This window comes from Streptomyces sp. RGM 3693, assembly GCF_050471125.1.
GTDB lineage: Bacteria > Actinomycetota > Actinomycetes > Streptomycetales > Streptomycetaceae > Streptomyces.
In genome coordinates this window covers 507,535-1,419,044 of sequence record NZ_JBMPPQ010000002.1, presented here as the reverse complement: position 1 = coordinate 1,419,044, position 911,510 = coordinate 507,535, and the positions used below count along the sequence as shown (strand labels likewise).

Sequence of the window (911,510 nt, the reverse complement as noted above, 5' to 3'; positions counted from 1 at the left end):
CGGAGGGCTGTGTGCCGGCCCCGCTCCCCCGGTGGGCGCGTCCGGTCAGAGGGTGCGGGCCAACGCTTCCTGCTGGGCGGCGTCGAGGGAGGTGCAGCCGGCGACGGCGAGGTCGAGCAGGGAGTTGAGTTCGTCGCGGGCGAAGGGCGCGGCTTCGGCGGTGCCCTGGACCTCGACGAAGCGGCCGTCGCCGGTGCAGACGACGTTCATGTCGGTCTCGGCGCGGACGTCCTCCTCGTAGCAGAGGTCGAGGAGCGGGACGCCGTCGACGATGCCGACGCTCACGGCGCTGACGGTGCCGGCGAGCGGGCGGCGGCCGTGCTTGATGAGCTTCTTGCCCTGGGCCCAGCTGATGGCGTCGGCGAGGGCGACGTAGGCGCCGGTGATGGCGGCGGTGCGGGTGCCGCCGTCGGCCTGGAGGACGTCGCAGTCCAGGACGACGGTGTTCTCGCCGAGGGCCTTGAAGTCGATGACGGCGCGCAGCGAGCGGCCGATCAGGCGGGAGATCTCGTGGGTGCGGCCGCCGATCTTGCCGCGGACGGATTCCCGGTCCCCGCGGGTGTTGGTGGAGCGGGGCAGCATCGCGTATTCGGCGGTGACCCAGCCTTCGCCGGTGCCCTTGCGCCAGCGCGGTACGCCTTCGGCGACAGAGGCGGTGCAGAAGACTTTGGTGTCGCCGAAGGAGACGAGGACGGAGCCTTCGGCGTGCTTGCTCCAGCCGCGTTCGATGGTGACGGGGCGGAGCTGTTCGGGGGTGCGGCCGTCGATGCGAGACATGGCTCCGACCCTATCGGCTACACGGAGGGCCTCGTTTCCGGTGCTTCCGGTGCCGGGAACACCGGAAACACCGAGAAGACCGAGAGACGAGGCCCTGGTCAGGAGCGGTGGCTCACATCATGTCTTCGATCTCGGCGGCGATGGGGTCGGCGTCGGTGCCGATGACGACCTGGATGGCAGTGCCCATCTTCACGACGCCGTGGGCGCCGGCGGCCTTGAGGGCGGCGTCGTCGACGAGGGAGGCGTCGTTGACCTCGGTGCGGAGGCGGGTGATGCAGCCCTCGACCTCCTCGATGTTGTCGAGTCCGCCGAGCCCGGCGACGATCTTCTCAGCCTTGGTGGCCATGTCCACTCCTGCTTGTCTCGGCCGTCGGCGGTTCCGCCGCGCGGTTTTCACACGGTAACGCACGTTCAGCCCACTTCCGTGGGCGTTTATCCGCTACCTGGCGAAGGATGGCGATCATCGGAGGAGGCGTCCGGGACGCACCCCGATAAATGGTCTACACCACCAGTATGCGGCAAGCGGTGGGCCGGGCGCCGCCGGGCCGGCGCCGGGAGCAGGCGGAGGGCGCGGATGAGTTCGGACGCGGCAGGCACGGCGCCGGGGAAGGGGCCGGCGAGCCCGACCAAGAGCCGGACGGCGGGCCTCTTCCAGGGCCTGCAGAAGATGGGCCGCAGCCTTCAGTTGCCGATCGCGGTGCTGCCGGCGGCGGGCATCCTCAACCGGCTGGGGCAGCCGGACGTCTTCGGTAACAAGGGGCTCGGCTGGGACAGCGTCGCCAAGGTGTTCCTGGGGGCGGGCGGGGGGCTGCTGGATTCCGGGCTGGGGCTGCCGCTGCTGTTCAGCATCGGTGTGGCGATCGGGATGGCGAAGAAGTCGGACGGCTCGACGGCGTTGGCGGCGGTGGCCGGTTTCCTCGTCTACTACGCGGTGCTGCACCAGTTCCCGGTGCACTGCCCGCCGGGACAGGCGTACACGCAGGCCGGGCTGTGGAGCGGGGTGTGCGTCGATGCGAAGGGGAAGGCGACGCAGGCGACGTTCCAGAATCCGGGGGTCTTCGGCGGCATCGTGATGGGCTTCCTGTCCGCGTGGTTCTGGCAGCGGTTGCACCGGGTGAAGCTGGTGGACTGGCTGGGCTTCTTCAACGGGCGGCGGTTGGTGCCGATCGTGATGGCCTTCGTCGGGTTGGCGTTCGCGGTGGTCTGCCTGTGGGTGTGGCCGCCGATCGGTGACGCGCTGACGAGTTTCAGCCAGTGGCTGACGGCGCTGGGCTCGTGGGGTTCGGGGATCTTCGGGGTGGCGAACCGGGCGCTGCTGGTGGTGGGGCTGCACCAGTTCCTGAACACGTTCCTGTGGTTCCAGTTCGGGAACTTCACCAAACCGGACGGGACGGTGGTGCACGGCGACATCAACCGGTTCCTGGCGGGCGATCCGACGGCGGGCCAGTTCACCACCGGATTCTTCCCGATCATGATGTTCGCGCTGCCGGCCGCGGCGCTGGCGATCGCGCACTGCGCCCGGCCGCACCGCCGCAAGGAGGTGGCCGGAATGATGCTGTCGGTCGGGCTGACCTCGTTCGTGACCGGGGTGACCGAGCCGGTGGAGTACTCGTTCCTGTTCATCGCGCCGGTGCTGTACGGGATCCACGCGGTGCTGACGGGTGTGTCGATGGCGGTGTGCTGGGCGCTGGGGGTGCACGACAGCTTCAGTTTCTCGGCGGGGCTGATCGACTACGTCATCAATTGGGGGTTGGCGACCAAACCGTGGCTGATCATTCCGATCGGGCTGGGTTTCGCGGTGGTCTACTACGTGCTCTTCCGTCTGGCGATCACCGTGTTCGACCTACCGACCCCCGGCCGGGAGCCGGACGAGGTGGGGGACGCGATGGAGCGGGAGAACGTCGCGTAGGCCCCGCACCCGGGTCCGGCCGCGGCCGGGGGTGGACGCCCCGGTTCCGGACGTGCCCCGCCGCTCCGCTTCCGCAGCGTTTGCGGCGGTTTGGCACGCCATGAAAGGGATCGTGCGTTCCGTGGGTTCCTCGCACCGCCTCCCCCGTGCTACAACAGGTCTACACCACTCACGGGTGTAGACCATGCGGCCATTCTGGCCGAGTCCCCCGAGACGCCACCGCCCCCCACCCCTTGACCCGGGCGGCGTCTTGCCCACTGGAGGAAGTTGTGTCCACGGCCAGTGCCGCTCCCGCGGCCGACAAGAAGAAGGGTTCCGGCGCGATGGCTGTCATGCAGCGCATCGGCCGCAGCCTCATGCTGCCGGTCGCCGTGCTGCCCGCAGCCGCCCTGCTTGTCCGCCTAGGCAACAGTGACATGCTCGGCCGGGAGTCGTTCCCGACGGTCATCACCAAGATCGCCAGCTATATGGCCGCCGGCGGCGGCGCGATCCTCGACAACATGCCGCTGCTGTTCGCCGTCGGCATCGCGATCGGCTACGCGAAGAAGTCGGACGGCTCGACCGCGCTGGCCGCGGTGACCGGTTACCTGGTCTTCCAGAAGGTGCTCGCCACCTTCACCGACAAGAACCTGCCGAAGGTCGCCGCGGTCGTCGACGGCAAGATCGTCATGAACGACGCACCGGTCAACGCCGGCGTCCTCGGCGGTGTCGTGATGGGACTCGTCGTGGCGCTGCTCTACCAGCGCTTCTACCGCAAGAAGCTGCCCGACTGGCTGGGCTTCTTCGGCGGCCGCCGGCTCGTGCCGATCCTGTCGGCCTTCGCCGGCCTGGCCATCGGCATCGTCTTCGGCCTCATCTGGCCGGTGCTCGGCACCGGGCTGCACAACTTCGGTCAGTGGCTGGTCGGTTCGGGCGCCGTGGGCGCGGGCATCTTCGGTGTCGCCAACCGCGCGCTGATCCCGGTCGGCATGCACCACCTGCTGAACTCCTTCCCGTGGCTCCAGGCGGGCGACTACCACGGCAAGCACGGCGACATCGCGCGCTTCCTCGCCGGCGACCCCTCCGCCGGACAGTTCATGACCGGGTTCTTCCCGATCATGATGTTCGCCCTGCCGGCCGCCTGCCTCGCGATCGTCCACTGCGCGCGCCCCGAGCGCCGCAAGGTCGTCGGCGGCATGATGCTCTCGCTCGCGCTCACCGCGTTCGTCACCGGTGTGACCGAGCCGATCGAGTTCACCTTCATGTTCATCGCGCCGGTCCTGTACGCGATCCACGCCGTGCTCACCGGCGTCTCGATGGCGCTGACCTGGGCGCTGGGGATGAAGGACGGCTTCGGCTTCTCGGCCGGCGCGATCGACTACCTCCTCAACCTGGGCATCGCGTCCAACCCGTGGGGCCTCGCCCTGGTGGGCCTGTGCTTCGCGGTGCTCTACTACGTGGTCTTCCGCTTCGCCATCACCAAGTTCAACCTCCCCACGCCGGGCCGCGAGTCCGACGAGGAACTGGCGGAGCTGCAGAAGGCCGAGGCCAAGTAGGCCGCACCGGCAGTAGCCCCTGAAAACCGGGTCCCCCGTCCGCAGACGACGGGGGACCCGGTTTTCTTCTCCCCCCGGCGCCAACTCTGCGCGCACGGAAGGCCGGAGCGGCTCAGACCTCGTAGACCGCGCCGGCCTTGGCGACCTCGACCGGTCCGTCGTAGACCTTCTGGGCGTCGCGGACGCTGATGTCCGGGTCGGTCCACGGCGGGATGTGGGTCAGCACCAGCCGCTTCGCACCGGCCTGCCGGGCGTGCTCGCCGGCCTCCCGGCCGTTGAGGTGGAGGTCGGGGATGTCCTCCTTGCCGTGGGTGAAGGACGCCTCGCACAGGAAGAGGTCGGTGCCCTCGGCGAGGCCGTCCAGCGCCTCGCAGGGACCGGTGTCGCCGGAGTACGTCAGGGTGCGGCCGCCGTGCTCGATGCGGAAGCCGTACGCCTCGACGGGGTGGCTGACCCGTTCCGCGCGGACGGTGAACGGGCCGATGGTCACGGTGCCGGGGGTCAGCGTGCGGAAGTCGAAGACCTCGCTCATCGCCGCCTCGTGCGGCAGGTCGGCGTGGGCGACGGTGAGTCGGCGTTCGGTGCCGGCCGGCCCGTGGAGCGGCAGCGGCGCGCAGCGGCTGCCGTCCGGGCGGTAGTAGCGGACGACGAAGTAACCGCACAGGTCGATGCAGTGATCGGCGTGCAGGTGCGACAGGAGGATGGCGTCCAGGTCGTAGAGACCGCAGTGGCGCTGCAACTCGCCGAGGGCGCCATTGCCCATGTCGAGGAGCAGCCTGAAGCCGTCGGCCTCCAGGAGGTAGCTCGAACAGGCCGATTCCATGGAGGGGAACGACCCCGAGCATCCGACGACGGTGAGCTTCATGCGGGCGTGAACCTCCATGGGCTGGGGGAGGGCGGCGGCCGGCGGTCCCCTGCGGTGTGTCCCGGCGGTGCCGTGCCGGGCTGCTGCCGGGTCCGTGGCGGTCGGTGCGGTGCCCACGAGCGTAAGGCGCGAAGGGGCGTGTGGCGCCTTAGGTGGGGCGAGCTGTGGGCGGAATCACCAGTCCGGGTGGGGGTTCGGCGGCGGGCCGCGGGCCGGGCTTCCGGTGGGCGGAAAGTCGGCCGGGCCGCGCCCGCCGCGGGCCGACGCACCAGGGGGTGGCTCCGGCGGACGCCGGCAGCCACCCCCTGGTGATCCCGGGGCCTACGCCCAGAGCTGCCCGTGCAGCGTCGCGATCGCCGCCTCGGTCGACTCGGCGGTGTAGACGCCGGTGGAGAGGTACTTCCAACCGCCGTCGGCGACGACGAAGACGATGTCCGCGGACGCACCGGCCCGGACCGCCTTACGGGCCACGCCGAGGGCGGCGTGCAGCGCCGCGCCGGTGGAGATGCCGGCGAAGATGCCTTCCGTCGCGAGGAGTTCACGGGTGCGGCGGACCGCGTCCTCGGAACCGACGGAGAAACGGGTGGTCAGGACGGTCTCGTCGTAGAGCTCGGGGATGAAGCCCTCGTCGAGGTTGCGCAGGCCGTAGACGATGTCGTCGTAGCGGGGTTCGGCGGCGACGATCTGGACGCCGGGGACGTGCTCGCGCAGGTAGCGGCCGACGCCCATCAGGGTGCCGGTGGTGCCCAGACCGGCCACGAAGTGGGTGACCGAGGGCAGGTCGGCGAGGATCTCGGGGCCGGTGGTGGCGTAGTGGGCGCCGGCGTTGTCGGGGTTGCCGTACTGGTAGAGCATCACCCAGTCGGGGTGCTCGGCGGCGAGCTCCTTGGCGACCCTCACGGCGGTGTTGGAGCCGCCCGCCGCGGGCGAGGGGATGATCTCGGCGCCCCACATGGCGAGCAGTTCACGCCGCTCGGCGGAGGTGTTCTCCGGCATCACGCAGACGATGCGGTAGCCCTTGAGCTTGGCCGCCATGGCGAGCGAGATGCCGGTGTTGCCGCTGGTGGGCTCCAGGATCGTGCAGCCGGGGGTGAGCCGGCCGGCCTTCTCGGCCTGCTCGATCATGTGGAGCGCGGGCCGGTCCTTGACGGAACCCGTGGGGTTGCGGTCCTCCAGCTTCGCCCAGATGCGGACGTCCTCGGAGGGCGAGAGGTGCGGGAGGCGGACGAGAGGGGTGTTCCCGACCGCCGCCAGCGGGGAGTCGTACCGCACGTCTGTCAGACCCTTCCACCGGCCACGGCCGGCAGGATCGTCACGCTGTCGCCGTCGCCGAGCTCGGTGGTGATGCCGGCGAGGAAGCGCACGTCCTCGTCGTTGAGGTAGACGTTCACGAAGCGGCGCAGCTCCCCACCGTCGTCGACCAGGCGCTCGCGGATCCCGGCGTGCCGGCCGTCCAGGTCCTTGAAGAGTTCGTCGAGAGTCGCGCCGCTGCCCGCGACGGCCTTCTGGCCGTCGGTGTAGCTGCGCAGGATGGTCGGGATGCGGACCTCGATGGCCATGGGAGTGCTCCTGTCGGAGTTCGGGATGCGGGGGCGGTGTGCGGGCGGTGCGTGAGCGGTGTACCGCGGCGGTGCGGGAGGTGCGGGGCGCCGGACGGCGCGGGGCCCGTGCGGGGCGGGTGCGGCATGACGCCGCGGGCCGGCGGCGGTCAGCTCGCGGCGCAGCGCGGACAGATGGCGCTGGACAGGCGGCACAGGTCGATGTGCAGCCGGGCGGCTCCGCAGCCGAAGGCGCCCAGGAGTGCGGAGGCGGAGCGGCGCGTGGCGAGCGGGGCGTGCGGCTGCACGCCCGGCCGCTGCTCGCTCACTCCCCACACGACATGCTCAACCATGCGGTCATCGTATCGATTCCCGGTCCGGGTTCTGGAACCTCGTCCCATGATGCGGACGTTCGCTGTACGACAGGTGGGACGCGGGGTGGGCCCGGTCTTCCGTACGCACCATGACCGAGGGTGAACCCCCAGGTCACGGCCGCCGACCGGCTCCGGCATGAGGTCGGCCACTCGGCACTTCTCAGGCGTAGCTCTCGACGATCCGGACCTCTTCCTCGGTGACCTCGCCGTCCACGATGCGGAACGAGCGGAACTGGAAGGGGCCGGCGTCGTCGGTGTCGGCGGTGGAGACCAGGACGTAGTGCGCGCCGGGCTCGTTGGCGTAGGTGAGGTCGGTGCGCGAGGGGTACGCCTCGGTGGCGGTGTGCGAGTGGTAGACGATGACCGGTTCCTCGTCCCGGTCGTCCATCTCGCGGTAGAGCTTGAGGAGATCGGCGGAGTCGAACTCGTAGAACGTGGGCGAGCGGGCGGCGTTGAGCATCGGGATGAACCGCTCGGGGCGGCCGCTGCCGGCCGGGCCCGCGACCACGCCGCAGGCCTCGTCGGGATGGTCCTGGCGGGCGTGCGCGACGATCTGGTCGTGGAGGGCCTTGGTGAGGGTCAGCATGCGGCCAAGAATAGACAGCGGGCCCGTGCGTACCGAAGAGTGGTACGCACGGGCCCGAATGCTGGACAGCCGGAGGATTTCCCGCCGGTTTCCCGCGGGATGTCAGCCCTTCTCGGCCGGCTCCGCGGGCGTCCGGGACAGCTGTGCGGCGTCCCGGCGCTTGATCGCCACGTAGCCCACGCCCAGGATGACCGCCCACAGGGGAGCCGCGTAGAGCGAGATCCGGGCGTCCGGGTCGATGCCCATCATCACGATCACCATGCCGATGAAGGCCAGCGCGAAGAGCGAGGTGTACGGGGCGCCGGGGGCCTTGAACTCGGACTGCGGCAGCTCACCGCGGTTCGCCTTGGCCCGGTAGCGCAGCTGCGAGAGCAGGATGACGATCCACGCCCACATACCGGAGATCGTGGCGAAGGAGACGACGTAGTTGAACGCGTCGCTGGGCCACTGGTAGTTGATGTAGACGCCGAACAGCATCATGGCGGCCGAGACGGCGGTGCCCCAGGTGGGCAGGCCGGTCTTGCTGAGCCTGGTGAAGAGCTTCGGGCCCTGGCCGTTGAGCGCCAGGTCGCGCAGCATCCGGCCGGTGGAGTACATGCCGGAGTTGGCCGAGGACAGCGCCGCGGTCAGCACGACGAAGTTGACGATGCCCGCACCGGCCGGCAGGCCGATCTTGGCGAAGGCCGCGACGAAGGGGCTGACGCCCGGCTTGAAGTACGTCCAGCTGACGACGGACAGGATGATGATGAGCGAGCCGATGTAGAAGAGGCCGATCCGCCACGGCACGGTGTTGATGGCCTTGGGGAGCACCTTCTTCGGGTCGTTCGCCTCGCCCGCGGTGACGCCGACGAGTTCGACGGCGAGGAAGGCGAACATCACGATCTGGAGCGTCATCAGCGTGCCGCCGATGCCCTTGGGGAAGAAGCCGCCGTGGCTCCACAGAAGGCTGAACGACGCGGTGTCGCCGGCCTTGGAGAAGCCGAGCGTGATAACGCCGATGCCGATCAGGATCATGCCGATGATCGCGGTGACCTTGACCATCGAGAACCAGAATTCCAGTTCACCGAAGAGCTTCACCGAGATCAGGTTGATACCGAAGAGCGCGATGGTGAAGACCAACGCCGAGACCCATTGGGGTATGCCTTTGTTCCAATATTGGACATAGGTGGCCGCGGCGGTCACTTCGGTGATGCTGGTGACGACCCAGAAGAGCCAATAGGTCCAGCCCGTGACGAACCCGATGAACGGGCCGAGGAATTCCCGGCCGTACTCGGAGAACGAGCCGGAGACGGGCCGGTACATGAGCAGTTCGCCCAGGGCCCGCATGATGAAAAAGATGACCAGACCGACGATGGCGTACGCCAGGATGATGCTCGGTCCGGCCTTGGAAATGGCCTTGCCTGCTCCGAGGAACAGACCGGTACCGATGGCGCCACCAATGGCGATCATCTGGATCTGGCGATTGCCCAGACCCCGCTGGTAGCCCTCTTCGGGGGCTTGGCCAGCGGCCTCGTTGCCGTCGCGATTCTTGTCGACCTGCACAGAGGTCATGAGTGGTGCGCCTTTCTCCATACCGACCCGGTTCTTTCCGGATCGGGTCCCGATCCCCCCGGATGGAGTTCCTGCACGCCGACGGTCGGCCGGCTCAGCGCTCCCGCAGCGACAGGGGTGGCGTCGCTGACGGCAGGTCGAGAACTTTTATCACGGCCCGCCGGAGATCGACCAGACTCGGCGTGAGCCATCCCACAGCGGAATCAGGACAAAAGGCGAAATCTACAGCACAGCACACAGGGTCGGTAACGCGATCGTTATCCGGATTTGAGCCTCCGCTGAGCGAACGCGGGGTAGACGATCAGCCCCTTGCGCCCCGGTTTGCGCCGGCGCCGCCCGGCCGGACCGCCATCGGCCCGTCGGCCCGTGGGCCCGTCAGCCCGTCAGCGCCTCGACGAGCGTCTCCTGGAGGCCGCCCAGCCAGAAGTAGGCCAGCACCATCGGCTTGCGCGGATCGCTGTCCGGCAGCCGCAGCAGTTCCCCGCCGTCGTCCTCGTCGGTGACCTCCAGCCGGGTGCCGATGGCCAGCCGCAGGTCGTTGAGCGCACCGAGCCACTGCCGGCACTCGTCCGGCTTGAGCCGCAGCACCGCGCCCCCGCTCTCGGCCGACAGCGCGTCCAGCGCCCGGACCAGCGCCAGGGCATCCTCGCGCTTGCGGGCCCGCAGGTCGTTCTCGGTGAAGCGGCGGAACTCCGCGGAGGCGGCGCAGATGTCGTCGTCCGGTACGAGGTCGGGGCCGCCGTAGGCGTCGGGGAAGAGACGGGCCAGCACCGGGTCGGACGGCGGCTCACTGGGGCCCTCGGCGAAGAGCGCCGCCAGCATGTCGTCCTCGCTGGAGCCGGCCGGCTCCGTACCCGGGCCGACCAGTTCCAGCAACTGGACGGCGAGGCTGCGCAGGATGGAGATCTCGACCTCGTCGAGCGGGGCGGCCGCGCCGCCGCCGGGCAACGGTTCGAACTGGCCGGTCATCCGCGGTCCTGCTGGAGGGTCGCCCACAGGCCGTAGCCGTGCATGGCCTGCACGTCGCGTTCCATTTCCTCGCGGCTGCCGCTGGAGACGACCGCGCGGCCTTTGTGATGGACGTCGAGCATCAGCTGGTGTGCCTTGTCCTTGGAGTAGCCGAAGTACGTCTGGAAGACGTAGGAGACATAGCTCATGAGATTCACGGGGTCGTTGTGAACGATCGTGACCCATGGGGTATCGGGCGACGGCACCGCGAAGGGTGCCTCACTCGCCTCCGGGCGCTCGGTCTCGACCGGAACGCTGAGGCTGCCGCAGTGCGGCCGGAGGGTGCTCGTGGGTGACGGGTGGGCGCTCACAGGGCCCATGCTGCCACCCAGGGGCGGGGGACGCACAAACGGCCCCGGCGCGGGCCGTGCTGGCGCGGCGCCCGGCCGACGGGCACCTCCCGGGCCTACTATCGTCAAAGTGACGAGTATTGGGGGTAGCATCTCCCCCATGAACACAGCAGACCTGGGGCTGCCGGTGGCCGTGCCGTCGACGGCACTCTTCACCGACCAGTACGAACTCACCATGCTGCAGGCCGCGTTGCGGTCCGGGACCGCGGACCGTCGGTCGGTCTTCGAGGTCTTCACCCGGCGACTCCCCGAGGGCCGCCGCTACGGCGTGGTGGCGGGCACCGGGCGGGTGCTGGACGCGGTGGAGAACTTCCGCTTCGACGACACGATCCTGGGCTTCCTGCAAGAGCGCGGCATCCTCGACGAGCCGACGCTGGACTGGCTGGCCGACTACCGCTTCCGCGGCGACATCTGGGGCTACCCAGAGGGCGAGGTCTACTTCCCCGGCTCGCCGATCATGCGCGTCGAGGGCACCTTCGCCGAGGCGGTGGTGCTGGAGACGGCGATCCTGTCGATCCTCAACCACGATTCGGCGGTGGCCGCGGCGGCGTCCCGGATGGCGGTGGCGGCCGGCGACCGGCCGCTGATGGAGATGGGTGCCCGACGCACCCACGAGCTCTCGGCGGTGGCCGCGGCCCGCGCCGCGTACGTCGGCGGCTTCCACGTCACCTCCGACCTGGCGGCCGGCTTCCGCTACAACATCCCCACCGTCGGCACCAGCGCGCACGCCTTCACCCTGCTGCACGACAGCGAGCGGGACGCCTTCACCGCACAGGTCGACACGCTGGGCAGCGGGACCACGCTGCTGGTGGACACCTTCGACGTCACCACGGCGGTGCGCACCGCCGTGGAGGTGGCCGGCCCCGGCCTGGGCGCGGTCCGGATCGACTCCGGTGACCTGCTGCTGATCGCGCACCGGGTGCGCCAGCAGCTGGACGAGCTGGGCGCGACCAAGACCAAGATCGTGGTCACCAGCGACCTGGACGAGTACGCCATCGCGTCGCTCGCCGCCGCGCCGGTGGACGCGTACGGCGTCGGCACCCAGCTGGTCACCGGCAGCGGGCATCCGACCTGCTCGATGGTCTACAAGCTGGTCGCGCGGGCGGACAGCAACGAGCCGGGCACGCCGCTGCGGCCGGTGGCGAAGAAGTCGATGGGCGCCAAGTCCTCGGTCGGCGGCCGCAAGTGGGCGGCGCGCCGGCTGGACGAGGACGGGGTGGCGGAGGCCGAGGTGGTCGGCACCGGCCCGGTGCCGGCCGAGCTGACCGACCAGCTGCTCCAGGTACCGCTGGTCAGCGGCGGCAAGGTAGTGGCTCGGGAGCCGCTGGACGCGGCCCGGAACCGGCATATCGCGGCCCGCGCCGGGCTGCCGCTGTCGGCGACGCAGCTGTCCCGCGGGGAGCCGGTGCTGCCCACCGAATTCGTCTGAGCCCCGGCGGGCGGCGGGTCCGTTGCGGCGGGCCCGTGCCCGCCCCTCCCGCCGCCCGCCCCCAGTGGCTACCCTCGGTCACACCACGTCTCGCGCCCCTCGAACCTCCGGCCGGAAGGCACGCACCATGCACCGGGCACTGATCGTCGTCGACGTACAGAACGACTTCTGCGAGGGCGGCAGCCTCGCGGTGACGGGCGGCGCGGACGTCGCGGCGGCCATCACCGATCTGGTGGGCGCCGCGGCCGGCAGCGGCTACCGCCACGTGGTGGCCACCCGTGACCACCACATCGACCCCGGCGACCACTTCTCCGACCAGCCCGACTACCGCACGTCCTGGCCCGTGCACTGCGTGGCCGGCACCGAGGGCGGCGGCTTCCACCCGAACTTCGCGCCGGCCCTCGCCTCCGGCGCGGTCGACGCGGTGTTCTCCAAGGGCGCCCACGCGGCCGCGTACAGCGGTTTCGAGGGTGCGGACGAGCACGGCACACCGCTCGCCCAGTGGCTGCGGGAGCGGGGCGTCACCGAGGTCGACGTGGTCGGGATCGCCACCGACCACTGCGTCCGCGCCACCGCCCTGGACGCGCTGGCCGAGGGCCTGCGCACCCGGGTCCTGCTGGACCTGACGGCGGGCGTCGCCCCGCAGACCACCGAGGCGGCGCTGGAGGAGCTTCGCGCGGCGGGCGCGGAGCTGACCGGCAAACCGGTGGTGGCCGGCGGCTGAGGGGCCCGTTCCGCGGCTCGGCGGCCGCTCGTCCTCACACGCCGGACGGGCTGGCGGGTGCCGGCGAGCCGACCTTCTGCCGCAGGAGGGCCCGTATCGGGTGCCAGGACTCGGTGTCGTCGTCGGGGGCCTCGCGCCAGACCAGGCCGTCGGGGTGGTGGAGCACCGCGGTGATCTCGTCGGGGGTCGGCGGCTCGGTGTTGCCGCGCAGGTAGACGGCGCGCAGTCCGAGGTTGCGCAGCCTGGTCAGGGCGCGCTGGCGGTTCACGGCGTGCACCAGGACCCGGATGCGGCAGCCGCCGTCGTACGGCCCGCAGAGTGGGCCGTGGCCCGGTCTGGGCAGCGAGAGGGCGACCACCACGCTTCCGCCGGGAAGCCTGATGAAGCCGCCTCTGGTCATCGTCATATCTCCCCCGTGAGACTCGGCGTCAACAAGGAACTGTAGGACGCATCTAAACCCTTATCGGCCGCCGCCCGCTAGGGGGTGGCGACCGATAACGCTGTGACCTGCGATTTTTACTTTTTACTTACTCGCAGGGCCCACCGTGAGGTTCACCGTGGAGCCGTCCTTGGCCTCCTTGGTGATCGCGATCTTGGTGTTGGTGTCAGGAACGATCACACCGCCGGTCGGGTTCGCCTTGTCGTAGTAGACGCCGTTGCGGTCGTCGAAGACCCGCACGCCGGGCTTCGACGCGATCTTCACCGCGGCACCGTCCTTGTGGAGGGTGAGGGCGTCCGTCCGGGCGCCGGTGAAGGTCGAGTCGTAGGACTGGAAGCGGTTGCGCATCAGGGTGCCGTCGGCCCAGCGCTCGGCCCCCGGGTGCGCGTCGACCGGGAGGATCCGCCCGACGCCGGGGTGCACGCCCACGTTGTTGTCCCGCTGCGAGGTGTCCCAGAGCCAGATCAGCACGCCGTTCTGGAACGGGAAGTGCTCGACCCAGCCCGGCCGGGCGGTCTTCCAACCGAAGTTGTACGGGCCGGACTTGAGGGTCTTGTCGTAGGAGACGTACTGGCGGTTCTCGGCAAGGTAGTACTGCGGGTAGTCCTTGGTGAAGGACGCGCCGATCCGCGTGAAGCCCTTGCTGGTCCAGCCGTTGTCGCCGTGTTCGGCGTCGTCGGTGAAGAGCGGGGTGCCGTCGGCGGTGAGGGTGAGGGCGTCCGCGGTGAAGCCCTTCTGGGCGACGCCGCCGTCGGTCTGGTAGCGGAAGCGGAGGCCGATCTTCTTGCCGGCGTAGGCGTCCAGCGGGAAGGCCAGGTCCTGGTGGGTGGTGACGGTGCCGCTCAGCGCGGGCTTGCCGGAGGCGTCGCGCGGGAGGGCCGCGCCGTTCGCGGTGCCGTCCAGGGGCGTCCAGTTGGCGCCGTCGTCCGTGGAGACCTCGGCGTAGACGTAGTCGAAGTCCTTCTCGGTGTCCCACCATCCCTTGAGGGTGAGCGCCGCGTGGGACTTGCCGGTGAGGTCCACGGTCCGGGTCAGGGTGTTGGACAGGTCGTCGCCCATCCCGCTCCACCACTGCGTGGCGCCCTCGGCGGGCTTGACGATCTCGGTGGTGACCTTCTTCGCGGGCAGGTCGACGACCAGTGCCTGCTTGTTCTTGGTGTTGTACTCGGCGACGCCCAGGGTGTGCCGGGACGGCGTCGCGGCCTTGGCCTTGGCGTAGTTGAGCCAGCCCAGTTGGAGCTTGTCCCAGGCGCTCATGTCGCCGGGCAGGTCACCGATGGCGTCCTTGCCGCGGCCGAGCCAGGAGCCGGCCGACATCAACGACCAGAAGTCCACCGAGGATTCGCCCTTGCCGGTGGTGTCGTACTCGTCCGGCAGGCCCAGGTCGTGGCCGTACTCGTGGGCGAAGACGCCGAGTCCGCCGTTCTCGGGCTGCATGGTGTAGTCGCCGACCCAGAAGCCGGTGTCGCCGATCTGGGTGCCGCCGGCCTTGTTGCCCGCGGGACCCGTCTTGCCGGCGTCGGTGCCGTACGCGTACCAGCGGTGCGCCCAGATGGCGTCGGTCTTCTGGGCGCCGCCGCCGGCCGACTCGTCCTCACCGGCGTGCACGATCTGGAAGTGGTCGAGGTACCCGTCGGGCTCGTTGAAGTTGCCGTTGTGGTTGTAGTCGTTGCGGTCCCACTGGTCGTACTGGGCGAGGTCGGCCTTGATCTGGGCGTCGGTGCGGCCCTTGGCCTTCTGGTCGGTGACCCACTGGTTGACCGCGTCGCGGATCAGGTCCCAGGCGCTGGGGCAGTTGGTGGAGCCGCAGTAGTTGGAGCCGTAGCGGGCCTCGTTCCACGGGACCCGGACCCAGTCGGAGACCTGGCCGTCGACGGAGTAGCGGCCCGAGGACTGCCGCTCGTAGTACTTGGCCAGCGACTCCTTCTTCTTGTCGTGCGAGAAGTACAGGTCCTGGAAGTGCTGCCGGTTGAAGTCCGGTTGCCAGGCGGTGCTGTTGTCCTTGGTGCGGTCCGGCTTGGCTATCTGGTTGTGCGCCGGGCCGGGGGTGCCGCCGTACTTCTTGACCGGGGGCAGCGGCCCGTCGCCGTCCGGGTCGTACATCGTGGTGTCGTCGACCTTGTCCCCGAAGTCCACGAGGATGGTGAAGATCTTGTCGGTCTTCTCCCGGGCCAGTTCGACGTACTTGCCCTTGCCGAGCTTGACGACCTTGGAGCCGTTGCGTTCGGTCGCCTGGGCGTCGCCGGATATGACCTGTTGGACCGCCTCGGTGCGCTGCGCCTTCTGCCGGTCGCTGAAGGGGCCCTTGAGGTCGTGGGCGTCGGCCCGCTCGGGCGCCGGGTCCGTGCGGACGGCGGACGCGGCGGGCCGGGTGGTGTCGGCGGCGGCCACCCCGGGAGAGAGAACGGCCGCCCCGGTCGCGGCGAGCGCGGTGGCCAGGGCGGCCGTCCCGAACAGTCTTCGGTGCTTTCTCACTTGGTCAAGTCCTCCCCATCAACTGGCCAATGCTGGAGGGCATTCGACCGGATGTGGGGAAGAAAAGACAGATCTTGACGTGTGTGCGAACTCCCAAGTACGTTATCCGGCTTGCGTGTCACAGCTATCGGACAGCGGACGCACAGGTTCCGCATAGCCCGGCGGATCGGCGGAACGCGGTAGGGAGACTGGGGGTATATGCCTGACGGGCATGCGCCCCCGTCATCAGCAGGTCGGACGCCACCCGGGGCGACTTGTCGCACCGATCCGCGACCACCCCGTGCGCCCCCGTGCTCCGAGCCGGTGGGTTAGGTCACGCTTACCTACCGTTCCGCTCGGGCACAAGGGACCGTAGGCTCGTTCGGTGGCGCGCCGCCGGACGCCCGACACCCCCGCCGACCCTCCGAGGACGGATTCCGCCATGCCTCGTCCGACCGCCACCCAGCTCGTCTACGGTTCGGCCACCGTCTTTCTCTCCACCCTCGCGATGCTGCTGCTCTCGCAGACGCAGACCGGGATCGGGGTCGCGGTCATCGCGCTGGCCGGCCTCGGGCTCGGGCTGTTGGTCGCGATGACGGTGCCGATGCCGGGGATGTCGCGGGTGGTGCGCCGGGGCGGCGGGAGCGCCGCGGCCCCGGCCCGCCCCGTCCCACTGCGGGCCGTGCCGACCCCGGCCGAGCAGTTGCCGCGACGGCGGGCCGGCGCCCGGGTCGGCGAGCACACCGCCGATATCTGATACTTCGTCAATTCATTGACCGTCGCGCGCCGTTCCGCGACACCTCAGTCCGTGGCGACCACCACGGTCCTGGCGGCCTTGTCGTGCAGGCACTGCTGATACGGCTTGTCCCAGGTGCACCACAGGACGTTGACCAGCCAGAAGACGAAGCCGCAGCACGGGACGATCTCCGGCAGCGTGTAGACGGCGGCCCGGGTCCAACCGGCCTGCGGGGTCGGGATGGCACCGTCGGAGAGCATCGCGACCCGGATCCGCATCGCCATCTTGCCGAGCGTCTGACCGCGGCTGGTCAGCATCAGCCCCTCGTAGATCAGATACGCCAGCATCGTCACGCCGGACACCGTCGCCTGCTTGCTGGTCTCCACGCTGCTGGTGCTGAAGTAGTCCACCCAGCCAACGATCGCGTTCATGATCAGGGTGACCGGAAGACCGATGATGATCGCGTCGATGATCCGCGCCAGCAGGCGCTTACCGCGGTTGGCCAACGGCGGCATTCCGGCGAGGGGATCGGCCCCGTACTCCCCCGCACCGCCGTAGGGACCACCGTAGGGGCCGGCGCCGGGCGGCGGCGGGGGCTTCGGGGGCGGCGGGCCACCCGGAGGCGGGCCACCGGGGGGCGGGCCACCAGGGGGCGGTGCACCGCCAGGGGGCGGGGTGCCGGCGCCCTCGCCCGGGCCGGCGCCGTACGGGGAGCCGTTGCGCGGTGCGCCGTCGTGCGGAGCGCCGCCCGCCGGGGGCTCCTGCGGCTGCTTCAGGAACGGGTCGTGCTCCGGTGGTTCACCGGGGCCGGGCCGGGGCTGGTCGGTACTCATGGCCCGAGTCGACCCCTTGCGGACGGGCGCCGCATCCGCCGACGTCCGATCGGGGTACCCGGGCCGTCAGGGCGGGTGACGGCCCGGGCAACGACCGGGTGACGGTCAGTCGGACGTCGCGTCGGAGGCGACGAAGGTGCGGGCCACCTTGTCGTGCCAGCACTGCCGCCACGGCTGGTCGAACAGGCACCACAGGGCGTTGACCACGCCGACCACGACGACCCCGAGCACGCCGTAGACCAGCCAGCGCTTGATGGTCTGCGCCAGCGCCGGGGTGTCGTGGCTCTCGATGTCCAGCACCCGCACACCGCAGAGCTTCTTGCCCAGCGTGCGGCCCCACTTGAGGGTCGGCAGCACCTCGTAGAGGCCGCCGCCGATCAGGATGACGGCCAGGATGGCGAGGTAGACCGGGGTGGTGGTGCCGTCGACCAAGTACACCGTCACCTGACGGCCGGACTGCTTGGCCGCCTCGACCTTGGCGTCGAGGTGGTCGGTGACCGTGGACCACATGGGCAGCGCCACCGCGAGGGTGACCAGGGCCAGCACCAGGGTGTCGATCAGCCGGGCCGCGAGCCGGCGGCCGAGCGGCGCCGGATGGCCCTGCGCGGCCTGTGCGGCGGCGAAGAAGACATCGGTGGTCGGCGGCTTCCAGGGGATGACGCCGTCGTCGCCGGAGGCACCGCCCTGCGGCGGGAAACCGGGCGTGGGCGCCGCGGCAGCCGGGGGCTGCTGGGCGGCCGGCGGCTGCTGGGCGGCCGGCGGCTGCTGGGCGGCCGGCGGCTGGACCGGGCGGGCCGCCTGCTGGGCCGGTGCCCCGGTGGAGGGCAGGGCCTGGGGCGCGCCGCCGCCGGCCGGGCCGGCCTTGGGCCGGTCGCCCGCCGGGAGCCGGAAGGCCATCGTCTCGTTCTTGGCGGCGGGTCGGCCGCCCTCGCCGGCGTCCGGCCGGACGGCGCGGAAGGCGGTGGTGCCCTGGTCCGCGGCGGGCGGCTTCGCCGGCGCGTTACCGGGCGGGTTCCCGGGCCGCACCGCGCGGATCGCGGTGGTCCCCTGATCGCCGGACCCGCGGCGGGCCCCCGGGTTGACGGCACGGAACGCGACCGTCCCGTCGGCCGGGGCGTCCGGCGTGCGCGGGCCCGGGGTGCCGGGCGCGGCCCCGGAGGCGGCCTCGTCGGTCTCCGCGGCGCGCTGCGGCGGGAGTCCGCCCCAGGCTGCGCCGCCGGCCGGGGTGCCGGCGGGGGGCTGGCCGGAGGCGCCCCAGGAGATCCGGCCGTCCTCGCCGAAGCCGGCCTGCCGGGAGGCGTCGGCGTGCCAAGAGGCCGCCGCCTCCGGGCTGGTGCCGTGCAGTCGCGCCGGATCGTCCCAGCTCGCGCCGGGGACCTCGGCCTCGCCGCGGGGGCGAACGGCCGGGTCCGCCTCGTCCAGGAAGACCGGACCGGTCTCCTCGACGGTGGCGGGTGCGGGGGCCACGCCGGGCGGCGGCGCGGGCATCGGCTCGCCCTCGGCGGGGGCCGGACGACTGGTGCCCGGCACCCATGCGGCACCGTTCCAGTACCGGATGTAGCCGGGGATGGACGGGTCCGGGTAGAAGCCTGGCGTGGGGCTGCCGCCGGCGGATCCTGAGGTAGGGGCGCTCATGTCCGAAGTCCCGTATCTGTTCTCGGCCTGGTGGGTGTCGGGGTGCAGTCTGCCGCAACGCGGCGTCCACATCTATCAGACCCCGGGTCGTAACCGTGTTCCTCCCCTGCCCCAGCAGCCGTCGGCAACTCCTGGAAAAAAGTTGCCCGAAGTCGTGTAAGAGTCCGGCCGCCACCCGCTCTCTCCCTGTGCGGGCCCGCACACGGGCCCCCGCGCAGGTGTTGAAGAGAGGCGGAAACCCATGCACACCGTGGTGGAACGAGAGCTGGAACTGGGTCTGGTCCTATCGCCGGAGCGAAGCATTCCGGTACCGGCCCGGTTGACCTACCGGACCGACGACCCCTATGCCGTCCACGTCGCCTTCCACGTCGGGTCGGACTCCCCCGTCCACTGGACGTTCGCCCGCGAACTGCTCGTCGAGGGCGTGTTCCGGCCGTCCGGCGAGGGCGACGTACGGGTCTGGCCGACGAAACTGGACGGCCGCAGCCTGGTCTGCATGGCGCTGACCTCGCCGGACGGCGACGCGCTGCTGGAGGCGCCGGCCGCCGCGGTGTCGGCCTGGCTGGAGCGCACCCTGCGGATCGTGCCGCCGGGCTCCGAGAGCGTGCACCTGGGCATCGACAAAGGGCTGAGTGCGCTGCTCGCGCTGGCCTCCCGGGACGACGCCGGGCCGAACGGCCCCTGGCCGTCGGAGGAGTTCCCCGAGCCAGGGGCGTAGCGGTGGTCTCGGTCCGCCACTTGGTGACCGTCCACCCGACGGCCGTCCGCCCGGCGGCCGCTGGCCCGGCGCCCGTCCGCCCGGAGCCGGTCCGCCGCTCAGTCGCCGCGGTACGCCTCCAGCAACCGGAGCCAGACCTCGCTGATCGTCGGATAGGCGGGGACCGCGTGCCAGAGGCGTTCGATCGGGACCTCGCCGGCGACCGCGACGGTGGCCGAGTGCAGCAGTTCGCCGACGCCCGGCCCGACGAAGGTGGCGCCCAGCAGCACCTCGCGGTCCACGTCGACGACCATCCGGGCGCGGCCGCGGTAGCCCTCGGCGTACAGGAACGCGCCGGCCACCGCGCCCACGTCGTAGTCGACGACGCGGACCCGGTGGCCGGCGCGTTCGGCCTCGGCGGCGGAGAGGCCCACCGCCGCGGCCTCGGGGTCGCTGAAGACCACCTGCGGGACGGCGTGCCGGTCCGCGGTGGCGACGTGCGCGCCCCAGTGGTCGGTCTCCAGGAGCGGCACCCCGCGGGCCCGGGCGGCGATCGCGGCGCCGGCGATCCGGGCCTGGTACTTGCCCTGATGGGTGAGGAGGGCGCGGTGGTTGACGTCGCCGGCGCCGTACAGCCAGCCGCCGGGCACGCCGGTGACCCGCAGGGTGTCGTCGACGTCCAGCCAGGCGCCGGGCGTCAGGCCGACGGTCTCCAGCCCCAGGTCCTCGGTGCGCGGCGCGCGGCCCGCCGCGATCAGCAGCTCGTCGGCGACGATCTCGTCCCCGGTGTCCAGGAGGACGGTGACCGGGCCGCCGGGCGCCTCCCGGCGCACCTCGCTCACCTCCACGCCGGTCCGCAGGAACACGCCCGCCTCGGCCAGCGACTCGGCGACCAGATGGCCGGCGAACGGCTCCATCCGGGGCAGCAGCCCGTCGCCGCGCACCAGGAGCGTCACCGAGGCGCCCAGCGCCCGCCAGGCGGTCGCCATCTCGACGCCCACCACCCCGCCACCGACGATCACCAGCCGGCCCGGCACGGTCTTGGCGCTGGTGGCATCGCGACTGGTCCACGGCTTGGCCGCGGCCAGCCCGGGGACGTCCGGCAGCACCGGGCGACTGCCGGTGCACACCGCGACCGCGTGCCGGGCGGTGAACGTCCGCCCGTCGTCCACGGTCACCCGTCGTGGCCCGACGAGCCGCGCCCGGCCGCGCACCAGGTCGATCCCGGCCGAGTCCAGCCAGCGGACCTGTCCGTCGTCCTTCCAGTAGGCGGCGGCCGCGTCCCGGTGGGCGAGGACCGCGGACGCGTCCAGGGGCCCGGCGGCCGCGTCCTTCAGCCCCGGCACCCGGCGCGCCTCGGAACGGGCGGTGACCGGACGCAGCAGCGCCTTGCTGGGCATACAGGCCCAGTACGAGCACTCCCCGCCCACGAGTTCGTGCTCCACCAGCAGCGCGCTCAGGCCGGCGGCGTGCACCCGGTCGGCGAGGTTCTCACCGGTCGGCCCGCCGCCCAGCACGATCACGTCGTAGGTATCGGGGGCGCCCCGACCACCGCCGGCCGCTTCCGCCCCTTCAGCCGCTCCGGTCTCTTCGGTCGCTTCGGTCGCTCGGTTCGCTGACATCGGCGCTCGCTCCCTGCTGGGCATGGGGTGGGTCGGGGTCCCGCGTCCCTAACGGCCATCCTCTTCCCGGCGCGGGCTCACCGCATCCGGCGCTCGACCGCCGCCTTCGCCTCCGCGAGCCCCTCACCGGTCACCTCGCGGTAGACCTTGATCGCCGCGATCTTCTTGTCCTGCGCCAGCAGCGCGTCGACCTCCGCCATCCGCGGGTCCACCGGCTCCTCCACCCCGAGGTGGGCCATCAGCAAATCCACCTTCTGCTCCAGCCGCGCCATCCGCCGCTCCAGCGGCTTGGTGCGACGGTCAAAGGTGGAGGCGAGCACGCTGGCGGCCAGCACGAAAATGGCCAGGGCAGAAAAGGATGTGTCCATGACGAAAGCGTAAAACGCCTGGCGGGGGCTGATGGCACCGACCGCGCACGCAGGTGCAGAGCGCGACGACCGCACGGCGGCGCCCCGGACGACGGGCGAGCGAGGAGCGGAGGCGGGGCGGTCCACCGCGAGGCGTTCCGCCCGTTCTCGGGCTACGCGCAACTACCGAACCGGGTCGACCGAGGGCCCACTCTGCCACCGCATCGCACGCCCCCGGGTTCCCCGCCGAGTCCCCTGCGGGGTGATCAATACATCTCGCTAGTGTGATGCGCCAGAAGTTCTGATGGTTAGTTACTACGCTGTTGGCATGTCGCATCCGGGGCCTTCCGCTGTGGAGATCACGCTGTCCGAGGACGAGCGTGCCGAGTTGGTGCGCCGGGCGGGGCTGCCGGACCGGCGATCGGCTGAGAAGGCCCGGATCATCCTGGCGTGTGCTGATGGCATGTCAAACGCAGGGGTGGCACGGGTCATTGGCGTTGGGTCCAAGACGGTGGGCAAGTGGCGTCGGGCGTTCGCCGCAGAGCGGATGGCCGGGCTTGAGGATGCCGGCTGGATTGGCCGGCCGAAGGCCGACCTGGTGCTGGACGAGGCTGAGCGGAGCCAGCTGACGCAGTGGGCACGGCGGGCGAAGACCGCGCAGTTCCTCGCGTTACGAGCGAAGATCGTGCTGCGCTGCGCGGAGGGTGGAACGAACCAGCAGGCCGCGGCCGATCTCGGCATCGACAGGTCGACCGTGGACCGCTGGCGGGCCCGGTTCATCGCGAAACGCATCGAGGGCCTGCATGACGAACCCCGCTCGGGCCGGCCGCCCTCGATCCTGCTCGACCGGGTCGAGGAGGTCATCGTGGCCACCCTGGAGTCGACTGCGGGCAGGGACACGCACTGGTCACGGGCCTCGATGGCTCAGCGCACCGGTCTGTCGAAGTCGACCATCGGCCGGATCTGGAAGAGGTTCGACCTCAAGCCCCACCTGCAGGACTCCTTCAAACTGTCCACCGACCCGCAGTTCGTCGCCAAGGTCGTCGATGTCGTCGGCCTGTACCACCACCCGCCCGAGAAGGCGGTCGTGCTCTGCGTCGATGAGAAGAGCCAGATCCAGGCGCTGGACCGCTCGCAACCAGTCCTGCCGATGATGCCGGGCATGCCCGAACGCCGCACCCATGACTACTACCGGCACGGCATCACCAGCCTGTTCGCCGCCTTCAACATCGCCGACGGCACCGTCATATCCCAACTCCACCGCCGCCACCGTGCGATTGAGTTCAAGAAGTTCCTGGTCCGGATCGACAAGGCCGTGCCCACCGGACTCGACGTGCACTTGGTGTGTGACAACTACGCCACCCACAACACCGCCGAGATCAGGACGTGGCTCGGTAAACACCCCCGCTTCCACGTCCACTTCACCCCGACCGGCTCCTCCTGGATGAACCAGGTCGAGCGGTGGTTCGGCCTGCTGACCGACAAACTCATCCGCCGCGGCGTCCACACCTCCGTGAAGGCCCTGGAGGACGACATCACCGCGTGGATCGATACCTGGAATGAAAACCCACGGCCCTTCACCTGGACCAAGACCGCCGACGAGATTCTCAACTCCCTCGCCGACTACCTCACCAAGGTCGCAACCGACAGCCAGAAAACAGAGCAGAACTAACCATCAAAATTTCTGGCGCATCGCACTAGGGACCACATCAGACAACGTTTGCCCTGTAGTTCGCCGCGCGCCGGCTGTTTCCGCACACAGCCTTGGACCATGCGCCCGTAACATCGAGTCACGTATCCAGTTGTGCGCGGATGAGTATGTCGAGTCGCCGCCACGCCGGGGACGCAGCGTTGACCGTGCCCTGGATGAGGGCGGGGATCTCGGAGGTTGCATCCAGCTGGGGCAGTTCGTCGGGTCCGTAGCGTTCTCGGGTCGCGTCGGCGATCCGGCGGGCGAGGTCGCCGATGTGGGGATCGTCAGCGTCGAGGTCGTGCGCGTGGTCGTAGTCGAGGAAGAGCTGCCGCAGCGTGGGATCGGACAGGATCTCGGTTTGCTCCAGAAACAGTGTGATCGCCCGGTCTGGGTGAGTGGCGAACACGAGGATCCACAGGTCGCGTTGCAGATCCACCCATCGAGGGGTGAATCCCCAACGGACCAGGTGCTCCAGATAGGTATCGATCTCGGTGGGTAGCGGTGCCAGTTGCCCGGCGGCGAGCCGGCGCAGGCGCCCTTGCGTCGCCCGCAGGCCACGGATGCGAGTGGTGAGCTCGCCGTCGATCTCGCGCAGCGCCTGCTGGAACTCTTCGTCGGTCGCTGATCTCAGGTCGCGGATACGGGCCAGGGGGACGCCGGCTTCAGCGAGGGTGCGGATCTTGATCAGGTCGATGGCGTCGTTCGCGCCGTACCGCCGGTAGCCGGACGCATCGCGGTTGGGCTCGGGGAGCAGCCCCTTGTCGTGATAGACGCGAATGGTCTTGGTCGACACTCCGACGTACCTGGCCAGCTGCCCGATGGTGATCACCCAGTCATCGTCCCACTTGACCTTTCCCCTGGGGCAAGGTTGCACCATGGCGGCATGGCTAACGCGAACATCGATCGGGAGACCCTGCGCGAGCTGGCCGACGAGGGCAACGAGACGGCTTTGGATCGGCTGGCCGACCTCGCCGACGCAGCTGGCGAGGTCGGGGAGCTGAGCGAGCTGTTGGACGAGGGATCCATGCGAGCCGGGTTCCTGCTCACTCGACGCGCGGCCGCGACGGGCGACCTGCGCGAGCTGCAACGGATCTCCGACGCCGGATACGACGACGCCGGCAACGAACTGAACCGACTGCTGACGGCACCCGTCGACGAACAGAGGGACTGAGGATCCGGCCGGTCGCAGCTGCCGCCCAGGCCGCGGGCCCAGATCGTGCTGCTGTCCGCCCAGGGCATGCCCGCGGCGAAGACCGCCGAGGTGACGTTCACCAGCGCGAACCGGGCGTGCGGCATTGGGGCGCCGGGCGACTTCCTCAGGACAGGAAGTCGCCACCCTTGACGGCGGCAACGAAAGACGACCAGCCACCGGCCGGAATGACCAGCACAGGACCGCGCGGATCCTTCGAATCACGAACGGGAACGACGCCGGGGATACCGAGGCCCGCCTCGACGCAGTTGCCGCCGTTTGCGCCGCTGTAGCTGCTCTTGATCCACGTCTTCGGGCTGAACTCGCGCCTGTCCATGGCGTCCATACCTTTCCATCGCTTCGCTGATCAGAGAGGCAGACTCGCGGGCTGACAGAGCGTCCGCCCTGAGCACATCATAGGCTCGGCCGTGGCGCGCCAAGACGGCCGGATCGTCGCTGAAGTGCCCTCGGTCCAGCGATTCTGAGTAGACCCATTCATGCCCGTCGGGCAGTTTGATCAACGACAAGGACGTGTCAGGGCAGATCAGTCCGGCACGGCTGGCCGGGGCGACCTGCACCCGGATGTTAGGGCACCGCCCGACGTCCAGCAGATGTGCACACTGGTCACGCATGACCGCCGCGCTCCCCACAACGCTACGCAGGCAGCTCTCATCCAACACGGCGATGTACAGAGGTCCGTTCGGATCGAAAAAGCGTTGCTGCCGACTGAGTCGAGCCCTAACGCGCTCCTGCAGTTCGTCACCACTCTCGACGCGGGAGAACAGTGCGTGGGCGTAGTCCTCGGTCTGCAACAGCCCCGGCATGAAGTGGGTCTGAAACTCGTATAACGCCACCGCCTTCGTATCCATCTCAGCCCGGCGCTTGAACCAATCAGGGTGCGCGACCTCCGGATACCAGTCGATCCGCCCCCATAGCTTCTTCAACACCCCGCCCGTGCCCAGCAGTTCGTCGCACTTCTCGGCGGAGGTCTCTTGAGGGACCCGCGTTCCCCGCTCGACTCTCGCCACATGCGACCGGTCGCACGGGATCTTCCTCGCCAGTTCCTCCTGGGTGAGTCCCGCCGCCTCCCGGAAGTGCCTCAGCACCTCCCCGAAGACGGCGGCGTTGGTGGCGGCCGTTCCCCCTGTGGCATTACGTCGGCTCACGCCTTCCCCTTTGTGACAGTCGGCAAGTGGCACGCGCCAGGCATTGCACCCCGGCACTCCGTAGAGCAACGCTCTCCCTACCCAACGTAATGGGCCCAGGGCGGCGCGACCCGCCATTCGCACAAGACCCCCGCGACCGTGCGACCGGTCCGGGGGCGTGGCCACCAACTACAACGGAGTTGACGACGTGATGCACCGTATCGCGAGCCTGTTCCTGCCGCTGCTGCGGCTGTTACTTCCGGCCGACGGACGACACCGGACACCCGACACCCCGCCCGCCGCACCCTCGGCCCCGCGCCGCGAGGACCCGCAGTCGTGGATCGCGCCGCTCCGCGCGCCCGCCCGGCCGCCGGTGCTGCTCCGCGGCGAGGACGTCCCGCTCGTCCGGCCGTACGTCCTCACCGAGGCGGAACGCGAGGAGCGCCGGGAGCGGCGGTTGCGGCGCGGACGGCGGCGGGCGCTGTGGCTCGCGGTGCACGGCCTCGACGTCGGGCCGCGCCGCATCCACGGGGTGGAGGTCGCCGCATGAGGGACCACGCCGACCGCGCGCCGCGGCTGCTGCCCTGGACGACCCCGGAAGGGAACCCGTGCTTCCTGCTCCCCAGTGACGGAACCGGGTATGTCTCCCGGCTCGCCGACCGGTTGGAGGCCGAACAGCTCGGCTCCGCTGCCGCGCTCATCGAGGAGGCGGAGCGGGTCCTGACCGACCGGGCCTGGTCGCCCGGTGAACTTCACCTGCTGACCGTGGAGTTGAAGAACTCCCTGGTCACCACCCACCGGGTCGCGGAAAGCCGCGGGGCGCGACTCCCCGTGCCCGACTACGAACCGGACGACGACCCGGACGACGACTCTGACGACGACCCCGAGGACGACCCCGCCGGCGGACAGCGGCAGCCGTAGTCGCCGCGGGCCCGCCCCCAGGCGTGGCGTCCCCCGACGGGAATCGGCGCGACGGCGGCAGACGTGCCGCGCGTCCCGCCCCGTCCGCCCCCGTACGCGGGGTGCCGCCCACGGGCGGTGAGGGACGCCGCCACACCGGCGCGCTGGGCTGCGATGCGCTCCAGCACGGCAGCTCAGCGCGCCGCCCGGCCGTGCACGCGGGCAGGAGTGCAGCCGCGTACGCCGGCATCGCCCCGCTGACCTCTGCCGACGGCGGGCGCAGGGCGAAGGGCGTGACGGTGGCGACTTGACTTCCGCTCCCCTCCCTAAAGGGAGGAGATTCCTACCACGGTCATCTGACCGTCTCGGTGGGTTCCTGGTTCATCGCGCTGCGCCGGGACGAGTCCCGGTCTTACCCGCGCTCCGCAGGCTGACACGGCCAGTCCGGCCGCCTTGGCGACGTTGACCGCCGCGTTGATGTCCCGGTCCAGGACGGCCCCGCACGCCCCGCACTCCCACACGCGGATGTGGAGGGGTTTAGGGCCGTCCTTGACGCCGCACTGTGAGCAGACCTGAGAGGTCGGCTCGAACCGGCTGATCTTGGCGAGGGTGCGCCCGTACCGGGCGGCCTTGTACTCCAGCATCGCGACGAACGTGGACCATCCGGCGTCGTGGACGGACTTGGCCAGGCGCGTGCGGGCGAGTCCCTTGACCGCCAGGTCTTCAACGGCAACCGCTTGGTTTTCGCGGATGATCTTCGTTGAGAGCTGGTGGTGGAACTCGCGGCGTGCGTCGGCCACCTTCGCGTGTGCGCGGGCGGCCTTGAGCCGGGCCTTCGTCCTGTTCCTGCTTCCCTTAGCCTTCCGGCTCAGGTCCCGCTGTGCCTTCTTCAGCTTCTTCTCGGCCCGGCGCAGGAAGCGGGGGCTGTCGATCTTCGTGCCGTCGGAGAGGATCGCGAAGTGTGACAGGCCCAGGTCGATACCGACCTGCCCCTCTGCCTCGGGTAGGGCCTCGCCGGGCCCGGTCTCGATGACGAACGAGCAGAAGTACCGCCCGGCCGCGTCCTTGACCACGGTCACCGTGGACGGGGCGGAAGGAAGGGGTCGGGACCACTTGACCCGCACATCCCCGATCTTCGGGAGCGACAGGTCACCACCCATCGTGATCTTCCAGCGGGCGTTCGCTGTGAACCGTACGGCCTGCCGGTTGTCCTTGCGGGACGTGAACCGGGGCGCGCCCATGCGCGGGCGCTTGCCCTTCAGCCCGTCGAAGAAGTTCCGGTATGCGGTGTCCAGATCCCGAAGGGACTGCTGGAGCACGACGGCAGACACTTCGCCGAGCCAGGCCCGTTCCCCGGTCTTCTTCGCCTCGGTGATCAACAGCTTCGACAGGTCCCCGGTCTTCGGGAACGCCTTCCCGTCGGCGCGGGCGGTCTCGCGAGCCCGAAGCGCATCGTTGTAGACCACCCGTGCGCATCCGAACGCCCTGGCAAGGCTTGAGCACTGAGGGCCGTTCGGATACATCCGGAAGGAGTACCGAAGCTGCATGTCGATCAGCGTACTACAGTTGGTTTATGGCTGAGTACGACAACATCCGCACTGGCAGGCACTGCGCGTTCGTCATGCACGCGCACTTGGTTTTCGTCACGAAGTACCGGCATAAGGTCTTCAACGACCGGCACCTGACGCGCATGGAAGAGATCATGCGGGCGGTCTGCAAGGACTTCGAATGTGAGCTGGTCGAGTTCAACGGCGAGACCAACCACGTTCACCTGCTGGTGAACTTCCCGCCGAAGGTCGCCCTATCGAAGCTGGTCAACTCCCTCAAGGGCGTCTCCTCCCGCAGGCTCCGCCAGGAGTACCCCGAGCTGGTCCGGCACTACTGGCGGGCACAACGGCTGTGGTCCGGCTCCTACTTCGCCGGATCGGTCGGCGGCGCTCCACTGTCGACCGTCCGTCAGTACATCGAGCAGCAAAACCGCCCGCTCTAGCCTGCGAGTCAGACCAGCGCTCAGAATCGCTTCACCCCCCCGCAAACGGGGGAGCACTGCGATCAGTCCCGGTAGCGGCCGACCGTGATCCCGTACGCGGATCGCAACTCCACGGCGCCCGGGCCACGTTCGCGGACCCGCCGCTCTTCGTCGGGATCGGCCGGATCGAAGCAGGCCAGCGGACTTACTCCTTTATGGTCGATCCCCATCAACGTCTACACGGGGGATCCACATGGACGACAACACGACGAACGATGTCGACAAAGATGTCTATAACGACGTCTGCAACGACGTCTATATGGCGGGCAGGGACGCCCCGGAGGGCTCACCTGCCCACCGGCTGTACCTCTGGATCGAGGGCCTGCACGAGTTCATGACCCGCCTCTACGACCAGTTCACCTACGAGGAGTGGGAGCACGACTACACCGCCCGCTCACTGCCGGAACTGGAGGAGGCGCTGCTCGACTTCTGCTCGCTCGACGACGGCAGTGACGGGAACGCGATGTACATCGAGTCCGCGGCGGCCTACCTCGGCGAGACGCTGCTTGAGGAGGCGGGCGGCCGTTGGGACTGGGACGAGAGCGCGGGAACCGACGGGCTGCCCGTGGTCTGCCCGGACCCGGTCCTCGGCCTTGCGCCGGTCGCGCCGCTGCTCGTCGTCGGCCAGGCGCTCGACGACGCGTCGGGGCAGGTCTTCGCCACGGTCGTGCGGCTGCTACGCAAGGCGGTCAGGGACCGGCAGCGGGAGCATCCGGAGTGGTGGCCGCGGCGGGTTCCCACGCCGTGGGTGCGCTACGGGACGATCCTGACCGCCTGCAACACCCCGCGGCGCTGGAAGGACGCGCGCATGCTCGACTACCTCAAGTGGTGGAGCGAGGAGGCCGGCGGCCGCGCTCGCTGGGACTTCGCCCCCGCGTCCCTGGACACCCTCCAGGCCCTGCTGCGCGAGAACTTCCCGACGGTCGAGGACTACGACCGGGCCGCGCACGAACCGTTCTGGACCATGGCCGCCTGGTACGTGGGCCAGTACGTCGTCGAGAACAAGAAGGCCCTGTGGCAGTACCGCGAGGTCAACCCCGGGGCCCCGCCCGGCACTTGGTACGCGGAGGACTGCTACTGGGCCGGCAGCATCTTCGTCAGCCAGCGGCTCCGCTACGACGGTCACGCCGAACACCCCTGGGTGATGCTGCGGGAGGCCGTCGCCGGCGTGCCGCTGCGCGAGGTGGTGGACCGCTTCCCGGACCCCGTCCCGCGCGGCGAGTCGACCAGGGGGACGACCTGGCCCGAGGCGCTGTGGGTGCTGGCCCGTCCCGAACACTTCCGGACGCCGCCCCTGCCGCCCGGCACCGAAGAGGAGCTGGCGGAGCTGGCCGCGACCGACGACCTGGCGGGCCCGGACTGGTACGACAACCACCGGCTGAACACCTGGCTGGCCGCCCGGCGCGACGCCTTCGCCGCATGGGCCACCGCGGCGGGCGGGGGAACCGCGGAGTGGGACTTCTCCCCCGCCTCACTGGACCGGCTCGAAGCGCTGGTGCGCGGCCGGTTCGCCAGCTACGAGGAGATGGTGGCCGCACACGGCGATCCGTTCCTGGTCGGCGCGGCCTGGTACTTCGGCGAGGTCCAGGTCAGGGAGTGCGGCGCCGTGTGGAGGTGGCGCCCGCGGCCCTCCGAGGACCCCCACGACACCTACGACGTCCCCATGGTGGAGGGCCCCGAAGCCGCCCCGGACGAGGACGACGACGAGGAGTACGACGACCCCGAGGACGACCACCTCCACATTTCCGACCCGGCCGGCGAACTGCGCGCGCTGCACCTGCGCGGACCGGACAAGCGGCTGCGGGACACGTTGGCGGCCTACGCCTAGGCCGTTTCGTTCGGATCAGCAGACGGAACCAAGAGCGGGTGACTGCCGAGGCCGGTCCGGTCCAGCCCACTTCCACCGCAGCCGACTGGAGTCATCCTGGGCCGGGCAGCTACTCCGCCGCCACGATGCGCTCCACTGCGGCCGTTACCAGTTGTTCACGCTCTGCCTCCGTGAAGACGTCCGGCAGGGTGAGCTCTTCAACGATCAGCCAGTTCAGCGTCAGCATGAGCAGCTTGACCGCCGTGGTGTCGCCGGGGAGACCGGAAGTCTCGTGATAGGCGACGTTGGCGTCCACGTCGGCCCGGACTCGCTCCGTGAGGACCTTGCGCAATTCGGGGCGGCGAGTGGCTTCGAGGCGGAGTTCCAGCAACGCGAGGTAACCGGTACGGAAGGAGGCGATGCGGCCCACGAGTTCGCGCATCAGCTCTACGTAGGCGCCCCGGTCGCGGCCGGCCGCCTGCTGGCGGGCAATCGTGGCCTCGTCGGGCTGGAGTCGCTCGTAGACCCGCGCGCCGGCCTGAGTGAACAGGTCGTCGCGACTGGAGAAGTAGTTGGACGCCGTACCGGCGGGAACGGCCGCCTCGGCATCCACGGCCCGGAAAGTCAGGCCGCGTGCGCCTTCCCGGGCCAGTACCTCGATCGCCGCGTCGACGAGGGTCGCGCGCCGCTGGTCGTTCCGTCTCACCATTGACACCACTCCAGATGTAGTACTACGTTCAAACCACTTCAATCAGAGTACTACGTGTGGGGGACCGCTTTGCGGAAGCTCGTGTACTACATCGGCGTCTCGCTCGACGGCCGCATCGCCGGTCCAGGCGGCGAGTTCGACTTCTTTCCGCAGGGCGACGAGCAGCAGGCCGCCGCCTATTCGACTTGGATGACCGCGCTGTACCCGGAGACCATCCCGACCGCTTATCGCGCGGCCGTCGGCGTCGCCGACGCGCCCAACCGGCGTTTCGACACCGTCATCATGGGCCTCGGTACCTACCGCCCAGCCCTCGACAACGGGATCACCAGCCCGTACGCGCACCTGCGCCAGTACGTGGTGTCCAGCACTCTCAAGCCGGACACCGACCCAACCGTCACCGTCGTGCCAAGCGACCCGCTCGCCCTCGTCCGCGAGCTCAAGGGCGAGGTGGGCGCCGTGCTGGACATCTGGCTCTGCGGGGGCGGCCAGCTCGCGGGCACCCTGCTGCCCGAGATTGACGAGCTGCTGATCAAGACGTATCCGGTCATTGCCGGCACCGGAGTCCCGGTAGTCGACGGTGCCTTCGACCCCACTGTCTTCGACGTCGCCGAGCGCACCGCCTTCCCCAACGGGGTCACCCTCACCCGCCTCACCCGCGGCTAGGCGGTTTCGGTTCAGCGGGCGGACCAGAGGAAGACGCCCGCGATGTGGGGTCCAGCCAGGTACTTCTCCGGCAGGTGGACCCACTGCGTTCCGGTCTGGAACTTGAAGGCGATTGCGTTGATCGCCTGTCGGTGGTCTCGCCAGCGGCCACCCCGCTTCGGCGTCCGGTCCGGGAGCAAGGGCTCAACCCGCGCCCACTGCACGTCAGTCAACGACACGCCCGGGCCAACGGTCCGGTGATCCAAACGAAACGGCCTAGCCGTCGGGCTACAGGGCGCCCCCGTAGCCCGACGGGGGGACGGGGCCCGGAGCAGGCCGGTGGCGGGCGCTAGAACAGCTTCCCGGGGTTGAGGAGGCCCAGGGGGTCGAAGACCTGCTTGATGCCGCGGTGCAACTCCACCGCGTCCGGGCCCAGTTCGCGGGCCAGCCACTCCTTCTTCAGGACGCCGACGCCGTGTTCGCCGGTGATGGTGCCGCCCAGTTGGAGGCCGAGGGCCATGATGGCGTCGAACGACTCGCGGGCCCGCCGCTCCTCGTCGGGGTCGGCCGGATCGAAGCAGACCAGCGGGTGGGTGTTGCCGTCACCGGCGTGCGCGCAGACGCCGATGGTCAGGTCGTACTTCTCGGCGATGGCGGCAGCACCCTCCAGCATCGCGGCGAGCTGCGAACGGGGCACGCAGACGTCGTCGATGAGCATCGCGGGCTTGATCCGCTCCAGCGCGGTGAAGGTCAACCGCCTTGCTTGGAGGAGGAGTTCGGACTCGGCGGCGTCCTCGGCGGGGACGACCTGGGTGGCGCCGGCCGCCTCGCACAGCGCGCCGACCGCGGCCAGGTCGGCCGCCGGATCGGGGGTGTCGAAGGCCGCCAGCAACAACACCTCGGTGGTCTCTGGCAGGCCCATCTTTGCCATGGCGTTGACCGCCCGGACGCTGGTGCGGTCCATCAGCTCCAGGAGGGACGGGGCGTGCCCCTCGGCCATGATCCGGCAGACCGCGTCGCCGGCCGCCGCCACCGAGCCGAACTCCGCGACCAGGGCCAACTGTTGGAGAGGCTCGGGCTTCAGGGCCAGGGTGGCGCGGACCACGACACCGAGGCTGCCCTCGGAGCCCACGAAGAGGCGGGTGAGGTCGTAGCCGGCGACGCCCTTGGCGGTGCGCCGGCCGGTCTTGATCAGGCGGCCGTCGGCGAGCACGACCTCCAGGCCGAGCACGTACTCGGCGGTGACGCCGTACTTCACGCAGCACAGGCCGCCCGCGGCGGTGCCGATGTTGCCGCCGATGGTGCACGTCTCCCAGCTGGAGGGGTCCGGCGGGTAGTACAGGCCGTGCTCGTTGACCGCGCGGGAGAGGACGGCGTTGACGACGCCCGGCTCGACGACCGCGATCCGGTCGACGGGGTTGATCTCCAGGATGCGGTCCATCTTGACCAGGGAGAGGACGATGCAGCCGTCGACGGCGTTGGCGGCGCCGGAGACCCCGGACCGCGCGCCCTGGGGGACGACCGGGACGCGCAGCGCGGTCGCCGTCCGCATCACGTGCTGGACCTGCTCGACGGTGCGCGGCAGGACGACCACGGCGGGGGTGCCGGCGTCGCAGAAGTTGGCCATGTCCCGGGCGTAGGAACCGGTGACGTCGGGGTCGGTGAGCAGCGCTTCCTCGGGGAGCCCGGCGCGCAGGCGTTCGATGAGGTCCATGCCCTCAGCGTCGCACCCGTGGGCCGTACACGGAAGATCGCGTACGGCCCACGGGCCAACGGGGGCAGCGCGCGGCGCCGGTCAGGCGACGGGCCGGCGGGACGGCGCGGCCGGAGCCGGCTCAGAGATTGCCGCGTCGGTCCTGCTCGCGCTCGATGGCCTCGAAGAGGGCCTTGAAGTTGCCCTTGCCGAAGCCGAGGGAGCCGTGCCGCTCGATCATCTCGAAGAAGACGGTCGGGCGGTCCTGGACCGGCTTGGTGAAGATCTGGAGCAGGTAGCCGTCCTCGTCGCGGTCGGCGAGGATCTTCAGCTCGCGCAGCTCGTCGATCGGGACCCGGGTCTCGCCGACCCACTCGCCGAGGGTGTCGTAGTACGAGCCGGGCACGTCGAGGAACTCCACGCCCGCGGCCCGCATCTGGCGGACCGACGCCACGATGTCGTTGGTGGCCAGCGCGATGTGCTGGACGCCGGGGCCGCCGTAGAACTCCAGGTACTCGTCGATCTGGGACTTCTTCTTGGCGATGGCGGGCTCGTTGAGCGGGAACTTCACCTTCTTGGTGCCGTCCGCGACGACCTTGGACATCAGCGCCGAGTACTCGGTGGCGATGTCGTCGCCGACGAACTCCTTCATGTTGGTGAAGCCCATGACGTCGTTGTAGAAGGCCACCCACTCGTTCATCTTGCCGAGCTCGACGTTGCCGACGCAGTGGTCGATCGCCTGGAAGAAACGTTTCGTCGGAGCGGCGACCAGCGGTTCCGCTGCGACGAAGCCCGGCAGGTACGGACCGTCGTAACCGGCGCGCTCCACGAGGGTGTGCCGGGTCTGCCCGTAGGTGGCGATGGCGGCCCGGACGACCGTGCCGTGCTCGTCCTTGGTCTCGTAGGGCTCGGTCAGGCCGGTGGCGCCGTGCTCGACGGCGTAGGCGTAGGCCGCGCGGGCGTCCGGCACCTCGATGGCCAGGTCGATGACGCCGTCGCCGTGCGCGGCCACGTGGTCGGCGACGAACTGGCCCCACTCGGTGGTCGGCTTGACCACGGAGGTGAACACGAAGCGGGCGCCGCCGGACTCCAGGACGTAGGAGGCCGTCTCGCGGCTGCCGGTCTCCGGGCCCTGGTAGGCGACCCGCTTCATGCCGAAGGCGGTGGAGTAGTAGTGCGCGGCCTGCTTGGCGTTGCCGACGGCGAAGACGACCGCGTCCATCCCCTTGACCGGGAAGGGGTCCGCCTGCCGGGCCGTGTGCGGGGTGGTGGGCTGGGTGTGCATCGTGGTGTCTGCCATGTCCGCAGAGTCCCGCCGATCCACAAGGTGCGCAATAGTTTGCGTATCTACTGGGCATTCTGTATAGGGGTCAGCGGGTTTCACCGAGCGTTCTGTACATCATGACCATCGAATTCGGAGGGTGCGGCGGTGGCGATCGATCATTTGGACGGGGCATTGCTGGAACTGCTCGCCCGGGAACCGCGGATCGGCGTCCTGGAGGCGTCCCGCCGGCTGGGGGTGGCCCGCGGCACAGTGCAGGCGCGGCTCGACCGGCTTCAGTCGAATGGAGTGATCAGGGGTTTCGGGCCGGACGTGGACCCCGCGGCGCTGGGCTATCCGGTGACCGCGTTCGCGACCCTGGAGATCAAGCAGGGCCAAGGCAGCGATGTGCGGGCCCACTTGGCGGGCGTACCGGAAGTGCTGGAGCTGCATACAACGACCGGGCACGGGGACATGCTGTGCAGGCTGGTGGCGCGGTCGAACGCCGATCTGCAGCGGGTGATCGACCGGGTCGTGGGCTTTGATGGCATCGTGCGGGCATCCACGGCAATCGTCATGGAAAATCCGGTTCCGCTGCGAATCATCCCGCTGGTCAAACAGGCCGCGGGCGACTGAACCGCGGCGGGCCGGCCGCAGTGGCGACGGACCGAGGAGGCGACGGGTGAGCTTCTGGGAGTACGTCGGCAGCCGGCACAGCCAGCTGCTGACGGACACGTATCAGCACGCCAGCGCGGTCTTCCAATGCATGGTGATCGCGACGGTGCTGGGCGTCGCGATCGGCGTCGCCACCTACCGCAGCGAATGGGCCGGCACGCTCGCCACCATGACGACCGCGACGATCCTGACCATCCCGTCCCTGGCCATGATCGGCCTGCTGATCCCGGTCGTCGGCCTGGGCGTCGCGCCGACCGTCGTCGCGCTGACCCTGTACGGGCTGCTGCCGGTGGTCCGCAACGCCATCGTGGGGCTGCGCGGGGTGGACCCGGCGCTGGTCGACGCGGCCAAGGGCATCGGGATGTCGCGCCTCGGCCGGCTCTTCCGGGTCGAACTCCCGCTGGCCTGGCCGCCGATCCTCACCGGCATCCGGGTCGCCACCCAGATGCTGATGGGCATCGCGGCCATCGCCGCCTTCGCCTCGGGCCCCGGCCTCGGCAACGAGATCTTCCGCGGGATCGCCTCACTGGGCAGCGCCAACGCGCTCAACCAGGTGCTCTCCGGGACGCTCGGGATCGTCGTGCTGGCCCTCCTCTTCGACGCCGCCTACGTCCTGATCGGACGCCTGACCATTTCCAGGGGGATCCGTGCCTGAGCCGTTCCCGAGCGACCCGAGCGACCCGAGCGCCACGGAGACCGCCGCGCGGCCGGCCGGCTCGGTGGGCGCCGCCATCCGGCTGGAGAACCTGACGAAGGTCTACCCGGGCACCCCCGCCCCGGCGGTCGACGACGTCAGCATGGAGATCAAGGCTGGCGAGACGGTGGTGTTCGTGGGGCCGTCCGGCTGCGGCAAGTCCACCACGCTGAAGATGATCAACCGGCTGATCGAGCCGACCTCGGGGCGGATCCGGATCGGCGACGAGGACGTCACCGACATCGACCCGGTCCGGCTGCGCCGCAAGGTCGGCTACGCCATCCAGGCGTCCGGGCTCTTCCCGCACATGACGGTGGCGCAGAACATCGCCCTGGTACCGAAGATGACCGGCTGGTCGAAGGCGCGCACCCGGCAGCGGGTGGCGGAGATGCTCGACCTGGTCGGCCTGGACCCGGGCGAGTTCCACGACCGCTACCCCCGGCAGCTCTCCGGCGGCCAGCAGCAGCGGGTCGGGGTGGCCCGCGCGCTCGCCGCCGACCCGCCGGTGCTGCTGATGGACGAGCCGTTCGGCGCCGTCGACCCGATCACCCGCGACCACCTCCAGGACGAACTGATCCGGCTCCAGCACGAGCTGCACAAGACCATCGTCTTCGTCACCCACGACTTCGACGAGGCGATCAAGCTCGGCGACCGGATCGCGGTGCTCCGCGAGCGCTCGCACATCGCCCAGTTCGACACCCCGGAGGCCATCCTCACCAATCCGGCGGACGACTTCGTCTCCGGCTTCGTGGGCGCCGGGGCGGCGCTGAAGCGACTGAACCTGACCCGGGTACGGGACGTGGCGGTGGTCGACTTCCCCACCGCGCGGGTCGACGACCCGCTCCAGTCGATCTTCGACCTGCTGCGCGACGGTGCCACCAACGAAGTGCTGCTGCTGGACCGCCACCGCCGCCCGTACAAGTGGCTGCGCCGCAGCGACCTCGCGCGCGCCAAACAGTCACTGGCCCGGGCCGGCACCCTGGTCACCGACACCGTGACCTTGGACGCGACGCTGCGCGACGCCCTGGAGGCGGTGCTGACCGACAGCGCGGGCCGGGTCGCGGTCACCGGCCGGCGCGGCGAGTTCCTCGGCGTGGTCGACATGGAGACGCTGATGAACAACGTCCACGAACTGCTGGAGGCGGACCGCCTGGAGGCCCTGGAGCACCAGCACGAACTCCAGGCGCTGCGCGCCCACCGGACCCAGCTCGCCCAGGAGGGTCTGAACGGCGCAGGCGGGGCCGAGCGCGGCCCGGGAGGCCGGGCGTGACGCCGAGCGCCGCCTCGGGCGGCGGGGACCGCAGGCGGCCCCCTGAGGGGCCCGACGGGGTCAACGGGGTCAACGGGGCGGACGGGGCGGACGGGGCGCACGGGGCAGTCCCCCCGGGCGACGCGGAGACCGCCGAGCGGGAGGTGGCGTCCGGGACGGCGCCGACCCGCTCCACCCCGGTGGGCGGGCGCCGGATCAGCTGGCAGAAGTGGACGTTCATGCCGGCGTTCCTGACCGCCGCGCTGCTGGCGACCTGGCTGTGGTTCCGCGGCGCCCGCCTGGACTCCATCGCCCACCAGGCGGTCGACGGCGGCAAGGTGTGGCTGGCGCTGCGCCAGCACCTCCAACTGACCGCCATCTCCACCTTCTTCGTGCTGGTGATCGCGATCCCGCTGGGCATCGCGCTGACCCGGCCGCGGCTGCGCCGGGCCGCCCCGTTCGCGATGGCCGTCGCCAATCTCGGGCAGGCCGTCCCGGCGCTCGGCCTGCTGGTGCTGCTGGTCATCTGGCTCGGTATCGGCGCCGGTTCGGCCATCGTCGGCATGGTGGTCTACGCCGTCCTGCCGGTGCTGGCCAACACCATCGCCGGGCTGCGCGGCATCGATCCGACGCTGACCGAGGCGGCCCGCGGGATCGGCATGTCCCCATTGGGCGTGCTGGCCAAGGTCGAACTCCCGCTGGCCGTCCCGCTGATCCTGGCCGGGGTGCGCACCGCGCTGGTGCTGAACGTGGGCACCGCGACGCTGGCCACGTTCGGCGGGGGCGGCGGGCTGGGCGACCTCATCTCGGCGGGCATCATCACCCAGCGGATGCCGGTACTGATCCTGGGCTCGGTGCTGACCGTGGCGCTGGCGCTGCTGGTCGAGTGGCTCGCCTCGTTGGCGGAACTGCTGTTGCGGCCGCGCGGATTGGAGGTGGCCACATGAGGGGGCGGAACGGCCCGAGGGCGCGGCGCCGAGGACGGCGGGGCGGCGGGCTCGCGGCGGCCGGCGCGCTGCTGCTGGCGGCCGTACTGCTCGGCGGCTGCGGGCTGGTCAGCGGCAGCCCGATGACCGACGACGTGGTCCCCGGGACGGTCGGCCGGGGGCTGCCCCTCAAGGGCGCCGAACTCACCGTCACCTCGAAGGAGTTCACCGAGAACATCATCCTCGGCCAGATCATGGGGCTGGTCTTCAAGGCGGCCGGCGCCACCGTCATCGACAAGACCAACATCCAGGGCACCATCGGCGCCCGGGAGGCGGTCCGCACCGGCACCGCGGACGGGATGTACGAGTACACCGGCACCGGCTGGATCACCCACCTCGGGCACGTCAAGCCGATCCCGGACCCGCACCAGCAGTGGGTGGCGGTACGCGACGCCGACCGGCGCAACGGCATCGTCTGGCTGCCGCAGTCCCAGCTGAACAACACCTATGCGCTGGCGCTGAACGCCGCCAACGAGAAGAAGTACCGGGTGCGCACCCTCTCCGACGTCGCCGCGCTGCTGAAGAAGGACCCCCGCGCGGTCACCCTGTGCGTGGAGAACGAGTTCGCCACCCGCAACGACGGCCTGCCCGGTATGGCGAAGGCGTACGGCATGGACGTCCCGTCGGGCAACGTCCGGCGGATGACCGGCGGCGTGGTCTACACCGAGACGGCGAAGGGGACGTCCTGCACCTTCGGCGAGGTCTTCACCACCGACGGCCGGATCAAGGCGATGGGACTGACCGTCCTCGCGGACGACCAGCACTTCTTCCCGAACTACAACGCCGCGCCGGAGATCAACGCCGCCGCGCTGCGGAAGTACCCGCAGATCGCCACCGTCCTCGCCCCGGTCACCGCCGCCCTGAACAACGAGGTCGCCCAGAAGCTCAACGCCAGGGTCGACGTCGAGGGCCGGGATCCGCACGAGGTCGCCAAGGCGTGGCTCCTCCAGGAGGGCTTCATCAAGAAGGGCGGCGGATAACCCCGCTGAGCGGAGCAGCAGTTGCGGTATCTTCCCCTCACCCTGCAAGGGGTCGGTTCGGGCTGGACCGCAACCTCCGGTTGGAAGCCCCCTCCATCAGGCGGGGAGCGGAGTCACGCAGGCATCCCGTATCCAGGTTGTCTTGCTTCGGTGCCTCTACCGCCGTTCTGATCGGCGCAGGCACCACTGTCGCGTCTCTGGTCGACGCAGGCACCTTGGCCACGCCTTTCGGCCGCGGCCAAGGCCAACCTCATCGCCATCGACAGGGTCGCGCTGGCCGCGCCGGGCCTGCGGGTGGACGTCACCTACTCCTGCGACCCCGGCATGAACCACCAGCTGGTCGCCAACGCCGAGCAGATCACCTCCTCGAAGCTGGCGGCGCGCGGGGCGGGCACCCTCAAGGTCGACAAGCTCGTCTGCGACTACGCCGACCACACCACACAGGTACGGCTCCGCCCGGCCGACCAGGGCTTCGCCAAGGGCGACAAGGTGAAGGTCACCGTCTTCTACTTCGACGACGACGGCTTCCGCTACGCCGACCGGGAGACCACCGCGACCCTCTGAGCGCGACCCGCCCGGGCCGCCTGCCGCGTGCGGCCGGGCCCGTCGCCGGGCCCTCGGACTCAACCGGTGCAGCTGGGAACCTCACCGCCGGAGTTGAGGGCCTTCAGGGCGTCCACCGCCCCGTCCAGGGTGGTGACCGGGATCAGCCGCATCCCTGCGGGGAGCTCGACGCGGGCGTCGGTGCACTCCTTGCGCGGGACGAGGAAGACCGTCGCGCCGTCGCGGTGCGCGGCCTGGGTCTTGAGCGCCACCCCGCCGACCGCGCCGACCGTGCCGTCGGCGTCGATGGTGCCGGTCCCCGCGATGGTCCGGCCGCCGGTGAGGTCGCGCCCGGCGCCGTCACCGGCCAGCTTGTCGACGATGCCCAGCGCGAACATCAGGCCGGCGCTGGGCCCGCCGACGTCCGCCAGGCTCAAGGTGACCTTGACGTCCTTGGGGGACTTGTCCAGCCGGCCCAGCGCGGCCTGGGTGGCGCTGTCCTGCGACTGCTTCATCTGCTCCGCGTTGTGCTCGGCGATCTCCTCGGTGTTGTTGCCCACCGGGTAGACCGAATCCCGCGGCATCACCGCCTCGTCGGTGCGGAACCACGCCCGGACCACGTCCGGCAGGTGGACGGAGGCGTCCGGTCCGGTGGCGGTGATGGAGGTCATCCGCAGCTGCCCGCTGGTGTCGCGGGTGTGGGGGCCGGAGATGGTGATCACCGGCTTGCCCTTGTCGTCGCCGAGGACGTTGGCCGTGATGCCCGGGTACGCGACCGAGTACGGCAGCGGTGCCAGGGCCGCGGTGACGAGCACGGCGAGGACGGGGACGGTGCAGACCAGCAGGGCACGGGCACGTGAGGACACTCCGCCACCCTAAATGACCCCCGCCCCGACCGCCCCGTGCGGCGCCCTGGCCGCACGGCAGCGGCACAGGGTCACCACATGGGGCACGTGATCCCCACGGGCTTGCCGGGCCGACGGCGGACCGCCGTCGGCGTCAGCGCAGCGCCTCGGCGACCTCCCGGGCCGCGTCCACCACCCGCGGCCCGATCTGCTCCGCGACGCTGTCCGTGAGCATCACCACGCCCACGCTGCCCTCTATGCCGCTGACCCCGAGCAGCGGTGCCGCGGCACCGCTGGCGCCGGCCTCCAACTCCCCGTGGGTCAGGGCGAGTCCGGCGTCCTGGAGGCGGCCCTGGCGGGCCTTGAGGATCGCCCGCCCGGCGGCTCCACGGTCCAGCGGATGACGGAACCCGGCCCGGTAGGCGACGTGGTAGTCGGTCCAGGTCGGCTCGACGACCGCGACCGCCAGTGCCTCGGTGCCGTCGACGAGGGTGAGGTGTGCGGTGGCGCCGACGTCCTCGGCGAGCGACCGCAGCGCCGGCAGTGCGGCCTCTCTGACCAGGGGGTGGACCTGGCGGCCCAGGCGGAGCACGCCCAGTCCGACCCGGGCCCGGCCGCCGGCGTCCCGGCGTACCAGAGCGTGCTGCTCCAGCGTCGCCAGCAGGCGGTAGACCACGGTGCGGTTGACGCCGAGTTTGTGCGAGAGCTCGGTGACGGTCAGGCCGTGATCGGTGTCGGCAAGCAGTTTGAGGACGCGCAGTCCTCGGTCGAGCGTCTGGGAGGTCTCTGCGGTCACGACGCCCCTCCTGAAGTGAGTGGCGGCGTCCGTGCGCGGCGCACTGCCCGTCCCGGAGCAGCACGCAAGAGCCGCCGGCCGCTTTGCACCGGCTGCGCTCCGCGGCGGCGCTGCCACGGGGCGTGTGCGTGACCGGGACAGTAGCGAGCCACTCCGGTCAGCGGAAGAGTGCGTCCAGAATCCGGGCTTTCGCGCCCGGAATATCCCCTCTTGTCCGCACCGTGGTCCACCTCAGAGGGGGCCGGGACGCGCCACCGTGACCGGCCCGTGATCCCCGGCCGCATGCCGCCCGGCGGCCCGCGCCGCGCCCCGCACACCACGTCCGCACGGAACCCGCACCGGACCTCCCCGACGCGTTCCCCGAGCCGACACCGCCCGGGCCTACCGGCACCACCGCCGGCGCCGGCTCCGGCCCGCCAGCCGGCCGGTCGCACCCGGGGACGCGCTCAGCGCATCCGCGTGGCCCACTCCCGCACCTTCTTGATGCGCTCGCCGAGCTGCCCGGCCGTCGCCTCCGCGCTCGGCGGGCCGCCGCACACCCGGCGCAGCTCGGTGTGGATCACCCCGTGCGGTTTGCCGCTCTGGTGGACGTAGGCACCCACCAGCGTGTTCAGCTGCTTGCGCAGTTCCAGCAGTTCCTTGTGCGTGACCACCGGCCGCCGTTCGGCGGGCATTTCGAGCAGGTCCGCCTCGGTGTCCGGCTTCTTCCGGCTGTGCGCGATCTGCCGGGCCTGCCGCTTCTGCAACAGCAACTGCACCTGGTCGGGCTCCAGCAGCCCGGGGATGCCGAGGTAGTCCTCCTCCTCCTCGCTGCCGGCGTGCGCCTGCATGCCGAACTCGGCGCCGTCGTAGAGCACCCGGTCGAAGACCGCCTCCGACTCCAGCGCCTCGAACGAGAACTGCTCCTGCTCCCCGGTGTCCTCGTCCTGCTCCTTGTTCGCCTCGTCCATCTCCTTCTCGGACTCGGCGTACGGGTCCTCCTCGCCGTCCTTCTTCGGCTTGTCGAGCACGTGGTCGCGCTCGACCTCCATCTCGTTGGCGAAGCCGAGCAGCGAAGGGACGGTGGGCAGGAAGACGGACGCGGTCTCGCCGCGCTTGCGGGACCGGACGAAGCGGCCGACCGCCTGCGCGAAGAACAGCGGGGTGGAGATCGTGGTGGCGTACACCCCGACCGCGAGCCGCGGCACGTCCACGCCCTCGGACACCATCCGGACCGCGACCATCCAGCGGTCGTCGGAATCGGCGAAGTCGTCGATGCGCTGCGAGGCGCCCGTGTCGTCGGACAGCACCAGGGTCGCGCCCTGCCCGGTGATCTCCCGGATCAGCTTGGCGTACGCCCGGGCCTGCTCCTGGTCGGAGGCGATCACCAGGGCACCGGCGTCCGGGATGCCCTTACGGACCTCGGTCAGCCGGCGGTCGGCGGCCCGCAGCACGTTCGGCATCCACTCGCCGCGCGGATCCAGCGCGGTGCGCCACGCCTGGGACACCGCGTCCTTGGTCATCGGCTCGCCCAGCCGCGCCGCGATCTCGTCGCCGGCCTTGGTCCGCCAGCGCATGTTCCCGCTGTAGGAGAGGAAGATGACCGGCCGGACGACGCCGTCGGAGAGCGCGTTCCCGTAGCCGTAGGTGTAGTCCGCCGACGACCGGCGGATCCCGTCGTTGCCCTCCTCGTAGGCCACGAACGGGATGGGGTTGGTGTCGGACCGGAAGGGCGTACCGGTCAGCGCCAGCCGCCGGGTCGCCGGCTCGAACGCCTCCAGGCACGCCTCGCCCCACGACTTCGAGTCACCGGCGTGGTGGATCTCGTCGAGGATGACCAGGGTCTTGCGCTGCTCGATCCGGTTGCGGTGCAGCATCGGGCGCACCCCGACACCGGCGTAGGTGATCGCGATGCCGTGGTACTCGCGGCCCAGCGGCCCGGCGCTGTACTCCGGGTCCAGCTTGATCCCGATCCGGGCCGCGGCCTCCGCCCACTGCTTCTTCAGGTGCTCGGTCGGCGCGACCACCGTCACCTGCTGCACGACGTGGTGGTGCAGCAGCCACGAGGCGAGGGTCAGCGCGAACGTCGTCTTGCCGGCGCCGGGCGTGGCCACGGCGAGGAAGTCTCTCGGCTGGGTCTGGAGGTACCGGTCCATGGCCGCCTGCTGCCAGGCGCGCAGCTTGTTCGCGGTACCCCACGGGGCCCGCCCCGGGAAAGCCGGGGACAGGTGATGGCTGTTGGTGGCGCTGGTGGTAGTAGTCACGGTCTCCGTCGGCTGAAGTCGGCGATCGGCAACCGCGTCAGCCTACCGGTGCCCCGCTTTCCCCCCGGCGCCGAAGGCCCACTCCCACCCGAGGGTGGGAGCGACGTCACACCGCACCGGCCACCAGCGGCGGTGGACACCCCTGGGGCCGGGCCGATGGGTCACGGCCGGGTCCGCGGCGTCTGACGCGGCCTGTCCGACCCCGACCCACCGGACCGGCCCCGGCGGTATTGCCCTGTGAGGTTGGGCCCGCTGCCGGCTTTCGGGCGCAGCCGGGTGGACACCACCACACCGGCAGCCGCCACCACCGCCATCGCCACGAAGACCGCCAGGAACGCCGCGGGGTGGCTCACCGGGGCGGCGCCCCCGGCGGTGGCCGACGCGGCGCCGGCCGCGGCGATCGAACCGCCACCGAACGCCACGAACAGCACCCCGCTGACGCCGACGAAGGTCACATTGCCCAGCGCATCGGACATCTGGAGGGACGAGGAGTTGCTGCCCGCCTCCTCCGGACGGGACAGCTTCAGCAGCAGCACGCCGCCACTGGAGATGTTCAGGCCCATGCCGAATCCGCCGATCGTCCACGCCGCGGCCACCGTCCAGACCGGCACCGCGTCGATCAGCACCAGCGGCACCAGCAGGATCGCCGTCGCCAACAGCGCCATGCCCAGGCCCATCAGCCGCTCGCGGTGCGGGTCCAGGCGCGGGCGGCTCTGGACGTACGAGCCGAGCGCCCAAGTCAGACCGCCGCCGGTGAGCGAGAGGCCGGCCAGGGTGGCGGACAGCCCGCGCTGGGTGACCAGCAGCAGCGGGATGAAGCTCTCGGCCGCCACCAGCGCCCCGGCGGCCAGACCGCGCATCAGCACCACCGCCGGCAGCCCACGCCCCGCCCGGAACGTGCCGCGGGGCAGCAGCCGCACGATGGCCGGGGCCAGCAGCGCCAACCCGACGACCGCCGGCACCAGCGCGAACCAGCTCGGGTGCTGGCCCGCGTACTGCAACAGCGACGCACCCACCGCGACCGCCAGGGCCAGCCGGCAGCGGCGGCTGCCGAGGATCTGCCGGAGGCCGCCGTCCGGGACCGGGGCGGTGCGCGGCAGCTTGCGCAGCGCCGGCAGCATCACCGCGAGCGGCAGGAGTATCAGCACGGGTATGGAGAGGAACACCCAGCGCCAGCCGAGCTGTTCGGTGACCGTCCCGGCGACCAGCGGTCCGACGATCACCGGCACCACCCAGGCCGCCGAGAACGACGCCATGACCGACGCCCGCAGCCGCTCGGGATAGCCGCGGCCGACGACGACGTACAGCGACACCAGCGCCAGGCCCCCGCCCAGGCCCTGGACCCCGCGCCCGGCGACGAACATGCCCATGCTCTGCGCCCCGCCGGCGATCAGCAGCCCCGCGCCGAACGCGGCGATCCCGCTGAACAGCGGCGCCAGCGGTCCGCGCCGGTCGCTCCACACGCCGGAGAGCGCCATGGCGAACAGGCTGGCCGTGAAGAAGGCCGAGAAGGCGAAGGCGTAGAGCCCGATGCCGTCGAGGGCGCGGGCCGCCACCGGCATGGCGGTGTTCACCGCGCTCGCCTCGAAGGCGATGAGGGATACGACGGAGATGATGCCGAGGGTCAGCGCGCGGTGCTCCCGGCCGAGGACGCCCCCGGAGCCGTCCGGGGGCGGGGCGGCGGCGGGGGCGGCGGCACTGCCCGTCGCGGCGGGGACGGCCGCGTCCGCGGGGCTCGAAGGGTCAGCGGTCATCGGGCCAGCGTAAGGGCCGCAGGGCGGTTGCACCCCTGTCCGGAGTCGGGGATTCCCTCCGCCGTCGGTCCTACACCGCACGTCGCGTGAACCGCGTGTTGCAGCCTCATGGCAGCCTGCCCGCCGCTCTTGTCCGACCCCCCGCCCCGCGGCCTACAGTCGGGACAGCACCGCACCCCGGCCGTGTGCCCGAGTGGTTTAGGGACTCGCCTGCAAAGCGAGTTACGCGGGTTCGATTCCCGCCACGGCCTCCCATGCCTTGACCAGGCAGAAGGAAAGGGCGGCACCCCATGAGGGGTGCCGCCCTTTCGGTCGTCCGTCTCCGTTCCCGTCGCGCTTGGCCCCTACGAGGGCGCCGGCGCGCCCTCAGCGCGACGGCATCACTTCGAAATCACCGCGGCACCACCGCGGCACCACTGCGGAATCACTGCGGAATCTGCGACGACTGCACCGGCTGTGCCACCGCCGCCTGCGGTCGGATCGGCAGTCGGCCGATCGGCCGGCCGGTGGCGGCCCGGACCGCCGACGCCACCGCGGCCGGCGAGGTCACCACCGGCACCGCGCTGGCCGCCTTGGCGCCGAACGGCGCGACCACATCGCGCTCCTCGATGAGCTTGACGATCCGGATGTCCGGCGCGTCCAACGCGGTCGGCAGCGCATAGCCGGTCAGGTCGGGGTGGCGGACCTCACCACGGGTGGTGCGGAGGTTCTCCATCAGTGCGGCACCCAGGCCCTGGGTGACCCCGGCCTCGATCCGGGCCCGCAGCTGGCGCGGGTTGAGCACCCGGCCGACGTCCTGCGCCACGGTCATCTCCACCACCCGGACGGTGCCCAGTTCGATGTCCACGTCGGCGACGCAGCGGATGGCGCAGAACGCCAGCCCGACGAACGCATCGCCCTGACCGGTCTCGTCCAGCGGCTCGGTGGGGTGCGGCCGGCACTGCGCGGTGGCCCACAGTTCCTTGCCGTCCAACGCCTCGGCAACGGTGGTGCTGAGCACCCCGTCGTAGGAGGTGATCTTGCCGTCGGCGATCTGGAGCAGCTCCGTGGACATCCCGAACTTGTGGGCCAGCGGTTGGAGGAGCTGGGTGCGGACCATCTTCGCGGCCCGCTCGACGGCACCGCCGGAGACCCAGGTGTGCCGGCCGTGGCAGGCCCGACCGGCCGGCGGCTGGTCGGTGTCCACGCCCGCGACGTGTACCTCCTCGACGCCCAGGGTCTCCTGGACGATCTGCCGCGCCAACGTGGCGAACCCGGAACCGGTCTCCACCGCGGCGCAGATGACGGTCGCGACCGAGCCGCTGACCTTCACGGTCGCGGTGGACACCTCGTCGGCGCCCTCCGCGCCCAACATGTGCACCATGCCGAGCGCGTAGCCGACCCCGCGCCGGACCGCGCCCGGTTCGCCCGCGCCCTCGGCGCCGCCCGGCAGCAGCCACTCCGCCTCGGGGGTGTCCTTGGGCAGCTCGGGCAGCGGCGCCTCGGTGACGGCACGCAGGAGTTCGGAGACCGGGGCGGGGCAGGTGACGGTCTGCCCGGTGGGCAGCAGGTCGCCGGTGGCCATGGCGTTGCGCCGGCGGATCTCGTCCGGCTCCAGGTCCAACTGGGCGGCGAGCTTGTCCATCTGGCCCTCGTAGGCGGCGCAGACCTGAAGCGCACCCTCGCCGCGCATGTGCCCGGACGGCGGGTTGTTGGTGCGGACCGCCCAGCCCTCGACGACGGCGTGCGGGACGACGTACGGGCCGCAGGCGAACGAGACCGCGGCGGCCAGCGCCTCGGCGGAGGTGTCCGCGTAGGCGCCGGCGTCCATCAGGATCTGCGCCTCCACCTTCACCAGCTTGCCGTCGCCGTCCGCGTGATGGCGGTAGCGCAGCAGCGTGGGGTGGCGGTGGGCGTGCGTGAGGAAGGACTCCTCCCGGGTGGCAGCCAGCTTCACCGGGCATCCCGTACGGAGCGCCAGCAGGCCCAGGGACAGCTGGATGCTGGGGTCCTCGCGGTCGGCGGTGGCACCGGGCACGCCGGTCACCACGACCTTGACCTGTTCCGGTTGCAGGCCGAAGGAGGCCGCGGCCAGATCGCGGTCGGTGTGCGGGTCGGTGGAGGCGGTGTAGATCTCCACCCCGCCGTCCGGGCGCGGCACCGCGAGGCCGGCCTCGGCCCCGATGGGCGCCGGGTCCTGGCGGCCGATCCGGTAGAAGCCCTCGACCATCACCTCGCCGATCGCCTCGGCGTCGCCGAAGCGGAGCGGGATGTGCCGGATGAGGTTGCCGTCGGGGTGCAGCGGCTCGGCCTCGAAGGCGAGTTGGGGATCGGTGACGGCCTCCAGGACCTCGTACTCGACCACGATGGCGGCGGCGGCCAGCCGGGCCGTGTCCGGGTGGTCGGCGGCCACCGCGGCGATCGGCTCACCGTGGTAGCGGACCTCGTCCCTGGCGAACACCGGCCGGTCGGCGATGCCCCGGCCGTGCCCCTTGTCGCCGGGCACGTCCTCGTGCGTGACGACGGCGTGCACGCCCGGCATCTCCGTGGCGTGCCGGGTGTCCACGGACCGGATCCGCGCCCGGGGGTGCGGGGAGCGCAGCACCGCCGCCCACAACAGGCCCTCGGCCCACAGGTCGGCGGCGTACGGGAAGGTGCCCTCGGCCTTGGCCGCCGCATCGGCGGGCGTCAGGGAGACGCCCAGCCCGTGCAGCGGCGGTTCGACGGGGATCTGGACGCCCGCGGGGGGCGTCGCGGTGACGGCTCCGGCGCCGTCGGTCGTGCCGCTCATGCCGAGTCCTCGCTCCGCTCGCCCGCGCATCCGCGAGGCGCACACCTCTTGACGACTCTCCCCCAGCCTCCGGCCGGGGGGACCCCCATGCTGCGCTCGCTCATCCAGCGCCTCCCGGCTGCGGATCCTGGTGGTGCGGTACCCCGTCCATCGGGTCGGCGGGACCCGCCTGGTGGGGGATGCGGGCGGCTTCGGCCGGCGCCTGCGCGCCGGCGGCCGACTCGGCGACCTCGGCACGGGACTTCACGACCTCGGCGACGGCATCCAGGACACCGCGGTACCCCGAGCAGCGGCAGAGGTTGCCGCAGAGCGCCTTGCGGGTCTCCAGTTCCGTGGGGGCGTGGTTGCCCTCCAGGAGGTCGTGCACGGTCATCGCCATGCCCGGTACGCAGAAGCCGCACTGCACCGCCCCGGAGGCGGCGAGCGCCTGCTGGACGTCGGAGGGCACGCCGTGCTGCGCCAGCCCCTCGACGGTGCGGACCTCGCTGCCGGCCGCGGTGGCGGCGGGCACCAGACAGGAGGCGACCAGCCGCCCGTCCACCTGGACCGAGCAGGCCCCGCACTCCCCCTGGGAGCAGCCGTCCTTGGCCCCGGCCAGGCCGAGCCGTTCGCGCAGCACGTACAGCAGCGACTCGCCGACCCAGGCGTCCGTGACGGGCCGGTCGGTGCCATTGACGCGCAGTACGTAGGAGGCGGAGGGGTGTTCGTCGTGGCTGTCGAGGACGGCCGTGGCGTCGGGGGCGTCGGGGGCATCCGGCGCGACAGCGACGTCGGGGGTGGCGGGGGCCGGCTCGGGCGCGGGGTGCGCCGCGCTCTCCTCGACGGCGTGGGCGACCGGTCCGGCGGGCGCGGGGGCCTCGACGGGGGCCGACTCGGCGGGCGCACCGGGGTCCGCGGCGGGCGCCACCGGGTGGCCGGCTGCGGCGTCCGGGACGGCCGTGGCGGGCATCTCCGGAGCACCGGGCACCTCCGCGGCACCGGGCAGCTCCGCCGGCACCGGGCCGGCGGCCACGGCCTCGGCAGGGGCCTCGGGAGCCGTGGGCACACCGTGCTCGACGGGCGTCGCGGGCCCGGCGGCGGTGTGCTCCTCGACCGGCGTGCCGGGTGCGGCACCGGGATCGGCGACCGCACCGCGGCCGGCACCGAGGACGAACTCCCCCGTGGTGTCGAGCTGTTCGCTCTCCACCACCGGGACCGTCCACCGTTCGGCGCCTCCCGGGGCGGGCACCTCGGCGGCGGTTTCCTGGCCGGCGGCGATGCCCTGGCCGGCAGCCGCGTGCTCCTGCTCCTGCTCCTGGTGGGACGGGTGCCCGGCCGGCGGCCACTGGGCCAGCGCGTCGGCGGGCAGCGACCAGTGGCCGGTCGCACCGCCTGTACCGGCCGCGGTCGTGCCCGGCGCGTACGGGTCGGCGGCGGGCGCCGCGAACGGCTCTCCCGCGGCGCCGTCCTGACCGGTGCCGACGGCACCGCCCACGTCGACGGTCCCGGCGGTCCCGCTCGTGGCGTTGAGCCCGGCGGTGAAGTTCCAGTGGCCGGTGGCACCGGCCTCCCCGGGGGCGGCCGCGCCGGCGCCGCCGTCGTACGGCGCGCCGGGGTAGCCGCCGTCCTGGTAGGACGCGGCGCCGCCGTGCCCGGTCAGTCGGTCGTCGCCGACCAGGTACTCACCGGACTCCTCCAGGGTGTCGTCGGCCGCCGGGATGGTCCAGGCACCACCGGCCGCCTCCGGACTGCCGGCGACCGGCCAGTGCACCTGTTCGGCGCCCCACCCCTGGGCGGCCTCGGGCGCGTTGGCCTGATAGCCCGCGGACGGGTCCTGGTGCGGTGCGGGTCCCTGCTGCCCCGTCGGGGCGTAACCCGCCGCGGGGTCGGCGTAGCCGGCCGACGGGTCGGCGAACGGCATCGTCCACTGTCCGGTGGCCGCCGGGTCGGTGCCCGGGCCTGGTACCGGGGGCGCGGCGGGGTGCGCGGGGAACGAGGCCGGCGGGGTGTAGCCGTGGCCGGGGGCGGCCAGCGGCTCCGTGCCCGGAGTGCCGTAACCGGCGCCGTACGCCCCGGTGGTGAAGCCTTCCGGGAGCTGGACGAAGGCGGTCGCCTCCGACTCGTACTCGCCGCCCGGCGGCAGCGGCTGCCACCCCTGCTCGGGGTGCGGCTGCTGCGGGTGACGGTGGTCTGCGTTGCTCACGAGAGCGCCCTCCCAAGTGCGCGGCGGGCCAGGGCTGCCACCGTACGACGCAGGTGCAGCGCGGCCGGCGGCAGGGTCGCCGGTTCGGAGCCGTCCTGCGGCGGCGCCGGGTCGGGGATGCAGGCGGCGGCCACGTAGTCGCCGAAGGCGGCCAGCGCCTCGGGGACCAGACCGCGTTCGCCGTCCCAGTCGATGAGCGAGGCCACCCACTGCTCGGCCTCCAGCGGGCGCAGCGGCATGGCCGCGACCGCGCCGACCGCGCAGCGCACCGAGCGCCGGGCCGGGTCCAGGACGAGCGCGACGGAGGCGGTGGCGCGGCCGGGGCCGGTGCGCCCGGTGGCCTTGAGGAAGGTCTGCGGGGCGTGCAGCAGCGGCACCCGTACGAAGCCGACGAGTTCACCGGGGTGCAGCATCTCGCGGCCGGTGAGCAGGTGGCTGACCGGAATCTCGCGGCGGGCGCCCCCGGGGCCGGCGATGATCACCGTGGCCTCCAGGGCGGCCAGCACCGGGAGGGTGTCGCCCGTGGGGGCGCAGCTGACGATGTTGCCGCCCAGGGTCCCGGCGTTGCGGATCTGCGGCGGGCCGGCCGCGCGGGCCGCGGCGGCCAGGCCCGGGATCAGGGCGGCGAAGTCGGGGCGCCCCATCCGGGCGAGGGTGAGGCCGGCACCGAGCAGCGCATGGCCGTCCAGGTACTGCCAGCCGCGGATCTCGCTGATCCGGCCGAGGCCCACCAGGCCCGCGGGTCTGAGGAGTCCGGCGTTGACCGCCGCCATGAGGTCCGTGCCGCCCGCGACGGGCACGGCGGCGGGCATGGCGGTCAGTGCCGCCACCGCCTCGTCGAGCGAGGCCGGCAACGTCACCGATTGCGACGCGTGCGGTGCGTGCGTGGTCAACCCAGCTGCCCCTTCCCCGGTGTCCCGGCAGTTCCGCTCCGCCGTACGGTACGTGCTCACAGCCCGGACGTGGCAACTCTGGCACATCTTCGCGGACCTGGTACGCGCAAGGGTCCGCGAAGCGGTGTTCCGTCCTCGAAGAGGGCGCTGGTCCGGTTTCGTCCGCAGGTTCCGGTCACCGAGCACCACCGTTCCAGGGTCCGGCCGGACGGGCGCCCCCTTGCACGGCGGCTCACACGTTTGGGGGCGCCCCGTCGAAGGGGCGTCCGAGGATGCCGGGGCGTTTCTGCCAGGGGTGCGGGCCGCCGGGCGGGCGGTAGCTGACGCCGAGGGCGTCGAGGCGGGCGTAGTGGTGGATCATCCGGCGGGTGAAGTCCTGGTAGTCGCGTGCCTGTGGGGCGGGCAGTCGGGACCAGGCCACCTCGGCGAGCGCGGCCAGCCGCGGGAAGACCTGGTAGTCGAGGCGCTGCTGACTGTCCATGCCCTCGGTCCAGGTGTTGGCCTGGGTGCCGAGGACCCGTTCGGCCTGTTCGTCCGTCAGGTCCGGTGGCACCGGCTCGAAGCGGTAGACGTCCTCCAGGGTCCGCACGTAGCCGATCGGCACCGGCTCGTCGGGGGAGGCGTGCTGACGGTGGTCCAGATACACCTGCTGCTCGGGGCACATGACGACGTCGTGGCCGGCCTTGCCGGCGGCGATGCCGCCCGCGTACCCGCGCCAGGAGGAGACCGTCGCCCCCTCGGCCAGGCCCCCTTCGAGGATCTCGTCCCAGCCGATGAGCCGCCGGCCGCGGTCGGTGAGCCAGCGGTCGAAGTGGCGGATGAACCAGCTCTGCAGGCCGTCCTCGTCGTCCAGGGACAGGGCGGCGATCCGGGCCTGGGCGGTGGGCGACGCCCGCCACTGGTCCTTGGGGCACTCGTCGCCGCCGAGGTGCACGAACCGCGACGGGAAGAGCCCGAGCACCTCCTCCAGCACGTTTTCGTAGAAGCGCAGGGTGTTGTCAGTGGGCGCCAGTACGTTGGGATTGACGCCCCAGGTGTCCCAGACCTTCAGGGAGGTGGTGTCGATGACGTCGGTGTTGCCGAGTTCCGGGTACGCCGCGATGGCGGCCTGCGAGTGCCCGGGGATATCGATCTCGGGGACGACGGTGATCTGTCGCTCGGCGGCGTAGGCGACGATCTCGCGGATGTCGTCCTGGGTGTAGTAGCCGCCGTGCGGGCGCGGGTCCCACAGCGGAGAGTCGCGGTGGCCGAGTTTGCTGCGCTCGCGCCAGGCGCCGGTCGCGGTCAGCTCCGGATAGCGGAGGATCTCGATCCGCCAGCCCTGGTCGTCGGTGAGGTGGAAGTGCAGGACGTTCAGCTTGTGGGCGGCCATCAGGTCGAGGTAGCGCAGCACCCCCTCCTTGGGCAGGAAGTGCCGGGCGACGTCCAGCATCAGGCCGCGCCAGGCGAAGCGGGGGGCGTCCTCGATGGTCTGCTCCGGCAGGCCGGGGGCGCGCTCCGGGTCCAGTGGGGCGCGCCGGAAGGCGGCGGGGCCCAGGAGCTGACGGAGCGTCTGCGCGCCCCAGAAGACGCCGGCCGGGCCACCACCGGTGAGCCGCACGCCCCAGCGGGCGTCGGCGTCGAGCCGGTAGCCCTCCGTCGGGAGGGCCGGGTCGAGGGCGAGCGCCAGGGCGTCCGGGGCTTCGGCGGAGCCGGGCGGCAGTGGCAGTGCGAAGGCGGCGCCGAGGGTGGCGCGCAGCCAGCGGGCGGTGGCCTCGGTGCCGGGGGCTGCGGCCAGCGCGGTCTGCGCGCCGAGCCGTACGGTTCGGGAACGGGCCCCGGCGTCTCCCAGGTCGTGGCTCAGCGGCGCCGGGATCAGACCCGTGTGGGCAGCGGTCTCCAGATCTGTCACGACGTCAGTCTTCACCGCGCCGCCGCGGAGGGAAACCCACGGTTGCCGGCCGCCGCCGGGAGACCGGGGTGCCCCAGGGGCCGGGCCGCGACGGGCGGCGCGGGCACGACGACGGGCCCGGGCCCCTGGGGGGCGCGGGCCCGTGCGGACCGCGGGCGCGGAGCGGTGCGCCGAGGCGCCGTACCCAGAGGGCAGGCGCCGCGGCCGACGCTTACTTCTTGCCGCCGTCCTTGTCCTTGTCGCCACCGGCGCCCATGGACTCGAAGATCTCCTTGCACAGCGGGCAGACCGGGTACTTCTTCGGGTCGCGACCCGGGACCCAGACCTTGCCGCAGAGCGCCACGACGGGCGTGCCGTCGAGCGCGCTCGCCATGATCTTGTCCTTCTGGACGTAGTGGGCGAAGCGCTCGTGGTCGCCGTCGCCGTGCGACACCTGCGGTGTCGGCTCTACGAGGGTCCCCGTACCTGCCCCGCGCTCGGGCTCAAGAGTGCTCATAACTGCCAAGGGTACTCACGCGCGGCACGGGTCGGGAGCGTCGGCCCGTCGCCAGATGCACCACCAGTGCCAGGGCCGCCACGCCGGCCGCCGCCCAGGGCAGCGCGGCCGGCGCCAGCCCCGCCGCCAGGGCCAGCCCGCCGAGTGCCGAGCCGACCGCGCTGCCCAGGTAGAGCGCCGAGTTGTTCAGCGCGAGGGCGACGGTGCCGCGCTTCGCGCTGGCCTGAAGCAGCCGGTGCTGCTGCGGCACCTGGAACGCCCAGCCGGCCGCGCCCCAGGCCACCAGGGCGACCGCCGCACCGGGCAGCGCCACCGCCGCCAGGGTCGGCAGCAGGGCCTGGGCCACGGTGACCACCACCAGCACCCCGCCGGCCAGCAGCCGCACCCGACCGGTCCGGTCCACCAGCGGCCCGGACAGCACGCTCCCCAGCACGCCGCCGACGCCCCAGGCCCACAGGTACGGGGCGACCTCGTGGACACCGCCGGCCGCGGCCAGCACCGGCGCGAGGTAGGTGTAGAGGCCGAGGCTGGCCACCGCGGCGAGGAAGGACACCGTGACCACCGGCGCCACCGCGCGGTCGGTGATGGCCGACAGCCGGGCCCGTAGCGGGACGGCGGGCCCCGCGGGCACCTGCGGCAGCAGCGCCGCCAGCCCGCCGAGCGCGACCGCGCCCAGCGCGGTGACCAGCCAGAGCGTGGCCCGCCAGCCGGTGTGCTCGGCCAGCAGTACGCCGATCGGCACGCCGAGCACGGTGCCCGCGCTCATCCCGCCCATCACGAGGGCCAGCGCCCGGCCGCGCTTCTCCTCGGGGACCAGTGCGGCGGCGGCCGCGGTGGACAGTGCGGAGTAGACCCCGGCGCCGGCGCCGGCGACGATCCGGGCGGCGAGCAGCGTTCCCAGCGACGGGGCCAGTGCGGTCAGGCCGTTGCCGAGGGTGAAGACGGCCAGCGCGGCCAGGATCAGCAGCCGGGGCCGCACCCCGGAGAGCAGCCCGGCGACCAGCGGCGCGGAGATCGCGTAGGCCAGCGTGAAGACGGTCACCAGTTGGCCGGCGAGGGACACCCGCGTGCCGACGTCCGCCGCGATGACCGGTAGCAGCCCCGCCATCACATACGCGTCCAGGCCGAGGGTGAACGCCCCCAGCGTCAGCAGCCAGACCTTGCGCATCGCGCTCAACTCCCCTGGTGGTCCGAGGGGCGGGGACCGTCCCCGGACCCGGGCGGACCGCTGCGGAGAAACGTAGGCAGTCTCCGGATGGGCGGGGAAATGCCCAGACGCAGCACTTATGCTGGGGCGACATGAATGGAGTCCGCGGTACCCAGGACGACGCCGGCGCCACGACGGGGCCCGCCCACGACGACGACCTCCCTCCGCGCGGCCTCTCTCCGTACGACGCAGACCCGCTCGCCGACCCGGCCCTCGACGGTGTCGAACTGCGCCACCTGCGGGGCTTCCTCGCCGTCGCGGAGGAGCGCAGCTTCACCCACGCCGCGGACCGCCTACGGATCGGCCAACCCGCGCTGACCCGCGCCGTCCGGGCCCTGGAGACCACGCTCGGCGTCCGGCTGCTGGAACGGACCACCCGCCGGGTCGCCCTCACCGACGCCGGCCGCCGCCTCTACGCCGACCTCACCCCCCTGCTCCCCCGGCTCGCCGCCGCGCTGCGCTCCCCCACCGGGCGGGCGGTGCTGCGGCTGGGCTTCACCTCGATGCTGCCGGCCGCCTGCCGCACGCTGATCACGGAGTTCAAGGCGACGACCGGGGCCGGCGTCCGGCTCGTCCGCCGGGACAGCCCGCTGGCCGGGCTGGAGACCGGGGAGTCGGACGTGGTGGTGCTCCGGGGCGAGGTGCCGCGGGACGCCGGACTGCGCACCGCGCTGCTCTTCCGGGAGCCGCGGGTCGCCGCCGTGCCGCGCGCCGCCGCCCCCGGGAGCCTGGCCCGCCGGCGGGTGCTGGACTGGGCCGAGCTGGCCGAGCTGCCCCTGGTGGTCAACACCGTCACCGGCACCACCCGGCCCGAGCTGTGGCCCGCCGACCGGCGCCCCCAACTCGCCTGCACCGCGGGCAACTTCGACGAGTGGCTGGAGGCGGTCGCGGCCGGGCACGGGGTCGGGGTCGCCCCGGAGGGGGTCGCCGAACGGCATCCGCACCCCCAGATCCGCTACGTCCGGCTGAAGAACGCCCCGCCGGTGCCCGTGCACCTGGCCCTGCCGGCCCGCGACGCCCATCCGCTGGCCGAGCGCTTCCTCACCCTGGGCGGACAGCACCGCCACTGACGCCCACCGGGGCCGACCCAAGGGCCCGGCGCGAACGCTCCGGCGCGCGCCGGAGCGACGCTACGACGCCACCGCCGGCACCCCGCCCCGGTCCCCGGCCGTCAGCCCCAACTCCGCGGCGAACGCCAGCGCAGCGTCCGGGCGGACCTCGTACCAGCAGTCCGGGCCGCACACCGCGTCCAGCAGCGCGGAGACGTCCGCCGCGCAGACCGTACGGGCCGCGGCGGCCGCGATGAACGCACGGACCGTCGCCGCCGGGTGGACGTCGGTCTCCGTGAGCGCCACCAGATGCTCGGTGATCTCCTCCACCGCAGCGTCACCGGGCGCCGCCCAGCCGATCGCCATCTCCAGGCCGTCGTCCGGCATCGCGGCGGGGTACGGGGCGCGGGCCCAGGCGCCGTCCTCGTACCAGTAGGCGAAGCCGAGGAGGTTGCCCTGGGCGTCGTCCCGCAGCTGCTCCCAGGGCAGCCAGGCGGGGCCGCCGGCCAGGAAGTCGATCTGCCTGTCGCCGCTGTGCGTGTAGCTCCCGTCGGAGTCCTGGCCGCAGAGCAGGGCGCGGCCACCGTCGTACAGCTTCAGCCGCCACCAGTACGAGCCGCCGCAGTTCCAGCAGTGCAGGCCGTCCGGCCCCCAGGAGTACTCGTCCCCGTCGTTCATGGCGGCGGCCACCACCGCCAAGGTCGCGGCCCGCGCCCACACCTGCTCCGGATGGTCCAGGTCCTCGGGCACGCTCGGCCTGTGCATGGTGCTCTCCCCCGTCCGTTCGGCGCGGTCGCGAGCTCCCCTGCTCGCACGAGACTCAAGGGCTCGGGGACGCGTCCGCGCAGCGTTCTTGCCACACCGAACGATAGCGACGGGGTCCGACAATTCCCCATGACGAAGCCGTCACAAAATGCCCCGTCGAGCGCCCGGGCGCACCACCCGGCGCGCGGGGCCCGGTACGCGCTGCGCGGCGGCGCCCGGAGTGGCCCGGCGGGTCAGTTCAGCGACGGGTCGTCGGGGTAGGTCGCCACCATCGCCAGCTCGTTGCGCTGCCGGCGCAGCACGGCCCGCCACAGCTGCTCCGGATCGGGCGAGGAGACGTCGCCCGGCTCGGACTCGACGACGTACCAGGCCCCCTCCACCAGCTCTTCCTCCAGCTGGCCGGGTCCCCAGCCGGCGTACCCGGCGAAGATCCGCAGACTGCCGAGGACCGCGGCGAGGAGTTCCGGCGGGGCCTCCAGGTCCACCAGGCCGATCGCGCCGTGCACCCGGCGCCAGCCCAGCGGCTCGTCCCCCGGCCCGGCGCCGTCCGCGGTGTCGGTGGCCTGGGAGTCCTCCCGACTCGTGGAGCCCGGGGAAGCGCCGGCCGCCCCGCCGACCGCGCCGCCGGTGCGGGTGCCGCTGCCGGCACCCGGGGACGGGGCGCCCTCGCCGGACGGCCCGCCGGGCACCACGGCCACTCCGAGCGCCGAGTCCAACGAGACCGGGCCGCCCTGGAAGACCACCCCGGGCTCCCCGGCCAGCTCGGCCCAGGGGGCGAGGATGTCGGCGACGCCGACCGGTGTGGGGCGGTTCAGGACCACGCCGAGGGACCCCTCCTCGTCGTGGTCGAGGAGGAGCACCACCGCGCGGTCGAAGTTCGGGTCGGCGAGCGCGGGTGTGGCGACGAGCAGCCGCCCTGTGAGCGAGGACACCTCGGTCATGGCCACATGATCCCGCACTTCCGGCCGGAAGGGGGAGTCAACGCCCGGACCCGCTGGGAGAGCAGGGCGGGCGTACGGCGGCAGGCCCCGGCGCACACGCTTCGCACCCGGATGACCCATTCGCGACATTCGGAATATTCCGCGCAAAAGGTGATTACGAATCAAAGGCGGACCGTAGCGGAGCGTGTTGTGACAAAGCCATTACATGGCCGTACCAGGGGCACCGCCTCGGGCACCCCCTCGGCCGCCCTTACCATTTCTCCTGGCCCTGACCGACTCCAGGAACGCGAGATCCATGACCGTCTCTACTGACGACGTACTGCTTGTCCACGGCGGCACCCCGCTGGAGGGCGAGATCCGGGTTCGTGGTGCGAAGAACCTTGTGCCCAAGGCCATGGTCGCCGCCCTACTGGGCAGCAGTCCGAGCCGGCTGCGCAACGTTCCCGACATCCGGGACGTCCGCGTGGTGCGTGGGCTCCTCCAGTTGCACGGCGTCACGGTGCGCCCGGGTGACGAGCCCGGCGAGCTGGTCCTCGACCCGTCCCACGTGGAGAGCGCCAACGTCGCGGACATCGACGCGCACGCCGGCTCCTCGCGGATCCCGATCCTGTTCTGCGGCCCGCTGCTGCACCGGCTGGGCCACGCCTTCATCCCGGGCCTGGGCGGCTGCGACATCGGCGGCCGGCCGGTCGACTTCCACTTCGACGTGCTGCGCCAGTTCGGCGCCAAGATCGAGAAGCGCGCGGACGGGCAGTACCTGGAGGCCCCGCAGCGGCTGCGCGGCTGCAAGATCCGGCTGCCGTACCCGTCGGTCGGCTCGACCGAGCAGGTGCTGCTGACGGCCGTCCTGGCCGAGGGCGTCACCGAGCTGTCGAACGCCGCCGTGGAGCCCGAGATCGAGGACCTGATCTGCGTCCTGCAGAAGATGGGCGCGATCATCTCCATGGACACCGACCGGACGATCCGGATCACCGGTGTCGACAAGCTCGACGGCTACACCCACCGGGCCCTCCCGGACCGCCTGGAGGCCGCCTCCTGGGCGTCCGCGGCGCTGGCCACCGAGGGCAACATCTACGTCCGGGGCGCGCACCAGCGCTCGATGATGACGTTCCTGAACACCTTCCGTAAGGTCGGCGGCGCCTTCGAGATCGACGACGAGGGCATCCGCTTCTGGCACCCGGGCGGCTCGCTCAACGCCATCGCCCTGGAGACCGACGTGCACCCCGGTTTCCAGACCGACTGGCAGCAGCCCCTGGTGGTCGCGCTGACCCAGGCGTCGGGCCTGTCGATCGTGCACGAGACGGTCTACGAGTCCCGGCTGGGCTTCACCGAAGCGCTCAACCAGATGGGCGCGCACATCCAGCTCTACCGCGAGTGCCTGGGCGGCTCCGCCTGCCGCTTCGGCCAGCGCAACTTCCTGCACTCCGCGGTCGTCTCCGGCCCCACCAAGCTGCAGGGCGCCGACCTGGTCATCCCCGACCTGCGCGGCGGCTTCTCGTACCTGATCGCGGCACTGGCGGCGCAGGGCACCTCCCGGGTGCACGGCATCGACCTGATCAACCGCGGCTACGAGAACTTCATGGAGAAGCTCGTGGAACTGGGCGCGAAGGTGGAGCTGCCGAACGGCGCCCTCCAGGGCTGACGCCCGCCCAAGGCCCCCAAAGGCGCCGCACGGTCGCGACTGCGACGACCGTGCGGCGCCTTTGCCTTGCCCCACCGGGGGCCACCAGAGGGCCGCCAGGGGCCGCCAGGGGCCGCCAGGAGGCCCGGCAGCAACGACAACGGGAGGATCCGGGGACGGCGCGCGCCGCCCCCGCCCCGGCCGACCCCCTCCAAGGCCCCTGAGCCCCGCGTAGGCGGGCATACGCGAAGGCGGCCACCCCCGGGAGGGGTGGCCGCCTTCGGTGCCGTCGGAAGGGCCTTACTTGCCCTTGGCGGCTTCCTTGAGCTTGGAGCCCGCGGAGACCTTCACGCTGTAGCCGGCAGCGATCTGGATCGGCTCACCGGTCTGCGGGTTCCGGGCGGTGCGAGCGGCACGGTGGGTGCGCTCGAAGGTCAGGAAGCCGGGGATGGTGACCTTCTCGTCACCCTTGGCGACGACCTCGCCGACGGTCTCGGCGAGCGCGGCCAGAACGGCGTCGGCGTCCTTGCGGGTCACCTCGGCGCGATCGGCCAGTGCGGCCACCAGCTCACTGCGGTTCATGTATGTACTCCCGTGTTCTTCTTGCCAATGCGGCGTGAGATCGAAGCCGATGCTGCCAGGGCCCTCGGACGGCCCACCGAACCGGGTCCGTCCTTCAGCTCCCTCGCGCCTGAGGTCCCCCTGGACATTGTCCTTGGGAGAGCATCCTGCCCCCACCTGCGGCGGTAAAGCCAATCCGGCACCCTGGAGGGTCACTCGACACCCTATGGGGGGCCTGCTGAGGGCAGGTCCTGCGACGCGCCGTCTCAGATCTCCGTGGCAGTCGTCACAGCATCGCCCGCGGCCTTCGCCGCGTCGCGCACCGCGCCGGCCACCGCGCCCGCGACCTTCTCGTTGAAGACGCTGGGGATGATGTAGTTCGCGTTGAGCTCGTCGTCCAGCACGACGGCGGCGAGAGCGCCGGCCGCGGCCAGCATCATCTCGGTGTTCACCGTACGCGAGGCGGCGTCGAGCAGACCACGGAAGACGCCGGGGAACACCAGGACGTTGTTGATCTGGTTGGGGAAGTCGGAGCGGCCGGTGGCGACCACGGCGGCGGACTGCCGGGCGATGGCCGGGTCGACCTCGGGGTCCGGGTTGGCGAGTGCGAACACGATCGCGCCGTCGGCCATCTGGGCCACGTCGTCGCCGTCGAGGACGTTGGGGGCCGAGACGCCGATGAAGACGTCGGCGCCGACCACGGCCTCCTTGAGGGTGCCGGTGACGCCCTCGGGGTTGGTGTTGTCGGCGATCCAGCGCAGGGCCGAGTCGGGGTCGGCGTCGACCAGGTCGGGGCGGCCGGCGTGGACCACGCCGTGGATGTCGGCGACCACGGCGTGGTGGACGCCGGCGGCCAGCAGCAGTTTGAGGATGGCGGTACCGGCCGCGCCGGCGCCGGACATCACGACCCGGACGTCCTCGATCTTCTTGCCGACCACCCGCAGCGCGTTGGTGAGCGCGGCGAGCACCACGATGGCGGTGCCGTGCTGGTCGTCGTGGAAGACCGGGATGTCCAGGGCCTCGCGCAGCCGGGCCTCGATCTCGAAGCAGCGGGGCGCGGAGATGTCCTCCAGGTTGATGCCCGCGAAGCCGGGGGCGATGGCCTTGACGATCTCCACGATCGCGTCGCTGTCCTGGGTGTCCAGGCAGATCGGCCAGGCGTCGATGCCGGCGAAGCGCTTGAAGAGGGCCGCCTTGCCCTCCATGACGGGCAGCGCGGCCTTGGGGCCGATGTTGCCCAGGCCGAGGACCGCGGAGCCGTCGGTGACCACCGCGACGCTGTTGCGCTTGATGGTGAGCCGGCGGGCGTCCTCGGGGTTGTCGGCGATCGCCTGACAGACCCGGGCCACGCCGGGGGTGTAGACCATGGACAGGTCGTCGCGGTTCCGGATGGGGTGCTTGGACGACATCTCGATCTTGCCGCCGAGGTGCATCAGGAAGGTCCGGTCGGAGACCTTGCCGAGCGAGACGCCCTCGATGGTGCGCAGCTTGGAGACGATCTCCTGGGCGTGCGCGGTGGAGGTCGCGGCGATCGTGACGTCGATCCGGAGCTTTTCGTGGCCGGATGCGGTCACGTCAAGGCCGGTGACCGACCCGCCGGAGGACTCCACGGCCGTGGTGAGCTGGCTGACGGCGGTGCCGCTTGCGGGAACTTCCAGTCGCACCGTCATCGAATACGAGACGCTAGGCGCCGTTGCCATGGCCGACTTCCTCTGCTTTCCCTGGTTTGGCTCTAAGCGGCTCCGGGACTCAGGGGTGCCCGAGCCGGAGCGCGTTGTCCGATCGTCCCACCTACCAGCCGGTACACGGTAACCAGCTACAAATTTCGGAAAGACTCTTCCACCATACGAGAGTTGGCCCGCCGAGCGGAACCCCCTCGGGCAACGTGAACCAGCCACGGCGCACCCCGGCCCCGGCACCGGGCGGAAACGACCGCGGGCGCCCCTCCCGAAGGAGGGGCGCCCGCGCCTTTGTGGCTTATGACACCGACCCGCCATGCTCGCCTCGCGGCAAGTGGTCGCTCGTAGCGACGATGGTTGGGCCCGGGGGCTTGGATCGAGCCGGTGCCGCCACCAAGGCTAACAAACCATCCCGGCAAGCGAATCCCGTCCCGCGCGGCCGATTTCACAACCCCTCGGATGGCAGCACCACCGCCCCTACGGCGGTGCGCCCGCGCACGGGGCGCACCGCGGCCGGCGCCCAGGGCCTGTCCGACCCTGGTCCACCGGACCGGCCCTAGTCGCGCAGCAGGTCCGGCACGCCGTCGCCGTCCGGGTCGTCGAGGGCGGCGGAGAGCACCGTCAGCTGCTGGGTGGCGCGGGTCAGGGCGACGTAGAGCACCCGCAGGCCCGCCGGGGACTCGTCGGCGATCTCGGCGGGCGAGACCACCAGGGTGGCGTCGTACTCCAGGCCCTTGGCCTCCAGGGAGCCCAGCGCCACCACGCGGTCGCCGAGCCCGGCCAGCCAGGTGCGGGCCTGTGTGCGGCGGTGCATCGCCACCACGACGCCGACCGTGCCCTCGACCTCGGCCAGCAGCCGCTCGGCCTCGGCGACGGTGGCCCGGGCCAGCGCCTCGTCAGCGGCCTTATTGGCGCCGCCCGTGCCGTCCACGACGGCGAAGCGGGGTTCCAGACCGGTCGAGCGGACCGCCCTCGGCGCCGGGGAGCCGGGCATGGCCAGGGCCAGCACCTTGGACGCCAGCTCCGCGATCTCGGCCGGGTTGCGGTAGTTCACGGTGAGCGTGAAGCGGCGGCGGGGACGGGTGCCGAGTGCCTCGTCGCGGGCTTCGGCGGCCTCGTCCGGGTCCGACCAGGAGGACTGCGCCGGGTCGCCGACCACGGTCCAGGTGGCGTGCCGGCCGCGGCGGCCGACCATCCGCCACTGCATCGGCGTCAGGTCCTGGGCCTCGTCGACGATGACGTGGGCGTAGTCGGTGCGCTCCTCCTCCAGCCGCTCGCGGCGGCTGCGACCGGCCGAGAACCGGTCCGCGTACGTGGTCAGCTCGTCCAGGCCGGTCAGCTGGTCCAGCGGGTCGGCCTCGCGCGGGCGGGCCGGCCGGGCCGGGGCGCCCAGGATCTGCTGGAGCTCGTCCAGCAGCGCGATGTCGTGCACCGACAGCGGGCCCCGGCCGTCGTCGCCCAACCGCCGCAGCGAGCGGGCGAGTTGACGGATCTCGCGGGGGTTGAGGAGGCGGCGCCCCCAGCGGCCAAGGCGGCGCTCGTCGGCCATCGCGGCGAGCACCCCGCGCGCGGTGAGCTCGGGCCACCAGGCGTCCAGGAACTCCTGGAACTCGGGCTCGGTGGTGAGGTCCTCGTCGAAGCCCTGGCGGGCCTCGGCGGCCAGCTCCGGGTCCAGGAAGCGGCGGGCGGCGCCGGACTTGGTCCACAGGGCGTCCAGGATCAGCCGGCGGGCGCGCGGGCGCAGCAGGTTGACCGGGGCGGTGCCGCCCAGGGCGGACTGCCGGATGGCGCGCAGCTCGGCCTCGTCGAGTTCGAGCCGGGCGCCGAACGCGACGACCCTCAGGCGGGTCGGCGGGGCCGGGGCGTCCGTCCCCGCGGCGAGGTCCTCCAGGGACAGCTGAGCGTCCTGCGCGGCGCGGGCGCGGCGCGGCGCGGGCGGGACCGCCCCCTCCAGCGCCCCGCGGGCCGCTCTGCGCAGCAGCTTCAGCATCCGCGCCGAGCCCTTGACGCGGGAGATCGCCGGCGGGTCGTAGGCAGTCGCCTCGGCGCCGTCGACGAGCGAGCCGAGCGCCCGGATGGCGACCTGCCCCTCCTCGCCGAGCGACGGCAGTACGCCCTCGGTGTAGGCGACCAGCAGCGGGGTCGGGGAGACGATCAGGATGCCGCCGGAGTAGCGGCGGCGGTCCTGGTAGAGGAGGTAGGCGGCGCGGTGCAGGGCGACCGCGGTCTTGCCGGTGCCGGGGCCGCCCTCGACCTCCGTGACGGAGGCGGCGGGGGCCCGGATCACCATGTCCTGCTCGGCCTGGATGGAGGCGACGATGTCCCGCATGGTGTGGCTGCGGGCCCGGCCCAGCGCGGCCATCAGCGCGCCGTCGCCGACCGCCGGCAGCTCCGCGCCGTCCAACGTCGCGGTGACCTCCGGGCGCATCAGGTCGTCCTCGACGCCCAGCACCTTGCGGCCCTTGGAGCGGATCACCCGGCGGCGGACGACCCGGCCGGGGGCGACCGGGGTGGCCCGGTAGAAGGGCGCGGCGGCCGGCGCCCGCCAGTCGATGACCAGCGGCGAGTAGTCCGCGTCCAGGACCCCGAGGCGGCCGATGTGCAGCGTCTCGGCGATGGCGGCGCGGCCGTCCCGGATCGCGCCGTCGGCGGGCTCGACGGAGGTGTACGCGCCGTCCGGCCCCTTCTTCCCGTCCTTGCCCAGGAGCAGGTCGATCCGGCCGAAGAGGAAGTCCTCGTACTCGGAGTTGAGCCGGTGGAGGTGGACACCGGCCTGGAACACCTGGGCGTCGCGTTCAGCGAGCGCGCCGGGCGTGCCGACCTGGCCGCGCTTGGCGGCGTCGTCCATCAGGAACTCGGCCTCGTGGATCTTCTCCTCAAGGCGCCGGTAGACGTGGTCGAGATGTGTCTGCTCGGCCTCGATCTCGCGGTCCCGGACGGAATCCGGTGCGTGGTCCGGTGCGTGGTCCGGTGCGTGCGTGGCGTTGTGCGCGGCCACCCAGGCCCCCTTCTGCTGTGCGTAGGGCAGCCGTCAACCGTACGCGAACCCGGCACGGTGCGCACCTGGAGGTACGGACAAAGACGGATGTTGTCGGTCGGATGTTGCCTCAGGACGCGGTTCGGTCACGCAGGTCCGGTCATGCGGACCGGCCTTGGGGCGCGGTCGCGGGGTCCGGCCGCGGGGTCCGGGCACGAGTTCCGGGTACGGGGACCGGTCACGGGATCCGTGCGGTCCGGCGCCGGTGCCGGGCCACCCGGGCGCGGTTGCCGCAGACCTCGCTGGAGCACCAGCGGCGGCGCCGGCCGCGCGAGGCGTCCAGGTAGACCAGAGCACAGCCGTCGCCGGCGCATTGCCGCAACTGCCCGCGCACCGCGGGGTCGGTGAGCAGCGCGACGGCGTCCCGGGCCACCGTCGCCAGCAGCGCGGCGCAGTCGGGCGGATCGGGCAGGACGCCGGCCAGCGCACCGTCCGGGCCGCGGACGGCCCGTACGGCGGGCGGTGGGGCGGACCCGGCCGCGGCGTTCAGCAGCGCGAGGTCGGACGCGGCGGCCCGGCCGAGCAGTTCGGCGCGGACGATCCGGGCCAGCAGGTCGCGCAGCGCCCGGAAGCGGGCGACCCAGCGGGCGTCGACGGCGTCGAGCGGGGCGCCGGGCGGCACCACGCCCGCGTCGGCCAGCCAGGCGGCCAGCGGCGCGGGGCCGGTGAGCCGTTCGACGGCGATCGGGGCGCCGCCGGCGGTGGCCACCAGGTCCAGGCAGATCCGCCCGCAGTCGAACCGGAGGCCGTAGGGGGCTGCCATCTGCCTGTCACTCCTCGGGAACGGGCACGGGGAACGGGAACGGGAGACGAAAGGGACGGGGGGACGCGGGGAAGGGGGCGGAGGGGGCGTACGGGAGCGTTCCCAGGGTGCCCGCCCGCGCCGCCCGCCGGAACCCCGCGGGCCGGCCGCACCGGACGCCCCCTCCAGGCACTCCTCCAGACACTCCTCCAGACACCCGCTAGACAATCCGCGTAGAGAGCCCGTGTAGACCCTCCATGTAGACACGCTGCGTATACATGTGATGTATAGTTCGGCGGCATGTCCTCCCCGCTGCTCAAGAACCGCGCCAGCCTGACCCACAAGCTCGGCTACGCGGTCCGCAACCCGGCCCGGATCGCCCCCTACGTCAAGCGCACCGCCCGCGACACCTGGCTGCGCCTCAAGCACCCCGACCACGTCGCGTACTACCGCGCGGTGATGGCCTCGGACACCGGCCGCAACCCGGAGGCCGCGGTCGGCAGCCGCAGCCACGAACGCTGGCTGGCGCTGGGCGAGATGCAGTTCGCCTACCTGGTGGAGCACGGACTGCAACCCGAGCACCGGATGCTGGACATCGGCTGCGGCAACCTGCGCGCCGGCTGGCGCTTCATCGCCCACCTGGACGCCGGCAACTACTACGGCATCGACATCTCGCCGGACATCCTGATAGCCGCCAAGCGGACCCTGGCGACCTACGAACTCCAGGACAAACTCCCGCACCTGACGATCACTCAGGACCTGAAGCTGGAATTCCTGCCGTCCGCGCACTTCGACGTCGTCCACGCGCACAGCGTCTTCTCGCACTCGCCGATCAACGTCATCGACGAGTGCCTGGCGCACGTCGGCCGGATCCTGGCCCCGGGCGGGTTCTTCGACTTCACCTTCGACCGCACCGAGGGCGCCGAACACCAGGTACTGCGGGAGGACTTCTACTACCGGACCGAGACCCTGCTGCGACTGGCCCGCAAGCACGGGCTGGAGGCGCGGTTCATGGAGGACTGGGAGTCCCGGCCGCACGGCCAGTCCAAGATCCGGGTGAGCAACCCGGCCTGAAGACCCCGGACGGGGCCGCACGGACGCGCCCCGGGGCCGGTCCGGTGGATCACGGCGGGGTCCGCTCCTGACCCACCGGACCTAGGGCCGGACCGGGCCGGTGGGTCAGGGTCGGACACGCCGCGGACCCGGCCCTGACCCACCGGACCGGCCCTAGTGATCGCCGTACTTGTCGGTGTCCACCGGTGTGTCCAGTGCCAGCCGGTAGCCGCGTTTGACCACCGTCTGGATCAGCCGCGGCTCCCCCAGGGCCGTCCGCAGCCGCGCCATCGCGGTCTCCACCGCGTGCTCGTCCCGGCCGGTGCCCGGCAGCGCCCGCAGCAGTTCGGAGCGGGCCACCACCCAGCCGGGGCGGCGGACCAGGGCGCGCAGCAGCGCCATCCCGGCGGGCGGCACCGGGCGCAGCGCGCCGTCCACTACGGCGGCCCGGCCGCGGATCTCCAGCCGGCGCCCGGCGACCGGCAACGGCGGTACCCGACCCGGGAGTTCCCGGCACAGCAGCTGCACCAGCGGCCCCAGCCGGAACCGCTCCGGCTGCCGGGTGGGCACGTCCAGCGCCTCCAGCGGAAGCGCGGTCACCGGCCCCACGCACGCCACCAGCACGTCCTGCCGCAGCGCGGCCAGCAGCTCCGGCTGGATGCCGCGGTCGGCGGCCCGGCGCAGCAGCGAGGCGGCGGCCGGGGCGCTGGTGAAGGTCACCGCGTCCACGCCGCGCACCAGGACCGAGTCCAGCAGCCGATCCACCGGCCCGAGGTCGGCCGGCGGCATCCACCGGTACACCGGCACCCCGACCACCTCCGCACCGCCGGCCCGCAGCGCCTCGACGAACCCCGGCAGCGGCTCCCCGTGCAGTTGGACGGCGATCCGCCGCCCGGCGACGCCCTCCGCCAGCAACCGGTCGAGCACCTCGGCCATCGACTCCGAGGCCGGCGACCACTTCTCGGTCAGCCCGGCGGCCCGGATCGCGCCGCGCACCTTCGGGCCGCGGGCCAACAGCTCCACCCCGGCCAGCCGGCCCAACAGCGCCTCGCCCAGCCCCCAGCCCTCCGCCGCCTCGATCCAGCCGCGGAACCCGATGGCGGTGGTCGCCACCACCACGTCCGGTGGAGCGTCGGCCAGTGCGCGGGTGACGGCGAGCAGTTCGGCGTCGTCCGGCAGCGGCACGATGCGCAGCGCCGGGGCGTGCACCACCTGGGCGCCGCGGCGCTCCAGCAGCGCGCCCAACTCCTCCGCCCGGCGGGCCGCGGTCACCCCGACGGTGAAGCCGTCCAGCGGACGCACCGCCCGCTCCGGCCCGGTGGGCTCCTGCCCGGCTGCCTCCTGCTGATCGTGCATCGGTTTGTCCGTCCCGCTCCGCCCGAGTGGTCTACTGCGCCCTGCGTCCCGGTGTCGCCGGGCGCTCCCGTCCGTCGTACGCCCGGGTGTCGCCGCGGGCTCCGGCACACCCGCGCAAGGTGTCGAGCCTGCCAACGGCACATGACAGGCCCGGTGCGTCAGTATTTCCCTCCTGTTACGGCCGCGCCTCTTGGGGCGCGGTTTTCAGACGTCGGCGTACGCGGGACGGCGCGCCGCCCCGTCCGCATCCGCGGCGGCCGGCCCGCGCTCCGGGCGGCGCAGGTACACCGCCCAGGTGACCACCCCGCACACCGCGTAGTACGCCAGGAACGCGGCGCACGCCGGCACCCCGGAGCCGGTGGCGGCGAACGCCTCCCGGAAGGCGAGGTTGATGCCCAGCCCGCCGAGCGCGCCCACCGCCCCGATCAGCCCCATCGCGGCCCCCGAGAGCCGCCGTCCGGACGCCGCGGCCGCCTCGCCGGTCAGCCCCCGGCGGAGCGCCCGGGCCAGGAAGATGCCCGGGATCATCTTGTACGTGGCGCCGTTGCCCAGGCCGGTGAGCAGGAACAGTGCGGTGAAACCGACGAGGAAGAGCGGCAGCGAGCGCACCGCAGAGGCGACCAGCACCACGCCGGTGGCCAGGCCCATCGCCGCGAAGTTCCCCAGGGTGATCCGCGCGCCGCCGTACCGGTCCGCCAGCCATCCGCCGACCGGTCGGGCCAGCGACCCCAGCAGCGGCCCGACGAAGGTCAGCGACGCCGCCTGGAGGGGCGTGCGCGCGAACTGGGTCTGCAGGACGAGCCCGAAGGCGAAGCTGTAGCCGATGAACGACCCGAAGGTCCCGACGTAGAGCAGCGCCATCACCCAGGTGTGCCGGTCCCGGGCCGCCTCGACGACCGCGCCGGTGTCGTTGGTCACCGTTGCGAGGTTGTCCATGCGCAGCGCGGCCAGCACCGCCGCGAGCACGATCAGCGGCAGGTACACGGCCAGTACGAGTCGCGGCTGCGCGGCCCCCACCGTCCCGATGACCAGCAGTCCCAGCAGTTGGACCACCGGCACCCCGAGGTTGCCGCCGCCGGCGTTCAGCCCCAGCGCCCAGCCCTTCTTCCGCAGCGGGTAGAAGGAGTTGATGTTGGTCATGGACGAGGCGAAGTTCCCACCGCCGACCCCGGCCAGCGCGGCCACCGCCAGGAACACCCCGTACGGCGTCCCCGGCCTCATCACCACCGCCGCCGCGATCGCCGGCACCACCAGCAGCAGCGCGCTGAAGACCGTCCAGTTGCGCCCGCCGAACCGCGCCACGGCGAAGGTGTACGGCACCCGCAGCACCGCCCCCACCAGCGTCGGCACCGCCACCAGGAAGAACTTCCCGGCCGGGTCGATCCCGTACCCCGGGCCCATGAACAGCACCAGCACCGACCACAGGCTCCACACCGAGAAGCCGATGTGCTCGGTCAGCACCGAGAAGACCAGATTGCGCCGGGCGATCCGCTCGCCGGACTCCCGCCAGAACACCTCGTCCTCGGGGTCCCAGCGCTCGATCCAGCGCCGCCCCTTCCTGGGCCGGCCACCCGTAGTCCGGGTGCCGGCCATCTCCGTCGCGGTCTCGGCCGTCATCGCGCCTCCCAAGGGTCGGTTCGGTCCGCGGACCGATTCCGTCCCCGACGCTAGGGACGACGGGTTACCTCCTTGTGGCAGCACGTGACCAGCGCGAAACCTTGCGCTCACGCGGTGCGGATGCATGCGGTGAGCCACCGCGGCACACCCGCGGCGTACGGAGCGGGGGCGGTGCGCCACCGTGCACCACGCGCCCCCGCGTTCACCCGAACGGGGTAATGGCACGTGCCGCGGACACTGCCAGCCTTTTCCTCCGACGCACGGAGTGACCAGCCCACCACGCTCCGTCGCCGACGCGGAGGCGCCTCCCGTCCGGCGGCGGCCGTTCCCCCCTGCCAGGGCGCCACACCCACCCCCGCAGGGATGCCGGGCACCCTCGGACACCGGAAGGAAAGGGATGCGATGCACCGATCACCGCAGCGGATCACCGGCGGACGGTACGGCTCCTGACACCCCCAGCCGCCGCGCGATCCCCCGCCGGGGCGCCTCCCCGCCCCGGCACCACCGAGGGCCGGTCCGGCCGGTCGCGGCCGGACCGCCCCGGGCCCCGCCCGCCCTCGCCCAGCCCTAAGGCCAAGGAGTGGTACCCCCGTGGACTTCCTGGTGTTCCCCGACCACCCCGTCGCCGACCGGCTCGCCGCCTGCCTGCCCCGGACCCCGGCCACCCACACCGTCACGCACCTCTCCGGCCGCCCCTGGATCGTCGGCCACTGGCGGCGCGAGGAGGCGGTCACCGCACGGGTCGGCCCGCGCTGCGCGGTGCTGCTCGGCACGACCTCGGCCACCCCGGACACGCTGGCCCGGCTGCTGCGCCGACTGCGCGGCCTCGACGATCTCGGCGGGCGCACCGGGCTCCGCCACGAACTCCCCGGCAGCTTCTTCCTGTTGGCCTGTATGGGCGCCGAGGTCCGCGCCCAGGGCAGCCTCTCCGCGGTCCGCCAACTGCACCGCACCGACCTCGCCGGCCTCACCGTCCTGGGCAGCCGCCCGCAGGACCTGGCCGCACTGGCCGACGCGGCGGCCGCCGCCGGCCTGCCCGGCGCCCCGCGGACCGGCACGGTCGACGAGGAGGCGCTGGCCACCCGCCTGCTCGCGCCCGGCGCCCCGCTGCCGCTCGCGCTGCGCACCCCCTGGCACGCGGTGCACGCCGTACCCCCCGGCCACTGCGCCACCCACGACCCGGCCGGCCGCTACCGCGAGGACCGCTGGTGGCACCCGCCGGAGCCGGACCTCCCGCTTCCGGACGCCGCCGAGGCCGTACGGGAGGCCCTCAGCGCGGCCGTGCACGCCCGGACGCACCGGGCCACCCTCAGCGCCGACCTCTCCGGCGGCCTGGACTCCACCAGCCTGTGCTTCCTGGCCGCCCGCGACGGGACCGAACTGATCACCACCGCCTGGGAGGGCCGCGACCCGGCCGACGACGGCCCCCTGTGGAGCGCCCACAGCGCCTACCGCCTCAGCCAGGTCCGCCACGGGGGCCGCCACCTCCCCCTCCCGTACACCGACGCCCCCACCTGGTACACCCCGCCCGCCCAGCCCGCGCACACCGACGCCGCCGGGCCGCTGGTCGCCGTCCGGGAGGCCGCCCGGCTGGTCCACCAGGCGCGGCTGGTCGCGAAGTTCGGCTCCCGGATGCACCTGGCCGGCGTCGGCGGCGACGAGTTGTTCACACTGCGGCCGGTGGCACTCAACTCCCTGGCCCGCGGCGACCTCCGCGAAGCCGTCCGGCTGGCCCGCCGGGCCCGGCGACTCGCCTCCTGGACCCTGCCGGCCACCGTGCGCACCCTGCTCGGCGGCCGCTGCTACCCCCGGTGGCTGGCCGCCGGCGCCGACCGGATCGCCCCCGACGCCCGTCGCCGGCCCGGCGGGGCGGACTGGGAGGAGTTCCCGGCGATGCCGCCCTGGGCGCATCCGGACGCGGTCGCCACGGTCCGCCGGCTGCTGCATGTGGCCGCCGCCGCGGCACCGGAACCGTTCGACCCGCTGCGCGCCCAGCACGAACTGGCCGCCGCCGCGGTCCGGGCCGGCGAGCGGGTGCGCGGCGTCGACGCGCTGACCTCGGCGCACGGCGTGGCGTACGAGGCGCCGTTCCTGGACGACGCGGTGATCGAGGCGGCGTTGGCGGTCCGGCTCGCGGACCGGGTGCCGGGCGGCGGCGGCAAACCCGTGCTGGTCGCGGCGATGCGCGGCACCGTGCCCGGCCCGGTCCTTGGCCGCGGCGGCCGGCGCGCGCACAGCGCGGAACTGCACGCCGGGCTGCGCCGGAACCGCCGGGCGCTGGCCGCGCTGTGTGCGGACTCCCGGCTGGCGGCGCTGGGCCTGATCCGCCCGGAGGCACTCCGTCCGATCCTGACGTCCCTGCAACCGGACACCGCTGCGCTGCGGCCGCTGGACCCGACCCTGGCCGCCGAGTTCTGGTTACGGGCCCGGCCGACCCCGCCGGCCTGCGACACCGTCCCGGCGCCCGCCGCCCGGATGCCCGCCCCGACCGGCGAGGGCGGCTGACCCGCGCCCGACGGAGGTCCGCCGGGCGGCCGGCTCGGCGGTCAGTTCCAGCCGATCGTCCTCAGCTGGTCAGTTCGACGGGCGGACCCATCCAGATCGTCTGGTCGCAGATGTTCATCCGGGTCTTCTTGCCCTTTTCGTCCCGGACCTTTATCGCCTTCTGGTGGTGGTCGCGGGGCGCGCCCACCACCGCCTCGTCATTGCTGACCAGGCAGTCCGCGGGCGTCATACCGGGCCCGTGGTCCTTGTAGCGCAGGCTGGTCGTCACCGTGCCACCGCGCCCGAGGTCTATCGGCATGGTGCGGCCCTGCCCCTTGCCGTCCGACTCCGGCCCCTTGCCGACGTGGACCGCGAACGTGGGGAAGCCGTCGAAGACGCACGGCTGCGAGCCCTTGTTCACGCCCGAGAGCCGGGCCTCCCGATGGGTGCTGTGTGGCGTGTCCTTGAGGACGGTGACCTTCCAGCTCAGGCCCTTGGTCTTGCAGTTGGCGTGCAGTGCCGCCATCCGCCCCGAGCCGCAACCGGTCAGACCCAGTCCGGCGGTAACGGTCAAGGCGAGTGCGGCCACCGTCGTCGCGAGCACGGAACGTCGCTGCACGACTCCCCCTTGTTCCATCCGTTTGTCCTGTTCGCACACATCGTTCGCACGCGATGTCCTTCCGTAAGGAAGGAATTTCGGTGCGGTTGGTTGCCTGCGCGCGGGGACGGATACGCATCTCATAAAGAGATATCGATCACGTCGCGGTCGCGCGCTCCTCGTCGCCGGGCGCCCGGCGGGATCCTACGGCCCCTCAGCGCCCGCCGCGGCCACCCCCATCGCCGTGGCATCCGCCGCCGGCAGCCACCAGTCGTCGCCGGGGAGCGTCAACCAGCCCTCCCGGGCTCCCAGTTCCCGGGCCGTGGCCCGCAGCACGTCCAGCCCGGGATGCCGCAACCCCCGCCGCCACACCATCCCCACCGGCGACAGTGGCACCGGATCCACCACCGGCCGCAGCACCATCCCCGGCACCTCGATGAACTCCGTACTCGCCAGCACCAACCAGCCGTGCTTGCGCACCACCCGGACGAACTCCTCCGCCCCCTCGATCTCCGGGAACGGCTCCGCCATCGCGATCCCCCGCCCCGCGAAGAGCCGCGCCGCCAGATCCGTCCACTCCACGGTGTGCGGGTTCCCGGCAGCCGCGTAGAGCGTCTCACCGGCCAGCCGGCCCAACGGTACGGCGGCGGCACCGGCCAGCGGATGGTCCGCGCGCAGCAGCACCGCCATCGGCTCCAAGCGGACCGGCTGGTGACCGAGCCCGGCCCGGGCCGCGGCCGACAGCCCCGCGAACCGCCCGAAGGAGACGTCCAGCCGCCCGGCCGCCAACGCCGCGGCGGCACCGGTCAGCCCACCGTGGAACCGCGCGACCAGTTCACAACTGTCCGGCACCCGCCGCCGGGCCTCCTCCAACACCCGGTACCCGGTCCCGACCGGCGCCCCCACGTCCACCACCAACGGCCGCGCGGGATCCGCCCGGAAGGCCGCCGCCAGCTCCTCGTGGGCCGCCAACACCCGCCGCGCGTACGGCAACAGCCGCTCCCCCTCCCCGGTCAGCGCCACCTGCCGGGTACTGCGGACGAACAGCTGGGCCCCCAACTCCCGCTCCAGCCGTCGGACATCTCGGCTGAGCGCCTGCTGGGCGACGTAGAGCCGGGCGGCGGCCCGGGTGAAGTGCAATTCTTCGGCGACGGCGGTGAACGCCCGCAACAGCCGGGGGTCGATGTCGTACGGCACCGCCCCATCCTCACCCCTCACAGAGGCCCCGCACAGCGAGTTCCCGCACCTCAGGCGCCCTCACCCGGACACTCACCACACAACTGCGTCAATCGCCCCGTCCAGGTGTTGGACGATCACCGGGTCCCACCGCGACCGTTGCGGACATGATCCTCTTCCTGGCCGCCCGCCCCGTCTCGCCCCGTACCGTCCGTCCCCGCCCCGCCCGCCGACGCTCCCCCTACGCCCGGATCTTCGCCGTCCCCGGCACCCGCGCCTTCACCGCCGCCGGCCTCCTCGCCCGGCTACCGATGGGGATGCTCAGCGTCAGCGCGGTCCTGATGATCGCAGGCAGCCGCGGCTCCTACGCCCTCGCCGGGGCGGTCACCGCCACCGGCCTGGCCGCCACCGCACTGGTCGGCCCCTGGACCGCCCGGCTCGTCGACCGCCACGGCCAGGCCCGGATCGCCGTCCCGGCCACCGCCGTCGCCGCCCTCGGCTCGCTCTCCCTACTCCTGTGCGTCCGCGCCGGCGCCCCGGACTGGACCCTCTTCGCCTCCTACGCCGCCACCGCCACCACCCCCAACACCGGCGGCATGTCCCGCGCCCGCTGGGCACACCTCTTCCGCGACGACCCGGCCGCCCGGCACACCGCCAACTCCTTCGAGCAGGCCGCCGACGAACTGTGCTTCCTGCTCGGCCCGGTCCTCGCCACGCTGCTGTGCACCACCGTCGCCCCGGAGGCCGGCACCGCGGTCGCGGCCGCCCTGCTGCTCACCGGCGTCCTGCTCTTCGCGGCCCAACGCCGCACCGAACCGCCCGCCGTCCCGCGCCCGCCCGGCCGCACCCTCCCCCAGCCTCCGGCCGGGGAGCCCCCCACCCCACTCCGCACCCGCGGCCTGCCACCACTCCTGCTCACCTTCCTGGCCACCGGCGCGATCTTCGGCTCCCTGGAAGTGGCCACGATCGCCTACGCGGACGCGCACGGCTACCGCCCGGCGGCCGGCGCACTGCTCGCCCTCCAGGCGGCCGGTTCCGGCGCGAGTGGACTGCTGCTCGGCCTGCTGCCACCGGCGGCCCGACCCGCCCGGCGCTTCCTGGGCTGCGTCGCCGCGATGGCCGCGCTGCTGACCCTGCCGCTGCTGGCCGCCTGCACGGGCGCGCCGGTGCTGCTCGCCGCCGCCCTGCTGACGGCCGGGACGGCCACCGCCCCGGCCATGGTCACCGGCATGGGCCTGGTCCAGTCCCGCACCCCGGCGGGCCGACTGAACGAGGGGATGACGCTGGCGGTGACCGCGCTGCTGGCCGGCATCGCGACCGGCTCCGCGGCCGGTGGCTGGGCCGCGGACCACCTCCCGTCGCCCGCCGCCGGATACGCCGTACCGGCCGCGGCGGCGGCCCTGGCCCTGGCGATCACCGCGACGACCGCGGCCGCCCCTGCCCGACGGGCCCGACGGCTGGACTAGGGCCTGTCCGGTGGGTGCGGGTGGCGGAACCCCCGCACCCACACCACCCACGCCACCCACGGCGAAGGCCACACAAAAACGACGAAGGCGACGCGGCCCGCACATTCGCGGGCACACGTCGCCTTCGTCGTTTTTTCGTGGAGATGGCGGGAATCGAACCCGCGTCCAACGGTGCAGAATCAGGGCTTCTCCGAGTGCAGTCTGCTGCGATTTTCTCAGCCCCGGAGATCACGCAGACAAGTCTCCGACGGGCTCAGTCACTGTTAGTTGTCCTTACTGCACCCCGTGACCGGGTTCAGAAGTAAAGTCCCCTAGCTGATGCCAGGAACCGGGTCGGGAACATCCCCGGGCTGACACTTCGCAAGTCGCTACTTAGGCAGCGAGGGCGAAGGAATCGCGCTTGGTGTTGGCGATTATTGGTTGCGACATATGGTTTACGAGATCATTGCCGCTTCCTCGACTCGCTTCCCCTGCTTCGACATCCGCTGTCGAAACCGATCATCCCCATGTTTTCTTTTCAAGGTGGTGCCACACCCTCGCGGGGTGTGACCCCATCGTACGTGACCAACGCACGAGGGTGCCAGCATATTCCCGGCGGCCGCCGCAGACCCGGTCCGGCCGCCGGGAACGTCAGGCCCGCTGCCGGCGGCGCACCGCCGAGATCGCCCGGTCCGTCTCGCGACGGTCCTGCTGCTCGCGCAGCGTCTGCCGCTTGTCATACTCCTTCTTGCCCTTGGCCAGCGCGATCTCGACCTTGGCCCGGCCGTCCTTGAAATACAGGGACAGCGGCACGATCGTGTGACCCGAGTCCTGGGCCTTGACCTCCAGCTTGTCGATCTCGGCGCGGTGCATCAGCAGCTTCCGCTTCCGCCGGGCACTGTGATTCGTCCAGGTGCCCTGCGCGTATTCCGGGATATGCACGTTGTGCAGCCAGGCTTCGCCGCCGTCGATCTGGACAAATCCGTCCACGAGCGACGCCCGGCCCTGACGCAGCGACTTCACCTCGGTGCCGCTCAGCACCAGACCACACTCATAGGTGTCCAGAATGTGGTAGTCGTGCCGCGCCTTCTTGTGCTGCGCGACGAGCTTGCGCCCGTCGTCCTTCTCTTTGCCCTTGCCCTTGGTAGCCATAGTGCGGCCATTTTCGCACTACGTACCGGTGCCGAGGCCACTCAATACTGTGCGGGCCCGTTTCTCGGCATGATCCTCGACGATCAGGTCCGGGGTGATGCCGGCGCCGTCCACCGCGCGGCCGGCCGGGGTCCGGTAATGGCCGACGGTCAACTCCGCGACCGAGCCGTCCGGGAGCTCGCTGGGCATCTGGATCGAGCCCTTGCCGAACGTCGGGGAACCCACCACGACCGCCCGACCGCGGTCCTGGAGGGCTCCGGACAGCAGCTCGGCGGCGCTCATCGTGCCGCCGTCCACCAGCACGACCAGGGGGGTCCGGGTGTCGCCGGTGCCCGCGGCGTACAGGGCGCGTTGGCTGCCGTGCACGTCGTAGGTGGCGACCAGGCCGCCGTCGAGGAAGACCGAGGCGGTGGCGACGGCCTCGCTGACCAGGCCGCCGGTGTTGCCGCGCAGGTCCAGCAGCAGGCCCGCGCGCGGATCGGCGGTGCGCACCGCACGGCGGACGGCGGCCCCGGTGCCCTTGGCGAACGCGGCGATCTTGATGCGGGTCGGGCTGCCGGCGCCGGCCGGGCGGTCCACGGTGACGTTCTGGGTGTGCAGGCGGGTGCGGTGCAGGGTCACGCTCCACTGGCGGGCACCGCGCCGGAGGTCCAGCCGGACGGGCGTGCCGGCGGCGGCGTCGGAACCCTCGGGGCCGTCGCCGCGCAGCCGGGCGACGGTCTCGGTGACCGGCCGGCCCTGGACGGGGCTGCCGTCGACGGCGTCGAGGCGATCGCCGACGGTGATGCCGGCGCGCGCCGCGGGGCCGCCGGGCTGGACCCGGGACACCGTGATCCGGCCATCCTCCCGCTGCCGCACCCACAGTCCGACGCCGACGTAAGCGCCGCCCAACTGGGCCTGGAAGTCCTCGAATTCGCCGGGGGTGTAGACCGTCGACCAGCGGTCGCCGCTGCGGCTGACGACGTCGGCGGCGGCCTGCGCACCGGACTTGCCGTCCGCGGCGGCCTGCGCCGCGGCCCGCGCGGCCCGTGCGGCCCATTCGACGGATGCCCGGTCGGCGACCGTGTCCTCGGCCGGGCGGCTGCGGGCGGCGGGCTCGGCGACGTCCGCCGCGTCGTCCCAAGTGCCGGTGGCCGCGCCCGCGGCGAGCACCCCGGTGAGGAACAACGTCAGGGCCGCCCCGCGGCGGATGCGGCGGGGCCGGTCGTACGAACACGGGCCCGACATGCCGGTGAGTCTAGGCGACGAAAGGGCGCCGTACGGTGAGTTGACCGTACGGCGCCCTTGGCGAAGCTCACACCTTGAGGTACTTGCGCAGCGCGAAGAACGCGGCGAGCGCGGGCATCAGCAGGCCGATGAGGAGGACCAGCGGGAGCACCGCCAGGACCGAGTCCCAGCCGATGAAGTTGACCACCTGGATCTGCTTGGCCAACCACTGGTTGATCATGAAGTACTTGCCGCCGACGAGCAGGAAGCAGGCGAACACGGCGCCGATCAGGCCGGCGATCGCGGCCTCCATGATGAACGGCATCTGGATGTAAAAGCTGGACGCGCCGACCAGCCGCATGATGCCGGTCTCCCGGCGGCGACTGAACGCCGACACCCGCACGGTGTTGACGATCAGCATCAGCGCCACCACCAGCATCAGGCCCATGACGCCCAGGGCCGCGTACCGCATGCCGTCCAGGAGACGGAACAGCGGCTCGACGGTGTCCCGTTGGTCCTGCACCTGCTCGACGCCGGGCCGTTCGGAGAACGCCGACTTGATGACGTCGAACTTCGTCGGGTCCTTGAGCTTGACCCGGAAGGACTCCGGCAGCTGGTCGGGCGTCACCAGACCGGCCACGGGCGTGTCGCCGAACTGCTCCTTGTAGTGCTTGTACGCCTGGTCGCTGGTCTCGTGCTCCACGTTCTGCACCAGCGGCAGCCGGTGCAGTTCGGCCAGGATGTCGTTCTTCTGCTGGTCGGTCGCCGCGCCCTTGGCGCAGTTGGCGGCCGTCTCGGCGTCGTTCTTGTTGCAGAAGAAGATGGAGACGTTGACCTTGTCGTACCAGTAGCCCTTCATCGTGCTGACCTGGTCACGCATCAGCAGTGAGGCGCCGAACAGGCCGAGCGAGAGGGCTACGGAGACGATGACGGCGAAGGTCATCGTGAGATTTCGGCGGAGACCGACGCCAATCTCCGACAGGACGAATTGGGCGCGCATGGCGTCCTTTCAGTGCTGGTAGCCGTACACGCCGCGCGACTGGTCGCGTACGAGCCGGCCCTTCTCGAGTTCCATGACCCGCTTGCGCATCTGGTCGACGATCTGCTGGTCGTGGGTGGCCATGACCACCGTCGTCCCGGTGCGGTTGATCCGGTCCAGCAGCTTCATGATGCCGACGGAGGTCTGCGGGTCGAGGTTGCCGGTGGGTTCGTCGGCGATGAGCAGCAACGGGCGGTTGACGAAGGCCCGTGCGATGGCGACGCGCTGCTGCTCACCACCGGACAGCTCACCCGGCATGCGGTCCTCCTTGCCGCCGAGGCCGACGAGTTCGAGGACTTCGGGCACCGTCTTGCGGATCTGTCCGCGCGGTTTGCCGATCACTTCCAGGGCGAAGGCGACGTTCTGTCCCACCGTCTTGTTAGGGAGCAGCCGGAAGTCCTGGAAGACCGTCCCCACCTGGCGGCGCATCTGCGGCACCTTCCAGTTGGAGAGCTTGGCCAGATCCTTCCCCAGTACGTGGACGGCGCCATGGCTGGCGCGCTCCTCGCGCAGGAGCAGTCGCAGGAAGGTGGACTTACCGGAGCCCGAGGAGCCCACCAGGAAGACGAACTCGCCGCGCTCGATCTCCAGGGAGACATCCCTGAGTGCGGGGCGGTTCTGCTTCGGGTAGGTCTTGGAGACGTTGTCGAATCGGATCACAGATGCACCACGGTCGACCTGGGTAGGGGCACGGGTTGCCGGTCAGGGCTCCCGTCGGTGAGCGTGACCCTACGCGAACCTCGAGTGGGGGCGAAGTCGTCGTAGGGGGTTGGTGGGTTTCTTCACGGCGCCTATGGGACAAAAGACGCACAATGCCGAGTCGGCGGGCGGCAGAAAGCTGCACGGGTGGGAGGAGAAGGCCGCGTGGGCGGGAGGGGGAAAGCCGCACGGGCGGCAGGAGAGAGCCGCGTGGGCGGGAGGGGGAAAGCCGCGTGGGCGGGCGGGTGAGACCCCGGCACGCGGGAGGGAGAGACCCGTGCGGGCGGTAGCGAGAGATCCTCGGGGCGCGCCGTACGACGACGGAGCTGGCACAGTGGTAAGGGAACCGACGCGCCTCCCGGTGCGTTGGTGCAGTGAGTAAGGAGGTCGCATGACGTACGACCGATTGGTGTGCGCCAATTGCGCGGCCCCTGTGAGCGAGGGCCGCTGCCCCGTGTGCCGGGCCAACAGGGAACGACTCCAGCAGCAAGCAGGCATTTTCGGCCAGCTCAGCCCCGTGGTGCTGGCGGCCCTGCTGATCGCCGTGATCGCGGTCGCGGTGCTGCTCCGCCAGGCCGTCTAGGAGCCCGCACCCGACCGCGGCGCCGCAGGGTGACGGCGCCGCCGCGCAGCGTGTCCGAAGAGCGCTCCGCCTCCCCCAGATACGCCCGAGGGGCCCGGGACGCACAGCGTCCCGGGCCCCTCGTCGTGTGCCGCGTCAGCGTCAGGCAGCCGCCGCGCCGCCGCCGTTCTTGTTGATCAGACGGGGCAGGACCCGGAAGCCCACACCGCCGGCGATCATCGTGGCCGCACCGATCAGCAGGAAGGTGGTGCCGGACGAACCGGTTTCCGCCAGCTGACCGCCCTTGGCCTGCTGCTTGGCCTGGCCGGGGGTGTCGACGACCTGCTCCTTGCCCTGGCCGGGCTGCTCGATCGGCTTGGAGCCCTCGTTGTCGGTGCCGGTACCGGTGCTGTCGCCGCCGGTGCTGCTGCCGCCGGAGTGGCCGCCACCAGTGCTGCTACCACCGGAGTGGCCGCCACCAGTACTGCTACCACCGGTGCTGCTGCCACCGGAGTGACCGCCGGTGCTGCCGCCGGTCTGGCCGCCGGAGGTCTGACCGCCGGTGTGGCCGCCGGAGGTCTCGCCGCCGGAGGTCTGGCCACCCGTGGTCTGGCCGCCGGTGGTCTCGCCACCCGTGGTCTGACCGCCGGAGGTCTGACCACCGGTGGTCTCGCCACCCGTGGTCTCGCCACCCGTGGTCTGACCGCCCGTGGTCTGGCCGCCGGTGGTCTCGCCACCCGTGGTCTCGCCACCGGAGGTCTGACCGCCGGAGTCTTGGCCACCGCTGATCTCGCCACCGGTGGTCTGACCGCCGGAGTTCTGGCTGCCGATCTCGCCGCCGGTGGAGTCGCCGCCGGTGGACTCGCCACCCGTGGAGCTACCGCCGGTGGAGCTACCGCCGCCAGTCTCGTGGCAGAACAGCTTGAGCACGTCCCACGGCTTGCAGACCGTGCCGCCGCTCTGGCCCTGGCCCGTCTCAGCTGCCGATGCCGCGCCGGCCGCGGTGAGCGACGCACCGGCCGCGATCACCGCACCGGCCGCAATGCGCGCAACGCGCAGCCGCGTCTTCTTCGTCATGTACTGCTACCCCCAGTAGCTGAACTCGTCATTGGAGCACCGCCGCACGGGGCAACGACCGATGGGGGTATGCACGCCACGACCTCGCACTGACTGCGGGCCATTCGCCTCCCCGTTCTTGCACGCGCCCCATGACACACGCATGCCGCGCTCAGCCTTCCCAGTTCTCGGAACATCGTCAAGGCCGAATAAAGGGTTGATGCCTGAATTGCCCGGAGATGGGCGATACATGGACGTACGACTGTGACCTAACCGCCACCGCAAAAAACAACTGCCCCCCTCAGGGAGGCAGTTGTCGGGACGTTCCGCGGCCTTTTGTCCGCTTGCGTCTGCGGTTACTTCGCCTGCTGCTCCTGCTGCTTGCGCCAGCGGATGCCGGCCTCCAGGAAGCCGTCGATGTCGCCGTCCAGCACGCCCTGCGGGTTACCGACCTCGCACTCCGTCCGCAGGTCCTTGACCATCTGGTACGGGTGCAGGACGTACGAACGCATCTGGTTGCCCCAGGAGTTGCCGCCGTCGCCCTTGAGAGCGTCCATCTTGGCCCGCTCCTCCTGGCGGCGCCGCTCCAGCAGCTTCGCCTGGAGGACGTTCATGGCGGTGGCCTTGTTCTGGATCTGCGAGCGCTCGTTCTGGCAGGAGACGACGATGCCGGTGGGGATGTGCGTCAGCCGGACCGCGGAGTCCGTGGTGTTGACGCCCTGGCCGCCGGGGCCGGAGGAACGGTAGACGTCCACCCGCAGATCGCTCTCGTCGATCTCGATGTGGTCGGTCTGCTCGACGACCGGCAGCACCTCGACGCCCGCGAAGGAGGTCTGGCGGCGGCCCTGGTTGTCGAACGGCGAGATCCGCACCAGGCGGTGCGTGCCCTGCTCCACGGAGAGCGTGCCGTAGGCGTAGGGCACCTGGACGGCGAAGGTGGTCGACTTGATGCCGGCCTCTTCGGCGTACGAGGTCTCGTACAGCTCGGTCTTGTAGCCGTGGCGCTCGGCCCAGCGCAGGTACATCCGCTGGAGCTTCTCGGCGAAGTCCGCGGCGTCCACCCCACCGGCCTCGGCGCGGATGCTCACCACGGCCTCGCGGGCGTCGTACTCGCCGGACAGCAGCGTGCGGACCTCCAGCTCGTCCACCGCCTTGCGGACGTCGGTCAGCTCGCGCTCGGCCTCGGCGCGGGTCTCCTCGTCGCCCTCGGCCTCGGCGAGCTCGAAGAGCACCTCAAGGTCGTCGACGCGGCCGCGCAGCTCCTCGGCCCGGCGCAGCTGGCCCTGGAGGTAGGACAGCTGGCTGGTGATCTTCTGCGCGTTCGCCGGGTCGTCCCACAGGGACGGCGCCGCGGCCTGCTCCTCAAGCACGGCGACATCGGCCCTCATCTTGTCGAGGTCCAGGACGGCCTCGATCGACTCCATGGTCGAGGAGAGGGACTTCAGCTCTTCGGATACATCGACGACTGCCACGCACCCAGCCTAACGGCTGCCACCGACAATGTGCCCCGGCCCCGGCTACCCGGCCGGGGCGGGACCGGGGCGCTCGGGCCCACAGTCCGCCTCGCGCGCCGTTCCCGCGCCGGCGCCGCGGCGGCGTCAGCCCCAGGTCACGGGGCCCGATGCGGCTGGTGCACGCCGGGCCTGGCGTCGCCCCCCTCGTCGCCGCCCGAGGCCAGCAGACCGCCGACCACGGCCGCCACGACGACCAGGGCGGCCGCCACGCCCACCTTGATCCGACGGCGGCGCACCGCCTCCGGCGACGAACGGTGCCGGGCCGAGCCCGCCCGACGCTCCCCCGCGGCCCGCGGGGCGCGGGCGGTGCCGTGCGCGCCGCCGGCCAGTTCGTCCGGCTCGGGGACCCGCATGCTGGTGTGCGTCTCCCGGTTGGAGTCCGGTTTCGCCCCCTGGACGAGGGGGACCGCGCCGCGCGGCGGCCCTTCGGGCGCCGCCGTCGCGTAGTGGGCCTCCTGGCGGGAGCCGGTGGGAACGCCCTCCGGGTCGTCCGCCGGCTGCTCGTCGCCGGGCTCGTCGATGTCCAGCGGCGGGATGCCGGCCAGACCGGGCAGGATCTCCCGCAGCCGGGCGGCGAGTTCCGGGGCCCGCAACCGGGAGGCAGGCGCTTTGGCCAGGCACTGGAGCAGCAGTTGCCACAGCTCGTCCGGAATGCCGGGCAGCGGGGCAACACTCTCGGTGACGTGGCGGCGCAACACCGCGCCGGAGTGGCCGCCCCCGAAGGGCGTGAAGCCGGCGAGCATCTCGTACAGGACGGTGGCCAGCGCGTAGACGTCCACCGAGGCGCGCGGCGGCAGCCCTTCGATGATCTCCGGGGCGAGGTAGTCGGGGGTGCCGATGACCTTGGTCGAGCGGAGCGGGTGGGTGGTCCCCCCGGTCGGAGGCTGGGGGAGGGTCCTGCGTGGGGAGTCGACCAGGCGCGCGATGCCGAAGTCGGTGAGCAGCGCGGGGTGCGCGCCACCGGGGCCGAGCGGCCCCTGCATGTCCAGGAGGACGTTCTCCGGCTTGACGTCGCGGTGCACGATCCGGGCGGCGTGCGCGGCGGCGAGGCCGTCGGCGACGTCGGCCGCGATGGCCACGGCGGCCTCCGGGGCCAGCCGCCGCTCGCGTTCCAGGCGGGTGCGCAGGTCGGTCCCGCGGACCAGGTCCATGACGAGCGCGAGGTCGGCGCCGTCGACGACGAGGTCGCGGACGCCGACGACACGCGGGTGCTCCAGGCTCAGCAGCGCCGCCCGCTCCTGCACGAAGCGGCCGACGAGCTCCTGGTCGGAGGCGAGATCCTCACGCAACAGCTTGATGGCCACGGCCCCTTCGGGACCCTCGCCCAGCCATACCGTGCCCGCACTGCCGCGCCCCAGGATCTGGTGGGCGGTGTACCGGCTGCCGATCTTCCGTGCCAAGACTGCTCCGACGTGTCGGGCCCCCGAGCGTCCTGCGGGGGCTGAGGTTGGCGTCAAAGCTACGCGGGCGCCAGAGGGTTCAGTGCCCCCAATGGCGGCAACCGTCACTTCTGTCCGGGAATTCATCGGCCGGAAGTCGACAAAGAGACTATGCTGCCGCCGCTCCGTCCGTACGGACCGTCAGCCACCGATTTTCTGTACGAAGTCCCGCACGCTGGTGAAGATGTCGCCGATCTGCTGGAAGAAGCCCTTGGTCGTCCCGATCCACTCCTGGAGCGGGGTGAACTCCCAGATCAGCCAGGCCGCCACGAACAGCAGCAGCACCGTGAACAGGCAGCCCTTCAGACAGCCCAGACCGGGGATCCGCATCGGGTTGGCGCTGCGCGGCCGCGGTTCGCGCCGGGGCCGCGGCTCCCGGGCGGGCGGCGGAGCCGGCTCGTAGCGCTGCGGCGGCGGCTCCTGACGGCGCTGCGGGGCCGGCGGCCGCTGCTGCTGCTGCTGCTGGGCGTACCCGGCCTGCTGCCCGCCGTACTGGGGCGGCTGCTGCGGGGCCGAGCGGCGCTGCGGACGGCGGCGCAGCGGGTCGTCCTGCGGGTCCAGGTACTGCACCTGGGTCTGGTCGTTGCGGTCGCGGGCGGCCCGCAGCTGGGACTCCCACGGATGCGGGCCCTCGGGCTCCGGCGGACCGGCGGTGGGCGCGCCCATCGGCATCGGGGGCACCGGCGGCATCGCACGCGTGGGCGCCGGGCCCTGGCCTCCGGGACCACCGACGCCGCCGGTGGACGGCAGCACGCTGGTCGGTGCGCCCGGGTCGTAGGAGGACGCGTTGGTCGGCAGCACCTGGGTCGGCGCGGCGGCGTCCGTCCCCTGGGAGCCGGTGCCGGGGACCGTGGCCGGGTCCGGGTCGGGGGCGAGCAGCACGGCGACACCCAGCGCGGCCTGGGCCTGCTCCGGGGTGGCCTGCGCGCCGATGCCGGCCGCGACGGTGCGCAGCCCGCGCGCCAGGTTCTCGGCGCTGGGGCGCTCCTCGGGGCGCTTGCGCAGGCAGCGCTCGATGATCGTCCACATCGGCTCGGGGAGCGAGGCGGGGCGCTGCGGCTCCTCGGCGAGGTGCTTGTGCAGCACCTCCAGGGCGGTCGCCCCGGCGAACGGCGGGCGGCCGGTGAGCAGTTCGTAGAGCAGGATGCCGGCGCCGTAGATATCCACGGCGGAGGTCTGCGGGCGGCCCTCGGCGGACTCCGGCGCCACGTAGGCGGGGGTGCCGACGAACTCGTGGGTACGGGTCAGCCCCGGGGAGTCGGCCAGCCGGGCGATGCCGAAGTCGGTCAGCATCGGGTGCATCTCGCCGCTGCCGTCCGAGCCGGCGAGCAGGACGTTGGCGGGCTTGAGGTCGCGGTGGACGACGCCGTCGGCGTGGCTGGCGGCCAGTGCGTCGGCGATCTGCGCGGTGAGCAGGGCGGCTGCCACCGGGCTGAACGGGCCGTTGTCGCGCAGGTAGCGGTGCAGGTCGGGGCCGTCGACGAGGTCCATGACGAGCGCCAGCAGGTCGCCCTCGACGACCAGGTCGCGGGTCCGGACGATGTTGGGGTGGGTCAGCCGCAGCAGGACCGAGCGCTCCCGTAGGAAGCGCATCACCACGTCGGCGTCGGACGCCAGCTCCTCCTTGAGGACCTTGATCGCGACCGTTTCGCCGGGCTCCCCCGGGACGGCGGCCTCGGCACCCGCCGCCTCCCTCTGGCGGGCACGCCAGACGGTGCCCGTGGCGCCGCGTCCCAGCGGCTCCTCAAGCAGGTACTTGCTGCCTACCGGCCGCACGTCATGCGCTCCCTGGTCGTGGTGGAGATCCTTGCCTGGCCCGCTGGGTCAGCTCGCGGCCCGTCCGCCCCACTGTAGTGCCGTCGCACAAACATTTCGGCGCGCCGGACAGGGCAGGGCTCCTCGGAAAGACGCCGGTTCCGGGTCGTTGGTTGCCCGGATTCCGAACGCCTCCCGGCCCGGCCGGTACGCGGTGTTCCCAGGTCCGCGTCAACACGGCCGGAAGCCGCTTCAGCGGTCCGGGTGCCGTCCGCCACCGACCGCTCCCATGGCAACCGATGATCGAAATCGGCCGGTTCGATGCGCGTAAGCAGGCAGTTTTCCGCCGGCCGCCGACCAATCAAGATCATTAATGGGCGGTCGGCGGGCGTGTTGTCAGCGGCAGGTGCGAGGATGCATCCCAGCACGCACGCGGTGGGGGCGCGCGGTCACTGTCGCGACGTGCATGGGACATGTCCGTGCCGACGTGCCCGGGGTGCGGTGGGGGAGCGAGCGGAGCCCCTGCCGGATTCCCGGCAGAAGGGACCGTTGACGGCGATGCAGATCCGGCTGACCGTCCTCGGGCCGCGCAGCGGCCACACCACGCGGGCCTGCGACGTCCTCGTGACGGCCCCCGCCGGGACCGCCCTGGCGACGGTGGCCGGCTCACTCGCGGCGGCCGTGGCGGGCACCGGCGCGGACGTCGGCAGCACCAGCAGCAGCGCCCCGGTCGTCCTTTACGCCGGCGCCGAGCGACTCGACCCGCAGCGCGCCGCCCTCGGCGAGCCACCCCTGATCGACGGCGCGGTGCTCTCCCTCCAGGGCCCCGGCCCCGCCCCCGCACACGGCCTGCCGCACGGCTCCGCGCGACTCCGCGTCGTCTCGGGCCCCGATGCCGGCGGCGTCCACCTCCTGCACGGCGGTCAGATCCGCATCGGCCGCTCCGCCGACGCCGACGTCCCCCTGGACGACCCGGACGTCTCCCGCCTGCACTGCGCCGTCACGGTCGAGCCCGACGGCGCGGTGTACGTCGCCGACCTGCGCTCCACCAACGGCACCGCCGTCGACGGCACCGAACTCCACGACCTCGCCGTCCCCCTGCCGCCCGGCGCCCTGCTGCGCATCGGCGAATCGGCGCTCCGCCTCCAGTCCCCGCCCCGCACCCCGGACCCGGCCCTGAACGCCACCCCCGACGGCGAGGGCCACCTCCGGGTCGCCCCCGGCCGGGTGAGCCCCGGCGCGACGGCCACCGGAGCGACCACGTCGGGTGCCTTGTACGCCCACCCCGGCCACCCCCCGACGCACGCCGGCGCGCACGGCACCCGCACCGCCCCTGCCGACCCGTACGGCACCACCACGGGCACCACCGGCACCACGGGCAACACCACCTATCCAGGGACCGACGCCAGTGGCAACGGCCCGGTAGCGCCCGGCCACGAGCACGCCACCTCGGCCGGCGCCACCCCACCGATGGCCGCCCCGCCGACCCCCGCCCCCGAGAGCTGGCCCGCCGCCGGATCCGGGCGCCGGGACACCCCGCTGCGCGGCGTTCCCGTCCCGGGGTGGGGTGGGCCGGAGGAGGGCGGCCTGTTCCCGCCCGCCGCACCCGCCACGCCCCGCCAGGAGCCCACCCCCGACCCCGCCACATACGGGCAGGGCCCGCACGACCCCACGGCACCCGGCTCCACGACACCCGGCGCCGCGGTACCCGGCTCCGAACGGGCACCGGACGCCGCCCCCCACGCCCCGACGCACGCCACCTACGGGAACGGCCCGGGCCACCCCACGGCGGACTACGAGGCACCCACCGTCCCCGCCGCGGTGGCCGGCCACGGGGTCGCGCCCACGGGCGGGCAGACCCACGGCGGACAGCAGTCCCTGGTCCCGGCCGACCCGGTGACCCGCAAGGCCGGCCGGCGCGGCGGCATCGGCGCCTGGGCCCGCCGACTCGCCGGCGGACGCCCCGTAGTAGAGCCGCACGACCCGACCCCCGAGACGGCGTACGGCGACGGGCCGGCACCCACCGACGAGCCGTCCCCTACGGCCGCCGGCACCACCCCCGCCCCCGCCGGCCCGGCCGCCCACGAACGCTGGCCGGACGCCGCCGCCGTCCTGCTCACCGCGCTCGGCCCCGGCCCCCGGCTCTGGGAGCGCGGCCCAGAACACCCGGACGCCCTCACCGTCCGCCTGGGAACGGCCGAGCGGGACGGCGGCCGCACCGTCACACCCGTCACCGTCGAACTGCGCCGGGCCGGCGCCCTCGGGCTGGCCGGACCGCGAGGCCGGCTCGTCGGCCTGGCCCGGTCCGCCACCGCGCAACTGGCCGCGCTGCACTCCCCCGGGGCGCTGGAGATCGCCTTGATCAGCGCCGACCGGGCACACGCCGTCGAGGAGCGGGTGACCGACTGGTCCTGGCTGGGCTGGTTGCCGCACGTCCGCCCGGCCCGCGGCCAGGACTGCCGCCTGCTGCTCGCCTACGACAAGGAACAGGCCGCGGCCCGCACCGCCGAACTGGTGCGACGGCTGGACGACGGCCCACTGGGCCCCGGCTGGCCCAGCGCCGACCGCGCCGAGGTGGCCTCCGCCGCCGCCCGCCACCAGGGGCCGTACACCCTGCTGATCGTCGACGGCGACCCCGGCTCGTCGGCGCTGCGCGAAACCACCGCACGACTGGCCGCCGGCGGCCCGGCGGCCGGCATCCACGTGCTGTGCCTGGCCGAGACCCCGGCCGCCTCCCCCGCCTTCCCGCTGGCCGCGACATACGAGGCGGCGCGCGTCGCCTCGCCCGCGTTCGGCGAGTGCGGGGCGGTGGCGGTGCTCAGCGGCGACGTCGCCACGGCCCTGCGGGTGGTCCAGCCGGGCTCGGGGCCGAACGGCACGGTCGCGACCGTGGACGCGGTCTCCGTCGCCTGGGCGGAGCGGTTCGCCCGGGCGCTGGCGCCGCTGCGCGAGGCCGAAACGGGCGCCGGCCCGGGCGGACCGACCGCGCCGCGCGCCGCGGTACCGCTGCCGGATTCGGCACGCCTGCTGGACGAACTGGGGCTGGCCCGCGCCACACCCGCGTCCCTGATGGCCCGTTGGGCGGCGGCCCAGGACACCGACCGGCCCAGCGCCGCCGCAGTACTGGGCGCCGGACCGCACGGCCCCGTCGTCGCCGACCTCGCGGCCGACGGCGCGCACCTGCTCGTCGAGGGCGCGGCGGCCACCGGCAAGACCGAACTACTGCGGTCCCTCGCCGCGTCGCTGGCCGCCGCGGACCGCCCGGACCGACTGTCGCTGGTACTGGTGGACGGCGCCGGCACCGAACGCGGCGAGGGCCTGCGGGTCTGTACGGAACTGCCGCACGTCACGACGCACCTGGCCGCCTCGGACCCGGTGCGGATGCGGGAGTTCGCCCAGGCGCTCTCCTCCGAACTGAAGCGGCGCGCCGAAATACTGGCCGGCACCCCCTTCTCCGAGTGGCGCACCAAGCACCTCCCGGCCCCCCGCATCATCGCCCCCCGCCGCTCCACCGAAAGCACCTCCACCCCCGGCACCTTCACCCCCAACCCCGCCACATCGTCGAGTGCCCGTACGTCGAGCACCCGCACATCGAGCGCCCCCCTGGCCAGCTCCTCCACAGCCAACGCCTCCACCGCGAGTGCTTCGGCTGCCGGCGCTTCCGTGGCCATGCCGGCCCGGCACACCCCTCCCACCCCTCCCACCCCTCACGCCTCATCGGGACCATTCGACTCGTCCAGTTCGTCTGGCTCATCCGGCACATCCGGCTCGTCCAACTCATCCGGTCTGCCCGCCACACCTGGCTCACCCGTCCCACCTGATTCATCCGCCACTTACACCCCCTCCATCCCACCCCCCACCTTCACAGCGAGTAACGAAGCCCAGGAACAAATCACTCTCCGTAATCGTTGCCGTAACAAGGAAGACAGCAGCGGCGCCCCGGCCGACCCCGCGGACCCCTCCCGCACGGGCACCCTGCGCCTCCGCACCCGCCCCGACGTCCCGCCCCAGGACCCCGACCACCCGAACCACCACGGCCACCCCGGCCCCTCCGCCACCCTCGGCGATGCGCCGACCCACCGGATGGCCGGCGCCGCGGGCACGACGGGCAGTGGAGGCTCGACCGGCACGCCGGGTCTGGCAGGCGCGGCCGGTACGGCGGCGTCCGCCGCCTCGGCAGCCTCGACAGCTTCGGCCACTCCCGGCCGGACGGCATCGCAGGCGGTAGCTCAGTCCGCTGTCCCACCGGCCGCTCCCATGCCCCGGCTCTTCATCCTGGTCGACGACTTCGACGCCCTGGTCTCCCCGGCGCTGGGCAGTACGGGCCGCCCGGCCGCCGGTTCCGTGGTGCGCGCCCTGGAGGCGGTGGCCCGGGACGGCGCGGCACTGGGCGTGCACCTGATAGCCGCCACTGGCCACCCGGACCGCACGGAAGGCACGGCGACCGCCGAACGGGCCGCCCTGCTGATCCAGTTGGGCGGCGCCACCGGCCCGTCCGAGCCGACGCCGCCCGGCTGCGAGCCGGTACCGCCCGGCCGCGGACGGCTGCACCGTGCGGCGGACGGCACGTCCACGCCGTTCCAGGCGGGGCGGGTGACCGGGCGGATACCTCGTACGTCCACGCTGCGGCCGACCGTCGTGCCCTTGGAATGGCAGCGGATGGGTGACCCGCCGGCCCGGCGCCCGCTCCGGGAACTGGGCAACGGCCCGACGGACCTGGCACTGCTGGCCAGCGCGCTACAGCGGGCCGCGCAGTCCTCGGGTGCGCCGGCGGGGCCGTCGTTGGTTTGAGGACGGTTGCGGGCGGTTGCGGGCGCTTGAGGGTGGATGTGAGGGCTTGAGGGTGGCGGCGGGGGCTTGAGGCGGTTATTGCCGCTTGAGGTGGTTGCGAGTGCTTGTGGTGCTTGCGGTGGTCGTGAGTGCTTGCGGTGGTCGTGAGTGCTTGTGGTGGTTGTGGGTGCTTGCGGGCCGTCTGGGCTGTCGGGGCCGTCAGGGCTGTTGATGCTGGGGGGGGGGCGGCCTCGGTGGCCAGTGGGGGTTAGCGGCCTGGGTGGTCGGTGCGGGATCTGCTGCGGGCCGGTGCGGGAGGGCTTCGGGGGGCGGTTCGGGGTCGGGGCGGCGGTTGCTCCTGTGGTGATGGCTCCATGGCGGGTGGTGTGTCCCGTGGTGGGTGGTGCCCCATGGCGGGTGGTGTCCAAGGCGTGATCGTGTGCCTCGCGGTGGGCTGAGGGGGCCGTGGGTTTTGGGGCTGTTGCGCGGGCGGGTCGGCGGGGCCGGTGGGGGGTCAGCCGGGTCGGGAGACGGGCCGAAATGTGGTTTCCGAGCCGGTGGTGAGGGCGGGGTGGTGGTGGAGCCGGCGAGCGGGCGCGGCCCGTAACAGGCCCATCACGAAAGGGGAGTTGGCGTGGTTGGCGGTATTGCGGAGCCGGTGGTGGGGGCGTAGGACTGTCGCACGTGCCGCGGTCTCGGGCTCAGGCTCGGACTCGGACTCAGGCTCAGGGTGAGCGCGGACGCGGCGTGGGTGAGCGCCGGTGCGAGTGGTGCGGATGCGACTCCGGTGGGATCGGCCGGCTCTGGCGCAGTTAGGGCCGGTAGAGCTGGTGGCCGGTGGGCAGCAGTGGCCAGTAGGGCAGCAGTGGCCGGTAGGGCAGCAAGGGCAGTAGCGAGCGGCAAGCCACGGTGAGGCGCCACGTACGGAGCGGCAGCGTGCACAGGACGACTGCATCGGCGACACCGCATCACGGCACCACAGCACCTCAGCGCCACAGCACCGCAGCGCCACGGGCGCTCGCCTAGACGGCACGACGGTAGACGGCACGCAGCACGCAGCACGCAGCACGCAGCACGCAGCACGCAGCTGGATGGTACGGCGCGACGGCACGGTGATTGCGGCACTGGCGTAGGCGGAACGGTTTCGGCGGCACGGCGCCGGCGTGAGCGTGCGGGGCCCGGCTGCACCGGGCGGGGCCGTTCGCGGGCGCTGGGTCAAGGGGCTAGGGCTACGGCTACGGAGGGGCTACGGGGATGCGCAGACGAGTCGACCGTATGGGGACAGGCACCGGAAGCGGCCAGACGGCGAGCAGGCAGAAGGCGAGCAGGCAGAAGGCGACCCGCGAGAAGGCGAGCGGCCAGATGGCACGTTGCGAGACGGCAACCGGCGAGAAGGCGATCGTCGGGAAGGCGAGCGGCCAGGGGGCGGGGCAGGGCGGTGTTGGCGCTGGGGGGCGCGGGGGGCGTGGGCGGGCTGTGCGGGGGGTGGCGGCCGTGGCGGTGTTGGCGCTTGGGGTGGCTGGGTGTGGAAGTGGGAGTGGGAGTGGTGGGAAGGGGGTGGGGAAAGGGAGTGGGGGTGCGGCGCCTACGGTGGCGTTGCCCAAGCTGAGTGGGCAGCGGCTCCAGGTGACGGCGGTCTGGACGGGGGCCGAGCGGGACAACTTCACCAAGGTGTTGGCGGAGTTCGAGAAGCGCACCGGGGCGAAGGTCGACTTCGTGCCCAGCGGCGATGACATGGCCGGTTTCATCGGGTCCAAGATCGCGGGTGGTGGGCCGCCGGACGTGGCGCTGCTCCAGCAGGTCGGGGTGTTGAACGAGTTCGCGGGGAAGGGGTGGCTCAAGCCGCTCGGGGCGGATGCCAAGGCGGAGTTGGCGAAGAACTTCGGCAAGGGGTGGCGGGATCTGGGGGCCCATAAGGGCACTGAGTACGGGGTGTATTTCAAGGCCAGTAACAAGTCGTTGGTGTGGTACAACGCCAAGGTTTTCGAGAATGCCGGGGTTTCCGAGCCGAAGACGTGGCCGGAGTTCTTGAAGGTGGCGCAGACGGTTTCCGAGTCAGGTGTGGAGCCGGTGTCGGTGGGTGGGTCGGACGGTTGGACGCTGACCGACTGGTTCGAGAACGTCTATCTCTCGCAGGCCGGGCCACAGAAGTACGACCAGTTGGCGAAGCACGATCTGAAGTGGACCGACCCCTCGGTCAAGCAGGCGCTGACCACGTTGGGGCAGTTGTTCGGTCGTAAGGAATTGTTGTCGGGGGGCAATGCGGGGGCGTTGCAGACGGATTTCCCGACGTCGGTGACGCAGACGTTCACCGGTGGTGACGCGCCGAAGGCGGCGATGGTGTCGTCGGCGGATTTCGCGGCGGCGAATATCGCGCAGACGAAGGCGAGGATCGGGACGGATGCAAAGGTTTTCCCGTTTCCTGCGGTGGGTGCCAAGTCGCCGGTGGTGACCGGTGGGGACGTGGCGGTGGCGCTCAAGGACGGCAAGGCGGCGCAGGCGTTGCTGACGTTCCTGGCGTCGACGGACGCGGCCGGGATCTGGGCGCGGGCGGGCGGTTTCCTCTCGCCCAACAAGGAGCTGGATCAGGCGGCGTACGGGGATGGCGTGATGCGGAAGATCTCCAAGGCGTTGATCGCGGCGGGTGACGACTTCCGGTTCGACATGTCCGATCAGGCGCCCGCTTCGTTCGGTGGCAAGCCGGGGCAGGGCGAGTGGAAGGACTTGCAGGACTTCCTGAAGAACCCCGGGGACGTGGCGGGTACCCAGCAGCGGTTGGAGCAGGACGCGACCAAGTCGTTCGGGCACTGAGGCGCGGGAACGGGGGCGCGGGCGAGCGGGCGCCGGTGGAGAGCGGTGTGCGCTGCCTCCCTCCGTGGGGCGCCTCCGTTGCGTGAGCGGGCTCCGTGTGTGCGCCACCTCGATGCGTGAAGTACCTCGATCGGGAGCGGGGGTTCGTCAACGATGAGCGATGCGGGCACGGGTGCAGGGGCGGATGCGGTGGCGGTGGGCGCGGCGGAGGTGGGGCCGCCGGCCGGGGGTGGGGTGCGGCGGCGGCGTGCGGTGGCGGGGTCGCGGTGGTGGGTCGCGGCGGTGTTCCTGTTGCCGGCGTTGGTGCTGTTGGGGGCGTTGGTGGTGTATCCCATCGGGTTCTCGGTGTACCGGAGTTTTTTCGATGCGTCCGGTAAGGGTTTTGTGGGGCTGGGGAATTACGGGGCGATGTTCTCGGACGAGGGCATCCGGACGGCGTTGAAGAACAACGTGGTGTGGGTGGTGGTGGCGCCGACGGTGTCCACCGCGTTGGGGTTGATCTTCGCGGTGTTGACCGAGCGGGTGCGTTGGGGTACCGCGTTCAAGTTGGTCGTCTTCATGCCGATGGCGATTTCGATGCTGGCGGCCGGGATCATTTTCCGGTTGGTCTACGACCAGGATCCGCAGCGTGGGGTGGCCAATGCGGTGTGGGTGGCGGTGCATGACACGTTTGCGGAGCCGGCGCCGTTCCCGGGGGCGAAGCCGCGGCCGAACGCAGAGTTGCGACCGTCGGGGGGTGGGGCGTTCACCACGCGGTCGGTGGTGCGGGCGGGGTCGCCGGTGGATCTGCCGTTGGTGGCGGTGCAGTCGTGGGACGTGCGGGGTGCGAGGTCGGCGGTGGTGGCGCGGTCGCGGCCGGGGCAGGTGACCGGTACGGCGTGGCTGGATTTCACCCGTGGGGGTGGGGGGCGGCCGAACGTCATCGATCCGGGTGAGAAGGCGCTGGCCGGTCTGACGGTGGAGGCGGTGCGGGGCGGCCGGGTGGTGGCGTCGGCGGTGACGGCGGCGGACGGGACGTATGCGTTGCCGGCGGCGGAGGCGGTCGGGGCGCGGTTGCGGTTGCCGGCGGCGAATTTCGCGGCGGCGTACCACGGGGTGGACTGGCTGGGTCCGGCGTTGGTGACGCCGGCGATCATCGGCAGTTATGTGTGGATGTGGGCTGGTTTCGCGATGGTGTTGATCGCGGCGGGGTTGGCGGGTGTGCCGCGGGAGTTGTTGGAGGCGGCGCGGGTGGACGGGGCCGGTGAGTGGCAGGTGTTCCGTCGGATCACGGTGCCGTTGTTGGCGCCGGTGCTGGTGGTGGTGCTGGTCACGCTGATGATCAATGTGCTGAAGATCTTCGACCTGGTGTACATCATCGCGCCGGGCTCCAGTCTGCGGTCGGCGAATGTGTTGGCGTTGCAGTTGTTCCAGTCGTCGTTCGGGACGGATGTGGACGAGGGGCTGGGTAGTGCGATTGCGGTGTTCTTGTTGGTGCTGGTGATGCCGGTGATGTATGTGAATCTGCGCCGGATACGGAAGGAGCGCCGTCGATGACGTCGTCGATGTCGGCCGTGGACGGGGCCGCGGGGGCGGCCGGTCGTGGGGTCCGTAGGCGGGGGCGGCGGGCGGGTGGTGGGCCGTCGGTGGTCGCGCGGTTCGTGGCGCGCACCGGGGGTGGTGCGGTGCGGGTGTTCCTGGTGTTGGTGGCGTTGTTCTGGTTGATGCCGTCGGTGGGTTTGCTGCTGTCGTCGTTGCGTAGTCCGGCGCAGATCGCCGGGTCGGGGTGGTGGCAGGTGTTCACCCGGCCCGCGGAGTTGACGTTCGACAACTACAGCCAGTTGTTGTCGAACGGGAAGGTGATGGGGTCGCTGGTGACGACGGCGGCGATCACGGTGCCGGCGACGGTGTTGGTGGTGGTGATCGGGTCGCTGGCGGGTTATGCCTTCGCGTGGTTGGAGTTCCCGGGGCGGGATGCCTGGTTCATGGTGGTGGTGGGGCTGCTGGTGGTGCCGGTGCAGGTGGCGCTGATTCCGGTGGCGAAGCTGTTCGGTGCGGTGGGGTTGTTCGAGACGACGGCCGGGGTGGTGCTGTTCCACACGGCGTTCGGGTTGCCGTTCGCGGTGTTCCTGTTGCGGAACTTCTTCGCGGAGATTCCGCGGGAGTTGTTGGAGGCGGCGCGCCTGGACGGGGCGGGTGAGCTGCGGTTGTTCACGCGGGTGGTGATGCCGCTCGGCGGGCCGGCGATCGCGTCGTTGGGGATCTTCCAGTTCTTGTGGGTGTGGAACGACATGCTGATCGCGTTGATCTTCGCGGACAGTGGGCATCCGCCGATCACGGTGGCGTTGCAGCAGGAGGTGCGGCAGTTCGGCAACAACATCGATGTGTTGGCGCCGGGGGCGTTCCTGTCGATGGTGGTGCCGTTGATCGTGTTCTTCGCCTTCCAGCGGCAGTTCGTGTCGGGGGTGATGGCGGGCGCGGTGAAGTGACACTGCGACCGCCGTGACCGCTGTTGCCGGGGGTGACCGCTGTGGTCGGGGGTGACCGCGGCGGTCGGGTGGCGGAGATGACCGGAGGCGGGGGCGTCGCTCACCTTCCGTTCATGTTGCTGCCCCACGATGGCGCCGCTCCGTGAAACGCATGGTGCGACCGGGGTCCTGCGCGCGAGCGGCCGGATTCCGCTGCCGCGCCGCGCCCTCGTGTCGTACATCGCCCTCGATTCCCGACCGTCTGGAGACGGACCGCACATGACTGCCGTGACCGCAGACCAGAGTGCCGACCACCTGCCGCGCCCGACCCGGTTGTCCGAGGTCAAGGGGTGGTTCTTCACCGCCGATCAGCTGCTCTTCGACTGGTTCCTGCGGCATCAGCAGGACGGTTCGGTGGCGGGTGACCTGTTGGAGCTGGGCGCGTACCTGGGGAAGAGCGCGATCTTCCTGGGTGCGCGGCTGCGTCCGGAGGAGCGCTTCACGGTCTGCGACCTGTTCGACTCGCCGGCCGAGGACGCCTCGAACTCCCGGGAGATGGCGAAGTCGTACGCGACCTTGACGCGGCGCGCGTTCGAGGCCAACTACCTTTCGTTCCATGAGGAGTTGCCGGTCATCGTGCAGGGGCTGAGCTCCTCGGTGAGCGAGCACGTCGCGGCGGGCAGCGTGCGGTTCGCGCATATCGACGCGTCGCATCTGTACGAGCACGTGCACGGCGACATCCTGGCGGTGCGGGAGCTGTTGACCGACCGGGGGGTGGTGGTGATGGACGACTACCGGGCCGAGCACTGCCCGGGGGTGGCCGCCGCCACGTGGCAGGCGGTGACGGACCACGGGCTGCGGCCGATCTGTGTCAGCGGCACCAAGTTCTACGGCACGTGGGGGGACCCGGAGCCGTACCGGACCGCGCTGCTGGGGTGGCTGGCCGGCCGCAATGACGTGTGGCACGAGGTGCAGCAGGTCAACGGTGCGGCGCTGGTGCGGTTGAGTGCCAAGGGTGCGAAGGAGCCGGCGCACCCGGTGTCCCGCCACCAGGCGCCGGAGCGGGCGGCGGTGAAAGCGGCGGTGAAGGCGGCGGGGGTGGCCCGGCCGGCCGCCGCGGGTCCGTCGTCGCGGCCGCCGCGGGGTGTGCTGCGGCGGGTCGCGCGGGATGTGCTGCCGCCGATCGTGACCCGGGCGCTGGTGCGGGCGCGGGGGCGGTCGGGGGCGGCGGGTCGCTGATTCGTCGGGCGGGCGGGTCGGCGGGGTGTGCCGGGCCCGTCCGGTTCAGCCCCGGGGCACCTGGCCGACCAGGACGAAGGAGTTCGCGCGCAGGACCCGTCCGGCGGTCCGGGGCAGCGGGTGGGAGTAGGTGCGTCGGACGGTGAGTCCGGCGGCTTCGGCGAAGGCCCGCAGCAGGGTGAAGTCGGTGAAGCGGACGGGGTCGGGGCCGGCGCGGTGGCCGGCTTCCTGGGCGGTGATCAGCAGGACGCCGCCGCCGGGCCGGACGTAGCGGACGTAGGCGTGCAGCAGGTCCTCGACCTGTTCGTCGTCGAGGTGTTCCAGGACGTGGGCGGTGAGCAGCGCGTCGAAGGCGCCGGGGCGGGCGTGCGGGCCGGCCAGGAAGGCGTCGGCGGTGTAGGCGGTGAGGCCGCGGGTGCGGCAGTGGGCGACGGACCGCGGGTCGTGGTCGATGCCGACGCTGCCGGGGGCGCAGGCGGCGCGGGTGTCGCCGTCGCCGCAGCCGATCTCCAGGACGCGGCCGGGGCCGATCCGGCGCAGTTGCCGGGCGAACGGGGGGCGGGCGGGCAGGAGCCGGGTCAGGCCGCCGCGTTCGTGGCGGGCGGGGAGGCGGACGGTGGAGGCGGCCGGGGCGGTGCCGGCGGGGTGCGGGGGGCGGGCGGCGGGGGTGTCGGGGGCGGGGGCCGCGGTGTCGGGGCGGTCGGTGGCGGCGGAGCTGTCGGTTCGGCCGGGCATCGCGGGGCGGTCACCTTCCTGGGCGGCGGATGGTTGCCGGTGTCCGGCGCGTGGGGCGCCGGGCACGCTGTCCCACGGTCTACGCCATCGCGCGGTCCGGGCCGATCCGCCGCACCTTCGCCTCACCCTTTCAGCGCAGCGCCGGTGACCGGGTCGCCGATGGACGAGTTGAGGGACGAGTTGGCCGCATCGTCCCGTGTGTGACCCGGGGTTGGTCCCGTGGTTCGCCAGTCCGGAAAGGCTCGTCCGCCCATGAAGCCTCGGCTCACCGTCGTCGTCCCGGTCCCACGTGGTGCGGGGTCCGCGCGCCATGTGGAGGAGTGTCTGGAGTCGGTGGCGGCCCAGACGCTGGAGGAACTGGATGTGGTGCTGGTGGATGACGGGCCGGCGGAGGGGGCGCCGCCGGGTCGGTGGCGGCGGTGGGTGGAGCGGGATCCGCGGTTCCGGGTGGTGCACGAGGGTGGCGGGGGCCGGGGCGGGGGGTGGAACGCCGGTGCCCGGCATGTCTTTCCGCATACCGAGTACGTGGCGTTCCTGGCGCCGGACGACGTGTTGCTGCCGCGGGCGTACGAGGATCTGGTCGGGCTGTTGGACAAGTCGGGGGCGGACCTGGCGACCGGGAACGTCTACCGGTTGGGGGCGGCGGGGCGGAGCCAGTCGGCGGACCATCCGGCGGCCCGGGAGACGGTGCTGCGCACCCACGTCGGGGAGGATCCGGCGCTGCTCGGCGACCACTTCGTGCGGAACAAGGTCTTCCGTCGCTCCTTCTGGGACCGGCACCACTTCGTCTTTCCCGAGGGGGAGTGGTGTGACGGGGCGGCGGTGGCGTTGCCCGCGCACGTCCTGGCGGAGGCGGTGGACGTGCTGCACGAGCACGTCTGTTACTGGCGGCTGCCGGAGGGTGCGGGGCGGCACCGGTGGCCGAGTGCGCAGGGGGTGCGGGACCGGTTCGCGGCGGTGGCGCGGATGCGGGCGTTGCTGGCCGATCCGGTGCGCCCGGTGGGTGGGCGGCTGCGGGCGGACTACGACCGGGCGCAGTTGACCGGAGGGTTGGTGGACCTGGTGGCGGCGGTGCCGGGGGCGGCGCCGGAGGTGCGGACGGCGTTCCTGGACTGTGCGCGGGACTTCTTGGCGCGGACCGATCCGCGGCTGTTGCGGGCGTTGCCGGTGGAGCTGCGGATGCGCTGGTATCTGGTGCGGGCCGGGCGGTTGGGGGATTTGGGGACGCTGCTGGCGCATGAGGCGCGCAATCCGGGGGGTTTCGCGGTGGTCGGGCCGCCGTTGCGGCGGCGGGCGGTGCCGCCGGTGACGTTGCCGGCGGGGGTGGTGCGGCTGGAGCGGGCGGACTTCCCGGTGCGGGCGGAGGTCCGGGAGGCGGTGTGGCGGGGCGGGGTGCTGCTGCTGCGGGGGTGGGCCTATGTGCGGAACCTGCCGGCCAGGTCGCGGCACGGTGTGCTGCGGACGGTGGTGCTGTCGTGCGGGCGGCGGCGGATCGTGTTGCCGCTGCGGACGGTGGCGATGCCGGAGGCGACCGCGGCGTCCGGGCAGGAGCTGCACTGTTACGACTGGTCGGGGTTCGAGCTGCGGCTGGATCCGGCGCGGCTGCGCCGGGTCGGGCGGGGCTGGCGGGTGCCGCCGCGCAGCGGCGACGTCGAGGGGCGGTGGTCGGGCGACGGCGGGGAGGACGAGTGGCGGGTGGAGGTGCTGTTGGCGTCGGCGGGGGTGGTGCGGTCCGGGGCGTTGGCGGCGCCGGACAGCGGGTCGGGGGCGGTGCCGGGCGCGTACGAGGGCGCGGACGGGGTGCGGGTGACGCCGCGGTACGTGGACGGGCGGCTGCGGATCGTGGTGTCCCGTGGGGTGCGGCGGTTGGCGGGGCCGCCGCGGGTGGTGGGTGGGGCGCTGGAGTTGGCGGTGACGGCGCCCGGGCCGGCGCCGGTGGCGTTGCGGTTGACGCACCGGGGGACGGGGACGGTGGTGTCGTTCCCGGTGGAGGGCGCGGAGGCCCCGGTCGGCGAGGACAGCGAGGTCGGCGCGGTCACGGTGGGCCCGGATGGGCATGAGAAGGAGACCGGGCACGAGACGGAGACCCGGCACGCGCAGGAGACCGGGCACGAGAGCGGGCGCGGGGTCGGGGTCGTCGTGGCCGGTGGCGCGCGGTGTGTCGTCCGGGTGCGGTTGGACGTGCTGGCCGCGGCCCGGCCCGCGCGGGACGGTGAGCCGGCCGCGGTCCCGCCGCCGCACACCGAGAGCTGGCGGCCGGAGCTGGTGCTGCCCGGCGGCGGCACCGCCCCGGTCGTCTGCCCGCCGGGGATGGCGCCGGTGGCCCATCCGCTGCCGCACGGCCGGGAGGTGGTGGCGACGACGTCGCCGGCCGGGGAGCTGGTGCTCCAGGACCGGGTCCCGCAGGCGTACCTGGACCGGGTGGTGTGGCGGACGGACGGGACGCTGCTGCTGGCGGGGGCGTTGCCGGACGCCGCGCCGCCCGCCCCGGAGCTGGTCCTCAAGCACGACGCGCACGCCACCGAGGTGGTCTTCCCGGCCGTCCACGACAGTGGGCGGTTCCACGGTGCGCTGCCGCTGGCCGCGTTGCCTTCGCTGGCCGGGGAGGTGCCGCTGCGGGAGGGCCGTTGGACGCTGCACCTGCGGGCGCAGGGGGCGGTGGGGTCGCCGCTGGATCCGCCGGTGCGGTGCGCGCCGGCGGTCTTCGACGGGCTGCCGGTGTCGCGGACGGTGCGCGGTAAGCCGTTCACGGTGGACCGGGTGCGGTACGACGAGGTGTTCGTGGCGGCCGGGCCGGCGGTGCCGCCGGTCGACCGGGGTCCGTACCGGCGTCGGGTGCTGCGTGAGCAGCACTATCCGCTGCACCGTTCGCGGCCGCTGCGGGACACCGTCCTGTACAGCAGCTTCGGCGGTCGGGCGTACGGGGATTCGCCGCGGGCGGTGCACGAGGAGTTGGTGCGGCGGGGGATGGACGTGGAACACCTGTGGGCGGTGCGGGACGCGCAGACCGCGGTGCCGTCGTCGGCCCGGCCGGTGGTGGTGGGCAGTGCGGCCTGGCACGGGGCGCTGGCGCACAGCCACTGGATCGTCACCAACACCCATCTGCCGCGCTGGTTCGTGCGGCGGGCCGGGCAGCGGGTGATCCAGACGTGGCACGGGACGCCGCTGAAGCGGATCGGGGCGGACCTGGCGGGGACGCTGTGCGGGGGGTTGGCGCACCTTGCGGCGCGGCCGCGGCTGGGCCGGCAGTGGAGCGTGCTGCTGTCGCCGAACGCGGCGAGCACCCCGGTGCTGCGGTCGGCGCTCGGTTACGCCGGGAAGCTGCTGGAGACCGGGCTGCCGCGGACCGATGCGCTGCACGCCCCGGACCGGGACGAGGTGGCCGCGGCGGTCCGCGCCCACCTGGGTGTGCGGCCGGACCAGCGGGTGGTGCTGTACGCGCCGACGCCGCGCGACGATGTGGCATACGACGCCTCGCACCACCGGCTGCACCTGCCGCTGGACCTGGAGGTGGCGCGGGCGGCGCTGGGCGGGGACCACGTGGTGCTGGTGCGCAGCCATCCGCAGGTGCCCGACCGGCTGCCGGCGCACCATGCGCCGTTCGCGGTCGACGTGTCGTCGCATCCGGACGCGACCGAGTTGCTGTTGGTCGCCGACGTGCTGGTCACCGACTACTCGTCGTTGGCCGTGGACTTCGCGGGCACCGGTCGTCCGATGCTGTTCCTCACCCCCGATTTGGCGCACTACCGCGACACGCTGCGGGGTTTCAGTGTGGACTTCGAGGCGCGGGTGCCGGGTCCGTTGTTGTCGTCGACGGGCGAGGTGGTGGAGGCGTTGGGGGATCTGCCGGCGGTGGCGCGGGCGAGCGCGGAGGCGTATGCGGAGTTTCGGCGGGTGTTCTGTCATCTGGACGACGGTGGGGCGGCGGGGCGGGTCGCGGACCTGGTCATGGAGTGAGCGGGCCGGGGACGGGGAGTGAGTGTCGGGGCCGCGGGGGTGGGGGCGCGGGCCGGTCCGGTGTGTGGTGGCCGGATCGGCATCTCCCGGCGCCCGCGTCGTTACAGCATGTGCCGGCGCCCTTGCGGGGTGTCCGCGCGGGTTGGCGTACGGCCTCGCCCCGGGGTCCGGTTGGTCACGAGACGGCAATGAGGCGGAAAAAGTAGGCGGCCGCTGCAACCGCTCGGCGGTTTTCGCCCTCTGACCCTGGAGGACAGGGGTCCGAACCCGCCCGCGCCAAGAGCTGCTGTCGACACGAAATGTAGATTTAGTGCTTGTGAATGACGCCCTTGAGTCACAGCCTGGGCCCACCCTCACGCCAACCGCGCAGGTCAGCGTCGTCGTCATCGCCTTCAACGATGCCGTGCACGTCGTCGACGCGGTGCGTTCGGCGCTCGCGCAGGGAGACCAGGGAGACGCGGTCGCCGAGGTGGTCGCGGTGGACGACGCCTCCACGGACGGCACCGGTGCCGCGCTGGACGCCCTGGCCCGCGACGAGCCGCGGCTGCGGGTCCTGCACCGCGGCGAGAACAGCGGCGGCTGCGGGTCCCCGCGCAACGACGGGCTGCGGGCCGCCACCGGCCGGTACGTGATGTTCCTCGACAGTGACGACGTGCTGCCGCCGGGCGCGGTGCCGGCCCTGCTGTCCGCGGCGCTCCGGCATGAGGCGCCGGTCGCCGCGGGCGCCTGCGTCCGCCGGGAGCTGCCGGCCCGCCGCGATGTGCCCTGGCAGCCGGCCCTGTACCGCGAGCCGGCCGTGTACGAGCGCCCCGAGGCCGCGCCGCAGCTGGTCCGCGACACGCTCTGCGTCAACAAGCTCTACTCCCGGGAGTTCCTCACCGACCACGGCATCACGTTCCCCGAAGGCCGTTACCACTACGAGGACTTCGTCTTCACCGCGCGGGTGCTGGCCGCCGCCCCGAAGATCGCCACGGTCCCCGACACGGTCTACGTGTGGCACGTCCGGCGGGCCGCCGCGAAGCAGTCGATCTCCCTGGATCGCAAGGACGTCGCCAACTGGCGGCAGCGCCTGGAGGCGCACCGCACCGTCCTGCGGATCCTCGGCGACGCCGGTCGGAAGACGCTGACGCAGGCCGCGGCGACCAAGTTCCTCGACCACGACCTGCGGATGTACGTCCGTGAGCTGCACACCCGGAGCGTCGAGTACCGGGCCGAGTGGTGGCAGCTGACCCGTGACCACCTGGCGGCCTTCGAAGAGGCCGAGCTGTCCGCCGCGCACGCCCCGGCCCGCTGGCTGGCCCGCGTCATCCTGGCCTCCGCCGTCCCCCGTGACCTGGACCGGCTGACGCAGTTGGCGGCCCGGCCCGGTCGGCTGCTGCCGCCGTACGCGACGGGTGACGACGGGGCCCCGGTCTGGTCGGCGGAGCTGCCCGCGGTGCGGTTGGACGGCCTGGCCGCCGGGGACGCGGTGGACGCCGCGGACGAGGACGTGCCGGGCACCGACGCGTCCCCGCGCCTGCCGGTGACCGTCGACGCCGATCCGGTGCTGGGCGCCACCGGCGGGCTGCTGCGGCTCCGCGTCCACGACCTCTACGGCCGGTTGGCCGCGGCCGGCCCGGTCAGTGTCGACATCGCGCTGCACCGCCGCCGCGACGACCGCCCCGGCCCGGTGTACACCGCCGCGCTCACCCCCTCCGCCGACGGCACCGCCTGGACGGCCACGGTGGCACTGGACCTCGCGCCGCTCACCGAGCTGCCCGGGTCGCGCCCCGCCGACCCCGAGCCGTGGGACCTGACGGCAAGGCTGACCTGCACGGACGGCACCGCGATCGGGGTGGGGTTGCGGGCGGTGGGTGCCGGTCTGCGGCGCCGGGTGCTGCCCAGTCGGCGCCGGCTGGTGCTGTTGGCGCAGCCGTACGCGACCACCGGCGGTGCGCTGGCACTGCGGGTGGCGTCCGGGCCGCGCAGTGTCTGGCGGATCGCCGCCCGGCGGCTGCACCGCTGACCCGCATCCTGTTGTCCCTCTGTTCCCTGCCTAGGATTGGCGCTATGTCTTACCTGATCACGGGTGGTGCCGGTTACATCGGCTCCCATGTCGTAAGGGCCCTGCGGCAGGCCGGCGAGTCGGTCGTCGTCCTCGACGATCTGACGACGGGCGTGCGCGCCCGGGTCCCCGAGGACGTGCCGCTGATCGTCGGCTCGACGCTGGACCGCGCGCTGCTCGACGCCACCCTTGCCGAGCACGGCATCACCGACGTCGTCCACCTGGCCGCGAAGAAGCAGGTCGGCGAGTCCGTGGAGATGCCGCTGCACTACTACCGCGAGAACGTCCACGGTCTGCAGACCCTCCTCGAAGCGATGGCCGCCGGTGGGGTGCCGCGTTTCGTCTTCTCCTCGTCCGCCGCCGTCTACGGGATGCCGGATGTGGACCTGGTCACCGAGGACACCCCCTGCGACCCGATCAACCCGTACGGCGAGACCAAGCTCGTCGGCGAGTGGATGGCGCGCGCCGCCGGCAAGGCCCACGGCATCAGCACCGCCTGCCTGCGCTACTTCAACGTGGCCGGTGCCGCCACCCCCGAGCTGGCCGACACCGGGGTGTTCAACATCGTTCCGATGGTCTTCGAGCGGCTCACCCAGGGCGCCGCGCCGCGCATCTTCGGTGACGACTACGACACCCCCGACGGCACCTGCATCCGCGACTACATCCACGTCGCGGACCTCGCCGACGCGCACGTCGCGGCGGCCCGCAAGCTCGCCGAGCCGGGCCCGGTCCGGGATCTGACCCTCAACATCGGTCGGGGCGAGGGCGTTTCGGTCCGCGAGATGGTCGACCTGATCGCCGAGATCACCGGCCATCAGGGGGTCGTCCCCGAGGTGACGCCGCGCCGCGCCGGCGACCCGGCGCGGGTGGTGGCCGCCGCCGACCGGATCAGCAAGGAACTGGGCTGGGAGGCCCGCCACGACGTCCGCGACATGATCACGTCGGCGTGGGCGGGCTGGCAGCACCACCACCCCGAGGCCCGTCAGGGCTGACGGCCCCGCGTCCGCCGTCCGGGCCGCCCGCTCCCGTTCCCGGGGGTGGGCGGCCCGGGCGTTTCCGGGCCCGCGGTCGGCATTGCGCGTCCAGGTCAGGTCCGGGCCCGCGGTCGGGGTTGTGCGTTCAGGGCAGGTCCAGCATCGACCCGGGGTGCAGGACGAGGCGTACCGGGCCGGCCCCGGCCGCGCCGGCCGGGGGTGCGTATCGCGGGAACGCGCCCCCGCTGACCTGCAACCGCAGCCGGTGTCCGGCCTCGAACCGGTGCGCCGTGGCGGTCATCGGCACCACCGCCTCCAGGGGTTCCGCGGCCCCGCCGGGCATCCGCACCAGCCCGTCGCACACATGCACCGAGCGGCCCCGCGGGTCCACGTCGCACAGCCGCGCGAAGACGTCGAAGGCGGCGCCGGCGGCCCCCCGCTCCCGCTCCCCTGTCAGGCGCAGGCGTGCCCCGACCGGCCCCAGTACCTCCAGTGGTTCGTCCAACTCCGGTCCGGTGAACGTCAGCACGTCCGCCCGGGCCTCCAGTGCTCGGTTGTCGCGGCGCCCGCCGCCTTGGGAGAGCAGCGGCCCGCCGACGGACGGGGTCGGGTCGGCCGGGTCGTAGCGGAACTCCCCCACCGGCGCCGTGCCGGCGGGGGCCTGCGGCGCGAGAGCGCCGCCCGCGGACAGGTACCAGGGGCCCGCCGCGGTGCCCGGGGGCGGCGGCCAGTCGGGGAGGTCCCGCCACTCGCCCCCGCCGCCGGCACCGACGTGCACCCGCACCGGCGTGGGCCGCAGCCCCGCCCGGTCACCGCCCAGCTGAGCCCGCAACCACCCCAGGCTCTCCGCGAACACCACGGGCCAGCCCTCCTGGAGCGCCGAGGCGTGCGTCCAGGGGCCGACGAGCAGCGCGGTCGCGCAGCCCGCCCGCCGCAGCCGCCGGTACTGTGCGAGGTTCTGGTCGAGGAAGACGTCCTGCCAGCCGCCGATCAGGCAGGTGGGCACCGTCAGGCGTGCCGCGGCCTGCGCCGTCGACGCCCCGTGCCAGTACGGATCGTCCCGGTCCGTATGGGCCAACGCCTCGGCCAGCCACGGCAGTTCGGCCGCCGGTCCGGTCGCGTACGGCGGCTGCTCGCGGTGTGCGGTGCGCAGCCAGCGCCGCAGCCGCAGCGCCGCCCGCAGCAACGGGCCGACGCCGCGGTGCTGGTGCGCCATCCCGATGCCCGACACCAGCGCGTTCTCCAGGTGGACCGCGCCCCCCGCGTGGAAGTACGCGTACGGGTCGTGCAGCCCGATCTGCACCACCATCGCCCGCAGCTCCGGCGGGGGCTCCAGCGCGAGTGCCCACTGCGCGTAGCCGAGGTAGCTGGGTCCAATCGTGGCCAGTGCCCCGTTGAACCACGACTGCTGCCGCAGCCACGCCACCGTGGCCCGGCCGTCCGCGACCTCGTTCCGCCACAGATGGAAGTCGCCGCCCGATCCGCCCGTTCCCCGGCAGCTCTGCACCACCACGTGGAAGCCCTGCTCGGCGAAGAGGATCCCGTAGAGCGGTGCCCACGGCACTCCCCTGCCGTAGGGCGAGCGCACCAGCAGCGTCGGGAACTCCCCCTGCCCGCGCGGAAAGTAGTGGTCCGTCACCAGCGGGTCGCCGTTCCCGCCCGGCACCGTCAGCCCCGCCTCGCATCCGACCTCGTACGGCCCCGCCGGCACCTTCCGCCATGTCGCCCGCATCCACCGGGCCCTGCGCGCCGGGCGCCCGGCCGGCGCGGTCCACCTCTCCGTCATCGCCACCCCTCCCACCGAAAACCCATTCTCGTACTGCGTACGAGAATAACGGATGCTTGGATGTCCCCGATGGACCGCCCACCGCCCATCCGGGAGAGGAGACCCGCCACCGTGCCCGCGCCCGCATCCCCCGGCGACCGAACCGGCACCCCTGGCGTCGTCGATCCCCAACAGCTCTGGCTGACCCCCGACCGCCCCCGCCGCGGCCGCCGACCCGCCTTCACCCGCGAGGCGATCACCGCCGCGGCCGTCGCCCTCGCCGACGCCGAAGGGCTCGACGCGGTCACCATGCGCGCGGTCGCCGCCCGGGTCGGCGCCGGCGTGATGTCCCTGTACAGCTACGCCCCGGACAAGGAGACCCTGCTGGAACTGATGGTCGACCACGTCAGCGGCGAACTCCTGCCCCCCGCCCCACTCAGCGGCGACTGGCGCACCGACCTCAAGGCCCTCGCCCGCGACCAGCGCGCCCTGATGCTCCGCCACCCGTGGCTGTCGACCGCCCTGACCACCCACCGCACCACCCTCGGGCCGAACACCCTGGTCCAGCTGGAGCACGCCCTCACCGCGCTCCGCCCCCTCCCCCTGGACGGCGCCGCGAAGCTGGAGGTCTTCAGCCTCCTCACCGGCTTCGTGTCCTCCCACGTCAGCCACGAACTCACCCGAGTCGCGGCCACCGACGCCCCCGAACGGGCCGCCGCCGAGGCCCGTTACCTCGCCACCGTCGCCGCCGACGGCCACCACCCGGAACTCGCCCAGGCCCTCGCCTCCCCCGGCCGCCCCCTCACCCCCGAGGCCACCTTCGCGCGCTTCCTGGACCGCCTGGTGGACGGGCTGGACACGCACCCGGGGACGGCGACGGAGACGGAGCCGGGTACGCCACCGCACGCGTGAGACGCCGCCGCCCCGCTGGACGGTATCCAGCGGGGCGGCGGGACGCGCAAGACCTGCGGGAGGGGCCTTCAGTTCGCCGGGGCCTGCCGCCAGGGGCGGACGAACGCGTGCAGGGCCCGCCGCGCCGCCGGGGCGATCACCGGGTCGTTGTCCGGGGTCCCGGCAGGGTGCAGCAGATGGTCGAGACCGGGCAGGACCCGCAGGCCGGGGCCGGTGGCACCGGCACCGGCGAGGGCGGACACCAGGGCCGGCACGGTCCGGCACGGCACCTTGGCGTCCTGCGTACCGCAGGTGACGAGCGTGCGCGTGCCGGGGGCGATGCTCCGGGCCACGGACGGCGGGGAGAGGGCATCGTCGCTGCGCACGAAGTCCGCGTTGACCGGCCCGAACATGCCGTTGAGGACGGCGGCGAGAGAGGGCAGCAGCCTTGCGGTGTCCACCGGGCGCCCGGCCCGGAAGTCCGCGATGGCCCGGGTCAGGCCGCGCTTGTTGAACTCCGCCTGTGCAACGTCGAGTTGGCCGGCCGCGACCGCCCGGTCCAGGCCAGCCGCCAGCTGGAAGTCGATCATGTCCAGCAGCCGCATGCTCTGCGGGGCCAGGAGCGCGAGCCCGGCGGGCTTCGCCGCCACCGCACGGTCGACGAGCAGCGCCTGGAGGCCGCCCTCGCTGTGCCCGACCACGAGCAGTGCGTGCGGATCGGCTTCCGGCTGGGCACGCAGGGTGTCGTACGCGGCCACGGCCTGGCGGGTGTAGGCGGCCATGTCGGGGGCGCTGTGCCGGCCGCCCAGGCCCGTCCGCCCGGTGCCGTACTTGTCGAACCGCAGGCTCATCACGCCGTCCTCGCCGAGGGCGTCGGCGAGGAGGGGCAGGGTGTGCGGGGTGAACCCGGGCGGTTCGTCACCGTTGCGGTCGGTCGGGCCGCTGCCGGGGATCAGGAGGGCCGCGGCCAGTCTGCGGCCCGCTCGGTGGGCGGGGATATGCACCGTGCCGTACGCCGTGGTGCCGTCCGCGGTGAAGTGGACCTCGCGGTCCGCGGCGGGGACGAGGGCGGCGGCCCGGGGAGCCGCGGACGCCCCGGCCGCGCCTAACACCGGTCCGGTGGCGACGACGGCCGCCGCCATGGCCACGGCACACATCCTGCTGCGCCAAGGGGTGCGCGAACGCATCGAGTCTCCCTGTGAGTTGAGGCGGTGAGAGGTGGCAAGGAGGAGAGGTGGGCGGACGGTGGTCCGCCGATCCCCCCTGTCGACCATCTACTTGTTCTAGCTTTTATAGAACAAGTAGCTGCCGCGAGACTACGGGGCGGACACCAAGAACGCGACAAGAACGCGACAAGGAGCTGAAGTTCATCGCGTCGACGGTCGCCGGACAGCTGGACGACGCGGCGGGTGGTGTTCGGGTGGATCGGGAACCCGTTGCTCGCTCAGGGGCCGGAGCGCGGGGCGCTGCCGCAGTTGTACGCGGCGACCGAACCGGGCGTGGGCGGCGGGGAGTTCATCGGGCGGGGCGAGCGGCCCCGCCCGGGGGCGTCAGTGGCTCGCCTACGGCACCCGGAGCGTCAACGGCCCCTTGCCGTCGGCGGATTGGACCGGGATCTCGCGGCGGAGGCCGCCCGCGGTGAGACGGAGGGCGACCCGCCAGGTGCCCGGGGGGCCGCCGCGGAGGCGGGAGCGGGCGCGGTAGCGGTCGCCGGCGGCGCGTTCGACGGTGGTGCGCAGGGCCACGCAGCGGGTGGCGTCGCGCAGCACGAACTGGAGGCGGGCGTCGACGGGGCAGCCGGGGAGGGTGAGGCGGGCGTCGACCGTGGCGCGGCCGGTGCGGGTGCGGGCGGCGGCGCCCCGGAGGTCGGCACCGAGCAGGCGGCGGGCCCCGTCGTGGTCCAGGTCGAGATGGAGATGGCGGTGCGGTGAGGAGAGGAAGAGGGCGGCGACGGTGGGGCCGGTGGGGCCGTGGCTGATGACGCGGGGGGCGGTGTCGGTGGCCGACTCGCCACCTTCGGGGACGAGCCAGGCTTCCCGGCGGAGGGCGGCGGAGACGGTGGTGGTGCCGGCCGCGTCGGGGGACGGACCGGTCGCCGCCCCCGCGTCCCGGGGCCCGGACGGACCGGCGCCCGCCCCGTATGCGGTGACCGCGATCTTCAGGCCCCAGATGCCGTCCGCCAGGGGTTCGCCGTGGGCCGCGGTGGCCGGGTCGAGGGCGGCGTGCCAGGTGTCGTCGGGGCCGTAGGTGGCAGGGACGCGGAGGTGGGCGCCGCTGCGGTGGAGGATCAGCTCGACGCGGTCGGCGCCTACCGCGCGGAGGGTGGCGATGCCGCGGAGGTGGAGGACGCCGCCGACCCATTGGACGTCGATCAGGCGCTGGCGTACCGCGATCCGGGGGGTGAGGTCGTAGAGGGCGTCCGGCAGGGGGTGGTCCGGGTCGCGGAAGTGGGGGTAGGCGGCGTAGGCGCGGCCGTCCTCGATGCGGGGCGGGCCGGGCGTCGGGGCGGATCCGGGGGCGGAGTCGGCCTGGACGACGGCGGTCAGTTCGGCGTCGAGGCCGGCGCGCAGGCAGTGGGCGCGGAGCCGGAGGCCGGGCGGGAGGGCGGCGAGCACCCCCTCGGTGAGGTAGCGGTCGACCAGCGGGCGGGCGGCCTCGCGCATCGCGCGGCGGCCGGCCTCGTCCCGGGCGAGGTAGGGGGCCGCGAACGGCATGAGTATCTCGCCGTGGAAGTGGCGGATCATGAGTTTGTCGCGGTCGGGGCCGGGCGGGACCTCGGCGGCGAGGTCGGTCAGGACGGTGTCGATGTAGGCAAGGTAGGCGGGCCAGTCCACGTCCTGGCGGGAGGCGTTGCTGTCGTCGTCGCGACCGTAGAGGTAGTAGCAGTCGTAGTCGGCGAGGACCGAGATGGTCTGGGCGCGGACCAGGGCGGCGATGCCGAAGGGGAGGTCCTCGGCGAGCAGGCGGCCCTCGACGAAGCGCAGCCGGTGGCGCTCGATGAAGGAGCGGCGGAAGAGCTTGTAGGCGGCCAGGCTCCAGTAGACGGGTGAGTCGAAGACCGAGACGCGGGGGTTGGTGGTGCGCAGGTCGACGGGGGCGCCGCGGCCCTCCGCGCCGACGATCCGGCCGTAGACGATGTCGGAGTCGTGTTCCTCGGCCATGCGGACGAGGCGGGCCAGCGCCTCGGGGCCGAGGCGGTCGTCGGAGTCGAGGAAGAAGACGTAGTCGCCGGTGGCGTGGTCCAGGCCCACGTTGCGGGGTTTGCCGGCGCCGCCGGAGGCGGGCTGGTGGACGACGGTGAGCCGGGGGTGGCTGGCGGCGGCTTCGTCCAGCCAGGCGGCGCTGCCGTCGGTGGAGCCGTCGTCGACCGCGATGATCTCGATGCGGTGCGGGTCGAGCGTCTGGGTGAAGACCGAGCCGAGGCTGCGGTCGAGGTAGCGGCGGGTGTTGTGGACCGGCACGATCACGGTGACGGTCGCGGCGGGGCGGTCCGCTGCGGAGTCGGCTACGGGGCCGGTGGCGGAGCAGGCCGGGCCGTCGGGGCGGTGCGGGCCGTCGGAGCGGCCGGAGCTACCGGGGCGAGCGGGGTCAGTGGGGTCAGTGGCGTTGTCGGACACGGGAACAGTGGCCTCCGTTCCTTTCTGCGGGTCCTCGCCCTACCCCGCCCCCTCCGGGGTAAAACGGACTATCAAGACATCAAGCCATATAAATCGTTCGCTGCCTGTCTGCGCGCGGAGTACCGCGCCGACCTCGGAGGAGCGCCGGTGAGCCCGACACCTTCCGCACCCCAAGAGGGGGTCCGGGCCCACGAGGTTGCCCGGACCCCGCCCGGCGCGACCTGCGCCACACCCGCCGGCCGGACCCGATGGCGCCGGCCGGCCGCGCCCGGGCTCGCGGCGCTGCTGTCCATGGCGGCGTACTGCCTGGCGCTGACCGCCCACGGCAGCTACCCCTTCGGGCCGCGCTCCCGGGCCGTCAACGACCTGGGCAATCAGTTCGTGCCGTTCCACGCCCGGCTGTGGGACCTGCTGCACGGCACCGCCCACGGGGACCTGTTCTTCAACTGGGGCAGCGGGTACGGCGTCCCGTTCCTGGCGGACTTCGTCACGTATCTGATGAATCCGTTCTCCCTGCTGGTCGGAGTGTTCCCACGGGCGCTGGTGGATCTACCAGTGTTCCTGGTGACGCTGCTGAGCATCGGGCTGGGCGCGGCGCTGATGACCGTCCTGCTGGGGCGGCTGCGGCCCGGACCGGGCGGGCTGCGGGCACTGCTGGCGGTGGGGTACGCGCTGTGCGCCTGGGTGCTGAACGACGGGTCCGCCGATCCGATGTGGATGTGGGGACTGGTCTCGCTGCCCCTGTTGGGGATCGCCGCTGACTGGTGCCTGCGGCGGGTGCGCTGGGTGGCCGGGACGCTCCTGGTGACACTCGCCTGGGCCGGGAACTTCTACACCGCGGCGATGGCCACCCTGGCGACCGGCCTGGTGCTGGCGGTGCGGCTGCTGGTGGACGACGACGCCGTGGCGGCGCCGGCGGGCGGCCGGCTGCGGGCGGCAGCGCGGGTGGCGGGACGGGCGGCCGCCATGACGGCGACCGGGATCGCGCTGGCCGCGCCGGTGCTGACGGTGACGTTGAAGGCCAGCCGGACCTCGCAGCCGCCGCCCACGGCGGTGTACGGGGGCCGGCCGCCGCTGCTGGACCAGGTGGCGCAGCTGCTGCCGGGCGGCCACGGTGCGGTGCCGGCGCCGAACGTCTTCGTCGGGGTGCTGGCGCTGTTGCTGGTGGCCGCCTTCCCGTTCGTCCGGGCGGTGCCGGCCCGGGCGCGGATCGGGTGGTCGCTGCTCGCGGCGGCGATCGCCGTCTCGTTCGTCTGGAAGCCGACGATCCTGCTGTGGCACGGGCTGGCGCTGCCCAACGGAAGCCCGTACCGGGCCGCCTTCGTGCTCAGCGGGGTGCTGGTGATGATCGCCTGGCTGGCGCTGGCGCACCGCCCGCGGCCGCGGGAGCTGGCCGCGGGGGCGGGGCTGGTCGCGGTGCTGCTGTGGTGCTGCCGGGAGCGCAGCGCGGTGGGTGGCTCGACCTGGTTCGTGATGGTCGGCGGCGGTGCGGTGGTGCTGGCGGCGCTGCTGGCACCGGCCCGGCTGCGGGCGCGGCCGCGGGGGCGGGCGGCCGTCACCGCGGTGCTGGTCTGTGCGACCACGCTGACCGCCGCGTACACGACGTTCGCGGTGACGGCCGCGCGGGACCGCATCCCGTGGTTCCGGCCGAAGCTGACCCTGACCGCGGGGGCGCTGGCCACCCGGCGGGGACTGGCCGCCCGCGACGACTGGCCGCGCTCCCGCACGGACCCGGGCCCGCACGAGTTCGCCAACAACGATCCGCTGCTGCTCGGCGGCGAGGGCGGCGCGTACTACAGCAGCTACGTGCCCGCGGCGACCGCCCGGACGCTGCACGGGCTGGGCGCCGGCTGGTACATCCGGGGGCGGCACACGCTCAGCTTCGAGGACCCGGTGGGGCAGGCCCTGATGGGGGTGAGCAGCGCGCAGATGCAGCCGGTGGCGGGCGGGCCGCGCGGCCAGTACACCGTGCAGCGCGGCCCGGCGGCGCCGCTGCTAACCGTGCGGCGCGGGCCGCTGCCGGGCCCCGGGGCCGGCCCGGACACCGTCTTCGCCCGTCAGGAGCGGGTGCTGGGCGCCCGGGTCTACGAGGTGCCGCGACTGGTGCCCACGGCGGGGCCGCCCCCGGAGCGGGCGCCCGGCGGCTGGGTGCTGCCGGCCCGGCGGCAGCCCACCGTGCCCTCGGGTGCGGTGGCTCCCCAGGCCGGTGGGACGGTCTTCACCGCCCGGTGCACGCCGGGCAGTGAGGCGCTCTGGTACGCGCCGTGGTTCGCGGGCGAGGTCGACGGGCCGGGGACGACGACCCAGGCGGTGGGCCGGCGGGACGTCACCGCCGGCCCGCTGCGGCGGCTGGGCACCGTACCGGCGGACGGGGCGGTGCCGGTGCGGTTCGCCGGGGAGGGTCGCCAGTACGTGCCGGAGCGGGCGGTGGGCTGTCTGCGCCCGGGTCGGCTGGCCGCGGCGGTGCGGGCGCTGGAGGGGCCGGTCCGGCTGTCCGCCGGCGGCCACGGCCTGGTGGCGCGGCTGCATCCGGGGGCCGCCGGGACCGCGGTGCTCGCCCTGCCGGCGGTGTCCGGTTGGGGCTGTTCGGTGGATGGCGGGCCGGTCCGGGCGCCCGGGGCGTTGGGCGGGCTGTTGGCCGTTCCGCTGGGGCCGGGGGCGACGCGGCTGAGCTGCGCGTACGTCCCGCCGGGGCTGGCCGCGGGGCTGGCGGCGAGCGGGGCGGGGGTGCTGGCGGTGGGCGCGGTGGCCCGCGTCGGTGCCGTCCGCCGGCGGCGTCCGCGACACAGTCCACCCAGCCGCCCAAATAGTGCGTTTCGCCCGGATTTGTAAAACTGCTTTTCAGGGGACGGCCGCCTAAGCCGCCCCCTGTCCCCGGCGAAAAGGCCCGCTCATGAAGCTCTCCATCGTCGTCCCCTGCTACAACGAAGAAGCCGTGATAGGTCGCTTCGACGCACAGCTGCGCGCGGTGCTGGACGGTCTCACCGTCGCGTACGAGCTGTGTTACGTGGACGACGGCAGCCTCGACGGAACCCTGCCCCGGCTGCGCTCCCTGGCCCACCGGCACCGCGGCACCACCCGCTACCTCTCCTTCAGCCGCAACTTCGGCAAGGAGCCGGCGATGCTGGCCGGACTCAAGGCGGCCACCGGCGACGCGGTGATCATCATGGACGCCGACCTCCAGCACCCGCCGGAACTGATCGAGAAGATGCTCGACCTCTACCAGCTCGGCCACGACCAGGTCATCGCCCGGCGCAGCCGGGACGGCGACCGGCGGCTGCGCACCGCGCTCAGCCGCCTGTACTACCGCGCCGTCAACACCTGGATCGACGTCGAACTGACCGACGGCGCGGGCGACTTCCGGCTGCTGTCCCGCAAGGCGGTCGACGCACTGGTCTCGCTGCCCGAGTACAACCGCTTCTCCAAGGGGCTGTTCTCCTGGATCGGCTTCGACACCGTCAGCTTCGACTACCGCAACGCGGCCCGGGAGGCCGGCGAGACCAAGTGGCGCTTCGGCTCACTGGTCAACTACGGCATCGACGGGATGATCTCCTTCAACTGCCGTCCGCTGCGCGCCGCCATCTACACCGGGCTGAGCCTGGCGTTACTCGCCGCCCTCTACGCCCTGTGGGTCATCGGCGTCGCCGCCGTCGGCGGGGTCACCGCCCCCGGCTACGTGACGCTGGTGGCCATCGTCGTGGGGCTGGGCGGCCTCCAGATGGTGATGCTCGGCCTGATCGGCGAGTACATCGGGCGGATCTACTACGAGACCAAGCGGCGACCGCACTTCCTGGTCAAGGAGAGCGACGGCGCCGCGCCCGCCCCGGTGCACGCGCCGGCCCCGCCCGGGACCGCCACCGTCGGCCCGCGGCCCCGCTGATGCGCCGGCCGGCCACGGCGGTCCCCTGGGGGCAGGTCGTCCGGTTCACGGTGGTCGGCGGCGTCAACACCGTGACGTTCTACGCCTGTTACCTGCCGCTGCACCGCCTGCTGCCGTACTTCGCGGCCTACACCGTCGGCTTCGCCCTCAGCCTGGTCGGCTCGTTCTTCCTGAACACCTACTTCACCTACCGCACCCGCCCCACCTGGAAGAAGTTCCTGCTCTTCCCGCTGACCCAGGTCACCAACTACGCGGTGCAGAGCGCCGGTCTGGTGGCGCTGGTGAGCTGGCTGGGGATGAACAGCGTGGCCGCTCCGCTGGCCGCGGCACTGCTGGCGCTGCCGGTCACCTTCGTCGTCTCCCGACGCATACTCCGGCCCCCCACCCGCCGCGACAGCGCGCCCGGTCAGCCCGAGTCGTCGCCGGCGCGCTCCGGCGGACCGGTCTGACCCCGCAACGCCAGGAACGGCGCGGTCTGCCCGGCCTTCGCCTGCCGGGCCGCGTACAGCCGACCGTCGTTGCCGAGGGCGACCAGCACCGCCCGGCCGGCCGCGTCGTGGACCACCCCGGCCGCCGCCGAATGCGCCAGCCGGCACCGCTGCCAGGGCTTGGGCGCGGCCTGCGCCATCGCCACCCGGACGTCGCCGGCGTCGTCCCGGGCGGCCAGCACCATCCGGTCGCCGCTGCCGGTCGGCGCCAGCGCCACCCGCCCGTAGCCGCCGGCCCGCTCGCACTGCCCGGCGACCCGCCAACTGCCGACCGCCCGCTGCCGCTCGGCGATCAGCACCCGCGCGGTCCCCGACTGCCGGTAGGCGATCCGCACCACACCGCCAGCCAGAGGGGCGATGCTGATCGGCCCGCCCGGCTCCGGCAGCCCGGTGGCCGCGCCCGGCCGGGGCGTTCGTCCCGGTTCCTTGGACACCCAGTGCTGCACCGTCCGGACGCTCGGCGCGACCACGTGGATCAGCCCCGCGGAGTCCACACAGGCGTCGATCCCGTCGACGACCTGCGGGGACGCCTTGAGGGTGCCGATGCCGGCCGGTCCCTCCAGGAGGTCCCAGGGCGACCACTGTGCGCCGTGCGGCCCACTGCGGTGGCCGATCCCGCCGTCCCAGGTCCGGACGAACAGGTGCACCGTGCCGTCCGGGGCCGCCACCGCCGCCGGGAAGCCGATCTCCAGCGACCGGACCGGGTCCGGGTCCGGGGAGCCCAGCGACTCCCACTCCCCGAACGCGGGCCCCCCGTCCGGGCGGGTGCCGGACTGCCGCGCGGTGACCAGCTCGCGGCGGTGGTCGGTGTCGGGCCCGGGCAGGACCGTCCGGGACCCGAACAGTTGGAGGGTGCCATCCGGGTGACGCACCACGTGCAGCTGCCCCTGGAGCAGGTCCCCGCCGATCCGGTACGGCGCGCCGAACCGCCCGCTGCCCGCCGAGGTCTCCGCCCAGCCGTACGCGGCCCCGCCCAGCACCGCGAAGGCGGTCAGCCGGCCGTCCCGGGCTGGCCGCACCCAGGCGTTGGAGCCGGGCGCGCGCAGCCGGGTGCTGCGGGTCCAGCTCCGCGGGCTGCCGTTGAGGGCGGAGCCGCCGACCTTGCGGTCGCCGCAGCCCGCCGGGTCGGCGCACGGGCGGTGGTCGGCCCAGCCGTAGGTGTTCAGCGTCCCGGCCTTGCGGCGGACGGTCGACGGGTCGAGGTCGCCGGGGAGGACGCCGAGTTCGTAGCCGAGGTAGTTCTCCACGAGGGTCGGGGCGGGGCGGCTGCGCCCCCAGTAGCGGGCCAGCGCCGCCTGGGTGAAGTGGGCGGAGGCGGTGTGGTCCTGGTGGTCGAAGTAGCGCAGACCGGCCAACCGGGGGTCGGGGGTGGACAGCGGCCGTTTGCCGGAGTGCACCGCGTTGGGGTCCAGGGTGCGGACGACGGTGGGCCGGACCCAGTCCAGGACCGCCGTCAGGGTGTCGGTGACCTGGTCGCGGGTGTAGCGGAACTGCCGCTGAACGGGGCTGCCCTCGGGGCGCAGCGTGGGGATCGAGTCGGCCACCCCGAGCCAGAGGCCGCGCAGGCTGATGGCGCGCGGCTGGTAGACCGCGCGGGCCTCGACCAGCTCCAGGAAGACCAGCTGGTGCTGGGGGGCGGCGCGCAGCGTCTGGACCTCCACCTGGAAGCCGCGGAGCAGGGTGCGGGCCTCGGCGTCCCAGGTGCTCTCCGGGTCGCCGGTGGCCATCTGGGCGTGCGCGGCGAGCAGTCCGTTGACCCGGGCCCGGGCGAACGCCGACCGGTCGGGGATCACCCGGTGGTGCAGGGCGGTGCCGCGGGGGGCGTTCCGGCCGTCGGACTCCCCGCCCGTCAGACAGACCGTGACGGTCCGCGCGCCGCTGCGGATGGCCTGCTCCAGGCCCGGATTCATGAAGAACAGGCCGTCGTCGGGGTGCGCGATGACGTGCAGGAACACCTGCTCGTCCGGTTCCTCGGCGGACTCCTGCTCGCGGGCCGGCGGGGCCGGGCGCGAGGTGTCGGGGGAGGTCCAGGCCCACACGCCGGCGCCCGCGGTGGCCGCAAGAACGGCACCGCCGGTGACCTGCAACAGCCGGCGGCGCGACGTCAACGGCCCTGAGGGTCCTGACCGGGGCACATCCTCAGTATTTGCGGGCCCCGGCGATCCCGCGCGCCCACAAGGCCGCCGCGGCCCGGTCCACGCACGGCACCCCGGGCCTCCCCACCGAGGGACGACAACTCCTTCGGGTGAATCGTGGCGCATGGCGGTGAGTGTCGGGTGAGCATCGGAGTGAGTGCCCGTCAGTCGGCTGACGCCGTACCGCAGCGAGGGGGACGGTGCCGCCCCGGGACGTCGACGGACTGCCCCTGCCTGCCGCGGCGTTGGCCGGCTGGGCATCCCGCCGCCGGACAGGTGTGCGGATAGCATTCCCCGGTAGTTCTCGACCGGGGGGTGGCTCCACATCAGCACGCACGACGACGTCTTCCTGCCCTTGCGCTCCGAGGATCCACGGGAGGTGGCCGGCTACCGGCTGCTGGCCCGTCTGGGCGAGGGCGGCATGGGCTCGGTGTACCTCACCCGCACCCGCGGCAACCAGCCCGCCGCGCTGAAGGTCATCCGCCGGGAGTTCGGGCAGGACCCGGACTTCCGCAGCCGCTTCGAGCAGGAGGTCCGGGCCGCCCGACGGGTCCAGGGCTACCACATCGTCTCGGTCCTCGACCACGACACCAGCGGCGAACTCCCCTGGCTGGCCACGGCGTTCATCCCCGGCCTGCCGCTCGACGAGGCCCTGCGGTACGGCCCGCTGCCGCTGCCGGCGGTCTTCCAGCTGATCGGCGCGGCGGCCACCGCCCTGGGCTCGGTGCACGCCGCCGGGGTCGTCCACCGCGACCTCAAGCCGAGCAACGTCCTGCTCGGCTCGCAGGGCCCCTACGTCATCGACTTCGGGATCGCCCGGGCCGCCGACGCCACCCAGCTCACCCGCAGCGGCGGCTTCATCGGCACCCCGCAGTACATGTCCCCCGAGCACGCGGGCGGCGAGCAGGTCACGCCCGCCGCCGACCTCTTCTCGCTGGGCCTGATCGCGGCGGTCGCGGCCACCGGCCGGCACCCGTACGGGGACGGCGCGGCCATCACCGTCGCCGCCCGGATCGCCAACACCGCGCAGGTCGCCCCGGACCTCACCGGCTACCCGGACGCGCTGCGCCCGCTGCTCACCCGCTGCCTGGCCGCCGACCCCCAACAGCGGCCGGCGCCCGCCGAGTTGGCGGAGCTGTGCCGGGCGGCGTCCGGGCGCGGACCGCGGGACTTCGACGACTGGCTGCCGACCCCCGTGGCCGCCGAGATCGCCCGGCGGGAGCGCGCCGCCGAGGAACTCCCGGACCCGCAACCGGCCACCACCCCGCCGCCGCCCGGCTACACCCCGACGCAGGGCCCGGCCGGCCACGCCCCCACCTGGGGAACGGGCCCGCACGCCGCCCCGACCCAGGGCGCCACCGGCCCCGTACCGACGCCCGGCCATCTGCACGCCATGCCCACCACCGGCCCCGGCGCACCCGCGGCCGGCCCGCGGCGCAACCCCGCGCTACGGGCCGCGCTCGGTGTGGTGGCGCTGATCGCGGTGGCCGGCATCACCTGGACCGTGGCGCGCAGCGACGGCTCCGGCGACCAGGCCACGGGCCGGCACGACTCCCCCACCCCCGCGCACGGGAAGGACGGCTCGTCCGGCCCGCCGCCCACCCCGTCCGCGTCCCCGACACCGGACGGGAACGCCGGCTACCAGGTCGCCTTCAAGGACCGCCCGTTCGCCCTGCGCGCGCCCTCCGAGGCGGGCTTCAACTACATCGACCTGGACGTCCCCAAGTCGGTGCCCGGCACGCAGATCGACGAGTCCCCCTACGAGATCACCTACAACGGCGTGTCCGGGATCGGCCTGGAGTTCCACACCCCCATGGGCCGCAGCACCGGCCGGACCGCCCAGGCGTGCCTGGACGGCTCGCACTCGGACGTCCTCCCGGACAAGGTGCGGCGCGAAGAGCTGGACAAGGGCCAGACGATCCACGTCGGCACCCTGCTGTGCACGGAGACCACCGACGGCAACCTGGCGATGATCGAGATCACCGGCATGAGCCCGAACCACCAGAGCAACATGCCGGACTTCGCGACCAAGGTGACGCTCTGGAAGAAGGGCTAGCCGGGGCCCGTCCGGCCCCTGATCCACCGGACAAGGGCCGGGCAGGGGCCGGGCAGGGGCCGGGTAGGGGCCGGGTAGGGGTCGGGTAGGGCCCTGAAACGCGGCGCGGGGGCGCCCGGAGAGATCCGGCCGCCCCGCGCCGCGTCCGCTGCGCCTACTCCGCGCCCAGCGCCGCCGTCACCGACCCCGCCAACGCGTCGAGGTACCCCGCGGGCACCTCGTCGCGGACCACCAGCAGCCGCCAGTACAGCGGCCCGGTCAGCAGGTCGAGCGCCAGCTGGGGATCCACGTCCACGGGCAGCTCACCGCGCTCCACCGCCCGCGCCACCACCGCCGCGGCGACGCCCTCCTGGCTGTCGTGCAGCGCGGACTTCAACGCCGTGGCCAGCTCCGGGCTGCGCGCCGCCTCGGCCAGCAGGTCCGGGATGATCTGCGAGGCCATCGGGTGCCGCAGCGCGCGGGCCGCGACCTCCAGCACCATCCGGACGTCGCCGCGCAGCGACCCGGTGTCCGGGGCCGGCAGTCCCGCCGCGGCGACCGCCGAGATCACGTCCAGGACCAGGTGCAGTTTGGAGCGCCAGCGCCGGTAGACGGCGGTCTTGCCGACCCCGGCCCGCCGGGCGATGCCCTCGATGGACATCCGGGCGAAGCCGACCGCGGCCAGCTCCTCGAAGACCGCCGCGCGGATCGCGGCGGTCTTGTCCTCCCGCAGCACGGCGGCGCCGGCCGGGGCCCGGCGCGCACCGGACGCCGCCGGGCCTCTCTCGCTCTCGGTGCCGTCTTTTGCCATGCCTTGATCCTAGCGGCACGACGCTACGGTTGCGTTTCGACGTGAACCGGCCCTACTGTCGACGTCGCGACGATACGGACCCGTTCCATCGTCGTGTCGGACCCTGGCGTCCGCCCGACCGGACTCCGACGTCCCCGTACGAAAGCGAAAGCGGCCCATGCCCCAGACCCTCGCTCCCCCGCCCCCCGGCCCGGCCCCGGCTCCCGTCCGGCCGGCCGGCTCCGGCGGCTCACCCGACCCGGAGCTGCGCGCCCTGGCCGAACGCCACGGCCTGACGGTGAGCGGCGCCCGCCCCTCGCTGTCCGAGTACACCCGGCAGCTGTGGCACCGGCGGCACTTCATCACCTCGTTCGCCACCGCCAAGCTCACCGCGATGTACACCACCTCCAAGCTCGGCCAGCTCTGGCAGGTGATCACCCCGCTGCTCAACGCCGGCGTCTACTACTTGATCTTCGGCGTGCTGATCGGCACCCGGAAGGGCGTCCCGGACTACATCCCGTACCTGGTGACCGGCGTCTTCGTCTTCACCTTCCTGCAGAACTCGGTGATGACCGGCACCCGGGCGATCTCCGGCAGCCTCGGCCTGGTGCGCGCGCTGCACTTCCCCCGCGCCTGCCTGCCGATCTCGTTCTGCCTGGCACAGCTCCAGCAGCTGCTGTACTCCATGGGCGTGCTGGTGATCATCCTGCTGTGCTTCGGGCAGGTGCCGACCTGGTCGTGGCTGCTGGTCGTCCCGGCGCTGACGCTCCAGTTCGTCTTCAACGTCGGCCTCGCGATGGTCATGGCGCGGCTCGGCGCGCGGACCCCGGACCTGGCGCAGCTGATGCCCTTCATCATGCGGACCTGGATGTACGCGTCCGGCGTGATGTTCAGCATCAGCCTCATCCTCAAGGGCAAGCACCTCCCGCAGATCGTGGTGGTGCTGCTGAACGGCAACCCGGCCGCGGTCTACATCGACCTGATGCGCTTCGCCCTGATCGACAGCTTCAAGGCGCACCAACTCCCGCCGCACGTCTGGGCGTTCGCGGCCGGCTGGGCACTGCTGGCGGGCGTCGGGGGCTTCGTGTACTTCTGGAAGGCCGAGGAGCGGTACGGACGTGGCTGAGTTCATGACGGAGAACCTGAGCGTGAGCGGCACCGGCCCGGCGGCACCGGACGAGCCCCGCATCCCGACCGTGATCGCCGACCAACTGCACATCGTCTACCGCGTCTACGGCACCGGCGCCGGCAAGGGCAGCGCCACCGCGGCGCTGGGCCGCATCGCCCGCCGCAAGCCCGCCACCGGCGTGCGCGAGGTGCACGCCGTCAAGGGCGTCTCCTTCACCGCCTACCGCGGCGAGTCGATCGGCCTGATCGGCTCCAACGGCTCCGGCAAGTCGACCCTGCTCCAGGCGGTCGCCGGGCTGCTGCCCGCCGAGCGCGGCAAGGTCTACACCCACGGCCAGCCCTCGCTGCTCGGCGTCAACGCGGCCCTGATGAACGACCTGACCGGCGAGAAGAACGTCATCCTCGGCGGCCTGGCGATGGGCATGAGCCGCGAGGAGGTCCACGAACGCTACGACGGCATCGTCGACTTCTCCGGCATCAACGAGAAGGGCGACTTCATCTCGCTGCCGATGCGCACTTACTCCTCCGGTATGGCCGCCCGGCTGCGGTTCTCCATCGCGGCCGCCAAGGACCACGACGTGCTGCTGATCGACGAGGCCCTGGCCACCGGCGACCGCAGCTTCCAGAAGCGCTCCGAGGCCCGCATCCGGGAGCTGCGCGAGGAGGCCGGCACGGTCTTCCTGGTCAGCCACAACAACAACTCCATCCGCGACACCTGCGACCGGGTCCTGTGGCTGGAAAAGGGCGTCCTCCGCATGGACGGCCCCACCGACGACGTCCTCGCCGCCTACGAGGACTTCACCCAGGGCTAGTAGCCCTCCTCCCTCCCCCCCTCTCCCCTGGCCCACAACGCCGTGAGCGCCGGACAGGCCCACCAGCCCGTCCGGCGCTTGCGGGCAAGGGGGCCGGCGCCGCCGGGCGCCGCCCCCACCGGCCTCAGCTATGCGTACGCAGCAACGTCCGCATGGTCCGCATGGCCACCGAGAGATTCGCCAGATCGAACCCCTCGGACCCGTGGATCTCCTCCAGCGTGGCCCGCGCCCGCGTCAGGATCGCCGCGTTCGCCTCCTCCCACGCCGAGAACCGCTCCTGCGGCGACGCCGACCCGTTGCCCACCGACAGCACGTCCGAGGTGAGCGCGGCGTGCGCCGCGAAGAGGTCCTCGCGGATGGAGGCACGGGCCATCGACTGCCAACGGTCGTTCCGCGGCAACTCCAGGATCCGGTCCAGGAGTTGGTTGATCCGCAGCCGGTCGCCCAGGTCGTAGTAGACCTCCGCGACGGCCAGCGGCTCCTTGCCCGTACGGTCCGCGATGGCGACGATGTCCAGCGCCGGGAAGACCGACGAGAAGCCGGACACCTGGACGGCCAGCGGCTCGGACACCCCGGCGTCGGTCAGCTCCTCCAGGATCGTCTGGTACCACTCCAGGTCACTGCCCTGGAGCAGCTTCGGCAGCTCCGCCCAGACCTGCGCCACCCGCTCCGAGAAGAACTCGATCGTCCCGGACAGCTCCAGCGGCTGACGGCGGTTGTTGAGCAGCCAGCGGGTGCCGCGCTCGACCAGCCGGCGCGAGTGCAGCCGGATCCGGGTCTGGACGTCGGCCGCGACGACGTTGTCGAGCGCCTCGACGTCGTCCCAGACCTGGTTGAGGCGGAAGATCGCGCGGGCCGCGGTGTGCGCCCGGACGACCTCTTCCAGCGAGGCTCCGGTCTCCTCCCGCATCCGGTGCAGGAAGCTCGTACCACCGGTGTTGACGGTGTCGTTGACCAGCACCGTGGTGACGATCTCGCGGGACAGCGCGTGCCCGTCGACCTGGTCGGTGAAGTCCTCCCGCAGCGCGGTCGGGAAGTACGCGTGCAGCAGGCGCTGGAGGTAGGGGTCGTCCGGCAGCCCCGTCTGGATCAGCTCGTCGGCCACCGTGATCTTGGTGTAGGCGAGCAGGACCGCGGTCTCCGGCTGGGTCAGGCCGCGCCCGGCGTTCAGCCGCTCCCGGATCTGCCGGTCGCTGGGCAGGAACTCCAGCGCCCGGTCCAGGTGCCTGTCGCGCACCAGGCGGCGCATGAAGCGCTGCTGGGCGTGGAGCATGCTGGAGGACTGGGCGATGGCCAGCGCCAGTGCGGTGTTCTGCGCGTAGTTGTTGCGCAGCACCAGCGAGCCGACCTCGTCGGTCATCTGGGCCAGGAGCTTGTTCCGCTGCTTGACCGTCATGTCGCCGTTGGCGACGACGGAGTTGAGCAGGATCTTGATGTTGACCTCGTGGTCGGAGGTGTCCACACCGGCGCTGTTGTCGATCGCGTCGGTGTTGATCTTCCCGCCGGCAATGGCGAACTCGATCCGGCCCAACTGCGTCAGGCCCAGGTTGCCGCCCTCGCCGACGACCTTGACCCGCAGGTCCTCACCGTTGACCCGGATCGCGTCGTTGGACTTGTCGCCCACGTCGGCGTGCGACTCGGTGGACGCCTTGACGTACGTGCCGATGCCGCCGTTCCACAGCAGGTCGACCGGGGCCTTGAGGATGGCCTGCATCAGGTCGGCCGGCGTCATCTTCTTCACGCCGGACTCGATGCCCAGCGCGGCCCGCACCTGGGCGTTGATCGGGATGGACTTGGCCGACCGCGGGTGCACCCCGCCGCCCTGCGAGAGCAGGTCGGTGTTGTAGTCCGCCCACGAGGAACGCGGCAGCTCGAACAGCCGGCGGCGCTCGGCGTACGAGGTCGCCGCGTCCGGCTTGGGGTCGAGGAAGATGTGCCGGTGGTCGAAGGCGGCGACCAGCCGGATGTGCTCGCTGAGCAGCATGCCGTTGCCGAACACGTCACCGGACATGTCGCCGACGCCGACGACGGTGAAGTCCTGGGTCTGGGAGTCGTGGCCCAGCTCCCGGAAGTGCCGCTTGACCGACTCCCAGGCGCCGCGGGCGGTGATGCCCATGCCCTTGTGGTCGTAGCCGGCGCTGCCGCCGGAGGCGAACGCGTCACCCAGCCAGAAGCCGTAGGACTCGGCGACCTCGTTGGCGATGTCGGAGAACGTCGCGGTGCCCTTGTCGGCGGCGACCACCAGGTAGGTGTCGTCCTCGTCGTGCCGGACGACGCCCTTGGGCGGGACGACCTCGCCGCCGACGAGGTTGTCGGTGATGTCCAGCAGACCCGAGATGAAGGTCTTGTAGCAGGCGATGCCCTCGGCCAGCCACGCGTCCCGGTCCTGCGCCGGGTCCGGCAGCTGCTTACCGACGAAGCCGCCCTTGGCGCCGACCGGCACGATGACGGTGTTCTTGACCATCTGCGCCTTGACCAGGCCGAGGATCTCGGTGCGGAAGTCCTCCCGCCGGTCCGACCAGCGCAGACCACCGCGTGCGACCTTGCCGAACCGCAGGTGGACGCCCTCGACGCGGGGCGAGTACACCCAGATCTCGTACGCCGGGCGGGGCGCCGGAAGATCGGGGATGGCCTGCGGGTCCAGCTTCATGGACAGGTAGGAGTGCGGCCGGCCCGTGCTGTCGCGCTGGTAGTGGTTGGTGCGCAGGGTCGCCTTGATGACGGTGAGGAAGGAGCGCAGGATGCGGTCCTCGTCGAGGGAGGCGACCTGGTCCAGGGCGCCTTCCAACTCCTCCAGCAGCCCGTCGATCAGCTCGGTGCCGGCGCTCTGCCGCTCCGGGGACATCCGTGCCTCGAAGAGCGAGACCAGCAGCCGGGTGGTGTGGACGTTGTTGGAGAGGGTGTCCTCCATGTACGTCTGGCTGAAGGTCGAACCGGCCTGCCGCAGGTACTTGGCGTAGGCACGGAGCACCATCGCCTGACGCCAGTCGAGACCGGCCCGCAGCACCAGCTGGTTGAAGTCGTCGCTCTCGGCGGCGCCCGTCCACACCGCGGTGAACGCCTCCTGGAAGCGCTCGCGGGCGTCGTCACCCGAGACGTGCTCGGGCATCCGCAGACCGAAGTCGTAGACCCAGGCGAGGGTGGCGTCGGCGCAGCGCAGCTCGTGCGGACGCTCGTCGACGACCTCGACGCCCAGGCGGTTGAGGCCGGGCAGCACCTTCGACAGCGAGACCGGCTCGCCCCGGCGGTAGATCTTGAAGCGGCGCTCACCGGGGCTGGCGTTGACCGGCTCGTAGAGGCTGACCGCGAAGTCGTGGCCCGGCTCCCCGGTGAGCTTCTCCAGGTGCTGGAGGTCGGCGACCGCGCTGCGCGGGTTGTTGTCGGCCTTGTAGCCCTCGGGGAAGGCGTGGGCGTAGCGGCGCAGCAGCTCGGCGGCGCGCTCCTCGCCGACCTCGGCGGTCAGCGCCTCGGCGAAGCCGTCGGCCCAGGAGCGGGCGGCCTCCACCAGCCGGGCCTCGATGCGGTCCACGTCCGCGTCGGTGAGCTCGGACAGGGCGGTGCCGGGCTCGACCCGGATGAGGAAGTGCAGCCGGGAGAGCACCGACTCGGTGTTCCAGGCGGTGAAGTCGACGCTGGTGCCGCCCAGCTCCTCCTTGAGGATGTCGATCAGCCGCAGCCGGACACCGGTGGTGTAGCGGTCCCGCGGGAGGTAGACGAGCGCGGAGTAGTAGCGGCCGTACTCGTCCTGGCGGAGGTAGAGCCGCAGACGACGGCGCTCTTGGAGGTAGAGCACGCTGGTGGCGATGGACCGCAGCTGGTCGGCCGGGGTCTGGAACAACTCGTCGCGCGGGTAGGTCTCCAGGATCTGGAGCAGGTCGCGGCCGTCGTGGCTGTTCGGGCTGAAGCCGGCGCCCTCCAGGACCTCGGCGACCTTGCGGCGGATCACCGGCACCCGTCGGACGGACTCGGTGTACGCGGCCGAGGAGAACAGGCCCAGGAAGCGGCGCTCCCCGATGACGTTGCCGTCCTTGTCGAACTTCTTCACCCCGACGTAGTCGAGGTAGGAGGGCCGGTGGACGGTGGCGCGGCTGTTGGCCTTGGTGAGGATCAGCAGCTTGTGCTCACGGGCCTTGGCGCGGGCGTCCGCGGGCAGCCGGTTGAAGGACGGCGAGACGGGGTGTCCGGCGTCGCTCTCGCGGTGCGCCGGGTCGGAGCGCAGGATGCCCAGGCCGGTGCCGGGGATCGCGGTGAGGACGTCCTCCTCCGTGCCGTCGTCGCAGGGCGCGCAGGCGAGCTCGTACTCGCGGTAGCCGAGGAAGGTGAAGTGCTCGTCGGAGAGCCAGCGCAGCAGCTCCCGGGCCTCCTCGACCTCCTCCGCGCGGATGTCGTCGGCGATCGGCTCGGCGGGCAGGTCCTCGGCGATCCGCAGGGCGGCGGAGCGCATCTTGTCCCAGTCCTCGACGGCCTCGCGGACGTCGGAGAGCACCCGCAACAGATCGGCGGTGATCTGCTTGAGGTCGTCCTTGTCGGTCTCCCGGTCGATCTCGACGTGGATCCAGGACTCGACGACCGCGTCGTGCGGCAGCTCGGTGGCCTTCCGGCCGCCGTTGAGGCCGTGCACGTCACCGTTGATGTCGAGGACCTCGATCAGCTTGCCGGTGACGTCCCGGCGAACGATCAACTGCGGGTGGATCACGACGTGGATGCCGCGCGCCTGCCGCGAGAGCTCGTTGGTGACCGAGTCGACCAGGAAGGGCATGTCGTCGGTGACCACCTCGACGACGGAGTGGCTGCACGTCCAGCCGTTCTCCTCGACGGTCGGGGTGTGCACCCGCACATTCGCGGTGCCCTGGGGCCGGTGCTCGGCGAGGCGGTAGTGGGAAAGCGCGGCACCGAAGACATCGACCGGGTCGCGGTCGGCGAGGTCCTCGGGGGCGGTGTGCAGGTAGTAGCGCTGGAGGTATCCCGTGAGGGTGTCCGGGTCCAGTCCGCGTACCGGGGTCTTCGCCCCGGCCGGGCTGCTCTCACCTACCCGGGCGGCCCTCGCGAGCAGCTCGATCTTGGCTTCGTCCAGCTTGGTCTGCATGTCCTCTGGCTCCTGTCGCGCGCCGTTGCGTGACGTCGTGGAAAAACGTGGGAAGGGCTGTGGAAGCCGCACAACGCCGCCGCGACGCGAGGTGTCCTGTCGCTGTCGACGCTATGCCGCGATGGGGGAAGGCCGTACCGCCGTCGACGAGTTTTGACGAAGTCGACATGGATTGGCGGCCGCAACGATCAGCAGCCGCCCGGTCACGGTGGTGTCCCGGGCGCACGGCGGGGGCCTTGCTACCCCCGCGGACTATCGCGCTGATCACGGTGCAAGGCTATCTCTCCCGACAACTGCCCCGTTATGCGCCGTGCACGTAAAACCACACCCTTAACTTGGCCCTTCTGGACAATGGGGCGCCGGGGTGGCGTATGTGTAGCGGGCCGGTGCGCAGCAGGCCGGTGTGCAGCGGGCCGAACCGCTAGGCCGCGATGTCCTCCGCGACCTGCACGGCCTCGGCGAGACTGTCCACCACCGGCACTCCGGCGGCCGTCAGACTGCTCCGGCTGTGCGAACCGCCGGTGTACAGCACCGCATGGGCTCCCGCGTCACGCGCGGCCACCGCATCGTCGACGGCGTCCCCGATCACCACCGTACGCCCCGGATCGACGCTCTCCAGAGCCGCCAGATGACGGACCATCTGCGCGCTCTTCGACCCCCCGGACGGCCCCGTGCGGCCCTCGACCCGGACGAACCGCGAGGCGATGCCCAGGCCGCGGACCAGGGGTATCAGCTCGTCGTGGCCGAACATGCTGAGGATCGACTGGCTCCGTCCGGCCGCCTGCCAGGACGCGAGCAGCGTCTGTGCGCCCTCGGCGAGGCCGCACCCCACCCGGTGCTCGGTGTAGTACCGGTGGAAGGTGTCGTCCATCACCTGCCACTCGGCCTCGGTCGGCAGCCGGCCCATCAGCCGCTCGTAGAACCGGGGCACCGGCACGCAGTACAGCTCGCGGTACCGCTCCAGGGTGATCGGCGCCAGGCCGATCTCCGCGAAGGCGGAGTTGGTCGCCGCGATCACGGCGTCGATGTCGTGGAACAAGGTGCCGTTCCAGTCCCACACGATGTGTGCGGCGGGCTTCCTCATGCCGATCCCCGGTCCTTCCCCCGCGCGATTGCCATGGGAAAAACCGTACCCGCCGCCACTGACAACGGCGACGGGCCGGCGGCCGGGCCGCCACGCCGGGGCGTCACCCCAGCAACTGCGGAATCTCCTGCACCCCGAACCACATCAGGTCGTGGTCCTCGGCACCGTCCACCGTGAACTGCGCGTCGTCGTCGCCGACATCGGCCGCGCCCAGCGCCGCCGCGGCCGCCGCCACGTCCTCCACCGCGTCCGCGGCGTCCACGTGCACCGCCGCCGCCTTCGACAGCGGCACCGGCCCGGCGATCCGCACCTCGCCCAGCGCGGACTGGTCCAGCCCCAGGTCCGGGTCCACGGCCGCGCTCCGGTCCGGCACGTCCACCGCCAACACGACCCGCCGCCGGGCCACGTCCGGGTGCCCGGCCAGCAGTCGCAGCGACGCCTGCGCCGCGCGGTTCAGGGCCGCGTACTCCAGCTCTTCGATGTCGTCCGAGACGTACCACTCCCGCAGCGCGGGCGTGACGGCGTACGCGAGCAGCGGGCCGGCCTCCAGCTCACCGCTCTGATGTGCCGCAGCGAGCCCGGAAAGCGTCAGGGGAACGTAGACACGCATAACAGCCGCTCTCGCTAGATCCAGAACAATGCCCCGCCAGCATACGGCCGTGCGTCCCCCATCGTGCCGCCCCGGCACCTCCCGTCACACCCGGCCCGCACCCCTCCGCCGCCCCGACCCCGCCCCGCAATCCCGGGCCCGTGTCACGGACGGGTGAAAATCCCCCGCCGTACCCCCGACGGCCGCGCGCCTTGCCGTCCCCGGCGCCCCGCCGACAAGATCCCACACCACAAGCTACCGCCCGGTAATCACTCCGGGCCGGGCACGAGGGGGCACCGCGATGACCGATACGACCAGCGAGAACACCGCAACGACCGGCGCCACGACGGACACCCGCCCGGCCCCTGCGGACCCGGCCCGCCCAGGCCCGCCCTCCGGCGGTGCGACACCGGGTGCGCCCACCGCCGACGGCCCGGCGCCCGCCCCGACCGTCCCCCGCCCCCGCCGCTCCCCCACCGACCGCACCCCCGACGCCCCGAACACCCCCGGCACCCCGCCCAAACCGGCGCCGGCGCCCACCGCGCCGCGCCGCACCGTTCCCCCGGCCCGCCGCGACACCCGCCGCCCCACCGGCCCCGCGGGCCGCGGCCCCGGCTCCCCCGGCAACCGCGGACCCACCCGCACCCCACACCTCACCCGCACCACCACCCCACGCCGCCCCGCCAGCCCGCCCACCACCCCACTCCCCACCCGGGACACCCCACTCCCCACCCCCAGTGCCCGACGCCACGCCCACGAGAACCGGCCCCACCTCTGGTTCGCCCACCAACTCCTGCTCACCCTGAGCGCCCAACGCCCCGTCCACGCCCTCCTCGGACACGCCCTGCCCGCCGCCTACGACCAACTCGCCGAACTCGCCCCGCTGTCACCCCTGCGCCCCTATGTCGCCCCGGGCCTGCGCGCCCCCGTCCCGGCCCTCCACGCCTGCGGTCTGTGCCGCCCCCGCGACGGCGTCATCGAGGCGTTCGCCCGCATCACCACCGGCGCCCGCCTGCGCGCCCTGGCATTCCGCCTGGAACGGGGCGCCGACGCCCGCTGGCGCTGCGCCGCCCTCGACATCGGCCCCTTCCCCTAGGACCTGGCCAACCCCGATCCGCGGGACAGGCCCTCGCCAGGACCTGTCCCACAGGTCGGACCCGCGCAGCACGAAGGGCGCCCCGGCCGGCCACGGCCAGGGCGCCCTTCGCTTCAGCTTCCGCCGCGCAGCGGACCGCTGCGCGGCATGCGGCTACTTCTTGCGGCGGCGGCCCCCGCTCTTCTGCGCCTTGCGCCGCTCCGCACGCGTCAGCCCATCGGCCTCCGAGCGGGCCGGACCCTCGCCCTCCACGTCGCTGACGAAGTCGCCCTCGATGACGCTGCCGTCACCGTCGACCTTGGGCGCGGTGAAGTGCAGCCGATCGGGCCGCTGCGGCGCCTCCAGGCCCTTGGCGTGGATCTCCGGACGCCCCGTACCGGCCGCTGCCGGGACGGCCTCCTCGTCGCCCTGCTCCAGCGGGGCGCGCTCGGCGGCCTCCTCCACCGGGACCTCCTCGACCTGCTGCTCCACCTGGACCTCCAGGTTGAACAGGTAGCCGACGGACTCCTCCTTGATGCCCTCCATCATCGCGGTGAACATGTCGAAGCCCTCGCGCTGGTACTCGACCAGCGGGTCCTTCTGGGCCATCGCCCGCAGGCCGATGCCCTCCTGGAGGTAGTCCATCTCGTAGAGGTGCTCACGCCACTTGCGGTCCAGGACGGACAGCACCACGCGGCGCTCCAGCTCCCGCATGATCTCCGAGCCCAGCTGCTCCTCACGGGCGGCGTACTGCTCGTGAATGTCGTCCTTGATGCCGTCGGCGATGAACTCGGCGGTCAGGCCCGCGCGGTCGCCGACCTCCTCCTCCAGCTCCTCGATGGTCGCCTTGACCGGGTAGAGCTGCTTGAACGCGCCCCACAGGCGGTCCAGGTCCCACTCCTCGGCGAAGCCCTCGACGGTCTCCGCCTGGATGTAGGCGTCGATCGTGTCTTCCATGAAGTGCTTGACCTGGTCCTGGAGGTCCTCGCCCTCCAGGACGCGGCGCCGCTCGCCGTAGATGACCTCGCGCTGGCGGTTGAGCACCTCGTCGTACTTCAGGACGTTCTTGCGGGTCTCGAAGTTCTGCTGCTCGACCTGCGACTGGGCGGAGGCGATCGCCCGCGTCACCATCTTGTTCTCGATCGGCACATCGTCGGGCACGTTGGCCATCGCCATGACCCGCTCGACCATCTGGGCCTTGAACAGCCGCATCAGGTCATCGCCCAGGGAGAGGTAGAACCGCGACTCACCCGGGTCGCCCTGTCGGCCGGAACGACCGCGCAGCTGGTTGTCGATACGCCGCGACTCGTGCCGCTCGGTGCCCAGGACGTAGAGCCCGCCGAGCTCCTTGACCTCCTCGAACTCCGCCTTGACGGCCGCCTCGGCGCGCTCCAGGGCGGCGGGCAGCGCGGCCGCCCACTCCTCCACGTGCTCGACCGGGTCCAGCCCCGCCTGGCGCAGCTCGGTCTCGGCGAGGTCGTCGGGGTTGCCGCCGAGCTTGATGTCCGTACCGCGGCCGGCCATGTTGGTGGCGACCGTCACCGCGCCCTTGCGGCCGGCCTGGGCGACGATCGTCGCCTCCCGGTCGTGCTGCTTGGCGTTGAGCACCTCGTGGGCGATGCCGCGCTTCTTGAGCTGCTGCGAGAGGTACTCGGACTTCTCGACGGAGGTGGTGCCGACCAGGATCGGCTGACCCTTCTCGTGCTTCTCGGCGATGTCCTCGACGACCGCGTCGAACTTCGCGGGCTCGGTGCGGTAGATCAGGTCCGCCTGGTCCTTGCGGACCATCGGCCGGTTCGTCGGGATCGGGACGACGCCGAGCTTGTAGATCTGGTGGAACTCCGCGGCCTCGGTCATGGCCGTACCGGTCATGCCGGAGAGCTTGTCGTAGAGGCGGAAGAAGTTCTGGAGGGTGATCGTGGCGAGCGTCTGGTTCTCGTCCTTGATCTCCACCCCTTCCTTCGCCTCGATGGCCTGGTGCATGCCCTCGTTGTAGCGGCGGCCGGCGAGGATACGACCGGTGTGCTCGTCGACGATCATGACCTCGCCGTCGATGACGACGTAGTCCTTGTCGAGCTTGAACAGCTCCTTGGCCTTGATCGCGTTGTTGAGGTACCCGACCAGCGGCGTGTTGACCGACTCGTAGAGGTTGTCGATGCCCAGCCAGTCCTCGACCTTGCCGACACCGGACTCGTGGATGCCGACGGTGCGCTTCTTCTCGTCGACGTCGTAGTCGCCGGTCTCCTCGACACCGCGCTGCGGGTTGGCCGGCTCGCCCCGCTTGAGGCGCTGCACCAACTTGGCGAAGTCGCCGTACCACTTGGTGGCCGAGTCCGCCGGACCCGAGATGATCAGCGGCGTACGGGCCTCGTCCACCAGGATCGAGTCGACCTCGTCGACGATCGCGAAGTTGTGGCCGCGCTGGACCAGTTCGTCCTGCGACCACGCCATGTTGTCGCGCAGGTAGTCGAAGCCGAACTCGTTGTTGGTGCCGTAGGTGATGTCACAGCCGTACTGCTCGCGGCGCTGAGCCGGCGTCATGTCGGACAGGATGCAGCCCACGGACAGGCCCAGGAACTTGTGGACCCGGCCCATCATCTCGGAGTCGCGCTCGGCGAGGTAGTCGTTGACCGTGATCAGGTGGACGCCCTTGCCGGACAGCGCGTTCAGATACGCCGGGAGGGTACCCACCAGGGTCTTGCCCTCACCGGTCTTCATCTCCGCGACGAAGCCGAGGTGCAGGGCCGCACCACCCATCAGCTGGACGTCGTAGTGCCGCTGGCCGAGCACCCGCTTGGCGCCCTCCCGGACCGTGGCGAACGCCTCGGGCAGCAGGTCGTCGAGGCTCTCGCCGTCCGCGTAGCGCTGCTTGTACTCATCGGTGAGCGCCCGCAGCTCGGCGTCGGAGAGCGCCGCGAAGTCCTCTTCGATGGAGTTCACCTGGCCCGCGATGCGGTGCAGCTTGCGCAGGATCTTTCCTTCGCCTGCACGCATGATCTTCGTCAAGACGGACACTTGGGCTGGTCTCCTTGCCGGTCGGGCCTGCACGGTCGAGTGCGCGGGCGCGGCATGTTTCCAGGGGGCAGGCCCCGCCGCAACGGCCATCGTAAAGGAGGACGCTGTCCGGCCGGGAGGTCCGCCGCAGCCGAGCCCGCCGACCCCTCGCCAGGTCAACGCACGAGCCCGCGAGAAGGTGCCGGAAAAGTTTCCGCAGAACCACCGAAAACCTCCCGCAGACATTCCCGGAACCGTTCCCGGCGCCCCTGGGCCACAGTGCCCGGAATCATGACGAAAACGGCTCGCGATGCGGTGCCCGCCGCAGCAGACTCACCACATGATGCCCGTCACCCTCACCACCGACCGCCTCCTGCTGCGCCCCTTCGAGCCCTCTGACGTGCCCGCGGTACACGCCGCCTGTCAGGACCCCGACATCCCCCGCTGGACCGACGTCCCCTCGCCGTACAGCCACGCCGACGCGGAGCGGTTCGTCGACACCGTCGCCGCCGAGGGCTGGCGGAACGACACCTCCTACACCTTCGCCGTGGTCACCCGGGCCGGCGGAACCCTGGTCGGTTCCATGGCTCTGCTCCGACTCGACCAGCTGCGCACCCTGGAGCGGCAGGCGGAGCTCGGTTACTGGACGGCGAAGGAGCAGCGCGGCCAGGGCTACACCGCGGAAGCCGCCGGCGCGGTGGTCCGCTGGGCCTTCCGCGAGCTGGCCGTGGAACGCCTGGAATGGCTCGCCGAGGCCGGCAACGAAGGCTCCTGGGCGGTCGCCCGCAAGGTCGGCTTCCACCGGGAGGGCACCCTGCGCGCCAAGCTGGTGCACGACGGCACCCGCCGGGACCTCTGGATCGGCTCCCTCCTCCCGTCCGACCTGCCCCGCGAGCCCGTCCCCGCCGGCTCCGCCACCCTCCCGTCCCAGGCCCCCACGCCCTACCTCCCCCACCCCCGCTAACCCCCTGACCTGCGGGAACGGCCGAACCCCGGGGCGTTGTCAGTGGCCGCCCCTACGCTGTGCCACATGACCGGAGTGACGCAGCGAAAGCCCGCACCACGCCCCGTGACCGCCCTGTCCGCCGACGACGCCCGACGGATGGCACTGCGGGCCCAGGGCCTGCTGGGCGCCCCGGACCGCCGGGCCGGCGTCCGCGGGATGCTGCGCCGCCTGGGCGCGGTCCAGCTCGACACGATCTCCGTGCTCGCCCGCTCCCACGAGCTGATCCCCTACGCCCGGCTCGGCGCAGTCGGCCGCTCCGCCGTAGAGGGCGCCTACTGGTCGGCGAGCCCCGAAGGCAATGCCCCGGCCCGGCCGCACAGCTTCGAGTACTGGTCGCACGCGGCCTGCATCCTGCCCATCGAGGAGTGGCCGCACTTCGCCTTCCGCCGCCGCGCCCGGCGCGCCAAGGGCCACCGCTGGCACGTCATGAAGGACTCCGCACGCTCCTGCGCCGCCGTCCTGGACCGCCTCAAAGCCGACGGTCCCCTCACCACCTCCCAGCTGGGCGGCGGCCGGAACGGCGGGGAGTGGTGGGACTGGTCCGAAACCAAGATCGCCGTGGAGTGGCTGCTGGACACCGGCGACGTGGTCTGCACCGAACGCCGCGGCTGGAAGCGGATCTACGACCTCGCCGAACGCGCCGTCCCCGAGCCGCTGCTCCACGACGACCTCGACGACACCGCGTGCATACGGCGCCTGGTGGCCCAGGCCGGCGCCGCGATGGGCGTGGCCACCCGCGCGGACCTCGCCGACTACCACCGCCTCAAGGGCGAGCAGGTGGACGCCGTCATCGAGGACACCGGGCTGGTGCCGGTGACGGTCGAGGGTTGGGCCAAGCCCGCCTGGGCGGATCCGGAGGCGCTCGCCGCCGCGCCCCGCGGCCGGCACCGCACGACCCTGCTCTCGCCCTTCGACTCCCTCATCTGGGACCGCCCACGGACGGAACGGATCTTCGACTTCACCCACCGCCTGGAGGCCTACGTCCCCAAGCCCCAGCGGGTACACGGCTACTTCGCCATGCCCCTGCTGGCCGGCGGCAAGCTGGTCGGCCGCGTCGACCCGGCCCGCGAGGGCGGCACCCTGGTCGCCCGCCAGCTCTCGCTCCAGGGCCCCAAGGCTGTCCGCCCCATGGCCCAGGCCCTGCGCGAGGCCGCGGCCTGGGTGGGCTGCGACAGCGTCCACATCGAGCGCTGCGACGACCCGCGGCTGGCAGCCGCCCTGCGCGCCGAACTCACCCACACCGACGAGACGAACCCCGAGGAGGCCACCACTGCCTGACCCGCAAGCCCCGGCGCCGACCCCGAACCACCGGCAATCCGACGTCAATCCGGGGGCACCTGGCCCCCGACTTCACCGGATTTCGAGAATCTTCTCCCGCATCGCATACACCACGGCTTCCATCCGGGAATGCAGCTGGAGCTTCTCCAGGATGTTGCGCACATGGTTCTTGACGGTGTTCTCGGAGATGAACAACTCCTTGGCGATATCGCGGTTGTTCATGCCCGTGGCGACGAGTTTGAGGACCTCCAGCTCCCGATCGGTGAGCCGGGGCGCCGGCACCAGACGACGCTCGTCGGTGCGCTGGATCATCGACTTGAACTCCGTCAGGAGCTTGGACGCCATCGACGGGCTGATCTGCGACTGACCGTCCGCGACGGCCCGGATCGCGGTGGCCACCTCGTCGGTGGAGATCTCCTTGAGGAGGTAGCCGGTGGCACCGGCCTTGATCGCGTCGTAGAGATCGGCCTCTTCGTCGCTGATCGTCAGCATGATGATCTTCGCGCTGGGGGCCACCTCCTTGATGGAGGTACACGCCTCGATCCCGCCGCGCCGGGGCATCCGCACGTCCATCAGCACGATGTCGGGCAGCAGGTCGGCGGCCTTGTCGACCGCCTCCGCACCGTCACCCGCCTCACCGACGACCTGGATGTCCTCCTCCTGCGCCAGCACGATCTCCAGGCCGCGGCGGAAGAGCGCATGATCGTCCACGACGAGGACACGAATCGGCTCCTTGCGCGGCACCCGCGCAGCACCGTCCGCGTCGTCAGCCCCCACACCGCAGACATCGCCGCCCGCGTCACCCCGTACGGGCCCGAAACTCTCCCCCATGGTTCCTCCCCGTCAACTACTCGGCCGAAGGGCCAGAGTTTGGATATAAGGCTGGTTGACAACAGCCCTTTTCGGCCGGCCCGATCAATGCCATACGACCGTCTCCCCGGTATGTCGCCGTTTCGCGTCCACATACTCCCCGGCTGGCACAAACACTATACGGCTTCAACTCCAGCCTTCCGCAGGCACGATGGTGCCCCCGGGCGTACGCCGGGGGCACCGAACGGGTGGGGGTCAGCCTCCCAGCGCGCCGCCTGCGCCGCCGGGTGATTCCTCTCCGAACGCGTCGGAATTCAGGTGGATGACGCCGTAGTCGTAAGCGTGCCGCCGGTAGACGACGCTCGGCTGCTTGGTCTCGGCGTCGACGAAGAGATAGAAGTCGTGTCCGACCAACTCCATCTCGTACAGCGCCTGGTCAAGCGCCATCGGTGCGGCCGAGTGGGTCTTCTCGCGGACGACCACGGGCCCTTCGCCCTGGATCTCCAGCGATCCCATCCGGGTGGTCGGCACCTTGTCCTGCTGCGCGGCTTCCTCCGCGGCCGTCAGGCCGTGGCCGTTCAGCCGTGCCGCGTCGGGGACGGTGATCGCGACCTCACTCGCCGGGATACGGCCGTTGCCACGGCGTGAGTGACGCTTGTCGTGCTCCTTCCGCAGGCGCGCCTCCAGCTTGGCTGTTGCCAGATCCAGCGCGGCGTACGGGTCGGCTGCGGCCGCCTCGGCCCGGACCACCGGGCCACGGGAGCGGAGGGTGATCTCCACTCGGTCGGAACGGTCGGCCTGCCGCGGGTTGGGCTCCTTGGACACCTCGACGTCCAGGCTGATCACCTTGCCGTCGAGCTTCTGGACTTTGTCCAGCTTCAGCTTCTCGGCCACGTGCTTGCGGAACCGCTCGGGCACCTCGGTCTTGCGGCCCTTGACGACGATGTCCACGCAGAACTCCGTTCCCGGATCGCCCCGCTCAGCGAGCGGAGCAGCTCCTTCTTGCACCAGGCCCCGGTGGGTGCCGGAGCCTCGGACTGGCGACTTTCACCTCCTCCTCCCCCAGGGACGAGATCTCCATTCCCACGTTTTCAGAATCGCCGAAAAACCCTGAAAAGCATGCAACACGACATCCGAGGCAAAGCGTCCGCCAAGTCCTCACAACCGAACATAGCTCTACTGGACGGGTGTCGGCACCCCCTCGCCACGACCAGCTCCGTTTGAGTGAAATTCGGCGCTCACTACCAGCAACGACCTGCCACCCCACCCAGTTCCCCTTGCCCCGGCTCCCGCAGGGACGCTCCGACGGCCGTCCGGGGCCCCACCTCGCCGGTCAACGCCCCGGGACACCGTTCCCTCGGACGGCGGCACCGCCTGGGCCACGGCCCACAGGCGCGCCCGTGGGCCGGTCAGGCCGGTCAGTCCGGTCGAACGATCAGAACCTCCGGGCCGTCACCGCAGGCCGGTCGACCGATCAGCGCGCCAGGGGCCATCGCGGCAGGCCGGTGGGGGGGCAGCCACTCGCCAGGGGCGGAACAAGGCGGTCCGCTCCATCCGGAAGAGGCACGGGCACCCTTGTGGCCCGGCGGCCCTTTGCCTGCCTTGTGGCCGACCACCGCCGTCCCTTTGGCCGGACTCAGCCCCCTCAACTTCCGTTGAAAAGGAAAGAACTGGGGGACGCGGCCACCACCGCGGCCCCCGTCACCCGACCGCCGGCAGCCCGGACCGCCCGTGCCGCCTCGGCGAGCGTGGCCCCCGTCGTCACCAGATCGTCCACCAGCACCACCGGCGCCCCCGTCAGCAGCCTCCCGACCGCACCCGGCACCTCCAGGGCACCGGCGACGTTCGCCAGGCGCTGCCGGGCATCCAGCCCCGCTTGATCGACTACCGCACGACGCTGCCGCAGCACCGCCAGCACCCGCGCGCCGACACCCACCCGCCGCAGCTCGACGGAGGCCGCCAACGCGATCCTGCGCACAGGATCGTGACCACGGCCGGCCACCGCCTTCCGCGCGGACGGCACCGGGACCAGCAGGAGGGGGCCGCCCCCTCCCCCCACCCCCCGCACCGCCCCCGTCAGCACTGCCCCCAGTGGCGCGGCCAGCCGCAGCGCGCCCCGCTCCTTGTGGGCCAGCAGCACGGTGCGCACCTCATCGGCGTACGGCGCACCGGCCCACACCCGCGGCAGCCCCGCCGGTACCGGCCTCGGCCGCACCTGCCCCGCGCCACGTCCACCGCGCCACAGCGCCCGGTGACACGCCGCACACAGCTCCGTACGCGGCTGGCCACACCCCGCACAGTCGACCGGCAGTACCAGGCTCGCCAGCTCTCGCCACACCCCCCGCATGACTCCACTGTCGCGTTGTGCACGCTCGGCCACCACCCCTGTGGATAACTACGCCGAGGTGGCCAACCTTCCAGTCAGAGACACCGCCCGCAAGAGCCGCCGCCCGGGCACGCGCCTCGCCCGCGCCCTCTCCCCGGCCCGTACAACCCGGGCCTGCCCCTCGCGCCTCCCACGAACCAACACCAGCACCAGCACCAGCACGAACACCCCGCCCATGCTTCATCCCGACGAACGGGCCACGCCCGCCCCGGACAAGCCAGCTCCGCACCATCCCTGACCACGGCACCGGGACCGTCCCGATCCACGCCCCCACCAGGCACGTGGCCACCACCCCGGCCCTCGCCGAGCCGGACGAACGCACCGACGCCGCACCCGCCCTTCCCCCGACGAGCCGTCGCCGCGCCCGCGCTCACCCCGGATAGACCGGCGCCGTCCCGTCCTTGGCCACCGTCTTCCAGTTGGAGTCCGTGGGGAGCCGGACTATGCCCTCCGCGGCGTCCGCGATCAGCGGGCGGGTCTCGTCCTCCGAGGCCGCCACCGCCTTCACGCCGTTGACTCCGGGCAGGGTCTGCGCGTCGGACGCGGAGCCGTCGGTCTCCATGAACTGCATCTGCTGGACCCCGCCGGCTTCCCGGCCGACGACCACCAGCCGGCTGCCGCCCGCCCAGGACGCCGCCACCACGTCCTCCAACTGGGGCGCGATCGGCCGCAGTTCCTGCACCGACAGCGTCGGATGCGCGGAGGTGCCGTCCCGCTCGACCCGGCCGAGCTGGAGCGTCGTACGACCCTTGTCCTCCACCAGGATCGCGATCCGTATGCCGTCAGCGGCCACCTTGATCGCCTTGATCCGTCGCGCGCCGAGACCGGGCACCGAGACCTCCTCGGGGTCGCCCTTGCCCTCGCGCATCCGCAGCAGCCGCGAGCGGTGCGCGTCGCGGTCGGCGATCCACAGGTCGCCCAGCCCGTCCCAACTCGGCGCGGTCAGCCCCTCGTCGGCGCTCTTGGCCGTACTGGCGCTGGTCAGCAGCGGCCCCGCGCGTTCGACCCCGTCCTCCATCCCGGACACGTACAGATACCGGCCGTCGCCCGACACCCCGGCGGCGGTGGTCTCCCCACGCGAGATGGCGACCGAGCGCAGCGGGGTCTTGCCGGTGCCGAACGGCCCGCGCACCGGCGTCGGTTCGCTGGCCGCGTCCGACATCGCGACGACGCGGTGCTCCGCGTCGATGAAGTACTCCTTGCCGGCGTGACCGGTGTGGCCCGGTGCGGCGAAGTCCCGCTCGGCCTGGTCCTGGGTCAGCGCGCACAACGAGTTGCCGCTCGGATCCTGGAGTTCCACTTCACTGATCTTCGAAGCCCGCGTCATGTCCTGGACGGTGAAGAAGAGCTGAGCCGCCATCCGCTTGCACTGGGCGGTGTCGGTGTTGACCGCCTGTTTGCTGAGCTTGACATGCAGTGCGTTGGCGTCGTCCAGCGACAGGTCACGGGCGGCGAGCCGGGTGCCGGGCGGGAACGCCGAAGTCGTCACCCTGTCCAGCCAGTCGGTAGGCCCGGTGAGCAGCGCCTCCACGCTGGACGTGATCGGCTTTATCCGCTGCCGCAGGTAGACCGGGTCGGCGACGAGCACGTTCTTGCCCGCCTTGGGGTCGTCCGACTCGGACTTGTAGGACGCGAAGTAGTACTTGTTGACGGAGCGGTAGATGCGCTGGAAGTCGGACTGCCCCAGCACCAGCCCGTCGGGCAGCCGGTCGATGCGCCACTGGTCCCCCTCCTTGATGAGGTGGATCGTCTCGCGGTACGGCTTCTCCTCGGGGGTGTACGCGTGGTTGGCGTCCACCTTCGCCACCTGGCTGCCGGCGAGCGTGACGGTGTAGCCGTTGGCGCCCTCGCGGCTGGGCTGGACCTCCGGCTCAGACTTCGGCCGCTCCTGGAGCACATTGGTGACCAGGAACGGCCGCCAGGTCTGCTTCGCCGACTTGGCCAGGTACATCCTGGCCGTGCGGAAGTCCGCCTCGTCGCTGGTGGTCGCGTCGAGGAAGCTGCGCACGATGTTGGTCGGCTGGGCACCGTCCTGCGGGGGCACGCCGTAGACCCGCACCTGCGAGTCACCGTCGGCGCGCGGGGACGGGTCGGCCGCCGTGACGTCGCCGCTGTCCGGCATGGACGCGCAACCGGCCAGCAGTGCCCCGGCACAGCCCAGCAGGACGGCCTTGCGTCCCGTGCGTGCGACTCCGGTGCCCCGGAGCGCGCGCCGGTGGAACCGCGGGGTGCGCGCCGCGCGCTTGTCTCCGTGCTCAGCGCCCACGCCGTCCGCCTTCCCGCTCCGCACCGCGTTCGGTCTTCTGCTCCGTGCTGTCGGGGGCCGCACTCCCGTACGCGCCTGGGTCGGCGGGCGTACCCGCGTCCCTGATGGCGTCGGTGTGGGTGTTGTCGTGGGCGTTGTCGTGGGTGTTGTCGTCGCCCGTGCGCTCGGTCTTGCGTGCGGTGGCCTGCTGGGGAACCGCACGGGAACTGCCGCCGGGGGGCAGCGCCGCCGGGGGCGTCGTGGGTCGGGCCGCGGTGTGCTGTGCGCCGGGGCGGGGCTGCGCCGGGATGGTGGACGCCGCGCGGCCCGCGCCGGGGCGGGGCCGCCCGTGTTCGTCCAGGCCGCGGTTGCGCCGTGAGTCCTCGGGCTCCAGGGGAATCGGGGAGCCGCGCAGTGTTTCGCCGGCCGTACGGGGCAGCGTCAGCCGGAACTGGGAGCCGCCGCCCGGCTCACCCCACGCCTGTAGCCAGCCGCCGTGCAGCCGGGCGTCCTCGATGGCGATGGACAGGCCGAGCCCGGTGCCGCCGGTCGTACGGGCCCGTGCCGGGTCCGCGCGCCAGAAGCGGTTGAAGACCCGGGTCGCCTCGCCGGGCTTGAGGCCGACGCCGTAGTCCCGCACCGCGACGGCGACCGCGCCGTCGCTGCGGCCGCCGGCGGACGACAGCCGGACCACGACGTCGCGGCCCTCGCCGTGCTCGACGGCGTTGACAACGAGGTTGCGCAGGATCCGCTCCACCCGTCGGGGGTCGGCCTCGGCCATGACGGGGTGCTCGGCGCCGCGCACCACTATGCGGCTGCCCTTGCGTTCGGCAAGCGGTTCGGCGCCTTCGATGACGCGGTGGACCACGTCGCGCAGGTCGACCGGTTCGGCCTCCAGGGCCGCCGCACCCGCGTCGAACCGGCTGATCTCCAGCAGCTCGGCGAGCAGCGACTCGAAGCGGTCGAGCTGGCCGCGCAGCAGTTCCGCGGAGCGCGCGGTGGCGGGGTCGAACTCGTCCCGCACCTCGTGGATGACGTCGGCGGCCATCCGTACGGTCGTGAGCGGGGTGCGCAGCTCGTGCGAGACGTCGGAGACGAACCGCCGCTGCATCCGGGACAGCTCCTCCAACTGCTGGATCTTGACCTGGAGGTTCTGCGCCATCTTGTTGAAGGATTCGCCGAGCCGGGCGATGTCGTCCTCGCCGGTGACCTTCATCCGCTCCTGGAGGAGGCCGGCGGCCAGCCGCTCGGAGATCCCGGCGGCCATCCGTACGGGCGTGACGACCTGCCGCACCACCAGCCAGGCGATGGCGCCGAGCAGGATCACGACGAACACTCCGGCGGTCGCCAACGTGCCGGTGACGAGCTTGAGGGACTCCTCTTCCTGGCTGAACGGGAAGAGGTAGTAGAGCTGGTACTGGTTGCCGTTGATGTCGTTGAGCCGCTTGCCGATGATCAATGCCGGCATGCCGTCGTTGGACCCGATACGTTTGATCTGGGTGTACTGGCGGAACGTGCCGGACTTGCTGTCCAGCTTCCGCCGCAGTTCGACGGGGACGCTGCGTTCGGGATCGACGTCCCCGGAGGCGCGGGGTCCGCGAGTGCCGGGGGTGGAGTCGCCGAACGGTTCGTCGGTGTCGGAGCTGAGCGCGACGACCGAGAACACGCCCTGCCCGCCGCTGGCGAGCTGTTCGACCAGACTGGTCAGCCAGGTCGCGGAGTCCTGGGTGCCGCGGCTTGCGGTGCGGCTGTTGTCGTCGGTGTGGTTGTCATCGCCGCCGTCGGCCAGTTTCCGGGCGACCTCGAAACCGCCGACGGCCTGGCTCTGGGCGGCTTGCGCCTTGGCGGTGAGCAGGCCGTTACGGACCTGCCCGACGACCACGACGCCGAGCAGCAGCACCACGGCCAGCGACATCAGCAGGGTGGTGGCGACCACTCGCAGCTGGATGTTGCGTCGCCACAGGCGCAGCGCGGGCAGCAGCGGCCGCCGCACCCACCGGCTGAAGAGCCGCAGCAGGGGATGGACCGGCCCGCTCACTGCGCCGTCGGGCAGCAGCTGTCCGCCGCGCAGCAATCGTGCCGCTACGCGATCCGAAAAGGACATATCACCCGCCGGGCCGACGGTGCGCCCCCGCTGTCCCTCCGGGGCCGAACCGTCCCGGGGCATCTCAGCTGGGCCCGGCCTTGTAGCCGACGCCGCGCACGGTCACCACGATGTCCGGCCGCTCCGGATCCCGCTCGACCTTGGAGCGCAGCCGCTGCACATGGACGTTGACGAGCCGGGTGTCCGCGGCGTGCCGGTAGCCCCAGACCTGCTCCAGCAGCACCTCGCGGGTGAACACCTGCCACGGCTTGCGCGCCAGCGCCACCAGCAGATCGAACTCCAAGGGGGTCAGCGCGATCGACTGCCCGTCCCGCTTCACGGAGTGCCCGGCCACGTCGATGACCAGGTCCCCGATCGCCAACTGCTCGGGCGCCGGCTCCTCCGAGCGCCGCAGCCGCGCCCGGATCCGAGCCACCAGCTCCTTGGGCTTGAACGGCTTGACGACGTAGTCGTCCGCACCCGATTCGAGGCCGACCACCACATCCACCGTGTCACTCTTGGCGGTCAGCATGACGATCGGCACACCCGACTCGGCACGGATCAGCCGGCACACTTCGATGCCGTCCCGTCCGGGCAGCATCAGGTCGAGCAGCACAAGATCGGGCTTGGTCTCGCGGAACGCAGCGAGCGCCTTGTCGCCGTCCGACACGAACGACGGTTCAAAGCCCTCGCCACGCAGCACGATGCCGAGCATCTCTGCCAGTGCGGTGTCGTCGTCGACGACCAGGACGCGTCCCTTCATTCGGCCATCATCCCATTACCTGATCGTGACTTTCTCCATCGTGAGGCGGAACACACGTCCGCCAGCCGCTCGCGGTTCACCGGTGACACCACTCCGGCCTCCGTCACGATCGCCGTCACCAGCTCGGCCGGCGTGACGTCGAAGGCCGGGTTGTAGGCCAGCGAGCCCAGTGGGGCCACCGGAATCCCGGCGCCGGCCGCCGCCCCGGTGCCCAGCAGATGCGGCAACGAGAACTCCGTCACTTCATGGCCCGGCCGCTGCTCCACCTCAATACCGGCGCCGTCCACCGTCTCCAGATCCACCGTGCTGGTCGGGGCCACCACTACGAACGGAACGTGGTGGTGCCGGGCGAGCACCGCCAGCGGATAGCTGCCGATCTTGTTGGCGACCGCGCCATCCGCCGCGATCCGGTCCGCCCCGATGAACACCGCATCCACCTCACCGGCCGCGAACAGCGAACCCGCGGCGCCGTCCGCCAGCACCGTGTACGCCATCCCGGCCCGCGCCGCCTCGTAAGCGGTCAGTCGCGCCCCCTGCAACAGTGGTCGGGTCTCGTCCACCCACAGTCGCCGCAGCTCGCCGGCCCGGTGCGCCGCCAGCACCACGGCCAGGGCGGTCCCCTCTCCCCCGGAGACCAGGGCACCTGTGTTGCAGTGCGTGAGTATGCGGTGTCCGCCGCCCGGCAGCAGCTCACCCAGCAGTTCCAGACCGTGCTCCGCCATGCGCGCGCTGGCCTCGACGTCCTCCGCGTGGACGGCGCGCGCCTCGACCAGCGTGGCCGCCGCCGCACCCTGCGCATCAGCGCCACCGGCCACCGCCCTGCGGTACGCCTCGGTCGCGCGCCGGACGCCGTAGCCGAGGTTGACCGCGGTCGGCCGGGCGTTCGCCAGTGCGTCCGCCGCCTCCTCGACGTCGAATCCACGCGCCGCGGCCAGCGCAACGCCGTACGCACCCGCGATGCCCAACAGCGGCGCCCCGCGCACGGCCAGCGTCTGGATCGCCCGCACCAACGCCGGTACGTCCGTACAGACCAGCTCGACCTCCTCCGCCGGCAGACGGGTCTGGTCGAGCAAGACCACCACCGGGCCCTCGGGCAACTCCCCCCAGCGCAACGACGGGACCGCGAGCGACTCGGCGCCCGCCTCCGATACCTCGTGCCGATCAGCCATTCCCTCAGTCTGCCGCCGACCCCCCACCGAACAGAAGGTCCCCTTCCTAGAAGGGCACGGGTACAGAGCGCCACCGGCCATGACACGATGAATGACACCGCGGACCCCGGACCCCCGCCGCCCCGGCGGACGGGCAGCAAGAAGGAGCGACGATGAACAACTCTCCGGGCTGGGCCTCGCCCGGATCCTCTCCCTCCGACGAGCCGGGCCGCGGCACCTCGGAGCAGCCCACCCAACCGCCCGCTCCGGACGATCGCCCCGACGCGTCCCAACAGCCGCCCCCGCCGAACTGGTCCAGTAACCAGCCACCTGCCGGCCAGTGGACGGCCCCGGCCGGCATCCCCGGCCAGAGCGGACCGGATACCCAGGGCGGCGGAGACCGCACCCGCGCCTCGTCCGGCTCGGCCCCAGGCGGCTGGGCCACCCCGCCGGGCCCCGGCAATCAGGGCGCCTGGGGAAGCGGCCCCGGCTGGGGCGGCATGCCGCCCGCCGCCAAGCCGGGCGTCATCCCGCTCCGCCCGCTCGGCGTGGGTGAGATCCTCGACGGCGCCATCGCCACCATGCGCGCCCACTGGCGCACCGTGCTCGGCATCTCGCTGGTGGTCGCACTCGTCTCGCAGACCGCGATCACGCTCGTCACCGGCCTGTGGCTCCCCGGCGCCAACCATCAGCTGGGCCCCGATGACGGTTCCGCACCCCCGCTGCGACACGTCCTGGGCGAATTGGCCGACTCCCTCACCGGCTCCGCCATCACCACGCTCATCGGGCTGCTCGCCACGATCATCGCCACCGGCATGCTGACCATGATCATCAGCCGGGCGGTCCTGGGCCGCTCGGTGACCGCCGGAGAAGCTTGGAGCGATGCCCGCGGCCAACTCCCGCGCCTGCTCGGCCTGCTCGGCCTGCTTCCCCTGATCATCACCGCCATCTTCGCGGCCGCGGTGGCCCCGGGCCTCATCATCACCAGCTCCGGCTCGCTCGACCTCGGTCTTCTCCTCGTCCTGCTCGGCGTGCTCGCCGCCACCGTCGTGAGCATCTGGCTGTGGGTCCGCTACAGCCTCGCCTCCCCGGCCCTGATGCTGGAGAAGCAGGGCGTCGTGGCCTCCATGCGGCGCTCCGCCAAGCTCGTCCGTGGCTCCTGGTGGCGGGTGCTGGGCATCCAGCTCCTCGCCTACCTGCTGATCGCCATCGTCGAGTTCATCATCCAGATCCCGGCCACCTTCATCGCCTTCCTGATAGGCGGCGAGAACCTCATGGACTGGGCGAACGGCACCAGCGACTCCACCGGCTGGCCGTTCCTCATCGTGCTGGGCCTCGGCGCGGTCATCAGCTCGGCGGTCACCTTCCCGATCAGCGCCGGGGTCACCGCACTCCTCTACGTCGACCAGCGCATCCGCCGCGAGGCCCTCGACCTCGAACTCGCCCGCGCCGCCGGTCTCCCCGGCTACACCCCCGAAGCGCCCGCCACGCCCACGGCCACCGGCGGCACCCCGGCCCCCAGGACCGCTCCCGACACAACCCCGGCCGCCCGGCCCGCCGCTGACGCCCCGTCCACGCAGCCGCCCACCGAGCCGGCAGACCCGACGGACTCTCAGCCAACGAGCCTTCAGTCGACGAAGATTCAGTTGACGAAAACTCAGAACACCGAGGCCGAGAACCCAGCGCCGGAGAAGACCGAGCCTGCCACCGCCGAGACCCCTGACGCTCCCGGCACGCCCACGGATGTCGCTCCCGACATCCCCGGACCGCGCCCGACCGACACCGCACCGGGAAGCTGATGCGGTGACCACAGGGGGGAAGATCACCGCACTCGCCGACCTCATCGTGCGCTCTGGCAACGACATACCGGTACGGATCTCTCGCGACCCCGCCCGTGAGGCGGCGGAACGCGAACTGTCCGACCCCCGGTACCACCAGCACGACCCCAATCTGATCCAGCGCGCCCTGGATTGGCTCTGGGACCGCATCGGCGAGCTCTTCAATGCGGCCTCCGGCGCCACCCCGGGCGGCTGGGCCGGGCTCATCGCCATCGCCGCATTCGCGCTGCTACTGATCATCGCCCTCCGATTGCGGCTCGGTGCGGTGCGCCGCACTCCGACCACACGGGGCACCCTCTTCATCGATACGCCCCGGACCGCCGCGGAACACCGCGCGGCCGCCGACCGGCACGCGACCGAGGGCCGCTGGAACGAGGCGGTCCAGGACCGGATGCGCGCCATCGTCCTCGCCCTCGAAGAGCGCGCCCTGCTCACGCCCGGCCCCGGCCGCACCGCCGACGAGGCCGCCACCGAAGCCGGCCTGGTCCTCCCCGCAAACGCCGAACAACTCCGCACAGCGGCCCGTACCTTCGACGACGTCGCATACGGCGGCCGCCCCGGCACCGAACGGGCATACACCCTCCTGGCCGACCTCGACACCGAGCTGCAGCGCGCCAAGCCCCACCTGGCCGCCACCCCGACCAGGAGTCGCGGATGACCACTGCCACCACCGCCACCGCCGTTCCCGGTCACACCGCGCACCGCCTGTGGGCCCGCTCCCGGGGCGTGCTGGTGGGACTGCTGCTGCTCGTCATCGGCGGACTGACCCTCGCCGCCCTGCAGTCCGGCGAACAGTACGGCCGGCTCGACCCGCGCTCCGTGGACCGGACCGGAAGCCGGGCGCTCGCCCAACTCCTCACCGCCCACGGCATCACCAGCCAGGTCGTGACCACCGCCGAGGAGGCCGCAGCCGCGGCCGGCCCGCACACCACGCTCCTCGTCGCCGCCCCCGACGTGCTGACCTCCGATCAGCTGACCAGCCTCCACGCAGCGACTGCGCACACCCCCGGCCGCACCGTCCTCCTCTCGCCCGGCTTCGCCTCGCTCCAGGTGTTCGCCCCCGGCGTCCAGGCCGAGCCCCAGGTCAGCAACGCGCCGCGGGTGCCCGGCTGTTCGCTGCCCGCCGCCCGCCGCGCAGGCGACGCTCTCCTGGGCGGCATCCGCTACACCACCTCCGCCACCGCCGCCGACCGCTGCTACGACGCCGGCGGCTACCCCGCCCTGCTGCGCCTCCCGGCCGCCCACAAGGACCGCGACACCGTCCTCCTCGGCTCCGCCGATTTCCTCTACAACTACCGCCTCGCCGAGCACGGCAACGCCTCGCTGGCCCTCCAACTCCTCGGTGCACACAAGCATCTGGTCTGGTACCTCCCCTCCGTCAGTGATCCGTCCGCCACCGCCCAGGACGCTCAGCCGGGCCTCTTCGGCCTCATCCCGTCCGGCTGGCGCTGGGCCCTGCTCCAACTCACCCTCGCCGCCGGCTGCGCGGCCCTGTGGCGTGCCCGCCGCCTCGGCCCGCTGGTGCCGGAGCGTCTCCCGGTCACCGTCCCGGCCGCCGAAACCACCGAGGGCCACGCCCGCCTCTACGAACAGGCCCACGCCCGCGACCGGGCCTCAGCCGTCCTGCGCTCCGCAACCCGCACCCGGCTCGCCCCCCTGATCGGCGTGCCTCCCACGCACGCCAACACCCCCGACCTCCTACTCCCGGCCATCCGCACCCACTTGGCCACCGCCCCCCTGGCCACGACCGACCTCAACACCCTGCTCTTCGGTCCCACCCCAGCGGACGACAAGGCCCTGGTGCACCTGGCCGACCAACTCGACACGCTTGAGAACTCGATCGTTTCCCATGAGAGGCACGCACCCCGTGAGCACCCCGACCGCTGACAGCGCCCGAGCCTCACTTGAGGAACTGCGCACCGAGATAGCCAAGGCCGTGGTAGGCCAGGACCCCGCCGTCACCGGTCTGGTCGTCGCACTGCTCTGCCGCGGTCACGTACTCCTCGAAGGAGTCCCCGGCGTCGCCAAGACCCTGCTCGTACGCGCCCTGTCCACGGTCCTCGAACTCGACACCAAGCGCGTCCAATTCACCCCCGATCTGATGCCCAGTGATGTCACTGGTTCACTGGTCTACGACACCCGCACCGCCGAGTTCTCCTTCCAGCCCGGCCCGGTCTTCACCAACCTCCTGCTCGCCGACGAAATCAACCGGACGCCACCCAAGACCCAGGCGTCCCTGCTCGAAGCGATGGAAGAACGCCAGGTGACCGTCGACGGCACCCCCCGTCTACTCCCCGAACCGTTCCTCGTCGCCGCCACGCAGAACCCCATGGAATACGAGGGCACTTACCCTCTCCCCGAAGCCCAGCTCGACCGCTTCCTCCTGAAGCTGACGGTCTCCCTGCCCGCCCGCCAGGACGAGATCGACATTCTCAACCGTCACGCGGCCGGCTTCAGCCCGCGCGACCTGAATGCCGCAGGTCTCCGCCCCGTCGCTTCCGCCGCCGACCTCGAAGCCGCCCGGGCCGCGGTCGCCAAGACCGCCGTCTCGCCCGAAGTCACCGGCTATATCGTCGATATCTGCCGTGCCACTCGCGAATCCCCCTCGCTGTCTCTCGGTGTCTCCCCCCGAGGGACCACCGCCCTGCTCTCCACCTCACGCGCCTGGGCCTGGCTCACCGGCCGCGACTACGTCACGCCCGACGACGTCAAAGCCCTGGCCCTTCCCACACTCCGGCACCGGGTGCACCTTCGACCCGAGGCCGAGATGGAAGGAGTCACCGCTGACTCCGTGATCAACGCCGTGCTCGCTCATCTCCCCGTCCCCCGCTGAGGCAAGACCGTGGCCCTCACCGGACGCACCGCTCTCATCTCCGCGCTCGGAGCCCTGGTCGTGGGCTTCGCGCTGCCCAGCTGGCTCGGGATCCTCACCGTTCAACTCGCCTTGCTGCTAGCAATCTTGTGCGATCTGGCCCTCGCCGCGCCAGTGCGAAAGCTCCATTTCACCCGAACCGGTGACACGAGCGTTCGACTAACAAGCGAAGCCCACATCCACCTCACCGTCACCAACCCCAACCGCCGCCCCCTGCGCGCCCAGCTCCGCGACGCCTGGCCCCCCAGTTCGTTCCACCCTGGCAACGACATCCCCGCATCCCGCCACACCCTCCGCGTCCCCAGCGCCGAACGCCGCCGCCTGACCACCACCCTCCACCCCACCCGTCGCGGCGACCACCACGCCGTCCGCGTTACGGTCCGCTCCTACGGCCCCCTCGGCCTGGCCGCCCGCCAAGGCAGCCACCACGTCCCCTGGACCCTGCGCGTTCTGCCCCCCTTCACCAGCCGCAAGCACCTCCCCGCAAAACTCGCCCGGCTCCGCGAACTCGACGGCCGCACCAGCATCCTGACCCGCGGCGAAGGCACCGAATTCGACAGCCTCCGCGACTACACCCCCGGCGACGACACCCGCTCCATCGACTGGCGCGCCACCGCCCGCCGGCAGGCCGTAGCCGTCCGCACCTGGCGCCCCGAGCGCGACCGACGCATCCTCCTCGTCCTGGAAACCGGCCGCACCTCGGCCGGCCGCGTCGGCGACACCCCTCGCCTCGATGCATCCATGGACGCCGCGCTGCTCCTCGCCGCGCTCGCCGCCCGCGCGGGCGATCACGTCGACCTGCTCGCCTACGACCGCCGGGTACGCGCGTCCGTACAAGGCCGCACCGCCCGCGATCTCCTTCCGGCCCTCACCAACGCCCTCGCCCCCCTCGAACCCGAGCTCGTCGAAGCCGACGCCCGCAGCCTGGCGGCGACCATCCAGCGCCACACCGCACGCCGCTCCCTCATCGTGCTCTTCACCGGCCTCGACACGGCCCCCATGGAGGAGGCACTGCTGCCCGTCCTCCCCACCCTCACCCGGCGCAACGAACTGATCGTCGCGGCGGTCGCCGATCCCCGTATCGAAGAACTGGCCGCCGGCCGCCACACCCCGCAGGCCGTATACGCGGCCGCCGCCGCGGAGCAGACCCGCGCCGCCCGCCGCCGCACCGCCGACCGCCTCCGCCGCCACGGCATCACGGTCATTGACTCCACCCCGGCCCACCTGGCCCCCGATCTCGCCGACGCCTACCTCTCCCTGAAGTCCGCCGGCCGCCTGTAGAGGCCCATCCGGACAGGGAAAGGCCCCCCATAACCAGCACAGCCCACGCCTCACCTACGGGCCGTGCAATCACTCCCCTCTGAGACACCGGGCCTCATTACGAAGCCTCCCCGCCCCCTCTCCTCTCACCCGCTCACTCACAGCGCCTACAGGCCCATCCCCCCACGCCGCCCCCCATGGCCCACAAAGACGAACCCCTCACAGCCCCAAGGCCAAAGCATCCGTACCCCCGGCCATACCCTGTGCCTGCGTCTATGCCTACGGAGAAGGCCGGCCACAACACAAAAAGGGCCCCGCCCCCAAACCCAGGTCACTGGATTGGGGAACGAAGCCCAAAAAACAGAAAGGCCCCGCACCATAAGGTGCGGGGCCTTCCCACAATAATTGTTCGGCGGCGTCCTACTCTCCCACAGGGTCCCCCCTGCAGTACCATCGGCGCTGAAAGGCTTAGCTTCCGGGTTCGAAATGTAACCGGGCGTTTCCCTAACGCTAAAACCACCGAAACACTATGAAGTTGAACTCCAGCCAACAAGGCGAGTTCGTTACTTCAGAACCTACACAGTGGACGCGAGCAACTGAGGACAAGCCCTCGGCCTATTAGTACCAGTCAACTCCACACCTTACGGCGCTTCCATATCTGGCCTATCAACCCAGTCATCTACTGGGAGCCTTACCCCATCAAGTGGGAGGGAGCCCTCATCTCGAAGCAGGCTTCCCGCTTAGATGCTTTCAGCGGTTATCCTTTCCGAACGTAGCCAACCAGCCATGCCCTTGGCAGAACAACTGGCACACCAGAGGTCCGTCCGTCCCGGTCCTCTCGTACTAGGGACAGCCCTTCTCAAGACTCCTACGCGCGCAGCGGATAGGGACCGAACTGTCTCACGACGTTCTAAACCCAGCTCGCGTACCGCTTTAATGGGCGAACAGCCCAACCCTTGGGACCGACTCCAGCCCCAGGATGCGACGAGCCGACATCGAGGTGCCAAACCATCCCGTCGATATGGACTCTTGGGGAAGATCAGCCTGTTATCCCCGGGGTACCTTTTATCCGTTGAGCGACGGCGCTTCCACAAGCCACCGCCGGATCACTAGTCCCTACTTTCGTACCTGCTCGACCCGTCAGTCTCACAGTCAAGCTCCCTTGTGCACTTACACTCAACACCTGATTACCAACCAGGCTGAGGGAACCTTTGGGCGCCTCCGTTACTCTTTAGGAGGCAACCGCCCCAGTTAAACTACCCACCAGACACTGTCCCTGATCCGGATCACGGACCCAGGTTAGACATCCAGCACGACCAGAGTGGTATTTCAACAACGACTCCACACCAACTGGCGTTGGCGCTTCAAAGTCTCCCACCTATCCTACACAAGCCGAACCGAACACCAATATCAAGCTATAGTAAAGGTCCCGGGGTCTTTCCGTCCTGCTGCGCGAAACGAGCATCTTTACTCGTAATGCAATTTCACCGGGCCTATGGTTGAGACAGTCGAGAAGTCGTTACGCCATTCGTGCAGGTCGGAACTTACCCGACAAGGAATTTCGCTACCTTAGGATGGTTATAGTTACCACCGCCGTTTACTGGCGCTTAAGTTCTCAGCTTCGCCCCACCGAAATGGAGCTAACCGGTCCCCTTAACGTTCCAGCACCGGGCAGGCGTCAGTCCGTATACATCGCCTTACGGCTTCGCACGGACCTGTGTTTTTAGTAAACAGTCGCTTCTCGCTGGTCTCTGCGGCCACCCCCAGCTCAGGAAGCAAGTTCCCTCACCAGAAATGGCCCCCCTTCTCCCGAAGTTACGGGGGCATTTTGCCGAGTTCCTTAACCATAGTTCACCCGAACGCCTCGGTATTCTCTACCTGACCACCTGAGTCGGTTTAGGGTACGGGCCGCCATGAAACTCGCTAGAGGCTTTTCTCGACAGCATAGGATCATCCACTTCACCACAATCGGCTCGGCATCAGGTCTCAGCCTTAACGTGTGACGGATTTACCTACCACACGGCCTACACCCTTACCCCGGGACAACCACCGCCCGGGCTGGACTACCTTCCTGCGTCACCCCATCGCTTACCTACTACCACCTTGGGTCAACGGCTCCACCACGTCCCTTTGTCCGAAGACTCCAGGCCGGCTTCACGGCTTTAGCATTAATGGATTCGATATTGGGCGTTTCAAAGCGGGTACCGGAATATCAACCGGTTGTCCATCGACTACGCCTGTCGGCCTCGCCTTAGGTCCCGACTTACCCTGGGCAGATCAGCTTGACCCAGGAACCCTTAGTCAATCGGCGCAAGAGTTTCCCACTCTTGTATCGCTACTCATGCCTGCATTCTCACTCGTGAACCGTCCACAACTCGTTTCCACGGCTGCTTCACCCGGCACACGACGCTCCCCTACCCATCACGATCCCCGTTGGGGGTAATATCGCAATGACACGACTTCGGCGGTGTACTTGAGCCCCGCTACATTGTCGGCGCGGAATCACTTGACCAGTGAGCTATTACGCACTCTTTCAAGGGTGGCTGCTTCTAAGCCAACCTCCTGGTTGTCTCTGCGACTCCACATCCTTTCCCACTTAGCACACGCTTAGGGGCCTTAGTCGATGCTCTGGGCTGTTTCCCTCTCGACCATGGAGCTTATCCCCCACAGTCTCACTGCCGCGCTCTCACTTACCGGCATTCGGAGTTTGGCTAAGGTCAGTAACCCGGTAGGGCCCATCGCCTATCCAGTGCTCTACCTCCGGCAAGAAACACACGACGCTGCACCTAAATGCATTTCGGGGAGAACCAGCTATCACGGAGTTTGATTGGCCTTTCACCCCTAACCACAGGTCATCCCCCAGGTTTTCAACCCTGGTGGGTTCGGTCCTCCACGAAGTCTTACCTCCGCTTCAACCTGCCCATGGCTAGATCACTCCGCTTCGGGTCTTGAGCATGCTACTCCACGCCCTATTCGGACTCGCTTTCGCTACGGCTTCCCCACACGGGTTAACCTCGCAACATACCGCAAACTCGCAGGCTCATTCTTCAAAAGGCACGCAGTCACGACGCACCAAGCAAGCTTGATGCGCGACGCTCCCACGGCTTGTAGGCACACGGTTTCAGGTACTATTTCACTCCGCTCCCGCGGTACTTTTCACCATTCCCTCACGGTACTATCCGCTATCGGTCACCAGGGAATATTTAGGCTTAACGGGTGGTCCCGCCAGATTCACACGGGATTTCTCGGGCCCCGTGCTACTTGGGTGGTTCTTAAGCAAGCCGCTAATGTTTCAGCTACGGGGGTCTTACCCTCTACGCCGGACCTTTCGCATGTCCTTCGCCTACATCAACGGTTTCTGACTCGCCGACCGGCCGGCAGACCGATCAAAAGAACTCCCACAACCCCAACCACGCAACCCCTGCCGGGTATCACACGTGACTGGTTTGGCCTCATCCAGTTTCGCTCGCCACTACTCCCGGAATCACGGTTGTTTTCTCTTCCTGCGGGTACTGAGATGTTTCACTTCCCCGCGTTCCCTCCACACTGCCTATGTGTTCAGCAGCGGGTGACAGCCCATGACGACTGCCGGGTTTCCCCATTCGGACACCCCCGGATCAAAGCTTGGTTGACAGCTCCCCGGGGCCTATCGTGGCCTCCCACGTCCTTCATCGGTTCCTGGTGCCAAGGCATCCACCGTGCGCCCTTAAAAACTTGGCCACAGATGCTCGCGTCCACTGTGCAGTTCTCAAGCAACGACCAGCCACCCGTCACACACCCACAAAGGATGCTTCACCGGGGCCGGCATCGCGAAGGTCCAGACCACAGTCCGTACCCTCAGACACCCAACAGCGCGCCCAACACGACCAGTCAAAACTTGCGTTCCACGCCGAAGCAGTACTAACAAACCCAACCCATCGTGCCGAATAGTCAACGTTCCACCCATGAGCTAACCACCGTCGAACATTCGCCGACGTAGTGGCTCTGGACAATCTTACGACCGTCTAGATGCTCCTTAGAAAGGAGGTGATCCAGCCGCACCTTCCGGTACGGCTACCTTGTTACGACTTCGTCCCAATCGCCAGTCCCACCTTCGACGATTCCCTCCCACAAGGGGTTGGGCCACCGGCTTCGGGTGTTACCGACTTTCGTGACGTGACGGGCGGTGTGTACAAGGCCCGGGAACGTATTCACCGCAGCAATGCTGATCTGCGATTACTAGCAACTCCGACTTCATGGGGTCGAGTTGCAGACCCCAATCCGAACTGAGACCGGCTTTTTGAGATTCGCTCCACCTCGCGGTATCGCAGCTCATTGTACCGGCCATTGTAGCACGTGTGCAGCCCAAGACATAAGGGGCATGATGACTTGACGTCGTCCCCACCTTCCTCCGAGTTGACCCCGGCAGTCTCCTGTGAGTCCCCATCACCCCGAAAGGCATGCTGGCAACACAGAACAAGGGTTGCGCTCGTTGCGGGACTTAACCCAACATCTCACGACACGAGCTGACGACAGCCATGCACCACCTGTACACCGACCACAAGGGGGGCACTATCTCTAGCGCTTTCCGGCGTATGTCAAGCCTTGGTAAGGTTCTTCGCGTTGCGTCGAATTAAGCCACATGCTCCGCTGCTTGTGCGGGCCCCCGTCAATTCCTTTGAGTTTTAGCCTTGCGGCCGTACTCCCCAGGCGGGGAACTTAATGCGTTAGCTGCGGCACGGACGACGTGGAATGTCGCCCACACCTAGTTCCCAACGTTTACGGCGTGGACTACCAGGGTATCTAATCCTGTTCGCTCCCCACGCTTTCGCTCCTCAGCGTCAGTATCGGCCCAGAGATCCGCCTTCGCCACCGGTGTTCCTCCTGATATCTGCGCATTTCACCGCTACACCAGGAATTCCGATCTCCCCTACCGAACTCTAGCCTGCCCGTATCGAATGCAGACCCGGGGTTAAGCCCCGGGCTTTCACATCCGACGTGACAAGCCGCCTACGAGCTCTTTACGCCCAATAATTCCGGACAACGCTCGCGCCCTACGTATTACCGCGGCTGCTGGCACGTAGTTAGCCGGCGCTTCTTCTGCAGGTACCGTCACTCTCGCTTCTTCCCTGCTGAAAGAGGTTTACAACCCGAAGGCCGTCATCCCTCACGCGGCGTCGCTGCATCAGGCTTTCGCCCATTGTGCAATATTCCCCACTGCTGCCTCCCGTAGGAGTCTGGGCCGTGTCTCAGTCCCAGTGTGGCCGGTCGCCCTCTCAGGCCGGCTACCCGTCGTCGCCTTGGTGAGCCATTACCTCACCAACAAGCTGATAGGCCGCGGGCTCATCCTTCACCGCCGGAGCTTTCCACACACAGAAGATGCCTCCGTGTGTCATATCCGGTATTAGACCCCGTTTCCAGGGCTTGTCCCAGAGTGAAGGGCAGATTGCCCACGTGTTACTCACCCGTTCGCCACTAATCCCCTCCCGAAAGAGGTTCATCGTTCGACTTGCATGTGTTAAGCACGCCGCCAGCGTTCGTCCTGAGCCAGGATCAAACTCTCCGTGAATGTTTACCGGTAATCCGGTGTGACACTCGCGTTGAGCGGAACCACGAGGAGGAATAATCCTCACGGTTCACAGCGTCCTCGCTGTGCGCCTCCCAAAAACTTGGAAGGACTTTCAAAGGAACCTCATCTCCATGATGGAGACGGGGTATCAACATATCTGGCGTTGACTTTTGGCACGCTGTTGAGTTCTCAAGGAACGGACGCTTCCTTTGTGCCTGTTTCACCAGGCTCTCCGGGCGCTTCCCTTCGGTCTTGCGTTTCCGACTCTATCAGATCCTTTCGGCCCTGATTTTCGCCGGTGCGATTCGGCCTTTCGGCTTCTTCGCGGTTCCAACCTTACCAGATCCGTTTCCGTCTCTGGCCCCCTGCTGGAGCGGGGTCCGGCCGCTTCGCTTTCGCTTTTCGGCCTTTCCGACTTTATCAGATCTTCTTTCCGTTCCAGACCGCGAGGCGGCTGGTTCGAATTCCGTTCTGAATTACCCGTCAGAGGGGGTTTGTCTTTCGACTTTTCCGACTTTATCAGAAGGCATTCGATCCAAATAATCGAGTGGAACTTCCGATAAGTGGCCGGTGCGCTCAGTCGATTCGAAAGTGCGACTGGAGCGGAGATGAGACTAACCGTTGCGATTGAACTTGTCCAGTTCGTTGCAACCGTTTGAATCTACCTCCTCCTGCCACCCGTGTCAATGGGTTGCTGGGGCGAAGAGGAGATTAGCAGGTCAGGAGGGGTGCGCGCACATCAGGCGGCGGTGGGGAGGAGAGCGGCGCGGTCGGTGGTGGCGACGTCTCCGGTTTCGCCGGCGCGTACGGCGCGGCCGCCCAGTACGTAGACGTAGGTGAGGAACGCCAGCTCGGCGAGGATGCCGATGGTGATGCGGGCCCAGGTCGGAAGGCCGGAGGGCGTGACGAAGCCTTCGAGGGCGCCGGAGACGAAGAGGACGGCGGCCAGGCCGATGGCCACGCCGAGGGCGGTGCGGCCTTCCTCGGCGAGGGCCGTACGACGGGGGCGAGGCCCCGGGTCGATGACGGTCCAGCCCAGGCGCAGGCCGATGCCGGCGGCGACGAAGACGGCGGTCAGTTCGAGGAGGCCGTGCGGGAGGATCAGGCCGAGGAAGGTGTCCAGGCGGCCCGCCGAGGACATCAGGCCCAGGCCGGCGCCCAGGTTGAGCATGTTCTCGAAGAGGATCCACAGGACGGGGAGGCCGAGGAAGGCGCCGAGGACCAGGCAGAGGGCCACGGCCTGGGCGTTGTTCGTCCATACCTGGGCGGCGAAGGCCGCGGCGGGGTGGTTGGAGTAGTAGGCCTCGTAGTCGCCGCCGGGGCGGGTCATCTCGCGGAGTTCCTGGGGGGCGCCGAGGGTGGACTGGACCTCCGGGTGGGCGGCTATCCACCAGCCCAAGAGGGCGGCGACGGTCAGGGAGAGCACCGCCGTGGGGATCCACCAGTGGCGCAGGCGGTAGACGGCGGCGGGGAACGAGGTGGTGAAGAAGCGGGCGGCGTCGCGCCAGGAGGACGTGCGGGCGCCGGTGACCTTGCTGCGGGCGCGGGCCACGAGGGAGGTGAGGCGGCCCGTCAGGGCGGGGTCGGGGGCGCTGGAGAGGAGGAGGGAGAGGTGGGTGGTGGTGCGTTGGTAGAGGGTGACGAGTTCGTCGGCCTCCGTGCCGGTGAGGCGGCGCTTGCGGCGGAGGAGGGAGTCGAGGCGATCCCATTCGGCGCTGTGGGCCGTGACGAAGACATCGAGGTCCATGCGGGGTCGCTCCTCGTAGCGCGGTGGGTGGGTGTCGGGCCAGCTTGGCAGACTGGCCGGGCGCGGGGCCCTGGACCTCAAGGGGTAGGGAGCACCGTGTGAGGGGGCCGCGCGGTGGCGGGCTCGAGAGCAGGGTCGAGAGGGAGTGGGCGTGTGAGTCAGCTGGTGACGGGGGAAGCGGTGGTGCTGGGGCTGCGGCCGGCCAGGCTGGCGAGCCGCGGGCTGGCGGTGGTCGTCGATCTCGCGGTGGCCTGGGGGACGTACATCGTGGTGACGTTGGTGATGGTGAGCGCTGCGTCCTCGTTGGACAGTGCGGTGTTGGCGGCCGTACAGGTGGCCACGTTCGTGTTGGTGCAGGTGGGGATTCCGATCGCGGTCGAGACGCTGAGCCACGGGCGGTCGTTGGGGAAGCTGATCTGTGGGCTGCGGGTGGTGCGGGAGGACGGCGGGCCGATCCGGTTCCGGCATGCGCTAGTGCGGGGTGCCATGGGGGCGGTCGAGATCGTGATGACGATGGGGGTGTTGGCGTCGATCGCGTCCATGGTGTCGGCCCGGGGGCGGCGGCTGGGTGATGTGTTCGCCGGGACGCTGGTGATACGGGAGCGGGTGCCCGAGGTGGAGGGCGGGGGTGTGGTGCTGCCGGCGCCGCCTCCGTGGCTGGCCGGGGAGGTCGGGGGGCTCGATCTGTCGCGGGTGCCGGACGGGTGGTGGCTGGCCGTGCGGCAGTACCTGGAGCGGCTGGGCGAGCTGGATCCGCAGGCGGGCGCGGCGATGGCCTGGCGGCTCGCGGGGGATCTGCGGGGCTTCGCGGGGGCGGAGGTGCCGGCGGGGTTGGACCCGGCGGTGTATCTGGCCTCGGTGGTGCGGGAGCGGCAGGGGCGGGAGTCCCGGCGGGCGTTCGGGGCGAGCGGTGTGCCGGGGGCGGTCATGGAGGTGCCGCCCTCGGGTGGTGTTCCTGGGGGCGATGCTCCTGCGGGGGCTTCGGCGGAGCGTGGGGGCGGTGCGGCTGTGGCCGGTGGGGCGTGGGTGGTGCCCGGGGGTGAAGTTGCGGCCGGGCAGGGGGCGACGGGCGTTGCGCCGGGAGGCGGCGGGGCGGGCTGGTCTACAGGGACGGCCCCGGCGGCGACGGGTGAAGGCGGGGGTGGCCAGGCGCCTCGGGGTGGCAGCGGGTTCGCGCCGCCTGTGTGAGACGGGCGGGCAGCAGGAGGCCGGTGGGGAACGCGGCGAGTTGGCGCCGGGGGCGGGGGCACGGGGTCCGGCGCCCGCCGTCGCCGTCAGGTGAACGTCGAGGGCGGGGTGTCGAGGGATTCGAGTTCGATGCCGGGGGCGGCCAGGACGACGTCGCCGGCGAGGTGGACGGCGTGCTGTTCGCCGGTTTCGAGGTCGGTGACCTGGTACTCGTCGGCGAGGAGCGGGGCGTTGTCAGTGGCGTGTGGTGTGCTGGAGAGCAGGGCCCAGGACTGGTCGAGGGTGCGGGGGGCGAGGACGGGGGGTGTGAAGGCGACGAGGCGAACGCGGGTGGCGCCGGCGCCCAGGGTGGGGCGCAGCAGGCGGGCGGTGGCGACGAGGAAGGCCGGGGACGCGCCGGTGAAGGCGTGGGCGGGGACGTTGCCTTCGGTGGCGTGAGTGCCGGTGGGGTCGGTGCGTACCCAGGTGACGCCGTCGAGGGCGGCGCCGCGGATCTGCCAGGCGGCGCGCACGAGTTCGAGGCGGATCGGGCGGCCGAGGTCGTCGAGGGTGAGGTCGACGGATCCGGTGGGCTCGCCGGCGGTGTCGAGGGTCTGGGAGACGTAGCGCCAGCCGGAGGGGCCGGTGGCGCAGTGGAAGTGTTCCTCGCCGAGGGGGGTGTGGTCGTGCGGGTCGTACAGGGAGTAGTGGCCGCGGGGCATGGTGGTGCAGTCCTTGGGAGAGGCGGGCGGGGTGGTGCGCCGCGGGCGGGGGTTCGGGGGGTTCTGCGAGCCAGGCCCCCGCCGGGAGGGCGAGGGCCTGGTGCCAGCGGCTGCTGGGGTGCCGGTTACCGGTCCGCGGGCGGGCCGGTGGTGGCTTTAGTAGCGGTAGTGGTCGGGCTTGTAGGGGCCGTCGACCTTGACGCCGATGTAGTCGGCCTGCTCCTGGCGCAGGGTGGTGAGCTTGACGCCCAGCGCGTCCAGGTGGAGGCGGGCGACCTTCTCGTCCAGGTGCTTGGGCAGGACGTAGACGTCGGTCGGGTACTGCTCGGGCTTGGTGAACAGCTCGAGCTGCGCCAGCGTCTGGTCCGCGAAGGAGTTCGACATCACGAACGAGGGGTGACCGGTGGCGTTGCCCAGGTTGAGCAGACGTCCCTCGGACAGCACGATCAGGACCTTGCCGTCGGGGTGGGTCCAGGTGTGGACCTGCGGCTTGACCTCGTCCTTGACGATGCCGGGGAGCTTCGCCAGACCGGCCATGTCGATCTCGTTGTCGAAGTGACCGATGTTGCCGACGATCGCCTGGTGCTTCATCCGCGCCATGTCGGAAGCAAGGATGATGTCCTTGTTACCGGTGGTGGTGACGAAGATGTCCGCGGTCTCCACGACCTCCTCGAGCGTGGTGACCTGGTAACCGTCCATCGCCGCCTGCAGCGCGCAGATCGGGTCGATCTCGGTGATGATCACGCGGGCACCCTGGCCGCGCAGGGACTCCGCGCAGCCCTTGCCGACGTCGCCGTAGCCGCAGATCACGGCGGTCTTGCCGCCGATCAGGACGTCGGTGGCGCGGTTGATGCCGTCGACCAGCGAGTGGCGGCAGCCGTACTTGTTGTCGAACTTCGACTTGGTCACCGCGTCGTTGACGTTGATCGCGGGGAAGAGCAGGACGCCGTCGCGCTGCATCTCGTAGAGGCGGTGGACACCGGTGGTGGTCTCCTCCGTCACGCCGCGGATCTCGGAGGCGAGCCTGGTCCACTTCTGCGGGCTGTCGGCGAGGGTGCGGTTGAGGAGCTCCAGGATCGCGTGGTGCTCTTCGTTCTCGGCGGTCTCGACCGCCGGGGCCTGGCCGGCCTTCTCGTACTCCACGCCCTTGTGGACCAGGAGCGTGGCGTCACCGCCGTCGTCGAGGATCATGTTCGGACCACCGGTGGGCGTACCGGGCCAGGTCAACGCCTGCTCCGTGCACCACCAGTACTCCTCCAGGCTCTCGCCCTTCCAGGCGAAGACCGGGACGCCCTGCGGAGCCTCGGCGGTGCCGTGGGGGCCGACCGCGATCGCCGCAGCGGCATGGTCCTGGGTGGAGAAGATGTTGCAGGAGGCCCAGCGCACCTGCGCGCCCAGGGCGACCAGGGTCTCGATCAGCACGGCGGTCTGCACGGTCATGTGCAGCGAGCCGGTGATCCGGGCGCCCTTGAGGGGCTGCTGGTCGGCGTACTCCTTGCGGATCGCCATCAGACCGGGCATCTCGTGCTCGGCGAGGGTGATCTCCTTGCGGCCGAAGGCGGCGAGGGAAAGGTCGGCGACCTTGAAGTCCTGGCCGGTGGCTGCTGTCGTCATTCGGGCTGCTCCTCGGAATGTCGAGGTCGGTCGGGCAATTCGGGCAGTCTGCGGCGCGGGCTGGGGATCCCCAGTGGTATTGGGGCGCACTTGAGCCTACGTGGAGGCTGGTACACCTCTCCCCTTGCCGCAGCGCAGTCCGTCGGAGGCCCTCTCTCCCTCGGCCGGTCCGCGGTGCGGGCCGCCCGACCGCCATCAGCAGCGACGTCTGGCACTGCCCTCGAATTTACACCGATCGGTCCTGGTGCCCCAGCCCGCATCGGTTTGTTCGTTGGCTTGTTCTGTGCGGTGTGCGGGGTGTGGGGGTCGGCCGGCGGGTGGGGTGGCATGCGTAAGGCCCCGCCTTCTGGGGTGGCGGGGCCTTGCGGCGGGTGGGTCGGTCAGGTGCCGCTGGGGGGTTGGGCGGCGGCCTGCTCGTCGTAGATGTCGGGTTCGAGGTAGATGACGCGGGCTATCGGGACGGCTTCGCGGATGCGGGCCTCGGCGGCGTCGATGGCACGGGCGATCTCGGTGGCGGTGTCGTCGTGCTGGACGGCGATCTTGGCGGCGACGAGGAGTTCCTCGGGGCCGAGGTGGAGGGTGCGCATGTGGATGACGCGGGTGACGACGTCGCCGTCGACGAGGGCGGCGCGGATCTTGGCGACCTGGTCGGGGCCGGCCGCCTCACCGAGCAGCAGGGACTTGGTCTCGGCGGCGAGGACCAGGGCGATCAGGACCAGCAGGGTGCCGATGCACATGGTGCCGATGCCGTCCCAGACGCTGTTGCCGGTGGCGAGGGTGAGGGCGACGCCGCACAGGGCGAGGACGAGGCCGATCAGCGCGCCGAAGTCCTCCAGCAGGACGACGGGGAGTTCGGGGGCCTTGGCGCGGCGGATGAACTGGATCCAACTCTGCTGGCCGCGCAGTTCGTTGGACTCCTTGATCGCGGTGCGGAAGGAGAAGCCCTCGGCGATGACGGCGAAGATCAGGACGCCGACCGGCCAGAACCAGTTGTCCAGGGGGTGCGGGTGCTGGATCTTCTCCCAGCCCTCGTAGAGCGCGAAGACGCCACCGATGGTGAACAGGACGATGGAGACCAGGAAGCCGTAGATGTAGCGCTCGCGGCCGTAGCCGAAGGGGTGTTCGGCGGTGGCGGCGCGCTTGGCCCGCTTGCCGCCGAGTAGTAGCAGGCCCTGGTTGCCGGAGTCGGCGATGGAGTGCACGCCTTCTGCCAGCATCGAGGACGAGCCGCTGAAGGCGAAGGCGACGAACTTGGCCACGGCGATCGCCAGGTTGGCGCCCAGCGCCGCAACGATCGCCTTGGTACCGCCGGATGCGCTCATGGGTGCGCCGTGTCCCTTCCGTAGACCGGGCTTTACCGCCCCTTTAATGCCGTGCGGCGGTCATTCTTGCAGCCCGGTCCGCGGGAGGCGTCGGGAGGCCGTATACCGGACGGGATCCCGGACGGGGATCAGGCGACGACGGTGGCGCGGAAGAGGGTGCCGTCGCCGGCGAGGGTGAGGTGTTCGCCGGCGGGGGCGAAGACGGCGGTGCCGGGCGTGAGGGTGAGGTCGCGGGTGGTGCCGCGGTCGCTGGTCAGGTGTACGGCGCCGGCGGTGCAGAGCAGGATCTGCGGGGTGCGGGCGGGGAGCGGGCGGGGGGCGGCGCCGGGGGCGAGCGCGAAGCGGGAGAGGCGGAACTCGTCGACGGGGGTGTCGTAGACCTCCTCGCCGTCGACGTCCTCGGGGCGCAGTACGCCGGCGTCGCGGGGGGCGAAGCGGACCACGCGCAGGAGTTCGGGGACATCGACGTGCTTGGGGGTGAGGCCGCAGCGGAGCACGTTGTCGGAGTTGGCCATCAGTTCCACGCCGAGGCCGCTGAGGTAGGCGTGCGGGATGCCGGCGCCGAGGAAGAGCGCTTCGCCCGGCTGGAGGCGGACGTGGTTGAGGAGCGCGGCGGCGAGGACGCCGGGGTCGCCCGGGTAGTGGTGGGCGAGGGTGGCGAGGGCCTCGTACGCCTCGGTGTGCGGGCCGCCCTTGGGGGCGAGGTGGGCGGCGGCGGTGGCGGCGCGTTCGACGGTTTCGGCTATGGCGTGGGGTTCGGCGCCGAGGACGGCGGTGAGCACCTCGCGCAGCGCGGATTCCTCCGGGCTGGCGCGGAGGATGTCGACGTACGGCTTGAGGTCGCCGACGTCGAGGCCCTCCAGGAGTTCGGCGGCCTGGTCGGGGTGGCGGAAGCCGCAGAGGCCGTCGAAGGGGGTGAGGGCGCAGATCAGTTCGGGCTTGTGGTGCGCGTCCTTGTAGTTGCGGTGCGGGGCGTCGTGGGGGACGCCGCGGGCCTCCTCGTCGGCGTAGCCGGCTTCGGCCTGGGCGCGGTCGGGGTGGACCTGGAGGGAGAGCGGGGCGCCGGCGGCGAGGACTTTGAACAGGAAGGGCAGCCGGGGGCCGAAGGCGCGGACGGTGTCGGCGCCGAGTTCGGCCTCGGGGTCGGCGGCGATCACGTCGGCGAGGGAGACCGGGCCGTGGCCGCGGTCGAGGCGGGAGGGGGCGCCGGGGTGGGCACCGAGCCACATCTCGGCCTGCGGTTCGCCGGTGGGTGCGACGCCGAGGAGGTCGGGGAGGGCGGTGGTGGAGCCCCAGGCGTAGGGGCGCACGGTGTTGACGAGGCGGTCCATGGGACGGCTGCTTCCTGACGTGACGTGGGTGGTCCGGCGGGGCGCGGGTGGTGTGCTCCCCCGGAGCCATGATCACTCGGTGCCGGCGAGCGCCAGGTAAACGGCGCCGAAATCGGCGATGGCGAGGAGTTCCGCGGCGCGTTCCAGGTCGCTGCCGGCGGTCGGCTCCAGCTCGCTGAGGGGGGTGTCGCGTTCCTCGGCGAGTTGCTGAGCGGCGCGGGTGGCGGAGAGCGGGCCGGCCTCGTCTTCGCGGAGCAGGATGATCCTGGCGTGCAGGGCGGCGGGTTGCTCGACGCGGTCGCGGAAGAAGTCGTCGGGGTCGGCGCCGGCGGCGAGTGCGCCGGCGAGCAGGGTGCGGTGGGTGGTGAGCGCCTCGGGGAGTTCCGCGGCGAGCGCGGGGCGACCGGCCAGTCCGGCGAGTTCGGTGGCGAAGTGGCGGCCGACGGCGCCGGCGATCAGGCCCTCGGTCCAGATGAGCGGGAGCGCGTCGGCGAGGTCGGCGGCGAGGGTCTTGCCGGGGTTGGTGTAGGTGGGGATGGCCGGGCCGCAGCGTTCTGCGACCTGGTCGAGGCGGTCGGCGAGCTTGCTGACGGCGTCCGCCGGGGCGCTGATGAGGCCGATCCGGTCGGCGAGCACGAGCAGCGGGATGAGGACGGACCAGAGGGTGCCGGGGGCGGCGGGTGGGGCGCCCTCGACGTCGAATTCCTCGTCGTAGGCGGTGGTGGCCAGGGGGACGAGCAGGCCGCGGGCCTGGACGACGGCGTCGGCGAGGGGGCCGCCGGCGGGGGTGACGGCGACGACCGCGCAGCCGCGGCGGTAGGCGTGTTCGACGAGTTCGGCGAGGCCGGGGTCGGCGGCGTCGGGGCCGGCGACCAGGAGGAGGTCGAGGGGGCCGGCCCAGCCGGGCAGGGTCCAGCGGAGGGCGCCGGGTAGGGGGGCGACTCCGGTGGGCTGGATGAGGCTGACCGGGCAGCTGCCGCCGCTGAGGGCGCGCAGCAGGTCGGCGACGCCGGCGGCGGCTGGGCCGGGGCCGGCGACCAGGATGGCGCGCGGCCGCCCGTCGGGGGTCAGCTCGGGGATGCCGGATTCGGCGGCGCTACGGGCGGCGGTGCGGACCCGGGCGCCGGATTCGGCGACGCCGCGCAGCAGGCCGAAACGGTCGGCGCCGGCCAGCGCCTCGGGAGCGTCGAGCAGTGACTCGTCGAGCATGGTGGCGCGGCCTCCGATCGCCGGTGGGCGGGGTGGTGCCGGTCAGGCGGGGCGGCGGGCTTCGTCGACGAGGAGGACCGGGATGCCGTCCTGGACGGGGTAGGCGAGGCCGCAGTCGGCGGAGGTGCAGATCAGCTCGGCCGGGTCGGCCGCGGTGCGGTCTTCCAGCGGAGCGTGGCAGGCCGGGCAGGCGAGGATCTGGATCAGGCTGGCTTCGACCGGCATCGGGGTGCTCCTTTGGCGTGGTTACGGCGTGGCCAGCGTACCGCCGGTGTGAGGGGCGGGGCCTGCCCGGAGGGGGTTTTGGCAGGTGGGAGGGCCGGTGTGGGCCGGCCCTCCCGTCGGGTGGGTGAAGGGTCAGCCGCGGATGATCCCCAGGGCCTCGTCGCGGGTGCGGGCGACGGTGGCCTGGTCGCGGGCCTCGACGTTGAGGCGGAGCAGCGGCTCGGTGTTGGAGGGGCGGACGTTGAACCACCAGTCGGCGGCGGTGACGGTCAGTCCGTCGAGTTCGTCGAGGGTGATGCCGTCGCGGCCTTCGTAGGTGGCCTTGATGGCGGCGAGTCGGCCGGCCTGGTCGTCGACGGTGCTGTTGATCTCGCCGGAGGCGGCGTAGCGGTCGTACTGGGCGACCAGCTGGGACAGCGGGCCGTCCTGGCCTCCGAGGGCGGCCAGGACGTGCATCGCGGCGAGCATGCCGGTGTCGGCGTTCCAGAAGTCGCGGAAGTAGTAGTGGGCGGAGTGCTCGCCGCCGAAGATGGCGCCGGTGTGGGCCATTTCGGCCTTGATGAAGGAGTGGCCGACGCGGGTGCGGACGGGGCTGCCGCCGTGCTCCTTGACGACCTCCGGGACGGACCAGGAGGTGATGCAGTTGTGGATGACCGTGCCGCCGGGGTGCTTGGCGAGTTCGCGGGCGGCGACCAGGGCGGTGATCGCGGACGGGGAGACCGGGTCGCCGTTCTCGTCGACGACGAAGCAGCGGTCGGCGTCGCCGTCGAAGGCGAGGCCGAGGTCGGCGCCGACGGCGCGGACCCGGGCCGTCAGGTCGGTGATGTTCTTCGGGTCGAGCGGGTTGGCCTCGTGGTTGGGGAAGGAGCCGTCCAGCTCGAAGTAGAGGGCGTCGAGGTCGAGGGGCAGGCCCTCGAAGACGGTGGGGACGGTGTGGCCGCCCATGCCGTTGCCGGCGTCGACGACGACCTTCAGGGGGCGGATATCCGACAGGTCCACCAGGGAGCGCAGGTGTGCGGCGTAGTCCTTCAGGACGTCGCGCCGGGTGAGGGTGCCGGGTGCGGCGGCCGGCTCGGGGGCGCCTTCGGCGGTCCAGCGTTCGACCAGGGCGCGGATGTCGGCGAGGCCGGTGTCCTGGCCGACGGGGGCGGCGCCGGCCCGGCACAGCTTGATGCCGTTGTACTGGGCGGGGTTGTGCGAGGCGGTGAACATCGCGCCGGGCAGGTCGAGGGCGCCGCTGGCGTAGTAGAGCTCGTCGGTGGAGCAGAGGCCGATCTCGGTGACGTCGGCGCCGCGGGCGGCCGCGCCGCGGCCGAAGGCCCGGGACAGGCTCGGCGAGGAGGGCCGCATGTCGTGCCCGATGACGATCGCGTCGGCGCCGGTTACCTGGACGAAGGCCGCGCCGAAGAGTTCGGCCAGGGTCTCGTCCCATTGGTCGGGGACCACGCCGCGCACGTCGTACGCCTTCACGATCTGCGACAGATCAGTCACAGCCAGCCCTCCTGCAGTCGCTACGGGGTGACAAACCTACCCGTACGTTCTGTGCGGGGGCCGTGAACCAGCCGTGTACGGCAGCGGGCCAGCTGGTGGCGGGTCAGGAGTCGGGTGAGCGCAGGATCCGGAGGTGGCCGCGGCGGGCGACCTCCATGGGGTGGCCGTCGCGGCCGGTGGGGGTGGGGGTGTCCGTGCCGCCGGCGACGCGTTCCTGGGGGCGGGCCGCCTCGCGGACGGCGTTGGCCAGCGCTTCGAGGTCGTCGCTGTTGGGGCGGGCGGGTCCGGAGTCGATGGCAAGGCGGACGACTTCCCAGCCGCGGGGGGCGGTCAGGCGCTCGGAGTGTTCGGCGCACAGGTCGTAGCAGTGCGGCTCGGCGTAGGTGGCGAGCGGTCCGAGCACGGCGGTCGAATCCGCGTAGACGTACGTCAGCGTTGCGACGGCGGGGCGGCCGCACGCAGTGCGCGAACAGCGACGTACAGGGCTCACGACGTTGGACGGTACCGCACTCTTGAGCGGGCCGCGACGACTCTCCCTCCGCTCACCCAACCGTGTCGTCCCGCTTCGTCCGATGCGTCTGACCTGCACCCGTCGGCCGGGGCGCGTCGGGGGTGCGCGCGGAGGAGACGCGCGGGGGGTGGCAGGCCGTCCCCAGGTGGTGCATTTCGTGTCATTCTGCGGTGCGGAGTAGAGGTGGGGCGATCCGTTACGGGGCCACAAACGAACCGAACCGGGGCCGGTCCGGTCACCCGACGACAAGTGGCGAGTTGTCGCACAACGCCGTACGGGTCGTCCCTGGAGGACTACGCTCGATCTGATGGACAGCCCCGTACCTCCCCGTCCTGCGGAGCCGCGGCCCCGCCGCCGCGACCGCCACGGCCGTGGCATGCGCGGCCCGATCGCGCCTCCCCAGGTACCGCTGTCGGTGTCCCGCGCCGACGCGTTCGCGGACCTCGTCTACGACTCCCGGGACCGGCTGGAGCGACGCTGGTCGCAGCTGGCGCAGGTCGATTTCCTGGTGCTGGAGGTGCCGGGGTTCGGGCCGGACGACGAGCCGGATCCGCTCGCCGAGGAGGAGGGCGTGCCGCTGGGCCGGGTGTTGCCGGCCGGTGGCGGATATCGCGACCGGATCGTGATCTACCGCAGGCCGGTGGAGATCCGTACGAAGAGCCGCGACGAGCGGGCGCTGCTGGTGCACGAGGTCGTCGTCGAGCAGGTCGCCGAGCTGTTGGGGCTGGCGCCGGAATCGGTGGACCCGCGCTACGGGCAGGAATGAGCGGGCAGCGCGGGTCCGGGAGGTGTCGCCCGCGGCGGCGCCCTTGAGGCGCGGCCGCGGCGGGCGGGTCAGCGGGTGAGCAGCGACAGGTCCTGGCCGGCGGTGGGCACCAGCACCGAACCGCGGTCGTCGGGCAGCGGCTGGATGGTGAAGGCGGGCAGCCCGCCCTGCGGCAGCGCCAGCATCCGGGCCGCGTAGACCGGGCCGCTGCCGGACTGGGGCTCGACGGTCAGCGCGTAGGAGCCCTTGAGGCCGGTCGGTTGCGGCGGCTGGACGGCGAGGCTGGTGCCGCCCTTGACCGTGTACGTCTTGGAGACCGGCGTGCCGCCGTCGCTGCCGGCCGACGCGGTGACCTTGACCTTGGCGTCCTTGCCCTTGACGGGGGCGACCAGGGTCAGGGTGCTGCCCTTGGCCCGGTTGTCGGCGACGGTGCCGCGGGCCTCCAGGGGCCGGGTCGCCGGGATGAAGGCCATCTCCTGGTTGTCGCCCTTGCCGCGGATCACCCGTAGCGCCGCGGCGATCGGGGCGGTGGAGCCGCCGTCGCTCGGCGTGAGGACCAGCGAACCGGCCTCGCCCTTGGTGATGTCCTTGAGGTCGACGGTGGTGGTCATCCCGCTCTTGACGTGCAGGCTGTCGAGGCCGGCGGGGGTGATCAGACCGGTCGGGGTGGCCAGTTGGACGTTGAGGTCGGCGTCGGTGGCGCCCGGCGCGACGGCGACCAGCTGGACGTCGGTGGCGTCGGCCGGGATGCCGGGGAGGACGGCACCGGGCGACGGGTCGGCGGCGGGCGGCAGCCAGTCGCCGCCGGTCTTGGCGTCGGCGGCCTGGACGGCCGCGCCGATCCGACCGGAGCGGGCGGTGACGTGCAGCGCGGCGCCGTCGGCGGAGCTGTTGGTGAGGGTGGAGAGCAGCACCGGGACGGTGGTGCGCGGCGGCACGGTGATGTCCTCGCCGCCGCCGCTGTCCGTCAACGGGCCGTCCTTGCCGCGCATTTCGAGGTCCACGACGGCCGGCGCCGAGTCGGGGTTGGTGAGGTGGACGTAGTCGTTGCGGCCGGTGGCGGTGCTGACACCGGGGAACCAGAACTGGGTGTCGGGGGCGGTGCAGGTCAGCCCCTGGAGGCCGCGGCCGGAGCCGGCGGCGATGCCGGTGGTCTGCTGGATGATCCAGCCGGGGGCCAGGACACCGTCGGCGGAGCCGGTCAGGGCGGGTGCGTCGGCGCTGTCGGTGGTCGCGATGACCGGCTTCCCGGCCTGCTGGAGGGGCACCACGGGCTTGGTGTCGGGCGGCGGGACGATCTGCGTCCCACCGGCGTCCGCGGCGCCGCCCTTGCCCTTGCCGTCCTTCGCGTTCTTGCCGCCCTTGCCGGCGGCGTTGCCGTGGCTGTCGGCGACCGTGCCGGCGGGCTGGAGCTGGGCGGTGCCCTTCTTGGTGTCCGCACCGGCCGCGGCACCGGGGGGCGCGAAGGCGGTGTAGGTGGTGTCGGCGACCTCCGAGGAGCTGGGCGCCGGGCACACCAGCGTGGTCCGCTGGACGGGCAGCCGGGTGCCGCTCGCGGGGGCCGCGGACGCGGCCGCACCGTCGCCGGGGGCCGCGAGCGCGGCGACCCCGGTGACGGCGGCCAGCGCGACGGCCGCGCCGGTCAGGGACAAGATGGTGCGCTTCACTGCTGCTCGCTCCCGTCACGGCGCGGCTCGGGGAAGGCGCCGGGGTACGTCGTGCCGTCGTAGGGCTGCGGGTGCTGCGGATGCTGCGGGTGCTGGTCCGCCCCGGCGTCCGGGTAGGGCTGCTGCTGCCCGCCGTAGCCGTACGGGTCGTAGGCGCCCGCCTGGTAGGGGTCGGTCGTGTACCCGCCGGACTGGTAGCCGCCGGACTGGTACGGGTCGGCCGGCGGATACGGCTGCTGCTGCTCGCCGTACTGGCCGGGCTCGTACTGGCCTGCCTCGTACGGGCCTGCCTCATACGGACCGGCCTCGTACGGGTCGGCGGACGGGGCGTAGGGCTGCTGGTCCGCGGCGGCCGGGTCGGGGGCGGCCGGCCACTCCTCGTAGGAGGGCTGCGGGGGGACCGCGGCGTACGGGTCGGCGGCCGGGGCGGGGTCCGGGGCCGGGGCCGGGGTTTCCTCGCCGGTGCGGGCGGCCGGGGTGCCGGCGTCGGCCGGTGCTGCGGCGCCGGCGGCCTCGGCCTGGGCGCGCAGCCGGCGGGCCCGGCGGCCCTCCCCCGCGGTCTGGTCGGCGGCGGCGGCCACGGTGGCCACGGCGGCCTCCTCGGGCAGGTCGTCGTCGATCTCCCGGCGGCGACCGGGCAGCGCCATCACGACCAGGACGAGGGCGAGCAGGCCCTGGCCCCACAGCCAGAGGGTGTGGCCGAGGGGGTTGTCGTGGGTGAGGTCGAGCCGGCCGCCGTCGGACGGGAGCTGGAAGCCCTGGGCCCAGCCGTCGAGGGTGACGGGCTTGAGGGGGGTGCCGTTGAGGGTGGCGTGCCAGCCGTCGTCGGCGGCGTCGGCGATCCGCAGGATCCGGCCGGCGGGACCGGCGGGCACCTTGGTGGTGTGTGCGTTGACCGGTCCGGCCGGCACCGGGACGGGCGCGACAGCGTCGCCGTTGCCGGTGCCCTCCTTGGTCTGGCCGGGCACGATCGCGATCCGGGAGACGCGCTGGTCGACCCGCCACAGGGCGCTGCCGTCCTCCTGGCTGAGCCGGGTCAGGCCGGGGGTGGCGTCCAGGACGCGGCCCATCTCGCGCGGGGCGCCCTTGCGGACCAGGACGTAGCGGACCGCGTAGCCGCCGAGCCGGTCGGTCTGGTCGGCGCCGGAGCCGGCGACGAGGTGGGCGACGACGGCGTCCAGGCGGGTGTCCGGGCCGGCCTCGGCGGCCAGGTCGGCGTCGCCGAGCTGGGCTCCGGAGCCGCGGACGAGGGAGTAGGAGACGTGACCGGCGGTGCCGTCCAGGACGAGGGTGCGGGCCCGGTCGGTGGTGGTGGACTCCTCGGCGACGAACGCCGGGACCTGGGTGGCGTCGCGCCGCTGGACCGGGCCGGCCGCGCCGGTGATCATCCAGCTGACCGCGGCGTAGAGCGGGGCGATCAGACAGGCCAACGCGACCAGCACGGCGGCCGGCTGCTTCCAGCCGAAGCCGAGCGCGGCCATCCGGGTGCGGATGCCCTCGGCGCCGACCGCGGCCGCGCACAGCAGCGCCAGGCCGTAGACGAGCATGGCCGGGCCGGTCCAGCCGGAGCCGTTGCCGAGCGCCGCGAACAGCAGTCCGGTCAGGGCCACTGCCCAGGCGGTGCGGATCGCGGTCTGTCGCGTGTCGCGCAGGGTCGCGCCGAGGGCGGCCAGCACGATGCCGAGGAGCAGCAACCCGCCGACGGCCTTGGGGCCGCCCGGGCTGAGCCCGACGAGGTCGAGGACGGAGGCGGAGCCGGCGCCGTAGTCGAGGCCGGCCTCGCGGAAGAACTGCGACGGGTGGGTGAGCAGCGACAGCGACCAGGGCGCCAGCACCACCAGCGGAGCGATCACCACGGCCAGGAACCGCAGCAGGTACGGCATCACGAGGCCCCGGTTGCCGTCCAGGAAGCGCAGCACCAGCAACGCCACGCCGAGCAGCACCGCGATCGGCCAGACGAGCGGGGTGAAGGCGGTGGTGACGGTGACCAGCAGCGCGTACGCCCAGGCGGCGCGCCAGCTGGGCCGGGTGCCGGGTGCCAGCCGCAGTCCGCTCGCGGCGACCGCGGCGCGGGCCATCAGCGGCAGCAGGATGGCCAGTACGGCGGTGCCCAGGCGGCCGCCGGCGAGCGCACCGGTGGCGGCGGGCAGGAAGGCGTAGGCGATGCTGCCCCAGGCCCGCAGCAGTCGCGAGGCGACCAGCGGGCGGGACGCGAAGTAGGCGGTGAGGCCGGCCAGCGGGACCGAGCAGACCAGCAGCAGGGTGAGGGTGAAGCCGGTGCTGCCGAGGAAGAGCATGGAGAAGGAAGCCAGCACGGCGAGGTAGGGCGGCGCGGAGGCGGTGTCGCCGACGCCGACCGGGTGCCAGTTGTTGACGTAGGACGACCACAGGGCGCCGAGGCCGTCGGGCGCGGGCAGCAGGGCGCCGCCGACGAGCGAGCCGCCGCCGAGCAGTCCGCGGCAGGCGATCAGCGAGACGACCAGCAGGACGAGGAAGAGCACCGGCCCGGGCCGGCGGGCGATCCGCTTGAGCCGCGCGAACTGCTCGATCTCCAGGTAGTCGGCGTCGTCGCCGCCGGGCCCGGACTCCACGGCGCCGTGCCGGCCGGCGGAGGCGACGTCGGGGGCGGCGCGGCCGGCGAGGTTGCCGGCGACCTGTTCGACGGTGGCGCGGACGGTGGCGCCGGGCGGCGGGAACAGCGGCCGCAGCTCGCTCGGATCGACCGTCGGCTTCCCCCGGCGTTTGCGGGCGGCGAGGATCTTGCCGGGGCGGAGCAGGGTGCCGAGGAGTCCGGCGAGTTCGTCCAGGGCCTGGCCGGGGACCTTGCCGACGAGGTAGGCGATGACCCGCAGCAGGGTGCCGATCAGCAGCCGCAGCAGGGTGTACGGGATCAGCGCGCCACGGGTGTTGGCGAGCAGGGTGTAGACGGCGCCGGCCTTGTCGACCCGGTGCGGGGTGGAACCACGCAGCGCGAAGCGCTTCGATGAGGGGTGACCGTCGGGCGACGGGCGGGCGACGGAGCGGCCGACGCAGTCGATGGGCCGGCGTTCGCGGGCGGCGGCCTCGGCGTGCCGTAGGACGGCGTCCGGGGCGATGAGGACCTGATGGCCGGCCGCCTGGGCGCGCCAGCACAGGTCGACGTCGTCGCGCATCAGCGGCAGTCGGCGGTCGAAGCCGCCCAGCTGCTCGTAGACGTCGCGGCGGATGAGCATGCCGGCGGTGGAGACGGACAGCACCGGGCGGACCTGGTCGTGCTGGCCCTGGTCCTGTTCGCGGCGGTCCAGGCCGGTCCAACGGCGTCCGCTGCGGGCGATGCTGACGCCGGTTTCGAGCAGCTGCCGGCGGTCGTACCAGCTGCGCAGCTTGGGGCCGACGACGGCGGTGGACGGGCTGGCGTCGGCGACCCGCAGCAGTTCGGCGAGGGCGTCGGGGGCCGGCGCGCAGTCGTCGTGCAGCAGCCACAGCCACTGGACCGGTTCCCCGTGCGGGAGTTCCGGCATCTCGTACGCCTCGTCGTGCCAGGTGCGGCTGACCGGGTCCCAGCCGCTGGGGCGGCGCAGGTACGGCAGGTCGTCGGGGCCGAGGACGGGGGCGGTGCGGACCGCCTCGTCGACCGCGGTGCCGAATCCGGAGCGGCGGGCGAGGTGGAGCACGTGGTCGTCGCCGATCGCCTCGGCGAGCAGGTGGGCGGAGTCGTCCGCGCTGCCGGTGTCGGCGCCGATGACGTTCTGCACCGGGCGCTCCTGGCCGAGCAGTCCGGCGAGCGCGTCGGGCAGCCAGCGGCCGCCGTCGTGCGAGACGATCACGGCGGTGACGACGTGCCGCGGGAACTCTGGTGTGGCAGCTGCGTACGGGGCGGCCTGGGCCGCCGACTGGCTGTGCACGGACATCGAGGTACGGGCCCTCCGGACCCGGGAGTCCGGGGCCCTCGGCGAAGTCGCTGAAAGGCCCCCGCCCCCGGAAGACACTGCGACGGACTACGAGGGACACGCGCACCCCGCGCCGGCGGTGCGGGCGTGTCTCGGACGGGGCCCCACACTAATGGTTCGCGCCGGGACACCGACCGGCTCCGTACACAGCAGACCGCCTCCGGCGGACAGGGCGCTGGAGGCGGTGCGTTCGCTATAGGGGGATATGGGGAGTTGGGGTGGGGCGGCGGCGTGGTCGGCGCGACCGCGGGCTGTTGGTGCGGGGGGCTGGCCTGTCACGGTCAGACGGCGGCCTTCTTGAGCCGGCGGCGCTCGCGCTCGGACAGACCGCCCCAGATACCGAAGCGCTCGTCGTTGGCGAGGGCGTATTCGAGGCACTCGGACCGGACTTCGCAGGCGAGGCAGACCTTCTTGGCCTCGCGGGTGGAGCCACCCTTCTCCGGGAAGAAGGACTCGGGGTCGGTCTGGGCGCACAGTGCGCGCTCCTGCCAGCCGAGCTCCTCGTCCGCCTCCTCGACCAGCAATTCCTGGAACAGCTCGGTCATGTGCGCCCCTCGTCTGTCTTTACGTCCCCGTGATCAAGCCGTGATCGAATTCGGCTGAACGACACGAGTGAAATTACAAGTGTGCTGATCCGGGCCAGTCAAGCCGAGATCTGCTATTGGGCCTCTTATTCACTCTGCGGAACCAAGCGTATGCGGAAAGTGTTCAAATCATCCAAAAACAGGACACTTCCCCGGGCGGCGAACCCGTGGCTCCCTTCTCACCGAGTGAGACGTCAACGGACGGCTTTCGCGTTGCACCGCGCGCGCCGGAGCGGGGAAGATCACAGCCGGATCACAGGGCCGCAACGGCGGCCGTGGGCACGGTTGCTGACCGCTTCTCCGCACCGTGGGCTGCACAAACCTTTCTCCGGACGGAGTAACCGGATGAGGTGAACGCTGTCCGATACGCGGTCATGCGTTTGACAGCGCACCGCCGCCCCATGTCTCCTTGGCCGCATGCCAGCGACCTCCGCGCACCGACTGACCCGTTCCTACGGGTCGCTCTGCGCTGTGCAGGCCCGCTGTCGCTGTTCCAGCTGTCGTAGCCACTGAGCTCCAGCCCGCCGCGCTCGCACCATCCCGTCAGCGCACTGCTCCGCCGCGACCACCGCGCCGCGCCCCCACAAGGAACGGCCCGCGCCGTGCCGCACCCCCTTTCGCGCGCCACCCAGCACTTCCGCCGAGGAACCCCGCCATGAACAGCGACGTCCAGATCGCCGGCGACCCGCTCGCCATCCCCCACCTGCTGCCGCCCGTCCCCGCGCACCCCTCCACCGTCGCCGGCTTCGCGGGCCTGGCCCGCTCCCTCGCCGCCGACCGCGCCGCGTGGGCCCCGCTGGTCCGCTACGACGCCACCACCCGCTGGTACCACCGGCTTCGCACGGGCCCTGGTTACGAGGTGTGGCTGCTGAGCTGGGTCCCCGGGCAGGGCAGCGGTCGGCACGACCACGGCCCGTCCTCGGGCGTACTGACCGTCCTGGAAGGCGAGTTGACGGAACACGCCGCCGGTGGAGCGCGCACCCTGGGGGCCGGCGTCCAGCGGGTCTTCGCCCCCGGCTACGCCCACGAGGTCGTCAATGACGCGCTGGTGCCGGCCGTCAGCCTGCACGTGTACTTCCCCGGCCTGACCGACATGCCGATGCTCCCCGCGTCCCACCTCCGTTCCACCGAGGTGCCCCCCGTCCCGTCGCACAGCGCCCGGTGCGCGGCGCCGGTCCGGGGGACCGCGGCCCCCTGACGCCCGGCCGGCGCCCGACCACCACCCCTCATGGCAGCAGCCGGCGGCTGACAGACTGACGGGCATGCGCATTGTGGTTCTGGCCGGCGGTATCGGCGGCGCCCGCTTCCTGCGGGGACTGAAGGCAGCAGCTCCGGACGCGGACATCACCGTCATCGGCAACACCGGTGACGACATCCATCTGTTCGGGCTGAAGGTGTGTCCCGATCTCGACACCGTGATGTACACGCTCGGTGGCGGGATCAACGAGGACCAGGGCTGGGGCCGGACGGGCGAGACGTTCCGGGTGAAGGAGGAACTGGCCGCGTACGGCGTCGGGCCGGAGTGGTTCGGGCTGGGTGACCGGGACTTCGCCACCCACATCGTCCGGACCCAGATGCTGGGCGCCGGCTACCCGCTGAGCGCGGTCACCGAGGCGCTGTGCGACCGCTGGCAGCCCGGCGTGCACCTGCTGCCGATGTCCGACGACCGGGTCGAGACCCACGTGGCCATCGAGGACGAGAACGGCGAACGCAAGGCCGTGCACTTCCAGGAGTACTGGGTGCGGCTGCGGGCCTCGGTGCCGGCGCTGGCCGTGGTGCCGGTCGGCGCCGAACAGGCCAAGCCGGCGCCCGGCGTGCTGGAGGCCCTCGCGGCGGCCGACGTGATCCTCTTCCCGCCCTCCAACCCGGTCGTCAGCATCGGCACGATCCTGGCCGTCCCCGGCATCCGGGAGGCCGTCGCGGAGGCCGCGGCACCGGTGGTCGGGCTGTCGCCGATCGTCGGGGACGCCCCGGTGCGCGGGATGGCCGACAAGGTGCTGGAGGCGGTCGGGGTGGAATCCAGCGCGGCAGCGGTGGCCCGGCACTACGGCGCGGGCCTGCTGGACGGCTGGCTGGTGGACGACGTGGACGCGGGCGCGGTGGCCGACGTCGAGGCGGCGGGGATCCGTTGCCGCTCGGTGCCGCTGATGATGACGGATGTGGACGCCACCGCCGCGATGGCCCGCGAGGCGCTGGCGCTCGCCACGGAGGTGCGGCGATGACCGGAACGGCGCCCGGGTACCGGGTGTGGGCGCTGCCGGGCATCCCCGAGGTGCAGCCCGGCGCCGACCTCGTCAAGCTGATCGCGACCGCGGCGGCCGGCACCGACCTGCCCCAACTGGCCGATGGTGACGTGGTGTTGGTCACCTCGAAGATCGTCAGCAAGGCCGAGGGGCGGATCATCGAGGCCCCCGACCGCGAGGCGGCTATCGACGCCGAGACGGCGCGGGTGGTGGCCCGCCGCGGCACCCTGCGGATCGTGCAGGACCACCGGGGCCTGGTGATGGCCGCGGCCGGCGTGGACGCCTCCAACACCCCGTCCGGCACGATCCTGCTGCTGCCCGCGGACCCGGACGCCTCGGCCCGCGCGCTGCGGGCCGGGCTGCGCGAGACGCTCGGCGTGGACGTCGGCGTGATCATCACCGACACCTTCGGGCGGCCGTGGCGCAGCGGTCTGACCGACGTCGCCATCGGGGCGGCCGGGGTGCGGGTGCTGGACGACCTGCGCGGCGGCACCGACGCCTACGGCAATCCGCTGGTCGCCACCGTCGTGGCCACCGCGGACGAACTCGCCGCCGCGGGCGACCTGGTGAAGGGCAAGGCGACCGGGCTGCCGGTGGCGGTGGTGCGCGGGTTGCCGCACGTCGTCCTGCCGGCGGACGCGGAGCCGGAGGCGGGTGCCGGCGGGAACGCGGACGGCGAGGAGCCCGCGGACCTGGACCTGGGGGCGCGGGCGCTGGTGCGGGACGCCGCGAACGACATGTTCCGGCTGGGCACCTCCGAGGCCGTCCGGGAGGCGGTGACGCTGCGGCGCACGGTCCGGGAGTTCACCGACGATCCGGTGGACCCGGGCGCGGTGCGGCGCGCGGTGGCCGCGGCACTGACCGCGCCGGCGCCGCACCACACCGCGCCGTGGCGGTTCGTCCTCCTGGAGTCGGCGGAGTCCCGGACCCGCCTGCTGGACGCGATGCGGGACGCCTGGGTGGCCGATCTGCGCGCGGACGGGAAGTCGGAGGAGGCCGTCGCCAAGCGGGTGCGGCGCGGCGACGTGCTGCGCAACGCGCCGTATCTGGCGGTGCCGTGCATGGTGCTGGACGGTGCGCACGCCTACCCGGACGCGCGGCGCGGCGCCGCCGAGCGCGAGATGTTCGTCGTCGCGCACGGCGCGGGCATCCAGAACTTCCTGGTGACGCTGGCCGCCGAACGGCTGGGGTCGGCGTGGGTCTCCTCGACGATGTTCTGCCGGGACGTGGTCCGGGAGGTGCTGGAGCTGCCGGCGGACTGGGAGCCGATGGGGGCGGTGGCCATCGGGCGGCCGGCGGCGGCGCCGCGGGAGCGGCCGGCGCGGCCGGTGGACGACTTCGTCAGCGTCCGCTGAGGGGACGAACGACAAACCCGACGGTGGGCGGCGCTGTCCCGGTCACAGCCGGGCGATGTCGCCCACCGGGAAGCGCGGGGCGCGGCGCGGCGGGACCAGGCCGGAGAGCAGGATCAGCCGGGCCGCGCGGTGCCGCTGGCCCTCGTAGGGCGTCAGCAGGTGGAGCATCTCCTCGTCGGTGGTGCCGCGGCGGCCGGTGAGCGCATAGCCGATGATCTTCGGCAGGTGCAGGTCGCCGACGGTGATCGCGTCGGGGGCGCCCAGGACGCGCTGGAGGGTCTCGGCGGCCGTCCAGGGGCCGATGCCCGGGATCGCGGTCAGCCGGCGGGTGGCGGCCGCGAGGTCCATCCGCGCGGCCTCCTCCATACGGGCCGCGACCCGGACCGCGCGCACGATCGCCGAGGACCGCTTGGCGTCGACGCCCGCGCGGTGCCACTCCCAGGACGGGATCAGCGCCCAGCCGCGCGGCTCGGGCATCACCCGCAGTCGGTCCCAGGGGCCGGGCGCGGGCGTGCCGTGTCGCTGGAGCAGCAGCCGCCAGGCGCGGTACGCCTCGTCGCTGGTGACCTTCTGTTCCAGGATCGAGGGGATCAGCGACTCCAGGACCAGGCCGGTGCGGGCGAGCCGGACGCCGGGGTGGCGGCGGTGCGCCTCGTGGACGACGCGGTGCCGGGCGGTCAGCGCCGCCGGGTCGTCGGACTCCCCCAGCAGCTCCGGCAGGCGCTCCAGCAGCCACTGCGCGCCCGGGCCCCAGGCCGTCGCCGCGACGTGGCCGTCGGCGGGGCGGACCGCCAGGCGCAGGGTGCCGGGGCCGTCGGGCGTGCGGCAGGCGCGCCAGATCTCGTCGCCGCGGACCGCGAACGCCGGGTCGCCGGGACCGCGACGCAGCACCCCGAGGGTGCGGTGCAGGTCGTACGGGCCGGGCGGAACCCAGGTGCGGGCGGGCATGCCGCCAGGTTAGGCGATCGGGTCGGGCCGGGGTCAGGCGTCGCTCGTCACCGGTCGGACGAGGAGGCCGTCACCGGCCGGACGGGGCGCAGGCCACTGATCGGACGGGGAACAAGGTCACCGGTCGGAAGGGGAGCACGTCACTGGTCGGAGGAGAAGCGGACCGAGCCGGCGGGGATGTCGGCGCCGCACCAGATGCGGATGCCGCCGCGCAGTTCGTTGTCGGGACCGACCACCGCGCCGTCGCCGATCACCGCGCCGTCCAGGACCGTACGGGCCCCGATCCGGGCGCCGGCGCCGATCAGCGAGTCGCGGACCTGGGCGCCCGGTTCGATCACGGCGCCGTCGAGGACCGTGCTGCCGTCCACCCGGGCGCCGGCGCCGACCGTGGCGGCGGAGCCGACGACGGTGCCGCCGGTGAGCTTGGCGTCGGGGGCGACCTCGGCGTCCGCCAGGACGAGGCGGTCGCCGCAGCGGCCGGGGACGGCCGGGGACGGGGCGCGTCCCATGACCAGGTCGGCGGAGCCGCGGACGAATGCCTGCGGGGTGCCGAGGTCGAGCCAGTAGGTGGAGTCGACCATGCCCTGGAGGTGGGCGCCGTCGGCGAGCAGGCCGGGGAAGGTCTCGCGTTCGACGGAGACCGGGCGGCCGGTGGGGATGGTGTCGATGACCGAGCGGTTGAAGACGTAGGCGCCGGCGTTGATCTGGTCGGTGACGATTTCCTCGGGGGTCTGCGGCTTCTCCAGGAAGGCGGTGACCCGGCCGGTTTCGTCGGTGGGGACCAGTCCGAAGGCGCGCGGGTCCTCGACCCGGGTGAGGTGCAGGGAGACGTCGGCGCCGCTGGTGCGGTGGGTGTCGACCAGGGCGCGGATGTCCAGGCCGGTGAGGATGTCGCCGTTGAAGATCAGCACCGGGTCGCCGGGGGCCGAGTGCAGCCGGGAGGCGACGTTGCGGATGGCGCCGCCGGTGCCCAGCGGCTCCACCTCGGTGACGTATTCCAGGTGCAGGCCGAGCGCGGAGCCGTCGCCGAAGTACGGCTCGAAGACCTCGGCGAGGTAGGACGTGGCCAGGACGATGTGCTCGACGCCGGCGGCGCGGGCGCGGGCCAGTTGGTGGGTGAGGAAGGGCACGCCGGCGGCCGGGACCATGGGCTTGGGCGTGTTCACCGTCAGCGGGCGCAGCCGAGTGCCCTTGCCGCCGACCAGGAGGATCGCTTCGGTCACTTGTGTCCTCTTGTTCGCTTCTCCGCCCGTGCAGGGCAACGGTGCGGCAGTCGTCGCGTCGACCGCGGCCCGGCGGCTGCGCGTGCGACGCTCACGTGGTCTTCTCTGCTTCCTGGGGTCGGCTGGTCGGCGGACCAGTGTAGGCAGACGGACCGTCGGTCGCCCTCGGCGGGACGTCGGGACGCGGCGGGCCGATGACGGGGTGCCGGGAGGTATCGCGGTCCCTAGGACGTGTAGTGGCGGCGATCGGTTCAGTGTCGGGGCCGACGACCGTGTGGTGGCAGAGGACACCGGGGGTGACACGTTTCACGGTGGCGGTGCCGGACGGGGCTCCCGGCGGGCGTCAGCGGCCCTGGAGGCGGGCCGCGGTCAGTCGGACCGCGGGGAGGTCGGCGTAGAGGAGGGCGCCGGGGCATTCCGTCTTGAAGCCGTCGCGATGGCCGGAAATGACGTGCTGTTCGACGATTCTCCCCTTCCGGTAGAGATTGCCGCCGGTGGACGTCATCGGGGTGCGGCCGCGCGGATCGGCGCCTTGCAGGCCGAGCTTCCAGGCCGTCAGCCGGCCCAGCGCCTCGACGGCGGGGCGGGGCGGCGCGGTCTTGCTGAACGAGCCGAGCAGCGCGATGCCGGTGCTGTCGTTGTTGAAGCCGAGGGTGTGGGCGCCGAGCACCGGTTTGGCGACGCCGCCGGCGCGGCCCTCGTAGATGGTGCCGCACTTGTCGATCAGGAAGTTGTAGCCGATGTCCCGCCAGTGGCTGCTCTTGACGTGGTAGCGGTACAGGCCGCGGATCACCGAAGGGGCTTGTGCGCAGGTGTAGTTGTTGCCGGTGGCGCTGTGGTGGACGAAGACGGCGCGGACCGGGTGGGTGTAGACGAAGCGCGCTTCGCGCAGCTTCTCGTCGGCGCCCCAGCCGGCCCGGGTGACGATGCGCGGGCGGGGGCCGATGTGCACCGCTCCGGCGGCGGGGCCACCGGCCGCGGTGACGTCGGCCTGGGTGGCGGCCTGGTCGGCGGCGGGGATCTCGGTGGCGCCGAGCGGTGCCAGGGGCGCGTTGGCGGCGGAGCTGGCGGTGGCCTCGGGGGTGCTGGGCGGGCCGCCGCGGACGACGGGGGTGTCGGGGCCGGGGTCGACGAGTTCGAGCCGTAGGCCGTGCGGCAGGACGGTGGCGGCGCGGTGCGGGTCGGCGAGCGTGAGGCGCAGTTGGACGGCGTCGCTGGCGCCCACCCACAGGGGCGCCGTGCTGCCCCGTGCGACGTTGCCGCGGCCCTCCCTGGCGCCGAGGTCGGGGGCGTCGTCGCTGGCGTTCTGGAGGTCCTGCCAGCCGGACCAGAGGCCGCTGCCGCGGGCCCGGGTGCGGACCTGGATCCGGCCGCGGAGGTCGGCCGCGGCGTCGTCCCAGACGATGCCGAGGAGGGAGAACGGTCGGACCGTACGGGGTGCCAGTGCGCGGACGGCCTGTTCTTGTTGCGGGCCGCTGTCCTGGCCGCCCTGGGCGGGGGTGCCCGGGGCGGCCGGGACGAGGTTCTCCAGTGGCAGGGACTGGGTGGCGCCCGGCAGGTCGCCGGCGCGCACCGCGCCGGGCCCGGAGGCTGACTCGGCGGGGTGTGCGGCGGCCGGGGCGAGGGGCAGGGCGAGGGCGGCCGTGCACGCGGCGCCGAGGCAGGACACGAGGAAGGGGCGCATGGGAAATCCTGGACACGGCCGGCAGCGGCCCGCCAACGCTGGTCTGACGGGACATCGGCCGAACCGGTGGCCCGCGCGGACCGCACCCGACTGACCGTCAGTGGCCCGCGCGCGTACTCTGGCCGCGATGAACGCCACCGACCGCACCCCCGCCGACCTGCTGGGTTCCGCGCTCGCCGCGGACCCGGCCCGCCCGCTGGTGACCTTCTACGACGACGCCACCGGCGAGCGGGTGGAACTGTCCGTCGCGACCTTCGCCAATTGGGTGGCGAAGACCGCCAACTACCTCCAGGGTGATCTGGCCGCCGAGCCCGGCGACCGGCTCGCGCTGCTGTTGCCCGCCCACTGGCAGACCGCCGTCTGGCTGTTGGCCTGTGCATCGGTGGGCGTGGTCGCGGACGTGGGGGGTGATCCGGCCGCCGCGGACCTCGTCGTCAGTGGTCCGGACACCCTCGATGCGGCGCGGGCCTGCTCCGGGGAGCGGGTGGCGCTGGCGCTGCGCCCGTTGGGCGGCCGGTTCCCGCAGCCGCCGGCCGGGTTCGTGGACTATGCGGTGGAGGTGCCGGGCCAGGGCGACCGGTTCGCGCCGTTCGTCCCGGTGGATCCGGGCGCACCGGCGCTGGCGGTCGGCGGCGTGGAGCTGACCGGTGCCGGGATCGGCGAGCGGGCGCGGGCGGATGCCGCGGCCACGGGGCTGCCGGCGGCGCCGCGGGTGCTGTCGGGGCTGGCGTACGACACCTGGCAGGGCCTGTCGTTCGGGCTGTACGCGCCGTTGGCGGCGGGCGGTTCGGTGGTGCTGTGCCGCCACCTGGACCGGCTGGACGACGGTGCGCTGGCCGCGCGGGAGGCCACCGAGAAGGTCACCTTCACCGCGCCGCGCTCCTAGGGCCGCTCCGGTGGATCAGGGCCGGACACGCCCTGATCCACCGGAGCGGCCCCGCGGCGGCCGGGACCGGCGCGGGGCCGTCGACTCCCCCGTCCGGCCGAGGGGATTCCCGCCGGACGGGCCGGTCCGGCCGTGTGGGGCCATGCTCGGTGTACGTACGCCCGGTGCGTACGGACTCCCCGGCGCGGGGTCCGGTGGTCTCCTCCCCGGCGGTGCCCGGCGCCGGGGTGTGCCGCCGACTCCGTGAGGGAGGGACGCACCCGTGACCGAGAGCCCCGACACCCCGCCCGGCCGCCGGCGTCCTTCCGAGAGCAGTGGGCGGGGGGCGCCGGGCCCCGGTCGGCGGGCGCGGTTCGGGGGCTGGGCGGAGCGTCCCACCGGGCTGCTGGCGACCGACCGGCCGGGCCCGCCGCGCGTCCCGGCGCCGCCGCACCGCCGCTGGCTGCGGGCCGCCGCGCTGGCACTGACCGTCGCCGTCCTGGCCTCGGCCGGGTTGGGGTGGGCCGTCTGGACCCGGCTCAACGGCAATATCCACTCGGACAGCGCCACCGAGCGGGAGTTGGAGAAGTACGAGTCGGAACGGCCGCCGGCGGGTCCGCCGAACGCGCAGGACATCCTGCTGATCGGCTCCGACAACCGCGGTGGCGACAACGGCGCGTACGGGGTGGACAGCGGCACCCAGCGTTCGGACACCACGATCCTGCTGCACCTGGCGGCCGACCGGAGGAGCGCGACCGCGGTCAGCATTCCGCGCGACCTGATGGTGCCCGTGCCGCACTGCAAGCGCGCCGACGGAACCGAGTCGGTGCCGCAGACGGTGCAGTTCAACTGGGCGTTCGCGTTCGGCGGTGCGGCGTGTGCGATCCGTACGGTGGAGATGATGACCCGGGTCCGGATCGACCACCACGTCATCGTGGACTTCACCGGGTTCAAGAACATGGTGGACGCGGTGCACGGTGTGCAGGTGTGTCTGCCCCAGCCCATGAAGGACGACGAGGCGCATGTGGCGCTGCCGGCCGGTCGGCAGACGTTGGACGGCGAGGCGGCGCTCGGTTTCGTGCGGGCCCGCAAGAGTTTGGGGAACGGCAGTGACACCCAGCGTATGGAGCGGCAGCAGCAGTTCCTCGCCGCTTTGGTGAAGAAAGTGCAGAGCAATGGTGTGCTGCTCAATCCGATGCGGCTGTATCCGGTGATGGATGCCGCGACCAGTTCACTGACCACTGATGCCGGGCTGGCTTCCCTCCGGGGTTTGTACGAATTGGTCCGCAGCATGCGCAGCATTCCCACCGCACATGTGCAGTTCCTGACCGTGCCGCGTACCGCGTACCGCTACGACCCGAATCGCGATGAGCTGGTGCAGCCGGACGCGGACCGGCTCTTCGGGCGGCTGCGCAGTGATCAGCCGGTGACGGTGGTGCCGCAGCGGCCCACCGCGGCCGTGGACGGCAAGGGGGCGGGCCGCGGGCGGGGCGGAAGGCCGGCGCCCGCCGCGAGTTCGACACCGGCCTTTCCCGGGACCACGGCGGAACACGGCGCCTGCGAATAAAAACGCCGCACAGTGCGCCGGCGAGCCCTGAAGGGAATGGGTGGATTGCCCAGTTGTAGGGAAGTGGAATTTGTCACGGGCGTCGCCCGACGCTGAACTGGGCGGATAGTGTGAGCGATCCGGTCCGCACGACCAGCTGACCGTTGACCGTTAACCCAGTAACTGACCACGTAACGCACTATCGACCGACCGAGCGCCCTGAGGGGATGGCGCCGCGTGGTACCGACGGAGGACTCAAGGCACCGTGGACGCGCAAGGCCGTGGGCAGGCGGGCGACGACAACGTCGACCCCGCCGATCAGTGGGTGTTCGATCCGAACACCGGCAACTACGAGTTGCGGCTTGACCCGAAGGGTCAGGGCCCGGCTCGGCCCGCCGACCGCAAGGCGCCCGGCAGACGTGCCATGGGGAAACCCGGCGCGGGGCGCGATGACACCGACACCCGTCCGCTGCCCGTCCAACGGGGCAGCCGGAAGGACGACGACGACGCCGAGCCCGCGACGGGCGGCCGGGCGGCGCGCCGGGCCGCGGACCGGGCCGGGGCCGGATCCGCGGCGGCGGCCGGCAGCGCGGCGAGCCGCCGCAAGCCCAAGCCGAAGAAGTCGGTGAAGCGGAAGGCCGTGTACTGGACGGCCGGTGTGGTGGGCTTCGTGCTCGTCGCCGGCTGCGGTACCGCGTTCGTCCTCTACGAGCAGCTCAACGGCAACATCAAGAAGGTCGACGTCGGCGAGGAGAACTCGGCGGTCACCGACGGTCCGGTGAACCTCCTGGTCATCGGCACCGACGCGCGCACCGGCAAGGGCGATGCGGGGTACGGCGACTCGGGCAGCGTCGGGCACGCGGACACCACGATCCTGATGCACGTGTCCAAGGACCGGACCAACGCCACCGCGCTGAGCATCCCGCGTGACCTGATCACCGACATCCCCGACTGCCCGACGAAGCAGCCGGACGGCTCGACGAAGGTCATTCCGGGCCAGCAGCGGGTGCGGTTCAACACCAGCCTGGGCCAGGAGGGCCGGGACCCGGGCTGCACCTGGCGGACCGTCGAGAAGCTGACCGGGGTGAAGGTCAACCACTTCATGATGGCGGACTTCAACGCCGTCAAGGACCTGTCCACCGCGGTGGACGGCGTCGAGGTGTGCGCGGGCAAGGACATCAACGACCCCAAGTCGCACCTGAAGTTGACGGCCGGTCGGCACATCGTCGAGGGCGAGCAGGCGCTGGCGTTCGTCCGGACCCGGCACGCGGTGGGCACCGGCAGCGATCTGAGTCGGATTCAACTCCAGCAGCAGTTCGTCGGTTCGCTGATCCGGAAGCTCAAGTCCAGCGCGTTCAGCAGTCCGACCAAGCTGCTGGACGTGGCGCAGGCGGCGACCAAGGCGTTGACGGTGGACACCGGTATCGGCAGTGCCTCGAAGCTGATGGACTTCGGCAGCGACCTGAAGCGGGTCGACCTCAACAAGATCACCTTCGCCACCGTCCCGGTGCTGGACAACCCGCACGACAAGGCCACCGTCGTGCTGGACACGGCCAAGGCCGATCCGCTGTTCAAGATGGTGCAGCAGGACCACACGCTGGCCAAGGGCGCCGGGAAGGACCAAGGCGGCAAGAAGACCGCACCGGTCAAGAAGGCCCCGGCCGAGCTGGTCCGGGTCGATGTCACCAACGGCGGCGGGCCGTTCGGCTCGGCCCAGGAGACCGTGGACTGGCTGCAGAACACCAAGGGCGCGCGGCTCTCCACCAATGCCGGCAACGCCCCGGAGAAGCTCGCCGCGACCCGTCTGGAGTACGCGCCCAACCAGGCCGACCAGGCCGCCACGCTGGCCGAGTGGATGGGTCTGCCCAAGAGCGCGTTGAAGCAGACCGCCACGGACGCCGGTCCGCGGGTCCCGATGAAGCTGGTGCTCGGCAAGGACTTCACCGCCCCGGGCTCACCGATCGAGGCGCCGACCGAAACCCCGGCGGGGGTCCAGCACGTCAATGCAGATGACAAGAACATCTGCGCGAAGTAATCCGGCGGGCCCAACTGGGCCGCCCAGCGGGGAGCGCGGCGTCAGCCGCCCCAGTGGAGCCGGTGCGCGTACCGGGTGCCCCAGTGGAGCCGGTGCGTGCACCGGGGGGACACCGAGCGCACCGGATCGGACAACGGGGAGAGTGCCGAATGCCGCAGAGCGGTGTGCGCGGTGACGGGCAGCGCGGGGGACGTCGGGAGCCGGAGCCGGAGCCCCAGCGGTTGGGCTGGACGGGCGGCGGCTTCGCGGACAAGGGGCTGCCCCCGGACGCGCCGGGCTGGGCGCCGGACGAGGGCGCCGGCCCGCCGGCTCCCGACGACGGCGGTGGCTCGCCCGACGACGAACCGGCCGGCCACCGCACCGGCCGTCCCCCGCGTCGCCGCAAGGGCGGTAAGACCGGCAAGGCCGGTGAAGCCGGCAAAGCCGGTAAGGGCAGCAAGCGCGGCCGGGCGCTGCGCTGGACCGCGCTGAGTCTGGGCCTGCTCCTGGTGGCCGGGGCGACCGGCGGCTACCTCTACTACCAGCACCTGAACGCCAACCTCCGCAAGGAGGCGCTGGACCTCGGCCCGGGCGGGCTGAAGAAGCCGGAGCCCAACGCGTTCGGGCAGACGCCGATGAACATCCTGCTGGTGGGCTCGGACGGCCGGAACAGCGAGAAGAACATCGAGCTGGGCGGGGCCCGCCAGGACGCGGACCGCAAACCGCTGGCGGACGTCCAGATGCTGCTGCACGTCAGCGCCGACCGCAGCAACATGTCGGTGATCTCCATACCGCGGGACACCCGGGTGACCATCCCGCAGTGCACCGACCCCAAGGACGGCCACGTCTACCCGCAGACCACCGCCGCCATCAACGAGTCGCTCCAGCACGGCGGTCCGGGCTGCACCGTCGCCACCTGGAAGGAGCTGACCGGCATCTACATCGACCACTTCATGATGGTCGACTTCGCCGGGGTGGTGGACATGGCCGACGCGGTCGGCGGGGTCCCGGTCTGCGTCGACCGGAACGTCTACTCGCACGACAGCAAGGGCCACGGCAGCGGACTGCGGCTGACCAAGGGCACCCACTCCGTCCAGGGCGTCCAGGCGCTCCAGTGGCTGCGCACCCGTTACGGCTTCGAGGACAACACCGACATCGGCCGGGCCAAGGCCCAGCACATGTACATGAACGCGATGATCCGTCAGCTCAAGAAGGGCACCAAGCTCACCGACCCGGTGCAGCTGCGGGACCTGGCGGAGGCCGCGACCAGCGCGCTCACCGTCGACGAGGGGCTGGGCTCAGTCAAGAAGCTCTACGACCTGGGCGGTGACCTCCAGCGGGTGCCGACCAAGCGCACCACGATGGTCACCATGCCGTGGCAGTACGGCCCCGGGGAGCGGTACGTGCTTCCCAAGCCCGTTGACGCGGAGGCCACCTTCGCGATGCTGCGCAACGACGTCGCACTGGACGGCAAGGACGCCAAGGACGCCAAGAAGAAGCCGGAACCGGCGACCGGGCCGTCCACCCCCAAGGCCAAGTTGGACGTCATCGTCCAGAACGGCACCGACGGTTCGCGCGGTCCGGCCGCCGGTCGCGCCAACGACCTCCACAGCCGGCTGACCGCGCTCGGCTACACGAGCGCGCGCACGGACTCCCGGCTCACCAGCCAGGCGGACACCACCGTCGTCTACAAGGACGCCGCCCAGCGCGGCGACGCCCTGGCGCTCGCCAAGGCCCTGGGGCTGCCCGGCGGCGCGGTGCGGGAGTCGTCCTCGGCTAGCACGATGCGGCTGGTGGTCGGCAACGACTGGCGGACCGGCACGGACTACCCGGCGTCGTCCGGCGGGAGCGGCGGGGCGGCCGCGCACGAGGCTCCCAAGAGCGCGGACCCGCTGAACGCGGAGAAGGACTCCTCGGCCTGTATGACGGTCAATCCGCAGTACACGTTCTGACGTGCCCGGCGGGGGTGCGCGCCGGTGGGGCGCGCACCCGGGCGGCTACTCCGCGGCCGGGGCCGGCACGGCGGGCCGCCGGCTGGCGATGACCTTCTGCGCGAGGGCGCGCGGGCTGGTGAGGAAGCCGACGCCCCACGACATGTGCATGGTCGCCAGGGCGAGGGGGATCTGGGCGCGGGCCTTCAGCGTCAGGCCCTTGCCGGCCGGCAGCGAGCCCGCGGTGATCGCGGCCAGGTAGCCGGCCGGGACGACGAGGCCCCAGGGCGTGACGGCCACGCCGACGACCAGGCCCGCCGCGATGGCGCAGACCGCGGTCGGCGGGGCGAGGTAGCGCAGGTTGATCGACCCGGAGTGGTAGCGGGCGACGACGTGCCGCCACTTCCCGTAGTCCTTGTACTGCTTGGCCAGTGCCTTGATGCTGGGCCGCGGCCGGTACTGGACCTTCAGCTCCGGCGAGAACCAGATCTGCCCGCCGGCCTCCCGGATGCGGAAGTTCAGCTCCCAGTCCTGGGCGCGGATGAACTCCTCGTTGTAGCCGCCCTGCTGCTCCAGCACCTCGCGGCGGAAGACGCCGAGGTAGACCGTTTCGGCCGGGGCGGCCGCACCGCCGGTGTGGAAGGCGGCGTTGCCGACGCCGATCTTGGAGGTCATGGCGGCGGCCACCGCCTCCTCCCAGGCGTTCTCGCCCTCGGCGTGCATGATGCCGCCGACGTTGGCGGCGCCGGTCTCTTCCAGGAGGCGCACGGCGGTGGCGATGTAGTTCGCCGAGAGCATGCCGTGGCCGTCGACGCGGACCACGACGGGGTGCCGGGACGCCTTGATCGCGGCGTTCAGGGCGGCGGGGGTGCGGCCGGTGGGGTTGGGGACGGTGTGCACCCGGGGGTCCTCGCGGACCAGTTCCGCGGCGATCTCGTCGGTGCGGTCCGTGGACGGGCCGAGGGCGATCACCACCTCCATCTCGCCGGCGTACTCCTGGGCCAGGATGTGCCGGACCGCATTGCGCAGGTGACGTTCCTCGTTGAGCACCGGCATGATCACGGAGACGGCCGGGAGCTGCTGCTGGGGCATGTTTCCTCGGGGGTACGGCCCGCGGCGAGCCGCCATGGGGGGCGGCAGCGCCCGCCGGCAGACTGCGGTATTCCGCCTCACGGTACCGCGAACGGGGGACCCCGTCGGACGGCAACCGGGTGGCCGGACGACAACCGCCCGGTGTGTGGCGTTTTGATGCAGATCATATGGGCTTACGGTGACCCGGTCCGTTCCGTGACGGACTCCGTACCGTGCCGGAACGGACCGTGACGGACTCCGTACCGCGACTGCCCGCGCACCGGCCGGGCCCGTCCGCCCCGCTCCCCCGTCCCTGTCCCCGTCCACCGCGGAGGTGGCCCGTGACCGCGCCGTCCCCCTCCCCCCGCACCGTCCCGGGCCGGCGCCCCCGTCGGTCCCGGTGGCGCCGCCCGCGCCGACGGCCCCAGGGGGCGCGCTGGGGGGTGCGGATCAGCGCCGCGGCGACCGCCCTGTTGCTGTCCGCGAGCGGGGTGGGGCACGCCATGGTCACCGGCGTCGAGACCGGGATCAGCCGGGTGGACGCCTTCCAGGGCATCAGCGACCGGCCCGGAGGCGGCGGCGGGCTGACCTTCCTGGTCGTCGGCACGGACGGCCGGGACAAGCTGACCGACGAGGAGAAGCAGAAGTTCCACCTGGGCGGCGACCCCTGCCACTGCACCGACACCCTGATGCTGGTGCACCTGTCCGCCGACCGGAGCCGCGCCAGCGTCGTCAGCCTCCCCCGCGACTCGTACGCCGATGTGCCCGCCCACCAGGACGCCGACGGCCGGCGCCACCCGCGGCACGCGCTCAAGCTGAACGCCGCCTACGCCGAGGGCGGCCCCAACCTGACCGTGCGCACCGTCGAGCACATGACCGGGGTGCACATCGACCACTACCTGGAGGTCGACTTCACCAGCTTCATGCGGACCGTGGACGCGGTCGGCGGGGTGGAGGTGTGCACGGTACGGCCGCTCAAGGACCGCTACTCGGGGCTGAACCTGCCGGCCGGGACCTCGCGGCTGGGCGGCGGCCAGGCGCTCCAGTACGTCCGCTCGCGCCACGTCGACGCCTCGGCGGACCTGGGCCGGATGCAGCGCCAGCAGCGGTTCCTGGCCGCGCTGCTGGACCGGATCACCTCGTCCGGGGTGCTGATGAACCCGGTCCGCTTCAAGGAGGTGGCGGATGCCATGCTCCGGTCGGTACGGGCCGACGACGGCTTCGGGGCGGGCGACCTGGCCGACCTGGCGCAGGCGATGCGCGGCTTCGGCCCGGCGTCGTCGGAGTTCGCGTCGGTGCCGCTGCGCGGTGAGGCCGAGAACGTGCCGGGGCTGGGCTCGACGGTGCGCTGGGACCCGGTCCAGGCGCCGAGGCTGTTCCGGGCCCTGCGCGAGGACCGGCCGTTCGCCCTCCACCCGGACCCGAAGGCGGCGCCCACCCCGGTCGTGGACGTCCCGCCGGAACACGTCAAGGTGCGGGTCGAGAACGGCACCGGGCGGCCCGGCCTGGCCGCCCACGTCACCCGGGACCTGCACGACACCGGCTTCGCCACCGACGTCCCCGGTGACCTTGCGCACGACACCACACCGCGCACGGTGCTCTCCTACGACCCCCGTTGGGACCGCTCGGCGCGCTCACTGGCCGCGGCGCTGCCCGGTGCCCGGCTGCGGCCGGCGGCCGGGCAGGGGCCGGTGATGCGGGTGACCGTCGGGACGGACTTCCGGGCGGTGCGGCCGGTGCGGGCCGAGGAGCCGACGCCGGCCCCCGGCAACCTCGCCGCGATCACCGGCGACCAAGCGGTGTGCCGATGACGGTCCCCGCGCCCCGCCGGACCGCGCCGGGGCCGCCGCCGGTCGGGGCGGGCCGGCGGCACCGTGCGGGTCGGACCGCGGCCGCGGTCGCGGTGCTGGGGCTGGTCGCGGCCACCGCGGCGGCCGCCCCGGCGGCCCCGGCCGCGCCGACCGGCTGCGGCGTCCTGGTCAGCGGCCTGCTGTGCCTACGCGGCCCGGTCGGCGCCCCGGGCCCCTACACCGTCGTCTACCGGCGGGACGAGCCGATGCTCGGCGAGATCACCGTCCGGCTCGGCTACCAGCGCAAGAACTCCCGGATCACGGCGTTTCCCGGCTGGTTCGGCACCGGGCGGACGCGGGGCGGCACGCTCCGGTTGAGCGGGCGGGTGGAGATGCCGGCGGACGAGTGCATCCGGGGCGTCATGGAGCACACCACGGCGGTCTTCGTCACCAAGTGGAGCTGCGGCTGACGCCGGGCCGCCCGGTGTCCGGAGTCCGGAAAGGTGGGTGCGGAGCATGTGGCAGGCCGTCCTGGTCATCACCCCGACCACGGTGGTGCTCTTCCTGCTCGGGGCACTGGCGCTGGCCCTGGGCCTGGCGCTGTGGGCGGTCCGGGCCCCGTACCGGCGGGCCCCGCGCACCACGGCCCGGGTGCTGTTGGCGGTCTGGCTGCTGCTGATGCTGGTGGTCACCCTCGCCCCCGTCCAGCCGGTCGGCTCCGGCGACGCGACGTTCTGGTGGCGCCCGGGTGAGGGCCTGTTCGAGCTGGGCGCCCAGCTGGAGCCGGACCAGGTGGCGCTGCTGGTGCGGCGCCAGATCGCCGGCACCGCGCTGTTCGTCCCGGTGCCGCTGCTGCTGCGGTTCGCCGCGCCCCGGTGGTCGGCGGCGGGTGCGTTCCTGCTCGGGGTGGGGCTGAGCGTCGCCATCGAGGTGGCGCAGCTGCTGATGCGGGCGGGCCGGGTGGCCGACATCGACGACGTGCTGTGTGCGGCGGCCGGGACCGTCACCGGTGCGGCGCTGGCGCTGCTGGCGAAGCTGGCGGTGGCGGTGGCGCACCGCCGGGCGCTGCCCCGCCGGGCGGTCCGGGCCACGGCGGCGCCCGCGCCCGAGGAGGCGTGAGGGGGCGCCGCCGGCCGGTCAGGCGTCGTCGAGTCCCTCGGCGGCGCGCCGCTCGCGCAGTTCCTTGATGGCGCGGCGGCGGGCCAGCCGGTGCGTCCGGCGGATCTGGGCCTCTTGGTAGCGGCGCCGGTCACGCTCGGTCTCGGGCATGACCGGCGGCACCGTACGGGGCTTGCCGTGCTCGTCGACGGCGGCGAAGACGAGGTAGGCGGAGCCGACCTGCTGGGCGGGGGTGGATTCGTTCCAGCGCTCGGCCAGGACCCGGACGCCGATCTCCATGGAGGACCGGCCGGTCCAGTTGACCTGTGCCTTGACGTGGACGAGGTCGCCGACCCGGACCGGCTCCAGGAAGGCCATCTCGTCCATGGACGCCGTGACCGCGGGGCCGCCGGAGTGCCGGCCCGCGACCGCGCCCGCGGCGTCGTCGACCAGTTTCATGATCACGCCGCCGTGCACCGTGCCGAGGAGATTGGTGTCGCCTGCGGTCATGATGTGCGACAGCGTGGTGCGGGAGACGGAGGTGGGCTTGCCCGCAGGGGCGTCCTCCGGACTGTTGGTGGCGAGGTCGGTCATGCAGACCAGCGTAAGCCGGCCCCGTACGGGACCGTACGGCGCGGGCGGCGGAACGGCCCCGGGCGGCGTGACGCAGGTCTCGGCACCGGCGTGAGATGCCTCTCCCCTCCCCGCCAGAAACCATCTGGAATGGATGCTTCCGATGGTGGCGCCCGGAATCGTCGGGCCCTTCGCGGTATGGCCCGTTAGCGGTCCGTCGCTTTGCATCAGCTCTGCAACAGCCACGGCCCGATCCCGCACCCGCCCTGTAAAGCAACCCCCCGCGGCGTGCACACTTCCCCCTATGAATGAGTGGCCCCAAGGACGGTCCGGCGACCAGAGCGGCAACGGGTACGGACGCGGCAGCGGCAGCGCCCAGCCGGAGGGTGCGCGCGCCATGCCCCAGGTACGGCGCGACGCAGGCCCCGGCTACCAGCGGAACGAGCCCCCGCTCCCGCCGTCGCTCTCGCCGCGCCGCGGTGCCGGCGTACCGCCGCAGCAGTCCCAGGGCTACGACGACAGCGGCTACAACACCGGCCAGGTCTACGGCGGGGGCGGCGGCCGCGGCCGGGGCGCCGGTGACGGCCACGGCGGCGACGGCTACGGCGACGGCTACGACGCCCGGCCGCGCCCGCGGTGGGGCCGGCGCATCAAGTGGGCGCTGATCACCCTGGTCGTGGTGGTGCTGGCCGCCTCGATCGGCACCTACTTCTGGGCGGACGGCAAGCTGCGCCGCGAGGTGGACCTGAGCAAGGTCATCGACCGCCCCGCGACCGGCGACGGCACCAACTACCTCATCGTCGGGACGGACAGCCGCGAGGGCATGACCGACGACATGAAGCAGAAGCTGCACACCGGCGGCCCCACCGACGGCGGGCGCACCGACTCGATGCTGATCCTGCACGACGGCAGCAACGGCCCCACGCTGATATCCCTGCCGCGCGACTCCAACGTCGAGGTCCCCTCGTACGTCGGCTCGACCTCCGGCAAGAAGTACCCGGTGACCGGGCGGCACACCAAGCTGAACGCGACCTACGCCGAGGACGGCCCGGCCCTGCTGGTGCGCACCATCGAGTACAACACCCACCTGCACATCGACCACTACGTCGAGATCGGCTTCGCCGGCTTCGCCAACATCGTCGACGCGCTCGGCGGTGTGGAGATGGACATTCCCAAGGGCTTCAAGGACAAGGACTCCGGCGCCGACTTCAAGGCCGGCACGCAGACCCTCAACGGCGCCCAGGCGCTCGCCTTCGTCCGGACCCGGCACGCCTTCGCCTCCCAGGACCTTGAGCGCACCAAGAACCAGCAGAAGTTCCTGGCCACCATCGCGAAGCAGGCCGCCACCCCGGGCACCCTCCTCAACCCCTTCAAGCTCTACCCGACGCTGGGCGCCGGGCTGGACACGCTGAAGGTGGACAAGGACATGAACCTGTGGGACCTGGGCCAGATGTTCTTCGCGATGAAGGACGTCACCAGCGGCAACGGCAAGTCGATGAACATGCCGATCTCCGGCAGCACGGGCGGCAACCTGGTCTGGGACCAGGCCAAGCTCAAGCAGCTCGTCCAGCAGCTCAACAACGACGAGCCGGTCACCGTCACCGGCAACAACTGACCGGACCGGCCACCTACGAGGACGGGCCCCGACCGCGGTGCGGTCGGGGCCCGTCCTCGTGGGGCGGAACGCCTTACGGCAGGTTCCGCGCCATCACGATCCGCTGCACCTGATTCGTGCCCTCGTAGATCTGCGTGATCTTGGCGTCCCGCATCATCCGCTCCAGCGGGTAGTCGCGGGTGTAGCCGTAGCCGCCGAGCAGCTGCACGGCGTCGGTGGTGATCTCCATGGCGGCGTCGGAGGCGTAGCACTTCGCGGCGGCGCCGAAGAAGGTCAGGTCCTCGCCCTTGGCCCCGGCCGAGACGCGCTCGGAGCGGGCCGCGGCGGCATACGTCAGCTGACGGGCCGCCTCCAGCTTCATGGCCATGTCGGCGAGCATGAACTGGACGCCCTGGAAGTCGCCGATCGGCTTGCCGAACTGCTTGCGCTCCTGGACGTAGCCCTTGGCGTAGTCGAGGGCTCCCTGGGCGATGCCGAGCGCCTGGGCCGCGATGGTGATGCGGGTGTGGTCCAGGGTCTTCATGGCGGTGGCGAAGCCGGTGCCCTCCGCGCCGATCATGCGGTCGGCGGGGATGCGGACGTTGTCGAGGTAGACCTCGCGGGTCGGGGAGCCCTTGATGCCGAGCTTCTTCTCCGGGGCCCCGAAGGAGACGCCCTCGTCGCCCTTCTCGACGACGAACGCCGATATGCCCTTGGAGCGCTTCTCCGGGTCGGTGACGGCCATGACCGTGTAGTACTCGGAGACGCCGGCGTTGGTGATCCAGCGCTTGACGCCGTTGAGGACCCAGAAGTCACCGTCGCGTACGGCCTTGGTCTTCATGCCGGCCGCGTCGGAACCGGCGTCCGGCTCACTGAGGCAGTACGAGAACATCGCGTCGCCCTTGGCGAGCGGCGCCAGGTACTTCTTCTTGATCTCCTCGCTGCCGGAGAGGATCACCGGGAGCGAGCCGAGCTTGTTGACGGCCGGGATCAGGGACGACGAGGCGCAGACCCGGGCGACCTCCTCGATGACGATCACGGTCGCCAGCGCGTCGGCACCGGCGCCGCCGTACGACTCCGGTACGTGCACGGCGTGCAGATCGCTGGCCACCAGGGCGTCGAGCGCCTCCTGCGGGAAACGGGCCTCCTCGTCCACCGCAGCGGCGAACGGCGCGATCTTCGCCTCGGCGAGCGAGCGCACCGACTCGCGGAGCATGTCGTGCTCCTCCGACGGCCGGTACAGATCGAAATCAGCGGTTCCCGCCAAGGTTTCTCACTCCCCTGTGAGGTGTCGGCAGCGCTAACTACCGTTAAGTAACCCTTACTGAGAAGGGATTCTAGGGCGGATACCAGGCCGCGGATAGGTGAGGTTGCCGACAGTCCCCCATGGTGCGTACGGCGGTCGGGAAGGGTGCGTTCCACGCGCGGATATGCTCGTTCGGCACCGTTTTCCGCCAGACGTCTGGAGCCCCTCAATGGCCCTCAAGATCACCGTGATCGGCACCGGCTACCTCGGTGCCACCCATGCCGCCGCGATGGCCGAGCTGGGTTTCGAGGTGCTGGGCCTGGACGTACAGCCGGAGAAGATCGACATGCTCCGCCGGGGCGAGGTCCCGATGTACGAGCCGGGCCTCGCGGACCTGCTGCGCCGCCACGTCGCCGGGATCGAGGGCTCCACCGGCCGGCTCCGCTTCACCACCTCCTACGAGGAGGTCGGGGCCTTCGGCGACGTGCACTTCGTCTGCGTGAACACTCCGCAGAAGCACGGTGAGTACGCCTGTGACATGTCGTACGTCGAGGCCGCCTTCGACGCGCTGGCGCCGCACCTGACCCGGCCCGCGCTGGTGGTCGGCAAGTCGACGGTGCCGGTCGGCAGCGCGGCCCGACTCGCCCGCCGCCTCACGGCCGCCGCACCCGTCGGTGCCGACGCCGAACTCGCCTGGAACCCGGAGTTCCTGCGCGAGGGGTTCGCCGTCCAGGACACCCTGCACCCGGACCGGATCGTCGTCGGCGTCCCGAGCGAGCGCGCCGAGGCGCTGCTCCGCGAGGTCTACGCCACCCCGATCGCCGAGGGCTCGCCGTTCGTCGTCATGGACTACCCGACCGCCGAACTGGTCAAGACCGCCGCCAACTCCTTCCTGGCCACCAAGATCTCGTTCATCAACGCGATGGCCGAGGTCTGCGAGGCGGCCGACGGCGACGTGGTGAAGCTGGCCGAGGCGATCGGCCACGACGAGCGGATCGGCAAGAAGTTCCTGCGGGCCGGTATCGGCTTCGGCGGCGGCTGCCTGCCCAAGGACATCCGGGCCTTCATGGCACGCGCCGGCGAACTCGGCGCCGACCAGGCACTGACGTTCCTCCGCGAGGTCGACTCGATCAACATGCGACGCCGCGGCCACATGGTCGAGCTGGCCCGGGAAGCGGTGGGCGGCAGCTTCCTCGGCAAGCGGGTCGCCGTCCTTGGCGCGACCTTCAAGCCGGACTCGGACGACGTCCGCGACTCACCCGCCCTCAACGTCGCCGGCCAGATCCACCTCCAGGGCGGCCAGGTGACCGTCTACGACCCGAAGGGCATGGCGAACGCCCAGCGGATCTTCCCGACCCTGGGGTACGCCGCGAGCGCACTGGACGCGGTGCGCGGCGCCCACGTCGTCCTGCACCTGACCGAATGGCGCGAGTTCCGCGAACTGGACCCGGCGGAACTGGCCGAGGTGGCCACCGAACGGAGCGTCCTGGACGGACGCAATGCGCTCGATCCGGACCTGTGGCGCAAGGCGGGCTGGACGTATCGGGCGCTGGGCCGCCCGTCCGCGTAGCGGTTGCCTCCCACGTTGTCGGCCGTCCCGCCGTGGGGGTTGCTGTTCTTGCGCCTGCGGCGCGGGTCCGCTGCGCGGGGCGGTGTCGTTGCCCTGAGCCTCGCCGTACGTTGTTGGCTTCCTCGCCGTTTCGCCTGCGGCGCGGTCCGCTGCGCGGGGCTGTTCGGCCGCGGTGCCGGGGCTGCGGGGTTGGATGACGGTGGGTGGGGGTGCGCCTCAGTGGGCCCCCTGCGGGCCCGATCGTTGAGTGGCCACCGGCACCAGCCCACCGGCCTCAACTGGCCGCCGACCTGTCTTTCCCACCCACCAACGGGAGGGGACGGGCCGGAGGGGGTGGTGTGCAGGACGTAAAGCGCAGCAGTCCTGCACACCACCCCCGCAGGCCCGGCACCGCACCCAACAGCCCCGCGCAGCGGACCCGCGCCGCAGGCGCAAAAACAGCAACTCCCATGGCGGGAAAGCCAACAACGTGGGAAGGCTCAACCAAGCGTCGCGTTGGACGGCCCCCGCCGCCCCCGCTCCGCCTGGGCGACGGATTCCGCGTCGCGGAGTACCCGGACCGCGTTCTGCCACGTCAGCTTCGCCAGGTCGGCCGGTGACCACGCGCGGTTGAGGAGTTCGGCGATGAGGTTCGGGTAGCCGGCGACGTCGGCCAGGTCGGCGGGGGTGAAGGCGGTGCCGTCGAAGTCGCCGCCGATGCCGATGTGGTCGATGCCGGCGACCTCGCGCATGTGGTCGAGGTGGTCGGCGACGATGGCCGCGGTGGCCATCGGGCGCGGGTTGGCGGCCTCAAAGGCGCGCTGGACCGTCATGCCCGCCTCGGTGGTGTCGAGGTGGTGCAGGCCGTGGGCGCGCATGTTCTCGTCGGCGCGCAGCGTCCACTCGACCGCCGCGGGCAGCACGAACTTCGGGACGAAGGTGGCCATCGCGACCCCGCCGTTGGCGGGGAGTTGGGCCAGGACGTCGTCGGGGATGTTGCGCGGGTGGTCGCAGACCGCGCGGGCCGAGGAGTGCGAGAAGATCACCGGCGCGGTGCTGACCCGGAGCGCGTCGCGCATGGTGTCCGGGGAGACGTGCGAGAGGTCGACGAGCATCCCGCAGCGGTTCATCTCGCGGACGACCTCTTCGCCGAAGGCCGACAGGCCGTGATGGCGCGGGGTGTCGGTCGCGGAGTCCGCCCAGTCGTTGTTGTCGTTGTGGGTGAGCGTCATGTAGCGGACGCCCAGGGTGTGGAAGGCCCGCAGGGTGGCCAGCGAGTTGTTGATCGAGTGGCCGCCCTCGGCGCCCATGAGGGAGGCGATGCGGCCCTGCGCGCGCGCCTCCTCCATGTCGTCGGCGGTGGCCGCCAGACGCAGATCGGCTGCGTAACGCGTCGTCAGCTGGTGTACGACATCGATCTGTTCCAGGGTGGCGCTGACGGCCTGGTCGCCGGCGTAGTCGGAGCGTACGTACACCGACCAGAACTGTGCGCCGACCCCGCCGGCCCGTAGGCGGGGGATGTCGGTGTGCAGGCTGGCGCTCTGGTCGGTGGCGACGTCGCGCCGGTCGAGGTCGTAGCGGACCTGTTCGCGCAGTGCCCAGGGGAGGTCGTTGTGGCCGTCGACGACCGGCCAGCGGGCGAGGAGCTCCAGCGCGGCTTCGCGGGCGGCCGTCACTTGCCGCCGCCGAAGCCGAAGCCGGCGGACCCGGCGACCTTGTTGCGCAGCCGCTTGCCCTTCTCGGTGGCCTGGTCGTTCAGCTCCTGCTGGAACTCCTTCATGCGGGAGAGGAGTTCGGGGTCGTGCGCGGCGAGCATCCGGGCGGCGAGCAGTCCGGCGTTGCGGGCGCCGCCGACGGAGACCGTGGCGACCGGGACGCCGGCCGGCATCTGGACGATGGAGAGGAGGGAGTCCATGCCGTCGAGGTACTTCAGCGGGACGGGGACGCCGATGACCGGCAGGGGGGTGACGGAGGCGAGCATGCCCGGCAGGTGGGCGGCTCCCCCGGCGCCGGCGATGATCGCCTTCAGGCCGCGGCCGGCCGCCTGCTCGCCGTACGCGATCATCTCGTGCGGCATGCGGTGGGCCGAGACCACGTCGACCTCGTAGCCGATCTCGAACTCGTCCAGGGCCAGGGCGGCGGCTTCCATGACGGGCCAGTCGGAGTCGGAGCCCATGACGATGCCGACGACGACGGGGGAGTCGGAGAGGCGCGCGTCAGCGCTCGTTGAGGGGTGGCGGTCGGGCGACGGGCGGGCAGTCATTCCGTGATCGTTCCTCGCAAATAGCCGGCGGCGTGTGCGGCGCGCTCACGCACATCCGCCAGGTCGTCGCCGTAGGTGTTGACGTGCCCGACCTTGCGGCCCGGCTTCACGTCCTTGCCGTACATGTGAATCTTCAACTGCGGATCCCTAGCCATGCAATGGAGGTAGGCCGCATACATGTCCGGGTAGTCGCCGCCGAGGACGTTGGCCATCACCGTCCAGCGGGCGCGCGGGCGCGGGTCGCCGAGCGGGAGGTCGAGGACGGCCCGGACGTGGTTGGCGAACTGCGAGGTGATCGCGCCGTCCTGGGTCCAGTGGCCGGAGTTGTGCGGGCGCATGGCCAGCTCGTTGACGAGGACGGCGGGCGTGCCGTCGGCGTCCCGGACCTCGAACAGCTCGACCGCGAGGTGCCCGACGACGCCGAGTTCGTCGGCGATCCGCAGGGCGAGCTGCTGGGCGTGGGTGGAGAGCTCGTCAAGGAGGTCGGGAGCCGGCGCGATCACGGTGTCGCAGACGCCGTCGACCTGCAAGGACTCCACGACCGGGTAGGCGACGGCCTGGCCGTGCGGGGAGCGGACGACGTTGGCGGCGAGTTCGCGGACGAAGGGGACCTTCTCCTCCGCCAGGACGGGCACACCGGCGAGGAACGGTTCCGCCGCCTCCTTGGAGGATCGCACGACCCATACGCCCTTGCCGTCATAGCCCCCGCGGACAGTCTTGAGGACCACCGGGAAGCCGTCGCCCTCGGCCGCGAACCGCTCCACGTCGGCCGGGTCGGACACGATGCGGTGGCGCGGGCAGGGGACACCGATGGCGTCCAGCTTGGCCCGCATCACGCCCTTGTCCTGGGCGTGCACCAGCGCGTCCGGGCCGGGGCGGACGGGGATGCCCTCGGCCTCCAGCGCCCGCAAGTGCGCGGTGGGCACGTGCTCGTGATCGAAGGTGATGACATCGCAGCCGCGGGCGAAGGCGCGCAGGGTGTCCAGATCGCGGTAGTCGCCGACGACGACTTCGCTGACCACCTGAGCCGCCGAGTCCTGCGGGGTGTCACTGAGGAGCTTGAACTTGATGCCGAGGGGGATACCCGCCTCGTGGGTCATACGGGCGAGCTGACCGCCGCCGACCATGCCGACTACCGGGAACGTCACGCCCCCAGGGTAGCCGCCCGGCAGTCGTGCACCCGACCCTCGCTTGGAGGATCATCCGAGGGCAGGCGTTCGAGGGTGATCGGGAAGTTCCACCACCGCGGTGGGGTTCCGGACCGGCGGCGGACGGTTCCGGCCCCAGCCCGGCGATAGGGGGAGGCCGCATGGAGAGCGGCGACATAACGAGGAGCTCCCGGGCGCTGGTGGCCGTCATCGCCGTCGCCGCGCTGCTGATCGCCCTGTACACGGTGGTCAGCGAACTGTCCGGGCCGGAGGTGTACGGCCCCGACGACACCGAGATCGCGGTCTCCGCCGGCGACCGCTTCACCATCGAGGTCCCCGACGACCCCGGCGACGGCTATCAGTGGATCGTCGCCGCCCCCCGACCGGATCCGGCCGTTCTACGGGCCACCGGCGACAGGGCCGCACCACAGGCCCCCGCCGGCGGGCCGCCGCCCCCGGGCCACGGCTCCCGGGCGATGGACTTCGAGGCCGTCCACCCGGGCCGTACCGACCTGCGGTTACTGCGCTGTCGGCGGTGCGCGACGGGGGCGGCGGACGAGCCCGGGGCCCGCGCTCTCAACTTCCGGGTCACGGTCGGTTGACGGTCCATTCACGGTCGGTTCACGGTCGTTCGCAACCCTGTCGTGACCGCATTCGTGCGCCCGGTCGCGGGACGGGCAGCCCCCGCACCGCGCCGTGGCACACGTGGTTAGCATGAGGGACCTATCGGGTCGCCGGCCCGCCTACCGCCCACGACGGGGAGCTGAACGATCACCATGAGTGAACGGAGCGCGCTGCGGTCGAGGCTGGAGACGCTCACCCGGGAAATCGTGAAGTTCGGTGCCGTCGGCGGCGCCGGGGTCGTGGTGAACTTCGCGGTCTTCAACCTCGTCCGGCACCTGACCGAGCTCCCGGTGGTCCGGGCGAGCATCGTGGCGACGGTGGTGGCCACGGTCACCAACTACGTCGGCTACCGCTACTTCGCCTACCGGGACCGCGACAAGCGCGGCCGGACCCGTGAGCTGACCCTGTTCCTGCTGTTCAGCGTCGTCGGCCTGGTCATCGAGAACGGCATCCTGTACACCGCGACCTACGGGTTCGACTGGGACAGCCCGCTGCAGAGCAACGTCTTCAAGTTCCTCGGCATAGGGATCGCCACGCTGTTCCGCTTCTGGTCGTACCGCACCTGGGTCTTCCGGGCGCTGCCCGCCCGGGAGGCGGTGGAGACCGCCGAGTCGTTCCTGACCGACGACTCCCGGCTGCCGAGCGGCGCCTCTCGGAAGTAGACGCGGCTCACTCCTCGGTGGGCTCGCCCTCCCGGGCCAGGAAGAGCGCGAAGACCGGCGGGTACTGCTGGAGCAGTTCCAGGCGGCCGCCGTCCGCCTCGGCCAGGTCGCGGGCGACGGCGAGCCCCAGGCCGGTGGAGTTGCGGCCGGAGACGGTCCGCTCGAAGACCCGTGAGCCGAGGTCCGGCGGGACGCCGGGGCCGGCGTCGGTGACCTCGACGACCGCCTGATTGCCGGTGACGCGGGTGCGCAGCGCGACCGTGCCGTCGCCGTGCATCAGGGAGTTCTCGATCAGGGTGGCCAGCACCTGGGCGACCGCGCCCGGGGTGCCGACGGCCCGCAGGCTCTTCCTGCCGGAGCGGACGATGGCCCGTCCGGCACTGCGGTAGGCCGGGCGCCACTCCTCGATCTGCTGCTTGACCACCTCGTCCAGGTCGAAGGCGACCGCCGAGCCGGTGCGCGGGTCCCGGGAGTTGGTCAGCAGCCGCTGCACCACGTCCGTCAGCCGCTCCACCTGGGCCAGGGCGATGGTGGCCTCTTCCTTCACGGTGTCCGGGTCGTCGGTGAGGGTGATCTCCTCCAGCCGCATGGACAGCGCGGTCAGCGGGGTGCGCAGCTGGTGGGAGGCGTCGGCGGCGAGCCGCCGCTCGGCGGTGAGCATCCGGGCGATCCGCTCGGCGCTGGCGTCCAGGACGTCGGCGACCCGGTCCAGCTCTTGGACGCCGTAGCGGCGGTGGCGGGGCCGAGGGTCGCCGGAGCCGAGCCGCTCGGCGGTCTCGGCGAGGTCGGTGAGGGGGGCGGTGAGTCGGCGGGCCTGCCGGATGGCGAGCACCACGGCCGCCAGGATCGCCAGCAGGGCGACCGCGAGGATCACCAGCAGGGTCCGGCCGATCTCCGCGCTGACCGTGGAGCGGGACTCCTGGACCGTGACCGATTCGCCGCGGTCGCCGCGCACCTCCGACTCGATCACGTCGCCGACCGGGCGCTGCCCGATCTCGATCTTCGCTTTGCCGGGCACCTTGATCTCGGCGTAGCGGTACGCGGTGATCTGCTCGGAGAGGATCTCCGGGGTGATCTTCTCGCCGCTGCCCAGTCGGCTCTCCACTATCCCGACCAGCCGGACCGCCTCGGAGGCCACGCTCTCCTGTGCGCCGGACTGGATGGTGCGGGTCTCGACGATCACCAAGGAGACGCCGAAGACGGCGATGACGACGAGCACCACGGCGAGCGTGGAGTTGATCAGTCGGCGGCGCACGGGCCCCTAGCTCTTTTCGAAGCGGAAGCCGACCCCGCGGACGGTGGCGATGTACCGCGGGTTGGCGGCGTCGTCGCCGAGCTTCTTGCGGAGCCAGGAGATGTGCATGTCCAGCGTCTTGGTGGACGACCACCAGGTGGTGTCCCAGACCTCGCGCATCAGCTGGTCGCGGGTGACGACCCGGCCGGCGTCCCGCACCAGGACCCGCAGCAGGTCGAATTCCTTCGCGGTGAGCTGGAGTTCCTCGTCGCCCATCCAGGCGCGGTGCGACTCGACGTCGATCCGCACGCCGTGGGTGGCGGGCGGCTGCTGGGGCTCGGCGGTGGAGCCGCGGCGGAGCAGGGCCCGGACCCGGGCGAGCAACTCGGCGAGCCGGAAGGGCTTGGTGACGTAGTCGTCCGCGCCGGCGTCCAGGCCGACGACGGTGTCCACCTCGTCGGCGCGGGCGGTCAGCACCAGGATCGGGAAGGAATGGCCTTCGTTGCGCAGCCGGCGACAGACCTCAAGACCGTCCATACCGGGCAGTCCCAGATCCAGGACCACGAGGTCGATGTTGCCCTGGAGACCGGCGTCTAGCGCCGTCGGGCCGTCCTCACGCACCTCGACGTCGTAACCCTCGCGGCGCAGGGCGCGGGCGAGCGGCTCCGAGATGGACGCGTCATCCTCGGCGAGCAGTACACGGGTCATGGGCCGATGGTAGTCCGATGTACCGACAGGGAGGGGCGGACCAGCACGGATGGGCGACAGCGGGCCCGTTTCCGCGCCCGCTCGCGCGCCCGGGCCGCCGGAGCGCGCGGGCAAACGCGGTCGCACAGACGGGTATAGGCGGTTCCCTGTGCGAGTGTGAGCGTTCTCTCACGACTCCCAACGTGCTGCCAAGCGGACGTATGGTGTCCGGAACGTCCAACGCACAACCCCAGGACCCGTGGCGCGGAACTGACGTCATCGGTCCTTGTTGTGTGCGGGGCTGGTATCTCCAGCCCCTTACACAGTGAAAGACCTGTCGACCGGGTCCGCCGGCCGCGCTGTCGCGGCACGGGGGCGTGGATCCCGGCGTTCGGCCTCCCGTCGACCCTCCTCGTGTGGCGTCGAACCTCCCAGACGTGAGGGCGGGCAGGGCGGCGTCGGTGCCGGTCACCCCCACCCGGGCGCATAACGAGTCCCTCGGACGCGTCCCGAGAAGCAAGGAACCACCCATGGCGTCCAGCCTGACGAAGGACGCGGCCCAGCAGGGAACCCCTGTCAACGGCGGCAAGACCTTCTTCGGCCACCCCCGCGGCCTGGCCACTCTCTTCATGACCGAGATGTGGGAGCGCTTCAGCTTCTACGGCATGCGTGCCCTGCTCATCTTGTACCTGATCTCCGGCGGTCCCGATGCCGGATCCGGTTCCCAGGGCGGCGGCCTGGCCATGAAAATGACCACGGCCTCGGCGATCTACGCCGTCTACCTGGCCATGGTCTACCTACTGGCCATGCCCGGCGGCTGGTTCGGCGACCGGGTGTGGGGTCCGCGTAAGACGGTCGCGGTCGCGGCGGGCGTCATCATGGTCGGTCACCTCACGCTGGCCGTCCCCGGCCAGGCGATGTTCTTCGTGGGTCTGGCGCTGGTCGCGGCCGGTTCGGGTCTGCTGAAGGCCAACATCTCCACGATGGTCGGCCACCTCTACGACGGTCCGCAGGACCCGCGTCGGGACGGCGGCTTCACCGTCTTCTACATGGGCATCAACCTCGGTGCCTTCGCCGCGCCGCTGGTCATCGGCACCGTCGGCCAGAGCGTCAACTGGCACCTGGGCTTCGCGCTGGCCGCGGTCGGCATGGCGCTGGGTCTGGTCCAGTTCCTGATCGGCACCCGTCACCTCAGCCCGAAGTCCAGCGTCGTCCCGAAGCCGCTGGTGGCCGAGGAGCGCGCCATGTGGCTGCGCAAGGGCCTGATCTGGACGGCGATCGCCGCGGTCTTCTACGGCGTGGTCATCGCCACCGGGCACTTCACCCTGAACTGGGCGCTGATCCCGATCAGCCTGCTCGGCCTGATCATCCCGATCAGCGTGCTGGTGCGCATCAAGCGCGACAAGGACCTGTCCGAGTCCGAGCAGACCAAGGTCAGCGGCTACATCTGGTTCTTCGTGGCCGCCGCCGTCTTCTGGATGATCTACGACCAGGGCGGCTCGACGATGTCGGCCTTCGCCGACAAGAAGACCAACGGCGACGTGCTGGGCTTCAACTTCCCGTCCTCGTGGTTCCAGTCCGTGAACCCGCTGTGGGTGATGGCGCTGGCTCCGGTCTTCGCCTGGCTGTGGATGTGGCTGACGCGCCGTGGCCGCGAGACCAGCACCACGGTGAAGTTCGCGATGGCCATGGTCATCATCGGTGCCTCGTTCTTCGTCTTCATCGTCCCGATGGGGATGGCGACGCACGGCACGAAGGTGAGCCCGATGTGGCTGATCTCGATCTACATGATCCAGACGATCGGCGAGCTGTGCCTGTCGCCGGTCGGCCTCTCGGTCACCACCAAGATGGCGCCGGCGAAGTACGCCAGCCAGATGATGGGCGTGTGGTTCCTCGCCGTCACCGCTGGCGACTGCATCACCAGCCTGCTGTCCATCGGCGGGGTGGACCTGAGCGGCATCCCGGTGCTGGCCCTGGAGGCCGGTCTGGCGGTGCTGGCCGGTGTCGCGGTCTACGCGTACCGGAAGAAGATCGTGGCGCTCATGGGGGACGTGCGCTGACGCGCCCCCGGTAGCAGGAGAAGGGCCCGGCACGCCGATGCGTGCCGGGCCCTTCCGTATGCCCGGGGCCGTGGGTCCCGGGACCACACGGTCCCCGGACCACACGCCTAGGGCCTCATCGGCGCAGTCGCCGCGGGGCGAAGGTGAAGACCGCGGCGCCGAGCAGGACGACCGTGCCGGCGAGCACGCCGAGGGCGGTCAGCGCACCGTGGTCGTCCGCGCCGGTCTGGGCGAGGCCGCCGGCGCTGCCGCTGCCGCCGGACACGCTGGCCGGGCCGGCCGCGCCGCTCCCGGAGGACGCACCGCCCGTCGAACCGCCCGAGGTGCCGCCGGGCTGGGCGGCGGTGTCCAGGGCGAGCGAGACCCCGGGGTCCTTCTCCGGGGTGCAGGTGGTGGTCGTGCCGAGGGCGTTGATGGTGAGGACGCCCGGGGTGAGCGTCGCCTTGCCGGTGGCACCGGGCTTGTAGGTGCCCTTGAGGTCGGGGATCTCGATGGGCTGGCCGGCCTTGATGGGCTGGGCGTTGGTGGGGCCCGCCACCGGGACGGAGCCCTTGTCGGCGCCGCCCACCTTCACGTCCATCGACGGTTTGACTGAGCCCTTGGGGATGTCGGCCGGGCTGTCCATGACGGACTTGGCGAAGTGCACCGTCAGGTCGTAGGCGCCGCCCTTCTTGACGCCGTTGATCTGGACCGGCGAGGTGGCCTTCTTGTCGCCGATGGGCGTCTTGCAGGCGTAGGGGACCTGCACCTCCTTGCCCTTGTACGCGGTGCCGTCGGGGTCGCCGCCCGAGCCGCCCGAGCCTCCGGTGGAGCCGGAGGAGCCGGAGGAGCCGGAGCTCCCGCCGCTGGTGCCCGCGCTGCCGCCGCCGGTGGTCGTCGCGCCGCCGGAGCCGGTGCCGCCCGAGCTGGTGCCGCCGGCGGTCGTCCCACCGCTGCTCGTCCCACCACTGTTCGTCCCGCCGGTGGTCGCGCCGCCGGAGGAGCCGCCGCCGTCCGTCACCTTGATGGTGACCGCCGGGTGCACCGCCTCCTTGGGCGTGCACTTGGTGTCCGTGGAGATCGGCTTGTTGACGTTGATGTTGTACGCACCGGGCGTCAGCGTGACCTCCCCTGGCGCGGTGAGCTTCAGCGTGCCCTTCATGGCGGACAGCTTCATCGGGCTGTTCTTCGGGATCGGCGGGTTCTGTCGCGGGCCCTGCACGACCAGGTCCCCGGTCTGCGCCCCGGCGACCTTGACCGTGCCGGTCGGCTGGACGGTGTCCTTGGCCAGGTCGAGGATGCCGGGGTTCTGGGAGGCCGCCTGGACCGTCGTCCAGACCACCTCGACCGCATCGCCGACCTTGGCGGTCGCGGGCGCGGTGACCTCGACCTTGGTGGTGCCCTCGACGGGCGGCAGCCCTGAGATCGGCGGCGGCTGACACTCCGTCTGGTACGCCACCTCGGCCGCCTGGGCGGTCCCGGCGGCGGTGACCACACCCGCCCCCGCGAGTACCAGCGCGGCCGCGGCGGCGGTGCCCGCTCGTCTGCGTTGTCCGGTCGGCCTCGTGGGCCGGGTCAGCCTCATCAACGTCATCACGCGGAACCTTTCGAGGGGGGTTGTTCGGTTGATGTGGTGGACGGTGCGGTGTCCGGGGTGAACCACGGCAGGGCGGCGGTGCCGTCCGGTGCGGTGCCGGGGTCCGTGCCGTGCTGGTCCTTCTGTCGGCTGTTCTGCCGGCTCTTGTGCGGTTTCCTCTGTTGGTCCTTGGTGGTTCGCCGGGGGTACGGACGGTGCGAGGTCCTCCCGGGGCGGACGGTGGTGCCCGGGCGGGGCGGGCGGACGCGGTCGACGACCGCCATCCCGATCCGGAACACCGCCGTCGGCACGACCACGCACAGCAGCACCCAGAAGAGCGTCACGCCCCACGGCCGGCCGACCTCCCACGGCTGCTCGACCAGCAGCCTGCCGCCGTACTTGAGGGAGACCAGGTAGTCCCCGTGCGCCCCGGCGGCCAGCTCCACCGGGAGTCTGACCTCGACCTTCCGCCCGGCGGGGACGGTCCCCCGCCACTGCTGGTCCTCCCATTGGGGCGCGAAGACGCCGTGCGAGGTGCCGACCTGGAAGACCGGGTCCTTGGCCGACGCCGAACCCAAGTTGCCTACCGTGACGGTCAGTTCGCGCTGCGGCGGGGCGCCGAACCAGGTGAGCAGTCCGCTGCTCCCGGTCAGCCGGGGCTGCGCCAGGACGGCCAGCCGACCGGCACTGACGTCCTGCGGCAGCGGCGCGACCGGGTGCCCGGCCACCTTGAACGCGGCGTCCGCGGCGGCCGCCGGGCCGGTCACGGTCGCCACGTGCACCACGCAGGGGCAGGGCTTGGGCGGTTCGGCGACCGGCAGCGGCTTGCTGAACGCGCCCCGGTCGTCGGTGGTGACGGCCCGCCCGTCGCCGTTGGCACAGGAGTTGGTGCCGCCGATCATGTTCTGTCCGCAGATCAGCAACGTCAGCAGGGTGTGCGGGCGCCAGCCCTGCCCGGTGACGGTGACGCTGCCGCCGGCACCCGCCTCCTGCTGGGAGACCGCTACGGAGGGCGCGCCGCCGGCCGGGGCGGCGCTCGCGGCCGGGGCGGCCAGGCCGGGCAGCAGGACCGGGAACAGGGCCAGCGCAAGGGCGAGGGCCGCGCGCAGAACGGACGGACGACGGCGCCACCCGGTCCACCGGCCGGTCAGCCGATCGGTCCACCACCTGGTCCACCGGCCGGTCCGTAGCCGTCCCGCCTTGCCTACGGACACGGCGACGGCCGCGGACACGGCCACGGCGGTGACCACGGCCCCCGTCCCGGCTCCAGCCGGCACCGCCCCCCACTTGCCCTTGCCGCCGTTCCCGCCACTCTCGCTGTTCCCGCCACTCTCGGCGTTCTCGCTGCTCTCGCCCTTCTCGCCGTTCACCCGCGCACCCCTGATCCCGTCCTCGCGGCCGTCGTGATGGGCCCCGTCCCGTCCGCACTGCCCGTACTGCCTCTACTGCCCGCACGGCCTCTGCTGTCCATCCCGTCCGTCCCGCCCATCCCGTCCGTCCCCGTTCCGCTCGCCCGCCGTGCGTCGTCGGTAGATCGGGCTCCGGGCCGGTCCGGCGGGGCGCCGCCCCCGTCGTCGGGTGCACCGCCGGCCCCGCTGCCTCCCGTGCGGTCCGCGCGGCCGGTGCGTCTGCGGCGCCGGAGGACCGCCCAGCCGCCCCCACCAGTCGCCAGGAGGAGCAGCAGCGCGGCACCCACGCCCCAGGGGGCGGCGGTGTACCGGGCGGTGGCGGTGTCCTGTGCGCCGTCCGCCGCGGTCGCGGTGAGCCGTACGTCCGCCGTGTCCAGGGCGGGTGGATCGGGCCAGGTCTCGGTCCGGTCGACGCGGGCGCCGGGTGGGAGGACGTCCGGCAGGGGGCGGGCGGGCCGGCGCAGCAGCGGCCCGAAGAGGCCGTCGGCGCGGACCGCCAACTGCGGCCGGAGGGCGGTGTTCCCGCGGTTGACCAGGGTGTAGTGGATCTCCGCGGCGCTCCCCCGCCGGGTCACCGAGACGTGCTCGACGGTGAGCGCGGACAGCGTGGGCCCGGTCACCCGTAGCCGGACCGGGATCCGGGTCCGGGCGCCGGGCGCGGTGCCGGTCACGGTGAGCGCGCCGGAGCGGCCGCCGGGGGTGGCGGTGCGCGGCACGGTCATCGTGAACGGCACGCTCGCCCGCGTCCGCGGCGGCACCGTCACCTCCGCCGTGCCGAAGGCGAGCCACGCCCCGGCGCCGTCTCCGGCCAGCCGTACGGTGACCGGCCGGTCGGACGGATTGCGGACGGCCAGCCGGTCGGTGAGTGCGGCGCCCGGTGGCCCCTCCAGGTAGAAGGACGTCCGGGCGGCCCCGGTCGGCGCGGCGGACCAGCCCGGTGCGGCGGGGGCGGACGGCCCGGCCGGTACGGCGGCGGGCGGACGGGCCGCGGCCGCCGCGGGGCACAGGAGGACGGCGGCGGCCGCGAGGGCGGCGCCGGTGGCCGCGGTGCGGGGACGGAACGGCATCGGCGGCTCCCGGTGGAGGTCAGGCCCGTTGGTGACGGCGGGTCAGCCAGAGCACTCCGGCCGCGCCGGCCAGCAGGACGGTGCCGCCGAGGGTGCCCAGGGCGAGGGCGGAGTCCGCCGGTCCGGTCTGCGGCAGTTGACCGCCGCCGGTCGAGCCGCCCGCCGCCGCGGAGCCACCGCTGCCGCCGGAACCGCCGCTGCCGCCGGAACCGCCGCTGCCCTTCACGTCCAGGGACAGTGCCGGCTTGGGGTGATTGCTCGGTGTGCAGGTGGTGGTGGTGCCCAGCGCCTTGATGGTGAGCGTGGAGGCGGTGAAGGTGACCTTCCCGCTGGCCTTCGGGGTGTACGTGCCGCTCAGATCGCTGATCTTGATCGGCGTGTTGGCCGGTACCGCCTGGTCGTTGGGCGGGCCGCTGACCTGCACCGTGCCGCTCTCCGCGCCGCCCAGCTGGATCAGCGCGCTGGGCTTCATCGCACCCTTGCCCAGTTCGACGGGGCTGGAGGAGACGCCCTTCTGGAACGACATCACGAGCTTGTACGAGCTCCCGCTGGGCGTCCCCTTGATGTCGATGGGCGAGACCGCCCCCTTGTTACCGATCGGCGTCTTGCACTGGTAGTTGACGTCGACGACCTCGGCGTGCGCGGCGGGTGCGGTGAACAGCACCGCGGAACCGGCCATTGTCGCCGCGGCCGCGGCCAGCCCGGCCGCCCGCCGCGGCCGCCTGCCGTGCTGTGCGTGGAAGCGGGCCACCTTGAGTTCCCCTTCTCCCGGTTGGCGCCGCCACATGTTACTGACGGCACATCAGATTGGGCGCTCAAGGTACGCCCGGGAGGTTGCCGAGGGAAGGCACGGCACAGCCTCGATACGCGGCACCGGCCGGATCCGTCCGGAAGACGGCCCACCGCGGCCACGGCCCGGCCCCCACCCGGCCCCAGAAACGACACAGCGCGGGCCCGTAGGCCCGCGCTCAACGTCTCCCGGTCCGCCGCCGCTTCAGGACGGTGCGGCCAGCTCCGCCCAGACGGTCTTGCCCGCTCCGTCGGCGTTCCGCACCACGCCCCAGTCCAGGCACAGCCGCTGCACGATGAACATGCCGTGGCCGCCCGGACGTCCGGGACGGTGCGGGTTGCGCGGCGCCGGCGAGCCCGCACCCAGGTCGCTGACCTCCAGGCGGAGCACCTTGGCCGCACAGCGCAGCCGCAGCTCCTCGGGGCCCTCGGCGTGCAGGCAGGCGTTGGTGACCAGCTCGGAGACGACGAGCAGCACGTCCTCGGCCGCGGCCCGCTGATCGGCGGTCGCGGCCGGCAGCCAGCCCCAGTCGTGCAGCGCCTCCCGGGCGAAGTCACGGGCTCGCGCCACGGCACCCCGGGTCCCCGCCAGGCGCAGCCGACGGATCTGACCTGCGGGGACGGAAGCGGAAGCGCCGGCGCCGCCCGGCTCCGGGCCGAGATCGCCCGGCGGGTACGGCCGGGTGGTGCTCATCAGCGCTTCACCTCACCGATTCGCCTGTTCACGGACAACAGATAGCTCACTGATTCAACGGATTCAGATGTCTCCTGCCCGACCGGACCGCGAGAACACCCACTTCTTGGGTACGGAAGTTGTGATGCCGACTACGCGCCCGGAACGCATCCTTCCGGACTTCCCGACCGGTCAGTCGACCAAGGCCGCGTCGAGTGAGTCGTGCACCGTGAAAACCGCTTCCGCGCCGGTGATCTCAAAGACCCGGGCCACCACCGGTTGCATCCCGGCCAGATGGACACCGCCCCCCGCGGCCTCCGCTTTCAGCCGGGCACCGAGCAAGACGTTCAGACCGGTAGAGTCCATGAATTCCAGGGGTGAGCAGTCCACCACGAGGCGTGCATATCCCTCGTCGACGCAGCCTTCCAGTGATTCCCGCAACAGATCCGCGGTGTGGTGATCCAGCTCACCGGCGACGGTCACGACCGCGCTGGGGCCGTGATGGCGGATCTCGACGTGAAGCCGACCCCGGCTTGCACTGCCGACCGTCCCGCGGTCCATGCGAGCGCACCCCTTTTGCTGCCTAGACGACTGTTGTGGTGACGACATTGCTCATGACTGCGCGCGTCGAACCCTACGCCTTCCTGACGTCCGCCGGTAGCCGCAGAAAGGGCATAGCGAAGGATTGTGGACAACACGCACTTGCCTTCTTCCGTCGAAGCCAGGTAGGCGTAGAAGGACACATTCGAAACGGCCGGCTTTGGAGGCGCCGCACACCGCAGCTTCATGCAGAGGCTTCGGCAGCCATATGCCGAGAACGATGGAGGAGACACATGTCACCCCGGCTCGACGAATTGCGTAGCAAGGACGATCAACGCCCCGCGTCGTCGACACCCCGGTCCTATGTGACCGGTCACATTCCTTCCCAGACGCATGCCGCGGCCGCCGAGCCGGCGAGCGTGCCCGAGCTCGACGGCCTGCCCGAGATCCCACCGTTCGACGAAGTGGGTCCGGTGGATGCGAGGGCCCTGTCGAAAACGCTCTTCGCGCGTCTGGAATCCCTGGACGAAGGCACCCACGAATACGCCTATGTCCGTAACACCCTGGTCGAACTGAACCTCGCCCTCGTGAAGTTCGCGGCCTCCCGGTTCCGCTCCCGCAGCGAACCGATGGAGGACATCGTCCAGGTCGGCACCATCGGTCTGATCAAGGCGATCGACCGTTTCGAGCTCAGCCGCGGCGTGGAATTCCCGACGTTCGCGATGCCGACCATCGTCGGCGAGATCAAGCGTTTCTTCCGCGACACCAGCTGGTCGGTGCGGGTTCCGAGGCGACTTCAGGAACTCCGCCTGGACCTGGCAAAAGCGGGCGACGAACTGGCGCAAAAGCTGGACCGGGCACCCACGGTCGGCGAACTCGCCGAACGCCTCGGCATCACCAAGGACGAGGTCGTCGAAGGGATGGCCGCGAGCAACGCCTACACCGCGAGCTCGCTGGACGCCCAGCCCGAGGAGGACGACAGCGAAGGCGCGCTGGCGGACCGGATCGGTTACGAGGACCACGGCCTCGAAGGCATCGAATACGTGGAATCGCTGAAGCCGCTGATCGCCGAACTCCCGTCCCGGGACCGGAAGATCCTCTCGCTGCGGTTCGTCGCCAATTTGACGCAGTCCGAGATCGGCGAGGAGTTGGGCATTTCCCAGATGCACGTCTCCCGGCTGCTCTCCCGCACCCTCGTCCGGCTCCGCAAGGGCCTGATGATCGAGGAATAGCCCCCGCGGTCGGCGCCGGCCCGTACGGCCGGCGGACGCCCGTGCACACGAGGGCCCGCCCCGGAATCGTCCGGGACGGGCCCCCTGTGCGTCTGCCGGCGGTGTCGTCCGCCGCCCTCAGAGGCGGACGCCCTTGTGCCAGACGTCCGTCACCAGCGGCACGCCCGGACGGTAGGCGAGGTGGACGTGGGACGGGGCGTCCAGCAGGACCAGGTCGGCGCGGGCGCCGGGGCTGATCCGGCCGACGTCGTCCCGGCGCAGCGCCCGGGCACCACCCGCGGTCGCCGCCCACACCGCCTCGTCGGGCGTCATCCCCATGTCGCGGACGGCCAGTGCGATGCAGAACGGCATCGAACTGGTGAAGGACGAGCCGGGGTTGCAGTCGGTGGAGAGCGCGACGGTGGCGCCGGCGTCGAGCAGCGGGCGGGCGTCGGGCCACTGGGCGCGGGTGGAGAACTCGGCACCCGGGAGGAGCGTGGCGACGGTGTCGGACTGGGCCAGCGCGTCGATGTCGGCGTAGGTGAGGTGGGTGCAGTGGTCGGCGGAGGCGGCGCCGAGTTCGACGGCGAGCTGGACGCCGGGGCCGTGGCCGAGCTGGTTGGCGTGTACCCGGGGCACCAGGCCCTTGGCCTTGCCGGCGGTGAGGATGGCGCGCGCCTGGTCGCCGTCGAAGGCGCCGCGTTCGCAGAAGACGTCCACCCAGCGGGCGTGCGGGGCGCAGGCGTCCAGCATCGGGCCGGTGACCAGATCCACGTAGCCGGCCGGGTCGTCGGCGTAGTCGGGCGAGACGATGTGGGCGCCGAGGAAGGTGACCTCGTCGGTGTGCGCGGCGGCGATGCGCAGCGCGCGGGCCTCGTCCTCGACGGTGAGGCCGTAGCCGGACTTGGTCTCCTGGGTGGTGGTGCCCTGGCGCAGGCCCTCGGCCAGGTAGCGGGCGACGTTGGCGTGCAGTGCGTCGTCGCTGGCGGCGCGGGTGGCGGCGACGGTGGTGCGGATGCCGCCGGCGGAGTAAGGGCGGCCGGACATCCGGGCGTTGAACTCGGCCGTGCGGTCGCCGGCGAAGACCAGGTGGGAGTGGGAGTCGACGAAGCCGGGGAGGCCCGCCCGGCCGGCCGCGTCGACGGCGTTGTCGGTGGCGGGTGCTTTGCTTGAGGGACCGACCCAGGCGATGCGGTCACCGTCGACGACGACCGCGGCGTCCTGGATCAGACCGAGGGGGCCTTCACCGAGGGAGGGGTCGTTGGTGACGAGCTGGGCGATGTGGGTGATGGCGGTGGTCGGCGCTGAGGTCGTCGTCATCGCGGGGGTGTTCTCCTTCGTCCGCGGGCGGCGGGGCCAGGGCGGGCTGGGGTTGCCCGGGAGGGTGCGGGTCAGCCGCGCACGGCGGCGATGGCGTCGGCGAGGGCGGTGGGCACGTCGGGCACGCGCGTGTGCGTCCCGTCGCGGACGATCTGCCGACCACCCACGACGGTGTGTCGCACATCCGCCGCGGTGGCGGCGAATACGGCCGTCTCGGCGCCCAGTCGCGGCAGCGGTCCGGCGGTGCGTACGGAGTCCAGCGCAATCGTGGTGAAGTCGGCGAGCGCCCCGGGTGCCAGGGTGCCGGCGTCGTCCCAGCCCAGGGCGGCGTGCCCGTCGGCGGTCGCGGCGCGGAGCAGGGCGGCGGCGGTCCAGTGGCCCCGGGTGCGGGTGCGCAGGCGCTCGTTCAGCTCCATGGCGCGGGCCTCTTCGAGCAGGTCGATGACGGCGTGGCTGTCGCTGCCCAGGGAGAGCGGGCTGCCCTGCTCCTGGAGCGCCACGGCCGGTCCGATGCCGTCGGCGAGGTCCCGCTCGGTGGTCGGGCACATGCACACGCCGGTGGTGCTGCCGCCGAGCAGGGCGATGTCCTCGTCGGTGAGGTGGGTGGCGTGCACGGCCGTGGTGCGCGGGCCCAGCACCCCGTGGTCGGCCAGCAGTTGGGTGGGGGTGCGGCCGTGGGCCGCCCGGCAGGCGTCGTTCTCGGCGGTCTGCTCGGAGAGGTGGAGGTGCAGCGGTGCCTGCTGCCGCCGGGCCCAGTCGGCGACGGTGCTCAGCTCCGCCGCGGGGACCGCGCGTACGGAGTGCACAGCGGCGCCGATCCGGGCGTGCTCGGCGCCCTTGAGTGCGTCGGCGCGCTCCGCCCAGGCGTCGGCGGTGCCGTCGGAGAAGCGCAGTTGGTGCCGGTTGGGCGGATCGCCGAAGCCGGCGGAGAGGTAGGCGGTGTCGAGGAGGGTGATCCGGATGCCGGCGTCGGCGGCGGCCGCGATCAGCGCCTGCCCCATGGCGTTGGGGTCGTCGTAGCGGGTGCCGCCGGGCGCGTGGTGCAGGTAGTGGAATTCGCCGACGCAGGTGATGCCGGCCAGCGCCATCTCGGCGTAGGCGGCGCGGGCCAGCGCGTAGTAGCTCTCGGGGGTGAGGCGGTCCGCGACGCCGTACATCACCTCGCGCCAGGTCCAGAAGGTGCCGCTGCCGACCTGGACGGTGCCGCGCAGGGCGCGGTGGAAGGCGTGGCTGTGGGCGTTGGCGAGGCCCGGGAGGGTCAGCCCGTAGAGGGCCTCGGCGCCCGGCGGGGGTGTCGGGGTGCCGGGGCGGACGGCCGTGATCCGGCCGTCCGCCACCGTCAGGGCCACGCCCGACTCGACGTGCGTGCCCAGCCAGGCGTGTTCGAGCCAGTACGTCATCGGTGTTGCCTGCGGCGTCAGCGGCACGCCAGCCCCTCCAGTACGTCGGCGAGTGCGGTGACCCCGGCCACGCAGTCGTCCTCGGTGGCCGCTTCGGCGGGCGAGTGCGAGACGCCGGTGGGGTTGCGGACGAACAACATGGCCGTCGGAACGGTTGCGGACAAAATACCCGCGTCGTGTCCGGCGCCGGTGCCCAGGACCGGTACCGGCCGCTCGGCCCGCTTGCCGAGGAGCGCACCCAGTTCGTCCCGCAGGGCGTGCTGGAACTCCACGACGGGGGTGAAGGACTCCCGGACGACGTCCAGGTCGACGCCGTCGCGGGCGGCCCGTTCGGCGGCGGCCCGTTCGATCCCGGTGACCACGGTGTCCAGGGTGTCCTGGCCGGCGGCGCGGGCGTCCAGCCAGCCGCGGACCAGCGACGGGATGGCGTTGACGCCGTTCGGCTCGACGCTGATCTTTCCGAAGGTGGCCAGGGCGCCGGCCAGCCGGGCCTGCTCGCGGGCGGCGAGCACGGTCGCGGCGTAGGAGAGCATCGGGTCGCGGCGGTCCTGAAGACGGGTGGTGCCGGCGTGGTTGGCCTCGCCGCGGAAGTCGAACCGCCAGCGGCCGTGCGGCCAGATGGCCGAGGCGATGCCGACCGGGTCCCCGGACAGGTCCAGGGCGCGGCCCTGCTCCACGTGGAGCTCGACGAACGCGCCGATGGTGGCGAGCCGTTGCGGGTCCGGGCCGATCGCCTCGGGGTCGTGGCCGGCGCGCTCCATGGCCTGCGGGAGGGTGACGCCGTCGGCGTCCCGCAGGCGGTGCGCGGCCTCGGTGGTCAGCGCGCCGGCGGACAGCCGGGAGCCGACGCAGGCCAGTCCGAAGCGGGCGCCCTCCTCGTCGCCGAAGTTGACGATCGCCAGCGGCTTGGTGAACTCCGCTTCGCGCGCGCGGAGTTCGTCGAGCGCGGCGAAGGAGGAGACCACACCGAGCGGGCCGTCGAAGGCGCCGCCGTCCGGGACGGAGTCCAGGTGCGAGCCGGTGACAACGGCGTCGCCGGGGGCCACGTCCTGGTAGGTGGTGGTGCCGAGCCAGGCCCATTGGTTGCCGTTGCGGTCGAGTTCGTAGCTGAGTCCGCGGGCCTCGGCCTGGGCCCGGAACCACGCGCGGCAGTCGGTGTCCGCGCCGGTCCAGGCGAAGCGGCGGTAGCCCCCGGAGGAGGAGTCACGGCCGAGCGGCCGCAACTCCCCCCACATCTCGTGGAACGAGGAGGTCACTCGCCCTCGCCCTCGCGCATCGGGATGCGGACGCCCCGCTCGGCGGCCACCTCGTCGGCGCGCTCGTAGCCGGCGTCGACGTGGCGGATGACGCCCATGCCCGGGTCGTTGGTGAGCACCCGGCGGATCTTCTCGCCGGCCAGCGGGGTGCCGTCGGCGACCGTGACCTGGCCGGCGTGGATGGAGCGACCCATGCCGACGCCGCCGCCGTGGTGCAGCGAGACCCAGGAGGCGCCGGAGGCGACGTTGACCATGGCGTTGAGCAGCGGCCAGTCGGCGATCGCGTCCGAGCCGTCCTTCATGGCTTCGGTCTCGCGGTAGGGGGAGGCGACGGAGCCGCAGTCGAGGTGGTCGCGGCCGATGGCCAGCGGTGCCTTCAGGGTGCCGTCGGCGACCATCTCGTTGAACCGCTCGCCGGCCTTGTCGCGTTCGCCGTAGCCGAGCCAGCAGATCCGGGCGGGCAGGCCCTGGAAGTGGACCCGCTCCCCCGCCAGCTTGATCCAGCGGGCCAGCGACTCGTTCTCGGGGAAGAGGTCGAGGATGGCGCGGTCGGTGGCCGCGATGTCCGCCGGGTCGCCGGAGAGCGCCGCCCAGCGGAACGGTCCCTTGCCCTCGGCGAAGAGCGGCCGGATGTAGGCGGGGACGAAGCCGGGGAAGGCGAACGCCCGCTGATATCCGGCGAGTTGGGCCTCGCCGCGGATGGAGTTGCCGTAGTCGAAGACCTCGGCGCCGGCGTCCATGAAGCCGACCATGGCCTCGACGTGCCGGGCCATCGACTCGCGGGCGCGCTGGGTGAAGTCGGCGGGCTTCTCGGCCGCGTAGGCCGCCATGTCGGCGAAGTCGATGCCGACGGGAAGGTAGGCCAGCGGGTCGTGGGCGCTGGTCTGGTCGGTGACGATGTCGATCGGGGCGCCCTCGGCGAGCATCTGCGGGAGGAGTTCCGCGGCGTTGCCGAGCAGGCCGATGGAGAGCGGCTTGCGCTGGTCGCGGGCCTCGACGGCGAGCTGGAGGGCGTGCTGGAGGCTGTCCGCCTTCACGTCCAGGTAGCGGTGCTCGATGCGGCGCTCGATGGCGCGCGGGTCGCAGTCGATGCAGATCGCGACGCCGTCGTTCATGGTGACGGCGAGCGGCTGGGCGCCGCCCATGCCGCCGAGGCCGGCGGTGAGGGTGATGGTGCCGGCCAGCGTCCCGCCGAACTTCTTCGCCGCGACCGCCGCGAACGTCTCGTAGGTGCCCTGGAGGATGCCCTGCGTGCCGATGTAGATCCACGAACCGGCCGTCATCTGGCCGTACATGGTCAGGCCGAGGGCCTCCAGGCGGCGGAACTCCTCCCAGTTGGCCCAGTCGCCGACGAGGTTGGAGTTGGCGATCAGCACCCGCGGCGCCCACTCGTGCGTCTGCATCACGCCGACCGGCTTGCCGGACTGGACGAGCATCGTCTCGTCCTGCTTGAGCGTGGTCAGGGTGCGCACCATGGCATCGAAGGAACGCCAGTCACGGGCGGCCTTGCCGGTGCCGCCGTAGACGACGAGCTGGTCCGGATGCTCAGCCACCTCCGGGTCGAGGTTGTTCTGCAGCATGCGCAGCGCGGCTTCCTGCTGCCATCCCCGTGCGCTCAGCTCCGTACCGCGCGGTGCCCGCACGGGTCGCGGTCCCGACATGGGCCGTGCCTCCCTGACTCTGAATGGATTGACCTATTCACAGTCTGGAGGTTCTGAATACCGCTAGTCAACAGGGCGCGGCGAGAGCTTTCCCCAACTCGGCCACTCGACTTGCCCACTCGGAAAGTCAAGTGCTAACTTTCCGAGTGGGAAAGTTGAACGGGGGCGCCGCCGGCGATCCCCGCACCGTCCGTGTGACACGGACCGTCCGACACGTCTACGGGGAGGCGAAGGACATGACGACACCAGTGGATGCCGAGCGGGCCTGGCAGGATCTCCAGCGCATCCGGGTCCCTCAGGAGCGGGTGTACGACGAGGTCGAGCGCTGCGCACACGGCGACCGACGGTCGACGTATGTGACGGCCGCCCTCATGTGGCTCTTCCTCGCCAGCTACGGACTCAAGCTCCCGCGGTGGGGCTCCATACTGCTCGTCGCCGTCTATGTCGGCGCCCTGGTCGCCCTGGCGGTGGTCTACAGCCGCCGGACCCGCGTGCGGCTGCACCGCTCGCGGTACACCTGGCGCAGCTTCGCCACCTTCCTCGCGGGCGGGGTCCTCAGCGGCGGCACGATCGTCCTCACCGGCTTCCTGACCGAGTGGCTGGCACTGCCCTACGGCAGCGTGATCCAGGCCACCGTCTCCGCCGGCGCCTTCGTCCTGTTCGTCGGCCCCGCCAACCGGTGGGCGATCAGCCCACTCCGGAACCGCGCCGCGGCGACGACACCGTGAGAACCGTCCATGAGGAGGCAGACCGATGAGCACCCCCTCGGGCTTCGACGAACTGATCCATCCGTCCACCCGGCTGTCCGTGGTGGCCCTGCTGGCCGCCACGGAATGGGCCGACTTCCCGTTCATCCGCGACAGCCTCTCGCTCAGTGACTCCGCGCTCTCCAAACAGCTGCACACGCTGGAGGAGGCCGCATACCTGGAGATCCACAAAGAGGGCGGCGGCCGCAAACGGCGCACCAAAGTGCGACTGACGGCCCGGGGCCGCACCGCCTTCGAGGGCCATGTCGCCGCCCTCCGCGCCATCGTCGAGGGCGCGGGCCCCACAGCGCCCCGGCCGGCACCCCAACAGCACGCGGAGGCGGGCCGATGACCACGACCGCACGCCCGGAGAGCACATCGATGACCACCACACCCACCGCCCCGACCGGCGCCGCGCCGGTCGTCGAGGCCCGCGACCTGCAGATGTCGTACGGCAGCACCGCCGTCCTGCGCGGCGTCGACCTGGAGATCCGGCGCGGCGAGATCTTCGCCCTGCTCGGGCCCAACGGCGCCGGGAAGACCACCACCGTCGAGATCCTGGAGGGCTTCCGGCAGCGGTCCGCCGGTGAGGTGCGCGTCCTCGGGGCCGACCCGGCGCGCGCCGACGACGTCTGGCGCGGCCGGATCGGGCTGGTCCTCCAGTCCTGGCGCGACCACCGCCGCTGGCAGGTCGCGGAGCTGCTGACGCACTTCGCGACGTACTACCCGGATCCGCGCGACCCGGCCGAACTCCTCGACCTGGTCGGCCTCACCAGCCAGGCGCGGCAGCGCGTCGACCGACTCTCCGGCGGCCAGCGTCGACGCCTCGACGTCGCACTCGCCATCGTCGGCCGCCCCGAACTCCTCTTCCTGGACGAGCCCACCACCGGCTTCGACCCGGAGGCGCGCCGCGCCTTCCACGACCTGGTCGAGCGGCTGGCCCGCACCGAGGGCGTCACGATCCTGCTGACCACCCACGACCTGGCCGAGGCCGAGCGGCTGGCCGACCGGATAGCGATGCTGGTCGACGGCAGGATCCGGGCCTGCGGCACCCCAGCCGAGCTCGCCCGACGGGCCGCCGCACAGGCCGAGGTCCGCTGGACGGCGTCCGACGGCAGAGCACGCCACGAGCGCACCGCGGACCCGTCCCACCTGGTCTGGGAACTGCACCGCGAAGCGGCCGGACCGATCGCGGACCTGGAGGTGCGCCGCCCGACGCTGGAGGACACCTACCTGCACATGGTGCACCGGCAGGGCACGGACGACGACGCACACCGCACCGGCTTCCCGGCCGGCGACGGCACGGGGGAGGCAGCAGCATGAGGGGGACCGAGATGACAGCGACGACGGACACCGGCCCGGGTGCGCCGGACCGGGACCGCGACACGGCGGCCGGAGATCAGGGCACCACCGACCGGGGCACAACCGGCCAGGGAACCACCGGCCGGGGTGGGGCCCGTCCCGCGCGGCTCCGCTCCTGGCAGGCGGGGCTCCGACGCGGCGGCATCGAGCTGCGTCACCTCCTGCGCAACCGCAAGGAGTTGGGCGGCTATCTGACCAACGTCGTGGTGGCCCTGCTGCTCGCCGGCTTCATCAGCGGCGACGTGCCCGGCACCCGAATCCCGATGGCGCACCTGACCCTCGCGGGCTTCGCCGCGTACCTGCTGTTCCAGATCGGCCTGATCAGCCTCCCGCAGATCCTGGTGACCGAGCGCGAGGAGGGCACCCTGCTGCGGCTGCGGACCACCCCCGGCGGCATACCGGCCTACCTGATCGCCAAGTCGCTGCTGATCGTGGTCATGGCACTGGGCACCCTGGCGGTCCTGCTGGGCGCCGGCGCCGCACTGGTCGACGGGCCGCTGCCGCACAGTGCGGCCGGCTGGGTGACGCTGCTGTGGGTCACCGCCCTCGGCCTGCTCGCTGTCGTACCGCTGGGCGCGGCGATCGGGGCGGTACTGCCCAATCCGCGTGAGGCACTGGCGATGATCATGCTGCCGGCGATGGCCCTCCTGGTCACCTCGGGGGCAATGTTCCCGATATCCCGGATGCCGACGGTGGTTCAGAACATCGCCTCGGTCTTCCCGCTCCGGTGGATGGCGCAGGGCCTGCGCGCGGCCCTCCTGCCGGACGCCGCCCGCGCCGTGGAACCAGCCGGCTCCTGGCAGTTGCCGACCATCGCCCTGGTCCTGGCCGCCTGGGCCGTCCTGGGCTTCCTCCTGGCGATACCGCTGCTGCGCCGCGCCGCCCGCCGCGAGTCCGGCTCCCGGCTGACCGCCCGCCAGAGCAAGGCACAGCTCAGCGGCGCCCGCCCGGCATAGGGCGCGACGGGGGCGGGGGCGGAGGGCGGAGCCGGGGGGCTCCGGGCTCCGCCCCGGCCGGCGGGAGCCCCGGGCAGGGCTCCCGCCGGCGCACGGCACGGGCGCGGCACGGGGCGGCGCACGGCACGGGCGCATCGCACAGCAGACGACTGGCTAAGGGCAGCGGGCAGCGGGCAGCGGGCAACAGACGCACGCTCGGTAACGCGAAGCTCGGAAACGTCACGATCGGTAACGCCACGACCGGGTGCACAAGATCGGCACAACATCAGCACCGGAAGGGCTCCGACCTTCCCCTTCGATCGTGGCGCGGGGCGCCCGTCGGATGATGAAGTTGAGTCATGACCTTCACGGACCGAGACCGTGCCGTTCAGGCAGCCATCACTCAAGGGCTGGTCGGCACCGGCCAGCCCGTGGCCGGGCTGCTCGACGTCGCCGGGATCCGCCGGTCGGCGGCCGAACTCCGAGCCGCCTTCGCGGAGTTCACCGCCCCGGGCACCCAGGTGCTGCACGCGTTCGCGGTGAAGGCCGCCTCGCTCGTGCCCGTACTGCGGCTGCTGGCACAGGAAGGGATCGGCTGCGAGGTGGCCAGCCCCGGCGAGCTGGCGCTGGCCCGGGCCGCCGGTGTCCCGGCCCGGCACACCGTCCTGGACTCCCCCGCCAAGACCCTCGCCGAACTCCGTGAGGCACTGGCCCTCGGCATCGCCATCAACGTCGACAACCACGAGGAACTCTCCCGCATCGACCGGATGATGGCCTCGGCCCCGTCCACCGCGCCGATAGGGCTGCGGGTCAACCCGCAGATCGGCGGCGGCAGCATCGGCGCGATGAGCACCGCCACCGACACCTCCAAGTTCGGCATCCCGCTGCGCGACCCGGGCGCCCGCGAGTGGGTCGTCCGGGCCTGCCTGGACCGCCCGTGGCTGACCCGGCTGCACGCCCACGTCGGTTCCCAGGGCATGCCGCTGGAGCGGATGGCGGAGGGCGTCCGGGCGCTCTACGACCTCGCCGAGGAAATCAACGAACAAGCCGGCGGCCCCCGGATCACCACCCTCGACATCGGCGGCGGCCTGCCCGTCAACTTCTCCTCGGACACCGTCACCCCGACCTACCGCGAGTACGCCGCGCTGCTCCGCTCGACGGTCCCCGGCCTGTTCTCCGGACGCTACGGCCTGGTCACCGAGTTCGGGCGGTCACTGCTGGCCAAGCACGGCATGGTCGTGGCCCGCGTCGAGTACGCGAAGTGGGCCGGCGGCCGATCGATCGCCCTCACCCACGCCGGGGCCCAGGTCGCCACCCGCACGGTCTTCGCACCCTCGTCCTGGCCGATCCGGGTGGCGGCGTACGACTCCGCCGGCCGGCCGAAGACCGGGGCGCCGGTCCCGCAGGACATCGCCGGCCCGTGCTGCTTCGCCGGCGACCTGGTCGCCGAGAACCGACCGCTGCCCCGTCTGGACTCCGGCGACCATGTCGCCCTCCTGGACACCGGCGCGTACTACTTCTCCACCCACTTCGCCTACAACTCACTCCCCCGCCCCGGTGTTTACGGCTACGCACCGTCCTCCGACGGCACCTACGCCTTCGCGACCGTCCGCACCCCGCAGACGCTGGACGAGCTCACCGCGGAGAGCGGTGCCGAGCACGCCAACGACCTGCGGAAACTGGCACTGGGCTGATCAGCGGAGAGCCGGGAGCCGGGGCCCGGAGCCGGAGCCGGAGCCGGAGCCGGAGCCGGAGCCGGAGCCGGAGCCGGAACGGTTCCCGGGGCCCCGGTCCCCGGTCCCCGGGAACGGTGAAGCCCGCAAGCCCCAGCGGCGAGACGCCCCACCCGCCCCCGAAGCAGCGCTCTGCCGGAACCGCCCTCCCCTGGAGGCGCTCCCCCGGAGCGTCCTCACTCCACGAACAGTCCGCGCTCCGCCGCCTTGGCGTCGAACTCCTCCAGGCGGGCCTGGGCGTCCGGCAGGTCGTCGCACATCGCCTCCAGGAGGACGCGCCCCAGGAGCATCGGGGCGCAGGCCGTGTCGAAGGCCAGGCCGGTGCCGACCGGGGCCGGCAGGAGCAGGTCGGTGTGGTGGGCCACCGGGGCGAAGGCGCTGTCGGCGACGGTGACGACGGTGAGCCCGACGGTGCGGGCGTAGGCCAGGGCGTCGATGACCTCGCGGGGGTGCCGGGGCAGGGCGAAGCAGAGCAGGGCGCTGGCGCCGGCGTGGGCCGCGGCGTCGATGCGGTCGATGAGCATGGTGCCGCCCTCGTCCAGCAGGCGGACGTCGGGGTGGACCTTGCGCGCGAAGTACGCGAAACCGGCGGCCTGGGCGGTGGCGGCGCGCAGCCCGAGCACCGGGAGCGGACGGGAGGCGGCGAGGAGACGGCCGGCCTCGGTCACCGGGCCGGGGTCGGCGAGGGCGTCGGCGAGGTGGCGGAGGTTGTCGATCTCCGCCAGGACGGCCTGCTGGTACTCGTTGTCCGCGCCGGAGACGCCGGGCTGCTCGGCGGGGGCGACGTCCCGCAGGTGGCGGCGGAGCGCCGGGTAGCCGTCGAAGCCGAGCGCGACGGCGAAGCGGGTCACGGACGGCTGGCTGACGCCGGCCAGCTCGGCCAGTTCGACGCTGGAGAGGAACGGCGCGTCGGCGGCCCGCCGCACCATGCAGTGGGCGATCCGCCGCTGGGTGGGCGTCAGCCGGTGCCCTTCGAAGAGCCGCTGGAGGCGGGCGGCGGTGCCGGTGGCGCCGCCCGCTGCCGTACTCCCCGACGCGCCCGTGCCCCGTTGCCGCGTCCCGTTGGTACGGACGCCGTTGTCCCCGTCCCCGCTCATCGCCTCTTCTTCCCGGCCCGGTCCGGGGCCTTGATGTCGGTGCACCGACTGTACGGAATTCCTCGGCCGCGTCGGTCCCGGGTCCGGGGTGGAGCGGGGCGTGGCGGCATGCTCCGGCCATCCGACCGGCGCCCCGCCCGCCCGCCGGCGCCGTCTCCGACCCACCCGCCCTGCTCGCCCACCCTGCTCATCGCCTTACTTTTCACCCCTTTTGTCACCCCGCTCGTCGTCCCATACGGGTGCGCCGGGACCGCCGTGGCGGCCCCGGTCAGCGTCCTTCCGGGGCGGTTCGCGAGGTCGGACCGCGGCCGCCGTGCGAACTCGTCGGCCCGGCGCGGGCCTTCCCCGATGAGTTCCGCCGTCCCGGACGGTCTCCCCGACGTCATCCCGTAACCGCCCCGCCCACTCAGAGCCCCACCCGCCCCACAGTCACAGCCACAGCCACAGCCACACCCACCCCCGTGCCCGCACCCCACCCGCCCGGCGACAGGAGGCCGAACGTGCCGCACACCCCCAGGACGGTCGTCTGGCACTTCGGCCCGTCGATCGCCACCACCGACGTCCCGGCGCTCTGCACGCGGCTGGACCGGCTGCTCCGCGCCCGGCCGCGGACGACGGTGCTCTGCGACGTCCGCGCGGTCACCGCCCCGGACACCGCCACCGTCCAGGCGCTGCTGCGCCTCCAGCTCACCGCCCGGCGGCTGGGCGGCCCGGGCATCCGGCTGTGGCACGTCCCCGAGGCGCTCGGGCTGCTACTGGCCGCCACGGGGCTGAACGGCGCCCTGCCGTCCGACGACGGACCGCCACCCGACGCGTACTCAAAAGCAGTCCCGCACTGAACAGCAGCCCCGCGAGGAACAGCAGTCCCGCGCGGAACAACAGTCGTGCACGGACCAGCAGTCGTGCACGGACCAGGAAACGCACACGCACACCTACACGCACACGCACCGGCCGGCCCGCAACGGGCAACCGGCCCGCAACGGGCAACCGGCGCGCGACGGGCGACCGGCTCACGACGGGCGACCGGCGCGTTCCCGACCCCGGCGGGCGCGGGCGACCGGCCGGTGCCGCCGTCCCGGTCCCGGGCTCCCGCGCCGCTGGCCATCCCGGACGTCCCGGCTACCCCTCGTACCGCAACGGCAGCCCGAACAGCGGGAAGAGCCGGTCGGTGTCGAGGAAGGCGTTGAGCCCGGTGATCCGGCCGTCGGTGATCTCGATGACCTGGAGGGCCCAGGGGACGCCGCCGGCGCGGTACTGCCCGAAGGCCGGCATCCCGTTCGCGGTCAGCGGCACCAGTCGCGAGCCCTCGCAGCCGCGGCCCGGTCCCAGCATCCACCCGACGACGTCCGCGCGGCCGTGCAGCCACAGCGCGTACGGCGGCATGGAGAGGGTGCAGTCCTCGTGCAGGACGGCGGTGAGGGCCGTCATGTCGAAGCGCTCGAAGGCGTCGACGTAGCGTTCGAGGAGGGCCTGTTGGGCGTCGTCCAGCGGCTTGGGCGGGGGCGCGGTCGGGGCGTCGCCGGAGGCAGCCAGGGTGGCCCGGGCGCGCTGGAGGGCGCTGTTGACGGAGGCGACCGAACTGTCGAGGAGTTCCGCCACCTCGCTCGCCGACCAGCTGAGCACCTCCCGCAGGATCAGCACCGCCCGCTGCCGGGGGGCCAGCCGCTGGAGCGCGGAGACGAACGCCAGCCGGACCGATTCCCGGGCGACCGCGGTGTCCGCCGGGTCGCCGGCCCGGGCCAACACCCGCTCGTCGGGGAGCGGTCCGATCCAGGTCGTCTCGGGCCTGCCGGTCCCGATCGGGGAGTCGACGCTCGACGGGGACGCGAGGTCCATCGGCCGGGCGCGGCGGCTGCTGCCCTTGAGGAGGTCCAGGCAGACGTTGGTGGCGATGCGGTAGAGCCAGGAGCGCAGGGAGGCCCGGCCCTCGAAGCGGTGGTAGCCGCGCCAGGCCCGGACCATGACCTCCTGGACGGCGTCCTCGGCCTCGAACGCGGAGCCGAGCATCCGGTAGCAGTAGCCGGTCAGCTCGGTGCGGTACGCCTCCAGTCGCTCGGCGACCTCGCCCGATTCCGGCGGCCGCCGGTCGGTGTCGTCGGGTGCCGGCTGCCCCGGGTCCGGTGTCGCGCCCGGGTCGGCCGGTCCGTGTCCCGCACTGGTGGTGGACTGCTTCATGAGACCCGCCATTCCCCGTCCGCCGACGTCCGGCATGCGTGCCCAGACGGTACCGGAGCGCCGGGCACCCGTCTGCTCCGTGCGTCGAGCCCCCGCGAGCGGGCGAATCGCCGCCCGCCTATTGACCTTCCATTCATCGAGCCTGATCCTGCATGAATCCATACATGCAGCGCGGCGGAAGAGGCGGCACCCATGGCAGGCGTGATCGAGCAGCGCTCCATCGACGTCGTCCCGGACGACGAACGGCACGGCAGCGCGGTCAACCAGTTCACCCTCTGGCTCGGCGCCAACCTCCAGATCACCGCCGTCGTCACCGGCGCGCTGGCCGTGGTCTTCGGGTCCAACGCCTTCTGGGCGCTGATCGGGCTGCTGCTGGGCAACCTCGCGGGCGGGGCGGTGATGGCGCTGCACTCCGCGCAGGGGCCGCGGCTGGGCCTGCCGCAGATGATCACCTCGCGGGCACAGTTCGGGGTGCGCGGGGCGGTGGTGCCGCTGGCACTGGTCATCGTGATGTACATCGGCTTCTTCGCCAGCGGCAGCGTGCTCGCCGGGCAGGCGGTGGGCGAACTGACGCACCTCGGCGGGACGGTCGGGATCGTGCTCTTCGCCGCGATCACCGCGCTGGCCGCGGCCGTCGGCTACCGCCTCATCCACCTGCTCGGCAAGGTCGCCGGCCTGGTCTGCGCGCTGGCCTTCGTCTACCTCGGCATCCGACTGCTGGACCGCGTCGACCTCGCCGCGCTGCTGCACGACCGCGGCTTCGGGCTGCCGGTGTTCCTGCTCGCGGTCTCGCTCTCGGCATCCTGGCAGCTGGCGTTCGGCCCGTACGTGGCGGACTACTCCCGTTATCTGCCGCGCCACACCTCGACCCGGGCGACCTTCTGGTGGACGCTGGGCGGGTCCGTACTGGGCGCGCAGTGGTCGATGACCTTCGGGGCGCTGGCGGCGGCCGCGGCCCCGGGGGCGTTCGTCGGTCACGAGGTCGGCTACGTCGTCGGGCTGGGCGGCACGGGACTGATCGCCTCGTGCCTCTACTTCGTCATCGCCCTCGGCAAGCTCACCATCAACATCCTCAACACCTACGGCGGCTTCATGTCGCTGGTCACCAGCGTCAGCGGCTTCCGCGGGCAACGGACCCTCTCGGCACGCGGCCGGTCCGCGTACATCGCCGGGATCATGGTGGCCGGCACCGCCGTCGCCCTCCTGGGCAAGGACTCCTTCCTCACCTCCTTCAAGGACTTCCTGCTCTTCCTGCTGACGTTCTTCACGCCCTGGTCGGCGATCAACCTGGTCGACTACTACCTGATCTCCAAGGAGCGCTACGACATCCCGGCGCTCACCGACCCCGGCGGCCGGTACGGCGCCTGGAACGTGCGCGCACTGACCGTGTACGTCGTCGGCGTACTGGCCCAACTCCCGTTCCTGGCCACGCACTTCTACACCGGGCCGCTGGTCGCCCCGCTCGGCGGCGCCGACGTCTCCTGGCTGATCGGCCTGGCGGTGCCCGCCGTCCTCTACTGGATCGCCGCTCGTAACGACACCGCGCGGCTGGCGGAACCGGAGCCCGGGGAGGGGAGCCGGACCCCCGTCGGATTGGGGGGATAGCCCCAGCGCACCGCCGCATCACCCGGCCGTACTCTCGGTGCCATGGCGACACACGACCCTGAGCTGAAGAAAGAACTCGACGCGACCCTCCAGACGCGCAAGGAGCTGGGGTCGGAGTACGAGTCGGAGCTGGTGGAGTCCTTCCTGGAGAAGCTCGACAAGGACGTCGACCGGCGGGTGCGCCGACAACTGGCCGAGCAGCAGATGCAGGTGGCGCGCGGGGCGCAGCCGCCGCGCCGGACGAACGCCGGCAGCGAGTTCTGGGAGCGGTTCACGTTCGCCGTGGTCTCGCTGGTGCTGGCCATCCCCCTGTCCGCGATCGCGGTGGTCAACGCCGGGCTGGTCGGCCTGGCGGTGTGCTGGGCCGGCATCGTCGGCGTCAACGCCGTGCACGGCCTGGGGCGGCGGTCGCCGCGGCCGGGGCAGCGCGACGAGGACTGGGACTGACCCGACCGGAAGACCGGAAGACCGGGAGCCCGGCCGGAAGGCCGGCAGACCCGAAGACCGGCGGACCGGTGGGCCAGAAGACCGGTGGACCGGTGGACCGGTGGACCGGCGGACCGGCGGACCGGCGGAAGAAGTAGTGCGGGGACCGCCGCACCCCGGCCGGAGCCGGGGGCGGGACGACGGCGGTCCCCGCGCGGGACGCGATCCGGGTCAGGCCGGTCATCGCGTCCTGGCGATCGTGGAGGTCCGGGAGCCGCTCCGGAGGTCCGTATCGCCTGCACACCTCAATGTGCCGGAGAAGTGTTAAGCCCGTGCTGCGCGCACGTGACGCATACGTACACCTTGCGGCGACGGGCCTTTTCCTGACGGACACTTGACACCGCGTCGGGCGCGACGCCCGGCGGCGACGGCTACTTGGCGACCCCGCGCGCCAGGTACGCCAGCAGGTCCTGCCGGCTCACCACGCCCTTGGGCTTGCCCTCGACGAGGACGATCGCCGCATCGGCGTTCTCCAGCACCGCCATCAGGTCGGAGACCGGCTCGCCCGAGCCGACCTGCGGCAGCGGCGGGCACATGTGCTTCTCCAGCGGGTCGGACAGTGCGGCGCGCTGGGTGAACAGCGCGTCCAGCAGCTCCCGTTCGACGACCGAGCCGACGACCTCGGCGGCCATCACGTCGGGGTGCCCGGCCCCCGGCTTGACGATCGGCATCTGCGAGACGCCGTACTCGCGCAGCACCTCGATGGCCTCGCCGACGGTCTCCTCCGGGTGCATGTGCACCAGGGACGGCAGCTCGCCCTCCTTGTACTGGAGGACCTCGCCGACCCGGGCCGCGGTGCCGCTCTCCTCCAGGAAGCCGTAGTCGGCCATCCACTCGTCGTTGAAGATCTTGGAGAGGTAGCCGCGGCCGCTGTCCGGGAGCAGGATGACCATCACGTCGTCCGGTCCGAGCCGCTCGGCGACCCGCAGACCGGCCACCACAGCCATGCCGCAGGAGCCGCCGACCAGCAGGCCCTCCTCCTTGGCCAGCCGCCGGGTCATCTGGAAGGCGTCCTTGTCCGAGACCGCCACGATCTCGTCGGCGACCGAGCGGTCGTAGGCGGTCGGCCAGAAGTCCTCACCGACGCCCTCGATCAGGTACGGCCGGCCGGAGCCGCCGCTGTAGACCGAGCCCTCCGGGTCGGCGCCGACGACCGTGACCCGGTCCTCGCTGACGTCCTTCAAGTAGCGGCCGGTGCCGCTGATGGTGCCGCCGGTGCCGACACCCGCCACGAAGTGGGTGATCCGCCCGTCGGTCTGCTCCCACAACTCCGGCCCGGTGGTCTCGTAGTGCGAGCGCGGGTTGTTGGGGTTGCTGTACTGGTCGGGCTTCCAGGCGCCGGGCGTCTCACGCACCAGGCGGTCGGAAACGTTGTAGTACGAGTCCGGGTGCTCGGGATCGACTGCCGTCGGGCAGACCACCACCTCAGCGCCGTACGCCCGCAGCACATTGATCTTGTCCGTCGACACCTTGTCGGGGCAGACGAAGATGCACTTGTAGCCCTTCTGCTGGGCCACGATCGCCAGCCCGACACCCGTGTTGCCGGAAGTCGGCTCGACGATGGTGCCGCCCGGCTGCAACTCGCCCGACTCCTCGGCGGCCTCGATCATGCGCACCGCGATGCGGTCCTTGACCGATCCTCCGGGGTTGAAGTACTCGACCTTCACCAGGACGGTTGCCTGGATCCCTTGAGTGACGTTGTTGAGTCGCACGAGCGGGGTGTTGCCGACGAGCTCAATCATCGAATCGTAAAACTGCACGGTGGTCTCCGCGGTCGGGGGCACGCTCTCCTGCGCCCGTGCCGCCAGCCTATTGCCCTGGTGGACCAAGGGCCCGCGGGTTCGTTCGCAGGGCTCCATCGGAGGTCCGGTGCGTTGCGCCGCCGCCCGGAACGGGCATTTACCCGGTGAAGGAGTTGTTGGCGTTTCACGAGCGCGTCCGGCCGGCGGGCCGCGGCGCGCCCGCGTTGCACGGGGAGGTGCCGGCCGATGGTGACGACGAGGTCCAGGGCGAGGGTGGCACGGCGGATCGCGACCGCGGCCGCGTTCGGCGGCGGCGGGATCGGGCTGCTGGGCGTGGCCACCGTGGGGCTGCTGCTGACCGAGGCCCGGCTGGCCCGCCGCACGGTCGGCGGCTCCAGCGACATCCCGCCGTGCGCCGACGGCCGCTACGGCGCCGCCTTCGGCCACCGCACCGACCGGCCCCCGCTGCGACTCGGCTTCCTCGGCGACTCCACCGCGGCCGGCCAGGGCGTCCACCGCCCCTCCCAGACGCCCGGTGCGCTGCTCGCCTCCGGCCTGGCCGCGCTCGCCGAACTCCCCGTCGACTTCCGCAACGTGGCGCTGCCCGGCGCCCGGTCCGACGACCTGCCCCGCCAGGTGGAGCTGCTGCTCGCGGACGGCGCGGAGACCCCCGACCTCTGCGTCATCATGATCGGCGCCAACGACGTCACCCGCCGGCTGCCGCCCGCCGAGTCGGTGCGGCACCTGTCCGAGGCGGTGCGGGCGCTGCGCGCGGCGGGCTGCGAGGTGATCGTCGGCACCTGCCCCGACCTGGGCACCATCGAGCCGGTCTACCAGCCGCTGCGGTGGGTGGCCCGCCGGCTGTCCCGGCAGCTGGCGGCCGCCCAGACCATCGGCGTGGTCGAGAACGGCGGCCGGACGGTCTCGCTGGGCGCGCTGCTCGGCCCGGAGTTCGAGGCCCGCCCCCGGGAGCTGTTCGGTCCGGACAACTACCACCCCTCGGCCGAGGGGTACGCCACCGCCGCGATGGCCGTGTTCCCGACCCTATGCGCGGCGCTCGGGTTGTGGCCCGAGGAGGAACGGCCGGAGCCCGCCCGGCGCGAGGGCATCCTCCCCGTCGAGCAGGCCGCGGCCCGGGCCGCCTCCGAGGGCGGCACGGAGGTCACCGCCTCCCGCGCCCCCTGGGCCCTGCTCAAGCACCGTCGGCGCCGTCAGCTGCCGGCACCGGAGGAGGGCACCGCGGACCGGCCGTCGGTCACGGGGTAGCAGCGCGCACGGGGTGGCAGCACGCGCGGGGTGGCAGCACGCGCGGGGTGGCAGCGCGCGCCGGTGCACGTCAGGGGCGCGGGCCGCCCCGGGCCGGGCTCCCGGCGGGGAATAGCGGCCCCGCCTCCACCGTTTCCATAAGCGCCCGCTTAGAAAAGAGGCCCGCATCACAGCGCACACCCCGTGACCTCTCGCACTACGTGCAGGTAACTTCCCAGACGGTCCGCCCTGTTCTGCCGCCCACCGCCCAGCCGCCATCACGCGGGCGGGGCACCGGACGCCGCACCCACTCACCCCTTGGAGCCGTGATGCCCGAAGCCGTGATCGTCTCAGCCGCCCGCTCCCCGATCGGCCGCGCCTTCAAGGGCTCCCTCAAGGACCTGCGCCCCGACGACCTCACCGCGACGATCATCCAGGCGGCCCTCGCCAAGGTGCCCGAGCTGGACCCGACCGACATCGACGACCTGATGCTCGGCTGTGGCCTGCCCGGCGGCGAGCAGGGCCACAACCTCGGCCGCATCGTGGCCGTCCAGATGGGGATGGACCACCTGCCGGGCTGCACGGTCACCCGTTACTGCTCCTCCTCGCTCCAGACGAGCCGGATGGCGCTGCACGCCATCAAGGCCGGCGAGGGCGACGTCTTCATCTCGGCGGGCGTCGAGATGGTCTCGCGCAGCGTCAAGGGCACCTCCGACGGCCTGCCTGACACCCACAACCCGCTCTTCGCGGACGCCGAGGCGCGCACCGCCGCCCGCGCCGAGCAGGAGGGCGCGGACTGGCACGACCCGCGCGAGGACGGCCTGGTCCCGGACGCGTACATCGCGATGGGTCAGACCGCGGAGAACCTCGCCCGCCTCAAGGGCATCACCCGCCAGGACATGGACGAGTTCGGCGTCCGGTCCCAGAACCTCGCCGAGCAGGCGATCAAGAACGGTTTCTGGGAGCGGGAGATCACCCCGGTCGAGCTGCCCGACGGCACGGTCGTCTCCAAGGACGACGGCCCGCGCGCCGGCGTGACCCTGGAGGGCGTGCAGGGCCTGAAGCCGGTCTTCCGTCCCGACGGCCTGGTCACCGCCGCCAACTGCTGCCCGCTGAACGACGGCGCCGCCGCACTCGTGATCATGTCCGACACCAAGGCCCGCGAGCTGGGCCTGACCCCGCTGGCCCGGATCGTCTCCACCGGCGTCTCCGGCCTGTCCCCCGAGATCATGGGGTACGGCCCGGTGGAGGCCAGCAAGCAGGCCCTGCAGCGCGCCGGCCTGTCGGTCTCCGACATCGACCTGGTGGAGATCAACGAGGCGTTCGCCGCCCAGGTGATCCCCTCCTACCGCGACCTGGGCATCGACCTGGACCGGCTGAACGTCAACGGCGGCGCGATCGCCGTCGGCCACCCCTTCGGCATGACCGGCGCCCGGATCACCACCACCCTGATCAACTCCCTCCAGTGGCACGACAAGCAGTTCGGCCTGGAAACCATGTGCGTCGGCGGCGGCCAGGGCATGGCGATGGTCATCGAGCGGCTGAGCTGAGCTGTAGCGGCCGGCACGCGCAGCCGAGCTGAGCGCGCGCGGCCGAGCCGAGCCGACGCGGGCCCACGCGCCAGCGCACCGAAGGGTGCGCGGGGAAACGGACCAACTCCCGTTCCCCGCGCACCCTTCGCGCTCGCCCGGACACCGTCCGCGACGCTGAGTGACCCAGGCCACTCGGTGACAAGATCGCGACCCAATCGCTCCCAGGATTGTGACCAACATCCCGAGGGGCCAGTGTTCTTGCAGCTCAGCAGGGGGCCACTACACCCCAGGAGCCCCCATGCACCCCCCTTTTCGGGACATACCACCCTGCGATCTGTCGCCGACTTCGGTCACGCTGTTGTAGGAAGTCGGAGAACAATCTGCTAACGGGAGTACGCCGGTGACCGGTCCGCGACAGTGTGTGCGTATGCCCGGAAGTGAGCGAACCACCGAAAGGTGCGCGCCTCGCGAGTGCGAGGCCGAGCGAAGCGAGGTTTCGGCATGACTGTCACCACCCTCGTCCTGCTGCTGACCGCGGCGGTCGCCGTGGTGCTGGGCGCCGTCGCCCTGTACACCGCCCGTGCGCTGCGCGGCCAGATCACCGCGCTGCACACCGAGCTCGTCGCCGCCCGCGCGGACGCCAGCGCCCGCGCCGAGGCCGCGCGCGTGGCCGGCGCCGCGGTCCCGGCCGCCCGCGGGGTGCCGGCCGTCGAGACCCCGCTCGCGGACATACGCGCCGCCGTCGCGGACGCGCTGGCCGAGGAGCGGGAGCGGGAGCTGGCCGAGGCGCGCGCCTTCTGGGCCGCGCAGGAGGCCCGGGACTCCCTGAACACGGCGGACGCCCCGTCGCTGTCCGGGCCGCTGCCCGGCTTCGGCGACGACGGCCCGCTCGACGGCCGCGAGAGCCGGCGGGAGGCGTCCGAGCGGCTGGAGCTGGACCGGTTCGACGGCCATCCGTTCGTGCCGCGCCAGGCGGACCTGGCCGGGCTGGAGTCGCTGCTGGGCCCGGAGGCCCTGGAGCCGCTGCCCGCACTGGAGCCCGTCGAGGCCCTGGAGTCGCTGGAGTCACTGGAAGCCCTGGAGTCCGTCGAGGCGCTGGAGTCCCTGGACGCGCCGGAGTTCGAGCTGGCCGAGGAGACCGAGTCCGCCGAGCTGGCCGCCGCCCGCCGGCGCCACCCCTCGCACCCGGACTTCTCCCCCGTCCCGGCCATCGCCGACCACGAGCGCACCGTGGCGCGCCTGGCGGAGCTGGCCCGCGAGGCCACCCCGCTCGCCGACGTCCGCCCCGGCCCGCTGGGCACCCTGGACGTGTACGTCTTCGCCGACGGCACGACGCTGTGTCTGACCCCCGGGCACCGCGAGACCGCCGAGAGCGTGGCCGGTGCGTTGCGCGAGGGCCACACCCCGGTACTGCTCGGCGGCTCGGGGATCTCCGGGGCCTACGCCCTGACGTTCTCGTGGGGCGAGCGCCGCGACGAGAGCGTCTACATCCTCGCCGACCGGGTCATCGCCTCGCTCTGAGCCGCGTCCCGGACCCGTTGCACGGCCTGGGCCAGTTGCTCGGCGGGGGCCGTTTTTGCGTCAGCTTCCGCGCCGATCCGGCCGTCCGTCGCCGCCACGGCGGCGACGGTCCGCAGCGCCTCGACGAGGTCGTGACCGGCCACGGCCAGTTGGTCGCCGGCCGCGAACATCCCGGCGTCCGGAAGCTCCCGGGGCCGCTCCCCAGGGCGTTCGATCAGCTGCGCGCGGGCCGCCAACTCCCGGGCCAGCGCGAGCCCTTCGGCCGCGGCACCGCGGCGCAGGGCGCTCTGCGGCAGCGCCCGGAGGCGGTCGGCGAGGGCGTCCACGGCGGTCTGCAAAGGCGTCACGTCAAGCACAGCGTGAGCCTAGGCGCAACTCCCGGGTGGTTGCCAACGCCCGAACGCTCAGGCACGGTGGGCGGAAGAACCAGCATCGACCGCGTCCGGAGGCGCCGATGTCTCAGTCCTTCTCCGAAGAAACCCACCGGAACATGCTCTCCCGCATCCCGCACTGCACCGGCCGGGATATCTCCGATTGGCTCCGTACCGTCGACGAGGGCCCCGCTCTCGTCCGCTTCGACGAAAAGGTCAGCTGGCTGCGCGGCGCGCACAATCTCTCGCACGGCCACGCCAAAGCGATCGTCCACGAACACGATCTGAGGCGCGCAGCCCGCAAGTTCTGACCGGGCCCGGGGCGTGTCCCGGCACGCGCGAGGGGCCCGCGGGCAGTTGCCCGCGGGCCCCTCGTCCGCTGTACGGGGCGTCAGTCGCGCAGGATCGAGATCAGCCGCAGCATCTCCCAGTAGATCCACACCAGGGTCGTGGTGAGACCGAACGCGGCCAGCCAGGACTCCTCGCGCGGTGCGCCGTAGGCGACGCCGTCCTCGACCTGCTTGAAGTCCATGGCGAGGAAGAGCGCGCCGAGGACCACGCCCACGACGCCGAAGAGGATGCCCAGGCCGCCGCTGCGGAAGCCGAGGCCGTCACCCCCGCCGAACACCATGAACAGGAGGTTGACCAGCGACAGCATGACGAAGCCCAGCGCCGCAATCATCACGAAGCGGGTGAACCGCGCGGTGACCCGGACGATCCGGGTCTTGTAGGCGACCAGCATGGCGACGAACACCGCCATCGTGCCCAGCACCGCCTGCATGGGGGCGCCGTTCATCTTCGGCAGGTCGTTGATGAAGCCGCTGAGCGCGCCGAGGAAGACGCCCTCCAGGGCCGCGTAGCCCAGGATCAGCGCCGGGACGGGCTTGCGCTTGAAGGACTGGATGAAGCCGAGCACCGTCGCGGCCAGACCGGCGCCGATCGCGAAGGCGAGCTGTCCGGTCAGGAACAGCCAGCCGACGGTGGCACCGACGATGACCGTGCCGAGCGTCAGGCCCGTGCGCAGGACGACGTCGTCCATCGTCATGGGGCGGGTCTGCGGGGTGTACTGCGGTGCCTGCGGCGCCTCAGTGGCGTACGGGTTGGTTCCGGCGTACGGGTTCGCCCCGGCGTACGGGGTGGCGGTGGGACCCCCGGCCTGCGGCGGTGCGGTGAAGTCCGCGTAGCCGCTGCCTCGGCTGAACCCCCGTCGCGAGAAGACCGGGTTACTGCTCCTCATCTCACTCCTCCATGGCCGCCCTGCGCGGCCTTGACGCAAGCGTAATGGCTTGGCAAAGACACGTCTCTCGTTCTTGGGCAGGATCTTCCCCCACCCCACGGAGTACACGTCCTCTGCAGGGAGGACGTTCAGAGACGCGCAGAGGTGCCCGAACCGGCCGATCGAGTACCGGCCGACGCCATCTTCGTCACATCTGCCGCTGTGTCATATGCCACTCGCCGGCCCTCCGGGCGGTCGGGTCCGGCCGCCAGATAGTCCGGACAAAATCCGGGTAATCGATCTTTTCCCGTCGCCGTCGAACGAGCATTTCCCCACCCCGTCAACTCCGGGAGCTGGGGGTCACCGGCATGATCCGAATCCGATAAAGGTCTGATCGCGCCGCGCCTACGCAACCGATTGACCAGAGTCGCCGTCATACTGGCTAGCCGGTACCTGCCCTTCCCCGGGCAGCACCCCGTCACCACGTGTAGCGGTCCGGGTGCGGGTGGTCGTAAACCCCGTGTGCAGATGGGGCTATTCTGGCCGGAAACAGCAGCGAAAGAGGGTTGAGGTGCCTGTGCCTGACGTCTCAGTAGTCGTCATTGTCTACAACGACGCCGACCGGTTGCCGACCGCGGTCCAGTCCGTGCTGGATCAGACACTCCGGGACGTTGAGGTGGTGATCGTCGACGATTGCAGCACCGACCGTTCTTTCGAGGTCGCGCAAGCGCTCGCCGCTGCCCACCCCGGGCGGGTCAGAGCCTTCCAGCTGCCGGAGAACAGTGGCGCCGGCGGAGAGCCGCGGAACCTCGGCATTCAGCACACCCGGGGACAGTACGTCATGTTCCTGGACAGCGATGACGTCCTGGAGCACAACGCCTGCCGCAATTTGCTGGAGGCCGCCGAGGAAACCGGCTCGGACATCGTCTCCGGTCTCTGCGTCCGGATCCACAAGGACACCCGGAACCAGAAGCGCGACGAGTGGTACGCCTGGCTGTATTCCACGACCCGCACCCTTGAGTCCGTTACGGAATTGCCGGACCTTTTCGTCTGGGACACCCTCTCCACCAACAAGTGCTACCGCCGCGAATTCCTCATCGAGAATGATCTCCGCTTCCCCAAGGGGATGTTCTACGAGGACCTGATGTTTATCGCCGACGCCTATCTCGCGGCGAAGCGCATCACCCTGATCCCCAATCAGGTCTACTTCTGGAACGTCTTCGAGAAGGCCGCCGTGAAGTCGGTGACGAACCGACGGCACGAGATGACCAATTACATCCACCGGCTGGAGGTCCACCGGCGGATCGACGCCGCACTGGTGGAGCGCGGGCTCACCGAGATGAAGCTCGCCAAGGACGTCAAATTCCTCAAGCACGACCTGGTGCTGCACCTGCGGGACCTGCCCTTCCGGGACGAGGCGTACCGCCAGGAGTTCGCCGCGCTCTCCCAGGAGTACCTCGCCGGCCTCTCGCCCGAGGCGTACGAGCGGGTCCTGCCGATACAGGCCATCTGCGCCTACCTGCTCCAGAAGGGCGACTGGGACAACCTCATCCCGGCGGTCGACACCCTCATCAACCGCGACAAGCTCTCCTCGCCGCTCGCCCCGCACGACGGCCGGATCTACTGGTGCGGCGGGCACTTCGACGACGCGTTCGGCCGCCAGGTGCTGGACGTGACCGAGGTCGGCTACCACGAGAAGCCGGTCAACCAGCTGTTCCTGCGCAACCAGCTCACCCGGTTCTCCGAGGCGGGCAGCACCGTCTCGCTGGCCGGTCGGATCACCAACCCGCTCGGAGTGATCCCCGAGGGCGCCAAGCTCAGCGGCGCGCTGGAGTTCAGCGCCCGCCGCCGCAGCCTGCAGTCCTTCAGCTTCCCGATCCAGACGCTGCGCCACGAGGGCGACGCCGTGGTGTGGGAGACCGCCGCGGACGTCACCGCGCGGCTGCGCCCGCTGGGCATCGTCGACACCATCTGGGACGTCCGGCTGCGGCTGAACGTCGACGGGGTGCCCACCACGTCCCGGCTGACGGTGGCCGACACCGAGCTGGCCGGCGGGCCGCTGCCGATCCGGCCGCGGCTGACCCGGATGGTCGCCGACCACATCGAGCCGCACGTCTCCTCCAAGGGCCACCTGGCGTTCCGGCTGACCAGCCAGAGCCAGAACGCCGAGCGCGTGCAGGAGCTCATCACCAAGAGCGTCCGCGGCAAGCCGGGGACGTTGGCCAAGAGCGGCTACCGCAAGGCCAAGGCGCTGCGCAAGACGCTGACCTCCGGGGACACCAAGCTCCGGGCGTACCACGAGGTGTTCAGCCGGCTGCCGATCAAGAAGCGCACGGTGGTCTTCGAGAGCCACCTGGGCAAGCAGTACAGCGACAGCCCGCGCGCCATCTACGAGGAGATGCGCCGGCAGGGCCTGGAGTTCGAGGCGATCTGGGCCTACGCCGGGTCCCCGAAGGACTTCCCCAAGGACGCCACGCTGGTCAAGCGCTGGTCGCTGCCGTACCTCAAGGCGCTCGCGCAGGCCGAGTTCTGGGTGGACAACCAGAGCTACCCGCTCAAGCTGACCAAGCGCCCCGAGACCACCTACCTCCAGACCTGGCACGGCTCGGCGCTGAAGAACATGGGCTTCGACCAGCCCTCGCTCAAGGCGCAGACCCGCCAGCAGCAGGCCGAGCAGCAGGAGTCGCTGGACCGCTTCGACCGGTTCCTGTGCCGCACCGAGCACGATGCCCGGACGCTGGCCAAGGCGTTCCGCCTGAAGGAGAAGACCCTGCTGCGGGTGGGCTACCCGCGCAACGACGCCCTGGTGCGGGCCCGGCTGCGGGAGACCGAGTTGGGCCACCGCGAGCGCGGCGCGCTGGCGGCCGAACTGGGCATCCCCGCGGACAAGAAGGTGCTGCTGTACGCGCCGACGTTCCGTAAGGCGGGCGGCCGGCACGGCCGGTTCGCGCTCCCCTTCGACGTGGAGCGCTTCGCCGACGAGTTCGGCGACCGCTACGTCCTGCTCGTCCGCTCGCACTACCTCAACCACGTGGTGCTGCCGCCGACCGTGCAGGGCCGGGTCATCGACGTCTCCGCGCGCCACGACATCACCCCGATCCTGGAGCTGGCCGACGGCCTGGTCACGGACTATTCGTCGGTGATGTTCGACTACGCGCTGCTCGACCGGCCGCTGATGTTCTTCACCTACGACTACGACGAATACGTGCACGAGGGCCGCGGAACGTACTTCGATCTGCTGGAGCACGCACCGGGCCCGGTAGTGCGCACCGAGGAAGATTTCTTCGAGGCCATGGAGTCTTTCGAGTCCCAGCAGCTGGAATACGCCAAGGACCGCAAGGAATTCGTCGCCAAGTTCGGGGAATACGACCAGGGCGACGCCGCACAGAGCATCGTCGACCAGTTCTTTGCGCAGTGGAGCCGTTGATGACCAAGTCGAACGCAGCCGGGCCGCGGGACATCTTCTTCGTCTCCAACAGCGTCAACGAGCTGGGCGGCATCACCAGTTGGTCGCACCAGATGGCGCGCCTGTTCGCCGAGCAGGGCCACCGGGTGCACGTCGTCGGAATCGTGCCGCCGCCCGAGGGCCGGGTCCACGAACTCGGCCCCGACCTGCCCTACGAGACCACCACGCTGTACGACGTGCACCCGCCGAGCGTCCGCCCGGTGCGGAGCCTGAAGGACAAGCTGAACGTCGTCGAGCAGCGCCGCCGGGCCGCCCGCGAGGCCGGGATGCACGAGCAGGCCGCCAAGATGAGCGCGCTGTTCCGGGCCGCGCAGCCGGGTGGCGTGGTGATCGTCACCCAGGTGTGGGCGATGGAGTGGGTGGCGCTGGCCGACACCGCCGGGCTGGCGGTCATCGGGATGAGCCACGAATCGTTCGAGACCTGCCGCAAGTCGTCCAGGTTCGCCCGCGTCAAGCGGTTTTACCAGGACGTCGACCGGATGCTGCCGCTCACCCGGGAGGACGCGGACAAGTGGATCCGGCAGCGGATGGACAACGTCGGCTTCATGCCGAACCCGCTGCCGTTCTTCCCCGACGTCCCCTCGGACCGGTCCCGGAAGGTCGTGGCGAGCATCGGCCGGCTGCACGAGGAGAAGGGCGTCGACCTGCTCCTGGAGGCGTGGGCGAAGGTCGCGCCGCAGCACCCGGACTGGACGCTGCGGATCTACGGCTCCGGTGAGGAGGCCGAGGCGCTGCGCAAGCAGGCGGCCGAGCTGGGAGTGGCCAATTCGGTCGAGTGGATGGGGCGGACCAGCGACGTCGCCGGTGCGCTGCGGGAGAGCGCGGTCTTCGCGCTGAGCTCGCGCGGTGAGGGTTTCCCGCTCGCGCCGATGGAGGCGATGGCCACCGCGGTGCCGTGTGTGGCGTTCGACGTGGCGCCGGGCGTCCGCGAGATCATCACGGACGGCACCGACGGCTTCCTGGCCCCGCCGGGCAACATCACCGAATTCGCCCGGCACCTCGACGCCCTGATGTCGGACGAGGAGCTGCGGGACCGGATGGGCGTCACCGCCCGGGAGAACATCCAGCGGTTCTCGACCGACGAGATTGTCGCCCGCTGGGAGGCGCTGTTCGCGCTCGTGGAGCGCTGAGCGCGGAGCGCGCAATACCGAGGAGGGGCCGCCGGGTTTTCCCGGCGGCCCCTCCTCGACAAGCAAGTTGAATATTCAGGTATTTACGGGTCTTTGTCCCGCTGCCCGCGAGAGGTGCCCGGAGCCGGACTTGAACCGGCACGGCCCGAAGGCCAGCGAGGTTTAAGCTCGCCGTGTCTGCATTCCACCATCCGGGCTTGGGGTCCCCCATGCCACCTCAAAGAAGGCAGCACGAGCGTAGCCCGCAGTGCACCAGGCAGATCGGCCGCTCTTCCCGAGGTTGTCTTATTTTATTGGCAACTGAGGGTGCATCAGTGACCGCCAGGGCCTCCGGCACATGCCTGAAGCCCATGTTCGCCGGTGACTGCCAGGGCGAAATTCGACCCTGAATTGACGAAAACTCGACGCCCGCGCGAGGGCTCCTCGACGCCCTTCCCAGCCCCTCCGGCACCGCCCGCGCGGCTCCCTTTCGGCGCCGCCGGCCTCAGGGACGGCCTCATACCCAGGGATGACGAGGCGGGGGGAGCTAATCCCTGGGGGTGGCCCAAGGACGGTCACACGGGTTGACGTCCGGGCCCGGTGAGCTGCCGGACGATGGAAGCCGATGTTCCACCGCCCACCCGCCGCGGCACCGTGCCGGCGCGGGAGCGGCCCGTCCCTCGTCCCGACAGGAGTCCCTCCCCGTGACCACCACCCACTCCGGCGTCTCTCTCGCCGGCCGCAGCACCGCGGTGGCCGCCCGCGCCACGGATCTCACCAAGGTCTACGGACACGGCGAGACCCAGGTGGTCGCCCTGGACGCGGTCTCCGTCGACTTCCAGCAGGCCCAGTTCACCGCGATCATGGGCCCCTCCGGGTCCGGCAAGTCCACGCTGATGCACTGCATGGCCGGCCTGGACGCGATCTCCGGCGGCTCCGCGAAGATCGGTGACATCGAGCTGACCGGACTGAAGGACAAGAAGCTCACCCAGCTCCGGCGCGACAAGATCGGCTTCGTCTTCCAGGCGTTCAACCTCCTCCCGACGCTCACCGCCCTGGAGAACATCACCCTCCCCATGGACATCGCCGGCCGGAAGCCGGACCGCGCCTGGCTGGAGCAGGTCGTGGAGACCGTCGGCCTGTCCGGCCGGCTCAAGCACCGCCCGAGCCAGCTCTCCGGCGGCCAGCAGCAGCGCGTGGCGGTGGCCCGCGCCCTGGCCTCCCGGCCCGAGATCATCTTCGCCGACGAGCCCACCGGCAACCTCGACTCCCGCTCCGGCGCCGAGGTCCTCGGTTTCCTGCGCAACTCCGTGCGCGAGCTGGGCCAGACCGTGGTGATGGTGACGCACGACCCGGTCGCGGCGTCGTACGCGGACCGCGTGATATTCCTCGCCGACGGCCGGATCGTCGACGATATGCCCGACCCCAGCGCCGACATGGTGCTGGAGCGCATGCTGGGCTTTTCCGGGGGCGGTAGCGCCGGCGGCTCCGCCGCGCGGCCCCGAACCCCCGGTTTCGACACCGCGGGCCGCGTCAGCTGACCGGCAGCAGCCACCTTCCCCACCCGGACACCCCGGACCACTCCTCCAGGACTGACCCACCCATGTTCCGTACCGCCTTGCGCAATGTGCTTGCGCACAAGGCCCGGCTGCTGATGACCGTTCTCGCCGTGATGCTCGGCGTGGCCTTCGTCTCCGGCACCCTGGTCTTCACCTCGACCATCTCCGACGCCCTCCAGTCCACCGCCCGCAAGGGCTTCGACAACGTCGACGTGGCCATCCAGCGGGGTGGCTCCGACCGCGCCGACGCCGCTCCCGGAGCGCGCTCCGCGCTCGACGCGAAGCTGCTGGACAAGACCGCGCAGCTGCCCGGCGCCGCCTCCGTCACCGGCACCGTCTCCGGCTTCACCGCCATCGCCGACAAGAGCGGCACGATGATCGGCGACGGCTTCTCGACCACCGGCAGCAACTACTCCCCCGGCCACGACGGCACCGACGCCCGCTATCCGCTGCGCAGCGGCGCCGTCCCCAAGGGCCCGCACGAGTTCGCGCTGGACGCCCGCACCGCCGACCTCGGCGGCTACAAGGTCGGCGACACCGTCCGGATATCCACCGACGGCCCGGTCCGGGAACAGAAGCTGACCGGCATCTTCACCACCGACGACGCTCGGGTCCACGCCGGCGGCAGCCTCGCGCTGTTCGACACCGCCACCGCCCAGAAGCTGTTCGCGGCCCCCGGCCAGTTCGACGAGATCGACATCAAGGCCGCGCCGGGCACCTCCCAGACGGCGCTGAAGGACGCGGTGGAGAAGGTGCTCCCCCAGGGCGCCGAGGCCACCACCGGCCGGCAACTCGCCGACGACCAGGCGAAGATGATCGCCCAGAGCATGGACGGGGTGAAGACCGCCCTGCTGGGCTTCGCCGGCATCGCGCTCTTCGTCGGCATCTTCATCATCGCCAACACCTTCACCATGCTGGTCGCCCAGCGCACCAAGGAACTGGCGCTGCTGCGCGCGGTCGGCGCCAGCCGCCGCCAGGTCACCCGCTCGGTGCTGACCGAGGCGTTCGTGGTCGGCGCGGTGGCGGCGGTGACCGGTCTGCTGGCCGGTATCGGCATCGGCGCCGCCCTGCGCTCGCTGATGGTCGCCACCGGCGCCACGGTGCCCGACGGTCCGCTGGTGGTCTCGCCCACCACGATCCTGACCGCCCTGGTGGTCGGCATCGTCGTCACGGTCCTGGCCGCCTGGCTGCCCGGCCGCCGGGCCGCGAAGATCCCGCCGGTCGCCGCGATGAACAGCCTGCACGCCACCGCCACCACCAAGTCGCTGGTGGTCCGCAACACCATCGGTGCGCTCTTCGCCGCCGCCGGCACGGCCGCGGTCCTGGTCGCCACCGGAATGTCCGACGGCAAGGTCACCATGGGCGCCGGCGCGGCGCTGCTGCTGATCGGCGTGTTCGTGCTGACGCCGCTGCTGTCCCGACCGCTGATCGCGCTGGCCTCCCCGGTGCTGCGGCTCTTCGGGATCTCCGGCGTCCTCGCCCGGCAGAACGCGGTCCGCAATCCGCGTCGGACGGCCGCCACCGCCTCCGCGCTGATGATCGGGCTGACCCTGATCACGGGCCTGACGGTGATCGCCGGCAGTGTGCAGCAGGGCATCGACAAGATGGCCACCTTGGCGCTCAAGGCCGACTACGTGGTCTCCATGGCGAACCGTTCGCCGCTCTCCCCGGACGTGGCGAAGCAGCTCGCGGCCGCGGACGGAGTCACCGCCTCCAGCCCGCTGCGCAACTCCCCGTCCCGGATCGGCACCGCCACCGAGTACCTGACCGGCGTCAACGGCAAGGAGTTCGGCCAGCTCACCCGGCTCGACTTCACCGAGGGCGCCCTCGGTGCGCTGCACGGCGACCGGGCCGTCGTGGACGACACCCTCGCCAAGGAGAAGGGTTGGCACCCCGGCTCCCGCGTCCCGGTGACCTTCGAGGACGGCAAGAAGGGCACGCTGACCATCGGCGGGGTCTACGAGGGCAACCAAGTGATCCGCGGCATCCTCCTGGACAACGGCACGCTCGCCCCGCACCAGAAGCACGCCACCGACATGCAGGTGATGGTCAAGACGCAGCACGGCGCCACCCCCGAGGCCAAGGAATCCCTGGTCAAGGCGCTCGGCAAGAACCCGGCGATCACCGTCGCGGACAAGCAGGACGTCTCCAACGCCATCGCCCAGACGTTCACGCTGATGCTGAACATGGTCTACGGCCTGCTGGCCATGGCGGTGATCGTGGCGGTGCTCGGCGTGATCAACACCCTGGCGATGTCGGTCTTCGAGCGCTCCCAGGAGATCGGCATGCTGCGCGCCATCGGCCTGGACCGCCGCGCCATCAAGCGGATGGTGCGTCTGGAGTCGCTGGTGATCTCGCTCTTCGGCGGGGTGCTGGGCATCGGCCTGGGCGTGTTCTTCGGCTGGGCGGCCGGTGAACTGATCGGCGGCTCGCTGCCGACGTACGAACTGGTCATGCCCTGGGGCCGGATGGCCGTCTTCCTCGCGGTGGCCGCGCTGGTGGGCGTGCTGGCCGCGCTGTGGCCGGCCCGCCGGGCGGCCAAGCTCAACATGCTCCAGGCCATCAAGGCGGAGTAGCCGGCCCGTCGCCGCCCAGCGGCCCCGGACGGCCCGAGGGCCCCGGTCCCCCGCCCTGTCGGGTGGGACCGGGGCCCTCGGCCGTATGCGCCCCGCCGCGCCGCACCGGCCGCGGGGGGCGCCCGCCGGGTCAGTCCCGCCAGTCGCGGGCCCGCAGCGGCATCCCGGCGGCGCCGGAGTCCGGCGTGCGGACCGCCAGGATTTGGTTGACCCCTATGCGGTTGCGCTCGAACGACAGCGCCGAGGCGGCCATGTAGAGCCGCCAGACCCGGGCCCGGCCGGGGGAGGTGAGCCGGACCGCCTCCGCCCAGTGGTCCTCCAGGTTGGCCACCCACTGACGCAGCGTCAGCGCGTAGTGCTCCCGGATCGCCTCCACGTCCCGCACCTCGAAGCCCGCGTCCTCCAGCTGGCCGGCCGTCCGCCCCACCGGCGCCAACTCGCCGTCGGGGAAGACGTAGCGGTCGATGAACTCGTCGACGCGGTACGTCTCCTCGTCCGTCAGCGGACGCCGCGCGATCTGGTGGTTGAGCAGCCGCCCACCGGGCTTCAGCAGGGCGTACAGCGCGTTCGCGTACTCCGCGTACTGGGCCCGGCCGACGTGCTCGGCCATCCCGATCGAGGAGATCGCATCGAAGGGCCCGTCGGTGATCTCGCGGTAGTCCTGCACCCGGATCTCGATCCGGTCCGTGAGCCCGGCCTCGGCGATCCGCTTACGGGCGTAGGTGGCCTGCTCCTCGGAGAGGGTGATGCCGACCGCCCGGACGCCGAACTCGCGGGCCGCGTGCAGCACCATCGAGCCCCAACCGCAGCCCACGTCCAGCAGCCGCTGCCCCTCCTTCAGACCGAGCTTGCGGCAGATCAGGTCGAGCTTGTCGCGCTGGGCGTCCTCCAGGGTGGCGACGCCGTCGGCCGCTTCCGCATCGGGCTCCCAGTAGGCGCAGGAGTAGACCATGGACGGGCCGAGCACCAGCGCGTAGAAGTCGTTGCCGACGTCGTAGTGGTGGCTGATGGCCTGCCGGTCGCGGAGCAGGGAGTGCAGCGCCCCGCGGCGCGGGCGGGCCTCCTCGGCGGGCGGCGCGGGCGGTACGGGCAGGCCGCCCAGGGAGAGCAGTTCCTTGGCGGCGGCCCGGACCTCGGGACGGGCCAGGGCGCGCAGCACGGCGGCGCGCGGCGGATTGGGGGCGGCACTGCCGCGCTCCCAGATCATCTCGGCGAGCAGGTCCAGCGCCTCGTAGAGGTCCCCGTCGACGTCGATGTCGCCGGCCACCCAGGCCCGGGCCAGGCCCAGTTCGCCTGGTTTGAACAGCAGTCGCCGCAGCGCCCGGCGATTGCGGATGACCAGCGTGGGGGCCCCCGGCGGGCCGGACTCGCTACGGTCCCAGGCACGGATCCGCACCGGGAGCGGGTCTCCCAGCACCTCCTCGGCGAGCTTGGTGAGCCGTCCAGCGGCACCGGCCATGTCGCACACCTCCGTCTTGACGAGTCGGGCAAAGAAGTTTCACCCACCACGTAAACGCCAAGTGGGCGCCCCGATAGTCCCGTTCGCCTGACAGAGAACAACACACCGTGCACTTTCGGCCACACCCGAGCACGCCGAAGGGCGCCCGCCCCACGGATGGCGGACGCCCTTCGGGCTGGTCGGAGTACCCGACCGATGATTCAGGAAGCCTTGGCCTTCGGCTTGCCTCCGTCGGCCGCTGCGGCCGGCGCGGGGGCCGGCTTGGCGGCCTCGTAGAACTCCTCGCGGGGGTTCTCCATGGCGCCGAGCGAGACCACCTCGCGCTTGAGGAAGGTGGCCAGCGTCCAGTCGGCGAAGACCCGGATCTTGCGGTTGAATGTCGGCATCGCCATGCCGTGGTACGCGCGGTGCATGTACCAGGCGAGACGGCCCTTGAGCTTGATCTTCATCTTGCCCATGACGATCATCGCGACGCCCTTGTGGAGGCCGAGGCCCGCCACCGCGCCCTTGTTGGCGTGGCTGTACTCCTTCTGCGGGAAGCCCCGCATACCGGAGACCACGTTGTCGCCGAGGACCCTGGCCTGCCGCAGCGCGTGCTGCGCGTTCGGCGGGCACCAGGCGTTCTCGTTGCCGTTCTTGCGGCCGACCAGGTCGGGGACCTGGGCGTTGTCGCCGGCCGCCCAGATGTAGTCGGTGCCCTTGACCTGAAGGGTGGGCTCGGCGTCGATGTGGCCGCGCGGACCCAGCGGCAGACCGAAGCGGGAGAGCGCCGGGTTCGGCTTGACGCCGGCGGTCCACACGATGGTGTTGGACAGCACCTCAAGGCCGTTGTTGAGCATGACGTGGCCGTCGACGCAGGAGTCCATGCCGGTCTTGAGGTAGATCTCGATACCCCGGGACTCCAGGTGCTCCTTGCCGTAGGCGCCGAGCTTCGGACCGACCTCGGGGAGGATCTTGTCCGCGACGTCGACCAGCAGGAAGCGCATGTCCTCGCGCTTGACGTTCTTGTAGTACTTCGCGGCGTCGCGAGCCATGTCCTCGACCTCGCCGACGGTCTCCGCACCGGCGAAGCCACCGCCGACGAAGACGAAGGTCAACGCCTTGCGGCGGACCTCCTCGTCGGTCGTGGAGTCGGCCTTGTCCAGCTGCTCCAGGACGTGGTTGCGCAGGCCGATGGCCTCCTCCACGCCCTTCATACCGATGCCGTTCTCGGCCAGGCCGGGGATCGGGAAGGTACGGGAGACCGCGCCCATCGCGACGACCAGGTAGTCGAAGGGCAGCTCATACGCATCGCCCACGAGCGGGGCGATGGTGGCGACCTTGCGGTCCTGATCGATGGTGGTCACCCGGCCGGTGAGGACCTCCGCCTTGGGCAGCACGCGCCGCAGCGGGACCACAACGTGACGGGGGGAGATGCTGCCGGCCGCAGCTTCAGGGAGGAAGGGCTGGTACGTCATGTACGAGCGAGGGTCGACGACCGTGACGGTCGCCTCGCCGTACCGCATCTTCTTCAGGATGCGGCGCGCCGCGTACAGGCCAACGTACCCACCGCCTACAACGAGGATCCTGGGACGCTCCGTGGTGCTCATGCAATCGAGTATCCACCCCCACATGGGGGGTCGCTCGTGAGCCCCTTCACAAGAATGAGGGAGGCATCTGCTACACTCCGCCGGCTTCGTGACCGACGCCATAGCGCGATCGGGGAACCACGGTATAACGCGACACGTTGGATACCCCTGTTGATCAGGGCTTGTCCCCCTCTGAGCGGCTGTACCAGGCCCCTGGAGGGCACTGTCGTAACACGGCGGAGACCCACCGTAGACCCCGCAATTCTCGGGCAGATGAGTCCTAGGACCTTCGAATGAGGGACGAGTGGCCCGATAGTTCGCCCGAGAGGCGGGTTTTTCATGTGAAGGATTTCACGAACTTTCTTTCCGGGCGCCCTTCCGAGACCCCTCCAGGGCCCCGAAAACGCGCCCGGACGGCGCCGCGCCCACTCAAGAACCGCGGTGCGGGCGGCGGTTGCGGCGCCGCCTCCGAGCGCCTGACCGGCACACCGGTCAGGCGATGCTCCAGGCGATTCCGTCCAGAATGTCGTGTTCGCTGACCACGACCTCATCGGCGCCGACCCGCTCCATGATCGACAGCAGCACGAGGGCGCCGGCGCCGATGACGTCGACCCGGCCGGGGTGCATGACGGGGATCGCCGCGCGCTCGGCGTGGGTGGAGGTCAGCAGCCGCTCGGTGATCTCGGCGACCGTGGCCCGGGACATCCGGGAGTGGTGGATGGCCGCGGACTCGTAGTGGTCCAGGCCGAGCGCGACCGCGGCGACGGTGGTCACCGAGCCGGCCAGGCCGACCAGCGTGGCGGCCTCGGTCAGCGGGACGGTCTCCTCGACGCGGTCCAGGGCCGCGGCGATGTCGGCCTTGATGGCGGCGATCTGCCCCGGCGTGGGCGGGTCGGAGACCTCGCCGTCGTGGAGGAGGTGGCGCTCGGTCATCCGGACGCAGCCGACGTCGACCGAGCGGGCCGCCCGGACCGTCTCCTCGCCGAGCACGAACTCGGTCGAGCCGCCGCCGATGTCCACGACGAGGTAGGGGAGTTCGATGTGCGGGTGGCCGGTGAGCTCCTTGGTGGCGCCGATGAAGGAGAACTCCGCCTCCTGGTCACCGCTGATCACCTCGGGCTCGACGCCCAGGATGTCCATCACCCCGCGGACGAACACGTCGCGGTTCTCCGCGTCCCGGGAGGCGGACGTCGCCACGAACCGCAGCCGCTCCGCGCCCAGCCCCTTGATCACCGCGGCGTACTCCCGGCAGGCCGCGAAGGTGCGTTCCAGCGCCTCGGGCGCCAGCCGCCCCGTCCGGTCCACGCCCTGGCCCAGCCGGACGATCTCCATCCGGCGGTCCAGGTCCTTCAGTTCACCGGTCTCCGGGTCGAGATCGGCGACCAGCAGGCGGATGGAGTTGGTACCGCAGTCGATGGCGGCGACCCGCTTCACTTGGCGTCTCCTTCGGGACCGTCAGCGCCTTCGGCGGCGTTCCGCTGGGTTTCGGAGGTGTGCGCGGGGCTCGGGCCGCCCTCCGCACAAGGCGTCACGCAGGGGCCCTTGCGCCACCACTCGGGGAGCATCGCCAGGGCCTCGTCGCCGAGCGGGTTGACGCCCGGGCCGGCGGCCAACGAGTGGCCGACGAGCACGTGCAGGCACTTGACCCGGTCGGGCATCCCGCCCGCGCTCGGGAAGCCCTGGAGCACCTCGATGGCGTCCCGCCGGCGGATGTAGTCCTCGTGGGCCGCGCGGTAGGCGGCGGCCAGTTCCGGGTCGTTCGCCAGCCGCTCGGTCATCTCCTTCATCACGCCGTTGGCCTCCAGCGTGCCGATCGCGGACGCGGCGCGCGGGCAGGTGAGGTAGTAGAGCGTGGGGAAGGGGGTGCCGTCCTCCAGGCGCGGCGCGGTCTCCACGACGTCCGGCTGCCCGCACGGGCAGCGGTGCGCGATGGCGCGCAGGCCGCGCGGCGGGCGGCCGAGCTGGTCCTTGAAGGCGGCGATGTCCGCGGCGGTGGGCTCGGTGGGCTCAGTCTGGGGCGGGGCGGTGTCCATGTGCGCTTTCGGTGGATGGCGGAGGGGCTGGGCGGGTAGCGGACGGCGGGCAGCCGGTGGCGACCCGTAGGGCCGCGTGCGGACCCGCCCGTACAGTCTCGCCGGTACCGGCCGGTGCGGGCTACCGCTTGTCCGCGACGGCGGTGCCGGCCGCGTCGGCCGTACCAGCGGCGTGAGCCGTGCCGGCCGTGTCAGCCGCGTCTACGGATTCCCAGAGCTTGTCGTACCAGGGGAGCTGGGCCGCCTTGGCCGCCTTGGGTGCCGCGCGGACACCGGAGCCGTCCTGGACGATGTACCCGGTCTCGCCCGGCATGACGTAGTGCAGATGTCGGCGGGCCTGCTGCTGGACGTAGGCCGGGTCCTGCCAGCGGGCCTTCTCGTCGCGCAGCCGGTCGAGCGCGGCGGCGGCGTCCTGGGCCTTGCGGCGCTGGTCGGAGATGTCCGAGCGCTGGGAGATGTACTGCCTTATCGGGTAGGCGAGGGCGACCACCAGCGAGCACATCACCAGCGCCAGCAGGGCGGCGCGGCCGGTGAGGCGGTTGCGGCGGGGCCGCCGCTTGGCGCGGTAGACGCGGGCGGCGGCCTGTTCGCCGAGCGCCTTGAGCCGGGTCGCGGTGGAGAACCGGTCCGCGGGCACGTCGCCTCGCCTCCCCTTCAGCTTCCGTCCCGACGTCGTCACGGCGACCATCATGACGTACGTCCCCGGCAACGGTACGGGACCGGCGCCGGGGACGGTGCGCTTCACCTCCGCGTTGCTCCCCCGTCGAGTCCTCGGTCGAGTCCTCGGGAGCGCAGTCGGACGGTGCGGTGGTGCTGCCGTGCGGCGCGCGGGGCGCCGACGGCGGGGGTGGTGCTCAGCCCGTGAAGCGCTGCACGCCGGGCTTTAGGGTGTCAGCCCTTGAAGCGGGGGAAGGCGCTACGACCGGCGTACACCGCGGCGTCGTCGAGGATCTCCTCGATGCGCAGCAGCTGGTTGTACTTGGCGACGCGCTCGGAGCGGGCCGGGGCGCCGGTCTTGATCTGGCCGCAGTTGGTGGCGACGGCGAGGTCGGCGATGGTGACGTCCTCGGTCTCACCGGATCGGTGCGACATCATGCACTTGAAGCCGTTGCGCTGGGCCAGCTCGACGGCGTCCAGGGTCTCGGTCAGCGAACCGATCTGGTTGACCTTCACCAGCAGGGCGTTGGCGGAGCCCTCCTCGATGCCGCGGGCCAGGCGCTCGGGGTTGGTGACGAACAGGTCGTCGCCGACCAGCTGCACCTTGGCGCCGAGCTTGTCGGTGATGACCTTCCAGCCGGCCCAGTCGTCCTCGAACAGCGGGTCCTCGATGGAGACCAGCGGGTAGGCCGCCACCAGCTCCTCGTAGTACTCGGTCATCTCGGCGGCCGAGCGCTCCTTGCCCTCGAACTGGTACTTGCCGTCCTTGTAGAACTCGGAGGCGGCGACGTCCAGCGCGAGCGCGATGTCCTGGCCGGGGGCGTAGCCGGCTTCCTTGATGGCCTCAAGGATCAGGTCGAGGGCCTCGCGGTTGGAGCCCAGGTTGGGGGCGAAGCCGCCCTCGTCGCCGAGGCCGGTGGCCAGGCCCTTGGCCTTCAGGACCTTCTTGAGGGTGTGGTAGACCTCGGCGCCCCAGCGCAGCGCCTCGGAGAAGGACTCCGCACCGATCGGCGCGATCATGAACTCCTGGATGTCCACGTTGGAGTCGGCGTGCGAGCCGCCGTTCAGGATGTTCATCATCGGGACGGGCAGGACGTGCGCGTTCGGGCCACCGAGGTAGCGGAACAGCGGCAGGTCGCTGGCCTCGGAGGCGGCGTGCGCGACGGCGAGGGAGACGCCGAGGATGGCGTTGGCGCCCAGCGAGCCCTTGTTCTCGGTGGCGTCCAGGTCGAACATCGCCTGGTCGATCAACCGCTGCTCGGTCGCGTCGTAGCCGACCAGCTCCGGGCCGATCTGCTCGATGACGGCGAGGACCGCCTTCTCCACGCCCTTGCCGAGGTAGCGGTTGGGGTCACCGTCCCGCAGCTCGACGGCCTCGAAGGCGCCGGTCGAGGCGCCGGACGGAACAGCGGCACGGCCGGTGCTGCCGTCGTCGAGGCCGACCTCGACCTCGACCGTGGGATTACCTCGCGAGTCGAGAATTTCGCGGGCTACGACGACGTCGATGGACGGCACGTTGTCTCCTTCATGGGTGTCTGGAGGTCTCGGCATGAGCCTAACGGCCCCGGGCGGATCCGCTCGCCTGTGGCCCGCTCCGTGGGACGGAATTACCCAACAAGCTGCCCAAAAGCCCAGTTCACGGGAGGTTTCCACGCGATGTTCGCTATGCGGGGAACGCCGCGCCCGGCCGCCCGGGGCATCGGGAAACGGTGCACGTCAGGGGCGTGTGCCTGCCGGGGCGGCGCGGGGCAGGTGGACGGGCCGCGGCGCGGCATCCGGGCCGGGGAACGGAGAAGCCCCGCCGTGGCGCGCTCGGGGGTACGCGCCGCGGCGGGGCAGCTCTCTGGGGCAACCGGGACGGCTCAGATGCTGAGCTTCTGGCCCGGGAAGATGAGGTTGGGGTTGCCACCGACGACGGACTTGTTGGCGGCGTAGAGCGCCTTCCAGTTGGTGCCGTGCGCCTTGGCGATCTTGGCGAGGGTGTCGCCGGACTTGACGGTGTAGGTGTCACCGGAGCGGTGCGAGTGCTGCGGGGCCGGCTGGGCCTTCTCGACCTTCTCGCGGACCGGGGCGGACTTCTTGGTGGTGCCCTGGGTCTGCTTGCGGGCCTCGGAGGCGCCCTGGCTCTTCTTGACGGTGGCACCGGAGGTGTCGACGTTGGCGGCCGGGCCACCAGCGGTCAGGTTGCCGGCTCCGGCGCAGGTCCAGGCACCCGGGCCCTGGAGGGCGAGGAGCTTCTCGGCGGCGGCGATCTGCTGGGACTTGGTGGCCAGGTCGGCGCGGGCCGCGTACTGGGTGCCACCGGCGGCGGCCCAGCTGGAGTTCGAGAACTGCAGGCCACCGTAGTAGCCGTTACCGGTGTTGATCGACCAGTTGCCGCCGGACTCGCACTGGGCGACCTTGTCCCAGGTGGCGACGGAGGCGGCGGAAGCGGAGGTGGCGCCCATCAGCGGGACGGCGACGGCTGCGCCGGCGACACCGGCCAGGGTGGCGACGCGGACGGCCTTGGAGCTGCGGCGGTGCTTGCCCTTGTTGATCAGCATCGTTCGTTCGTTTCCTCACCGACGCCTACGAGGTGAGCTGTCGGGTTCGGGCCGTGTGAGCTGCCCGGCCGCGTGTGCTGCACACGCGACTTCACCCCAAGCCGACTGACCCGTTTTCACGGGCGGGGTCGGCACTTACCTTGGGTCCCCCGCTCCTGCCTTCGGCGCTTGCGCGTCGTTGTCCTCAGACCGCCGGCAGGACTCGGCGTGCGATCGGAGGGCCCGCTTTGGCGAGCGGTCCTGACCGTAAGCAGTAACCCTGTTGGTGTTCAAACCCCATCTTCTGAACCAAGTTGACCGTTTTTGATCATCAGGGTGGGCATTTCCGCAGGTCGACCCCGGTATGGAAACGGGGGACGGGATCCACCCCATCCCCCGCAACGAGAGCCATATCTCACTTTTACGAAACGCTACGAAAGCGAGCGAACCGCCGGTAACTACCCCTGTGTCCGCCCGAGATCGAGCAGCTGACCGGGGTGGATGAGGTCCGCATCGGAGCCGATGAGGTCCTGGTTGCGGTGGTAGAGCGCAGGCCAGCCGCCCGGCAGGTCATGACTGTCGGCGATCGCTGACAGGTTGTCACCCGGGCGTACGCGGTAGCTGCCGCTGTCCGCCGGGGGCGTGCGGGGCGCCTCCCCGCCGCGGGAGGCGTGCCGGCCGCTGCCGCCGTCCCGGTCGTCCCCGGCGTCCGCGCCACCGTCCGGCGCACCGCGGTGCTTGCCGGTGGCGGGCGGCGTGGCGGGGTCACCGGGCTCGGTGGAGCCGGACGGGGCCGGGGAAGCCGGGTCGGACGGGGAGGTGGACGGCGTCCCGGACGGGGACCCGGTGGGCGCTCCGGAGCCGGACGGGGCGGGGGACGCAGACGGGGAGTCCGTCGGCCCCGGGGTCGCCGGGGGTGCGTCCGGGGCGTCGGTGCCGGAGTCGGAACCAGAGCCGGTGCCGGTGCCGGCATCCGTACCGGTGTCGCCGCCGGACCCACCGCCGGAATCGCTGCCGGAATCGCCGCCGGAATCACGGCCGGCATCACTGCCGGACGGCTCGGGGGTCTTGGTGGCCGGGCCGGCCTCGCCCTGGTCCCCCTTCGAGCCGGAGGCGTCCCCGGTCGGGTCGGAGTCGGAGGGGTCGCCGGTGCCGGTGTGGCCGTGGGACGGGCGCGGCGTCGGACGGCTGGTGGGGCCCGGGTCGACGGCGGGCTTGCGGCCGCCCTTGGTCAGGCCGGCGTGCACCGCGCAGCTGGGGAAGGCGTCCGGGCCGCGGTCGTCGAGGATCGCCTCGCCCACGGCTATCTGCTGGGCGCGGCTGGCGAGGTCGGGGCGGGAGGCGTAGGCGGAGCCGCCGTAGTCGTCCCACATCTCCTGGGTGAGCTGGAGGCCGCCGTAGAAGCCGTTGCCGGTGGCGGAGCTCCACACCCCGCCGCTCTCGCACTGCGCGACGCGGTCCCAGGTCGGCGCGTCGGCCGCCTGGGCGCCGCCCGCGGTGAACAGCGGCAGGGCCAGGCCCGCGCCGGTCACTCCTGCCGTGACAAAGATGGCCGGTGCTTGTCGGGGGCGACGATGCCGGCCGTTCCCGGAACGCATGCGGTTGCCTTTCGCGCGGCGGTTGAGTTGTCGGACCGGTGTCGGCGAGGTACCGGGCGGCAGCCCGGGGCCGGCCCCGATCGTCGGTGGAAAGGTAGCCGGGGTTACGGGCAGTCACAAGTCGGTGTAGCGGAGATCACGCAATGGTCACATAGCTGACTGACCGTCAACTATGGAGTGGTCCCTGGTCAGGACGGTTCGGGCGTGAACTCCACCGGCAGGGTGCGCAGTCCGCGCATGATGAGCCCGCCGCGCCAGCGCAAATCGTCCGGTTCCGCCGCAAGTCGGAGGTCCGGGAGTCGGGTCAGCAGGGTCGCCAGGGCGGTCTGCCCTTCGAGTCGGGCCAGCGGCGCGCCGAGGCAGTAGTGGATGCCGTGCCCGTATCCCAAGTGCGGGTTGTCACGCCGGGTGAGGTCGAGCACGTCCGGCTCGTCGAACCGCGCCGGATCGCGGTCGGCGGCGGCCAGCACCACCAGGACCGGGTCCCCAGCGGCGATCCGCTGCCCGCCCAGCGTCAGCTCCCGGGTCGCGTACCGCCAGGTAGCCAGCTCCACGGGCCCGTCGTAGCGGAGCAGTTCCTCGACGGCGGTGCCGAGCAGTTCGGTGTCGCCGGCCGCGATCGACTTCTGGAGGAGTTCGCGCTGGGCGGGGTGACGGAGCAGCGCGTAGGTGCCGTTGCCGATCAGGTTGACCGTGGTCTCGAATCCGGCGAACAGCAACACGAAGCACATGGCGGCGGCCTCGTTCTCCGTGAGGTGCTCGCCGTGGTCGGAGGCCCGGATCAGCCCGGAGATCAGGTCGTCCCCGAGGTCGCCGCGCTTGCGGTGGATCAGCTCCGCCAGATACGCCCGCATCTTCTTCACGGACCGGGCAACCCCGCCGCGCGGCCCGCCGCCGTGCCGGATCATCATGCCCGCCCAGTCGCGGAAGTCGTCCTGGTCCTCGGGCGGGACGCCGAGCAGATCGCAGATCGCGTAGATCGGCAGCGGGAACGCGAACTCGTGGATGAGGTCGGCGCTCCCCCGCTGCACGAAGCTGTCAATCAACTGGTCGGTCAGCTCCTGTATCCGCGGGGCGAACGCGGCGACCCGGCGCGGGGTGAACGCCTTGGAGACCAGGCGGCGCAGCCGGGTGTGGTCCGGCGGGTCGATGTTCAGCAGGTGCGTCATCAGGTTGGCGCTGCGCTCGCCCGGAATGCCGGTTTTACCCTTTCCGTGCGCAGCATCGGAATGGTGCACCGGATTCTTCGACAGCCGGGCGTCGGCGAGCGCCTGCCGGGCGTCCGGGTAACGGGTGACCAGCCACGCCTCGACGCCGCTGGGCAACCGCGTCCGGTGCACCGGCGCATGCTCGCGCAGCCAGGCGTACGCCGGGTAGGGGTCGGCGGCGAACTCCCAGGAGAAGAGTGCGGGGACCGGACCGGCGGCGGCCATGGGGCAGACGGCGGGCGGGTCGCCCTCCGGGCGGGTGTCGGACATGTGCTGCACGTATCGACCGTAACCGGTGACGCACCCGCCCCACCCCACTCAGGGGCCTCACCCCGTCTGCACGCCCAGCCCCGCCAGGAACGCCGCCGCGGCCGGCGACGGCCCCAGTCCGCTCCACACCACCCGCTCGGTCCGCTCCGGCGCCGGCCGCACCCGCACGAGGTGCAACCCGGCCAGTTTGCCGGCGAACACCTCCGGCACCATGCCGATCCCGAGCCCGGCCCGGACCAGCCCCGCCAGGAACTCCACCGTGGTCACCTCGAACGCCACCTCGGCCGTCAGCCCCGCCGCCCGGAACACGTCCTCGCGCTGGCGCCGCGCCGCCGAGCCCTCCGCGTAGTCGACGAAGGTCTCCCGCGCCACCCGCGCCAACGTCGTCCACTCGCGCCCGGCCAACGGATGCTCCGGCGGCACCACCACGACCAACTCCCCGCGCGCCAGCACCTCCTCCCGCACGCCGACCGTGCGCGCCCCGGGCACCAGCCCGACGAACGCCACGTCCAGCGCGCCCTCCCGCACCCGCTCGATCAACGGATCGCTCATGTCCATCTGGAGGCTGATCCGCACCTTCGGGTACTTCGTACGGAACGCGCCCAGCTCACGGGCGAGATCGACCGCCCCGACGGTGGAGATCGCGCCCACCGCCAGCCGTCCGCGCACCTCGCCGGTCACCGCCTCCACCTCCGCACGGGCCCGCTCGGCGGCCTGCAACGTCTGTCGGGCGACCGGAAGGAACGCTTCCCCGGCGGCGGTCAGCCGCACGCTCCGGCTCGTCCGGTCGAAGAGCCGGGCCCCCAGCTCCTTCTCCAACCTCGCGATCTGGTGGCTGAGCGCGGACTGCACCACATGGCAGCGCTCCGCGGCCCGGGTGAACCCGCCGGTCTCGGCGACCGCGACGACGTACCGCATCTGCTGGAGCTCCATGCGCGTGATCGTAGGCACGCACCGCCCCGCCACCATCCAGCGCCATCCATCGCGATTCACGATCGATGCAATGAAAACTATGTGTTGGACCGATGGATGGCTCGAACGGGACGCTGGCCGCATGAACACCGCCGCGCACGCCGCGCACCCCACGGCCGGACCGCACCCGGGCTCCGGAGGCCCTCCGGAGCCCGGAGCGGAGGCGCCGGCACCCCGGTTGGGCCGCGGCACCCTGCTCCTGATGTCCGTCGCCACCGGCCTCTCGGTCGCCGGCAACTACTTCGCCCAGCCCCTCCTGAACGTCATAGGCCACGACCTCCACCTCTCCGCCGGCACCACCGCCCTGGTCGTCACCGTCGCCCAGACCGGCTACGGCCTCGGACTGCTGCTCCTCGTCCCCCTCGGCGACCTCCTGGAACGCCGCCGGCTCGCGGTCGTCCTCTGCGCCCTGACCGCCGCCTTCCTGACCGTGACGGCGAGCGCCCCGAACGCCGCCCTGCTGCTGACGGGCACCGCCCTCACCGGCCTCACCTCCGTCGCCGCGCAGGTCGTCATGCCGTTCGCGGCGACCCTGTCCGCGCCGGCCGAGCGCGGCCGGACCATCGGCACCGTCATGACCGGCCTGCTGTTGGGCATCCTGCTGGCCCGCACGGCGGCCGGTCTGCTGGCCGAACTCGGCGGCTGGCGCACCCCCTACTGGGTCAACGCCGCCCTGATGCTCCTGATGGCGGTACTGCTCCGCCTCCGCCTCCCGGCCCTCCGCACCACCGCCGGGCTGCGCTATCCGGCCCTGCTGCGCTCCACCCTCGCGCTCTTCGCCCAGGAGCCGGTGCTGCGCTGGCGGGCGGCGCTCGGCGCCCTGACCTTCGCCGGCTTCAGCGCCCTGTGGACGGCCCTGGTCTTCCTGCTCTCCGGCCCCGCGTACGGCTGGCAGGAATCGACGATCGGGCTGCTGGGGTTGGTCGGCGCGGCCGGTTCGCTCGCCGCCTCGACGGCCGGACGCCTGGCGGACCGGGGGCTGGCGCACCGCGTCACCGGCGTCAGCGCGTTCCTGCTCCTGGGCTCCTGGGGCCTGCTGGCGGCCGGCGGCGCGGGCGGCGCCTGGTCACTCGCGGCCCTGCTGGCCAGCGTGATCGTGCTCGACCTCGCCGCCCACGCCATCCACGTCAGCAACCAGAACCTGGTCTACGGCCTCCGCCCCGAGGCCCGCAACCGCCTCAACTCCGCCTACATGACCAGCTACTTCGTCGGCGGCGCGGTCGGCTCCGCCCTGACCTCGATGGTCTGGGGCCTGGGCGGCTGGGCCGGCGTGTGCGCCCTGGGGGCGGGGCTGGCGGTTGCCGTGGTGGGGGTGTGGGTGGCGGAGTGGCTCAGGCGGAGAACTCCCCGCGCCTGACGGTCGAGACGAAGACCGACCAGCTTTCGGGGGAGAACGTCAGCGCGGGCCCGGTGGGGCGCTTGCTGTCGCGGACGGGGATGTCGGCATGGCCGCGGGCGACTTCGAGGCAGTTGCCTTGATTGCCGCCGCTGTAGCTGGACTTGTACCAGCCGGTGAGCGTGGACGAGTCGTAGACGGTGTGCTCACTGCTGACCATGTGCGTGTTCCTCCGCTACAGCCTTGACGAGGGCCAGTGACTCCTGATGCGACAACGCGTCGCTCAGAGCTAGAGCGTAGGCCGTTTGGCCGGCACCCACCGGAGCCGGATCATCCATGAGGTTCCCGGTCACGAAGCCCTCTACGTAGGCCACCGGAACCGAATCCTTCACGGGCGGCGCGGTCGGCTCCGCGCTGACCTCGATGATGTGGGGCCTGGGCGGCTGGACCGGCGTGTGCGCGCTGGGGGCGGGGATGGCGGGGGCCGTGGTGGGGTGTGGACGGCCGAACGGGTGCGGCGGACGCGGGGCGCGCGGGCAGCGGCCAGCCCGTCGGGATCCCCTGCCTGAGCGGCCCGCGCTCCGCTTCTTCCCCTCTTTCTAGTGCAGCGGCATCCCGGCCACGACGGACTTCCCGCACGGGCGCCGCGGCACCACCGCCCAGGCAGCGGCGACCGCGTCCACGAGGACCAGCCCCCGGCCGCCGCAACCGGCCTCCGGGCCGGACGCCCTGATCACCGGGCGGCCGTCTCCCGCATCGGACACCGCCAGCCAGTAGTGCCCGTCGGCGGGCCAGAGGAACAGTTCGACCAGTTGGTCCTCGTCATGGAGCGCGCCGTGCCGCACGGCGTTCGTGACGAGCTCCGAGGCCAACAGGACGAGGTCGTCCGCCAGTTGCGGGGAGCAGTCGGCGGGCAGCGCCCCGGCCACGGCCCACCGGGCGCGCCGCACGGAGGCGGCGGTGGCGGGGAACGTCCAGCGGGAGGGAACCGTGGGCACTCGGGGCTTGGTCAGGGTTGCCGATGGCGGTGCGGACTGCGACGGAAACGGGATGACGGGCATGGTGGAACCCCTCAGTTGCGTCGGGTAGTTGGACGCGTGCACGTCACGCACGCGGTACGTACGCGCTCCGGCCGCACCGGTGGCCTGCCTCCCTGGGCGCGGGCACACGCACCCCAGGGCAGGCGGGCGTGCTCGCGCGGCGCGCTTCCGGTGGTAGCGGTGTGTATCTTGCGCAACACCGACCGTAAACAGCCGGTGGTAAATTTGCCACACACTTCGGCAAATGAACCACGTATTGGTGAACGCGCCTCCCTGAGCACCAGACTGAGGCGACGTCGCATGGAGGGGGACGGCATGCCGCCGAGGACGATCCCGACGGAACGACAAAAGCGCTTGGGAAGCGAGTTGAGGAGGCTGCGCACCTCAGCGGGCATGTCCGCCGAACACGCAGCCGGCCTGCTGGGTGTCGACCGAGGCAAGATCTCCAACATGGAGTCGGGCGTGCGCGGCATCAGCGCCGAGCGCCTGCGCACACTCGCGTGCAACTGCGGCTGCACCGACGAGAAGTACATCGAGGCACTGGTCGCGATGGCGCAGCCGGGCGGCGACGGCTGGTGGGAACGCTACAGAGGCAGCTTGCCGCAAGGGCTGCTCGACATCGCCGAGTTGGAAGACCAGGCAGTGCGTATGCGGGTGACCAACACAGTGCACATCCCTGGCCTGCTTCAGACTCCCGACCACGCGCTCGCCGTGTTCCGCGTTGCAGTGCCTGCCCTGCCCGAGCACGAAGTTGCACTTCGCCTCGCTCACCGCGCCGAGCGCCAACAGGTGATCACCCGTGATGATCCGGCCGCCTATGTTGCCATCGTCCACGAGGCCGCGCTCAGGATGCAGTTCGGCGGCCGCGAAGTCGCACGTGCGCAACTGGACCACTTGCTCACCATGTCGGATCGACAGAACATCCGCCTCCTCGTCATCCCGTTCTCTCGCGGCGCCTTCCCCGGGGCCGGGCAGAACGTCATGTACGCCGAGGGCCCCGTAGCGCAGCTCGACACCGTCCAGGTGGACAGCACGCATGGCCCCGATTTCCTCTACGCCGAGGGACAGTTGGCGAAATACCGAGCCCAACTCGACTGGTTGGAAAAGTTGGCTCTGCCACCGGAGCGGTCTCGCGACTTCATCCGCAAGGTCGCACTCCAACTATGAGGAGAAGTTCCATGACACCCAAGATCACCTGGGAAGAGCCCTTCTGCGCGGAAGGCAACTCCTGCTTCCGCCTCGGCACGGACCCCGAAGGCAACGCCTACATCGCCGTCAACGGCGAAGAAGACCGCTACCTCACCGACTCCATAGACGCCCTACGCACCCTCATCCAGGACATCAAGGCAGGCAAGGCAGACCACCTGCTCTAGCCCGCGATGCCGTCCTACCGACCGGCACCCGGCTGCAAACGGCGACCGACTCAGGAGGATGGCCAGGTTGGAGAAGAGGATCGAGGTGGAGCGTAAGCGGCGACTCCCGGACGGCGGGGCGGGGCGCGTCCCGGCCGAGCCGACGGGCCCGGCTCACGGCCCCGCATCCCGGGCGGGGCCGTGAGCGGGGGCACTACTCGACCGGCCCGGTGCCGCCGCTCTTCGGCTCCGGGGCCGCCCCGAGGGCCCGCTTCGCCCCGGAGTGGCCCAGGGCCGCCGCCTTGCGGTACCAGGCGGTGGCCTGGGCGTCGTCGCCGGCCTTCTTGTGGAGCTCGGCGAGGCGGAACGCGCCGTAGGCGTCGCCCTGTTCATAGCCCTTGAGGTACCAGGGGCGGGCTTCGTCGGGGCGGCCGTGCTCTTCGAGGAGCACGCCGAGGTTGGACGCGTCAAAGCCACGCCGCTCGGCATCGTCCCGGAAGAACTCCACGGCCCGTTCCACGGTGTCGACGCTCAGGGGGTCCAGGAACTCGGCGGCGCGCGCGTCCCCCGAATCGGCCGCACGCCGCAGCCAGACCTCGGCGACCTTACGTTCATGCCACAGCAGGTGGATGATCCCCATGCTCCTCGCGATGGGCTCGTACTGGGCCCAGGCCGCGTCCAGGTAGCTGTAGAAGGCGTTGTCGACGTCGCCCCGGGCGAGCCGCAGATCGCCGAGCAGCTGCGCGGCCTCCGGACTCCCGTGCCCCGCTCCTGCCGTGAACCAGCGCTCGGCCCGTGCTTGCAGCAGCTTCCCCAGTCGCGTGGCCGCCTCCGCGTCCCCGGCCTCGGCGGCCGTCTCCAGGAAGGGCTCCGCCGCCCGGTCCTCACCCCGCTCGGCGAGCATCCGGCCGATCCGGCCGGCGGACCGGGTCTCCCCGGCCTCCGCCGCCTGCCGGAACCACTGCTCGGCTTCTTCCCCGTCCCCCAGCGACTCGGCGAGGAGACCGAGGGCGTGGAGGGCGGTGGTGTCCCCCTCGTCCGCGGCGCGCCGGAAGGCGTCCCGTGCCGCTGCCGCGACCTCGCCGTAGTCGTACGCCGGATCCGTCCGGGCCGTCTCCAGGGCGCAACCCCACACCGGGCCGGGGACGGCGGGCAGTTCGTCGTGCCGGGCCGCCGCCTCGACGAGGATCGGCGCGGCCCGCCAGGTGTCCCCCGTGACGCGGACGAGGAGCGGCAGCAGGCCGTGGCGCCGTGCGACCGCCCAGGCGAGGGCGTCCTCGGCCGACTCCCGCTCCAGGCCGGTCACGTCCGCGTACCCCTCGTGGACCTTGAGGAGGAGGTCCATGGGGAGCGGGCCGGTGAGGCCGCAGCGGGCCAGGTCCAGGGCGGCGCGGACCAGGGCGTGGCCGCGCGGGTGGCGGTCGGCGCGGCGGGCGCGCCACCATTCCTCCCAGAGGCGGGGGGCGAGGGCGAGGTAGGCGGGGGCGCCTTCGGGGCCGCCGGAACGGGTGGCCGCGGCCAGTCGGGGGTCACCGGTGAGGTGGGCACAGCGCTCGACGCGGGAACGCTCCGCCGCGCTCCATTCCCGCGGCAGCTCGACGGTGTACGCGAGGTCGAGGACCCGGCCGCGCGGCTCGGCCCGGCAGGCGTCGTAGGCGTCCTCGCGCATGGTGGCGAGCACGACGACGCGCAGGGCGGTCAACTGGGCGAGCAGGCGCGGCTCCAGTCCGCCGTCGGCGTCACCCAGGTATCCATCGAGGTCGTCGAGCCAGACGGCGTACCGGCCCGGGCGCCCACTCAGCACGGCGGGCAGCCCGCGCAGGTCCGCGCCGCGGGCGGGGGCGAAGACGCGGAAGCCGGCGAGTCGTTCCGTGAGCGCCGTCAGCGCCGAGCGGGACTTGCCGGCGAACGGCTCGCCGAGTACCAGCACCATCCCGCCGGCCGAACGGGCGTGCTCCAGCGCCGTGTTGAGGTCGTCGTCGCGCTCGCGCAGGACGTACGGCGGCAGCGCGGGGTGGCCGGTGACGCGATCGGCGGGGCGCACCCCGAACGGGATGGGGTCGATGTCCCCGGCCGTGGGCCAGCTCGCCGGGTCGGGGAGGGTGCCGGCGAAGCCGGAATGCGTGAGGGTGATGCCGCTGATGGTGTTCGCTTGGATCACGGGGCCGTGGGTGGTGCCGCCGGAGACGATGTTACGGACGGCGGAGGGCCTGGCGGGGCCGTTGAACTCGGCGGGGCCGAGCGACTCGGCGGAGGCGGAGGTGGGAAACTCGCCCACGAGGGAGCGGAGTTCGGCGGTGGCCGCAGGGTCGCGGTCCAGCAGGCTGCGCAGGGCGGCGAGCCACCAGGCGTTCGCGTGTGACGGTTCCTCGGGCGGGCGTCCGTCAACGAGGCCCAGAAAGGCGGCTGCCGTCCGCGCGCTCGGCCCGCTGGCCGGGTTCGCGAAAAGCGAGGCCGCCCGCTTCACCAACTCCTCGTCCATCAAGCCCCTCCCCCTCAACTCCCGTTGCCCCCAACGGTACTAAGCGTCACTCCCCTCAGCCGCCACCACCGCATCCCGATACGCCCGGGCCGCCGCCCGCAGCGCCGCCTCCGGGTCGACGCCCTCCGACTCGGCGCGGACGGCCAGCGCGAGAAGCTCGTAGCCGATCCCGGCTCCCGTCGGCAGCGGCACGTCCAGGCCCGCCGTCCGCACCCGGGAGGCGAGCTTGGCGGCCAGGGCGAGGCCGGGCTGGGCCAGCGGGACGCCTTCCGTGATGGACTCGCGCTGCTTCTCCTCGGCCTTGGTGCGGAGCCAGTGGGCCTTGACGTCCTCGGGGGTCTCGGCGGGCTCGTCGCCGAAGACGTGCGGGTGGCGGTGGAGCAGCTTCTCGACGATGGTGCCGGCCACGTCGTCGATGGAGAACGGCTCGTCGGGGTCGTCCTGGGCGATGCGGGCGTGGAAGGCGACCTGGAGGAGGACGTCGCCGAGCTCCTCGCGGAGCGCTTCGCGGTCGCCCTCCTCGATGGCCTCGACCAGCTCGTACGCCTCCTCGATGGCGTACTTGGCCAGGTCGCGGTGGGTGCGGATGCTGCTCCACGGGCACGCGGCGCGGATCTGGTCCATGACCTGGACGAGGTCGAGCAGGCGGGCGCCGGGGAGGTCGTAGGAGCCGGGCAGGAGTTCCAGGTCGGGCATGGTCTCGCGGCCGGAGCCGGCCAGCCGGGCCAGTCCGTCGGTGAGGGCGCTCTCGCCGTCGGCGGAGGTGAGGACGACGGCGGTGCGGTCCCCGGGGACGACGTCGTCGACCAGCTCGCGGGCGGTGGGGGCGGCGGTCTCGACCGCGATGCCGGCCTCGCGGAGGTAGGGGAGTTGCGGGTGGTGCGGGTCGGCGCAGAGCACGCGGTCGGCGGTCCGCAGGGTCTGCCAGGCGGGCCAGGACAGCAGGCCGGGGGCGACCCGGTGGCTGGTCGTGAGCAGGACCAGGCGGCCGGTGCCGGGGCGCTCGGGGTGGGGCGCGGCGGCGGAGGCGGCGTCTGGGGCGTCAGGGGTCACGTAAACGAACGTAACGCACGCCGCTGACAGTGCCGGGGGTCCCCCGGTCAGTGCCCCGGCCCGCGGCCCGGCCCCGGGGCGGGCCGGGGCCGGGCCGCCGCCCCACCCCGCCCCGAGGAGGCCCGGTGGCTATGCCTGCTGTGGTTGGGCGGTGGCCGGCACGATCCACGGGTCCTTGGTCTCGCCGAGGATGACCTCCTGGTCGTCCCACTTGCCGAAGCGCGGGTTGACGTCGACCCGGAGGGCACGGGAGGTCTTGGACAGCGCCTCGACGAGCTTGCGCTGGCCGTCGGGGCGACCGCGGTCGGCCCGGAGGTGCTTGGCGAGGCCGTCCAGGAGGAGCTGGTTGCGGACCACCCCGTCGATCCGGTCGGGGGCGATGCTCTGCTGGAGCCACATCGTCCGCAGTCGGGCGGCGCCGCCGGCCCGGTCCTCCACCGCCGCCCGGGCCTTCTGGATGTCGGCGCGGGTGACCGTCACGCCGGCGTCCGCGGCGGCGCGGGCCAGCACCTCGTCGAAGATCATGCCGTTGAGGGTGGCGAGGCTGAGCCGGCCGGTGTTCGCGATCATCTGCTTGCCTTGGGGGGACGCGGCCTGTGCGGCGCGGACGTCCTTCACCCGGGCCTGGAGTTGGGCGACGGTGATCCGCTTGCCGTCCATGACGGCGGCGGCACCGGGGTGGGCGTCGGTGCCGCAGGCGGTGAGCAACGGGGTCGCGGCCAGCAGAGCGGCGGCGGCGGAAACGGAGAGCGCTGTCCTACGGCGGAACACATGGCCTCCCGGCAGATCGGATCGTGCGACGGAGTGACGACCTAGTACGGAATGACGACCTACTTGCGACCTAGCTACGACCTTGAATGATCGATGCTAGGGAGTCGACGTGGCCCGGGCCACCGCTTCGGCCAACGAGCCGCGTCGGGGTCGGTTCCGGCCGGGGGCGGGCGTCCCGCCCGGGTGGCTCACCCGGGCGTCGTGCGCGCCGTCTGCCCGCGTCAACCTTGCATCTGCCCCAGCCAGTACAGGGTCCGGCGGATCTCCGTGGGGAAGGCGTGGTGCGGGCCGTGGAGGCGTTCGGCGTCGTACAGGAGGCGGGAGAGGGTCTCCTTGGCGGCGCCGTGTTCGCCCTGGGCCAGGAGCAGGTGGCCGATGGAGCGGCGGATTTCGAGCGGGCGGACGGGGTCGTCGGCGTAGTGCTCGAAATACGGCAGGAGGGCCCGGTACTCCTCCAGGGCCTGGGCGACCTCGCCGAGTTGTTCCAGGCACTGGGCGGCGTCGTGGTGGAACTGGAGGGCCTGGCGGGTGGCGCCGGCGCCGGACTCCTTGGCGTACTCCTCGGCCAGGATGCGGAGTTCGGGCAGGGCGCGGCGGTACTGGCCGTCGTCCATGAGGGTGGCCGCGTACTGCTTGCGGAGGGTGCGGACGACCGGGGAGTGCGGGCCGTGGCGTTCGGCGGCGGCCGGCAGGATGCCGCCGAGGATGTCCACGGCGCGGGTGATGCGGCCCTGGTCGAGGAGGTGTTTGACCTCGTCGACGGCGGCGGCGACGTCCGGTCCGGCGGGGGCGGAGGTGCGCGGGTCGGCGGCGGGGGCGGAGCTGCCGGCCGGTTCGAACGAGACCGAGCGCTTGGGGACGGCCGCCAGGGAGCTCCAGGGGGCGTTGCCGGCGAGGGAGGCGCGGGGGTCCGGGACGGCCCGGGCGGCGGCGTGCGCCGGGTCGGGGACGCGCGGGGTGGCCAGCACGGTCGGTGTCGGTGTGGGAGGTGGGGCGCCGCTCGCGCGAGTCGGCCAGGGGGCGTGCGGCTGGCGGAACGGGCGGGTGGGGTCCATGGGGGCCAGCGGGGGGTGCGGGTGGTAGCTGCCGCCGCGCAGCGGCGCCGTTGAGGGGTGGTGGTCGGGTGACGGGTGGGAGGCGCTGGGCAGGAGGGGGGCGAGGGCCGCGTAGACCTCCTGGGCGTCGGCGGGGCGGGCCTGGGGGTCCTTGCGGAGCAGGTGCAGGACGAGCGCTTCGAGGGCCTCGGGGACGTCGGGGCGGAGCCGGCGGACCGGGACCGGTTCCTCGTGGAGGTGGCGGTGCAGGACGCCCAGCGCGGTGGAGCCGGCGAACGGGACCTCGCCGCTGAGGAGTTCGTGCAGCAGTACCCCGAGGGCGTAGAGGTCGGTGTACGGGCCGACGGCGCCGCCCATGGCTTGTTCGGGTGCCATGTAGGCGGGGCTGCCGATGGGCGAACCGGTGTGGGTGAGGCGGGTGGTGTCGGTGTCCAGGGCGGAGGCGATGCCCAGGTCGAGGACGACGACGGAGCCGTCCGGCCGGATCATCACGTTGCGGGGCTTGAGGTCCCGGTGGACGATCGGCACCGCGTGCACCGCGGCCAGGACGGCGCACACCTGGGCGGCGACGGAGACCGCCCAGGGCCAGGGGTAGGGGTCGTGCTCGGCGAGGTGGTCGGAGAGGTCGGCGCCGTCGACGTACTGCATGACCAGGTAGAGGTCTTCGTCGTCGCTGCCGGCGTCGTGGACGGTGACGAGTCCGGGGTGGTCGACCTGCGCGGTGACCCGGCACTCGCGGACGAAGCGGCGGCGCATCTCCTCGCCGTCGGGGGTGCCGGCGACCCGGTCGGGGCGGAGCAGTTTGACGCCGACCCGGCGGTCCAGGCGGCGGTCGTAGCCGATCCAGACCTGGCCCATGCCGCCCTGGCCGAGCAGGGCGGAGAGTTCGTAGCGGTCGGCGATGACCCGCCCGTTCACCGGCCCTCCTGGCGGAGGTAGTCGCTGAGTTCGTCGAGTTCGGCGCGAACCTGGTCGATGCGCTGGGGTTGCGGACGGGGGCCGGGTGCCGGGTGAGCGGGCGCGGGCTGCGGGGGCAGTCCGGTGGCGGTCGTGGCGTACGGGTTGACGGGGGCGGGGCCCACGACGGGGTAGGGCTGGGTCTCCTGGGCGTGCAGCGAGGGGTGGGGGTGGAGGGGCGGCGGGGCCGGGGCGTAGGGGTGGAGCGGCGGCCCGGCGGGGTAGGTCGGCGGGACCGGCCCGGCGAAGTGGGGGCGCGCGGCGCGGATGTCGACGAAGAGGTAGTACGCGACGACCGCGGCGATCTGGAGCAGCAGGAGGGCGACGCCGAGGTTGGTGCGCCAGTCGGTCTCCGGGAAGCTGACGATGAGCACGCAGGTGCCGAGGAACAGCGCCAGGTCGCCGGCGAAGAGCCACCAGCCCAGTGGTCGGCGCTGCACGATCGCGGCCCGCAGCATCGCGGCCCAGGCCAGGAAGCCCAGGCTGAGCACCGTGGCGGCCACGAAGACCACCCGCAGTGCGAGGACCGTCCCGCGCGCCGGGGGACGGTGCGGCGTCGGGGACGGGACTGGGCCGTGCATCACTGCTCCTGACGGATCGTTCGTGGCCGGGGCCGGGCCGGGTGGCCACGGCGGCCGTGTGCGCCACCGTGGGTCCGTCGGTGCGCGCACGTGTTGGCGAGCGTATATACGACAGCGAACGCGTGTGCAAGGTTGTACGAATTGCGACGGACAATCTGCCGGCCCCCGCTGCCGGCCGGCCCGGGACGGCTGTCCGACCGTCCCGGGTCCGGGGCTCAGTCCGGCGCGACCGAGCCGTCGGTGAGTCCGTCGTGGAGGCCCTGGACCAGTTGTTCGCCGAGCCGGGAGGCCAGCCGTAGGGCGTTCTCGAAGGTGGCCAGGTCGGCGAACCGGCGGCCGTAGCGGCGCTGTTCGGCGAGTGGGAGCCGGGGCAGTTGGAGGCGGCGGACGTCGAGCCGGGTGGCGGTGGAGGCGTAGCTGCTGGCCTGGCGGTTGTTGGCGGTGCCGCGCAGGAATCCGGCCAGGAACCAGGGGTCGAGGGCGGCGGTGTCGGGCCGCAGCAGGGTGAGGTTGCGGCCCAAGGCGGTGCCGGCGGTGGTCTCGTCGACGACCCGGGCGGTGGCGCCGCCGCCGAGGACCGGGACGATCACGTCGCCCTCCTGGACGAGGACGGGCTCCTCGGGGGGTGTGCCGGTGGGGGTCTCGGGGAGGGTCCCGGAGGGCGCGAGGCCGCCGATGACGTCGTGGTCTGTGAGGACCGCGGGGGCCGCCCCACCGGGGGCGGTGGTGCCGGCGCCGCCGGTGCGCAGGACGAGGGCGCCGGTGCGGGCGAGTTCGCCGACGGTGGTCAGCGGCCAGCGGGCGGCGGGCGGCTGGGGGGCGGTGGCGTCCGCGCCGGGGTGCGGGGTGAGTGCGGTGGTGCGGGCCAGGGTCGCGGTGAGGCGGTCGTGGACCCGGGCGAGTTCGGCGGGGCCGCCGGCCGCGGCGGGCGGCGGCAGGTGCCGGGCGGGGGCCAGGTCGACGTCGTCGCCGAGGAGGTCGATGGCGGCCAGGGAGCGCCGTACGCCGGGCACTTCCTCGATGCCGCCGTCGCGGTCGAAGTCCCGCCAGGCGTCCACGGCGGTGGCCCGCACGGTCTGCCAGTCGAACTTGTCGCGGCCGGCGGTGGGAGTCCCGCCCGGCTCGAACGAGGCCGAGGGCTTGGCGGCCGGGGCGGTGTCGACGACGAGCAGCTGTGGGACGGGTGAGGGGGTGCCGCCGGGCTTGCGCAGCACCCACAGGTGCAGCGGGATGTTGTTGGGCGGGGCGGCGCCGGCGGGCAGGGCGATCACCGCGCGCAGGGCGCCGCGGCGCAGCAGGTCGGCGCGGATCCGGCGGCCGGAGCGGCGGGAGGCGGCGGCGGGCGGCATGAGGAGGACGGCGGTGCCGCCGGGGCGCAGCCGGGCCAGGGCGTGCTGGACCCAGGCGAGCTCGGATTCGGTGCGGGCCGGGAAGCCGTACTCCCAGCGGGGGTCGTAGGCGAGTTCGTCGTGGCCCCAGTTGCGTTCGTTGAACGGCGGGTGGAGGAGGACGGCGTCGGCGGCGAGCTGCGGGAAGGCGTCGGCGCGCAGGGTGTCGGCGGCCCGGACGCGGACCTCGGCACCGGGGGCTTCCAGGGCGAGCCGGAGTGCGGTGAGGGCGGCGAGGTCGGGGTCGGCGTCCTGGCCGTGGAGGGTCAGGGGGGCGGCGTCGGGTGCCGGGTGGGAGAGCGGGTGGGCGGCGGCCAGGAGTCCGCCGGCGCCGCAGGCGGGGTCCAGGACGGTGGTGGGCGGGCCGGCGGATGCGGCGAGTTCGGCCATCAGGGCGGCCGGCCCGGGCGGGGTGAGGGTGTACTGGCGGGGGTTGGCGTCCAGGTGGCGGCCGAGCAGGAAGCCGTATGCCGCGGCGGCGCCGTCGGTGGTGGCGAGGTCGCCGGCGGCGCGGACCAGGGCAGCGGAGTGGGCGAGCGCCGCGCGGGTCAGGCCGCGCACCGGGTGCTCGGGGCCGAGCCGACCGGTGAGGACGGATTCCAGCATGGCGGGCAGCACGCCGGTCAGTTCGGTGTCGTCGGCGGCGCCGCGGAGTTCGCGCCAGGCGGCCGGTCGTTCGTGGACGAGCAGCAGGACGGCGCCGACCTGGCGGAGCGCGGCGGCGGCTCCGGCGGGGTGGCCGACGAGTTGCTGCCAGACCCGTTCGCGGGCCGGGACCTCGGCGAGTTTGCCCTGGTCGCGGAGCCATTGTTCGACGTCGCGGAGGGCGAAGGCGGGGCTGGTCTCGGTGCCGCCGACGGGTTTGGGGAAGTCGGCGTGGCGGCGCCGCCAGTTGCTGACCGCGGCCCGGCCGACGCCGGCGAGCCGGGCGATGCCGGCGGCGGTCACCTCGGTCGGGCGGCCGTCCGCCCCGCTGTCTGCGCTGGTGTCCGTAGCGCCGCGGCCCGCGCTGTCGTCCGTCGCCTTCTCCGGCACCTGTGTGGCTCCTGTCCTGATGACCCCGTGACCTCAGTGTGACCTCTGTGTTGACGAGCATACCCATGCACCACGAACAGACCCCTTCACGTCGTGAACCACGGCGTTTCGTGAACTCGTGTTGACTCGGTTCACAGCCTCTGCTGTTATTGGCCCACCGATTCGACCGAACGCAGTCCAGCGCCCGGAAGGGGCCCCTTCGCATGTCCCAGCAGATGCAGTACCAGCCCGTCCCGGAGGGGGCGCCCGGCATGCCGACCCCCGGCCACCACCAGGCGGCCCGCAACGGCCTCGGCATCACCGCCCTGATCCTCGGCATCATCGGCGCGCTCAGCGGCATCCCGATGATCCTGTTCTGGCTGGCCGGACCGCTCGGTCTGCTGTCGCTGATCTTCGGCTTCGTCGGCCTGAGCCGGGTCAAGAAGGGCCAGGCGACCAACAAGGGCGTGGCGCTGACCGGCACGATCCTCGGCGGCCTCGCCCTGATCCTCGCGATCGTCGGCGTCATCGTCACCGCGCTCGCCGTGAACAAGGCGGTCGACGAGATCAACAAGCAGGTCAACGGCTCGCAGGCGCAGCCCAAGGACGGCGGCAAGGCCGACAAGCCCTACGGGCCGGGCGACGCGGCGACCTACCCGGACAAGGGCCTTGAGGTGAGCGTCGCCAAGCTCTCCCCGTACACGGTCGGCGACATCGTCTCCGGCCACACCGCGGGCAACAAGGCGTTCAAGGTCACCGTGCAGATCAAGAACAAGGGCAAGGCCGCCTTCAACCCGGCCCTGACCCAGATCAAGGCCAAGACCGGCACCGACGGCCGCAAGGCGGAGCAGATCATCGACGGCAAGATCGGCATCGGCTTCGACGGCTCCATCGCCCCGGGCGCCACCGCCACCGTGGACGTCGCCTTCGACGCGCCGCCCACCGCCAAGGAGCTCGACGTCGAGGTCGCCCCGGACATCGACCTGCAGGGCGTCCACTGGAAGCTGCCGACCAGCTGACCCGAGCGGCCCAGCCCCGGCCGGCGCCACCCGAAAAGAACGCCCTCCGACGGCCCCTGGCCCGGATCCGCGCCCCGCGCGATCCGGGCCAGGGGCCGTCTTTGCGTAAGCCGGCGGCTATTTCGTCGTGAAGCGCGCCGGCGCCTCGGTCGGCGTCCCACCGCCCGGCAGCGCCTGCCGCGGGCAGGAGTTGAGCACCTTGGCCATCGCGTCCTTCTCCGCCCGCGTCACCCACAGCCCGTACTTCTTCTTCACCGCCACCTGCCGCGCGACATACGTACAGCGGTAACCGGCGTACGGGGGCAGCCAGTCCGCCGCGTCCCCGTCGCTCTTGCTGCGGTTGGCCGACGCCTCCACCGCGATCAGGGAATGGGGGCACCTCCCATGCCCTTAAGGCATGGGGGAGGATCGTTCGCCAACGCCACCCGCTTACGCGCCGGCCACTGCCGCGCACCCGTCTGCCACGCGTCCGCACCACCGCCACCCCGGCCGCCGTGGCCGGAGCACCCGGTGACGGTCAGCAGCGCGGCCAGGGCGGCGGCACCAACGGCCCGCGGCACGAGGGGCGAACGGCTCGCGGCGGGGCCGTGCGGGCGGGCGGACGGGGCGGTCCGTATCACGTGGGGGATCCAATCCGAAAAGCGTGGCAACAGGGTTGCGGGACAGATGAACGAGGAGACGGGCCGGCCGGCGAACACCGGACCGACCCGCACCCCGATTCGGATATCTTTTCGGAAATCGAGAGTGAGGACGCGCATGGACACGGCCGCAGCAACCGCGGCGGACGGCCGCCCCGGGCCGTCCCCCACCACCGCGTCCGCCCCGACGACCGGACCCGCCACCCCACCGGCATCCCGGCTCGCCGCGCTCCGCGCCCCGCGCCTCGACCCGTACTGGACCGCCGGGTTCTTCTTCCTCGCGTTCGCCGTGCTCTCGTACTGGCGCTACCGCACGCTGTCCACGATCTCCTGGGACCTCGGCATCTTCGAGCAGGCGATCCGCGGCTACGCCCACCTTCAGGCGCCCGTCGTCGACCTCAAAGGCCCCGGCACCAACATCCTCGGCGACCACTTCAGCCCCATCCTGGTGCTGCTCGCCCCCTTCTACCGGCTCCTCCCCTCCCCCCTGACCCTGCTCACCGCGCAGGCCGCGCTGTTCGCGCTCTCCGCGATACCCGTCACCCGCGCCGCCGCCCACCACCTGGGCCGCCGACGCGGGCTCGCCCTCGGCCTCGCCTACGGCCTGTCCTGGGGCATCCAGCGAGCCGTCGACTTCGACTTCCACGAAATAGCCTTCGCGGTACCGCTGATCGCCTTCGCCCTCGAAGCGGCACTGCGCGGACGCTGGAACACCGCGGTGTGCTGGGCCGCACCGCTGATCCTGGTCAAGGAGGACCTGGGCGTCACCGCCGCCGCCATCGGGGCGCTCGCCCTGATCCGCACCCGCCGCGCCGGCCCGCTCCCCCTCGCCCTGGTCGCCGTCGGCATCACCGCCACCGCCGTCGTCCTCGGCCTGGTCATCCCCGCCTTCAACGGCTCCGGCTCGTACGACTACTGGAACAAACTCGGCGGCCACGGCAACTCCGCCCCCGCCATACCCCTCGACGTCGCTCTCCGCACCCTGCTGTGGACCCTGCTGCCCACCACCGGCCTGCTCGCCCTCCGCTCCCCCCTGCTCCTCGTGGCCGCACCGACCCTCGGCTGGCGCTTCCTCTCCCACGAACCGCACTACTGGGGCACCGACTGGCACTACAGCGCCGTCCTGATGCCCGTCGTCTTCCTCGCCCTGGTCGACGCCCTACCGCGCGCCCTCGCCTCCCGACGGCCCTGGCTGCGCTCCTACGCCCACCACCTGCCGGCCGCCGTCCTGGCCGCCGCACTCGCGCTCACCACCACGCTGCCGCTGGCGCGGCTGACCGAGGCCGACACCTACCGCACACCGCCGTCGGTCACCGCCGCCGAGCGACTGCTCGACCGCATACCCGACGGCGCGACGGTGGAGTCCGACATCCGCCCGCTCAGCCACCTCACCGGCCGCACCCGCGTCTACTGGACCGGCGACACCGGCGGCCTGGCCCCCGACTACGTCGCCGCCCAACTCCACGACGACCACACCCCCGAACACACCCTGGCCGACGCCACCGCCCGCCACCCCAGGTCCACCTACGTCCTGATCGGCACCGCCGGGGACGTCGTGGTCCTGCACCGGACGTCGGCCCGATAACGACCCGGCCGGCCGGGGATCGGCCGGGGATCGGCCGGGGATCGGCCGGGTGGCGGACCGGATCGGCCCGGTGGCGGACCGGATCGGCCCGGTGGCGGACCGGATCGGCCGGGTGGCGGACCGGAAATCCTGTGCGCGCCCGCACCGGGCCCGCCTACGGTGACCCGATGACCACCGACGTCATCGTCCTCAACGGCGGCTCCAGCGCCGGCGTTTCCTCCCTCGCCCGGGCCCTCCAGAACACCCTCCCCCGGCCCTGGCTCACCTTCGGCGTGGACACCTTCGTCGACGCCCTACCGCCCGCCCTGACCTCCACACCGGACGGCCTGGCGGTGGCCCCGGACGGCGAGATCACGGTCGGCCCCGCCTTCCGCCGCCTGGAGTCCGCCTGGTGCCAGGGCATCGCGGCCATCGCCCGCACCGGCACCGGCGTCATCGTCGACGAGGTCTTCCTCGGCGGCGCCAGCGGCCAGGCACGGTGGCGCGCCGCGCTCGACGGGCTCGACGTGCTGTGGGTCGGTGTGCGGTGCGATGCCGCGATCGCCGCTGCCCGCGAACGGGCTCGCGGCGACCGCGTCCCCGGCATGGCCGCCGCCCAGGCGGAGCTGGTGCACCGGGGCGTGCGGTACGACCTGACGGTCGATACGGGGCGGATGGATGCCGTCGGGTGCGCGGGGCGGGTGGCCGCGCGCGTTGTCGGCTGACCCGGCGTTGTCGTTCTCCGCCTTCTTCCGCCTTCGGCGGAGGGGGTGTTGGGGTGGGGCCCCGCTGGGTGGTGGGTGGCGGGTTCGGGGGCTCCGGGGCGGGTTTCCGGACGTAAAGCGCAGCAGTCCGGAAACCCGCCCCCGCAGGCCCGCCCCCGGCACCCACCAACCACCAGGCGCCCCGCCCCACAGCACCCCCTCCGCCAAAGGCGGAAGAAGGCGGAACGGGTCACCCCAAGATCGTCGTCAGGAACTCCCCCACCCAGGCGAGCAACTCCCGCCCCACCACCGGCTTGCCGCCGATCCGGCCGGCCGTCGGGCGCGGCACCAGGATCTGCCGGGTGGCCGGCTTGAGGACCGTCCGCGGGTGCAGCCGCTTGAGGCGGAGCTCCTGCGATTCCCGCAACTCCACCGGGCCGAAGCGGATGTTGGAACCCTGGAGGGTGATGTCCGAGACGCCGCAGGCGCGGGCCAGCATCCGCAGACCGGCGACCAGGAGGAGGTTCTCCACCGGCTCGGGCAGCTTGCCGTAGCGGTCGGTGAGTTCCTCGCGGACCGCCGCGATGTCCTCCTCCGTGCTGGCCGAGGCGATCGCCCGGTACGCCTGGAGGCGCAGTCGCTCGCCCGGCGCGTAGTCGTGCGGAACGTGCGCGTCCACCGGGAGTTCGATCTTGACCTCCAGCGGGGGCTCCTCCGCGCCGCCCTCCAGGGACGCCCGGTAGTCGGCCACCGCCTCCCCGACCATCCGCACGTACAGGTCGAAGCCGACGCCCGCGATGTGGCCGGACTGCTCACCGCCGAGGAGGTTGCCCGCACCGCGGATCTCCAGGTCCTTCATGGCCACGTACATGCCGGCACCCATCTCGGTGTGCTGGGCGATCGTCGCGAGCCGCTCGTGCGCGGTCTCGGTCAGCGGCTTCTCCGGCGGGTAGAGGAAGTACGCGTAGCCGCGCTCGCGACCCCGGCCCACCCGGCCGCGCAACTGGTGCAGCTGCGAGAGGCCGAAGTTGTCGCCGCGCTCGACGATCAGGGTGTTGGCGTTGGAGATGTCGATGCCGGACTCCACGATGGTGGTGGAGACCAGCACGTCGAACTTCTTCTCCCAGAAGTCCACCACGACCTGCTCCAGTTGCGACTCGCCCATCTGACCGTGGGCGGTCTGGACGCGCGCCTCGGGCACGATCTCGCGGAGTCGGGCCGCGGCACGGTCGATGGACTCGACGCGGTTGTGGATGTAGAAGACCTGGCCCTCGCGCAGGAGTTCACGGCGGATGGCGGCGCCGATCTGCTTCTGCTCGTAGGGGCCGACGAAGGTCAGGACCGGGTGCCGCTCCTCGGGCGGCGTGGTGATCGTCGACATCTCCCGGATGCCGGTGACCGCCATCTCCAGCGTGCGGGGGATCGGCGTCGCGGACATCGTCAGCACGTCCACGTTGGCGCGGAGCTTCTTCAGCTGCTCCTTGTGCTCGACGCCGAACCGCTGCTCCTCGTCGACGATCACCAGCCCCAGGTCCTTGAACTTGGTCTCGGCCGAGAACAGCCGGTGGGTGCCGATGACGATGTCCACCGCACCCTCCCGCAGCCCCTCCAGGACCGCCTTGGCCTCAGTGTCCGTCTGGAACCGGGACAGCGCCCGGACATTGACCGGGAACTGGCCGTAGCGCTCGGTGAACGTGCCGTAGTGCTGCTGGACGAGGAGGGTGGTGGGCACCAGCACCGCCACCTGCTTGCCGTCCTGAACGGCCTTGAAGGCGGCCCGGACCGCGATCTCGGTCTTGCCGTAACCGACGTCGCCGCAGATCAGCCGGTCCATCGGGACCGACTTCTCCATGTCCTCCTTGACCTCGGCGATCGTTGTCAGCTGATCGGGCGTCTCCACGTACGGGAACGCGTCCTCCAGCTCCCGCTGCCAGGGCGTGTCCGGGCCGAAGGTGTGGCCGGGCGCCGCCATCCGCGCCGAGTACAGCTTGATCAGGTCGGCGGCGATCTCCTTGACGGCCTTCTTGGCGCGCGCCTTGGTCTTCGTCCAGTCCGCGCCACCGAGCCGGTGCAGCGTCGGCGCCTCGCCGCCCACGTACTTGGTGACCTGCTCCAACTGGTCGGTGGGGATGTACAGCCGGTCCCCGGGCTGACCGCGCTTGGCCGGCGCGTACTCCACCAGCAGGTACTCCCGGGTGGCGCCCTGGACCGTGCGCTGCACCATCTCGATGTACCGGCCCACGCCGTGCTGCTCGTGGACGATGAAGTCACCGGCCTGGAGGGTGAGCGGATCGATCTGCTTGCGGCGACGGGCCGGCATCCGGGCCGCGTCCTTGCCCGCGGCCTTCTGCCCGGACAGGTCCGTCTCCGTCAGCACCGCGATCTTCAGGCCCGGGTCGACGAAGCCGTTGTCGATCGAGCCGCAGGCCACATGCACCACCGACGGCTCGATCTCCCCGAGGTCGGCCTCCAGCCGGGCGGCGATGCCCTCCCCGCCGAGCACCTCGACCGTACGCGCCGCCGGGCCGTGCCCCTCGGTGACGAACACCGTGCGCCAGCCGTCCGCCAACCACTCCTTGGTGTCGGCCAGCGCCCGTTGCGTATCACCGCGGTACGTCTCCGGGGCGTGCATCCCCAGCTTGAGGGTGTCCCCGTCGGCCGCTTCCTCGTCCGCCGCGAACGGCGACACCGACCACCACATCATGCCCAGCTCACGGGCCCGGTCCCGGACGTCCGCGATGCCCCACAGGGACGCCGCGCCCACGTCGATCGGCGCCGCGCCACCCCCGGCACTGGCCGCCCAGGACGCCTGGAGGAACTCCTGGCTCGTCGTCACCAGGTCCGCCGCCCGGGTCCGCACCCGCTCCGGATCGCAGACCACCGCCATGCTGCCCTTCGGCAGCACATCCAGCAGCAACTCCATGTCGTCGACCAGCACCGGGGCCAGCGACTCCATGCCCTCGACGGCGATCCCCTCGGCGATCTTCCCCAGCAGCTCGCCCAGCTCCGGATGCTGCTCGGCGAGGTCCGCGGCCCGCGCCCGCACCTCATCGGTCAGCAGCAGCTCACGACAGGGCGGCGCCCACAGCCCGTGCTCGGCCACCTCCAGGGAACGCTGGTCGGCGACCTTGAAATACCGGATCTCCTCGACGTCGTCGCCCCAGAACTCCACCCGCAGCGGGTGCTCCTCCGTAGGCGGAAAAACGTCCAGGATGCCGCCGCGGACCGCGAACTCGCCACGCTTCTCGACCAGTTCGACTCGCGCGTACGCAGCCGCCGCAAGACCGTCCACGATCTCTTCGAGATCCGCCGTCTGCCCCGTCCGCAGACTCACCGGCACCAGCTCGCCCAGCCCCTTGACCTGCGGCTGGAGCACCGAGCGGATCGGCGCGACCACCACCGACACCGGGCCCGCCGTCGGGTCGTCCGCGGTCGGGTGCGCCAGCCGGCGGAGCACCGCCAGCCGCCGACCGACGGTGTCCGACCGCGGCGAGAGCCGCTCGTGCGGCAGCGTCTCCCAGGACGGGAACTCCACGACGGAGCTCTCCTCACCGGCCGGCATCAGCGACCGCAGCGCGGCGGCCAGGTCCTCGGCCTCCCGGCCCGTGGCCGTCACCGCCAGCACCGGGCGACCGGTCCGCCGCGCCAGCGCCGCCACCACGAACGGGCGGCCGGCCGGCGGCCCGACCAGGTCGACATGCGGCCGGTGCCCGTCGGCCGCGGCCTTGACCGCTTCGGCGAGCGCCGGGTCCCGTACGACGGCGTCGAGCAGACCACTCAGGCTCATGAAAAGGTTTCCGTCCCAGCGAGGCGAACAACGCGACCGGTCCGCCACCCCCTCGACAGCGCCGACGGGCGCACCCGGACCAGGGCTGACCACCTTACGCCGGACCACCGACAACCGGCCGCCGCAGCGGCCGCCCGCCGCCGTCCCACGCTGCGAGAAACCCCATTCCGCCCCGCCACCGCGCGTGCCAAGGTGTCACCGGAATCGTGCCGACTACACGTACCGCGTCGGCCACACCACACCAGGAGGGGGCCCGGTGAGCCGCACCACCCAGGACAGCCACAGCGCCGGCCGGAACGGCACCGAAAACCAGCCACCCGACAGCCCCACCACCGCCCGCCGCGGCCCCGTCATCGCCGCCCTCATGCTCGGCATGGCCCTGGCCGCCCTCGACTCGACGATCATCGCCACCGCCGTCCCCCAGATCGTCGGCGACCTCGGCGGCTTCGCCGTCTTCTCCTGGCTCTTCTCCGGCTACCTCCTCGCCGTCACCGTCACCCTCCCCGTCTACGGCAAGCTCTCCGACACCTACGGCCGCAAACCCATCCTGCTCGCCGGCATCGTCCTCTTCCTCATCGGCTCCCTGGCCTGCGCCGGCGCCTGGAACATGGGCTCCCTGATCGCCTTCCGCATCCTCCAGGGCCTGGGCGGCGGCGCCCTCCAAGGCACCGTCCAGACCATCGCCGCCGACCTCTACCCGATGAAGGAACGCCCCAAGATCCAGTCCAAGCTCTCCAGCGTCTGGGCCGTCTCCTCGGTCGCCGGCCCCGCACTGGGCGGCCTGCTCACCACCTACGGCGACTGGCGCTGGATCTTCCTGATCAACCTCCCCGTCGGCGCCCTCGCCCTCTGGCTGATCGCCCGCCACTTCCACGACACCCCCCGCGAGCGACCGGCCACCACCGGACGCCGCACCCGCATCGACTGGCCCGGCGCACTCGCCATCTTCGCCACCGGCGGCCTGCTCCTCACCGCCCTCGTCCAGGGCGGCACCGCCTGGCCCTGGCTCTCCCTCCCGTCCCTCCTCCTGCTCACCGGCAGCGCCCTGGCCGCCGCGGCCACCGTCCTGATCGAACGCCGCGCCACCGAACCGATCATCCCCGGCTGGGTCTGGCGCCGCCGCACCATCTCCGCCGTCAACCTCGCCCTGGGCGCCCTGGGCCTGCTGATGGTCGCCCCGACCGTCTTCCTGCCCACCTACGCCCAGGCCGTCCTCGGCCTCGGCCCGACCGCCGCCGGCTTCGTCCTCTCCGTCATGACCCTGAGCTGGCCGATATCCGCCGCCTTCAGCAGCCGCGTCTACAACCGCATCGGCATCCGCAACTGCGCCCTCCTCGGCATCGGCGGCGCCGCCCTGGTCCTGCTCGCCTTCCCCCTGCTCCCCTACCCCGGCGCCGCCTGGCAGCCCGCCCTGCTCATGCTCGCCCTCGGCGCCACGCTCGGCCTCTTCCAACTCCCGCTGATCATCGGCGTCCAGTCCTCCGTCGGCTACGCCGAACGCGGCACCGCCACCGCCTCCATCCTCTTCTGCCGCCAGGTCGGCCAGTCCCTCGGCGCAGCCCTCTTCGGCGCCATCGCCAACACCACCCTCAACGACCGCCTCACCCACGCCCCCACGGCCATCCGCACCGGCCTGCCGCACGACCTCGACGCCGTCTCACACGCCCTCCAACACGCCGGCGCACTCACCGCCCGCGCCGCCGACTACCTACGCCGCGCCGTCGACACCACCGTCGAACACGTCTACCTGGGCGCCGCGGCCGCCGCCGCCCTCGCCTTCCTCACCGTCCTGCTACTGGCCCCCCGCCGCTTCCCCCTCCACCCCGAATCCCACCCGGCCCCCACCACCACAACGAGCACACCAACCGACCACCCCGACACAACGGGAACAGCCGACCCGACCAGCCCGAAGGCCGGGGACGGGGACGGGGACGAGGACGGGGACGGGGCTAAAGGCGGGGACGCGATGAACGATGCGACCGAGGCGAACGGTGACGACAGCGCCGGTGCCCCGCCCACCAGCTGACTGCGTCTGCGTCCACGACCTCGACCTCGACCGCTACGGCGACTGCCGCTGCCGCTGCGGCTGCCGCCCGCCCCCCCACTCGCCGGGTTGATCACGCCCCGACCTACGACTCACATCAGCCGGGCCGGGACCCAATATCGGCCGGGCAGGGGGCTAACCAGCCGCGGCCTAACGCCGCCCCTGGCCACCCCGGTCCACCCGCGGCAACTCCGTCTCCACCGTCTGCTCACTGTCCGGATCCGGCCCCCGGTCCGCACCCGAACCCGAACCCGTCGCCGCCCCAGCACCCGCCCCCGAAGCCACACCGGAACCGGAACCAGCCCCCTCACCAGACCCCGCGCCAGACCCCGACCCCGACCCCGACCCCGAGAACTCCGCCGGGTCCTTCCCCGTCAACGCCGCCAGACTGTTGCGCACATGCGTCATGTGGACCCGGACCTCCTCGCGGGCCTCATCGTGCTCCCGCACGATCCGCTCGGTTGTCCGCTCGATCCGCTCCACCTCGACCCTGGCCTGCGCCAACAGCTCCGCCGCCTGCGCCTCGGCGTCCTCCATCCGGTGCCGCGCGGCCTCCTCGGTCTCCGCCGTCAGCCGCCGCCGCTCGGCCATCACCGCCTCCCCGTGGGCGTCCAACTCGGCGACCCGCTGGTCCATCTCGGTCTCCAGGCGCGCGAGTTCCCGCTCCAGGGCGTCCCACTCCTCGGCGTGCCGGGCCTCCTGGTCCTTCAGCAGCCGCTCGGTACGCCGCCGGGTCTCCGCCAGTTCCGCCGCAGCCTCCGCCCGCAACTGCTCGGCCTCCTGGACAGCCGCCGCCACCAGCTCCGCCGCCTCGTCAGCCGCCGCCTTCTCCGTATGCCGGGCGTCCTCCTCCACCTCCGTCCGCAGCCGCTGCGCCGCCTTGTCCGCCGCGTCCTGGACGTCCTGCGCGTAGTCGGCCGCATCGTCGTGCGCCTGCTCCGCGTCCGCCGCCGCCTCGGACCGCAGCCGCGCCGCCTCGGACTCCGCCGTCGTCAGAATCAGCCGCGACTGCTCACCGAGGGACTCGTAGGTCTGCTCCGGCAGCTGCGTCACATAGGCCCGCAGTTCGCCGAGTTCGGCCTCCATCTCGTTGGCCAGAACGGTCAACCGGGCGGCACGCTCCCAACAAGAGTCGCGGTCGATCGAGAGCCCCTCGACACGCCGGTCCACGTCCTCCGGGCGATAACCGCGCCCTCGTACGGTCTCGAACCCGTGAGGCGAAACCGAAGTACTCATCCCTCAAGCCCCTCTCCGCTGCGCACAGCAGTCGCGCGGACCCGCAAACTTCCGCACAGTCCCGCGCACATCTTTCTGGATCGGCCCGAAGCGGTTCCATCACGACACTCCGCCCATTCCTTCCCACAAGGATGCGTCATTTGCCACCAGAAGCCGGAATTGGATCTTCGCCCGCGAGGGGGGTTTGCCATCCCCCACGTTGCCGAGGCGAGCAGACCCACCGCGGGAGCAGCGGATCCACCCCAGGACGGGGCAGTTCCACCGCCGGACGGGGCAGCTTCACCCGAGGAGGGGACAGGTTCGTTACGGGAGGGGCGGGTTCGTCACGCGGGGGAAGGTCCGCTATGCGAGGGGGCAGGCCCGCCGCCGGGGACAGCCGGCTTCGCCGCCGGCCCGGGCAGGCTCGTCGACGCGAGATGGATTCGCCGCCGGGGGCACCTCACACATACCGCCGGTCACACATACCGCCGGCCCCTGACGGCCAGCTGCCACGCACCGCCACCGCGGCGCCGGGAGGCGGTTCCACAGCCCGCCCGCACGCCGCTCAACAGTCGCCCGCTCGACAGTCGGCCACCGGCCGTCGCCGCTCGGCGGTCGGCGGGGCGGCAACCAGCAACCCACCTTGGGCACCCGCAGGCCCGCCGCGGCTCACCACCTCGCCGCACGCCCACCGCGCCACGCCGTGCCGCCCCGCCGCCGCCTCCTCCTCATTCCGGCAACGATTACGGAGCGTGAGGCATTCCCTACTCCATTACGGAGTGTAATCGACGGGTTGGTGCGGCGGTAGACCCGAACCACCGCACCCCCACCGCGGGACACCGCAGGCCGCCGTGGAACGCCTACAACAACCCGTCCCACATCTGTTCCAGCAGGACGGACCACCACGTCTCCGGCGACCCCAGCGCCGGCGGGTCCAACGCCACCAGCTGCGCCTGGAAGTCCACCGTCCAGCGGCCGGCCTGCTCGGGCGTCAACCCGTACCGCAGGCGCCACATCCGCCCCAGCATCGCCAGGCACCGCACGAACTCCGGCAGCCCGCTGTTCACGAACTGCGGCGCGACGGACTGCCCGCCGGGCCCGGCCTCCAGTGGGACCGTCACGATGTTCGCGGTCCCGTACTGGACGCACAGCTGACGGCCGAAGTCGTTGCCCATCACCAGATACGAGCCCGCATCCGGTGCCGGCTGCACCATCCGTTCCGCCGCCAGCTCCGCCAACGTCGGCACCGGACGCCCCGGCTGCGCCTGCGCCCAGAAGAACGGCCCGAAGTCGACCGGCAACCCGGCCCACACCAGCGTCTGCGCAACGACATCCGGCACGCCCTGCCGGGAGACCGCCCGCTGCTCGAAACGGAAGATCCCCTGCGGCCCGAACGCCTGCTCCAGCTCGTGCCCGATGGCCTGCGGCGGCACCGGAGGCACCGGCTGCACCTGCGACGGATGCGGCAACGGCGCCCGTACCGGCGCGGGCCGCGCCGGCCCATCGGCGACCTGGTGCAGCTCGCCCTGATGCTCGATCAGGTGCCGGACGCCCTGCTGGCGCGAAGCGTGGTCCTTGCCGTACGCGGCGGTGTGGCTGATCCGCACCTGCGGCCAGGTCTCCCGGATCATCCGCGCGCAGTAGCCACCGGGCAGATCGCAGCACTCCAGCTCGGTGTGCAGCTCCACCACCTGCTGCGGCGGGACGTTCATCCCGCGCAGTTCGTGCAGCAGTTGCCACTCCGGATGCGGCGTACCCGGCGCCGAGCGGCGCACGATCTTCTGCTCGCTGCCGTCCGGCGCACGGTAGCTCAGGACGGCCATGTAGCCGGGGCCGACGGTCGGCTGGCCACTGGGCGCCTGCGGGTAGCCGTACGCACCGGGCGCACCCGGCCCCCCAGACACACCCGGCCCTCCAGGAACACCCTGCCCAGGCGGAGCCCCCTGCCCTACGGGAGCACTTTGCCCTACGGGACCCGGCACACCGGGGCCCGGCACACCGGGCGGACCCGGCGGCGGACCGGGCTGCGCGGGCGGGGCCATCGGCGGAGCCGGCGGCATGCCGGGACCGGCGGTCGGCGGCATGCCCGGCCCCCCGGACAGCGCGGCACCGTCCGCGAACATCGTGGCCGCGGCATGCACCCCGCCCCCGGCACCGGCACCACCCTGCGGAACGGACGGCGGAACGGACGGCGGAGCAGGCGGCAGAGGCGGGCCGTCCTGGCCACCAGGGCCGGGGCCGGCGCCGGGACCGGGAACGCCCGGGGCACCGCCGGACTTACCCGACGCCCCCAGGGGCTTCGGCGCGCCCAACGGGCCGGGAGGCGGCGGCGGAGGCATACCGGGACCACCGGAAGCACCCGGTCCCCCAGAAGGACCGGGCCCGCCAGGACCACCGGCGGCGCCACCCGGGCCGGGCGCAGCGGCTTGCAGGGCCGCGCCGTCCGCGAGCATCGTCGCCGCGGCGTGCACCCCACCCCCGGGACCGCCCCCGGGGCCACCCGCGCCAGCACCAGCACCAGCCGTACCAGAACCGCCGATACCGGACGCACCGCCCATACTGCCTGCACCACCCGAACCACCGGTGGCGCCGGCGCCGCCGGAGCCCCCACCGGGGCCGTCCACGGCACTCAAGTCCAGTGCGGAAGCGTCCAGTTGGGACACCAGCTGGGTCGGTACGTAACCACCGGCCGGCGCACCGGCAGCGACCGGGCCCGGGGCCGGTGGCGGGGCCGCCGGACCGTCGGCGGGACGCGCGTCGGCCTTCTGGGTCTCGGCGGCCGCGACCGCCTCCGGGTCCAGCCGTCCGCCGTCCCGGCCCGCGCCGGGAATTCCGGGCGTGCCAGGGGGAGGCGGCGGGCCGCCGGCGTTGCCGGGCAGCGAGGAACCGGCCGCCGGCATCGTCGCCACGGCGTGCACGCCCCCGCCGGGGCCACCCTCGGACGGCGGGGCCGGCGGAGCCTGCGGCACCACACCGGGCGGCGGCGGTACGTCGGCGATCGGCGCCCCGGTCGGCGGCGGCAGGTCGCGCAGGGCGCCCGGCGCCGTGGACGGCATGGACGGCGCGGGCGGAGCCGGCGGCACACCGGGCGGCATGGGCGGCATCGGCGGCGGCGAGGACGGCATCGGGGGCAGCCCACCGGGACCGCCGGGACCGCCGGGACCGCCGGCGCCTGACTGGCCCTGGCCGGGCACGTCGGGCGACGGCGGGGGCAGCGCGGGCGAGATCTTCGTACGCGGCAACTGGCTTCCGCGGTGCAGCAGTTCGGTCTTGGCGTCGGGCCGCACCCGCGGCGTCGAGGGGGTGTCCTCGTCATCGGAACCGGCTAGCGGCGGCGCGAACACCGTCTGCGGCGGCGCCACCGAACGGTCCTCGCCGTTCCCGCCCGCGGTGGTGTCCGCGGCGGCCCACGGCGTGTCGTCAGCCGCAGCGGGGACGGGGGAGGACGAAGAAGAGAAGGAAGGGGAAGGGGAAGGGGAAGGGGAAGGGGAAGGGGAAGGGGAAGGGGAAGGCTGCGACGAGGACGGGAACACGGAAGGATCCGGGTCAGGATTCAGGCCCGGGTCCGGGTCCGCGTTCACGCTGACGTCGGCCCAGGCATCCGCGGGCGCGGCCCCCGAGCCGGCCACGGCCGACTGCTCATCGGACGCGCCCCCAGCAGCCCCAGCCGCCACCACCCCCGCAGCCACCCCATAACCAGCCCCGGAAGCCGAGCCAGAACCGGAATCGGAACCGGAACCAGAACCAGCGGAATCAGCAGCACCGGCACCAGAAGCAGCCCCGACCCCAGCCCCAGACTCAGGCGCAGCCCCAGCCCCAGCCCCAGAAGCGCCACCGCCCCCGCCCCTGCCATCCGTCCCCTTCCGGCCGGCGAGTCCCATCGCGTCCGCCGCCTCCTGCAACCACTCCGGCGGCGTCAGCAGGAACGACGTGGCTTCCAGGTCGATCCGCTGCGGCGGCTCCGCCGCCTCGTACCCGGCCTCCGCCGCCGCGCCGTACTCCTCCTCGTAACGGCGGATCACCTCGCCCACCGGCAACCCCGGCCACAGCGTCGTCTCCCCGCTGTCCCGGGCGATCACCAGCCGGCTGCGGCCGCCCTCACCGGCCCGACCGTCACCCTCCCGGTCCTCCCGGTCCTCGGCCCACGCCACGAAGCCCAGCGCGAACTCCCGTACCCGCACCTCGCGGTGGAACGTGGGCGACACCTCGCCGTTGACCCACCGCTCGGCGCGCTCCTGCGCCTGTGCGAACGTCACCACTGCACTCAGCCCCCCACCGGCACGGCGTACGCGAAGCCGCCGTCCACCATCAGGTTCGCCACGGTCTCCAGCTCCGGCGGATTGCCCGCCAGCCGCAGGAGGAAGTCATCGAAGTCCACACCACACGGCAGCATCAGCCGCTCCACCCGCTCCTGCACCGACCACCCGTCCTGATCGCGGGCGTCGTCGTACGGACAGAACCACACCGAGCCCAGTGCCTCGCCGCGCACCTTCACCGCGACCACCCCGCCCTGTGCGAACGCCACACCCAGATAGTCCTTGGTGAAGTGATCCCGCAGGCACTTGTTCACGTAGACGAGATCGTTGACCGCGGCGTCGTCGCGCACCGCGAAGAACGGCTGGTCGACCAGGAGGCCCAGCTCCGCGTCGAGCGCCGCCCCCACCGGCGCGCACCCGCCCGCCGCCTTCAGGAACGACCGGTACGCCCCCGGCAGCCGGTAGCCCAACGCCTCCTCGGCCTGTGCCACCTGCTCCTCGGCCACCGCCAGCTCCCGCCGTGGCAGTCCGAAATGCACCGGCCGGGTCTCCTGCAAGGGCCGCGTCCCCCGCTTGTCGTGCGCCACCGCCGTCGTCGCCAGCCCCGCGTGGTGCCGCAGCAACGCCTTCACCTCGACCGGGACCAGCTCCATCCGCCGCGTTCCCGCCACGTGGTGCCAGGTCCAGCCATGCGGCGTCGCCACCGCCGGCACGTCTATCCACAGCTCGTGCCCCTGCGCGTGCAGCGCCGCATTCGCCGACACGAAGTCCGTCAGCCGCAGCTCATCGACGCCGAAGCCCTCCGGCGGCTCGGCGATCTCCGCCGCCGCCCGGGCGTACGGCGAGAAGTCCGGGAAGCCGTTCCCGTCCATCCGCACCCCCGCCGGATACCGCGCGGCACGCACCGGATCCGGGAAATGCACGACCTGCCCGGCATAGGCCGAGTTCGGTGGCACGGGACGTCCTCCGGCCTGGAGGCCGGGATGCGCCCCCAGCCCTTGCCGACCTGTCGTCATCGCGGTTGCCCCCTGGCTGAAGCTGGCTTTGGGGCACAGCCTATGCGGTGCCGCAACACCCTCCACCGCCCCCGCCCGCAGCGCACGTCAGCCCCGCGACACACCCGCGTCACCCCCCGCCCCGCACCCCCCGGCGCCACCCGACCGCACCCCGCCGACCAGGCCCGTTACCAGACGACCGACAGACCGTCACACCTCAGTGACATCCCCGACAGCGCGCCCGACTACCGCAACACCCAGCACATTTGGCAATCTGACCTCCGCAACCAGGGGGATTGCAGGGAGGGAAGCACCACCATGAGCGCCACCGCACACCACACGACCACCACCGGCGACCCCCGCGCCACCGGTGACCCCCGCATCGGCTGGAGCGGCACCGCGGACGCCGACCGCGCGCCCGCCCTCCGCCACCGCCGCGACGGCATCCTCCCCACCATCGGCGCCGCCCTGTCCGTACGCGGACAAACCCTCACCTGTACGGCGAGCAAAGCCGAACAGCCCCCCACCCTGCACCCCCTCGTGCAGGACTTCCTCGACACCCTCACCACCGCACAACGCGACCGCTTCACCGGCCGCTGCCCCGAAGCGGTCCTCCTCTCCCGCCACCTCCTCGCCGTCGAGGCCAACCGCGGCAAGCGCGCCTCCCGCAAACCCCTCACCAACGGCGAAGCCCGCCGCTCCCTGAAACACTCCAAGATCACCGCACGTCACATCCGCGAGGACGGCGACCCCCAGCACGGCAGCTACGCACCCCCCTGCCGCTCCTGCGACGCACTCCTCGCCCACTTCGGCGTCATGCCCATCGGGGCCACGACGCCCCAAGGGAGCTGACCGCCACCATGCCGCCCACCCCCACCCACGACGACCCGGGATCCACCCGCTTCCCCGCCGCCGTCGACATCGCCCTGCAGAACGCCGGCTGGCAACCCGGCCGCTGGGACATACAGCAGGCCGAACACTGGGCCGACGCCCTGGGCACCCACACCTCGCCCGCCGGCCACCGCCACACGATCTTCCCGGCCGCCGTCGAGGCATGGGCCGAATTCGGCGGCCTGTCCATCGCCGGCCCCGGCCCCGGCCGCCACATCGCCCCCACCCCCTTCGTCATCGACCCCCTCCTCGGCCTCCACCTCGCCCGCACCCTCGGCGACCTCGGCCGCGCCCTCGACACCCACGTCGCCCCCCTCGGCCAGGAACAACTCCCCGACACCAAGGCGACCCGCGGCAGCACCCACCCCCAGGCCACCCTCGCCATCGACACCGAAGGCCGCGTCTACAGCCTCGACCACACCGGCGACTGGTACCTCGGCCCCGACCTCGACCAAGCCCTGGGCACCCTCATCCTGGGCACCCGCCCCAGCCGCCTGACCGTCTCCGGCGACTGACGCGACACCCGACGCGACCTGCGACGCGGCGCACGGGGAAACGCACCCGCAGCGGACCGCAAACGGGCACCGCCAGCCCCGAGGCACCGTCACCGACACCCCCGGGGCACCGGCCTCAGGCCGCCGCCCCCACCGGCACCACCGCCGACACCCGGAAACCCCCCGCCTCCGTCGGCCCGGACACGAACACCCCGCCCAGCGCCGTCACCCGCTCCCGCATCCCCACCAGACCGTTCCCCCCGCTCGGCAGCCCGGCATCCGTCGCGTCCCGTTCCGACGGACCGTTCTCCACCTGCACCGCCACCTCACCGGCCCGATGCGCCAACCGCACCCGCGCCCGCGCCCCCGGCGCATGCTTGTGCACGTTCGTCAGCGCCTCCTGCACCACCCGGTACACGGTCTGCTCCACCCGCGCCGCATACCGAGGCGCACCGACGACGCCCACCGCGACCGGCTCCCCGTCGCCACCGTGCACCGAGAACTCCACCGCCATCCCGGCCACCCGGGACTGCTCCACCAACGCCCCCAGCTCCCCCAGCCACGGCCCGTCGCTCTCCAGGTCCGCGCCACCCGCCGGCCCCCCGGCCGCCCCCGCAACGGCACCCGCCGGCACGTCCGCGACACCCTCCGCCGCCTGCCGCGACACCCGCGACGCCACCGCCGCCAACCGCTCCGGCTCATCCGAACCCACCGGCCCGCGCACCGCCGCACCGTCCGCCGTACGCAGCACCCCCAACATCTCCCGCAGCTCCGTCAGCGCCTGCCGCCCCATGTCCCCGACCAGACCGGCGTTCCGCGACGCCTTCTCCGGGTCCTTCAACGCCACCGCCTGCAACGCCGCCGCGTGCACCACCATCAAGCTCACCCGGTGCGCGACCACGTCGTGCATCTCCCGCGCGATCCGCGTCCGCTCCTCGTTACGGGCCCACTCCGCCCGTTCCTCGGCCCGATCCGCCAGCAGCGACAGCTCCCGCTCCAGACCGTCCGCCCGCTCCCGCAGGCTCACCACCAGCCGCCGCCGCGCCCCGACGTACAACCCCCACAACACCGGCGGAGCCGTCAGCACCAGCCCCACCGCCAGTGCCATCACCGTCACGAACCACACCGGCGGATGGAACTCCGGCTGCCCCGCCACGTCCTGCCGCATGCTGAAGAACGTCGTCACCACGGTGCCGACCACCGTCATCCCGGCCAGCAGCCCTATGATCCGCCGCGGCACGTCCGACGCCGCGAGCGTGTACAGCCCCACCACGCTCAGCAGCCCGCCCATCTCCGCGGGCATCACGGCGATCGACGTCAGCACCACCGCCACCGGCCACCGGCGCCGCACCAAGAGCACCGGCCCGGCCACCAGACCCAGCAGCACCCCCGCCACCACCGGTATCCCCGACGAGTGCGCGAACGGCACCCCCTCGGCCATGCACTCCACCATGGACACCAGGGCGAGCAGCACGTCCAGTACGACACTCCGCCGCCGCGCCCACCACCAGGGACCGCCCCCCGGCCTCCCTCTCGCGGCCACGCTCTCACTTGCCCCCGTTGCGGTCATACCGACCAGCGTACGGGCGCCGGCCCGCCTTCCCCGGGCCCGCTCTCACCACACGTTCAGCCCGTTACCAACCCTTACGGCCAGTTATCGCTCGAACTATTGAATCGCTCGCATTTTCGCCCTTCACCCACCCCACCCCCGCCAGCCTGTTCCCATGACGCACACCCATCCACCCCACCCCCACCCCGACTACGAAGCCTTACGCCCCCAAGCCGTCGCCCTCCGCCACGCCGGCCTCAGCCGCCGCCAGATCCGCGACCGGCTGCACATCCACAACAACGACGTCCTCAACCGTCTCCTGGAAGGCGTTCCGGTCCCGGAGTGGACCAAGCGCCCCAACGCCAAGGACGACGTACGCGCGCAGGCCCGCGAGCTGCGCAAGCAGGGCATGACGTACGACCAGATCCAGCTCGAACTGGGCTGCTCGAAGAGCTCGATCTCGCTGTGGGTACGGGACCTACCGAAGCCGGAGCGGCGCCCCGCGTCGGAGCAGGCCCGGATCGCCGGCCGCAAACGCTGGGACCACGAGCTGGCCGTGCGAGACGAGGAACGCCAGCGGACCAAGGGCGCGGCGACAGCGGAGGTCGGCGCCATGTCCGACCGGGAACTGCTCTTCGCCGGGGCAGCGCTGTACTGGGCCGAGGGCACCAAGGACAAGCCGTACGCCCGGCGGGAGTACGTCGTCTTCGTCAACAGCGACCCCGGTGTGATCCAGGTCTTCCTGTCCTGGCTGCGGCTGCTCGGCGTCGAGCCGGAACGCCTGCACTACCGCGTGATGATTCATGTCACTGCGGACGTGGCGGCAGCCGAGCGCTACTGGGCCGGTCTCGTGGGTGTCGACGTCTCCGCGCTCCAGAAAACGACGATCAAGAAGCACAACCCGAAGACCGTCCGCAAGAACACCGGAGAGGGCTACTACGGCTGCCTGGTGATCCGCGTGTTGCAAAGCGCTGACCTATACCGTCGCATCGAAGGCTGGTGGTACGGCATAGTGTTGGGTGCCAAGCGGGCAGCCTGACGGAATGTCCGGTTTACGCCGGCTTGCACTCCCCTATGGTGTAATTGGCAACACGGGTCACTTTGGATGATTTGTTCCAGGTTCGAGTCCTGGTAGGGGAGCAGAGCAAACTGCGGGTCCTGACCAGCCGGTCAGGACCCGCCCTCGTTTCCTCAGCAAAACGCCCCGGTATCCTTCGGATGACCACCACCCGAAGTAGCCAAGAAGCCGAAGGGCATCCCGTGAGCGCCAACCGCCCGGCCGCCGTCGTCGTTCTCGCAGCGGGTGAGGGCACCCGCATGAAGTCGACGACCCCCAAGGTCCTGCACGCGATCTGCGGCCGATCCCTCGTCGGACACGTCGTCGCCGCATCCCGCGAGCTGGACCCCGAACACCTCGTCGTGGTCGTCGGCCACGCCCGCGAGCAGGTGCAGGAGCACCTCGCCGCGATCGATCCCGCCACCCGCAGCGCCGTGCAGCACGAGCAGAACGGCACCGGCCATGCCGTCCGCACGGCGTTGGAGGAGCTGAGCGGCGACGGCATCACACTGGACGGCACGGTCGTCGTGGTGTGCGGTGACACTCCCCTGTTGACCGGTGAGACGCTGCGGCAGCTCAGCGAGACGCACGCCGCGGACGGCAATGCCGTGACCGTGCTGTCGGCCGAGGTGCCGGACGCGACGGGCTACGGGCGGATCGTGCGGGACGGGGCGTCCGGCACGGTGACCGAGATCGTCGAGCACAAGGACGCGAGCGAGGCGCAGCGGGCCATCCGGGAGATCAATTCCGGGGTGTTCGCGTTCGATGCGCGGTTGCTGGTCGATGCGCTGGGCAAGGTGCGTACGGACAACAGCCAGGGTGAGGAGTACCTCACGGACGTGCTGGGGATTCTGCGGTCGGCGGGGCACCGGGTGGGTGCCGCGGTGGCGGCGGACCACCGGGAGATCCTGGGGATCAACAACCGGGTGCAGCTGGCGGAGGCCCGACGGCTGCTGAACGCGCGGCTGTTGGAGCGGGCGATGTTGGCCGGTGTGACGGTGGTCGATCCGGCGTCGACGTGGGTTGATGTGTCGGTGACGTTCGAGCAGGACGCGACGGTGCACCCGGGGACGCAGTTGCTGGGGTCGACGCATCTGGGGTCGGGGTCCGAGGTGGGGCCGCAGTCGCGGCTGAAGGACACCGTCGTGGGTGCGGGGGCGTCGGTGTCGTTCACGGTGGCCGATGGTGCGGAGGTCGGGCCGGAGGCTTCGGTGGGTCCGTATGCGTATTTGCGTCCGGGGGCGGTTCTGGGTCTGAAGTCGAAGGCCGGAACGTTTGTCGAGATGAAGAATTCGCAGATCGGTGAGGGTACGAAGGTGCCGCATCTGTCGTATGTGGGGGATGCGACGATCGGCGAGTACACCAATATCGGTGCGGCGAGTGTTTTTGTGAACTACGACGGTGAGGCGAAGCACCACACGACGGTCGGGTCGCATTGCAAGACGGGCTCGGACAACATGTTTGTGGCGCCTGTCACGATCGGGGACGGCGCGTACACCGCGGCCGGTTCGGTCATTACCAAGGATGTGCCCCCGGGTTCGCTGGCGGTCGCGCGTGGCCAGCAGCGGAACATCGAGGGTTGGGTCGCGCGCAAGCGGCCCGGGAGCGCCGCCGCGCAGGCCGCTTCGTCCGTTCATCAGGATGTGGAGTCGGGTCAGGGGTCCGGCCGGAAGTCCGAGGGTGAGCGGTGACTGTGCCAACGGGTGCGCCGTGCGGGGCGTACGGTGATGAGCGCATGCAAACTGTGATGCAAGGAGATTTGCTGTGACCGGGATCAAGACGACCGGCGAGAAGAAGCTGATGCTCTTCTCCGGCCGCGCCCACCCCGAGCTTGCCGAGGAGGTCGCGCACCAGCTGGGTGTGGGCCTGGTCCCGACGAAGGCTTTTGACTTCGCGAATGGCGAGATCTATGTCCGCTATCAGGAGTCGGCGCGTGGCGCTGATTGCTTTTTGATTCAGAGCCACACGGCTCCGATCAATAAGTGGATCATGGAGCAGCTGATCATGCTTGATGCGTTGAAGCGGGCTTCGGCCCGGAGCATCACCGTGGTCGTGCCGTTCTACGGGTATGCGCGTCAGGACAAGAAGCACCGTGGGCGTGAGCCGATTTCGGCGCGGCTGATCGCGGATCTGATGAAGACGGCGGGCGCGGACCGCATCGTCACGGTGGATCTGCACACGGATCAGATCATGGGCTTCTTCGACGGTCCGGTGGATCACCTTTTCGCGCTGCCGGTGCTGGCGGATTACGTGGGCGCGAAGGTGGACCGGAACAAGCTGACCGTGGTGTCTCCGGATGCGGGTCGGGTGCGGGTGGCGGACCGGTGGTGTGACCGGCTGGGTGCGCCGCTGGCGATCGTCCACAAGCGGCGGGACAAGGACGTGGCGAATCAGGTCACGGTCCATGAGGTCGTCGGTGATGTGAAGGGCCGGGTGTGTGTCCTGGTCGACGACATGATCGACACCGGTGGCACGATTTGCGCGGCGGCTGAGGCGCTGTTCGCCAATGGTGCGGAGGACGTGATCGTGACGGCGACGCACGGTGTGCTGTCGGGTCCGGCGGCGGATCGGCTGAAGAATTCGAAGGTGAGCGAGTTCGTGTTCACGAACACGCTGCCGACGCCTTCGGAGCTGGAGCTGGACAAGATCACGGTGCTGTCGATGGCGCCGACGGTCGCGCGGGCGATCCGTGAGGTGTTCGAGGACGGTTCGGTGACGAGCCTGTTCGACGAGCAGTGAGCCGGCGGTCGGCGGTGGCCGACTAGATCGACTTTGGGGCGGCCTTTGTCGCCGGGTAGACTCTTGGAGTTGCTCGGCGAGGGAGGCCGCCTCTTTGTGGCGGTTGTCCGTTATCGACGCGCTCTTCGTAGCAGGTCTGTCGTGGGCCGGGTGACGTCCCGCAGATTCTTTTCAGATACGAGGAGCTGGCATGGCTGAGATCAAGCTTGTCGCTGAGGCCCGGAACGACTTCGGTAAGGGTGCGGCGCGTCGTCTGCGTCGTGAGGCGAAGGTTCCCGCGGTCATTTACGGCCACGGTGCGGAGCCGAAGCACGTGGCGGTCGACAGCCACGCGCTGATGATGGCGCTGAAGACCTCGAACGCGCTGATCCGCCTTGAGGGCGAGGGCACCGACGAGCTGGTGATCCCGAAGGCGGTGCAGCGTGAGGCGATCCGTCGCTTCCTGGTGCACGTGGACTTCCTGGCCGTGACGAAGGGCGAGAAGGTCTCCGTCGAGCTGCCGATCCAGACCGAGGGCGAGCTGGCCCCGGGTGGCAACCTGCTGGAGCACCTGCTCAACGCGCTGCCGGTCGAGGCCGAGGCGACCCACATCCCCGAGTCCGTGACCGTGTCGATCGCGGGCCTGGACGCCGGTCACACCGTGCTGGCCAAGGACATCGCGCTGCCGGCGGGCGTTTCGCTGGCGGTCGAGGAGGACGCCGCGGTGCTGCAGGTCGTTGCGGCGCAGGCGGAGGCTCCGGCCGAGGGTGCTGCCGAGGGTGAGGGCGCCGAGGGCTGAGTCCAGCTCCGGTAGTTTTCTGGTCCAGCCGCTGTCCCGCGCCGTCAGGTGTCGGGCCGGCGGTTGGACTGTTTTGCTTTCATTGGGTTTTTCGTTTTCACCGGTCCGGTTCCCGGGGTGCGCGGTTTCCTCGGGATGCACAGCAAGGAGACACGCAGATGTCGGACGCAGACAGCCCCTGGCTGGTGGTGGGGCTGGGTAATCCGGGTCCGGATTATGCGGGGAATCGCCACAATGTGGGGTTCATGGTGGCGGATCTGCTGGCGGAGCGGATGGGGGGCCGTTTCAAGGCGCACAAGGCGCGGGCTCAGGTGGTGGAGGGGCGTTTCGGTCCGCCGGGTCCGTTGAGCCGTCGGGTGGTGGTGGCGAAGCCGATGTCGTTCATGAACCTGTCGGGTGGGCCGACGACGGCGTTGCGGGATTTCTACAAGGTGCCGGTGGCCAACATCGTTGCGGTGCATGACGAGTTGGACATTGAGCACGGGGCGTTGCGGCTGAAGCTGGGGGGCGGTGACAACGGGCACAACGGGCTGAAGTCGATCACGAAGTCGTTGGGTGCGGAGTATCACCGGGTGCGGTTCGGGATCGGTCGGCCGCCGGGGCGGATGCCGGTGGCGGATTTCGTGTTGAAGGATTTCTCGTCGGCGGAGCGCAAGGAGTTGGGGTACTTCGTGGACCGGGCGGCGGACGCGGTGGAGGCGTTGGTCGTGGAGGGTCTGGAGCGGGCTCAGTCGACGTACAACTCGTGAGGGGTCTGCGGTGCCGCTCGGCATCGGGTGTGACGACGGCGGGGCCGTCCGGAGGGTGTTCCGGGCGGCCCCGCCGTGGTGTGGGTGGGTGGGTCAGCCGGTGTTGCGGAGGCCGGCGGCGACGCCGTTGACGGTGAGGAGCAGGGCGCGGGAGAGCAGTGGGTCGGGTTCCTGTCCGGCGGTGGCTGCGTCGCGCTGGCGCTTGAGGAGGGAGACCTGGAGGTAGGAGATGGGGTCGAGGTAGGCGTCGCGGACGTGGAAGGTCTGCTTGAGCACCGGGTTGGAGTCGAGGAGTTCGTGCTCGCCGGTGATGCGGAGGACTTCGGCGACGGTGAGTTCGTGTTCGGCCTTGATGGTGGCGAAGACGTGCTGGAGGTCGTCGGGGACGAGGGTGTCGACGTAGTGCTGGGCGATCCGCAGGTCGGTCTTGGCCAGCGTCATTTCGACGTTGGAGAGGAAGTTGCGGAAGAAGTGCCAGTGCCCGTGCATTTCGTCGAGGACGCTGCCGAGGCCGGCTTCGCGGGCGGCCTTGAGGCCGGTGCCGACGCCGAACCAGCCGGGGACGATCTGGCGGGACTGGGTCCAGCCGAAGACCCACGGGATGGCGCGGAGGCCGTCGAGGCCGGCGCCGGAGTCGGGGCGGCGGGAGGGCCGGGAGCCGAGGTGGAGTTCGGCGAGCTGGTCGACGGGGGTGGAGGCGAAGAAGTAGGAGGGCAGGTCGGGGTCTTCGACGAGGTGGCGGTAGGCGCCGTGGGCGGCGTCGGAGACGGTCTCCATGGCGGCGTCCCAGCGGGCCAGGGCCTCGTCGGACTGGCGGGGTGCGGTGTGCAGGGCGGATGCCTGGAGGGTCGCCGCGACGGTCAGTTCGAGGTTTTCCCTGGCGAGTGAGGGGACGAGGTACTTGTCGGAGATGACCTCGCCCTGCTCGGTGACCTTGATCTCGCCTTCGAGGGTGCCGTAGGGCTGGGCGAGGATCGCGTCGTGGGAGGGGCCGCCGCCGCGGCCGACGGTGCCGCCGCGGCCGTGGAAGAGGCGGAGGCGTACGCCGTGGCGGTGTGCGACGTCACGGAGCAGGCGTTGGGCGCGGTGGATCTCCCACTGGCTGGTGGTGATGCCGCCGAACTTGGAGGAGTCGGAGTAGCCGAGCATGACCTCCTGGACGTCGCCGCGGAGGGCGACGAGGCGGCGGTAGGAGGGGTCGGAGAGCATGTCGTCGAGGAGCTGGTCGGCGATCTTCAGCTCGTCGGTGGTCTCCAGGAGGGGGACGATGCCGATCTTGGCCCAGCCGGCGTGCAGGTCGATGAGGCCGGCTTCGCGGGCGAGGACGGCGGCGGCGAAGACGTCGTCGGAGCCCTGGCACATCGAGATGATGTAGGACTCGATGACCTCGGGGCCGAAGGTCTTCTTGGCCTTGCGGATGGTGCGGAAGACGCCGAGGGTCTTGGCGCCGGCTTCGTCGAGGGGCGGCGGGGTGGGGGCGAGCGGCCGGCGCGAGCGGAGTTCCTTGGCGAGGAGCTTGCGGCGGTAGTCGCGGGGCATGTCGACGTAGCGCCAGGATTCCTCGCCGAGGCGGTCGAAGAGCTGGCCGAGGGCGTGGTGGTGGGCGTCAGCGTGTTCGCGGACGTCCATGGTGGCGAGCTGGAGGCCGAACGCGCCGATGGTGCGGAGGGTGCGCTCCAGGCGGCCGTCGGCGATCAGGCCGCCGCGGTGGGCGCGCAGCGAGGTCTGGATGAGGGTGAGGTCGTCGAGGAGTTCGCTGGTGCCGAGGTAGTCGCGGCCGGGGACGTGGGGGGTGTCGCTGGCCAGGCGCTCGCGGGTGTTGAGGAGCTTCTGGCGGATGCAGGTGGCCTTGAGGCGGTAGGGCTCTTCGCTGTTGAGGCGCTTGTAGCGGGGGCTGATCTCGGGGAGGAGGTCGAGGTCCCGCTGGAGGGAGGCCAGGAGTTCGTCGGTGGCGCCGCAGTTGCGGATGGAGTTGGAGAGGGCGCCGCGGAGTTCGTCGACGTGTTCCAGGGCGTCGGTGATGCCGTGTTCGTGCTGGAGGATCAGGACGTCCCAGGTGACCTGGGGGGTGACGTTGGGGTTGCCGTCGCGGTCGCCGCCGATCCAGGTGCCGAAGGTGAGGGGGCGGGTGCCGGCGGGGAGTTCGGTGCCGGCGCGTTCGAGTTCGGCGGCGAGGTCTTCGAGGACGTCGCCGACTGCGCCGCGGCCCAGTTCGTCGAGGTAGTAGATGGCGTTGCGGGCCTCGTCGGTGGGCTCGGGGCGGGCCACGCGGAGTTCGTCGGTCTGCCAGATCAGGTCGACGTTCTCGGCGAGGCGGAGGTCGATGCGGCGGCGGTCCGTGGGGTCGGTGCGGTCCAGCAGTTCGGCGATCTTGCGGAGCTTGGTGAGGACGGAGCGGCGGGCGGCCTCGGTGGGGTGGGCGGTGAAGACGGGGCGGACGCCGAGGTTGCGGGCGGTTTCCCGCAGGTGCTGGGGGTCGGCGTCCTTGAGCATGTCGGCGGTGCGGGCGAGGATGCCGCCCTCGGCGGCGCGTCGGGTGCGGAGTTCCCGGCCGCGGTGGACCTGCTCGGTGACGTTGGCCAGGTGGAAGTAGGTGGAGAAGGCGCGGACCAGCTTGGCGGCGGTGACGAGGTCGGTTTCGCCGAGGAGCCGGGCGGCGGCCTCGCCGTCGGAGCGGGTCAGGGCGCGAACCTGTTCGACGAGGTCGAGGAGGTCCTGGCCTTCCTGCCGGACGAGGGTTTCGCCGAGGAGGTCGCCGAGGCGGCGGATGTCGGCGCGCAGGGCTCCGTTGTCGCCGGAGGTGGCCTGGGCGGTTCCGGGGGTGGCGGTCTCGGCGGGGGTGTTGTCGGCACTGCTCACAGGTGCGGCTCCTTGCAAGGGATGGTGCAGTCATTGAGCACGTCTGGGCGGGGTGCGGACCGCGCTGTCCGGCGTCCCCAGGATAGGTCTGCCCGTCGTCCTGGAATCACACCGTCCGCAGGATGGGCATCGGGGGTGGAGGGCCGGGGGTGGGGGCCTGTCACGGCCTTGCCGGGGGTGGTGTCGCTGCCATACTTACGAGACCGTAGGTTACGGTCCCGTAGGCCGTAGCCGTGCCCCCGAGCCCCCGACGAGGGACACCACATGACCGCTGGTCCGAAAGCCGTGGAAGAGTCACCGATGCCACGCGACACTCCCGCTGGTTCTTCTGCCGCCTCCGCTCTGCCGTCCGCGACGTTGGGCGGTGAGCAGCGCAGGTCGCTGGAACAGATCACCCTGTTGTTGTTCATCACCGTGCCGTTCCTGGCCTTGGTCGCGGCGGTGCCGCTGGCCTGGGGCTGGGGCGTGAGCTGGCTGGATCTCGGGCTGATGACGGCGATGTACTTCATCGGTTGTCACGGCATCACGATCGGTTTCCACCGTTACTTCACGCACGGTGCGTTCAAGGCGAGGCGTCCGTTGCGGATCGCGCTCGCGATCATGGGGTCGATGGCGGTGGAGGGGCCGCTGGTCCGCTGGGTCGCCGATCATCGCAAGCACCACAAGTTCTCCGATGCGGACGGTGATCCACATTCGCCGTGGCGGTACGGGGAGTCGATCCCGGCGCTGATGAAGGGCCTGTGGTGGGCGCACATCGGCTGGATGTTCGACGAGGAGCAGACCTCGCAGCAGAAGTACGCCCCCGATCTGGTCAACGACCCGGCGATCCGTGCGGTCTCTCGCCAGTTCGTGCTGTGGACGGTGGTGTCGCTGCTGATTCCGCCGCTGGTCGGCGGGGTGGTGACGTGGTCCTGGCAGGGTGCGCTGACCGCGTTCTTCTGGGGTTCTCTGGTGCGGGTGGCGCTGCTGCATCACGTCACGTGGTCGATCAACTCCATCTGTCATGCGGTGGGCAAGCGCCCGTTCAAGTCCCGGGACCGGTCCGGCAACGTGTGGTGGCTGGCGGTGCTCTCCTGTGGTGAGTCCTGGCACAACCTGCACCATGCCGATCCGACCTGTGCGCGGCATGGGGTCATGAAGGGCCAGGTGGATTCCAGCGCCCGGCTGATCCGCTGGTTCGAGCTGGCCGGCTGGGCGCATGACGTGCGGTGGCCGACCGCGGCGCGGATCGATGCCCGACGCAAGGACGGCTCCCGAGGCGAGGGGAAGTCCCCGCTGGGGGCATGATTGACGGGTGGCGATCGACAGCGCGAGCAACGGCAGTAAGGGAAAGTCCTCCGGGTCTCCGTCTTCGGGGGGCCGGCGGGCCCGTCGGGTGCGGATGACCGGTGCGGAGCGCCGTGAGCAGTTGCTGGACATCGGCCGCACGTTGTTCGCCGAGCGTGGTTACGAGGGCACGTCGGTGGAGGAGATCGCGGCGAAGGCCGGGGTTTCCAAGCCGGTGGTCTACGAGCACTTCGGCGGCAAGGAGGGCCTGTACGCGGTGGTCGTGGACCGTGAGATGCGGCAGCTGCTGGACATGGTGACCGGTGCGCTGACCGCCGGCCATCCGCGGGAGCTCCTCGAACAGGCGGCGTTCGCGCTGCTCGACTACATCGAGACGTTCACGGACGGTTTCCGGATCCTCGTCCGTGATTCGCCGGTCGCCCAGTCGACTGGCACCTTCGCGTCGCTGATCAGCGATATCGCCACGCAGGTCGAGGACATTCTCGGGCTGGAGTTCAAGGCCCGTGGCTTCGATCCGAAGCTGGCACCGCTGTACGCCCAGGCCCTGGTCGGCATGGTGGCGCTGACCGGCCAGTGGTGGGTCGACGCCCGCAGGCCGAAGAAGGCGGAGGTGGCGGCGCATCTGGTGAACCTGGCATGGCACGGGCTGGGGAATCTGGAGCCCAAGCCGCGGCTGATAGGTCACCGGAAGAACTGAGCGGCAGCGCCGGGGGGCGGGCCGGTGGGGGCTCGGTGGAAACGGTTCGGGACGGCCGCGGACCGGGCGGTCGGTTGGCGTTCCCGCCGGTGCGCGTGGCGTCCTCGGACGGGACGGGTCAGACGACGGCGAGGTTCGGGCGGTTCGCGCTCGCCGCGTGAGTGCGTCCTTCGGCGGCTTGGTCGGCTTGGTCGGCTTGCCGAACGGGACGCCCGGTTCGGTGTTTCCTCCTTCGGGGCGGCGCGGCAGCCCGCGCCGGCCTCGAACCAGCAGCCTTCTCCTGCCTCCCCAGGCCGGCGGCGAGCTGGATGTGGTCGAGGCCGGTGCTCATTGCGGAGCGCCCGGGGTCAGACGGTGAGTTTCTGGGCTACCGCGAAGATGCGGCGGAACGGGAAGACCGTGCCGTGGCGACCGGTCGGGTAGACGCGGCGGAGGGCGTCGCGGTATTCGATGAGGAAGGCGTCACGGGCCTCCGGGTCGTCTTCGAGGGCGGTGAGAACGGGGCGGAGGGCCGTGCCCTTGACCCAGTCGAGGACCGGGTCGTCGCCCTGGAGGAGCTGGACGTAGGTGGTTTCCCAGGCATCGGTGGTGCAGCCGAGGTCGGTGAGGCGTTCCAGGTAGTCGGCGGGGTCGAGGATGTGGACGAAGCGGCGGCCGTGGGAGTCGAAGCGGTGGCGCCATTGCGGGGAGTCGCACAGTTCGCCGAGGAGGGCGTGGCTGGGCGAGGTGAAGTTGCCGGGGACTTGGAAGGCGAAGGTGCCGCCGGGGGTGAGGGAGTCGATCCAACGGGGGAAGGAGTCCGGGTGGTTGGGGACCCATTGCAGGGCCGCGTTGGAGACGATCAGGTCGTAGGGCTCTTCGGGGGTCCAGTCGGCGGCGTCGGCGGGGGCGAAGTCGAGGTGGCCGCCGCCGGGGGTGGGGCCGGCGTAGGACTCGGCTTCCTTGAGCATTTCGGGGGAGTTGTCGAAGCCGGTGATGTGTGCGTCCGGCCAGCGGTCGGTGAGTTGGACGGTGACGTTGCCGGGGCCGCAGCCGAGGTCGGCGATGCGGGCGGGCCGGTCGGGGCGGGGCAGTTGTGGTATCCGGGCGAGGAGGTCGTAGAAGGGGCGGGTCCGGTGGCCGGTGTGGTGGAGGTACTGCTGGGGATCCCAGGTTGGCGCGTCGTGCATGTTCGATAACCCCTCTGCTGATGCAGGGCCGACACGGTTTTTGTTGTGCAGCCGGGCGAACGGTCTCCGATCGAGTTCTGGCCATCTCGGGCGGATTCCCTGCTGCGCCCACGATGCCCAGTAGTCCAGGAAAATATATCTCGACATCAAGAAGCTCGCCATCAAGAGACTTTATATCGACAGACCCTTTACACTGATCGCCATGGAGGACGAGGTCGATCGACTGGTCGCAGCATGGCGCCGCGAGCGCCCGGACCTCGACGTGGAGCCGCTTGAGGTCCTCAGCCGCGTCTCCCGGCTGGCCAGACACCTCGACCGGGCCCGCCGCCTGGCGTTCACCGAGGTGGGTCTGGAGCCCTGGGAATTCGACGTACTGACCGCGCTGCGGCGCGCCGGCGCGCCCTACCAGCTCTCCCCCGGCGCGCTGTTGACGCAGACCCTGGTCACCTCCGGCACGATGACCAACCGCATCGACCGGCTCGCCAAGAAGGAGTTGGTGGAGCGGCTGCCGGACCCCAGCGACCGGCGCGGGGTACTGGTCCGGCTGACCGCCAAGGGCCGCGACAAGGCCGATGAATCGCTGGCCGGACTGTTGACGCAGGAGCGCGCCATCCTCGCCGAGTTGTCGCGGCAACAGCGCCACGAATTGGCCGGTCTGCTGCGTCGACTGACCGGACCGTTTGACAACGTGCCAGGTTAGGTCCATACGGCGCCGGCGCCGGTGTGGTCTTGCCGGGCCGCCCCGGGGTGGGCTTGGATCACCGCATGAGCCAGCAGGAGACCGGAGGGACGGGTTCGGTGCCCGTCGGGCCGTACGGCAGCGGGGGCAGGCGCGGGCGGCGGTTTGCGGGGCGGACGGTGCTGGTGACCGGGGCCGCCGGGGGCATCGGCGCGGCGACCGCGGACCGGCTGGCGGCCGAGGGGGCCGCGGTGCTGCTGCTGGACGTCGACGACGCCCGCGGGGAGCGCACCGCGCGGCGGATCCGGGCGGCCGGCGGACGGGCCTCGTACGAGCACTGTGACGTGGCCGGCGAGGACGACTGGGGGCGGGCCATCGCGGCGGCGCACACCCGGTACGGGCCGGTGGACGGGCTGGTCAGCAATGCGTACCTGCCGCACGTGGCACCGGCCGACCAGACGTCGCCGGCGGAGTGGGACCGGCAGCTGGCGGTGAATCTGACCGGGGCGTTCCTGGGCGTCCGGGCGGTCCTCGCGGACCTGCGGGCGCGGGGAGGAGCTGTGGTGCTGACGTCGTCGGTGCATGCGCTGGTGGGACTGCCGGGGCGGCCGGCGTATGCGGCGTCCAAGGCGGGACTGACCGGGCTGGGGCGGCAGTTGGCGGTGGAGTACGGGCCCGAGGTGCGGGTGAACTGCGTGCTGCCGGGGCCGGTGCTGACCGGGGCGTGGGAGGGCATCGGCGAGGAACAGCGGCGGGCGAGCGCGGCGGAAACCGCGGCGCGGCGGCTGGGTCGGCCCGAGGAGGTGGCGGCCGCCATCGCGTTCCTGCTGTCCGGTGAGGCGTCGTTCGTGACCGGGGCCAGCCTGGTGGTGGACGGCGGATGGAGCGTGTACAAGAACTCCTCGTGAGGCACACCTGTGGTGGGGCGGCGCTCCGGGAGCGGTTGCGGCGCGGGCGGTGCCCGTGCCGTGGCGCCGGGTGCTGCCCCTAGGGCCTGTCCGACCCTGATCCACCGGACCGGCCCCAGCTGCGCGGCGTCTTTCATCCCGTATGCGAGCCAGGGGGTCCGATGGGCATCCGATTCGGCGGCGACTACAACCCCGAGCAGTGGCCGGAGGAGGTGTGGGCCGAGGACCTGGAGTTGATGGGGGCGGCGCATGTCTCCATGGTCACGGCCGGGATCTTCTCCTGGGCGAAGGTCGAACCCCGGCCCGGGGAATGGGACTTCGGGTGGTTCGACCGGGTGATGGACGGGTTGGCGGGGGCCGGGATCGAGGTGTGTCTGGCGACGATGACGGCGTCGCCGCCGCCGTGGTTGAGCCGTGCGCACCCGGAGATCCTGCCGGAGGGGCCGGACGGGCGGCGTCGTTGGCCGGGTGGGCGGCAGCACTTCTGCCCGTCCAGTGCGGTGTTCCGGGCGCACGCCGTGCGGCTGGTGGAGCAGGTGGCGACCCGGTACGCGGACCATCCGGCGTTGGCGATGTGGCACGTGGGCAATGAGTTCGGGTGCCACACCCGGCAGTGCTTCTGCGCGGTGTCGGCGGCGGACTTCCGGCGGTGGCTGAAGGAGCGGTACGGAAGTGTGGCGGCGCTCAACGACGCCTGGTCGACGTCGTTCTGGTCGCAGGCGTACGGGGATTTCGCGGAGGTGCTGCCGCCGCGGACCGCGCCGACGTTCGCCAATCCGGCGCAGCAGTTGGACTATCTGCGGTTCAGTGACGCGGCGCTGCGGGCGTGCTATCTGGCGGAGCGGGCGGTGCTTGCGCGGCTGACGCCGGGGGTGCCGGTGACCACCAATCTGATGCCGCAGCACAAGCCGGTGGACGCGTTCGGTTGGGCGCCGTCGATGGATGTGATGGCGCTGGACTTCTACCAGGATCCGCAGGTGCCGGACGACCACGTCCGGGCGGGCTATGTCTTCGACCTGATGCGGTCGGCGCGGGACGGGCAGCCGTGGCTGCTGTTGGAGCAGGCGCCGGGTGCGGTCAACTGGCGGCCGCGCAACGGGCCCAAGCCGCCCGGGGCGATGCGCTTGTGGAGCTGGCAGGCGGTGGCACAGGGCGCGGATGCGGTGCTGTTCTTCCAGTGGCGGCAGTCGTTGGGCGGGGCGGAGAAGTTCCACTCGGCGATGGTGCCGCACGGGGGGACGGACACCCGGATCTTCCGTGAGGTGTGTGCGTTGGGGCGGGAGTTGGCGGCGGTGCCCGGGATCGAGGGGGCCCGGTCGCGGGCGTCTGTGGCGCTGGTGGCGGACTGGCCGAGCTGGTGGGCCTTGGAGCTGGATTCCCGACCGTCCACCGCGCTGGAGCACGCGCGGATCGCGTTGGCGCACTACCGGCCGCTGTTCGAGGCGGGGGTGGCGTGTGATGTGGTGCCGCCGGGGCGGGAGTTGTCGCGGTACCGGATGGTGGTGGTGCCGAACCTGTACCTGGTGACGGAGCGGGACGCGGCGCGGCTGGCGGCGTACGTGCGGGGCGGTGGGCGGCTGGTGGTGTCGTTCTTCTCGGGGATCGTCGATGCCTGCGACCGGGTGCATCCGGGCGGCTATCCGGGGCCGTTGCGGGAGCTGCTGGGGCTGCGGGTGGCGGAGTTCTGGCCGTTGGCCGAGGGGCGGTCGGTGGCGGTGGGGAGTGGGGGTACCGCCCTGGTCGAGCGAAGCCGAGAGCTTGGGGGAGCGTACGAGGGGCGGGCGGACCTGTGGTCGGAGGAGATCGTGGTGCAGGGGGCGGAGGTGGTGGCGCGGTTCCTGGACGGTGAGCTGGCCGGGCAGCCGGCGGTGACCCGGCACGACTACGGGCGGGGCACGGCGTGGTACGTGGGCACCCGGCTGGAACCGGCGCTGCTGCGGGCCCTGTTGGACGAGGTGCGGGCGGTGGCGGGGGTGGCGCCGGTGGTGCCGGGGCTGCCGGCGGGGGTGCAGGCGGCGGTGCGGGAGGGCGCCGGCGGCCGGTACCTGTTCCTGCTCAACCACGGGGGTCGGGCGGTGGACGTGGCGTTGCCGGAGCCGATGCGGGACGCGCTGGCGCCCCGGGCGGCGGCGGTGTCGCGGGTGGGGCTGGCCGCCCGGGGCGTGGCGGTGCTGACCGGTCCGGGACGGGAGGGCGGTGGGGGCGCCGCGGGGTGATCCGTCCGGGGTGTCGGGCCGGGCCGAGGGTCAGGGCACGGTGAGCGGTCCGGCGGTGGCCGGTTCGAGTTCGGCGGGGCCGACGCCGGCCCGGCGGGCCAGGGCGACGGCGGCGAGGGTGGAGTGCACGCCCAGTTTGCCGAGCACGTTCTGCATGTGGGTGCGGACCGTGTGCGGGGAGAGGAAGAGTCGCTCGGCGACCGCCTTGCGGCCCAGGCCGGCGACCATGCAGCGCAGCACCTCGCGTTCGCGCGGGGTCAGGGACTCCACCAGGCGTTCGCTTTCGGTGCGGTGCTTGCGGGCCGCGGTCAGTTCCCTCAGGACGCCGGTGAGCAGGGCGGGCGGCAGGTGCGTCTCGTCGCGGAGGACGCCGCGGATGACGGCCAGCAGCCGGGAGAGGGAGGAGTCCTTGGCGACCCAGCCGGAGGCGCCGGCCTGGAGTGCCGCGGCGGCGCGGCGCGGGTCGTCGCGGTCGGCGAGGACCACGGTCCGCAGGTACGGGTGGCTGGTGCGCAGGCCGGAGACGAGTGCGATGCCGTCCAGTGGGCAGCCGCGGGGCGGGCCCTCGCGGGGCGGGCCGTCGCGGGCGGGCCCTTGGGGCGGCACGGCGAGGAGCGGTGCGGCCAGGTCGGCGTCGGCCAGCAGGACGTCGAAGCGGCGGCCGTCGGCGGCGGCCCGGTCGAGTGTCCGCAGGGCCGCCGGGGCGCTGCCCGCCGCGGCGACGTCCACGTCCACCTCCGCGGCCAGTGCGGCCGCCAGGGATTCGGCGAAGATGCGGTGGTCGTCGACCACCAGAACCCGGATTCGTTGCACAGAGACCCCCTGTCTCGGTGAACGGACCATAGCGGGCACGGCGCTCGGATTGAAGATCGCCTCGGCCGCGCGGCGGACACCGCGGGTCGGTGGCCACCCGCCCCGGGCGCGGTACCCGAACGGTCTCGCCCCCTGATCGGCGCCGGCCCCCACCGGCGCTGGTGACAGCGTACGGACGGGGTGCGTCGGGGGAAGGTGATTGACGAAAGTGGCCGGGGAACGGGGTGGCTGCGCAAAGCCCGCTACGGCTCCAGGCGGTGGGCGCCGGGGCCGGGGACGGCCGGGAAGATCCGCGGTGGGGTGTGTCCGGCGGTGGCGAACGCGGTGTGCAGGGCGTGGGTGACGGTGGGTGCGGCGTCCGCTTCGACGAGGACGAGCGCCGAGCCGCCGAAGCCGCCGCCGGTCATGCGGGCGCCGAGGGCGCCGGCGGCGTTGGCGGTGTCGACGGCGAGGTCGAGTTCCGGGCAGGAGATCTTGAAGTCGTCGCGGAGCGAGGCGTGTCCGGCGGTGAGCAGGGGGCCGATGGCGCGGGGGTGGCCAGCGTCGAGGTGCGCGACGGTCTGTTCGACGCGGTGGTTTTCGGTGACGATGTGACGGACGAGGGCTTGCACGACCGGGTCGTTGCCCAAGGCGTCGAGGGCTTCGGGCAGATGCGCGTACGGGATGTCACGCAGCGCGTGCACGCCGAGCGCCCGCGCGCCACGTTCGCATCCGGCGCGTCGCTCGGCGTATGCGCCGTCGCCGAGTTGGTGGCGGACGCGGGTGTCGACGACGAGGAGGCGCAGTCCTTCCGCGGCCAAATCGAACGGGACGTGGCGGCGGGTGAGGTCGCGGGTGTCGAGGAAGAGGGCGTGGCCGGCGGTGCAGCAGGCGGCGGCGGTCTGGTCCATGATTCCGCAGGGCACGCCGACGTAGGCGTTCTCGGCGCGTTGGGCGAGGCGGGCCACTTCCTCGCGGGGCAGGCCGAGGCCGTACAGGTCGTCGAGGGCGAGGGCGGTGGCGACTTCCAGGGCGGCCGAGGAGGAGAGGCCGGCGCCGAGCGGGACGGTGCTGGTGTAGTGCAGGTCGGCGCCGCCGATCGGGAGGCCGGCTTCCCGCATCGCCCAGACCACGCCGGCGGGGTAGGCGGCCCAGCCCGCCCCGGTGGCCGGCGGGTGGAGGTCGTCGGTGTGGAGTTCGACGATGCCGCCGGTGGCGCCGGCGGAGTGCAACCGCAGCACCCCGTCGGTGCGGGGGGCTGCGGCGGCGATGGTGGTGTGCGGGAGGGCCAGGGGCATCACGAAGCCGTCGTTGTAGTCGGTGTGTTCACCGATGAGGTTGACCCGGCCGGGGGCTGCCCAGGTGCCGGTGGGCTCCGCCCCGTACACCGTGTGGAAGGCCGCCGCGGTGCGGGCCGCGCCGTGCTCCGTGTCTGTCACGTGGACTCCTTCGTGCTGTCCCGGCCGGGGTTCCGCCCCGGGGCCGGGTCTCAAACGCCGGACGGGCCGGGGTTCTCCGGGCGGGTGGTGGCCCGGGTGAACTCCCAGGCGTCGGCGACGATGCCGGCCAGGTCGGTGCGGGTGGGGCGCCAGCCGAGCCGGTCGGTGGCGGTGCGTGCGGAGGCGACCAGGACGGCGGGGTCGCCGTCGCGGCGCGGGGCGGTCACCTCGGGGATGGGGTGGCCGGTGACCTTGCGGACGGTCTCGATGACCTCGCGGACGGAGAAGCCGTTGCCGTTGCCGAGGTTGCAGATGAGGTGTTCGCCGGGGCGGGCGGCGGCCAGGGCCAGCAGATGGGCCTCGGCCAGGTCCGCGACGTGGAGGTAGTCGCGGACGCAGGTGCCGTCGGGGGTGGGGTAGTCGTCGCCGTAGACGGAGATGGCGTCGCGTCGGCCCTGGGCGACCTGGAGGACGAGCGGGATGAGGTGCGACTCGGGGTCGTGGCGTTCGCCGTACGCGCCGTACGCGCCGGCGACGTTGAAGTAGCGCAGCGACACCGCGGCCAGGCCGTGCGCGGCCGCCTCGCCGGTGATCATGTGGTCGACGGCGAGCTTGGTCGCGCCGTAGGGGGAGGTGGGGGCGGTCGGGTCGGTCTCGGTGATCGGGGTGTTGACCGGCTCGCCGTATGTGGCCGCGGTGGACGAGAAGACGAGGGTGCGCACGCCCGCCGCGCGCATCGCGGCGAGCAGTTCCATGGTGCCGCCGACGTTGTTGGTCCAGTACTTCTCCGGCTGCCGGACGGACTCGCCGACCTGCGAGAACGCCGCGAAGTGCAGGACCGCGTCGTAGGAGGGGTCCAGCCACTGGTGCGCGTCGCGGAGGTCGCCCTCGATGAACGCCGCCCCGGCGGGCACGGCCTCGCGGAAGCCGGTGGAGAGGTTGTCGAGGACCGTGACGGTGTGGCCGGCCTCCAGCAGGTGCTGGGTCACCACGCTGCCCACGTAGCCCGCCCCGCCGGTCACCAGGTAATTGCTCATGGCTTGCTCGCTACCTCTCGCAGTCGGTCGGCCGCAGCCTCCGGCGGCACGTCGTTGATGAACACGTTCATGCCGGACTCGGAACCCGCGAGGAACTTCAGCTTGCCGGGAGTCCTGCGGACGGTGAAAAGCTCAAGGTGGAGCGCGAACTCGGCACGGTCCGCGAGGTGTACGGGCGCCTGGTGCCAGGCGGAGATGTACGGCGTCGGGGGCGCTTCCGGGCCGAAGAGCCGGTCGAACCGTCGCAAGACTTCCAGGTAGATCTGTGGGAATTCTGTGCGGGCCGGCTCGTCGAGGGCGAGCAGGTCGGGGACCCGGCGCTTGGGGTAGAGGTGCACCTCGTAGGGCCAGTGGGCGGCGTAGGGGACGAAGGCGACCCAGTGGGTGCCGTCGAGGACGATGCGGCGGCCGTCGGTGCGTTCGCGGGCGACGACGTCGTCGAAGAGGTTGCGGCCGGTGGTCTCGCGGTGGGCGGCGAGGGAGGCCAGCATCCGTTCGGTGCGGGGGGTGACGAAGGGGTAGCCGTAGATCTGGCCGTGCGGGTGGCCGAGGGTGACGCCGATCTCGGCGCCGCGGTTCTCGAAGCAGAAGACCTGGGCCACGCCGGGGAGTTGGGAGAGTGCGGCGGTGCGGTCGGTCCAGGCGTCGAGGACCAGGGCGGCCTGTTCCTCGGTGAGGTCGGCGAACGAGGCGTCGTGGTCGGGGGTGAAGCAGACCACTTCGCAGCGGCCGTGCTCGCCGGCCAGGGAGGGGAAGCGGTTCTCGAAGACGACGACGTCGTAGGCGTCGGCGGGGATCTCGGTGTGCCGGCCGGCGCCGGAGGGGCACAGCGGGCAGGCGTCGACCGCGGGGTGGTAGGGGCGGCCCTGGCGGTGCGAGGCGATGGCGACGGCGTCGCCGAGGAGCGGGTCGGTGCGGATCTCGGAGGTGGTGGCGACCGGGTCCAGGGGGCGGGGGTCGACGGCGGTGCGGGCGGTGTCGTCGGATGCGTCGTAGTAGATCAGCTCCCGGCCGTCCGCGAGCCGGGTCGTCGTCTTCTTCACCGGGAGCTCCTCACCGTGGCGGGCACACCACTCAAACACAAACACACACAATGAAGCACAACCCAACAACGACGTCAACGCACCCTCGCGCCCGCACACTTGAGCTCAGATACCGGCCATAGCGGACATACTTCCACCCAATCCACAACCATCGCCCATGATCCAACAACTGAAACGCACAAAACTATTCAGTTTTCGGTCGAGCGTGCGTACGTTTTTGTGCGTTCACTTCGCACACACCGCCGTGCTCCCCGAAAGGGCTGTACTCCCCCGGAAAGAGGGCCCATGATCACTCTGGCCGACGGGCTACGACTCCCGACCAACGGGCTCGACTACACGATCCTGGCCATCTACTTCGTCGTCGTCCTCGGCATCGGCTTCGCCGCCCGGCGCAGCGTGAAGACGAGCCTGGACTTCTTCCTCTCCGGGCGGTCACTGCCCGCCTGGGTCACCGGCCTCGCCTTCGTCGCCGCCAACCTCGGCGCCACCGAGATCCTCGGGATGGCCGCGACCGGCGCACAGTACGGCGTCGCGGTCGTCCACTGGTACTGGATCGGCGCCATCCCCGCCATGGTCTTCCTCGGCCTGGTCATGATGCCCTTCTACTACCGCTCGAAGGTCCGCTCCGTACCGGAGTTCCTGCTCCAGCGCTTCGACAGGTCCGCGCACCTGCTCAGCTCGGTGCTGTTCGCCTTCGCCGCCGTCCTGATCGCGGGCGTGAACCTCTACGCCCTGTCGATCGTCGTCGAGGCGCTGCTCGGCTGGCCGCAGTGGGTGGCCATCGTCGTCGCCGGGCTCTTCGTCCTCGCGTACATCACCATTGGCGGGCTCTCCTCGGCGATCTACAACGAAGTGCTCCAGTTCTTCGTGATCCTCGCCGCGCTCATCCCGCTGGTCATCCTCGGCCTCAAGCGGGTCGGCGGCTGGGGCGGCCTGACCCACTCGCTCACCTCCGCGCACGGCGACAACTTCCTGACGGCCTGGGGCGGTACCGGCATCGGCCAGGCCAACCCGCTCGGCGCCAACTGGCTGACGATCATCCTCGGCCTGGGCTTCGTGCTCTCCTTCGGCTACTGGACCACCAACTTCGCCGAGGTGCAGCGCGCCCTGTCCGCGAAGAACCTCTCCGCCGCCCAGCGCACCCCCCTCATCGCCGCCTTCCCGAAGATGTTCATCGTCTTCCTGGTGATGATCCCGGGCCTGGTCGCCGCCGTCCTCGTACCGAAGATCGGCGCCCCGGGCGGCCTCCAGTACAACGACGCGATCCCCTACCTCATGCAGGAGCTGCTGCCCAACGGCGTGCTGGGCATCGCCGTCACCGGCCTGCTCGCCGCGTTCATGGCCGGCATGGCCGCCAACGTCTCGTCCTTCAACACCGTCTTCACGTACGACATCTGGGCCAAGTACGTGAAGACGGACCGGCCCGACGGCTACTACCTGCGCTTCGGCCGGCTGATCACCGCGATCGGCGTGCTGGCCTCGATCGGCACCGCGTTCATCGCCTCGTCGTTCTCCAACATCATGGGGTACCTCCAGACCCTGTTCTCCTTCTTCAACGTGCCGATGTTCGTGGTCTTCATCATCGGCATGTTCTGGAAGCGGGCGTCGATGAAGTCCGGTGTCTGGGGCCTGCTCGCGGGCACCACCGCCGCGATGGTCAACTACTTCTGGATCTACAAGCAGGGCATCATCGCCATCCCCACCGACCAGGGCGCCAACTTCGTCTCCGCGATCGTCGGCTTCGTCGCGGGCGCGCTGGTCATGGTCGTCGTCACGCTCTTCACCGAGCCCAAGCCACAGGCCGAGCTGGCCGGGCTGGTCTACGGGACGACCGCGCCGGGCCTGGAAGAGCCGCCCGCCGAAGGCGATGACGCCTGGTACCGCAAGCCCGCGCTGCTCGGCTGGGGCGCCCTCGCCCTCGCCGCGCTGTGCTACCTGCCCTACTCGCTCTGACCGGAGACCCCGCCATGTCTGAACTGCAACACGAAGTCGGCGAGTTGGAGCGCAAGTCGGCCACCGCCGCCCGGCTCTTCGACATCCGCCGGATCATCGGCGGCCTGTTCGTCGTCTACGGCGTGATCGTCACCATCGCCGGGCTCACCGCCTCCGACGCCGACCTGAAGAAGGCCCAGGACATCAACATCAACCTGTGGACGGGCCTGGCCATGCTCGCGCTCGGCCTGTTCTTCCTGGTCTGGCTGAAGCTACGGCCCACCGTCCCGCCGTCCGCGGCGGCACTCCAGGAGCACCAGGAACCCCAGCAGCCTCAGGAGGGACGCGGCGGCGGCACGGACTGACCCCGCTGGACCCGCTCCAGCAGACCGGTGCGGGCGGCCAGCGCGGCCGCCTCCAACCGGGAGCCCACCTCCAGCTTCATCAACACCCGCTGGACGTGGGTACGGGCGGTGCTCGGCGCGATGTCCATGCCCGCCGCGATCACCCGGGTGTCCTCACCCTCCGCGACCCGGATCAGCACCTCGACCTCGCGCGGGGTGAGCAGTTGGAGCAGCCGCACCCCCTCGTCGTCGGGCTGGGCGGCGGGGTGCAGCAGCTCCTCGAACGCCTGCTGGAGCAGTTGCGGGGCGACCGCCGCCTCGCCCGCCCGGGCCTTGATCATGGCCCGCTCGACGCCCTCGATGCGCTCGTCGTTACGGACGTAGCCGGAGGCGCCGGCGGCGAACGCGGCGGCGATCCCGCGCGGGCTGGGCACCGGCCCGAGCACCACCACCGCGACCTGCGGCCGCTCCTTCTTGATCCGGACGACCGGGTCGAACGCCCCCGGCTCGGCGGGCCCCGCGGTGCCCAGCAGGCACACCTCCGGCGCCCGGCTCACCACCAGGTCCGCTGCCCCGGCGCTGGGCGCGGCGGCCGCCAGGACCCGGTGTCCGCGCAGCTTCAGGGCCGAGGCGAGCGCCTCGGCGAGCAGACGGTGATCGTCGACCACCATGAGCCGCACGCCCATCGAGCGGACCCCCTCAACTCCCCGACCCGGCTGTGTGTTCCCGGGAAGCTACACGCTCGGCTGCCGATGCGCGCCCCTTAGCGTGGAGAAGACCACCGGAACGCGGGAATCAAGACCATTCGGGGCCGATAGCCGCCCCTGCCGCCGCACACCTGGACGGCCAAATCCGACGGCCCTCCGCAGGGCCGCCGGGGGCGGGCTCACGCGTCCTCGGCCAGCTCCAGCCAGCGCATCTCCAACTCCTCGCGCTGCGCGGCCAGTTCCCGCAGCTCGGCGTCGAGCCCGGCGATCTTCTCGAAGTCGGTGGCGTGCTCGGCCATCTGCGCGTGCAGCTTCGCCTCCTTCTCCCCGATCTTGTCCAGCTGCCGCTCGATCCGCTGGAGCTCCTTCTGCGCCGCGCGGTTGACGGCGGCCGGCTTCTTCGGCGCCGCGGCGGCCGGCTGGGCGGGCGCCGGCGTCGCCGCCTCGATCACCTTCTGGCGGCGCTCCAGGTACTCGTCCAGACCGCGCGGCAGCATCCGCAGGGCGGCATCGCCCAGCAGCGCGAAGACCCGGTCCGTCGTCCGCTCCACGAAGTACCGGTCGTGGCTGATGACGATCATCGACCCCGGCCAGCCGTCGAGCAGGTCCTCCAACTGCGTCAACGTCTCGATGTCGAGATCGTTGGTCGGCTCGTCCAGGAACAGCACGTTCGGCTCGTCCATCAGCAGCCGCAGGATCTGCAGCCGCCGCCGCTCACCACCGGACAGGTCCCCCACCGGCGTCCACTGCTTCTCCTTCGTGAAGCCGAACTTCTCGCACAGCTGCCCCGCCGTCATCTCCCGGCCCTTGCCGAGATCGACCCGGTCGCGGATCTGCTGAACGGCCTCCAACACCCGCAGCGTCGGGTTGAGTTCGACAACCTCCTGCGAGAGGTACGCCAGCTTCACGGTCTTGCCGACCACGACCTTGCCGGCCGCCGGCTGCTGCTCGCCCCCACTACGGGCGGCCGCCTCCAACGTCCGCAGCAGCGAGGTCTTCCCCGCACCGTTGACGCCGACCAGACCGATCCGGTCACCGGGGCCGAGCTGCCAGGTCAGGTGCTTCAGCAGCACCTTGGGCCCGGCCTGGACCGTGACGCCCTCCAGCTCGAAGACCGTCTTGCCCAGCCGCGAGCTGGCGAACTTCATCAGCTCGGCGTTGTCCCGCGGCGGCGGCACGTCCGCGATCAGCTCGTTGGCCGCCTCGATCCGGAACCGCGGCTTACTGGTCCGCGCCGGGGCACCGCGCCGCAGCCACGCCAGTTCCTTCCGCATCAGGTTCTGCCGCTTGACCTCCTCGGAGGCGGCGATCCGCTCCCGCTCGGCCCGCGCGAAGACGTAGTCGGAGTAGCCGCCCTCGTACTCGTGGACGGCACCGCGCTGGACGTCCCACATCCGCGTCGCCACCTGGTCCAGGAACCACCGGTCGTGGGTGACGACCACCAGCGCGGAGCGCCGGCCGGCCAGGTGCCGGGCGAGCCACGAGATCCCCTCCACGTCGAGGTGGTTGGTCGGCTCGTCCAGCACGATCAGGTCCTGCTCGGCGATCAGCAGCTTGGCCAGCGCGATCCGCCGCCGCTCACCACCGGACAGCGGCCCGATGACGGTGTCCAGCCCCTGCGTGAACCCCGGCAGGTGCAGATCCCCGAACAGCCCGGTCAGCACGTCCCGGATCTTGGCGTTACCGGCCCACTCGTGGTCGGCGAGATCACCGATCACCTCGTGCCGGATGGTGGCGGCCGGGTCCAGCGAATCGTGCTGGGTCAGCACGCCCAACCGCAGGTCACCGGCGTGCGTGACCCGCCCGGTGTCGGCGGACTCCAGCTTGGCCAGGATCCGGATCAGCGTGGTCTTGCCGTCGCCGTTGCGGCCGACGACGCCGATCCGGTCGCCCTCATTGACGCCGAGGGAGACACCGTCGAGCAGCGCACGGGTCCCGTACACCTTGTCGACGGCTTCCAGATTGACGAGGTTGACGGCCATCTCACTCCTGCTCTGTGCGTCCCCGGTCGGGGGCTCGATCGGCCTCCCAGCGTAGTCGCCGCGGGGCGGGGGCCTCGGGGGGAGGAGGGCGGTGCCTCACGGGGCCCACGCGGGTCGGTCACCCTTTGTGATGACGTGATCGGGATACGGCCGCGACCTGGGACCGGCGGGCCGAAGAATCCCGTCCATGGGAGGAACCGAGACCGCCACATCCACCGAGCAGCGTCACTGGCCGAGGCCCCCGCAGGAGGGGTACCGGGTAGACCACCTGATCACGCTGCCCGCCCTCCCGCCACACACCCAATTGATCGACGGGAGCCTGATCTTCGTGAGCCCACAGCGTGAGTTCCACACGCTGATGCTGTATCTGCTGGAACACGGCTTGCGCGCCACGGCCACGGGCGAATTCCGCGTGCGGCGGCAGATGACCATCGTCCTCGACGAGCGCAACGGTTTGGCACCCGACGTGAGCGTGATCCGGGCCGACGCGGTGATCGGGCCGCACAAGGCGAGCTACCAGGCCGAGGACGTGCTCCTCGCCGTCGAGGTCGTCACCCCGGAATCAGCGTCCCGCGACCGGACGACCAAGCCGCGGAAGTACGCCGCCGCCGGGATCGAGAACTTCTGGCGCGTCGAGGAGAGCGGAACGAACGGCAAGCCCGTCATCCACGTCTACGAACTCGACCCGGTCACGGGGGCGTATGTGCACGACGGCATCCACCGCGACCGGATCAAGGTCGACAAGCCCTACCCCATCGACATCGGCCTGACCGCCATCGACGAACTCTAGGCGGCGCCCTTGACGGCCGCGACGAACGACGACCACCCGGCAGCGGAGAAGACCAGCGCGGGCCCCTGCGGATCTTTGCTGTCCCGGACGGGGACAACGCCGGGGAGGCCGTCGGCGACCTCAACGCAGCTGCCTCCGGAGCCGTTGCTGTAGCTGCTCTTACGCCACGCAGCGTTACTCAAGTCGCGCGCTGTGCTTGCCATTTCGGAAGTCCCCTGCCGCTGTCTCGATCATGGAGAGAGACGCCGCGGGCGACAGTGCGGCGGCCCTGAGCAGATCGTACGACTCCCGGTACTGCTTCACGAGTGGCGGAAAATCAATGAGTTGGCCGCTGTGCAGTCCCTCGGTGTACGCGACCGGAGGGGCGTCCGAGAACGTCATGATCGTGGTCATCCCCATCATGAACGGGTGCAGGCCATCGACGTCCGGAAGGATCTGCACGATCGAGTGCGTGGACCTGACCACCTTCGCGATGTGCTCCAGCAGTTCTGCCATCTGCTCGTCCGAGAGGGCCCGCCGGCGGATCAGATGCTCGCTCAGGACCACCCAGAACTTCGGAGGCGTCTCCGCCCCGAAGATCGCAGCCCGCGACATCCGGGCTGTCACCTTCTCCTCAACCTCTTCGTCCGACTCCCTGGGATGCGCCGCCCGTACGACCGCCCGCGTGTACGCCGGCGTCTGAAGCAGGCCCGGGACGAGCATCGGCGCCCACTCGTCGATGGTCTCCGCGCGCCGCTCCATCTCCAGCGCGTCCGCGAAATACTCCGCGTGACCGGCCCGGCGGGCCTTCGCCACCGCCTCGCAGCGGCGCTCGAAGAAACCGTTCGTGTTGAGCTTCTTGTCGATGTGGATGGCCAGATCCATCGGCATTCCGCACTCACCGCGCTCGATGCGGCTGAGCAGCGGGATGCCGCGAAAGCTGCCCTCCGCTAACTGTTCGAGCGTGAGCCCGGCCTGCTCCCGTAGGTAGCGCATCTCGGCGCCGTAGAAGCACGGGACACTGGCTGAGGGGTCTGCGTCCTTGCGAGGGGGCATAACTCACCACCGCTGCTTGCTGGTTGCCCGGTACAACGCGATTCCTCGGCACGCTACGCGCGAGCGATGCCGCAGGGTGGGCGAATCGTCGCAATGCGCACGGAAGGGTGGTCACCGCATCGCGGGTTTCCGCGACCCGGTGGGCCGGGTCGCGGCCCGGCGCGACGTCAAGACTTCAAAGACCGGAAAACCCACTTCTCCAAACCCTTCAGACCACCCGCCACGACGAGGGCGCGAACGCGGTCGACATGCTCACTCCCCCAGGTGCGGGGAAGCAGGTTGACCAGTTCGTACAGCTCCATGGCGCACTCTTCGAGCATTTCGGGAGAGGCATACCCTTTTGCCCAGGCGACCGCGTGGTTTCCGTTGAGCCACATGTGCCTGCCGGACAGCTGGGGACGTTGGAGTACCTCCGGCCTGACGAGTGCGGAGAAGACCCGGTCGTCGGCTACCAGCACTCTCGTTTGCCCATGCCCCGGACCGAGCGCGGCAAGCGCGTCGTACTCGCGCAGAAGACGCTTGGGAGTGGTGTAGTAGAAATCCCCCCGAGACGCCCGCCAGTGATCGCTCTTGGGGTAGAAGCCGAACGGGGGGAGCGTCCTGGGAAAGGTCAGGGCCACCCCGGACGACACGAGATCGATGGAGGAGCGGCCCTGGGGGATCGAGTCCTTCAACTGCCAGAGCAGCGCCTCGACGCTCTCGCCGGTGCCGTCCGGATCGGGCAACTCGCCGGCGGCGACGTACCAGGGGTATCCGGCCATCGGCTGGCCGCGAAAAGGCATCTTCGCGGCGTACCGGTCCTTGGATTTCCGCAACAGTCGCCAGTCCGGACGGGCGGCATCCCATTCCTCCCACGGGTCCCGGAGTTTTACCGGATGGGGATCGGACTCTCCGGCGGGCCGCCTCCGGCGGCCCGTACCCTGCCACTTCTCACCCCTGAAAGGCCGCATGGCCCGTATCCCCTCCGCAAGCCGACCCGGTGAACCCCGCACTATCCAAAAGGGTTTCCCCCGCGCTCTTCCCGGGGAAGTTGCACCGCGCCATCCTCGTCCGTAACCGCGGACCCCGCGTTCGGCAGGTGGTGATTTTTGATCGTGTCGTCGACAACACCGCCACCGGTGTAGATGGTCCCGTTCGCGCCGATCTCATGGAGGTTGCGAAAGGCCGGCGACGCCGCGTCCGGTAGATCTCCTTGCTTCAATCGGCCCGCGTGGTGAGCGCCCTCGGCGCCGGTGACGAGACTGGTCGCGGTATCGAGGCCGACGGTCGTCGCGGTCGGGTCGAACTGCTCCGCCACGAACGTACCGCCCGCGCTGGTCAACCCACCGGAGACGACGCTCTGGGCCGTCTTGGCGCCCCCTTCCAGACCAGCGCCGGTCAGTACCTTGTCGAAGGCGTTGGGGGCGCTGCGTCTGCCCAGTGAGCCCAGGCCCTTGCCTAGTGCTCCCGGAGCCGCCGCCACACCGCCTGCGATGGCAGCGTTCTGCCAGTCCTGTGCGGTGAGGCCGCCCTGTCCGGTGAGCTCCTTGCTGACACCGGTACCCACGAGGTTCATCGCGGAGTTCCTGAGGCCGTCCTGGATCAGCTTGGAGAGCGCCTTGACCAGGCGCATCATCGTCTTGGAGCCCTTGACGAGTTCGAGAACGGCCTTCTCTGCCTTCTCCGCAAGCCCCGTGAACTTCTCCACCAGGCTGAGGATCCTCATGGCCCGGGCCCCGGAGGCAGCCGCCGCCACCACGTCCGAGATGCCCGCCGTGACCACCGTCAGCAGGGCGCCGGCGAGTTCCGTCTCGGCGATCTCCAGGGCGATCTCGACGATTTCCTTGACGATCGCCTCGGCCTCGTCCGCATAGGCATCGAGCTGCTTCTGTACGGCGGCGAAGTTCTTCGCGGTGGATTGAAAGGCTTCGTACTGCTGCTTCCAGTGCTTCTTGAAGCCGTCGGCGGCGTCGCCGTGCCAGGTGACGCCCACCGTGGCGTCCACCCGCTTGTTCAGGCGCGCGGCGGTTTCCTGGAGGTCCTGGCCGAAACTCCCCCAGCGGTGGGCGATTTCCCGCAGGGTCGTCGGGTCGCCGCCGGGCCAGGGGATTTCCAGCATTTCCAGGACCGGGACGACCTTGTCGACCAGGTAACTGTTGATGCTCATCCGTCAGGCCCTCAACGTTTCGCTGGTGTGCGCGTCGACACCGTCGTAGTTGGCGGCGGACTGATGAAGGCCCGCGCTGTTGGAGCGGAACAATTGGGCGAGTTCGGCGAGGCCCTCGGCGGTGCGGTTCACCATCTCCGCGTACTGGTCGGTGATCCCTTGGCACGCGGCTATCACCCCGAACGCCTCCCCGATCTCGAAGACGTTTCCCACGAACCCCTCTATGCCCCCGGCGAGTTCATCGGCCGCGGACTGAAATTCCGTCGCCAGTTCTCGTAGCCCGTCGGGATGTGCCTGAAATTGCCCTGCTGCCATATGACACTCCCCCATCGATACGTCGTCACCATCACCCGCACGGTCGTTCGGAATGCGGACAACGGACAGGACGCTACGAGGCCCCGTAACGGGAAGCAGCCGAGCCAGGCCGATCATGACGGGGCTCTGACAGAACTCTTACGCCGCCCACGCCCCCACCGGCCCGCCACCCACACGGGTGACATATGCCAACTCGGTTGTGATCTGGGTGGGTTGAGCGGCATATGCTCACCGCGACAAGTGCACGAGGACCCGAGTACCCGAGTACTCGACCGCACACATACTTCGGCCCCCGGCCGGGACGGCAATCCCGAACGAGGGCCTGACCACCAAGGAAGCAGAACCTTCCCGATGGCTACCACCAAGGAAAAACCACGTTTCCCGATGGCTCCTGCGAACCCTAGCGCGCCCTCGCGCCCCGCGTCCCGCGTTCCCGCATCGACTCCCTCGTCCGGCGTCATGCACGTCAACTCCCGTCACACCAGCCACTACACGGTGGTCGGCAACCACCTCGCCCAGCACCGTGGGTTGTCGCTCGTCGCGATCGGGCTCGCCGTGCACATTCAGTCGCTGCCCGCCGGGGCGCGCATCGGCATCAAGTGCCTGACCGCCCGCTTCCCGGAGAGCGAGGCCCGGATCGCCTCCGCCCTACGGGAGCTGGAGGCCGCCGGGTATCTGAAGCGCACACGGGAGCGGCTGCCGAGCGGGCGGGTCGTGACGCGCACGGTCTCGTACAACCAGCCGGGCGTGGCGCCCTGCCCCGTGGCCCGTCCCACCCCACGGGCCCCGAGACCGAAACGGGAACACGAGCCGACGTCGACACCGACGCCAACGCCGAAACCAGCGCCGAAACCAGCGCCGAAACCGGCGCCGAAACCGGCACGTGCGCCGCTGCCCGCGCCGCGCCGTCCCGATCCGGTGGGTGCGCGGACGGCCCACCGCATCCTCGTGGAGCTGCGGCGCGACGATCCGCGGCTGCTGCTCTCCGAGGCGGACGTGGCGCGTCTCGCTCCGGCCGTGCACGCCTGGCTCGAACGCGATGCACCGCCCGACGCCGTACGCCGCACCCTCGCGGCCGGCCTGCCGCCCGGCCTCCGCAGTCCGGCGGCCTTCCTCGCCCACCGCCTCACGGCGTGCCTGCCCCCGCCCCTCCCGGCCGCCGCCCCGGCCCCCGCACGCCCCGACCCCCTCCAGACCTGCGACGCCTGCGACCGCGCCTTCCGCGCACCACATCCAGGGCAGTGCCGCGACTGCCGCACCGACCTCACGGAGGCTCCCCCGCCATGAACAGCCGTGCGGGCACTCCGCTTCGATACCGAGCGATGTACAGCGCCATCGAGCGGATTCAGGACTCCGTCCCCGGCCAGCTGGAGATCACCAGCACAGGCATCGTTCACGACCTGGTGTGCCCCGTCGGGCCTCATGAGCTAACGGTGGCCCGGGTCAACCGTCGCATGGAAAAGGCGATGCCGGACGGAATCATGGCCCACACCGGTGCCCCGGACGTGGCGGCTGAGTCCCACGGCGTCCTGCGGCGTCCCGACGTGATGGTGATCGCTGAGGCCGATATGGAAGTCCCCGGGACGTTCGACCCCCGCACGCTCATCGCCGCCATCGAGGTCGTCTCCCAGTCCAACCCGGACAACGACTGGGTGGGCAAGACCCGGGACTATCCCCTCCTCGGCATCCCCGTCTACGCGATCTTCGACCCCCGCACCGGGACGGGCGCCGTCTTCACAGACATCCACCCGACCCCGGACGGCCCCCGCTACGCCACGCGCAAGGACTTCGTCTACGGGGAGGACGTCACCGTTGCCGAGTGGACGATCCCGACGGACGGCCTGCCGCGCTACCCGTGACGCCGCCCCACCGACCCCTCAGTCCACGTACTCCATCGTGATCGGGGCGGTGTTGTTCGTCAGGTCCGGGTCCGGGTGCTCCGAGTCGGGTTTCACGGAGATCGTGCCCTGCGCGCCGTCGACCCGTTTGTCGATGCGGAACCGCAGCGAGGGGTGGACGTTCAGCGGTGACGGGCACACCACCGTCCGGTGCTTCTTGTCGCCGTACTCGCAGAAGGGGTCGTCGCCGCTCTCGCCGTCCTGGTGCCCGATCAAGGTGACGCCCTCGGGCAGGGTCAGGTACGTGTCACCCTCGAAGTAGCCGTCCTCGTTCATCACGTCCATGTCGATCACGTCGCCCACCTTGCCCTTGATGGTGAACCCGTTGACCTGCTGGTCGTATCTCCGGGTGGTGCGGAACTGCACTTCACCGAAGGCGAGCTCCCTGTCGAACGACTTGAAATCGCTGCCGTCGGTCGGGCGGAACCCGAGCGGCGCGCCGGTTCCCCGCGGGGCCGCGTCGGGCAGCAGATCGCGGCTCGGTGTGTTGGGGGCGGGGTACACGGTGGAAGTGATCCGGCCGTGGTTCCCGGTCTCGTCGATCGTCATCGTGAACGGCTGGTCGGTCTCGTACGCGGCTCCGACCGGCAGGGGGCCGGGGATCGTGCACATCGCCTTCTTCGGCGCGTCGGCCCGGTCGTAACGGCAGTTGCTGTACTGCCTGTGCAGCGTCGCCTGTCCCATGACCTCCACCACGACGTTGAGATCGCCTTCGACGTCGGCCTCTCCCTCGTTGCCGAAGGCGGGCCTCAGCTTCAGCTCGGAGCCGGGGTCTATCCGATCGGGTGCCGGGTCCCACAGGCCCCATTCGCTCCGCGCGGTCAAGTGCGGTGCCCCGATGGCCAGTTGGATGGTCTGGTGGATGGTGGGGGCGTTGCTGCTGGCCACGGTGATCTTCAAGGACCCGGCCGGCCCCTTCGTCGCATCCTCTCTCGGAATCATGTGGAAGTGAGCGATGCGGGCGGACTCGCCCGATGCGATGTCCCTGGCCTTCCCCGATTCACTGTCCTTCGGAGTGCAGGTGACGAGGGCACCGGACCACTTGCAGCCGTCGCGCCGGTCCCAGGGGTCGAGTGACGCCGTCACCGCCTTGGCGTCGGAAAGATCGATGGTGATCTTGATTTTCTCGGCCTTCGCCGGCTCCCGGCCCGGGGAGCGCCGGCTCGCCGCCAGGGTGACGTCGTACGGCTCGGGTTGCTGGTCCCCGGGCGCCTGGTCGTCCGACCTGTCGAGCGCCCGGAGGTAGAAGGTGCCCGGCGTGTCCTGGAACGCCAGCGTCACCCCCGGGGAAGGCTGGTCCGCCCGGCCGGGACTCCCCGCGCCGCTGGAGGTCACCGCCCCGCCGAGCACGACCAGCAGGGCGACCGCCCAGGCCGTGGTCGCGCGTCGACGCCGGCTGCCCGCTCGTGAATCCGTCATGCAAGATCAGACTCGAACGTCGTGTCGAGCGGTTGCCGGGCGGCGGACACGGTACGGACACGGCCCGGACGGCCTGGTGCCACCTGAACGCACCCCGCCGAGCGGGCCGTTGGGGGTCAGCCGTTGGTGACGACCGTCGCGCCCGGGGCCGGGCCGGACGTGGCACGGGCCGTGCGGCAGGTGCCCGAGGCGCGCAGGGCGGCGGCGACGCGGTCGGCCTGGTCGGCGTCGGCCACCAGGAACGCGGTGGTCGGGCCGGAGCCGGAGACCAGGGCGGCCAGCGCTCCCGCGTCCGTGCCGGCGGCGAGGGTGGCGGCCAGCGACGGGCGCAGCGAGAGCGCCGCCGCCTGGAGGTCGTTGTCCAGGGCTGCGGCGAGGGCGGCCGGGTCGCCGGTGCGCAGGGCGTCCAGGAGGGCGGGGGACGGCTCGGGGTCGGGGATGTCGGCGGTGGTCGCGCCGGTGCCGGAGGCGTCGCGCAGGCGGTCGCACTCCTTGTAGACGGCGGGGGTGGACAGGCCGCCGTCGGCGACCGCGAAGACCCAGTGGAAGGTGCCGCCGACGGGCAGCGGCTCCAGCAGTTCGCCCCGGCCGCGGCCGAGGGCCGCGCCGCCGACCAGGCTGAACGGTACGTCGCTGCCCAACTCGGCGCAGATTGCCAGGAGTTCGTCCTGCGGGGTGGCGGTCCCCCACAGGGTGTCGCAGGCCAGGAGGGCGCCGGCGGCGTCCGCGCTGCCGCCGGCCATGCCGCCGGCGACGGGGATGTCCTTGGCGATGTGGAGGTGGACGTTCGGGTCCAGGCCGTGGCGGGCCGCCAGCGCGCGGGCAGCGCGGGCGGCGAGGTTGGTGTCGTCGAGGGGGACGTGTTCGGCGTCCGGGCCGGTGCAGGTGAGCGTCAGGGCGTCGGCGGGGGTGGCCGTCACCTCGTCGTACAGGCCGACGGCCAGGAAGACGTTGGCGAGGTCGTGGAAGCCGTCGGGACGGCGGCCGCCGACCGCGAGCTGGACGTTGACCTTGGCGGGGACGCGGACGGTGACGCCGTCGGGAGCGTTGCGGGTCATCGGGTGGGCTCCTGGTCGGTGGCGTCAGGGGCCGGAACCTTGTTCTCGGCGATGGCGATGAACTCCTCGACCGTCAGCGATTCGCCGCGCGCCTGCGGTGAGACGCCGGCCGCGACCAGGGCGGCTTCGGCCGCGGCGGCCGAGCCCGCCCAGCCGGCGAGGGCGGCCCGCAGCGTCTTGCGGCGCTGCGCGAAGGCGCCGTCGATGACGGCGAAGACCTCTTCGCGGGAGGCCCGGGAGGGCAGCGGTTCGGTGCGCCGGACGAGGGAGACCAGGCCGGATTCGACGTTGGGGGCGGGCCAGAAGACGTTGCGGCCGATCGAGCCGGCCCGCTTGACCTCGGCGTACCAGTTGGCCTTGACCGACGGGACGCCGTAGACCTTGTTGCCGGGGCCGGCGGCGAGCCGGTCGGCGACCTCGGCCTGGACCATGACCAGGGTCCGTTCGATGGTCGGGAACTGCTCCAGCATGTGGAGCAGGACCGGGACGGCGACGTTGTACGGGAGGTTGGCGACCAGGGCGGTGGGGGCCGGGCCGGGGAGTTCGGTGACGTGCAGGGCGTCGCGGTGGACGAGGGCGAAGCGGTCGGCGCGCTCGGGGAGCCGGGCCGCGATGGTGCCGGGCAGCGCCGCGGCGAGCACGTCGTCGATCTCGACGGCGGTGACCCGGTCGGCGGCCTCCAGCAGCGCCAGGGTCAGCGAGCCCAGGCCCGGGCCGACCTCGACGACCACGTCGTCGGGGCGGACCCCCGCGGTCCGGACGATCCGGCGGACGGTGTTGGCGTCGATGACGAAGTTCTGGCCGCGCTGTTTGGTGGGGCGTACGCCCAGCGCAGCGGCCAGTTCCCGGACATCGGCGGGGCCCAGCAGCGGGCCGGATTCGTCAGTGGTCTTGCGGTCGCTCACCCGTGAAGCTTACGGCCGCAAACCGGCCAGGGGCTCGCGCCCCGGGTGACGTAGAGCTTCTTGGCCCGGAAGGTCTGCTCCTCGGCGGGGGCGTCCTGGGGGCGGCCGGCGCCGCCGAGCCGGCGCCAGGTGCCGACGTCGAACTGGTAGAGCCCGCCGTAAATGCCCGAGGCGTCGACCGCGTCCGGGCGGCCGCCGGCCTCGCACTGGGCGAGTTCGCCCCAGGAGAGGCCGTCGGCGCCGCGGACGGAGCTGGGCAGCGCCTGGGTGCCGACGTGGATGATCTGCGGGCGCGGCTCGCGGACCGTCTCGACGGCGACCTTGTGGGGTTTGCGGTGGACTCCGTTGACGGTGTCGCGGCGGTAGGTGACGCGCCGCAGGCCGGGGACGCCGGGGTGGACCACCACCTCGGTGCCGCGGGGCAGCGCCGGATCGGGCCGCTTGACGGTGCGGAAGGGGAGGGTCTCCTCGCGGACTTCGGTGGTGCCGGTGACCCGCAGGACGGAGACGGTCTGGCCGTCGCGGGGGAAGCTGTCCGCCGGTACCGAGGTGGTGTCGCGGTCGCGCAGGGCCAGGCCGGCCTGGGCGAGGGCCTCGCGGACGGTGGCGGCGTTGGTGCGGATGCGGTACTCGCGGCCGTCGGCGACGAAGACCAGGGTGCGTTCGGTGCGGACGTGCAGTTCCAGGCCGTGCCGGCCGATGTGCTGGGAGCGGGCGGTGGAGAGGTAGGCGCCCTCGGCGCGGACGCCGAGTTGGTGCAGCGCGCCGGCGACGGTGTCGGCGGTGGTCCATACCTGGCGGCGCTGTCCGTCGAGGGTGAGCATGACCGGTCGGCCGTGGCGGACCACGATCTCGTCGCCGCTGGTGAGGTCGGTGCCGGAGGTGGGGGCGACGATGTCGTGGGCGCCGATGGCGAGGTCCTGGTCGGCGAGGAGCTCGTCGACGTCGTCGGCGAAGGTGTGCAGGGTGCGGGGGTCCCCGTCGACGCTGAGTTTGACGGCCTTGTCGTGCGCGACGAAGGCGGTGGTGCCGCCGGCGAGGAACGCGACGACCAGGGCGCGGGGCAGTAGCCGGCGCAGTTGTTGGGGGGTGTCGGCGGTGCGCCGGCGGCGGCCGCGGCCGCGCCCGGCACGGTGGCCGCTCTGTGAAGGACTCACGCTGCACCTGCCACGGGTGTCGTCCGGTAACCGGTCAAGCGCGGAATGTAGCGGAGTGCGGGCGGCGGACCCAACTCGCCGCGGTGGTGCGGGGCGGCCGGATGGGTCCCGGCGACGTCAGTAGTCGAACGCGCGGGCGGTGTTGGCGGCTACGGCCGAGGCCAGCGCGTCCTCCGTCATGCCCTTGACCTCGGCCATGGCGCGCAGGGTGTGCGGGATGAGGTAGGGGGCGTTGGCCCGTCCGCGGTACGGCGCGGGGGTGAGGAAGGGGGCGTCGGTCTCGACGAGCACCAGTTCGGGCGGGGCGACGGCGAGGGCGTCGCGCAGCGGCTGGGCGTTCTTGAAGGTGACGTTGCCGGCGAAGGACATGAAGTAGCCGGCCGCGGCGCAGATCTCGGCCATCGCGGCGTCGCCGGAGTAGCAGTGGAAGACGACCCGGTCGGGTGCACCCTCCTCGCGCAGGATGCGCAGCACGTCGTCGTGGGCCTCCCGGTCGTGGATGACCAGGGCCTTGCCGCGCCGCTTGGCGATCTCGATGTGGGCGCGGAAGGAGCGCTGTTGGGCGGCGGTGCCGTCGGGGCCGGTGCGGAAGTAGTCCAGGCCGGTCTCGCCGACGCCGCGGACCTCCGGGCGGGCGGCGAGCGCGTCGATCTCAGTGAGCGCGTCATCGAGGGCGGCGTCGCCGCCGCCCGCCCGTCGCCCACCACCACCCTTGCCAGAGTCGCTTCGCGACGCCCCCTCGATGGGGTCCCCGAGGACGATCCGCGGGGCTTCGTTGGGGTGCAGGGCGACGGCGGCGTGCACGCTGTCGTGGGCGGCGGCGGTGTCCGCGGCCCAGCGGGAGCCGGCCAGGTCGCAGCCCACCTGGACGAGGGTGGTCACCCCGACGGAGGCGGCCTTGCTTAGGGCCTCCTCGACGGTGGTGTCCTGCATGTCTAGATGGGTGTGCGAGTCCGCGACCGGTACCCGGAGCGGTTCCGGCAGCGGCGGCGGGGTGTCGTTGTCCTGCTTGGCCATGGCCGCGATCCTACGAGGACCGCGGCCGGTGCCTCACTTGCGGTGGTGCTGGAAGGGGTGCAGCAGGTCGGAGAGGTGCCAGTGGTGCCGTTGGCGTTCGGCGGTGCTGCCGGTGTCGTCCTGGTGGGGGGCCTTCTTGTGGTGCGGGCGCTGGTGCATGTGCGCGATCGCGTCGGAGACCATCGAGACCTGACCGGAGCGCATGATGCGGACGACGTGGCCGCCGCAGTTGAGGCACGTGGGGTGGGTCAGGGGGGACGGGACGCGTGCGTCGTCCGCGTAGTAGACGGCGTGCGTGACGCCCTTGGCATCCACCTGGTGCTCGATCTCGTACGCCTGCTCCCAGCCGTGGCCGCAGCTCATGCAGGCGAAGGCGTATGCCTCGCGGGCGGCGGGCTCGGACGGTCGGGGGTGGGGCGGGACGGGGCTCGCGGGTGCCGCGCCAGGAATGCCGGCGGTGGTCTTCGTGATGTCGCTCATGTGCGCTCCTCTTGTCCGCTGGACAAGCTCTCCGGGGACGGGAGGTCCCGGTTCCCAGGGAACGCCTTTCGCGGCCGGAACGCAGCTGAGCTGCTACCTATTGGCCCAGATTTGGCAGGTCGTAGGAAAAACGCACCACAAGGGGGCTGATCGCTTTACCTTCGATGCCGACCGTTTACCTTCTTACAGGTCGGTTCATGGCTCTGGGCTGGGGTTTTATGCTCTCCCGAGCGGTTTGACGCTCACCCGGGCGGGCCCGTCACGCCGTCCCGGCCGCATTCCGCCCGGCATCCCGCTCGGCGGCCCGCTCGGCGTTCTTCGCCGCCACGACCGCGTCGAAGACCTCCCGCTTGGGCAGCCCGGCGTCCGCCGCCACCGCCGCGATCGCCTCCTTGCGGCGCTCCCCGGCCTCCTCGCGGACCCGCACCCGGCGCACCAGCTCCGCGGCGTCCAGCTCCGCCGGCCCGGTCTCCGGAGCGCCCTCGACGACCACGGTGATCTCCCCGCGGACGCCCTCGGCGGCCCACGCCGCCAGCTCGCCCAGACCGCCGCGCCGGACCTCCTCGTACGTCTTGGTCAGCTCCCGGCAGACGGCGGCCCGGCGGTCCGCGCCGAAGACCTCGGCCATCGCGGCGAGGGTGTCGTCCAGGCGGTGCGGGGCCTCGAAGTAGACCAGGGTGCGCCGCTCCCCGGCGACCTCCCTAAGGCGGGAGAGCCGCTCCCCCGCCTTACGGGGCAGGAAGCCCTCGAAGCAGAACCGGTCCACCGGCAGCCCGGACACCGCGAGCGCGGTGAGCACCGCGCTCGGGCCGGGCACGGCGGTGACCGTGATGCCGCGCTCGACGGCCGCGGCCACCAGCCGGTAGCCCGGGTCGGAGACCGACGGCATCCCGGCGTCGGTGACCAGCAGCACCCGCGCCCCACCGGACAGCGCGTCCGCCAGCTCGGGCGTCCGGGCCGCCTCGTTGCCCTCGAAGTACGACACGACCCGGCCGGCCGGCGTCACGTCCAGCGCCTGGGTGAGCCGGCGCAGCCGCCGGGTGTCCTCGGCCGCGATCACATCGGCGGCGGCCAACTCGGCGGCGAGCCGCGGCGGGGCGTCCGCGACGTCACCGATGGGCGTCCCTGCAAGTACCAGCGTTCCAGTCACACCCCCATCCTCCCAGCCCCGCGCCGGTGCCCGACCGGGCCCGGGCCGGTGACGCGCGGTACCGCCCGGCGCCGCGGGCCCCCGCCGCACAGACCGCTTCCCTACGATGGGCCGGGTGACGAGTGACACCAGCGCGACGCACACGGCCGCCCTGCGCACCCCGGAGCCGACCGACCGGCCCCCCGCGTGGCAGCGGCGGCTGCGCCGGTTCGGGTACGCCGGCCGCCCCGAGGCCGACGTCCGCACGCGGCTGGTGGCGCCGTTCCCCGAGCCGGACGGGCGGGTGTGGGCGCTGTTCGGCGCCGGCCCGGGCCTGGCGCTGCGGCTCGCGCGCTGGTCGGGCTGGATCGGGCCGCTGCTGGTGACGCTGTTCGCGGGCGTGCTGACGTTCTGGAACCTCGGCAGCCCGCACAAGGTGATATTCGACGAGACGTACTACCCCAAGGACGCCTGGTCGCTGCTCCAGTACGGCTACGAGGGCACCTGGGCGAAGAACGCCAACGACGCCCTGCTGGCCCATCCCCCGCAGATCCTGCTCTCGCCGGACCACTCGTACGTCGTCCATCCGCCGATGGGCAAGTGGCTGATCGCGCTGGGCGAGTGGGCGTTCGGGATGAACCCCTTCGGCTGGCGGTTCATGACCGCGCTGCTCGGCACCCTGTCGGTGCTGCTGGTCTGCCGGATCGGGCGGCGGCTGCTGCGTTCGACGGCGCTGGGCTGCCTGGCCGGCGGACTGCTGGCGGTGGACGGCCTGCACTTCGTGATGAGCCGCACCGCGCTGCTCGACCTGATCGTGATGTTCTGGGTGCTGGCCGGTTTCGGCTGCCTGTTGGTGGACCGGGACCGCACCCGGGCCCGGCTGGCGGCGGCGCTCCCCACCGACCCCGCCGGAGTCGCCCGTCCGGACGGGGAGGTCGGCGACCGGCTGCGGCTGGGCTGGCGGCCCTGGCGGATCGCGGCCGGACTGTGCCTTGGCCTGTCGGCGGCGACGAAGTGGAACGGCCTGTACTTCCTGGCGGCGTTCGCGCTGATGTCGGTGCTGTGGGACATGGGGGCGCGGCGCACGGCCGGCGCCCGGCACCCGTTCCGGGCGGTGCTGCGGCGCGACGCGCTGCCCGCGCTCGGCGCCACGGTCGTGGTCGCACTCGCCACGTACCTGGCGTCCTGGAGCGGCTGGATCGCCACCAAGGGCGGCTACTACCGGGACTGGGCCACCTCCCCCGAGGGTCAGCACAGCTCCTTCACCTGGCTGCCGGACTGGCTGCGCAGCCTGTGGCACTACCAAAGCGAGGTCTACGCCTTCCACACCGGCCTGACCACGCCGCACACCTACATGTCCAACCCGTGGAGCTGGCTGGTGCTGGGCCGCCCGGTCTCGTACTTCTACGAGGACCCCAAGGCCGGGCAGGACGGCTGCACCGCCGCCGAGGGCTGCGCCCGCGAGGTGCTGGCGCTGGGCACCCCGCTGCTGTGGTGGGCGGCCTGCTTCGCGCTGCTGTACGTGCTGTGGCGGTGGCTGTTCCGGCGGGACTGGCGGGCCGGGGCGATCGCCTGCGGCGTCGCGGCCGGCTACCTGCCGTGGTTCCTCTACCAGGAGCGGACCATCTTCCTCTTCTACGCGGTGGTCTTCGTGCCGTTCCTGTGCCTGGCGCTGGCGATGATGATCGGCGCGATCATCGGGCCACCGGGGGCCAGTGAGCGACGGCGCACCATCGGCGCGGTCGGCGCGGGTGTCCTGGTTCTGCTGATCGTGTGGAATTTCATCTACTTCTACCCGCTCTATACCGGTCTGCCGATTCCCAAGAGCGCCTGGCACAACCGGATGTGGTTCGACAGCTGGGTCTGAGCCCGCTCCGGACGGCCGGATGTGACGAACCTGTCACGACGGTTCGACAGCGTGTCACCGGACCGTGCCCGGATCGAGACTCACCACGTGCCCGTGTCCCTTAGAGTGCGATGGGCGTTCTTGGGTGCGTACTCAAGGCATCAAGCTCCTGGGAGGGGATCGGTGGCATGCGCCGCGAGGTGAAGTACGGACTGATCGGCGGGTCAGTGGCCCTGGTGGTGGGCGTCGTCGGCGGCTTCACGCTGTTCGGCAGCTCGGACGACGGGGCCCCGCAGGCGGTCAGGTCGGCGGATGCCAAATCGGGCGACGGCGGCCCCACGGTGCCCTCCGGTCCGCTGAGCGCCAAGGAAGTGAACACCACAGCGCAGATGTTCCTGACGGCCTGGCAGTCCGGGGACGTCGCGAAGGCCGCCGCGCTGACCGACGCGCCGGACGCCGCCCGCACCGCCCTGACCTCCTTCGCCCAGCAGGCGAAGTTCTCGAAGGTGGCGCTGAAGCCGGGCACCCCGGCCGGCGACAAGGTGCCGTACACGGTCACCACCGAGGTCGCCTACAAGGCCGTCAAGACGCCGTTCTCGTACGGCAGCGCGGTGACCCTCCAGCGCGACAAGACCACCGGGAAGCCGCAGGTCGCCTGGCAGCCGTCGACGCTCTACCCGGGCCTGGCCAAGGGCGACGAACTGCGCACCGGGGAGGCCGAGGCGCCGCCCATCAAGGCGGTGGACCGCAACGGCGTCGAGCTGACCGCCAAGGACCACCCGACGCTGGCCGGGGTGCTGGACAGCCTGCGCACCAAGTACGGCAGCAAGACCGACGGCAAGCCGGGCGTGGAGCTGTACGTCCACCGCGCCAAGACCGCCGACAGCAACAAGCAGCAGCCCGACAAGACGCTGAAGGTGCTCTCCAAGGGCACCCCCGGCACCCTGCACACGACGCTGGACGCCAAGCTCCAGACCGCGGCCGAGAACGCGGTCAAGGGCAAGAAGTCGGCGTCCGCGGCGGCCGTCAAGCCCAGCACCGGGGAGATCCTGGCGCTCGCCAACTCCCCCGCGGACGGCTTCAACGTCGCCACCCAGGGGTCCTACGCGCCCGGTTCGACGATGAAGATCGTCACCTCCGCGCTGCTGATGGACAAGGGGCTGACGGCGCCGGACAAGAAGAACCCGTGCCCGAAGTTCGTCACGGTCGGCGGCTGGAAGTTCCAGAACCTCAACAAGTCCGAGATCCCGGACGGCACCTTCGCGCAGAGCTTCGCGGCGTCCTGCAACAACGCCTTCATCGGGCACGCCAAGGAACTCAGCAACGACGACCTGACCAAGGAGGCCCGGGACGTCTTCGGCATCGGGCTGAACTGGGCGACCGGCATCCCCACCTTCGACGGCACCGTCCCGGTGCAGAGCGACGCCCAGATGGCGGCCTCGCTGATCGGCCAGGGCGGGGTCCGGATGAACCCGCTGAACGTCGCCTCGATCGCCGCCACCGCCCAGTCCGGCGGGTTCCACCAGCCGTACATCGTGGCCCAGTCGCTGGACAACCGGGCGTTCGCCAAGGCGGCCGGCGCGATGAAGCCGGACACCGCGTCCAACCTCAAGGCGCTGATGAAGCTGACCGCGACGTCCGGTACGGGCGCCGAGGCGATGCAGGGGATCAGCGGCGACATCGGCGCGAAGACCGGTTCCGCCGAGGTCGACAACCAGGACAAGCCCAACGCCTGGTTCGCCGCCTACCGCGATGACCTGGCGGCCGCCGCGGTCGTCCCGGCCAGTGGCCACGGCGGCACCAACGCCGGCCCGCTGGTCCGCGCCATCCTCACCGCCAACTGAGGCACCCGGGCACCCCGTTCACCCGGGGTGCCCGGCCTCCGGATCTCGTTCGCATGGCCCGTACAGCTTTCGCTAGCGTGCGGGCCATGAGCGATTCCGCGACCGACAGCCCTCCGACCGCCGCCACCAGCCAGCCCCACCCCCGCTTCGCCGAGGCCCTCACCGCGCTCGGCCTCACCGTCGAGGTCCGCCGGGCCGACGCCGCGGTCGTCCGGGAGGCCACCGGTTACGCCATCGGGGGCGTCCCGCCGTTCGGCCACCGCACCCGCACCCCCGTCCTCGCCGACCGCGCCATCCTCGCGCACGGCACGGTCTGGGCCGCCGCCGGCACCCCGCACACCGTCTTCCCGCTCGACCCGCAGACCCTGCTCGCCCACGCCGGGGCCCGGCTGGTGGACGTACGCGAGCAGACCTCTTGACGCCGCTGGTCGTGGCGGCCGTGCTGCTGGCCGCCGTCACCCACGCCAGTTGGAACGCCATCGCCCACGGGATACGCGACCAGTTGCTGGCCTTCACCCTGGTCGGCGGCGGCGGAGCGCTGTGCGGCGCGGTCCTGGCGTGCTTCACCCCGCTGCCGGCGGCCGCCGCCTGGCCGTACCTGCTGGGCTCCGCGGTGCTGCACATCGTCTACCAGGGGCTGCTGATGCAGTCGTTCCGGCTGGGCGATTTCGGTCAGATGTATCCGATCGCCCGGGGCACCGCGCCGCTGGTCGTCACCGTCCTCGCCGCGGTCTTCGTGCACGAGGTGCCGAACGGCTGGGCGCTGGCCGGGGTCGCGCTGGCCTCCGCGGGACTGGTGGGGCTGGCGGTCTGGGGCATCCGGGGCTCCGGCGCCCGCCCGCACTGGCCGGCGATAGCGGCCGCGCTCGCCACCGGCCTGTCCATCGCCTCCTACACCACCGTCGACGGCCTGGGCGTCCGTGCCTCGGGGACCCCGCTGGGCTACATCGCCTGGCTGATGATCCTCGAAGGGCTGGTCATCCCGGCGTACGCACTGGCCACCCGGCGCGGCCGACTCGGCGCCGAACTCCGGCCGTTCGCCCTGCGCGGCCTGGCCGGCGGACTGCTCTCGGTGTTCGCGTACGGGCTGGTGCTGTGGGCGCAGACCCGCGCACCGCTGGCGCCCATCGCGGCGCTGCGCGAGTCGTCGATCATCGTCGGGGCCGCGATCGGGACGCTGTTCTTCAAGGAGCGGTTCGGGCTGCCGAGGTTGGCGGCGGCGGGATTGATGGTGGCGGGGATCGGCCTGATGCTGGCCGGCTGACGCCGGGGGCGGCCCACGCGGTGGGGGTGGGGGTCATGCACCGTGCAGGGCTTCCTCAACTCCCCACCGGGGCAGGGCCCTTCCACACGCGGGAGGGTCCGGGGGGTCCGGGGTGGGTTGTCGGACGTAAAGCGCAGCAGTCCGACAACCCACCCCGGACCCCCCGGACCCGGCACCACAGACGAACCGGGGCCCCGCCCCACACACCTCTCCCGCCGAAGGCGGAACAACAGACGCCCCACGGCGGCGCACCCGACAACGTGGGGAAAATCAGCCGCCCACGGCGGCGAGCGCACGAACCAGCGCCTGCGCCCGCGGATCCGCCGTCACATTCGGCTGCATGCCGTTGGTGACGTAGCCGAAGGCGATCCCGCTCTCCGGGTCCGCGAAGGCCAGCGCGCCGCCGCGGCCGGGGTGGCCGAACGAGCCGGGGCCGAGCAACGGGGAGGACGGGCCGTGCAGCATGAAGCCCAGGCCGAAGCGGGTGTTGACGAGGAGGGTGCGGTCGGGTCCGGCGGACTCCTCGGTGCGGGCGAGGGTCAGCGTCGCCGGCGCGAAGAGCCGCGGACGGCCGTCGACCGGCCCGATCAGCGCCGCGTAGGCGCGGGCCAACGCGTCCGCGGTGGCGATGCCGGCCGAGGCCGGCAGCTCGGCGGCGCGGTAGGCGTCGTCGTTCTCGTCCGGGGCCGGGGAGATCGCGCCGAAGGCGCGACTGGTGAGGGAGGCCGGATCGGCATACGCGTCGGCGACCGCCTTCTTGGGGCGGACCCGCAGGCCGGCGGCGGCGGGCCGGGGCGGGGCTTCGACGGGCGCGAGGCGGCCGACGCGGGGGCGGGCCTCGTCCGGGAGGCCGATCCACAGGTCGAGGTCGAGCGGCCGGGATATCTCGTCGGCGACCCAGGCGCCGAGGGTGCGGCCGGTGACCCGCAGTACCAGTTCGCTCAGCAGCCAGCTGTAGGTCTGGGCGTGGTAGCCGTGATCGGTGCCGGGCGTCCAGGCGGGGGCCTGGGCGGCGACCGCGGCCGGGCCGCTGAGCCCGTCGATGGCCTGGGCGGGGGTGAGCGGGGTGTCCAGGGCCGGCACGCCGGCCCGGTGCGCGAGGAGGTGGCGGACCAGGACGCGGTCCTTGCCGGCGGCCTTGAACTCGGGCCAGTAGGTGCCGACCGGGGCGTCCAGGTCCAGCTGGCCGCGCTGGTGCAGCAGGAGCGGGACGGTGGCGGCGATGCCCTTGGTGGCGGAGCGGACGACCTGGGCGGTGCCGGGCTCCCAGGGGGCGGCCGTGGGGTCGCCGGGCTCGGCGTCGCCGTCCTTGGTGCCGCCCCACAGGTCGACGATCTTGCGTCCGTCCCGGTAGACGGCGACCGCCGCTCCCCGCTCGCCGCGCTCGGCGAAGTTGGCTGCGAAGGCGTCCCGGACCGGCTCGAAGCCGTCCTCGACCGTGCCCTGGACGTCCACCACTGAATCCCGCTTCCCACTCTTCCGTCGCTTTGGTGACCCATCAATGGTGCAACGTCGGGATCCGTGCTCATGACCAGGGGCACCGCCAGGGCCCGGGGCCGTGGCGTTCCTCACATCCGGCCGCGGGGCGGGGGCGGGCCGGGTCCGGTCAGCGCCGAACAGGGCCTGGTGGCCGTCGGGGTAGGCGTAGGCGAGGCCGGCGACGGCGAGCGAGGGGGCGGGGGTGGTGGTACTCACAGGGTCCATCCCAGGAGGCAGACGGCCAGCGCGGCGAGCGGGTTTCTGGCTCTGCAACCCGACGATGATGTGGGTCTTGCAACTAACTTGCAAGAGCGCCCTCGGGGCGGGACGCCCGGGCCGCCGCTCACGCACCCCCGCCCGCCCCCGCATCGCCATTGACTCTTGCGCCCCGCTCCCCCACCCTCCCGGCCATGACAGCCCAGGAAGCACCCCAAGCCCCGGGTTCCGGTACCGCCGGGTTCGCCCCGTGCGCCGGAGAGAGCTGGCGCGCCCCGTGGGACATGTACGCGACCCTGCGGGACTCCCGTCCCCTGCACCACGTCGCCGACGGCGACTACTGGGTCCTCTCCCGTTACGCGGACGTGCTCGCGGCCGCCCGCGACACCGCGCGGTTCTCCTCCGCCGGCGGCCTCACCTTCGGCTACGGCGAGCGCGAGCGGCTCGGCATCACCGACGCCGCCCCGATGGTGATGCTGGACCCGCCCGAGCACACCGACTTCCGACGGCTGATCACCCGCGGCTACACCCCGCGCCGGGTGACCGCCATCGAGCCGGACGTGCGCGCCTTCGTCCGGGCCCGGCTGGACCGCATCGCCGGCCTGCGCGACGGCTGCGACATCGTCGCGGAGCTGTTCAAGCCGCTGCCCAGCTTCGTCGTCGGCCGTTACCTCGGCGTGCCGGAGGCGGACCGGGCCCGCTTCGACGGCTGGACGCACGCCATCGTGGAGGCCAATGCGCAGGGCGACCCGCTGGCCGCGACCGAGGCGGTGGGCGGGCTGTTCGGCTACTTCGCGGAGCTGGTCGAACGGCGGCGCGCCGAGCCGGCCGACGACACCGTCTCCGACCTGGTCCGGCTGCTGCCGCCGAGCGACGGCACCGCGCTGCTGCGGATCCTCGGCTTCGCCTTCACCATGGTCGCCGGCGGCAACGACACCACCACCGGCCTGCTGGGCGGTGCCGCGGAACTCCTCACCTCCCATCCGGGCCAGCGCCGCACCCTGCTCGACACCCCCGCCCGGCTGCCGGCGGCCGTCGAGGAACTGCTCCGGCTGACCTCCCCGGTCCAGTGCCTGGCCCGCACCGTCACCGTCGACACCACGCTGCACGGCCGCACCGTCCCGGCCGGCCGCAAGGTGCTGCTGCTGTACGGCGCCGCCAACCGCGACCCCCGCGCGTTCGGCCCGGACGCCGACCGCCTGGACATCACCCGGGACGGGCCGCAGCACCTCGCCTTCACCCACGGCCCGCACCACTGCCTGGGGGCCGCCGCGGCCCGGCTGGTCGCCCGGATCGCACTGGAGGAACTGCTGGCCCGTTTCCCGGACTTCACGGTGGACGCGGCCGGCGGCACCTTCGCGGGCGGCCATTACGTGCGGCGGTACGCGTCGCTGCCGTTCGCCACCGGCCGGACGTGACCGTTCCGCTCGCGGGTGAGGCAGCGGGGGAGACAACGGGGAGGGCAGCGGGTCGAGCAGCGGTTGCGGCAGCGGACGGAGCAGCGGTTGCGGCACGAGTGAACGGAGCGGGGCCGTCCGGACAGGCCGAGTTGCCGCCCGCCCGCGGCGTCGAAACCATGGGGAGGTGAGCCAAAAACCCGAGGCCGCCGGGCCGCCCCCGGGGTCGAACGACACGCAACCCGCGGCCGCCGCGGACGTCCGGGAAGCGGCCGTCCCCCGCGGCCGGCTGCGCCGCGTTCCGACCGGGCCGGGCCGCCCGCCCGGGTCCTACCTGCGGTATCCGCACCTCCACGGCGACCTGCTGTGCTTCGCCGCGGAGGACGACCTGTGGCTGGCGCCGCTCGCGCCGGAGGGGGCGGAACCGGGCCGGGCCTGGCGGCTGACCGTGGACCGGACCCGGGTCGGGCATCCGCGCTTCTCCCCCGACGGCACCCGGATCGCCTTCACCAGCTGGCGCAGCCTGGACCCGGAGGTCCACCTGGTGTCCGTGGAGGGCGGCCCGGCCCGGCGGCTGACGTACTGGGGCAGTACCGACGCCCGGGTCTGCGGCTGGACGCCACCGGACCACGAGGGGCAGTCGCAGATCCTCGCGGTGTCCTCGCACGGCCAGCCGTTCTCGTACTACTCGTGGGCGTACAGCCTGCCCACCGACGGCAGTCCCGGCGGCCAGCTGCCCTGGGGGCCGGTCGCCGACATCGCGCTGGCCGACCTCGACGGGGAGCGGCGGACCCTGCTGCTCAGCGGTAAGCCGCCGCACGAACCGGCGTCCTGGAAGCGGTACCGGGGCGGGGCGATGGGGCGGATGTGGCTGCACGGCACCCGGCTGCTGCCGGATCTGTGCGGGCACCTGGGCTCGGTGATGTTCACCGCCGGCCGGATCGCCTTCCTCTCCGACCACGAGGGCATCGGCAACGTCTACTCGTGCCGCCCCGACGGTACGGATCTGCGCCGGCACAGCGACCACCCCGACTTCTACGCCCGGCACGCCTCCACCGACGGTTCCCGGATCGTCTACCAGTGCGCCGGCGACCTGTGGCTGATCGACGACCTGGCCCCGGGCGCGGTGCCGCGGAAGCTCGCGGTGCGGCTGGGCGGTCCGCGAGCCGGCCGCCGCAGCTACCAGGTGCCGGCCGCCGCGCACGTCACCGGCCTGGCGGTGGACGCCACCGGGCGGGCCAGCGCGGTCGGGGTCCGCGGCAGTCTGTACTGGCTCACCCACCGCGACGGCCCGGCCCGGACCATCCACGACACCCCGGGCGTGCGGGTGCGGCTGCCGGTGATGCTGGGCGCCACCGGGCGGATCGCGTACGTGACGGACGCCGAGGGCGAGGACGCCATCGAGATCGCCAACCTGCCGCGGGCCAGCGGGCCTGGCACCCCGCGCCGGCTGGCGGCCGGGGCGGTGGGCCGGGTCCACGAGTTGATCTCAGCGCCGGACGGCGAGCGGCTGGCGGTGGCCACCCACGACGGGCGGCTGCTGCTGGTGGAGACCGGCACACCGGAGGAGACCGGTACGCCGGTGGAGACCGGCACACCGGAGGAGGCCAGTGCCCCGGAGGAGGCCGGTACGCCGGAGAAGGCAGCGGGCGGTGACGCCGGCCCGGCCGGCGGGACGGCCGGCGGGACGGCCCAGGTGGTCACCGAAGTGACCCGGTCCCGCAACGGCCCGGTCCGCGATCTGGCCTTCTCCCCCGACTCCCGCTGGCTGACCTGGTCGCACCCGGGCATCGGCCGCACCCTGCGGATGATCAAGATGGCCCGGCTGTCCGACGGGCACATCGTGGACGTCACCAACGGCCGCTTCGAGGACGAGCAGCCGGTGTTCACCCGGGACGGCCGGTACCTCGCCTTCCTGTCCTGGCGCGGTTTCGACCCGGTCTACGACGTCCACACCGGCGACCTGTCGTTCCCGCTGGGCTGCCGCCCCTACCTCGTGCCGCTGTCGTCGGCGACCCCGTCCCCGTTCGCGCTGTCCCCGGAAGGGCGGCCGGCGGCCGGCGGGCTGGATCCGGACGAGAACCCCCAGGCCGGGGAGGGGCCGGTGCTGGTGGAGGTGGAGGGGCTGGCGAACCGCGTCACGCCGTTCCCGGTCGCCGCGTCCAAGTACTCCTCGCTCCGGCCGGTCAGCGGCGGCGGTCTGGTGTGGCTGCGGTGGCCGATCTCCGGCGCGCTGGGCGAGACCTTCGCCAACCCGGCCGACACCTCCGGCCGCCCCACCCTGGAGCACTTCGACCTGACCAAGGCCCGGCGCACCGAACTCACCAGCTCCCTGGACGGGTTCGCGCTGAGCGGCGACGGCACCCGGCTGGTCGTCAACGACGAGGGCGAGCTGCGCGCGGTGCCCGCGACCGAGTCGGCGGACAGCGACACCACGGTCTACCTGGACCTGCGGCGGATCCTGCACGACGTGGATCCGGAGGCGGAGTGGCGGCAGGCGTTCGACGAGGCGGGCCGGATCGTCCGGGCGTACTTCTGGGACCCGAAGCTGTGCGGCATCGACTGGGAGGACGTGCAGGCGCAGTACCGGCCGCTGCTGGAACGGGTCGCCAGCCCCGACGAGTTCGCCGATCTGCTGCGCGAGGTACTGGGCGAGCTGGGCACCTCGCACGCCTACGTCACCGGCGCCCGCCGCAACGAGGGACCGCCGCACTACCAGCGCCCAATCGGGCTGCTCGGCGCCAACTTCGTGTGCCGGGACGGCCGTTGGGTGGTCAAGCGGATCCTGCCCGGCGAGTCCTCGGACTCCAAGGCCCGTTCGCCGCTGGCCGGTACGGGCATCCGCGAGGGCAGTGCGCTCACCCACGTCGACGGCCGCCCGGTGGACCCGGTGGCCGGCCCGTACCCGCTGCTGGCCGCGGCCGGCGGGACGACCGTGGAGCTGACTTTTGCCCCGCCGGAGAGCGAGGGCAACGGTCACGCCCGGCGGGTCGCGGTGGTCCCGCTGATCGACGAGCGGCCGCTGCGCTACCAGGACTGGGTGGCCAAACGGCGGGCCGTGGTGCGGAAGTTGAGCGACGGCCGGTGCGGCTACCTGCACATCCCCGACATGGGCGGCTCGGGCTGGGCGCAGTTCAACCGCGATCTGCGGCGGGAGGTCGCGATGCCCGCGCTGGTCGTGGACGTCCGCGGCAACGCCGGTGGCAACATCTCCGAGCTGGTCATCGAGAAGCTGACCCGGACCATCATGGGCTGGGACCTGACCCGGGACGCCGAGCCGGTGTCGTACACCAGCAACGCGCCGCGCGGTCCCGTGGTCGCACTCGCCGACGAGATGACCTCGTCCGACGGGGACATGATCACCGCGGCGTTCAAGCTCCAGGGCATCGGGCCGGTGGTCGGCACCCGGACCTGGGGCGGGGTGGTCGGCATGACCGGCCGGCACCGGCTCGCGGACGGCACCCAGATCACCGTCCCGATGAACGCGGCGTGGTTCCACCTCTACGGCTGGGGCGTGGAGAACCACGGCGTCGAGGTCGACATCGAGGCGCTGCGCTCCCCGCTGCACTGGGCGGAGGGCCGGCACCCGCAGCTCGGCGTCGCGGTGCGCACCGCACTGGAACTCCTCGACCGCCATCCCGCGGCGACCCCGCCGGACCTCTCGGACGTCCCGGACCGGCGTCGACCCCCACTCCCGCCGCGCGGCACCGAGTAACCACCGCCGCCCAACCACCCTGCGGGGCAACCCGGTTCCGGCACAACGACACCGACCCGACCCCGGCCGGCACATCGACACCGACCCGGCCGGCGCAACGAAAAGGCGCACCCGGGTTCACCGGATGCGCCTCTCCGCGAAAGGACGAACGACCCTCGTTCAGGACGTCAGACGCCCATCACTCTGGACGCCAGGGCGTCAGCTCTGGTAGCGGTCCTCGACGTCGTCCAGCGCCTGCTGGCCACGCTCGCGCGGCTGCTGGCCACGCTCCGGGGACGGCTTACCGCGCTCCGGGGACGGCTTACCGCGCTCCTGGCCCTGCTGGGCCCGCCGCTTGGCCTCGTCCTTGAGCTGCTGCGCCTTGTCCTTGAACTGGTCTTCGATGCCCATGCTGTTCACTCCTGTGGGGGTGTTGGGGATCGGGCTCGATAAGCGTGACACGAACCGACATTCGTCGCATTTCGATCACAATCGGACACTCTCCGTGGTCACCCCCGGGCCGGGGCCGGCCCGCCGCCCGGGCCCCGCTACCCGTTCACCCGGGCCTTCTCGTCCGCCTCGCCGCCCGCCCCGACCAGCCCCGGCCGGAACCCGTCGAGCCGGTCCCCGAACCGTCGCATCTCGCGCTGCCCCACCGTCCCGATGAGCGACGGCAGATAGCCGCGCACCGACTGCATCCCGCGCAGCCACCACTGCCCGTAGACGTGCGGGGAACGGCGCTCGATGCCGGCCACGATGCGGTCCACGGCGGGGCCCAGCGGATAGGTCTTGTTGGACGGCCAGGGCAGCCGGGCGCGCAACTCCCGCATCAGGTCCTCCCGGTCGGCGCCGCGCACCATGTCGGTGTCGGTCCAGCTCAGGTACCCCACCCCGACCCGGACGCCCTTGTAGCCGACCTCCGCGCGCAGGCTGTGCGCGAACGCCTCCACGCCCGACTTGGAGGCGCAGTACGCGCTCATCATCGGCGCCGGCGTGAGCGCGGCGAGCGAGGCGATCTGGAGGAAGTAGCCGCGGGACGCCATCAGCACCGGCAGGAACGCCCGCGCGGTGACCGCGCCGCCGATCAGGTTGACCTCGATGACCCGGCGCCAGGCCACCGGGTCGGAGTCCACGAGCGGGCCGCCGGTCGCCACCCCGGCGTTGGCGACCACCACATCGACCTTGCCGAAGCGGAGCTTGACCTCCTCCGCGACCCGGGCCATCGCCTCGTGGTCGGTGACGTCGGCGTGCCAGTGGTGGGCCGGGCCGTGCAACGAGGCCGCGACCTCGCGCAGTTCGTCGGGCTCCAGGCCGACCAGCGCCAGGGTCGCCCCGCGCGCCGACAACTTGCGCGCCAGTAGCGCCCCGACACCGCGCGCCGCGCCGGTGACGACCACCACCTGACCGTCGAGCTTGCTTCCGTTCACGCCGCCTTCTCCTTCTTCTGCCGGGCCGACCGCGTGCCCCGGGGGGCCGGGGCGGTGGCCAGATGGTCGCGGACGAGTTCCCGCAGGCACCCGGCGACCGCGTCCGGGTCCTCGATCGGGGTCATGTGGCCGAGCCCGGGAAGTTCGGTCAGCCCCGCGCACTGCGGGAGGACGGAGGCCAGCCGGCGGGCGTGCACGACCGGGGTGAGCCGGTCCGCGGTGCCCGCGAGGACCGCGGTCGGCACCTCCAACCGGCTGACTCCACGGGTGAGTTGGAGTTCGCGCAGCACATGCCCCCAGCGGGCGCGGACGCCCGGCGGGCAGGCGTGCACGATCCGGGCGCACGCCTCGATCTGCTCGGCGCTCGACCCGGCGCCCATCGTGGCGTACCGCAGGGCCCACTTGGCGGGCGGGGAGACCGGGCCGAGCGGGGCGCGGGAGCCCAGCAGCAACCGGTGCGCCCGGCGGCGGCCACCGGGGGTGGGCAGCGGGAACACCCGGGACTCGGCGGGCAGATCGGCGCTGCCGGTGCTGCACAGCAGGGCCGCCGCGGCGCGGGCGCGCAGTTCGGGCCGTTCGGCGGCGGCCATGATCGTCATACCGCCCATGGAGTGCCCGCCGATGACGGCCCGTTCACCGGGAGCGAGGGTCTGCTCCAGGACGGCGACCAGGTCGTCGGCGAGCGCGCGGGTGCTGTAGCCGGCGGGCGAGACGGCCGGGCTGCGCCCGTGCCCCCGCTGGTCGTAGACCACCACCTGGTGGGTGTCGGCCAGTTCCCGGACGACCGGCGCCCAGAAGGCGGTCGAGCAGGTCCAACCGTGCGCCAGGACCACCGTCGGGGCGCCCTCGGGCCCGTGGAGCTCGGCGTACAGCCGGGACCCGTCGGCGGAGGTGACCTCCAGCGTCCTACGGGGCACCGGCGGGGCGTAGCGGCCCCGGGTGAGGTGTGCCGGCTGCTTCACGCCGCCACCTCCTCGGTGACCGTCCGGCCGGTGCCGGCCGGGGCCGGTTCGTCGTCGGGTCCCTCCTTCGGGGGCCGGATCACCTGGTACTCGGCGAGGTCCACCTGCCGGGTCATCCGGCGGAACTCCGCGGTGGTGCCGGGCCAGGCGGTGGTGTTCCGCCCGTTGGCGTCGAGGTACCAGCTGTCGCAGCCGCCGGTGTTCCACACCGTGCGCGTCATCCGCTGCTGGATGGTGCGGGTCCACGCGTCGACGGCGGACCGGCGGGCGTCCAGGGCGATCCGGTCGCCGAGCACGTCCAGCTGGCGCATGAAGTCGACGAGGTAGTTCAGCTGCGCCTCGATCATCAGGATCATCGAGCTGTTCCCCAGGCCGGTGTTGGGCCCGATGATGGTGAGGAAGTTGGGGAAGCCGGCCGCGCTGGTGCCGCGCAGCCCCTCCATGCCGTCCTTCCACTCCTCCGCGAGGGTGGTGCCGTGGGCCCCGGTGACCCGCTGCGCGATCGGCATGTCCGTGACGTGGAAGCCGGTCCCGAAGATGATCGCGTCCACCTCGGCCTCGCTGCCGTCCGCCGCGACCAGGACGTTGCCCCGGATCTCGCGCAGTCCGGAGGTCACCACGTCCACGTTGGGCCGGGTCAGCGCCGGGTACCAGGTGTTGGACAGCAGGATCCGCTTGCAGCCGATGCGGTAGTCGGGGGTGAGCCGGGCCTGTAGCGCCGGATCCTTGATCGCCTTGCGCATGTGCGACTTCGCCAGGCTCTCGACCGGCCCCAGCTCACCGGGCCGCTTGGTGAACGCGCTGACCTGCAACTCCCTTATGCTCCACAGAAGTTGACGGCGCAGCTGGCGAGTGGCCGGAACCTTGGTGTGCAGCCACCGCTCCACCCCGGTGATCCGCCGGTCGACCCGCGGCAACACCCACGGCGGGGTCCGCTGGAACACCGTCAACGCGTCGACCTGCGGCTGGATCGCCGGCACGATCTGGATCGCGGAGGCCCCGGTGCCGACCATGGCGACCCGCTTGCCCCGCAGGTCGTAGTCGTGGTCCCAGCGCGCCGAGTGGAAGACCTTGCCGGGGAAGTCCGCCAGGCCGGGGACGTCGGGTATCTGCGGATCGGAGAGCGGGCCGGTGGCCGACACCACCACGTCAGCGGTGAGCGACCCCTGTGCGGTCTCGATCTCCCACCACAACTTCTCGGTGTTCCAGCGCAGTTGGCGCACCTCAGCGTTGAAGCGGAGGTGCGGCCGCAGCCCGAAGGTGTCCGTCACCCGCTCCAGGTATGCCCGGATGTGCCGCTGCCCGCTGAAGTTGCGCGGCCAGTCCGGATTGGGCGCGAACGAGAACGAGTACAGGTGCGAGGGCACGTCGCAGGCGCACCCCGGATAGCTGTTGTCCCGCCAGGTGCCCCCCACCGAGTCCGCCCGCTCCAGGACCACGAAGTCGGTGATCCCGGCGCGCCGTAGCCGTACGGCGGCACCCAGGCCGCCGAACCCCGATCCGATCACCGCCACCCGCACATGCCGCTGCCCGTCGTCGGCCATGCCGCCACCTCTCGAAGTCGACGCTCCACCGTCCCGCAACCGCGCCAGCAATCACTGGCATGATTGGCACGGTTGGAGCGTAGGACAGACCCGTACCGAGCGGTAGGGGTTCGGCGGCAGGAAGTTACTTCCGGTCACATCGGACCCCCGGCAGAGCCGGCCCGCATAGGCTGGCCCCGTGGCAGACCAGGCGGCGGCGCAGACCCCCAGAAACGCGGAGACCCGCGAAGACGCGGCGGACACCCGTCCCGCTTCCCCCGAAAACCCCCCGAAGGAACGCGAGTTCCGCATGGCCGACCTGGCCCGGGAAGCCGGCATCACCGTCCGCACCCTGCGCTTCTACCGCGAGCGCAAGCTCATCCCGCCGCCCCGCCGGGAAGGCCGGATCGCCTGGTACAACGAGCACCACCTCGCCCGCCTACGCACCATCGCCGCCCTCCTGGAGCGCGGGCACACCCTCGGCGGGATCGCCGAACTCTTCACCGCCTTCGAGACCGGCCGCGACGTCGGCGAACTCCTCGGCCTCCCCAGCCCGCTGCTGACCCCCTGGTCCGAGGAGACCCCGGTCCGCCTCACCCCCGAGGAACTGGCCGACCACTTCAGCGGCGAGGTCACCGCGGCGAACCTCACCGCCTCGCTCGCCCTGGGCTATCTGGCCGTGGACGGCGACGAGTTCGTGCACATCAGCCGGCGCCTCCTGGACGTCTCCACCAGCCTCGTCGCCCAGGGCGTGCCGCTGGCCGCCGTCCTGGAGGCCGGCGGCCGGGTCCGCGCCCACGCCGACGCCCTCGCCGACGTCTTCACCACCCTCATCCGGGCCCACCTCGTCACCACGCTCCAGGACCTCCCCCGCGCCACCGAGGCCGTCGAGAACCTCCGCCCGCTCGCCAAGGGCGTCGTCGAGGCCGAACTCTCCATGGCCATGGACCGCCGCATCCGCACGGAACTGGAGAACCTCCTGAACGGCGGGGCCACCGATCCCCGGACCCCCGCCCCCCAGGAGCAGCCGGCCCCCAGGAGGACTGAGCCCCGGGAGGACCGGACCCCGCGGGGCAAAGCGACGTACGGGGCGAAGTGACGTGCGGGGCGAGGTGACGTGCGGCGCCTACGCCCCGTACACCACCGTCACCGGCGCGTGGTCACTCCACCGCTGGTCGTACGTCGCCGCCCGCTCCACGGACGCCTTGACGGCGCGGGCCGCCAGCCCCGGCGTGGACAGGTGGTAGTCGATCCGCCACCCGGCGTCGTTGTCGAAGGCGCGCCCGCGGTAGGACCACCACGAGTACGGCCCCTCGGTGTCCGGGTGCAGGGCCCGGACGACGTCCACGTAACCGCCCTGGTCCGCGTCCAGCACGGCGGACAGCCAGGCCCGCTCCTCCGGCAGGAAGCCGGACTTCTTCTGGTTGGCCTTCCAGTTCTTCAGGTCGGCCTCCTGGTGGGCGATGTTCCAGTCGCCGCAGACGACCACCTCGCGGCCGGCCGCCTTCGCCCGCTCCCGCAGCCCGACGAGGTACGGCAGGAACTCCGCCATGAACCGTTCCTTCTCGTCCTGCCGCTCGGTGCCGACCTCGCCGGAGGGCAGGTAGAGGCTGGCCACCGTCACCCCGGGCAGATCGACTTCCACGTACCGCCCGCTGTCGTCGAACTCCGCCGATCCGAAGCCCACCTGCACCCGCTCCGGCTCCCGCCGCGTGTAGAGCGAGACACCGGCCCGCCCCTTGGCGGCAGCCGGCGCGTGCACCACGTGCCAGCCGGCCGGCTCCCGCACCTCAGCCGGCAGCTGGGCGGTCTCGGCCCGCACCTCCTGGAGGCACAGCACATCGGCATCGGTCCCGGCCAGCCACGGCACGAAGCCCTTCTTGGCCGCGGCCCGCAGCCCATTCACGTTCACAGAGGTCACGGTCAGCATCCCGGCACCCTAACCCGCGGCCGCATCCGCCACGGCCGCCCGTCCACCCCGGCCGGCCTGCCCCCGGCGGCGGCGGCAAAGGCGCCAGGCGCCAGGCGCTTCAAAGGCGCCAGGCGTTCCCCGGGTGCTCCAGCCACGCCCGTGCGCCGTCGGCCCCGACGGTCAGGCCGAAGCGGTCGTGTGCGGGCCGGCCGTGATCCGTCCACCACCGGTAGGCGGCCTCTGCCTCGTCCCAGAGTCGACGGTCCCCGTGCTGCCAGACCCGCGCGGCCCTGCCCTCCCGGAACTGCACACAGGCCCAGGACCGATCACCACCCAGCCCGTACAGCCAGACCGGCCGTGCGCCGTCCCGCTTCTCCGCGACCACCTGGAGGCAGTGCGGCACGCGCAGCCCCAGAACGAACCGAAGGGCGCCGAACGGACCCACGACGAACTCGTTCTCCACGACGGACGTGGCGGTCTCGTCGCCGTCAGCCACGCTGCCCGGCACGTAGTCCCAGTGGTCGACCTGCGGCAGGCGCTGCGCCCGGAGCTTCATGAACTCGACGGGGCCGGTGAACCGCCCGGACGCACTCCTACCGTCCTCGCTCACGACCAGCCGGGCCACCGCGTCACCGTTGCCGTAGTGGGTGCCCCAGGGGACCACCATGACGCCGCCCGGCCGGCACTGCGCCACCCAGGCGTACGGGATGGCCCGCAGGCCGCAGGTAGCGACGACGCGGTCGTACGGCGCGCCTGCGGGGTGGCCCTCGAAGCCGTCCCCGTGCACGACCTCGACCGGGGTGCCGAACCGCTCCAGTGCCGCCCGCGCGGCGGCGGCGACGGCCCCGTCGACCTCCACCGTGACCACGTTCTCCCGCCCGACCCGGTGGGCCAGCAGACCCGCGTTCCAGCCGGTACCGGTACCGATCTCAAGGACGCGATGCCCGCGGCGCACGTCGAGGTCCCGCAGCATGCGGAACACCACCGACGGCATCGACGCCGAACTGGTGGAGACCGTTCCGGGCGCCGTGCCGGTGTGTTCGCCGTCGTCCCACTGCGTCACGATCGGGCAGTCGGCATCCGCGTAGGCGTGCCAGGCTTCCGGGTCGTCGGTCCGGGCGACGGGCACGCTCGTGCCGGCCCGCATGTCCCAGGGCCACATGAGGTCCGGCAGGAACGCGGCGCGGGGTACGGCGGCGTAAGCGGGTGCCCAGTCGGGAGAGAGGTCACCGGCCGACATGAGGGCACGCCCCAGCCCGGTCCGGCTGGGGCGCTCCTGGTGTGCGTCGGCCATGTTCAGCCGGCCTTGGGCGGGTTGGGAACGCCGGGGCCGCCGTCGGGGGTCGGCGGCTCGTGGGGGCCGGGGTACGGCTTGCCGGGAAGCCTGTCGCCACCGTCGGCGCTGAAAACCATGGACACGGGGTCTTCCTTCTCTCGTACGTCGGGAGTCTTCAGGGGCAGGGTCAGGGACGGGGAGTGGACGACGAGCGTCGCGCCGTGTTCGTCGCACCGGTACACCGAGGGAGCCCAGACGGTCATGTCGTGCCGGCCGACCGGGCAGCGAACCGGCACATCGTCACCGGCCGGTTCCGACCACGGCACGGCTTCCCGCTGAGCTGCGAGCAGGCGCCCTAGGAGGCGGTGCACGGCCTACCGCTCCCGTCGGTCCGCTTGCCCGCGTTCGGCCCCAACGACCGCCTGGTCTGGTCCGCGTTCCGCGCACTCAGGTCGTCCGGCCGCCCGTTGGCTCCCCGCGCCGCCCGCACAATGCGGGTCAGCCGAGCAGCCTGGCTGGGCGTGAGCAACGGCGGGACCACCCGGGACACCTTGACGCCCCCGTCCTCCGTCACGGACACCGCGCTGGGCGGGGCGTCGATCCCCACCTCCCTCAACGCGGCATCGAGCTTCGTTCCTTCGTCAGCGCACGCCGAGTAGGGCGTACGAACAGGACTGGCCATCAAGCCCTCCTTGCTCTCCGTAGCGGTATCGCTACCGGGGAGGTTCAGAGTGGACCGCGCCTGGGGAGCATTCAACTTGTTGGACGAGAACGAAGGGTCGGTGAACAGTTCTTGAATCGTCGGGAGTTGAACCCGGAAGCGTCGCCGCGGGCTGCCTATGGAGCGCGCTTACGCAGCCTGCGGGAGTCGCGCGGCTGGACACAAGATGACCTGGCCGACCGCACGGAGTATTCAAGCGTGCATATTTCGGCGGTCGAAACTGCCCGGAAGCCTCCGACTCTTCGGTTCTCGCGTAGCGCGGACGTGGCGTTCGGCCTGACCGGCACGGCGGAAGCCTTCGAGAGCGAGTACCGCGAGATCAAACATGGCGGCTTGCTGGAGGGCTTCCCGGAGTACAAGGCCGCTGAGGCGAAGGCGGCAGAGATCCGCCTGTATGAAGTAGGCGTAATCCCAGGACTGTTGCAGACGCCGGAGTACGCATCGATCCTCGCCGCGAGCGCGGTCAAGCGTGGTGCGATCACGCCTGAGCAGGCTGACGAACGTGTGTCGACCGTTGTCGAACGTCAAGCTGCGCTAGACCGAGCGCGCCCACCACTGATCTCCGCTGTCCTGGACGAGAGTTGCGTCCGACGCCCCGTCGGCAGTCGCGAGGTCATGGACGCCCAGTTTGAAGGTCTGCTGAAGTTCGCCGAGTTGCCGAACACCATGCTTCAGATCGCCCCGTTCACCATGGGAGAGCGGAGGCCGTTTAACCTGCCGCTATACGTCCTGACGCTCCCGGATCGCTCACTCATGACCTACACAGAGTCGGCCCAGCGAGGGCACTTGGACCGGGAAAGCACATCGGCAGTCCCCATGTTGACGGCCTACCATCAGTTGCAGGCTGAGGCGCTTTCCCAGGCTGCGTCTGTGGCCGTGATCAATACGTTACGAAAGGGCACCCCGTGACTGCCACCCTTCAATGGGTCTCTTCCTCGCACTCCGACAACGGCGGCGCCTGCATCGAATGGGCTCCGGAGCACGCCCGGCACACTGGTGAGGTTCTGGTCCGGGACAGCAAGACCCCCGCCGGCCCGCATCTGGCGCTGTCCGCCGACGCATGGTCGGAACTGGTCAACTTCGCCAAGTTCCAGGGCTGACCACGACTCCCCCTTCTCACACCGTCCCTCACACGACCGCGGAAGCGACGACGCACGCCCCCGCCCGGCGCCTCCGTACGCTTCATGGAATATCGATCAGCTACGAAAGGGATCTCCGTGACGACCGAATCCCCTCGCTGGTTCAAGTCTTCCTACAGTGGCAACGGCGGCCAGTGCATCGAGATCGCCACCAACCTCGTAGTCACGCACGGCACGGTCCCCGTCCGCGACTCCAAGAACCCGGACGGCCCGCACCTCCACCTCACCCCCCAGGCATTCACCGACCTCGTGACCCTGGCGAAGCAGACGCACAGCTGAGGCCGCACCACGCGACGGCGCCGCCGCCAGGGACCTCCCGGCGGCGGCGCCTCACGTTTCCCCAGGTCAGACGGGGGCACCGCCGCATCCCCGCGGCCGAGCCACCCGCCTGCCCAGACCGCCGCTTCCGCCCCGCCCGTCGCTTCCGTACGCTTCCTGGAATGGAGATACGCCCCGTCCGCTACGACCACCCCGACGCGGTCCGACTCGACGAAGAGGTCCAGCAGGAGTACGCGCGGCGGTACGGCGACGGGGACCTGACCCGGCTGGCGCCGGAGATGTTCCTCCCGCCGCGCGGCCTGTACCTGATCGCCTACGAGGAGGGCAGGCCGCTGGCCACCGGCGGCTGGCGGGTCCAGGAGGACGCCGCGGCGGGGTACGCCACCGGCGACGCCGAGATCAAGCGGATGTTCGTGGTGCCGCAGGCCCGCGGCCGCGGCCTGGCCCGGCGGATCCTGGCCGCGCTCGAAGCCGACGCCCTGGCCGCGGGCCGCACCCGGATGGTGTTGGAGACCGGCACCGAGCAGCCCGAGGCACTCTCCCTGTACGCCTCCAGCGGCTACGCACTGGTCAAGAAGTTCGGCTACTACCGGACGTACGAGTCAAGCCGCTGTATGGCGAAATCGCTGGTCGGAGCCGAGTAACCGGACGTAAGCGGACCGTCCGGGCCGCCGCCGGCCACCCCCGCTTTGACAGGTCCCCGACCTCTCTCCATACTCATTCCACTAATTAACTAGCTAAAGGGGGGATCCAGCGTGCACGACCCGAGCCCGAGCCCCTGGGCGGTCGAGGCCGACAACCTGTGGAAGCGGTACCGCCGACGGTGGGCGCTCCAGGAATGCTCCTTCCGGATCCCGGCCGGGCGCGTCTGCGCCATGGTCGGCCCCAACGGCGCCGGCAAGAGCACCTTCCTGGGCATCGCCGCCCGCCTGCTCGAACCGTCCACCGGCACGCTGCGGCTGTGCGGCGTCCCGGTCAGCGACCCCGCCGCCCTGCAACGCGTCGCCTACCTCGCGCAGGACAAGCCCCTCTACCAGCGCTTCACGGTCTCCGAGACGCTCCGGCTCGGCCGCGAGCTGAACCCGCGCTGGGACCAGGCGCTGGCCGAACGCATCGTCCGCTCCGGCGACATACCGCTCAGCGCCCGGGTCGGCACCCTCTCCGGCGGCCAGCGCACCCGGGTCGCCTTCGCGCTCGCCTTCGGCAAGCGCCCCGAACTGCTGCTGCTCGACGAGCCGATGTCCGACCTGGACCCGCTGGCCCGGGACGAACTGTCCGGGCTCCTGATGGCCGAGGCCGCCGAGCACGGCACCACCGTCCTGATGTCCTCGCACATGCTGGCCGAGGTGGAGGAGATGTGTGACTACCTCCTCGTCCTGACCGGCGGGCGGCTGCGGATGGCCGGCCCGACCGAGGCGCTGGTACCCGCACACACCCTGGTGACCGGTCTGGCCGTCGCCGGCCGGGTCCCCGAGGAACTGACCGCACGGCACACCATCGTCGAATCCCGGATCAGCGGACGGCAGTTCAGCGCCATGGTGCGGCCCGACGGAACACTGCCCACCCGCCCCGACGCCACCGCGGACGCCCCCTGGGAGGCCATGGCGCCGAGCCTGGAGGAGATCCTGCTGGCCTGCATGCGCTCCCCGGACGCACCCGCCCTGATCCTGGACGAGGCCCGGAAGGAGACCGCGGCATGAGCACCGCCACCACCACCCACGAGGTCGGAGCGGGCGCCGCCACCGCCTCCGGCCCGCTGCGCGGCACCCTCTGGCTGGTCTGGCGCCGGCACCGTTCCGCGCTGCTCACCGGCATCCTGGTCACCCTCGCCGCCTGCGCCGTCTTCTCGTACCAGCGGATCGGGCTGATGGGCTTCCTCGGCGGGAAGAGCGCCGGCGGCGAAGCGCTCCAGACGGAGTTCCAGAGCAGGTTCGGCCCGACGTTCAGCAGCGACATCCAGTTCCTCCAGATGGTGCCGGTGATCGTCGCCGTCTTCCTGGGCGCCCCGCTGATCGCCGCCGAACTGGAACGCGGCACCCTCCAACTGGTCACCACCCAGTCGGTGAGCCGCGGCCGCTGGCTCGCCGCCACGCTGGCCCTCCCGCTGGGGATCGTCACGGCGTGCACCACCCTGGTGTCACTGGTCTTCACGTGGCTGTGGATGCCCGCCCACTCGCTGGTCGTGACCGGCGACTGGCTGAACAGCGGCCCGTTCGACCTCACCGGCCCGGTGCTGGTCGCCAAGACGCTGTTCCTCACGGCCTGCGGCATCGCCCTCGGCAAGCTCATCAAGCGGGTGGTGCCGGCGATGCTGGCCACCGCGTTCACCGCGGCGGCGGTGAGCGTGGTCTGGGACGAGAAGGTGCGGCCGAAGCTGGGCACGCTGCACAACATCACCTACCCGTACAACGGCAACGGCCCCAGTCTGGCGCCCGACGCGATCCGGATGGACGACTGGGTGGCCACCGCCGACGGCCGACTCTTCGGCTTCAGCACCTGCGTCCACGACGCCCATCCCGACGCCTGCCGGGCCAAGATGGGCATCGTCAACCGCGTCACCCAGTACATCTCCTACGACCAGATGCCCGGGATGCAGTGGCTCGGCGCGGGCATCCTGCTGGCGCTGACCGTACTGGTGCTGGCGTTCGTGGTGTGGCGGGCCCGCAGGCGGCCGCTCTGAACGGGCGTCGGGCGCGCCACGGGGGGCGCTTTGACACCCGTCGCGGGCAGCCCGATCATCAAGCGGTCGGCCGGCACGGCCCCGGCGGTCGGACCGGCTGCACCAGCCGTACCAGCCGTACCGAAACGAGCACAGAGGCAGAGAGGTGGTGAGCGCCGTCGAATTCCGGATCGACCGCCGCAGCGGCGTCGCCACCTACCTCCAGATCGTCCAGCAGGTCCAGCAGGCGCTGCGGCTGGGCGTCCTGGTGGAGGGCGACCGGCTGCCCACGGCCGCACAGGTCGCCGCCACGACCAAGGTCAACCCGAACACCACGCTCAAGGCGTACCGCGAGCTGGAGCGCGAGGGTCTGGTCGAGCCGCGGCCCGGGCTCGGCACATTCGTCAGCCGCACCCTGGCCCGCCCCGACTCGGCGGCCGACGCCGTCCTGCGCGAGGAACTGCGCACCTGGATGGAACGGGCCCGCACCGAGGGCCTGGACCGCGAGGACGTCCGGGCGCTGCTGAACTCCGTCCTGGAGGACCGCTTCCCGGAGGGGTGAGGCGGGCGTGCCGGCCACAGCCCGGCGGACCCGGGGCGTACGGCGGCGGCGGAAGGGCGGGCCACCCGCCCCGCCTCACCGCCCGTCCGCGGCCCCGGACCCGCCGGACTCGCCCGACTCGCCGGCCCGCTCCGGGCACAGCGCCCCCCGCAGGTCGACGGTGGCCTGCGCCCCGCCCGCGGGCGGATTGGCGAAGCACAGCCCGGCCCCGAGCACCCGGGCCTGCCCGGCGGCGATGGTCAGCCCGAGGCCCAGCCCCGGCCCGCCCCGGCCGCCACTGGTCCGGAACCGCTGCGGGCCGTGCGCCAACAACGCCGCCGGGAAGCCCGACCCGGCGTCCCGCACCCGTATGACCCCGCCCTCGACCTCGACGGTCACCGGTTCCGCGCCGTGCCGGCGGGCATTGCTGATCAGATTGACCAGGATTCGCTCGACCCGCCGCGGATCGGTCTCCACCAGCCCGTCCACCAGCACCCGGACCCGTATCGCCCCGTCCACCGCCGCCGGGCCCCCAGCCGCCCGGTCCGCACCGGAAGCGCCGCACCCGGACGTCCCGACCCCGGACGTCTCGGCCCCGGCCCCGGCGGCCTGGCCGGCCGCCACGACCGCCCGCCGCACCAGCTCCCCCAGCGGCCGCACCTCCCGGTCCGCCTCCTCCGTACGGGCGTCCAGCCGGGCCACCTCCAGCACGTCCTCCATCAGCCCGCGCACCCGCTCGGCCCGCTCCCGGACCATCTCGGCGGGCCGGGACGGCGGCAGCAGACCGGCCGCGGTGACCAGCCCGGCCACCGGGGTCCGCAGCTCGTGGGCGATGTTCGCGGTGACGTCGCGTTCCGCCCGCAGCCGCCCCGCCAGCGTCTCCGCCATGGTGTTCACCGCCTCGGTGAGCTGCGCGATCTCGTCGTTTCCGGTCCTCGGCAGCCGGGCGCCCAGATCGCCCTCGGCGATCCGCTGGGCGGTCGCCGCGGAGGCGGTCAGCCGCCGCCCGAAACGGTGCGCGACCAGCAGCCCGACCACGCAGCCCAGCGCGGTACCGGCCGCCCCGGCCACCCACAGCATCCGGTCCAGGGCCTCGGCGGTCTGCTGTTCCCGGTCGTAGGGGCGCTTCAGCGCGACGATGTCCGGGCCCAGCTTGGTGGCCGCCCACAGATACGGCGTACGGCCGCCCAGCTCCAGATAGACGCCCCGCCGGCCGCTCTGAACCAGCGACTTCAGCGGACCCGGCAGATCCTTGGGGTTGATCAGCCCCCGCCCGGTGTCGATCCCGGCCGCCCGGTCCTGGACGGTGGTCTGCAACCGGCTGTCGAGGGTGTGCCCGGCCAGGTCGAGCTGGGCGTTGACGGTGTGGTGGTGGACGAGCACGCCGACGAGGACCACGACCACCGCCGCGGTGGCGGAGATCGCGATACCGATCTTGGCGCGTAGCCCCATCCGTTCTCTCCTCCGTTCCACTCGTCCCTCGAACCGTCCCCGGCCCGTGCGCCCGCCCGCCACCCCGGGACTCCCGGGGCGCCCGACGTCGAAGCGCGTACCCGACCAGAGGCCCGTACGCGCCTCCTCGCCTACTCGACGTCGGGAAGGTGCAGGCTCACCCGCCCCAGCTCGGCGGCCCTCGCACCGTGCACCTCGGGCGCGACCACCCCGGCACTGGAGTAGTACGCGAATCCCTGCTGTTGCTGGAGCCCGCTCAGCGTGACCGTCACCCGGTACGGCGTGCGGACGCACTCCGGCGCGCACCAGTCCCCGACCAGCCCGCCGCCGGCCACCGCGGTCGAACCGCCCCACGACTTCCAGCGCAGCGCGGTCAGCCGCGCGGAGTCGCCCAGCGGGAGGGCGTCCGGGCGTTGCAGCGGGCGCCCGGCGTCGCCCGCCACGTAGACCGGCCCGCTCCGCGCGGACGGCGCCGGCGCCACCGCCGGTCCCTGGTCCCGCAGCAGCGGAGCCGGCCCACCACACCCCGTGAGCACCACGAAGAGCAGCAGCCCGAGCAGCCCGGCCCCGGCAGCCGCGGCGGCTCGGGGGGTGGCGATTGCTGCTCTCACGGAATCCTTCGGGCCGTGGACGGACGGGCGGACGGGCTGCGCACCAGGGCACCCTGTGTGCACAAGGTCGTACAGGATGCGCACACGAGAGCGAATACCTGTTTCCCGACAAATGTAACGGCGGTCCCTCCGATCCGACGTCCCCTCTCACATGCCGACACCGCCCGCCCTCCCCACCCTCCCCTTGACCCTCACGTGACGTCAGGCCACACCCTTGATCAACGACGCGCGGGACACCGTCCCACCGCACCAGCAAGCGAAAGGCACTCCCATGGGATACCCGGTAGGCCAGGTCTCCGCCTTCGCCGGGGTCACCATCCGCACCCTGCACCACTACGACAAGACCGGCCTGCTCAGCCCCAGCGACCGCAGCCCCGCCGGCTACCGCCTCTACAGCGACGCCGACCTCGCCCGACTCCAGCAGATCCTCTTCTACCGCGAGCTCGGCTTCCCGCTCGACGAGATCGCCACGATCCTGGCGGACCCGCAGGCCAACGCCCTGGACCAGCTCCGCGCCCGACACCGCCGGCTCACCGAGGAAATCACCCGGCTACAGCGCCTGGTCGAGGTCGCCGAGCAGGCCATGGAGGTCCAGCAGACCGGCGTCCGCCTGACCCCGGAAGAGCGCTTCGAGGTCTTCGGCGAGATCGCCTTCGACCTGACGTACGCCACCGAAGCCGACCGGAAACTGCGGCACAGCGACGGCTACCAGCGCTCGATGGCCCGGGCCGCCACGCACTCCAAGGACGACTGGACGCAGATCATGGCCGAGGCGGCCGACTGGCGGGCCCGCCTGACCACCGCCTTCGACGCCGGCGAACCGCCCGACGGCGAGCGCGCCATGGACCTCGCGGAGGAGCACCGCCGGCACATCACCCGGTGGTTCACCCCCTGCCCCACCGACATGCACGGCCGGATCGCCGACGACTTCGCCACCGATCCCCGCGCCTTCGCCCTGCTCGTCCCACCGACCGAACAACGCCCGGGCCTCGCCCCGTACCTCCGCACCGCCATCCACGCCAACGCGGTCCGCCAGTCACCCCCGGCACCCACCGCCGACCCCGCGACCGGCCCCGCCCCCTCCTGACCCAAGGCCGCCCATGAACATCCTCCTCACCGCCGCCGGCTCCTACGGCGACGTCGCCCCGTACACCGGCCTCGGCGCCCGCCTCCAAGCCGCCGGCCACGAGGTCACCCTCGCCACCCACGACAGCTTCGCCCCCCTGGTCCGCGCCGCCGGCCTCGGCTTCCGCAGCCTGCCCGCCGACCCCCGCGCCAGCCGCCCCACGGACCCGAGCGCCCCCGGGACCCCCACTACCCGCCGCGACCTGATGCGGCGCGCCGCCGCCTTCATCGAACAGCTCGGCACCGGCATGGCCGACGTCGCCGCCCCGGACACCGAACTGCTGATGCTGTCCACCACCACCGCCCCGCTCGGCTGGCACGTCGCCGAGGCCCTGGACATCCCGTCCGTCGGCGCCTACCTCCAGCCCACCGCCCCCACCCGCGCCTTCTCACCCGTCGTCAGCGGCGGCCGCTCGCTGGGCGGTTGGGGCAACCGCGCCGCCGGCCGCTTCTCGCTCCGCGTCGTCGACCGCCTCCACGCCGGCGCCACCCGCGCCCTGCGCACCCGCCTGGGCCTGCCGCCCGCCACCCCCGGTACGGTCCGCCGCCGCATCGAGGCCGCCAACTGGCCCGTCCTGCACGGCTTCAGCGAACTCCTCGTACCGCGCCCCGCGGACTGGCGCCCCGGCCTCGACGTCACCGGCTACTGGTGGCCCCACCACGCCCCCGACGCCCAACTCCCGCCCGCCCTCGAAGACTTCCTCGCCGCCGGCCCGCCCCCGGTCTCCATCGGCTTCGGCAGCATGGCCGCCGAGGACGCCGAACGCCTCAACTCCCTCGCCGTCCGGGCCCTGCGCCGCGCCGGCACCCGCGGCCTCCTCCTCTCCGGCAACGCCGGCCTGACCACCGCCGACTCCCCCTCCGACGACATCCTCACCGTCCCCACCCCGGTCCCGCACGCCCTGCTCTTCCCCCGCGTCGCCGCCGCCGTCCACCACTGCGGCGCCGGCACCTCCGCCGCGGCCCTGCGCGCGGGCATCCCGTCCGTCCCCGTCCCGTTCACCGCGGACCAGCCCTTCTGGGCCGCCCGCCTGGCCGCCCTGGGCACCGCCACCCCCGCCCTGCCCGTCACCACCCTCACCAAGACCCTCTCCCCCGACGACGCCGTCGCCCGCCTCGCCGCCGCCCTCACCGAGGCCACCACCACCCCGTCCCTCCGCACCCGCGCCGAGGCCGCCGCCCGCCACCTCGCCACCGAAGACGGCGCCACCACCGCCCTCAACACCCTCACCCGCCTCACCCCCTAACCAACCCCACCCCCCGTCAACAACCGCCCCACCCCACCCCAGACACACGAAAAAGCCCCCACCGGATTTCCCCGGTGGGGGCTTTACTGTGCGTGGACCTGAGGGGACTCGAACCCCTGACCCCCTCGTTGCGAACGAGGTGCGCTACCAGCTGCGCCACAGGCCCTTGCGACGAGTGAAACTCTAGCATCTCGTTCGCCGTGCTCGGAAATCGCTTCCGGTGCTGGTCAGCGGGGCGAGCCTCACTCGTTCGCTGCGCGCGGGCGGTCCTCGTCCTCGTACTGGTCGAAGAGCGGGGTGCGGCCGCGGGCGCGGCGGCCCGGGTGGGTGGGGCGGTCCTGCGAGGCGGCGGGCCGCGGGCGCTCGGGGACGGAGCTGGAGCGGGCGGAGCTCCAGGCGTCGTCGGCGTCCAGGTCGACGTGGCTGGTGGCGCGCGGGGCGACCGGGGCGGTGACGTAGGTGGGCAGCGGGACCGGGACGGGCTCCCAGCTGCCGGTGGCCGGGCGGGGGCGCTTGCGCTGCTGGTCGACCCACTCGGCGTGGTCGGTCTCCTCGACGAGGGCGCGGGCGCCGGTGGCGTGCGGGGGCGGCGCCGGGCGGGACGGCTCGGGGGCGACCTCGGCGGCGTCAGCGCGGACGTCGGGCTGGTGGTCGGCGGCGGGCGGCTGGTCGGCCGCCTGGTGAGGGCGGGGTCGACCCTCCCGCAGTCGTCGTGCTGCCGCCTCCGCCTTGCGCTGGTCCATGGTGAAGGTGAAGCGGCGGCGCTCCTGGGCGCGGAGATAGACGATGTAGGCGGTGAGGAGGACGGCCGGGAGGGCCGGGGTCCAGAGGAACGCCAGGCCGCCCACGGCCGCGGCGCCGGCGCCGGCGGTGAAGGCGAAGAACAGGATGGTGATGGTGCGCCGGCGGCGGGCCAGGACCTTCGCGCGCTTGGTGCGTTCGGCGAGGGAGGGGCGCGGCGGGGCGGCCTGGGCGCGGGTGTGGGTGTCGTCGGGGAGCTCCGGGGGCGGTGCGGGGTCGCCGAAGGACCGGGCGCCGGCCGGGTCGTCCGTGGCGTCCGGTTCCTGCTCCTCGTCCGCATCGCCGGCGGGGCGCGCCCCGTGCTCCTTGTCGTAGCGGCGCTGCATGCCCGCGCGTCCGGACAGGAGCCGGATGGCCGTGCTGAAGCGCTCGGTGGGACGAGCCTCGTTGAGCTCGTCCTGTCTACGGAGCCACATCGGCACCAAATAGGCGGCCCAGGCCCCGACGATGACTGCGTAGATGAGGCCGCTGCTTCTCACAACTCACACGGTAGAGGGGTTTCCGTGGGGCCATCCGCCAATTGAGCCGGTGTGTCGCACGATCTGGCTGATATCTCGAACTTTTTTTGTGATTGTTGCGATGAAGTTGTGGCGAATGCGGTGTCAGCGAAGGATTAATTCGAACAGGTTTTTCATTTGTGGGATGCGTCGGGGAGGCCGGGTGCGCCGGGCCGCCGGCTCCGCCAGCGGGTGAGGAGTCCTTCCGGTACTTCCTCGGCGGTCAGCGCGAAAACCGCGTGGTCGCGCCAGGCGCCGTCGATGTGGAGGTAGCGCGGGCGGAGACCTTCCTCGCGGAAGCCGAGTTTCTCCACCACGCGCCGGCTGGGGATGTTTTCCGGCCGAATGCAGACCTCGATGCGGTGCAGTCCGACGGTGCGGAAACAGTGGTCGACGGCGAGCGCCACCGCGGTCGGCATGACACCGCGGCCGGCGACTTCCTGGTCGACCCAGTAACCGATATGGCCCGAGCACATCGAGCCCCAGGTGATACCCGCGACGGTGAGCTGACCGACCACCCGGCCCCGGTATTCGATGACGAACGGCAGCATCCGGCCGGCGTGTGCCTCGGCCCGCAGATGGCGGACCATTTGCCGGAAGGTGGGGCGGTGCGGCACCGGGACGCCCGGAGGGGGCGGCGGGACGGTCGCCTCCCAGGGGCGCAGCCAGTCGCGGTTACGGCGGTTGACCTCGCGCCAGGGGCGTTGGTCGCGCAGCCTTATGGGGCGGAGGGAGATCTCTCCGTCCGTCAGGACCACCGGCCAGGGCGTGTTCAGCTGGGGCTCCCGGAGGGTCTGGGATGGTCGCCGCCGTGGATCTGGTCGACGGCGTGCGGGAGGAGTTCGGCGAGGACGGCCAGGCCGTCGCGCACCCCACCGGCCGAGCCGGGGAGGTTGACGATCAGGGTGCGGTCGGCGACGCCCGCCAGTCCTCGGGAGAGGGCGGCGGTGGGGACCTTGGCGCGGCCGGCGGCGCGGATCGCCTCGGGGATGCCGGGGACCTCGTAGTCGAGGACCCGGCGGGTGGCCTCGGGGGTGCGGTCGGTGGGCGAGATGCCGGTGCCGCCGGTGGTCAGCACCACGGCGTAGCCGGCGGCGACGGCCGCGCGCAGGGCGGCCTCCACGGGGTCGCCGTCGGGGACCACTTGGGGGCCGTCGACCGCGAAGCCCATGGCGGTCAGGCCCTCGGCGAGCAGCGGGCCGCCCTTGTCCTCGTAGACGCCGGCGGCGGCGCGGTTGGAGGCGGTGACGACCAGGGCGCGGGCGGGGCTCACGGCCGCCGCCAGTCGCCGGACTTGCCGCCGGTCTTCTCCTCGACGCGGATGTCGGAGATCACCGCGGCCTTGTCGACCGCCTTGACCATGTCGACGACGGTGAGCGCGGCGACCGAGACCGCGGTCAGCGCCTCCATCTCGACGCCGGTGCGGTCGGTGGTCTTGACCGTGGCGGTGATCTCGACGGCGTCGTCGGCGACCGCGAGGTCCACGGTGACGCCGGAGACCGACAGCGGGTGGCACAGCGGGATCAGGTCGGGGGTGCGCTTGGCGCCCAGGATGCCGGCGATGCGGGCGGTGGCCAGGGCGTCGCCCTTCGGGACGCCCTCGCCGCGCAGCAGCTCGATGACGCGCGGCGCCACCAGGACGCGGCCGCGGGCACGGGCGGTGCGGGCGGTGACGTCCTTCTCGGAGACGTCGACCATGCGGGCCGCACCGGCCGCGTCGATGTGGGTGAGGTGTTGCTGGCCGCTGCTCATCGTTCTCCCGGTCCATACTGCCGCTTGTGGGACGACACCGTACCGCTGGGCCCCGGAGGGCAAGGGATACGGGCCGCCCCTCCCGCCGCTCCGGGTGGGCGGGTCAGCAGGGGCCGAGCGGGAGGACGTCCACGGTGGCGTCGGCGGGGACCTCGGTGGTGTCCTCGGGGACCACGATCAGGGCGTCGGCGTGCGCCATGGCCTTGATGAGGTGGGAGCCGCTGCCGCCGACGGGGGTGACCGTGCCGGCCACCGGGTCGTGGGCGCCGCGGAGGAACTGCCGCCGGCCGCGGGGCGAGGAGCCGAGCGGCGCGGTGACGCGGGCGCGGACGGGGCGGCGGTGGACCTCAGGGTGGCCCATGAGCGTCCGGATGACGGGGCGGACGAACAGTTCGAAGGAGACGTAGGAGCTGACCGGATTGCCGGGCAGGGCGAGCAGCGGGATGCGGTCGGGGCCGATCAGGCCGAAGCCCTGCGGCTTGCCGGGCTGCATGGCGAGCTTGCGGAACTCGACCCGGCCGTCGTCGGTGGAGAGGCCGGCGAGGGTCTCCTTGACGACGTCGTAGGCGCCGACGCTGACGCCGCCGCTGGTGACCAGGACGTCGGCGCGGGCGTACTGGTCCTCCAGGGCCGCGCGGAGGGTCGGTGCGTCGTCGGCGACGGCGCCGACGCGGTAGGCGAGCGCGCCGGCCTCGCGGGCGGCGGCGGTGAGCTGGAAGCTGTTGGAGTCGTGGATCTGGCCGGGGCCCAACGGCTCGCCGGGCTGGACCAGTTCGCTGCCGGTGGAGAGCACCACGACCCGGGGGCGGCGGCGGACCGTGACGGTGTCCAGGCCGAGGGCGGCGAGCAGGCCGATCTGGGTGGGGCCGAGGACGGTGCCGGCGGACAGTGCCGGCTCGCCGGCCCGGGCGTCGCTGCCGGCCCGGCGGATGTGGGCCCCGGCGGTGGCCGGGCGGTGCACCCGGACCTCGCCGCCGGCGTCCTGCGGGGCGGCGCTGTGGGCGCGCATGGTGGCGGCCGGCCCCTGGCCGGTGCCGCCGTCGGTCCACTCGACGGGGACCACCGCGTCGGCGCCGGGCGGCACCGGGGCGCCGGTCATGATGCGGGCGGCCTGGCCGGGCCCGACGGTGGGGAGTTCCCCGCTGCCGGCGGCGACGTCGCCGATGACGGTGAGGGTGGCCGGGGCGCCTTCGCCGGCGGCCGCGACGTCGGCGGCGCGGACCGCGTAGCCGTCCATGGAGCTGTTGTCGAACGGCGGCAGCGGCAGCGGAACGGTGAGGTCCTCGGCGAGGACGCAGCCCTGGGCGTCGAGGAGTTGCCGGGCGACCGGGGCCGGCGGTTGCAGCTTCGCCAGGATGTCGTCGAGGTGTTCGGCCACCGACCAGACGCGGTCAGCGGGGTGGGCCTGGTCGGCGGTGCCGTTCAACGTCCTACATCTCCTCGGTGACGTAACTGCGAAGCCAGGCCCGGAAGTCGGGGCCCAGGTCTTCACGTTCGCATGCCAGTCTGACAATGGCACGCAGATAGTCGCCGCGGTCACCGGTGTCATAGCGGCGGCCCTTGAAGACCACGCCGTGCACGGGGCCGCCCAGCTCGGGGTGGGCGGCCAGCACCTGGAGGGCGTCGGTGAGCTGGATCTCGCCGCCACGGCCGGGGTCGGTCTTGCGCAGCACCTCGAAGACGGCCGGGTCGAGGATGTAGCGGCCGATGATGGCGAGGTTGCTGGGTGCCTCGGCCGGCTCGGGCTTCTCGATCAGGTCGGAGACGGTGACCACGTCGTCGTCGGCGGTCGGGGCGGCGGCCGCGCAGCCGTAGAGGTGGATGTTGGCCGGGTCGACCTCCAGCAGGCCGATGACCGAGCCGCCGTACTCCTCGCGCACCTCGATCATCCGGCTCAGCAGGGGGTCGCGGGGGTCGATGAGGTCGTCGCCCAGGAGGACCGCGAACGGCTGGTCGCCCACGTGGGGTGCGGCGCACAGCACGGCGTGGCCCAGGCCCTTGGGGTTGCCCTGGCGGACGTAGTGGATGGTCGCCAGGTCGCTGGACTCCAGTACCTTGGCGAGCCGGGATCCGTCGCCCTTGCGGTGCAGGGCCTCTTCGAGCTCGTAGTTACGGTCGAAGTGGTCCTCCAGGGGGCGCTTGTTCCGGCCGGTCACCATGAGGACGTCGGTCAGTCCGGCCGCGGCCGCCTCCTCCACCACGTACTGGATGGCGGGCTTGTCGACGACCGGCAGCATCTCCTTGGGAGTGGCTTTGGTCGCCGGCAGGAACCGGGTGCCGAGCCCTGCTGCCGGGATGACAGCCTTGCTGATCCGTGCATGCGATGGGGTCATGCGCGCCACCCTAACCGGCCCGCACGGACCGGTGATGAGCGTCCGGTTAAGAGATCATGAGAGCCCGAGCGAGGCCCACGATGAGCGTTGAGCATGAGGAAAAGCGCAGGTTGCGGCGGGATCTCCAGGAGGTGAGGAGAGCGTTGCCGGCCGATGCCGTCGCGGTCCGGGGCGCCGCGCTGGCCCGGCGGGTACGGGAACTGGACGAGCTGCGCACGGCCCCCTCGGAGGGGGCCGAGGGCGCCCCGCCGACCGTCGCCGCGTACGTGTCGATCGGCGGTGAGCCGGACACCCGGGCGCTGATCGAGGCGCTGCGGGCGGCCGGGGTGCGGGTGCTGCTGCCGGTGCTGCTGCCGGACAACGACCTGGACTGGGCCGTATACGAAGGTCCTGAGCGGCTGGTCCCGGCGGGCTGGGGGCTGCGGGAGCCGGACGGGCCGCGGCTGACCCCGGAGGCGGTGACGCAGGCGGACGTGGTGCTGCTGCCGGGGCTGGCGGTGGACCGGACGGGGTTGCGGCTGGGCCGCGGCGGCGGCTCCTACGACCGGGTGCTGGCCCGGCTGGAGCGGTCCGGCAGGCGGACGGCGCTGGTGGTGCTGCTCTACGACGACGAGGTGCTGGAAGCGGTCCCGGCCGAATCGCACGACCGCCGGGTGCACGCCGCGGTGACCCCGTCAGGAGTGCACCGCTTCCGGCACTGACGGGCCCACGCGTGGTGCGTCGAGGTTTCACGTGAAACACGGTCGGGCGGGCCGGAGGAGTCCGGCCCGCCCGATGCGGTGGTGCTGCGCTGCCCGTTACGGCGACAGGGTCAGGGTCTCCTTGCCGGCCTTCTTCACGGCGTCCTCGCTGAACGCCCAGGGGAGCAGTTCGCCCTTGGCCCACTTGTCGGTCTGGTCGTAGTAGTGGGCGTCGTAGGCGTGACCGGAGGCGCCGGTGAGGTTGATCCAGCGGGACTTGTCGAGGTCGGCGAGGTTGACCACCATCCGCATGGACGGGACCCAGGTGACCTTGTAGCCGCTGGCGGCGTTCCAGCCGGTGGCGTCGACCGCGGCCTCACCGCCGCCGAGGTTCCACGGCCCGCGGTTGAGCAGGTCCTGGAGGAAGCCCGGCCCCTCCTTGCCGAGGGTCTGGTTCTTGAGGTCCATCTGGTGCAGGCGGCCCCAGGCCCAGTTGTCGATGTTCTTGCCGAGCTTGGAGGTCAGCTCGTAGCGGGCGTCCTTCATGGCCTGGGCGAGGAGCTGGTCGCGGTTCTTCAGGCCGGGGTGGCCGGGCCGGTCGTCGGTCTTCCACCAGGCGTTGTTCGGGTCGTCGAGGATGTTCCGGACGACCTCGTACCAGCGGTCGCCGCCGTCGGGCTGGGCGGTGTCGCCGGCTCGCTGGCCGCACTCGCGGACCAGCTTGTTCTGGTCGTCGGCCGGGCCGTTGTCGCTGGCCGGGCGGACGTAGAGGCACTGGCCCTGGACGCGCAGTTCCTTGGGCATCTTGTTGCCGAAGGCGAGCTTGAGGGTGTTGCGCCAGACGGCGTTGAAGTAGGCGGCCGCGGCGGAGTCGGGCTCCTGGGTGAAGTCCCAGCCGTTGAGCAGCTGCTGGGCGTCGCGGACGTACTTGTCCTTGATGTCGATCTTCGTCAGGTAGGGCGTCAGCAGGCGGGCGATCTCGCTGCTGTTGTCCTTCTGGAGGCTCTGCATGTCGTCGGTGGAGACCTTGCCGCCGTCCTTGATCTTGGACTCGATCAGGTCGTTGATCCGCTGGCTGCGCGCGCCGTAGCCCCAGTCCTTGGTGAGCAGGTACGGGTACTTGTCATCGGTGACGGACTGGTTGGCGGTGACGATGAAACCGCGCTTGGGGTTGTACTCGTACGGCAGGGCGCTCTGCGGGATGGTGCCCTTCCACTGGTACGCGGGGTCCCAGCCGGGCGCCGGGTAGGTGCCGTCGCCCTTGCCACGGATCGGGATGGCGCCGGGGGCCTGGTAGCCGATGTTGCCCTTGGTGTCGGCGTAGATGAGGTTCTGCGAGGGGACCTCGAAGTCGGCCGCGGCCTTGCGGAAGCTGGTCCAGTCCTTGGCGCGGTTGAGCTCGAAGACGGCGTCCATGGACTTGCTGGGGGTCAGCGCGGTCCAGCGCAGCGAGACGGCGTAGCCGTCGCCGCGGTCGGGGGCACCGTTGGCGACCGGGGCGTCCTTGCCGACGCCGGCGAGTTCGTCGTCGCGGTCGGAGACGATCGGGCCGTTGTTGGTGGACCGGACGGTGATCTTTTGGCTCTCGCCGCCGGCGACCTTGATGGTCTCCTGGCGGGTGACGAAGGGCTTCTGCTTGCCGTCGTAGAGGTAGCCGTCGGCGTTGATCTTCTCCAGGTACAGGTCGGTGACGTCCGCGCCCAGGTTGGTCATGCCCCAGGAGATGTCCTGGTTGTGGCCGATGACGACGCCGGGCATCCCGGAGAAGGTGAAGCCGGCCACGTCGTAGTTGCACTTGGGGCCGGTGGTGCGGCAGTGCAGGCCCATCTGGTACCAGAGCGAGGGCATCTGCGGTGCCAGGTGCGGGTCGTTGGCGAGCAGCGGCTTACCGGTGGTGGTGTGCTCCCCGGAGACGACCCAGGAGTTGGAGCCGATGCCGTTGCCGTTGGGGCCGAGCAGCGCCGGGACCTGTTCGAGGGTCGTGGACAGCGCGGAGAGCTGGGCCTGGACGCCGGTGGTGGCGCCGCGCACGGTGCCGTTGCCGGACCCGGTACCCGTACCGGTCCCGGTGCCCGTATTACCCGTGCCCGTTCCGGTACCCGTACCCGTGCCGCCGTTGGTGCCGGTGTTGCCGCTGCCCTTGGGGTCGAACTCCTTGGTGGCGGGGTCGACGCTGCCGCCGTCGACGATCGGCTGGTTCCGCTGGTACGGGTACTCCGGGTAGAGCTGGGCGATCTGCTGCTGGGTGAACCGGCTGGTCATCAGGGCCCGGTCGATCTCATCCTTCATGTTGCCGCGCAGGTCCCAGGCCATCGCCTTGAGCCAGGCCACCGAGTCGGTCGGGGTCCAGGGCTGGGGCTTGTAGTCGTTGGTGAAGCCGAGCGCGGCGTATTCCAGAGAGAGCGCCGAGCCCTGGTGGTCCGTGAGGTAGGCGTTGACACCGGCGGAGTACGCCTGGAGGTATTTCTTCGTGGTGGCCGAGAGCTTGGTGTCGTATTCCTTCTGCGCCACGTCGTGCCACCCGAGGGTGCGCAGGAACTCGTCGGTCTTGACCTGCCCCTTGCCGAACATCTCGGAGAGCCGGCCGGCCGTCATGTGGCGGCGGACGTCCATCTCCCAGAAGCGGTCCTGCGCCTGAACGTAGCCCTGCGCGCGGAAGAGGTCCTCGTCGGTGTCGGCGTAGATCTGCGGAATGCCGTTGGCGTCACGGACGACATCCACCGGGTCGGTCAGGCCGGGGAGTTTGAGCGATCCCGTGGTCTCCGGGAAGGAGGCGCGAACGGTGCTGACGCTCCAGTACGCGCCGAAGCCGATGCCCGCCACGAGCAGCAGCACGACCGTGAGTGCGACGAGGCGGCCTCGCCGCCCCTTCTTCTTTTTGGGGGCTGGACCGGACTTGTTGGCGGGCATCTCTGTCCTTCGAGGGGCAGGGTGGGAGTGCTGGAGCAACCATAGGCGCACCGGTTTGCCGACCCCTACGTGGAGTCACCACCGAGCACATTAAACTTTCAAGCAATGGTAAATTGTTAGAGTCAGTAACTAGATACGGTAAGGACACCCAGCCCATCCCGACCAAGGCGCGTGGAAGGATCAGCTCCTGACTGTCGAACACCTCAACGAACTCCTGCTGATCTGCTCACTCGTACTGCTCATCGCGGTTGCCGCGGTACGGCTCTCCTCGCGCAGCGGGCTCCCCAGCCTGCTCATCTACTTGGGGATAGGCATCGCCATAGGGCAGGACGGCATCGGCGGCGTCGTCTTCGACAACGCCGAACTGACCCAACTCCTCGGCTACGCCGCGCTGGTGGTGATCCTCGCCGAAGGCGGCCTGGGCACCAAGTGGAAAGAGATCAAACCGGCCCTGCCACGGGCCGCGGTGCTCTCGACCTTCGGCGTCGCGGTGAGCGTGGGGGTCACCGCGGCCGGCGCGCACTACCTCGCCGGTCTCGAATGGCGCCAGGCCCTGCTGATCGGCGCGGTGGTCTCGTCCACGGACGCCGCGGCCGTCTTCTCGGTGCTGCGCAGCGTGCCGCTGCCGGCCCGGCTGACGGGTGTCCTGGAGGCCGAATCCGGCTTCAACGACGCCCCGGTGGTGATCCTCGTCGTGGCCTTCTCCACCGCCGGCCCGACCGAGCACTGGTACGTACTGCTCGGTGAGATAGCGCTGGAGCTGGCGATCGGCGCCGCCATCGGCGTGGCCATCGGCTGGCTCGGCGCGTACGGCATGCGGCACGTGGCACTGCCCGCCTCCGGTCTGTACCCGATCGCGGTGATGGCCATCGCGGTCTCCGCGTACGCCGCCGGCGCGCTGGCGCACGGCTCCGGCTTCCTCGCCGTCTATCTGGCCGCGGTCGTCCTCGGCAACGCCAAGCTGCCGCACGCCCCGGCCACCCGCGGCTTCGCCGAAGGGGTCGGCTGGATCGGCCAGATCGGCATGTTCGTCCTGCTCGGCCTGCTGGTCACCCCGCACAACCTGCTCGACGACATCGTGCCGGCGCTGCTCATCGGCATGATCCTGACGCTGATCGCCCGCCCGCTGTCCGTCTTCACCTCGCTGCTGCCGTTCCGGGTGCCGTGGCAGGAGAAGACCCTGCTGTCCTGGGCCGGGCTGCGCGGCGCGGTGCCGATCGTGCTGGCCACCATCCCGATGGTGAACGACGTCCCCGGCAGCGAGACGGTCTTCAACATCGTCTTCGTCCTGGTCGTGGTCTACACCCTCATCCAGGGCCCGACGCTGCCGTGGCTGGCCCGCCGGCTGCGGCTCGGCGAGGGTGAGGAGCCCGCCGACCTGGGTATCGAGTCGGCACCGCTGGAGCGGCTGCGCGGCCATCTACTGTCCACGTCGATAGGCCCCACCTCGCGGATGCACGGCGTGGAGGTCGGCGAGCTGCGGATGCCGGCGGGCGCCGCGGTCACCCTCGTCGTCCGGGACGGCACCAGCTTCGTGCCCTCCCCCACCACGGTGTTGCGGCGCGGCGACGAGCTGCTGGTGGTCGCCACCGACCCGGTGCGGGACGCGGCCGAGCGGCGGCTCCAGGCGGTGTCCCAGGGCGGCAAGCTCGCGGGCTGGTTGGGGACCGGCACGGAGCGACCCCAGGAAGGAGAGGCCGGGCGCGTCCGACGGCGCGGGGCCGGGTGACCCGGCGGGCCCCCGGGTCCGCCCCTCGCCCACTCCCTGCCCGGCTTGCCCGACCGGGCGCCGAATGTGCGCCATCTCTCCACGGATCCCAAGGAAATCCGCAAGAAGCCCTGGTTAATCCCAGGGCTTCTCTACCTTCAGCCTGTACAATCAAGTAGGAAATTTGTACGGATCACGAACCAACTCTGCCTGACGCAGAGCTGGCGCGACCGCTCGGCGGCCGCGGTCCCCTGCCACACGCAGCCACCCCTTTCGGTGCGGACCATGCGGTATCACTCGGTCCTGCGCGAGAGGACAGCTCTCGGCGCGTACCTGTGACGATCTCGCGGGGTAGCGCTACCAGGCGGCAGAAAGGCCCGGCCGTGGCATCCGCGGTCAAGGATTCCCGTCCCGGTTACGGACAACTGTTGCGCACGCCCGGTGCGTGGACCTTCCTGTTGCCCGGCTTCCTGGCCCGGCAGCCGTTCGCAATGCTGACCATCGGCATCGTGCTGCTCGTCCAGTCCACCACCGGCTCCTACGGCACCGCCGGCGCGGTCTCCGCCGCCACCGGTGTCTCGATGGCGCTGTTCGCCCCGCAGGGCGGCAAGCTCGCCGACCGCTTCGGCCAGCGCGCCGTCCTGATCCCCGGCGTCCTGGTACACGTCGCCGGCGTCTCCGCCCTGATCGTCCTCGCCCTCGCGCACGCCCCCCTATGGGCGCTGCTCGCGGTCGCCGTCCCCACGGGCGCCTCGACGCCGCAGGTCGGCCCGATGGTGCGGGCCCGCTGGGCGGCGAAGCTGGGCGGCAGCCCGCTGATGCCCACCGCCGCCGCCTTCGAGTCGGTGACCGACGAGTTCACCTTCGTCGTCGGCCCGGTGCTGGCGACCGCGCTGTGCACCGGCGTCCACCCGGCCGCCGGCCTGATCGCCGAGGCCGTGCTATCGCTGGCCGGCGGTCTGCTCTTCGCCTCGCAGCGGCGCACCCAACCGCCCGTCCACCGGGGGCAGTCCGACGACCGCCAGCGCGTCTCGGCCCTGTCCATCCCCGGCGTGCGCGTCCTGATCGTGGCGTTCCTCGGCATCGGCTCGGTCTTCGGCGGCATGCAGGTCTCGCTGACCGCGCTCACCGAGCACATCGGCCAGCCCGGCATCAACGGCGTCCTCTACGGGATCTTCGCGGGCGGCAACATGCTCGCCGGCATCGCCTGCGGCGCGATCGCCTGGAAGGTCGGCCCGAGCCGCCGTCTGCTGGTCGCCTACGGGCTGCTGGCACTGGCCACCACCCCGCTGTGGGCGGTGACCGCGATACCGCTGCTGGGCGCCCTCGGCCTGGTCGTCGGCCTGTGCATCGCCCCCGCGCTGATCACCGGCTACACCCTCGTCGAGTCCCTGGTCCCGGCCACCGCCCGGACCGAGGCGTTCACCTGGCTGACCGGCGCGGTCGCCCTCGGCCAGGCAGCGGCGGCCACCTCCGCCGGCCAGCTGGCCGACCGCTTCGGCCCGAGCTCCGGCTTCCTGGTGCCGCTGGTCGGTACGGCGCTGGCCCTGGTGGTCCTGCTGACCCTGCAGGCCCATCTGATGCCCCGGTCGTCGAAGGTCGTCACCGGTGCGGCGGGTGCCGCCGACACCGACACCGCCGCCGACGAGCGGGAACGCGAGCTGAGCGCCGCCTGAGCGGGTGTGGCGCGGGGGCCGGGACCCGGCGTGGAGTCGGTCACCGTAGGACGTTCACGGTGGACTGACGCGCAGGAATACTGCAAGATGGAGCGTCGTTAGCACTCAATGAGTGAGAGTGCCAGGAGGAAGTCAAGTGCCGACCTACCAGTACCAGTGCACCGCGTGCGGCGAGGGCCTTGAGGCCGTGCAGAAGTTCACCGACGACGCGCTCACCGAGTGCCCCAGCTGCAGCGGGCGCCTCAAGAAGGTGTTCTCGGCGGTCGGCATCGTCTTCAAGGGCTCCGGCTTCTACCGCAACGACAGCCGCGGCTCGTCGTCCAGCAGCAGCCCCGCCAGCAGCTCCACGCCGTCGAACGGCTCCACGTCGAGCAACTCCACCTCTTCGACGTCGTCGCCTTCTTCGTCGTCTTCGTCTTCCTCCTCGTCGTCTTCGTCCTCGTCGTCCTCGGACAGCAAGTCGACGGCCTCGGCGAGCACCGGCTCGGCCGCCTGACCTGCGGCAGCAGCCCGGCGCGCACGACGACACCGGCAACTGAGCTCCCGGGCCCCGCCCTCCCCACCAGGGGACGGCGGGGCCCGCCGCGTTCTCCCCGGGGCGCGCGACGTTCCGGGACGCCGGGTGGGTTCCGGGACGCCAGGTGGGCGGGCACCATCGACGGCGGCGGGCGGGACGCGCGTCGAGCCCGCAACTGACGCCCAGCCCTGTCGCCTTGTGCTGTCGCTTTGCGCTGTCGCCTTGTGCTGTTGCCTTGCCGTGTCGCCTCGTCCCGCCGCTCCCGTGTCGCTCGCGTCACCGTTCCACCGGCCCACCAGCGGGCCGCTGCCACGCCCCGATAGTGTGACCGCATGGCTGACGCGGAGATTGGCGTTATCGGTGGGTCGGGGTTCTACTCCTTCCTGGACGACGTGACCGAGATCACTGTGGACACGCCCTACGGGCGCCCCAGCGACTCCTTGTTCCTCGGTGAGATCGCCGGCCGCTCGGTCGCGTTCCTGCCCCGGCACGGCCGCGGCCACCACCTCCCGCCGCACCGCATCAACTACCGCGCCAACCTCTGGGCACTGCGCTCCCTCGGCGTGCGCCAGGTCCTCGGCCCGTGCGCGGTCGGCGGACTGCGCCCCGAACACGGCCCGGGCACGCTGCTCGTCCCCGATCAGCTCGTGGACCGCACCAAGAACCGCGTTCAGACGTACTTCGACGGCGAACCGCTCCCGGACGGGGGCGTCCCCAACGTCGTCCACCTCACCTTCGCCGACCCGTACTGCCCCACCGGCCGCCAGGCCGCCCTGACCGCCGCCCGCGGCCGGGACTGGGAGCCGGTCGACGGCGGCACCCTCGTGGTGATAGAGGGCCCGCGCTTCTCCACCCGCGCCGAGTCGCGCTGGCACGCCGCCCAGGGCTGGTCGGTGGTCGGCATGACCGGCCACCCCGAGGCCGTCCTGGCCCGCGAGCTGAGCCTCTGCTACACCTCGCTGACCCTGGTCACCGACCTGGACGCGGGCACCGAGACCGGCGAGGGCGTCTCCCACGAGGAGGTCCTCAAGGTCTTCGGCGAGAACATCAGCCGGCTCCGCGAGGTCCTCTTCGACACCGTCGCCGCACTGCCCACCAACGCCGAGCGCGCCTGCCTGTGCACGGACGCGCACCAGGGGTGGGACCTGGGGATCGAGCTGCCGTAGGCGCGGGGGCGCCAGCTTCCGCGGGGGGCGCCAGCTTCCGCGGGGCCGGGGCGGGCGACTGCCGAACACCCCTGGCGGGTGACGGAGTTGTCCACAACCGCGGGGCCCGTCCACAGGCCGGAGCGGGCCGCGGCGCATTGCGGCACGGTGGTGATCGCCGGGACCGAACGCCGGTCCCGCTTCCGCACCACAGGCGGTGATCACCATGCCCTGCCCCTCCCCGACCCCGACCCCGACCCTGCCCGCTCCCCCGCAGTGTGAAGTGCCGCACTTCGCCCCGGTTCGGGCGGGCGGCCGCCACGGCCGATGGCGCGGGGCGGCCCACCGGCGGCTGCTCGCCGTCGCCCTGGCAACGACCGCCGCAGCACTGGCCACCGGCCTGTCGCACGGCCCGGTGCGCACCACATCCGCGCCCGCCGCCTGCTCCGCCGCGGCGACCTCCGGGGGGCGGTGACGATGCCGACCCGGCGCCAAGATCGAGTGGCGTCTCCCGCCCGGGCACGCGAGACTTCTCCGAGTGGCGGGGCACCTGCCGCGCGCCGCTCACTACGGCGCGCCCGCACCACCGATACCGATGCCGCTATCGGAACCGCCGCACCAATCGCCGCCGCCAGGGCCCTGCCGAGCGGCCGGATCCGCCGCCCCCCCGGTGGCTCCCGGCTCCCGCACGGCCGCCCGGCCGCCCCATACGCACCGCCCTCGGCACAGCCCGGTCCCCCGGATCCGCACCCGTACGGATACCGCTACCCGCACTGACGCTCTGGTCGATCGCTGGTTCGTGTTGTGCGATTGGACACCTCCGCCCCGCCCTGCCGTAAGTTGCGGTGCTGATTGTCGGTGCACCGTCCAAAGCAAGCGTGGAAAGAGGCTGTCAGGTGAGCGAGAACAAGAGCGTCCTCCAGGGATTCAAGGAATTCCTGATGCGCGGCAACGTCATCGAACTCGCGGTGGCGGTCGTCGTCGGTGCGGCGTTCACGAGCATCGTCAATGCGGTGGTCAAGGGCGTCATCAACCCGATCGTCGGTGCCTTCGGCTCGCAGAACCTCGACAACTACCAGTCCTGCCTCACCACGTGCTCGGTGGACAAGAAGACCGGTCTGTACGTCGACGGCATCTACGTCCTGTGGGGCTCGGTACTCAGCGCGGCGCTGACGTTCCTGATCACCGCGGGCGTCGTCTACTTCCTCATGATCCTGCCGATGAGCAGGTGGAAGGCTCGCCAGGACGCGAAGAAGCCGGTCGACGGCGCTCCGGCGGCCCCGACCGAGATCGAACTGCTCACCGAGATCCGCGACGCCCTGATCGCCCAGCGCAATGGCACCTCCGCCGCTCCGGGGGCGGCCGCGGCGGCCATCGTCGCGCAGAAGACGCAGCAGTAGCGAGCGCTACGGACGGACTGAGCCGCCCCCTCGCCTCGCTCAGAGGTGGTGGGGCGGTTTTTCGTCGAGGAAGCGGGCGAGGTCGGCGGCGGCGTCCCTGGCGGTGGAGCGCTCACCCCAGCCGCGGTCGGTGTCGTCCGAGGACTGCTGGCTCAGCGGATCGTCGAAGATCAAGGCCGCGGCCTTCCTCGGCGCCGGCCGCGCGGCAGCCGCGGGCTCGTGGGCGCCCTGGGCCGCGGCGGCCTCGGATGCGGCGACCTCTGACGGGGCAGGGGCGGCCTCCTCCGAGCCGGCAGGGGCCAGGGTCTCGGCCGCGCCCGCGGTGGCGGCTTCGGGCGCCGGGCTCAGGCCACCGGCTCGGAAGCCCCGGCTGCCCCGGCTGCGCTGGCTGCCCTGGGCGGTCGGCTCGGGCTCAGGTTGAGACTGGGGCTGCGGTCGCGGCTGGGGCTGGGGCTGGGACGTGGTGCTCACCCCTTCAGGGTACGGGCGGGGCACCTCGCCCCCGGCGCGCTGGATCCTGCCGTCCGGCTCCCGTGCCGTCCCGCCCGGAGGACGGCGGGAGACGGGCGGCGGGGGCGGGAGTTTGAGGGCCGGCGCTAGGTGCTCCAGGTGCCCTTCTCGTGGGTGGGTATCGGATGGGGTCGCTGCGCGTCCTGTGGGCGGGTGGGCGGCCCGTGCTCGGCGCACCCTCGCCCAAGCGGCCGGCCACGCTCAGAACCGGGGAGGGGGTGGGGGTGATGGCCACGGGCTTTGCGGTTCGGCATGGCTACCGGGCTTCCGTACGGGGTCGGGAAGACCCACGCTAGGAGCGCTTCCGGCGTACGGCCCGCTGTGTGGCGCATCGGGGTGTGGGGCCCGGGGTGACGCACGGCGTGATGTGCGGCGTGATGTGCGGCGTGATGTGTGGGGTGGGCGCGGGGTGCGCGAGGGGGGGCTGGCCGGGGCCTGGTCCGGCGCCTGGGCGGGTGCGGGCTGGATTGCGGCGTGCCCGGTGCGGTGCGTGAGCGGGGTGCGGCCCGGCGTTGCGGTGTGCCCGGTGCGGTGCGTGGGTGGGGTGCCTCGGCGGGATGCCTCGATGCGTACGGCGGGGGCGGTGCCCTTGCCGGGTGTGACGGCGGGGAGGGTCAGGCAGTGCTCGTGGTCGGGCCGGGGCAGCGCGCGTGGTCGGGCGGTGCTCGCCGTAAAGGGGCGCCCCATAGGTGGGTGCCCCCGTAGATGGGGCTTCCCGTAGATGGGGCTCCCCGTGTAGGTGCCCCTGTAGGTGGGGGCTCGCTCCGGTGGGCGGGAGCTCAGGTAGATGGGGCCTCCGGTAGGTGGGGGCTCCCGTAGGTGGGGATGGCTGTGGGTTAGTTGGTGGCGAGGGCCTCGTGCCACCACTTGTCGCGGCCGGGCTTCCAGGAGACCGGGCGGGAGCAGCGGTTCACCACCAGGACGGTGCGTGGAAGGCTGCTCCCGTCCATGGCGGCACTCCGCGCCAGCGCGTGGTCCAACACCGGCTTCACCGGCCGCACGGACCCGTCCCAGAACGCCGCGTCCGCCGTGATCAGCACCCGGATCCCCGACTCCCGGATGCGCGCGGCCAGTTCGGGGACGGTCAGCGAGACCGGCAACGTGGTGCGTATCGCGTCCAGTCGACCGCAGGCGAGCGTGGCGATCACCGACTCGGGCACCAGCGGCAGGTGTACCGCGACCCGGTCGCCGGCGCGTACCCCGAAGCGGGTCAGGGCGGCCGCCGCCCGTTCGGCCTGGTCCAGGAGCATGCCGTGCGTCAGCTCCTCCAGACGGCCCGGCTCCCCGCTCCAGGTGAGGGCGATCTGCGACGCATCCGGCTCTTGCACTTCCCGGGCGTCATCTGCATGCTCTGAGATCACACGGCGCAACATGCGTATCAGCATGGAGATTTGCGATCAACGATCGCTGAACGTCCGCTGTACGGCCCCATGGGCACCGTACGGCTCCACGGGGTCGGCGCCGGCCTCTTCTCGCACCCGCACGGTAGCGCGGCACGTTCCCGCCTCTTCCTGCCCCGGTCCGGTGCACTTCATCCCTCCCTTCCTTCCTCTTGTCCCTTCTTTTCCTTTCTTTTCCTTGCGTGGTTTCCGTTTGGTGTTCGAGTTGAGAGGTGGATTGTCGGCGCCATGTCCGTATCGCCGATGAACGGGCTTTCCCCCGAGGGCCGTTGGGCGCAAAGTGCGCTGGCCATCGGGGCGTTCTGCGTCCAGTTGGACTCCTTCGCGCTCAATCCGGTGCTGCCCGTCGTCCGGGCCGATCTGCATGGTTCGTTGGCCGCGACGCCGTGGGTGGTTAGTGGCTATCTGGTCGCTGCCGGGGCGCTGATGCCGGTGGCCGGGCGGCTGGCCGACCTCTACGGGCGGCGGCGGATGGTGGCCGTCGGAGCGGTGCTCTTCGGGGTGAGCGCTGCTCTGTGTGCGGTGGCTCCGTCGCTGTCCTTCCTGGTGGCGGCGCGGGTGGTGCAGGGCGCGGGCGGCGCGCTGATCATGCCCGCGGGGCTGGCGCTGCTCACCAACGCCTGCCCGCCGGGCCACGGGCGGCGGGCGACCGGGCGGGCGTTGGGCCTGGCCGGGCTGGCCACCGTGTGCGGCCCGTTCCTCGGTGGCGTCCTGGCCCAATCGGCTTCCTGGCGGGCCGTGTTCTGGATGACGGTGCCGCTGGCCGCGGCCGCGCTGTGGTGTGCTCGCCGGACGGCCGAGTCCCGGGACCCGGCCGCCGCGGAGTTCCCCCTGGACGTGGCCGGTGCGGTGACCGCGACCGGCGCCCTGGTGTGCCTGGCACGGTGGCTGGAACACGTCGCCGCCTGGGGCTGGGCGGCGGGTGCGTTGCTGCTGGGCGCGCTGTTCGCACGGGCCGAACGGCGCGCCCCGGCGCCGCTGGTGGACCTCACCCTCGTCCGCAACCTGCCCTACGTGACGCTGACCGCGGCCGGTGCGGTCGCCAACGCGGCGACCGTGGCGCTGCTGTACGTGATCCCCTTGACGCTCCAACAGGGGTACGGGTGGACGGTGTTGGAGGCGGGGGTAGCGTTCCTCGTTCCAGCCGCCGCGTTGGCCGTCGGGGGTCCGGTGGCCGGGCGGGTCCGTCCGGGGGCGGCCGTGCCGGTGATGGCGCTGTGCCTGGCCGGCGCCGGGGGCGCGCTGTGGGCGGCCGGGGCCGTTGCGGGGGCGTTCGCGCTGCTGGTGGCCTCGACGGGCGCCGCGGCGGCGCTGGGGGTGGCGGGCGGGCTGGCCCTTACGGGGACCCAGGCCGTGGTCCGTCGGGAACGCGCGGGGGAGGCTTCGGGCGTCACCAAGTCCGTCCTGACCGTTACGGCGGGGCTGGGGCTGACCCTTACGGGTGCGGGTGCGGGCGCCACATCGGGGCCCGGAAGTTCGGGAAGCCCCTTGGGCGCCATGGGGTCTGTGGGTCCTGATGGTGCCGTGAGTGCGTCCGGTGGCGGGGTGCTGCCGTCGCTGGCGCTGCCGGCGGTGGGGTGCCTGGTGGGGGCGGTTCTGGTGGTGGTGCTGGCTGTGCTGGTGGTGGCACTGAGGCGTCGGTGACGGTCACCGGGGGACGGGACAAACACAAAGGAAAAGGAAAAGGAAGAGGAAGAGGAAAAGAAGGAGGGAAGGGGAGGCGGGGGGGAGGGCCAGGGCCGGGGCCCTCCCCCCTGAGTCAGGCGAGGGCGGGTGCCGGGTAGCCGCCCGAGACGTCGCTCACGTCGTCGAAGCCGTGGGCTTCCAGGAGTGCTGCCGCGATCATCGAGCGGTTGCCGCTGCGGCAGTACAGGACGACCGGGCGGGCCGGGTCCAGTTCGTCGAGCCGGTCGAGGAGTGCGGCCAGCGGGATGTTGCGGGCGCCGGGCAGGGCGCCCGCCGCGTACTCGGCCGGGTTGCGGACGTCGATCAGCTGGGCGCCGGCCACCGGGTCCAAGGGCAGCCGTTCGAGCAGGTCGGACACGGCTAGGCGGTTGCTGCGGCGGGTGAGTTCCGGGGCGCCCGCCAGGACGCCGGCCGGGTCGGGCAGGTGGCCGAGGACCCGGTCGTAGCCGATGCGGGCGAGGCGGAGGCGGGCCTCGTGCTCCGTGCCGGGGGCGGCCAGGAGGACGATCGGGGTGCCGGGGGCCACCACGCTGCCGGCGTACTCCGCGAACCGGGTGTCCAGGCCGGCGTGCAGGGACCCGGCGAGGTGGGCGCGGGCGTAGTCGGCGGCCGGGCGGCAGTCGAGCAGTGCGGCGCCGTGCTGGTCGCGGGCGGTGAGCGCCTCGTCCAGGGTGAGCGGGGCCGGCGGTGCGGAGTCCCGTAGGGGGTGGCCGTCGCGGTTGAGGGCCGCGTCGTGTGCGAAATAGCCCGGGGTGGCGGGCTGTTCGGCGGTGACCAGTTGGACGAAGGCGTCCGGCGCCATGGGCTGGAGCGCGTAGTTGAGGCGGCGCTGGTCGCCGAGGGTGGAGCTGGTCTCGGTGGAGATGCTGCGGCCGCAGGCCGAGCCGGCGCCGTGTGCGGGAAAGATCCGGGTCGCGTCCGGGAGGGGCAGCAGTTTGGTGTGCAGGGAGCGGTAGAGGCGTGCCGCCATGTCCTGCGGGGAGTGTCCGGCGGCGGAGAGCAGGTCGGGGCGGCCGACGTCGCCGACGAAGAGGGTGTCGCCGGTCAGGACGCCGAACGGCACGTCGTCGTCGGGGTTCTCCCGGATGACCAGGCAGATGGATTCCAGGGTGTGGCCGGGAGTGGCGAGGACGGTGAGGGTGACCCCGGATTCCACGCCTGGCTCCGGACCTGAGTCCGGGCCTGGCTCCGGGCCTGAGTCCACACCTGATCTCGCCCCTGATTTCGCCCCCGATTCCGGGCCTGATGTCGCCCCTGACGTCGGGCCTGGCGCTGTTCTGGGCGTTTCTCCGGGCTCGGTGGTGCCCAGGCAGATGCGTTCGCCGTCGCGTAACCGCCGTATGGGGAAGCCGGTTTCGGCGGCCGCGCCGAAGGCGATCTCGGCGCCGGTCGCCCGGGCCGCCTCCAGGTGCCCGGAGAGGAAGTCGGCGTGAATGTGCGTCTCGATGACGAGTTCGATGCGCAGGCCGGCTGCTTCGGCGTCGGCCAGGTACTCGTCGATGTCGCGGCGCGGGTCGACGAGGACGGCGCGCCCGGTGTTCTGATCGCCGATCAGGTACGACGCCTGGGACAGGCAGTCGAGGTAGTACTGCGCGAAGTGCACGGTCGGGCCTCCAGGGGTGCGCGGCGCCCGTGCGCGGCGGTCGGCTCGCTCGGGCTGGGAGCGTGGACGGCTGAATGCACCGTGTATGCCGCTCCGTTGTGCGGATGCACGGATGTACGTACATTAGGTATCCGGTTGGCGGGGGACAAGCCGAGCCCCCTCCCCGCAGGCCGAAGGCAGGCCGGACGGCAGCCGGAGACAGGCCGGACAGCAGTCAAAGGCAGGCCGGACGGCAGCCGGACGCAGGCCGAACGACAGCCGGACGACGGTCGGAAACAGGCCGGACGACGGACGAGAGGACCGAGATGACGCCGCCCCAGCCCGAACCACCGGGCGTGCACGGCCGGATGACCCCACCCGGCCGGAGGGCCCCGCACCGCGACCACAGCGGCGGCGACGGCAGCGGCGGCAGCAATGGCGGCGGCGATGCCTACGCACCGCGCCCGTTGGACCGCGGTTCCCCGCTGCCCCTGTGGGCGCAGCTGTTGGACGATCTGCGCCGCCGGATGGAAGCCGGCGCGTTCACCGAGGAGTTCCCCGCCGAGCACCGGCTGACGGGCGAGTACGAGGTCAGCCGGCACACCGTCCGGGAGGCGCTGCGCAAACTGCGCGCCGACGGCCTGGTGATCGCCGAACGCGGCCGCGCCAGCCGCCTGGACACCCGCCGCATACAGCAGCCGCTCGGCTCCCTCTACAGCCTCTTCCGTGACCTGGAGGCCCAGGGCGTGGAGCAGCGCAGCGAGGTGCTGCGGCTGGAGCGGACCGCGGACGCGACGGTCGCCGGCCACCTGGGGCTGGTGCTGGACGCGCCCCTGGTCGTCCTGGAGCGGCTGCGGCTCGCGGACGGTGAACCGCTCGCCCACGACACCGCGTACCTCCCGGCCGACCTGGCCGAGCCCCTGCTGGAGGCCGACTTCGGGCACACCTCGCTCTACGGCGAACTGTCCCGGCGCTGCGGGGTGAAGGTCACCGGTGGTCGGGAGCGGATCGCTCCGTTCCTGCCGGACATCCGGCAGGCGTGGCTGCTCGGACTAGCCGACCGGGAGGCGGCGTTCGCCATCGAACGGATCGGACGGGCCGGGGACCGGCCGGTGGAGTGGCGCGAGACGGTGGTCCGCGGCGACCGCTTCGCGTTCGTCGCCGAGTGGTCCGACGCCAGCCGGGCGGTCGCCCTGGCTCCGCGCGCCGCGGCGCCGTCCGTCTAACGGGCCGCCATGTCCGTCCTCATAGCCGCGGCGGCACTGCCCTGCGGGTTGCTGATCGGTCTGCTGCTGGGCGCGCTCGGCGGTGGCGGTTCGGTGCTGGCGGTGCCGGCCCTGGTCTATCTGATGGGCCAGTCCCCGCACGAGGCGACCGCGGGCGCCCTGGTGGTGGTCGCGGTCGGCGCGGTCAGCGGGCTGCTCTGCCACGCCAGGGCCGGCCGGGTCCGTTGGGCCGCCGGCGCGACGTTCGGGGCGCTGGGGACGGCCGGCAGCTTCGCCGGATCCCGCTGGAGCGCGGCACTGGACCCGGGGGTCCTGATGGCGGCGTTCTCGGTGCTGATGCTCGTGGTGGCGGGGATGGTGTTGCGCGGCACCCGGGGGAGCGAGCGGGCCGATACGGAGGACGGGGCCACGGGCAGGGCGGAGGACGGGGCCCGGGGCAGAGCGGAGGAATCGATACTTCGGGTGCGGGCGGTGCGCTTACGGGAGGCGGTGTGCCGGTCCTTAGGGAAGCCCACCGGCTCCCCCACCGACTCACCCACCGGCTCCCCCACCAGCTCACCCACCGGCTCGCACGAATCCCGCGCCTCCTCGGGTCCCCACCAGCCCCACAGTCCCCGCCCTCACCAGCCCTACAGCCCCCGCCCCCGCCCCCGTCCGCTCCGCACCATCGTGACCGCCTCCTCCGTAGGGCTGCTCACCGGCTTCTTCGGGGTGGGTGGCGGTTTCGTCGTCGTGCCGGCCCTCACCCTCGTCCTCGGCCTGGAGATGCCGGTCGCCGTCGGCACCTCGCTGCTGGTGATCCTGATCAACTCCGGTGTGGCACTGGCGACCCGGGCCGGTACCGGTTCCCTGGACTGGCCCCTGCTGGCCACCCTCGCGGCCTGCGCCGCGGTCGGCAGCCACCTCGGCAACCGGCTCGCCGGCCGCCTGCGCCCGCAGACCCTCACCACCTCCTTCGCCGCTCTCGTCGCCGTCCTGGCGCTGGCGCTGGCGGCCACCACGCTGCCCGGCCTGTGAAGCCACCACCCGGACGCCACGACGCCCCACCGCCCACGCCCCGCCGGACCCACCCTCGACCCCACCCCCGACCCCACACCCGAGCCCAAGCCCAAGCCCAAGCCGAACCCAAACCCCCGAACACCCCACGCCCCCAATTCGTCCCGGATCTCCAACCCCCATGAGCCACCCACTAGTCACCTAGGCACCCAGCCACCCAGCCACCCACAATCCCCGGTAATCGCCGGTAATCGCCGGTGATCACCAGCACTCCCCAGTGATCACCAGCAGTCAGGAGACACGCATGACCCGGCCCGCAGCCGGCGCGGACCCCGCGCCCGCCGCCACCCCCGTACACCACCAGATCCTGATCGTCGGCGGCGGCACCGCGGGCATCACCGTCGCCGCCCGGTTACGCCGCGCCGGCCTCCGCGACATCGCGCTGCTGGAACCCGCCGAGACGCACTGGTACCAGCCGCTGTGGACGCTGGTCGGCGGCGGCCAGGCGCCGCTGCGGGCCGCGCTGCGCCCCGAGGCCGAGGTCATCCCGCCCGGTGTGCGCTGGCTGCGGGAGCGCGCCACCGCCGTCGATCCGGTGGCCCGTACGGTCACCACCGCCACCGGCCGGGTGTTCTCCTACGGGCGACTGGTCCTGGCACCCGGTCTGCGGCTCGACTGGGACGGCCTGCCGGGGCTGGCGTCGGCCGTCGGCCACGACGGGGTGAGCAGCAACTACCGGGCCGACCTCGCCCCGTACACCTGGGAGTTGATCCGTCGGATGCGGCGCGGCACGGCGGTGTTCACCATGCCGTCCGGGCCGGTCAAGTGCGGTGGCGCGCCGCAGAAGATCGCGTACCTGGCGGCGGACTACTGGCGCAAACGCGGTGTCCTGGGCGCCATCCGCACCGTGCTCGTCCTCCCGGAGCCCTCCCTCTTCAAGGTGCCGGTCTTCGCCCGGGCCCTGGAGGGGACCGCCCGCCGCTACGGCATCGAGGTGCGCCTACAGACCGAACTGACCCGGTTGGACGGCCCGGAGCGCGCGGCCGTCCTCACCGACCACGCCACCGGCCGCACCGAGACCGTCCACTACGACCTGCTGCACGCGGTACCGCCGCAGCGCGCACCGCAGTGGCTCGCGGACGGCCCGTTGGCCGACCCGGGCTCCCCCCACGGGTACGTCAAGACGGACCCGCACACCCTCCAAAACCCCGATTTCCCCGAGGTGTTCGCCCTGGGGGACGTGGCCCACCTCCCCACGTCCAAGACGGGCGCCGCGATCCGCAAGCAGGCCCCGGTGCTCGTGGCCAACCTCCTCGCCGGGCTTCGTGGCCGCCCCGCCACCGCCCGCTACGACGGCTACACCTCGTGCCCCCTGGTCACCGCCCGGCACAAGATGCTGCTGGCCGAGTTCGACTACGACCTGCGCCCCGCCCCCTCGTTCCCCTTCCTCGACACCACCCGGGAACGTACCGACATGTGGTTCCTCAAGCGCTACGGCCTGCCGCAGCTCTACTTCCAGGGGATGTTGAAGGGGCGGGCCTAGGGCCTGTCCGGCCTGGCCGGCCAGGCCACGGACACGATCCGGCCGGTCGCGTTTCCTCGGCGACCGGCCGGCGACCGGCAGGACCCCAGCCGGGCTTCAGCCGGACCTGAGCCGGGCTTCGGCCGGACCCCGACCAGGCTTCGGCCGGGCTTCGCCCGACTGGCCAACTGCCCGTCAGCTCCCAGGCGTTGCCCCCGCCCCCGCCGGGCAGGGATTCCGCAAGGGGCGCCCACTCCCCCTAAGGGCACCCCCTTACGGGCCCCCGGCCCCGGCCCCCAGCCCCCGCCCCCAAGCACCCCGCCCCCGCTACGCCCCCTCGCCCCCCTCCACCACATCCGCCACCACGCACCCCACGTTGTCCGGGGCGCCGGCCTCGTGGGTGAGGCGGACGAGTGCGGCGACGGCCTGCTGGGGCGTGGCCGCGCCGGTGAGGGCCTCCTGGATCGCCTCGGGCGGGACGACGCCGGTCAGGCCGTCGGTGCACAGCAGGTAGCGCTCACCGGGACGGACGTCGAGCAGGTGGAGGTCCGGGGCGAAGTCGGTGCCGCCGTCCAGGGACCGCAGCAGCAGGGCGCGCTGCGGATGCGACGGCGCCTCCTCGGGAGTGAGCCGGCCCTCGTCGATGAGGGACTGCACCAGGCTGTGGTCGTGGGTGAGGCGGATCAGCTTGGCGTCCCGCAGCACGTACGCCCGCGAGTCCCCGACGTGCAGCAGCGCCACCCGGGAGCCGGAGCGCAGCAGCGCGGTGAGGGTGCAGCCGGTCGCCTCGTCGGCCGACGGCGCGGTCCGGTGGGCGTGCAGCGTCGCCTCCTCCACTACGGCCAGCAGGTCGGCCGAGGTCAGATCCTGGTCCTCCAGGGCCTTCAGCGCCTCGATGGCGGAGGTGGCGGCCGGCCCCCCACTGGGGCCGTAGCCGTCGGCGACCGCCAGTAGACGCGGGCCGGCATGGGCCGCGTCCTGGTTGGTGGGCCGGACCAGTCCCCGGTCCGTCAGTGCGGCGCAGCGCATCGTCAACGGGGTTGCAGGGTCCAGGGGTTCGCTCATCGTGGTGTCCTTCCGCTCCAGTTGGTCCACGAGGAAGGCGGCCAGGTCCCGGCGGGCGGCGACGTCGGCCTCGACCTGCGCCCAGTACGCGGCGACCGCCCGGGCCGCCGCAACCGGTGCCAGCCCGCACACCTCACGAATGCGGGCCAGCGGCATGCCGAGCCGCCGCAGCCAGGCGACCAGCCGGGCGCGCTCCAGTTGGGTCGGGGCGTAGTGCCGGTAGCCGCTGTACGGGTCGACGTGAACAGGCGTCAGCAGACCGAGCTCGTCATACAGGCGGAGCGCCTTCGGCGAGAGCCGGGACGCCCGTGCGAACGCCCCGATCGTCAGCAACTCCCCGTCCACCCGGCGCTCCTCCGCACTCCGTCGCCCCGTCCGGCGCCCGCCGGACGGCGTCCGTCCTCCTCGTACCGGGCACCTCGCCCGGCCCCACCGATGCTGGGCCTTCCCCCAGGGACAAGGTCAACGGACCGGTCCGGCCCCCGCTACGCCCCGGCCAGCCGGGTCAGCGCCGCGGCCGTCAGCGCCTGCACGCCCATGGTCAGGGTCGGCCGGGCGACCGGCACGAACTGCGGCGAGTGGTTGGAGGGGATGTCCTGGGCCAGCCGACCGGCGGCCAGCGCCGTGCGGAACTCGTCCGGGTCCCAGCCGCCCAGCCACCAGTAGTACAGCGGCGCCTCGGCGGCAGTCGCCAACAGGCCCGCGTCCTCACTGCCGGTCGCCGGTTCGTAGGCGAACACCCGCTGCTCGCCGAAGAGCCGGGTGAAGCCCTCGTTGACCTCCGCCAGCACCGCCGTGTCGTTGACGGTCACCGGGAAGGAGTCGAGCAGCTTCGTCTCCGGCTCCTTCGGCGCGTCGGACGCGGTCGCCTCGGCGCGGGCGATCCGGTCGATGGCGGCCAGCACGGCGGTCCGCACGTTCTGGTCGAAGCTGCGGACGCTGAGCCGTACGACGGCCCGGTCCGGGATCACGTTGGCGGTGTCCCCGGCGTGGAACGAGCCGACCGTAACCACCGCCTGCTCCTTCGCCGCGATCTCCCGCGACACCACCGACTGGACCCGCTGCACGAACGCCGCCGCCATCAGGATCGGGTCCACCGTCGTCTCCGGCCGCGACCCGTGGCCGCCGGTCCCGTGGAAGGTGATCTCCAGCGTGTCGGCGGCGGCCATACAGGCGCCCGGGCAGTACGCGATCAGCCCCGCGCCGAACGGGGCGACGTGCTGCGCCAGCACCACATCGGGCACCGGCACCAGCTGCTTGCTGTAGAGGCCGTCGTCGAGCATGGCGCGGGCGCCGCTGCCGGCCTCCTCGGCCGGCTGGAACAGTACGACCAGCGTGCCCGACCAGCGGTCGCGCCCCGCGGCGAGCAGATCCGCTGCGCCCAGCAGGCAGGTCACGTGGACGTCGTGCCCGCAGGCGTGCATCCGCCCCGGGACCGTGGAGGCGTACGGCACCCCGGAGTTCTCGGTGACCGGCAGCGCGTCCATGTCGGCCCGCAGCAGGACCACCGGGCCCGGTCCGTTGCGCAGCACACCGGTGACGCCGGTGACGCCGATGCCGGTCGTGACGTCGTAGCCGTACGCGGTCAGGCGGCGGGCCACCTCGCCGGCGGTGCGGGTCTCCTGAAAGGCCATTTCGGGGTGGCGGTGCAGGTCTTCGTAGAGCGCCACGAGGTCCGCGAGGCGGGCGTCGAGCGGTTCCAGGACGGATGCGGGGAAGGGAAGGTCACGGTCGCTCATACGCGCATTCGACCATGCACGGCCGGCGCCGTCTGCCCCCCGGCGCGCACGATCACGCCGCGGGCCGCGCCGGTGCTCCCTGGCCGGTACGCAGCGGGTCGCCACCCCTCCCCCCGTGACACCACCGCCCCCGCCTGCAACCGTGGATCACTGTGCCTGCGACGTGGCGCAGGCATGACCAAGCCGACGACCGGAGGCTGACGTTGGCCACTTCACCCACCCGTCCGGCGGACGAGCCCGGCGATCTCGCGACCCACCTCATGGACCAGGCCCTGGGCCACCTTTTCTCCGCCGCGCTGCGCACCGCCGCCCACTACCGCATCGCCGACCGGCTCACCGCGGGCCCGCGCACCCCCGAACAACTGGCCGCCGCCACCGACACCCACGCCCCGCACCTGCGCCGCGTCCTGCGTTACCTCGCCGCCCGCGGCATCTTCCGCGAGGACGCCTCGGGCGCGTACCAGCTGACCCCGGCCGCCCGGCAGCTGCGCACCGACGTGCCCGACTCGCTGCACCCCGCCGTCATGATGCTCACCGACGACCTGTTCCTACGGACTTCCGCCGGCCTTACCGAGGCGGTGCGGCACGGCGGCGCGGCCTTCGAGCGGCTGTTCGGCGCACCGCTCTTCGCCCACCTGGAGTCGGATCCGGCCAAGCGGGAACTCTTCGACGACGGCATGGCGTCGCTGGCCGCCCCGGTGGACGACGCGGTGGCCGCCGTCTACCCGTTCCCCGAGACCGGCACCGTCATCGACGTCGGCGGCGGCCGGGGCGGACTGTTGCGCGCGGTGCTCCGCCGCCACCCGCAGGCGACCGGCGTCCTCTTCGACCTGGCGCCGCCGCTGGCCCACCACCTCCTGGACACCGACGACCTGAAGGGCCGCTGGCGCACCCAGGAGGGCGACTTCTTCGCCGCCGTCCCAGAGGGCGGCGACGTCTACGTCCTCAAACACATCCTGCACGACTGGCCGGACGAGGACTGCCGCCGCATCCTGCGCAGCTGCCGCACGGCGATGGCGGCCGGCCGCCGCCTCCTGGTCGTCGACTCGGTCCTGCCGCCCGGGAACGCACCGCACTTCGGCAAGACGATGGACGTGGCCATGCTGGCGCTCCTCGACGGCCGGGAACGCAACGCGGACGATTTCGCGACGCTGCTGGCGGCGGGCGACTTCCGGCTGACGCGGGTGCTGCCGACGGCCGGCTTCCCGTCGATCGTGGAGGCGGTGGCCGACTAGGGCCGGTCCGGTGGACCAGGGGCGGAGCGGCCCCAGGAGCCGTCACCAACGCGTACGTCGTGGGCCCGGTGGGCGTGGGCCCGCGACACGCCGCGGCCCCGTTGCGGCCGTTGCCGCCGTCGCCCCGGCGCCCACGCTCTACTGAGGGCCCCCACCAGCGGTCGACGAGAGGGGCTGGGGCACCGTGCCGGTTCTGATGCGTGCGCGCAGTCGTACGGAGGCGCACCGCGCCGCCACTCCACTGGAGCTGTTCTTCGACCTCTGCTTCGTCGTGGCGATCGCCCAGGCCGGCCGCCAACTGGTGCACGCCCTCGCCGAGGGCCACCCGGGGCACGGCATCACCGGCTATCTGATGCTGTTCTTCGCCATCTGGTGGGCGTGGGTCAACTTCAGTTGGTTCTCGTCGGCCTACGACACCGACGACGTGCTGTACCGGGTGGTGACCCTCGTACAGATCGCCGGCGTCCTCATCCTGGCCGCTGGCGTGCCGCGGGCCTTCGCCGCCGGGGACTTCCGCATCGTCTGGTTCGGCTATGTGGTGATGCGGTTGGCGCTGGTCAGCCAGTGGCTGCGGGCCGCCCACGGCACCCGGGGCAACGAACGGCGGACCGCCCTCCGCTACGCCCTGGGGGTGACCCTCTGCCAGGTCGGCTGGCTGGCGCTGGTGTTCCTGCCCGCGGCCGACGCCCCGTGGGTGTTCATCGTCATGGGCGCCCTGGAGCTGTCGGTCCCGGCGATCGCCGAACGCGACCGGCAGACCGACTGGCACCCGCACCACATCGCCGAACGCTACGGCCTGTTCACCATCATCGTGCTGGGCGAGACGGTCTCCGCGGCGACCGTGGCGGTGCAGTCGGCGCTGGACGAGCACCACGACCTGGGCACGCTGCTGCCGATCGCGGCCGGCGGTCTGCTGCTGGTCTTCGCCGCGTACTGGATCTACTTCGCGGTCCCCATCCACCTCCACCTGCGCTCCAGCCGCCAGGCGTTCCTGTGGGGCTATGGGCACTATCTGGTGTTCGGCTCGGCCGCGGCGGTCGGTGCGGGGATCGAGATCGCGGTGGAGGAGTCGGCCGGCCGGGCCCACCTCTCGGCGAACGCGGCGGCGGCCTGCGTCACGGTGCCGGCTGCGCTCTACCTGTTCACGGTGTGGCTGATCCACTCCCGCCACCAGAAGCGCGGGCCGGCCCAGCAGCTGGTCCTGCCGGTCGCCGCCGCGCTGGTCCTGGCCTGCACGTTCGCGGGGCCGGCGGCGGTTCCGGCGGCGGGCCTGGTGGCGGCGCTGACGGTCGCGGTGGGCGTCACCCTGACGGCCCGCCAGGGCACTGCCCTGGAGGAGGAGTAGCGGCCGCCGGTCGGCCCATCGCGGTCAGTGGTGCGAGCGGCGTCGGCCCCGCACCCCGTCCCCCATTAGCGTGCCGAACGGCCGTACGCGCCCCCGCCCCGACCGCCGGCCCGAGCCCCCGTCAGGCGGCCCGCAACAGCCGCACGCGAAGGATTGGATGGCCGCTCAACTCGGCTCGCACAGAGCAGACTTGGAGCACATTCCGGCCAACTTCGGGCACCCCTGACGCACCCTCCGGGGCGGCCCCACACCCGGCCCACCCGACTAATCCCCGTAATCCCCTACCAAAGGTCCACCCGACGTGCGCCGTCATCCTCGTGCCCTCTACCGTTCACCACAGCCCACGGAAGCGGCTCCGCCGGAACGCGGTAGGGTGCAGATTGCCCTTTTTATGCCCGGGGGTCCGGCACTTTCGCAGTGACCCACGGGCCGTCCACCCGCCCGTACCTGAGGAGACGCCAGACATGGCAGCCCGCCACGCTCAGTCCCGTGCGCGCAGGAGACTGTCCCGGCGCAGCAAAGCCGTCAGCGGCCTCGCGCTCTCCACCCTGGTCGGCACCGCCCTGTGGGCCTGGCCGGCTTCAGGCGACGACCACAACGGCCGGCCGGACGCCAAGAGCGGTTCGGCGCGGACGGTGTCCAGCCCGAACACCCCCGCGCCCGCACAGGCCGCCCCGGAGGCCGCCCGCGGCCTGCGCACCATCCCGGACCTCAGCGACGCCGCCCGCAAGCGCATACCCGCCAACGCCCGCCAGGTCCTCGTCGTCACCGGCAAGGGCCCCGACTCGTACGAGTCCCGGGTCGTGCTCTACACCCGCGCGGACGGGTCGGACCTCTGGGAGGCCGGCCCCGCCTGGGTCGCGCACAACGCCGCCCACGGATGGACCACCCGTCACCACTACGGCGACCTGCGCTCCCCCGCGGGCGTCTACGCCCTCACCGACGCCGGCGGCCGACTGCCCGCCCCCGAGGGCACCAAGCTCCCCTACGACCACAACAGCAGCTTCGTCGCCCATGGCACCGGCGTCGAGGGCGAGCCGCTGGCCGGCGCCTTCGACTACGTCATCGCCATCAATTACAACCGCGTCCCGGGCACGTCCCCGCTGGACGGCCAGCGGCCCCTCGGTGACGAAAAGGGCGGCGGCGTCTGGCTGCACGTGGACCACGACGGCCCCACCCAGGGCTGCGTCAGCCTCAAGCCCCAGGTGATGCGCGAACTGCTGCGCACCCTCGACCCGGCACTCCACCCGGTCGTCGTGATGGGCCCGGCCGGCCTCTGAGCGGGATCCGCGTGGTACGCATGGCCCCATGACTGACGCGCGGCAGCACCAGCGGCACCAGGGGGGCGAGGTCACCCCTCACCCCCCGGGCCCGCACGACGCCCTGACCGACGTCCCCGGCCTACGGGTCGGCCACGCCCAGCGCACCGGCGACGGCTGGCTCACCGGCACCACCGTCGTCCTCGCCCCCGAAGGCGGCGCCGTCGCGGCGGTCGACGTACGCGGCGGCGGCCCGGGCACCCGGGAGACCGACGCCCTCGACCCCCGCAACCTCGTCCAGCGCATCGAGGCCGTCGTCCTGACCGGCGGCTCCGCGTTCGGCCTTGACGCCGCGTCGGGTGTCGCCGCCTGGCTGGAGGAGCAGGGCCGCGGCTTCCGGGTCGGCCCCGATCCGGCCCAGGTCGTGCCGGTCGTCCCCGCCGCCGCCCTCTTCGACCTGGGCCGCGGCGGCGACTGGCGGGCCCGCCCGGACGCCGCCCTGGGCCGCGCGGCCGTCGAGGCCGCCGCCCGGACGGCCCCCGGCTCGCCCGTCCCCCAGGGCACCACCGGCGCCGGCACCGGCGCGGTCACGGGCGGCTTCAAGGGCGCCATCGGCACCGCCAGCGCCGTCCTGCCGTCCGGCATAACCGTCGCCGCGCTCGCCGCCGTGAACGCCGCGGGCTCCTTCGCCGACCCCCACACCGGCGCCCTCTACGGCGCCCGCGGCCCGCTGCCCGACCCCGAGGTCCACGCGGCCGCCCAACGCCGCCTCGCGCGGGCCCGGGAGATCTCCGCGGCCCGGTCCGCCGCATCGGTCCACCCGCCCCTCAACACCACCCTCGCGGTGGTGGCCACGGACGCCGACCTCACCCGCGCCCAGGCCCACAAGCTCGCCGGTACCGCCCACGACGGCCTGGCCCGCGCCGTCCGCCCCGTCCACCTCCTCAACGACGGCGACACGGTCTTCGCCCTGGCCACCGGCGCCCGCCCGCTCGCCACCGCGGAGGCCCTGGCCGACCCCGCCTTCGGCGTCCACCTGCAAGCCGGCGCCCTGAACGACATCCTCGCCACCGGCGCCGACGTCCTGACCCGGGCCGTCGTCAAGGCCGCCCTCGCCGCCACCTCGGTGGACGGCCCCGGCGGCGTCTTCCCCTCGTACGCGGACCTGTACGGGCCGGCCGACAGCACGCGGGAAGGCAACTAGGGCCGGTTCGACCCTGATCCGCCGGGCCGGCCCTAGACGCCCACCGCCCCCAGCAACGTCCCCGCCACGTACGTGACGCCCATGGCCAACGCGCCGCCCGTCACGTTCCGCAGCACCGCCGGGGTCACCGGCGCCGCTCCCAGGCGTGCGCTGCTCCAGCCGCACAGGGCCAGCGCCGCGAGCACGGCGGCCACCGTGATCCACAGTCGTGCGCCCGCCGCCGGCAGCACGATCGCCAGCAGCGGCAGCAGCGCGCCGGCCGTGAAAGCGAGGAAGCTGGCGCCCGCCGCGTGCCAGGGGTTGGTGAGCTCGTCGGGGTCGATGCCCAGCTCCACCTCGGCGTGGGCGCGCAGCGCGTCGTGCTCCGTCAGTTGCTCGGCGACTTCCTGGGCCAGTTCGGGGCCGAGTCCCTTGTCCTCCAGCAGCTCGGTCAGTTCATGGAGTTCGGCCTGCGGTTCGGTGGCCAGTTCGCGTTTCTCCAGGGCCAGTGCGGCCTTCTCCGAGTCGCGTTGGGTGGAGACCGATACGTACTCGCCGGCCGCCATGGACATCGATCCGGCCAGCAGGCCGGCGAGCCCGGCGGTGAGCAGGGTGGCCCGCGAGTCGGTGGCGCCGGCGACGCCGACGACCAGTCCGGCGGTGGAGACCACTCCGTCGTTGGCCCCGAGGACCGCCGCCCGCAGCCAGTTGAGGCGGCTGCCCAGTCCGGCGCTGTGCGCCTCGTCGTGCTCCGGTGTCTGAAGAGTCACCGGCCGAGCGTCTCATCCGGGTCCGGTCGCCGGTGTTCTGCCTCGCCCGACGCCCGCGCGTCGTGCCGGTGCGGCCGGTGGTAGAAACGGCCGTATGTCCGCATCGCCGCCCCCCACACCGCCTCCGCCACGGTCCGGCCGGCGCGCCGCCGCGCCGTCGGGTGCGGAGCCGCCGCCTCCGCCGCCGCCCACGCTGGTGCAGCCGGGGCCTCCCAAGCCCGCGCCCACACGTCAAGAACCCGCACGTCGGGAGCCCGTACGGCGTCGCCGACTGTGGTGGCACCGGTTGATATTCGGGCTCTGGTACCGGCCGGTGGACGTGTTCGACGAGGCGCGGGACCGCAGTGCGTGGAGTGCGGCGGTGCTGCTGTGCCTGATCAGCGGTGGGATCGGCATCGTGTCGGTGGACGCGTTCCGGGCCCAGTGGGCGGCGAACCGTACCGCGGGGTTGCAGTTGGCCGGGATGGCCGAGGCGGGGGTGTTGCTCGCCAGTCTGGGGCTGGGGGCGGTCACCCACGCGATAGCGCGGACGCTCGGGGGCAACGGGCGGTTCGCGCCGACGACGAGCCTGTTCGTGGTGCTGTTCTGGGTGACGGATCTGCCGCGGTTGCTCATCGCGGGCTGGTTGCCGACGAGTTCCACGTTCGTTCAGGCCGCCACGTGGACGACCTGGGGTTTCGGTTACTTCCTCGCGGTGCTGCTGATACGTGGGCAACACCATCTGCCGACCCGTAAGGCGGCGGCCTCGGTGTCGGTCCAGATGTTGGCGGCGCTGGCGTTGCTGAAGCTGGGGCCGGTGCACTGAGCCGGGCGCGCCCGTGGGCCGGTGCGCCCGGCGGTCCGACGGTGGGTCAACTACGGCTGGTGAGCTGCCGTACGAGGTCGTCGAAGGCTTGGCGCTCGGCGGGGGTGAGGTCCACGTTTTCGGAGGCGGGGCCGCCCGGGCCGGTCTGACGCGGTACGGCGTCGAGGCGGGCCCGGGAGCGGGGCGGTCGCTGCCGGTAGGGGGCGGCGGTCCCGTGGTTCCCGCGTCGGGTGAGTCTGACCAGGCCGACTGCCCAGAGGACGACGACGACCAGCAGAATGCCTAGGCCGATCTGCTGGAGAATCGAAACGGAGGGGAGCATGCTGTTCCTCCCGAACAAGTGGGCGCTGGGCAAGCCCCCAGTAGACACCACGCGTCAGGGCTTCCAACAGGGGATCTTGGGTCGTAAATCGTGAAGTGACACATCTCCTATGACTTTTCCCCGCATTCCCGACACCACACGCGTATCCCCCCTCCGTCTTGCGGTCTGCCCGCGACCCTCCCCCTCCGGTGCGCCACCGGCCGCACCGGCGCACTGCCGCGCCTCCCGTTGGACACCGCGGCGACTTCCCTCCGCCGCGGGCGGTCGCGAACGATGGCGGCACCTCGTCCGCGACGTGAGGAGTGCGCCCGTGCCCCAGCAACACCACCGGACCGTCCCCCGCGCCCTCGACGGCGTCCTCGTGGCCGACTTCAGCCGGGTCCTGGCCGGCCCGCTCGCCGCCGCCACGCTCGCCGATCTGGGCGCGGAGGTCATCAAGGTCGAGCGGCCGGGCACCGGCGACGACACCCGCTCCTGGGGGCCGCCGTTCGCCGCCGAGGGCACCGCGGCGTACTTCGACGCCGCGAACCGTTCCAAGCGCGGTCTGGCGCTGGACCTGGGCGATCCGGAGGATGCGGCCGCGGCCCGGGAATTGGCCCGCCGGGCGGACGTCCTGATCGAGAACTTCCGCCCCGGGTCGCTCGCCAAGTACGGCCTGGACCCGGCGGCCACTGTGGCGGCCAACCCGGGCCTGGTGCACTGCACCATCACCGGTTTCGGCTCCGGTGCGGGGGCGGGGCTGCCCGGGTACGACTTCGTGGTCCAGGCGGTGGGCGGGCTGATGAGCGTCACCGGTGAGCCCGGCGGGGCGCCGCTGAAGGTGGGGGTGGCGCTGGTGGACGTATTGACCGCGAAGGACGCCGCGACGGGCATCCTGGCGGCGCTGCGGCACCGCGACCGAACCGGCGCGGGGCAGCTGGTGGAGGTCAATCTGCTCTCGTCGCTCCTGGGGTCGTTGGTGAACCAGGCGTCCGGCTATCTGGCCACGGGGCAGGATCCGGGGCCGATGGGCAATCGCCATCCGAGCATCGCCCCGTACGAGACGTTGGCGTGCCGGGGCGGCTTGTTGGCCGTGGCGGTGGGGAACGACCGCCAGTTCCGGGCGTTGGCGGGGGCGCTGGGGGTGCCGGAGCTGGCCGAGGACGCACGGTTCCGGCGGAACCAGGACCGGGTACAAAACCGCACGGATCTCATCAAAACGCTGGAAAGCCGGCTGGCCGCCGATACGCCGCGGGGCTGGACCGAGCGGCTGACGGCGGTGTCGGTGCCGTGCGGGCCGGTCAACAGCCTCTCCGAGGCGTTGGAGTTGGCGGCGCGACTCGGGCTGGATCCGGTCACCCCGGTAGGCGCCGGGCGGATTCCCCAAGTCACCAGCCCGTTGCGCCTGTCGGGCACGCCGGTGGTGCAACCCGCCGCGCCGCCCCGCCTGGACGAAGACGGCACGGCACTGCGAACCTGGCTATCAGGGCCGGATGACCGACCTCTGCCGCCGCGAATGTGACCTTCGTCACAACATGGTCGCACCCGCAACCAAATCCACCCGTAGGTGCTGTTTACCAGCACGGAATCACAACACCCCTGTATGGAGCAGCTCGTGACATCGCTGGACAACCCCGCGCCCGCCCAGTCCCGCACCGACCACCAGCCGCTTCAGACCGAGGAACGGGATTCCGCCGCACCCCGCCGCACCCGCCGGATGCGCCGCACGCTGGCCGTCACCGCCCTGCTCGCCGCGGGCGCGCTGTCCCTGACGGCGTGCGGGGGCGACGCCGAGGCGGGCGGCCACGGCGACGGCAAGAACGGCCAGGCCGGCGCGGACGCCGCGGCTGCCAAGGACGCCTCCGACGCCAAGATCCAGGTCACGTCGAAGGACGGCGCCACCGACGCCAGCATCAACGACACCGGGGTGAAGGTCACCGGCGGCAAGTTGACGGACGTGAAGCTCACCGCCGTCGACACCGGCAAGGACGTCTCCGGCGCCATATCGTCGGACGGCTCCTCGTGGAAGCCCGGGGCGCAGCTCGACCGCGGCACCAAGTACAAGATCGTGGCGAACGCCAAGGACGCCAAGGGGCGCCCGGCGACCGAGAACGCGACCTTCAGCACGGTCTCGTCGGCGAACAGCTTCATCGGCTCGTTCACGCCCGACAACGGCAAGACCGTCGGCGTCGGCATGCCGGTGTCCTTCAACTTCGACAAGCGGATCGCCAACCAGAAGGACGTCCGGTCCCACATCACGGTGACCTCCAGCAGTGGCCAGCAGGTCGTCGGCCACTGGTTCGGCGACCAGCGGCTGGACTTCCGGCCGGAGGACTACTGGAAGGCCGGCTCCAAGATCACCATGAAGATCGACCTGGACGGGGTGAAGGGCGGCCCGGGCATCACCGGCGTGCAGTCCAAGACGGTGACCTTCACCATCGGACGCTCGCAGGTCTCCACGGTGGACATGAACACCCAGACCATGACCGTCAAGCAGGACGGGAAGGTCATCAAGTCCATCCCGATCTCCGGCGGCAGCCCCGACCACCCGACCTACAACGGCCAGATGGTGATCTCGGAGAAGTTCGAGCAGACCCGGATGGACGGTTCGACGGTCGGCTTCGGCGGCGAGTACGACATCAAGGACGTGCCGCACGCCATGCGGCTGTCGTCGTCCGGCACCTTCATACACGGCAACTACTGGGGCAACTCGTCGATCTTCGGCCACACCGGCACCAGCCACGGCTGCGTCGGCCTGGAGGACAACAAGGGCGGCGGTGGCGACACCCCGGCCAAGTGGTTCTACACCAACTCGCTGATCGGCGACGTGGTGATCGTCAAGAACTCCCCGGACAAGACCGTCAAGCCCGACAACGGCCTCAACGGCTGGAACATGTCCTGGTCGGAGTGGACGGCGGGCAGCGCCTCCTGACGCCCGGCCGCACCCGCTGAACCGAACACACGAGGCGGTGACCGCTCCTCCCAGGAGGGCGGTCACCGCCTCGTCGTCCACCGGGCCGGGGCTACGCCCGCCGCTCCCTGGGGTGCAGCAGTTCCAGCACTCCCCCGATGCTCTCCTGGCCGTGGCCGTCCGCGACCCGGCGCTTCATCAGCTCCCACAGCGGGTCGAACAGTTCCGTGCTGACGCCCTGCGCCCGGCTGGCGTCGCCGATCGCGTCGTGCGAGACCTGCATGGCGAGGTTGGAGCCGGTGACGCCGTAATCCCCGGAGTCCACCTGCGCCGCCATCGCCGGCAATTGGTTCTCAGCCATCGCCCGCAACCATGGCATCAGCACCTCCCGGGTGAATGCGGTGACGTTCCGGTCCGCCGAACGCATCAGCGCGGCCGCGTGCAGAAAACCGCCGAACATGCCGTACATTCCGCTCAGCAAAGCGAGGTCGTTGAGCGGCGCCAATCCGGGATCCGTGCCCAGATAAACGCTCCGCGCGAAGGAGTCCAGCACCCCGCGGGACCTCTCGAAAGCGTCCTTCGCGCCGCTGTAGAGCACAAAGGCCGACGGCTTCCCGATGAGGTCCGGAACGGCCATGATGCCGCCGTCGAGATATTCCGCGCCGAGGTCGGAAACCCGATCCGCCAGCGCCCGCGCCTCGGCCGGCGAACCATTGGTCACATTGACCACGACCCGGCCCTTCAGCGCCGCACCGGCGCCGTCGGCGGCCAGCAGCGGCGCGACGTCGGCGTAATCCAGGATGCAGACGAGCACGACCTCGCTCGCGGCGATCGCCGCGGCCGGGGATTCGGCGCGCCGGGCGCCCTTTTCCACCAGCCCGTCGGCTTTGCGTGCCGTACGGTTCCACACGGTTACCTGATGGCCGGCCGCCAGGAGCGCCGTCGCCAGCGCCGTTCCCATATCGCCCAGGCCGATTACCGAAACGCTCTGTCGCGCCGTTCCCCGGACCGCGCTTTCCACTGAATTCGCCGCCGAGTTGCCTGCCGAATTGTCTGCCGAATTGTCCACTGCCATAACGGAACTGCGCTCCCGCCTCATTCACACTGATCTCTTGCTGATCTCTTGCTGATCAGTCTTGGCGGGAGCGCAGTTCCGGACAAGTACCCACTCTTTAGTGCGTGGTTACCTCGCGGTGCGTGCTCACCTGGGGGTGCGCGGCGTCGGCGGGTACGGGTCCGTCCGTGCCCGGTGCCGCCGCCGGCGTCCGGAAGCGCTTGAGGAGGACGACCAGGGCGGCGCTGACGGCGGTGCCGGCGGCGATGGCCAGGAGGTAGCGCAGCGGCTGGCCGATCAACGGGACGACGAAGATGCCGCCGTGCGGGGCGCGGAGGGTGCAGCCGAAGGCCATCGACAGGCCGCCGGTGACCGCGCCGCCGACCATCGCCGAGGGAATCACCCGCAGCGGGTCGGCGGCGGCGAACGGGATGGCGCCCTCGGTGATGAAGGACGCGCCGAGCACCCAGGCCGCCTTGCCGTTCTCCCGTTCGGCCCGGGTGAAGAGGCGGCCCCGTACGGTCGTGGCCAGCGCCATCGCCAGCGGCGGGACCATGCCGGCCGCCATCACCGCGGCCATCACCTTCAGGCTCCCCGGATTGGGGTTGGCCAGGCCGCCGACCGCGAAGGCGTAGGCGACCTTGTTGAGCGGCCCGCCCAGGTCGAAGCACATCATCAGGCCCAGGAGCACCCCGAGGATCACGGCGTTGGCGCCGGAGAGGCCGGACAGCCAGCCGGTGAGGGCCTTTTGGAGCGCGGCGATCGGCTTGCCGACCACCAGGAACATCAGGAAGCCGACCACCGCCGAGGAGACCAGCGGAATGACCACCACCGGCATGATGCCGCGCAGCACCGGCGGTACGTCGATCCGCTGGATCGCCCGCACCACCGCGCCCGCCAGCAGACCGGCGATCAGCCCGCCGAGGAAACCCGCGTTGACGGTGAGCGCGATCGCCCCGCCGACGAAGCCGGGCACCAGGCCGGGCCGGTCCGCCATGCCGTACGCGATGAAGCCGGCCAGGACCGGGACGAGGAAGCCGAAGGCGGTGCTGCCGATCTGGAAGAGCAGCGCCGCCCAGCTGGCCGACTCGGTCCACAGGAAGTGGTCGGCGACCGACGGCGCCTTGTTGACGGTGTAGCCGCCGATCGCGAAGGCCAGGGCGATCAGCAGACCGCCCGCGGCAACGAACGGCACCATGTGACTCACCCCGGTCATCAGCCAGGTACGGAGCCGGGTGGCGTAGCCGTCGGTGGTCTCGGCGCCCCTGTCCATAGGGGCGGTGGAGGGTGCCGGCGCGGCGGCGGACTCTCCCCGGGCGGCCTTCTCGCGTACCTCGGCGATGAGTGCGGCGGGGCGGTTGATGCCGGCCTTCACCCCGACGTCGACGACCGGCTTGCCGGCGAACCGCTCCCGGTCCCGCACCTCGACGTCATGGGCGAGGATCACGCCGTCGGCCGCCGCGACCAGCTGCGGGTCGAGGCGTTGGAATCCGGCCGATCCCTGGGTCTCCACGGTGAGTTCGACGCCGGCCGCCCGCGCGGCCTTCTCCAGGGATTCGGCAGCCATGTAGGTGTGCGCGATGCCGGTGGGGCAGGAGGTGACGGCGACGATGCGGAAGGGGGCGGGTGTCGCGGCGGCGGGGGCGGCGGGCTCAGCGGCGGGCCGTACGGGCTCGGGGGCCGCGGGTTCAGGCGCGGGGGCCGCGGGTTCGGGCGCGGGGGCCGCGGGTTCGGGCTCGGGGCCGTCCGCGGGTCGCGGAGCGTCTGACTCCGGCTCCGGTTCCTCGCCCCGGATGAGCGCCGCCGCCCGCGCCGGCGCGGTCTCCGACCGCAGCGCGCCCGTGAACGCCTCGTCCATCAACTGGCGCGCGAGCGACGACAGGATCGACAGATGGTCCGCGTCACCGCCCGTCGGGGCCGCGATCAGGAAGATCAGGTCGGCCGGGCCGTCCGCGGCGCCGAAGTCGATGCCGGCCGCGCTGCGCCCGAAGGCCAGCGTCGGCTCCGTGACGTGCGCGCTGCGGCAGTGCGGGATGCCGATGCCACCATCCAGGCCGGTCGGCATCTGGGCCTCGCGGGCGGCCACGTCCGCGAGGAAGCCCTCCAGGTCGGTGACCCGCCCGGCGGCGGCCATCCGCTCCGCCAGCGTGCGGGCGGCGGCGTCCTTCGTTGCGGCGGACAGGTCGAGATCGACCAGATCCGTGGTGATCAGCTCACTCATCGCGGGCTCCCTTGCGCGCGGTACCGCCGTGCGGGCGGTGGGGACGGGGTGCGGGGGGATCGGGTACCGGCTCCGTCAACGCCCGGTCGAGCGGCGCCTCGGCGGTCACCGTGACCCGCTCCGGGGCCAGGTCCGCGGGCGTCGGCATCAGACTGCCGGGCAGCTGTACGGCCGCCGCGCCGTGCGCCACCGCCGCCGCCAGCGCCACGGCACCGGTACCGCCCGCGGCGAGGAAGCCGGCGAGCGAGGCATCCCCGGCGCCGACGTTGCTGCGTACGGCGGCGACCGGGGCGCTGCCGAAGCGGGCGCCGTCCGCGTCGACCAGGAGTTGCCCGTCCGCGCCCAGCGACGCCAGGACGGCCCGGGCGCCCCAGGAGCGCAGTTCCTCGGCGGCCGTAACCGCGTCGCCGACGGTCGTCAGGGGGCGGCCGACGGCCTGGGCCAGCTCCTCGGCGTTCGGTTTGACGACGTCGGGGCGTTCGCGGAGCACCGCGGTCAGCGACGGGCCCGAGGTGTCCAGGGCGATCCGGGCGCCGGCGCGGTGCGCCCGGGCTACCAACTCCGCGTACCACTCGGGTGCCAGGCCGCGCGGCAGGCTGCCGCAGCAGGCGATCCAGTCGGCGCCGGCGGAGCGCTCGCCGACCGTGGCCAGCAGTGCCTCGGACTCGTCGGCGGTCAGTTCGGGACCGGCCGCGTTGATCTTCGTCAGGGTGCCGTCGGGTTCGGCGACGGCGATGTTGGAGCGGGTCTGCCCGGCGACCGGTACGCCCGCCACGTCGATGCCCTCGTCCCGCAGCAGCCCGGCCAGCGCCGCGCCCGCGGGGCCGCCCAACGGCAGGACGGCGAGGGTGCGGTGGCCGGCGGCGGCAACCGCCCGGGAGACGTTGACGCCCTTGCCGCCGGGGTCGATCCGGTCGGCGGTGGCCCGCAGGACGGCGCCGCGCTCCAACGCCGGGATCTCGTAGGTGCGGTCCAGGCTGGGGTTGGGGGTGACGGTGAGGATGATCATGGGTGTACCGGTCCGGCGGTGAGGGGGGTGCGGGCGGGGCGGGCGTCGCGGCGGGTGCGCGGGCGGGGCGCGGCGGCTGCGTCTGTTGCGCCTGCTGCGCCTGCTGCGCCTGCTGCGCCTGTCGTGTCTGTCGTGTCTGTCGTGTCTGTCGCGCCTAATGCGTCTGTCGCGGTGAGCACGGTGGCGGCTACGTGGGTGGCGGTCGCGGTGACGCCGGCGTGGGTGGTGACCGTGGCGACGCCCGTACGGGTGGTGGTCGCAGGAACGCCCACGTGGGTGCTGGTCGCGGTGGGCGGCGTCATGCGCGGATCACTTCCGTGCCGGCGCGTTCGATGGCGAGGGCGTCCTCGGGGCTCAGCCCGGTGTCGGTGATCAACAGGTCCACGTCCGACAGCGCACCGAAGCGGGCGAAGTGCTGCTGCCCGAACTTGGCGGAGTCGGCGAGCAGTACCACCCGGCGGGCGGCGGCGATCAACGCCCGCTTGACCGCGGCCTCGGCGAGGTCGGGGGTGGTCAGCCCGCCGTCGAGGGAGAAGCCGTTGGTCGCCAGGAAGAGCACGTCGGCGTTGATCTCCCGGTAGGCGCGCAGCGCCCAGTCGTCGACCGCGGCCCGCGTACGGTGCCGGATCCGGCCGCCCACGAGGTGGAGGGTGAGGCCGGGGTGGTCGGCCAACCGCGCGGCGACCGGCAAGCCGTGGGTGACCACGGTCAGTTCGGCCTCCAGCGGGATCTCGGCGGCGAGCCGGGCGGCGGTGGTGCCGGCGTCGAGGATCACACTGCCGGGGCCCTCGCCGCCGGGCAGTTCGGCGAGCGCGGCCCGAGCGATGCGCTGCTTCTCGTCGGCGGCGACCGCGTCCCGCTCGGCGAGGTCGGGCTCGAAGTCCAGCCGGCCGGCCGGGATGGCGCCGCCGTGCACCCGGCGGACCAGGCCGGCGCGGTCCAGCGCCTTCAGATCGCGCCGGACGGTCTCCGCGGTGACCTGGAACTCCTCGGCGAGGGAGAGCACATCGACCCGCCCGCTCTCACGGGCGAGCCGCAGGATCTCTTGCTGGCGCTCAGGTGCGTACATCTGCGTCTGTGTCCGTTCCATGCCCGAACTTGTGGTTTCATCGGGACGCTACGCCCATCTTTCCGCCGAGTAAACAGATACGGGCATGCAATCGGACCCAAACGGGCACGGCATCGCACGACGTCTCGGCCCTGGGCACGGCGCGATGCGATGCGATGCGGCCAGGCGCGGCGCGGCACCCCCGGCGGAACCGCCCGCAGAACACAAAGGAGCCCCGACGCCACTACGGCACCGGGGCTCGCCCCACATGGATCTACTGCACGCTCGGGGTTACCGCACACGCTCGGGGTTACCGCACACGCTCGACGTCACCGCACACGCTCGGCGTCACGGCACGCTCGGCATCACGGCTCGCTCAGCGTCACGGCAGGCTCGGCGTCACCGCACGCCCGGCATCACCGCACGCCCACGGGCTCACCGCACGCCCACTCGCCCACTCGCTGCACGCGCGGGTGCGTCCGCGCGGCTCGCTTCGCCGCGCGTCGTCAGCCCCGCACCGGGACGGGCGCTCGCCTCATGGACGCGCCCCGTACGGGCCCGCCCCCGGAGGACGCGGCTCAGGCCGCCGCGTCGAACCCGGTGTCCCGCGCCATCCGCTTCAGCTCCAGCAGCGCGTGCTTCTCGATCTGGCGGATCCGCTCACGGGTCAGACCGTGCTGCTTGCCGACCTCGGTCAGCGTCCGCTCGCGGCCGTCCTCGATGCCGTAGCGGGCCTTGATGATCGATGCGGTGCGCTGGTCGAGGCGGTCGATCAGGTCCTCCAGCTCCTCGCTGCGCAGCAGCGTGAGCACCGACTGCTCGGGCGAGGCCGCGGAGGTGTCCTCCAGCAGGTCGCCGAACTGGGTGTCGCCGTCGTCGTCGACCGACATGTTCAGGCTGACCGGGTCGCGGGCCCAGTCCAGGACGTCGGTGACCCGGGCGGCCGTGGAACCCAGCTCGCCGGCCACCTCCGCCGGCTCCGGGTCGCGGCCGTTCTCGCGGTTGAACTCGCGCTGCACCCGGCGGATCCGGCCAAGCTCCTCTACGAGGTGGACGGGGAGCCGGATGGTGCGGGACTGGTCGGCGATGGAGCGGGTGATGGCCTGACGGATCCACCACGTCGCGTAGGTCGAGAACTTGAAGCCCTTGGCGTAGTCGAACTTCTCGACGGCGCGCACCAGGCCGGCGTTGCCCTCCTGGATCAGGTCGAGCAGAGGGAGGCCGGAGCGCGGGTATCGGCGGGCGACGGCGACGACCAGACGCAGGTTGGACCGGATGAAGACGTCCTTGGCCCGGTCGCCGTCGGCGGCCAGCGCTTCGAGCTCTTCACGGCCGGCGCCTACGGCATTGCCGTCGGTGATCTCTCCGTCCAGGATCTGCTGGGCGTACACGCCCGCCTCGATGGTCTGGGACAGCTCGACCTCCTTGGCGGCGTCGAGCAGCGGCGTGCGCGCAATCTCGTCGAGGTACATGCCGACCAGGTCGCGGTCGGCGATGTCTCCGCCTGCTGCGCGAACGCTGTTGGCCTGGCCAGAGCCGGTGGTGCTGGCCTGACGACGGGCGACGGCACGGGTTGCCATGCGGGTGCTCCCTTTGCGCTGAGTCGGTCGCGGGACAGTGGGGCGGGTCGTCGGTCTATGGACCTCCAGGGGACCGAACCGGCTGACCCGTCCGAAGGAAACAACGGCTGGAATCCGGACAGAATTCCCAAGCCGCGCCCCGATTTTTCTGATCATGCAGTACCCTGCGCCGTCACGCGGGAGGACAGATGATGACTGAGCGCAGGGAAGTGCAGGTCAGAGCGGGCGCCGAGACGGACCTCACAGCCCTTACGGATCTTTACAATCACTACATCCGTGAGACGGCCATCACATTCGACACGGAGCCCTTCAGCCCCGCACAACGTCGCCCCTGGTTGCTCTCCCACCCCAAAGACGGCCCGCACCGCCTTCTGGTTGCGCAGGACTCCGCCGGCGCCCTCCTCGGCTACGCGACCAGCAGCGCCTTCCGCCCCAAGGGCGCGTACGCGACCTCCGTGGAAACGACCGTGTACTGCGCGCCGGAAGCCGCCGGCCGGGGCGTCGGCACGCTCCTGTACCGGGCGCTCTTCGCGGCGCTGGCCGACGAGGACGTGCACCGCGCCTACGCCGGGATCACCCAGCCCAACGAGGCGTCCGGCCGCCTGCACGCCCGCTTCGGCTTCCGTCCGCTCGGCACGTTCACCGAGGTGGGCCGGAAGTTCGGCCGCTACTGGGACGTCGCCTGGTACCAGAAGGACCTGCGGTAGCGGCAGCGGAAGCAGTAGCGGCGAGGGCCCGTGTACGTGTAGCGGCGCGCCTAGCCGCTCCGGTTGCCAGCGCCGGCGCCCGGGTGTCGCCTGGACTGGAAGAGGGGCGAACGAGAGGAGCCCGTCATGGACCAGCACGCGCATGGTGACCAGCAGGCGCACGGTGACCAGCCCGCTCGCCAGGGCGGACCGCCCGAAGCCCGGGCCGCCCGCTCGCACGGCACCGTCGAACCGGAGCACGGCGCGTCGGCCTCCGGTCCCGAAGGACGCTCCGCGGCCGACATGATGCGCCGCCCCCCGCCCTCCGTGGCGCTCCCGGTGATCGCGGCGCTCTGCTTCGGTTGCTACACGATCTGGATGGCCCACACGGGCGGGACCAAGGGCGGCCAGGCCGCGCTCCTCGGACTGATCGCGGCGGTGGTCACCGGGATCCTGGGCGTGACGCTGGTGCACTTCCAGTCGACCATGATCACCGAGACCCGCGCGCTGGCGTACGGCGCGCTCTTCGGGGCGTCGATGGGCTGGCTCTACTCCCTCGGCGGCAGCGCGCCGTCGGTGCTGACCTCCGTGGGGTGGGGCTTGGGCATGTTCTTCGTGATGTTCTTCGTCTCGCTCTACGTCTTCCGCACCCACCGCGCACGCGAGCCGCACGGCCTGCACCGCCCCCGGGAACCGCACGCGGCCGGACACCACCGCATCCACGCCGCACACTGAGCGCAGCGGCCACAGCGGTCACGGCGGCCACAGCAGTCAAGGCGGCCGCACGCTGAACACAGCGGCCACGCACTGAGCACCACGGCCGCAGACCGAGCGCACCGGGAGCAGCGGGAGCAGCGGGAGCAGGGAGCTCCCAGAGCAGTGGGAACGGCGGGAACGGCGGGAACAGCGGGAACGGCAGGAGCGCACCGGAGGCGCCAATCCCCTTGACCTCAGCCAGACTTGAGGTTCTAGCGTCCTCCCCCATGGCACCCACCCCGAACCCCACCCGGCCCCCCGTCCCCGCACACACGCCGGAGCCCACCGACACGTCGCCGCTCCCCTCCCCCTCCCCCTCCCCGTCCACCGACCCGGTCTTCACCCCGAGGGAGCGCGCCTACCTCGCCGATCAGCCGCTGGCCCGTCTGGCGACCACGGGCCCGAACGGCGGGCCGCAGGTGCGCCCGGTCGGCTTCGTCCTCAACGACGACGACACCCTCGACATCGGCGGGCCGGCGCTCAGCCGCAGCCAGAAGTACCGCAATGCGCAGGCCCGCCCCGAAGTCTCCCTCCTCGTCGACGACATGGCCCCGGCCGACGACCCGATCGCACCCGGCTGGGGCCGCGGCGTGGAGATCCGCGGTCGCGCCGAACTGCTCACCCTCGACACCCCGCCGATGGCCCCCGAGTTCTTCAGCAACGAGGTGATCCGCATCCACCCGCGCCGCATCATCAGCTGGAACCTGGAACCGGACGACGACCGCGCCGGCAACCGCAACGTCGGCTAACCCACACACCAACCGTCAACCGCCGACCGCCGCCCCGGCCTCCGGCGCCCGGCCTCCGTCCCCATCTCCCCTTTCCCATCCCCCCTCTCCCGGCTCCCGGCTCCCGGCTCCCGGCTCCCGGCTCCCGTCTGCCGTCTGCCGTCTGCCGTCTGCCGTCTGCCGACCTCGCGCGTCCGGGAGCCCCGGAGCCTCCGCGAGCCCCGGAGCCCCCAGCAGCCCCGGACCTTCCAGGACCTCCGGGTCCTCCGACGTCCGCCGTATCGTGCGCAGCGGTCGGCCCGGCCGCCAGATCTCCAGCTTCATGAACGGCGCCTCGACGGACGTCCGGACCACCTCCGTCAGCAGCGTCCGGAAGAGGTGGAACGGCTCCGGCGGCTTCACCGCCGCCGCGTACCGCGCCTTCACTCCGGGGTCGGTCACCTCGACCGCCCGCCTGGAGACCCGTATGTCACCCCCGGCCAGGTCCGTCCCCCCGCCGGGGTTGACGTGCAGCCCGAAGCGGGGGTCCCGCCGCAGGTCCAGCGCCTTGCGCGAGCCCGTCATCATGCCGAGCCACAGCTCGCCGTGGCGGAAGTCCGCCTCCAGTCCGGTCAGTCGCGGCGCACCGTCCTTGCGCAGCGTGGCCAGGACGTGGTGCCGGTACAGCCCGAACCGCTCCCGTACCGCCGTGGCGAACTCCGGCGCCGCCGCCTCCACGGCCGCCCAGCCGACCGCGTCACCCCCGCTCGCCGCCCCGCTCCCGACCCGTTGCCCGCTCTCGCTCGTCATGTCGTCCAGGCTCCCGCCCATACCCGACACCCCCTGTCCGGATTTCCGGTCCCGTCCTCGCCCGCCCCCCTAGATCCCACACTCGCGCCCACCCCCACGGCCACATCCACATCCACACGGCGGTACAACACCCGCCCCTCCACCTCCAACGCCCCACCGCACCGCATGACTTCAGCGTCCCACCCGCCACTGACAACGCCCGGCGCACGGCCCCGCGACAGCGCCCCACCCGCCGTCCGCCGCGCCCCCGTACCTACCGCCGTACGACCAATGTCGTAGTCCCGCAGGCCGGTTGAAGATCCGTCCGCGGCCCGTTACCCGGCTGCCGAGCCCGGACCTAGCCTCGGGCCATGGATACGACGAGCGGCACACTCGACGAAGCCCTGGAACGCCTCCACGCCACCGGCCCCGAGTTCAACGGGTTCCTCAGCAATCACGGCCCGATGGCCGTGGAGGCCCTGGTCCGGCACGGCCAGGCGCGTACCGTCCACCGCTGGCTCGACGTCTACGCCACCCACCTGGAGGACGTGCCGAGCACGCGGACCACGATCACCGACGCCAACTGGCAGGAGGCGCTGGGCGATCCGCGCCGGGTCACCGACTGGACCGCGTACCTGACCCGCCAGGTCGCCGAACGCCCCTGGCGCGAGGTGCTCGCCGAGTGGTGGCCCCGGCTGCTGCCCGGTATCGCGGGCGCCGCCACCCACCCGGTGATCCGCGTCGGCCACGCCGTGCGCACCCTTCTGGAACAGGGTGAAGAGGAGCCGCGGATCGCCGAGTTGGCGCACGCCATCGGCTACTGGGCGGCCCGTCACACCACCCTGCCGGTGTCCGTACGACCGAGCGGCACCACCGCCCCCGACGACGCGCTGGCCGCCCTCCCGCACGTCGCCAACCAGCAGGCGTCGGTCATCGACGGGCTGGCCCAGCTCCCCGGCACAGCGGGCTGGCTGGCCGCCGCCGAGTCGCTGCGCGCGCCGCAGGGCCCCGACGACGCCCGCGACCAGCTGACCGCGCTGGTACGGGCCGCCACCCACCGCTACCTCGACTACGGCCACGGCCACGCGGTCCTGCTGGTCCATGCGGCCACCGCGCCCAACGCCATCCTGCGCACCCTCCCGGTGCTCCCCCGTGAGCTGTGGGTGGCGTCGTTCGGGGCGGCCTGGGCGGCGAGCGCCGCGCTCACCTCCGTCTACAGTCCCGACGAGCCACTGCCGCCCCTCAAGGCCGGACCGCTCAGCCCGGAGGAGGTCTTCGAGCGGGCCGCCGCGCACGGCGACGAGCACGCGATCAAACTGACCGACACCGCTCTCGACGTCGCCTCCTGGACCGCGGACGGCGACGACCGCGCGCTGCTGGCCGCACTCCGCTCCCTGGACCTGATCACGCCGGGCGAGGGCTGATCACGCCGGGACATCGCCACGACGCCAGCACGATCCGACCGAGGCGGAACCCGGCCGAAGACAGTCCGACCGATGCGCGATCCGGCCGAAGCGCAATCCGACCGAAGCAGGATCCGGCCGATGCGCGATCTGACCGAGAAATAGTGTCGACATTGCCGACATAACGGTGTAACGGCGTCACACTGGCGTTAACCGATGTCGCGCGACGATGCCCGCCACCCCACGCGGCACGGGCCGCGCCTATGTCAGACCCGGATCCCCCGCGCCCGGATCCCCCGCGCACCGAACGCCCGCCGGCACCGGGTCCACCCCGATCGGCCACACCGATCGACCACACGGCCGACCCCACCGGCCGACCCCACCGACCAACTACCCCAACCGGCCACCCCAACCGGAAGGGCCATTCTCAGCCGAAGCCCTATTGTTAAACATTCAATAATTCGCGGGGCGGTGAGAGAGTGGATGGCATGAGCAACGAACCCGCGACCGAGCCGCGCTGGCTCGACGACGAGGAGCAGCACGCCTGGCAGGCATACCTCCACGCCACCACGCTCCTGGAGGACCACCTCGACCGCCAGCTTCAGCGTGACGCCGGGATGCCGCACGTCTATTACGGCCTGCTCGTCCAACTCTCCCGCGCGCCGCGGCGCCGGATGCGGATGACCGAGCTGGCCCAGAACGCCAAGATCACCCGGTCCCGCCTCTCCCACGCCGTCGCCCGCCTGGAGAAGAACGGCTGGGTCCGGCGCGAGAACTGCGCGTCCGACAAGCGGGGCCAGAACGCCTACCTCACGGACGAGGGGCTGCGGATCCTGGAGAAGGCCGCACCCGGCCACGTCAACGCGGTCCGGGCCGCGATCTTCGACCGCCTCACCCCGGAGCAGATCGGCCAACTCGACGAGATCTGCTGCGTGATCGCCGACGGCCTCCAGCCGCAGGGCGCCGACCTCCCTTGGCTCCGCTGACCCCTCAGCGAAGCCAAGGGAGGCCGACGCAGCGCCACGCCTTCGGGTGGTTTCGCGTCATGGAGGAGGCAAGGGGGCGCAGCGGCCACACCGGCCGCTGCGCCCCCTCTGCCACTGCCCGCCGTGCGGGCCTCAGTGCACCAACACCGGAACCTGCACCGCGTCCTCGGCACCGGCACCGGCGTCCGCCCCCGCGCCGCCGTCCGACGAGGCCACCGGCGAACCGCCGCCCGGCCGCCCGGTGTTGATCAAGGTGAACGCGATCACCGCCGCCAGGGCCAGGATGCCCACCGCCCACCAGATGGCGGAGGTGTAGCCGTGCACCATCGACTGGAGCTTGAGCAGGTCCGCCGAGCGCGCGCCGGCCGCGTGCGAGGTGGCGTACGCGGCGGTGGCGCTGGCCGCGATGGTGTTCAGCAGGGCGGTACCGATCGCGCCGCCGACCTGCTGCGAGGTGTTGACCATCGCGGAGGCGACGCCGGCGTCCCGCGGCTGGACCCCGTGCGTGGCCAGCGACATGGCCGGCATGAACGCCGTACCCATCCCCAGGCCCATCAGGATGAAGCCGGGCAGGATCAGCGCCGGGTAGGACGTGGTCAGGTCGATCTGGGTCAGCACGAGCATGCCGAGCGCGGCGACCGTGAAGCCGGGCGCCATCAGCAGCCTCGGCCGCACCCGGGTCATCAGCCGGGCGCCGATCTGCGTCGAGCCGGTGATCATGCCGGCGACCATCGGAAGGAAGGCCAGACCGGTCATCACCGGCGTGTACCCCTTCACGATCTGTAGGTAGTAGGTCAGGAACAGGAAGAGACCGAACATCCCGATCACGGCCAGGCCCAGCGACGCGTAGACACCCGCGCGGTTCCGGTCGGCGACCACCCGCAGCGGCAGCAGCGGCGCCGCCACCTTCGACTCGACCAGGACGAACGTCAGCAGCAGCACGGCCGCCGCGGCGAACAGGCCCAGCGTCACACCGGCCAGCCACCCGTCGGACTCGGCCCGGGTGAACCCGTAGACCAGCGAGACCAGGCCGAGCGTCGCCAGGATCACGCCGGGCACGTCCAGCCGGGAGGAGTTGCGGCCCTCCGCGGGCTCGCGGATGACCAGCACCGCACCGGTCGCGGCGATCGCGGCGAACGGAATGTTGACGAAGAACGTCCAGCGCCAGTTCATGTACTCGGTCAGCACACCGCCGAGGATCAGCCCGACCGCGCCACCGCCACCGGCGATCGCACCGAAGATGCCGAACGCCTTGGCACGCTCCCGGGCCTCCGTGAAGGTCACCGCCAACAGTGACAGCGCGGAGGGCGCGAGCAGCGCACCGAAGACGCCCTGGAGCGCCCGCGCGCCCAGCAGCATCCCTTCGTTGACCGCGGCCCCGCCGAGCGCGGAGGCCACCGCGAAGCCGATGAGGCCGATGATGAAGGTCCGGCGCCGGCCCCACAGGTCGGCGATCCGCCCACCGAAGAGCAGCAGTCCGCCGAAGGCCAGCGCGTAGGCCGTGATGACCCACTGCCGGTTGGCGTCACTGATCCCCAGGTCCTTCTGGGCGGAGGGCAGCGCGATGTTCACGATCGTCGAGTCGAGGACGACCATCAATTGCGCGAGGGCGATGAATATCAGCGCTTTCCAGCGCCGTGAATCGACGGACGGGGCGGTTTCAGGCATGACGAGGTCCACCTAGTGGTGCGTAAGGAGCGGAGAAGAAGTACGGAGCGAACAAGGGGAGCGGAACGGAGAAGAAAGCGCGGGACGGAGAAGCAGAGCGGAACAGGGAAGAGGAGAGGAGCGGAGTGGGGTAGGGAAGAAGGATCGGGACGTACGTATACGGACGGGAATGAAAAACCAGGCACCCACACGGGGCGCACCGGAGAAAACGCCTTGAAGGAGAACACCGAGGACGTGAGGCGCGCCGGGCCGGACGTCCCCGCCCCGCCCCTCACGCGCCGCCGCGGCTCACGAGCAGCGGTGCCTCAGGTCCTCCAACGTGACGGCGGAACCGGGCAGTTCGGACCAGCCGGGGGCCCGCAGACCGTCCAGGAACAGCTGCAGATGCCGGTGCGCGAACTTGTCGAAGTCGATACAGCCACTGCCCGGCAACGGGCGCGTGAGCTGGGTGAGCGCGACCATCAGGTCACCGACGGCGACGTCGGGACGCAGTTGGCCACTGTCGCGCGCGGCACCCATGGCGGCCGCGATGGCCGCGTCCAGGCGCTCGCGCGCCGCGAGCAGATCGGGATGGGCCGGGTCGAAACCGTCGGAGAGCAAGGGGCACAGCGCCCCGATCTGCTCCTCCACTGCATCGTGGACGAAACGCCTCAGCGCTTCGAAGGCATCTGACTCTTCGGCGAGGGCGCGCTCCGCGCGGTCCGCGATACGGGACATGACGGAAAGCGTGACGTGGTGGATCAACTCCCGGCGATCCGTGAAGTGACGGTAGAGCGTCGCATTACCGACACCCGCGCGTCGAGCGATTTCGTCGAACGGCACTTCGGCCCCGAATTCGACCATCGTCTCCCGCGCGGCCGCGATGATCCGCTCCCGGTTGCGCACCGCATCGGCCCGCAGTCGCGGCTGCACACTCTTCACCACACTCTTCACCCGCTCCACTCCGGTCACGTCGGCACACCCCCTTCGCACTGACCACATCCACGGAACCGGGGAACCGCTCCCCGCTTCACCCAACACCCAGCTAAACGGGGACCAGCTCCCCGGATATTTCCCACCCGTGGTGTGACGTGGGACACGACCATGGCCGCCCCTCCCGCCAGGGACAGAAAAGGCCGCCACAGCGCTCCCCCGCACCCCTACGGAAGAACCGACAGCGCACGACCACCGCCGCGGCGAACGCCGCCCCCATACGTGTCCAGGCGCAAGCCGACAACCTGCGGCCGCCATCCCTCCGCACCACACCACCCCTCCATTTGACGCACCCCCACGCGCGAGCGACCATCCCCCGCCGCAGGCTGAACACCATGAGGCAGAAGGCACCCGCCCGATGACCAGGAAGGCCCGGCCACACCCCGGCCCGCACCCCACGGTCACCGGCCCGCACGGCAGAACAACCGGTAAGCACCGCAACGGCACCTGCACCAGCACCCGTACCGGCACCAGCGCTGACACCGCCACCACCGCCGCTACCGCCGGCACCGGCACCGGCACCGGCACCGGCACCGGCAAGACCGGGGCAGCCCCATGCGTGCCCTGACGCACAAGATCTGCGTCGCGCTGGCCGCAACCGGCACCTGCGCGGCAGCCGCCTTCGCCCTGACCGCACCCCCCGCCGCCACCGCCGCCCCACCTCCCACCCCCACCCCTCGCGCCACACCACCCGCACCCCCCACACCACCCGCACCCCCCACACCACCCAAGGCCCCCGCGCCGCCCAAGGCCCCCACACCACCCCCCGGCATCAAGCCCGCCCCACCACCCCCCGGTGCCCCCGCCGCCGTCCCTCCCGGTGCGCTCCCCAGCGGCCCGTGCGCCCTCCCCGGCATCAGCGACGACGTGGCGGAATCCGCCCCCACCCCCGCCGGCTTCGCCCGCGCCGCCGGCACCGTGCGGGCCCTCACCCTCTTCGTGGACTTCCCGGACGCCCCCGCCGAGCTCTCCCCCATGGCCCGCTTCGCCGAGTTCTTCCCGGCCGTGACCGACTACTTCCGCACCAGCTCGTACGGACGGCTCTCCTACGTCCCCAAGCCCCTCTTCCGCTGGATCCGCATGTCACGCCCCTTGGAGGCGTACGGCATCACCCGCGGCGCGGACTTCGACCCGGCCTCGGACAGCGGCTACCACGCCCTCTCCCGGGAGCTCGTGCACGCCGTGGACCCGCTCGTGGACCTCCGCGACTACGACGTCGTCAACGTCATCACGTCCCCGAACGCGGGGCCGCCCGCCACCCACACGGTCCTGTCGGTCACCTTCAGCGGTGCCGACCTGGGCCTGAAGAGCGGCCGCGGGGCGCCGTTCCAGAACGTCTCCTTCATCTGGAGCCGGCAGACCGGCCTGAGCGCCTTCCGGGTCCTCAACCACGAGAACGCGCACTCCTTCGGCCTCCCCGACCTCTACTACACGGACGAGCGGAGCGGTGCGACCCCGGTGGGCCACTGGGACCCCATGGACGAGGACTGGGGACCGACCAACGACTTCCTCGGCTGGCACAAATGGAAGATGGGCTGGCTCGCCCCCGGCCAGGTGCACTGCACACCGCCCGGCGGGACGCCCACCGAGCACGTCCTCACCCCGATCTCCACCCCCGGCGGCACCAAGATCGTCGTCATCCCGACGGGTCCGCACACCGCCTTCGTCGTCGAGGCCCGCGCCAGCGGCCTCCTGGACCCGATCGTCTGCCGCCCCGGCGTCCTCGTCTACCACGTGGCCACCGACGTCCCCACGGGCCGCGCCCCCGTCCGGGTCGTCGACGCCACCCCGCACAGCCGCGGCTGCTACAGCGACGCCCACTACGTCGAAGCGGACCTGACGGACGCCACCTTCCGCCCCGGCGAGACCTTCACCGACCACACGAGCGGCGTCACCGTCACCGTCCTCACCGAGAACACCGACGGCACCTACCGCGTCCGCACCACCCCCGCCCACCCCAGAACCCCCTGACGCCCCTGACGCCCCTCGCTCACGTCACGCCCCTCACTCCCCGGAAACCCCTCCCTCCTCCCGCCAGTGCCGCCGCCCGATGCTGATCAACCGCAACTGTCGCCGCGCGCGCCACACGACCCGCTCGCCCGCCCCCTCGCCCCCTTCTTCCAGGGCGTCGAGCAGTTCCGCAGCGGTCGTCACCAGCCGGTCGACGTACAACTCGGCCAGCATCCGCACGTCCTCGTCCCGCCAACCCTCCGACACCGGCTGGGTCTTGAGCGCCTCGGCGACCTCCTCCGCGAACCGGTCCAGCTCCCCCGCGATGGCATGCCGCACGGCCCGCACCCCACCGCGCCGCTCCCGGGCCACGAACCGTACGTGCGCGGGGTGTTCGCGTACGTGCCGCTCGACGACCGCGACCGTACGGTCTATCCGCTCCTCCGCCGCATCCTGTTCGGCGAGGATCGCGCGCACCATCACATGGAGGCTGCCCAGCGCCTCCTCGACGAGCGCGACGCCCAGCTCCCCCAGATCCCGGAAGTGCCGGTAGAACGCGGCCGGGGCGATGCCCACCACCCGCGTCACCTCACGCAGCCCCAGGCTGCTCAGGCTCTGCTCCTCCAGCAGCCCGAGCGCCGCGTCCAGCAGCGCCTGACGGGTCTTCTGCTTCTGCGCCTGGCGGACTCCACCCACACTGTGACTCATGTCATCCAGTAAACAACCGTTCTCCGAACCAATCCACTCTCCCCCAGTCGTACACTGAAGAAGTCAGTGAACAACTGTCCTCTCAAACCCATACGGCCGGCTCCACCGCGGAACCCCGCACCGGGCCTCCCCCCGCCGGAACCGGCCCCGGAAAGGCAGACCATGCTCTTCCTCGTCGCAGCCCTCCTCCTGATGGGGATCGCGCTGGGCACCGCGGCGCACCTCCCCGTCCCGGTCACCCTCATCGCCGCCGCGGTCATCACCGTCTGGCTACTCGTCTTCTACCTGCGCGAACGCCGCCACCACACCGAGGGGACCCCCCGATGACCACCCTCACCACCGCCCCGGCAACGACCGCCACCACCGCGCCCGCGGCGAAGCGGCCCTCCGCCGCCCGCTCCTCCCAGGCCGACGGCATGGCCATCGCCTCGTTCGTCCTCGGCCTGGTGGGCACCCTGGTCCTCAACGTCGTCCTGGGCCCCTGCGCACTGGTCCTCGGCACCCTCGCCCTCACCCGCGGCACCACCCGCCGCGGCCGCGCCCTCCTGGGTCTCACCCTCGGCGCCGCCGACCTGCTCCTGCTCGCCGTCCTCACCGCCACCGACGGCACCCTCAGCTGGCACCTGGGCTGACCCACCACACCGGCACGCCCCACCCCGACACCCACCCGGCCCCGACCCACCATCCGCTACGCTTATCGCCGGATCGGATCACCCCGATCCACCCGCCTCCGTAGCTCAGGGGATAGAGCACCGCTCTCCTAAAGCGGGTGTCGCAGGTTCGAATCCTGCCGGGGGCACCTGCATCAAGCCGTTGACCTGGGGTTTCTTCCCCAGGGAGGCGTTCCATCCGGCCTCGGACTCCTCGTCCGGGGCCGTTTGCATGAGCGGTGCGAGCGGTGCGTAAGCGGATCGGCGGGCGGCCGATCTCCTCTTTGCGATGCCGCCGTAGGGCACGGACCATGTCGAGTCGAGCGCGGCGGTCCGGGCGCCGGCGTCGGCCTTGGGGGCGTCCTCGTACACCTCCCGGCCGTCCACGATGAGCGCTGCTGACCTGGGGCTCCTCGACCCGCGAGGCGGCCGGAGACCCGGTCGCAGGACACCACCCTCGTGGCATGTTTCCCTGCCCTCGCGCCCAAAGCCGCCGTTGCCGTCCGGGTCGGTGCCGAGCAGCGAGTGTGGACGGCCACAGCCAACGGGACACACGTAGGCGCATACTGGGGGCAATGACAAAGCCTGCTGCACCGAAGCGTCATTTGCCTACCAGCCCCTTCAAGGTTCCGGTCGCGCCTGCGCCCAAGCACTTCACCGTGGGCGACCAGGTCACACACGACATGTACGGCCTCGGCCGAGTGATCGGCATCGAAGAGGGAGTCGCGGCGCTCGTCGATTTCGGCTCGTCGCGAATGCGGATCTTGAGCCCGTACGCCAAGATGACCAAGCTGTAGGACCGCTGTGCCCGGTCACGGCACGCCAGGCCCCCTCAGGGGCCTGTAACGAAAAGGGAGACCTCTCATCGATCTGACATCGCTGTTCTCCGCCCCGGAAGGGCAACCCCGCCGCGCCACCGCAGCATCGCCGCCTCCGACGACAAACCCCTTCCAGGCCCCGGACTTCGGGGAAGACGAGACCTTCCTGCCCGAGGATGCACAGGAGCCCACCTCGGGCATGTGTGCCGCGCGGTCCAAGGCCGCCTAGCTCCCACGAGTGCGGCGGTTTCGACAGCTGGCCGCGGGCCGTCTCCGGTACCGCGGCGAGGAGCACGGCCGTCTGTCTCGGTCCCCGTCGCAGTCGCCGACGCAGTCGCCGCCGCATTCAGCCCTGCGCACCGTCGTCCAGCCGAGACCGTGCGCCGGGCCCTTCCCGTAGGCAAACCGCCCACGAACGCAGCTGAACGCCCCTGCACACAGCCCAGCGCCCCACCAACACCGTTGGGGGGCGATTTGGGGTTGGCCCTCGGTGCCGAGGCGTCCGCGCCATCGCCCGCCTGAGTGGGCCGGCCCGGCCGCCAGCTGCGCCTTTACCCGCCACGACGCAGGCTTCGTGCGTGCGCGATGTGTGCGCGATGCGTGAGCGAACTATCCGGTACTGGGCGTCATACGCTGGATCGAGTACGCAGCCGCATGCTGCTGACCAAGGGAATCGGCCGGCCCGGATCTCTTCGGTAGCGATCCGGGCCGTTGTGCCGATCGTGCCGCTGGCGAGCACCACCCGGCACCGAGCGCTGTTGCTGCGCTTGTCGTAGTGAGTCTGGAGCCTGACAGCTTCGAACGACGACCGACCACCGTCCGATCCAATCAGGGCAGGTCAGACCGTTCGCCTGGTGACAAGAGCTGGCCAGCATCCGGTCTCCGCCGCGTTATTGCGGAAGATCCAAATCCGCATCGGGCGCCAACCGTCTTGAAGAGAAGGCCGTAAAGGTCTGCGGCGGGTTCGCGCTCCGCGGCGGAATCTTTGACGACACCTGTTCGCCGCCCCACATGCGCGGCGAACAGTTCATGGACCGGATCTACGAAAGGCCACCTTGTAGGCCAATTACCTCAACGGACACCGAAGTGAATATGAAGGTGCCCTCACGGCCAAAAGGTGGCGCGTTTCCTACGGTTGCACGACGGCACTGCCTGGCATGGGTCACGATCACGGCTGGCTTCCACTGTGGAGCCAGGGCACATAACGCCCACAGGGGCGGTGCACTTTCCAAACTCAAGGGGAGGGATATCCGTGGAGAACAAGCCGATCTCAACGCGTCGTAAGGCGACTCTCGTCGCCGGAGTGATCCTGGCGGCCACGGTCGCAGGGACCGTTCCGTCCTGGGCCGAGGGACAGTGGTCGAGCTACATAACCAACTGGACCAACGGTGCTGAGTCCCGCCGCTGGACGGACAACCACAAGGACGGAAACGCGACCACCATCGGGTTATCCGGCTGCAACTTCGGCGGCGCGGGCGCAGTGAACATCAACCTGTACCGCGCGATCGACTACTGGCCCGACAGCAGCCAGGGCATGCACAGCATGGACTGCACGACCGACTCGTGGGGCGCAATGGGCACGAAGGGGGAATACTACTTCGCTTATGAAGGCAACCACACGATCAACGTGAGAAGCGTCGTGGTCAAGTACTAGCTGCGCTCTCTTCGCCCGGCGCCGCCCAGAGCCCCTGGGCGGTGTCGGGTATTCGTCTCTCCCCCCTACCTCACCCTGGAAGCACCGTGCCGATCAGTATCAGTGACTGCTCATTTATGTATCGTCGAGGGTTGCCTGTCCTGGAGGGCCTGAGTCTGTCCCTCGGTCACGGTGCGACGGTCCTGCTCGGGCCCAATGGCGCAGGCAAGTCAACCCTCCTAGGGCTTGCGGCATCTGCATTGCAGCCCCGTTCCGGGCATGTCCGTATTAGTGGCCTAGACTCTCGCAATCGCAAGGACATCAAGGCATACCGCCGTAAAGTCGCCTGGCTTCCCCAGCAGATCAAGCCGATACCGGGGCTGCGGGTCCGCGAACAGGTGGCGCATGCCGGGTGGCTGAAGGGCATGACCCGCGTCGACGCATGGAACTCCTCCAAGGAGGCTTTGAACAAGGTCGGCCTTGCAGACCTGTCGACGCGGCGCAGCACGGAGTTATCCGGAGGGCAGAAGCGGCGTCTGGGCATTGCTCAGGCGTTGGTGCACAGTGCCGAAATCGTTCTCATGGACGAGCCGACAGCCGGGCTTGACCCCATGCAACGCGCGACGTTCAGAGATCTCGTCGGGAAGCTGTGCTCCACGGTGGCCGTGGTGGTGTCCACCCACCAGACCGAGGACCTCGCCGACATCTACCAGAGCGTTGTCGTTCTTGGGCAAGGTCGCGTCAGGCATCAGGGGACAGTTGATTCGTTTCTGGAACTGGCGCCGGCCGGCACTCCTGCGGAGCGGCAGGCGGAAGCCGCCTACGCCACCATCTTCGCGGCGGAGGTCTGAGCATGTACGTGAAGACGGTCCTGAGGACCTCCACAGCTCCGCGAGCAGCTATCGTCCTCATTCCCTGGTTGCTCGCATACAGCGGCAACATCCGTCGGTGGATCACCGACGGATACTGGGAGTCTGTCACTGCACAGAGCAGCTTCCTGTTGGGTTTCATCGCCCCGGCTTGCGCAGCATGTGCTGCGTGGGAGGGTGCACGGGTCAAGCGTTCGGGAATGCTGGAAAGTGCCCCCTCCAGGACCCCGCTGAACATAGCTATTTCGGTGCTGTGGCCCGTTGCGTTCCTAGGTGCCCTTTCGGTGATGCTGGGGGTGGTTCTCTCTGCACCGCAGGCTTCAGGGCTTCCCGCATGGTCATCCTTCGTACTGCTCACCGTTGAGATAGCTGTAGTTGTCGCGCACACCGCTGCGGGATACACAGCAGGACTGATTCTTCCCCGACTGCTGGCTGCTCCCGCCGCGCTGATTGCCAGCTTTCTGTGGATGGCCTTCCCGGCTGCCATGGGCAACCCGCCATGGCTACGACAGCTCAACGGCCATAATTTCAATGAATGTTGCGCACTCGATCAGGTGCCCGATGGCAGGGGGCTCGGTGCGGCGGCCATCGTCGCCGTCGGCGTGACGATTGCGTGCGCGGCGTGGATCAATATGAGTGGCGTGCGGCGGCTGCTGGGTCCGGCGGTTCTGGGTCTGGCCCTGACGACAGGATGCGTCATGGTCGCCCCCATGGGCTACCGCTCTGCACAGCCCCGTGACCTTGCCGAGCTTGATTGCCGCACCGGGCCGAGCGGGGTATGCCTGTGGCCCGAGCAGCAAGGAGCAGCGCTGAGCATCGAGAAGTGGGGCTCTGCAGCGCGGCGCAACCTGGAGGCGGCGGGGGTGCACCCCGCGCAGAAGGTCAAGGTGATGTCGGCAGCGCCCCGTCAGGGCGAGGTCGCCTCCGTAGTGGCGTTCAGCGCTGTCCCGCAGGACATTCCGCCGTGCGCGCGCGCCGGACAATGGCCGGGGAGCCAGGCAACCGGACCCGTGATGGCGTGGCTGGTGCTCACTGCTGGGACACCGCCCCAGGACGTTGAGGGCGCCTACGCCGAGGCCGAAGTGCGGCTGGCGCAGCAGGTACGGCACCTTCCCCTAGTTGGACAGCAGCGCTGGTTCCACCGTAACGCCGCCACACTCACCCGATGCGACAAACAACCCGACCTCGCCCCAGAGCACTTTGCTGCGGGTGCTGCCCGGTGAACCTGTGGGCTCGTATCCGGATGCTCCCTGCGGTATGCGGGGCGCTGACGGTTGTGATGGTGCTGGGGGCGGCTGCTCCGTCTGTTGCGTTGCCGATTCCGCTCGTGTTCGGAACGGTGTCGATTCCCTTGCCAGTCCCGCTGTTGTTGCCACTGTTGCCGGTATGTCTGATATTGCACGGTCAGTCCAGAGGGGACATGGAAGCGGAGAAGGTTGCGGTGCGGCCTGTCGGGGCATGCGACGCGGCGGCCATGGCCGGACTGGTGGCACTGGCCTGCCTGGTGGGCGTATTGGAGGCGTGGTGCGGCCGCACGACGGGAGTCGCGATGGGCCGGGACTTTGCCGGCTATCTGGGCCTGGCTCTGCTGATCCGGTGGGTTGGCGGGCCGGGTGCGGCCAACGTCGCCGTCGCGTTGTTCCCCTTTGCCTGCGCGTCATTCGGCATAAGGCCGAGCGGGCATCCACACGTGTGGGCATGGCCGTTCCATGAGCCTGGCTCGGTTCCGGCGACTGTTATGGCTGCCGTGCTCCTCGTTGGAGGTCTGGTGGTGGCTCGGCGAGATCCGTTGATCAAGAGACAGGGAGACGCAGAATAGGCGCGCGGCACGGAGCGTGGACATCGGTGGCGAAGCCCGAGGCCGGCGGCGGGGAGGCATCCGGCGCCGCGGGCGGAAGCAGGCGGGCGACGAGAGCATGACAGGCGCGGGCCAGCAGAGAGGCGCCCACGGCGTCCCCCGGCCCCGACCTCCGGCCTGGAGTCACGTACGTCCGGAAGGTCTTGCGGTTGCGCGGTCGTCTCGTTCCTGGATCGGTGGCTCGGCCGCTCACCCGGCGTCTCGTGCTTCGCGCGGTGTCCCGTGGCGAAGACCGTCGCTGTGGGGCTACTGCGTCCAGCGCAACATCGCGATCCGGCGGGAGCTGCGAACGTACGTGTGATCCCGACGTCCCGACGTTCCGGCATCCAGGCGTCCCGCCGCTGGAGGGTGGGGCCAGGTTGTTGGCTGAGGCGTTCTTGTCTTGAGCAGCGGTTATTGCTCGGGGGGTGTCACCTGCGGGTGGAGTTATCCACAGGGTCGACGGCGGGGGCGTCGGAGCTCGTACGCTTTCGGGGTGGTTCCGGCGGACGTGGGAGTGGTCGTGGGCGTGGAAATCGACGTGGATGTGGACGTGGCAGGTGCCCCGGGTGCGGGCGAGGCGGTGCAGACGCTGCGCCGGGTGTTCGGGTACGACGCGTTCCGCGGGGATCAGCAGGAGATCATCGAGCAGGTGATCGGCGGCGGGGACGCCGTCGTCCTGATGCCCACCGGCGGGGGAAAGTCGCTGTGCTACCAGATCCCCTCGTTGGTGCGGCCGGGCGTCGGGGTGGTCGTCTCGCCGCTGATCGCGTTGATGCAGGACCAGGTCGATGCGCTGCGGGCGCTGGGGGTGCGGGCCGGGTTCCTGAATTCGACGCAGGATCTTGAGGAGCGGCGGCTGGTCGAGGCCGAGTTCCTGGCCGGCGAGCTGGACCTGCTGTATCTGGCGCCGGAGCGGCTGCGGGTCGAGCAGACGGTGCAGCTGCTGGACCGGGGCAAGATCGCGCTCTTCGCCATCGACGAGGCGCACTGTGTGGCGCAGTGGGGCCACGACTTCCGGCCGGACTACCTCATGCTGTCGATGCTGCACGACCGCTGGCCGGACGTGCCGCGGATCGCGCTGACCGCGACGGCGACGAAGGCGACCCACACCGAGATCACGTCCCGGCTGCGGATGGACGAGGCCCGGCACTTCGTGGCGAGCTTCGACCGGCCCAACATCCAGTACCGGATCGCAGCGAAGAGCGAGCCCAAGCGGCAGCTGCTGGAGCTGCTGCGCAGCGAGCACGCCGGGGACGCCGGGATCGTGTACTGCCTGTCCCGCGCCTCGGTGGAGAAGACCGCACAGTTCCTGGTGGACAACGGGATCGCCGCGGTGCCGTACCACGCGGGGCTGGACGCCCGCGTGCGCGCGGAGAACCAGGCGCGGTTCCTGCGCGAGGACGGCCTGGTCGTGGTCGCCACCATCGCGTTCGGGATGGGTATCGACAAGCCCGACGTGCGGTTCGTGGCCCACCTGGACCTGCCGAAGTCTGTCGAGGGGTACTACCAGGAGACCGGCCGCGCGGGGCGGGACGGCCAGCCGTCCACGGCCTGGCTGGCGTACGGGCTACAGGACGTGGTGCAGCAGCGGAAGATGATCGACGGGTCGGAGGGGGACGACGCACACCGACGCCGGCTCTCCGCCCACCTGGACGCGATGCTGGCGCTGTGCGAGACGGTGGAGTGCCGGCGCATCCAGCTGCTGGCGTACTTCGACCAGGAGAGCGGCCCGTGCGGCAACTGCGACACCTGCCTCACGCCACCGCAGACCTGGGACGGGACGGTGCCGGCGCAGAAGCTGCTGTCGACGATCGTGCGGCTGAAGCGCGAGCGGGGCCAGAAGTTCGGGGCGGGGCAGATCATCGACATCCTGCTGGGCCGGAAGACCGCCAAGGTCATTCAGTTCGACCACGATGCGCTGAGCGTCTTCGGGATCGGGGCGGATCTGCGCGAGGCCGAATGGCGCGGCGTGGTGCGGCAGTTGCTCGCCCAGGGACTGCTGGCCGTGGAGGGGGATTACGGGACGCTGGTGCTCACCGAGATCAGCGGCGAGGTGCTGCGCGGGCAGCGCGAGGTGGCGATGCGGCGGGAGCCGGAGAAGCCGGCGCGGGCGGCCAAGGCGAAGAGCAAGGGCAAGCGGGCGCCGGTGGATCTGCCGGAGGAGGCGCTGCCGGTCTTCGAGGAGCTGCGCGGCTGGCGCGGCAGTACGGCCAAGGAGCAGGGCGTCCCCGCGTATGTGATCTTCCACGACGCGACGCTGCGGGAGATCGCGGTGGCACGCCCGACGAGCATCACCGAGCTGGGCGCCATCAGCGGAGTGGGGGAGAACAAGCTCGCCAAGTACGGAGAGCAGATTCTGGAGGTGCTGACCGGAGGGGGAGCCGCGGCCGGGACGCCGGGGCCGGCAGCGACGGCAGCGACGGCAGAGGCAGGAGCGGCAAGCTCGGCAGGGGCGGCCGGAGCGGAGGCGGCCGGAGCGGCGAAGGCGACGGCAGCCGTGGCGGCCCCGACAGCGGTGTTCGAGGAGGACGAGGTGCTGCCGGAGCCGCCGGACGACATCGATTGGTGAGGCGTAGGTATCAGTGTGGTGAGACATCAGTGTGGTGAGAGATCGGTGTGGTGAGGCACCGGCGCACGGCCTGACGTGGTCGGCGTGACGCGGCCGGCCGGACGTGGCGGGTCTGACGCGGCCGGCCGGACGTGGCGGGTCTGACGCGGCCGGCCGGACGTGGCGGGTCTGACGCGGCGGGTCTGACGCGGCGGGTCTGACGCGGCCGGCCTGACGCGGCTGGCATGCCGTGGCGGCCGCGCCTGGCCTGGCCCCGCGCGGCACGACTGGCGCGACCGGCACGCCCCGCATGACCGGCACGACCGGCCCGTTACGGCGTGGTGCCGGTCCCCGCCGGGGGATGTGGCGGGAAGGTCAGGACGGCGCGGGCGCCGCCGTCGGGGGCGTTGCCGAAGTGGAGGTCGATGCCGAGTACGGCGGCCTGTCCGACGGCGATGGTCAGGCCGAGTCCGTGGCCCCGGCCCCGGCCCGGGGCGTCGGTGCGGAAGCGCTGCGGACCGTGGTGGAGCAGTTCGGCGGGATACCCGGGGCCGTGGTCGCGGACGACGATCGTCGGGGTGCCGCCGGGCGGGGCGTCGACGGTGACCGTGACCGGCGGCCGGCCGTGGCGGTGGGCGTTGAGGACGAGATTGGCGAGGATGCGGTCCAGGCGGCGCCGGTCCGTTTCGACGACCGGGTCGGCGTGGATCCGCACGTCGGCATCGAGGCCGGTGGCGCGGACGGAGCGCAGGACCAGCGGGCCGAGTTCGTAGGCGGCGAGGTCCGCGTGCTCGGTGCCGGAGTCCAGTCGGGAGATCTCCAGCAGGTCCTCGGTGAGCCGGTGCAGGGCGCGCAGCCGGTCGTTGATCATCTCCTTGGGACGGCCTTCCGGGAGGAGCGCGGCGGAGGCGAGGATGCCGGTGAGCGGGGTGCGCAGTTCGTGGGCGACATCGGCGGTGAAGCGCTGTTCGGCCTGGAGGCGGCTCTGGAGGGTGGCGGCCATGGAGTCCAGGGCGGCCGCCACCGCGGCCACCTCGTCCTGCGCCGCCCGCCCACCGAGCCGGCGCTGACCTGCGGTTTCGCCGACTCTGGCGTCCAGGTCGCCGGCGCTGATCCGGCGGGCGACGGCCGCCGTGGTGGTCAGCCGGCGGCTGATGTGGCGGGCCAGGAAGAGGCCCGCCGTGGCAACGGCCGCGGCGGCGAGGACGGCCGAACCGAGGATCGCGGTGTCGAACTTGTCCAGGGTCCAGCGGGTGTTCCCGTAGGGCGACCAGACGGCCATGATCTGGTCGTCGGCGGGTGCCGCCGCCCACATGACGGGCCGGCCGCGATAGCTGCCGACCATGCTGCCGCGCCGCCCCTTGCGTACCAACTGCCGTAGCGCGTCGGGTAGTTCGGGCGGGTCGAGGACGGAGTTGATGCCTTCGCGCGAGGTGCCGTACTCGAAGAGGTCCAGTGCGGTGTCCAGGTCCGCGCGGGTCTCCTTGCGGACCTGACCGACGGTCTGGCGAGCCACCGCGTTGTGCACGAGCACCCCGAGGACGGCGGCGACCGCGCAGCACACCGCCGCCACGGTCAGCGAGATCTTCCAGCGGAGGGAGAGCGCCGGGCGGGGGCGCCTCACCGGGGATTCCCCGCTGGGCCGGGGGCCGGCGAGGCGGGTTTGGGTTTGCGGGCCAGGTCGAGGGTGAGGTCCCACAGGCCCATCGACCGGCCGTCCCAGACGTAGTCGGTGACGCTGACGTAGCGCGGGTCCTTGGTGGGTTCGCGGATCGCGAGGTGGCCGGCGGCGAGCTCCACGCCGGCCAGTACGGCGCGCAGCGCGAGGACCCGGGTGACCACCGTCTTCCGGACCGTGTAGACGCGCAGTTCGCTGGTGCGGTCACCGAGGTCGACGACCGCGATCAGGTCGGGCTTGCCGTCGTCGGTGAGGTCGTGCAGCTCCGGGCGGCGCACGGAACCGGGCGCGGGCGGGGTGCCGCCGGACGCGGTGAAGTCCGCGTCGAGGACGGCGAGCGGGTCGGCGTCGGCCATGTTGCCGCTCGGGACGCGCGGGAGGGCGGGGAGCGGCTTGAGGGCGACCGGGTTCTCGTTCTCGCGCAGCGGGGCGGGCGAATACCGCGGCCACAGCTCCAGCGGCGCGTTGACGCGGCGCGCCCGGCCCTCGTCCTTGAGCCCCTCGGGGCTGGCACAGCCGGCGAGGAGAGCCAGGGGGATGACCGCGGCGAGGACGAGGGGAGCGGCCAGGGCACGGGGTGCGGCCAGGGCACGGGGAACGGGCGCCGGGGTACGAGGGCGGGCGACCGGCGCGCTCCACACGGGGCGAAATGCGGACATAGCCTGACCAAGCTACCCAAGGCGCAGGGTCAGGGAATCTTCGGGACGACCGTTCCGGCGGCGAATGGGCCATCGGGCGGCGCCTCGCGGCGGACTGCCCGGCCGCTTCGTCACAGGACTGACCGGAGAGGTGGGGCTGTCTGTTACACAACGTACGGATCGCCGTTATGGACCCTCCGTAGCGTGCTCACACGTACCGCATCCGTAGGGTGGCCGCCGGCCGCCCCCGTCGAGGAGTACCCATGCGTGCTCAGCGCCGCTCCGTGATCCGCACCGCCGCCGTCGCGACCGGTGCACTTGCCGTCATGCTGCTGCCCACGGGCGCCGCATTCGCCGCCGACTCCACCGCGCCGACGGAGAGCCGGACCTCGATCGTGCTCCCCGACGAGGGACTGGCCGGTCTCGCGGAGAAGGCCGAGCACCTGCCGAAGGCGGGCCTCATCGGTGGCGCGGCCGCGCTGGGCGCGGTGGGCGTGGGCGTCGCGGTGCAGCGACGGCGCCACGAGGCGTCGAACCGGTCCCGCTAGGCCCCGGCAGGCCCCGCTAGGCCCCGACAGCCGTCGCGGATCGTCCGACCGGCCCCGCTGACGGCACGAGTCGCCGAACCGACCCCGGTAGCCGTCACGAGCCGCCGAGCCAGTTCCGAAGGCCGTCACGGTTCACCGAACCAGCCCCGGCAGCCGTCACGACCCGTCCGCGGCCTGGGAACGCCAGGCGTTCCCGTCGCCCCCATCGGCGTGGTCGCCCCCATCGGCCCGGTCGGCCCGGTCGTCGCCCCCTCCCCCCGTGAGGCGCTGCACCTCCCCGTAAGCCAGCACCGCTCCGAAGTCGTACGCCGGCGCGCCCCCGGAGTCGTCCACCGGCCCGTTCGTGGGCGTCGGGGTCGCTCCCCCGGCCTCGGTGGGCCGAGCGCCGCTCGTGCGGAGCGCGTCCGCTGCCGCGCAGGCCGCCCCCAGGGCCGTACGGAACAGCAGCGAGCCGGTGCTGATGCGGCGGACGCCGAGGTCGGCCAGGTGGCGGACGGTGTGCCGGCCGGGTGCGAACAGGACGTTCAGGGGCGCGGCGATGCCGCCGACGAGCACCGCGAGCTCCGCTTCGGCGGTGACGCCCGGCACGAAGATGCCGTCCGCGCCGGCGGCCACGTAGGTCTCGGCCCGGGCGAGGGCCTCCGACAGGGGCGGCGGGGTGTCCACCAACCAGTGCGTGTCGATCCGGGCGTTGAGGAAGAGGCCCGGAGTGCGCTCCTTCACCGCACGGATCAACTCGGCCTGACGGATGGGGTCTTGGAGCCCTCCGTCGCCGGGGAGCCCGTCCTCCAGGTTGATCCCCGCCGCGCCGCAATCCGCCAACTCGGCGGCCAGAGCGGCGACTTGTTCGGGGTCGTCGCCGTAGCCGCCCTCGATGTCGACGGTGTACGGGCAGCGCAGCCGGCCTGCGAGCTGGCGGGCCAGGGCCAGCGTGGCGGCGCGGGCCTCGGGGCTGCCCTGGCCGTCCGGACAGCCGTGCACGGCCGCGACGCCCAGGCTGGTCGTGCCGATCGCCGGGTGTCCGGCGTCGGCGAGGGCGAGGGCCGAGGCGCTGTCCCAGGCGTTGGGGAGCAGGAGCGGGTGGCCCGGATCGTGGTGGAGCGCGTGGAAGGCGGCGAGGTGCGGGGCGGGTCCCGGCGCGACGGCCGCACGCGGGCCCCTGCCCCCGCCGTCGTCGGTGCCCCCGCCGTCTTCGCGGCCCGCGCCGCTGCGCGTATCGGTGGTCATGCGGGCACCGTAAGGCGGTGACGTGTCGGTGGTCGCCGAAGTGTTGCTGCGGACAATGGGCGTATGACGTCACCGAAGCGGACACCGGAACGGCCCGGAGCCGGCCCACCGGCACGGGCGCGAGCGGACGCCCGGGACGGGGCCAGGGCCGGGGCCGGGGCGGACTCCCCCGCACGCCCCGTACCGGCCCCCGACTACAGCCAGGAGCTGGCCCGGCTGGCCGCGCTGTTGGCGGACCGCACCCGGGCCGCGTTCTGCCTGGCGCTGCTCGACGGGCGGGCCTGGACGGCCGGCGAACTCGCCGCGTACGCACGGGTGGCGCCCTCCACCACCAGCGAGCACCTGTCCCGGCTGATCGACGGCGGGCTGCTCGTCGAACGGCGGCAGGGCCGGCACCGCTACGTCCAACTCGCCGGACCGCGCGTCGCCGAACTGCTGGAATCGGTGACCGCACACCTGGAGCCGCCGGCCGCGGCGCCGCGCGGGCTGCGGGCCGTCAACGCCTCGGCGGCACTGGCCCGCGGCCGCACCTGTTACGACCACCTGGCCGGCCGGCTCGGCGTCGCCCTCACCGACACCATGACCGCGCGCGGCCTGCTGGACCAGGACGGCGGTTTCGCGCTCACGGACACCGGCCGGGAGTGGTTCGCGGACGCCCTCGGGATCCCGTCCGACACCCTGCGCGGTGGCCGCCGCCCGCCGGCCCGGGGCTGTCTTGACTGGACCGAACGCCGGCAGCACCTCGCCGGCACGGCCGGTGCCCGGCTCTGCGACGGGCTGCTGGAGCGGCACTGGATCCGCCGGATCGGGACCGGGCGGGCGGTCCGCCTCACCCCTGAGGGCACGACCGCGCTACGGGAGCTGCTGGGGTTCGACGAGCAGGCGGCGGGGCTGGTGTGACGGCGGCCGCCACCCGGCCCACCGCGGCTCCCCACCGGCTCGGTCCCGTACTCAGCAGCGGCCGCCGCCGCCCGGACCGCCGACCCGCACGTAGAGCGTGATCCGCGCTCCGCGCACCTCGGTGCTGCGGCAGACCGCGAACGCGGAGCGCAGCGTGGCCCGCTTGGCGATCTCCTGGTCGCTGTCGTCGGCCGGCTGCCCGGCCGGGTCCCCGGCGACCACGATGCGGCGACTGGCCAGCATCCGGTCGCGGATCTCGTCGCCGGAGCGCTCCGTCCCGTAGAGGGTGTGGGACGCCACCGGGCTCTTGTCCAGGGCGAGGTCGTGCAGTCCGCGGAAGTCGTGCGGCCGGGTCGCCCGCCAGATCCGGCGGCGGGACGGCGTGAAGAGCAGCCCGTCGCCCGGCTCGGACAGCTGCCGGACGGCCTGCGCGACCGCGGTGACGTCGTCGACCCGACTGTCCGGGCTGCGCAGGTGGACGTCCACCGGGAGCAGCGCGATCAGGACCAGCGCCACCGCCGCCAGCCGCCGCAGTCGCCGGCCGCGGGTCTGGCCCGCGGCGCCGGCCGGCCGCAGCAGCCGGGCCGACGCGGCGCCCGCGACCAGCGCGAATCCGACGACGTAGTAGAGGACGTAGCGGTCCACGTAGGCGGGCTCGACGTTCGAGAGGAGCAGCAGCAGGACCGTGGGGAGGAGGAGCAGCGGGATGCCGAGGGCCCGCAGGCCGATCGGGCCGCGGGACCGCACCGGAACGCGGGCGCACAGGACGCCGAGGACGGCCAGCACCGCGAACGTCAGGAGCTGGATCGGGTCCGGCCACATCAGCCAACTGATCTGGGCCGACTGGCGGGTGCTGAAGACGGCGATCGGGGCGAGGACGGCGAGCACGGTGCCGGCGGCCAGCAGCCAGGCCCGTCGGACCCGGCGGGGCAGCCGGGCCAGGACGACGGCGGCGCCGTGTGCGGGCAGCGCCAGCGAGGCGAACTCGTGCAGCAGACAGGCCAGGAGCAGCAGCGCGGTGTAACCCCACCACAGCGCGCGGCGCGGCCGTGGCCGGGAGGTGCCGCCCCGATGGGGGTCCGGGGGAGGCGCCGTCGAGGGGGACGGGGTCTCCCCTGCGCATGGGGGTCCCCCCGCTCGATCGACGTGGAGAGAGGGGGAGGAGTCGAGGGCACGGGGAAGGTCGGGCGACGGGCGGACGGCCAGCACCAGCAGGTACGACGCCCAGACGACCAGGGCGCAGACCATCGCGTACGAGCGGCCCTCCTGCGCGTACTGCTGGACGACCGGGACCAGCGCGAAGGTCAGCCCCGCGCACAGCCCGGCGCGCGGCCCGACCAGGCGCTGCCCCAACAGGGCCACCCCGGCCGCGGCGGCCGTCATGGCCACGACCGACGGCAGCCGCAGGCCGATCACCGCGCCGAGGGTGTCGCCGAGGGTGGCGTCGTAGAAGGCGAACCAGCAGTGCATCAGCGCGTAGTACAGGCCGTGCACGACGTCGGCGTGCAGCAGCGTCGCCCCCAGGTCGGGCAGGCTGCGGTGCGCCATGTCGTAGGTGACCGCCTCGTCCCGCCAGATGGCGTCCTGACGGCGGATCCCCCACGCACCCAAGAACAACATCAGCCCCGTGGGCACCAGCACCACCGCGCTCCGTATGGCCCAGGCGCGGCGGATGGCGGCGAAGGGGGCGGCGTGCGGGTACGTCGGGTACGCCGGGGATGCGGTGGCCGCCCCGGCCCCGGCGGATGGCGAGAGCGCCCGGGGTACCTGGTGCGGCTGCGACGGCTGGTGCGGCTGCGGCGGCGGCGCTTGCGACGCGTCGATGGCGGGCTCCGGTCACATCGGGGGCGGCGCGGCCGGCCGGCCGCGGGGGCGGACGGAAAACGGCCGGACGGCCGGGGGATGGGGGACATCCGCCCGGCCGTCCGGCCGTCATCTCAACCCAGTCGGATCAACCTCGCGCCGAAGGAGGGCTTGGCGAGGTCCTTCTGGAGGGCCACCGGCACCCGCTGGGCCTCGGCCCCGCTGCCGACGATCAGTTCGCCGACCACCGTCCCGGCCTTCGCCTCGTGCGGTGCGACCTTGCCGCCGTCGCCGACCTGCAGTTCCAGCTTCTGGCCGGGGACGCCGATCGCCTTCAGGTCCTTGGTGGCCACGACCGGGGTCTGGCCGCCCAGGCCGTCATCCACGTAGCCCACGACCTGGCCCTTCTTCACAGCGGTGGCCGAGGTCAGGGCGTTGCGCACCGCCTCGATCACCTTCTTGCTGTTGTTCTGGACCATCGTCAGGCTGTTGGAGCCGTTGGGGTCCAGACCGTTGAAGTGCTGGTCCATCATCGTGCCCAGGATCAGCCGGTCCTTGCCGTCCACCGTCTTGTACGCCGCCCACGACAGCGTGCCGCCGGCCGCCGAACTGGAGCCGGTCTTGATGCCCTTGACGCTCAGCCCGGCCACGATCAGACGGTCGTTGTTGTTGTTGATCCGCGTCGGCAGACCCGGAATGTCGGCGTTGGGCAGCGCGACTATCGGCCGGAAGGCGTCGAACTTCATGACCGCCTCGGCCAGTTTCAGCTGGTCGACCGCGGTGCTGACGGTCTTGGCGTCCAGGCCGCTGGGGTCGGTGTAGGTCGTGTTCTTCATGCCGAGGTCCTTGGCGGCGTCGTTCATCTTCTTGACGAACGCGGCCTCGGAGTCGGACTGGGTGTCCCAACGCGCCAGCAGCCGGGCGATGTTGTTGCCGGACGGGATCATCAGCATCTTGAGCATGTCCTGCTCGCTGAACCTCTGACCGGTCTTGAGCCCCTCGATGCGCGACTCGCTCTCGGAACCGCCCTCCGCCACCGTCTTGGCATCGACCTCGATCTGCGGGCCCTTGTCGTTCTTGTCCTTCAGGGGATGGCCCTTGAGGATCACATAGGCCGTCATGATCTTGGCCACGCTCGCGGTCGGGACGGGCTTCTCCTCGCCGAACGTCCCCAGGGCGCCGGAACCGACGACCTTCACCGCCGCCTGCCCCTTCTCGGGCCACGGGATGGAGAGGTTGCCGCCCTCGAAGGTGTACGAGGACTTGGCGTCGCCGAGGGTCAGGGACGGGTCGGGCAGCGGCCGCACCGCCTGGACGACCGCGAAGATGATCGCCAGCAGCACCGCCAGCGGAGTCCAGATCTTGAACCGCCGGACGACGACGCGGACCGTGGTCTCGGGCGGCGGCGGGGTGTTGGTGAGCTTCGCCAGCAGATCGAGCGGCGGCAACGGTTCCTGCCGGGTCCGCTCGGATTCGGCCTCCGCCGCGGACGTGCCGGGCGCGGCCGCGTCACCGGCGGCGGCCGGGGCCGCACCGGTCTCGGACTTCGCACCCGTCTCGGACTTCGCATCCGCCTTGGGCGACGCGGCGGGCGGCATCGCGCCGGGGGCCTTGCCCGGGGCCTTCTCCAGCGCGCTGCCCGAGGTCTTGCCCTTCGCGGCGGCGTCCGGCTCCGCCCCCTTCCCGCCGGAGGCCGCCCCCTTCTCCTTCTCCTGGCCCTCGTCCTTCGGGCCCTTCTCCTCTTCCTGCTCCTGGTCCTCGGAGGTGCTGCCGGGCTTGCGGAGCGGGGTCTTGGGCGCGGTCTTGCCGATCGACCGCTCCGCCGAACCGTCGTCCGACGACTTCAGCGCCACGAACTGACTGGTCCGCTCGGCGTCCCGCTCGTCCGCGTCGGCAACGCCCTTGGCCTTCGCGTCGGCACCCTCGGCACCCTCAGCCTTGGCGGCCGCAGCCTTGGCGTCCGCGTCCTTGCCAGTGCCCTTGCCAGTGCCCTTACCGGCGTCCTTACCGGCGTCCTTACCGAGCTTGAAGACGGCGGTCGGCTGGTCGGCGGGACGTTCCGCGGCCCCCTTGTCGGACGCCTTGGGCTTCCCGGTCTTCGCAACAGCAAACACCCGCGTCGCGTCGTCGGCCGGTGCCTCCTCCGCGCCCTCGCCGGTGCCCTTGTACGCACTGAGCTTCTTCGGCTCGACCGTTTTGAAGACCGCGGTCGCCTGATCGACGGCCTTGCCCCCGTCCCCGTCCACCGAGTCGTCCGCGTCCACGGAGTCCGCCCCGGACCCCTTCGCGGAGCCCTTCGCGGACGCGCCCTCGGCAGCCTTCTCGGCGGTCGCGCCCTTCTCCTCGGACGCCTCGGACGCCTCGGACGCAGCCTTCTCGGCAGGCGCGGCCTTCTCCTCAGACGTGGCCTTCTTGTCGGGCTCGGCCTGAGCCTTCTCCTCGGCGGGCGCAGCCTTCGCGTCCGCGGGCGCATCGGCCTTCAGGCGGCCCGCGCCCCCCTTGGCCTTCTCCGCCCCCTCGGCGTCGCCCTGCGCGGCCTCCTGAGTCGCCTCAGCGGCCTTCCCGGGCTCCTCGGCGGACTCCTCGGCAGGCTTCGCCTCGTCCACCTCGGACGACGCGTCGGACTCCGCCGCACCAGACGGGCTCTTCCCGGACGCCTCGCCCGCGCCAGAAGTCTCCTTCTCGGAAGTCTTCTCCTCGGAAGTCTCCGCGCCAGAAGTCTTCTCGTCGGAAGTCTCCGCGTCGGGCGCCGTCTTCGCCCCGCCCCCGGAGCGCTTCTCCGACTTCCCGGGCTTCCCCGACGTCGCCGCGCCGTCCCGATCCCCCCGCTCCTCGCGGAGGATCGTCAGCCGCGGGTCCCGTTCGGTGTGCGCCGTCTCCCCCGACGACTGCTCCTTGCCCGACTTCTTGTCCGACTTGTCGGGGGACTCGCCCGCCACCGATGTCTCCTTCACTACGTCGCAGTGCCCTGCCTGGTGCCAGCTGGTACCGAACGGGACCAGTGTTCCCAAGTCTCCTGTGTCCGAGCGGCCGCTTCCCACCGCCACGCGAACCGGTAGATGCCGCGCCCCTCGGAAGATGTCGCCGACGTGCTAGACGAGAACGACATACCTACCGGTTCCCTACCGAACCCCCCACGCACCCTCGACAGATGAATGTGAGAGGGGTCACCCTGTCATTCATCCACGCGGGGAGGCTTGGATGGGCAGGAGCCGCAGAACAATTCCGGAGGAGCTTCTGCTGCTGGCTTTGGACCCGGCCACGGGCACCACAGCACAGCCGCAGTCGCTCGACCTCGGCCTGGCCGGGGCACAGCTAGTCGAGCTGGCTCTGGCAGGACGGATAGCCCCAGACGGGGATCGTATCGCCGTGGTGATGTCACGGCCGACAGGAGATCCGACTCTGGACTCAGCGCTCGAACTGCTGCGCCGTCGCGGCAGTCCGGTGCGCGCGGTCCACTGGATCGGCGGGCCCCGACTGGGGCTGCGCCAGACCTACCTCACGCATCTCGAACGGTGCGGCATGGTTCATGCCGTGGCGGGCCAGATGTGCGGGGTGCTGCCGACGACGCGCTACCAAGCGACGGAGACGGCCATCAGTCGGGAAATCAGAACCCGGCTCGACAACGCGATCCGCACCGGCGTCCCACCGGACCCGCGGACCGCGGCGCTCGCCGCACTGGCCCACGCGGTCGGCCTCGGCAAGCACCTCTACCCGGGGAACGAGGGGCGGTCATCGCGCTCCCGTCTTCGGGACCTGATCCGGCACGACCCCATGGGCGGGCTGGTCGCACACGCCGTCATGGACGTCCAGAACGGCGTCGCGGCGCAGCCGCGGCGGCCCTCGGGACCGGGCGGCAGCCCGGGCGCCCGGACAGCGACGGCCCGCACGACGGCCGACGCGACCGGCGTACCCGGCCAGTCCCGACGACACGGGCACGGCAGCATGGCCCGAGTCGGCGCCCGCTGAGGCCACCGGCACCGTAGGGGTGCGCCAGCCCGCGCTTCGTCGCCACCGGGTGTCGCCGCGCACCACCGCACCACCAGGGCAGCACCCGCACCGCGGCTGCGCCCGTCAGCGCCACCGCACCGCCCTTTCCCGGACCGTTCGGGAGCCGCAGTGAGAAGCGCGGGGTGGCGGGCCGAGCCGTTCGGACGACGGCCCGGTCCGCCACCCCGCGCACATGTGCGCTCGCCTACTGTGTTCATTTGACTGCGCGGCGTCCACATGAAGTGGCAGTCTGCTCAACAAGAAATGACAGCAGTACGGAGCCGGAGGTGCACGTACCGTGGCGTCCAACGTCAACCCCACCGTCAGGCGACGCCGATTGGGCCAGGAGCTCCGCCGGCTCCGGGAGGACAAGGGCCTGACGGCGGAGCAGGTGGCCGAGCGGCTACTGGTCTCCCAGTCGAAGATCAGCCGGCTGGAGAACGGCCGTCGCAGCATCAGCCAGCGCGATGTCCGCGACCTGTGCGGGGTCTACGAGGTCGAGGACCACCGGATAGTGGATTCGCTGATGCAGATGGCCAAGGATTCGCGCCAGCAAGGCTGGTGGCACGCCTTCGGCGACATTCCGTACAGCGTCTACATCGGTCTGGAGACCGAGGCGGCGTCGCTGCGGACGTACGAATCCCTGCTGGTGCCCGGTCTGCTCCAGACGCCCGGTTACGCCGAGGCGGTGATTCCCGGCACGGTCCCGGAGCTGGCGCCGGAAGACCTGGAGAAGCGCATCCAGGTGCGGATGCGCCGCCAGGAGCGGGTTCGGGAGTCGGAGCGCCCGCTGCGGCTGTGGGTCGTCCTGGACGAGAGCGCGCTGCGCCGGGTGGTCGGCAGCCACCTGATCATGCGCGAGCAACTGGAGCACCTCGCCGAGGTGAGCACGCTGCCGCATGTGACGGTGCAGGTGCTGCCCTATGACACCGGCGCGCACGCCGGGATGTCGGGGACGTTCTCGATCCTGGAATTCGATGACGCCGCCGATTCCAGCGTGGTCTACATCGAGGGTGTCACCAGCGATCTCTATCTGGAGAAAACCAACGATGTACACAAATACACCATTATGTACGAGCATCTACGGGCGCAGGCATTGAGCGCGGACGCCAGTCGCGAGTTCATCGCGGAGGCCGCCAAGCGGCATGCGGACGCGATGAGTTGAAGGCGCTGGGGCGGGGGCGACGGTCCCAAAAGTGCGGAATATTAAATTCCGGCGAACGGGCCCGCACGGTACACCTGAGCCACCGCGTCTGAAAAGAGATCACGGAATATGCCATTCGGACGGGTGAACGGCCCTCTGCGGCCGGTGATGTTGGCGCGTAGCGTCGTCCTCACCGAATCCGCGGTAACTCAGCGTAAGGTGGAGTGAAAATGGCCGTTCAGCCCAATTCCGCGTTCTCCTGGACCAAGTCCTCGTACTCCGGCGGCAATGGCGCCTGTGTGGAGATCGCCGTACCGACCACTGCGGCCATCGCGGTGCGCGACTCCAAGGTCCCCGACGGTGTGCGCCTCACCTTCGACAACTCCTCTTGGAGCAGCTTCGTGTCGGACGTCGCCACGGGCGCGTTCGACCTCTCCTGAGCCGAGTCGTCACCGACCACAGTCCGTGTGACGTCAGCGCAGTTATGAGCCCTCTCGACTGGATCGCCGTCCCGGCCGAGGGGGCTCGGCCATGTCCGCGTACGGGCGGGCGCCCCGGACCGCCACGGGCGGTCATCGGCCCGGCCGCTCAGCGGAGTTCGGCCACGTAGCGGTCGGTGCCCGGGACGGTGGGGATGAAGGGGGCCACCAGCTCGACGCGGCCCAGGCCGGCGGCGGCGACCTCGGTCGCCAGGTCGGTGAAGTGCGCCGCCCAGGCGCGCCGCGGGTCCTCTTGGAGGAACCACAGCAGGGTCAGCCGGGTATCCACCCCCTCTACCTGTTTGACGTAGGCCATCCGGTCGCCGGGCAGCGGTGTCGGCCGGAAGACGGTGACCAGCGCCGACGGCGAGTCGGCCAGGCGCCGCGGCAGATGGTGGGAGCACAGCCACTCCAGCAGGGCGGCGCGTGACTGCGGGCCGTCCGCGTCGATCACCTCCAGCACCAGCCCGGCGTAGGGGTGGTCGAGTGCGTGGAAGTCGCGGGGGCCGGCCGCGCCGTCGCGGTAGACGGTCGCCGCGTGGTTCTGGAAGGCCGTGAAGACGTGGGTGCGGTCGTGGTGGACCCGGTCGTCGCGGTTGAGGCGCTGGTTGATGGCGACGGTCCACCGCATGTGGGCGTCGTAGCGGCCCTCGGTGAGCCAGTAGGTGGAGAGGTAGCAGCCGGCGGTGACCGGGCGGGCGACCGCGGAGCGCTCCGGGTAGCGCAGGAGTTGCAGATCGCGGGTGGCGACCCAGCGGCGGCCGGCGAAGATCCAGGGCATGGCCATCGCGCCGGCGATGTAGTGGTCGTCCTCGTACCAGCGGTTGTACGCCCGCTCGTGGCCCGGGTGTGGTTCGACCATAGTGATCAGGGCGTGGCCGGGGCGGACGCCGTAGGGGCCGGTGGCGGGCAGGGCGGCGTAGGCGGCGAGTTCGTCGGCGGCCTGCGACTTTGCGGTGTCCGCGTGCGTGGCCTGGTGGTTGGTGCGGTGGTCGGCGGGCCGGTCGGTGTGGTGGTGGTCGTCGGTCGTCATGGCGGACAGGTGTAGCTGACGTGGCGTCAGAAGGGGAGGGGTGCGGACGGGGGATCGCGGTGGCGGTTCAGCATGCGGGCAGCCCTGTCTGGTTGGCCGAAACACGTCTAAGCTGCCTGGCATCTGCAGCTAACGATGGTTAACGCAGATCATGAGCGATTGGAGCTGCCATGTCAGACCAGGCCCTGACCCTTGCCGTCGCCCCCGTCCCCGAGCTCGCCGCGCGGGCGGCCCGGACCGGCAGCTCGCCCGTACGCGACATCCTGGCGCTGACCGCCCGGCCCGAGGTGATCTCGTTCGCCGGTGGGCTGCCCGCGCCCGAACTCTTCGACGTCGAGGGGATATCCGCCGCCTTCCGGGAGGTGCTGGCGCAGGCTCCCCGGCAGGCCCTGCAGTACTCGACCAGTGAGGGTGATCCGGAGCTGCGGGCCGCCGTCGCGGCGCGCACGACGGCCCGCGGGCTGCCCACCGACGCCGACGACCTGCTGGTCACCACCGGATCCCAACAGGGGCTGACGCTGCTGGCCGCCGCCCTGCTGGAGCCGGGCGACGTGGTGCTGGTCGAGGACCCCTGCTACCTGGCGGCGCTCCAGATCTTCTCGCTCGCGGGCGCCCGGGTGGTGGCGGTGCCGACCGACGACGAGGGGCTGGATCCGGCGGCGCTGGACGAGATCGCCGCCCGCGAGAACCCCAAACTGCTCTATGTCATCCCGACGTTCCAGAACCCCACCGGGCGGACGCTGGGCGCCGAGCGGCGGGCCGCGGTCGCCGAGGTCGCCGCCCGGCGCGGACTGTGGATCGCCGAGGACGACCCGTACGGGGAGCTGCGCTTCGAGGGGGAGCCGCAGCGCTGGGTGGCGTCCCTCCCGGGGGCGGAGGACCGTACGGTGCTGCTCGGCTCGTTCTCGAAGGTGATGGCGCCCGGGCTGCGGCTGGGCACGCTGCGGGCGCCGGCCGCGCTGCGGCGGGCCTGCGTCATCGCCAAGCAGGCCGCCGACCTGCACACCTCCACCATCGATCAGGCCGCAGCGGCGCGGTACTTGGCGGCCTCGGACCTGGACGCGCACCTGGCGCGGGTCAAGGACGCCTACCGGGAGCGGCGGGACGCCCTGGTGGACGGGCTGGCCGGGGCGCTCCCCGAGGGCTCGCGGTGGAACCGCCCGGCGGGCGGGATGTTCGTGTGGGCGACGCTGCCCGCGGGGTACGACGCGACCGCGTTGCTGCCGGAGGTGGTGCGGCACGACGTGGCGTACGTCCCGGGCGCGCCGTTCTTCGCCGGGCGGCCTGATCCGGCGGCGATGCGACTGTCGTTCGTGACCCACCCGGCGGAGGAGATCGGCGTGGGGCTGGAGCGGCTGCGCGCGGGGCTGGCGGCGGCGCGGCAGGCCGCGTAACGGCCGGACGGCGGCCGTCCACGGGCCCGTGGGGGGCGGATCGTGGCGGGTGCGGTCGGCGACGAGGTGGCGGTGAGCGTGCCGGGCGGCCGCACCCGGCTCCGGCGGCCTTCCCTTCGCTGCGCGGCACGCCTACGCTGACCGTCTCCACGTTTCTGACACTTCGTCAGATGCGGGACGTGGGCCGGCCGGCAGGAGGGTGCCGCATGCTGCTGCGCGACAAGACCGTCATCGTCTCCGGGGTCGGCGCCGGACTCGGCCACCAGGTCGCGGCGGCGTGTGTACGGGACGGCGCCCGGGTCGTGCTCGGCGCGCGTACCGAGCGGAACCTCGCGGCGACGGCGGCCCGGATCGACGCGTCGGGCGAACGGACGGCCTGGCGGGCGACCGACATCGGCGACGAGGCGCAGTGCACGGCGCTGGCCGGGCTGGCCGTGGCGCGGTTCGGCGGGATCGACGCGGTGATCCACGTCGCGGCACTGGACAGCCACTTCGGCGGTCTGCGGGACGCCGACTTCGACGCCTGGCAGCGGGTGGTGGACATCAACCTCTTCGGCACGCTGCGGATGACCCGCGCCTGCCTGCCGGCGATGACGGCGGACGGCGGCGGCTCGGTGGTGATCATCGGCACCCAGTCGTCGGTGGCCGCACCCTCGCAGGTGCAGCAGGCGGCGTACGCGGCGTCCAAGGGTGGGTTGGTGTCGGCGATGTACTCGCTGGCGCAGGAGGTGGGGCCGGACCGCATCCGGGTCAACACCGTGCAGCCGGGCTGGATGTGGGGCCCGCCGGTGGCGGGGTACGTGCGGCACACCGCGCGGGCCGAGGGGGTGCCGGAGTCCGAGGTGCTGGGGCGGCTCACCCGGCGGACGGCGCTGCCGGAGCTGGCCACCGACGCGGACGTGGCGGAGGCGGCGGTCTTCCTCGCCTCGGACCGGGCGCGGGCCATCACGGGGCAGTCGCTGCTGGTGAACGCGGGCGAGTTGATGCGGTAGCGGCCGGTCGCCGTCGTGCGGCCGTACGGGCCCCGGCCCGTGCGGCCGCTTTTTCGTGCCTGCCGGGGGGGACGAGTCCGGGCGCCCGGGCAGGGTCGGCAGGACTCCGCGCGCCGCTCGCTTCCGTTCGCTTTCGTTCGCTTCTTTGACCTGTGTTCATATCCATGACCGTCAAGACCCTTGACCGGCAGTCGCACCGAACGGTTCAATCCCCGGAGTTCCCCGCTCCTGAGCGGGAATTCGGCACCGCAGGACCGCGTCACGACGAAGCGCTTCCACATCTGGAACGTTCACAGGGCGGACCCCTGGAGGGGACATGAACAGTCTCGACTGGGCCGTACTCATCGGCTACTTCGGCGTGATGGTCGCGATCGGGGTGTGGTCGCACCGGCGCGTGGCGGACGTCAGCGACTTCTTCACCGCCGGGGGGCGGATGCCATGGTGGCTGTCCGGCATCTCGCACCACATGTCCGGCTACAGCGCGGTGATGTTCACCGGATACGCGGGCATCGCCTACCAGTACGGCGTCACCTCCTACGTCACCTGGTCCCTCCCGATCGCGGTCGGGATCGCCATCGGCGCCCGGCTGTTCGCCGGCCGGCTGAACCGGCTGCGGTCCCGACTCGGGGTCGCCTCACCGCTGGAGTACCTCAAGAACCGCTACGACCTGCCCACGCAGCAGGCGCTCGCCTGGTCGGGCGTCCTGCTGAAGATCGTGGACGTGGGCGCCAAGTGGGCGGCGATCGCCACCCTGTTGTCGGTCTTCACCGGGCTCTCCCTCCACCACGGCATCCTCGTCACCGGGGTGATCACCGGCATCTACTGCACGGTCGGCGGGCTGTGGGCGGACGCCCTGACCGAGCTGGGGCAGTTCGTCATCCAACTGCTGGCCGGGGTCGCGATGCTGGTGACCGTACTGGGCCGGCTGGGCGGCGTCAGCGGGTTGTGGACGGTCTGGGACCGGCTGCCGGACGGGCGCACCCAGCCGACCGCGGGCCCGTACACCCTGACCTTCCTGCTCGCCTACCTCTTCATCAAGACCTTCGAGTACAGCGGCGGGATGTGGAACCAGGCCCAGCGCTACATGGCCACCCGCAACGCCCGGGAGGCGCGGCGGTCGGCGCTGCTGTCCGCGGCACTGTGGTTCGTCTGGCCGGCCGTCCTCTTCTTCCCGATGTGGGCGGCGCCGCTCCTGGTGACGACCGACAAGCCGGACGCCTCGGACGCGTATGCGCTCCTGACCGAACGGCTGCTGCCGCACGGGCTCTTGGGGCTCGTCGTCGTGGGCTTCTTCTCGCACACCATGGCCATGTGCTCCTCGGACGCCAACGCCATCGCCGCGGTCTTCACCCGGGACATCGCGCCGGCGGTGTCGGCGCGGGCCCGGGCGTGGTCGCACCGGGCCGGGCTGGTGGCGGCGCGGCTGTCGACGGTGTGCTTCCTGGCGCTGTCGATGGCGGTCGCGACGCAGGTCGACTCGCCGGCCTTCAAGGACATCATCACCGTCGTCATCAAGTGGGTGGCCGGGCTGGTCGGGCCGGTGTCCATCCCGTTCCTGCTGGGGTTGGTGCCGGCCTTCCGCCGGTCCGGGCCGACCGCGGCGCTGGTCTCCTGGGCGGCCGGGCTGGGCGCGTTCTGGCTGACCAACTACGGGCTGGCCGGCGTGGAGTTGCAGGTGCAGATCGTGGCGCCGGTGGCGACGTCGCTGGTGCTGTTCACCCTCCTCGGCCTGCTGCGGCCGGAGCCGAGCGACGCGCGGGACGCCCTGTTGGCCAGGATCAACGACGACGGCGAGGAGGAGGACGGGGCGACCCGGTCGGCGGCGGTGCCCAGCGGGGCGTGACGGCGGGGCGTGACGGGGTGGGGGGGGGTGGCCGCGCGCCCGGGGGAGTCAGGCGCGCGGGTAGCGGGCCAGCCAGCCTGCTGCGGAGCCCGCGGGGCCGTGCAGCACGGGGCCCTGGGTCATCTCCATCGCGAAGTCGTCGGCGAGTTGGAGGATGGTGGAGCGGCCCTCCAGTTCGACCAGCCAGTCCGGGGGGAGGGCGGTCTCGCCGTGCAGGGCGCCCAGGAGGTTGCCGCAGATGGCGCCGGTGGAGTCGCTGTCGCCACCGTGGTTGACGGCGAGCAGCAGACCGTGCCGGATGTCCTCGGCGACCAGCGCGCAGTACACGCCGATCGACAGGGCCTCCTCGGCGGTCCAGCCCTCGCCCAGCGACTCGACCCGGGCGGGCGTCGGCATGCCCTGCCGCACTGCGCCGAGCGCCCGCTTGAGGGCGTCGGTGGTCTCCTCGTGGCCGGGGCGGGTGGCGAGGTGGGCCAGGGCCTTCTGGACGGCGCCGTCGAGGTCCTCGCCGCGCGCCAACGAGTGGCTGATCACGGCGAACGCGCCGGCCGCGAGGTAGCCGGTGGGGTGGCCGTGGGTCTGCGCCGCGCATTCGACGGCGAGTTGGAAGACCAACTGCGGTTCCCAGCCGACGAGCAGGCCGAACGGCGCGGATCGCATCACCGCACCGCAGCCCTTGGAGTTCGGGTTCTTCGGCGCGTCGAGGGTGCCCATCACCTCGTCGCCGAGGCCGCTGAGGCAGGCCCGGCCGGGGGCGCGGCGGGCGTAGAGCCACTCCTCGCGGGCGAGCCAGCCGTCGTCCTCCTTGCGCTCGTCGGGTCCCCAGTCGCGCTGGGTGGCGGCCCAGCGGAGGTAGGCGCGGTGGACGTCGGTGGGCGGGTGCCAGGCGCCGGTGTCGCGGCGGACCTGGGCGCGGATCAGGCCGTCCACGGTGAAGAGGGTCATCTGGGTGTCGTCGGTGACCGCACCGCGCCGCCCGAAGGCGGGGACCAGGTCGGTCACGCCGTCTTGGCCGTGCGCCTCGTGGATCGCGTCCAGCGAGTCGAACTCGACGGCGGCGCCGAGCGCGTCGCCGATGGCGCCGCCCAACAGGCAGCCGCGCACCCGGCTACGGAAGTCCTGCTGTTCGGCGCGGCCCCAGATAGCGGTGCTGCCTGCCGCTGCGTTCATGCCGAAACCCCGCTCCGCTCGGGCCCACCTTCGCCCGGCGCGCACCGGTGAAGAGCCCTCCCCCGGCCTTCGGTGCTGTGCTCGGTCACTGCGCCCTCCCGACGCTCAGACGGTCCGGGGCCTTGCGGACACCCCTGGCGCAGCACTGTATCGACCGGGAATGATCGAAACTGGGCCGGGTTTGTATCAGGTTCGTATCTTGAGGTGACAGGTGGAACGGCCCCCTGCCCGTCCCTGCTCCGCGAGGCCCCATGACTTCGCCCACCACCGCGGCCGCGCCGGGCACCGCCACGCGCTGCGCCGTACTCGACGTACGAGGGGTACTTCCGTCAGGCCGTGGAGGACATCGCGGCGTATCTGGCGGGGGAGCCGGTCCGGAAGTTGGGGTGCGGGGCCCGTCGGCCCGCGGCGCGGCCGGTCGGCGGATTTCCTCACCGGCCAGCCGTTCGATGATGGCCGCGCCGCCCACTGGGCATGCTCTCACCATGTCCGAGTACGAGTGGGACCGCACCACCATGGCCGTCGTCGCCTCGGCTCTGTCCGGTGACAGCGATGGCGCGGTGGAACTCCTCCGGCCGCTCCCCCAGCGCGATGTGTGCCATGTCGCGGTGCGGCTGGCCGCCATGGCCGCCGATGCGCTGATCGTCGCCGCCCAGGACGCCGGCGGCGACCGCGAGGAGGCGCTGTCGCAGTGGCAGCAGTGCATCCTCCAGCACGAGGCGGAGCACAGCGGGGAGTGACGCGCCGGCCCGGCCGGGCGGGGACGCCTTCCCCACCCGGCCGAGCCGGCACCGCGGTGCGGGCCGCTACTCCACCACCGGCAGCAGCTCCGGCAGGTGGCCGTCCGACGCCAGTGCGGCGGCCTGGCGCTCCGCGGGGACGTTGGCGTAGGTCGTGGTCCGGGGGCGGGCCGGGCGGCCGGCGAGGTCGGCGATGCCGATCAGGTCCTGGATGGAGCGGTAGGAGCCGTAACTCGATCCGGCCATCCGGGAGATGGTCTCCTCCATCAGGGTGCCGCCGAGGTCGTTGGCGCCGGAGCGGAGCATCTCGGCGGCGCCCTCGGCGCCCAGCTTCACCCAGCTGGTCTGGATGTTGGTGATGTGCGGGTGGAGCAGGATCCGGGCCATCGCCGTCACCGCGCGGTTGTCGCGGGTGGTGGGGCCGGGGCGGGCGATACCGGCGAGGTAGACGGGGGCGTTGGTGTGGATGAAGGGCAGCGTGACGAACTCGGTGAAGCCGCCGGTCTCTTGCTGGATCTCGGCCAGCAGCCGGAGGTGGCCGAGCCAGTGGCGGGGCTGGTCCACATGGCCGTACATCATCGTCGACGAGGAGCGGATGCCCAGCTCGTGGGCGGTCTTGATGACCTCGACCCAGGTGGCGGTGGGGAGTTTGCCCTTGGTGAGGATCCAGCGGACCTCGTCGTCGAGGATCTCCGCGGCGGTGCCGGGCAGGGAGTCCAGACCGGCGGCCTTGGCCTCGCTCAGCCACTCCCGGAGGGACAGGCCGGTGCGGGTCGCCCCGTTGACCACCTCCATCGGGGAGAAGGCGTGCACGTGCATGCCGGGGACCCGTTCCTTGACGGCGCGGGCGATGTCGAAGTACGCCGTGCCGGGCAGGTCGGGGTGGATGCCGCCCTGCATGCAGACCTCCACCGCGCCCACGTCCCACGCCTGCTGGGCGCGGTCGGCGACCTGGGAGAGGGAGAGGGTGTAGGCGTCGGCGTCCGTGCGGCGCTGGGCGAAGGCGCAGAAGCGGCAGCCGGTGTAGCAGACGTTGGTGAAGTTGATGTTCCTGGTGACGATGTAGGTGACGGCGTCGCCGACCGTGGCGCGGCGCAGGTCGTCGGCGATCTGGCAGAGCGCGTCCAGCGCCGGGCCGTCGGCGTGCAGCAGGGCGAGCGCCTCGGCGTCGGTGAGCTTCGTCGGGTCGTCGGCGGCCTGGGAGAGGGCCTGCCGGACGTCGGCGTCCAGACGGGAGGGCACCATGCCGGGCGCGGCGGCCTCGCGCAGCGCCTCCCAGTCGCCGTACACCTCGTCGAAGTCGTCGCGGCGGTCCGCCGTGCGGCCCTCGGTGTCGATGGTGCGGTGCAGGTCCGTGCGGCCGGAGGAGACGAACCCTTCGTCGGGCTCCTGCCAGGGGTGGCCCGTCACCACGGCGTCCTCCCGGGCCAGGCCGGTGGCCGGGTCGGCGAGGGCGGTGACGTGCGGCAGCAGCCGCGGGTCCAGCCAGGGCTCGCCGCGCCTGACGAACTCCGGGTAGACCGCGAGGCGTTCGCGCAGCTGGAAGCCCTCGGTCGCGGAGTGCTCGGCGAGCGTGTCGATCTGGGGCCAGGGGCGCTCGGGGTTGACGTGGTCCGGGGTGAGCGGGGAGACGCCGCCCCAGTCGTCGATGCCGGCCCGGAGCAACCGGCCGTACTCCCCGTCCACCAGGTTGGGCGGCGCCTGGAGGCAGGCGGTGGGGCCCATGATGTGCCGGGCGACGGCCACCGTGGCGACCAGCTCGTCGAGTTCGGCGTCGGGCATCCCGCGCATCGCGGTGTCCGGCTTGGCGCGGAAGTTCTGCAGGATGAGTTCCTGGATGCCGTGGTAGGCGCGGGAGATCCGGCGCAGCGCGAACAGCGACTCGGCGCGCTCCTCGTAGGTCTCCCCGATGCCGATCAGCAGGCCGCTGGTGAACGGCACGGAGCTGCGTCCGGCGTCCTCCAGGACGCGCAGCCGCACGGCGGGCTCCTTGTCCGGCGAGCCGTAGTGCGGGCCGCCGGGCTCGCTCCACAGGCGCTCGGCGGTGGTCTCCAACATCATGCCCATCGACGGGGCGACGGGCTTGAGCCGCTGGAAGTCCGTCCAGGACATCACGCCGGGGTTGAGGTGGGGCAGCAGCCCGGTCTCCTCAAGGATGCGGATCGCGATGGCGCGGACGTAGGCGATGGTGTCGTCGTACCCCTCGGCCTCCAGCCACTCGCGCGCCTCGAGCCAGCGCTCCTCGGGCTTGTCCCCGAGGGTGATCAGGGCTTCCTTGCAGCCGAGTTCGGCGCCGCGGCGGGCGATCGCCAGCACCTCGTCGGGGGACATGAACATCCCGTGGCCGGCCCGGCGGAGCTTGCCGGGGACGGTGGCGAAGGTGCAGTAGTGGCACTTGTCGCGGCACAGACGCGTCAGCGGGATGAAGACGCTCTTGGAGTACGTGATGACGCCGGCGCGTCCGGCGGCCTCCAGTCCCGCGTCGCGCACCCGGGCCGCCGAGGCGCACAGGTCCACCAGCTCCTCGCCGCGCGCCTGGAGGAGCACCGCGGCCTCGGTGACGTCCAGTGCCACGCCGTCCCGGGCCCGCTTGAGTGCCCGGCGCATCGCGTTGGCCGTCGGCCTGGGGGCCGTCCCGCTCCGGTCGGCCCCGTCCGATACCTGGTCAGATCCCCGGTGGGAGCCCTGGTCGGATCCCTGCGCGCTGGAAGTCATGCCCCCGAGCATACGAGCGACTGCTGACATCTCCGCGACTGGATCCGAGGCGAACGGTGTGCTGCTGATCACGTTAAACGGAGGTTGTCTCCGCACGACTGGGGCACTGCCCGGAAGGCGGCCGCGGCATGCCTCGGGCCGGGTCCGGCATGCCGCGGGCCGGTCCGGCGGGGCCGGACCGGCTCGGTGCGCCACGATGGTCAGAGCGAGCTGAGCAGTTCCTCGGAGTAGGTCCGGGTCAGGAACTCCATGTTGTGGCCGTCGGGGTCGTCTACGTACACGCCCCGGCCGCCGTCGTGGTGGTTGATCTCCTGCGGCTTGGAGTGCCTCGGGTCGGCCCAGTAGCGCAGGTCGCGCTCCTGTATGCGGGCCAGGATCCCGTCGAACTCCTCCTCCGTCACCAGGAACGCATAGTGCGTGGCGACGAACTCCCTGCCGCCGGCGACGTGCTCGGCGTAGTCGAGGGTCACCCCGTTGTCCATCTTCAGCGCGGCGAACGGGCCGAACGCCTTGGGTTCGGGGGCGTCCAGCAGGTCGGCGAGGAAACGGGCCGAGGCGAAGCGGTCCTTGCTGTGCACGATCGTGTGGTCGAGGCGGGGCATGGCGTCTCCTTGGTCTCCGAGAGTTCGACGGAACTCCTTTGGGGAGGTAGGTCCCTGGTGCCTTCACCTTCGACGCTACGCCCGGCCGCACCGGGACGGATCGGTCTGAGGTACCGCTCCACGGGAGCGCACCGTACGCCGATGGCCCTAGGACCGGTCCGGTGGGGCAGGGTCGCGCTCTACGGGTGGGGGCACCAGGTGCGGCACTCGGGCCCGGCGCCCGGTCACAGGTACTGCGCGTAGTCGTCCAGGGTCCGCAGGACCTCCGCCTCACCGGCCGCCGGCAGCTGGAGGACCACCTCCCGCAGGCCCAGTTCCCGGTAGTGCGCCAGCTTCCCGGGCGTCGGCCGGACCGCGTACGGCACCACCTCCGGTTCGCCCGTGCGGCCGGCGTCCGCCCAGGCGCGCCGCAGGGCCGGGAGGGTCTCCGACAGGCCGCCGCCACCGATGGGCAACCAGCCGTCCGCGGTGGCCGCGATCTCCGCCAGGAGCTTGGGGCCGGCCGCGCCGCCCAGCAGGACGCGCGGTGCGCCACCGACCGGCTTGGGGTGGGCCAGGGAGGCCCGGACGGAGCCGAAGGGGCCTTGGTACGCGGTCGGTTCGTCGGCCCACAGGGCACGCATCAGCGCCAACCGGTCGCGGACCAGGGCACGCCGGGTCGTCCACTGCACTCCGTGGTCGGCCGCCTCCTCGACGTTCCAGCCATAGCCGACGCCGAGGGTGAAACGGCCGCCGGAGAGGTGGTCCAGGGTCGCGATCTGCTTGGCGAGGTCGACCGGATCGTGCTGGGCGACGAGCGTGATGCCGGTGCCCAGGCGGAGCCGCTCGGTGACCGCGGCGGCCTGGCCGAGGGCGATGAACGGGTCGAGGGTGCGGCCGTATTCGCGGGGCAGCGGCTCGCCCATGGGGGCCGGGGTGTCCCGGGAGGCGGGGATGTGGGTGTGTTCGGGCAGATACAGCCCGTCAAAGCCGCGCTGCTCCAACTCGTGGGCCAGCCGGACCGGCCGGATCGTCTCATCGGTCAGGAACAGGGTGGTCGCGATGCGCATTCTGGGGGTACCTCCGCGTCAGAAGTGGTCGGGCGTCGGGAGTGGTCAGGCAGGTGGAGTGACCGCATGGTGCCGCACCGTCCGCGAGTTATCCACAGGGCTTTCCCCGCGTGTCACACGCGCGTACAACAGTTTTCACAGCGCGCAACGGCGCAGGGACGGCACGAGCGCGACACGCGGCGGACGGGCGGCGCGGGCGCGCACCGCGTTCCGCGGCGGACGGGCCGCGGCGGGACGGGCACCGACGACTTAAAGGGGGCGGAGATGGAACGACGCGAGGTACTGAAGAGGTCGGCGGCCGCCGGCGCGGCGGGGGGCACTGACCCTCGGACGGGTGAGCTTCGCCGCGGCGGCGCCGCCCGCAGGGCCGGCCGGGGGCGGGCCGGCCGAGCAGAGCCGCACGGTCACCGGCCATCTGCCCGTCGGCGCACCCGACTTCGTCTACGTCCCGATCGACGTCCCGCGCGGCGTACGGGAGATCGCGGTCGCGTACCGCTACGACAAGCCGACCGTGCCCGACGGCACCGCGGGGAACGCCTGCGACATCGGCATCTTCGACGAGCGCGGCACGGCGCTGGGCGGCGCCGGCTTCCGCGGCTGGTCGGGCGGGGCGCGGACGGAGTTCTTCCTGCGGGCCGACGACGCCACCCCCGGCTACCTCCCGGGCCCGGTCAACGCCGGCACCTGGCACCTCGCCCTCGGCCCGTACACGGTCGCCCCGCAGGGCCTGGACTACGAGGTCACCATCACCCTGCGGCACGGCCCCCCGGGGACGACCCCGGCGCCCGTGCACCCTCCGGAGCGGGCCCGTGGCCGGGGCCGCGCCTGGTACCGCGGGGACAACCACCTGCACTCCGTGTACTCCGACGGCAAGCGCACCCCGGCCCAGATCGCGGCGCTGGCCCGGGGCGCCGGGCTGGACTTCCTCACCACCACCGAGCACAACACCACCGCCAGCCACCGCGCCTGGGAGGGGCTGTGGGGCGACGACCTCCTGATCCTGACCGGCGAGGAGGTCACCACCCGCAACGGCCATGTGGTGGCGATGGGCACCGACCCCGGCGTCTTCATCGACTGGCGCTACCGGGCCCGGGACAACGCCTTCGGCCGGTACGCCCGGGCCATCCGCCGGGCCGGCGGCCTGGTCATCCCGGCGCATCCGCACGCCACCTGCGTCGGATGCAGCTGGAAGTTCGGGCTGAACGAGGCCGATGCGGTCGAGGTGTGGAACGGCCCGTACGGCCCCGACGACGAGATCACCCTCGCCGAGTGGGACAACACCCTGGTCGCCCACTCCCGGGGCGGCGGCGCCTGGCTGCCCGCCGTCGGGCACAGCGACGCGCACCGCGATCCGGACGTGGTCGGCCTCCCGCAGACCGTTGTCCTGGCCGACGACCTCTCGCGCCGCGCCCTCCAGGACGGCATCCGGGCGGGCCGGGTGTGGATCGCCGAGTCCGCCGGGATCGACCTCGCCTTCGCCGCCACCGGCGAACGGGCGAACACGCCGGGATCGGCGAGCGCCTGGCGCTGCCCGGTGCGGCCGGGGTCACCGCCCGGCTGACGGTCTCCGGGGCCCCCGGCTGCACGGTCTCCTTCGTCACCGACCAGGGCCGCCGGCACACCGCACCACTGCCGCCGTCCGGGCAGGGCACGGTCACCTGGCGGACCACGCCGGACAACGCCGCCTATATACGCGCCGAGGTCCGCCACCCGTCGTCGGCGGCGGACCTCCCGGGCCCGATGGCGGCGCTCACCAATCCGATCTTCCTGGGAGGGGGGTAGCGCGGGACAGGCGTGGGGCGGGGTGGGGGTGGGGCGGGGGCGGGGGGGGGAGCCCCCCCAAGGGCCCCGAGCCCCGAGCCCCCCGCTCCTCCCCTACTCCTCCACCACCAGCGCCGGCGTGGCTCGGGTGAGCACCTCGCCGCGGAAGAAGGCCGGGCTGCGGCGCTGCATCACCAGCATGAGTACGACGCCGAGGAGTAGCAGGCCGACGCCGATGAGGAACACCGACCCGATGCCGAAGACCGAACTGCCCGACCCGTACGCCGGGTTCCACATGTCGATCAGCGTCTTGGCGAAGACCGATGCCAGCAGCACTCCGCCCAGCAGTGGGAAGACGCCCTTGAGGAAGAGGTCGCGGACGGAGTTGCGCAGCTCGCGGCGGAAGAACCAGGCGCAGGCGAAGGCGGTGATCGAGTAGTAGAAGCAGATCATGAGGCCCAGCGCGTAGATGGTGTCGATCAGCACGTTCTCGCTGATGAAGCTCATCACGGCGTAGAAGACGCCGGTGGCGACGCCGGCGGCGATGGTGGCCTGGCCCGGGGAGCGGAAGCGCGGGTGGATCTTGGCGAAGGAGGCCGGCAGTGCCTCGTAGGTGCTCATCGCCAGGACGGTCCGGGCGACCGGGATGAAGGTGGTCTGCAGGCTGGCGGCGGCCGAGGCGAGGACCGCGACGAAGAGCAGTACGCCGAGCGCGGTGCCCATGACGGGGTTGGCGAGGGTGGCGAAGACGTTGTCGGCGGTGTGCGGGTTGCCCAGGCCCAGGCCCTTGCCGCCGACGCCGGCGAACATCTGGGAGCCCACGGCGGTGAGCAGGTAGGAGCCGATCAGCACGAGCATGGCGAGCAGGGCGGCGCGGCCGGGCGTCTTCTCGCTGCCGGCGGTCTCCTCGTTCACCGTCAGGCAGGTGTCCCAGCCCCAGAACATGAAGATCGAGAGGGAGAGTCCGGCGGTGAAGGAGGAGAAGGACTTGACCGCGAAGGGGTCGAGCCAGGTCCAGGAGAAGTGCAGGGAGCCGGCGAAGTCGCCGGAGTGCGCCTTGACCACCGCCATCGCCACGAAGACGGCGAGGACGGTGAGTTGGAGGCCGACCAGGGTGTATTGGACGCCCTTGGTCGCGGTCATCCCGCGGTAGCTGATGGCGGTGGCGACGGCGATGAAGACCAGGCACGTCAGAACGTGGGCGATCCGGTTGTGGTCCAGGGCCGCGACGGTGGGTGAGCCGGTGAGTTCGCCGAGCAGGAGGTAGAAGAACGAGGTGGCGACGCCGGCCAGGTTGGAGAGCACGATGATCGTCGCGATCACCAGGCCCCAGCCGCACATCCAGCCGACCCGCGGCCCGAATGCCTTGACGGTCCAGGTGAAGGAGGTTCCGCAGTCGGGGACGGCCTTGTTCAACTCGCGGTAGGCGAAGGCGACCAGCAGCATCGGCAGGAATCCGGCCAGGAAGACGGCGGGCATCTGCACGCCGACCTCGCCGACCGTGGGGCCGAGCGTGGAGGTCAGGCAGTAGACGGGGGCGACGGTGGAGATGCCGATCACCGCGCTGCCGAGCAGGCCGACGGAGTTACCGCTGAGGCCCTTGCTCCGGGTGTCGCCGGAGCCACTGCGGGCGTTACTTCCGGTAGCGGAGACGCTCGTTACCGTGTCTCCGGCCTGGGGCCGGGGGTCAACCTGAACCATGAACAGGACGTTAAGCGCTGCTGTTTTCGTATCCGGAAGATGATCCTCCGGCCCTCACGGCTTCACTCCGCAGGAAAAATTGATGCCCCAGACACCTATTCACAAGAAAAATTCCAGTTGAACCTTGGACTTCACGGGCGCGACTGAAGTCTTCCGCATTGCGAGAACCGCAGCACCGTCCGTTTTGCCCCGGTTCAAAATTTTCCCGTCCGAATTTCGAACGTCACACTCCGGTCACCCACACGCCGCCCGTGCGACCGCCCGCTCCTCACCCCGGCCAGACGATCGCCTGGACCTCGCTGTACGCGTGCAGCGCGTACGAACCGACGTCGCGCCCCACCCCGCTGCGCTTGAAGCCGCCGAACGGCGCCTCCATGTTCCGCCCGACCGTGTTGATGCCGACCCCGCCGGCCCGCAGCCGCCCCGCCACCCGGAAGGCCCGGGCCACCTCGCCGGACCAGACGTAGTCCAGCAGCCCGTAGTCGCTGTCGTTGGCCAGCTCGATGCCCTCCTCCTCGTCGTCGAACGGGACCACCGTCACCACCGGCCCGAAGATCTCCTCGCGGACCGCCCGCATCGCGGGGGTGCAGTCCGCGAAGAGCGTCGGCGCCACGTAGAAGCCGCGCGCCGGCGCCGGACGCTCGCCGCCGGTGACCAGGCGGGCGCCCTCCTTCACCGCCAGTGCGGTGTACGCCTCGATGCGGTCCCGGTGCGCGGCCGAGATCACCGGGCCGACCACCGTGCCCGGCTCCCGCGGATCGCCGACGGTCAGGTGCTCCGCGTACCGCGCCAACCCCGCCACCAGCCGCTCGTAGATCCCGCGCTGGGCCAGCACCCGGGTCGGCGCGGTGCAGATCTGGCCGCTGTAGAAGGAGAAGGTGGTGCCGATCCCGGACACCGCCGAGGCCAGGTCGGCGTCGTCGAAGACCAGCGCCGCGCCCTTGCCGCCGAGCTCCATCAGTTGCCGCTTCATCCCGCGGCCGCACTCCTCGGCGATCCGTTGCCCCACCGCGGTGGAGCCGGTGAAGCTGACCATGTCCACGCCGGCGGCCGCCACCGCCGCCTCGCCGACCTCCGGCCGCGCCCCGCTGACGACGTTGACCACCCCCGGCGGAACGCCGGCCTCCGACAGCGCCTCGGCCATCCGGTACACCGACAGCGGGTCCTGCGGGGCCGGCTTGACCACCACCGTGTTGCCCATCGCCAGTGCCGGCGCGACCTTCCCCGCCGGGTTGGCCCACGGGTTGTTGTAGGAGGTGATGCAGGTGACCACGCCCACCGGGCGACGCACCGCGACCGCCCCGAAGACGCCCCCGCCGCCCATCGGCCCGGCCGCGTTGATCTGCGGCGGTAGGGCGGTCTCCACCGGCTCCAGGGCCCCGCGGGCGTACCGCTCGAACCGGGCCGCGGACACCCCGACCTGGAGGGCCCGCGCCGTCCCGGTCGTCGCGCCGCTCTCCGCCTGCGCCAGCTCCGCGTAGCCGGCGGCCTCCCGGCGGATCACCCGCGCCGCCCGGTCCAGGACGGCCGCCCGCTCCTCGGGGGCGGTCCGCGACCAGCCGTCGAAGGCGTCCCGGGCCGCGTCAACGGCGGCCGCCACCTGCGCCCGGCCGGCTTCCGGGGCCGCCCCGACGGCCTCCTCGGTCGCCGGGTTGATCACGTCGTAGTGGCCGCCCTCGGGCACCACCCACTCCCCGCCGATGAACAGCCGCTGCCCGTCCGCGCCGGCCGCGCGCCCGCCCGTGCTCACCTGGTGCTCACCGTCCTCGTGTCCCGCCCGGACCGCAGTACGGTCCCGGGCACCGCGCCGGTCACCGTGTCGTCCCGGATCGTCTCCACCCCGTTGACCCGCACACTGACCACGCCGATCGCCCGGGAGTCCAGCCGCGGGCTGTCCCCCGGCAGGTCGTGCACGAGCGTCGCGGCCCCGGCGTCGATCCGCTCGGGGTCGAAGAGCACCAGATCGGCGTGGTAGCCCTCGGTGATCCGGCCCCGTTCGCGCAGCCCGAACAGCTGCGCCGGGTCGTCGGTCAGCATCCGCACCGCCTGCTCCAGCCCGACCAGCTTCCGCCCGCGCAGGCAGTCGCCGAGGAAGCGGGTGGTGTACGGGGCGCCGCACATCCGGTCCAGGTGGGCGCCGGCGTCCGAGCCGCCCAGCAGGACGTCCTCGTGCTGCCAGGTCTGCTGCCGCAGCGCCCAGCTGTCCGGGTCGTTGTCGGTCGGCATCGGCCAGAGCACCGTGCGCAGTGCGTCGTTGGCGCAGATCTCGACCAGGCAGTGGAAGGGGTCCTGTCCGCGTTCGGCGGCGATGTCGCGCACCACCCGCCCGGACAGTCCCGCGTTGGCCGGCGTGTAGGTGTCCCCGATCACGTACCGCGCGAAGTCGGTCAGTCGCCGGAACACCCCGGCTTCCTTGCTGTGTGCCCGGCGCAGCATCTCGGCCCGGACGTCGGCGTCGCGCAGCCGGGCGATCCGCTCGGGCACCGGGAGGCCAAGGACGTCGCCCCAGCCCGGGATGAGGTTGAGGGCGCAGAAGGTGCCCAGTGACATGTTCATCGGGGTGAGGATCGGCATGGTCAGGGCCACGATCCGGCCGCCGGCCTTGCGGGCCCGTTCGCTGGCGACGAGTTGCCGGGGCACCCGTTCGGGGACCGCGGCGTCGATGGTCAGCACGTTCCAGTTCAGCGGGCGTCCGGCCGCAGCCGACATCTCCACCAGCAGATCGATCTCGTCGTCGTCGAACCGGTCCAGGCAGCCGGCGACGATCGCCTCCAGTTGCGTGCCCTCGTGCTCGCCCACCGCCCGGGACAGCGCGAGCAGTTCGCCGGGGCGGGCGTGCCGGGAGGCGACGGGTTTGCCGTCGCCGTCGGAGTGGGTGGACGACTGGGTGGTGGACAGCCCCCACGCGCCGGCGGCCATCGCGTCGTGGAAGAGCCGGATCATCGCGTCGAGTTGGGCGGTGGTGGGCTGTCCGCCGATCGCGTCCGGGCCCATCACGTGGCGTCGTAGCGCGCAGTGCCCCACCATGAAGCCGGCGTTGACCGCGATCCGCCCCTCCAGCGCGTCGAGGTACTCGCCGAACGTGTGCCAGTCCCAGGGTGCGCCCTCTTCCAACGCGACCAGCGACATCCCCTCGACCTTGCTCATCATCCGCCGGGTGTAGTCGGCGTCTTCAGGCCGGTCGGGGTGGAGCGGGGCGAGGGTGAAGCCGCAGTTGCCGCCGGCGACGGTGGTCACGCCGTGGTTGAGGGACGGGGTGGCGTACGGGTCCCAGAACAGTTGGGCGTCGTAGTGCGTGTGCGGGTCGATGAACCCGGGGGCGAGGACCAGTCCCCGCGCGTCCTCGCTCGTCCGGGCCTCCTCGGCGACGGTGCCGGGCTCGGCGATCACGGCGATCCGCCCGTCCCGGATGCCGACGTCGGCGGCGAAGGCCGGCGCGCCCGTGCCGTCCACGACGGTCGCGGCCTGGATGAGGTGGTCGAGCATGGCGTGCGTCCTTTCTCGGATGCGGGGCGCGTGCGGGGCGCGTGTGGGGCGGGCGGGGTGCCGCGCGGCTGCGGGTCGGCCCGGGCGTGGGGGCACGGCGGAACCAGCGGGACCGCCGCGCTACGGCCGGGGCCCGGGCCCGCCCGGTTCAGCCGGCCGTCCGCGCTCAGCCGGCCGTCGCGGTTCAGCCGGCCGTCCCCGCGGCCCGCCGGAAGCGGGTGGTCCGGTGCACCGGATCGGTGTCGATCTTCGGGATGACGTGCTCGCCGATCAGCTTGATGGTGTTCATGGTGTCCTCGGCGGACACCCCGATCGGCAGCCCGAAGGAGAGCTGGTCGGCGCCGGCCTGCTCCCAGCGCTTGCACTGCCGCAGCACCTCGTCGGGGTCGCCGCAAATCATCAGCTCCTCGGCGATCAGCAGCTCGATGATCTCCTCGGTGTAGTCCGGGAGCAGTTCGGGCCACTCCGGGATGCCCTCCGGCCGCGGGAAGGTGTCGTGGTAGCGGAAGAGCAGCGACTGGAGGTAGTTGAGCCCGCCGCCGACCGCGATCTGCACGGCCTTCTCGTGCGTCTCCGCGCAGATGGCGGTCGACGTCACCATCACGTTGTCGTTGACGAAGTCCCCGACCGGCTCGGCGTCCTTGACCGCGTTCTTGTACGAGTCGACGACCCACTCCATGTCGGCGACCTTCTGCACGCTGAAGCCGAGGACGCCCAGCCCCTTCTTCCCGGCCATCGCGTACGAGGACGGCGATCCGGCGGCGTACCACATCGCCGGGTGCGAGGCCCCGTACGGCTTGGGCAGGATCTTGCGGGGTGGAAGTTGCCAGTGTTTGCCGTGGAACCCCTGGTACTCGTCCTGGAGCCACATCTTGGGGAATTCCGCGATGGTCTCTTCCCAGATCTCCTTGGTGTGGTTCATGTCGGTGATGCCCGGCAGGAACCCCAGGATCTCGTGGCTGCCGGCGCCCCGTCCGGAGCCGAACTCGAACCGCCCGGCGGACAGGTGGTCGAGCATGGCGACCTTCTCGGCGACCTTCACCGGGTGGTTGACCGGGGCGAGCGGGTTGAAGATGCCGGAGCCCAGGTGGATCCGGTCGGTCGCGTGCGCGAGGTAGCCGAGGTAGACGTCGTTGGCGGAGAGGTGGGAGTACTCCTCCAGGAAGTGGTGCTCGGAGGCCCAGGCGTACTTGAAGCCGGACTTGTCCGCCTGGATGACGTACTCGGTCTCCTCCATCAGTGCGTGGTGCTCGGCCTCCGGGTCGGCCTGCGCTCGTGCGGCGGGCACGTAGCCCTGCACAAAGAGCCCGAATTCCAAGGGGTTCACCGTCCCTTACCCGCTGCTGCGGCTATTTCTGACGTACCGTCAGATTGGATGCCACCGACTGTTCCAGCGGCACCCGAACCCGTCAATACCCGCAACCACGCGAACCTGACGGTGCATCAGCTACGGGTCGGCGGGCACCGGCCCGGCGGGTCGACGGGCACCGGCCCGGCGCCCTCAGAACGGGCTGACCCCGGCCAGCCACCCCCCGTCGATCACGAACGGCTGCCCGGTGATGTACGACGAGTCCTCCCCCGACAGGAACAGCGCCAGCCGGGCCACCTCCTCCGGCCGCCCGATCCGCCCCAGCGGCACCAGCTTCCGGTACAGCTCGTCCACGGCCCGCGCGCTCTCCACCGGATCCGCCGACGGATCCAGCGCCGCCGGGTTCGTCATCGGCGTGTCCACCGCTCCCGGGCACACCGCGTTCACCCGTATCCCCTGCGCCGCCAGCTCCAGCGCGGCGACCCGGGTCAACCCCACCACCGCGTGCTTGGTGGCGGCATACGCCCCGACGAACGCCATCCCGGTCAGCCCCGCGTACGAGGCGGTGTTGACGATCGTCCCGCCGCCGGCCGCCGCGATCCGCGGCGCCACCGCCCGCATCCCCAGAAAGCAGCCCGTCTGGTTGACCGACACCACCTGCTGGAACTCCTCCAGCGGGGTGTCCACCAGGGCGTTGAACCGCAGGATCCCGGCGTTGTTCACCAGCCCGTCGATCTTCCCGAACGCCTCCCCGGCGGCCTCGACCAGCGCCGCCCAGTCCCCCTCCACCGCCACGTCCAGATGCACGAACCGAGCCCGCTCCTCGCCCAGTTCCGCGGCCAGCGCCTTCCCCGGTTCGTCCAGCACGTCGCCGAGCACCACCCGCGCCCCCTCCGCCACGAAGAGCCGCGCCTCCTGCTCCCCCTGCCCGCGCGCCGCCCCGGTGATGACGATGACCCTGCCGTCGAGCTTGCCCATGCCTGCGCTCCTGTGGTGTGCGTACGGATGACGGTCCCTGCGTGCGCGCGCTCAGTCGTTCAGCAACGGCCCGACCTCGGCCCCGAAGGCCGCTATCTGATCGACCAGTTCCGCCCGCTCCCGGCTGCGGAACCGCACCTGGACCTGCTGCACCCCCATCGCCCCGTACTCCCGCAGCGAGGCGGCGATCCGCTCCGGCGCCCCGACGAGCGTCCGCCGCCCGACGTCCCACCCGGGCTCCCCCACGTACACCGGCTCGACGATCGCCCCGATCTCGATCGGCTCCCCGATCCCCGCCTCCTCCCGCAGCCGCCGCGCCGTGGCGATCTGCCGCGGCAACTGCTCCCTCCGGTCCCCCTGCGGCAGCCACCCGTCCCCCTTCACCGCGGCCCGCCGCACCGCCGCCGGGGACGAGCCCCCCACCCACACCGGCGGGCGCGGCGTCTGCACCGGCCGCGGCGCCTGCCCCAACCCCCCGAACGCGAACCGCTCCCCCTTGAACTCCGGGAACTCCTCCTCCCCCAACGCCACCTTCAACGCATCGATCGCCTCGTCCAGCAGCGCGCCGCGCCGCGCGAAGTCCACCCCGACCGCCTCGAACTCCTCCCGCACGTGCCCGGCCCCGACCCCGAGGACCAACCGCCCACCCGACAGCCGGTCCAACGTCGCGTACTGCTTGGCGCTCAGCAGCGGGTGCTTCAACCCCACCACCGCCACATGACTCAGCAGCCGCACGCGTTCCGTGACGGCCGCCAGATAGGAGAGCGTGGCCACCGGGTCGTACCAGACCGTCCCCATCGGCCCCGCCAGTCGCCGCGGAATCGCCACGTGCTCACAGCACGCGACGTAGGCGAACCCGGCCCGGTCCGCCGCCCGCGCCACCGCCACCAGATCCGCCGGCCCGGCCGCCGCCTCCCACCCCTCCGCGAAGAGCGTGCTCTGCGCCTGCACGGGAAGCTGCATCCCATACACCAGCCGCCCTTGCGGCAGCACTTGCACCATGACTGCACCCCTTGTCCGTCCCTGCGCCACGCCGCCGCGTGCCGCGCGAAGTGCGGACATGGTGATACCTGACGGCCCATCAGACAAGGGCGCGGACACCACGGCGGCCCCGCCCTCCCCGATCCCCGGGGCGGACGGGGCCCACCTCCCTCACCGCGCCGCACCCGGCACGGCACCCTTCAGGGGACCGCCCGGGACGCTCCCCGCAGGACGGACCTGGCCGCGGGCCACACCCGCCGGCCCCGGTCGGGGGAGCTCCTAGCCGGGGGTATCCCCCGGCTCACCCAGTCGAGCACCGCGACTGACCGCCACCCGACGGACGTCCCGCAACGCCCGCGCCAAATGCCCTGCCAAGAACCGGAGTTCCCGCTCCGACACCTTCGACTCGCCGAGCATCCCCTCCGCATGGGCGACCAACTCATCAGCCATATCGAGCTGAACGGCCTCCACCCGATCCGCCATCCGGGAGACGAACCCCTCCCCGTCCCCCAGGACGAAGCAGGTCTTCCCCTCCGGTGACACCCACGGCAGCAGTCGGGCCTCCCCCATCTCGCTCACCGCCCGGCCACCTCCACCCGGCGCCGACCCGAGGCGGGCCCTAACAACCGCAACAGCGGCTCGAAGATACGGGCGATACAGTGCGGCATGTCGACCTGCTTCCGTCAGGTTGGCCACGCCCCCGGGCCGTTCGCAGCGGTCGCGGGGGTCTCCGGTGATCACTTACGGAACGACCGTATGGCGCCTGCGGCCGGCGAGGGGGCACAGTTTGTGCCCCCACCACCTTCACGCGGCCAATGCGCCGATCTTCACCGCGAGTTCGCTTGCCCTGCGCCGCTGGGCCGGGCTCTTGGACTCGGACTCCTCCAGGAGGATGCGGCGGGCGTAGCCGTTGTAGCGGATGGTCTCCGGGGCAGCCTCGTACGCCTTGCGCAGAGTGGCCAGTGCCGCTTCCGGCTGGCCGTCGAGCTGGTAGCCGCGGGCCTCCTCGATGCGGTGCCGAGCCCGGCGCGGGCGGGACGGCAGGGCGGCAGTGACGTCTGCGGCCGTTGCCTGCCGGACGCTCTCTGGGCCCGAGTGCAGCTCGACCGCGATGGTTACGGCGTGTGCGCCCATAACCGCGCGGGAGAAGGAAGTCACGGGGTGGTAGTAGCCGCCAGACAGCCGTTCGGCCACAGTACGGGCGGTGTCCCAGTAACGCCAGGCCGTGCCCGTGTCACCGCGGCGGGCGGCGGTATATCCGGCCTCGAACCGCAGCGCGCCCGTAATGGCGAGCACGTCCGCCCCCGCATCCGGCAAGAGCGGCTCCAGGTAACGCAGCGTCGCCAGGTTCACCGCATCCGCCGCATCGAAGTGGGCGTGCCCGCTGTCCCGGTGTGCCTGGGTCGCCAGCCAGGCGGCAACGCCGATGGCGTGCGGATCCTCGGACTCCTGCGCGGCGACCATGCCGCGCTCCACCGCCCGCCACAGCAACGCCGGATCCGGCTGGTACGCGAGGAAAAACTGGCTCAGGCCGTACACCTCGGCGAGCAGTCCCTGCGCCGTGCGGCGCTCGCGGCCCGAGTCGGCTTGGAGGACAGCGAGCTGCGCGTCCTGGATGAGCTCCGGGAGGAGGGCCCCGATGACATCGCGGTGGTTCGGCGCAGAGTGCCGGGCCTGCCAGGCCCGCACCAGTCGCGCCCGCAGGTGCCTGGCGCTCGGCGCAGGGTGCCGCGAGACCAGAGGGAAGGCGTCGATGGCCGCCCGCACCTGGGGCAACCGCGGATGGCCAGGGCCGGTGAACATAGCGACGGACATGGACTGATCGCCTGTGAGATCGGCGAGGTCCCCGACGCGCAGGACCTCGGCGATCCGCAGGATCACCGGGAGCTTGGGCATCTGGAGGCGCCCGCACTCCACCTGTTTGACCCAACTCGGCGACTTTCCCAACAGTCCGGCGAGCACGGTCCGGCTCATCCCGCGTCGGGTCCGGAGGATCTGCATGCGCTGACCGAAGACAACAGGTTCGACCACCGGGTCGGGCGTAGCATCAGATGTCACGACCTTGCCCCTTTCTGGACAGCTCGTCACTGCCAGCGTAGGGCTCAAGACCGTCCGCATCACTTCCGCGCGCAGACTGCGCGCAGTGACCGACATTGACGCTTCGTCAGTTCCGTACGTCGGGGCCCTCAAGTGCCGCCAGCTCAAGACGAATCAGCGCCTTGGCCGCGTCACCATAGACAGCCGACCGCGCCAGGAGACTGAACGCCTTCTCATAGACACTGATCTGCTCCGGATCGGTATGTGTCGGAGCTCCCCCGTACAGCTCGATCTCCACGCGCTTCCCGTCGGAGATCCCGAACGAGTGGCCGGGATAGAGGTACTGCTCCGCCCGGTCCGGAACGATGCCTAGCCGCAAGCCAGGGAGTTCGTACGACGCCAGGAGCCTGGCGAGCTGCCCTCGCATGACGTCGCGCCCCCCGATGTTCGCGCGCAGGGCCTCTTGGGCGAGGACCACGTGGTACATGCGCCCTTCCTCGCCGATAAGCCGGGCGCGCTCAATCCGCCCCTGAACACCAGCTTCAAGGTCATCGGGCGTTCGATGGAAGTCAATGACCAGGCGCAGCATCGCGCGCACGTAGTCGGGAGTTTGGAGATGCCCCCAGATGACGTTCGCGCAATATTGCTTGGTGTCCTTCGTACTGCGCGCCAGGTCGAGGAATTCCTGTTGCGTTGGCCCCACACCTTGGCGAAGGAGGGCATCCCATCCACTGAACTCGTAGTCCGTACTCACGTTCCACCCTTCCTCGAAGCTTGCAGGCACGAGCCAACCGTAGGCGGGAGAAGTGGTCGACCACGAGCGCCCTAGGCTCGTGCAAGTTCATGCACGTCGTATGTGCTGAAGCGGGGGTTGGGTGCAAGCTTCCTCGCAGAGACAGCGTTAGCCACCCGAGGAGGCCACTGTGTCGCTGCACATGTTGGGCAAAGACCCCCAGTCCAAAGAAGGTAAGTCCGCGACCGTCTACTACGACGACGTCAGGGACCGGTACCTGGTCCAGGGCCTGAAGGTGCTGGACGACGAGCGGCTGTCGCAGATGGACCTCCCGGACCATGAGACCGTCGTTGAAATCCCCAAGTACATGGTCGAGTTCTTCCCGGAGGTGAACAGTGGCGGAACCGTCGTTTGAGGACCTGTTCCGACAGGCCAAGCGCTCCGCCGTGCATCTGGAGATGAGGGACGGCTATATGCGGTCGGACTCGGAATTCGTCTCCTGGTCGCGGGACCCCGGCACCGTTCTGCCTGTGTGCGATCCGGAGTCGCGGTCCTGGCTGTCGCTGATGAAGGAGATCACCGGCCGCGGCGTCGCGGTCCGCCGGGCGCGGATCTTTTCCGAGCCGATGAGCGACTACCTCCGCTTCGAGCACTATCTGACGCCCCGCAACGTCGAGGCCGGCGAACAGGTCCGTTGGCTGCCACGCCGCAAGGCTTCGGACCTCGCGCTCCCCGGCAACGACTTCTGGCTGTTCGACGACAGTCTCGTTCTCTTCCTGCATTTCACCGGCGAGGGCGAACTGTCCCCGGACGGCGACGAAGAGCGCACGACCGAGCCGTCAGTGGTGCGCCTCTGCGCCACGGCCTTCGAAGCCGTGTGGGAGCGGGCGATCGCCCACGAGGAGTACAGGCCGGTTTGATCCACTGACAAGGCTGCACACCCCGTGTCCCGTCCGTCGCCGCCATCCAGCATCCAGCAGGCCCGTGAGGCACTGGGAAAGCGCCTGCGCGAGATCCGCCAGGACGCCGGCCTGACTGCTCGTGCTGTGGCGGCGGCGGCTGGGTGGCACGAGTCCAAGAGCTCCAGGCTCGAGAACGGCAAAACGACGCCGTCAGATGAAGACATTCGCCTGTGGACCCATGTCTGCCACGCAGAAGGCAAGGCAGCGGATCTCATCGCGACGGCACGCGGTATCGACGGCATGTACGTCGAATGGCGTCGACTGGAACGTGCTGGGCTCAAGCACGTACAAGACTCCGTACTCCCGCTGTACGGGCGAACCCGCTGGTTCCGCTTCTACCAATCCCAGGTCGTGCCGGGCTTGCTGCAAACACGGGAGTACACCCAGGCAATCCTCAGAACAGTTGTCGCCCTCCGGGATGTTCCCGGCGACATCGAGGAAGCGGTTGCGGCCCGCATGAGCCGTCAGCGCATTCTCCACAGCGGTGGACGCCGTTTCGCCTTCCTCGTGGAGGAGTGGGTGCTCCGGTCGGTCATCGGCAATCCGAGCACCATGGCGAACCAGCTCGGACACCTGATTGGCATGACTGCCGCGCCCTCTTTGAGCTTGGGCGTGATCCCCATGGGGGTCATACGCGGCCACGCCTGGCCGTGCGAATCCTTCTCCCTGTACGACGGCAAAGAGGCTGCCTCCGAGCTGGTATCCGCCAGCCTCACCATCACGCAACCAAGCGAGGTGGCCGAGTACGCCAAGACGTTCGCCGAGCTCGCGAGTATCGCTGTCTACGGCGCAGCGGCCAGGAAGCTCATCACGTCGGCACTCGATGCCCTCGGATGAAGGCACGCAAGTTCGTAGAAGTCCGTTGAGCGCGGGCTTCCGCTCTCCTTACCGTCGGAACGCCAAGCCGTTCCCCGCGTAGCGATCCGCGGCACGGACGGCCGACGTATGCCCCGCCCCGGCCGCGGAAACCTGGACAGTCGAGCGGCCGGAGCGGGTGACCCAGCCGCAGGAACCCTGCGGGTCCACGGGCCGTGCCTCGACGGTACGGCGGCACGGCCCTTCGGAAAAGAGGAGGTTGGTAGATGAGCGTCGCAGCCGTCGAGACGTACGAGACGCGCACGCCCGACGCCGAAGGCTGGCGCGGCATCCCGTTCCGGCACCCCCGGGACGTGCAGCTCGTCGCCCAGGACGACGGCGGGAAGCACGACGGGGGGCCGATGCCCCCGGAGGCACCGCGTGACCCGCAGCCGCAGGGCGGCGACGGCAAGTAGCTCCCCATCAGCCGGCCGCTCGGCTGAACGGGCCGAACCGGTCGAGCCGGTCCCGTCCGTGCGTCCACCCGTGGCGGGCGGACGGGACCCGCCCCCACGCACCGCCCACCCCCGGCACGGCCCGCCGCAAGCCGTCCGCGCGGCCGGTCAGGCCCCGCCCGCCGACGGCCCCCAAAGCCCCTCCCCAGTCAGCCCCAGCAGTTCGATCGCGTTGCCGCGGACGATCCGTTCGATGACGTCGGGGGCGAGGTGGGACATCTGGGTCTCGGCGACTTGCCGTGACTTCGGCCAAGTGGAGTCCGAGTGCGGGTAGTCCGTCTCGTAGAGGACGTTGCCGACGCCGATGGCGTCGAGGTTCTTCAGGCCGAACGCGTCGTCGAAGAAGCATCCGTAGACGTGGGCGGCGAAGAGTTCGGACGGGGGGCGGTGGACCTTGTCGGCGACGCCGCCCCAGGCGCGGTTCTCCTCCCAGACCACGTCCGCGCGCTCCAGGATGTACGGGATCCACCCGATCTGCCCCTCGGCGTACATGATCTTGAGGTTCGGGAAGCGGTCGAACTTGCCGCTCATCAGCCAGTCGGTCATCGAGAAGCAGCAGTTGGCGAAGGTGATCGTGGAGCCGACGGCGGGCGGGGCGTCGGCCGACGTGGACGGCATCTTCGACGACGAGCCGATGTGCATGGCGACGACCGTCCCGGTCTCGTCGCAGGCGCGCAGGAACGGGTCCCAGTAGTCGGTGTGGATGCTGGGCAGCCCCAGGTGGGGCGGGATCTCGCTGAAGCAGACGGCGCGGACGCCGCGGGCCGCGTTCCGGCGGACCTCCTCGGCGGCCAGGTCCGCGTCCCAGAGGGGGACGAGGGCCAGCGGGATCAGCCGGCCGCCGGCCTGCGGGCCGCACCACTCCTCCACCATCCAGTCGTTGTACGCGCGCACCCCGAGCAGCCCCAGTGCGCGGTCCTTGGCCTCGGTGAAGGTCTGGCCGCAAAAGCGCGGGAAGGTGGGGAAGCAGAGGGCGGACTGGACGTGGTTGACGTCCATGTCGACCAGGCGTTCGGGGACCGAGTACGAGCCGGGGCGCATCTGTTCGTAGGTGATGCCCTCCAGCTTGATCTCGTCGCGGGAGTAGCCGACGGCGGTATCCAGGCGGGTCAGCGGGCGGTGCAGGTCCTCGTAGATCCACCAGTCGGCTATCGGGCCGTCGTCGCCGGGGGCGCCCATCTTCGGGGCGAACTTACCGCCGACGAAGGACATGTCCTTAACGGGGGCGCGGACGATGCGCGGGCCGGTGTCGTGGTACTTCGACGGAAGCCGGTCCCGCCAGACGTCGGGGGGCTCCACGGTGTGGTCGTCGACCGAGATGATCCGGGGGAAGGGCTCGTTGGGTTCCGCGGATCCCGCGGACCGCGTGGCTTCCGTGGATTCTGCGGCTTCCGTGGATTCCGTGGATTCCGTGGATTCGGTGGATTCCTTGAGCTGCTGGGTCTCCATGGGCGTTACGGTAGCGCTGATCTGACGGTCCGTCAGTAATGTGGACGGAGTCGACAGGGCTGACGCCGGAGGGCGGGTCCGTACGACCGGACCCGCGCCCGTACCCCGCGACAAAAGCCGGCGGAAGGACAGCCGAACGGCAGCGGAACGGTGGCCGAAGGGAGAACCGGCCCGCCCCCATAGGGCGTGTAGGCAGGCAGGTCGGGCGGCCGGTACCGGGCCACCGGCAGAAACAAACCAGCCAGTCGGGGATGGCGTCCGGCGCCCCGGGTAGAGGGGCCGGGGCGTCCGACCGGTATACGGGGAGGGCGGCCGGCACACGGGCCAGTAAGGGGGCGAGCGGGTGGTGGCGGGCCCGGAACACCGCGTTCAGCAGGGCAAACGCGCCGGGAGGACGCCGAGTCGGGATCGGCGGAGGAGAACGGAAGGTTCCCCTCCGCTTCACCGGCGGAGCGCCGCTTCGCCCCATCCGCACCGCACGGGGAGGCTTTGTGCACGCTCCGGACCCCTACTGACGTAAGGGGCCGTGACAAGGCAGACTGACCGTTGCGCACAAGGTAAAGGCGCGGCCGGCCAGGACAGCGCGGACGGACGGGACAAGGCAGGGGGACACCATGGACGACGGTCCGGGACAGGTGCGGGAGCGGCTCCGCTTCACCGTGCTCGGTCCCGTGCGGGCCTGGCGCGGTGAGACGCCGCTGGCGGCGGGTTCTCCGCAGCAGCGTGCTCTGCTCGCCGCGCTGCTGCTGCGCGGCGGGCGGACCGCGACCGCGCCCGAGCTCGTCGACGCCCTGTGGGGCGACGAACCGCCGCACGCCGCACTGGCCGCCCTGCGGACGTACGCCTCCCGGCTCCGCAAGGCCCTCGGCGACGACGCCGAGGCGCTGGTCAGCGAGTCCGGCGGCTACGCCCTGAGGTCCGTGGACGGCCTCCCCCTGGACCTCGACCACGACACCGCCGAGCAGTACGCCGCCGAGGCCGAGAAGGCCAAGGCCGCCGGCGACCGCGGCCGGGCCCGCGAACTCCTCGACGCCGCACTGGACCTGTGGGACGGCGAACCGCTCGCCCGGGTGCCCGGCCCGTACGCCGAGAACCAGCGGACCCGCCTCCAGGAATGGCAGCTGTCGCTGACCGAGACCCGCCTCGACCTGCGCCTGGAGGCCGGCTGCCACGCCGAGGCGGTCTCCGAACTCACCGCCCTGACCGCCGCGCACCCACTGCGCGAGCGGCTCCGGGAACTGCTGATGCTGGCCCTCTACCGCAGCGGCCGCCAGGCCGAGGCGCTCGCGGTGTACGCCGACACCCGCCGGCTGCTCGCCGACGAGCTGGGCGTGGACCCGTGCGCCTCGCTCTCCGAACTCCACCAGCGGATCCTGCGGGCCGACGCCGAACTGGAAGCCCCGGCCGTCACCGACCCCGGCTCACCCGAGGCCACCTTCGTCCGGCCCCGCCAACTCCCCGCCACGGTGGCCGACTTCACCGGTCGCGCCGCCTTCGTCACCGAACTCAGCGACCAGCTGGCGACGGCCGAGGGCAGCGTCATGGCGGTCTCCGCGGTCGCCGGCATCGGCGGCGTCGGGAAGACCACCCTGGCGGTGCACGTGGCGCACACCGCGCGAGAGCACTTCCCCGATGGCCAGCTCTACGTCGACCTCCAGGGGGCGGGACACAACCCGGTCGAACCGGAGGCGGTGCTCGGCGCCTTCCTGCGCGCCCTGGGGACGCCGGACTCCGCCATTCCGGACGGGCTGGAGGAGCGGGCCGCCTTCTTCCGCTCCACTCTCGCCGGGCGCCGCGTACTGGCACTCCTGGACAACGCCCGCGACGCGGCGCAGGTCCGGCCGCTGCTCCCGGGGACCGAGGGCTGCGCCGCACTGGTCACCAGCCGCTCCCGGATGATCGACCTGGCCGGCGCGCACCTGATCGACCTCGACGTGATGAGCCCGGAGGAGGCCCTGCGGCTCTTCACCCGCATCGTCGGCGAGGAACGGGTCACCTCCGAACGGCAGGCCGCCATGGCGGTCGTCGGCGCCTGCGGCTTCCTGCCGCTGGCCATCCGCATCGCCGCGTCCCGGCTGGCCGCCCGCCGGACCTGGACGGTCTCCACGCTCGCCAGCAAGCTCGCCGACGAACGCCGCCGACTGGACGAACTCCGCGCCGGCGACCTGGCCGTGAAGGCCACCTTCGAACTGGGCTACAAGCAACTGGAGCCCGCCCAGGCCCGCGCCTTCCGCCTCATGGGCCTGGCCGACGGCCCGGACATCTCCCTGGCGGCCGCGGCGGCCCTCCTTGCCCTAGACCTCGACGACGCCGAGGACCTGGTCGAATCCCTCGTCGACGCCTCCCTGTTGGAGTCCGCCGCACCCGGCCGCTACCGCTTCCACGACCTGGTCCGCCTGTACGCGCGGTCCTGCGCGGAACGCGACGAGCACCCGCCGTCCGAGCGGGGCGCGGCACTCTCCCGGCTGCTGGACTTCTACCTGGCCACCGCGGCCCACATGTACGCCCTGGAGCGTCCCGGGGACCGACTGGTGGACCACATGGAGCGCCCCGACTACCCGGGCCTGGCCTTCGCGGACCGGCCCGCGGCGCTGCGGTGGCTGTTCGGGGAGGCCCGCTGCCTCCTGGCCTGCGCCCAGCAGTCCACCGCCGCGGGTACGTTGCGCCGCGCCGTGGACCTGCTGCTGCTCACGCTGGACCTGGCCGAATCGAGCGCGGACTCGCACCAGTACGAGCAGGCCAACGTGGCGCTGTTGGCCGCCGCCCAGGAACTCGGCGACCAGCGTGCCGAGGCCCGCCTGCACACCTCGCTCACCAACGTCCGCACCCTGGCGGGCCGCCTGGACGAAGCCGACGTGCACGCCCAGTCGGCCATGCTGCTGGGCCTGGCCACCGGGGACCCGTTCTCGTCGTCGAACGCGCCCAACGACCGGGGCATCATCGCCATCGTGCAGCAGCGCTACGCCGACGCCGAGCCCTACCTCAGCCAGGCACGCACCGCCTTCCGCGACGACCACAACCCGCAGTCCGAGGCCAGTGCGCTGTGCAACCTCGCCCGCGTGCACCTGGAGACGGAGCGGTTGGACAGCGCCATAGAGCTTGCGGAAGAAGGCATCGCCATCTACCGGGAGCTCGGTGCCACCCGCCGGCTGGCCAACGGGATGTACACCCTCGGCCTCGCCTTCAAGCGCGCGGGCCGGCTGGGCGACGCCACCGCGCAACTCGGCGGGGCGCTGGCCATCTTCCAGGACAACCGCCAGCGGTTCTGGGAGGGCATGACCTTCTTCCGGCTGGGTGAGGTCAACCTGGAGAACAGCCACCCGGCCCAGGCCGCCAACCACGCCGAACAGGCCCTCGCGGCGCTGCGCGGGGTCGGCGGGGAGTGGTGGCGGGCCAACGCCCTGACGCTGCTCGGTCGCGCGCTGAACGCCATAGGGCACACCGGCCGGGCCCGGGTCTGTTGGCAAGAGGCGTTGCCCGTCTACGAGAAGCTGGGCTCGCCGGAGGGCCGTGAGGTGCAATCCCTGCTCACGCTGCCCGCCATCGTCTGACCTCGGCCCGCCCGTTCCCGCACGGCGCAGCAGGTGAGCGCGGCGTTTATCGATCGTTCATCGCGGCGGGCCATTCTCTCTCATGTCGATCCGCCGCCTCGGGGGGCAAGCGGCTCGGCTGCCAGGCCCCATCGTTAAGGTGAGCGGCCATGGAACGCCCGTCCGGCGGCCAACGGGGGAGTCGCCGGCCGGGCCTTCCGAAAGCGCCCACATACAGGAGTTGATTGTTGTGACGAACGAGCAGGCACCGGCACACAACGAGCGCGACATCATCAAGCCGATGGACAAGCACGCGCCGATCGCCACGCCCGGCCTCGGCAAGAAGGCGCCCGTCAAGCCCGTGAACGCCGAGGCGTCGCCGTCCGGCACCGTCACCGCCCAGGACAAGCACGCCCCGCTGGGCGAGCCGCGCTAAGCCAGTCCGCATCGGGGGAATCTCAGGAAATTCCGGGGGGGGATTTTCCAGGGATTTCGGGGGACGGCAGGGGTCGGTACCGATGGCATGGAGGGGAGCCATCGGTACCGGCCCCTGTCGCTTGTCCGCACACGGCCGCGCATTCGGCCGTACTCCATCACTTTCCGGCCACGCCACCGAACATCTGTCCAGTCGTGGTTAGCCTCGCTTGGCAAGTGGCCATCCCATCTTCAAAAAAGGAGACCAGAGTGACCCGCACCTTTCACGCTGTAGCCCTTGCCACCGTCACCGTCGCGCTGCTCGGCACCGCCACCGCGCCGGCGCTGGCCGACGCGCCACACACCCGGCCCACCCTCGTGCAGCCCTTCGACCGCCACGCGCCCATCACCAGCGCCGTCACCCCGCAGGACCGCCATACGCCCTGATCCGGGCACCCGGGACCGCAGGCCGGCCGCCCGGCCGCCCGACGCTCCCCGAGCACACCTCTTGTTCACCGCTCACCCGTCGTCCCCTTTCCCTGTATCCCCACCCGTTTCTCCGCTCTTTGTTCCCTCTGTTTCTCCGTCCTTGTCGACGGCTTGTTCACACCGCCTCGGCGGGGCCGTGCGGTCGCATGGCCCCGCCGACGTCGTTCTCCGCCCCCGCATGCATCTGATGTTCCGTCAGATTGCGGTACAGTCGCGCGACTTGGATCTGGTACGCCGGCGGCGCAGCCCGCCCGTCCACCCCAGGAGGCGCGCCGTGTTCGAACCCGCCCGTATACGCACGCTGTGGGAGCTGGTCGAGTACCGGGCGCGGGCCTCCGGGGACGCGCCGATGTTCTTCGACGGGGACGGCGGGCGGACCGTGACCTTCGGCGAGGTCCGTCAGGCGGCGCTGCGCGCGGCGGCCGGGTTCCGGGAGCTGGGGATCGGGGCCGGCACGCGGGTGATGTGGCAGCTGCCGACCCGCATCGACACGGTGGTTGCGTCGCTCGCACTGGCCCGGCTCGGGGCCGTGCAGACTCCGGTGCTCCATCTGCACCGGGCGCGCGAGGTCGGTTTCATCCTGGCCGAGTCGGCGGCGGAGTTCGCCCTGGTGCCCGGGGTGTGGCGGGGTTTCGACTATCCGGCGATGGTGCGCGGCGCGGCCGGGGAGCGCGCCGGGGTGCGGGTGGTGTCGGTGGCGGACGGGCTGCCCGACGGGGATCCGGGCGCGTTGCCGGAGCCCCCGGCAGGAGGGGACGACCACACGCGCTGGATCTACTACACCTCCGGAACGACCTCCGCGCCCAAGGGAGTCGAGCACACCGACGCCTCACTCATCGCCGGCGGTGCGGGGCTGGCCACCGCGCTGGGGATGTCGGCCGACGACATCGGCTCGATCGCGTTCCCGTACGCGCACATCGCCGGGCCGGACTACGTCATCGCCATGCTCGTCAGTGGGTTTCCGGCGGTGGTGCTGGAGACGTTCGACGCGGCGCGGGCGGCCGAGGTCTACCGGCGCCACGGGGTGACCATGGCGGGCGGCAGCACCGCGTTCTACCAGGCGTTCCACGAGGCGTCGCGGCACCGCCGGGCGGCCGCGCCGGACGCCGGCCGCCTGATCCCCTCGCTGCGACTGCTGTCCGGCGGCGGGGCGCCGCTGCCGGCCGAGCTGTACCGGGCGGCGGGGCGGGAGTTGGGCTGCGCGATCGTGCACGGGTACGGGATGACGGAGTGCCCGATGATCGCGATGGGGACGCCGTACGACAGCGACGAGCAACTGGCGCACACCGTCGGCAGGCCGGTGGCGGGCGCCCGGGTGCGGATCGTCCGGCCCGATGGGAGCGCGGCCGCGCCCGGCGAGACGGGTGAGGTGACGGTCACCGGGCCGATGGTCTTCCGGCGGTACACCGATCCCGCGCTGACGGCCGAGGCATTCGCGGCGGACGGCTCCTTCCGCACCGGCGACCTGGGGCATCTGCGCACCGACGGCCACCTGGTGCTCACCGGGCGGCTCAAGGACATCATCATCCGCAAGGGCGAGAACATCTCCGCGCAGGAGATCGAGGACCTGGTGCACACCCACCCGGCGGTGGCGGAGGCGGCGGTGATCGGCCTGCCGGACCGGGAGCGGGGGGAGCGGGTCTGCGCGGTGGTCACGCTGGCCGGGGCGGGGGACGGCGGCGGTACGGGGACGCCCCGGCTCAGCCTGGCCGACCTCACCGCACATCTGCGGGCGGCCGGCCTGATGACGCAGAAGCTGCCGGAGCAGTTGGAGATCACCGATGCGCTGCCACGCGGCGGACCGCTGAACAAGGTGGTGAAGGCGGCGCTGCGGGAGCGCTACGGGAACGCTGCGGACAGCGGCCGGGCGCGCCGATGAGTTCGCGGAGGGCCGGGGGTCTTCACTGGTGAGACCGGCCGCGGTGGCCGTTCCCGTGCGGGAGAGGACCCGAATCATGACCGAGAAGGCAGCGCGGACCGCGGTGATCGACTTCGCGGCGCAGGCGCGGGAGGTGGCGCGGCTCGCCGCCGGCACCACCGAGGAGCAACTGGCGGCGCCCACCCCGTGCGCCGCATACGCCGTACGGCACCTGCTGGGCCATCTGGTCGGGCTGACCGCCGCGTTCCGGGACGCCGCGCGCAAGGACCTGGGGCCGACGACCAACACTCCCCCGGGCGCGGAACCGCCCGAGGTGACCCCCCAGTGGCGGGCGGAACTGACCCGGAACCTCGACGGGCTGGTGGCCGCCTGGCGCGCCCCGGCCGCCTGGGAGGGCGAGACGCAGGTGGGCGGGATCACCCTGCCCGGGGCCGCCGCGGGCCGCTTCGCACTGAACGAGTTGGTCGTGCACGGCTGGGACCTGGCGCGCGCCACCGGGCAGGAGTACGCGCCCGACGGAGCGAGCCTGCGGGCCGTGCTCACACTCCTCAAAACCGCGGCCGCCGACCAGGGGAACCCGTCGCCCTTCGGCCCGCCGGTCCCGGTGGCACAGGACGCGCCGCTGCTGGACCGGGTGGTGGCCCTCAGCGGACGGCGACCGGACTGGACCGCGCCGACCCGGTGACCTCCCGACGGCACCCCGTCGTACCCGCCGCCCCTCAGCCCGCTCCCCCTTGACCCTCACATCCGTGTGAGGCCCTAGAAAGGGGCCGTCCGACCGAGTCACCCGTTTCGGGAGCGGAGGCCCCCATGAACGATGCCGTCACCACCCCGCACCAGGCCACTGCGCAGCCAGCCGGCCCGGGCGCGGCCGGGCAGCCGGACCGGATGCGGCTGCACGTCGTCCTGCCGTCCGAGTCGGAGTCGATGGCCGCCGAGGAGGTGGTACGGCTGGCCCGGACGGCCGAGGAACTGGGGTACGCGGGGGTCTGGCTGCCGGACCACCTGCTGCCGCCGGGCCCGTACGGACGACCGCCGGAAGGCTACGGCGGGGTGTACGAGGCGCTGACCACGCTCGGGTACCTGGCCGCGGCGACCGAACGGATCACGCTGGGGACCTCGGTGCTGATCGCCCCGCTGCGCGAACCGCTGCTGCTGGCCCGGCAGTCGGCGACGCTGGCCCGGCTGAGCGGCGGCCGGTTCGTGCTGGGCGTCGGCGTCGGGTGGCAGCGGTACGAGTTCGACGCGGCCGGGGTCGGCTTCGGCGAGCGCGGTGCGCGCACGGACCGGGCGCTGCGGCTGGTGCGGCACCTGCACACGGGGGCCGGCGGGCGGTACGACGACGGGCAGGTGGCGTTCGACGAGCGGGCGGTGTTCGCGCCGGTGCCGAAGGAGCCGGTGCCGTTCCTGATCGGCGGGAACTCGGACGCGGCGCTGCGGCGCGCGGCGGAGTTCGGCGGCCATTGGCAGGGGGTGGGGCTCACCCCGGGGCGGTTCGCGGAGCGGGCGGCGGAGGTGGCCCAGCGGGCCGCGGCGCGCGGGACCCGGGTGGCGGCCGGCACCCGGATCGGCTGGGACGGCCCGGACCGGACCCCGGCGGACGTGACGGCCGAGGTCGCCGCCTGGGAGCGGGCCGGCGCTGCCGACCTTGCGGTGTGGTTCGGGGCGGCGGGCCGCGGTTTCGCCGACCGGATGCGGGCCCTGGCGGAGGGGACCGGGGTGGCCGACGGCCGCATCGCGTGCTGACCGCCGGGTCGTTGCGCTCCGGTTTCCCGGGGGAACTCAGCCGGGCACGCCCCGGCCGGCGCCCGCCGCCCCGCCCCGCAGCAGCCCCTTGACCACCTTCCCGCTCGCATTGCGCGGGAGTGCGGCGACGAACTCCACCTCCCTGGGGACCTTGTAGTTCGCCATCTCGCGGCGGGACCAGGCGATCAGGTCGTCGGCGGTGAGGTGGGCCCCGGGGCGGCGGACCGCGTACGCCTTGCCGACCTCGCCGAGACGGCGGTCGGGGATGCCGATGACGGCGACGTCGGTGATGTCCGGGTGGCGGACGAGGAGTTGCTCTATCTCGGCGGGATAGGCGTTGAAGCCGCCGACGATGAACATGTCCTTGATGCGGTCGGTGATCCGGAGGTTGCCGGCCGGGTCGAGGACGCCGACGTCGCCGGTGCGCAGCCAGCCGTCGGGGGTGATCGCGGCGGCGGTGGCGGCCGGGTCCTCGAAGTAGCCGGACATGACGTGGTAGCCGCGGACCAGGATCTCGCCGGGTTCGCCGGGCGGCTGCGGGCGGCCGGTGGGGTCCACGACCCGGACCTCGGTGTCCGGTATGGCCCGGCCCGAGGTCGACGCGATCGCCTCGGGCGGGTCGCCGCGGCGGCACATGGTGACCACGCCGGTGCTCTCCGACAGGCCGTAGGCGGTCAGGACGGTGGCCACCTTCAGCTCGCCGCGCAACCGTTCCACCAGCTCCAACGGGACGACGGCGGCGCCGGTGACGACCAGGCGCAGCGCCGAGAGGTCGTGCAGGGCGCGGTCGGGGTGGTCCAGGAGCTGCTGGTGGAGGGTGGGCGGGCCGGGGAGGACGGAGATCTGCTCGGCGGCGATGTTGGCGAGCGCGGTCTGCACGCTGAAGACCGACTGCGGCACCATCGTGGCGCCGCGCAGCAGGCAGGCGATGATGCCGGCCTTGTAGCCGAAGGTGTGGAAGAAGGGGTTGACGATGAGGTAGCGGTCGCCCTCCTCCAGACCGGCCAGTGCGCTCCAGACGTCGTACGCGCGCAGGGTCTGGCCGTGGGTGATCACGGCGCCCTTGGGGTGGCCGGTGGTGCCGGAGGTGAAGATGATGTCCGAGGGGTCGTCGGGGCCGAGGGCGTCGGCCCGGGCGCGGACCGTGCCGGACGGCACCGCCGCGCCGGCGGCGAGGAAGTCGCGCCAGGTGGTGAAGTCGGCGGGGGCGTCGTCGGCGAGCACCACGACCCGCTCCAGGTGCGGCAGTCCGGGCAGCGGGCCGCGGCCGTCGCCCTGCTCGGCGGCGCGGCGCAGCGAGGCGACGTAGGACGTGCCGAGGAAGGTGCCGGTGACGAAGAGGAGCTTGGCGCGGGTGCGGCGCAGGATGCCGGCCGTCTCGGCGCCCTTGAAGCGGGTGTTGACCGGGACGAGGACCGCGCCGGAGGTCACCGCGCCGAGGGCGGAGACGATCCATTCGAGGGTGTTGGGTGCCCAGACCGCGACCCGGTCGCCGGGGGCGACACCGGCCGCGACGCAGGCCGCGGCGGCCCGCTCCACCCGCACGCCCAGCTCGGCGTAGGACACCCGGGTGCGGCCCTCGACGACGGCCTCGCGGGGGCCGTACCGCGCGGCCGCCGCACGCACCAGGTGGGCCAGCGAGCCGTACGCCATGTCCGCCCGCGCATCGAGCTGTTCGCCCATCGCACTGCCTCCCGCCGAAGAGCCTTCCCCGCGTGATGACTACCCGTCAGATTAGTGCCTTCCAGGAACCACACCCATGCCCGGGCGGGGCGAATCGCATTCTCAATGGGGCGGCGTTGAGCGCGGCCGTACCGCCACGCCTCCCGCGTTCGGACTGTTTCCGACGGCGGCGCCCCCGCGGGAGGTGGTGAATACGAGGCCAGCGAAAGTTCCCTGTGATTTCTCGGATTTGACCTCTGTGAGGCGATATCGGTTGCTACATTCGCACTCGTGAAGATCGTTGTGCCCGTGAAGCTGCTACCTTCGCCCGATGCGGCGCAGGCTTTGCGTGACGAGCTGGCTGGGTGTAATGCCGGGGCGAACTACGTCTCCGAAGTCGCCTTCGTCAACGGCACGATGCGTGAGTACGCACTGCGGAAGCTGGTCTACGCCGAGCTGCGCGAACGCGGCATCAAGTCGGCCGCCGCGCAGCAGCTCATCAGAAGGGTCGTAGACGCCTACGCGACACTGCGTGCCAACATCCGGGCCGGGAACCTCGGCAAGAAGGACTCCAAGGCCCGTGCCAAGGCTGAGTCCAAGCCAGTCGTTTTCCGCAAGGACGCGGCGCAGGCATACGACCACCGCAACATGGGCTGGGACATCGATGTCCAGACGGTGGCCATCACCACCATGTCCGGACGGCTGCGGGGCATACCGTTCGTCTGCTCCCCCCAGCAGTTGAAGACCCTAGCCCAGTACCGCAAGGGCGAAGCCGACCTGCTGTGCAAGGACGGCACCTGGTATCTGTACGCCACGTGCGACGTGCCCGAGGCCGACCAGTGCGAGCCGGCCGGGTTCATCGGCGTTGACCTGGGCATCGTCAACATCGCCACCGCCTCCAGCGGCTACCAGGCCGCCGGACGCAAGCTCAACCAGTATCGCAAGCGACAGCTCGGCCTCCGGAAGAAGCTCCAGAAGAAGGGAACCAAGTCCGCCAAGCGACTGCTGAAGAAGCAGCGTCGGAAGGAATCACGGCGGGCGAAGGACATCAACCACTGCATCTCCAAGGCCATCGTGACCGAGGCTGAACGCACCGCGCGCGGCATCTCCCTCGAAGAACTCAAGGGCATCCGCGAACGGGTACGGCTCCGAAAGCCCCAACGGGTCGCACTTCACTCCTGGGCCTTCGCCCAGCTCGGAGACTTCATCGCCTACAAGGCACGCCGGGCCGGTGTGCCGCTCGTGTACGTCGATCCGGCCTACTCCTCCAAGGAGTGTGCCGAGTGCGGACACATCGACAGGTTCAACCGTATTGATCAAGCTCGCTTCATCTGCCGGGGCTGCGGCGTCGTTGCGCACGCGGACCGGAACGCTTCCCGCGTCCTAGCCCGCAGGGGGCAGGCCGTGTGGGATGCGGGGCGGAAGTCACACGTCCCGGCCACCAGACCACAGGTCTGATGGCCAAGACGCGGAAGCCAACCCCACAGCCGGTGGGGCACTATCCGCAAGCTCGGGGCTTCAGTCCTGAGAAGGTGACCGGTAGCCTCCTCCACTGCCAGCAGCGCGACGGCCGACCACGGAGGTGGCGATGGGGGCGACCCTCAAGGACGCTACGGCGATCGTCGGTATCGGACAGACACCCTTTGCCAAACAACTCCCCGAATCCGAGAAGACCTTGGCGTGTCGGGCGATCGTCGCGGCCCTGGACGACGCCGGGATCGCCCCGTCGGAGGTGGACGCCTTCGCGTCGTACACCATGGAGGAGACCGACGAGGTCGAGGTCGCCAAGTCCATCGGCGCCGGGGACGTCACGCACTTCTCCAAGGTCGGCTACGGCGGCGGCGGTTCCTGCGCGACGGTGGCGCACCTGGCCGCCGCCATCGCCACGGGACAGGCGAGCGTCGGCGTCGCCTGGCGGTCCCGCAAACGCGGCTCCGGACCGCGGCCGTGGACCAACACCCGCGCCCAACTCCCCACCCCGGGACAGTGGACCCGGCCCTTCGGCCTGCTCCGTCCCGCCGACGAGATCGGCATGCTGGCCCGGCGCTATATGCACGAATACGGCGCCACCCGCGACCACTTCTTCAACGTCGCCCTCGCCTGCCGCAACCGCGCCAACCAGAACCCGGCCGCGATGATGTACGACCGCCCACTGACCCGCGAGATGTACATGACCGCCCGCTGGATCAGTGAACCGCTCTGCCTCTTCGACAACTGCCTGGAGACCGACGGCGCGCTGGCCTGCGTCGTGGTCTCCGCCGAACGGGCCCGCGACTGCCGCCAACGCCCCGCCTACATCCACGCCGCCGCCCAGGGCCTGCCCGCCCAGCACCACGGCATGGTCAACTACTGGAACGACGACCCGCTCACCGGCCCGGCCTGGACCGCCGCCCGCCACCTCTGGAAGGGCGCCGACCTGGGACCGCAGGACGTCGACGTGGCGCAGATCTATGACGCGTTCACCCCCCTGATACCCCTCTCCCTGGAGGGCTACGGCTTCTGCGGACGCGGCGAGGGCGCGGCCTTCACCGAGGGCGGCGCCCTGGAGATCGGCGGCCGACTCCCCCTCAACACCGGCGGCGGCGGCCTCTCCGAGGCGTATGTGCACGGCTTCAACCTCATCACCGAAGGCGTCCGCCAGCTGCGCGGCACCGGCACCGCACAGGTCCCCGACGCCGCCACCTGCCTGGTCACCGCGGGCGAGGGCGTGCCCACCTCCGCACTGCTGCTGAGGAGTTGATACGCGATGCGTGCAGACCACACCCCGGGCGGGACCGCCGCCGGGACCGGATCCGTAACCGTCCGTGATTCCATGACCACAAGCCTGCCACCCGCCACTGACAATCCCCCGGACCCCGGCGCTGACCTGCTGCTTCCCGTCCCCGACGAGGACGGGGCGCCGTTCTGGGAGTACGCCGCCCGCGGCGAACTCCGCGTCCAGACCTGCTCCGACTGCGACGAGCCGCGCTTCCCGCCCCGCCCCTGCTGTCCGCACTGCCAGTCGTTCACCGCCCACTGGCAGCGGATGAGCGGCCGCGGCCGGATCTGGTCGTACGTCGTGCCCCACCCGCCACTGCTGCCCGCCTACGCCGCCCAGGCCCCGTACAACGCGATCATCGTGGAGCTGACCGAGGCCCCGCGGATCCGCCTGGTGGGCAACCTCGTCACCGCCGCGGACGCCGCCCTGAACTCCGTCGACCCGACCCGGCTGCGCATCGGCGCCCCGGTGAAGGCGGTCTTCCACCCGATGCCCGGCGGGGTGACCGTCCCCCGCTGGGTCCTGGAGCGGCCGTGACGTCCCCCGGAGTCCGCGCCGAGACCGCCGACGGGGTCGCCCTGGTCACCCTGGACCGCCCCGCCCGGCACAACGCCCTCGACCTCGACACCGCCGCCGAACTCGCGTCCCTGTGGCGGGAGTTCCGCTTCGACGACACGGTGCGGGCGGCGGTGATCACCGGTGCCGGCGGCCGCGCCTTCTGCACCGGCATCGACCGCACCGCCGACGTGCCCCAGCCGTCCTCCCCGTTCTCCCTCGACGACCCGCTGCTCCGGATCGGCCCGAAGGCCAACGACCTGTGGAAGCCGGTGCTCGCCGCGGTCGAGGGGATGGCCTGCGGCGGCGCCTTCTACCTGCTGGGCGAGGCGGAGTTCATCATCGCCGCCGAGCACGCCACCTTCTTCGACCCGCACACCACCTACGGGATGGTCAGCGCCTACGAGTCCATCCTCATGGCACAGCGCATGCCCTACGGGGAGATCGCCCGGCTCGCCCTGATGGGCAGCGCGGAACGGCTCGGCGCCCGGCGCGCCCACGCCATCGGCCTGGTCTCCGAGCTGACCCCGCCCGGCGCCGCCGCCAAGACCGCGCTACGCCGCGCCGAGGTGCTGGCCGCCCAGCCCACCGAGGCCGTCCAAGGCACCGTCCGCGCCCTGTGGGCCGCCAAGGAAGCCACCCGGGCACAGGCCCTGGCGCACGCCCCGCAACTGATCGCGCTGGGCAACCTGCCACCGGACCGCCAGGCCGCCCTGTTCACCGCCCGACCACGGAACACCGGGGACGCCCCGCCGCCCGTCAGGTGACCGCCGCGCACCGGGCACGTCACCGCCGGGCCCGCCTCACATCTTGGTCTTCTGCGCCCGGGTGATCTGGCAGGTGTACCAGAACGCCTGCCAGGACGCCTGGTTCAGCGTGTACTTGGCGGTGTAGGTCTCGGTCGCGCCGGGCGCCACCACGACGCTGCGCTGGTGCTCCCCGTAGGACGAGCCGTCCGCCGGCCGGTCCTTCATCCAGTCGATCCGCATGTCGTAGGAGTAGGAGCTGGTCGTGGACGGGTTGGTGATGGAGACCGTGTAGGTGAACTGGCGCAGCGAGGAGGAGAAGTCGCAGCCGCTGCCGCGGACGTCGGACCGTCCGTCCGGGTTGAAGGTCTCCTCCGTCGGCGACGGCGAGTAGCTGTCGAAGGAAGGCGAGTACGTCGGCGTCGGGTGCAACGGGTCGTAGCTGGCGGAGGGCGACGCCGTCGCCCAGCTCGGCGGCGGCACGTTGATCTTGGGCCGGCCGAACGCACAGCCACCGACCGTGGCGAGCGTGACCGCCGCCACCGCGACCGCGAGCCCCGCCCTGACCCCCCTCCGGACCCGGTCCGCGGTACCTCCGGCGGCCGTGCCCGTACGCGTGCGCTGCTCCATGCTCTTCGCCCATCCCCCGTTGCCACGTTCAAGACCCGTCACCCTGAGGGTTGACGCGTGCACGGCACCCTAGCAAGAGCAGGGGACGCCCCGTACGGGCCCCTCGGCGGACTCGGGCCGCATCCGGCCGTCCTTGTCTAGCGGGGGCAGACGGGCAGGCGTAGCGTCGGTCACGGGACGACGGGACGAGTCGAAGCGAGGCGACGCCGGTGGTGCGCAACGTTCTCGGCTCCCTGATCGCCCTCATCGGAGCGACGGCCGCCGTCTGGAGCCCCTTCCGTCCCTGGTACGACGGCCGTCACGGCAGCGACGTCCGGATCGAGGACCTCTTCAACGGCCTCACGGACAACGGCGCCACGCTCTTCGGCTCCCTGGTGCTCCCGATGGTCTTCGCCGGGCTGCTGACGCTGATCGGCGTGGCGCTGCGCTCCCGATGGCTCATCACCTTCGCCGGGCTGGTGGTCCTCGGCTTCACCATCTTGTGGATGGTCCGCCAGGGCCAGAGCGCGGGCGAACTCACCGCCGGTACGCACGGACTGGGCGTCGGCGTGGCCAACGCCATGGGCGGCGGCGCACTGCTGATCCTGGGCGCCCTCGTCATGCGCGGGCGCACCCGCCGGGTCCCCGCGGACGAGGACGAGGAGTACGAGGACTACGAGGGCACGGCCGCGCCCTATCGCCCACCACCCGACGCCTGGGACCCCGGCCACCGGCCCACCCAGGAGTGGCACCCGGAGCCCTACAGCCCCGCACCCCCCACCGCGGCACCGACCGGGCCGCCCCGGCCGCCTGCGCCGACGCCACCTGTGGAGTGGGGCCGCAACCAGCGCCCACCGGGCCCCGAGCACGGCCAGGACGACCGGCCGACCCAACCGACCCGACCGGACTGGCCGACCCAGCCCGACGGCCCGGAAACGCCGGGCGACCACGGGCCGGCCGGACCGCACCGGCCCTGAGGCCGCGAGGCCCTAGGCCGCGAGGCCCTACGGGCGCCGGGCCAGGCCCGTCCCCTTGGCGGCGTCCAGCGCGTACACACAGCGGTCCTTGCTGCAGGCGTAGACCACACCGCCGACCGCCACCGGCGAACCGGTGATCTCACCGCCGGTGGCCAGCTTCCAGCGGAGCTGACCGCCCATCGCGTCGAGGGTGTACAGACAGTGGTCGGCGGACCCGAAGTGCACCCGGCCCTCGGCGACGACCGGGGAGCCCACCACCTCGGCGCCCGCCTGGAAGCGCCAGCGCGGGGTGCCGGTCACCGCGTCGAGGGTGTAGAGCGCCTTGCCGCTGCCCAGGTGGACGGCGCCGTGCGCGACCAGGACCGGTTCGCTGGACTGGCGGGCCTCGGTGGCGATCCGCCAGCGGTCCCGGCCGTCCGCCGCGTCGAGGGCGTAGACCGTGCCCAGATAGTCGGCGAGGTAGAGGCCGCCGCCGGTGACGGCGGGGCCCGGCGCGAAGGCGGGCGGGCCCAGAAAGACCGCGGGCGCCTCGAAGTGCCAGCGCACATCGCCGCGGGCGGCGTCGAGGGCCAGCACCCGAGTGCCGGCGACCACGTACACCGTGCCGTCCGACGCCGGCAGCAGCCGCATCGGGACGCCGCCGCAGGACGCCGCGTCGCCCACCGGATACGACCAGCGCTCGACGCCGGTGCGCGCCTCCAGCGCCTTCAGCCGGGCGTCGGCCCAGACGTAGACCGTGCCCTCGTGCTGCACGGGCGCGGCCTCGGGATTCTCGAAGTCGGTCTGGGCGCCGGCGAGCTCCCACAGCAGCTCACCGGTGGTGGCCTCCCATGCCTGGATGCCGCCGCCCCGGGTGCTGGTGACGACCGTGCCGCGGTCGGCGGTCAGGGCGTAGATCCACCCCTCGCTGCTCAGCCGCCAGCGCTCGCTGCCGTCGTCGGCGTCCAGGGCGTAGAGGGTGGGGCCGTCCGAGGCGTGGATCCGGCCGTCGGCGACCGCCATCGCCCAGGCGACGTCGCGGGTCTTGAACTTCCGCCGGCCGCTGGCCACATCGAGGGCGTGCACCTCGAACGAGGTGACGTAGAGCAGTTCACCGGCGACCACCGGGGTGCCCCAGACGTCGTTCGACATCCGGAACCGCCAGGGGCGCCAGCGGCCCGGTTCGGACGGTGCCTCCGGCGGGGCGGCCGGGGCGACCTCCCCTTGGCCGCCGCTGCCCGTGGCCGCGCCCTGCTGCGGCACTCCGGCCGGCGGCCGGACCCAGTTCGTCGCGGCGGCCGCTCCGCGCTGCTGCTGCGGGGGGTCGGTGGCGCGCGGCCCTGGCCCTATCGGGGCGGGCGAGCCACCGAGCCGTACGGGACCGCCGGAGCCCTCCAGAGGCGGCGCACCCCCCATGCCGGCGGCCTGCGGCACCGGGGCCGCCGCGCCGCGGGGGTCGGCGGCGCGGTGCGCACCGGGACCGGCACCGATCCGGCCGGGCCAACCATCAGCGGCCGGCCGGCCGCTCTCGGCCCGCTGCGCCACGGGCTGCGGCGGGGCCTGCGGCATGGGCGGCGCGGCCGCGGGCTCCTGGCGGCCGGCGTCGCGGGGCGCGGCGGCGGACCGCGGGGTGCTCGGCGCCACGGCGCCCCGGCCGCCGCCGCGCCGCCGCTCGATGAGCGCCACGGCGCCGGGCGGCAGCCAGGCCGACGCGGTGCCGCTGTCGTCGCTGCCGGAGCTGAAGAGGTGCGGTGCCAGTTGGGACTGCAGATCGGCCGGGGACGGCCGGTGGGCGGCCTCCATCTGCATACAGGAGTCCATGAGCGACCGGAGGTCGTCCGGCAGTCCGGCCAGGTCGGGGCCTTCCCGCAGCAGCATGAAGACCGTCTCGACGGGGTTGGCGCCGTGGAACGGCGCATGCCCGGTGGCGGCGAAGACCAGGGTGGAGCCGAGCGAGAAGATGTCGCTGGCGCCGGTGACGCTGCGGGAGTCGCGGGCCTGCTCCGGCGACATGTACGCGGGCGTGCCGACGGCCACGTTGGTCATCGTCAGCCGGGTGTTGGACACCCCGGAGGCGATGCCGAAGTCGATCACCCGGGGGCCGTCCTCGACCACCAGGACGTTCGACGGCTTCAGGTCGCGGTGGACGAGGCCGGCGCCGTGGATGGACTGGAGCGCCTCCGCGATGCCGGCGGCGAGCCAGCGCACCGCCTGGACGGGCAGTGGCCCGCACTCATTGACTATCTCTTCCAGGGAGGGCGCGGGCACGTACGCGGTCGCGAGCCACGGCACGGCCGCCCTCGGGTCGGCGTCGACCACGGCCGCGGTGTAGAAGCCGCTGACCGCGCGGGCCGCCTCCACCTCGCGGGTGAACCGGACCCGGAACAGCTGGTCCTCGGCGAGTTCGGAACGGACCGTCTTGATCGCCACTCGCCGGCCGGACGCCGACCGGGCCAGATAGACCAGGCCCATGCCGCCGGCCCCGAGACGGCCAAGGACCTCGAACGGGCCGATCCGCCGGGGATCGTGCTGCGTCAGCTGCTCCACCACTTGCCTGCCACCTCCCCGTGGGGCATAAAACGAGACTCTCCATAGCCACGAGCCGCCGAGAGCCACTGCCCCGCGCAGCGTCTCACCGCCTGGCCGAAACGGCCGTACGCACCCTGATTCTTCCTGGCCGGCCGGGCGGTTGCGAACCCGGGGCCTGTCGGCCGTGTCCCGACTCACCCCCTGCAGTACGCAACAAGGCCATTACCCGGCGTATTCCACCCCGCCCTGACGTGCTCCGATACGTCCGGGGACGGGCGATTGCCGCAGGGTTACCGGCCAGTTGTCGCCCGCCTAGGAGCGAGGTTCGCGGAATTTCCGCCGCTCATCGCCCCATCCGGACGGAAGGATTCCGCCCTGGCGGTCGAGCGACGGGACCCCCGCCGCCGCACCGACACCCGGCGGACGCCCGCGCTGACGACCGGTCCCCCGTGGCCGAAATCGTTCCATTTCCCCGCCCGTATCCGTACGCATGCCTTCCCCCGCGGCTCACTCTGCGTCAATGGATCAATTCTGCGCCGCCGACGGCGATTTCGCGGCTGTGACACCGCGCACGACGCAAGGATTCCCGCCCGACGGCCACCGGACGCCCGACGCCCCCGCACCGACCCCTTATCCACCGAAGTTGTCCACAGCCTGTTGATAACAGCATTCACTGGATCGGACCAATGGTCGTGCACCTCGTTCCGGCGGCGACCAGGCCCGCAACCAGGGCGGGAACAGGCACCGGGCGCCCCGAACTCCCCCGTCCCCATTTGCAGGCAGCCAAATCGCGCTCCGATCACCCCTCGGTAAGCTGACGGCATGACAGGACAAGTTCGAACCGTCGACGGCAGAGTTGCCGGCCGCCGCGGACAGGCGACGCGGCAAAAGCTTCTCGACTGCCTCAGTGAAATGCTCAGTTCGTCCCCCTACCGGGACGTCAAAGTCATCGATGTGGCCCGAAAAGCGGGCACTTCACCCGCGACGTTCTATCAGTACTTCCCGGATGTCGAAGGCGCGGTCCTCGAAATCGCCGAAGAGATGGCGAAAGAGGGCGCGAGCCTGACCAATCTGGTCGCCGAACGCTCCTGGGTGGGCAAGTCCGGTTGGCAGGCCGCCGAGGAACTGGTCGACGGCTTCCTCTCCTTCTGGCGCAAGCACGACGCGATCCTGCGCGTCGTCGACCTGGGCGCCGCCGAGGGCGACAAGCGGTTCTACAAGATCCGCATGAAGATCCTCAACGCGGTCACCAACTCCCTTACGGAGTCCATCCAGGAGCTCCAGAACAAGAACAAGGTCGACAAGGACGTGAGCCCGGCGGCCATGGCCGGCTCCATCGTCGCCATGTTGGCGGCGGTCGCCGGCCACCAGAAGGGCTTCCAGAGCTGGGGCGTCAAGCAGGCCGACCTCAAGCCCAACCTGGCGCTGCTGGTGCACTTCGGCGTCACCGGCAAGAAGCCCACCAAGTAACGGGCCACCCGCACGCCCGGACCTCCGAGGGTCCGCGTCGGGACCACCGCACGACCGCACCACCGCACCACCGGGACCGCCGTCACAGGCGCTCCCATCGAGCCGGGCGCTGAGCTGCAACGCCGCGCCTTGGCCGCCGCTCCGCCGCCGAGGAAGCCGCGGCCTCCTCGATGTCCCGGCGTTTCCGGGACAGTTCGCCCTCCGTCCTGAGTCCGTCCTGCCATAGCCGTATCCCACACGCAGCGGGTGCCGACCGCCCTCCAGGGGCCGTACGGCACCCGCGCGTGTGTCACGGCCCGCGTCCGACCTGGTCAGCGCCGGTCCAGCCGGAACAGCCGGATCTCGCGTTCCACCCGCGCCTGATAGGCCGCGTACGGCGGCCAGAACTCCAGCGCCGCCCGCCAGGCCCGCTCGCGCTCCTCCCCGGTGAGCAGCCGGGCCCGTACCGGCACGTCCCGGCCCCGCCAACTGACCTCCGCCTCCGGGTTCTTGAGGAGGTTCCCGGTCCAGGCCGGATGCCCAGGGCGGCCGAAGTTGCTGCCGATCAGCAGCCAACCACCGTCGTCCTGCGGCATGCAGGCCAGCGGGGTGCTCCGCGGCCGCCCGCTCCGGGCGCCGGTCGCGGTCAGCACGAGGCCGGGCAGCATCCGGGTGCTGAGCAGCGCCTTCCCGCCGGACAGCCGGTGGACGGCGCGGTCCAGCACGGGGATGACGTGCGGCGCGATCCGCGCGAACGTCCGGGTCGAGGAGATCTTCTGCACCAGGTGGGTACGCCGGTCCATCAGGCACCGACCGCCGCTCGCACCGCCGGGCCGGCGAGGGCGTCCGCGCCCACTCCGGTGGCCGTCCCGGCCCCTCCCCCGAACAGGCCCGCCTGTTCGGCCGCCCGGGCCCGCAACCGGTGCACCGGCCCCAGCAGCAGCTCGTCGCAGGCCGCCCGCTTGAAGTAGAGGTGCGCCGCGTGCTCCCAGGTGAAGCCGAGCCCGCCGTGCAGCTGCACCGCCTCGGCGGCCACCGCACGCAGCGTCTCCAGCGCCTGGGCCAGCGCCAGTGCGCCCACTCCTGGTTCGGGGCGCCCGGCGCCGGCCGCCCAGGCCGCGTAGTACGCCGCCGAGCGCGCCGCCTGCACCGCTACGTACAGGTCGGCGAGCCGGTGCTGCACCGCCTGGAAGGAGCCGAGCGGCCGGCCGAACTGGGTGCGCTCCTTGACGTAGCCGACCGTACGGGACAGCGCCGCGTCGGCCGCGCCGACCGCCTCGGCCGCCAGGCACGCGGCCGCCGTCGCCCCGGTGGCGGCCAGCGCCGCGGCCACCGCGTCCGCGGCGCCGTCGCCCCCGGACGGGTCGTCCCCCAGCAACTCGGCTTCCACCTCGCGGAGTTCGATACGGGCCTGCGGCCGGGTCTCGTCCATCGCGGTCTGCCGGGTCCGCAGCAGCCCGGGCGCCTCTTCACCGTCCGGCCCCGTCGCCCGGACGGTGAAGAGCAGGGTGCGACTGCGCGCGAAGCCCCCGGTGTGCGCGGCGACCACCAGCACGTCCGCGGTGTGCCCGTCGAGGACCTGCCCGGCCTCCCCGTAGAGCCGCCAGGTACCGCCGTCCGCCCGTGCCTGGATTCCGCCGGCCCGACCGCCGCCGGCCCAGTCGCCGTCGTTGGGCCCGGTCAGCGCCAGCGCGGTGGCCAGCTGCCCGCCCGGGACGACGAGGGTGGCGGTCGACTCCCCGGCGGCGAGGGCCGGCAGCAGTGCGGCGCGCCGGCGCTCCCCACCCAGCGCCAGGATCAGCGGTGCGGCGAGCACGGCGGTGCCGATCAGTGGGGCGGGGAGCACGGCGCGACCGGTCTCCTCGCAGGCCAGGGCGAGTTCGGTGGGTCCGCAGCCGGCTCCGCCGTACGCGGTGGGCAGGGCGAGGCCGGGCAGTCCCAGCTGCCCGGCGAGCTGTCGCCACAGCGCCTCGTCGTGGCCCGCCGGGGTGCGGACCGCCGCCCTGACCTCGTCCGGGCCGCAGCGTTTGTCCAGCAGTGCGCGCAGGGTGCGGCGGATCTGGTCCTGCTCCTCGGTGAACGCGGCATCCATCGGCGGGCTCCTCCCGGCCGTGCGGCGACGCCCGTCCGCTCGGACGGGATCCAATCTGACGGTGCGTCATATTAGGTAGGAGGACGCCACTTTCCTAGAGACAGGCGCCCGAAGCCTCCTTCTGGAGTACACGCCCTCGGGGCGCCTGCCAGCGCCGAGCACCTCCCGTCGCCCCCTGCCCGCCCCACCTAATCTGATGTACCGTCAGATTCATGAGGCTGACGCCAGGGACCCCTTCCCGGAACCGCAAGGTCGCCGTCGCCGGAGTCGCACTGTCCGACTGCGGACGGGTGGACGAGGCCACCCCGTACGCCCTGCACGCCCAGGCCGCCCGCCGGGCGCTCGCCGACTCCGGACTCGACCGGTCGGTGATCGACGGCTTCGCCTCGGCCGGGCTCGGCACCCTCGCCCCCGTCGAGGTCGCGGAATACCTGGGACTGCGCCCCACCTGGGTGGACTCCACCTCGGTCGGCGGCGCCACCTGGGAGGTGATGGCCGCACACGCCGCCGACGCCATCGCGGCCGGCCACGCCAACGCCGTCCTCCTGGTCTACGGCTCCACCGCCCGCGCCGACATCAAGGCGAAGCGCCGCACCGCCAACCTCTCCTTCGGCGCCCGCGGCCCGCTCCAGTTCGAAGTCCCCTACGGGCACACCCTGATCGCCAAATACGCCATGGCCGCCCGCCGCCATCAGCACCAGTACGGGACGACCCTGGAACAGCTCGCCCAGATAGCCGTCCAGGCACGGGCCAACGCGGCCACCAACCCGGACGCCATGTACCGCGAGCCGATCACCGTGGACGAGGTGCTGTCCGGGCCGATGATCGCCGACCCGTTCACCAAACTGCACTGCTGCATCCGCTCCGACGGCGGCTGCGCGGTGCTGCTCGTCGCCGAGGACTACGTGCCCGACCTCGCCAAACGCCCCGTCTGGGTGCTCGGCTCGGGCACCGCCGTCTCGCACACCACCATGGCGGAGTGGGCGGACTTCACCGTCTCCCCGGCCGCCGTCTCCGGCCGGCTCGCCTTCCAACGGGCCGGCGTCCGCCCCGCCGAGATCGACCTCGCCGAGATCTACGACGCCTTCACCTACATGACCCTGGTGACCCTGGAGGACCTGGGCTTCTGCGCCAAGGGGGAGGGCGGGGCGTTCGTCGAGAAGGGGCGGCTGCTGCGGGACGGCGAACTGCCGGTCAACACCGACGGCGGCGGGCTGGCCGCCTGCCACCCCGGCATGCGGGGGCTGTTCCTCCTGGTCGAGGCGGTCCGGCAACTGCGCGGCGAGGCCGGCCCGGACCGCCAGGTCCGCAAACCGGACGGCGCCCTGCCGCAGCTCGCCGTGGCGTCCGGCACCGGCGGCTGGTTCTGCTCGTCGGGGACGGTGGTGTTGGGGCGGGGGTAGGGCCCGCCCTCTGCCCTCTTACCTGCCGGAGGTCGGGGCGGCCCGCGCGATCACGCTCAAGGGCCACCCCGCACCGGCGGCGGCTCCCGGTACGGCCGTCGGCCCCACCGCCACCTCCGGCCCGTGCCCCGGGCGCCCCGCGTACGCTGCCTGACATGCCCGATCACACGGATCACCGCGCCACCGGGGCCACCGGGGCCACTCCGGAACCCGTCTCGTCATCGGGCCCTGTCCCGTCATCGGACCCCGCCCGGTCGCCGGCCCCCGAGCCGGCACCGGAGGTCGACGCCCGGGCCGCCGCCGATGACGCCGACACGGACGGCAACGCCGACCCCGACGCCCGTGCCTTCCGTACGCTGCTGCGCGGCCTGCGGGTCTGGGAGGGCGAACTGCCGTCCTTCGCCGCTCGGCGTGCGCCCGCCGAGCCGTTGCCGCTCTTCCGGCAGTGGCTGTCCGAGGCCGCCGAGGCCGGCGTTCCCGAGCCGCACACCATGTCCCTGGCCACGGCGGACGCGGCCGGCGACCCCTCCGTGCGTATCGTGATGCTGCACGATGCGGACGAGCACGGCTGGCACTTCGGCACCCACCGCGGCAGCCGCAAGGGCCGCGAACTGGCCGCCCGCCCGCGGGCCGCGCTGGCCTTCTACTGGCCGGCGGTCGGCCGCCAGGTGCGGGTCCGGGGCACGGTGACCGCGGCCGGCCCGGAGGAGAGCGCGGCCGATCTGCACCGCCGCTCCACGGGCGCGCTGGCCGCCGCCCTGGTGGGCCGCCAGAGCGAGGTGCTGGGCTCGGCCGAGGAACTTTCCCGCGCCGCGGACGCCGCCTGGGAGCGCGCCCGGCGCGAACCGGACGCTCCGGTCCCGAGCTGGACGCTCTACGTGCTGCGCGCCGACGAGGTCGAGTTCTTCCAGGGCGACCCGCACCGGCGACAGCACGTACGGCTCAACTACCGTCGCGCTGAGGGTGGTTGGGAGAAGGAACTGCTCTGGCCGTGAGGTCGGGACGCGGACCCGGGCCGGCGGGTGGCGGCGGCCCGGTGGCGACAGCACGGTGACGACGGACATGGTGGCGACGGGCGCGGTGGCGACGGACATGGTGGCCACGGGCGCGGTGGCGGCGAGCGCGGTGGCAACGGGCGCGATGGCGACACCTCGGGGCGTCGCCACTCGCCGCTACCGGGACTAATCGCAGTGCACCGCCCTTCAGGGCGGTGATGAAGCGATTCTCAGGGCTGCTCTGACCCGCAGGTCACAGCGGACGATTCTGCTGCTCGATGTACTGACGCACGATCGACAACGGGGCCCCGCCGACCGACCCGGCGAAGTACGAGCCGGACCACAGCCGCTGTGCCCGCCAGTAGTGCTTGACGAGGTCGGGGTATTCCTGGCGCAGCCTGCGGGAGCTGACGCCCTTCAAGCTGTTGACGAGCTTGGACAGGGCGACCTTCGGGGGGAAGTTGACCAGGAGGTGGACGTGGTTGTTCTCGCCGTTGAACTCGACCAGTTCGACTTCGAAGTCTTCGCACACGCTTCGCATGATCTCTTCGCAGCGGGTCAGGTGCTGGTCATTGAAGACCTTGTGCTGGTACTTCGTCACGAAAACCAAGTGGGCGTGGAGGACGAAAGCACAGTGCCGACCTGTGCGAATGTTCTGATACTCAGCCATAAACCAACTGTAGTACGATCGTTGGTATGCAGCTTCGGTACAGCTTCCGCGTGTACCCGAACGGTCCGCAGTGCAGTGCACTGGCCAGGGCATTCGGGTGTGCTCGGGTGGTCTACAACGATGCCCTTAGGGCTCGTGCGACGGCCCGTGCTGCGGGGCTGCCGTTCGTGACCTCGGCCGAACTGTCGAAGCAGGTCACGGCGGCGAAGCAGACCGAGGAACGGGCGTGGCTCGCCGAGGTGTCGGCCGTGGTCCTGCAACAGTCCCTCCGGGATCTGGACACCGCGTACCGGAACTTCTTCGACAGCCTCAAGGGCAAGCGCCCGCGTATGGGTGCACCCCGGTTCAAGTCGCGGAAGGACAACCGGCACACGGTCCGCTTCACCGCCAACTCACGGTGGAAGATCACGGCGGGCGGTGACCTGTCGTTGCCGAAGATCGGGGATGTGCGGGTCAAGTGGTCCCGCACGTTGCCGTCCGTGCCGTCCACGGTGACCGTGGTCAAGGACGCCGCAGGCCGGTACTTCGCGAGTTTCATCGTGGAGACCGGCCCGGACGAGACGCTGCCCGAGGTGACGCCGGTGGTCGGCATCGACCTGGGGCTGACGCACTTCGCGATCCTCTCCGACGGCACGAAGATCGACAGCCCCTGCTTCCTGCGCCGGGCCGAAAAGAAACTCAAGCGGGCACAGCGGGACCTGTCCCGCAAGGCCAAGGGTTCAGCGAACCGGGTCAAGGCCCGGGTCAAGGTCGCCCGCGCCCACGCACGGACCGCCGATGCGCGGCGCGAGTTCCACCACCAGCTCTCCACAAAGATCATCCGCGAGAACCAAGCGGTTGCAGTGGAAGACCTGTCGGTCAAGGGACTCGCCCGCACACGCCTCGCCAAGTCCGTGCACGACGCCGGATGGTCGGCATTCGTCGGCATGCTGGAGTACAAGGCCGCCCGGTACGGGCGCACCTTCCACCGCATCGGACGCTTCGAGCCGACCTCTCAGGTCTGCTCGGCCTGCGGCGTCAAGGACGGCCCCAAGCCCCTCAACGTCCGTGAGTGGAAATGCACGGCGTGCGGGACGGTCCTTGACCGGGACATCAACGCGGCGGTCAACGTCGCCAAGGCTGCCGGACTGGCAGTGTCAGCCTGCGGAGCGCGGGTAAGACCGGGACTCGTCCCGGCACAGCGCGGAGAAACAGGAACCCACCGAGACGGTCAGCCGACCGTGGTAGGAATCCCCTCCCTTTAGGGAGGGGAGCGGAAGTCAAAACCGCTGGTACATGATGTGCAGCCCCACGTACCCCTGGGTGGGGTGGTGGAAGCCCTCGGGGATGGTGGTCATGAGCTGGAAGCCGAGGGACTGCCAGAGGGCGACCGCGCCGGTGTTGGCCGCCACCACCGCGTTGAACTGCATCCCCCGGTAGCCCTCGGCGCGGGCCCAGGCCAGTGCGTGCTCGCCCAGGGCCCGCCCGGTGCCATGCCGGCGGTACTGCGGGTCGACCATGAAACTGGCGCTGGCGATGTGCGCGCCGTTGCCCATCTGGTTGGGGTTCATCTTGGCCGAGCCGAGCACCGCCCCGGTGTCGTCGACGGCGACCACCGTGCGGCCGGGCGGTCGGAGCATCCAGAGGTCGCGGGCCGCCGGCTCGTCGATGTCCGCGGGATAGGTGTAGGTCTCGCCGGCCCGTACGACGGACCGGAAGAAGGGCCAGATCGCCGGCCAGTCGGCCGCATTCGCCTCTCGGATCAGCACCGGGACAGCCTCCCCGAGTCACCCCCGGGCCGCCACTCAATTACCCGGCGCCCGCCACCCGACGGGCACCGACAGCCGGCGGCCGCCGGCAACCACCAGGCTCCGACAGCCCGCGAGGCGCACCGCGGGCGGCCGCACCGGCGCGCCCCTCACGCCGGCCGGAACACCGGTATCGCGCACCCGCCGTCCCCCGCCGGACCGTCACCGCCCCCCGCCGCCGACCCGGTGCGGAAGTGCACCGTGAGCGGCATCCCGATCCGCAGGTCCGGCTCCGCGCAGTCCGTGACCTCGGTCATCATCCGTGGCCCTTCGGCGAGTTCGACCACGGCCGCAACGTACGGGACGCGGTCGCCAAACGGCGGGAGGTCGTTGCGGTGCACGATGGACCAGGTGTAGAGCGTGGCGCGGCCGGTGGCCGGCTCCCAGGTGACGTCCTCGCTCCAGCAGTGCGGGCAGAACTCGCGCGGGTAGTGGTGCACGGCGCCGCACCCCTCGGCCCGGCACCGGCGCAGCAGCAGCCGCCCTTCGGCCGCCGCGGCCCAGTACGGCCGGGTGAAGGCGTCCACCTCCGGCAGATCGAACCGCACCTGCGCGCGTCCCGCCGCGCCCGCGCCCTGCGCCCGCCCCGCGTTCCCGGCACGCACCGTCTCCCGCGCGGTCATCCGACCACCCCCATCCACGCCCACCCGCAATCCTGACGGTACGTCAGTTCAGCCCATCGCCCGCCCGACCGCAAGGGGGCCGCCGCACCGATCCCCGCCCCCACCCCGCCGACCGCCACCCCGAAGCTTTACCGCGCACACCCATTCCTGACACGGCGTCAGTTCAGTAATCTGACTATGCGTCAGCTACTGCTGAGCGCGGTACGGCGCGCAGTCCACGAGAGCCGTCACACAGGAGCGGGCGTCTGCGATGCTTGGATCGACTCACGGCACCCTCACCACGCACTCCCGGCCGGCCCGCGTCGTGGCCTGCGGGGAGCACCCACCCCACACCGTCCACGGCATCAGCGACCCCGTCGCCGCCGACGGCCCGCGGCCCGCCGGCGACGACGGCACCACCACCGGCCCGGCCGGCGCCGACCAGGACGTCAGCGGCCGCCCGCTGTACGCACCCGTACCCGACCTGGACCGCTTCTTCCGGCCCGAGTCGGTGGCCGTGATCGGCGCCTCGGACAGCGAGGGCCGGCCCAACACCGGCATCACCCGCCAACTGATCGCCTGGGCGGAACGGGTCGGCGCCCGGCTCCACCCCGTCAACCCCGGACGCGAGCAGGTCTTCGGCCTGCCCTGCTACCCCGCTGTCGCCGACCTGCCGGAGACCGTCGACCTGGCGGTGCTACTGGTCGGCGACCCGCTGCCGGTCATCGGGCAACTGGCCGAGGCCAAGGTGAAGTTCGCGGTCGCCTTCGCCTCCGGATTCGCCGAGACCGGCGAGGACGGCGCGGCCGCCCAGGCCCGGCTGGCGGACGCCGTGGCCCGTTCCGGCCTACGGCTGCTCGGGCCCAACACCAACCTCAACGCCTTCGAGAAGTTCCGGCACGACCTGGACGGCCCGGCCATCGCCCTGATCACCCAGTCGGGCCACCAGGGCCGGCCGGTCTTCACCCTCCAGGAACTGGGCATCCGCCTCTCGCACTGGGCCCCGACCGGCAACGAGGCCGATCTGGAGACCGCCGACTTCCTCTCCTACTTCGCCTCCCGCCCCGAGGTCGGCGCGATCGCCGCCTATGTGGAAGGGCTCAAGGACGGCCGCAGCTTCCTGCTCGCCGCCGACCGCGCCGCCCGCAACAAGGTGCCGGTGGTCGTCGTCAAGGTCGGCCGCACCGAGACCGGCGCCCGGACCGCCGCCTCCCACACCGGCAAGCTCACCGGCGCGGACGAGGTGGTGGACGCCGCACTGCGGCAGTTCGGGGTGATCCGGGTGGACGGGCTCGACGAGCTCCAGGACACCGCGGCGCTGCTGGCCCGCGCCAAGAAACCCACCGCCGAGGGCGTCGCGGTCTATTCGATCTCCGGCGGCACCGGCGCCCACTTCGCCGACCTGGCGACCGCGGCGGGCCTGGCCCTGCCCACCCTGTCCGACGCCAAGCAGACCGAACTCCACCAGTGGATACCGGACTACCTCAACGTCGCCAACCCGATCGACAACGGCGGCCACCCGGTGGGCGACTGGCGCGGCCGCAAGATCATCGACGCGATCCTCGCCGACCCGTCCGTCGGCGTCCTGATCTGCCCGATCACCGGCCCCTTCCCGCCCATGAGCGACAAGCTGGCCCAGGACCTCGTCGACGCGGCGGAGCAGTCGGACAAGCTGGTGTGCGTCGTCTGGGGCTCGCCGGTCGGCACCGAGGACGCCTACCGCCGCACCCTCCTCGGCTCCTCCCGCGTGGCGACCTTCCGCACCTTCGCCAACTGCATCACCGCCGTCCGCGCCTATCTGGACCACCACCGCTTCACCGCCCACTACCGCTCCCCCTTCGACGACGCCCCCCGCGTGCTCTCCCCCTCCGCCCGCAAGGCCCAGGCCCTGCTGCGGCCCGGCCAGCAGCTCAGCGAGCACGCGGCGAAGCAGCTGCTGCGCGCCTACGGCATCCGCGTACCGCGGGAACAGCTGGTGACCAGCGCGGCGGCGGCCGTCCGGGCGGCGAGCCTGGTGGGCTACCCGGTGGTGATGAAGGGCTCCGGCCCTGAGCTGGCCCACAAGACCGAACTCGGCCTGGTCAAGGTCGGGTTGACCTCGGCAAGTCAGGTCCGGGACGCCTACCGCGAACTGACCGACATCGCGCGCTACGAGGACCTGCCGCTGGACGGCGTCCTCGTCTGTCAGATGATCGAACGGGGCGTCGAGATGGTCGTCGGCGTCACCCCCGACCCGCTCTTCGGGCCGACCGTCTCCGTCGGCCTCGGCGGGGTGCTCGTGGAGGTCCTCCAGGACCTCGCGGTCGGCGTCCCACCCTTCGGAGAGGAACACGCCCGCACCATGCTCCGCGGACTGCGCGGCCACGCCCTCCTGGAGGGCGTCCGCGGGATGCCGCCCGCGGACACCGACGCGCTGGTCGAGACCGTCCTGCGGGTGCAACGGATGGCCCTCGAACTCGACGGCGACCTGGCCGAGTTGGACATCAACCCCCTGGTCGTCCTGCCCCGCGGCCAGGGCGCGGTGGCACTGGACGCCCTCGCGGTGTGCCACTGACCGTAGGACCGCCGAAGCCGAAGCCGAACCCGAAGGCGGTACCGCTCCCGGCCCCGACCCCGGCCGCGACCCCGTCCACCCACTCCCCTGGAGCCACTCCCCCATGACGCCCGCACCGTCCCCCCGTTCCGATCCCGCCTCCGAACCCGTCCAACCGACTCGGCCCACCGATCCCGCCAAGCCACCCGCATCCACCGAACCCGCTGACTCCTTGATACTTCACGCCACTGACAACGGCGTCGCCCAGCTCACCCTCAACCGCCCCGACGCCCTCAACGCCCTCACCTGGGACATGCGCGAACGCCTCATCGCCCTGCTCGCCGACGCCTCCGCCGACCCGGACGTCCGCGTCGTCGTGCTCACCGCGACCGGCAAGGGCTTCTGCGCGGGCGCCGACCTGCGCGGCGCGCCGACCACCGGCGACCGGGTCGCCGGCGATGTCGCACGGATGATCCGCAGCGGCGCCCAACGCCTCATCGCCGCCGTACTGGACTGCGAGAAACCGGTGATCGCCGCCGTCAACGGCACCGCCGCCGGGATCGGCGCCCACCTCGCGTTCGCCTGCGACCTGGTGTTGGCCGCCGAATCGGCCCGCTTCATCGAGGTGTTCGTCCGCCGCGGCCTGGTCCCGGACGGCGGCGGCGCCTATCTGCTGCCGCGGCTCATCGGCCCCCAGCGCGCCAAGGAGCTGATGTTCTTCGGGGACGCCGTGCCGGCCGCCGACGCCGCACGGCTCGGCCTGGTCAACCGGGTCGTCCCCGAGGGTGAGTTGGCGAAGTCCGCCCGGGAGTGGGCCGAACGCCTCGCCACCGGCCCCACCCGCGCCCTCGCCCTCACCAAAGCGCTGGTCAACGCCTCGCTCGACGGCGGCCGCGGCGCGTCCTTCGCGGCCGAGGCCACCGCCCAGGAGATCAATATGACGACGGCGGACGCCCAGGAAGGCGTCGCCTCCTTCGTCGAACGCCGCCGCCCTACGTACCGGGGAAGATGACGCCCGCCCAAGCGGTTCCCCTGCACGCCCGGCTCCCGCCCGTCGGCCTCATCCGCCGTCCGCCGGGCACTCCGGCACCTCCCGGGTATTACGGGTGCGCACCCCCGGCAGCCACCCCTCCGCCCCCTGCCCCGTACGCACCCGGTACCAGCGGGAGGAGGTGACCCCCTCCTCGTCCCGCACCAACTGCCCGTCCGTCACCACGCACCGGGCCGCCAGCACCTCGCCGTGCCACACCCGCCCCGCGGTGTTGCCGCGCGCCCCGTACGCCAGGTGCGGGTCCTTGGCCAGCCGCAGCGCGCACTCCATGGTGTGCGGGGCACGGCACGCCGCCTCGCTGTTGTAGACCGTGAGCGGCACCGTCCGGGGCGGCCCGGCCGGTCTGACGTCCGCGGCCCCGGGCCGCAGCAGCACCCACCAGACGCCCAGGACCACCGCCGCCACCGCTGCCGCGACCGCCACCACGACGGCATACGGGCGCCGCTGCGGCAACCAGGCCACGGCGAGGCGCCCCCTGGACTCCGGAGTGCCCGCCGAACTCCCGACCTCCACCGGCGCCTTGACCCGCTCCCACAGTCCCCCGGGCGTCTCGATCTCCTCATCGGCCGCCCGCAGCCTCGCCCGCAGCAGCGCCTCGGCCTCGCCGTCCCCGCCGTACCGTGGTCCCGTGCCCATCGTGCCGCTCACCTCCCGGCCTGCCCGTGCTCCGATTCAACGAGGTACGCGCGCAGCCTGTCCAGGGCACGGGCCCGATGCCGGGCGGCGGTGCCGCGATGCACCTTCATGATCTTCGCGGCCTGGTCGATCGTGTACCCGTCCAGATCGACGAGGATCACGATCCCCGCCTGCCGGTGCGACAGCCGTCCCAGCAGCCGCACCGCCTCCAGCTCCGCGTGCCGCCGCCCCACCCCGCCGTCCCACCCGCCGAACCCGCCCCCGGCCCCCGGCACCGCACCGGCACCGTCCGCCTCGGCCACCTCCTCCACCAGCACCTGCCGCCGCTCCTTGCGGTAGGCGTCCCGGGCGACACTGAGGACGGCGGTGAAGGCGTAGGCGTACGGCTCCGGATGGGCGAGGAAACGCTGCGGGCGGGCGGCGAGCTTGAGGTACGCCTCGTGCACCACGTCCTCCGCCGACTGCCGCGTCCCGGCGAGCATCACGGCCCGCCGATAGAGCCGCGGCAGCAGTCCGCAGAAGACCTCGTCGAACGCTGCAGACTCGCCGGGCCCGGACCCGGACCCGGACCCGGCGCCCGGCGGTCCGGACGCACCGGACGGCGTCGACAGCGAGGACGGACCGACCGGACCGACCGGCCCCTCCGGACGGGCCTCCCGGGGCCCGGTGGCCGACCAGGAGGTCGGCGGTGTCGCATCGGCCATGACCGGAACACTCCCCCGTGCTTGGCTACGGCGCGGCCGAGGTGGAAGTACCCGAGCGCTCGGCAGCCAATCAGGAACGCGACCCCCAATCTCCCCCGAACCGCCCTGATCCAGCCTGCGTTTCCCGACCAAACCACCCATGTGAGTGGCGCCCACCCCTTCCGATCTGACGATCCATCAGTTTCAATGGGCGGCATGATGGGACACGCCGGAATGGCGGCCACAGCCATCCGCTACCTCCGCTCCGTTGGCGCCCCCACCACCGCCGCACCGCCGGCCGCCACCGCCCGCGCCACCACCACGCGCCCCCCATTGCGCGCCGTACGCGACGACGAACGCGCCCCCTTGGACCCGGCCGAATTCCGCTCCGTGCTGGGCCACTTCGCGAGCGGTGTCACGATCATCACGGCCCCCGGAGAGGCGGGTCCGGCCGGTTTCGCCTGCCAGTCCTTCGCCTCCCTCTCCCTGGACCCGCCCCTGGTGGCGTTCATGGTGGCCCGCACCTCCACGACCTGGCCGCGCCTCGCGCAGGCCGGCGTCTTCTGCGTGAACGTCCTCGGCGCCGCGCAGGGCGACCTCTGCCGCGGGTTCGCCGTCAGCGGCGCCGACAAGTTCGCCGGCGTCCACCACACCCCGGCCCCGGCCACCGGCTCCCCCCGCCTCGCCGACGTCCCCGCCTGGATCGACTGCACGATCCACGCCGTCCACACCGGCGGCGACCACCACATCGTCGTCGGCCGCGTCGAGGCCCTCGGCACCGACCCGACCGCCGCACCCCAGGGACCACTGCTCTTCCACCGGGGGACGTTCGGACGGTTCACCCAGTAGGCCACCGGTAGCCCCCTCGACCTACTGAGCCGGCACCCCATAAGCCGCCTACCGGAACCCCGCGCCCATCACCGACAGAACACCGAAGACGCCCGCCCGTTCTCGCGTTCAGGCAATCGCTTTGAGCGCCGCGGACATCACGGCCGCCTTCGGTGGGGCGCCACAGCGCAGTTGACGTGCGCTCAGGCTGCGGCGGGCGCCGACTTGCCCCGCAACACCAACGCCATCAGTGCCGCCACCGCGCACAGGGCGCCCGAGGCGTACCAGACCGGGTCGTAGGTCCCGAGGGCGTCGCGGGCCAGGCCGCCCAGGAAGGCGATGAGGGCGGCGCCGACCTGGTGGGCGGCGAGGACCCAGCCGAAGACGATGGCGCTGTCGTCGCCGTAGTGGGCGCGGCACAAGGCGAGGGTCGGCGGGACGGTGGCGACCCAGTCCAGGCCGTAGAAGACGATGAAGAAGACCATCGGGGGATGGACGGTGGCGGAGAGGAGGAAGGGGAGGAAGAGGAGGGAGAGGCCGCGGAGGGCGTAGTAGACGGCGAGGAGGCGGCGGGTGTCGAAGCGGTCGGTGAGCCAGCCGGAGCCGATGGTGCCGGCGATGTCGAAGACACCGATCACGGCGAGGAGCGAGGCGGCCGCCGTCATGGGCATGCCGTGGTCGTGGGCGGCGGGCACGAAGTGGGTCTTGACCAGGCCGTTCGTGGTGGCGCCGCAGATCGCGAAGGTGCCGGACAGTAGCCAGAAGGGGGTCGTGCGGGCTGCCGAGAAAAGGGCGCTCAGGGCGCGGCGGGCGGCGCCGCGCTGCGGGGGCGGCTTGGGGACGAACTCCTCGGAGCCGTACGGGGTGGTGCCGACGTCGGCGGGGTGGTCGCGCAGCAGGAGCCACACCAGGGGGACGACGGCGAGGGCGGCGAGGGCGACGGTCACGGCGGCCGGACGCCAGGAGTAGCGCTCGACGATCATCGAGAGGAGCGGCAGGAAGACCAGCTGGCCGGAGGCACCGGCCGCGGTCAGGATGCCGGTGACCAGGCCGCGGCGGGCGATGAACCAGCGGTTGGTGACGGTCGCGGCGAAGGCCAGGGCCATCGAGCCGCTCCCCAGGCCGACCAACACGCCCCACAGCAGGATGAGTTGCCAGCTGGTGGTCATGAAGACGGTGAGGCCGGCGCCGGCCGCGATCACGGTCAGCGCGGCGGCCACCACTCGGCGGATGCCGAAGCGGTCCATCAGGGCGGCGGCGAACGGCGCGGTCAGCCCGTAGAGGGCGAGGTTGACCGAGACCGCGAGGCCGATGGTGCCGCGCGACCAGTGGAACTCGTCGTGCAGCGGGTCGATCAGCAGGCCGGGCAGGGAGGCGAAGCCGGCCGCGCCGATGAGGGTGAGGAAGGTGACGGCGGCGACCGACCAGGCGCGGTGCGGACGCCGGCGGGCGGGGGCCGGACCGGGCGGCGGCCCCGCGTTCACGGGGGCGACGGCGTCGGCGCGTACGGGCGGCTCGGGCGATATGCGGGTCACCCGAGCAGCTTCGGGGAGCCGGCCCGACCGAACGAGTGGCCAGAGGGACAGCCATCGCCAGGATCGGGCCAGCCCCCCAACGTCCCGCGCCGCCCCCGGCCCTAGCCCGCTCCCCCTCCGAAGACCAGCACCGCCCGCGCCACCCGCCCGTGATGCGCGTCGTCCGCCGCCTTGGCGAAGTCCGTCACCCCGTACGTCGCGGTCACCAACTCGTCCAGCAGCAGCCGCCCTTCGCGGTACAGCCGGGCGTAGAGGGCGATGTCCCGTTGTGGGCGGGCGGAGCCGTAGCGGCAGCCGAGGATGGACTTGTCCAGGTACATGGAGGAGACCAGGAAGGACGCCTCGGCGGTGGCCGGCGGGACGCCCAGCAGCACCGCCTGCCCGTGCCGGTCCAGCAGGTCGATCGCCTGCCGGATCAGCCGCGTGCTGCCCACGCACTCGAAGGTGTGGTCGGCGCCGGTCGGCAGGATTTCCTTCACCGCCCTGACGCCGTCCGGCACGGCCGACGCGTCGACGAAGTGCGTCGCCCCGAACTGCCGCGCCGCCGCCTCCTTCTCGGCATTGGCGTCCACCGCCACGATCACCGAGGCGCCCGCGATCCGCGCGCCCTGGAGCACATTGAGGCCGATGCCGCCGGCGCCGATCACCACCACCGAGTCCCCGCGGTCCACCCGCGCCCGGTTCAGTACCGCGCCCACACCGGTCAGCACCCCGCACCCGATCAGCGCGGCCGACGTCAGCGGGATCTCCTTCGGGATCTTCACCGCCTGCACCGCCTTGACGACCGTCCGCTCCGCGAACGCCGAGTTCGACGCGAAGTTGTACAGCTCCGCGCCGCCCCGCCGGAACGGCGTGCCGGGCATCCCGATCGCCTTGCGGCACATCGTCGGCCGCCCCCGGTCGCACTCCGCGCACGCCCCGCAGTTCGCCAGCGTCGACAGCGCCACATGGTCACCGGGCACCACATGGTCCACGCCCGCCCCTACGGCCTCGACCACCCCCGCGCCCTCGTGCCCCAACACCACCGGCACCGGAAACGGAATCGTCCCGTCGATCACCGAGAGGTCGCTGTGGCACAACCCGGCCGCCCGGATCCCCACCAGCACCTCGCCCGGCCCCGGATCCCGCACCTCCAGATCGTCCACGACCCGGACCTGCTCACCGTCGAATATGACGCCTTTCATCCCCGCTCCACTCTGGGCAGGCCGAGCACCCGCTCGGCGATGATGTTGCGCTGGATCTCGTCCGAGCCGCCGTAGATCGTGTCGGCCCGGGTGAACAGGAACAGCCTTTGCCACGCATCGAGTTCGTACGGCGTCGCAGCGGACCACTCGCCGGGCCCCACGGCAGCGACGGCGCCCCGCACCCGCATCGCCAGCTCCCCCAACCGCCGGTGCCACCCACCCCACAGCAGCTTCGCCACGCTCGGCGCCCCCGCATCGCCCGCCACCCCCAGGGTCCGCAACGCGTTCCACCGCATGACCCTCAACTCCGCCCATTGGCACACGAGTTGCTCACGCAGTACGGGATCACGCACCGCCCCGCCGCGCACCGCCGCGGCAACCACGTCCGCCAACTCCCGTGCGAACCCGATCTGCTGGACGAGCGTCGACACCCCGCGTTCCAGGGCCAGCAGCCCCATCGCCACCCGCCAGCCGGCGCCCTCGCCGCCCACCACGTGGTCGGCGCGCGCCACCGCCCCGTCGAAGAACACCTCGTTGAACTCCGCGGTCCCCGACATCTGCCGGATCGGCCGCACCTCGATCCGGCCGGGCTGGTCCATCGGCACCAACAGGAACGACAGCCCCCGGTGCCGCCGCTCCCCCGGGTCCGTCCGCGCCAGGACGAAGCACCAGTCGGCCTCCGCGGCCAACGAGGTCCACACCTTCTGCCCGCTGATCCGGTACCCGGCCCCGTCCCGGACCGCCACCGTACGCAGCCCCGCCAGGTCCGACCCCGCCTCCGGCTCGCTGTAGCCCTGGCACCACAGCTCCTCCCCCCGCGCCACGGCCGGCAGGAACCGCTTCCGCTGCGTCTCGTCCCCGTACGCGATCAGGGTCGGCGCCAGCAGGTTCTCCCCGATGTGCCCCACCCGGCCCGGCGCCCCGGCCCGCGCGTACTCCTCCGCCCACACCACCTGCTGCGTCAGCGACCCGGCCCGGTTCCCGTACCCCCCGTGCGCCCGGTCCCACCCCAGCCCGATCCACCCCCCGCGCCCCAACTCCCGCTCCCAGCCCCGCCGAACCTCCACCCCCACATGCTCACTACCGGGCCCACCCCCCGCCCCCAACGAGGCGAACTCCCCGACGAGATGAGCCTCCAGCCAGGCCCGCACTTCCCCCCGAAACGCCTCGTCTTCACTCCCGAACCCGAAATCCACCTGAACCCTCCCGCTCACACAGCCCTCACCCACCGTCTTCTCCCACCCACCCACGGGAGGGGACGGGCCGGAGGGGTCGGTGTGCCGGACGTAAAGCGAAGCAGTCCGGCACACCGACCCCTCCGGCCCGTCACCGCACCCAACAGCCCCGCGCAGCGGAACCGCGCCGCAGGCGCAACAGCAACAACCCCCACGGCGGGAAAGCCGACAACGTACGGCTAAGAATTCGGCCGCTCGCCGGCCCCCGCCGCCCGCGCCATCTCCTCCAGCTGCGCCAGCATCGGCATGGGGTCGACGCCGACCGACCCCGCCACCACTTCGGCGACCCGCTCCGGCGTCCACCCACCCCCGTCGGCGTACACGGAGCGCAGCTCCCTCGGCTGGGCCCACACCGCGATCTTCGGCCCCGCCACGGTGTACACCTGGCCGGTGACCCCGTCGGCCCGCGCCCGTTCGCTCAGCAGGTAGACGACGAACGCCGCCACGTCCTCCGGTTCCCCGATCTCCTTCAGCTCCATCGGCACGTTCGCCGACATCCGCGTCCGGGCGACCGGCGCCACCGCGTTCGCCGTCACCCCGTACTTGTGCAAGCCGAGCGCCGCGCTGCGCACCAGCGAGATGATGCCGCCCTTCGCCGAGGCGTAGTTGGCCTGGGCGACGCTGCCCTGGTGGTTGCCGCTGGTGAAGCCGATCAGCGTGCCGGACTTCTGCTTGCGCATCACCGCCGCGGCGGCCCGGAACACCGTGAAGGTGCCCTTGAGGTGCGTGGCGACGACCGGGTCCCACTCCTCCTCGGACATGTTGAAGAGCATCCGTTCGCGCAGGATGCCGGCCACGCACACCACGCCGTCGAGCCGGCCGTACTCGGCCAGCGCGGTGTCCACGATCCGCTGGCCGCCGGCCATCGTGGAGACGTCGTCGGCGACGGCCGTGGCCGTGCCACCCGCCGCCTCGATCTCCTTGACCACCGCCTCGGCCACCTCGCTGCTGGGCGCGCCACCCTCGATGGCGACGCCGTAGTCGTTGACCACCACCTTCGCGCCCTCGGCGGCGGCCACCAGGGCGACGGCCCGCCCGATGCCGCGGCCGGCCCCCGTGACGGCGACCACCTTGCCGGCCAAGAAGTTCCCCATGCCGCGCCCCTTCCCACGGTTTCTGACGGACCGTTAGATTTTTGAGCAGACGCGGTACGAGCACAAGACCCCGGACACAAGCCCGGGACGCAAGAGGGCAGGGCAAGCCACGACGGCACCGGCCACCCCACCGCCCGCACCCCGCCCGCGCCCCCGGAACCGGACCGCCCCCACCCGACACCAAGGAGCGCCCATGCCCCTGCCGCAGGAGTTCCACGACATCGCCCGGCGCGTGAACAACTGGGGACGCTGGGGCCCGGACGACGAGATCGGCACCCTGAACCTGATCACCCCGGAGGTGGTGCGCGCCGCCGCAGCGACCGTCCGCAGCGGCCGCCGTATCCCCCTCGCGCTACCGCTCCAACAGGACGGCGTCCAGACCGGCATGATCCCGGGGCGGGTCAACCCGCTGCACACCATGGTCGCCATCAACCACGAGATCTTCGGCCCGGGCACGGTCGCCACCTCCGACGACACCGTCACCATGGGCCTCCAGGCCGCCACCCACTGGGACGGCCTGACCCACGTCTCGCACTCTGGGCGGCTCTACAACGACCGGCCCGCCGACGCCATCACCGCGCACCGCGGCGCCACCGCGCTGGGCATCGAGAAGGCCAGCCCGATCACCTCCCGCGGCGTACTGCTCGACGTGGCCCGGGCGCACGACACCGAGCGGCTGCCGGGCGGGCACGCGGTCACGCCGGAGGACCTGGACGCCGCCGAGGAGTTGGCCGGGACCACGGTCCGCTCCGGTGACGTCGTCCTGATCCGGACCGGGCACCTCCAGCACTACCTGGCCGGCGATCGGGAGGCGTACGCGTTCCCGTCGCCCGGGCTCTCGCTGCGCACCCCGGAGTGGTTCCACGCCCGCGGGATCGCCGCCGTCGCCAACGACACCCTGACCTTCGAGATCTTCCCGCCGGAGGTCGAGGGCCTGTGGTTGCCGGTGCACGCCCTGCACCTGGTCGAGATGGGCATGCTCCAGGGCCAGAACTGGAACCTGGAGGAGCTGTCGGCGGCCTGCGCACAGGAGGGCCGCTACGCCTTCCTGTTGTCCGCGATGGCGGAGCCGTTCGTCGGCGGAACCGGCAGTCCGGTCGCGCCGGTGGCGGTGTTGTGAGGTCCGGGGCGGCGCCCCCGATGAGCCGTCGACTCCGGGCCGGCCGGGTGGCGGCGCGCGCTGCGCGCCCCGAGCACGGCACCGCGGACCGCCACCCGGCTCCGGAACGCGATCCGCACTCGCCAAGGCCGCGGGCCAGCGACCCGACGCGACCTTGCCGTCCCCTCACGGCGCATCGCTTCCCCAAGCGTGATCACCAGGGCACGCCACGTCAACACCTGGTCTGGACTAATTCCGCGCCAGGCGAACCGATTCAGCGACTTACGCCCGATTTGTCGCGGCGCAGGCAGGGTCATACGCCCCCAGATCCGCACCGGCCGTCATCAGCAGCGACTGCCCGCGGTCCACTTCGCACCAGATCCGCTTGCCGGCCCCCTCCGGCTGCCAGCCCCAGCGGTCCGCGAGGCCGTCGACGAGTTCCAGGCCCCGGCCGTTGGTGTCGTCACCGTCCGCGTGCCGGGGGCGCGGCGGCCGGGCGCTGGCGTCCACCACCTCGACCCGCACGGTGCCCACCACGGCGCCGGTGCCCGAGAAGCACATACAGAGCCGGGCCGACGAGCCGGTGTGCACCACCGCATTGGTGACCAGCTCGGAGATCAGCAGGATCAGCGTCTCGGCGAGCGGCTCGTCCGCCCCTATACCCGACCCTGCGAGCCTCGACCGGGCCCACCGCCGGGCCCGCCCCACTTCCGCGGGGTCGGGCCGCACTTCCAACTGCACCTGAAGCACCTGCACCGCTCACACCATCCGAACCGGCGGAAACATCGCCTCGCGCCTCCACGGAGTCACGGTGCGTGACTCCGGCGAAGCACAGCATGGTTGACGTTCAGTCACCGCAACAACCGCTTCGGGCATATTCCAGCGCAAGGGAGTATGCGTGCGGCATACTGTGCGACGCACAGCGCGGGGAGTCGAACATGGGGGGTCATCGGGGCCCTGCCCAAGGCGAGCGGCGTGCAGTCGGTACCCCGGAGCCGTCCTTCCGACGGCACCGTGACCATTGCGCCACAGAACCACTCGCACCCCACGGAGCGTACCCGAGCACACCGCCGACTCCCGCGTGTGACGAGTCACGCCTAGGACACAACCCGATATCGACCCTCCGTGACCGCTTATGTGTGAGCTGCCCGACATTTCGCACACCGGCTGCCAGAGTCTGACATCGGCGGCGCGCTCGCGACGCTCCGTGATCTTCGACGAGCGCCGGCGCACCCCCTCACCCCACCAGCGCGACCGCCAGTCGCTCCGTCGCCTCCCGCGCGCCACCCCACGTCTCGGCCCGCAGCCAGGCCCGTTTCAGGTGCAGATGAACATCTGCCTCCCAGGTGAAGCCCATACCGCCGTGCACCTGGAGGCAGTCCCGGGCGTTGTCCACCGCGGCCTCGTCCGCCAGCAGCTTGGCGCCCGTGATGTCGAGGGCGTCCCCGGTCACCGCCGCCGCGTAGACCGCGGCACGGGCCAGCTCGGCGCGGACCAGCATCCCGGCGCACAGGTGCTTGACCGCCTGGAAGGAGCCGATCGGCGCGCCGAACTGGGTGCGCTGCCGGGCGTGGGCGACCGCCATCTCCACCGTCCGCGCCGCGCTGCCCAGCTGCTGGGCGGCGGTCAGCAGGGCCGCCTCGCGGCGCAGCCGGGGCACGTCCAGGCCGTCGCAGGGGGCGGTGCGCGGGTGGTCGGTGACGCGGGCGAGCGGGGTGAGGGGGTCGACCGACGTGAAGGGGGCGCGGGTGACCTCGCCGGGCGCACTCCGGTGCGCTCGGCCCGCATGCCCCGGCGCATCCCCCTCCAGGAAGATCAACTCGTCGCAGTCGGCCGGGTGTTCCCACAGCACCGGGTCGGTCGAGTCGTCACACAGGGCGACGACCCGTTCGCCGGTCGCCACCCCTTCCACCGCCCCGGCCAGCAGCTGTCCGGCCACCAGCGGGCCCGGCAGCAGCGCCCGGCCGGCCTCCTCGAAGACCAGGACGGCCTCCGGCAGCCCCAGCCCGACGCCGCCCGCCGCCTCCGGGAGCCGCAGCGCGAAGAACCCGGCGTCGGCCAGCTCCCGCCACAGCGCGCGGTCCAGCGCCGGGTCGTCGACGGCCGTGCGCAGCCGGTCCCGGTCGAAGCGGCCGGTCAGCAGCTCTCGGGTGCCGGCCCGCAACGCCCTTTGATCCGGGCCGAGTTGGAAGTCCACCGGACCGCTCACCGTCCCTTCGGCAGGCCGAGGATCCGCTCGGCGACGATGTTCCGCTGGATCTGCGAGGTGCCCGCGGCGATGGTGTACGAGAGGGCCGAGAGCCGGTCGGCGACCCAGGGGTGCGTCGCGTCCAGCGCCTGTCCGCCGAGCACCTCGGCCGCCGCGTCGTAGAGCTCCTGGCGGGCGTGCGAGTAGCGCAGTTTGAAGACCGAGCCGCCGGTGCCGGGGACGCCGCCGGTGTGCTGCGCCTCACTGACGTTCCACTGGGTCAGCCGCCACAGCGCGGCGAATTCGGCGTTCAGCCGGCCCAGTCGGCGGCGGAGCGCGGCGTCGTCCCAGCGGCCGTTGGCGCGGGCGGCGCCGGCCAGTTCGGCGAGCACCCGGCGGCAGGCCACCACCTCGCCGACGAAGGCGGTGCCGCGTTCGAAGGAGAGCGTCACCATCGTCACCCGCCAGCCGTCGTGCTCGGCGCCGATGCGGTTGCCGACCGGGATCCGGACCTCGTCGAGGAACATCTCGGCGAACTCCGTGGAGCCGGCCAGTGTGCGCAGCGGTCGCACGGTCACCCCGGGGGCGTCCATCGGCATCGCCAGCCAGCTGATGCCGCGGTGTCGGGGGGCCTCCGGGTCGGTGCGGACGAGCAGTTCGCACCAGTCGGCGACCTCGGCGTGCGAGGTCCAGATCTTGGCGCCGGTCACCACGTAGGCGTCGCCGTCCCGGACCGCCCGGGTGCGCAGCGCGGCCAGGTCGGAGCCGGCGTCCGGTTCGCTGAAGCCCTGGCACCAGATCTCGTCGCCGCGCAGGATCGGCGGCAGCCAGCGGGCGCGCTGCGCGGCGGCGCCTTCGGCGGCGATGGTGGGGCCGGCGTGCAGCAGCCCGACGAAGTTGGCACCGACGTAGGGCGCGCCGGCCTTCTCGGTCTCCTCCAGGAAGATCAGGTGCTGGGTGGGGGTGGCGCCCCGGCCGCCGGCGTCGGCGGGCCAGTGCAGACCGGCGTACCCGGCGTCGTACAGCATCCGCTGCCAGGCCGCGTCGTACGCCCGCCGGCCGGGCCAGTCGGTGGCGGCGGGCTTTGGTGGCAGCTTCGGCAGTACCTCGGCGAGCCAGGTCCGCAGCCGGGCCCGGAAGGCTTCCTCCTCCTCGGTGAAGGTGAGGTCCACTAGCGGTCCCGGTGCGTCGTCGGGCGCCGGGTCCCGCGGCGGTCGGCGGGCGCGCCCGCATGGTCGTCGGCGTTGGTGCCGCGCGGTGGCCCGGTCGGGTTCGCCATCGTTTCCCCTCGCCCCTGTCGGTCGCCTCGCACCCGATTAACTGATGGTGCGTCAGATTTGAATCTAGGCTAGCCCCGAGCCCCTGGACCGACAAGGCATCGGCCCTTACCCTCGGACCTCGATCTGACGCATCGTCAGCAACGGGGCGGGAGGCCCGCATGACCGGCAGCACCCTGTGGGACCTGGTCACCTGGCGCGCCGCCCGCACACCGGACGCCACCGCCCTCATCCAGGGCGCGGAATCCGCCCGGGACGAGCGCCGGATCACCTTCGGCGGGCTGCGCGAACGCGCCGAACGGGTCGCCGCCGGACTGGCCGCACGCGGCGTCCGACCCGGCAGCAAGGTGGTCTGGCAACTGCCCACCCGGATCGAAACGGTGCTGGTCAGCCTGGCCCTGGCCCGGCTCGGCGCGGTACAGAGCCCGGTCCTGCCGCTCTACCGCGCACACGAGCTGGGCCAGGTGCTGCGCCGCACCCGCGCCGCCTTCTTCATGGTCCCCGGTGGGCCCGGCCGGCACCGCGACACCGACCACACCGCGAGGGCGCACCGCCTGGCCGCCGAGCTGCCCGCGCCGCCGACCGTCATCGACGCGTACGCCCCCCTGCCCGACGGCGACCCGGCCACCCTGCCCCCGCCGCCCACCGACCCCGACGCACCCCGCTGGATCTACTGGACCTCCGGCACCACCGCCGCCCCCCGCGGCGTGCTGCACACCGACCGCAGTCTGCGCACCGCCGGCGCCTGCCTGGCCGCGGCACTGCGCCTGGGCCCCGACGACGTCGGCTCGATGGCCTTCCCGTACGCCCACGTCGCCGGGCCCGACTACACCGTCATGCTGCTCACCCACGGCATCCCGGCCGTCCTCGTGGAGCACTTCGCGCTGCCCGCCGCACTCGCCCCCTACCGCCGCCACCGGGTCACCGTGGCCGGCGGCTCCACCGCCTTCTACACCCTCTTCCTCACCGCCCAGCGCGCCCTGCCGCCGGGGCGACGACTGCTGCCGGCACTGCGCCTCCTCGCCGGCGGCGGCGCCCCCAAACCGCCCGCGCTGTACCACGAGGTGGTGGCCGAGTTGGGCTGCCAAATCACCCACGGCTACGCCCTCACCGAGGCCCCGATGGTCACCATGGGCGACCCGCACGACAGCGCCGAGCTGCTGGCCACCACCGACGGCCGGCCGCCCGCCGGGATGGAGATCCGGATCGCGCCGGAGAGCGGGGAGATCCTGCTGCGCGGCCCGGCCGTCTGCCGCGGCTATCTGGACGAACCGGGCCCTCCCCCGCACCCCGGGGACACCGCAGGTGCCCCCTTCACCGCCGACGGCTTCCTGCGCACCGGCGACCTCGGGCACCTCACCCCCACCGGGCACCTCGTCATCACCGGCCGCCTCAAGGACATCATCATCCGCAAGGGCGAGAACATCTCCGCCCGGGAGATCGAGGACCTCCTCTACCGCCATCCGGACATCGCGGACGCCGCGGTCATCGGGCTACCGGACCCCGAGCGCGGAGAACTGGTCTGCGCCGTGGTCGAACAGCCGCCGGGAGCCCCTGCGTTGACGCTCACCGCGGTCACCTCGCGGCTGCTCGCCCAAGGACTCGCCCGGCACAAACTGCCGGAACGACTGGAGGTGCTGCCCGCCCTGCCGCGCGGGGCCACCCTGCGCAAGGTGCTCAAGCAGGAACTACGGGAGCGGTTCGGGGCCCACTCGTAGCGGACCGAACGCGTCCTAGATGCCCACTATGGTCGGGCGCCATGAGCCACCCCTCGCCCCGCACCCGGCCCCGGATCGACGCCGCCCAGCGCCGCGCCCGGCTCGGCCGGCGGCATCTGCTCGCCCCCGACTGCCGGGCGGCCACCGCCGAAGAGACCGCCGACGCGGTCGTCGCCCTGCACGCCAGCGACCCGGCCACCGTCCACCTGGCGGCCTGCGCCCGACTGGCCGTACCGGACCCCAAGGAGGTCGAGCGGGCGCTGTACGAGGACCGGTCGCTGGTGCGGATGCTGTGCATGCGGCGCACCCTCTTCGCGGTCGACGCGGAACTGGCACCGGTCATCGCGTCCTCCACCGCCCGGGCCATCGCCGCCAAGGAGCGGCGGGGCCTGGTCAAGTGGGTCCGGGAGGGACTGGGATGGGACGAACGGCGACTGGCGGAGGTGACGGACCGGACGCTGGCCGCACTGGCCGCCCGCGGCGAGGCGACCGCCGCGGACCTCTCCGCCGAGGTGCCCGAACTGCGCGCCACCATCGTGAACTCTCCCGGCAAGCCCTACGAGGCCACCGTCGCGGTCGCCAGCCGACTGCTGCGGACGCTGGCCGCCGAGGGCAGCATCCGCCGCAGCCGGCCGCGCGGCGGCTGGACCAGCAGCACCTTCCGCTGGGCACCCGGCACCGCGCTCGTCGACCTGGCGGCACCGCCGGCCCCCGAGGCGCGCGCCGCGCTCGCCCGCCGCTGGCTCGCCGCCTACGGCCCGGCGACCGTCGAGGACCTCACGTGGTGGACCGGCTGGACGCGCACCGACACCCGGCACGCACTGGCCGCCGTCGGCGCCGTCGAGGTCACCCTGGACGGCGACGGCGGCGCCAGCACCGGGGTCGCGCTGCCCGACGACCTCGACCCCGTCCCGACGCCCGCACCGTGGGCCGCCCTGCTGCCCGGCCTCGACCCGACCGCGATGGGCTGGAAGGCCCGCGACTGGTACCTCGACCCGGCCATGACGCCCCGACTCTTCGACCGCAGCGGCAACGTCGGGCCGACGGTGTGGTGGAACGGCCGGATCATCGGCAGCTGGGCGCAGCGCCCCGACGGCGAGATCGTCCGGCACCTGCTGTCCGACGAGGGCGGCAGCGCCGCCGCCGAAGCGGTCGCGGCGGAGGCGGCCCGGCTGACGGCCTGGCTCGGCGACGTCCGCGTCACCCCGCGCTTCCGCACCCCACTGGAACGCGAACTGAGCACGCCGTGACGGCCCGCAACAGCCCCTGCGTCAGGGCTGCTTGGGGCGGTAGGCGCTGCTCGCCTGGGCGTACAGCCGGTCCACCTCGGCGCGGCCGCCGTCCGGGCCGATGACCAGGACGAGGTGGTAGCGCCCCTTGTCGATCATCGCGAGGTTGCGGGCGTAGAGCTGACGGCCGCCGCCGTCCTTCCAGGTGAAGGTCCCCTCGGCCATCGCCGTCTGTCCGACGTCGATCCGCCGCAGCCCGGAGACCGACGACCAGCCGGCGTCCCGGAACGGCGCCAACTCGGGCTCCTTGTCCTGCTGATACGCCATCGGGTCGGCGCCGAACTGCGCGGTGGCATCCCGGCCCGGCACCACCAACAGCTCGTAGCCGCCGCCCGTGTAGCGCACCTGGCTGCGGTCCGCATCGGCGCGGCGCTGCCAGCCCTTGCGCACCGCGATCTGGAACCCCAGGGGATCGGTGCGCAGCACGAAACCAGGGGCGAGATCGCCGGGGGCGGTGGTCTGCGGCGCGCCGGTGCCCGGCGGGCGGCCGGCGCCCTTGCCGTCGTCGCCCCCACCCGGCGAGGGGGCGGGGCTGCTGCCGGGCCCCACGCCCGAGGTGCCGGAGAGGTCCGCGCCGGACGGACCGCCCGCCGCATCCGCCCCGGACTTCGGCAGGAACAGCACGGCGCAGGCGATCCCGGCCACCATCAGCAGCAAGATCGCGGTGAGCAGCACCCGACCCAGGCTCCGCGGCCCCCGCCCGGGGCGCCGCTGCGGTACGGGACCGACCCCGACCTGGCCCGGCAGCTCCACCGGCGCCGGCGCACCACCCGACGAACGCCCCGCAGACCGGGGGGCCTTGGCCGAGCGGGGCACCGCCGGCCGCCCGGCGGACCGGGACGGGCCCGCCCGCAGCTTCCTCGGTCTCCGCTGGCGGACCAGCTCGCCCCGGCGCCGGAGGATCGGCAGCCGACGCGGATCGGCGGGCCCCTCCCACGCGGGCAGGGACACCGTCCGGCGGCCCAACTCCGGCTCCGGTGCCCTCCGCACCAGCCCCCGCAGCCGGCCGCGCAGCTCCTCGGCCCCCGGCCGCCCGGCCGGATCCGGGCACAGCAGCGCCTCGATGACGGGCCGCAGCACCCCGCCCGCCACGGCCTCGGCGGGCGCCTGCGCCCCCACCAGCCGCGCCAGCTCGACGGCGCTCTCCTCGGGGAACGGCGGACACCCCTGCACCGCGCGGAACAGCAGGGCGCCCACCGCCCACAGATCCACGGCCGGCCCCAGCGGCGCCCCGGCCCGGTCCGTCGGCCCGGCCTGCTCCGGCGCCCAGCGCTCGGTCACCGCGCCGACCACCTGGAACCGCGCCTGCCGGGCCCGCTCGGCGGCGAGCCCGGTCAGGCCCGCGCCGGCCGCACCACCGGCATCGGCGCCGCCCACGGCCCCGGCGTCCCCGGCCCCGGCCTCGCCGGCCCCGCGCCCCGAGGCCGCCTTGACCAGCGACACCTCCTCGGCCGGCGCCCTCGGCACCGGGTCGTACCCGCACAGCGCCTCCTGCGCCGCGCCGGCCGCCAAACCGGTCAGCACGGCCCGGCCGTCGTCACAGACCAGGACCGTCCGGGCGGTGATGTTCCGGTGGAGCCAGCCGTGCGCGTGCAGGGCGCGCAGGGCGGTCAGCAGATCGGCGGCGATCTCCGCGGCGCGGTGCGGGCTCAGCGTCCGCCCGGCGAGCAGTGCGGACAGCGGGCGGGCGGGGAGCAGCTCCCCGACGATCCAGAGGCTGCCGTCCTGCGCGAAGACGTCGAAGACCTGGTCGAGCAGCGGGTGATCGGGGAGTTGGGCGGCGGCCGTCACGGCCTGGAGGGCGCGCCGGACGACCGGGTCCTGGGGATCGCGCTCGGCACCCACCGTGGCCCGCCGGCCGTGGCCCGCCACCCGGCCACCACTGCCGAAACCATCCTCCGCACGCCCGTCCGCCGGATACCCGTACGCTCCACCGGCGTCGCCCGCCATCACCTCGGCGTCCACCACCTCCGGCAGCGGCACCTGACGGATCAGCACTTCCTGCCCGCTGTAGGTGTCGAAGGCCCGGGTCTCGGCACACCGGTCGGCGGCGGGGGCGTCGAACTCGTCCGCCGCGGCGCCGGAACCGTCGGCGACCGGCCGCGCCGGCAGGCGGTAGCGCTCGGCGAGCACTCTCCCCGCGTACTCGTCCACGACGCGCCTCCCCTCAGCGTGCGCCGCTCCCGCCGGGGGCGGATGCGTACGACTGTGGACTTCTCACGATACGTGGCAGCACCGACAGTTGAGCCCGTCGGACCGCGTCGCGCGCCGTGTCCGTCCCCAGCGGCCGTGGGTCCCGCCGCCCCCGCGACGGGTTCGGTCCGCCCGCCGCGGCGGGTCAGTCCTTCACCGCGAAGGTCCGGAAGGCGGTGTTCCGCAACTCCCGGCACTCCTTGTCGTCCCAGCCGTCCGCCTTGCAGGTGATCATGATGGCGTAGCCGTGGTGGTCGTCGGCCCGGAAGCCGCGGTTGAGCACCCGCACGTCCTCGCCGCCCTGCCGGCGGGTGAACGACCAGTCCGCGACGGTCGGGTAGCCGCGCCAGTCGATGGCCTTGATGCCCAGCAGGTGGTAGCCCTCGCTGGAGCCGGCCACGCTGGGCTCCAGGCTCCGCCAGGACGCCGCGGCGTCCTGACCGGGCGAGTCGTTGTAGTCGACCTGGATGCGCGGGAAGCCGCCGGAGGCGCTGTATATGGCGCCGGAGTTCTGCCCGGCCGTATCGGTCTGCCGGAACCCCTTGGGCATCACCATGGCGAAGTGGAACCCGCCGTTGGCGACCTGCGCGAAGCCGTCCGGGACCGCCGCCCCGCCCTTCTTCCCGCCGTTGCCCCCCTTGCCGCCGTTGCCGCCGTTGCCGCCCTTGCCGTCCGTCCCGGCCGCGCCGCCACCCGGCTTCGCCCCGCCCGGGACGGTGGCGCCGTCCGTGCCGGAGTCCTGGCTCGCGGCGGCCGACTGGGTCGCGTCCCGGCCCGCGGCCGTGCCCTTACCGCCCTTACCGGCGGAGTCACCGCCGTCACCACCGCTGAACGCCAGGGCCAGCAGTGTCCCGAGGACGACGACGACCACGACCACCCCGATGATCAACGTGCGGCGCGGGACGACATCGGTCACCGAGGCGCGCGGCGGGGCGGGACGACCGTCCCCGTTGCCGGGTCTGGAGTCGGACCGGGCCGCCGCGGCGGCGTTCCGCACCGACGCCAGGGCCGCCCGCACCCGCTCCTTGGCCGCGTCCGCGTCGAACCCGGGGCGGGCCGGGGAACCACCGTTGACGGCCTTGGCCGCGGCCGGCCGGGCCGCGGCAGCACCCTTGCCGTCCTTGCCGTCCGTGCCGAATGTGCCGGACTCCCGCGCCGCCGCCGGCTTCGCCGCCGCGCCGCCCCCGGCCGCCTTCTCCGTCGTCTTCTGCACCGACTTCTGCGCTGTCCCGGATGCCGCACCGGACGCGGCGGCCGCCCCGACCGCCGGCTTCCCCTTCGGCTTCTTCGGCATCCGCGGCTTGGCGGTGCTCTTGGCGGGCTTGGCACCGGCCCGCTCCGCGGGCCCCGACTCCGCCGGCGCGGTGGGCAGCGTCATCGCCCGCGTCGCGTCCATCGGGGGCTCCGGCTTGGGCTCCGGGGCGTGGATGACCTCCAGCAGCAGCGCCCGCGCCCCGGCCTCGTCCAGCCGGCCCGCCGGGTCCTTCACCAGCAGGCCGTAGATGACGTCCTCCAGCGGCCCGGCGCTCTTGGGCGGCTCGACCGGTTCGGTCATCACGGCGGTCAGGGTGGCGATCGCCGAGCCCTTGTCGTACGGCGGAACGCCCTCGACGCAGGCGTACAGCAGGCCGCCCAGCGACCACAGGTCGGCGGGCGGGCCCGGCTTCTGGCCGCGGGCCCGCTCCGGCGAGATGTACGAGGGCGCGCCGACGAGCATGCCGGTCGAGGTCACCGAGGGGTCGCCCTCGACCTGCGCGATACCGAAGTCGGTGAGCACGACCCGGCCGTCGTCGGAGATCAGGACGTTGGACGGCTTCACATCGCGGTGCAGGATGCCCTGGCCGTGGGCGGCGCGCAGGACGTCGAGCACCGCCAGACCGACCTCGGCGGCGCGGCGCGGGGTGAGCGGGCCGTCGTCGCGGACGGCCTCGGCCAGCGAGCGGCCCTCGACCAGTTCCATCACGATCCACGGCCGGTCGTCCTCGTCGACCACGTCGTAGACCGTCACCGCGCCGTTGTTGCGGATCCGGGCGATCGCCTTGGCCTCGCGCAGGGTGCGGGTGATCAGACGACGCTTCTCGTCCTCTTCGATACCGCCGGGGAAGCGCAGCTCCTTGACCGCGACCGTGCGGCCCAGCACCTCGTCGCCGGCCCGCCAGACGGTGCCCATCCCGCCCCGGCCGAGAACATCGGCGAGCCGGTACCGGCCGGCGAGCAGCCTGCCCTCCTTGCCGTCCATCTCGACCTCGTCGCCCACTGAATCCCCTCTGCAATCCAGCCGAGTTGGCAGCCTCGATTCTCCATCGATCACCAAACTGGCCCAACTCGGACAACCCACCCTGGCAGAGCCTTCATTCTCTCTCATCCGCGGCCGTGCGGAAGGCCCGGGTGGATGCCGGAGGGTGCCACCCACCCGTCATGATGGCCCCGACGACGGGAGTTCTTTTTGCCCCTCCGCCCGCACCGCCCGGCCGCGCCCGGCCCGCTGCGCTCCGCCACCCGCGCCGTCCTGGCCGCCTTGGCCGCCCTGGTCCTGACGGCGTGTACGAGCACCCCACGCGTCTCCGCACCGCCTCCGGGAGCGTCCCGACCGCCGGCGACGACGGCGGCCGCGCTGCGCCGTCTGGTGGCCGACGGCGCACCCGGCGCGGCCGCGTTGGTCACCTGGGACGACCACCTGGCCGCCTCGCGGTTCTCCGCGGTCGGCGTGGCCGATCTGCGCAGCGGCCGGAAGATGGGCCGCCTGGACCGCTTCCGGGCGGGCAGCCTCACCAAAACCCTCGTCGCGACGGTGGTCCTGCAACTCGTCGGGGAGGGCCGGCTCGGGCTGGACGACCGCGTCGCGGACCACCTTCCCCCCGGCGTGCCGCGCACCGGCGCGGGCGGCGCGAACGATCTGCACCGGGTGACGATCCGCCAACTGCTCGACCATACGAGTGGTCTGTTCAACTACACCGCCGACCCCCACCTCGCCGAACAGCTCTCCGGCGCGGGCTTCCCGGCCCACCGCTACGACCGATACACCCCGGTCGAGCTGCTGCGGATCGCCCTCGGCCACCCGCCGACCGCCGCGCCCGGCGCCCGCTACGCCTACTCCAACACCAACTACCTGGTCCTCGGCCTGGTCATCCAGGGCGTCACCGGGCACCCGTACGCCGACGAGCTGCGGCGCCGCATCCTGGCCCCGTTCGACCTGCGCGGCACCTCGTTCCCCGGCAACAGCCCGGCGCTGCCCGCGCCGCACGGCCGCGGCTACTCCCGGATCGACGGCCACCGGGTGGACAGCACCGCCTTCAACCCCAGCCGGGCCGGCGCCGCCGGCGAGATGATCACCACCCTGGTCGACCTCAACCACTTCTTCGCCGCGCTGCTGGGCGGAAAACTCCTGGCGCCCCGCCAGATGGCCCAGCTGCGCAGCGAGCGGGCCACCGGCGGCGCGTACGGCCTGGGCGTCTACGCCACCTGGTTGCCCTGCGGGGTGACCGTCTGGGGCCACAACGGCGACATCAACGGCTCGTACGCGCAGACCGCGGGCACCGCCGACGGCCGGCACCTGGTCAGTTACCGGGTCAACACCGACACCCCGGCCGGCCGGACCGACGGCGCCGCCCTCCTGGCCGCCGAGTTCTGCGCGCCCCACGGCCGACGCGGCTGAGCCGGCGGCCGACGGCCGGCGGCCCGGCCCGCCTACGTCAGCGGCACGATGTCCGGAGCGCCCAACCGGGCCGCATCGGCCGTCAGGTCGTCGGGCTGGCGCTGCGATTCGCGCTCCGCCTCCACCCGCTTCTCGTAGTGCGTGATCTCCTTCTCGATCTGCGCGCTGTCCCAGCCCAGGGCCGGCGCCATCAACTCGGCGGCCTCCCGGGCGCTGCGGGTGCCGCGGTCGAAGGTCTCGATGGAGATCCGGGTCCGCCGGGTCAGCACGTCGTCGAGGTGCCGGGCGCCCTCGTGCGTGCAGGCGTAGACCACCTCGGCACGCAGGTAGTCCTCGGCGGCGGCGAGCGGCCGGCCCAGCGAGGGATCGGCCACCACCAGCTCCAACAGCTCCTCGGCCAGCGACCCGTAACGGTTCAGCAGATGCTCTATCCGGGCCACATGCAGACCGGTCCGGGCGGCGATCCGGGCCCGCGCGTTCCACAGCGCCCGGTAGCCCTCCGCGCCCGCCAACGGCACGTCCTCGGTGACGCACTCGGCGACCCGAGCGTCCAGCCCGTGCACCGCCTCGTCCACCGCGTCCTTGGCCATCACCCGGTACGTGGTGTACTTGCCGCCCGCGACGACCACCAGGCCCGGCACCGGGTGGGCGACCGTGTGCTCCCGCGACAGCTTGCTGGTCGCGTCCGACTCACCGGCCAGCAGCGGCCGCAGCCCGGCATAGACGCCCTCCACGTCGTCCCTGGTGAGCGGGGTGGCGAGGACCGAGTTCACATGCTCCAGCAGGTAGTCGATATCGGCGCTGGAGGCCGCCGGGTGCGCCTTGTCCAGGTCCCAGTCGGTGTCCGTGGTGCCGATGATCCAGTGCCGCCCCCACGGGATGACGAAGAGCACGCTCTTCTCCGTCCGCAGGATCAACCCGGTGGTGGAGTGGATCCGGTCCTTGGGGACGACCAGATGGATGCCCTTGGAGGCGCGGACGTGGAACTGGCCGCGCTCCCCGATCAGCGCCTGGGTGTCATCGGTCCACACGCCCGTCGCGTTGACGATCTGCCGGGCCCGGATCTCGCGCGCCACACCGCCCTCGACGTCCTGCACCCGCGCGCCGACCACCCGTTCGCCCTCGCGCAGGAAGCCCACCACCCGCGCCCGGTTGGCGACGTGCGCCCCGTAGGCGGCCGCGGTCCGCACCAGCGTGGTGACGTACCGCGCGTCGTCCATCTGCGCGTCGTAGTACTGCAACGCGCCGACCAGGGCGTCCTTCCGCAGGCAGGGCGCCACCCGCAGCGCCCGGCGGTGCGAGAGGTGGCGGTGGACGGGCAGCCCCCGGCCGTGTCCGGACGAGACCGACATCGCGTCGTAGAGCGCCACGCCGGAGCCGGCGTACCAGCGCTCCCAGCCCTTGTGCTGGAGCGGATAGAGGAACGGGACCGGTTTGACCAGGTGGGGCGCCAGCCGCTGGATCAGCAGCCCGCGCTCCTTCAACGCCTCCCGCACCAGCGCGAAGTCCAGCATCTCCAGGTACCGCAGGCCGCCGTGGATGAGCTTGCTCGACCGGCTGGAGGTGCCCGACGCCCAGTCACGGGCCTCGACCAGCCCGGTGTCCAGTCCGCGGGTCGCGGCGTCCAGGGCGGTGCCGGCGCCGACGACGCCGGCGCCGACCACCAGGACGTCCAGTTCTCGCTCCGCCATCTGGGTGAGTGCCTTGGCGCGCTGCGCCGGTCCGAGTGTCGCTGTCTTCACCACTGCCTCCCGCTGTGATTCGGAGCTGGACCCCCCGTCCGTCGATTCTGTCCGCGCTTGGTTCCGGCAACCGCCTTCCGCTCGCGGTGGCAACACCCGGCCACCTTGATCCACCAATACCCATTCTGGGTCAAATATCCGCTTAGTCTACTTATGCCCCTTTGGTAGCCGGTGCGTCCGCGCGACTCCCGACCACCACGAGGACACCGCGCAGGGCCCCACACACTCGCTCGGGAAGGACGGCCGCAGCATGCCCGCAGACCTCGCCGTCATCGGACTCGGTCACCTGGGTCTCCCCCTCGCCCAGGCCGCCACCGCCGCCGGCCTCACCACCATCGGCTACGACCCCGATCCCCGCGCGGCCGCCCTCCCCGGCGCCGGCGGCCCGCTGTCCACCACCGAGGTCCGCCGGCTGCTCGCCGCCGGCTTCCGCACCACCACCGACCCCGGCGCCCTGGGCCGGGTCCGCACCGCCGTCCTCTGCGCCCCCACCCCGCTCAGCGAGGACCGCACCCTGGACCTGTCCGCCCTCGCCGACGCCGCCCGCACCCTGGCCACCCGACTGCGCCCGCACACCACCGTCATCCTCGAATCCGCCGGCTACCCGGGCACCACCGAGAACGTCCTCCGCCCCCTCCTCGAAGCGGGCTCCGGCCTCACCGCCGGCCGCGACTTCCACCTCGCCTGCTCCCCCGCCCGCCACGACCCCGGCAACCGCACCCACCGCTACCGCAACACCCCCAAGGTCATCGGCGGCCTCACCCCCGCCTGCACCGAAGCCGCCGCCGCCTTCTACAGCCGACTCACCGACAAGGTGGTCCGCGCCCGCGGCCCCCGCGAGGCGGAGACCGCCCACCTGCTGGAGACCAACTACCGGCACATCAACATCGCCCTGATGAACGAGATGGCGGTCTACTGCCACGAGATCGGCGTCGACCTGTGGGACGTCATCCGCTGCGCCGAAACCAAGCCGTTCGGCTTCCAGTCCTTCCGCCCCGGCCCCGGCGTCGGCGGCCACGCCGCCCCCATCGACCCCAACCACCGCCCCCCACGCAGCCGTTCGGCCGGCGCACCGCTCCGGATGGTGGAACTCGCCCAGGAGATCAACGACCGGATGCCGGCCTACGTCATCCAGCGCTGCACCACCCTCCTCAACGAGCACGGCAAATCCGCCCGCGGCGCCCGGATCCTGCTGCTCGGCGTCACCTACAAACCCGACCTGGCCGACCTGGCCGGCACCCCGGCCCGCGAGGTCGCCGCCCGCCTGCGCGACCTGGGCGCCCACCTCACCTACCACGACCCCTACGTCCCCCAGTGGGAGGTCCACGGCCGCCCGGTCCCCCGCGCCGAATCCCTCTACGAGGCCGCCTCCGCCGCCGACCTGACGGTGCTGCTCCAGCCCCACCGCACGTACGACCTCCAGGGCCTGGCCGTCAAGGCGCAACTCCTCCTGGACACCCGCGGCGCCACCCCCACCGGCGCCGCCCACCGCCTGTAACGCCGAAGCCCGGCCGCGCACAGCGCAACCGGGCTTCGCCCATCCCCCAACCGGGGTCTGGGCACGGCGAAAAAGCCGACAACGTGGGGCGGCTACCGCCGCGGCGCGACCGTGACCTCCACGCGCTGGAACTCCTTCAACTCGGAGTAGCCCGTGGTGGCCATCGCCCGGCGCAGCGCGCCGAAGAAGTTCATCGAGCCGTCCGGCGTCGTCGAGGGGCCGCACAGGACCTCCTCGGTCGTGCCGACCACACCCAGGTCCATCCGCTTGCCGCGCGGCACGTCCTCGTGGACCGCCTCCATGCCCCAGTGGTGGCCGCGGCCCGGCGCGTCCGTCGCCCGCGCCAGCGGCGAGCCCATCATCACCGCGTCCGCACCACAGGCGATCGCCTTGGGCAGGTCGCCGGAGTAGCCCACCCCGCCGTCGGCGATCACGTGCACGTACCGGCCGCCGGACTCGTCCATGTAGTCCCGGCGGGCGGCCGCGACATCGGCCACCGCGGTCGCCATCGGCACCTGGATGCCCAGCACGTTGCGGGTGGTGTGCGCGGCCCCGCCACCGAAGCCGACCAGCACGCCGGCCGCGCCGGTCCGCATCAGGTGCAGCGCCGCGGTGTACGTCGCACAGCCGCCGACGATCACCGGCACGTCCAGCTCGTAGATGAACTGCTTGAGGTTCAGCGGCTCGGCGGCGCTGGAGACGTGCTCGGCGGAGACCGTCGTCCCGCGGATCACGAAGATGTCCACGCCGGCGTCCACGACCGCCTTGGAGAACTGCGCGGTGCGCTGCGGGGAGAGCGCGGCGGCGGTGACCACACCGGCCTCGCGCACCTCCTTGATCCGCTGCCCGATCAGTTCCTCCTTGATCGGCGCGGCGTAGATCTCCTGGAGCCGCTTGGTGGCGGCGGCGCCGTCCAGCTCCGCGATCTCCGCCAGCAGCGGCTCCGGGTCCTCGTAGCGGGTCCACAGCCCTTCGAGGTTGAGCACCCCGAGACCGCCCAGCTCACCGATGCGGATCGCGGTCTGCGGCGAGACCACCGAGTCCATCGGGGCCGCCAGGAACGGCAGCTCGAAGCGGTAGGCGTCGATCTGCCAGGCGATCGAGACCTCCTTCGGGTCACGGGTGCGCCGACTGGGTACGACGGCGATGTCGTCGAACGCGTATGCCCGGCGGCCGCGCTTGCCGCGCCCGATCTCGATCTCAGTCACTGGTTCTGCCTTCCTACGGATACGCCCCCAGTATCCCCGACGGGGAAGACTGGGGGCGCATCCGGCCGTCACTCCGCGAAGAGTGCCGCGTCAGCTCCGCGCGTAGTTGGGGGCTTCGGTGATCATCTGCACGTCGTGCGGGTGGCTCTCCTTCAGGCCCGCCGCGGTGATCCGCACGAACCGGCCCTTCTCCTTGAGCTCGGAGATGTCGGCCGAGCCGACGTAGCCCATGGAGGCCCGCAGACCGCCGACGAGCTGGTGGGCGACCGAGGCCAGCGGGCCGCGGTAGGGCACCTGACCCTCGATGCCCTCCGGCACCAGCTTGTCCTCGGAGAGGACGTTGTCCTGGAAGTAGCGGTCCTTCGAGAACGACCGGGCCTGGCCGCGCGACTGCATCGCACCCAGCGAGCCCATGCCCCGGTAGGACTTGAACTGCTTGCCGTTGACGAAGACCATCTCGCCCGGCGACTCCTCGCAGCCGGCCAGCAGCGAACCCAGCATGACGGTGTCCGCGCCGGCGGCGATCGCCTTGGCGATGTCACCGGAGTACTGGAGACCGCCGTCGCCGATCAGCGGCACGCCCGCCGCGTGGCACGCCTTCGCGGCCTCGTAGATCGCAGTGACCTGCGGGACGCCGATGCCGGCGACCACCCGGGTGGTGCAGATGGAGCCGGGGCCGACGCCGACCTTCACCCCGTCCACGCCCGCGTCGATCAGCGCCTGGGCGCCCTCGCGGGTGGCGACGTTGCCGCCGACGATGTCCACGCTGATGTTGGACTTGATCTTGGCGATCATGTCGAGGATGCCGCGGCTGTGGCCGTGCGCACTGTCCACGACCAGGAAGTCCGCACCGGCCTCGACCAGCGCCTGGGCCCGGTCGTAGGCCGCGTCGCCGACGCCCACCGCGGCACCGACGATCAGCCGGCCCTCGGCGTCCTTGGCGGCGTTCGGGTACTTCTCCGCCTTGACGAAGTCCTTGACGGTGATCAGGCCCTTGAGCACGCCCGCGTCATCGACCAGCGGCAGCTTCTCGATCTTGTGGCGGCGCAGCAGCTCGATGGCGTCCTCGCCCGAGATGCCGACCTTGCCGGTGACCAGCGGCATCGGGGTCATGACCTCGCGGACCTGACGGCTGCGGTCCATCTCGAAGGCCATATCGCGGTTGGTCACGATGCCCAGCAGCTTGCCCGCGGCATCGGTGACCGGCACCCCGCTGATCCGGAACTTGGCACAGAGGGCGTCCGCCTCGGTCAGCGGCGCGTCCGGCCGGACCGTGATCGGGTCGGTGACCATCCCGGACTCGGAGCGCTTGACCAGGTCGACCTGGTTGGCCTGGTCCTCGATCGACAGGTTGCGGTGCAGGACGCCCGCACCGCCCTGACGCGCCATGGCGATCGCCATCCGCGCCTCGGTGACCTTGTCCATCGCGGCCGAGAGCAGCGGGATGTTCACCTGGACGTTCCGCGAGACGCGGGACGCGGTGTTCACGGTGTTGGGCAGCACCTCGGACGCGCCGGGCAGCAGCAGCACATCGTCGTATGTCAGCCCGAGCATGGCGAATTTGGCGGGCATACCCTCGACGTTGTCACTCATGACACCTTCCCCAATGCTCTTGCCTCAGCGCGGACTCCCATGCTAACGGCCTTGTAGGGTGTCCCAACCCACGAGCAATGAGGGGCTCGTCACTCGTACTTTCCTACGGCATTTTCCGCCGTGGAACGGGCTGGACGGCAACTCCATCGGACTCCGCACTCGCCGCGGACTACTGCTCGGCCAGCGCCCGCAGCCTGCTCAGGGCACGGTGCTGGGCGACCCGCACCGCGCCGGGTGACATCCCCAGCATCTGCCCGGTCTCCTCGGCCGTCAGCCCCACCGCCACCCGCAGCAGGACCAGCTCCCGCTGGTTCTCCGGCAGATTGGCCAGCAGCTTCTTGGCCCATTCGGCGTCGCTGCTCAGCAGCGCCCGCTCCTCGGGACCCAGCGAGTCGTCCGGCTGCTCGGGCATCTCGTCCGACGGCACGGCCGTACTGCCGGGATGCCGCATCGCGGCCCGCTGGAGGTCGGCGACCTTGTGACCGGCGATGGCGAAGACGAACGCCTCGAAGGGCTTCCCGGTGTCGCGGTAGCGGGGCAGCGCACACAGCACCGCGACACAGACCTCCTGCGCCAGGTCCTCGACGAAGTGCCGGGCGTCACCGGGCAGCCGGGAGAGCCGGGTGCGGCAGTAGCGCAAGGCCAGTGGGTGGACGTGCGCCAGCAGGTCATGGGTGGCCTGCCGATCGCCCTCGACGGCGCGTGCGACGAGAGCGCCGATCTCCTGCTTCCCGTCATCGCGCATCGGTCCATGGTGCCTTGACGGCGATCGATCCGCGGCATCAGGTCCACGCTTGTGCGCCGAAGCGTTATGCGCGGCAGGTGCGCCGGCTGTCATCTCCTGCGCCCTCCCCTCGTGCCCGACCGACCCGTCCCCGAGGAACTCCATGCCTCAAGCATGCGGCACCGCGCGGGGAATCGGGCCGCCGTGGCACCGGGCGGCGTGCGGGACATCATGCCGCCCCGCCCGCCACAGGGCGGGCGGGGATCTTCATTCCCCCGCATCGCTGCACGTCACGACGGTTCAGCGGACCAGACCCCAGCGGAAGCCGAGCGCCACCGCATGCGCCCGGTCGGAGGCGCCCAACTTCTTGAAAAGCCGCCGCGCGTGCGTCTTGACGGTGTCCTCGGAGAGGAACAGCTCACGTCCGATCTCGGCGTTGGAGCGGCCGTGACTCATGCCCTCCAGTACCTGGATCTCCCGGGCGGTGAGGGTCGGCGCGGCGCCCATCTCGGCGGACCGCAGCCGGCGCGGGGCGAGCCGCCACGTCGGGTCGGCCAGGGCCTGGGTCACCGTCGCGCGCAGTTCGGCGCGCGAGGCGTCCTTGTGCAGATACCCGCGGGCGCCGGCGGCGACCGCCAGCGCGACCCCGTCGAGGTCCTCGGCCACCGTGAGCATGATGATCCGGGCACCGGGGTCGGCGGACAGCAGCCGGCGTACGGTCTCGACACCACCGAGGCCGGGCATCCGCACATCCATCAAAATCAGATCCGAGCGGTCGGCCCCCCAGCGGCGGAGGACCTCCTCCCCATTGGCCGCGGTGGTCACGCGCTCGACACCGGGCACGGTCGCAACCGCCCGTCGAAGCGCCTCTCGGGCAAGCGGGGAGTCGTCGCAGACGAGGACGGATGTCATGACCGTCCTCCGCAGCTGATGCGCGTCACCTTGAGCCTCCAGGCTGGTACGTATCGTCACCTGGGCGATCGACCAACCCTTTCGGACACCCGCCCGAGGGCTACCTCTGTCAACCGCCTCCGCACACTCAACGACGGTCACTCGAAAGAGTTACGGCTTCGGTGACCGAGTTCAGCACGCTCCGTGAGGAGCCGGATACGCAGACGACTCGCTGAGCAGTCGGCATCCGCGCGTGCACCCTATGCCCTATTTGGCTCTGTTTCTTCCATTTTCGCGTTGACTGCGACTAGATTCGCAATGAGTCATATTTACATCTACTTAGACAGTAGATGTACCGTCGTGAGCACCGAGCCCGACGCGCATCGCTTCCGAGGGGACAAGCAATGGCAGATTTCTCCCGCCTCCCGGGCCCGAACGCAGACCTCTGGGACTGGCAGCTGCTGGCCGCCTGCCGCGGCGTGGACAGCTCGCTCTTCTTCCATCCCGAAGGCGAGCGGGGGGCGGCCCGCAGTGCGCGGGAGGCATCGGCGAAGGAGGTCTGCATGCGCTGCCCCGTGCGGGCCCAGTGCGCGGCGCACGCGCTGGCCGTCCGCGAGCCCTACGGCGTCTGGGGCGGCCTCACGGAGGACGAACGCGAGGAGCTGATGGGCCGGGCCCGCCACCGGATGGTCCCGGCCAGTTCGCTGCCCGGCCACGCGAGCATGCCGGGCGCCTGACCGTCGCCACGGATCACCGTTCGAAGAAACGTTCCTGCACGGCTCGGGGCCCCAGCCCACGGGCCCCGACCCTCCGGGTCCGCGGCGGTCACCGCCCCGCGGCGTCCGCCAGCTGGTCCAGCATCGCGCCGACCGCGGGCACATGCGCCAGATCCGGCAGCGTGAGCGCGACGATCTCGCGGTGCACGGGCGGCTCCACCCGCACCGTCGCCGCCCCCTTGGGCCGCACCGACTCCAGGGTCAACTCCGGCAGCACCGCGACCCCCAGCCCCGCCCCGACCAGCCCGATCACCGCCGGATAGTCGTCGGTGGCGAAGTCGATGCGCGGGGTGAACCCGGCGCGCTCGCAGACCTCGACCAGATGCGTGCGGCAGCGCGGGCAGCCCGCGATCCACGGCTCGTCGGCCAGGTCCGCGAAGCACGCGGTACCGGCCTTCGCCAGCCGGTGCCCCTCCGGCACCAGCCCGATCAGCCGGTCCGACAGCACCGGCCGGACCACCAGGTCCGCCCACTCCGCCCCGGCGGACGGATCCGCGCCGCGCACCTCCGGATAGCGGAAGGCCAGCGCGATCTCGCAGTCGCCGTTCCGCAGCAGTTCGATCGAGCGCGGCGGCTCGGCCTCGTCCAGCGACACCCGGACCCTCGGGTGCGCGGCGCGCATCCTGGCCAGCGCGGTCGGCACCAGCGTCGAGCTCCCCGACGGGAACGACACCAGCCGCACCCGCCCCGCGCGCAGGCCCGCGATCGCCGCGACCTCCTCCTCGGCCGCGGTGAGCCCCGCCAGGATGCCGGCCGCGTGCCGGACCAACGCCTCGCCCGCCTGCGTCAGGCGCATCTCGCGCCCGGCGCGCACCAGCAGCGGGGTGCCGACGGACTGTTCCAGGGCCTTCATCTGCTGACTGACCGCGGGCTGGGTGCACCCCAACTCCCGCGCGGCGGCGGAGAAGGAACCGGTCCGGTCGACGGCGCGCAGTACCCGGAGATGGCGAGCTTCGATCACCCCTCAAGCATAAGCGAATCTTGGACAGATCATGAAAAATCGAATGACGGCTTTTGCCGGGTGTCCTACCGTACGGGCATGAACGCGAAGCTGCTGACCGTGAACGTGGGGCGGGCCTTCGCCGCTCCTTACACCTCCGCCGAGGGCGGCACCGGCATCGACAAGCGCCCGACGGACGGGCCCGTGGCGGTGGCCGCCCCCGGCCCCAAGGGCACCGGCGGCAGCGGCCTCGCGGGTGACGCGGTGGTCGACCTGCGCCACCACGGCGGTGACGACCAGGCCGTCTACGCCTACGCCCGCGAGGACCTCGACGACTGGCAGCGGCAGCTGGACCGCGAGCTGGCCAACGGCGCCTTCGGCGAGAACCTCACCACCACCGGCCTGGAGGTCACCGACGCCCGCATCGGCGAACGCTGGCGCGTCGGGGCCGACGTGCTGCTGGAGGTCACCTCGCCCCGGATCCCCTGCCGCACGTTCCAGGGCTGGCTGGACGAACGCGGCTGGATCAAGCGGTTCACCGAGGCCGCGGTGCCCGGCGCGTACCTGCGGGTCCTGGAAGCCGGCGAGATCCGCGCCGGCGACACCGTACGCGTCGAGCACCGGCCCGAGCACGACATCACCATCGCGCTGATGTTCCACGCCCTCACCACCCGGCGCGCACTGCTGCCGCGCCTCCTGGAGGCGGGCGAACCCCTGCCGGCGGAGGCCCGGGCGGCAGTGGTGAAGTACCTGGAGCGCACGGCGAACTGACGGCACGGGACCCCCGGGGCGGATCGCCCCGGGGGTCGGCCCGTCATCAACTCCCCTACTTGGGGCCGTACTTCCGGCCCGTACGGGAGGTGAGGCCGCCGAGGAGGCCGCGCGGCGCCAGCTTCACGGCGCCCATCATGGCCTTGTAGCGCGGGTCCGGGATGGACAGCGACTTGCCGCGCGTCAGGTCCTTCATGGCCGCGTCCACGAGCTTGTCCGCGTCGAGCCACATCCAGCCCGGGATGTTGTCCGTCCCCATCCCGGCCCGCTGGTGGAACTCGGTCCGCACGAAGCCCGGGCACAGTGCCATCAGGCGCACCCCACTGCCGGCCAGGTCGCGGGCGGCACCCTGGGTGAACTGCACGACCCACGCCTTGCTCGCGCCGTACGTACCGCGCGGGACGAACGCCGCGACCGACGCCACGTTCACCACGGCCCCGCGCCGGCGCTCGCGCATCCCGCGCACCGCGGCCGTGGTGAGCCGCAGCACCGCCTCACAGTGCACCTTGAGCATCGCCAACTCGTCGGCCATCGGGACCTCTAGGTACTCGCCCTTGTTGCCGAAGCCGGCGTTGTTGACCAACAGGTCCACCGGGTGCTTGGCGTCCGTGAGGCGCGCCTCGACGGCGGCGATCCCCTCCTCGGTCGCCAGGTCGGCGCTGAGCACCTCCGCCTCGATCCCGTGCCGGTCGTGCAGTTCGGTGGCCTGCTCCCGGAGCCGCTTCTCGTCCCGGGCCACCAACACCACGCTGTGCCCGTCGCCCGCGAGTCGGCGGGCGAATGCGGCGCCGATGCCGGCCGTTGCTCCTGTGATCAGTGCAGTCGTCATACCGGAACGGTAGCGGGGCGGTGCGGCTTCCCACGTGGTGGCCGGGGTGGCGCGTGGCTTGCGTGGGATTGCCCGCCGCGGCGGCGGGCAAGCAGCAACCGCCGGAGCCGGTGGAGGCCACCCGCCACCCTCACCACCACGTACGAGGAGTCGACAGATGCGCCCAGCTCTTCTTCTGGCCATGGGGCCAGGTATCGCCGAGCGGTTGCTCGGGCAGTCGCAGCGGGCCCGGTTGGCACGTCTGGCCCATACGGACAGTCGGCTCGTCGCGCACGAGTTGGCCGCGCCGGGGCCCGAGATAGCGGCGGCCCTGGGCGCGGCGGAGGTGTTGCTGACCTGCTGGGGTGCGCCGCCGCTCACCGCGGAGGTGCTCGCCGCGGCGCCCCGGCTGCGAGCCGTCGTGCATGCCGCCGGTTCCGTCAAGCAGCACGTCACCGACGCCTGCTGGGACCGGGGCATCGTCGTCAGCTCGGCCGCCGCGGCCAACGCGCTGCCGGTCGCCGAGTACACCCTGGCCGCCATCCTGTTCGCCAACAAGCGCGTGCTGCCCGCCGCGCACCGCTACCGCACCCTGCGCGCCCCCCACGACTGGCTGCGCGAGTTGGACGGCGCCGGCAACCACGGCCGCACCGTGGGCATCGTCGGCGCCTCCCGCATCGGCCGTCGCGTCATCGAACTGCTGCGCCCGTTCGCCCTACGGGTGCTGCTGTACGACCCGTTCGTGGACGAGGAGGAGGCGGGGCGGCTGGGGGTGCGGAAGGTTCCGTTGGCGGAGCTGTGCACGGGGAGCGAGGTCGTGAGCGTGCACGCCCCGGAGGTGCCCGCCACCCGGCACCTGATCGGCGCCCGCGAGCTGGCCCTGATGCCGGACGGGGCGACGCTGGTCAACACCTCCCGCGGCTCCCTGGTCGACGAGGCGGCGCTGGTCGCCGAGTTGTGCAGCGGGCGGCTCGGTGCGGTGCTGGACGTCACCGAGCCCGAACTCCCGCCCGCGGACTCCCCGTTGTACGAGCTGCCCAACGTGCTGCTCACCCCGCACCTCGCCGGCTCCCTGGGCACGGAGCTGCACCGGATGGCCGACCATGCCCTCGACGAGCTGGAGCGGTACGCGCAGGGGCTGCCGTTCGCGGAGCCGGTGCGGCGGGAGGGGCTGGGGCACTCGGCCTGACGGCGGGCCGGAAAGCCTGACGGCGGGCCGGAAACGGGGCCCGGGTACGGGCGAGGCCCGGTCCCGCAGTGGAGCGGGACCGGGCCTCGACGGGTGCCGGCGGATACCCGGCCGGCGGGTGCGCGCGGAGCGTCAGTGCGCGTGGCCGTGGCCGTGACCGGCGGCGGGCTCTTCCTCTTCCTTCTTCTCGACGACCAGGGTCTCGGTCGTCAGGAGGAGGGAGGCGATGGAGGCGGCGTTCTCCAGGGCGGAGCGGGTGACCTTGACCGGGTCGATGACGCCGGCCTTGACCAGGTCGCCGTACTCGCCGGTGGCGGCGTTGAAGCCGTTGCCCTTGTCGAGCTCGGCCACCTTGGAGGTGATCACGTAGCCCTCCAGACCGGCGTTCTCGGCGATCCAGCGCAGCGGCTCGACGGCGGCGCGGCGGACCACGGCGACACCGGTGGCCTCGTCGCCGTCCTTGCCGAGGTTGCCCTCCAGGACCTTCACGGCGTGGACGAGCGCGGAGCCACCACCGGAGACGATGCCCTCCTCGACCGCGGCGCGGGTCGCGGAGATGGCGTCCTCCAGACGGTGCTTCTTCTCCTTGAGCTCGACCTCGGTGGCCGCGCCGACGCGGATCACGCAGACACCGCCGGCGAGCTTGGCGAGACGCTCCTGGAGCTTCTCGCGGTCCCAGTCGGAGTCGGTGCTCTCGATCTCGGCCTTGATCTGGGCGACGCGGCCGGCGACGTCCGCGGAGTTGCCACCGCCGTCGACGAGGGTGGTGTCGTCCTTGGTGATGGTCACGCGGCGGGCGGTGCCCAGCACGTCCAGACCGACCTGGTCGAGCTTGAGGCCGACCTCTTCGGCGACGACGGTGCCACCGGTGAGGGTGGCCATGTCGCCGAGCATCGCCTTGCGGCGGTCACCGAAGCCGGGGGCCTTGACGGCCACCGCGTTGAAGGTGCCGCGGATCTTGTTGACGACGAGGGTCGACAGGGCCTCGCCCTCGACGTCCTCGGCGATGATCAGCAGCGGCTTGGAGGCACCACCCTGGATGATCTTCTCCAGCAGCGGCAGCAGGTCCTGGATGGAGGAGATCTTGCCCTGGTGGATCAGGATGTACGGGTCGTCGAGGACGGCCTCCATACGCTCCTGGTCGGTGACCATGTACGGCGACAGGTAGCCCTTGTCGAAGGCCATGCCCTCGGTGAAGTCCAGCTCCAGACCGAAGGTGTTGGACTCCTCGACGGTGATCACACCGTCCTTGCCGACCTTGTCCATCGCCTCGGCGATCAGCTCGCCGACCTGCGGGTCCTGGGCGGACAGCGCGGCCACGGCGGCGATGTCGGACTTGTCGTCGATCGGGCGGGCGGTCGCCAGCAGTTCGTCGGAGACGGCCTTGACCGCGGCGTCGATGCCCTTCTTCAGGGCGGCCGGGGAAGCACCCGCGGCGACGTTGCGCAGACCCTCGCGGACCAGGGCCTGGGCCAGCACGGTAGCGGTGGTGGTGCCGTCACCCGCGATGTCGTTGGTCTTGGTCGCCACCTCCTTGACGAGCTGGGCGCCCAGGTTCTCGAACGGGTCCTCGACCTCGACCTCGCGGGCGATGGTGACACCGTCGTTGGTGATGGTGGGGGCGCCGAACTTCTTGTCGATGACGACGTTGCGGCCCTTGGGGCCGATCGTCACCTTGACCGTGTCGGCAAGCTTGTTGACGCCGCGCTCAAGGGCGCGACGGGCGTCCTCGTCGAACTTCAGGATCTTCGCCATGGGTGCTTCAAGTCCTCTCGTCGCGATCGTCGGCCTCGCCGCCGTGACCGCTCTCGCTCAAACGAACTGCGCCCCTGCCCCGGGTCGATGAGAACGCGGGAACCAGGGGCGCAGATCAGGGCAAATCCGGGTGAATTACTTCTCGATGATCGCGAGCACGTCGCGAGCCGAGAGGACGAGGTACTCGTCGCCGTTGTACTTCACCTCGGTGCCGCCGTACTTGCTGTAGAGCACGACGTCGCCGGTCTTGACGTCGAGCGGCAGGCGCTCGCCGTTCTCGAAGCGACCCGGACCCACGGCCAGGACGACGCCCTCCTGGGGCTTCTCCTTCGCGGTGTCCGGGATGACCAGGCCCGAGGCCGTGGTCTGCTCGGCGTCGAGCGGCTGGACCACGATGCGGTCCTCAAGCGGCTTGATGGCAACCTTGGAGCTGGCGGTCGTCACGATCCGACCTCCCCCTTCGGAGATCTCACGGGGTTAACTGTCTGAGGTGGCGACCAGGTCGATCCGTCGTCGCGGGTGCCGGACCTGCCCGTCGCTGTGTTGGCACTCCCATAGGGAGAGTGCCAACGCTGAGACTATGACGCAGTTAGCACTCGGTCAAGCGGAGTGCCAGCGCGCCGGAGACGCGTACCGTGTCTGCTGCCCGCGGCCGGCGTGGAGTCGGACACACCTTTCCGCCCGGCTGCAACCCGGTCCCTACGCTGCCCCGTCTTTCCCCCGGGACCGCTGAGTCCGGGCGACGACCCGGCCGCCCCGCGGCCCAGACCCATCGATGGCGGAGGAACCGTGCGTGGACTGACCAGCGCTCCCCGGGATTCCGGGGGGCCGGAGAGCGACGCCGAACGCACCATGACGTTCGCCGCGCTGGCCCAGGCCCCGAACCGTCGGCGCACCGAAGCCTGGCTGCTCGGCTTCGTCGTGTTCATTACCGTCTTCGGCTACGCCTACACCGAGCTGTCCATGAAGGGGCAGCTCCCCGGCGGGCTGGCCGGCTTCGCGGTGAGCGTCTTCTTCATCGCGCTGGTGCCGCACCTGGTCGTCCGCCGGTTCGCACCGCGCGCCGATCCGCTGATCCTGCCGGTGGCGACCCTGCTGACCGGGATCGGGTTGGTGCTGCTGCACCGGCTGGACATCACCTACGCGGAGAAACCCCGGCTGCACATCGCCCAGGCGGCGACCGGGCAGTTGGTGTGGACCGTCATCGGGGTGGCGGTCTGCATCGTCATCCTGATGGTGCTGCGCGACCACCGGCTGCTCCAGCGCTACATCTATCTGACGATGACGGTCGCGCTGGTGATGCTGATGGCGCCGGCGTTCTTCGGCGCGGACAAGTTCGGCGCCAAGCGCTGGATCATGCTCGGACCGCTGTCGCTCCAGCCCGGCGAGTTCGTGAAGATCATGATCGTGGTGTTCTTCGCGGGGTACCTCACCCACAACCGCGATGCGCTGGCGCTGTCCGGGCGCCGGGTGATGGGCATGCAGCTGCCGCCGGGGCGGCAGCTCGGGCCGATCTTCACGATCTGGGTGATCAGCCTGCTGGTGCTGGTCTTCGAGCGCGACCTGGGTACCTCGCTGATCTTCTTCGGCGTCTTCGTGATCATGCTGTACATGGCCACCGAGCGGACCAGCTGGGTGATCTGCGGCCTGGCCATGGCGGTGGTCGGCGCCGGCGTCGTCGGCTCCACCGAACCGCACGTCAAGGGCCGTGTGATGGCCTGGCTGCACCCGATGGACATCTTCCTGCCGCCGAACCAACGACCGCCGGGCCTGATCTCCGACCAGGCGGCACAGGCGCTGTTCAGCTTCGGCAGCGGCGGGATAGGCGGCTCCGGCCTGGGCCAGGGCCACCCCGAGCTGATCGGCTTCGCCGGCAACAGCGACTTCATCCTCACCACCGTCGGTGAGGAAATGGGGCTGGCCGGGGTGATGGCCGTCCTGCTGCTGTACGCACTGCTGGCCCAGCGCGGGCTGCGGGTGGGTCTCACCGCCCGCGACCCGTTCGGCAAGCTGCTGGCGGTCGGGCTTTCCGGGGCGCTGCTGCTCCAGGTCTTCGTCGTCACCGGCGGCGTCACCGGCCTGATCCCGCTGACCGGCAAGGCGCTGCCGTTCCTCGCCGCGGGCGGCTCGTCCATGGTCGCGAACTGGGTGATGGTGGCGGCGCTGCTACGCGTCAGCGACAGCGCCCAGCGGCGACGGGAGCCGGTCCGGCCGGCCCCCGAGCGGCCGGACGCCGATGCCACCCAGCGGGTGCCGCGGATCTCCGGGCCCACGCCCGAGGTCTGACCGACGGCGGCGGCTGGCCCCGGCGACCCGGGCCGGCCCAGGGGCGGGACCGTCCGCGGAACCACCCCAGGGCTGGCCCACAATGGTGCGGGTGACCGACCTCGACACCTTCTCCGCACTGCTCGCCCCCGAGGGACAGCGACTGCTGGCCCTCCTACGGGACTACGACCCGGCGGACGAACTCGCGGCCGCCACCCGGCTGCGCCGCGACCACCCCGCGCCACTGGTCTCCGCCGCCCTCGGGCAGGCCCGGCTGCGGCAGCGGGCGGCCGCGAAGTTCGGCCCGGACGCGGCGCGGATGTACTTCACCCCGCACGGCGTCGAACAGTCCACCCGCGCCCCGGTGGCCGCCCACCGCGCCGCCCGGCTCGCCGCGCTCGGCGTGCGGACCCTGGCCGACCTGTGTTGCGGGATCGGCGGCGACGCACTCGCGCTAGCCCGGGCCGGGATCCGGGTACTGGCCGTGGACCGCGATCCGCTGACCTGTGCGGCGGCCCGGGCGAACGCCGAGGCGCTGGGGCTGGCGGACCGGATCGAGGTCCGGTGCGCGGACGTCACAGAGGTCGACACCACCGGATATGACGCGGTGTTCGTGGACCCGGCGCGGCGCAGCAAAGTCCGCGGCGGCCGGATCTTCGACCCCGAGGCGTACTCGCCGCCACTGTCCTGGGCGATCGAGGCTGCCCGGACGGCGCCGCACGCGGCCTTGAAGATCGCGCCGGGGGTGCCGCACGAGGCGCTGCCCGAGGACGTCGAGACGGAGTGGATCTCCGACGCCGGGGACGTGAAGGAGGCCGTCCTGTGGTTCGGCACCGGCCGGGGCGGCACCCGCCGGGCCACCCTGCTGCCCTCCGGGGACTCCCTGATCGGCGCCGGCCTCCCTAACCCCGAGCCGGGCCCGGTCGGCGGCTGGCTCTACGAACCGGACGGTGCGGTGATCCGCGCCCACCTGGTCGCGGACGTCGCCGAGCAGGTCGGCGGGCGGCTGATCGATCCGACGATCGCGTACGTGACGGCGGATCAGCTGGTGCCGACGCCGTATGCGACCGCGTATGCGATCACCGACGTGCTGCCGTTCAACGTCAAGAAGCTGAAGGCGCTGCTGCGGGAGCGCGGGGTGGGCATCGCGGTGATCAAGAAGCGGGGGTCCGCGGTGGAGCCCGAGGAACTGCGCAAGAAGCTCAAGCTCGGCGGCGGGCAGCGGTCCTGCACGATCTTCCTCACCCGGGTCGCGGGGGCGCCCACCATGCTGCTGGGGCACCCCGCGGGGCAGGACGCCTGACGGCAGCTCAGGCCAGGTCGGTCAGATCAGGCCAGGTCGGTCAGGTCCTCGGCGTAGACCCGGGAGAGCGGCTCCGGGCCCACGTACTGCTGGCAGCTGCACTGCCGGGCCTCGTACCGGACGGGCTCGTGGGCCGCGTCCCAGGCAACCGCGGTCCGCACCGTCTCGTGGCACTTGCCCTGCTTGTCATGCTTGGCCAGGTGGTGCTCGCAGCCGCACACCGGGACGGGCGGCCGGTCCGCGGCCTCCAGAGCCAGGCGCTCCTCGCGATGCGCCTCGATCAGGGCCAGCTTGCGCTTGTGCCGCGTCTTCAGCGCCTTACGGGCCGCGCCGCGCACCGCGGATGCGGCGTAGAGGGCCGGCCCGGTCAGGAAGAAGAGATACCACCAGTCCACCGCGCCGTCCCCCGTCGTCCCCCGGTATGCGAACGGGGCGGTTCCCTCGCGCCCCGGCCCTCAGGATAGGACGTCGCACCGAAAGCCCGTACGGGCCCGGGCGCCTACGAGTACAGGTTGTCCTTGCTCAGCTCGTGGAAGTGGTCGTGGTCGGGCGCGTGACCGTGGCCGTGGCCGTGGCCGTGACTGTGGTCGCCGCCGTGGTCATCGCCGTGGGAGTGGGCGTGCGGGTCCGGGACGTGGGTCTCGGTGACCGGCAGCGAGGAGTCCGCGGAGAGGTCCCAGGCGGACGCCGGGCGGTTGCGGGCCACCATCTCGGCGCCCAGGGCCGCGACCATCGCCCCGTTGTCGGTGCACAGCTTGGGTCGCGGTACCCGCAGGCGGATGCCGGCGTCCTCGCAGCGCCGCTGGGCCATCGCCCGCAGCCGGGAGTTGGCCGCCACCCCACCGCCGATCATCAGGTGGTCCACGCCGTTGTCCTTGCAGGCCCGGACGGCCTTACGGGTCAGGACGTCGACGACCGCCTCCTGGAAGGACGCCGAGACGTCCGCCACCGGCACCTCCTCGCCGGCCGCCCGCTTGGCCTCGATCCAACGGGCCACCGCGGTCTTCAGGCCGGAGAAGGAGAAGTCGTAGGCGGCGTCGCGGGGGCCGGTCAGCCCGCGCGGGAAGCGGATCGCCTCCGGGTTGCCCTCGCGGGCGTAGCGGTCGATGACCGGGCCGCCCGGGAAGCCCAGGTTGAGCACCCGCGCCACCTTGTCGAACGCCTCGCCCGCCGCGTCGTCGATGGTCGCACCCAGGGGCCGGACGTCGGAGGTGATGTCCGGGGCCAGCAGCAGCGAGGAGTGGCCGCCGCTGACCAGCAGCGCCATCGTCGGCTCCGGCAGCGGGCCGTGCTCCAGCTGGTCGACGCAGATGTGCGACGCGAGGTGGTTGACGCCGTAGAGCGGCTTGCCGAGGGCGTAGGCGTACGCCTTGGCGGCCGAGACGCCCACCAGCAGGGCGCCCGCCAGACCGGGGCCCGCGGTGACCGCGATGCCGTCCAGGTCGGAGGCGGCGACCCCGGCCTCCTTCAGCGCGCGCTGGATGGTGGGAACCATCGCCTCCAGGTGGGCGCGGGAGGCCACCTCGGGCACCACCCCGCCGAAACGGGCGTGCTCGTCGACGCTGGAGGCGATCGCATCGGCGAGGAGGGTGTGGCCGCGGACGATGCCGACACCGGTCTCGTCGCAGGAGGTCTCGATACCGAGGACGAGCGGTCCACCGCGGGAGTCAGCCATGTTCACGTTCCTTGTACGGAGGGTGCTTCGGAGGAGGTCTGGGTGGGGCGGCGCATCACCAGCGCATCGATGTTGCCGGGCTGGTAGTAGCCGCGGCGGAAGCCGATCGGCTCGAAGCCGAAGCGCTCGTAGAGGCGCTGGGCGCGGGTGTTGTCGACCCGCACCTCCAGCAGCACCTCATGACACTCGAAGTCGGTGGCGGCGGCCAGCAGCACGGTCAGCAGCCGGCCGCCGAGCCCGGTGCCCCACTGGTCGCGGGCGGTGGCGATGGTCTGGATGTCGCCGGTGCCGTCGATCGCGGCCAGTCCGCCGTAGCCGACGATCCGGCCGGCCGACTCGGCGACGAGGTAGCGGCGGGAGGCCAGCGGGCCGCGGGCGTGCGCGAGTTCGGACCAGAACATCCCCGGCGACCAGGCGTCCTCGGGGAAGAGGTCACGCTCCAGCTCCAGCACCGGATCCAGGTCCCACCAGCGCATCTCCCGCAGCTCGGCGAGTGGGGAGGGGCCGGTCGCGTCGGGTTGGCCACTCACTTCGGAGTGACCACCTTGTAGTTGGCCGGCACCTGGGCGTCGGGGCGGCGCAGGTACAGCGGGCGCGGCGGCAGCAGTTCCTCGCCGGCGGCCAGCTTCTGCGCGGCCAGTCCGGCCAGCGCGGCGGCGGACTGGTGCGCGGGTCCGTCGCGCAGTACGCCGGTGAAGACGGCGTCGTAGAGCAGCGCGCCGGCGCCCACCGCCGGGACCCCGGCGACCTGGTCGGCGAGGTCGGCGGGGCGGTCCACGGCGGGCTCGGTGAGCCGGGTCCGGGCGTCGCCGTAGCGGGCCCAGTAGACCTCCTTGCGGCGGGCGTCGGTGGCCACGACGAAGGGTTCGGTCAGCCCGGAGGCGTAGGCGATGCCGTCCAGCGAGCACAGGCCGTGGACGGGGACGTCCAGTGCCGCGCCGAAGGTGGCGGCGGTCACCAGCCCCACCCGCAGCCCGGTGTACGGGCCGGGGCCGACGCCGACCACGATGTCGGTGACCTCGGCGAGCTTGTGCCCGGCCTCGGCCAGCACCCGGTCGACGGCGGGCAGCAGCAGTTCGCCGTGCCGGCGCGCGTCCACCTCGCCGGCGGCGGCGAGGACGCGGGAGCCGTCGTGGAGCGCGGCGGTGACGGCGGGGGTGGCGGTGTCAAGAGCTAGCAGCAGCACGCCTTAAAGACTACGGCGCGGCCGGCGGTGCCGGTTCCGGTGCTACCGTCGATCCCCAGTCAGCCCAGTCAGCCCAGCCCAGCATTCTCCCCGCCCGCGGCCGGGAGCGGACGGAAAGGTGGCACCGCGGTGCCCGCTAAGAGCAGCACGATCGTCACCGGTCTCACCGCGGCCGCCCTGGTCGCGATCGGCCTGCTCGGCTTCCAGGCATCCGCCTCCGCCTCCGGCCCGCTGACCCCGCTCCGGGGCGACGCCCGGGCCGCCGACAAGAAGCCGGCCGCCGGCGACCAGCACGACAAGAAGGACAAGCCGCCGGCGCCGACCCCGGTCCCGGCGCAGTCCGGCAGCGGCAAGCGCGTGGTGTACGCGCTGGGCGCCAAGCGGGTCTGGCTGGTCGGCGCGGACGGTGCGGCGCAGCGGACGTTCACGGTGGCGCCGAGCGCGGTGTCCCCGGTGCCGGGGACGTACCCGGTCAGTTCGCGGTCGGTGAGCGTGACCGGCTCGGACGGGGTGGCGATCGAGCACGTGGTGCTGTTCGCCAACGTGAACGGGGTGGTCATCGGCTTCAGCGCGGCGGTCGACGGCTCCACGCCGGCCCCGGGCGGTGCGCACGCCAAGAAGACCGGTGGCATCCGGGAGTCGCGCGAGGACGGCGCGGCGCTGTGGGACTTCGCGGTGCGCGGCGCGAAGGTCGTCGTCGTTCCCTGAGCCGGCGGCGCGGACCGGTCCGTGCCCTGCCGCTTCGTCCCTGTGGGTTACGCGGCGTCGCGCCCCGGAGTGGACGTCCGCCCGCCGGGCCCGGCGCTTTCCCCCGGCTCACCCGGGTCGTCCCGTTTGCCCGCGCGGGACTCCTCCGCGGCGTCCGGCGGCGTAGAGACGGCGTTGGCCGCGGCGCAGGCCGCGAGCAGTTCGTTCATGGTCGGCGGGGTCTTCCGCGCGGCCTGTTCGGCGCGCCCGGCCGCCGCGACGGGGGCGCCCGCGTGCCGTTCGGACGCGGGAGAGGGCTGGTGGGGGGACATGGACGCCTCCCGGGCTCCTGGAGCAAGCGACTGAGGTTAGGCTCTACTTAGGTACACCTAACCAGGGCTCTTCCCCCATGTGACCACGCCTGACACCGCCCGCGCAACATCTTGCCGACGGGTTGTCGGAAACTACCGGCACACATGGCCCGATAAGAGCCTTCACGACCCTTTTGTCAGCAGATTTCCAGCTCCGGAAGCCCGGCTTCCGCCCAGCGCGCGCCGATCCCGGTGACCGTCACCTCACGGACGTCGTCCGCGTCCTCCTCCGGGTGTCCGTCCAGCCCACCAGGCGCGTCCGCGCCCACGGCCCGTCCGATGACGACGTGCAGCCGGTCCTCCGAGAGCTCCTCGACCTTGCCGTCGCCCCACTCGACGACCACCACCGACTCCGGCAGCGAGACGTCGAGGTCCAGGTCCTCCATCTCGTCCAGGCCGCCGCCGAGCCGGTACGCGTCGACGTGCACCAGCGCCGGGCCGCCGGTGAGCGACGGGTGCACCCGGGCGATGACGAAGGTCGGCGAGGTCACGGCGCCCCGCACGCCCAGGGCCTCGCCCAGGCCGCGGGTGAGCGTCGTCTTCCCCGCGCCCAGCTCACCGGTGAGCAGCACCAGGTCGCCGGGGTGCAGCAGCGGCGCCAGCCGGCGACCCAACTCCTGCATCTGATCGGGGGACTTGACGGTTACGCGGGCGGTCACGCCAGTGGTGCTCATGCCGCAAATGGTACGGCCCGGACGGGGTGACGGTCCCGTGCCGGGCCCGGGACCGGCGCCCCGGGCCCGGCTCAGGCCCGCGCGGTACGCGACCGGCGGGCCGCCGCGCTCGCCCGCTCCACCAGCCCCACCAGATGGTCGTTGACCAGCTCGGGCCGCTCCAGCATCACCAGGTGCCCGGCGTCCGGGACGCACACCAGCTCGGCGTCGGGCAGCACCTCGGCGATGGTCCGGCTGTGCTCGGCCGGGGTGATCAGGTCCCCCTCGCCGGCGAGCACCAGCGCGGGCACCGCGTCGTACGCCACCAGCGCCTCGGTCTTGTCATGCACCGCGAACGCCGGGAAGAACTCGGCGACCACATCGATCGGGGTCGCCTCGATCAGTCGCTCGCCGAACCGCGCGATCGCCGGATCCACGTCCTGGGTGCCGAACGAATAGCGCTTGATCAGGCCCGCGAACAGATCGGCGGTGGCCCGCCGGCCCCGCTCGACGATGTCGCTCTGCCGCCCGAGCGCCTTGAGCACGCCCGGCGCCAGCCAGTGGAACGCCTTCGAGCCCATCGACGGCAGCCCGAACCCGACCTCGCTCAGCCGGCCCGCCGACGTCCCGATCAGCGCCACGCCCGCCACCCGCTCCGCCACGTACTCGGGGAACTGGTCGGCCAGCGCCATCACCGTCATCCCGCCCATGGAGTGCCCGACCAGCACGATCGGACCCTCGGGCACCGCGGCGTCCAGCACCGCCTTCAGGTCCCGGCCCAGCAGGTCGATGGTGACCGGTTCCGTCCCGTCGATCTGCCCGTGGCCGCGCGCCGAGCGGCCGTGGCTGCGCTGGTCCCAGTGGACGGTACGGACCGCGCCGCGCAGCGCGGCGCGCTGGAAGTGCCAGGAGTCCTGGCCGAGGCAGTACCCATGGCTGAAGACGACCGTGGGCGCCGGGGACCGCCGCCCCAGGGCCGCCGTCAGCCGCTTGTGCAGCCCGCTCCGGGCCTCCTGGGCCGCCCGGACCTCCTTGCCCGCCCGGCCGCCCTTGAGGGCCTTGGCCGCCGGGCGGTCCGTCACCTCGTCGACCTCGTAGTACAGCTCGGTCCCGTCCTCGGCGACCGCCGCGCCCGGAGTGCCGCGCAGCGTGCCGTACGGGCCCTCCGCGTCCAGCGCCAGCCGGGCCCGGCGACGCATCCCGCGGCCGACCGTCAGGCGCTCTATGGCCACCCCGGCCGCCGCCCCCGCCGCGACCACGCCGATCGCCAGGCCCGCCAGGCCCGCCTGGCGGCCCGCCTTGGCCCAGTTGCCCGCCGCCTCCGCGGCCGTCTCGACGGCCTGTGCCGCGACCTCCGTACCGTCGGTCATGCCACACCCCCCGTCAGCGCCGTGTCCCCTTCTCTGCGGTCCCCGGCCTGTGCGGGCACCTCGCTGTCCACGTAGACGCGCGGCACCCGCTTCCCGATCCGCGTGACGATCTCGTACCCGATCGTCCCGGCCGCCCGCGCCCAGTCCTCCGCGGTCGGCTCGCCGCGGTCCCCGGGCCCGAACAGCACCGCCTGCTCGCCGACCTCGGCGTGGTCCCCGCCCAGGTCGACCACGAACTGGTCCATCGCGACGCGCCCCGCGACCCTCCGCCACTTCCCGGCGATCAGCACCGGACCCGTGCCCGAGGCGTGCCGCGGGATCCCGTCGGCGTACCCCAGCGGGACCAGCGCCAGGGTCGTCTCCCCCGGCGTCGTGTAGTGGTGCCCGTACGACACCCCGTGCCCGCCCGGCACCCGCTTGACCGACGCCAGCGACGCCTCCAACGTCATCACCGGCCGCAGCCCGAAGTCCTCCGGCGTGCCGACCTCGGGGCTGGGCGAGACCCCGTAGACGCCGATCCCGGTCCGGACGAGGTCGAAATGGGCCTCGGGGAGGGTGAGCAGCGCCGGGGTGTTGGCGATGTGCCGCACCTCCGGGCGCAGCCCGGCCGCCTCGGCGACCGCCAGCGCCCGGTGGAACTCAGCCAGCTGGGCGGCGATCGACGGGTGCCCGGGCTCGTCGGCGCAGGCGAAGTGCGACCAGACACCGGTGACCGTGAGCACACCCTCGGCCTCGGCGGCACGGGCCGCCGCGGTCAGCTCCGTCCACTCCGCGGGCGGGCAGCCGTTGCGACCGAGACCGGTGTCGACCTTGAGCTGCACCCGCGCGGCGCGCCCGACGCCCCGCGCCGCGGCCGCGACCTCCCGCAGCGCCCACATGCCGCTCACCGAGACGTCGACGTCCTGCTCGATCGCCCTGCCCCAGGGTCCGCCCGGCGTCCACAGCCAACACAGCAGCCGGCCTCTGTCACCGGCCTCGCGCAGCGCGAACGCCTCCTCCGGCAGGGCCGTGCCCAGCCAGGGCGCGCCGGCTTCGCGGGCGGCGCGGCCGCAGCGGACCGCGCCGTGTCCGTAGGCGTCGGACTTCACGACGGCCATCAGCTGCGCCCGTGGGGCACGCTTCCGCAGTGCACGGACGTTCGACCGCACGGCGGCGAGGTCAATGGCGGCACGGGCTCGCATCGCTGTCTCGTTCATCCCCCTCAGTGTCGCAGGCGAGGCGCCGCGCCGGCCGCCTTCCCACGTTGTGGTGGGGGTGGCTTCGCATTCCGCCGGCCCCTACGGGAGGTCGGGAGGCTTGCCGCGGCGGCGCGCGGGGGCGTTCGTGACCGTCCCCGCGGCCCCAACGCAGGCCGTCAGGAAAGAACGTTCTCCCAGGCCGCCCCCAACGCCCCCGCCACCTCCGACGCCACGATCGGCTCCCCGTGCCGCCCGGCCGCCCGGCGCCCCGCGAGGCCGTGCAGATAGGCGCCCACCGAGCCGGCGTCGCGCGCGGCGAGGCCCGCGGCCAGCAGCGCCCCGGTCAGGCCGGAGAGCACGTCCCCACTGCCGGCCGTCGCCAGCCAGCCCGTCCCGGTGGGGTTGACCCGTACCGGAACCCCGGCATCCGGATCGGCCACCAACGTCGTCGAGCCCTTCAGCAGCACCGTCGCCCCGTACCGCCCCGCCAGCTCCCGCACCGCGTCCAGCCGCGCCGCCTCGACCTCCACGCGCCCCCGCCCCAGCAGCGCCGCCGCCTCCCCGGCGTGCGGCGTCAGCAGGGTCCCGGCCGTCCGCCGCCGCACCTGATCAGGCGTCAGGAAACGCAGCCCGTCCGCGTCCACCAGCACCGGGACGTCCGCCGCCAACACCTCGTCCAACGCCCCCGCCTCGTCGCCGATCCCCGGCCCGATCACCCACGACTGGACCCGGCCGGCCTTCCCCGGCGGGCCGGCGTGCACCAGCGTCTCCGGGAACCGCGCCAGCACCGCGTCCGCCGCCGGCCCCACGTACCGCACCGCCCCGGCGCCGCCCCGCAGCGCACCGGCCACCGCCAGCACCGCCGCCCCCGGATAGCGCGCCGACCCGGCGACCACCCCGACCACGCCCCGCCGGTACTTGTCGCTCTCCGCGGCCGGCCGCGGCAACAGCGCCGCCACCTCCGCGTGCTGGAGCGCCTCCACGTCGGCGGTGACCGACGGGCGCAGGCCGATGTCCACCAGGCGGAGCGCCCCGGCCCGCTCGCGCGCCGGATCGATCAGCAGACCCGGCTTGTACGCGCCGAACGTGACGGTCGCATCCGCCCGTACGGCGTCGCCGGGCACCTCGCCGGTGTCGGCGTCCACCCCGCTCGGCAGATCGACCGCCACCACGATCGCCGCCTCCCGGGCCGCGCGGGCGAGCCGGGCGGCCTCCGGGCGCAGCCCGCCGCGGCCACCGATGCCCACGATGCCGTCCACCACCAGATCGGCCCGCCCGAGGTCGCGGAGCGGGTCGGCCGACACCCGGCCGCCGGCCGCGCGGAGCGCCGTCAGGCCGCCGGCGTGGGCCCGTTCGGGCGCGAGCAGCACCGCGGCCACCCCGGCGCCGCGGCGCGCCAGCCGGGCGCCGGCGTACAGCGCGTCCCCGCCGTTGTCGCCGCTGCCCACCAGCAGCACCACCCGGGAGCCGTACACCCGGCCCAGCAACTCCGCGCAGGCGACGGCCAGTCCGGCCGCCGCCCGCTGCATCAGGGTCCCCTCGGGCAACCGGGCCATCAGCTCCTGCTCGGCGGCCCGCACGGTCACAACGCTGTAGGCAGTCCTCATGCGGCCAGTGTCACACCGGGGCGCAGCGAGGGCGGGCGCGCACGCCCTCCGCGGACCGCCCCGTACGCCGGATGACACCGCATGACACCGCATGACACCGGGTCAACGCGCAGCAGCCGCACCGGGACGACCGGGCCGGCTACCCCTCGGCGATCACCACCGCCGAGGCAACCCCGGCATCGTGACTGAGCGACACGTGCCAGTGCCGTACGCCGAGTTCCGCGGCGCGGGCGGCGACCGTGCCGCGCACCCGCAGCCGCGGCTGCCCGCTTTCCTCGACGTACACCTCGGCGTCCGTCCAGTGCAGACCGCCCGGCGCGCCCAGCGCCTTGGCCACCGCCTCCTTGGCGGCGAACCGGGCCGCCAGGGAGGAGATCCCCCGCCGTTCGCCGCTCGACAGCATCAACTCCGTCTCGATGAACAACCGGTGCGCCAGCTCCGGCGTCCGCCGCAGCGCCGCGTCGAACCGGTCGATCTCCGCAACGTCGATCCCAACCCCGATGATCACCCGTTCACTCCACCGTGACCGACTTGGCGAGGTTGCGCGGCTGGTCGACCTCGTTGCCCCGGGCGGTGGCCAGCTCGCACGCGAAGACCTGGAGCGGTACGGAGGACACCAGCGGTTGGAGCAGCACCGGCGTGCGCGGGATCCGGACCAGGTGGTCGGCGTACGGCACCACCGTCTCGTCGCCCTCCTCGGCGATCACGATGGTGCGGGCGCCCCGGGCCCGGATCTCCTGGATGTTGGAGACGATCTTGTCGTGGAGGACGGACCGGCCGCGGGGCGAGGGGACGACCACGACCACCGGCAGGTCCTCCTCGATCAGCGCGATCGGGCCGTGCTTGAGCTCGCCGGCCGCGAAGCCCTCGGCGTGCATGTACGCCAGTTCCTTGAGCTTGAGCGCGCCCTCCAGCGCCACCGGGTAGCCGACGTGTCGCCCCAGGAACAACACGGTGTTCTTGTCCGCCAGCGAACGGGCCAACTCGCGCACCGGCTCCATGGTGCTCAGCACCTGCTGCACCTGCGTGCCGATGGCCGCCAGTTCGCGCACCACGTCCCGGATCTCGTCGCCCCACTTGGTCCCGCGCACCTGCCCGAGGTACAGCGCGACCAGGTAGACCGCGACCAGCTGGGTCAGGAACGCCTTGGTGGACGCCACCGCGACTTCCGGCCCGGCGTGCGTATAGAGCACCGCATCCGATTCGCGGGGGATCGTCGACCCGTTGGTGTTGCAGATGGCGAGCACCCGGGCGCCCTGCTCGCGGGCGTGCCGCAGCGCCATCAGGGTGTCCATGGTCTCGCCGGACTGGCTGATCGCGATCACCAGCGTGCGATGGTCCAGGATCGGGTCCCGGTAACGGAACTCGCTGGCCAGCTCGGTCTCGCAGGGGATCCGCGTCCAGTGCTCGATGGCGTACTTGGCGATCATCCCGGCGTGATAGGCGGTCCCGCACGCCACGATGACGACCTTGGTGACCTCCCGCAGCACCGCCGGCGGGATCCGCACCTCGTCCAGCGCGAGCACCCCGGCCGCGTCGACCCGGCCCAGCAGGGTGTCCGCGACCGCCTTCGGCTGCTCGGCGATCTCCTTGAGCATGAAGTAGTCGTAGCCGCCCTTCTCGGCGGCCGAGACGTCCCAGTCGACGTGGTACGACCGGACCTGCGCGGGCGCCCCGTCGAAGTCGGTGACCGTCACCCCGTCCCGGCGCAGCTCCACGACCTGGTCCTGCCCCAGCTCGACGGCCTCCCGGGTGTACGCGATGAACGCCGCCACGTCCGAGGCCAGGAACGCCTCGTCCTCGCCGATGCCCACCACCAGCGGGGAGTTGCGGCGCGCCCCGACGACCACGTCCGGCGCGTCGGCGTGCACCGCGACGAGGGTGAACGCCCCCTCCAGCCGCCGGCACACCTGCCGCATCGCCTCGGCCAGCTCCCCGCACGAGGAGTACTCCTCGGCCAACAGGTGCGCGACCACCTCGGTGTCCGTCTCCGACGCCAACACGTGGCCCCGCTCGGCGAGTTCGGCACGGAGCGCGGCGAAGTTCTCGATGATGCCGTTGTGGACGACGCTGACCCGGCCGGCGTTGTCCAGGTGCGGGTGGGCGTTGCCGTCCGTCGGACCGCCGTGCGTCGCCCAGCGGGTGTGGCCGATCCCCACCGTGCCCGTGGGCAGCGGCCGGTCGGCCAGCTCCTTCTCCAAGTTGGCCAGCTTGCCGGCCTTCTTGGCCGCCGCCAGCCCCCCGTCCGCCAGCACCGCGACCCCGGCCGAGTCGTAGCCGCGGTACTCCAGCCGCCTCAGCCCGGCCAGCACTACATCAAGCGCGCTCTGCCCGCCCACGTATCCCACGATTCCGCACATGGGGGCAGCCTACGCGCCGCCTTCCGCACTGAGGCGGACTGGACGCGCGGCGACATACGGGCGAGAGCGGCGGCTCAGCCGCCGAACCGACCGGCCTTCACGGCCCCGACGAACGCGGCCCAGGCCCCCGCGCCGTGGAACTGCGTCCCGCCTTCCCGGTCCCGGTCCTTACTGTCCCGGACGGCGCGGCCGCCGTCGGCGGTTTGGGCTACCTCGACGCACTCCTGGTTGATCCCCTGCGAGGCCCGGGCCTTGACGAATTCGGTGACGATCTCACGGTTCCTCATCGAGGTCACTCCCCGCCCTCCGGCATGTTCTCTATCGCTTTATCGAGGAACGTCAGGCTCTGCTTACGACTCAGCGCGGCGGATCGAAGCGCCTCGAAGATCCGCGCGTGCTTGGCGACATCTTCCAGGTCTTCGATGATCACCGTGCTCGTTGTGCTGTCGAAGGCGACGGCTTCCGGTGCGGGCTCCGGCCCGAACGAGAAGATGGAGAAGTGCGACGCCATATGAGCGGCGCCCCATTCCGAGTACTGGAGAACCTGCAACGTGACGTTCGGCCGCTGGGCCAGCTCACGGATGTGCGCGAGCTGCTCCCGGTGCACTTCTCCTGACGGCATGGGGGCAGTCAGTGCCGGCTCCCAGACGACTGCGGCGAATTCCGCCCGGCCCTCCTCGATGACCCGCTTGCGCTCCCGCCGAACCGCCATGGCCTTCTGCACAGTTTCCGCAGAATGCCTCGTGTAGCTGCCCTCAACGAGGGTCTTGAAATAACCGGGCGTTTGCAGCAGCCCAGGAACGAACAGCGGCTGCCAGGTCCGGATATACGACGCGTCGGTCTCCAGCGCGATCAGATCGGCGTGTTCGTCACTCACCGTGCCTGCGTAGTCCAGCCACCAACCGCGCTTGTTGCTCACCCGCGCCAAGTGCTCCAACTGCACTCTCACATTGGCATCTGACACCTCATAGAGATCCAGCAGCACGCGTACGTCTCCGACACGCGACGCACTGATGCCGCCCTCGACGCGGCTGATCTTGGCGATCGAGCAGCCCAGCGCCTCGGCCGCATGCTCTTGGTCAAGCCGAGCGGCGAGCCGGTACCGCTTGAGCGCCGCACCGAGCCGCCGGCTCCGCACCGTGGGCTTCCCACCTACGGGCATGCCACCTCCCCTGTCTTACACGTCCAGGATGCACAGTAACGCCCAGCACGCACCAGGAAATTGAGACCCCAAGCAGCTCGTAAATTTACACCGATCGAGCACTTGCAACTTGCCGCAGCGAGGCCCTAGCTTCGATTACGTCACTCCGTGTCTCCACACTGGGACAGCGGGTGATCAAGGTTTCCGCTGCCCACACCCTTGGGGGACACATGTCCGGGCGCACAAACACCACGAGGTTCCGGATCCGCCGGGACTCCATCGCTGCCGTCCGACGCCACGTCAGATCGACGCTGACCGACTGGAAACTCGGCGGCCTCATCGACGACGCCGTCCTCATCAGCAGCGAACTGACCACCAACGTCGTCAACCACGCCAAGGGCACGGGCGATTACTTCGAGCTGGCCTTACGCCGCCGCAACGGCGTGCTCGTCCTCGAAGTCGCCGACTCCTACGACTGGTGCATGCCCGAACTCCGCAAGCCCGCCCCCGACGACCCTTCCGGCCGCGGGCTGCTCATCGTCGACGCCCTCTCCCAGCACTGGGGAGTAAGGCCGCGCCACCCCGGCAAGACGGTCTGGGCGCACCTCCCGGTCACCCGCGCGCCACAGCTCTGAGCCCCTCCGTCGCCCGCTTCCCAGGTGGCCCGTTCTCGCGCCCAGTGCCACGAGCGGTCACCTCTTGAGGCTTCCCCGCCCTGACGGGGTGGGGATGTACGAGCACTTCCCATCCATCGAGAAGAGGAGGAGCCATGACCACCACACAGGTTGACGAGCGCCGCCCTGCCGGCCTGACGCTCGACGTACCGGAACTGCGGTTGCCGCTGAGCACCGACGGCCCCGCAGCCATGCCGGAGCTGGCCGAGGGCGACGGTCCGTCGCGTGATGCTGGCTCGGGCTGGTCTGCAACCCGGCTTGTGCTGATCGTGTAAGACCTGCACGCCCGCCGGGCCGCAGGCAACGTGAGCTAGGAATCCCCCTCGTTTACGAGGGGGAGGAGTCAAGATTGAGGCCACCCCCGCCGAACAGACCGTGCGATACACCGCCCCGGACGGACGGGTCCACCGCTGGACGCTGTAGCCGGCGATCCCCCGCGCACACAACTCAAAGAGAACGAAGAGGAGTTGAGCGTCGGCCGTGGGCCATCGCCGCGCCCCTCAATACCCGCGAGCTATCCGGTCCCGCGCCTCCCGGACCCGTTCGAGGAGTTCCTCGTCGGCCTCCGGGTCGGCGCCGGGCTGATGACGGTCCAGGAAGTCCGCCAGGTCCTCCCCGAGGTCCTCGTCGGGCAACTCCTCGGCCAGTTCGGCATGGACCCGGGCCTCGAAGCCGTCCGCCGCGCACCGCGCGCCCGCCGCCCGGAGCCGACGCTCCCTGGCCCGCTCGCGCAACAGTTCCACCAGGCGTGCTCGCACGCCACCCCCCTGTGTCCGCACGGCGCGCCCCTGGCACCGCCCCCGGTCACCGACCGTACCGGGCACCGCCCCATGGGGTACAGACACACAGGTCCGGCCGGGCCCGGCCGCCGCACCGCCACCCCGCCGCGGACCGCCCGCACCCACCCCGGAGAATGGGCCCGTGCCTCAGACGACGGATCCGCAGCAACGACGCCGCACCGACAGCTCGCCGTACGTCGACCTGACCCGCGCGGAGTGGAGCGCCCTACGGGAGAAGACCCCGCTGCCACTCACCGCCGAGGAGGTCGAGCGGCTGCGCGGCCTGGGCGACGTCATCGACCTCGACGAGGTCCGCGACGTCTACCTCCCGCTCTCCCGACTGCTCAACCTCTACGTCGGCGCCACCAGCAACCTGCGCGGCGCCCTCAACACCTTCCTCGACGACACCGGCAACGGCCACGGCTCCCAGCCCGGCACCCCGTTCGTCATAGGCGTCGCGGGCAGCGTCGCGGTCGGCAAGTCCACCACCGCCCGGCTCCTCAAGGCGCTGCTGGCCCGCTGGCCCGAGCACCCGCGCGTCGAGCGGGTCACCACCGACGGCTTCCTCTTCCCCAACGCCGAGCTGCACCGGCGCGGGCTGATGTCCCGCAAGGGCTTCCCAGAGTCCTACGACCGCCGGGCGCTGACCCGCTTCGTCGCCGACGTGAAGTCCGGCAAAGCAACGGTCACCGCGCCCGTCTACTCGCACCTGATCTACGACATCGTGCCCGGCGAGCAACTGACCGTGCACCGCCCCGACATCCTCATCGTCGAGGGCCTCAACGTCCTCCAGCCCGCCCTGCCCGGCAAGGACGGCCGCACCCGCCTGGGCCTCGCCGACTTCTTCGACTTCTCGGTCTACGTGGACGCCCGCACCGAGGACATCGAGCGGTGGTACCTCGGCCGGTTCCGCAAGCTGCGCGAGACCGCCTTCCAGAACCCGTCCTCGTACTTCCGCAAGTACACCCAGGTCTCCGAGGAGGAGGCACTGGACTACGCCCGCACGATGTGGCGCACCATCAACCGCCCCAACCTGGAGCAGAACGTGGCCCCCAACCGCGGCCGCGCCAACCTGGTCCTCCGCAAGGGCCCGGACCACAAGGTGCAGCGACTGTCGCTGCGGAAGCTGTAGACACCACGACGGGGTCGCCCCGAACGGCAGCAGCACTGCCGTCCACGGGCGACCCCGCCGCATGGAACTCCGTTATCCCAGCGCGGACTTGACCGCGTCGGCGAGCCGCTGCGCGACCGCCCGCGCCTGCTCGATGTCGGCCGCCTCGACCATCACCCGGACCAACGGCTCGGTGCCGGACGGCCGCAGCAGCACCCGCCCGGTGGCGCCCAGTTCCTGCTCCGCGTCGGCGACCGCCGCGGCCAGCTCGGCGGAGCTGCCCACCCGCGCCTTGTCGACGTCGGGGACGTTGATGAGGATCTGCGGCAGCCGGTCCATCACGCCCGCCAGCTCGGCCAGCGACCGACCGGTCGCCGCGACCCGGGCCGCCAGCATCAGACCGGTGAGGGTGCCGTCGCCGGTCGTGGCGTGGTCCAGCACGATGACGTGCCCGGACTGCTCACCACCCAGCGCGAAACCGTGCGCCTTCATCTCCTCCAGGACGTACCGGTCGCCGACCGCGGTCTGCACGAGGTCGATGCCCTCGCGCTCCATGGCCAGCTTGAAGCCCAGGTTGGACATGACGGTGGCGACGACGGTGTTCTTGCGCAGCGTCCCGGCCTCCCGCATCCCGAGCGCCAGGACGGCCAGGATCTGGTCGCCGTCGACCTCGTTGCCGGCCTGGTCCACGGCCAGGCAGCGGTCCGCGTCACCGTCGTGGGCGACACCCAGGGCGGCGCCGTGCTCGATGACGGCGGCCCGGAGCTTGTCGAGGTGCGTGGAGCCGCAGGCGTCATTGATGTTCAGCCCGTCCGGCTCGGTGCCGATGGTCACGACCTCGGCGCCGGCCCGCGCGAACGCCTCCGGCGAGACCCGGGCGGCCGCACCGTGCGCCCCGTCGATGACGATCGTGAGCCCGTCCAGGCGGTTGGGCAGCACGCCGACCAGGTGCGCGACGTACTTGTCGAAGCCCTCGTCGTAGTCGGTGACCCGCCCCACCCCGGCGCCGGTCGGCCGCTCCCACGGCTCACCGGCGCTGTGCGCGCGGTAGGTCTTCTCGATCCGGTCCTCCAGCTCGTCGGCGAGCTTGTGACCGCCACGGGCGAAGAACTTGATGCCGTTGTCGGGCATCGGGTTGTGGCTGGCGGAGAGCATCACGCCCAGGTCGGCGCCGAGCACCCCGGTCAGGTAGGCCACCGCCGGGGTCGGCAGCACGCCCACCCGGAGCACGTCCACACCGGCACTGGCCAGGCCGGCGACCACCGCGGCCTCCAGGAACTCCCCCGACGCCCGCGGATCGCGTCCGACCACGGCCACCGGCCGGTGCCCTTCAAACGTTCCCGCCTCGGCCAGCACGTGCGCCGCCGCGACCGACAGGCCGAGCGCCAGCTCCGCCGTCAGGTCCGCATTGGCGACACCGCGCACACCGTCCGTGCCGAAGAGTCGTGCCACTGGTGTCCTCCGAAGTAGATGAGCTGTGACCGGGGCTTGGATTCCAGGTATACGCCGCCGGTCCCCAAAAGCCGAACGCCCCGGCAGCACGGAAGTGCCACCGGGGCGTTCGCCAAGAGCTGCCTGCGTGCAGCGCGCGACTAGCGCTTGCTGTACTGCGGAGCCTTACGGGCCTTCTTGAGACCGGCCTTCTTGCGCTCGACCGCACGGTCGTCACGCTTGAGGAACCCGGCCTTCTTCAGGGCGGGACGGTTGGCGTCCACGTCCGCCTCGTTCAGCGCACGGGCCACGCCCAGGCGCAGCGCACCGGCCTGGCCGGAGATGCCGCCGCCGGAGATGCGGGCGATGACGTCGTAGCGGTTGTCCAGCTCGAGCACCTTGAAGGGCTCGTTGACTTCCTGCTGGTGCACCTTGTTGGGGAAGTAGCCCTCAAGGGTGCGGCCGTTGATCTTCCACTGGCCGGTGCCCGGGACGATCCGGACGCGGGCGATGGCGTTCTTGCGACGGCCCAGGCCGGCGGCCGGCTGCGGCTCGCCGAAGCGGGACGCGAGGGACTCGGAGGTGTACTCACCCTCCAGCGGAACCTCGGTCTCGGTGGTGTACTCCTCGACCTCAACCTCGTCCAGCGGGGTCTCGGGGGTGGTCTCAGCCACGATGCTCCTTAAGAATTCTCTGTCGTCTTAGGGGGTGGCCGGACTTACTGCGCGACCTGGGTGATCTCGAACGGGACCGGCTGCTGCGCAGCGTGCGGGTGCTCGGCGCCCGCGTAGACCTTCAGCTTCGAGAGCATCTGACGGCCGAGGGTGTTCTTGGGGAGCATGCCCTTGATGGCCTTCTCGACGGCCTTCTCGGGGTTCTTGGCCAGCAGCTCGTCGTAACGGACGGAGCGCAGACCACCCGGGTAGCCGGAGTGGCGGTAGGCCATCTTCTGGGTGCGCTTGTTGCCGGAGAGGTGCACCTTCTCGGCGTTGATGATGATGACGAAGTCACCGGTGTCAACGTGAGGGGCGTAAACCGGCTTGTGCTTACCCCGGAGGAGGGATGCAGTCTGGCTGGCCAGACGACCCAGGACGACGTCCTGCGCGTCAATGATGTGCCACTGGCGCTGAACATCGCCGGGCTTGGGGCTGAACGTACGCACGTCTTAGCCTTCGCTTCGTGAGTTGGGGTATCCCCAGGTCCAAGGGACCTCGGGGAAGGGTCCTGTACTGGCACCGCGACTACTCACACAGTGAGGTGGCACTACGGGCGACGCAACCCGATCGTCCACCGCTGGTCAGCGACTCGGCTAGCCGGCGTAAGGCCCCTCACGTGAGATAGAGCAAGCCCATACGCATAACGAACCAGCAGGATACCGATCCAACCCCGTACGGGTCAAAACGCGCCCCGGACAGACGTGCGGGCGAGTCCCCGCAGCCGCATCGACGACCCCGGCCCCGCCCCTCCCCGCCACCCGGATCCGGGCCGTCACCGCAGCCCACGACACCCGGCCCCCGCACCGGCCCCGACGGGATCCGCTCCCCCCGCCACACCGCCAGCTCCGCCCATTAGGATGCGCGGCATGAGCTTTGGGCAAGGGGGGCCGTTCGACGGCCCGGGGGGTTCCACTCCGAACTGGGAGGCACTGGCCGACGAGAGCCAGGCGCGTTCCCGCCGCAAGCGCTGGATGGTGATCGGCGGCGGCGCGGTCGCGGTGCTCGCGGTCGCCGGCATCGTCGCCGCCGCCGTGATCAACAGCAACAGTTCCTCCAACGGCAACCCCACGGCCCACCCCAGCGCCTCCGGACAGTCCGCCCTGCCGGACGACAAGCCGTCCTTCCCCGACGTCTCGGTCCCGCCCCCGCCCAACCCGCAGGACTACATCTCCGACCCCAAGAAGGACACCGCGCCGCTCACCCCCGCCACCCTCTTCCCCCAGAAGAGCATGGTCGTCGGCGAGCACAGCTACCCGCAGACCAGCACCGACAGCTCCGCGGACTGCACCGCCGGCGCCCAGGGAGCTCTGGTCTCCTCGCTCAGCCACAACGGCTGCAAGCAGCTGCTGCGCGCCACCTACTCCCAGGGCGGGGTCGCGGTCACCATCGGCATCGCGGTCTTCGACTCACCCGCCAAGGCCGCCGCGGTGATGAACGAGAACAAGCCCAACCTCATGCCGCTGGCCGGCGGCGGCGTCCCCGCGAACTTCTGCCAGGGCAGCAAGTGCCTGATGACCACCAACGCCACCGGCCGCTACGCGTACTTCACCATCGCCGGCTACACCAACGGCAAGGACGTCGCCGGCGGCGCGAACCCGGCCCAGCAGATCGGCCGGGACGGCGGCGCCTACGCCTTCACCCAGATCGCCCAGCGCGGCAAGGACCAGGCCGCCAAGGCCGCCGAGCAGCAGCTCAAGGAAGCCCAGCGGAAGGCCGGCCAGACCTCCTGACCCGCCGAGTGGTGCCCACCCCCGCCCCAGCGGCCCGGGGCGGGCACCACCTCAGCAGCCGCCGCACGCAGGCAGCGACCGCTTGTTGCGCGCTTCCTTGTTCCGCGCCATCAGCAGCTCGTCGGCCGGGTACCCGACCTCCTCCAGCGTCAGCCCGTGCGGCCGGACGACATGGACGGCGGAGTCCCGCACCCCGGCGGCCAGCACCTTCCCCGGCCAGTCCACCGGCCGGTGCCCGTCGCCCACGAACAGCAGCGCCCCCACCAGCGACCGCACCATGTTGTGACAGAACGCGTCCGCCCGCACCGTCGCCGTGACGATCCCGGCCGCGTCCCGCTCCCAGCTCAGCTCCTGGAGCGTGCGGATGGTCGTCGCACCGTCCCGCCGCTTGCAGTAGGCCGCGAAGTCGTGCTCCCCCAGCAGCGGCCGCGAGGCGGCGTTCATCGCCGCCACGTCCAGCTCCCAGTCGTGCCACAGCACGTGTCCCCGCAGCAGCGGATCGACACCCCCGTGGTGATCGGTGACCCGGTACGCGTACCGCCGCCAGATCGCCGAGAACCGCGCGTTGAAGCCGTACGGCGCCTCCGAGATCCGCCACACCCGGACGTCCTTGGGCAACCGCCCGGCCAGCCGCCGCATCAGCTGGTCGCCGTGCTGGGCCCACAGCTCCACCGGCAGGTCCACGTGCGCCACCTGCCCGCGGGCGTGCACCCCGGCGTCGGTCCGCCCGGCGACGGTGAGCTCGTACGTCTCGCCCGACCGCGTCACGGTCCGGATCGCGTCCTCCAACTCCCCCTGGACCGTGCGCCGTTCACGCTGCTTGGCCCATCCGGAGAACTCCGCGCCGTCGTACGACAGGTCCAGCCGCACCCGGACGAACCCGGGCTTCACTTCGTCACTCACACCAGCAATCCTCTCAGGCCCACCACAGACGGAAGCGGGCCCGCCCCCGAAGGGACGGACCCGCTCACCGTTCAGCGACGACGGACTCAGGCGTCCTTCGACTCCTCGGCCGGAGCCTCGGCCGCAGCCTCGGACTCCTTCACCGCGCGCTTGGTCGCGGCCTCGGCCTCGGCGACGGTCGCCTTCTTGGCGATCTCACCCTCGACCAGCTCGATGACGGCCATGGGAGCGTTGTCACCACGACGGTTACCGATCTTGGTGATACGGGTGTAGCCACCCGGACGCTCCGCGAACCGCGGCGCGATCTCGGTGAAGAGCGTGTGCACGACGCTCTTGTCCGTGATCAGCTCCATGACCTGGCGGCGGTTGTGAAGGTCGCCCTTCTTCGCCTTGGTCACCAGACGCTCCGCGAACGGACGCAGACGACGGGCCTTGGCCTCGGTCGTGGTGATGCGGCCGTGCTCGAAGAGGCTGGTCGCCAGGTTCCGCAGGAGCGCCTTCTGGTGCGAAGCGCTGCCGCCCAGACGGGCGCCCTTGGTGGGCTTCGGCATGGTGTATCTCCTTCATTGCTGCACCGGCCGTATCAGGTACCGGTGTCAGTTCCCACGAGGCGGCCGCCCCGCGGAAGTCACACTGCATTCGTCCGGGGATGCCCCCGAACCCCCGGCCGGGGAAAAAATCAGCCCGTCCGACGCATGCGGACGAAAACCTCAGCCGGGACGGCGGGACAGCCAAAACCGCTCGGCCACCCCGCCGTCAGGCAGATCAGTACTGCTCGGTCTCGACGAACCCGGCGTCCGCGTCGTCGTCCGCGCCGAAGGCGTCGGCGGCAGCGGTCGGGTCGAATCCGGGCGGGCTGTCCTTGAGCGCCAGGCCCATGCCGGCCAGCTTCGCCTTGACCTCGTCGATCGACTTCGCACCGAAGTTGCGGATGTCGAGCAGGTCCGCCTCGCTGCGCGCCACGAGCTCACCCACGGAGTGGATGCCCTCGCGCTTGAGGCAGTTGTAGGAGCGGACGGTGAGCTCCAGCTCCTCGATCGGCAGCGCCAGGTCGGCGGCGAGGGCGGCGTCCGTGGGGGACGGGCCCATGTCGATGCCCTCGGCGTCGATGTTCAGCTCGCGGGCGAGGCCGAACAGCTCCACCAGGGTCTTACCGGCCGAGGCCATGGCGTCGCGCGGACGCATCGCCTGCTTGGTCTCGACGTCGACGATCAGCTTGTCGAAGTCGGTGCGCTGCTCGACACGGGTCGCCTCGACCTTGTAGGTGACCTTGAGGACCGGCGAGTAGATCGAGTCGACCGGGATCCGGCCGATCTCCTGGCCGACCTGCTTGTTCTGCACGGCGGAGACATAGCCGCGACCGCGCTCGACGGTCAGCTCCATCTCCAGCTTGCCCTTGCCGTTCAGCGTGGCCAGGACCAGGTCGGGGTTGTGCACCTCGACGCCGGCCGGCGGCGCGATGTCGGCGGCGGTGACCAGACCCGGGCCCTGCTTGCGCAGGTACATCACGACCGGCTCGTCGTGCTCCGAGGAGACGACCAGCTGCTTGATGTTGAGGATCAGGTCGGTGACGTCCTCCTTGACGCCCGGCACGGTGGTGAACTCGTGCAGCACACCGTCGATGCGGATGGACGTGACCGCCGCACCCGGGATCGAGGAGAGCAGGGTCCGGCGCAGGGAGTTGCCGAGGGTGTAGCCGAAGCCGGGCTCCAGCGGCTCGATCACGAACCGGGAGCGGTACTCGTCGACGACCTCTTCGGTCAACGAGGGACGCTGAGCAATCAGCATGGTGTCTTTCCTTCAGTCGTGGACGCCCGCTATTTGACGCCCGCTGTACTTCAAAGGGTACGGGCGGTACGACGCCATTGGCTCCGTACCGCCCAGACCATTCCGCTAGAGCTCTTACTTGGAGTAGAGCTCGACAATCAGCTGCTCCTGCACCTGGGTGTCGATCACCTGGCGCTCGGGCAGGCTGTGCACGAGGATCCGCAGCTGCGAGGGGATCGACTCCAGCCACGCCGGGACGGTCTTCTCGCCGGCCTCCGCCTTGGCCACCTCGAAGGGGGTCAGGTTCCTGGAGCCCTCGCGGACCTCGATGATGTCGTTCACGGCGACGCGGGCCGACGGGATGTCGGTCTTGCGGCCGTTGACCTGAACGTGTCCGTGGCGGACCAGCTGACGAGCGTGGTCACGGGACTTGGCGAAGCCGGCCCGGTAGACCACGTTGTCGAGGCGGGTCTCAAGGATGCGCAGAAGGTTCTCACCGGTCTTGCCGGTCTTCTGGTTCGCTTCCTTGTAGTAGCCCACGAACTGCTTCTCAAGGACACCGTAGATACGGCTGCACTTCTGCTTCTCACGAAGCTGGAGCAGGTACTCGCTGTCCTTGGTGCGCCCGCGACCGTGCTCACCCGGGGGGTAAGGACGGATCTCGATCGGGCACTTCGCGCTCTCGCACTTGCTCCCCTTGAGGAAGAGCTTCTGCTTCTCCCGACGGCAACGCTTGCAGTCGGCCCCGGTGTAACGCGCCATTGTCTAGTTGTCTCCTACTTCAGTGGGTCAGACGCGGCGACGCTTGGGCGGGCGGCATCCGTTGTGCGGGGTGGGGGTGACGTCCTGGATCGAACCCACCTCAAGGCCGGTGGCCTGGAGGGAGCGGATCGCGGTCTCACGGCCGGAGCCCGGACCCTTGACGAAGACGTCGACCTTGCGCATGCCGTGCTCCTGCGCGCGACGGGCAGCCGACTCGGCGGCCATCTGCGCGGCGAAGGGGGTGGACTTGCGCGAGCCCTTGAAGCCGACGTGGCCGGCAGAGGCCCAAGAGATCACGTTCCCGGTCGGGTCGGTGATCGAGACGATCGTGTTGTTGAACGTGCTCTTGATGTGAGCGTGCCCGTGGGCGACGTTCTTCTTCTCCTTGCGGCGCACCTTCTTGGCGCCGGCCGTACGGCCCTTCGGAGGCATCTAAAAATCTCCCGTGGAGGTAGTCGGTCCTACAGCGAAGACCGCTGTCGTGGTCCTGCTGAGGACTACTTCTTGCCCGGCTTCTTCTTGCCGGCGATCGCGCGACGCGGACCCTTGCGGGTACGGGCGTTCGTGCTGGTGCGCTGACCGTGCACCGGCAGACCGCGGCGGTGACGCAGACCCTGGTAGCAGCCGATCTCGACCTTGCGGCGGATGTCGGCCTGAATCTCGCGACGGAGGTCACCCTCGGTCTTGAGGTTGTTGTCCACGTACTCGCGGATCTTGACCAGGTCTTCCTCGGCCAGGTCGCGCACCCGGGTGTCCGGGTTCACGCCGGTGGCGGCGAGGGTCTGCTGCGAGAGCGTCCGCCCGATACCGAAGACGTAGGTGAGGGCGACCTCCACACGCTTTTCGCGCGGGAGATCAACGCCTGCGAGGCGTGCCATTGATGTGGCTCCTGATGGCTATTCGGAGGTCTTCCGCAGCACCGTTCCCGTAAGACTCTGCAGAATTACGAGCCGGGTCCCCGGCCTCCGAGCCGGGGGTGTCGTCCCCACGCGACAGATGCGGGGGTCGGGTGACTGCTTATGTACGTTTTGTGCTTGCGTCGCGCGAAAACTGCGAAATGCAGGTTGGTCGGCGTGCGTCAGCCCTGGCGCTGCTTGTGGCGCAGGTTGTCGCAGATGACCATGACCCGGCCGTGGCGGCGGATCACCTTGCACTTGTCGCAGATCTTCTTGACGCTCGGCTTGACCTTCATGGGATGTGAGGTTCTCCGGGTCAGTGCCGCTGCCCCACGGGAGCGGGGCGTCGGCAAGATCTACTTGTAGCGGTAGACGATACGGCCACGCGTCAGGTCGTAGGGAGAGAGCTCCACGACGACCCGGTCATCCGGAAGGATACGGATGTAGTGCATCCGCATCTTGCCGCTGATGTGCGCGAGGACCTTGTGACCGTTCTGGAGCTCTACCTTGAACATTGCGTTCGGCAGAGACTCGATCACGGTGCCCTCGATTTCGATGGCACCTTGCTTCTTGGCCACGCTTCGCCTTTCGGATCGGCTACCTTGATCAACTCACTTGCACTGCCGCACCCGACGTGCGGGCACACGGGTGCACGAGAGCCGACGCGTCAGTCTACGTCAGTGCCTGAGAAAAGACGAATCCAGGGTTATTGCCCGCCCGCGGAGATCATTACGCACCCGGGCCCGGACCAGGCGTCGGGGAATGTCCTGATCCTCACGGGCGCGGGGAAGGGGCCGGACTAGGCCAGGGGGTCCGGCGCCGCGGTGATGCCGAGGGTCGCGAGCTTGGCCTTGCCGCCATCAGGAGCGGTGAGCACCAGCGGACCGTCCTCGGTCAGCGCGACCGAGTGCTCCCAGTGCGAGGACCAGCTGCCGTCGTTGGACTTGACCGTCCAGTCGTCTTCGAGGACGTGCGTCTTGGCGGTGCCGAGGTTGACCATCGGCTCGATGGCGATGCAGAAGCCGGGCACCAGCTTCGGGCCGCGGCCGCGCTTGCGGTCGACGTAGTTCAGCAGGTGCGGGTCCATGTGCATCTGCGAGCCGATGCCGTGGCCGCCGTAGTCCTCGACGATGCCGTACTTGCCGCTGGCCGGCCGGGGCTGGCGACGGATGTAGCCCTCGATCGCCTTGGAGATGTCCACCAGTCGGTTGCCCTTGGCGACCGCGGCGATCCCCGCCCACATCGACTCCTCGGTGACCCGGCTAAGCTCGACCAGCTCCGCGGAGTGACCGGACCCGACGAAGGCGGTGTACGCGGCGTCGCCGTGCCAGCCCTCGATGATCGCGCCGCAGTCGATGGAGATGATGTCGCCGTCCTGCAACACCGTGTCGGCGGACGGGATGCCGTGCACCACGACGTCGTTCACGGAGGTGCAGATCGTGGCGGGGAAGCCGCCGTACCCGAGGAAGTTGGACTTCGCACCGTGCTCGGCGAGCACCTTGCGGGCCGCCTCGTCCAGGTCCTTGGTGGTGGCGCCCGGCACCGCGACCTCACGGGTGGCCGCGTGGATAGCGGCGACCACCAGCCCCGCCTCGCGCATCTTCGCGATCTGTGCGGGGTTCTTGATCTCCAGCATGCCGGTGCCTTCCGCCTTCACTCTCGTCCGCGGGTCGTTCCCGCCCAACCAACACTACGGCCGCGGCACCCATGCCGGGCACCGCGGCCGTACAGAGCTACCGCTTTACTCGCCGCGACCCAGGGCGTTCATCGCCCGCTGGGTGACCTCCGCGACCTTGCCGAGGGCCGGGATCGTGACGACCAGGTCCTGGGCCTTGTAGTAGTCGATGATCGGCTCGGTCTCCGAGTGGTAGACCTCCAGCCGCTTGCGCACGGTGTCCTCGCGGTCGTCCTCGCGCTGGTACAGCTCGCCGCCACAGGCGTCGCAAACACCCTCGACCTGCGAGGTGTTGTACTCGACGTGGAAGACGTGGCTGGAGTCCTTGCGGCAGATCCGCCGGCCGGCGATCCGCTTGACGACCTCGTCCTCCGGGACCTCCAGGTCCAGGACGGCGTCGAGCTTGAGGCCCTTGTCCTGGAGGTAGGTGTCCAGCGCCTCGGCCTGGCCGAGGTTGCGCGGGAAGCCGTCCAGCAGGAAGCCCTCGGCCGCATCGGCCTGCTCCATGCGGTCCTCGGCCATTCCGATGGTGACCGAGTCCGGCACGAGGTTTCCGGCGTCCATGTAGGACTTCGCCTCGACACCCAGCGGCGTGCCCTGGGAGATGTTGGCCCGGAAAAGGTCCCCCGTGGAGATGTGCGGGATCGCGAGGTTCTTGGCAAGGTACGCAGCCTGCGTACCCTTACCGGCCCCCGGGGGTCCGACGAGGACGATTCGCATCAGCGGAGGAACCCTTCGTAGTTGCGCTGCTGAAGCTGGCTCTCAATCTGCTTCACGGTCTCCAGACCCACACCCACGATGATGAGGATGCTCGTCCCGCCGAACGGGAAGTTCTGGTTCGCGTTGAACAGCACCAACGCCACTGTTGGTACGAGCGCGATCAGCCCCAGGTACAGCGAGCCCGGCCACGTGATCCGGTTGAGCACGTAGCTGAGGTACTCGGCCGTCGGGCGACCAGCCCGGATGCCCGGGATGAAGCCACCATACTTCTTCATGTTGTCGGCAACTTCTTCGGGGTTGAAGCTAATGGCCACGTAGAAGAAGGCGAAGAACACGATCAACAAGAAGTACGTAACGATGTAAACGGGGTGATTTCCCTTGGTGAAGTTGGTGGCAATCCACCTCGCCCACCCGGCATTCGATCCGCTGAACTGAGCGATCAACGCGGGGATGTAGAGCAGCGACGACGCGAAGATGACAGGAATCACACCTGCCTGGTTCACCTTGAGCGGGATGTAAGTGGACGTACCGCCATAGGACCGGCGACCGATCATCCGCTTCGCGTACTGGACCGGAATGCGCCGCTGCGCCTGCTCGACGAAGACCACCAGGGCGACCATCGCCAGACCCACCAGGATCACCGAGAAGAACTCGATCCAGCCGTCGGCCAGCTTGCCGGTCAGCTTGATCTGCCACAGCGCGCCCGGGAATCCGGCGGCGATCGAGATGAACATCAGGATCGACATGCCGTTGCCGATGCCGCGGTCGGTGACGAGCTCACCGAGCCACATGATCAGGCAGGTGCCGGCGGTCATCGTGACCACCATCGTGATGGTGGTGAAGATCGAGTTGTTGGGCACGATCTGGTTGGCAACCGGGCAGCTCTGGAAGAGCGCGCCACTGCGGGCCGTGGCCACCAGGCCGGTGCCCTGCAACACGGCGAGTGCCACGGTCAGATAGCGGGTGTACTGGGTGATCTTCGCCTGGCCGGACTGCCCCTCCTTCTTGAGGGCCTCCAGCCGGGGGATCACCACGGTCAGCAGCTGGAGGATGATGCTCGCCGTGATGTACGGCATGATCCCCAGCGCGAAGATCGTGATCTGCAGCAGCGCTCCACCGCTGAACATGTTCACCAGGGCGAACAACCCGCTGTTGCCGCCGGCCTGCTTCATGCAGGTCTCGACGTTCGCGTAGTTCACCCCGGGGACCGGGACGTGCGCTCCGATCCGGTAGAGCACGATGATGCCCAATGTGAACAGCAGCTTCTTGCGCAGGTCGGGCGTCTTGAACGCTCGGGCGAACGCGGTGAGCACGGTGCCTCCTGCGCCTCCCGCCTTTGTGGGCCAGGAGGTGACGGTCTTGAGGATCGACGAATACGTAGCGGCTACCGCGCGGACACCGCCCGCACGGCGGGTGCCGGGGCGAACCCCGGACAAGACAAACAGTGCAGGCCACCTTACCGGCGACCGTACCCCCGTGGAACGACCAACCGGGGATGCCCCAAACGATGGGCATCCCCGGTCAGTTGAACCAACGAACTCAGAGGAGTTCGGTGACGCTGCCGCCAGCGGCAGCAATCTTCTCCTTGGCGGAGCCGGAGACGGCGTCCACCGTCACCTGCACAGCCACGGAGATCTCGCCGGTGCCGAGCACCTTGACGAGCTCGTTCTTGCGCACCGCGCCCTTGGCGACCAGGTCGGCCACCGTAACCTCGCCACCCTGCGGGTAGAGCGCGGCCAGCCGGTCCAGGTTCACGACCTGGAACTGCTTGTGGGCGGGGTTCTTGAAGCCCTTCAGCTTCGGGAGGCGCATGTGGAGGGGCATCTGCCCACCCTCGAAGCGCTCCGGAACCTGGTAACGGGCCTTGGTGCCCTTGGTACCACGACCAGCGGTCTTACCCTTGGACGCCTCACCACGACCAACACGGGTCTTGGCGGTCTTGGCGCCCGGGGCGGGCCGGAGGTTGTGGACCTTCAGCGGGTTGCTCTCCGCCATGTCAGTCGACCTCCTTGACCGACACGAGGTGGCGGACGGTGTGCACCATGCCGCGGTACTCGGGACGGTCGTCCTTGACAACCACGTCGTTGATCCGCTTGAGACCAAGCGAACGCAGCGTGTCGCGGTGGTTCTGCTTGCTACCGATCACGGACTTGACCTGCGTGATTTCGAGGCGAGCCATTACGCACTCACCCCTGCACGCGCCCGCAGCAGAGCGGCGGGGGCCACGTCCTCCAGCGGCAGGCCACGACGGGCGGCGATCTCCTCGGGCCGCTGCAGGCCCTTGAGCGCCGTCACCGTGGCGTGCACGATGTTGATCGGGTTCGACGAGCCGAGCGACTTGCTCAGCACGTCGTGGATGCCCGCGCACTCCAGCACGGCGCGCACCGGGCCACCGGCGATCACACCGGTACCGGGGGAAGCCGGCTTGAGCAGGACGACGCCCGCAGCCTTCTCGCCCTGGATCGGGTGCGGGACGGTACCGGCGATACGGGGGACCTTGAAGAAGTTCTTCTTGGCCTCTTCCACGCCCTTGGCGATGGCAGCCGGAACTTCCTTGGCCTTGCCGTAACCGACACCTACGGTGCCGTCACCGTCGCCCACCACAACCAGCGCGGTGAAGCTGAAGCGACGACCACCCTTGACAACCTTGGCGACGCGGTTGATCGCGACAACGCGCTCAACGTACGCGGTCTTCTCGGCGGCAGCGCCACCGTCGCGACCCTTCCGGTCCCGCCGCTCGCCGCCACCGGCACCGCTCCCGCGGCGCTGGGGTCCAGCCATTGGATTTACCTCTCTCTGTTACGTCCGCTAGCTCCGGAACCGGGGCTTAGAACTTCAGCCCGGCTTCGCGGGCGGCGTCGGCCAGAGCGGCAATCCGCCCGGCGTACTGCTTGCCACCGCGGTCGAACACGACGGCCTCGACACCGGCGGCCTTGGCACGCTCGGCGACCAGGGCGCCCACCTTCTGGGCCTGGGCGCTCTTGTCGCCCTCGCCACCACGGATCGACGCGTCCAGGGTCGACGCCGAGGCCACAGTGTGGCCCGCAGTGTCGTCGATCACCTGAGCGAAGATGCCGCGGTTGGACCGCGTCACCACCAGACGCGGACGCTCCGAAGTACCCGAAATCCGCTTGCGGATGCGGATGTGGCGACGCTTGGCAGCAGCGCGCTTGTAGGCGTTGCCCTTAGCGATCTTCACACCGTATGCCATGGCTTACTTACCCGCCTTTCCGACCTTGCGGCGGATGACTTCGCCCTCGTACTTGACACCCTTGGCCTTGTACGGGTCGGGCTTCCGCAGCTTGCGGATGTTCGCGGCGACCTCGCCGACCTTCTGCTTGTCGATGCCTTCGACGCTGAACTTCGTCGGCGACTCGACCTTGAACGAGATGCCCTCGGGGGCCTCGATCAGGATCGGGTGGCTGTAGCCCAGGGCGAACTCCAGGTTGGAGCCCTTCGCCTGGACGCGGTAACCAACACCGCTGATCTCGAGCTTCTTCACGTAGCCCTGGGTCACGCCGGTGATCATGTTCGCCACCAGCGTGCGGGACAGGCCGTGCAGGGCCTTGTTCTGACGCTCGTCGTTCGGGCGGGAAACGGCGATGACGCCGTCCTCACCCTTGGCGACCTCGATGGGCGCCGCGACGGTGTGCGAAAGGGAACCCTTGGGGCCCTTCACGTTGACCGTGCGGCCCTCGATGGTGACGTCCACACCAGCGGGAACCTGGATGGGCAGCTTGCCAATACGCGACATTGCTATTCCTCCGTTCCCTGTTACCAGACGTAGGCGAGGACTTCCCCACCCACGCCCTTCTTCTGCGCCTGCTGGCCGGTCAGAAGACCGTGGGACGTGGAGATGATGGCCACGCCCAGGCCGCCCAGGACCTTCGGCAGGTTGGTGGACTTGGCGTAGACACGCAGACCCGGCTTCGAGATCCGCTTGATGCCGGCGATCGAGCGCTCGCGGTTCGGCCCGAACTTCAGCTCGAGGACGAGGTTCTTACCAACCTCGGCGTCCTCGACGCTCCAGCCGGTGATGTAACCCTCCTGCTGGAGGATTTCCGCGATGTGCGACTTGATCTTGCTGTGCGGCATCGCCACGGTGTCGTGGTACGCCGAGTTTGCGTTCCGCAGACGGGTCAGCATGTCTGCGATGGGATCAGTCATGGTCATGAATTGGCCTTCGGCCTCTCTCGCCGGGGTTTCCTATATGCGCCATCCCTCTCCCCGAACATGGTCGGGACGGGTGCGGCACGGGGACCTACGGCGTAGTAAGCGACGTTATGCGGGCGGGGCCCGCGGTCGGTCTCGGGCGGCGGGACGCCCAAACCCTTCTACCCTACGGGAAAAGGGTCCGGGCGCCCGCCGGCCGGTTGCTTACCGAGAGCCTCCGGTAATGCCCAACTAGGGGATTACCAGGAGCTCTTGGTCACGCCCGGCAGCTCGCCACGGTGAGCCATCTCACGAAGGCACACGCGGCACAGGCCGAACTTGCGGTAAACGGAGTGCGGACGGCCGCAGCGCTGGCAGCGGTTGTACGCGCGCACACCGAACTTCGGCTTGCGAGCAGCCTTGGCAATAAGAGCCTTCTTCGCCATCTCGCTCACGCCTCCTTGAACGGGAAGCCGAGGTGACGAAGCAGGGCGCGGCCCTCGTCGTCGTTGGTCGCCGTGGTGACCACGGTGATGTCCATACCCCGGGTACGGTCGATCTTGTCCTGGTCGATCTCGTGGAACATGACCTGCTCCGTGAGACCGAAGGTGTAGTTGCCCCGACCGTCGAACTGCTTCGGGGACAGACCACGGAAGTCGCGGATGCGCGGCAGCGCGAGCGACAGCAGGCGGTCCAGGAACTCCCACATGCGGTCACCACGGAGGGTGACGTGGGCACCGATCGGCTGGCCCTCGCGCAGCTTGAACTGCGCGATGGACTTACGGGCCTTGGTGACGGCCGGCTTCTGGCCGGTGATCGTGGTGAGGTCGCGGATGGCGCCCTCGATCAGCTTGGAATCGCGGGCGGCGTCGCCCACACCCATGTTGACCACGATCTTGGTCAGACCGGGGATCTGCATGACGTTCTCGTAGGAGAACTCGTCCTTCAGCTTCCCGGCGATCTCTTCGCGGTAGCGCGTCTTGAGACGCGGCGCGTTGGTGGTGGCAGTCATCAGATGTCCTCACCGGTCCGCTTGGCAACGCGGATCTTGTTGCCCTCGTCGTCAAAGCGGTACCCGACGCGGGTAACGACCTTCTTGCCGTCCTGCTCCACGACCAGCTGAACGTTGCTGATGTGGACGGGGGCCTCGGTCGTCACGATGCCGCCGGTCTGCGAACCACGAGCGGTCTGTCCGGCCTTGGTGTGCTTCTTGACCCGGTTGACACCCTCGACCAGGACACGGTCCTCGCGGGGGTAGGCCGCGATGACCTTGCCCTGCTTGCCCTTGTCCTTGCCGGTGATGACCTGGACCAGGTCGCCCTTCTTGATCTTCATCGGTTACAGCACCTCCGGCGCGAGCGAGATGATCTTCATGAACTTCTTCTCGCGCAGCTCACGGCCCACGGGGCCGAAGATACGGGTGCCGCGGGGGTCGCCATCGTTCTTGAGGATGACGGCCGCGTTCTCGTCGAAGCGGATGTACGAGCCGTCCGGACGGCGGCGCTCCTTGACGGTGCGAACGATGACGGCCTTGACGACGTCACCCTTCTTCACGTTGCCACCGGGGATCGCGTCCTTGACGGTGGCGACGATGACGTCACCGATGCCCGCGTAGCGGCGACCCGAGCCACCGAGAACACGGATGCAAAGGATCTCCTTCGCACCAGTGTTGTCGGCGACGCGCAGTCGCGACTCCTGCTGGATCACGTCTATCTCCTGAATGTCTGCCGGTTCCCGGCAGGGGCTTGTCCCTTACGGGACGTCAGCCCCTGCCGAGCCTGGCGGAACTGTTCCTAGGGGGTCCCCCTAGGAGGGATGTGCTTGCCTGTCGAAATCCCCGCGAGGGAATTACTTGGCCTTCTCGAGGATCTCGACGATGCGCCAGCGCTTGGTGGCGGACAGCGGCCGGGTCTCCATCAGGAGGACGCGGTCGCCGACACCGGCAGCGTTCTGCTCGTCGTGCGCCTTGAGCTTGTTGGTACGGCGGATGACCTTGCCGTACAGCGCGTGCTTGACGCGGTCCTCGACGGCGACGACGACGGTCTTGTCCATCTTGTCGCTGACGACCAGACCCTCACGGGTCTTGCGGAAACCGCGCTCGTTCGTCTCAGTCACATTCTTCTCGCTCATCAGGCGCTCTCCACCGTCTCGATGCCGAGCTCGCGCTCCCGCATCAGGGTGTAGATCCGGGCGATGTCCTTCCGGACGGCCTTCAGCCGGCCGTGGTTTTCGAGCTGTCCGGTCGCCGCCTGGAAGCGGAGGTTGAACAGCTCCTCCTTGGCCTCACGCAGCTTGGCAACGAGCTCCTCGTTGTTCAGCTCGCGCAGCTCGGTCGCCTTGGTACCGGCCGCCATCACGACTCACCTGCCTCGCGCCGCACAATGCGGCACTTCATCGGAAGCTTGTGGGCGGCGCGGGTCAGCGCCTCCTTGGCAACCTTTTCGTTCGGGAAAGACAGCTCGAACATCACCCGACCGGGCTTGACGTTCGCGATCCACCACTCCGGAGAACCCTTACCGGAACCCATGCGGGTTTCGGCCGGCTTCTTCGTCAGCGGGCGGTCGGGGTAGATGTTGATCCACACCTTGCCGCCACGCTTGATGTGACGGGTCATGGCGATACGAGCGGACTCGATCTGCCGGTTCGTCACGTAGGCCGCGGTCACAGCCTGAATACCGTACTCACCGAAGGCGAGCTCGGTACCGCCCTTGGCCATACCGTTCCGCTTCGGGTGGTGCTGCTTGCGGTGCTTGACCCTGCGAGGGATCAGCATGTCGGTCAGCCCTCCGTTCCAGGGTTCTCCGCCGGAGCAGCGGCAGCGGCCTCGGCCTTGGGGGCCTCGGCAGCCGGAGCCTGCTGCTGCGGCTTGCGGCCGCGACCGCCACGCTCGCCACCGCGACGCGGGCGCTCGTTGCCACCGCGGGCCGGGCGGTTACCCGCACGGGCGGCAGCGTTCTCGGCACGCACCTCGGCGATGTTCTTGACGTCGCCCTTGTAGATCCAGACCTTCACGCCGATGCGGCCGAAGGTGGTCTTGGCCTCGAAGAAGCCGTAGTCGACGTTCGCGCGGAGCGTGTGCAGGGGCACACGGCCCTCGCGGTAGAACTCCGAGCGAGACATCTCGGCGCCGCCGAGACGGCCACCACACTGGATCTTGATGCCCTTGGCGCCGGCCTTCATCGTCGACTGCATGCTCTTACGCATCGCGCGACGGAAGGAGACGCGGGAGGACAGCTGCTCGGCGACGGCCTGGGCCACCAGCTGAGCGTCGGTCTCGGGGTTCTTGACCTCGAGGATGTTCAGCTGGACCTGCTTGCCGGTCAGCTTCTCCAGCTCACCGCGGATGCGGTCGGCCTCGGCGCCGCGGCGGCCGATGACGATGCCCGGGCGAGCGGTGTGGATGTCAACGCGGACGCGCTCACGGGTGCGCTCGATCTCAACCTTCGAGATACCAGCGCGCTCCATGCCCTTCGTCATCATGCGACGAATGGCGACGTCTTCCTTGACGTAGTCCTTGTACAGCTTGTCGGCGTACCAGCGGGACTTGAAGTCCGTCGTGACGCCGAGCCGGAACCCGTGCGGGTTTACCTTCTGGCCCATTACCGGGTTCCTTCCTTGCTGCTGACGACCACGGTGATGTGGCTGGTCCGCTTACGGATCCGGTAGGCACGGCCCTGGGCACGCGGACGGAACCGCTTCAGGGTCGGGCCCTCGTCCACGTACGCCTCGCTGATGACCAGCGAAGAGGCGTCGGTGTGGTCGTAGTTGTGCGCGGCGTTGGCAATGGCGCTGTCCAGCACCTTGCCCACCGGCACGCTCGCGGCCTGCGGGGCGAAACGCAGGACCGCCTGAGCCTCCGTGGCATCCATGCCACGGATAAGGTCCACCACGCGGCGGGCCTTCATGGGCGTGACGCGGATGTACCGCGCCTGGGCCCTGGCTTCCATGGTTGTCCCTTCGGTGTCAGTCATAGTCTTCGCACTCCGGTCGATCAGCGACGACGCGACTTGCGGTCGTCCTTCTCGTGGCCGCGGAAGGTGCGGGTCGGCGCAAACTCGCCGAGCTTGTGGCCGACCATCGACTCGGTGACGAACACCGGGACGTGCTTGCGGCCGTCGTGCACCGCGATCGTGTGGCCGAGCATGGCCGGGACGATCATGGAGCGGCGGGACCAGGTCTTGATGACGTTCTTGGTGCCGGCTTCGTTCTGCGTGTCCACCTTCTTAGCGAGGTGGTCGTCGACGAAGGGCCCCTTCTTGAGACTGCGCGGCATCTAAACCCGCTCCTAGCGCTTCTTGTTCGTCTTGCGGCGGCGGACGATGTACTTGTTGCTGGCCTTCTTCGGCGAGCGAGTACGACCCTCCTTCTTGCCCCAGGGCGAGACCGGGTGGCGACCACCGGAAGTCTTGCCCTCACCACCACCGTGCGGGTGGTCAACCGGGTTCATCACGACACCACGCACGGTCGGGCGAACGCCCTTCCAGCGCATGCGGCCGGCCTTACCCCAGTTGATGTTCGACTGCTCGGCGTTGCCGACCTCGCCAACAGTGGCGCGGCAGCGGACGTCGACCAGGCGAATCTCGCCGGACGGCATGCGCAGGTGGGCCATGGAGCCCTCCCGCGCCAGCAGCTGCACGGAGGCACCCGCGGAGCGGGCAAACTTCGCGCCGCCGCCGGGCCGCAGCTCGATGGCGTGGATGGTCGTACCGACCGGGATGTTGCGCAGCGGCAGGTTGTTGCCCGGCTTGATGTCGGCGCCAGCGCCGTTCTCAATCCGAGCACCCTGCTGCAGACCGCGCGGGGCGATGATGTAACGCTTCTCGCCGTCCGCGTAGTGCAGCAGCGCGATGCGCGCGGTGCGGTTGGGGTCGTACTCGATGTGCGCGACCTTGGCCGGCACGCCGTCCTTGTCGTGACGACGGAAGTCGATCACGCGGTAGGCGCGCTTGTGGCCACCGCCCTGGTGGCGAACGGTCACACGACCGGCGTTGTTACGGCCGCCCTTGCTGTGCAGCGGGCGGACCAGCGACTTCTCCGGCGTGGACCGCGTGATCTCGACAAAGTCGGCGACGCTGGAGCCACGACGGCCCGGGGTCGTCGGCTTGTACTTGCGGATACCCATTTCTCAGTCCTCGTCCGATTCCGGACGACTCGGACTCCGTTAGGAGACCGGGCCGCCGAAGATGTCGATACGGTCGCCCTCGGCGAGGGTCACGATGGCGCGCTTGGTGTTGGCGCGCTTACCGAAACCAGTCTTGGTGCGCTTGCGCTTACCCTGACGGTTAATCGTGTTGACCCCGGTGACCTTGACCGAGAAGACCGCCTCGACGGCCTGCTTGATCTGGGTCTTGTTCGAGCCGGGCGCGACGATGAACGTGTACTTGTTCTCGTCCAGCAGCGCGTAGCTCTTCTCGGACACAACCGGCTTGACGAGGACGTCGCGCGGGTCCGTGAAGGTCTTGCTGGTGACGACGGCCTCACTCATCAGGCGTCGCTCCCTTCGGTCTCAACGGCCTTGGGGCCAGACACGAAGGACTCGAAAGCGGTCTTGGTGAAGACCACGTCGTCGGAGACGAGCACGTCGTACGTGTTCAGCTGGCCCGGCTCCAGGATGTGCACCTGGGGCAGGTTACGGGCGGACAGCCACGCGGCCTCGTCGGAGCGCTCGACGACCAGCAGGACGTTCTTACGGTCGCTGATCTTGCCGAGCAGGCCCTTGGCGGCCTTGGTGGACACCGCGCCGTCGACCACGCCGGCGACGACGTGGATGCGGCTGTGGCGGGCCCGGTCGGAGAGGGCACCACGCAGCGCGGCGGCCTTCATCTTCTTCGGGGTCCGCTGGCTGTAGTCACGCGGCACGGGGCCGTGGACGACGCCACCGCCGGCAAACTGCGGCGCACGGGTCGAACCCTGGCGCGCGCGGCCGGTGCCCTTCTGGCGGTACGGCTTCTTGCCACCGCCGCGGACCTCGCCACGGGTCTTGGTCTTGTGCGTGCCCTGTCGGGCAGCGGCCAGCTGTGCGACGACGACCTGGTGGATCAGCGGAATGCTGACCTTCGCGTCGAAGATCTCCGTGGGGAGCTCGACGGTCCCGGCCTTGTCGCCTGCCGGCGAAAGGATGTCAATGGTGCTCATCGGTTACCTCAGGCCCCCTTGGCCGCGGTACGGACCAGGACGAGGCCGCCGTTCGGACCAGGAACTGCGCCCTTGATGAGCAGCAGACCCTTCTCCGCGTCAACGGCGTGGACGGTCAGGTTCTGGGTGGTGACCCGCTCATTGCCCATACGGCCGGCCATCCGCATGCCCTTGAACACGCGGCCCGGGGTGGCGCAGCCACCGATGGAACCAGGCTTACGGTGCACGCGGTGGGCACCGTGCGAGGCCTTGCCGCCGTGGAAGCCGTGACGCTTCATGACACCGGCGAAGCCCTTGCCCTTGCTCTTGCCGGTCACATCCACCTTGACGCCGGACTCGAAGGTCTCAGCGGTCAGCTCCTGGCCGAGGGTGTACTCGCCGGCATCGGCGGTACGGACCTCGACGAGGTGGCGACGGGGAGTGACGTCGGCCTTCGCGAAGTGGCCCTTGAGGGGCTTGTTCACCTTGCGCGGGTCGATCTCGCCGAAGGCGATCTGGACGGAGTCGTAACCGTCCTGGTCATTGGTGCGCACCTGGGTAACGACGCAAGGACCGGCCTTCACCACGGTCACCGGGACGACACGGTTGTTCTCGTCCCAGACCTGGGTCATGCCGAGCTTCTCGCCCAGGAGCCCCTTGATCTGCTTAGCCATCTCTTCCGCGCCTCTCAGAGCTTGATCTCGATGTCAACGCCGGCCGGAAGGTCCAGGCGCATCAGCGAGTCAACGGTCTTGGGCGTCGGGTCGAGGATGTCGATCAGGCGCTTGTGCGTGCGCATCTCGAAGTGCTCGCGCGAGTCCTTGTACTTGTGCGGCGACTTGATGACGCAGTACACGTTCTTCTCAGTGGGCAGCGGCACCGGGCCCGCGACCGACGCACCAGTGCGAGTCACCGTCTCGACGATCTTCTTCGCCGAAGAGTCGATGACCTCGTGGTCGTAGGCCTTGAGCCGGATGCGGATCTTCTGTCCCGCCATGGCTACTTCGTAGTCCTGTCTCTCGTAACGCTCTGGGACCCGGGAGGTCACCGTTCTTCTCCGACCCACGCGGTCGGGCGTGTCGCACCCCTTCTCGTAAATCTCCACATGGAAGATCCCTCAAGGAGGAGAACGTGGGGGAAGAACACCCACCGGGCGCCTGGTAGAGGCACCCCGCTGACGCTTCCCGGAAGATTCCCGTACTTCCGCCTCTGAAAAGAGGCGACGAATACCTGGGACTCGCTTCCAGTCCTCCCGGCGGGAGGCGCGCAACATCGGCACTCAACCGAGCAACCTGGACAGTGTGCCATACCCGGGTTGCGTAAGGCCAATCGAAGCCCAACTGTCAAGAAGCCCCGCCCACCTGGTGGCGAGCGGGGCTTCCCGAAGTACTACCGGATCAACCGGACCGTCTTACTTGACGATCTTGGTGACCTGGCCGGCGCCCACGGTCCGACCACCCTCACGGATGGCGAACTTCAGGCCCTCCTCCATGGCGACGGGCTGGATGAGGTCCACCTTCATCTCGGTGTTGTCACCCGGCATGACCATCTCGGTGCCCTCGGGGAGGGTCACAACACCGGTCACGTCAGTCGTACGGAAGTAGAACTGCGGACGGTAGTTGTTGAAGAACGGCGTGTGGCGGCCGCCCTCGTCCTTGGACAGGATGTAGGCCTGCGCCTCGAACTCGGTGTGCGGGGTGACCGAGCCCGGCTTGATGATGACCTGGCCGCGCTCGACGTCCTCGCGCTTGATGCCGCGGAGCAGCAGACCGACGTTCTCACCGGCCTGGCCCTCGTCCAGCAGCTTCCGGAACATCTCGATGCCGGTGACCGTGGTGGTGGTCTTCTCGGTCTTGATGCCGATGATGTCGACGGTCTCGTTGACCTTGAGGACACCACGCTCGATACGACCGGTGACAACGGTGCCACGGCCGGTGATCGTGAAGACGTCCTCGATCGGCATCAGGAACGGCTTGTCGACGTCACGCTCGGGCTGCGGGATGGCCTCGTCGACGGCCTTCATCAGCTCGAGGACGGAGTTGCCCCACTCCTTGTCGCCCTCGAGCGCCTTGAGCGCCGAGACCTTGACGACCGGAACGTCGTCGCCGGGGAACTCGTACTCGGAGAGGAGCTCACGGACCTCGAGCTCGACGAGCTCCAGGATCTCCTCGTCGTCCACCATGTCGGCCTTGTTCAGGGCGACAACGATGTACGGAACGCCGACCTGGCGGGCCAGGAGCACGTGCTCCTTGGTCTGCGGCATCGGGCCGTCGGTGGCGGCGACCACCAGGATGGCGCCGTCCATCTGGGCGGCACCGGTGATCATGTTCTTGATGTAGTCCGCGTGACCGGGGCAGTCGACGTGGGCGTAGTGACGCGTCTCGGTCTGGTACTCGACGTGCGCGATGGAGATGGTGATACCGCGCTGGCGCTCCTCAGGAGCCTTGTCGATCTGGTCGAAGGCCGAGGCCTCGTTCAGGTCCGGGTACGCGTCATGCAGCACCTTGGTAATGGCGGCCGTGAGGGTCGTCTTACCGTGGTCAATGTGACCGATGGTGCCGATGTTGACGTGCGGCTTAGTCCGCTCGAACTTCGCCTTCGCCACTGGGGTCCTCCTGTGGAGTGGTTCTGTACGCCTTACTCATCGGCGCCAGGTGATCTTTGCTGGATAGCCCGGGGCCCGGGGGTATTCCTCCGCGGTAGCGGCGGAATACCCCGGCAGGCTCCGGAGTCAAGCCTAGAGCGTGAACTCGACGGGTGAGTTACTCGCCCTTGGCCTTGGCGATGATCTCCTCGGCGACGTTCTTGGGAACCTCGGCGTAGGAGTCGAACTGCATCGAGTAGCTTGCGCGACCCGACGTCTTGCTGCGGAGGTCTCCGACGTAGCCGAACATCTCCGAGAGCGGAACCAGGCCCGTGACGAGCTTGGCGCCGGCACGGTCCTCCATGGCCTGGATCTGGCCACGGCGGGAGTTGATGTCGCCGATCACGTCGCCCATGTAGTCCTCGGGCGTGGTGACCTCAACCTTCATCATCGGCTCGAGCAGGGCCGGGCTGGCCTTGCGGGCGGCCTCCTTGAAGGCCATCGAGCCGGCGATCTTGAACGCCATTTCCGACGAGTCGACCTCGTGGAACGCGCCGTCGAGGAGCGTGACCTTGACACCGGTCAGCGGGTAGCCGGCGAGAACACCGAACTCCATGGCCTCCTGGCAGCCCGCGTCCACGGACGGGATGTACTCCCGCGGGATGCGGCCACCGGTGACCTTGTTCTCGAACTCGTACCCGTCGCCCTCGAGCGGTGCGATGGCGATCTGCACCTTCGCGAACTGGCCGGAACCACCAGTCTGCTTCTTGTGCGTGTAGTCGAGACGCTCGACCGCCTTGCGCAGGGTCTCGCGGTAGGCGACCTGCGGCTTGCCGACGTTGGCCTCGACCCGGAACTCACGCTTCATACGGTCGACCAGCACATCGAGGTGCAGCTCGCCCATACCCGCGATGATGGTCTGGCCGGTCTCCTCGTCGGTGTGCACCTGGAACGAGGGGTCCTCTTCGGCGAGGCGCTGGATGGCGACACCCAGCTTCTCCTGGTCGCCCTTGGACTTGGGCTCAATGGCGACCTGGATGACCGGGGCCGGGAACTCCATCGACTCCAGGATCACCGGGGAACCCGCGTCGCAGAGGGTCTCACCGGTGGTGGTCTGCTTCAGACCCATGACGGCGACGATGTCGCCGGCACCCACCGCGTCGATCTCCTCACGCTTGTTCGCGTGCATCCGGTAGATCTTGCCGATGCGCTCCTTCTTGCCCTTCACCGAGTTCTGCACCTGCGTGCCGGCCTCAAGGCGGCCCGAGTACACCCGGATGAAGGTGAGCTTGCCCAGGTGGGGGTCGCTCGCAATCTTGAACGCGAGGGCGGACAGCGGCTCGTCCTCGGACGGCTTGCGCTTGACGACCTCGTCCGGGTTGTTGACCGCGTGGCCCTCAATGGCCTCGACGTCCAACGGGGAGGGGAGGTAGCGCACGACCGCGTCGAGCAGGGGCTGGACGCCCTTGTTCTTGAACGCGGTACCGCAGAACACCGGCGTGACGGTGGTGACGTCGGCCTTGCCGGAGGCAATGGTGATCCGACGGATCGCCGCGTAGAGCTGCTCCTCGGTGGGCTCCTGGCCCTCCAGGTAGAGCTCCATGACCTCTTCGTCGTTCTCGGCCACGGCCTCGAGGAGCTTGCCGCGCCATTCGTCGGCGGCCTCGATGTGCGTGTCCGGGATGTCGACGGTGTCGTACATCTCGCCCTTGGCGGCCTCAGCGGACCAGACCAGGGCCTTCATCGTGACGAGGTCGACGACACCCTTGAAGTCCATCTCGGTACCGATGGGCAGCTGCATGACGATCGGCACCGCGCCCAGGCGATCCGAGATCATGTCGACGCAGCGGTGGAACTCGGCACCCGTACGGTCGAGCTTGTTGACGAAGCAGATGCGCGGAACGCCGTAGCGGTCCGCCTGACGCCAAACGGTCTCGGACTGGGGCTCGACACCGGCAACGCCGTCGAACACCGTCACCGCGCCGTCGAGCACGCGCAGCGAACGCTCCACCTCGACGGTGAAGTCGACGTGGCCCGGCGTGTCGATGATGTTGATGGTGTTGTCGACGTCGTCCAGCGGCCAGTGGCAGGTCGTCGCGGCAGACGTGATCGTGATGCCGCGCTCCTGCTCCTGCTCCATCCAGTCCATCGTGGCAGCGCCGTCGTGGACTTCACCGATCTTGTACGAAACACCGGTGTAGAACAGGATCCGCTCGGTGGTGGTCGTCTTGCCCGCGTCGATGTGGGCCATGATCCCGATGTTGCGGACCTTGGCCAGGTCAAGCGAAGTGGTAGCCATAGTGGCTCAGTCTTCTCTCGGTCTCGATGTGGGTTGCGACTACCAGCGGTAGTGCGCGAAGGCCTTGTTGGACTCGGCCATCTTGTGCGTGTCCTCGCGCTTCTTGACCGAAGCGCCGAGGCCGTTGGAGGCGTCGAGCAGTTCGTTCATGAGGCGCTCGGTCATGGTCTTCTCGCGGCGGGCGCGGGAGTAGCCCACGAGCCAGCGGAGCGAGAGGGTGGCAGCACGACCGGGCTTGACCTCGATCGGGACCTGGTAGGTCGCGCCACCGACACGGCGGGACTTGACCTCAAGGGTCGGCTTGATGTTCTCCAGCGCGCGCTTCAGCGTGATGACCGGGTCGTTACCGGTCTTCTCACGCAGACCCTCCATGGCGCCGTAAACGATGCGCTCAGCGGTGGAGCGCTTACCGTTCAGCAGCACCTTGTTGATGAGGGAGGTCACCAGGGGGGAGCCGTAAACCGGGTCGATGATGACCGGGCGCTTCGGGGCGGGGCCCTTACGAGGCATTCTTACTTCTCCTTCTTGGCGCCGTAGCGGCTGCGAGCCTGCTTGCGGTTCTTGACGCCCTGCGTGTCGAGGGAGCCTCGGATGATCTTGTACCGAACACCCGGCAGGTCCTTCACACGGCCGCCGCGCACGAGCACGATCGAGTGCTCCTGCAGGTTGTGGCCCTCACCCGGAATGTAAGCGGTGACCTCGATCCCACTGGTCAGACGCACACGCGCGACCTTACGCAGGGCCGAGTTCGGCTTCTTCGGGGTGGTCGTGAACACACGCGTGCAGACGCCACGGCGCTGGGGCGAACCCTCAAGTGCGGGCGTCTTGTTCTTCTCGACCTTGTCCTGCCGGCCCTTACGGACCAGCTGCTGGATCGTAGGCACTACTTCTCCGGTTTCTGTGTGCCAGTCTCGGTAAAGCTAACCTGGAACATTCCCCGACCCACGCGGTCGGGTGTGTCGAATACTGCAGACCTGCCTCGCTGGAACGAGGGCGGCGGCAGATTGCGGTGTCAAAACCCGGCTGTCGCGCTGCCGGGACTCTCCGGCCGAAACTGGCGGGAAAAGGCGCGCACGGCAGCCCAGGGACACCCCAGGCACAAGGTCAGAGCGTACCTAGCGCATTGGCTGCGGTCAAAACAAATGCACACGCGAAGGACACGCCGGACTCCCTGGGCGATGCGGCCACGGTAGTGGGAACCACGACGCTACGGAAGAAGGCACTCGGCCCTCAGGCGTGGGTCACCGCGATCAACGCCATCACCAGGAAGAACAGCGCCCAGGCGCCGATCCCCAGCCAGCCGAGCACCAGCCCAGCGACCGCCTGACCGTCCCCGCGCTCCCCCGTGCGCCGGATCTCGGCCCGTGCCTTGTGTCCCAAAATCACCGCGGGGATCGACGTCAGCCCCCAGGTGAACGGCGCTATCAGCCCGCACACCAGCGCCCCCGTGGCCGAACCGTTGGTGGTCTGCGGCATGGGCATCTGCATCGGGAGGAACGTGGCCGGAACCGCCGGCCGCGGCGCGAACTGCGCCTGCGGCACCGGGCCTTGCGGCAGATCGGCGACCAGCATCTGCAACTCGGCGTGGGTCTGCGCCTGATAGGCCCGGGACATCCGCTGCTCGTACTCGGACTGCCCGAGTCGACCCTCGGCGAAGCCCGCCTTCAGCACATCCACCGCGCGCTCGCGATCGGCGTGCGAGGCCCGCATAACCGGCACCTGATACGGGTTCTGCGCGGGCTGCCCACCCTGCCACGGCTGGAATGCCATGTCGCGAACCTCCCCCCGCTCAACAGTTGTCCCCATCCTCTCATCACAGACGCGGCAATGGGAGGACAAGTTCCCGTGGCAGGACGCCCGAACGCCGCAGGGCGGCCACCCCATGTGGGGTGGCCGCCCTGTCGCTGCCCTGCCGACCGGACCGGCCGGGGTGGGGCTTACTGGTTGTACGGACCGTAGTCGTAGTCCTCCAGCGGGACCGCCTGGCCGGAGCCGGTGCCGAAGGGCGAGTAGTCGATGTCGTCGTAACCGACAGCCGAGTACATCGCGGCCTTGGCCTCCTCGGTGGGCTCGACCCGGATGTTGCGGTAGCGGGACAGGCCCGTACCGGCCGGGATGAGCTTACCGATGATGACGTTCTCCTTGAGGCCGATCAGGGAGTCAGACTTGGCGTTGATCGCCGCGTCCGTCAGAACCCTGGTCGTCTCCTGGAAGGACGCCGCCGACAGCCAGGACTCGGTGGCCAGCGAAGCCTTGGTGATACCCATCAGCTGCGGACGGCCGGAGGCCGGGTGGCCGCCTTCCGCCACCACGCGACGGTTCTCGCCCTCGAACTTCGAACGCTCCACCAGCTCGCCCGGCAGCAGCTCCGCGTCGCCGGACTCGATGATCGTCACGCGGCGCAGCATCTGCCGGATGATGATCTCGATGTGCTTGTCGTGGATCGCCACGCCCTGGCTGTTGTAGACCTTCTGGACCTCGCCGACCAGGTGGACCTGGACGGCACGCTGACCCAGGATCCGCAGCACGTCGTGCGGGTTGATCGCACCGACGGTCAGCGGCTGACCGACCTGCACGTGGTCACCCTCGGTCACCAGCATGCGGGCACGCTTGGAGACGGGGTAGGCCGTCTCGTCGCTGCCGTCGTCCGGCGTGACGATGACCTTCTTGGTCTTCTCGGTCTCCTCGATCCGGACGCGGCCGGCCGCCTCCGAGATCGGGGCGACACCCTTGGGCGTACGGGCCTCGAAGAGCTCGACGACACGCGGCAGACCCAGGGTGATGTCGTCACCGGCCACACCACCGGTGTGGAAGGTACGCATCGTCAGCTGGGTGCCGGGCTCACCGATGGACTGGGCGGCGATGATGCCGACCGCCTCACCGATGTCGACCAGCTTGCCGGTGGCCAGCGAACGGCCGTAGCAGAAGGCGCAGGTACCGACCGCGGACTCACAGGTCAGGACCGAGCGGGTCTTGACCTCCTCCACGCCGTGCGCGATCAGCTGGTCGATCAGCACGTCACCGAGGTCGACGTTGGCCGGGGCGACGACCTTGCCGTCGACCACGACGTCCTCGGCGAGCATCCGCGCGTACACGGAGGACTCGACGTCGTCCGCCTTGCGCAGGATGCCGTCGGCGCCCTTCGAACCGATCCGCAGCTTCAGGCCGCGCTCGGTGCCGCAGTCCTCCTCGCGAATGATGACGTCCTGGGAGACGTCGACCAGACGACGGGTGAGGTAACCGGAGTCGGCGGTACGGAGGGCGGTGTCGGCGAGACCCTTACGGGCACCGTGGGTGGAGATGAAGTACTCCAGCACGGTCAGACCCTCGCGGAACGACGCCTTGATCGGACGCGGGATCGTCTCGTTCTTGGCGTTCGACACCAGACCACGCATACCGGCGATCTGACGCATCTGCATCATGTTTCCGCGCGCACCCGAGTCCACCATCATGAAGATGGGGTTGGTCTTCGGGAAGTTCTCATTCATCGCCTCGGCAACCTCGTTGGTCGCCTTGGTCCAGATGTTGATGAGCTCCTGCGTGCGCTCGTCCTTGGTGATCAGACCGCGCTCGTACTGCTTCTGGACCTTCTCGTCCTGCGCCTCGTAACCGGCGACGATCGCCTTCTTGGCCTCCGGCACGACGATGTCGGAGACGGCGACGGTGACGCCGGAACGGGTGGCCCAGTAGAAGCCGGACGCCTTCAGGTTGTCGAGCGTCGCCGCCACGATGACCTTCGGGTAGCGCTCGGCCAGGTCGTTGACGATCGCGGAGAGCTGCTTCTTGCCCACCGAGTAGTCGACGAACGGGTAGTCCTCGGGCAGCAGCTCGTTGAAGAGCGCGCGGCCCAGGGTCGTCCGCAGCCGGAAGCTGTCGCCCTGCTGCCACTCCGGCTCGCCCTCGACAGGGGCGGGCGGGGTCCAGCCGCGCGGCGGCACGGTGCCGATCGGGAAGCGGATGTCGACCTTCGCCTGGAGCGAGAGCTCGCGGGCGTCGAAGGCCATGATCGCCTCGGAGACCGAGGAGAACGAGCGGCCCTCACCCTTGACCTCGCGCTCCTCCTCGTCCGTGGTGAGGAAGAAGAGGCCCAGCACCATGTCCTGGGTCGGCATGGTGACCGGACGGCCGTCGGCCGGCTTGAGGATGTTGTTCGAGGACAGCATCAGGATGCGGGCCTCGGCCTGCGCCTCCGCGGACAGCGGAAGGTGCACGGCCATCTGGTCACCGTCGAAGTCCGCGTTGAACGCGGTGCAGACGAGCGGGTGGATCTGGATGGCCTTGCCCTCGACCAGCTGCGGCTCGAAGGCCTGGATGCCGAGGCGGTGCAGGGTGGGCGCACGGTTCAGCAGCACCGGGTGCTCGGCGATGACCTCTTCGAGGACGTCGTACACGACGGTGCGGCCACGCTCGACCATGCGCTTCGCGCTCTTGATGTTCTGCGCGTGGTTGAGGTCCACCAGGCGCTTCATCACGAACGGCTTGAAGAGCTCCAGCGCCATGGCCTTGGGCAGACCACACTGGTGCAGCTTGAGCTGCGGGCCGACGACGATGACGGAACGCGCGGAGTAGTCCACACGCTTACCGAGCAGGTTCTGACGGAATCGACCCTGCTTGCCCTTGAGCATGTCGCTCAGGGACTTCAGCGGGCGGTTACCGGGACCGGTCACCGGGCGACCACGACGACCGTTGTCGAAGAGGGCGTCCACGGCCTCCTGGAGCATCCGCTTCTCGTTGTTCACGATGATCTCGGGCGCGCCGAGGTCGAGAAGCCGCTTCAGGCGGTTGTTGCGGTTGATCACACGGCGGTACAGGTCGTTCAGGTCGGAGGTCGCGAAGCGGCCACCGTCCAGCTGCACCATCGGACGCAGGTCCGGCGGGATCACCGGGATGCAGTCCAGCACCATGCCCTTGGGGCTGTTGCGGGTCTGCAGGAAGGCGGAGACGACCTTGAGGCGCTTGAGCGCACGGGTCTTCTTCTGGCCCTTGCCGGTCCGGATGATCTCGCGGAGGCGCTCGGCCTCCTCCTCCAGGTCGAAGGTCTCCAGACGCTTCTGCAGCGCAGCGGCGCCCATGGAGCCGTCGAAGTACGTGCCGAAGCGGTCACGCAGCTCGCGGTAGAGGAGCTCGTCGCCCTCCAGGTCCTGGACCTTGAGGTTCTTGAAGCGGTTCCAGACCTCGTCGAGACGGTCGATCTCGCGCTGCGCACGGTCACGCAGCTGCTTCATCTCGCGCTCGGCACCCTCGCGCACCTTGCGGCGGACATCCGCCTTGGCGCCCTCGGCCTCCAGCTCGGCCAGGTCGGTCTCGAGCTTCTTGGCGCGGGCCTCCAGGTCGGAGTCGCGGCGCTGCTCGATCTGCTGACGCTCGACGGAGACGTGGGCCTCCAGCGAGGGCAGGTCGCGCGTACGGCGCTCGTCGTCCACCCACGTGATCATGTAGGCGGCGAAGTAGATGACCTTTTCGAGGTCCTTGGGCGCGAGGTCCAGCAGGTAGCCCAGCCGGCTCGGCACGCCCTTGAAGTACCAGATGTGGGTAACGGGAGCGGCCAGCTCGATGTGGCCCATCCGCTCACGACGCACCTTGGCGCGAGTGACCTCGACGCCGCACCGCTCGCAGATGATGCCCTTGAAGCGGACGCGCTTGTACTTACCGCAGTAGCACTCCCAGTCCCGGGTCGGACCGAAGATCTTCTCGCAGAAGAGTCCGTCCTTTTCGGGCTTGAGGGTGCGGTAGTTGATGGTCTCGGGCTTCTTGACCTCGCCGTGGCTCCACTGACGGATGTCGTCAGCGGTAGCCAGACCGATCCGGAGCTCATCGAAGAAGTTGACGTCGAGCACTATGCGTCAATCCCTCTCAGGGTTGTAAGTCTTGGGGTCTGAAACGGGGGTCTTGGGGCCGGCCGGGGAACCATCACTGGCTCCCCGACCGAACTCCCGTCAGACCTCTTCGACGCTGCTCGGCTCGCGCCGGGACAGGTCGATGCCGAGCTCCTCCGCAGCGCGGAAGACGTCCTCGTCGGTGTCGCGCATCTCGATGGACATGCCGTCCGAGGACAGCACCTCCACGTTGAGGCACAGGGACTGCATCTCCTTGATGAGCACCTTGAAGGACTCGGGGATGCCGGGCTCGGGGATGTTCTCGCCCTTGACGATGGCCTCGTAGACCTTCACGCGGCCGGTGACGTCGTCGGACTTGATCGTCAGCAGCTCCTGGAGGGCGTATGCGGCGCCGTAAGCCTCCAGCGCCCACACCTCCATCTCACCGAAGCGCTGGCCACCGAACTGAGCCTTACCACCCAGCGGCTGCTGGGTGATCATCGAGTACGGACCGGTCGACCGGGCGTGCAGCTTGTCGTCGACCAGGTGGTGGAGCTTGAGGATGTACATGTACCCGACGGAGATCGGGTCCGGGAACGGCTCACCGGAACGGCCGTCGAACATCCGCGCCTTGCCGGACGGGAGGACCATGCGGTCGCCGTCGCGGTTGGGGTGGGTGTTCTCCAGCAGACCGGCCAGCTCGTCCTCACGGGCACCGTCGAAGACCGGGGTCGCGACGTTGGTGCGCGCCTCGACCTGGTCGGCGCCGATGGACTGCAGGCGCTGGGCCCACTCCTCACCGAGGCTGGAGACGTCCCAGCCCTGGCTGGCGAGCCAGCCGAGGTGGATCTCCAGGACCTGTCCCGGGTTCATTCGGGACGGGACACCCAGCGGGTTGAGGATGATGTCGACCGGGGTGCCGTCCTCCATGAACGGCATGTCCTCGACCGGCAGGATCTTCGAGATGACGCCCTTGTTGCCGTGGCGGCCGGCGAGCTTGTCACCGTCGGTGATCTTGCGCTTCTGCGCAACGTAGACGCGGACCAGCTGGTTCACGCCCGGGGGCAGCTCGTCGCCCTCCTCGCGGTCGAAGACGCGGACGCCGATGACCTTGCCGATCTCGCCGTGCGGCACCTTCAGCGAGGTGTCACGGACCTCGCGCGCCTTCTCACCGAAGATCGCGCGGAGCAGGCGCTCCTCGGGGGTCAGCTCGGTCTCACCCTTGGGCGTGACCTTGCCGACGAGGATGTCTCCGGCGACGACCTCGGCACCGATACGGATGATGCCACGCTCGTCGAGGTCGGAGAGGACCTCCTCGGAGACGTTCGGGATGTCCCGGGTGATCTCCTCGGGGCCGAGCTTGGTGTCACGGGCGTCGACCTCGTGCTCCTCGATGTGGATCGAGGAGAGGACGTCGTCCTGCACGAGGCGCTGCGACAGGATGATCGCGTCCTCGTAGTTGTGACCCTCCCACGGCATGAACGCCACGAGCAGGTTCTTGCCGAGCGCCATCTCGCCTTCGTCCGTGGACGGACCGTCGGCGAGGACCTGGCCCTCGATGACCCGCGCGCCCTCGTCCACGACGACCTTCTGGTTGAAGGAGGTGCCCTGGTTGGAGCGGGTGAACTTGGCGACGCGGTAGGTGTTGTACGTGCCGTCATCGTTGGCGACGGTGATGTAGTCCGCGGAGACCTCCTGGACCACACCGTTCTTCTCGGCCTTGATGACGTCGCCGGCGTCGACCGCGCAGCGGTACTCCATGCCGGTACCGACCAGCGGCGACTCCGCCTTGATCAGCGGAACGGCCTGGCGCATCATGTTCGATCCCATGAGCGCGCGGTTGGCGTCGTCGTGCTCGAGGAACGGGATCATAGCGGTCGCGGCCGACACCATCTGGCGCGGCGAGACGTCCATGTAGTGCACCTCATCGGCGGGGACGAGGTCGACCTCGCCGCCACGACGACGGACCAGCACACGGTTCTCGGCGAACCGCAGGTCGTCGGAGAGCTTCGCGTTCGCCTGGGCGATCAGGTAGCGGTCTTCCTCATCAGCGGTGAGGTAGTCCACCTCCTCCGTGACCTGACCGTCGACGACCTTGCGGTACGGCGTCTCGATGAAACCGAAGACGTTCACGCGACCGTAGGACGCGAGCGAACCGATCAGACCGATGTTCGGTCCTTCAGGGGTCTCGATCGGGCACATACGGCCGTAGTGCGACGGGTGCACGTCACGGACGTCCAGACCGGCCCGCTCACGGGAGAGACCACCCGGGCCCAGCGCCGACAGACGACGCTTGTGGGTCAGACCCGACAGCGGGTTGGTCTGGTCCATGAACTGGGACAGCTGGCTGGTGCCGAAGAACTCCTTGATGGAGGCGACGACCGGCCGGATGTTGATCAGGGTCTGCGGCGTAATCGCCTCGACGTCCTGGGTGGTCATGCGCTCGCGCACGACCCGCTCCATACGGGCGAGACCCGTACGGACCTGGTTCTGGATCAGCTCGCCGACGTTGCGCAGGCGGCGGTTGCCGAAGTGGTCGATGTCGTCGGTCTCGACAACGATGCTGTTGCCGTTCTCGCCGATCGTCTCGGTCTCGCCGGCGTGCAGCTTGACCAGGTACTTGATCGTGGCGATGACGTCATCGGTGGTCAGCACACCGGCGTCCAGCGGCTCGTCGCCGCCGAGCTTCTTGTTGACCTTGTAGCGGCCGACCTTCGCGAGGTCGTAGCGCTTGGGGTTGAAGTAGAGGTTCTCCAGCAGCGTCTGCGCGGCCTCGCGGGTCGGCGGCTCGCCCGGACGCAGCTTGCGGTAGATGTCGAGCAGCGCGTCGTCCTGGCCCTGGGTGTGGTCCTTCTCCAGGGTGGCGCGCATCGACTCGTACTCGCCGAACTCCTCCAGGATCTGCTCGGTCGTCCAACCGAGCGCCTTGAGCAGGACGGTCACGGACTGCTTGCGCTTGCGGTCGATGCGCACACCGACCATGTCGCGCTTGTCGATCTCCATCTCCAGCCAGGCACCCCGGGACGGGATGATCTTGGCGGAGAAGATGTCCTTGTCGGACGTCTTGTCGATCGAACTGTCGAAGTACACACCCGGCGAGCGGACCAGCTGCGACACCACGACACGCTCGGTGCCGTTGATGACGAAGGTGCCCTTGTTGGTCATGAGCGGGAAGTCGCCCATGAAGACCGTCTGGGACTTGATCTCGCCGGTCTCGTTGTTGGTGAACTCCGCGGTGACGAACAGCGGAGCGCCGTACGTGAAGTCGCGCTCCTTGCACTCGTCGATGGAGTTCTTCGGAGGCTCGAAGCGGTGGTCACGGAACGTCAGCGACATCGACCCGGAGAAGTCCTCGATCGGGGAGATCTCTTCGAAGATCTCTTCCAGACCGGACTTGGTGGGAACTTCCTGCCCACTCTCCAGCGCAGCCTCGACGCGACCCTTCCATGCGGCATTGCCGAGCAGCCAGTCGAAGCTTTCGGTCTGCAGCGCAAGGAGGTTCGGAACCCCGAGGGGCTCCTTGATCTTCGCAAAAGAGATGCGCAGCGGGGCGGTGCTGTCGCCGTTGTTCGTATTGGCAGTCGAGGCGTTGCGCGAGGCGGCCAAGAGGGGGTCCTTCCGAGGGCTCGGACTCACTACGCGCGTACCGGTCCCGAATCCAGCAAAGCGGTGGATAAGCCCAGGTCAGGGCGGGTCAATCAGCTTTGCTCGGGCTCGGGTATGCCCCTGGTGACGGGCAGGGAGCAGCTAACAGGCAGCGCAAAGGGTCAGTGTAGCCACATGGCCCACTGATGTCCAGAGCGAGTTTCCGGAGACCGGTACCGCACCGCGTGCCGATCTTCTCCCTCCGGGAGGTCATGCCCTCCGCAACGGAGGAGCGCCTCGTTGTTCTTCTCTACGCCCAATGCCCTGCGCCTGCCGAAAGCCCTGCGCCAGTGGCGCACACCGATGCTTCCCTCTTCGTCGGCGATCCATGCCTCGAACCCTGGACCGCTTCTGCGTCGCGTCCCGAGAATTGCGCGCCGCGTCCGGTTCGTCAAGGCCCCCCGCCTCTGGGAGATCGTCACATGGAGGTGCGTCCGGACAACGAAGATCACCATACTCGCACTCCGGCGCCGGGCAGTGCAGCCGGGGCGGGTACGCGGAAGGGCGACCACCCGTATGGGTGATCGCCCTTCGCGGTGTCCGCGTTACAGCCTCAGCCGCAGCGGACGGGAGTCAGAGACTCACCAAGGTCACTTGACCTCGACGGAGGCGCCGGCGCCCTTGAGGGCATCGGCGGCCTTCTCGGCGGCGTCCTTGGCGACCTTCTCCAGGACCGGCTTCGGGGTGCCGTCGACCAGGTCCTTGGCCTCCTTCAGGCCGAGGGAGGTCAGCTCACGCACGACCTTGATGACCTGGATCTTCTTGTCGCCGGCACCGGTGAGGATGACGTCGAACTCGTCCTGCTCCTCCTCGGCGGCGGCGGCCGGGGCACCCGGGGCACCGGCGGCGACGACGGCGGCCGGGGCGGCGGCGGTGACGTCGAAGCGCTCCTCGAAGGCCTTCACGAACTCGGCGAGCTCGATGAGGGTCATCTCGTCGAACTGAGCAAGCAGGTCTTCCTGGCTGAGCTTCGCCATGATGGCGGTCCTTCCACTAATTCGGCTGGTGCCGGATGTACATTTCGGCGGGCGTGCGGCCCGCTGTAACCCGCGCCGGGACGGCGCGGATCATGACGCGAGCCGAATTACTCGGCACCGCCCTGCTCGGCCTTCTTGGCGCGAAGCGCTTCCGCGGTGCGGACGAACTTCGACGGAAGCGCCTGGAAGAGCGCGGCAGCCTGGGACTGCTTGCCCTTCATGGCGCCCGCCAGCTTGGCGAGCAGAACCTCGCGGGACTCAAGGTCCGCAAGCTTCTTGATCTCGTCGGCGGAGAGCGCCTTGCCGTCAAGGACACCGCCCTTGATGACGAGGTTCTGGTTCTCCTTGGCGAAGTCACGAAGACCCTTCGCCGCCTCGACCGGGTCACCGGTCACGAAGGCGACGGCCGTCGAGCCACTGAGGTGCTCGTCCAGCACAGAGATCCCGGCCTCCTGGGCCGCGATCTTGGTCAGCGTGTTCTTCACCACACGGTACTGAGCGTTCTCACCGAGCGAACGGCGCAGATTCTTGATCTGCGCAACGGTAAGACCGGTGTACGCGGTCACAACAGCGGCGTTCGAGCTGCGGAACTTCTCAGCAATCTCGTCGACGGCTGCGACCTTGTCGGGCCTCGCCATGAGCCTCGGCCTCCTTCCGGGTGATGAGGACCGCGCAGAAGGGGCTGGGCAAAACAAACGCCCCGGCGCAGGGCACGGGGCGTTACTCAACCGAACAGAAAACTGTCCGGGAGTCTCTCCACACAACCTGCGCAGGCCGTCCGCAGCTAGCGGATCCTTCGGCCACCACACGTCCAGGACCGGACGCGCAGAGACAACCAGCGGTCTTTGGCTTCCGGCACACCGTACGGGAACGGCCCACGCGCAGGCAAATCGGCTGAGCGGGGGCTCGGGGACGCGCCCCGGGCCCCCGCTCATCAGCGAGTCAATTCAACGGACTTACTGGTAGACCTTGGTGTCGCTCGCCGCCGGCGGCGTCACCGAGACCTTGGTGCCGTAGTCCGAGTAGAAGACCGTCGAGTCGTACGGCGCGGACTTGCTGTCCATCTGCTCGCGCTTCTTGACCAGCAGGTTGTCCGAGCTCACCCAGAGGTCGATGGTCTCGGTCGTGGCGCCCGACTGCTGCAGCTGCTGCTCCAGGGCCTTGAGGTCCGCTTCGCTGACGTTCTTCGTCTGCATGCGGGTCAGCTCGCTCACCGAGAGCGTGCCGTTGTAGTGGGTCGTCTGGACGCCGCGGACGTCTTCCTTGCCGACTTCCTTGACCTTGCCCGAGGCGATCAGCAGGTCCACCGACCGGCCCGGGTTGTTGTTGTTCATCATGTCCTTCATCAGGGCGCCGGCCGGGCCCATCTTCTTGGCCATGACGTCGTAGTCGTACTTGATCCAGTTCTTGCCGCCCAGGGGCATGCCCATGTTCATGTACATCGCGTCCGGCGTGTACAGCGCCTTCATGGGCTTGCCGGAGCCGCCCATCGGGCCGCCGGCCTGGGTGATGTCCACGGACATGTGCATGCCGGACGACCAGTCCATCGCGCCCTTCATGGTCTGGGTCGCCGTGCCGTTCTTGGTGGTGCCCTCGACCTTGGCGGAGTTCTTGCCGTTCGTCTGCTGCGAAGCCGTCTTCAGCGAGGCCAGAGCTGCCTCCAGCGGAGACTTCGCCCCTGCCGCGTCGTTGCCGCCACCGCTGGCGCTGCCACCGCCGGTGCCGTTGTTCTTGTCGCCGCCGCTGTTACAGGCGGTCAGACCGGCCATCATGACAACTCCCGCCGCAACGGCGGCGGCGATACGCGTGGTGCGCACTGAGGCTCCCCCTTAGATCTCCATATGGACCTCGGAGGCGACTGTAGTGCAGGCCACTGATAGCACATACGTCAGGCCCCGCCTTCCTTACGGAGAGCGGGGCCTGACGGTAACGCGTCACACGCTACGAGGCATCGATCGGCGAGATCAGACGGCCTCGTCCTCGGAGAGGAGGTTGCGGCTGCGGTTGGGGTCCACCGGGACACCGGGGCCCATGGTGGTGGCGATCGTCGTCTTCTTGATGTACCGACCCTTGGCAGCGGACGGCTTCAGACGGGTGATCTCCTCCAGCGCAGCGGCGTAGTTCTCCACCAGCTTGGTGTCGTCGAAGGACACCTTGCCGATGATGAAGTGGAGGTTGGAGTGCTTGTCGACGCGGAACTCGATCTTGCCGCCCTTGATGTCCGTGACAGCCTTGGCGACATCCGGGGTGACGGTGCCGGTCTTCGGGTTCGGCATCAGACCACGCGGACCGAGCACGCGGCCGAGGCGGCCGACCTTGCCCATGAGGTCCGGGGTGGCGACGACGGCGTCGAAGTCCAGACGGCCCTTGGAGACCTCGTCGATCAGTTCGTCCGAGCCGACGATGTCGGCGCCGGCGGCTTCCGCGGCCGCAGCACGGTCACCGGTCGCGAAGACCAGGACCCGGGCGGTCTTACCGGTGCCGTGCGGGAGGTTCACGGTGCCACGGACCATCTGGTCGGCCTTGCGCGGGTCGACACCCAGACGCATGGCAACCTCGACGGTCGCGTCGAACTTGGCGGCGGAGATGTCCTTGGCGAGGCGGACGGCCTCGAGCGGGGCGTACAGACGCTCCCGGTCGATCTTCGCGTCCGCGTTGCGAAGAGTCTTGCTGCGCTTCACTTCTGCTCCTGATGCAGTGGGGTGGAGTCGTGGTACGGACCAGCGCCTGGCCCTTCCACGGGGAGTGCCAACGGGCTGAGGATCAGCCCTCGACCGTGATGCCCATGGAGCGGGCGGTGCCGGCGATGATCTTCGACGCGGCGTCCAGGTCGTTGGCGTTCAGGTCGGGCATCTTGGTGGTGGCGATCTCGCGGACCTGCGCCTCGGTGATCTTGGCGACCTTGGTCTTGTGCGGCTCGCCGGAGCCCTTCTCCACGCCCGCAGCCTTCAGGATGAGCTTCGCGGCCGGCGGGGTCTTGGTGACGAAGGTGAAGGAACGGTCTTCGTAGACCGTGATCTCCACCGGCACGACCATGCCACGCTGCGACTCGGTCGCGGCGTTGTAGGCCTTGCAGAACTCCATGATGTTGACGCCGTGCTGACCCAGCGCGGGGCCGACCGGCGGAGCCGGGTTCGCGGCACCGGCCTGGATCTGGAGCTTGATAAGCCCCGTGACCTTCTTCTTCTTGGGAGGCATGCTCTCTCCGGGTCCTAGTGAGAGGTGGTTCGCCCCGCAATCCGGTCATCCGGACGGAGGCATACCGCACCACGATAACGGGTACTGTCGTGCGGCCAAAAACCGCGCAGGTCAGACCGGCTCTACGCCGGTCTGACCTGGTCGGTAGCTAAAGGTCCGGAAGAAGCTAGTTCTTCTGGATCTGGTCGAAGCTCAGCTCGACCGGGGTCTCGCGACCGAAGATCTCCACCAGGCCCTTGACCTTCTTCGAGTCGGCGTTGATCTCGTTGATCGTGGCCTGCAGCGTCGCGAACGGACCGTCGGTGACGGTCACCGAGTCGCCCACCTCGAAGTCCAGGACCTGGACCTCGACCTTGCGGGACGGCGCCGGCCTGCCCTCGGCCGCGGCGGCCTCCTTGGCAGCCTTCTCCTCCGCCTCCGGAGCGAGCATCTTGACGATCTCGTCCAGGGTCAGCGGGTACGGGTCGTAGGCGTTGCCGACGAAGCCGGTGACACCCGGGGTGTTGCGGACGACGCCCCAGGACTCGTTCGTCAGGTCCATGCGCACCAGGACGTAGCCCGGGAGCTTGTTCTGGCGAACCGTACGGCGGTCACCGTTCTTGATCTGGACGACCTCTTCCTGCGGCACCTCGGCCTGGAAGATGTAGTCCTCGACGTTCAGCGAGACGGCGCGCTGCTCAAGGTTGGTCTTCACGCGGTTCTCGTAGCCCGCGTAGGTGTGGATGACGTACCACTCGCCGGGGAGCCCGCGCAGCTCGTCACGGAGGGCGGCCACCGGGTCGACCGGCTCCTGCTCTTCCGCGTCCTCGGAGACCTCGTCGGCCTCCTCGTCCTCGACGTGCACAGCGGCCGCCTCGGCAGGCTCGCCGGCGTCGGCGTCCTCGGCGTCCAGCTCGTCGACGTCGTCGGCTCCCGCGACGATCTCCGCGGCGGCCTCCTCGTCAGCGATGGCCGCAGCGTCCCCCTCGACCTCGGCCGAGACGGCCTCGTCAACCTCGGCCTCTGCAGCCGCGACGGGCTTGGCGGCGTCGTTCAGGTTCGGGTCAGACACGTGGCTGCTTCTTCCTTGCTTCAAGGGGTTGAACGTGCGAAGGGCCGCCCGCAGAGGCACCCTCCGCGGGATCAGCCGAAGACGTACCCGACGACTCGGTTGATTCCCAAGTCAATCACGGTTACGAGACCGATGATGACGGCCACGAAGACGATCACCACGGTGGTGTACGACGACAGCTGGCCACGCGACGGCCAGACGACCTTGCGGAGTTCCGCAATGACCTGACGGTAGAAGAGCGCGAGCCGCGCGAAGGGCCCCTTCTTGCCGCGCTTACCGCCGCGGCGGGGCTTCTTCTGGGACTCCGTGGTGTCGTCCTCAGAACGACCGCGCTCAGGCATGTCGATGGAGCCCAGGGCGTCCGTCACTCGTCCTCACCTGAATCCGGGTCGTGGCCGTGTGCCGCGTCCGGCCCGGCCGCACGGCGGTGCATTTCGTACGTACGCGTGCACGCACCTGGTGATGAAAGTGCGTGTAGCAGGGCCGGAGGGACTTGAACCCCCAACCGCTGGTTTTGGAGACCAGTGCTCTACCAATTGAGCTACGACCCTTTGTGGTTCCCCCAACCTACCGCATGCGGGCGACTGCACTTTGTTGTGCATCGTGCGCCGCGGCGACCCGGTGGGAGCCAACGGTCAGCGAGTGTACGTGGTTCAGGGCCGGGCGTCGAACAGGAACCTCCCGTACCACCCCGCAAACCCGTGCAACGGGGCCAGCCGCTGTCTGCGACGATGCCCCCATGAGCGCTGCCACTCCCTCCGCATCGTCCGCCGCCGACCGCCGGGTTTCCGTCCGCGTCGGTTCGATCTCCGAGTCCGCCACCCTCGCCGTCGACGCCAAGGCCAAGGCCCTCAAGGCCGCCGGGCGCCCGGTGATCGGCTTCGGCGCCGGTGAGCCCGACTTCCCCACGCCCGGCTACATCGTCGAGGCGGCGGTCGAGGCCTGCCGCAACCCGAAGTTCCACCGCTACACCCCGGCGGGCGGCCTCCCCGAGCTGAAGTCCGCGATCGTCGCGAAGACGCTGCGCGACTCCGGCTACGAGATCGAAGCCGCGAACGTCCTGGTCACCAACGGTGGCAAGCAGGCCATCTACGAGGCCTTCGCGGCCGTCTTGGACCCGGGTGACGAGGTCATCGTCCCGGCGCCGTACTGGACCACCTACCCCGAGTCGATCCGGCTCGCGGGCGGTGTGCCGGTCGACGTGGTCGCCGACGAGACCACCGGCTACCGGGTGACCGTCGAGCAGCTGGAGGCGGCCCGCACCGAGAAGACCAAGGTGCTGCTGTTCGTCTCGCCGTCGAACCCGACCGGTGCGGTCTACCCCCGCGAGCAGGTCGAGGCGATCGGCCGCTGGGCCGCCGAGCACGGTCTGTGGGTGCTGACCGACGAGATCTACGAGCACCTGGTCTACGGGGACGCGGAGTTCTCGTCGCTGCCGGTCGTGGTGCCGGAGCTGCGCGACAAGTGCATCGTCGTCAACGGCGTGGCGAAGACGTACGCGATGACCGGCTGGCGGGTCGGCTGGGCGATCGGCCCCAAGGACGTCATCAAGGCGGCCACCAACCTCCAGTCGCACGCCACCTCCAACGTCTCCAACGTGGCGCAGGCCGCGGCCATCGCGGCGGTCAGCGGCGACCTGACGGCCGTCGAGGAGATGAAGGTGGCCTTCGACCGGCGCCGGAAGACCATCGTGCGGATGCTCAACGAGATCGACGGCGTGCTGTGCCCGGAGCCGGAGGGCGCGTTCTACGCGTACCCGTCGGTCAAGGGGCTGCTGGGCAAGGAGATCCGCGGCAAGCGCCCGCAGTCCAGCGTCGAGCTGGCCGAGCTGATCCTGGAGGAGGCGGAGGTCGCCGTCGTCCCGGGTGAGGCCTTCGGCACCCCCGGCTACCTGCGGCTTTCGTACGCGCTGGGCGACGAGGACCTGGTCGAGGGCGTCTCCCGGATCCAGAAGCTGCTGGCGGAGGCGAAGTAGTCGGCGCGGTCGGCGCGGTCAGCCGCTCGGCGTGCGGGGTCGGACCATCGTCCGGCCCCGCACGCTTTTTTGGTGGTCCCTCCGTTCGGGGCGGGGCCTATGCCCGTGGCGGGCGGGTGCGGCAGTATCTGCGGATGGAGCGTGTTCGTGATCTGCGTCAACTGCCGAAGGCCCACCTGCACCTGCACTTCACCGGCTCAATGCGGCCGGCGACGCTGCTGGACCTCGCCGACAAGTACGGCGTCCACCTCCCGGACGCACTCACGAGCGGGAATCCGCCCCGGCTCAGCGCCACCGACGAGCGCGGTTGGTTCCGCTTCCAGCGGCTCTACGACATCGCCCGGTCCTGCCTGCGGTCGCCCGAGGACATCCAGCGGCTGGTGCGGGAGGCGGCGGAGGAGGACGTCCGGGACGGCTCCCGCTGGCTGGAGATCCAGGTCGACCCGACCTCGTACGCACCGCGGCTGGGCGGGCTGATCCCGGCTCTGGAGATCATCCTGGACGCGGTGGACCGGGCCGCCCGGGACACCGGGCTGGGCATCCGCGTCCTGGTTGCCGCGAACCGGATGAAGCACCCACTGGACGCCCGCACGCTGGCCCGGCTGGCGGTGCGCTACGCCGACCGCGGGGTGGTCGGCTTCGGGCTCTCCAACGACGAACGCCGGGGTTTGGCCCGGGACTTCGACCGGGCCTTCGCCATCGCCCGGGACGGCGGCCTGCTGTCGGCGCCGCACGGCGGCGAGTTGTCCGGGCCGGCGAGCGTCCGGGACTGCCTGGACGATCTGCACGCCGCCCGGATCGGGCACGGGGTGCGGGCCGCGGAGGACCCGGTGCTGCTGCGCCGGCTGGCGTCCCGCGGCGTGACCTGCGAGGTGTGCCCGGCGTCCAATGTGGCACTGGGCGTCTACGGCAAGCCGGAGGACGTGCCACTGCGGACGTTCTACGAAGCCGGCGTCCCGATGGCGCTGGGCGCCGACGACCCGCTGCTGTTCGGCGCGCGGCTGGCCGCCCAGTACGAGATCGCGCGCACCTCGCACGCCTTCACCGATGCCGAGTTGGCCGAGCTGGCCCGGCAGTCCGTGCGGGCCTCCCGCGCGCCCCAGGAGGTGCAGCGGGCGATGCTGGCGGACATCGACGCCTGGCTGGCCGCCCCGGTGTCGTAGTGGACCCGGGGCTGCCGCCGGTGGCCCTTACAGGCTGACGCCGACCGTCACCGGTTCGTTGACGAGGGTGACCCCGAAGGCGTTGCGGACGCCGTCGCGGACCTCGCGGGCCAGGGCGAGCAGGTCCTCGGTGGTGGCCTGGCCGCGGTTGGTGAGGGCGAGGCTGTGCTTGGTGGAGATCCGGGCCGGGCCGCTGCCGTAGCCCTTGGTGAAGCCGGCCCGGTCGATGAGCCAGGCCGCGGAGGTCTTCACCCGGCCGTCGCCGTCCGGGAAGGCGGGCGGTGCGGTGTCGGGGCCGAGGCGGTCGTGGACCCGCCGGACGAGGTCGGCGTGCTCGGCCTCGGTCAGGACGGGATTGGTGAAGAAGGAACCGGCGGACCAGGTGTCGTGGTCATCGGCGTCCAGCACCATGCCCTTGCTCGCCCGGAGCGCCAGGACGGTCTTGCGGGCGACGGCGAGCGGCACCCGGTCCCCGGTGCCGACGCCGAGGGCGCGGGCCGTCTGGTCGTACCTCAGGGGCGCGGACAGGCCGTCCGCGTCCTCCAGGGCGAACCGGACCCGCAGCACGACGAACCGCTCGGGGTGCTGCTTGAAGCGGCTGTGGCGGTACGAGAAACCGCACTCCTCGCTGGAGAGGGTGACCGTCTCGCCGGTCCGGCGGTCGTAGGCGACGACCTCGGTGAGGGTCTCGGAGACGTCCTGGCCGTAGGCGCCGACGTTCTGGATCGGGGTGGCGCCGGCCGAGCCGGGGATGCCGGCCAGGCACTCGACGCCGGCCAGTCCGGCCTCGACGGTGCGGGCGACGGCGTCGGACCAGTTCTCGCCCGCGGCGAGCTCCAGGGCGGTGCCGTCGAGGGCGAAGCCCCGGGTGGCGATGCGCAGGGCCGTGCCGTCGAAGCCCTTGTCGCCGATGACGAGGTTGCTGCCGCCACCGATGATCAACAGCGGGGTGCCGGCGTCGTCCGCCGCACGGACGGCCGCGATCACCTCGTCGTCGGTGGTGGCCGTGACGAGCCGGGCCGCGGGGCCACCGAGCCGGAAGGTGGTCAGCGGGGCGAGGGGGGCGTTGTTCTCTACGTGGCGTTCCTGCACCCGGCCAAGGGTACGGGGGCGGTCCGGCGGTACCGGGCCGGCCGCCCCGCACGGCTGCCTCAGGCGAGCCGGACCACGGCGCGGGACATGCCCAGCACCTTCTGGCCGGCGCTCTTGGCAGTGAGGTCGACCCGGACGGTCCGCTCCTCATCGTCGAGCTTGGCCGCGACCGTGCCGCTGACCTCGATCAGCGCGCCGGTCTCGTCGTTGGGCACGACGACGGGCTTGGTGAAGCGCACGCCGTACTCGGCGACCGCACCCGGGTCACCGACCCAGTCCGTGACCACTCGGACCGCCGAGGCCATGGTGAACATGCCGTGCGCGATGACGTCCGGCAGTCCGACCTCCTTGGCGAACTTCTCGTTCCAGTGGATCGGGTTGAAGTCCCCGGAGGCACCCGCGTACTGCACGAGTGTGGCGCGGGTCACGGGGAAGGTCTGCGTGGGGAGTTCGGTGCCGACCTCGACGTCGTCGTAGGCAATCTTCGCGGTCATCTCAGGCATCCTCAGCGCGTCGGGCGACGAGTTTGGTGATTGCGGTCACAACGTGCTCGCCGGCTTCGTCGTGCACCTCGCCGCGGATGTCGATGACCTCGTTGCCGGCCATGGACCTGATCGCCTCGATGGTGGAGGTCACGGTCAGCCGGTCACCGGCACGCACCGGCCGTCGGTAGGCGAATTTCTGGTCGCCGTGCACCACTCGGCTGTAGTCCAGACCGAGTTGCGGGTCGGCGACGACCAATCCGGCGGCCTTGAATGTGATGGCAAACACGAAAGTCGGCGGCGCGATCACATCGGAGTGACCGAGCGCCTTGGCGGCTTCGGTGTCGGTGTAGGCGGGGTTGGTGTCACCGATCGCCTCGGCGAATTCACGGATCTTTTCCCGGCCGACCTCGTACGGGTCGGTGGGCGGGTACGTGCGTCCGACGAATGACTGATCGAGCGCCATGGGCTCGCAACCTCCCTGTACTGATGGTGCTAAAGCCGCGAGGCCGCCCCCAGGAAATGGGGACGGCCTCACAGACGAGCCTGAGTTATCGCGTCTCGCGATGTGCGGTGTGCGCCTTGCAGCGAGGGCAGTGCTTCTTCATCTCAAGGCGATCCGGGTCATTACGCCGGTTCTTCTTGGTGATGTAGTTCCGCTCCTTGCACTCCACGCAGGCCAGCGTGATCTTCGGGCGGACGTCGGTGGCAGCCACGTGAGTGCTCCTTGACGAACAAGTAGTCGATTAGAACGCATAGAAGAGTAGCCGATCGGAGGACCGACCCCACAATCGGCTACTGTCAGTAGCGGTGACCGGACTTGAACCGGTGACACAGCGATTATGAGCCGCTTGCTCTACCGACTGAGCTACACCGCTGTGATGCGAGAGTTCCTCGTCCAAGGACGAGGTCCCCCACACATCAGAGCCCCAATACGGAATCGAACCGTAGACCTTCTCCTTACCATGGAGACGCTCTGCCGACTGAGCTATTGGGGCGAGCGATGAAGACATTACACGGCCCGCCGCCAAACGTGAAATCCGTATCCGCGTCGCGCCCCAACGGCCCCCCGCACCACACCGGTACGACTATTTCGCGCCTGCGCCATGTGCTCCGGGCCGCGCCCTAGGCTCGGAACCACCCCGCGTGATCTTGCACGCCGTGGCTTCGAGGAGCGCGATGTCCGACAGCAGTTCGCCGCAGCCCGGGAAGCCCGGGGGTGCCGGTCGGTACGCCCGGCCGGAATCCGGCGCGCTGGTCCTGTGCGGCGCCCGGCTCGCCGACGGCCGCACCGTGGACGTCCGACTCGGTGGCGGGCGCATCGAGGCGGTCGGCACGGCCGGCAGCCTCGCCCCGCAGGGAGCCCGGGTGGACCTCGCCGGCTACCTGCTGCTCCCGGCCCCCGCCGAACCGCACGCGCACTGCGACACCGCCCTGACGGCGGACGCCGACGGGCCCGCCTCCGACTCCGCCGAGGACGTCCAGCGCCGCACGACCGAGGCGGCGCTGCTCCAGCTCGGGCACGGAGCCACTGCCTCCCGGAGCCATGTGCGGATCGGCGGCGTCCAGGGGCTGCGGGCGCTGGAGTCGGTGCTCCAGGCCCGGCGGGCGCTGCGCGGGCTGGCGGATCTGGCGGCGGTGGCGGTGCCGCGGGTGCTGACCGGGGTGGCCGGCGCGAACGGGGTGGCGATGCTGCGGGACGCGGTCAAGATGGGCGCCACGGTCATCGGCGGCTGCCCGGATCTGGACCCCGATCCGGCCGGCTACGTGGAGACCGTCCTGGAGGTGGCCGGCGAGCACGGCTGCCCGGTGGACCTGCACACCGACGGCGACGATCCGGCGCGGCTGGCCCGGTTCGCGGCGATGTGCGGCGGGCTACGGCCCGGGGTGGCGATCGGGCCGTGCGCCGGGATGGCGCGGATGCCGCGGAGCGTGGCAGCCCGGGTCGCGGAGCAGTTGGCGGCCGCCGACGTCACCGTCGTCTGTCTGCCGCAGGGCGACTGCACGGGCCTGGAGCGGAACGGCACCCGGGTGTCGCGGCCGGCGCCGGTGCGGCTGCTGCGGGCGGCCGGGGTGCGGGTGGCGGCGGGCAGCGGGGCGCTGCGGGACGCGGCGAACCCGGTGGGGCGGGGGGACCCGCTGGAGGCCGCGTACCTGCTGGCCTCTTTGGGAGAGGCGACACCCGAGGCGGCCTACGAGACGGTGAGTTCGGCGGCGCGGGCGACGCTGGGGCTGCCGGAGGTGCGCGTCGAGGCGGGTTTTCCGGCGGAGTTGCTGGCGGTGCGCGGGGAGCGGATCGCCGGGGTGCTCTCGTTGGCGTACAGCCGGATCGTGGTGCACCGGGGGCGTGTGGTGGCGCGCACCAGCGCGGTGCGCGAGTACTGCGACTCGGTGGATGTGGCGCTGGAGCTGCCCCGCCAGTCGCAGCGCTGAGCGCCGCACCGGCCGGTCCTCCGGTGTGCCGGGGCGGTTCGGCGTACGGTCGGCAGCATGCGCATTGTCATCGCAGGTGGACATGGTCAGATCGCGCTGCGGCTGGAGCGGTTGCTGCATGCGCGCGGGGACGAGGTGTCGGGGATCGTCCGGCGGCCGGAACAGGCCGGCGATCTGCTGGCCGCGGGTGCCGAACCGGTGGTCTGTGACCTGGAGTCGGCGTCGGTGGCCGATGTCGTTCGGCACCTTGAGGGCGCGGACGCGGCCGTCTTCGCGGCGGGTGCCGGGCCGGGCAGCGGCGCCGCGCGCAAGGACTCGGTGGATCGCGGCGCGGCGACGCTGTTCGCGGACGCGGCCGAGGCGGCGGGCGTACGGCGTTTCGTGGTCGTCTCGTCGATGGGTGCGGACCGGGAGCCCCCGGAGGGCACCGATCCGGTCTTCGCGGCCTATCTGCGGGCGAAGGGCGCCGCGGACGCCGACGTACGGGCCCGGGCCGGGCTGGACTGGACGATCCTGCGGCCCGGCCGGCTCACCGACGACCCCGGTACCGGCCAGGTGACGCTGGCCGACGCGACCGGGCGCGGGGCGGTCTCGCGGGACGACGTGGCGGCCGTACTGGCGGCGCTGCTGGACGAGCCGGACACGGCCGGGCGGACGCTGGAGCTGATCGGCGGGGACGTGCCGGTGGTGGACGCGGTGCGGAACGTGGCGTCGCACTGAGGCGCCCGACGGCGGGCGCGCCCTCGCAGCCCTGAGGGCGCGTCTGCCGGCCTGTGACGGCCGCGCGCCTCTCCCCGGACGCCGGGGCGGCGTCGGGCGCCCCAGCGTCGACTGGGGGCCGCCCCGGCCGCTACGGGAGGACGAGGATCCGGCCGAGGTGGGACCGCTCCTCGATGAGCCGGTGCACGGCGGGCGCCTCGGCTAGCGGGAACCGGGCGTGGACGGCGGTCCGCAGCCGTCCGGACGCGGCGTGGTCGGCCAGTTCGGTCATCTCCGCGCGGGCCTGCTCCGGGGCGGCCGTGCGCCAGGCCAGTAGGGAGAATCCGGCGACCGTCTTCAGGGCGAAGAGGCTGGCCACGGGGACGTCGAGCAGCTCGTTGCCGGCGGCGCCGTAGACCACGACGCGGCCGAACGGCGCCAGCAGGTCCAGGCTCTGCCGCAGGATCCCGCCGCCGACGGAGTCCAGGACCAGGTCCACGCCCTCGGGTGCGGCCTCACGGACCCGCTCCGGCCAGTCGTCGGCCGAGTAGTCGACGGCGGCGTCGGCGCCGAAGGACCGGACGAAGTCGAACTTGGTCGGCGAGCCGACCGCGGCGATCACCTTCCCGGCCCCCAGCAACCTGGCGAGCTGCACCGCGAGGTGGCCGATGCCGCCGGCCGCGGAGTGGATCAGGACGGTCTCCCCCGCTACGAGCCGGCCGGTGCGCAGCGCCCGGAGGGCGACCGGGGCGCCCATGGGCAGCATGCTGGCCACGCCGAGGTCCACCCCGTCCGGTACTGGGGCGAGCCACCGGGCGTCGGCGACGACGTACTCGGCGAAGGCGTCCTCGCTGAGCGCCGCGACCCGCTGCCCGATCAGTCCGTGGTCGACACCGAGGCCGGCGGCCTCGACGGTGCCGACCACGTCGCCGGTGACCTTGCCGGGCAAGGGGCGTTGGAAGAGCGGTCCAGCGGCCGGCCCGCGCCGCAGCTTGGTGTCGACGAAGTTGGCCCCGATCGCCCCGGTCCGGAGGAGCACCTCGCCCGGGCCCGGGCGGGGACCTCTGCCTCCTCGATCGTCAGGACGTCGGGGCCGCCGTACTCGTAGTAGCGAACGCGTCGCATTCCAGCTCTCCTCGGTGGTCGAAGAACGCAGCGGTGGGTCAGCCCGGGCCGGCGCGACGGGATTAACTGGACCGCCGGTCAGGTTGTCCGTCGACCGTAACTCTTACTGGACCGGCGGTCCAGTTATTTCTGCGAAATGATGGCCTCCCGACACGGGCCGGACCGTGGAGCGGCACGACGGAGTGGGTGAGGACCGATGGCAGCAGGTCGCCGCGAACGCGCCGACGCGGTACGGAACCGGCGCGCCATCCTGCTGGCGACCGAGGAACTCCTGGCGCACCACGCGCCGGAGAAGATCTCGATGGAGCAGGTCGCCGCCGCGGCCGGGGTCGGCAAGGGGACGGTGTTCCACCGCTTCGGCAGCCGCATGGGCCTGATGCGGGCCCTGATGGAGGAGCGGGCGGTGACGCTGCGCGAGGCGGTCACCGACGGCCCGCCGCCGCTGGGGCCGGACGCCACCCCACGCGAACGACTGCTGGCCTTCCTGGACGCCGTCGTCGAGCTGATCGCCCGCAACAAGGGGTTGTTGGCCGCGCTCTGCCACGCCAGCACGACCGCCCAGCGCCCCGTCGAGGACGACGAACCGCACGGCGAGCACCCGTTCCACGCCTTCTGGCACGGTCACGTCGGCGCGCTGCTCGCCGCACAGCGCCCCGATCTGGACGCCGGGCTCCTGGCCCACTTCCTCATCGGGGCCCTGCAGAACGAACCCGTCCTGCGGCTGCTGGAGCGCGGCGAGACCGCGCGGGTGGCCGGGACGCTGCGTGCACTGGTCGCCGGGCTCCTGGACGCCACACCGTCGGCCGACGGGGACGCGCCCGGGTCGCCGTGAGGCCCGCCGGGCGGCGCACCGGGACGCCGGGACACAGAAATCCCCCCGACCCGGAACGGGTTCGCGGTGCCACCCGAAAGGCGGCAACGCGAAAGACCCCCGAATCACATTTCTGCGATTCGGGGGTCTTTGCTGGCTGTGGCGGCGCCAGGATTCGAACCTGGGAAGGCGAAGCCGGCAGATTTACAGTCTGCTCCCTTTGGCCGCTCGGGCACACCGCCGGGTTTTGTCGTCGGGAGACCCGCTGTGGGGCGGTGCTCCGTGGCAACGACGTAAACCTTACCCGATGACAGGGGGTGCTTTGCCACTCGATTCGGGAGCGCTGGATCTTGGCCAGGTGGCTAGGCTTGGCAGGCGGTCCGGGAAGGGCCGCATCTCTGATGGATCTACGTACGAGGAGCCAACCCACAATGGCCGACTCCAGTTTCGACATCGTCTCGAAGGTCGAGCGGCAGGAGGTCGACAACGCCCTCAACCAGGCCGCCAAGGAGATCTCGCAGCGCTACGACTTCAAGGGCGTGGACGCGTCGATCCAGTGGTCGGGCGAGAAGATCGAGATGCGGGCCAACGCCGAGGAGCGCGTGAAGGCCGTCCTGGACATCTTCCAGTCCAAGCTGGTCAAGCGCGGGATCTCGCTCAAGGCGCTGGAGACCGGCGAGCCGCAGGCGTCGGGCAAGGAGTACCGGATCTCCGCCTCGATGCAGGAGGGGATCTCGCAGGAGAACGCGAAGAAGGTCGCCAAGATCATCCGCGACGAGGGGCCGAAGGGCGTCAAGGCGCAGGTGCAGGGTGACGAGCTGCGGGTCACCTCCAAGAGCCGGGACGACCTGCAGATCGTTCAGCAGCTGCTGCGCGGCAAGGACCTGGACTTCGCGGTCCAGTTCGTCAACTACCGCTGAGCGTCCCCGAAGGGGGCGTGCAGTACGCAGTGAGTCGATGGGGCGGCGCGACACGGGAGCGCGCCGCCCCATCGGCGTTCCGGAATGCGGGGGTCGACCTCATATGCGAGGTCGCGGGCCGCGCCCGTTGCACTGGTCGCCAGCTGGCCTTTGCCACGCGAACGATCGTTGTTCCGCAGCCTGATCGTGGCCAGCGGCGGCTCTGCTCCGCCAGGACGCGACGTTGGAACGGGCAATGCGTGTGGGGGTGGTCGGGCCCGGGCGGAACGTCGTTTCGGGGGCCAAGTGCTGAAGAGTTGCGGCGGCTTGGCCGGATGCGGCGATGCTCTTGCCGGTGCGATACAGGAGGCCGGGCGCTTCCGGCGCGAAGAAGTTGGTGGGGGCGGACGGTCGGGTACGGGGCGTCGGGGGTGTGGTCGATCGGGCTGCGGCGGCGCAAGGTCCTCAGGGCGCCTGTCGTGTCCTCGAACGTCACCGGGGCTGGTTTTTCTGACTGCCGGGGGTGCGGTCAGCGGGTGGCGAAGGGCTGGTCGGTGGGGACGATCTCGCGGCCCAGGGGCAGCAGGGAGAGCGGGATCATCTTGAAGTTGGCGATGCCGAACGGGATCCCGATGATCGTCACGCACAGGGCGATGCCGGTGACGATGTGGCCCAGGGCCAGCCACCAGCCCGCGAAGATGATCCAGATGATGTTCCCGATCATCGAGCCGGCGCCGGCGTCGCGGCGCTCGACGGTCGTCCGTCCGAACGGCCACAGGGCGTAGCCAGCGATGCGGAAGCTGGCGATGCCGAACGGAATCGTGATGATCAGTACACAGCAGATGATTCCGGCGGCGACGTAACCGAGCGCCATCCAGAAGCCGCTGAGGACCAGCCAGATGATGTTGAGGATGAACTTCATGATCGGCAGCCTTCCAGGGGCGGGTCGGGGAGTGGTTCCGCCGTCCTAGACGCGGCCGACCGCGGGAAACGTTGCGTCCTTGGGGCACATGATCAAAAGACGCGGTCGGCGGTCGGTCTCAGGGGCGGTGGTGGCCGGCCATCTGTTCCAGGCGGGCGATGCGCTCGGGCATCGGCGGGTGGGTGGAGAAGAGGCGGGAGAGGCCCTCGCCGGGGCGGAACGGGTTGGCGATCATCATGTGGCTGGCGGTCTCCAGGCGGGGCTCGGGCGGCAGCGGGAGCTGCTGGGTGCCGAGCTCCAGTTTGCGGAGGGCGGAGGCCAGGGCGAGCGGATCGCCGGTGAGCCGGGCGCCTGAGGCGTCGGCCTGGTACTCGCGGGAGCGACTGACGGCCAGCTGGATGAGTGAGGCCGCGATCGGGCCGAGGATCATGATCAGCAGGGTGCCGAGGATGCCCGGGCCCTCGTCATCGTCGTCGGAGCGGCCCATCGGGATCAGCCAGGCGAAGTTGACCAGGAACATCACGACCGAGGCCAGGGCGCCCGCGACGGAGGAGATGAGGATGTCGCGGTTGTAGACGTGGCTGAGCTCGTGGCCGATGACGCCGCGCAGCTCCCGCTCGTCGAGGATCTGGAGGATGCCGTCGGTGCAGCAGACGGCGGCGTTGCGCGGGTTGCGGCCGGTGGCGAAGGCGTTGGGTGCCTGGGTCGGGGAGATGTACAGGCGCGGCATGGGCTGGCGGGCCGCGGTCGAGAGCTCGCGGACCATGCGGTAGAGCTGGGGCGCCTCGAACTCGCTGACCGGGCGGGCCCGCATCGCGCGCAGGGCGAGTTTGTCGCTGTTCCAGTACGCGTAGGCGTTGGTGCCCACGGCGATCAGGACCGCGACGATCAGACCCGTACGGCCGAAGAAGCTGCCGATGACGATGATGAGTGCGGACAGTCCCCCGAGGAGTACGGCGGTCCTGAGCCCGTTGTGCCGGCGGTGCACGGTACGCCCTCCAAGTGGTGCGGCAGGGGAACCCTTTGCTTCGTTTCTCCACTCTCCAGTGGACCCTTACTCACTGGTCAACGCGAGATGAGCAGGGGTGGTTCCCCAGGCCGTGCCTGGTGGGGGCCGGGTGGGGTGCGGCCGGCGGGGTGACCGTAGGGCCGGGCGGGTTGCCGGGCGGCCCTACGGGCGGGAGGTGCCTGGAACCGCCGGCTCTAGAGGAGGGCGCCGGCGGCGAAGCGGAGGACCAGTTGGGGGGCGCCGGAGAGGGCGACGCCGAGCACGGTGGCAAGGGCCAGGGCGGTGGTGAGGGCGGCCGGGATCCGGGCGCGGGGTTGCCCGGCGGCCTCGCCAGCCGGGGCCTCGGCGGGCCGGAAGAGGACCGCTGCCCACTGGAGGTAGTAGTAGAGCGCGATCACGACGTTCACGGCCATGACGACGGCGAGCCAGCCCAGCCCGGCGTCGACCGCGGCCGAGAAGACCGTCACCTTGGCGAACAGGCCGATGATGCCCGGTGGGAGGCCCGCCAGGCACAGGAGGAAGAAGCCGAGGGCGAGCGCCACCAGGGGGCGGCGGTGGTAGAGGCCCTGGTAGTCGGCGAGGCGGTTGGCGGGGCGGGTGCGGGCCACCAGGGTGGCGACGGCGAAGGCCCCGAGGTTCACCGCGGCGTACATCAGGGCGTAGGCGACGGTTGCGCCGATGGCGTGCGCGGGGTCGTGGGTGTAGCCGGCGGCGGCGATCGGGACCAGCAGGTAGCCGGCCTGGCCTACGGAGGACCAGGCGAGCAGGCGGACGGCACTGTGAGTGCGGGTCGGGTCCTGGCGGAGCGCGGCGACGTTGCCGACGGTCATGGTGAGCGCGGCGAGCACGGCCAGCACCGGGCCCCAGACGTCCGCGTACGCGGGGAAGCCCTGGACGGTGACCAGGATCAGGCCGGAGAAGCCGACGGCCTTGCCGACCACGGAGAGGTACGCGGCGATCGGCAGCGGCGCGCCGACGTAGGTGTCCGGCACCCAGAAGTGGAACGGGGCGGCGGCGGTCTTGAAGGCGAAGCCGACGAGGGTGAGCGCGACACCGACGCTGGCCAGGGTGGCCAGGCGGGGGTCCGGGAGGGCGGTGAGGGCGTGCGCCACCTGGGAGAGGTGGAGGCTCCCGGTGGACGCGTAGACGAAGCTCACCCCGAGCAGCATCACCGCGGTGGCGGCCACCGAGGAGAGGAAGAACTTCAGCGCCGCCTCCGAGGAGAGCCGGTCGCCGCGGCGCAGTCCGACCAGGGCGAAGGCCGGCAGCGAGGCGACCTCCAGGGCGATGACCAGGGTGGCCAGGTCCCGGGAGGCGGGCAGGAGGGCGGCGCCGGCGGCCGAGGAGAGCAGCAGGAACCAGTACTCCCCCGCGGGCAGGTCGTGGTCCTTGATGGTGTCGATGGACAGCAGAGCGGTCAGGAGGGCCCCGGCGAGCACCAGGAACTGGACGATCAGGGTGAAGTGATCGGCCACGTAGCTGCACGCCTGGGGGGTGCCGGTCAGGCAGAAGGTGCGGCGGTGACCGTCCAGGAGGGGCAGCAGTAGGAGCGCGGAGGCGGCCAGGCCGGCGGTCGCGAGCCAGCCCAGCAACGGCTTCCGGGCGGTGGGCAGGAAGAGGTCGGCGACCAGCACCACCAGGGCGACGGCCGCGGTGAGGGTGGGCGGGGCGATGGCGAGCCAGTCGACGGACTGGACCAGCGAGGTGACCTGACTCATCACTTACCGCCTCCGAGGAGCTGCTGGACGGCCGGGTTCGTGAGGCCGAGGAGGGCCGCGGGCCACAGCCCGGCGAGGACGGTGAGGACGGCGAGGGGGCTCCAGGCCGCGTACTCGTAGCGCGCGAGGTCGGGGAGGGCGGGGGCGGTGGCCGGCCCGCCGGCTTCCTTCGGGGACGTCGGGGCCTTCAGGGTGCCGCCCATGCAGATCCGGCGGACGACCAGCAGGAGGTACGCGGCGGTCAGCAGGGTGCCCAGGCCGGCCAGGGTCATGAACGTCAGGAACGCGGGGCGGCTGAGGCCGGCGGCCGGGTGGAACGCGCCGAACATCGCCAGCATCTCGCCCCAGAAGCCGGCCAGTCCGGGCAGGCCCAGGGAGGCGACGGCGCCGAAGGCCAGCAGGCCGCCGAAGCGGGGCGCGCGGCCGTAGAGGGCGGCGCCGGTGGTGCCCGCCAGGGTGTCCAAGTCGGTGCTGCCCAGCCGGTCCTTGAGGCCGCCGACGAGGAAGAAGAGCAGGCCGGTGATCAGGCCGTGCGCGACGTTGGCGAACAGCGCGCCGTTGACGCCGGTGGGGGTCATGCTGGCGATGCCGAGCAGGACGAAGCCCATGTGGCCGACGGAGCTGTAGGCGATCAGGCGCTTGAGGTCGCCCTTGGCGCCGGTGCGCACCAGGGCGAGGCAGGCCAGCGAGCCGTAGACGATGCCGACGGCGGCCAGCGCGGCGAGGTACGGCGCGAAGGTGTGCATGCCGTCGGGGGTGATCGGCAGCGCGATCCGGACGAAGCCGTAGGTGCCCATCTTCAACAGGACGCCGGCCAGCAGCACCGAGCCGGCGGTGGGGGCGGCGGTGTGCGCGTCGGGCAGCCAGCTGTGCAGCGGCCACATCGGGGACTTGACGGCCAGTCCGATGCCGACGGCGAGCACCGCGATGACCTGGACGGTGTGGCTGAGCTGGGCTTTCGGGCCGTTGTCAGTGGCGAGTGCGACCATGTCGAAGGTGCCGGATTTCAGCCCGATGAGGAGGAGGCCGAGCAGCATGACGACGGAGCCGAGCAGCGTGTAGAGGATGAACTTCCAGGCGGCCGCCTGCCGTCCCGCTCCGCCCCAGCGGGCGATGAGGAAGTACATCGGGATGAGGACCATCTCGAACGCGAGGAAGAAGAGCATCAGGTCCAGGACGGCGAAGGTCGCGAGGGTGCCGGATTCCAGGACGAGGATCAGCGCCACGAATGCCTTGGGGGACGGGCCCGTTGGCATGTTGAAGTAGCTGTAGAGGGCGCAGAGGAAGGTCAGCAGGGCGGTCAGGACGAGAAGGGGGAGCGAGATGCCGTCGACACCGAGGTGGATACGGATGCCGAGCGCCGGGATCCAACTGAGGTCGGTGGTGGCCTGCATACGCGCCGAGTGACCGTGGTCGAAGCCGACGGCCAGCGCGATCGTCGCGGCGAGCACCACGCCGGAGACGGTCACGCCGTGGCGCAGCACGGCCTGGTCGGGGTTCTTCCCCTTCAGGCCGGGCGGGGCCGGCAGCAGTGCGGCGAGTGCGCCGATGAGCGGGAGGACGACGGAGCCTGCGAGGAGGATCTGCAGGGCGGTGTGGTTCACGGGTCAGGCCCTCCTCAGGGTTTCGGCTCCGGCGAGGCAGGCCACGAGGACTGTCGGCTGGGGGTACGGGGGTCGGCCCCCGGTGGTTGGCAGCACGGTCAGGCTCCCGTGCCCGTAGCGACGAGGACGGCGGCGATGCCCAGGACGAGCGCGCCGACCAGCAGCGCCCCGAGGTAGGTCTGCACGTTCCCGGTCTGGGCGCGGCGGACGGCGGCGCCCAGCCAGCGGGGGGCGGTGCCCGCGCCGCTGACGTAGGTGTCGACGACCGCGCGGTCCAGGAAGCGGACCAGGGTCGCGGCCGCGCGGGTGGGTCGGACGAACAGCGCGGAGTAGACCGCGTCGAGGTGGAAGCCGGCGGCCGCGTGGCGGTGCAGCGGGCCGAGCAGGAGCCGGCCGGGGTCGGCCGGGTCCGGGGCGCCGGCGGCGTCGCCGTAGGCCGGGGGGTGGGTGACGATGGCCAGTTCCTCGGCGAGTGCGGGGCTGGCGTCCTCCGCCACGGCGACGGCCCCGAGCGGGGTGCGGGTGGCGAGGGCGCTGGTGTGGCGCCAGGCGGCGTAGGTGATCAGGCCGCCGACGAGGGCGACACCGGTGCCCAGTACGGAGGTGGTGAGGGTCGGGGTGAGCGAACGCCCGTCGAACCAGGCGGGCAGAAGGGGGGCGGTCAGACCGAAGCCGACGGTGGGGATGAAGAGCACCCACAGCACGGCGGTCATGGCGCGCGGCTGCGGGCCGTGGTCGGGGGTCTCGGGGCCGGTGCCGCAGAAGGTCAGCAGCCACAGCCGGGTGGCGTAGGCGGCGGTGAGGAGGGCGGTGAGCAGACCGGAGATCAGGACGGTCCAACCGGCGACGCCGGGGATGCCGGCCGCGTGGCCGGTGGCGGCGTGCTCGGCGGCGCCCAGGACGGCTTCCTTGGAGAAGAAGCCGGCGAACGGCGGGATCGCGGCGAGCGCGAGCAGGGCGACGGCCAGCGTCCAGGCGGCGTCCGGGACGCGGCGGGCCAGGCCGCCCATCCGGGACATGGCGGCGAGCGAGTTGGTGCCCGCGGCGTGGATGACCACGCCCGCGCCGAGGAAGAGGAGGGCCTTGAACGCACCGTGCGACAGGAGGTGGAAGACGGCGGCGCCGCGGTTGCCGACGGCCAGCGCACCGGTCATGTAGCCGAGTTGGCCGACGGTCGAGTAGGCCAGCACGCGCTTGATGTCGTCCTGGGCGAGCGCGGCCAGGGCGGAGCCGACCATGGTCACCGCGGCCAGGACGGCGAGCACGACCAGGGCCGCCGCGGAGGCGGCGAAGACCGGGAGGAGGCGGGCCACGAGGTACACACCGGCGGCGACCATCGTCGCGGCGTGGATGAGCGCGGAGACCGGGGTCGGGCCGGCCATCGCGTCCGGGAGCCAGGTGTGCAGCGGGAACTGCGCGGACTTGCCCGCGACGCCGGCCAGCAGCAGCAGCGCGATCAGCGTCGGGTGGTGCAGGCCGTCGCGGGCGACGTGGCCCAGGATGCCGGTGATCCGGAAGGTCCCAGTGTCGGCGGCCAGCGCGAAGATACCGAAGAGGAAGGGGACGTCGCCGAGCTTGGTGACGAGGAACGCCTTGAGCGAGGCGGCGCGGGCGGCCTCGGTCTCCCAGTAGTGGCCGACGAGGAAGTACGAGCAGATGCCCATGACTTCCCAGCCGACCAGCAGCACCATCAGGTCGCCGGTGTAGACGACCAGCAGCATCGCGGAGGTGAAGAGCGAGACCAGCGCGGCGTAGGAGGGGTAGCGCGGATCGTCGCGCAGATACGCCGTGGAGTAGATCTGCACACAGGTCGCCACGACGCCGACGAGGACGGCGATCAGCGCGGCGAAGCCGTCGATGTGCAGCGCGAGGTCGATGGGGAGCGAGCCGGTCGGGGTGAGCCGGGTGGCGACGTCGGTTGCCGGGCCACCGCCCTGGCCGACGGCGACGGCGACGGTCAGCACCGCCGCGGCGAGCGTCGGCAGCACCGCCAGCGGACGGACGAAGCCGGGTGCATGAAGAGCTGTGCGAAGCTCCTCGGGGCGGTGGCGGGAGACGGGTGGGCGCCCCAGGAGGAGCCCGGCGACGGCTCCGAGGAAGGGCAGGAGGGGGACGAGTACGGCGGTGGTCGTGAGCGTCACGCGGTGGCCTCCGCCTTGGTGTCCGGCTGCTGCCGGCCGCCGTCCGCAGCATCCGGCCCGGCCGGCCGCTCGGCGAGGTCGCGGAGCCGGTCGATGTCGGAGCTGCCGCGGTTGCGGTAGACGAGCAACACGATCGCCAGCCCGATGCCGATCTCGGCGGCGGCGACGGCGATGGTGAAGAGGGTCAGCGCCTGGCCGGCGTGCAGCGTGTCGCGCAGCCAGACGTCGAAGGCGACGAGGTTGAGGTTGACGGCGTTGAGCATCAGCTCGACGGACATCAGCACCAGGATGGCGTTGCGACGCGCGAGCACGCCGTACAGGCCGGTGCAGAAGAGGAGGACGGCGAGGACCGCCGGGTAGGCGAGATGCATCAGTGCCGTTCCTCCCCCGCGGCGGGGGCCGAGGTCTCGGCGGCGCCCTTGGCGTCGCCACCCCGGCGGGACAGCACGATCGCCCCGACCAGCGCGGCGAGCAGCAGGACGGAGAGCGCCTCGAAGGGCAGCACCCAGAAGCGGAACAGGCTGCGCCCGGAGACCTCGGCGGAGCCCTGCACGGTCCCGTCGAGGTCGATCCAGGTGGCGCGGAAGGCGTCGACGACGACCCAGACCAGGGCCGCGGCCGAGGCGCCGGCCACCGTGAGCGCGGCCCAGCGGTTGCCCGAATCGGCATCCGGGGACGGGCCGATGGGCGCCTTGGTGAGCATCAGCCCGAAGAGCAGCAGCACGACCACGGATCCGACGTAGATCAGCACCTGCACCCAGGCGATGAACTCTGCGGTGAGCAGGAGGTACTCCACGGCGATCCCGCCGAGGGCGACCACCAGCCACAGTGCGGCGTGCACCAACTGCCGGGAGGTGACGGTCATCAGCGCCGCGCCGAGGGTGGCGATGCCGACGAGGACGAAGACGATCTCGACGCCGGTGGGCGAGAGGAAACCGTGGCTTGCGGCGGCGAGCGTCACGTTCCCTCCTGGGTGGTGTCGGTGTCGGGGGTGGCAACGGTCCCCTCGGGTTGCGGTTGCGCTGCCGCGGCGGCCTGCTGGGCGGCGAGCTTGTCCGCGGCCTTACGGGCGGCGGCGATCTCCTTGGGCTCCTCGGCCGCCGGGTCCAGCGCGGGCGGCTCGGGCACCGTCCACATCCACTCGCGCAACGTGTCGCGCTCGTGGGTCAGCTCGCGGATGTCGGTCTCGGCGTACTCGAACTCCGGCGACCAGAACAGCGCGTCGAAGGGGCAGACCTCGATGCAGATCCCGCAGTACATGCACAGCGCGAAGTCGATCGCGAAGCGGTCCAGTACGTTGCGGCTGCGTTCGCGGCCCCCGGGGGCGGCCGGCGGCACCGTCTCCTTGTGGGAGTCGATGTAGATGCACCAGTCGGGGCACTCGCGGGCGCACAGCATGCAGACCGTGCAGTTCTCCTCGAACAGCCCGATCACGCCGCGGGTGCGCGGCGGGAGGTCGGGCTGGACGTCCGGGTACTGCGCGGTGACGGACTTCCGCGTCATCGTGCGAAGGGTGACGGCCAGGCCCTTGGCCAAGCCGGAACCGGGGATACCCATTTAGGAGATCACCACCTTGATGATGCCGGTGAGGGCGATCTGGCCGAGCGCGAGCGGGATCAGGACCGTCCAGGCGAGCTTTTGCAGCTGGTCCTCGCGCAGCCGCGGGTAGGTGACCCGCAGCCAGATGACGACGAAGCTGAGCGCCACGGTCTTCACCAGCGTCCACAGCCAGCCCAGGCCGTCGGCGCCGAACGGGCCGTGCCAGCCGCCCAGGAAGAGGACCGTGGTCAGCGCGCTGAGCACGACGATGCCGGCGTACTCGGCGAGCAGGAAGAGCGCGAAGCGCAGTCCGGTGTACTCGGTGTACGCGCCGAAGATGATCTCCGAGTCGGCGACCGGCATGTCGAACGGCGGCCGCTGGAGCTCGGCGAGCCCGGCGACGAAGAACACCACACCGCCGACGAGCTGCCAGGGCACCCACCACCAGTGGAAGGCGTCGAGGATGCCGGGCAACGAGAGGGTGCCGGCGGCCATCGCGACGGACGCGGCGGCCAGCAGCATCGGCAGTTCGTAGGCGAGCAGCTGCGCGGCCGTCCGTAGACCGCCGAGCAGGGAGAACTTGTTGGCCGAGGCCCAACCCGCCATCAGGGAGCCGAGCACGCCGACGCCCATCACGGCGAGCACGAAGAAGACACCGGCGTCGAGGGCCTGCCCGACGGCGTTGTGCGGCCCGATCGGGATGGCGACCAGGACCAGGAGGTACGGCAGCAGCGCGACCGCGGGCGCGAGCTGGAAGATCCGCCGGTCGGCGCCGGTCGGGACCACGTCCTCCTTCTGCGCGAACTTCACGCCGTCGGCGACCAGCTGCGCCCAGCCGTGGAAGCCACCCGCGTACATGGGGCCGAGGCGGCCCTGCATGTGGGCCATGACCTTGTGCTCGGTCTGGCCGATGACCAGCGGGAACACCAGGAAGACGACGAAGACGGCGAGCAGGCGCAGCGCCAGGGCGAGGGTGTCGCTCATGGGGTGTCGCCTCCTTCGGGTCGTGCGTCGGGCCGTGCGTCGGACCGCGTTTCCGGGCCTTCGGGGCCTTCGGGGCCTTCCGGGCCTTCAGAGACTTCAGGGCGTGCGTCTGACGGTTCGTCGGACGGGTGTGGGGTGAACTCCGGGGTCGGGGTCGGGGCCGGGGCCGGGGCCGGGGTCTGGGCCGGGGTCTGGGCCGCTTCCGGCTCGGGCTTCGGCTTCGGCTCGGGCTTCGGCTCGTCGGCCGGCGCGGCGGCCGGGCCGGGCTCGGGTGCCGCTTCCGGTGCGTCGAAGGCCGGGCGGGCGTGGTGCCACGGCGCGTCGGCGGAGCGCGGGGGCGCGGCGGGGCGTCCGCCGGCCGGGGTGGTCCCGCCGTCAGCGGCACCCCCAGCGGTGGCCTTGGGCTCAGCTTCCTTGGGCGCGGGGCCCTCGGGCGCGGTGTCCTTGGGGGCGGCGTCCTCGGCGGCGGGCGTCTGCTGGCTGACCGAGCCCTCGCTCGCCGAGCGGGCGCGCCGGACGGGCCGGTCCGGGCGCGCGGCGCGGGCCGGACGCTCGGCCGGGGTGCCGGCCGGGGTGCCGGCTGGGGTGCCGGCCGAGGTGTCGGCCGAGGTAGTGGCCGGAGTGCCGGCCGGCGCCTCGGTACCCGCCGCCTGCTGGCTCGCCGAGCCCGCGCTCGCGGTCCGGGTCCGCCGGGCCGGGCGCTCGCCGGCGGCACCCGCCGCCCGCGCACCGCGGGCCGGCCGTGCCGGGGCGGGCGGCAGCTGGCCCTTGAGCGGGCCCCACTCGTTGGGGTCGGGCACTCCCGGGGGCAGCATCTGCCGCCGCTTGGGCCCACCGTGCTCGGACTCCCCCGGCTCCTTGGCGCCGGGCCACGCCTTCGCGACCCGGGCCGCCAGAACGAAGTCCTTGCGCAGCGGATGGCCCTCGAAGGTGTCCGGCAGGAGCAGCGGCACCAGGTGCGGGTGGCCGGTGAAGTCCACGCCGAACATCTCGTGGGTCTCCCGCTCGTGCCAGCCGGCGCCCGCGAACACGCCCACGGCGGTGGGCAGTACGGGCGCGTCGTGCGGCACGGTGGTCCGGACGATCAGTCGGCGGACGGTGCCGGGGTGCGCCACGTCGGCGAGGTGGACGCAGATCCGGAAGCCGGTGCCGGGCTCGTCGACGGCGCTCAGCCAGTCGAAGTAGGTGCAGCCGAGGTCGTCGCGGGCGGCGGTCAGCGCGGTGAGCCAGGCGTCCGCCGGGACGTCGACGGTCAGCAGGTCGTACGCCAGCTCCGCGGTGGCGCCGGCGCCGAAGAGTTCGCCGGCGCCGCGCGGCAACCAGCCGACGAGCGGTTCGGCGGCCGGCTCGACGGCCGACTCGACGGCCGACTCGACGGCTGCCGCAGCGGTCTGCTCCTCGGCCGGCTCCCCGGTCGGTTCTGCCGGCCGCTGCTGGGGCTGCTGGGGCTGCTGGGGCTGCTCAGTCATCGGGGTTCCTCCTCCGCGGTTCCGGACGCGTCCGGTCCCGGGGCGGCCGGCGGGGTCACCAGGCCGCTGCGGAGGGCCGCGGCGGACGGCCGGGCGGCATGCCCGTAGCGCTCGCCGAGCGACTCGCGGGCGATCTTCTCCTGGAGCTTGAGGATGCCCTGGAGCAGCGCCTCCGGGCGGGGCGGGCAGCCGGGGACGTACACGTCCACCGGGATGATCTGGTCGACGCCCTTGGTGACCGCGTACGAGTCCCAGTAGGGGCCGCCGCAGTTGGAGCAGGCGCCGAAGGAGATGACGTACTTCGGCTCGGGCATCTGCTCGTAGAGCCGCTTGACCGCGGGCGCCATCTTGTCGGTGACGGTGCCGGAGACGACCATCAGGTCGGCCTGGCGCGGGCCGGGCGCGAACGGGATCACCCCGAGCCGGATGAAGTCGTGCCGGGCCATGGACGCCGCGATGAACTCGATGGCGCAGCAGGCCAGGCCGAAGTTGAAGACCCACAGGCTGTAGCGGCGGCCCCAGTTCAGGACCACCTTCATGGGTTCGGGCGCGAGCCGGGCCAGCGCGCCGAGGCGCCGCGGCTCCGGCAGGAACTCGGGGGCGGCGCTCCGGGGCGTGGCCTCGGAGCCGGCGGAGGCGGGGGTCACGTCCATTCCAGGACGCCCTTCTTGTACGCGTAGAGGAGGCCGATGGCGAGGAAGCCGAGGAAGATGAACATCTCCACCAGCGTCACCCCGCCGAATCCCGGTGCGGCGAAGACCGTCGCCCAGGGGAAGAGGAAGATCGAGTCGACGGCGAAGATGACGTAGAGGAAGGCGTAGACGTAGTAGCGGACCTGGGTGTGCGCCCAGCCCTCGCCGACCGGGTCCACGCCGCACTCGTAGGTCAGCAGCTTCTCGGGCGTGGGCACGACAGGCCGCAGCAGCCGCCCGGCCCCGAAGGCCACGGCGACGAACAGCACTCCGACCACGGCGATGATCCCGACGGCCGAATAGCCCTGGAAATAGTCCGCGGCGACGGTGGTGCGTACGGTCGCGTCCGGCACGTCCGCCCCTCGCTCCCTGACTGCGCTTCTTGAAACGACTTTTACACGATCTGTACGAACGGGAGTCTAGGCCCTGCCCCGGCCGCGTTGGGCAGCCGCATGATCGCGGATGACGGGGTTGTCCCCACTTCGCCCTACCTGGGTGGCCGGCAGCGTAGACGGCCGGTCCGGTCGTCTCACGAGGCGTCTCACGGACCGGACGGTGGCCGTCCGGTTGGCGGGATCGGGGGCGGGAGGGAGAGGCGGGGTGCGCGTCCGCGACGGGACCAGGCCCGGGCCCCGGCTCGGGGCCCCGGCTCGGGGCGGCGTCTCGTCAGTGCGGGGTGTCGTCGTCAGTGCGGGATGTCGTCAACGGGGGGGCGTCAACGCGGGGTGCCGCCGCCGTACGGGGTCCGGGGGTCGGTGGGCGGCAGCGGTGGCTGGGGGTGCAGCTGGGATTGGGGGTGCGGCTGGGGCGGAGGTGGGAGCGGGGGGCTGGTGGGGGCCTGGGGGTGAGGCTGGGGATGAGGCTGGGGATGAGGCTGGGGATGGGGGTAGCCCTGCGGGGCCGGCGTCGGGTGCGGTTGGGGTGCCGGGTGTGGTTGGGGAGCCGGGGCTGGCGGCCGGGGCATGGGGGCCGGGGCCGATCGCTCCGCTCGGGGCGTGCCCTGGGAGGACGGCTGCGGGGGCTCCTGGTGCGGCGCGCGGCGCCGGGACCCGTCCCGGGAGACCGCGCGGTCCATGACCTCGGCCGCGATCCGCGCCGCCGCCTCCCGCGTTCGGGCCCCCAGCAGCTCGCTGCGGATGGCGCCGCCCGCCGCCAGATGGCGGTCGTACGGCAGCGGCAGCACCGCCGCGCCACCGGCGCCCAGATGCGCGGCGGCCTTACGGACGTCGACGCCGCTGTCCGGCGAGGAGTGGGTGAGCACCACGACCGTGGTCGGCAGCAGGCCGGGGTGCAGACTGCCGATCCAGTCCAGTACGGAACGGGTGGCGGCCACGCCCTCCGGGGTCGCCGGGGTGACCAGGACCCGGGCCTGGGTCGTCACCAGCGCGGTGCGGGCCACTTCGGCGGGCAGCGTCTCGCAGTCCACCACCGTCGCGGCGAAGTGGCGGCGCAGCGAGGTCATCACCACCCGGTAGGTGTCGATGTCCAGCCGGGTGCCGATGGCGCCCTGACTGCCGGGCAGCAACCAGCCGCCGCCGGAGAACGGGAGGAGGTAGCCGGTCAGGTCGGTGATCAGCATCGACGGGTCGAGGATCTGCGCGAGGTCGCTGCCCGACCAGCGGACCTCGCGGGCGCCGAGCCGGTGCGGGAGCGTGCCCAGCGCCGGGTCGGCCTCGACGGCGAGGACCGGGTCGGAGCGGTAGTGCGCGAAGGTCAGCGCGAGCAGGGCGGCGACGGTGGACTTGCCCGCACCGCCGCGGATGCTGGACACCGCGATCTGCCGGCCGCTGGAGACCGGCTGCTGGATGGCGTACGCGGCCTGGGTGACGGCGGCCGTCTCGGCGGCCGGCGAGGACGCGAACACCCGGCGCAGGGCCCGGCCCGCGCGCCGCGCCAGCGGGTCGCCGCGGCGCGGCCGGGGCTGCCCGTCGGCCAGCTCGGGCGGCAGCAGCGGTACGGAGACGGGCGTCCGCGCGGGCAGCCCGGCACGTCCGTAGCGCCCGGGGGCGGGGGGCGACTGGGCAGGGGGCGCGGCCGCCGGTGGTACGGGGCCGGCGGACGAGGCGGGGCCCGCGGTGGAGCCCGGGACGGGGCCCGGGACGGGTGCGGCCGGCGGCAACGGGGTGCCGGGGGGCGGGGCCGGAGCGGCGGTGGGAGCCGGAGGGGCCTGGGGTACCTGAGCGGCCTGGGACGTTGGCATTGCCTGAGGGGTTGGCATTGCCTGAGGGGCCGGTGAGATCGGAGAGGCTGGCATGGTCGGAGGGGCGACCGGGGCCGTGGGGGCAACCGCGGGCGCGGGCGCGGCGGCCGGTGCGGGTGCGGCAGCCGTCGGCGCCTGGGCCAGCGCCGGATCAAACGGGGACGGCGTCGGGTCAAACGGGGACGGCGTCGGGTCAAACGGGGACGGCTCGGCCACCGCGGGCATCGGGCGGGTCGGGGCTGGCGCGGACGCGGCCGGTGGCATCGGCACCGCGGCGGGCAGCGCGCCCGGCGCACCACCGGCCACCGCCGCGCCGCCCGAACCGGCAGCACCAGCGGCACCGGAATAACCGGCAGAACCAGAAGGAGCGGAAGGAGCGGAAGGAGCAGTCGAACCAGAAGGACCAACGCTGTTGGCAGCAGTGCCCGCAAGGCCGGCGGCCCCGCCCGCCGCGCCTTCGTTCACCGCATTCACCGCATTCACCAAATCCACCGCATCCACCGCCGGACCGCCCACACCTTCCGCACGCGCCGTGCTGACCGCACTCGCCGCGCCCGGCATACCTGGCATACCCGTCGCAGTCGTCGGCTGCGCCGCGCTCTCCGTCGTCACCCGGTCCTCACCTCCTCCCCGGCATTGCGCCCCCGTGTTCCGAACTCCCCGGGCCTACCGGAACGTTCCAGCGGCCACGGGCCTTCACAGGATGTCCCCGTCGCCCTCGTCGCCCTCGTCGCCCTCGTAAGCCCTCGTCGCCCTTGTCGTCCCCAGCTCCCCCGGCGTCCCCAGCTTCCGCGGCGGCATCGGCCCTCCCCTTCTTCTGGTTCTTCCGGCTCTACCGGTTCTTCCGGTTCTTCCGGCCCGTCCAGCTCCACCGGCCCGTCCCCCGTCAGGACCCGCCCAGCAGCAGCCCGTAGAGGCCGAACGCGCCGAGGCCCACGGGGATCAGCGCCACCATGCTCACCGACTCCACCAGATCCAGCCAGCGCCGCAGCCGGTTCCGTAGCGGTTCCGGCAGTCGGACCGCGAGCGCCGCCACCGGGAGGACGGCCAGTAGGCCCAATACGGCCAGCGCGAGCCCCGGCGCCCCGCCGTCCGTCGCGCAGAGCAGAACCAGCCGTACGCAGACGGCCGTTCCGGCGGCGAGCAGGGCGACCACCTCCACGGCCAGGGGGTAGGCGCGGGCCCGGGAGAACAGGACGACGGCGAGCAGCAGGGCGGTGAGCACCGTCCAGAGCCCGGGCGCGCCCGCCGCCAGGACACCGGCCGCGCCGGCCGAGGCCGCCATCGCCACGGTGGCCGGGGCCAGCCCCCGGTGGGTGGCGGCCAGCGCGGCGGCCACCCGGTGGCGGCTGACCGGGGTGCCGCCCGAGTGCCGGTCGTCCAGCCCGGTCAGTCCGGCCGCGCGCAGGGCCAGCCAGGGCAGTGCGCCCAGGGCCAGCACGGAGAGGAAACCGAGTGTGACGCCGGTGCGGATCGGGTCGGTCAGGGCCAGCAGCAGCTCCCAGACGCCCACCGCCAGCGCGACCGCGGCCGCGCCACTGAGGCCGCCGCGCCCCAGGCCGGTGCCCAGGCCGAGCAGGGCCAGGGCGACCGCGGCGGTGAGTCCGGTGGCGGCGAGCCGGGCGGCCCCGCCGGGGGCCGCCTGCCAGGCGGCGAGGACGCCGAGGGTGCCGCCGGTGAGCAACAGGGCGGTGCCGGCGACCCGTCGTCCGGGCGCCGCGGTGAGCGCCGCGCCACCGCCCGCGGCCACTACGGCCGCGACGCCCGTCCAGAGGGCGGCACCGGCGCCGTACCAGGTGGCGGCGGAGATTCCGGCGACGGCGGCGAGCAGTCCGCTGGCGGTCACCGCGGTCCGGTCACGGCTGCGGTCGTCCCAGCGCGGGCCGCCGGCGTCCTGGGGATCCGCCGGGCCGGCGGGCGCCGTGGTGGGCTCCGGCGGGGCCGTGGTGGGCTGCGCCGGGACCGTGGTCCGGGCGCAGCCGCCGCGCGGTCCGTGGCCCGCGTCCGCACCCGTCGTCGCATTCGTCATGTCCACGCGGCCGTTCTGCACCGCAACACCATACGGGCCCGGCGCCGCGCCCTGTCCACAGCGGCCCGCGCCAATTCGGTCCGCTCGGGCGGGGGTGGGGCAAACCCCCCGCCCACCACCCGACGAACCCCATGGCAGAGCGGCGCGGAGCCCGGCAAGCTGGGGCGTATGACGGAAAGTTCCCAGCTCACTGCCGACGCCGACGCCTCCGACGGGGTGCCGCTCCCGCCACCGAGACCACCGCTCGACGGCTGGGCCTGGCGGGAGATCGGCTATCTGCTGGTCAACCTCCCCCTGGACGTGACGGCGTTCGTGGTGCTGGTGGTGTGGCTGGTGCTGGGGCTCGGACTCTCCGTCACGGTCGTCGGACTGCCGCTGCTGGCCGCGGGCCTGACGGCCTGTCGGCTCTACGGGAAGCTGGAACGGGCCCGGGCGCGGGCTTGGCTCGGGGTGGCGGTGGCCGAACCGAGCCCGCTGCGGCCCCGGGAGCGCGGGTTCTTCGGATGGCTGTGGGCGCGCCTGAAGGACCCGGTGGCCTGGCGGCACGCGCTGTTCGCGGTCATCCGGCTGCCGTGGGGCATCTTCACGTTCTCGGTGATCCTCACCGCACTGTTCGTAGGCTGGCCGGTGCTGCCGTGGTTGGCGCGCTGGCTGTCCAACGTGGACCGGGCGATGGTGCGGGGGCTGCTGTCGCCCTCCGACGAGTTGGAGCGGCGGATCGCCGAGCTGGAGTCGGACCGGATGGTGGTCACCGACACCGCCGCCGCCGACCTGCGGCGGATCGAACGGGATCTGCACGACGGCGCGCAGGCCCGGCTGGTGGCGCTCGCCATGGGCCTCGGCCTGGCCAAGGAGAAGCTGGCGGAGGGCCAGGCCGACGAGAGCGTGGCGCGGATGGTGGACGAGGCGCACGGCGAGGTGAAGCTGGCGCTCCAGGAGCTCCGGGACCTGGCCCGCGGCATCCACCCGGCGATCCTCACCGACCGCGGGCTGGGCCCGGCGTTGGCGTCGCTGGCCGGGCGCTGCACGGTGCCGGTCACCAGCTCCGTTGACCTGGCCGAGCGGCCCGCGCCGGCCATCGAGGGGATCGTCTACTTCACCGTCTCCGAACTGCTGCAGAACGTCTCCAAGCACAGCGCGGCGCGCCGGGCGTCGGTCGAGGTGTGGCGGTCCCAGGACCGGCTGCTGCTCCAGGTGCGGGACGACGGGAAGGGCGGGGCGCGGCTCGACGGCGGCAGCGGGCTGGCCGGGCTGGCGGACCGACTGGGCGCGGTGGACGGGCTGTTCGTGCTGGATTCGCCGGTGGACGGGCCGACCCGGGTGACGGCGGAGGTGCCGTGGCGGCCGCGGCCGGAGGCGGGTGCGGGGCCGCGTAGCGGGCGCTGAGCGGGCCGCGGGCCCGACGCCGGGGGTGGCCCGACGCCGGGGGTGGGGAAAACCCCCGGCGGAAGACTGCGAGCAGCCACATGGTCCGGGCCGCGCCGATCGCCGATCCTGGACGGAGCCGGCAGAGCCCGGCGTGGCCCCACCCGGATCGCCGGCGGGACCCCACCGCAACCACCCACAAAGTCACCGCCGGAACCACCAGCAGAACCACCAGCAGAACCACCAGCGGCCCCCCTGCCGGAATCACCGACGAATTCACCGCCGGTCCCGGCCCCGGCACCGGACGCCACGGCAGAACGGACGGACGACGAGACATGGACACCGCGTACTCCGCGCACCCCGCGCACCCGGCCCATCCCGCGCGGCCCGGTGGCCACCGCGTGCCCACGGGCCTGCGCGCCCCCTTCTCGGGTCGCACCTGGCGGGAGTTTCTCCACCTCTGTCTGAACCTCCCGGTGGCCTGTGTGATGTTCGCCTACGCGGTCACCCTGATCTCGCTGAGCGCCGGCCTGCTGATCACGTTCCTGGGCATCCCGGTGCTGGCCGGCGGGCTGGTCGGCGCCCGGGGGCTGGGTGCCCTGGAACGGGCCCGGGCCCGGGCGCTGCTGCGGCTGGACGTGGCCGCCCCGGAGCCGCTGCGCCCCTCGAAGTCCGGCCTGCTGGCGTGGGTCGGGGCGGTCCTCAAGAGCGGAGCGTCCTGGCGGCACCTGCTCTACGCGTTCCTGCACTTCCCGTGGGCGCTGTTCGCCTTCGTCTTCGCGGTGACGTTCTGGTCGGTGGGCTGGGCGCTGCTCAGCTTCCCGTTCTGGTACTGGCTCGCGCCCTCGTACGTCACCCTGCCCGGCATCCAACTGTGGGGGGACGGGGGCACCGTCCTCTATCTGAGCCCGACGGTGACGGCCATGGCGACCGGCGTGTCCGGGCTGCTGATGGTGCTGGCCGGGCCGTGGGTGTTCCGCGGGCTGACCCAGGTGGACCGGCTGCTGGTGCGCGGGCTGCTGGGGCCGTCGCCGCTGGCCACCCGGGTCATCGAGCTGGAGTCGGACCGCGGGGCGGTGGTCGACACCGCCGCCGCCGACCTGCGGCGCATCGAACGGGATCTGCACGACGGCGCGCAGGCCCGGCTGGTGGCGCTCGCGATGGACTTGGGCCTGGCCAAGGAGAAGCTGGCGGAGGGCCAGGCCGACGAGTCCGTGGCGCGGATGGTGGACGAGGCGCACGGCGAGGTGAAGATCGCGCTCCAGGAACTGCGGGACCTGGCCCGCGGCATCCACCCGGCGATCCTCACCGACCGCGGGCTGGGCCCGGCGCTGTCCGCGCTGGCCGGGCGCTGCCCGGTGCCGGTCACGGTCCAGGTGGACCTGGCGCGCCGCCCGGCCCCGGCCATCGAGGGCATCGCCTACTTCACCGTCTCCGAACTGCTCCAGAACGTCGCCAAGCACAGCGCGGCGCAGCACGCGTCGGTGGACGTCTGGCACACCGCTGACCGGCTGATGCTGCTGGTGTCGGACGACGGTCGGGGCGGCGCGAGCACCGAGACCGGCAGCGGGCTGGCCGGCCTCGCCGAGCGGCTGGACTCCGTCGACGGCCTACTCGTCGTGGACTCCCCCGCCGGCGGCCCGACCACCATCACCGCCGAGCTGCCCTGGCGCGGCTGACCGGCTGACCGGCCCCGGGCCGGGCCGCGACGCCCACGGGTGGGGCCGGGACGGGGGTCCGGCCCCACCCGCTCGTACCGCCCCACCCACTCGTACCGCCCGCCCCGCTCGCCCTCCCCCACCCCGTCCCCTGACTCCGGCGCTCCCACCCCCGCCCACCACGCAGCCCTCCCCCACCCATCACGCAGCTCTCCCCCACCCACCACCCTGTTCTCCCTCACCCACCACGCAGCTCTCCCCCACCCACCACCCTGTTCTCCCCCTCACCCACCCGCCCCGTTCCGGATGCTGGAATGCTGGGGGACGGCAGGCTGGACCGTAGGGAACGTGGGGGGAATGTCATCGTGGCGGACGTGGAGGACAGCGTGCGGGTGGTCATCGCCGAGGACTCGGTGCTGCTGCGGGAGGGCCTGACGCGGTTGCTGACCGACCGCGGGCACGAGGTCGTGGCGGGCGTGGGCGACGGCGAGGCGCTGGTGAAGACGGTCGCCGACCTGGCCGGCACGGGCACCCCGCCGGACGTGGTGGTGGCGGACGTGCGGATGCCGCCGACCCACACCGACGAGGGCGTACGGGCCGCGCTCCGGCTGCGCCGGGACCACCCCGGGGTCGGGGTGCTGGTGCTGTCGCAGTACGTCGAGGAGCAGTACGCCACCGAGTTGCTGGCCGGATCGAGCCGGGGCATCGGCTACCTGCTCAAGGACCGGGTCGCCGAGGTGCGGGAGTTCGTGGACGCGGTGGTCCGGGTGGCCCGCGGCGGCACCGCGCTGGACCCGGAGGTGGTGGCGCAGCTGCTGGGCCGCAGCCGCAAGCAGGACGCGCTGGCGCACCTGACGCCGCGGGAGCGCGAGGTACTGGGGCTGATGGCCGAGGGCCGGACCAACTCCGCGGTCGCCCGGCAGCTGGTGGTCAGCGACGGTGCGGTCGAGAAGCACGTCAGCAACATCTTCCTGAAGCTCGGCCTGACGCCGAGTGACGGGGATCACCGGCGGGTGCTCGCGGTCCTCACTTACCTCAACTCCTGACGGACTGGCAGCCTGTCAGACGTTGCCAATGCGTGGATCTACCAGCGGCCGAGGGATGGGACGTAGAACCATGGCCCTAGCACCAATGGACGAGGCCAGTGCGGCATGGAGACAGGGGTGACGGGGGCAGTGATTCGATGACAAACCAGTACAGAACCGTGTCTCATCTCGGCGTCCACGATGTGGCCAGCCCAGGGAAGGGCACCCTTACCCAAGTACGATGGTTATGGGACAACCGGTCGGTACGACCCGTCCTACGCCCTGCGTCCGGCGGGGCTGCCGCACCCCTTGAGGGAGGTCCGAAGCAGTGACCAGCCAGGTCAGTAGCACAGCCGAACAGGCCGACGGAGCGCTAGTCGGGGAACAGCGCACGTCCGGCGACGGCGGCCCGGGCAAGGAAGTCCGGCGCCTGGACCGGGTGATCATCCGGTTCGCCGGCGACTCCGGTGACGGTATGCAGCTCACCGGTGACCGTTTCACGTCCGAGACGGCGTCGTTCGGCAACGACCTGTCGACGCTGCCGAACTTCCCCGCCGAGATCCGGGCCCCCGCCGGAACCCTCCCGGGCGTCTCCAGCTTCCAGCTGCACTTCGCCGACCACGACATCCTCACCCCCGGTGACGCACCGAACGTCCTGGTGGCGATGAACCCCGCCGCGCTGAAGGCGAACATCGGCGACGTGCCGCGCGGCGCGGAGATCATCGTCAACACCGACGAGTTCACCAAGCGCCCGATGGCGAAGGTCGGCTACGAGACCAACCCGCTGGAGGACGGCTCGCTGTCGGCGTACCACGTCCACCCGGTGCCGCTGACGACGCTGACCATCGAGGCGCTCAAGGAGTTCGGGCTCTCCCGCAAGGAGGCCGAGCGCAGCAAGAACATGTTCGCGCTGGGCCTGCTGTCGTGGATGTACCACCGGCCGACCGAGGGCACCGAGAAGTTCCTGCGGGCCAAGTTCGCGAAGAAGCCGAACATCGCCGAGGCGAACGTCACCGCCTTCCGGGCCGGCTGGAACTTCGGCGAGACCACCGAGGACTTCGCCACGTCCTACGAGGTCGCGCCGGCCACCACCGCCTTCCCGACCGGCACCTACCGCAACATCTCCGGCAACCTCGCGCTGTCCTACGGCCTGATCGCCGCCGCGCGCCAGGCCGATCTGCCGCTCTACCTCGGCTCGTACCCGATCACCCCGGCTTCCGACATCCTGCACGAGCTGTCCAAGCACAAGAACTTCGGCGTGCGGACGTTCCAGGCGGAGGACGAGATCGCCGGCATCGGCGCGGCGCTGGGCGCGGCGTTCGGCGGTTCGCTGGCGGTGACCACCACTTCGGGCCCCGGCGTGGCACTGAAGTCGGAGACCATCGGCCTCGCGGTCAGCCTCGAACTCCCGCTGCTGATCGTGGACATCCAGCGCGGCGGCCCGTCGACCGGCCTGCCCACCAAGACCGAGCAGGCCGACCTGCTCCAGGCGATGTACGGCCGCAACGGCGAGGCCCCGGTGCCGATCGTGGCGCCGAAGACGCCCGCCGACTGCTTCGACGCGGCGCTGGACGCGGCCCGGATCGCGCTCACCTACCGCACCCCGGTCTTCCTGCTCTCCGACGGCTACCTGGCCAACGGCTCGGAGCCCTGGCGGATCCCCGAGGTCGACCAACTCCCCGACCTGCGGGTGCAGTTCGCCACCGGCCCCAACCACCAGCTGGCGGACGGCACCGAGGTGTTCTGGCCGTACAAGCGCGACCCGGAGAGCCTCGCCCGGCCGTGGGCCATCCCCGGTACGCCCGGCCTGGAGCACCGCATCGGCGGCATCGAGAAGCAGGACGGCACCGGCAACATCTCCTACGACCCCGCCAACCACGACTTCATGGTCCGCACCCGCCAGGCGAAGGTCGACGGCATCGACGTCCCCGACGTCGAGGTCGACGATCCGGCGGACGAGACCGGCGAGGGCGCGCGCACCCTCGTCCTGGGCTGGGGTTCCACGTACGGGCCGATCACCGCGGCGGTCCGGCGGGTCCGGGGCGCGGGGCAGCACATCGCCCAGGCGCACCTGCGGCACCTCAACCCCTTCCCGGGGAATCTCGGCGAGGTCCTCGCGCGTTACGACAAGGTGATCGTGCCGGAGATGAACCTCGGCCAGCTCGCCACCCTGCTGCGCGCCAGGTACCTCGTCGACGCGCGCTCGCACACCCAGGTCAGCGGGATGCCGTTCAAGGCCGAGCAGCTCGCGCAGGCCCTTAAGGAGGCCATCAATGACTGACACGGTCTCGGAGTCGCCCGCCCAGTTCGCGGCGCTCTCCCTGGTGCCCAAGGCCACGGCGAAGCAGTCCATGAAGGACTTCAAGTCGGACCAGGAAGTGCGCTGGTGCCCCGGCTGCGGTGACTACGCCGTCCTCGCCGCCGTCCAGGGCTTCATGCCGGAGCTGGGCCTCGCCAAGGAGAACATCGTCTTCGTCTCCGGCATCGGCTGCTCCTCCCGCTTCCCGTACTACATGAACACCTACGGGATGCACTCCATCCACGGCCGCGCCCCGGCCATCGCCACCGGGCTCGCGTCCTCGCGCCGCGACCTGTCGGTCTGGGTGGTCACCGGTGACGGCGACGCGCTGTCCATCGGCGGCAACCACCTCATCCACGCCCTGCGGCGGAACGTCAACCTCAAGATCCTGCTGTTCAACAACCGGATCTACGGGCTGACCAAGGGCCAGTACAGCCCCACCTCCGAGGTCGGCAAGATCACCAAGTCGACGCCGATGGGCTCGCTGGACGCGCCGTTCAACCCGGTCTCGCTGGCGCTCGGCGCCGAGGCGACCTTCGTGGCCCGCACCGTCGACTCCGACCGCAAGCACCTCACCTCGGTGCTGCGCGCGGCCGCCGACCACCCGGGCACCGCGCTGGTGGAGATCTACCAGAACTGCAACATCTTCAACGACGGCGCCTTCGAGGCCCTCAAGGACAAGGAGCAGGCCCAGGAAGCGGTGATCCGGCTGGAGCACGGGCAGCCGATCCGGTTCGGCGCCCCGGCGCCGGACGGCCTCGGCTCCAAGGGCGTGGTCCGTGACCCGGTCACCGGCGACCTCACGGTCATCGACGTCACCGCGGAGGGCTCGGACGGGGTCCTGGTGCACGATGCGCACAACCCCTCCCCCACCACGGCGTTCGCCCTCTCCCGGCTCGCCGACCCCGACACCCTGCACCGCACCCCGATCGGTGTGCTGCGCAACGTCGAGCGGCCGGTCTACGACACGCTGATGTCCGAGCAGTTGGACACCGCCGTCGAGCAGAAGGGCAAGGGCGACCTGGGCGCCCTGCTGGCGGGCAACGACACCTGGACGGTCGTCGGCTAGCCGGTCCCGGGCCGGCGGTCCGGCCGGAACCTTCCGCGGGTGTCCGCGGGGAGCGCACAGACGTTCCCCGCGGGCACCCGCTCGGGTTTTCCGGACCCCGGGAGCGGGATCGGCCTGGGAGCGGGATCGGCCTGGGAGCGGGATCGGCCTGGGAGCGGGATCGGCCTGGGGGCCGGCGCTGCCCTGGAGCGGGCGCGGCCCGGCCCCTTCTGCGGACGGGGTGCGACTGCCATGCTGGCGGCCTTCCCGACCGATCCAGCAGACCACCAGGGGGTACACGGCATGAGCATCGTCGTCACCGGCGCCACGGGTGCGCTCGGCCGACTCGTCATCGCAGCGCTCCTGGAGCGCACCGCACCGGACGGCATCGTCGCCCTGGCCCGCGACCGGGGCCGGGCCGCGGACCTCGCGGCCCGGGGCGTCGAGGTCCGCACCGCCGACTACGGCCGCCCCGACACGCTCCGGGGCGCCTTCGCGGCCGGCGACCGGGTGCTGTTCATCTCCGGCAACGAGGCCGGGCGGCGGCTCCCCCAGCACCGGGCCGTCATCGACGCCGCCAGGGAAGCCGATGTGGCGCTGCTCGCCTACACCAGCGTGTTGGGTGGGCCGGCCGCCACCTTCGCCATCGCCGAGGAGCACGTCGGCACCGAACAGGCCCTGCTGGCCTCCGGGGTGCCGTACTGCCTGCTGCGCAACGGCTGGTACCACGAGAACTACACCGGGGCGCTGGCCACCACCCTGAAGGCCGGCGCGGTCCTCGGCAGCGCGGACGGCGGCCGGGTGGCCAGCGCGGCGCGCCGGGACTACGCCGAGGCGGCCGCCGTGGTGCTCACCGGCGGCGGCCCGGACCCGGCCGGGCACACCAACGCGGTGTACGAGCTGAGCGGGGACACCGCCTGGACCATGGCCGAGTACGCGGCCGAGGTGTCCCGGCAAACCGGCCGGGAGCTCCCCTACCGCGACCTGCCGGCGGAGCAGTACGTGGCGCTGATGACCGGGGCGGGGGTGCCAGCGGCCGCCGCGGAGCTGGTCGCCGACGCGGATGCCGGCATCGCCCGCGGGGAGTTGGCGGCCACCCCCGGCGATCTCGCCCGGCTGATCGGGCGGCCGACCACCCCGCTCGCCGAGGCGATCGCGGAAGCGCTGAAGGAGCTTCCGGACGGCGTCTGAGCGGACGGTGAGTGGGGGCGGCGCGCCAGACGGGGCCCGGCGCGCCCGTCCCCCCACCCGCCGCTCCCGGCACTTCACGCTCCTGTCATGACCGTCACGCTAGACGGACATGACAGGAGGGGCGGACGGCGCTACCTTGCACAGGATCGACCTCGCGCGACCAGGAGCACCCCTTGCCCTCTCGAACCGACCAACGCGCCGGCCTCGCATACGGCCTCGCCGCGTACACCATGTGGGGCCTGCTGCCGCTGTACTGGCACCTGTTGGACGCCGCCGCGCCGTCCGAGATCCTGGCCCACCGCATGGTGTGGTCGCTGCCGGTCGCGCTGATCATCCTGGCCGCGCTGCGCCGCTGGTCCTGGATACGCCCCCTGCTGCGGCAACCCAAGAAGCTGGGGCTGATCCTGATCAGCGCCGTGGTGATCTCCCTGAACTGGTTCCTCTACATCTGGGCGGTCAACACCGGGCACGTGCTCGAAGCCTCGCTGGGGTACTTCATCAACCCGCTGGTGAGCATCGCGTTCGGGGTGTTGGTGCTGCGCGAGCGACTGCGGCGGCTGCAGTGGGCCGCGGTCGGCGTCGGCACCCTGGCCGTCGTGGTGATGACCGTCGCCTATGGCCGGATGCCGTGGATCGCGCTCGGGCTGGCCCTGTCGTTCGCCACCTACGGGCTGGTGAAGAAGGGCATCAAGCTCGACGGCATCGAGGGCTTCAGCGCCGAGACCGCCCTCCAGGCGCTGCCGGCACTGGGCTACCTGGTCTTCCTCGGGGTCCGCGGGGAATCCGTCTTCGTCTCCGGCGGGACCGGGCAGGCGCTGCTGCTCGCCGCGTGCGGCATCGCGACCGCGGTGCCGCTGATCTGCTTCGGCGCCTCGGCGGTACGACTGCCGCTGACCACGATCGGGATGCTCCAGTACCTGGCGCCGACCTTCCAGTTCCTGCTGGGGCTGACGGTCTTCGGCGAGGAGATGCCGCCGGAGCGCTGGGCCGGCTTCGCCCTGGTGTGGGCGGCGCTGGTGATGCTGACCTGGGACGCACTGCGGACCGCCCGGCGGGCGCGCGCCGCGCTGGCCGCCGCCGGGGCACGGGCCCGCGAGGTGGCCGCGGCCGAGGCGGCGCAGGTCGGGCGCGCCACCACGGGCTCGACCGCCACGGAGCCGGGCCCGCAGGCCACGCCCGACCCCGTCACGCCGTGATGTCGCGGGTGGTGAACCGCGCCCAGGCCACCGACCCGAACACCGCCGCGTAGAGCGCCTGGAGGCCCAGGTCCCGCTGGATCCCGTCCCAGTAGACCGGGTCGCGGAGCAGGTCCGCGAAGGACAGCCAGTAGTGCGGGAAGAGATACGGCCCGATGGCCTGGAGCTGCGGTATGCCGTCCAGAATCTGGGCGGTGAGCACCAGGCCGACCGTCGTGGCCATGGCGGCCACGCCGCTGTCGGTGAGCGTGGAGACGAACAGCCCGAGGGCCGCCACCCCGAGCAGGGAGAGCGCCACCACCCCCGCGATGGCCAGCGCCCGCAGCAGCCCCTCACCGAGGGATATGGACGTCCCCGACAGCAGCGTCACCTTGCCCAACGGAAACAGCAACGCGCCGGTGGCCAACGCGGACAGCGCCACGACCAGCGTGCCCGCCAGGCAGAACACCACCACCGTGACGAACTTGGCGAGCAGCAGGCGGCCACGGCCGGCGGGGGCGACGAGGAGGTAGCGCAGCGTCCCGGTGTGCGCCTCGCCGGCGACGGCGTCCCCGGCGATCACCCCGACCGCCATCGGCAGGAACACCGGCAACGTCACCGCGAGGGCGGTGAAGACCAGGAAGAGGCCGTTGCCGGCGATCCCGGCGAGGAACGCCGGCCCCCGGCCGTCGCCACCGCCCCCGCCGGAGCGCCCGACCTGGATCCGGACGGCGACGCCGACCAGGACGGGAACCGCCGCCAGGACCGCCAGCAGCACCCGGGTGCGCCAGCGCCGGAAGGTGAGGGCGATCTCACTGCGCAGCAGGTCCGGCGACCACCGTGCCGACCCCGGCCGGGACGCCCGCGGTGCCGTCCCGGCCGGCGGTGCCTGGCTCTCAGCCCGCGACATCGAATCCCTCCCCGGTGAGCCGGACGAAGACGTCCTCCAACGACGGCCGTTCGGTGCCGAAGGCCCGGACCCGGACCCCGGCGCGGACCAGTGCGGCATTCAGGTCCGCCGGGTCCGGCGGGTCCGGCGTGGGCGCGCCGTCCGGCGGGGGCGCGCCGTCCCGCGGGGACGCACCGTCCCGCGGGGACGCACCGTCCCGCGGCGCCTCGGGCAGTTCGCCGGTGACCCGGTCGCCGTCGGCCCGCAGCCCGGTCAGTCCGTGCTCCTTCAGGACCCGGACCGCGTCGGCCGGATCGGGGGTGGTCACCGTCAGCCGGCCGTGGCCGCCCGGGCCGAGGACGGCGGTGGTGAGGCCGGCGACCGGGCCCTGGGTGACCAGGTGGCCCCGGGCCATCACGGCGGCGTGCGTGCAGACCTGCTCGATCTCGTCGAGGAGGTGCGAGGAGAGGAAGACGGTGGTGCCGTCCGCCGCCAGCTCCCGCACCAGGGTGCGGATCTCCCGCATGCCCTGCGGGTCCAGGCCGTTGGTCGGCTCGTCCAGCACCAGCAGCTCGCGGGGCTGGAGGAGGGCGGCGGCCAACCCCAGGCGCTGCTTCATGCCGAGGGAGTAGGCGCGCGCCTTCTTGCCGGCCGCGGCGGACAGTCCCACCCGCTCCAGCGCCGCACCGACCCGCTGGGTGCGGGTGCGGGGATCGGCGGCCGGGTCGGCGGCGTCGAACCGCCGCAGGTTGTCCCGCCCGCTGAGGAAGCCGTAGAGCGCCGGCCCCTCGATGAGCGCCCCGACCCTGGGGAGCACCTCGCGGGCCGCGCCCGGCATCGGCCGGCCGAGCACCCGGGCGGTGCCGGCGGTCGGCTCGATCAGGCCCATCAGCATCCGGATGGTGGTGGTCTTGCCGGAGCCGTTGGGCCCGAGGAAGCCGAAGACGCTGCCGCGCGGCACGGCGAGGTCCAGCCCGTCGACGGCGGGCCGGCCGCCGCGATAGGTCTTGGTCAGCCCCTGGGTCTCGATCACCCGGTGCTCGTCGTGCGGTGCCGCGCGCCCCTCGTCCGCGGCGGGTGGTGGTGACACGGTCTCCCCCCAACTCCTCAGGTGCGGTGGCCCCTCGGGCCTCCGGCCGGGCGCGCGGACCGCGTACGGGCCGCGCCGCTCTCCCGGGATGGAGGTGCGGCGCGGCCCGACCGCTTGCCGGGGCCCGTTACTTCTTCGCGGCGTCGGCCGCGGCTATCAGGGCCTGCTTGTCGACGGCGCCGACGTAGACGGTGCCGTCGTCGGTCATCAGGGCGTTGACCAGGCGGGTGCTGAAGACGTGCCCGGAGCCGAACGAGCCGGTCACCTTGGTGCCCAGGCTGTCCAGGAACTTCCCGGCGTCGCCCTTGGCGAGCTGGTCCTTGCCACCGGGGGCGCCGGCGCCCTTGAGGGTGGCGATGGACGTCCAGCCCTTGCCGATGACGTTCAACCCGCCGAAGTCCTTCGGGCCCTTGTGGTCCTTGAGGCCCTGGAGGCCCTTGAGGTCCTTCCCCTTCCCGTGCTCGCGGGCGGCCTGCCCCGCGGCCTTGTCGCCGTTGACGACCTTGGCGCCCTTGGGCGGCGTGAAGGTGAAGCTGTCCGCGGCCGGGCGGGCGAAGTCGACGCGGGTGTAGCCGACGTCGATCGCGGCCGGGCCGCCGCTCTTCGGGGTGAGGGTGAACTTCAGCGGGACGCCGTTGGCGGCGTCCACCGCGACCCGGATCGAGCCGACCGTGGAGGCGGCCTGCTTGGGCGTGATGACGAGCTGGTACGCGTCCCGCCCGGCGACCTTGGCGGTGTCGCCGACCGTCACCGAGGTGGTGTCGCCGGCCGCCTGCAGCGCCGCCTTGGCGAGCTCCTGCGGGGTGGCGCTCTGAAGGCCCTTGGGGAGGCCCTCGGGCGCGCCGTGGTGCGCGCCGCGGTGGGTGTCCCGGGGGGCGGTGTGGTGCACGGCGCTGTTGCTGCCGCTGTCGTACGCCCAGACGTCCGTGCCGTTGTGGACGAGGGTGTAGTCGGCGGAGTTGCCGACGATCGACACCCGCTGCTTGTCGGGGCCGTCGACGGCGACCCGCAGGGTGTGCGTGCCGGACGCCAGCTCGGTCAGCTTGCTCTGCGGCGACGCCGCACCGCCCGCGCCGCCGTGGCCCTGCTCGGCGCCGCCGAAGCCGCCGGCGCCCGTGCCACCCGGCAGGGTGGGCAGGCCGAGGTCCGTGGTGACCTGGACCGTGCCGGACAGCTGCTGGACATCGGACTTGGCGATCTTCGCTATCAGGTCCTGGGCGGAGATCTTCGGCAGGTCCGGAGAACCGGATCCGGCGAACGCCGGGACCAGCCCGATCGTCGCGGCCGCCACCCCCGCCACCGCGACCGGTACGGCGTACCGCACCGCTTTACGGCGCTTCGCGGAGCGCTCCCCGTCCCATTCCCCGGTGACCTCAGTCGGTTCGTTCCGTGGCATCTGGCCTACCTCCGTCGTGTGCGGCGGTGCTGTGTCGTCCACTCGTCCACCTGCCGAGCCATGATGGCCCGCCCCGCCGCCTCGTGGTGCTCTCCATCTCACCAAAAGTTGCGGCCCCTGGCGTCAACCCGCAGGGCCAACTCCACGTACTGCTGAGGGATGACATCCGGTCACCATCCGGCCGAACACGTACTCCGTCGGTCGCACCACCCAGCGGGAATGCCTTAGGGGAAGACCGGAGGGACGCCAGGGCGAACGGGAAAGCCCCGGGACCGTCGGGAACACGACGCGCGGCGCACACCCGCCCCGCGGGGCTCAGCCCGCCCGGTGCACCACGGTGTCGCAGAGCCCTTCCAGGGCGGCCTTCGCCGTGCACGCCGGCAGCGGTGCCAGCGTCTCGCGGGCCTGCTCGGCGTAGCGCACGGTGTCCCGGCGGGCCTGCTCCAGGGCCGGGTGGGCGCGCAGTCCGGCCAGCGCCTCGGCGTGCCGGGCGTCGTCGGTGAGGTCGCCGGCCAGCAGCTCGCACAGCGCACGGTCCTCGGCGGTGCCGGCGCTGCTCTCGGCCAGCGCCCGCAGCCGCAGGACGGGCAGCGTCGCGATGCCTTCGCGCAGGTCCGTACCGGGCGTCTTGCCGGACTCGTGCGAGTCGCTGGCGATGTCCAGGACGTCGTCGGCCAGCTGGAAGGCGGTGCCCAGCCGTTCGCCGTACTGGGTGAGGATGTTGGCCGTCGACTCCTCGGCGCCCGACATCATGGCGCCGAAGCGGCAGGCCACGGCGACCAGCGAACCGGTCTTGCCCGCGAGGACGTCCAGATAGTGGTCGATGGGGTTGCGGCCGTCGCGCGGTCCCGCGGTCTCCAGGATCTGGCCGGTCACCAGGCGCTCGAACGCCTCGGCCTGGATCCGGACCGCCTCGGGCCCGAGGTCGGCGAGGATGTGCGAGGCGCGGGCGAAGAGGAAGTCGCCGGTCAGCACCGCGACGGAGTTGCCCCAGCGGGCGTTGGCGCTGGCCACCCCGCGGCGCACATCGGCCTCGTCCATCACGTCGTCGTGATAGAGCGTCGCCAGGTGCGTCAGCTCCACGACGACGGCGGAGGGCACCACGCCCGGGGTGTGCGGGTCACCGAACTGGGCGGCCAGCATCACCAGCAGCGGCCGGAACCGCTTGCCGCCCGCGCGCACGAGATGCTGCGCAGCTTCGGTGATGAACGGCACGTCGCTCTTGGTGGCCTCCAGCAGGCCCTCCTCAACAGCCGCCAACCCTGCCTGGACATCGGCCTCAAGAGCCTGGTCCCGCACGCTCAGCCCGAAGGGCCCGACGACGGTCACGAGGGGTACTCCTGTCTGCTGACGATCAAACTGAATGTCGATCTGTCGCTGTCTTCACCATTGGCCAGCGTATCCGGTCACGGTTGGATCACCGCGAGCGCCCGCCCCCCGAACCACTCGCCCAGCACAGAAGCCGTCACGTGGGTACGTTTCCGAGCGCCACCCGACGCGGCTTTTCCGCGGAAGGAATGGGGCGGCAGGGGCGCGAAACGACTCAAGAGCCCCTGGCGTCACAGTGGTGACAGGTGGACCGGACACCGGCGGGGCGTCCGCACCCCATAGGACGCACGTCGCCGTTCACTCTCTCCAGTAAGAGCGGAGCGAGCGAAGCCCCTTACCCGTTTACCCGTCCCGGACGTCACGTCCACCGCTCCCGGACACCACGTCTGCCGATCCGGCACGTCACGTCACGTCCACCGCTCCCGAACGCCGCGCCCCACACCCCCACGACCACCACTACGACCGCTGCCATCACTACAACCGCTGCCACCGCCACGACCACTTCCACCACCACGACCACGTCCACCACCAGACACACCATGACCGAATTGCCCAGTACGGCAAGGTATTTCCCGGCCTCGGCGGTCCGCGGCGGCCCGGCCCATCGCCCCGCCCGGCGCTTCCCGGCCCGGGATCGTCCGTTCCCGGCCGAGGACCACCCCACTGATCGCCACCAGCCGTACCCTGATCGACGGACCCACCGGTCCACGGGGCACCTTTCCCCAGGCTCTCCACGCGGTTCGAGCAGGGGACACCCCATCGGCCGGCCGCCCACCGGCGACGACGAACGCGAGGAGCAGTGTCCATGCCCGAGCAGAGCCCGTTCGATCTGGCGGAAGGCGACCCCTTCGGCCCGCACACCCTCCCCTACGGCGTCTTCAGCACCGCCGACGCGCCCGCCCTGCGCCGGCTCGGCGTCCGCTACGGCCGCCACGTCCTGGACCTGGGCGCCCTGCCGGACGCCCTGCCCGGCGTCGTCCCCGCGCCGCACGCCGCACTGCTCACCGCCGCCACCCTCAACCCGCTGCTGGCCGCCGGCCGCCCCGTGTGGCAGGAGGTCCACGCGGCGGTCCGCACCGCACTGACCGACCCCGCGCACCGCACCGCGGTGGCCCCGCTGCTGCGCCCGTTGGACGGCCTCACCCTCCACCTGCCCTTCGAGGTCGCCGACTACGTCGACTTCTACTCCAGCGAGCACCACGCGACCAACGTCGGCCGGATCTTCCGCCCCGACGGCGCCGCCCTGCCACCCAACTGGAAGCACCTGCCGATCGGTTACCACGGCCGGGCCGGCACCGTTGTCGTCTCCGGCACCCCGGTGGTGCGCCCGCACGGCCAGCGCAAGACCCCGGCCGATGCCGCGCCGCTCTTCGGCCCGTCCACCCGCCTGGACATCGAGGCCGAGGTCGGCTTCGTCGTCGGCACGCCCTCCGCGCTCCACGCGCCGGTCGGCCTGAACGCCTTCCGGGACCACGTCTTCGGCGTCTGCCTGGTCAACGACTGGTCCGCGCGCGACATCCAGGCGTGGGAGTACGTGCCGCTCGGCCCGTTCCTCGGCAAGTCCTTCGCGACCTCCGTCTCGGCCTGGATCACCCCGCTGGACGCCTTCGACGCGGCCCGCACGGCGCCGCCCACCCGGGACGTCCCGGCGCTGCCGTACCTGGACGACACCGCCGCCGAGCCGGGCGGCCTCGACCTGCGGATCGAGGTGCGGCTCAACGGCGAGGTGATCTCCCGCCCGCCGTTCGCCGCGATGTACTGGACGGCCGCCCAGCAGTTGGCCCACATGACCGTCAACGGCGCGTCGCTGCGGACCGGCGACCTCTACGCCTCCGGCACCGTCTCCGGGCCCGAACCCGACCAACTCGGCTGCCTGCTGGAGCTCACCCAGGGCAAGGGCCCCTACCTCCAGGACGACGACGAGATCACCCTCACCGCCTGGGCGCCCGGCCCGGACGGCGCCCGGATCGGGCTCGGCGAGGTCACCGGGCGGGTGCTGCCCGCCCGGGAGTTCCCCGTGAGCGATCCGGCGTGAACCCCTGCCCGGCCCCTCCACTCACCCTCCCCGAGGAGCTGCTGCTGCTCGGCCTCGACCCGGTCCGCGGCCGGCCCCTGGTCACCCGCCCGTTCCTGCGGTACGGGCTGGCCGGGGCGGCCCTGGCGGACCTGGAGGCGGCCGGGCGGATCGTCGAGCAGGGGGGCCGGGTCGCGGTGGCCCGGCCGCTGCCGCTCGGCGACCCGGTGCTGGACGGGGCGCTGGCCGCGCTGCCCGGCCCGGACAAGCACCACAAGGGCGTCCGGGCCCAACGCTGGGTGCGCCGCACCGGCGGGACCGTCCACGAACTGTGCGTCCGCCAGCTGGAGGGACGGGGCGCGATACGGCGGGAGGCCCGGCGGGCGCTGGGCCTCTTCCCCTACGAGCGGTTCCCGACCGGGCCGGTGGATCTGGCCGGGCCGGCCCGGGCCCGTTTCAAGGCGGCGCTGGACGCCGGCCTGCCGGACCCCCGCACCCGGGCACTCGCCGCCCTGGCCGCCGCCTGCGACCTGGACCGCAAGCTGCTGCCGGGCAACGGACACCGCGCGGCGCGCCGCGGGTTGCGGCGGCTGGCCCGCGCCGAGTGGCCGGCGCACGCGGTCGAACGCGTCGTACGGGAGGACAAGTCCGCGGCGGCCGGCTGACCGCGGCGCTCGCCCGCCGGCCGCCCCGGCCCACTGCTAGCCTCACGTCTCCCTGTCCCACAACGGAGGAGACGTACGTGCGCAAGGCAGCGCAGTTCGCCGGGGCGACCGCCATCGCCGCACTGCTGCTCAGCGGTTGCGGAAGCAGCGGCGGCAGCGGCGGCAGCGGCGGCAGCGGCAAGGACGCAAGCACCCCGAGCAAGACGCCGGAGGCCACCCCGACGGCCGCGGGCGGCGGCGACGGCAAGGCCGCGAACCCGACCGCCGTCGAGGGCGCCTGGAAGGGCGGCACGCCCGCCAGCCCGCTGGTCCTGGTGGTGGCCCAGGGCACCGTCGCGTTCAGCAACGGGCACAAGTCCGCGTGCATGGGCAAGGTCGAGAAGATGGCCGGGATGACCATGGCCGTCCTCAAGTGCACCGACGGCGACACCACCCGCACCATGGGCACCCTCAAGCCCGGCGCGGACGGCAAGACCCTGACCGTCCACTGGAAGGGCGGCCCGACCGACGAGTACACCAAGACCGACGACGGCAGCGTCAAGATCCCGGACCTGCCCAAGCTGCCGGACGTGCCCAAGAGCTGACCGCGGCCCCGTACCGCAGCGCAACGGCCGCCGCCCGGCGCCCCCTTCCGGGGCGCCGGGCGGCGGCCGTGCGCCTGGCGGGCGGGTCAGCGGATGAAGACCGCCGCGTGCCCGGCCAGCTCGAGGAAGTACTGCGGTGCCAGACCCAGCACCAGGGTGGCCGCGACGCCGACCCCGATGGCGGTGGACGTCAGCACGCTGGGCACCGCGACCGTCGGACCGTCCGCCTTCGGCTCGCTGAAGAACATCAGCACGATCACCCGGATGTAGAAGAACGCCGCGATCGCCGAGGAGATCACACCGACCACCACCAGCCAGCCCGCGCCGCTCTCCGCCGCCGCCTTGAACACCGCGAACTTCCCGGCGAACCCGGACGTCAGCGGGATGCCCGCGAAGGCCAGCAGGAAGACCGCGAAAACCGCGGCCACCAGGGGCGAACGCCGCCCGAGCCCGGCCCACTTGGACAGGTGGGTGGCCTCCCCGCCGGCGTCCCGCACCAGCGTCACCACGGCGAACGCGCCGAGCGTGACGAAGGAGTACGCCGCCAGATAGAAGAGCACCGAGGAGATGCCGTCCTCACTGGCGGCGATGACACCGGCAAGGATGAAACCGGCGTGCGCGATGGAGGAGTAGGCCAGCAGCCGCTTGATGTCGGTCTGCGTGATGGCCAGGATCGCACCGCCCAGCATGGTGAGGATCGCCACGCCCCACATCACCGGCCGCCAGTCCCAGCGCAGGCCCGGCAGGTCGACGTACAGCAGCCGCAGCAGCGCGCCGAACGCGGCGACCTTGGTGGCGGCCGCCATGAAGCCCGTCACCGGGGTGGGGGCGCCCTGGTAGACGTCCGGCGTCCACATGTGGAAGGGCACCGCGCCGACCTTGAAGAGCAGGCCCATCAGCACCAGCGCCCCGCCGATCAGCAGCAGCGCGTCATTGCCCATCGTGCCGGCCAGCGCCGGGTCGACCTGCCGGGCGCCGTCCGAGATCACCTCGGCGATCCCGGCGTACGTCACGGTGCCGGCGTAGCCGTAGAGCAGGGCCACGCCGAACAGCAGGAAGGCCGAGGAGAAGGCGCCGAGGAGGAAGTACTTCACCGCGGACTCCTGCGAGAGCAGCCGCTGGCGGCGGGCCAGCGCGCACAGGATGTACAGCGGGAGGGAGAAGACCTCCAGGGCGATGAAGAGGGTCAGCAGGTCGTTGGCGGCCGGGAAGACCAGCATGCCGCCGACCGCGAAGAGCAGGACCGGAAAGACCTCGGTGGTGGTGAACCCGGCCTTGACCGCGGCCTGTTCGACCTCCCCGCCGGGGACCGCCGCGGCCTGCGCGGCGAAGGAGTCCACTCTCTTGCCGTGTGCCGCCGGGTCCAGCCGCCGCTCGGCGAAGGTGAAGACCGCGATCAGCGACACCAGCAGGATCGTGCCCTGGAGGAACAGCGCCGGGCCGTCCACCGCGATCGCGCCCATCGCGGCCAGATGCGCCTTGGACGAGCCGAAGCCGCCCGCCGCCAGGCCGATCACCGCGGCGAACGCGGCGGCCAGCGCCACCACGGACAGCAGCACCTGGGCGTAGTAGCGGCTGCGGCGCGGCAGGAACGCCTCGACCAGGATGCCGACGACCGCGGCGCCCAGGACGATGAGCGTCGGCGACAGCTGCACGTACTCGATCCGCGGGGCCGGGATCTTGCCCGGCGCCCCGGCCGCCGCCGTCCACAGGCTGTGGACACTTGCCACGGAACTCACTTCGCGGCCTCCACGTCTTGGGTCTGCGCGGTCTGGCCGTGCCGGCCTCCACCGGGCACGGCGTCCACCTGCACAGTGGGCTTGGGGTCCTTCTTGTCCACGACGGACAGGGTGTGCTGGACCGCCGGATTGACGATGTCGGTGAGCGGCTTGGGATACACCCCGAGGAAGAGCAGCAGCGCGATCAGCGGCACGACCACCACCAGCTCCCGCACCTTCAGGTCGGGCATCTTCCCGACCTCCGCCTTCACCGGGCCGGTCATCGTCCGCTGGTACAGCACGAGGACGTAGAGCGCGGCCAGGACGATGCCCAAGGTGGCGATGATCCCGACCACCGGATAACGGCTGAACGTGCCGACCAGGACCAGGAATTCACTGACGAACGGGGCCAGACCGGGCAGCGACAGGGTGGCCAGACCGCCGACGAGGAAGGTGCCGGCCAGGATCGGGGCGACCTTCTGGACGCCGCCGTAGTCCGCGATCAGCCGCGAGCCGCGGCGGCTGATCAGGAAGCCGGCCACCAGCATCAGCGCGGCGGTCGAGATGCCGTGGTTGACCATGTAGAGCGTCGCGCCGCCCTGACCTTGGGAGGTCATCGCGAAGATGCCCAGGATGATGAAGCCGAAGTGGGAGATCGAGGCGTAGGCGATCAGCCGCTTGATGTCCCGCTGGCCGACCGCGAGCAGCGCGCCGTAGACGATGCTGATCAGCGCCAGCACCAGGATCACCGGGGTGGCCCAGCTGCTGGCCTCCGGGAAGAGCTGGAGGCAGAAGCGCAGCATCGCGAAGGTGCCGACCTTGTCGACGACCGCGGTGATCAGCACCGCGACCGGGGAGGTCGCCTCGCCCATGGCGTTGGGCAGCCAGGTGTGCAGCGGCCACAGCGGCGCCTTCACCGCGAAGGCGAAGAAGAAGCCGAGGAAGAGCAGCCGCTCGGTGCCGGTGCCGATGTGCAGCGCGCCGGACGCCCGGGCCTCGACGATCTGCTGGAGCGAGAAGGTGCCCGCGCCCAACTGATGGGCGGTGACGGCGTACAGCCCGATCACCGCGGCCAGCATGATCAGACCGCCGACGAGGTTGTAGAGCAGGAACTTCACCGCGGCGTACGAACGCTGGGCGGCGGCCTGCTGCTCGCCGCGCCCACCGGCCCGGTCCCCGAAGCCGCCGATGAGGAAGTACATCGGGATCAGCATGGCTTCGAAGAAGATGTAGAAGAGGAAGACGTCGGTGGCCTCGAAGGAGAGCACCACCATCGCCTCGACGGCCAGGATCAGCGCGAAGAACCCCTGGGTGGGCCGCCAGCTGTACCGGCGGTTGGGCTCGCCCGTGGCGGAGCCGCCGTCCGAGGCGGTATCCAGCGGGTCGGCGTCGTGCCAGCCCGCCAGGATGACGAACGGGATCAGCAGCGCGGTCAGGGCGATCAGGGCGACCGCGATGCCGTCCACGCCGAGGTCGTACCGGACCCCGAAGTCCCGGATCCAGGCGTGGGATTCGGTGAGCTGGAACGGCCCCTTGGCGCCGGGGTCGAAGCGCACCGCGATCACCAGCGCCAGCGCCAGCGTGGCCAGCGAGAACAGCAGCGCCAACCACTTGGCCGCGGTGCGCTGGGCGGCGGGCATCGCGGCGGTGGCGATCGCACCGATCGCCGGCAGCGCGGCGGTCGCCGTCAGTAGGGGAAACGACATGGCTCAGACACCCCTCATCAGCAGGGTCGCGGCGACGAGAACGGCGGCCCCGCCCAGCATCTGGACCGCGTACGAGCGGACGAAGCCGGTCTGCAACTGGCGCAGCCGACGGGAGAGTCCGCCCATCGAGGCCGCCGTGCCGTTGACCGCGCCGTCCACCAGGGAGTGGTCGAGATAGACCAGCGTGCGGGTCAGATGCTCGCCGCCACGCACCAGGACGACGTGGTTGAAGTCGTCCTGGAGCAGATCGCGGCGGGCCGCCCGGGTCAGCAGCGAACCGCGCGGGGCGGTGGCCGGCACGGCCTTGCGGCCGTACATCAGCCAGGCGATGCCGACGCCGATGAGCAGCACCACCATGGTGGCGGCGGTGACCACCCCGGCGCTCACCGGGGAGTTGCCGGGCGCGAAGGAGGTGACCGGCTCCAGCCATTTGACGAAGGCGTCGCCGACGCTGAACAGCCCGCCCGCGAAGACCGAGCCGATCGCCAGCACGATCATCGGGATCGTCATCACCTTCGGCGACTCGTGCGGGTGGAACTCCTGCGGGTCCCACCGCTTCTCGCCGAAGAACGTCATCAGCATCACCCGCGTCATGTAGAACGCGGTGATCGCGGCGCCCAGCAGGGCCGCGCCGCCGAGGATCCAGCCCTCGGTGCCGCCGCGGGCGAACGCCGCCTCGATGATCTTGTCCTTGGAGAAGAAGCCGGACAGCCCGGGGAAGCCGATGATGGCCAGGTAGCCGAGCCCGAAGGTGACGAACGTGACCGGCATGTACCGGCGCAGACCGCCGTAACGGCGCATGTCCACCTCGTCGTTCATCCCGTGCATCACGGAACCGGCGCCGAGGAAGAGGCCCGCCTTGAAGAAGCCGTGGGTGACCAGGTGCATGATCGCGAAGGCGTAGCCGATCGGGCCCAGGCCGGCCGCCAGGACCATGTAGCCGATCTGCGACATCGTCGAACCGGCCAGTGCCTTCTTGATGTCGTCCTTGGCGCAACCGACGATCGCACCGAACAGCAGGGTGACCGCGCCGACCGCGACCACGGCGGTCTGCGCGTCCGGCGCGGCGTTGAAGATCACCCCGGAGCGGGTGATCAGGTACACCCCGGCGGTGACCATCGTGGCGGCGTGGATCAGCGCCGACACCGGGGTCGGGCCCTCCATCGCATCCCCCAACCAGGACTGCAGCGGCACCTGCGCCGACTTGCCGCAGGCGGCCAACAGCAGCATCAGCCCGATGGCGGTCAGCTTCCCCTCGGAGGCGTGACCGGTCGCGGAGAACACCGGCCCGAAGGCGAACGTGCCGAACGTCGTGAACATCAGCATGATCGCGATGGACAGGCCCATGTCGCCGACGCGGTTGACCAGGAACGCCTTCTTCGCGGCGGTGGCCGCACTGGGCTTGTGCTGCCAGAACCCGATGAGCAGGTACGACGCCAGACCCACGCCCTCCCAACCGACGTACAGCAGGAGGTAGTTGTCGGCAAGGACGAGCAGCAGCATCGCCGCCAGGAAGAGATTGAGGTAGCCGAAGAAGCGGCGGCGCCGCTCATCGTGCTCCATGTAGCCGATCGAATAGATGTGGATCAGCGAGCCGACGCCCGTGATCAACAGGACGAAGGTCATCGACAGCTGGTCGAGCTGGAAGGCGAGATCGGCCCGGAATCCACCGACCGGGATCCAGCTGAACAGGTGCTGGTGCAGCGCCCGGTGCTCGACACCCTTGCCGAGCATGTCGACGAAGAGCACCACCGCCACGGCGAACGAGGCCACCGCGAGGAGCGAGCCGATCCAGTGGCCGGTGCGGTCCAGGCGTTTACCGCCGCACAACAGCAGGGCCGCACCGACCAGCGGTGCCGCGACGAGCAGCGCGATCAAGTTCTCCACTTTGTGCGACCCCTTACAGCTTCATCAGGCTGGCGTCGTCGATCGAGGCCGAATGACGGGTGCGGAAGATCGACACGATGATGGCCAGGCCGACCACGACCTCCGCCGCGGCGACGACCATCGTGAAGAAGGCGATGATCTGGCCGTCCAGATTCCCGTGCATCCGCGAGAAGGTGACAAAGGCGAGGTTGCAGGCGTTCAGCATCAGTTCGATGCACATGAACACCACGATGGCGTTCCGCCTGATCAGCACGCCGGCCGCACCGATGGTGAAGAGCAGGGCGGCGAGGTAGAGGTAGTAGACCGGGTTCATTTCTGGGCGCCCTCCTTCGGTGCCGCGGGGCCGGGCCGCTTCTTGTCCGGCCGGCCGGACTCCCGTCCCAGCCAGTCCTCGGACCGCTGCTCCAGCGCCTTGAGTTCGGCCAGCGACTGGCCGGAGACGTCCCGGACTTGGCCGCGCTCCCGCAGCGTCGGACTGACCGTCAGCTCGGATGGGGTGCCGTCCGGCAGCAGACCGGGGATGTCGACGGCGTTGTGCCGGGCGTAGACACCCGGTGCGGGCAGCGGCGTCACCTGCTTGCCCTCGCGGATCCGGGCCTCGGAGCGCTCCCGCTGGGTCTTGGCGCGCTCGGTGCGCTCCCGGTGGGTGAGCACCATCGCGCCGACCACCGCGGAGATCAGCAGCGCGCCGGTGATCTCGAAGGCGAAGACGTACTTGGTGAAGATGAGCGCGGCCAGGCCCTGCACATTGCCGCCGGCGTTGGCGTCGCTCAGGCCGTTGAACTCCTTGAGCGAGGCGTTGCCGATCCCGGCGATCAGCAGGATGCCGAAGCCGACGCCCAGTCCGGCGGCGAGCCAACGCTGGCCCTTGAGGGTCTCCTTGAGGGAGTCCGCGGCGGTGACGCCGACCAGCATCACGACGAACAGGAACAGCATCATGATCGCGCCGGTGTAGACCACGACCTGCACGATGCCGAGGAAGTACGCGCCGTTGGCCAGGTAGAAGACCGCCAGGACGATCATGGTCCCGGCGAGCGAGAGGGCGCTGTGCACCGCCCGCTTCATCATGATCGTGCACAGCGCGCCGGCCACGGCGACGATCCCCAGGATCCAGAACTGCACGGCCTCCCCCGAGGAGGCCGCGGCGGCGAGGCCCGTCATGCGTGCGCCTCCTTGCCCTCGGAGTCCTGCTGGTCCGTGGGCTCGCCCGCCGCGTCCTCGGGACGCTCGCCCTGGGAGACGGCGACCTGCCGGACCGTGCCCGGCGCGGCCTCCGTCACCAGCCCGCTGTAGTAGTCCCGGTCGGTCATGCCCGGGTAGATCGCGTGCGGGGAGTCGACCATCCCCTCCGACAGGCCCACGAGCAGCTCTTCCTTGGTGTAGATGAGCGATTCCCGGGACCGGTCGGCGAGTTCGTACTCGTTGGTCATGGTGAGCGCGCGGGTCGGGCAGGCCTCCACGCACAGGCCGCACAGGATGCAGCGGAGGTAGTTGATCTGGTAGACCGCGCCGTACCGCTCGCCCGGGGAGTAGCGCTCCTCGTCGGTGTTGTCGGCGCCCTCGACGTAGATGGCGTCCGCCGGACAGGCCCAGGCGCACAGCTCGCAGCCGATGCACTTCTCCAGCCCGTCCGGATGCCGGTTGAGCTGGTGCCGGCCGTGGAAGCGCGGCGCCGTCGGCTTCTTCTCCTCGGGGTACTGCTCGGTCAGCCGCTTCTTGAACATGGCCTTGAAGGTCACACCGAAGCCGGCCACCGGGTTCTGGAACTCAGGCACCGTCGCCCCCCTTTCCGTCGCTCTCATCTCCGTTACTCACAGTGTCCACTCGACCACTGACAATCAACTCCCCGTCATGGCGGGGACGCCGGCGCGGCACCGGCGGCAGGGTCTGTCCGGGCAGCGGCGGAACGGGGAACCCGCCGGCCATCGGATCGAAGGCGGTATCGCCGTCGGTCTCCTCCTCCGGCTCCACACGCCGGAAGAAGTCCACGACCAGCGAGATCAGCAGCAGCGCCACCGCACTGCCGCCCACGTACAGCACGATCTGGGAGAAGTCGTAGCCCTCGTTCTTCAGCGCCCGGACGGTGGCGACGAGCAACAGCCACACCATCGACACCGGGATGAGGACCTTCCAGCCCAGCCGCATCAGTTGGTCGTAGCGGACCCGGGGAAGGGTGCCGCGCAGCCAGATGAAGAAGAACAACAGCAGCTGCACCTTGAGGACGAACCAGAGCATCGGCCACCAGCCGTGGTTCGCGCCCTCCCAGAACGTCGAGATCGGCCAGGGCGCCCGCCAACCACCGAGGAAGAGGGTGACCGCGACCGACGAGACGGTGACCATGTTGACGTACTCGGCGAGCATGAACATCGCGAACTTGATGGACGAGTACTCGGTGTTGAAGCCGCCGACCAGGTCACCCTCGGACTCCGGCATGTCGAACGGCGCGCGGTTGGTCTCCCCCACCATCGTCACGATGTAGATGAGGAACGACACCGGCAGCAGCAGCACGTACCACTTGTTCTGCTGCGACTCCACGATGGTCGACGTCGACATCGACCCGGAGTAGAGGAAGACCGACGCGAACGCCGCGCCCATCGCGATCTCGTACGAGATCATCTGCGCGCACGAGCGCAGAGCGCCCAGCAGCGGGTACGTCGAACCGGACGACCAACCGGCCAACACGATGCCGTAGATGCCGACCGAGGCCGTGGCCAGGATGTAGAGGACGCCGATCGGGAGGTCGGTGAGCTGCATCGGGGTGCGGTGACCGAAGATCGAGATCTCGTTGCCCGACGGGCCGAAGGGGATCACCGCGATCGCCATGAAGGCGGGGATCGCCGCCACGATGGGCGCCAGGATGTACACCGCCTTGTCGGCGCGCCGGACGACCAGGTCCTCCTTCAGCATCAGCTTGATGCCGTCGGCCAGGGACTGGAGCATTCCCCACGGCCCATGCCGGTTGGGGCCGATCCGCAGCTGCATCCAGGCGACGACCTTGCGTTCCCAGACGATCGAGAACAGCACCGTCAGCATCAGGAACGCGAAGCAGAACACCGCCTTGATGACGACCAGCCACCACGGGTCGCGCCCGAACATCGACAGGTCCTCCTGGGCGGCCAGCGCGGCCACCGGAAAACCGGGATGGTGCATCATGCGTCCACCTCCTTGGCCGGCACCGGCGTACCGGATGGGGGTCCCCCCGCGCGAGCGGAGCCGAGCGTCGGGGAGGCGGAGACCTTCACCAGCTCACCGGGGTGCGCCCCGGTGTCGGCGGTGACGCCACCGCCCACGGAATTCAGCGGCAGCCACACCACCCGGTCGGGCATCGGTGTGACCTGGAGCGGCAGGTGGACCGAGCCGGCCGGCCCGGTGACCGCCAGTAGGTCGCCGTCCTGCACGCCGGTCTCCTGGGCGGTGGCCGGCGACAGGCGGGCGACCGCGGCGTGCCGGGTACCGGCCAGCGCCTCGTCGCCTTCCTGGAGCAGCCCCTGGTCCAACAGGAGCCGGTGCCCGGCCAGGACGGCCTCACCGGCGGCCGGGCGGGGCAACGGCCGCCCCGTCTCCACCGGTTCGCCGCCGTACGGGCCGCGCCAGCCGCCGAGCCGGTCCACCTCCCGCCGCACGGCGTGGACGTCCGGCAGGTCCAGGGCGGCCACGGTGGAACCGCCCGCGACGTCCGTCATGGCGTCGGCGAGCATCTGGAGAACCCGGGCGTCCGGCGGCAACTGCCGCCGGGTCATCTGGTCCGGCTTGAGCGCGGCCTCGAACGACCGGGCCCGGCCCTCCCAGTTGAGGAAGGTGCCGGCCTTCTCCACCACCGCGGCCACCGGGAGGACCACGTCCGCCCGCTCGGTGACCCGGGAGGGCCGCAGCTCCAGACTGACCAGGAACCCGACCTCGTCCAGGGCGGCCAGCGCCCGCGCCGGATCGGGCAGGTCGGCCACCTCCACGCCCGCCACCAGCAGGGCGCCCAGCTCACCGGTGGCCGCGGCCTCGATGATCTGGCCGGTGTCCCGGCCGTGCCGGTGCGGCAGCGCGGCCACGCCCCAGGCGGCGGCGACCTCGTCCCGGGCCACCGGGTCGGTGGCCGGCCGACCACCGGGCAGCAGCCCGGGCAGCGCACCGGCCTCGATGGCACCGCGCTCGCCCGCCCGGCGCGGCATCCACACCAGGTGGGCGCCGGTGGCGGTGGCGGTGCGGAGCGCGGCGGTCAGCGCCCCGGGCACCGTCGCCAGCCGCTCGCCGACGACGATCACCGCGCCGTCCGCGCGCAACGCCTCGGCCGCGGCGCGCCCTTCACCGTCCAGGCCGACCCCGCCCGCCAGGGCGTCCAGCCATTCGGTCTCCGTACCGGGCGCCGCGGGCAGCAGCGTCCCGCCGGCCTTGATCAGCCCGCGGGTGGCGTGGCTGGCCAGCCCCCAGGTGCGCTGACCGTGCTTGCGGTGCGCCTTGCGCAGCCGCAGGAAGACGCCGGGCGCCTCCTCCTCCGCCTCGATCCCGGCCAGCAGGACCGCCGGCGCCTGCTCCAGCGTGGTGTAGGTGACGCCACTGCCGTCCAGGTCCCGGCCGCGGCCGGCGACCCGGGCCGCGAGGAAGTCGGCCTCCTCGGCACTGTGCGGCCGGGCCCGGAAGTCGATGTCGTTGGTGTGCAGCGCGACCCGGGCGAACTTGGCGTAGGCGTAGGCGTCCTCGACGGTCAGCCGGCCGCCGGTCAGTACGCCGGCCCGGCCCCGGGCGGCGGCCAGGCCGCGCGCCGCGGCGTCCAGCGCGGCGGGCCAACTCGCCGGCTCCAGTTCACCGGACTCGGCATTGCGCACCAGGGGGTGCACCAGCCGGTCCCGCGCCTGCGCGTACTGGAAGGCGAACCGCCCCTTGTCGCAGATCCACTCCTCGTTGACCTCGGGGTCGTCCGCCGCCAGCCGCCGCAGGACCTTGCCGCGACGGTGGTCGGTCCGGGTCGCGCAGCCGCCCGCGCAGTGCTCGCACACCGACGGCGAGGAGACCAGGTCGAAGGGGCGGGAGCGGAAGCGGTACGCGGCGGAGGTGAGCGCGCCCACCGGGCAGATCTGGATGGTGTTCCCGGAGAAGTACGACTCGAAGGGGTCGCCCTCGCCGGTGCCGACCTGTTGGAGGGCGCCGCGTTCGATCAACTCGATCATCGGGTCGCCGGCGATCTGGTTGCTGAAGCGGGTGCACCGCGCGCACAGCACGCACCGCTCGCGGTCCAGCAGCACCTGCGTGGAGATCGGTACCGGCTTCTCGTAGGTGCGCTTCCTGCCCTCGAAGCGGGAGTCGGGGGCACCGACCTGCATCGCCTGGTTCTGCAACGGGCACTCGCCGCCCTTGTCGCAGACCGGGCAGTCGAGGGGGTGGTTGATCAGCAGCAGCTCCATCACGCCGCGCTGTGCCTTCTCGGCCACCGGGGAGGTCAGCTGGCTGCGGACCACCATCCCGTCGGTGCAGGTGATGGTGCAGGAGGCCATCGGCTTGCGCTGGCCCTCGACCTCGACGATGCACTGCCGGCAGGCGCCCGCCGGGTCCAGCAGCGGGTGGTCGCAGAAGCGCGGGATCTCGATGCCGAGGAGTTCGGCGGCCCGGATCACCAACGTCCCCTTGGGGACGGAGATCTCGATGCCGTCGATCGTCAGGGTGACGAGGTCCTCCGGTGGCACCGCCGCCGGGCCGCCCCCGTTGGGGGCGTTCGTGGTGACGGTCATGCGTTCACCCCCAGGTGAGCGTCGTTGTCGGCCCAGAGGGTCGACTTGGCGGGGTCGAAGGGGCAGCCCTTGCCGGTGACGTGCTCCTCGTACTCCGCGCGGAAGTACTTGAGCGAGGAGAAGATCGGCGAGGCGGCGCCGTCGCCGAGGGCGCAGAAGGACTTGCCGTTGATGTTGTCGGCGATGTCGTCGATCTTGTCGAGGTCCGTCAGCCGGCCGCGGCCCGCTTCAAGGTCTCGGAGCAACTGCACCAACCAGTACGTCCCTTCGCGGCACGGAGTGCACTTGCCGCAGGACTCGTGGGCGTAGAACTCGGTCCAGCGGGTGACCGCCCGGACGACGCAGGTGGTCTCGTCGAAGCACTGCAACGCCTTGGTGCCGAGCATCGAGCCGGCCGCGCTGACGCCCTCGTAGTCGAGCGGGACGTCGAGGTGTTCCTCGGTGAACATCGGGGTGGAGGAGCCGCCCGGCGTCCAGAACTTCAGCCGGTGGCCGGGGCGCATCCCGCCGCTGACGTCGAGCAGCTGGCGCAGGGTGATGCCCAACGGGCCTTCGTACTGGCCGGGGTTGGCGACGTGGCCGCTGAGCGAGTAGAGCGTGAAGCCCGGAGACTTCTCGCTGCCCATCGACCTGAACCACTCCTTGCCCTTGTTCAGGATCGCGGGAACCGATGCGATGGATTCGACGTTGTTCACCACAGTGGGGCAGGCGTAGAGGCCGGCCACGGCGGGGAAGGGGGGCCGCAGACGGGGTTGGCCGCGACGACCTTCCAGGGAATCCAGCAGCGCGGTTTCCTCACCACAGATGTACGCGCCGGCGCCCGCGTGCACCGTGACGTCCAGGTCGAGGCCCGAGCCGAGGACGTCCTTGCCGAGGAAGCCCGCCGCGTACGCCTCGCGCACGGCCTCGTGCAGCCGGCGCAGCACGGGCACGACCTCACCGCGCAGATAGATGAAGGCGTGGTTCGAGCGGATCGCGTGAGCGGCGATCACGATCCCCTCGATGAGGGAGTGCGGGTTGGCGAAGAGGAGCGGGATGTCCTTGCAGGTCCCGGGCTCCGACTCGTCGGCGTTGACCACGAGGTAATGCGGTTTGCCGTCGCCCTGTGGGATGAACTGCCACTTCATCCCGGTCGGGAAGCCGGCGCCGCCGCGGCCGCGGAGCCCGGAGTCCTTGACGTAGGCGATGACGTCGTCCGGGGCCATCGAGAGGGCCTTGCGGGCGCCTTCGTAGCCGTCGTGGCGCAGGTAGGTCTCCAGCGTCCAGGACTCGGGGGCGTCCCAGAAGGCGGACAGGACGGGGGCGAGGACCTTCTCCGGACTGGTCGTTCCTCCGGCGTGCGGCCCGGGGGCCCCGCCGAACTCGGCTGCCACGGTCATCACTCCCCCTCCTCGGATGCAGGACCGGCCGGGCGGTCAGGGTCGGCGGCCGAGGTCTGCTGCGGCGCATCATGGGAGCTCGGGTGGGTGGGCGGCGCCGCTTCGCCCGGCCGCCCGGACGCCGGCTCACCGGACGGGCCGTCCGCGGTGGCCCGCGGGGCGACGACGTGATCGGCATGACCGGGCGGGGTCTCGCCCCGGGCCAACCGCAGTCCGACCAGGGAGGCGGGGCCGGCACCGCCGGTCGCCCCGACGGCACCGGACCGGCCGTCGGGGAAGCCGGCGAGGATCCGGGCGGTCTCCTTGAAGGAGCAGAGCGGGGCGCCGCGGGTGGGTTCGACGGTCCGGCCGGCCCGCAGGTCGTCGACGAGCTGCCGGGCGGAGCGGGGCGTCTGGTTGTCGAAGAACTCCCAGTTGACCATCACGACGGGGGCGAAGTCGCAGGCGGCATTGCACTCGATGTGTTCGAGGGTGATCGTGCCGTCCTCGGTGGTCTCGTCGTTGCCGACGCCGAGGTGCTCCTGGAGTTCCTCGAAGATGGCGTCGCCGCCCATCACCGCGCACAGGGTGTTGGTACAGACCCCGACCTGGTAGTCGCCGCTGGGCTTGCGGCGGTACATGGAGTAGAAGGTCGAGACCGCGGTGACTTCGGCGGTGGTCAGGTCGAGCTGTTCGGCGCAGAAGCGGATGCCGGTACGGGTGACGTAGCCGTCCTCGGCCTGGACGAGGTGGAGCAGCGGCAGCAGCGCCGAGCGGGAATCGGGGTAGCGGGCGATCACCTCCTGCGCGTCCGCGGCGAGCCGGGCCTTGACGTCGGCCGGGTAGTCGGGTGCCGGAAGCCGGGGCATGCCCAGCTGGACGTCCTTGGGTGCCGGAGTGGCGTTCACCGGTCGACGCCTCCCATCACGGGGTCGATGGACGCGACGGCGACGATGACGTCGGCGACCTGGCCGCCTTCACACATCGCTGCCATGGCCTGCAGGTTGGTGAACGAGGGGTCGCGGAAGTGCACCCGGTAGGGGCGGGTGCCGCCGTCGCTGACCACGTGCACGCCCAGCTCGCCCTTGGGCGACTCGACGGCGGTGTACGTCTGTCCCGGCGGGACCCGGAAGCCCTCCGTCACCAGCTTGAAGTGGTGGATCAGGGCCTCCATCGAGGTGCCCATGATCTTCTTGATGTGGTCCAGGGAATTGCCGAGGCCATCGGGGCCGAGGGCCAACTGGGCGGGCCAGGCGATCTTCTTGTCGGCGACCATCACCGGCCCCGGCTCCAGCCGGTCCAGGCACTGTTCGACGATCCTCAGCGACTGGCGCATCTCCTCCAGCCGGATCAGGAACCGGCCGTAGGCATCGCAGGTGTCGGCCGTCGGCACCTCGAAGTCGTAGTTCTCGTATCCACAGTACGGCTGCGCCTTGCGCAGGTCATGGGGCAGTCCGGCGGAGCGGACGAGGGGCCCGGTGGCTCCGGTGGCCATACAGCCGGCCAGGTCGAGGTAGCCGATGCCCTCCATGCGCGCCTTGAAGACCGGGTTGCCGGTGGCGAGCTTGTCGTACTCGGCCATGTTCTTGTGCATCTTCTTGACGAAGGCGCGGATCTGGTCGACGGCGCCGGCCGGCAGGTCCTGGGCGAGGCCACCGGGGCGGACGTAGGCGTGGTTCATCCGGAGGCCGGTGATCAGCTCGTAGATGTCCAGGATCAGTTCCCGGTCGCGGAAGCCGTAGATCATGATCGTGGTGGCGCCCAGCTCCATGCCGCCGGTGGCGATGCACACCAGGTGGGAGGAGAGCCGGTTGAGCTCCATCAGCAGCACGCGGATCACCGAGGCCCGGTCGGGGATGTCGTCGGTGATGCCGAGCAGCTTCTCCACGGCCAGGCAGTACGCCGTCTCGTTGAAGAACGGCGTGAGGTAGTCCATCCGCGTCACGAACGTCGTGCCCTGCGTCCAGGTGCGGAATTCGAGGTTCTTCTCGATGCCGGTGTGGAGGTAGCCGATGCCGCAGCGGGCCTCGGTGACGGTCTCGCCGTCGATCTCCAGGATCAGCCGGAGGACGCCGTGGGTGGAGGGGTGCTGCGGCCCCATGTTGACGATGATCCGCTCGTCGTCGGACTTGGCGGCGGCCGCGGCGATCTCGTCCCAGTCGCCACCGGTGACGGTGTAGACGGGGCCCTCGGTGGTCTCACGGGGGGTGGCCCGGGACGTCTCGCTGGGAGTGCTCATCAGGTGTACGACCTCCGCTGGTCAGGAGCCGGGATCTGCGCGCCCTTGTACTCGACGGGAATGCCGCCGAGGGGGTAGTCCTTGCGCTGCGGGAAGCCCTGCCAGTCGTCCGGCATCATGATCCGGGTGAGCGCCGGGTGCCCGTCGAAGATCAGGCCGAAGAAGTCGTAGGTCTCGCGCTCGTGCCAGTCGTTGGTCGGGTAGACGTCGACGATCGACGGCAGGTGCGGGTCGGTGTCGGGGGCGGTGACCTCCAGCCGGATCAGCCGGTTGTGGGTGATCGAGCGCAGGTGGTAGACGGCGTGCAGCTCGCGGCCCTTGTCGCCGGGGTAGTGGACGCCGCTGACTCCGGTGCACAGCTCGAAGCGGAGCGCGGGGTCGTCGCGCAGGGTGCGCGCGGTGACCGGCAGGAACTCCCGGTGGATGTGGAAGGTGAGCTCGCCGCGGTCGACGACGGTCTTCTCGATGACGTTCTCGGGCACCAGGCCCTGTTCGTCGAGGGCGCCCTCCAGCTCGTCGGCGATCTCGTCGAAGACGCCGGCGCTTCCCCCCGCGTGACCCGGTCCGCCGTACGGGCGGGAGCTGGCGCCGGGCAGTCGGACGGTGCGGACCAGGCCGCCGTAACCGGTGGTGTCACCGCCGTTGTTGGCGCCGAACATCCCGCGGCGGGTGCCGATCACCTCGCCGGTGTCCGCGCGCTGCGCCGGGACGGCCTCGTCGGGGGCGCCCTGGGCCTTGGGGTTCGTCGGCTCGCTCACCGCAGCAGCCCTTTCTTCTTTGACGAGCGGTCCATCTCGATCAGCGGGAGTGCCTTGAGCGCCGCCGCCTCTTCCTCGTGGGCTGCCTGCACCGCGTTGACCCCGAGCTTGCTGCTCTGGATCTTCTTGTGGAGCTTGAGGATGGCGTCCATGAGCATCTCGGGGCGGGGCGGGCAGCCCGGCAGGTAGATGTCGACGGGGACGATGTGGTCGACGCCCTGCACGATCGCGTAGTTGTTGAACATGCCGCCCGAGGAGGCGCAAACCCCCATGGAGATCACCCACTTCGGGTTCGGCATCTGGTCGTAGACCTGCCGCAGCACGGGCGCCATCTTCTGGCTCACCCGGCCGGCCACGATCATCAGGTCGGCCTGCCGCGGGGAGCCGCGGAAGACCTCCATGCCGAAGCGGGCCAGGTCGTAACGCCCGGCGCCGGTGGTCATCATCTCGATGGCGCAGCAGGCCAGCCCGAAGGTCGCGGGGAAGACCGATGACTTGCGCACCCAGCCCGCGGCCTGCTCAACCGTGGTCAGCAAAAAGCCGCTGGGCAGCTTCTCTTCCAGTCCCATTGGTGCCCCCTAGTCCCATTCCAGGCCGCCGCGACGCCAGACGTAGGCGTAGGCGACGAAGACGGTGAGCGCGAAGAGGAGCATCTCGACGAGCCCGAACAGTCCCAGGGCGTCGAAGCTGACCGCCCAGGGATAGAGGAAGACGATCTCGATGTCGAAGACGATGAAGAGCATCGCCGTCAGGTAGTACTTGATCGGGAAACGACCACCGCCGGACGGCTGCGGCGTCGGCTCGATTCCGCATTCGTACGCTTCGAGCTTGGCCCGGTTGTAGCGCCTGGGGCCGATGAGCGTGGCCATGACCACGGAGAAGATCGCAAAGCCTGCCCCGAGGGCTCCCAGTACGAGGATGGGCGCGTAAGCGTTCACCGTCCTCGCTCCCTTCAGTCGACGATGACTGGATGGCGGTCCGCTCGGGCTCACCTGCTGCCGCACGGTGATCACGTATATGTGAGGCAGTTCACAAGCCCGATGCCCGCATCTTATGCCCGTCGGTCTGTGATCTGCGACACGGGGTGAGCCAACGCCTTTGTGATCTTCACCACCTGACGAAGGATCATGAAGTCGGATGACCGGTGACCTCCATACACGAAGTGCGCGAGTGATCACGAGAGGTGACATTCATCGGGGTTACCGCTGGTCAGAGCGATGGTTTCACTATCAAGGGGTGGGCCGTGCAAGCAAATTGGCGCTGGACGCGGTTCAACTGCTATATGCGCGGCGGCCGTAGACGTGACGTTCTCGTGACCCGGTCGTGATCGTCGGTACGTGCTCCGGTTCACGAGCGCGGGGGTGGATTCACCGAACTTCGGGGCGGTGCGCGGCCGGCCGACGCCCGACGATCGGTCACGGGAACATAACGGACACTCATGAGTGACCTATCCCACGCGATTTGAAGTCATAAGACCTTGACGTCCGGGAAGCCTTGGCGTGGCGGATCAAGAAGTGATAAGCGCACCCGGAGGCCGCGGCGGACATCAAATGCCGTGCGTAGGAACATGATCGCGAAATTCGGACATCGCGTCAGCGGCGCAGCGGCTGACGAAAAGTCCGTTTTATTCGTCGTGCGCACGTCAAGTGTGGCGCACTCCACCTTTGTTGGCAGCAACCTGCGGCTCCTGATAGCCGTGGTGCCATGTCCCCGAACGCACTCATACCCAGCCACCGGAAGCCCCGCCGCTCCGCGTCCTCGCGGGCCCTGCGTGCGGGCGTGACCGGTGGCTTCCTCACCCTCGCGGTGACCGGCGCGACCGTGCCGGCCAATGCCGTCGAGAAGCCCGTCTCCGAGACCCAGGAGATGCCCACCATCACGACGGCGCTGGCCACCAGCGCCGCCAAGAGCGCCGATGCCGCCCAGCAGGCCGCGTTCAGCTACGAGCGGCAGGCACTGCAGGACGCAGCCGCCGCGAAGGCTGACAAGGCCGCGGACAAGGCGAAGGCCGCAGCGGAGAAGAAGGCCAAGGCCGAGGCAGAGGCGAAGAAGGCCGCCGACGAGGCCCGCCAGGCCAAGGAAGCCGCGCAGACCCGCGCTTCCCGCTCCGACGCGCGCACCACGCTCTCCGCCGTCTCCGACGCCCCCTCCACCGGCTCCGGCAGCGTCGCCACCCTCGTCTCCTTCCTGAAGGCGCAGCTCGGCAAGGCGTACGTGCTCGGCTCCAGCGGCCCGTCCTCGTACGACTGCTCCGGCCTGACCCAGGCCGCGTTCTCCCAGGTCGGCATCGACCTGCCGCGCGTCTCGCAGAGCCAGTCGACTACCGGCACCCAGGTCGGCCTCGGCAACCTCCAGGTCGGCGACATCCTCTACTGGGGCAGCGCCGGCAGCGCCTACCACGTCGCCGTCTACGTCGGGAACGGCAACTTCATCGGCGCCCAGAACCCGAGCACCGGCATCGTCGAGCGCCCCCTGAGCTACGACATGCCCACCGGCGCGGTGCGCGTCCTGTAAAGGCCGCTCCTCCGGACCGCTCTACGGAACCGCCCCTTCCCCGCTCGGGAGGGGCGGTTCCGCGTTGTCCGGGCCGAGCGGAGGCGCCCGGCGGCCGTTTCGCGCCGCCCGGCGCACCGATCCGGTCAGCTGACGGCCGTCGGACCGCGCAGGCAGCTACCGATGCGCCGGGCGCGCGTTGCACCTCTCGTCACGGTCCGCACCCGGGCCCGCCGCCCCCGGCGGCAGCCGGGTGCGGCCAACGTCGCGCTCCGGCGCCGGCCGAGAGGAACCCCGCTCCCCGATGAACCCGCACGCCACCGCCCGCCGCACCGTCACCCGGGCCGTACTCACCGCCGCCCTGGCCACCGCCCTCGGCATGGGCGCGGTGCACACCGCCACCGCGACTCCGGCCGCCCCGGCCCGTACTGCCGACCCCGGCGGGTGGAGCCAGGACGGGCTGCACCTGAACGCCGCCGACAACAAGAAGGTCGACGCGTTCGTGGACCGCGCCCGGCAGGCGGAACGGTCCATCAGCCCCCAGGTCCGCACCGCCGCCCTGCTCAGCCACGCCACCGTCGTCGGCTTCGCACAGCGGCTGAAGTCCCCCGACTCGCTCAAGCGGAAGGTGGCCAGCCGGATGCAGGAGACCCCCGGGCAGAGCGTCGAGACCTCCCTCGCCCAGCTCAACGACGCGGTCCGCTACACCCTCCAGTGGCCCTCCGGCCAGTACACCCAGGGCGTCACCGAGGTCGCCGGACTGCTCTCCTCCTGGGGCAACGACAGCACCCGCTGGTCCAACACCTGGAGCCGCGCCAAGGGCTACAAGGCCATCAACGCCGCCTGGCGCGCCCCCCGCTCGGGCCAGGTCTTCGAGGTCCAGTTCCACACCCCGCAGAGCAAGGCCGCCCAACTCCAGACCCACAAGATCTACGAGGAGCAGCGGCTGCCGGGCACGCCTCCGGAGAGGGTGCGTGAGCTCCAGGCCCAGCAGGACGCGATCTTCGCCGCGGTACCGGTACCGGCCGGCGCGGAGCGGCTGACCGCGCCGGTGCGCCGCACCCCCGCGCCCGCGCCCGCCCCCGCGTCGCTCTTCGCCCGGGCCGCCACCGCCTGACCCCGGCCCTGGTCGCCGGCCGTCAGTCCTTGATGAACTCCAACAGGTCCGCGTTGAGCCGGGCGTGGTGGCTGGCGTAGAGGCCGTGGCCGGCGTCCGGGTACTCCTTGTAGACGGCGCCCGGGATCAGTTCCGCGGTCCGCCGGCCGGTGACGTCGATCGGCGCGGAGAAGTCGGCCGCGCCGTGCACGACCAGGGTCGGGACGTCGATCTCGGGCAGCCCCGCCCGGTGGTCGGTGTGGAAGACCGCCTGCTGCACCTGCTGGGTCGCGAACGGCGTGCAGGACATCACCTGCTGGATGGTGAAGTCGACCATGAGGGGGTGGACGTCGTTGCCCAGGTGGGTGGCGAAGAAGATCTGCGCCTGACGGGCCATCCACCGGGGCCGGTCGGTCCGCAGCAGCGCCATCGACTCCTCGAAGGCGGCCTCCGGCAGCCCCGCGGGGTTGTCCTCGGTCCACTTCATGAACGGCAGGGTCGCCGCGAGGAACGCGGCCCGGCGGACCCGCCCGGAACCGTGCCGGGCCAGATAGCGGGCGACCTCCGCACCACCCAGCGAATGCCCGATCAAGGTCACCCCGTCCAGACCGAGGTGGTCCAGCAGGGCGGCCAGGTCCTCCGAGGTCGCATCGGTGTCGTAGCCGCCGGAGGGCCGGTCCGAGCGGCCGTGCCCGCGACGGTCGAGTGCGATGCAGCGGAAGCCCTGCGCCACGAAGTAGGGGATCTGGTACTCCCACATGTCGGTGGTGAGCATCGCACTCGACACGAACACCAGCGGCTCGCCCTGGCCGTACTCCTCGTACCAGAGCCGGGTCCCGTCGTGACCTTCGAAGAACATGGCGCTTCCTCCCGTTATGGTGCGTTCCGCCGCATCCGCTTGCGACGCGTCCCACGATGCCGGGGCGGGAGGGGTGGCTCAATTACTTCCGACGTCATGGGAGTTGGGCCGAAGACCGGAGACCGCCCGCATCCCCTACGGGCGGTCCCGGCCGCGGCCGGCCGGTGGCCGTTACCAGCCAGCGCCCGCCGGCTGCCGGGTGGTGGCGTTGAGCCGGTTGAACAGGTTGGTCAGGCCGATGGTCAGCGTGAGCGCCGCCAGTTGCTTCTCGTCGAAGTGGTCGGCGGCGGCGTCCCAGACGGCGTCCGGCACCGGGTCGGAGCTGTCCGCGAGCCGGGTCACGACCTCGGTGAGGGCGAGCGCGGCCCGCTCCTCGGCGCTGAAGTACGGCGCCTCCCGCCAGGCCGCCACCGCGAACAGCTTGTCGTCACTGACCCCCGCCTTGCGGGCGTTCTTGACCCCGCCGTCGACGCAGTAGCTGCACCCGTTGATCTGGCTGGCCCGCAGGTGCACCAGCTCCAGGGTCTCCTCCGGCACCCCGCCCTTGCGGGTCGCCTTCGCCACGTCGAGGAGCGGCTGCATGGCCTCCGGAATGACCACCGCGGGGTTCTTCATCCGTGCTTCCATCACTGCTCTCCTTAAGGATCCCGATGTATCGCAACCGGCGGCGGCGTCGTGCCGTGTGGTGCCCGACTCCGCGCCGTCACTGCACTGACGGATCCCGCCCGGAGAATGTGACAACGGGCCGGCCCCTTTTTTCCGGGGCCGGCCCGCGACGTCATCGCGCCTGGTCAGGCGCGGTTCAGCGGCTGCTGCCGAGCAGTGGCTCGGGGCGCGTCACGCCTTCGGCGCGACCTTGCTCAGACCGTTGATGATCCGGTCCATCGCGTCGCCGCCCGTCGGGTCGGTGAGGTTGGCCAGCATCTTGAGCGTGAAGCGCATCAGCAGCGGGTGGGTCAGACCGCGCTGGGTGGCGATCTGCATCACCTTGGGGTTGCCGATCAGCTTCACGAACGCCCGGCCGAGGGAGTAGTAGCCGCCGTAGGTGTCCTTGAGGACCTTCGGATAGCGGTGCAGCGCCAGCTCCCGCTGGGCGTACGTGGCACGGGCCTGCGCCTGCACGATCACCTCGGCGGCGAGGGCGCCGGACTCCATGGCGTACGCGATGCCCTCACCGTTGAACGGGTTGACCAGCCCGCCGGCGTCGCCGACCAGGAGGAGGCCCTTGGTGTAGTGCGGCTGGCGGTTGAAGGCCATCGGGAGGGCCGCGCCGCGGATCGGACCGGTCATGTTCTCCGGGGTGTAGCCCCAGTCGGCGGGCATCGACGCGCACCACGCCTTGAGGATCTCCCGCCAGTCCAGCTCCTTGAAGGAGGCCGAGGTGTTCAGCACGCCGAGCCCCACGTTGGAGGTGCCGTCGCCCATGCCGAAGATCCAGCCGTAGCCCGGCAGCAGCCGGTCCTGGGCACCCCGGCGGTCCCACAGCTCCAGCCAGGACTCCAGGTAGTCGTCGTCGTGCCGCGGCGAGGTGAAGTACGTCCGCACCGCGACGCCCATCGGCCGGTCCTCGCGCCGGTGCAGCCCCATCGCCAGCGACAGCCGGGTGGAGTTGCCGTCGGCGGCGACCACGATCGGGGCGTGGAAGGTCACCGGTGCCATGTCTTTCGAATCAGACCCAGCTTCGCCGAGCTTGGCGTGCACGCCGGTGATGTGCCCGGTCAGCTCGTTGACGATCGGCGCGCCCACGTTGCACCGCTCGTAGAGCCGGGCACCGGCCTTCTGCGCCTGCCGGGCCAGCTGCTCGTCGAAGTCGTCCCGCTTGCGGACCAGACCGTAATCCGGGAAGGAGGCGAGTTCCGGCCAGTCGAGCTGGAGCCGGGAGCCGCCGCCGATGATGCGCAGACCCTTGTTGCGCAGCCAGCCGGCCTCTTCGGAGATGTCGATGCCCATCGCGATCAACTGCTTGGTGGCGCGCGGGGTGAGCCCGTCACCGCAGACCTTCTCGCGCGGGAACGCCGTCTTCTCCAGGAGCAGCACGTCCAGACCGGACTTGGCGAGGTGATAGGCGGTGGTCGCGCCGGCCGGCCCGGCACCGACGACGATCACATCCGCGCTGTGCTCCGATCGGGGTGTGGTCACGGACGCGGTCACGGACGCGGACTCGGTCACGGCATTTTCTCCCGAAAGTCGATATCTGGATATCCGGTCTGGATATCTGGGTGCCGACCGGCACTGGGCAGGTGCAGTCTATGGGGGCCTTGATGATCGGAAACTGAAGGGTTGTCCCATGACGCCTGCGCCCGCCCCCCGGCCCACGCGCCCCCTCCCCGCCGTCGAACTGCGGATACCCACCGACGAGGACGCACTGCACTGGCACCGGGTCTTCAACGACCCCGAGGTGATGGAGTTCCACGGCGGCGCCCCCGCCGAACTCTCGGTCTACGAGGAGCTCACCGCCCGCCAGCGCCGCCACCACGCCGAACGGGGCTTCTGCCTCTACACCCTGCTGGACCCGGCGGACGGCGCGGTCATCGGCTTCACCGGCGCCCAGCCCTGGCCCAGGGAGTGGGGCCCGACCGGCGAGATCGAGATCGGCTGGCGACTGGGCCGGGCGTACTGGGGCAAGGGGTACGCCACGACGGCCGCGCAGCGGGCGCTGGACGTCGTACGGGCGGCCAAGGTCCGCGAGGTGGTGGCGATGGTGGACACCCGCAACGCCCGGTCGATCGCGGTGACCCGACGCCTGGGGATGCGCCTGGGCGAGACGTTCCAGAGACCGGCCAGCGAGCGGACGGCCCACTGCTACCGGCTGGTCCTCTGACCCGGGGGCGGGATTTCCGACCCCGGGACGGGATGTCCGCCCCGGGGCGCGCTGCGGGCCCGGCCGAGGGGCGGGGCGGGAACTCAGGCCCGGCACCGGAGGAATCCCCACCGCACCAGAAATGACCGAAACAAAAGCACCGCCGACGCATCCATTGCCGCACCCCGAGTGTCTCAAGGGAGAGCGGCACTCTCATGTGCCCGCACTGCAGGGGTATTTGGAGCATCCACTTGAAAATTGGCATCAAAGGCATCAAGGGCATGCGGCGCGCGACCGCGGTGGCCGTCACCACCGGAGCCGTCCTGACCGCCGGAGCGTTCGGCTCACAGGCGCAGGCCGCCACCCTCCCCACGCCCAGCATCACCGCCGCCGGCGGCTTCGTGATGAACAACGGCACCGGCTCGACGCTCTTCGCCAAGGCCGCGGACACCCGCCGGTCCACCGGCTCCACCACCAAGATCATGACGGCCCGGGTGGTGCTGGCCCAGAAGAACCTCAACCTGGATTCCAAGGTCACGGTTCAGAAGGCGTACAGCGACTACATCGTCAACAACGACTGGGCCTCGTCGGCCCATCTGATCGTCGGCGACAAGGTGACGGTCCGCCAGCTGCTCTACGGGCTGATGCTCCCGTCCGGCTGCGACGCCGCGTACGCGCTGGCCGACACGTACGGCACCGGCGCGACCCGGGACGCCCGGGTGAAGTCGTTCATCGGCCAGATGAACGCCACCGCCAAGAGCCTGGGGATGAAGAACAGCCACTTCGACTCGTTCGACGGCATAGGGCGTGGCACGAACTACTCGACGCCGCGCGATCTGACCAAGCTCGCCAGCAACGCGATGAAGTTCTCCACGTTCCGCACGGTCGTGGGCACCAAGTCCACCAAGCAGAAGGTCACGACGAAGAGCGGCGGCTACCGCTACATGTCGTGGACCAACACCAACAACCTGCTCGGCAGCTACCAGGGCACCATCGGTGTGAAGACCGGCTCGGGCCCGGAGGCCAAGTACTGCCTGGTCTTCGCCGCCACCCGCGGCGGAAAGACCGTCATCGGCGCGGTCCTGTCCTCCTCGTCCCTGGACAACCGCACCGCGGACGCCAAGAAGCTGATGGACTACGCGTTCAAGAAGTAGCCGGCGACCGCGGCAGCCCGGGAGGCCGTAGCCCATCCCGGGGCCACCGCACTCCGGCCCAAGAAGCCGCCCCCGACCGTGAGACCACGGGCGGGGGCGGTTTCTTTGGGGCGTCGGTGTGCCGTCGGCCAGGCTCCGACTCCCGGCTCAGCCCTCGACCGGCTTGGTGCCCCGGTGCAGCGCCACGACCCCACCGGTCAAGTTCCGCCAGGCGACCTCGGTCCAGCCCACGCCCTGGAGTCGGGCGGCCAGCTCGGGCTGGTTGGGCCAGGTGCGGATGGACTCCGCGAGGTAGACGTACGCCTCCGGGTTGCTGCTGACCGCGCGGGCGACCGGCGGCAGCGCCCGCATCAGGTACTCGGTGTAGACGGTCCGGAACGGCGCCCAGGTCGGCTCGCTGAACTCGCAGATCACCACCCGCCCACCGGGCTTGGTGACGCGGTACAGCTCGGCCAGCGCGGCATCGGTCTCCTGGATGTTGCGCAGCCCGAAGGAGATGGTGACGGCGTCGAACACCCCGTCCGCGAACGGCAGCCGGGTCCCGTCCCCCGCCGTGAACGGCAACCACGGGTGCCGCTTCTTGCCCTCCCGCAGCATCCCGACCGAGAAGTCGCACGGCACGACGTACGCCCCGGTCCGCGCGAACGGCAGCGAGGAGGTACCGGTCCCGGCCGCGAGGTCGAGCACCCGCTCGGCGGGCCGCGCGGCCACCGCACGGTCCACCTCCTTGCGCCAGAGCCGCGCCTGGCCCAGGGAGAGCACGTCATTGGTGAGGTCGTACCGTGCCGCCACGTCGTCGAACATCGCGGCGACTTCGTGCGGCTGCTTGTCCAGGGATGCTCGGGTCACCCGGCCATTGTCCACCGTGCGGAACCGGCCCCCGGCACCGGGCGGCCCGACGGGCCCGCGGCGCGGCGAGCGGGGCCGGCGGAGCGGTTGGTCGGGGACGGCCGTCATGCCCCCCTCTGACATTCCGGGCGGTCGAGCGGTGCGTAGCGCATCGTGAGCGGCCGGGCGACGGCCGTCCCCGCGATCAAGATCATGCCGGGCTGAATCGCCCGTTCCGCTTCCGTTGACACCGCCCTGACGTGCAGGTGGCGGGCCCTGACGGGTTCTTGACGGGGACGCGTCGGCGACGGGGCCGCCGCCTCGGGTCAGCGGCGGCGGTGGACCAGGCGGCCGGCGAGGACGGTGGCCAGACAGGTGCCGTCCGGGGCGAAGACGGCGAAATCGGCCGGGGCACCGGGCGCGAGGGCGGCGACCGGATGGGGCGGGCCCTCGGGGGCCACGGCCCGGCCACCGGTCTGCCGGAGACCGGACCGCTGCACCGCCGTACGGACCGCGGGGCGGGTGAACGGGCCGGCCAACGAGGTGGTGCCGGCGGCCAGCAGGCGCTGGAGGCCGCGCCGGGCACTGGCGCCCCAGCGGGTCTCGGTCATGGGGAGGGCAGCCAGCGCCGCGCCGGTCAGCGGCTCGGCGCCGAGTTCGGCGGCCTCGCGCGGATCGGGGTGGTAGGCGCCCTCCAGCAGCGCCGCGCCGTCCGGTTCATGGCGGCCGGGGGTCAGGGTCCCGTCCCACTCCCGGATCCGGACCCCCGTGCCGTACGCCGCCAGCAGTTCCTCGTACGGGCCGACGGCGGCCAGCCGGTCGCCGTCGACGACGACCGCGTACCCGGTCAGCGGCTCGGCGTCCTTACCGGGGCCGAGCCGGACGGCCCGCGCCTTGTGGAGCGTCAGCATCCCTGTACCGCTGATCCGTCGGCGTTCGCGGCGGTCAGTTGGCGTCGACGAGCTTCAGTTCGGGGTGGGCGGTGCCGCCCTCGATGGCCGTCGAGGAGAGGTGCGAGACGACCCGGTCGTCGACCGGGTCGTTGGCCGGGTCGTCGTGCACGACGAGGTGCTCGTACGTCGTCGCACGCTGCGCCGGGACCCGGCCCGCCTTACGGATCAGGTCGATGATCTCCTGGCGGTTGGAGCGGTGCTTGGCACCGGCCGAGGAGACCACGTTCTCCTCCAGCATGATCGAGCCGAGGTCGTCCGCGCCGTAGTGCAGCGACAGCTGGCCGACCTCCTTGCCGGTGGTCAGCCACGAGCCCTGGATGTGGGCGACGTTGTCGAGGAAGATCCGGGCGATGGCGATCATGCGCAGGTACTCGAAGAGGGTGGCCTGCGTCTGGCCCTTCAGGTGGTTGTTCTCCGGCTGGTAGGTGTACGGGATGAAGGCGCGGAAGCCGCCCGTACGGTCCTGGACGTCGCGGATCATCCGCAGGTGCTCGATCCGCTCGGCGTTGGTCTCGCCGGTGCCCATGAGCATCGTGGACGTCGACTCCACGCCCAGCTGGTGCGCCGTCTCCATGATCTCCAGCCAGCGCTCGCCGGACTCCTTCAGCGGGGCGATGGCCTTGCGGGGGCGGGCCGGGAGGAGTTCAGCACCGGCGCCGGCGAACGAGTCGAGGCCCGCGGCGTGGATCCGGGAGATCGCCTCCTCGACGGAGACCTTGGAGATCCGCGCCATGTGCTCGACCTCGGAGGCGCCGAGGGAGTGGATGACCAGCTGCGGGAACGCCTTCTTGATGGCCGAGAAGTGCTCTTCGTAGTACTCGACGCCGTAGTCCGGGTGGTGGCCGCCCTGGAACATGATCTGGGTGCCGCCCAGTTCGACGGTCTCCGCGCAGCGCCGCAGGATGTCGTCGAGGTCGCGGGTCCAGCCCTTGGCGGTGTCCTTGGGCGCGGCGTAGAAGGCGCAGAACTTGCAGGCCGTCACGCAGACGTTGGTGTAGTTGATGTTGCGCTCGATGATGTACGTCGCGATGTGCTCCGTACCGGCGTAACGGCGGCGGCGGATGGCGTCGGCGGCCTGGCCCAGTGCGTGCAGCGGCGCGGAGCGGTAGAGGTCGAGCGCCTCCTCCGGCGTGATGCGGCCGCCCTGTGCGGCGCGGTCGAGTACGGCTGTGACATCAAAAGACTTGAGGTCGGCGTTCTCGGTCACCGGGGCGTCCCTTTCGGAGGCGGACAAACAGTAAGCACTGAAGGACTGAACCAGCGTACGCCAGGGGTCTGACGGTGTGGGTGGGGGTTGGTCCGCGGGCGGAGCGACCGGCCCGCCGGCACGGGCGGGGCCGGCCCCACCGGCCCGTTCACCCGCCGGTGGGGCCGCCCGTCGGCCGTCGCGCTTCCCGTCAGCCGCCGCTCTTCGTCAGGGTCGCCTTCGGGGTGCCGCCCCGCTTGTCGTCCGAGGTGAAGATGAGCGCGCCGTCCTTGCCGAGGGTGTACGTCACGGTGGAGGTGTTGCCCGTGCAGCCCGGCCCCTGTCTGCCGTCGGGGCTCTCCCGTAGGACCAGCTTGTTGCCGGAGACCGACACCAGCTTCGCCTCGGACTGACAGCGCACCAGCACCACGTCGTACGTGGTCCGTACGACGACATCGCCCTCGTTGCCGGCCTTGATGACGCTGGTCATGGTGCCGTTGGGAAACCCGTTCGCCATGGTGACGGTGCCGCTCCAGGTGCCGAGGAAGCCCGTGGGGACGCCCTTGCCGGTGGCTTCGGTGGGCGCGGCCGTCGGGGTGTGCCCGGTCGGCGGCGTGGCGGCCGAGCCGCCGCCCCCCGGCCCCTTGAGCACGGCGAAGAACACTGTGGCAGTGGTGGCGACCGCCAGCGCGCCGGCCACCGAGAGCACCAGCGTGCAGCTCATCCGCCGGGGCCGGTCCGCGCCGCCGAGCACACCGCTGAGCGCGATCTGCCGCTCCTTGGGGACGGCAGCCGGGGACGCCGCGGAGCCGGTCGGCAGATCGGCGAGACCGGACGGGGAAGACGAAGGAGAGGCGGAGGGAGAGGGAGCAGGAGAGGGAGATGAGGACAGTGACGGGGGTGTGGGCGGCAGCGGGGGCGCGGCGGGCGGGGCGCCGGCCACCGGCCAAGCGGACGGCGCCGTAGCCGGCCCGCCGCTCTGCGCCCGCGGATCGAACGCGATCAACCCGGACCCCGCCTCGAAGCCGAACCCCGACGCCGAACCGGCAGCACCGGCAGCACCAGGAGCGCCGGTTTCCACACCTGCACCACCCAAGGCGCCCGCGTACGCCCCATCCGCCCTGTCGGCACCGGCCTCCGGGCCCTCCGGGACCGCCGGGCCCCCGCCCTCCTCCGCGTCCAGGTCCAGCAGCGCCACCACCTGTCGGCTGACCTGCTCGACCAGGGGGCCCGGCAGCCAGCCGGCACGCACCAGCCCGGCCACCCCGCCGCTGCCCTCCCCCGCGAGTCGTGCCGCGACCAGGTCGGGCGCGGGCCGCCGGGCGGGGTCCTTGGCCAGGCAGGCGGCCACCAGTTCCCGCAGCCCGCCGGTGAGTTCCGGGCCCAGTTCGGGTTCCTCGTGCACCACCTTGTAGAGCAGCGTGGCGGACGAGTCCCCGGAGAACGGGCCGGCCCCGGTTGCCGCGAACGCCAGTACCGCCCCCAGGGAGAAGACGTCGGCGGCGCCCTCCGCGCCCTTGCCGAGGATCTGCTCGGGCGCCATGTAGCCGGGCGAGCCGACCGAGACCCCGGTGGAGGTCAGTGCGGCGGCGCCGTCCGTGGCCCGGGCGATCCCGAAGTCGATCAGCCGGGGCCCGTCGAGCGTCAGCAGCACGTTGGAGGGCTTGACGTCCCGGTGGACGAGCCCCCGTGCGTGCACCGCGGTCAGCGCCTCGGCCAGGCCGGCGCCGAGGGTCCGTACGGAGTGTTCGGCGAGCGGGCCGTGGTCGACGACCGCCCGGGCCAGGGAGGGGCCGGCGACGTAACCGGTGGCGACCCAGGGGACGGGGGCGTCGGGGTCGGCGTCCAGGACGGGCGCGGTCCAGGCGCCGCCGACCCGCCGCGCCGAGGCGACCTCGCGTCGGAAGCGGGCCCGGAACTGTTCGTCGGCGGCGTACTGGGCATGCACGGCCTTCACCGCGACGGTCCGCCCGCCGGCGCTGCGCCCCAGGTAGACGCGTCCCATTCCGCCCGCGCCCAGGCGGCCGAGCAGCCGGTATCCGCCCAGGGCCCGTGGGTCCTCGTCGGCCAGCGGTTCCATGGCGCCTCCCCCTCCAAGACGGCGGCCCCAGCTTATGACCCAGTTCATGGCGCGTTCCGGAAACCCCCGTCCCGCTTTCCGCATCAAACAGGGCACAAGCCGACCATCCGCCCCGCGACTCCTTGCTCAGGGTCCGTCCATCGGGAGATCGGGAGAACGCCCATGTACCGCACCCCCGGGGACCGCCCACACGACCCGCGCCAGGAGTACCGCAGCGGGCGTCGCGGCCTGCTGAGGCACTCCCGCTTCCTCGGGCGCGGCCGTTCCGCCCGGCGTACCGCGGAGGGCCGGCAGGACGCGCGCCCCCGGTGGCGCGCGTCCTTCCTCACCGGCCTGGTGGCCGTGGTCGGCCTCTGCGCCTATCCGACCGTCAAGTACCTGGACGTGCTCAACGACACCGGTGAGCCGATGTCGTTCAGCCGGGCGCTGCCCGACGGCGTGCCCGGCCCGGTGCGGGCGTCCGTGGCGGACCCGGCCGTGCGGATGCCGACCGGCCCGCATGCCGCGTTCCGTACGTCCGCCACGCTCGGCGACGGCACGAAGATCGGCGTCACCACCCTGCACGGCAAAAAGTCCGGGTTCACCGGCAAGGTGTGGGTCTGGGCGCCCAAGGAGTACTACGAGGACCGCTACCGGAACAGCGCGTTCCCGGTCCTGATCGCCCTACCGGGCAGTTACGGCTACCCCGCCAATTACTGGGCGGCGACCGGCCACAAGCTCCAGCAGGCCGTCAGCGACCTGGCGGCCCTGGGCCGCAGCCAGCCGTTCCTCCTCGTGATGCCGGTCCTCAACCCCGACAAGCACTACTACGACGGCAGCGACATCCCGGGGCAGCCCAAGATGGGCACCTGGATGTCCGACGACGTCCCCGACCTGGTCAAGGCCAACTTCCGGACGTTCACCAGCCGCGACGGCTGGGCGTTCATGGGGTCCTCGTCCGGTGGTTTCGTCGCCCTGAAGCAGGTCCTCCAGCACCCGGACCGCTTCAAGGCGGTGATCGCCAGCGGCCCGGACACCCGCCCGGACTCGCCGCTGTGGCGCGGCCACCGGAGGGAGCAGCGGGCCAACGACCCGGAGCTGCTGGCACAGCACCTGGCCACCCGCCCCGGCGCCCCCGATGTGTACGTGCAGTTCCAGATCGGCACGAAGGAGAGCGGCCGGGCCAACCTGGAGCGCTTCGTGCAGCGGTACGCCAAGGGGCCGGTCCACGCCCAGCTGCACGTCATCGAGGACGGTGGCCACAACGCCCGCAGCTATCTCCGCGGGATGCGGGACGCGAGCCTGGAGGCCGTCAGCCGGGTCCTCCGCAGCCCGACACCGGCACCGTAGGCGCGTGGGGGCCGGTGGGCGCCCGGCGGAACCGATGGGCCCCGTCCGCCGGCCACGCGGCACCGGCCATGATCCACCGCCCTAGCGGCGGTCGTCAGCCCCCGCCGGCAGCAGCTCCACCTTCACGTCGGCCGGGAACCCGGTGGTCGGACCCACCCGCCGGGCGAACTCGGTGACGCCGCGCAGCTGGTCCGGCCCGAACCGGAAGTCCAGGGTGGTGAAGTACCGCTCCAGCAGCGCCTCGTCGAAGTACTCCCAGCGGGCGGCCTGCTCGGCGACCTTGCCGACCTCCTCCAGCGAGAGGTCCCGCGAGGCCAGGAACGCCTCGTGCACCTTCTGGACCACCCCCGGCTCGCGCTCCAGGTAGTCGCGCCGGGCCGCCCAGACGGCGAAGACGAACGGGAGTCCCGTCCAGTCCTTCCACATCTGGCCCAGGTCGTGGACGTCCAGGCCGAGCTTGGGTGCGTCGTGCAGGTTGGCCCGGAGCGCGGCATCGCCGATCAACACCGCGGCCTCGGCCTCCTGCATCATCAGCCCGAGGTCCGGCGGGCAGGTGAAGTAGTCGGGCTGCACCCCGATCTTCTCGGCGAGCAGCAACTGCGCCAGCCGGACGGAGGTCCGCGAGGTCGACCCGAGGGCGACCCGGGCGCCGTCCAGCTTCTCCAGCGGCTTCTGCGAAACGATCACGCAGGACATGACCGGCCCGTCACAGCCGACCGCGAGGTCGGGGAAGGCGACGAGGTCGTCGGCGGCCCGCAGGAACTCGACGAGCGTGATCGGCGCGATGTCGAGCTCCCCGCGCACCAGCCGCTCGCTGAGCTTCTCGGGGGTGTCCTTGGTGAGGTCCAGATCGAGGAGGGTGCCCGTACGGGCCAGGCCCCAGTAAAGGGGCAGGCAGTTCAGGAACTGGATGTGGCCCACTCGCGGCCGGCTGCGACGGTGGTCTGCGTCGGCTCCCGCGAGTGCGTCTCCAAAGGTTGAATTGTCCACATGCGGAGGCTAGACCCGGCGCTTCCGGCGCCGGACGCCGGGGGCCCGGTGTTGCCTTTTCCGCTCCCGGCCAAACGTGATCTTTAGCTCTTCCACCTCCGGAGCGCACCGTGCTAGGCTCAGGCCAAGTTGCAGTTTGGTTTCCCTTGCAGTACAGAGCCTGCGGAGCATGTGACCCGCAGGCTTTTGTAGTTTTCAGACTTCTTTGCAGGTTCTGGAGCAGGGCAACCCTTTGGCCCAAGGAGGGCTCATGGCTACCGGAACCGTCAAGTGGTTCAACGCTGAAAAGGGCTTCGGCTTCATCGCCCAGGACGGCGGCGGCCCGGATGTCTTCGTCCACTACTCGGCGATCAACGCCTCTGGTTTCCGCTCCCTTGAGGAGAACCAGCAGGTCACCTTCGACGTCACCCAGGGCCCGAAGGGCCCGCAGGCGGAGAACGTTTCGCCGGCCTGATGTAACCGCTCGGGTCGTTCTCATCTGATCGACCAGTAGCACCCAAGGAGCCCCCCTCCACCTTCGGGCGGAGAGTGGGGCTCCTGCCTTTTGTACACTCTTTCGTACACCCCGGCCGTCGCCCGCTTTTCCCGCTCGCCCGCGCGCCGGAAAATGAATACCAGGTGAATAACCACCGCCCCGAGGCCGCGGGGCAGCGCATCGCACGGGTCGCCCGCCGTCCGGCGCCGCCCCCATGTGGCCCGGCCCCCGCCCCCGGAGCCCGTCGGTGATCCCGCTCCACCGGATACGGAACGAATAATTCCCCGAACCGGAACGCCCGGGAATACGCATCCGCGGGAAGACCGGGAAGAGCGGATTGCGCATTTCCTGGATTCTCGCGGCGCGGAAAATCTTCCCCAATTCCCGCCGGAACCCGCTGCCGTGGCCGTCGCACGCGCGCCCCGGCAGGCCCCGGCACGGCACTGGCCTGCGGACTCCCCTGGGCACGCGGCCCGTGGCACCCCACTGATCGGAGACCACCCACCGAATTCGGGCGGGCCCGGAAAAACCGGACCTTCGGCCGAATCGGGAAACCGTTCCTGGTGATTGCAGTACCGATCGATGCGATCACGGAAAGTGGCCACACGGCCACATGACAGGTCCTACCGTGGGCAGAATGAGCGAGAACATGCCCCCGCAGAAGCCCTGCCCGGACTGCGGTGGTGCGGGCACCGTCGAGTGGGAGACCCCCGGCGGCCACAAGGTCACCACGCAGTGCTCCGGCTGCGCCGGCACCGGAACCGTCCTGGCATAGGGGAGAGAGACCATGGCGGCCTTCAGCAGGAACGGCAAGCCGGTCGGCCTGGACGCCCAGTACGTCGGCAGGCTTCCGTGCGCGGTCTGTGGACTGCGGCCGATGAAGCTACCCGGCCGGGAGGGCGGCGTGTGCATTCCCTGCTACGCCGAGGAACGGGCGGCGGCCGGGCGGCGGGCCGCGTCGGCCGGTGCGTGGGTGGCCGCGAGCTTCGTCGGCGACCCGTGTCTGGCGTGCGGTTCGCGGTCGGTGGACGCCAACGGGTGGGCGTTCTGGTGCAACTCGTGCCAGATGCAGACGGCGGTGGCGTTGCCCCCGCGCTGAGGCCGGGAAGACGACGGGCTGCCGCCGGCCACGGGTTGGCGCGGGACCGTTCCGGGCGGAGGAGTCCGCGGCACGGCAGGAAGACCCCGTGCCACCTCCCCCACAGAGGTGACACGGGGTTCCAGTCTGACGCGCGGAGGGCCGTGGCTCCAGAGCCGGGCCACTCCCTTTCGTAAACCAGGCCACTCCCTTTCACTCCCTTTGGTAAAGCCGGGCTATTTCGTGGGCGAAGTCACGGGCGACGACGGCGCGACGGAGTTTGAGGGACGGGGTGAGGTGTCCGGTCTGTTCGGTGAACTCTGCCGGGAGGACGGTGAAGCGGCGGATGGACTCGGCGCGGGAGACCAGTTCGTTGGCGTCGTCGACGGCGTGCTGGAGGTCGGCGAGGAGGCGCTCGTCGTGGACGAGCTCGGTGAGCGGTACGTCGCGTTTCCTGGTCATTTGGCGCCAGTGGGAGAGGCCGTCGGGCTCCAGGGTGATCAGCGCGGTGACGTACGGGCGGTTGTCGCCGACGACCATGCACTGGCCCACCAGGGGGTGCGCGCGAAGGCGGTCCTCCAGGGGCGCGGGGGCGACGTTCTTGCCTCCGCTGGTCACGATGATCTCTTTCTTGCGGCCGGTGATGGTGAGGTAGCCGTCGGCGTCGAGGGCACCGAGGTCGCCGGTGGCCAGCCAACCGTCCTGGTCGGTGACCCGGTGGACGGCGCTGCGGGTGGCGTCCCAGTAGCCGGCGAAGACGTGGGCGCCGCGGAGGAGGACCTCGCCGTCGTCGGCGATGCGGACGGAGCTGCCGGGCAGCGGCCAGCCGACCGTGCCGATGCGCGGGCGGTGGGGTGGGGTGACGGTGGCCGCGGCGGTGGTCTCCGTCAGGCCGTAGCCCTCGAAGATCTCGATGCCGGCGCCGGAGTAGAAGGCGGCGAGGCGGTGGCCCAGCGGTGAGCCGCCGCAGATCGCGTAGCGGACCCTGCCCCCGAGGGCGGCGCGGATCCGGCGGTAGACGAGCGGGTCGTAGAGCTTGCGGGCGGCCTTGAGGGCGACGCCGGGGCCGGGGCCCGTCCCGTGTTCCTTGGCCTCGACGGCCTCCCCGTAGGCGCGGGCGATGCGGGCCGCGCGGTCGAAGGAGGCGGCCCGGCCCATCTTCTCGGCGGTGGCGCGGCCGGTGTTGAAGACCTTCTCCAGGACGTACGGGATGGCGAGGAGGAAGGTGGGCCGGAAGGCGGCGAGGTCGGCGAGGAGTTCGCCGGTCTGGATGCTGGCGGCGTGACCGAGGCGGACCCGGGCGCGCAGGCAGCCGATGGCGACCATGCGGCCGAAGACGTGCGAGAGGGGGAGGAAGAGGAGGGTGGCGGCGGGCTCCTCACTGACCGACGTGAAGACGGGGTGGAGGAGGGCGATGGCGTTGTCGACCTCGGCGAAGAAGTTGGCGTGGGTGAGGGCGCAGCCCTTGGGGTTGCCGGTGGTGCCGGAGGTGTAGACGAGGGTGGCCAGGACGTGCGGGGTGAGGGTGGCGCGGCGTTCGTCCACGACCTCGTCGGGAAGGTCCCGGCCGGCGTCGACGAGTTGGGCGATCGCGCCGGTGCTGAACTGCCAGAGGTGGTCGAGGGCGGGGAGTCGGCCGCGGATCTGGCTGATCAGGCGGGCCTCGTCGACGGTCTCGACGACGCAGGCGCGGGCCGTCGAGTCGTGCAGGATCCACTGCGCCTGATGGGCGGAGGAGGTCGGGTAGAGGGGGACGGTGACCAGGCCGGCGGCCCAGGCGGCGAAGTCGACGAGGGTCCACTCGTAGGACGTCCGGGCCATGATCGCGAGCCGGTCGCCCGGGCGGAGGCCGTGCGCGATCAGGCCCTTGGCGACGGCACGGACCTCTGCGGCGAACTCGGCGGCGGTGAGGTCGTGCCAGGCGCCGTTGGGCTGCTTGCGGGAGAGGACGGTGGTGTGCGGGGCCTCGGCGGCGTTGGTGAAGGGGATGTCGCCGAGCGAGCCGGTGCGGACGGGTGGGGCGAGTGGGGGGACGGAGACCTCGCGGACGGTGCCGTCGAGCAACGTCTTGTGGGGGGAGGTGAGTTGGGGGGCGGGAGTGGGGGCGGGCGCGGCCGGGCCGGGTGGGGGTGGGGATGCACTGTCCTGGTTGAACACGAGCGGCTCCTCGGTGTTGCGCGCTGGTGTTGCGGGGTGCGGGGGTGAGTGGGGGTGGGGATGCGGTAGGGGTGGTGGGTGGGGTGTTTGTGGCCGCCCCACGAGTGCGGCTGCCCCACGTATGCGGCTGTCCCGCCGGGGTCGCCTACGGGGGTGCCCTCCGCCTACGGCTGGTGGGTGGAGGCCGGAGGAACCGCCGCGGAACCCGTCCTCGGTGCCGGTCGGCCACGCGGGCGCGTCCCGCGGTGGGCGCGGCCGGGTGCGGGTGGCCCACCTGAGCGGCAGCGGAACGCGGCGGATGCGGCAAGGCACCGGCCCCTTTCGGCACTGACCCGAAGGTAACCTTACTGCGCGGTAAATTTACGCCCAGTGCCCACGCCTAGCCAATGCCCTTGCAGGGCATTCGTCTGCGGCCGCGGGACGGCGACACACCCCGCCCCCGCCCGGCAAGGGGCGGACGGGTGGCGGGCGGTGGGCGGCGGGCGTCGAGCGCCGTCGGCCCCGTCAGGCCGGGGTCCAGCGCTCGCCGCGCATGAGGCGGCCGAGGCCAGCCCAGGCGAAGTTCATCAGTGCGCCGGCGGCCTCCTTGGCCGTTGGCCGTTCGCCTTCGCCTTCGCTGGGGAGCCCGAGGGGCGAAGTGCCGTCGGCAGTGGGGGCGTTGGCCCACTCGGCGAGCGATTCGGCGGCGCCGACGAGGGCGTGGGCCAGGCCCGCCACCTCGCGGTCGGCCAGTTCGCCGGCGCAGCCCGCCTCCTTCGCGGCGGCCGCGATCAGACCGGTGACGAACCGGACGATCTCCGCCCGCATCGCGGCCACTTCGACCGCGAACGGCTCCCCCTGGGTGCGCGCCTGCTGGTGCAGCACCGCCCAGCCGTCGGGGTGTTCGGCGGTGTGGGCAAAGAAGCCGGTCAGACCGCTCCAGAGTTGGCGGTCGGCGGCGGCGTCCGGCTCCACGGCCGCGGTCACGGCCGCCACCAGGGCCGCGGACTCGCGCCGGATGACCGCGCTGAAGAGGTCTTCCTTGGAGTTGAGGTAGAGGTAGACCAGGGGCTTGGAGACGCCGGCGAGTTCGGCGATCTCGTCCATGGAGGCCGCCCGGTACCCGCGCCGCGCGAACGTCCGCACCGCGGCGTCCATCATCTGCCGCTCCCGGACCGCCCGCGGCACCCGCTTGCTCTTGGCAGCTCCCACCCTGAAGACCCTCCATCATCCCGCCCCTTTGCGGCATTTACCGCAAAGTAAGTTTACGATCTTCGCCCTCCCCGCCCGGCCGCTTGACATGGTGTGAGTCATAGCGAGACGATACGGTTCGTTTCGTTGATCGGTGTCGACATTTCGGGAGGTCTGCGCATGTCACAGCGCATGTCACAGCGCGGGTCGGTGGGTGGGTCGGTGGGTGCGTCGATGGGTGGTGGGGCGGTGGGCGCGTCGACGGTTGAGGAGCGTTTCATCGAGGCCGCGCCGGGTGTCCGGCTGTGGACCGAGCAGCGGGGGCCGGTCGGCGCGCCCCCGTTGTTGCTGGTCATGGGCGCGCAGGCCACCGGTGTCGGCTGGCCGGAGCCGCTGGTGGACGCGTTGGCCGCGCACCACCGGGTGATCCGTTACGACCACCGGGACACCGGCCGCTCCACCTGGTCGTTCGAGGACCGGCCGTACCGGATCGCCGACCTCGCGGCCGATGTGATCGCCATGCTGGACGGGCTCGGCGTCGACCGGGCGCATCTCGTCGGGCTGTCGCTGGGCGGCATGCTGACCCAGATGGTCCTCGCCGACCACCCGGACCGGCTGCTCAGCGCCACCCTGATGGGCACCTGCGCGCTCAGCACCGTCCCGTACACCCGGCCCGACGGCTCCACCGTCCCGGTGGACGAGCTGCCGGGCATCGCGCCGGAGGTGCTGGAGATGTGGGCCCGGCCCGTCGCGGACCACGGCGAAGAGGCCGAGATCGAGCGCCGGATCGCGCACTGGCGGGTGCTCGCCGGCGGGCTGCTGCCGTTCGACGCGGCGTACTACCGCGATCTGGAGCGCCGGGTCATCGCGCACACCGGGCACTCTCGCGTGGGCACCGCCCATGGGCGCGCGGACGACGGCGGGATGCTCCGCACCGCGGAGTTGGCGCGGAACGCGGTGCCGACGTTGGTGGTCTGTGCGCCGGCCGAGCCGGTGTTCCCACCGCCGCATCCGCAGCACCTCGCGCAGGCGATCAAGGGCGCGGAGCTGGTGGAGGTCCCGGGGATGGGGCATGCGCTGCCGCCGGCGGTCCACCGGCCGCTGGTGGAGGCGATCCTGGCGCACACCGGGGCGGCGCCGGTCGCGCGCTGAAGCCGTGCGCCCGCTGCGCACGACAGCGCCCCCGCGGCCTCGTACGGGCCGCGGGGGCGTTGCGCGTGCTCCGGGGGGCGGGCCCCGGTGGGTGGTGTCAGGCCGCGGCCGTGGCCGGCTCGCGCTCGGCGACGGGCTCGGCAGCGGGCTCGGCGGCGGCGGTGCCACCGATGCGGATGCTGGTGGCGCGGGCGTAGGCGTCGCGGTCCAGGATGTTCTCCCGGGCGGAGACCAGGATCGGGATGACGGACTGACCGGCCACGTTGGTGGCGGTCCGCATCATGTCCAGGATCGGGTCGATGGCCATGAGCAGGCCGACGCCCTCCAGGGGGAGGCCCAGCGTGGAGAGGGTCAGGGTCAGCATGACCGTGGCGCCGGTGAGGCCGGCGGTGGCGGCGGAGCCGATGACCGAGACGAAGGCGATCAGGACGTAGTCGGCGATGCTCAGGTGGACGTTGAAGATCTGCGCGATGAAGATCGCGGCGATCGCCGGGTAGATCGAGGCGCAGCCGTCCATCTTGGTCGTCGAGCCGAACGGCACTGCGAAGGAGGCGTACTCCTTCGGCACGCCGAGGCGCTCGGTGACCTTCTGGGTGACCGGCATGGTGCCGACCGAGGAGCGGGAGACGAAGGCCAGCTGGATGGCGGGCCAGGCACCGCGGAAGAACTGGAGCGGGTTGACCTTGGCGACGGTCGAGAGCAGCAGCGGGTAGACGACGAAGAGGACCAGCGCGCAACCGACGTAGATGTCGACGGTGAAGGTCGCGTACTTGCCGATCAGGTTCCAGCCGTAGGTGGCGATGGCGTGGCCGATGAGGCCGACGGTGCCGATCGGGGCCAGGCGGATGACCCACCACAGGGCCTTCTGGAGCAGTTCCAGGACGGAGCGGCTGAGCTTGAGGACCGGTTCGGCCTTGTCGCCGAGCTGGAGCGCGGCGATACCGGCGACGGCCGCGATGAAGACGATCTGCAGGACGTTGAGCTCGGTGAACGGCGTGATGACGTCGGTCGGGACGATGCCGGTCAGGAAGTCGATCCAGGAGCCGGTGTGCTGGGGGAGCTTGCCGTCCTTGGGGGTCAGGCCGGTGCCCGCGCCGGGGTGCGTCAGCAGGCCGATGGCCAGGCCGATCGCCACCGCGATGAGCGAGGTGACCATGAACCACAGCAGGGTGCGGGTGGCCAGTCGCGCGGCGTTGTTGACCTGCCGCAGGTTGGTGATCGAGACCAGGATCGCGAAGAAGACCAGGGGGGCGACGGCCAGCTTCAGCAGCTGGACGAAGAGGTCGCCGATGTGCTCCAGGGTGGAGCCGAGCCAACCGATGTCACCGCTCTTGGCGACCCAGCCGAGCAGCACGCCGAGGACGAGGCCGGCAAGGATCTGCACCCAGAACGGGATCTTGGGTATTCGGGAGGTCTTCGGGGTCTGGGGCGCCTCGGCGGGCGCGGGGGTCTGGGCAGACGTGGACAACGGACACACTCCGGGAACGGGAAAGGCGTGGGACGCGGGGCGTCGGGAACGGCATGACGTGGCGCCAGGAGGTCCGTACGTACAAGCAGGATCTCCGGCCGCTGGGGGGACATGTCAGCGGCGGCAACAGGCCGCGGACATACAGCGGCAAAGATCGACGTGCAGGCGCACCACGAGCGGGACGCTCATGGGATTCGAGGGCGCAGCTGCGGTCTTCATGGCAAGTACGTTAACACTTGAACTTTGAGGAACCCAAAGAAAATCTTTGGGTCGGGATGAGGCTGGGCGGGGCAACGCAAAACGGCGCCCGGTGCGCGGAGTTGGGACTCCGCGCACCGGGCGCCGGACGGGGGTGGGGAACGGGCGACGCGTCGACGTGACGCGTCTTACAGCCCGGAGGGGCGAGGGGTCGGGCCTACAGCCCGTCCTCCATGCTCTGGTTGGCCGCGAGGCGCTCCTTCTGGCGGTCCACCTTGGCCACGATCTGCTCGGACATCGCGTCCCGCTGCTTGCGCAGCAGCACGAAGCTGAGCGGTGCGGAGATCACGATGGCGAGGAGGAGCAGCCAGATCATGTTGGAGCTGCCGACGCCGAGCGGAATGATCCGGAAGTACCCCAGCACCCACACCACGGCAAAGCTGACGGCGAACAGGCCGATGCGAAGGGCGGTGTAGCGGAGCGTCGCGAACTTGGGGCTACTCACGGTCGGGACCTTCTTCTCAACGGCAACCGAAAGGGTCTCCGTCCAGTCAAGCACAGGACGCTGGGCGATCTTCCGGGCCCCCGGCCCGAGGACGCTTCAGGCCAGATCCAGCCACATCGTGACGTCGTCGCGGAAGTCGCCGTCGCCGAGCTTGATCGCGCGGGGGGCGCGGCCGATCTCCTGGTAGCCGCAGGCTTCGTAGAAGCGGCGCAGGCCGGTGCCGCCGCGGCAGGTGAGGCGCAGGCCGATGATGCCGTCGATGCCGCGGGCGGCGTCGGCAACCGCGGCCATCAGGGCGCGGCCGACGCCCTGGCCCTGGCGGGCGGGGTGGACCATGACGGTGTAGACCCACAGCCAGTGGGTGGACATCCAGTGCCAGTTGAAGGTGAGGAACGCGGTGGCGACGACCCGGCCGCCGTCGTCCCGGCCGATGAGCAACCGCTCGCGGTTCACGGCCATCGCCGCGAGGTGGCGGACGAGGCCGGGGCGGATGTCCTCGGGGGCCACGGGCGGGACGTAACCGACCGCGCCGCCCGCGTTGGCGACCTCCGCCCACAACGCGCAGATCCCGTCGCGGACCTCCGGGGTGACGGCAGGGTCCAGCTCGAAGCGCACGCTCATGCAGCGGACCCTACCGGGGCCCGTGGGGCCGGAGGACGGCGTCAGACCCGCATCGGCTGCGGGGACTCACGGCGCTCCGGGTCGGGGCCGGGGTACTCGCGGATGGTCTCGTAGCGGGTGTTGCGCTCGACGGGACGGAAGCCGGCGTCGCGGATCAGGTCCAGCAGGTCGTCGCGGGTGAGCTTGTTCGGCGTGCCGTAGTTGTCCGCGTCGTGCGTGATCTTGTACTCGACGACCGAGCCGTCCATGTCGTCCGCGCCGTGCTGGAGGGCGAGCTGGGCGGTCTGGACGCCGTGCATCACCCAGAAGACCTTGACGTGCGGGACGTTGTCGAAGAGGAGCCGGGAGACCGCGAAGGTCTTCAGGGCCTCGGCGCCGCTGGCCATCGTGGTCCGGGCCTGGAGCTTGTTGCGGACCTTGCCGTCCTGCATGTCCACGAAGTCGTGCTGGTACCGCAGCGGGATGAAGACCTGGAAGCCCCCGGTCTCGTCCTGGAGTTCACGCAGCCGCAGGACGTGGTCGACGCGGTGGCGGGGCTCTTCGACGTGCCCGTAGAGCATGGTGCAGGGGGTCTTGAGGCCCTTTTCGTGGGCGAGGCGGTGGATCCGCGACCAGTCTTCCCAGTGGGTGCGGTGGTCGACGATGTGCTGCCGGACCTCCCAGTCGAAGATCTCGGCGCCGCCGCCGGTCAGCGACTCCAGGCCGGCGTCGATCAGCTCGTCGAGGATCTCGGAGGCGGACAGGCCGGAGATGGTCTCGAAGTGGTGGATCTCGGTGGCGGTGAACGCCTTGAGGGAGACGTTCGGCAGCGCCTTCTTCAACTCCCGCAGCGAGCGCGGGTAGTAGCGCCACGGCAGGGTCGGGTGCAGGCCGTTGACGATGTGCAGCTCGGTGAGGTTGTCGTTCTCCATCGCCTTGGCGAGGCGGACGGCCTCCTCGATGCGCATGGTGTACGCGTCCTTCTCGCCCGGCTTGCGCTGGAACGAGCAGTACGCGCAGGACGCGGTGCACACGTTCGTCATGTTGAGGTGGCGGTTGACGTTGAAGTGGACGGCGTCGCCGTTCTTCCGGGTCCGCACCTCATGGGCGAGGCCGCCCAGCCAGGCCAGGTCGTCGGACTCGTAGAGGGCGATTCCGTCCTCGCGGGTCAGCCGTTCGCCGGCGTGGACCTTCGCCTCCAGCTCGCGCTTGAGGCCGGCATCCATCGACGCAGCCATCGGGTCGCCTCCCACCATCTCTGTCTGTCACCGGCCGTTTCACGTGAAACGCTGGCCGTTTCGTGCGAAAAACGGGCTTCGCCGAGCCTACTCCCCCGGTTCCGCGGCGGGCGGAGGCCCCTTGGCAGTGGCCCGGGCCTCCGTCCGCCGTCGGTGCGCACCCGGCTCAGTCGACCTCTTCGGGGAGTTCGCCCACGCGGTTCTCCCACTTGGTGGAGAGCACGATCGTGGTCCGCGTACGGGAGACGCCCCTGGTGCCGGACAGCCGCCGGATGGTGCGCTCCAGCCCGTCGACGTCGCCGACCCGGACCTTGAGCATGTAGGAGTCGTCACCGGCGATGAACCAGCAGTCCTCGATCTCTTCGAGGTCCTTGAGCCGGCGGGCGACGTCCTCGTGGTCGGCGGCGTCCGACAGGGAGATGCCGACCAGGGCCGTGACGCCGAGTCCGAGCGAGGCGGCGTTGACCGTCGCGCGGTAGCCGGTGATCACCCCGGCCGCTTCGAGGCGGTTGATCCGGTCCGTGACGCTGGGGCCGGAGAGGCCGACGAGCCGGCCGAGCTCCGCGTAAGAGGCCCTGCCGTTCTCGCGGAGTGCCTGAATGAGCTGCCTATCCACCGCGTCCATGCCCTCAAGCCTTCCAATCTTTCCGCTTTTCTGCGTTCTGTATGTAGAATCTAAGGCATACAGGGTCCGAGCCCTGTGATTCATTTAGAATGATCAAGAACGATCTTTCAACAGGAGTTGTCACCGTGTACTCGATCGAGATGGCCTACGCCCGCATGCGTGAGCTGCAGGACCAGGCCAATCGTTCTCGTGCCGCCCAGCTGCCCGCGACCCCGCGGGCGCGGCGCCGCCTGGGCCGCGCCGCCGCCAAGAAGCGCTAACGAGCCTTCGGGGCCTCCCCCTTGGAGCCGCCCCCCAGCTCCCCTTCCCACCGCCGGTACAGCCCGTGCGGCACCTGCGCCGCATCGAGCACCCGGCCCGCGACGAAGTCCACCAGATCCTGGATGTGCGTCGCACCCGCGTAGAACGCCGGCGAGGCGGGCAGCACCACAGCGCCCGCCTCGTCCAGCGCTACCAGCTGCTTCAGCGTCGGCCCGTTCAGCGGCGTCTCCCGCAGCGCGACGACCAACGGCCGCCGCTCCTTGAGCGTCACGCTCGCCACCCGCTGCAACAGGTCCTTCGACAGCCCCAGCGCCACGCCGGCCACACACGCCGTGCTCGCCGGGACGATCAACATCCCCTTCGCCGGATACGAACCCGACGACGGCCCCGCCGCCAGGTCCCCGGCCGGCCAGTGCCGGACCCCCGCCAGCGCCTCCTCGGTCACCCGGAAGGCGTCCGGCTTGCCGTCCGCGCCGCGCTCCAGCCACTCCCGCAGGTCGCTGCGCCAGTGCGCGTCCCGGAAGGCGATCCCGGTCTCGTCCATCAGGGTCAGCCGCGACGCCCGGCTGACGACGAGGTCCACCGCCTCCCCGGCCGTGAGCAACCCGCGCAGCACGGATGCGGCATACGGCGTCCCGGACGCACCGGAGATCCCGACGACCCACGGCCGGCGGCCCGGATCCTGCTGACCGGTGGCGTTCTTGCTGGTGTTGTTGTGCGGCGGCTCCACGGATCGAGCCTATCCGGCGGAACCACCGGGGCCGTCACGACCGTTACTACCTATGCGCCGGTACGACGCCGGGGAGCCGACCGGACACGCCGACGACGAGGGGGCGGACGATGACACCGCGCACCGCACGGGCCAGGCCCGCGCTCCTGCTGATGCTGGGCTGGGTCGCGCTGCTGTGGGTCCTGGAGGGCATCGACACCCTCAGCGGCAACGCCCTCGACACCTTCGGCATCCAGCCCCGCGATCCGGCCGAGCTGGTCGACGTGGTGCCCGCCGCCTTCCTCCACTTCGGCTTCGGCCATCTGGCGGCCAACACCCTCCCGCTGCTGGTGCTCGGCTTCGTCGCCGCGCTGCGCAGCGGGATCCGCCGGTTCCTCGCCGCGGTCCTGCTGATCATCCTCGTCAGCGGCCTGGGCGTGTGGCTGACCGCCGCACCACACAGCAACACCGCGGGCGCCTCCGGGGTGGTCTTCGGGCTCTTCGGCTATCTCGCGGTCCGCGGCTTCATCGAGCGCAAGCCGCTGGACATCGGGATCGGGGTGGGCGTCGCCCTCGTCTACGGCTCGATCCTGTGGGGCGCACTGCCCACCACCAGCGGGATCAGCTGGCAGGGCCATCTGTTCGGCCTGATCGGCGGGGTACTGGCGGCGTTCGTCCTGCGCGAGCGTGGGCGGACGGTGCGGGCGGCCGACGCCGTTGTCAGACCCGTCCCGTAATCTCGACACACGAGGCTCGAAGCGGTCGTCGGGCGGGTGCCGGCACCCGCCGCACGGCCCGGCGGAGCACCGCACGCGGGGGCGCGGCGGGACAACGACACAGTGATTCGGGGGAATACACGATGTCCGACCACCACCAGCCGGGATACGGCCCGTCGGGCTGGCAGCAGCCCACCCCTCCGCCCGCCGGCTACGGCTACGGCTATCCGAGCGCGCCCGGCTACGGCTACCCCACCGGCCCCGGCTACGGCGCCCAGCCCCCCACGCCCTCGACGACCCCGGCGATGTGGGCCCACCTCGGTGCGCTGCTGACCATCACCGCGGGCTCGATGCTCTGCGGTCTGGGCGGCTTCCTCGGCTGGATCGCCCCGCTGTCGATCCGCAGCAACGCCCGCCACAAGCACGACCCGTACGTCCGGCACCACGCCACCCAGGCGCTGAATCTCGGCATCACCCAGGCCATCGTCGCGACGCTCGGCCTGATCCTCTACTTCGGCAGCGCGATCGTCTTCGCCGCGGCCGACGACAGCGGACGGGCCGACGCCCCGCCGGGGCTGGCCGTTCCGCTGGTGACGGTCATGGTGGTCATGGCGGCCTACGCGATATCCGGCATGGTCTGCGCCCTCATCGGCACCCTCAAGGCGACCAAGGGCGAGCTGTGGAGCTACCCGCGGCTGATCGCCTGGCCGCTCAGCAAGGGCTGACCGGCCGGGCGTCAGGGCGTCAGGGCGTCAGGGCGTCAGGCCGCGAACGAACAGGTCGAGCAGCGCGCAGACGAACAGCGCGATCCCGATGAAGCTGTTGACCTGGAAGAACGCCCGGTTGAGCCGAGAGGTGTCGTGCGGGCGCACGATCGCGTGCTCGTAGCAGAAGGCCACCGCCACGATCACCAGCCCGATCCAGAAGAAGATCCCGGCGCCGATGGCGACGCCGTACCACGCCAGCAGCGCGGTGGTGACGACGTGGCACCAGCGGGCGCCCCAGAGCGCGCCCGGCACACCGAAGCGGGCCGGTACGGACATCACGCCGTTGTCGCGGTCCGCCTCGACGTCCTGGCAGGCGTAGATCAGGTCGAAGCCGCCGATCCAGATGCCGACCGCGAGACCGAGGATCACCGACTCCCAGGACCACTCGCCGGTGATCGCGATCCAGGCACCGACCGGGGCCATCGCCTGGGCCAGGCCGAGGATCGCGTGCGGGAAGTTGGTGAAGCGCTTCCCGTAGGGATAGACCACCATCGGGACCACGGCGACCGGCGCCAGCGCCAGGCACAGCGGGTTGAGCAGCGCGGCCGCGCCCAGGAAGACCACCACGGCGACCAGCGCGCCGGTCCAGGCGGACCGGACCGACACCACGCCGGTGACCAGCTCGCGCCCGGCCGTCCGCGGGTTACGGGCGTCGATCTCCCGGTCGATGATGCGGTTGACGGCCATCGCGAAGGTGCGCAGGCCGACCATGGCGACGGTGACGAGCAGCAGCCGGGCCCAGTGGACGTTCTTGTCCAGCTGGTGCATCGCGGTGAAGGCCGCGATGTAGGCGAAGGGCAGGGCGAAGACCGAGTGCTCGATGACGACGAGGCGGAGGAACGCCCGTACCTTGCTGTCCGGTTGCGCGGGCCCCGGCCCGCCGATGACTCCTTCTACCGCGCTCACAGCCCGTACTCCTTCCAGCGGCGGTCGACCAGCGCGGCCGTCCGCGGGTCCGACTCGACCATGTCCGGCCAGCCGCCGTCGCGGGTGTAGCCCTCCTCGGGCCACTTCTTCGTGGCGTCGATGCCCGCCTTGCCGCCCCAGAACTGCTGGTAGGAGGCGTGGTCGAGGTGGTCGACGGGGCCTTCGACGACGGTCAGGTCGCGGGCGTAGTCGGTGTTGCCCAGCGCCCGCCAGGAGACCTCGTGGAGGTCGTGCACATCGCAGTCCGCGTCGACGACCACGATCAGCTTGGTCAGCGACATCATGTGGGCGCCCCAGATGGCGTGCATGACCTTCTGGGCGTGCTTGGGGTACTTCTTGTCGATCGAGACGATCGCGCAGTTGTGGAAGCCGCCGGACTCGGGGAGGTGGTAGTCCACGATGTCCGGGACGATGATCTTGAGGAGCGGGAGGAAGAACCGCTCGGTGGCCCGGCCCAGCGGCCCGTCCTCGGTCGGCGGGCGGCCCACGACGATCGACTGGAGCAGCGGGCGCTTCCGCATCGTCACGCAGTCGATCTTCAGCGCCGGGAAGGGCTCCTGCGGCGTGTAGAAGCCGGTGTGGTCGCCGAACGGGCCCTCCGGCAGCATCTCGCCGGGCTCCAGCCAGCCCTCGATGACGACCTCGGCGTGCGCCGGAACCTGGAGCGGGACGGTCTTGCAGTCCACCATCTCGATCCGCTTGCCCTGGAGGAAGCCGGCGAAGAGGTACTCATCGATGTCGCCGGGGAGCGGCGCGGTCGAGGCGTAGGTCACCGCCGGCGGGCAGCCGAAGGCGATGGCGACCGGCAGCTTCTCACCGCGCTTGGCGGCGACCTGGTAGTGGTTGCGACTGTCCTTGTGGATCTGCCAGTGCATCCCGATGGTGCGCTTGTCGTGGCGCTGGAGGCGGTAGAGGCCGAGGTTGCGGACGCCGGTCTCGGGGTGCTTGGTGTGGGTCAGACCGAGGTTGAAGAAGGAGCCGCCGTCCTTCGGCCAGGTGAACAGCGCCGGCAGCTTCTCCAGGTCGACGTCGTCGCCGGTGAGCACGACCTCCTGGACGGGCGCCTCGCCCTTGACCTTCTTCGGCGGGACGTGCGTCATGTTCGCGAGCTTGCCGAACGCCTCGCGGACGCCGACGAAGCCGTGCGGGAGTTCGGGCTTGAGCAGCCCGCCGATCTTCCCGCTGATCTCCTCGTACGCCGTGAGGCCGAGGGCCTTCAGGAGCCGGCGGTCGGTGCCGTAGACGTTCATGGCCAGCGGCATCGACGAGCCCTTGACGTTCTCGAAGAGCAGCGCCGGCCCGCCGGCCTTCTGCACCCGGTCCACGATCTCGCCGACCTCCAGATACGGGTCGACCTCGGCCTTGATGCGCGTCAGGTCGCCCTCGCGCTCCAGGGCCCGCAGCAGGGAGCGAAGATCGTCGTAAGCCATGCGCTCCAGTATCCGGTACGCACTACCCTGTACGGGTCACGGGGCCCCGCCGAGGGCCCGCTCGCGCGTACAGGGGGACCGTCCGCAATGCTCAGGTATCTGCCGTTCCTCCTGGTGCTGGCGCTGTGGATCTACGCGTTCATCGACTGCCTCAACACCCCTGAGTCGCAGGTCCGCGGCCTGCCCAAGGTGGTGTGGGTGCTGATCATCCTGCTGTTCGGCGAGGTGCTGATCGGGCCGATCGCCTGGCTGGTGGCCGGGAAGCAGCGGCAGCGGGTCGCGGGCGGCGGCGGCAGCACGCCCGCCGAGTGGCACCGCAACCACAGCACCCCGTGGGTGGCACCGGACGACAACCCCGAGTTCCTGCGGTCCCTGCGCGAGGAGAACAAGAAGGACGAGGCGCTGCTGAAGGACTGGGAGGCCGATCTGCGGCGCCGCGAGGAGGAGCTGCGGCGCAAGGAGTCCGGGGCCGCCGAGGGCGGGACCGGCACGGGCGGCGCGAGCAGCTCCGACGGCAACGACCCGACGAGCGGGAAGAGCGACCGCAAGGGCCCCGAGGACACCCCGCCCGCCCCGCCCACCGCGCACTGAGCGTCCCTCACGGCCGTCCGGCCCAGCCCGCGTTGCCGCGGCCCGGCCGGGCGGGGAGAGTGACCGGCATGGACGAGGCACCGGATCAGGACCGGACGCCGGAGTGGGGGCGGGACCGCGACGCCGCCCGCCGCTACGGCCGCGTCGACGGTCACGACGACCCGTGCGGGCACCCCGACCACCTCCAGGAGCAGGCCCGGGCCATGCTCGCCACGGCGGTCGCCGAGGCACGGGCGGGGCTGGCCGAGGGCGGCATCCCCGTCGGGGCGGCGCTGTACGGCCCGGACGGCGCACTGCTGGGGCGCGGCCGCAACCGCCGCGTCCAGGACGGCGATCCGTCGCTGCACGCCGAGGTCGCGGCGTTCCGGGCGGCCGGGCGGCAGCGCGGCTACCGCGGCACGACGCTGGTCACCACGCTCTCGCCGTGCTGGTTGTGCAGCGGGTTGGTCCGGCAGTTCGGCATCTCCCGGGTCGTCATCGGCGAGGCCCGGACGTTCCACGGCGGCCACGACTGGCTGGCCCGGCACGGCGTGCGGATCGTGCTGCTGGACGATCCCGGGTGCGCGGCGATGATGCGGGACTTCATCGGGGCGCGGCCGGAGCTGTGGCAAGAGGACATCGGCGGCGTATGAGGCCGGTCCGGCGCCCGGCCGGCGGCCCGCCCGGCCCGCCGGTGACCGGTAACCCGGTGGCCCGCGGCGTACGGGCTCGGCAGGATGAGCCGGCATGAGCACCGGCACCACCACCGCCCACGAGCCGTCCTGCCGCATCCGGGCGCTGCACACCGCGGCTCACCGTCTACCTGGCGGACCGGTCGCTCGACGGCGGCCCGCCGTGGATGATGGCCGCCTTCAGGGGCGCGGACCTGGCCAACTACGGCGAGTACCAAAGCGATGAGAAGGCCAGCGAGAGCACGGTCGGGTTCAGTTCCGCCATGGAAGTGACGTACCGGTTGAGCCCGCCGGACGACCAGAAGCTCTGGAAGGTCACGCTCCTCCTGGTGCTGGCGCCCAAGGGGCCGATGGTGTTGGAGGTGCAGGGACCCGGCAATCAGGGGCCCGCCCTCCAGGCGTACCAGCGCGACAAATCCACCATGCTGCAGGTGCGCCCCTGACACCGGCCGCCGGCGCTGCCCGGCACACGGGGGAACTCCGGGCGTAAGCGGCGTGTCCCCGTCAATCGCCACAAAGGCGTAGCCGGGGTGGTGCAGGAGCTGTCGGGCGCTGCCTCACGTGACGTATGGGGCGTAGGGTCGCTCGGCCAACTCTGGTCTGTTCATGGCCATTTGACACAGCGTTCAGCAACCTCCCCCTGCCCGGGAAACTGCGCCACCGCCACAGTCGGGACGGCCCACCGAAGGCTTCCGCGACTCAGGGAGAGTGGCACATATGCCGAATATGACCCGACGCAGACTCCTCGGCTCGGCGGCCGGGGCGATCGGTGGCACCGCTGCGCTGTCGTTGCTGCCGCCCAGCATCCAGAAGGCCGTCGCGGCCGGCCCGCCGCGACACGGCTCGCTGCGCGACATCGAGCACGTCGTCCTGCTGATGCAGGAGAACCGTTCTTTCGATCACTACTTCGGCACCCTGCGCGGCGTCCGCGGCTTCAACGACCCGGACGCGCTCACCCTCTCCACCGGCCGGTCCGTCTTCTACCAGCCGGACCCGGAGAACCCCGACGGCTACCTGCTGCCGTTCCGCCTCGACACCCACACCTCCAGCGCCCAGGCCATCCCCTCCACCAGTCACGCCTGGTCGGTCCAGCACGAGGCGTGGAACGGCGGCAAGATGGACCGCTGGCTGCCCGCGCACCGCAAGGCCGACGGGGTCAACGGCCCGTACGTGATGGGCTACCACAGCCGCGAGGACGTCCCCTTCCAGTTCGCCCTCGCCGAGGCGTTCACCCTCTGCGACAACTACTTCTGCTCGGTCTTCGGGCCCACCTGGCCCAACCGGCTGTACTGGATGACCGGCACCCTCGACCCGGGCGGCACCCGCGGCGGCCCGGTCCTCAACAACACCGCGCCCAAGCCGTACGGCTGGACGACGTACGCGGAGCGGCTTCAGGCGGCCGGCATCAGCTGGAAGGTGTACCAGGAGGAGGACGACTACGGCTGCAACCTGCTGGAGCAGTTCCAGCCGTTCCGGGACGCCAAGCCGGGCAGCGCGCTGTACGAGAAGGGGGTGCGGCCGGGGCCGGCGGATGCCTTCGAGGAGGACGCCCGCAACGACCGGCTGCCGGCGGTCTCCTGGATCATCCCCACCAGCTACCAGTCGGAGCACCCGGACTACCTGCCGGCCGCCGGCGCGGACTTCGTGGCCAAGAAGATCGAGGCGATCGCCTCGAACCCCAAGGTGTGGGCCAAGACCGCCTTCATCCTGAACTACGACGAGAACGACGGCCTCTTCGACCACGTGCCGCCGCCGGTGCCGCCCGCGGGGACCAAGGACGAGTTCGTCGGCGGCCTGCCGATCGGGGCCGGGTTCCGGGTCCCCTGCCTGATCGTCTCTCCCTGGACGGTGGGCGGCTGGGCGGCCGGCGACGCCTTCGACCACACCTCGGTGCTGCAGTTCCTGGAGCGGTTCACGGGCGTGACGGAGCCCAACATCAGCGACTGGCGGCGGTCCACGTTCGGCGATCTGACCTCGGCGTTCGGCTTCCGTTCGGCGGCGCACCACCCGCCGCGGCTGCCGCGGGACACCGCCGAGAAGCTGGCCGAGGCCCAGTGGGAGGTGGCGCACCTGCCCAAGCCGACGCTGCCCGGGGCGGACCAGAAGCCGCCGCGGCAGGAGCACGGTCGGCGCAAGCGGCGCTGAGGTCGGGCGGCGGCTCCCGTAGGAGCGGCGCGGAACGCTCCCGTACACACGACGGTGCCGCACGGACCGGCCTCCTTGCGGGCGAGGCCGGGTCCGTACGGCACCGGAGTGTGGCGGGTCGGGCGGGGCTTCAGACGCCGGCGTAGGAGTGCAGGCCGGTGATGAAGATGTTCACGCCGAAGTAGTTGAAGAGGTAGCAGGCGAAGGCGATCAGGCCCAGCCAGGCTGCCTTGCGACCCTTCCAGCCGACGGTGGCACGGGCGTGCAGGTAGCAGGCGTAGGCGACCCAGGTGATGAAGGTCCAGACCTCCTTGGGGTCCCAGCCCCAGTAGCGGCCCCAGGCGGCCTCGGCCCAGATGGCGCCCGCGATGATGGTGAACGTCCACAGCGGGAAGACGGTGGCGTTGACCCGGTAGGCGAACTTGTCGAGCGAGGCCGCCGAGGGCAGCCGCTCCAGGACCGAGGTGGCGAAGGCGCCGGGCTGCGGGCCGTCCGGGTTGGCGAGCTTGGTCTCGTAACGGTCGCGGAAGAGGAAGAGCAGGGTGGCGACCGCGCCGAGGTAGAGCACCGCGCCGGAGAGGATCGCGCACGAGACGTGGATCCACAGCCAGTACGAGTGCAGCGCCGGCACCAGCTGGTCGCTGGCGGTGTACAGGACGCTGACGGCCAGGCCCAGGGTGAGCAGGACGGTGGTGACCAGCGGCAGACCGATCCAGCGGACGTTCTTCTTCAGGACCAGCAGGACCAGGTAGGCACCCACCGCGACCCCGGCGAAGGTCGTGGAGAACTCGTACATGTTGCCCCAGGGGGCACGCTGCACGGACAGCGCGCGGGTGACGATGCCGGCGACGTGCAGCGCCCAGGCCAGCACGCTCAACGAGATCGCGATCCGGCCGTAGAGGTCGCCCTTCTCGGTGCCGCCGTGCGCGCCGGGGCCGTCGGGGACGTCCCGACTGCCGGTCACGGACCGGGTGACGACGTTGGGGCGCTCCAGGACGGCGGTGCCGCCCTTCTGCGCGCTCTGGACGGGAGCCGCGGCCGAGGCGGCGACCTGGGTGGTCAGGGCGGCGGCGGTCCGGCCGACCTTACTGCGGCTGCCGAACACCCACTCGGCCATGTGGGCGACGAAGGCGAGGGTGTAGATGGCCATCGCCGAATAGACCAGCACATTGCTGTTGTGAGCCAGTGTCTCGTTGGCTGCGGCAGCGAGATTCACGCGCGCGCTCCTTCGGAGGGGTCAGCAGGATCGGCAGAGTCGGTCGGCTCCGTCGGGTCTTCGGCGGACGGGGCGGAGTCGTCCGGCTCGTCCGGGGAGGGCGCGGCGGCGAGCGGCGCGCTCGGGGTCAGCTCGGCCGCGAGGGCGGCGAGTTCCTCCGCCACCCGGGCCGATTCGCTGCGGCCGAGGCCGGCCATCTCGACGACGGTGGGGCCGTTCTCGCCGTTCGCACCGTTCGCAACGTTCGCATCAGATCGCTCCGCGCGGACCCAGACCCGTCGCCGCTGGATGAACAGCGAGCCGGCGAGGCCGAGCAGCGCGCAGACCGCACCGGTCAGGGCGAGGCCGTTGCCGGGCTGGTGGGTGATCTTGAAACTGGCCCAGGTCTTGATGCCGTCGAAGGTGATGGAGCCCTGGTCGCCCGGGAGCTTCATCGTGGACTCGGCGTCGATCTCCTGGGGCGTCAGCTTGGCGCCGGTGTGGCCGAGCATCTGTGTCGCCCGGTCCTTGGGCAGCAGCATCTTCTTGAAGATGTCGCCGCTGGCGTCCTTGTACTGCTTCAGCCGCTTGGTGTCGAGTTGGTAGACGTTCTGCGGCAGGCCGGAGTCCAGGCCGAGGTCGCCGTGCCAGGCGTTCACCGACAGGACGGGGAAGTCCGGGGCGGGGAACTGGGAGAACATCGACCCGGAGTTCTTGCCGCCGAAGGTTGGGACGAACAGCGCCTGGAAGCCGAGCTGGTTGCGCTCGCCGTCCTTGGTCTGCGCGCCCGGGACCTTCACCACGCCGGAGGAGGTGAAGTTCTTGGGGTCCTGCGGGAGGAACGGCACCGCACCGTGGTAGACGACCTTGCCGCGGCCGTCCTTGACGGTGACGACCGGCGCGTAGCCGTGGGAGAGCAGGTAGACCTTGTTGCCGGCGATGTCGAGCGGGGTGTTCACCTCGATCGACTTCTTGTGCTGGGTGCCGTCCGCGCCGGTGAAGTAGGTGATGTTGGCGCGGAAGGTGCGGGGGGTGCCCTTCTGCGGGCCGGTCCGCTCGTAGGTCGCGTCGAACGAGTCCATGGTGAAGCCGAACGGCTCCATGGTGTCGGTGTCGAAGAACGGGCCGGAGGAGAAGTCGTCGTACTGGGTGAGGCTGTTGGAGAAGCCGTCGCCTTCGGTGATCAGCTTGCCGCCCTCGGACTTCCACAGGCCGCCGACGGCGAACGCCACCAGCATCACGATCAGCGCGACGTGGAAGAGGAGGTTGCCGGCCTCGCGCAGATAGCCCTTCTCGGAGGCGACCGCGGTGCCCACCCGGCGGACCCGGAAGCGCCGCTTCTTGAGCATCCGCTCGGCGGCGGCGAGGACCTCCTCGGGCGCCGCCTCGGTGTGCCAGGTGGTGTACGCGGGCAGCCGGGTGAGCCGGCGGGGGGCGGCCGGGGGGCGGCCGCGGAGCTGGCCGATGAACTGCCAGGCGCGCGGCACGATGCAGCCGATCAACGAGATGAACAGCAGCAGGTAGATCGCCGAGAACCAGACCGAGCTGTAGACGTGGAACATCCCCAGCTTGTCGTAGACCTCGCCGAGGGTTTCGTGCTTGGCCTTGAACGCGTCGACCTTGACCGGGTCGATGCTGGTCTGCGGGATCAGCGAGCCGGGGATCGCGCCGATGGACAGCAGGAACAGCAGCAGCAGCGCCACCCGCATGGAGGTCAGTTGGCGCCAGAACCAGCGCACCCAGCCGGTCGGGCCGAGTGAGGGGAGGGAGACGTCCTCTTTGGGGGCGGTGGAGAGCTGGGATCCGGCGATGCCGAGATCACCGCCCTGGTCGGCGGTGGCGCCCGGCTCGTCCGTGGTGTCGGTCTTGGTGGACATCAATCAGATCCCAACGGTGATGCTTTGCGTCCAGCTCTGTAGCTGGGACATCAGGATGTCCCAGACGCCTGTGAGGAGGAGGACGCCGAGGGCGATCATCATGCCGCCGCCGGCCCTCATCACCCAGACGTAGTGCCGCTTGACCCAGCCGAAGGCGCCCAGCACCCGGCGGAAGGCGAGTGCCACCGCGATGAACGGCAGGCCCAGGCCCAGGCAGTACGCCACGGTGAGCAGCGCGCCGCGGCCGGCGCTGGCGTCGTAGAAGGAGAGGGTGTTGACGGCGGTGAGGGTGGGGCCGAGGCAGGGCGTCCAGCCGACGCCGAAGAGCACGCCGAGGACCGGCGCGCCGGCCAGCCCCATCGCGGGCTTCCGATGGAACCGCAGCTCGCGCTGACCGAACCGCTTCAGGACGCCGGCGAAGGCCAGCCCGAGCAGGATCATCAGCACGCCCAGGACGCGCGAGATGACGTCCTTGTAGTCCTGGAGGGTCTTGCCGAAGAAGCCGAAGAGGGCGCCGCCGGAGACGAAGACGGCGGTGAAGCCGAGGACGAAGAGCAGGGCACCGGCCAGCATCCGGCCGCGCCGGGCCTCGGCGAGGTCGGTGCCGGTGACCCCGGTGACGTACGACATGTAGCCCGGGACGAGGGGCAGGACGCAGGGCGAGAAGAAGGAAACCAGGCCGGCGAAGAGGGCGACCGGGATGGCCGCGATCAGGGCGCCGGTGAGGACGGTCTGGTTCTCCGCGGCGTTGGCGGCGAGCGCGATCACGCGATCACTTCTCGGCGATCAGCGGGTCGACCATCTTGCGCAGGTCGTCCTCGGCGAGCGGGCCGATCGAGCGCGCGGCGATCCGGCCGTGCCGGTCGATGGCGATCGTGGACGGGATCGACTGCGGGTTGAGACTGCCCTTGGGGAAGCGCAGCATCAGCTTGCCGGTCGGGTCGTACAGGCTCGGGTAGGGCACCTTGTGCTGTTCCTCGAACTCGGTGGCCTGCGACTTCTCGGCGTCGCGGGTGTTGATCCCGATGAACTGGACGCCCTTGTCCTTGTCCTCGTTCGCGACCTTGGCGAAGTTGGGGGCCTCGGCGATGCAGGGGCCGCACCACGACCCCCACACGTTGATGATGACGACCTTGCCCTTGTAGTCGGCCACGTCCAGCTTCTTGCCGGTGGTGGTCTCTCCGGACAGGTCGGGCGCCGGCTGCCGCTCGTCGGCCTTGACGGTGTCGACGCCGTTCTTGCCCTGGACGAACCGGGTCTGCGCCGAGCCGCCGGAGGCACCGTCGCCGCAGGCGCTCAGCGTCAGCGAGGCGACCGCCGCTCCCGCGGCGAACAGGGCGAGACGGCGGCGGCTGGTGAGGCGGCGGGGGGCCCGGCTTTCACTCATGTGAAAAGTTTCGCATGGGCCATTTGCGGATCTTCCGCGCCCCCCTCGCCCCGCCGCGCCTCGCACGAAGGGGCATGTCAGACCCTACGGAACGACAGCTTCCGGCGCGTCACCCGGGTCCGGCCCCCTGGGGAACGCCGGGCGGTCAGACCTCGGAGAGGTACGTCTTCCAGCCGCCGGCCGGCCGCTGCCCGACGGTCATCCGCTGGAGCTTGCGGACGATGCGGGGGTCCTGGGCGTCGAGCCAATCGGTGAACTGCCGGAAGGAGACCAGCCGGACGTCCTTGTTGCGTTCGTTGGCGATGTGCTTGAACGCTTCCTCGACGGCGTCCATGTAGATGCCGCCGTTCCACTGCTCGAAGTGGTTGCCGATGAAGAACGGCGCGCGGTTGGTCTCGTAGGCCCGGCGGAATCCGGAGATGTAGGCGTCGGCGGCCTGCCGGCGCCAGCCCGGGTAGTTGGCCGGCGGCGCCTTGGTGGAGTTCTTGGACTGGTTGGCCAGGATGTTGTAGTCCATCGAGAGCACCTCGAAGGAGTGGCCGGGGAAAGGTATCTGCTGGAGCGGGTAGTCCCAGATCCCCTGCTTCTTGCGGGGCCACATCTGGAGGCCGCCGGGCGAGCTCGCGTCGTAACGCCAGCCCAGTTGGCGGGCGGTGGGCAGCAGGTTCTCCTGGCCGAGCAGGCAGGGCGTCCGGCCGCCGACCAGTTCCTTGCCGTAGTCGAAGGGCAGCGGTTCGGCGTCGGTGAATCCGGTGTGCGTCCGCCACTTCGTGACGAAGCCCATGGCCTGGTCTATCTCGGACTGCCACTGGGCGGGCGTCCAGTGCTTCACGCTGCCCCGGCCGGAGCAGAAGTGGCCGTTGAAGTGGGTGCCTATCTCGTGGCCGTCGAGCCACGCCTGGCGCACGTTGCTCAGGGTCTCCCGTATGTGCCCGTCGCTGAGGTAGCCGATGTCGGAGGCGCCGGGCCGGTTGTTCGGCGGGAGGTAGAGGCGCTTCTTCTCCTCGGGCAGCAGATACAGCCCGGAGAGGAAGAAGGTCATGGCCGCGCCGTGGTCCTCGGCGAGCTTGCGGAACCGGGGGAAGAGGCCGTTGCCGACCTCTCCCGCCCCGTCCCACGAGAAGATCACGAACTGCGGCGGGGTCTGCCCCGGCTCCAGCCGCTCGGGCGCGCCGGGCTGGTGGGGCTGCTTCCCGTAGTTGGCGGTCGAGCCGTCGCCTATGAGCTTGGGGCGGGCCGGCGCCGCGTTCTTGACCCGCTGCCCCTCCCCGCCGTCCTGCCCCGAGGCGGAGCACCCGGCGACGCCCAGAGCCGCGGCGGCCCCTACTCCCATCCCCAGCAGGCCCCGCCGACTGATCGCGCCCATTGCGTCGTTCCCCATCCGTGCTCGACGAACTCGATATCCATATAAACGGACATCGTTGTAGAGGGCATGTCGGACGGTGAGGTTCCGCGTTATTCGCTCAAACTTTGCAAATCAGGCGAATTTGACATTCCGCCACGTGACGGCTTATCAAGCCCCGAAAGCCTTGGACTTCCCCTTGGTGGGTTTGGCGCCGGCCAGCAGGTGTGAGGGAACCAGGTCGCGCGCCGGCTCGCTGTACCCGACCGAGATGATCTCGTCGCCGTGGAAGGTGAACGAGGTCAGCGAGGCCAAGGTGCACTGCCGCTTCCGCGGGTCGTGCCACAGCCGCCGCCGCTCGGCGAAGCTGCGCACGATCCAGATCGGCAGCTGGTGACTGACCGCCACCGCCTCGTGCCCGCGGGCCGCGTCCCGGGCCGCGCCGAGCGCCGCCATCATCCGGACGACCTGCTCGATGTACGGCTCGCCCCACGAGGGCCGGAACGGATTGGTCAGGTACTTCCAGTTGCCCGGCTTCTTCAGCGCACCGTCGCCCACTCCGAAGGTCTTGCCCTCGAAGACGTTGGCCGCCTCGATCAACCGCGGGTCGGTGGCGATCTCCAGACCGTGCGCCCCGGCGATCGGCGCCGCGGTCTCCTGCGCGCGCTCCAGCGGCGAGGCCACCACATGCGTGACGTCCCGCTCCGCGAGGTGCTCGGCGACCCGGTCGGCCATCTTCCGACCCAGGTCGGAGAGGTGGTAGCCGGGCCGGCGCCCGTAGAGCACGCCCTCGGGGTTGTGGACCTCGCCGTGCCGCATCAGATGCACGACGGTGATCTCGTCACCGCTCTTCTCGCCGCTGCTCATGTCGTCCGCCTTCCGGTCCGTCCCGCTCGTGCCGGTCATGCGGTGGCCTCGGCGGCGGCCCGGGCGGCGGCCGGCAGCGCGGCGGCGATCCGCTCGACGGCCGCGGCGTCGTGCGTGGTCGAGACGAACCAGGACTCGAACGCGGACGGCGGGAGGTAGACGCCCTGCGCCAGCATCGAGTGGAAGAAGGCGGTGAAGCGGAACGACTCCTGCGCCTTGGCCTTCTCGTAGTCCGTCACCTCGGCGTCCGTGAAGAACACCGAGAACATGTTCCCGGCGACCTGGAGCCGGTGCGCCACGCCCTCCTTGGCCAGCGCCGCGGTGACCAGCCCACGGATCTCCGCGGAGACCGCGTCGACCTTCTCGTACGCGGCGTCGTCCAGCAGCCGCAGCTGCGCGACACCGGCGGCGGTGGCGATCGGGTTCCCGGAGAGCGTGCCCGCCTGGTAGACCGGCCCGGCCGGGGCGAGGTGCGCCATGACGTCCGCCCGCCCGCCGAAGGCCGCGGCCGGGAAGCCGCCGCCCATGACCTTGCCGAAGGTCATCAGGTCCGGGCGGACCCCGTCGATGCCGTACCAGCCGGCCTTGCTGACCCGGAAGCCGGTCATGACCTCGTCGGAGATGTACAGCGCGCCGTTTTCGGAACAGAGGTCCGCAAGCCCCTGGTTGAAGCCCGGCAGCGGCGGGACGACGCCCATGTTGCCCGGCGACGCCTCGGTGATCACACAGGCGATCTCGCCCTCGTGCGCGGCGAACGCGGCGCGGACGGCCGCCAGGTCGTTGTACGGCAGCACGATCGTGTCGCCGGCCTGCGCACCGGTCACCCCGGGGGTGTCCGGCAGCCCGAACGTCGCGACACCCGAACCGGCCGCGGCCAGCAGCGCGTCCACGTGCCCGTGGTAGCAACCGGCGAACTTGATCACCTTGGCCCGGCCGGTGAAGCCGCGCGCCAGCCGGATCGCCGACATCGTCGCCTCGGTGCCGCTGGAGACCAGCCGCACCTGCTCGACCGGCGCGATCCGCGCCACGATCTCCTCGGCCAGCTCGACCTCGCCCGCACCGGGCGTCCCGAAGGACGTCCCGTGGGCGACCGCCTCCTGGACCGCGGCGATCACCTCGGGGTGCGAGTGGCCGAGGATCATCGGCCCCCACGAGCACACCAGGTCGACGTATTCGCGGCCATCGGCATCAGTGAGGTACGGACCGGTACCAGACACCATGAACCGGGGCGTACCGCCCACGGCCCGGAACGCCCGCACCGGGGAATTCACGCCGCCCGGCGTCACCACGGACGCACGGTCGAACAGCGACTGCGAAACAGGGGCTTCATACGGAAAAGACACTGTGATCCTGACCTGCATATACGGGGGAGGAGGGCGGCGGCGCGCGGACACGGCCCGGCTGACTGCGGTACGGGAATCACCTCGCGGACCACACGGCCCGCCACGCGATTCCGCTTCATTCCCTCTTGGTTTCTTTTTCGTTCCTCTCGCTCGCGACCGAGCCTCAGCCCCCGCGCGTCTGCAAAACTGGGGCGTCGTACGAGTAAGTCACGCAAGCAATGGTCTCAGAGGCGCACGGGGGCGTGCGGCCGGGCGTTTCACGCGCCGGTGACGGGGGAGTCTCTGAGACGATGATCGGGTTGCGCGGCTGGGGCTGCGAGTGGTCGGGTGGAGATATGCATCGCGGTGGCGAACTGGGCGAGGGAACCGATGACCGGGGTCCCGAGCGCGCCCAGCGCGGCCGTCACCGGCGCGAGGGCTCCGAGAACATCAGGGACGACCGGCACAAAAGCGCCGAGAGCATTACGGGCGGGGAAAACAGGGGCGGCCGCATGGGGGTGACGTACAAATACTTCGGCGCGCCCAATGGCGCCACGGCTGCCCGGGTCCCGATCTCGATGCGCCCCGAGGAACTCGGCGGTGACGAACTCGGTATGGGCGGCATGTTCACCAAGATCAAGCCGGAGACGATGGCCGCCATGGTCCTCACCGGTATAGAGGGCATACCGCTGCACAAGGTTCCCCCGCTGGAGCTGGTCGTGCTCCACCCCGACTACGCCGTCGTCAAGCTCCCCATGACCGTGGTCGACCCGCTGCGCGGCGTCGGCGAGGAGTCCGTCGGCGCGGCCGCCTTCATCTGGTCCACCGTCCCCGACCGGGGCGGCCCGCAGGACGCCTTCAGCGTCTACCAGCTTCTCCACGAGTGGCAGGACTTCTCGCACCGCCTCCATGAGGCGGGACACCAGGCGTACTGCCTGGTGTGGCCGTAAGGAGCCGGATCGTCCCGGCCCGGGCGGGGCACCGCCCGGGCCGACGCCGCGCCGTCGGGCCGGCTCACCAGGTGGGACGGGCCGAGACGCCGCCGTCCACGACGAGGTCCTGGCCGGTGATCCAGGAGGCCATCGGCGAGGCGAGGAAAACACAGGCATCGCCGATGTCCTCGGGCCGCCCCAACCGCCCGGTGGGCGCGGCCCGTTGCCAGCGGCGCACCCCCTCCGGCCAGTCCTCCGCCAGTCCGGGCCGCTCGACCAGCCCCGGTGAGACGCTGTTGACGCGGATCCCGTACGGCCCGTACTCCAGCGCCGCCGCCCGGGCGTGCATCACCACCGCCGCCTTGGCCGCGCAGTAGTGGGCGTGCCCCGGCGCTGGGCGGTCCGCCTCGATCGAGGCGATGTGGGTCACCGATCCGCCGCCGCTCGCGCGCAGCACCGGCACCGCGGCCTGGGTGCAGGCGAAGACGCTGTGCACGTTGGGATCGGCGACGGCACGCCAGTCGGCGAGCGACATCCCGGCCAGCTCCTGGGTGGGCTGCACCCCCGCGTTGTTGACCAGCGCGGTCAGCCGCCCCCGCCATCCGGCGGCCGCCGCCACCAGCCGGTGGCACTCCTCCTCCACCCCCAGCTCGGCGCGCAGCGCGAGCGCGCTCCCGCCGCCCCGCTCGATCTCCCCGACCAGCGCCCGCGCGGCCTCACCGCCCGCCCGGTAGTGCACCACCACCGCCGCCCCGGCAGCGGCGAACCGCAACGCGATCCCCCGCCCGATCCCACCCGACGCCCCGGTGACCAGCACGACGTGCCCGCTGAGGTCGGGGAGGGAGGAGGCGGCGGAGGGGCTGGATGGGCTGGAGTGAGAGGGGGGAGCGGGGTGGGTGGGGTGGGCTGGGGTGGTGTCCGCTGCGCGGCTGGTGGGGGTGGTGTGCGTTGGCTTCGTTGGGTGCTCGGGTGGTTCCGTTGGTTCCGTTGGTTCCGTTGGCTTCGTTGGTTCCGTTGGCTTCGTTGGCTTCGTTGGCTCCGTTGGGCGCTCGGGTGGCTCGGGTGGCTTCGTTGGGCGCTCGGGGTGGCCGAATCGGCCCTGCCGGCCGGCCAGTTCGGGAGTACCCACCGCCCGTACGCCGTTCGGCTCATGAGGGGTCCGCACCACTGTCATGCCCGGCTCAGCGCCCCGATCCGCACTGCTTCCCGGGGAAACCGCGCGGCCAGCCGCCCGGCGTCCCCGTGCTCGTAGTCCGCGAAGGTGAAGCCGGGCGCCATCGTGCAGCCGAAGAGCGTCCAGGAGCCGCCGGCGGCGACCTCGGCGGCCATCCAGGTGCCGGCCGGAACGGTGAACTGCACGTGCTGGCCCCCCAGTACGTCCGGGCCGAGGACGACCGTACGGGCGGGGCCGGCGCCGCCCGTACGGTCGTCCTCGGACAGCAGGAGCAGGGTGAGCGGGTCGCCCCGGTAGAAGTGCCAGATCTCGTCGGTCGGCAGCCGGTGCAGCGCGGAGAAGACGCCGGGCTCGGCGGTCAGCAGCATCACGATCGCCGATCCCTCGGGCCGGCCGTCCGAGCGCTCCGGGCCGGCCCAGGTCCGCCGGTACCAGCCGCCCTCCCGGGGCAGCCGGGTCAACCCGTAGAACGCGATCAGCTCCTGCGGGAACCGGTCCCGCGGCATCGCCGGGTGCTCATCCATCCGTCTGGCCGCCTTCCGCTCGTCCGCCGCGCCGATGCGGTGGTCGCCGGTCTGCCGGGCATCGCCTCTTGGCCGGTTGCCGCCTCACCCTAGGGGCGAAGGGGGCACGGGCCGCGGAACAAGCGGCAGAATCGGGCCATGTCTGATCCCGTCGTCGCCTCCTCGGATCGCACTCCGAACGCCAACTCCCCTTCGCTTGCCGGCCCTTCTGCCGCCGCCCCCACTGGCGCGGCCCCCTGGGACACCATCGATGCGCTCGTCGGGTGGCTCGACCGGGAGAGCGTGTTGCCGAAGGAGCAGGAACGGTTGCTACGCGTCCTGAAGCTCTCGGAGGAGGTGGGCGAGGTGGCCCAGGCCGTCATCGGGGCCACCGGGCAGAACCCCCGCAAGGGGCACAGCCACACCTGGGACGACGTGCACGCCGAACTGTGCGATGTGATCGTGACGGCGATGGTGGCCCTGCGGACGCTGACACCGGAGGCGCGGCAGGTCTTCGACGGGCACCTGCGGCGGATCGCGGGGCGGGGACCGGGGGCGGGGACGGGTAACGGGGGCGGGTAGCGGGGCGGCCGCGACTCCGGTCTGAGGCGCCGGCGGCGTTACCAGCCGGCGCGTTACCGGCCTGCGCGTTGCCGGCGGGCGCGTTGCCGGCGGGCGCGTCAGCGATGCCCGCGCTCTCGCCCGGCGCGGTCGTCCGGTCCCCGTCCTTCGGCCCTTACGGTCACTACGGCCGCTACGGTCGTTCCGCCGTCAGATAGCGCTGGACGGTGGGGGCCAGCCAGGCGACGAGTTCGTCGTGGCTGAGGTCGACGGCGGGTGCGACGCGCAGGACGTAGCGGCACAGCGCCATGCCCAGGATCTGCGACGCAACCAGGGTGGCGCGGGCCGGCACCTCCTCCGGCACCGCGCAGACCGCGTCGAGCATCGGCCGCACCTGCGCGGCGAAGACCTGCCGTATGCGCTCCGCGCCCGCCTCATTGGTGACGCCGACGCGCATCATCCCGGTCAGCGTCTCGTCGCTCTCCCAGAGTTCGAGAAAGTGGCGCACGAGCCGGGCGCCCCGCTCCTCGGGCGGCACCTGCGTCAGGTCCGGGGCGCGCAGGTCGATCTCCGAGGCCGCCGCGAAGAGGCCCTCCTTGTTGCCGTAGTAGCGCATCACCATCGACGGGTCGATGCCCGCGTCCCGTGCGATGGCGCGGATGGTGGCGCGCTCGTAGCCCTCGGCGGCGAAGCGGTCCCGGGCGGCGTCGAGGATCGCGGCGCGGGTGGCGTCGGAGCGGCGGGGGCGGGGGTGGGCGCCGGCGTCGGGGGCCTCGGCGGCGACGGGCGGCGGACCGGCGTCGATCTCGGGGCTGACCGCCGGGGCGGGGCCACCGGAACGAGCGCCGCTACGGCCCTCGGTACGGCCCTTGGTACGGGCGCCGGAGGAGGTGGCGGAGGGATCACTTTCGACCATGTCAACAACTGTAGGCCAACGAGCGTTGACACGCGAGTTGCGAGCGTCGTACGCTTGCCAACAAGCGTTGACCAACATGCGTTGGCAGGAGGCGGCAGCCATGGATGCCCTGAACCACAAGCCAGGGGACACCAGCAACGACATCGACAGCAGCACGGCCGTCCGGCCGCCTGCCGGCGCCGCTCTCGGCGCCGGTGCCAGCGCCGAGAGGGGCGCTGCGCCGCAGACCGGTATTGCCTCACGGACCGGCACTGCCGCACAGGCCGGCGTGGGCAAGACCGACACCGGCAGAGCACCCGAGAGCGCCGGCGCCACGTCCGCCGGCCAGGACGCGGACGTGATCGTCGTCGGCGCCGGCCCGACCGGGCTGCTGCTCGCCGGGGATCTCGCCGAGGCCGGTCTCGCCGTCACGCTCCTGGAGCGCCGCGACGGCACGACCAGCAATCTCAGCCGGGCACTCGCCGTGCACGCCCGTTCGCTGGAGCAGTTGGACGCCCGCGGGCTCGCCGACGAGTTGGTCGCCGGAGGCCACCGGCTCCCCGGCCTCCAGGTGTTCGGGGACGCGGCGCTCTCCGCGGCCCGACTCCGCACCCGCTTCCCCTTCGTCCTGATAACGCCGCAGTACGAGGTCGAGCGGCTGCTGGCGCGGCGCGCGAGGCAGGCCGGCGTCACCTTCCGGTACGGGTCCGAGGTGCTGAGGCTCGCCCAGGACGCGGACGGCGTGACGGTGCACTTCCGGGCGGCCGAAGGCGCGGCTGAGGATGCGGGCGAGGGCGCGGCCGAGGGTGTCGGGGGCCTGCGCGCCGCCTATGTGGTCGGCGCCGATGGCGCCCGCAGTTTCGTCCGTGAGGCGGTCGGCCTGCCCTTCCCCGGCAGGGCGGTGGTCCGTTCCGTGGTCCTCGCCGATGTCCGGCTGGCCCAGGCGCCCGACTCCCCCTTCGCGCTCCGCGCCACCCGCGACGCCTTCGCGCTGATCGCCTCGTTCGGTGACGGCTGGTACCGCGCCATCGGCTGGAACCGCCATGTGCAGGCCCCCGATGACGCACCCGCCGATCTCGACGAGGTGCGCGAGGTCACCCGGCTCGCCTTCGGCACCGACTTCGGCATGCACGACGCCCGCTGGATCTCGCGCTTCCGCAGCGACGAGCGGCAGGCCCCCGCCTACCGCGTCGGCCGGGTCCTCCTCGCCGGTGACGCCGCGCACGTCCACTCCCCGGCCGGCGGCCAGGGGATGAACATCGGCCTCCAGGACGCGGCCAACCTCAGCTGGAAGCTGGCGGCCGTGGTGCGGGGCCACTCCCCCGACACCCTGCTGGACAGCTACCAGGACGAGCGGCACCCGGTCGGCGAAGCGGTGCTGCGCAGCAGCGGCGCGATGGTCCGGCTCGCTCTGGTCCACTCAGCGGCGGGCCGGGCGCTGCGCGGTCTCGGCGTGCGGCTCCTGCTGAGCCTGCGGCCGCTGTCCCGGCGGGCGATCGGCGGCGTCTCGGGTATCGACTTCGCCTATCCGGCCGGGCCCGGTGCCCATCGGCTGGCCGGCCGGCGCGCCCCCGACCTCCGCCTCTCCGGCGGCGGACGGCTCTATGACGCCCTGCGGCAGGGCAAGTTCGTCGTGATCACCCCTGAGGGCGAGTTGCCGAAGGACACACCCCTGGCACCCGCGCCCGGCCGGGTCGCCACCGCCTCCTGGGCGAGCGGACGCCGGACGGCCCTCCTGGTACGCCCCGACGGCTATATCGCCTGGGCCACCGATGCCACCGCCCCCGCCGAGCGCGCCGCTGCACTCCGCACCGCCCTCGACCACTGGACCGGCACCACCCTCGTCCCCACCGCCGAACGGCCCCTGCGCTCCTCCGCACAGATATGAACCGCCGGGCGGCCTGGCACCGGTAGGTCGAATCCTCGCGCGGCCGCCGAAACACCACGCCCCGAATCGCCGCGCACCGCGCACCGCGCGCCGAAGCGTCCCGCCCCGAATCGCCGCGCGCCGAATCGCCGCGCGCCGAATCGCCGTGCGCCGAGCCGCCAGGCATCGAAGCGCCAGGCTCCGAGAGACACCGGGCGTAGAGACACCGGGCACCAAGGCGCTGGAGCACCGGCGGCGGGGCCGCTGGCGGCAAGGCCGCTGGTAGCAGGGCCGCTGGCGGCAAGGGCGCTGGTAGCAGGGCCGCTGGCCGCGGGGCACCGATGCGCTGAGGGCCAGCGCATCGGCGTGATCGGCACTGCCCACGGCAGGCCGGCCGGGTGAGGCCCCGTCCTCGCCCGGCCCGGCTCGGCTCCTTACGCTGGGCGGCATGCTCATCGCCCGTTCCGCAGCCCTGTTCGTCGTCGCCGCACTCTTCGAGATCGGCGGCGCCTGGCTGGTGTGGCAAGGGGTGCGGGAGCACCGGGGCTGGGCATGGATCGGCGCCGGGGTGATCGCCCTGGGCGTGTACGGCTTCGTGGCCACGCTCCAGTCGGACGCCCATTTCGGCCGGATCCTCGCCGCGTACGGCGGGGTGTTCGTCGCCGGGTCGCTGCTTTGGGGCATGGTCGCGGACGGCTACCGTCCCGACCGATGGGACGTGATCGGCGCACTGGTCTGCCTGGTCGGCATGGCCGTGATCATGTACGCACCCCGCGGCCACTGAACCCGGTCGGCCGCAGGCCACGCCCAGGCCGGGACCTCACGATCGACCGACCCTCCGGCTGCCAAACCCCCCGCTCCCCCCTGCATATCCTGACCACGCACCCATCACCCGCACCACAACTCACAACCGCACCACCGCTCACGTAACAGACCACCGCTCATGCGGCAGACCACCGCTCACGAACCAGAGCACGTTTCACGAGCCAGAGCGCAATCCACGAGCCAGACCACGGTTCACGGACCGCACCGCCACACACTCACCACCCCGCACCCCGCACCTCACAAGCCGCACCACCACTCACGACCGCACCACAGCTCACGAGCTACTCCACCACCCATGAAGCGCACCACAGTTCACAAACCACATCGCGGTCCACGAGTTACACCTGCACCATGGCTCACGAGCCGCACCACGGCTCACTGTCCGCACACGCACCGCGTATAGGGAGAGCAGCATGACCGCCGACACCCCCGGCGTCCGTACCGCCGTCGTCACCGGAGCGAGCAGCGGCATCGGCGCCGCGACCGCACGGGCCCTGGCCGCCGCCGGCTACCGCGTCGTGCTCACCGCCCGCCGCAAGGACCGCATCGAAGCACTCGCCGCCGAGCTGCCGCACGCCGAGGCGTACGCGCTCGACGTCACCGACCGCGCCGCGGTCGACGCGTTCGCGCGCTCCCTCGACCGCTTCCCCTCCGTCGACGTCCTGGTCAACAACGCCGGCGGCGCGGTCGGCGCGGAGCCGGTGGCCACCGGTGATCCGGCCGACTGGCGCGCGATGTACGAGGTCAACGTGCTCGGCGTGCTCCACATGACCCAGGCGGTGCTGCCCGCGCTGACCGCATCCGGCGACGGCACCGTCGTCGTCCTCTCCTCCACCGCCGGCCACGGGACGTACGAGGGCGGCGGAGGGTACGTCGCCGCCAAGCACGGCGCCCATGTCATCGCCGAGACGCTCCGCCTGGAGCTGTGCGGCGAGCCGGTACGGGTCATCGAGGTGGCCCCGGGGATGGTCAAGACCGAGGAGTTCGCGACCACCCGGTTCCGCGGCGACGCCGGCAAGGCCGCCAAGGTCTACCAAGGCGTGGACGCACCGCTCACCGCGGAGGACGTCGCCGACACCATCGCCTGGGCGGTCACCCGACCCCCGCACGTCAACATCGACCTGCTCGTCGTCCGCCCCCGGGCGCAGGCGTCCAACACCAAGGTGCACCGCAGTAGTTGAGAGGTCAACGAGCGGCGGGCCGGTCACAACGGCCGGCCCGCCCGCCCACGTGCCGGCCCGCCGCCCACATGCCCGGACGCCCCCACCTCCGGATGACCACCCCCGCGACAGGGGGCTTACGTACACCCCCTACTGGGTGTGCGGGCCCCGTGTCCCGGTCTCCGCACGCCACGACAGTGGACGCATGCCAACCACCCCGAGGCCCACGTCCGCACCCCCGACCGTCCCCGCAACCACACCCGAGCCCGTACCCACGCCCGCACCAGCACCCGCGCTCATACCCACCCCCACACCCACACCCGCACCCACCCCCACACCCGTTGGTGCACCGCGTCGACGCCCCCGTACCGCCCTGTGGCTGGTCCCGCTCGCCGCGGTATCGCTGCTCATCACGGCGCAGGCGGTCAGCCCCTACCTCCCGCCCGATCTGCACACCAGCCGCGTCCCGCCGCGCAGCGAACTGCACTACGCGCTGCTGGTGGCGCACATCTTCACCGCCGCCGTCGCCGTGGTGACCGGCCTCGCCCAGTGCTGGCCCTGGCTGCGCCGCCGGCATCCCGCCGTCCACCGGTGGACCGGCCGGGTGTACTTGTTCGGCGGGGTCTTCCCGTCCGCCCTGATCGGCATCCCGGTCGTCTGCTTCGTCCCCCTGGGGCTGAGCAACCAACTGTCCCTAGGGGTGCTCGACGCGCTGTGGATCGTCACCGGTGTCGCCGGCTACCGCGCCGCACTCCCCCAAGCGCGCACGAACGGGGGACACCCCCATCGTCGCTACGCCGACCACCGCGTGTGGATGATCCGCAATGTCGCGCTGACCCTGGTCGCGCTCACCTCGCGGCTGATCCAACCCGTGGTCGAGCACCTCGTGGCGGCCCAACTCGCCGACCCGGTCTCGTACGCGGGCGACCCGCTCGCGGCCAGCCACGACATCGCCAGCACCTCGTCGTGGTGCGCGCTGCTCCTGAACCTGATCGCCGCCGAGTACCTGATCCAACGTCGGCGACCGGCCCGCCGCCGCCCCACGGGAAGCGGCAGACAGACGGGCCACAGCGACCAAGAGGGCCGCGCCCAGCGAACGCGAGGCGTCCAACGGACGCGAGGCGCCCAGCAGCCGGAGAGTGCCTAGCCCCACTCCCTCCGACGTCCCCCCACGCCGTCCCGACGCACCCCCACCCCGGTCCGACGTGCGCCCGCCCCGGTCGCCCCGGTCGCCCCGGCCCCCTCACCCCTTCACGCACACCACCTGCTTGAGCTTGGCGACGACCTCCACCAGGTCCCGCTGCTGCTCCATGACCTTCTCGATCGGCTTGTACGCGCCGGGGATCTCGTCGACGACCCCGGAGTCCTTGCGGCACTCCACGCCCCGCGTCTGCTCCTCCAGATCGCGCGTGGAGAAGCGCTTCTTCGCGGCGTTCCGGCTCATCTTGCGGCCGGCGCCGTGCGAGGCGGAGTTGAAGGACGCCGGGTTCCCCAGCCCACGGACGATGTACGAGCCGGTGCCCATCGAGCCGGGGATGATCCCGTACTCACCACTGCCGGCCCGGATGGCGCCCTTACGGGTCACCAGCAGGTCCATGCCCTCGTAGGTCTCCTCCGCCACGTAGTTGTGGTGGCAGGAGATCACCGGCTCGAAGACCGGCCGGGCCTTGCGGAACTCCTTGCGGACGACGTCCTGGAACAGGGCCATCATCACGTCACGGTTGTGCCGGGCGTACTCCTGCGCCCAGAAGAGGTCGTTGCGGTACGCCGCCATCTGCGGGGTGTCCGCGATGAAGACGGCGAGGTCGCGGTCGACCAGCCCCTGGTTGTGCGACAGCTTCTGGGCCTGCCCGATGTGGTAGTCGGCCAGCTCCTTGCCGATGTTGCGGGAGCCGGAGTGCAGCATCAGCCAGACCGCGCCGGTCTCGTCGAGGCAGAACTCGATGAAGTGGTTACCGGACCCCAGCGAACCCATCTGCTTGGCGGCCCGCTCGTGCCGGAACCTGACCGCCTCGGCCACCCCATCGAAGCGCGCCCAGAAGTCGTCCCAGCCGGTGGCGCGGAATCCGTGCATCCGGCGCGGGTCGACCGGGTCCTCGTGCATGCCCCGGCCCACCGGAATCGCCTGCTCGATCTGGGAGCGCAGCCGGGACAGGTCCCCGGGCAGGTCGTTGGCGGTGAGCGAGGTCTTGACCGCGCTCATTCCACAGCCGATGTCCACGCCGACGGCGGCCGGGCAGACCGCACCGCGCATCGCGATGACCGAACCGACGGTGGCCCCCTTGCCGAAATGCACGTCCGGCATCACAGCCAACCCCTTGATCCACGGAAGCGTGGCGACATTGCGCAGCTGCTGCATCGCGACGCCCTCGACCGTGGCCGGGTCGGTCCACATCCGGATCGGCACCTGGGCGCCGGGCACTTCGGTGTACGACATACCTGTCTCTTTCCCCCGGAAAATTGAAAAACGCAAAAGCCGGACAATACGCCTGATCTTGGACAGCGAACCGGCGTTCACGGCGAAACGTGCGGTAGACATTGTGTCCACCGGCCGCCACTCGGCGGCAACCGCATTTCCGCAGGGAAGGAGCCGCGAACGATGCCGCGCAAATCGTTCGTACCCGGTGCCGCACTGCTGGTCACCGCGGCCCTCGCCGCCGGCCTGACCGGCTGCTCCGGCGGTTCCGCCACGGGCACCAGCGGCGGCGAGGGCAAGGACGGCGACACCACCGCCGCCAGCCAGTCCGCCCAGCCCGGGCGCTACCAGACCCTGCCGGAAGCCTGCGGCCTCCCGGCACGCAGCACCCTCCGCGACATGCTGCCCGGCGACGGCCAGCCACTGTCGCCGGCGGACGCGCAGAAGATCTACGGCGGCCGGGCCGACATCACCTACGACACCGACCGCCGGGTCGGCTGCCAGTGGACGCGGGAAACCACCGCGGGGACCCGCCACCTCACGCTCGACATCCAGCGCGTGGTCTCGTACAGCACCGCGGTCAGCGACGACGACCGGGCGCAGGAGCTCTACCTCACCAAGGAACGGGCCGCCAAGATCCCGTCTGCCGGCTCCGGCACCCCCTCGACCCCGGCCAGCCCGACGGACACGGCCAAGGACCAGCAGAAGCCGACGGACGGCGCCACGAGCACGGGCGACGGCAAGGACGGCGCCGCAGGCGGGAAGAAGACGGACGGCGCCACCGCCGCGTCCACCCCGCCGGCCACCGCGTCCCCGACCCCCTCCGACCCCGCGAGCGACTCCGCGCCCGGCCCCGGCGGCCCGCTCGCCCCGCGCATCCTGGACGGCCTCGGCGACACGGCCTTCCTCAACGACCAGCTGATCACCGCGGACTCCGGTGTGCACCGTGACATCACTGTGGTCTTTCGCACGTCGAACGTCATCGTGACGATCACCTACGACCAGTGGTCCACGGACAAGACGCAGCTGCCGGAAAGCCAGGAACTGCAGGACAAGGCCCGTTCCCTGGCCGGCGAACTGGCCGACAGCCTCAGCGAATAACCCCATACGGGTCGATCACCCGAACGAGGATTTCGCCCGAGAATCGCCCGATTCGCCCCACCGCTCAATTGTTATGAATCGGCCAACCGCCTCGCTCCGCCGCGTACCGTGCCCTAGGGCCCGCCCCGACCCCGGGCCGGGCCGACACGCTCGACAAGGGTCCGCACCGACTCGACGACGACGAACAGCGAAGGAACCATGCACCGATCAGCCAAGCGACTCGCCAGCCTCCTCACCTGCGCAGCAGTGCCGGTGCTGCTCGTCGCCGGGTGCTCCGGCTCGGACGGCAAGAGCTCCGGTGACAGCACTCCCTCCGGCTCGTCCAGCGCCACCACTAGCAGCCCGTCGCCGACCGTCGCCGCCGCGAAGTTCAAGAAGCTGCCGAACGCCTGCGAGGCGTTCTCCAAGGACAGCCTCAACAAGCTGCTGCCCAAGGTGAAGGACGCGGCCGGCACCCAGGGCAAGTCCACCGACACCGCCGCCCGCGGCGCCTGCTCCTGGAGCAGCTCGGACGACAAGGGCGTCGACGGCACTCAGTTCCGCTGGCTGGACGTCGCCTTCCAGCGCTACGACTCCGACCCGACCGTCGGCTCGGGCGAGAAGCGCGCCACGGACTTCTTCACCCAGCAGGTCAACGACGCCAAGGGCACCAAGGGCGCCAAGAAGGTCGCCGCCGTGCCGACCGCGGGCACCGGTGACGCGGCCACCGCCATCACCTACGACATCGCCAAGGACGGCAACGACTTCAAGAACACGACGATCGTGGCGCGCACCGCCAACATCGTCGTCACCATCAACTACAACGGCGCGGGCATGGCCGGCGCCGACACCCCCAACGGCAACGACCTCCTCAAGGCCGCCCAGGCCGCCGCCAAGGAAGCCATCACCGCCGCGACCAAGGCCAACAAGGTCTGACCGCCCGGGGGCCCTCCCCGACCTGGCCCTCCCCGGCCCGGCAGGAACAGGTGTGCAACGCTATGCGCGCCGATTCGCCGAGTCCGGGGAGGGACCGCGGGTGTCCGCGACACAGACCGCGCAGTTGACCCGTACGCACCGCATCCTGATCGGGGTGGTGATCGCCGGCGCGATCCTGATCGCGGCGATCGGCTTCACCGGCTCCTACGCCGCGGTCCGCGCCCTGGCCGAGAAGAAGGGCTTCGGCGCCTTCGCGGCGGTCTTCCCGATCGGCATCGACGCCGGCATCGTGGTCCTGCTCGCCCTGGACCTGCTGCTCACCTGGACCCGCATCCCGTTCCCGCTGCTGCGCCAGACCGCCTGGCTGCTGACCGCCGCGACCATCGCCTTCAACGGGGCCGCCGCCTGGCCCGACGCGCTGGGCGTGGGGATGCACGCGGTCATCCCGGTGCTGTTCGTCGTCGCCGTGGAGGCCGCCCGGCACGCCGTCGGCCGGATCGCCGACCTCACCGCCGACAAGCACATGGAGGGCGTCCGGCTCGCCCGCTGGCTGCTCGCCTTCCCCTCCACCTTCCGGTTGTGGCGCCGGATGAAGCTGTGGGAACTGCGCTCCTACGACCAGGTCATCCAGCTGGAACAGGACCGCCTCATCTACCAGGCGCGGCTCCGGGCCCGCTACGGACGGGCCTGGCGCCGCCGCGCCCCCGTCGAATCGCTGATGCCGCTGCGGCTGGCCCGGTACGGCGTCCCGCTGGCAAAGACCGCACCGGCCGGGCTGGCCGCGGCCGGGATCGCCCTGTCAGCGGACGGCCCCCTCTCCCTCGCCCACCCGGGACCGGAGGCCCTGCCGGCCGCCACACCCGACCGGCAGGAGCCCAAGTCGGAGACGGGGCCCAAGTCGGCGTCGGCGTCGGCGTCGGCGTCGGCGTCGGCGTCGGCGTCGGCGTCGGCGTCGGAAACGGAGACGGCAACGGAATCGGCGACAGCCACGGATTCCGCCCCCGCACACCCGGACACCCCCCGGCCGCACCCGCACCCGCACCCGCACCCGATAGCGGAAACCCCTGCCCCCGCCCCCCAGTTGACCGCCCCCGTACCGAACCCCCCGAACGAGCCCGAACTCCCCGCCCCCACCCCCCAGTTGACTGTCCCGGTCAGCCCGGGGCGTAGTCGCCCCCTGGGCACTGCGGGCGCCGCGCTCCCCGACGACGTACCGGACGACGGCCCCGGCGACCTCTCCGCCGGGAGCCCCGCCGACGACGCGCCCCGGGACGAGAAGTACTTCGCCGCGTTCCGCACGTACGTGGCGGAGAAGAACGCCTTCCCCGACTCCCGCCAATTCGGCCGCTACCTACTGGAGTTCTACGGGTACCAGGGCCGCGACGGCGGCCCGCTCAGCGAGAGCTATCTGCGCGGCTTCATCCGCGAGTTCCGCGCCCGCTTCCGCATGGAGGTGGAGGCGGAACACATCCCGTAAGGCGCGAGCCCGGCGACCGGTGAACGGGCGGGCCCCGCGCCCCCGTTACGCGGTCTCCCCCTCGCCCTTCCGCTTGCGGTCCCACTCCCCCCACGCCATCAGCGCCGCGCCCGCGGCGAAGACCCCGGCGTAGGCGGGCCATTGCAGGTCGACCAAGTGCCGGAGCACGCCCCAGGGGGCGTCGAAGAAGAGCAGCCCGAAGAGGCCCAGCGCACCCTGGAGCATGGCGATAAAACCGATGATTCCCCTCATCCGGCCATCGTGACGGGTTCGGCCCCGGGAACCCTCGTCCCCGGGGCCGAACCCGTTCTCGTTCTCAGGCAGGAGGAGACCCCACCGGCCTCCGCCCGTCAGCCGGCCAGCAGCTTGCGGACCCGGTCCGCGCCCACCGCGAGCAGCAGCGTGGGCAGCCGGGGGCCGGTGTCCCGGCCGACCAGGAGGTTGTAGAGCAGCGCGAAGAAGGAGCGCTGGGCCACCTTCAGCTCCGGGGTCGGCTTGGCCTCCGGGTCCAGGCCCGCCTGGACCTTCGGGACGCCGTAGACCAGCGTGGTCAGGCCGTCCAACGACCAGTGGTCGTCCAGGCCGTCGAGCAGCAGCCGCAGCGCGCCCCGGGACTGGTCGTCCAGGGAGGCCAGCAGCTCCGCGTCGGGCTCGGCGCGGACGACGGTGCGCTGGTCGGCGGGGACCTGGGTGCTGATCCAGTGCTCGGCCTTGTCGAGCCGCGGCCGGGTCTCGTCCAGGGAGGTGACCGGGTTCTCCGGGTCGAGCTCGCTCAGGATGCGCAGGGTCTGCTCGTCGTGGCCCGCGGTGATGTCCACGACGGAGGCCAGCGTGCGGTACGGCAGCGGGCGCGGCGTCCGCGGGAGTTCGCCGGCTGCGGTGCCGATGGCCCGGGTGTACGCCGCGGCGTCCGCGGGCTGCGCGGTGCCGTCCGCGACCTTGGCCGCGAGCTTGTCCCACTCGTCGTAGAGCCGCTGGATCTCCTGGTCGAAGGCGATCTTGAAGGACTGGTTGGGCTTGCGGCGGGCGTACAGCCAGCGCAGCAGCGGCGCCTCCATGATCTTCAGCGCGTCGCCCGGAGTGGGCACCCCGCCCTTGGACGAGGACATCTTCGCCATGCCGCTGATGCCGACGAAGGCGTACATCGGGCCGATCGGCTGGTCGGCGCCGAACACCTCGCGGACGATCTGGCCGCCGACGACGAACGACGAGCCGGGCGAGGAGTGGTCCACGCCGGACGGCTCGAAGACCACGCCCTCGTAGGCCCAGCGCATCGGCCAGTCGACCTTCCAGACCAGCTTGCCGTGGTCGAACTCGCGCAGCGCCACGGTCTCGGAGTGGCCGCAGGCGACGCACTCGTAGGCCATCTCCGTGGTCGCGTCGTCATAGGCGATGACCTTGGTGAAGTCCTTGTTGCAGACCGTGCAGTACGGCTTGTACGGGAAGTAGCCCGCGCCACCGGCGCTGCCGTCGTCCTCGGAAGCCGCACCGGACCCCTCGGCCGCCTCCAGCTCCGCGTCATCCACCGGCTTCTGCTGCTGCTTCTTCGGCTTACCGGTGGCCTTGTCCTTGGTGCGGTAGCGGCCCAGGACGGCGTCGATCTGGCCGCGGTGCTTCATCGCGTGCAGGACCTGCTCGCGGTAGGCGCCGGAGGTGTACTGGGCGGTCTGGCTGACGCCCCGGTACTCGATGCCCAGCTCCGCCAGGGACTCCTCCATGGCCGCCTTGAAGTGCTCGGCCCAGGTGGCGTACGCGCTGCCGGGCGGGGCGGGCACGGCCGTCAGCGGCTTGCCGATGTGCTCCTCCCAGGACGGGTCGATACCGGCCGGGACCTTGCGGTACCGGTCGTAGTCGTCCCAGCTCAGGACGTGCTCGCAGGCGATGCCGCGGCGGCGGATCTCGTCGGCGACCAGGTGCGGGGTCATCACCTCGCGGAGGTTGCCGAGGTGGATCGGGCCGGACGGGCTCAGGCCCGAGGCGACGACGACAGGTTTGCCGGGGGCGCGGCGCTCCGCCTCGGCAATGACCTCGTCCGCGAACCTGGAGACCCAGTCGGTCTCGGTGCTCTGCTGAGCCACGATCGGCCCTCTCTCTTGCTGGTGTCCCGGTGCTTTTACGAAGCGCCCTGTCGCGCCCTCCGGTGCCGCGCTCCGTCACCCGCGGCACGGGCGGAACGGTCCGGACGGACAAAAGCCTGACGGAGCTCATTCTCCCAGACGCCCGCCGCACAGAAATTCAGTGGTAGGGCCGTGGGATACTCAGGGCAAACCCTTTCCACCCCAACGGAACGGCAGTTCAATGGCCTCGGTCACCTCCCTCGCAGCTACGGTCAACCAGCGCGTCGCGGACGCCCTCTCGGCAGCCCTGCCGGAGGCCGGCGCCGCGGACCCGCTGCTGCGACGTAGCGACCGGGCCGATTTCCAGGCCAACGGCCTGCTCGCGCTGGCCAAGAAGCTCAAGGGCAACCCGCGGGAGCTGGCCGACAAGGTCGTCGAGACGCTCGGCACCGACGACGTCCTCGCCGACGTCGAGGTCTCCGGCCCCGGCTTCCTCAACATCACCGTCGCCGACCGGGCGATCCTCGCCACGCTCGCCGCACGCGCCGCCGACGACCGCCTGGGCGTGCCGTACGCGGCCACGACCGGTACGACGGTCGTCGACTACGCGCAGCCCAACGTCGCCAAGGAGATGCACGTCGGCCACCTGCGGTCCGCGGTGATCGGCGACGCCCTGCGCAACATGCTGGACTTCACCGGCGAGAAGACGATCGGCCGCCACCACATCGGCGACTGGGGCACGCAGTTCGGCATGCTCATCCAGTACCTGATCGAGAACCCGGACCAGCTGGCCCCGGCGGCCGACGTGGACGGCGAACAGGCCATGTCGAACCTGAACCGGGTCTACAAGGCGTCGCGGGCGATCTTCGACACCGACGAGGAGTTCAAGGAGCGGGCCCGCAAGCGGGTCGTCGCCCTCCAGTCCGGCGACGCCGAGACCCTCGACCTGTGGCAGCGGTTCGTGGACGAGTCGAAGGTCTACTTCTACTCGGTCTTCGAGAAGCTCGACATGGAGATCCGCGACGAGGAGATCGTCGGCGAGTCGGCGTACAACGACATGATGGCCGAGACGGCCCGGATGCTGGAGGAGTCGGGTGTCGCCGTCCGCTCCGAGGGCGCGCTCGTCGTCTTCTTCGACGAGATCAAGGGCAAGGACGACAAGCCGGTCCCGCTGATCGTGCAGAAGGCGGACGGCGGTTTCGGGTACGCCGCGAGTGACCTGTCGGCGATCCGCAACCGCGTCTTCGACCTGAAGGCGACGACGCTGCTGTACGTCGTGGACGTCCGCCAGTCGCTGCACTTCCGGATGGTCTTCGAGACGGCCCGCCGGGCCGGCTGGCTGAACGACCAGGTCAAGGCCCACAACATGGGCTACGGCACGGTGCTCGGCGCCGACGGCAAGCCGTTCAAGACGCGGGCCGGCGAGACGGTGCGCCTGGAGGACCTGCTCGACGAGGCGGTGCAGCGCGCCGCCGAGGTGGTGCGCGAGAAGGCCCAGGACCTCACCGAGGACGAGATCCAGGAGCGGGCCGCGCAGGTCGGCATCGGCGCGGTGAAGTACGCGGACCTCTCGACGTCGCCGAGCCGGGACTACAAGTTCGACCTGGACCAGATGGTGTCGCTCAACGGCGACACCAGCGTGTACCTCCAGTACGCGTACGCCCGGATCCAGTCGATCCTGCGCAAGGCCGGCGAGACCGGGCCGGTCGCCCACCCGGAGCTCGAACTCGCCCCGGCGGAGCGGGCGTTGGGCCTGCACCTGGACGCGTTCGGCGGCACCGTCGCCGAGGCCGCGGCGGAGTACGCCCCGCACAAGCTGGCCGCGTACCTCTACCAGCTGGCGTCGCTGTACACGACCTTCTACGACCAGTGCCCGGTCCTGAAGGCGGACACCCCGCAGCAGGTGGAGAACCGCCTCTTCCTGTGCGACCTGACCGCCCGCACCCTGCACAAGGGCATGGCGCTGCTGGGGATCCGCACCCCCGAGCGGCTGTAGGACGGACCCCGCCCAGCGACGACCGAGCCCCCGTACCGCACCCGGAGTGCGGTACGGGGGCTCGGTCGTTCACCCGCCGTCCGACACCTCGTACTCGGCCCCGTTCGGCTCGCGCCGGATCCGCACCCACCGCTTCTTGTCGAGGGAGTACCCGTACTGCGGCCGGCCCCCGTCGCCGCTGGTGCGGAACGGATTCCCGGTGTCGTCGATGCGCACCGTCCCGTGCCGCCCGCCGCTGGACCACTCCAGCTCCAAGTACCAGCGCACGTAGTGGTCCTTGGCGGTCGCGTCGATGTAGAAGGTCTCGGGGTCGCTCGCGCTCACCGTGTAGGGAAAGTCGTCCTTCTTCCCCGCCTCGGAGACCAGGCGGGGCATCCCGGCGTCGAGGTTCAGGGCGAAGGAGTGCTTGGGCACGTTGCCGCCGCAACCGACGCCGACGTACCCCATCGCGTAGTCGTTCCAGGAGAGCGGCACGTCAGTACCGGCGACGCGGGCATGCAGGGACTCCAGGACGACGGTGCCCCCGCCCGCGCCCTGGACGGTCAGCCGCACGGTCTGCGTGCCCGCGGACACCGCCCCGCGCGCGGACACCCAGCCGGGGGCGTCCTGCTCGTTGGGCGGTGGCGCGATGCGGTCCGGGGTCTGGTCGACGAGGTAGGGGTGGCCGCAGGGGCTGCCCCAGTACTGCGGCTGGGTGGACACCGTCAGCGGGGCGCCGCCGTCCTGACTCGGGCCGCCGGACGGCAGGGGGCTGCCGTCGCCCTCGACGCCCTCACCCGTGCCGCGCTCCCCCGTGTTGCCCGTGTCGCCCTTGTTGCTGCCGTTGCTGCCGTTGCCGTCGTTGCCCTTCTGGTGCGTGGCGCCCGAGGACGGGCCCGGTCCACCGTTCCCCGGCGTCCTCGGTACCGGCCGCTCGGCCCCGCCCGGCGACGCCCCCGCGGCCGTCCTCCCGACACGTTCTCCCGGCGCCGGGAACCCGCCCCGGACGGCGAGGGCGGTGGCCCCCAGTACGAGGACGACGCCGACACCGGCCAGCGCGGCGAGCCGCCGCGTACGGGATGTGCGCGAGAGGGATGCGGACCCGACCGCCGGCACTAAGGCATTCGACGCAACGGGCGCCTCCGATTCCGAATCCGAATCTGGCTCCAACTCCAACTCCGGCCCCGGCTCCGGCTCTGGCTCCGACCGGGGCTCGCCCACCGGTCCCGCCCCCGCCGCCGTCCGCGACTCCATCCGCGGCTCCGCTTCCGCCCGCTGCCGCCCCCGTGCCGCGTCCGCCACGATCCACCGCCGGTGGACCTCCACCAGCTCCTCCGGAGTCGCCCGGCACAGCCGCGCCAAGCGCTCGACCGGTGCGAACTCCGTCGGCACGGCGGTCCCGTTCACATACCGGTGCAGCGTCGACGTACTCACGTGCAACCGCTTGGCGAGCGCCGCATAGCTCAGCCCCGACCGCGCCTTCAGTTCCCCCAGCAATGCGGGAAGATCCCCCGCCCCCACGTGCCCCTCCATTCCACCCCGCCCTTCCAAGCCGCGCCCGTTCTCCCAGATCAGAGTCGGTACGAACGTTCCAGCGTCCCCACCTCCCGGGCCGCGCTGGCCACTGGAACGGAACCGGGCACAAGCTGAGGACATCCCAGCACGCCGCTCCCCGCAACGGGTCGAATGGCGCGCGTCTCCCCGGTCACACGGGCCAACCAGCCACCCGGACAGAGAGATTCAGCCATGCGCACCCCCGGCCTCTACCACCCCCGTACCCGCCTGCTCGCCACCGCGGCGGTCGCGCTCGCCGCGCTCTCACTCGCCGCGTGCGGCAACCGCGACGGATCGGGCGTCCGCATCGAGGGCACCGCCGGGCCGTACCCCGCACCGCCCGCCCCGGCGCCGGCGCCGAAGCCCCACAGCGGCACCACCGCCGCCCCCACGGCCTCCGTCAGGAAAGGCGCCACGGCTTCCGCCCCCCACGTCCCCTGCACCGCCACCACCACCAAGGTGACCGTCCAGAAGGTGAACCGCCCGCGCAACCACCTGCTCCTCACCGCCACCAACACCGGCACCCGGCCCTGTTACGCGTACAGCGCCCCCTACCTCCGCTTCGACGAGGCCCAGGCCGCCACCACCGTGCTCCGCGACAGCGTGCCGCAGGCCGTCGTCACCCTGGAACCGGGCCAGAGCGCCGACGCGGCCATCGGCACGGAGTCTCCCCAGGGCACCCACGGGCACCAAGCCCACGCGCTCGGCGTCCTGTTCGCCAATCGCGCGATGAACGGCGGCGCGGGCGGCTGGGCCCACCCGAAGCTGCCGGCGGGCGGCGTGTACGTGGACAGTTCGGCGTTCGTCACCTACTGGCAGCCGAACCCGGCCGACGCCCTGGTCTGGACCCGACGGCCCGGACGACGCGCAGCGGGACCACCACGGGCCGCGGAGCCGCCATGACGAAGCCCCGGGTGCCGCGATCCGATCGTGGCACCCGGGGCCCTTCGCTGCGCGTCCGCCAGGTCCTGTCCGACCCTGATCCACCGGACAGGCCCTAGCCCAGCTTCCGCGCGACCTCCGTCGCCCAGTAGGTGAGGATCATCTGGGCGCCGGCCCGCTTGATCCCCGTGAGGGTCTCCAGGATCGCCTTGTCGCGGTCGATCCAGCCCTTCTCGGCGGCCGCCTCGACCATCGCGTACTCACCGGAGATCTGGTACGCCGCGACCGGCACGTCCACCTCGTCCGCGATCTTCGCCAGGACGTCCAGGTAGGGCAGCGCCGGCTTGACCATCACCATGTCGGCGCCCTCCTGAAGGTCCAGCGCCAGCTCGCGCAGCGACTCGCGGAGGTTGGCCGGGTCCTGCTGGTAGGTCTTGCGGTCGCCCCTCAGCGACGAGCCCACCGCCTCGCGGAACGGCCCGTAGAACGCCGACGTGTACTTCGCGGTGTAGGCCAGGATCGAGATGCCCTCGTGGCCGGTCTGGTCCAGCGCGTCCCGGATGACGCCGACCTGACCGTCCATCATGCCGCTGGGGCCCACCACATGGACGCCCGCGTCGGCCTGGACCTGCGCCATCTCGGCGTACCGGTCCAGCGTCGCGTCGTTGTCGACCCGCCCTTCGGCGTCCAGCACCCCGCAGTGGCCGTGGTCGGTGTACTCGTCCAGGCACAGGTCCGACATGATCACCAGGTCGTCACCGACCTCGGCCCGCACGTCCCGGATGGCGAGCTGGAGGATGCCGTCCGGGTCGGTGCCCGCCGTACCGGCCGCGTCCTTCTTCGCGTCCTCCGGCACACCGAACAGCATGATTCCGGCGACCCCGGCCTCGACCGCCTCGACGGCCGCCTTGCGCAGCGTGTCGCGGGTGTGCTGGACGACGCCCGGCATCGCGGCGAGGGGCACCGGCTCGGAGATGCCCTCCCGCACGAACGCCGGCAGGATGAGGTCGGCCGGATGCAGGCGGTACTCCGCGACCATCCGCCGCATGGCGGGGGTGGTGCGCAGCCGCCGCGGCCGCGCCCCCGGGAAGCTTCCGTACTTCGTCATACCGCCCACGCTACGCCCGCCCCGCACCCGCCTTTGCCGACGCATCGTCGGCCGGCCGGGCCGCGGGAACAGTGCCACCGGGCAGGCCCCAGACCGGTGTGGCGAACAAGCAGAAGGGCGCCCCGGGAAGAGGCGCCCTTCACAGCCCTACGGCCTGCCGCTCAGCTACGTGCCCGCCGGCGCGAGCCCGGCCGACGCTCGCTGGGGCGGGTGACCGGGTCGCCGGCCTCCAGCGCGGCATCGCGCCGCGCCGCCCCGAAGTCCGCGAGCGCCTCGGCCAACTTGTGCACCGACGGCTCGGGCGACATCACGTCCACCCGCAGCCCGTGCTCCTCGGCGGTCTTGGCGGTGGCCGGGCCGATGCAGGCGATCACGGTCACGTTGTGCGGCTTACCGGCGATCCCGACGAGGTTCCGCACCGTCGAGGACGAGGTGAACAGCACGGCGTCGAAGCCGCCGCCCTTGATCGCCTCGCGGGTGTCGGCCGGCGGCGGCGACGCCCGCACGGTCCGGTAGGCGGTGACGTCGTCGACCTCCCAGCCCAGCTCGATCAGCCCGGCCACCAGCGTCTCGGTGGCGATGTCGGCGCGCGGCAGGAACACCCGGTCGATCGGGTCGAAGACCGGGTCGTAGGGCGGCCAGTCCTCCAGCAGCCCGGCCGCGGACTGCTCGCCACTGGGCACCAGGTCCGGCTTCACACCGAAGGCGACCAGCGCCTTGGCGGTCTGCTCGCCGACCGCCGCGACCTTGATCCCGGCGAACGCCCGCGCGTCCAGCCCGTACTCCTCGAACTTCTCCCGGACGGCCTTGACGGCGTTCACCGAGGTGAAGGCGATCCACTCGTAGCGGCCGGTGACCAGGCCCTTGACCGCACGTTCCATCTGCTGCGGGGTGCGCGGCGGCTCGACGGCGATGGTCGGGACCTCGTGCGGCACCGCGCCGTACGAGACGAGCTGGTCGGAGAGCGACGCGGCCTGCTCCTTGGTCCGCGGGACCAGTACCCGCCAGCCGAACAGCGGCTTGTTCTCGAACCACGAGAGCTGGTCGCGCTGCGCTGCCGCGCTGCGCTCGCCGACCACGGCTATGACCGGCTGACCGCCGTCCGGCGACGGCAGCACCTTGGCGGCCTTGAGCACCTGGGCGACGCTCCCGAGGGTGGCGGTCCAGGTGCGCTGCCGGGTGGTGGTGCCGGCAACCGTGACGGTCATCGGGGTGTCCGGCTTGCGGCCGGCCGCCACCAACTCCCCGGCGGCCGCGGCCACCGAGTCCAAGGTGGTGGAGACCACCGCGGTGGCGTCGCTGGTGCCCAGCTCGGACCAGCAACGGTCGTCGGCGCTGCGGGCGTCGATGAAGCGCACGTCGGTGCCCTGGGCATCGCGCAGCGGCACACCGGCGTACGCGGGCACGCCGACCGCGGCGGCGATGCCGGGGATGACCTCGAAGACGATGCCCTCGGCGGCGCACGCCAGCATCTCCTCGGCGACATAGCCGTCGAGCCCGGGGTCACCGGTCACCGCACGGACGACCCGCTTGCCCGCACGGGCGGCCGCCATGACAAGATTGGCGGTGTCCCGAAGAGCCGAAACGCCAGGGGAACTACCGAGGATTGACGCCTCGTCAGCTGACACCTGCAACGGAGTGTCCACCTGTGCGCGTGCGTGAACACGCACGACGTCCAGGACGTGCGGGTCGGCGATGAGGACGTCCGCGGAGGCCAGTGCCTCCACGGCCCGCAACGTCAGCAGACCCGGGTCTCCCGGCCCGGCACCCAGGAAGGTGACCTGACCAGAGGCGGAGTGGTTTGGGGCGGTGGGGTTCAAAGTGCTCGCTCCCCCATAAGACCGGCCGCACCCTTTGCGAGCATCTCGACGGCGAGTTCCCGGCCCATACGAAGTGGGACCGACTCATCGTCAAGAGAGGCAGGTACGTGCCCGGTGGTGGACAGCTGCACCAGCGTGGTGCCGTCGAGCGTGCCGACGACTCCCCGCAGGTGCATTTCGGTGACAGCCTGCTCGTCGACCTGCAGGTCGGCCAATGCCGCCACGGGGGCGGAACAGCCGGCCTCCAGGGCGGCGAGCAGGGAACGCTCGGCGGTCACGGCGGCCCGGGTGACCGGGTCGTCGAGCTCGGCGAGCGAGGCGACGAGGTGCGCGTTGGCCGCGACACACTCGATCGCCAGTGCCCCCTGGCCGGGGGCGGGCAAAACCACGTCGGGCGACAGCAGTTGCGTCGCCTCCTCGATCCGGCCGATCCGGGTGAGGCCGGCGGCGGCCAGTACGACCGCGTCCAACTCGCCCTTCTCGACGAAGCCGATCCGGGTGTCCACGTTGCCGCGGACCGGAACGGTCTCGATGCGCCGGCCCAGCGTCCGGGCCCAGGCGTTGAGCTGCGCCATCCGCCGGGGCGAGCCGGTGCCCACGCGGGCGCCGTCGGGCAGCTCCTCGAAGGTGAGCCCGTCCCGGGCGATCAGCGCGTCCCGGGGGTCCTCGCGCACCGGTATGGCCGCCAGGGCCAGCTCCGCGGGCTGCGCGGTCGGCAGGTCCTTCAGCGAGTGGACGGCGAAGTCGATCTCGCCGGCCAGCAGCGCGTCGCGCAGCGCCGAGACGAAAACTCCGGTGCCACCGATCTGCGCCAGGTGTTCACGGGAGGTGTCGCCGTACGTGGTGATCTCCACCAGGTCGACGGGGCGGCCGGTCAACTCCCGCACCGCCTCGGCCACCTGCCCGGACTGGGCCATGGCGAGCTTGCTGCGCCTGGTCCCCAGTCGCAGGGGGCTCATCGTGCTGTCGGTCATGCCCGCTCCCGTGCTGCGTCGTGCTGGTCGGCTCGGGTGTCGGCCCTGCTGACGGCGGCGACCGTCTGGGGGTCGAGATCGAAGAGCTCCCGCAGGGCGTCCGCGTACCCGGCACCGCCGGGCTCGCTGGCGAGCTGCTTGACCCGCACCGTAGGCGCGTGCAGGAGCTTGTCGACGACCCGGCGGACGGTCTGGGTGATCTCCGCCCGCTGCTTGTCGTCGAGGTCGGGGAGGCGGCCGTCGAGCCGGGCGATCTCGCTGCTGACGACGTCCGCGGCCATGGTGCGCAGGGCGACCACGGTGGGAGTGATGTGCGCGGCCCGCTGGGCGGCGCCGAACGCGGCGACCTCGTCGGCGACGATGCCGCGCACCGTGTCCACGTCGGCGGCCATCGGCGCATCGGCGGACGCCTCGGCCAGCGACTCGATGTCGACCAGGCGGGCCCCGTCGATCCGGTGCGCCGCGGCGTCGATATCGCGCGGCATGGCCAGGTCGAGCAGCCACATCCGGTCGTCGCGCCCGGCCAGCGCGGCGGCGATCCGCTCGCCGGTCAGCACCAGTCCGGCCGCCCCGGTACAGGAGATGACGATGTCGGCGCGGGCCAGCTCCGCCTCGACGGCGTCCATGGCCAGGGCGCGGGCGGTCAGCCCGGTGGCCGCGCCCGGCGCGCCCGGCTCGGTGAGGATCTGCACCAGTCGCTGGGCGCGGGTCACCGTCCGGTTGGCGACGGCCAGTTCACCGACGCCGCTACGGACGAGGGTGGTGGCGGCCAACGAGGACATCGAGCCGGCGCCGATCACCAGCGCCCGCTTGCCGTGCGCCCAGCCGGCGACGTCCGCGCCGCCGGCCAGCTGCTCCAGGCCGAAGGTGACCAGCGACTGGCCGGCCTTGTCGATGCCGGTCTCGCTGTGCGCGCGCTTGCCCACCCGCAGGGCCTGCTGGAAGAGGTCGTTGAGCAGCCGTCCGGCGGTGTGCTGTTCCTGCGCGACGGCCAGTGCGTCCTTGATCTGCCCGAGGATCTGGCCCTCGCCGACCACCATGGAGTCCAGGCCGCAGGCCACCGAGAAAAGGTGGTGGACGGCACGGTCCTCGTAGTGGACGTAGAGATAAGGGGTCAGCTCTTCCAGGCTGACGCCGCTGTGGCGGACCAGGAGGGTGGACAGCTCGGCGACCCCGGCGTGGAACTTGTCCACGTCGGCGTAGACCTCGATGCGGTTGCAGGTGGACAGCACCGCGGACTCGGTGGCCGGCTCGGCCGACACCACGTCCTGCAGCAGCTTGCCGCGGCTCTCCGGAGCGAGCGCGGCCCGCTCCAGCACGCTCACCGGCGCACTGCGGTGGCTCAGCCCGACGACGAGGAGACTCATGCCGGCATCACGGCGGGAACGTCCCCGTCAGGTCCCTTGCGGTCGGTCGCGGCGGCCGTGGCACGGTCCGCGGGCGTCGGGGCGCCCTCCGGGCCCTCCGTCGCTTCCGGGCCACTCTGGCCGGTCTCCTCGCCCGCCTTGCGCTGCTCGTGGAAGGCGAGGATCTGCAGCTCTATGGAGAGGTCGACCTTGCGGACGTCCACCCCGTCCGGGACGGTCAGCACGGTCGGCGCGAAGTTGAGGATCGAGGTGACACCGGCGGCGACCAGGCGGTCACAGACCTGCTGGGCGGCGCCGGCCGGCGTGGCGATCACGCCGATCGAGACGCCGTTGTCCTGGATGATCTGCTCCAGCTCATCGGTGTGCTGGACCGGAATGCCGGCGACCGGCTTACCGGCCATGGCCGGGTCGGCGTCGATCAGCGCGGCGACCCTGAAGCCGCGGGAGGCGAAGCCGCCGTAGTTGGCGAGTGCGGCGCCGAGGTTACCGATACCGACGATGACCACGGGCCAGTCCTGGGTGAGGCCGAGCTCCCGCGAGATCTGGTAGACGAGGTACTCCACGTCGTAGCCGACGCCCCGGGTCCCGTAGGAACCGAGGTAGGAGAAGTCCTTGCGCAGCTTCGCGGAGTTGACTCCCGCCGCGGCCGCGAGCTCCTCGGAGGACACCGTGGGGACCGAACGCTCGGAGAGCGCGGTCAGGGCACGCAGATACAGCGGTAGCCGGGCGACGGTGGCCTCGGGGATGCCTCGGCTTCGGGTCGCCGGTCGGTGAGTTCGGCCAGTTGCCACGGTGCTCCTGCGGGTAGAGCGGGGCTGCGGGCGACCGCCAGAAACCCGACCGCCCTGTCTCTTGCAGGCTATGTCTTTGTGAACGCGTGCACAAAGATGGTGTCCGCTTTGTCCGGCCAAAGTGATGGGGCTCACGCAGCTTTTACGGGGGTCCGCGGAACCAACTCCCACGTCACACCGTTCACGCGCGCCACCGGCGATACGCGGCAGCACTGACGGGAGCACGCGCCCTCACTCCTCACCGCTATACCCCCGGAAACCTATAAATCGCCCATCGATGGTAAGCGAATCCGCCCGGCGGGAGCGCCGCCCGAACCGGCACAATGACCCCATGGCCCCCTTGTTCAGTCGCGCCCCCCGCAAGAACCCCGCCGACCGGATGGTCACCCTCATCGGAAAGCCGGGCTGCCACCTGTGCGACGACGCACAGGCGGTGATCGAGAAGGTGTGCGCGGAGACCGGCGCGTCCTGGGAGAAGAAGGACATCACCGAGGACGCCGAACTGCACCACAAGTACTGGGAGCAGATTCCGGTCGTCCTCGTGGACGGCGCCCAGCACGACTTCTGGCGGGTCGACCCCCAACGCCTGCGCACCGCACTGGGCGCCTGAGCGCCTCCACCCGGCGGGGCCCGCCCGCCCCGGGGCGCCCTTCGGATGGCCGTAACGCAACCGTAGAGCGCCCTGGTGCTTCCGGACACGCGCCCGTAACCGGCTGCACCGAACAAACTGGCTACGCTAGCCGCATGGCCCGCCCGTCGCCCGCTCACCGCCCCGACCGGAGCCCCGCCGGGGCACTCTTCCCCACGGGGTGGTTCACCCGCCGCAGACGGCCCGCCACGGCACGCAGCGTGCTCGCCGGCGAGGCCGCGGCCGAGGCCGCCCGGAAGTCGTCCCAGGAGACGCCGCCCGTCGAGGCCCCCGTCGAGCCGGAGTTCCCGGTCCCCGGGGACACCAGCGCCGCCGCCTTCTTCGACCTCGACAACACCGTCATGCAGGGCGCCGCCCTCTTCCACTTCGGCCGCGGCCTGTACAAGCGGCGCTTCTTCCACAAGCGCGACCTGGCCCGCTTCGCCTGGCAACAGGTCTACTTCCGGCTGGCCGGCTCGGAGAACCCCGAGCACATGGCGGACGTCCGCAACAGCGCGCTCTCCATCGTCCAGGGCCACCGCGTCGCCGAACTCATGACGATCGGCGAGGAGATCTACGACGAGTACATGGCCGAGCGCGTCTGGCCCGGCACCCGCGCACTGGCCCAGGCCCACCTCGACGCCGGCCAGAAGGTCTGGCTGGTGACCGCCGCTCCCGTCGAAACCGCGACGATCATCGCCCGCCGGCTGGGCCTGACCGGCGCCCTCGGCACGGTCGCCGAGTCCGTCGGCGGGGTCTACACCGGCAAGTTGGTGGGCGAGCCACTGCACGGCCCGGCGAAGGCCGAGGCGGTGCGCGCACTGGCCGGCGCCGAGGGCTTGGACCTGTCGCACTGCGCCGCCTACAGCGACTCGGCCAACGACATCCCGATGCTCTCGCTCGTCGGCCACCCCTACGCGATCAACCCCGACACCCGGCTGCGCAAGCACGCCCGTGAGCATGGCTGGCGGTTGCGCGACTACCGGACCGGCCGCAAGGCGGTCCGGATCGGCATCCCGGCGGCCGCCGCCGTGGGTGCACTCGCCGGCGGCGCGGCGGCCGCCGCCGCCCTCCAGCGCCGCCGTCGCTGACCACCCTTGATCACCGGGCCCGGCGGCGGGCCATCCGCACTCCCTACCCCCGCCGTCGCCCCGTCAGTCCCTTTCCTGGCGGTTAACCACAACACGCCCTTCAACCAGGCAGATTGCGCTCCCTTCCGATCAATAGTTGCTCAGTATTCGATACTTGATCCGCCACCAACCGGACACGGACCGTAAGTAATCGATGATTTGAGCAACTGGGTGTAGCGCTGCCTGTACGAAGCGTTATTCTCCTCAGACGCATTCCGGAACCCACACGTCCCTACGACGAGTGAACGGTCCCGCACTGCACGTGATGGAAGCTCTGCCTCTGGGAGTCCCGTGTACCCACACGTCGGGGTTGACGCCTCGGGCCTGGCTACGCTGCGTACGACACTCGTCGACCACCTGCGCAGTTTTGTCCCCACCGCGTACGCCGTCCCCGCATTCGCCACAGCCGTCCCCACCGGCCCCTGCTACGCGTTGGCCGACGGCAGCGCCGCGGTCGGCAAGGCCACCACCGCCGGCAGAACCCGCCGTGCCGGTACCAGCACCACCACCGCACGGCGCCCCGCGGACAGCGACAGCCGTCGCATGATGGACCTCGTCGAACGCGCACAAGCCGGCGAGGCCGACGCCTTCGGCCGCCTCTACGACCAGTACGCCGACACGGTCTACCGCTACATCTACTACCGCGTGGGCGGCCGCGCCACGGCCGAGGACCTCACCAGCGAGACCTTCCTCCGCGCCCTGCGCCGCATCGGTACGTTCACCTGGCAGGGGCGGGACTTCGGCGCCTGGCTGGTGACCATCGCCCGCAACCTCGTCGCCGACCACTTCAAGTCCTCCCGCTTCCGCCTGGAAGTCACCACCGGAGAGATGCTCGACGCCAACGAGGTCGAGCGCAGCCCCGAGGACTCGGTCCTCGAATCCCTCTCCAACGCCGCCCTGTTGGAGGCGGTACGCAAGCTCAACCCCCAACAGCAGGAATGCGTCACCCTTCGCTTCCTCCAGGGCCTCTCGGTCGCCGAGACCGCCCGCGTCATGGGCAAGAACGAGGGCGCCATCAAGACCCTCCAGTACCGAGCCGTCCGCACCCTGGCGCGGCTCCTCCCAGAAGACGCCCGCTGACGCCGTCCGACCCCTCCGTCACCCTCAACACCCCGCCCGCCGCTCACCGTTGGTGACCAGTCATGCCCTGACGGTCAGATCATCGTGAGTGCGTAACCCGAGTGCCGCGCCGCTCGTTGTGCGGGATGCAGGCTCCACGCGGTCACGCCATGTCCGCCGCCTCTCACTCCTTCGAGTGGCCACGGACAACGGCGTGCAACCATCCGGCCCGTCTGGATAGTCAATGCCAGTCCGGGGAGTCGAGCGGGATGACGAGAGGAGGTGCCGCCCGTGATCGCGAATGTCTCGGTACACCGGCGGGCCAACGCCTTCGCCCAGGCCCTGGAGGAGCAGGTGCTCAGGGGCGCGGCGGCCGAGGATCAGGTCGACAATCCGGCGCAGGTGCCGGTGGACGCACAGCTGTTGGCGGTCGCCGACGGCCTCGGGGAGCTCCCGAAGCCGGAGATGGCCGCCGAGGTCAAAACCGTCCAGCGTGCCCAGCTCATCGCCGCGATGGAGGCCGCCTTCGCCGAAGGCGCCACGTCCGGCGACGCCCGGGTTCCAGACCAACGCGAAGCCAAGGGCGCACACCGCGCCACGAAATCACTCGGCCGACTGCGCCCGCGCTCCCGGCTCTCCAAGGGGCTGGCGGCCGGCGGCCTGACGGTCGGTGTCGCCGCCGGCGCGTTCAGCGGCGTCGCCATGGCCAGCACCGACGCCCTCCCCGGCGACTCCCTCTACGGCCTCAAGCGCGGCATGGAGGACCTTCAGCTCACCATGGCCGACGACGACTCCGACCGTGGCCGGCTCTACCTCGACCAGGCGTCCACGCGCATGCTGGAGGCCCGTCGCCTGATGGAGCGGGGCCGGTCCGCGCAGCTCGATCACGAGGCTCTCGGCGAGGTCCGCAGGGCGCTGGCCGGCGTCCGTCACGACGCGGGCGAGGGACACCGTCTGCTGCACGCGGCCTACGAGCGCGACGGTTCGCTCGGCCCCATCCAGACGCTGAACTCCTTCACCAAGTCGCACCGCGACACCTGGACGCAGCTGCGCGACCGGCTCCCGGTGCAGCTCACCGACGTGCGCGACGAGGTCAGTTCGGTCTTCGACGCCATAGACGATGAGGTCGGCCCGCTGCGGTCGCTGCTCCCGCCGGGCCCGGACGCCGTCCGCAGCCGCCACCGCGACACGCCGGGCGACGGAGGTGCCGCCAGCAGCGGCCGTCGCCCGTCCCCGGCCGGCGACGCGTCCGCGTCCGACTCCTCCGGCACCGCCGAGCAGGCCCCGCGCCCCTCGGCCTCGCCGTCCCAGCAGCAGGACGGCTTGCTCGGCGGCAATACGGGCGGTCTGCTCGGCCCGCCCGGCAAGGGCAGCGCCTCACCGCACGACGGCAGCCACGGCAAGGAGAACGCCGGTCACCCCGACGTCACGTTGCCGCCGCTGCTGCCGGGGCTCCTCCCCGACCTGGGGATCGACGGCGACAACCTGTCCAAGTAGCCGGCCCGCGGCGGCCGGCGCACGACCCAACGGCGCTCGGTGTTCTTCTGGTCCTACCTCAGAAGAACACCGAGCGCCGCTGCACGAGCAGCTTGTAGAGGGTGTGCTGGATGGTCTCCCGGACCTGATCGGTCAGGTTGAACATCAGCATCGGGTCATCGGCCGCCTCCGCCGGATAGCCGTCGGTCGGAATCGGCTCGCCGAACTGGATCGTCCACTTCGTCGGCAGCGGCACCGCACCGAGCGGCCCCAGCCACGGGAAGGTCGGCGTGATCGGGAAGTACGGCAGCCCCAGCACCCGCGCCAGGGTCTTGGCGTTCCCGATCATCGGGTAGATCTCCTCCGCACCCACGATCGAGCACGGCACGATCGGCACCCCGGCCTTCAGCGCCGTGGAGACGAAGCCGCCCCGCCCGAAGCGCTGGAGCTTGTAGCGGTCCGCGAACGGTTTCCCGATGCCCTTGAAGCCCTCCGGCATCACCCCGACGATCTCCCCGCGCTCCAGCAGCCGCTGGGCGTCCTCCGCGCAGGCGAGGGTGTGCCCGGCCTTGCGGGCCAGCTCGTTCATCACCGGCAGGACGAACACCAGGTCGGCCGCCAGCAGCCGGAGGTGCCGCTGCGCCGGGTGATTGTCGTGCACCGCGACCTGGAGCATCAGGCCGTCCAGCGGGAGCGTCCCGGAGTGGTTGGCGACGATCAGCGCGCCGCCCTCGGCGGGGATGTTCTCCATCCCCTTCACCTCGACCCGGAAGTACTTGTCGTACACCGGCCGCAGCAGCGACATCAGGACCTGGTCGGTCAGTTCCTTGTCGTAGCCGAAGTCGTCGACCTCGTAGTCACCGGTGATCCGGCGGCGCAGGAAGGCCAGCCCGCCCGCGATCCGCTCGTCCAGGGTCTGGCCGCCGGCCGGCCGCGGCGGCGGTGCCTGCTCCGGGTCGGTGCGGGCCTCCGGTACGGGCGCCAGCGCCGTGCCACGCCCGTTGCGTCCGGCCCGCCGGGCCTTGCGGCGCGCCCGCGGTTCCTCGCCGAAGGGAATGACCTTGGCGTCCGCCATCGTGGCTGAACTCCTCACTGGCTAGCGCCGCGACGTGCGGGCAGCACGCCGGCGAGCCGGTCGACGGTGCGGGCGAGGGACTCGGGCGGCAGCAGCCCGGGTCCACGGCTGCGGGCGAATCCCTCGAAGGTCTCCGCCGTCGTGTACGTGGGACGGAAACCCAGTGTCTCGCGCATCTGCGTCGTCTCGACGACCCGGCCGTGGGTCAGCATCCGGATCTGCTCGGGCGAGAAGTCGGTGATGCCGAGGGACCGCAGGAAGGTACCGGCCCAGGTCACGGTGGGCAGGAAGAGCGGGAGCGTGGGCCGGCCCAGACGCCGGGAGACCTGCGAGAGCAGGAGGACGCCGTCCCCCGCGATGTTGAACGTGCCGCTGTTGAGGGTGCCGCGGCGGGGCTCGGCGGCGGCGATCCGCAGCACGTCGATCGCGTCGTCCTCATGGACGAACTGCAGCCGCGGGTCGTAACCGAGGACGGTGGGCAGGACGGGCAGCGAGAAGTACTCGGCGAGCGGGGAGTCCGCGCACGGACCGAGGATGTTGGCGAACCGCAGGACACAGACCGCCACGTCGGGGCGGCGCCGGGCGAAGCCGCGGACGTACCCCTCGACCTCGACGGTGTCCTTCGCGAAGCCGCCGCTGGGCAGCGACTTGGGCGGGGTGTTCTCGGTGAAGACGGCCGGGTCGCGGGGTGCGGAGCCGTAGACGCTGGTACTGGACTTGATCACTACGCGCTGGACCTTCGGCGCCTTCTGGCAGGCACCGAGCAGTTGCATGGTGCCGATGACATTGGTCTCCTTGACGGAGGCCCGGCCGCCGCGGCTGCCCAGGGGCGTGCCGTTGATGTCCATATGAACCACGGTGTCGACGCCCGTCTCGGCCAGGACCCGGGCGATCGCCGGATGCCGAATGTCGGCCTTGAGGAATTCGGCCCCGCCGAGATGATGCTCCGGTGCCACGGCATCGACCCCGATCACCCGGTCGACGTCGGGATCGCGCTGGATCCGGCGGACGAACCGGCCCCCCAGCTGCCGTGCGGCGCCCGTGACGAGCACGACGTTGCCCAAGATCGGCCCTCCTTACCGCCGCGGCTTCCGCCTGCGCCGAGCTGTGCAGCTCACGCTATCGGGTCGGTGTTGCGCAGTGATGACCGCACGATGCCCGTAACGACATTTGCGTACGACCACCGTCCATACGGCCCACAAAAGCACCGCGGCCCCTCACCGCCCGAAGGCGATGGGGGGCCGCGAAATCGCGATCAGCGTCGCTTACTTCTTGTTACGACGCTGGACGCGGGTGCGCTTGAGCAGCTTGCGGTGCTTCTTCTTAGCCATCCGCTTGCGCCGCTTCTTGATAACAGAGCCCACGACTACCCTCGCTCACTTCGTATCACTCGGTGCGGGGCGTCCGAGCCCACACTACCTACATCGGCCCAGGGTACCCGGCGCCGGCCGTACCGCGTAATCCGAGGGGCGGCGAGGGAGCCGTCAGGCCGACTCCACCCCCACATACGATTCGCGGAGATAGTCGTGGACCGCCTGCTCCGGCACCCGGAAGGACCGCCCCACGCGAATCGCGGGCAGATGACCGCTGTGCACCAGGCGGTACACGGTCATCTTCGACACTCGCATCACCGTGGCAACTTCCGCCACTGTCAGAAACACAACCTCGTTCAACGGCCTCTGGTCCGCAGCCATCACACACCTGCACCTTCCGCATAAGACGGGCACCGGCTTCCCCTCCGGTGACTCTTCGTCGCCATGCGTTCACTCCCCAGATTAGGGGCGGGTGATGCGAGTGGGGAAGAGGAGCAGCGAACGACCGCCTATCCGGACAGATTCGCCCTATTGAGGACATAGTGCGTCAGGGGGCGGTAGTCCACGGACCGGGCTGCATCATCGAGCGGCACCACCGCGGACAGCCTTCCCTCCGCCTCCCCGACGAACAGCGCGGGGTCGTCGGTATCCGCCAAGCCGATCGCCTCGATGCCCAGCTGACCTGCTCCGCAGACCCAACCGTGGTCCCCGATGACGAGCCCCGGAAGTGGTCCCGCGGACGTCGCGGCGGCCCCCAGAGCGGTCCGCACCGGGAGCGGCGAATGGGTGTGCACGCCCCCCTCCGCAGGTGCGCCCCGCACGCCGGGTTCACGCATCAGCGCGACTCCCCGTACGTAAGCGAGGACCCGGGTGCGTACTCCGAACCGGGTCGCTATGTCGACACGGTGGCCATGCGCGGGGGTGAGAACGGGGCAGCCCGCCGACGAGAGGGCGTCTGCGAGGGCGGCGTAGAACTCCAGCAGCCGGTGCGGATGGCCGGTGCCGAGCAGCACCGGAACCCGCCGGCCGGCCGCCACGGCGAGCCGCTCCGCGAAGGCGTCCAGCCCGGCGACCGTCCGATCCGGGTCGATCACATCCAGGCCGGAAGTGTGCGCGGGATCGTCCGAAATCCCGCACTTCTGTCCCATCAGTCGCAGAACATCGCCGTAGGACCAGTCCCGTTCGGGATCCAGTCCCAACAGGACCCGCGGATCACGGGCCGCGAAGAGACGGTAGCGCCGCAGGCTCTGCTCCCGCGTGGTCGCGATCGTCCCCGCGAGCCGCGCCTCGATCAGGTGCGCCCGCAGCGCCCAGGTGCCCAACACGGCTCCCATGCTGACTGGTTGACCGGACAGCGGATGCCCTAACCGACGGGTAGTCACACATCTGGGGCACCACTTCTTCCCCTGGCCAGGCCCTCTTCCAGCAGCCGGCCTTCCGCAAGGCGGCCTTCCTCAGGACTCCCTGGAGCGGCCCGCCCCCGGGAGCGGCGGCCCGCCGTACGCCCTGGCAGCGAGACGGAAATACCCCTCGCCCCGGCCACGTTGTGGCTCCGCAGGGGGCGCCCGCACCCCCTTCGGGATCTGTTCCCCCGCCCCCTACGGCACCCGCCACCGCCTCACGGCAACAGACCGTGGGACGGAAACACCGCCCGCCGGGTGGCCAGCACCGCCTGGTCGAGCCGGTCGGCCGGGTCGTAACCGCCGTCGGCGAAATCCCGCCAGTGCGGGGTGCATCCGTCCGTCATCCGGAGCGGCGCCAACTGCCGCGTCCTACGGAACACTTCGTGCCGCCACGCCTCCGGCACCGACGACGTCGGGTCGATCGGGCGGTGCCCGGCGATCGCCGACAGATGCGTCCAACTGCGCGGCACCACCTCCACCACCGCATAGCCGCCGCCCCCGAGCGCGACCCAACGGCCCTCCGCGTGCTCGTGGGCCAGCGCGTGGCAGGACTCGGCCACCGCCCGCTGCGCGTCCAGACTCACCGCGAGATGCGCGAGCGGGTCCTCGAAGTGGGTGTCGGCGCCGTGCTGGGTGACCAGGACCTGCGGACGGAACACGGCCAGCAGCTCAGGCACCACCGCGTGGAAGGCCCGCAGCCAGCCCGCGTCACCCGTCCCGGCCGGCAGCGCCACGTTCGCCGCACCGCCCTCCGCACCCTCCCCACCGGTCTCCTCCGGCCAGCCGGTCTGCGGGAACAGCGTCCTCGGATGCTCGTGCAGCGAGATCGTCAGCACCCGCGGGTCCTCCCAGAACGCCGCCTGGACGCCGTCACCGTGGTGCACGTCCACATCCACGTACGCCACCCGTTCGGCCCCCAGCTCCAGCAGCCGGGCGATCGCCAGTGCCGCGTCGTTGTAGACGCAGAACCCCGACGCGCCGCCGGGCATCGCGTGGTGCAGCCCGCCCGCAAAGTTCACCGCGTGCTGCGCGTCCCCGCGCCAGACCGCCTCCGCGGCGCCCACCGACTGCCCGGCGATCAGCGCCGACGCCTCGTGCATGCCCACGAACGCCGGGTCGTCCTCGGTCCCCAGCCCGTACGCGATGTCCGCGGAATCCGGGTCGGCGGAGGCCCGACGGACCGCCTCGATGTAGTCCTCGCGGTGCACCAGGCGCAACGTGGAGTCACCGGCCGGCTTGGCGGCCACCACCTCCAGCGGCCCGCGATGGAGCTCGTACGCCTCCACCAGACGCATCGTCAGGGCGAGCCGGACGGGGTCCATCGGATGCCCCGGCCCGAAGTCATAGCCCGTTACTGCCTCGTCCCACATCAGCTGTGCGCGGCCGCTCATGGTCGTCACCGTATCTGGCCGGGGACGACCCGAACGAGCGGGCGTACACCAATGTCACCAGCACCAGGGCCATCGGTACGAGCATCGCGCCGCGGTAGCTCCAGGTGTCCCCCAGCGCGCCCACCAACGGGGAACCGATCAGAAACCCGACATAGTTGAAGATGTTCAGTCGCGCGATGGTCGGGTCCGAAGCACCCGGGCCGCCTAGATCCACCGCGTACCGCCCGGCCGCCGCGAAGGTCTGCGGCACGATGACACACAGCCCGAGCCCCAGCAGGGTGAACCCCACCATCCCGACCCAGGCACCCGGCGCCGCCGCCACCACCGCGAAGCCGGCCGCCGCGACCACGGTCCCGGTCCGCACCACCGGGACCGCCCCGAAGCGCCGCACCCCCAGGTCACCGACGGTCCGCCCGAGCAGCGTCATCACCATGTAGACGTTGTACGGAACCGTCGCCAGCTGCTCCGAGCTGCCCAGAACGTCCTGAAGGTACTTCGCGCTCCAGTTGGAGACCGTCGAGTCGCCGATGTACGTGAACGCCATCACCAGACACAGCGGCAACAGCAGCCGCATGGCAACCGGCGCCCCGGCCACCGCCCGGCCGTCCCCGTCTCCGTCTCCGTCTCCGTTCGACGCGTCCCGCTCGCCCCCCTCGTCCCGCCCGCCCCGGGCGACGAACCACCGGCCGATGACCAGCACCAGCGGAACGAAGACCGCCACCGCCGGCCCGTACAGCAGCATCAGCGACAGCTGCCAATGCGCCCCCGCCCACGCCAGCGAGGCCCCGACGATCCCGCCCAGGCTGTACGCGGCGTGGAAGCCGAGCATGATGCTGCGCCCGTAGGCCCGTTGGAGGCTCACCCCGAGCATGTTCATCGACGCGTCCAGAGCACCCACCGTCAGCCCGAACGCGGCCAGCGCCACCGCCACCTGTACCAACGAGCTGACCGCTCCGACGGCCAGCAGCGCCAGGCACACCACCGGCTGGACGCAGCGCAGAACGGTGCTGGGCGAGATCCGCTTCACCAGGTGCTCGGCGCCGACGCTGCCGACCCCGGCGAGCACCGGAACGGCCGCCAGGAAGGCCGGCAGCAGGCTGTCCGAGATCCCGTAGCGCACCTGGATCGCCGGTATCCGGGTCACCAGCAGGGCGAAGACCGCCCCCTGGACGAAGAAGCTGAGGGCGAGCGAGACCCGACCGTGCCGCAGCCGAGCTCCCGGTACCTGAGGGGGCGTCATGGCCGGTCAGCCTAGAACTCCGGGCTACCGCTGGGTAGATGGATCACTGGCCCAATTCCGACTGACGTACGAGGAGTTCCGTCCACCGAGGGTGCGGAGCCGGCCCGCACCCACCACCCTTACTGCAGCAACTCCGGCAGTTCCGCCATTTCGGTGAACAGCGCGGTCGCCCCGGCCTCCGCCAGCTTCACCGCCGGCGTCATCGCCGTGAACCCATACACGTCCATCCCGGCGGCCACCGCCGCCTGCACCCCGAGCGGACTGTCCTCGACCACGGCACACCGCCCGGGCTCGACACCCATCTCCTTCGCCGCGTGCAGGAACAGATCGGGAGCCGGCTTCCCCCGTCCCACGTCCTGCGACGAGAAGATCCGGCCCTCGCCGAACCGCTCGAACAGCCCGGTCTTCGTCAGCGCCACCCGGATCCGCTCATGGCTCCCCGACGACCCGACGCAGTGCGGCACCCCATCCGCGGCCAGCTTCTCCAGCACCGTCTCCACCCCCGGTACCGGCTGCAGCCGCCGACGGAACTCGTCAAAGACCCGCGTGTGGAAACTGGCTTCGAAGTCCGCCGGCAGCGTCCGCCCGGACTTCTCCCGCACAACATCGCGAATACGCTGCACCGACCCGCCCATGAAATCGCGCAGCGATTCCTCGTACGTGGTCGGGTGCCCCAATTCAGTGAGGTAGCCAGCGAGGAGCTGGTTGGAGATCGGCTCGCTGTCCACCAGGACACCGTCATTGTCGAAAATGATCAGGTCATAGCGCATCCATCGAGCGTACCTACGTATCCCGGAAGCACAACGCAAAAAAGCCTCGTTCCCCGAGTCGAAACTCGGGGAACGAGGCTTTATCAAAATTTGTTCGGCGGCGTCCTACTCTCCCACAGGGTCCCCCCTGCAGTACCATCGGCGCTGAAAGGCTTAGCTTCCGGGTTCGAAATGTAACCGGGCGTTTCCCTAACGCTAAAACCACCGAAACACTATGAAGTTGAACTCCAGCCAACAAGGCGAGTTCGTTACTTCAGAACCTACACAGTGGACGCGAGCAACTGAGGACAAGCCCTCGGCCTATTAGTACCAGTCAACTCCACACCTTACGGCGCTTCCATATCTGGCCTATCAACCCAGTCATCTACTGGGAGCCTTACCCCATCAAGTGGGAGGGAGCCCTCATCTCGAAGCAGGCTTCCCGCTTAGATGCTTTCAGCGGTTATCCTTTCCGAACGTAGCCAACCAGCCATGCCCTTGGCAGAACAACTGGCACACCAGAGGTCCGTCCGTCCCGGTCCTCTCGTACTAGGGACAGCCCTTCTCAAGACTCCTACGCGCGCAGCGGATAGGGACCGAACTGTCTCACGACGTTCTAAACCCAGCTCGCGTACCGCTTTAATGGGCGAACAGCCCAACCCTTGGGACCGACTCCAGCCCCAGGATGCGACGAGCCGACATCGAGGTGCCAAACCATCCCGTCGATATGGACTCTTGGGGAAGATCAGCCTGTTATCCCCGGGGTACCTTTTATCCGTTGAGCGACGGCGCTTCCACAAGCCACCGCCGGATCACTAGTCCCTACTTTCGTACCTGCTCGACCCGTCAGTCTCACAGTCAAGCTCCCTTGTGCACTTACACTCAACACCTGATTACCAACCAGGCTGAGGGAACCTTTGGGCGCCTCCGTTACTCTTTAGGAGGCAACCGCCCCAGTTAAACTACCCACCAGACACTGTCCCTGATCCGGATCACGGACCCAGGTTAGACATCCAGCACGACCAGAGTGGTATTTCAACAACGACTCCACACCAACTGGCGTTGGCGCTTCAAAGTCTCCCACCTATCCTACACAAGCCGAACCGAACACCAATATCAAGCTATAGTAAAGGTCCCGGGGTCTTTCCGTCCTGCTGCGCGAAACGAGCATCTTTACTCGTAATGCAATTTCACCGGGCCTATGGTTGAGACAGTCGAGAAGTCGTTACGCCATTCGTGCAGGTCGGAACTTACCCGACAAGGAATTTCGCTACCTTAGGATGGTTATAGTTACCACCGCCGTTTACTGGCGCTTAAGTTCTCAGCTTCGCCCCACCGAAATGGAGCTAACCGGTCCCCTTAACGTTCCAGCACCGGGCAGGCGTCAGTCCGTATACATCGCCTTACGGCTTCGCACGGACCTGTGTTTTTAGTAAACAGTCGCTTCTCGCTGGTCTCTGCGGCCACCCCCAGCTCAGGAAGCAAGTTCCCTCACCAGAAATGGCCCCCCTTCTCCCGAAGTTACGGGGGCATTTTGCCGAGTTCCTTAACCATAGTTCACCCGAACGCCTCGGTATTCTCTACCTGACCACCTGAGTCGGTTTAGGGTACGGGCCGCCATGAAACTCGCTAGAGGCTTTTCTCGACAGCATAGGATCATCCACTTCACCACAATCGGCTCGGCATCAGGTCTCAGCCTTAACGTGTGACGGATTTACCTACCACACGGCCTACACCCTTACCCCGGGACAACCACCGCCCGGGCTGGACTACCTTCCTGCGTCACCCCATCGCTTACCTACTACCACCTTGGGTCAACGGCTCCACCACGTCCCTTTGTCCGAAGACTCCAGGCCGGCTTCACGGCTTTAGCATTAATGGATTCGATATTGGGCGTTTCAAAGCGGGTACCGGAATATCAACCGGTTGTCCATCGACTACGCCTGTCGGCCTCGCCTTAGGTCCCGACTTACCCTGGGCAGATCAGCTTGACCCAGGAACCCTTAGTCAATCGGCGCAAGAGTTTCCCACTCTTGTATCGCTACTCATGCCTGCATTCTCACTCGTGAACCGTCCACAACTCGTTTCCACGGCTGCTTCACCCGGCACACGACGCTCCCCTACCCATCACGATCCCCGTTGGGGGTAATATCGCAATGACACGACTTCGGCGGTGTACTTGAGCCCCGCTACATTGTCGGCGCGGAATCACTTGACCAGTGAGCTATTACGCACTCTTTCAAGGGTGGCTGCTTCTAAGCCAACCTCCTGGTTGTCTCTGCGACTCCACATCCTTTCCCACTTAGCACACGCTTAGGGGCCTTAGTCGATGCTCTGGGCTGTTTCCCTCTCGACCATGGAGCTTATCCCCCACAGTCTCACTGCCGCGCTCTCACTTACCGGCATTCGGAGTTTGGCTAAGGTCAGTAACCCGGTAGGGCCCATCGCCTATCCAGTGCTCTACCTCCGGCAAGAAACACACGACGCTGCACCTAAATGCATTTCGGGGAGAACCAGCTATCACGGAGTTTGATTGGCCTTTCACCCCTAACCACAGGTCATCCCCCAGGTTTTCAACCCTGGTGGGTTCGGTCCTCCACGAAGTCTTACCTCCGCTTCAACCTGCCCATGGCTAGATCACTCCGCTTCGGGTCTTGAGCATGCTACTCCACGCCCTATTCGGACTCGCTTTCGCTACGGCTTCCCCACACGGGTTAACCTCGCAACATACCGCAAACTCGCAGGCTCATTCTTCAAAAGGCACGCAGTCACGACGCACCAAGCAAGCTTGATGCGCGACGCTCCCACGGCTTGTAGGCACACGGTTTCAGGTACTATTTCACTCCGCTCCCGCGGTACTTTTCACCATTCCCTCACGGTACTATCCGCTATCGGTCACCAGGGAATATTTAGGCTTAACGGGTGGTCCCGCCAGATTCACACGGGATTTCTCGGGCCCCGTGCTACTTGGGTGGTTCTTAAGCAAGCCGCTAATGTTTCAGCTACGGGGGTCTTACCCTCTACGCCGGACCTTTCGCATGTCCTTCGCCTACATCAACGGTTTCTGACTCGCCGACCGGCCGGCAGACCGATCAAAAGAACTCCCACAACCCCAACCACGCAACCCCTGCCGGGTATCACACGTGACTGGTTTGGCCTCATCCAGTTTCGCTCGCCACTACTCCCGGAATCACGGTTGTTTTCTCTTCCTGCGGGTACTGAGATGTTTCACTTCCCCGCGTTCCCTCCACACTGCCTATGTGTTCAGCAGCGGGTGACAGCCCATGACGACTGCCGGGTTTCCCCATTCGGACACCCCCGGATCAAAGCTTGGTTGACAGCTCCCCGGGGCCTATCGTGGCCTCCCACGTCCTTCATCGGTTCCTGGTGCCAAGGCATCCACCGTGCGCCCTTAAAAACTTGGCCACAGATGCTCGCGTCCACTGTGCAGTTCTCAAGCAACGACCAGCCACCCGTCACACACCCACAAAGGATGCTTCACCGGGGCCGGCATCGCGAAGGTCCAGACCACAGTCCGTACCCTCAGACACCCAACAGCGCGCCCAACACGACCAGTCGAAAACTTGCGTTCCACGCCGAAGCAGTACTAACAAACCCAACCCATCGTGCCGAATAGTCAACGTTCCACCCATGAGCAACCAGCATCAGACACTCGCCGATGTACTGGCCTCTGACCAAGACAAGCTCGGTAAGAAGTGCTCCTTAGAAAGGAGGTGATCCAGCCGCACCTTCCGGTACGGCTACCTTGTTACGACTTCGTCCCAATCGCCAGTCCCACCTTCGACGATTCCCTCCCACAAGGGGTTGGGCCACCGGCTTCGGGTGTTACCGACTTTCGTGACGTGACGGGCGGTGTGTACAAGGCCCGGGAACGTATTCACCGCAGCAATGCTGATCTGCGATTACTAGCAACTCCGACTTCATGGGGTCGAGTTGCAGACCCCAATCCGAACTGAGACCGGCTTTTTGAGATTCGCTCCACCTCGCGGTATCGCAGCTCATTGTACCGGCCATTGTAGCACGTGTGCAGCCCAAGACATAAGGGGCATGATGACTTGACGTCGTCCCCACCTTCCTCCGAGTTGACCCCGGCAGTCTCCTGTGAGTCCCCATCACCCCGAAAGGCATGCTGGCAACACAGAACAAGGGTTGCGCTCGTTGCGGGACTTAACCCAACATCTCACGACACGAGCTGACGACAGCCATGCACCACCTGTACACCGACCACAAGGGGGGCACTATCTCTAGCGCTTTCCGGCGTATGTCAAGCCTTGGTAAGGTTCTTCGCGTTGCGTCGAATTAAGCCACATGCTCCGCTGCTTGTGCGGGCCCCCGTCAATTCCTTTGAGTTTTAGCCTTGCGGCCGTACTCCCCAGGCGGGGAACTTAATGCGTTAGCTGCGGCACGGACGACGTGGAATGTCGCCCACACCTAGTTCCCAACGTTTACGGCGTGGACTACCAGGGTATCTAATCCTGTTCGCTCCCCACGCTTTCGCTCCTCAGCGTCAGTATCGGCCCAGAGATCCGCCTTCGCCACCGGTGTTCCTCCTGATATCTGCGCATTTCACCGCTACACCAGGAATTCCGATCTCCCCTACCGAACTCTAGCCTGCCCGTATCGAATGCAGACCCGGGGTTAAGCCCCGGGCTTTCACATCCGACGTGACAAGCCGCCTACGAGCTCTTTACGCCCAATAATTCCGGACAACGCTCGCGCCCTACGTATTACCGCGGCTGCTGGCACGTAGTTAGCCGGCGCTTCTTCTGCAGGTACCGTCACTCTCGCTTCTTCCCTGCTGAAAGAGGTTTACAACCCGAAGGCCGTCATCCCTCACGCGGCGTCGCTGCATCAGGCTTTCGCCCATTGTGCAATATTCCCCACTGCTGCCTCCCGTAGGAGTCTGGGCCGTGTCTCAGTCCCAGTGTGGCCGGTCGCCCTCTCAGGCCGGCTACCCGTCGTCGCCTTGGTGAGCCATTACCTCACCAACAAGCTGATAGGCCGCGGGCTCATCCTTCACCGCCGGAGCTTTCCACACACAGAAGATGCCTCCGTGTGTCATATCCGGTATTAGACCCCGTTTCCAGGGCTTGTCCCAGAGTGAAGGGCAGATTGCCCACGTGTTACTCACCCGTTCGCCACTAATCCCCTCCCGAAAGAGGTTCATCGTTCGACTTGCATGTGTTAAGCACGCCGCCAGCGTTCGTCCTGAGCCAGGATCAAACTCTCCGTGAATGCTTACCGGTAATCCGGTGTGACACTCGCGTTGAGCGGAACCACGAGGAGGAATAATCCTCACGGTTCACAGCGTCCTCGCTGTGCGCCTCCCAAAAACTTGGAAGGACTTTCAAAGGAACCTCATCTCCATGATGGAGACGGGGTATCAACATATCTGGCGTTGACTTTTGGCACGCTGTTGAGTTCTCAAGGAACGGACGCTTCCTTTGTGCCTGTTTCACCAGGCTCTCCGGGCGCTTCCCTTCGGTCTTGCGTTTCCGACTCTATCAGATCCTTTCGGCCCTGATTTTCGCCGGTGCGATTCGGCCTTTCGGCTTCTTCGCGGTTCCAACCTTACCAGATCCGTTTCCGTCTCTGGCCCCCTGCTGGAGCGGGGTCCGGCCGCTTCGCTTTCGCTTTTCGGCCTTTCCGACTTTATCAGATCTGTTTTCCGTTCCGGTCCGCATCTCGGTGAGTTGCGGTCGGTTCGAATTTCGATCCGATTCCCCGTCGGCGGGGTGTTCACTACGTTAGCGGAATTCCTCGGTGACGCCTAATCAGACACCCGGAATGAATTTCGACATGCGGAATTCAGTCCCGTTGAGGGCCGTGCAGTAGTGAGTTGCCGCGAAGCGGCGGGATGGCTGCCGCAGAACCGTTCCGGCTCGTTGGCAACTCGGAGAACACTACGGATCGGGGTGGGGCGTGTCAAACCCGGTCAGTCGAGGTCGCTCAGGCGGCCTTCGGCGTCCGGCTGGGCGTCCTCGACGCGGCGCAGCAGGCGGGTCAACGCATCACCGAGGATGCGGCGTTCGTTGCCGGAAAGGTCCTGGAGGAGCTCTTCCTCGAAGACGGATGCCATGCGCATCGCCTCCAGCCACTTCTCGCGGCCCTCGTGGGTCAGCTCGACGATGACGCGGACGCGGTTGGTCTCGTCGCGCTCGCGGGTCACCAGGCCCTCGCTCGCCATGCGGTCGATGCGGTGGGTCATGGCGGCCGGCGTGAGGCCGAGGCGCTTGGCGAGTTCGCCGGGGCCCATGCGGTAGGGCGCGCCCGAGACGACGAGGGCCTTGAGGACCTCCCATTCGGCGTTGCTCATGCCGAGGGTGGCGGTCTGTCGTCCGTAGGCGACGTTCATCCGTCGGTTGAGGCGCTGAAGTGCGGAGACGACCTTCTCCACCTGGGGGTCGAGGGCCTGGAACTCGCGCTGGTAGGCCGCGATCTGTTCCTCCAGGCTCGGCTCGGTGGCTCCGGCGGCCGCATCTGAGGGCTCTGGCATGCGGCGCAGTATGACACGAAAGTCATTGGCGTTGAAGTTCTTCGTCGTGTAGTCTTTAGCTTCGAACTTTAGGGTCGAAGTCTTGAGGTTGTGACTGTCCGCTCTTGGACGTCCTGGGCGTCGTGGACGCTGCCTCGACTCGGCTCGGGGGGTTCCTGATTCGTATCCGTCTTTGTGACCTGACCTAGGTAGGTGAGTGTGACCACCGCGATGGGCGCTGCGCTGCGCCGGATCCAGCTGGGGAACGCGCTGAGCGCGTTCGGCAGCGGCTTCACCGTGCCGTATCTGTACATCTACGTGGCGAACGTACGGCAGCTCGGTGCGAGTACGGCTGGCGTGGTGCTGGCGATGCTGGCGATCTCCGCGCTGGTCGTCCTGCCGCTGACCGGACGGGCCATCGACCGGCGGGGGCCGCTGCCGGTGGCCGTCATCGGTACGGTCTCGGCGGCCGTCGGTTCGCTGGGGATCGGCCTGTCGTCGACCGAGCCGATGGTCATCGCGTCGGCGGTGGCGCTGGGGGCCGGTATCGCGGTGATCCAGCCGGCGCTCGCCACGATGATCGTGTGGTGCTCGACGACGGTGACCCGGTCGCGGGCGTTCGCCACGCAGTTCTTCCTCAACAACCTGGGGCTGGGGATAGGCGGCCTGGTCGGCGGTCAGCTGGTGGACGAGACGCATGCGTCGAGCTTCGTGCGGCTGTTCGCCATCGAGGCCGTGATGTTCCTGGTGCTGGGCGCGGCGATCGCGACCGTACGGCTGCCGCGGGCGCCGAAGGTGGAGGACGCGGTGCCGACCGAGGAGCGGGCCAAGGGTGCTTGGCGGGCGCTGTTCGGCGACCGACGGATGGTGTGGCTGTGCGTGCTGGGCTTCGTGCTGTTCTTCGCCTGCTACGGGCAGTTCGAGTCGGGGCTGGCGGCGTATGCCACGGAGGTCACCCGGATCGAGCCGGCGACGCTGGGCATCGCCCTGGCGGCCAACACGGCGGCGATCGTGGCGGCGCAGTTCGTGGTGCTCAAGCTGGTTGAGCGGCGGCGGCGGAGCCGGGTGATGGCGCTGGTGGGCGTGATCTGGACGGTGGCGTGGATAGCCGCCGGAGTTTCCGGGCTGGTGCACGGGAGCCAGGTGGTGGCCACGGTGCTGCTGATCTCCACGTATGCGCTGTTCGGTGTCGGGGAATCGCTGCTGGCGCCGACGGTGGCACCGCTGGTGGCGGATCTGGCGCCGGCCTCGCTGATCGGTCAGTACAACTCGGCGTTCGCACTGGTCAAGCAGTTGGCGCTGGCGATCGGGCCGGCCGTCGGGGCGCTGATGGTCGGGCACGGGATGTACGTCGCGTACATCGCGATGCTGGCGGCGTGCGCGGTCGGGATCACGGTGCTGGCGCTGCGGCTGGGGCGGATGCTCAGCCCGGCGCAGGACCAGCCGCACCGGGCGGCCGTGCCCGCCCAGCGGGTGGAGGCCGAGCCGGTGGCCGCGGCCGTCTGAGATGCATTCCGGGGGCGGCGCCCGCCGGGGGCGCGGTGTCGCCCCCGGCGGGCGCCGTCGTTGTCCGGGGCCGGGGTGGGCCCTAGCTCCGGGGCAGGGCGAATTCGCACCAGACCGCCTTGCCGCCGCCCGGAGTGCGGCGGGAGCCCCAGGAGGAGGCGATGGTGGCGATGATGGAGATGCCGCGGCCGGTCTCGTCGACGGGCTCGGCCCGCCGGCGGCGGGGCAGGTGGTCGTCGCCGTCGGTGACCTCGATGATCAGGCGGCGGTCGGTGCGGCGCAGTCGTAGCCGCATGGGTGGGGTGCCGTGTTGGAGGGAGTTGGCGACGAGTTCGCTGGCCGCCAGGACGCCGAGGTCGTGGAGTTCCGGGGAGAAGCGCCAGGAGGCGAGGACGCCGGAGGCAAAGGCGCGGGCGCGGGGTGCCGCCTCGATGCCGCCGTGGAGTTCGAGGGCGGCGTTGTGGAACAGCTCGGCGTCGTGTCCCTTACGGACCGGGTTCTGGATGACGAGGATGGCGACGTCGTCGTCGTGGGTGGCGGTGATGCCCAGGGAGCGCAGCAGCCGGTCGCAGACGATGTCGGGGGTGCCGGTGGCGCCGGCGAAGGCGCGCTCCAGGGCGGCGACGCCCTCGTCGATGTCCTTGTCGCGGCGTTCGACGAGGCCGTCGGTATAGAGGACGGCGCTGCTGCCGGAGGCGAGCGGGACGGAGCCGGAGGTGTGCAGCCAGCCGCCGGTGCCCAGGGGCGGGCCGGTCGGTTCGGCGGCGCGGCGGACGGTGCCGTCGGCGTCGCGGACGAGCATCGGCAGGTGGCCGGCCGAGGCGTAGACCAGGCGGCCTTCGTTGGGGTCGTGGACGGCGTAGACGCAGGTGGCGATCTGGCTGGCGTCGATCTCGGCGGCCAGGCCGTCCAGGAGTTGGAGGACCTCGTGGGGCGGGAGGTCGAGGCGGGCGTAGGCGCGGACCGCGGTGCGCAGCTGGCCCATGACGGCGGCGGCGCGCACCCCGCGGCCCATGACGTCGCCGATGACCAGGGCCGTCCGGCCGGCGCCGAGGGTGATCACGTCGTACCAGTCGCCGCCGACCGCGGCGTCCGTGCCGCCGGGCTGGTAGGTGGCGGCGACGCACAGGTCATCGGGCTGCTCCAACTCCTGGGGGAGCAGCGAGCGCTGGAGGGTGACCGCGGCCTCGCGCTGGTGGGCCTCGCTGGCACGCAGCCGTTCGGCGGACTCGATCTGGTCGGTGACCTCGGCGCCGAAGACCAGGACGCCCTTGTGCGGGGCGATGCAGGCGACCTCCGGGTCGGGCGCCGGGCCGCTGGCGGCGACCTCGATGGGGGTGCAGGTGAAGGTGTAGTAGCCGTCGCGGGTGCGGTCGCCGGCGGGGACCTTGCGGGACTTGACGGTGCGCGGTTTGCCGCTGCGGAGGACCTGGTCCATCAGGGGCAGCAGGCCCAGCTCGGCCAGCTCGGGGAGGGCCTCGCGGGCGGTGCGGCCGGCCGGGCGGGGGCCGAAGACGCCGGCGTACGCGCTGTTCACGTAGGCGATGCGGTGCTCGGGGCCGTAGACGACGGCGACCAGGGCGGGGATGGTGCCGAGGATGTCGTGGACGGAGAGCGCGTCGACGGTGGGCGGCGCGGCGGGCGGCGGTGTGTCCTCGCCGGCGGCGCCCTCGGCGCGGGCGGCGGGTACGGTGCCGGGCTGGCCGGCGGGTGTGTCACCGGCGGGTGTGGGCGCGGCGGAGTGCGCCGTGGGTCCCGAGGGTGGGGCGGCCGGTGTGGTGGGGCGGTCGGACCGGGCGGCGGTGCGCCGCTGTGTGCCCGGGAATTTGGCGCTCCAGCGCGTGAAGATCACGGAGGGGTACCTCTTACTTCGCGTCGTCGCGCGGGGTCGGGCCATCGGCGTGCGGGAACGCCCCGTGGCATGGCGGGGGGCACGGTCGGCTCCCTCTGGCGGAATGCAGCAAACGTCCTGAATCCTCGCGATTGTCACTCTTCGCAGATACGAGCCCACCCATGGTCACACGTCCAGTGTGGCCGACCGGACGGTCATCCGTCAGACGCCGGGCGTCGGGGTGTAGTTCCCGGCGCCGGGGCGGCCGGGCGGCGCCGGGCGGGTGGGTGGCCAACGTCCCTGGTGGAGCGGCCGGTCAGCTGGTTTCGTTGTGCCGGCCGGTGCCCGCGGCGAGTTCGAATTCGGCGCGCGGGTTCTCCAGTGAGCCGAGGGAGACGATCTCGCGTTTGAAGAGACCGGCGAGGATCCATTCGGCGAGGATCTTGGCCTTGCGGTTGAAGGTGGGCACCCGGCTGAGGTGGTAGGCGCGGTGCATGAACCACGCCGGGTAGCCCTTGAGCTTGCGGCCGTAGACGTGCGCGACGCCCTTGTGCAGGCCGAGCGAGGCCACCGAACCGACGTATTTGTGCGCGTAGTTGCGGACCTCGCCGCCGCGCAGGGTCGCGGTGATGTTCTCGGCGAGCACCTTGGCCTGGCGGACGGCGTGCTGGGCGTTGGGGGCGCATTCGGTGCGCGGCTCGTCGGGCGTGGCGGGCGGCGGGACGGTCAGGTCCGGGACGGCCGCGGCGTCCCCGGCCGCCCAGGCGTGCTCCACGCCGTCCACCTGGAGCGCGGCGGTGCACTTGAGGCGGCCGCGGTCGGTCAGCGGCAGCTTGCTCGCGGCCACGATGGGGTGCGGTTTGACCCCGGCAGTCCACACCAGCGTCCTGGTGGGGAGGCGGGAGCCGTCGCTGAGCTGGACGATGCGCTTCTCGCAGGACTCCAGGCGGGTCTCCAGCCGGACGTCGATGTTGCGGGCGCGCAGTTCGCGGACGGTGTAGCGGCCCATGTCGGGGCCGACCTCGGGCAGGATCCGGCCGGTCGCCTCGACCAGGATCCACTTCATGTCCTCGGGTTGGACGTTGTGGTAGTAGCGGACGGCGTAGCGGGCCATGTCCTCCAGTTCGGCCAGGGCTTCCACGCCCGCGTAGCCGCCACCGACGAAGACGAAAGTCAGCGCCGCGTCGCGGACCTCGGGGTCGCGGGTGGAGGAGGCGATGTCGAGCTGTTCGAGGACGTGGTTGCGCAGTCCGATGGCCTCCTCGACGGTCTTGAAGCCGATGCCGACGTCGGCCAGTCCGGGGACGGGGAGGGTGCGCGAGACCGATCCCGGCGCGAGGACCAGTTCGTCGTAGGCCACGATGACGTCGGCGTCGCCGGCCTCCTCAGCGGCCAGGGTGGCGACGGTCGCCTTGCGCTCGTCGTGGTCGATGGCGGTGACCTCGCCGATGACGACCGTGCAGTGCGGCAGGACGCGGCGCAGCGGGACGACGACGTGGCGCGGCGAGATGGAGCCGGCCGCGGCTTCCGGCAGGAATGGCTGGTACGTCATGTACGGCTCGGGCCCGATGATGACGATCTCGACCGTGCCCTGCTGTAGCTCCTGCTTGAGCGTCTGCTGTAGTCGCAGCGCGGTGTACATGCCCACGTAGCCACCGCCGACCACGAGAATGCGCGCCACGTCGTCCGAAGACACAGTCTTCACAGAGGTTCTCCTCGCGGTGTCGACCAGGCCGGGGCGCCACCGAGCAGGTGGCCGGGCCGGCGGCGCGGCCACCTTCGGGCGCTGTGCCCCCGGAAAGCACAGCACTGTTCCATGACGCACTGCCGGAACGCCTTTGTCCACAGGCCGGTCGAAAAGTATGTCCGGTACGGGCCACGGTGCGGAGTGGGACATTCCGGCTGAGTGGCGCGAAGTACGCTGGTCAGGCGGAGATTGGCGCGGGGGGAAAGGACGGACCAGCGGGGCGGATCGGGTCCATTGGGCCGATCGGGGGGCACGGTGTGCGGAGGGCCCCCTTCAATCTTGACGCGGGCTCAACTATGTTCGTATCTCGTTGGGGTGCACCCTTTCGTCGGGTCACTTCGACCGTCAGGGCGGGGAGTCTCCGGGGGGAGACGTCATTACCGGGGGATCACTTATGCACATTCAGGGCTCTCAATGGCCGACGGCGGTCGCGATGACCGCTGCTTCCGACGGTGTCAACGGCGCCGGCGGCAAGGGAACGGGCGCAATGACCGGCGCCAACGGGCGGAGCACACCACTGCGGGTGGACGCCCAGCGCAATCTGGAACACGTGTTGCGGGCGGCCCGCGAGGTCTTCGGCGAGCTGGGGTATGGCGCGCCGATGGAGGACGTGGCGCGGCGCGCCCGGGTCGGTGTCGGGACGGTCTACCGCCGCTTCCCGAGCAAGGACGTGCTGGTCCGGCGGATAGCCGAGGAGGAGACCTCCCGGCTGACCGAGCAGGCGCGGGCCGCGTTGGGACAGGAGGACGACCCGTGGTCGGCGCTGGCGCGGTTCCTGCGGACGTCGGTCGCCTCGGGGGCCGGGCGGTTGCTGCCGCCGGGCATCCTGCGGGTGGGCGCGAGCGAGGAACTGCTGCCGGACGGCACGGCCGAGCCGCGGGTGCCGGAGGGCGGCACCGAGGCTCGGGTGCCACTGCAACGGATGGCGCCGGGCGAGGCGGACGGGCTGCGTCCGGGCGCCGAGACCGAGGAGACGCCGGGCGGGCAGGCGCTGCTGGATGTCGTCGGGCGGCTGGTGGAGCGGGCCCGGGCGGCGGGTGCGCTGCGGGTCGGCGTCACGGTCTCCGACGTCCTGTTGGTGATCGCCACGGGTGCGCCGGCACTGCCCGATCCGGGACAGCAGCAGGCGGCCTCGGCACGGCTGCTGGAGATCCTGCTGGAAGGGCTGCGGTCGCGCCCCACCACCTGAAGGGGCGGCCGCCGGCCGCACGGCGAGGAGTGCGGCGCCGGCCGCTCTGGCGCCGGTTCGTGCACCGGCGCTCCAGTGGAGCCGGTGCCGGCCACCGGGGGCCCCGGGTACGGGGCCTGCCGGCGGTTTGGCGGCGGCCCTGCGGCGTGAGCGCCCCGGTGGGCGGGCAAGAGCCCATACGGGTGAACGTCAGTGCGGTCGCCCCGGATGAGTGGTTGCCCATCGGAGTCCTGAAGCTTGGGCCACGGGTGTGGCACGCTTGCGCGGTGTTGCGGTGTGAGGGCGGCTTCGGGAGCCTCGGCGATGGGTGTTGACGGGCGGGACGAGCGGCGCGGCGAGAGCGCGGGACGCCCGTCGGAGCAGGTGCCGGAACAGACCGGGCCGCTGGGGGCGACGCCGCCGGCCGGCGGCGTGGCGGACGCCGAACCCAGCGTGCCGGCGCAGCGCCGGCACTCCAGGCGGCGGGAGCAACCGTCCGGCGCCATGGAGGAGACGACGGTCACCGGCCAGGACGCGCATCTGCCGCCGTCCGATGCCGAGTTGGTCGCCGCGATGCGGGCTGGCGACGACAGCGCGTATGAGGAGCTGTACCGCCGGCACGCCGAGGCGGTGCGCCGGTACGCCCGCAGTTGCTGTCGGGACACCCACACCGCCGAGGACCTGACCGGTGAGGTGTTCGCGCGCACCTTGCAGGCGGTGCGCGGCGGTGCGGGGCCGGATTCGGCGGTGCGCGCCTATCTGCTGACGACCGTCCGGCGGGTCGCCGCGGCCTGGGCGAAGACCGCCCGGCGGGAGCAGTTGGTCGAGGACTTCGCGGTGTTCTCGGTGTCGGCGGCCGGCTCGTCCCTGGACGAGGACGCCCGCGACCTGGGCGCGGACGTGCGGGCGATGCACGAGGCCGAGCAGACCATGGCGGTGCAGGCGTTCCGCAGCCTGCCGGAGCGCTATCAGACGGTGCTGTGGCACACCACCATCGAGGACGAGTCGCCGAGCGAGGTCGCGCCGCTGCTCGGGCTGACCGCCAACGCCACCGCCGTCCTGGCGCACCGCGCCCGGGAAGGGCTCAGGCAGGCGTATCTGCAGGCGCACGTGAGCCAGTCGCTGACCGCGGGTGGCGACTGCGCGCGCTACGCCGACCGGCTCGGTGCGTACGCCCGGGGCGGGCTGCGGATGCGGGCCGAGCGGGGGCTGCGCAAGCATCTGGACGAGTGCGCCCGGTGCCGCGGGGCGGCGCTGGAGGTCGCGGACGTCAACCAGCGGATCGGGGCGGTGCTGCCGGTCGCGGTCATCGGCTGGTTCGCGGCCGGGTACGCCGTCAAGGGTGCCGCCGCGGTGGTCGGGGTCGCCGGGGCCGGGGCGGCGGCGGGTGCCGGGGTGGCCGCGGCCGCCGCGGGGTCCGGTTCCGGTGCGGCGGGTGGCGCCGGCGGGACGGCCGTGGGCGAGGGGCTGGCCGCTCCGGCGAAGGTCGCCATCGGGGCCGGGTTGGTGGTCGCCACGGGCGCGGCGTTGGCGTTCGCGCTGGCTGGGTCGCCGCAGCCGGATCCGCAGCCGCGGGCGCAACCGCACCGGCCGGCGCCGACCGTGCCCGCCCCGCCGCCGTCGCACACCCCGCGGCCGCCGGTGAGCGCACCGGGGGCGAAGCCGACCCCGGCTCCCCCGCCGGCGCCCACCCCCACACCGCCCGAGCCCACTCCCACTCCCACTCCCACTCCCACTCCCACTCCCACACCGACGCCGACACCGTCTCCCACGCCGACCCCCACCCCGGCGCCGCCGAAGCCGACGCCCACGCCGACCCCGACGCCCACCCCCACACCGCCGTCCCCACCTCCGACGCCGTACCAGGTCAACGCGCTGGAGTACGACTTCGCGGGTGACGGCACCAAGCCGGAGGTCCGCACCTTCGACAGCAGCTGGATGTGGAAGCGGAACCAGCCGAGCATCGGCGGGACGGCCTACTCCAACGGGGTGAGCGTGCACGCCTCGTCCTCGGTGGTCATCGACCTCAACCGGCAGTGCACGGCCTACGACGCGGTGGCCGGCGTGGACGACCTCAGCCTGGGGCTGGGCGCGCTGCGCTTCTCGGTGTACGCGGACGGGGTCCGGCTGTGGCGGTCGGCGGTCGTGCACGGCGGGGAGCCTGCGGTGCCGGTGCACGTCCCGTTGGCGGGCCGGAAGACGCTGCGCCTGGTGGTCGAGCCGGAGAGCGCGGGCGACCTGGTGGCGCTGGGGGATTGGGCGCGGTCACAGATCAGTTGTCGGTGAGCGGGGCGCGGGCGGGTGGCGGCTCGGTGCGGGGTGATGGCTCGGTGTGCCGGGTGACGGCTCGGTACCGGCAGGCGGTTCACGGCCGGGGTGGCGGTGAGGGGCGGGCCGGAAATGCAGCGGCAAGGATGCTGTGGCGGCGCCCGTAGGGAACGCTGTGGCCTCCGCCTCCTCAGGCCGTGGGCACTTCAGGCCGTAGCTTGCTCAAGCGTTGGGTTTCTCGCGACGTGGGGCTGCCTTCGGTGGGGGGCCAGGTGGGTGCCGGCGTACGCCCCGTTCCTCCGGCGTACGGGAGTTCCGGCGCGCCGTGGGTCGCGCCGTTCTGCCGGGCGCACCGGGCGGCGGCCGTGCGCCGAACGACCGCCCCGCGGGGAAACGACAGCGGGGGCGGTCGGCGGGACCGTCCGCCGTCGGGATCGGCGACGCTTGCTCCCGGCGCCTCAGGAGAGTCGTGCGCGGGGCACCACGCCCCCGGCGAGCGCCCGTTGCCGCGGCGCCTCCGCGCCCGTCCAGCACGAGCCGCGGCGGGCCAGCAGCCGGCGCAACCACAGCTCCGTGGCGACCAGTTCGGCCAGGCCGTCCAGGGGCAGCGGGGCGCCCTCGGCCGCCGCGCGGAGCGCCGTGCGGACCACCCGCGCCTCGATCAGGCCGGCGTCGGCGAGCAGCGGCGCCTCGAAGAGCTGGAGCAGCCGGCCGACCTCGACGCGCAGGCCGGCGCGGACCGCGGCGGTGTGGGTGTGCTGCGCGGCGGCGCCCCAGCCGGGCGGCAGGTCCCGTACGCCGGCGCCGGCCAGGACCGAGCGCAGGACGGCCGCGCGGGCGCCGGGCTGCACCCGGAGGGTGTCCGGCAGGGCGCGGCAGGCGAGCACCACCTGGTTGTCGAGGAAGGGGGCGTGCAGCCGCTGGCTGCGGACCTCGACGGCCTGCTCGAAGACCCGGTAGTCGGCGGCCTGACGGGCCAGGGCGGCGCGGGCCCGCCGTTCACCGGGGCGGCCGGCGGCGGGCGAGCGCTGCGCCGCGTCCCCGAGGCGGACCGACACTTCGGCCAGTGCCTCGCCCGTGAGCCAACGTGCCGCGGGCCCCGGGCGGCACCAGGCGAGCGCGGCCAGTGAGGCGTCCACCGCACCGCCGGCCACCGGCTCGTCGGCGAACTGTCGCTCCATCAGGCGGCGCGCGGCCTCGGCGATCCCGGTGGTGTAGGGGGTGCGGGCGAGCTTCCGGGCGGCCCGGTAGACGGTGAACGGGACCAGGACGGAGTGCGCGGACGGGCCGTCGGCCCTGGCCAGCGCGGTGACCGGACGCAGCAGGTGGCGTCGGCGGCGGTCCATGAGGAGGTCGGCGAGGCGGGCCGGGTGGGCGTCGAGGACCTGGCGGGCGCCGTTCCCGACGAAGTGGTCGGCGCCGCCGGACAGCAGCCGCCTGCGGTGTCGGCCGGCGAGGGTCAGCGCGGGTCCGGGCTCGTCCGTGAGCGGGAGGGTGTCCAGGCCGGTGTACGGGAGGGCGTCGTCGCCGGCCGCGACGACGACGTGGTGCAGCCGGGGGTTCTCGGCGATCCCGCGGGCGCGCTCCAGTTCTGCCTCGTGTTGGGCCTGGTCGCCATGGGTGGCGAGGTCGTTGAAGGTGACGGCCAACAGGCGCTCGCCGTGGCCGTTGATCCGTCCGGGCTGCCCGGGGAGACCGGCGGCCAGGAGGGCGAGCGTTCCGGACGCGCTGCCTCCGGAGAGGTCGGCGCCGATGCCGGGGGCCGGGCCGCCGCGCGCCGCGCGCCGCTCCGCGGGGCCCATACCGGGCACCGGGCCGGGGTCGAGCCGGTCGAGCCCGTCCGGGTCGGGGGCGAAGCGGGGGGCCGCCAGCCGGGCCCGGACGGCCTCCACCAGGGCCTCGCGGACGCCGTCCACGGCTTGTTCCGGGGCGAGTTGGGGGGCGGCGACGGCCAGGGACGCGGGCGGCTCGTAGGAGGCGATCTCGCTGCTGCCGGTGCGCAGCACCAGGGCGTGGCCGGGCGGGATCCGGCGGACGCCGTCGTACGGGGTGCCGGCGCCCAGCGCCTCGGGGGCGTCCGGGCAGGCCAGCAGCGCGGCCAGGTGGCCGACGTCGAGGCTGGCCTCGACGAGGTCGGCGAGCGGCAGGGCGGCGGTGGCGTACGCGGTGCCGCCGGCCCACCGGGTGTGGAAGACGGGCCGGGCGCCGGCCAGGTCTCCGGTGACGGTGATCCGGCGTCCCACCTGGGCGACGACGGTGTAGCTGCCCGGCCAGGCGGTGAGGTGGCGCAGGGCGCCCCCGCGGGCGGCGAACAGGCCCACCTTGAGTTGGTCGTCGGTGGCACCGCAGACCCCGAAGACGGCGAGCCGGGTCTCCGGGTCGGCCTGGATGACGCGCACCTCATGGGGCCGCCAGTCGCCCACCGCCCAAAGGGGATCGGGGTCGCCCCACAGGAGTTGGGCGCCCACGGGCAGCAGCGTCCGGCATTCCCTGTTGGTGGTCGCGGCACTGCTCCACCCCACCAGCCAGCGCATCGCCGCCTCCACCCGATTCCCCGTCCACCGGGGTGGCCGGCGACCGCCCCGTACAGCGGATTCCCCAGCTGTCCTGCGGTCCATGCTGCCATGGCGGTGGCCTGCGGGAGGTGCTGGAGGAGGCCCCGGATACCGGCGGGCGGCGGGCGCGGCGGACCACCGTGCAGAGGCGGCGCGGGGGCGGTGCAGCGGCCCCGGAGGTGGACGGGGTGGGCGGCGACGGCCCCGGGTGACCCCCCGTGTGGCCCCCGGGACAGCCGACGGCGCGAAAGCATCACCCGTCGGTTTTCGGCCAAAGTCCGTACCGTGCAACCGAGTTGACGCCCGGACGCCGCCCCGTACGCGGCGTCGTGGCGACGCGGTGGCCGAACGTCGCCCGGTCCCCGCGACGGTCCGGGAAGCGGGCTGCGCCTCCCGGACCGGACCGCCACCCGCGGGGAATGAGGTGGCGGTGTCCCCCAGCCCACTGGATCCAGTGCAGCGGGCCGACCCACGCAGAACTCATCGAAGCGTGGGGGCCGTTGAGGGGGCAGCGCGCACGCACGGGCGCATGGGCACACGTACCCGGAGCACATGCCAATTCCCGCACCCCCGTTTGAACACGAATCTCGCCATCCAAGACACCGACCCTTAACGGTAGGGATCCGGCGAACTACTCTGGGTGGATGCATGCCCCGGGGTACGGGGCGGCTGTCGCTGTGTCGAGGGGTGCGCATGTCCAGGGATACACGCGGGCCGAACGAAAAGCTCGGCACCGTTCTCGCCCTCGCGGGGATCAGCAATGCCGGACTGGCGCGCCGGGTCAACGACCTCGGTGCGCAACGCGGCCTGACGCTTCGCTACGACAAGACGTCCGTGGCCCGTTGGGTCTCCAAGGGCATGGTGCCCCAAGGCGCCGCGCCCCATCTGATCGCGTCGGCGATCGGCAGCAAGCTCGGGCGCCCGGTACCGCTGCACGAAATCGGCCTGGCCGACGCCGATCCGGCGCCCGAGGTGGGGCTCGCCTTCCCTCGCGACGTGGGTGCTGCGGTGCGTTCAGCGACCGAGCTGTACCGTCTCGATCTCGCCGGCCGACGGGGTGGTGGCGGCGGCATCTGGCAGAGCCTGGCCGGATCCTTCGCCGTCAGCGCGTACGCAACTCCCGCATCCCGTTGGCTGATATCGCCGGCGGACAGTTCGGTGGCGCGGGAGGCGGCCGAGGCGCGGGACAAGGACGCCGCGGCCGCCGGTGACGCGGGGGTCCCGCAGCACGTCGGCCACAGCGACGTCACCAAGCTGCGCGAGGCGGCCGAGGACGCCCGGCGCTGGGACTCCAAGTACGGCGGCGGCGACTGGCGTTCGTCCATGGTGCCGGAGTGCCTCCGGGTGGACGCGGCACCGCTGCTGCTCGCCTCGTACAGCGACGAGGTAGGGCGCGCGCTCTTCGGGGCGACGTCCGAACTCACCCGCCTGGCGGGCTGGATGGCCTTCGACACCGGCCAGCAGGAGGCCGCCCAGCGGTACTACATCCAGGCGCTGCGACTGGCCCGGGCCGCCGCCGACGTCCCCCTGGGCGGGTACGTGCTCGCGTCGATGTCCCTCCAGGCGACCTACCGCGGATTCGCCGACGAGGGCGTCGACCTGGCCCAGGCCGCCCTGGAGCGCAACCGCGGACTGGCCACCGCCCGCACCATGAGCTTCTTCCGCCTGGTGGAAGCGCGGGCCCAGGCCAAGGCCGGGGAGGCACGCGCCTGCGAGGTGGCGCTGAAGGCGTCCGAGGGCTGGCTGGAGCGCTCCCGCAGCGGCGATCCGGACCCGTCCTGGCTGGACTTCTACTCCTACGAACGCTTCGCCGCCGACGCCGCCGAGTGCTACCGGGACCTGCGGCTGCCCCGTCAGGTGCGCCGCTTCACCGAGCAGGCGCTGTCCCGGCCGACGGAGGAGTTCGTCCGGTCGCACGGGCTGCGCCTCGTGGTGTCGGCCGTCGCCGAACTGGAGTCCGGCAATCTGGACGCGGCCTGCGCCGCCGGCACCCGGGCCGTCGAGGTCGCGGGCCGGATCTCCTCCGCCCGCACCACCGAGTACGTCCGTGATCTGCTGCACCGCCTGGAGCCGTACGGGGACGAACCGCGCGTGGCCGAACTCCGGGAGCGGGCCCGGCCGTTGCTGGCGGCCCCGGCGTAGGGCGGGTGGAACGGGCACAGGAGAGGGGCCGGCGGTGACGGGCCGGCGGACCGGTCGTCGAGGGTGCCTCGCCGCGGGATCGTCGCCGCAGGTCAGACAGGTCACTGCGGATTGTCGGTGCCGCCCGTCATGATGGACTACGTCGTCGGCGATGACGCGCGGGCCCGCGGCGACGAGCGGGTCTGCGGTCATGCGGTTGGGGAGGTGCAGTGGCGGCGTACGACTGCGATGTGCTGGTGATCGGTGCCGGGATCGTGGGGCTCTCCACGGCCCGCGCCCTCACCCGCGCCACGCCCGGCATACGCGTCGTGGTGCTGGAGAAGGAGCCCGGTGCGGCCCGCCACCAGACCGGACGCAACAGCGGCGTGATCCACAGCGGCATCTACTACCCGCCGGGCTCGCTGAAGGCCCGTTTCGCCCTCCAAGGGTCGGCGGAGATGGTCAAGTTCTGTACCGAACACGACATCCCGCACGAGGTCACCGGCAAGCTGATCGTCGCCACCGACCGCAGCGAGCTGCCCCGGCTGCACGGCCTCATCCAGCGCGGCCGGGAGCACGGCCTGCCGGTGCGGGAGCTGGGTCCCGCCCAGATCGCCGAGTACGAGCCCGAGGTGCGCGGGCTGGCCGCCATCCATGTGGGCACGACCGGGATCTGCGACTTCGGGGCGGTGGCCCGGCAGCTGGCCCGGCTCGCCCAGGAGGACGGCGCCCGGGTGGTCCTCGGCGAGGAGGTCACCACCATCGCCCGGCGTCCGGGCCGGGTCGCGGTCCGCACGGCCGGCGGCACGGTCTACCGCGCCCGCGCCCTGGTCAACTGCGCCGGGCTGCACTGCGACCGGATCGCGCGGCTGGCGGGCGACGCCCCGGGCATGCGGATCATCCCGTTCCGCGGCGAGTACTACACCCTCGCCCCGGAGCGCGCCGCACTGGTCCGCGGCCTGGTCTACCCGGTCCCCGACCCGGCCTTCCCGTTCCTGGGCGTCCACCTCACCCGCGGCATCGACGGCTCCGTCCACATCGGGCCGAACGCCGTCCCCGCGCTGGCCCGCGAGGGCTACGACTGGCGCACCGTGCGTCCCACCGAGCTCGCCGGGACGCTCGCCTTCCCCGGTTCCTGGCGGATAGCCCGCCGCCACTGGCGCTACGGCGCGGGCGAACTCCAGCGCTCGCTGTCCCGGCGCGCCTTCGCGGAGGCGGTCCGCCGGCTGCTGCCCGACGCCCGTGAGGAGGATCTCCTGCCCTCCCCGGCCGGGGTCCGGGCGCAGGCCGTCCTCCCCGACGGCACCCTCGTCGACGACTTCCTCTTCGCCGAGTCCCCCGGCATGATCCACGTCCTCAACGCCCCGTCCCCGGCCGCCACGGCCTCCCTCCCGATCGGCCGGGAGGTGGCTCGGCGGGTGACCCGGCTCCTGGGGATCCCGGCCCGGGAGGTGGGGGACGAGGGCCTTGCGGGGTGAGGGGGACGAGGGTTTCACGGGGTGCGGGGGACGAGAGATTCATGGGGTGCGGGGGACCAGGGCCTCGCGGGCTGCGGGGGCGCCGGCGGGCGGGCCCGGCTGCCCGGTCCGCTTCCGGTCCGGCCGGGGTCCGGGTGGGGTTCGGGCGGACCTGCCGGACCTCCCACCATCGCGGCGCTGACCTGCGGCTCCGGTGGTCGGCGGGGGCGCCGGCCGGGGTGGGCCCTCGGCGACGGTCCCGTCCGCGGCGGCGTCATCCGTAGAATCGACGCACTGTGTCCGAGAACCCCGCCACCCCCGAAACCGCCACCGCCGCTGCCGACGCCACCGGCGCGGACGCCTCGGTGACCGCCGTCCCGCCCGCCCCGCGCCCCCTCGGCGCCACCGCCGTGTCGGCCGCCGTGCCCCGCCGCGGCAAGCCGATGTTCCCCGACGGGACGGGGCCGGCGGCCGACCCCGCGGGCTCGCACCACGAGCGGCGGATCCGGTCCTTCCAACCCCGCCGCAGCCGCGTCACCTCCTCCCAGGCCGATGCGCTGCGCCGCCTCTGGCCCACGTGGGGCCTGGACATCGACGGGCTCTCCCGCCTCGACCTCGACGCGTTCTTCGGCGGGCTGCCGGTCGTCCTGGAGATCGGCTTCGGGATGGGCGAGGCCACCGCGCAGATGGCCGCCGCCGACCCGGACACCGGCATCCTCGGCTGCGATGTGCACACCCCCGGCCAGGGCCATCTGCTCGGTCTCGCGGAGCGGAACGGCCTGTCCAACATCCGGGTGGCCAACGGCGACGCGATCATCCTGCTGCGCGAAATGCTCGCCCCCGGGTCCCTCGCCGGTCTGCGCGTGTACTTCCCGGACCCCTGGCCCAAGAAGCGCCACCACAAGCGCCGGCTGATCCAACCGGAGTTCGTGGCGCTGGCGACCACCCGGCTCGCGCCCGGCGCCCTGGTGCACTGCGCGACCGACTGGGAGCCGTACGCCGAGCAGATGCTGGAGGTCCTCTCCGCCGAGCCGACGCTGGAGAACCTGCACTCCGGGTACGCGCCCCGGCCGGGCTTCCGGCCGCTGACCAGGTTCGAGGGACAGGGCCTGGACAAGGGGCACACCGTGCACGACCTGCTGTTCCGCCGCCGAGGCTGAGGGCCGCGGCCCTCCGGGGGCGCCGGGCCGGCCCGCCCCTCCCCCGGCACACCTCACCCACATGCCCGTAGCGCCCCACCCTCGCTAGGGTCGATGGGTGTACCCGTCACCGCCGCCGCTCCCCGAGCACCCAGCCGGCCCGCCGCCGTACACACCCCCCGAGGTCCACGACGGGCCCCGGCGCCGGGGTGCGCCCTGGCGCAGCAAGACCGTCCGGGCCATCACCCTGGCCGCGCTGCTCGCGCTCTCCGGCGTGCTCATCCTCGGCATCGTCCGACGGCAGACGGGCACCGAGGGCTTGCTGGTCGGCCTCGGGCTGGCCGTGTTCCCGGTGCCGCTGCTGATCGCGGCGTTCTGCTGGCTGGACCGGATCGAGCCCGAGCCCTGGCGGAATCTGGCGTTCGCCTTCGCCTGGGGGGCGTGCGCCGCCACCTTGGTCGCGGTCCTGGCCAACGGCTTCGCGACCGACTGGCTGGCGAACAACATTTCCTCCGCGTCACCGACCGAGGCCGCGGCGTGGGGTTCGACGGTCGTCGCCCCGGTCGTCGAGGAGGTGATGAAGGCCGCCGCCATCGTGCTCCTCTACCGCTTCCGCCGGCGTGACTTCGACGGCATCACGGACGGCATCGTGATCGCCGGCATCACCGCCACCGGCTTCGCCTTCACCGAGAACATCCTCTATCTGGGCAGCGCCTTCGGCGAGGACCAGTCCATGGGGCACACCGGTCTGAGCTCCCTCACCGCCGGCACCTTCTTCGTACGGATCGTGGTCTCCCCGTTCGCGCATCCGCTCTTCACGATCCTCACCGGCCTGGCGCTCGGGATAACCGCCACCCGCTACCCGCGCCGCCGCGGTGCCCGCGCCGCGCTCGTCCTCCTCGGCCTGGCCGCCGCGATCCTCCTGCACGGCGTGTGGAACGCCGCCTCCAGCCTCGGCGACGCCGGCTTCCTCACGGTCTACGGCGTGTGCATGGTGCCGGTCCTGCTGGCCCTGACCTGGCTGGCGCTGTGGGCCCGCCGGCAGGAGCTGCTGTCCGTCCGGGTGTACCTCGCCCCGTACGCCGCCACCGGCTGGCTCGCCGCGCCCGAGCCGACCGCGCTCTCCTCGCTCAGGACCCGCGCCCTGGCCCGCGACCTCGCCCGCCGCACCCACGGCCCGGCCGCCGCCCGCGCCGTCACCGCCTACACCACCCTGGCCACCGCCCTCTCCTTCCACCGCCGCCGCGCCCACCTGGCGGGCCCGTCCCCGGACTTCACCGCCCGGGAGCGCGAACTCCTGGAGCGGCTGTGGCAGTACCGGCCGTGGGCCGGTCCGGCGCTGCTCCAGGCGTGGGCGTGCGGAACGGGCACACCGAGCCCGCCGGAGGGAGCGCCGGGCCCCGCCGGGACGGCGCCGCGCCGCGTCTCGGCCCTGCCGCACAGGGCCCGGTCCCGCAACGGTGACCAGCGCTGATCGGCCTGTCTGGCCTCCCTGGCTTCCCTGGCCTCCGGCAGGACCCCTAGGAACATCCGGGCCCGTAGGGCGTTCCGTGCCCCGGTGGACCGTGCTCCGGGATGGCGCGAGGGCCGCGCGTAGGCTCCTGGGAGTTGTCCGTGAAAGGGAGGATCTGCGATGGCTGGGATTCCGACGAGTGTGGTGGCGGCCGCGGGGCTGGTGGGCGGTTACGGCGTGGCCCGGTGGACCAAGAAGCGGCCGCTGGGCGGGGTGGCGCTGGCGGCTGCCGGAGCGGTGGCCGCTCGCGGCTGGCAGCAGAAGGCCGGCACGAAGGCGGCTGCCGCGCTGAGTGGTGCCTATGTGGCGGCGTTCGCCGGGTCGCACCCGCTGGCCAAGAAGATCGGGGCGTGGCCTTCGGTGTTCGCGGTGGCGGGCGGGGTCGCGCTGGCCTCGTGGGCGGTGGCGGACCGGCGCGGGTGAGGCCGGGCCGGCGGACCGACCGCCGAGGGGTGTCCTGACACCGTTGCGGTGTGCGGGGACCGTAGGGCCCCCGCACACCGGGCTGCGTCAGGCGGATGCCTCCGTGAGGAGGGCCACTTCGACGTCGGTGAGGGCGAGTTCGGTGACGGCCAGCAGGGCCGGGAGCTGGGTCAGGGTGCGGGCGCTGGCGATGGGGGCCGCCACGGTGGGCTGGGCGGCGAGCCAGGCGATGGCGACGGTGGACACCTCGGCGTCGTGGGCCGCGGCGACGGTGTCGAGGGCCTGAAGGACGCGGCGGCCGCGGTCGGTCTCCAGGTACTTGGCGGCCTTCCCGGTGCGGGCGCTGTCGATGCTGCCGCCCGGGCGGTACTTGCCGGTCAGGAAGCCGGAGGCGAGGGCGTAGTACGGGACCGCGGCGATGCCGTTGCGGGCGGCCACGTCGGCGAGTTCGCCCTCGTAGGTGTCGCGGGAGACCAGGTTGTAGTGCGGCTGGACGGCGACGTAGCGGGCCACGCCCTCGCGGTCGGAGAAGTCCAGCGACTCCTGTAGGCGCTGCGCGGAGATGTTGGACGCGGCGATCTCCCGGACCTTACCCGCCCGGACGAGGTCGTCGAGGGCGGTCAGGAACTCGCTCACCTCGACCGATTCGTCGTCGTAGTGGGTGTAGTAGAGGTCGATGTAGTCCGTACGGAGGCGGCTCAGGGAGAGGTCGACGGCGGTCTTGATGGTGGCGGCGGACAGGCCCTTGAGGTCGTGCTGGGCGCCGACCTTGGTGGCGATCACGACGTCGTCGCGGTTGCCGCGGGCCGCCAGCCAGTTGCCGATGACGGTTTCGGACTCACCGCCCTTGTTGCCGGGCACCCAGTAGGAGTAGGCGTCGGCGGTGTCGATGAAGTTTCCGCCGCCGGCCACGTAGGCGTCGAGGACGGCGAAGGATTCGGCCTCGTCGGCGGTCCAGCCGAAGACGTTGCCTCCGAGGCAGAGCGGGGAGACGGACAGCGAACCGAGCGACTTGGGAGTGGGGGCTGAGCTCTGGGCGTGTGTCACGTTCATGATCGGTAACAACGTTGGCACAGCGGGAGTTGTTCCCCGCGGCCGAGACCGGCGGCGCTCCCCGGCGGCTGCCCACGGGGCGTGGGCAGCCGGCCGGATCGATCAGACGGTGACCCCGTGGCCGCGCAGCCAGGGCAGCGGATCCGTCGGCGCGCCGGCGCCCGGGCGAACCTCCAGGTGGAGGTGCGGAGCGGTGGCGCTCCCGGTGGCGCCGACGCGACCGATGACGTCGCCCGTGTGGACCCGGCCCGTCGTCTTGACCATCGAGGACAGGTGGCAGAACCAGAGCTCCGTGCCGTCGTCGAGGGTGAGGACGATGCGGTAGCCGTAGCCGCCGGCCCAGCCCGCCTGGGTGATGGTCCCGTCGTGAACTGCCATGACCAGCGTGCCCGTTGGGGCCGTGAAGTCCTGGCCGGTGTGGTCCGCGGCCCAGGGGTCGCCGGCCTTCCCGAAGCCGGCGGTGAGGGTGTACGAGGAGACTGGGGCGACGAAGGGCTTCGCCGCGTCGGTGGGCCGGTCGGCCTGCGGCGCCGGACGGGCTTCCGGCGCCGTGCGAGGCGCGGCTTCCGGCGTCGCCTGGGGCGCGGCTTCCACCCCTGCCTGAGGCTCGGCTGCCGATCCAGCTTCCGATCCGGCTTCCGATTCAGCTTCCGATCCGGCTGCCGGCTGCGTCGCCGTCGCCGTTTCCGCCGCTGTCGCCGGCTTCTCCTCGCCCGCCGCGGCCCGCTCCGCGGTCCCCTGCTGGGCGCCCGTGTCGTGGGTCACCTGGGGGACGGCGGTCTGCTCCGCGGCGCCCGGCCGGCCGTCGGCCTGCTGGAGGATGCGGTGGCGCAGCGCCTCGGCCGCGCCCTGCGCGCCGTCACCAGGGGCGGCACCGGCCTGGGAGAGGGGTGCGGAGGGGCTGGAGGGGGCGGAGACCGCCGAAGTGGCGGCCGTGGCGGCGGCCGTCGGGGCGTGCGCGACACCGCCGCCGGCGGCCAACGGGCTGGTGCCGGGGCGGGACGCGGCGTCCTGGTGCGCGCCGGCGGCGTCATCGACCAGCCCACCGGGGTCGGGCATCGATATCGGCACCGGCGGCCGGTCCTCGGCCGCGGCCACCCCGCTCGCGCCGACCGCCGCGATCACGCCGACGCCCAGCACCGTGCCGCCGCGCGCCAGACCACCGCCGCGCTGCTTGGCCACCCGGTGCTTGCCGCGGACCGAGCGGGCCGCCCCGTCGCCGACACCCAACTCGTCGACCGGGGACCCCTCCACGTCGGCGCCCTCACCATCGACGCCCTCGCCTTCGAGGCCGAGCGCCGGCTCCCCACCGGGCAGCGAGCCCGCCACCGGCACGCCCGGGGACGGCACGCCCGGGGACGGCGCCCCCTGGGGCAGCGGGTCCGGGACCAGCAGGTCGTGGGAGAACGCGCCCTGGTGCGGACGCCGGTCGAACAACTCCCCGTAGGACGGCTGGACTTGAGCCGAGTCAACGGGAGCACCGACACCAGTGGGAGCAGTGGGAGCAGTGGGAGCACCGACACCAGCGGGAGAACCAGCAGCGATGGGATCACTAACAGCAGTGGGAACGCTGGCAGCGGTGGGAACAGCGAGGCCGGTGGGACCACCGAGCCCGGCGGGGCCGCCGAAGCCGACCGAGCCGCCGAAGTCGGCGGGGCCACCAAGGCCGTACGCGGACGGAGCATGGGGGGCGGGCCTATTGGACGCCACGGGGGCGCACTCCTTTCCTTCCTTCTCGCCTACCGGGTTAGCTGACGGGTTCGGAGCAGGAAGGTCTCCTACGAGCGCCCCCTGGCGAGAGGCGCCCGATTCACCCCAAGAGGGTGGTTCCCCGGTTCCCTCGACTCAATTCCCAGCAATTCCAGGCGGATCCGACAGGCCCCTCGGAACCGGTCGATCCGGGCGACTCGACTCGGGTCGAGGACACGGATCGGGGACACCGGTCGCGCCGCGCGAACAGCCGGCTCGGGAGGGTGGCTCAAGGGTCGTTCTGGACGTGCGGGAGCAGCGCGTACGGGATTCGGCGTCGGCGCGCGGTGCCGCCACTGGCGACGGCTGGGACGACCGCGCTCCGTTATCGGACAGTAATAGAGACGGTGCGGGAAATCCAAGCGTTCCCACGAATCCACGGGGGTTCCGCAAGCCCCCCGAGGAAGCTCTGGCATGGACTTTTACCCCCAGCCCGGCCGCAAACAGGGCGAGTTGGCACCGTCCCGTCAAACGATCTCGTGATGATTGTGCGTGAGTCGTTATGCGGAGGGACGCCCCGCAGTTACAGAACGTGAGGAGGATAACGTCGCCTCATGGTCGTCAACGTCGCGAACACCGGAAACGCCGGGAACACCGTCAACAACCCACGGGAAGTGGCGGATCGGTACCGGGAGTTCTCCTGGCAACAGGCGCGGGGACAGTCCGACGCGCACGAGGAACTGTCCGCCCGGATCAGCCAGGACGACGAGTTCTGCGAACTGCTGGCGGGTTCGCTGCCGGCCGGCAACAAGCAGCAGCCGAACCTGCTGCTCGCCGCGGTGCGCTACCTCGACGGTCCGCACGCGGAGTTGGGCCCGCGCGGTGAGGCGGCGTACGGGCGTTGGCGCGAGTGGACGGTCCGGCACTGGGACGAGGTCCGCGCGGTGATCATGCGACGCTCCACCCAGACCAATGAACCGGCCCGCTGCGCCACCTTGCTGCCGCTGCTGGCCCCTCTGCCGCAGCCGCTGGCCCTCCTGGAGGTCGGGGCGTCGGCGGGGCTGTGCCTGCACCCGGACCGGTACCGCTACCGGTACGTCCAGGAGGGCCACCACGCGAGCCACGGGGACCACGGGAGCCACGGGAGCCACGGGAGCCACGGGAGCCATGGGAGCCACGGTGCGCCCGTCGAGGGCGGTGCCCCGGACGGCCCGGTCACCTTCACCTGCCGCACCAGCGGGGTCGCACCCGGGGGCGACGACGGCCCGGCGGTGCTGCCCGGCGAGCTGCCCGAGATCGTCTGGCGCGGCGGCATCGACCTGGATCCGCTCGACCCGGTCGGAGAACCGGACGACCTCCGCTGGCTGCGCGCCCTCGTATGGCCCGGTGACGAGGCCCGTACGGCGCGGCTCTCGGCGGCCGTCGAGGCGGTGTCGACGTCGCCCCGCCCCACTCTGGTGCGCGGTGACCTGATCGACGAGCTGCCGGCGCTGGCCGCCCAGGCACCGCCCGAGGCGACGCTCGTCGTCTTCCAGAGCGCGGTGCTGACCTACCTTCCGCCGGCCCGGCGCGAGGAGTTCGCCCGGCTCGTCCGGTCGCTGCTGGCCGAGCGGGACGGCGGGGGGCACTGGATCTCCCAGGAGCACCACAGCGTGCTGCCGTGGATCACCGCGCCGGAGCACCGTTCCCTCGGGCCGGCGGACGCGATGCTGCTGACCCTCGCCGTGGACGAGCGTCCGGTCGCCCTGACGGGCCCGCACGGCCAGAGCGTGCACTGGCTGCGGCCGCCGCTGCCGTAGCGCGGGCCGGTCCCACCCCGACCGGCCCTGGGGCCGGCCGGGGACGTGCCCCCCGTTCCCGCCCCGTCCGTGAGGACTGCGGGCTACCCACCCCACCCCGTGCCGTCCCGAAGGCCAGCCCGCCGGCTACGCCTCCAAGGGCCGCTGGACCGCCAGCAACGCCATGTCGTCCGCGGGTCCCCCACCGGTGTGCCGGGCAACGTCCTCGACCACCACGTCCAACAGGTCACCGGGCCCGCTGTACTGGCTGCCACGCAGCCGGGCGCACGGGTCGTAGAACCGGCCGGCCCGGTCGCGGGCCTCGGTCACCCCGTCGGTGAACAGGAGCAGCAGCGCCCCGGCCGGGAAGAACGTCTCGTCCGCGCGGTCCGGCCAGCCCGCCACGTCGCTCAGGCCCAGCGGCAGCGCGGCGGTGGACGGGGTCAACTCCCGTAGGCCGCCGTCCGGGGTGAGCAGCAGAGGGGGCGGGTGGCCGCGGTTCAGGAGGCGGAGCACGGACTGGTTCCCGGCGGGTACCTCCGCCAGGACGGCCGTGGTGAAGCCCTCGTGGTGGTCGAGACCCGCGCGGCGCCCGCCCTCCCGTTTGATCGCCCGTTCCAGCCGGCCCGCCACCGCCTCCAGGGTGGCCTCCTGTTCCGCCGCCTCCCGAAAGGCGCCGATCACGACGACCGCGGCCTCCACGGCTTCCAGCCCCTTGCCCCGTACATCGCCGACGATCATCCGCACGCCGTGCGGGGAGTCCTGGATGGCGTGCAGGTCGCCGCCGATGCGAGCCCCGGCCCGGGCGCCCACGTAGCGCGCGGCGACCGCGAGACCGGCCAAGGTGTCGGGCGGCGCCGGCAGCACGGCCCGTTGGGCGGCCTCCGAGACGTCCCGTACGGAGGCGAGCCGGGCGTCGCTGCGCCGGACGACCCGGTTGATCCCGAGCGCCAGCAGGGCCACCACGATGACCGTGATCGCCTCGGTGGCGGACTGGTAGTAGTCCTCGACCCCGTGGTACGTGGCGAGAAGGATTTCGGTGACGGTGGCGGCCACGGCTGTGCCGGCGGTGGCTCGTAGGGAGTACAGCGGGGCCGCGACCAAAGGGGCGGCGGAGAGGAACGGGGCCGCGGTGTACCGGGGCGGCGTGGCGAGGTCGAAGAGCGCGCCGACGACGATCAGGACGGCGGGGAGCCAGCGCGCCAGCCGGCGACCGAGCGCGGACATCGCGGCGCGGCGCGCCCGCCGTTCCTCCTCGCCCGTGCGGTTCCCGCCGCCTCGCACCATCCGCACCGGCCTCTTCCCACTCCGCCCGCCCGGGTGGCACCCGGTACGGGTCCGGCACCGCCGCGCTCCGCCCGCACTCCCCGTTCCGACCCCGGCCCACCGGGCCGCCCTCGTTGGCGAACCGATCGATCCCGTTGCGTTGGTCATGCCGCATCCGACCGGCGCAGTGTTTCCGACCGTCACGCTGCTTCCGACCGTCACACTGCTTCCGGCCGTCACGCCGTTTCAAGGCTTGCCGCCACGGCGCCGGCCGGCGAGTCCTCCTGCGCCGAACGGGGTAGGAGCAGGCTGGGGCCGCCCCACCCCCTACGGGTTCCCCCCACCGGGCTCCCGCACCGTCCCCCGCCCCCCGCCCTCGCACTGATGGACCGTGGCCTGCGCGTGGGCGAGGAAGCGCCGGGTCAGCGGATGCCCGTGGTGCCGCGGAAAGACGAGCTGCAACGGCATCAGGGGCGCGTCGGGGATCGCCACGAAGGAGATGAACGGGTGCACCCGTTGCCGGCCGATGGACTCCGGTACGACCCCGATGCCCCGGTTCCCGGCCACCGCCTCCAGCCACTCGTCGAAGTTCCCGCACCGGGCGGCGATTTCCGGCCGTTCCTCCGGCGGCCAGTCCGACCCGTCCGTCGTCCCGCTGACCTCGTTCAGCACCAACGGCATACGGGCCAGCTCCCGCCAACCGACCTCGTCCCGCGCGGCGAGCGGTGACCGCACCGATACGGCGGCGACCCGCCGCTCGTGCAGCAGCGTCACGGCCGTCAGGCCCGGCACGGTGATGTTCCCGCGCAGGATCGCGATATCGACCTCGCCGCTGTCCACCCCCGCCAGGGCCGCGTCCCGTCGGAAGACCCGCGCCCCGACCCCGGTCTCCGCCTCGAACCGCTCGATGGCGGCCTGCGGCCAGGTGGCCGGAAATCCCCAGGCGAAGCCGATACGGAAGAGGGGCACGTCCGGCGCCGGGAGGAGGGCCGCCTCCAAACGGGGCAGCAACCCGCGGAGTTCGTCGTACAGCCGCTCGCCGGCCGGGGTGAGCGTGACCTGCCGGGTGGTGCGCTCCAGGAGGCGGTAGCCGAGCAGTTCCTCCAGGCGGCGGATGGTGCGGCTGACCGTGGGCTGGGAGAGGCCGAGGCGGTCGGCCGCCCGGGTGAAGTGACGCTCCTCGGCGAGGGCCAGGTAGCAGCGGAGGTGGTGCAGCTCGATGCCCGGTATCGCCATGATCGGCATCCTAGGCGGCCCCGCCCCGGCCCCACCGGGAGCGGTGGGCACCGCCCGCCCCCACCGCTCCCGCGCGCCTCAGCGGGCCCCCACCGCTCCCCCGCACCTCACGCGGCCACCGCGCCCCCGCCCTCCTCGCTACGCACCCCGCCCGACGTCCCGCGCCGCCCCCGCATCCCGACCCAGATCACCAGGAACGCGGCCCCGGCCACCGCGCACAGCAGCCACATCGCCGCCTGGTTGCCCTGCAGGAACAGTTCCCCGGAGAGCGCCTCGACGCCGCGCCCGTCCAGCCCGGTGTGCGCGCGCAGCAGCCCGACCCCGGCCCCGGGATCGGCCACGGCCCGCGACACCCACTCCCCACCCGGCAGGCCGCGCGCGGCGAGTGCCGCGTCCAGCGCGTCCCGCGCCGACCAGCGGTAGACCGCCATCCCCACCGCCAACCCGATCGCCCCGCCCAGGTTGTGGAAGGTCCACGACGAGCCGACCGCCATCCCGGCCAGCCGCTCCGGTACGGCCGACAGCGCGGCCACGGTGGCCGGTCCGAGGACGAACGCCCAGCCGATCCCCATCAGCGCGAACGCCGCCACCACGAAGGCGACCGGGCGGTCCCGGGTGAACTGCGCCTGCAACGCCGCCGACAGGGCGAACGCCACGAACCCCACACAGAGCAGCAGCCGCGGCCGGAACCGGTCCACCAGCCGCCCCACCACGGGCGACAGCACCGCCATCACCGCCGTGCACGGCAGCAGCATCAGTCCGCTCGCGGTGCCCCCGTAATGCCGCACGGACACCAGGTACAGCGGCATCAGGAAGAACGCCAGGCAGTAGAAGAACGCCAGCGAGAAATCGGCGGTGAGCGCGCCGAGGAAGGTGCGGTTCCCGAACAGCCGGAAATCGACGAGAGGCGCCGCCACCTTCCGCTCCACGACACAGAACGCCCCGACACCGACCATTCCCGCGCCCAGCAGACCCAGAATGCGACCGGACGTCCACCCCCACGAATCCCCCAACGTGAGAGCGAGAATGAGCGCGGGCAGGGAGAGGCTGATCAGCGTCAGCCCCGGCCAGTCCGGCTTTCCGACATCCGCGGCCCGGCCCCGCGATTCCCGTACCGCGGAAAAGCACACCGCCAACCCGATAACGGTCAGCGGCACGTTCAGCCAGAACACCCAGCGCCAGTTCAGCCCGCCGACGATGAATCCGCCCAGCATCGGCCCGAGCGCCAGCCCGAGTCCGTTGACGCCGTAGAGCGCCCCGATGGCCTTGCCGCGGTGCGCCGGCGGGAAGGTGTCCGAGACCAGGGCGCCGGTGCTGGTGTAGAGCACGGCGCAGGCGGCCCCCTGGACGAAGCGGCAGAGGATCAGCGTCCGTACGTCCGGCGCGCATCCGGCCGCCAGCGAGGCGACCCCGAAGACCGCGGTCCCGATGTACAGCACCCGCCGCCGGCCGTGCTGATCGGCCAGCCGTCCCATGGTCACCATGAACATCGACAGCGCAACGATGAAGACATTGACGATCAGCTGGAGTTCAGTGACCGTGGCCCCCATATCCCGCTGAATGGCCGGCGCCGCGGTATTGACGATGGTGAGGTCGATACAGCCGAGGAAACTGATGAGGCTCAACCCGGCGAATGCCCGCCACCGGCGACCCGCCCCGTCCCCACGCCCACTCCCTTTACCGGCGGGCCGTGCACTCCGCACTTCCCCACCACTTGCACGCGCAGCAGAATTCACGCACTCGGTCGTCAAGATTCCCCTCCTCGGGCCGACGGACAACGTCCACGCCGTTCCTCCGTCATTCACCAATGACGCTAGGTACGGCATCCGGCCCGAACAAATAGCCGCCCCGCCCTCCTCATACGCACCACGCATGAATCAGCGGCCGGCCCCACCCGACGGCTCGACGGCTCGACGGTCCACCGCGGGCGTTAGTGGGGCGTTAGCCGTACGACGAGAGAGCATCAGCAGCGGCCGGCAGTCTTGTTCTCACGCACCCGGAACACCACGTCGAGACAACGGGGGAAGAACATGTCGCACCGCACCGCACTCCACCACGCCCGCAAGGCCGCCGCCGCCGCGGTGATCGCCGTCGCCGCCTTCGGGCTCACCGCCTGCCAGGGCGGCGGCCCCAACGCCTCGCCCACATCCGCCTCCGCGAGCGCCCAGCAGTCCACCGGCTCCACGGCCAAGACCCCCCAGGGCTCCACCAAGAGCACGCCCTCGAAGACCTCCAAGAAGCCCGGAGTGCGCTGCACGGACCAGATCAACTACGCCGGAGACCCCAGGTCCAACGCCGACATCAACACCATCGGCGACAAGACCGGCCACTGCCCCACCCCGGAAAAGAGCGGCGCACCCTCGAACACCCCCAAGAAGCCCGGAATGCGCTGCACCGACCAGATCAACTACGCCGGAGACCCCAGGTCCAACGCCGACATCAACACCATCGGCGACAAGACCGGCCACTGCCCCACAGTCCAGCACTAGTGAGTTCGTGCGGTATCCGTCCGCTCCAACGGCAGGCCGGCGGCGGGATGCCCTGCGCCGCCCTGCCGATCAGGTGGCGTGCCCCGCGCCGAGGGCCGGCACCCGGCACGTGAGGGCGAGGCGGGGCACCACCAGGGCCCTCGCCCGGCAGGACAGCGCACGCCGCGCCCGCTCCCGCGCCGATCACCTTCGTGATCCACACCACGTCGCCACCCCGGGACCACCACGCGGCTGATTCCCCGCCCCCGCCCGGTATCTGACACGGCGCCGGCCACGCCGACCCCTCACGCATCGCGCACGCAGCCGGCCGGAAAAGCGAAGCGCCCCGGCCGGTGCATTCCGGTCGAGGCGCTGAACCGCAGGTCAGACGGCCTGTCCTGCGAGGGATTCGGTGGGCCATCAGGGGCTCGAACCCTGAACCAATGGATTAAAAGTCCACTGCTCTGCCAATTGAGCTAATGGCCCGCACCGAGCAGCATAGCCGGAGGACGCGCCGCAGCCCGAAGGCATTAGGGATCTGGCCGATCCACGGCGTGCCGCAGCCCTGCTCCGCCGGCCACGATTGCCCAGCTACGGCCGTACGCCGCGCCCCTACGAGACGCCCACGGCCACCGCGCGCCCGACCGGCCACACGCCCCACAACGCACCGCACCGCACGCCGACGCCCCCGCCCGCAACGCGCCCGCGGCGCCTCAACGCACAGGGCCCGTACGGCACTTGAGTGCGGTACGGGCCCTGCGCAGGTCGTGCGGCCTATCGGCGGGTATCAGCCACGCCGCCGGCCACTGTCGACTCAGCCGTTGCGCTTCCAGCGCGGCTTGTCGTCACGACGGCCGAAGCTGGGCGCGCTGCCGGAGCCGCGGTGGTCGTCCCGACGGCCGTAGGGGCGGTCGCCGGAGGGGCGGTCGCCAGCGGGGCGGTAGCCGGAGGCCGGCCGACCGCCGGAGCGGTCGTCACGGTTGAACGGGCGGTCGCCGCCGCCGGAACGGTAGCCACCGGAGGGACGCCCGCCGCGGTCGTCACGGTTGAACGGACGAGCCGCCGGGCGGTCACCGCGGTCACGGTGGAAGCCGCCACGGTCGTCACGCCGGTCGTCCCGACGGTCCCGGCCGAAGCCACCACGGTCGTCGCGACGCTCGTCACGACGCTCGAAGGAACGGCCGCCACGGTCGTCACGGCGCTCGTCACGACGCTCGAAAGAACGGCCACCGCGGTCGTCACGACGGTCGTCACGACGCTCGAAAGAACGGCCGCCACGGTCGTCACGGCGGTCCCGGCTGAAGCTGCCACGGTCGTCACGACGGTCCCGGTCCCGGCCGAAGCCACCCCGGTCGTCACGACGGTCGTCACGGCGCTCGAAAGAACGGCCACCGCGGTCCTCGCGACGGTCCCGCCGCTCGAAGTTCCCACGCTCGTCACGGCGCTCACCGCGCCGCTCGTCACGACGGTCGTCCCGACGCTCGGAGGACCGACGGTCGCTCGGCCCGGCCTGCGCCGGCACCACGGCCTCGGCCGACTGGGCCGCCTCGACCGCCGCCTCCGCGGCCGCCTGGGCGGTCGCCGCCAGCGCCTCCGCCGGGTCCTCGCCACGCTCACGGGCGGCCCGCGCGGTCAGCCGGTCGGCGTCCTCGCGCAGCTCGGTGGCGCGGCGCTGGAGCCGCTCCAGCTCCTTGGTGAGGACGCTGACCTCGCGCTCCGCCTGCTTGGCGGTGTTGTTCGCCGACTCGGCCTGGACCTCGGTGAGCGAACGCGCACCGGTGATCTTGGCCAGGTCCTCGTCGAAGGCACCGGCGCCGCCGACGATGTGCCGCGAGGCGTCCACGCCCGCGTCCTCCATCAGACGGAAGATCTGCCGACGCTGGTGCGGCAGCGACAGCGACACGACGGTGCCGGACTGGCCGGCACGGGCGGTACGGCCCGAGCGGTGCAGGTAGTCCTTGTGGTCACCGGCCGGGTCGACGTTCAGGACCAGGTCGATGCCGTCGACGTGGATGCCGCGGGCGGCGACGTCGGTGGCGACCAGCGCGTTGAGGTAACCGTCCTTGAAGTCCGCGAGCACCCGGGTACGGGCGCCCTGCGTCATTCCGCCGTGCAGCGCGTCCGCCGTCACGCCCGCCTCGATCAGCTGCTCGGCGACCCGCTCGGCGCCCAGCTGGGTGCGGACGAAGATGATGGTGCGGCCCTTGCGGGCGGCGATCGCCGCGGTGACCGGCGCCTTGTCCTTCGGCTTCACGACGAGGACGTGGTGGGTCATGGTCGTGACGTTGCCCTGGGCGCTGTCGACCTCGTGGCTGACCGGGTTGGTCAGGTAGCGCTTGACCAGCGTGGAGATCTCGTTCTCCATCGTGGCCGAGAACAGCATCCGCTGGCCGCCGTCGGGCACCTGGTCCAGCAGCTCGGTGACCTCGGGCAGGAAGCCCAGGTCGGACATCTGGTCGGCCTCGTCGAGGACGGCGACCTGGACGTCCGCCAGGGAGCAGGCACCGCGGTTGATGATGTCGCGCAGTCGGCCCGGGGTGGCGACGAGGATGTCGACGCCACGCTCCAGGGCGTAGATCTGGTTGCCCATGGACGTACCGCCACAGACGACCTTCATCTTCAGGCCGAGGACGTCGCCGTACGGCTGGAGGGCATCCGCGACCTGCATCGCGAGCTCACGGGTCGGGGTGAGGATGACCGCGCGCGGCTTCTTCTTCTCGGTGCGGCCGTCGGCCAGCCGGGCCAGGGTCGGCAGACCGAAGGAAAGGGTCTTGCCGGAGCCGGTGCGGCCGCGGCCCAGGATGTCCTTGCCGGCCAGCGCGTCCGGGATGGTCGCGGCCTGGATCGGGAACGGGGTGGTGACGCCGTTCTGCGCGAGCTTGCGGACGACGCCCTCGGGGAGCCCGAGGGCCGCGAAGGTCACGGTCTGGTCGTCGCCGTCCTCGGCGTCATCGTCGGCGTCGGTGACGTCCTCGGCCACGGCCGGCTCGACGACCTCGGTGCCGGCGTCCACCGCCGGGGTCACCTCGTCGGTCTCGACCGTCTCGGGAGCCGCCTGCTCGGGCTGCTCGTCGCGTGCGGGCAGGGCGGACTGATCAATGGAAATGGACATGCGAAATGCGAAACCTTCCGGAGTCTCGGCACGCGCCCACAACTCCGTGTGATTTCACAAAGACCGCCTCTATGCGGTCAGCCACGGTAAGGGAGAGAACGCGCCACACGGCGCGCTTTTTTCAGGGCGCCGGGCAAATGGGATCAAACGATCTACCACCATACGCACCCTTCCCCCCACAAGGCAAATGCGCTCCGATCCACCCGCCCACCCCGGCCCCGGACCACGCCCCTCAGACGTCCCACTCCACCTGAGGCGCCACCGGCGAGGACAGCGAGGAAGACCCGTCCCCCGGCGCGAACGAGTGCGCTGCGGACGACGAGGATGACGAGGATCCCGACGACGACTTCGGGGAGAACCTCGGGCGCAAGGGCGACGGGCCGGACGCCTGGGCGCCACCGGCCGGCGACGGGGGTCCGCCCGACGGCCCGCTCGGCTGGGCACTCGGCGAGCCGGGGGCCGGCGCACTGGGCGGGGACGACGGATGGGCGGGCCGGGACGGCGAGGGCTGCGCGGGCCCCGGGCCGACCGGGCCGGTCCCGCCGTGGGCCGGCCCCGGCTCCGGGCCGGACGGCTTGGCCGGCTGCGGGGGCGCCGACGACGGCGCGGACGGCACGGCGCTCGGCGACGCCCCGGCATCGCCCTCACGGTCCGTCCCGGCGTCCCCGTCCGCCGGCTGCGCGGGGCCGCCGCGGCCCGTCCGCCGCGGTCCGTCGCCTCGCCCGTCGGCGGTCAGCCCGCCGGGGCGGTGGGTCTGCCCCTTCCCGTCACCGTGCCGGGTGGCGCTGCCCGACGGCACGGGGTGTCCGGGATCGCTGACGCTCATGCAGCCGGCCAGTGAGACGGCCAGCGCGGAGACGGTCACCGCGGCGGCCGCGACCCGCGCCATCGAGCGCCCGGCCGGCCCGGACGCGGCGGCCCTGATGGTGGGCGGATCGACGGCGGATTGCGGGCGAGGGGGCATCGGGTACACGGGTGGGACCTCCGGATCCGGAGCGCAGGGACGGCGTCGGACGCCCTGCCCAACTCCCGTCCCCCATTGGAGGACACGCGAGGGCCGACACGCGCTCCCCCTCCGCCCGCGCGCCCCTCCGGCCCGCCCCGCGCCCCTCAGCCGTAACCGAGCGCGTGCAGCCGCGCGTCATCGATCCCGAAGTGATGCGCGATCTCGTGAACCACCGTCACTTCGGTCTCCGCGACCACGTCTTCCTTCGAGTCGCACATCCGCAGCGTCGGCCCGCGGTAGATGGTGATCCGGTCCGGCAGGACACCCGCGTACCACTCCCCGCGATCGGTCAGCGGCGTCCCCTCGTACAGGCCGAGCAGCTCGGGGTCGTCGGCCGGGGGTTCGTCCTCGACGAAGACCGCCACGTTGTCCATCAGTCGGGTCAGCTCCGGCGGGATCCGGTCCAGCGCCTCGGCGACCAGTTCCTCGAACTCCTCGCGCGTCATTTCCAACACGCCCCCATTGTCCGCCACCGTTCCCCGCCGGCGGGTCCCACGGGCGGAGCCGCCCCGCCCCGCATAACGGACGGCACAGCGGGCATAGGGGACCAATGGCCCGCGCCGCGCGCTCCCGGACACCGCACCCCGACCCGCCAGGCCGCCCCCGTCTCCGCCTCCCCGGCCCCCGCCTCCCCGGCCGCCGGAGGCACCCGGCCGTACCCGACCGGCCCGGCACCGGACGGGAACGGCCCGCCGCCCGCCGTACGACCCCGCTCAGCACGCTCGCACCGCCCGCGCACCCGTACGTCCGGGCCCTCGGCCTGTTGGCCGTCAGCGCGCTCGGCGCCTGGCTGGGGCTGCTGGTCCTCGGCGGCGTCCGGGCCCCGGTCGGCCCGATGGACACCAGCATGGCGCTGCGCCCCTCCCTGACCGGCGGCACCCGGATCACCGTCCCACCCCTGGGCGCCCTGGAACTGGACAGCCACACCGCCCCCGTCCGCCTCGACGTCGACGTGGACCGGCTGGACCCGGCCCGCTCCGCCGCGCTGGTCGATCACCCGGAGCGGTTCGCCGGCCTCCAGCAGCAGGTCACCCATGACGTGCTCCGCGGCGCCGCCGGCCTGGCGGTGACCTCCTGCACCGCGGTGGTCTGCGGCGCCACCACGCTGGGCCTGGTCGTCTACCGCCGCCCGCGCCGCGCCCTGGCCGCCGGCGGACTCGCCCTCGCCCTGCTCACCGCCTCCGGGACCGCCGCGTACGCCACCTGGAACCCCCGGTCCGTCCTGGAGCCGCGGTTCTCCGGACTGCTCTCCTCCGCCCCGTCCGTGGTCGGCACCGCCCGCAACATCGTCAGCGAATTCGACGTCTACCAAAAGGAGTTGGCGCGCCTGGTCACCAACGTCAGCAAGCTCTACGACACCGCCTCGACGCTGCCCGCCTACCGGCCGGACCCGACCACCCTCCGCGTCCTGCACGTCTCCGACATCCACCTCAACCCGGCCAGCTGGCACCTCATCGCCTCACTGGTGAAGCAGTACCGGATCAACGTGATCATCGACACCGGCGACACCATGGACCACGGCTCGGCCGCCGAGAACCACTTCCTGGACCCGGTCAGCACGCTCGGCGCGCCGTACGTCTGGGTTCGCGGCAATCACGACTCGCGCGGCACCCAGCGCTACCTGACCGGCCGCAAGCACGTCACCGTCCTCGACGACGGGCGGGTCACCCAGGTGGCCGGGGTGCGCATCGCGGGCGTCGGCGACCCGCAGTTCACCCCGGACCGCTCGGTGGTGGCGGCCGGCGACGCGGCCGAGCGCACCGCCGGCAGCCGGCTCGCCGACGCGCTGCGCACCCAGCGGCTGACCGGCACCCCGGTCGACATCGCGCTGGCCCACAACCCGGCCGCGGCGGCGGAGGCGGACGGGCTGGTCCCGCTGGCCCTGGCCGGCCACATCCACCACCGCGAGATCAGCACGCTCCCCCAGGGCACCCGGCTGATGGTCGAGGGCTCCACGGGTGGCGGCGGGCTACGCGCCGTCCAGAACAAGCAGCCCGCGCCCGTGCAGGCTTCGGTGCTCTATCTGGACCGCACCACCAAACGACTCCAGGCGTGGGACGAGATCACCCTGGGCGGACTGGGTCTGACGCGGGCCGAGGTCAGCCGTCATCTGCCCCACGAGAACCAGCCCGCAACACCGGGCGGCACCCCGTCAGCCGGCCCGTCGGCGACGGCTTCCGACGGGCCCGGGTAAACCGTTTTGGCGAACGGTCCTCCCATCCCATATGCTTCTCACGTCCCCGACGGAGCCGGTAACGGCGCCAAGGCGGGCCATCAGCCCTCATCGTCTAGTGGCCCAGGACGCCGCCCTTTCAAGGCGGTAGCACGGGTTCGAATCCCGTTGGGGGCACGCACTACCGTGTGCGAGACTGGTGCAAGCCACCTCGCACAATGCAAGGTCCTGTGGAGCAGTTTGGAGTGCTCGCCACCCTGTCAAGGTGGAGGCCGCGGGTTCAAATCCCGTCAGGACCGCTGCGGCTGGGTAGCTCAGTTGGTACGAGCGTCCGCCTGAAAAGCGGAAGGTCGCCGGTTCGACCCCGGCCCCAGCCACACCCATTGGGAGAAGGTCCCGGTTCGTTTTCGAACCGGGACCTTCTTCTTTCTGCTGTGTCCGGTGTCTCTGCTGTGTCCGGTGTCTTCGATCAGCTTCTCGTCGGGGCCTTCCTCGTCAGGAATTCCGTCCCGTTGGTGGGCCCGTGCGGATACCGGGCCTCCCGGCGCCGGGAGGTTCAGGCGTCGGCGGCGTGCGCGGGCGCGGGGGCCGGTTCGCGGCCGCCCGGGTGACGGTGCCGCCAGCCCCAGAAGACCGCACAGGAGAGCGCCGACCAGCCGGCCAGCACCAGGAACGGGAAGGCGTGCTGGTGGCCGCTGAAGTAGACCGCGGTGTGCTGGGCGTTGACCGAGGCGCCCGGCGGCAGCCAGCGGCCGATCTCGCCGAGTACGGACGGGAGCAGCGGCCAGGAGACCGCGCCGCCGGACGAGGGGTTGCCGAGGAGGACCATCAGTCCCCAGGTGGGGATCATCGCCCAGCGGCCCATCAGGGTGTTGAACATCGTGAAGACCATGCCGGACGTGAACATGGTCAGCGCGAGGATCATCCAGGACTCGACGAACGGCAGCCGGAGCGCACCCAGCCACCAGTCGGCCACCGCGGCGATGGCGAAGCCGCCGAGCAGGGCGTAGGCCACGGTGAAGGCGACCCGCTCGACCGGGTTGAGGGCGCGGGCGTGCACGCTGAGCTGGATGGCGCCGACGAAGCCGATGATCACGGCCGCCAGGGAGATGTAGAAGAGCGCCAGGCCGCGCGGATCGCCGTGCTGTAGTGGCTTGATGTCCCGGACGGTGACCTGCACGCCGGTGGCCGGGCCGACCTTGGCGGCTGCCTCGGACAGGAGTTGGGCCACCGAGGCACCGGAGGCGCCCGATACGTCCAACTCCACCCCGCGGCCGTGGGCACGCAGCACCGCGAACTCGCGCTGGTCGTCGACGGCGTCCCGGGCCGCGGCGTAGGTGGCGTAGCCGGTCGGCCGCAGGGAGGCGTTGAGGGCCTGCTCCATGCCGGCGACGAAGGTCTTCTGCTGCGGGGCGGCGGGGGTGGTGACCACGGCCGTGGGGATGTGGCGCGGGGCCGGGTTGGCCATGGCGTAGGTGTACGAGCCGGCGAAGAGGCCGGCCGCCGCGGCGAGGATGAACATCAGGATGACCGCCGGGAGGAACGGCGACCTCTTGAAGGCCGCCCAGCGCTCCGGCCAGGTCCGGGGCCGGCCGTGTCCGCCATGGGGAACGGCGTCATCTTCATGATCACGCATAGGAAACACGCTAAGGCACCGATGTCGGACATACCGCCCCAGGTCTCCCCTGCCGATCGGTCCGGGGTCTCCCGTCGCGACCGGTCCGAGGGCGGCTTCGGCCCGGCCCGGGGCGTGGTGCCGGGGCGCGCCGGGCCCGGCCGGCGACGATCCGCCCTGGTGGGGGCGCCGGTCCGGGCTCCGCTGGCAAATCGTTCGCCAGTCTTTTCCGTGAGGTGAGATCCTGGGGAGCGTATGTCCAGTCAGCCTGCCTCCGCCCTGTCCGACGGTGCCGCCTCCACGCTGCCCTCCCTGCTGAAGCGACTTCCCGAGCTGATGCTGCGCGACCAGCAGCGGCTCGGGCGCCGGCTCGACGGCGCGCGCCGGATCCGCAAGCCCGAGGCCCGGGCGGCGGTGCTCACCGAGATCGCCGCCGGCCTCGACGAGGCGGAGCTGCGCGTGGCGCAGCGGCGCGCCGCGATGCCGGCGGTGAGCTATCCGGCGGAGCTCCCGGTCAGCCAGAAGAAGGACGACATCCTGGCGGCCATCCGCGACCACCAGGTGGTGATCGTCGCGGGCGAGACCGGCTCCGGGAAGACCACCCAGATCCCCAAGATCTGTCTGGAGCTCGGGCGCGGCGTCCAGGGGCTGATCGGGCACACCCAGCCGCGCCGGATCGCGGCCCGTACGGTCGCCGAGCGGGTGGCCGAGGAGCTGAAGACCCCGCTGGGCGAGGCGGTCGGCTGGAAGGTCCGCTTCACCGACCAGGTCGGCGACGACACCCTCGTCAAGCTGATGACGGACGGCATCCTGCTCGCCGAGATCCAGACGGACCGCGAGCTGCGCCAGTACGACACGATCATCATCGACGAGGCGCACGAGCGCAGCCTCAACATCGACTTCATCCTGGGCTACCTGGCGCAGCTGCTGCCCAAGCGCCCGGACCTGAAGGTGGTCATCACCTCCGCGACCATCGACCCCGAGCGGTTCTCCCGGCACTTCGGGGAGGCGCCGATCGTCGAGGTCTCCGGGCGCACGTATCCGGTGGAGGTGCGGTACCGCCCCCTGCTAGAGGAGGGCGGCCAGGACAGCGACCGCGATCAGATCACCGCGATCTGTGACGCGGTGGACGAGCTCCAGGCCGAGGGCCCCGGCGACGTCCTGGTCTTCCTCTCCGGCGAGCGCGAGATCCGGGACACCGCGGACGCGCTCAACAAGAAGAACCTCCCCGCCACGGAGGTACTGCCGCTGTACGCCCGGCTCTCGCACGCCGAGCAGCACCGGGTCTTCCAGCGGCACACCGGCCGTCGGATCGTGCTGGCCACCAACGTCGCCGAGACCTCGCTGACGGTCCCCGGCATCAAGTACGTGATCGACCCGGGCATGGCCCGGATCTCCCGCTACAGCTTCCGCACGAAGGTGCAGCGGCTGCCCATCGAGCCGGTGTCGCAGGCCAGCGCCAACCAGCGCAAGGGCCGCTGCGGCCGGACCAGCGACGGCATCTGCATCCGGCTGTACTCCGAGGACGACTTCCTGACCCGCCCGGAGTTCACCGACGCGGAGATCCTCCGGACCAACCTCGCCTCCGTCATCCTCCAGATGACCGCGGCCGGCCTCGGTGACATCGAGAAGTTCCCGTTCATCGACGCGCCGGACCGCCGCAACATCAAGGACGGCGTCGACCTGCTGCGCGAGCTGGGGGCGCTGGACACCACGCAGAAGTCCGCCCGGCAGGGACAGCCGGGGCAGCGGCTGACCCCGCTGGGCCGCCAGCTCTCCCAGCTTCCGGTGGACCCGCGGCTGGCCCGCATGGTGCTGGAGGCGGACCGTAACGGCTGCGTCCGCGAGGTCATGGTGATCGCGGCGGCGCTGTCCATCCAGGACCCGCGGGAGCGGCCCTCGGACAAGCAGCAGCAGGCCGACCAGCAGCACGCCCGCTTCAAGGACGAGACGTCGGACTTCCTGGCGTTCCTCAACCTCTGGAGTTACGTCCGCGAGCAGCAGAAAGCGCTCTCCTCGTCCGCGTTCCGCCGGATGTGCCGCGCGGAGTTCCTGAACTATCTGCGGATACGCGAGTGGCAGGACATCTATTCGCAACTGCGGACGGTCGCCAAGAGCATGGGCGTCCACCTCAACGAGTCGGACGCGGCGCCGGAGCACATCCACACCTCCCTGCTTTCTGGTTTGCTTTCGCACATCGGCCTCAAGGACACGGAAGCCAAGAACGAGTACCTGGGCGCCCGCAGCGCGAAGTTCGCGGTGTTCCCCGGCTCTGCCCTCTTCAAGAAGCCACCGCGCTGGGTGATGTCCGCAGAGCTGGTCGAGACCTCCCGGCTCTGGGCGCGGGTGAACGCCCGCATCGAGCCGGAGTGGATCGAGCCGCTGGCCCAGCACCTCGTGAAGCGGACCTACAGCGAGCCGCACTGGGAACAGAAGATGGCCGCGGTGATGGCGTACGAGCGGGTGACGCTCTACGGCGTCCCGATCGTCGCCCAGCGCAAGGTCAACTACGGGCGGATCGACGCCGAGGTCTCCCGCGACCTGTTCATCCGGAACGCCCTGGTGGAGGGCGACTGGCGCACCCACCACCAGTTCTTCCATGACAACCGCAAACTCCTCGGCGAGGTCGAGGAGTTGGAGCACCGCGCCCGGCGCCGCGACATCCTCGTCGACGACGAGACGCTCTTCGACTTCTACGACCAGCGAATCCCGGCGGACGTGGTCTCCGGGGCGCACTTCGACTCCTGGTGGAAGAAGCAGCACCGGGAAGAGCCGGACCTGCTCAACTTCGAGCACTCGATGCTGATCAACGAGTCGGCCGAGGCAGTCACCAAGGACGACTATCCGGACTCCTGGCGGCAGGGGAAGCTGAAGTTCAAGGTCACCTACCAGTTCGAGCCCGGCGCGGACGCGGACGGCGTCACCGTCCACATCCCGCTCCAGGTCCTCAATCAGGTCTCCTCCGAGGGCTTCGACTGGCAGATCCCGGGCCTGCGCGAGCAGTTGGTGACCGAGCTGATCCGTTCGCTGCCCAAGCCGATCCGCCGCAACTACGTGCCGGCGCCGAACTTCGCCGCCCGCTTCCTGGACACCACCGTCCCCCTCCAGGGCGCCCTGACGGCCTCGCTGGCCGCCGGCCTCCAGCGGATGGTGGGGGTGCCGGTGGACGCCGCGGACTTCGACGTCGCCAAGGTCCCGGACCACCTGAAGATCACCTTCCGGGTGGTCGACGAACGCCGCCGCAAGCTCGCCGAGGCCAAGGACCTGGAGGCGCTGCGGCTCCAGCTGAAGCCGAAGACCCGGGCGGCCATCTCCCGGGCCTTCGAGCAGGCCACCGAGCGGCCCGGCAAGGACGGCGGGGGCGAGACCTCGCTGGCCGGCCCGGAGCAGCGCACCGGGCTGACGTCCTGGACGATCGGCACGCTGCCGCGCACCTTCGAGACCCGCCGCGCCGGCCAGCCGGTGAAGGCGTACCCGGCGCTGGTCGACGAGGGCAGCAGTGTCGCGGTGCGCCTGTTCGACACCGAGGCCGAGCAGCTGGCGGCCATGTGGGCCGGCACCCGCCGCCTCATCCTGCTCAACATCCCCGCCAACCCCGCCAAGTTCGCCCAGGACAAGCTGAGCAACCAGCAGAAGCTGGCGCTCTCCCGCAATCCCCACGGCTCCATCGCGGCGCTCTTCGAGGACTGCGTGACCGCCGCCGCGGACCGGCTGATCGCGGCCCGGGGCGGCCCGGCGTGGGACGAGGAGGCGTTCCGCAAGCTCTTCGACGCGGTGCGGGCCGATCTGGTCGACGCGACGCTGAAGACCATCCAGCAGGCGCAGGAGGTGCTGGCCGCCTGGCAGGCGTGCGAGCGCCGGCTGAAGGCGACCACGTTCCCCTCCCTGCTGCCGTCGCTGGCGGACGTCAAGGAGCAACTGGCGGAGCTGATCAAGCCGGGCTTCGTGACCACGCACGGCGCCAAGCGGCTGCCGGACCTGATGCGGTACTTGGTCGCCGCCGACCGCCGCCTGACGCAGCTGCCCACCAACGCCGAGCGGGACCGCAGCCGGATGGCGAAGGTCAAGGAGATGCAGGACGAATACGCCTGGCTGCTGGAGCAGTTCCCCCAGGGGCGCCCGGTGCCGGCCGCCGCCCGGGAGATCCGCTGGATGATCGAGGAGCTACGGGTGAGCTACTTCGCGCACGCGCTGGGCACCGCGTACCCGGTCTCCGACAAGCGGATCATGAAGGCGGTGGACGCCGCGGTGCCGTAGGCCGGCCCGAGCGGAGGGGCGGCAGCCGGGACCGAGTTCGACCGCACCCCCTGACCTGCTGTACAGTCTTGCTTCGCAGCCCGCCGCAAGCGGAAAGCGAAAATCAAGGTCCTGTGGAGCAGCTTGGAGTGCTCGCCACCCTGTCAAGGTGGAGGCCGCGGGTTCAAATCCCGTCAGGACCGCATTTCACGGCCCGCACCGTTCTCCGGTGCGGGCCGTTCTGTTGTCCGGCCCGCACCAGGTTTTCCCCGGTGCGGGCCGTCGCCGCGTCGGGGACGGCCCGCGGACGCACGGGGCGGCGGACCCGGCGCGGTATGGCCCGAAGGCCCCGGTGGGCGCGGGCCGGGCGGGCGGCCATCTTGACGGCGACACCTGCCGCCGGTACTCACTCACTGAGAAGGCGTGGGGCCGGGAGGTGGCGTGCGATGACGACCGCGGTACGGCACGAGACCAGGGCGCTGCTGCGCGCCCATCTGTCGGCGGCGCTGCGCTACGGCTACCGCCATCTGACGCGGCACTGCCCCGTCTGTCATCAGCTGCGGCGGCTCGCCATGGAGCCGCACGGCGCCCGCTCCGGGCCCGCCGCGCCCTCGACCGCCCCGGACCCCTCCCAGGCCGCCTGTGAGCCGCCGACGGAGGACGAAAGTCCCGGCGCTGGGTGACCAACGACGCCTGCGCCACCGGCCACACGGTGAAAGGCTGTTGCAGGGAGAAGGGCGAAGAGGCGCTATACCGCAGCACCCGTTCACCGTTCAAGAAGCCTGGGATGTGACGGGAGTCACCGAACAAGTTTCGCGGGATGGGGAACTTGCCGCCCACCCACAACGAGTCAATTTAATATGTGCAATTGCACCCCCCTTCCAATGCCCCCAAAGAAGACCGCCAGGTCCGGCCTGGCGGGCCCCCTCGGAGCCCCTGAAGAGGGCGTGACGGCCTTTCCGGAGTCGGCCGGCGCCAGGGCGACCCAAGCGTCGCGAGCGGCCCGGGAACGGCCGCACACAAAAAAGCGATCGCGCCGGACCCGGCGGAGTCCAGCGCGATCAATGACGTACCCGGATGGAGAGGGTGTGGGGCCTGTTGGGGCAGGCACCGCGTCGTATAGAGCTCTGTTGGAGCGTGGTGAAGCAGGTGGAGCTGTGGCACAAAAACGGGCGTTTCCGGGTTGGGGGGCCCGAAAACAGCCTGGTTATGCGGTTATTCAGGACTCGCTGCGCTGCTGCGGGATACCCGCGAGCAGTGCGCGGACCTCAGCCTCGCGGTAACGCCGGTGCCCTCCGAGCGTACGGATGGACGTGAGCTTGCCTGCCTTGGCCCAGCGGGTCACCGTCTTCGGGTCCACGCGGAACATCGTGGCGACCTCGGCGGGGGTAAGCAGCGGCTCGGCGTCAGGGGTGCGAGCGGTCATGAGCGGCCTCCTCGGGAGAACCGAACCATCACGGTTCTTTCCTCTAAATTCTGCACCTTGACCCACGTTGCCCGAAATGGCGGACGCGGGCCGAGTCGGTTATAGGACGAACGGCTTGTCCTCGGCACTACAACTACACCATCTGTCCAGCCACGTCGGCCAAACCGATGGAATTGCCCTCTCAGGTGTTCAACCTTGGCGGATGCCGATGGACCGTGCCATAGCGGACAGTCACACCCCCGTGACGATCAGTCACAGCGTGACCAGTCACCATGAGCCCCCTCAAGGAGTGCAATACCGATCTATCCGCCCTTAGTTGGACGGAAGGAGCCCAAGTCAGGCTCCTTGTCCTATTTTGGCACGAGGGTGCACCTTGGGAGCAAGACCCGAAGTCAGTGCTTTAGGTCACGCTTGAGGCAATAGCCCGGATCAGGACCTACGTCCCGTACGTCCGATCAGTGGGAACTCCGCGCCCGGCAACTCCGCCCCGGACTCGCGGCGTTTAGCTGGAGAACTGGCGTTCGCGCACCATGCGCCACCGCTGCGCAAGCTTCTCGTACGCGGCATCGGCCCGCTCGCCGTCCCCCGCGCGCAGCGCCTCCATCCCCTCCGCCACCTCCGCGGCGGAACGGTCCTCGGCGAGCTGCCCCTCAGGCACCGCGTGCACCAGCCCTCCGTAGTCCAGCTCCACGAGCGAACGCGGGTGGAACTCTTCGAGCCAGCGCCCCACATCTACCAGGCCGTCGATCAGCGGCCCCTCTTCCAGGGCATCGCGAAGCGTACGCAGTCCGCGCGCAACCCTCCGGCGCGCCTGCGCCATCCGCGTCCGGTAGCGCAACGCAGGCACCGGGTCACCCTTCGTATATTCCCGTTCGGCGTCGTCGAAGAGGACGAACCAGCGCACCGGGACGTGCCAGGTGGCCGCGCGGATCCAGGGGCGGGCATCCGGATTGCGCTCGCGCCAGCGCTCGTAGTCGGTGGCGGCCTGCCGGCGCACCACCGGGGGCAGCGCGGCGTCCAGCACCGACGCCGGCAGCAGCTCCTCCAGGGACTCCAGCGCCTGCCAGCCGCGCAGCCGGGTCCGCCAGGGGCAGACGCAGGTCACGTCGTCCACGACGGCCACGAACGCGTCACCGCTCTCGTGGACCGGCACCGGCACCGGTGGGGTCGGCAGCAGGTCGGCCAGCGCCCGGCGCTGCTCGTCCTCGGCCGTGGGGGTGTCCTCGCGCGTGGCGTAACGCGCCCAGTAGGAGCGCTCCGGCTCGGGGAATGCTGCCAGCGGCTCGTAGACCCGCAGGTACGCCACATACGGGACCCGCACCGACGACGCCAAGGCCACGCCCGCTCCTTCAAAGGAAAGTCCACCGCCTGGAGTTGCCTACCCCCGACCGGCCTGGATACGGCAGATCGTCCCATGCCCGTTCCCCCGGGAGAGGTTGATCCTCCCGACCTGACCGATCACCCGCCCTCCAGGTCTTACGCTCGTCTCAACCGGCCCTCCCCACCCCCCGGAGGGCGTCCTCCGCGACTATGGGAGTCACCACAGTGACCGACGTACGTCCTGCCTCTGCAGACGCCACCGGCAGCGTGCTGCAGACCCTGTTCCGCACGGAGCAGGGCGGCCACGAGCAAGTCGTTCTCTGCCAGGACCGGGCCAGCGGCCTCAAGGCCGTGATCGCCATCCACAACACCGCCCTGGGCCCCGCCCTCGGTGGCACCCGCTTCCATGCGTACGCCTCCGAGGAGGAGGCCGTCCTGGACGCCCTGAACCTGTCGCGCGGCATGTCGTACAAGAACGCGCTGGCCGGGCTGGACCACGGTGGCGGCAAGGCCGTGATCATCGGCGACCCCGAGCTGATCAAGACCGACGAACTGCTGCTCGCCTACGGCCGGTTCGTGGCCTCCCTCGGGGGCCGCTACGTCACCGCGTGCGACGTCGGCACCTATGTCGCCGACATGGACGTGGTCGCCCGGACGAACACGTGGACGACCGGCCGTTCGCCCGAGAACGGCGGTGCCGGCGACTCCTCGGTCCTGACCGCCTACGGCGTCTTCCAGGGCATGCGCGCCTCGGCCCAACACCTGTGGGGCGACCCCTCCCTGCGTGACCGCAAGGTCGGCATCGCGGGCGTCGGCAAGGTGGGCCACCACCTGGTCGAGCACCTGCTCAAGGACGGCGCCGAGGTCGTGATCACCGACGTCCGCGCCGAGTCGGTGGACCGGATCCTCGCCCGGCACCCCCAGGTGACCGCCGTCGCCGACACCGACGCGCTGATCCGCACCGCGGGCCTGGACGTGTACGCGCCGTGTGCGCTGGGCGGCGCGCTGGACGACACGACGGTGCCGGTGCTGACCGCGAAGGTGGTGTGCGGCGCGGCCAACAACCAGCTCGCGCACCCGGGCGTGGAGAAGGACCTGTCAGACCGCGGCATCCTCTACGCCCCGGACTACGTCGTGAACGCCGGCGGCGTCATCCAGGTGGCAGACGAGCTGCACGGCTTCGACTTCGACCGGTGCAAGGCCAAGGCCGCGAAGATCTTCGACACCACGCTGGCGATATTCGCTCATGCGAAGGCCGACGGCATTCCGCCGGCGGCGGCCGCCGACCGGCTCGCCGAGGCTCGAATGGCAGAGGCCCGTCGGCCCTGACCAAGCCGGCCCAAGTGGCCGGAAACACACCCTTGTGCGGCCCGCCACGGGTGGTTGGGGAGACATCCCTCACCACCCGTCGGCGGGTCGCCGTACAGGACAGGTTAAAATCGCAGTTGACCAGCGTGGACGGGGCGCCGTGCCGGTCGTGCCGAGCGGTGGGTGATGCGGGCGACGTACCGTATGGCCGCGGAAGCAGGTACCGTTAAAGCCCTACGAGCCGGTCTCTCTATCGAGAGCCCGCTCTGAATCATGAACGCGTGTCAAGACTCTGGGGCCACCGAGCCCCGTCACTGAGGGGGTCGACCCATGGGGCGCGGCCGGGCCAAGGCCAAGCAGACAAAGGTCGCCCGCCAGCTGAAGTACAGCAGCGGTGGGACGGATCTCTCGCGACTGGCCGACGAGCTTTCAACGCAGTCGAACCAGCAGCCTCCGAATCGAGAGCCGTTCGAGGGCGAGGACGAGGACGACGACCCGTACGCGCAGTACGCAGAACGGTACAACGCCGACGACGACGAGGAAGAGGGCCACTCCTCGAACCAGCGTCGTCGCGCCTGACATTCTGCGCGCTCGCGGGATTCATAACATCATTACGGACCCGGTCCAGGGAATGCCCCGGACCGGGTTCTGTGCTGCGCGCGGGACCACCGGGCCGGCGGCCCCGCACAGCGGCGGTGTCAGCTCGCGTAGTCACCGGTGAGGGTCACTGCCTCGGCGTGATCGCCGCGCTCGCCGATCTCGCCGCTGACCCAGGCGTCCACGCCGCGGTCTGCGAGGGTCGTCAGGGCGACGTCCACCGACTCCTGGGGGACGACGGCGATCATGCCGACGCCCATGTTCAGGGTCTTCTCCAGCTCCAGGCGCTCCACCGAGCCGGCGGTGCCGACCAGGTCGAAGATGGCGCCCGGCGCCCAGGTGGCGCGGTCCACCGTGGCGTGCAGGCCGTCCGGGATCACCCGGGCCAGGTTGTTGGCCAGGCCGCCGCCGGTGATGTGCGAGAAGGCGTGTACCTCGCAGGTGCGGGTCAGGGCCAGGCAGTCCAGCGAGTAGATCTTGGTGGGCTCCAGCAGCTCCTCACCGAGCGTGCGGCCGAGCTCCGGGACCTCCTGGTCCAGGGACAGGCCGGCCCGGTCGAAGAGGACGTGGCGGACCAGGGAGTACCCGTTCGAGTGAAGTCCGGAGGACGCCATCGAAATCACCGCGTCGCCCGTACGGATGCGATCCGCGCCCAGCACCTGGTCGGCCTCGACCACACCGGTGCCGGCGCCGGCGACGTCGAACTCGTCCGGACCCAGCAGGCCCGGGTGCTCGGCGGTCTCGCCGCCCACCAGTGCGCAGCCGGCCAGCACACAGCCCTCGGCGATGCCCTTGACGATCGCCGCGACGCGCTCCGGGTAGACCTTGCCCACGCAGATGTAGTCGGTCATGAACAGCGGCTCGGCGCCGCAGACGACCAGGTCGTCGACGACCATGGCGACCAGGTCGTGGCCGATCGTGTCGTAGACGCCCATCTTGCGGGCGATGTCGACCTTGGTGCCGACGCCGTCGGTCGCCGAGGCCAGCAGCGGACGCTCGTAGCGCTTGAGCGCGGAGGCGTCGAAGAGGCCGGCGAAACCGCCGAGCCCGCCGACGACCTCCGGGCGGGTGGCCTTCGCCACCCACTTCTTCATGAGGTCCACGGCGCGGTCGCCGGCTTCGATGTCGACACCCGCACTCGCGTAGCTGGCACCGGTGGATTCAGCGGACATGGCTGAGAACTTTCGTTTGGGTGGGTACGAGCTCTACGGGCGACGCAGTGCGTCGGCGCCGCCGACCCCGGCGGTGAGCGTCCGGACACCGTCCACGTCGGACGCGGCCGGGGCCTTGGTCTCGGACTCCAGGAGGTGCTTACCGAGCAGCTCCGGGTCCGGCAGCTCCATCGGGTACTCGCCGTCGAAGCAGGCGCGGCACAGGTTCGGCTTGGCGATCGTGGTCGCCTCGATCATGCCGTCGGTGGAGATGTACGCCAGTGAATCGGCGCCCAGCGACTTGCCGATCTCCTCGACGCTCAGCCCGTTGGCGATCAGCTCCGCACGGGTGGCGAAGTCGATGCCGAAGAAGCACGGCCACTTGATCGGCGGGGACGAGATCCGGATGTGGATCTCGGCGGCGCCGGCCTCGCGCAGCATCCGGACCAGGGCGCGCTGGGTGTTGCCGCGGACGATCGAGTCGTCGACGACCACCAGGCGCTTGCCGCGGATGACTTCCTTGAGCGGGTTGAGCTTGAGGCGGATGCCGAGCTGGCGGATGGTCTGCGAGGGCTGGATGAAGGTCCGGCCCACGTAGGAGTTCTTCACCAGGCCGGAGCCGTAGGGGATCCCGCTGGCCTCGGCGTACCCGACGGCAGCCGGGGTGCCGGACTCCGGAGTCGCTATCACCAGGTCCGCGTCGGCGGGCGCCTCGGCGGCCAGCTTGCGGCCCATCTCCACCCGGGAGAGGTAGACGTTGCGGCCGGCGATGTCGGTGTCCGGCCGGGCGAGGTAGACGTACTCGAAGACGCAGCCCTTGGGGCGGGCCTCGGCGAAGCGCGAGCTGCGCAGGCCGTTCTCGTCGACGGCGATCATCTCGCCGGGCTCGATCTCGCGGATGAAGCTGGCACCGACGATGTCCAGGGCGGCGGTCTCGGAGGCCACCACCCAGCCACGCTCCAGGCGGCCGAGGACCAGCGGGCGGATGCCCTGCGGGTCACGGGCGGCGTAGAGGGTGTGCTCGTCCATGAAGCACAGCGAGAAGGCGCCCATGACCTTCGGGAGGACGCGGGGTGCGGCCTCCTCGACGGTCAGCGGTTTGCCGTCCTCGTCGACCTGGCCGGCCAGCAGCGCGGTCACCAGGTCGGTGTCGTTGGTGGCCGCGACCTGGGTGGCCCGGCCACCCTCGCGGGGCAGCGCGGCGACCATCTCGGCCAGCTGGGCGGTGTTGACCAGATTGCCGTTGTGACCGAGCGCGATCGAACCGTGCGCGGTGGCGCGGAACGTCGGCTGGGCGTTCTCCCACACCGAGGCACCGGTGGTGGAGTAGCGGGCATGGCCCACGGCGATATGGCCCTGGAGGGAACTGAGGGAAGTCTCGTCGAAGACCTGGGAAACCAGGCCCATGTCCTTGAAGACGAGGATTTGGGAGCCGTTGCTCACCGCGATGCCCGCGGACTCCTGTCCACGGTGCTGCAGCGCGTACAGCCCGAAGTAGGTGAGTTTGGCGACCTCTTCTCCCGGGGCCCAGACTCCGAAGACGCCGCAAGCGTCCTGGGGGCCCTTCTCACCGGGGAGCAGGTCGTGGTTGAGTCGTCCGTCACCACGTGGCACGTTCCAGAGTCTAGGGCAGGTCGCGGATTCATCCGAACCGGGGATGGCCGTCGAGCTGGAGGACTGCATGAACGGGGCGTTAAGCATGCTTGACGTGCCCACGACCGCGCGGCCAGGATTTCTGCCCATGCAGACCGCACAGCCCTTGGCGCGCCTGGCGTGTCACCGGGCGCCCCGCCTCGCGCCGCGCCTCGTGCGGCGCCGCCACGTCGACCTCGGTCGCGTGGCCAGCGCGATCTGTCGCCGCGGGTGACAACGGTGGCCGCGCGCCGCGTCTGATGCCGCGCCGCCGCCCCTGAGCTGCACCTTTCGCGTTTCTCCTCGGTCCCCCGTCAGGGCTCTGCCACGTACTGAGCGGCATATGTCCGTGACGTCCCACGTGTGGTCGGTGTGAGATGCGCGACGTCTCGCCTGCGCGCCCGTCTCCCGCCGTCCCGGGGCCGACGCGCGGCATCACGGCCATCACGACTTCTCCGGAGAGCCGCACCGATGTCTTCCGTCGACCCTGCCCACGAGACCCCTGACCACGGGCCCCTCGCCTACCGACCTCCCGGCCTCTCCCGGCGCACCTTCGGCGGGCTCGCCGGGGTCGGTGCCGCGGCCGCCGCGGCCGCCGTGGGCAGCCTGGGTGCCCTGGCGAGCGCGCCGGCCGCCGCTGCCGCCGCGCCGGCGCAGCCCGGGGAACGACCGTTCCGGGCCGCTCCGGGACGGCGCTCGCGGCGCCCCAACATCCTGTTCATCCTCGGCGACGACCTGGGCTGGGCCGACCTCTCCTCGTACGGCGCGTCCGGCATCAGGACGCCGCACCTGGACCGGCTGGCCCGTCAGGGCGTCCGCTTCACGCAGGGGTATTCCGGGTCGGCGACCTGCTCGCCCACCCGCTTCTCGCTCTACACCGGCCGCTATCCGGGCCGGACCGAGGGCGGGCTCGCCGAGCCGATCGCCGACCGCAGCGTGGGACTGGAGCCCGGGCACCCCACGCTCGCCTCGCTGTTGCGGGACGCCGGCTACGCCACGGCGCTGATCGGCAAGTGGCACTGCGGCTACCTGCCGGACTACAGCCCCACCAAGTCCGGCTGGGACACCTTCTTCGGGAACTTCGGCGGGGCGCTGGAGTACTACTCGAAGCTGGGGCTCGCCGGGGAGTACGACCTCTACGAGGGCGATGCCCCGTACCGGGACCTGCGCTACTACACCCGGATCGTCACCGAGCGGGCGGTGGACCACATCACCGAGGCCCAGAAGCGCTCCGGTGGGCGGGGTGCGGACCGGCCCTGGCTGCTGAACCTCAACTACACGACGCCGCACTGGCCGTGGATCGCGGACGGCGACACCGAGGAGAGCGCCGAGATCGTCCGCCGGATCACGGCGGGTGACCGGAGCGCGCTGTTCCACGAGGACGGTGGTTCGCTGGAGAAGTACCGCGAGATGGTCGAGGACCTGGACCGGTCGGTCGGCGAGGTGCTGGCCGCGCTGCGGCGCTCCGGCCAGGAGGAGGACACCCTCGTCTTCTTCGCCAGCGACAACGGCGGGGAGCGCTGGTCGTACAACTGGCCGCTCTCCGGCAACAAGGCGTCGCTCCAGGAGGGCGGGATCCGGGTGCCGACGATCGTGCGCTGGCCGGCGCGGATCGACGCCGGGCAGGTCAGTCACGAGCCGGTGTTCACCCCGGACTGGACGGCCACCCTGCTGGAGATCGCGGGCGCCCGCCCGGACCGCTCGCATCCCCTGGACGGGACGAGCCTGGCCGGCTACCTGCTGCGCGGGGAGCGCCTGGCCGAGCGGGACCTGTTCTGGCGGGTGCGCGGTGAACGGGCGCTGCGCCGCGGCGACTGGAAGTACTACCGGGGCAAGGGCGGCCAGGACCAGCTCTTCCACGTCACCGCCGACCCTCGGGAGCAGGCCGACAAGGCGGGGCACGAGCCGGAGCTGCTGACCCGGCTGCGGACGGCCTGGGAGGCGGTGGACCGCACGCTGCTGCCCTACCCGAAGCGGTGACCCAAGGACGCCGGTCGGCGGGTGCGGAGCGGGCGCCGGCTCACGGCCCCCACCCCGCTCCCGGCTCAGCTCATGACGGGCAGCAGGCCGCCGAGGTCGGCCCGTTCGCCGCTGGCGCTGACCGCCGCCGTGTCCACCGCCTCGGCCCAGCCCAGCCGGCCGGTGGCCAGGCGTATCCAGGTCAGCGGGTCGGTCTCGACGACGTTGGGCGGGGTGCCGCGGGTGTGCCGGGGGCCCTCGACGCACTGCACCACGGCGAACGGCGGCACCCGGACCTCGACCGATCCGCCGGGCGCCTTGGCGGCCAGCCCGTCGGCCAGCAGCCGGGCGGTGGTGGCCAGGGCGTGCCGGTCGAAGGGGATCTCCCGGCCGAGGGCGACGGCCAGATCGTCGGAGTGCACGATGAGTTCGAGGCAGCGGGTGACCAGATAGTCGCCGAGCGGCATCGCGCCGGGCAGGCACGCGATGACCCGGTCGTCCGGCTCGGGCGGCAGCACCTCGGCGAGCTCCTCGGCGGTGCGCTCCAGCAGCTCCACCGGGTCGTTCCCGGCCGCGAGTTCGTGGACGCGCTCGTCCACATCGGCGGCGTACGGCGCGGTGGCGGACGGCCAGTCGAGCAAGGCGACCTCCGGCTCGGCCGGGGCCGGCAGCCGCAGGGCGCGCGCCACGCTGCCGACCGCCATGGCCAGGTGCGCCGCCAGCTCCCGCACCGTCCAGTCGCCGAGCCGGGTCGGCAGCGCGAACTGCTCGGGCGTCAGCTCGCCCACGACCCGGCGGACGTGGGCGTACTGGGACGTCACGGCGGCACGGGTCTTGGCCGGGTCGTACCGTCGGGCGCGGGGTGCAGGGGTGGCAGGAGACATGGAGCCAGCCTAGGCGGCGCCACTGACAGCCGGCCCGGAATCCGCGGGCCGGCTGTCAGCGGTGCCGCCCGGCCCCCGGCCCGGCGCCGTCAGCCGTCAGCTGCTGCTGAGGCGGCGGCCCTGCCACGCGAAGGCCCCCACGGCCAGCGCCAGGCCCCACGCGGTGCCGGCGAAGTAGGAGAGCCCGTCTATGTACGTCTCCTCGTCGGCCACGTAGAGCTGCACCGCGAAGGCGAACAGTGCGGTGCCCAGTGCGGCGAGGGCTATGGCGGCGGGCCAGAGCGAACGGTTCTCGGACAAGTGGACCTCCCCTAGGTCGGCCGGGCGTCAGCGCCCGGCGGCAGTCAGCATCACCAGCAGCGGGACGACCCGCTCAGCCGGCACTTCGTAACGGCCACGTACGGCCGTGTGCAACCAGCCGGCAGCGGTCAACTGCCGCAGGTGGTGGTAGATCTGGCCGGTCGTGCCCATGCCGTCGAGCTCGGTGAGTTCGGCGGCGGTGCAGCGACCGTCGAGGATCTCGCGCAGCAGCCGCAGTCGTACGGGCTGGCCGAGCGCCGCGAAGGACTCGGCGGCCGCCGCCCAGTCACCGTCCATGACGGTGTCGGTGGGCAGCCCGTACTGCCACTCGTAGCGCAGCCCGGCCCGGGTCCGTACGGCACCGGTGAAGAGCACTCCCCCGTTGACCGCGCCCAGAGCGGCGAACTGTTCCTTCAGCCCGTTCAGGGCCCACAGCGCGTCACCGGGGTCCCGCTGGGGCGGGCGGACCGACGACGACGCCGATCGGGCGGCATCGGCCTCCCCGACCGCCCGTTCCAGCTCGGCCAGGCGGCGTTCCAGCTCGGCCACCCGCTGCTCCAGATCCACACCAAGAGATTACGCAATTACGTAATTACGAGCAAGCTCTGAACGGCGGGCGGCCGCAGCGAGCGCCCCGGAAACGACGGAACGGCCCGCCAGGCACTCCTGGCGGGCCGTTCCGGCCGGAAGAACAACGGGGCGCGCAACCGGCCCCGTTGGCACGGCGCTAGGCGATCAGCCCCGGGATGGTGGCCTCGTGGGCCGTCCGCAGCTCGTCCAGCGGGATGTCGAACTGCCCCTGGACCGTGAGCTCGTCGCCGTCCACGACACCGATCCGGGTGGCTGGCAGCCCCCGCGCACCGCACATGTCGGTGAAGCGGAGCTCCTCGCTGCGCGGCACCGCGACGACCGCCCGGCCCGCCGACTCGGAGAAGAGGAAGACGAACGGGTCGAGGTCGTCGGGGACAACCAGGCGGGCACCCTTGCCGCCGCGCAGGCACGACTCCACCAGCGCCTGCACCAGGCCGCCGTCGGAGAGGTCGTGCGCGGCGTCGACCATGCCGTCCCGCGAGGCGGAGATCAGGATCTCCGCCAGCAGCCGCTCCCGCTCCAGGTCGACCTGCGGCGGCAGTCCGCCGAGGTGGTCGTGGACCACCTGCGACCAGGCCGAACCGCCCAGCTCCTCGCGGGTGTCGCCGAGGAGGTAGATCAGCTGCCCCTCCTCCGCGAAGGCGACCGGGGTGCGGCGGGTGACATCGTCGATGACGCCGAGCACCGCGACCACCGGGGTCGGGTGGATGGCGACGTCACCGGTCTGGTTGTAGAGCGAGACGTTGCCACCGGTGACCGGCGTGCCCAGCGTCAGGCAGCCGTCCGCGAGACCGCGGGTGGCCTCGGCGAACTGCCACATCACCGCCGGGTCCTCGGGCGAGCCGAAGTTCAGGCAGTCGGAGATGGCCAGCGGCCGGGCGCCGGTGGCGGCGACGTTGCGGTACGCCTCGGCCAGCGCCAGCTGCGCGCCCGCGTACGGGTCGAGCTTGGCGTACCGGCCGTTGCCGTCGGTGGCGACCGCAACCCCGAGGTTGGTCTCCTCGTCGATCCGGACCATGCCGGAGTCCTCGGGCTGCGCCAGCACGGTGTTGCCCTGGACGAAGCGGTCGTACTGGTCGGTGATCCACGCCTTGGACGCCTGGTTGGGCGAGCCGACCAACCGGAGCACCTGGGCGCGGAGTTCCGCAGCGTCCGCCGGGCGGGGCAGCTTGGCCGCGTCGTCGGCCTGGAGGGCGTCCTGCCAGTCCGGGCGGGCGTACGGCCGGTGGTAGGTCGGGCCTTCGTGGGCGACCGAGCGCGGCGGGACGTCCACGATCTGCTCGCCGTGCCAGAAGATCTCCAGGCGCGAACCGTCCGTCACCTCACCGATGACGGTGGCGATGACGTCCCACTTCTCACAGATCTCCAGGAAGCGGTCGACCTTGTCCGGCTCGACGATCGCGCACATCCGCTCCTGCGACTCGCTCATGAGGATCTCCTCGGGCGAGAGCGAGGAGTCGCGCAGCGGAACGGTGTCCAGCTCGACCCGCATACCGCCGGAACCGGCGCTGGCCAGCTCGCTGGTGGCGCAGGACAGCCCGGCGCCGCCGAGGTCCTGGATACCGGCGACCAGCTTCTCCCGGAAGATCTCCAGGGTGCACTCGATGAGCAGCTTCTCCTGGAACGGGTCGCCGACCTGGACGGCGGGCCGCTTGGTCGGCTTGCTGTCGTCGAACGTCTCCGAGGCCAGCACGGACACGCCGCCGATGCCGTCACCGCCGGTCCGGGCCCCGTACAGGATGACCTTGTTGCCGGTGCCGGACGCCTTGGCGAGGTGGATGTCCTCGTGCTTCATCACGCCGACGCAGAGCGCGTTGACCAGCGGGTTGCCCTGGTAGCAGGGGTCGAAGACGACCTCGCCGCCGATGTTGGGCAGGCCCAGGCAGTTGCCGTAGCCGCCGATGCCGGCGACGACGCCGGGCAGCACCCGCTTGGTGTCGGGGTGGTCGGCGGCGCCGAACCGCAGCGGGTCCATCACCGCGACCGGGCGGGCACCCATGGCGAGGATGTCGCGGACGATGCCGCCGACGCCGGTGGCCGCGCCCTGGTAGGGCTCGATGTACGAGGGGTGGTTGTGCGACTCGACCTTGAAGGTGACCGCGTAGCCCTGGCCGACGTCCACGACGCCGGCGTTCTCCCCGATGCCGACGAGCAGCGCGTCGTTCTCGGGGGCCTTCTCACCGAACTGCTTCAGGTGGACCTTGCTGCTCTTGTAGGAGCAGTGCTCGGACCACATCACCGAGTACATGGCGAGTTCGGCGCCGGTCGGGCGCCGGCCGAGGATCTCCCGGATCCGCGCGTACTCGTCCTCCTTGAGGCCGAGTTCGGCCCAGGGCTGGTCGGCGTCCGGCGACTCGGCTGCGTGCTTGACGGTGTCGAGGCTCATGCGGTGACCAGCTTCTTCAAGATCGAGGTGAAGAACCCGAGGCCGTCGGTGCGGCCGGTGCCGATCAACGGCTCGACGGCGTGCTCGGGGTGCGGCATCAGGCCGACGACATTGCCCGCCTCATTGGTGATGCCGGCGATGTCGCGGAGCGAACCGTTGGGGTTTCCGTATCCGTCGGCGGTCGGGCCGCCGGTGACGTAGCGGAAGGCCACCCGGCCCTCGGCCTCCAGCATGTCCAGCGTCCGCTCGTCGGCGACATAGCGGCCGTCGATGTTCTTCAGCGGAATGCTGATCTCCTGGCCCTGCGCGTAGTCGGCGGTCCAGGAGGTGGTGGCGTTCTCCACCCGCAGCTTCTGGTCGCGGCAGATGAAATGCAGGTGGTTGTTGCGCAGCATCGCGCCGGGCAGCAGGTGGGTCTCGGTGAGCACCTGGAAGCCGTTGCAGATGCCCAGGACCGGCATGCCGGCCCGGGCCTGTTCGATCACGGTCTCCATCACCGGCGAGAACCGGGAGATCGCTCCGGCCCGCAGGTAGTCCCCGTAGGAGAAGCCGCCGGGCAGGACCACGGCGTCGACCTGGTGGAGGTCCTTGTCGCGGTGCCACAGCGGCACCGCCTCGGCCCCGGCCGCCCGGACCGCGCGCTGGGTGTCGCGGTCGTCGAGCGTGCCGGGAAAGGTGATGACTCCGACGCGAGCTGTCATGACTCGGCTCGCACGGCTTCGTCGACCCGCACGGTGAAGTCTTCGATGACGGTGTTGGCGAGGAAGGTCTCGGCCATCTCATGGATGCGGGCGAGGGCGGCCTCGTCGACCGGACCCTCCACCTCAAGTTCGAAACGCTTGCCCTGACGGACGTCGGCGATCCCCTCGAAGCCCAGGCGTGGCAGTGCGCGCTGCACCGCCTGCCCCTGCGGGTCGAGGATCTCCGGCTTGAGCATGACGTCGACTACGACGCGTGCCACTGGCACTCCCGGTGGTGTGGTGCGTAAGGCGGTGCCCTCACAGTACCGTGTTCGAAAATCTACGCGCATAGATATCCAGAGCGCCCGATCACGAGCCGGTATCGACAGGAGTGCACGCCAGGAAAAATCTCCGAAAAGAACGGGGGGCCACATTGCGGCAAGACACGCTGACGAAATTAAATGGGCTTCACAATGCAATGCCCATCGCTGTACAAATGAAAAAGCATTGATCCCAATCAGCCGGATCCGGAGCATCACCCCACGTCAACAAGGGGTCGCTCCACGAAAGGACCGATATCCGTGGCGCAGCGCGTAGTAGTAACGCTCTCCGATGACATCGACGGAGGAGAAGCCGCAGAGACGGTCATCTTCGGTTTGGACGGGAAGTCGTACGAGATCGACCTCAATCCCGCCAATGCGAAGAAACTGCGCGGCGCCCTCGCCCCGTTCGTGGAGGCCGGCCGCAAGCGGGCCAAGTCCGGCAAGACCTTCCACCGGACCGCCGTGACCCCCGACCCGGCGGCGGTACGCGCCTGGGCCCGCTCCCACCAGATGGACGTCCCACCGCGCGGCCGGATCCCCAAGAAGGTCTACGAAGCCTTCAACGCGGCCAATCACTAACCGACTTGTCGGCGTCCGCAGGTCCGCACACCACCGACTTGCACAGCACCCCTACTGATCAGCTAGAGTCTGGAGCACGCCGAGGGGCAAGGCCGAAAGGCCGGATCCCGAGGAGTCACGCGGGTGTAGCTCAGTAGTAGAGCGCCCCCTTTCCAAGGGGGAGGCGCAGTGTGCAATCCCTGTCACCCGCTCTGACAGTTCTTCCGGTCCAAAGGATCAGGTAGAGTAGCTGTCGCGCCACTGGGTGAAAGCCGAGTGGATGCCTGCGGACGTAGCTCAGTTGGTAGAGCGCAACCTTGCCAAGGTTGAGGTCGCGAGTTCGAGCCTCGTCGTCCGCTCAGAGAAAAGGCCCCGGTCACCAAGACCGGGGCCTTTGTCGTTTTCCCGATCGAAAACCCACCGGGGTTCGGAGATCTTGCCCGGCCGCGCCCGGGACGGTCCGCGTTCACGCTGCGGGGCTTTCCCCGGACGAAATCGCGGAGCTGGCGGCCGGTCGACGGGCGGGCCGGGGATTGTGTGTGGCGGTGGACACATCTCCGGGGCCTGAGTGGCGGGGCCCCGGAGACGGTGGACGGGGTGGGCTCAGGGGGCCGGCCGGCGGGTCGGGGCAACGGGGAGGGCGAAGGTCCCGGTGTGGGGAGGGAGTTGGACCGGCGGGGGCGGGGGCCGGCGCGCGGGGCGCGGTGGAGTCGGCGCGGTCGACGGCTGTGGGTTCGGCGCGCGGCGGCGGGGCCGGTGGGCACGGGCGCGCATCGGGGGCCGGGAAGTTGGCTATAGTGGGGCTCGCACCGCGCAGCGGCGACCGAAAGGGATGCCACGGCACGGAGTATGCGGACGTAGCTCAGTTGGTAGAGCGCAACCTTGCCAAGGTTGAGGTCGCGAGTTCGAGCCTCGTCGTCCGCTCAGAGAAAAGGCCCCGGTCATCAAGACTGGGGCCTTTGTCGTGGCCCGGTGCCGGTGTCGGCACCGGGCCGGAACCTCAGGCCCAGGAGTTGCCGGTGAGGCGCTCGTACGCCTCCAGGTACTTGGCGCGGGTGCGGTCGACGATCTCCTGCGGGAGGGCCGGCGGGGGCTGCTCGCCGGTGCGGTCCCAGGCCGCGGTGGGCGAGGTCAGCCAGTCGCGGACGAACTGCTTGTCGAAGGACGGCTGGGGGTGGCCAGGCTGCCACTCGTCGGCGGGCCAGAAGCGCGAGGAGTCGGGGGTGAGGACCTCGTCGGCCAGGGTGAGCCGCTCCTCGCGGAAGCCGAACTCGAACTTGGTGTCGGCGAGGATCAGGCCGCGCTCGCGGGCGATGTCGCGGGCCCGGCCGTAGACCGCGAGGCTCAGCTGGCGGAGCTGGGCGGCGGTTTCGGCGCCGACCTGGCGGGCGACCTCCTCGTAGGAGACGTTCTCGTCGTGGTCGCCGACGGCGGCCTTGGTGGCCGGGGTGAAGATCGGCGCGGGGAGCTCGGAGCCGTTGGTCAGGCCCTCGGGGAGCGCCACACCGCAGACCGTGCGGGACTCCCGGTACTCGACGAGGCCGGAGCCGGCGAGGTAGCCGCGGGCGACGCACTCCACCGGGACCATGGCGAGCGAGTGGCAGACGAGGGTGCGGCCGGCCCAGTCGGCGGGGGCGCCCTCGGGGACCTCGGTGGACAGGACGTGGTGCGGGACCAGGTCCGAGAGCTGGTCGAACCACCAGAGGGACAGCCGGGTCAGGACCCGGCCCTTGTCGGGGATCTCGGTGGGGAGCACCCAGTCGTAGGCGGAGATGCGGTCGCTGGCGACCATGACCAGGTTGCCGTCGGCGTTCTGGTAGAGGTCCCGCACCTTGCCGGTGTGCAGGTGGGTGAGACCCGGGACCTGCACAGGCTCGGGCTTTTCTACGAATCCGGACACGCTGCCTCCGCGTAGGTTGATCCAGGAGTCCTGGCGATTCTCCCGTATGCGCGGTGGGGGCTCCGCCGCAGGGTCGACGGCGGGGGACGGTGGCGCGTTCCTCGGGTGGTCATGCGGAGGATCGGGCTCCGGGGCGGAGGAGGGCGGCGAGGGTGAGCAGGGCCATCACGGCGACGCCGATGAAGATCGTCGACGGGGCGAAAGCGCCACCGAGCACGGTGACCGCGTACGGGGTGCAGAAGCCCAGGTAACACACGGCCCAGAAGCGCGCGGTGAGGCGGGCCAGGTGGTGCGGGGGTGCCAGGGCGGCGACCTCGGTCAGGCCGTAGGCGACGCACAGGCCGTAGCCGGCGCCGAGCAGGGCGGCGGCGAGCAGGGCCACCGCGGGCTGCGCATGGGCCACCGCGAGGGCACCGATCAGCAGGCCGACGGCGGTGACGAGGAGGCCGGTGGCGGCGGTGGCGAGGCGGTGGCGGGCGCTCAGCCGGCGGGCGAGCGGGGCGACGAGGAGGCCGGCGCCGGGGGTGACGGCGGTGATGATCCCGGCGTAGACGGTCTGCCAGCCGTGCAGGCGGGTGTCGACGAGGCCCGGGAGGACGGCGAAGGCGATCGCGGGGGCGGCGAACACCCAGGGGGCCACCGGGACGACGAGGCGGCGGAACGGGGTGCGGTAGGCGGGGGCGGCGGGCTCCGGGGCCGCGGTGTCCGGGGTCCGGGGCGGGGCGGTTTCGGGGGCGCGGCCGGCGCTCAGCGCGGCGGCCGCGACCAGGACCAGGTGCGGAACGTAGGCCAGGACCATGGGGTGCGGGGCCCACTGGGCTATCAGGGAGGCGGCCAGGCCGCCGGTGGCGAAGCCCGCGGAGAGGAAGAGGCCGGAGCGGCGGGCGGCGGCGCCGGGGGAGGGCGCGGTGCCGTACGGCGGGGTGGAGAGTTCCTTGATCCAGACGCTGCCGGCGGTGAGCAGGGTGCCGGCGCCGACGCCGGTGAGGAAGCGGCCGGGCCACAGCAGTGCCGGGGCGGCCGGGCCGGCCATCAGCAGGCAGGTCGCCAGGGCCGAGATGCCCAGGGCGGTGAAGGCGACCCGTCGGCGGCCGTGGCGGTCGGCGAGCGGGCCGCCCACGAGGAGGCCGGGGATCAGGCCGACGACGTAGACGGCGAAGAGGGCGGTGGTGGTGGCGGCGGTCAGACCGAGGTGGGCGCGGTAGGCGCCGAGGAGGGAGGAGTACTGGTTGGCGCTCCACCCTGAGGCGGTCATCAGCCAGCCGGCGCGGAGCCAGTGGCGGGGCGCCCGGGCCGCGGTGGCGGCTGCGCTGACCTGGGCCGTCGGGGTGTGTGACAGGGGCATGAGAGACGTTGTACGGCGCGGGCGGGCGGGCGCGCCTCCTCCGTTCAGGAAATGTGAACGGCCCGGGGCGGAAGCCTTGGCCCCGGCTTATCGTGGCGCGTATGGATCTGCGGCGGCTGTCTTCGTTCCTGGCGGTGGTCGAGGAGCAGCACTTCGGGCGGGCGGCGGCCCGGCTGTTCCTGTCGCCGGCCGCGGTCACCCAGCATGTGCAGCAGTTGGAGCGGGAGTTCGGGACGCGGCTGTTGGACCGCGGTCGGGGCCCGGTGGTGCCGACCGTCGCCGGGCAGCGGCTGGTGTCGCACGCCCGGACGCTGTTGGCCGCCGCGAACGCCGCGGTGGAGGACGTGACCGAGGCGGTCCGGGGCCGGGCGTCGCCGGGGCGCGGGCTGCGGGTCGGGGTGATGAGCCACGGTTCGGCGGAGGTGACCCCGGCCGCGGTGAACGCCTTTCGGCGGGCCCGGCCGGACGTGCCGGTGTCGCTGGTGCAGTTGGACTTCACCGAGCACTGCAGCGCGCTGCGCGAGGACCGGGTGGATGCGGCGTTCGTCCGGCCCCTGGTGCAGGCCGAGGGCATCGACGTGGACGTCCTGACGACCGAGCAGCGGATCGTGGCGGTCTCCGCGCGGTCGCCGTTGGCGGACGCGGCGCGGGAGGGGGTGCGGGTCGCGGACGTCCTCGACCTGCCGTTCCTGCGGCTGCCGGCGCGGACCCCGCGGCCGTTCGTCGACTACCTCTACTTCCAGGACGGCGAGCGGCGGGCGCCGGACTGCGCGCTGAACCCGCACGACGTGCTGACGAGCGTGGCGGCGGGGCGCGGGGCGGGGTCGGGACTGAAGTCCTTCGCGCGGTACTACCCGTGGCCGGGGACGGTGTTCGTACCGGTACTGGATGCGCCGAGCGCGCAGAGCGTGTTGGCGACGCGGGCCGGGGACCGGAATCCGGAGGTGCGGATCTTCCGGGCGCTGACGGTGGCGCTGGCGCGGGAGTTGGGGGAGTACGCGGCGCGGTAGCGGGTGCATGGCGCGGTAGCGGGTGCGCGGAACGGGGATGTGCGGCACGGGGCCTGCCGGGCGGGGCGGCCGGTGCGGCACGGGGTCAGTCGCGTTTGCAGATGCGGTCGAGGAGGTTGGCGGTGGCCCGTTGGACGCGCTGGTCGATGTGGCCGGGGCGATCGAGGGCCGGCGACCAGGCGAAGGTGCCGGAGGAGAAGACCAGGGCGCCGCTGGGTGCGCGGTACAGGGAGGTCTCCTGGTGGCGGCGGGCGCCCTCGCCGTCGCGGTACGGGGAGTGCGAGAGCAGGATGCGGCGGGTGTGCGCGGGGAGGCTGGTGCGCGGGAAGTAGCGGTCGGCCTCGCCGGCGACCAGGCCGGGGAGTTCGTCGCCTTCGTGGGCGCCGGTGGCCTCCCACAGCCAGTGGTCGGCGTTGCGGACGACCAGGGGGGCGGGCTCGGGGACCCGGCCGGCGTACTGGATGCCCATCAGCCGCTGCTCGGGGTCGCCGAGTTCGCGCCAGAGGGCGGGGCGGCCGGGGCCCTGGCGTTTGTGGCAGTTGAGCAGGGAATCGGGGCCGGCCGGTGACGGGGAGAGCTCCACCTGCCAGTACATGGTGTTGGCGGAGAGGAAGACCAGGGAGGTGCCGCTGTCCCGGGCGGCCTCGACCGTGTGGCGCATGGGCACCGACCAGTACTCGTCGTGGCCGGGGAAGACCAGGCCGCGGTAGCGGGTGGCGTCCACCCGGCCGGCGTGCAGGTCGCGGGCGTCGGCGTAGGCGAGGTCGTAGCCGTAGCGCTCGGCCCAGCGGATGAAGTCGTAGGCGTGGCCGACGTGGAGGGGGAGGCCGGCGCCGGCGTAGGGGCGGTCGAAGGAGACAGTGGTGGCGGCGTCCCGTTCGCCGAGGAGGGCGCCCTTCTCGTCCCAGGCGTGGTACAGGCTGGCGCCGGTGCGGCCGTCCTCGGGGTAGAGGTTGTACGCCTGCCAGGTGATGTCGGGGAGCAGCAGCAGGAGGTCGGCGGGCTGGTCGTCGCGGACCGTGAAGGGGATGTGGGAGCGGTAGCGGCCGTCGGCGGTGGTCAGGACGGCGACGTAGGCGCCGAGCCGCCAGTACGTGGGGACTTGGAGGCGCCAGGACAGCCACCAGTGGTGGCAGGAGACGGTGCGGTCGACGAGCAGCGGGGCCGGCTGGACGATGCCGGCGAGGCGCGGGCTGGTGGTGATCTTGGCGGCGCCGGTGCCGGCGTAGTGGCCGATGCGGTAGACGTCGATGCTGAAGGGCTGCGGCGGGTCGACCGAGATCCGGAAGTCGATGGCTTCGCCGGGGGCCACCGCGCCGGGGACCGTGAAGCCCTTGATCTGGCGGTGGACGTCGTCGGCGGTGCGGGGGCCGTTGTGTTTTCGGGGCGCGGGCAGTCGTAGGTCCCCGTGGGCGACCGCCGGATCGACGTACCACGGGATGATCCGGCCGGAGTCGAAGTAGGTCTCGCTGCCGCGCAGCCAGGGCAGCGGGCCCTGCCCGAACGGATCCGTGACCGCATGGGCGAGGGCGCCCGATTCCCAGCGCCTGATCTGTTCCGTCGCCACCTTCCACTCCCCTCCCGCGTCCCCCATGGCCGCGGCCGACCGGGCCTTACCCATCCCCCAGCACATCACATTACGCACTCACTTCGTCACCCTTCGTCGTGAATTTAGGTGCCCTTGCCCCGAAGCACGAACTGGAAGGGAACATTCAGCCGGTCCGGCGGGCGCCCCGTACGCCGGGGCTCACCCCAGCCGGACCGGCTTCTCCGGGCGCACGCCGACCCGGTGCAGCCAGCCGCGGAGCGGTTCGGCGTCGCCGTCGTCGACCAGGCTGAGCACCGGGCGGCTCAGGTCGGCACGGCGGGCGCCGTCCACCAGGAGGGCCGGGCCGTCGAGCCAGTCCAGGCCCGGGGCGGCACCGGCGGTGTCCACGGCGGCGCAGCAGACCATGGCGGTGACGTGGTCGGCGAGCAGCTCGCGGGCGGTGCGGGGCGGTTGCAGCGGGAAGAGCGGGAGGCCGCCGTCGGCCGGGCCGTCGCCCCAGGTGATGCCGGTGGTGTCGGCTTGCGCGGAGCGGACGGCCTGGCGGGCGGCCTCCTCGCGCTCCTCCCGGGCGACCTCGGCACCGAGCCGGGCGGCGACCAGATCGCCGGCGCGGGTGTCACGGGCCAGCCAGTCGATGACCCGGGCCAGGGTCGGGCCGCAGGGCGGGGGCGCGCAGGCGGCGGGCTCCTCGGCGAAGGGGGTCTCCGCTGCGGAGTGAGGTCCCCCGGGCGCACGGGGGACCCCCCGGCGCGAACGAAGCTGAGGACTCGGGGCGGCAGCCGACAGCTCGGGGGAGGAGTCGAATGCTTGGGAAAGGCTCGCGGGATGGGGGGCGGCGGGCGTACGGGCACGGGCGCCGGCGTACGTCAGGGGCGGCGCGGGGGCGGCGCTGGGGGCGTCCGCGGGGGTGGTGGAGCGGTCCGGTGCGCGGGACGGGTCCGGTGCTTCCCGGTCGGGGTCGGCCTGGCCGGCCGCCGGGAGCTCGTCGAGGACGCGGTGCAGCCGGGCGGCCTCCAGCCGCCACTTCCGGTCCACGATCTCCTGGGGGTACTGCTGCCAACCGACCGGTGACCAGTCCGGGCCGGGCTCGGCCGGGCCGCCGTGGAACAGCCGGGCGGCCAGCAGGGAGGCCGCCCGGTCGATGGTGCCGGGCTCCTCCAGGAGGTCGCAGGCGGGCCGCTCGCCGAGGCGGGAGGCGAACCCCTCGGCCAGGCGGTCGCGGCGGGAGAGCTCGGTGAGCGCGGAGACCACGCCGGCGTCCAGCCGGGAGGGCCAGCGGCCCATCCGCCAGGCGGGCAGCGCGACCCTGGTCAGCAGCCGGTCCCAGCCGGCGTACGCCAGGCCGACCTGCTCCTGGGCGACGACCCGCAGGCCGTAGTCGACGCCCTGGGCGCGCTCGGAGGCGGCGGCCGCGACCCCGCGCTCCATGAGCACGACGTGCTCGCCGGCGGCGCGCAGCAGCAGCCGGGCGACCCGGCCGACGAAGCGGAGCGGGAGGGCACGCAACGGGCCCCGGGCGCGGGCGGCGACCCCGGCGGCCGCGTCCAGCCCACGGATGAAGCGGCGGGCGGCGGCTATGTCCGGGTGTGCGGACGGGCCGGTGCCGGCGACGACGGGGGCCAGCAGGGCGCGCAGCTCGGCGACCCGCATCCACCACAGGAACGGCGAACCGATGACCAGGACCGGGGCCTCGGGCGCCCGGCGGCCGGCCCGTCGGGCGGGGCGCGGCGGACCGTGGGCGCGGTGCGTGCGGTCCTCCAGCCAGCTGTCGCAGTCCGGGGTGAGGGCTATCGCCGAGGGGGCGGGGACGTCGAGGCGGTCGGCGAGGTCGCGGACCAGGCGGTAGAGGTCCGGGGCAGCCTCCTCGGCGATCGGCACGGAAGGGCTGAGCGCGGGCCGGGCCCGGGCGACGACCACGGAGACCAGCGTCGCCAGGAGGAGGCTCAGCACGGTGAGGCCGCCGACCGTCCAGCGGGCCACCGCCCAGCCGCCTTCGGTGCCGAGCCGACCGGTGGCACCGCCCACGAGGAGGACCACGGCGACCGCGGCCGGCAGCAGGGCCACCGCCAATGCCGTACCGCGGACGCGGAGCACCGCGAGGGCGCGGCCACGCGCCGACAGGACGCCTGTTTCCGGACTTGCCACGAGCCTGTACACCCCCTGCGGTCCTGCTGGAACGGGACGGAGAGAAGACGGGACGGACGAACGGACGGTCGTGCAGTGTGCGGGCGAGAGAGCGAGCTCACTCCCCACCACTGTGGCACCGGCCACTGACATCGCAATGTCGGTGGGCCAGTTGCCGGACGCCGCCGGGGCGACGGTGCCGGGATTCCGGCACCGCGACCGCAGGACGCTTGCGCCGCACCCTAGTTGGGGGTGCGGGGTTCGTCAGCCGGATACCCGCGTGGTCACTCGATGGAATGGCTTTGGGTAAAGCCACGGGCCGGAGACGCACGGGTCTGGGCCGCTTCCCGACGGGCGGTACGCCCCACGACACAACTGGGGCATATGTCAAGGAAATGACATATGCCCCAGTTGCGCCTCGGCTCCGCGCAGACCGCGGACGCGGTGCGGAGCCGCCGTGCGCTACTCCCCCGCCGCCGCCTTCGCGGCGATGTCAGTGCGGTGGTGCGAGCCGTCCAGCGAGATCCGGTCGACGGCGCGGTAGGCGCGCTCGCGGGCGGTGGCCAGGTCGGCGCCGGTGGCCGTGACGGACAGCACCCGGCCGCCCGCGCTGAGCACCGCACCGGACGCGTCGCGCTGGGTGCCGGCGTGCAGCACGTAGGCGTGGGGGGCGTCCTGCTCCGCGACCTCGGTCAGGCCGTCGATCGGGTCGCCGGTGCGCGGGGTGTCCGGGTAGTTGTGGGAGGCGATGACGACGGTGACCGCGGCGCCGTCGCTCCAGCGCAGCGGCGGGAAGGTCGCGAGGGCACCGGTCGCGGCGGCGTGCAGCAGGCCGGCCAGCGGGGTCTTCAGGCGGGCCAGCACGACCTGGGTCTCCGGGTCGCCGAAGCGCGCGTTGAACTCGATCACGCGGACCCCGCGGGAGGTGATCGCCAGGCCCGCGTAGAGCAGCCCGGAGAACGGGGTGCCGCGGCGCCGTAGTTCGTCGACGGTGGGCTGCAGGACGGTCTGGAGCACCTCGTCGACCAGCTTGGGGTCGGCCCAGGGCAGCGGGCTGTAGGCGCCCATGCCGCCGGTGTTGGGACCCTGGTCGCCGTCGTGGGCGCGCTTGAAGTCCTGGGCGGGCTGGAGCGGGACGACGGTCTCACCGTCGGTGACGGCGAAGAGGGAGACCTCCGGGCCGTCGAGGAACTCCTCGATGACCACCCGGTCGCAGGCGTTGGCGTGCGCGCGGGCCGCCTCGACGTCCTCGGTGACCACGACGCCCTTGCCGGCCGCCAGGCCGTCGTCCTTGACCACGTACGGCGCGCCGAAGGCGTCCAGGGCGGCGTCGATCTCCTCCGGGGTGGTGCAGACGTAGCTGCGGGCGGTGGGCACGCCGGCGGCGGCCATCACGTCCTTGGCGAACGCCTTGGAGCCCTCCAGTTCGGCGGCCTGCTCCGAGGGGCCGAAGGCCGGGATGCCGCGCTCGCGGACCGCGTCCGCGACGCCCGCCACCAGCGGGGCTTCGGGGCCGACGACGACGAGGTCGGCCGCCAGGCCCGCGGCGAGGTCTGCCACCGCCCGGCCGTCGAGGGCATCGACCGCGTGGAGTTCGGCCACCTCGGCGATGCCGGCGTTGCCGGGGGCGCAGTGCAGCGCACTGACGTCGGGGTCGAGGGACAGAGAGCGGCACAGGGCGTGTTCGCGGGCGCCGCCGCCGATGACGAGGACCTTCACGGGGTGCAGCCTAGACGAATGCACCAACCGGCCGGTCGCCGGGCGTGCCCTGATCACACAAGGTCCGGGTCCCGGCCGGAAACCACCGACGGCGGCGCCGGCACCGTCCGCCCCCGCGGCGGCAACTCTTTCGGGTGAGATACGCGAGCGTCCTATACCGGATCCCGCACTACTTCCGGGCGGAAAACGGGCGATCTTGGGACAGAGGCCAGCCGTTCGGCGGTAGGAAAGAGGGCGGTGCGGCGGCCCTTCCGTAGGCCATGCGCGCACCCCACGGATCCGCGTACGAGGGAGCACGGGTGAGTCAGCCGGAGATGCAACCCGAGGGGCCCCCTCGGGGCGAGGGCGGGCCCGACCGGGGCCGCGGGCGGTCGCCGGACCGCCACCGGGAACGAGGCCGGCCGGAGCGCCGCCCCGCCGGACCGCTCCGGGGCCGCGGCGACCTCGTGGGGCGGGCCTTCCCGCACGGCGACTGGGGGGAGCCGGGCAACCGGCTGGACGCGCTGTACCTGTGGAGCGAGGAGGGCGCGCTGCGCACCGCCGACTGGTACCTGCGCGACCGGCTGGCCAAGCGCCGGGGGGCGCGGGCGCTGCGGCTGGGGGCCGCGGCCGGGGTGACCGCGGGCGGGACGCTGCCGCTGCTCGACCTCGCCGGGGTCTGGGAGCACGGGGCGCCCTGGGGCGCGCTGACGCTGCTGCTGGCCGCGGTGTGCGTGGGCTGCGACCGGTACTTCGGGATGACCGCGGGCTGGATGCGGGACCTGGCCACCGCGCAGGCGATTCACCGGCGGCTGGAGGCGTTGCAGTTCGACTGGGCGGCGGAGAGCGTGCGGGAGGTGCTCGGGCCGACGGAGGGCACCGCGAGCGAGGCGGCGGAGCGCTGCCTGGGCGTGCTGCGGCGGTTCAACGAGGACATCGGGGAGCTGGTCCGCACGGAGACGACGGACTGGATGGTGGAGTTCCGGTCCGCTCCGGTGCCGCAGGCCACCCATGCGGTGCTGCCGTGGACGGCGCCGCGGTCGGAGGGTCCGGGGCATCCGGGGCGGTTCCCGAGGACGCCCGGCTCGCGGCCGAACATGCCGCGGCAGCGGCCGCCGGAGGCCCCGCGCTGAGCGGGGACCGGCCGGGAGCCCGGCAGAGCCGGGGGCGGACCTCCCGCCGGTCCGGACCGCTCAACTGAAGACGATCATGGAGCCCTGGCCCAGGCTCCGGGTGGCGGCCGCGTGCAGCCCGAGCCAGACGTGCCGTTCCCGGGCGAACGGACCGTCGTCCAGGGGGACCGCGGTGGCCCGCTCCTCCAGGGAGGTGGGGCCGGCCGGCGGCGCGGGCGCGGCCGGCGGGTTCGCCGGGTCGATGCCCAGGGCCGGGGCGACCAGTTCGAGGTCCCGCAACAGCCCGTGGGAGGAGCCCAACGGGCCGCCGCCGGCCAGCAGTTCCTCGGTGGCGAGCGGGTGCGGGAAGTCGACCGGGACGTAGGCGCCCGCGTGGTCGTAGTGCCAGACCAGGTGGGACTGCTGCGCGGTGGTCTCGAACATCTCCAGCAACTGCTCGTAGTCGCCGCCGAGTTCGTCGACCGGGGTCACCTCCAGGCCGCACAACTTGAGCAGGTAGGCACGGCGCAGGAAGTGCAGCGCGTCGTAGTCGAAGCCGGCGACCGGCGCCACGTCGCCGGAGAGGCCCGGCATGTAGGTGAAGACCGGGATCTCCGGCAGGCCCGCGCCCACCAGGGCGTCGTTGTAGGTGGCGATCTCTTCGGAGAACGGGTTGTCGGGGCTGTGGCACAGCACATCGACGAGGGGTACCAGCCACAGGTCACATGCCACGGGTGGGGGCTCGCTTCCGGTAGGGGACGTAGGGCACCGGCGCACGTACAGCCACGGGTACGGCCCATTACGGCCGATGGTCGGGACAGCGTAGTGCTACCCGGCCGTTCCGACGAGAGCGAGGGAGTGCTCGTTGTACTCGGCGATCAGCCGCTGGGCGTCCGGCAGGTCGTGCCGCAGCAGGGCGTTGGCCAGTTCGCTGTGACCGTGCCAGAGCCGGCCCGCCAGGCACGGCTCGCGGCGCAGCAGCGGCACCGCGAACATCCAGGTCTGGACGCGGATCCGGTCCAGGAAGTCGCTGATGTAGGGGTTCTGGACGATGCCGCTCAGTTCGCGCCAGAACCGCAGGTCGTAGCCGATGAGGACGTCCAGGTCGCCGGCCCGGGCGGCGCGTTCGGCCTCCTCGGCGCGGCGGCGGATGGAGATCAGCACCTCGGCGGGGGTGGCCAGCAGCGCCCGTTCGGCGTTGCTGCGGAAGATGCCCTCGATGATCAGGGTGCGGGCCTCGACCATGGCGCGGAAGTCGTCGGTGGTGAAGGCGTGCACCTTGAAGCCGCGGTGCTGCTCGATGTCGAGCAGGCCCTGGGCGCACAGGTCGAGCAGCGCCTCGCGCACCGGTGTCGCGGAGACGCCGTACTGGTCGGCGATCTCCTTGACGGTGAACGGGTGGCCGGACGGCAGCCGGCCCGCCAGGATCTCGTCGCGCAGCGCGTCGGCGATCTGCTCGCGCAGGGTGCTGCGCCGTATCACGGAGCTGTCCGAGCCCGGGGCCATTCGGTGCGTCTCCTTCGACGTCCATGACCGCAGGTGGGAGCGGCCCGCCTCCACCATAGGCGAGGGGGTTGCCGCGGTTTCACGTGAAACAACGCGCCGCGCGGCCCCCGCCCACGATAGGCGAGGGCCGCGCGGAGGGCTGCCCGGCGGGTGCGCTCAGACGGTGTGCGCGTCCGCGGCCGTCAGGGCCTCGTCGAGGGCGGCGAGGCCCTCCTTGGCCTCGGCCTCGGTGATGGTGCAGGCCGGGACGACGTGGGTGCGGTTCATGTTCACGAACGGCCACAGGCCGCGGCTCTTGCAGGCTGCGGCGAACTCGGCCATCGGGGCGTTGTCGGCGCCGCCCGCGTTGTAGGGCACCAGCGGCTCGCGGGTCTCCTTGTTGCGGACCAGGTCGAGGGCCCAGAAGACGCCCAGGCCGCGGACCTCGCCGACCGAGGGGTGCCGCTCGGCGATCTCGCGCAGCGCCGGGCCGATCACCTTCTCGCCGATCTCCGCGGCGTTCTCCACGATCCGCTCCTCGGCCATCGCGTTGAGGGTGGCGACGGCGGAGGCGCAGGCCAGCGGGTGACCGGAGTAGGTCAGGCCGCCGGGGTAGGGCCGCCGGTCGAAGGTGGCAGCGATCTCGGCGCTGATCGCCACACCGCCGAGCGGGACGTAGCCGGAGTTGACGCCCTTGGCGAAGGTCAGCAGGTCGGGGGTGACATCGAAGTGGTCGGCGGCGAACCAGTGGCCGGTGCGGCCGAAGCCCGCCATCACCTCGTCGAGGATGAAGACGATGCCGTGGCGGTCGCAGATCTCGCGGACGCCGGCGAGGTAGCCGGGCGGCGGGACCATGATGCCGGCGGTGCCGGGCACGGTCTCCAGGATGATCGCGGCGATCGACTGCGGGCCCTCGAAGGCGATGGTCTCTTCCAGGTGGGCCAGGGCGCGCTCGCACTCCTGGGCCTCGTTCTCGGCGTGGAACGGGGAGCGGTACAGGAACGGGCCCCAGAAGTGGACGACGCCGGCCGAGGCGGTGTCGGAGGGCCAGCGGCGCGGGTCACCGGTGAGGTTGATCGCGGCGGCGGTGGCGCCGTGGTACGAGCGGTATGTGGACAGCACCTTGGCGCGGCCGGTGTGCAGCCGGGCCATCCGGACGGCGTTCTCCACCGCCTCGGCACCGCCGTTGGTGAAGAAGATCTTGTCGAGGTCACCGGGGGTGCGCTCGGCGATCAGCCGGGCGGCCTCGGAGCGGACGTCCACCGCGAAGCCCGGGGCGAGCGTGCACAGCTTGCCGGCCTGCTCCTGGATGGCCGCGACGACCTTGGGGTGCTGGTGGCCGATGTTGGTGTTGACCAGCTGGGAGGAGAAGTCGAGGTAGCGGTTGCCGTCGTAGTCCCAGAAGTACGAGCCCTCGGCACCGGCGACCGGCAGCGGGTCGATCAGGCCCTGCGCGGACCAGGAGTGGAAGACGTGCGCGCGGTCGGCGGCCTTCACAGCGGCGCCGGCGGCGGGGTCGGGGTGCTTCGTGGTCACGGTCACTACCTCGGATCGGTCGCGGGGTCCGCCGCTGGACAGGAACGGCGAACGGCTCCCAGCCTAGGGATCACGGTCCGCTGACCGGTACCGACACTGTGTATGGCGCTCACCACGCGCGCGGACAGAATGTCTACGCTCCTGGAGGAAACTCCAGGGATGCCCGGGGGTGGGGGTACCTGCCCCCGGGCATCGTCAGGATCCGCGGCACTCAGGGCTGGCCGCCCCGCGCACCGGTCAGGCCGCCGCGGCGGTGGGGAAGGCGGTCCGGACCGGCCCGCTCCAGTGGTTGGCGTACAGGTGCGGGCGGAGCGCCGACAGCCCGCCGCAGTACTTGGTGAAGTCGGCGGCCGGGACGCCGTACGCGGTCAGCAGCCGGTCGGCCTCGGTGAGCCGGCCGGCGGTCTTGGTCTCGACGACGACCAGTCCGCCGTCGGCCCGTACGGTGCGGCCGGACTCCAGGTCGCGGCAGATCAGCGCGGCGTCGCAGGTGACCCGCTGGCCGTCGGCGACGAAGGTGGCCCGCTGGTAGTCGGTCTCGATGGAGCGGCCCAGTTCGGTGGGGGCCTGGATGCCGTAGGAGCGGTCGAGCACGGTGGCGAGGAAGTCCCGCGGGGCCTCGCCCAGGGCCGGGTCGCCGGGCATCAGCGGCTGCCGGTGCTTGACCGTCCGGCCGTGCTCCTCTTTGAGCTTGACCTCGAACTGCCGCTCGCCGGTGTCCGCGTAGAGCCGCTCGCGGATCTTGAAGCGGAGCAGGTTGCGCTGCCGGTGGTCGTGGAAGGAGCGCAGGTCGGGGGTGTCGTAGTAGACGGACTGGTAGCGGAACCAGCGGCGGCCGTTGATGCACAGGGCCGCGAACGGGCCGCCGGGGCGGCGACGGTCGGTGAGCTCGGCCGCGAAGGCGGCGAAGACGTCGACCGGGACGAGGTAGGTGGTACTGAAGCGGGCCAGGAGCTCGGCGCGGGCCTGGACCTCGGCCAGCGGGACGGGGCGGGCGGCCATGGCCGCCCGCGCAAGGGCTCGTACGGCGGGTATCACACGGTCTCCTTGGAGAATGGGGGACGGGGGATCGTGCGGGTCCTGTCGTCGCTCTCTGCGGTTTTTCTCCTTTCTTTACGATCGATAACCCTGGAAAGTTCCGGGATGCGGAATCGGCCATCCATTGCGTCAGTTCCCGGACAGGGGCACAACGCTGACGGTGCGTCAGCCCATCCGTACACCTCGCCGCTCGGAACCCGGCCCCTCATGGACGGCCGTGACCCGACTCGCTCCCACAGGCGCACGCCTTGGCCGAATACCACCCCACCGGCCGGAGGTACGACCTCGATATCCTCACCGCGGACGAGTGACCGCTCCCACAGGGCGGAGGCGGGGAAACCCGGGGCAAAGGGGCGGCGGATCATGGCACAGCCGGGACGAGCGGGGCAGCAGGGGCAGGCCGGACGGCCCGGCGGGCTGGCGCCGCTCAGCGCACACGACCCCCAGCAGATCGGCGAGTACCGCCTGCTGGGACGGCTCGGCGAGGGCGGCATGGGGCGGGTGTTCCTGGCCCGTTCGGACCGCGGCCGGACCGTCGCGGTCAAACTGGTCCGCGCAGAACTGGCCCACCAGGAGGAGTTCCGGGCCCGCTTCCGCCACGAGGTGCGGGCCGCCCGCAAGGTGGGCGGGCAGTGGACCGCCCCCGTCCTGGACGCGGACACCGAGGCCGAGACCCCGTGGCTGGCCACCGGCTACATCGCCGGCCCCGCCCTCCAACAGGCCGTCGGCGGCAGCGGACCACTGCCGGAGCGCACGGTGCGGATCCTGGCCGCCGGACTGGCCCGCGCACTGCGCTCCATCCACACCGCCGGCATCATCCACCGCGACCTCAAACCGTCCAACGTCCTGCTGACCCTGGACGGCCCGCGGGTCATCGACTTCGGCATCGCACGGGCCCTTGAGGGGGTCACCACGAGCGCGGTGACGCACACCGGATCCGCGGTCGGCTCCCCCGGCTTCATGGCGCCCGAACAGGTCCGCGGCGAGCCGCTCACGCCGGCCTGCGACGTCTTCTGCCTCGGCTCGGTGCTGGTGTACGCGGCCACCGGCCGGCAGCCGTTCGGCTCCGCGACAACCCTGCCGCACGCGATGATGTACCGCATCGCCGAAGAGGAGCCGGACCTGACCGGGCTCCCCCAGGGGCTGTACGACCTGGTCACCGCCTGCCTGGCGAAGGACCCGGCCCGGCGCCCCGCGCCCGAGGAACTGGTGGCGTGGGCCGAGGACGGCCCGGACACCCCCGGAGCGGCCGACGACGAACCGTGGCTCCCGGGCGCGCTGATCGCCCGCCTGGGGCGGCACGCCGTGGAACTGCTGGAGGCGGAGAACCCGCAGGCCGGCGCGGACCGGACGCCCACCGACGCGACCGCCGTCCGCCCGCACGGGACGCCCGCCACGGACCTGGCCCCGCCCGCCACCATGGCGCCGCCGGCCGCCCCGGCCCCGGCGCGCCGCCGCCGCACCCGCCGGGCGCTGCTGGCCGTGGCCGCGCTGGTGCTGGTCGGAGCGGGCACCGCCACCGGGTACGCGCTGTTGAGCGGACCGGGCGGCAGCGCCGCCGCCTCCGAGGGCAAGCCGGACCCGACCCCGGCGGCCGACGGCGGCATACCCGCCGGCTACCTGGGCATCTGGTCGACCACGGTCGGCGACTCCCATCTGGACGTGCGCCGCTTCACCCTCGTCCAGGGCAAGCCCGGGGAGACCGTGCTCCGGATGCAGGCCACCGGGCCCACGTACGACTGCCGGTTCGCGGCCACCCTCAAGAGCGCCGGCCCGCCGGTGCGGCTCGGCCCGTCCACCGTGGTCTCCGGCCCGCCCGACACCTGCCGTCCTGGTTCCCCCAGCACCCTGGAGCTGATGGGCGGCCAACTGCGGCGCACCTTCGACGACGCGGGCGGTCTGGCGCCGCTGCTGTACACGAAGACGGGGTGACGGCAGGGGCAGCGCGCCCCCGCCGTCACCCCGGACGGCAGCCGGCCCCGGCGGAAGCGCACCGCCGGGGCCGTACCGAGTTCCTTACGACAGGAACGAGTTGATCTCGATCGTCTCGGTCCGGCCGGGGCCGACGCCGATCGCGGAGATCGGGGCGCCCGACATCTCCTCCAGTGCCTTGACGTACGCCTGGGCGTTCTTCGGCAGGTCGGAGAAGGTCTTGGCCTTGGTGATGTCCTCGGACCAGCCCGGCAGCATCTCGTAGACCGGCTTCGCGTGGTGGAAGTCGGTCTGGCTGTAGGGCAGCTCCTCGACGCGCTTGCCGTCGATCTCGTAGGCCACGCAGACCGGGATCTGCTCCCAGCCGGTGAGGACGTCGAGCTTGGTGAGGAAGAAGTCCGTCAGACCGTTGACCCGGGTCGCGTAGCGTGCGATGACCGCGTCGAACCAGCCACAGCGGCGGTCCCGGCCGGTGGTCACACCGCGCTCGCCGCCGATCCGGCGCAGCGCCTCGCCGTCCTCGTCGAACAGCTCGGTCGGGAACGGACCGGCGCCCACGCGGGTGGTGTACGCCTTGAGGATGCCGATGACCCGGCTGATCTTCGTGGGGCCGACGCCCGCACCCGTGCAGGCACCGCCCGCGGTCGGGTTCGAGGACGTGACGAAGGGGTACGTGCCGTGGTCGATGTCGAGCAGGGTGCCCTGCCCGCCCTCGAAGAGCACGACCTTGTCGTTGTCCAGGGCGTCGTTGAGGAGCAGGGTGGTGTCGGCGACGTAGCCCTTGATCTGGTCGGCGTAGCCCAGCAGCTCCTCGACAACCTGGCCGGCCTCGATGGCGCGGCGGTTGTAGAGCTTGGTCAGCAGCTGGTTCTTGACGTCGAGGGCCGCCTCGACCTTCTGGGTCAGGATCGACTCGTCGTAGAGGTCCTGGACCCGGATGCCGGTGCGGTTGATCTTGTCCGCGTAGGTGGGGCCGATACCGCGCCCCGTGGTGCCGATCTTCCGCTTTCCGAGGAAGCGTTCCGTCACCTTGTCGACGGTGATGTTGTACGGCGTGATCAGATGCGCGTTACCGCTGATCAGCAGCTTGGACGTGTCGACGCCGCGCTCGTTGAGTCCGCTCAGCTCGGAGAGCAGGACCGCCGGGTCGACGACGACTCCGTTGCCGATGACCGGGGTGCACCCCGGCGAGAGGATTCCGGAAGGGAGGAGGTGCAGTGCGTACTTCTGGTCACCCACGACAACCGTGTGGCCGGCGTTGTTGCCGCCCTGGTAACGCACTACGTAGTCCACGGACCCACCGAGCAGATCGGTGGCCTTTCCCTTGCCTTCATCACCCCACTGAGCACCGAGCAGCACAAGTGCGGGCACAGGCGTACACCCCTTCCGGGCGGGGCATGTCCAACGTGCGTGGATGGCGCGGCGTCCGCGTGTTCACGCGTACGTCGTCGCCGGAGCCGTCGGACCGGTGCCCCGGAATAGACGAAGCCCCTGGCGCAATAGCGCAAGGGGCTCTTGCACCGAGATGCTACCTGAGGAAGGACCGAGGTGTCGGCGCAGTCTTCTGGGCACTCTCCCGCGGACTCCGTTCGGGGGTGCCCCCTGCTTGTGGTCATCGATCCGATCGCCCGCAGGACGGACGGCGAGTCCGTGCGGATCGCGAAGGACGTCCTGTCTGCCGGCGCAGGGGCGAAGATCTGCCTCCCGGAGGGGCCGGAGGAGTTCGCCCAGGCACTGGCCCGGCGCGGCCGACGCCGCCCGGTGGTGATCGGCGACGACCGGGCGCTGCTGCGGGCGGTGGGTCTGCTCCATAGGGAGCGCGAGCTGGCCGGGGTGCCGCTGTCGATCGTCCCGGTAGGCACGCCGGAGACGGTCGCGCTGAGCCGGACGCTGGGCGTGCCCACGGACGCGGTGGCCGCCGCGCGGACCGTCCTGGACGGCGGGGAGCGGCCGATGGACCTGCTCACGGACGACAGCGACGGCATCGTGCTGGGCGGGCTGCGGATCCCGTGCGGTGACGTGGCCGGAGCGCTGCCGGAATACGGGGCGTACGGCGGTTACGAGGAGTGCGGCGAGCGGGCCGGCCACGGGGCGTCGGGGGCCGCCGGGCACCCGGAGCGGGCCATGGCCCCCGGGGACGCGGGGCCCGACTCGGCGGATCCGACGGCCGGGCACCAGCCCTGGTGGAAGCCGGCGGCGCGCACCGCCCGTACGGCGCTGTCGCTGCTGGCCACGCCCGCGGCCGGGCGCTGGGGCGCTCCGCGGCCGGGCGCGGCCGAGATCGGCGGGGGCCGGCGCGGGCGGGTGCCCGCGCAGCGGCTGCGGCTGCGGGTCGAGGCCGACGGGGCGCTGCTGGTGGATCTGGACCGGCCGGTGCGCGGGGTGTCGGTGGTGCCGTGCGCCGGGGACGACGGCGCCGGGGCCGGTGGCCTGGTGGGGCGGCCCGGCGGGCTGGCCGAGGTGGTCGTGCACTGGACGGGCGGGGAGCGGCCGGTGCGGGTCCGGGCGCGGGCGGTGACGGTGTCCGGGGCGGACTTCCGCTATCGGGCGGACGCGCTGGTCGGCGGGCCGGTGCGGACCCGGACCTGGACGGTGCAGCCGGGGGCCTGGCGGCTGCAGTTGCCCCGGCAGGGGTGAGACGGGCCCGGGGTGCCGGCCCCGCGGGCGGGGTGCCGGCCGGCGGGGTCTCCGGGTCAGCGCCGCGGCGCCGGGCCGTTCTCCTGCGCGCCCTCCCGGGCCGCCGCCGGGCCGGCCTCCTCGTCCGTGCGGAGCTTTTCGAGGTGGTCGCGCCAGCGGTCCATCATGCCCATGAGCTCCTGCTGCATGAACTCCGTGAAGGCCAACGTCTCGCCGAGCCGGCGGCCGGCGGCGCTGCCCCGGCCGAGGCTGTCCACACCCTCACGCAGCACGTCCTCCCAGCGGGTCAGAACGCTGTCCCGGCGGGTCAGGGCCTCGTACCACTGGTCGCTGTGGACGCGGTAGCGATCGCGGCGGGAGCCGGGCTCGCGCTCGCGGCTGACCATGCCGACCTGTGAGAGGTAGCGGATCGCGCCGGAGACGGCCGCCGGGCTGACCTGGAGCCGCTCGCCCAGTTCGGCGGAGGTCAGGACGCCGGAGTCGGACGCCAACAGGCAGGAGAAGACCCGGGCCGGCATCCGCTGCATCCCCGCGTCGACCATCTGCGCCGCGAACCGCTCGACGAACGTCAGGACCGCCTCGTCGTCGCGGGCCGCCGCCGGGCCCGTGTCCTGCTGTCGCTGCTCACTCATCTCCGCATCATCTCCCCTGTTCAGAGCCGTCCCTCAACTTTATACGCTTTCTTAACTTCACAAATTTATGAAACTAGCGTATCTTCGGAAGCATGACGAAGGTGTTCTCCCCCGCAATCCGGGTGGCCGGCCTCCACAAGTCCTTCGGCCGGACCCACGCGCTGGACGGCCTCGACCTCCGCGTCGAGGCCGGTGAGGTGCACGGCTTCCTCGGGCCCAACGGCGCAGGGAAGTCCACCACCCTCCGGGTCCTGCTCGGCCTGCTGCGCGCCGACCGCGGCGCCGCGCAGGTCCTCGGCAAGGACCCCTGGCAGGCGGCCGTCGAGATCCACCGCCGTGTCGCCTACGTCCCCGGCGACGTCACCCTGTGGCGCAACCTCTCCGGCGGCGAGGTCATCGACCTCTACGGACGGCTCCGCGGCGGACTGGACCCCGCCCGGCGGGACGAACTGCTGGAGCGCTTCGAGCTCGACCCCACCAAGAAGGGGCGCACCTACTCCAAGGGCAACCGCCAGAAGGTCGCGCTGGTCGCCGCCTTCGCCTCCGACATCGACCTGCTGATCCTCGACGAGCCGACCTCCGGACTGGACCCGCTGATGGAGGAGGTCTTCCAGAGCTGCGTCGCCGAGGAGCGCGACCGGGGCCGCACGGTCCTGCTCTCCAGCCACGTACTGTCCGAGGTCGAGGCGCTCTGCGACCGCGTCAGCATCATCCGCAAGGGCCGCACCGTCGAATCCGGCTCCCTGGGGGAGCTGCGCCACCTGACCCGGACGACCGTGGTCGCCGAGCTGGCCGGCCCGCCGGCCGGGCTCGACGGGCTGCCCGGCATCCACGGCCTCACCGTCCAGCCGCTCCAGGGCGGCCCGGGCTGCCGCGTCCGGCTCCAGGTCGACACCGACCGGCTCGGCGCGGTGCTCGGCCCGCTCGGCGCGGCCGGTCTGCGCAGCCTCACCAGCACCCCACCCACCCTGGAGGAGCTCTTCCTCCGGCACTACCAGGACGACCTCCGCCCCGACGCCCGCCGCCGGGACGATGCCCGGACCGAAGGGGCGGTGACCCGATGAGCGCCCTGGCCGCACCTGCCGCCGTCCGCCCCGCCGGTCCGCGCCACCTGACCGGCACCGGCACCCTGCTGCGCCTGGCGCTGCGCCGCGACCGGCTGATGATCCCGGTCTGGGTGCTGGTCCTCGGGCTGTCCGTGGTCGCCATGGGCCCGTCCTTCGCCTCGCTCTACGCCACCGCCGCCCAACGCGCCCAGCTGGCCGCGTCGATGAACGCCAACGGCTCGCTGCGCGCCCTGTACGGGCCGGTCTTCGACGACTCCCTGGGTGGGCTGGTCGCCTGGCGGATGGCCGGGTTCGGGGCGGTGCTGGCGGCCGTGATGAGCCTGCTGATCGTCGTCCGGCACACCCGCGAGGAGGAGGAGACCGGCCGTCAGGAGCTGCTCTCCGCCGCCATGGTGGGCCGGCGGGCGCCGCTGACCGCGGCCCTGCTGGCGGCGCTGATCGCCGACGCGGGGGTCGCCGTGCTGACCGCCGCCGGGCTCGCCGCCGCCGGCCGGCCGGTGGGCGGATCGCTCGCGCTGGGCCTCGCGATCGGCGGCACCGGTCTGCTCTTCGCCGCCCTGGCCGCGATCGCCGCCCAGCTCACCGAGAGCGCCCGGCTGGCCAAGGGGCTGACCGGCGCGGCCCTGGGCGCCGCCTTCGCACTGCGCGCCGCCGGTGACGCGTCCGACGGAAGCGGCGCGCCCGGGAGCGGCGCCGGTTCCGCGCTCACCTGGCTCTCCCCCGTCGGCTGGGCACAGAACCTCCGCGCCTACGCCGGCGAGCGCTGGTGGGTGGTCCTGCTCTTCGCCGCCGCGACCGCACTGGCGACCACGGCGGCCTACGCCCTGAGCGCCCGCCGCGACCTGGGGATGAGTTTCCTGCCGGCCCGCCCCGGCCCGGCCCGCGCGCCCCGCTCGCTCGGCGGCCCCGCCGGCCTGGCCTGGCGGCTCCAGCGGACCACCCTGGCGGGCTGGACGGCCGGGTTCGCGCTCGCCGGAGCGGTGTTCGGCGGGATCGCCAAGGGCGCCGCGAGCATGGTCGGCGGCAATCAGCAGACCCGGGAGATCTTCGAACGGCTCGGCGGGCAGCAGTCCCTGACGGACGCCTTCCTGGCCTCGATCACCGGCATCCTCGGCATGGTCGCCGCGCTCTACGCCGTGGGGGCGGTGCTCAGGATGCGCGCCGAGGAGACCGCCGGTCGTGCGGAACCGCTCCTGGCGGGCGCGGTGGGCCGGCTGCGCTGGGCGGGCGGCCATCTGGTCATCGCGCTGGTGGGCACGGCCGTGGTGCTGGCCGCCGGCGGTCTGACGCTGGGGATCACCTACGGCGCCTCGGTCGGCGACGTCTCAGGCGGCACCGGCCGGGTGCTGGCCGCCGCGCTCGCCCAGGTCCCGGCGGTGTGGACGCTCGCCGCGGTGGCGATGGCCGTCCTCGGCGTGCTGCCCGGGGCGAGCGGTGCGGTCTGGGCGCTGACCGGCGGCTTCCTGGCCCTCGGCTGGCTCGGCCCGGTGCTGCGGCTCCCCCAGTGGGCCATGGACCTCTCGCCGTACGGACACCTGCCCAAGCTGCCCGGCGGGGCGGCGACGGCCGCGCCCTTCCTCTGGCTGACGGCCCTCTCGGTCGTACTCATATCCGCCGGTCTCGCCGGGCTGCGCCGGCGCGACATCGGCTGATCCCGTAGTCGTGCGCCGCCGGAGCCGTAGCGGACTCCGGCGGCGCACTCCGTTCGGCGCGCGACATTGTCCACAGGCTGTGGATAGTTCGGGGCGAGCGGCGGCGCCGTGCGTCAGCCGCCCGGCGTCACCAGCCGCGCCTCGTAGGCGAAGACCGCCGCCTGGGTGCGGTCGCGCAGCCCCAGCTTCACCAGGATCCGGCTGACGTGGGTCTTCACCGTCGATTCGGCGACGACGAGATGGGCGGCGATCTCACCGTTGGACAGGCCCTGGGCCACCAGCACCAGGACCTCGGTCTCCCGTTCCGTCAGGTCGCCGATCCGCTCCTGGGCTGGGGCGCGCGGCGAGCCCAGCCGGGAGAACTCGTTGATCAGGCGCTTGGTGACGGTGGGGGCGAGCAGCGCCTCGCCGGCGGCGACGATCCGTACGCCCTCGGCGAGCTGGCCGGCCGAGGCGTCCTTGAGCAAGAAGCCGCTGGCCCCGGCCCGCAGCGCCTGGTAGACGTACTCGTCCAGGTCGAAGGTGGTCAGCACCAGCACCTTGGCGTCCGCGTCGGCGGCGACGATCTCGCGGGTCGCCTCCAGGCCGTTCATCTCCGGCATCCGGATGTCCATCAGGACCACGTCCGGCTTGAGGAGCGCGACCTTCTGCACCGCCTGCCGGCCGTCGACGGCCTCCCCGACGACCTCGATGTCCGGCATGGCGTTGAGCAGCACGGAGAAGCCCTCGCGGACCATCACCTGGTCGTCGACGATCAATACCCGGATCATGCTGCGCTCCCGCCCGGCGCGGTGTCCCCGGCCGTGTTCGCCACCGGGAGGAAGGCCGCGACCTCGAAGCCGCCGTCCGCGGTGTGGTCGGCCGTCATCTCACCACCGAGCATCTGCACCCGCTCCCGCATGCCGAGCAGCCCGTGGCCGGCGCCCGGCGACGGCTTGGCGAGCCGGCTCGGGGGACCGTTGACGATCCGCAGGCCGATCCCGCCCAGGACGTAGGAGACCTCCACCCGCGCGTCCGCACCCGGCGAGTGCCGCAGCGCGTTGCTCAGCGCCTCCTGCACGATCCGGTACGCGGACAGTTCCACGCCCTGCGGCAGCGGCCGGACGGATCCGGTGACCACCGCCTCGACGGCCAGCCCGGCGCCCCGGACGCTTTCCATGAGCGCATCGAGGCTGGCCAGGGTCGGCTGCGGGGCCTCCGGGTCGCGTTCGGCGAAGGCGTCCGGGTCCTCGGAGCGGACCACGCCGAGGATGCGGCGGAGTTCGGTGAGTGCCGCGACGGCGTTCTCCCGGATGGTGGCGAAGGACTTGGCGAGCTCGGGCGGCGGATCGGCGACCCGGTAGGGCGCCGCCTCGGCCTGGATGGCGATCACTGACATATGGTGCGCCACCACGTCGTGCAGTTCCCGGGCGATCAGCGCCCGCTCCTCCAGCAGGGTGCGGCGGGACCGCTCCTCGGCGGTGACGCTGCGGGTCACCACGACCTGCCGGCGCTCCTCCCGCCAGGCCCGGACCGCGGCGGCGGAGACCAGCAGGACCCCGGAGAAGAACGCCACCGGCGGCATATCGCCCAGCGCACCACCCCCGACGAGCACCGACAGCACCGACCCCAGCCCGAAGGTGACCGCCCACATCTCCACCGCCAGCCGCGGTCGGGTGCGCAGCACCACCAGCGTCATCACGATGAGGTGGACGACGAAGGTGTTGCTCCAGACATCGGCGTACGGCGAGTAGAACCGGGCGCCGATCGACTCCACGACGAACGCCAGCAGCGACAGCCAGAAGGCGCCCACCGGCCGGAAGAGGACGAGCACCGGCGGCACCGCCATCAGCAGCGCGAGTACGACGTCGACCATCTGACGCGCCGAGCCGGCGTCGTAGCCGGGGGCGGCGGACCCCAGGAAGACGCAGGCCGAGAGGAAGGCGACGGCGCTGTGGGGGAGCCAGCGGGTCAGTCGCCTGACCCGGCCGGGCAGCCACGGCAGCCGCCGGGCGAGCTTGGCGTCGTCCAACGGCGGCAGCGGGTGGAAGGCGAAGGCACCGACGAACAGGTCCTGGCGCAGGGTGTGCAGCACGCCGTGGACTATCCGCGCCTCCGAGCGCAGGTGGCCCTGCGTCTGGGTCGTCTCGTTCACGCACACCACGGTAAGCAGCGACGGCCCCTCGCGGCGTCCTCACCGAAGGGGATCTGCCGGCGTCCGTCTCAAGTACTACGCGGTGCGGTGGGCCGCGTTCCGGGCGGTTCCTCGGGCGCCGGTCCGCCGCCCCGCAGCAGCCCCAGCAGGGCGCGGAAGGCGCCGGTGCCGGGCGTCAGCGCGGCGTAATGGCCGGTGCCGGGCAGTTCGCGCAGTGCGGTGGCGGCGGGGTGGGCGGCGGCGTAGCGGCGGGAGAGGTCCGGCGGGACGTCGGGGTCGTCGGTGCCGTGCAGGAGGGTGACGGGGACGCCGGCGGGCGGCTGGCGGACCGGGTCGGCGGCGGCCAGCCGGCCGGCGAAACCGGGCCCGGTGCCAAGCAGCTCGCCGACCGCGCCGTCGCTGAGGCCCAGCTCGTGGGCGCGCGCCAGGTCGGCGACCGGGGCCACCGCGATGACCCGGGTCACCGGCGTGCCGGGGCGGGCGGCGGCGAGCAGCGCGAGGTGGCCGCCCGCGGAGTGCCCGACGAGCACGACCTCGCGGGGCGGGGCGGCCGGAACCGCCCCGGCGCCGGCCGCCGCTTCGATGGCCGCCGGGACGTCCTGGAACGTCTGCGGCGCGCCGCCGCCCGCGCCGACCCGGCGGTATTCGGCGAGCGCGACCGGCAGACCGTGCCGCGCCAGCTCCGCCGCGCACGGCGAGAGGTGGCGCCGGTCGTACGCGGCCCGCCAGAACCCGCCGTGCAGCAGGACGACGAGCGGCCCGGTCCCCGGCCACGGCCCGTACAGGTCCACGACCTGGTCCGGGTGCGGGCCGTAGGGGACCGTCCGGTCCGGCGCCACCGGGGCGAGCCCCAGCAGCGCCGCCTCCTCGTCCGCCGCGCTCACCCGGTGGCGCCGTCCGCCGCGGCTCCCGCGCCCGGCTCCGCCCCGGTCCCCCGCGCCGTCCCGTCCGACGCCGGGTCCGACACCGAGTCCGACGACGAGTCCGACGACGGCGCCGCCGCGGCCTGCTCCCGCAGGACCTCGCCGAGCACCCACGCCGCCCGCTCCGCGTCCGCGAAGGTGGTGTACAGCGGGGTGAAGCCGAAGCGCAGCACATCGGGGTGACGGAAGTCGCCGACCACTCCGCGCCGGATCAGCTCCGCCATGACCGTGCCGGCCAGGGGGGTACCGCCCGGCTCGACCGCGGGGGAGAGCTTGGGGGAACACGCCAACGACACCTGGCTACCGCGCCGCCGGTGCTCATCCGGGGTGACCGAGCGGACCCACCCGGGCGGCGCGTACGCGGCCACGCACTCCAGGAAGAAGTCGGTCAGCGCCAGGCTCTTGGTGCGCACGTCCTCGATGGCGACGCCCTCCCACACCTCCAACGCCGCCTCCAGGGCCAGCATCGAGAGGATGTCGGGGGTGCCGACCCGGCCGCGCAGGACGCCGTCGGCCGGAGCGTAGCCGGGGTCCATACCGAACGGGTCGGCGTGCGAGTTCCAGCCGGGCAACGGTGACTCGAACCGCTCCTGGAGGCTCTCGCGGAGGTAGAGGTACGCGGGCGAACCCGGGCCGCCGTTGAGGTACTTGTAGGTGCAGCCCACCGCGAGATCCACCCCGCAGGCGTCCAGCGCGACCGGCAGCGCCCCGGCACTGTGGCACAGGTCCCAGACCGCCAGCGCGCCCGCGGTGTGCAGCGCGGCGGTGATCTGGGCCATGTCGTTGAGCTCGCCGGTGCGGTAGTCGACGTGGTTGACCAGGGCCAGCGCGGTCCGCTCGGTGACCTCGTCGGCGATCCGCGCGGGCTCGACCGGCCGGACCGCGAGGCCGGCCATCCGGGCCGCGGAACGGGCGACGTAGCCGTCGGTGGGGAAGGTCGTGGCGTCGACCAGGATCTCCGTACAGCCCTTCCCGGCCATCCGGATGCCGCCGATCACCGCCTTGAAGACGTTGACGCTGGTGGAGTCGCCGACCACGACCTGGCCCGGGGCCGCCCCGATGAGCGGGGCGATCTTCTCGCCGATCCGCTCGGGCGCGGTCCACCAGCCGGCCTCGGTCCAGGAGCGGATGCGCAGCTCGCCCCACTCATGGTTGATCACCTCGGCGATCCGGTCGGGCACCGACCGGGGCAGCGCACCAAGGGAGTTGCCGTCGAGGTAGACGGTGTCGTCGAGGACGAACCGGTCACGGGTCGTGGCGAGCGGCCCGACCGCGTCCAGTTCCGCGGCGCGGGCGGCGTGCTTGCGCGCCCCGGTAGCGGTGGGGCCGGGGCTCTGCGGGGTTTCGCGGCTCTCAGACATGGCTTCGCGCCGTCCACAGCTCGGGGAAGACGTTCTTGCGGGCCCGCTTCTCCAGCCAGGCGACTCCCGCGGATCCGCCGGTACCCATTTTCGCTCCCATCGCCCGCCGGGTCGCGACCAGATGGTCGTTGCGCCAGCGCCAGACCAGTTCCGCGACATCGGTCAACAGCTCACCGAGCCGGACGAGTTCGGAGTCCTGCGGGCCCGCGAAGAGGGCGGCCCAGACCTCCTCGACGGCCGGGTCCGGTTCGTGCCGCTGCGTCGGGTCGCGCCGCAGGACGGCCTCCGGTATCGGATGGCCGCGGCGGGCCAGCAGCCGCAGCACCTCGTCGTACAGGCTCGGTTCGTGCAGCGCCTTCTCCAGCGCGGCGTGGTCCTCCGGGTTGCCGCGGTGCGGCACCAGCATCGACGCGGACTTCTCGCCGAGCAGGAACTCCAGCCGCCGGTACATCGCGGACTGGAAACCGCTGCCCTCGCCGAGCGCGCTGCGGTAGGCGTTGAACTGCGCCGGCGTCAGCCGGGCGAGCGGCTTCCACGCGGCGTTCAGCGCCTCCAGCTCCCACGTGGAACGACGCAGGGCGTCCATCACCACCGGCAACTCGTCCCGGCGCAGCGCCTCGGCGGCGGTGTGCCACTCGTGGACGATGACGGTGAACCACAGCTCCATCACCTGGGTGGTGACCAGGAAGACCATCTCGCCGGGGTCGTCGGACTGGAGCTGCTGGAGGTGGGTGAGGACGCTCGCGCGGACGTAGTCCTCGTACGGGGTGGTGGTGCCGGCGCCGATGCTCAGATCGGGACCGAACGGCGGGTCCGCCTCGGCGGCCGCGCTGTCCGGCACGGGGGCACGGTCCGCGGAATGGGTGGGAGACGGCTGCGACATGAGGGACTCCTCAGGTGCGAACTACCGGGTAGCGGTCCGCTCCTTCCTTGTCGGCTCGGGAGCCCCGGTCCCCTCGGGCGCGGGATGACCCGGCCCACTGAAATCATCCGTGCTGCGCCACGACCGCGCAAGGGCCGGCCGCGATCTTGCGGCCGGCCCCTGCGCCCGCCCCGGGAGACCGGGGCGGGCACTCGCGGCGGCTCAGGTGAGCGTGTCGGCCGCGGTCGGCGAGGAGTCACGGAGGAAGGTCGAGCAGCGCTCGTACTCCTCCTGCTCGCCGATCGCCTGGGCGGCGCGGGCGAGGGCGTGCAGGGCGCGCAGGAAGCCGCGGTTGGGCTCGTGCTCGAACGGCACCGGGCCGTGGCCCTTCCAGCCGGCCCGGCGCAGCGCGTCCAGGCCGCGGTGGTAGCCGGTGCGGGCGTAGGCGTAGGACTCCACGACCCGGCCGGCCTCGAAGGCGTCGTCGGCGAGCTGGGCCCAGGCCAGGGAGGAGACCGGGTACTTCGCGGCGACGTCGGTCGGCGCGGTGCCCGAGGCGAGCAGCGCGCGGGGCTCCGGGTCGTCGGGCAGGTGGGTCGGGGGCGGTCCCCCGAGCAGGTTCTCGTGAATGGGCATGCGACCAGTCTGCCCGTTCGCTGCGCTTGGCTGCCTTCCCACGTTGTTGGCTTTCCCGCCGTGGCTGTTCTTGCGCCTGCGGCGCGGTGCCGCTGCGCGGGCTGTTCCGGGGCGGGGCCGCTGCGCGGGGCTGTTCGGCCGCGGTGCCGGGTCTGTGGGGGTGATTATGCGGGTGACTGTGGGGGTGATTGTGGGGGTGGCTGGGGCTGGGTCGTGGTGGGGGTGTGTTCGCCGGGGTCCAAGGGTGGGGCGGTTACGCCGCAGTGGTAGGTGCACTCGGCGTGGCACGGCTCGGCGGTCTCGGGTTCGGTGGGGTGGAGGACGTCGTTGCGGACGGTCAGCCAGGCGATCAGGGCGCCGACCAGCAGCACCGCGGCGCACAGGGGCATGGCGCGGCGGAAGGCCGCGGCGAACGTCGGGGCCGAGCGGTACGCCTCCGGGCCCATGCCCGCGAGGAGTGGCAGTGCGGCCACCGCCACCAGTCCGGCGGCCCGGGCCGCCGCGTTGTTGATGCCGCTGGCCAGGCCGGCCCGGTCGACGTCCACCGACGCCAGCACGGTGGCGGTGAGCGGGGCGACCAGGGTCACCATCCCGGCGCCCAGCACCACCAGCGCCGGCAGCACGTCGGCGACGTAGGACGTGCCGGGGCCCACCCGGGTCATCAGCAGCATGCCGGCCGCGCAGAGCACCGGGCCGACGGTCAGCGGGATCCGCGGTCCGATCCGCTGGCCCAGTTCGCCGGAGCGGGCCGACAGCAGCAGCATCAGCACGGTCGTGGGCAGCAGCGCGGTGCCGGCCTGGAGCGCCGAGTAGCCGGCAACGACCTGGAGCTGGAGCACGGAGAGGAAGAAGAACCCGCCGAACGCGGCGTAGACGCACACCGTCACCGCGTTGACGGCGCTGAACTGGCGGATCGCGAAGATCTTCGGCGGCAGCATCGGGTCGGCCCGTCGCCGTTCGACACGGAGGAAGGCCACTCCGAGCAGCACCCCGGCCACCGCGGGCACGATCACCCCGGGTGCGGCGCCCCGCCCCGGTGCCGCGATCAGCGCGTAGGTGACCCCGGCCAGGGCCAGCGCGCCCAGGACCGCCCCGGCCACGTCGAAGCCGTGCGCCCCGCCCGCCCCCCGCTCGCGGGTCTCGGGGACGTGCCGCAGCGCGATCGGCACGCAGGCCGCCGCCACCGGCACGTTCAAGAAGAACACCCAGCGCCAGCCGGCGCCGTCCACCAGCCAGCCGCCGACGAACGGGCCGATCGCGGCGGCCACCCCGCCCAGACCGGACCAGGCGCCGACCGCCCGGGCCCGGTCGTCGGGGTGGAACACCGCCTGGATCAGCGCCAGCGAGCCGGGGGTGAGCAGCGCCCCGCCGACGCCCTGGAGCGCACGGGCGGTGATCAGCACCCCGGGGCCCGGCGCCAGCCCGCACAGCAGCGAGGCCACCGCGAACCACACCACGCCGATGACGAACACCCGGCGCCGGCCGAACCGGTCGCCCAGCGCCCCACCCAGCAGGATCAGCGCGGACAGGGTGAGCATGTAGGCGGTGACCGTCCACTGGAGCACCGCCAGGTCCGCGTTGAGGTCCGCGCCGATCCTCGGCAGCGCGACATTGACGACCGTGCTGTCCAGCATCGCCATGCCCGAGCCGAGGACGGTGGTGGTCAGCACCCAGTGGCCCTGCGACGAGGCCAGCCGGACCCGGCCCGGCGCGCTCCCGGCCACCGCCCCGCCCGGCTCACTCCTGGCCGGATCATCCATACGGTGAGCATGCCCCGTTCCGCGGCCGCCCGCTCCCCGGCCGGCGATGACGGCGGCCCGGACGCCGCAGGGCCCCGCAACCGGTACGGCTGCGGGGCCCTGCGAAAGCCGCTGAGCGGCCCGGTGCCTACTTGAGCTTGGTGCCCGTAGAGCGCAGGTTGGCGCACGCCTCGGTGACGCGCTTGGCCATGCCGGCCTCGGCCAGCTTGCCCCAGCTGCGCGGGTCGTAGGTCTTCTTGTCGCCGACCTCGCCGTCGACCTTCAGCACACCGTCGTAGTTGCGGAACATGTGGTCCGCGACCGGGCGGGTGAAGGCGTACTGGGTGTCGGTGTCGAGGTTCATCTTGACCACGCCGTTCTCCAGCGCGGTGGCGATCTCCTCCTCGGTGGAGCCGGATCCGCCGTGGAAGACGAAGTCGAACGGAGCGGTCTTGCCGTACTTGGCGCCGACGCCCTGCTGGAGGTCCTTCAGCAGCTCGGGGCGGAGCACGACGTTGCCCGGCTTGTAGACGCCGTGGACGTTGCCGAAGGAGGCGGCGAGCAGGTAGCGGCCCTGCTCACCCAGGCCCAGCGCCTCGGCGGTGCGCAGCGCGTCCTCGACGGTGGTGTAGAGCTCGTCGTTGATCTCGTGGGTGACGCCGTCCTCCTCGCCACCGGTCGGGGTGATCTCGACCTCAAGGATGATCTTGGCGGCGGCGGCGCGGGGCAGCAGCTCCTGCGCGATGGCCAGGTTGTCGGCGAGGGTCTCGGCCGAGCCATCCCACATGTGCGACTGGAAGAGCGGGCTACGGCCGGCCTTGACGCGCTCCTCGGAGATCGCGATCAGCGGGCGGACGTAGCCGTCCAGCTTGTCCTTGGGGCAGTGGTCGGTGTGCAGCGCGACGTTGACGCCGTACTTCTCGGCGACCACGTGCGCGAACTCGGCGAGCGCCACCGCACCGGTGACCATGTCCTTGTTGTACTGGCCGCCCAGGAACTCCGCACCACCGGTGGAGATCTGGATGATGCCGTCGCTCTCAGCCTCGGCGAAACCGCGCAGCGCCGCGTGCAGCGTCTGCGTGGAGGTCACGTTGATGGCCGGGTAGGCGAACTTGCCTGCCTTCGCCCGGTCCAGCATCTCGTTGTAGACCTCAGGGGTTGCGATGGGCATCTGTCCGCTCCTTGTGTGTGCGGGGTGTGCGTTCTTGGCCCTGACCAGGGGGCGACGACTTCGCCGTGGCACATCTTCCCAGACTCACCGGATTGCTCCACATCGCCCGTGCGGCCGCCGCCCGCGAAGAGCGCGCTGTTTCACGTGAAACCGGGCCCGGTGTTTCACGGGAAAACCTGCCCCAGGTTTCACGTGAAACACCGAGCCCGGGACAACGCCGCAGGTCAGTGAGAACGACCCGATCGGGTCGTCAGTTCAGGCCGAGATCGTCGAGCTGGTAGCCGGTGAGGTACCGCAGCCCGGCGCCGTCGATGGCCGAAGCGGCACCCCGGTCAACGATCGTCGCAACCGCAACCACCTCGGCGCCGGCCTCCCGCGCCGCCTCGACGGCGGTCAGCGGCGAGCCACCGGTGGTCGAGGTGTCCTCGACCACCAGGACCCGACGGCCCTTAATGTCCGGGCCCTCGATCCGGCGCTGCATGCCGTGCGCCTTCTGCGCCTTGCGGACGACGAAGGCGTCCAGCCGGCGACCGCGCGCGGCGGCGGCGTGCAGCATCGACGTCGCCACCGGGTCGGCGCCGAGCGTCAGCCCGCCGACCGCGTCGAAGTCCAGATCGGCGGTGAGGTCGAGCATCAGCTGACCGACCAGCGGCGCCGCCTGGCCGTCGAGGGTGATCCGGCGCAGGTCGATGTAGTAGTCGGCCTCCTTGCCGGAGGAGAGCGTCACCTTGCCGTGCACCACGGCCTTGTCCTTGATCTGCTGCAGCAGCTCGCCGCGCACGTCGTCAGTCATGCGCACGAGCTTAGGACAGGGCCCTCACCACGGCGTCCGCCGGCTACAGGGCGCGCCAGCTCCAGGTCGTCGAGACCTCCAGCGGGTCGATCGGGGTGACCAGACGGGGGGCGGTGTTCAGACCGTTCGGCGGGCCGGACTGCGGCTCGACGCAGACCGCCTCGTCCTGCTCGTCGTAGACCACGACCCATTCCGCGCGGCTGGACACCGTCAGCTGAAGCCGTCCCGGCCAGGTCAGCGTCACCTCGACGCCGCTCGGCATGCCGAAGCAGTCGTCCCACGGCCCGGGCTGCGGCGTGATCCGGCGGCCGGTCGGAAGGTGGTCCGGTCCCCGCTCCTCCTGCCACTCGGGAGCGAAGTCGATCCGGACGTCCTCGCCCTCACCGAGGTTGCGCAGGAACCACGGGTGCCAGCCGGCCTGCGCCGGGAAGGAGTCGCCGGCCGCCTCGACGCCCATGGTGAGCGTGAGCGAACCGCCGTCCTCGGCCAGTTCGACGAGCTGGGTGACGGTCCCCGGGTAGGGCCAGGGGGCCGCGGGGTCGGTCAGCTCGTAGGTGAAGGCCGCCGCGGTGTCGCTGGTCCGCGCGGTGCGCCAGCGGAGGTCGCGGCCGGTGCCGTGGATGGCGTGCGGCGGCGAGTTGACCGGCATCTGGTGGAGTTCGCCGCCGTTGCGGAACCGCCCGTGGTCGATCCGGCCGCACCACGGGACCATCGGGAAACTGCCGTACTTGGCGCCCTGCCGCAGCAACTCCGTGCCGCCGACGCGCAGACTGCCGAGCCGGCAGCCGTGGTCCGGGTGAACGGTCAGTTCGGCGTCCCCGGCGGACAGCAGTACGCCGTCCGCGCCGCGCTCCCGCGCCGCGCTCTGCGTGGTGTTCTCGGTGCTCACGGAAGCGACCCTAACGGTGCGACCGCCTGCACGCCGGGACCCGGGCGCCGGCCGGCCCGCGCCGGCGCCCCGGCCACGCCCGCGGACCGCCCGGTCACCGCCGTCGCCGCAGCACCCGCCCGACCACCACCGCCGAGGCCAGCACCACCGCGGCGGCGGGCGCCGCCCAGCGCAGCGGTACCGAACTCCCACCGGGCTCCGGCGCGGGCACCGGCGCGTACCGGCCGCGCGGCGGGGCGTGGTCGACCTCCTCCGCACTGCGCCCGATCATCGTCCGGCGGGCGTGCGCGGCCTCCGCCGGCGCGGCCCCGGGCACCTCCTCCGGACCGCCGGGGGCGTCGAGCCCGTCCTCGTCGTCGGCCCCGAAGGGAGCCACCTCGGGGACGTCGTCCGCCGCGAGGTCGGCCGGCTCGTCGGGGTCCGCCACCACGCTGACGTCGTCCTCCGCGGCACTGAGCGGATCGAGCGACGGCGGCGGCACCTCGGTGTCGAAGACGCTCTGCGGCACCGGTCCGGGGGCCTCCTCCGACGCCTCCCCGACCGGCCGGTCCGTCAGATCCGCCGCGAGGTTCTCCGCGAACCGGTCCAGCAGCCGCCGCCCGGCGGTCGCCACCAACTGGTCGTCGGCGGCGGCCAGCCGGCCCTCGCTGCGGACCGTGCCAGCGCACACCAAGGTCGTCCCGGGGCCGGGCTCGGAGGCCGGGGCGAGCCGTACGGTCAGCGTCAGCGTCACGGTCCCGTCGCCCCGGGTCTCGGTGCCGCTCGCCTCGATGGTCACCGCGGTGGCCTCGTCGCCGGTCGCCCGGGAGTCGTCCCCCGGGCCGTCGGCCGAGCCACCGCTGACCGTCAGCGCGCCGCGGTAGGTGATGGTGGAGCCCCCGACGCGCAACCGCAGCCGCCCCTCGGGGCGGTGTGGGGCCGCATCGGCGTCGAGTTGGACTCCTGGGACACAGCGCGCCACGCGCTCCGGTTCGGTGAGCGCCTGCCGCACGGTCCGGACGGGAAACGGAACGTACACCTCATGCTCCATGGCATGGGAGCCTACCCAGCACCCGCGGCGCGCGTGCCCGCTGCGGCGCGAACTTTTCGCGGGCGGCCCCGGACCGCCGTGCCCCGCACCGGCCGGAGCCGCGCCCCGCCGTGGTGGGCGCCCCCGCTCGCTCACTGGAGATACCGGGGATGCATCAGCGTCGAGGGCGGCAGCCCGGGGATCCCCTCCCGCAGCTCCCGCCGCCAGCCGGCCCGCAGCTCGCTCAGCGGGACGACGGTGGGCGGGGCGTCCGGGGCCGTGCCGAGCCGCGGCGGTCGCCGGGCGGCCAGGACGAAGCCCCAGTACCGCTCCCCGTCCGACGGCGGGGCGCCCGGCCCCCGCTCGTCCGTACCGGACCGGCCCGCTCGGGGGACCTGCGCGACCGAGCGGTCCGGGCCGCCAGAGAAGTCCGCCCACCGGCCGGGGAGCCGGTACGGCAGGGTCGCCAGGCCCATCGAGCGCAGCGTCGCCACCACCGTCCAGTACGTCCGTGGCCGGGCGCGCGGCGGCCCGGCGTGCACCACCAACCGGCCGTCGGCGGCCAGCACCCGCGCGGCGAGGCCGTAGAACTCCTGGGAGTACAGCTTGGTGCTGGCGGTGATCCCGGGGTCGGGGAGGTCGGAGACCATCACGTCGTAGGGCGCCGGCCGTCGCCCGCCCGAAGGGCCTTGCCGGCGCAGCCAGTTGAAGGCGTCGGCGAAGACCACCCGCACCCGGGGATCGCTGAACGCGTGGCGGTTGAGGGTGGACAGCCCCGGGTCGGTGCGCGCCAGCCGCACCACCTCGGGATCGATCTCGACGACCGTCACCGACCGGACCGTGCGGTAGCGCAGCAGCTCGCGCACGGCCAGGCCGTCACCGCCGCCCAGCACCAGCACCCGGCCGTGCGGACCGCCCGACATCACGGGGCCGACCAGCGCCTGGTGGTAGGCGCGTTCGTTCTCCGAGCTGACCTTCAGCCGCCCGTCGAGGAACAGCTCCAGCGGTCTGCCGGAACCTTTCCTCCCCCGTCCCGAGCCGGCTCCGCCCTCGCGCGCACCGCCCACGCCGCCGGTCAGCACCACCTCCTGGACACCGGTCTGCTCGGCGACCCGGGCCTGTGCCCCGTACACCGCCCGGCGGGCGGCCTGCTCGAACGGCCCGGCCAGCGCCATCCCCGCGCCCAGCAGCGCGAGCACCAGCGCGTTGACGCCGAACAGCGCCCAGCGGGCCCGGGTGGTCAGATCGTGGCCGAAGAGCCACAGCACCAGCACCGCACCGGCGAGGAGGTTGACCGCCCCGGTGACCAGCGCCCCCGTCAACTGCCCCAAACAGGGCAGCAGAAGGAAGGGGAAGGCCAGTCCGCCGACCAGCGCGCCGACGTAGTCCGCGGCGAACAGATCGGCCACCGCACCGCCCGCGTCCTGCCGGCGGACCCGCTGGATCAGCGTCATCAGCAGCGGTATCTCGGCGCCGATGAGCACACCGATGCCCAGCGAGAAGCCGACGAGCGCGACGCGGGACTGGCCGAGCCAGGCGAAGCAGGCGTAGAGCGCCATCGCGGAGCCGCCGCCGACCAGCGCCAGCACCGCCTCGACCGCGCCGAACCCGACCGCGGCCCGGCAACGCAGCCGTTTGGCCAGCAGCGCCCCGATGCCCATCGCGAAGACCATGAAGGACAGCACGACCGACGCCAGGGTGACCGAGTCGCCGATCAAGTAGCTTGCCAGGGCGACCAGTTCGAGCTCGTAGACCAGACCGCAGGCCGCGCAGATGAAGACCGCGGCGAGCACCAGCAGCCGGCCGAGCCCGGCCGGCACCGGCAGCCGCGCCGACGTCAGGGCCTCCGGTGGCCCGAGCGCGCCGGCTACGAGGGGCTCTGGCGGGTCGATCATGACATGAACGCTACGTGACGATCTGGTGGCCCTATGTCACCCACACGAGTGCAGTCTGCGTGCGGTACACACCAGTTGAAGGCCCCACGGAGATGACGCCTCGCACCCCCTCCGAGCCCCCCGGCACCACCGCCGTCAGGCGGCGACCGCCGCCCGCACCCCTACCCGCGTACGGGTGGCCACCAGCCGCCCTTCCTGGGGATACGCGTGCCAGGTGCGCCACCGCACCTGCCCCTGCTGCCGCTGCGCCAGCATCGCGGTGAAGGCGTGCGGCGAACCGGGGAAGGTGCCGGCGAGACCGTGCGGATGCTCGGCGACCAGCGCCAGCAACTCCTGCGCCCGGCCGGCGAACGAGCCGCGGGAGAGGGTCTCGACGTGCGCGGCGAACTCGTACTCCCAGTCGCCCAGCCGCTTGGCCACACCGAGCGGCAGCGGCGTGCTGCTGCCCGGCATACAGGCGACGGTCTCGGAACAATTGCCGTGCTCCTCTTCGAGCAGCACCTGGTGCGAAGCCCCGAGCAGCCTCAACTGCACTCGGGCGTCGTTGAGTTGGAGGTCCAGTACGGCCAGCGCCGGCAGGGGTTCCCTGCCCAGCGCCCAGGCCAGGTCGGATGCGCGGGTATCGGTGTACGCCGTCTTCAGGGTGGTGAGCATGGGTCGGCTCCGCAAGCACGCAGTGGATGGTGGGCCGGCCCGCCCGAGAAGGGGATCAGGGATGAACGACTGCCTGCCGGCTCGTGCCCACGCGGGGTCCGAGAACTGGGGGATTCTCAAGGGAGAGGGAATCACGGATGGCGTGGCGTCCACAGCATTTTTACCCATCTTCGCCCTGGTTTCCATCCCCTAGAGGGCCATGCAGCTCACCTGTTCAACACCCCATCGCACAACGGTCGTTGGACCATTTCACGCCACGCGCCGGACGCATATGCAAGGTCGCATGAGCTGGCCGCATGTGTGCCGGCGCAGGGGTACGCGGAGCCGCGGCGCGACGGCCGGAAGGGCCGTGAAAAGCGTCGTGCCCACGGCCGCGGACGGGTGCGTCCCGCAGTCGTGGGCACATGCGTACGAGTGCCTGTCGGACGCCTCAGCGCCCCCTGGCGCCTCTCTCAGGAACCGCCACCGCAGCCGCCTCCACCGCCACAGGAAGAACCCCCGCCGCAGGAGTGCCCGCCGTGATGGCCGCCCCCGCCGCACGAGGAGTGGTGATGATGGTGCCCGCCGCTCGAAACGGAGCCGCCACCGCCGGCCACCCACCAACTTCCCCCACTGCTACCGCTGTTGCTGCCATAGCGGGACGCCTTGTACCCGCTGGACCTGCCGTACGAACGGCGCCCCTTGCGCGAGCCGCCCCGCACTGCCGCGGCCACCACCACCAGCACGACGATCACTATCACCGCGAACACCATGAATCCCGACATCTTCGCCCCACTCTCCTTTCGTTCCCCCGAAGCGAGGCATCGCTCCGTCGGCGCCCCGTGCGCCGCCGCGGCGCCGTTCCGCGCCGTAAGGCCGCCCTGGCCGGCGGCCGCCCTCGTCCTTGGTGCGGGGCTGATGCCCGACCCCCTGGCGGCTCAAAGCACAGTTGAGGAACTCCAGAGGTTCGACGGAGGATGGCGCGCATGGACCGACCGCTGCTCAACCGACGCCTCGCCGCATTCGGCACCACGATCTTCGCCGAGATGTCGGCGCTCGCCCAACGCACCGGCTCCATCAACCTCGGCCAGGGCTTCCCCGACGCCGACGGCCCCGAGGAAGTCCGGGAGGCCGCGGTGCGCGCCCTCCGCGACGGCCGCGGCAACCAGTACCCACCCGGCCCCGGCATCCCCGAGCTGCGCACCGCCGTCGCGGCCCACCAACAGCGCTTCTACGGGCACCTCGGACTGTCCTACGACCCCGACACCGAGGTCCTGGTCACCGCCGGCGCCACCGAGGCCATCGCCGCCTCGCTCCTCGCCCTGGTCGAACCGGGCGACGAGGTCATCGCGCTGGAGCCGTACTACGACTCGTACGCCGCCTGCATCGCGATGGCCGGCGGCCAGCGCGTTCCGGTGACCCTGCGCCCGTCCGCGGAGACCGGCACGTACCACCTCGATCTCGACGAGTTCCGCGCCGCCATCACCAACAAAACCCGCCTCATCCTCCTCAACACCCCCCACAACCCCACAGGCACCGTGCTCTCCCGTGACGAGCTCGCCGCCATCGCCGCGCTGGCCGTCGAGCACGACCTCCTGGTCGTCGCCGACGAGGTCTACGAGCACCTGGTCTTCGAGGGCGAGCACCTGCCGCTGGCGTCGTTCCCCGGTATGCGCGAGCGCACCGTCACCATCAGCTCGGCCGGCAAGACCTTCTCGTTCACCGGCTGGAAGGTCGGCTGGGTGACCGCCTCCGCCGCGCTGATCACCGCGGTCCGCTCCGCCAAGCAGTTCCTCACCTACGTCTCGGCCGGCCCCTTCCAGTACGCCGTGGCCGAGGCGCTGGCGCTGCCCGACTCCTACTTCACCGGGCTCCGCGAGGACCTGCGCGCCAAGCGCGACATCCTCACCACCGGCCTCACCGACGCCGGCTTCCAGGTCTTCCGCCCGGCCGGCACCTACTTCATCACCACCGACATCCGCCCCCTCGGCGCAACGGACGGCTTCGCCTTCTGCCGCGCCCTCCCCGAACGCGCTGGCGTCGTCGCCATCCCCAACGCCGTCTTCTACGACCACCAGGACCAGGGCGCGCCCTTCGTCCGCTTCGCCTTCTGCAAGAGCGTCGCCGTCCTGGAGGAGGCGGCGGGGCGACTGAAGCGGCTGTGACCGACGCCGGTCCCGGTCCGGTGCGGGGCGGGGGTGTGGCAGCGGTGCCGCCGTGAGCCGGGGCGGGCCCGACCCCGGGCGGACACGACGCGGGCCCCGAACCGACGGATCGGTTCGGGGCCCGGGCAGCCGGGGCGGACGGGGCGTTACGCCTCGTCGTCGCCCGGCTTCTCGTCGGAGTCGCCTTCGATCTCGGCCTCCAGGCCGAGCTGCTCGACGATCCACTTGTCGAATTCGATCGAGGCACGCACCCAGCTGACCGTGCTCGACACAAAGTGTTCGAGCGCGACACCGGTGCCGACCAGCATCGATGCCTCACCGATCAGACGAACGCTGCCGTCGTCGTGGGTGTGGGTGTACACCTTGGGCCAGAGCGTCCGACGGTTCCAGTCGTCGATCGCCTCCAGCAGCTTCAACTTCTCGTCGATGCCGTGGACGCGGTCGTAGAACGTGCGGACGGAGAAGATCTCCTGCTCTTCCTCACCGCGGAACATGAAGTACGTGCGGAACTGCTCCCACGGGGCGGCGAGGTCACCCTCCTCGTCGACGACGTACTTCAGCTCCATCTGCTCAAGAAGCTGCTTGACCAGGTCCTGGTCGGGGACGACGGGACCATCAGGCCCCGACGGCTGCGGTTCGGGCTGGCCCCCGAAATTCGGAATCGAGGACGGGTCGATGCTCACCGTGGAATTCCCTTCGTATGGTCCTTGCCCATCCTCCCCCATACGCGCCCGGTCCTGGCAAGCCCGGCCGGCTGACCGGCGCGTACGGGGGCCGGCGGGAGGGCCGTGCGGCGCCGGTCCCTCAGGCGGTGGGGCGGACCGCCTCGACCGACAAGCCCTCGCCGTCGCTGTCCACATCCACCCGGACGGTGTCCCCGTCGAGCACGTCGCCGGCCAGGATGGCGCGCGCCAGCTGGTCGCCGATGGCGCTCTGGACCAGGCGGCGCAGCGGACGGGCGCCGTAGGAGAGGTCCGGGGCCGGGGCCTCCGCGACCGGTTCTCCCCCTAGCTCTGACGAGCTGGGGGGTACCCCCAGCCCGAGCCAGGCGAGCCAGGTCAGCGCCCGGTCGGTGACGTCCAGGGTGAGCCGGCGGTCGGCCAGGCGGCTCTGGAGGTGGTCCAGCTGGATCCGGGCGATCCGCTCCAGCTGCTCCGTGCCGAGCGGGTGGAAGACCACCAGGTCGTCCAGGCGGTTGAGGAATTCGGGGCGGAACGCGCTGCGGACCGTCTCCAGCACCTTCTCCTTCTTCTGCTCCTCCTTCAGCAGCGGGTCCATCAGGAAGTTCGAGCCGAGGTTGGAGGTGAGGATGAGGATGGTGTTGCGGAAGTCGACCGTACGGCCCTGGCCGTCCGTGAGACGCCCGTCGTCGAGCACCTGAAGGAGGATGTCGAAGACCTCGTGGTGCGCCTTCTCCACCTCATCCAGCAGGACGACGCTGTACGGGCGGCGGCGGACCGCCTCGGTGAGCTGGCCGCCCTCCTCGTAGCCGACGTAGCCGGGGGGCGCGCCCACCAGCCGGGCCACGCTGTGCTTCTCGCCGTACTCCGACATGTCGATCCGGACCATCGCCCGCTCGTCGTCGAACAGGAAGTCCGCCAGCGCCTTGGCCAGCTCGGTCTTGCCGACGCCGGTCGGGCCGAGGAAGAGGAACGAGCCGGTGGGCCGGTCCGGGTCGGCGATCCCGGCGCGGGTGCGGCGCACCGCGTCGGAGACCGCGCGGACCGCCTCACTCTGGCCGATCAGCCGCTTGCCGAGCTCCTCCTCCATGCGCAGCAGCTTCTGGGTCTCGCCCTCCAGCAGGCGCCCGGCCGGGATGCCCGTCCAGGCACCGACCACGTCCGCGATGTCGTCCGGGCCGACCTCCTCCTTGACCATCGACTCCATGGCGCCGCCGCTGTCCTTGGCCGCCGACTGCTCGGCCTCCGCCCGGGCGGCCTCCGCCAGCTCCCGCTCCAGGGCGGGGATCTCCCCGTACAGCAGCTGGGAGGCGGTGTCGAAGTCGCCGTCGCGCTGGGCGCGTTCGGCCTGGCCGCGCAGGTCGTCGAGGCGCTCCTTGAGCTCACCGACGCGGTTGAGGCTCTGCTTCTCCTTCTCCCAGCGCGCGGTCAGGCCGCGCAGCTCCTCCTCCTTGTCGGCGAGGTCCTTGCGCAGCTTCGCCAGCCGCGCCACGGAGCCGGCGTCGGTCTCGTTGCGCAGCGCCAGCTCCTCCATCTTCAGCCGGTCCACGGCCCGCTGGAGCTCGTCGATCTCGACCGGGGACGAGTCGATCTCCATCCGGAGCCGGGAGGCGGCCTCGTCGACCAGGTCGATGGCCTTGTCGGGGAGGAAGCGGGAGGTGATGTAGCGGTCGGAGAGGGTGGCCGCGGCGACCAGTGCGGAGTCGGCGATCTGGACCTTGTGGTGCGCCTCGTAGCGTCCCTTGAGGCCGCGCAGGATCGCCACCGTGTCCTCGACGGTCGGCTCGGCGACCAGCACCTGCTGGAAGCGCCGCTCCAGCGCCGGGTCCTTCTCGATCCGCTCGCGGTACTCGTCGAGGGTGGTGGCGCCGACCATCCGCAGCTCACCACGGGCCAGCATCGGCTTGAGCATGTTGCCCGCGTCCATGGCCGAGTCGCCGCCGGCGCCCGCGCCGACGACGGTGTGCAGCTCGTCGATGAAGGTGATGATCTGGCCGTCGCTGGCCTTGATCTCGGCCAGGACGGTCTTCAGCCGTTCCTCGAACTCGCCGCGGTACTTCGCGCCCGCGACCATCGCGCCCAGGTCCAGCGCGACCAGCCGCTTGTTGCGCAGCGACTCGGGGACGTCGCCCTTGACGATCCGCTGGGCCAGCCCCTCGACGACCGCGGTCTTGCCGACGCCCGGCTCGCCGATCAGCACCGGGTTGTTCTTCGTCCGGCGGGAGAGCACCTGCACCACCCGGCGGATCTCCTGGTCCCGGCCGATGACCGGGTCGAGCTTGCCCTCCCGGGCCGCGGCGGTGAAGTCCGTGCCGAACTTCTCCAGCGCCTTGTACGTGCCCTCCGGGTCCGGGGTGGTCACCCGCTGCCCGCCGCGACTGGCCTCGAAGGCCGCCAGCAGCTTCTGGGCGGTGGCACCCTGCTGTTCCAGCAGCTCACCGGTGCGGCCGCCCTTGGCGGCGATGCCGATCAGCAGGTGCTCGGTGGAGATGTACGCGTCGCCCAGCTCCTTGGCGCGCTGGGCGGCGTCCGCGATGACGGCGAGCAGCTCACGGTCCGGCTGCGGCGGGGCCACGGTCGAGCCCTGGACGCTGGGCAGCCCGGCGAGCTGCCGCTCGGCGCCAGACCGCAACTGGGCGGCGTCCGCCTCGACGGCGACCAGCAGGTCCATGATGTTCGCGTTGTCGTCGGCCCGCCCCGCTAGCAGCGCGAGCAACAGATGCGCGGACGTCATGTCCGCGTGCCCGGCGGTGATCGCCCGCTCATTGGCGGCGCTCAGCGCCTCCCGGCTCTTGTTGGTCAGCTCGGCGTCCACGTCTTCTGGTCCTCCTCGTGCGTTCCGGCGCTCAGCGCGCTCCCCTAATCCAACCCTGCCTTGGTCAACGTACGATAAGTTGAGTCTATTCCACTCAAGGCTCGCTCGTACGGGGGAACCGGGTGCGGAATATGCCCCTGTCACCATCCGAGACGGCAACGCTGGCCTTCGACCACAAGGAGGTGCAGCATGGCGGCTATGGCACACGAGCCTTTGCCCACGCACGAGGACACCCTCCTGGAGGGCTTCCTGGCCCTGGACACTCCAACCGGCTTCAGGGCCGAGCTCATCGAGGGGGAGATTGTTGTGTCACCGCCGACCGACGGCGATCACGAGGACTATCTGAGCATCATCGGCAGCCAGGTGACGCGAAGGTCCGCAACCGACATGCTGATCTCGGGCTACAAGGGGCTCGTCCTTTCCCACGCGGAAGGCCAGCCCCCGGACCATGTGATCCCCGACGCCACCATCGCCCCGTACGCGTTGCGCCTCTTCCGGGGTGCGGATCCGTGGATGCCCAGTGACGGCGTCAGCATGGTCGTCGAGGTGACGTCGAGCAGGCCGCGCAATGACCGGGTCGCCAAGCGCCACGCCTACGCACGTGCCGCCATTCCGCTCTATCTTCTGGTCGACCGCGGCAAGTCCGTGGTCACGCTCTTCAGCGAGCCGAAGGGCGACGACTACCTCACCACCCGCACCGCCCCCTTCGGCGACCGCCTCCCCCTCCCCGCCCCCTTCTCCTTCGACCTCGACACCGGCGAATTCCTCTGACCGGCGGGGTCGGCCTCTCCGGCCCCCACTAACCTGGCCCCATGGCCCACGACCTGAGCGCGCTGTCCCCCGAGTACCTCGCCTTCTGGGGCGAGTACCAGATGCCGACCCTCACGACCCTGCGGGCCAACGGCACTCCGCACGTCGTCCCGGTCGGCGTCACCTACGACGCCGGGCAGCGGATCGCGCGGATCATCACCCGCAAGGACAGCACCAAGGTCAAGAACGTCCTCGCCGCCGGCGCCGACGGGGCGCGGGTGGCGGTGTGTCAGGTGGACCGGGGACGCTGGGCGACCCTGGAGGGCGTCGCCAGGGTGCGGACGGACGCGGAGACGGTGGCTGACGCGGTGCGCCGGTACGCCGAGCGGTACGGCCGGACCCCGGAGCCCAACCCCGACCGCGTGATGATCGAGATCGCGGTGACCAAGGCCCTCGGCCGGGCCTGAGCGCCCGCCCCACCCCGCGACGCCCCGCCCGCGCCACCGGCACTGCCACCGGCATCGGCACCGGCACCGGCACCGAATCGGCCGTACACCAGCCCGCGTTCACTGCCGGCACGGCTACCGGCCACGCCACCACCCCACGCAGGTCCGGACCTGGCCGAAACCGCATCCTCCAGATCCGTCATCCGGCGCCCACCTGGTACTCAAGAACGGCAGGAACCGAACACCTCCGCACATCGACGAGCGGCATCGGCCCTGTCCCAGGCAAAAGACGGCAGCTGGAGGCCGCATGGCGTCGGTATTGGGCAACACGACGACCGTTCCGCGCCGCCTCCCCAGGAAACGGACGGCCCGACCCCGCCCCTCCGCCGAGAGCTGCCCCCGGTGCGGAGGCCAGTTGGCCGTGAATCAGGACGGCTGGAAGATCTGCCACGCCTGCGGATACGCCTCGCCGCCCGGCGCAGCCCCTCCTCCCCGGGCCCTTGGCGGGGGTATCGTCGCCCCCACAGTCGCCACGCCCCGGAGGGCACGATGAACTCGGTCCGAGTGACGGCGATCGCCTGTCTGATGCCGCTGTCCGAGCTGGACGAGGATCCGTTCCTGGTCGATGACCGCAGCCAGCACGCCATGTGCAAACAGTGGGCGGCAGCCCGTGACTACCGCCTGACCTGCCAGCTCAGCCTGCACCAGCTGCGCGCCGACCACAGCGCGCTGTGGCACGACGTCGAAGAGGGCCTGGTCGACGTGTTCGTGACGCCCAACCGCCGGGCGCTGGAGTCCGCCATCGACGGCGCCGACGAGTTCACCGCACGGTGCGCGGCGGCGGGCGTCCGACTGGAGACCACCGACCTGGACGAACCGGTCTACACCCTGGCGATGAAGTCGCACGTGCACCGCCGGCTGTCGATGCCGACCGCCGGGTACAACGGCTGCTGACCGCACGGCGCCGACAACGACACGCGAAGGGCCGGGGTGGTGTGCCCACCCCGGCCCTTCATCGCGTCCGCTACGGCGTCATTCCGACGGCCGCTTGGGCCGCCAGACCACCAGCGCGCTGGTCTGCTGCACGTCCTGATACGGCACCAGGTCGCGGCGGTAGGAGGCGTGCACCGCCGCCTCCCGCTGCCGCATCGTGCTGGCCGCGCCCTCCAGGGCGCCCTGGAGCTCGGCGACCCGCTGCTGGAGGGCCGCGACCTGGTTCTCCAGCTCGATGATGCGCTTGATGCCGGCGAGGTTGATGCCCTCCTCCTGCGACAACTGCTGGACGGTGCGCAGCAGTTCAATGTCGCGGGCGGAGTAACGGCGGCCCCGACCGGCCGTGCGGTCGGGAGAGACCAGGCCCAGGCGGTCGTACTGCCGCAGGGTCTGCGGGTGCAGGCCGGAGAGTTGGGCCGCGACGGAGATGACGTACACCGGCGATTCGTCGGTCAGTTCATAGGGGTTACGACGCTGCCCGCCCCGGCTGTCCATCTCATGCTCCCTTCGCGGCCTGGAACAGCTCCGCCCGCGGGTCCGGGCCCGCAGTCGCCTCGCGATAGGACTCCAGCGCTTCCTTCGCCTTGTCGCCGAGGTCCCCAGGAACGACCACCTCTATGGTGACCAGCAGGTCACCGCGGGTGCCGTCCTTGCGGGCCGCGCCCTTGCCGCGGGCCCGCATCGTGCGTCCGTTGGGGGTGCCGGCCGGCAGCTTCAGCGTGACCGGCGGGCCGCCCAGCGTCGGCACCTTGATCTCACCGCCGAGCGCGGCCTCCGGGAAGGTGACCGGCACCGTGACGGTGAGGTTGTCGCCCTTGCGGCCGAAGACCGGGTGGTCGTCGACGTGGACGACCACGTACAGGTCGCCGGCCGGGCCGCCGTGCTCGCCCGGGGCGCCCTTGCCGCGCAGCCGGATGCGCTGCCCGTTCGAGACGCCGGCGGGGATACGGACCTGCATCGTGCGGGCGCTGGACGCGCGCCCGCTGCCCTTGCAGACCTCGCAGGCTTCCTGGGCGATCAGGCCGCGGCCCTTGCAGTCGGCGCACGGGTCGGTGAGCGAGAAGCCACCGCCCGCGCCCCGGCTGACCTGGCCGGTGCCGACGCAGGTCGGGCAGACCCGAGGCGTACCGTTTTTGTCGCCGGTGCCGGAGCACGCCTTGCAGGGCGCCTGGCTGGACATCCGCAGCGGGACCGTGGCCCCGTCGACCGCCTCGGTGAAGCTGAGCGTCACCTCGGACTCGATGTCCTGGCCGCGGCGCGGCTGCGTACGGGTGGTGGAGCCGCCGCGGTTGAAGAGGCCGCCGAAGACGTCCCCGATCCCGCCGCCGAAACCACCGGAACCGCCGGAGCCACCCGCGCCCCCGGCGCCCCCGAAGAGGTCGCCGAGGTCGAAGTTGAAGCTTCCGCCCCCGCCGGGGCCGGGCCGGAAGCCGCCGTTGCCGAACAGCGCCCGTGCCTCGTCGTACTCCTTGCGGCGCTTGGCGTCGCCGAGCACGTCGTTGGCCTCGGAGATCTCCTTGAAGCGCTCCTCGGCCTTGGCGTCACCCTTGTTGGCGTCCGGGTGGAACTCGCGGGCGAGCTTGCGGTACGCCTTCTTGATCTCCGCCTCGGTGGCGTCCTTGGGGACGCCGAGGACCTTGTAATAGTCCTTCTCGACGAAGTCCTTGGTGCTCATCCTCGACGTCCCTCCTTCCGGGCGGTTCTCTCGTCGGCCCGTACGTCAGCCCTTGTCCGGGCCACCGCTCTCCTTGTCCGCAGCCTTGGCACCCTTGGCTCCCTTGCCGCCCTTGGCGCCCTTGGTCTCCTCCTCGGAGGCGGACTTGGCGTTCTGCGCGCCCGGCTGCGGCTCGGCGACCGCGACCCGCGCGGGGCGGATCGTGCGCTCACCGATGCGATACCCGGGCTGCAGGATGGCGACGCATGTCGTCTCCGTGACATCGGGCGCGTACGAGTGCATCAGCGCTTCGTGGATCGTCGGGTCGAAGGGCTCGCCCTCCTTGCCGAACTGCTGAAGTCCGAGCTTGGCGGCCACCGTCTCCAGCGACTCGGCCACCGACTTGAAGCCGCCGACCAACTCACCGTGCTCCCGGGCCCGACCGATGTCGTCGAGCACCGGAAGGAGATCGGACAGCAGGTTCGCCGCGGCGATCTCCTTGACCGTCACGCGGTCGCGCTCCACCCGGCGGCGGTAGTTCTGGTACTCCGCCTGGAGTCGCTGGAGGTCGGCGGTGCGCTCGTTGAGCGCGGTGCGCACCTGGTCCAACTGGGCCTGGAGCGCTACGTCCTGGACGTCCCCGGCCGGGGCCGAGCCCGCCTTGTCGGCGGACTCGGCCTGTGCCGCGTCTTCGGAAGCGGCATCGGAAGGGACGTCGGGCTTCTCGTCGAAGCCCGGGGTCTCCTCCGTCACGCCGCACCGTCCTTCTTCGGCTTCTCGTCGTCGACGATCTCGGCGTCGACGACGTCGTCCTCGGCCTTGGCCTGCTGGCCACCGGCGGCGGCACCCTCGGCACCGGCCGCGCCCTGGGCCGCCTGGGCGTCGGCGTACATGGCCTGGCCCAGCTTCTGCGAGACGGCCGCGACCTTCTCGGAGGCGGTCTTGATCTCGGTGGTGTCCTCGCCCTTGAGCTTTTCCTTCAGCTCACCGACGGCGGACTCGACCTCGGTCTTGACCTCGGCGGGCACCTTGTCCTCGTTGTCCTTGAGGAACTTCTCGGTCTGGTAGACCAGCTGCTCGCCCTGGTTGCGGGTCTCGGCGGCCTCGCGACGCTTGTGGTCCTCGTCCGCGTACCGCTCGGCCTCCTCACGCATCCGGTCGACCTCGTCCTTCGGCAGCGAGGAGCCGCCGGTGACGGTCATCTTCTGCTCCTTGCCCGTGCCCAGGTCCTTCGCGGTCACGTGCATGATGCCGTTGGCGTCGATGTCGAAGGAGACCTCGATCTGCGGGACGCCACGCGGGGCCGGCGGCAGACCGGTCAGCTCGAACATCCCGAGCTTCTTGTTGTACGCCGCGATCTCGCGCTCGCCCTGGTAGACCTGGATCTGCACGGACGGCTGGTTGTCCTCGGCCGTGGTGAAGATCTCCGAGCGCTTGGTCGGGATCGTGGTGTTGCGCTCGATCAGCTTGGTCATGATGCCGCCCTTGGTCTCAATACCGAGGGACAGCGGGGTGACGTCCAGCAGGAGGACGTCCTTGACCTCGCCCTTGAGGACACCGGCCTGGAGGCTGGCGCCCATGGCGACGACCTCGTCCGGGTTGACGCCCTTGTTGGCGTCCTTGCCGCCGGTCAGCTCCTTGACGAGCTCGGCGACGGCGGGCATCCGGGTCGAGCCACCGACCAGGACCACGTGGTCGATCTCGGACAGCTGGATGCCGGCGTCCTTGATCACGTTGTGGAACGGGGTCTTGCAGCGGTCGAGCAGGTCCGCGGTGAGCTGCTGGAACTGCGAGCGCGTGAGCTTCTCGTCCAGGTGCAGCGGGCCCTCGGCGGAGGCGGTGATGTACGGCAGGTTGATCGTCGTCTCGCTGGACGACGACAGCTCGATCTTCGCCTTCTCCGCGGCCTCGCGCAGGCGCTGGAGCGCCATCTTGTCCTTGGAGAGGTCGACGCCGTGACCGTTGGCGAACTGCTTGACCAGGAAGTCGACGACGCGCTGGTCCCAGTCGTCACCACCGAGGTGGTTGTCACCGTTGGTGGCCTTCACCTCGACGACGCCGTCGCCGATCTCCAGCAGCGACACGTCGAAGGTGCCGCCACCGAGGTCGAAGACGAGAATGGTCTGGTCTTCCTTGTCCAGGCCGTAGGCCAGGGCAGCGGCGGTGGGCTCGTTGACGATGCGCAGGACGTTGAGGCCCGCGATCTCACCGGCCTCCTTGGTGGCCTGGCGCTCGGAGTCGTTGAAGTACGCCGGGACGGTGATGACCGCGTCGGTGACCTTCTCGCCGAGGTAGGACTCCGCGTCCCGCTTCAGCTTCTGCAGGATGAACGCAGAGATCTGCTGCGGGTTGAAGTCCTTCTCGTCGACGTTGATCTTCCAGTCAGTGCCCATGTGACGCTTGACCGACCGGATCGTCCGCTCGACGTTGGTCACCGCCTGGCGCTTGGCGACCTCGCCGACCAGCACCTCGCCGTTCTTGGCGAAGGCGACGACGGACGGCGTGGTCCTGGCGCCCTCGGCGTTGGTGATGACGGTGGGCTCACCGCCTTCGAGAACACTGACGACAGAGTTAGTCGTGCCCAGGTCGATGCCGACCGCACGTGCCATTTCGATTCCTCCAGCTGACTTGAGTGGAACAGGCTCAAGAGTGCAACACCGATTCGGACCTGTCAACAGACCTGAGTCGAGCGCGCTCAACTTTTATGTATCCCTTATCGTCACCAGGCCATTCCGGAGGACGCCAGGGGCGGTCGGCCGGTTGCCCGCGCGACACAGATCACCGGCCGGGCGCCTTCATGGGGCCCGGAATACTGGGTAACCTCAGCGCAGACCCAAAAAGTTACCGCTTAGTAATTCCGCTCAGAATCTCCGCGACCGGCCGTTCCGATCGCGCGGATCCCTCCGTTTTCGCCCGCTCTCGCAGGTCCGAGGAGCCCCCAAATGCAACTCGCCGCGATCATCGTGTCGCTGGTCCTAATCGCGGTCGGCGTCGCGCTGTTCGGCCGTGCCATCCTGCAGATCTTCCGCCAGATCCTGCTCGGTCAGCCCGTGCCCGCCGGCTCCCGCACCGACGAGCCCGTGCAGCGCACGGTCACCGTGGCCAAGGAATTCCTCGGCCACACCCGGATGAACCGCTGGGGCATCGTCGGCGTGGCGCACTGGTTCGTGGCGGTGGGCTTCCTGTCGCTGCTGCTGACGATCGTCAACGCCATCGGCCAGCTCTTCAAGGCCGACTGGCTCCTGCCGATCATCGGCAACTGGCTGCCCTGGGAGCTGTGGGTCGAGGGCATGGGCACCCTGACGACCGTCGGCATCGTCGTCCTGATCGTCATCCGGCAGCTGAACCGGCCGGGCGGGGCGGGCCGCAAGTCCCGCTTCGCGGGCTCCAACACCGGCCAGGCGTACTTCGTCGAGGGCGTCATCCTCATCGTCGGCATCTGCATCGTGACGCTGCACGCCCTGGAAGGCGCCCAGCACGGCGTCGACCACTACGAGCCCGCGTACTTCCTCTCGTACCCGCTGGTCGCGGCGTTCAAGGGGATGAGCGTCGGCACGCTGCAGAACCTCACCTACTTCTTCGCCGGCCTGAAGATCGCCACCTCGTTCATCTGGATGATCACGGTCGCCCTCAAGACCGACATGGGCGTGGCCTGGCACCGGTTCCTGGCCTTCCCCAACATCTGGTTCAAGCGCGAGGCGGACGGCGGCACGGCGCTGGGCGCGCTCCAGCCGATGACGTCGGCGGGCAAGCCGATCGACTTCGAAGACCCGGGCGAGGACGACCAGTTCGGCGTCTCCCAGGTCGAGCACTTCTCGTGGAAGGGCCTGCTGGACTTCTCCACCTGCACCGAGTGCGGTCGCTGCCAGTCGCAGTGCCCCGCGTGGAACACCGGCAAGCCGCTCTCCCCCAAGCTGCTGATCATGTCGCTGCGCGACCACGCGCACGCCAAGGCCCCGTACCTGCTCGCCGGCGGCGGCAAGGACGCCGAGGGCAACGAGAAGGCGACCGAGGAGCAGCTGAAGGACGTCCCGGCCAGCGCCCTGGCCGAGGCCGAGCGCCCGCTGATCGGCACCGCCGAGGAGGGCGGCGTCATCGACCCCGACGTCCTGTGGTCCTGCACCACCTGCGGCGCCTGCGTCGAGCAGTGCCCGGTCGACATCGAGCACGTCGACCACATCGTCGACATGCGCCGCTACCAGGTCATGATCGAGTCCGCGTTCCCGTCCGAGGCGGGCACGATGCTCAAGAACCTGGAGAAGAAGGGCAACCCCTGGGGCCTGGCCAAGAAGCAGCGTCTGGCCTGGACCAAGGAGGTCGACTTCGAGATCCCGGTCGTCGGCAAGGACATCGAGGACCTCACCGAGGTCGACTACCTCTACTGGGTCGGTTGCGCCGGCGCCCTGGAGGACCGCGCCAAGAAGACCACCAAGGCGTTCGCCGAGCTGCTGCACATCGCGGGCGTGAAGTTCGCGATCATGGGCGGCGACGAGGCGTGCACCGGTGACTCCGCGCGCCGTCTGGGCAACGAGTTCCTCTTCCAGCAGCTCGGCCAGCAGAACGTCGAGGCCCTGAACATGGCCTTCGGCGAGGACAGCGAAGACGAGTCGACGAAGAAGCCCAAGGCGTCGAAGAAGATCGTCGCGACCTGCCCGCACTGCCTCAACACGCTCGGCAACGAGTACCCGCAGCTCGGCGGCGACTACGAGGTGATCCACCACACGCAGCTGCTCCAGCACCTCGTCGACGAGGGCAAGCTCGTCCCGGTCACCCCGGTCGAGGGCATCATCACGTACCACGACCCGTGCTACCTGGGCCGCCACAACAAGATCTACACGCCGCCGCGCGAGATCATCGGCAAGGTCCCGGGCCTGCGGAACGAGGAGATGCACCGCCACAAGGAGCGCGGCTTCTGCTGCGGCGCCGGCGGCGCGCGGATGTGGATGGAGGAGCGGATCGGCAAGCGCATCAACAACGAGCGCGTCGACGAAGCCCTCTCGCTCAACCCCGACATCGTCTCGACGGCCTGCCCGTTCTGCCTCGTCATGCTGACGGACTCCGTCAACGGCAAGAAGAACGACGGCAAGGCCAAGGAGTCCATCCAGGTCGTGGACGTCGCCCAGCTGCTGCTGGACTCCGTCAGGACGCCGATGGATCCGCCGTCGGACGAGGCGGAGCCGGCGGATGCGCCGGAGCCGGAGCCGGTGAAGTAACCCTCGGCACCGCACTCGGCACAGCCCTCGGCACAGGATGAAGACGGCCGGTCCCCTCGGGGGCCGGCCGTCTTTCCTGTTGCCGCCGGCCCCACCGCGGGACGCCCGACACCGTGCGAGGTCCCCCAGGGGCATCCCTTAGGGGATGTCACAGCTCGGCCCCAAAGGGCCACCACCCCTCCGCCGCGGCCCCACCCGCTCCGCGGGACCAGGTACTTTCGAGAGCGTGGCTGGATTCAGGATGGGTCGCGGACGGGATGCCCGTCCCGCGCAGGACGGACAGCAGGTGGGGCACCAGGGGCCGCACGGGTACGGGCCGCCGCCCTCGTACGGGCAGCAGCCCCCGCAGGGGCAGTGGCAGCCGACACCGCCGGCGTACGGCGCCCCCCAGGGCGGGCCGAGCCCGCAGGGGCAGCCCGAGTACTTCGGCGACGGCGGCTACCAGGCGCCCGAGCCCCCGTACGCGCCCTACGACAACCGCAACAACGCACCGGGGCACACCCAGCAGTTCAGCATCGACGATGCCCCGGACGCCTACGGCACGTACGGGGACGGGTCCGGCGACGGCCAGTACGCGGACGGCGGCACCTACCGCGCCGGCCAGACCAGCGCGCCCCCGGCCGGTCCGCGACTGCCGTGGAAGCAGTTGCTGTCCGGCATCGTGCTGCGGCCCACGCCCACGTTCTGGCAGATGCGGGACCACGCGCTGTGGGCCCCGGCGCTGATCGTCACCTTCGTCTACGGCCTGCTCGCGGTCTTCGGCTTCGACAAGGCCCGCGAGGACGTGCTCAACCAGACGATCGGCAACAGCATCCCCTGGGTGTTGATCACCTCGGTGATGTTCATCGTGGGCAGCCTGATCCTGGGTGCGGTCACCCACACCATGGCTCGCCAGCTGGGCGGCGACGGTGCCTGGCAGCCGACCATCGGCCTGTCCATGCTGATCATGACGATCCCGGACGCGCCGCGGCTGCTCTTCGCCATCTTCCTGGGCGGCGACAGCCCGCTGGTCCAGGTGCTGGGGTGGGCCACCTGGCTCGCCACCGGCTACCTCCTGACCTCCATGGTCAGCAAGTCGCACGACCTGCCGTGGCCCAAGGCCCTGGGCGCCGCCGCGATCCAACTGGTCGCGCTGCTGGCCCTGGTGAAGCTCGGCACGCTGTAGCGCAGCGCGCGGCGCGGTCCGGCCCACGGAAGAGGGGCCCGTTGCGGGAGACGTCCACGACGTACCTCCCGCAACGGGCCCCTCGTCGTACCAGGGCGGGCCCGCTCACCGCTTCCGGCGGCCGGTCAGGCGAACCGCTGGCCCGCCGAACCGTCGCACTTCTGGAGCCGCAGCGGGTCCTTCGCCGCGCCCAACGTCAGGCACAGCGACGATGCGGCGGTCGGCCGGAGGGTGCCGCCGTCCTGGACGAACTGCTGGTTGGCCGCGCCCGAGCAGTTCCACAGCGCCAGCGCGGCGCCGGCCTCGTAGCGGGCGCCCGGCACGTCCAGGCACCGGGCCTGGGTCAGCTCCACGTGCAGCGACTTGCGGTCCGGGTCGTACCACCAGCCCTGGTTGCGCTGCCCGTTGCAGTCCCAGCCGCCGACCGCGGTGCCGTTGCGGGACAGCCCACCGGTGGCGTCCACGCAGGTGCCGGTCGCGGCGTTCTTCAGCGGCCGGTAGGCGTCGTCCCAGGCGCCCGGGTACAGCTTGGGCTGCCCGGTGTTCGCCGGGTCGGCGCAGGCCGCCTCCCGCAGTTGCGGCGCCGCGTACAGCTGCGTCAGGCAGGACGCGAACGCGCCGTGCCCGCGGACGTTGGGGTGGAAGGACTGGCGGACCGAATTGGCGTCCGGCGGGAAGGGGTTGGAGACGTTCACGTACAGCCCGCGGGCCCAGGTCTCCGGCATGCACACCTCGTGCCCGTGGAAGAGCCGCGAGGAGTCGAGGTAGGTGACGCCGGCGTCCTGCGCGATCTTGCGCACACCGCGCTCGAAGGCCGGCACCGCCGTGTTGCGTCCCCAGCCGGCGTCCGAGGTGTACCCGGTGCAGCCGCCCGGGATCTTCCCCGGGAACTGCGGGTTGTCCTCGACGTCCGGGCCGATCGGGCTCGGGTACGACATCATCACGAACCGGTAGTCGCCGTCGGCGTACCCGGCGTCCCGCATCACGGTCCGCAGGTCCCGCACCGTCGCCTCGACCTTCGGCACCAGCCCGTCGACCCGGGCCTGCCAGCCCGGCTGGTACTTGGGCTCGCAGGTCCCCTGGAGCAGGAACCAGCGCTCGACGCAGTCCGTCATCACCGGCCCGAACTGAAGGTCGTCGTTGGCCCCGGCGACCAACAGCACCATTTTCAGCCGGGTATTGCGCGCCGCGACGGCCAGGCTGTCGCTCTGCACCAGTTCATCGGGGTACTGCTTGCTGCCGCCGATCCGGATGTTGCCGGTGTACGCGCCCGAGCACGCGACGTTGTACGTCACGTCCGCCGCGATGCCGGTCCGGTGGATCGCCGAATCCGGCGACCGGTGGCACCAGTTGGTGGGCCCGTCGGTCCCCGGTTCGTACGTCCCGACGCCCTCCCCGGAGATCTCGCTGTCGCCCAACGAGATCAGCGAGGTCTTCCGCTCGTCGAGCGGCCGCACGGCGGAGTCGCCGTAGAGCTTCGTCGCCTGCTGGGCCCGGATCCGCTCCAGTTCCGGCGACAGCGGCTGAACGGCCGGCCGGCCGGCCACCGTTGCGGTTCCCGCCGCCGCGCTCCTGACGCCGACGGCACTCGCACCGCCCGCCGTCACCGTGAAAGCGGCGGTCAGCGCCGCCGCCGACACCGCCACGGCGGCCCGCAACCGCCGCCCTCGCCCACGTCCGCTCCACCGCGGCCCGCGTCTCGCACGCACCATTGGGGCTCCCCTCCGGTCTGCTGTTACCGCCGGTTTCTACTCGGAGGTAGTGACCGGTGGAACACCCGGAACAGAACTGGCCGAAAGGCGCGCCACAAAATGCCGCGAGCCCGCAAAAAACGCGGGCTCGCGGAAAGGCCGTGGGGCCGTGCCTCAGGCGTCGAGGATCTGGCCCTCCCGCCGGACCACCGGCGGCTCGACGCTCCACGGGAAGTTGATCCAGTCGTCCGTGCGCTTCCAGACGTATTCGCACTTCACCAGCGAGTGCGACTTCTCATATATGACCGCGCTGCGGACCTCGGCGACGGTCCCCTGGCAGAAGTCGTGCACCAGCTTGAGCGTCTTGCCGGTGTCGGCGACGTCGTCCGCGATCAGCACCTTCTTGTCCGAGAAGTCGATCGCGTTCGGCACCGGTGCGAGCATCACCGGCATCTCCAAGGTGGTGCCCACCCCGGTGTAGAACTCGACATTCACCAGGTGAATGTTCTTGCAGTCCAGCGCGTACGCCAGTCCGCCGGCCACGAACACGCCGCCCCGGGCGATCGACAGCACGATGTCGGGCTCGTACCCGTCATCCGCGATCGTCTGCGCCAGCTCACGGATGGCTCCGCCGAACCGCTCGTACGTCAGGTTCTCCCGCACGTCACCCACGACTCTCCCAGACCTTCTCTTCGTCTCCGGGCCCGCACCGGCCCTGCCTCACACCTGCGTAAGGTGCCTCACACCTGCGAACGGTGGAAATTCTTGAACGACCGGGACGGGGTCGGACCGCGCTGCCCCTGGTACCGCGAGCCGTAGCGCTCGCTGCCGTACGGGTGCTCCGCCGGCGAGGTCAGCCGGAACATGCACAGCTGCCCGATCTTCATCCCCGGCCACAGCTTGATCGGCAGCGTCGCGACATTGCTCAGCTCCAGCGTCACGTGCCCGCTGAACCCCGGGTCGATGAACCCGGCGGTCGAGTGCGTCAGCAGCCCCAGCCGTCCCAGGCTGGACTTCCCCTCCAGCCGTGAGGCGAGGTCGTCGGGCAGCGAGATGACCTCGTACGTCGAGGCCAGCACGAACTCACCGGGGTGCAGGATGAACGCCTCGTCGCCCTCCGGCACGACCTCGCGGGTCAGGTCGGACTGCTCGACGGCGGGGTCGATGTGCGGGTAGCGGTGATTCTCGAACACCCGGAAATAGCGATCGAGCCGCACATCGATGCTGGATGGCTGCACCATCGTCGCGTCATAGGGGTCGATGCGCACCCGACCCGCGTCGATCTCGGCCCGGATGTCCTTGTCTGAGAGAAGCACGCAGACGAGGATACGCGCCCGCGCACCCCCCGCCGTACGACGAGGGCCCGGCCCCCATCAGGGACCGGGCCACAGCAACCTCACCCGACGTCGCGCCCGAAGATCACCGCCGACCTTCACCGCGACCTCGCAACCGCCACTACCGCTTGGCGTGCTCCACCGGCACCGAGTGCCGCAGCCGAGCACAGCGCGGGCAGCGCAGCAGACGCCCGGGACCGAGCCGGCCGGTGGTCTGCATGGGGAACGAAGCGGTGCTGAAGACGTGCCCCTCAGCACAACGTACGACGGTGCGCTCCATCAAGTCCCTCTCCCAACTGCGTGGACAACAAAAGCCACATTAGGGGATGAACTGGATGCGCTCGCAGGCGGCACTCCGATGCCCCACCGTACGCCTCAACTCCCGTCCCCCGCACCCGCATCCCGCCCCGAGCAACACCTCCGCGCACCCTCCCCGGCAGCACCCCCGAGGCACCCCGCCCCCTCCCCGGACATGCCAAATGCACCGCGGCGCGGTGATGGGGTAGAGTGTGCGACGACGCTCCGCCTTCAGATTTCGGGCAGTGTTACGCGGGTGTAGTTTAATGGTAGAACATGAGCTTCCCAAGCTCAGAGCGCGGGTTCGATTCCCGTCACCCGCTCCATAGTTGAGGCCCAGGTCGGAGACCTGGGCCTTGTTTGTTGTCTAGACCCCTCGAAGGCCGACGCATCCTCCGCCTGCCCTAACTCGCGGAAATGGGCTGGCTGGAGGGGCACTGGCGAGCCACGCAAGGCCCCCGAGCGCAGAAGCATCTCGAATGGCGAGACGCATTTTCCGTGACGCCCGTCACTCATTGGCGGCTGCTGCGCAAATCGGTGAGCGCCTGGGGAGCCTTGCGCGCACGTCAGTTGCATGCGCGCCCTGAGGCCGCCGAGCTGGGGCAAGTTGACGGCCCGGCCTGCGGATGACCTCAGGCTTGTACGGCATCCGCCTGCGATGCCACAGGCGCCGAGCTGGAGTTGGGCACAGATCAGGCGTCGCGCCAACAAAGAAACCACCGGCCAGCAAATCATTCTCCTCATCCGACGGGCCGCCCGAGCTATCGCACACCGTTCGGGTCACTGACACGTCCTGATCGGCATGCTGCGAAGCAACAGACACAGCCACGGGGAGGGGGCTACACGTGGAAGGGGACGGTGGTGATGACGATCTTCGGCAGTGGGCGCAGGGCGTGCCGCAGCCGCGGGGCGATCCTGCTGTGCAGCAGGCGGTAACGCCGGCGCATGGTGACGATCTCCGGCACGATGACCGTCAAGGTGAGGTCCGGGCGCTTCGCGTGCAGGGCTTCGATGTAGTGGACCAGTGGTGCGACGATCGCGCGATAGGGGGAGACCACGACTTCCAGCGGGAGGTGGTCGCCCCACAGGGTCCAGTACTGGCGGAAGCGTTCGGCCTCGTCCTCTTCGGGGCTGACGTGGAGGGCGAGTACGGGCTGGTGGAGCGAGGCGGCGTAGGCCAGTGCGCGCATGCCGGCCAGGTCCATGGTCGCGATGGGGACGACCGACAGGTGGCGGATCTCCTGGGGTGTCTCCTCGTCCTCTTCTTCCGTCCGGGCACCGGGAAGTGCCGTGGGGGACTGCGGAGTTGTCGCCGCGGACGGTGCCGCGTCGGGACTGGGGCGGGCCGGGAGGGTGGGGGTCGGCAGCTCGATGGCGTGCGGGTGCAGACGAAGCGCCTTGCCGACGGTCTCGTAGTGGTGCCGGATGCGCATCGTCACCACGAGGAACAGTCCGACGGCGAGCACGGCGACCCATGCACCCTCGGTGAACTTGGTGAGGCCGGCGGTGAGGAAGACGACGGCCGACAGCAGGGCGCCGGTGGCGTTGAAGAACAGGCTCTTGCGCCAGTGGCGGTCACGCAGGCGCCACCAGTGGACCACCATTCCGGCCTGGGACAGGGTGAAGGCCAGGAAGACGCCGACGGCGTACAGCGGGATCAGGGATGCGGTCGTGCCGTTGAAGGCCACGTAGACCAGCGTCGTCGCGATCGTCAGCAGAATGATCCCGTTGCTGAAGGCGAGGCGGTCGCCCAGGCGCAGAAAGATCTGTGGGGCGTGTCGGTCGCGGGCGAGCAGGAACAGCACGCGGGGGAAGTCGTTGTAGGCGGTGTTCGCCGCGAGCAGCAGGACCGCCGCCGTGGTGGCCTGTGTGAGGACGTACAACGGTCCGGAGCCGAAGCTGTGGTGGGCGAGTTGGGAGAGGACCGTCTCCTGGGTGCTGGGGACGACGCCGTCGAGTTGGACCATGGCGACCGTGCCGGCGAACAGCGTGATGAGTAGGCCGATCATCCAGGTCAGCGTGGTGCGGGCGTTGCGCCACTCCACAGGCTTGAATGCCGGCACCGCGTTGGAGATCGCCTCGATACCGGTCATCGCCGTGGCCCCGGAGGCGAAGGCACGCATCACGAGCAGTACGCCGACGCTCTCCGTGGCGTTCAGGTGCGGAGCCGCAGTGGGGTGGAAGCCGCGGCCGGCGGCGTCGACGAGGCCCACGGTGACGAGCGCGAACACCGCGATGATAAAGGCGTAGGTCGGCGCGGCGAACAGTGCGCCGGCCTGCCGGATGCCCCGCAGGTTCCCGGCGAGCAGCAGGGCGATCACACCGACGCCGATCGGGACGGCGTCGGTGGCGAGTGAGGGAACCGCCGAGGTGATCGCCGCCACCCCGGAGGCGATCGACACGGCGACTGTGAGGATGTAATCGGTCATCAGGCCGGCGGCGGCGATCAGTCCGGGAACGCGGCCCAGATTGTCGCTGGCAACGATGTACGAGCCGCCGCCGTGCGGATACGCGCGGATCGTCTGGCGGTACGACACCCCCACCGCCAGCATCAGGAAGGCGATCGTGGCGGCGATCGGCACGGAGTAGGCCAGTCCCGCCGCGCCGCCGAGTACGAGGACGGCGAGCATGGCCTCGGGCCCGTAGGCAACCGAGGAGAGCGCGTCGGCGGACAGGACGGGCAACGCCACCAGCTTGCGCATCCGCTCCTGCGCGATCGCCGTGCTTTTCAGGGCGGCCCCCAGGACGACGCGGCGCACGTGGTAGCCGAAGCGGCCCAGTCGGCCAGGCGGCAGCTCCCCCGCGGCCTCTTCGGGGGTGGACGGTTGCCCGCCGAGAGGCGAGACGCTGACCAGACGCCCCCACCCGACAGGCTGGATCTCCGCAGGGGACGGGAAACGGCCCAGATCGGAATCCACGGGCAGCGCCCGGTGCCACGCCTCGGGAGCCGACACCCGCCCCCATTCACGCCCCACCCGGCGCAGCAACCCCAGCTGCTCCTCGTCGAGCCCCGGCAAGGCGGCCGAAGGGCTCAGCGCACCGGAGTCCCGGCCCTCTCCACCGCCATCACTCTGCACATAAGACACATAACGTAGTGTCACCGATTGGGGCCCGTCGAAGCCGCACCTTTGAGGCGATCTGAATCCCTGTCGTCAAAGGAGCGTCGAAGTCTCGTTGGCTCCCTCACGGCTCACCGCTCACCGGGTTCGCGGTCCGTCCGAGGCTCTTCCGCGGGAACCGGGGGTGCCCGATGGGTGCCGGTGTCGATGAGGATCTGTTCGGCCTGGGTGACGTTGCCGGCCTGGACGGCCCTTGCCATGGCGGTGCGGGCCGCTTCAGGCGTCGCGTGCGGCGGGACCACCAGCAGGGAGAAGTGGTCCTGGTCGCCTCGGGTGATGAGGATGGTGTCGTCGCCGACCGGGAAGGAGTCGATGTGTACGACCCGGTCGTCGATGACCAGACGGGTCGGCAGATCCTCCCAGGCGCCGGTGTCCAGGCCGACGTGCAGGATGGGACCGATGTGCTCGGTCAGCGCGACGATCAGGCTGGGGAGCTCGGCGCCGATGTCGCGAGAACGCGGCCACCACGCACCGTCGAGAACCTGCTCGCGGGTGTGCGTGGTCACCAGCCTCAAGAGGGCCGTCCCGGGTCTGACGGCCTGGTGCACCGCCTCCGGAAGAAGCCCCGGAGGGACGCGGGAAACGTCGGATTCGGCCATGTGCATTCGCCCGCCTTCCAGGGCAGTGCGTCCGCCCGGCGAGGCGACCTCCTCACTTCAACGTACTCCGCGTGCCGGGGCACAGGCGCACCCCGCGGCGACGGCGCCGGATCCGCGTTCACCAGGAAAGTTCCTGCTCACGTACGCCGTCACGGACGGCCTTGGCCGGAGTAGAGTGAAGAGACCGGGAGTACTTCGCACACCGGCTCCCACGCCGGTGTCGTTTTCGGCGAGCAACAACACCGGGACGTTCGACGACGAGCCCCGGGGACAGGTCCGCGCCATGACCGCGACCATCGACCGCACGATCATCAGCGAGCGCGCACCTTCGCCACCGGCCCGCCTCTCCTTCACTCCGGCAGGATCGCCTCCGGGGCTCCTGGACGGCGCCTGGTGGCCCCGCTCTCGCGATCTCTTCCGCGAACTTCCCGCTCTGATAGAGGCGCTGGACGCGCGCTGGGGCCGGATCACTCATGTCACGGTGAACCCGACCTACTGGCCCGTGGTGCCGCGCAAGGTGCCGGTGGCCGGGCACACGGTGCATGTGGGCTGGTTCGCCGCAGAGCAGGATCCGAACAAGCTGATCCTCCTTTCCTACACCGCGGGCCGCTGGGACCTGCTGGTGATCCCGCCGGAGACCGATCCGGCTGCCGCCGCCCGGCTGATGTCCGCCGCGGCCACCCTTGGCGGCCTGCTGACCGCCAGCGCCCTCATGGCGAGCGAGCGCACCACCCATGACGCACAGGAGACGCTGTGGCGGGAAGAAGACTGGGAGACCGAGGGCGGAGCCGTCTCGGCGGACGAGGGCCGCGCATGACACCGACCTTTTTCTGACCGGGGGCGGTGGGTGTGACGCGACGGCATCACACCCACCGGCACGTCGTCCTGCCGTCCCACTCGAGCGAGGTCACCATGAAGTCACCGGAACTCCCCTCAGCCGGGCGCGCCGACGTACGCATCGTCGCCGCGTCCCCCGAAGCCGCCCGTCAGGTCGCAGACGTCCTCCGTCGTCACTTCGCCGCCACCGAACAGCGCAGCTACCCCGTCGACGACTCGTGCGGAACCCGCCTCCACCTCACCATCGACACCACCCACATACCGGAGCCGCCGCAGCCCTGGCTGGTATCCAGTCGATCCTCCGGGGACGCCCGCACACAGACAGACGAAATCTGAAGCCAGGGCCGGCAACGGGCGGCGGGGCGGGCGTGCTGCCGCGTCTGGCCCACAGGCGCCGAGTCGGTGCCCGGCGCGAGTGAGCAGCGATCATGGCAACACTGCACGAGCGGAAGCACTACCGCGAGACGATCATGAAGGCCCTGTACGAGACCACGGAAGGCAATCGATTCCTTGGCGTCACCGGGGCGAAACTGCGCGACGATCTCCAGATCCCCGAGCAGGATCTGGCCGCCGCCTGCATACCTGGTGGGCGAGGGGCTGGTCACCGTCGACTGGGCACAAGGAAACACCCCCGTGATGGTCACGCTGACGCACCAGGGAATCCGGCTCCTGGAAGCCGAAGAGGAGGAACGGGGCTGACGCGACGCGAAGGCCGCTTCCGGGAGCCGAGCCACCCCACTACCGCGTAATCCCCCTTACGCCGTAAAAGTGCCTCGGGCGTGGCACGAGAGGCGGGACTTCTGGCCAGCGAGAGCCGTCCACCGTCCGGAGAGCCGTCCTGCCTCTGGTGCTACGCCAACGTGCATCGACTCTTCGCCCTGCCGGAGCCCCTTCACCCCAGCAATCCACGCATTCGTCGGCAGCTTCCCCCTCTGGCGAACGACGAGGTGCCCTACGCGACGACGCTCCCTTTGCGGCCACGTCGACCACCGTGCCAGTACCGTGCCAGTCAGAGCGGTAAGCATCGGTCAACCGCGGGCCAGAAATGCAGCCGGGGACCCCGCCCCAGGTGCGTTGTTTTTGCTGGCCAGACAAGCATTGAGGCCGTGAAAGCCCCCTGATTCCCAAGCTCAGAGCGCGGGTTCGATTCCCGTCACCCGCTCCACAGACTCAGGCCCAGCCCAGGGAGATAATTCCCGAGCTGGGCCTTTGTGTTGTCCAGAGCGTTTCAGGTGTCGCGCGCCAACTCCGCACCAACTTCCCCTCGTTCGGCCGTTCAACGGCTCTTCTTCGCGCGGCCCGCACCGTCCGGTCCGGGCCGCCGGCCGTCTTCGCTGCGTGTGGCGTAGGTCGTTGGGGCGGAAATCGTCCGGGGGGCGATACACGTCAGTGTCACAAGTCGCTTGCTCGTGTGGGACTTGGTGGGGGCGGGGGCGCGGCGGCCGGGCGGCAGGTCGGGCGCGGTCGTGGGGGCGCGGGGCCGGGTCCGGCGCGCGGCCCTCGCTGAGCAGACGCACGAGCAGGGGGTGCAACGCGGCGTAGTGGTGGCGCAGCACGGTGGCGAGTTCGGGGGTCACCGCGGCCGGTGCGACGAACGCGAGCCAGACCCGGGCCTCGGTCCGGTGCGCCTCGTCGACCAGGGCGACCTCGCCCATGACGTGCTCCAGGGCCGAGCCGGTCGCGCAGGCCGCCGTGGCGCCGCGGGCGTGGGCCCGCTCGGTGCTGGCGACGGGGCAGGGCGGACCCCGGAACCACGCGTCCCTGCCCCACCCCGCCGCATGCCGGGGTGGGCGGGGGCGTTTTGCCGCGTGGGGGGTGTCGGCTCGGTTTAATGGTGGCCGAACCACCGGTGGGGGTGGGCGACTTGGGGAGGTGGGCGGAGCGCATGCGGAGTGAGGCGAGCGGCGGCGACGGTGACGGTGACGGCGGAGGTACGACCGTCCAGGGGGATCTGTCGGTGCGGGCCGAGCGGGGCGCGGTGGCGGGTGTCTTCCAGGGCTCGGTGCACCTCGAAAACCCTCGCCCGCCGGGTGCGGACCAGGGCTGACCGCACCCGGGGACTTCAGTCCGACCGTCCACGCCACCACCTCCGTTCTGTCCTCGGCCCACGGCGCCGCCTTCGGGCACGTGGAGAACCTCCACTACCACCCGACGGGGGCCGGGCGGGCGCCGCTCGGCTGGCCGCACCAGGTGGGCGTCGTACCGCCCGAGGCCCACTGCTTCCAGCCGCGTGACGCCCGCGGCGCGGGGGACGATCCGGCGCCGTGCCGGATCCTGTGCGGGCTGGGCGGGGCCGGGAAGACGCAGTGGGCCGCGCGGCTGGCGCGGGAGGCCCAGCGCACCGGCGCGGTCGCCCTCCTGGTGTGGGTCACGGCCAGCACCCGGGAGGCGATCGAGTCCGTCTACGCCCAGGCGGGCCAGGAGGTCGCCGGGGCCGACCCGACCGATCCCCGGCGCGCCGCGCAGCAGTTCCTCTCCTGGCTGCAACGGACCGAGCGGCGCTGGCTGATCGTGCTGGACGACGTCGCCGATCCGGCGGACCTCCGGGGGCTGTGGCCACCGCACCGTCCACAGGGGCAGGTTCTGGTCACCACGCGCCGGCGGGACGCCGCCCTGATGGGGCAGGGCCGCGCGTTCGTCGAGGTGGGGGTGTTCACCCCGGACGAGTCCCGCTCGTACCTCGGCACGAAACTCGCCGCCCACGGACACCGGATCACCGACGCGGCGGCCGCGGAGCTCGCCGCGGACCTCGGCCACCTCCCCCTGGCGTTGGCCCAGGCGGCCTCCTACCTCACCGATCAGGGGCTGTCGTGCGCCGAGTACCGGCGGCGGCTCCGCGACCGGCGCAGGTGCCTGCCCGACCTCCTGCCGGAGCACGGTGAGCTGCCCGACGACCATCGGGAAACCGTGGCCGCCGTCTGGGAGTTGTCGATCGAGCGCGCTGACCAGCTGCGGCCCCGCGGGCTGGCGCGCCCGTTCCTGGAGATGGCCTCGGTGCTGGGCCCGCACGGCATCCCGGCCGCGGTCCTCACCGGCGAACCCGCGCGGGCCTACGCGGGCGGCTGCCCGGTGCCGGACGCGACCGGGGACGGGGCGGAGGAGGGCCGGTACGACGACGTGCCGGTCGAGGACGCGCACGCCGCGCTGCGGTGCCTGCACCGCCTCAGCCTGATCACCCTGGACCCGGACGACGCCCGGCAGACGGTCCGGGTGCACGGGCTCGTCCAGCGGGCCACCCGGGAGTCCCTGGCCCCCGAGCGGCTGGCCACGGCGGCGTACCACGCGGGCACCTGCCTCCTCCTCGCGTGGCCCACCGCGGCCCACGAACAAGGCGGGCCGCTGGCCCGGATGCTGCGCGACAACGCCGATGCCCTGTACGACATCGCCGGTGAGGCCATGTGGCCGCTGCACGGCTACTACGCCTTCAACCAGAGCGCGGACAGCTACGGCTGCGCCGGTATGCAGTCCAAGGCCGTCGCCATGCTGGAGGAGCTGCGCACGTCCGCGCTCCGCCACCTCGGAGCCGATCACGCGTACACCCTGAAGGTGCAGTACAGGCTGGGGTACTGGCGGTCCCGCAACAAGGACGCCGACGCCAGTGACGCCCTGGCGGACGCGCTCGAAAGCCACCGGCGGGTCTACGGCGACGACCACGTGCAGACCCTGGCGGTCAAGGGCCACCTGGCCGAGCTGCTGGGACGCGGGGGACTCCCGCACGGCGCGGTCCACGTCTTCGAGGACATCCTCGACACACTCCTGCGCAGCCATCCCGACGAGCGCGTGCGGATCCTCGAAGCCCGCTGCCAGATCGCCTTCTGGAACGGGTTGGCGCACCAGGACCCGGCGCAGATCCCCGTCTTGGAGCACTTGCACGACGCCCTGCTCGCCGAGCTCGACGCCGACGACGAGCTGGTGCTCACCTCCGCCCACAACATCGCGGCGCTGCGCGGTGAATGCGGAGACCCCGCGGGGGCGGCCGCCCGGCTCGAAGAGGTCGCCCGCATCGAGGCGCGGACCCGTGGTGCGGACCATCCGGAAAGCCTGACGACCCGTCATAACCTGGCGTTCTACCGGGCGAAGGCCGGCGACCTCGACCGGGCCGTGGCGGAGCTGAGCGCCGTACTGGACGACCGGCGGCGGGTCCTCGGCGAGAACCATCCGAGCACCGACAACACCCGCGACAAACTGGCCGAACTGCGCGCATCGGCCGGGTGAGCCCCCTCCCGGACGGCCCGGAACGGACTTACGGCACGCTTAAGTATATTTATGCCTCAAGCGATCCGAGGGGGACAGTTCGTGATGCGCGTGATGGTCGTCGACGACGAGCCGCTGCTGCGGATGGGGATGCAGCACATCCTGCGGGCGGAACCGGACATCGAGGTTCCGGTGACCTGCGAGGGATGGGAGGCGGTGGCGGCCGTCGAACGGCACCGTCCGGACGTCGTCCTGCTCGACATCCGGATGCCGCGGGTCGACGGACTGTCGGTGCTCGCCGAGCTGCGGGCGCTGGCCGATCCCCCGGTGGTGGCGATGCTGACGACGTTCTCCGCGGACGAGGACATCGCGGCGGCGCTGCGCGGCGGGGCGGCCGGGTTCCTGCTGAAGGACACCGCGCCGCAGGAGCTGACGCATGCCGTGCGGCTGCTGGCCGCGGGCGGGACGGTGCTGTCGCCGACGGCCGCCGACACCGTGCGGGACGGGTTCCTCAGCTCGGTGGCCGGGGCGCCGCCGGCCGTGGGGGCGCCCCGGACGGCCGGCGGGGCGGCCGGGAGCGGACTGACCGAGCGCGAACGCGACGTGCTGGCACTGCTCGCCGAAGGACTGTCCAACGCGGAGATCGGGCGGCGGCTGCTGATCAGTTCGTCGACGGCCAAGGACCACGTCAGCGCCATCCTCACCAAGCTGGGGCTGGCCAACCGGATCCAGGCGGCGGTGTACGCCCACCGGCATGCGCTGACCACGGGCGGTGCGGCCGCTGTCGGTGGGTGATGAGGCGGCCGCGGGGCACGGTGGACGCGGCGGCGGTGACGCTGGCCGCCGTGGAGATCCCCACCGTGTGGAGCCTGATCGGGCCGGTGGAGCTGGTGCTGTACGCGGGGACGGCGCTGCTGCTCCTGGCGCGGCGCCATCTGCCGGTGCCGGTACTGGTACTGACCCTGCCCGCCGCGGTGACGGGGCTGCTGCTGGCACCGATGATCGCGATGTGCCAGGTGGCCTACGGCACGGACCGGCGGGCGGTGACCGGGGCCTGCGCGGGGTTGCTGTTCGCGGTGGCGCTGGTTCCGTGGCGGCCGTCGGAGGCCGAGGTGTGGTCCTTCGAGGACGGGCTGCTCGGGGTGATCTCGTCGGCGCTGCTGGCGCTGGGACCCACGGCGCTGGGGGCGTTGGCCCGGACGCGGAAGGAACTCACCTCGCGCATCGAGGAGTTGACCCGCAGTCGGGAGCGGGAACGGGAGCTGTTGGCACGGTCGGCGGTGGCGGAGGAGCGGACCCGGCTGGCCCGCGAGATGCACGATGTGGTCGCCCACAACGTCAGCCTGATCGCGGTGCAGGCCGGGGCGCTGCGGAGCACCACGGGCGAGGACGCCGCGCGGGAGACCGCGGCGACGATCGGGGAGCTGAGCCGCGGCACGCTGCACGAGCTGCGGACGCTGGTGGGGGTGTTGCGGAGTGGGTCGGCGCCGGGCCCGGTGGCGGCCGGTGAACCGGCGTCGGAGGGGCCGGGGTTGGCGGAACTGCCCGGGCTGCTGCGGGCCAGCGGGGACCACGTGCGGTACGAGGGGGCGGCGGCCGGGCGGCGGTGGCCGGCGCCGGTGGAGCGGGCCGCGTACCGCATCGTGCAGGAGGCGGTGACCAACGCCCGCAAGCACGCGGCGGGGGCCGGGGTGACGGTGGCGCTGCGGGACGGCGGTGCGCGGTCCGCCGCCCCGGCGGGCGGGACGCTGGTCGTCGAGGTGCGGAACGGGCCCGGGGGCGCGGTGGCGCCGGACGGCGAACGACCGTTGCCGTCGTCCGGGTTCGGGCTGGTGGGGCTGCGGGAGCGGGCCGAGCAGCTCGGGGGTCGGCTGGAGGCGGGGCCCACCGACGACGGCGGCTTCGTGGTGCGGGCGGCGCTGCCGGCTCGGACGACCGCTTAGGGCCGGTCCGGTGGATCAGGCGGGTGGATCAGGCCGGTGGATCAGGCCGGTGGATCAGGCCGGTGGATCAGGCCGGTGGGCCGCTTCGATGGTTGCGGCGCGCGGCGGGCCGGTGGGTGCGTAGCGCGCGGGGCCCCCGCCGATCGGCGGGGGCGCAGAGCAGACGGTCGGCGGATGTACCGGGGCGTCCCTGGTTGGCAGCATTTCGTGGGGTTCGACCCGCACGACGTCGGCCCCGCCCTGAGGAAAGCAGGGCGGGGCCGACTCCCATGGCCATGGGCTTTTCAGGATAAGCACGTCCTTTGACCACGGGACCGGTACACCCGGTCCTGGGAGGTATCTCATGAAGAAGTCCTTCAGCCGCGCGGCCGTTGCCGGCGCCAGCGTCGCCGTCGCCGGTAGCGCCCTGCTGTTCCTGGGCGTTGCTGCCCCGGCCGTCCTCACCGCGTTCTTCGGCTTCACGTCCGCGCAGGCGACCGGCGCCGCGACCGCGATCATGGCCGGCATGGACGTCGCCACCGCGCTGTCCATCTTCGGTGGCGCCACCGCCGTCGGTGGCCTCGGCCTCACCCTGCTCCGCAAGGCCGTGGGCAAGAAGGCCATCGTCAAGTAACGCCGTCACCGGGGTCGCTGCGCCGGCTTCACCGCCGCGCGGCGGCCCCGGTCGTACCGCCGGGACACTCCATGGCAGCGCTCGTCACCTCCGAACACCACGCGGCACACACGGCGCCGGACGGCCCCCCGGGCCGGCTCGGGACCCGATTCCTGGGCGGCTGGGGACGCCTGCTGCGCCGACAGCGGGCCGCGCTCGTCGTCGGCAACCTGCTGTGGCTGGGGCCCATCGCCGCCGGCTGCGCCCTGGGCGACCGGCTCGACTTCGGCGTCCGGCCGCGCACCGTGCCCGCCGGCGGCGACCTGTGGTGGTCGATCGTCGGCACCAACGCGGGCGTCGCCCTGCTCGCCTTCGCCGGGGTCCTGACGTTCGGGCTGGCCACCATCGCCTTCAGCCTGGTCTCCGGGCTGCTGACCGGACTGGGGATCGCCCAGGCGACGGCGGTGGCCGGATGGGGCGACCTGGCCCGGCACGTTCTGCCGCACGCATGGCTGGAACTCCCCGCCATCGGGATCGCGGTCGGCGCCGGTGTGGTGCCGTTGATCGCGGCCGCCCGGTGGCTGGCCGGCAGGGGAGGGGCCCGGCCGTCGCTCCGGGACGTACTCGGCGACGCCTTCGGGCTGCTGGGGACGTCGCTGTTCCTGCTCCTCATCGCCGCAACGATCGAGACCTGGGTGAGTACCTGATGCACACGACGTCCCCGGAACGGGCCTCGGCCCCGACCCCGGCCGCGGACGGCGCCGGCGACACCACCGGCGACACCGCCGGCGCGGGGGCGGCGCATCCCGCCGATCCGGCGCCCGACGCCCCGCGGGGTGCCGCGGTCGCCCGATGGGCGCAGCTCGGCGGGCTGGTGGCCTGCGGTGTGCTGCTGCCCGTACTGATGGGGCGGTTCTGGGACCTCTACCGTTCCGCCGCGGCGGACAAGCTGCCCCGAGGGACCGCCGGACAGTTGGACGTGGCCGCCTGGGCGGCCTGGGCGACGAGTTGGCTCTTCAACGGCGTGGCGTACGGGGTGCTGGCCCTGGCGCTGGGTGCGCTGGGCGCGGCCTGTTGCCGCTGGGCCGGGGCGACCGGCGACTTCCGCGGGCTGCGGTGGACGGTGGGCGCGGTGGCCGCCGGCTATCTCGCCCTGCGGCTGGCGGTGTTCCTCGTACTGTCGCTGGCGGGCGCGGACGACCGTGCGCTGCTCGACTGGCTCTCCGCCTCCGAACCGAGTCTGCTGCTGCTCTGGGCCGCCACCGCCGTGGTGCTGCGCCGCGCGGCGCCGGAACTGCGGCCGCTGCACACCGCGTGGTGTGCGGGCGCGCCCGCCCTGCTGCTCGGGGCGCTCTTCGCCGTGCTGTGAGCCGCGCGGCACCGGCGCCGCGCGGCTGCCGGGACCCGCGCCCGCCGAGAGAAAGCCCCCGGCCGTGAAGGCCCCTGCCGAGAGGAAGCGTCCCCCCACATGACCGTGCCCCGCGCCGCCACCGCCTCGACTTCCCTGCGGTGGCGGCGGTTCGCCGTGTGCAGCGTGCTGCTCAGTGCCGCGATCGCCTGGTGCCGGGCGGCGCTCTACACCGTGCAACGGGACGAGGTGCGGGCCGCGGTCGCCGGGGCGCCGCGCCTCGCCGACGCCAACCGCCCGTTCGTCGCCGACGCCCAGGACGTCCTCCAATGGGCGTGGTGGGGCTTCCCGGTACTGCTGCTGGTGCTGACCGCCGTCGCCCTGGTGCTGCGGATCGGACAGTTCCTGCTCATCGGTGTCAGCGGCGCGGTGGGGCCGGCGCTGGCGGCGAGCGGGTTCCTCTTCCCGGGGACCGGTCCGCTGCGGGCGCTGGCGGTGGCGTTCTTCGTGACGCTGCTGTGCGCGGTGACCGCGACGGTGCTGCCGGGGCGGCCGCGATGACCGAGCGTGCGCCGGTGGCCGACGGCGCGGTGGAGCGCGGGGTGCGGGTGCGCCGCGCGGTACGGCGGCAGGTCCGCGCGGTGGTCGCGCTGGCGCTGGCCGACGGGCGGCGCAGGCTCAACTTGCTCCAGGGGCGGGCCACTCCACGGTGGGCGCAGATCGCCACCGTCGGCTGCTTCGTTCTGGGGGCGATGGCCGCGCTGGCCCTGGCGGTCGGTGCCGGGCTGCTCGCCGCGCACACCCTTCCGCTCGCCTCCGCCGATCCGGCCGGGCTGGCGCGGTACGCCTGGCTGCCCGCGGTCCTGGTGGTCGTCGCCATGGCCGCCGGGGCACGCCCGAACGAGGTCCGCCTGGTGGCCGACCCGCCGGACCGGGCGGTGCTGCTGTCGCTGCCGGTCACGCCCGGAGCGCTGTTGTTCGTGCGGGCGGTGGGGCCGGCGCTGGCCGCGGCCGGCGGGGCGGCGGTGACGGCCGGGGCCTTCTTGACCGCCTGGCTGGGCGGCTCGCCGGCCGGCAGTCGGCTGCTACCGGCGGCGCTGACGCTGACCGGGGGACTGCTGCTCGTCGGGCTGGTCCTGCGGCTGACCCTGACCGGGCTGCTGGCGCTCGCCCGGGACGGTGCCGCCCGGCTGCGGACCCTGCTGCTGGCCGGCGGCGCCGGGGTCGCCGCGGGGCTCGTGGTGGCCCCGTTCACCGCGGGGTTGCGGGAGCACGGGCCGCTGGCCCAGGCCGTGCCGCGGCTCGCCGGGCAGGCGCTGAACGCCGTACGCCCCACCTGGTGGGACGCGTTGGTGGGCGGTGGCGCGCCCCGTATCGCGGCCGTCTGCGCCGCCGTCGCGCTGCCGCTGGCCGGTCTCGCGGGCGGGCTGCTGCGGCGGGCCGCGCGCACCCGCGTGCTGCGGGCCGACGGCGCCGGCCCGGTACCCGGCTCCGCGCCGTCCGGGCAACTGCCGCGGGCCCGCGGCAGGTTCCGGTGGGACGGGCTGCACCGGCGGTCGGTGCTCGGGGTGTTCCTCGCCAAGGACCTGCGGGCGGCGCTGCGCGGCCCGACGGCGGCCACCCTCGGGCTGCGGCGCTGTCTGCTGGGCGGGGTCGCGCTGCTCGGCGCGGGTGCCGGGCATGTGCTGGGCACCGGCGGCGCGGGCCCGCTGGCCGTGCCCGCGGTCACCGCGGTGGGGGCGCTGGTGGGCGGCGTCCTGCTGGTGGCCGACGAGGCGGTGCAGGTGGCCGGCGTCGAGGCGGAGCGCACGGCCTGGGACGCGCTGCGGCAATCTCCCCTGTCGACCGGTCAGTTGATGGTCTGCAAGGCGGTGTCGTTCACGGTGACCGTGCTGGGCTTCGTGGCGCCGGGGGCGGTCGGCTGGGCCCTGCTCACCGGCGGGACCGGCCCCGACCTCGGCCCGCTGCTGCTCACCGCGCTCGCCGCGGCCTGCGCCGTCGGGGCGGCGGCGGTGGCGACGTCCACCGTGATGCCGCCCGCCGAGCACAGCGGCCAGGGGCGGGTCACCCGTTCCCCCGCCGCCGGGGTGCTCCAGGCGACCCTGACCGGCGCCGTCATGCTCCCCACCATCGCGCTGTTCCCGCTGACGCCGCACGAGGCGCCGCTGCTGCGCGCGCTGCCGCCGTTGGTGACCTGCCTGGTGCTGGGGGCGGCGGGCGCGGTGCTCCTGGCCCGCTCCGCGCGGCCGCGGCGCCGGCCGGGCGCGGCTCCGCCCTCCTCCGCCTGCGCACCCGCACCGGGCCGGCCTCCGCACGGCTCCGCAACCACCCCCCTCGATCGAAAGGCGACACCACGGTGATCACCCTGCGCGGGCTGACCGCGGAACACGGCGGACACCCGGTACTCCGGGGCGTCGACGCCGAGTTGGCGGTGGGCGAGTTCGTCCACCTCATCGGGGAGAACGGCAGCGGCAAGAGCACCCTGCTGCGGGTCGTCGCCGGACTGCACGCGCCCGGCGGCGGCGACGTGCGCATCGGTGGCCACCGACCGGACGCCCCGGAGGCGAAGGCGCTGCGCGGCTTCGTCCAGGACGACCCCCCGCTCTACGACTACCTCAGCGTGCGCGAGCAACTGGCCTTCACCGCCCGCCTGTGGGGGTTGCGGCCGGCCGCGGCCCTGACGGCGCTGGAGCGGTTCGGCGCCAGCCAGTGGGCCGACCACCTGGTCCGGGAGCTCTCCCTGGGCACCCGTAAGAAGGTCGGGCTGGTCGCGGCCACCCTGCACGCCCCGCGGCTGGTCCTGCTCGACGAGCCGTTCAACGGCCTGGACCACGCGGCGGTGGACGCGCTCACCGCCCTGCTGGCGGAGTGGAAGCAGGAGGGCCGGACGGTGCTCGCGGTCAGCCACGACCACCACGGGTTCGACGACCTCGTCGACCGCCGGATGCGGCTGGACGGGGGGCGGTTGGCGTGATCGACCTCCAGGGCCTGACCAAGCGCTACGGCGACCGGACCGCCGTCGACGACCTCACCTTCCGCGTCGAGCCCGGCGCGGTCACCGGCTTCCTCGGCCCCAACGGCGCCGGCAAGTCCACCACCCTGCGGATGGTGCTCGGACTGGACCGCCCCACCGCGGGCCGGGCCACCGTGCTCGGCCGGCCGTACACCGCGATCCGCTACCCGCTGCACGAGGTCGGGGCGCTGCTGGACGCCCGCGCGCTGCACGACGGCCGGACCGCGCACGGCCACCTCCGGGTACTGGCCGCCGCCAACCGGATCCCGGCCCGCCGGATCGATGCGGTGCTGGCCCAGGTGGGGCTCCAGGAGGTCGCGGGCACACGCGTCAAGGGCTTCTCGCTCGGCATGCGGCAGCGGCTCGGCATCGCGGCGGCCCTGCTCGGGGACCCCGCCGTGCTGCTGCTGGACGAACCGATCAACGGCCTGGACCCCGAGGGCATCCGGTGGGCGCGCGACCTGATGCGCCAACTGGCCGCCGAGGGGCGGACGGTCCTCGTCTCCAGCCATCTGATGAGCGAGATGGCGCTGACCGCCGACCGCCTCGTCGTCATCGGCCGCGGCCGGCTCCTCGCCGACACCACGGTCGAGGAGTTCGTGGCCGGGCACGCCCGTCGGGTCGTCCACGTGCGCACCCCGCACCGGGACCGGCTCACCGCGCTGCTGACCGGGGCCGGCATCGCCCACGACGCCGCGGAGGAGGCCCTCCGGGCGTACGACACGGACGCCGCGACGGTGGGCGAACTGGCCGCTTCGGCGGGCCTGACCCTGCACGAACTCCGTCTCGAACACGCCTCGTTGGAGGACGCCTACCTCGGCGTCGTGGCCGCCGCCACCGAATACCGCACCGCCCACCGCGGCGACCCGGCCGTCCCCCCGCCGCACCAGGGAGCCTGACCCGTGCCCGCACCCACCACCGTCCCCGCCGGCGCCGCCTCCGCACCGCCCGGCGCCGCCGCCCTCGCCCGCGCGGTGCTGCACGCGGAGTGGATCAAACTCCGCACGGTCCGCTCCACGTTCTGGTCGCTGCTGACCGCCGCGCTCCTGACCCTGGCCACCGGCGCGGCCCTGTGCCTCCTCACCCGGTACGCCGCCCGGGAGTTGGAGCCCGCCGACCGCGCGGCGCTCGACCCGACCGCCACCAGCCTGTCCGGCATGGTCCTCGGCGAGTTGGCGATGGTGCTCTTCGGCGTCCTGGCGGCCTCGGGCGAGTTCGCCACCGGCATGCTCAGCACGTCCGTCCAGGCGGTGCCGCAGCGCGGGCTGCTGCTGAGCTGCAAGGCCGCGGCGGTGTTCACCGTCGCCCTGCTGACCGGCTGCGCCACCTCGCTCACGGCCTTCCTGACCGGCCAGGCCGTCCTCGGCGACCTGGCGACCTCGCTCACCGCTCCGGGCGTGCTCCGCGCCGTCCTCGGCGGCGGCCTCTATCTGGCGATGCTCGCCCTGTTCGCCCTGGGCGTCGCCACCGCCCTGCGCCATCCGCTCCTCGCCCTGGGCCTGCTCGTCCCTCTCTTCTTCCTCGTCTCCCCCCTCCTCGGCGCGCTCCCCGCCACCGCCCGCTTCGCCGCCTACCTCCCGGACGCCGCCGGCTCCCACCTCACCGAAGTCCACCCGCCGGCCGACGGCCTCGGCCCCTGGCCGGGCTTCGCCGTCCTGGCCCTGTGGGTCGCCGCCGCGCTGGCAACGGCCTACGTGACGCTCAGGGCGCGGGACGTACGACAGGGGTGAGCGCCGGGCCGGAGGTGCCCGCCCGCTCCGTCGCACCCCTTCGCGTTCCGTGATCAACGGCACACATACTGCGCGGTAACAAGCGCGGGCCCGCGGGCCTAGAGTGTGCGCCGTTGGCCGGCTCGGGGCCGGTTGGTCGGTACGAGGTGGGAGGCATGGTGCGTTCTCCGAAGGACTTTTTCCGTCCGTTGGCCGTGGGGGCTCCGGAGCCGGTGCGGGACGTGCCGTTCCGGCCGTCACGGATGATCCACTTCTTCGATCCGGGCAATCCGCGGATGGCGGCCAAGGTGCCGGACATCGCACCGGACGTCGATGTGCTGCTCGGGAACCTGGAGGACGCGGTCGCCGCGGACCGCAAGGAGGCGGCGCGGGCCGGGCTGGTCGAGATCGCCCGCGGCACCGACTTCGGCGCGACGCAGTTGTGGACGCGGATCAACAGCCTGGACTCGCCGTGGGCGTTGGACGACCTGCTGACGCTGGTCACCGAGATCGGCGACAAGCTCGACGTGATCATGGTGCCGAAGGTCGAGGGCGCCGAGGACATCCACTACGTCGACCGGCTGGTGGCCCAGTTGGAGGCGAAGGCCGGGGTGCGGCGGCCGATCCTGCTGCACGCCATCCTGGAGACGCCGCGCGGGGTCGCCAACGTGGAGGAGATCGCCGGGGCCAGCCCGCGGATGCAGGGGATGTCGCTGGGGCCGGCGGACCTGGCGGCGAGCCGACGGATGAAGACCACCCGGGTCGGCGGCGGCCACCCCGGCTATCTGGTGCGCCAGGATCCACAGCCGGGTGCGGCGGACGCGCCGCGGGCGGTGTTCCAGCAGGACCTGTGGCACTACACGATCGCGCGGATGGTGGACGCCTGCGCGGCGCACGGGATCCTGCCGTACTACGGGCCGTTCGGCGACATCAAGGACACCGTGGCGTGCGAGGACCAGTTCCGCAACGCGTTCCTCCTGGGGTGTGTGGGGGCGTGGAGCCTGCACCCGGTGCAGATCGGGATCGCGAAGAAGGTGTTCTCGCCGGCGCCGGACGAGGTCGCCTGGGCGCGCCGGGTCATCGCGGAGATGGGCGACGGGACGGGCGCGGTGATGATCGACGGGAAGATGCAGGACGACGCCACGGTCAAGCAGTGCCGGGTGGTGGTGGAGCTCGCCGAGGCGCTGGTGGCGCGGGATCCCGCACTGCGGGCGGCGTACGCGGCGGCGAGCGGCGAGGGAACGGAGTAGGGCCATGGGTGCGACGGGCGAGACGCCGGCGGGCGTGCGGGCGCGGCGGTCGGTGCTGTACATGCCGGGCGCCAACGCGCGGGCGCTGGAGAAGGCGGCGTCGCTGCCGGCGGACGGGCTGATCCTGGACCTGGAGGACGCGGTCGCCCCGGACGCCAAGGAGGCGGCGCGGGAGCGGGTCGCGGCGGCGGTGGCCACCGGCGGGTACGGCCGTCGGGAGGTCACGATCCGGGTCAACGGGCCGGGCACGCAGTGGTTCGCGGACGATCTGCGGGCGGCGGCGCAGGCCGGTCCGGACGCGGTGGTGGTGCCGAAGGTGGAGTCCGCGGACACCGTGCGGGAGGTGGAGCGGCGGCTGGAGGCGGCCGGCGCCCCGGACCACACGGCGATCTGGGCGATGGTGGAGACGCCGCGGGCGATGCTGGACGCCCGCGCGGTGGCCGGCGCGAGCGAGCGGCTGACGGTGCTGGTGATGGGCACCAACGACCTGGCGAAGGAGCTGCACGCCGCGCACGTGCCGGGCCGGGCGCCGCTGCTGACCGGACTGTCGCTGGCGCTGCTGGCGGCCCGCGAGGCGGGGAAGGCGATCCTGGACGGGGTGTTCAACAACGTCAAGGACCTCGCCGGGTTCGAGGCGGAGTGCGTCCAGGGCCAGCAGTTCGGGTTCGACGGGAAGACGCTGATCCATCCCTCGCAGATCGAGCCGTGCAACCGGGTGTTCGCCCCGGCGGAGGCGGAGGTGGACCGGGCCCGGAAGATCATCGAGGCGTTCGAGGCCGCGGCCCGGGAAGGCCGCGGGGTGGTCACCGTGGACGGGCGGATGGTGGAGAACCTGCACGTGGAGGAGGCGCGGCGGGTGCTGGCACTGGCCGCGGCGGTGGCGGACTCCGGCCAGTAGGGCGTCGCCGACTCCGATCCACCGGACCGGCCCCGGGCCCTGGGCCTGGGGCCGGTCCCGGCACGCCGGCTCCGGTCAGGCCGGGCGGAGCGTCAGGGCGGGGGCCGGGTCGGTGGTCAGGACGCCGGGGGCGAAGCCGCGGGCGAGGCGGTCGAAGAGGCTTCCGAGCCAACGGGCGTCCACGACGGAGGCGTGCCGCAGCCGCATCCGGTGGGCCTGGAAGGGGACGATCCGCAGCTCCCGGAGGCGGCCGGTGCCGGGCTCCAGGGCGGCGAGGTAGAGCGGACGCAGGTCGTCGCGGTAGCGCTCGTAGCCGGTGATGCCCTCGTAGTCGTCGATGAAGTCGCCGCACCCGTGGAGGATGAGCTTGCCCGCGTACACCTCCACGGGGCGCGGGTGGTGCGCGGAGTGGCCGTGGACGAGGTCCACACCGGCGTCGATCAGGGCGTGCGCGCAGGCGGTCTGGGCGCGGGGCACGGTGTAGCCCCAGTTGGAGCCCCAGTGCACCGAGACCACGGCCAGGTCGCCGGTCCGTTTCCGGGTGCGGAGCAGGGCGGCCGCCGCGGCGGCGGCGGCCGGCGTGGGGCCGTCCGCCCAGTGCACGCCGCCGTGCCGGGCGGTCGCGGCCCAGGTGCGGGGGATGCCGCTGGACGGCATGCCGAGGGCGAGGACGAGCAGCCGGTGACCGTCGGGCAGGGGGACGATCGCGGGGCGACGGGCCGCCTCGGCGTCGGCGCCGGCGCCCGCCGTGCACAGGCCCGCGGCGGCCAGGCTCCGCAGGGTCTCGGCCAGCCCCTCCCGGCCGAAGTCCAGGACGTGGTTGTTGGCCAGTACGCACACGTCGGGGCGGGCGGCGGCCAGGCAGGGGAGATTCGCCGGGTGCATCCGGTAGTGGATCTGCCGACCGGGGGCGAAGGTGCCGTGCCGGGTGACGGAGGTCTCCAGGTTGAGCACGCGGGCGGCGGGGGCGGCGGCGTCGAGGGCGGCCAGGGCGTCGCCCCAGGGGTAGCGGACGTCGACGGGGCAGGGGACCGGACCGTTGGCCGTCTCGGCCAGTCCGACGTAGATCCGGGCGTCCTGGACGTACGGTTCGCGCAGTTCGGGGTCGCCGGGGCAGGGCAGGATCTGGTCTACTCCGCGGCCGAGCATCACATCGCCGCAGAGTGCGAGGGTGACGGGATCAGCGGTCATCGACGCACACCGGCTTCCTTTTCCCAGGTTAGGGGCCGGACGGCCTGGTGGCCGGGCGACCGACGGGGCGGTGTTTCACGTGAAACGGCGTGTTTCACGGGAAACGGCGCGTCCCTCGTCGGTGGCCGGTCCGAAGCGGCGGCGGTAGGCGGACGGGGTCAGGCCGGTCTCGCGGCGCATCAGGGCGCGCAGGTGGGTCGCCGTGCCCAGGCCGCTGCGCCGGGCGACCACGTCGAGGCGGCTCTCCCCGCGTTCGATCAACCGGCAGGCCAGCGCGACCCGTTCGCCGGTGAGCCAGGCCAACGGGGTGGTGCCCAGCTGGGCACGGAAGCGGCGGTGCAGGGTGGCCGGACTGACCGCGGCGCGGGTGGCCAGGTCGAGCACGGCGAGCGGGCCGTCCAGGTGCTCCTGGGCCCAGGCCAGGAGCGGGGCGAGCGACTCGTCCGGCACCCGGGGCACCGGGCGGTCCACGAACTGCCGCTGGCCGCCGTCCCGGTGGGCGGCGAAGACCAGCCGGCGGCTGACCGTGTTGGCGATCTCCGCGCCGTGGTCGCGGCGGACCAGGTGCAGCCCCAGGTCGAGCGCGGCCGCGCTGCCCGCCGCGGTGAGGATCTCGCCATCGTCCACGAACAGCACGTCGGGTTCCAGGTGGACGGCGGGGAAGCGGGCCTGGAAGGCGTCCGCCCACTGCCAGTGGGTGGTGGCCCGGCGGCCGTCGAGGACGCCCGCCTCGGCGAGGGTGAAGGCCCCCGTGCAGAAGCTGACCAGCCGCGCGCCGCGGGCATGGGCCCGGCGGACCGCGTCGAGCAGGGCGGGGCGGCGGGGCACCTCGACGTCGGGTCGGTGGGGGACGATCAGGGTGTCCGCGGTGTCGGCCGCCGCCAGACCGGCGACGCCGGTGAGGGTGAAGAAGCCGTCGCGCATCAGGGTCCGCGGCTCCGGCGCGCAGAGCGCGAAATCGTAGAGGTCCCGGCCTATTTCGGGGCGCTTGAGGCCGAACACCTCGATCGCGCAGCCGAGTTCGAAGGGGTTGGTGTTCTCGTCGACGACGGCGACGACGCGGTGCGGTGTGCGCTGCGGTGCGCGGTGCGGGCGGTCCGGTGCGCGGTCCGGTTGCGAGGATCGTTGCGGCATATGCGATTCCTAGCACTCACGGCGGCCGGGCGGACCGGACAGGATCGGATCATGAGCACACACACGAACCAGCCGCTGGAGCTCGCCGCGGCGCTGGCCTCCTTCGACGCCCTGTGGAGCCCCCGGATCGTCACCCGGGTCAACGACTACGACGTCCGGGTCGCCAAGGTCGCCGGCGAGCACCTGTGGCACGCCCACGACGACACCGACGAGTTCTTCCTGGTACTGGAGGGGGAGCTGTTCATCGGGTTGCGGGAGGAGGCGGGAGAGCGCACGGTCCGGCTCCCCAAGGGCGCCGTCTTCACCGTCCCCCGGGGCACCGAGCACAAGCCGTCCGCCCCGACCGGCGCCTCGATCCTGGTCTTCGAACCCACCGGGACGTCGACGGTCGGCGACCGGCACGAGGAGATCCCCGACCACGTGGACGCGACCACGGGGCACGCGCTGGCGTGACCCGCCCGAGGGCGACCCGGTGGCGACGCCGCCCGGGTCGCCCTCGCCGTAGTCGCGGGGCCGGGCCGTCGCGGGGGAGGGCCCGGCCCCGCCACCCGGATCCGTTCCGGCCGGGCGGTGGTGCACGGCCGCGGGGTGCGTGCGGGCGCACGCCGCGCGCAGCGGGAGGCGCGGCGTCCAGGGCGGTGAGCATCGACGCGGCGGTACGGGAACGGGGATGGCCTCCGCGGATCCCGCCCGCTCCCGGGCCCGGGCGGGACGGGCGGGTGCTCACCGCCGGTGCGAGGTGCGGCCAAAGGTACGTCTGGGGCGCGGCCTGGCGGCCATGCCGGACACGTCAGGCGATGGACGGTCAGTGGCCGGATTCCATCGATATGGGGCTTGCGGGGGCGAGCGTCCGGGCCCGATCGTGAGCCCCGCAGCTCCCCGCCGGGCGCCGTCCACGCCGCCTCGTACGGGACCTCGTCCGCCGTCCTGCACAAGGGAGTTGAAGCCACGTCATGCGTCGTGTGTCCGGTCCCGCCGCCACGGTCGCCGTCGCCGGCGTCGAGTTCGGCTGGGGCAGCTCCGGCAAGCTGAGCGCCCTGCTGACCGCGCTGTGCGAGCGGTCCGAACGTCCCCTGCGGTTCGTCGGCCTGGCCTCCGGACTGGGCCGTCCGCTACTGGCCGGGCAGGGGATCGAGCGATGGTACGACCTGCCGGCCACGGCCGGGCCGGCCCGGGCCGCGGTGGCCGAGGTCGTCCGGGACGAGCGGGTCCGGGCCGCACTGGTGGTGCTGGACGGCGCCGCCGCCAAGGCGCTGGAAGACGCCGGGGTGCCCACCGTGTTCGTGGACAGCCTGCCGTTCCTGTGGACCGAGGGGGACCGGGACACCCTGCCGCTGGAGGTCTCCGCGTACTGCGCCCAGCGGTGCCCCGAACTCCCCGACGCCTGCCGGAGCGTACTGGGATCCGTCCGGGATCTCCGCTGGGTCGAGGCGGTCATCGGGAGCGCCGGGCCGGTCCCCGCCCGGGCCCGTCGGTCCGCCCCACGGCCCGGCGGGAAGGCCCTGGTCAACCTGGGCGGACTCCGGGCCCCGGGACTCGCCGACTGGACCCGGTACCCGGGGATCGTGGTACCCGCCGTGCTCGCGGCGCTGGCTGCGTACGGGGCCAGCGAGGTGCATGTGGCCGGCAACCTGCCGCGGGAGCTGGTCGAGCGGCTCGCGGCCGGGATGTTTCACGTGAAACCGGAGACCGGGCCCGTTGGCCGGCCGATGACGGTGACCGCCGGGGCGCTCCCGCACGGGGAGTTCCTGGCCCGGCTGGCCGACTGCGAGGTGCTGCTCACCTCCCCCGGGCTGACCACGCTGTTGGAGGCCGGCAGCCTCGGCGTCCCGACCGTCTGCCTGCCGCCGCAGAACCTCAGCCAGATCTTCAACGGGCGCTTCCACAGCCGGGCCGTGGGCGCCGACGTCCGGGTCGTCTGGCCGTCCACGGTGTTCGCCGAGGAGACCGCCATGGCGCTGCGGTCCGGCGGCGAGGACGCGGCGCTGCGGGTCGTCTACGACGGGATCGCGGCGGCGTACGGCGACGGGGAGACCAGCGCCAACGGCGGATACCCGGAGCCGCACCGCGCACCCGGAGCCGCCGGGGCGAGCCCGGAGGTGGTCGCCGCCGTACGGGACGGCGTGCTGACCGCGCTGCGGACCGCCGGGCGGGGGGCCGACTGGGGCGGGCTGACCCGCGGCATCGGCACCGGAGGCGCGGCGCAGGTCGCCGACGCCGTGCTGGCGATACTCGCCCGGGCCCCGCTGCCCGCCTGACCAGGCCCCGGCCTGCGCCCCGCCCGGCCCCGGGCTCCCGTCTCCCCTCCACCGCCCCACGGCGCTGCCCTGCCCTGCCCAGGAAGATCCCTCCACCAGGAAGATTCCGCCGCCATGTCCGCTGCCCCGTCCGAGGTCCTGCCCGACGCGCCCACCAGACGACGTCCCCGCTACCTGTTCATCCGGATCCTGGAAGCCTGCAACGCCGACTGCTTCATGTGTGAGTTCGCGCTCTCCCGCGACCCGTTCCGCTTCTCCCCCGAGGACTTCGCCGAACTGCTGCCCAAGGCCCGGGCCGCCGGGGTGGGGTACGTCCGGTTCACCGGCGGTGAGCCGCTGATGCACCGGGACGTCGTGGACCTGGTGCGGGCCGGTACCGACGCCGGCGTGAAGATGTCGATCATCACCAACGGCATGCTGCTGCCGCGGATGGCCGAGCGGCTCGCCGCGGCGGGACTGGCACAGGTGATCGTCAGCCTGGACGGCGCCTCCGGCGCCACCCACGACGTCTACCGGCGGTCCCCCGGCATGTTCGACAACGGGCTGCGCGGGCTGCGGGCCGCCGCCGCACTCGGCGTCCTGCCTCGGGTCAACACCGTCGTCGGACCCCACAACTACGCCGAGATGCCCGCACTCCAGCGGGTGTTGACCGAGGCCGGGGTGCGCCAGTGGGAACTGTCCGCGCTGAAACTGGACCGCTCCATCAGCTACCCCGACCCGGACCACGTGCGAGCGGTGTGCGACCCGCTCTACGCCGCCGACCCGGCCACCGTCCTGGTCCCGCTGGGGAAGCGGTTCTACGGGGACACCCCGGAGGAACAGCAGCGGTACTTCACCGCGTCGGTGACGCCGCGGGCCTCCCGACCGCTCTGCCACGTCGTCGACGACGTCATCTACATCGACGGCAAGTACGGGCGGATGTACGCCTGTAGCTGCCTCCCGCACCGGGAGGACGACGGCGGCCCGGGCGGCGCCCCGCTGCGCGAGAACGGGGCGATCCACCTCGACACCCCGGTGTTCCGACGCCATGCGGCGCACTTCCGGGAACAGGGGCCGCAGTCGTGCGGCGGCTGCTCCACCACCGCCGCCGGCTACAGCGACGACGTGGCCCGGCTCGGGGCGGTGGCACCGTGGCGGTACTGAGGACCGACGGGGCCCCGCCGACCGGCGACGGCCCGGCGCGCCACCGGGTGCTGCTCGTCTCGCGCGACGCGGAACTCGATGCGGTGCTGGCCCGGCGACGGATCGCGGCCCACCTGAGCGAACTCCGCCCGGTGACCCTCCCCACCGCCGACCCGGCGGCCACGGCACCGGACCACGGCGAGCCCGTGGAGGTGGCACTGGTCTGCGACGACCCCACCGCCACCGGGCGACTGCTCGGCCGGGGCGTCCCCGTGGTCCACCTGCGGTCCGGCCACCGGCCCGAACCGGCCGCCGACGCCGCACCGGTGGACGCTCCACCGCCCGGCGCGCTGTGCCGGGTGCACCGGCCCGGCTGGCTGCCCGGACCGTGGCCCCCGACCGCCGGCACCCGGCCCACCGGCGCCCTCGCCCCCGCCCGCCCGGCCCGCGACCGGCGGCGCACCGGCACCCTCCTGCTGCTGTCCCTCTGGGGCGTTCCGGCGGACCGGGCCGACGCCTACGCCGCGGAGGTGCTGCGCCCGCTGGTACGCGCGGCGGTGCGCCGGACGGGCAGCTGCGAGGTGGTCACCGACACCCGGAAGGGGGCCGTCCGGGACGCGCTCGGCGGGCTGACCGGCGTCCGGGTCGGCCGGGCCGCCGACGCGGGCGTGGACCCCGACGCCCTGCACGCCCGCGCCGACGTCTTCCTCACCTCGCCCACCCTGGGCGCCCTGACGCTCGCCCAGGCGCGGCGCGCACCGCTGGTGTTCCTGCCACCGCTCGGGGCGGCCCAGCAGGACCTGGCGGAACGGGTGGCCCGGGCAGTGTCGGTCCCGGTGGCCGACAACCCGGACGACCCGGCGCTGTGGGCGCCACCCGGGGGCCCGGCGGCCGACCCCTGGCACGACCTCGACCCGGCCGCCGACGACCTCCGCGGCGCCCAGCGCGTCGCCCGCACCCTGCGCCAGCTCTGCCTCGCCCCCCTGTGACCGTTCCGCCACCACGGTCCGCCCCGCCTCCGCGCACCACCCCGCTCCGCTCCGCTGCCAACCAGGAGTCGCCATGTCCCGCACCGCCGGCGAAACCGGCCCCGCCGCCCACCCGCCGGAACCGCCAGGAACCAGCGGCGCGCCAGCCGCCCAGGTCGACGGCCCCGCCCCCGCCCGCCCCGACATCCCCGACGCCCAGTGGAACGACTGGCGTTGGCACATGCGCAAGCGCCTCACCAACGTCGAGAAGGCCCGGGACTGGCTCACCCTCACCCCCGGCGAGGAGAAGGCCATCGCGGAGTCGGCCGGGAAGTACCGGTGGAGCGTCACCCCGTACTACGCGTCCCTGATGGACCCGCTCGACCCCACCTGCCCCATCCGGCAGCAGGGCGTGCCCGCGCTCGGCGAACTGGCCGAGTACTCCGGCGCCGAGGTCGATCCGGTCGGCGACATGTTCTACCGGAAGACCAACCGCGTGGTGCACAAGTACCCGGACCGGGTGATCATGCTGGTCACGGAGGCGTGCCCGGTCTACTGCCGGCACTGCACCCGCAAGTTCCACACCACCGACGTCTCCGGCACCTACTTCCGCGACGACGAGGGCGAGTCCTACGAGGAGGACCTGCGCTACATCGCCGCACACCCGGAGATCCGCGATGTCCTCCTGACCGGCGGCGACCCGCTCTCCTACCAGGACGGCAAGCTGGAGCAGATCGTCTCCGGGCTGCGGGCGATCCCCAGCGTGGAGATCATCCGGATCGGCAGCCGCTTCCCGGTGCTGCTGCCGCAGCGGATCACCGACGAACTGTGCGAGATGCTCGGCCGGTACCACCCGGTGTGGCTGAACACCCACTTCAACCACCCCAAGGAGATCACCCCGGAGGCCGCCGCCGCGGTCGACCGGCTGCTGCGGCACGGCATCCCGGTCGGCAACCAGACCGTGCTGCTGCGCGGCATCAACGACGACGTCGCCACCATGCGCACGCTGATGACCGAGCTGCTGCGCATCCGGGTCCGGCCGTACTACCTCTACCACTGCGACAACGTCACCGGCGTCTCGCACTTCATGACCTCCGTCGAGAAGGGCTGGGAGATCATGGAGGGCCTCCAGGGACACATCACCGGCTTCGGGGTGCCGCAGTACGTCCTCACCACCAAGATCGGCAAGATCCCCCTCGCCCAGCCGTACTTCACCCCCACCGAAGGCGGGCTGCTGCTGCGCAACTACCGGGGCCAGGAGATGGTCGTGGACGCGTCCGTGCACCCGCTCACGGAGGCCGATCTGCGATGAGCCTCGACAAACGGCTGGGGCAGCGCTTCCTGCCCTACGGAGCCAACTACCTCGACTGGTCCGACATGGCCGAGCTGGCGGAGGCGGTCGGCCACGGCGTGCTGTTCCGCTACCAGACCGAGAACGAGTCCATCGCCTCCCGACTGGAGCGCCGGGTCGCCGAACGCCTAGGGGCGGCCCATGTGTTGGCGGTCCACAACTGCACCGAGGCGCTGCGCCTGGCCCTGGTCTCCACCCGCCCGCGCACCGGCGACCTGGTACACATCCCCGCCACCACCTTCGTCGCGGTCGCCGGGGCGGTGCTCGCCAGCGGACTGATCCCGGTCCTCGTCGACGTCGACGCGTCGCTCTCCCTCGACACCACGCTGCTGCCGCCGGACGCACAACGGGTCATCGTCGCCCATATGGAGGGCACGGCGGCGACGCTCCCGGAGGGCGTGCCGTACGTCATCGAGGACAGCGCCCAGGCGCTCGGCGCGCGGTTCCCCGACGGTCGGCACACCGGCACCCGCGGCTACGCCGGCACCTTCAGCTTCCACCACAACAAGGTGCTCACCTCCGGCGAGGGCGGACTGGTCACCACCAACGACCCGGCCGCCTGGCACACCATGCGCTGCTACCACGACCACGGCTCGGCGCGGGTCCCCGGCCGCTATCCCACCTGGAACGCGGACGCCTACTACGGCGAGAACTTCGTCACCAGCGAGGGCGTCGCGGCCATCCAGTACCAGCAGTTCCGGCACCTGGACGAGCTGCTGGCTGGCCTGGAACGACAGCACGCCATGGCGATGGAAGAGCTGCCGGCCCGCCGGGACCTGGAGGTGCTGCCGCGGGCCGCGGGCGACGTCAAGATCAGCCTGCGGTTCCGCTGGGAGAGCCGGGAGCTGCGGGACGCCGCGGTCGCCGCGCTCACCGCCAAGGGCATCGCCAACTGGACGCTGGGGAAGTACCTGTTGCCCGAGCACCCGGTCCTCACCGGACGGCACTCGCTCTACGCCGACGGCTTCCCGTGGAACCTCGCACCGCAGGGACAGCCGCTGACGCTGAGCCGGGACGGCTTCGCCCGGACCCGCGACCTACTGGAGCGCACCCTGTGCGTCCCCCTGTCCCCCGAACTTCCGCAGGCCGAACAGGCCCGCGCGGTACGAACGGTGCGCGAAGTCCTGGAGGCGGTATGAGCGACCGACGGCGCCCGGTGTTGCTGATGGCCGACGACCGGGCCACCTCCTTCACCCGGTACGCGGCCCGGGCGCTCCCCGACGACCTGGTGCTGCTGCGGTTCGCCGAGGCCCGCCGGGACCTGTCGGACGACTACCTCCGGGAGACCGCGCACCTGCCGGCGTTCTGGGTGCGGGAGGGCGTGCCACTGGCGGAGGAGGCGCGCCGGTACGCGGAGTGGACCCGCGGGCTGCCGCAGGCGCCGGACCGCTTCTGCAATCCGTCCGAGCCGCGGCAGGCGGTCGCCCAGCGGTTCGCCGCCCTGGCCGGACTGCCGCACCTGTCCGAGCGCCAGGTGCGGTGGGTGCGCGACAAGGGCGCCATGAAGGACCGCTTCCGTCACCTGGGACTGCGCACCGCCCGGTACGCCCGGGTCGCCTCCCCCGTGCAGGTGCGGGACTTCGCCGCCCGGTGCGGCTGGCCAGTCGTCCTCAAGCCCACCGACTCCTTCGCCTGCGTCGACACCTACCGGCTGACCGGTCCCGCGGACCTGGCGGAGCTGTCCGGTGCCGCCTTCGGCGCCCGGGACCGGCTGGTCGAGGAGTACCTCGGCGGCACCGAGTGGGAGGTCTGCGCGCTGCTGCACGGCGGGGAGGTGCTGGACGTCTGGCCCAGCGCGATGCCCTGCCGCCCGCTGGACATCGTCGACGGCGCGATGAACGCCAACATCAGCGTGGCCACCGACGAGGTGCCCCGGATCGCCGCCACCCCGGACGCCTCCCGGACCGCACTGCACGCCCTGGTCCAGCGGATCGCCACCGGCATGGAACTCGACCACGGCTACGTCCACATGGAGTTCTTCGTCATCGACGGGGAGGTCTACGCGGGCGAGATCGGCCTGCGGATCGCCGGCTGCGAGATCACCGCCAACCACGGGCACGCCTACAGCTTCGACGTCTTCGGTGCCACCCTCGACGTGTATCTGGGCCGCCGCCCGGAGCTGCGCTACGGGGCGCGGCGCTGCGCGGGCGATCTGCTGCTGCCGCTGCCCGGGTCCGGAACGGTCCGCACGCTCACCTCCCGGGAGGAGCTGCTGCGCATCCCCGGGGTGCTCGACGCCGTTCTCAAGGTGGGCGCCGGCGACCCGGTGGCGGCCCGACGCGCCTCGCACAACGCATCCGGCCACGTCCATGTGTCAGGAGCCACGATCCGTGAAGTGGAAGACCGTATGCGCCAGGTTCTCGACGCCTTCACGATCGAGGTCGTCCCGCGGGTTCCGCGCCCTGCTGACCCGCCGCCAGGTGGCAGGACCGGCCTGCTGGAGCGTGATCGCCCGGCTGCCCGTCTATCTGATGTCCCTGGCCATGGTGCTGCTGGTCCGTGAACAGGGCGGCAGCTACGCCCAGTCCGGGACGGTCGCGGCCGCCTACACCGTCTGCATGGCGGTGGGCAGCCCGCTGATCGCCCGCCGCGCCGACCGGGCCGGCCCGCGGGCGGTGCTGATCGGCACCGGCCTGGTCCACCCGTCCGCGCTGGCCGTCCTCGTCTGGGCGACCGAGCCGGGCGGCTGGGCGCAGCCGGCGATGGCGGGGCTGGCCGGCCTTGCGCTGCCGCCGGCCAACTCCGTGATGCGGTCGCTGTGGGCGCGGTTGCCGCTGGCGGACGACGAGCGCGAGCTGGCCTACCTCTGGGAGGCGCTGCTCACCGAGGTACTGGTGGTCGGGGCGCCGCTGCTGCTCGCCGGCCTGATGCTGGCGGGCTCCGCCGGGCTCGCGTTGACCGCGGCCGCGGTGACCGGTGGCGCGGGCGCGCTGGGCCTGGCCGCCACCCGGGCCGCGGCGGGCGGCGGCCGGCCGGCGCCCGCCGGCGCGGACGACGAGCCGGCACCCGGCGTCCTGGGTCCCTTGCGGAACCCGGCGCTGCTGGCGCTCACCGCGATCATGGCGACCTGCGCGGTGCCCATCGGTCTGATGACGCTGGCCATCCCCGCCTTCGTGGACGCGCACGGGGCCCGCGCCGGCACCGGCCTGGTGTACGCCTGCTGGGGCGTGGGCAGTGCCCTCGGCGCGCTGTGGCTGGGGCGGGCGCAGTCCGAGGTGGCGGTGCACCGGCGGTTCCCGCGCCAGGTGCTCGGCTACGCCCTGGGCACCGCACTGCCGCTACTGGCCACCTCCGAGGTCACCCTGGCGGTCGCGCTGGCGCTGGGCAGCGCCCCCATCGCGCTGGTCTCGGCGAGCGAGATGTCGCTGGTCAGTGCGGTCGCCGAGGAGCGGCTGCTGACCGAGGCGTTCACCTGGGCGTCGCTGGCGACGGTGACTGGGGACGCGCTGGGCCAGCAGGTGGGCGGGCTGCTGATGGCGCCGCTGGGGCCGCACGGGGTCTTCGCGGCCGGGTGCGCGGTGGCGCTGGCGGGCGCCGTGCTGGCCTTCGCCTGCCGGGGGCTGCTGGCCCGCGGCGCCCGGCCGGTCCTGGCGGAGGCGCTGGCGTGAACGGCGCGCCGCCGACGGAGGCACCGTTTCCCGTGAAACGACCGAACCGGCCTCGGTTTCACGTGAAACAGCCGAACTGGCCCTGGTTTCACGTGAAACGGTGCGCCCGGCCACCGCCACCCGCCACACCCATGCAGCCCCTCCCGCCCGCCCCGCCCCGCGAGAGCCCGCCCCCATCCGCGTACGAACACGAGGTGTCCCCCCATGAAGCCTGCCGCCACCGAAGAGCGGAACCCCGGCCCCCGGCCGGACGGTGCCCGGCCGGACGACGCCCTCTTCCGCCCGGTGAGCACCGCCGAACTCCCCGGCGCGGTAGGGGAGTTCCTGGCCGATCCGGACCGTGCGGGGCTGCCGGTACCGGTCGAGGGCCGCCCCGACCTGGCGGAGAGCGCCCGTCTCGCCGCCCGCCTCTACACCGCCGCCCGCACCCCCCGCCCGCTGGACACCGGCATCGTCCTGGGCGCGAAGGAACTCCTCGACGGCACCGTGGAGTTGGCCCGCCCGCTCGCCCGGACCTGGCTGAGCGAGGACGAACTGACCGGCGACGCCGCCGGGTTCGCCCGCCGCCACCCGGGCACGCTGCTGCTCGTCGGCACCTACGACCGGCTCACCCTCGATCCCGTACGGGACCTGCTGCTGGCCACCTACCGGGGGCGGGAGCGGGCGCTCACCCTGCTCAGCGGCCGGGACGGGGCGTCCGTCGCCTGGAACACCGCCAAGCAGTACGCGGTGCCGGCCGAGGAGGTCGACGCGCTCGGACTGTTCACCGACACCGACCGGCCCCCGCACCTGCCCGGCGTCCGGGTCTTCGACGACCGGGACTTCGAACGGACCGACATCCAGGCGGAGATCCTCGACACCCGCTGGCGCCGGGTGGTCTTCCAGGGCCACGGCAAGGACGACAGCGTCAACCTCGGCGAGTTCACCATCTGCGGCCGGAACGCCGCCGTCCCCGCCCAGCGCGGGCTGCTCGGCCCCCGCTGTGCCTACGGGCTGCCGTGCTACAAGCCCGAGGACAAGCTCGTCCCGCTGCACCGGGTGCCCGCCGTCGAGGTGGTGCTCAGCGCCTGCAACAGCGGCCCGCTCGCCGACCTCGCGCTCTACGACCCCAAGTACCAGCTGCTGCTCAACGCCCTGGACGGCCCGGCCCGCACCGTCGTCCCGGCCGTCTCGGTCCACGACTCCGACCGGCCGGAGAACGTCGCCTGGATGCGCGCCGCGGTCGGCGGCGCCGACTCGGTGGACGCCCTCAACGCCAGCCTGGCCGGCTCCCACCCCTATCCGGCGTTCATGCGCCACGGCCTGCCCGCCGACCCGGACCGGACGCCGTCCCCGCCCGGCCCCGCCGACCACCGACCGGACCCGCTGGTCCTCACCACCGGCCGCCGGCTCACCGCCCTCCTCGCCTCCGGGCTGCTGCCGCCCCAGAGCCCGCTGCGGCCCCGCCTGACCAAGCTCGCCCGCAAGGTGGACCTGTGGGCGGCCCGCCCCACCCACCTCGCCGACCAGTCCCCGGCCGAGATCCGCACCTCGCTCGCCGCGGACCTGCAATCCCTCGACCACGTCATCGCCGAGCAGGTCACGAAGAACCCCGAGCACGAGATCATGAACTACCCGGCGCACTTCGGGGACCGCAGCACCCTCGATGCGGACGTCCGCGAGGCCCGCTGCCACTGCGGGCGCCCCGCCCAGGAGTTCACCCGACGCGGCCTGCTGCCGTACGTGCTGGACACCGTCTGCACGGTCTGCATGCGGTGCGGCGACGTGACCTTCCGGGTGCCGGACGCCCCGGCGTTGCTGGCGTACGCCGCCGACGAGGTCGAGCAGGGCGGCGTCCTGGAGGTCCGGGCCACCCTCACCACCCCTCGCCCCGGGCCGGTCCGGCTGGGCCTGTTCGTCCCCAGCTACCTGCGCGAGGACACCGTGGTCGAGCCGGCCGCCACCAAGGTCCGGGTCCCCGAGGGCGAGCCCGTGGACGTCCGCTTCCGGATCCGCTGCGCCCCCGACACCGCCCCGCAGGCGTACTACTTCACCGTCTTCGCCGTCCAGGACCTCGCCGTCTCGACCGCCCGCCGCCACTTCGGGGTGGTCCCGCCGCGCGACTGACCCGCACCCGGCACCACCCGACCCTGCCCACCACGAGCCCCCGCACGCCCCGAACCGGACCGGACGCACCGCACCGCCGCACACCACCCGCGGCACACCACCACCGCACCGACGAAGGAGCCCTGCCATGGAGAGCCCGACCACGGAGCAGACGAAGCCGGCCATCGAACTGATCGAGACCGACGGCGAGGTGACCCTGAGCATCGGCGGCGAACAGGCCATGCAGGCATGGGAGCGCGACCTGATGTGGGCCAGCGCCGACCTGCTGTGCCAGCACGGCCACGACTTCTACGAGGTCGGGCTGGGCCTCGGCCTGTCGGCGCTGCGCATCGCGGAGAACCCGGCCACCCGCAGCCACACCGTCCTGGAACTCTTCGACGAGGTCGAGGAGTTGTTCCGGGCCCGCCACCCCGAACTCCCCGGCAACCTCGCCATCGAACGCGGCGACTTCTTCCAGCGGGTCTTCGAGCTGCCCTCGGAGAGCATCGACGGGATGTTCTTCGACCCGGCGCTCGACATGGACGTCTGGAAGGACGCGGACCTCTGGGCCCGGACCATGCCCGAGGTCGTCCGGATCCTGCGCCCCGGCGGCGTCTTCATCCCGTTCTTCAGCACCAAGCCGGAACTCCGCTGGCAGTACCTCCCGCACTTCCGCACCCTGCGCGTGCACCGCCACAGCTACACCGCGTACGACACCACCGAGTACACCCACGGCACCAGCGGCGACGCCTACATCCAGTGCTTCCAGAAGGACTGAGCCGCCGGACCCACCGCGGGGCCCGCCCCCGCGGTGCGGCCGGGCCGTCTCTCTCCGGGCGGCCCGGCTCCCGGTCTCACCCCGCGCAGTACACGTCCTGCCGCGGCCGCTCGCCGTCCCTCAGGAACGCGGTCACCGTCCGGTCCCCGCACGCGTTCCCGTGCGCCAGGTACACACCGTGTCCGCCGCGGTCGACGGTCACCATGCGGGCCCGCTCACCGAGCGCCGCCCGCATCTTCTCCGCCCCGAAGTACGGCGTCGAAGGGTCCCGGAGGTTCTGCACCATCAGTACGTTGGCGGGTCCCCGGTCGGTGATCCGGACCGGCTTGTCGGCCGGCCGGTCCGGCCAGAACGCGCAGGGCGTGACGTTCACCGGCATCCCGGCGGTGAGCGGGTGCCGCACCCGGTCGGCGGCCACCGCCCGCCGATAGGCGTCCGGATCCCGCGGCCAGTCCACGTCGTTGCAGATGGTCGCGGCCCACACGGCGGCATCCGCGTCGGGCAGCGGCCCAGCCGCGTCGGCCGGCAACCGCGGGGTGGCGGCGGGGTCCTGGGCCGCCTTGATCAGTCCGGCCAGCCCGGCGAAGGCACTCTCGTCACCGTAGAGCGCGGTCTGCATCGCCTGCCGCAGCCGGTCGCCGGTCAACGGCGCCCCCGGCACGTTCGACGGCTTCGGCCGCCGGTCCAGCTCCGCCGCGAGCGCGAAGAACAACGGCCTTACGTCGGCGGCCCGCCGGGCCAGCCGCAGCCCGTCCGCGGTCCGCGCCGGGTCCGCCGCCCAGGCCGCGAAGTCGGGGAACCGGTCGTCCGCCGCCCGCGCCATATTGGCCAGCCAGCCCCGCTCCACCCGCTCCGGATCCGGATCGCCGGTGCTGTCCAGCACCCACCGGTCGGTCCGCCCCGGATGGGTCTGCGCGTACACCGCCGCCACGTACGTCCCGTACGACACGCTCCAGGCGGACAGCTTCTCCTCACCCAGCGCCTGGCGCAGCCGGTCGATGTCCCGCACCTCGTTGGCCGTGCTCATGCTGCGCACCAGCGCGCCCCCGTTGCGCGCGCACGCCTCGGCGATCCGCCGGGACCGGGCGACGTTCTCCGCGATCCCGCCGTCCGCCGCCGGCCAGGACCGCAGCGTCACCAACTCCCGGTCCGCGGCGTCGAGTCCACAGCCGGCCTTCGTGCTGCCCCCCACCCCGCGCGGATCCAAGCTGACCAGGTCGTACGCGCCCGCCATCTGCCGCTGGAGCGCCACCCCCCGCTGCGCCAGCCGGCTGACCCCGGAGCCCCCCGGTCCGCCCGGGAGCACCAGCAGCGTGCCGCGCCGCGCCGCCGGTCGGTCGCTGCGCACCCGGGTCACCGCCAGCGCGACCTGCGGTCCCGTCGGGTCCCGGTAGTCCAGCGGCACTGGCAGTTCGGCGCACTCCTGCCCCGCCGGCCCACCGGTGCGCTCGCAGGCCCGCCACGCGAGCCGGGGCGCCGCCGCGGCACCGTTGCGGTCCCCGTCCGCGGCCCGGGCGCCCGACGCCGCGACGCTCACCGTCGCCGCGGCCAGCACCCCCGACAGCCCCAGCAGCAGCACCCGCTGGGCCTTCAGTCCCCTGTAACTCGTCATGTTCCCAGGCTTGTTGAGGCAGCCCGGTCGGCCCATCCGGTGGACCGCCCACTCGTGGTGGGGTTTTCCCCCGCCCCCGCCGCCCGCACCGCCCCCGCGGGACCGGTCGGGAGCATTGGGCCACCCGGCTGAATATGGCCCGTGAGCGTTTGGCTCCCTGCGGGTTCTCAGGGCCGCGGACGGACAACCACAGGACGATACGTCTGGGTTCAGCAGGCCGATCGGGCAAGGAGCGTCGTGAAAAAACTACTGCAGGCGGGAACCGTCGCCGGGGCATGCGGTCTGGTGTTTTTCAGCACCGGAATCGCGGAGGCCCAGACCACCACTCCGGACGGTTCGCTGCTTTCCGCGGTGGCGGGTGCCGACGTCGGCACCATCACCAGCATGATTTCCGGCGTGACGTGCGACAACCGCCTCGCCGATTTCAATTACCGCTCCCCGGCGAACCGGTCACCGCACCCGTGCATCAACGGGCCGGTCCGTAGCGGCAACAGCAAGAACAGCAACAACTACCTCAACCGCGGCAACCCGGTGAACAGCGGAAACATCGAAACCGCCGCCGGTTCCACGAACAGCCTGAACTCCGCCACGGGTTCGGAAAGCGGCAGCCGGAACGACATTTCCCGGATTCTCAAAATCATCCGCTGAGCCCGTTCCGGCCCTGGTCCGGAACGTCTCCGAAAAACCCGAAGGCCCCGGAATCCCCGGGGCCTTCGGATCGTGGTGCCCGCCTAGAGATGCAGGCTGCCGCCCTGTCCAAGGCGCTGCTGGTTGGAGCTGCCCGAGGTGGCGCCGCTACCGGTGGACCCCGAGTTGTTGGAGCCGCTGCTGCTGGTCGGGCTTCCGCTGCTGCTGGGACTCCCGTTGATCCAGACGTTCTCCGCGTTCTTGGTGTTGCCGCTGTTGACCGGGCCGTTGATGCAGAAGCGGGCCCGGCTCTCGCACCGGAATCCGGCGACGAATCTGTTGAAGGTGTCCCCGCTCGCCTCGAACGGGCCGTCCCCAGACCCCCACGCCATGGCCGGCGACGCTCCGCCGCCCACCAGGAGCAGGCCGAAAAGACCTGTCATCACCCATTTCATGCGACGTGCTCTCTTCACAGTGCGATCCTGCCCCTCACGATTGGGAAACCCCGCAGTCTTGCTACCGGCAGTCCGCACCTCGACCAAGCCGACGGATCGGCCGGTCTCCCGCGTTCACCCTGAACGCCCACTGGATTCACCATGACGGCCCTCCTGAGCCGCGTTCCGGGAAACGTACGACGGTCGTCCGGAGGCGGCGAACGGGCGCCGGTTCGGGCTGCAAGGTCGCGGCAAGGGCCCTGTAAGAGCGCTGCAAGGAAAGCGCAGGGGTTGCCGGGCACGTCCTGTCACGGACTGTCCTCAACCGACATTCATGGGGGAAGAGTTGTCTGCGACATCGACGGTCTCGGCGCTGATCCAACGAGGTCAGTGGTCGACCGTGCAGGACTGTAAACGCGTACTGGTGGTGGCGCACACCCTGGCGTACGCCCAACGCCTGGCGGAGGTGTTCGGCCTGCTGGAGGCCGATCTGCGGGTCCAGGTCGTCTTCACCGCCGCGCCGCACGCCTTCGGCGACGGGGTGTCCGCATACCTCCGGGGGCTGGGCATCGCGACCGTGCCCTGGGAGCAGGCGATCCGCACCGAGTTCGACCTGGCGCTGGCCGCCGGGTCCCGGGGCGTGCACGAGGTACGGGCACCGCTCGTGCGGCTGTCGCACGGTGCCGGCCACATCAAACTACTGCGGGACGCCTCGACGCTGGCGCCCGGAGAGCCGCGGCCGCCGGGAATGATGAGCCGGCAACACCTGATGCGGGAGGGCCGGCTGGTGCCGGCCGCGGTGGTCTACTCCCACGACCGGGACCTCGCGGAGCTGGCGCGTTCCTGTCCTGAGGCGCTCCCGGTGGCGCATGTCGCGGGGGACCCGTGCCACGACCGGATCGCCGCCGGAATGCTCCGGCGCGAGCGGTACCGCACGGCGCTGGGCCTCGCACCGGCCCAGCGGTTCGTGGTGGTCACCTCGACCTGGGGCCCGACGTCCACCTTCGGCCGACTCGATGCCCTGCTGCCGCAGTTGCTGCACCAACTTCCCGAGCCCGACTACCGGGCGGCGCTGCTGGTGCACCCCAACGTCTATGCCGGACACGGGGGTTGGCAGGTGCGCAGCTGGCTCGGCGCGTGCCGACGGCGCGGCATCGCGGTGGTACCGCCCGAGGCGGACTGGCAGGCCCCGCTGATCGCGGCGGACTGGGTGATCGGCGATCACGGGTCGCTGACCGCGTACGCCGCGCTGACCGAGGCCACGGTGCTGCTCACCGCCGGTCCGCGCCGCGAGATCTCGGCGCATTCGCCGTTGGCGGCGCTGGCCGCCACAGCACCGGTCCTCTCGCCGTCCCACCCCCTGGCCGAGCAGTTGCGGTACGCGGCGGAGCTGCGCCGCCCGGACCAGTACGCGCAGGCCGCGGCCCGGCTGTCGTCGGTGCCCGGCCAGTTCCACCGGCGGATGCGGACGCTCCTGTACCGGCTGCTGGAGTTGGGGGAACCAGCCTGCGCCCCGGTCGTGCCGCCGGTCCCGCTCCCGCCGCCGCTGGAGGAGTGGACGGACCCCGGCCTGGGAGCCGCCCGATGACCGGGAAGGCCGGTCCGCTGCCGCCCGTCGCCTGGTCGACGGTCCGCTTCGGCGCCGGCGCCGGTGCGGCGGCCGGCGTCCCGGTACTGGTCGGCTGGCGCTCCGCGGACGGTGCGGGCCGGGCCCGCGCCCGGCTGCTGGTGTGCCAGCAGGCACTGGAGCGCGGCCCCGTCCGCCCGGCCGGCGTCGGCGTACCGGACGTCCATCTGTGGGCCGACCCCGACGGCGGGCCGGACGGCCGCTGGGCGGAGTTCGCCGATGTGCTCGTGACGCGGACCGCGCTGCCTCCCGAGGCGGCCCGGCAACGCGCGAGGGCGCTGCTGGTGCGCCATCCGGGCTGTCTGGTCGCGGTGGTCCCGCACACCGCGGCGGGATGCGCGGTCGCGGTGCGCGGCGCCCCGGTGGCGTGGTGCGCGGGGCCGGGCGCCCCGCCGTCCCGGCCACCGGTGCCGCCCTGGCTGGTCGGCTCGGTGCTGCATGGCTGGCTGGCCGCGGGCGGCCCCTTGGGGGCGGTGCGCGCCGTCCTCCCCGTGGCGCCGACGCGGGCGGCACGGCGGCAGCTGGGGGGCGTGCCGCACGGCTGACCCGGTCGGCCGGAGCGGGCGGCTGCGGCGCCGTTCACAGGTGCCGCAGCCGGTCCGTCAACCGCTCGGTGTCCGAGGCGCTCACCGGGGCGTAGAGGTCCCGGGCCGCCGTGTAGCAGCGGGCGGCCTCGACCCGGTCGCCGCGCTCCTGGGCGGCCTGGCCGAGCCACTCCAGTGAGCGGCCCTGCCAGTGCTGCGAGCGGGCGCCGGCTTCCCGGAAGCCGGCCAGGGCCGCCCGCAGCCGGGCGGTGCCCGCGTCGTGCTCCCCGGCGCGGACCAGGGCGTGGCCGAGGAGGGCGAGGGCGCGGGCGGCCTCGTAGTGCTCCTGTTCCTCGGTCAGCTCGGTGTGCGCCTGCCGCAGGTGGCGGACGGCCGTATCCGGGTCGTCGGCCGCCAGGGCGGCCTCGACGAGGCGGATCCGGGAGAGCGCCGCGCCCCTGCGGTAGCCGAGGGACTCCCGTAACCGCAGGGCCTGTTCGAAGTGGTCCCGGGCCTGGGGGAGGCGGTCGGTCCGCAGGGCGAGGTGGCCGAGTCCGTTGAGTGCCTGGGCCTGCTGGCGGACGTCTCCGTGGGCGGTGGCGTTCTCCAGGGCCAGGGCGTACCACCGGGTCGCTTCCTCGTGGTGTCCGGCGTCCCGTAGGCCGATGGCCCCTGAGGTCAGCATGCGGTCCTCGGCCTCCCGATGGCCGTCGCTGCGGGCCGCGGCCAGTCCGAGGCGGTGCACCTCGATCCACGACTCCGTCGGGCGCAGCCGTAGGAAGAGGGGCCAGAGGGCGTCCACCAGCATCCAGCACCGGGTGTGCCGGCCCGTCCGGGCACAGTGGCGCACCGCGCCCATCAGGGCCGAACGGTGCGCGTCGAGCCAGTCCAGGGCGCCGGCGGCGTCGTCGAGTGGCGCGGGGACGGTGTCCGGGACGGCGAGGTCGCCGGCCACCGGGCGGTGACTGGGCGTCAGCAGCCGTTCGGCGGTCCGGGCGGTGCCCAGGCACCAGTCGACGAAGCGGTCGAGGAGCGCCTCGCGCCGTGCGGCGGGTTCCTCGTCCTCGCCGCGGCGGCGGGCGTGCGCGCGCACGAGATCGTGGCAGCGGTACGTGCCGGGGCCGGTCTCCTCGATGAGGTGGGCCTCCACCAGCGCGCTCAACGCGGCATCGGTGCGCCCCCCGGGATCGGCGCGAACGGCGCTGAGCAGGTGGAGGTCGTAGCGGTCGGTGGGCAGCAGCCCCAGGGTCCGGTACAGCGCGGCCGCGTCACCGGGGAGCACGCGGTACGCGGTGTCCAGGGCGGTCCGCACCACCGAGTCCCCGTCCAGTTGCAGGGCGTCGAGCGGCCCCTGGTCCGCGGAGAGGCTGTCGGCCAGGGCGGAGAGCGTCCGGTGCGGGCGGATGGCCAGTTGGGCGGCGGCCAAGCAGACCGCGAGCGGAAGACAGGCGCAGAGCGTGACCACCTGGCGGGCGGCGTCCGGTGCCTGTTCGACGCGGGCCCCGCCCCCGCCCGCCGCCAGGAGTTCCACGGCCGATTCCGTGCTGAGTGCGGTCAGCCGGTGGACCGCGGCGCCGTCGACGACCAGGCCCGTGAGGTGGTTCCGGCTGGTCACCACGGTGAGGCTGCCCGGTGTCCCGACGAGCAGGGGCCGGACCTGCGCCGCCGTGAACGCGTTGTCCAACATGACCGCCAGCCGGCGCCCGGCCGTCACCGAGCGCCACAGGGCGACCCGCTGGGACGTTTCCGCGGGCACCGAGGACACCCCGAGCGCCTGGAGGAACGCCTCCAGCACGGCCGCCGTCGGCACCGGACCGCCGTGCAGTGCGGGCGGACCGGCGGCGGCCCCCGGCGGCCAGCCGGCGCTCTCGGCCTCGCCGGTGCCGTGGCCGCCGAGATCGGCGTACAGCTGGCCGTCGGGAAAATCGTCCGCGTGTCCTTGCAGCCACCGGGAGACCAAGGTGGTCTTTCCCACTCCCGCGAAACCGCTCACGACCACTAAGGAGCGCGCCCCGGCGCAACGGCCGGAGCGGAGCCGGTCCAGAACGTGCAGGTCGCCTTCCCGACCCACCAACCGGTCGCGTACGGGCGGAAGTTGCCGAGGGCGCGGAACGGCGGGTGCGGCCTGGTGGTGGATGTGGATGCCGCCCTGGATATCGCGGGCCTGCACGCTCTGCCCCTGGACGTGGGCGGATCCGTCGAGGGTGTTGGTATGGCGCGGAGCGGGACGCGCCGGTGGGCCGGGAGGGGGCGCGTAGCGCCGTGTCCACGCATCCAGCGCCCGGCCCGTAGCCGGCTCACGGAGCGCGAATTCGCTGAGGAAGAAGGCGAGTTGGCGCAGCGCCGAGGGGGTGCGGTCGGCTGCCGCCGCCCAGCTGCGGGCCACGTCGGGGTCGGCCTGTGCGGCCGCGCGGGCGATGCGTTCGAATTCCCGCCAGGCGTCGGAATCCGCTGATGCGCCGAAGCCGACCATGGCCGATAGCAGCTCTTCCCGTGCGTCCCATTCCGGAGTTGGCACGTCCGTAACCTCCTCCTGGCGATTCCCCAAATTGTCACGGGCATATGCAAGCCCCATACTGCCGCGCCAGACGGCAGTTGCCATAACTCCCCAGCTTTCGCGCCCCTTGAACAAAGCCGTTCATCGCGAAGTCAGATTCGGACTTCAACCAATCGCATATGGCACTGGTCGCGCCATGCATGCCATCCTCAATAAAGCGGGGCAGGTACCGGCGAGAGGGGGCGCTGGTGGAGATCGAGATTCGCCTTTCCGGGTCGGTCGAGGTGCGCGCGGCCGGCCGGCGTCGCGATGCCGGCCCCACGAAAACCCGTCTGGCGCTCGCCGCACTCGCCTGGGACGCGAGCCGCACCGTGAGCATGGACACGCTCGTCCACCGCATCTGGGACGACCATCCCCCGGCGAAACCCCGGGACGCCCTCTACGTCCACGTCGCCCGCATCCGCAAGGCACTGGAGATCGACGGGCAGGCCACGCCCGCGGTCCTCACCCGGGCCAACTCCTATGTCATGGACGTCGATCCGGACCGCGTCGACCTGCGCCGCTACGTCAGCCTGGTCGACCAGGCACGCTCCCTGAAGGACAACCACGGCGCGGCGGAGGCACTCCACCTGCTCGGCCTCGCGGACGCCCTGTGGTGCGGCGAACCCCTGGCCGGCATCTCCGCCTACTGGGCCGGCCAACTACGGTCCGCGGTCGGCGAGAAGAGCCTCGCCGCGGCGATGCTGCGGGCGGAGATCCTGCTCGAAGCCGGCCGGTTCGGGGAAGCGGTCCCCGTCCTGCTGCCCTTCGCGGAGGACCACCCGGTCGACGAGGGGCTCATCGAACGGATCGCCCTCGCCCTGCACGGCAGCGGACGCACCGCCGACGCCACCCGACTGCTGCACCGGACCCAGCGGCGCATCGTGCACGACCTCGGCACCGACGCCAGCCCGCGACTGGACCGGATCCACCAGGGCATCCTCGCCTCGGCACCGGTGGCCACGCTCCTCCCGGCCACCGCGACGTCGGTCGCCGCACCCCGCCCGGCCGACGTCCCGGACAACCTGGAGCGCGACGTCCCATGGGTCGGCCGCCGCGCCGAAGTCCGCCGGCTCAGCGCGGCGCTCTCCGAGGCCGGCAGCGCCTCCGGGCCGGTCGTCACCCTCGAAGCGATCGGGGGGATGGGCGGGATCGGCAAGACCTCATTGGCCGTGCACGTCGCCCATCAGATGCGCCACCACTTTCCCGACGGCCGGCTCTATCTGAACCTGCGCGGCCACGCGCCCGACCAGCCACCGCTGAGCGTGGCCCAGGCGCTGACCACCCTGTTACGCCTGCTGGGCACGGCATCCGGCCCGCTGCCCCAGGACGAGGCCGAACTGGCCGCGCTCTGGCGGGGCGCGGTCCGCGACCAGCGCATGGTGGTGATCCTCGACGACGCCGCCGGTCCCGCACAGGTACGCCCGCTGCTCCCCGGAGCCTCCCCCACGGTGGTGATCGTCACCAGCCGCCAGCGGCTCACCGGCCTGCCCGGAGTCCGGCCGCTCTCGCTCGACGTCCTACCGCGCGACGACGCGATCGCCCTCTTCGAAGACCGGCTGGGAGCACACTCCACCCCCGACCGGGCGGACGTCGCCCACATCGTCCGCCTGTGCGGCTACGTGCCCCTGGCCATCGAACTCATGGCCAGTCGGCTGCTGTCCCGACCGTCCTGGACCACCGCCGACCTGCTGCGCCTGCTGAACAGCGGGTCCAGCCGCCTCCTGGCGATCCGGGACCACGAGCGGCGGATGTCCACGGTCCTGGAGCTGTCGTACCGCACGCTGCCCCCGCTGGAACGGCTGGTCTTCCGGCGGATCGGGCTGCACACCGGCAGCGAGTTCGGCATCCCCGCCGCGACCGCCCTGACCGGACTCCCGCTCGACGTCACGGAACGCGCGTTGGAACAGCTCCTCGCCTACCACCTCGTCTCCGAACCCTCCCCGCACCGCTTCCGGATGCACGACCTGCTGCGCGAGTACGCCCGCTCCCTGGTCGCCGACGAGCCCCCCGCCGCACTCGACGTCGACACCCCGGACCACTCCCGGCTGGCCGTGCAGCGCCTGACGGACCACTACCTCTGCGTCGCGGACCGGGCGGACCGGCTGGTCTTCCCGTTCCGGGCCCGGTTCGCGGTGGCCCCGGACGGCACGGCACCCCCCGCCGCGACCGGACCGCAACCCGCCACCGCGCACGACGCCCAGCAGTGGTTCGTCACCGAGGGCGCCAACCTGCTGGCCGCCCTGGAGCACGTACGCGCCCACGGCCCGGCCGACCGGCTGGCGTTGCTCGCCCACGCCCTCGCCGGGTTCATGGACGTGGAGGGGTACCTCGCGACGGCCGAACCGCTGCTGCGGCGCGCCGTCGCACACTGGCAGGCGGCCGGCCACAGCGCGGCCCGGGCGCGCGCCCTCCTCGACCTCAGTACGGTCTGCGCACACAGCGGGCAGTACGAGGAGGCCCACCGGACGGCGCGGGAGGCCCTCGACCTGGCGCGCACGCTCCGGGATCCGGGGCTGGAGGGCGAATGCCTCCACCAACTGACCATCCCCCTGTGGCACACCGGGCAATACGCCGCCGCACGCGACCTCCAGGAGCTTTCTCTCAGTCTGCGATTGCAAACATTCGACCAACTACAGATCGCGAGGGGCTACAACCTCCTGGGCATCTCCTGCCTCCACTTGGGAGAGACGGAGAAATCCCTTCAGTGCTTCCTTCAGGCCCTCTCGGGTTTCTCTTCCGTCGGCGACCAAAGAGGCCGTTATCGCACACTGAACAATATCGCTGAATTACAGATGCGAAACGGAAACCATAAAGCCGCGGAGAACGCCTACCGAGAGGCCCTGGAAACCCACCGGGACCTGGGGAGCCGAGGAGACTTCGCCACGCTCCAGATCAACCTGGCGAGCATCCTCACCACCACCGGCAAGGCCCCCGAGGCGCTCGACCTGTACGAGACCGCGCTGCCCACCCTCCGGAGCGTCGGCGACCAGCGCGGCGAGGCCATCGCGCTGAACGGCATCGGCAAGGCACTCCAGGCGGTCGGCCGGAGCGAGGAGGCGGTCCCGCGACACGTGGCCGCCCTCGCCACCGCCCGCCGCATCGGCGCCACGGGCGAGGAGGCGACCGTCCTGTACGACCTCAGCCGCGCCGAGCAGCAGATCGGTTGCCTCCAGCAGGCCGTCGTACACCTGGAGGCCAGCCTCACCATTTGCCGGCGCATTGGGGCACGCGCGGAGGAGTCACGCACCCGGCAAGCCCTGACCCAGCTGCGACGCCGACAGGGAATTACCTCCGAGAAGTAGCCCAGCAAAAGCGACAGAAGTGCGCAACTTGCGCCTTTTGAACACCGGGATGCCACATCATCAACCCTCTGACATATGCCAGAGGAAATTGCAGGGTCGGGAAATTACATTCTTGCCAAAGGCGAAACCGGGCCGACTCCAAGAATTTGCACCAGCATGGTCAACAGCAATATCTTTTCGGCCACAGGAATCCCGACAAGGGTCCTGCTCCCCCCTTCCTGACGGCGGCCAGCCGGCGATCTCGCCTGCCCGCCGACTCAGGCAACCGCACCAAGGAGACCGTGTACATGGCTCGTATCGGCACAGTGGTGGCCGCGCTCGCCGTCGTCAGCTTCGGCCTCGTCGTCGCCTACGACGTCTGCATGCCGTACCTCACCTCGCACCGGCCGGTCCAGGCCGCCGCGGGTGCGTCCCCCGCGGTCCCGTTCACCGCAACCGCAGCCGCTGCCCCGGGAAAATCTCGTTCGGTCCGTGCGGGAGACGTTCTCTGTTGAGCGTGTAGAGGGTGTGGGTGCCGCCGGTGGTGTCCGCACGGCGGGCGATGGCGGAGAGGCAGTCGCCGTGCCGGACGGTGTAGGTGCCGTGCGGGACCGCGGTGCGGTGAGCGGCGGTGGAGCGGGGGACGGAACTACGGCGGGGCAGGGCGCGGTCGGTGGACGAGGCGCCCTGGTCGCCGCAGTTAGGCCAGGGGGCGAGGCCGCGGTCCTGGGCGATGCGCTCGCCGACCGCGATCTGCTCGTCGCGGCTGGCCAGGTCGGCACGCGGCGCGTAGCGGCCACCGCCGTAGGCGCGCCAGGTGGACGGGGCGATCTGGAGGCCGCCGTGGTAGCCGTTGCCGGTGTTGGAGTGCCAGTCGCCGCTGCTCTCGCAGGCGGCGATCTGGTCCCAGTCGGTGCCCGACGACGGTGGCGGGGTGGCCGCCGCGGGGCCCGCGGTGGTGACCGCGGCGCTCAGGAGTAACAGAAAGGGCAGCAGGGCGCGCACGGCCGGCGGGGTCGGTCCGGCGGTGCGTCCGGCGAGCGGCGACGACATGGCGGTACTTCCTCCTGCGTGCTCCAGCGGCGTCGCGACGTCGTGCTCGCCGCGACTGAGGGGCAGGCACCAGGTAACCGGTCGTCAGGGCGGGTGGCAGTTCCGGGTGCGCCAAGGGGAGGGATTTTCACCCGGGCGGTCGCCTGACGGAGGGTGCGCGGACCGGAGGGTGCGCGGAGGTCGCTCCGACGCTCAGCGATCGGGTCAGGGGGCGGGCGGGCCGCACGGGCATCTGCGCAGGCACCCCGAGATGACCGTCGAGTCATGGAACCAGCAGTGGCTGATGGGCGATCAATTTCCCGTTATGACTGGTCATAATATGCAGAGTCCACCCTCAGCAGGCCGAAACAGTAATCGCGCCATGACTGACAAAGTCACGCCTGTGACCCGCGGGCACCGGACCGCTGGTAGGACGCGGCGTACAGAGAAAGTGACAGTCGGCGGCGGGGGAAGTGCCTACCTGCGGAGGATCCGTACGCCCGCGTTGGGCGGGACGCTGGTGTGGTCAACCAGCTCCGCACCAGCGACCAGGGACGAGGGAATTCATGAAGGGCATTGCGATCGGCGTTTTCCTGGCGATCGTCGGCGTCATCCTGTGGCTCACCACCAAGGGAGTGGAGACACCGCTGGTCTCACTTCACAAGGCCGGGCTGGTGCTGGCGATCGTCGGCGCTGCGGAGGCGCTGTTCGCCCTCCTGGGGCGGGCGAAGAAGCCCAATAAATAGCGGCGGGACGGGGGTACCGCGACGGAAGAATGCCGACGCAATGGCGAACCGCCGGCGGTGCAATGGCAGCACGGGCCACGAGATCGGGCCACGGCCGGTCGATGCGCCCGGGATCCGCTGCGCGGCGATGGGCGTCAGTTCCGGTTCTCGAGGAGGTCGGCCAGCCGTTCCCGGGCCCGGTCGGCGTGCCGGTACGCCTGGGCCCGCCGGAACAGCTCCGCGGAATAGCGGAGGTACCCGGCGGCCCTTTCCCGGTCCCCCAGCCGCACACAGGATCCCGCGACCTCCCAAAGCGCGGCGGCTTTCTCGTGGCACCGTCCGGTATCGGGGAGCGCGGCCAGTTGCTCACCGAGCACGCACACCCGGGCGTGGTCCCCCAGCATCTGCGCGCAGACCGCCTCCGCGGTCGTCAGCCAGAGCGGGAAGTCCGGTTCCTGGGCCACCGAGGCGACGACCAACCCGCGCTCCACGATGCTCCGCGCGGCCGCCCGCTCACCGCGGTCGAGCAGCAGCAGCGCATAGCGTCCGTTGACGGTCTCCCAGCGCCGGAACCCAGCCGCGGGGGTGAGCCGGCGGGCGGTCTCGGCCAACAGCCCGGCGGCCCGGTCGGGCGCGCCGCGGTCCCACAGGTCCAGCGCCCGGTGGAGGGCGATCCCGGCACGCGGCCCCGGCAGCACACCGTCCGTCGGGAGCTCCCCCTGGCCGGCCTCCGACGCCCAATGGGCACAGCCGCTCCAGTAGGCGCACCGGGTCAGCACGTCGAGGAGGAGCAGCGAGTGGAAGGCGCTGTCGGGCGCTCGGGCGGCGGCCGCCTCCAGGGAGGCGCTGAGCGCGTAGCGCAGTCCGTCCTGGACCCGGCCGGCCGACTCCAGCAGGTCGGCCAGGGCGATCAGGGCCCGCACCCGGGTCTCCCCGTACCCGGCGGGGCCGAGCCCGTCCAGCATGCGCAGCAGGACGGCCGCACCGTCGTCGGCGCGGCCCTGCGCACCCAGTATTTCCGCGATGGCGAGTTGGGCCTCGGTGTACACCTCGTCCGGGCGGCCGACCGGTGCCGTTCCGGCCAGCGTCCGGAATTCCCGCAGGGCCCCTTCGGGATCGCCGCCCTCCCATTGGCGGCGGGCCGCGACGAGCCGCCCGACCAGGTCGAACCGACGGGTCCGGCCGGTGGATTCCGACCGTGCGGCGCCGCCGGAAAGGTCCGCCATGCCGACCCCGAGCCGTCCGGCCAGAATCTTGAGGGCCCGGCCGCTGGGAATGCGCTTGCCGCGTTCGACGAGGGAGATGTAGCTGGCGGAGATGTCGGCCCCGGCGAGTTCGTGCTGCGTCAATCCCGCACTGACCCGGAGCTCTTTGATTCGCCGCCCGGTATCCGCCGGCTCAGGCATGCGACAAACCCCTCGGCTTCGAATGATTGAGGACTCCGGCCAGCTGCCCACGTCGCCGAGTCGCAATGAATGCCGCGCACTTTACCAAGCAGTCAACAAGAAGTCGATACGGTTTCTGTCCACTTCCTCGGACTTCCGTGCACACCCACCACAGCATTTCGTTGGCATCCGGATTGTCGAGGAAGAGGGGAAGAAATGTGTACCACCGTGGAAGAAAATACCGGCCGGCCGGTCGAATAATGTGTGGGCGGCCGACCCGCTGCGCCATCCCGCACCAAAACCGCTTTCATTCCCGGGCATAGTTCATACCAGGACAGCGCACCCCTTTACCCCTTAATGTCATGCAGGGTCATTAATTTCAACGACAGGATTGTGACAAATGGGCCCGCACAAGCAGGTGCCGGATAATCCGTACGCACCGGCGCCCACGCGGCGACGGAACGGTCGATCAACCATCGGCATGACAAAAATTGACTAGGCGGCGAGGGCGGGCCGATCCGGGCCGACAGCCGGCCGTCCACAGACCGCCCCACGGCAGGGGCCGGTGAGTAGACTCACCGTCACTATCCGTCTCCCCGAATCAACTGCGAGCGATTTTCTTGACGATTGAGCAGCCCGCCTTCGGGAACCGAGTCCGGGAGATCCGGCGCGCTCAGGGTCTGTCCCAGGGGGACCTCGCAGGGGCGGATCTCTCCCCCAGCTATGTCTCGCTGGTCGAGAACGGCCGCCGGATCCCCGGCGCCAAGATCGCCCGGTCCCTCGCGGAGCGACTGGGCACCACCGTCGAGGCGCTCAGCACCACCGACCAACCGACCGATCGCCTGGCCCAACGCCTCGGCCTGGTCGGACAGTTGGTGGCGGCCAGAGCCAGCCAGCTGGCCGGCGACTGGTCAGCGGCGCGCCGCCAACTGGAGGCCGTACTCGTGCAGGCCGACGGGACCGACCAGGACCCGGTCCGTTGGGAGGCCCGCTGGGAGCTGGCCACGGTCCTCGGCCGGCTCGACGCCGCCACCTCCCACGAGGCGGCGCTGCGCGAACTGCTCGACGATCCGATGACCCGCTCCGCGCCCGTGCTGCACGCCCGGGTCGCCGTCGAACTGGCCCAGCTGCTGCGGGCCGCCGGCCGGCTGCCCGACGCCGTCCGGTGCGCCGAGGAAGCCGTCCGGGTCACCGGCGAGCTGGAGCCTGGCCGCCCGGAGCGGGCGCAGGCCCACATGGCGCTGCTGTCCGCGTCCGTGGACAGCGGCGAGTGGCGCCGCGCCGAGGCGCTCGGGGCGCAGCTGCGCGCCGAGGTCGCACCACTGCCCGCGGGCGAGCTGCGGGCCAGTGCCCTGTGGGCGGCGGCCGGTGCGCAGTACCTGGCGGGCGACGCCGGTGGCGCGTTGGCGCTCCTGGCCGAGGCCGAGGTGCTGATCTCGTCGACGGACGGCGTACGACAGCGGCTCCGACTGGCCCACGCCCGGGCCCTCCTGGCACTCACCGCCGGCCCGTTGGCCGAGGCGGACGCCCTCCTGGAACGCTCCCGGCAGGCCGCCGCACTGGTGGACACCCCCTCGGCACGGACCTGGCTGGCCGTTCTGGAGACGGCCGGCGCGCTGCGCCACGGCGACCCCGCGGCGGCGGCCGGCCATGCCGCCGCCATCGACCCTGACGTCGCCGAGCTGTCCGCACTGGACCGCGCCCGCTGCCTGCTCCAGGTGGCCCGCGCGCACCGCGCCGGCCGACGTACCGAGGACACCGAGGCGTCCTTCAAGGCGGCGGCCGCGGGGTACGAGCAGGCCGGCGCCTTCCGGCTGGCCATGGAGACCTGGCGCGAACTAAGCGCCGGCGCCCGGGACACCGAGGGGCCGGACCCGCATGCGGTGATCCTGCCGTAGGGGCTGGGCGCGCCGAGCCGGCCGCCGCGCCGGTCCGCCCACATGCCAAAGGGCCGCCCGTCGCTGGACGGCCACGGCCTGACGGAGTCCCGCACGGACGCAGAGGACGGCTCGCTCGCACCGGTCGACATGGACGCCTGGCATCCGGGGCCGCCCTCGGCTGCGACGCCGCGGACGGCGTGATGCGCGTCGCGGGCCGTCGTCAAGCGGTGGATCGGCTGGGCTGCACGCTCTCCCCGAGAGCCTGGAGCGCCGCGCCGAAGCCTGCGGCCGGTCGGCCAGGGTGCTGGCCGTCCCCGGTCAACGCCGGGGCTGTGCGCTGCATTTCGCCATCGCGGGCTCTGCTGGCGAGGCTCCGCTCACCTGGTGCGGCGACCGACTCCTCGGTACCGGAAGATGAACGGCCTTCTGCCGTATGCCGTTTCACGTGAAACCACGAATGCCGGCAGCTGTCTACCGGTTCTTGCGGTGACCTCTCGTGTGCGGCCTCGTGCCCGTCGACGTCGAACGCAACGTCACATCAAAGTCTGTGGGTACTGCTGTGGGTACTGCTGTGGGTACTGCTGTGAGACGTGCCGTGGGACGTGCCGTGGGTGATGCTGCGGATGGTGCGGTGAGCGCTGCTTCTGCACCTGTTGTGAGTCCGGTGGTGATTCCTGCGGTGATTCCTGTGGTGCGTCCTGTGGTGGAAACCGCGGTGGGTCTTGGTGCGGCTCCGGGTGCTGCTTGGGGTGTTGCTTGGGGTGCTGCGATTGCTGGTGCCGGACAGTGGTGCTGCCGGCCAGTGGCGCCGCCGGTACTGCCGTGAGGACGGCCGTCGGGTTTCGCACCGGACCGCGGTGCGTCGTGCTGCCGGCGCGCAGGCGCGGTTCCGGCTCAGACGGCACGGACGGTGCTGTGCTCACGGCGGCGGGCCGCCGGAATCACCGGGGAGACGGGAACGGCGCCGGAGTGCGCGGGGGCGCCGAACGGACCGGTGGACAGCGCCTGGGAGGCGGCGATGCGACGTACGCGGGAGGTGGGGGAGGCCCCGTGCGCCTCGGCGCGGATGCGCTGCTTGATGGTCGGCGGCAGCGTCGGCAGCGGGTCCCTGCGGCGAACCGAGCCGTTCTCGCCGTACCGGGGCGCGGTGCGCGCGGCGGGCACGAAGGGCTTGGCGGTGTCCGCGGCAGGTGTCAACGGTCCCGGATCGTGGACGGGTTCGGTGCCATCCGTCACCTCGGGCCGGGCCGTGCCCGGGGCCGTGCTGCCCAGGGTCCGCTCGTAGAGCGCGGCCTCCCGGCGGGCCGCGGACGCGGCGGCGGAAACGCCCAGTGACGCGAGCAGCTTGCCCAGCACCGCCAGGCAGGCCGCCCAGAACTTCATGACCTTGGTCGCAGCCATGGTCCCTCGCTTTCGGTCGGGATCCCTGGGAGGGATCCACGGAGTTCCTTCTGTTGCGTTTTCTTATGATGAGTACGCAATGGGAGGATTCACGGACCGACGCCCCCGGATCGGCGTTCTTCCGATGAACACCACTCGTCCGCAGCAATCGCCCCCGGAAAACCGCAGGCAGCAGCCGGATCGGAACGCAGTGGAGGGCCCGGTGCGGGTGCGGTGGGGCGAGGCCGCCGGATGCGCGCACCGGATTCCCGGGGTATGCCGGTGATCGACGGTAGCGGTCCCGCGCGAGCCGGCCGGCGGGGCCTGACTCGGCGTCAGGCCGGTGTCGGTACGCCGGTCCGCGCCATCTCCGCCAGCATCCGGACCGCGGCGGGCTCGGGGGTCGCGGGCGGGAGGATCAGCAGGTCCCAGCGGCCGTGGCCGGCGGAGACTAGGCAGACGGTGTCCGGGCCGGGGCGGTTGGTGGTGTGGCGCAGCCGGACGACGTGGCCGGCGACGAGGATCCGGCCGGGCAGCGCGGGCCAGCCGGAGCCGTTCACCGTGGCGTGGGTGATCCGCGGCCAGTCGAAGGGCAACGCGGCCAGGAGTTCGGGGAGTTCGGCGAGCAGGTCGGTGGAGTGCGGCCACCACACACCGTCGATCCGTCGGGTCACCTCGCTGTGCGGGGCGATGGCCAGCCGGGCGACGGGCGGTGGCGCGTGGTGCTGCGGAGGGCGGGGGTGCGGGGAGCGGCTCTCGGGGGCAGTGGTCATACGACGCTCCTGACGCGACGGGCGGCGACCGCGGCGACCGCGATCGCCGGGGACGGAAGGGGCCGGGCGAAGCCCGTCGTCGAGGGGCGGTGGTCGGGCGACGGGCGGGCGGTGCCGACGGCCGGCGTCACCGGTCGTCGTCCGGCTCCCGGGAAGGCGGCGGGCCCGTCGTCGTGCGCGTCCCCGGGCCGGCACCGTGCGAGCGCTTGTGCAGCCGATGCTGGACCGACTCCTTCAGATGCGCGTACCGGTGCGGGGTGGGTCGTCCCACCGTCTGGGCGTTGACCCTGATGAGGAAGAGCACGCCCATCGCGATCAGGGCCAGCAGCACGAGCACGGACAAGAAGGTCTGCATGGCGCTCACCCGCATACTCCGGGGCGTCCTCTATACGGGCATCCCGGACATCATCGAAAAATCTTATCTTTACGGTCGTTTCTCTACCGTACTCCGCGCACTGGCGGCATATCGCGCCAAAGATGGCCATGACGACCGGGGGTGGCATCCGCGCACCTTCTACAGGGCTGTAGATTTTACTTGCGCATGACCAAATACATGCGTGAAGCATGCCCAGGGCCCGCCCGCCGCATGCTCGCCGCACGACCAGCCGAGGAGATTCACATGGCGCTGTGGGACCGGTTCAAAGAGTCCGCGCAGACGATGCAGAGCCAGCTCGTCGCCAAGAAGAACGACCTCAAGAGCGGCGCCTTCCGCGACGCCAGCATGGCGATATGCGCGCTGGTGGCCGCCGCGGACGGGGTCGTCGACCCGTCGGAGCGGCGGCGGGTGGCGCAGCTGATCGCCACCAACGAGGTGTTGCAGAATTTCCCGGCGGAGGACCTCCGGCTCCGCTTCGAGGGCTTCCTGGACAAGCTCGCCGCCGACTTCGACTTCGGCAAGGTCGCGCTGATGCAGGAGATCGGGAAGGTGAAGAAGAAGCCGGTGGAGGCGCGGGCGGTGCTCCAGATCGGCATCGTCATCGGCGGCGCGGACGGCGACTTCGACCCGACCGAGCGCGCGGTGGTGCGCGAGGTGTGCTTCGCGCTGGGGATCTCCCCGGCCGAATTCGACCTCTGAGCACGGCCGGAGCGGGGGCCGGTGCGCCCCCGCTTCCCCGCCGTCCGCCGAATCGTCCGGGTCATCCGGGACGGCTGAGTCGGCTGAGTCAGACGCTGACGCCGTAGTCCGCCGCGATGCCCGCCAGCCCGGAGGCGTAGCCCTGGCCCACGGCGCGGAACTTCCACTCCGCGTTGTGCCGGTAGAGCTCGCCGAAGACCATCGCGGTCTCGGTCGAGGCGTCCTCGGTCAGGTCGTAGCGGGCCAGTTCGGCGCCGCCCTCCTGGTTGACGACGCGGATGTAGGCGTTGCGCACCTGGCCGAAGTTCTGGCCGCGGGTCTGTGCGTCGTGGATGGAGACCGGGAAGACGATCTTCGTGATCTCGGCCGGCACACCGTTCAACGCGACGTTGAGGGTCTCGTCGTCGCCCTCGCCCGCGCCGGTCAGGTTGTCGCCGGTGTGCTGCACCGAGCCGTCCGGGCTGGTGAGGTTGTTGTAGAAGACGAAGTGCTGGTCGGAGGCGACCTTGCCGGCGTCGGTGCAGAGCAGCGCGCTGGCGTCGAGGTCGTAGTCGGCGCCGGTGGTCGTCCGCACGTCCCAGCCGAGGCCGATCGAGACCGCGGTCAGGCCGGGTGCTTCCTTCGAGAGCGAGACGTTGCCGCCCTTGGCGAGCGAGACTCCCATGGCTTCCCTCCAGGTGGTGGCCGGTTCCGGTTGCCGTGACCGGTCCCCGGCGGTGAACTAGGACCTGGCGGAAAAACTACAGGACTGTAGAAGTAAGCGACGGGGAGCGGCGCCGGCGGGCGCAACCCTGTGGACAGCCAGGAGGGGGCGCCGGCGATCGCCGTAAAATGTCCCGACGTCCCAGCCCGCGGGACGCCCGGTGCGACGGGAGGCGACGACATGGGCGGAACACCCTTCGGTAAGGCCCTCGGTGGCAACGGACGGGAGCGGGCCCGGCGCGGACAGGGCCAGTTGGAGGCGCAGGTACTGGCCGCGCTGCACCACGCCCCCGGACCGGCCACCGCCGCCTGGGTGCAGGAGCGGCTCGGCGACGACCTCGCCTACACGACCGTGATGACGATCCTGTCCCGGCTGCACGCCAAGGGAGCGGTCACCCGCGAACGGTCCGGCCGGGCCTACGCATGGACCCCCGCGGCCGACGAGGCCGGGCTCGCCGCGCTGCGGATGCGCCGCGTCCTGGACGGCGAACCAGACCGGGACGCCGTGCTGACCAGCTTCGTCTCGGCCCTCTCGGCACACGACGAGGACGTGCTGCGCAGCCTCCTGGCCCGCGCCGAGGACGACGGCAGAGCCCCGGATCCGGCCCCGGGCGCGCGCCGCGAGGACGGCTCGGACGAAGCGCGCGGGGGGTGACCGGTGGGCGTCTTCGTCTTCCTGCCGCTCGTCCTGCCGCTGACCGCCCTGCCGATCGCCCGGCTCGCGGAGCAGCACCTCCACCCCCGGGTCACCACCCGGCTGCTGACCCTGTTGGCCGTGGTCCTCGGGCTGTGCAGCACGCTCTGCCTGGGGCTGCTGGTGGTCGTCGGCACCGCCCAACTACCCGGCAATCCGCTGCCGGACGGCTGGTCGGACCCGGAGGTGCGGGCCGCGGTGCCGTTCGCCGAGGTGGCCGGTATCGCGGCGATCTTCGCGCTGACCGCCGCCCTCACCGTGTGCGGCACCGCGCTGCGCCGGGACCACCGGATCCGGGAGCGGGCCCACCGCGCGCTGGACGTCCTGCCGGCCGGCACCGGTACCGCGGTGCTGCCGGACGACGATCCGTACGCCTACGCCGTACCCGGCACCCCCGCGCGACCGGGGCGGCCGGCCCGGGCCGGCCGGATCGCGGTGTCCCGGGGCATGTTGCGGAGCCTCGACGCGGACGAGCGGCGCGCCCTCTTCGCCCACGAACGCGCGCATCTGCACTGCCGCCACCACCGCTACCTGCTCGCCGTCCGGCTGGCCGGGTGCGTCAACCCGCTGCTGCTGCCGCTGCGTTCCGCGGTCGCCTTCAGCGCTGAGCGTTGGGCGGACGAGGAGGCGGCCCGGGCCGTCGGCGACCGGCGGCTGACCGCGCGGGCGGTGGGGAAGGCCGCGCTGATCTCGCGGCCCGCGCCGTACCGGGTGGCGGTGCAGTTCGCTTCGCCCGAACCAGGGCCGGTGCCGCGGCGGGTGGCGGCGCTGCTCGGACCGGTGCCGTCGGCGCGCACCTGGCCGCCGGCGCTGACCCCGGCGGGACTGGCCGCGCTGGTGGCCGCGGCGGGCACGGCGGCCTCCGCGCTCTCCGCACTGAACGCGTCGGTAGCTCTGTTCCTCGTTCTGAAGGCAGCGACGCCGTGGTGAGTGCACACTGATCCCGGACTCTCCAGCACGCCACGCAACGGATGGCATTTTGTGATCCGTAGCACACCAATCAACTTCTACAGAGCTGTAAAAGTTGCCGGTAGGGTTGCGCCTGACATGCGCAACGGGCGCTGCCGGAGGGGGAGATGGCGACGAGGTGCGGACCCCTGACCTGGGAAAACCCGCCTCCAGAGGCGGAGGTGCGATGGGTCTATCAGCCGGTCGAGGTCCAATATCCCGACGGTGCCTGGGAGTTGGGCCGGATCAGTGCCTGGTGGACGGACGCGGCGGGCGAGACGTGGTGCCTGCTGCGCACCGTGCCCGGCGGCAGCCGTCCGCAGTGGCTCCGCTACGACCCGGAATCCGTACGGCTGCTGCCCACCGAGGGCATCTGACCCACCGGTGCGGACCGCCGTCCCGCGGTCCCCGGCCGACACCGCCGCCCGCCGCAGCCTCCCCTGTGTGCGCGTACCTCTCCACCCGGCAAGACCAGCTCCAGAAGGACCAGAAGGGCCATCGGCGTGCATGACAGGACGACGCACAGGCAGGCGGCCCGGCGGGGCAACGGGAGCGGCCGGGGTTCGGCGGCGGACGACGGCGACCGTCCCGCGGAGGGCGGCGGCCGCGCGGAGCGGCGGCGGACGGACTCCGGGCGGCGGGCCGGCGGCGGATCCCGCAAGGCCGGGAAGACCAAGATGACCCGGCGCGGCCGGATCGTGGCCTGGACCGGCGGGGTGGTCGGCGTGCTCCTGCTCGGCACGGCCGGGGTCGGCGTGTGGATATACCAGCACCTGGACGGCAACATCCACGGCGCGGACGTGAACAGCGAACTGGGCGGCGACCGGCCGGTCAACCTCAGCCCCGGCTCCAAGAACATCCTGGTCGTCGGCTCCGACAGCCGGGCGGGCACCGGCGGGAAGTACGGCAGCGGCCTGACCACCATGCAGTCGGACACCCTGATGGTGCTGCACGTCTCCGCCGACCATAAGTGGGCCACCGCGGTGTCCTTCCCGCGCGACTCCTGGGTGCCGATCCCGGCGTGCGACAAGGGCAACGGCGCACAGTCCGCCCCGCACCACTTCAAGCTCAACGAAGCGTTCAGCATCGGCGGGCTCAGCGGCAACGTCGGCAAAGCGGCGGCGTGCAGCATCAAGACCATCGAGAAGAACACCGGCCTGCGCATCGACCACTTCGTCTCGGTCGACTTCCAGGGCTTCAAGGGCATGGTCAACGCGCTGGGCGGCATCGAGGTCTGCCCCAAGCACGCCATCCACGACAAGAAGGCCCACCTCGACATGGAGGCCGGCTGCCAGAACGTCACCGACGAGAAGGCGCTCGGCTACGTCCGCACCCGCTACAGCGTCGGCGACGGCTCCGACCTCGGCCGGATCGGCCGTCAGCAGGAGTTCATGAAGGCGCTCGCGGCCAAGGCGCAGTCCAAGCTCACCAGCCCGACCGACCTCTACGGCTTCCTGGACTCGGCCACCAAGTCCCTCACCACCGACCAGGACCTGGACGGGCTCAAGCCGCTGTACGACCTCGCCTCCACGGTCAAGGACATCCCCTCCGACCGCCTCACCTTCCTCACCGTCCCCACCTATCCGCGTGAGGCGGACATCCCCACCGACAAGGCGAACGTGCTCTGGCAATACCCGCAGGCCAACGAGCTGTTCGGCGACCTCGCCCACGACCGGGAGGTCGGCGCTGCCGGGAAGAAGAAGTTCGCGGAGGCCGAGCAGAACCCGGTGACCGCGCATTCGGTCCGGGTGCGGGTGCTCAACGGCACCACGACCAAGGGCCTGGCCGCGGTCGCCGCCCAGCGACTGCGCCAACTCGGCTTCACCGTCATCTTCACCGACAACGGCCCGACCACCGACAAGTCCACCATCAGCTACCCGCCCGGGCTCAAGACCCAGGCCGAGGTGCTCGCCGCACGGCTGCCCGGCACCAAGGCGACCGAGTCGGCGCAGGCATCGCCGGGTGCGGTGACGCTCACGGTCGGGCCGGACTTCTCGACGAAGGACGGCTGACGCACGAACCGCCCGGGCGGACGGCGACCGGTCCGCCCAGGCGTGGCCCCGCACGTCCCGTCAGGCGTGCAACCGCTCGACGGGGCGGGCGGTGTGCACCTCGATGTCGTGCGCGGCGCGGCTGAGCAGCTGATGGCTGAGGTCCGACAGCGCCCGTGCCGCCGCCAACTCGTCCCCGATGGCGGGGACGTTCTCATCCGTCGGATTGCACCTGGCGGTTCCTTCGCCGATGATCTGCCCGCCCTCCTTGCCGCGCAGTCGGGCCTCGGCCCGGACGTCGCTGCCAGACTCGACGATGCTGATCTCGGCGTGCCACGTCTTCGACTTCGTACGCTTACCCGTGCCGGTCACCGGAAGCCTCCTCATACCGCATGGGAACAGTCCCCACCCTCAGCGTGGCACCGGCGCCCAGGGGCCGCACCCGGAGGCTCTCCCCCACCGGGACCCGGGGGTTAGCCCCATGGTCAGGCGGGTCGCGGCAGACCTAAAGTCGTCAGCAGTGGGCCCGGTGCGGGCGGCCGGCGCGCCGCGGCACGGGCCCGGACCACGGGGCGACGGGCCACTACCCGGAGCCGTGAACAGACCGGATTCCGGGGGGATTTCATGCACCGACACGTCCGCTTCGCAGGGGCCGTGGCACTGGCCGGAGCCGGGGCACTGGCCCTCGGCGCGTGCAGCCTGGTGGTCGGCGAGACCTTCTCCGACGACGCCACGGTGGCACAGAAGATCACGGCGGTGCGGGTGGACACCTCCGACGGCGGCGTGACGGTGCGCGGCGGCAAGGGCGGCAGCACGGTCAGCGTGCACCGCAAGGTCACCTACCGGGGCGACCGACCGCAGGGGCCAACGCACCGGGTCGAGGGGGGCACCCTGGTGCTCGGCGGCTGCGGCGACCACTGCTCGGTGACGTACACGGTCGACCTGCCCGGCACGGTCCCGGTGACCGGTGACACCTCCAACGGCGCGATCAACCTGTCCAAGGTGGCCGCGGTGCGGGTGACCACCAGCAACGGGGAGATCGACCTGGACGGGGTGTCCGGAGCGGTGGACGTCCGGAGCACCGACGGCGCGATCACCGGGAAGGGCCTGGCGGGCACCGGCATCAAGGCCGAGACCTCCAACGGCGAGATCACGCTCACCGCGACGAAGCCGCAGGACGTCCGGGCGAAGACCTCCAACGGCGCGGTCTCGGTCACCGTGCCCAACGACCGGTACCAGGTGTCCGCGGACACCTCCAACGGCGCGAAGCGGATCGGCGTCCGCAACGATCCGTCGGGGCGCTACCGGCTCGATCTGACCACCAGCAACGGGGAGATCCACGCCGGGACGGCCGGCGGCTGAGCCCCTCGGGCCGCCGGCCTCGGGGGAACTACCACGTCGGAAAGGCGCCGGACTGCCGGGCCGGCGGCTGCTGGACTGAGGGCATCGCAACGGGTCGCCCCTCAGAACGGACATCATGACGACCACCGGCAGCACCAGAACCACCACCCCCCGAAACCCGCACCGCACGACGGCCCCACGGGACTCCGGCTCCGGGGCACCCCCGGCCCCGACCGGCCGTACGCCGCTCAAGGGCCGGCTCGCCGTGCTCGCCGTGACCCTGGGCATCTTCGCCATCGTCACCACCGAGATCCTGCCGATCGGTCTGCTGACGCGGATCGGGGCCGACTTCGGCGTCTCCGACGGCACCGCGGGGCTGATGATGACGCTCCCCGGTTTCCTCGCCGCGTGCGCCGCGCCGACGGTGACTATGGCCACCGCCCGGATCGACCGGCGGCTGATGCTCTGTGCCTTCGTCGCCCTGCTGGCGTTGGCGAACTTCCTCGCCGCGGCCGCGCCGACCTACTGGCTGGTGCTGCTGTCCCGGGTCCTGGTCGGCGTCGTCATCGGCGGGTTCTGGTCGATCGGGGCCGGGCTCGCCGAGCGGCTGGTACCGGCGGAGTCGGCCGGCCGGGCCACCGCGGTGATCTTCTCCGCGGTACCGCTGGGCTCGGTGTTCGGGGTGCCCGCCGGGACCTTCCTCGGTGATCTGGCCGGCTGGCGGACCGCCTGTGCCGCGGTCGGGGCGCTGACGGTGGGGGTGTTGGTGCTGACCGCGCTGGTGATCCCGCCGTTGCCTGCGGTCCGCGCCACCAGCCCGACGCTGCTGCGCGGCATGCTGCGCGGGGTGCACACCCGGTTCGCGCTGCTGATGACGTTCCTGATCGTGCTGGCCCACTTCGGCGCGTACACCTATGTGACGCCGTTCCTGGAACGGACCACGCATCTCGCGACCGCCGGGACGATCACGCTGTTCCTGCTGGTCTACGGCGTCGCCGGGGTGGTGGGGAACTTCGCCGGCGGTGCCATGGTGGCGCGGCGTCCGCGCACCGTCTTCGGAACCGCGGCCGGACTGCTGGCCCTGGCCACGCTGCTGCTGCCGGTCATCGGCCGCGGGCCGGTCGGCGCGCTGGCGCTGCTGGTGCTCTGGGGCGTCGCGTACGGCGCGGTGCCGGTCGCCTCACAGACCTGGTTCGCCAAGGCCGCACCCGATGCGCCCGAGGCGGCCTCGGTGCTGTTCACCGCATCGTTCCAGGCGACGCTCTCGCTCGGCGCGCTGGCCGGCGGGATGGTGGTGGACCGGACGTCCCCCTCGGTGGTGATGACGCTGGCCGGGGCGACCGCGGTCCTGGTGGCCCTGGCCGCGTGGCTGCACTTCGCCAAACGGCTTTCCTGGCCGCAGGGTTGAGGGCGCGGGATTCGGTCAGCGGAGGGAGGCCGAGGCGGTGTTTCACGTGAAACACCGCCCCTCGCCGCGCCGTTGAGGGCCGTCAGTCCTCGCCCTCCAGCTCGCCCTCGGTCTCCAGGAAGGCGTCCCGCAGCGCCGCCAGCGTCTCCGCGTCCGGCTTCTCCCACATGCCGCGGGACTCCGCCTCCAGGAGGCGCTCGGCGATGCCGTGCAGCGCCCAGGGGTTGGCTTCCTGGAGGAACGCGCGGTTCTCCGGGTCCAGGACGTAGGTCTGGGCGAGCTTGTCGTACATCCAGTCAGCGACGACCCCGGTCGTGGCGTCGTAGCCGAACAAGTAGTCCACGGTGGCGGCGAGTTCGAAGGCGCCCTTGTAGCCGTGGCGGCGCATCGCCTCGATCCAGCGGGGGTTGACGACCCGGGCCCGGAAGACCCGGGAGGTCTCCTCCACCAGCGTCCTGGTGCGGACCGTCTCGGGGCGGGTCGAGTCGCCGATGTACGCCTCGGGGGCCTTGCCCTTGAGCGCCTTGACGGTGGCGACCATGCCGCCGTGGTACTGGAAGTAGTCGTCGGAGTCGGCGATGTCGTGCTCGCGGGTGTCGGTGTTCTTGGCGGCCACCGCGATGCGCTTGTAGGCGGTCTCCATCTCCTCGCGGGCCGGGCGGCCCTCCAGACCGCGCCCGTAGGCGTAGCCGCCCCAGACGGTGTAGACCTCGGCGAGGTCGGCGTCGGTGCGCCAGTCTCGGGAGTCGATGAGCTGGAGCAACCCCGCGCCGTACGTACCGGGACGGGAGCCGAAGATCCGGGTGGTGGCGCGGCGTTCGTCGCCGTGCGCGGCGAGGTCCGCCTGGGCGTGGGCCCGGACGAAGTTGCGGTCGGCGGGCTCGTCGAGACCGGCGGCGAGCCGCACCGCGTCGTCGAGCAGGCCGATGACGTGCGGGAACGCGTCGCGGAAGAAACCGCTGATGCGCAGGGTGACGTCGATCCGAGGACGCCCCAGCTCATCGAGCGCTACGGCCTCCAGGCCGGTCACCCGGCGCGAGGCGTCGTCCCACACGGGGCGGACGCCCAGCAATGCCAGCGCCTCCGCCACGTCGTCGCCGGAGGTACGCATCGCGCTGGTGCCCCACAGGGACAGGCCCACCGACTCCGGCCAGTCCCCGTTGTCGTCGCGGTAGCGGGTCAACAGCGAGTCGGCGAGCGCCTGACCGGTCTCCCAGGCGAGCCGCGACGGAACGGCCTTGGGGTCGACGGAGTAGAAGTTGCGGCCGGTCGGCAGGACGTTGACCAGACCGCGCAGCGGTGAGCCGGACGGGCCGGCCGGGACGAATCCGCCGTTCAGCGCGTGCACCGCGTGGTCGACCTCGGCCGTGGTGCCGGCCAGCCGCGGGACGACCTCCCGGGCGGCGAAGTCGAGGATGTCGACGACCGCGGTCGGGTGCCCGCCTGCGACCCGGCGCACCGCGGCCGGGTCCCAGTCCGCGTCCTCCATCGCCTGGACGAGGCCGCGGGCGACCGCCTCGGCTTCGTCGGCGGCGGTCCGGGTCGCGGCCGACTCGTCCAGGCCGAGCGCCTCGCGCAGTCCGGGCAGCGCGGAGGTGCCGCCCCAGATCTGTCGGGCGCGCAGGATGGCCAGCACGAGGTTGACCCGGGCCTCGCCGACCGGCGCGGCGCCCAGCACGTGCAGGCCGTCGCGGATCTGCGCGTCCTTGACCTCGCACAGCCAGCCGTCGACGTGGAGCAGGAAGTCGTCGAACCCGTCGTCGTCCGGGCGTGCGTCCAGGCCCAGGTCGTGGTCGAGCTTGGCGGCCTGGATCAGGGTCCAGATCTGCGCGCGGATGGCGGGCAGCTTGGCCGGGTCCATCGAGGAGATCGCGGCGTACTCGTCGAGCAGCTGCTCAAGGCGGGCGATGTCGCCGTAGGAGTCGGCGCGGGCCATCGGCGGGACGAGGTGGTCGACGAGGGTGGCGTGCACCCGGCGCTTGGCCTGGGTGCCCTCGCCCGGGTCGTTGACCAGGAACGGGTAGACGAGCGGGAGGTCGCCGAGCGCCGCGTCCGGACCGCAGGCGGCGGAGAGGCCGGCGTTCTTGCCGGGCAGCCACTCCAAGTTGCCGTGCTTGCCCAGGTGGACCATGGCGTCGGCGCCGAAGCCGCCGTCGGCGGTGGAGGCGGCGATCCAGCGGTAGGCCGCCAAGTAGTGGTGGGAGGGCGGCAGATCGGGGTCGTGGTAGATCGCGATCGGGTTCTCGCCGAAGCCGCGCGGCGGCTGGATGAGGATCAGCAGGTTGCCGCGGCGCAGGGCGGCCAGCACGATGTCGCCCTCGGGGTTCCGGCTGCGGTCGAGGAACATCTCGCCGGGCGGCGGGCCCCAGTGCTCCTCGACGGACTCCCGCAGCTCCTGCGGCAGCGTGGCGTACCAGCGGCGGTAGTCGGCGGCCGGGATACGGACCGGGTTGCGGGCCAACTGCTCCTCGGTCAGCCACTCCTGGTCGTGGCCACCGGCCTCGATGAGGGCGTAGATCAGCTCGTCGCCGTCACCGGACTCAAGGCCCGGCACGGGCTCCGTGCCGAAGTCGTAGCCCTCGGCCTGGAGGCGGCGCAGCAGCGCGACGGCGCTCGCCGGGGTGTCCAGGCCGACCGCGTTGCCGATCCGGGAGTGCTTGGTGGGGTAGGCGGACAGCACCAGCGCCAGCCGCTTCTCGGCGGCCGGGATGTGCCGCAGCCGGGCGTGCCGGACGGCGATCCCGGCGACCCGGGCGGCGCGTTCGGCGTCGGCGACGTACATCGGCAGACCGTCCTCGTCGATCTCCTTGAACGAGAACGGCACGGTGATCAGCCGCCCGTCGAACTCGGGCACGGCGATCTGCGAGGCGGCGTCGAGCGGGGAGAGCCCCTCGTCGCTCTCCTCCCAGGCGGCCCGCGACCCGGTCAGGCAGAGCGCCTGGAGGATCGGCACGTCCAGGGCGGCCAGCGCACCCGCGTCCCAGGACTCGTCGTCGCCGCCCGCGGACGCCTCGGCGGGCTTGGTGCCGCCCGCGGCCAGCACGGTGGTGACGATGGCGTCGGCGGTGCGCAGTTCCTCGATCAGCTCCGGCTCGGGAGCCCGCAGCGAGGCGACAAACAGCGGCAGTGGACGGCCGCCGGCCCGCTCGACCTGGTCGCACAGGTCATGGACGAAGCCGGTGTTGCCGCTCATGTGGTGGGCGCGGTAGTAGAGCACGGCCACCGTCGGGCCGGTCACCTCCCGCGCCGTGCGCTCCAGCGGGCCCCAGGACGGGGCGGCCGCGGGCGGCTCGAAGCCGTGGCCGGTGAGCAGCACGGTGTCGCTGAGGAAGCAGGCCAGCTGGGAGAGGTTGGCCGGGCCGCCGTGCGCGAGGTAGGCGTGCGCCTCGGCCGCGATGCCGACGGGGACCGTGGACGCCTCCATGAGCTGGGCGTCGGGGGCCTGTTCACCGGTGAGCACCACGACCGGGCGGTGCTGGTCCGCGGCCAACAGCACGTCCAGACCGTCCTGCCAGGCGCGGAGACCGCCGAGCAGACGGACGACGACCAGGTCGGTGCCCTCCAGGAGCCCGGGGAGTTCGGCGACGTCGAGACGGGCCGGGTTGGCGAGCCGGTACGGCACGGGGCCCGTGGCCGCGCGGGCGCTGAGCAGGTCCGTGTCGGAGGTCGACAGCAGAAGGATCACGGCGCAGCCCTTCCTCGGGGTGTCCACGCCCCGGGTGGTCGTATGGACGGCGGGAGTTCCTGGCTCACCCGGCGGTGGCCGGGTTCACAGTGGCGGGACCGCGCCGGATTCTCACCGGGCTTCCTCCCTTGGCGCCGTCGCTGGCGTCCGGTGGGTCAGCCGACCCACCGACCTGCATAGTAAGGGCTGCGGCCGGGCCGCGGGAGCCCGCCTCCGGAGCTGCCGTTCACCACCCCTCGCCCCGGTTCCGGGCGCCACCGACGTAGGTATGCTCGCCGCCATGCCGCCCTCCCCCTCACCACGCCCCGACCGGGCCGAACCGCCCGTGCGGGACCGCGGTGACGCCTGCCCGGGAGCGCTGCGGCTGCACTCCGCCGCTGACGGGCAGCTGGCCCGAGTGCGGCTGCCCGCAGGGGACTTGACGGCGCGCCAGGCCAACGCGTTGGCGGACGCCGCGGAGCGCCTCGGCGACGGCCACCTCTCGCTGACCTCCCGCGGCAACGTCGAACTCCGCGGTCTGCCCGACGACTGCGGCCGGCACCTCGCCGACCTCCTCACCGACGCCGGACTGCTGCCGTCCGTACGCCACGAGCGGATCCGCAACGTGCTGGCCTCGCCGCTGGCCGGACTCGACCGGCACACCCCCTCCGACGTGCGGTTGTGGGCCCGGAGCCTGGACGCGCTGCTGTGCGCGAGCGGATCGGCGACGGCGCTCTCGGGCCGCTTCCTGTTCGTCCTCGACGACGGCCGGGGCGATGTGGCGGGCCTGGGCGGCGATGTGACCTTGCTCGCAGAATCCGGCCGGAAGGCCCCGGCGGACACCGAGTACCCGCCAGGGACCGCGTCCGGGTACGGGGCGCTGCTCCGGGTCGGCGACGACCCCGCGGCGTTGCGGATCGCGGCGGACGACGTACCGCGGGCGGCGCTGACCGCCGCCGAGGTCTTCCTGGCCGCCGCCGCTGAGTGCGGCAGCGGCGCCTGGCGGGTCCGCGAACTCCCCGCCGCACGGCCGCTGACCGCCCAGGAGGTGCAGCCTGCGCTGCGGGCCGCGGGCATCGCCGCGGAGCACGCGGAGTACCCGGAGTACGCAGACGCGGTCGGCCCGCAGCCGGCCGTGCCGTACGCCGACGCCACCGCCCCCGGTTCGATCGAGGGGCCCGACGGCCGCCGTGCACTGGCGGTCCTGGCGCCGCTCGGCCGGCTGGCCGCGGCCCAGTGGCGGCTGCTGACCCAGATCGCCGCCGACGACGGCTCCGGCGAACTGCGCCTCACGCCCTGGCGCGGCATCGTCGTCCCCGGCCTGCCCGCCGCACCGGCGGCCCGGCGGCTCCGCGACCTGGCCTCCGCCGGACTGATCACCGACCCGACCTCCCCCTGGCGCCGGGTCACCGCCTGCACCGGCCTACCCGGCTGCGCCAAGTCCCTTACCGATGTGCGGAGCGATGCGGCGACCGCGCTCGCCGGGGGCGGCTCCGTCCCGGCGGACGATTCCGGTGTGCCGGTCGGGCTGCCCGTCCACTGGTCGGGCTGCGAACGGCGCTGCGGCCACCCGCACGGCGCCTGGATCGATGTGCTGGCGACACCCGACGGCTATCGCACCACCGCGGTGGGCCCCAACACCCCGGCCCCGCCGCCGGTTTCACGTGAAACACCGCGACCGAACGACGTTTCACGTGAAACACCCCGGTCGGGCGCCGTTTCACGTGAAACATGGACCGCCCCCGGTGCCCCTCTTGCTGCCCGTCCTCCTTCCACCCCTCAACCCACCACCCCGAGGCCCCAGTGACCGCGTTCGACTATGAAAAGGACGGGGCGGCCATCTACCGCCAGTCCTTCGCCACCATCCGCGCCGAGGCGGATCTCTCCGGACTGCCCTCCGACGCCAGCCGGGTCGCGGTCCGGATGATCCACGCCTGCGGCATGGTCGATCTCGTCCGCGATCTGGCCTTCACCCCGGGGGTCGTGGCCAGTGCGCGCACCGCGCTGCGCGCCGGTGCACCGATCCTGTGCGACGCCACCATGGTGGCCAGCGGGGTGACCCGCAAGCGGCTGCCCGCGGACAACGAGGTGCTGTGCACCCTCGGCGATCCGTCGGTCCCGGAGCTGGCCGCCCGGATGGGCACCACACGCAGCGCCGCCGCCCTCGAACTGTGGCGGGACCGGATGGAGGGCGCCGTGGTCGCCTTCGGCAACGCCCCCACCGCGCTCTTCCGGTTCCTCGAAATGATCGAAGAAGGGGCACCGCGACCCGCGGCCGTCCTCGGCATCCCGGTCGGCTTCATCGGCGCGGCCGAGTCCAAGGACGCGCTGATCGACCACCCGTCCAAGCTGGATCACATCGTGGTGCGCGGGCGGCGCGGCGGCAGTGCCATGGCCGCGGCCGCGATCAACGCCCTGGCGAGCGAGGAAGAGTAGGCGTGAGCGAGCAGCAGGCGAGCAGCGGCACGGTGGACCAGCCGGCCGCGCAGTCCCCGGAGCGGTCCACCGGCCGCCTCTACGGCGTCGGCCTCGGCCCCGGCGACCCGTCCCTGATGACCGTGCGGGCGGTGGAGGTCATCGCCCAGGCCGACGTGGTGGCGTACCACAGCGCCCGGCACGGACGTTCCATCGCACGTTCCATCGCCGCGCGGCACATCCGCCCGGACCACATCGAGGAAGCCCTGGTCTATCCGGTCACCACCGAGTCGACCGACCACCCCGGCGGCTACCGCGGCGCCCTGGACGAGTTCTACGAGGCGGCGGCGGCGCGGCTCGCGACCCATCTCGACGCCGGCCGCACCGTCGCGGTGATATCCGAGGGCGATCCGTTCTTCTACGGCTCGTACCAGCACATGCACAAGCGGCTGGCCCACCGCTATCCGACCGAGGTCGTACCCGGCGTCACCTCCATCAGCGCCGCCGCAGCCCGCCTGGGCACCCCGCTCACCGAGGCCGACGAGGTGCTGACCGTCCTCCCCGGCACCCTGTCGGAGGAAGAGCTGACGGCCCGTCTGAGCGCCACCGACTCGGCCGTCGTGATGAAGCTGGGCCGTACCTTCCCCAGCGTCCGCCGTGCCCTGGAGCGCTCCGGCCGGCTGCCGGAGGCCCGCTACGTCGAGCGCGCCACCATGGCCGGGGAGCGCACCGGAGCGCTGTCCGACGTCGACGCCGACTCCGTGCCGTACTTCTCCGTCGCGGTCGTCCCCAGCCGCATCGCCACCGCCGCCGAGGAGCCGGAGCCGGCCGCCGCGGACCGCGGTGAGGTGGTTGTGGTCGGCACCGGACCGGCCGGTCCGCGCTGGCTCACCCCGGAGTCCCGCGGTGCCCTGGCCGCCGCCGACGACCTCGTCGGCTACACCACGTACTTGGACCGCGTCCCGGTGCGCCCGGGCCAGCGCCGGCACCCCTCGGACAACAAGGTCGAGTCCGAACGCGCCGAATTCGCGCTGGACCTGGCCCGCCGCGGCCGCCGAGTGGCCGTGGTCTCCGGCGGCGACCCCGGCATCTTCGCCATGGCCACCGCGGTCCTCGAAGTGGCGTCGGAGGAGCCCTACCGCTCCGTGCCGGTGCGCGTCCTGCCGGGCGTCACGGCCGCCAATGCCGCCGCCGCCCGCGCCGGCGCCCCCTTGGGCCACGACTACGCGGTGATCTCGCTCTCCGACCGGCTCAAGCCCTGGGAGGTGATCGCCGAACGGCTGCGCGCGGCGACCGCCGCCGACCTGGCCCTGGCGCTCTACAACCCCGGCTCCCGCAGCCGCACCTGGCAGGTGGCCAAGGCCCGGGACGTCCTCCTGGAGCACCGCGCACCGGACACCCCGGTCATCCTCGCCCGCGACATCGGCGGCCCGGAGGAGTCGCTCCGCACCGTCCCGCTCACCGACCTCGATCCCTTGCAGGTCGACATGCGGACGATCCTGCTCGTCGGCTCGTCCCAGACCCGGCGGGTACAGCGCGACGACGGCACCGAGGTGGTCTGGACGCCGCGCCGGTACCCGGAGCGCTGACCGCCCGCGCGGCGTCAGCCGAGGAGCGCCCGCACCCAGTCCACCGCCGCGCCCGGCTCGGCGGCCACCGGCACGCCCTCCGGAACGGGGGGCCGCTGGACGACCACCACCGGCACCCCGGCCTCCCGCGCGGCCGCCAGCTTGGGGGCGGTCGCCGCGGCGCCGCTGTCCTTCGTCACCAGCACGTCGATGCGGTGGTGACGCAGCAGTTCCCGTTCCCCGTCGAGGGTGAACGGGCCGCGGTCCAGGACCGTCGTCATCCGGGGCGGGTGCGGGGGCTCCGGGGCGTCCACCGAGCGGACCAGGAACCACAGGTCCGTGAGGTGGGCGAAGTGGGCGAGACCCATCCGGCCGGTGGTGAGGAAGACCCGGCCGCCGAGGGCGGGGAGGACGGCGGCGGCCTCGGTGAGGGAGGGGACCGGGTGCCAGACGTCGCCGGGTTGTGCGCCCCAGCCGGGGCGACGGAGGGCCAGCAGGGGAACATGGGCGGTGGCGGCGGCCTGGGCCGCGTGGAAACTGATCGTGCCGGCGAAAGGATGGGTGGCGTCGATGAGCGCGTCCACCGCGTGCTCGCGCAGCCAGCGGGCGAGGCCCTCGGGGCCGCCGAACCCACCGATGCGCACCTCCCCGGCGGGCAGCCGCGGCGCCGCCACCCGGCCGGCCAGTGAGGTCATCACCCGCACCCCCTCCTCCGCCACCAGGGCCGCGGCCAGCTGGCGGGCCTCTGTGGTGCCGCCGAGGATCAGTACTTGGCGGGCGGATTCGTGGACGGGTGACGTCGGCATGAGCGGCAGGTTCCTCCGTGGGTGAAACGCAACCGCAGGGTACGGGAGGGCGCAGCGCGCAGCTCGCGCACACCGGGCTGCGGCCCGGGTGGACGACCGGGGCGTGCGCCACGGCCGCCAGCACGGCCGCGTACACGGCGCTGCTCAGCGGGGAGTTCCCGGACCCGGTGACGATCACGCTGCCGAGGGGACAGACGCCGTCCTTCGCACTCGCGGTGGAGGAGCTGACCGCTGCCGGGGCGGGACCGGCCACCGCGATGGCCGGGGTGGTCAAGGACGCCGGGGACGATCCCGATGTGACGCACGGGGCGCTGGTGCGGGCCACCGTGCGGGCGCTGCCGGCCGGCAGCGGAGTGGTGTTCGCGGCGGGCCCGGGCGTGGGTACGGTGACCCGCCCCGGACTGCCGCTGGACGTCGGCGAACCCGCCATCAATCCCGTACCGCGGCAGATGATCCGGGAGCATCTGGCGCGCGTCGCGGAGGCGCACGCAGGCAGTGGTGCGAGCGCGGACGTCGAGGTCGAGGTCTCCGTCGATCACGGCGAGGAGATCGCCCGCAGCACCTGGAACCCGCGCCTCGGCATCCTGGGCGGCCTGTCGATCCTGGGGACGACCGGGATCGTCGTGCCGTACTCCTGCTCGGCGTGGATCGACTCGATCCGGCGCGGGGTGGATGTGGCGCGGGCGGCCGGCCGGCGGCATGTCGCCGGGTGCACCGGCTCGACGTCGGAGAAGGTCGCCGTCGCCCTGCACCACCTGCCGGAGGACGCGCTGTTGGACATGGGGGACTTCGCCGGGGCGGTGCTCAAGTACATCCGCCGGCATCCCGTCGACCGGCTGACGATCTGCGGCGGCTTCGCCAAGCTGTCGAAACTGGCGGCCGGTCATCTGGACCTGCACTCGGCGCGCTCTCAGGTCGACAAGGGCTTCCTCGCCGAACTGGCCCGACAGGGCGGCGCCGACGCGGCGCTGGCGGAGGCGGTGGCCGAGGCCAACACCGGCCTCGCCGCGCTCCAGTTGTGCGCGGCGGCCGGCGTTCCCCTCGGTGACCTGGTGGCGGCCACGGCACGGGACGCGTCACTGGGCGTGCTGCGGGGTGCGCCGGTCGCCGTCGACGTCATCTGTATCGACCGGGCGGGACTGGTGGTGGGCCGGGCGGAGCCGCGCGGTCCGGGAGGCTGAGGCATGTCCGGTGGATCGCGGCCCTAGGGCCGGTCCGGTGGATCATGGCCGGGTTTGCGGCGACTGGCGTCGGATGTTTCACGTGAAACGCGCCCCGGCCCGACGGCCGGGATCCGACGCCCCGCCGTGCAACCCCTCGTCACATCCGCGGCAGTGTCTCTCCGCGGCTCAGCCCGTCCTCACGAGTCAGCCCGTCCTCACGAGCCATGTCGAAACGGCCCAGCTCGTTGCCGTGGCCCTTCCCGGCCCGACGGTGCTCACCCATTGCCTTGCGGGCCGCCATCTCGCGTGCGCGATCCATCCGGTCCCGCATGCAGCTGTCGTCCCCGCCGGTCAACGCGCCCAGCGCGCTGCCCAGGGCACAGGCGGCCATCTTGACGGGGCTGTCCTTCGCGCGGCGCGGGGTGTCCTTGCCGCTGGCGGTGGCGACGGTGCTGCCGGTGAGGGTCAGCACGGCCGCAGCGAAGACCGCAGTGGCGGCCATCCTGGTACGCATCGTGGCGAGCTCCTTTGCGTCAACCCCCCTGGGTGTCGCAGCTTCCTTACCGGCCTCCGGGATCAGGAAAACGGACTTTCACCCCGATGCGGTCATACAATTCAGCCGGACAGGCGTGCCGTGCGCTGTCCTTGATGCCCCCTCAGGCACCCCCGTCGCAGGGCGCGTGCGGGCGCTCGCGCTCCGACGAGTAGAGGTGGCTGTCGCGGAACTGCTCGGCTCCCAGCGTGCGACCGACCATGATCACGGCGGTCCGGACCACACCCGCGGCCTTCACTTGGCCGGCGATGTCGCCGAGCGTGCCGCGCAGCACGAGTTCGTCGGGGCGGGAGGCCATCGCCACAACGGCGGCCGGGCAGTCGGCGCCGTAGTGCGGCAGCAGTTCGTCGACGATCCGGTCCACGTACATCGCGGCGAGGTGCAGCACCAACAGCGCACCGCTGCGCCCCAGGGTGGCCAGGTCCTCGCCGTCGGGCATCGGGGTGGCGCGCTGGGCGACCCGGGTGAGGATGACGGTCTGGCCGACGGTGGGCACCGTCAGTTCGCGCTTCAGGGCGGCGGCCGCCGCGGCGAACGCGGGCACACCGGGCACGACCTCGTAGGGCACCCCCGCCGCGTCCAGGCGGCGCATCTGCTCGGCCACCGCGCTGAAGACGGACGGGTCGCCGGAGTGCAGCCGGGCGACGTCCTGGCCCTCCTCGTGGGCCCGGACCAGCTCCGCCGTGATCGCGTCCAGGTCCAACTGCGCGGTGTCGACCAGCCGGGCCCCCGGCGGGCACTCGGCGAGCAGTTCGCGCGGCACCAGGCTTCCCGCGTAGAGGCAGACCCCACAGGCGGCGAGGGTGCGGGCGCCGCGCAGGGTGATCAGGTCGGCGGCGCCGGGGCCCGCACCGATGAAGTAGACGGTCATGGCTGTCGGTCTCCTGGGGAGGTTACGAGGGGT

778 protein-coding genes, 18 tRNA genes, 6 rRNA genes, 1 other RNA gene, 4 pseudogenes and 3 riboswitches (1 of these 810 running past the window's edge) are annotated in these 911,510 nt (G+C 71.8%); of the genes and pseudogenes, 337 read left to right on the top strand and 470 right to left on the bottom strand.

Annotated features, from left to right (window positions below):
• Positions 1 to 45: 45 nt before the first annotated feature.
• Positions 46 to 777: a ribonuclease PH gene (gene rph / locus ACO0M4_RS23595; RefSeq protein WP_430372918.1), complete on the bottom strand. Its 732-nt coding sequence runs from the start codon at positions 775 to 777 to the stop codon at positions 46 to 48.
• A 112-nt stretch (positions 778 to 889) separates the two neighbouring features.
• On the bottom strand, positions 890 to 1,129 hold the full coding sequence (locus ACO0M4_RS23590; RefSeq protein ID WP_073442409.1) for a glucose PTS transporter subunit EIIB: 240 nt from the start codon (positions 1,127 to 1,129) through the stop codon (positions 890 to 892).
• A 222-nt stretch (positions 1,130 to 1,351) separates the two neighbouring features.
• Between ACO0M4_RS23590 and ACO0M4_RS23585 the strand changes: the two genes are divergently transcribed.
• Entirely contained in the window at positions 1,352 to 2,686 is a 1,335-nt protein-coding gene (locus tag ACO0M4_RS23585; protein WP_430372917.1) for a PTS transporter subunit EIIC, read from the top strand.
• A gap of 269 nt (positions 2,687 to 2,955) precedes the next feature.
• Positions 2,956 to 4,221, top strand: coding sequence for a PTS transporter subunit EIIC (locus ACO0M4_RS23580; protein ID WP_430372916.1), 1,266 nt, complete (start codon positions 2,956 to 2,958; stop codon positions 4,219 to 4,221).
• Positions 4,222 to 4,333: 112 nt separating this feature from the next.
• Here ACO0M4_RS23580 and ACO0M4_RS23575 read toward each other — a convergent pair whose 3' ends face one another.
• The 8 genes from ACO0M4_RS23575 to clpS form a co-directional block, all read right to left on the bottom strand.
• Positions 4,334 to 5,086: an MBL fold metallo-hydrolase gene (locus tag ACO0M4_RS23575; protein ID WP_430372915.1), complete on the bottom strand. Its 753-nt coding sequence runs from the start codon at positions 5,084 to 5,086 to the stop codon at positions 4,334 to 4,336.
• 321 nt (positions 5,087 to 5,407) lie between these two features.
• Positions 5,408 to 6,358 (bottom strand): PLP-dependent cysteine synthase family protein, encoded by a 951-nt coding sequence (locus tag ACO0M4_RS23570; RefSeq protein ID WP_430372914.1) that lies wholly within the window; start codon positions 6,356 to 6,358, stop codon positions 5,408 to 5,410.
• 5 nt (positions 6,359 to 6,363) lie between these two features.
• Positions 6,364 to 6,645, bottom strand: coding sequence for a MoaD/ThiS family protein (locus tag ACO0M4_RS23565; RefSeq protein WP_430372913.1), 282 nt, complete (start codon positions 6,643 to 6,645; stop codon positions 6,364 to 6,366).
• A 149-nt stretch (positions 6,646 to 6,794) separates the two neighbouring features.
• On the bottom strand, positions 6,795 to 6,977 hold the full coding sequence (locus tag ACO0M4_RS23560) for a putative leader peptide (protein WP_390025953.1): 183 nt from the start codon (positions 6,975 to 6,977) through the stop codon (positions 6,795 to 6,797).
• A 181-nt stretch (positions 6,978 to 7,158) separates the two neighbouring features.
• On the bottom strand, positions 7,159 to 7,584 hold the full coding sequence (locus ACO0M4_RS23555; RefSeq protein WP_430372912.1) for a Mov34/MPN/PAD-1 family protein: 426 nt from the start codon (positions 7,582 to 7,584) through the stop codon (positions 7,159 to 7,161).
• Between the two features lie 102 nt (positions 7,585 to 7,686).
• Complete coding sequence (locus ACO0M4_RS23550; protein ID WP_430372911.1) at positions 7,687 to 9,135, bottom strand: amino acid permease; 1,449 nt, start codon at positions 9,133 to 9,135, stop codon at positions 7,687 to 7,689.
• A 375-nt stretch (positions 9,136 to 9,510) separates the two neighbouring features.
• Positions 9,511 to 10,104 (bottom strand): DUF2017 domain-containing protein, encoded by a 594-nt coding sequence (locus tag ACO0M4_RS23545; RefSeq protein ID WP_430372910.1) that lies wholly within the window; start codon positions 10,102 to 10,104, stop codon positions 9,511 to 9,513.
• Positions 10,101 to 10,463 carry an ATP-dependent Clp protease adapter ClpS gene (gene clpS, locus ACO0M4_RS23540; protein WP_430372909.1) on the bottom strand — a complete coding sequence of 121 codons (363 nt, stop codon included), beginning with the start codon at positions 10,461 to 10,463 and terminating at the stop codon, positions 10,101 to 10,103. The genes ACO0M4_RS23545 and clpS overlap by 4 nt, the downstream gene beginning before the upstream one ends.
• A gap of 130 nt (positions 10,464 to 10,593) precedes the next feature.
• Between clpS and ACO0M4_RS23535 the strand changes: the two genes are divergently transcribed.
• Together ACO0M4_RS23535 and ACO0M4_RS23530 are read left to right on the top strand one after the other, a co-directional pair.
• A complete protein-coding gene (locus tag ACO0M4_RS23535; RefSeq protein WP_430372908.1) occupies positions 10,594 to 11,922 on the top strand; it encodes a nicotinate phosphoribosyltransferase in 1,329 nt (442 codons plus the stop codon).
• A gap of 127 nt (positions 11,923 to 12,049) precedes the next feature.
• Positions 12,050 to 12,646, top strand: a complete 597-nt coding sequence (locus ACO0M4_RS23530) for a nicotinamidase (protein ID WP_430372907.1) — start codon at positions 12,050 to 12,052, stop codon at positions 12,644 to 12,646.
• 34 nt (positions 12,647 to 12,680) lie between these two features.
• On the opposite strand, the gene ACO0M4_RS23525 is transcribed toward ACO0M4_RS23530, so the two are convergent.
• Complete coding sequence (locus tag ACO0M4_RS23525; protein WP_430373915.1) at positions 12,681 to 13,046, bottom strand: hypothetical protein; 366 nt, start codon at positions 13,044 to 13,046, stop codon at positions 12,681 to 12,683.
• A gap of 123 nt (positions 13,047 to 13,169) precedes the next feature.
• Complete coding sequence (locus tag ACO0M4_RS23520) at positions 13,170 to 15,560, bottom strand: immune inhibitor A domain-containing protein (protein ID WP_430372906.1); 2,391 nt, start codon at positions 15,558 to 15,560, stop codon at positions 13,170 to 13,172.
• A 421-nt stretch (positions 15,561 to 15,981) separates the two neighbouring features.
• On the opposite strand from ACO0M4_RS23520, the gene ACO0M4_RS23515 reads away from it, so the two are divergent.
• Entirely contained in the window at positions 15,982 to 16,296 is a 315-nt protein-coding gene (locus ACO0M4_RS23515) for a hypothetical protein (protein WP_430372905.1), read from the top strand.
• A 44-nt stretch (positions 16,297 to 16,340) separates the two neighbouring features.
• Here the strand turns inward: ACO0M4_RS23515 and ACO0M4_RS23510 are convergent, their stop codons facing one another.
• Together ACO0M4_RS23510 and ACO0M4_RS23505 are read right to left on the bottom strand one after the other, a co-directional pair.
• Entirely contained in the window at positions 16,341 to 17,108 is a 768-nt protein-coding gene (locus tag ACO0M4_RS23510) for an RDD family protein (protein ID WP_430372904.1), read from the bottom strand.
• A 105-nt stretch (positions 17,109 to 17,213) separates the two neighbouring features.
• The gene (locus tag ACO0M4_RS23505) at positions 17,214 to 18,743 is read right to left on the bottom strand and encodes an RDD family protein (protein ID WP_430372903.1); all 1,530 of its coding nucleotides are present in this window, start codon (positions 18,741 to 18,743) and stop codon (positions 17,214 to 17,216) included.
• Between the two features lie 241 nt (positions 18,744 to 18,984).
• On the opposite strand from ACO0M4_RS23505, the gene ACO0M4_RS23500 reads away from it, so the two are divergent.
• Positions 18,985 to 19,461: an SsgA family sporulation/cell division regulator gene (locus tag ACO0M4_RS23500; RefSeq protein WP_430372902.1), complete on the top strand. Its 477-nt coding sequence runs from the start codon at positions 18,985 to 18,987 to the stop codon at positions 19,459 to 19,461.
• Between the two features lie 98 nt (positions 19,462 to 19,559).
• Here the strand turns inward: ACO0M4_RS23500 and ACO0M4_RS23495 are convergent, their stop codons facing one another.
• On the bottom strand, positions 19,560 to 21,062 hold the full coding sequence (locus ACO0M4_RS23495; protein ID WP_430372901.1) for a dihydrolipoyl dehydrogenase family protein: 1,503 nt from the start codon (positions 21,060 to 21,062) through the stop codon (positions 19,560 to 19,562).
• A gap of 77 nt (positions 21,063 to 21,139) precedes the next feature.
• A complete protein-coding gene (locus tag ACO0M4_RS23490; protein ID WP_430372900.1) occupies positions 21,140 to 21,430 on the bottom strand; it encodes a ribosomal protein L7/L12 in 291 nt (96 codons plus the stop codon).
• 307 nt (positions 21,431 to 21,737) lie between these two features.
• Here ACO0M4_RS23490 and ACO0M4_RS23485 point away from each other — a divergent pair, with 307 nt between their 5' ends.
• The gene (locus ACO0M4_RS23485) at positions 21,738 to 23,081 is read left to right on the top strand and encodes an IS630 family transposase (RefSeq protein WP_430372899.1); all 1,344 of its coding nucleotides are present in this window, start codon (positions 21,738 to 21,740) and stop codon (positions 23,079 to 23,081) included.
• A gap of 118 nt (positions 23,082 to 23,199) precedes the next feature.
• Here the strand turns inward: ACO0M4_RS23485 and ACO0M4_RS23480 are convergent, their stop codons facing one another.
• On the bottom strand, positions 23,200 to 23,931 hold the full coding sequence (locus tag ACO0M4_RS23480) for a MerR family transcriptional regulator (RefSeq protein WP_430372898.1): 732 nt from the start codon (positions 23,929 to 23,931) through the stop codon (positions 23,200 to 23,202).
• Positions 23,932 to 23,985: 54 nt separating this feature from the next.
• On the opposite strand from ACO0M4_RS23480, the gene ACO0M4_RS23475 reads away from it, so the two are divergent.
• Positions 23,986 to 24,273: a hypothetical protein gene (locus ACO0M4_RS23475; RefSeq protein ID WP_430372897.1), complete on the top strand. Its 288-nt coding sequence runs from the start codon at positions 23,986 to 23,988 to the stop codon at positions 24,271 to 24,273.
• 145 nt (positions 24,274 to 24,418) lie between these two features.
• Here the strand turns inward: ACO0M4_RS23475 and ACO0M4_RS23470 are convergent, their stop codons facing one another.
• Entirely contained in the window at positions 24,419 to 24,595 is a 177-nt protein-coding gene (locus ACO0M4_RS23470) for a DUF397 domain-containing protein (RefSeq protein WP_430373914.1), read from the bottom strand.
• Positions 24,513 to 25,457, bottom strand: coding sequence for a helix-turn-helix domain-containing protein (locus ACO0M4_RS23465; protein WP_430372896.1), 945 nt, complete (start codon positions 25,455 to 25,457; stop codon positions 24,513 to 24,515). Before ACO0M4_RS23465 ends, ACO0M4_RS23470 begins: the two co-directional genes overlap by 83 nt.
• Positions 25,458 to 25,647: 190 nt before the next feature.
• Between ACO0M4_RS23465 and ACO0M4_RS23460 the strand changes: the two genes are divergently transcribed.
• Together ACO0M4_RS23460 and ACO0M4_RS23455 are read left to right on the top strand one after the other, a co-directional pair.
• Entirely contained in the window at positions 25,648 to 25,986 is a 339-nt protein-coding gene (locus tag ACO0M4_RS23460) for a hypothetical protein (RefSeq protein ID WP_430372895.1), read from the top strand.
• Complete coding sequence (locus ACO0M4_RS23455; RefSeq protein WP_430372894.1) at positions 25,983 to 26,357, top strand: hypothetical protein; 375 nt, start codon at positions 25,983 to 25,985, stop codon at positions 26,355 to 26,357. The genes ACO0M4_RS23460 and ACO0M4_RS23455 overlap by 4 nt, the downstream gene beginning before the upstream one ends.
• A 305-nt stretch (positions 26,358 to 26,662) precedes the next feature.
• On the opposite strand, the gene ACO0M4_RS23450 is transcribed toward ACO0M4_RS23455, so the two are convergent.
• Complete coding sequence (locus ACO0M4_RS23450) at positions 26,663 to 27,883, bottom strand: RNA-guided endonuclease InsQ/TnpB family protein (protein WP_430370835.1); 1,221 nt, start codon at positions 27,881 to 27,883, stop codon at positions 26,663 to 26,665.
• Between the two features lie 26 nt (positions 27,884 to 27,909).
• On the opposite strand from ACO0M4_RS23450, the gene tnpA (ACO0M4_RS23445) reads away from it, so the two are divergent.
• Entirely contained in the window at positions 27,910 to 28,326 is a 417-nt protein-coding gene (tnpA, locus tag ACO0M4_RS23445) for an IS200/IS605 family transposase (RefSeq protein WP_430372893.1), read from the top strand.
• Positions 28,327 to 28,388: 62 nt separating this feature from the next.
• Here tnpA (ACO0M4_RS23445) and ACO0M4_RS23440 read toward each other — a convergent pair whose 3' ends face one another.
• Entirely contained in the window at positions 28,389 to 28,535 is a 147-nt protein-coding gene (locus ACO0M4_RS23440; protein ID WP_430372892.1) for a hypothetical protein, read from the bottom strand.
• Positions 28,536 to 28,558: 23 nt separating this feature from the next.
• Here ACO0M4_RS23440 and ACO0M4_RS23435 point away from each other — a divergent pair, with 23 nt between their 5' ends.
• Positions 28,559 to 30,193, top strand: coding sequence for a hypothetical protein (locus tag ACO0M4_RS23435; protein ID WP_430372891.1), 1,635 nt, complete (start codon positions 28,559 to 28,561; stop codon positions 30,191 to 30,193).
• A 109-nt stretch (positions 30,194 to 30,302) separates the two neighbouring features.
• Here ACO0M4_RS23435 and ACO0M4_RS23430 read toward each other — a convergent pair whose 3' ends face one another.
• The gene (locus tag ACO0M4_RS23430) at positions 30,303 to 30,881 is read right to left on the bottom strand and encodes a TetR/AcrR family transcriptional regulator (RefSeq protein ID WP_430372890.1); all 579 of its coding nucleotides are present in this window, start codon (positions 30,879 to 30,881) and stop codon (positions 30,303 to 30,305) included.
• Between the two features lie 69 nt (positions 30,882 to 30,950).
• On the opposite strand from ACO0M4_RS23430, the gene ACO0M4_RS23425 reads away from it, so the two are divergent.
• Positions 30,951 to 31,544, top strand: a complete 594-nt coding sequence (locus ACO0M4_RS23425) for a dihydrofolate reductase family protein (RefSeq protein ID WP_430372889.1) — start codon at positions 30,951 to 30,953, stop codon at positions 31,542 to 31,544.
• An 11-nt stretch (positions 31,545 to 31,555) separates the two neighbouring features.
• Here the strand turns inward: ACO0M4_RS23425 and ACO0M4_RS23420 are convergent, their stop codons facing one another.
• The 3 genes from ACO0M4_RS23420 to hppD all read right to left on the bottom strand — a co-directional run bounded on the left by ACO0M4_RS23420 (position 31,556) and on the right by hppD (position 34,516).
• Positions 31,556 to 31,747, bottom strand: a complete 192-nt coding sequence (locus ACO0M4_RS23420; RefSeq protein WP_430373913.1) for a transposase — start codon at positions 31,745 to 31,747, stop codon at positions 31,556 to 31,558.
• A gap of 125 nt (positions 31,748 to 31,872) precedes the next feature.
• Positions 31,873 to 33,237 (bottom strand): FAD-binding oxidoreductase, encoded by a 1,365-nt coding sequence (locus tag ACO0M4_RS23415; RefSeq protein WP_430372888.1) that lies wholly within the window; start codon positions 33,235 to 33,237, stop codon positions 31,873 to 31,875.
• 121 nt (positions 33,238 to 33,358) lie between these two features.
• The gene (hppD, locus tag ACO0M4_RS23410) at positions 33,359 to 34,516 is read right to left on the bottom strand and encodes a 4-hydroxyphenylpyruvate dioxygenase (RefSeq protein ID WP_430372887.1); all 1,158 of its coding nucleotides are present in this window, start codon (positions 34,514 to 34,516) and stop codon (positions 33,359 to 33,361) included.
• 129 nt (positions 34,517 to 34,645) lie between these two features.
• Between hppD and ACO0M4_RS23405 the strand changes: the two genes are divergently transcribed.
• From ACO0M4_RS23405 to ACO0M4_RS23380, 6 genes are all read left to right on the top strand, one after another.
• Complete coding sequence (locus ACO0M4_RS23405) at positions 34,646 to 35,113, top strand: Lrp/AsnC family transcriptional regulator (protein ID WP_100604632.1); 468 nt, start codon at positions 34,646 to 34,648, stop codon at positions 35,111 to 35,113.
• Positions 35,114 to 35,159: 46 nt separating this feature from the next.
• Complete coding sequence (locus tag ACO0M4_RS23400) at positions 35,160 to 35,807, top strand: ABC transporter permease (protein WP_430372886.1); 648 nt, start codon at positions 35,160 to 35,162, stop codon at positions 35,805 to 35,807.
• Between the two features lie 82 nt (positions 35,808 to 35,889).
• Positions 35,890 to 37,116: an ABC transporter ATP-binding protein gene (locus ACO0M4_RS23395; RefSeq protein ID WP_430373912.1), complete on the top strand. Its 1,227-nt coding sequence runs from the start codon at positions 35,890 to 35,892 to the stop codon at positions 37,114 to 37,116.
• Positions 37,113 to 38,042 carry an ABC transporter permease gene (locus ACO0M4_RS23390; protein WP_430372885.1) on the top strand — a complete coding sequence of 310 codons (930 nt, stop codon included), beginning with the start codon at positions 37,113 to 37,115 and terminating at the stop codon, positions 38,040 to 38,042. Before ACO0M4_RS23395 ends, ACO0M4_RS23390 begins: the two co-directional genes overlap by 4 nt.
• A complete protein-coding gene (locus ACO0M4_RS23385; protein WP_430372884.1) occupies positions 38,039 to 39,061 on the top strand; it encodes a glycine betaine ABC transporter substrate-binding protein in 1,023 nt (340 codons plus the stop codon). The genes ACO0M4_RS23390 and ACO0M4_RS23385 overlap by 4 nt, the downstream gene beginning before the upstream one ends.
• 294 nt (positions 39,062 to 39,355) lie before the next feature.
• Positions 39,356 to 39,625 (top strand): hypothetical protein, encoded by a 270-nt coding sequence (locus ACO0M4_RS23380; protein ID WP_430372883.1) that lies wholly within the window; start codon positions 39,356 to 39,358, stop codon positions 39,623 to 39,625.
• A gap of 59 nt (positions 39,626 to 39,684) precedes the next feature.
• Here ACO0M4_RS23380 and ACO0M4_RS23375 read toward each other — a convergent pair whose 3' ends face one another.
• From ACO0M4_RS23375 to ACO0M4_RS23360, 4 genes are all read right to left on the bottom strand, one after another.
• The gene (locus ACO0M4_RS23375; protein WP_430372882.1) at positions 39,685 to 40,470 is read right to left on the bottom strand and encodes a YlbL family protein; all 786 of its coding nucleotides are present in this window, start codon (positions 40,468 to 40,470) and stop codon (positions 39,685 to 39,687) included.
• A gap of 133 nt (positions 40,471 to 40,603) precedes the next feature.
• Complete coding sequence (locus tag ACO0M4_RS23370) at positions 40,604 to 41,245, bottom strand: IclR family transcriptional regulator (RefSeq protein ID WP_430372881.1); 642 nt, start codon at positions 41,243 to 41,245, stop codon at positions 40,604 to 40,606.
• Positions 41,246 to 41,691: 446 nt separating this feature from the next.
• Positions 41,692 to 43,488: a DEAD/DEAH box helicase gene (locus ACO0M4_RS23365; protein WP_430372880.1), complete on the bottom strand. Its 1,797-nt coding sequence runs from the start codon at positions 43,486 to 43,488 to the stop codon at positions 41,692 to 41,694.
• Positions 43,489 to 43,649: 161 nt separating this feature from the next.
• Positions 43,650 to 45,242 (bottom strand): MFS transporter, encoded by a 1,593-nt coding sequence (locus ACO0M4_RS23360; protein WP_430372879.1) that lies wholly within the window; start codon positions 45,240 to 45,242, stop codon positions 43,650 to 43,652.
• Positions 45,243 to 45,421: 179 nt separating this feature from the next.
• Between ACO0M4_RS23360 and ACO0M4_RS23355 the strand changes: the two genes are divergently transcribed.
• Positions 45,422 to 45,493 (top strand) — tRNA-Cys (locus ACO0M4_RS23355).
• A gap of 173 nt (positions 45,494 to 45,666) precedes the next feature.
• On the opposite strand, the gene ACO0M4_RS23350 is transcribed toward ACO0M4_RS23355, so the two are convergent.
• The 6 genes from ACO0M4_RS23350 to ACO0M4_RS23325 all read right to left on the bottom strand — a co-directional run bounded on the left by ACO0M4_RS23350 (position 45,667) and on the right by ACO0M4_RS23325 (position 54,642).
• On the bottom strand, positions 45,667 to 48,012 hold the full coding sequence (locus tag ACO0M4_RS23350; protein ID WP_430372878.1) for a xanthine dehydrogenase family protein molybdopterin-binding subunit: 2,346 nt from the start codon (positions 48,010 to 48,012) through the stop codon (positions 45,667 to 45,669).
• A gap of 100 nt (positions 48,013 to 48,112) precedes the next feature.
• Positions 48,113 to 50,194: a 2Fe-2S iron-sulfur cluster-binding protein gene (locus ACO0M4_RS23345; RefSeq protein ID WP_430372877.1), complete on the bottom strand. Its 2,082-nt coding sequence runs from the start codon at positions 50,192 to 50,194 to the stop codon at positions 48,113 to 48,115.
• Complete coding sequence (locus tag ACO0M4_RS23340; protein WP_430372876.1) at positions 50,191 to 51,087, bottom strand: FAD binding domain-containing protein; 897 nt, start codon at positions 51,085 to 51,087, stop codon at positions 50,191 to 50,193. Before ACO0M4_RS23340 ends, ACO0M4_RS23345 begins: the two co-directional genes overlap by 4 nt.
• 232 nt (positions 51,088 to 51,319) lie before the next feature.
• Positions 51,320 to 52,978, bottom strand: a complete 1,659-nt coding sequence (locus tag ACO0M4_RS23335) for a beta-N-acetylhexosaminidase (protein ID WP_430372875.1) — start codon at positions 52,976 to 52,978, stop codon at positions 51,320 to 51,322.
• A 211-nt stretch (positions 52,979 to 53,189) separates the two neighbouring features.
• Positions 53,190 to 53,474 carry a DUF3039 domain-containing protein gene (locus tag ACO0M4_RS23330; RefSeq protein WP_026247947.1) on the bottom strand — a complete coding sequence of 95 codons (285 nt, stop codon included), beginning with the start codon at positions 53,472 to 53,474 and terminating at the stop codon, positions 53,190 to 53,192.
• Positions 53,461 to 54,642 (bottom strand): MFS transporter, encoded by a 1,182-nt coding sequence (locus ACO0M4_RS23325; protein WP_430372874.1) that lies wholly within the window; start codon positions 54,640 to 54,642, stop codon positions 53,461 to 53,463. Before ACO0M4_RS23325 ends, ACO0M4_RS23330 begins: the two co-directional genes overlap by 14 nt.
• A 131-nt stretch (positions 54,643 to 54,773) precedes the next feature.
• Between ACO0M4_RS23325 and ACO0M4_RS23320 the strand changes: the two genes are divergently transcribed.
• Complete coding sequence (locus ACO0M4_RS23320) at positions 54,774 to 55,751, top strand: LysR family transcriptional regulator (RefSeq protein ID WP_430372873.1); 978 nt, start codon at positions 54,774 to 54,776, stop codon at positions 55,749 to 55,751.
• Positions 55,752 to 55,811: 60 nt separating this feature from the next.
• On the opposite strand, the gene ACO0M4_RS23315 is transcribed toward ACO0M4_RS23320, so the two are convergent.
• Together ACO0M4_RS23315 and ACO0M4_RS23310 are read right to left on the bottom strand one after the other, a co-directional pair.
• Positions 55,812 to 56,495, bottom strand: a complete 684-nt coding sequence (locus tag ACO0M4_RS23315; protein ID WP_430372872.1) for a hypothetical protein — start codon at positions 56,493 to 56,495, stop codon at positions 55,812 to 55,814.
• Positions 56,496 to 56,728: 233 nt separating this feature from the next.
• A complete protein-coding gene (locus tag ACO0M4_RS23310; protein ID WP_430372871.1) occupies positions 56,729 to 57,436 on the bottom strand; it encodes a YqgE/AlgH family protein in 708 nt (235 codons plus the stop codon).
• A gap of 295 nt (positions 57,437 to 57,731) precedes the next feature.
• Here ACO0M4_RS23310 and murA point away from each other — a divergent pair, with 295 nt between their 5' ends.
• The gene (gene murA / locus ACO0M4_RS23305; protein WP_430372870.1) at positions 57,732 to 59,078 is read left to right on the top strand and encodes a UDP-N-acetylglucosamine 1-carboxyvinyltransferase; all 1,347 of its coding nucleotides are present in this window, start codon (positions 57,732 to 57,734) and stop codon (positions 59,076 to 59,078) included.
• 279 nt (positions 59,079 to 59,357) lie between these two features.
• Here the strand turns inward: murA and ACO0M4_RS23300 are convergent, their stop codons facing one another.
• The 4 genes from ACO0M4_RS23300 to ACO0M4_RS23285 all read right to left on the bottom strand — a co-directional run bounded on the left by ACO0M4_RS23300 (position 59,358) and on the right by ACO0M4_RS23285 (position 65,097).
• Positions 59,358 to 59,639, bottom strand: a complete 282-nt coding sequence (locus tag ACO0M4_RS23300) for an HU family DNA-binding protein (protein ID WP_004951951.1) — start codon at positions 59,637 to 59,639, stop codon at positions 59,358 to 59,360.
• A 245-nt stretch (positions 59,640 to 59,884) separates the two neighbouring features.
• Positions 59,885 to 61,318: an NAD-dependent malic enzyme gene (locus tag ACO0M4_RS23295; RefSeq protein ID WP_430372869.1), complete on the bottom strand. Its 1,434-nt coding sequence runs from the start codon at positions 61,316 to 61,318 to the stop codon at positions 59,885 to 59,887.
• Positions 61,319 to 61,853: 535 nt separating this feature from the next.
• The gene (locus ACO0M4_RS23290) at positions 61,854 to 64,295 is read right to left on the bottom strand and encodes a HelD family protein (RefSeq protein WP_430372868.1); all 2,442 of its coding nucleotides are present in this window, start codon (positions 64,293 to 64,295) and stop codon (positions 61,854 to 61,856) included.
• A gap of 217 nt (positions 64,296 to 64,512) precedes the next feature.
• Entirely contained in the window at positions 64,513 to 65,097 is a 585-nt protein-coding gene (locus tag ACO0M4_RS23285) for a CGNR zinc finger domain-containing protein (RefSeq protein ID WP_430372867.1), read from the bottom strand.
• Positions 65,098 to 65,376: 279 nt separating this feature from the next.
• Between ACO0M4_RS23285 and ACO0M4_RS23280 the strand changes: the two genes are divergently transcribed.
• Entirely contained in the window at positions 65,377 to 66,150 is a 774-nt protein-coding gene (locus ACO0M4_RS23280) for a class I SAM-dependent methyltransferase (RefSeq protein WP_430372866.1), read from the top strand.
• A 153-nt stretch (positions 66,151 to 66,303) separates the two neighbouring features.
• Here the strand turns inward: ACO0M4_RS23280 and ACO0M4_RS23275 are convergent, their stop codons facing one another.
• Both ACO0M4_RS23275 and ACO0M4_RS23270 read right to left on the bottom strand, forming a co-directional pair.
• Positions 66,304 to 67,485: a uroporphyrinogen-III synthase gene (locus ACO0M4_RS23275; protein WP_430372865.1), complete on the bottom strand. Its 1,182-nt coding sequence runs from the start codon at positions 67,483 to 67,485 to the stop codon at positions 66,304 to 66,306.
• A 204-nt stretch (positions 67,486 to 67,689) separates the two neighbouring features.
• Positions 67,690 to 69,102 (bottom strand): nitrate/nitrite transporter, encoded by a 1,413-nt coding sequence (locus ACO0M4_RS23270; protein WP_430372864.1) that lies wholly within the window; start codon positions 69,100 to 69,102, stop codon positions 67,690 to 67,692.
• Between the two features lie 591 nt (positions 69,103 to 69,693).
• On the opposite strand from ACO0M4_RS23270, the gene ACO0M4_RS23265 reads away from it, so the two are divergent.
• A complete protein-coding gene (locus ACO0M4_RS23265; protein WP_430372863.1) occupies positions 69,694 to 71,607 on the top strand; it encodes an asparagine synthase-related protein in 1,914 nt (637 codons plus the stop codon).
• 61 nt (positions 71,608 to 71,668) lie between these two features.
• On the opposite strand, the gene ACO0M4_RS23260 is transcribed toward ACO0M4_RS23265, so the two are convergent.
• Together ACO0M4_RS23260 and ACO0M4_RS23255 are read right to left on the bottom strand one after the other, a co-directional pair.
• Positions 71,669 to 72,205, bottom strand: coding sequence for a DUF4232 domain-containing protein (locus ACO0M4_RS23260; protein ID WP_430372862.1), 537 nt, complete (start codon positions 72,203 to 72,205; stop codon positions 71,669 to 71,671).
• A gap of 183 nt (positions 72,206 to 72,388) precedes the next feature.
• Positions 72,389 to 73,381 (bottom strand): LysR family transcriptional regulator, encoded by a 993-nt coding sequence (locus ACO0M4_RS23255; protein ID WP_430372861.1) that lies wholly within the window; start codon positions 73,379 to 73,381, stop codon positions 72,389 to 72,391.
• Between the two features lie 146 nt (positions 73,382 to 73,527).
• Between ACO0M4_RS23255 and ACO0M4_RS23250 the strand changes: the two genes are divergently transcribed.
• Positions 73,528 to 74,826, top strand: a complete 1,299-nt coding sequence (locus ACO0M4_RS23250) for an MFS transporter (RefSeq protein WP_430372860.1) — start codon at positions 73,528 to 73,530, stop codon at positions 74,824 to 74,826.
• 135 nt (positions 74,827 to 74,961) lie between these two features.
• Here ACO0M4_RS23250 and ssrA read toward each other — a convergent pair.
• From ssrA to ftsE, 5 genes are all read right to left on the bottom strand, one after another.
• Positions 74,962 to 75,332, bottom strand: a transfer-messenger RNA (tmRNA) gene (gene ssrA / locus ACO0M4_RS23245).
• Positions 75,333 to 75,456: 124 nt separating this feature from the next.
• Positions 75,457 to 75,957, bottom strand: coding sequence for an SsrA-binding protein SmpB (gene smpB, locus ACO0M4_RS23240; protein ID WP_430372859.1), 501 nt, complete (start codon positions 75,955 to 75,957; stop codon positions 75,457 to 75,459).
• Positions 75,958 to 75,975: 18 nt separating this feature from the next.
• Positions 75,976 to 77,184, bottom strand: a complete 1,209-nt coding sequence (locus ACO0M4_RS23235; RefSeq protein WP_430372858.1) for a S41 family peptidase — start codon at positions 77,182 to 77,184, stop codon at positions 75,976 to 75,978.
• Positions 77,185 to 77,251: 67 nt separating this feature from the next.
• Positions 77,252 to 78,163 (bottom strand): permease-like cell division protein FtsX, encoded by a 912-nt coding sequence (ftsX, locus tag ACO0M4_RS23230; RefSeq protein WP_430372857.1) that lies wholly within the window; start codon positions 78,161 to 78,163, stop codon positions 77,252 to 77,254.
• Positions 78,164 to 78,172: 9 nt separating this feature from the next.
• Positions 78,173 to 78,862, bottom strand: a complete 690-nt coding sequence (gene ftsE, locus ACO0M4_RS23225; RefSeq protein ID WP_100604605.1) for a cell division ATP-binding protein FtsE — start codon at positions 78,860 to 78,862, stop codon at positions 78,173 to 78,175.
• A gap of 430 nt (positions 78,863 to 79,292) precedes the next feature.
• On the opposite strand from ftsE, the gene ACO0M4_RS23220 reads away from it, so the two are divergent.
• Positions 79,293 to 79,484, top strand: coding sequence for a hypothetical protein (locus tag ACO0M4_RS23220; RefSeq protein ID WP_430372856.1), 192 nt, complete (start codon positions 79,293 to 79,295; stop codon positions 79,482 to 79,484).
• A gap of 141 nt (positions 79,485 to 79,625) precedes the next feature.
• Here ACO0M4_RS23220 and ACO0M4_RS23215 read toward each other — a convergent pair whose 3' ends face one another.
• From ACO0M4_RS23215 to ACO0M4_RS23200, 4 genes are all read right to left on the bottom strand, one after another.
• On the bottom strand, positions 79,626 to 80,540 hold the full coding sequence (locus ACO0M4_RS23215; protein WP_430372855.1) for an LPXTG cell wall anchor domain-containing protein: 915 nt from the start codon (positions 80,538 to 80,540) through the stop codon (positions 79,626 to 79,628).
• Between the two features lie 335 nt (positions 80,541 to 80,875).
• Complete coding sequence (prfB, locus tag ACO0M4_RS23210; RefSeq protein ID WP_430372854.1) at positions 80,876 to 81,991, bottom strand: peptide chain release factor 2; 1,116 nt, start codon at positions 81,989 to 81,991, stop codon at positions 80,876 to 80,878.
• A gap of 137 nt (positions 81,992 to 82,128) precedes the next feature.
• Positions 82,129 to 83,433, bottom strand: coding sequence for a serine/threonine-protein kinase (locus tag ACO0M4_RS23205; RefSeq protein ID WP_430372853.1), 1,305 nt, complete (start codon positions 83,431 to 83,433; stop codon positions 82,129 to 82,131).
• Positions 83,434 to 83,613: 180 nt separating this feature from the next.
• Positions 83,614 to 85,248 carry a serine/threonine-protein kinase gene (locus tag ACO0M4_RS23200; protein WP_430372852.1) on the bottom strand — a complete coding sequence of 545 codons (1,635 nt, stop codon included), beginning with the start codon at positions 85,246 to 85,248 and terminating at the stop codon, positions 83,614 to 83,616.
• Between the two features lie 537 nt (positions 85,249 to 85,785).
• On the opposite strand from ACO0M4_RS23200, the gene ACO0M4_RS23195 reads away from it, so the two are divergent.
• From ACO0M4_RS23195 to ACO0M4_RS23175, 5 genes are all read left to right on the top strand, one after another.
• On the top strand, positions 85,786 to 90,018 hold the full coding sequence (locus ACO0M4_RS23195) for an FtsK/SpoIIIE domain-containing protein (protein ID WP_430373910.1): 4,233 nt from the start codon (positions 85,786 to 85,788) through the stop codon (positions 90,016 to 90,018).
• Positions 90,019 to 91,482: 1,464 nt separating this feature from the next.
• Positions 91,483 to 92,808: an ABC transporter substrate-binding protein gene (locus ACO0M4_RS23190; RefSeq protein ID WP_430373909.1), complete on the top strand. Its 1,326-nt coding sequence runs from the start codon at positions 91,483 to 91,485 to the stop codon at positions 92,806 to 92,808.
• Positions 92,809 to 92,961: 153 nt separating this feature from the next.
• Entirely contained in the window at positions 92,962 to 94,344 is a 1,383-nt protein-coding gene (locus ACO0M4_RS23185; RefSeq protein ID WP_430372851.1) for a carbohydrate ABC transporter permease, read from the top strand.
• On the top strand, positions 94,341 to 95,276 hold the full coding sequence (locus ACO0M4_RS23180) for a carbohydrate ABC transporter permease (protein WP_430372850.1): 936 nt from the start codon (positions 94,341 to 94,343) through the stop codon (positions 95,274 to 95,276). Before ACO0M4_RS23185 ends, ACO0M4_RS23180 begins: the two co-directional genes overlap by 4 nt.
• A gap of 258 nt (positions 95,277 to 95,534) precedes the next feature.
• On the top strand, positions 95,535 to 96,494 hold the full coding sequence (locus tag ACO0M4_RS23175) for a class I SAM-dependent methyltransferase (RefSeq protein ID WP_430372849.1): 960 nt from the start codon (positions 95,535 to 95,537) through the stop codon (positions 96,492 to 96,494).
• A 45-nt stretch (positions 96,495 to 96,539) separates the two neighbouring features.
• Here ACO0M4_RS23175 and ACO0M4_RS23170 read toward each other — a convergent pair whose 3' ends face one another.
• A complete protein-coding gene (locus tag ACO0M4_RS23170; RefSeq protein WP_430372848.1) occupies positions 96,540 to 97,229 on the bottom strand; it encodes a class I SAM-dependent methyltransferase in 690 nt (229 codons plus the stop codon).
• A gap of 252 nt (positions 97,230 to 97,481) precedes the next feature.
• Between ACO0M4_RS23170 and ACO0M4_RS23165 the strand changes: the two genes are divergently transcribed.
• The 3 genes from ACO0M4_RS23165 to galE (ACO0M4_RS23155) all read left to right on the top strand — a co-directional run bounded on the left by ACO0M4_RS23165 (position 97,482) and on the right by galE (ACO0M4_RS23155) (position 104,222).
• Positions 97,482 to 101,186: a CDP-glycerol glycerophosphotransferase family protein gene (locus tag ACO0M4_RS23165; RefSeq protein WP_430372847.1), complete on the top strand. Its 3,705-nt coding sequence runs from the start codon at positions 97,482 to 97,484 to the stop codon at positions 101,184 to 101,186.
• A 316-nt stretch (positions 101,187 to 101,502) separates the two neighbouring features.
• Positions 101,503 to 103,191, top strand: a complete 1,689-nt coding sequence (locus tag ACO0M4_RS23160; protein ID WP_430372846.1) for a glycosyltransferase family 2 protein — start codon at positions 101,503 to 101,505, stop codon at positions 103,189 to 103,191.
• A 44-nt stretch (positions 103,192 to 103,235) separates the two neighbouring features.
• On the top strand, positions 103,236 to 104,222 hold the full coding sequence (gene galE / locus ACO0M4_RS23155) for a UDP-glucose 4-epimerase GalE (RefSeq protein WP_430372845.1): 987 nt from the start codon (positions 103,236 to 103,238) through the stop codon (positions 104,220 to 104,222).
• A 127-nt stretch (positions 104,223 to 104,349) separates the two neighbouring features.
• Here the strand turns inward: galE (ACO0M4_RS23155) and ACO0M4_RS23150 are convergent, their stop codons facing one another.
• Positions 104,350 to 105,990 (bottom strand): CocE/NonD family hydrolase, encoded by a 1,641-nt coding sequence (locus ACO0M4_RS23150; protein ID WP_430372844.1) that lies wholly within the window; start codon positions 105,988 to 105,990, stop codon positions 104,350 to 104,352.
• A gap of 111 nt (positions 105,991 to 106,101) precedes the next feature.
• On the opposite strand from ACO0M4_RS23150, the gene ACO0M4_RS23145 reads away from it, so the two are divergent.
• Positions 106,102 to 106,881, top strand: coding sequence for a TetR/AcrR family transcriptional regulator (locus tag ACO0M4_RS23145; protein ID WP_430372843.1), 780 nt, complete (start codon positions 106,102 to 106,104; stop codon positions 106,879 to 106,881).
• A 68-nt stretch (positions 106,882 to 106,949) separates the two neighbouring features.
• On the opposite strand, the gene ACO0M4_RS23140 is transcribed toward ACO0M4_RS23145, so the two are convergent.
• Complete coding sequence (locus tag ACO0M4_RS23140; protein ID WP_430372842.1) at positions 106,950 to 108,047, bottom strand: alpha/beta hydrolase family protein; 1,098 nt, start codon at positions 108,045 to 108,047, stop codon at positions 106,950 to 106,952.
• A gap of 375 nt (positions 108,048 to 108,422) precedes the next feature.
• On the bottom strand, positions 108,423 to 110,477 hold the full coding sequence (locus tag ACO0M4_RS23135) for a glycosyltransferase family 2 protein (protein WP_430372841.1): 2,055 nt from the start codon (positions 110,475 to 110,477) through the stop codon (positions 108,423 to 108,425).
• A gap of 147 nt (positions 110,478 to 110,624) precedes the next feature.
• Between ACO0M4_RS23135 and ACO0M4_RS23130 the strand changes: the two genes are divergently transcribed.
• The 3 genes from ACO0M4_RS23130 (at position 110,625) to ACO0M4_RS23120 (ending at position 114,806) form a co-directional block, all read left to right on the top strand.
• A complete protein-coding gene (locus ACO0M4_RS23130) occupies positions 110,625 to 113,309 on the top strand; it encodes a YfhO family protein (protein WP_430372840.1) in 2,685 nt (894 codons plus the stop codon).
• 61 nt (positions 113,310 to 113,370) lie between these two features.
• Positions 113,371 to 114,357, top strand: a complete 987-nt coding sequence (locus ACO0M4_RS23125) for a glycosyltransferase family 2 protein (RefSeq protein ID WP_430372839.1) — start codon at positions 113,371 to 113,373, stop codon at positions 114,355 to 114,357.
• Positions 114,357 to 114,806 (top strand): GtrA family protein, encoded by a 450-nt coding sequence (locus ACO0M4_RS23120; RefSeq protein ID WP_430372838.1) that lies wholly within the window; start codon positions 114,357 to 114,359, stop codon positions 114,804 to 114,806. Before ACO0M4_RS23125 ends, ACO0M4_RS23120 begins: the two co-directional genes overlap by 1 nt.
• Here ACO0M4_RS23120 and ACO0M4_RS23115 read toward each other — a convergent pair.
• Complete coding sequence (locus ACO0M4_RS23115; RefSeq protein WP_430372837.1) at positions 114,764 to 116,953, bottom strand: PIG-L family deacetylase; 2,190 nt, start codon at positions 116,951 to 116,953, stop codon at positions 114,764 to 114,766. The two genes, ACO0M4_RS23120 and ACO0M4_RS23115, sit on opposite strands and share 43 nt — an antisense overlap.
• Positions 116,954 to 117,359: 406 nt before the next feature.
• Between ACO0M4_RS23115 and ACO0M4_RS23110 the strand changes: the two genes are divergently transcribed.
• Positions 117,360 to 119,036: a protein kinase domain-containing protein gene (locus tag ACO0M4_RS23110; protein ID WP_430372836.1), complete on the top strand. Its 1,677-nt coding sequence runs from the start codon at positions 117,360 to 117,362 to the stop codon at positions 119,034 to 119,036.
• A 154-nt stretch (positions 119,037 to 119,190) separates the two neighbouring features.
• On the opposite strand, the gene ACO0M4_RS23105 is transcribed toward ACO0M4_RS23110, so the two are convergent.
• Entirely contained in the window at positions 119,191 to 119,826 is a 636-nt protein-coding gene (locus tag ACO0M4_RS23105) for a TetR/AcrR family transcriptional regulator (protein ID WP_430372835.1), read from the bottom strand.
• Between the two features lie 157 nt (positions 119,827 to 119,983).
• Between ACO0M4_RS23105 and ACO0M4_RS23100 the strand changes: the two genes are divergently transcribed.
• Positions 119,984 to 120,931 carry an ABC transporter permease gene (locus ACO0M4_RS23100; RefSeq protein WP_430372834.1) on the top strand — a complete coding sequence of 316 codons (948 nt, stop codon included), beginning with the start codon at positions 119,984 to 119,986 and terminating at the stop codon, positions 120,929 to 120,931.
• Positions 120,932 to 120,935: 4 nt separating this feature from the next.
• On the top strand, positions 120,936 to 121,745 hold the full coding sequence (locus tag ACO0M4_RS23095; RefSeq protein WP_430373907.1) for an ABC transporter ATP-binding protein: 810 nt from the start codon (positions 120,936 to 120,938) through the stop codon (positions 121,743 to 121,745).
• Positions 121,746 to 121,869: 124 nt separating this feature from the next.
• On the opposite strand, the gene ACO0M4_RS23090 is transcribed toward ACO0M4_RS23095, so the two are convergent.
• The 3 genes from ACO0M4_RS23090 to ACO0M4_RS23080 all read right to left on the bottom strand — a co-directional run bounded on the left by ACO0M4_RS23090 (position 121,870) and on the right by ACO0M4_RS23080 (position 128,525).
• Positions 121,870 to 126,831 (bottom strand): NAD-glutamate dehydrogenase, encoded by a 4,962-nt coding sequence (locus tag ACO0M4_RS23090; protein ID WP_430372833.1) that lies wholly within the window; start codon positions 126,829 to 126,831, stop codon positions 121,870 to 121,872.
• Positions 126,832 to 127,252: 421 nt separating this feature from the next.
• Entirely contained in the window at positions 127,253 to 127,915 is a 663-nt protein-coding gene (locus tag ACO0M4_RS23085) for an HAD family hydrolase (protein WP_430372832.1), read from the bottom strand.
• A 103-nt stretch (positions 127,916 to 128,018) separates the two neighbouring features.
• Positions 128,019 to 128,525, bottom strand: coding sequence for a DUF6912 family protein (locus ACO0M4_RS23080; protein WP_430372831.1), 507 nt, complete (start codon positions 128,523 to 128,525; stop codon positions 128,019 to 128,021).
• 280 nt (positions 128,526 to 128,805) lie between these two features.
• On the opposite strand from ACO0M4_RS23080, the gene ACO0M4_RS23075 reads away from it, so the two are divergent.
• Entirely contained in the window at positions 128,806 to 129,600 is a 795-nt protein-coding gene (locus ACO0M4_RS23075) for an Rv3235 family protein (RefSeq protein WP_430372830.1), read from the top strand.
• Positions 129,601 to 129,753: 153 nt separating this feature from the next.
• Here ACO0M4_RS23075 and secA read toward each other — a convergent pair whose 3' ends face one another.
• Positions 129,754 to 132,594 carry a preprotein translocase subunit SecA gene (gene secA, locus ACO0M4_RS23070; protein ID WP_430372829.1) on the bottom strand — a complete coding sequence of 947 codons (2,841 nt, stop codon included), beginning with the start codon at positions 132,592 to 132,594 and terminating at the stop codon, positions 129,754 to 129,756.
• Positions 132,595 to 132,913: 319 nt separating this feature from the next.
• Here secA and ACO0M4_RS23065 point away from each other — a divergent pair, with 319 nt between their 5' ends.
• Both ACO0M4_RS23065 and ACO0M4_RS23060 read left to right on the top strand, forming a co-directional pair.
• A complete protein-coding gene (locus ACO0M4_RS23065; protein ID WP_430372828.1) occupies positions 132,914 to 133,537 on the top strand; it encodes a GNAT family N-acetyltransferase in 624 nt (207 codons plus the stop codon).
• Between the two features lie 66 nt (positions 133,538 to 133,603).
• The gene (locus tag ACO0M4_RS23060; protein ID WP_430372827.1) at positions 133,604 to 134,857 is read left to right on the top strand and encodes a winged helix-turn-helix domain-containing protein; all 1,254 of its coding nucleotides are present in this window, start codon (positions 133,604 to 133,606) and stop codon (positions 134,855 to 134,857) included.
• A gap of 72 nt (positions 134,858 to 134,929) precedes the next feature.
• On the opposite strand, the gene ACO0M4_RS23055 is transcribed toward ACO0M4_RS23060, so the two are convergent.
• From ACO0M4_RS23055 to mtnA, 7 genes are all read right to left on the bottom strand, one after another.
• The gene (locus ACO0M4_RS23055; protein ID WP_430372826.1) at positions 134,930 to 135,688 is read right to left on the bottom strand and encodes a response regulator; all 759 of its coding nucleotides are present in this window, start codon (positions 135,686 to 135,688) and stop codon (positions 134,930 to 134,932) included.
• A gap of 234 nt (positions 135,689 to 135,922) precedes the next feature.
• Positions 135,923 to 136,618 (bottom strand): ribosome hibernation-promoting factor, HPF/YfiA family, encoded by a 696-nt coding sequence (gene hpf / locus ACO0M4_RS23050; protein WP_390026502.1) that lies wholly within the window; start codon positions 136,616 to 136,618, stop codon positions 135,923 to 135,925.
• Between the two features lie 694 nt (positions 136,619 to 137,312).
• A complete protein-coding gene (locus ACO0M4_RS23045; RefSeq protein ID WP_430372825.1) occupies positions 137,313 to 138,014 on the bottom strand; it encodes a ComF family protein in 702 nt (233 codons plus the stop codon).
• 409 nt (positions 138,015 to 138,423) lie between these two features.
• Positions 138,424 to 140,319, bottom strand: a complete 1,896-nt coding sequence (locus tag ACO0M4_RS23040) for an LpqB family beta-propeller domain-containing protein (RefSeq protein WP_430372824.1) — start codon at positions 140,317 to 140,319, stop codon at positions 138,424 to 138,426.
• Positions 140,309 to 142,465 (bottom strand): MtrAB system histidine kinase MtrB, encoded by a 2,157-nt coding sequence (gene mtrB, locus ACO0M4_RS23035; RefSeq protein ID WP_430372823.1) that lies wholly within the window; start codon positions 142,463 to 142,465, stop codon positions 140,309 to 140,311. Before mtrB ends, ACO0M4_RS23040 begins: the two co-directional genes overlap by 11 nt.
• A 1-nt stretch (position 142,466) precedes the next feature.
• Positions 142,467 to 143,144 carry a two-component system response regulator MtrA gene (gene mtrA / locus ACO0M4_RS23030; RefSeq protein WP_430372822.1) on the bottom strand — a complete coding sequence of 226 codons (678 nt, stop codon included), beginning with the start codon at positions 143,142 to 143,144 and terminating at the stop codon, positions 142,467 to 142,469.
• Entirely contained in the window at positions 143,141 to 144,313 is a 1,173-nt protein-coding gene (mtnA, locus tag ACO0M4_RS23025) for an S-methyl-5-thioribose-1-phosphate isomerase (protein WP_430372821.1), read from the bottom strand. The genes mtrA and mtnA overlap by 4 nt, the downstream gene beginning before the upstream one ends.
• Positions 144,314 to 144,465: 152 nt before the next feature.
• On the opposite strand from mtnA, the gene ACO0M4_RS23020 reads away from it, so the two are divergent.
• Genes ACO0M4_RS23020 through ACO0M4_RS23000 form a run of 5 tightly spaced genes read left to right on the top strand, consistent with a single transcriptional unit; the run spans position 144,466 to position 150,283 of the window.
• A complete protein-coding gene (locus ACO0M4_RS23020; RefSeq protein ID WP_430372820.1) occupies positions 144,466 to 146,091 on the top strand; it encodes a DUF7544 domain-containing protein in 1,626 nt (541 codons plus the stop codon).
• Between the two features lie 4 nt (positions 146,092 to 146,095).
• Entirely contained in the window at positions 146,096 to 146,788 is a 693-nt protein-coding gene (locus tag ACO0M4_RS23015) for a DUF4129 domain-containing protein (RefSeq protein WP_430372819.1), read from the top strand.
• Complete coding sequence (locus ACO0M4_RS23010; protein WP_430372818.1) at positions 146,785 to 148,017, top strand: DUF4350 domain-containing protein; 1,233 nt, start codon at positions 146,785 to 146,787, stop codon at positions 148,015 to 148,017. The genes ACO0M4_RS23015 and ACO0M4_RS23010 overlap by 4 nt, the downstream gene beginning before the upstream one ends.
• Positions 147,980 to 148,963, top strand: coding sequence for an AAA family ATPase (locus ACO0M4_RS23005; RefSeq protein WP_430372817.1), 984 nt, complete (start codon positions 147,980 to 147,982; stop codon positions 148,961 to 148,963). Before ACO0M4_RS23010 ends, ACO0M4_RS23005 begins: the two co-directional genes overlap by 38 nt.
• Before the next feature lie 9 nt (positions 148,964 to 148,972).
• Complete coding sequence (locus tag ACO0M4_RS23000) at positions 148,973 to 150,283, top strand: DUF58 domain-containing protein (RefSeq protein WP_430372816.1); 1,311 nt, start codon at positions 148,973 to 148,975, stop codon at positions 150,281 to 150,283.
• Between the two features lie 386 nt (positions 150,284 to 150,669).
• Here the strand turns inward: ACO0M4_RS23000 and rrf (ACO0M4_RS22995) are convergent.
• From rrf (ACO0M4_RS22995) to ACO0M4_RS22980, 4 genes are all read right to left on the bottom strand, one after another.
• Positions 150,670 to 150,786, bottom strand: a 5S ribosomal RNA gene (gene rrf / locus ACO0M4_RS22995).
• Positions 150,787 to 150,860: 74 nt separating this feature from the next.
• A 23S ribosomal RNA gene (locus ACO0M4_RS22990) occupies positions 150,861 to 153,982 on the bottom strand.
• A 299-nt stretch (positions 153,983 to 154,281) separates the two neighbouring features.
• Positions 154,282 to 155,810, bottom strand: a 16S ribosomal RNA gene (locus ACO0M4_RS22985).
• Together the 16S, 23S and 5S rRNA genes form the textbook arrangement of a ribosomal RNA operon.
• A 739-nt stretch (positions 155,811 to 156,549) precedes the next feature.
• On the bottom strand, positions 156,550 to 157,557 hold the full coding sequence (locus tag ACO0M4_RS22980) for a stage II sporulation protein M (RefSeq protein ID WP_430372815.1): 1,008 nt from the start codon (positions 157,555 to 157,557) through the stop codon (positions 156,550 to 156,552).
• A gap of 153 nt (positions 157,558 to 157,710) precedes the next feature.
• On the opposite strand from ACO0M4_RS22980, the gene ACO0M4_RS22975 reads away from it, so the two are divergent.
• A complete protein-coding gene (locus ACO0M4_RS22975; protein WP_430372814.1) occupies positions 157,711 to 158,745 on the top strand; it encodes an RDD family protein in 1,035 nt (344 codons plus the stop codon).
• 86 nt (positions 158,746 to 158,831) lie between these two features.
• Here the strand turns inward: ACO0M4_RS22975 and ACO0M4_RS22970 are convergent, their stop codons facing one another.
• The 8 genes from ACO0M4_RS22970 to ACO0M4_RS22935 all read right to left on the bottom strand — a co-directional run bounded on the left by ACO0M4_RS22970 (position 158,832) and on the right by ACO0M4_RS22935 (position 167,188).
• Positions 158,832 to 159,446 (bottom strand): hypothetical protein, encoded by a 615-nt coding sequence (locus ACO0M4_RS22970; RefSeq protein ID WP_430372813.1) that lies wholly within the window; start codon positions 159,444 to 159,446, stop codon positions 158,832 to 158,834.
• A gap of 156 nt (positions 159,447 to 159,602) precedes the next feature.
• The gene (gene ahcY / locus ACO0M4_RS22965; protein WP_430372812.1) at positions 159,603 to 161,060 is read right to left on the bottom strand and encodes an adenosylhomocysteinase; all 1,458 of its coding nucleotides are present in this window, start codon (positions 161,058 to 161,060) and stop codon (positions 159,603 to 159,605) included.
• 380 nt (positions 161,061 to 161,440) lie between these two features.
• On the bottom strand, positions 161,441 to 162,382 hold the full coding sequence (locus ACO0M4_RS22960) for a cation diffusion facilitator family transporter (RefSeq protein ID WP_430372811.1): 942 nt from the start codon (positions 162,380 to 162,382) through the stop codon (positions 161,441 to 161,443).
• A gap of 128 nt (positions 162,383 to 162,510) precedes the next feature.
• The gene (gene manA, locus ACO0M4_RS22955; protein ID WP_430372810.1) at positions 162,511 to 163,713 is read right to left on the bottom strand and encodes a mannose-6-phosphate isomerase, class I; all 1,203 of its coding nucleotides are present in this window, start codon (positions 163,711 to 163,713) and stop codon (positions 162,511 to 162,513) included.
• Between the two features lie 72 nt (positions 163,714 to 163,785).
• Complete coding sequence (locus ACO0M4_RS22950; protein WP_430372809.1) at positions 163,786 to 164,922, bottom strand: SIS domain-containing protein; 1,137 nt, start codon at positions 164,920 to 164,922, stop codon at positions 163,786 to 163,788.
• 42 nt (positions 164,923 to 164,964) lie between these two features.
• Complete coding sequence (locus ACO0M4_RS22945; protein WP_016573075.1) at positions 164,965 to 165,147, bottom strand: Trm112 family protein; 183 nt, start codon at positions 165,145 to 165,147, stop codon at positions 164,965 to 164,967.
• Between the two features lie 132 nt (positions 165,148 to 165,279).
• Entirely contained in the window at positions 165,280 to 166,638 is a 1,359-nt protein-coding gene (locus ACO0M4_RS22940; RefSeq protein ID WP_430372808.1) for a phosphomannomutase/phosphoglucomutase, read from the bottom strand.
• A gap of 103 nt (positions 166,639 to 166,741) precedes the next feature.
• Positions 166,742 to 167,188, bottom strand: a complete 447-nt coding sequence (locus ACO0M4_RS22935) for a DUF3499 domain-containing protein (RefSeq protein WP_430372807.1) — start codon at positions 167,186 to 167,188, stop codon at positions 166,742 to 166,744.
• A gap of 268 nt (positions 167,189 to 167,456) precedes the next feature.
• Here ACO0M4_RS22935 and ACO0M4_RS22930 point away from each other — a divergent pair, with 268 nt between their 5' ends.
• Positions 167,457 to 167,915: a metallopeptidase family protein gene (locus ACO0M4_RS22930; RefSeq protein WP_430372806.1), complete on the top strand. Its 459-nt coding sequence runs from the start codon at positions 167,457 to 167,459 to the stop codon at positions 167,913 to 167,915.
• A gap of 68 nt (positions 167,916 to 167,983) precedes the next feature.
• Here the strand turns inward: ACO0M4_RS22930 and ACO0M4_RS22925 are convergent, their stop codons facing one another.
• From ACO0M4_RS22925 to ACO0M4_RS22915, 3 genes are all read right to left on the bottom strand, one after another.
• Positions 167,984 to 169,582 (bottom strand): DUF5719 family protein, encoded by a 1,599-nt coding sequence (locus tag ACO0M4_RS22925; protein WP_430372805.1) that lies wholly within the window; start codon positions 169,580 to 169,582, stop codon positions 167,984 to 167,986.
• Positions 169,579 to 173,472, bottom strand: a complete 3,894-nt coding sequence (locus ACO0M4_RS22920; RefSeq protein ID WP_430372804.1) for a glycosyltransferase family 2 protein — start codon at positions 173,470 to 173,472, stop codon at positions 169,579 to 169,581. Before ACO0M4_RS22920 ends, ACO0M4_RS22925 begins: the two co-directional genes overlap by 4 nt.
• Before the next feature lie 320 nt (positions 173,473 to 173,792).
• Positions 173,793 to 174,056, bottom strand: coding sequence for a WhiB family transcriptional regulator (locus tag ACO0M4_RS22915; protein WP_003983763.1), 264 nt, complete (start codon positions 174,054 to 174,056; stop codon positions 173,793 to 173,795).
• A 694-nt stretch (positions 174,057 to 174,750) separates the two neighbouring features.
• On the opposite strand from ACO0M4_RS22915, the gene ACO0M4_RS22910 reads away from it, so the two are divergent.
• From ACO0M4_RS22910 to ACO0M4_RS22900, 3 genes are all read left to right on the top strand, one after another.
• The gene (locus tag ACO0M4_RS22910; RefSeq protein WP_430372803.1) at positions 174,751 to 175,293 is read left to right on the top strand and encodes a cysteine dioxygenase; all 543 of its coding nucleotides are present in this window, start codon (positions 174,751 to 174,753) and stop codon (positions 175,291 to 175,293) included.
• A gap of 64 nt (positions 175,294 to 175,357) precedes the next feature.
• A complete protein-coding gene (cofD, locus tag ACO0M4_RS22905) occupies positions 175,358 to 176,317 on the top strand; it encodes a 2-phospho-L-lactate transferase (RefSeq protein WP_430372802.1) in 960 nt (319 codons plus the stop codon).
• Positions 176,314 to 177,693 (top strand): coenzyme F420-0:L-glutamate ligase, encoded by a 1,380-nt coding sequence (locus tag ACO0M4_RS22900; protein ID WP_430372801.1) that lies wholly within the window; start codon positions 176,314 to 176,316, stop codon positions 177,691 to 177,693. The genes cofD and ACO0M4_RS22900 overlap by 4 nt, the downstream gene beginning before the upstream one ends.
• A gap of 42 nt (positions 177,694 to 177,735) precedes the next feature.
• Here ACO0M4_RS22900 and ACO0M4_RS22895 read toward each other — a convergent pair whose 3' ends face one another.
• The 3 genes from ACO0M4_RS22895 to ACO0M4_RS22885 all read right to left on the bottom strand — a co-directional run bounded on the left by ACO0M4_RS22895 (position 177,736) and on the right by ACO0M4_RS22885 (position 181,548).
• Complete coding sequence (locus tag ACO0M4_RS22895; RefSeq protein WP_430372800.1) at positions 177,736 to 178,641, bottom strand: DNA-3-methyladenine glycosylase family protein; 906 nt, start codon at positions 178,639 to 178,641, stop codon at positions 177,736 to 177,738.
• Between the two features lie 140 nt (positions 178,642 to 178,781).
• Positions 178,782 to 179,864 (bottom strand): sugar phosphate nucleotidyltransferase, encoded by a 1,083-nt coding sequence (locus ACO0M4_RS22890; protein WP_430372799.1) that lies wholly within the window; start codon positions 179,862 to 179,864, stop codon positions 178,782 to 178,784.
• Between the two features lie 343 nt (positions 179,865 to 180,207).
• Positions 180,208 to 181,548, bottom strand: coding sequence for a peptidoglycan recognition protein family protein (locus tag ACO0M4_RS22885; protein WP_430372798.1), 1,341 nt, complete (start codon positions 181,546 to 181,548; stop codon positions 180,208 to 180,210).
• Between the two features lie 127 nt (positions 181,549 to 181,675).
• Here ACO0M4_RS22885 and ACO0M4_RS22880 point away from each other — a divergent pair, with 127 nt between their 5' ends.
• The 4 genes from ACO0M4_RS22880 to ACO0M4_RS22865 all read left to right on the top strand — a co-directional run bounded on the left by ACO0M4_RS22880 (position 181,676) and on the right by ACO0M4_RS22865 (position 187,925).
• Positions 181,676 to 182,434, top strand: coding sequence for a TIGR03089 family protein (locus ACO0M4_RS22880; RefSeq protein WP_430372796.1), 759 nt, complete (start codon positions 181,676 to 181,678; stop codon positions 182,432 to 182,434).
• A 262-nt stretch (positions 182,435 to 182,696) separates the two neighbouring features.
• On the top strand, positions 182,697 to 183,980 hold the full coding sequence (locus ACO0M4_RS22875; RefSeq protein WP_430372794.1) for an LCP family protein: 1,284 nt from the start codon (positions 182,697 to 182,699) through the stop codon (positions 183,978 to 183,980).
• 244 nt (positions 183,981 to 184,224) lie between these two features.
• Positions 184,225 to 185,994, top strand: a complete 1,770-nt coding sequence (locus ACO0M4_RS22870; RefSeq protein WP_430372793.1) for an LCP family protein — start codon at positions 184,225 to 184,227, stop codon at positions 185,992 to 185,994.
• Positions 185,995 to 186,143: 149 nt separating this feature from the next.
• Positions 186,144 to 187,925, top strand: coding sequence for an LCP family protein (locus ACO0M4_RS22865; protein WP_430372791.1), 1,782 nt, complete (start codon positions 186,144 to 186,146; stop codon positions 187,923 to 187,925).
• A gap of 45 nt (positions 187,926 to 187,970) precedes the next feature.
• Here the strand turns inward: ACO0M4_RS22865 and ACO0M4_RS22860 are convergent, their stop codons facing one another.
• Positions 187,971 to 188,996, bottom strand: coding sequence for a glycosyltransferase family 2 protein (locus ACO0M4_RS22860; RefSeq protein ID WP_390025597.1), 1,026 nt, complete (start codon positions 188,994 to 188,996; stop codon positions 187,971 to 187,973).
• A 320-nt stretch (positions 188,997 to 189,316) separates the two neighbouring features.
• Here ACO0M4_RS22860 and ACO0M4_RS22855 point away from each other — a divergent pair, with 320 nt between their 5' ends.
• From ACO0M4_RS22855 to ACO0M4_RS22845, 3 genes are read left to right on the top strand one after another with little or no spacing between them, the layout of a single operon-like run.
• Positions 189,317 to 190,786: an LCP family protein gene (locus tag ACO0M4_RS22855; RefSeq protein ID WP_430372790.1), complete on the top strand. Its 1,470-nt coding sequence runs from the start codon at positions 189,317 to 189,319 to the stop codon at positions 190,784 to 190,786.
• Positions 190,783 to 191,235 (top strand): hypothetical protein, encoded by a 453-nt coding sequence (locus ACO0M4_RS22850; protein ID WP_430372789.1) that lies wholly within the window; start codon positions 190,783 to 190,785, stop codon positions 191,233 to 191,235. The genes ACO0M4_RS22855 and ACO0M4_RS22850 overlap by 4 nt, the downstream gene beginning before the upstream one ends.
• A 46-nt stretch (positions 191,236 to 191,281) precedes the next feature.
• Positions 191,282 to 191,884 (top strand): VanZ family protein, encoded by a 603-nt coding sequence (locus tag ACO0M4_RS22845; RefSeq protein WP_430372787.1) that lies wholly within the window; start codon positions 191,282 to 191,284, stop codon positions 191,882 to 191,884.
• Between the two features lie 18 nt (positions 191,885 to 191,902).
• On the opposite strand, the gene ACO0M4_RS22840 is transcribed toward ACO0M4_RS22845, so the two are convergent.
• Positions 191,903 to 192,457, bottom strand: a complete 555-nt coding sequence (locus tag ACO0M4_RS22840; protein WP_430372786.1) for an acyl-CoA thioesterase — start codon at positions 192,455 to 192,457, stop codon at positions 191,903 to 191,905.
• Between the two features lie 283 nt (positions 192,458 to 192,740).
• On the opposite strand from ACO0M4_RS22840, the gene ACO0M4_RS22835 reads away from it, so the two are divergent.
• Positions 192,741 to 194,051, top strand: coding sequence for an LCP family protein (locus ACO0M4_RS22835; RefSeq protein ID WP_430372784.1), 1,311 nt, complete (start codon positions 192,741 to 192,743; stop codon positions 194,049 to 194,051).
• A 73-nt stretch (positions 194,052 to 194,124) separates the two neighbouring features.
• Here the strand turns inward: ACO0M4_RS22835 and ACO0M4_RS22830 are convergent, their stop codons facing one another.
• Entirely contained in the window at positions 194,125 to 195,297 is a 1,173-nt protein-coding gene (locus ACO0M4_RS22830; protein WP_430372783.1) for an acyl-CoA dehydrogenase family protein, read from the bottom strand.
• A gap of 208 nt (positions 195,298 to 195,505) precedes the next feature.
• Between ACO0M4_RS22830 and ACO0M4_RS22825 the strand changes: the two genes are divergently transcribed.
• Positions 195,506 to 196,846: a UDP-glucose dehydrogenase family protein gene (locus tag ACO0M4_RS22825; protein WP_430372782.1), complete on the top strand. Its 1,341-nt coding sequence runs from the start codon at positions 195,506 to 195,508 to the stop codon at positions 196,844 to 196,846.
• Between the two features lie 479 nt (positions 196,847 to 197,325).
• Here the strand turns inward: ACO0M4_RS22825 and ACO0M4_RS22820 are convergent, their stop codons facing one another.
• Genes ACO0M4_RS22820 through ACO0M4_RS22810 form a run of 3 tightly spaced genes read right to left on the bottom strand, consistent with a single transcriptional unit; the run spans position 197,326 to position 200,236 of the window.
• Positions 197,326 to 198,501, bottom strand: coding sequence for a dipeptidase (locus ACO0M4_RS22820; RefSeq protein WP_430372780.1), 1,176 nt, complete (start codon positions 198,499 to 198,501; stop codon positions 197,326 to 197,328).
• Positions 198,498 to 199,088, bottom strand: coding sequence for a 5-(carboxyamino)imidazole ribonucleotide mutase (gene purE / locus ACO0M4_RS22815; protein ID WP_430372779.1), 591 nt, complete (start codon positions 199,086 to 199,088; stop codon positions 198,498 to 198,500). Before purE ends, ACO0M4_RS22820 begins: the two co-directional genes overlap by 4 nt.
• A complete protein-coding gene (locus ACO0M4_RS22810) occupies positions 199,085 to 200,236 on the bottom strand; it encodes a 5-(carboxyamino)imidazole ribonucleotide synthase (RefSeq protein WP_430372778.1) in 1,152 nt (383 codons plus the stop codon). The genes purE and ACO0M4_RS22810 overlap by 4 nt, the downstream gene beginning before the upstream one ends.
• 161 nt (positions 200,237 to 200,397) lie before the next feature.
• On the opposite strand from ACO0M4_RS22810, the gene ACO0M4_RS22805 reads away from it, so the two are divergent.
• Together ACO0M4_RS22805 and ACO0M4_RS22800 are read left to right on the top strand one after the other, a co-directional pair.
• Positions 200,398 to 200,838, top strand: coding sequence for a protease inhibitor I42 family protein (locus ACO0M4_RS22805; protein ID WP_430372777.1), 441 nt, complete (start codon positions 200,398 to 200,400; stop codon positions 200,836 to 200,838).
• Between the two features lie 174 nt (positions 200,839 to 201,012).
• Positions 201,013 to 201,522: a GtrA family protein gene (locus ACO0M4_RS22800; protein ID WP_430372775.1), complete on the top strand. Its 510-nt coding sequence runs from the start codon at positions 201,013 to 201,015 to the stop codon at positions 201,520 to 201,522.
• A 7-nt stretch (positions 201,523 to 201,529) separates the two neighbouring features.
• Here the strand turns inward: ACO0M4_RS22800 and ACO0M4_RS22795 are convergent, their stop codons facing one another.
• Together ACO0M4_RS22795 and ACO0M4_RS22790 are read right to left on the bottom strand one after the other, a co-directional pair.
• On the bottom strand, positions 201,530 to 202,777 hold the full coding sequence (locus tag ACO0M4_RS22795) for an ATP-binding protein (RefSeq protein ID WP_430372773.1): 1,248 nt from the start codon (positions 202,775 to 202,777) through the stop codon (positions 201,530 to 201,532).
• Positions 202,778 to 202,783: 6 nt separating this feature from the next.
• A complete protein-coding gene (locus tag ACO0M4_RS22790; RefSeq protein WP_016575659.1) occupies positions 202,784 to 203,464 on the bottom strand; it encodes a response regulator transcription factor in 681 nt (226 codons plus the stop codon).
• A gap of 509 nt (positions 203,465 to 203,973) precedes the next feature.
• Between ACO0M4_RS22790 and ACO0M4_RS22785 the strand changes: the two genes are divergently transcribed.
• Positions 203,974 to 205,503 carry a peptide MFS transporter gene (locus ACO0M4_RS22785; protein ID WP_430372772.1) on the top strand — a complete coding sequence of 510 codons (1,530 nt, stop codon included), beginning with the start codon at positions 203,974 to 203,976 and terminating at the stop codon, positions 205,501 to 205,503.
• A gap of 115 nt (positions 205,504 to 205,618) precedes the next feature.
• On the opposite strand, the gene ACO0M4_RS22780 is transcribed toward ACO0M4_RS22785, so the two are convergent.
• The 6 genes from ACO0M4_RS22780 to ACO0M4_RS22755 all read right to left on the bottom strand — a co-directional run bounded on the left by ACO0M4_RS22780 (position 205,619) and on the right by ACO0M4_RS22755 (position 211,557).
• Complete coding sequence (locus tag ACO0M4_RS22780; protein WP_430372770.1) at positions 205,619 to 207,076, bottom strand: hypothetical protein; 1,458 nt, start codon at positions 207,074 to 207,076, stop codon at positions 205,619 to 205,621.
• Positions 207,076 to 208,167 (bottom strand): hypothetical protein, encoded by a 1,092-nt coding sequence (locus ACO0M4_RS22775; RefSeq protein ID WP_430373906.1) that lies wholly within the window; start codon positions 208,165 to 208,167, stop codon positions 207,076 to 207,078. The genes ACO0M4_RS22780 and ACO0M4_RS22775 overlap by 1 nt, the downstream gene beginning before the upstream one ends.
• Before the next feature lie 257 nt (positions 208,168 to 208,424).
• On the bottom strand, positions 208,425 to 209,534 hold the full coding sequence (locus ACO0M4_RS22770) for a hypothetical protein (RefSeq protein ID WP_430372769.1): 1,110 nt from the start codon (positions 209,532 to 209,534) through the stop codon (positions 208,425 to 208,427).
• A gap of 19 nt (positions 209,535 to 209,553) precedes the next feature.
• Complete coding sequence (locus ACO0M4_RS22765) at positions 209,554 to 210,285, bottom strand: LPXTG cell wall anchor domain-containing protein (RefSeq protein WP_430372767.1); 732 nt, start codon at positions 210,283 to 210,285, stop codon at positions 209,554 to 209,556.
• A gap of 243 nt (positions 210,286 to 210,528) precedes the next feature.
• A complete protein-coding gene (locus ACO0M4_RS22760) occupies positions 210,529 to 211,017 on the bottom strand; it encodes an ATP-binding protein (protein WP_430372766.1) in 489 nt (162 codons plus the stop codon).
• A gap of 171 nt (positions 211,018 to 211,188) precedes the next feature.
• Positions 211,189 to 211,557, bottom strand: a complete 369-nt coding sequence (locus tag ACO0M4_RS22755; RefSeq protein WP_430372764.1) for an STAS domain-containing protein — start codon at positions 211,555 to 211,557, stop codon at positions 211,189 to 211,191.
• Positions 211,558 to 211,829: 272 nt separating this feature from the next.
• Between ACO0M4_RS22755 and ACO0M4_RS22750 the strand changes: the two genes are divergently transcribed.
• Positions 211,830 to 212,768 (top strand): RNA polymerase sigma factor SigF, encoded by a 939-nt coding sequence (locus ACO0M4_RS22750; RefSeq protein WP_430372763.1) that lies wholly within the window; start codon positions 211,830 to 211,832, stop codon positions 212,766 to 212,768.
• A gap of 117 nt (positions 212,769 to 212,885) precedes the next feature.
• Here the strand turns inward: ACO0M4_RS22750 and hutI are convergent, their stop codons facing one another.
• From hutI to hutU, 4 genes are all read right to left on the bottom strand, one after another.
• The gene (gene hutI, locus ACO0M4_RS22745) at positions 212,886 to 214,067 is read right to left on the bottom strand and encodes an imidazolonepropionase (protein ID WP_390023088.1); all 1,182 of its coding nucleotides are present in this window, start codon (positions 214,065 to 214,067) and stop codon (positions 212,886 to 212,888) included.
• A 71-nt stretch (positions 214,068 to 214,138) separates the two neighbouring features.
• Positions 214,139 to 215,467 carry a formimidoylglutamate deiminase gene (locus ACO0M4_RS22740; RefSeq protein WP_430373904.1) on the bottom strand — a complete coding sequence of 443 codons (1,329 nt, stop codon included), beginning with the start codon at positions 215,465 to 215,467 and terminating at the stop codon, positions 214,139 to 214,141.
• A 17-nt stretch (positions 215,468 to 215,484) separates the two neighbouring features.
• On the bottom strand, positions 215,485 to 216,702 hold the full coding sequence (locus ACO0M4_RS22735; protein WP_430373903.1) for an allantoate amidohydrolase: 1,218 nt from the start codon (positions 216,700 to 216,702) through the stop codon (positions 215,485 to 215,487).
• 17 nt (positions 216,703 to 216,719) lie between these two features.
• Entirely contained in the window at positions 216,720 to 218,384 is a 1,665-nt protein-coding gene (gene hutU / locus ACO0M4_RS22730) for a urocanate hydratase (protein ID WP_430372761.1), read from the bottom strand.
• Positions 218,385 to 218,620: 236 nt separating this feature from the next.
• On the opposite strand from hutU, the gene ACO0M4_RS22725 reads away from it, so the two are divergent.
• From ACO0M4_RS22725 to ACO0M4_RS22705, 5 genes are all read left to right on the top strand, one after another.
• On the top strand, positions 218,621 to 219,112 hold the full coding sequence (locus ACO0M4_RS22725; protein WP_430372759.1) for a hypothetical protein: 492 nt from the start codon (positions 218,621 to 218,623) through the stop codon (positions 219,110 to 219,112).
• Positions 219,113 to 219,137: 25 nt separating this feature from the next.
• Positions 219,138 to 219,482: a transcriptional regulator gene (locus ACO0M4_RS22720; protein ID WP_430372758.1), complete on the top strand. Its 345-nt coding sequence runs from the start codon at positions 219,138 to 219,140 to the stop codon at positions 219,480 to 219,482.
• Entirely contained in the window at positions 219,479 to 220,453 is a 975-nt protein-coding gene (locus ACO0M4_RS22715; RefSeq protein WP_430372756.1) for an ABC transporter ATP-binding protein, read from the top strand. Before ACO0M4_RS22720 ends, ACO0M4_RS22715 begins: the two co-directional genes overlap by 4 nt.
• An 11-nt stretch (positions 220,454 to 220,464) precedes the next feature.
• The gene (locus tag ACO0M4_RS22710) at positions 220,465 to 221,448 is read left to right on the top strand and encodes an ABC transporter permease (protein WP_430372754.1); all 984 of its coding nucleotides are present in this window, start codon (positions 220,465 to 220,467) and stop codon (positions 221,446 to 221,448) included.
• Between the two features lie 338 nt (positions 221,449 to 221,786).
• A complete protein-coding gene (locus tag ACO0M4_RS22705; protein ID WP_430372753.1) occupies positions 221,787 to 223,121 on the top strand; it encodes a diaminopimelate decarboxylase in 1,335 nt (444 codons plus the stop codon).
• A 215-nt stretch (positions 223,122 to 223,336) separates the two neighbouring features.
• On the opposite strand, the gene ACO0M4_RS22700 is transcribed toward ACO0M4_RS22705, so the two are convergent.
• Positions 223,337 to 224,257 (bottom strand): MurR/RpiR family transcriptional regulator, encoded by a 921-nt coding sequence (locus ACO0M4_RS22700; protein ID WP_430372751.1) that lies wholly within the window; start codon positions 224,255 to 224,257, stop codon positions 223,337 to 223,339.
• Positions 224,258 to 224,757: 500 nt separating this feature from the next.
• On the opposite strand from ACO0M4_RS22700, the gene ACO0M4_RS22695 reads away from it, so the two are divergent.
• A complete protein-coding gene (locus ACO0M4_RS22695; protein WP_430372750.1) occupies positions 224,758 to 225,096 on the top strand; it encodes an STAS domain-containing protein in 339 nt (112 codons plus the stop codon).
• Between the two features lie 280 nt (positions 225,097 to 225,376).
• Here ACO0M4_RS22695 and ACO0M4_RS22690 read toward each other — a convergent pair whose 3' ends face one another.
• The gene (locus ACO0M4_RS22690; RefSeq protein WP_430372748.1) at positions 225,377 to 226,432 is read right to left on the bottom strand and encodes a sigma-70 family RNA polymerase sigma factor; all 1,056 of its coding nucleotides are present in this window, start codon (positions 226,430 to 226,432) and stop codon (positions 225,377 to 225,379) included.
• Between the two features lie 192 nt (positions 226,433 to 226,624).
• On the opposite strand from ACO0M4_RS22690, the gene ACO0M4_RS22685 reads away from it, so the two are divergent.
• Positions 226,625 to 228,037, top strand: coding sequence for a purine-cytosine permease family protein (locus tag ACO0M4_RS22685; protein ID WP_430372746.1), 1,413 nt, complete (start codon positions 226,625 to 226,627; stop codon positions 228,035 to 228,037).
• 42 nt (positions 228,038 to 228,079) lie between these two features.
• A complete protein-coding gene (locus ACO0M4_RS22680; RefSeq protein ID WP_430372744.1) occupies positions 228,080 to 228,484 on the top strand; it encodes a hypothetical protein in 405 nt (134 codons plus the stop codon).
• Positions 228,485 to 228,894: 410 nt separating this feature from the next.
• On the opposite strand, the gene ACO0M4_RS22675 is transcribed toward ACO0M4_RS22680, so the two are convergent.
• On the bottom strand, positions 228,895 to 230,283 hold the full coding sequence (locus tag ACO0M4_RS22675) for a cystathionine beta-synthase (protein ID WP_430372742.1): 1,389 nt from the start codon (positions 230,281 to 230,283) through the stop codon (positions 228,895 to 228,897).
• 228 nt (positions 230,284 to 230,511) lie between these two features.
• Here ACO0M4_RS22675 and ACO0M4_RS22670 point away from each other — a divergent pair, with 228 nt between their 5' ends.
• The 3 genes from ACO0M4_RS22670 (at position 230,512) to ACO0M4_RS22660 (ending at position 234,563) form a co-directional block, all read left to right on the top strand.
• Positions 230,512 to 231,531, top strand: a complete 1,020-nt coding sequence (locus tag ACO0M4_RS22670; RefSeq protein ID WP_430372741.1) for an SGNH/GDSL hydrolase family protein — start codon at positions 230,512 to 230,514, stop codon at positions 231,529 to 231,531.
• 308 nt (positions 231,532 to 231,839) lie between these two features.
• A complete protein-coding gene (locus tag ACO0M4_RS22665) occupies positions 231,840 to 233,060 on the top strand; it encodes an acetyl-CoA C-acetyltransferase (RefSeq protein WP_430372740.1) in 1,221 nt (406 codons plus the stop codon).
• 483 nt (positions 233,061 to 233,543) lie between these two features.
• Positions 233,544 to 234,563 carry a hypothetical protein gene (locus tag ACO0M4_RS22660; protein ID WP_430372739.1) on the top strand — a complete coding sequence of 340 codons (1,020 nt, stop codon included), beginning with the start codon at positions 233,544 to 233,546 and terminating at the stop codon, positions 234,561 to 234,563.
• On the opposite strand, the gene ACO0M4_RS22655 is transcribed toward ACO0M4_RS22660, so the two are convergent.
• A complete protein-coding gene (locus tag ACO0M4_RS22655; RefSeq protein ID WP_430372738.1) occupies positions 234,527 to 234,919 on the bottom strand; it encodes a hypothetical protein in 393 nt (130 codons plus the stop codon). The genes ACO0M4_RS22660 and ACO0M4_RS22655 overlap by 37 nt on opposite strands.
• 98 nt (positions 234,920 to 235,017) lie before the next feature.
• Here ACO0M4_RS22655 and ACO0M4_RS22650 point away from each other — a divergent pair, with 98 nt between their 5' ends.
• The gene (locus ACO0M4_RS22650) at positions 235,018 to 235,245 is read left to right on the top strand and encodes a DUF4287 domain-containing protein (protein WP_100605152.1); all 228 of its coding nucleotides are present in this window, start codon (positions 235,018 to 235,020) and stop codon (positions 235,243 to 235,245) included.
• 80 nt (positions 235,246 to 235,325) lie between these two features.
• Here ACO0M4_RS22650 and ACO0M4_RS22645 read toward each other — a convergent pair whose 3' ends face one another.
• The gene (locus ACO0M4_RS22645) at positions 235,326 to 236,171 is read right to left on the bottom strand and encodes a Bax inhibitor-1/YccA family protein (protein ID WP_430372737.1); all 846 of its coding nucleotides are present in this window, start codon (positions 236,169 to 236,171) and stop codon (positions 235,326 to 235,328) included.
• A 556-nt stretch (positions 236,172 to 236,727) separates the two neighbouring features.
• Here ACO0M4_RS22645 and ACO0M4_RS22640 point away from each other — a divergent pair.
• On the top strand, positions 236,728 to 239,577 hold the full coding sequence (locus ACO0M4_RS22640) for a bifunctional glycosyltransferase/CDP-glycerol:glycerophosphate glycerophosphotransferase (protein ID WP_430373902.1): 2,850 nt from the start codon (positions 236,728 to 236,730) through the stop codon (positions 239,575 to 239,577).
• Positions 239,577 to 240,746 (top strand): glycosyltransferase, encoded by a 1,170-nt coding sequence (locus ACO0M4_RS22635; RefSeq protein ID WP_430372735.1) that lies wholly within the window; start codon positions 239,577 to 239,579, stop codon positions 240,744 to 240,746. The genes ACO0M4_RS22640 and ACO0M4_RS22635 overlap by 1 nt, the downstream gene beginning before the upstream one ends.
• A gap of 115 nt (positions 240,747 to 240,861) precedes the next feature.
• Here the strand turns inward: ACO0M4_RS22635 and ACO0M4_RS22630 are convergent.
• Positions 240,862 to 240,943 (bottom strand) — tRNA-Leu (locus tag ACO0M4_RS22630).
• A 486-nt stretch (positions 240,944 to 241,429) separates the two neighbouring features.
• Here ACO0M4_RS22630 and ACO0M4_RS22625 point away from each other — a divergent pair.
• Complete coding sequence (locus tag ACO0M4_RS22625; RefSeq protein WP_430372733.1) at positions 241,430 to 242,266, top strand: ABC transporter ATP-binding protein; 837 nt, start codon at positions 241,430 to 241,432, stop codon at positions 242,264 to 242,266.
• Between the two features lie 62 nt (positions 242,267 to 242,328).
• Positions 242,329 to 244,860, top strand: coding sequence for an ABC transporter permease (locus ACO0M4_RS22620; RefSeq protein WP_430372731.1), 2,532 nt, complete (start codon positions 242,329 to 242,331; stop codon positions 244,858 to 244,860).
• A gap of 130 nt (positions 244,861 to 244,990) precedes the next feature.
• On the opposite strand, the gene ACO0M4_RS22615 is transcribed toward ACO0M4_RS22620, so the two are convergent.
• From ACO0M4_RS22615 to ACO0M4_RS22570, 10 genes are all read right to left on the bottom strand, one after another.
• Entirely contained in the window at positions 244,991 to 246,319 is a 1,329-nt protein-coding gene (locus ACO0M4_RS22615; RefSeq protein ID WP_430372729.1) for a class I SAM-dependent methyltransferase, read from the bottom strand.
• 200 nt (positions 246,320 to 246,519) lie between these two features.
• Positions 246,520 to 247,908 carry an NAD(P)/FAD-dependent oxidoreductase gene (locus tag ACO0M4_RS22610; RefSeq protein WP_430372728.1) on the bottom strand — a complete coding sequence of 463 codons (1,389 nt, stop codon included), beginning with the start codon at positions 247,906 to 247,908 and terminating at the stop codon, positions 246,520 to 246,522.
• Positions 247,909 to 248,379: 471 nt separating this feature from the next.
• Positions 248,380 to 249,321, bottom strand: coding sequence for an exopolyphosphatase (locus ACO0M4_RS22605; protein ID WP_430372726.1), 942 nt, complete (start codon positions 249,319 to 249,321; stop codon positions 248,380 to 248,382).
• Positions 249,318 to 249,920 (bottom strand): DUF501 domain-containing protein, encoded by a 603-nt coding sequence (locus tag ACO0M4_RS22600; protein ID WP_430372725.1) that lies wholly within the window; start codon positions 249,918 to 249,920, stop codon positions 249,318 to 249,320. The genes ACO0M4_RS22605 and ACO0M4_RS22600 overlap by 4 nt, the downstream gene beginning before the upstream one ends.
• A 121-nt stretch (positions 249,921 to 250,041) precedes the next feature.
• Positions 250,042 to 250,557 (bottom strand): FtsB family cell division protein, encoded by a 516-nt coding sequence (locus ACO0M4_RS22595; RefSeq protein WP_430373901.1) that lies wholly within the window; start codon positions 250,555 to 250,557, stop codon positions 250,042 to 250,044.
• A gap of 254 nt (positions 250,558 to 250,811) precedes the next feature.
• Positions 250,812 to 252,128: a phosphopyruvate hydratase gene (eno, locus tag ACO0M4_RS22590; protein WP_430372724.1), complete on the bottom strand. Its 1,317-nt coding sequence runs from the start codon at positions 252,126 to 252,128 to the stop codon at positions 250,812 to 250,814.
• A 311-nt stretch (positions 252,129 to 252,439) separates the two neighbouring features.
• The gene (locus ACO0M4_RS22585) at positions 252,440 to 253,120 is read right to left on the bottom strand and encodes a transglycosylase family protein (RefSeq protein ID WP_430372723.1); all 681 of its coding nucleotides are present in this window, start codon (positions 253,118 to 253,120) and stop codon (positions 252,440 to 252,442) included.
• A gap of 7 nt (positions 253,121 to 253,127) precedes the next feature.
• A riboswitch (cyclic di-AMP (ydaO/yuaA leader) is annotated at positions 253,128 to 253,297 on the bottom strand.
• Between the two features lie 260 nt (positions 253,298 to 253,557).
• Positions 253,558 to 254,631, bottom strand: coding sequence for a transglycosylase family protein (locus ACO0M4_RS22580; RefSeq protein ID WP_430372721.1), 1,074 nt, complete (start codon positions 254,629 to 254,631; stop codon positions 253,558 to 253,560).
• A 254-nt stretch (positions 254,632 to 254,885) separates the two neighbouring features.
• Positions 254,886 to 256,175, bottom strand: a complete 1,290-nt coding sequence (locus ACO0M4_RS22575; RefSeq protein WP_430373900.1) for a cytochrome P450 family protein — start codon at positions 256,173 to 256,175, stop codon at positions 254,886 to 254,888.
• Positions 256,176 to 256,232: 57 nt separating this feature from the next.
• Positions 256,233 to 257,108: a LysR family transcriptional regulator gene (locus tag ACO0M4_RS22570; RefSeq protein ID WP_430372720.1), complete on the bottom strand. Its 876-nt coding sequence runs from the start codon at positions 257,106 to 257,108 to the stop codon at positions 256,233 to 256,235.
• Positions 257,109 to 257,229: 121 nt separating this feature from the next.
• On the opposite strand from ACO0M4_RS22570, the gene ACO0M4_RS22565 reads away from it, so the two are divergent.
• The gene (locus tag ACO0M4_RS22565; RefSeq protein WP_430372718.1) at positions 257,230 to 258,504 is read left to right on the top strand and encodes an MFS transporter; all 1,275 of its coding nucleotides are present in this window, start codon (positions 257,230 to 257,232) and stop codon (positions 258,502 to 258,504) included.
• Here ACO0M4_RS22565 and ACO0M4_RS22560 read toward each other — a convergent pair.
• Both ACO0M4_RS22560 and ACO0M4_RS22555 read right to left on the bottom strand, forming a co-directional pair.
• Positions 258,479 to 258,703: a DUF397 domain-containing protein gene (locus ACO0M4_RS22560; RefSeq protein WP_430372716.1), complete on the bottom strand. Its 225-nt coding sequence runs from the start codon at positions 258,701 to 258,703 to the stop codon at positions 258,479 to 258,481. The genes ACO0M4_RS22565 and ACO0M4_RS22560 overlap by 26 nt on opposite strands.
• A 379-nt stretch (positions 258,704 to 259,082) precedes the next feature.
• Positions 259,083 to 259,544, bottom strand: coding sequence for an ATP-binding protein (locus ACO0M4_RS22555; RefSeq protein WP_430372715.1), 462 nt, complete (start codon positions 259,542 to 259,544; stop codon positions 259,083 to 259,085).
• Positions 259,545 to 259,838: 294 nt separating this feature from the next.
• Here ACO0M4_RS22555 and ACO0M4_RS22550 point away from each other — a divergent pair, with 294 nt between their 5' ends.
• Positions 259,839 to 260,690 carry a helix-turn-helix domain-containing protein gene (locus ACO0M4_RS22550; RefSeq protein ID WP_430372714.1) on the top strand — a complete coding sequence of 284 codons (852 nt, stop codon included), beginning with the start codon at positions 259,839 to 259,841 and terminating at the stop codon, positions 260,688 to 260,690.
• A gap of 11 nt (positions 260,691 to 260,701) precedes the next feature.
• A complete protein-coding gene (locus ACO0M4_RS22545) occupies positions 260,702 to 260,896 on the top strand; it encodes a hypothetical protein (protein ID WP_430372713.1) in 195 nt (64 codons plus the stop codon).
• Between the two features lie 193 nt (positions 260,897 to 261,089).
• Here the strand turns inward: ACO0M4_RS22545 and ACO0M4_RS22540 are convergent, their stop codons facing one another.
• From ACO0M4_RS22540 to ACO0M4_RS22515, 6 genes are all read right to left on the bottom strand, one after another.
• On the bottom strand, positions 261,090 to 263,357 hold the full coding sequence (locus tag ACO0M4_RS22540; RefSeq protein ID WP_430372712.1) for a hypothetical protein: 2,268 nt from the start codon (positions 263,355 to 263,357) through the stop codon (positions 261,090 to 261,092).
• Positions 263,358 to 263,396: 39 nt separating this feature from the next.
• Positions 263,397 to 264,410 carry a nucleoside triphosphate pyrophosphohydrolase gene (locus ACO0M4_RS22535; RefSeq protein WP_430372710.1) on the bottom strand — a complete coding sequence of 338 codons (1,014 nt, stop codon included), beginning with the start codon at positions 264,408 to 264,410 and terminating at the stop codon, positions 263,397 to 263,399.
• Positions 264,411 to 264,539: 129 nt separating this feature from the next.
• Positions 264,540 to 265,181 carry a SurA N-terminal domain-containing protein gene (locus ACO0M4_RS22530; RefSeq protein WP_430372709.1) on the bottom strand — a complete coding sequence of 214 codons (642 nt, stop codon included), beginning with the start codon at positions 265,179 to 265,181 and terminating at the stop codon, positions 264,540 to 264,542.
• A 221-nt stretch (positions 265,182 to 265,402) separates the two neighbouring features.
• A complete protein-coding gene (locus tag ACO0M4_RS22525; protein WP_430372708.1) occupies positions 265,403 to 267,154 on the bottom strand; it encodes a protein kinase domain-containing protein in 1,752 nt (583 codons plus the stop codon).
• A complete protein-coding gene (locus tag ACO0M4_RS22520; protein WP_430372706.1) occupies positions 267,151 to 267,774 on the bottom strand; it encodes a hypothetical protein in 624 nt (207 codons plus the stop codon). The genes ACO0M4_RS22525 and ACO0M4_RS22520 overlap by 4 nt, the downstream gene beginning before the upstream one ends.
• 215 nt (positions 267,775 to 267,989) lie before the next feature.
• Positions 267,990 to 270,110 (bottom strand): N-6 DNA methylase, encoded by a 2,121-nt coding sequence (locus ACO0M4_RS22515; protein WP_430373898.1) that lies wholly within the window; start codon positions 270,108 to 270,110, stop codon positions 267,990 to 267,992.
• 290 nt (positions 270,111 to 270,400) lie between these two features.
• Here ACO0M4_RS22515 and ACO0M4_RS22510 point away from each other — a divergent pair, with 290 nt between their 5' ends.
• Positions 270,401 to 271,195, top strand: coding sequence for a DUF4190 domain-containing protein (locus ACO0M4_RS22510; RefSeq protein WP_430372705.1), 795 nt, complete (start codon positions 270,401 to 270,403; stop codon positions 271,193 to 271,195).
• A gap of 117 nt (positions 271,196 to 271,312) precedes the next feature.
• Here ACO0M4_RS22510 and ACO0M4_RS22505 read toward each other — a convergent pair.
• Positions 271,313 to 271,668 (bottom strand): annotated as a pseudogene (locus tag ACO0M4_RS22505) (GmrSD restriction endonuclease domain-containing protein); the annotation flags it as partial.
• Between the two features lie 283 nt (positions 271,669 to 271,951).
• Here ACO0M4_RS22505 and ACO0M4_RS22500 point away from each other — a divergent pair.
• The gene (locus ACO0M4_RS22500) at positions 271,952 to 273,418 is read left to right on the top strand and encodes a DUF2079 domain-containing protein (RefSeq protein ID WP_430372704.1); all 1,467 of its coding nucleotides are present in this window, start codon (positions 271,952 to 271,954) and stop codon (positions 273,416 to 273,418) included.
• Between the two features lie 167 nt (positions 273,419 to 273,585).
• Positions 273,586 to 274,122, top strand: a complete 537-nt coding sequence (cpt, locus tag ACO0M4_RS22495) for a chloramphenicol phosphotransferase CPT (RefSeq protein WP_430372703.1) — start codon at positions 273,586 to 273,588, stop codon at positions 274,120 to 274,122.
• 229 nt (positions 274,123 to 274,351) lie between these two features.
• Here cpt and mfd read toward each other — a convergent pair whose 3' ends face one another.
• Complete coding sequence (gene mfd, locus ACO0M4_RS22490) at positions 274,352 to 277,888, bottom strand: transcription-repair coupling factor (protein ID WP_430372702.1); 3,537 nt, start codon at positions 277,886 to 277,888, stop codon at positions 274,352 to 274,354.
• Positions 277,889 to 278,252: 364 nt separating this feature from the next.
• Between mfd and ACO0M4_RS22485 the strand changes: the two genes are divergently transcribed.
• Positions 278,253 to 279,914 (top strand): MFS transporter, encoded by a 1,662-nt coding sequence (locus ACO0M4_RS22485; RefSeq protein WP_430373897.1) that lies wholly within the window; start codon positions 278,253 to 278,255, stop codon positions 279,912 to 279,914.
• Positions 279,915 to 280,082: 168 nt separating this feature from the next.
• On the opposite strand, the gene ACO0M4_RS22480 is transcribed toward ACO0M4_RS22485, so the two are convergent.
• The 3 genes from ACO0M4_RS22480 to ACO0M4_RS22470 all read right to left on the bottom strand — a co-directional run bounded on the left by ACO0M4_RS22480 (position 280,083) and on the right by ACO0M4_RS22470 (position 286,419).
• On the bottom strand, positions 280,083 to 281,102 hold the full coding sequence (locus tag ACO0M4_RS22480; RefSeq protein WP_430372700.1) for a cellulose-binding protein: 1,020 nt from the start codon (positions 281,100 to 281,102) through the stop codon (positions 280,083 to 280,085).
• Positions 281,103 to 282,007: 905 nt separating this feature from the next.
• Complete coding sequence (locus ACO0M4_RS22475) at positions 282,008 to 284,704, bottom strand: SUKH-4 family immunity protein (RefSeq protein WP_430373896.1); 2,697 nt, start codon at positions 284,702 to 284,704, stop codon at positions 282,008 to 282,010.
• A 707-nt stretch (positions 284,705 to 285,411) separates the two neighbouring features.
• Positions 285,412 to 286,419 carry an HNH endonuclease gene (locus ACO0M4_RS22470; protein WP_390024768.1) on the bottom strand — a complete coding sequence of 336 codons (1,008 nt, stop codon included), beginning with the start codon at positions 286,417 to 286,419 and terminating at the stop codon, positions 285,412 to 285,414.
• A 297-nt stretch (positions 286,420 to 286,716) separates the two neighbouring features.
• On the opposite strand from ACO0M4_RS22470, the gene ACO0M4_RS22465 reads away from it, so the two are divergent.
• Entirely contained in the window at positions 286,717 to 287,250 is a 534-nt protein-coding gene (locus ACO0M4_RS22465; RefSeq protein ID WP_430372698.1) for a YwqJ-related putative deaminase, read from the top strand.
• Between the two features lie 8 nt (positions 287,251 to 287,258).
• Positions 287,259 to 287,804: an SUKH-3 domain-containing protein gene (locus ACO0M4_RS22460; protein WP_430372697.1), complete on the top strand. Its 546-nt coding sequence runs from the start codon at positions 287,259 to 287,261 to the stop codon at positions 287,802 to 287,804.
• Positions 287,805 to 287,919: 115 nt separating this feature from the next.
• On the opposite strand, the gene ACO0M4_RS22455 is transcribed toward ACO0M4_RS22460, so the two are convergent.
• Positions 287,920 to 289,353, bottom strand: a complete 1,434-nt coding sequence (locus ACO0M4_RS22455; protein WP_430372695.1) for a sensor histidine kinase — start codon at positions 289,351 to 289,353, stop codon at positions 287,920 to 287,922.
• 154 nt (positions 289,354 to 289,507) lie between these two features.
• Between ACO0M4_RS22455 and ACO0M4_RS22450 the strand changes: the two genes are divergently transcribed.
• The 6 genes from ACO0M4_RS22450 to pth all read left to right on the top strand — a co-directional run bounded on the left by ACO0M4_RS22450 (position 289,508) and on the right by pth (position 294,655).
• Positions 289,508 to 290,371: a hypothetical protein gene (locus ACO0M4_RS22450; protein WP_430372693.1), complete on the top strand. Its 864-nt coding sequence runs from the start codon at positions 289,508 to 289,510 to the stop codon at positions 290,369 to 290,371.
• A gap of 29 nt (positions 290,372 to 290,400) precedes the next feature.
• A tRNA-Gln gene (locus ACO0M4_RS22445) sits at positions 290,401 to 290,472 on the top strand.
• 120 nt (positions 290,473 to 290,592) lie between these two features.
• A complete protein-coding gene (gene glmU / locus ACO0M4_RS22440; protein ID WP_430372691.1) occupies positions 290,593 to 292,080 on the top strand; it encodes a bifunctional UDP-N-acetylglucosamine diphosphorylase/glucosamine-1-phosphate N-acetyltransferase GlmU in 1,488 nt (495 codons plus the stop codon).
• Between the two features lie 73 nt (positions 292,081 to 292,153).
• Entirely contained in the window at positions 292,154 to 293,128 is a 975-nt protein-coding gene (locus ACO0M4_RS22435) for a ribose-phosphate diphosphokinase (RefSeq protein WP_390024756.1), read from the top strand.
• Between the two features lie 190 nt (positions 293,129 to 293,318).
• Positions 293,319 to 293,906, top strand: coding sequence for a 50S ribosomal protein L25/general stress protein Ctc (locus ACO0M4_RS22430; RefSeq protein ID WP_430372689.1), 588 nt, complete (start codon positions 293,319 to 293,321; stop codon positions 293,904 to 293,906).
• 158 nt (positions 293,907 to 294,064) lie between these two features.
• On the top strand, positions 294,065 to 294,655 hold the full coding sequence (gene pth, locus ACO0M4_RS22425; RefSeq protein ID WP_430372687.1) for an aminoacyl-tRNA hydrolase: 591 nt from the start codon (positions 294,065 to 294,067) through the stop codon (positions 294,653 to 294,655).
• A gap of 93 nt (positions 294,656 to 294,748) precedes the next feature.
• Here pth and ppc read toward each other — a convergent pair whose 3' ends face one another.
• Positions 294,749 to 297,514, bottom strand: coding sequence for a phosphoenolpyruvate carboxylase (gene ppc, locus ACO0M4_RS22420; protein ID WP_430372686.1), 2,766 nt, complete (start codon positions 297,512 to 297,514; stop codon positions 294,749 to 294,751).
• Positions 297,515 to 297,778: 264 nt separating this feature from the next.
• Here ppc and ACO0M4_RS22415 point away from each other — a divergent pair, with 264 nt between their 5' ends.
• Positions 297,779 to 298,801 carry an acyl-CoA desaturase gene (locus ACO0M4_RS22415; RefSeq protein WP_430372685.1) on the top strand — a complete coding sequence of 341 codons (1,023 nt, stop codon included), beginning with the start codon at positions 297,779 to 297,781 and terminating at the stop codon, positions 298,799 to 298,801.
• A gap of 7 nt (positions 298,802 to 298,808) precedes the next feature.
• Positions 298,809 to 299,498, top strand: coding sequence for a TetR/AcrR family transcriptional regulator (locus ACO0M4_RS22410; protein ID WP_430372683.1), 690 nt, complete (start codon positions 298,809 to 298,811; stop codon positions 299,496 to 299,498).
• 347 nt (positions 299,499 to 299,845) lie between these two features.
• Here the strand turns inward: ACO0M4_RS22410 and ACO0M4_RS22405 are convergent, their stop codons facing one another.
• On the bottom strand, positions 299,846 to 300,667 hold the full coding sequence (locus ACO0M4_RS22405; protein WP_430372682.1) for a trans-aconitate 2-methyltransferase: 822 nt from the start codon (positions 300,665 to 300,667) through the stop codon (positions 299,846 to 299,848).
• A 202-nt stretch (positions 300,668 to 300,869) separates the two neighbouring features.
• Between ACO0M4_RS22405 and ACO0M4_RS22400 the strand changes: the two genes are divergently transcribed.
• The 3 genes from ACO0M4_RS22400 to ACO0M4_RS22390 all read left to right on the top strand — a co-directional run bounded on the left by ACO0M4_RS22400 (position 300,870) and on the right by ACO0M4_RS22390 (position 304,470).
• Entirely contained in the window at positions 300,870 to 301,367 is a 498-nt protein-coding gene (locus ACO0M4_RS22400; protein WP_430372680.1) for a MarR family winged helix-turn-helix transcriptional regulator, read from the top strand.
• Between the two features lie 65 nt (positions 301,368 to 301,432).
• Complete coding sequence (locus ACO0M4_RS22395) at positions 301,433 to 302,254, top strand: SDR family NAD(P)-dependent oxidoreductase (protein ID WP_430372678.1); 822 nt, start codon at positions 301,433 to 301,435, stop codon at positions 302,252 to 302,254.
• Between the two features lie 161 nt (positions 302,255 to 302,415).
• Positions 302,416 to 304,470 (top strand): beta-galactosidase, encoded by a 2,055-nt coding sequence (locus tag ACO0M4_RS22390; RefSeq protein ID WP_430372677.1) that lies wholly within the window; start codon positions 302,416 to 302,418, stop codon positions 304,468 to 304,470.
• A gap of 30 nt (positions 304,471 to 304,500) precedes the next feature.
• Here the strand turns inward: ACO0M4_RS22390 and ACO0M4_RS22385 are convergent, their stop codons facing one another.
• From ACO0M4_RS22385 to galT, 4 genes are all read right to left on the bottom strand, one after another.
• The gene (locus tag ACO0M4_RS22385) at positions 304,501 to 305,283 is read right to left on the bottom strand and encodes a LuxR C-terminal-related transcriptional regulator (RefSeq protein ID WP_430372675.1); all 783 of its coding nucleotides are present in this window, start codon (positions 305,281 to 305,283) and stop codon (positions 304,501 to 304,503) included.
• A gap of 242 nt (positions 305,284 to 305,525) precedes the next feature.
• Positions 305,526 to 306,701, bottom strand: a complete 1,176-nt coding sequence (galK, locus tag ACO0M4_RS22380; protein WP_430372674.1) for a galactokinase — start codon at positions 306,699 to 306,701, stop codon at positions 305,526 to 305,528.
• Positions 306,702 to 306,751: 50 nt separating this feature from the next.
• Positions 306,752 to 307,738 carry a UDP-glucose 4-epimerase GalE gene (galE, locus tag ACO0M4_RS22375; protein WP_430372672.1) on the bottom strand — a complete coding sequence of 329 codons (987 nt, stop codon included), beginning with the start codon at positions 307,736 to 307,738 and terminating at the stop codon, positions 306,752 to 306,754.
• Complete coding sequence (gene galT / locus ACO0M4_RS22370; protein WP_430372671.1) at positions 307,735 to 308,781, bottom strand: galactose-1-phosphate uridylyltransferase; 1,047 nt, start codon at positions 308,779 to 308,781, stop codon at positions 307,735 to 307,737. The genes galE (ACO0M4_RS22375) and galT overlap by 4 nt, the downstream gene beginning before the upstream one ends.
• 285 nt (positions 308,782 to 309,066) lie before the next feature.
• On the opposite strand from galT, the gene ACO0M4_RS22365 reads away from it, so the two are divergent.
• Together ACO0M4_RS22365 and ACO0M4_RS22360 are read left to right on the top strand one after the other, a co-directional pair.
• Positions 309,067 to 310,734, top strand: a complete 1,668-nt coding sequence (locus ACO0M4_RS22365; protein WP_430372669.1) for a sodium:solute symporter family protein — start codon at positions 309,067 to 309,069, stop codon at positions 310,732 to 310,734.
• A 14-nt stretch (positions 310,735 to 310,748) separates the two neighbouring features.
• Complete coding sequence (locus ACO0M4_RS22360) at positions 310,749 to 311,078, top strand: hypothetical protein (RefSeq protein ID WP_430372667.1); 330 nt, start codon at positions 310,749 to 310,751, stop codon at positions 311,076 to 311,078.
• Here the strand turns inward: ACO0M4_RS22360 and ACO0M4_RS22355 are convergent.
• Both ACO0M4_RS22355 and ACO0M4_RS22350 read right to left on the bottom strand, forming a co-directional pair.
• Positions 311,048 to 311,743 (bottom strand): response regulator transcription factor, encoded by a 696-nt coding sequence (locus ACO0M4_RS22355; RefSeq protein ID WP_430372666.1) that lies wholly within the window; start codon positions 311,741 to 311,743, stop codon positions 311,048 to 311,050. The two genes, ACO0M4_RS22360 and ACO0M4_RS22355, sit on opposite strands and share 31 nt — an antisense overlap.
• Positions 311,744 to 311,943: 200 nt before the next feature.
• On the bottom strand, positions 311,944 to 313,746 hold the full coding sequence (locus tag ACO0M4_RS22350) for an ABC-F family ATP-binding cassette domain-containing protein (protein ID WP_430372664.1): 1,803 nt from the start codon (positions 313,744 to 313,746) through the stop codon (positions 311,944 to 311,946).
• A gap of 187 nt (positions 313,747 to 313,933) precedes the next feature.
• Here ACO0M4_RS22350 and ACO0M4_RS22345 point away from each other — a divergent pair, with 187 nt between their 5' ends.
• Positions 313,934 to 314,536 carry a Uma2 family endonuclease gene (locus ACO0M4_RS22345; RefSeq protein WP_430372663.1) on the top strand — a complete coding sequence of 201 codons (603 nt, stop codon included), beginning with the start codon at positions 313,934 to 313,936 and terminating at the stop codon, positions 314,534 to 314,536.
• On the opposite strand, the gene ACO0M4_RS22340 is transcribed toward ACO0M4_RS22345, so the two are convergent.
• The 5 genes from ACO0M4_RS22340 to ACO0M4_RS22320 all read right to left on the bottom strand — a co-directional run bounded on the left by ACO0M4_RS22340 (position 314,533) and on the right by ACO0M4_RS22320 (position 318,032).
• Entirely contained in the window at positions 314,533 to 314,739 is a 207-nt protein-coding gene (locus ACO0M4_RS22340) for a DUF397 domain-containing protein (RefSeq protein WP_430372662.1), read from the bottom strand. The two genes, ACO0M4_RS22345 and ACO0M4_RS22340, sit on opposite strands and share 4 nt — an antisense overlap.
• On the bottom strand, positions 314,711 to 315,571 hold the full coding sequence (locus ACO0M4_RS22335; RefSeq protein WP_430372660.1) for a helix-turn-helix domain-containing protein: 861 nt from the start codon (positions 315,569 to 315,571) through the stop codon (positions 314,711 to 314,713). The genes ACO0M4_RS22340 and ACO0M4_RS22335 overlap by 29 nt, the downstream gene beginning before the upstream one ends.
• A gap of 167 nt (positions 315,572 to 315,738) precedes the next feature.
• Positions 315,739 to 316,521 carry a hypothetical protein gene (locus ACO0M4_RS22330; protein WP_430372659.1) on the bottom strand — a complete coding sequence of 261 codons (783 nt, stop codon included), beginning with the start codon at positions 316,519 to 316,521 and terminating at the stop codon, positions 315,739 to 315,741.
• A gap of 41 nt (positions 316,522 to 316,562) precedes the next feature.
• Complete coding sequence (locus ACO0M4_RS22325) at positions 316,563 to 317,669, bottom strand: WXG100 family type VII secretion target (protein ID WP_430372658.1); 1,107 nt, start codon at positions 317,667 to 317,669, stop codon at positions 316,563 to 316,565.
• A gap of 51 nt (positions 317,670 to 317,720) precedes the next feature.
• Positions 317,721 to 318,032 (bottom strand): type VII secretion target, encoded by a 312-nt coding sequence (locus ACO0M4_RS22320; RefSeq protein ID WP_430372656.1) that lies wholly within the window; start codon positions 318,030 to 318,032, stop codon positions 317,721 to 317,723.
• Between the two features lie 384 nt (positions 318,033 to 318,416).
• On the opposite strand from ACO0M4_RS22320, the gene ACO0M4_RS22315 reads away from it, so the two are divergent.
• On the top strand, positions 318,417 to 319,319 hold the full coding sequence (locus ACO0M4_RS22315; RefSeq protein ID WP_430372655.1) for a helix-turn-helix domain-containing protein: 903 nt from the start codon (positions 318,417 to 318,419) through the stop codon (positions 319,317 to 319,319).
• Positions 319,316 to 319,891: a Uma2 family endonuclease gene (locus ACO0M4_RS22310; protein ID WP_430372654.1), complete on the top strand. Its 576-nt coding sequence runs from the start codon at positions 319,316 to 319,318 to the stop codon at positions 319,889 to 319,891. Before ACO0M4_RS22315 ends, ACO0M4_RS22310 begins: the two co-directional genes overlap by 4 nt.
• Before the next feature lie 18 nt (positions 319,892 to 319,909).
• Here the strand turns inward: ACO0M4_RS22310 and ACO0M4_RS22305 are convergent, their stop codons facing one another.
• From ACO0M4_RS22305 to rsmI, 7 genes are all read right to left on the bottom strand, one after another.
• Positions 319,910 to 321,349 (bottom strand): hypothetical protein, encoded by a 1,440-nt coding sequence (locus tag ACO0M4_RS22305; RefSeq protein ID WP_430372652.1) that lies wholly within the window; start codon positions 321,347 to 321,349, stop codon positions 319,910 to 319,912.
• Between the two features lie 116 nt (positions 321,350 to 321,465).
• Positions 321,466 to 322,407, bottom strand: a complete 942-nt coding sequence (locus ACO0M4_RS22300; protein WP_430372651.1) for a 4-(cytidine 5'-diphospho)-2-C-methyl-D-erythritol kinase — start codon at positions 322,405 to 322,407, stop codon at positions 321,466 to 321,468.
• A complete protein-coding gene (gene rsmA / locus ACO0M4_RS22295; RefSeq protein WP_430372649.1) occupies positions 322,404 to 323,312 on the bottom strand; it encodes a 16S rRNA (adenine(1518)-N(6)/adenine(1519)-N(6))-dimethyltransferase RsmA in 909 nt (302 codons plus the stop codon). The genes ACO0M4_RS22300 and rsmA overlap by 4 nt, the downstream gene beginning before the upstream one ends.
• Positions 323,309 to 324,469, bottom strand: a complete 1,161-nt coding sequence (locus tag ACO0M4_RS22290) for a ubiquitin-like domain-containing protein (RefSeq protein WP_430372648.1) — start codon at positions 324,467 to 324,469, stop codon at positions 323,309 to 323,311. Before ACO0M4_RS22290 ends, rsmA begins: the two co-directional genes overlap by 4 nt.
• Before the next feature lie 117 nt (positions 324,470 to 324,586).
• Positions 324,587 to 325,486, bottom strand: coding sequence for a TatD family hydrolase (locus tag ACO0M4_RS22285; protein WP_430372647.1), 900 nt, complete (start codon positions 325,484 to 325,486; stop codon positions 324,587 to 324,589).
• A 33-nt stretch (positions 325,487 to 325,519) separates the two neighbouring features.
• Positions 325,520 to 325,966, bottom strand: a complete 447-nt coding sequence (locus ACO0M4_RS22280) for a hypothetical protein (RefSeq protein ID WP_430372646.1) — start codon at positions 325,964 to 325,966, stop codon at positions 325,520 to 325,522.
• A gap of 259 nt (positions 325,967 to 326,225) precedes the next feature.
• Positions 326,226 to 327,116 (bottom strand): 16S rRNA (cytidine(1402)-2'-O)-methyltransferase, encoded by an 891-nt coding sequence (gene rsmI / locus ACO0M4_RS22275; RefSeq protein WP_430372645.1) that lies wholly within the window; start codon positions 327,114 to 327,116, stop codon positions 326,226 to 326,228.
• 106 nt (positions 327,117 to 327,222) lie between these two features.
• Here rsmI and ACO0M4_RS22270 point away from each other — a divergent pair, with 106 nt between their 5' ends.
• The 4 genes from ACO0M4_RS22270 to ACO0M4_RS22255 all read left to right on the top strand — a co-directional run bounded on the left by ACO0M4_RS22270 (position 327,223) and on the right by ACO0M4_RS22255 (position 332,049).
• Positions 327,223 to 328,962, top strand: a complete 1,740-nt coding sequence (locus ACO0M4_RS22270; RefSeq protein ID WP_430372644.1) for a dolichyl-phosphate-mannose--protein mannosyltransferase — start codon at positions 327,223 to 327,225, stop codon at positions 328,960 to 328,962.
• A gap of 167 nt (positions 328,963 to 329,129) precedes the next feature.
• Positions 329,130 to 330,785 (top strand): penicillin-binding transpeptidase domain-containing protein, encoded by a 1,656-nt coding sequence (locus ACO0M4_RS22265; protein ID WP_430372643.1) that lies wholly within the window; start codon positions 329,130 to 329,132, stop codon positions 330,783 to 330,785.
• Positions 330,782 to 331,204 carry a YbaK/EbsC family protein gene (locus ACO0M4_RS22260; RefSeq protein ID WP_430373895.1) on the top strand — a complete coding sequence of 141 codons (423 nt, stop codon included), beginning with the start codon at positions 330,782 to 330,784 and terminating at the stop codon, positions 331,202 to 331,204. The genes ACO0M4_RS22265 and ACO0M4_RS22260 overlap by 4 nt, the downstream gene beginning before the upstream one ends.
• On the top strand, positions 331,201 to 332,049 hold the full coding sequence (locus ACO0M4_RS22255) for an EamA family transporter (RefSeq protein ID WP_430372641.1): 849 nt from the start codon (positions 331,201 to 331,203) through the stop codon (positions 332,047 to 332,049). The genes ACO0M4_RS22260 and ACO0M4_RS22255 overlap by 4 nt, the downstream gene beginning before the upstream one ends.
• Before the next feature lie 270 nt (positions 332,050 to 332,319).
• Here ACO0M4_RS22255 and ACO0M4_RS22250 read toward each other — a convergent pair whose 3' ends face one another.
• Positions 332,320 to 333,507 (bottom strand): serine hydrolase domain-containing protein, encoded by a 1,188-nt coding sequence (locus ACO0M4_RS22250; RefSeq protein WP_430372640.1) that lies wholly within the window; start codon positions 333,505 to 333,507, stop codon positions 332,320 to 332,322.
• Positions 333,508 to 333,938: 431 nt separating this feature from the next.
• Between ACO0M4_RS22250 and ACO0M4_RS22245 the strand changes: the two genes are divergently transcribed.
• Together ACO0M4_RS22245 and ACO0M4_RS22240 are read left to right on the top strand one after the other, a co-directional pair.
• Complete coding sequence (locus ACO0M4_RS22245; RefSeq protein WP_430372639.1) at positions 333,939 to 335,162, top strand: cytochrome P450; 1,224 nt, start codon at positions 333,939 to 333,941, stop codon at positions 335,160 to 335,162.
• A gap of 268 nt (positions 335,163 to 335,430) precedes the next feature.
• Positions 335,431 to 338,856, top strand: a complete 3,426-nt coding sequence (locus ACO0M4_RS22240; protein ID WP_430373894.1) for a S41 family peptidase — start codon at positions 335,431 to 335,433, stop codon at positions 338,854 to 338,856.
• Between the two features lie 198 nt (positions 338,857 to 339,054).
• Here ACO0M4_RS22240 and ACO0M4_RS22235 read toward each other — a convergent pair whose 3' ends face one another.
• From ACO0M4_RS22235 to ACO0M4_RS22220, 4 genes are all read right to left on the bottom strand, one after another.
• Positions 339,055 to 339,246, bottom strand: a complete 192-nt coding sequence (locus ACO0M4_RS22235; protein WP_430372637.1) for a hypothetical protein — start codon at positions 339,244 to 339,246, stop codon at positions 339,055 to 339,057.
• A 137-nt stretch (positions 339,247 to 339,383) separates the two neighbouring features.
• On the bottom strand, positions 339,384 to 340,262 hold the full coding sequence (locus tag ACO0M4_RS22230) for an SDR family oxidoreductase (RefSeq protein ID WP_430372635.1): 879 nt from the start codon (positions 340,260 to 340,262) through the stop codon (positions 339,384 to 339,386).
• Positions 340,259 to 341,224 carry an alpha/beta fold hydrolase gene (locus tag ACO0M4_RS22225; protein WP_430372634.1) on the bottom strand — a complete coding sequence of 322 codons (966 nt, stop codon included), beginning with the start codon at positions 341,222 to 341,224 and terminating at the stop codon, positions 340,259 to 340,261. The genes ACO0M4_RS22230 and ACO0M4_RS22225 overlap by 4 nt, the downstream gene beginning before the upstream one ends.
• Positions 341,221 to 342,768 (bottom strand): flavin-containing monooxygenase, encoded by a 1,548-nt coding sequence (locus ACO0M4_RS22220; RefSeq protein ID WP_430372633.1) that lies wholly within the window; start codon positions 342,766 to 342,768, stop codon positions 341,221 to 341,223. Before ACO0M4_RS22220 ends, ACO0M4_RS22225 begins: the two co-directional genes overlap by 4 nt.
• Before the next feature lie 289 nt (positions 342,769 to 343,057).
• On the opposite strand from ACO0M4_RS22220, the gene ACO0M4_RS22215 reads away from it, so the two are divergent.
• Positions 343,058 to 343,846, top strand: coding sequence for a MerR family transcriptional regulator (locus ACO0M4_RS22215; protein ID WP_430373893.1), 789 nt, complete (start codon positions 343,058 to 343,060; stop codon positions 343,844 to 343,846).
• Between the two features lie 27 nt (positions 343,847 to 343,873).
• Here the strand turns inward: ACO0M4_RS22215 and ACO0M4_RS22210 are convergent, their stop codons facing one another.
• The 3 genes from ACO0M4_RS22210 to ACO0M4_RS22200 form a co-directional block, all read right to left on the bottom strand.
• Entirely contained in the window at positions 343,874 to 344,677 is an 804-nt protein-coding gene (locus ACO0M4_RS22210) for an exodeoxyribonuclease III (RefSeq protein WP_430372632.1), read from the bottom strand.
• A 100-nt stretch (positions 344,678 to 344,777) separates the two neighbouring features.
• Entirely contained in the window at positions 344,778 to 345,953 is a 1,176-nt protein-coding gene (locus ACO0M4_RS22205; RefSeq protein WP_430372630.1) for a methyltransferase domain-containing protein, read from the bottom strand.
• 2 nt (positions 345,954 to 345,955) lie between these two features.
• Complete coding sequence (locus ACO0M4_RS22200; RefSeq protein WP_430372628.1) at positions 345,956 to 346,306, bottom strand: hypothetical protein; 351 nt, start codon at positions 346,304 to 346,306, stop codon at positions 345,956 to 345,958.
• 150 nt (positions 346,307 to 346,456) lie between these two features.
• Here ACO0M4_RS22200 and ACO0M4_RS22195 point away from each other — a divergent pair, with 150 nt between their 5' ends.
• The 8 genes from ACO0M4_RS22195 (at position 346,457) to ACO0M4_RS22160 (ending at position 351,295) form a co-directional block, all read left to right on the top strand.
• On the top strand, positions 346,457 to 346,594 hold the full coding sequence (locus tag ACO0M4_RS22195; protein WP_430372627.1) for a hypothetical protein: 138 nt from the start codon (positions 346,457 to 346,459) through the stop codon (positions 346,592 to 346,594).
• A gap of 134 nt (positions 346,595 to 346,728) precedes the next feature.
• Entirely contained in the window at positions 346,729 to 347,565 is an 837-nt protein-coding gene (locus ACO0M4_RS22190; protein WP_430372625.1) for a helix-turn-helix domain-containing protein, read from the top strand.
• Positions 347,562 to 347,756 (top strand): DUF397 domain-containing protein, encoded by a 195-nt coding sequence (locus tag ACO0M4_RS22185; RefSeq protein WP_430372623.1) that lies wholly within the window; start codon positions 347,562 to 347,564, stop codon positions 347,754 to 347,756. Before ACO0M4_RS22190 ends, ACO0M4_RS22185 begins: the two co-directional genes overlap by 4 nt.
• 117 nt (positions 347,757 to 347,873) lie before the next feature.
• Positions 347,874 to 348,074, top strand: coding sequence for a DUF397 domain-containing protein (locus tag ACO0M4_RS22180; RefSeq protein WP_430372622.1), 201 nt, complete (start codon positions 347,874 to 347,876; stop codon positions 348,072 to 348,074).
• A gap of 161 nt (positions 348,075 to 348,235) precedes the next feature.
• Entirely contained in the window at positions 348,236 to 348,718 is a 483-nt protein-coding gene (locus ACO0M4_RS22175; RefSeq protein ID WP_430372621.1) for a GNAT family N-acetyltransferase, read from the top strand.
• A 111-nt stretch (positions 348,719 to 348,829) separates the two neighbouring features.
• Complete coding sequence (locus tag ACO0M4_RS22170) at positions 348,830 to 349,774, top strand: ABC transporter ATP-binding protein (RefSeq protein ID WP_430372619.1); 945 nt, start codon at positions 348,830 to 348,832, stop codon at positions 349,772 to 349,774.
• The gene (locus ACO0M4_RS22165; protein WP_430372618.1) at positions 349,771 to 350,754 is read left to right on the top strand and encodes an ABC transporter permease; all 984 of its coding nucleotides are present in this window, start codon (positions 349,771 to 349,773) and stop codon (positions 350,752 to 350,754) included. The genes ACO0M4_RS22170 and ACO0M4_RS22165 overlap by 4 nt, the downstream gene beginning before the upstream one ends.
• A 145-nt stretch (positions 350,755 to 350,899) precedes the next feature.
• A complete protein-coding gene (locus tag ACO0M4_RS22160; RefSeq protein ID WP_430372616.1) occupies positions 350,900 to 351,295 on the top strand; it encodes a GntR family transcriptional regulator in 396 nt (131 codons plus the stop codon).
• Positions 351,296 to 351,370: 75 nt separating this feature from the next.
• Here ACO0M4_RS22160 and ACO0M4_RS22155 read toward each other — a convergent pair whose 3' ends face one another.
• Complete coding sequence (locus tag ACO0M4_RS22155) at positions 351,371 to 352,726, bottom strand: ATP-binding protein (protein ID WP_430372614.1); 1,356 nt, start codon at positions 352,724 to 352,726, stop codon at positions 351,371 to 351,373.
• 131 nt (positions 352,727 to 352,857) lie between these two features.
• Entirely contained in the window at positions 352,858 to 353,337 is a 480-nt protein-coding gene (locus tag ACO0M4_RS22150; RefSeq protein WP_430372612.1) for a hypothetical protein, read from the bottom strand.
• Between the two features lie 271 nt (positions 353,338 to 353,608).
• Here ACO0M4_RS22150 and ACO0M4_RS22145 point away from each other — a divergent pair, with 271 nt between their 5' ends.
• A complete protein-coding gene (locus tag ACO0M4_RS22145) occupies positions 353,609 to 354,424 on the top strand; it encodes a MerR family transcriptional regulator (protein ID WP_430372610.1) in 816 nt (271 codons plus the stop codon).
• A 13-nt stretch (positions 354,425 to 354,437) separates the two neighbouring features.
• Positions 354,438 to 355,709: a glycosyltransferase gene (locus ACO0M4_RS22140; protein WP_430372609.1), complete on the top strand. Its 1,272-nt coding sequence runs from the start codon at positions 354,438 to 354,440 to the stop codon at positions 355,707 to 355,709.
• A gap of 93 nt (positions 355,710 to 355,802) precedes the next feature.
• Here ACO0M4_RS22140 and ACO0M4_RS22135 read toward each other — a convergent pair.
• The 7 genes from ACO0M4_RS22135 to galU form a co-directional block, all read right to left on the bottom strand.
• Positions 355,803 to 355,875, bottom strand: a tRNA-Ala gene (locus tag ACO0M4_RS22135).
• A 76-nt stretch (positions 355,876 to 355,951) separates the two neighbouring features.
• Positions 355,952 to 356,989 (bottom strand): divisome protein SepX/GlpR, encoded by a 1,038-nt coding sequence (gene sepX, locus ACO0M4_RS22130; protein WP_430372608.1) that lies wholly within the window; start codon positions 356,987 to 356,989, stop codon positions 355,952 to 355,954.
• Between the two features lie 152 nt (positions 356,990 to 357,141).
• Positions 357,142 to 357,783 carry a GNAT family N-acetyltransferase gene (locus ACO0M4_RS22125; protein WP_430373892.1) on the bottom strand — a complete coding sequence of 214 codons (642 nt, stop codon included), beginning with the start codon at positions 357,781 to 357,783 and terminating at the stop codon, positions 357,142 to 357,144.
• The gene (locus ACO0M4_RS22120) at positions 357,780 to 358,280 is read right to left on the bottom strand and encodes a MogA/MoaB family molybdenum cofactor biosynthesis protein (protein WP_430372607.1); all 501 of its coding nucleotides are present in this window, start codon (positions 358,278 to 358,280) and stop codon (positions 357,780 to 357,782) included. Before ACO0M4_RS22120 ends, ACO0M4_RS22125 begins: the two co-directional genes overlap by 4 nt.
• A complete protein-coding gene (moaC, locus tag ACO0M4_RS22115) occupies positions 358,277 to 358,759 on the bottom strand; it encodes a cyclic pyranopterin monophosphate synthase MoaC (RefSeq protein WP_430372606.1) in 483 nt (160 codons plus the stop codon). Before moaC ends, ACO0M4_RS22120 begins: the two co-directional genes overlap by 4 nt.
• A 103-nt stretch (positions 358,760 to 358,862) precedes the next feature.
• On the bottom strand, positions 358,863 to 360,185 hold the full coding sequence (gene glp / locus ACO0M4_RS22110) for a molybdotransferase-like divisome protein Glp (protein ID WP_430372604.1): 1,323 nt from the start codon (positions 360,183 to 360,185) through the stop codon (positions 358,863 to 358,865).
• A gap of 4 nt (positions 360,186 to 360,189) precedes the next feature.
• Positions 360,190 to 361,092 (bottom strand): UTP--glucose-1-phosphate uridylyltransferase GalU, encoded by a 903-nt coding sequence (gene galU, locus ACO0M4_RS22105; protein ID WP_430372603.1) that lies wholly within the window; start codon positions 361,090 to 361,092, stop codon positions 360,190 to 360,192.
• 80 nt (positions 361,093 to 361,172) lie between these two features.
• Here galU and ACO0M4_RS22100 point away from each other — a divergent pair, with 80 nt between their 5' ends.
• Positions 361,173 to 361,793, top strand: coding sequence for a 5-formyltetrahydrofolate cyclo-ligase (locus ACO0M4_RS22100; protein WP_430372601.1), 621 nt, complete (start codon positions 361,173 to 361,175; stop codon positions 361,791 to 361,793).
• Positions 361,794 to 361,889: 96 nt separating this feature from the next.
• Here the strand turns inward: ACO0M4_RS22100 and ACO0M4_RS22095 are convergent, their stop codons facing one another.
• Positions 361,890 to 364,682: a penicillin acylase family protein gene (locus ACO0M4_RS22095; RefSeq protein WP_430372600.1), complete on the bottom strand. Its 2,793-nt coding sequence runs from the start codon at positions 364,680 to 364,682 to the stop codon at positions 361,890 to 361,892.
• A gap of 187 nt (positions 364,683 to 364,869) precedes the next feature.
• On the opposite strand from ACO0M4_RS22095, the gene ACO0M4_RS22090 reads away from it, so the two are divergent.
• The 6 genes from ACO0M4_RS22090 (at position 364,870) to mscL (ending at position 371,128) form a co-directional block, all read left to right on the top strand.
• The gene (locus ACO0M4_RS22090) at positions 364,870 to 366,411 is read left to right on the top strand and encodes a potassium/proton antiporter (RefSeq protein ID WP_430373890.1); all 1,542 of its coding nucleotides are present in this window, start codon (positions 364,870 to 364,872) and stop codon (positions 366,409 to 366,411) included.
• Between the two features lie 362 nt (positions 366,412 to 366,773).
• Positions 366,774 to 368,066: an MFS transporter gene (locus ACO0M4_RS22085; protein WP_430372599.1), complete on the top strand. Its 1,293-nt coding sequence runs from the start codon at positions 366,774 to 366,776 to the stop codon at positions 368,064 to 368,066.
• A 136-nt stretch (positions 368,067 to 368,202) separates the two neighbouring features.
• On the top strand, positions 368,203 to 368,562 hold the full coding sequence (locus tag ACO0M4_RS22080; RefSeq protein ID WP_430372597.1) for an FmdB family zinc ribbon protein: 360 nt from the start codon (positions 368,203 to 368,205) through the stop codon (positions 368,560 to 368,562).
• A 353-nt stretch (positions 368,563 to 368,915) separates the two neighbouring features.
• Positions 368,916 to 369,749, top strand: a complete 834-nt coding sequence (locus ACO0M4_RS22075; protein ID WP_430372596.1) for an S-methyl-5'-thioadenosine phosphorylase — start codon at positions 368,916 to 368,918, stop codon at positions 369,747 to 369,749.
• A gap of 205 nt (positions 369,750 to 369,954) precedes the next feature.
• Positions 369,955 to 370,203 carry a hypothetical protein gene (locus ACO0M4_RS22070; RefSeq protein WP_430372595.1) on the top strand — a complete coding sequence of 83 codons (249 nt, stop codon included), beginning with the start codon at positions 369,955 to 369,957 and terminating at the stop codon, positions 370,201 to 370,203.
• Positions 370,204 to 370,624: 421 nt separating this feature from the next.
• Positions 370,625 to 371,128, top strand: coding sequence for a large conductance mechanosensitive channel protein MscL (mscL, locus tag ACO0M4_RS22065; RefSeq protein ID WP_430372593.1), 504 nt, complete (start codon positions 370,625 to 370,627; stop codon positions 371,126 to 371,128).
• Positions 371,129 to 371,167: 39 nt separating this feature from the next.
• Here mscL and ACO0M4_RS22060 read toward each other — a convergent pair whose 3' ends face one another.
• Both ACO0M4_RS22060 and ACO0M4_RS22055 read right to left on the bottom strand, forming a co-directional pair.
• The gene (locus tag ACO0M4_RS22060; protein WP_430372592.1) at positions 371,168 to 371,599 is read right to left on the bottom strand and encodes a hypothetical protein; all 432 of its coding nucleotides are present in this window, start codon (positions 371,597 to 371,599) and stop codon (positions 371,168 to 371,170) included.
• An 875-nt stretch (positions 371,600 to 372,474) separates the two neighbouring features.
• A complete protein-coding gene (locus ACO0M4_RS22055; RefSeq protein WP_430372590.1) occupies positions 372,475 to 372,999 on the bottom strand; it encodes an AMP-binding protein in 525 nt (174 codons plus the stop codon).
• A 267-nt stretch (positions 373,000 to 373,266) separates the two neighbouring features.
• Between ACO0M4_RS22055 and ACO0M4_RS22050 the strand changes: the two genes are divergently transcribed.
• The gene (locus ACO0M4_RS22050) at positions 373,267 to 374,682 is read left to right on the top strand and encodes an MFS transporter (RefSeq protein ID WP_430372589.1); all 1,416 of its coding nucleotides are present in this window, start codon (positions 373,267 to 373,269) and stop codon (positions 374,680 to 374,682) included.
• Positions 374,683 to 374,797: 115 nt separating this feature from the next.
• Here the strand turns inward: ACO0M4_RS22050 and ACO0M4_RS22045 are convergent, their stop codons facing one another.
• Positions 374,798 to 376,327: a rhodanese-like domain-containing protein gene (locus ACO0M4_RS22045; RefSeq protein WP_430372587.1), complete on the bottom strand. Its 1,530-nt coding sequence runs from the start codon at positions 376,325 to 376,327 to the stop codon at positions 374,798 to 374,800.
• 305 nt (positions 376,328 to 376,632) lie between these two features.
• Here ACO0M4_RS22045 and ACO0M4_RS22040 point away from each other — a divergent pair, with 305 nt between their 5' ends.
• The 3 genes from ACO0M4_RS22040 to ACO0M4_RS22030 all read left to right on the top strand — a co-directional run bounded on the left by ACO0M4_RS22040 (position 376,633) and on the right by ACO0M4_RS22030 (position 380,071).
• On the top strand, positions 376,633 to 377,532 hold the full coding sequence (locus tag ACO0M4_RS22040) for a GntR family transcriptional regulator (protein WP_430372585.1): 900 nt from the start codon (positions 376,633 to 376,635) through the stop codon (positions 377,530 to 377,532).
• Positions 377,533 to 377,541: 9 nt separating this feature from the next.
• Positions 377,542 to 378,549 carry a TSUP family transporter gene (locus tag ACO0M4_RS22035; RefSeq protein ID WP_430372583.1) on the top strand — a complete coding sequence of 336 codons (1,008 nt, stop codon included), beginning with the start codon at positions 377,542 to 377,544 and terminating at the stop codon, positions 378,547 to 378,549.
• 283 nt (positions 378,550 to 378,832) lie between these two features.
• Positions 378,833 to 380,071: an FAD-dependent oxidoreductase gene (locus ACO0M4_RS22030; RefSeq protein WP_430372582.1), complete on the top strand. Its 1,239-nt coding sequence runs from the start codon at positions 378,833 to 378,835 to the stop codon at positions 380,069 to 380,071.
• Positions 380,072 to 380,377: 306 nt separating this feature from the next.
• Here the strand turns inward: ACO0M4_RS22030 and ACO0M4_RS22025 are convergent, their stop codons facing one another.
• Positions 380,378 to 381,460 carry a MerR family transcriptional regulator gene (locus ACO0M4_RS22025; protein ID WP_430372580.1) on the bottom strand — a complete coding sequence of 361 codons (1,083 nt, stop codon included), beginning with the start codon at positions 381,458 to 381,460 and terminating at the stop codon, positions 380,378 to 380,380.
• A gap of 140 nt (positions 381,461 to 381,600) precedes the next feature.
• Positions 381,601 to 382,854, bottom strand: a complete 1,254-nt coding sequence (locus ACO0M4_RS22020; protein ID WP_430372578.1) for an amidohydrolase — start codon at positions 382,852 to 382,854, stop codon at positions 381,601 to 381,603.
• Positions 382,855 to 383,057: 203 nt separating this feature from the next.
• Here ACO0M4_RS22020 and ACO0M4_RS22015 point away from each other — a divergent pair, with 203 nt between their 5' ends.
• The 4 genes from ACO0M4_RS22015 to ACO0M4_RS22000 all read left to right on the top strand — a co-directional run bounded on the left by ACO0M4_RS22015 (position 383,058) and on the right by ACO0M4_RS22000 (position 387,897).
• Positions 383,058 to 384,089, top strand: a complete 1,032-nt coding sequence (locus ACO0M4_RS22015; protein ID WP_430372576.1) for a methyltransferase — start codon at positions 383,058 to 383,060, stop codon at positions 384,087 to 384,089.
• 196 nt (positions 384,090 to 384,285) lie between these two features.
• Positions 384,286 to 385,434, top strand: a complete 1,149-nt coding sequence (locus ACO0M4_RS22010) for a low temperature requirement protein A (protein WP_430372575.1) — start codon at positions 384,286 to 384,288, stop codon at positions 385,432 to 385,434.
• 464 nt (positions 385,435 to 385,898) lie between these two features.
• On the top strand, positions 385,899 to 386,714 hold the full coding sequence (locus tag ACO0M4_RS22005; protein WP_430372573.1) for a L,D-transpeptidase family protein: 816 nt from the start codon (positions 385,899 to 385,901) through the stop codon (positions 386,712 to 386,714).
• Positions 386,715 to 386,742: 28 nt separating this feature from the next.
• On the top strand, positions 386,743 to 387,897 hold the full coding sequence (locus tag ACO0M4_RS22000; protein ID WP_430372571.1) for a P1 family peptidase: 1,155 nt from the start codon (positions 386,743 to 386,745) through the stop codon (positions 387,895 to 387,897).
• Between the two features lie 32 nt (positions 387,898 to 387,929).
• Here the strand turns inward: ACO0M4_RS22000 and ACO0M4_RS21995 are convergent, their stop codons facing one another.
• Entirely contained in the window at positions 387,930 to 388,646 is a 717-nt protein-coding gene (locus ACO0M4_RS21995; RefSeq protein WP_430372570.1) for a VIT1/CCC1 transporter family protein, read from the bottom strand.
• Between the two features lie 286 nt (positions 388,647 to 388,932).
• On the opposite strand from ACO0M4_RS21995, the gene ACO0M4_RS21990 reads away from it, so the two are divergent.
• Positions 388,933 to 389,451 (top strand): YIP1 family protein, encoded by a 519-nt coding sequence (locus ACO0M4_RS21990; RefSeq protein WP_430372568.1) that lies wholly within the window; start codon positions 388,933 to 388,935, stop codon positions 389,449 to 389,451.
• 46 nt (positions 389,452 to 389,497) lie between these two features.
• Here the strand turns inward: ACO0M4_RS21990 and ACO0M4_RS21985 are convergent, their stop codons facing one another.
• A complete protein-coding gene (locus ACO0M4_RS21985; RefSeq protein WP_430372567.1) occupies positions 389,498 to 389,773 on the bottom strand; it encodes a hypothetical protein in 276 nt (91 codons plus the stop codon).
• 310 nt (positions 389,774 to 390,083) lie between these two features.
• Here ACO0M4_RS21985 and ACO0M4_RS21980 point away from each other — a divergent pair, with 310 nt between their 5' ends.
• Positions 390,084 to 391,274, top strand: a complete 1,191-nt coding sequence (locus tag ACO0M4_RS21980) for a CaiB/BaiF CoA transferase family protein (protein WP_430372566.1) — start codon at positions 390,084 to 390,086, stop codon at positions 391,272 to 391,274.
• 81 nt (positions 391,275 to 391,355) lie between these two features.
• Positions 391,356 to 392,684: a L,D-transpeptidase gene (locus ACO0M4_RS21975; RefSeq protein WP_430372564.1), complete on the top strand. Its 1,329-nt coding sequence runs from the start codon at positions 391,356 to 391,358 to the stop codon at positions 392,682 to 392,684.
• 91 nt (positions 392,685 to 392,775) lie between these two features.
• Here the strand turns inward: ACO0M4_RS21975 and ACO0M4_RS21970 are convergent, their stop codons facing one another.
• From ACO0M4_RS21970 to ACO0M4_RS21950, 5 genes are all read right to left on the bottom strand, one after another.
• Complete coding sequence (locus ACO0M4_RS21970) at positions 392,776 to 393,738, bottom strand: NAD(P)-dependent oxidoreductase (RefSeq protein WP_430372562.1); 963 nt, start codon at positions 393,736 to 393,738, stop codon at positions 392,776 to 392,778.
• 97 nt (positions 393,739 to 393,835) lie between these two features.
• Entirely contained in the window at positions 393,836 to 395,938 is a 2,103-nt protein-coding gene (locus tag ACO0M4_RS21965; RefSeq protein ID WP_430372561.1) for a PTS fructose transporter subunit IIABC, read from the bottom strand.
• On the bottom strand, positions 395,931 to 396,944 hold the full coding sequence (gene pfkB / locus ACO0M4_RS21960) for a 1-phosphofructokinase (protein WP_430373888.1): 1,014 nt from the start codon (positions 396,942 to 396,944) through the stop codon (positions 395,931 to 395,933). Before pfkB ends, ACO0M4_RS21965 begins: the two co-directional genes overlap by 8 nt.
• Before the next feature lie 301 nt (positions 396,945 to 397,245).
• Positions 397,246 to 398,016, bottom strand: coding sequence for a DeoR/GlpR family DNA-binding transcription regulator (locus tag ACO0M4_RS21955; protein WP_390022358.1), 771 nt, complete (start codon positions 398,014 to 398,016; stop codon positions 397,246 to 397,248).
• 557 nt (positions 398,017 to 398,573) lie between these two features.
• Positions 398,574 to 399,575 carry a sigma-70 family RNA polymerase sigma factor gene (locus tag ACO0M4_RS21950; RefSeq protein ID WP_430372560.1) on the bottom strand — a complete coding sequence of 334 codons (1,002 nt, stop codon included), beginning with the start codon at positions 399,573 to 399,575 and terminating at the stop codon, positions 398,574 to 398,576.
• Between the two features lie 188 nt (positions 399,576 to 399,763).
• Here ACO0M4_RS21950 and ACO0M4_RS21945 point away from each other — a divergent pair, with 188 nt between their 5' ends.
• The 3 genes from ACO0M4_RS21945 (at position 399,764) to ACO0M4_RS21935 (ending at position 401,766) form a co-directional block, all read left to right on the top strand.
• Positions 399,764 to 400,282 carry an N-acetyltransferase family protein gene (locus ACO0M4_RS21945; RefSeq protein WP_430372559.1) on the top strand — a complete coding sequence of 173 codons (519 nt, stop codon included), beginning with the start codon at positions 399,764 to 399,766 and terminating at the stop codon, positions 400,280 to 400,282.
• Between the two features lie 126 nt (positions 400,283 to 400,408).
• Positions 400,409 to 400,996, top strand: a complete 588-nt coding sequence (locus ACO0M4_RS21940) for a hypothetical protein (RefSeq protein ID WP_430372557.1) — start codon at positions 400,409 to 400,411, stop codon at positions 400,994 to 400,996.
• 248 nt (positions 400,997 to 401,244) lie between these two features.
• Positions 401,245 to 401,766, top strand: coding sequence for a PPOX class F420-dependent oxidoreductase (locus ACO0M4_RS21935; RefSeq protein WP_430372556.1), 522 nt, complete (start codon positions 401,245 to 401,247; stop codon positions 401,764 to 401,766).
• A gap of 240 nt (positions 401,767 to 402,006) precedes the next feature.
• On the opposite strand, the pseudogene ACO0M4_RS21930 reads toward ACO0M4_RS21935, so the two are convergent.
• Positions 402,007 to 402,462, bottom strand: a pseudogene (locus ACO0M4_RS21930) (pyridoxamine 5'-phosphate oxidase family protein); the annotation flags it as partial.
• Positions 402,463 to 402,884: 422 nt separating this feature from the next.
• Here ACO0M4_RS21930 and ACO0M4_RS21925 point away from each other — a divergent pair.
• Both ACO0M4_RS21925 and ACO0M4_RS21920 read left to right on the top strand, forming a co-directional pair.
• Positions 402,885 to 403,937: a questin oxidase family protein gene (locus tag ACO0M4_RS21925; protein ID WP_430372555.1), complete on the top strand. Its 1,053-nt coding sequence runs from the start codon at positions 402,885 to 402,887 to the stop codon at positions 403,935 to 403,937.
• 467 nt (positions 403,938 to 404,404) lie between these two features.
• A complete protein-coding gene (locus tag ACO0M4_RS21920) occupies positions 404,405 to 404,902 on the top strand; it encodes a MarR family winged helix-turn-helix transcriptional regulator (RefSeq protein WP_430372553.1) in 498 nt (165 codons plus the stop codon).
• 132 nt (positions 404,903 to 405,034) lie between these two features.
• Here the strand turns inward: ACO0M4_RS21920 and ACO0M4_RS21915 are convergent, their stop codons facing one another.
• Complete coding sequence (locus tag ACO0M4_RS21915) at positions 405,035 to 406,570, bottom strand: MFS transporter (protein ID WP_430372551.1); 1,536 nt, start codon at positions 406,568 to 406,570, stop codon at positions 405,035 to 405,037.
• Between the two features lie 288 nt (positions 406,571 to 406,858).
• Positions 406,859 to 407,521 carry a TetR/AcrR family transcriptional regulator gene (locus tag ACO0M4_RS21910; RefSeq protein ID WP_430372550.1) on the bottom strand — a complete coding sequence of 221 codons (663 nt, stop codon included), beginning with the start codon at positions 407,519 to 407,521 and terminating at the stop codon, positions 406,859 to 406,861.
• Positions 407,522 to 407,900: 379 nt separating this feature from the next.
• Here ACO0M4_RS21910 and ACO0M4_RS21905 point away from each other — a divergent pair, with 379 nt between their 5' ends.
• Together ACO0M4_RS21905 and ACO0M4_RS21900 are read left to right on the top strand one after the other, a co-directional pair.
• Positions 407,901 to 408,110: a hypothetical protein gene (locus ACO0M4_RS21905; RefSeq protein WP_430372548.1), complete on the top strand. Its 210-nt coding sequence runs from the start codon at positions 407,901 to 407,903 to the stop codon at positions 408,108 to 408,110.
• On the top strand, positions 408,098 to 409,513 hold the full coding sequence (locus ACO0M4_RS21900; RefSeq protein ID WP_430372546.1) for a M6 family metalloprotease domain-containing protein: 1,416 nt from the start codon (positions 408,098 to 408,100) through the stop codon (positions 409,511 to 409,513). The genes ACO0M4_RS21905 and ACO0M4_RS21900 overlap by 13 nt, the downstream gene beginning before the upstream one ends.
• Before the next feature lie 33 nt (positions 409,514 to 409,546).
• Here ACO0M4_RS21900 and ACO0M4_RS21895 read toward each other — a convergent pair whose 3' ends face one another.
• Positions 409,547 to 410,200 (bottom strand): TetR family transcriptional regulator, encoded by a 654-nt coding sequence (locus tag ACO0M4_RS21895; protein WP_430372545.1) that lies wholly within the window; start codon positions 410,198 to 410,200, stop codon positions 409,547 to 409,549.
• A gap of 162 nt (positions 410,201 to 410,362) precedes the next feature.
• Between ACO0M4_RS21895 and ACO0M4_RS21890 the strand changes: the two genes are divergently transcribed.
• The 9 genes from ACO0M4_RS21890 to recQ all read left to right on the top strand — a co-directional run bounded on the left by ACO0M4_RS21890 (position 410,363) and on the right by recQ (position 418,579).
• A complete protein-coding gene (locus ACO0M4_RS21890; RefSeq protein WP_430372544.1) occupies positions 410,363 to 410,527 on the top strand; it encodes a hypothetical protein in 165 nt (54 codons plus the stop codon).
• Positions 410,524 to 410,832, top strand: a complete 309-nt coding sequence (locus tag ACO0M4_RS21885) for a hypothetical protein (protein ID WP_430372543.1) — start codon at positions 410,524 to 410,526, stop codon at positions 410,830 to 410,832. The genes ACO0M4_RS21890 and ACO0M4_RS21885 overlap by 4 nt, the downstream gene beginning before the upstream one ends.
• A gap of 94 nt (positions 410,833 to 410,926) precedes the next feature.
• A tRNA-Arg gene (locus ACO0M4_RS21880) sits at positions 410,927 to 410,999 on the top strand.
• 426 nt (positions 411,000 to 411,425) lie between these two features.
• Positions 411,426 to 411,647 carry a CarD family transcriptional regulator gene (locus tag ACO0M4_RS21875; RefSeq protein ID WP_430372542.1) on the top strand — a complete coding sequence of 74 codons (222 nt, stop codon included), beginning with the start codon at positions 411,426 to 411,428 and terminating at the stop codon, positions 411,645 to 411,647.
• Between the two features lie 1,273 nt (positions 411,648 to 412,920).
• Positions 412,921 to 413,322, top strand: coding sequence for a hypothetical protein (locus ACO0M4_RS21870; protein WP_430372541.1), 402 nt, complete (start codon positions 412,921 to 412,923; stop codon positions 413,320 to 413,322).
• An 86-nt stretch (positions 413,323 to 413,408) separates the two neighbouring features.
• Positions 413,409 to 414,152 carry an ATP-binding cassette domain-containing protein gene (locus tag ACO0M4_RS21865; protein ID WP_430372539.1) on the top strand — a complete coding sequence of 248 codons (744 nt, stop codon included), beginning with the start codon at positions 413,409 to 413,411 and terminating at the stop codon, positions 414,150 to 414,152.
• A gap of 2 nt (positions 414,153 to 414,154) precedes the next feature.
• Positions 414,155 to 415,393 carry a DUF7224 domain-containing protein gene (locus ACO0M4_RS21860; RefSeq protein WP_430372538.1) on the top strand — a complete coding sequence of 413 codons (1,239 nt, stop codon included), beginning with the start codon at positions 414,155 to 414,157 and terminating at the stop codon, positions 415,391 to 415,393.
• Positions 415,390 to 415,989 (top strand): hypothetical protein, encoded by a 600-nt coding sequence (locus ACO0M4_RS21855; protein ID WP_430372536.1) that lies wholly within the window; start codon positions 415,390 to 415,392, stop codon positions 415,987 to 415,989. Before ACO0M4_RS21860 ends, ACO0M4_RS21855 begins: the two co-directional genes overlap by 4 nt.
• Positions 415,990 to 416,536: 547 nt before the next feature.
• Positions 416,537 to 418,579 carry a DNA helicase RecQ gene (gene recQ, locus ACO0M4_RS21850; protein ID WP_430373887.1) on the top strand — a complete coding sequence of 681 codons (2,043 nt, stop codon included), beginning with the start codon at positions 416,537 to 416,539 and terminating at the stop codon, positions 418,577 to 418,579.
• 310 nt (positions 418,580 to 418,889) lie between these two features.
• Here the strand turns inward: recQ and ACO0M4_RS21845 are convergent, their stop codons facing one another.
• Together ACO0M4_RS21845 and ACO0M4_RS21840 are read right to left on the bottom strand one after the other, a co-directional pair.
• Entirely contained in the window at positions 418,890 to 420,182 is a 1,293-nt protein-coding gene (locus ACO0M4_RS21845) for a sensor histidine kinase (protein WP_430372534.1), read from the bottom strand.
• Entirely contained in the window at positions 420,179 to 420,895 is a 717-nt protein-coding gene (locus tag ACO0M4_RS21840; RefSeq protein ID WP_430372532.1) for a hypothetical protein, read from the bottom strand. Before ACO0M4_RS21840 ends, ACO0M4_RS21845 begins: the two co-directional genes overlap by 4 nt.
• Positions 420,896 to 421,137: 242 nt before the next feature.
• On the opposite strand from ACO0M4_RS21840, the gene ACO0M4_RS21835 reads away from it, so the two are divergent.
• Positions 421,138 to 421,422 carry a hypothetical protein gene (locus tag ACO0M4_RS21835; RefSeq protein WP_430372530.1) on the top strand — a complete coding sequence of 95 codons (285 nt, stop codon included), beginning with the start codon at positions 421,138 to 421,140 and terminating at the stop codon, positions 421,420 to 421,422.
• 156 nt (positions 421,423 to 421,578) lie between these two features.
• Here the strand turns inward: ACO0M4_RS21835 and ACO0M4_RS21830 are convergent, their stop codons facing one another.
• Positions 421,579 to 422,649, bottom strand: coding sequence for an isocitrate lyase/PEP mutase family protein (locus ACO0M4_RS21830; protein ID WP_430372529.1), 1,071 nt, complete (start codon positions 422,647 to 422,649; stop codon positions 421,579 to 421,581).
• Positions 422,650 to 422,712: 63 nt separating this feature from the next.
• Here ACO0M4_RS21830 and ACO0M4_RS21825 point away from each other — a divergent pair, with 63 nt between their 5' ends.
• Positions 422,713 to 423,549 (top strand): ArsR/SmtB family transcription factor, encoded by an 837-nt coding sequence (locus tag ACO0M4_RS21825; protein WP_430372528.1) that lies wholly within the window; start codon positions 422,713 to 422,715, stop codon positions 423,547 to 423,549.
• 51 nt (positions 423,550 to 423,600) lie between these two features.
• On the opposite strand, the gene ACO0M4_RS21820 is transcribed toward ACO0M4_RS21825, so the two are convergent.
• Together ACO0M4_RS21820 and ACO0M4_RS21815 are read right to left on the bottom strand one after the other, a co-directional pair.
• Positions 423,601 to 425,193 carry a glycosyltransferase family 39 protein gene (locus ACO0M4_RS21820; RefSeq protein ID WP_430372526.1) on the bottom strand — a complete coding sequence of 531 codons (1,593 nt, stop codon included), beginning with the start codon at positions 425,191 to 425,193 and terminating at the stop codon, positions 423,601 to 423,603.
• Positions 425,194 to 425,486: 293 nt separating this feature from the next.
• Positions 425,487 to 428,291 carry a D-alanyl-D-alanine carboxypeptidase gene (locus ACO0M4_RS21815; RefSeq protein ID WP_430372524.1) on the bottom strand — a complete coding sequence of 935 codons (2,805 nt, stop codon included), beginning with the start codon at positions 428,289 to 428,291 and terminating at the stop codon, positions 425,487 to 425,489.
• Between the two features lie 262 nt (positions 428,292 to 428,553).
• On the opposite strand from ACO0M4_RS21815, the gene ACO0M4_RS21810 reads away from it, so the two are divergent.
• From ACO0M4_RS21810 to ACO0M4_RS21800, 3 genes are all read left to right on the top strand, one after another.
• Positions 428,554 to 429,321 carry a GOLPH3/VPS74 family protein gene (locus ACO0M4_RS21810; RefSeq protein ID WP_430372522.1) on the top strand — a complete coding sequence of 256 codons (768 nt, stop codon included), beginning with the start codon at positions 428,554 to 428,556 and terminating at the stop codon, positions 429,319 to 429,321.
• Between the two features lie 319 nt (positions 429,322 to 429,640).
• Positions 429,641 to 430,507, top strand: a complete 867-nt coding sequence (locus tag ACO0M4_RS21805) for a helix-turn-helix domain-containing protein (RefSeq protein ID WP_430372521.1) — start codon at positions 429,641 to 429,643, stop codon at positions 430,505 to 430,507.
• A 209-nt stretch (positions 430,508 to 430,716) separates the two neighbouring features.
• On the top strand, positions 430,717 to 430,926 hold the full coding sequence (locus tag ACO0M4_RS21800; protein ID WP_430372520.1) for a DUF397 domain-containing protein: 210 nt from the start codon (positions 430,717 to 430,719) through the stop codon (positions 430,924 to 430,926).
• 148 nt (positions 430,927 to 431,074) lie between these two features.
• Here ACO0M4_RS21800 and ACO0M4_RS21795 read toward each other — a convergent pair whose 3' ends face one another.
• A complete protein-coding gene (locus tag ACO0M4_RS21795; protein ID WP_430372519.1) occupies positions 431,075 to 431,998 on the bottom strand; it encodes a hypothetical protein in 924 nt (307 codons plus the stop codon).
• A gap of 170 nt (positions 431,999 to 432,168) precedes the next feature.
• On the opposite strand from ACO0M4_RS21795, the gene ACO0M4_RS21790 reads away from it, so the two are divergent.
• The 3 genes from ACO0M4_RS21790 (at position 432,169) to ACO0M4_RS21780 (ending at position 436,227) form a co-directional block, all read left to right on the top strand.
• Positions 432,169 to 433,392: a PLP-dependent aminotransferase family protein gene (locus ACO0M4_RS21790; protein WP_430372518.1), complete on the top strand. Its 1,224-nt coding sequence runs from the start codon at positions 432,169 to 432,171 to the stop codon at positions 433,390 to 433,392.
• A gap of 206 nt (positions 433,393 to 433,598) precedes the next feature.
• On the top strand, positions 433,599 to 434,384 hold the full coding sequence (locus ACO0M4_RS21785) for an SDR family oxidoreductase (RefSeq protein ID WP_430372516.1): 786 nt from the start codon (positions 433,599 to 433,601) through the stop codon (positions 434,382 to 434,384).
• 316 nt (positions 434,385 to 434,700) lie between these two features.
• Positions 434,701 to 436,227: a sodium:solute symporter family protein gene (locus ACO0M4_RS21780; RefSeq protein WP_430372515.1), complete on the top strand. Its 1,527-nt coding sequence runs from the start codon at positions 434,701 to 434,703 to the stop codon at positions 436,225 to 436,227.
• Between the two features lie 48 nt (positions 436,228 to 436,275).
• On the opposite strand, the gene ACO0M4_RS21775 is transcribed toward ACO0M4_RS21780, so the two are convergent.
• On the bottom strand, positions 436,276 to 437,397 hold the full coding sequence (locus tag ACO0M4_RS21775) for an ADP-ribosylglycohydrolase family protein (protein WP_430372514.1): 1,122 nt from the start codon (positions 437,395 to 437,397) through the stop codon (positions 436,276 to 436,278).
• Positions 437,398 to 437,882: 485 nt separating this feature from the next.
• Between ACO0M4_RS21775 and ACO0M4_RS21770 the strand changes: the two genes are divergently transcribed.
• Entirely contained in the window at positions 437,883 to 438,137 is a 255-nt protein-coding gene (locus tag ACO0M4_RS21770; RefSeq protein WP_018538657.1) for a hypothetical protein, read from the top strand.
• A gap of 66 nt (positions 438,138 to 438,203) precedes the next feature.
• Here ACO0M4_RS21770 and ACO0M4_RS21765 read toward each other — a convergent pair whose 3' ends face one another.
• From ACO0M4_RS21765 to ACO0M4_RS21755, 3 genes are all read right to left on the bottom strand, one after another.
• Positions 438,204 to 440,852 (bottom strand): bifunctional FO biosynthesis protein CofGH, encoded by a 2,649-nt coding sequence (locus tag ACO0M4_RS21765; protein WP_430372512.1) that lies wholly within the window; start codon positions 440,850 to 440,852, stop codon positions 438,204 to 438,206.
• 200 nt (positions 440,853 to 441,052) lie between these two features.
• The gene (locus ACO0M4_RS21760) at positions 441,053 to 441,454 is read right to left on the bottom strand and encodes a VOC family protein (RefSeq protein ID WP_430372510.1); all 402 of its coding nucleotides are present in this window, start codon (positions 441,452 to 441,454) and stop codon (positions 441,053 to 441,055) included.
• Between the two features lie 224 nt (positions 441,455 to 441,678).
• On the bottom strand, positions 441,679 to 442,503 hold the full coding sequence (locus ACO0M4_RS21755; protein ID WP_430372508.1) for a TIGR03619 family F420-dependent LLM class oxidoreductase: 825 nt from the start codon (positions 442,501 to 442,503) through the stop codon (positions 441,679 to 441,681).
• A gap of 264 nt (positions 442,504 to 442,767) precedes the next feature.
• On the opposite strand from ACO0M4_RS21755, the pseudogene ACO0M4_RS21750 reads away from it, so the two are divergent.
• A pseudogene (locus ACO0M4_RS21750) lies at positions 442,768 to 444,285 on the top strand (CehA/McbA family metallohydrolase).
• Between the two features lie 93 nt (positions 444,286 to 444,378).
• Here the strand turns inward: ACO0M4_RS21750 and ACO0M4_RS21745 are convergent.
• The 9 genes from ACO0M4_RS21745 to ACO0M4_RS21705 all read right to left on the bottom strand — a co-directional run bounded on the left by ACO0M4_RS21745 (position 444,379) and on the right by ACO0M4_RS21705 (position 455,510).
• A complete protein-coding gene (locus ACO0M4_RS21745; RefSeq protein ID WP_430372506.1) occupies positions 444,379 to 445,965 on the bottom strand; it encodes an APC family permease in 1,587 nt (528 codons plus the stop codon).
• A 268-nt stretch (positions 445,966 to 446,233) separates the two neighbouring features.
• On the bottom strand, positions 446,234 to 447,715 hold the full coding sequence (locus ACO0M4_RS21740; RefSeq protein ID WP_430372505.1) for an aldehyde dehydrogenase family protein: 1,482 nt from the start codon (positions 447,713 to 447,715) through the stop codon (positions 446,234 to 446,236).
• The gene (locus tag ACO0M4_RS21735) at positions 447,712 to 449,451 is read right to left on the bottom strand and encodes an N-acyl-D-amino-acid deacylase family protein (RefSeq protein ID WP_430372503.1); all 1,740 of its coding nucleotides are present in this window, start codon (positions 449,449 to 449,451) and stop codon (positions 447,712 to 447,714) included. Before ACO0M4_RS21735 ends, ACO0M4_RS21740 begins: the two co-directional genes overlap by 4 nt.
• Positions 449,452 to 449,635: 184 nt before the next feature.
• A complete protein-coding gene (locus tag ACO0M4_RS21730; protein ID WP_430372501.1) occupies positions 449,636 to 450,769 on the bottom strand; it encodes an LLM class flavin-dependent oxidoreductase in 1,134 nt (377 codons plus the stop codon).
• Positions 450,770 to 450,952: 183 nt separating this feature from the next.
• Positions 450,953 to 451,738, bottom strand: coding sequence for an SDR family NAD(P)-dependent oxidoreductase (locus ACO0M4_RS21725; RefSeq protein ID WP_430372500.1), 786 nt, complete (start codon positions 451,736 to 451,738; stop codon positions 450,953 to 450,955).
• Between the two features lie 51 nt (positions 451,739 to 451,789).
• Positions 451,790 to 452,740 carry a TIGR03619 family F420-dependent LLM class oxidoreductase gene (locus tag ACO0M4_RS21720; RefSeq protein WP_430372498.1) on the bottom strand — a complete coding sequence of 317 codons (951 nt, stop codon included), beginning with the start codon at positions 452,738 to 452,740 and terminating at the stop codon, positions 451,790 to 451,792.
• 258 nt (positions 452,741 to 452,998) lie between these two features.
• Positions 452,999 to 453,289, bottom strand: a complete 291-nt coding sequence (locus tag ACO0M4_RS21715) for a hypothetical protein (RefSeq protein ID WP_430373885.1) — start codon at positions 453,287 to 453,289, stop codon at positions 452,999 to 453,001.
• 234 nt (positions 453,290 to 453,523) lie between these two features.
• The gene (locus tag ACO0M4_RS21710) at positions 453,524 to 454,777 is read right to left on the bottom strand and encodes a helix-turn-helix domain-containing protein (RefSeq protein ID WP_430372496.1); all 1,254 of its coding nucleotides are present in this window, start codon (positions 454,775 to 454,777) and stop codon (positions 453,524 to 453,526) included.
• A gap of 106 nt (positions 454,778 to 454,883) precedes the next feature.
• Complete coding sequence (locus ACO0M4_RS21705) at positions 454,884 to 455,510, bottom strand: DUF5753 domain-containing protein (RefSeq protein ID WP_430372495.1); 627 nt, start codon at positions 455,508 to 455,510, stop codon at positions 454,884 to 454,886.
• A 169-nt stretch (positions 455,511 to 455,679) separates the two neighbouring features.
• Between ACO0M4_RS21705 and ACO0M4_RS21700 the strand changes: the two genes are divergently transcribed.
• The 4 genes from ACO0M4_RS21700 (at position 455,680) to ACO0M4_RS21685 (ending at position 457,722) form a co-directional block, all read left to right on the top strand.
• Positions 455,680 to 455,904 carry a hypothetical protein gene (locus ACO0M4_RS21700; RefSeq protein WP_430372493.1) on the top strand — a complete coding sequence of 75 codons (225 nt, stop codon included), beginning with the start codon at positions 455,680 to 455,682 and terminating at the stop codon, positions 455,902 to 455,904.
• A 43-nt stretch (positions 455,905 to 455,947) separates the two neighbouring features.
• Positions 455,948 to 456,409, top strand: a complete 462-nt coding sequence (locus tag ACO0M4_RS21695; protein WP_430373883.1) for a DUF6879 family protein — start codon at positions 455,948 to 455,950, stop codon at positions 456,407 to 456,409.
• Positions 456,410 to 456,433: 24 nt separating this feature from the next.
• Positions 456,434 to 457,288: a helix-turn-helix domain-containing protein gene (locus ACO0M4_RS21690; RefSeq protein WP_430372492.1), complete on the top strand. Its 855-nt coding sequence runs from the start codon at positions 456,434 to 456,436 to the stop codon at positions 457,286 to 457,288.
• Positions 457,289 to 457,533: 245 nt separating this feature from the next.
• Entirely contained in the window at positions 457,534 to 457,722 is a 189-nt protein-coding gene (locus ACO0M4_RS21685) for a hypothetical protein (protein WP_430372490.1), read from the top strand.
• A 147-nt stretch (positions 457,723 to 457,869) separates the two neighbouring features.
• Here ACO0M4_RS21685 and ACO0M4_RS21680 read toward each other — a convergent pair whose 3' ends face one another.
• Positions 457,870 to 459,210 (bottom strand): amidohydrolase family protein, encoded by a 1,341-nt coding sequence (locus ACO0M4_RS21680; protein ID WP_430372488.1) that lies wholly within the window; start codon positions 459,208 to 459,210, stop codon positions 457,870 to 457,872.
• Positions 459,211 to 459,824: 614 nt separating this feature from the next.
• On the opposite strand from ACO0M4_RS21680, the gene ACO0M4_RS21675 reads away from it, so the two are divergent.
• The 6 genes from ACO0M4_RS21675 (at position 459,825) to ACO0M4_RS21650 (ending at position 467,268) form a co-directional block, all read left to right on the top strand.
• Entirely contained in the window at positions 459,825 to 462,761 is a 2,937-nt protein-coding gene (locus ACO0M4_RS21675) for a BTAD domain-containing putative transcriptional regulator (protein ID WP_430372487.1), read from the top strand.
• A 229-nt stretch (positions 462,762 to 462,990) separates the two neighbouring features.
• On the top strand, positions 462,991 to 463,176 hold the full coding sequence (locus ACO0M4_RS21670; RefSeq protein WP_430372486.1) for a hypothetical protein: 186 nt from the start codon (positions 462,991 to 462,993) through the stop codon (positions 463,174 to 463,176).
• Between the two features lie 248 nt (positions 463,177 to 463,424).
• On the top strand, positions 463,425 to 463,601 hold the full coding sequence (locus ACO0M4_RS21665) for a hypothetical protein (protein ID WP_430372484.1): 177 nt from the start codon (positions 463,425 to 463,427) through the stop codon (positions 463,599 to 463,601).
• 316 nt (positions 463,602 to 463,917) lie between these two features.
• Positions 463,918 to 465,522, top strand: a complete 1,605-nt coding sequence (locus ACO0M4_RS21660; protein ID WP_430372483.1) for a class I adenylate-forming enzyme family protein — start codon at positions 463,918 to 463,920, stop codon at positions 465,520 to 465,522.
• Positions 465,523 to 465,598: 76 nt separating this feature from the next.
• The gene (locus ACO0M4_RS21655) at positions 465,599 to 466,207 is read left to right on the top strand and encodes a TIGR03086 family metal-binding protein (protein ID WP_430372481.1); all 609 of its coding nucleotides are present in this window, start codon (positions 465,599 to 465,601) and stop codon (positions 466,205 to 466,207) included.
• Positions 466,208 to 466,332: 125 nt separating this feature from the next.
• Positions 466,333 to 467,268, top strand: coding sequence for a TIGR03619 family F420-dependent LLM class oxidoreductase (locus ACO0M4_RS21650; protein WP_430372480.1), 936 nt, complete (start codon positions 466,333 to 466,335; stop codon positions 467,266 to 467,268).
• A 36-nt stretch (positions 467,269 to 467,304) separates the two neighbouring features.
• Here ACO0M4_RS21650 and ACO0M4_RS21645 read toward each other — a convergent pair whose 3' ends face one another.
• Positions 467,305 to 468,951 carry a FadD3 family acyl-CoA ligase gene (locus ACO0M4_RS21645; protein WP_430372479.1) on the bottom strand — a complete coding sequence of 549 codons (1,647 nt, stop codon included), beginning with the start codon at positions 468,949 to 468,951 and terminating at the stop codon, positions 467,305 to 467,307.
• Positions 468,952 to 469,221: 270 nt separating this feature from the next.
• Here ACO0M4_RS21645 and ACO0M4_RS21640 point away from each other — a divergent pair, with 270 nt between their 5' ends.
• The 4 genes from ACO0M4_RS21640 (at position 469,222) to ACO0M4_RS21625 (ending at position 473,010) form a co-directional block, all read left to right on the top strand.
• A complete protein-coding gene (locus tag ACO0M4_RS21640; RefSeq protein WP_430372478.1) occupies positions 469,222 to 470,388 on the top strand; it encodes an RNA-guided endonuclease InsQ/TnpB family protein in 1,167 nt (388 codons plus the stop codon).
• 130 nt (positions 470,389 to 470,518) lie between these two features.
• Complete coding sequence (locus tag ACO0M4_RS21635) at positions 470,519 to 471,670, top strand: lipid-transfer protein (RefSeq protein ID WP_430372477.1); 1,152 nt, start codon at positions 470,519 to 470,521, stop codon at positions 471,668 to 471,670.
• A 72-nt stretch (positions 471,671 to 471,742) separates the two neighbouring features.
• Positions 471,743 to 472,225: a Zn-ribbon domain-containing OB-fold protein gene (locus ACO0M4_RS21630; RefSeq protein ID WP_430372476.1), complete on the top strand. Its 483-nt coding sequence runs from the start codon at positions 471,743 to 471,745 to the stop codon at positions 472,223 to 472,225.
• Positions 472,222 to 473,010 (top strand): enoyl-CoA hydratase/isomerase family protein, encoded by a 789-nt coding sequence (locus ACO0M4_RS21625; protein ID WP_430372474.1) that lies wholly within the window; start codon positions 472,222 to 472,224, stop codon positions 473,008 to 473,010. The genes ACO0M4_RS21630 and ACO0M4_RS21625 overlap by 4 nt, the downstream gene beginning before the upstream one ends.
• Before the next feature lie 36 nt (positions 473,011 to 473,046).
• On the opposite strand, the gene ACO0M4_RS21620 is transcribed toward ACO0M4_RS21625, so the two are convergent.
• Complete coding sequence (locus ACO0M4_RS21620) at positions 473,047 to 473,619, bottom strand: hypothetical protein (RefSeq protein ID WP_430372472.1); 573 nt, start codon at positions 473,617 to 473,619, stop codon at positions 473,047 to 473,049.
• Positions 473,620 to 473,828: 209 nt separating this feature from the next.
• Here ACO0M4_RS21620 and ACO0M4_RS21615 point away from each other — a divergent pair, with 209 nt between their 5' ends.
• On the top strand, positions 473,829 to 474,575 hold the full coding sequence (locus tag ACO0M4_RS21615; RefSeq protein ID WP_430372470.1) for a hypothetical protein: 747 nt from the start codon (positions 473,829 to 473,831) through the stop codon (positions 474,573 to 474,575).
• Between the two features lie 27 nt (positions 474,576 to 474,602).
• Here the strand turns inward: ACO0M4_RS21615 and ACO0M4_RS21610 are convergent, their stop codons facing one another.
• Positions 474,603 to 477,104, bottom strand: coding sequence for a PQQ-binding-like beta-propeller repeat protein (locus ACO0M4_RS21610; RefSeq protein WP_430372469.1), 2,502 nt, complete (start codon positions 477,102 to 477,104; stop codon positions 474,603 to 474,605).
• 801 nt (positions 477,105 to 477,905) lie between these two features.
• Between ACO0M4_RS21610 and ACO0M4_RS21605 the strand changes: the two genes are divergently transcribed.
• A complete protein-coding gene (locus tag ACO0M4_RS21605; protein ID WP_430372467.1) occupies positions 477,906 to 478,553 on the top strand; it encodes a TetR family transcriptional regulator in 648 nt (215 codons plus the stop codon).
• A gap of 311 nt (positions 478,554 to 478,864) precedes the next feature.
• On the opposite strand, the gene ACO0M4_RS21600 is transcribed toward ACO0M4_RS21605, so the two are convergent.
• Together ACO0M4_RS21600 and ACO0M4_RS21595 are read right to left on the bottom strand one after the other, a co-directional pair.
• On the bottom strand, positions 478,865 to 479,335 hold the full coding sequence (locus ACO0M4_RS21600; RefSeq protein ID WP_430372466.1) for a nitroreductase family deazaflavin-dependent oxidoreductase: 471 nt from the start codon (positions 479,333 to 479,335) through the stop codon (positions 478,865 to 478,867).
• The gene (locus ACO0M4_RS21595) at positions 479,335 to 480,624 is read right to left on the bottom strand and encodes an acyl-CoA dehydrogenase family protein (protein ID WP_430372465.1); all 1,290 of its coding nucleotides are present in this window, start codon (positions 480,622 to 480,624) and stop codon (positions 479,335 to 479,337) included. Before ACO0M4_RS21595 ends, ACO0M4_RS21600 begins: the two co-directional genes overlap by 1 nt.
• A 212-nt stretch (positions 480,625 to 480,836) precedes the next feature.
• Between ACO0M4_RS21595 and ACO0M4_RS21590 the strand changes: the two genes are divergently transcribed.
• The 3 genes from ACO0M4_RS21590 (at position 480,837) to ACO0M4_RS21580 (ending at position 483,212) form a co-directional block, all read left to right on the top strand.
• Positions 480,837 to 482,027 carry a thiolase C-terminal domain-containing protein gene (locus ACO0M4_RS21590; protein ID WP_430372464.1) on the top strand — a complete coding sequence of 397 codons (1,191 nt, stop codon included), beginning with the start codon at positions 480,837 to 480,839 and terminating at the stop codon, positions 482,025 to 482,027.
• A gap of 155 nt (positions 482,028 to 482,182) precedes the next feature.
• Entirely contained in the window at positions 482,183 to 483,022 is an 840-nt protein-coding gene (locus ACO0M4_RS21585) for a pyridoxine/pyridoxamine 5'-phosphate oxidase (protein WP_430372463.1), read from the top strand.
• Between the two features lie 55 nt (positions 483,023 to 483,077).
• Positions 483,078 to 483,212 (top strand): hypothetical protein, encoded by a 135-nt coding sequence (locus ACO0M4_RS21580; protein WP_430372462.1) that lies wholly within the window; start codon positions 483,078 to 483,080, stop codon positions 483,210 to 483,212.
• Between the two features lie 63 nt (positions 483,213 to 483,275).
• Here the strand turns inward: ACO0M4_RS21580 and tnpA (ACO0M4_RS21575) are convergent, their stop codons facing one another.
• Positions 483,276 to 483,692, bottom strand: a complete 417-nt coding sequence (gene tnpA / locus ACO0M4_RS21575; RefSeq protein ID WP_430372461.1) for an IS200/IS605 family transposase — start codon at positions 483,690 to 483,692, stop codon at positions 483,276 to 483,278.
• 26 nt (positions 483,693 to 483,718) lie between these two features.
• On the opposite strand from tnpA (ACO0M4_RS21575), the gene ACO0M4_RS21570 reads away from it, so the two are divergent.
• Complete coding sequence (locus tag ACO0M4_RS21570; RefSeq protein WP_430372459.1) at positions 483,719 to 484,936, top strand: RNA-guided endonuclease InsQ/TnpB family protein; 1,218 nt, start codon at positions 483,719 to 483,721, stop codon at positions 484,934 to 484,936.
• Between the two features lie 15 nt (positions 484,937 to 484,951).
• Here the strand turns inward: ACO0M4_RS21570 and ACO0M4_RS21565 are convergent, their stop codons facing one another.
• Together ACO0M4_RS21565 and ACO0M4_RS21560 are read right to left on the bottom strand one after the other, a co-directional pair.
• Positions 484,952 to 485,440 (bottom strand): N-acetyltransferase family protein, encoded by a 489-nt coding sequence (locus tag ACO0M4_RS21565; protein WP_430372458.1) that lies wholly within the window; start codon positions 485,438 to 485,440, stop codon positions 484,952 to 484,954.
• 149 nt (positions 485,441 to 485,589) lie between these two features.
• Entirely contained in the window at positions 485,590 to 486,102 is a 513-nt protein-coding gene (locus ACO0M4_RS21560) for a Zn-ribbon domain-containing OB-fold protein (protein ID WP_430372457.1), read from the bottom strand.
• Between the two features lie 250 nt (positions 486,103 to 486,352).
• On the opposite strand from ACO0M4_RS21560, the gene ACO0M4_RS21555 reads away from it, so the two are divergent.
• Both ACO0M4_RS21555 and ACO0M4_RS21550 read left to right on the top strand, forming a co-directional pair.
• Positions 486,353 to 488,635 (top strand): acetate--CoA ligase family protein, encoded by a 2,283-nt coding sequence (locus tag ACO0M4_RS21555; RefSeq protein ID WP_430372456.1) that lies wholly within the window; start codon positions 486,353 to 486,355, stop codon positions 488,633 to 488,635.
• Positions 488,636 to 488,738: 103 nt separating this feature from the next.
• Positions 488,739 to 489,626, top strand: coding sequence for an enoyl-CoA hydratase/isomerase family protein (locus ACO0M4_RS21550; protein ID WP_430372454.1), 888 nt, complete (start codon positions 488,739 to 488,741; stop codon positions 489,624 to 489,626).
• Between the two features lie 48 nt (positions 489,627 to 489,674).
• Here ACO0M4_RS21550 and ACO0M4_RS21545 read toward each other — a convergent pair whose 3' ends face one another.
• Positions 489,675 to 490,301 (bottom strand): hypothetical protein, encoded by a 627-nt coding sequence (locus ACO0M4_RS21545; RefSeq protein ID WP_430372453.1) that lies wholly within the window; start codon positions 490,299 to 490,301, stop codon positions 489,675 to 489,677.
• A gap of 8 nt (positions 490,302 to 490,309) precedes the next feature.
• Positions 490,310 to 491,005 carry an RNA polymerase sigma factor gene (locus tag ACO0M4_RS21540; protein WP_430372452.1) on the bottom strand — a complete coding sequence of 232 codons (696 nt, stop codon included), beginning with the start codon at positions 491,003 to 491,005 and terminating at the stop codon, positions 490,310 to 490,312.
• A 213-nt stretch (positions 491,006 to 491,218) separates the two neighbouring features.
• Here ACO0M4_RS21540 and ACO0M4_RS21535 point away from each other — a divergent pair, with 213 nt between their 5' ends.
• Positions 491,219 to 491,833 carry a flavin reductase family protein gene (locus ACO0M4_RS21535; RefSeq protein WP_430372451.1) on the top strand — a complete coding sequence of 205 codons (615 nt, stop codon included), beginning with the start codon at positions 491,219 to 491,221 and terminating at the stop codon, positions 491,831 to 491,833.
• A 182-nt stretch (positions 491,834 to 492,015) separates the two neighbouring features.
• Here ACO0M4_RS21535 and ACO0M4_RS21530 read toward each other — a convergent pair whose 3' ends face one another.
• From ACO0M4_RS21530 to ACO0M4_RS21515, 4 genes are all read right to left on the bottom strand, one after another.
• The gene (locus tag ACO0M4_RS21530; protein WP_430372450.1) at positions 492,016 to 493,347 is read right to left on the bottom strand and encodes an MFS transporter; all 1,332 of its coding nucleotides are present in this window, start codon (positions 493,345 to 493,347) and stop codon (positions 492,016 to 492,018) included.
• A 101-nt stretch (positions 493,348 to 493,448) separates the two neighbouring features.
• Positions 493,449 to 494,531: a Zn-dependent alcohol dehydrogenase gene (locus ACO0M4_RS21525; protein ID WP_430372448.1), complete on the bottom strand. Its 1,083-nt coding sequence runs from the start codon at positions 494,529 to 494,531 to the stop codon at positions 493,449 to 493,451.
• A complete protein-coding gene (locus tag ACO0M4_RS21520) occupies positions 494,528 to 495,727 on the bottom strand; it encodes an acyl-CoA dehydrogenase family protein (protein ID WP_430372447.1) in 1,200 nt (399 codons plus the stop codon). Before ACO0M4_RS21520 ends, ACO0M4_RS21525 begins: the two co-directional genes overlap by 4 nt.
• 218 nt (positions 495,728 to 495,945) lie before the next feature.
• On the bottom strand, positions 495,946 to 496,860 hold the full coding sequence (locus ACO0M4_RS21515) for an SDR family NAD(P)-dependent oxidoreductase (protein ID WP_430372446.1): 915 nt from the start codon (positions 496,858 to 496,860) through the stop codon (positions 495,946 to 495,948).
• 193 nt (positions 496,861 to 497,053) lie between these two features.
• Here ACO0M4_RS21515 and ACO0M4_RS21510 point away from each other — a divergent pair, with 193 nt between their 5' ends.
• Positions 497,054 to 497,980 (top strand): cyclase family protein, encoded by a 927-nt coding sequence (locus tag ACO0M4_RS21510; protein WP_430372445.1) that lies wholly within the window; start codon positions 497,054 to 497,056, stop codon positions 497,978 to 497,980.
• Positions 497,981 to 498,241: 261 nt separating this feature from the next.
• Here the strand turns inward: ACO0M4_RS21510 and ACO0M4_RS21505 are convergent, their stop codons facing one another.
• The 3 genes from ACO0M4_RS21505 to ACO0M4_RS21495 all read right to left on the bottom strand — a co-directional run bounded on the left by ACO0M4_RS21505 (position 498,242) and on the right by ACO0M4_RS21495 (position 501,319).
• Positions 498,242 to 498,715 (bottom strand): ATP-binding protein, encoded by a 474-nt coding sequence (locus ACO0M4_RS21505; RefSeq protein ID WP_430372444.1) that lies wholly within the window; start codon positions 498,713 to 498,715, stop codon positions 498,242 to 498,244.
• 481 nt (positions 498,716 to 499,196) lie between these two features.
• Positions 499,197 to 500,156: an acyl-CoA dehydrogenase family protein gene (locus ACO0M4_RS21500; RefSeq protein ID WP_430373882.1), complete on the bottom strand. Its 960-nt coding sequence runs from the start codon at positions 500,154 to 500,156 to the stop codon at positions 499,197 to 499,199.
• 8 nt (positions 500,157 to 500,164) lie between these two features.
• A complete protein-coding gene (locus ACO0M4_RS21495) occupies positions 500,165 to 501,319 on the bottom strand; it encodes an acyl-CoA dehydrogenase family protein (protein WP_430372443.1) in 1,155 nt (384 codons plus the stop codon).
• 266 nt (positions 501,320 to 501,585) lie between these two features.
• Between ACO0M4_RS21495 and ACO0M4_RS21490 the strand changes: the two genes are divergently transcribed.
• Together ACO0M4_RS21490 and ACO0M4_RS21485 are read left to right on the top strand one after the other, a co-directional pair.
• Positions 501,586 to 503,142, top strand: coding sequence for a class I adenylate-forming enzyme family protein (locus ACO0M4_RS21490; protein WP_430372442.1), 1,557 nt, complete (start codon positions 501,586 to 501,588; stop codon positions 503,140 to 503,142).
• Positions 503,143 to 503,183: 41 nt separating this feature from the next.
• Positions 503,184 to 504,392: a winged helix DNA-binding domain-containing protein gene (locus tag ACO0M4_RS21485; RefSeq protein WP_430372441.1), complete on the top strand. Its 1,209-nt coding sequence runs from the start codon at positions 503,184 to 503,186 to the stop codon at positions 504,390 to 504,392.
• A gap of 21 nt (positions 504,393 to 504,413) precedes the next feature.
• On the opposite strand, the gene ACO0M4_RS21480 is transcribed toward ACO0M4_RS21485, so the two are convergent.
• Both ACO0M4_RS21480 and ACO0M4_RS21475 read right to left on the bottom strand, forming a co-directional pair.
• A complete protein-coding gene (locus ACO0M4_RS21480) occupies positions 504,414 to 506,585 on the bottom strand; it encodes a protein kinase (RefSeq protein ID WP_430372439.1) in 2,172 nt (723 codons plus the stop codon).
• Between the two features lie 184 nt (positions 506,586 to 506,769).
• Positions 506,770 to 508,881, bottom strand: coding sequence for a serine/threonine-protein kinase (locus ACO0M4_RS21475; protein WP_430372437.1), 2,112 nt, complete (start codon positions 508,879 to 508,881; stop codon positions 506,770 to 506,772).
• 189 nt (positions 508,882 to 509,070) lie between these two features.
• Between ACO0M4_RS21475 and ACO0M4_RS21470 the strand changes: the two genes are divergently transcribed.
• A complete protein-coding gene (locus ACO0M4_RS21470) occupies positions 509,071 to 510,279 on the top strand; it encodes a serine hydrolase domain-containing protein (protein WP_430372435.1) in 1,209 nt (402 codons plus the stop codon).
• A gap of 32 nt (positions 510,280 to 510,311) precedes the next feature.
• Here ACO0M4_RS21470 and ACO0M4_RS21465 read toward each other — a convergent pair whose 3' ends face one another.
• The gene (locus ACO0M4_RS21465) at positions 510,312 to 512,021 is read right to left on the bottom strand and encodes a glycerol-3-phosphate dehydrogenase/oxidase (protein ID WP_430372434.1); all 1,710 of its coding nucleotides are present in this window, start codon (positions 512,019 to 512,021) and stop codon (positions 510,312 to 510,314) included.
• Positions 512,022 to 512,271: 250 nt separating this feature from the next.
• On the opposite strand from ACO0M4_RS21465, the gene ACO0M4_RS21460 reads away from it, so the two are divergent.
• Positions 512,272 to 513,519 (top strand): nucleotide sugar dehydrogenase, encoded by a 1,248-nt coding sequence (locus ACO0M4_RS21460; protein WP_430372432.1) that lies wholly within the window; start codon positions 512,272 to 512,274, stop codon positions 513,517 to 513,519.
• 92 nt (positions 513,520 to 513,611) lie between these two features.
• Here ACO0M4_RS21460 and ACO0M4_RS21455 read toward each other — a convergent pair whose 3' ends face one another.
• From ACO0M4_RS21455 to ACO0M4_RS21440, 4 genes are all read right to left on the bottom strand, one after another.
• Positions 513,612 to 514,727 (bottom strand): GuaB3 family IMP dehydrogenase-related protein, encoded by a 1,116-nt coding sequence (locus tag ACO0M4_RS21455; RefSeq protein WP_430372431.1) that lies wholly within the window; start codon positions 514,725 to 514,727, stop codon positions 513,612 to 513,614.
• A 90-nt stretch (positions 514,728 to 514,817) separates the two neighbouring features.
• A complete protein-coding gene (gene guaB, locus ACO0M4_RS21450) occupies positions 514,818 to 516,320 on the bottom strand; it encodes an IMP dehydrogenase (protein WP_430372430.1) in 1,503 nt (500 codons plus the stop codon).
• A gap of 169 nt (positions 516,321 to 516,489) precedes the next feature.
• Positions 516,490 to 517,065 (bottom strand): sigma-70 family RNA polymerase sigma factor, encoded by a 576-nt coding sequence (locus tag ACO0M4_RS21445; RefSeq protein WP_018538709.1) that lies wholly within the window; start codon positions 517,063 to 517,065, stop codon positions 516,490 to 516,492.
• A gap of 279 nt (positions 517,066 to 517,344) precedes the next feature.
• Positions 517,345 to 517,956 carry a response regulator transcription factor gene (locus tag ACO0M4_RS21440; RefSeq protein ID WP_003948568.1) on the bottom strand — a complete coding sequence of 204 codons (612 nt, stop codon included), beginning with the start codon at positions 517,954 to 517,956 and terminating at the stop codon, positions 517,345 to 517,347.
• A 383-nt stretch (positions 517,957 to 518,339) separates the two neighbouring features.
• On the opposite strand from ACO0M4_RS21440, the gene ACO0M4_RS21435 reads away from it, so the two are divergent.
• On the top strand, positions 518,340 to 518,672 hold the full coding sequence (locus ACO0M4_RS21435) for a WhiB family transcriptional regulator (protein WP_016571318.1): 333 nt from the start codon (positions 518,340 to 518,342) through the stop codon (positions 518,670 to 518,672).
• A gap of 88 nt (positions 518,673 to 518,760) precedes the next feature.
• Here the strand turns inward: ACO0M4_RS21435 and ACO0M4_RS21430 are convergent, their stop codons facing one another.
• Positions 518,761 to 519,672: a LysR family transcriptional regulator gene (locus tag ACO0M4_RS21430; protein ID WP_430372426.1), complete on the bottom strand. Its 912-nt coding sequence runs from the start codon at positions 519,670 to 519,672 to the stop codon at positions 518,761 to 518,763.
• Positions 519,673 to 519,750: 78 nt separating this feature from the next.
• On the opposite strand from ACO0M4_RS21430, the gene ACO0M4_RS21425 reads away from it, so the two are divergent.
• Positions 519,751 to 520,422 (top strand): MOSC domain-containing protein, encoded by a 672-nt coding sequence (locus ACO0M4_RS21425; protein WP_430372425.1) that lies wholly within the window; start codon positions 519,751 to 519,753, stop codon positions 520,420 to 520,422.
• Positions 520,423 to 520,477: 55 nt separating this feature from the next.
• Here ACO0M4_RS21425 and ACO0M4_RS21420 read toward each other — a convergent pair whose 3' ends face one another.
• Positions 520,478 to 521,251 (bottom strand): SDR family NAD(P)-dependent oxidoreductase, encoded by a 774-nt coding sequence (locus tag ACO0M4_RS21420; protein WP_430372424.1) that lies wholly within the window; start codon positions 521,249 to 521,251, stop codon positions 520,478 to 520,480.
• 157 nt (positions 521,252 to 521,408) lie between these two features.
• Here ACO0M4_RS21420 and ACO0M4_RS21415 point away from each other — a divergent pair, with 157 nt between their 5' ends.
• The gene (locus tag ACO0M4_RS21415; protein WP_430372422.1) at positions 521,409 to 522,419 is read left to right on the top strand and encodes a hydroxyacid dehydrogenase; all 1,011 of its coding nucleotides are present in this window, start codon (positions 521,409 to 521,411) and stop codon (positions 522,417 to 522,419) included.
• A 132-nt stretch (positions 522,420 to 522,551) separates the two neighbouring features.
• On the opposite strand, the gene groL is transcribed toward ACO0M4_RS21415, so the two are convergent.
• Positions 522,552 to 524,174 (bottom strand): chaperonin GroEL, encoded by a 1,623-nt coding sequence (gene groL, locus ACO0M4_RS21410; RefSeq protein WP_430372420.1) that lies wholly within the window; start codon positions 524,172 to 524,174, stop codon positions 522,552 to 522,554.
• Positions 524,175 to 524,309: 135 nt separating this feature from the next.
• On the bottom strand, positions 524,310 to 524,618 hold the full coding sequence (groES, locus tag ACO0M4_RS21405; RefSeq protein WP_430372419.1) for a co-chaperone GroES: 309 nt from the start codon (positions 524,616 to 524,618) through the stop codon (positions 524,310 to 524,312).
• Between the two features lie 408 nt (positions 524,619 to 525,026).
• Between groES and ACO0M4_RS21400 the strand changes: the two genes are divergently transcribed.
• Together ACO0M4_RS21400 and ACO0M4_RS21395 are read left to right on the top strand one after the other, a co-directional pair.
• Entirely contained in the window at positions 525,027 to 526,460 is a 1,434-nt protein-coding gene (locus tag ACO0M4_RS21400; protein WP_430373881.1) for an FtsW/RodA/SpoVE family cell cycle protein, read from the top strand.
• An 82-nt stretch (positions 526,461 to 526,542) separates the two neighbouring features.
• Positions 526,543 to 527,742 carry a class I SAM-dependent methyltransferase gene (locus ACO0M4_RS21395; RefSeq protein WP_430372418.1) on the top strand — a complete coding sequence of 400 codons (1,200 nt, stop codon included), beginning with the start codon at positions 526,543 to 526,545 and terminating at the stop codon, positions 527,740 to 527,742.
• A gap of 26 nt (positions 527,743 to 527,768) precedes the next feature.
• Here the strand turns inward: ACO0M4_RS21395 and ACO0M4_RS21390 are convergent, their stop codons facing one another.
• From ACO0M4_RS21390 to tsaB, 4 genes are all read right to left on the bottom strand, one after another.
• Entirely contained in the window at positions 527,769 to 528,137 is a 369-nt protein-coding gene (locus ACO0M4_RS21390; RefSeq protein ID WP_430372417.1) for a hypothetical protein, read from the bottom strand.
• Positions 528,138 to 528,241: 104 nt separating this feature from the next.
• A complete protein-coding gene (gene tsaD, locus ACO0M4_RS21385; protein WP_430372416.1) occupies positions 528,242 to 529,417 on the bottom strand; it encodes a tRNA (adenosine(37)-N6)-threonylcarbamoyltransferase complex transferase subunit TsaD in 1,176 nt (391 codons plus the stop codon).
• A gap of 2 nt (positions 529,418 to 529,419) precedes the next feature.
• Entirely contained in the window at positions 529,420 to 529,893 is a 474-nt protein-coding gene (gene rimI / locus ACO0M4_RS21380) for a ribosomal protein S18-alanine N-acetyltransferase (RefSeq protein ID WP_430373880.1), read from the bottom strand.
• Positions 529,894 to 529,943: 50 nt separating this feature from the next.
• Entirely contained in the window at positions 529,944 to 530,603 is a 660-nt protein-coding gene (tsaB, locus tag ACO0M4_RS21375; RefSeq protein WP_430372414.1) for a tRNA (adenosine(37)-N6)-threonylcarbamoyltransferase complex dimerization subunit type 1 TsaB, read from the bottom strand.
• A gap of 129 nt (positions 530,604 to 530,732) precedes the next feature.
• Here tsaB and ACO0M4_RS21370 point away from each other — a divergent pair, with 129 nt between their 5' ends.
• Positions 530,733 to 531,311 carry a hypothetical protein gene (locus tag ACO0M4_RS21370; RefSeq protein ID WP_430372413.1) on the top strand — a complete coding sequence of 193 codons (579 nt, stop codon included), beginning with the start codon at positions 530,733 to 530,735 and terminating at the stop codon, positions 531,309 to 531,311.
• A 47-nt stretch (positions 531,312 to 531,358) separates the two neighbouring features.
• On the opposite strand, the gene ACO0M4_RS21365 is transcribed toward ACO0M4_RS21370, so the two are convergent.
• The 9 genes from ACO0M4_RS21365 to ACO0M4_RS21325 form a co-directional block, all read right to left on the bottom strand.
• Positions 531,359 to 531,622 carry a hypothetical protein gene (locus tag ACO0M4_RS21365; protein ID WP_430372411.1) on the bottom strand — a complete coding sequence of 88 codons (264 nt, stop codon included), beginning with the start codon at positions 531,620 to 531,622 and terminating at the stop codon, positions 531,359 to 531,361.
• 176 nt (positions 531,623 to 531,798) lie between these two features.
• The gene (tsaE, locus tag ACO0M4_RS21360) at positions 531,799 to 532,335 is read right to left on the bottom strand and encodes a tRNA (adenosine(37)-N6)-threonylcarbamoyltransferase complex ATPase subunit type 1 TsaE (RefSeq protein ID WP_430372410.1); all 537 of its coding nucleotides are present in this window, start codon (positions 532,333 to 532,335) and stop codon (positions 531,799 to 531,801) included.
• A gap of 71 nt (positions 532,336 to 532,406) precedes the next feature.
• A complete protein-coding gene (locus ACO0M4_RS21355) occupies positions 532,407 to 533,684 on the bottom strand; it encodes an alpha/beta fold hydrolase (RefSeq protein WP_430372408.1) in 1,278 nt (425 codons plus the stop codon).
• A complete protein-coding gene (alr, locus tag ACO0M4_RS21350) occupies positions 533,681 to 534,880 on the bottom strand; it encodes an alanine racemase (protein ID WP_430372407.1) in 1,200 nt (399 codons plus the stop codon). The genes ACO0M4_RS21355 and alr overlap by 4 nt, the downstream gene beginning before the upstream one ends.
• Before the next feature lie 158 nt (positions 534,881 to 535,038).
• A complete protein-coding gene (locus tag ACO0M4_RS21345) occupies positions 535,039 to 536,469 on the bottom strand; it encodes an NAD(P)H-hydrate dehydratase (protein ID WP_430372405.1) in 1,431 nt (476 codons plus the stop codon).
• A gap of 139 nt (positions 536,470 to 536,608) precedes the next feature.
• A complete protein-coding gene (locus ACO0M4_RS21340; protein ID WP_430372404.1) occupies positions 536,609 to 536,977 on the bottom strand; it encodes a holo-ACP synthase in 369 nt (122 codons plus the stop codon).
• A gap of 4 nt (positions 536,978 to 536,981) precedes the next feature.
• Positions 536,982 to 538,829, bottom strand: coding sequence for a glutamine--fructose-6-phosphate transaminase (isomerizing) (gene glmS / locus ACO0M4_RS21335; protein WP_390020564.1), 1,848 nt, complete (start codon positions 538,827 to 538,829; stop codon positions 536,982 to 536,984).
• A 74-nt stretch (positions 538,830 to 538,903) separates the two neighbouring features.
• Positions 538,904 to 539,116, bottom strand: coding sequence for a DUF397 domain-containing protein (locus ACO0M4_RS21330; protein ID WP_430372403.1), 213 nt, complete (start codon positions 539,114 to 539,116; stop codon positions 538,904 to 538,906).
• Positions 539,117 to 539,121: 5 nt separating this feature from the next.
• Positions 539,122 to 539,991, bottom strand: a complete 870-nt coding sequence (locus tag ACO0M4_RS21325; RefSeq protein WP_430372401.1) for a helix-turn-helix domain-containing protein — start codon at positions 539,989 to 539,991, stop codon at positions 539,122 to 539,124.
• A gap of 209 nt (positions 539,992 to 540,200) precedes the next feature.
• Here ACO0M4_RS21325 and ACO0M4_RS21320 point away from each other — a divergent pair, with 209 nt between their 5' ends.
• Together ACO0M4_RS21320 and ACO0M4_RS21315 are read left to right on the top strand one after the other, a co-directional pair.
• Positions 540,201 to 540,605, top strand: coding sequence for an ATP-binding protein (locus tag ACO0M4_RS21320; RefSeq protein ID WP_430372400.1), 405 nt, complete (start codon positions 540,201 to 540,203; stop codon positions 540,603 to 540,605).
• A 134-nt stretch (positions 540,606 to 540,739) separates the two neighbouring features.
• A complete protein-coding gene (locus ACO0M4_RS21315; protein WP_430372398.1) occupies positions 540,740 to 540,919 on the top strand; it encodes a hypothetical protein in 180 nt (59 codons plus the stop codon).
• Positions 540,920 to 541,144: 225 nt separating this feature from the next.
• Here the strand turns inward: ACO0M4_RS21315 and ACO0M4_RS21310 are convergent, their stop codons facing one another.
• On the bottom strand, positions 541,145 to 541,402 hold the full coding sequence (locus ACO0M4_RS21310) for a hypothetical protein (protein ID WP_430372396.1): 258 nt from the start codon (positions 541,400 to 541,402) through the stop codon (positions 541,145 to 541,147).
• A gap of 163 nt (positions 541,403 to 541,565) precedes the next feature.
• On the opposite strand from ACO0M4_RS21310, the gene coaA reads away from it, so the two are divergent.
• Positions 541,566 to 542,555, top strand: a complete 990-nt coding sequence (gene coaA / locus ACO0M4_RS21305) for a type I pantothenate kinase (protein WP_430372395.1) — start codon at positions 541,566 to 541,568, stop codon at positions 542,553 to 542,555.
• Positions 542,556 to 542,627: 72 nt separating this feature from the next.
• On the opposite strand, the gene glmM is transcribed toward coaA, so the two are convergent.
• From glmM to rplM, 3 genes are all read right to left on the bottom strand, one after another.
• Complete coding sequence (gene glmM / locus ACO0M4_RS21300; RefSeq protein WP_430372394.1) at positions 542,628 to 543,986, bottom strand: phosphoglucosamine mutase; 1,359 nt, start codon at positions 543,984 to 543,986, stop codon at positions 542,628 to 542,630.
• A gap of 140 nt (positions 543,987 to 544,126) precedes the next feature.
• A complete protein-coding gene (rpsI, locus tag ACO0M4_RS21295) occupies positions 544,127 to 544,639 on the bottom strand; it encodes a 30S ribosomal protein S9 (RefSeq protein ID WP_100604406.1) in 513 nt (170 codons plus the stop codon).
• A gap of 44 nt (positions 544,640 to 544,683) precedes the next feature.
• Positions 544,684 to 545,127: a 50S ribosomal protein L13 gene (rplM, locus tag ACO0M4_RS21290; protein WP_390020575.1), complete on the bottom strand. Its 444-nt coding sequence runs from the start codon at positions 545,125 to 545,127 to the stop codon at positions 544,684 to 544,686.
• A 420-nt stretch (positions 545,128 to 545,547) separates the two neighbouring features.
• Between rplM and ACO0M4_RS21285 the strand changes: the two genes are divergently transcribed.
• On the top strand, positions 545,548 to 546,411 hold the full coding sequence (locus ACO0M4_RS21285) for a hypothetical protein (protein ID WP_430372393.1): 864 nt from the start codon (positions 545,548 to 545,550) through the stop codon (positions 546,409 to 546,411).
• A 51-nt stretch (positions 546,412 to 546,462) separates the two neighbouring features.
• Here ACO0M4_RS21285 and truA read toward each other — a convergent pair whose 3' ends face one another.
• From truA to ACO0M4_RS21050, 47 genes are all read right to left on the bottom strand, one after another.
• Positions 546,463 to 547,314: a tRNA pseudouridine(38-40) synthase TruA gene (truA, locus tag ACO0M4_RS21280; protein ID WP_430372391.1), complete on the bottom strand. Its 852-nt coding sequence runs from the start codon at positions 547,312 to 547,314 to the stop codon at positions 546,463 to 546,465.
• A gap of 86 nt (positions 547,315 to 547,400) precedes the next feature.
• Positions 547,401 to 547,865, bottom strand: a complete 465-nt coding sequence (gene rplQ, locus ACO0M4_RS21275; protein WP_430372389.1) for a 50S ribosomal protein L17 — start codon at positions 547,863 to 547,865, stop codon at positions 547,401 to 547,403.
• 214 nt (positions 547,866 to 548,079) lie between these two features.
• Positions 548,080 to 549,102 (bottom strand): DNA-directed RNA polymerase subunit alpha, encoded by a 1,023-nt coding sequence (locus tag ACO0M4_RS21270; protein ID WP_003956430.1) that lies wholly within the window; start codon positions 549,100 to 549,102, stop codon positions 548,080 to 548,082.
• A 114-nt stretch (positions 549,103 to 549,216) separates the two neighbouring features.
• A complete protein-coding gene (gene rpsD, locus ACO0M4_RS21265) occupies positions 549,217 to 549,843 on the bottom strand; it encodes a 30S ribosomal protein S4 (protein ID WP_430372388.1) in 627 nt (208 codons plus the stop codon).
• A gap of 27 nt (positions 549,844 to 549,870) precedes the next feature.
• The gene (rpsK, locus tag ACO0M4_RS21260; protein WP_004571845.1) at positions 549,871 to 550,275 is read right to left on the bottom strand and encodes a 30S ribosomal protein S11; all 405 of its coding nucleotides are present in this window, start codon (positions 550,273 to 550,275) and stop codon (positions 549,871 to 549,873) included.
• A 65-nt stretch (positions 550,276 to 550,340) separates the two neighbouring features.
• Positions 550,341 to 550,721, bottom strand: coding sequence for a 30S ribosomal protein S13 (gene rpsM, locus ACO0M4_RS21255; protein ID WP_006604894.1), 381 nt, complete (start codon positions 550,719 to 550,721; stop codon positions 550,341 to 550,343).
• A 200-nt stretch (positions 550,722 to 550,921) separates the two neighbouring features.
• Positions 550,922 to 551,035 carry a 50S ribosomal protein L36 gene (gene rpmJ / locus ACO0M4_RS21250; RefSeq protein WP_003956441.1) on the bottom strand — a complete coding sequence of 38 codons (114 nt, stop codon included), beginning with the start codon at positions 551,033 to 551,035 and terminating at the stop codon, positions 550,922 to 550,924.
• Between the two features lie 60 nt (positions 551,036 to 551,095).
• Positions 551,096 to 551,317, bottom strand: a complete 222-nt coding sequence (gene infA / locus ACO0M4_RS21245; protein WP_003956442.1) for a translation initiation factor IF-1 — start codon at positions 551,315 to 551,317, stop codon at positions 551,096 to 551,098.
• Between the two features lie 221 nt (positions 551,318 to 551,538).
• Positions 551,539 to 552,375 (bottom strand): type I methionyl aminopeptidase, encoded by an 837-nt coding sequence (gene map, locus ACO0M4_RS21240; protein WP_430372386.1) that lies wholly within the window; start codon positions 552,373 to 552,375, stop codon positions 551,539 to 551,541.
• Positions 552,376 to 552,480: 105 nt separating this feature from the next.
• On the bottom strand, positions 552,481 to 553,134 hold the full coding sequence (locus tag ACO0M4_RS21235) for an adenylate kinase (protein WP_430372385.1): 654 nt from the start codon (positions 553,132 to 553,134) through the stop codon (positions 552,481 to 552,483).
• Positions 553,134 to 554,447: a preprotein translocase subunit SecY gene (secY, locus tag ACO0M4_RS21230; RefSeq protein WP_430372384.1), complete on the bottom strand. Its 1,314-nt coding sequence runs from the start codon at positions 554,445 to 554,447 to the stop codon at positions 553,134 to 553,136. Before secY ends, ACO0M4_RS21235 begins: the two co-directional genes overlap by 1 nt.
• Positions 554,448 to 554,673: 226 nt before the next feature.
• A complete protein-coding gene (gene rplO / locus ACO0M4_RS21225) occupies positions 554,674 to 555,129 on the bottom strand; it encodes a 50S ribosomal protein L15 (protein WP_430372382.1) in 456 nt (151 codons plus the stop codon).
• A 1-nt stretch (position 555,130) separates the two neighbouring features.
• Positions 555,131 to 555,313, bottom strand: a complete 183-nt coding sequence (gene rpmD, locus ACO0M4_RS21220; RefSeq protein WP_016571066.1) for a 50S ribosomal protein L30 — start codon at positions 555,311 to 555,313, stop codon at positions 555,131 to 555,133.
• Complete coding sequence (rpsE, locus tag ACO0M4_RS21215; RefSeq protein WP_016571065.1) at positions 555,313 to 555,915, bottom strand: 30S ribosomal protein S5; 603 nt, start codon at positions 555,913 to 555,915, stop codon at positions 555,313 to 555,315. Before rpsE ends, rpmD begins: the two co-directional genes overlap by 1 nt.
• A 46-nt stretch (positions 555,916 to 555,961) precedes the next feature.
• Positions 555,962 to 556,345 carry a 50S ribosomal protein L18 gene (rplR, locus tag ACO0M4_RS21210; RefSeq protein ID WP_430372379.1) on the bottom strand — a complete coding sequence of 128 codons (384 nt, stop codon included), beginning with the start codon at positions 556,343 to 556,345 and terminating at the stop codon, positions 555,962 to 555,964.
• Between the two features lie 3 nt (positions 556,346 to 556,348).
• Positions 556,349 to 556,888 carry a 50S ribosomal protein L6 gene (gene rplF, locus ACO0M4_RS21205; RefSeq protein ID WP_430372378.1) on the bottom strand — a complete coding sequence of 180 codons (540 nt, stop codon included), beginning with the start codon at positions 556,886 to 556,888 and terminating at the stop codon, positions 556,349 to 556,351.
• 20 nt (positions 556,889 to 556,908) lie between these two features.
• Positions 556,909 to 557,307 (bottom strand): 30S ribosomal protein S8, encoded by a 399-nt coding sequence (gene rpsH / locus ACO0M4_RS21200; protein WP_100604418.1) that lies wholly within the window; start codon positions 557,305 to 557,307, stop codon positions 556,909 to 556,911.
• A gap of 239 nt (positions 557,308 to 557,546) precedes the next feature.
• A complete protein-coding gene (locus tag ACO0M4_RS21195; protein ID WP_205356622.1) occupies positions 557,547 to 557,732 on the bottom strand; it encodes a type Z 30S ribosomal protein S14 in 186 nt (61 codons plus the stop codon).
• Between the two features lie 5 nt (positions 557,733 to 557,737).
• Positions 557,738 to 558,298, bottom strand: coding sequence for a 50S ribosomal protein L5 (rplE, locus tag ACO0M4_RS21190; RefSeq protein WP_016571061.1), 561 nt, complete (start codon positions 558,296 to 558,298; stop codon positions 557,738 to 557,740).
• Positions 558,298 to 558,621, bottom strand: coding sequence for a 50S ribosomal protein L24 (gene rplX, locus ACO0M4_RS21185; protein ID WP_100604420.1), 324 nt, complete (start codon positions 558,619 to 558,621; stop codon positions 558,298 to 558,300). The genes rplE and rplX overlap by 1 nt, the downstream gene beginning before the upstream one ends.
• A gap of 3 nt (positions 558,622 to 558,624) precedes the next feature.
• Positions 558,625 to 558,993 carry a 50S ribosomal protein L14 gene (gene rplN, locus ACO0M4_RS21180; protein ID WP_003998823.1) on the bottom strand — a complete coding sequence of 123 codons (369 nt, stop codon included), beginning with the start codon at positions 558,991 to 558,993 and terminating at the stop codon, positions 558,625 to 558,627.
• Positions 558,994 to 559,134: 141 nt separating this feature from the next.
• On the bottom strand, positions 559,135 to 559,416 hold the full coding sequence (rpsQ, locus tag ACO0M4_RS21175) for a 30S ribosomal protein S17 (protein ID WP_006604882.1): 282 nt from the start codon (positions 559,414 to 559,416) through the stop codon (positions 559,135 to 559,137).
• Positions 559,416 to 559,640, bottom strand: coding sequence for a 50S ribosomal protein L29 (gene rpmC / locus ACO0M4_RS21170; protein WP_043264893.1), 225 nt, complete (start codon positions 559,638 to 559,640; stop codon positions 559,416 to 559,418). The genes rpsQ and rpmC overlap by 1 nt, the downstream gene beginning before the upstream one ends.
• Complete coding sequence (rplP, locus tag ACO0M4_RS21165) at positions 559,640 to 560,059, bottom strand: 50S ribosomal protein L16 (protein ID WP_016571059.1); 420 nt, start codon at positions 560,057 to 560,059, stop codon at positions 559,640 to 559,642. The genes rpmC and rplP overlap by 1 nt, the downstream gene beginning before the upstream one ends.
• Before the next feature lie 5 nt (positions 560,060 to 560,064).
• Positions 560,065 to 560,886, bottom strand: a complete 822-nt coding sequence (gene rpsC / locus ACO0M4_RS21160; RefSeq protein ID WP_066980863.1) for a 30S ribosomal protein S3 — start codon at positions 560,884 to 560,886, stop codon at positions 560,065 to 560,067.
• A complete protein-coding gene (gene rplV / locus ACO0M4_RS21155) occupies positions 560,886 to 561,233 on the bottom strand; it encodes a 50S ribosomal protein L22 (RefSeq protein WP_004571827.1) in 348 nt (115 codons plus the stop codon). The genes rpsC and rplV overlap by 1 nt, the downstream gene beginning before the upstream one ends.
• A 44-nt stretch (positions 561,234 to 561,277) precedes the next feature.
• Positions 561,278 to 561,559 (bottom strand): 30S ribosomal protein S19, encoded by a 282-nt coding sequence (gene rpsS, locus ACO0M4_RS21150; protein ID WP_043264896.1) that lies wholly within the window; start codon positions 561,557 to 561,559, stop codon positions 561,278 to 561,280.
• Positions 561,560 to 561,571: 12 nt separating this feature from the next.
• Positions 561,572 to 562,408 carry a 50S ribosomal protein L2 gene (rplB, locus tag ACO0M4_RS21145; RefSeq protein ID WP_390020609.1) on the bottom strand — a complete coding sequence of 279 codons (837 nt, stop codon included), beginning with the start codon at positions 562,406 to 562,408 and terminating at the stop codon, positions 561,572 to 561,574.
• A 39-nt stretch (positions 562,409 to 562,447) separates the two neighbouring features.
• On the bottom strand, positions 562,448 to 562,771 hold the full coding sequence (gene rplW / locus ACO0M4_RS21140; RefSeq protein ID WP_430372375.1) for a 50S ribosomal protein L23: 324 nt from the start codon (positions 562,769 to 562,771) through the stop codon (positions 562,448 to 562,450).
• Complete coding sequence (gene rplD, locus ACO0M4_RS21135) at positions 562,771 to 563,421, bottom strand: 50S ribosomal protein L4 (protein WP_430372373.1); 651 nt, start codon at positions 563,419 to 563,421, stop codon at positions 562,771 to 562,773. The genes rplW and rplD overlap by 1 nt, the downstream gene beginning before the upstream one ends.
• A gap of 8 nt (positions 563,422 to 563,429) precedes the next feature.
• Complete coding sequence (rplC, locus tag ACO0M4_RS21130) at positions 563,430 to 564,074, bottom strand: 50S ribosomal protein L3 (RefSeq protein ID WP_016571053.1); 645 nt, start codon at positions 564,072 to 564,074, stop codon at positions 563,430 to 563,432.
• Positions 564,075 to 564,088: 14 nt separating this feature from the next.
• Complete coding sequence (gene rpsJ, locus ACO0M4_RS21125; RefSeq protein ID WP_003948644.1) at positions 564,089 to 564,397, bottom strand: 30S ribosomal protein S10; 309 nt, start codon at positions 564,395 to 564,397, stop codon at positions 564,089 to 564,091.
• A 414-nt stretch (positions 564,398 to 564,811) separates the two neighbouring features.
• The gene (tuf, locus tag ACO0M4_RS21120) at positions 564,812 to 566,005 is read right to left on the bottom strand and encodes an elongation factor Tu (protein WP_430372369.1); all 1,194 of its coding nucleotides are present in this window, start codon (positions 566,003 to 566,005) and stop codon (positions 564,812 to 564,814) included.
• Positions 566,006 to 566,162: 157 nt separating this feature from the next.
• Positions 566,163 to 568,283: an elongation factor G gene (gene fusA / locus ACO0M4_RS21115; RefSeq protein ID WP_430372367.1), complete on the bottom strand. Its 2,121-nt coding sequence runs from the start codon at positions 568,281 to 568,283 to the stop codon at positions 566,163 to 566,165.
• A 39-nt stretch (positions 568,284 to 568,322) separates the two neighbouring features.
• A complete protein-coding gene (rpsG, locus tag ACO0M4_RS21110) occupies positions 568,323 to 568,793 on the bottom strand; it encodes a 30S ribosomal protein S7 (RefSeq protein ID WP_030986135.1) in 471 nt (156 codons plus the stop codon).
• Between the two features lie 2 nt (positions 568,794 to 568,795).
• The gene (rpsL, locus tag ACO0M4_RS21105; RefSeq protein ID WP_003948652.1) at positions 568,796 to 569,167 is read right to left on the bottom strand and encodes a 30S ribosomal protein S12; all 372 of its coding nucleotides are present in this window, start codon (positions 569,165 to 569,167) and stop codon (positions 568,796 to 568,798) included.
• A gap of 346 nt (positions 569,168 to 569,513) precedes the next feature.
• Positions 569,514 to 569,993 carry a DUF1707 and DUF4190 domain-containing protein gene (locus ACO0M4_RS21100; RefSeq protein ID WP_430373878.1) on the bottom strand — a complete coding sequence of 160 codons (480 nt, stop codon included), beginning with the start codon at positions 569,991 to 569,993 and terminating at the stop codon, positions 569,514 to 569,516.
• A 227-nt stretch (positions 569,994 to 570,220) separates the two neighbouring features.
• The gene (locus ACO0M4_RS21095; RefSeq protein WP_430372361.1) at positions 570,221 to 574,120 is read right to left on the bottom strand and encodes a DNA-directed RNA polymerase subunit beta'; all 3,900 of its coding nucleotides are present in this window, start codon (positions 574,118 to 574,120) and stop codon (positions 570,221 to 570,223) included.
• A 99-nt stretch (positions 574,121 to 574,219) separates the two neighbouring features.
• The gene (rpoB, locus tag ACO0M4_RS21090; protein WP_430372359.1) at positions 574,220 to 577,705 is read right to left on the bottom strand and encodes a DNA-directed RNA polymerase subunit beta; all 3,486 of its coding nucleotides are present in this window, start codon (positions 577,703 to 577,705) and stop codon (positions 574,220 to 574,222) included.
• Between the two features lie 629 nt (positions 577,706 to 578,334).
• Positions 578,335 to 578,721 carry a 50S ribosomal protein L7/L12 gene (gene rplL / locus ACO0M4_RS21085; protein WP_430372357.1) on the bottom strand — a complete coding sequence of 129 codons (387 nt, stop codon included), beginning with the start codon at positions 578,719 to 578,721 and terminating at the stop codon, positions 578,335 to 578,337.
• Between the two features lie 107 nt (positions 578,722 to 578,828).
• Positions 578,829 to 579,359 (bottom strand): 50S ribosomal protein L10, encoded by a 531-nt coding sequence (gene rplJ, locus ACO0M4_RS21080; protein WP_430372356.1) that lies wholly within the window; start codon positions 579,357 to 579,359, stop codon positions 578,829 to 578,831.
• Positions 579,360 to 579,677: 318 nt separating this feature from the next.
• Entirely contained in the window at positions 579,678 to 580,493 is an 816-nt protein-coding gene (locus tag ACO0M4_RS21075) for a hypothetical protein (RefSeq protein WP_430373877.1), read from the bottom strand.
• A gap of 192 nt (positions 580,494 to 580,685) precedes the next feature.
• On the bottom strand, positions 580,686 to 581,402 hold the full coding sequence (gene rplA, locus ACO0M4_RS21070) for a 50S ribosomal protein L1 (RefSeq protein WP_430372354.1): 717 nt from the start codon (positions 581,400 to 581,402) through the stop codon (positions 580,686 to 580,688).
• Positions 581,403 to 581,484: 82 nt separating this feature from the next.
• Positions 581,485 to 581,919 carry a 50S ribosomal protein L11 gene (rplK, locus tag ACO0M4_RS21065; RefSeq protein ID WP_016571043.1) on the bottom strand — a complete coding sequence of 145 codons (435 nt, stop codon included), beginning with the start codon at positions 581,917 to 581,919 and terminating at the stop codon, positions 581,485 to 581,487.
• Between the two features lie 166 nt (positions 581,920 to 582,085).
• On the bottom strand, positions 582,086 to 582,970 hold the full coding sequence (gene nusG, locus ACO0M4_RS21060; RefSeq protein WP_390020635.1) for a transcription termination/antitermination protein NusG: 885 nt from the start codon (positions 582,968 to 582,970) through the stop codon (positions 582,086 to 582,088).
• A 71-nt stretch (positions 582,971 to 583,041) separates the two neighbouring features.
• The gene (gene secE / locus ACO0M4_RS21055; RefSeq protein WP_100604435.1) at positions 583,042 to 583,338 is read right to left on the bottom strand and encodes a preprotein translocase subunit SecE; all 297 of its coding nucleotides are present in this window, start codon (positions 583,336 to 583,338) and stop codon (positions 583,042 to 583,044) included.
• Between the two features lie 110 nt (positions 583,339 to 583,448).
• A tRNA-Trp gene (locus ACO0M4_RS21050) sits at positions 583,449 to 583,521 on the bottom strand.
• Positions 583,522 to 583,709: 188 nt separating this feature from the next.
• Here ACO0M4_RS21050 and ACO0M4_RS21045 point away from each other — a divergent pair.
• Positions 583,710 to 584,945 (top strand): pyridoxal phosphate-dependent aminotransferase, encoded by a 1,236-nt coding sequence (locus ACO0M4_RS21045; protein ID WP_430372352.1) that lies wholly within the window; start codon positions 583,710 to 583,712, stop codon positions 584,943 to 584,945.
• 134 nt (positions 584,946 to 585,079) lie between these two features.
• Positions 585,080 to 586,108, top strand: coding sequence for an adenosine deaminase (locus tag ACO0M4_RS21040; RefSeq protein WP_430372350.1), 1,029 nt, complete (start codon positions 585,080 to 585,082; stop codon positions 586,106 to 586,108).
• Between the two features lie 27 nt (positions 586,109 to 586,135).
• On the opposite strand, the gene ACO0M4_RS21035 is transcribed toward ACO0M4_RS21040, so the two are convergent.
• The 6 genes from ACO0M4_RS21035 to ACO0M4_RS21010 all read right to left on the bottom strand — a co-directional run bounded on the left by ACO0M4_RS21035 (position 586,136) and on the right by ACO0M4_RS21010 (position 588,680).
• On the bottom strand, positions 586,136 to 587,200 hold the full coding sequence (locus ACO0M4_RS21035; protein WP_430372349.1) for a UDP-N-acetylmuramate dehydrogenase: 1,065 nt from the start codon (positions 587,198 to 587,200) through the stop codon (positions 586,136 to 586,138).
• A 59-nt stretch (positions 587,201 to 587,259) separates the two neighbouring features.
• The gene (locus tag ACO0M4_RS21030; RefSeq protein WP_390020645.1) at positions 587,260 to 587,694 is read right to left on the bottom strand and encodes a MaoC family dehydratase; all 435 of its coding nucleotides are present in this window, start codon (positions 587,692 to 587,694) and stop codon (positions 587,260 to 587,262) included.
• 1 nt (position 587,695) lies between these two features.
• Complete coding sequence (locus ACO0M4_RS21025; RefSeq protein ID WP_430372348.1) at positions 587,696 to 588,148, bottom strand: FAS1-like dehydratase domain-containing protein; 453 nt, start codon at positions 588,146 to 588,148, stop codon at positions 587,696 to 587,698.
• Positions 588,149 to 588,233: 85 nt separating this feature from the next.
• Entirely contained in the window at positions 588,234 to 588,398 is a 165-nt protein-coding gene (rpmG, locus tag ACO0M4_RS21020) for a 50S ribosomal protein L33 (protein ID WP_087927546.1), read from the bottom strand.
• A gap of 89 nt (positions 588,399 to 588,487) precedes the next feature.
• Positions 588,488 to 588,560: transfer RNA gene (locus ACO0M4_RS21015), tRNA-Met, on the bottom strand.
• A gap of 47 nt (positions 588,561 to 588,607) precedes the next feature.
• Positions 588,608 to 588,680: transfer RNA gene (locus tag ACO0M4_RS21010), tRNA-Thr, on the bottom strand.
• Between the two features lie 181 nt (positions 588,681 to 588,861).
• Here ACO0M4_RS21010 and ACO0M4_RS21005 point away from each other — a divergent pair.
• A complete protein-coding gene (locus ACO0M4_RS21005; protein ID WP_390020650.1) occupies positions 588,862 to 590,115 on the top strand; it encodes an amidohydrolase family protein in 1,254 nt (417 codons plus the stop codon).
• Between the two features lie 57 nt (positions 590,116 to 590,172).
• A complete protein-coding gene (locus tag ACO0M4_RS21000; RefSeq protein ID WP_430372345.1) occupies positions 590,173 to 590,835 on the top strand; it encodes an NAD(P)H-binding protein in 663 nt (220 codons plus the stop codon).
• A 130-nt stretch (positions 590,836 to 590,965) separates the two neighbouring features.
• Here the strand turns inward: ACO0M4_RS21000 and ACO0M4_RS20995 are convergent, their stop codons facing one another.
• Entirely contained in the window at positions 590,966 to 591,853 is an 888-nt protein-coding gene (locus ACO0M4_RS20995) for a quinone oxidoreductase family protein (protein ID WP_430372344.1), read from the bottom strand.
• A gap of 282 nt (positions 591,854 to 592,135) precedes the next feature.
• On the opposite strand from ACO0M4_RS20995, the gene ACO0M4_RS20990 reads away from it, so the two are divergent.
• The gene (locus ACO0M4_RS20990; protein WP_430372343.1) at positions 592,136 to 592,771 is read left to right on the top strand and encodes a TetR/AcrR family transcriptional regulator; all 636 of its coding nucleotides are present in this window, start codon (positions 592,136 to 592,138) and stop codon (positions 592,769 to 592,771) included.
• A 139-nt stretch (positions 592,772 to 592,910) separates the two neighbouring features.
• Here the strand turns inward: ACO0M4_RS20990 and ACO0M4_RS20985 are convergent.
• Positions 592,911 to 592,992, bottom strand: a tRNA-Tyr gene (locus ACO0M4_RS20985).
• 189 nt (positions 592,993 to 593,181) lie between these two features.
• Between ACO0M4_RS20985 and ACO0M4_RS20980 the strand changes: the two genes are divergently transcribed.
• Positions 593,182 to 593,670, top strand: coding sequence for a YajQ family cyclic di-GMP-binding protein (locus tag ACO0M4_RS20980; RefSeq protein WP_430372342.1), 489 nt, complete (start codon positions 593,182 to 593,184; stop codon positions 593,668 to 593,670).
• A gap of 508 nt (positions 593,671 to 594,178) precedes the next feature.
• Here the strand turns inward: ACO0M4_RS20980 and ACO0M4_RS20975 are convergent.
• The 14 genes from ACO0M4_RS20975 to ACO0M4_RS20910 form a co-directional block, all read right to left on the bottom strand.
• On the bottom strand, positions 594,179 to 594,571 hold the full coding sequence (locus tag ACO0M4_RS20975) for a YccF domain-containing protein (protein ID WP_430372341.1): 393 nt from the start codon (positions 594,569 to 594,571) through the stop codon (positions 594,179 to 594,181).
• 118 nt (positions 594,572 to 594,689) lie between these two features.
• Positions 594,690 to 595,559 carry a zinc metalloprotease HtpX gene (htpX, locus tag ACO0M4_RS20970; protein WP_430372339.1) on the bottom strand — a complete coding sequence of 290 codons (870 nt, stop codon included), beginning with the start codon at positions 595,557 to 595,559 and terminating at the stop codon, positions 594,690 to 594,692.
• A 215-nt stretch (positions 595,560 to 595,774) separates the two neighbouring features.
• On the bottom strand, positions 595,775 to 597,298 hold the full coding sequence (locus ACO0M4_RS20965) for an NADH-quinone oxidoreductase subunit N (RefSeq protein WP_430372338.1): 1,524 nt from the start codon (positions 597,296 to 597,298) through the stop codon (positions 595,775 to 595,777).
• Complete coding sequence (locus tag ACO0M4_RS20960) at positions 597,298 to 598,887, bottom strand: complex I subunit 4 family protein (protein WP_430373876.1); 1,590 nt, start codon at positions 598,885 to 598,887, stop codon at positions 597,298 to 597,300. The genes ACO0M4_RS20965 and ACO0M4_RS20960 overlap by 1 nt, the downstream gene beginning before the upstream one ends.
• 113 nt (positions 598,888 to 599,000) lie before the next feature.
• A complete protein-coding gene (locus ACO0M4_RS20955; protein WP_430372337.1) occupies positions 599,001 to 601,043 on the bottom strand; it encodes an NADH-quinone oxidoreductase subunit L in 2,043 nt (680 codons plus the stop codon).
• Complete coding sequence (gene nuoK, locus ACO0M4_RS20950; RefSeq protein ID WP_189300302.1) at positions 601,040 to 601,414, bottom strand: NADH-quinone oxidoreductase subunit NuoK; 375 nt, start codon at positions 601,412 to 601,414, stop codon at positions 601,040 to 601,042. The genes ACO0M4_RS20955 and nuoK (ACO0M4_RS20950) overlap by 4 nt, the downstream gene beginning before the upstream one ends.
• A complete protein-coding gene (locus ACO0M4_RS20945; RefSeq protein ID WP_430372335.1) occupies positions 601,414 to 602,004 on the bottom strand; it encodes an NADH-quinone oxidoreductase subunit J family protein in 591 nt (196 codons plus the stop codon). Before ACO0M4_RS20945 ends, nuoK (ACO0M4_RS20950) begins: the two co-directional genes overlap by 1 nt.
• Entirely contained in the window at positions 602,001 to 602,600 is a 600-nt protein-coding gene (locus ACO0M4_RS20940; RefSeq protein WP_430372333.1) for a NuoI/complex I 23 kDa subunit family protein, read from the bottom strand. Before ACO0M4_RS20940 ends, ACO0M4_RS20945 begins: the two co-directional genes overlap by 4 nt.
• Complete coding sequence (locus ACO0M4_RS20935) at positions 602,601 to 603,566, bottom strand: complex I subunit 1/NuoH family protein (RefSeq protein WP_430372332.1); 966 nt, start codon at positions 603,564 to 603,566, stop codon at positions 602,601 to 602,603.
• Complete coding sequence (locus tag ACO0M4_RS20930; RefSeq protein ID WP_430372331.1) at positions 603,563 to 605,035, bottom strand: NADH-quinone oxidoreductase subunit C; 1,473 nt, start codon at positions 605,033 to 605,035, stop codon at positions 603,563 to 603,565. The genes ACO0M4_RS20935 and ACO0M4_RS20930 overlap by 4 nt, the downstream gene beginning before the upstream one ends.
• The gene (locus ACO0M4_RS20925) at positions 605,032 to 605,688 is read right to left on the bottom strand and encodes an NADH-quinone oxidoreductase subunit B (protein ID WP_430372329.1); all 657 of its coding nucleotides are present in this window, start codon (positions 605,686 to 605,688) and stop codon (positions 605,032 to 605,034) included. Before ACO0M4_RS20925 ends, ACO0M4_RS20930 begins: the two co-directional genes overlap by 4 nt.
• Positions 605,679 to 606,080 carry an NADH-quinone oxidoreductase subunit A gene (locus ACO0M4_RS20920; protein ID WP_430372328.1) on the bottom strand — a complete coding sequence of 134 codons (402 nt, stop codon included), beginning with the start codon at positions 606,078 to 606,080 and terminating at the stop codon, positions 605,679 to 605,681. The genes ACO0M4_RS20925 and ACO0M4_RS20920 overlap by 10 nt, the downstream gene beginning before the upstream one ends.
• A gap of 362 nt (positions 606,081 to 606,442) precedes the next feature.
• Entirely contained in the window at positions 606,443 to 607,927 is a 1,485-nt protein-coding gene (locus ACO0M4_RS20915) for a hypothetical protein (RefSeq protein ID WP_430372326.1), read from the bottom strand.
• A gap of 886 nt (positions 607,928 to 608,813) precedes the next feature.
• Positions 608,814 to 609,977, bottom strand: a complete 1,164-nt coding sequence (locus ACO0M4_RS20910) for a secretion protein snm4 (RefSeq protein ID WP_430372324.1) — start codon at positions 609,975 to 609,977, stop codon at positions 608,814 to 608,816.
• Between the two features lie 147 nt (positions 609,978 to 610,124).
• Between ACO0M4_RS20910 and ACO0M4_RS20905 the strand changes: the two genes are divergently transcribed.
• From ACO0M4_RS20905 to rarD, 7 genes are all read left to right on the top strand, one after another.
• Positions 610,125 to 611,342: a sensor histidine kinase gene (locus ACO0M4_RS20905; RefSeq protein WP_430372323.1), complete on the top strand. Its 1,218-nt coding sequence runs from the start codon at positions 610,125 to 610,127 to the stop codon at positions 611,340 to 611,342.
• Positions 611,343 to 611,656: 314 nt separating this feature from the next.
• Positions 611,657 to 613,000, top strand: a complete 1,344-nt coding sequence (locus tag ACO0M4_RS20900; RefSeq protein ID WP_430372322.1) for a sensor histidine kinase — start codon at positions 611,657 to 611,659, stop codon at positions 612,998 to 613,000.
• A gap of 365 nt (positions 613,001 to 613,365) precedes the next feature.
• Positions 613,366 to 614,025: a response regulator transcription factor gene (locus tag ACO0M4_RS20895; protein WP_390020760.1), complete on the top strand. Its 660-nt coding sequence runs from the start codon at positions 613,366 to 613,368 to the stop codon at positions 614,023 to 614,025.
• Positions 614,026 to 614,332: 307 nt separating this feature from the next.
• Positions 614,333 to 616,285 carry a 2-oxoacid:acceptor oxidoreductase subunit alpha gene (locus ACO0M4_RS20890; protein WP_430372321.1) on the top strand — a complete coding sequence of 651 codons (1,953 nt, stop codon included), beginning with the start codon at positions 614,333 to 614,335 and terminating at the stop codon, positions 616,283 to 616,285.
• Positions 616,278 to 617,372 (top strand): 2-oxoacid:ferredoxin oxidoreductase subunit beta, encoded by a 1,095-nt coding sequence (locus ACO0M4_RS20885; protein ID WP_430372320.1) that lies wholly within the window; start codon positions 616,278 to 616,280, stop codon positions 617,370 to 617,372. The genes ACO0M4_RS20890 and ACO0M4_RS20885 overlap by 8 nt, the downstream gene beginning before the upstream one ends.
• Positions 617,373 to 617,654: 282 nt before the next feature.
• The gene (locus tag ACO0M4_RS20880) at positions 617,655 to 618,542 is read left to right on the top strand and encodes an SDR family oxidoreductase (RefSeq protein WP_430372319.1); all 888 of its coding nucleotides are present in this window, start codon (positions 617,655 to 617,657) and stop codon (positions 618,540 to 618,542) included.
• A 173-nt stretch (positions 618,543 to 618,715) separates the two neighbouring features.
• Positions 618,716 to 619,738, top strand: coding sequence for an EamA family transporter RarD (rarD, locus tag ACO0M4_RS20875; protein WP_430372318.1), 1,023 nt, complete (start codon positions 618,716 to 618,718; stop codon positions 619,736 to 619,738).
• On the opposite strand, the gene ACO0M4_RS20870 is transcribed toward rarD, so the two are convergent.
• From ACO0M4_RS20870 to ACO0M4_RS20850, 5 genes are all read right to left on the bottom strand, one after another.
• Positions 619,728 to 620,627, bottom strand: a complete 900-nt coding sequence (locus tag ACO0M4_RS20870) for an ABC transporter permease (protein ID WP_430372317.1) — start codon at positions 620,625 to 620,627, stop codon at positions 619,728 to 619,730. The genes rarD and ACO0M4_RS20870 overlap by 11 nt on opposite strands.
• Positions 620,614 to 621,696 carry an ATP-binding cassette domain-containing protein gene (locus tag ACO0M4_RS20865; protein WP_430372316.1) on the bottom strand — a complete coding sequence of 361 codons (1,083 nt, stop codon included), beginning with the start codon at positions 621,694 to 621,696 and terminating at the stop codon, positions 620,614 to 620,616. Before ACO0M4_RS20865 ends, ACO0M4_RS20870 begins: the two co-directional genes overlap by 14 nt.
• 127 nt (positions 621,697 to 621,823) lie before the next feature.
• Complete coding sequence (locus tag ACO0M4_RS20860) at positions 621,824 to 623,092, bottom strand: LolA family protein (RefSeq protein ID WP_430372315.1); 1,269 nt, start codon at positions 623,090 to 623,092, stop codon at positions 621,824 to 621,826.
• 315 nt (positions 623,093 to 623,407) lie between these two features.
• Positions 623,408 to 624,421: a polyprenyl synthetase family protein gene (locus ACO0M4_RS20855; protein WP_430372314.1), complete on the bottom strand. Its 1,014-nt coding sequence runs from the start codon at positions 624,419 to 624,421 to the stop codon at positions 623,408 to 623,410.
• Positions 624,422 to 624,779: 358 nt separating this feature from the next.
• Entirely contained in the window at positions 624,780 to 624,962 is a 183-nt protein-coding gene (locus ACO0M4_RS20850) for a hypothetical protein (RefSeq protein ID WP_430372313.1), read from the bottom strand.
• Between the two features lie 264 nt (positions 624,963 to 625,226).
• Here ACO0M4_RS20850 and fahA point away from each other — a divergent pair, with 264 nt between their 5' ends.
• The 3 genes from fahA (at position 625,227) to ACO0M4_RS20835 (ending at position 627,684) form a co-directional block, all read left to right on the top strand.
• Entirely contained in the window at positions 625,227 to 626,456 is a 1,230-nt protein-coding gene (fahA, locus tag ACO0M4_RS20845; RefSeq protein ID WP_430372312.1) for a fumarylacetoacetase, read from the top strand.
• On the top strand, positions 626,453 to 627,100 hold the full coding sequence (locus tag ACO0M4_RS20840; protein WP_430372311.1) for a GOLPH3/VPS74 family protein: 648 nt from the start codon (positions 626,453 to 626,455) through the stop codon (positions 627,098 to 627,100). The genes fahA and ACO0M4_RS20840 overlap by 4 nt, the downstream gene beginning before the upstream one ends.
• 77 nt (positions 627,101 to 627,177) lie before the next feature.
• Entirely contained in the window at positions 627,178 to 627,684 is a 507-nt protein-coding gene (locus ACO0M4_RS20835; RefSeq protein WP_430372310.1) for a hypothetical protein, read from the top strand.
• Positions 627,685 to 627,770: 86 nt separating this feature from the next.
• Here the strand turns inward: ACO0M4_RS20835 and nuoN are convergent, their stop codons facing one another.
• Genes nuoN through ACO0M4_RS20765 form a run of 14 tightly spaced genes read right to left on the bottom strand, consistent with a single transcriptional unit; the run spans position 627,771 to position 644,005 of the window.
• Positions 627,771 to 629,423 carry an NADH-quinone oxidoreductase subunit NuoN gene (nuoN, locus tag ACO0M4_RS20830; RefSeq protein WP_430372308.1) on the bottom strand — a complete coding sequence of 551 codons (1,653 nt, stop codon included), beginning with the start codon at positions 629,421 to 629,423 and terminating at the stop codon, positions 627,771 to 627,773.
• Positions 629,420 to 631,108, bottom strand: a complete 1,689-nt coding sequence (locus ACO0M4_RS20825) for an NADH-quinone oxidoreductase subunit M (RefSeq protein ID WP_430372307.1) — start codon at positions 631,106 to 631,108, stop codon at positions 629,420 to 629,422. Before ACO0M4_RS20825 ends, nuoN begins: the two co-directional genes overlap by 4 nt.
• Positions 631,109 to 631,111: 3 nt before the next feature.
• Entirely contained in the window at positions 631,112 to 632,995 is a 1,884-nt protein-coding gene (gene nuoL / locus ACO0M4_RS20820; protein ID WP_430372305.1) for an NADH-quinone oxidoreductase subunit L, read from the bottom strand.
• A gap of 13 nt (positions 632,996 to 633,008) precedes the next feature.
• Positions 633,009 to 633,308, bottom strand: coding sequence for an NADH-quinone oxidoreductase subunit NuoK (gene nuoK / locus ACO0M4_RS20815; RefSeq protein WP_430372304.1), 300 nt, complete (start codon positions 633,306 to 633,308; stop codon positions 633,009 to 633,011).
• Entirely contained in the window at positions 633,305 to 634,156 is an 852-nt protein-coding gene (locus ACO0M4_RS20810; RefSeq protein ID WP_430372302.1) for an NADH-quinone oxidoreductase subunit J, read from the bottom strand. Before ACO0M4_RS20810 ends, nuoK (ACO0M4_RS20815) begins: the two co-directional genes overlap by 4 nt.
• Complete coding sequence (nuoI, locus tag ACO0M4_RS20805; RefSeq protein ID WP_430372301.1) at positions 634,153 to 634,770, bottom strand: NADH-quinone oxidoreductase subunit NuoI; 618 nt, start codon at positions 634,768 to 634,770, stop codon at positions 634,153 to 634,155. Before nuoI ends, ACO0M4_RS20810 begins: the two co-directional genes overlap by 4 nt.
• On the bottom strand, positions 634,763 to 636,148 hold the full coding sequence (nuoH, locus tag ACO0M4_RS20800) for an NADH-quinone oxidoreductase subunit NuoH (protein ID WP_430372299.1): 1,386 nt from the start codon (positions 636,146 to 636,148) through the stop codon (positions 634,763 to 634,765). Before nuoH ends, nuoI begins: the two co-directional genes overlap by 8 nt.
• Positions 636,145 to 638,712 carry an NADH-quinone oxidoreductase subunit G gene (locus ACO0M4_RS20795; protein ID WP_430372297.1) on the bottom strand — a complete coding sequence of 856 codons (2,568 nt, stop codon included), beginning with the start codon at positions 638,710 to 638,712 and terminating at the stop codon, positions 636,145 to 636,147. The genes nuoH and ACO0M4_RS20795 overlap by 4 nt, the downstream gene beginning before the upstream one ends.
• Positions 638,709 to 640,091: an NADH-quinone oxidoreductase subunit NuoF gene (nuoF, locus tag ACO0M4_RS20790; protein ID WP_430372296.1), complete on the bottom strand. Its 1,383-nt coding sequence runs from the start codon at positions 640,089 to 640,091 to the stop codon at positions 638,709 to 638,711. The genes ACO0M4_RS20795 and nuoF overlap by 4 nt, the downstream gene beginning before the upstream one ends.
• Entirely contained in the window at positions 640,091 to 640,939 is an 849-nt protein-coding gene (gene nuoE, locus ACO0M4_RS20785; RefSeq protein ID WP_430373875.1) for an NADH-quinone oxidoreductase subunit NuoE, read from the bottom strand. Before nuoE ends, nuoF begins: the two co-directional genes overlap by 1 nt.
• A gap of 35 nt (positions 640,940 to 640,974) precedes the next feature.
• On the bottom strand, positions 640,975 to 642,309 hold the full coding sequence (locus tag ACO0M4_RS20780) for an NADH-quinone oxidoreductase subunit D (RefSeq protein WP_430372295.1): 1,335 nt from the start codon (positions 642,307 to 642,309) through the stop codon (positions 640,975 to 640,977).
• Positions 642,309 to 643,067, bottom strand: coding sequence for an NADH-quinone oxidoreductase subunit C (locus ACO0M4_RS20775; protein ID WP_430372294.1), 759 nt, complete (start codon positions 643,065 to 643,067; stop codon positions 642,309 to 642,311). Before ACO0M4_RS20775 ends, ACO0M4_RS20780 begins: the two co-directional genes overlap by 1 nt.
• Entirely contained in the window at positions 643,064 to 643,636 is a 573-nt protein-coding gene (locus ACO0M4_RS20770) for a NuoB/complex I 20 kDa subunit family protein (RefSeq protein ID WP_430372293.1), read from the bottom strand. The genes ACO0M4_RS20775 and ACO0M4_RS20770 overlap by 4 nt, the downstream gene beginning before the upstream one ends.
• A 9-nt stretch (positions 643,637 to 643,645) precedes the next feature.
• The gene (locus ACO0M4_RS20765) at positions 643,646 to 644,005 is read right to left on the bottom strand and encodes an NADH-quinone oxidoreductase subunit A (protein ID WP_016574488.1); all 360 of its coding nucleotides are present in this window, start codon (positions 644,003 to 644,005) and stop codon (positions 643,646 to 643,648) included.
• 766 nt (positions 644,006 to 644,771) lie between these two features.
• Between ACO0M4_RS20765 and ACO0M4_RS20760 the strand changes: the two genes are divergently transcribed.
• Entirely contained in the window at positions 644,772 to 645,581 is an 810-nt protein-coding gene (locus tag ACO0M4_RS20760) for a C40 family peptidase (RefSeq protein WP_430372291.1), read from the top strand.
• Between the two features lie 283 nt (positions 645,582 to 645,864).
• Positions 645,865 to 646,677, top strand: coding sequence for an ATP nucleotide 3'-pyrophosphokinase (locus ACO0M4_RS20755; RefSeq protein ID WP_430372289.1), 813 nt, complete (start codon positions 645,865 to 645,867; stop codon positions 646,675 to 646,677).
• 22 nt (positions 646,678 to 646,699) lie between these two features.
• Here the strand turns inward: ACO0M4_RS20755 and ACO0M4_RS20750 are convergent, their stop codons facing one another.
• From ACO0M4_RS20750 to ACO0M4_RS20740, 3 genes are all read right to left on the bottom strand, one after another.
• A complete protein-coding gene (locus ACO0M4_RS20750) occupies positions 646,700 to 647,515 on the bottom strand; it encodes an alpha/beta fold hydrolase (protein ID WP_430372288.1) in 816 nt (271 codons plus the stop codon).
• A gap of 171 nt (positions 647,516 to 647,686) precedes the next feature.
• Entirely contained in the window at positions 647,687 to 648,142 is a 456-nt protein-coding gene (locus tag ACO0M4_RS20745) for a carboxymuconolactone decarboxylase family protein (RefSeq protein ID WP_430372287.1), read from the bottom strand.
• Between the two features lie 210 nt (positions 648,143 to 648,352).
• Positions 648,353 to 649,684, bottom strand: coding sequence for a geranylgeranyl reductase family protein (locus ACO0M4_RS20740; protein WP_430372285.1), 1,332 nt, complete (start codon positions 649,682 to 649,684; stop codon positions 648,353 to 648,355).
• A gap of 118 nt (positions 649,685 to 649,802) precedes the next feature.
• Between ACO0M4_RS20740 and ACO0M4_RS20735 the strand changes: the two genes are divergently transcribed.
• Both ACO0M4_RS20735 and ACO0M4_RS20730 read left to right on the top strand, forming a co-directional pair.
• On the top strand, positions 649,803 to 650,336 hold the full coding sequence (locus ACO0M4_RS20735; RefSeq protein ID WP_430372284.1) for a GNAT family N-acetyltransferase: 534 nt from the start codon (positions 649,803 to 649,805) through the stop codon (positions 650,334 to 650,336).
• Between the two features lie 194 nt (positions 650,337 to 650,530).
• Positions 650,531 to 651,469 carry a D-alanyl-D-alanine carboxypeptidase family protein gene (locus tag ACO0M4_RS20730; protein WP_430372283.1) on the top strand — a complete coding sequence of 313 codons (939 nt, stop codon included), beginning with the start codon at positions 650,531 to 650,533 and terminating at the stop codon, positions 651,467 to 651,469.
• A 147-nt stretch (positions 651,470 to 651,616) separates the two neighbouring features.
• On the opposite strand, the gene ACO0M4_RS20725 is transcribed toward ACO0M4_RS20730, so the two are convergent.
• The 4 genes from ACO0M4_RS20725 to ACO0M4_RS20710 all read right to left on the bottom strand — a co-directional run bounded on the left by ACO0M4_RS20725 (position 651,617) and on the right by ACO0M4_RS20710 (position 656,516).
• Positions 651,617 to 652,318, bottom strand: coding sequence for a demethylmenaquinone methyltransferase (locus ACO0M4_RS20725; protein ID WP_430372281.1), 702 nt, complete (start codon positions 652,316 to 652,318; stop codon positions 651,617 to 651,619).
• A 305-nt stretch (positions 652,319 to 652,623) separates the two neighbouring features.
• Entirely contained in the window at positions 652,624 to 653,208 is a 585-nt protein-coding gene (locus tag ACO0M4_RS20720) for an imidazolonepropionase-like domain-containing protein (protein ID WP_430372280.1), read from the bottom strand.
• 34 nt (positions 653,209 to 653,242) lie between these two features.
• Positions 653,243 to 654,457: a cyclic dehypoxanthinyl futalosine synthase gene (gene mqnC, locus ACO0M4_RS20715; RefSeq protein ID WP_430372278.1), complete on the bottom strand. Its 1,215-nt coding sequence runs from the start codon at positions 654,455 to 654,457 to the stop codon at positions 653,243 to 653,245.
• A gap of 190 nt (positions 654,458 to 654,647) precedes the next feature.
• On the bottom strand, positions 654,648 to 656,516 hold the full coding sequence (locus tag ACO0M4_RS20710; protein WP_430372277.1) for a serine/threonine-protein kinase: 1,869 nt from the start codon (positions 656,514 to 656,516) through the stop codon (positions 654,648 to 654,650).
• 162 nt (positions 656,517 to 656,678) lie between these two features.
• Here ACO0M4_RS20710 and ACO0M4_RS20705 point away from each other — a divergent pair, with 162 nt between their 5' ends.
• Positions 656,679 to 657,845 carry an alpha/beta hydrolase gene (locus ACO0M4_RS20705; protein ID WP_430372275.1) on the top strand — a complete coding sequence of 389 codons (1,167 nt, stop codon included), beginning with the start codon at positions 656,679 to 656,681 and terminating at the stop codon, positions 657,843 to 657,845.
• Positions 657,846 to 657,926: 81 nt separating this feature from the next.
• Here the strand turns inward: ACO0M4_RS20705 and ACO0M4_RS20700 are convergent, their stop codons facing one another.
• A complete protein-coding gene (locus tag ACO0M4_RS20700; RefSeq protein ID WP_430372274.1) occupies positions 657,927 to 658,835 on the bottom strand; it encodes a menaquinone biosynthetic enzyme MqnA/MqnD family protein in 909 nt (302 codons plus the stop codon).
• Positions 658,836 to 659,085: 250 nt separating this feature from the next.
• On the opposite strand from ACO0M4_RS20700, the gene ACO0M4_RS20695 reads away from it, so the two are divergent.
• The 3 genes from ACO0M4_RS20695 to ACO0M4_RS20685 all read left to right on the top strand — a co-directional run bounded on the left by ACO0M4_RS20695 (position 659,086) and on the right by ACO0M4_RS20685 (position 660,409).
• The gene (locus ACO0M4_RS20695) at positions 659,086 to 659,289 is read left to right on the top strand and encodes a cold-shock protein (RefSeq protein ID WP_016574426.1); all 204 of its coding nucleotides are present in this window, start codon (positions 659,086 to 659,088) and stop codon (positions 659,287 to 659,289) included.
• A 658-nt stretch (positions 659,290 to 659,947) separates the two neighbouring features.
• A complete protein-coding gene (locus ACO0M4_RS20690; protein WP_158690127.1) occupies positions 659,948 to 660,085 on the top strand; it encodes a hypothetical protein in 138 nt (45 codons plus the stop codon).
• A gap of 12 nt (positions 660,086 to 660,097) precedes the next feature.
• Positions 660,098 to 660,409, top strand: coding sequence for a hypothetical protein (locus ACO0M4_RS20685; RefSeq protein WP_100604493.1), 312 nt, complete (start codon positions 660,098 to 660,100; stop codon positions 660,407 to 660,409).
• A gap of 192 nt (positions 660,410 to 660,601) precedes the next feature.
• On the opposite strand, the gene ACO0M4_RS20680 is transcribed toward ACO0M4_RS20685, so the two are convergent.
• Both ACO0M4_RS20680 and ACO0M4_RS20675 read right to left on the bottom strand, forming a co-directional pair.
• A complete protein-coding gene (locus ACO0M4_RS20680) occupies positions 660,602 to 662,545 on the bottom strand; it encodes an AMP-dependent synthetase/ligase (protein ID WP_430372273.1) in 1,944 nt (647 codons plus the stop codon).
• Positions 662,546 to 663,049: 504 nt separating this feature from the next.
• Positions 663,050 to 663,736: a TetR/AcrR family transcriptional regulator gene (locus ACO0M4_RS20675; RefSeq protein WP_430372271.1), complete on the bottom strand. Its 687-nt coding sequence runs from the start codon at positions 663,734 to 663,736 to the stop codon at positions 663,050 to 663,052.
• 213 nt (positions 663,737 to 663,949) lie between these two features.
• Here ACO0M4_RS20675 and ACO0M4_RS20670 point away from each other — a divergent pair, with 213 nt between their 5' ends.
• On the top strand, positions 663,950 to 664,867 hold the full coding sequence (locus tag ACO0M4_RS20670) for an alpha/beta fold hydrolase (RefSeq protein WP_430373874.1): 918 nt from the start codon (positions 663,950 to 663,952) through the stop codon (positions 664,865 to 664,867).
• A gap of 97 nt (positions 664,868 to 664,964) precedes the next feature.
• Here the strand turns inward: ACO0M4_RS20670 and ACO0M4_RS20665 are convergent, their stop codons facing one another.
• From ACO0M4_RS20665 to ACO0M4_RS20645, 5 genes are all read right to left on the bottom strand, one after another.
• On the bottom strand, positions 664,965 to 666,335 hold the full coding sequence (locus ACO0M4_RS20665) for a dicarboxylate/amino acid:cation symporter (RefSeq protein WP_430372270.1): 1,371 nt from the start codon (positions 666,333 to 666,335) through the stop codon (positions 664,965 to 664,967).
• Positions 666,336 to 666,750: 415 nt separating this feature from the next.
• Complete coding sequence (locus ACO0M4_RS20660) at positions 666,751 to 667,038, bottom strand: DUF4229 domain-containing protein (protein WP_430372269.1); 288 nt, start codon at positions 667,036 to 667,038, stop codon at positions 666,751 to 666,753.
• 96 nt (positions 667,039 to 667,134) lie between these two features.
• The gene (locus ACO0M4_RS20655; protein ID WP_430372268.1) at positions 667,135 to 667,659 is read right to left on the bottom strand and encodes an N-acetyltransferase family protein; all 525 of its coding nucleotides are present in this window, start codon (positions 667,657 to 667,659) and stop codon (positions 667,135 to 667,137) included.
• A 41-nt stretch (positions 667,660 to 667,700) separates the two neighbouring features.
• Complete coding sequence (gene mqnE / locus ACO0M4_RS20650) at positions 667,701 to 668,864, bottom strand: aminofutalosine synthase MqnE (protein ID WP_430373873.1); 1,164 nt, start codon at positions 668,862 to 668,864, stop codon at positions 667,701 to 667,703.
• Positions 668,865 to 669,042: 178 nt separating this feature from the next.
• Positions 669,043 to 669,501: an Lrp/AsnC family transcriptional regulator gene (locus ACO0M4_RS20645; RefSeq protein WP_430372267.1), complete on the bottom strand. Its 459-nt coding sequence runs from the start codon at positions 669,499 to 669,501 to the stop codon at positions 669,043 to 669,045.
• Positions 669,502 to 669,590: 89 nt separating this feature from the next.
• Between ACO0M4_RS20645 and ACO0M4_RS20640 the strand changes: the two genes are divergently transcribed.
• On the top strand, positions 669,591 to 669,761 hold the full coding sequence (locus ACO0M4_RS20640; RefSeq protein ID WP_430373973.1) for a hypothetical protein: 171 nt from the start codon (positions 669,591 to 669,593) through the stop codon (positions 669,759 to 669,761).
• Here the strand turns inward: ACO0M4_RS20640 and ACO0M4_RS20635 are convergent.
• Positions 669,758 to 670,492, bottom strand: coding sequence for a UbiX family flavin prenyltransferase (locus ACO0M4_RS20635; protein ID WP_430372265.1), 735 nt, complete (start codon positions 670,490 to 670,492; stop codon positions 669,758 to 669,760). The genes ACO0M4_RS20640 and ACO0M4_RS20635 overlap by 4 nt on opposite strands.
• A 110-nt stretch (positions 670,493 to 670,602) precedes the next feature.
• Here ACO0M4_RS20635 and ACO0M4_RS20630 point away from each other — a divergent pair, with 110 nt between their 5' ends.
• Together ACO0M4_RS20630 and ACO0M4_RS20625 are read left to right on the top strand one after the other, a co-directional pair.
• Positions 670,603 to 671,208 (top strand): rhomboid family intramembrane serine protease, encoded by a 606-nt coding sequence (locus ACO0M4_RS20630; RefSeq protein WP_430372264.1) that lies wholly within the window; start codon positions 670,603 to 670,605, stop codon positions 671,206 to 671,208.
• 122 nt (positions 671,209 to 671,330) lie between these two features.
• Positions 671,331 to 671,912 carry a DUF4870 domain-containing protein gene (locus ACO0M4_RS20625; protein WP_430372263.1) on the top strand — a complete coding sequence of 194 codons (582 nt, stop codon included), beginning with the start codon at positions 671,331 to 671,333 and terminating at the stop codon, positions 671,910 to 671,912.
• 27 nt (positions 671,913 to 671,939) lie between these two features.
• Here the strand turns inward: ACO0M4_RS20625 and mqnP are convergent, their stop codons facing one another.
• Together mqnP and ACO0M4_RS20615 are read right to left on the bottom strand one after the other, a co-directional pair.
• Positions 671,940 to 672,860: a menaquinone biosynthesis prenyltransferase MqnP gene (mqnP, locus tag ACO0M4_RS20620; RefSeq protein WP_430372262.1), complete on the bottom strand. Its 921-nt coding sequence runs from the start codon at positions 672,858 to 672,860 to the stop codon at positions 671,940 to 671,942.
• Positions 672,857 to 674,311 (bottom strand): menaquinone biosynthesis decarboxylase, encoded by a 1,455-nt coding sequence (locus tag ACO0M4_RS20615; protein WP_430372261.1) that lies wholly within the window; start codon positions 674,309 to 674,311, stop codon positions 672,857 to 672,859. Before ACO0M4_RS20615 ends, mqnP begins: the two co-directional genes overlap by 4 nt.
• Positions 674,312 to 674,398: 87 nt before the next feature.
• On the opposite strand from ACO0M4_RS20615, the gene ACO0M4_RS20610 reads away from it, so the two are divergent.
• From ACO0M4_RS20610 to ACO0M4_RS20595, 4 genes are all read left to right on the top strand, one after another.
• Positions 674,399 to 674,902, top strand: a complete 504-nt coding sequence (locus tag ACO0M4_RS20610) for a PLD nuclease N-terminal domain-containing protein (protein ID WP_430372260.1) — start codon at positions 674,399 to 674,401, stop codon at positions 674,900 to 674,902.
• A gap of 68 nt (positions 674,903 to 674,970) precedes the next feature.
• Positions 674,971 to 675,534: a nucleoside deaminase gene (locus ACO0M4_RS20605; protein ID WP_430372259.1), complete on the top strand. Its 564-nt coding sequence runs from the start codon at positions 674,971 to 674,973 to the stop codon at positions 675,532 to 675,534.
• A 209-nt stretch (positions 675,535 to 675,743) separates the two neighbouring features.
• Complete coding sequence (locus tag ACO0M4_RS20600; RefSeq protein WP_430372258.1) at positions 675,744 to 676,016, top strand: hypothetical protein; 273 nt, start codon at positions 675,744 to 675,746, stop codon at positions 676,014 to 676,016.
• Positions 676,017 to 676,290: 274 nt separating this feature from the next.
• Entirely contained in the window at positions 676,291 to 677,718 is a 1,428-nt protein-coding gene (locus ACO0M4_RS20595; RefSeq protein ID WP_430372257.1) for an alkaline phosphatase family protein, read from the top strand.
• Positions 677,719 to 677,848: 130 nt separating this feature from the next.
• Here the strand turns inward: ACO0M4_RS20595 and ccsB are convergent, their stop codons facing one another.
• The 7 genes from ccsB to hemL form a co-directional block, all read right to left on the bottom strand.
• Positions 677,849 to 678,934: a c-type cytochrome biogenesis protein CcsB gene (gene ccsB, locus ACO0M4_RS20590; RefSeq protein ID WP_430372256.1), complete on the bottom strand. Its 1,086-nt coding sequence runs from the start codon at positions 678,932 to 678,934 to the stop codon at positions 677,849 to 677,851.
• Positions 678,931 to 680,790: a cytochrome c biogenesis protein ResB gene (gene resB, locus ACO0M4_RS20585; protein ID WP_430372255.1), complete on the bottom strand. Its 1,860-nt coding sequence runs from the start codon at positions 680,788 to 680,790 to the stop codon at positions 678,931 to 678,933. Before resB ends, ccsB begins: the two co-directional genes overlap by 4 nt.
• Positions 680,791 to 680,793: 3 nt before the next feature.
• A complete protein-coding gene (locus ACO0M4_RS20580; protein WP_430372254.1) occupies positions 680,794 to 681,558 on the bottom strand; it encodes a cytochrome c biogenesis CcdA family protein in 765 nt (254 codons plus the stop codon).
• Positions 681,559 to 681,562: 4 nt separating this feature from the next.
• Complete coding sequence (locus tag ACO0M4_RS20575) at positions 681,563 to 682,177, bottom strand: TlpA family protein disulfide reductase (protein ID WP_430372253.1); 615 nt, start codon at positions 682,175 to 682,177, stop codon at positions 681,563 to 681,565.
• A 145-nt stretch (positions 682,178 to 682,322) separates the two neighbouring features.
• Positions 682,323 to 683,543, bottom strand: a complete 1,221-nt coding sequence (locus ACO0M4_RS20570; RefSeq protein ID WP_430372252.1) for a hypothetical protein — start codon at positions 683,541 to 683,543, stop codon at positions 682,323 to 682,325.
• Between the two features lie 147 nt (positions 683,544 to 683,690).
• Positions 683,691 to 684,386 (bottom strand): histidine phosphatase family protein, encoded by a 696-nt coding sequence (locus ACO0M4_RS20565; protein ID WP_430373872.1) that lies wholly within the window; start codon positions 684,384 to 684,386, stop codon positions 683,691 to 683,693.
• Positions 684,387 to 684,421: 35 nt separating this feature from the next.
• A complete protein-coding gene (gene hemL / locus ACO0M4_RS20560) occupies positions 684,422 to 685,747 on the bottom strand; it encodes a glutamate-1-semialdehyde 2,1-aminomutase (RefSeq protein ID WP_430372251.1) in 1,326 nt (441 codons plus the stop codon).
• Between the two features lie 317 nt (positions 685,748 to 686,064).
• On the opposite strand from hemL, the gene ACO0M4_RS20555 reads away from it, so the two are divergent.
• Positions 686,065 to 686,658, top strand: coding sequence for a hypothetical protein (locus ACO0M4_RS20555; RefSeq protein ID WP_430372250.1), 594 nt, complete (start codon positions 686,065 to 686,067; stop codon positions 686,656 to 686,658).
• A gap of 64 nt (positions 686,659 to 686,722) precedes the next feature.
• Here the strand turns inward: ACO0M4_RS20555 and ACO0M4_RS20550 are convergent, their stop codons facing one another.
• Both ACO0M4_RS20550 and ACO0M4_RS20545 read right to left on the bottom strand, forming a co-directional pair.
• Positions 686,723 to 687,457, bottom strand: a complete 735-nt coding sequence (locus ACO0M4_RS20550) for an SDR family NAD(P)-dependent oxidoreductase (RefSeq protein WP_430372249.1) — start codon at positions 687,455 to 687,457, stop codon at positions 686,723 to 686,725.
• A 353-nt stretch (positions 687,458 to 687,810) separates the two neighbouring features.
• Entirely contained in the window at positions 687,811 to 688,338 is a 528-nt protein-coding gene (locus tag ACO0M4_RS20545; protein ID WP_430372248.1) for a cupin domain-containing protein, read from the bottom strand.
• A 138-nt stretch (positions 688,339 to 688,476) separates the two neighbouring features.
• Between ACO0M4_RS20545 and ACO0M4_RS20540 the strand changes: the two genes are divergently transcribed.
• Complete coding sequence (locus ACO0M4_RS20540) at positions 688,477 to 688,899, top strand: MazG-like family protein (RefSeq protein ID WP_430372247.1); 423 nt, start codon at positions 688,477 to 688,479, stop codon at positions 688,897 to 688,899.
• A gap of 172 nt (positions 688,900 to 689,071) precedes the next feature.
• Here the strand turns inward: ACO0M4_RS20540 and ACO0M4_RS20535 are convergent, their stop codons facing one another.
• Entirely contained in the window at positions 689,072 to 689,683 is a 612-nt protein-coding gene (locus ACO0M4_RS20535) for a TetR family transcriptional regulator (RefSeq protein ID WP_430373871.1), read from the bottom strand.
• Positions 689,684 to 689,894: 211 nt separating this feature from the next.
• Between ACO0M4_RS20535 and ACO0M4_RS20530 the strand changes: the two genes are divergently transcribed.
• From ACO0M4_RS20530 to ACO0M4_RS20515, 4 genes are all read left to right on the top strand, one after another.
• Positions 689,895 to 691,661, top strand: a complete 1,767-nt coding sequence (locus ACO0M4_RS20530; RefSeq protein WP_430372246.1) for an FAD-dependent oxidoreductase — start codon at positions 689,895 to 689,897, stop codon at positions 691,659 to 691,661.
• 427 nt (positions 691,662 to 692,088) lie between these two features.
• Positions 692,089 to 692,424: a YnfA family protein gene (locus tag ACO0M4_RS20525; protein ID WP_430372244.1), complete on the top strand. Its 336-nt coding sequence runs from the start codon at positions 692,089 to 692,091 to the stop codon at positions 692,422 to 692,424.
• A gap of 454 nt (positions 692,425 to 692,878) precedes the next feature.
• Complete coding sequence (locus tag ACO0M4_RS20520; protein WP_430372242.1) at positions 692,879 to 693,646, top strand: SDR family NAD(P)-dependent oxidoreductase; 768 nt, start codon at positions 692,879 to 692,881, stop codon at positions 693,644 to 693,646.
• A 184-nt stretch (positions 693,647 to 693,830) separates the two neighbouring features.
• Complete coding sequence (locus tag ACO0M4_RS20515; RefSeq protein WP_430372241.1) at positions 693,831 to 694,772, top strand: DUF2306 domain-containing protein; 942 nt, start codon at positions 693,831 to 693,833, stop codon at positions 694,770 to 694,772.
• 96 nt (positions 694,773 to 694,868) lie between these two features.
• Here ACO0M4_RS20515 and ACO0M4_RS20510 read toward each other — a convergent pair whose 3' ends face one another.
• Positions 694,869 to 696,062 (bottom strand): RtcB family protein, encoded by a 1,194-nt coding sequence (locus ACO0M4_RS20510; protein ID WP_430372239.1) that lies wholly within the window; start codon positions 696,060 to 696,062, stop codon positions 694,869 to 694,871.
• 162 nt (positions 696,063 to 696,224) lie between these two features.
• Here ACO0M4_RS20510 and ACO0M4_RS20505 point away from each other — a divergent pair, with 162 nt between their 5' ends.
• The 3 genes from ACO0M4_RS20505 (at position 696,225) to ACO0M4_RS20495 (ending at position 699,534) form a co-directional block, all read left to right on the top strand.
• Entirely contained in the window at positions 696,225 to 697,142 is a 918-nt protein-coding gene (locus ACO0M4_RS20505; RefSeq protein WP_430372238.1) for a hypothetical protein, read from the top strand.
• Between the two features lie 198 nt (positions 697,143 to 697,340).
• Entirely contained in the window at positions 697,341 to 698,057 is a 717-nt protein-coding gene (locus ACO0M4_RS20500; RefSeq protein WP_430372236.1) for a DUF3558 family protein, read from the top strand.
• Between the two features lie 100 nt (positions 698,058 to 698,157).
• Complete coding sequence (locus ACO0M4_RS20495) at positions 698,158 to 699,534, top strand: DUF2637 domain-containing protein (RefSeq protein ID WP_430372234.1); 1,377 nt, start codon at positions 698,158 to 698,160, stop codon at positions 699,532 to 699,534.
• 45 nt (positions 699,535 to 699,579) lie between these two features.
• Here ACO0M4_RS20495 and ACO0M4_RS20490 read toward each other — a convergent pair whose 3' ends face one another.
• Complete coding sequence (locus ACO0M4_RS20490; protein ID WP_430372232.1) at positions 699,580 to 699,786, bottom strand: hypothetical protein; 207 nt, start codon at positions 699,784 to 699,786, stop codon at positions 699,580 to 699,582.
• A 98-nt stretch (positions 699,787 to 699,884) separates the two neighbouring features.
• Positions 699,885 to 701,612 (bottom strand): lysine--tRNA ligase, encoded by a 1,728-nt coding sequence (gene lysS, locus ACO0M4_RS20485; RefSeq protein WP_430372230.1) that lies wholly within the window; start codon positions 701,610 to 701,612, stop codon positions 699,885 to 699,887.
• A 220-nt stretch (positions 701,613 to 701,832) separates the two neighbouring features.
• Between lysS and argS the strand changes: the two genes are divergently transcribed.
• The gene (gene argS / locus ACO0M4_RS20480) at positions 701,833 to 703,587 is read left to right on the top strand and encodes an arginine--tRNA ligase (protein ID WP_430372228.1); all 1,755 of its coding nucleotides are present in this window, start codon (positions 701,833 to 701,835) and stop codon (positions 703,585 to 703,587) included.
• A gap of 69 nt (positions 703,588 to 703,656) precedes the next feature.
• Here argS and ACO0M4_RS20475 read toward each other — a convergent pair whose 3' ends face one another.
• Positions 703,657 to 705,087 carry a helix-turn-helix domain-containing protein gene (locus ACO0M4_RS20475; protein ID WP_430372226.1) on the bottom strand — a complete coding sequence of 477 codons (1,431 nt, stop codon included), beginning with the start codon at positions 705,085 to 705,087 and terminating at the stop codon, positions 703,657 to 703,659.
• Positions 705,088 to 705,312: 225 nt separating this feature from the next.
• On the opposite strand from ACO0M4_RS20475, the gene ACO0M4_RS20470 reads away from it, so the two are divergent.
• Positions 705,313 to 706,023: a DUF4232 domain-containing protein gene (locus ACO0M4_RS20470; protein ID WP_430372225.1), complete on the top strand. Its 711-nt coding sequence runs from the start codon at positions 705,313 to 705,315 to the stop codon at positions 706,021 to 706,023.
• 94 nt (positions 706,024 to 706,117) lie between these two features.
• Here ACO0M4_RS20470 and hemB read toward each other — a convergent pair whose 3' ends face one another.
• From hemB to ACO0M4_RS20445, 5 genes are all read right to left on the bottom strand, one after another.
• On the bottom strand, positions 706,118 to 707,110 hold the full coding sequence (hemB, locus tag ACO0M4_RS20465) for a porphobilinogen synthase (RefSeq protein ID WP_430372224.1): 993 nt from the start codon (positions 707,108 to 707,110) through the stop codon (positions 706,118 to 706,120).
• Between the two features lie 161 nt (positions 707,111 to 707,271).
• Positions 707,272 to 708,930: a uroporphyrinogen-III synthase gene (locus tag ACO0M4_RS20460; RefSeq protein WP_430372222.1), complete on the bottom strand. Its 1,659-nt coding sequence runs from the start codon at positions 708,928 to 708,930 to the stop codon at positions 707,272 to 707,274.
• Positions 708,927 to 709,904, bottom strand: coding sequence for a hydroxymethylbilane synthase (hemC, locus tag ACO0M4_RS20455; protein ID WP_430372221.1), 978 nt, complete (start codon positions 709,902 to 709,904; stop codon positions 708,927 to 708,929). The genes ACO0M4_RS20460 and hemC overlap by 4 nt, the downstream gene beginning before the upstream one ends.
• Complete coding sequence (locus tag ACO0M4_RS20450; RefSeq protein ID WP_430372219.1) at positions 709,901 to 711,271, bottom strand: glutamyl-tRNA reductase; 1,371 nt, start codon at positions 711,269 to 711,271, stop codon at positions 709,901 to 709,903. The genes hemC and ACO0M4_RS20450 overlap by 4 nt, the downstream gene beginning before the upstream one ends.
• Positions 711,268 to 712,062 (bottom strand): redox-sensing transcriptional repressor Rex, encoded by a 795-nt coding sequence (locus tag ACO0M4_RS20445; RefSeq protein WP_430372217.1) that lies wholly within the window; start codon positions 712,060 to 712,062, stop codon positions 711,268 to 711,270. Before ACO0M4_RS20445 ends, ACO0M4_RS20450 begins: the two co-directional genes overlap by 4 nt.
• Before the next feature lie 331 nt (positions 712,063 to 712,393).
• Between ACO0M4_RS20445 and ACO0M4_RS20440 the strand changes: the two genes are divergently transcribed.
• From ACO0M4_RS20440 to ACO0M4_RS20425, 4 genes are all read left to right on the top strand, one after another.
• A complete protein-coding gene (locus ACO0M4_RS20440; protein WP_430372215.1) occupies positions 712,394 to 712,672 on the top strand; it encodes a glutaredoxin family protein in 279 nt (92 codons plus the stop codon).
• A 239-nt stretch (positions 712,673 to 712,911) separates the two neighbouring features.
• Entirely contained in the window at positions 712,912 to 713,781 is an 870-nt protein-coding gene (locus ACO0M4_RS20435; protein WP_430373870.1) for an HAD family hydrolase, read from the top strand.
• Between the two features lie 330 nt (positions 713,782 to 714,111).
• Positions 714,112 to 714,900, top strand: a complete 789-nt coding sequence (locus ACO0M4_RS20430) for an ECF subfamily RNA polymerase sigma factor, BldN family (protein ID WP_430372214.1) — start codon at positions 714,112 to 714,114, stop codon at positions 714,898 to 714,900.
• 270 nt (positions 714,901 to 715,170) lie between these two features.
• Complete coding sequence (locus ACO0M4_RS20425; protein WP_430372212.1) at positions 715,171 to 716,376, top strand: DUF5667 domain-containing protein; 1,206 nt, start codon at positions 715,171 to 715,173, stop codon at positions 716,374 to 716,376.
• Between the two features lie 58 nt (positions 716,377 to 716,434).
• On the opposite strand, the gene ACO0M4_RS20420 is transcribed toward ACO0M4_RS20425, so the two are convergent.
• The 12 genes from ACO0M4_RS20420 to ACO0M4_RS20365 all read right to left on the bottom strand — a co-directional run bounded on the left by ACO0M4_RS20420 (position 716,435) and on the right by ACO0M4_RS20365 (position 730,043).
• Positions 716,435 to 717,430 (bottom strand): lysophospholipid acyltransferase family protein, encoded by a 996-nt coding sequence (locus tag ACO0M4_RS20420; RefSeq protein WP_430372210.1) that lies wholly within the window; start codon positions 717,428 to 717,430, stop codon positions 716,435 to 716,437.
• Positions 717,431 to 717,444: 14 nt separating this feature from the next.
• Positions 717,445 to 718,494, bottom strand: coding sequence for an NAD-dependent epimerase/dehydratase family protein (locus ACO0M4_RS20415; RefSeq protein WP_430372209.1), 1,050 nt, complete (start codon positions 718,492 to 718,494; stop codon positions 717,445 to 717,447).
• Between the two features lie 201 nt (positions 718,495 to 718,695).
• Positions 718,696 to 718,794, bottom strand: a complete 99-nt coding sequence (locus ACO0M4_RS20410; RefSeq protein WP_003948845.1) for a 30S ribosomal protein bS22 — start codon at positions 718,792 to 718,794, stop codon at positions 718,696 to 718,698.
• 120 nt (positions 718,795 to 718,914) lie between these two features.
• Positions 718,915 to 719,124 carry a helix-turn-helix domain-containing protein gene (locus tag ACO0M4_RS20405; RefSeq protein ID WP_014144137.1) on the bottom strand — a complete coding sequence of 70 codons (210 nt, stop codon included), beginning with the start codon at positions 719,122 to 719,124 and terminating at the stop codon, positions 718,915 to 718,917.
• Between the two features lie 128 nt (positions 719,125 to 719,252).
• A complete protein-coding gene (locus ACO0M4_RS20400) occupies positions 719,253 to 720,068 on the bottom strand; it encodes a phosphatase (protein ID WP_430373869.1) in 816 nt (271 codons plus the stop codon).
• A 293-nt stretch (positions 720,069 to 720,361) separates the two neighbouring features.
• Positions 720,362 to 721,537: an acetoin utilization protein AcuC gene (locus ACO0M4_RS20395; protein WP_430372202.1), complete on the bottom strand. Its 1,176-nt coding sequence runs from the start codon at positions 721,535 to 721,537 to the stop codon at positions 720,362 to 720,364.
• Positions 721,488 to 722,777 carry an MFS transporter gene (locus tag ACO0M4_RS20390; protein ID WP_430372201.1) on the bottom strand — a complete coding sequence of 430 codons (1,290 nt, stop codon included), beginning with the start codon at positions 722,775 to 722,777 and terminating at the stop codon, positions 721,488 to 721,490. Before ACO0M4_RS20390 ends, ACO0M4_RS20395 begins: the two co-directional genes overlap by 50 nt.
• A 119-nt stretch (positions 722,778 to 722,896) precedes the next feature.
• A complete protein-coding gene (locus ACO0M4_RS20385; RefSeq protein ID WP_430372200.1) occupies positions 722,897 to 723,547 on the bottom strand; it encodes an HAD family hydrolase in 651 nt (216 codons plus the stop codon).
• A 92-nt stretch (positions 723,548 to 723,639) separates the two neighbouring features.
• Positions 723,640 to 723,756, bottom strand: a 5S ribosomal RNA gene (gene rrf / locus ACO0M4_RS20380).
• Positions 723,757 to 723,830: 74 nt separating this feature from the next.
• Positions 723,831 to 726,952, bottom strand: a 23S ribosomal RNA gene (locus ACO0M4_RS20375).
• Between the two features lie 301 nt (positions 726,953 to 727,253).
• Positions 727,254 to 728,782, bottom strand: a 16S ribosomal RNA gene (locus ACO0M4_RS20370).
• A 700-nt stretch (positions 728,783 to 729,482) separates the two neighbouring features.
• A complete protein-coding gene (locus tag ACO0M4_RS20365) occupies positions 729,483 to 730,043 on the bottom strand; it encodes a MarR family winged helix-turn-helix transcriptional regulator (protein ID WP_390022652.1) in 561 nt (186 codons plus the stop codon).
• A gap of 198 nt (positions 730,044 to 730,241) precedes the next feature.
• Here ACO0M4_RS20365 and ACO0M4_RS20360 point away from each other — a divergent pair, with 198 nt between their 5' ends.
• A complete protein-coding gene (locus tag ACO0M4_RS20360; RefSeq protein ID WP_430373867.1) occupies positions 730,242 to 731,528 on the top strand; it encodes an MFS transporter in 1,287 nt (428 codons plus the stop codon).
• 82 nt (positions 731,529 to 731,610) lie between these two features.
• On the opposite strand, the gene ACO0M4_RS20355 is transcribed toward ACO0M4_RS20360, so the two are convergent.
• Positions 731,611 to 733,380 carry an ATP-binding SpoIIE family protein phosphatase gene (locus tag ACO0M4_RS20355; protein ID WP_430372198.1) on the bottom strand — a complete coding sequence of 590 codons (1,770 nt, stop codon included), beginning with the start codon at positions 733,378 to 733,380 and terminating at the stop codon, positions 731,611 to 731,613.
• Between the two features lie 295 nt (positions 733,381 to 733,675).
• A complete protein-coding gene (locus ACO0M4_RS20350) occupies positions 733,676 to 735,064 on the bottom strand; it encodes an NAD(P)/FAD-dependent oxidoreductase (RefSeq protein ID WP_430372197.1) in 1,389 nt (462 codons plus the stop codon).
• Between the two features lie 475 nt (positions 735,065 to 735,539).
• On the opposite strand from ACO0M4_RS20350, the gene ACO0M4_RS20345 reads away from it, so the two are divergent.
• Both ACO0M4_RS20345 and ACO0M4_RS20340 read left to right on the top strand, forming a co-directional pair.
• On the top strand, positions 735,540 to 736,295 hold the full coding sequence (locus tag ACO0M4_RS20345) for a TetR/AcrR family transcriptional regulator (RefSeq protein ID WP_430372196.1): 756 nt from the start codon (positions 735,540 to 735,542) through the stop codon (positions 736,293 to 736,295).
• Between the two features lie 303 nt (positions 736,296 to 736,598).
• The gene (locus tag ACO0M4_RS20340; protein WP_430372194.1) at positions 736,599 to 738,560 is read left to right on the top strand and encodes a sigma-70 family RNA polymerase sigma factor; all 1,962 of its coding nucleotides are present in this window, start codon (positions 736,599 to 736,601) and stop codon (positions 738,558 to 738,560) included.
• A 440-nt stretch (positions 738,561 to 739,000) separates the two neighbouring features.
• On the opposite strand, the gene ACO0M4_RS20335 is transcribed toward ACO0M4_RS20340, so the two are convergent.
• Positions 739,001 to 741,076, bottom strand: coding sequence for an asparagine synthase-related protein (locus ACO0M4_RS20335; RefSeq protein ID WP_430372193.1), 2,076 nt, complete (start codon positions 741,074 to 741,076; stop codon positions 739,001 to 739,003).
• A 714-nt stretch (positions 741,077 to 741,790) separates the two neighbouring features.
• On the opposite strand from ACO0M4_RS20335, the gene ACO0M4_RS20330 reads away from it, so the two are divergent.
• The 5 genes from ACO0M4_RS20330 to ACO0M4_RS20310 all read left to right on the top strand — a co-directional run bounded on the left by ACO0M4_RS20330 (position 741,791) and on the right by ACO0M4_RS20310 (position 747,750).
• Positions 741,791 to 743,239 (top strand): MFS transporter, encoded by a 1,449-nt coding sequence (locus tag ACO0M4_RS20330; RefSeq protein ID WP_430372192.1) that lies wholly within the window; start codon positions 741,791 to 741,793, stop codon positions 743,237 to 743,239.
• Positions 743,240 to 743,448: 209 nt separating this feature from the next.
• Positions 743,449 to 744,696: an L-2-hydroxyglutarate oxidase gene (gene lhgO, locus ACO0M4_RS20325; protein WP_430372191.1), complete on the top strand. Its 1,248-nt coding sequence runs from the start codon at positions 743,449 to 743,451 to the stop codon at positions 744,694 to 744,696.
• A 275-nt stretch (positions 744,697 to 744,971) separates the two neighbouring features.
• On the top strand, positions 744,972 to 745,835 hold the full coding sequence (gene trmB, locus ACO0M4_RS20320; RefSeq protein ID WP_430372189.1) for a tRNA (guanosine(46)-N7)-methyltransferase TrmB: 864 nt from the start codon (positions 744,972 to 744,974) through the stop codon (positions 745,833 to 745,835).
• 97 nt (positions 745,836 to 745,932) lie between these two features.
• Entirely contained in the window at positions 745,933 to 747,288 is a 1,356-nt protein-coding gene (locus ACO0M4_RS20315; protein ID WP_430372187.1) for a PrsW family intramembrane metalloprotease, read from the top strand.
• Positions 747,289 to 747,447: 159 nt separating this feature from the next.
• A complete protein-coding gene (locus tag ACO0M4_RS20310) occupies positions 747,448 to 747,750 on the top strand; it encodes a hypothetical protein (protein ID WP_205365665.1) in 303 nt (100 codons plus the stop codon).
• 87 nt (positions 747,751 to 747,837) lie between these two features.
• Here ACO0M4_RS20310 and ACO0M4_RS20305 read toward each other — a convergent pair whose 3' ends face one another.
• Both ACO0M4_RS20305 and ACO0M4_RS20300 read right to left on the bottom strand, forming a co-directional pair.
• Entirely contained in the window at positions 747,838 to 748,803 is a 966-nt protein-coding gene (locus tag ACO0M4_RS20305; protein ID WP_430372185.1) for an aldo/keto reductase, read from the bottom strand.
• 102 nt (positions 748,804 to 748,905) lie between these two features.
• The gene (locus ACO0M4_RS20300) at positions 748,906 to 750,240 is read right to left on the bottom strand and encodes a peptidoglycan DD-metalloendopeptidase family protein (protein WP_430372184.1); all 1,335 of its coding nucleotides are present in this window, start codon (positions 750,238 to 750,240) and stop codon (positions 748,906 to 748,908) included.
• 284 nt (positions 750,241 to 750,524) lie between these two features.
• A riboswitch (cyclic di-AMP (ydaO/yuaA leader) is annotated at positions 750,525 to 750,671 on the bottom strand.
• A 435-nt stretch (positions 750,672 to 751,106) separates the two neighbouring features.
• Here ACO0M4_RS20300 and ACO0M4_RS20295 point away from each other — a divergent pair.
• On the top strand, positions 751,107 to 752,291 hold the full coding sequence (locus ACO0M4_RS20295) for a DUF2332 domain-containing protein (RefSeq protein ID WP_430372183.1): 1,185 nt from the start codon (positions 751,107 to 751,109) through the stop codon (positions 752,289 to 752,291).
• Between the two features lie 126 nt (positions 752,292 to 752,417).
• On the opposite strand, the gene ACO0M4_RS20290 is transcribed toward ACO0M4_RS20295, so the two are convergent.
• From ACO0M4_RS20290 to ACO0M4_RS20280, 3 genes are all read right to left on the bottom strand, one after another.
• Entirely contained in the window at positions 752,418 to 753,557 is a 1,140-nt protein-coding gene (locus ACO0M4_RS20290) for a PP2C family protein-serine/threonine phosphatase (RefSeq protein WP_430373866.1), read from the bottom strand.
• Positions 753,558 to 753,863: 306 nt separating this feature from the next.
• Positions 753,864 to 754,772 carry a LysR family transcriptional regulator gene (locus ACO0M4_RS20285; protein WP_430372181.1) on the bottom strand — a complete coding sequence of 303 codons (909 nt, stop codon included), beginning with the start codon at positions 754,770 to 754,772 and terminating at the stop codon, positions 753,864 to 753,866.
• Between the two features lie 107 nt (positions 754,773 to 754,879).
• Positions 754,880 to 756,397, bottom strand: coding sequence for an MFS transporter (locus ACO0M4_RS20280; RefSeq protein WP_430372180.1), 1,518 nt, complete (start codon positions 756,395 to 756,397; stop codon positions 754,880 to 754,882).
• 405 nt (positions 756,398 to 756,802) lie between these two features.
• On the opposite strand from ACO0M4_RS20280, the gene ACO0M4_RS20275 reads away from it, so the two are divergent.
• Positions 756,803 to 757,261, top strand: a complete 459-nt coding sequence (locus tag ACO0M4_RS20275; protein WP_430372178.1) for a hypothetical protein — start codon at positions 756,803 to 756,805, stop codon at positions 757,259 to 757,261.
• 392 nt (positions 757,262 to 757,653) lie between these two features.
• Here ACO0M4_RS20275 and ACO0M4_RS20270 read toward each other — a convergent pair.
• The 4 genes from ACO0M4_RS20270 to ACO0M4_RS20255 form a co-directional block, all read right to left on the bottom strand.
• Positions 757,654 to 757,726, bottom strand: a tRNA-Lys gene (locus ACO0M4_RS20270).
• A 328-nt stretch (positions 757,727 to 758,054) separates the two neighbouring features.
• Positions 758,055 to 760,352 carry a DEAD/DEAH box helicase gene (locus tag ACO0M4_RS20265; protein ID WP_430372176.1) on the bottom strand — a complete coding sequence of 766 codons (2,298 nt, stop codon included), beginning with the start codon at positions 760,350 to 760,352 and terminating at the stop codon, positions 758,055 to 758,057.
• Positions 760,353 to 760,584: 232 nt separating this feature from the next.
• Positions 760,585 to 761,316 carry a hypothetical protein gene (locus ACO0M4_RS20260; protein ID WP_430372175.1) on the bottom strand — a complete coding sequence of 244 codons (732 nt, stop codon included), beginning with the start codon at positions 761,314 to 761,316 and terminating at the stop codon, positions 760,585 to 760,587.
• Positions 761,317 to 761,462: 146 nt separating this feature from the next.
• Positions 761,463 to 761,813, bottom strand: coding sequence for a metallopeptidase family protein (locus tag ACO0M4_RS20255; protein WP_430372173.1), 351 nt, complete (start codon positions 761,811 to 761,813; stop codon positions 761,463 to 761,465).
• Between the two features lie 95 nt (positions 761,814 to 761,908).
• Between ACO0M4_RS20255 and ACO0M4_RS20250 the strand changes: the two genes are divergently transcribed.
• The 4 genes from ACO0M4_RS20250 to ACO0M4_RS20235 all read left to right on the top strand — a co-directional run bounded on the left by ACO0M4_RS20250 (position 761,909) and on the right by ACO0M4_RS20235 (position 763,908).
• Positions 761,909 to 763,552, top strand: coding sequence for a metallophosphoesterase (locus ACO0M4_RS20250; protein ID WP_430372171.1), 1,644 nt, complete (start codon positions 761,909 to 761,911; stop codon positions 763,550 to 763,552).
• 83 nt (positions 763,553 to 763,635) lie between these two features.
• A tRNA-Glu gene (locus ACO0M4_RS20245) sits at positions 763,636 to 763,708 on the top strand.
• A 47-nt stretch (positions 763,709 to 763,755) separates the two neighbouring features.
• Positions 763,756 to 763,830 (top strand) — tRNA-Asp (locus tag ACO0M4_RS20240).
• 4 nt (positions 763,831 to 763,834) lie between these two features.
• Positions 763,835 to 763,908 (top strand) — tRNA-Phe (locus ACO0M4_RS20235).
• A 179-nt stretch (positions 763,909 to 764,087) separates the two neighbouring features.
• Here ACO0M4_RS20235 and ACO0M4_RS20230 read toward each other — a convergent pair.
• A complete protein-coding gene (locus ACO0M4_RS20230; RefSeq protein ID WP_430372169.1) occupies positions 764,088 to 765,167 on the bottom strand; it encodes an ABC transporter permease in 1,080 nt (359 codons plus the stop codon).
• A gap of 234 nt (positions 765,168 to 765,401) precedes the next feature.
• On the opposite strand from ACO0M4_RS20230, the gene hrpA reads away from it, so the two are divergent.
• The 3 genes from hrpA (at position 765,402) to ACO0M4_RS20215 (ending at position 770,065) form a co-directional block, all read left to right on the top strand.
• Positions 765,402 to 769,403, top strand: coding sequence for an ATP-dependent RNA helicase HrpA (gene hrpA, locus ACO0M4_RS20225; RefSeq protein ID WP_430372167.1), 4,002 nt, complete (start codon positions 765,402 to 765,404; stop codon positions 769,401 to 769,403).
• A 107-nt stretch (positions 769,404 to 769,510) separates the two neighbouring features.
• Positions 769,511 to 769,585, top strand: a tRNA-Asp gene (locus ACO0M4_RS20220).
• 243 nt (positions 769,586 to 769,828) lie between these two features.
• Positions 769,829 to 770,065: a DUF6274 family protein gene (locus ACO0M4_RS20215; protein ID WP_430372165.1), complete on the top strand. Its 237-nt coding sequence runs from the start codon at positions 769,829 to 769,831 to the stop codon at positions 770,063 to 770,065.
• A gap of 536 nt (positions 770,066 to 770,601) precedes the next feature.
• Here ACO0M4_RS20215 and bldC read toward each other — a convergent pair.
• On the bottom strand, positions 770,602 to 770,808 hold the full coding sequence (bldC, locus tag ACO0M4_RS20210) for a developmental transcriptional regulator BldC (protein ID WP_003980577.1): 207 nt from the start codon (positions 770,806 to 770,808) through the stop codon (positions 770,602 to 770,604).
• Positions 770,809 to 771,310: 502 nt separating this feature from the next.
• Entirely contained in the window at positions 771,311 to 772,147 is an 837-nt protein-coding gene (locus ACO0M4_RS20205; RefSeq protein ID WP_430372163.1) for a hypothetical protein, read from the bottom strand.
• Positions 772,148 to 772,338: 191 nt separating this feature from the next.
• Between ACO0M4_RS20205 and ACO0M4_RS20200 the strand changes: the two genes are divergently transcribed.
• The gene (locus tag ACO0M4_RS20200; RefSeq protein WP_430372161.1) at positions 772,339 to 773,457 is read left to right on the top strand and encodes a Leu/Phe/Val dehydrogenase; all 1,119 of its coding nucleotides are present in this window, start codon (positions 772,339 to 772,341) and stop codon (positions 773,455 to 773,457) included.
• Positions 773,458 to 773,766: 309 nt separating this feature from the next.
• Complete coding sequence (locus ACO0M4_RS20195; RefSeq protein WP_016575266.1) at positions 773,767 to 774,015, top strand: DUF3073 domain-containing protein; 249 nt, start codon at positions 773,767 to 773,769, stop codon at positions 774,013 to 774,015.
• 119 nt (positions 774,016 to 774,134) lie between these two features.
• Here ACO0M4_RS20195 and purM read toward each other — a convergent pair whose 3' ends face one another.
• Positions 774,135 to 775,205, bottom strand: coding sequence for a phosphoribosylformylglycinamidine cyclo-ligase (gene purM / locus ACO0M4_RS20190; protein ID WP_430372159.1), 1,071 nt, complete (start codon positions 775,203 to 775,205; stop codon positions 774,135 to 774,137).
• Positions 775,206 to 775,238: 33 nt separating this feature from the next.
• Positions 775,239 to 776,798: an amidophosphoribosyltransferase gene (purF, locus tag ACO0M4_RS20185; RefSeq protein WP_430372158.1), complete on the bottom strand. Its 1,560-nt coding sequence runs from the start codon at positions 776,796 to 776,798 to the stop codon at positions 775,239 to 775,241.
• Positions 776,799 to 776,841: 43 nt separating this feature from the next.
• Between purF and ACO0M4_RS20180 the strand changes: the two genes are divergently transcribed.
• Complete coding sequence (locus tag ACO0M4_RS20180; RefSeq protein ID WP_430372156.1) at positions 776,842 to 777,051, top strand: putative leader peptide; 210 nt, start codon at positions 776,842 to 776,844, stop codon at positions 777,049 to 777,051.
• 236 nt (positions 777,052 to 777,287) lie between these two features.
• A complete protein-coding gene (locus ACO0M4_RS20175) occupies positions 777,288 to 778,796 on the top strand; it encodes a sulfatase family protein (RefSeq protein ID WP_430372155.1) in 1,509 nt (502 codons plus the stop codon).
• A 65-nt stretch (positions 778,797 to 778,861) separates the two neighbouring features.
• On the opposite strand, the gene ACO0M4_RS20170 is transcribed toward ACO0M4_RS20175, so the two are convergent.
• The 6 genes from ACO0M4_RS20170 to purS form a co-directional block, all read right to left on the bottom strand.
• On the bottom strand, positions 778,862 to 779,659 hold the full coding sequence (locus ACO0M4_RS20170) for a sterol carrier family protein (RefSeq protein ID WP_430372153.1): 798 nt from the start codon (positions 779,657 to 779,659) through the stop codon (positions 778,862 to 778,864).
• A gap of 96 nt (positions 779,660 to 779,755) precedes the next feature.
• Positions 779,756 to 779,959, bottom strand: coding sequence for a hypothetical protein (locus ACO0M4_RS20165; RefSeq protein WP_430372151.1), 204 nt, complete (start codon positions 779,957 to 779,959; stop codon positions 779,756 to 779,758).
• Between the two features lie 27 nt (positions 779,960 to 779,986).
• Positions 779,987 to 780,526 carry an ArsR family transcriptional regulator gene (locus ACO0M4_RS20160; RefSeq protein WP_430372149.1) on the bottom strand — a complete coding sequence of 180 codons (540 nt, stop codon included), beginning with the start codon at positions 780,524 to 780,526 and terminating at the stop codon, positions 779,987 to 779,989.
• Positions 780,527 to 780,686: 160 nt separating this feature from the next.
• Entirely contained in the window at positions 780,687 to 782,936 is a 2,250-nt protein-coding gene (gene purL / locus ACO0M4_RS20155; protein WP_430372147.1) for a phosphoribosylformylglycinamidine synthase subunit PurL, read from the bottom strand.
• A complete protein-coding gene (gene purQ, locus ACO0M4_RS20150; RefSeq protein ID WP_430372145.1) occupies positions 782,933 to 783,637 on the bottom strand; it encodes a phosphoribosylformylglycinamidine synthase subunit PurQ in 705 nt (234 codons plus the stop codon). Before purQ ends, purL begins: the two co-directional genes overlap by 4 nt.
• Entirely contained in the window at positions 783,634 to 783,897 is a 264-nt protein-coding gene (gene purS, locus ACO0M4_RS20145; RefSeq protein ID WP_018539413.1) for a phosphoribosylformylglycinamidine synthase subunit PurS, read from the bottom strand. The genes purQ and purS overlap by 4 nt, the downstream gene beginning before the upstream one ends.
• Before the next feature lie 300 nt (positions 783,898 to 784,197).
• On the opposite strand from purS, the gene ACO0M4_RS20140 reads away from it, so the two are divergent.
• The 4 genes from ACO0M4_RS20140 to ACO0M4_RS20125 all read left to right on the top strand — a co-directional run bounded on the left by ACO0M4_RS20140 (position 784,198) and on the right by ACO0M4_RS20125 (position 785,421).
• Positions 784,198 to 784,518, top strand: a complete 321-nt coding sequence (locus tag ACO0M4_RS20140; protein ID WP_016573039.1) for a histone-like nucleoid-structuring protein Lsr2 — start codon at positions 784,198 to 784,200, stop codon at positions 784,516 to 784,518.
• A gap of 119 nt (positions 784,519 to 784,637) precedes the next feature.
• Positions 784,638 to 784,709 (top strand) — tRNA-Gly (locus ACO0M4_RS20135).
• A gap of 74 nt (positions 784,710 to 784,783) precedes the next feature.
• Positions 784,784 to 784,856: transfer RNA gene (locus ACO0M4_RS20130), tRNA-Gly, on the top strand.
• 492 nt (positions 784,857 to 785,348) lie between these two features.
• A tRNA-Gly gene (locus tag ACO0M4_RS20125) sits at positions 785,349 to 785,421 on the top strand.
• A gap of 76 nt (positions 785,422 to 785,497) precedes the next feature.
• Here the strand turns inward: ACO0M4_RS20125 and ACO0M4_RS20120 are convergent.
• Positions 785,498 to 786,397: a phosphoribosylaminoimidazolesuccinocarboxamide synthase gene (locus ACO0M4_RS20120; protein ID WP_430372143.1), complete on the bottom strand. Its 900-nt coding sequence runs from the start codon at positions 786,395 to 786,397 to the stop codon at positions 785,498 to 785,500.
• 109 nt (positions 786,398 to 786,506) lie between these two features.
• A complete protein-coding gene (locus ACO0M4_RS20115) occupies positions 786,507 to 787,742 on the bottom strand; it encodes an MFS transporter (protein WP_430372142.1) in 1,236 nt (411 codons plus the stop codon).
• Between the two features lie 101 nt (positions 787,743 to 787,843).
• On the opposite strand from ACO0M4_RS20115, the gene ACO0M4_RS20110 reads away from it, so the two are divergent.
• Complete coding sequence (locus ACO0M4_RS20110; RefSeq protein ID WP_430372140.1) at positions 787,844 to 788,752, top strand: LysR substrate-binding domain-containing protein; 909 nt, start codon at positions 787,844 to 787,846, stop codon at positions 788,750 to 788,752.
• Between the two features lie 85 nt (positions 788,753 to 788,837).
• Here the strand turns inward: ACO0M4_RS20110 and ACO0M4_RS20105 are convergent, their stop codons facing one another.
• From ACO0M4_RS20105 to purD, 3 genes are all read right to left on the bottom strand, one after another.
• Positions 788,838 to 790,319 carry a N,N-dimethylformamidase beta subunit family domain-containing protein gene (locus ACO0M4_RS20105; protein WP_430372139.1) on the bottom strand — a complete coding sequence of 494 codons (1,482 nt, stop codon included), beginning with the start codon at positions 790,317 to 790,319 and terminating at the stop codon, positions 788,838 to 788,840.
• A 180-nt stretch (positions 790,320 to 790,499) separates the two neighbouring features.
• Positions 790,500 to 792,446: a hypothetical protein gene (locus tag ACO0M4_RS20100; protein WP_430372138.1), complete on the bottom strand. Its 1,947-nt coding sequence runs from the start codon at positions 792,444 to 792,446 to the stop codon at positions 790,500 to 790,502.
• Positions 792,447 to 792,887: 441 nt separating this feature from the next.
• Positions 792,888 to 794,144, bottom strand: a complete 1,257-nt coding sequence (gene purD / locus ACO0M4_RS20095) for a phosphoribosylamine--glycine ligase (protein WP_430372136.1) — start codon at positions 794,142 to 794,144, stop codon at positions 792,888 to 792,890.
• Positions 794,145 to 794,443: 299 nt separating this feature from the next.
• On the opposite strand from purD, the gene ACO0M4_RS20090 reads away from it, so the two are divergent.
• Entirely contained in the window at positions 794,444 to 795,256 is an 813-nt protein-coding gene (locus ACO0M4_RS20090) for an SLATT domain-containing protein (RefSeq protein ID WP_430372135.1), read from the top strand.
• A 60-nt stretch (positions 795,257 to 795,316) separates the two neighbouring features.
• On the opposite strand, the gene ACO0M4_RS20085 is transcribed toward ACO0M4_RS20090, so the two are convergent.
• The 4 genes from ACO0M4_RS20085 to ACO0M4_RS20070 all read right to left on the bottom strand — a co-directional run bounded on the left by ACO0M4_RS20085 (position 795,317) and on the right by ACO0M4_RS20070 (position 799,294).
• Entirely contained in the window at positions 795,317 to 795,967 is a 651-nt protein-coding gene (locus ACO0M4_RS20085) for a hypothetical protein (RefSeq protein WP_430372134.1), read from the bottom strand.
• A 96-nt stretch (positions 795,968 to 796,063) separates the two neighbouring features.
• On the bottom strand, positions 796,064 to 796,741 hold the full coding sequence (locus tag ACO0M4_RS20080; RefSeq protein ID WP_430372132.1) for a GntR family transcriptional regulator: 678 nt from the start codon (positions 796,739 to 796,741) through the stop codon (positions 796,064 to 796,066).
• A 156-nt stretch (positions 796,742 to 796,897) separates the two neighbouring features.
• Entirely contained in the window at positions 796,898 to 798,256 is a 1,359-nt protein-coding gene (locus ACO0M4_RS20075; RefSeq protein ID WP_430372131.1) for an aspartate aminotransferase family protein, read from the bottom strand.
• A 237-nt stretch (positions 798,257 to 798,493) separates the two neighbouring features.
• On the bottom strand, positions 798,494 to 799,294 hold the full coding sequence (locus ACO0M4_RS20070; protein ID WP_430372130.1) for a VTC domain-containing protein: 801 nt from the start codon (positions 799,292 to 799,294) through the stop codon (positions 798,494 to 798,496).
• A gap of 363 nt (positions 799,295 to 799,657) precedes the next feature.
• Between ACO0M4_RS20070 and ACO0M4_RS20065 the strand changes: the two genes are divergently transcribed.
• Complete coding sequence (locus ACO0M4_RS20065) at positions 799,658 to 801,226, top strand: serine/threonine-protein kinase (protein WP_430372128.1); 1,569 nt, start codon at positions 799,658 to 799,660, stop codon at positions 801,224 to 801,226.
• Positions 801,227 to 801,310: 84 nt separating this feature from the next.
• Here the strand turns inward: ACO0M4_RS20065 and ACO0M4_RS20060 are convergent, their stop codons facing one another.
• Entirely contained in the window at positions 801,311 to 802,597 is a 1,287-nt protein-coding gene (locus tag ACO0M4_RS20060) for an adenylosuccinate synthase (RefSeq protein ID WP_430372127.1), read from the bottom strand.
• A gap of 237 nt (positions 802,598 to 802,834) precedes the next feature.
• Between ACO0M4_RS20060 and ACO0M4_RS20055 the strand changes: the two genes are divergently transcribed.
• Entirely contained in the window at positions 802,835 to 803,863 is a 1,029-nt protein-coding gene (locus ACO0M4_RS20055) for a hypothetical protein (RefSeq protein ID WP_430372126.1), read from the top strand.
• Positions 803,864 to 803,919: 56 nt separating this feature from the next.
• Here the strand turns inward: ACO0M4_RS20055 and ACO0M4_RS20050 are convergent, their stop codons facing one another.
• A complete protein-coding gene (locus ACO0M4_RS20050) occupies positions 803,920 to 804,495 on the bottom strand; it encodes a GbsR/MarR family transcriptional regulator (protein ID WP_430372125.1) in 576 nt (191 codons plus the stop codon).
• A 92-nt stretch (positions 804,496 to 804,587) separates the two neighbouring features.
• On the opposite strand from ACO0M4_RS20050, the gene ACO0M4_RS20045 reads away from it, so the two are divergent.
• Both ACO0M4_RS20045 and ACO0M4_RS20040 read left to right on the top strand, forming a co-directional pair.
• Entirely contained in the window at positions 804,588 to 805,559 is a 972-nt protein-coding gene (locus ACO0M4_RS20045; RefSeq protein WP_430372124.1) for an ABC transporter ATP-binding protein, read from the top strand.
• Positions 805,556 to 807,214: an ABC transporter permease gene (locus tag ACO0M4_RS20040; protein ID WP_430372122.1), complete on the top strand. Its 1,659-nt coding sequence runs from the start codon at positions 805,556 to 805,558 to the stop codon at positions 807,212 to 807,214. Before ACO0M4_RS20045 ends, ACO0M4_RS20040 begins: the two co-directional genes overlap by 4 nt.
• Before the next feature lie 113 nt (positions 807,215 to 807,327).
• Here the strand turns inward: ACO0M4_RS20040 and ACO0M4_RS20035 are convergent, their stop codons facing one another.
• The 13 genes from ACO0M4_RS20035 to ACO0M4_RS19975 form a co-directional block, all read right to left on the bottom strand.
• Entirely contained in the window at positions 807,328 to 807,984 is a 657-nt protein-coding gene (locus ACO0M4_RS20035; protein WP_100600593.1) for a response regulator, read from the bottom strand.
• On the bottom strand, positions 807,981 to 809,348 hold the full coding sequence (locus ACO0M4_RS20030; RefSeq protein ID WP_430372121.1) for a sensor histidine kinase: 1,368 nt from the start codon (positions 809,346 to 809,348) through the stop codon (positions 807,981 to 807,983). The genes ACO0M4_RS20035 and ACO0M4_RS20030 overlap by 4 nt, the downstream gene beginning before the upstream one ends.
• Before the next feature lie 68 nt (positions 809,349 to 809,416).
• Entirely contained in the window at positions 809,417 to 810,232 is an 816-nt protein-coding gene (locus ACO0M4_RS20025) for an alpha/beta hydrolase family protein (protein WP_430372119.1), read from the bottom strand.
• Positions 810,229 to 811,632, bottom strand: coding sequence for a kynureninase (kynU, locus tag ACO0M4_RS20020; RefSeq protein WP_430372117.1), 1,404 nt, complete (start codon positions 811,630 to 811,632; stop codon positions 810,229 to 810,231). The genes ACO0M4_RS20025 and kynU overlap by 4 nt, the downstream gene beginning before the upstream one ends.
• Positions 811,625 to 812,515: a tryptophan 2,3-dioxygenase family protein gene (locus tag ACO0M4_RS20015; protein ID WP_430372116.1), complete on the bottom strand. Its 891-nt coding sequence runs from the start codon at positions 812,513 to 812,515 to the stop codon at positions 811,625 to 811,627. The genes kynU and ACO0M4_RS20015 overlap by 8 nt, the downstream gene beginning before the upstream one ends.
• A gap of 201 nt (positions 812,516 to 812,716) precedes the next feature.
• On the bottom strand, positions 812,717 to 813,130 hold the full coding sequence (locus ACO0M4_RS20010; RefSeq protein WP_390022570.1) for a DUF3151 domain-containing protein: 414 nt from the start codon (positions 813,128 to 813,130) through the stop codon (positions 812,717 to 812,719).
• Positions 813,131 to 813,294: 164 nt separating this feature from the next.
• On the bottom strand, positions 813,295 to 814,890 hold the full coding sequence (locus ACO0M4_RS20005; RefSeq protein ID WP_430372114.1) for an MFS transporter: 1,596 nt from the start codon (positions 814,888 to 814,890) through the stop codon (positions 813,295 to 813,297).
• Between the two features lie 127 nt (positions 814,891 to 815,017).
• Positions 815,018 to 816,040: a class II fructose-bisphosphate aldolase gene (fbaA, locus tag ACO0M4_RS20000; RefSeq protein ID WP_430372112.1), complete on the bottom strand. Its 1,023-nt coding sequence runs from the start codon at positions 816,038 to 816,040 to the stop codon at positions 815,018 to 815,020.
• Between the two features lie 250 nt (positions 816,041 to 816,290).
• Positions 816,291 to 816,833: an orotate phosphoribosyltransferase gene (gene pyrE / locus ACO0M4_RS19995; RefSeq protein ID WP_430372111.1), complete on the bottom strand. Its 543-nt coding sequence runs from the start codon at positions 816,831 to 816,833 to the stop codon at positions 816,291 to 816,293.
• Positions 816,834 to 816,876: 43 nt separating this feature from the next.
• A complete protein-coding gene (locus ACO0M4_RS19990) occupies positions 816,877 to 817,722 on the bottom strand; it encodes an aldose 1-epimerase (protein WP_430372109.1) in 846 nt (281 codons plus the stop codon).
• A gap of 94 nt (positions 817,723 to 817,816) precedes the next feature.
• Entirely contained in the window at positions 817,817 to 818,752 is a 936-nt protein-coding gene (locus ACO0M4_RS19985) for a carbon monoxide dehydrogenase subunit G (RefSeq protein WP_430372108.1), read from the bottom strand.
• A gap of 131 nt (positions 818,753 to 818,883) precedes the next feature.
• Positions 818,884 to 820,626 (bottom strand): polyamine aminopropyltransferase, encoded by a 1,743-nt coding sequence (locus tag ACO0M4_RS19980; RefSeq protein ID WP_430372106.1) that lies wholly within the window; start codon positions 820,624 to 820,626, stop codon positions 818,884 to 818,886.
• A gap of 135 nt (positions 820,627 to 820,761) precedes the next feature.
• Positions 820,762 to 821,280 (bottom strand): DUF2617 family protein, encoded by a 519-nt coding sequence (locus tag ACO0M4_RS19975; RefSeq protein WP_430372105.1) that lies wholly within the window; start codon positions 821,278 to 821,280, stop codon positions 820,762 to 820,764.
• 965 nt (positions 821,281 to 822,245) lie between these two features.
• Here ACO0M4_RS19975 and ACO0M4_RS19970 point away from each other — a divergent pair.
• Positions 822,246 to 823,424 carry a pyridoxal phosphate-dependent aminotransferase gene (locus ACO0M4_RS19970; RefSeq protein ID WP_430372103.1) on the top strand — a complete coding sequence of 393 codons (1,179 nt, stop codon included), beginning with the start codon at positions 822,246 to 822,248 and terminating at the stop codon, positions 823,422 to 823,424.
• A gap of 146 nt (positions 823,425 to 823,570) precedes the next feature.
• Here ACO0M4_RS19970 and ACO0M4_RS19965 read toward each other — a convergent pair whose 3' ends face one another.
• A complete protein-coding gene (locus ACO0M4_RS19965; RefSeq protein WP_390027193.1) occupies positions 823,571 to 824,107 on the bottom strand; it encodes a YbjN domain-containing protein in 537 nt (178 codons plus the stop codon).
• A gap of 121 nt (positions 824,108 to 824,228) precedes the next feature.
• On the bottom strand, positions 824,229 to 826,919 hold the full coding sequence (clpB, locus tag ACO0M4_RS19960; RefSeq protein WP_430372101.1) for an ATP-dependent chaperone ClpB: 2,691 nt from the start codon (positions 826,917 to 826,919) through the stop codon (positions 824,229 to 824,231).
• Positions 826,920 to 827,117: 198 nt separating this feature from the next.
• Between clpB and ACO0M4_RS19955 the strand changes: the two genes are divergently transcribed.
• From ACO0M4_RS19955 to ACO0M4_RS19945, 3 genes are all read left to right on the top strand, one after another.
• Positions 827,118 to 827,690 (top strand): Uma2 family endonuclease, encoded by a 573-nt coding sequence (locus tag ACO0M4_RS19955; RefSeq protein WP_430372100.1) that lies wholly within the window; start codon positions 827,118 to 827,120, stop codon positions 827,688 to 827,690.
• Positions 827,691 to 827,731: 41 nt separating this feature from the next.
• Positions 827,732 to 828,136, top strand: coding sequence for a pyridoxamine 5'-phosphate oxidase family protein (locus tag ACO0M4_RS19950; RefSeq protein ID WP_390027184.1), 405 nt, complete (start codon positions 827,732 to 827,734; stop codon positions 828,134 to 828,136).
• A gap of 528 nt (positions 828,137 to 828,664) precedes the next feature.
• On the top strand, positions 828,665 to 829,069 hold the full coding sequence (locus ACO0M4_RS19945; RefSeq protein ID WP_430372098.1) for a hypothetical protein: 405 nt from the start codon (positions 828,665 to 828,667) through the stop codon (positions 829,067 to 829,069).
• Positions 829,070 to 829,147: 78 nt separating this feature from the next.
• Here the strand turns inward: ACO0M4_RS19945 and ACO0M4_RS19940 are convergent, their stop codons facing one another.
• Genes ACO0M4_RS19940 through dnaK form a run of 4 tightly spaced genes read right to left on the bottom strand, consistent with a single transcriptional unit; the run spans position 829,148 to position 833,371 of the window.
• Positions 829,148 to 829,603, bottom strand: a complete 456-nt coding sequence (locus ACO0M4_RS19940; protein WP_390027178.1) for a heat shock protein transcriptional repressor HspR — start codon at positions 829,601 to 829,603, stop codon at positions 829,148 to 829,150.
• Position 829,604: 1 nt separating this feature from the next.
• Entirely contained in the window at positions 829,605 to 830,783 is a 1,179-nt protein-coding gene (gene dnaJ, locus ACO0M4_RS19935; RefSeq protein WP_430372097.1) for a molecular chaperone DnaJ, read from the bottom strand.
• 45 nt (positions 830,784 to 830,828) lie between these two features.
• A complete protein-coding gene (gene grpE, locus ACO0M4_RS19930) occupies positions 830,829 to 831,515 on the bottom strand; it encodes a nucleotide exchange factor GrpE (RefSeq protein WP_430372096.1) in 687 nt (228 codons plus the stop codon).
• Positions 831,512 to 833,371 (bottom strand): molecular chaperone DnaK, encoded by a 1,860-nt coding sequence (gene dnaK, locus ACO0M4_RS19925; protein WP_430372094.1) that lies wholly within the window; start codon positions 833,369 to 833,371, stop codon positions 831,512 to 831,514. Before dnaK ends, grpE begins: the two co-directional genes overlap by 4 nt.
• A gap of 333 nt (positions 833,372 to 833,704) precedes the next feature.
• On the opposite strand from dnaK, the gene ACO0M4_RS19920 reads away from it, so the two are divergent.
• Both ACO0M4_RS19920 and ACO0M4_RS19915 read left to right on the top strand, forming a co-directional pair.
• A complete protein-coding gene (locus ACO0M4_RS19920; RefSeq protein ID WP_430372093.1) occupies positions 833,705 to 835,975 on the top strand; it encodes a (Fe-S)-binding protein in 2,271 nt (756 codons plus the stop codon).
• A 241-nt stretch (positions 835,976 to 836,216) separates the two neighbouring features.
• Entirely contained in the window at positions 836,217 to 837,140 is a 924-nt protein-coding gene (locus ACO0M4_RS19915) for a Yip1 family protein (RefSeq protein WP_430373864.1), read from the top strand.
• Between the two features lie 125 nt (positions 837,141 to 837,265).
• Here ACO0M4_RS19915 and ACO0M4_RS19910 read toward each other — a convergent pair whose 3' ends face one another.
• From ACO0M4_RS19910 to ACO0M4_RS19895, 4 genes are all read right to left on the bottom strand, one after another.
• On the bottom strand, positions 837,266 to 838,852 hold the full coding sequence (locus ACO0M4_RS19910; RefSeq protein ID WP_430372092.1) for a ricin-type beta-trefoil lectin domain protein: 1,587 nt from the start codon (positions 838,850 to 838,852) through the stop codon (positions 837,266 to 837,268).
• A 153-nt stretch (positions 838,853 to 839,005) separates the two neighbouring features.
• The gene (locus tag ACO0M4_RS19905) at positions 839,006 to 839,503 is read right to left on the bottom strand and encodes a phosphoribosyltransferase (protein ID WP_390025033.1); all 498 of its coding nucleotides are present in this window, start codon (positions 839,501 to 839,503) and stop codon (positions 839,006 to 839,008) included.
• Positions 839,504 to 839,571: 68 nt separating this feature from the next.
• The gene (gene dcd, locus ACO0M4_RS19900; protein ID WP_430372091.1) at positions 839,572 to 840,147 is read right to left on the bottom strand and encodes a dCTP deaminase; all 576 of its coding nucleotides are present in this window, start codon (positions 840,145 to 840,147) and stop codon (positions 839,572 to 839,574) included.
• A gap of 139 nt (positions 840,148 to 840,286) precedes the next feature.
• The gene (locus ACO0M4_RS19895; protein ID WP_384977138.1) at positions 840,287 to 840,445 is read right to left on the bottom strand and encodes a hypothetical protein; all 159 of its coding nucleotides are present in this window, start codon (positions 840,443 to 840,445) and stop codon (positions 840,287 to 840,289) included.
• Positions 840,446 to 840,714: 269 nt separating this feature from the next.
• Here ACO0M4_RS19895 and ACO0M4_RS19890 point away from each other — a divergent pair.
• Positions 840,715 to 840,788: transfer RNA gene (locus tag ACO0M4_RS19890), tRNA-Gly, on the top strand.
• A 513-nt stretch (positions 840,789 to 841,301) separates the two neighbouring features.
• On the opposite strand, the gene ACO0M4_RS19885 is transcribed toward ACO0M4_RS19890, so the two are convergent.
• The gene (locus ACO0M4_RS19885) at positions 841,302 to 843,164 is read right to left on the bottom strand and encodes an APC family permease (protein WP_430373863.1); all 1,863 of its coding nucleotides are present in this window, start codon (positions 843,162 to 843,164) and stop codon (positions 841,302 to 841,304) included.
• 488 nt (positions 843,165 to 843,652) lie between these two features.
• The gene (locus tag ACO0M4_RS19880; RefSeq protein ID WP_430372089.1) at positions 843,653 to 844,180 is read right to left on the bottom strand and encodes a DUF5994 family protein; all 528 of its coding nucleotides are present in this window, start codon (positions 844,178 to 844,180) and stop codon (positions 843,653 to 843,655) included.
• Positions 844,181 to 844,463: 283 nt separating this feature from the next.
• Here ACO0M4_RS19880 and ACO0M4_RS19875 point away from each other — a divergent pair, with 283 nt between their 5' ends.
• The 3 genes and pseudogenes from ACO0M4_RS19875 to ACO0M4_RS19865 all read left to right on the top strand — a co-directional run bounded on the left by ACO0M4_RS19875 (position 844,464) and on the right by ACO0M4_RS19865 (position 845,716).
• Positions 844,464 to 844,997, top strand: coding sequence for a DUF5994 family protein (locus ACO0M4_RS19875; protein ID WP_430372087.1), 534 nt, complete (start codon positions 844,464 to 844,466; stop codon positions 844,995 to 844,997).
• A gap of 95 nt (positions 844,998 to 845,092) precedes the next feature.
• Positions 845,093 to 845,353, top strand: coding sequence for a hypothetical protein (locus ACO0M4_RS19870; protein WP_430373862.1), 261 nt, complete (start codon positions 845,093 to 845,095; stop codon positions 845,351 to 845,353).
• Positions 845,354 to 845,445: 92 nt separating this feature from the next.
• Positions 845,446 to 845,716 (top strand): annotated as a pseudogene (locus ACO0M4_RS19865) (hypothetical protein).
• A gap of 431 nt (positions 845,717 to 846,147) precedes the next feature.
• On the opposite strand, the gene ACO0M4_RS19860 reads toward ACO0M4_RS19865, so the two are convergent.
• Positions 846,148 to 846,672 (bottom strand): TetR family transcriptional regulator C-terminal domain-containing protein, encoded by a 525-nt coding sequence (locus ACO0M4_RS19860; protein ID WP_430372086.1) that lies wholly within the window; start codon positions 846,670 to 846,672, stop codon positions 846,148 to 846,150.
• Positions 846,673 to 846,902: 230 nt separating this feature from the next.
• Between ACO0M4_RS19860 and ACO0M4_RS19855 the strand changes: the two genes are divergently transcribed.
• From ACO0M4_RS19855 to ACO0M4_RS19790, 14 genes are all read left to right on the top strand, one after another.
• Positions 846,903 to 847,064 (top strand): hypothetical protein, encoded by a 162-nt coding sequence (locus ACO0M4_RS19855; protein ID WP_430372085.1) that lies wholly within the window; start codon positions 846,903 to 846,905, stop codon positions 847,062 to 847,064.
• A gap of 80 nt (positions 847,065 to 847,144) precedes the next feature.
• Positions 847,145 to 849,232: a tetratricopeptide repeat protein gene (locus ACO0M4_RS19850; RefSeq protein WP_430372084.1), complete on the top strand. Its 2,088-nt coding sequence runs from the start codon at positions 847,145 to 847,147 to the stop codon at positions 849,230 to 849,232.
• An 81-nt stretch (positions 849,233 to 849,313) separates the two neighbouring features.
• Positions 849,314 to 850,006 (top strand): response regulator, encoded by a 693-nt coding sequence (locus tag ACO0M4_RS19845; protein ID WP_430373861.1) that lies wholly within the window; start codon positions 849,314 to 849,316, stop codon positions 850,004 to 850,006.
• Positions 850,006 to 851,154 (top strand): sensor histidine kinase, encoded by a 1,149-nt coding sequence (locus ACO0M4_RS19840; protein ID WP_430372083.1) that lies wholly within the window; start codon positions 850,006 to 850,008, stop codon positions 851,152 to 851,154. Before ACO0M4_RS19845 ends, ACO0M4_RS19840 begins: the two co-directional genes overlap by 1 nt.
• A 343-nt stretch (positions 851,155 to 851,497) precedes the next feature.
• Positions 851,498 to 851,767, top strand: coding sequence for a hypothetical protein (locus ACO0M4_RS19835; RefSeq protein ID WP_390011172.1), 270 nt, complete (start codon positions 851,498 to 851,500; stop codon positions 851,765 to 851,767).
• A gap of 71 nt (positions 851,768 to 851,838) precedes the next feature.
• Positions 851,839 to 852,453 (top strand): stage II sporulation protein M, encoded by a 615-nt coding sequence (locus ACO0M4_RS19830; protein ID WP_430372082.1) that lies wholly within the window; start codon positions 851,839 to 851,841, stop codon positions 852,451 to 852,453.
• Complete coding sequence (locus ACO0M4_RS19825) at positions 852,453 to 853,115, top strand: hypothetical protein (RefSeq protein ID WP_430372081.1); 663 nt, start codon at positions 852,453 to 852,455, stop codon at positions 853,113 to 853,115. Before ACO0M4_RS19830 ends, ACO0M4_RS19825 begins: the two co-directional genes overlap by 1 nt.
• Positions 853,116 to 853,214: 99 nt before the next feature.
• Entirely contained in the window at positions 853,215 to 853,655 is a 441-nt protein-coding gene (locus ACO0M4_RS19820) for a hypothetical protein (protein WP_430372080.1), read from the top strand.
• A complete protein-coding gene (locus ACO0M4_RS19815) occupies positions 853,652 to 855,454 on the top strand; it encodes a hypothetical protein (RefSeq protein WP_430372078.1) in 1,803 nt (600 codons plus the stop codon). Before ACO0M4_RS19820 ends, ACO0M4_RS19815 begins: the two co-directional genes overlap by 4 nt.
• Positions 855,451 to 856,068: an ATP-binding cassette domain-containing protein gene (locus ACO0M4_RS19810; protein WP_430372077.1), complete on the top strand. Its 618-nt coding sequence runs from the start codon at positions 855,451 to 855,453 to the stop codon at positions 856,066 to 856,068. Before ACO0M4_RS19815 ends, ACO0M4_RS19810 begins: the two co-directional genes overlap by 4 nt.
• Positions 856,065 to 857,006, top strand: a complete 942-nt coding sequence (locus tag ACO0M4_RS19805; RefSeq protein WP_430372075.1) for an ABC transporter ATP-binding protein — start codon at positions 856,065 to 856,067, stop codon at positions 857,004 to 857,006. Before ACO0M4_RS19810 ends, ACO0M4_RS19805 begins: the two co-directional genes overlap by 4 nt.
• 3 nt (positions 857,007 to 857,009) lie before the next feature.
• Positions 857,010 to 857,837: an ABC transporter permease gene (locus ACO0M4_RS19800; protein WP_430372074.1), complete on the top strand. Its 828-nt coding sequence runs from the start codon at positions 857,010 to 857,012 to the stop codon at positions 857,835 to 857,837.
• A gap of 158 nt (positions 857,838 to 857,995) precedes the next feature.
• Positions 857,996 to 859,066, top strand: coding sequence for an HpcH/HpaI aldolase/citrate lyase family protein (locus ACO0M4_RS19795; protein ID WP_430373860.1), 1,071 nt, complete (start codon positions 857,996 to 857,998; stop codon positions 859,064 to 859,066).
• A gap of 4 nt (positions 859,067 to 859,070) precedes the next feature.
• Complete coding sequence (locus ACO0M4_RS19790; protein WP_430372072.1) at positions 859,071 to 859,964, top strand: HpcH/HpaI aldolase/citrate lyase family protein; 894 nt, start codon at positions 859,071 to 859,073, stop codon at positions 859,962 to 859,964.
• Positions 859,965 to 860,039: 75 nt separating this feature from the next.
• Here ACO0M4_RS19790 and ACO0M4_RS19785 read toward each other — a convergent pair whose 3' ends face one another.
• The gene (locus ACO0M4_RS19785) at positions 860,040 to 861,155 is read right to left on the bottom strand and encodes a CapA family protein (RefSeq protein ID WP_430372071.1); all 1,116 of its coding nucleotides are present in this window, start codon (positions 861,153 to 861,155) and stop codon (positions 860,040 to 860,042) included.
• A 75-nt stretch (positions 861,156 to 861,230) separates the two neighbouring features.
• Positions 861,231 to 862,289, bottom strand: coding sequence for a helix-turn-helix domain-containing protein (locus tag ACO0M4_RS19780; protein WP_430372069.1), 1,059 nt, complete (start codon positions 862,287 to 862,289; stop codon positions 861,231 to 861,233).
• Positions 862,290 to 862,340: 51 nt separating this feature from the next.
• Between ACO0M4_RS19780 and ACO0M4_RS19775 the strand changes: the two genes are divergently transcribed.
• The 10 genes from ACO0M4_RS19775 (at position 862,341) to ACO0M4_RS19730 (ending at position 874,459) form a co-directional block, all read left to right on the top strand.
• Positions 862,341 to 862,742 (top strand): cupin domain-containing protein, encoded by a 402-nt coding sequence (locus tag ACO0M4_RS19775; protein ID WP_430372068.1) that lies wholly within the window; start codon positions 862,341 to 862,343, stop codon positions 862,740 to 862,742.
• Positions 862,743 to 863,242: 500 nt separating this feature from the next.
• Positions 863,243 to 864,547: a hydroxymethylcytosylglucuronate/cytosylglucuronate synthase gene (locus ACO0M4_RS19770; RefSeq protein ID WP_430372067.1), complete on the top strand. Its 1,305-nt coding sequence runs from the start codon at positions 863,243 to 863,245 to the stop codon at positions 864,545 to 864,547.
• A 114-nt stretch (positions 864,548 to 864,661) separates the two neighbouring features.
• A complete protein-coding gene (gene blsE / locus ACO0M4_RS19765) occupies positions 864,662 to 865,690 on the top strand; it encodes a cytosylglucuronate decarboxylase (protein ID WP_430372065.1) in 1,029 nt (342 codons plus the stop codon).
• A complete protein-coding gene (gene blsF / locus ACO0M4_RS19760; protein WP_430372064.1) occupies positions 865,678 to 866,658 on the top strand; it encodes a CGA synthase-related protein in 981 nt (326 codons plus the stop codon). The genes blsE and blsF overlap by 13 nt, the downstream gene beginning before the upstream one ends.
• Positions 866,659 to 866,731: 73 nt before the next feature.
• Positions 866,732 to 867,949 (top strand): arginine 2,3-aminomutase, encoded by a 1,218-nt coding sequence (blsG, locus tag ACO0M4_RS19755; protein ID WP_430372063.1) that lies wholly within the window; start codon positions 866,732 to 866,734, stop codon positions 867,947 to 867,949.
• Positions 867,946 to 869,127 carry a DegT/DnrJ/EryC1/StrS family aminotransferase gene (locus tag ACO0M4_RS19750; protein ID WP_430372062.1) on the top strand — a complete coding sequence of 394 codons (1,182 nt, stop codon included), beginning with the start codon at positions 867,946 to 867,948 and terminating at the stop codon, positions 869,125 to 869,127. The genes blsG and ACO0M4_RS19750 overlap by 4 nt, the downstream gene beginning before the upstream one ends.
• Positions 869,124 to 870,491: an ATP-grasp domain-containing protein gene (locus ACO0M4_RS19745; RefSeq protein WP_430372061.1), complete on the top strand. Its 1,368-nt coding sequence runs from the start codon at positions 869,124 to 869,126 to the stop codon at positions 870,489 to 870,491. Before ACO0M4_RS19750 ends, ACO0M4_RS19745 begins: the two co-directional genes overlap by 4 nt.
• The gene (locus tag ACO0M4_RS19740; protein WP_430372059.1) at positions 870,409 to 871,596 is read left to right on the top strand and encodes an MFS transporter; all 1,188 of its coding nucleotides are present in this window, start codon (positions 870,409 to 870,411) and stop codon (positions 871,594 to 871,596) included. The genes ACO0M4_RS19745 and ACO0M4_RS19740 overlap by 83 nt, the downstream gene beginning before the upstream one ends.
• Positions 871,597 to 871,800: 204 nt before the next feature.
• On the top strand, positions 871,801 to 873,702 hold the full coding sequence (locus tag ACO0M4_RS19735; RefSeq protein ID WP_430372058.1) for a hypothetical protein: 1,902 nt from the start codon (positions 871,801 to 871,803) through the stop codon (positions 873,700 to 873,702).
• Positions 873,703 to 873,829: 127 nt separating this feature from the next.
• Complete coding sequence (locus ACO0M4_RS19730) at positions 873,830 to 874,459, top strand: class I SAM-dependent methyltransferase (protein WP_430372057.1); 630 nt, start codon at positions 873,830 to 873,832, stop codon at positions 874,457 to 874,459.
• A gap of 76 nt (positions 874,460 to 874,535) precedes the next feature.
• On the opposite strand, the gene ACO0M4_RS19725 is transcribed toward ACO0M4_RS19730, so the two are convergent.
• Positions 874,536 to 876,071 (bottom strand): alpha/beta hydrolase, encoded by a 1,536-nt coding sequence (locus ACO0M4_RS19725; protein ID WP_430372056.1) that lies wholly within the window; start codon positions 876,069 to 876,071, stop codon positions 874,536 to 874,538.
• Between the two features lie 237 nt (positions 876,072 to 876,308).
• Between ACO0M4_RS19725 and ACO0M4_RS19720 the strand changes: the two genes are divergently transcribed.
• Positions 876,309 to 876,719, top strand: coding sequence for a hypothetical protein (locus tag ACO0M4_RS19720; RefSeq protein WP_430372054.1), 411 nt, complete (start codon positions 876,309 to 876,311; stop codon positions 876,717 to 876,719).
• Positions 876,720 to 876,802: 83 nt separating this feature from the next.
• On the opposite strand, the gene ACO0M4_RS19715 is transcribed toward ACO0M4_RS19720, so the two are convergent.
• Positions 876,803 to 877,141 carry a hypothetical protein gene (locus ACO0M4_RS19715; RefSeq protein ID WP_430372053.1) on the bottom strand — a complete coding sequence of 113 codons (339 nt, stop codon included), beginning with the start codon at positions 877,139 to 877,141 and terminating at the stop codon, positions 876,803 to 876,805.
• A gap of 325 nt (positions 877,142 to 877,466) precedes the next feature.
• Here ACO0M4_RS19715 and ACO0M4_RS19710 point away from each other — a divergent pair, with 325 nt between their 5' ends.
• Positions 877,467 to 878,720, top strand: a complete 1,254-nt coding sequence (locus ACO0M4_RS19710; RefSeq protein WP_430372051.1) for a hypothetical protein — start codon at positions 877,467 to 877,469, stop codon at positions 878,718 to 878,720.
• A complete protein-coding gene (locus ACO0M4_RS19705; protein WP_430372050.1) occupies positions 878,717 to 879,304 on the top strand; it encodes a hypothetical protein in 588 nt (195 codons plus the stop codon). Before ACO0M4_RS19710 ends, ACO0M4_RS19705 begins: the two co-directional genes overlap by 4 nt.
• 34 nt (positions 879,305 to 879,338) lie before the next feature.
• Here the strand turns inward: ACO0M4_RS19705 and ACO0M4_RS19700 are convergent, their stop codons facing one another.
• The gene (locus ACO0M4_RS19700; RefSeq protein WP_430372048.1) at positions 879,339 to 881,801 is read right to left on the bottom strand and encodes an ATP-binding protein; all 2,463 of its coding nucleotides are present in this window, start codon (positions 881,799 to 881,801) and stop codon (positions 879,339 to 879,341) included.
• Between the two features lie 227 nt (positions 881,802 to 882,028).
• Between ACO0M4_RS19700 and ACO0M4_RS19695 the strand changes: the two genes are divergently transcribed.
• Entirely contained in the window at positions 882,029 to 885,124 is a 3,096-nt protein-coding gene (locus ACO0M4_RS19695; RefSeq protein WP_430372047.1) for an AfsR/SARP family transcriptional regulator, read from the top strand.
• 426 nt (positions 885,125 to 885,550) lie between these two features.
• Here the strand turns inward: ACO0M4_RS19695 and ACO0M4_RS19690 are convergent, their stop codons facing one another.
• Positions 885,551 to 886,156 carry a transglycosylase family protein gene (locus ACO0M4_RS19690; RefSeq protein WP_430372045.1) on the bottom strand — a complete coding sequence of 202 codons (606 nt, stop codon included), beginning with the start codon at positions 886,154 to 886,156 and terminating at the stop codon, positions 885,551 to 885,553.
• Positions 886,157 to 886,701: 545 nt separating this feature from the next.
• Here ACO0M4_RS19690 and ACO0M4_RS19685 point away from each other — a divergent pair.
• Complete coding sequence (locus tag ACO0M4_RS19685; protein WP_430372044.1) at positions 886,702 to 886,881, top strand: DUF5708 family protein; 180 nt, start codon at positions 886,702 to 886,704, stop codon at positions 886,879 to 886,881.
• Positions 886,882 to 887,015: 134 nt separating this feature from the next.
• Here ACO0M4_RS19685 and ACO0M4_RS19680 read toward each other — a convergent pair whose 3' ends face one another.
• Positions 887,016 to 888,266, bottom strand: a complete 1,251-nt coding sequence (locus tag ACO0M4_RS19680; RefSeq protein ID WP_430372042.1) for a helix-turn-helix domain-containing protein — start codon at positions 888,264 to 888,266, stop codon at positions 887,016 to 887,018.
• A gap of 599 nt (positions 888,267 to 888,865) precedes the next feature.
• Between ACO0M4_RS19680 and ACO0M4_RS19675 the strand changes: the two genes are divergently transcribed.
• Positions 888,866 to 890,143, top strand: a complete 1,278-nt coding sequence (locus ACO0M4_RS19675; protein WP_430372041.1) for a helix-turn-helix domain-containing protein — start codon at positions 888,866 to 888,868, stop codon at positions 890,141 to 890,143.
• A gap of 876 nt (positions 890,144 to 891,019) precedes the next feature.
• Here the strand turns inward: ACO0M4_RS19675 and ACO0M4_RS19670 are convergent.
• From ACO0M4_RS19670 to ACO0M4_RS19660, 3 genes are all read right to left on the bottom strand, one after another.
• Complete coding sequence (locus tag ACO0M4_RS19670) at positions 891,020 to 891,526, bottom strand: DUF6344 domain-containing protein (RefSeq protein ID WP_430372039.1); 507 nt, start codon at positions 891,524 to 891,526, stop codon at positions 891,020 to 891,022.
• Between the two features lie 314 nt (positions 891,527 to 891,840).
• Positions 891,841 to 892,278: a DUF5994 family protein gene (locus tag ACO0M4_RS19665; RefSeq protein WP_430372038.1), complete on the bottom strand. Its 438-nt coding sequence runs from the start codon at positions 892,276 to 892,278 to the stop codon at positions 891,841 to 891,843.
• A 127-nt stretch (positions 892,279 to 892,405) separates the two neighbouring features.
• Positions 892,406 to 892,633: a hypothetical protein gene (locus tag ACO0M4_RS19660; protein ID WP_430372037.1), complete on the bottom strand. Its 228-nt coding sequence runs from the start codon at positions 892,631 to 892,633 to the stop codon at positions 892,406 to 892,408.
• On the opposite strand from ACO0M4_RS19660, the gene ACO0M4_RS19655 reads away from it, so the two are divergent.
• Positions 892,632 to 892,823, top strand: coding sequence for a hypothetical protein (locus ACO0M4_RS19655; protein WP_430372036.1), 192 nt, complete (start codon positions 892,632 to 892,634; stop codon positions 892,821 to 892,823). The genes ACO0M4_RS19660 and ACO0M4_RS19655 overlap by 2 nt on opposite strands.
• Positions 892,824 to 892,897: 74 nt before the next feature.
• Positions 892,898 to 893,353 (top strand): tellurite resistance TerB family protein, encoded by a 456-nt coding sequence (locus tag ACO0M4_RS19650; RefSeq protein ID WP_430372035.1) that lies wholly within the window; start codon positions 892,898 to 892,900, stop codon positions 893,351 to 893,353.
• Positions 893,354 to 893,441: 88 nt separating this feature from the next.
• Here ACO0M4_RS19650 and ACO0M4_RS19645 read toward each other — a convergent pair whose 3' ends face one another.
• Positions 893,442 to 894,017, bottom strand: coding sequence for a TerD family protein (locus ACO0M4_RS19645; protein WP_430372034.1), 576 nt, complete (start codon positions 894,015 to 894,017; stop codon positions 893,442 to 893,444).
• Between the two features lie 219 nt (positions 894,018 to 894,236).
• On the opposite strand from ACO0M4_RS19645, the gene ACO0M4_RS19640 reads away from it, so the two are divergent.
• The 4 genes from ACO0M4_RS19640 to ACO0M4_RS19625 all read left to right on the top strand — a co-directional run bounded on the left by ACO0M4_RS19640 (position 894,237) and on the right by ACO0M4_RS19625 (position 897,709).
• A complete protein-coding gene (locus ACO0M4_RS19640; RefSeq protein WP_430372033.1) occupies positions 894,237 to 894,710 on the top strand; it encodes a BlaI/MecI/CopY family transcriptional regulator in 474 nt (157 codons plus the stop codon).
• 3 nt (positions 894,711 to 894,713) lie between these two features.
• Positions 894,714 to 895,679, top strand: a complete 966-nt coding sequence (locus tag ACO0M4_RS19635; protein ID WP_430372032.1) for a M56 family metallopeptidase — start codon at positions 894,714 to 894,716, stop codon at positions 895,677 to 895,679.
• 200 nt (positions 895,680 to 895,879) lie between these two features.
• Complete coding sequence (locus ACO0M4_RS19630) at positions 895,880 to 896,074, top strand: hypothetical protein (protein WP_430372031.1); 195 nt, start codon at positions 895,880 to 895,882, stop codon at positions 896,072 to 896,074.
• Between the two features lie 300 nt (positions 896,075 to 896,374).
• A complete protein-coding gene (locus ACO0M4_RS19625; protein ID WP_430373859.1) occupies positions 896,375 to 897,709 on the top strand; it encodes an LCP family protein in 1,335 nt (444 codons plus the stop codon).
• Positions 897,710 to 897,769: 60 nt separating this feature from the next.
• Here ACO0M4_RS19625 and ACO0M4_RS19620 read toward each other — a convergent pair whose 3' ends face one another.
• Complete coding sequence (locus tag ACO0M4_RS19620; RefSeq protein WP_430372030.1) at positions 897,770 to 898,075, bottom strand: DUF1876 domain-containing protein; 306 nt, start codon at positions 898,073 to 898,075, stop codon at positions 897,770 to 897,772.
• 237 nt (positions 898,076 to 898,312) lie between these two features.
• Here ACO0M4_RS19620 and ACO0M4_RS19615 point away from each other — a divergent pair, with 237 nt between their 5' ends.
• Positions 898,313 to 899,050: a DUF4097 family beta strand repeat-containing protein gene (locus tag ACO0M4_RS19615; RefSeq protein WP_430372029.1), complete on the top strand. Its 738-nt coding sequence runs from the start codon at positions 898,313 to 898,315 to the stop codon at positions 899,048 to 899,050.
• 115 nt (positions 899,051 to 899,165) lie between these two features.
• Positions 899,166 to 900,437, top strand: a complete 1,272-nt coding sequence (locus ACO0M4_RS19610; protein WP_430372028.1) for an MFS transporter — start codon at positions 899,166 to 899,168, stop codon at positions 900,435 to 900,437.
• A gap of 82 nt (positions 900,438 to 900,519) precedes the next feature.
• On the opposite strand, the gene cobN is transcribed toward ACO0M4_RS19610, so the two are convergent.
• Positions 900,520 to 904,122, bottom strand: coding sequence for a cobaltochelatase subunit CobN (gene cobN / locus ACO0M4_RS19605; protein WP_430373858.1), 3,603 nt, complete (start codon positions 904,120 to 904,122; stop codon positions 900,520 to 900,522).
• Between the two features lie 34 nt (positions 904,123 to 904,156).
• Positions 904,157 to 904,306, bottom strand: a riboswitch (cobalamin riboswitch).
• Positions 904,307 to 904,390: 84 nt separating this feature from the next.
• On the opposite strand from cobN, the gene cobG reads away from it, so the two are divergent.
• From cobG to ACO0M4_RS19590, 3 genes are read left to right on the top strand one after another with little or no spacing between them, the layout of a single operon-like run.
• On the top strand, positions 904,391 to 905,908 hold the full coding sequence (gene cobG / locus ACO0M4_RS19600; RefSeq protein ID WP_430372027.1) for a precorrin-3B synthase: 1,518 nt from the start codon (positions 904,391 to 904,393) through the stop codon (positions 905,906 to 905,908).
• Positions 905,905 to 906,537 carry a precorrin-8X methylmutase gene (locus ACO0M4_RS19595; RefSeq protein WP_430372025.1) on the top strand — a complete coding sequence of 211 codons (633 nt, stop codon included), beginning with the start codon at positions 905,905 to 905,907 and terminating at the stop codon, positions 906,535 to 906,537. Before cobG ends, ACO0M4_RS19595 begins: the two co-directional genes overlap by 4 nt.
• A gap of 32 nt (positions 906,538 to 906,569) precedes the next feature.
• The gene (locus ACO0M4_RS19590; RefSeq protein ID WP_430373856.1) at positions 906,570 to 908,105 is read left to right on the top strand and encodes a precorrin-2 C(20)-methyltransferase; all 1,536 of its coding nucleotides are present in this window, start codon (positions 906,570 to 906,572) and stop codon (positions 908,103 to 908,105) included.
• A 14-nt stretch (positions 908,106 to 908,119) separates the two neighbouring features.
• Here ACO0M4_RS19590 and ACO0M4_RS19585 read toward each other — a convergent pair whose 3' ends face one another.
• Complete coding sequence (locus ACO0M4_RS19585; protein ID WP_430372023.1) at positions 908,120 to 908,890, bottom strand: cobalt-precorrin-6A reductase; 771 nt, start codon at positions 908,888 to 908,890, stop codon at positions 908,120 to 908,122.
• Positions 908,891 to 908,907: 17 nt separating this feature from the next.
• Between ACO0M4_RS19585 and ACO0M4_RS19580 the strand changes: the two genes are divergently transcribed.
• Complete coding sequence (locus ACO0M4_RS19580; protein ID WP_430372022.1) at positions 908,908 to 910,071, top strand: cobalt-precorrin-5B (C(1))-methyltransferase; 1,164 nt, start codon at positions 908,908 to 908,910, stop codon at positions 910,069 to 910,071.
• Between the two features lie 139 nt (positions 910,072 to 910,210).
• Here the strand turns inward: ACO0M4_RS19580 and ACO0M4_RS19575 are convergent, their stop codons facing one another.
• The 3 genes from ACO0M4_RS19575 to cbiE form a co-directional block, all read right to left on the bottom strand.
• Entirely contained in the window at positions 910,211 to 910,567 is a 357-nt protein-coding gene (locus ACO0M4_RS19575) for a hypothetical protein (protein WP_430372021.1), read from the bottom strand.
• Between the two features lie 142 nt (positions 910,568 to 910,709).
• Positions 910,710 to 911,477, bottom strand: coding sequence for a precorrin-4 C(11)-methyltransferase (cobM, locus tag ACO0M4_RS19570; RefSeq protein WP_352294710.1), 768 nt, complete (start codon positions 911,475 to 911,477; stop codon positions 910,710 to 910,712).
• Positions 911,478 to 911,499: 22 nt separating this feature from the next.
• Positions 911,500 to 911,510: the final stretch of a precorrin-6y C5,15-methyltransferase (decarboxylating) subunit CbiE gene (cbiE, locus tag ACO0M4_RS19565; protein WP_430372020.1), read on the bottom strand. It continues 1,291 nt past the right edge of the window; only the last 11 of its 1,302 coding nucleotides appear in the window; its start codon lies off the right edge, out of view; its stop codon occupies positions 911,500 to 911,502.

Bases quoted from the DNA above. Each gene is read 5' to 3' on its own strand.
- ACO0M4_RS22010 (WP_430372575.1), top strand. From the start codon at position 384,286: ATGCGTGCGCGCAGTCGTACGGAGGCGCACCGCGCCGCCACTCCACTG.
- ACO0M4_RS21915 (WP_430372551.1), bottom strand. From the start codon at position 406,570: ATGCCTGAAACCGCCCCGTCCGTCGATTCACGGCGCTGGAAAGCGCTG.
- ACO0M4_RS19775 (WP_430372068.1), top strand. From the start codon at position 862,341: ATGAGCACACACACGAACCAGCCGCTGGAGCTCGCCGCGGCGCTGGCC.
- ACO0M4_RS21025 (WP_430372348.1), bottom strand. From the start codon at position 588,148: ATGGCGCTCGATCAGTCATTCGTCGGACGCACGTACCCGCCCACCGAC.
- ACO0M4_RS21860 (WP_430372538.1), top strand. From the start codon at position 414,155: ATGTACGTGAAGACGGTCCTGAGGACCTCCACAGCTCCGCGAGCAGCT.
- ACO0M4_RS20335 (WP_430372193.1), bottom strand. From the start codon at position 741,076: ATGCGCTGGCTGGTGGGGTGGAGCAGTGCCGCGACCACCAACAGGGAA.
- ACO0M4_RS20850 (WP_430372313.1), bottom strand. From the start codon at position 624,962: ATGGTGTGTCTGGTGGTGGACGTGGTCGTGGTGGTGGAAGTGGTCGTG.
- ACO0M4_RS20200 (WP_430372161.1), top strand. From the start codon at position 772,339: ATGGGAGTCACCACAGTGACCGACGTACGTCCTGCCTCTGCAGACGCC.
- ACO0M4_RS23490 (WP_430372900.1), bottom strand. From the start codon at position 21,430: ATGGACACATCCTTTTCTGCCCTGGCCATTTTCGTGCTGGCCGCCAGC.
- ACO0M4_RS22725 (WP_430372759.1), top strand. From the start codon at position 218,621: ATGACGACACCAGTGGATGCCGAGCGGGCCTGGCAGGATCTCCAGCGC.
- rplO (WP_430372382.1), bottom strand. From the start codon at position 555,129: ATGGCGGAGAGCAACCCGCTGAAGGTCCACAACCTCCGGCCCGCCCCG.
- ACO0M4_RS22330 (WP_430372659.1), bottom strand. From the start codon at position 316,521: ATGCGGCCTTTCAGGGGTGAGAAGTGGCAGGGTACGGGCCGCCGGAGG.
- ACO0M4_RS22835 (WP_430372784.1), top strand. From the start codon at position 192,741: ATGAATGAGTGGCCCCAAGGACGGTCCGGCGACCAGAGCGGCAACGGG.
- rpsS (WP_043264896.1), bottom strand. From the start codon at position 561,559: ATGCCGCGCAGTCTCAAGAAGGGGCCCTTCGTCGACGACCACCTCGCT.
- rplX (WP_100604420.1), bottom strand. From the start codon at position 558,621: ATGAAGATCAAGAAGGGCGACCTGGTCCAGGTCATCACCGGCAAGGAC.
- hutI (WP_390023088.1), bottom strand. From the start codon at position 214,067: ATGACGACGACCTCAGCGCCGACCACCGCCATCACCCACATCGCCCAG.
- ACO0M4_RS19665 (WP_430372038.1), bottom strand. From the start codon at position 892,278: ATGACCACTGCCCCCGAGAGCCGCTCCCCGCACCCCCGCCCTCCGCAG.
- ACO0M4_RS22545 (WP_430372713.1), top strand. From the start codon at position 260,702: ATGACACCCAAGATCACCTGGGAAGAGCCCTTCTGCGCGGAAGGCAAC.
- ACO0M4_RS19770 (WP_430372067.1), top strand. From the start codon at position 863,243: ATGCGTCGTGTGTCCGGTCCCGCCGCCACGGTCGCCGTCGCCGGCGTC.
- ACO0M4_RS21900 (WP_430372546.1), top strand. From the start codon at position 408,098: ATGCGTGCCCTGACGCACAAGATCTGCGTCGCGCTGGCCGCAACCGGC.
- ACO0M4_RS20710 (WP_430372277.1), bottom strand. From the start codon at position 656,516: ATGGAACCGCTGGCCGACGAGGACCCACGGGCCCTGGGCGGATACCGG.
- ACO0M4_RS21330 (WP_430372403.1), bottom strand. From the start codon at position 539,116: ATGAGGAACCGTGAGATCGTCACCGAATTCGTCAAGGCCCGGGCCTCG.
- ACO0M4_RS21885 (WP_430372543.1), top strand. From the start codon at position 410,524: ATGACCACCCTCACCACCGCCCCGGCAACGACCGCCACCACCGCGCCC.
- ACO0M4_RS22300 (WP_430372651.1), bottom strand. From the start codon at position 322,407: ATGACCCGCAACGCTCCCGACGGCGTCACCGTCCGCGTCCCCGCCAAG.
- cobM (WP_352294710.1), bottom strand. From the start codon at position 911,477: ATGACCGTCTACTTCATCGGTGCGGGCCCCGGCGCCGCCGACCTGATC.
- ACO0M4_RS22450 (WP_430372693.1), top strand. From the start codon at position 289,508: ATGACGCACACCCATCCACCCCACCCCCACCCCGACTACGAAGCCTTA.
- hemB (WP_430372224.1), bottom strand. From the start codon at position 707,110: ATGACGAAGTACGGAAGCTTCCCGGGGGCGCGGCCGCGGCGGCTGCGC.
- ACO0M4_RS22070 (WP_430372595.1), top strand. From the start codon at position 369,955: ATGCCCTGCCCCTCCCCGACCCCGACCCCGACCCTGCCCGCTCCCCCG.
- fusA (WP_430372367.1), bottom strand. From the start codon at position 568,283: ATGGCTACCACTTCGCTTGACCTGGCCAAGGTCCGCAACATCGGGATC.
- ACO0M4_RS20930 (WP_430372331.1), bottom strand. From the start codon at position 605,035: ATGACTGAGCAGCCCCAGCAGCCCCAGCAGCCCCAGCAGCGGCCGGCA.
- ACO0M4_RS23300 (WP_004951951.1), bottom strand. From the start codon at position 59,639: ATGAACCGCAGTGAGCTGGTGGCCGCACTGGCCGATCGCGCCGAGGTG.
- purE (WP_430372779.1), bottom strand. From the start codon at position 199,088: ATGACTGCCCGCCCGTCGCCCGACCGCCACCCCTCAACGAGCGCTGAC.
- ACO0M4_RS22780 (WP_430372770.1), bottom strand. From the start codon at position 207,076: ATGACGTTGATGAGGCTGACCCGGCCCACGAGGCCGACCGGACAACGC.
- ACO0M4_RS22645 (WP_430372737.1), bottom strand. From the start codon at position 236,171: ATGAGGAGCAGTAACCCGGTCTTCTCGCGACGGGGGTTCAGCCGAGGC.
- ACO0M4_RS22560 (WP_430372716.1), bottom strand. From the start codon at position 258,703: ATGGTCAGCAGTGAGCACACCGTCTACGACTCGTCCACGCTCACCGGC.
- nuoH (WP_430372299.1), bottom strand. From the start codon at position 636,148: ATGATGCACCATCCCGGTTTTCCGGTGGCCGCGCTGGCCGCCCAGGAG.
- ACO0M4_RS22310 (WP_430372654.1), top strand. From the start codon at position 319,316: ATGAACAGCCGTGCGGGCACTCCGCTTCGATACCGAGCGATGTACAGC.
- ACO0M4_RS22920 (WP_430372804.1), bottom strand. From the start codon at position 173,472: ATGTCCGTGCACAGCCAGTCGGCGGCCCAGGCCGCCCCGTACGCAGCT.
- ACO0M4_RS19655 (WP_430372036.1), top strand. From the start codon at position 892,632: ATGGCGCTCACCCGCATACTCCGGGGCGTCCTCTATACGGGCATCCCG.
- rpmJ (WP_003956441.1), bottom strand. From the start codon at position 551,035: ATGAAGGTCAAGCCGAGCGTCAAGAAGATCTGCGACAAGTGCAAGGTG.
- ACO0M4_RS22005 (WP_430372573.1), top strand. From the start codon at position 385,899: ATGGCAGCCCGCCACGCTCAGTCCCGTGCGCGCAGGAGACTGTCCCGG.
- ACO0M4_RS23055 (WP_430372826.1), bottom strand. From the start codon at position 135,688: ATGGGGGAGAGTTTCGGGCCCGTACGGGGTGACGCGGGCGGCGATGTC.
- ACO0M4_RS21925 (WP_430372555.1), top strand. From the start codon at position 402,885: ATGGATACGACGAGCGGCACACTCGACGAAGCCCTGGAACGCCTCCAC.
- ACO0M4_RS22575 (WP_430373900.1), bottom strand. From the start codon at position 256,175: ATGTCCGACACCCGCCCGGAGGGCGACCCGCCCGCCGTCTGCCCCATG.
- ACO0M4_RS22735 (WP_430373903.1), bottom strand. From the start codon at position 216,702: ATGTGGGGGGAGTTGCGGCCGCTCGGCCGTGACTCCTCCTCCGGGGGC.
- ACO0M4_RS23125 (WP_430372839.1), top strand. From the start codon at position 113,371: ATGAAGCTCTCCATCGTCGTCCCCTGCTACAACGAAGAAGCCGTGATA.
- ACO0M4_RS20935 (WP_430372332.1), bottom strand. From the start codon at position 603,566: ATGAGCGACACCCTCGCCCTGGCGCTGCGCCTGCTCGCCGTCTTCGTC.
- ACO0M4_RS22325 (WP_430372658.1), bottom strand. From the start codon at position 317,669: ATGCTGGAAATCCCCTGGCCCGGCGGCGACCCGACGACCCTGCGGGAA.
- ACO0M4_RS22390 (WP_430372677.1), top strand. From the start codon at position 302,416: ATGGGCATCCGATTCGGCGGCGACTACAACCCCGAGCAGTGGCCGGAG.
- ACO0M4_RS19895 (WP_384977138.1), bottom strand. From the start codon at position 840,445: ATGGAGCGCACCGTCGTACGTTGTGCTGAGGGGCACGTCTTCAGCACC.
- ACO0M4_RS22040 (WP_430372585.1), top strand. From the start codon at position 376,633: ATGACGCCGCCCCAGCCCGAACCACCGGGCGTGCACGGCCGGATGACC.
- ACO0M4_RS21395 (WP_430372418.1), top strand. From the start codon at position 526,543: ATGGTGCGGGTGACCGACCTCGACACCTTCTCCGCACTGCTCGCCCCC.
- ACO0M4_RS20450 (WP_430372219.1), bottom strand. From the start codon at position 711,271: ATGAGTCTCCTCGTCGTCGGGCTGAGCCACCGCAGTGCGCCGGTGAGC.
- ACO0M4_RS21325 (WP_430372401.1), bottom strand. From the start codon at position 539,991: ATGCCCGTAGGTGGGAAGCCCACGGTGCGGAGCCGGCGGCTCGGTGCG.
- purQ (WP_430372145.1), bottom strand. From the start codon at position 783,637: ATGACAGCTCGCGTCGGAGTCATCACCTTTCCCGGCACGCTCGACGAC.
- ACO0M4_RS22850 (WP_430372789.1), top strand. From the start codon at position 190,783: ATGACGGTCCCCGCGCCCCGCCGGACCGCGCCGGGGCCGCCGCCGGTC.
- ACO0M4_RS23220 (WP_430372856.1), top strand. From the start codon at position 79,293: ATGACGTACGACCGATTGGTGTGCGCCAATTGCGCGGCCCCTGTGAGC.
- ACO0M4_RS22900 (WP_430372801.1), top strand. From the start codon at position 176,314: ATGACCGGAACGGCGCCCGGGTACCGGGTGTGGGCGCTGCCGGGCATC.
- ACO0M4_RS20605 (WP_430372259.1), top strand. From the start codon at position 674,971: ATGGACGAGGCACCGGATCAGGACCGGACGCCGGAGTGGGGGCGGGAC.
- tsaE (WP_430372410.1), bottom strand. From the start codon at position 532,335: ATGAGCACCACTGGCGTGACCGCCCGCGTAACCGTCAAGTCCCCCGAT.
- ACO0M4_RS23485 (WP_430372899.1), top strand. From the start codon at position 21,738: ATGTCGCATCCGGGGCCTTCCGCTGTGGAGATCACGCTGTCCGAGGAC.
- ACO0M4_RS21745 (WP_430372506.1), bottom strand. From the start codon at position 445,965: ATGGTTCAGGTTGACCCCCGGCCCCAGGCCGGAGACACGGTAACGAGC.
- ACO0M4_RS22340 (WP_430372662.1), bottom strand. From the start codon at position 314,739: ATGGCAAGCACAGCGCGCGACTTGAGTAACGCTGCGTGGCGTAAGAGC.
- ACO0M4_RS23360 (WP_430372879.1), bottom strand. From the start codon at position 45,242: ATGACCGCTGACCCTTCGAGCCCCGCGGACGCGGCCGTCCCCGCCGCG.
- ACO0M4_RS20975 (WP_430372341.1), bottom strand. From the start codon at position 594,571: ATGAAGTTCATCCTCAACATCATCTGGCTGGTCCTCAGCGGCTTCTGG.
- ACO0M4_RS19830 (WP_430372082.1), top strand. From the start codon at position 851,839: ATGGCAGCGCTCGTCACCTCCGAACACCACGCGGCACACACGGCGCCG.
- ACO0M4_RS22470 (WP_390024768.1), bottom strand. From the start codon at position 286,419: ATGACGACAGGTCGGCAAGGGCTGGGGGCGCATCCCGGCCTCCAGGCC.
- ACO0M4_RS22845 (WP_430372787.1), top strand. From the start codon at position 191,282: ATGTGGCAGGCCGTCCTGGTCATCACCCCGACCACGGTGGTGCTCTTC.
- ACO0M4_RS22610 (WP_430372728.1), bottom strand. From the start codon at position 247,908: ATGAGCACCACGGAGCGTCCCAGGATCCTCGTTGTAGGCGGTGGGTAC.
- rpmD (WP_016571066.1), bottom strand. From the start codon at position 555,313: ATGGCTCGCCTCGAAATCACGCAGGTCAAGTCCGTGATCGGTAGCAAG.
- ACO0M4_RS21920 (WP_430372553.1), top strand. From the start codon at position 404,405: ATGAGCAACGAACCCGCGACCGAGCCGCGCTGGCTCGACGACGAGGAG.
- ACO0M4_RS21965 (WP_430372561.1), bottom strand. From the start codon at position 395,938: ATGAGTGAGCTGATCACCACGGATCTGGTCGATCTCGACCTGTCCGCC.
- ACO0M4_RS19670 (WP_430372039.1), bottom strand. From the start codon at position 891,526: ATGGCTGCGACCAAGGTCATGAAGTTCTGGGCGGCCTGCCTGGCGGTG.
- ACO0M4_RS23270 (WP_430372864.1), bottom strand. From the start codon at position 69,102: ATGACGGCCGAGACCGCGACGGAGATGGCCGGCACCCGGACTACGGGT.
- ACO0M4_RS23530 (WP_430372907.1), top strand. From the start codon at position 12,050: ATGCACCGGGCACTGATCGTCGTCGACGTACAGAACGACTTCTGCGAG.
- rpsH (WP_100604418.1), bottom strand. From the start codon at position 557,307: ATGACCATGACTGATCCCATCGCAGACATGCTGACCCGTCTGCGGAAC.
- ACO0M4_RS21400 (WP_430373881.1), top strand. From the start codon at position 525,027: ATGACGTTCGCCGCGCTGGCCCAGGCCCCGAACCGTCGGCGCACCGAA.
- ACO0M4_RS23060 (WP_430372827.1), top strand. From the start codon at position 133,604: ATGACCGGAGTGACGCAGCGAAAGCCCGCACCACGCCCCGTGACCGCC.
- ACO0M4_RS20195 (WP_016575266.1), top strand. From the start codon at position 773,767: ATGGGGCGCGGCCGGGCCAAGGCCAAGCAGACAAAGGTCGCCCGCCAG.
- ACO0M4_RS22790 (WP_016575659.1), bottom strand. From the start codon at position 203,464: ATGACCCGTGTACTGCTCGCCGAGGATGACGCGTCCATCTCGGAGCCG.
- ACO0M4_RS23325 (WP_430372874.1), bottom strand. From the start codon at position 54,642: ATGCGCAAGGTCTGGCTGCTGACGCTGGGGGCGTTCACCCTCGGCCTG.
- ACO0M4_RS19815 (WP_430372078.1), top strand. From the start codon at position 853,652: ATGACCGAGCGTGCGCCGGTGGCCGACGGCGCGGTGGAGCGCGGGGTG.
- ACO0M4_RS23080 (WP_430372831.1), bottom strand. From the start codon at position 128,525: ATGCGTGTCTACGTTCCCCTGACGCTTTCCGGGCTCGCTGCGGCACAT.
- ACO0M4_RS23085 (WP_430372832.1), bottom strand. From the start codon at position 127,915: ATGAGGAAGCCCGCCGCACACATCGTGTGGGACTGGAACGGCACCTTG.
- ACO0M4_RS21485 (WP_430372441.1), top strand. From the start codon at position 503,184: ATGAGCCACCCCTCGCCCCGCACCCGGCCCCGGATCGACGCCGCCCAG.
- ACO0M4_RS20170 (WP_430372153.1), bottom strand. From the start codon at position 779,659: ATGTCTCCTGCCACCCCTGCACCCCGCGCCCGACGGTACGACCCGGCC.
- ACO0M4_RS22865 (WP_430372791.1), top strand. From the start codon at position 186,144: ATGCCGCAGAGCGGTGTGCGCGGTGACGGGCAGCGCGGGGGACGTCGG.
- ACO0M4_RS23170 (WP_430372848.1), bottom strand. From the start codon at position 97,229: ATGCCCGGCCGAACCGACAGCTCCGCCGCCACCGACCGCCCCGACACC.
- ACO0M4_RS21760 (WP_430372510.1), bottom strand. From the start codon at position 441,454: ATGCCCCGCCTCGACCACACGATCGTGCACAGCAAGGACCGCTTCGCC.
- ACO0M4_RS21905 (WP_430372548.1), top strand. From the start codon at position 407,901: ATGACCAGGAAGGCCCGGCCACACCCCGGCCCGCACCCCACGGTCACC.
- ACO0M4_RS19855 (WP_430372085.1), top strand. From the start codon at position 846,903: ATGCGGAGTGAGGCGAGCGGCGGCGACGGTGACGGTGACGGCGGAGGT.
- ACO0M4_RS20770 (WP_430372293.1), bottom strand. From the start codon at position 643,636: ATGGGACTGGAAGAGAAGCTGCCCAGCGGCTTTTTGCTGACCACGGTT.
- ACO0M4_RS22500 (WP_430372704.1), top strand. From the start codon at position 271,952: ATGGACACGGCCGCAGCAACCGCGGCGGACGGCCGCCCCGGGCCGTCC.
- ACO0M4_RS22800 (WP_430372775.1), top strand. From the start codon at position 201,013: ATGAGTGAACGGAGCGCGCTGCGGTCGAGGCTGGAGACGCTCACCCGG.
- ACO0M4_RS22615 (WP_430372729.1), bottom strand. From the start codon at position 246,319: ATGGCCGGTGCCGCTGGACGGCTCACCAAGCTCGCCGAGGAGGTGCTG.
- ACO0M4_RS20510 (WP_430372239.1), bottom strand. From the start codon at position 696,062: ATGTCGTACACCGAAGTGCCCGGCGCCCAGGTGCCGATCCGGATGTGG.
- ACO0M4_RS23140 (WP_430372842.1), bottom strand. From the start codon at position 108,047: ATGCGTTCGCGCACCCCTTGGCGCAGCAGGATGTGTGCCGTGGCCATG.
- ACO0M4_RS22705 (WP_430372753.1), top strand. From the start codon at position 221,787: ATGACCTTCACGGACCGAGACCGTGCCGTTCAGGCAGCCATCACTCAA.
- ACO0M4_RS21770 (WP_018538657.1), top strand. From the start codon at position 437,883: ATGTCCGAGTACGAGTGGGACCGCACCACCATGGCCGTCGTCGCCTCG.
- mtrA (WP_430372822.1), bottom strand. From the start codon at position 143,144: ATGAAGGGACGCGTCCTGGTCGTCGACGACGACACCGCACTGGCAGAG.
- ACO0M4_RS21535 (WP_430372451.1), top strand. From the start codon at position 491,219: ATGGCGGCCACAGCCATCCGCTACCTCCGCTCCGTTGGCGCCCCCACC.
- ACO0M4_RS23235 (WP_430372858.1), bottom strand. From the start codon at position 77,184: ATGTCGGGCCCGTGTTCGTACGACCGGCCCCGCCGCATCCGCCGCGGG.
- clpS (WP_430372909.1), bottom strand. From the start codon at position 10,463: ATGGGCCCTGTGAGCGCCCACCCGTCACCCACGAGCACCCTCCGGCCG.
- nuoK (WP_430372304.1), bottom strand. From the start codon at position 633,308: ATGAACCCGGTCTACTACCTCTACCTCGCCGCCCTGCTCTTCACCATC.
- ACO0M4_RS22165 (WP_430372618.1), top strand. From the start codon at position 349,771: ATGAGCACCGCCACCACCACCCACGAGGTCGGAGCGGGCGCCGCCACC.
- ACO0M4_RS21650 (WP_430372480.1), top strand. From the start codon at position 466,333: ATGAACGATGCCGTCACCACCCCGCACCAGGCCACTGCGCAGCCAGCC.
- ahcY (WP_430372812.1), bottom strand. From the start codon at position 161,060: ATGACGACAGCAGCCACCGGCCAGGACTTCAAGGTCGCCGACCTTTCC.
- ACO0M4_RS22910 (WP_430372803.1), top strand. From the start codon at position 174,751: ATGAACAGCGACGTCCAGATCGCCGGCGACCCGCTCGCCATCCCCCAC.
- ACO0M4_RS22000 (WP_430372571.1), top strand. From the start codon at position 386,743: ATGACTGACGCGCGGCAGCACCAGCGGCACCAGGGGGGCGAGGTCACC.
- mfd (WP_430372702.1), bottom strand. From the start codon at position 277,888: ATGAGCCTGAGTGGTCTGCTCGACGCCGTCGTACGGGACCCGGCGCTC.
- rpsQ (WP_006604882.1), bottom strand. From the start codon at position 559,416: ATGAGCGAGAAGAATGTGACTGAGACGAACGAGCGCGGTTTCCGCAAG.
- ACO0M4_RS23455 (WP_430372894.1), top strand. From the start codon at position 25,983: ATGAGGGACCACGCCGACCGCGCGCCGCGGCTGCTGCCCTGGACGACC.
- ACO0M4_RS19585 (WP_430372023.1), bottom strand. From the start codon at position 908,890: ATGCCGACGTCACCCGTCCACGAATCCGCCCGCCAAGTACTGATCCTC.
- ACO0M4_RS22315 (WP_430372655.1), top strand. From the start codon at position 318,417: ATGGCTCCTGCGAACCCTAGCGCGCCCTCGCGCCCCGCGTCCCGCGTT.
- ACO0M4_RS19710 (WP_430372051.1), top strand. From the start codon at position 877,467: ATGGGGGAAGAGTTGTCTGCGACATCGACGGTCTCGGCGCTGATCCAA.
- ACO0M4_RS20565 (WP_430373872.1), bottom strand. From the start codon at position 684,386: ATGAGCAGCGGCGAGAAGAGCGGTGACGAGATCACCGTCGTGCATCTG.
- mtrB (WP_430372823.1), bottom strand. From the start codon at position 142,465: ATGCCCCGGGACGGTTCGGCCCCGGAGGGACAGCGGGGGCGCACCGTC.
- ACO0M4_RS20965 (WP_430372338.1), bottom strand. From the start codon at position 597,298: ATGAGTCAGGTCACCTCGCTGGTCCAGTCCGTCGACTGGCTCGCCATC.
- blsE (WP_430372065.1), top strand. From the start codon at position 864,662: ATGTCCGCTGCCCCGTCCGAGGTCCTGCCCGACGCGCCCACCAGACGA.
- ACO0M4_RS22600 (WP_430372725.1), bottom strand. From the start codon at position 249,920: ATGGACACCGCCCCGCCCCAGACTGAGCCCACCGAGCCCACCGCCGCG.
- rimI (WP_430373880.1), bottom strand. From the start codon at position 529,893: ATGCGCTGGTGGGACCTGGATCCGGTGCTGGAGCTGGAGCGTGACCTC.
- ACO0M4_RS22715 (WP_430372756.1), top strand. From the start codon at position 219,479: ATGACCACGACCGCACGCCCGGAGAGCACATCGATGACCACCACACCC.
- ACO0M4_RS20630 (WP_430372264.1), top strand. From the start codon at position 670,603: ATGACACCGCGCACCGCACGGGCCAGGCCCGCGCTCCTGCTGATGCTG.
- ACO0M4_RS20250 (WP_430372171.1), top strand. From the start codon at position 761,909: ATGGCCCGCGCCGCGCGCTCCCGGACACCGCACCCCGACCCGCCAGGC.
- ACO0M4_RS22805 (WP_430372777.1), top strand. From the start codon at position 200,398: ATGGAGAGCGGCGACATAACGAGGAGCTCCCGGGCGCTGGTGGCCGTC.
- ACO0M4_RS20530 (WP_430372246.1), top strand. From the start codon at position 689,895: ATGGATGCCCTGAACCACAAGCCAGGGGACACCAGCAACGACATCGAC.
- ACO0M4_RS22915 (WP_003983763.1), bottom strand. From the start codon at position 174,056: ATGACCGAGCTGTTCCAGGAATTGCTGGTCGAGGAGGCGGACGAGGAG.
- ACO0M4_RS22405 (WP_430372682.1), bottom strand. From the start codon at position 300,667: ATGCACGACGCGCCAACCTGGGATCCCCAGCAGTACCTCCACCACACC.
- ACO0M4_RS20685 (WP_100604493.1), top strand. From the start codon at position 660,098: ATGGCGGCCTTCAGCAGGAACGGCAAGCCGGTCGGCCTGGACGCCCAG.
- ACO0M4_RS21790 (WP_430372518.1), top strand. From the start codon at position 432,169: ATGTCAGACCAGGCCCTGACCCTTGCCGTCGCCCCCGTCCCCGAGCTC.
- ACO0M4_RS21785 (WP_430372516.1), top strand. From the start codon at position 433,599: ATGCTGCTGCGCGACAAGACCGTCATCGTCTCCGGGGTCGGCGCCGGA.
- ACO0M4_RS20780 (WP_430372295.1), bottom strand. From the start codon at position 642,309: ATGAGCACTCCCAGCGAGACGTCCCGGGCCACCCCCCGTGAGACCACC.
- ACO0M4_RS22680 (WP_430372744.1), top strand. From the start codon at position 228,080: ATGGCGACACACGACCCTGAGCTGAAGAAAGAACTCGACGCGACCCTC.
- ACO0M4_RS19945 (WP_430372098.1), top strand. From the start codon at position 828,665: ATGAACTCGGTCCGAGTGACGGCGATCGCCTGTCTGATGCCGCTGTCC.
- rplC (WP_016571053.1), bottom strand. From the start codon at position 564,074: ATGGCTAAGCAGATCAAGGGGCTCCTGGGCGAGAAGCTCGGCATGACC.
- ACO0M4_RS22540 (WP_430372712.1), bottom strand. From the start codon at position 263,357: ATGGACGAGGAGTTGGTGAAGCGGGCGGCCTCGCTTTTCGCGAACCCG.
- galE (WP_430372672.1), bottom strand. From the start codon at position 307,738: ATGAGCAATTACCTGGTGACCGGCGGGGCGGGCTACGTGGGCAGCGTG.
- ACO0M4_RS23120 (WP_430372838.1), top strand. From the start codon at position 114,357: ATGCGCCGGCCGGCCACGGCGGTCCCCTGGGGGCAGGTCGTCCGGTTC.
- ACO0M4_RS23575 (WP_430372915.1), bottom strand. From the start codon at position 5,086: ATGAAGCTCACCGTCGTCGGATGCTCGGGGTCGTTCCCCTCCATGGAA.
- ACO0M4_RS22355 (WP_430372666.1), bottom strand. From the start codon at position 311,743: ATGGGCGTGCGGCTCATGGTGGTCGACGATCACCGTCTGCTCGCCGAG.
- ACO0M4_RS22880 (WP_430372796.1), top strand. From the start codon at position 181,676: ATGAACGCCACCGACCGCACCCCCGCCGACCTGCTGGGTTCCGCGCTC.
- ACO0M4_RS22395 (WP_430372678.1), top strand. From the start codon at position 301,433: ATGAGCCAGCAGGAGACCGGAGGGACGGGTTCGGTGCCCGTCGGGCCG.
- ACO0M4_RS19860 (WP_430372086.1), bottom strand. From the start codon at position 846,672: ATGGGCGAGGTCGCCCTGGTCGACGAGGCGCACCGGACCGAGGCCCGG.
- ACO0M4_RS21715 (WP_430373885.1), bottom strand. From the start codon at position 453,289: ATGGGGGAGGCCCGACTGCTGCCGTGGGTGTCACCGGAGGGGAAGACC.
- ACO0M4_RS23150 (WP_430372844.1), bottom strand. From the start codon at position 105,990: ATGACGGAGAGGTGGACCGCGCCGGCCGGGCGCCCGGCGCGCAGGGCC.
- ACO0M4_RS19650 (WP_430372035.1), top strand. From the start codon at position 892,898: ATGGCGCTGTGGGACCGGTTCAAAGAGTCCGCGCAGACGATGCAGAGC.
- ACO0M4_RS21840 (WP_430372532.1), bottom strand. From the start codon at position 420,895: ATGTCCGCATTTCGCCCCGTGTGGAGCGCGCCGGTCGCCCGCCCTCGT.
- ACO0M4_RS21735 (WP_430372503.1), bottom strand. From the start codon at position 449,451: ATGCTCGACCACCTCATCCAGGCCGCGACCGTCGTGGACGGCACGGGC.
- ACO0M4_RS23430 (WP_430372890.1), bottom strand. From the start codon at position 30,881: ATGGTGAGACGGAACGACCAGCGGCGCGCGACCCTCGTCGACGCGGCG.
- ACO0M4_RS19640 (WP_430372033.1), top strand. From the start codon at position 894,237: ATGGGCGGAACACCCTTCGGTAAGGCCCTCGGTGGCAACGGACGGGAG.
- ACO0M4_RS21955 (WP_390022358.1), bottom strand. From the start codon at position 398,016: ATGTACGCACCTGAGCGCCAGCAAGAGATCCTGCGGCTCGCCCGTGAG.
- ACO0M4_RS21195 (WP_205356622.1), bottom strand. From the start codon at position 557,732: ATGGCGAAGAAGGCTCTTATTGCCAAGGCTGCTCGCAAGCCGAAGTTC.
- ACO0M4_RS20690 (WP_158690127.1), top strand. From the start codon at position 659,948: ATGAGCGAGAACATGCCCCCGCAGAAGCCCTGCCCGGACTGCGGTGGT.
- ACO0M4_RS19790 (WP_430372072.1), top strand. From the start codon at position 859,071: ATGGGTGCGACGGGCGAGACGCCGGCGGGCGTGCGGGCGCGGCGGTCG.
- ACO0M4_RS21415 (WP_430372422.1), top strand. From the start codon at position 521,409: ATGCGCCCAGCTCTTCTTCTGGCCATGGGGCCAGGTATCGCCGAGCGG.
- ACO0M4_RS22840 (WP_430372786.1), bottom strand. From the start codon at position 192,457: ATGACCGACCTCGCCACCAACAGTCCGGAGGACGCCCCTGCGGGCAAG.
- ACO0M4_RS21235 (WP_430372385.1), bottom strand. From the start codon at position 553,134: ATGCGAATCGTCCTCGTCGGACCCCCGGGGGCCGGTAAGGGTACGCAG.
- rpsE (WP_016571065.1), bottom strand. From the start codon at position 555,915: ATGGCTGGACCCCAGCGCCGCGGGAGCGGTGCCGGTGGCGGCGAGCGG.
- ACO0M4_RS23185 (WP_430372851.1), top strand. From the start codon at position 92,962: ATGAGCGATGCGGGCACGGGTGCAGGGGCGGATGCGGTGGCGGTGGGC.
- ACO0M4_RS23010 (WP_430372818.1), top strand. From the start codon at position 146,785: ATGACCACTGCCACCACCGCCACCGCCGTTCCCGGTCACACCGCGCAC.
- fbaA (WP_430372112.1), bottom strand. From the start codon at position 816,040: ATGCCCATCGCAACCCCTGAGGTCTACAACGAGATGCTGGACCGGGCG.
- ACO0M4_RS23500 (WP_430372902.1), top strand. From the start codon at position 18,985: ATGCACACCGTGGTGGAACGAGAGCTGGAACTGGGTCTGGTCCTATCG.
- ACO0M4_RS19975 (WP_430372105.1), bottom strand. From the start codon at position 821,280: ATGCTCACCACCCTGAAGACGGCGTACACCGATACCCGCGCATCCGAC.
- ACO0M4_RS22550 (WP_430372714.1), top strand. From the start codon at position 259,839: ATGCCGCCGAGGACGATCCCGACGGAACGACAAAAGCGCTTGGGAAGC.
- ACO0M4_RS21355 (WP_430372408.1), bottom strand. From the start codon at position 533,684: ATGACCGACGGTACGGAGGTCGCGGCACAGGCCGTCGAGACGGCCGCG.
- ACO0M4_RS22305 (WP_430372652.1), bottom strand. From the start codon at position 321,349: ATGACGGATTCACGAGCGGGCAGCCGGCGTCGACGCGCGACCACGGCC.
- ACO0M4_RS21675 (WP_430372487.1), top strand. From the start codon at position 459,825: ATGGACGACGGTCCGGGACAGGTGCGGGAGCGGCTCCGCTTCACCGTG.
- rpsD (WP_430372388.1), bottom strand. From the start codon at position 549,843: ATGGCGCGTTACACCGGGGCCGACTGCAAGCGTTGCCGTCGGGAGAAG.
- ACO0M4_RS19645 (WP_430372034.1), bottom strand. From the start codon at position 894,017: ATGGGAGTCTCGCTCGCCAAGGGCGGCAACGTCTCGCTCTCGAAGGAA.
- dnaJ (WP_430372097.1), bottom strand. From the start codon at position 830,783: ATGAGCACCAAGGACTTCGTCGAGAAGGACTATTACAAGGTCCTCGGC.
- ACO0M4_RS22620 (WP_430372731.1), top strand. From the start codon at position 242,329: ATGTTCCGTACCGCCTTGCGCAATGTGCTTGCGCACAAGGCCCGGCTG.
- ACO0M4_RS20615 (WP_430372261.1), bottom strand. From the start codon at position 674,311: ATGGCTTACGACGATCTTCGCTCCCTGCTGCGGGCCCTGGAGCGCGAG.
- ACO0M4_RS21515 (WP_430372446.1), bottom strand. From the start codon at position 496,860: ATGGGGAACTTCTTGGCCGGCAAGGTGGTCGCCGTCACGGGGGCCGGC.
- ACO0M4_RS21030 (WP_390020645.1), bottom strand. From the start codon at position 587,694: ATGACCGCGAAGATTGCCTACGACGACGTCGAGGTCGGCACCGAACTC.
- tnpA (WP_430372893.1), top strand. From the start codon at position 27,910: ATGGCTGAGTACGACAACATCCGCACTGGCAGGCACTGCGCGTTCGTC.
- ACO0M4_RS23415 (WP_430372888.1), bottom strand. From the start codon at position 33,237: ATGGACCTCATCGAACGCCTGCGCGCCGGGCTCCCCGAGGAAGCGCTG.
- ACO0M4_RS22415 (WP_430372685.1), top strand. From the start codon at position 297,779: ATGACCGCTGGTCCGAAAGCCGTGGAAGAGTCACCGATGCCACGCGAC.
- ACO0M4_RS21435 (WP_016571318.1), top strand. From the start codon at position 518,340: ATGGCAGATTTCTCCCGCCTCCCGGGCCCGAACGCAGACCTCTGGGAC.
- ACO0M4_RS23495 (WP_430372901.1), bottom strand. From the start codon at position 21,062: ATGTCAGCGAACCGAGCGACCGAAGCGACCGAAGAGACCGGAGCGGCT.
- ACO0M4_RS20980 (WP_430372342.1), top strand. From the start codon at position 593,182: ATGGCCGACTCCAGTTTCGACATCGTCTCGAAGGTCGAGCGGCAGGAG.
- ACO0M4_RS19725 (WP_430372056.1), bottom strand. From the start codon at position 876,071: ATGACGAGTTACAGGGGACTGAAGGCCCAGCGGGTGCTGCTGCTGGGG.
- ACO0M4_RS19705 (WP_430372050.1), top strand. From the start codon at position 878,717: ATGACCGGGAAGGCCGGTCCGCTGCCGCCCGTCGCCTGGTCGACGGTC.
- ACO0M4_RS21005 (WP_390020650.1), top strand. From the start codon at position 588,862: ATGTCCGACAGCAGTTCGCCGCAGCCCGGGAAGCCCGGGGGTGCCGGT.
- ACO0M4_RS21780 (WP_430372515.1), top strand. From the start codon at position 434,701: ATGAACAGTCTCGACTGGGCCGTACTCATCGGCTACTTCGGCGTGATG.
- nuoK (WP_189300302.1), bottom strand. From the start codon at position 601,414: ATGCATCTCGCCTACCCGGCGGTCCTCGCCGTCCTCCTCTTCTGCACC.
- ACO0M4_RS19750 (WP_430372062.1), top strand. From the start codon at position 867,946: ATGAGCCTCGACAAACGGCTGGGGCAGCGCTTCCTGCCCTACGGAGCC.
- rplQ (WP_430372389.1), bottom strand. From the start codon at position 547,865: ATGCCGAAGCCCACCAAGGGCGCCCGTCTGGGCGGCAGCGCTTCGCAC.
- galE (WP_430372845.1), top strand. From the start codon at position 103,236: ATGTCTTACCTGATCACGGGTGGTGCCGGTTACATCGGCTCCCATGTC.
- ACO0M4_RS23275 (WP_430372865.1), bottom strand. From the start codon at position 67,485: ATGCACGATCAGCAGGAGGCAGCCGGGCAGGAGCCCACCGGGCCGGAG.
- ACO0M4_RS21940 (WP_430372557.1), top strand. From the start codon at position 400,409: ATGGACCAGCACGCGCATGGTGACCAGCAGGCGCACGGTGACCAGCCC.
- ACO0M4_RS20180 (WP_430372156.1), top strand. From the start codon at position 776,842: ATGGCCGTCGAGCTGGAGGACTGCATGAACGGGGCGTTAAGCATGCTT.
- ACO0M4_RS22930 (WP_430372806.1), top strand. From the start codon at position 167,457: ATGGACAGCCCCGTACCTCCCCGTCCTGCGGAGCCGCGGCCCCGCCGC.
- ACO0M4_RS19575 (WP_430372021.1), bottom strand. From the start codon at position 910,567: ATGCGTACCAGGATGGCCGCCACTGCGGTCTTCGCTGCGGCCGTGCTG.
- ACO0M4_RS21440 (WP_003948568.1), bottom strand. From the start codon at position 517,956: ATGACATCCGTCCTCGTCTGCGACGACTCCCCGCTTGCCCGAGAGGCG.
- ACO0M4_RS20065 (WP_430372128.1), top strand. From the start codon at position 799,658: ATGGCACAGCCGGGACGAGCGGGGCAGCAGGGGCAGGCCGGACGGCCC.
- ACO0M4_RS21975 (WP_430372564.1), top strand. From the start codon at position 391,356: ATGGAGCAGCTCGTGACATCGCTGGACAACCCCGCGCCCGCCCAGTCC.
- ACO0M4_RS22980 (WP_430372815.1), bottom strand. From the start codon at position 157,557: ATGGACCTCGATGTCTTCGTCACGGCCCACAGCGCCGAATGGGATCGC.
- ACO0M4_RS22895 (WP_430372800.1), bottom strand. From the start codon at position 178,641: ATGCCCGCCCGCACCTGGGTTCCGCCCGGCCCGTACGACCTGCACCGC.
- ACO0M4_RS19920 (WP_430372093.1), top strand. From the start codon at position 833,705: ATGCAACTCGCCGCGATCATCGTGTCGCTGGTCCTAATCGCGGTCGGC.
- ACO0M4_RS21545 (WP_430372453.1), bottom strand. From the start codon at position 490,301: ATGGGCACGGGACCACGGTACGGCGGGGACGGCGAGGCCGAGGCGCTG.
- ACO0M4_RS22660 (WP_430372739.1), top strand. From the start codon at position 233,544: ATGACTGTCACCACCCTCGTCCTGCTGCTGACCGCGGCGGTCGCCGTG.
- ACO0M4_RS20340 (WP_430372194.1), top strand. From the start codon at position 736,599: ATGGGTGTTGACGGGCGGGACGAGCGGCGCGGCGAGAGCGCGGGACGC.
- glmS (WP_390020564.1), bottom strand. From the start codon at position 538,829: ATGTGCGGAATCGTGGGATACGTGGGCGGGCAGAGCGCGCTTGATGTA.
- pyrE (WP_430372111.1), bottom strand. From the start codon at position 816,833: ATGACTGACGACGTGCGCGGCGAGCTGCTGCAGCAGATCAAGGACAAG.
- ACO0M4_RS21825 (WP_430372528.1), top strand. From the start codon at position 422,713: ATGACGTCACCGAAGCGGACACCGGAACGGCCCGGAGCCGGCCCACCG.
- ACO0M4_RS19875 (WP_430372087.1), top strand. From the start codon at position 844,464: ATGACCGCGACCATCGACCGCACGATCATCAGCGAGCGCGCACCTTCG.
- ACO0M4_RS23505 (WP_430372903.1), bottom strand. From the start codon at position 18,743: ATGAGCGCCCCTACCTCAGGATCCGCCGGCGGCAGCCCCACGCCAGGC.
- ACO0M4_RS20825 (WP_430372307.1), bottom strand. From the start codon at position 631,108: ATGTCGTTTCCCCTACTGACGGCGACCGCCGCGCTGCCGGCGATCGGT.
- ACO0M4_RS20905 (WP_430372323.1), top strand. From the start codon at position 610,125: ATGACGGAAAGTTCCCAGCTCACTGCCGACGCCGACGCCTCCGACGGG.
- ACO0M4_RS20500 (WP_430372236.1), top strand. From the start codon at position 697,341: ATGCACCGATCAGCCAAGCGACTCGCCAGCCTCCTCACCTGCGCAGCA.
- ACO0M4_RS22690 (WP_430372748.1), bottom strand. From the start codon at position 226,432: ATGAAGCAGTCCACCACCAGTGCGGGACACGGACCGGCCGACCCGGGC.
- ACO0M4_RS20670 (WP_430373874.1), top strand. From the start codon at position 663,950: ATGGGTGGTGGGGCGGTGGGCGCGTCGACGGTTGAGGAGCGTTTCATC.
- purM (WP_430372159.1), bottom strand. From the start codon at position 775,205: ATGTCCGCTGAATCCACCGGTGCCAGCTACGCGAGTGCGGGTGTCGAC.
- ACO0M4_RS20595 (WP_430372257.1), top strand. From the start codon at position 676,291: ATGCCGAATATGACCCGACGCAGACTCCTCGGCTCGGCGGCCGGGGCG.
- ACO0M4_RS22155 (WP_430372614.1), bottom strand. From the start codon at position 352,726: ATGGGGCTACGCGCCAAGATCGGTATCGCGATCTCCGCCACCGCGGCG.
- ACO0M4_RS21720 (WP_430372498.1), bottom strand. From the start codon at position 452,740: ATGGTGCAAGTGCTGCCGCAAGGGCGGCTGGTGTATGGGATGCAGCTT.
- ACO0M4_RS21525 (WP_430372448.1), bottom strand. From the start codon at position 494,531: ATGAAAGGCGTCATATTCGACGGTGAGCAGGTCCGGGTCGTGGACGAT.
- ACO0M4_RS21630 (WP_430372476.1), top strand. From the start codon at position 471,743: ATGACCACAAGCCTGCCACCCGCCACTGACAATCCCCCGGACCCCGGC.
- ACO0M4_RS22760 (WP_430372766.1), bottom strand. From the start codon at position 211,017: ATGAGCACCACCCGGCCGTACCCGCCGGGCGATCTCGGCCCGGAGCCG.
- mtnA (WP_430372821.1), bottom strand. From the start codon at position 144,313: ATGGCTGATCGGCACGAGGTATCGGAGGCGGGCGCCGAGTCGCTCGCG.
- ACO0M4_RS19785 (WP_430372071.1), bottom strand. From the start codon at position 861,155: ATGACCGCTGATCCCGTCACCCTCGCACTCTGCGGCGATGTGATGCTC.
- ACO0M4_RS23320 (WP_430372873.1), top strand. From the start codon at position 54,774: ATGAATGGAGTCCGCGGTACCCAGGACGACGCCGGCGCCACGACGGGG.
- ACO0M4_RS20010 (WP_390022570.1), bottom strand. From the start codon at position 813,130: ATGCCCATTCACGAGAACCTGCTCGGGGGACCGCCCCCGACCCACCTG.
- rplL (WP_430372357.1), bottom strand. From the start codon at position 578,721: ATGGCGAAGCTCAGCCAGGAAGACCTGCTTGCTCAGTTCGACGAGATG.
- ACO0M4_RS19625 (WP_430373859.1), top strand. From the start codon at position 896,375: ATGACCCGGCGCGGCCGGATCGTGGCCTGGACCGGCGGGGTGGTCGGC.
- resB (WP_430372255.1), bottom strand. From the start codon at position 680,790: ATGTCCACCAAGACCGACACCACGGACGAGCCGGGCGCCACCGCCGAC.
- cobG (WP_430372027.1), top strand. From the start codon at position 904,391: ATGCTCGCCGCCATGCCGCCCTCCCCCTCACCACGCCCCGACCGGGCC.
- ACO0M4_RS20810 (WP_430372302.1), bottom strand. From the start codon at position 634,156: ATGACGGGCCTCGCCGCCGCGGCCTCCTCGGGGGAGGCCGTGCAGTTC.
- ACO0M4_RS23385 (WP_430372884.1), top strand. From the start codon at position 38,039: ATGAGGGGGCGGAACGGCCCGAGGGCGCGGCGCCGAGGACGGCGGGGC.
- ACO0M4_RS23215 (WP_430372855.1), bottom strand. From the start codon at position 80,540: ATGACGAAGAAGACGCGGCTGCGCGTTGCGCGCATTGCGGCCGGTGCG.
- ACO0M4_RS21775 (WP_430372514.1), bottom strand. From the start codon at position 437,397: ATGAACGCAGCGGCAGGCAGCACCGCTATCTGGGGCCGCGCCGAACAG.
- ACO0M4_RS20860 (WP_430372315.1), bottom strand. From the start codon at position 623,092: ATGCCACGGAACGAACCGACTGAGGTCACCGGGGAATGGGACGGGGAG.
- ACO0M4_RS22345 (WP_430372663.1), top strand. From the start codon at position 313,934: ATGGGAGGAACCGAGACCGCCACATCCACCGAGCAGCGTCACTGGCCG.
- ACO0M4_RS20040 (WP_430372122.1), top strand. From the start codon at position 805,556: ATGAGCGCCCTGGCCGCACCTGCCGCCGTCCGCCCCGCCGGTCCGCGC.
- ACO0M4_RS22785 (WP_430372772.1), top strand. From the start codon at position 203,974: ATGGCGTCCAGCCTGACGAAGGACGCGGCCCAGCAGGGAACCCCTGTC.
- ACO0M4_RS23285 (WP_430372867.1), bottom strand. From the start codon at position 65,097: ATGGCAGCCCCCTACGGCCTCCGGTTCGACTGCGGGCGGATCTGCCTG.
- ACO0M4_RS22050 (WP_430372589.1), top strand. From the start codon at position 373,267: ATGTCCGTATCGCCGATGAACGGGCTTTCCCCCGAGGGCCGTTGGGCG.
- argS (WP_430372228.1), top strand. From the start codon at position 701,833: ATGGCCTCGGTCACCTCCCTCGCAGCTACGGTCAACCAGCGCGTCGCG.
- hemL (WP_430372251.1), bottom strand. From the start codon at position 685,747: ATGCAGGTCAGGATCACAGTGTCTTTTCCGTATGAAGCCCCTGTTTCG.
- ACO0M4_RS23045 (WP_430372825.1), bottom strand. From the start codon at position 138,014: ATGCGGGGGGTGTGGCGAGAGCTGGCGAGCCTGGTACTGCCGGTCGAC.
- ACO0M4_RS22825 (WP_430372782.1), top strand. From the start codon at position 195,506: ATGGCCCTCAAGATCACCGTGATCGGCACCGGCTACCTCGGTGCCACC.
- rplK (WP_016571043.1), bottom strand. From the start codon at position 581,919: ATGCCTCCCAAGAAGAAGAAGGTCACGGGGCTTATCAAGCTCCAGATC.
- ACO0M4_RS21075 (WP_430373877.1), bottom strand. From the start codon at position 580,493: ATGATGGCCGGTCTGACCGCCTGTAACAGCGGCGGCGACAAGAACAAC.
- ACO0M4_RS21560 (WP_430372457.1), bottom strand. From the start codon at position 486,102: ATGACCGCGCGGGAGACGGTGCGTGCCGGGAACGCGGGGCGGGCGCAG.
- ACO0M4_RS21320 (WP_430372400.1), top strand. From the start codon at position 540,201: ATGTCCGGGCGCACAAACACCACGAGGTTCCGGATCCGCCGGGACTCC.
- ACO0M4_RS21945 (WP_430372559.1), top strand. From the start codon at position 399,764: ATGATGACTGAGCGCAGGGAAGTGCAGGTCAGAGCGGGCGCCGAGACG.
- ACO0M4_RS20735 (WP_430372284.1), top strand. From the start codon at position 649,803: ATGACGCCTGCGCCCGCCCCCCGGCCCACGCGCCCCCTCCCCGCCGTC.
- ACO0M4_RS22510 (WP_430372705.1), top strand. From the start codon at position 270,401: ATGTCCCAGCAGATGCAGTACCAGCCCGTCCCGGAGGGGGCGCCCGGC.
- ACO0M4_RS19880 (WP_430372089.1), bottom strand. From the start codon at position 844,180: ATGGCCGAATCCGACGTTTCCCGCGTCCCTCCGGGGCTTCTTCCGGAG.
- ACO0M4_RS19615 (WP_430372029.1), top strand. From the start codon at position 898,313: ATGCACCGACACGTCCGCTTCGCAGGGGCCGTGGCACTGGCCGGAGCC.
- ACO0M4_RS22520 (WP_430372706.1), bottom strand. From the start codon at position 267,774: ATGCACGGCCCAGTCCCGTCCCCGACGCCGCACCGTCCCCCGGCGCGC.
- ACO0M4_RS21800 (WP_430372520.1), top strand. From the start codon at position 430,717: ATGGCCGTTCAGCCCAATTCCGCGTTCTCCTGGACCAAGTCCTCGTAC.
- ACO0M4_RS23535 (WP_430372908.1), top strand. From the start codon at position 10,594: ATGAACACAGCAGACCTGGGGCTGCCGGTGGCCGTGCCGTCGACGGCA.
- ACO0M4_RS21585 (WP_430372463.1), top strand. From the start codon at position 482,183: ATGCCCGATCACACGGATCACCGCGCCACCGGGGCCACCGGGGCCACT.
- rplF (WP_430372378.1), bottom strand. From the start codon at position 556,888: ATGTCGCGTATTGGCAAGCTGCCCATCCAGGTTCCCGCTGGTGTGGAC.
- ACO0M4_RS22485 (WP_430373897.1), top strand. From the start codon at position 278,253: ATGCTCGGCATGGCCCTGGCCGCCCTCGACTCGACGATCATCGCCACC.
- ACO0M4_RS23195 (WP_430373910.1), top strand. From the start codon at position 85,786: ATGCAGATCCGGCTGACCGTCCTCGGGCCGCGCAGCGGCCACACCACG.
- ACO0M4_RS19825 (WP_430372081.1), top strand. From the start codon at position 852,453: ATGCACACGACGTCCCCGGAACGGGCCTCGGCCCCGACCCCGGCCGCG.
- ACO0M4_RS22860 (WP_390025597.1), bottom strand. From the start codon at position 188,996: ATGCCCCAGCAGCAGCTCCCGGCCGTCTCCGTGATCATGCCGGTGCTC.
- ACO0M4_RS20990 (WP_430372343.1), top strand. From the start codon at position 592,136: ATGGCAGCAGGTCGCCGCGAACGCGCCGACGCGGTACGGAACCGGCGC.
- ACO0M4_RS23460 (WP_430372895.1), top strand. From the start codon at position 25,648: ATGCACCGTATCGCGAGCCTGTTCCTGCCGCTGCTGCGGCTGTTACTT.
- ACO0M4_RS19620 (WP_430372030.1), bottom strand. From the start codon at position 898,075: ATGAGGAGGCTTCCGGTGACCGGCACGGGTAAGCGTACGAAGTCGAAG.
- ACO0M4_RS20940 (WP_430372333.1), bottom strand. From the start codon at position 602,600: ATGGGTATCCCCGGTTCCGGCTTGGCCAAGGGCCTGGCCGTCACCCTT.
- ACO0M4_RS21970 (WP_430372562.1), bottom strand. From the start codon at position 393,738: ATGGCAGTGGACAATTCGGCAGACAATTCGGCAGGCAACTCGGCGGCG.
- ACO0M4_RS22075 (WP_430372596.1), top strand. From the start codon at position 368,916: ATGGCTGACGCGGAGATTGGCGTTATCGGTGGGTCGGGGTTCTACTCC.
- ACO0M4_RS23450 (WP_430370835.1), bottom strand. From the start codon at position 27,883: ATGCAGCTTCGGTACTCCTTCCGGATGTATCCGAACGGCCCTCAGTGC.
- ACO0M4_RS22755 (WP_430372764.1), bottom strand. From the start codon at position 211,557: ATGGACCGCGGGACGGTCGGCAGTGCAAGCCGGGGTCGGCTTCACGTC.
- ACO0M4_RS20265 (WP_430372176.1), bottom strand. From the start codon at position 760,352: ATGTCCATTTCCATTGATCAGTCCGCCCTGCCCGCACGCGACGAGCAG.
- ACO0M4_RS21810 (WP_430372522.1), top strand. From the start codon at position 428,554: ATGGGCAGGAGCCGCAGAACAATTCCGGAGGAGCTTCTGCTGCTGGCT.
- ACO0M4_RS22320 (WP_430372656.1), bottom strand. From the start codon at position 318,032: ATGGCAGCAGGGCAATTTCAGGCACATCCCGACGGGCTACGAGAACTG.
- ACO0M4_RS20015 (WP_430372116.1), bottom strand. From the start codon at position 812,515: ATGTCGCAGCCGTCTCCCACCCATTCCGCGGACCGTGCCCCCGTGCCG.
- ACO0M4_RS22585 (WP_430372723.1), bottom strand. From the start codon at position 253,120: ATGCTGATCAACAAGGGCAAGCACCGCCGCAGCTCCAAGGCCGTCCGC.
- ACO0M4_RS22460 (WP_430372697.1), top strand. From the start codon at position 287,259: ATGCCGCCCACCCCCACCCACGACGACCCGGGATCCACCCGCTTCCCC.
- ACO0M4_RS20505 (WP_430372238.1), top strand. From the start codon at position 696,225: ATGCCGCGCAAATCGTTCGTACCCGGTGCCGCACTGCTGGTCACCGCG.
- tsaD (WP_430372416.1), bottom strand. From the start codon at position 529,417: ATGGCTGACTCCCGCGGTGGACCGCTCGTCCTCGGTATCGAGACCTCC.
- ACO0M4_RS21635 (WP_430372477.1), top strand. From the start codon at position 470,519: ATGGGGGCGACCCTCAAGGACGCTACGGCGATCGTCGGTATCGGACAG.
- ACO0M4_RS22210 (WP_430372632.1), bottom strand. From the start codon at position 344,677: ATGCTGACCGTGACCTCTGTGAACGTGAATGGGCTGCGGGCCGCGGCC.
- ACO0M4_RS22650 (WP_100605152.1), top strand. From the start codon at position 235,018: ATGTCTCAGTCCTTCTCCGAAGAAACCCACCGGAACATGCTCTCCCGC.
- rpsJ (WP_003948644.1), bottom strand. From the start codon at position 564,397: ATGGCGGGACAGAAGATCCGCATCCGGCTCAAGGCCTACGACCACGAG.
- ACO0M4_RS22670 (WP_430372741.1), top strand. From the start codon at position 230,512: ATGGTGACGACGAGGTCCAGGGCGAGGGTGGCACGGCGGATCGCGACC.
- ACO0M4_RS20215 (WP_430372165.1), top strand. From the start codon at position 769,829: ATGACGACCGCGGTACGGCACGAGACCAGGGCGCTGCTGCGCGCCCAT.
- ACO0M4_RS22265 (WP_430372643.1), top strand. From the start codon at position 329,130: ATGCGCCGCGAGGTGAAGTACGGACTGATCGGCGGGTCAGTGGCCCTG.
- ACO0M4_RS20470 (WP_430372225.1), top strand. From the start codon at position 705,313: ATGCGCACCCCCGGCCTCTACCACCCCCGTACCCGCCTGCTCGCCACC.
- ACO0M4_RS22465 (WP_430372698.1), top strand. From the start codon at position 286,717: ATGAGCGCCACCGCACACCACACGACCACCACCGGCGACCCCCGCGCC.
- ACO0M4_RS20640 (WP_430373973.1), top strand. From the start codon at position 669,591: ATGATCAAGAACGATCTTTCAACAGGAGTTGTCACCGTGTACTCGATC.
- ACO0M4_RS23440 (WP_430372892.1), bottom strand. From the start codon at position 28,535: ATGGGGATCGACCATAAAGGAGTAAGTCCGCTGGCCTGCTTCGATCCG.
- ACO0M4_RS22145 (WP_430372610.1), top strand. From the start codon at position 353,609: ATGGGATACCCGGTAGGCCAGGTCTCCGCCTTCGCCGGGGTCACCATC.
- ACO0M4_RS19715 (WP_430372053.1), bottom strand. From the start codon at position 877,141: ATGACAGGTCTTTTCGGCCTGCTCCTGGTGGGCGGCGGAGCGTCGCCG.
- ACO0M4_RS23280 (WP_430372866.1), top strand. From the start codon at position 65,377: ATGTCCTCCCCGCTGCTCAAGAACCGCGCCAGCCTGACCCACAAGCTC.
- ACO0M4_RS23065 (WP_430372828.1), top strand. From the start codon at position 132,914: ATGATGCCCGTCACCCTCACCACCGACCGCCTCCTGCTGCGCCCCTTC.
- ACO0M4_RS23475 (WP_430372897.1), top strand. From the start codon at position 23,986: ATGGCTAACGCGAACATCGATCGGGAGACCCTGCGCGAGCTGGCCGAC.
- ACO0M4_RS22175 (WP_430372621.1), top strand. From the start codon at position 348,236: ATGGAGATACGCCCCGTCCGCTACGACCACCCCGACGCGGTCCGACTC.
- hutU (WP_430372761.1), bottom strand. From the start codon at position 218,384: ATGTCGGGACCGCGACCCGTGCGGGCACCGCGCGGTACGGAGCTGAGC.
- ACO0M4_RS20110 (WP_430372140.1), top strand. From the start codon at position 787,844: ATGGATCTGCGGCGGCTGTCTTCGTTCCTGGCGGTGGTCGAGGAGCAG.
- hppD (WP_430372887.1), bottom strand. From the start codon at position 34,516: ATGGCAGACACCACGATGCACACCCAGCCCACCACCCCGCACACGGCC.
- ACO0M4_RS20575 (WP_430372253.1), bottom strand. From the start codon at position 682,177: ATGAGTGAAAGCCGGGCCCCCCGCCGCCTCACCAGCCGCCGCCGTCTC.
- ACO0M4_RS20115 (WP_430372142.1), bottom strand. From the start codon at position 787,742: ATGCCCCTGTCACACACCCCGACGGCCCAGGTCAGCGCAGCCGCCACC.
- fahA (WP_430372312.1), top strand. From the start codon at position 625,227: ATGCCCGAGCAGAGCCCGTTCGATCTGGCGGAAGGCGACCCCTTCGGC.
- ACO0M4_RS20705 (WP_430372275.1), top strand. From the start codon at position 656,679: ATGTACCGCACCCCCGGGGACCGCCCACACGACCCGCGCCAGGAGTAC.
- ACO0M4_RS19780 (WP_430372069.1), bottom strand. From the start codon at position 862,289: ATGCCGCAACGATCCTCGCAACCGGACCGCGCACCGGACCGCCCGCAC.
- ACO0M4_RS20035 (WP_100600593.1), bottom strand. From the start codon at position 807,984: ATGATCCGGGTATTGATCGTCGACGACCAGGTGATGGTCCGCGAGGGC.
- ACO0M4_RS21685 (WP_430372490.1), top strand. From the start codon at position 457,534: ATGAGCGTCGCAGCCGTCGAGACGTACGAGACGCGCACGCCCGACGCC.
- ACO0M4_RS19940 (WP_390027178.1), bottom strand. From the start codon at position 829,603: ATGGACAGCCGGGGCGGGCAGCGTCGTAACCCCTATGAACTGACCGAC.
- ACO0M4_RS20230 (WP_430372169.1), bottom strand. From the start codon at position 765,167: ATGCGTGATCATGAAGATGACGCCGTTCCCCATGGCGGACACGGCCGG.
- ACO0M4_RS19660 (WP_430372037.1), bottom strand. From the start codon at position 892,633: ATGCAGACCTTCTTGTCCGTGCTCGTGCTGCTGGCCCTGATCGCGATG.
- rpsC (WP_066980863.1), bottom strand. From the start codon at position 560,886: ATGGGCCAGAAGGTAAACCCGCACGGGTTCCGGCTCGGCGTCACGACG.
- ACO0M4_RS22750 (WP_430372763.1), top strand. From the start codon at position 211,830: ATGTCACCCCGGCTCGACGAATTGCGTAGCAAGGACGATCAACGCCCC.
- ACO0M4_RS23510 (WP_430372904.1), bottom strand. From the start codon at position 17,108: ATGAGTACCGACCAGCCCCGGCCCGGCCCCGGTGAACCACCGGAGCAC.
- ACO0M4_RS23175 (WP_430372849.1), top strand. From the start codon at position 95,535: ATGACTGCCGTGACCGCAGACCAGAGTGCCGACCACCTGCCGCGCCCG.
- alr (WP_430372407.1), bottom strand. From the start codon at position 534,880: ATGAACGAGACAGCGATGCGAGCCCGTGCCGCCATTGACCTCGCCGCC.
- ACO0M4_RS20045 (WP_430372124.1), top strand. From the start codon at position 804,588: ATGACGAAGGTGTTCTCCCCCGCAATCCGGGTGGCCGGCCTCCACAAG.
- ACO0M4_RS19970 (WP_430372103.1), top strand. From the start codon at position 822,246: ATGGACCGACCGCTGCTCAACCGACGCCTCGCCGCATTCGGCACCACG.
- ACO0M4_RS22035 (WP_430372583.1), top strand. From the start codon at position 377,542: ATGTCCGTCCTCATAGCCGCGGCGGCACTGCCCTGCGGGTTGCTGATC.
- ACO0M4_RS20515 (WP_430372241.1), top strand. From the start codon at position 693,831: ATGCCAACCACCCCGAGGCCCACGTCCGCACCCCCGACCGTCCCCGCA.
- ACO0M4_RS23545 (WP_430372910.1), bottom strand. From the start codon at position 10,104: ATGACCGGCCAGTTCGAACCGTTGCCCGGCGGCGGCGCGGCCGCCCCG.
- ACO0M4_RS19690 (WP_430372045.1), bottom strand. From the start codon at position 886,156: ATGTCGTCGCCGCTCGCCGGACGCACCGCCGGACCGACCCCGCCGGCC.
- ACO0M4_RS22095 (WP_430372600.1), bottom strand. From the start codon at position 364,682: ATGCCCGCCAACAAGTCCGGTCCAGCCCCCAAAAAGAAGAAGGGGCGG.
- ACO0M4_RS20290 (WP_430373866.1), bottom strand. From the start codon at position 753,557: ATGGTGCGAGGCGGCGGGAACCGCACGGGCGAGGAGGAACGGCGGGCG.
- ACO0M4_RS19910 (WP_430372092.1), bottom strand. From the start codon at position 838,852: ATGGTGCGTGCGAGACGCGGGCCGCGGTGGAGCGGACGTGGGCGAGGG.
- ACO0M4_RS20440 (WP_430372215.1), top strand. From the start codon at position 712,394: ATGGCCCCCTTGTTCAGTCGCGCCCCCCGCAAGAACCCCGCCGACCGG.
- ACO0M4_RS21510 (WP_430372445.1), top strand. From the start codon at position 497,054: ATGCCCCTGCCGCAGGAGTTCCACGACATCGCCCGGCGCGTGAACAAC.
- ACO0M4_RS22140 (WP_430372609.1), top strand. From the start codon at position 354,438: ATGAACATCCTCCTCACCGCCGCCGGCTCCTACGGCGACGTCGCCCCG.
- ACO0M4_RS19735 (WP_430372058.1), top strand. From the start codon at position 871,801: ATGAAGCCTGCCGCCACCGAAGAGCGGAACCCCGGCCCCCGGCCGGAC.
- manA (WP_430372810.1), bottom strand. From the start codon at position 163,713: ATGGACCGCCTCGTCAACACCGTGCGCCCCTACGCCTGGGGCTCCACC.
- ACO0M4_RS21890 (WP_430372544.1), top strand. From the start codon at position 410,363: ATGCTCTTCCTCGTCGCAGCCCTCCTCCTGATGGGGATCGCGCTGGGC.
- blsG (WP_430372063.1), top strand. From the start codon at position 866,732: ATGTCCCGCACCGCCGGCGAAACCGGCCCCGCCGCCCACCCGCCGGAA.
- ACO0M4_RS21000 (WP_430372345.1), top strand. From the start codon at position 590,173: ATGCGCATTGTCATCGCAGGTGGACATGGTCAGATCGCGCTGCGGCTG.
- ACO0M4_RS21895 (WP_430372545.1), bottom strand. From the start codon at position 410,200: ATGAGTCACAGTGTGGGTGGAGTCCGCCAGGCGCAGAAGCAGAAGACC.
- ACO0M4_RS22700 (WP_430372751.1), bottom strand. From the start codon at position 224,257: ATGAGCGGGGACGGGGACAACGGCGTCCGTACCAACGGGACGCGGCAA.
- ACO0M4_RS21345 (WP_430372405.1), bottom strand. From the start codon at position 536,469: ATGAGGACTGCCTACAGCGTTGTGACCGTGCGGGCCGCCGAGCAGGAG.
- ACO0M4_RS23585 (WP_430372917.1), top strand. From the start codon at position 1,352: ATGAGTTCGGACGCGGCAGGCACGGCGCCGGGGAAGGGGCCGGCGAGC.
- cofD (WP_430372802.1), top strand. From the start codon at position 175,358: ATGCGCATTGTGGTTCTGGCCGGCGGTATCGGCGGCGCCCGCTTCCTG.
- ACO0M4_RS19835 (WP_390011172.1), top strand. From the start codon at position 851,498: ATGAAGAAGTCCTTCAGCCGCGCGGCCGTTGCCGGCGCCAGCGTCGCC.
- ACO0M4_RS20520 (WP_430372242.1), top strand. From the start codon at position 692,879: ATGACCGCCGACACCCCCGGCGTCCGTACCGCCGTCGTCACCGGAGCG.
- hemC (WP_430372221.1), bottom strand. From the start codon at position 709,904: ATGACCGACAGCACGATGAGCCCCCTGCGACTGGGGACCAGGCGCAGC.
- ACO0M4_RS20540 (WP_430372247.1), top strand. From the start codon at position 688,477: ATGTCTGATCCCGTCGTCGCCTCCTCGGATCGCACTCCGAACGCCAAC.
- ACO0M4_RS23435 (WP_430372891.1), top strand. From the start codon at position 28,559: ATGGACGACAACACGACGAACGATGTCGACAAAGATGTCTATAACGAC.
- ACO0M4_RS22950 (WP_430372809.1), bottom strand. From the start codon at position 164,922: ATGCTCGACGAGTCACTGCTCGACGCTCCCGAGGCGCTGGCCGGCGCC.
- ACO0M4_RS22740 (WP_430373904.1), bottom strand. From the start codon at position 215,467: ATGACGTACTGGCTCGAACACGCCTGGCTGGGCACGCACGTCGAGTCG.
- ACO0M4_RS21795 (WP_430372519.1), bottom strand. From the start codon at position 431,998: ATGACGACCGACGACCACCACCACACCGACCGGCCCGCCGACCACCGC.
- ACO0M4_RS20005 (WP_430372114.1), bottom strand. From the start codon at position 814,890: ATGGATGATCCGGCCAGGAGTGAGCCGGGCGGGGCGGTGGCCGGGAGC.
- ACO0M4_RS20795 (WP_430372297.1), bottom strand. From the start codon at position 638,712: ATGACCGTCACCACGAACGCCCCCAACGGGGGCGGCCCGGCGGCGGTG.
- rplD (WP_430372373.1), bottom strand. From the start codon at position 563,421: ATGAGCACCATTGACATCCTTTCGCCGGCAGGCGACAAGGCCGGGACC.
- ACO0M4_RS23515 (WP_430372905.1), top strand. From the start codon at position 15,982: ATGCCTCGTCCGACCGCCACCCAGCTCGTCTACGGTTCGGCCACCGTC.
- ACO0M4_RS22245 (WP_430372639.1), top strand. From the start codon at position 333,939: ATGACAGCCCAGGAAGCACCCCAAGCCCCGGGTTCCGGTACCGCCGGG.
- smpB (WP_430372859.1), bottom strand. From the start codon at position 75,957: ATGGCTACCAAGGGCAAGGGCAAAGAGAAGGACGACGGGCGCAAGCTC.
- ACO0M4_RS22455 (WP_430372695.1), bottom strand. From the start codon at position 289,353: ATGACCGCAACGGGGGCAAGTGAGAGCGTGGCCGCGAGAGGGAGGCCG.
- ACO0M4_RS22400 (WP_430372680.1), top strand. From the start codon at position 300,870: ATGGAGGACGAGGTCGATCGACTGGTCGCAGCATGGCGCCGCGAGCGC.
- ACO0M4_RS19980 (WP_430372106.1), bottom strand. From the start codon at position 820,626: ATGATCGACCCGCCAGAGCCCCTCGTAGCCGGCGCGCTCGGGCCACCG.
- ACO0M4_RS20745 (WP_430372287.1), bottom strand. From the start codon at position 648,142: ATGGAAGCACGGATGAAGAACCCCGCGGTGGTCATTCCGGAGGCCATG.
- rplV (WP_004571827.1), bottom strand. From the start codon at position 561,233: ATGGAAGCCAGGGCCCAGGCGCGGTACATCCGCGTCACGCCCATGAAG.
- ACO0M4_RS23090 (WP_430372833.1), bottom strand. From the start codon at position 126,831: ATGCAGACCAAGCTGGACGAAGCCAAGATCGAGCTGCTCGCGAGGGCC.
- ftsX (WP_430372857.1), bottom strand. From the start codon at position 78,163: ATGCGCGCCCAATTCGTCCTGTCGGAGATTGGCGTCGGTCTCCGCCGA.
- murA (WP_430372870.1), top strand. From the start codon at position 57,732: ATGACCGTCTCTACTGACGACGTACTGCTTGTCCACGGCGGCACCCCG.
- ACO0M4_RS22430 (WP_430372689.1), top strand. From the start codon at position 293,319: ATGGCTGAGATCAAGCTTGTCGCTGAGGCCCGGAACGACTTCGGTAAG.
- ACO0M4_RS21725 (WP_430372500.1), bottom strand. From the start codon at position 451,738: ATGGGCAAGCTCGACGGCAGGGTCATCGTCATCACCGGGGCGGCGCGC.
- ACO0M4_RS21695 (WP_430373883.1), top strand. From the start codon at position 455,948: ATGAGGGACGGCTATATGCGGTCGGACTCGGAATTCGTCTCCTGGTCG.
- ACO0M4_RS20610 (WP_430372260.1), top strand. From the start codon at position 674,399: ATGCTCAGGTATCTGCCGTTCCTCCTGGTGCTGGCGCTGTGGATCTAC.
- rplB (WP_390020609.1), bottom strand. From the start codon at position 562,408: ATGGGTATCCGCAAGTACAAGCCGACGACCCCGGGCCGTCGTGGCTCC.
- ACO0M4_RS19820 (WP_430372080.1), top strand. From the start codon at position 853,215: ATGACCGTGCCCCGCGCCGCCACCGCCTCGACTTCCCTGCGGTGGCGG.
- ACO0M4_RS20385 (WP_430372200.1), bottom strand. From the start codon at position 723,547: ATGCGCTATGACCTGATCATTTTCGACAATGACGGTGTCCTGGTGGAC.
- ACO0M4_RS21490 (WP_430372442.1), top strand. From the start codon at position 501,586: ATGACCGGCAGCACCCTGTGGGACCTGGTCACCTGGCGCGCCGCCCGC.
- ACO0M4_RS22100 (WP_430372601.1), top strand. From the start codon at position 361,173: ATGAGCGTTGAGCATGAGGAAAAGCGCAGGTTGCGGCGGGATCTCCAG.
- ACO0M4_RS23095 (WP_430373907.1), top strand. From the start codon at position 120,936: ATGACGGAGAACCTGAGCGTGAGCGGCACCGGCCCGGCGGCACCGGAC.
- ACO0M4_RS20295 (WP_430372183.1), top strand. From the start codon at position 751,107: ATGGTCGTCAACGTCGCGAACACCGGAAACGCCGGGAACACCGTCAAC.
- ACO0M4_RS22685 (WP_430372746.1), top strand. From the start codon at position 226,625: ATGGCAGGCGTGATCGAGCAGCGCTCCATCGACGTCGTCCCGGACGAC.
- ACO0M4_RS21985 (WP_430372567.1), bottom strand. From the start codon at position 389,773: ATGCTCCCCTCCGTTTCGATTCTCCAGCAGATCGGCCTAGGCATTCTG.
- ACO0M4_RS23020 (WP_430372820.1), top strand. From the start codon at position 144,466: ATGAACAACTCTCCGGGCTGGGCCTCGCCCGGATCCTCTCCCTCCGAC.
- ACO0M4_RS22565 (WP_430372718.1), top strand. From the start codon at position 257,230: ATGAACACCGCCGCGCACGCCGCGCACCCCACGGCCGGACCGCACCCG.
- ACO0M4_RS19730 (WP_430372057.1), top strand. From the start codon at position 873,830: ATGGAGAGCCCGACCACGGAGCAGACGAAGCCGGCCATCGAACTGATC.
- ACO0M4_RS21590 (WP_430372464.1), top strand. From the start codon at position 480,837: ATGAGGCTGACGCCAGGGACCCCTTCCCGGAACCGCAAGGTCGCCGTC.
- ACO0M4_RS20695 (WP_016574426.1), top strand. From the start codon at position 659,086: ATGGCTACCGGAACCGTCAAGTGGTTCAACGCTGAAAAGGGCTTCGGC.
- ACO0M4_RS23165 (WP_430372847.1), top strand. From the start codon at position 97,482: ATGAAGCCTCGGCTCACCGTCGTCGTCCCGGTCCCACGTGGTGCGGGG.
- ACO0M4_RS21830 (WP_430372529.1), bottom strand. From the start codon at position 422,649: ATGACCACCGATACGCGCAGCGGCGCGGGCCGCGAAGACGGCGGGGGC.
- ACO0M4_RS23525 (WP_430373915.1), bottom strand. From the start codon at position 13,046: ATGACCAGAGGCGGCTTCATCAGGCTTCCCGGCGGAAGCGTGGTGGTC.
- ACO0M4_RS20885 (WP_430372320.1), top strand. From the start codon at position 616,278: ATGACTGACACGGTCTCGGAGTCGCCCGCCCAGTTCGCGGCGCTCTCC.
- rplJ (WP_430372356.1), bottom strand. From the start codon at position 579,359: ATGGCGAGGCCCGACAAGGTCGCAGCCGTCGACGAGATTGCTGAGAAG.
- ACO0M4_RS22360 (WP_430372667.1), top strand. From the start codon at position 310,749: ATGTCTGAACTGCAACACGAAGTCGGCGAGTTGGAGCGCAAGTCGGCC.
- ACO0M4_RS21950 (WP_430372560.1), bottom strand. From the start codon at position 399,575: ATGGCAACCCGTGCCGTCGCCCGTCGTCAGGCCAGCACCACCGGCTCT.
- ACO0M4_RS22665 (WP_430372740.1), top strand. From the start codon at position 231,840: ATGCCCGAAGCCGTGATCGTCTCAGCCGCCCGCTCCCCGATCGGCCGC.
- dnaK (WP_430372094.1), bottom strand. From the start codon at position 833,371: ATGGCACGTGCGGTCGGCATCGACCTGGGCACGACTAACTCTGTCGTC.
- ACO0M4_RS23250 (WP_430372860.1), top strand. From the start codon at position 73,528: ATGATCCTCTTCCTGGCCGCCCGCCCCGTCTCGCCCCGTACCGTCCGT.
- rplP (WP_016571059.1), bottom strand. From the start codon at position 560,059: ATGCTGATCCCTCGCAGGGTCAAGCACCGCAAGCAGCACCACCCGAAG.
- ACO0M4_RS21605 (WP_430372467.1), top strand. From the start codon at position 477,906: ATGACAGGACAAGTTCGAACCGTCGACGGCAGAGTTGCCGGCCGCCGC.
- ACO0M4_RS20395 (WP_430372202.1), bottom strand. From the start codon at position 721,537: ATGAGCGGCCGCGCACAGCTGATGTGGGACGAGGCAGTAACGGGCTAT.
- ACO0M4_RS21540 (WP_430372452.1), bottom strand. From the start codon at position 491,005: ATGGCCGATGCGACACCGCCGACCTCCTGGTCGGCCACCGGGCCCCGG.
- nuoF (WP_430372296.1), bottom strand. From the start codon at position 640,091: ATGACCGTGGCAGCCGAGTTCGGCGGGGCCCCCGGGCCGCACGCCGGA.
- ACO0M4_RS21045 (WP_430372352.1), top strand. From the start codon at position 583,710: ATGAGCGCTGCCACTCCCTCCGCATCGTCCGCCGCCGACCGCCGGGTT.
- moaC (WP_430372606.1), bottom strand. From the start codon at position 358,759: ATGAGCAGCGGCCAGCAACACCTCACCCACATCGACGCGGCCGGTGCG.
- ACO0M4_RS20760 (WP_430372291.1), top strand. From the start codon at position 644,772: ATGTCCCCGAACGCACTCATACCCAGCCACCGGAAGCCCCGCCGCTCC.
- ACO0M4_RS21285 (WP_430372393.1), top strand. From the start codon at position 545,548: ATGAGCTTTGGGCAAGGGGGGCCGTTCGACGGCCCGGGGGGTTCCACT.
- ACO0M4_RS20365 (WP_390022652.1), bottom strand. From the start codon at position 730,043: ATGCCAGAGCCCTCAGATGCGGCCGCCGGAGCCACCGAGCCGAGCCTG.
- ACO0M4_RS22570 (WP_430372720.1), bottom strand. From the start codon at position 257,108: ATGGAGCTCCAGCAGATGCGGTACGTCGTCGCGGTCGCCGAGACCGGC.
- ACO0M4_RS20310 (WP_205365665.1), top strand. From the start codon at position 747,448: ATGGCTGGGATTCCGACGAGTGTGGTGGCGGCCGCGGGGCTGGTGGGC.
- ACO0M4_RS23560 (WP_390025953.1), bottom strand. From the start codon at position 6,977: ATGGTTGAGCATGTCGTGTGGGGAGTGAGCGAGCAGCGGCCGGGCGTG.
- ACO0M4_RS20655 (WP_430372268.1), bottom strand. From the start codon at position 667,659: ATGAGCGTGCGCTTCGAGCTGGACCCTGCCGTCACCCCGGAGGTCCGC.
- rpsM (WP_006604894.1), bottom strand. From the start codon at position 550,721: ATGGCACGCCTCGCAGGCGTTGATCTCCCGCGCGAAAAGCGTGTGGAG.
- ACO0M4_RS19685 (WP_430372044.1), top strand. From the start codon at position 886,702: ATGAAGGGCATTGCGATCGGCGTTTTCCTGGCGATCGTCGGCGTCATC.
- hrpA (WP_430372167.1), top strand. From the start codon at position 765,402: ATGTCCAGTCAGCCTGCCTCCGCCCTGTCCGACGGTGCCGCCTCCACG.
- rplR (WP_430372379.1), bottom strand. From the start codon at position 556,345: ATGGCATACGGTGTGAAGATCGCTAAGGGCAACGCCTACAAGCGCGCT.
- ACO0M4_RS22720 (WP_430372758.1), top strand. From the start codon at position 219,138: ATGAGCACCCCCTCGGGCTTCGACGAACTGATCCATCCGTCCACCCGG.
- ACO0M4_RS22270 (WP_430372644.1), top strand. From the start codon at position 327,223: ATGGGCCGGGTGACGAGTGACACCAGCGCGACGCACACGGCCGCCCTG.
- eno (WP_430372724.1), bottom strand. From the start codon at position 252,128: ATGCCGAGACCTCCAGACACCCATGAAGGAGACAACGTGCCGTCCATC.
- ACO0M4_RS20260 (WP_430372175.1), bottom strand. From the start codon at position 761,316: ATGCCCCCTCGCCCGCAATCCGCCGTCGATCCGCCCACCATCAGGGCC.
- ACO0M4_RS20720 (WP_430372280.1), bottom strand. From the start codon at position 653,208: ATGCTGACGCTCCACAAGGCGCGGGCCGTCCGGCTCGGCCCCGGTAAG.
- nuoE (WP_430373875.1), bottom strand. From the start codon at position 640,939: ATGCCCCGGCTTCCGGCACCCGACTACCCGGCCGACGTCAAGGCCCGG.
- ACO0M4_RS22280 (WP_430372646.1), bottom strand. From the start codon at position 325,966: ATGAGCGACATCACGAAGACCACCGCCGGCATTCCTGGCGCGGCACCC.
- ACO0M4_RS21620 (WP_430372472.1), bottom strand. From the start codon at position 473,619: ATGGAGCAGCGCACGCGTACGGGCACGGCCGCCGGAGGTACCGCGGAC.
- ACO0M4_RS23330 (WP_026247947.1), bottom strand. From the start codon at position 53,474: ATGAGCACTCTTGAGCCCGAGCGCGGGGCAGGTACGGGGACCCTCGTA.
- ACO0M4_RS20925 (WP_430372329.1), bottom strand. From the start codon at position 605,688: ATGGACGTGACCCCCGCCTCCGCCGGCTCCGAGGCCACGCCCCGGAGC.
- ACO0M4_RS20600 (WP_430372258.1), top strand. From the start codon at position 675,744: ATGGCCGCCTTCAGGGGCGCGGACCTGGCCAACTACGGCGAGTACCAA.
- ACO0M4_RS20870 (WP_430372317.1), bottom strand. From the start codon at position 620,627: ATGTCGCGGGCTGAGAGCCAGGCACCGCCGGCCGGGACGGCACCGCGG.
- ACO0M4_RS21315 (WP_430372398.1), top strand. From the start codon at position 540,740: ATGACCACCACACAGGTTGACGAGCGCCGCCCTGCCGGCCTGACGCTC.
- ACO0M4_RS23550 (WP_430372911.1), bottom strand. From the start codon at position 9,135: ATGACCTCTGTGCAGGTCGACAAGAATCGCGACGGCAACGAGGCCGCT.
- ACO0M4_RS22960 (WP_430372811.1), bottom strand. From the start codon at position 162,382: ATGAGCGCATCCGGCGGTACCAAGGCGATCGTTGCGGCGCTGGGCGCC.
- ACO0M4_RS20490 (WP_430372232.1), bottom strand. From the start codon at position 699,786: ATGAGGGGAATCATCGGTTTTATCGCCATGCTCCAGGGTGCGCTGGGC.
- ACO0M4_RS19885 (WP_430373863.1), bottom strand. From the start codon at position 843,164: ATGCGCAAGCTGGTGGCGTTGCCCGTCCTGTCCGCCGACGCGCTCTCC.
- ACO0M4_RS22945 (WP_016573075.1), bottom strand. From the start codon at position 165,147: ATGCCGGTCGAAGCCAGCCTGATCCAGATCCTCGCCTGCCCGGCCTGC.
- ACO0M4_RS21555 (WP_430372456.1), top strand. From the start codon at position 486,353: ATGCTTGGATCGACTCACGGCACCCTCACCACGCACTCCCGGCCGGCC.
- ACO0M4_RS19955 (WP_430372100.1), top strand. From the start codon at position 827,118: ATGGCACACGAGCCTTTGCCCACGCACGAGGACACCCTCCTGGAGGGC.
- ACO0M4_RS20525 (WP_430372244.1), top strand. From the start codon at position 692,089: ATGCTCATCGCCCGTTCCGCAGCCCTGTTCGTCGTCGCCGCACTCTTC.
- ACO0M4_RS20730 (WP_430372283.1), top strand. From the start codon at position 650,531: ATGTGCCCGCACTGCAGGGGTATTTGGAGCATCCACTTGAAAATTGGC.
- ACO0M4_RS20880 (WP_430372319.1), top strand. From the start codon at position 617,655: ATGAGCATCGTCGTCACCGGCGCCACGGGTGCGCTCGGCCGACTCGTC.
- ACO0M4_RS23180 (WP_430372850.1), top strand. From the start codon at position 94,341: ATGACGTCGTCGATGTCGGCCGTGGACGGGGCCGCGGGGGCGGCCGGT.
- ACO0M4_RS22885 (WP_430372798.1), bottom strand. From the start codon at position 181,548: ATGCGCCCCTTCCTCGTGTCCTGCCTCGGCGCCGCGTGCACGGCCGCC.
- mqnE (WP_430373873.1), bottom strand. From the start codon at position 668,864: ATGGATGCCGGCCTCAAGCGCGAGCTGGAGGCGAAGGTCCACGCCGGC.
- ACO0M4_RS20755 (WP_430372289.1), top strand. From the start codon at position 645,865: ATGAACCCGCACGCCACCGCCCGCCGCACCGTCACCCGGGCCGTACTC.
- map (WP_430372386.1), bottom strand. From the start codon at position 552,375: ATGCTGGAGATCAAGAACCCCGCACAGATCGCGAAGATGCGCGAGGCG.
- ACO0M4_RS20915 (WP_430372326.1), bottom strand. From the start codon at position 607,927: ATGCCAACGTCCCAGGCCGCTCAGGTACCCCAGGCCCCTCCGGCTCCC.
- ACO0M4_RS21655 (WP_430372481.1), top strand. From the start codon at position 465,599: ATGACCGAGAAGGCAGCGCGGACCGCGGTGATCGACTTCGCGGCGCAG.
- ACO0M4_RS22020 (WP_430372578.1), bottom strand. From the start codon at position 382,854: ATGAGCGACCGTGACCTTCCCTTCCCCGCATCCGTCCTGGAACCGCTC.
- ACO0M4_RS21680 (WP_430372488.1), bottom strand. From the start codon at position 459,210: ATGGAGACCCAGCAGCTCAAGGAATCCACCGAATCCACGGAATCCACG.
- ACO0M4_RS22235 (WP_430372637.1), bottom strand. From the start codon at position 339,246: ATGGGCATCGAAGACCAGTTCAAGGACAAGGCGCAGCAGCTCAAGGAC.
- ACO0M4_RS21595 (WP_430372465.1), bottom strand. From the start codon at position 480,624: ATGGATGCCGCGTTCACCGAGGAGCAGGACCAGATCCGCCGCACCCTG.
- ACO0M4_RS19610 (WP_430372028.1), top strand. From the start codon at position 899,166: ATGACGACCACCGGCAGCACCAGAACCACCACCCCCCGAAACCCGCAC.
- ACO0M4_RS19870 (WP_430373862.1), top strand. From the start codon at position 845,093: ATGAAGTCACCGGAACTCCCCTCAGCCGGGCGCGCCGACGTACGCATC.
- ACO0M4_RS21600 (WP_430372466.1), bottom strand. From the start codon at position 479,335: ATGGACCGGCGTACCCACCTGGTGCAGAAGATCTCCTCGACCCGGACG.
- ACO0M4_RS20305 (WP_430372185.1), bottom strand. From the start codon at position 748,803: ATGAACGTGACACACGCCCAGAGCTCAGCCCCCACTCCCAAGTCGCTC.
- ACO0M4_RS20390 (WP_430372201.1), bottom strand. From the start codon at position 722,777: ATGACGCCCCCTCAGGTACCGGGAGCTCGGCTGCGGCACGGTCGGGTC.
- ACO0M4_RS21765 (WP_430372512.1), bottom strand. From the start codon at position 440,852: ATGACTTCCAGCGCGCAGGGATCCGACCAGGGCTCCCACCGGGGATCT.
- ACO0M4_RS22220 (WP_430372633.1), bottom strand. From the start codon at position 342,768: ATGGCCGACGACGGGCAGCGGCATGTGCGGGTGGCGGTGATCGGATCG.
- ACO0M4_RS20275 (WP_430372178.1), top strand. From the start codon at position 756,803: ATGTCGCACCGCACCGCACTCCACCACGCCCGCAAGGCCGCCGCCGCC.
- ACO0M4_RS23105 (WP_430372835.1), bottom strand. From the start codon at position 119,826: ATGGCAAAAGACGGCACCGAGAGCGAGAGAGGCCCGGCGGCGTCCGGT.
- rpsG (WP_030986135.1), bottom strand. From the start codon at position 568,793: ATGCCTCGTAAGGGCCCCGCCCCGAAGCGCCCGGTCATCATCGACCCG.
- rpmC (WP_043264893.1), bottom strand. From the start codon at position 559,640: ATGGCGGCCGGTACCAAGGCGACCGAGCTGCGCGAGCTGAACAACGAG.
- ACO0M4_RS19950 (WP_390027184.1), top strand. From the start codon at position 827,732: ATGGCCCACGACCTGAGCGCGCTGTCCCCCGAGTACCTCGCCTTCTGG.
- ACO0M4_RS23005 (WP_430372817.1), top strand. From the start codon at position 147,980: ATGAGAGGCACGCACCCCGTGAGCACCCCGACCGCTGACAGCGCCCGA.
- ACO0M4_RS19680 (WP_430372042.1), bottom strand. From the start codon at position 888,266: ATGCCTGAGCCGGCGGATACCGGGCGGCGAATCAAAGAGCTCCGGGTC.
- ACO0M4_RS23350 (WP_430372878.1), bottom strand. From the start codon at position 48,012: ATGAGCGGCACGACCGACGGCGCCGGAGCCGTCACCGCGACGCCCCCC.
- ACO0M4_RS19985 (WP_430372108.1), bottom strand. From the start codon at position 818,752: ATGGAGCATGAGGTGTACGTTCCGTTTCCCGTCCGGACCGTGCGGCAG.
- ACO0M4_RS23295 (WP_430372869.1), bottom strand. From the start codon at position 61,318: ATGGCAACGGCGCCTAGCGTCTCGTATTCGATGACGGTGCGACTGGAA.
- ACO0M4_RS21040 (WP_430372350.1), top strand. From the start codon at position 585,080: ATGGAGCGTGTTCGTGATCTGCGTCAACTGCCGAAGGCCCACCTGCAC.
- ACO0M4_RS22635 (WP_430372735.1), top strand. From the start codon at position 239,577: ATGACCAAGTCGAACGCAGCCGGGCCGCGGGACATCTTCTTCGTCTCC.
- ACO0M4_RS20175 (WP_430372155.1), top strand. From the start codon at position 777,288: ATGTCTTCCGTCGACCCTGCCCACGAGACCCCTGACCACGGGCCCCTC.
- ACO0M4_RS20645 (WP_430372267.1), bottom strand. From the start codon at position 669,501: ATGGACGCGGTGGATAGGCAGCTCATTCAGGCACTCCGCGAGAACGGC.
- ACO0M4_RS20545 (WP_430372248.1), bottom strand. From the start codon at position 688,338: ATGGATGAGCACCCGGCGATGCCGCGGGACCGGTTCCCGCAGGAGCTG.
- ACO0M4_RS20050 (WP_430372125.1), bottom strand. From the start codon at position 804,495: ATGAGTGAGCAGCGACAGCAGGACACGGGCCCGGCGGCGGCCCGCGAC.
- bldC (WP_003980577.1), bottom strand. From the start codon at position 770,808: ATGACCGCTCGCACCCCTGACGCCGAGCCGCTGCTTACCCCCGCCGAG.
- groL (WP_430372420.1), bottom strand. From the start codon at position 524,174: ATGGCGAAGATCCTGAAGTTCGACGAGGACGCCCGTCGCGCCCTTGAG.
- ACO0M4_RS21460 (WP_430372432.1), top strand. From the start codon at position 512,272: ATGCCCGCAGACCTCGCCGTCATCGGACTCGGTCACCTGGGTCTCCCC.
- ACO0M4_RS21550 (WP_430372454.1), top strand. From the start codon at position 488,739: ATGACGCCCGCACCGTCCCCCCGTTCCGATCCCGCCTCCGAACCCGTC.
- ACO0M4_RS21445 (WP_018538709.1), bottom strand. From the start codon at position 517,065: ATGCGCGATGACGGGAAGCAGGAGATCGGCGCTCTCGTCGCACGCGCC.
- ACO0M4_RS21365 (WP_430372411.1), bottom strand. From the start codon at position 531,622: ATGTCCCCCCACCAGCCCTCTCCCGCGTCCGAACGGCACGCGGGCGCC.
- ACO0M4_RS21425 (WP_430372425.1), top strand. From the start codon at position 519,751: ATGAACGCGAAGCTGCTGACCGTGAACGTGGGGCGGGCCTTCGCCGCT.
- ACO0M4_RS20900 (WP_430372322.1), top strand. From the start codon at position 611,657: ATGGACACCGCGTACTCCGCGCACCCCGCGCACCCGGCCCATCCCGCG.
- ACO0M4_RS21835 (WP_430372530.1), top strand. From the start codon at position 421,138: ATGCGTGCTCAGCGCCGCTCCGTGATCCGCACCGCCGCCGTCGCGACC.
- ACO0M4_RS23555 (WP_430372912.1), bottom strand. From the start codon at position 7,584: ATGCTGACCCTCACCAAGGCCCTCCACGACCAGATCGTCGCGCACGCC.
- ACO0M4_RS19840 (WP_430372083.1), top strand. From the start codon at position 850,006: ATGAGGCGGCCGCGGGGCACGGTGGACGCGGCGGCGGTGACGCTGGCC.
- ACO0M4_RS22205 (WP_430372630.1), bottom strand. From the start codon at position 345,953: ATGGCCGACGCACACCAGGAGCGCCCCAGCCGGACCGGGCTGGGGCGT.
- ACO0M4_RS19915 (WP_430373864.1), top strand. From the start codon at position 836,217: ATGGGTCGCGGACGGGATGCCCGTCCCGCGCAGGACGGACAGCAGGTG.
- ACO0M4_RS20330 (WP_430372192.1), top strand. From the start codon at position 741,791: ATGTCCAGGGATACACGCGGGCCGAACGAAAAGCTCGGCACCGTTCTC.
- ACO0M4_RS22030 (WP_430372582.1), top strand. From the start codon at position 378,833: ATGACCCGGCCCGCAGCCGGCGCGGACCCCGCGCCCGCCGCCACCCCC.
- cpt (WP_430372703.1), top strand. From the start codon at position 273,586: ATGACCACCGACGTCATCGTCCTCAACGGCGGCTCCAGCGCCGGCGTT.
- ACO0M4_RS21270 (WP_003956430.1), bottom strand. From the start codon at position 549,102: ATGCTGATTGCTCAGCGTCCCTCGTTGACCGAAGAGGTCGTCGACGAG.
- ACO0M4_RS23100 (WP_430372834.1), top strand. From the start codon at position 119,984: ATGCCCCAGACCCTCGCTCCCCCGCCCCCCGGCCCGGCCCCGGCTCCC.
- pth (WP_430372687.1), top strand. From the start codon at position 294,065: ATGTCGGACGCAGACAGCCCCTGGCTGGTGGTGGGGCTGGGTAATCCG.
- ACO0M4_RS22350 (WP_430372664.1), bottom strand. From the start codon at position 313,746: ATGGCCGTCAACCTCGTCAATCTGGAAGCCGTCGACAAGGTGTACGGG.
- ACO0M4_RS21935 (WP_430372556.1), top strand. From the start codon at position 401,245: ATGGCACCCACCCCGAACCCCACCCGGCCCCCCGTCCCCGCACACACG.
- ACO0M4_RS20285 (WP_430372181.1), bottom strand. From the start codon at position 754,772: ATGGCGATACCGGGCATCGAGCTGCACCACCTCCGCTGCTACCTGGCC.
- ACO0M4_RS23075 (WP_430372830.1), top strand. From the start codon at position 128,806: ATGACCGATACGACCAGCGAGAACACCGCAACGACCGGCGCCACGACG.
- ACO0M4_RS22365 (WP_430372669.1), top strand. From the start codon at position 309,067: ATGATCACTCTGGCCGACGGGCTACGACTCCCGACCAACGGGCTCGAC.
- ACO0M4_RS20625 (WP_430372263.1), top strand. From the start codon at position 671,331: ATGTCCGACCACCACCAGCCGGGATACGGCCCGTCGGGCTGGCAGCAG.
- ACO0M4_RS19745 (WP_430372061.1), top strand. From the start codon at position 869,124: ATGAGCGACCGACGGCGCCCGGTGTTGCTGATGGCCGACGACCGGGCC.
- ACO0M4_RS22770 (WP_430372769.1), bottom strand. From the start codon at position 209,534: ATGCCGTTCCGTCCCCGCACCGCGGCCACCGGCGCCGCCCTCGCGGCC.
- kynU (WP_430372117.1), bottom strand. From the start codon at position 811,632: ATGTCTGAGAGCCGCGAAACCCCGCAGAGCCCCGGCCCCACCGCTACC.
- purL (WP_430372147.1), bottom strand. From the start codon at position 782,936: ATGAGCCTCGACACCGTCAAGCACGCAGCCGAGTCGCCGGACGCCGAC.
- ACO0M4_RS20420 (WP_430372210.1), bottom strand. From the start codon at position 717,430: ATGGCGGACGCCAAGGTCATTCCCTTCGGCGAGGAACCGCGGGCGCGC.
- ACO0M4_RS20750 (WP_430372288.1), bottom strand. From the start codon at position 647,515: ATGTTCTTCGAAGGTCACGACGGGACCCGGCTCTGGTACGAGGAGTAC.
- galU (WP_430372603.1), bottom strand. From the start codon at position 361,092: ATGACCCCATCGCATGCACGGATCAGCAAGGCTGTCATCCCGGCAGCA.
- ACO0M4_RS21755 (WP_430372508.1), bottom strand. From the start codon at position 442,503: ATGCGCATCGCGACCACCCTGTTCCTGACCGATGAGACGATCCGGCCG.
- ACO0M4_RS21645 (WP_430372479.1), bottom strand. From the start codon at position 468,951: ATGGGCGAACAGCTCGATGCGCGGGCGGACATGGCGTACGGCTCGCTG.
- ACO0M4_RS23565 (WP_430372913.1), bottom strand. From the start codon at position 6,645: ATGGCCATCGAGGTCCGCATCCCGACCATCCTGCGCAGCTACACCGAC.
- ACO0M4_RS20345 (WP_430372196.1), top strand. From the start codon at position 735,540: ATGACCGCTGCTTCCGACGGTGTCAACGGCGCCGGCGGCAAGGGAACG.
- ACO0M4_RS21875 (WP_430372542.1), top strand. From the start codon at position 411,426: ATGACAAAGCCTGCTGCACCGAAGCGTCATTTGCCTACCAGCCCCTTC.
- ACO0M4_RS21570 (WP_430372459.1), top strand. From the start codon at position 483,719: ATGCAGCTTCGGTACAGCTTCCGCGTGTACCCGAACGGTCCGCAGTGC.
- ACO0M4_RS21100 (WP_430373878.1), bottom strand. From the start codon at position 569,993: ATGCGGGCCTCGCACGCCGATCGCGAGCGCGCGGTGGATGTGCTGAAG.
- ACO0M4_RS22710 (WP_430372754.1), top strand. From the start codon at position 220,465: ATGACAGCGACGACGGACACCGGCCCGGGTGCGCCGGACCGGGACCGC.
- rph (WP_430372918.1), bottom strand. From the start codon at position 777: ATGTCTCGCATCGACGGCCGCACCCCCGAACAGCTCCGCCCCGTCACC.
- ACO0M4_RS21420 (WP_430372424.1), bottom strand. From the start codon at position 521,251: ATGACGACTGCACTGATCACAGGAGCAACGGCCGGCATCGGCGCCGCA.
- rplW (WP_430372375.1), bottom strand. From the start codon at position 562,771: ATGAGTGAGGCCGTCGTCACCAGCAAGACCTTCACGGACCCGCGCGAC.
- ACO0M4_RS20405 (WP_014144137.1), bottom strand. From the start codon at position 719,124: ATGGCTGCGGACCAGAGGCCGTTGAACGAGGTTGTGTTTCTGACAGTG.
- ACO0M4_RS22335 (WP_430372660.1), bottom strand. From the start codon at position 315,571: ATGCCCCCTCGCAAGGACGCAGACCCCTCAGCCAGTGTCCCGTGCTTC.
- ACO0M4_RS22970 (WP_430372813.1), bottom strand. From the start codon at position 159,446: ATGCCCCGCGGCCACTACTCCCTGTACGACCCGCACGACCACACCCCC.
- guaB (WP_430372430.1), bottom strand. From the start codon at position 516,320: ATGAGTGACAACGTCGAGGGTATGCCCGCCAAATTCGCCATGCTCGGG.
- ACO0M4_RS22555 (WP_430372715.1), bottom strand. From the start codon at position 259,544: ATGCCCGTCATCCCGTTTCCGTCGCAGTCCGCACCGCCATCGGCAACC.
- tnpA (WP_430372461.1), bottom strand. From the start codon at position 483,692: ATGGCTGAGTATCAGAACATTCGCACAGGTCGGCACTGTGCTTTCGTC.
- ACO0M4_RS23315 (WP_430372872.1), bottom strand. From the start codon at position 56,495: ATGCACAGGCCGAGCGTGCCCGAGGACCTGGACCATCCGGAGCAGGTG.
- ACO0M4_RS23310 (WP_430372871.1), bottom strand. From the start codon at position 57,436: ATGACCGAGGTGTCCTCGCTCACAGGGCGGCTGCTCGTCGCCACACCC.
- ACO0M4_RS20080 (WP_430372132.1), bottom strand. From the start codon at position 796,741: ATGGCCCCGGGCTCGGACAGCTCCGTGATACGGCGCAGCACCCTGCGC.
- ACO0M4_RS22215 (WP_430373893.1), top strand. From the start codon at position 343,058: ATGGCCGACCTGGCCCGGGAAGCCGGCATCACCGTCCGCACCCTGCGC.
- ACO0M4_RS20570 (WP_430372252.1), bottom strand. From the start codon at position 683,543: ATGGGCGCGATCAGTCGGCGGGGCCTGCTGGGGATGGGAGTAGGGGCC.
- rpsK (WP_004571845.1), bottom strand. From the start codon at position 550,275: ATGCCTCCGAAGGGCCGTACGGCCGGCGCCAAGAAGGTGCGCCGCAAG.
- ACO0M4_RS22285 (WP_430372647.1), bottom strand. From the start codon at position 325,486: ATGGCCAAGCAGGACAACGACACCCCGCCGCCGCTGCCGGAACCGCTC.
- rplE (WP_016571061.1), bottom strand. From the start codon at position 558,298: ATGACTGCCACCACCAACGCGCCGCGTCTCAAGACGCGCTACCGCGAA.
- ACO0M4_RS20555 (WP_430372250.1), top strand. From the start codon at position 686,065: ATGCATCGCGGTGGCGAACTGGGCGAGGGAACCGATGACCGGGGTCCC.